Origin of the sequence: Diaphorobacter sp. JS3051, from assembly GCF_015832135.1 — a bacterium.
In the GTDB taxonomy this organism is placed as follows: Bacteria; Pseudomonadota; Gammaproteobacteria; order Burkholderiales; family Burkholderiaceae_C; genus Diaphorobacter; species Diaphorobacter nitroreducens.
Map to the genome: position 1 here is coordinate 3,207,501 of NZ_CP065406.1, position 665,000 is coordinate 3,872,500.

General features: G+C 66.2%; 586 protein-coding genes, 5 tRNA genes, 2 rRNA genes, 1 other RNA gene, 35 pseudogenes, 1 riboswitch and 1 other annotated feature (2 of these 631 cut by a window edge). Of the genes and pseudogenes, 384 read left to right on the plus strand and 245 right to left on the minus strand.

The genetic code is table 11. The annotated features are described in order from the left end of the window. The 10 genes from I3K84_RS15310 to I3K84_RS15355 all read left to right on the plus strand — a co-directional run. Window positions 1–975, plus strand: a 23S ribosomal RNA gene (locus I3K84_RS15310) (it extends 1,901 nt beyond the left edge of the window). A 120-nt stretch (window positions 976–1,095) separates the two neighbouring features. Beyond that, window positions 1,096–1,208, plus strand: a 5S ribosomal RNA gene (gene rrf / locus I3K84_RS15315). Window positions 1,209–1,424: 216 nt separating this feature from the next. Continuing rightward, a complete protein-coding gene (locus tag I3K84_RS15320; RefSeq protein WP_011806870.1) occupies window positions 1,425–1,835 on the plus strand; it encodes a MerR family DNA-binding transcriptional regulator in 411 nt (136 codons plus the stop codon). Window positions 1,836–1,964: 129 nt separating this feature from the next. Next, the gene (locus I3K84_RS15325) at window positions 1,965–3,155 is read left to right on the plus strand and encodes an isovaleryl-CoA dehydrogenase (RefSeq protein WP_196994918.1); all 1,191 of its coding nucleotides are present in this window, start codon (window positions 1,965–1,967) and stop codon (window positions 3,153–3,155) included. Window positions 3,156–3,210: 55 nt separating this feature from the next. Beyond that, a complete protein-coding gene (can, locus tag I3K84_RS15330) occupies window positions 3,211–3,873 on the plus strand; it encodes a carbonate dehydratase (RefSeq protein WP_015914330.1) in 663 nt (220 codons plus the stop codon). 37 nt (window positions 3,874–3,910) lie between these two features. Beyond that, window positions 3,911–5,740, plus strand: a complete 1,830-nt coding sequence (aceK, locus tag I3K84_RS15335) for a bifunctional isocitrate dehydrogenase kinase/phosphatase (RefSeq protein ID WP_196994919.1) — start codon at window positions 3,911–3,913, stop codon at window positions 5,738–5,740. Continuing rightward, window positions 5,737–6,927, plus strand: a complete 1,191-nt coding sequence (locus tag I3K84_RS15340; RefSeq protein WP_047350685.1) for an acetyl-CoA C-acyltransferase — start codon at window positions 5,737–5,739, stop codon at window positions 6,925–6,927. Before aceK ends, I3K84_RS15340 begins: the two co-directional genes overlap by 4 nt. Window positions 6,928–7,028: 101 nt before the next feature. Next, window positions 7,029–7,697: an SDR family oxidoreductase gene (locus I3K84_RS15345; protein WP_196994920.1), complete on the plus strand. Its 669-nt coding sequence runs from the start codon at window positions 7,029–7,031 to the stop codon at window positions 7,695–7,697. A 49-nt stretch (window positions 7,698–7,746) separates the two neighbouring features. Continuing rightward, complete coding sequence (locus I3K84_RS15350; protein WP_196994921.1) at window positions 7,747–8,877, plus strand: acyl-CoA dehydrogenase family protein; 1,131 nt, start codon at window positions 7,747–7,749, stop codon at window positions 8,875–8,877. A gap of 70 nt (window positions 8,878–8,947) precedes the next feature. Next, window positions 8,948–9,610 (plus strand): HAD family phosphatase, encoded by a 663-nt coding sequence (locus I3K84_RS15355; RefSeq protein WP_011806863.1) that lies wholly within the window; start codon window positions 8,948–8,950, stop codon window positions 9,608–9,610. A 211-nt stretch (window positions 9,611–9,821) separates the two neighbouring features. Here I3K84_RS15355 and I3K84_RS22500 read toward each other — a convergent pair whose 3' ends face one another. Next, a complete protein-coding gene (locus tag I3K84_RS22500; RefSeq protein ID WP_196994922.1) occupies window positions 9,822–11,627 on the minus strand; it encodes a methyl-accepting chemotaxis protein in 1,806 nt (601 codons plus the stop codon). A 314-nt stretch (window positions 11,628–11,941) separates the two neighbouring features. Between I3K84_RS22500 and I3K84_RS15365 the strand changes: the two genes are divergently transcribed. Both I3K84_RS15365 and I3K84_RS15370 read left to right on the plus strand, forming a co-directional pair. Beyond that, a complete protein-coding gene (locus I3K84_RS15365) occupies window positions 11,942–12,373 on the plus strand; it encodes a YchJ family protein (RefSeq protein ID WP_024814007.1) in 432 nt (143 codons plus the stop codon). A gap of 304 nt (window positions 12,374–12,677) precedes the next feature. Further along, on the plus strand, window positions 12,678–13,373 hold the full coding sequence (locus I3K84_RS15370) for a DUF4197 domain-containing protein (protein WP_011806860.1): 696 nt from the start codon (window positions 12,678–12,680) through the stop codon (window positions 13,371–13,373). Between the two features lie 119 nt (window positions 13,374–13,492). Here the strand turns inward: I3K84_RS15370 and I3K84_RS15375 are convergent, their stop codons facing one another. From I3K84_RS15375 to I3K84_RS15385, 3 genes are all read right to left on the minus strand, one after another. Next, a complete protein-coding gene (locus I3K84_RS15375; protein ID WP_196994923.1) occupies window positions 13,493–15,130 on the minus strand; it encodes an AMP-binding protein in 1,638 nt (545 codons plus the stop codon). Window positions 15,131–15,301: 171 nt separating this feature from the next. Continuing rightward, window positions 15,302–16,090 (minus strand): alpha/beta hydrolase, encoded by a 789-nt coding sequence (locus I3K84_RS15380; protein ID WP_196994924.1) that lies wholly within the window; start codon window positions 16,088–16,090, stop codon window positions 15,302–15,304. 44 nt (window positions 16,091–16,134) lie between these two features. Further along, a complete protein-coding gene (locus I3K84_RS15385; protein ID WP_196994925.1) occupies window positions 16,135–16,803 on the minus strand; it encodes a glutathione S-transferase family protein in 669 nt (222 codons plus the stop codon). A gap of 165 nt (window positions 16,804–16,968) precedes the next feature. On the opposite strand from I3K84_RS15385, the gene I3K84_RS15390 reads away from it, so the two are divergent. Then, window positions 16,969–18,087, plus strand: a complete 1,119-nt coding sequence (locus I3K84_RS15390) for an IS630 family transposase (RefSeq protein WP_231403305.1) — start codon at window positions 16,969–16,971, stop codon at window positions 18,085–18,087. Window positions 18,088–18,114: 27 nt separating this feature from the next. On the opposite strand, the gene I3K84_RS15395 is transcribed toward I3K84_RS15390, so the two are convergent. After that, entirely contained in the window at window positions 18,115–18,450 is a 336-nt protein-coding gene (locus tag I3K84_RS15395; RefSeq protein WP_041836104.1) for a hypothetical protein, read from the minus strand. A 313-nt stretch (window positions 18,451–18,763) separates the two neighbouring features. Between I3K84_RS15395 and I3K84_RS15400 the strand changes: the two genes are divergently transcribed. Beyond that, on the plus strand, window positions 18,764–19,852 hold the full coding sequence (locus I3K84_RS15400) for an IS5-like element ISDisp1 family transposase (protein ID WP_011803559.1): 1,089 nt from the start codon (window positions 18,764–18,766) through the stop codon (window positions 19,850–19,852). A 355-nt stretch (window positions 19,853–20,207) separates the two neighbouring features. Here I3K84_RS15400 and I3K84_RS15405 read toward each other — a convergent pair whose 3' ends face one another. After that, window positions 20,208–21,308, minus strand: a complete 1,101-nt coding sequence (locus tag I3K84_RS15405) for an AraC family transcriptional regulator (RefSeq protein ID WP_196994926.1) — start codon at window positions 21,306–21,308, stop codon at window positions 20,208–20,210. 145 nt (window positions 21,309–21,453) lie between these two features. Here I3K84_RS15405 and I3K84_RS15410 point away from each other — a divergent pair, with 145 nt between their 5' ends. Genes I3K84_RS15410 through I3K84_RS15445 form a run of 8 tightly spaced genes read left to right on the plus strand, consistent with a single transcriptional unit; the run spans window position 21,454 to window position 30,755 of the window. After that, the gene (locus I3K84_RS15410) at window positions 21,454–23,190 is read left to right on the plus strand and encodes an AMP-binding protein (protein WP_172208634.1); all 1,737 of its coding nucleotides are present in this window, start codon (window positions 21,454–21,456) and stop codon (window positions 23,188–23,190) included. 14 nt (window positions 23,191–23,204) lie between these two features. Beyond that, on the plus strand, window positions 23,205–24,809 hold the full coding sequence (locus I3K84_RS15415; protein ID WP_015914318.1) for a carboxyl transferase domain-containing protein: 1,605 nt from the start codon (window positions 23,205–23,207) through the stop codon (window positions 24,807–24,809). Window positions 24,810–24,819: 10 nt separating this feature from the next. Beyond that, entirely contained in the window at window positions 24,820–25,329 is a 510-nt protein-coding gene (locus tag I3K84_RS15420) for a DinB family protein (RefSeq protein ID WP_196994927.1), read from the plus strand. Beyond that, window positions 25,326–26,108 (plus strand): enoyl-CoA hydratase/isomerase family protein, encoded by a 783-nt coding sequence (locus tag I3K84_RS15425; protein WP_011806852.1) that lies wholly within the window; start codon window positions 25,326–25,328, stop codon window positions 26,106–26,108. Before I3K84_RS15420 ends, I3K84_RS15425 begins: the two co-directional genes overlap by 4 nt. 6 nt (window positions 26,109–26,114) lie before the next feature. Next, the gene (locus I3K84_RS15430; RefSeq protein WP_047350695.1) at window positions 26,115–26,834 is read left to right on the plus strand and encodes a DUF4126 domain-containing protein; all 720 of its coding nucleotides are present in this window, start codon (window positions 26,115–26,117) and stop codon (window positions 26,832–26,834) included. Next, window positions 26,835–28,853, plus strand: a complete 2,019-nt coding sequence (locus I3K84_RS15435; protein WP_196994928.1) for an acetyl/propionyl/methylcrotonyl-CoA carboxylase subunit alpha — start codon at window positions 26,835–26,837, stop codon at window positions 28,851–28,853. It abuts the gene before it with no gap. A 38-nt stretch (window positions 28,854–28,891) separates the two neighbouring features. Beyond that, complete coding sequence (locus I3K84_RS15440; RefSeq protein ID WP_196994929.1) at window positions 28,892–29,812, plus strand: glyoxylate/hydroxypyruvate reductase A; 921 nt, start codon at window positions 28,892–28,894, stop codon at window positions 29,810–29,812. A gap of 28 nt (window positions 29,813–29,840) precedes the next feature. Then, complete coding sequence (locus tag I3K84_RS15445) at window positions 29,841–30,755, plus strand: hydroxymethylglutaryl-CoA lyase (protein WP_015914312.1); 915 nt, start codon at window positions 29,841–29,843, stop codon at window positions 30,753–30,755. A gap of 14 nt (window positions 30,756–30,769) precedes the next feature. Here the strand turns inward: I3K84_RS15445 and I3K84_RS15450 are convergent, their stop codons facing one another. Continuing rightward, entirely contained in the window at window positions 30,770–32,290 is a 1,521-nt protein-coding gene (locus tag I3K84_RS15450; RefSeq protein ID WP_196994930.1) for a diguanylate cyclase, read from the minus strand. Window positions 32,291–32,615: 325 nt separating this feature from the next. Here I3K84_RS15450 and I3K84_RS15455 point away from each other — a divergent pair, with 325 nt between their 5' ends. From I3K84_RS15455 to I3K84_RS15480, 6 genes are all read left to right on the plus strand, one after another. Next, complete coding sequence (locus I3K84_RS15455; protein WP_015914310.1) at window positions 32,616–33,104, plus strand: YbaK/EbsC family protein; 489 nt, start codon at window positions 32,616–32,618, stop codon at window positions 33,102–33,104. Then, complete coding sequence (locus I3K84_RS15460) at window positions 33,101–33,385, plus strand: DUF1289 domain-containing protein (protein ID WP_047350700.1); 285 nt, start codon at window positions 33,101–33,103, stop codon at window positions 33,383–33,385. The genes I3K84_RS15455 and I3K84_RS15460 overlap by 4 nt, the downstream gene beginning before the upstream one ends. Further along, complete coding sequence (locus I3K84_RS15465; RefSeq protein ID WP_103738662.1) at window positions 33,382–34,035, plus strand: 2-hydroxychromene-2-carboxylate isomerase; 654 nt, start codon at window positions 33,382–33,384, stop codon at window positions 34,033–34,035. Before I3K84_RS15460 ends, I3K84_RS15465 begins: the two co-directional genes overlap by 4 nt. A gap of 446 nt (window positions 34,036–34,481) precedes the next feature. Continuing rightward, on the plus strand, window positions 34,482–36,176 hold the full coding sequence (locus I3K84_RS15470) for an MFS transporter (protein ID WP_196994931.1): 1,695 nt from the start codon (window positions 34,482–34,484) through the stop codon (window positions 36,174–36,176). Window positions 36,177–36,414: 238 nt separating this feature from the next. Next, a complete protein-coding gene (locus I3K84_RS15475) occupies window positions 36,415–37,425 on the plus strand; it encodes a porin (RefSeq protein WP_196994932.1) in 1,011 nt (336 codons plus the stop codon). 142 nt (window positions 37,426–37,567) lie between these two features. Beyond that, complete coding sequence (locus tag I3K84_RS15480) at window positions 37,568–37,735, plus strand: hypothetical protein (protein WP_172734575.1); 168 nt, start codon at window positions 37,568–37,570, stop codon at window positions 37,733–37,735. A gap of 86 nt (window positions 37,736–37,821) precedes the next feature. Here the strand turns inward: I3K84_RS15480 and I3K84_RS15485 are convergent, their stop codons facing one another. Next, the gene (locus I3K84_RS15485) at window positions 37,822–38,946 is read right to left on the minus strand and encodes an ABC transporter substrate-binding protein (RefSeq protein ID WP_047350704.1); all 1,125 of its coding nucleotides are present in this window, start codon (window positions 38,944–38,946) and stop codon (window positions 37,822–37,824) included. Between the two features lie 134 nt (window positions 38,947–39,080). Next, window positions 39,081–40,193, minus strand: coding sequence for an ABC transporter substrate-binding protein (locus I3K84_RS15490; protein WP_088888310.1), 1,113 nt, complete (start codon window positions 40,191–40,193; stop codon window positions 39,081–39,083). Window positions 40,194–40,351: 158 nt separating this feature from the next. On the opposite strand from I3K84_RS15490, the gene uvrA reads away from it, so the two are divergent. The 7 genes from uvrA (at window position 40,352) to I3K84_RS15525 (ending at window position 51,146) form a co-directional block, all read left to right on the plus strand. Beyond that, entirely contained in the window at window positions 40,352–46,177 is a 5,826-nt protein-coding gene (gene uvrA / locus I3K84_RS15495; RefSeq protein WP_196994933.1) for an excinuclease ABC subunit UvrA, read from the plus strand. Between the two features lie 137 nt (window positions 46,178–46,314). Further along, window positions 46,315–46,827: a hypothetical protein gene (locus tag I3K84_RS15500; RefSeq protein WP_196994934.1), complete on the plus strand. Its 513-nt coding sequence runs from the start codon at window positions 46,315–46,317 to the stop codon at window positions 46,825–46,827. A gap of 138 nt (window positions 46,828–46,965) precedes the next feature. Next, the gene (gene pyrC / locus I3K84_RS15505) at window positions 46,966–48,009 is read left to right on the plus strand and encodes a dihydroorotase (protein WP_231403341.1); all 1,044 of its coding nucleotides are present in this window, start codon (window positions 46,966–46,968) and stop codon (window positions 48,007–48,009) included. A gap of 34 nt (window positions 48,010–48,043) precedes the next feature. Continuing rightward, on the plus strand, window positions 48,044–48,913 hold the full coding sequence (locus tag I3K84_RS15510; protein ID WP_196994936.1) for an NYN domain-containing protein: 870 nt from the start codon (window positions 48,044–48,046) through the stop codon (window positions 48,911–48,913). Beyond that, a complete protein-coding gene (locus tag I3K84_RS15515; protein ID WP_196994937.1) occupies window positions 48,910–49,683 on the plus strand; it encodes a DUF3025 domain-containing protein in 774 nt (257 codons plus the stop codon). Before I3K84_RS15510 ends, I3K84_RS15515 begins: the two co-directional genes overlap by 4 nt. A gap of 127 nt (window positions 49,684–49,810) precedes the next feature. Beyond that, window positions 49,811–50,689 carry a protease HtpX gene (gene htpX / locus I3K84_RS15520; RefSeq protein ID WP_047350709.1) on the plus strand — a complete coding sequence of 293 codons (879 nt, stop codon included), beginning with the start codon at window positions 49,811–49,813 and terminating at the stop codon, window positions 50,687–50,689. A gap of 94 nt (window positions 50,690–50,783) precedes the next feature. Beyond that, window positions 50,784–51,146 carry a YXWGXW repeat-containing protein gene (locus tag I3K84_RS15525; protein ID WP_047350710.1) on the plus strand — a complete coding sequence of 121 codons (363 nt, stop codon included), beginning with the start codon at window positions 50,784–50,786 and terminating at the stop codon, window positions 51,144–51,146. Window positions 51,147–51,159: 13 nt separating this feature from the next. Here I3K84_RS15525 and I3K84_RS15530 read toward each other — a convergent pair whose 3' ends face one another. Beyond that, window positions 51,160–52,098 carry a LysR family transcriptional regulator gene (locus tag I3K84_RS15530; RefSeq protein ID WP_011806831.1) on the minus strand — a complete coding sequence of 313 codons (939 nt, stop codon included), beginning with the start codon at window positions 52,096–52,098 and terminating at the stop codon, window positions 51,160–51,162. Window positions 52,099–52,230: 132 nt separating this feature from the next. On the opposite strand from I3K84_RS15530, the gene I3K84_RS15535 reads away from it, so the two are divergent. The 10 genes from I3K84_RS15535 to I3K84_RS15580 all read left to right on the plus strand — a co-directional run bounded on the left by I3K84_RS15535 (window position 52,231) and on the right by I3K84_RS15580 (window position 64,054). Continuing rightward, window positions 52,231–54,348, plus strand: a complete 2,118-nt coding sequence (locus tag I3K84_RS15535) for a 3-hydroxyacyl-CoA dehydrogenase NAD-binding domain-containing protein (protein ID WP_196994938.1) — start codon at window positions 52,231–52,233, stop codon at window positions 54,346–54,348. Between the two features lie 142 nt (window positions 54,349–54,490). Continuing rightward, a complete protein-coding gene (locus tag I3K84_RS15540; RefSeq protein ID WP_011806829.1) occupies window positions 54,491–55,690 on the plus strand; it encodes an acetyl-CoA C-acyltransferase in 1,200 nt (399 codons plus the stop codon). 10 nt (window positions 55,691–55,700) lie between these two features. After that, window positions 55,701–56,912: an acyl-CoA dehydrogenase family protein gene (locus I3K84_RS15545; protein ID WP_196994939.1), complete on the plus strand. Its 1,212-nt coding sequence runs from the start codon at window positions 55,701–55,703 to the stop codon at window positions 56,910–56,912. A 25-nt stretch (window positions 56,913–56,937) separates the two neighbouring features. Beyond that, a complete protein-coding gene (locus tag I3K84_RS15550; protein ID WP_196994940.1) occupies window positions 56,938–58,068 on the plus strand; it encodes an acyl-CoA dehydrogenase family protein in 1,131 nt (376 codons plus the stop codon). Window positions 58,069–58,177: 109 nt separating this feature from the next. Then, complete coding sequence (locus tag I3K84_RS15555) at window positions 58,178–59,008, plus strand: oxepin-CoA hydrolase, alternative type (protein WP_196994941.1); 831 nt, start codon at window positions 58,178–58,180, stop codon at window positions 59,006–59,008. Between the two features lie 35 nt (window positions 59,009–59,043). Further along, window positions 59,044–60,279 (plus strand): CaiB/BaiF CoA-transferase family protein, encoded by a 1,236-nt coding sequence (locus I3K84_RS15560; RefSeq protein ID WP_011806825.1) that lies wholly within the window; start codon window positions 59,044–59,046, stop codon window positions 60,277–60,279. Window positions 60,280–60,349: 70 nt separating this feature from the next. Beyond that, a complete protein-coding gene (locus tag I3K84_RS15565) occupies window positions 60,350–61,345 on the plus strand; it encodes a tripartite tricarboxylate transporter substrate binding protein (protein WP_196994942.1) in 996 nt (331 codons plus the stop codon). 11 nt (window positions 61,346–61,356) lie between these two features. After that, entirely contained in the window at window positions 61,357–62,331 is a 975-nt protein-coding gene (locus I3K84_RS15570) for a nitronate monooxygenase family protein (RefSeq protein ID WP_196994943.1), read from the plus strand. A 21-nt stretch (window positions 62,332–62,352) separates the two neighbouring features. Further along, window positions 62,353–63,102: an electron transfer flavoprotein subunit beta/FixA family protein gene (locus I3K84_RS15575; RefSeq protein ID WP_196994944.1), complete on the plus strand. Its 750-nt coding sequence runs from the start codon at window positions 62,353–62,355 to the stop codon at window positions 63,100–63,102. Between the two features lie 19 nt (window positions 63,103–63,121). Next, window positions 63,122–64,054, plus strand: a complete 933-nt coding sequence (locus tag I3K84_RS15580) for an electron transfer flavoprotein subunit alpha/FixB family protein (protein ID WP_196994945.1) — start codon at window positions 63,122–63,124, stop codon at window positions 64,052–64,054. Between the two features lie 193 nt (window positions 64,055–64,247). Here the strand turns inward: I3K84_RS15580 and I3K84_RS15585 are convergent, their stop codons facing one another. From I3K84_RS15585 to cysK, 5 genes are all read right to left on the minus strand, one after another. Continuing rightward, window positions 64,248–66,029, minus strand: coding sequence for an NAD(P)/FAD-dependent oxidoreductase (locus I3K84_RS15585; protein WP_196994946.1), 1,782 nt, complete (start codon window positions 66,027–66,029; stop codon window positions 64,248–64,250). 86 nt (window positions 66,030–66,115) lie between these two features. Next, window positions 66,116–67,183 (minus strand): YbhN family protein, encoded by a 1,068-nt coding sequence (locus I3K84_RS15590; protein WP_196994947.1) that lies wholly within the window; start codon window positions 67,181–67,183, stop codon window positions 66,116–66,118. 13 nt (window positions 67,184–67,196) lie between these two features. Continuing rightward, the gene (gene clsB, locus I3K84_RS15595; protein ID WP_196996121.1) at window positions 67,197–68,414 is read right to left on the minus strand and encodes a cardiolipin synthase ClsB; all 1,218 of its coding nucleotides are present in this window, start codon (window positions 68,412–68,414) and stop codon (window positions 67,197–67,199) included. Continuing rightward, window positions 68,414–69,184 (minus strand): endonuclease/exonuclease/phosphatase family protein, encoded by a 771-nt coding sequence (locus I3K84_RS15600; RefSeq protein ID WP_047349377.1) that lies wholly within the window; start codon window positions 69,182–69,184, stop codon window positions 68,414–68,416. Before I3K84_RS15600 ends, clsB begins: the two co-directional genes overlap by 1 nt. 205 nt (window positions 69,185–69,389) lie before the next feature. Next, window positions 69,390–70,307 (minus strand): cysteine synthase A, encoded by a 918-nt coding sequence (cysK, locus tag I3K84_RS15605; protein WP_011806815.1) that lies wholly within the window; start codon window positions 70,305–70,307, stop codon window positions 69,390–69,392. A 243-nt stretch (window positions 70,308–70,550) separates the two neighbouring features. Between cysK and I3K84_RS15610 the strand changes: the two genes are divergently transcribed. Both I3K84_RS15610 and rnpB read left to right on the plus strand, forming a co-directional pair. Further along, on the plus strand, window positions 70,551–70,721 hold the full coding sequence (locus I3K84_RS15610) for a hypothetical protein (protein WP_011806814.1): 171 nt from the start codon (window positions 70,551–70,553) through the stop codon (window positions 70,719–70,721). Between the two features lie 49 nt (window positions 70,722–70,770). After that, an RNA gene (gene rnpB, locus I3K84_RS15615) (RNase P RNA component class A) lies at window positions 70,771–71,112 on the plus strand. 65 nt (window positions 71,113–71,177) lie between these two features. Here the strand turns inward: rnpB and I3K84_RS15620 are convergent. The 5 genes from I3K84_RS15620 to I3K84_RS15640 all read right to left on the minus strand — a co-directional run bounded on the left by I3K84_RS15620 (window position 71,178) and on the right by I3K84_RS15640 (window position 76,922). Then, window positions 71,178–72,302, minus strand: coding sequence for a M48 family metallopeptidase (locus I3K84_RS15620; RefSeq protein ID WP_196994948.1), 1,125 nt, complete (start codon window positions 72,300–72,302; stop codon window positions 71,178–71,180). Between the two features lie 58 nt (window positions 72,303–72,360). Then, window positions 72,361–73,620 carry a YjgN family protein gene (locus tag I3K84_RS15625; RefSeq protein WP_047349375.1) on the minus strand — a complete coding sequence of 420 codons (1,260 nt, stop codon included), beginning with the start codon at window positions 73,618–73,620 and terminating at the stop codon, window positions 72,361–72,363. A 324-nt stretch (window positions 73,621–73,944) separates the two neighbouring features. Then, complete coding sequence (locus I3K84_RS15630) at window positions 73,945–75,063, minus strand: IS630 family transposase (protein ID WP_231403305.1); 1,119 nt, start codon at window positions 75,061–75,063, stop codon at window positions 73,945–73,947. 189 nt (window positions 75,064–75,252) lie between these two features. Further along, window positions 75,253–76,053, minus strand: coding sequence for an HpcH/HpaI aldolase/citrate lyase family protein (locus I3K84_RS15635; RefSeq protein WP_172208586.1), 801 nt, complete (start codon window positions 76,051–76,053; stop codon window positions 75,253–75,255). 20 nt (window positions 76,054–76,073) lie between these two features. Next, window positions 76,074–76,922, minus strand: a complete 849-nt coding sequence (locus I3K84_RS15640) for a 3-hydroxybutyryl-CoA dehydrogenase (protein ID WP_011806810.1) — start codon at window positions 76,920–76,922, stop codon at window positions 76,074–76,076. 112 nt (window positions 76,923–77,034) lie between these two features. Here I3K84_RS15640 and I3K84_RS15645 point away from each other — a divergent pair, with 112 nt between their 5' ends. From I3K84_RS15645 to I3K84_RS15655, 3 genes are all read left to right on the plus strand, one after another. Then, on the plus strand, window positions 77,035–78,630 hold the full coding sequence (locus I3K84_RS15645) for a GMC family oxidoreductase (protein WP_196994949.1): 1,596 nt from the start codon (window positions 77,035–77,037) through the stop codon (window positions 78,628–78,630). A gap of 131 nt (window positions 78,631–78,761) precedes the next feature. Further along, window positions 78,762–78,944, plus strand: coding sequence for a hypothetical protein (locus tag I3K84_RS15650; protein WP_231403342.1), 183 nt, complete (start codon window positions 78,762–78,764; stop codon window positions 78,942–78,944). Next, window positions 78,941–79,372 (plus strand): hypothetical protein, encoded by a 432-nt coding sequence (locus I3K84_RS15655; RefSeq protein ID WP_196994950.1) that lies wholly within the window; start codon window positions 78,941–78,943, stop codon window positions 79,370–79,372. Before I3K84_RS15650 ends, I3K84_RS15655 begins: the two co-directional genes overlap by 4 nt. Window positions 79,373–79,392: 20 nt before the next feature. Here I3K84_RS15655 and I3K84_RS15660 read toward each other — a convergent pair. From I3K84_RS15660 to I3K84_RS15675, 4 genes and pseudogenes are all read right to left on the minus strand, one after another. Further along, window positions 79,393–80,739: pseudogene (locus I3K84_RS15660) on the minus strand (GAF domain-containing protein). After that, complete coding sequence (locus tag I3K84_RS22310; protein ID WP_231403343.1) at window positions 80,736–81,005, minus strand: hypothetical protein; 270 nt, start codon at window positions 81,003–81,005, stop codon at window positions 80,736–80,738. Before I3K84_RS22310 ends, I3K84_RS15660 begins: the two are co-directional and overlap by 4 nt. Before the next feature lie 227 nt (window positions 81,006–81,232). Beyond that, window positions 81,233–82,042: an ABC transporter permease gene (locus I3K84_RS15670; RefSeq protein ID WP_196994951.1), complete on the minus strand. Its 810-nt coding sequence runs from the start codon at window positions 82,040–82,042 to the stop codon at window positions 81,233–81,235. 1 nt (window position 82,043) lies between these two features. After that, window positions 82,044–82,985, minus strand: coding sequence for an ATP-binding cassette domain-containing protein (locus I3K84_RS15675; protein ID WP_196994952.1), 942 nt, complete (start codon window positions 82,983–82,985; stop codon window positions 82,044–82,046). A 169-nt stretch (window positions 82,986–83,154) separates the two neighbouring features. Here I3K84_RS15675 and I3K84_RS15680 point away from each other — a divergent pair, with 169 nt between their 5' ends. Further along, the gene (locus I3K84_RS15680; RefSeq protein WP_196994953.1) at window positions 83,155–84,414 is read left to right on the plus strand and encodes a DUF4010 domain-containing protein; all 1,260 of its coding nucleotides are present in this window, start codon (window positions 83,155–83,157) and stop codon (window positions 84,412–84,414) included. Between the two features lie 72 nt (window positions 84,415–84,486). Here the strand turns inward: I3K84_RS15680 and I3K84_RS15685 are convergent, their stop codons facing one another. Both I3K84_RS15685 and I3K84_RS15690 read right to left on the minus strand, forming a co-directional pair. Then, window positions 84,487–85,968, minus strand: a complete 1,482-nt coding sequence (locus I3K84_RS15685; protein ID WP_012655520.1) for an AMP nucleosidase — start codon at window positions 85,966–85,968, stop codon at window positions 84,487–84,489. A 66-nt stretch (window positions 85,969–86,034) separates the two neighbouring features. After that, complete coding sequence (locus tag I3K84_RS15690) at window positions 86,035–88,038, minus strand: bifunctional diguanylate cyclase/phosphodiesterase (RefSeq protein WP_231403344.1); 2,004 nt, start codon at window positions 88,036–88,038, stop codon at window positions 86,035–86,037. Window positions 88,039–88,267: 229 nt separating this feature from the next. On the opposite strand from I3K84_RS15690, the gene I3K84_RS15695 reads away from it, so the two are divergent. Genes I3K84_RS15695 through dbpA form a run of 3 tightly spaced genes read left to right on the plus strand, consistent with a single transcriptional unit; the run spans window position 88,268 to window position 91,107 of the window. Continuing rightward, window positions 88,268–89,227, plus strand: coding sequence for a cation diffusion facilitator family transporter (locus I3K84_RS15695; protein WP_196994954.1), 960 nt, complete (start codon window positions 88,268–88,270; stop codon window positions 89,225–89,227). Continuing rightward, window positions 89,224–89,688 (plus strand): D-aminoacyl-tRNA deacylase, encoded by a 465-nt coding sequence (gene dtd / locus I3K84_RS15700; protein ID WP_011806799.1) that lies wholly within the window; start codon window positions 89,224–89,226, stop codon window positions 89,686–89,688. Before I3K84_RS15695 ends, dtd begins: the two co-directional genes overlap by 4 nt. A gap of 9 nt (window positions 89,689–89,697) precedes the next feature. Beyond that, window positions 89,698–91,107, plus strand: coding sequence for an ATP-dependent RNA helicase DbpA (gene dbpA, locus I3K84_RS15705; protein WP_011806798.1), 1,410 nt, complete (start codon window positions 89,698–89,700; stop codon window positions 91,105–91,107). An 18-nt stretch (window positions 91,108–91,125) separates the two neighbouring features. Here the strand turns inward: dbpA and I3K84_RS15710 are convergent, their stop codons facing one another. From I3K84_RS15710 to I3K84_RS15720, 3 genes are all read right to left on the minus strand, one after another. Further along, window positions 91,126–91,902 carry a sulfite exporter TauE/SafE family protein gene (locus I3K84_RS15710; RefSeq protein ID WP_196994955.1) on the minus strand — a complete coding sequence of 259 codons (777 nt, stop codon included), beginning with the start codon at window positions 91,900–91,902 and terminating at the stop codon, window positions 91,126–91,128. 158 nt (window positions 91,903–92,060) lie between these two features. Continuing rightward, window positions 92,061–92,519 (minus strand): rRNA maturation RNase YbeY, encoded by a 459-nt coding sequence (gene ybeY, locus I3K84_RS15715; RefSeq protein WP_011806796.1) that lies wholly within the window; start codon window positions 92,517–92,519, stop codon window positions 92,061–92,063. Window positions 92,520–92,584: 65 nt separating this feature from the next. Beyond that, entirely contained in the window at window positions 92,585–93,538 is a 954-nt protein-coding gene (locus I3K84_RS15720; protein ID WP_041838940.1) for a PhoH family protein, read from the minus strand. Between the two features lie 56 nt (window positions 93,539–93,594). Between I3K84_RS15720 and ruvA the strand changes: the two genes are divergently transcribed. The 3 genes from ruvA to I3K84_RS15735 all read left to right on the plus strand — a co-directional run bounded on the left by ruvA (window position 93,595) and on the right by I3K84_RS15735 (window position 96,812). Further along, window positions 93,595–94,167, plus strand: a complete 573-nt coding sequence (gene ruvA / locus I3K84_RS15725; protein ID WP_011806794.1) for a Holliday junction branch migration protein RuvA — start codon at window positions 93,595–93,597, stop codon at window positions 94,165–94,167. A gap of 22 nt (window positions 94,168–94,189) precedes the next feature. Further along, a complete protein-coding gene (locus I3K84_RS15730) occupies window positions 94,190–95,656 on the plus strand; it encodes a serine protease (protein WP_196994956.1) in 1,467 nt (488 codons plus the stop codon). Window positions 95,657–95,732: 76 nt separating this feature from the next. Then, on the plus strand, window positions 95,733–96,812 hold the full coding sequence (locus I3K84_RS15735) for an IS630 family transposase (protein WP_005801445.1): 1,080 nt from the start codon (window positions 95,733–95,735) through the stop codon (window positions 96,810–96,812). Between the two features lie 290 nt (window positions 96,813–97,102). Here the strand turns inward: I3K84_RS15735 and I3K84_RS15740 are convergent, their stop codons facing one another. From I3K84_RS15740 to I3K84_RS15755, 4 genes are read right to left on the minus strand one after another with little or no spacing between them, the layout of a single operon-like run. Further along, window positions 97,103–99,973 (minus strand): Hsp70 family protein, encoded by a 2,871-nt coding sequence (locus tag I3K84_RS15740; RefSeq protein WP_196994957.1) that lies wholly within the window; start codon window positions 99,971–99,973, stop codon window positions 97,103–97,105. 4 nt (window positions 99,974–99,977) lie between these two features. Then, a complete protein-coding gene (locus tag I3K84_RS15745) occupies window positions 99,978–100,571 on the minus strand; it encodes an NAD(P)H-dependent oxidoreductase (RefSeq protein WP_172208559.1) in 594 nt (197 codons plus the stop codon). A 10-nt stretch (window positions 100,572–100,581) separates the two neighbouring features. Then, on the minus strand, window positions 100,582–102,492 hold the full coding sequence (locus I3K84_RS15750; protein ID WP_196994958.1) for an Hsp70 family protein: 1,911 nt from the start codon (window positions 102,490–102,492) through the stop codon (window positions 100,582–100,584). An 8-nt stretch (window positions 102,493–102,500) separates the two neighbouring features. Beyond that, complete coding sequence (locus I3K84_RS15755) at window positions 102,501–103,139, minus strand: DUF2760 domain-containing protein (RefSeq protein ID WP_196994959.1); 639 nt, start codon at window positions 103,137–103,139, stop codon at window positions 102,501–102,503. Window positions 103,140–103,363: 224 nt separating this feature from the next. On the opposite strand from I3K84_RS15755, the gene ruvB reads away from it, so the two are divergent. Next, window positions 103,364–104,434: a Holliday junction branch migration DNA helicase RuvB gene (gene ruvB, locus I3K84_RS15760; RefSeq protein ID WP_011806788.1), complete on the plus strand. Its 1,071-nt coding sequence runs from the start codon at window positions 103,364–103,366 to the stop codon at window positions 104,432–104,434. Between the two features lie 4 nt (window positions 104,435–104,438). Here ruvB and I3K84_RS15765 read toward each other — a convergent pair whose 3' ends face one another. The 5 genes from I3K84_RS15765 to I3K84_RS15785 form a co-directional block, all read right to left on the minus strand. Continuing rightward, entirely contained in the window at window positions 104,439–106,229 is a 1,791-nt protein-coding gene (locus I3K84_RS15765; protein WP_196994960.1) for a lysoplasmalogenase family protein, read from the minus strand. A gap of 182 nt (window positions 106,230–106,411) precedes the next feature. After that, on the minus strand, window positions 106,412–107,212 hold the full coding sequence (locus I3K84_RS15770; protein ID WP_196994961.1) for an rRNA pseudouridine synthase: 801 nt from the start codon (window positions 107,210–107,212) through the stop codon (window positions 106,412–106,414). Continuing rightward, window positions 107,205–108,911, minus strand: coding sequence for an MBL fold metallo-hydrolase (locus I3K84_RS15775; RefSeq protein WP_196994962.1), 1,707 nt, complete (start codon window positions 108,909–108,911; stop codon window positions 107,205–107,207). Before I3K84_RS15775 ends, I3K84_RS15770 begins: the two co-directional genes overlap by 8 nt. A gap of 34 nt (window positions 108,912–108,945) precedes the next feature. Then, entirely contained in the window at window positions 108,946–109,146 is a 201-nt protein-coding gene (locus I3K84_RS15780; protein WP_196994963.1) for a hypothetical protein, read from the minus strand. Between the two features lie 83 nt (window positions 109,147–109,229). After that, window positions 109,230–109,427 (minus strand): hypothetical protein, encoded by a 198-nt coding sequence (locus I3K84_RS15785; protein ID WP_015914278.1) that lies wholly within the window; start codon window positions 109,425–109,427, stop codon window positions 109,230–109,232. A gap of 194 nt (window positions 109,428–109,621) precedes the next feature. On the opposite strand from I3K84_RS15785, the gene dapF reads away from it, so the two are divergent. The 24 genes from dapF (at window position 109,622) to ftsZ (ending at window position 137,815) form a co-directional block, all read left to right on the plus strand. Next, window positions 109,622–110,500: a diaminopimelate epimerase gene (dapF, locus tag I3K84_RS15790; protein ID WP_088888328.1), complete on the plus strand. Its 879-nt coding sequence runs from the start codon at window positions 109,622–109,624 to the stop codon at window positions 110,498–110,500. After that, a complete protein-coding gene (locus tag I3K84_RS15795) occupies window positions 110,497–111,189 on the plus strand; it encodes a DUF484 family protein (protein ID WP_011806781.1) in 693 nt (230 codons plus the stop codon). The genes dapF and I3K84_RS15795 overlap by 4 nt, the downstream gene beginning before the upstream one ends. Before the next feature lie 99 nt (window positions 111,190–111,288). Next, the gene (locus I3K84_RS15800; RefSeq protein WP_196994964.1) at window positions 111,289–112,260 is read left to right on the plus strand and encodes a tyrosine-type recombinase/integrase; all 972 of its coding nucleotides are present in this window, start codon (window positions 111,289–111,291) and stop codon (window positions 112,258–112,260) included. A gap of 91 nt (window positions 112,261–112,351) precedes the next feature. After that, window positions 112,352–113,539 carry a class I SAM-dependent rRNA methyltransferase gene (locus I3K84_RS15805; RefSeq protein ID WP_196994965.1) on the plus strand — a complete coding sequence of 396 codons (1,188 nt, stop codon included), beginning with the start codon at window positions 112,352–112,354 and terminating at the stop codon, window positions 113,537–113,539. A 107-nt stretch (window positions 113,540–113,646) separates the two neighbouring features. After that, the gene (locus I3K84_RS15810; protein WP_103737188.1) at window positions 113,647–114,756 is read left to right on the plus strand and encodes a GTP-binding protein; all 1,110 of its coding nucleotides are present in this window, start codon (window positions 113,647–113,649) and stop codon (window positions 114,754–114,756) included. Between the two features lie 23 nt (window positions 114,757–114,779). Next, a complete protein-coding gene (gene dksA, locus I3K84_RS15815) occupies window positions 114,780–115,625 on the plus strand; it encodes an RNA polymerase-binding protein DksA (protein ID WP_333489994.1) in 846 nt (281 codons plus the stop codon). Between the two features lie 53 nt (window positions 115,626–115,678). After that, window positions 115,679–117,487, plus strand: coding sequence for an STAS domain-containing protein (locus tag I3K84_RS15820; RefSeq protein WP_172208520.1), 1,809 nt, complete (start codon window positions 115,679–115,681; stop codon window positions 117,485–117,487). Window positions 117,488–117,580: 93 nt separating this feature from the next. Continuing rightward, complete coding sequence (hslV, locus tag I3K84_RS15825; RefSeq protein ID WP_015914271.1) at window positions 117,581–118,126, plus strand: ATP-dependent protease subunit HslV; 546 nt, start codon at window positions 117,581–117,583, stop codon at window positions 118,124–118,126. A gap of 95 nt (window positions 118,127–118,221) precedes the next feature. Next, entirely contained in the window at window positions 118,222–119,562 is a 1,341-nt protein-coding gene (gene hslU / locus I3K84_RS15830) for an ATP-dependent protease ATPase subunit HslU (RefSeq protein ID WP_088888335.1), read from the plus strand. 264 nt (window positions 119,563–119,826) lie between these two features. Then, window positions 119,827–120,255 carry a division/cell wall cluster transcriptional repressor MraZ gene (gene mraZ / locus I3K84_RS15835; RefSeq protein ID WP_011806773.1) on the plus strand — a complete coding sequence of 143 codons (429 nt, stop codon included), beginning with the start codon at window positions 119,827–119,829 and terminating at the stop codon, window positions 120,253–120,255. A gap of 9 nt (window positions 120,256–120,264) precedes the next feature. Further along, window positions 120,265–121,191 (plus strand): 16S rRNA (cytosine(1402)-N(4))-methyltransferase RsmH, encoded by a 927-nt coding sequence (rsmH, locus tag I3K84_RS15840; protein WP_196994966.1) that lies wholly within the window; start codon window positions 120,265–120,267, stop codon window positions 121,189–121,191. 106 nt (window positions 121,192–121,297) lie between these two features. Next, a complete protein-coding gene (gene ftsL / locus I3K84_RS15845) occupies window positions 121,298–121,600 on the plus strand; it encodes a cell division protein FtsL (RefSeq protein ID WP_015914268.1) in 303 nt (100 codons plus the stop codon). Next, window positions 121,597–123,345: a penicillin-binding protein 2 gene (locus tag I3K84_RS15850; RefSeq protein WP_196994967.1), complete on the plus strand. Its 1,749-nt coding sequence runs from the start codon at window positions 121,597–121,599 to the stop codon at window positions 123,343–123,345. The genes ftsL and I3K84_RS15850 overlap by 4 nt, the downstream gene beginning before the upstream one ends. Beyond that, the gene (locus tag I3K84_RS15855) at window positions 123,342–124,847 is read left to right on the plus strand and encodes a UDP-N-acetylmuramoyl-L-alanyl-D-glutamate--2,6-diaminopimelate ligase (RefSeq protein ID WP_196994968.1); all 1,506 of its coding nucleotides are present in this window, start codon (window positions 123,342–123,344) and stop codon (window positions 124,845–124,847) included. Before I3K84_RS15850 ends, I3K84_RS15855 begins: the two co-directional genes overlap by 4 nt. Beyond that, window positions 124,844–126,292 (plus strand): UDP-N-acetylmuramoyl-tripeptide--D-alanyl-D-alanine ligase, encoded by a 1,449-nt coding sequence (gene murF, locus I3K84_RS15860; protein WP_231403346.1) that lies wholly within the window; start codon window positions 124,844–124,846, stop codon window positions 126,290–126,292. Before I3K84_RS15855 ends, murF begins: the two co-directional genes overlap by 4 nt. After that, on the plus strand, window positions 126,283–127,461 hold the full coding sequence (gene mraY, locus I3K84_RS15865) for a phospho-N-acetylmuramoyl-pentapeptide-transferase (RefSeq protein WP_011806767.1): 1,179 nt from the start codon (window positions 126,283–126,285) through the stop codon (window positions 127,459–127,461). The genes murF and mraY overlap by 10 nt, the downstream gene beginning before the upstream one ends. After that, window positions 127,458–129,350, plus strand: coding sequence for a UDP-N-acetylmuramoyl-L-alanine--D-glutamate ligase (gene murD, locus I3K84_RS15870; RefSeq protein WP_196994969.1), 1,893 nt, complete (start codon window positions 127,458–127,460; stop codon window positions 129,348–129,350). The genes mraY and murD overlap by 4 nt, the downstream gene beginning before the upstream one ends. Continuing rightward, window positions 129,347–130,627, plus strand: coding sequence for a putative lipid II flippase FtsW (gene ftsW / locus I3K84_RS15875; RefSeq protein ID WP_196994970.1), 1,281 nt, complete (start codon window positions 129,347–129,349; stop codon window positions 130,625–130,627). The genes murD and ftsW overlap by 4 nt, the downstream gene beginning before the upstream one ends. Window positions 130,628–130,721: 94 nt before the next feature. Further along, on the plus strand, window positions 130,722–131,921 hold the full coding sequence (gene murG, locus I3K84_RS15880) for an undecaprenyldiphospho-muramoylpentapeptide beta-N-acetylglucosaminyltransferase (RefSeq protein ID WP_196994971.1): 1,200 nt from the start codon (window positions 130,722–130,724) through the stop codon (window positions 131,919–131,921). Beyond that, window positions 131,918–133,351 (plus strand): UDP-N-acetylmuramate--L-alanine ligase, encoded by a 1,434-nt coding sequence (murC, locus tag I3K84_RS15885; RefSeq protein WP_123676129.1) that lies wholly within the window; start codon window positions 131,918–131,920, stop codon window positions 133,349–133,351. The genes murG and murC overlap by 4 nt, the downstream gene beginning before the upstream one ends. After that, window positions 133,348–134,346 (plus strand): D-alanine--D-alanine ligase, encoded by a 999-nt coding sequence (locus tag I3K84_RS15890; RefSeq protein WP_196994972.1) that lies wholly within the window; start codon window positions 133,348–133,350, stop codon window positions 134,344–134,346. The genes murC and I3K84_RS15890 overlap by 4 nt, the downstream gene beginning before the upstream one ends. Next, complete coding sequence (locus I3K84_RS15895) at window positions 134,343–135,176, plus strand: cell division protein FtsQ/DivIB (protein WP_015914260.1); 834 nt, start codon at window positions 134,343–134,345, stop codon at window positions 135,174–135,176. Before I3K84_RS15890 ends, I3K84_RS15895 begins: the two co-directional genes overlap by 4 nt. Window positions 135,177–135,193: 17 nt before the next feature. Then, a complete protein-coding gene (gene ftsA, locus I3K84_RS15900; RefSeq protein WP_015914259.1) occupies window positions 135,194–136,423 on the plus strand; it encodes a cell division protein FtsA in 1,230 nt (409 codons plus the stop codon). Window positions 136,424–136,585: 162 nt separating this feature from the next. Then, window positions 136,586–137,815, plus strand: coding sequence for a cell division protein FtsZ (gene ftsZ / locus I3K84_RS15905; RefSeq protein ID WP_011806759.1), 1,230 nt, complete (start codon window positions 136,586–136,588; stop codon window positions 137,813–137,815). A gap of 141 nt (window positions 137,816–137,956) precedes the next feature. Here the strand turns inward: ftsZ and I3K84_RS15910 are convergent. Further along, window positions 137,957–138,777, minus strand: a pseudogene (locus I3K84_RS15910) (methyl-accepting chemotaxis protein); the annotation flags it as partial. A gap of 132 nt (window positions 138,778–138,909) precedes the next feature. Between I3K84_RS15910 and I3K84_RS15915 the strand changes: the two are divergent. Further along, a pseudogene (locus I3K84_RS15915) lies at window positions 138,910–141,642 on the plus strand (Tn3-like element IS1071 family transposase); the annotation flags it as partial. A gap of 129 nt (window positions 141,643–141,771) precedes the next feature. On the opposite strand, the gene I3K84_RS15920 reads toward I3K84_RS15915, so the two are convergent. The 4 genes from I3K84_RS15920 to I3K84_RS15935 form a co-directional block, all read right to left on the minus strand. Then, a complete protein-coding gene (locus I3K84_RS15920; RefSeq protein ID WP_196994973.1) occupies window positions 141,772–142,299 on the minus strand; it encodes a hypothetical protein in 528 nt (175 codons plus the stop codon). Next, window positions 142,296–143,861: an IS66 family transposase gene (locus tag I3K84_RS15925; protein ID WP_196994974.1), complete on the minus strand. Its 1,566-nt coding sequence runs from the start codon at window positions 143,859–143,861 to the stop codon at window positions 142,296–142,298. Before I3K84_RS15925 ends, I3K84_RS15920 begins: the two co-directional genes overlap by 4 nt. 80 nt (window positions 143,862–143,941) lie before the next feature. After that, complete coding sequence (tnpB, locus tag I3K84_RS15930; RefSeq protein WP_196994975.1) at window positions 143,942–144,289, minus strand: IS66 family insertion sequence element accessory protein TnpB; 348 nt, start codon at window positions 144,287–144,289, stop codon at window positions 143,942–143,944. Then, window positions 144,286–144,684, minus strand: a complete 399-nt coding sequence (locus tag I3K84_RS15935) for a hypothetical protein (protein ID WP_196994976.1) — start codon at window positions 144,682–144,684, stop codon at window positions 144,286–144,288. Before I3K84_RS15935 ends, tnpB (I3K84_RS15930) begins: the two co-directional genes overlap by 4 nt. A gap of 446 nt (window positions 144,685–145,130) precedes the next feature. Between I3K84_RS15935 and I3K84_RS15940 the strand changes: the two are divergent. The 4 genes and pseudogenes from I3K84_RS15940 to I3K84_RS15955 all read left to right on the plus strand — a co-directional run. Further along, a pseudogene (locus I3K84_RS15940) lies at window positions 145,131–145,319 on the plus strand (2-oxo acid dehydrogenase subunit E2); the annotation flags it as partial. A 16-nt stretch (window positions 145,320–145,335) separates the two neighbouring features. Further along, window positions 145,336–147,195 (plus strand): dihydrolipoyl dehydrogenase, encoded by a 1,860-nt coding sequence (lpdA, locus tag I3K84_RS15945; protein ID WP_196994977.1) that lies wholly within the window; start codon window positions 145,336–145,338, stop codon window positions 147,193–147,195. A gap of 140 nt (window positions 147,196–147,335) precedes the next feature. Then, window positions 147,336–148,337, plus strand: coding sequence for an IS1595-like element ISCsp2 family transposase (locus tag I3K84_RS15950; RefSeq protein ID WP_011805635.1), 1,002 nt, complete (start codon window positions 147,336–147,338; stop codon window positions 148,335–148,337). A gap of 62 nt (window positions 148,338–148,399) precedes the next feature. Next, window positions 148,400–149,959, plus strand: a complete 1,560-nt coding sequence (locus tag I3K84_RS15955) for an IS91 family transposase (RefSeq protein ID WP_196994978.1) — start codon at window positions 148,400–148,402, stop codon at window positions 149,957–149,959. A gap of 333 nt (window positions 149,960–150,292) precedes the next feature. Here the strand turns inward: I3K84_RS15955 and I3K84_RS22570 are convergent. Together I3K84_RS22570 and I3K84_RS15965 are read right to left on the minus strand one after the other, a co-directional pair. After that, window positions 150,293–150,529, minus strand: a pseudogene (locus I3K84_RS22570) (hypothetical protein); the annotation flags it as partial. Next, window positions 150,526–151,491 carry a LysR family transcriptional regulator gene (locus I3K84_RS15965; protein ID WP_031942783.1) on the minus strand — a complete coding sequence of 322 codons (966 nt, stop codon included), beginning with the start codon at window positions 151,489–151,491 and terminating at the stop codon, window positions 150,526–150,528. The pseudogene I3K84_RS22570 and the gene I3K84_RS15965, both read right to left, overlap by 4 nt. 100 nt (window positions 151,492–151,591) lie before the next feature. On the opposite strand from I3K84_RS15965, the gene I3K84_RS15970 reads away from it, so the two are divergent. Both I3K84_RS15970 and I3K84_RS22320 read left to right on the plus strand, forming a co-directional pair. Beyond that, on the plus strand, window positions 151,592–152,605 hold the full coding sequence (locus tag I3K84_RS15970) for a tripartite tricarboxylate transporter substrate binding protein (protein WP_196994979.1): 1,014 nt from the start codon (window positions 151,592–151,594) through the stop codon (window positions 152,603–152,605). Window positions 152,606–152,610: 5 nt separating this feature from the next. After that, window positions 152,611–153,669: pseudogene (locus I3K84_RS22320) on the plus strand (maleylacetate reductase); the annotation flags it as partial. Window positions 153,670–154,760: 1,091 nt separating this feature from the next. Here the strand turns inward: I3K84_RS22320 and I3K84_RS15980 are convergent. Genes I3K84_RS15980 through I3K84_RS15990 form a run of 3 tightly spaced genes read right to left on the minus strand, consistent with a single transcriptional unit; the run spans window position 154,761 to window position 157,133 of the window. Then, window positions 154,761–155,546: an enoyl-CoA hydratase/isomerase family protein gene (locus I3K84_RS15980; RefSeq protein WP_031942787.1), complete on the minus strand. Its 786-nt coding sequence runs from the start codon at window positions 155,544–155,546 to the stop codon at window positions 154,761–154,763. Next, a complete protein-coding gene (locus I3K84_RS15985) occupies window positions 155,543–156,142 on the minus strand; it encodes a TetR/AcrR family transcriptional regulator (protein WP_031942814.1) in 600 nt (199 codons plus the stop codon). Before I3K84_RS15985 ends, I3K84_RS15980 begins: the two co-directional genes overlap by 4 nt. Further along, window positions 156,132–157,133, minus strand: coding sequence for an IS1595-like element ISCsp2 family transposase (locus tag I3K84_RS15990; RefSeq protein WP_011805635.1), 1,002 nt, complete (start codon window positions 157,131–157,133; stop codon window positions 156,132–156,134). Before I3K84_RS15990 ends, I3K84_RS15985 begins: the two co-directional genes overlap by 11 nt. 58 nt (window positions 157,134–157,191) lie before the next feature. On the opposite strand from I3K84_RS15990, the pseudogene I3K84_RS15995 reads away from it, so the two are divergent. From I3K84_RS15995 to metC (I3K84_RS16005), 3 genes and pseudogenes are all read left to right on the plus strand, one after another. Next, window positions 157,192–158,741, plus strand: a pseudogene (locus tag I3K84_RS15995) (IS91-like element ISPps1 family transposase). A gap of 190 nt (window positions 158,742–158,931) precedes the next feature. Beyond that, window positions 158,932–159,582: pseudogene (locus tag I3K84_RS16000) on the plus strand (Bug family tripartite tricarboxylate transporter substrate binding protein); the annotation flags it as partial. Further along, a complete protein-coding gene (gene metC / locus I3K84_RS16005) occupies window positions 159,582–160,799 on the plus strand; it encodes a cystathionine beta-lyase (protein ID WP_016452136.1) in 1,218 nt (405 codons plus the stop codon). The pseudogene I3K84_RS16000 and the gene metC (I3K84_RS16005), both read left to right, overlap by 1 nt. A gap of 13 nt (window positions 160,800–160,812) precedes the next feature. Here the strand turns inward: metC (I3K84_RS16005) and I3K84_RS16010 are convergent, their stop codons facing one another. Both I3K84_RS16010 and I3K84_RS16015 read right to left on the minus strand, forming a co-directional pair. After that, on the minus strand, window positions 160,813–161,886 hold the full coding sequence (locus I3K84_RS16010) for a nitronate monooxygenase family protein (protein ID WP_016452135.1): 1,074 nt from the start codon (window positions 161,884–161,886) through the stop codon (window positions 160,813–160,815). A gap of 34 nt (window positions 161,887–161,920) precedes the next feature. Beyond that, window positions 161,921–163,123 (minus strand): YbfB/YjiJ family MFS transporter, encoded by a 1,203-nt coding sequence (locus I3K84_RS16015; RefSeq protein ID WP_016452134.1) that lies wholly within the window; start codon window positions 163,121–163,123, stop codon window positions 161,921–161,923. A gap of 102 nt (window positions 163,124–163,225) precedes the next feature. On the opposite strand from I3K84_RS16015, the gene I3K84_RS16020 reads away from it, so the two are divergent. After that, window positions 163,226–164,149 carry a LysR family transcriptional regulator gene (locus I3K84_RS16020; RefSeq protein WP_016452133.1) on the plus strand — a complete coding sequence of 308 codons (924 nt, stop codon included), beginning with the start codon at window positions 163,226–163,228 and terminating at the stop codon, window positions 164,147–164,149. A 3-nt stretch (window positions 164,150–164,152) separates the two neighbouring features. Here I3K84_RS16020 and I3K84_RS16025 read toward each other — a convergent pair whose 3' ends face one another. From I3K84_RS16025 to I3K84_RS16055, 7 genes and pseudogenes are all read right to left on the minus strand, one after another. Then, window positions 164,153–165,508, minus strand: a complete 1,356-nt coding sequence (locus tag I3K84_RS16025) for a HipA domain-containing protein (protein WP_016452132.1) — start codon at window positions 165,506–165,508, stop codon at window positions 164,153–164,155. Between the two features lie 7 nt (window positions 165,509–165,515). Then, the gene (locus I3K84_RS16030) at window positions 165,516–165,815 is read right to left on the minus strand and encodes a helix-turn-helix domain-containing protein (protein ID WP_016448653.1); all 300 of its coding nucleotides are present in this window, start codon (window positions 165,813–165,815) and stop codon (window positions 165,516–165,518) included. 170 nt (window positions 165,816–165,985) lie between these two features. Continuing rightward, a pseudogene (locus tag I3K84_RS16035) lies at window positions 165,986–166,630 on the minus strand (ATP-binding protein); the annotation flags it as partial. Between the two features lie 110 nt (window positions 166,631–166,740). Continuing rightward, window positions 166,741–168,636 (minus strand): hypothetical protein, encoded by a 1,896-nt coding sequence (locus I3K84_RS16040; protein ID WP_196994981.1) that lies wholly within the window; start codon window positions 168,634–168,636, stop codon window positions 166,741–166,743. After that, entirely contained in the window at window positions 168,633–169,148 is a 516-nt protein-coding gene (locus I3K84_RS16045) for an ABC-three component system middle component 2 (RefSeq protein WP_196994982.1), read from the minus strand. Before I3K84_RS16045 ends, I3K84_RS16040 begins: the two co-directional genes overlap by 4 nt. Continuing rightward, window positions 169,136–170,137, minus strand: a complete 1,002-nt coding sequence (locus tag I3K84_RS16050) for an ABC-three component system protein (protein WP_196994983.1) — start codon at window positions 170,135–170,137, stop codon at window positions 169,136–169,138. Before I3K84_RS16050 ends, I3K84_RS16045 begins: the two co-directional genes overlap by 13 nt. Before the next feature lie 125 nt (window positions 170,138–170,262). Beyond that, the gene (locus I3K84_RS16055; protein ID WP_196994984.1) at window positions 170,263–171,771 is read right to left on the minus strand and encodes a hypothetical protein; all 1,509 of its coding nucleotides are present in this window, start codon (window positions 171,769–171,771) and stop codon (window positions 170,263–170,265) included. A gap of 3 nt (window positions 171,772–171,774) precedes the next feature. Between I3K84_RS16055 and I3K84_RS16060 the strand changes: the two genes are divergently transcribed. The 4 genes and pseudogenes from I3K84_RS16060 to I3K84_RS16075 all read left to right on the plus strand — a co-directional run bounded on the left by I3K84_RS16060 (window position 171,775) and on the right by I3K84_RS16075 (window position 175,030). Beyond that, window positions 171,775–172,005 carry a hypothetical protein gene (locus I3K84_RS16060; RefSeq protein WP_231403347.1) on the plus strand — a complete coding sequence of 77 codons (231 nt, stop codon included), beginning with the start codon at window positions 171,775–171,777 and terminating at the stop codon, window positions 172,003–172,005. 18 nt (window positions 172,006–172,023) lie between these two features. Further along, window positions 172,024–172,221: pseudogene (locus I3K84_RS16065) on the plus strand (acyl-CoA thioesterase); the annotation flags it as partial. 185 nt (window positions 172,222–172,406) lie between these two features. Next, window positions 172,407–173,408 (plus strand): IS1595-like element ISCsp2 family transposase, encoded by a 1,002-nt coding sequence (locus tag I3K84_RS16070; protein WP_011805635.1) that lies wholly within the window; start codon window positions 172,407–172,409, stop codon window positions 173,406–173,408. 62 nt (window positions 173,409–173,470) lie between these two features. Further along, window positions 173,471–175,030 carry an IS91 family transposase gene (locus I3K84_RS16075; protein WP_196994978.1) on the plus strand — a complete coding sequence of 520 codons (1,560 nt, stop codon included), beginning with the start codon at window positions 173,471–173,473 and terminating at the stop codon, window positions 175,028–175,030. A gap of 333 nt (window positions 175,031–175,363) precedes the next feature. Here I3K84_RS16075 and I3K84_RS22575 read toward each other — a convergent pair. Continuing rightward, window positions 175,364–175,600: pseudogene (locus I3K84_RS22575) on the minus strand (hypothetical protein); the annotation flags it as partial. Continuing rightward, on the minus strand, window positions 175,597–176,562 hold the full coding sequence (locus tag I3K84_RS16085) for a LysR family transcriptional regulator (protein ID WP_031942783.1): 966 nt from the start codon (window positions 176,560–176,562) through the stop codon (window positions 175,597–175,599). The pseudogene I3K84_RS22575 and the gene I3K84_RS16085, both read right to left, overlap by 4 nt. Window positions 176,563–176,662: 100 nt before the next feature. On the opposite strand from I3K84_RS16085, the gene I3K84_RS16090 reads away from it, so the two are divergent. Both I3K84_RS16090 and I3K84_RS22330 read left to right on the plus strand, forming a co-directional pair. Beyond that, window positions 176,663–177,676 carry a tripartite tricarboxylate transporter substrate binding protein gene (locus I3K84_RS16090; protein WP_196994979.1) on the plus strand — a complete coding sequence of 338 codons (1,014 nt, stop codon included), beginning with the start codon at window positions 176,663–176,665 and terminating at the stop codon, window positions 177,674–177,676. Between the two features lie 5 nt (window positions 177,677–177,681). Beyond that, window positions 177,682–178,740 (plus strand): annotated as a pseudogene (locus I3K84_RS22330) (maleylacetate reductase); the annotation flags it as partial. Between the two features lie 1,091 nt (window positions 178,741–179,831). Here I3K84_RS22330 and I3K84_RS16100 read toward each other — a convergent pair. From I3K84_RS16100 to I3K84_RS16110, 3 genes are read right to left on the minus strand one after another with little or no spacing between them, the layout of a single operon-like run. Then, window positions 179,832–180,617, minus strand: a complete 786-nt coding sequence (locus I3K84_RS16100) for an enoyl-CoA hydratase/isomerase family protein (protein ID WP_031942787.1) — start codon at window positions 180,615–180,617, stop codon at window positions 179,832–179,834. Further along, complete coding sequence (locus tag I3K84_RS16105) at window positions 180,614–181,213, minus strand: TetR/AcrR family transcriptional regulator (protein ID WP_031942814.1); 600 nt, start codon at window positions 181,211–181,213, stop codon at window positions 180,614–180,616. The genes I3K84_RS16100 and I3K84_RS16105 overlap by 4 nt, the downstream gene beginning before the upstream one ends. Further along, window positions 181,203–182,204, minus strand: coding sequence for an IS1595-like element ISCsp2 family transposase (locus tag I3K84_RS16110; RefSeq protein ID WP_011805635.1), 1,002 nt, complete (start codon window positions 182,202–182,204; stop codon window positions 181,203–181,205). Before I3K84_RS16110 ends, I3K84_RS16105 begins: the two co-directional genes overlap by 11 nt. Before the next feature lie 58 nt (window positions 182,205–182,262). On the opposite strand from I3K84_RS16110, the pseudogene I3K84_RS16115 reads away from it, so the two are divergent. From I3K84_RS16115 to I3K84_RS16145, 7 genes and pseudogenes are all read left to right on the plus strand, one after another. Beyond that, a pseudogene (locus I3K84_RS16115) lies at window positions 182,263–183,811 on the plus strand (IS91-like element ISPps1 family transposase). Between the two features lie 381 nt (window positions 183,812–184,192). Beyond that, a complete protein-coding gene (locus I3K84_RS16120) occupies window positions 184,193–184,495 on the plus strand; it encodes a Dabb family protein (protein ID WP_196994985.1) in 303 nt (100 codons plus the stop codon). A gap of 14 nt (window positions 184,496–184,509) precedes the next feature. Further along, on the plus strand, window positions 184,510–185,100 hold the full coding sequence (locus I3K84_RS16125; RefSeq protein WP_196994986.1) for a malonic semialdehyde reductase: 591 nt from the start codon (window positions 184,510–184,512) through the stop codon (window positions 185,098–185,100). 27 nt (window positions 185,101–185,127) lie between these two features. Continuing rightward, complete coding sequence (locus tag I3K84_RS16130) at window positions 185,128–185,748, plus strand: glutathione S-transferase family protein (RefSeq protein WP_196994987.1); 621 nt, start codon at window positions 185,128–185,130, stop codon at window positions 185,746–185,748. A 5-nt stretch (window positions 185,749–185,753) separates the two neighbouring features. Next, window positions 185,754–186,386 (plus strand): glutathione S-transferase family protein, encoded by a 633-nt coding sequence (locus I3K84_RS16135; protein ID WP_231403348.1) that lies wholly within the window; start codon window positions 185,754–185,756, stop codon window positions 186,384–186,386. Then, window positions 186,383–187,750, plus strand: a complete 1,368-nt coding sequence (gorA, locus tag I3K84_RS16140) for a glutathione-disulfide reductase (RefSeq protein WP_231403349.1) — start codon at window positions 186,383–186,385, stop codon at window positions 187,748–187,750. The genes I3K84_RS16135 and gorA overlap by 4 nt, the downstream gene beginning before the upstream one ends. Before the next feature lie 18 nt (window positions 187,751–187,768). Next, window positions 187,769–187,966 (plus strand): annotated as a pseudogene (locus I3K84_RS16145) (acyl-CoA thioesterase); the annotation flags it as partial. Window positions 187,967–188,155: 189 nt separating this feature from the next. Here I3K84_RS16145 and I3K84_RS16150 read toward each other — a convergent pair. Continuing rightward, window positions 188,156–189,157 (minus strand): IS1595-like element ISCsp2 family transposase, encoded by a 1,002-nt coding sequence (locus I3K84_RS16150; protein ID WP_011805635.1) that lies wholly within the window; start codon window positions 189,155–189,157, stop codon window positions 188,156–188,158. A gap of 58 nt (window positions 189,158–189,215) precedes the next feature. Between I3K84_RS16150 and I3K84_RS16155 the strand changes: the two are divergent. From I3K84_RS16155 to metC (I3K84_RS16165), 3 genes and pseudogenes are all read left to right on the plus strand, one after another. Further along, window positions 189,216–190,764: pseudogene (locus tag I3K84_RS16155) on the plus strand (IS91-like element ISPps1 family transposase). A gap of 190 nt (window positions 190,765–190,954) precedes the next feature. Then, a pseudogene (locus I3K84_RS16160) lies at window positions 190,955–191,605 on the plus strand (Bug family tripartite tricarboxylate transporter substrate binding protein); the annotation flags it as partial. After that, window positions 191,605–192,822: a cystathionine beta-lyase gene (gene metC / locus I3K84_RS16165; RefSeq protein WP_016452136.1), complete on the plus strand. Its 1,218-nt coding sequence runs from the start codon at window positions 191,605–191,607 to the stop codon at window positions 192,820–192,822. The pseudogene I3K84_RS16160 and the gene metC (I3K84_RS16165), both read left to right, overlap by 1 nt. A 13-nt stretch (window positions 192,823–192,835) precedes the next feature. Here metC (I3K84_RS16165) and I3K84_RS16170 read toward each other — a convergent pair whose 3' ends face one another. Continuing rightward, window positions 192,836–193,909: a nitronate monooxygenase family protein gene (locus I3K84_RS16170; protein ID WP_016452135.1), complete on the minus strand. Its 1,074-nt coding sequence runs from the start codon at window positions 193,907–193,909 to the stop codon at window positions 192,836–192,838. 34 nt (window positions 193,910–193,943) lie between these two features. Beyond that, window positions 193,944–195,146 (minus strand): YbfB/YjiJ family MFS transporter, encoded by a 1,203-nt coding sequence (locus tag I3K84_RS16175; protein WP_016452134.1) that lies wholly within the window; start codon window positions 195,144–195,146, stop codon window positions 193,944–193,946. A gap of 102 nt (window positions 195,147–195,248) precedes the next feature. Between I3K84_RS16175 and I3K84_RS16180 the strand changes: the two genes are divergently transcribed. Next, complete coding sequence (locus tag I3K84_RS16180; RefSeq protein WP_016452133.1) at window positions 195,249–196,172, plus strand: LysR family transcriptional regulator; 924 nt, start codon at window positions 195,249–195,251, stop codon at window positions 196,170–196,172. Window positions 196,173–196,175: 3 nt separating this feature from the next. Here the strand turns inward: I3K84_RS16180 and I3K84_RS16185 are convergent, their stop codons facing one another. The 4 genes and pseudogenes from I3K84_RS16185 to I3K84_RS16200 form a co-directional block, all read right to left on the minus strand. Continuing rightward, window positions 196,176–197,531 (minus strand): HipA domain-containing protein, encoded by a 1,356-nt coding sequence (locus I3K84_RS16185; protein WP_016452132.1) that lies wholly within the window; start codon window positions 197,529–197,531, stop codon window positions 196,176–196,178. A 7-nt stretch (window positions 197,532–197,538) separates the two neighbouring features. Then, window positions 197,539–197,838: a helix-turn-helix domain-containing protein gene (locus I3K84_RS16190; protein WP_016448653.1), complete on the minus strand. Its 300-nt coding sequence runs from the start codon at window positions 197,836–197,838 to the stop codon at window positions 197,539–197,541. A 170-nt stretch (window positions 197,839–198,008) separates the two neighbouring features. Further along, window positions 198,009–198,653, minus strand: a pseudogene (locus I3K84_RS16195) (ATP-binding protein); the annotation flags it as partial. Window positions 198,654–198,763: 110 nt separating this feature from the next. After that, a complete protein-coding gene (locus I3K84_RS16200) occupies window positions 198,764–199,552 on the minus strand; it encodes a hypothetical protein (protein ID WP_080650057.1) in 789 nt (262 codons plus the stop codon). Between the two features lie 154 nt (window positions 199,553–199,706). Here I3K84_RS16200 and I3K84_RS16205 point away from each other — a divergent pair, with 154 nt between their 5' ends. Then, window positions 199,707–200,825, plus strand: a complete 1,119-nt coding sequence (locus I3K84_RS16205; RefSeq protein WP_231403305.1) for an IS630 family transposase — start codon at window positions 199,707–199,709, stop codon at window positions 200,823–200,825. Here the strand turns inward: I3K84_RS16205 and I3K84_RS16210 are convergent. The 4 genes from I3K84_RS16210 to I3K84_RS16225 all read right to left on the minus strand — a co-directional run bounded on the left by I3K84_RS16210 (window position 200,773) and on the right by I3K84_RS16225 (window position 204,960). Next, window positions 200,773–201,825: a hypothetical protein gene (locus I3K84_RS16210; RefSeq protein ID WP_196994988.1), complete on the minus strand. Its 1,053-nt coding sequence runs from the start codon at window positions 201,823–201,825 to the stop codon at window positions 200,773–200,775. The two genes, I3K84_RS16205 and I3K84_RS16210, sit on opposite strands and share 53 nt — an antisense overlap. Next, entirely contained in the window at window positions 201,822–202,337 is a 516-nt protein-coding gene (locus tag I3K84_RS16215; RefSeq protein ID WP_196994982.1) for an ABC-three component system middle component 2, read from the minus strand. Before I3K84_RS16215 ends, I3K84_RS16210 begins: the two co-directional genes overlap by 4 nt. Next, a complete protein-coding gene (locus I3K84_RS16220) occupies window positions 202,325–203,326 on the minus strand; it encodes an ABC-three component system protein (protein WP_196994983.1) in 1,002 nt (333 codons plus the stop codon). Before I3K84_RS16220 ends, I3K84_RS16215 begins: the two co-directional genes overlap by 13 nt. Before the next feature lie 125 nt (window positions 203,327–203,451). Further along, window positions 203,452–204,960, minus strand: coding sequence for a hypothetical protein (locus tag I3K84_RS16225; protein ID WP_196994984.1), 1,509 nt, complete (start codon window positions 204,958–204,960; stop codon window positions 203,452–203,454). A gap of 3 nt (window positions 204,961–204,963) precedes the next feature. Here I3K84_RS16225 and I3K84_RS16230 point away from each other — a divergent pair, with 3 nt between their 5' ends. The 5 genes and pseudogenes from I3K84_RS16230 to I3K84_RS16250 all read left to right on the plus strand — a co-directional run bounded on the left by I3K84_RS16230 (window position 204,964) and on the right by I3K84_RS16250 (window position 209,122). Further along, a complete protein-coding gene (locus I3K84_RS16230) occupies window positions 204,964–205,194 on the plus strand; it encodes a hypothetical protein (protein WP_231403347.1) in 231 nt (76 codons plus the stop codon). A gap of 18 nt (window positions 205,195–205,212) precedes the next feature. Continuing rightward, window positions 205,213–205,410, plus strand: a pseudogene (locus tag I3K84_RS16235) (acyl-CoA thioesterase); the annotation flags it as partial. 185 nt (window positions 205,411–205,595) lie between these two features. After that, complete coding sequence (locus I3K84_RS16240; protein WP_011805635.1) at window positions 205,596–206,597, plus strand: IS1595-like element ISCsp2 family transposase; 1,002 nt, start codon at window positions 205,596–205,598, stop codon at window positions 206,595–206,597. Window positions 206,598–206,659: 62 nt separating this feature from the next. Continuing rightward, window positions 206,660–208,208 (plus strand): annotated as a pseudogene (locus tag I3K84_RS16245) (IS91-like element ISPps1 family transposase). Window positions 208,209–208,429: 221 nt separating this feature from the next. Further along, window positions 208,430–209,122, plus strand: coding sequence for a tripartite tricarboxylate transporter substrate-binding protein (locus tag I3K84_RS16250; protein ID WP_196994989.1), 693 nt, complete (start codon window positions 208,430–208,432; stop codon window positions 209,120–209,122). Between the two features lie 375 nt (window positions 209,123–209,497). Here the strand turns inward: I3K84_RS16250 and I3K84_RS16255 are convergent. After that, window positions 209,498–210,103, minus strand: a pseudogene (locus I3K84_RS16255) (transposase); the annotation flags it as partial. Window positions 210,104–210,232: 129 nt separating this feature from the next. Here I3K84_RS16255 and I3K84_RS16260 point away from each other — a divergent pair. From I3K84_RS16260 to I3K84_RS22580, 6 genes and pseudogenes are all read left to right on the plus strand, one after another. After that, a pseudogene (locus tag I3K84_RS16260) lies at window positions 210,233–212,953 on the plus strand (Tn3-like element IS1071 family transposase); the annotation flags it as partial. Window positions 212,954–213,034: 81 nt separating this feature from the next. Then, window positions 213,035–213,433 (plus strand): hypothetical protein, encoded by a 399-nt coding sequence (locus tag I3K84_RS16265; RefSeq protein WP_196994976.1) that lies wholly within the window; start codon window positions 213,035–213,037, stop codon window positions 213,431–213,433. Further along, window positions 213,430–213,777, plus strand: coding sequence for an IS66 family insertion sequence element accessory protein TnpB (gene tnpB / locus I3K84_RS16270; RefSeq protein WP_196994975.1), 348 nt, complete (start codon window positions 213,430–213,432; stop codon window positions 213,775–213,777). Before I3K84_RS16265 ends, tnpB (I3K84_RS16270) begins: the two co-directional genes overlap by 4 nt. 80 nt (window positions 213,778–213,857) lie before the next feature. Continuing rightward, window positions 213,858–215,423 carry an IS66 family transposase gene (locus I3K84_RS16275; RefSeq protein WP_196994974.1) on the plus strand — a complete coding sequence of 522 codons (1,566 nt, stop codon included), beginning with the start codon at window positions 213,858–213,860 and terminating at the stop codon, window positions 215,421–215,423. Then, on the plus strand, window positions 215,420–215,947 hold the full coding sequence (locus I3K84_RS16280; RefSeq protein WP_196994973.1) for a hypothetical protein: 528 nt from the start codon (window positions 215,420–215,422) through the stop codon (window positions 215,945–215,947). Before I3K84_RS16275 ends, I3K84_RS16280 begins: the two co-directional genes overlap by 4 nt. A 130-nt stretch (window positions 215,948–216,077) precedes the next feature. Beyond that, window positions 216,078–216,281 (plus strand): annotated as a pseudogene (locus I3K84_RS22580) (Tn3 family transposase); the annotation flags it as partial. 112 nt (window positions 216,282–216,393) lie between these two features. Here I3K84_RS22580 and I3K84_RS16290 read toward each other — a convergent pair. Then, window positions 216,394–217,869 (minus strand): methyl-accepting chemotaxis protein, encoded by a 1,476-nt coding sequence (locus I3K84_RS16290; protein WP_231403350.1) that lies wholly within the window; start codon window positions 217,867–217,869, stop codon window positions 216,394–216,396. 254 nt (window positions 217,870–218,123) lie between these two features. Here I3K84_RS16290 and I3K84_RS16295 point away from each other — a divergent pair, with 254 nt between their 5' ends. Beyond that, entirely contained in the window at window positions 218,124–219,776 is a 1,653-nt protein-coding gene (locus tag I3K84_RS16295; protein ID WP_172208484.1) for a methyl-accepting chemotaxis protein, read from the plus strand. A 36-nt stretch (window positions 219,777–219,812) separates the two neighbouring features. Here I3K84_RS16295 and ruvC read toward each other — a convergent pair whose 3' ends face one another. The 5 genes from ruvC to I3K84_RS16320 all read right to left on the minus strand — a co-directional run bounded on the left by ruvC (window position 219,813) and on the right by I3K84_RS16320 (window position 225,138). Beyond that, the gene (gene ruvC, locus I3K84_RS16300; RefSeq protein ID WP_011806752.1) at window positions 219,813–220,373 is read right to left on the minus strand and encodes a crossover junction endodeoxyribonuclease RuvC; all 561 of its coding nucleotides are present in this window, start codon (window positions 220,371–220,373) and stop codon (window positions 219,813–219,815) included. A 79-nt stretch (window positions 220,374–220,452) separates the two neighbouring features. Further along, window positions 220,453–221,175 (minus strand): monofunctional biosynthetic peptidoglycan transglycosylase, encoded by a 723-nt coding sequence (mtgA, locus tag I3K84_RS16305; RefSeq protein ID WP_196994990.1) that lies wholly within the window; start codon window positions 221,173–221,175, stop codon window positions 220,453–220,455. Window positions 221,176–221,178: 3 nt separating this feature from the next. Beyond that, window positions 221,179–222,027 (minus strand): shikimate dehydrogenase, encoded by an 849-nt coding sequence (gene aroE, locus I3K84_RS16310; protein ID WP_196994991.1) that lies wholly within the window; start codon window positions 222,025–222,027, stop codon window positions 221,179–221,181. Next, window positions 222,027–222,887, minus strand: a complete 861-nt coding sequence (locus tag I3K84_RS16315; RefSeq protein ID WP_015914250.1) for an energy transducer TonB — start codon at window positions 222,885–222,887, stop codon at window positions 222,027–222,029. The genes aroE and I3K84_RS16315 overlap by 1 nt, the downstream gene beginning before the upstream one ends. 79 nt (window positions 222,888–222,966) lie before the next feature. After that, window positions 222,967–225,138: a ribonuclease catalytic domain-containing protein gene (locus I3K84_RS16320; RefSeq protein WP_196994992.1), complete on the minus strand. Its 2,172-nt coding sequence runs from the start codon at window positions 225,136–225,138 to the stop codon at window positions 222,967–222,969. A 128-nt stretch (window positions 225,139–225,266) separates the two neighbouring features. Between I3K84_RS16320 and I3K84_RS16325 the strand changes: the two genes are divergently transcribed. The 4 genes from I3K84_RS16325 to I3K84_RS16340 all read left to right on the plus strand — a co-directional run bounded on the left by I3K84_RS16325 (window position 225,267) and on the right by I3K84_RS16340 (window position 229,132). Then, window positions 225,267–225,998, plus strand: coding sequence for an RNA polymerase sigma factor (locus I3K84_RS16325; RefSeq protein ID WP_196994993.1), 732 nt, complete (start codon window positions 225,267–225,269; stop codon window positions 225,996–225,998). Window positions 225,999–226,106: 108 nt separating this feature from the next. Next, window positions 226,107–226,697: a ferritin-like domain-containing protein gene (locus I3K84_RS16330; protein WP_196994994.1), complete on the plus strand. Its 591-nt coding sequence runs from the start codon at window positions 226,107–226,109 to the stop codon at window positions 226,695–226,697. Window positions 226,698–226,768: 71 nt separating this feature from the next. Then, window positions 226,769–227,164 (plus strand): cytochrome c family protein, encoded by a 396-nt coding sequence (locus tag I3K84_RS16335; protein WP_047350602.1) that lies wholly within the window; start codon window positions 226,769–226,771, stop codon window positions 227,162–227,164. 414 nt (window positions 227,165–227,578) lie between these two features. Then, window positions 227,579–229,132 carry a Wzy polymerase domain-containing protein gene (locus tag I3K84_RS16340; RefSeq protein WP_196994995.1) on the plus strand — a complete coding sequence of 518 codons (1,554 nt, stop codon included), beginning with the start codon at window positions 227,579–227,581 and terminating at the stop codon, window positions 229,130–229,132. Here the strand turns inward: I3K84_RS16340 and I3K84_RS16345 are convergent, their stop codons facing one another. Continuing rightward, a complete protein-coding gene (locus tag I3K84_RS16345; protein ID WP_103737174.1) occupies window positions 229,133–229,720 on the minus strand; it encodes a YqiA/YcfP family alpha/beta fold hydrolase in 588 nt (195 codons plus the stop codon). Between the two features lie 91 nt (window positions 229,721–229,811). On the opposite strand from I3K84_RS16345, the gene I3K84_RS22585 reads away from it, so the two are divergent. From I3K84_RS22585 to I3K84_RS16375, 8 genes and pseudogenes are all read left to right on the plus strand, one after another. Then, a complete protein-coding gene (locus tag I3K84_RS22585; protein WP_370567748.1) occupies window positions 229,812–230,924 on the plus strand; it encodes a protein kinase in 1,113 nt (370 codons plus the stop codon). A 134-nt stretch (window positions 230,925–231,058) separates the two neighbouring features. Further along, a pseudogene (locus tag I3K84_RS22590) lies at window positions 231,059–231,181 on the plus strand (hypothetical protein); the annotation flags it as partial. Window positions 231,182–231,204: 23 nt separating this feature from the next. Further along, the gene (locus I3K84_RS22595) at window positions 231,205–232,164 is read left to right on the plus strand and encodes a hypothetical protein (RefSeq protein ID WP_370567835.1); all 960 of its coding nucleotides are present in this window, start codon (window positions 231,205–231,207) and stop codon (window positions 232,162–232,164) included. 56 nt (window positions 232,165–232,220) lie between these two features. Then, on the plus strand, window positions 232,221–233,393 hold the full coding sequence (gene rodA / locus I3K84_RS16355; RefSeq protein ID WP_047350660.1) for a rod shape-determining protein RodA: 1,173 nt from the start codon (window positions 232,221–232,223) through the stop codon (window positions 233,391–233,393). Window positions 233,394–233,454: 61 nt separating this feature from the next. Continuing rightward, window positions 233,455–234,915, plus strand: coding sequence for a metalloprotease TldD (gene tldD, locus I3K84_RS16360; RefSeq protein WP_103737173.1), 1,461 nt, complete (start codon window positions 233,455–233,457; stop codon window positions 234,913–234,915). 22 nt (window positions 234,916–234,937) lie between these two features. Further along, window positions 234,938–235,486 carry a hypothetical protein gene (locus I3K84_RS16365; protein ID WP_196994996.1) on the plus strand — a complete coding sequence of 183 codons (549 nt, stop codon included), beginning with the start codon at window positions 234,938–234,940 and terminating at the stop codon, window positions 235,484–235,486. A 254-nt stretch (window positions 235,487–235,740) separates the two neighbouring features. Next, the gene (locus I3K84_RS16370; RefSeq protein WP_196994997.1) at window positions 235,741–236,859 is read left to right on the plus strand and encodes a 3-deoxy-7-phosphoheptulonate synthase; all 1,119 of its coding nucleotides are present in this window, start codon (window positions 235,741–235,743) and stop codon (window positions 236,857–236,859) included. A gap of 94 nt (window positions 236,860–236,953) precedes the next feature. After that, window positions 236,954–237,265 carry a hypothetical protein gene (locus tag I3K84_RS16375; RefSeq protein WP_011806738.1) on the plus strand — a complete coding sequence of 104 codons (312 nt, stop codon included), beginning with the start codon at window positions 236,954–236,956 and terminating at the stop codon, window positions 237,263–237,265. A gap of 48 nt (window positions 237,266–237,313) precedes the next feature. Here the strand turns inward: I3K84_RS16375 and mpl are convergent, their stop codons facing one another. After that, on the minus strand, window positions 237,314–238,738 hold the full coding sequence (gene mpl / locus I3K84_RS16380) for a UDP-N-acetylmuramate:L-alanyl-gamma-D-glutamyl-meso-diaminopimelate ligase (protein ID WP_123676143.1): 1,425 nt from the start codon (window positions 238,736–238,738) through the stop codon (window positions 237,314–237,316). A 216-nt stretch (window positions 238,739–238,954) separates the two neighbouring features. Here mpl and I3K84_RS16385 point away from each other — a divergent pair, with 216 nt between their 5' ends. The 7 genes from I3K84_RS16385 to I3K84_RS16415 all read left to right on the plus strand — a co-directional run bounded on the left by I3K84_RS16385 (window position 238,955) and on the right by I3K84_RS16415 (window position 245,477). After that, window positions 238,955–239,566: a hypothetical protein gene (locus I3K84_RS16385; RefSeq protein ID WP_103737170.1), complete on the plus strand. Its 612-nt coding sequence runs from the start codon at window positions 238,955–238,957 to the stop codon at window positions 239,564–239,566. After that, a complete protein-coding gene (locus I3K84_RS16390; protein ID WP_196994998.1) occupies window positions 239,563–240,150 on the plus strand; it encodes a TlpA disulfide reductase family protein in 588 nt (195 codons plus the stop codon). The genes I3K84_RS16385 and I3K84_RS16390 overlap by 4 nt, the downstream gene beginning before the upstream one ends. Window positions 240,151–240,260: 110 nt before the next feature. Next, window positions 240,261–240,725, plus strand: a complete 465-nt coding sequence (gene accB, locus I3K84_RS16395; RefSeq protein WP_011806734.1) for an acetyl-CoA carboxylase biotin carboxyl carrier protein — start codon at window positions 240,261–240,263, stop codon at window positions 240,723–240,725. Between the two features lie 113 nt (window positions 240,726–240,838). Beyond that, window positions 240,839–242,188, plus strand: coding sequence for an acetyl-CoA carboxylase biotin carboxylase subunit (gene accC / locus I3K84_RS16400; RefSeq protein WP_011806733.1), 1,350 nt, complete (start codon window positions 240,839–240,841; stop codon window positions 242,186–242,188). Between the two features lie 85 nt (window positions 242,189–242,273). Next, a complete protein-coding gene (prmA, locus tag I3K84_RS16405) occupies window positions 242,274–243,167 on the plus strand; it encodes a 50S ribosomal protein L11 methyltransferase (protein WP_196994999.1) in 894 nt (297 codons plus the stop codon). 50 nt (window positions 243,168–243,217) lie between these two features. Next, the gene (locus I3K84_RS16410; RefSeq protein WP_196995000.1) at window positions 243,218–244,555 is read left to right on the plus strand and encodes a DUF3426 domain-containing protein; all 1,338 of its coding nucleotides are present in this window, start codon (window positions 243,218–243,220) and stop codon (window positions 244,553–244,555) included. A 25-nt stretch (window positions 244,556–244,580) separates the two neighbouring features. Further along, complete coding sequence (locus I3K84_RS16415) at window positions 244,581–245,477, plus strand: carbohydrate kinase family protein (RefSeq protein ID WP_047350669.1); 897 nt, start codon at window positions 244,581–244,583, stop codon at window positions 245,475–245,477. A gap of 97 nt (window positions 245,478–245,574) precedes the next feature. Here I3K84_RS16415 and I3K84_RS16420 read toward each other — a convergent pair whose 3' ends face one another. The 8 genes from I3K84_RS16420 to I3K84_RS16455 form a co-directional block, all read right to left on the minus strand. Then, window positions 245,575–246,099, minus strand: a complete 525-nt coding sequence (locus I3K84_RS16420; RefSeq protein WP_196995001.1) for a histone — start codon at window positions 246,097–246,099, stop codon at window positions 245,575–245,577. Window positions 246,100–246,279: 180 nt separating this feature from the next. Next, window positions 246,280–247,470: a ribonucleotide-diphosphate reductase subunit beta gene (locus tag I3K84_RS16425; protein WP_196995002.1), complete on the minus strand. Its 1,191-nt coding sequence runs from the start codon at window positions 247,468–247,470 to the stop codon at window positions 246,280–246,282. Window positions 247,471–247,608: 138 nt separating this feature from the next. Then, on the minus strand, window positions 247,609–250,527 hold the full coding sequence (locus I3K84_RS16430) for a ribonucleoside-diphosphate reductase subunit alpha (protein WP_196995003.1): 2,919 nt from the start codon (window positions 250,525–250,527) through the stop codon (window positions 247,609–247,611). A 355-nt stretch (window positions 250,528–250,882) separates the two neighbouring features. Further along, the gene (gene ampD, locus I3K84_RS16435) at window positions 250,883–251,482 is read right to left on the minus strand and encodes a 1,6-anhydro-N-acetylmuramyl-L-alanine amidase AmpD (protein ID WP_196995004.1); all 600 of its coding nucleotides are present in this window, start codon (window positions 251,480–251,482) and stop codon (window positions 250,883–250,885) included. Further along, window positions 251,463–252,971, minus strand: a complete 1,509-nt coding sequence (locus I3K84_RS16440) for a sigma-54 dependent transcriptional regulator (protein ID WP_196995005.1) — start codon at window positions 252,969–252,971, stop codon at window positions 251,463–251,465. The genes ampD and I3K84_RS16440 overlap by 20 nt, the downstream gene beginning before the upstream one ends. 15 nt (window positions 252,972–252,986) lie before the next feature. After that, window positions 252,987–254,687 (minus strand): PAS domain-containing sensor histidine kinase, encoded by a 1,701-nt coding sequence (locus I3K84_RS16445; RefSeq protein WP_196995006.1) that lies wholly within the window; start codon window positions 254,685–254,687, stop codon window positions 252,987–252,989. Window positions 254,688–254,691: 4 nt separating this feature from the next. Beyond that, window positions 254,692–254,925, minus strand: a complete 234-nt coding sequence (locus tag I3K84_RS16450; RefSeq protein ID WP_172208454.1) for a PP0621 family protein — start codon at window positions 254,923–254,925, stop codon at window positions 254,692–254,694. Beyond that, window positions 254,922–255,722 carry an inner membrane protein YpjD gene (locus tag I3K84_RS16455; protein ID WP_011806722.1) on the minus strand — a complete coding sequence of 267 codons (801 nt, stop codon included), beginning with the start codon at window positions 255,720–255,722 and terminating at the stop codon, window positions 254,922–254,924. Before I3K84_RS16455 ends, I3K84_RS16450 begins: the two co-directional genes overlap by 4 nt. Before the next feature lie 91 nt (window positions 255,723–255,813). On the opposite strand from I3K84_RS16455, the gene ffh reads away from it, so the two are divergent. After that, a complete protein-coding gene (gene ffh, locus I3K84_RS16460) occupies window positions 255,814–257,193 on the plus strand; it encodes a signal recognition particle protein (RefSeq protein ID WP_011806721.1) in 1,380 nt (459 codons plus the stop codon). A 121-nt stretch (window positions 257,194–257,314) separates the two neighbouring features. Here ffh and miaB read toward each other — a convergent pair whose 3' ends face one another. From miaB to I3K84_RS16495, 7 genes are all read right to left on the minus strand, one after another. Beyond that, window positions 257,315–258,661 carry a tRNA (N6-isopentenyl adenosine(37)-C2)-methylthiotransferase MiaB gene (gene miaB / locus I3K84_RS16465; RefSeq protein WP_135148852.1) on the minus strand — a complete coding sequence of 449 codons (1,347 nt, stop codon included), beginning with the start codon at window positions 258,659–258,661 and terminating at the stop codon, window positions 257,315–257,317. A gap of 137 nt (window positions 258,662–258,798) precedes the next feature. After that, window positions 258,799–259,248 (minus strand): hypothetical protein, encoded by a 450-nt coding sequence (locus I3K84_RS16470; RefSeq protein ID WP_196995007.1) that lies wholly within the window; start codon window positions 259,246–259,248, stop codon window positions 258,799–258,801. Between the two features lie 102 nt (window positions 259,249–259,350). Then, window positions 259,351–259,427, minus strand: a tRNA-Met gene (locus tag I3K84_RS16475). Between the two features lie 26 nt (window positions 259,428–259,453). Next, window positions 259,454–260,233, minus strand: coding sequence for an enoyl-CoA hydratase (locus tag I3K84_RS16480; protein WP_196996127.1), 780 nt, complete (start codon window positions 260,231–260,233; stop codon window positions 259,454–259,456). Window positions 260,234–260,283: 50 nt separating this feature from the next. Next, window positions 260,284–262,065 (minus strand): M61 family metallopeptidase, encoded by a 1,782-nt coding sequence (locus I3K84_RS16485; RefSeq protein ID WP_196995008.1) that lies wholly within the window; start codon window positions 262,063–262,065, stop codon window positions 260,284–260,286. 167 nt (window positions 262,066–262,232) lie between these two features. Continuing rightward, a complete protein-coding gene (locus I3K84_RS16490) occupies window positions 262,233–262,943 on the minus strand; it encodes a DsbC family protein (protein ID WP_011806716.1) in 711 nt (236 codons plus the stop codon). A 43-nt stretch (window positions 262,944–262,986) separates the two neighbouring features. Next, window positions 262,987–264,126, minus strand: a complete 1,140-nt coding sequence (locus tag I3K84_RS16495; RefSeq protein WP_011806715.1) for an FAD-dependent monooxygenase — start codon at window positions 264,124–264,126, stop codon at window positions 262,987–262,989. Window positions 264,127–264,227: 101 nt separating this feature from the next. Here I3K84_RS16495 and I3K84_RS16500 point away from each other — a divergent pair, with 101 nt between their 5' ends. The 22 genes and pseudogenes from I3K84_RS16500 to I3K84_RS16605 all read left to right on the plus strand — a co-directional run bounded on the left by I3K84_RS16500 (window position 264,228) and on the right by I3K84_RS16605 (window position 294,351). Next, a complete protein-coding gene (locus tag I3K84_RS16500) occupies window positions 264,228–265,097 on the plus strand; it encodes an MOSC domain-containing protein (RefSeq protein WP_011806714.1) in 870 nt (289 codons plus the stop codon). 124 nt (window positions 265,098–265,221) lie between these two features. Beyond that, window positions 265,222–266,316, plus strand: coding sequence for a redox-regulated ATPase YchF (ychF, locus tag I3K84_RS16505; protein ID WP_011806713.1), 1,095 nt, complete (start codon window positions 265,222–265,224; stop codon window positions 266,314–266,316). Window positions 266,317–266,534: 218 nt separating this feature from the next. Beyond that, window positions 266,535–267,707 (plus strand): integrase arm-type DNA-binding domain-containing protein, encoded by a 1,173-nt coding sequence (locus tag I3K84_RS16510; RefSeq protein WP_011806712.1) that lies wholly within the window; start codon window positions 266,535–266,537, stop codon window positions 267,705–267,707. Further along, window positions 267,704–268,423, plus strand: a complete 720-nt coding sequence (locus tag I3K84_RS16515; protein ID WP_231403352.1) for a hypothetical protein — start codon at window positions 267,704–267,706, stop codon at window positions 268,421–268,423. The genes I3K84_RS16510 and I3K84_RS16515 overlap by 4 nt, the downstream gene beginning before the upstream one ends. A 35-nt stretch (window positions 268,424–268,458) precedes the next feature. Then, window positions 268,459–269,553 (plus strand): annotated as a pseudogene (locus I3K84_RS16520) (IS630 family transposase); the annotation flags it as partial. Between the two features lie 241 nt (window positions 269,554–269,794). After that, window positions 269,795–270,016 carry an AlpA family transcriptional regulator gene (locus I3K84_RS16525; protein ID WP_083766779.1) on the plus strand — a complete coding sequence of 74 codons (222 nt, stop codon included), beginning with the start codon at window positions 269,795–269,797 and terminating at the stop codon, window positions 270,014–270,016. Next, complete coding sequence (locus I3K84_RS16530) at window positions 270,013–270,915, plus strand: hypothetical protein (RefSeq protein ID WP_011806710.1); 903 nt, start codon at window positions 270,013–270,015, stop codon at window positions 270,913–270,915. The genes I3K84_RS16525 and I3K84_RS16530 overlap by 4 nt, the downstream gene beginning before the upstream one ends. Beyond that, window positions 270,912–271,979 (plus strand): site-specific integrase, encoded by a 1,068-nt coding sequence (locus tag I3K84_RS16535; protein WP_011806709.1) that lies wholly within the window; start codon window positions 270,912–270,914, stop codon window positions 271,977–271,979. The genes I3K84_RS16530 and I3K84_RS16535 overlap by 4 nt, the downstream gene beginning before the upstream one ends. A 30-nt stretch (window positions 271,980–272,009) precedes the next feature. Then, a complete protein-coding gene (locus tag I3K84_RS16540) occupies window positions 272,010–273,098 on the plus strand; it encodes an IS5-like element ISDisp1 family transposase (RefSeq protein WP_011803559.1) in 1,089 nt (362 codons plus the stop codon). A 230-nt stretch (window positions 273,099–273,328) separates the two neighbouring features. Further along, window positions 273,329–274,408, plus strand: a complete 1,080-nt coding sequence (locus tag I3K84_RS16545) for an IS630 family transposase (protein WP_005801445.1) — start codon at window positions 273,329–273,331, stop codon at window positions 274,406–274,408. Between the two features lie 138 nt (window positions 274,409–274,546). After that, entirely contained in the window at window positions 274,547–274,744 is a 198-nt protein-coding gene (locus I3K84_RS16550; protein ID WP_011806707.1) for a hypothetical protein, read from the plus strand. Then, window positions 274,741–276,243: a class I SAM-dependent DNA methyltransferase gene (locus tag I3K84_RS16555; protein WP_165563883.1), complete on the plus strand. Its 1,503-nt coding sequence runs from the start codon at window positions 274,741–274,743 to the stop codon at window positions 276,241–276,243. The genes I3K84_RS16550 and I3K84_RS16555 overlap by 4 nt, the downstream gene beginning before the upstream one ends. Next, complete coding sequence (locus I3K84_RS16560) at window positions 276,240–278,375, plus strand: class I SAM-dependent DNA methyltransferase (RefSeq protein ID WP_231403353.1); 2,136 nt, start codon at window positions 276,240–276,242, stop codon at window positions 278,373–278,375. Before I3K84_RS16555 ends, I3K84_RS16560 begins: the two co-directional genes overlap by 4 nt. Beyond that, window positions 278,375–279,562: a restriction endonuclease subunit S gene (locus I3K84_RS16565; RefSeq protein ID WP_196995009.1), complete on the plus strand. Its 1,188-nt coding sequence runs from the start codon at window positions 278,375–278,377 to the stop codon at window positions 279,560–279,562. The genes I3K84_RS16560 and I3K84_RS16565 overlap by 1 nt, the downstream gene beginning before the upstream one ends. Then, on the plus strand, window positions 279,559–282,564 hold the full coding sequence (locus I3K84_RS16570; RefSeq protein WP_196995010.1) for a type I restriction endonuclease subunit R: 3,006 nt from the start codon (window positions 279,559–279,561) through the stop codon (window positions 282,562–282,564). Before I3K84_RS16565 ends, I3K84_RS16570 begins: the two co-directional genes overlap by 4 nt. A 10-nt stretch (window positions 282,565–282,574) precedes the next feature. Then, entirely contained in the window at window positions 282,575–285,442 is a 2,868-nt protein-coding gene (locus I3K84_RS16575; RefSeq protein WP_011806701.1) for a TrlF family AAA-like ATPase, read from the plus strand. 1 nt (window position 285,443) lies between these two features. Then, window positions 285,444–286,712 carry an ATP-binding protein gene (locus I3K84_RS16580; RefSeq protein ID WP_011806700.1) on the plus strand — a complete coding sequence of 423 codons (1,269 nt, stop codon included), beginning with the start codon at window positions 285,444–285,446 and terminating at the stop codon, window positions 286,710–286,712. Between the two features lie 23 nt (window positions 286,713–286,735). Next, a complete protein-coding gene (locus I3K84_RS16585; protein WP_011806699.1) occupies window positions 286,736–288,448 on the plus strand; it encodes a DUF262 domain-containing protein in 1,713 nt (570 codons plus the stop codon). A 413-nt stretch (window positions 288,449–288,861) separates the two neighbouring features. Then, on the plus strand, window positions 288,862–290,121 hold the full coding sequence (locus tag I3K84_RS16590; protein WP_011806698.1) for a hypothetical protein: 1,260 nt from the start codon (window positions 288,862–288,864) through the stop codon (window positions 290,119–290,121). Next, window positions 290,118–290,732: a hypothetical protein gene (locus I3K84_RS16595; RefSeq protein WP_011806697.1), complete on the plus strand. Its 615-nt coding sequence runs from the start codon at window positions 290,118–290,120 to the stop codon at window positions 290,730–290,732. Before I3K84_RS16590 ends, I3K84_RS16595 begins: the two co-directional genes overlap by 4 nt. Beyond that, complete coding sequence (locus tag I3K84_RS16600; protein ID WP_011806696.1) at window positions 290,732–293,485, plus strand: hypothetical protein; 2,754 nt, start codon at window positions 290,732–290,734, stop codon at window positions 293,483–293,485. The genes I3K84_RS16595 and I3K84_RS16600 overlap by 1 nt, the downstream gene beginning before the upstream one ends. Before the next feature lie 2 nt (window positions 293,486–293,487). Further along, window positions 293,488–294,351, plus strand: a complete 864-nt coding sequence (locus tag I3K84_RS16605) for a hypothetical protein (protein ID WP_011806695.1) — start codon at window positions 293,488–293,490, stop codon at window positions 294,349–294,351. On the opposite strand, the gene I3K84_RS16610 is transcribed toward I3K84_RS16605, so the two are convergent. Further along, window positions 294,337–295,047, minus strand: a complete 711-nt coding sequence (locus I3K84_RS16610) for a hypothetical protein (protein WP_023446983.1) — start codon at window positions 295,045–295,047, stop codon at window positions 294,337–294,339. The genes I3K84_RS16605 and I3K84_RS16610 overlap by 15 nt on opposite strands. Before the next feature lie 129 nt (window positions 295,048–295,176). On the opposite strand from I3K84_RS16610, the gene I3K84_RS16615 reads away from it, so the two are divergent. Beyond that, a complete protein-coding gene (locus I3K84_RS16615) occupies window positions 295,177–296,751 on the plus strand; it encodes an AAA family ATPase (RefSeq protein WP_011806694.1) in 1,575 nt (524 codons plus the stop codon). Here I3K84_RS16615 and I3K84_RS16620 read toward each other — a convergent pair. From I3K84_RS16620 to I3K84_RS16640, 5 genes are read right to left on the minus strand one after another with little or no spacing between them, the layout of a single operon-like run. After that, window positions 296,732–297,013, minus strand: coding sequence for a hypothetical protein (locus I3K84_RS16620; protein WP_011806693.1), 282 nt, complete (start codon window positions 297,011–297,013; stop codon window positions 296,732–296,734). The two genes, I3K84_RS16615 and I3K84_RS16620, sit on opposite strands and share 20 nt — an antisense overlap. Then, window positions 297,000–297,476 carry a putative molybdenum carrier protein gene (locus I3K84_RS16625; protein WP_011806692.1) on the minus strand — a complete coding sequence of 159 codons (477 nt, stop codon included), beginning with the start codon at window positions 297,474–297,476 and terminating at the stop codon, window positions 297,000–297,002. The genes I3K84_RS16620 and I3K84_RS16625 overlap by 14 nt, the downstream gene beginning before the upstream one ends. Further along, window positions 297,473–297,889 (minus strand): hypothetical protein, encoded by a 417-nt coding sequence (locus I3K84_RS16630; protein WP_041836095.1) that lies wholly within the window; start codon window positions 297,887–297,889, stop codon window positions 297,473–297,475. The genes I3K84_RS16625 and I3K84_RS16630 overlap by 4 nt, the downstream gene beginning before the upstream one ends. Further along, window positions 297,886–298,530 (minus strand): hypothetical protein, encoded by a 645-nt coding sequence (locus tag I3K84_RS16635; protein ID WP_094226298.1) that lies wholly within the window; start codon window positions 298,528–298,530, stop codon window positions 297,886–297,888. Before I3K84_RS16635 ends, I3K84_RS16630 begins: the two co-directional genes overlap by 4 nt. 17 nt (window positions 298,531–298,547) lie before the next feature. Then, complete coding sequence (locus I3K84_RS16640) at window positions 298,548–299,213, minus strand: hypothetical protein (protein ID WP_011806688.1); 666 nt, start codon at window positions 299,211–299,213, stop codon at window positions 298,548–298,550. A 143-nt stretch (window positions 299,214–299,356) separates the two neighbouring features. Between I3K84_RS16640 and I3K84_RS16645 the strand changes: the two genes are divergently transcribed. From I3K84_RS16645 to I3K84_RS16655, 3 genes are all read left to right on the plus strand, one after another. After that, window positions 299,357–299,596 (plus strand): helix-turn-helix domain-containing protein, encoded by a 240-nt coding sequence (locus tag I3K84_RS16645; protein ID WP_011806687.1) that lies wholly within the window; start codon window positions 299,357–299,359, stop codon window positions 299,594–299,596. Window positions 299,597–299,740: 144 nt separating this feature from the next. Beyond that, entirely contained in the window at window positions 299,741–300,052 is a 312-nt protein-coding gene (locus I3K84_RS16650) for a helix-turn-helix domain-containing protein (protein ID WP_011806686.1), read from the plus strand. Continuing rightward, window positions 300,049–301,272 (plus strand): type II toxin-antitoxin system HipA family toxin, encoded by a 1,224-nt coding sequence (locus tag I3K84_RS16655; RefSeq protein ID WP_041836094.1) that lies wholly within the window; start codon window positions 300,049–300,051, stop codon window positions 301,270–301,272. The genes I3K84_RS16650 and I3K84_RS16655 overlap by 4 nt, the downstream gene beginning before the upstream one ends. A gap of 336 nt (window positions 301,273–301,608) precedes the next feature. Here I3K84_RS16655 and I3K84_RS16660 read toward each other — a convergent pair whose 3' ends face one another. Further along, window positions 301,609–302,142, minus strand: coding sequence for a YqaA family protein (locus tag I3K84_RS16660; protein WP_172209370.1), 534 nt, complete (start codon window positions 302,140–302,142; stop codon window positions 301,609–301,611). Window positions 302,143–302,311: 169 nt separating this feature from the next. Between I3K84_RS16660 and dusB the strand changes: the two genes are divergently transcribed. The 4 genes from dusB (at window position 302,312) to I3K84_RS16680 (ending at window position 305,752) form a co-directional block, all read left to right on the plus strand. Beyond that, window positions 302,312–303,373 carry a tRNA dihydrouridine synthase DusB gene (gene dusB, locus I3K84_RS16665; protein WP_196995011.1) on the plus strand — a complete coding sequence of 354 codons (1,062 nt, stop codon included), beginning with the start codon at window positions 302,312–302,314 and terminating at the stop codon, window positions 303,371–303,373. Further along, entirely contained in the window at window positions 303,354–303,587 is a 234-nt protein-coding gene (locus I3K84_RS16670) for a Fis family transcriptional regulator (RefSeq protein ID WP_196995012.1), read from the plus strand. The genes dusB and I3K84_RS16670 overlap by 20 nt, the downstream gene beginning before the upstream one ends. 82 nt (window positions 303,588–303,669) lie before the next feature. Further along, on the plus strand, window positions 303,670–305,271 hold the full coding sequence (gene purH / locus I3K84_RS16675; RefSeq protein ID WP_088888382.1) for a bifunctional phosphoribosylaminoimidazolecarboxamide formyltransferase/IMP cyclohydrolase: 1,602 nt from the start codon (window positions 303,670–303,672) through the stop codon (window positions 305,269–305,271). 19 nt (window positions 305,272–305,290) lie between these two features. Continuing rightward, window positions 305,291–305,752, plus strand: a complete 462-nt coding sequence (locus tag I3K84_RS16680; protein WP_196995013.1) for a c-type cytochrome — start codon at window positions 305,291–305,293, stop codon at window positions 305,750–305,752. Between the two features lie 93 nt (window positions 305,753–305,845). Here the strand turns inward: I3K84_RS16680 and I3K84_RS16685 are convergent, their stop codons facing one another. The 3 genes from I3K84_RS16685 to I3K84_RS16695 all read right to left on the minus strand — a co-directional run bounded on the left by I3K84_RS16685 (window position 305,846) and on the right by I3K84_RS16695 (window position 310,021). Further along, window positions 305,846–307,606, minus strand: a complete 1,761-nt coding sequence (locus I3K84_RS16685) for an alkaline phosphatase (protein ID WP_196995014.1) — start codon at window positions 307,604–307,606, stop codon at window positions 305,846–305,848. A gap of 182 nt (window positions 307,607–307,788) precedes the next feature. Next, window positions 307,789–309,093: a glutamate-1-semialdehyde 2,1-aminomutase gene (gene hemL / locus I3K84_RS16690; RefSeq protein ID WP_196995015.1), complete on the minus strand. Its 1,305-nt coding sequence runs from the start codon at window positions 309,091–309,093 to the stop codon at window positions 307,789–307,791. Continuing rightward, the gene (locus tag I3K84_RS16695; RefSeq protein WP_015914197.1) at window positions 309,077–310,021 is read right to left on the minus strand and encodes a bifunctional hydroxymethylpyrimidine kinase/phosphomethylpyrimidine kinase; all 945 of its coding nucleotides are present in this window, start codon (window positions 310,019–310,021) and stop codon (window positions 309,077–309,079) included. Before I3K84_RS16695 ends, hemL begins: the two co-directional genes overlap by 17 nt. A gap of 115 nt (window positions 310,022–310,136) precedes the next feature. Here I3K84_RS16695 and I3K84_RS16700 point away from each other — a divergent pair, with 115 nt between their 5' ends. From I3K84_RS16700 to I3K84_RS16760, 13 genes are all read left to right on the plus strand, one after another. After that, window positions 310,137–310,289, plus strand: coding sequence for a rubredoxin (locus I3K84_RS16700; RefSeq protein ID WP_011806676.1), 153 nt, complete (start codon window positions 310,137–310,139; stop codon window positions 310,287–310,289). Between the two features lie 51 nt (window positions 310,290–310,340). Further along, window positions 310,341–310,733, plus strand: a complete 393-nt coding sequence (locus I3K84_RS16705; protein ID WP_011806675.1) for a PleD family two-component system response regulator — start codon at window positions 310,341–310,343, stop codon at window positions 310,731–310,733. An 11-nt stretch (window positions 310,734–310,744) separates the two neighbouring features. After that, window positions 310,745–311,110, plus strand: a complete 366-nt coding sequence (locus tag I3K84_RS16710) for a PleD family two-component system response regulator (RefSeq protein WP_011806674.1) — start codon at window positions 310,745–310,747, stop codon at window positions 311,108–311,110. Between the two features lie 16 nt (window positions 311,111–311,126). Continuing rightward, a complete protein-coding gene (locus tag I3K84_RS16715; RefSeq protein ID WP_047349731.1) occupies window positions 311,127–311,654 on the plus strand; it encodes a chemotaxis protein CheW in 528 nt (175 codons plus the stop codon). A 21-nt stretch (window positions 311,655–311,675) separates the two neighbouring features. Beyond that, window positions 311,676–313,940 carry a methyl-accepting chemotaxis protein gene (locus tag I3K84_RS16720; RefSeq protein WP_196995016.1) on the plus strand — a complete coding sequence of 755 codons (2,265 nt, stop codon included), beginning with the start codon at window positions 311,676–311,678 and terminating at the stop codon, window positions 313,938–313,940. A 46-nt stretch (window positions 313,941–313,986) separates the two neighbouring features. After that, window positions 313,987–320,067, plus strand: coding sequence for an Hpt domain-containing protein (locus I3K84_RS16725; RefSeq protein ID WP_196995017.1), 6,081 nt, complete (start codon window positions 313,987–313,989; stop codon window positions 320,065–320,067). Window positions 320,068–320,192: 125 nt separating this feature from the next. Further along, window positions 320,193–320,792, plus strand: a complete 600-nt coding sequence (locus tag I3K84_RS16730; protein ID WP_011806670.1) for a YqgE/AlgH family protein — start codon at window positions 320,193–320,195, stop codon at window positions 320,790–320,792. Further along, window positions 320,789–321,208, plus strand: coding sequence for a Holliday junction resolvase RuvX (gene ruvX, locus I3K84_RS16735; protein ID WP_015914192.1), 420 nt, complete (start codon window positions 320,789–320,791; stop codon window positions 321,206–321,208). The genes I3K84_RS16730 and ruvX overlap by 4 nt, the downstream gene beginning before the upstream one ends. Further along, on the plus strand, window positions 321,205–321,738 hold the full coding sequence (pyrR, locus tag I3K84_RS16740) for a bifunctional pyr operon transcriptional regulator/uracil phosphoribosyltransferase PyrR (protein ID WP_011806668.1): 534 nt from the start codon (window positions 321,205–321,207) through the stop codon (window positions 321,736–321,738). Before ruvX ends, pyrR begins: the two co-directional genes overlap by 4 nt. 2 nt (window positions 321,739–321,740) lie before the next feature. Next, window positions 321,741–322,703, plus strand: a complete 963-nt coding sequence (locus tag I3K84_RS16745) for an aspartate carbamoyltransferase catalytic subunit (RefSeq protein WP_011806667.1) — start codon at window positions 321,741–321,743, stop codon at window positions 322,701–322,703. Between the two features lie 213 nt (window positions 322,704–322,916). Next, window positions 322,917–324,212: a dihydroorotase gene (locus I3K84_RS16750; RefSeq protein ID WP_011806666.1), complete on the plus strand. Its 1,296-nt coding sequence runs from the start codon at window positions 322,917–322,919 to the stop codon at window positions 324,210–324,212. 19 nt (window positions 324,213–324,231) lie between these two features. Then, window positions 324,232–324,972 (plus strand): 1-acyl-sn-glycerol-3-phosphate acyltransferase, encoded by a 741-nt coding sequence (locus I3K84_RS16755; RefSeq protein ID WP_015914191.1) that lies wholly within the window; start codon window positions 324,232–324,234, stop codon window positions 324,970–324,972. Window positions 324,973–325,102: 130 nt separating this feature from the next. Beyond that, on the plus strand, window positions 325,103–326,329 hold the full coding sequence (locus tag I3K84_RS16760; protein ID WP_011806664.1) for a Yip1 family protein: 1,227 nt from the start codon (window positions 325,103–325,105) through the stop codon (window positions 326,327–326,329). A 43-nt stretch (window positions 326,330–326,372) separates the two neighbouring features. On the opposite strand, the gene I3K84_RS16765 is transcribed toward I3K84_RS16760, so the two are convergent. Next, a complete protein-coding gene (locus I3K84_RS16765; protein ID WP_011806663.1) occupies window positions 326,373–327,449 on the minus strand; it encodes an ABC transporter ATP-binding protein in 1,077 nt (358 codons plus the stop codon). Between the two features lie 243 nt (window positions 327,450–327,692). Between I3K84_RS16765 and I3K84_RS16770 the strand changes: the two genes are divergently transcribed. From I3K84_RS16770 to I3K84_RS16785, 4 genes are all read left to right on the plus strand, one after another. Then, window positions 327,693–329,327 carry an iron ABC transporter permease gene (locus tag I3K84_RS16770; RefSeq protein WP_172208396.1) on the plus strand — a complete coding sequence of 545 codons (1,635 nt, stop codon included), beginning with the start codon at window positions 327,693–327,695 and terminating at the stop codon, window positions 329,325–329,327. A gap of 68 nt (window positions 329,328–329,395) precedes the next feature. Beyond that, window positions 329,396–329,752 (plus strand): arsenate reductase (glutaredoxin), encoded by a 357-nt coding sequence (gene arsC, locus I3K84_RS16775; protein WP_103737212.1) that lies wholly within the window; start codon window positions 329,396–329,398, stop codon window positions 329,750–329,752. Window positions 329,753–330,082: 330 nt separating this feature from the next. Continuing rightward, complete coding sequence (locus tag I3K84_RS16780; protein ID WP_015914187.1) at window positions 330,083–331,486, plus strand: phosphatidylserine/phosphatidylglycerophosphate/cardiolipin synthase family protein; 1,404 nt, start codon at window positions 330,083–330,085, stop codon at window positions 331,484–331,486. A 290-nt stretch (window positions 331,487–331,776) separates the two neighbouring features. Further along, entirely contained in the window at window positions 331,777–332,139 is a 363-nt protein-coding gene (locus I3K84_RS16785) for a hypothetical protein (RefSeq protein WP_196995018.1), read from the plus strand. 27 nt (window positions 332,140–332,166) lie between these two features. On the opposite strand, the gene I3K84_RS16790 is transcribed toward I3K84_RS16785, so the two are convergent. The 7 genes from I3K84_RS16790 to I3K84_RS16820 all read right to left on the minus strand — a co-directional run bounded on the left by I3K84_RS16790 (window position 332,167) and on the right by I3K84_RS16820 (window position 341,416). After that, window positions 332,167–332,241 (minus strand) — tRNA-Arg (locus tag I3K84_RS16790). A 105-nt stretch (window positions 332,242–332,346) separates the two neighbouring features. Beyond that, a complete protein-coding gene (locus I3K84_RS16795) occupies window positions 332,347–336,489 on the minus strand; it encodes a translocation/assembly module TamB domain-containing protein (protein WP_196995019.1) in 4,143 nt (1,380 codons plus the stop codon). A 107-nt stretch (window positions 336,490–336,596) separates the two neighbouring features. Continuing rightward, complete coding sequence (locus tag I3K84_RS16800; protein WP_196995020.1) at window positions 336,597–338,501, minus strand: autotransporter assembly complex family protein; 1,905 nt, start codon at window positions 338,499–338,501, stop codon at window positions 336,597–336,599. Window positions 338,502–338,506: 5 nt separating this feature from the next. Beyond that, window positions 338,507–339,694 carry a VWA domain-containing protein gene (locus tag I3K84_RS16805; RefSeq protein ID WP_135149821.1) on the minus strand — a complete coding sequence of 396 codons (1,188 nt, stop codon included), beginning with the start codon at window positions 339,692–339,694 and terminating at the stop codon, window positions 338,507–338,509. Window positions 339,695–339,712: 18 nt separating this feature from the next. Next, on the minus strand, window positions 339,713–340,315 hold the full coding sequence (locus I3K84_RS16810; protein ID WP_103737211.1) for a GNAT family N-acetyltransferase: 603 nt from the start codon (window positions 340,313–340,315) through the stop codon (window positions 339,713–339,715). Between the two features lie 17 nt (window positions 340,316–340,332). Beyond that, complete coding sequence (locus tag I3K84_RS16815) at window positions 340,333–340,560, minus strand: hypothetical protein (RefSeq protein ID WP_011806654.1); 228 nt, start codon at window positions 340,558–340,560, stop codon at window positions 340,333–340,335. A 13-nt stretch (window positions 340,561–340,573) separates the two neighbouring features. Continuing rightward, a complete protein-coding gene (locus tag I3K84_RS16820) occupies window positions 340,574–341,416 on the minus strand; it encodes a MoxR family ATPase (RefSeq protein ID WP_196995021.1) in 843 nt (280 codons plus the stop codon). Window positions 341,417–341,524: 108 nt separating this feature from the next. On the opposite strand from I3K84_RS16820, the gene I3K84_RS16825 reads away from it, so the two are divergent. Together I3K84_RS16825 and I3K84_RS16830 are read left to right on the plus strand one after the other, a co-directional pair. Further along, on the plus strand, window positions 341,525–342,184 hold the full coding sequence (locus I3K84_RS16825) for a cytochrome c (RefSeq protein ID WP_015914180.1): 660 nt from the start codon (window positions 341,525–341,527) through the stop codon (window positions 342,182–342,184). Window positions 342,185–342,643: 459 nt separating this feature from the next. Then, window positions 342,644–343,546 carry a universal stress protein gene (locus I3K84_RS16830; RefSeq protein WP_196995022.1) on the plus strand — a complete coding sequence of 301 codons (903 nt, stop codon included), beginning with the start codon at window positions 342,644–342,646 and terminating at the stop codon, window positions 343,544–343,546. Here the strand turns inward: I3K84_RS16830 and I3K84_RS16835 are convergent. Continuing rightward, complete coding sequence (locus I3K84_RS16835) at window positions 343,507–343,941, minus strand: DUF1841 family protein (RefSeq protein WP_041836092.1); 435 nt, start codon at window positions 343,939–343,941, stop codon at window positions 343,507–343,509. The two genes, I3K84_RS16830 and I3K84_RS16835, sit on opposite strands and share 40 nt — an antisense overlap. A 151-nt stretch (window positions 343,942–344,092) precedes the next feature. Between I3K84_RS16835 and I3K84_RS16840 the strand changes: the two genes are divergently transcribed. Further along, the gene (locus tag I3K84_RS16840) at window positions 344,093–344,314 is read left to right on the plus strand and encodes a hypothetical protein (protein WP_015914177.1); all 222 of its coding nucleotides are present in this window, start codon (window positions 344,093–344,095) and stop codon (window positions 344,312–344,314) included. A gap of 66 nt (window positions 344,315–344,380) precedes the next feature. Here the strand turns inward: I3K84_RS16840 and I3K84_RS16845 are convergent, their stop codons facing one another. Beyond that, window positions 344,381–345,184 carry an IclR family transcriptional regulator gene (locus I3K84_RS16845; RefSeq protein WP_196995023.1) on the minus strand — a complete coding sequence of 268 codons (804 nt, stop codon included), beginning with the start codon at window positions 345,182–345,184 and terminating at the stop codon, window positions 344,381–344,383. A gap of 115 nt (window positions 345,185–345,299) precedes the next feature. On the opposite strand from I3K84_RS16845, the gene I3K84_RS16850 reads away from it, so the two are divergent. The 5 genes from I3K84_RS16850 (at window position 345,300) to I3K84_RS16870 (ending at window position 349,872) form a co-directional block, all read left to right on the plus strand. Continuing rightward, entirely contained in the window at window positions 345,300–345,995 is a 696-nt protein-coding gene (locus tag I3K84_RS16850; RefSeq protein WP_015914175.1) for a 3-oxoacid CoA-transferase subunit A, read from the plus strand. 27 nt (window positions 345,996–346,022) lie between these two features. Then, window positions 346,023–346,676 carry a 3-oxoacid CoA-transferase subunit B gene (locus tag I3K84_RS16855; protein WP_196995024.1) on the plus strand — a complete coding sequence of 218 codons (654 nt, stop codon included), beginning with the start codon at window positions 346,023–346,025 and terminating at the stop codon, window positions 346,674–346,676. Between the two features lie 75 nt (window positions 346,677–346,751). Further along, window positions 346,752–347,963 (plus strand): 3-oxoadipyl-CoA thiolase, encoded by a 1,212-nt coding sequence (gene pcaF, locus I3K84_RS16860; protein WP_015914173.1) that lies wholly within the window; start codon window positions 346,752–346,754, stop codon window positions 347,961–347,963. 27 nt (window positions 347,964–347,990) lie between these two features. Next, window positions 347,991–348,791, plus strand: coding sequence for a 3-oxoadipate enol-lactonase (gene pcaD / locus I3K84_RS16865; RefSeq protein WP_196995025.1), 801 nt, complete (start codon window positions 347,991–347,993; stop codon window positions 348,789–348,791). A gap of 88 nt (window positions 348,792–348,879) precedes the next feature. Further along, on the plus strand, window positions 348,880–349,872 hold the full coding sequence (locus I3K84_RS16870; RefSeq protein ID WP_172208384.1) for a tripartite tricarboxylate transporter substrate binding protein: 993 nt from the start codon (window positions 348,880–348,882) through the stop codon (window positions 349,870–349,872). Between the two features lie 122 nt (window positions 349,873–349,994). Here I3K84_RS16870 and kefC read toward each other — a convergent pair. Then, window positions 349,995–351,864, minus strand: a pseudogene (gene kefC / locus I3K84_RS16875) (glutathione-regulated potassium-efflux system protein KefC). Between the two features lie 286 nt (window positions 351,865–352,150). On the opposite strand from kefC, the gene I3K84_RS16880 reads away from it, so the two are divergent. The 3 genes from I3K84_RS16880 (at window position 352,151) to I3K84_RS16890 (ending at window position 354,104) form a co-directional block, all read left to right on the plus strand. Further along, a complete protein-coding gene (locus I3K84_RS16880; protein ID WP_196995027.1) occupies window positions 352,151–352,789 on the plus strand; it encodes a LysE family transporter in 639 nt (212 codons plus the stop codon). A 147-nt stretch (window positions 352,790–352,936) separates the two neighbouring features. Further along, window positions 352,937–353,557, plus strand: a complete 621-nt coding sequence (locus tag I3K84_RS16885) for a ParA family protein (RefSeq protein ID WP_196995028.1) — start codon at window positions 352,937–352,939, stop codon at window positions 353,555–353,557. Between the two features lie 82 nt (window positions 353,558–353,639). Then, window positions 353,640–354,104, plus strand: a complete 465-nt coding sequence (locus I3K84_RS16890) for a MaoC family dehydratase (RefSeq protein WP_011806640.1) — start codon at window positions 353,640–353,642, stop codon at window positions 354,102–354,104. A 31-nt stretch (window positions 354,105–354,135) separates the two neighbouring features. Here I3K84_RS16890 and I3K84_RS16895 read toward each other — a convergent pair whose 3' ends face one another. After that, a complete protein-coding gene (locus I3K84_RS16895; RefSeq protein ID WP_196995029.1) occupies window positions 354,136–354,624 on the minus strand; it encodes a tRNA (cytidine(34)-2'-O)-methyltransferase in 489 nt (162 codons plus the stop codon). A gap of 92 nt (window positions 354,625–354,716) precedes the next feature. Then, a complete protein-coding gene (locus tag I3K84_RS16900) occupies window positions 354,717–355,445 on the minus strand; it encodes a ComF family protein (protein WP_172208378.1) in 729 nt (242 codons plus the stop codon). Window positions 355,446–355,480: 35 nt separating this feature from the next. On the opposite strand from I3K84_RS16900, the gene I3K84_RS16905 reads away from it, so the two are divergent. The 7 genes from I3K84_RS16905 (at window position 355,481) to I3K84_RS16930 (ending at window position 361,559) form a co-directional block, all read left to right on the plus strand. Then, a complete protein-coding gene (locus tag I3K84_RS16905) occupies window positions 355,481–356,389 on the plus strand; it encodes a class I SAM-dependent methyltransferase (protein ID WP_047349751.1) in 909 nt (302 codons plus the stop codon). 423 nt (window positions 356,390–356,812) lie between these two features. Continuing rightward, a complete protein-coding gene (gene coxB, locus I3K84_RS16910; protein ID WP_196995030.1) occupies window positions 356,813–357,982 on the plus strand; it encodes a cytochrome c oxidase subunit II in 1,170 nt (389 codons plus the stop codon). Window positions 357,983–358,014: 32 nt separating this feature from the next. Beyond that, complete coding sequence (gene ctaD / locus I3K84_RS16915) at window positions 358,015–359,649, plus strand: cytochrome c oxidase subunit I (RefSeq protein WP_196995031.1); 1,635 nt, start codon at window positions 358,015–358,017, stop codon at window positions 359,647–359,649. Window positions 359,650–359,666: 17 nt separating this feature from the next. Further along, the gene (locus I3K84_RS22335) at window positions 359,667–359,777 is read left to right on the plus strand and encodes a cytochrome oxidase small assembly protein (protein ID WP_011806633.1); all 111 of its coding nucleotides are present in this window, start codon (window positions 359,667–359,669) and stop codon (window positions 359,775–359,777) included. A 15-nt stretch (window positions 359,778–359,792) separates the two neighbouring features. Further along, window positions 359,793–360,413 (plus strand): cytochrome c oxidase assembly protein, encoded by a 621-nt coding sequence (locus I3K84_RS16920; RefSeq protein ID WP_088888409.1) that lies wholly within the window; start codon window positions 359,793–359,795, stop codon window positions 360,411–360,413. After that, window positions 360,410–360,619: a DUF2970 domain-containing protein gene (locus I3K84_RS16925; protein ID WP_011806631.1), complete on the plus strand. Its 210-nt coding sequence runs from the start codon at window positions 360,410–360,412 to the stop codon at window positions 360,617–360,619. The genes I3K84_RS16920 and I3K84_RS16925 overlap by 4 nt, the downstream gene beginning before the upstream one ends. 58 nt (window positions 360,620–360,677) lie before the next feature. After that, window positions 360,678–361,559, plus strand: a complete 882-nt coding sequence (locus tag I3K84_RS16930) for a cytochrome c oxidase subunit 3 (RefSeq protein WP_196995032.1) — start codon at window positions 360,678–360,680, stop codon at window positions 361,557–361,559. Between the two features lie 177 nt (window positions 361,560–361,736). Here I3K84_RS16930 and I3K84_RS16935 read toward each other — a convergent pair whose 3' ends face one another. Then, window positions 361,737–361,961: a twin transmembrane helix small protein gene (locus tag I3K84_RS16935; protein WP_187305989.1), complete on the minus strand. Its 225-nt coding sequence runs from the start codon at window positions 361,959–361,961 to the stop codon at window positions 361,737–361,739. A gap of 15 nt (window positions 361,962–361,976) precedes the next feature. Between I3K84_RS16935 and I3K84_RS16940 the strand changes: the two genes are divergently transcribed. From I3K84_RS16940 to I3K84_RS16965, 6 genes are all read left to right on the plus strand, one after another. Then, entirely contained in the window at window positions 361,977–362,753 is a 777-nt protein-coding gene (locus I3K84_RS16940; RefSeq protein ID WP_088888411.1) for an SURF1 family protein, read from the plus strand. Next, entirely contained in the window at window positions 362,695–363,444 is a 750-nt protein-coding gene (locus tag I3K84_RS16945) for a hypothetical protein (protein ID WP_011806627.1), read from the plus strand. The genes I3K84_RS16940 and I3K84_RS16945 overlap by 59 nt, the downstream gene beginning before the upstream one ends. Beyond that, on the plus strand, window positions 363,441–364,640 hold the full coding sequence (locus I3K84_RS16950) for a heme A synthase (protein WP_196995033.1): 1,200 nt from the start codon (window positions 363,441–363,443) through the stop codon (window positions 364,638–364,640). Before I3K84_RS16945 ends, I3K84_RS16950 begins: the two co-directional genes overlap by 4 nt. Next, window positions 364,637–365,557 (plus strand): heme o synthase, encoded by a 921-nt coding sequence (gene cyoE, locus I3K84_RS16955; RefSeq protein ID WP_196995034.1) that lies wholly within the window; start codon window positions 364,637–364,639, stop codon window positions 365,555–365,557. Before I3K84_RS16950 ends, cyoE begins: the two co-directional genes overlap by 4 nt. Window positions 365,558–365,614: 57 nt before the next feature. Then, a complete protein-coding gene (locus I3K84_RS16960; RefSeq protein WP_015914157.1) occupies window positions 365,615–366,178 on the plus strand; it encodes an SCO family protein in 564 nt (187 codons plus the stop codon). A gap of 216 nt (window positions 366,179–366,394) precedes the next feature. Further along, complete coding sequence (locus tag I3K84_RS16965) at window positions 366,395–368,218, plus strand: bifunctional diguanylate cyclase/phosphodiesterase (RefSeq protein ID WP_196995035.1); 1,824 nt, start codon at window positions 366,395–366,397, stop codon at window positions 368,216–368,218. A 21-nt stretch (window positions 368,219–368,239) separates the two neighbouring features. Here I3K84_RS16965 and I3K84_RS16970 read toward each other — a convergent pair whose 3' ends face one another. From I3K84_RS16970 to I3K84_RS17000, 7 genes are all read right to left on the minus strand, one after another. Further along, window positions 368,240–369,022 (minus strand): Crp/Fnr family transcriptional regulator, encoded by a 783-nt coding sequence (locus tag I3K84_RS16970; RefSeq protein ID WP_011806622.1) that lies wholly within the window; start codon window positions 369,020–369,022, stop codon window positions 368,240–368,242. A gap of 228 nt (window positions 369,023–369,250) precedes the next feature. Then, window positions 369,251–370,261: a tripartite tricarboxylate transporter substrate binding protein gene (locus I3K84_RS16975; protein ID WP_196995036.1), complete on the minus strand. Its 1,011-nt coding sequence runs from the start codon at window positions 370,259–370,261 to the stop codon at window positions 369,251–369,253. A gap of 126 nt (window positions 370,262–370,387) precedes the next feature. Continuing rightward, window positions 370,388–371,323: an RNA polymerase sigma factor RpoH gene (gene rpoH / locus I3K84_RS16980; protein WP_196995037.1), complete on the minus strand. Its 936-nt coding sequence runs from the start codon at window positions 371,321–371,323 to the stop codon at window positions 370,388–370,390. A 708-nt stretch (window positions 371,324–372,031) separates the two neighbouring features. Beyond that, a complete protein-coding gene (qatD, locus tag I3K84_RS16985) occupies window positions 372,032–372,766 on the minus strand; it encodes a Qat anti-phage system TatD family nuclease QatD (RefSeq protein WP_196995038.1) in 735 nt (244 codons plus the stop codon). Next, window positions 372,763–374,055, minus strand: a complete 1,293-nt coding sequence (gene qatC, locus I3K84_RS16990; RefSeq protein WP_196995039.1) for a Qat anti-phage system QueC-like protein QatC — start codon at window positions 374,053–374,055, stop codon at window positions 372,763–372,765. Before qatC ends, qatD begins: the two co-directional genes overlap by 4 nt. Beyond that, window positions 374,052–374,840, minus strand: a complete 789-nt coding sequence (gene qatB, locus I3K84_RS16995; RefSeq protein ID WP_231403355.1) for a Qat anti-phage system associated protein QatB — start codon at window positions 374,838–374,840, stop codon at window positions 374,052–374,054. The genes qatC and qatB overlap by 4 nt, the downstream gene beginning before the upstream one ends. Window positions 374,841–374,878: 38 nt before the next feature. Beyond that, the gene (locus I3K84_RS17000; RefSeq protein ID WP_196995041.1) at window positions 374,879–375,475 is read right to left on the minus strand and encodes a hypothetical protein; all 597 of its coding nucleotides are present in this window, start codon (window positions 375,473–375,475) and stop codon (window positions 374,879–374,881) included. Between the two features lie 19 nt (window positions 375,476–375,494). Between I3K84_RS17000 and I3K84_RS17005 the strand changes: the two genes are divergently transcribed. After that, a protein-coding gene (locus I3K84_RS17005) for an IS3 family transposase (RefSeq protein WP_085947515.1) occupies window positions 375,495–376,729 on the plus strand; the annotation gives its coding sequence in 2 pieces (ribosomal slippage) (window positions 375,495–375,783 and window positions 375,783–376,729; 1,236 coding nt in all). Then, window positions 375,773–375,889: a sequence feature (AL1L pseudoknot), on the plus strand. (Overlaps the previous gene by 117 nt.) 86 nt (window positions 376,730–376,815) lie before the next feature. Beyond that, window positions 376,816–378,030: a hypothetical protein gene (locus I3K84_RS17010; RefSeq protein ID WP_196995042.1), complete on the plus strand. Its 1,215-nt coding sequence runs from the start codon at window positions 376,816–376,818 to the stop codon at window positions 378,028–378,030. Between the two features lie 12 nt (window positions 378,031–378,042). Here I3K84_RS17010 and I3K84_RS17015 read toward each other — a convergent pair whose 3' ends face one another. The 4 genes from I3K84_RS17015 to I3K84_RS17030 form a co-directional block, all read right to left on the minus strand. Beyond that, window positions 378,043–378,945, minus strand: coding sequence for a nucleotidyl transferase AbiEii/AbiGii toxin family protein (locus tag I3K84_RS17015; RefSeq protein WP_011804354.1), 903 nt, complete (start codon window positions 378,943–378,945; stop codon window positions 378,043–378,045). Beyond that, the gene (locus I3K84_RS17020; protein WP_049756454.1) at window positions 378,942–379,541 is read right to left on the minus strand and encodes an AbiEi antitoxin N-terminal domain-containing protein; all 600 of its coding nucleotides are present in this window, start codon (window positions 379,539–379,541) and stop codon (window positions 378,942–378,944) included. Before I3K84_RS17020 ends, I3K84_RS17015 begins: the two co-directional genes overlap by 4 nt. Window positions 379,542–379,613: 72 nt before the next feature. Next, window positions 379,614–380,963 (minus strand): site-specific integrase, encoded by a 1,350-nt coding sequence (locus I3K84_RS17025; RefSeq protein ID WP_196995043.1) that lies wholly within the window; start codon window positions 380,961–380,963, stop codon window positions 379,614–379,616. A 92-nt stretch (window positions 380,964–381,055) separates the two neighbouring features. After that, on the minus strand, window positions 381,056–382,135 hold the full coding sequence (locus I3K84_RS17030; protein ID WP_005801445.1) for an IS630 family transposase: 1,080 nt from the start codon (window positions 382,133–382,135) through the stop codon (window positions 381,056–381,058). A gap of 220 nt (window positions 382,136–382,355) precedes the next feature. Here I3K84_RS17030 and I3K84_RS17035 point away from each other — a divergent pair, with 220 nt between their 5' ends. Further along, a complete protein-coding gene (locus tag I3K84_RS17035) occupies window positions 382,356–383,318 on the plus strand; it encodes an IS5 family transposase (protein ID WP_196995044.1) in 963 nt (320 codons plus the stop codon). Further along, window positions 383,315–383,443, plus strand: a complete 129-nt coding sequence (locus tag I3K84_RS22460; protein ID WP_255352815.1) for a hypothetical protein — start codon at window positions 383,315–383,317, stop codon at window positions 383,441–383,443. The genes I3K84_RS17035 and I3K84_RS22460 overlap by 4 nt, the downstream gene beginning before the upstream one ends. A gap of 239 nt (window positions 383,444–383,682) precedes the next feature. Here the strand turns inward: I3K84_RS22460 and I3K84_RS17040 are convergent, their stop codons facing one another. Together I3K84_RS17040 and I3K84_RS17045 are read right to left on the minus strand one after the other, a co-directional pair. Next, a complete protein-coding gene (locus tag I3K84_RS17040; protein WP_196995045.1) occupies window positions 383,683–384,186 on the minus strand; it encodes a hypothetical protein in 504 nt (167 codons plus the stop codon). 66 nt (window positions 384,187–384,252) lie between these two features. After that, window positions 384,253–384,645, minus strand: coding sequence for a Rid family hydrolase (locus I3K84_RS17045; protein ID WP_196995046.1), 393 nt, complete (start codon window positions 384,643–384,645; stop codon window positions 384,253–384,255). Between the two features lie 111 nt (window positions 384,646–384,756). Between I3K84_RS17045 and I3K84_RS17050 the strand changes: the two are divergent. The 8 genes and pseudogenes from I3K84_RS17050 to I3K84_RS17085 all read left to right on the plus strand — a co-directional run. Further along, window positions 384,757–385,017, plus strand: a pseudogene (locus tag I3K84_RS17050) (LysR family transcriptional regulator); the annotation flags it as partial. A gap of 71 nt (window positions 385,018–385,088) precedes the next feature. Next, entirely contained in the window at window positions 385,089–386,315 is a 1,227-nt protein-coding gene (locus I3K84_RS17055) for an IS256 family transposase (RefSeq protein WP_011804356.1), read from the plus strand. 36 nt (window positions 386,316–386,351) lie between these two features. Continuing rightward, window positions 386,352–387,028: pseudogene (locus I3K84_RS17060) on the plus strand (LysR substrate-binding domain-containing protein); the annotation flags it as partial. 129 nt (window positions 387,029–387,157) lie between these two features. Then, window positions 387,158–387,780, plus strand: a pseudogene (locus tag I3K84_RS17065) (YdeI family protein). A gap of 260 nt (window positions 387,781–388,040) precedes the next feature. Continuing rightward, window positions 388,041–388,649 (plus strand): hypothetical protein, encoded by a 609-nt coding sequence (locus I3K84_RS17070; protein WP_196995047.1) that lies wholly within the window; start codon window positions 388,041–388,043, stop codon window positions 388,647–388,649. Window positions 388,650–388,658: 9 nt separating this feature from the next. Continuing rightward, entirely contained in the window at window positions 388,659–389,207 is a 549-nt protein-coding gene (locus tag I3K84_RS17075) for a cysteine hydrolase family protein (protein ID WP_172206407.1), read from the plus strand. 18 nt (window positions 389,208–389,225) lie between these two features. After that, the gene (locus I3K84_RS17080) at window positions 389,226–389,693 is read left to right on the plus strand and encodes a DUF421 domain-containing protein (RefSeq protein WP_047350010.1); all 468 of its coding nucleotides are present in this window, start codon (window positions 389,226–389,228) and stop codon (window positions 389,691–389,693) included. Between the two features lie 89 nt (window positions 389,694–389,782). Next, window positions 389,783–390,115 (plus strand): I78 family peptidase inhibitor, encoded by a 333-nt coding sequence (locus I3K84_RS17085; protein WP_103737365.1) that lies wholly within the window; start codon window positions 389,783–389,785, stop codon window positions 390,113–390,115. 80 nt (window positions 390,116–390,195) lie between these two features. Here the strand turns inward: I3K84_RS17085 and hemW are convergent, their stop codons facing one another. From hemW to I3K84_RS17110, 5 genes are all read right to left on the minus strand, one after another. After that, window positions 390,196–391,437, minus strand: a complete 1,242-nt coding sequence (gene hemW / locus I3K84_RS17090; protein WP_196995048.1) for a radical SAM family heme chaperone HemW — start codon at window positions 391,435–391,437, stop codon at window positions 390,196–390,198. Between the two features lie 92 nt (window positions 391,438–391,529). Beyond that, complete coding sequence (rdgB, locus tag I3K84_RS17095) at window positions 391,530–392,147, minus strand: RdgB/HAM1 family non-canonical purine NTP pyrophosphatase (protein ID WP_011804363.1); 618 nt, start codon at window positions 392,145–392,147, stop codon at window positions 391,530–391,532. Between the two features lie 45 nt (window positions 392,148–392,192). Next, window positions 392,193–392,927 (minus strand): ribonuclease PH, encoded by a 735-nt coding sequence (gene rph, locus I3K84_RS17100; protein WP_196995049.1) that lies wholly within the window; start codon window positions 392,925–392,927, stop codon window positions 392,193–392,195. A gap of 76 nt (window positions 392,928–393,003) precedes the next feature. Further along, the gene (locus I3K84_RS17105) at window positions 393,004–393,906 is read right to left on the minus strand and encodes a PP2C family serine/threonine-protein phosphatase (protein WP_011804365.1); all 903 of its coding nucleotides are present in this window, start codon (window positions 393,904–393,906) and stop codon (window positions 393,004–393,006) included. Continuing rightward, window positions 393,903–394,919: a serine/threonine-protein kinase gene (locus tag I3K84_RS17110; RefSeq protein WP_015912601.1), complete on the minus strand. Its 1,017-nt coding sequence runs from the start codon at window positions 394,917–394,919 to the stop codon at window positions 393,903–393,905. The genes I3K84_RS17105 and I3K84_RS17110 overlap by 4 nt, the downstream gene beginning before the upstream one ends. 96 nt (window positions 394,920–395,015) lie before the next feature. On the opposite strand from I3K84_RS17110, the gene I3K84_RS17115 reads away from it, so the two are divergent. The 17 genes from I3K84_RS17115 to I3K84_RS17195 all read left to right on the plus strand — a co-directional run bounded on the left by I3K84_RS17115 (window position 395,016) and on the right by I3K84_RS17195 (window position 407,046). Continuing rightward, window positions 395,016–395,909 (plus strand): YicC/YloC family endoribonuclease, encoded by an 894-nt coding sequence (locus I3K84_RS17115; protein WP_135148454.1) that lies wholly within the window; start codon window positions 395,016–395,018, stop codon window positions 395,907–395,909. A 187-nt stretch (window positions 395,910–396,096) separates the two neighbouring features. Next, a complete protein-coding gene (locus I3K84_RS17120; RefSeq protein ID WP_011804368.1) occupies window positions 396,097–397,374 on the plus strand; it encodes a site-specific integrase in 1,278 nt (425 codons plus the stop codon). Further along, window positions 397,371–398,087: a hypothetical protein gene (locus tag I3K84_RS17125; RefSeq protein ID WP_011804369.1), complete on the plus strand. Its 717-nt coding sequence runs from the start codon at window positions 397,371–397,373 to the stop codon at window positions 398,085–398,087. The genes I3K84_RS17120 and I3K84_RS17125 overlap by 4 nt, the downstream gene beginning before the upstream one ends. Window positions 398,088–398,155: 68 nt before the next feature. Beyond that, a complete protein-coding gene (locus tag I3K84_RS17130; protein ID WP_011804370.1) occupies window positions 398,156–398,392 on the plus strand; it encodes an AlpA family transcriptional regulator in 237 nt (78 codons plus the stop codon). A gap of 11 nt (window positions 398,393–398,403) precedes the next feature. Next, window positions 398,404–398,616 carry a hypothetical protein gene (locus I3K84_RS17135; RefSeq protein WP_041835907.1) on the plus strand — a complete coding sequence of 71 codons (213 nt, stop codon included), beginning with the start codon at window positions 398,404–398,406 and terminating at the stop codon, window positions 398,614–398,616. A 6-nt stretch (window positions 398,617–398,622) separates the two neighbouring features. Further along, window positions 398,623–399,513, plus strand: coding sequence for a DUF1376 domain-containing protein (locus tag I3K84_RS17140; RefSeq protein ID WP_011804371.1), 891 nt, complete (start codon window positions 398,623–398,625; stop codon window positions 399,511–399,513). Then, entirely contained in the window at window positions 399,510–400,922 is a 1,413-nt protein-coding gene (dnaB, locus tag I3K84_RS17145) for a replicative DNA helicase (protein WP_011804372.1), read from the plus strand. The genes I3K84_RS17140 and dnaB overlap by 4 nt, the downstream gene beginning before the upstream one ends. 100 nt (window positions 400,923–401,022) lie before the next feature. Further along, complete coding sequence (locus I3K84_RS17150; protein ID WP_041835908.1) at window positions 401,023–401,706, plus strand: helix-turn-helix transcriptional regulator; 684 nt, start codon at window positions 401,023–401,025, stop codon at window positions 401,704–401,706. Continuing rightward, window positions 401,703–402,854, plus strand: coding sequence for a hypothetical protein (locus I3K84_RS17155; RefSeq protein ID WP_011804374.1), 1,152 nt, complete (start codon window positions 401,703–401,705; stop codon window positions 402,852–402,854). Before I3K84_RS17150 ends, I3K84_RS17155 begins: the two co-directional genes overlap by 4 nt. Further along, window positions 402,851–403,153, plus strand: a complete 303-nt coding sequence (locus I3K84_RS17160) for a hypothetical protein (protein ID WP_041835911.1) — start codon at window positions 402,851–402,853, stop codon at window positions 403,151–403,153. Before I3K84_RS17155 ends, I3K84_RS17160 begins: the two co-directional genes overlap by 4 nt. Window positions 403,154–403,182: 29 nt before the next feature. After that, a complete protein-coding gene (locus tag I3K84_RS17165; protein WP_011804376.1) occupies window positions 403,183–403,434 on the plus strand; it encodes a hypothetical protein in 252 nt (83 codons plus the stop codon). 76 nt (window positions 403,435–403,510) lie between these two features. Then, window positions 403,511–404,176 (plus strand): hypothetical protein, encoded by a 666-nt coding sequence (locus tag I3K84_RS17170; protein WP_011804377.1) that lies wholly within the window; start codon window positions 403,511–403,513, stop codon window positions 404,174–404,176. 120 nt (window positions 404,177–404,296) lie between these two features. Next, window positions 404,297–404,491: a hypothetical protein gene (locus I3K84_RS17175; protein ID WP_041835912.1), complete on the plus strand. Its 195-nt coding sequence runs from the start codon at window positions 404,297–404,299 to the stop codon at window positions 404,489–404,491. Further along, window positions 404,488–405,336, plus strand: coding sequence for a hypothetical protein (locus I3K84_RS17180; protein WP_196995050.1), 849 nt, complete (start codon window positions 404,488–404,490; stop codon window positions 405,334–405,336). Before I3K84_RS17175 ends, I3K84_RS17180 begins: the two co-directional genes overlap by 4 nt. Further along, the gene (locus tag I3K84_RS17185; protein WP_011804379.1) at window positions 405,333–406,250 is read left to right on the plus strand and encodes a hypothetical protein; all 918 of its coding nucleotides are present in this window, start codon (window positions 405,333–405,335) and stop codon (window positions 406,248–406,250) included. The genes I3K84_RS17180 and I3K84_RS17185 overlap by 4 nt, the downstream gene beginning before the upstream one ends. A 12-nt stretch (window positions 406,251–406,262) precedes the next feature. Beyond that, window positions 406,263–406,484: a hypothetical protein gene (locus I3K84_RS17190; protein ID WP_041835913.1), complete on the plus strand. Its 222-nt coding sequence runs from the start codon at window positions 406,263–406,265 to the stop codon at window positions 406,482–406,484. Next, window positions 406,468–407,046, plus strand: a complete 579-nt coding sequence (locus I3K84_RS17195; RefSeq protein WP_011804380.1) for a hypothetical protein — start codon at window positions 406,468–406,470, stop codon at window positions 407,044–407,046. Before I3K84_RS17190 ends, I3K84_RS17195 begins: the two co-directional genes overlap by 17 nt. Before the next feature lie 711 nt (window positions 407,047–407,757). On the opposite strand, the gene I3K84_RS17200 is transcribed toward I3K84_RS17195, so the two are convergent. From I3K84_RS17200 to I3K84_RS17210, 3 genes are read right to left on the minus strand one after another with little or no spacing between them, the layout of a single operon-like run. Next, on the minus strand, window positions 407,758–408,090 hold the full coding sequence (locus tag I3K84_RS17200; RefSeq protein WP_011804381.1) for a hypothetical protein: 333 nt from the start codon (window positions 408,088–408,090) through the stop codon (window positions 407,758–407,760). Then, window positions 408,071–408,349, minus strand: a complete 279-nt coding sequence (locus tag I3K84_RS17205) for a hypothetical protein (protein WP_011804382.1) — start codon at window positions 408,347–408,349, stop codon at window positions 408,071–408,073. The genes I3K84_RS17200 and I3K84_RS17205 overlap by 20 nt, the downstream gene beginning before the upstream one ends. After that, window positions 408,346–408,702: a hypothetical protein gene (locus I3K84_RS17210; RefSeq protein ID WP_011804383.1), complete on the minus strand. Its 357-nt coding sequence runs from the start codon at window positions 408,700–408,702 to the stop codon at window positions 408,346–408,348. The genes I3K84_RS17205 and I3K84_RS17210 overlap by 4 nt, the downstream gene beginning before the upstream one ends. A 112-nt stretch (window positions 408,703–408,814) precedes the next feature. Here I3K84_RS17210 and I3K84_RS17215 point away from each other — a divergent pair, with 112 nt between their 5' ends. The 7 genes from I3K84_RS17215 (at window position 408,815) to I3K84_RS17245 (ending at window position 413,371) form a co-directional block, all read left to right on the plus strand. Next, window positions 408,815–409,021, plus strand: coding sequence for a hypothetical protein (locus I3K84_RS17215; RefSeq protein ID WP_011804384.1), 207 nt, complete (start codon window positions 408,815–408,817; stop codon window positions 409,019–409,021). 14 nt (window positions 409,022–409,035) lie between these two features. Then, the gene (locus tag I3K84_RS17220; protein ID WP_011804385.1) at window positions 409,036–409,341 is read left to right on the plus strand and encodes a hypothetical protein; all 306 of its coding nucleotides are present in this window, start codon (window positions 409,036–409,038) and stop codon (window positions 409,339–409,341) included. Between the two features lie 30 nt (window positions 409,342–409,371). Beyond that, complete coding sequence (locus tag I3K84_RS22340) at window positions 409,372–409,725, plus strand: type II toxin-antitoxin system RelE/ParE family toxin (RefSeq protein WP_011804386.1); 354 nt, start codon at window positions 409,372–409,374, stop codon at window positions 409,723–409,725. Next, window positions 409,722–410,006 (plus strand): DNA-binding transcriptional regulator, encoded by a 285-nt coding sequence (locus I3K84_RS17230; protein WP_011804387.1) that lies wholly within the window; start codon window positions 409,722–409,724, stop codon window positions 410,004–410,006. Before I3K84_RS22340 ends, I3K84_RS17230 begins: the two co-directional genes overlap by 4 nt. 159 nt (window positions 410,007–410,165) lie before the next feature. Continuing rightward, window positions 410,166–410,786, plus strand: coding sequence for a guanylate kinase (gene gmk, locus I3K84_RS17235; protein WP_011804388.1), 621 nt, complete (start codon window positions 410,166–410,168; stop codon window positions 410,784–410,786). A gap of 15 nt (window positions 410,787–410,801) precedes the next feature. Then, complete coding sequence (gene rpoZ, locus I3K84_RS17240; RefSeq protein WP_011804389.1) at window positions 410,802–411,005, plus strand: DNA-directed RNA polymerase subunit omega; 204 nt, start codon at window positions 410,802–410,804, stop codon at window positions 411,003–411,005. A 101-nt stretch (window positions 411,006–411,106) separates the two neighbouring features. After that, window positions 411,107–413,371, plus strand: coding sequence for a bifunctional (p)ppGpp synthetase/guanosine-3',5'-bis(diphosphate) 3'-pyrophosphohydrolase (locus I3K84_RS17245; protein ID WP_196995051.1), 2,265 nt, complete (start codon window positions 411,107–411,109; stop codon window positions 413,369–413,371). Window positions 413,372–413,384: 13 nt separating this feature from the next. Here the strand turns inward: I3K84_RS17245 and greB are convergent, their stop codons facing one another. The 3 genes from greB to I3K84_RS17260 form a co-directional block, all read right to left on the minus strand. Continuing rightward, window positions 413,385–413,945, minus strand: a complete 561-nt coding sequence (gene greB, locus I3K84_RS17250; protein ID WP_047350017.1) for a transcription elongation factor GreB — start codon at window positions 413,943–413,945, stop codon at window positions 413,385–413,387. A gap of 78 nt (window positions 413,946–414,023) precedes the next feature. Next, window positions 414,024–414,100: transfer RNA gene (locus I3K84_RS17255), tRNA-Arg, on the minus strand. Between the two features lie 147 nt (window positions 414,101–414,247). Next, window positions 414,248–414,520 carry a hypothetical protein gene (locus tag I3K84_RS17260; protein ID WP_196995052.1) on the minus strand — a complete coding sequence of 91 codons (273 nt, stop codon included), beginning with the start codon at window positions 414,518–414,520 and terminating at the stop codon, window positions 414,248–414,250. Between the two features lie 249 nt (window positions 414,521–414,769). Between I3K84_RS17260 and rpsO the strand changes: the two genes are divergently transcribed. The 22 genes from rpsO to I3K84_RS17370 all read left to right on the plus strand — a co-directional run bounded on the left by rpsO (window position 414,770) and on the right by I3K84_RS17370 (window position 435,242). Continuing rightward, window positions 414,770–415,036: a 30S ribosomal protein S15 gene (gene rpsO, locus I3K84_RS17265; protein WP_011804393.1), complete on the plus strand. Its 267-nt coding sequence runs from the start codon at window positions 414,770–414,772 to the stop codon at window positions 415,034–415,036. A gap of 215 nt (window positions 415,037–415,251) precedes the next feature. Further along, on the plus strand, window positions 415,252–417,435 hold the full coding sequence (pnp, locus tag I3K84_RS17270; protein ID WP_103737351.1) for a polyribonucleotide nucleotidyltransferase: 2,184 nt from the start codon (window positions 415,252–415,254) through the stop codon (window positions 417,433–417,435). A gap of 99 nt (window positions 417,436–417,534) precedes the next feature. Further along, window positions 417,535–418,539, plus strand: coding sequence for an NAD(P)H-quinone oxidoreductase (locus tag I3K84_RS17275; RefSeq protein WP_135148622.1), 1,005 nt, complete (start codon window positions 417,535–417,537; stop codon window positions 418,537–418,539). After that, window positions 418,536–419,288: a triose-phosphate isomerase gene (gene tpiA, locus I3K84_RS17280; RefSeq protein ID WP_011804396.1), complete on the plus strand. Its 753-nt coding sequence runs from the start codon at window positions 418,536–418,538 to the stop codon at window positions 419,286–419,288. Before I3K84_RS17275 ends, tpiA begins: the two co-directional genes overlap by 4 nt. Before the next feature lie 38 nt (window positions 419,289–419,326). Continuing rightward, a complete protein-coding gene (gene secG / locus I3K84_RS17285; RefSeq protein ID WP_015912609.1) occupies window positions 419,327–419,707 on the plus strand; it encodes a preprotein translocase subunit SecG in 381 nt (126 codons plus the stop codon). A gap of 128 nt (window positions 419,708–419,835) precedes the next feature. Then, a tRNA-Leu gene (locus tag I3K84_RS17290) sits at window positions 419,836–419,920 on the plus strand. A gap of 76 nt (window positions 419,921–419,996) precedes the next feature. Next, entirely contained in the window at window positions 419,997–420,356 is a 360-nt protein-coding gene (locus I3K84_RS17295; protein ID WP_196995053.1) for an NADH-quinone oxidoreductase subunit A, read from the plus strand. Window positions 420,357–420,380: 24 nt separating this feature from the next. Continuing rightward, on the plus strand, window positions 420,381–420,860 hold the full coding sequence (locus tag I3K84_RS17300) for an NADH-quinone oxidoreductase subunit B family protein (RefSeq protein WP_011804399.1): 480 nt from the start codon (window positions 420,381–420,383) through the stop codon (window positions 420,858–420,860). 10 nt (window positions 420,861–420,870) lie between these two features. Next, window positions 420,871–421,479 carry an NADH-quinone oxidoreductase subunit C gene (locus I3K84_RS17305; protein WP_011804400.1) on the plus strand — a complete coding sequence of 203 codons (609 nt, stop codon included), beginning with the start codon at window positions 420,871–420,873 and terminating at the stop codon, window positions 421,477–421,479. Between the two features lie 26 nt (window positions 421,480–421,505). Then, the gene (locus tag I3K84_RS17310; protein ID WP_011804401.1) at window positions 421,506–422,759 is read left to right on the plus strand and encodes an NADH-quinone oxidoreductase subunit D; all 1,254 of its coding nucleotides are present in this window, start codon (window positions 421,506–421,508) and stop codon (window positions 422,757–422,759) included. Continuing rightward, window positions 422,756–423,247 (plus strand): NADH-quinone oxidoreductase subunit NuoE, encoded by a 492-nt coding sequence (nuoE, locus tag I3K84_RS17315; protein ID WP_011804402.1) that lies wholly within the window; start codon window positions 422,756–422,758, stop codon window positions 423,245–423,247. Before I3K84_RS17310 ends, nuoE begins: the two co-directional genes overlap by 4 nt. Then, complete coding sequence (gene nuoF, locus I3K84_RS17320) at window positions 423,244–424,605, plus strand: NADH-quinone oxidoreductase subunit NuoF (protein WP_011804403.1); 1,362 nt, start codon at window positions 423,244–423,246, stop codon at window positions 424,603–424,605. Before nuoE ends, nuoF begins: the two co-directional genes overlap by 4 nt. A gap of 15 nt (window positions 424,606–424,620) precedes the next feature. Continuing rightward, window positions 424,621–426,753: an NADH-quinone oxidoreductase subunit NuoG gene (gene nuoG / locus I3K84_RS17325; protein WP_196995054.1), complete on the plus strand. Its 2,133-nt coding sequence runs from the start codon at window positions 424,621–424,623 to the stop codon at window positions 426,751–426,753. Then, window positions 426,750–427,826: an NADH-quinone oxidoreductase subunit NuoH gene (nuoH, locus tag I3K84_RS17330; RefSeq protein WP_196995055.1), complete on the plus strand. Its 1,077-nt coding sequence runs from the start codon at window positions 426,750–426,752 to the stop codon at window positions 427,824–427,826. The genes nuoG and nuoH overlap by 4 nt, the downstream gene beginning before the upstream one ends. Window positions 427,827–427,838: 12 nt before the next feature. After that, the gene (nuoI, locus tag I3K84_RS17335; RefSeq protein WP_047350026.1) at window positions 427,839–428,351 is read left to right on the plus strand and encodes an NADH-quinone oxidoreductase subunit NuoI; all 513 of its coding nucleotides are present in this window, start codon (window positions 427,839–427,841) and stop codon (window positions 428,349–428,351) included. Between the two features lie 44 nt (window positions 428,352–428,395). Beyond that, entirely contained in the window at window positions 428,396–429,064 is a 669-nt protein-coding gene (locus I3K84_RS17340) for an NADH-quinone oxidoreductase subunit J (protein ID WP_135148203.1), read from the plus strand. After that, window positions 429,061–429,369 (plus strand): NADH-quinone oxidoreductase subunit NuoK, encoded by a 309-nt coding sequence (gene nuoK / locus I3K84_RS17345; RefSeq protein ID WP_047350028.1) that lies wholly within the window; start codon window positions 429,061–429,063, stop codon window positions 429,367–429,369. The genes I3K84_RS17340 and nuoK overlap by 4 nt, the downstream gene beginning before the upstream one ends. A 31-nt stretch (window positions 429,370–429,400) precedes the next feature. Beyond that, the gene (nuoL, locus tag I3K84_RS17350; RefSeq protein ID WP_196995056.1) at window positions 429,401–431,419 is read left to right on the plus strand and encodes an NADH-quinone oxidoreductase subunit L; all 2,019 of its coding nucleotides are present in this window, start codon (window positions 429,401–429,403) and stop codon (window positions 431,417–431,419) included. A gap of 13 nt (window positions 431,420–431,432) precedes the next feature. Then, window positions 431,433–432,908: an NADH-quinone oxidoreductase subunit M gene (locus I3K84_RS17355; RefSeq protein ID WP_172206423.1), complete on the plus strand. Its 1,476-nt coding sequence runs from the start codon at window positions 431,433–431,435 to the stop codon at window positions 432,906–432,908. Between the two features lie 24 nt (window positions 432,909–432,932). Further along, complete coding sequence (gene nuoN, locus I3K84_RS17360; RefSeq protein WP_103737340.1) at window positions 432,933–434,426, plus strand: NADH-quinone oxidoreductase subunit NuoN; 1,494 nt, start codon at window positions 432,933–432,935, stop codon at window positions 434,424–434,426. Between the two features lie 18 nt (window positions 434,427–434,444). Further along, on the plus strand, window positions 434,445–434,768 hold the full coding sequence (locus I3K84_RS17365) for a DUF2818 family protein (protein WP_015912621.1): 324 nt from the start codon (window positions 434,445–434,447) through the stop codon (window positions 434,766–434,768). 12 nt (window positions 434,769–434,780) lie between these two features. Continuing rightward, window positions 434,781–435,242 (plus strand): DUF1178 family protein, encoded by a 462-nt coding sequence (locus I3K84_RS17370; RefSeq protein ID WP_196995057.1) that lies wholly within the window; start codon window positions 434,781–434,783, stop codon window positions 435,240–435,242. Window positions 435,243–435,295: 53 nt separating this feature from the next. Here the strand turns inward: I3K84_RS17370 and I3K84_RS17375 are convergent, their stop codons facing one another. Both I3K84_RS17375 and I3K84_RS17380 read right to left on the minus strand, forming a co-directional pair. Then, window positions 435,296–437,098: an ABC transporter transmembrane domain-containing protein gene (locus I3K84_RS17375; protein WP_196995058.1), complete on the minus strand. Its 1,803-nt coding sequence runs from the start codon at window positions 437,096–437,098 to the stop codon at window positions 435,296–435,298. 30 nt (window positions 437,099–437,128) lie between these two features. Next, window positions 437,129–437,497, minus strand: a complete 369-nt coding sequence (locus tag I3K84_RS17380; protein ID WP_103737336.1) for a hypothetical protein — start codon at window positions 437,495–437,497, stop codon at window positions 437,129–437,131. 48 nt (window positions 437,498–437,545) lie between these two features. Here I3K84_RS17380 and I3K84_RS17385 point away from each other — a divergent pair, with 48 nt between their 5' ends. Beyond that, window positions 437,546–438,202, plus strand: a complete 657-nt coding sequence (locus tag I3K84_RS17385; RefSeq protein WP_196995059.1) for an ATP-binding cassette domain-containing protein — start codon at window positions 437,546–437,548, stop codon at window positions 438,200–438,202. A 43-nt stretch (window positions 438,203–438,245) separates the two neighbouring features. Further along, the gene (locus I3K84_RS17390) at window positions 438,246–438,875 is read left to right on the plus strand and encodes a LysE family translocator (protein ID WP_196995060.1); all 630 of its coding nucleotides are present in this window, start codon (window positions 438,246–438,248) and stop codon (window positions 438,873–438,875) included. Between the two features lie 63 nt (window positions 438,876–438,938). Here I3K84_RS17390 and gdhA read toward each other — a convergent pair whose 3' ends face one another. The 3 genes from gdhA to I3K84_RS17405 form a co-directional block, all read right to left on the minus strand. Beyond that, window positions 438,939–440,282: an NADP-specific glutamate dehydrogenase gene (gdhA, locus tag I3K84_RS17395; protein ID WP_047350033.1), complete on the minus strand. Its 1,344-nt coding sequence runs from the start codon at window positions 440,280–440,282 to the stop codon at window positions 438,939–438,941. Between the two features lie 343 nt (window positions 440,283–440,625). After that, window positions 440,626–442,599, minus strand: coding sequence for a DNA mismatch repair endonuclease MutL (mutL, locus tag I3K84_RS17400; protein ID WP_196995061.1), 1,974 nt, complete (start codon window positions 442,597–442,599; stop codon window positions 440,626–440,628). Window positions 442,600–442,642: 43 nt separating this feature from the next. Next, window positions 442,643–442,894: a glycine zipper 2TM domain-containing protein gene (locus tag I3K84_RS17405; RefSeq protein WP_011804420.1), complete on the minus strand. Its 252-nt coding sequence runs from the start codon at window positions 442,892–442,894 to the stop codon at window positions 442,643–442,645. A gap of 213 nt (window positions 442,895–443,107) precedes the next feature. Here I3K84_RS17405 and I3K84_RS17410 point away from each other — a divergent pair, with 213 nt between their 5' ends. Beyond that, window positions 443,108–443,770, plus strand: coding sequence for a DedA family protein (locus I3K84_RS17410; RefSeq protein WP_196995062.1), 663 nt, complete (start codon window positions 443,108–443,110; stop codon window positions 443,768–443,770). Between the two features lie 108 nt (window positions 443,771–443,878). On the opposite strand, the gene I3K84_RS17415 is transcribed toward I3K84_RS17410, so the two are convergent. From I3K84_RS17415 to tsaE, 4 genes are all read right to left on the minus strand, one after another. After that, on the minus strand, window positions 443,879–444,109 hold the full coding sequence (locus tag I3K84_RS17415; RefSeq protein WP_015912630.1) for a glycine zipper domain-containing protein: 231 nt from the start codon (window positions 444,107–444,109) through the stop codon (window positions 443,879–443,881). A gap of 121 nt (window positions 444,110–444,230) precedes the next feature. Then, window positions 444,231–444,563: a cupin domain-containing protein gene (locus I3K84_RS17420; protein ID WP_196995063.1), complete on the minus strand. Its 333-nt coding sequence runs from the start codon at window positions 444,561–444,563 to the stop codon at window positions 444,231–444,233. 34 nt (window positions 444,564–444,597) lie between these two features. After that, entirely contained in the window at window positions 444,598–446,049 is a 1,452-nt protein-coding gene (locus I3K84_RS17425; RefSeq protein WP_196995064.1) for an N-acetylmuramoyl-L-alanine amidase, read from the minus strand. After that, window positions 446,046–446,555, minus strand: coding sequence for a tRNA (adenosine(37)-N6)-threonylcarbamoyltransferase complex ATPase subunit type 1 TsaE (tsaE, locus tag I3K84_RS17430; RefSeq protein ID WP_103737363.1), 510 nt, complete (start codon window positions 446,553–446,555; stop codon window positions 446,046–446,048). Before tsaE ends, I3K84_RS17425 begins: the two co-directional genes overlap by 4 nt. 12 nt (window positions 446,556–446,567) lie before the next feature. On the opposite strand from tsaE, the gene queG reads away from it, so the two are divergent. After that, window positions 446,568–447,623, plus strand: coding sequence for a tRNA epoxyqueuosine(34) reductase QueG (queG, locus tag I3K84_RS17435; RefSeq protein WP_196996129.1), 1,056 nt, complete (start codon window positions 446,568–446,570; stop codon window positions 447,621–447,623). Between the two features lie 54 nt (window positions 447,624–447,677). On the opposite strand, the gene I3K84_RS17440 is transcribed toward queG, so the two are convergent. Next, a complete protein-coding gene (locus tag I3K84_RS17440) occupies window positions 447,678–448,595 on the minus strand; it encodes an AEC family transporter (RefSeq protein WP_172206440.1) in 918 nt (305 codons plus the stop codon). 152 nt (window positions 448,596–448,747) lie between these two features. On the opposite strand from I3K84_RS17440, the gene I3K84_RS17445 reads away from it, so the two are divergent. The 3 genes from I3K84_RS17445 to I3K84_RS17455 all read left to right on the plus strand — a co-directional run bounded on the left by I3K84_RS17445 (window position 448,748) and on the right by I3K84_RS17455 (window position 451,735). Continuing rightward, the gene (locus I3K84_RS17445; protein WP_088887473.1) at window positions 448,748–449,710 is read left to right on the plus strand and encodes a tripartite tricarboxylate transporter substrate binding protein BugE; all 963 of its coding nucleotides are present in this window, start codon (window positions 448,748–448,750) and stop codon (window positions 449,708–449,710) included. A gap of 68 nt (window positions 449,711–449,778) precedes the next feature. Beyond that, window positions 449,779–450,678 (plus strand): site-specific tyrosine recombinase XerD, encoded by a 900-nt coding sequence (gene xerD, locus I3K84_RS17450; RefSeq protein WP_196995065.1) that lies wholly within the window; start codon window positions 449,779–449,781, stop codon window positions 450,676–450,678. A 79-nt stretch (window positions 450,679–450,757) separates the two neighbouring features. Then, complete coding sequence (locus I3K84_RS17455; RefSeq protein ID WP_196995066.1) at window positions 450,758–451,735, plus strand: tripartite tricarboxylate transporter substrate binding protein; 978 nt, start codon at window positions 450,758–450,760, stop codon at window positions 451,733–451,735. A 50-nt stretch (window positions 451,736–451,785) separates the two neighbouring features. Here I3K84_RS17455 and I3K84_RS17460 read toward each other — a convergent pair whose 3' ends face one another. From I3K84_RS17460 to I3K84_RS17470, 3 genes are all read right to left on the minus strand, one after another. After that, window positions 451,786–453,081, minus strand: coding sequence for an EAL and HDOD domain-containing protein (locus I3K84_RS17460; protein ID WP_196995067.1), 1,296 nt, complete (start codon window positions 453,079–453,081; stop codon window positions 451,786–451,788). Between the two features lie 50 nt (window positions 453,082–453,131). Further along, on the minus strand, window positions 453,132–454,403 hold the full coding sequence (locus I3K84_RS17465) for an EAL and HDOD domain-containing protein (RefSeq protein ID WP_196995068.1): 1,272 nt from the start codon (window positions 454,401–454,403) through the stop codon (window positions 453,132–453,134). A 147-nt stretch (window positions 454,404–454,550) separates the two neighbouring features. Next, the gene (locus tag I3K84_RS17470) at window positions 454,551–455,357 is read right to left on the minus strand and encodes a ferritin-like domain-containing protein (RefSeq protein ID WP_196995069.1); all 807 of its coding nucleotides are present in this window, start codon (window positions 455,355–455,357) and stop codon (window positions 454,551–454,553) included. A 49-nt stretch (window positions 455,358–455,406) separates the two neighbouring features. Here I3K84_RS17470 and I3K84_RS17475 point away from each other — a divergent pair, with 49 nt between their 5' ends. Continuing rightward, a complete protein-coding gene (locus I3K84_RS17475; RefSeq protein ID WP_011804433.1) occupies window positions 455,407–455,931 on the plus strand; it encodes a gamma carbonic anhydrase family protein in 525 nt (174 codons plus the stop codon). A gap of 32 nt (window positions 455,932–455,963) precedes the next feature. Further along, window positions 455,964–456,950, plus strand: coding sequence for an Hsp33 family molecular chaperone HslO (locus I3K84_RS17480; protein WP_172206450.1), 987 nt, complete (start codon window positions 455,964–455,966; stop codon window positions 456,948–456,950). A 92-nt stretch (window positions 456,951–457,042) separates the two neighbouring features. Here the strand turns inward: I3K84_RS17480 and I3K84_RS17485 are convergent, their stop codons facing one another. The 6 genes and pseudogenes from I3K84_RS17485 to I3K84_RS17510 all read right to left on the minus strand — a co-directional run bounded on the left by I3K84_RS17485 (window position 457,043) and on the right by I3K84_RS17510 (window position 462,011). After that, window positions 457,043–457,507 carry a hypothetical protein gene (locus tag I3K84_RS17485; protein WP_196995070.1) on the minus strand — a complete coding sequence of 155 codons (465 nt, stop codon included), beginning with the start codon at window positions 457,505–457,507 and terminating at the stop codon, window positions 457,043–457,045. Then, complete coding sequence (locus tag I3K84_RS17490) at window positions 457,504–457,788, minus strand: septum formation initiator family protein (RefSeq protein WP_011804436.1); 285 nt, start codon at window positions 457,786–457,788, stop codon at window positions 457,504–457,506. The genes I3K84_RS17485 and I3K84_RS17490 overlap by 4 nt, the downstream gene beginning before the upstream one ends. A gap of 26 nt (window positions 457,789–457,814) precedes the next feature. Then, window positions 457,815–459,101: a phosphopyruvate hydratase gene (gene eno / locus I3K84_RS17495; protein WP_015912643.1), complete on the minus strand. Its 1,287-nt coding sequence runs from the start codon at window positions 459,099–459,101 to the stop codon at window positions 457,815–457,817. Between the two features lie 83 nt (window positions 459,102–459,184). Next, window positions 459,185–459,475: pseudogene (locus I3K84_RS17500) on the minus strand (DUF1330 domain-containing protein). 4 nt (window positions 459,476–459,479) lie between these two features. Next, window positions 459,480–460,337, minus strand: coding sequence for a 3-deoxy-8-phosphooctulonate synthase (gene kdsA, locus I3K84_RS17505; protein WP_011804438.1), 858 nt, complete (start codon window positions 460,335–460,337; stop codon window positions 459,480–459,482). A 15-nt stretch (window positions 460,338–460,352) separates the two neighbouring features. Next, window positions 460,353–462,011 carry a CTP synthase gene (locus I3K84_RS17510; protein ID WP_172206454.1) on the minus strand — a complete coding sequence of 553 codons (1,659 nt, stop codon included), beginning with the start codon at window positions 462,009–462,011 and terminating at the stop codon, window positions 460,353–460,355. Between the two features lie 91 nt (window positions 462,012–462,102). On the opposite strand from I3K84_RS17510, the gene coaBC reads away from it, so the two are divergent. The 3 genes from coaBC to I3K84_RS17525 all read left to right on the plus strand — a co-directional run bounded on the left by coaBC (window position 462,103) and on the right by I3K84_RS17525 (window position 464,530). Beyond that, window positions 462,103–463,323 (plus strand): bifunctional phosphopantothenoylcysteine decarboxylase/phosphopantothenate--cysteine ligase CoaBC, encoded by a 1,221-nt coding sequence (gene coaBC / locus I3K84_RS17515; RefSeq protein WP_103737321.1) that lies wholly within the window; start codon window positions 462,103–462,105, stop codon window positions 463,321–463,323. Window positions 463,324–463,420: 97 nt separating this feature from the next. Further along, entirely contained in the window at window positions 463,421–463,867 is a 447-nt protein-coding gene (gene dut / locus I3K84_RS17520) for a dUTP diphosphatase (protein WP_015912648.1), read from the plus strand. A 165-nt stretch (window positions 463,868–464,032) separates the two neighbouring features. Next, entirely contained in the window at window positions 464,033–464,530 is a 498-nt protein-coding gene (locus I3K84_RS17525; RefSeq protein WP_015912649.1) for a glycine zipper 2TM domain-containing protein, read from the plus strand. 93 nt (window positions 464,531–464,623) lie between these two features. On the opposite strand, the pseudogene I3K84_RS17530 reads toward I3K84_RS17525, so the two are convergent. Then, a pseudogene (locus I3K84_RS17530) lies at window positions 464,624–465,148 on the minus strand (peptidylprolyl isomerase). A gap of 53 nt (window positions 465,149–465,201) precedes the next feature. Here I3K84_RS17530 and I3K84_RS17535 point away from each other — a divergent pair. From I3K84_RS17535 to I3K84_RS17545, 3 genes are all read left to right on the plus strand, one after another. Continuing rightward, window positions 465,202–466,323, plus strand: coding sequence for a cupin domain-containing protein (locus tag I3K84_RS17535; RefSeq protein ID WP_196995071.1), 1,122 nt, complete (start codon window positions 465,202–465,204; stop codon window positions 466,321–466,323). Window positions 466,324–466,346: 23 nt separating this feature from the next. Continuing rightward, entirely contained in the window at window positions 466,347–466,859 is a 513-nt protein-coding gene (locus I3K84_RS17540) for a hypothetical protein (RefSeq protein WP_015912652.1), read from the plus strand. A 194-nt stretch (window positions 466,860–467,053) separates the two neighbouring features. Next, window positions 467,054–467,320: a hypothetical protein gene (locus I3K84_RS17545; RefSeq protein ID WP_041835919.1), complete on the plus strand. Its 267-nt coding sequence runs from the start codon at window positions 467,054–467,056 to the stop codon at window positions 467,318–467,320. Window positions 467,321–467,408: 88 nt separating this feature from the next. Here I3K84_RS17545 and I3K84_RS17550 read toward each other — a convergent pair whose 3' ends face one another. The 6 genes from I3K84_RS17550 to I3K84_RS17570 all read right to left on the minus strand — a co-directional run bounded on the left by I3K84_RS17550 (window position 467,409) and on the right by I3K84_RS17570 (window position 472,263). After that, complete coding sequence (locus I3K84_RS17550) at window positions 467,409–468,191, minus strand: MBL fold metallo-hydrolase (RefSeq protein WP_015912653.1); 783 nt, start codon at window positions 468,189–468,191, stop codon at window positions 467,409–467,411. Between the two features lie 33 nt (window positions 468,192–468,224). Beyond that, window positions 468,225–469,313 carry an outer membrane protein assembly factor BamC gene (gene bamC / locus I3K84_RS17555; protein ID WP_015912654.1) on the minus strand — a complete coding sequence of 363 codons (1,089 nt, stop codon included), beginning with the start codon at window positions 469,311–469,313 and terminating at the stop codon, window positions 468,225–468,227. A gap of 83 nt (window positions 469,314–469,396) precedes the next feature. Next, window positions 469,397–470,293 (minus strand): 4-hydroxy-tetrahydrodipicolinate synthase, encoded by an 897-nt coding sequence (gene dapA, locus I3K84_RS17560; RefSeq protein ID WP_011804449.1) that lies wholly within the window; start codon window positions 470,291–470,293, stop codon window positions 469,397–469,399. 34 nt (window positions 470,294–470,327) lie between these two features. Beyond that, complete coding sequence (locus tag I3K84_RS17565; RefSeq protein WP_196995072.1) at window positions 470,328–470,912, minus strand: bifunctional 2-polyprenyl-6-hydroxyphenol methylase/3-demethylubiquinol 3-O-methyltransferase UbiG; 585 nt, start codon at window positions 470,910–470,912, stop codon at window positions 470,328–470,330. 2 nt (window positions 470,913–470,914) lie between these two features. Continuing rightward, window positions 470,915–471,043, minus strand: coding sequence for a hypothetical protein (locus I3K84_RS22465; protein WP_255352793.1), 129 nt, complete (start codon window positions 471,041–471,043; stop codon window positions 470,915–470,917). 2 nt (window positions 471,044–471,045) lie between these two features. After that, complete coding sequence (locus tag I3K84_RS17570; RefSeq protein ID WP_011804452.1) at window positions 471,046–472,263, minus strand: MFS transporter; 1,218 nt, start codon at window positions 472,261–472,263, stop codon at window positions 471,046–471,048. A 116-nt stretch (window positions 472,264–472,379) separates the two neighbouring features. Between I3K84_RS17570 and I3K84_RS17575 the strand changes: the two genes are divergently transcribed. The 4 genes from I3K84_RS17575 (at window position 472,380) to I3K84_RS17590 (ending at window position 479,600) form a co-directional block, all read left to right on the plus strand. After that, entirely contained in the window at window positions 472,380–474,362 is a 1,983-nt protein-coding gene (locus I3K84_RS17575) for a DNA topoisomerase IV subunit B (protein ID WP_015912658.1), read from the plus strand. A gap of 40 nt (window positions 474,363–474,402) precedes the next feature. Then, on the plus strand, window positions 474,403–475,281 hold the full coding sequence (locus I3K84_RS17580) for a lytic transglycosylase domain-containing protein (RefSeq protein ID WP_196996130.1): 879 nt from the start codon (window positions 474,403–474,405) through the stop codon (window positions 475,279–475,281). Beyond that, the gene (gene parC / locus I3K84_RS17585; protein WP_196995073.1) at window positions 475,278–477,632 is read left to right on the plus strand and encodes a DNA topoisomerase IV subunit A; all 2,355 of its coding nucleotides are present in this window, start codon (window positions 475,278–475,280) and stop codon (window positions 477,630–477,632) included. Before I3K84_RS17580 ends, parC begins: the two co-directional genes overlap by 4 nt. Before the next feature lie 192 nt (window positions 477,633–477,824). Beyond that, window positions 477,825–479,600 carry a methyl-accepting chemotaxis protein gene (locus I3K84_RS17590; protein WP_196995074.1) on the plus strand — a complete coding sequence of 592 codons (1,776 nt, stop codon included), beginning with the start codon at window positions 477,825–477,827 and terminating at the stop codon, window positions 479,598–479,600. A gap of 133 nt (window positions 479,601–479,733) precedes the next feature. Here the strand turns inward: I3K84_RS17590 and I3K84_RS17595 are convergent, their stop codons facing one another. Continuing rightward, a complete protein-coding gene (locus I3K84_RS17595; protein WP_011804457.1) occupies window positions 479,734–480,192 on the minus strand; it encodes a RidA family protein in 459 nt (152 codons plus the stop codon). Between the two features lie 142 nt (window positions 480,193–480,334). Here I3K84_RS17595 and I3K84_RS17600 point away from each other — a divergent pair, with 142 nt between their 5' ends. The 4 genes from I3K84_RS17600 to I3K84_RS17615 are packed head-to-tail and all read left to right on the plus strand — an operon-like array spanning window position 480,335 to window position 485,551. After that, on the plus strand, window positions 480,335–482,920 hold the full coding sequence (locus tag I3K84_RS17600) for a DNA internalization-related competence protein ComEC/Rec2 (RefSeq protein ID WP_231403358.1): 2,586 nt from the start codon (window positions 480,335–480,337) through the stop codon (window positions 482,918–482,920). Between the two features lie 48 nt (window positions 482,921–482,968). Then, complete coding sequence (locus I3K84_RS17605; protein ID WP_196995075.1) at window positions 482,969–484,432, plus strand: circularly permuted type 2 ATP-grasp protein; 1,464 nt, start codon at window positions 482,969–482,971, stop codon at window positions 484,430–484,432. Window position 484,433: 1 nt separating this feature from the next. After that, window positions 484,434–484,589, plus strand: a complete 156-nt coding sequence (locus I3K84_RS17610; protein WP_196995076.1) for an alpha-E domain-containing protein — start codon at window positions 484,434–484,436, stop codon at window positions 484,587–484,589. Further along, window positions 484,583–485,551 carry an alpha-E domain-containing protein gene (locus I3K84_RS17615; RefSeq protein ID WP_047349599.1) on the plus strand — a complete coding sequence of 323 codons (969 nt, stop codon included), beginning with the start codon at window positions 484,583–484,585 and terminating at the stop codon, window positions 485,549–485,551. Before I3K84_RS17610 ends, I3K84_RS17615 begins: the two co-directional genes overlap by 7 nt. Before the next feature lie 32 nt (window positions 485,552–485,583). Here I3K84_RS17615 and I3K84_RS17620 read toward each other — a convergent pair whose 3' ends face one another. The 3 genes from I3K84_RS17620 to I3K84_RS17630 form a co-directional block, all read right to left on the minus strand. Beyond that, window positions 485,584–485,961 (minus strand): hypothetical protein, encoded by a 378-nt coding sequence (locus tag I3K84_RS17620; protein WP_196995077.1) that lies wholly within the window; start codon window positions 485,959–485,961, stop codon window positions 485,584–485,586. 152 nt (window positions 485,962–486,113) lie between these two features. Next, entirely contained in the window at window positions 486,114–486,386 is a 273-nt protein-coding gene (locus tag I3K84_RS17625) for a VF530 family DNA-binding protein (RefSeq protein WP_011804461.1), read from the minus strand. A gap of 109 nt (window positions 486,387–486,495) precedes the next feature. Next, window positions 486,496–487,410 carry a LysR family transcriptional regulator gene (locus tag I3K84_RS17630; protein ID WP_196995078.1) on the minus strand — a complete coding sequence of 305 codons (915 nt, stop codon included), beginning with the start codon at window positions 487,408–487,410 and terminating at the stop codon, window positions 486,496–486,498. Here I3K84_RS17630 and I3K84_RS17635 point away from each other — a divergent pair. Together I3K84_RS17635 and I3K84_RS17640 are read left to right on the plus strand one after the other, a co-directional pair. Further along, window positions 487,343–488,287 (plus strand): annotated as a pseudogene (locus I3K84_RS17635) (efflux transporter outer membrane subunit); the annotation flags it as partial. The gene I3K84_RS17630 and the pseudogene I3K84_RS17635 sit on opposite strands and share 68 nt — an antisense overlap. Before the next feature lie 135 nt (window positions 488,288–488,422). Further along, the gene (locus I3K84_RS17640; RefSeq protein WP_011804463.1) at window positions 488,423–489,859 is read left to right on the plus strand and encodes an NAD-dependent succinate-semialdehyde dehydrogenase; all 1,437 of its coding nucleotides are present in this window, start codon (window positions 488,423–488,425) and stop codon (window positions 489,857–489,859) included. A 55-nt stretch (window positions 489,860–489,914) separates the two neighbouring features. Here I3K84_RS17640 and I3K84_RS17645 read toward each other — a convergent pair whose 3' ends face one another. The 10 genes and pseudogenes from I3K84_RS17645 to I3K84_RS17690 form a co-directional block, all read right to left on the minus strand. Continuing rightward, a complete protein-coding gene (locus I3K84_RS17645) occupies window positions 489,915–492,068 on the minus strand; it encodes a TonB-dependent siderophore receptor (RefSeq protein ID WP_196995079.1) in 2,154 nt (717 codons plus the stop codon). A 74-nt stretch (window positions 492,069–492,142) separates the two neighbouring features. Continuing rightward, complete coding sequence (locus tag I3K84_RS17650; protein ID WP_196995080.1) at window positions 492,143–494,290, minus strand: TonB-dependent siderophore receptor; 2,148 nt, start codon at window positions 494,288–494,290, stop codon at window positions 492,143–492,145. Window positions 494,291–494,322: 32 nt separating this feature from the next. After that, the gene (locus I3K84_RS17655) at window positions 494,323–495,057 is read right to left on the minus strand and encodes a DUF4198 domain-containing protein (protein ID WP_196995081.1); all 735 of its coding nucleotides are present in this window, start codon (window positions 495,055–495,057) and stop codon (window positions 494,323–494,325) included. Between the two features lie 265 nt (window positions 495,058–495,322). Continuing rightward, window positions 495,323–495,676, minus strand: coding sequence for a DUF3325 domain-containing protein (locus I3K84_RS17660; RefSeq protein ID WP_088887442.1), 354 nt, complete (start codon window positions 495,674–495,676; stop codon window positions 495,323–495,325). Between the two features lie 306 nt (window positions 495,677–495,982). After that, on the minus strand, window positions 495,983–497,101 hold the full coding sequence (locus tag I3K84_RS17665; protein WP_231403305.1) for an IS630 family transposase: 1,119 nt from the start codon (window positions 497,099–497,101) through the stop codon (window positions 495,983–495,985). A gap of 48 nt (window positions 497,102–497,149) precedes the next feature. Next, window positions 497,150–498,526: pseudogene (locus I3K84_RS17670) on the minus strand (PepSY-associated TM helix domain-containing protein); the annotation flags it as partial. Continuing rightward, window positions 498,523–498,831: a DUF3649 domain-containing protein gene (locus I3K84_RS17675; protein WP_011804469.1), complete on the minus strand. Its 309-nt coding sequence runs from the start codon at window positions 498,829–498,831 to the stop codon at window positions 498,523–498,525. The pseudogene I3K84_RS17670 and the gene I3K84_RS17675, both read right to left, overlap by 4 nt. 323 nt (window positions 498,832–499,154) lie before the next feature. After that, window positions 499,155–500,054 carry a sulfurtransferase gene (locus I3K84_RS17680; RefSeq protein WP_088887439.1) on the minus strand — a complete coding sequence of 300 codons (900 nt, stop codon included), beginning with the start codon at window positions 500,052–500,054 and terminating at the stop codon, window positions 499,155–499,157. 60 nt (window positions 500,055–500,114) lie between these two features. Next, window positions 500,115–501,026 carry a DMT family transporter gene (locus tag I3K84_RS17685; protein WP_015912681.1) on the minus strand — a complete coding sequence of 304 codons (912 nt, stop codon included), beginning with the start codon at window positions 501,024–501,026 and terminating at the stop codon, window positions 500,115–500,117. Window positions 501,027–501,123: 97 nt separating this feature from the next. Next, window positions 501,124–502,263 (minus strand): aromatic ring-hydroxylating dioxygenase subunit alpha, encoded by a 1,140-nt coding sequence (locus tag I3K84_RS17690; protein WP_196995082.1) that lies wholly within the window; start codon window positions 502,261–502,263, stop codon window positions 501,124–501,126. 306 nt (window positions 502,264–502,569) lie between these two features. On the opposite strand from I3K84_RS17690, the gene xseB reads away from it, so the two are divergent. From xseB to I3K84_RS17710, 4 genes are all read left to right on the plus strand, one after another. Then, on the plus strand, window positions 502,570–502,815 hold the full coding sequence (xseB, locus tag I3K84_RS17695) for an exodeoxyribonuclease VII small subunit (protein ID WP_015912683.1): 246 nt from the start codon (window positions 502,570–502,572) through the stop codon (window positions 502,813–502,815). 8 nt (window positions 502,816–502,823) lie between these two features. Then, the gene (locus tag I3K84_RS17700; protein ID WP_231403360.1) at window positions 502,824–503,720 is read left to right on the plus strand and encodes a polyprenyl synthetase family protein; all 897 of its coding nucleotides are present in this window, start codon (window positions 502,824–502,826) and stop codon (window positions 503,718–503,720) included. 103 nt (window positions 503,721–503,823) lie between these two features. After that, a complete protein-coding gene (dxs, locus tag I3K84_RS17705) occupies window positions 503,824–505,713 on the plus strand; it encodes a 1-deoxy-D-xylulose-5-phosphate synthase (protein ID WP_196995084.1) in 1,890 nt (629 codons plus the stop codon). Between the two features lie 273 nt (window positions 505,714–505,986). After that, the gene (locus I3K84_RS17710) at window positions 505,987–507,069 is read left to right on the plus strand and encodes a TRAP transporter substrate-binding protein (RefSeq protein ID WP_011804476.1); all 1,083 of its coding nucleotides are present in this window, start codon (window positions 505,987–505,989) and stop codon (window positions 507,067–507,069) included. Between the two features lie 138 nt (window positions 507,070–507,207). Here I3K84_RS17710 and I3K84_RS17715 read toward each other — a convergent pair whose 3' ends face one another. The 3 genes from I3K84_RS17715 to I3K84_RS17725 form a co-directional block, all read right to left on the minus strand. Next, window positions 507,208–509,034, minus strand: a complete 1,827-nt coding sequence (locus I3K84_RS17715) for a TRAP transporter large permease subunit (protein ID WP_196995085.1) — start codon at window positions 509,032–509,034, stop codon at window positions 507,208–507,210. A 21-nt stretch (window positions 509,035–509,055) separates the two neighbouring features. Beyond that, window positions 509,056–509,682, minus strand: a complete 627-nt coding sequence (locus I3K84_RS17720) for a TRAP transporter small permease subunit (protein WP_103737304.1) — start codon at window positions 509,680–509,682, stop codon at window positions 509,056–509,058. Window positions 509,683–510,005: 323 nt separating this feature from the next. Next, window positions 510,006–511,877, minus strand: a complete 1,872-nt coding sequence (locus I3K84_RS17725) for a gamma-glutamyltransferase family protein (protein ID WP_196995086.1) — start codon at window positions 511,875–511,877, stop codon at window positions 510,006–510,008. A gap of 1,326 nt (window positions 511,878–513,203) precedes the next feature. Here I3K84_RS17725 and I3K84_RS17730 point away from each other — a divergent pair. Continuing rightward, the gene (locus tag I3K84_RS17730; protein ID WP_370567750.1) at window positions 513,204–517,004 is read left to right on the plus strand and encodes a response regulator; all 3,801 of its coding nucleotides are present in this window, start codon (window positions 513,204–513,206) and stop codon (window positions 517,002–517,004) included. A 35-nt stretch (window positions 517,005–517,039) separates the two neighbouring features. Further along, the gene (locus I3K84_RS17735) at window positions 517,040–518,173 is read left to right on the plus strand and encodes a two-component system response regulator (RefSeq protein ID WP_196995087.1); all 1,134 of its coding nucleotides are present in this window, start codon (window positions 517,040–517,042) and stop codon (window positions 518,171–518,173) included. Between the two features lie 82 nt (window positions 518,174–518,255). Here I3K84_RS17735 and I3K84_RS17740 read toward each other — a convergent pair whose 3' ends face one another. Beyond that, entirely contained in the window at window positions 518,256–519,224 is a 969-nt protein-coding gene (locus tag I3K84_RS17740; RefSeq protein ID WP_196995088.1) for an inositol monophosphatase family protein, read from the minus strand. Between the two features lie 170 nt (window positions 519,225–519,394). Here I3K84_RS17740 and I3K84_RS17745 point away from each other — a divergent pair, with 170 nt between their 5' ends. The 3 genes and pseudogenes from I3K84_RS17745 (at window position 519,395) to I3K84_RS17755 (ending at window position 521,718) form a co-directional block, all read left to right on the plus strand. After that, the gene (locus I3K84_RS17745) at window positions 519,395–520,189 is read left to right on the plus strand and encodes an RNA methyltransferase (protein WP_135147984.1); all 795 of its coding nucleotides are present in this window, start codon (window positions 519,395–519,397) and stop codon (window positions 520,187–520,189) included. Window positions 520,190–520,222: 33 nt separating this feature from the next. Beyond that, on the plus strand, window positions 520,223–521,014 hold the full coding sequence (cysE, locus tag I3K84_RS17750) for a serine O-acetyltransferase (RefSeq protein ID WP_047349618.1): 792 nt from the start codon (window positions 520,223–520,225) through the stop codon (window positions 521,012–521,014). An 8-nt stretch (window positions 521,015–521,022) separates the two neighbouring features. After that, window positions 521,023–521,718 (plus strand): annotated as a pseudogene (locus tag I3K84_RS17755) (nitroreductase). Between the two features lie 80 nt (window positions 521,719–521,798). Here the strand turns inward: I3K84_RS17755 and I3K84_RS17760 are convergent. Genes I3K84_RS17760 through yjgA form a run of 4 tightly spaced genes read right to left on the minus strand, consistent with a single transcriptional unit; the run spans window position 521,799 to window position 525,896 of the window. Further along, the gene (locus tag I3K84_RS17760) at window positions 521,799–522,899 is read right to left on the minus strand and encodes an NAD(P)-dependent alcohol dehydrogenase (protein ID WP_011804485.1); all 1,101 of its coding nucleotides are present in this window, start codon (window positions 522,897–522,899) and stop codon (window positions 521,799–521,801) included. A gap of 58 nt (window positions 522,900–522,957) precedes the next feature. Further along, complete coding sequence (locus I3K84_RS17765; RefSeq protein WP_196995089.1) at window positions 522,958–524,604, minus strand: SulP family inorganic anion transporter; 1,647 nt, start codon at window positions 524,602–524,604, stop codon at window positions 522,958–522,960. Between the two features lie 28 nt (window positions 524,605–524,632). Continuing rightward, entirely contained in the window at window positions 524,633–525,241 is a 609-nt protein-coding gene (gene mog / locus I3K84_RS17770; protein ID WP_196995090.1) for a molybdopterin adenylyltransferase, read from the minus strand. After that, window positions 525,234–525,896 (minus strand): ribosome biogenesis factor YjgA, encoded by a 663-nt coding sequence (yjgA, locus tag I3K84_RS17775; RefSeq protein WP_135149292.1) that lies wholly within the window; start codon window positions 525,894–525,896, stop codon window positions 525,234–525,236. Before yjgA ends, mog begins: the two co-directional genes overlap by 8 nt. 95 nt (window positions 525,897–525,991) lie before the next feature. On the opposite strand from yjgA, the gene pmbA reads away from it, so the two are divergent. Then, window positions 525,992–527,401: a metalloprotease PmbA gene (gene pmbA, locus I3K84_RS17780; RefSeq protein WP_015912698.1), complete on the plus strand. Its 1,410-nt coding sequence runs from the start codon at window positions 525,992–525,994 to the stop codon at window positions 527,399–527,401. A 25-nt stretch (window positions 527,402–527,426) separates the two neighbouring features. Next, window positions 527,427–528,347, plus strand: a complete 921-nt coding sequence (locus I3K84_RS17785; RefSeq protein ID WP_196995091.1) for an EamA family transporter — start codon at window positions 527,427–527,429, stop codon at window positions 528,345–528,347. Between the two features lie 86 nt (window positions 528,348–528,433). Here the strand turns inward: I3K84_RS17785 and I3K84_RS17790 are convergent, their stop codons facing one another. Together I3K84_RS17790 and I3K84_RS17795 are read right to left on the minus strand one after the other, a co-directional pair. Then, window positions 528,434–529,474: a YcjF family protein gene (locus I3K84_RS17790; protein ID WP_196995092.1), complete on the minus strand. Its 1,041-nt coding sequence runs from the start codon at window positions 529,472–529,474 to the stop codon at window positions 528,434–528,436. A gap of 143 nt (window positions 529,475–529,617) precedes the next feature. Then, window positions 529,618–531,177, minus strand: a complete 1,560-nt coding sequence (locus tag I3K84_RS17795; protein WP_196995093.1) for a fumarate hydratase — start codon at window positions 531,175–531,177, stop codon at window positions 529,618–529,620. A 214-nt stretch (window positions 531,178–531,391) separates the two neighbouring features. Between I3K84_RS17795 and fumC the strand changes: the two genes are divergently transcribed. Beyond that, entirely contained in the window at window positions 531,392–532,783 is a 1,392-nt protein-coding gene (gene fumC / locus I3K84_RS17800) for a class II fumarate hydratase (protein ID WP_196995094.1), read from the plus strand. Window positions 532,784–532,827: 44 nt separating this feature from the next. Here the strand turns inward: fumC and I3K84_RS17805 are convergent, their stop codons facing one another. The 7 genes from I3K84_RS17805 to I3K84_RS17835 all read right to left on the minus strand — a co-directional run bounded on the left by I3K84_RS17805 (window position 532,828) and on the right by I3K84_RS17835 (window position 541,149). After that, window positions 532,828–533,604, minus strand: coding sequence for a Crp/Fnr family transcriptional regulator (locus tag I3K84_RS17805; RefSeq protein ID WP_011804494.1), 777 nt, complete (start codon window positions 533,602–533,604; stop codon window positions 532,828–532,830). Window positions 533,605–533,793: 189 nt separating this feature from the next. Continuing rightward, entirely contained in the window at window positions 533,794–534,522 is a 729-nt protein-coding gene (locus tag I3K84_RS17810) for a response regulator (protein WP_047349627.1), read from the minus strand. Next, on the minus strand, window positions 534,519–536,006 hold the full coding sequence (locus I3K84_RS17815) for an ATP-binding protein (RefSeq protein WP_088887425.1): 1,488 nt from the start codon (window positions 536,004–536,006) through the stop codon (window positions 534,519–534,521). The genes I3K84_RS17810 and I3K84_RS17815 overlap by 4 nt, the downstream gene beginning before the upstream one ends. A 242-nt stretch (window positions 536,007–536,248) precedes the next feature. Then, window positions 536,249–537,328 carry a glycine betaine/L-proline ABC transporter substrate-binding protein ProX gene (proX, locus tag I3K84_RS17820; protein ID WP_231403361.1) on the minus strand — a complete coding sequence of 360 codons (1,080 nt, stop codon included), beginning with the start codon at window positions 537,326–537,328 and terminating at the stop codon, window positions 536,249–536,251. Window positions 537,329–537,364: 36 nt separating this feature from the next. Beyond that, a complete protein-coding gene (gene proW, locus I3K84_RS17825) occupies window positions 537,365–538,567 on the minus strand; it encodes a glycine betaine/L-proline ABC transporter permease ProW (RefSeq protein ID WP_196995095.1) in 1,203 nt (400 codons plus the stop codon). Window positions 538,568–538,591: 24 nt separating this feature from the next. After that, window positions 538,592–539,881 (minus strand): glycine betaine/L-proline ABC transporter ATP-binding protein ProV, encoded by a 1,290-nt coding sequence (proV, locus tag I3K84_RS17830; RefSeq protein ID WP_196995096.1) that lies wholly within the window; start codon window positions 539,879–539,881, stop codon window positions 538,592–538,594. Between the two features lie 656 nt (window positions 539,882–540,537). Continuing rightward, window positions 540,538–541,149: a TIGR00645 family protein gene (locus I3K84_RS17835; protein ID WP_011804501.1), complete on the minus strand. Its 612-nt coding sequence runs from the start codon at window positions 541,147–541,149 to the stop codon at window positions 540,538–540,540. 205 nt (window positions 541,150–541,354) lie between these two features. On the opposite strand from I3K84_RS17835, the gene acs reads away from it, so the two are divergent. Continuing rightward, window positions 541,355–543,352, plus strand: a complete 1,998-nt coding sequence (gene acs / locus I3K84_RS17840; protein ID WP_011804502.1) for an acetate--CoA ligase — start codon at window positions 541,355–541,357, stop codon at window positions 543,350–543,352. A gap of 350 nt (window positions 543,353–543,702) precedes the next feature. After that, window positions 543,703–544,212 carry a hypothetical protein gene (locus I3K84_RS17845; RefSeq protein ID WP_011804503.1) on the plus strand — a complete coding sequence of 170 codons (510 nt, stop codon included), beginning with the start codon at window positions 543,703–543,705 and terminating at the stop codon, window positions 544,210–544,212. Window positions 544,213–544,299: 87 nt separating this feature from the next. Here I3K84_RS17845 and I3K84_RS17850 read toward each other — a convergent pair whose 3' ends face one another. Further along, entirely contained in the window at window positions 544,300–544,605 is a 306-nt protein-coding gene (locus I3K84_RS17850) for a c-type cytochrome (protein WP_011804504.1), read from the minus strand. A 108-nt stretch (window positions 544,606–544,713) separates the two neighbouring features. On the opposite strand from I3K84_RS17850, the gene I3K84_RS17855 reads away from it, so the two are divergent. After that, window positions 544,714–544,956: a TIGR04438 family Trp-rich protein gene (locus I3K84_RS17855; RefSeq protein WP_011804505.1), complete on the plus strand. Its 243-nt coding sequence runs from the start codon at window positions 544,714–544,716 to the stop codon at window positions 544,954–544,956. A 132-nt stretch (window positions 544,957–545,088) separates the two neighbouring features. Here I3K84_RS17855 and ilvD (I3K84_RS17860) read toward each other — a convergent pair whose 3' ends face one another. After that, the gene (gene ilvD, locus I3K84_RS17860) at window positions 545,089–546,783 is read right to left on the minus strand and encodes a dihydroxy-acid dehydratase (RefSeq protein WP_196995097.1); all 1,695 of its coding nucleotides are present in this window, start codon (window positions 546,781–546,783) and stop codon (window positions 545,089–545,091) included. A gap of 219 nt (window positions 546,784–547,002) precedes the next feature. On the opposite strand from ilvD (I3K84_RS17860), the gene ilvD (I3K84_RS17865) reads away from it, so the two are divergent. After that, window positions 547,003–548,859, plus strand: a complete 1,857-nt coding sequence (ilvD, locus tag I3K84_RS17865; protein WP_196995098.1) for a dihydroxy-acid dehydratase — start codon at window positions 547,003–547,005, stop codon at window positions 548,857–548,859. Between the two features lie 154 nt (window positions 548,860–549,013). Then, entirely contained in the window at window positions 549,014–549,442 is a 429-nt protein-coding gene (locus I3K84_RS17870) for a PaaI family thioesterase (RefSeq protein ID WP_015912712.1), read from the plus strand. Between the two features lie 13 nt (window positions 549,443–549,455). Here the strand turns inward: I3K84_RS17870 and bfr are convergent, their stop codons facing one another. Beyond that, window positions 549,456–549,938, minus strand: a complete 483-nt coding sequence (gene bfr, locus I3K84_RS17875) for a bacterioferritin (protein ID WP_011804509.1) — start codon at window positions 549,936–549,938, stop codon at window positions 549,456–549,458. Between the two features lie 181 nt (window positions 549,939–550,119). Here bfr and lgt point away from each other — a divergent pair, with 181 nt between their 5' ends. From lgt to I3K84_RS17905, 6 genes are all read left to right on the plus strand, one after another. Next, entirely contained in the window at window positions 550,120–550,944 is an 825-nt protein-coding gene (lgt, locus tag I3K84_RS17880; protein WP_196995099.1) for a prolipoprotein diacylglyceryl transferase, read from the plus strand. 235 nt (window positions 550,945–551,179) lie between these two features. Further along, window positions 551,180–551,851, plus strand: coding sequence for a GntR family transcriptional regulator (locus tag I3K84_RS17885; RefSeq protein ID WP_196995100.1), 672 nt, complete (start codon window positions 551,180–551,182; stop codon window positions 551,849–551,851). Next, the gene (locus tag I3K84_RS17890; RefSeq protein WP_196995101.1) at window positions 551,848–553,314 is read left to right on the plus strand and encodes a malonyl-CoA decarboxylase; all 1,467 of its coding nucleotides are present in this window, start codon (window positions 551,848–551,850) and stop codon (window positions 553,312–553,314) included. The genes I3K84_RS17885 and I3K84_RS17890 overlap by 4 nt, the downstream gene beginning before the upstream one ends. Window positions 553,315–553,460: 146 nt before the next feature. Next, entirely contained in the window at window positions 553,461–554,486 is a 1,026-nt protein-coding gene (locus I3K84_RS17895) for a tripartite tricarboxylate transporter substrate binding protein (protein ID WP_088887419.1), read from the plus strand. Window positions 554,487–554,553: 67 nt separating this feature from the next. Then, a complete protein-coding gene (locus I3K84_RS17900; RefSeq protein ID WP_196995102.1) occupies window positions 554,554–555,381 on the plus strand; it encodes an enoyl-CoA hydratase/isomerase family protein in 828 nt (275 codons plus the stop codon). A gap of 21 nt (window positions 555,382–555,402) precedes the next feature. Next, window positions 555,403–556,962 (plus strand): malonyl-CoA synthase, encoded by a 1,560-nt coding sequence (locus tag I3K84_RS17905; RefSeq protein WP_196995103.1) that lies wholly within the window; start codon window positions 555,403–555,405, stop codon window positions 556,960–556,962. 105 nt (window positions 556,963–557,067) lie between these two features. Here I3K84_RS17905 and I3K84_RS17910 read toward each other — a convergent pair whose 3' ends face one another. Next, window positions 557,068–557,511 carry a universal stress protein gene (locus tag I3K84_RS17910; protein ID WP_011804516.1) on the minus strand — a complete coding sequence of 148 codons (444 nt, stop codon included), beginning with the start codon at window positions 557,509–557,511 and terminating at the stop codon, window positions 557,068–557,070. Window positions 557,512–557,619: 108 nt separating this feature from the next. Between I3K84_RS17910 and I3K84_RS17915 the strand changes: the two genes are divergently transcribed. From I3K84_RS17915 to I3K84_RS17955, 9 genes are all read left to right on the plus strand, one after another. Beyond that, complete coding sequence (locus I3K84_RS17915; protein WP_196995104.1) at window positions 557,620–560,025, plus strand: cation-translocating P-type ATPase; 2,406 nt, start codon at window positions 557,620–557,622, stop codon at window positions 560,023–560,025. Window position 560,026: 1 nt separating this feature from the next. Next, window positions 560,027–560,164, plus strand: a complete 138-nt coding sequence (gene ccoS / locus I3K84_RS17920; protein WP_011804518.1) for a cbb3-type cytochrome oxidase assembly protein CcoS — start codon at window positions 560,027–560,029, stop codon at window positions 560,162–560,164. A gap of 65 nt (window positions 560,165–560,229) precedes the next feature. Next, window positions 560,230–561,669, plus strand: a complete 1,440-nt coding sequence (ccoN, locus tag I3K84_RS17925; protein ID WP_196995105.1) for a cytochrome-c oxidase, cbb3-type subunit I — start codon at window positions 560,230–560,232, stop codon at window positions 561,667–561,669. 19 nt (window positions 561,670–561,688) lie between these two features. Beyond that, window positions 561,689–562,321 carry a cytochrome-c oxidase, cbb3-type subunit II gene (gene ccoO / locus I3K84_RS17930; protein WP_011804520.1) on the plus strand — a complete coding sequence of 211 codons (633 nt, stop codon included), beginning with the start codon at window positions 561,689–561,691 and terminating at the stop codon, window positions 562,319–562,321. A 14-nt stretch (window positions 562,322–562,335) separates the two neighbouring features. Then, entirely contained in the window at window positions 562,336–562,473 is a 138-nt protein-coding gene (locus tag I3K84_RS17935) for a cbb3-type cytochrome c oxidase subunit 3 (protein WP_011804521.1), read from the plus strand. Window positions 562,474–562,502: 29 nt separating this feature from the next. Beyond that, window positions 562,503–563,417: a cytochrome-c oxidase, cbb3-type subunit III gene (gene ccoP, locus I3K84_RS17940; RefSeq protein ID WP_015912718.1), complete on the plus strand. Its 915-nt coding sequence runs from the start codon at window positions 562,503–562,505 to the stop codon at window positions 563,415–563,417. 84 nt (window positions 563,418–563,501) lie between these two features. After that, entirely contained in the window at window positions 563,502–564,944 is a 1,443-nt protein-coding gene (gene ccoG, locus I3K84_RS17945; RefSeq protein ID WP_103737279.1) for a cytochrome c oxidase accessory protein CcoG, read from the plus strand. Window positions 564,945–565,005: 61 nt separating this feature from the next. Continuing rightward, on the plus strand, window positions 565,006–565,284 hold the full coding sequence (locus tag I3K84_RS17950) for a FixH family protein (protein WP_088887415.1): 279 nt from the start codon (window positions 565,006–565,008) through the stop codon (window positions 565,282–565,284). A gap of 76 nt (window positions 565,285–565,360) precedes the next feature. Next, on the plus strand, window positions 565,361–565,648 hold the full coding sequence (locus I3K84_RS17955; protein WP_015912721.1) for a hypothetical protein: 288 nt from the start codon (window positions 565,361–565,363) through the stop codon (window positions 565,646–565,648). Window positions 565,649–565,689: 41 nt separating this feature from the next. On the opposite strand, the gene fnr is transcribed toward I3K84_RS17955, so the two are convergent. Continuing rightward, window positions 565,690–566,433 (minus strand): fumarate/nitrate reduction transcriptional regulator Fnr, encoded by a 744-nt coding sequence (gene fnr, locus I3K84_RS17960; RefSeq protein ID WP_011804526.1) that lies wholly within the window; start codon window positions 566,431–566,433, stop codon window positions 565,690–565,692. A 171-nt stretch (window positions 566,434–566,604) separates the two neighbouring features. On the opposite strand from fnr, the gene hemN reads away from it, so the two are divergent. Together hemN and I3K84_RS17970 are read left to right on the plus strand one after the other, a co-directional pair. Beyond that, window positions 566,605–567,987 carry an oxygen-independent coproporphyrinogen III oxidase gene (gene hemN, locus I3K84_RS17965; protein WP_196995106.1) on the plus strand — a complete coding sequence of 461 codons (1,383 nt, stop codon included), beginning with the start codon at window positions 566,605–566,607 and terminating at the stop codon, window positions 567,985–567,987. A 3-nt stretch (window positions 567,988–567,990) separates the two neighbouring features. Beyond that, a complete protein-coding gene (locus I3K84_RS17970; RefSeq protein WP_196995107.1) occupies window positions 567,991–568,710 on the plus strand; it encodes a sulfite exporter TauE/SafE family protein in 720 nt (239 codons plus the stop codon). A 642-nt stretch (window positions 568,711–569,352) separates the two neighbouring features. On the opposite strand, the gene I3K84_RS17975 is transcribed toward I3K84_RS17970, so the two are convergent. Together I3K84_RS17975 and I3K84_RS17980 are read right to left on the minus strand one after the other, a co-directional pair. Beyond that, window positions 569,353–569,697, minus strand: coding sequence for a cell division protein ZapA (locus I3K84_RS17975; RefSeq protein WP_047350787.1), 345 nt, complete (start codon window positions 569,695–569,697; stop codon window positions 569,353–569,355). Continuing rightward, window positions 569,694–569,933: a hypothetical protein gene (locus I3K84_RS17980; protein WP_015912724.1), complete on the minus strand. Its 240-nt coding sequence runs from the start codon at window positions 569,931–569,933 to the stop codon at window positions 569,694–569,696. Before I3K84_RS17980 ends, I3K84_RS17975 begins: the two co-directional genes overlap by 4 nt. Window positions 569,934–569,967: 34 nt before the next feature. Further along, window positions 569,968–570,212, plus strand: a riboswitch (cobalamin riboswitch). A gap of 79 nt (window positions 570,213–570,291) precedes the next feature. Here I3K84_RS17980 and I3K84_RS17985 point away from each other — a divergent pair. The 10 genes from I3K84_RS17985 to I3K84_RS18030 all read left to right on the plus strand — a co-directional run bounded on the left by I3K84_RS17985 (window position 570,292) and on the right by I3K84_RS18030 (window position 578,801). Further along, window positions 570,292–572,172 (plus strand): TonB-dependent receptor domain-containing protein, encoded by a 1,881-nt coding sequence (locus I3K84_RS17985; protein WP_196995108.1) that lies wholly within the window; start codon window positions 570,292–570,294, stop codon window positions 572,170–572,172. A 22-nt stretch (window positions 572,173–572,194) separates the two neighbouring features. Continuing rightward, window positions 572,195–573,553, plus strand: coding sequence for a cobyrinate a,c-diamide synthase (locus tag I3K84_RS17990; protein WP_196995109.1), 1,359 nt, complete (start codon window positions 572,195–572,197; stop codon window positions 573,551–573,553). Further along, a complete protein-coding gene (locus I3K84_RS17995; RefSeq protein ID WP_172206545.1) occupies window positions 573,550–574,149 on the plus strand; it encodes a bifunctional adenosylcobinamide kinase/adenosylcobinamide-phosphate guanylyltransferase in 600 nt (199 codons plus the stop codon). Before I3K84_RS17990 ends, I3K84_RS17995 begins: the two co-directional genes overlap by 4 nt. Then, complete coding sequence (locus I3K84_RS18000) at window positions 574,146–575,036, plus strand: ABC transporter substrate-binding protein (RefSeq protein WP_172206546.1); 891 nt, start codon at window positions 574,146–574,148, stop codon at window positions 575,034–575,036. The genes I3K84_RS17995 and I3K84_RS18000 overlap by 4 nt, the downstream gene beginning before the upstream one ends. A gap of 44 nt (window positions 575,037–575,080) precedes the next feature. Beyond that, complete coding sequence (locus tag I3K84_RS18005) at window positions 575,081–576,115, plus strand: iron ABC transporter permease (protein ID WP_187148609.1); 1,035 nt, start codon at window positions 575,081–575,083, stop codon at window positions 576,113–576,115. Further along, window positions 576,112–576,894, plus strand: coding sequence for an ABC transporter ATP-binding protein (locus I3K84_RS18010; RefSeq protein WP_196995110.1), 783 nt, complete (start codon window positions 576,112–576,114; stop codon window positions 576,892–576,894). Before I3K84_RS18005 ends, I3K84_RS18010 begins: the two co-directional genes overlap by 4 nt. A 72-nt stretch (window positions 576,895–576,966) precedes the next feature. Then, window positions 576,967–577,218 carry a hypothetical protein gene (locus I3K84_RS18015; RefSeq protein WP_157497435.1) on the plus strand — a complete coding sequence of 84 codons (252 nt, stop codon included), beginning with the start codon at window positions 576,967–576,969 and terminating at the stop codon, window positions 577,216–577,218. Window positions 577,219–577,255: 37 nt separating this feature from the next. Then, window positions 577,256–577,825 (plus strand): cob(I)yrinic acid a,c-diamide adenosyltransferase, encoded by a 570-nt coding sequence (gene cobO, locus I3K84_RS18020; RefSeq protein ID WP_011804537.1) that lies wholly within the window; start codon window positions 577,256–577,258, stop codon window positions 577,823–577,825. Between the two features lie 14 nt (window positions 577,826–577,839). Then, window positions 577,840–578,370 carry a methylated-DNA--[protein]-cysteine S-methyltransferase gene (locus I3K84_RS18025; RefSeq protein ID WP_041835927.1) on the plus strand — a complete coding sequence of 177 codons (531 nt, stop codon included), beginning with the start codon at window positions 577,840–577,842 and terminating at the stop codon, window positions 578,368–578,370. 176 nt (window positions 578,371–578,546) lie between these two features. Beyond that, window positions 578,547–578,801 (plus strand): MAPEG family protein, encoded by a 255-nt coding sequence (locus I3K84_RS18030; RefSeq protein WP_049756456.1) that lies wholly within the window; start codon window positions 578,547–578,549, stop codon window positions 578,799–578,801. A gap of 284 nt (window positions 578,802–579,085) precedes the next feature. On the opposite strand, the gene I3K84_RS18035 is transcribed toward I3K84_RS18030, so the two are convergent. From I3K84_RS18035 to I3K84_RS18045, 3 genes and pseudogenes are all read right to left on the minus strand, one after another. Continuing rightward, window positions 579,086–579,173, minus strand: a tRNA-Ser gene (locus I3K84_RS18035). Between the two features lie 67 nt (window positions 579,174–579,240). Further along, window positions 579,241–579,566 (minus strand): annotated as a pseudogene (locus I3K84_RS18040) (plasmid stabilization protein). A 167-nt stretch (window positions 579,567–579,733) separates the two neighbouring features. Beyond that, a complete protein-coding gene (locus I3K84_RS18045; RefSeq protein ID WP_011804539.1) occupies window positions 579,734–580,420 on the minus strand; it encodes a DUF3334 family protein in 687 nt (228 codons plus the stop codon). A 151-nt stretch (window positions 580,421–580,571) separates the two neighbouring features. Between I3K84_RS18045 and I3K84_RS18050 the strand changes: the two genes are divergently transcribed. Both I3K84_RS18050 and I3K84_RS18055 read left to right on the plus strand, forming a co-directional pair. Then, window positions 580,572–581,798 carry an IS256 family transposase gene (locus tag I3K84_RS18050; RefSeq protein ID WP_196995111.1) on the plus strand — a complete coding sequence of 409 codons (1,227 nt, stop codon included), beginning with the start codon at window positions 580,572–580,574 and terminating at the stop codon, window positions 581,796–581,798. Window positions 581,799–581,800: 2 nt separating this feature from the next. Beyond that, a pseudogene (locus I3K84_RS18055) lies at window positions 581,801–582,064 on the plus strand (YceI family protein); the annotation flags it as partial. Window positions 582,065–582,167: 103 nt separating this feature from the next. Here I3K84_RS18055 and I3K84_RS18060 read toward each other — a convergent pair. After that, a complete protein-coding gene (locus I3K84_RS18060) occupies window positions 582,168–582,893 on the minus strand; it encodes a haloacid dehalogenase type II (RefSeq protein ID WP_196995112.1) in 726 nt (241 codons plus the stop codon). Window positions 582,894–583,036: 143 nt separating this feature from the next. Between I3K84_RS18060 and I3K84_RS18065 the strand changes: the two genes are divergently transcribed. After that, window positions 583,037–584,272, plus strand: a complete 1,236-nt coding sequence (locus I3K84_RS18065; RefSeq protein WP_196995113.1) for an MFS transporter — start codon at window positions 583,037–583,039, stop codon at window positions 584,270–584,272. 74 nt (window positions 584,273–584,346) lie between these two features. Here the strand turns inward: I3K84_RS18065 and I3K84_RS18070 are convergent, their stop codons facing one another. From I3K84_RS18070 to I3K84_RS18115, 10 genes are all read right to left on the minus strand, one after another. Then, window positions 584,347–585,486, minus strand: a complete 1,140-nt coding sequence (locus I3K84_RS18070; protein WP_196995114.1) for an FUSC family protein — start codon at window positions 585,484–585,486, stop codon at window positions 584,347–584,349. A gap of 4 nt (window positions 585,487–585,490) precedes the next feature. Then, on the minus strand, window positions 585,491–585,967 hold the full coding sequence (locus I3K84_RS18075; protein ID WP_196995115.1) for a MarR family winged helix-turn-helix transcriptional regulator: 477 nt from the start codon (window positions 585,965–585,967) through the stop codon (window positions 585,491–585,493). A 96-nt stretch (window positions 585,968–586,063) separates the two neighbouring features. Next, window positions 586,064–588,373 carry an NADP-dependent malic enzyme gene (locus tag I3K84_RS18080; RefSeq protein ID WP_196995116.1) on the minus strand — a complete coding sequence of 770 codons (2,310 nt, stop codon included), beginning with the start codon at window positions 588,371–588,373 and terminating at the stop codon, window positions 586,064–586,066. A gap of 189 nt (window positions 588,374–588,562) precedes the next feature. Next, window positions 588,563–590,050 (minus strand): nucleobase:cation symporter-2 family protein, encoded by a 1,488-nt coding sequence (locus tag I3K84_RS18085; protein WP_015912744.1) that lies wholly within the window; start codon window positions 590,048–590,050, stop codon window positions 588,563–588,565. 304 nt (window positions 590,051–590,354) lie between these two features. Continuing rightward, window positions 590,355–591,644: a M20/M25/M40 family metallo-hydrolase gene (locus I3K84_RS18090; protein ID WP_231403362.1), complete on the minus strand. Its 1,290-nt coding sequence runs from the start codon at window positions 591,642–591,644 to the stop codon at window positions 590,355–590,357. A gap of 7 nt (window positions 591,645–591,651) precedes the next feature. Then, window positions 591,652–593,421 (minus strand): 2-oxo-4-hydroxy-4-carboxy-5-ureidoimidazoline decarboxylase, encoded by a 1,770-nt coding sequence (gene uraD / locus I3K84_RS18095; protein ID WP_011804548.1) that lies wholly within the window; start codon window positions 593,419–593,421, stop codon window positions 591,652–591,654. A 70-nt stretch (window positions 593,422–593,491) separates the two neighbouring features. Then, complete coding sequence (gene puuE / locus I3K84_RS18100; RefSeq protein ID WP_172206556.1) at window positions 593,492–594,451, minus strand: allantoinase PuuE; 960 nt, start codon at window positions 594,449–594,451, stop codon at window positions 593,492–593,494. After that, on the minus strand, window positions 594,448–595,125 hold the full coding sequence (locus tag I3K84_RS18105; RefSeq protein WP_011804551.1) for a GntR family transcriptional regulator: 678 nt from the start codon (window positions 595,123–595,125) through the stop codon (window positions 594,448–594,450). The genes puuE and I3K84_RS18105 overlap by 4 nt, the downstream gene beginning before the upstream one ends. Before the next feature lie 52 nt (window positions 595,126–595,177). Then, window positions 595,178–596,092 carry a LysR family transcriptional regulator gene (locus I3K84_RS18110; protein WP_196995117.1) on the minus strand — a complete coding sequence of 305 codons (915 nt, stop codon included), beginning with the start codon at window positions 596,090–596,092 and terminating at the stop codon, window positions 595,178–595,180. 60 nt (window positions 596,093–596,152) lie between these two features. Next, complete coding sequence (locus I3K84_RS18115; protein ID WP_231403305.1) at window positions 596,153–597,271, minus strand: IS630 family transposase; 1,119 nt, start codon at window positions 597,269–597,271, stop codon at window positions 596,153–596,155. Window positions 597,272–597,380: 109 nt separating this feature from the next. Between I3K84_RS18115 and I3K84_RS18120 the strand changes: the two genes are divergently transcribed. The 4 genes from I3K84_RS18120 (at window position 597,381) to uraH (ending at window position 601,565) form a co-directional block, all read left to right on the plus strand. Next, the gene (locus I3K84_RS18120) at window positions 597,381–598,478 is read left to right on the plus strand and encodes a tartrate dehydrogenase (protein WP_011804553.1); all 1,098 of its coding nucleotides are present in this window, start codon (window positions 597,381–597,383) and stop codon (window positions 598,476–598,478) included. A 59-nt stretch (window positions 598,479–598,537) separates the two neighbouring features. Then, window positions 598,538–599,515, plus strand: a complete 978-nt coding sequence (locus I3K84_RS18125; RefSeq protein ID WP_135148766.1) for a tripartite tricarboxylate transporter substrate binding protein — start codon at window positions 598,538–598,540, stop codon at window positions 599,513–599,515. 53 nt (window positions 599,516–599,568) lie between these two features. Beyond that, window positions 599,569–600,891 (plus strand): glycerate kinase, encoded by a 1,323-nt coding sequence (locus I3K84_RS18130; protein WP_196995118.1) that lies wholly within the window; start codon window positions 599,569–599,571, stop codon window positions 600,889–600,891. A gap of 323 nt (window positions 600,892–601,214) precedes the next feature. Beyond that, window positions 601,215–601,565 (plus strand): hydroxyisourate hydrolase, encoded by a 351-nt coding sequence (gene uraH / locus I3K84_RS18135; RefSeq protein ID WP_011804556.1) that lies wholly within the window; start codon window positions 601,215–601,217, stop codon window positions 601,563–601,565. A gap of 185 nt (window positions 601,566–601,750) precedes the next feature. On the opposite strand, the gene I3K84_RS18140 is transcribed toward uraH, so the two are convergent. Further along, window positions 601,751–602,224 (minus strand): hypothetical protein, encoded by a 474-nt coding sequence (locus tag I3K84_RS18140; RefSeq protein ID WP_015912752.1) that lies wholly within the window; start codon window positions 602,222–602,224, stop codon window positions 601,751–601,753. A 160-nt stretch (window positions 602,225–602,384) separates the two neighbouring features. On the opposite strand from I3K84_RS18140, the gene xdhC reads away from it, so the two are divergent. Then, entirely contained in the window at window positions 602,385–603,209 is an 825-nt protein-coding gene (gene xdhC / locus I3K84_RS18145; protein WP_196995119.1) for a xanthine dehydrogenase accessory protein XdhC, read from the plus strand. A 73-nt stretch (window positions 603,210–603,282) separates the two neighbouring features. On the opposite strand, the gene I3K84_RS18150 is transcribed toward xdhC, so the two are convergent. Then, window positions 603,283–604,740, minus strand: coding sequence for an aldehyde dehydrogenase family protein (locus I3K84_RS18150; RefSeq protein WP_196995120.1), 1,458 nt, complete (start codon window positions 604,738–604,740; stop codon window positions 603,283–603,285). Between the two features lie 117 nt (window positions 604,741–604,857). Here I3K84_RS18150 and I3K84_RS18155 point away from each other — a divergent pair, with 117 nt between their 5' ends. The 7 genes from I3K84_RS18155 (at window position 604,858) to I3K84_RS18185 (ending at window position 611,833) form a co-directional block, all read left to right on the plus strand. After that, the gene (locus I3K84_RS18155) at window positions 604,858–605,550 is read left to right on the plus strand and encodes a GntR family transcriptional regulator (protein ID WP_196995121.1); all 693 of its coding nucleotides are present in this window, start codon (window positions 604,858–604,860) and stop codon (window positions 605,548–605,550) included. A gap of 188 nt (window positions 605,551–605,738) precedes the next feature. After that, complete coding sequence (locus I3K84_RS18160) at window positions 605,739–606,944, plus strand: urate hydroxylase PuuD (RefSeq protein ID WP_196995122.1); 1,206 nt, start codon at window positions 605,739–605,741, stop codon at window positions 606,942–606,944. A gap of 33 nt (window positions 606,945–606,977) precedes the next feature. Next, window positions 606,978–608,261 (plus strand): guanine deaminase, encoded by a 1,284-nt coding sequence (gene guaD / locus I3K84_RS18165; protein ID WP_196995123.1) that lies wholly within the window; start codon window positions 606,978–606,980, stop codon window positions 608,259–608,261. Window positions 608,262–608,351: 90 nt separating this feature from the next. Beyond that, window positions 608,352–608,918: a dCTP deaminase gene (gene dcd / locus I3K84_RS18170; protein ID WP_011804563.1), complete on the plus strand. Its 567-nt coding sequence runs from the start codon at window positions 608,352–608,354 to the stop codon at window positions 608,916–608,918. A 153-nt stretch (window positions 608,919–609,071) separates the two neighbouring features. After that, complete coding sequence (locus I3K84_RS18175) at window positions 609,072–609,320, plus strand: hypothetical protein (RefSeq protein WP_172206562.1); 249 nt, start codon at window positions 609,072–609,074, stop codon at window positions 609,318–609,320. Window positions 609,321–609,399: 79 nt separating this feature from the next. Then, on the plus strand, window positions 609,400–610,263 hold the full coding sequence (locus tag I3K84_RS18180; protein WP_047350812.1) for a neutral zinc metallopeptidase: 864 nt from the start codon (window positions 609,400–609,402) through the stop codon (window positions 610,261–610,263). Between the two features lie 115 nt (window positions 610,264–610,378). Continuing rightward, on the plus strand, window positions 610,379–611,833 hold the full coding sequence (locus I3K84_RS18185) for a DEAD/DEAH box helicase (RefSeq protein WP_088887388.1): 1,455 nt from the start codon (window positions 610,379–610,381) through the stop codon (window positions 611,831–611,833). Window positions 611,834–611,926: 93 nt separating this feature from the next. Here I3K84_RS18185 and I3K84_RS18190 read toward each other — a convergent pair whose 3' ends face one another. From I3K84_RS18190 to I3K84_RS18225, 8 genes are all read right to left on the minus strand, one after another. After that, on the minus strand, window positions 611,927–612,541 hold the full coding sequence (locus tag I3K84_RS18190) for a nitrous oxide reductase accessory protein NosL (RefSeq protein WP_047350833.1): 615 nt from the start codon (window positions 612,539–612,541) through the stop codon (window positions 611,927–611,929). Between the two features lie 64 nt (window positions 612,542–612,605). After that, on the minus strand, window positions 612,606–613,154 hold the full coding sequence (locus I3K84_RS18195; RefSeq protein WP_011804567.1) for a nitrous oxide reductase accessory protein NosL: 549 nt from the start codon (window positions 613,152–613,154) through the stop codon (window positions 612,606–612,608). Beyond that, window positions 613,151–613,966 (minus strand): ABC transporter permease, encoded by an 816-nt coding sequence (locus I3K84_RS18200; RefSeq protein ID WP_011804568.1) that lies wholly within the window; start codon window positions 613,964–613,966, stop codon window positions 613,151–613,153. Before I3K84_RS18200 ends, I3K84_RS18195 begins: the two co-directional genes overlap by 4 nt. Window positions 613,967–613,986: 20 nt before the next feature. After that, window positions 613,987–614,919, minus strand: coding sequence for an ABC transporter ATP-binding protein (locus tag I3K84_RS18205; RefSeq protein WP_011804569.1), 933 nt, complete (start codon window positions 614,917–614,919; stop codon window positions 613,987–613,989). Continuing rightward, window positions 614,894–616,165 carry a nitrous oxide reductase family maturation protein NosD gene (locus I3K84_RS18210; protein ID WP_196995124.1) on the minus strand — a complete coding sequence of 424 codons (1,272 nt, stop codon included), beginning with the start codon at window positions 616,163–616,165 and terminating at the stop codon, window positions 614,894–614,896. The genes I3K84_RS18205 and I3K84_RS18210 overlap by 26 nt, the downstream gene beginning before the upstream one ends. Continuing rightward, entirely contained in the window at window positions 616,162–618,783 is a 2,622-nt protein-coding gene (locus I3K84_RS18215; protein WP_196995125.1) for a NosR/NirI family protein, read from the minus strand. Before I3K84_RS18215 ends, I3K84_RS18210 begins: the two co-directional genes overlap by 4 nt. A gap of 101 nt (window positions 618,784–618,884) precedes the next feature. Beyond that, on the minus strand, window positions 618,885–620,822 hold the full coding sequence (nosZ, locus tag I3K84_RS18220; RefSeq protein ID WP_196995126.1) for a TAT-dependent nitrous-oxide reductase: 1,938 nt from the start codon (window positions 620,820–620,822) through the stop codon (window positions 618,885–618,887). Between the two features lie 11 nt (window positions 620,823–620,833). Further along, window positions 620,834–621,094, minus strand: a complete 261-nt coding sequence (locus I3K84_RS18225) for a hypothetical protein (protein WP_231403363.1) — start codon at window positions 621,092–621,094, stop codon at window positions 620,834–620,836. Window positions 621,095–621,219: 125 nt separating this feature from the next. Between I3K84_RS18225 and I3K84_RS18230 the strand changes: the two genes are divergently transcribed. Together I3K84_RS18230 and I3K84_RS18235 are read left to right on the plus strand one after the other, a co-directional pair. Beyond that, complete coding sequence (locus I3K84_RS18230) at window positions 621,220–621,639, plus strand: cytochrome c5 family protein (protein WP_196996133.1); 420 nt, start codon at window positions 621,220–621,222, stop codon at window positions 621,637–621,639. A gap of 18 nt (window positions 621,640–621,657) precedes the next feature. After that, the gene (locus I3K84_RS18235; protein ID WP_011804575.1) at window positions 621,658–622,746 is read left to right on the plus strand and encodes an FAD:protein FMN transferase; all 1,089 of its coding nucleotides are present in this window, start codon (window positions 621,658–621,660) and stop codon (window positions 622,744–622,746) included. A 106-nt stretch (window positions 622,747–622,852) separates the two neighbouring features. Here I3K84_RS18235 and I3K84_RS18240 read toward each other — a convergent pair whose 3' ends face one another. Beyond that, window positions 622,853–623,698 (minus strand): symmetrical bis(5'-nucleosyl)-tetraphosphatase, encoded by an 846-nt coding sequence (locus I3K84_RS18240; RefSeq protein ID WP_196995128.1) that lies wholly within the window; start codon window positions 623,696–623,698, stop codon window positions 622,853–622,855. Window positions 623,699–624,037: 339 nt separating this feature from the next. On the opposite strand from I3K84_RS18240, the gene I3K84_RS18245 reads away from it, so the two are divergent. From I3K84_RS18245 to I3K84_RS18255, 3 genes are all read left to right on the plus strand, one after another. After that, entirely contained in the window at window positions 624,038–624,334 is a 297-nt protein-coding gene (locus tag I3K84_RS18245) for an H-NS histone family protein (RefSeq protein ID WP_011804577.1), read from the plus strand. Window positions 624,335–624,723: 389 nt separating this feature from the next. Beyond that, on the plus strand, window positions 624,724–627,642 hold the full coding sequence (locus I3K84_RS18250; RefSeq protein ID WP_196995129.1) for an aconitate hydratase: 2,919 nt from the start codon (window positions 624,724–624,726) through the stop codon (window positions 627,640–627,642). Between the two features lie 126 nt (window positions 627,643–627,768). After that, window positions 627,769–629,013 (plus strand): FAD-dependent monooxygenase, encoded by a 1,245-nt coding sequence (locus I3K84_RS18255; protein WP_196995130.1) that lies wholly within the window; start codon window positions 627,769–627,771, stop codon window positions 629,011–629,013. 87 nt (window positions 629,014–629,100) lie between these two features. On the opposite strand, the gene I3K84_RS18260 is transcribed toward I3K84_RS18255, so the two are convergent. The 4 genes from I3K84_RS18260 to I3K84_RS18275 are packed head-to-tail and all read right to left on the minus strand — an operon-like array spanning window position 629,101 to window position 632,683. Next, a complete protein-coding gene (locus I3K84_RS18260) occupies window positions 629,101–630,363 on the minus strand; it encodes an MFS transporter (protein ID WP_172206573.1) in 1,263 nt (420 codons plus the stop codon). Window positions 630,364–630,422: 59 nt separating this feature from the next. Next, window positions 630,423–631,253, minus strand: coding sequence for a LytTR family DNA-binding domain-containing protein (locus I3K84_RS18265; RefSeq protein WP_196995131.1), 831 nt, complete (start codon window positions 631,251–631,253; stop codon window positions 630,423–630,425). Next, complete coding sequence (locus tag I3K84_RS18270) at window positions 631,213–632,319, minus strand: sensor histidine kinase (protein ID WP_196995132.1); 1,107 nt, start codon at window positions 632,317–632,319, stop codon at window positions 631,213–631,215. The genes I3K84_RS18265 and I3K84_RS18270 overlap by 41 nt, the downstream gene beginning before the upstream one ends. A 43-nt stretch (window positions 632,320–632,362) precedes the next feature. Further along, window positions 632,363–632,683, minus strand: coding sequence for a 2TM domain-containing protein (locus I3K84_RS18275; protein ID WP_103737238.1), 321 nt, complete (start codon window positions 632,681–632,683; stop codon window positions 632,363–632,365). Between the two features lie 232 nt (window positions 632,684–632,915). On the opposite strand from I3K84_RS18275, the gene I3K84_RS18280 reads away from it, so the two are divergent. Then, window positions 632,916–633,740, plus strand: coding sequence for an undecaprenyl-diphosphate phosphatase (locus I3K84_RS18280; protein ID WP_172206575.1), 825 nt, complete (start codon window positions 632,916–632,918; stop codon window positions 633,738–633,740). 5 nt (window positions 633,741–633,745) lie between these two features. Here I3K84_RS18280 and I3K84_RS18285 read toward each other — a convergent pair whose 3' ends face one another. The 7 genes from I3K84_RS18285 to I3K84_RS18315 form a co-directional block, all read right to left on the minus strand. Beyond that, window positions 633,746–635,503, minus strand: a complete 1,758-nt coding sequence (locus I3K84_RS18285) for a diguanylate cyclase (protein WP_231403364.1) — start codon at window positions 635,501–635,503, stop codon at window positions 633,746–633,748. 121 nt (window positions 635,504–635,624) lie between these two features. After that, a complete protein-coding gene (locus I3K84_RS18290; RefSeq protein WP_196995133.1) occupies window positions 635,625–636,440 on the minus strand; it encodes an alpha/beta fold hydrolase in 816 nt (271 codons plus the stop codon). An 8-nt stretch (window positions 636,441–636,448) separates the two neighbouring features. Beyond that, window positions 636,449–637,276, minus strand: a complete 828-nt coding sequence (locus tag I3K84_RS18295) for a proteasome-type protease (RefSeq protein ID WP_196995134.1) — start codon at window positions 637,274–637,276, stop codon at window positions 636,449–636,451. Window positions 637,277–637,442: 166 nt separating this feature from the next. Then, on the minus strand, window positions 637,443–640,097 hold the full coding sequence (gene mutS / locus I3K84_RS18300) for a DNA mismatch repair protein MutS (protein WP_196995135.1): 2,655 nt from the start codon (window positions 640,095–640,097) through the stop codon (window positions 637,443–637,445). Between the two features lie 69 nt (window positions 640,098–640,166). Next, entirely contained in the window at window positions 640,167–641,771 is a 1,605-nt protein-coding gene (locus I3K84_RS18305; RefSeq protein ID WP_196995136.1) for an alkaline phosphatase, read from the minus strand. A gap of 14 nt (window positions 641,772–641,785) precedes the next feature. Then, window positions 641,786–643,309 carry a GGDEF domain-containing protein gene (locus tag I3K84_RS18310; RefSeq protein ID WP_196995137.1) on the minus strand — a complete coding sequence of 508 codons (1,524 nt, stop codon included), beginning with the start codon at window positions 643,307–643,309 and terminating at the stop codon, window positions 641,786–641,788. Between the two features lie 93 nt (window positions 643,310–643,402). Continuing rightward, complete coding sequence (locus I3K84_RS18315) at window positions 643,403–644,377, minus strand: NADPH:quinone oxidoreductase family protein (protein ID WP_196995138.1); 975 nt, start codon at window positions 644,375–644,377, stop codon at window positions 643,403–643,405. A 136-nt stretch (window positions 644,378–644,513) separates the two neighbouring features. Between I3K84_RS18315 and surE the strand changes: the two genes are divergently transcribed. The 22 genes from surE to I3K84_RS18425 all read left to right on the plus strand — a co-directional run. Continuing rightward, a complete protein-coding gene (gene surE, locus I3K84_RS18320; protein ID WP_196996134.1) occupies window positions 644,514–645,296 on the plus strand; it encodes a 5'/3'-nucleotidase SurE in 783 nt (260 codons plus the stop codon). Beyond that, on the plus strand, window positions 645,296–646,066 hold the full coding sequence (locus I3K84_RS18325) for a protein-L-isoaspartate(D-aspartate) O-methyltransferase (RefSeq protein ID WP_047350867.1): 771 nt from the start codon (window positions 645,296–645,298) through the stop codon (window positions 646,064–646,066). Before surE ends, I3K84_RS18325 begins: the two co-directional genes overlap by 1 nt. Before the next feature lie 11 nt (window positions 646,067–646,077). Continuing rightward, complete coding sequence (locus tag I3K84_RS18330; protein ID WP_172206580.1) at window positions 646,078–646,989, plus strand: peptidoglycan DD-metalloendopeptidase family protein; 912 nt, start codon at window positions 646,078–646,080, stop codon at window positions 646,987–646,989. 14 nt (window positions 646,990–647,003) lie between these two features. Beyond that, on the plus strand, window positions 647,004–648,008 hold the full coding sequence (locus I3K84_RS18335; protein WP_135149000.1) for an RluA family pseudouridine synthase: 1,005 nt from the start codon (window positions 647,004–647,006) through the stop codon (window positions 648,006–648,008). A 150-nt stretch (window positions 648,009–648,158) separates the two neighbouring features. Beyond that, on the plus strand, window positions 648,159–648,863 hold the full coding sequence (scpB, locus tag I3K84_RS18340) for an SMC-Scp complex subunit ScpB (RefSeq protein WP_196995139.1): 705 nt from the start codon (window positions 648,159–648,161) through the stop codon (window positions 648,861–648,863). After that, window positions 648,860–650,200 carry a pseudouridine synthase gene (locus I3K84_RS18345; protein ID WP_196995140.1) on the plus strand — a complete coding sequence of 447 codons (1,341 nt, stop codon included), beginning with the start codon at window positions 648,860–648,862 and terminating at the stop codon, window positions 650,198–650,200. The genes scpB and I3K84_RS18345 overlap by 4 nt, the downstream gene beginning before the upstream one ends. 76 nt (window positions 650,201–650,276) lie before the next feature. Beyond that, window positions 650,277–650,702 (plus strand): nucleoside-diphosphate kinase, encoded by a 426-nt coding sequence (ndk, locus tag I3K84_RS18350; protein ID WP_011804598.1) that lies wholly within the window; start codon window positions 650,277–650,279, stop codon window positions 650,700–650,702. Window positions 650,703–650,786: 84 nt separating this feature from the next. Further along, window positions 650,787–651,911 carry a 23S rRNA (adenine(2503)-C(2))-methyltransferase RlmN gene (gene rlmN, locus I3K84_RS18355; protein ID WP_011804599.1) on the plus strand — a complete coding sequence of 375 codons (1,125 nt, stop codon included), beginning with the start codon at window positions 650,787–650,789 and terminating at the stop codon, window positions 651,909–651,911. Between the two features lie 31 nt (window positions 651,912–651,942). After that, window positions 651,943–652,770 carry a type IV pilus biogenesis/stability protein PilW gene (pilW, locus tag I3K84_RS18360; RefSeq protein WP_196995141.1) on the plus strand — a complete coding sequence of 276 codons (828 nt, stop codon included), beginning with the start codon at window positions 651,943–651,945 and terminating at the stop codon, window positions 652,768–652,770. Further along, window positions 652,763–653,731, plus strand: a complete 969-nt coding sequence (locus I3K84_RS18365) for a helix-turn-helix domain-containing protein (protein WP_015912789.1) — start codon at window positions 652,763–652,765, stop codon at window positions 653,729–653,731. Before pilW ends, I3K84_RS18365 begins: the two co-directional genes overlap by 8 nt. Continuing rightward, window positions 653,732–655,009: a flavodoxin-dependent (E)-4-hydroxy-3-methylbut-2-enyl-diphosphate synthase gene (ispG, locus tag I3K84_RS18370; RefSeq protein ID WP_047350863.1), complete on the plus strand. Its 1,278-nt coding sequence runs from the start codon at window positions 653,732–653,734 to the stop codon at window positions 655,007–655,009. It abuts the gene before it with no gap. A 97-nt stretch (window positions 655,010–655,106) separates the two neighbouring features. Continuing rightward, a complete protein-coding gene (hisS, locus tag I3K84_RS18375) occupies window positions 655,107–656,396 on the plus strand; it encodes a histidine--tRNA ligase (protein ID WP_011804603.1) in 1,290 nt (429 codons plus the stop codon). 13 nt (window positions 656,397–656,409) lie between these two features. Beyond that, the gene (locus I3K84_RS18380; RefSeq protein ID WP_011804604.1) at window positions 656,410–657,087 is read left to right on the plus strand and encodes a tetratricopeptide repeat protein; all 678 of its coding nucleotides are present in this window, start codon (window positions 656,410–656,412) and stop codon (window positions 657,085–657,087) included. Between the two features lie 20 nt (window positions 657,088–657,107). Next, a complete protein-coding gene (gene bamB, locus I3K84_RS18385) occupies window positions 657,108–658,235 on the plus strand; it encodes an outer membrane protein assembly factor BamB (protein ID WP_231403365.1) in 1,128 nt (375 codons plus the stop codon). 19 nt (window positions 658,236–658,254) lie between these two features. After that, window positions 658,255–659,598 carry a ribosome biogenesis GTPase Der gene (gene der / locus I3K84_RS18390; RefSeq protein ID WP_015912794.1) on the plus strand — a complete coding sequence of 448 codons (1,344 nt, stop codon included), beginning with the start codon at window positions 658,255–658,257 and terminating at the stop codon, window positions 659,596–659,598. Between the two features lie 77 nt (window positions 659,599–659,675). Then, window positions 659,676–659,927: an RNA chaperone Hfq gene (gene hfq, locus I3K84_RS18395; RefSeq protein ID WP_011804607.1), complete on the plus strand. Its 252-nt coding sequence runs from the start codon at window positions 659,676–659,678 to the stop codon at window positions 659,925–659,927. 63 nt (window positions 659,928–659,990) lie between these two features. Further along, window positions 659,991–661,169 (plus strand): GTPase HflX, encoded by a 1,179-nt coding sequence (hflX, locus tag I3K84_RS18400; RefSeq protein ID WP_196995142.1) that lies wholly within the window; start codon window positions 659,991–659,993, stop codon window positions 661,167–661,169. Between the two features lie 51 nt (window positions 661,170–661,220). Further along, a complete protein-coding gene (gene hflK / locus I3K84_RS18405) occupies window positions 661,221–662,576 on the plus strand; it encodes an FtsH protease activity modulator HflK (protein ID WP_011804609.1) in 1,356 nt (451 codons plus the stop codon). Window positions 662,577–662,585: 9 nt separating this feature from the next. Beyond that, window positions 662,586–663,491 carry a protease modulator HflC gene (gene hflC / locus I3K84_RS18410; RefSeq protein ID WP_015912796.1) on the plus strand — a complete coding sequence of 302 codons (906 nt, stop codon included), beginning with the start codon at window positions 662,586–662,588 and terminating at the stop codon, window positions 663,489–663,491. A 29-nt stretch (window positions 663,492–663,520) separates the two neighbouring features. Further along, window positions 663,521–663,700, plus strand: a complete 180-nt coding sequence (locus I3K84_RS18415) for a DUF2065 domain-containing protein (protein ID WP_123675224.1) — start codon at window positions 663,521–663,523, stop codon at window positions 663,698–663,700. Window positions 663,701–663,775: 75 nt separating this feature from the next. Next, window positions 663,776–664,924, plus strand: a complete 1,149-nt coding sequence (locus I3K84_RS18420; RefSeq protein ID WP_196995143.1) for an ATP phosphoribosyltransferase regulatory subunit — start codon at window positions 663,776–663,778, stop codon at window positions 664,922–664,924. A gap of 29 nt (window positions 664,925–664,953) precedes the next feature. Then, window positions 664,954–665,000, plus strand: partial view of an adenylosuccinate synthase gene (locus I3K84_RS18425; RefSeq protein WP_196995144.1) — the 5' portion only. 1,330 nt of this gene lie beyond the right edge of the window; the window shows 47 of its 1,377 coding nt (coding positions 1–47); its start codon is at window positions 664,954–664,956; its stop codon lies off the right edge, out of view.

Consider the following 665,000-nt stretch of genomic DNA (forward strand, 5'->3'; position numbering starts at 1 on the left):
GGTAGCGAAATTCCTTGTCGGGTAAGTTCCGACCTGCACGAATGGCGTAACGATGGCCACACTGTCTCCTCCTGAGACTCAGCGAAGTTGAAATGTTTGTGATGATGCAATCTCCCCGCGGAAAGACGGAAAGACCCCATGAACCTTTACTGTAGCTTTGTATTGGACTTTGAACGGATCTGTGTAGGATAGGTGGGAGGCTTTGAAGTGAGGTCGCTAGATCTCATGGAGCCAACGTTGAAATACCACCCTGGTGCGTTTGAGGTTCTAACCTAGGTCCATTAGCTGGATCGGGGACAGTGCATGGTAGGCAGTTTGACTGGGGCGGTCTCCTCCCAAAGCGTAACGGAGGAGTTCGAAGGTACGCTAGTTACGGTCGGACATCGTGACGATAGTGCAATGGCATAAGCGTGCTTAACTGCGAGACTGACAAGTCGAGCAGATGCGAAAGCAGGACATAGTGATCCGGTGGTTCTGTATGGAAGGGCCATCGCTCAACGGATAAAAGGTACTCTGGGGATAACAGGCTGATACCGCCCAAGAGTTCATATCGACGGCGGTGTTTGGCACCTCGATGTCGGCTCATCTCATCCTGGGGCTGTAGTCGGTCCCAAGGGTATGGCTGTTCGCCATTTAAAGAGGTACGTGAGCTGGGTTTAAAACGTCGTGAGACAGTTTGGTCCCTATCTTCCGTGGGCGCTGCAGATTTGAGGAAGCCTGCTCCTAGTACGAGAGGACCGGAGTGGACACACCTCTGGTGTATCGGTTGTCACGCCAGTGGCATTGCCGAGTAGCTAAGTGTGGAAGAGATAACCGCTGAAAGCATCTAAGCGGGAAACTCGTTTCAAGATGAGATCTGCCGGGGCCTTGAGCCCCCTGAAGGGTCGTTGTAGACCACGACGTTGATAGGCTGGGTGTGGAAGTGCAGCAATGCATTAAGCTAACCAGTACTAATTGCCCGTGCGGCTTGACCCTATAACTTTGACTGCCAATCGCAGCTCAAGACTGTTATGCCAAGTACGCAATCAAATCCACGCTGATTCACAGACTCTATGAATTCGCTGTGCAGTCATCTCTGCTCAGCAACCCTTTATGCCTGATGACCATAGCAAGTTGGTCCCACTCCTTCCCATCCCGAACAGGACAGTGAAACGACTTCGCGCCGATGATAGTGCGGGTTCCCGTGTGAAAGTAGGTCATCGTCAGGCTCTTACAGCCCAAACCGCCCTCCCACTACAACAGTGGGAGGGCGTTTTGCTTTAGGCTTGAGCGGTCAACATCGGCTGGCGCACAGCATTCAACAACTCCCAGTTGCCCTGTAGATCTGCAGCCGCTTGGTGTGTTGACGGGGATGTATCTGCTGTAGCATTGACGTTCACGTCAACTAACACGTTACATTGGAGCAGCCTCCCGGTCTGCAATGCATGGCTACCTACACCATCAGTGATCTTGCCAAAGAATTCGATCTCACGACTCGCGCCATGCGGTTCTACGAGGACATGGGCTTGCTGCGTCCGGAACGGGCAGGTCCAGGGGGGCGGAATCGGATTTACAGCGCACGCGATCGCACACGGCTCAAATTGACACTGCGGGCAAAGCGCCTGGGTCTATCGCTTACCGAAGCCAAAGAAATCATCGACCTCTACGACAGCCCTCGTGACACGGGGGTGCAACTGCGCAAGTTCCTAGAGGTTCTTGCGGTTCATCGTAGGCAGTTGGAGTCCCAGATGACGGACTTGCAAGCCAATCTGGACGAGGTGCGGGAGCATGAGCGCGAGGCTCAGGAACTGCTTCAAAAAATTGAAGCCCCAACGCCCAAAGTCGTGGATAATTGACGTTTACGTAAACGTCATATTTGCGCGTCCTGGCTTTGTCCGGCCTGTAGCGTCGTCGTCTTGGGCGTATCGCAGTGGGGACATATCGAGCCAACGACCCGTGAGAGATCATCTTCCGAGGAGACACCCATGAGCACCGCCACCCAGTTGCCAGGCCTGAACTTTCAGTTGGGCGAAGACATTGACGCCCTGCGCGACGCGGTGCGCGAATTCGCGCGAGCCGAGATTGCGCCTCGCGCTGCCGAGATCGACCGCAACGACCAGTTTCCCATGGACCTGTGGCGCAAGTTCGGTGATCTGGGCGTGTTGGGTATTACCGTGCCGGAGCAATACGGTGGTGCCGACATGGGCTACCTCGCGCACATGGTGGCCATGGAGGAGATTTCTCGCGCCAGCGCATCGGTGGGTTTGAGCTACGGCGCGCACAGCAACCTGTGCGTGAACCAGATCAACCGTAATGGCAACGAAGCACAGCGAAAAAAATACCTGCCCAAGCTGATCAGCGGGGAACACGTTGGCGCCCTCGCCATGAGCGAGCCCGGTGCCGGCTCTGACGTGATCAGCATGAAGCTGCGTGCGGAGGACAAGGGCGGCTACTACCTGCTCAACGGTTCCAAGATGTGGATCACCAATGGTCCGGATGCCGACACGCTGGTGGTGTACGCCAAGACCGAGCCTGAACTGGGTGCGCGCGGCGTGACTGCCTTCCTTATCGAAAAAGGCATGCAAGGCTTCAGCATTGCGCAGAAGCTCGACAAACTCGGCATGCGCGGCAGTCATACGGGGGAACTGGTGTTCCAGAACGTCGAGGTACCGGCTGAGAACGTGCTGGGCGGCGTGAACAACGGGGCCAAGGTGCTGATGAGCGGCCTGGACTACGAGCGCGCCGTACTGACGGGTGGGCCGCTGGGCATCATGCAGAGCGTGATGGACAACGTGGTGCCCTACATCCACGACCGCAAGCAGTTCGGCCAGAGCATTGGCGAGTTCCAGCTCATCCAGGGCAAGGTGGCCGACATGTACACCGTGCTCCAGGCGGGCCGCTCGTTCGCCTACACGGTGGCCAAGAACCTGGACATGCTGGGTTCCGACCACGTGCGCCAGGTGCGCAAGGATTGCGCCAGCGTCATCCTCTGGTGCGCCGAGAAAGCCACTTGGATGGCCGGCGAAGGTGTGCAGATCTACGGCGGCAACGGCTATATCAACGAATATCCGCTCGGTCGCCTGTGGCGGGATGCGAAACTCTACGAAATCGGCGCCGGTACCAGCGAGATCCGCCGCATGCTGATCGGCCGGGAGCTGTTTGCCGAAACCTGCTGATGGCCTGCGCCGACGCCGCTCATTCATTCACAGCAAGAAGAAAAGGATTGCCTTTATGACCACCGCCTCCATCGACGAGCTGTTTGCCCACAACCGCGAGTGGGCGGAACGGATGGAGCGTGACCGGCCAGGTTTCTTCACCGGCTTGCTGGCGCAGCAGAAACCGCGCTACATGTGGATCGGTTGCTCCGACAGCCGCGTACCGGCCAACCAGATCACGGGGTTGGAGCCGGGCGAGGTGTTCGTCCACCGCAACATCGCCAACGTGGTCGTGCCCACCGACCTCAACTGCCTGTCGACCATCCAGTACGCGGTCGACCAGCTCAAGGTCGAGCACCTGATGGTCGTGGGCCACTACGGCTGCGGTGGCGTATTGGCGGCGCTGCAGGACGCACGCATTGGTTTGGCGGACAACTGGATCCGCCATGTGAAGGACGTGCGCGACAAGCACGCCGCCCTGCTTGAAGGCATGGACGTGCAGTGGCGCCACGACGCGCTGTGCGAACTCAACGCGATCGAGCAGGTGATGAACATCGCCCACTCCACGGTGATGCAGGATGCCTGGGCGCGTGGCCAGAAGGTGCAGTTGCACGGATGGTGCTACAGCCTGAACAACGGCTTGATCACCAATCTGCAGATGTCCGTACCTGACGTGGCGGGGCTCGGCGAGGCGCACCGCCAAGCGGTGGCCCTGGTGGCCAGCCGCGTGCGCCAATAGGGCGCACCGCACTGCGCGCGGTTCTGCAGGCACAGTCATGTTTCCCGAGCGACTTGATGCCCCGCAGGCCTACGACATCGCCAAGGCGATGATGGATGGCTTCAACCGCCACTACCGCCTGTTTCGCGCCGAGTCTGCGCGCGCCAAGCACCGCTTCGAGACCGCCGACTGGCATGGCCAGCAACGCGCCCAGCGCGAGCGCATCGAGTTCTACGATCTGCGCGTCAAGGAGTGCGTGCGCCGCCTCGACAAGGAGTTCCACGCGGGTGAACAGTCCATGGAGGTGTGGCACCAGATCAAGCTGCACTACATCGGGCTCATGGTGAACCACCTGCAGCCCGAGCTGGCCGAGACCTTCTTCAATTCGGTCACCACCAAGATCCTGCACCGCACGCACTTCCACAACGACTTCATCTTCGTGCGACCCGCGGTGAGCACGGAGTACATCGAAAGCGACGACCCCGGGGCGCGGCCCACCTATCGCGCCTACTACCCGTCGCGCGACAACCTGCACGAGACCGTCGTGCGCATCGTCGAGCACTGTGCGCTGCAGCGGGACTTCGAGGACCTGCCGCGCGATGCGGGCTACGTGGTGCAGGCCCTGCAGCAGCGCCTGGGCGCGGTCAAGCTGCGCACCAACTTTCAGGTCCAGGTGCTGTCCAGCCTGTTCTTTCGCAACAAGGGTGCGTACCTGGTCGGCAAGGTCATCAACGGCTACAACGAACTGCCGTTTGCGTTGCCCATCCTGCATGGTGAGGATGGTCGCCTGCTGATCGACGCCGTGCTGTTCGGCGAGAACGACCTGCAGATGCTGTTCTCCTTTGCGCGGGCCTACTTCATGGTGGACATGGAGATCCCCAGTGCCTACGTGCAGTTCTTGCGCAGCCTCATGCCGCGCAAGCCCCGTGCCGAGCTCTACACCGCACTGGGCTTGGCCAAGCAGGGCAAAACGTTGTTCTACCGCGATTTCCTGCACCACCTGCGTTATTCCACCGACAAATTCCGCATCGCTCCCGGCATCAAGGGCATGGTGATGCTGGTGTTCGACCTGCCGAGCTTTCCCTACGTCTTCAAGCTCATCAAGGACCAGTTCCCCGCACCGAAGGACACCACGCGTGAACAGGTGCAGGGCAAGTACCTGCTGGTCAAGCAGCACGACCGCGTGGGACGGATGGCCGACACGCTGGAATACAGCCTGGTTGCCTTCCCGCGTGAGCGTTTCTCCGACGAACTCATCGAGGAGATCCGCAGGCATGCGCCGAGCCAGATCGAGATCAGCGACCGCGACGGCGATGGCCGCCAGGAGGTCATCATTGCGCACCTGTACATCGAGCGGCGCATGATCCCGCTGAACATCCACCTGCAGGAATGTTTCGATACCGGGCTCGACAAGCCCGAGGCACGCAGCGCGCTGGAGCATGCCGTCACCGAATACGGCAACGCCATCAAGGACATGGTCGCCGCCAACATCTTCCCCGGGGACATGCTCTGGAAGAACTTCGGCATCACCCGCAATGGCAAGGTCGTGTTCTACGACTACGACGAGATTGAGTACCTCACCGACTGCAACTTCCGCCGCGTGCCGCCGCCGCGTTGTGAGGAGGACGAAGTGTCTGGCGAGGTCTGGTGGCCCGTGGGGCCGCACGATGTGTTCCCCGAGACCTTCGGCCCGTTCCTGCTGGGTAACGACTCCGTGCGCGAGGCGTTCATGCGCCACCACGCCGACCTGCTGGACGTGGAGTTCTGGCAGTCGCACAAGGAACGCATCCAGGCCGGCCACTTGTACGACGTGTTTCCCTATGACAGCGCGCGGCGCTTTCGCTGCGCAAGCCCTTCCTCATTTCAAACCCAAGGAGATTCCACATGAGCCAACACCACGACCCCGTCGTCATCGTCAGCGCCGCGCGCACGCCCATGGGCGCTTTCATGAGCGACTTTGCCGACCTCGCGGCGCATGACTTGGGCGGCGCCGCCATCAAGGCCGCCGTCGAGCGTGCCGGCATTGCCCCCGAGAAGGTGGACGAAGTGCTGTTCGGCAACTGTTTGATGGCCGGCCAGGGCCAGGCGCCTGCGCGCCAGGCAGGCTTCAAGGGTGGGTTGCCGCAGAGCACCGGCGCGGTGACGCTGTCCAAGATGTGCGGCGCGGGCATGGAGGCCACCATCCTGGCCCATGACCAGCTGATCGCCGGCAGCCGCGACGTGATGGTCTCCGGCGGCATGGAGAGCATGACCAACGCCCCCTACCTGCTCAAGAAAGGGCGCGGCGGCTACCGCATGGGCCATGACAAGGTGTACGACCACATGATGCTCGACGGCCTGGAAGACGCCTACGAGGCCGGCCGCTCCATGGGCACCTTCGGTGAGGACTGCGCCGCCAAGTACAGCTTCACGCGCGAGCAGCAGGACGCCTTTGCCATCGAAAGCGTCAAGCGCGCGCAGCAGGCGACGCAAAGCGGCGCCTTCGCGACCGAGATCACACCCGTCACGGTCAAGACCCGCAAGGGCGATGTGACGGTGAGCATCGACGAAGGCCCGGCCAAGGCCAAGCTGGACAAGATCGCCGGCCTCAGGCCCGCGTTCAAGAAGGACGGCACCATCACCGCCGCCTCCAGCTCCAGCATCAACGACGGCGCCGCCGCCCTGGTGCTGATGCGCCAGTCCACCGCCCAGCAACTGGGCTGCAAGCCCCTGGCCAAGATCGTGGCGCACGCCACCCATTCCCAGGCTCCCGAGTGGTTCACCACCGCCCCCGTGGGTGCAACCCAGAAGGCCCTGAAGAAGGCCGGCTGGAAGGTCGAGGACGTGGACCTGTGGGAGGTGAACGAGGCCTTCGCCGTCGTGCCCATGGCGCTGATGGCCGAGCTGAACGTGCCGCATGACAAGGTCAACGTGCATGGCGGCGCTTGCGCTCTGGGCCACCCCATCGGCGCCAGCGGCGCGCGCATCATCGTGACATTGATCCACGCGCTGCAGCGCCATGGCAAGAAGAAGGGCCTGGCCACGCTGTGCATCGGCGGCGGCGAAGGCACGGCCATGGCCATCGAACTGGTCTGACCCGCCAGCCATGGGCGCCCCTGCACACGCAGTGGCGCTCTTTTTTAATAGCTGCTAGCGCTTGATGAATAAGCGCTGGCGGCCTATTTGGCTTATCACTTATGTCCACAGTCCTGGTGATTGGAGCGTCGCGCGGCATTGGTCTGGAGCTGGTGCGCCAGTACGCGACCGACGGCTGGCGCGTGCTGGCCACGGTGCGTGACGAAGCCGGCCGCGCGCGCGTGCAGACGCTGGGCGCGCAGGCCCTCACCGTGGACGTGGCCCAGCCCGCCAGCGTAAGCGGACTGGCCTGGATGCTGGACGGCGAAAAGCCCGACCTGGCGTTGTATGTCGCAGGCGTGATGCGCCGCCCCGGTGCGCGCACCCCGCCCACGCGCGAGGACTTCGACGCCGTTATGCACACCAACGTGCTGGGCTCCATGCAGGTCATTCCGCAGGTGGCGCCGCTGGTGGAGGCCGCGGGCGGCGTGTTTGCCTTCGTGTCCTCGTCCATGTCGCTGATCGGCGGCGTGCCGGACAGCAACGCCTGGCTGTACCGCACCAGCAAGGCGGCGCTGAACATGGCCGTGGCAGCGGCGCAGCACGATTACCCGGCCGCGACGCTCGTCACCATCGACCCCGGCTGGGTGCAGACCGACATGGGCGGCGAGGCCGCTCCGCTCACCGTGGCCGACAGCGTGCGCGGCATGCGCGCGGTGCTGGCGCAGGTCACACCCGCGGACCGCGCACGCCTGCTGCACCACGACGGCCGGCGCGCCACGCACTGGTAAGCCCGCGCAACGCGCCACTTCAAGAACCACTGAACCCTACGGAGACACGATGCTGCTGACCCAAGACCAGGAAATGATCCGCGACGCCGTGCGCGACTTCGCCCAGCAGGAGCTGTGGCCGAATGCCGCGCGCTGGGACAAGGAACACCACTTTCCACGCGAGGCGCACCAGGGCCTGGCCGCCTTGGGTGCCTACGGCATCTGCGTGCCCGAGGAGCTGGGCGGTGCAGGCCTGGACTACCTGACACTGGCCCTGGTGCTGGAGGAGATCGCCGCTGGCGACGGTGGTACCAGCACCGCGATCAGCGTGACCAACTGCCCGGTCAACGCCATCCTCATGCGCTACGGCAACGCGCAGCAGCAGCGCGACTGGCTCACGCCCCTGGCGCGCGGCGAGATGCTGGGCGCGTTCTGCCTGACCGAGCCGCATGTGGGCTCCGACGCTTCGGCCCTGCGCACGACGGCCGTCAAAGAAGGCAACGAGTACGTCATCAACGGCGTCAAGCAGTTCATCACCAGCGGCCAAAACGGCCAGGTCGCCATCGTCATCGCCGTCACCGACAAGGGTGCGGGCAAAAAGGGCATGAGCGCCTTCCTCGTGCCCACCAACAACCCCGGCTATGTGGTCGCGCGGCTCGAAGACAAACTGGGCCAGCACAGCAGCGACACGGCGCAGATCCACTTCGACAACTGCCGCATCCCGGCCGAGAACCTCATCGGCGCCGAGGGCGAGGGCTACAAGATCGCGCTGGGCGCGCTCGAAGGTGGCCGCATCGGTATCGCCGCGCAAAGCGTGGGCATGGCACGCAGCGCGTTTGATGCGGCGCTGGCGTACTCGAAAGAGCGCGAGAGCTTCGGCCAGCCCATCTTCAACCACCAGGCCGTGGGCTTTCGCCTGGCCGACTGCGCCACGCAGATCGAGGCCGCGCGCCAGCTCATCTGGCATGCCGCCGCGTTGCGCGATGCGGGCCGGCCCTGCCTCAAGGAAGCCGCCATGGCCAAGCTGTTCGCCAGCGAGATGGCCGAGCGGGTGTGCAGCGTCGCCATCCAGACGCTGGGCGGCTACGGCGTGGTCAGCGACTTCCCGGTCGAGCGCATCTACCGCGACGTGCGCGTCTGCCAGATCTACGAAGGCACGAGCGACGTGCAGAAGATCATCATCCAGCGCGCGCTGGCTTGAATGCTATAAATATAATAGCTAATAGCGCTTGATGCATAAGCGCTAGAGGCCAAAAACACCTGATAAGTTGATGAACTACGAAGCCCTTCTGTTTGACTGCGACGGCGTGCTGGTGGACAGCGAGGCCATCACCAATGGCGTGCTGTGCGCCATGCTGAACGAGGCCGGCTGGGCGCTGGCGCCTGACGAGTGCATGCGGATCTTCATTGGCAAGACGGTGCGCAGCGAGGCCGCGCGCATCGAGGCGCACACCGGCCAGCCGCTGACCGACGCCTGGATGGCCGCGTTTTACGCGCGCCGCAACGCGCTGCTGGAGGCCGAGCTGCAGCCGATCGAAGGCGCCATTGAGGCCGTGCGCGCCGTGCATGCGCGCCTGGGCGGGCGCATTGCCTGCGCCTCGGGAGCCGACCGCTACAAGGTCGAAATGCAGCTGCAGAAAGTGGGCTTGGCGCCGTACTTTGGTGCCAACGTGTTCAGCGGCCACGAAATGCCGCGCACCAAGCCCGCGCCCGATGTGTACCTGGCCGCTGCCGCCGCACTGGGCGTGCCGCCGCAGCGCTGTCTGGTGGTGGAAGACACGGTGACGGGCGTTGCCGCCGGGGTGGCCGCCGGCGCCACTGTGGTGGGCTTCAGCCCCTCGCTGGTGGGGCACGGCGCACCCGAGGCCCTGCTTGCCGCCGGGGCGGTGCGCGTCATTGCCCACATGAGCGAGCTGCCCGCCCTGCTGGGCTGAGAGGCGGAGGCTCTATGGCCCCTGCCCGCCCGCCTTGCACGCCACAGCGCGCCGGACCCGTGCCGTCAATGCCCCGCCATCGCCTGTTGGGCCATGGCCTTGCTTTGCGCCTTGATCAGGGGTGTTGACGCGCCGTGCGGGCACGGCCGAAAAAACCTCGGCCTTTGACGCGTCTGCGGCGGGCGCTGCTGGCGCGGCAGGTTGCCGGCTTTCAGTGCGGCAATGCAATGCAGCCCGCCCGCGCAAGGCCGGGCTGCAACCGGTGCCTTAAAACGATTCCCAGTCGTCCTCTGCGCCTGCTCTGGCGGTCTTGACGGGTTTTGGCGGATTGGGGGCGTGCAGTGCGGCCGGTTTGGCGGGCGCTGCCTTGAAGGCCGTGGGCTTGCGTGCCGGTGCGGGCATGCGCACCGGGGCAGCCTTGGGTGCGGGGCGGGCTGTAAGCGCTGGCGCCGCTCTGGCCGGCATCGAGCTTGAACACCGCCACGGCCTGCACCAGTTCTTGCGCCTGGCTGCTCAGGCTGCCTGCGGCGGCGGCCATCTCTTCAACCAGCGCGGCATTTTGCTGCGTGGCCTGGTCCATCTGCGTCACGGCTTCGCCCACCTGGGCCACGCCGCTGGCCTGCTCGGAGCTGGCCGCGTTGATCTCGCCCATCAGGTCGGTCACGCGGCGAATGCTCTGCACCACCTCGGTCATGGTCTCGCCCGCCTGGTCGGCCATGGCGCTGCCTTGCTCCGCGCGCTCCACACTGGCGCTGATGAGCTGCTTGATCTCTTTGGCGGCCTCGGCGCTGCGCCCGGCCAGGGACCGCACCTCGCTGGCCACCACGGCAAAACCCCGGCCCTGCTCGCCGGCACGCGCGGCTTCCACGGCGGCGTTCAGCGCCAGGATGTTGGTCTGAAAAGCAATGCCATCAATCACGCCAATGATGTCGGCAATGCGCTGTGAGCTCTCGTTGATGCCCTTCATGGTCTGCACCACCTGGCCCACCACCTCGCCGCCGCGCACGGCCACGTCCGAAGCGCTGCGTGCCAAGGCGTTGGCCTGGCTGGCACTTTCGGCGTTCTGGCGCACGGTGGCGCCCAGCTGCTCCATGGAGGCGGCGGTTTCTTCCAGTGCGCTGGCCTGGCTCTCGGTGCGGGCCGACAAGTCCTGGTTGCCCTGTGCGATCTCCGAGCTGGCCATGGCCACGCTGTCTGAGCTGCGCCGCACCTGCGCGACGACTTGGGCAAGGCCTTCTTTCATGGCGGCAAGCTGGGCCATCAGGCTGGTGGTGTCGCCATCCTTCACGGCAATCGACTGGGTGAAATCACCGGCGGCCACGGCGCGGGCCACCTCGGCGGCGGTGCTGGGCTCGCCGCCCAGTTCACGCGTCAGGCTGCGGCTGATCAGCCAGCCCAGGCCTATAGCCAACAGCAATGCTCCAATGCCCAACGCGATGAGTACAGTGCGTGCATTCGAGGCGGTGGTCTGTGCGTCCTGGCCTGCTTCAGTGATGGCTTGCTTTCCATGATCCACCAAGGCGGTGACAACCGATCTGTAAGTCTCCAGTTCAGGTCGCAGCTTGGTGTTCAGAAATTCCCGGCTTTGGTCAGGCTGATCGGACTTGACCAACTTGATCAATTCGTCCTGTCCGGCGATATAGCGCGCGCGCTGCTCTTTGACCTTTTCCAGTTTGGCGCGCTCGGTTGGGTCAGTCACCGACTTGTCCAGTGCGTCAATTTGCTTGCCGATTTCCTGGCGTGCCTTGGCAATGGCCTGCACTTGGCGCTCGCGGTCGGCTGCATCGGGGGTCAGCATCATGTTGCGCAGCGCTATGGCAATCTCGTTGGTATGCGTCAAAATGGTAGTGGATGCAACGATGCGGGGGAAATGGTCGGCGACCACGGCTTTGAGGTCTGCTCCCATGCGGCTCATGGCCATCAGGCCCATGAGCACTGAAGCCACCAGCAAGACACAGACCACGCCAAAACCAACGGTCAGGCGCGTGCGCACGCGCCAGGAAGAAAAATCAAACACGGCAACTCCAGATGAGGGGTAGGTACCTGCAAGGCAATCCGACGACGCTCGCCGCAGGCGGGTCAGCCACTTCACCTTGGAGGATTGAAAATACAGCACCTGCGCAGGTTGCAGTAGTGCAGTTGTTACTCAATTTTACATTTTAGGGGTTTTCCCTTGGTTTGGCTACCGGCGTGGCATGGTCTGGATCAAGGCGAACACTTGCGCGCGGTTGTATGTGCTCATCTCGGTGCGTCCGTGGGGCCCCGGGCTGCACAGACGGCATTCAATAATCAGAGGGTTGTCCCGCCGATTGCTTCCACCGCCCGTCTGCCATGCCCCAAACCCCGCACCCACCCCAGTTTTTGCCCGCCTCTCCCTGTCCCTGCGGTGCTTTGTCGCCCCGGCAAAAAGCCCTGGTCTACGCCGACTGCTGCGGGCGTTATGTGGAGGATTTCGATGCCACGCCCGCGCCCGACGCCGAGCGGTTGATGCGCTCGCGCTATAGCGCTTTTGTGTTGCAACGGCGCGACTATTTGCTGGCCACCTGGCACGCCAGCCAGCGCCCGGCCACGCTGGAGTTCGAGCCCGGCGCGCACTGGCTGGGCCTTGCGGTGCGCAGCCACCGCGTGCTGGATGCCGACCACGCCGAGGTCGAGTTTGTGGCCCGCTACCGTGTGGCCGGGCGCGCCGTGCGACTGCACGAATGCAGCCGCTTCGTGCGCGAGGCCGGGCGCTGGTACTACGTGGATGGTGACAGCCGCTGAGTTGAGGCCAAAAATGGCTCTAGCCCTTATGGAGTAAGCGCAAGCAGCTATCAAAAACAAAGTGCTTGCGGTGCAGGCCGTTGGAAAAAAAGAAATTTCAATGAAAACTGCCCCAAGCGCTTATGTAGCAAGCGCCCTTAGCTATTTATTACAGAGCAATTTTGTCGCGCCGTGGGGCAGGAAGAGGGGACATCGGTGGCGCGGCCACACTGCGGGTGGCGCCCGGTCAGCGGCCCGTCACAACACCACGGGCGCACACGGCACACTCGGGGGAGTTTCCCGTTTTTTCTTCAAGGAGCACTCCATGCAACGACGCCAATTCCAGGCCTGTAGTTTTGCCGCACTGATCGCCCTGGCCACCACGCGGGCGCAGGCCCTGTCGCTGGGTGAGCTCAGCAATGCCGACGCCAGCAGCGGCGTGAAGGCCGCGCTAGAGCAGGGCGCGCTGGCGGCTGTGGGCTTGCTGGGCCAATCTGGCGGGTTTTTGAACAACCCCAAGGTGCGCATCCCGCTGCCGGGTTACCTCAACGACGCGGCCAAGCTGATGAAGCGATTTGGCCAGGGCCAGCGCATCGAAGAGCTGGAAACCTCGATCAACCGCGCCGCCGAAGCCGCCGTGCCCATGGGCAAGGACCTGCTGGTCGGCGCCGTGCGCAGCATGACGGTGACCGATGCCAAAAACATCCTGGCGGGCGGCGACACGTCGGTCACGCAGTTCTTTTCCGAAAAAACCCGCGCCCCGCTGGGCCAGAAGTTTCTGCCCGTCGTCACCCAGGCCACCAAGAAAGTGGGCCTGGCACAGCAATACAACGCCTTTGCGGGCAAGGCCGCGGGTTTTGGCCTGGTGAAGAAGGAAGACGCGACCATCGAGCAGTACGTGACTGGCAAGACGCTGGACGGCCTGTATCTGGTGATTGGCGAGCAAGAGCAGCAACTGCGCCAGAACCCGGCGGCAGCGGGCAGCGCCATCCTGAAGAAGGTGTTTGGGGCGCTGAAGTAAGGGGAGAAGGGCAGCGAAAAGAGTTTGAGCCAAATCGGGCTCTGGCGCTTATCTGGTAAGCGCCAGAAGCTATTATTTAAATAGCATCTGCCCGGGCAAAGCGCACGCAGCCAGCCCCGTCACCCCGCCTGCCGCTTCTTGAGCGCGCACAAATCCACCATGCCCGCCAGCGCCCGCGGGTCGCTGCCCGCCGGGAAGATGCGGTGCTTCTGGATCTTCTGCGTGCCGGTGGTCGGGATCTCGTCGGCAAACCACCACCAGCCCGGCGCCTTGTAGTAAGCCAGCTCGCGCAGGCAGAACGCCTGCAGGGTGTGCGCCGCGTCGGCGTGTGCCATGCCCGCTGCGGCAGCGGGGTCGAGCACCACGCAGGCCAGCACTTCCTCTTCGCGCACCGCGTCGGGCACAGCCATCACGGCCGCCTGGTGCACCAGCGGGTGGGTGAGCAGGAGCGCCTCGACCTCGGCGGCGGCAATGTTCTCGCCCGAGCGGCGGATAATGTTCTTGCGCCGGTCCATGAAGCGCAGCATGCCGCTGGCATCGCGCGTGACGATGTCGCCGGTGTGAAACCAGCCGCCGCGCCAGGCGGCCTCGGTGGCCTCCGGGTCGTTCAGGTAACCGCTGAAAAAGTCCTTGCGCGGCGTGGCCGCCGAATGGCGCACCCACATCTCGCCGGGCTGGCCGTCGGCCACCTCGGTGCCCGCTTCGTCCACCACGCACACCTCCAGGCCGGGCTCGGCGCGGCCAAAGGCGCGCGTGCCGATCTGGCGCGGCGCGTGGTGGTCGGAGATGACGCGCACGATCTCGGTCATGCCCCACAGCTCCACCAAGGGCAGGCCAAAGCGCTCTTCGAATACGGTGTGCAACTGCGGCTCGACACCGGCGCCGTAGCCAAAGCGCACGCTGTGCGCGCGCTCCAGCGGACTGGCAGGCTGGGCCAGCAGCATGGGCACCACCACGCCCAGGTAATGCACGATGGTGGCCCGGCTCTCGCACACCTCCTGCCACCAGCGCGACGGTGCAAAGCGGTCGGTCTGCACCTGGCAGCCGCCGGTCAGCAGCATGCAATAGAACGACAGGATGGACGCGTTCACATGGAACAGCGGCAGCGGGTTGTACAGCCGCTCCTGGCCTTCGCGGATGGCCACCATGCCACCCCGGCGCGCATACCAGTCGCCGGCCGCCAGTTCGTAGCGGTGCGACAGCACGCAACCCTTGGGCTGCCCGGTGGTGCCCGAGGTGTAAAGGATGCTGGCGGGCGTGTCGGCCTGCGGCGCGCCAGCCTGTGCGGGCTGTGCCGGTGGCGGCAGCGCAGCCATGTCATCGGGTGTGGCCACTGGCGGCTGGTGGCGCGCCTCGGCCAGCGCGGCGCGCACGGCGGGCAGGCGCGTGGGCAGGGCCACCACCAGGTCCACGCGCGCATGGTCGATCAGATAGGCCAGCTCGCGCGGGCGGTAGTCGCGGTTGATGGGCACCACGCACACACCCAGGGTGTTCAGCGCCAGTTTGTGCAGCAGGTGCTCGGGCCGGCTTTCCAGAAACAGGCCCACGCGGTGGCCCAGACCATAGCCGGCGGCGCGGTAGTGCTGCATGAGTGCGCGCACGGCGCTGGCGGCCTCGTCATAGCGGATCTCGCGGCCTTGCGGGTCGTAGCTGCGCGCCGGGTTGGCGGGCACGGCCAGCAGGCTGTTGGGCCCGTAGGCTGCGGCGGCGCGCATGAAGGCGTTGCCGATGGTGGTGGTCTGGGTGATGGTGATCATGGCGCTGTAGCGGCTGGCAGAGCGGGATGCGATGCAGTGTAGGCCGGTGGGCGCAAACCTGGGGTGCAATCGTTGTCACCGAGGTTGGATTCGATGCCGCAGCCCGGGCCAGCCTCGGATATTCAGCGGGGCGGTGCTGTGCAGCAGTTTCTGGGCGCGAACTCGTTGCGCTCAAGGGGCCAGGATCCAGTCGGCGATTTGCCCCACAACGTCTGTCTCCAGGCCGTTGAACCCGTGGTGGGCAAATGCTGCGCAGGCATCTCCCTGGTTCTTGCCGCCTGTGGCCGTGATGAGGTGGCTGCGGCGTGCGTGGGTCAGTTTCGCCATCAGGCTGGGAATGTCGGTGTACGCGCAATGCGCGCATCCGTCTTGCTGGTGGTGCACCACCAGCACGGGCACCTGGATTTTTTCAAGGGGCATGGCCGTCACCGGGCGCTGTTTGTCATCCGACAGGATGGACGCCGTCAACACCAGGCCATCGGGGGCGTCTGCGCCCTGCAGCACCGTTGCCGCATAGGCGGCCGATTGCGTGCCACGGCTGGTGCCCACCAGCCACACGGGCACTTTGGCGGTGGTTTTCAGCCATGCAATGGTGGCTTGCAAATCGGTCACATGCTCCGCCGTTTGGCGAAAACCATTGAGAAACGGTGCGCGTTGCCGATCCGATGGCGCATCCACCACCACCGTCATCAACCCCTTGTCGGCGAACAGTTGCCGCGATCTGACGAGGAAATTGCCTTCGCCCCATTTGAACGACCCGTTCGGAAATATCTGCAACCCCCCGTGTCCGCCCGCCAGCAGAACGACGGCGGCTTTGGGTTCAGGGGGCGTGATCACCAGCATGCGCTGCGTCACGCCTGGGCGGGTGGGCAGGTCTACCACCGTGGGCTGTGGCTGTGGCTGGGCCTGGGCCGTGCACGACAGGGCCAGTGCCGCGATACCGATGAGTCGCTTGAACATGTTGGGTGCTCCGTGAAGGGGTTGTGGGGCAAGAGTGCAGGCCTTCAAGGCTGCGTGTCTGGCGCGGGCGTGGTGGGTACGCCCTGTTCTTCGGCGGCCCGCGTTTGTGCCGCCATGGCCCGCTGGTAGCCAGGCCGTACCTGCAACCGCTGCCAATAGGCTTGGGTGGCCGGTCCAAATTGCGCGGCCAGGCCCAGGTGCTGCGCTAGCAGCAGCGCATACCCCACCGCCACATCGGCCGCCGTGAAGCGGCCCGCGCACAGATGGTCGTTGTGCGCCAATGCAGACTCCACTGCGCGCAGCCGCGCCAGAAACCAGCGCGTGTAGTCCTGCACCACCTGCGGCTGCTGCCGCTCCGTGGGTTCAAAGCGACCATAGCGCAGCACCAGCGTCTGCGGAAAGGTCAGCGTCGCATCGCTCATGTGCAGCCAGTTCAGGTAGGCGCCATAGGCGGGGTCGGTGGGCGGTACATCCAGGCCCGCGTCGGGGTGCGTGGCGGCGAGGTATTGGCACGTGGCCGCCGATTCGGTCATGCGCACATCGCCCTGGGTCAGCAGCGGCACCGTGCCCAGCGGGTTCAGTTCCAGAAAGCTGCGCGCCAGCGCCCGAGGCGGAAAGGGCAGCATGTGCAGCTGGTAGGGCAGTTGCAGCTCTTCGAGCATCCACAGGGGGCGGAAGGAGCGGGCGCTGATGCAGTGGTGGAGGTGGAGCATGGAGAAATTGCTTTGTGACGAAAGTCACTCACTCAGAACTTGCTCTGGCGCGCAGTGCGGAGGAGGTCAAAATGTTTCGGCATACAGATTAGCTGCGCTGCGAACCGTAGGACGCTAGTGTAGTGTTTGATTCTTAATGAAACTTAATTGAGCAACCACGCTCCAATGCTCTACTACGGTTTGCATTGGAGTGAAAAATTGCGAGTTGCCCCGACGATTGTGTTGACGGATGAAGAGGAAAGCGAGCTGAGCCGGCTGGCGCGCTCCAAGCGCACCAGCGTCAGATTGGCCCAGCGCGCCCAGATCGTGCTGCTGGCCGCGCAGGGGCTGCAAAACAAGGATATTGCCGAGCAGCTTGGCATTGGGCGCGTGCAGGTGGCGCGCTGGCGTGAACGCTACCTGCAATTGGGGCTGCAAGGTATCGAGCGCGACTTGCCGCGCGGCGCACCGCCGGTGAAGGTGGATGTGGCCAAGCTTGTGAAGCTAACCACACAGACCAAGCCCGAGGCGGCCACGCACTGGAGCACGCGCACGATGGCCGCTGAGTTGGGCGTCAGCGCCAGCACCGTGATGCGCCATTGGCAGGCCCACGGTCTCAAGCCTCACATCGTGCGCGGCTTCAAGGTCTCGCGCGATCCGCAGTTCGTGCAAAAGCTCGAAGACATCGTGGGGCTTTACATGTCGCCGCCCGAGCATGCGCTGGTGCTGTGCTGCGACGAAAAGAGCCAGGTGCAGGCGCTGGACCGAACGCAGCCCGGGCTGCCGCTCAAGAAGGGGCGCGCGGCCACCATGACGCACGACTACAAGCGCAACGGCACAACCACCTTGTTCGCTGCGCTCAACGTGCTCAACGGTCAGGTCATCGGCCAGTGCCAGCAGCGCCACACCCACATCGAGTGGCTGAAGTTCCTGCGTCAAATCAATCGGGAGACGCCCAAGGACAAGACGCTGCATCTGATCGCCGACAACTACGCCACGCACAAGCATCCAGCTGTGCAGGAGTGGCTGGCCAAGCACCCCAGATTCAACATGCACTTCACGCCGACCTCGGCATCGTGGCTGAACATGGTCGAGCGCTTCTTTCGCGACATCTCCGAGAACCGGCTACGCCGCGGGGTGTTCACCAGCGTGCCCGAACTCGTCTCGGCCATCGATGAGTACATCGCGCATCACAACACCAACCCCAAGCCGTTCATCTGGACCAAGAACGCTCGCGACATCCTGCAAAAGGTCATCCGCGCCAATAGCCGATTAAGTTCCAAACAGAATGCAACACTACACTAGCACCGCTGCTGCCTCGTCAACGGATGGTTAGGAGAACCAAGATAGAACAACGCTCGTGACGATAGAAACGGCAAACCCCGCTATCAAAACCGTCCGTATTACCTCAGTGGAGCTATGTCTCAGCTCACCCTGTCCAATGGCGAAGGTACCCATAGGAAAAAATTTGTCTCTGACAAAGTTCAGCGCAATTCCTGCGGCGAGGGGCGCGAGTGTGATCAACCCCTCCTTCAGAAAATCCCGTGCAGTCATTTGTGTATTGGAAGAAAAGGTGAGCACCTTGTCACCGGCTAGCAACAACTTGAGTGCAATAAGCGCAAACTGCGTCGCCATCCAGCCGCCAATCACCAACCAATACCAATCCACTCTTGCAATCCAAGAGTACCAAGGACGAAGCGAATCGACGGTGTCAGCGGCGAGTTCGTTTAAAGGGATCGCATTTTCCTCGTCCGCATCCAGGGAAATTCGTACGTTGGACCGACGCTCATTGCTGAGTGAAATAGAGAATCGCTGATCGTGCTTGTGGTCCCGCCCGGTGATCCGTAGTTCTTGGATTGCCGCACGGCTCGGGTTGTCAAACTCTTTAAGCTCATCTAGCAGGCCGTTGAAAAATCCCCCGCCGACGCCCGCGTTGGCCGCTACGATCTGAAGCCATCGGTGAACGACCCAGACGAGGACGATGAGAGGCAGTCAAGATTTCCAGGGGGCGATGTTCAGCTACATCAGCCTTGAAGAGCGCGTGCCGCAGGCACACCCGCTGCGCAAGTTGCGCGCGGTGGTTGATGCGCTGCTGGCAACCATGAACCGCGAGTTCGAAGCGGTGTACGCCCGCCGTGGCCGCCCATCGGTGCCACCGGAGATGCTGCTCAAGGCCTTGCTGCTGCAGATCCTGTTCTCCATCCGCAGCGAGCGCCAGTTGGTCGAAGCGATCAACTACAACCTGCTGTACCGCTGGTTCGTGGGCCTGAACATCGAAGACAAGGTCTGGGACCACTCCACTTTCAGCGCCAACCGCGAACGTCTGTTCAACGAAGACCTCGCCCGCGCCTTCTTCGAGCGCGTCAAGCTCAGTGCCCAGTGGGGCAAGCTCGCCAGCGACGAGCACTTCAGCGTGGACGGCACGCTCATTGACGCCTGGGCCTCGCACAAGAGCTTCAAGCGCAAAGACGACGACAGCGGCACGCCGCCTGGGCGCAACCCCGAGGTGGACTTCAAGGGGCAGGAGCGCTGCAACGACACCCACGAGAGCACCACGGACGCCGATGCCCGGCTGTTCAAGAAGAGCCAGGGCGACAAATCCCGCCTGTGCCACATGGGGCACATCCTCATGGAGAACCGCAACGGGCTGATCGTGGATGTCGAGATCACCCACGCCAGCGGCACGGCCGAGCGCGAGGCGGCGCTGGCCATGTTGGAGCGTCGGGGCAACAGGAACAAACGGGCCACGGTCGGTGCCGACAAGGGCTACGACAGCAAGGCCTTCATCAAAGGCTGCAGAAAGCTCAAAGTCACGCCCCACGTGGCGGCCAAGGACAAACACTCGGCGGTGGATGCGCGAGTGACACGGCACGAGGGCTACAAGACCAGCCTGAAGGTGCGCAAGCGCATCGAAGAGGCCTTTGGCTGGATCAAGACCGTCGGTGGTCTGGCAAAGACCAAGCTGATCGGTCAGGCCAAGCTCACGGGCCAGGCGCTGCTGTGCTTTGCCACCTACAACCTTGTGCGAATGGGCAGCATCGGCGGCTGGTGGGACGCGCATCATGCGTGAGCCCAGGGATACGTGCGCCCGAAATGGGCGGGAGGGCCTGCAAACCGGCCAGATGGGCCGTTGCAATCGCTGCGCAGACGCGTCTGGGCAGCTCGTGTCTTCGCACTCAGCGTCCCTGATGCGTTCGAAAAGCACTTTTTCAACGGCCTGCTAGAGATGCGAACTCTCGATCAAGTCGGTCTGAGCATTTGGCTACTATGGATACGTTAGGCAATCGCGTCGCCACAGATGAATAGATTCGCTGAAGAGATGACCAGTTGAGCAGGAAAGCCCGGGTTTCAAGCGTCGATCGGCTGAGTTTCATGGTGAATTTTCGCTGGGCAAGACTATTGGCCGCTGAATTGTCAGTGGAATCTCAACTTATGGGTTCTTCTAGACTCACCCCCCCCTTCCTAAACTCCGCCGGCGACTGCCCCGTCCACCCCCGAAACGCCCGGATAAAACTCTTCTCGTTCTCAAACCCGGCCGCCTCGGCCACCTGCTTGATGGGGCGCTGCGTGCGGTGCAGCAGCTCCACCGCGCGGGTGCGGCGCACCTCGTCCTTCAGGCCCTGCAGCGTGGCGCCTTCTTCCTTCAATTGCCGGTGCAGGGTGCGTGGCGACACATGCAGCAGTGCGGCCAGGGATTCGGCGCTGTGCTGGGGCAGGGCGTGGGCCGGTTGCCCCGGCAGGGGCGCGGCCAGCAGCTGGCGCACGCGCTGCACCAGCAGGCGGTCGCGGCGGTAGTGCAGCACCGTCAGGGGCAGGGCGTGCTGCAGCATCTGGCGCAGGGCCTGCTCGTCGCGGCGCAGAGGCAGGTGCAGGTATCGGGCGTCAAAGTGGATGGCGGTGCGCGGCGCGTGGAAGGTGACAGGGCCACGGAACAGCACGGCATACGCATCGGCATGCAGCGGCGCGTCAAACGCAAATTCGGCGGCGATGAGGGGGATACGCGAGTCCACCATCCAGCAGGCCAGGCCGTGGGCATTGCGCAGCACCGATACCAGGCAGAACTCGCGCAGCGCGCCCAGGTCGCGCGCCTCGGTGATGGCCAGGGTGGCAGTGTCGCCGGTGGTGGTGAGATGCAGCGCAATGTCGTCCGCCAGCAGGCCGTGGTGGCGGCACCAGCGGGCCAGTGCCACTTGCAGCGTGGGTGAGCTGATGCTGGCGCGCGCCAGCATGCCGTAACTGCCCCAGGGCAGGCGGCGGCTGAACCAGCCCAGGGCTTCGTCGTCCAGCTCGCGCATCGCAGCGGCGGACAGCATCTCCATCTGCTGCGCCGTGATGCGGCCCGCAGAGTTGCCAACCTGCTCTGGCGGGATTTGTGCCAGCGCCAGCACCTGCGCCGCGTCCATTCCGCGCGCTGCGTAGGCCTGCCCGATGGCCTGCACAAACGCCATCGGCGTGGCGGCCGTGGGTGTAGCGAGGAGTGCGGTGGGTGCGGGCGGTGGCGGCGCGGGGTCAGGGCGGTCGGGCATGCATGGAGTCTGCAACTCTGTGGCGCAATTTGCAACCTTTCTGACCCATCCCGGTCACCGCGCGTGCGGGGGTGCGGCGTATGCTGTGCAGCCTGTTGCCGGGCCCCGCGCGGGCGCTGGCCCACCCCGACCAGGAGACAAGCCCATGGAACCCGCATCCACCCCATCGGCCGCGTTGAGCCATGCGCGTGGCAGTGCCGCCACCCCCCTCATCGAGCAGACGCTGGGCGACTTCTTCGCCGGCATGGCGCAGCGCCAGCCCACGCGCGAGGCACTGGTCAGCCGCCACCAGGGCCTGCGCTACACCTACGCCGAGCTGCACCAGGCGGCCCGCCAACTGGCCAGCGCGCTGCTGGGCCTGGGGCTCGCCAAGGGTGACCGCATCGGCATCTGGTCGCACAACAACGCCGAATGGGTGCTGATGCAACTGGCCACGGCGCAGGTGGGCCTGATCCTGGTGAACATCAACCCGGCTTACCGCACGGCCGAGGTGGAGTACGCGCTGAACAAGGTCGGCTGCAAGGCGCTGGTGGCCATGCCGCAGTTCAAGACCAGCGACTATCTGGGCATGCTGCGCGAGCTGGCGCCCGAGTTGGCCGCGTCCCAGCCCGGCGCACTGCAGGCCGCGCGCCTGCCCACGCTGCGCACGGTCGTGTGGATCGACGCGGCCGGCTCAGGCGTGGCGGGCCAAGGCGACGAACAGCCGGGCATGCTGCGGTTTTCCACGCTGATGGCGCGGGGCGACGCGCAGGACGCGCGCATCGACGCCATTGCCGCCCAGCTGCACAACACCGACCCCATCAACATCCAGTTCACCAGCGGCACCACCGGGTTCCCGAAGGGCGCCACGCTCACGCACCGCAACATCCTGAACAACGGTTTTTTCATCGGCGAGTGCATGCGCCTCACGCCCGAGGACCGGCTGTGCATTCCCGTGCCGCTGTACCACTGCTTCGGCATGGTGCTGGGCAACCTGGCCTGCCTCACGCACGGCAGCACCATCGTGTACCCCAACGACGGCTTCGACGCCCTGACCGTGCTGGAGACCGTGCAGGCCGAGCGCTGCACCGGCCTGCACGGCGTGCCCACCATGTTCATTGCCGAGCTGGACCACCCGCGCTTTGCCGAGTTCAACCTCAGCACCCTGCGTACCGGCATCATGGCTGGCAGCCCATGCCCGATCGAGGTGATGAAGCGCGTGGTGGGCGACATGCACCTGTCGGAGATCACCATCGCCTATGGCATGACCGAGACCAGCCCCGTGAGCTGCCAGAGCGACGCCGAAACGCCGCTGGCCAAGCGCGTGTCCACCGTGGGCCGCGTGCAGCCGCACCTGGAGGTGAAGATCATCGACCCCGAGACCGGCGCCGTGGTGCCGCGCGGCGAGCGCGGCGAGCTGTGCACCCAGGGCTACTCCGTCATGCACGGCTACTGGGGCGACGATGCCAAGACCCGCGAGGCGATCGACGAAGGCGGCTGGATGCACACGGGCGACCTGGCCACCATGGACGACGAGGGCTACGTGAATATCGTCGGCCGCATCAAGGACATGGTGATCCGCGGCGGCGAGAACGTGTACCCGCGCGAGATCGAGGAATTTCTCTACCGCCACCCCATGGTGCAGGACGTGCAGGTGGTGGGCGTGCCCGACCAGCGCTTCGGCGAGGAGCTGTGCGCCTGGATCATCGCCAAGCCCGGCACGCGCCCCAGCGAGGACGACATCCGTGCCTTCTGCAAAGGCCAGATCGCGCACTACAAGGTGCCGCGCTACATCCGCTTCGTTACCAGCTTCCCGATGACGGTGACGGGCAAGATCCAGAAGTTCAAGATCCGCGACGTCATGAAAGACGAGCTGGGCCTTGCCGAAGACAAAACCGCTTGAAACGAGCCACCGCCATGATTCTTGAATCCCAACTCAACCCGCGCTCGGCCGACTTCCAGGCCAATGCCGCCGCCATGCGCGCCGTGGTGGAGGACCTGCGCGCCCAGATCGAGCGCGTGTCCCAGGGCGGCGGCGAGGCCGCCCGCGCCAAGCATGTGGCGCGCGGCAAGCTGCTGCCGCGCGAGCGCGTGGAGATGCTGCTGGACCCCGGCACGCCGTTCCTGGAGATCGCCCCGCTGGCAGCCCTCAACATGTACGGCAACGACGCGCCCGGCGCGGGCCTGATCGCGGGCATCGGCAGCGTGGCCGGCATCGCCTGCATGATCGTGTGCAACGACGCCACGGTGAAGGGCGGCACCTACTACCCCATGACGGTGAAGAAGCACCTGCGCGCGCAAGAGATCGCGCAGCAGAACTGCCTGCCGTGCATCTACCTGGTGGACTCGGGCGGCGCCAACCTGCCCAACCAGGACGAGGTCTTCCCCGACCGCGACCACTTCGGCCGCATCTTCTACAACCAGGCCAACATGAGCGCGCAGGGCCTGGCGCAGATCGCCGTGGTCATGGGTTCGTGCACGGCCGGCGGCGCCTATGTGCCGGCCATGAGCGACGAGACCATCATCGTCAAGAACCAGGGCACCATCTTCCTGGGCGGCCCGCCGCTGGTGAAGGCCGCCACGGGCGAGGTCGTCAGCAGCGAAGACCTGGGCGGCGGCGACGTGCACACGCGCCTGTCCGGCGTGGCCGACCACCTGGCACAGAATGACCTGCATGCGCTCTCGCTGGCGCGCGGGGCCGTCAAGAATTTGAATAGAAATCAGCCCGTAGCGCCCGCGGATCAAGCGCCAGTAGCTCCTAAATATGCAGCAGACGAGCTGTATGGCGTGATCCCCGTGGACACGCGCAAGCCCTTCGACGTGCGCGAGATCATCGCCCGCATCGTGGACGGCAGTGCGTTCGACGAGTTCAAGGCGCGCTACGGCAACACCCTGGTGTGCGGCTTCGCGCGCATCGAGGGCATGGCCGTGGGCATCGTGGCCAACAACGGCATCCTGTTCAGCGAAAGCGCGCAGAAGGGCGCGCACTTCATCGAGCTGTGCTGCCAGCGCAAGATTCCGCTCGTCTTCCTGCAGAACATCACCGGCTTCATGGTCGGGCGCAAGTACGAAAACGAGGGCATCGCCCGCCACGGCGCCAAGATGGTCACGGCGGTGGCCACGGCCAACGTGCCCAAGTTCACGGTGATCATCGGCGGCAGCTTCGGCGCGGGCAACTACGGCATGTGCGGCCGCGCGTACTCGCCGCGCTTTCTGTGGATGTGGCCCAACGCGCGCATCAGCGTGATGGGCGGCGAGCAGGCCGCCAGCGTGCTGGCCACCGTCAAGCGCGACGGCATCGAGGGCAAGGGCGGCAGCTGGAGCATGGAGGAAGAAGAGGCCTTCAAGACGCCCATCCGCCGCCAGTACGAGGAACAGGGCCACCCCTACTACGCCACCGCCCGCCTGTGGGACGACGGCATCATCGACCCCGCCGACACGCGCCGCGTGCTGGCGCTGGCGCTGGCGGCTTCGCGCCATGCACCGATCGAAGACATGAAGTTCGGCGTGTTCCGCATGTAAGGCGCGGTCCATGGATGCCGTCACCCATTTCAGCCGGCTCGCGCGCTACAACGTGTGGGCCACGGCGCGCCTGCTGGCAGCCGTGCAGGTGCTGCCCGAGGCGGACTACCGGCGCGACATGGGCCTGTTCTTTCGCAGCATCCATGGCACGCTCAACCATCTGCTGGTGGGCGAGCACTTGCTGTGGTTCGCGCGCTTTGCCGAAGGCACGTCGCCCCGCATGGCGCTGGATGCCGAGGTGGAGAGCGATCGCGTGCGCCTGGCCGAGCGGCTGCGTGAAGGCGCCGCGCGCTGGGAGCCGCTGATCGCCGGCTTTGCGCCAGCGCGCTGGGAGGGTGCGCTGTCTTACACCACCACGCGCAGCACGCCCGCCGTGCTGCCGTTTGCCGCCACGCTGGCGCATGTGTTCAACCACGGCACGCACCACCGCGGACAGATCACGGCGGCACTCACCGCGCTGGGCCAGCCGTGCCCGTCGCTCGACCTTGTCTACTTCCTGCAGAACCCGGATACGCCATGAGCCAGAACCTTTCCATCACCCAATCGGGCGCGGTGGCGCGCATCACGCTGACGCAGCCCGAGATCCGCAATGCTTTCAGCGACGAAGTGATCGCAGAGATCACCGCGGCCTTCACGGAAGTCGGGGGCCGCGCGGACGTGCGCGCCGTGGTGCTGGCCGCCGAGGGGCCGGCCTTCTGCGCGGGTGCCAATCTGAACTGGATGCGCCGCATGGCCGACTACACGCGGCAAGAGAACCTTGCCGACGCCGCCAAGCTGGCCGAGATGCTGCGCGTGATCTACGAATGCCCCAAGCCCACCGTGGCGCGCGTGCAGGGTGACGTGTACGCCGGCGGCATGGGGCTGGTCGCGGCCTGCGACATGGCGGTGGCGGTCGATACCGCGGGCTTTTGCCTGTCCGAGGTGAAGATCGGCCTGATCCCCGCCACCATCAGCCCCTACGTGATCCGCGCCATGGGCGCGCGCGCCGCGCACCGCTACTTCCTCACCGCGGAACGCTTCAGCGCGGCCGAGGCCTTGCGCATCGGTTTCGTGCACCAAGTGGTCGGCGCAGAGCAACTCGACGCCCAGGTGGACGAGCTGCTCAAGGCACTGACGGCCGCGAGCCCGAACGCCGTGCGCGCCTGCAAGACGTTGGTGCGCGATGTGGCCGGGCGCGAGATCGACGCCGCACTCATCGCCGCCACCGTGGAGGGCATTGCCGACATCCGCGCGAGCAGCGAGGGCCGCGAGGGCGTGCAGTCGTTCCTGCAAAAGCGCAAGCCCTCCTGGCTGGGCTGATCCGCTATGGACGCGCTCTGGCTCCAGATCGTGCAGTGGCTCCACAGCGTGGGGCTGCATGTCGATGCGGGTACCGCCCAGGCGGTAGCCGAAGGGGCTGCGCGCGCTACGCAGCAGCTGGACATGCCCGCCCTGCTGGCGCTGGCCGCCGCACTGGGCTGGGCCAGCGGCTTTCGCCTGTACGCCGTGGTGTTCCTGGTGGGCATGATGGGCGTGGCCGGCTGGCTGCCGCTGCCGCCGGGGCTGGCGCTGCTGCAGCACCCGCTGGTGCTGATGGCCAGCGGCTTCATGCTGCTGGTGGAGTTCTTCGCCGACAAGGTGCCCTGGTTCGATAGCGCCTGGGATGCCATCCACGCCTTCATCCGCGTGCCCGCCGGCGCGCTGCTGGCCGCCGGCGTGTTTGGTGCCGACAACGCCACCATGGCGCTGGCCGCGGGGCTGCTGGGCGGCTCGCTCTCGGCCACGGCGCTGGCCACCAAGATGACCACGCGGGCGGCGGCCAACACCTCGCCCGAGCCGTTTTCCAACTGGGGCCTGTCGTTCTTTGAGGACGGCCTGGTCGTCGGCGTGGTCTGGCTGGCCACGCAGTACCCGCTGGCCTTCGGCATCGCGCTGGTGGTGATGCTGGCGCTGTCGGCGCTGCTGCTGGTGGTGCTGTTCAAGTTCCTGCGCGCCGTGCTGCGGCGCATTTCCTCTTTCTTTTCCGATTCCGCCAAGGTGGCCTGAATGTTCCAAAAAATCCTGATTGCCAATCGTGGGGAGATCGCCTGCCGCGTGGCCGCAACCGCCCGCCGCATGGGCGTGAAGACCGTGGCCGTGTACTCCGACGCCGATGCCCAGGCCAAGCACGTGGCCGCCTGCGACGAGGCCGTGCATATCGGCGGCAGCGCCCCCAAGGACAGCTACCTGCGCTGGGAGCGCATCATCGAGGCCGCCCAGGCCACGGGTGCGCAGGCCATCCACCCGGGCTACGGCTTCCTGAGCGAGAACGAAGACTTCGCCCAGGCCTGTGCCGCTGCGGGGCTGGTGTTCATCGGCCCGCCGCCTTCGGCCATCAAGGACATGGGTTTGAAGGCCGAGTCCAAGCAGCTGATGGAGAAGGCGGGCGTGCCGCTGGTGCCTGGCTACCACGGCAAGGACCAGGACCCGCAACTGCTGCAGCGCGAGGCCGACCGTATCGGCTACCCCGTGCTCATCAAGGCCAGCGCCGGTGGCGGCGGCAAGGGCATGCGCCTGGTGGAAAAGAGCGAGGACTTTGCAGCGGCGCTGGCCAGCTGCCAGCGCGAGGCCATCAACAGCTTTGGCGATTATGCCGTGCTGGTGGAGAAGTACGTGCTGCGCCCGCGCCACATCGAGATCCAGGTGTTCGGCGACACGCAGGGCAACTGCGTCTATCTGTTCGAGCGCGATTGCTCCGTGCAGCGCCGCCATCAGAAGGTGCTGGAAGAAGCCCCCGCCCCCGGCATGACCGAGGCCCTGCGTCGCCAGATGGGCGAGGCTGCCGTGGCAGCCGCCAAGGCCGTGGGCTACGTGGGCGCGGGCACAGTGGAGTTCATCGTGGAACAGCCCGGCGGCTACGACGCGCCCGAGCAGATGAAGTTCTACTTCATGGAGATGAACACCCGCCTGCAGGTGGAGCACCCCGTGACCGAGGCCATCACCGGCGAAGACCTGGTGGAGTGGCAGCTGTGCGTGGCCAGCGGGCAGCCTTTGCCCAAGCGCCAGGACGAGCTGAAGATCATCGGCCACGCCATCGAGGCGCGCATCTGCGCCGAGAACCCTGACAACAACTTCTTGCCCGCCACCGGCCAGCTGCACGTGTACCGCAAGCCGGCATGCACCAGCTTCGAACGGGGCAGCGTGCGCGTGGATGACGGCGTGCGCGAGGGCGACGCCATCAGCCCCTTCTACGACAGCATGATCGCCAAGCTCATCGTGCACGGCGACACGCGCGCGCAGGCCCTGGCGCGGCTGGACGATGCGCTGGCGCAGACCCACATCGTGGGCCTGGCAACCAACGTGCAGTTCCTGCGCCACGTGGTGAAGACCGATTCGTTCGCTCAGGCGCGGCTGGACACCGCGTTGATCCCGCGCGAAGAGGCCGTGTTGTTCGGCCAGGAGCGCGTAGGCCTACCCTTGGCCGCGGCAGCCGCCGTGGCCAGCCAGTTGCAGCGTGAGCAGGCGCAGGAAGGCGCCAATCCGTTCAGCCGCCGCGACGGCTGGCGTTCGCTGGTAGCGTGCCGCCGGCGTTTCGAGTTCGACTTCAATGGCACACATGCCAAGGCCTGGCTGACCTATGAACGCGATGGCGGCTACCAACTGACCGTGGGAGAAGGCGAGGGAGCCGCGCGGGGTCCGCTGGCTTTCACGCCCTTGGCGGGCGGCCTGGACCTGCAATACGCCGGCCAGCGCACCTGCGCAACGGTCTATGCCCAGGGCGAGACCGACCACATCTTCACCCCCCGTGGCGCCACGCGCATCGAGGCATTGGACCTGCTGGCCCATGCGGGCGAAGCGGCCAGCGAGGGCGGGCGTCTCACCGCGCCCATGCCGGGCAAGGTGGTGTCGTTTGCCGTGCAGGCCGGCGACAAGGTGACCAAGGGCCAGCCCCTGGCGGTGATGGAGGCCATGAAGATGGAGCACACCATCGCCGCCCCCGCCGATGGCGTGGTGCAGGAGCTGCTCTACGCGCCAGGCGACCAGGTGGCCGAAGGCGCAGAACTGCTGCGGCTTTCCGCCGAGTGACGGCGGGGGCTTGCCCAGCCGCGGTACGCTCGTTGGCCATGAAGATCACCTTTTGCTGTACCGATACCAAGGCCGAACCCTGGCTGCAGGGGCTGGCCGCCGCCCTGCCGGGAGCCGACATTACCGTCTGGCAGCCCGGAGCCCCGCAGGCCGACTACGCCGTGGTCTGGGCACCGCCCCAGCAGTTCATCGACGAACAGCCCGCTTTGCGGGCGCTGTTCAACATCGGCGCGGGGGTGGATGCGCTGCTCAAGCTGCGCCTGCCGCCGTTCGTGCGCGTCGTGCGTCTGGATGACGCCGGCATGGCCGTGCAGATGGCCGAATACGTGTGCCACGCGGTGATCCGGCATTTCCGCGAGCTTGACCAGTACGAGGCCGCCATGCAGGCGGGCCAGTGGAGCTACCGCAAGCCGCGCCTGCGCCAGGACTTCCCCGTGGGCGTGATGGGCCTGGGCGTACTGGGCGAGCGCGTGGCGCGCGCGGTGGCGCAGTTCGACTTTCCCGTGCTCGGCTGGAGCCGCAGTCCGAAGCAGATGGCGGGCGTGCGCTGTTTCAGTGGGCAGGAGGGCTTCAACGAGTTCCTGGCCGCTACCCGCGTGTTGGTCAATCTGCTCCCGCTCACGCCCGAGACGCAGGGCATCATGAACCGCGACACGCTGGCCCGCCTCCTGCCCGGCGCCTACGTGATCAATGTGGCGCGTGGCGCGCACCTGGTCGAGGAGGACCTGCTCGCGCTGATCGACGCCGGCCATGTGGCGGGCGCCACGCTGGACGTGTTCCGCACCGAGCCGTTGCCTGCCGGGCATCCCTTCTGGGGACATCCCAAGATCACCCTCACACCCCACACTTCGGCACGCACGCTGCGCGACGAGAGCATCGCCCAGATCGCCGGCAAGATCGCGGCGCTCGCGCGCGGCGAGGCCGTGGCCGGCGTGGTGGATGCCGGACGCGGCTACTGACGAATCCCTCACCCAAGGACACCCACCGATGAACCCGAACATCCCCTCCCGCGTCAAGCTTGTGGACGTGGGCCCGCGCGACGGGCTGCAAAATGAGAAGCACCCGGTGCCGGCGGCCGTCAAGATCGAATTGGTACACCGCCTGCAGCAGGCGGGCCTCAAGGAAATTGAGGTCACCAGCTACGTTTCTCCGAAGTGGGTGCCGCAGATGGCCGACAACCACGAGGTCATGCAAGGCATTACACGCATGCCCGGCGTGCGCTATTCGGTACTGACGCCCAACCTGAAAGGCTGGGAGGCGGCCGTGCTCGACAAGCCCGACGAGATCGTGGTCTTCGGCGCCGCCAGCGAGGCCTTCAGCCAGAAGAACATCAACTGCAGCATTGCCGAGAGCATCGAGCGCTTCGCCCCCGTGGTCGAAGCCGCGCGCGCCGCTGGCGTGTATGTGCGTGGCGCGATGAGCTGCACCGTGGGCTGCCCCTACGAGGGCGAGATTGCACCCGAGCGCGTGGAATACCTGGCCGGGCTCATGAAGGGCATCGGCGTGCAGCACATTGGGGTGGCCGACACCATTGGCGTGGGTACGCCGCGCAAGGTGCAGCGCGCCATCGAGGCAACGCTCAAGCACTACGATCTGAACGACGTGTCCGGCCACTTCCACGACACCTACGGCCAGGCGCTGGCCAACACGCTGGCGGCGCTGGAGCTGGGCGTGTGGCAGTTCGACACGTCCGTGGCCGGCCTGGGCGGCTGTCCCTATGCCAAGGGCGCCACGGGTAACGTGGCCACCGAGGACGTGGTCTACATGCTGCACGGCATGGGCATCGAGACCGGTATCGATCTGGACCAGCTGATCGACGCCGGCGCCTACATCAGCGACTTCCTGGGCCGCAAGCCGCAGTCGCGCGTGGCCGTGGCGGTGCTCACCAAGCGCAAGGGCTGAGCGGCCACCCGGCGTCAGGCCAACGGCAGAGCCGGCGCTGCCGGGTGCTGCGCCGCGTCCTTGTGCGCCTGCTTGGCCTGGTACATGCGCTGGTCGGCGCAGCGCATCAGCTCCGTCAGCGTGGCGCCGTCCTGCGGGCTGTGCGCAACGCCCGTGCTGACGCCCACGCACAGTTCCTGGTGCTGGAAGTACACCGGCTGGCAGATAGCCAGCTCCAGATGCTTGACCAGCGCCGTCAGGTCGTCGCCCGCGGGCGCGTGGGCCAGCATGACCACGAACTCGTCACCGCCCAGCCGGGCCACGATGTCGCCGGACCGCGTGTGCGTCTGCAGCCGTGTGGCAACGGCGCGCAGCACCTCGTCGCCGGCGTCATGGCCATAGGTGTCGTTGATGGGTTTGAAGCGGTCCAGGTCGAGCAGCAGCAGGGCGTGCGTGCCCCCTTCCGACAGCAGTTGCGTTGCGCCCTGGGTCAACCCCATGCGGTTGGTCAGACCCGTGAGAGGGTCGGTGGTCGCGGCCTTGGCCAGATGGTCCGCGCGCAGCCGCAGGGCGATCTGGGAGGCATTCAGGCTGTCGATGCGGGTGCTCAACGCAACGGCGAACACCACCATCTCGGCCGCCACGCCGATCTGCAGGCCGTTGGCCAGCATGAAGGGCGCGTCGATCACCTTCCAGTTGCTCAGCACCACGCCGGCCACCGTGACGAACAGCAGCGCCTGCGCGCCCAGGTACCAGCGCGCGGGCGTGAAGCCCCGGCGCAGCACCAGAATGGCCGCGAGCGACGCGGCCGCGATGCCGGCGCTGGCCAGCAGTTCGTTCTGCGTCTGGGCGATGGCAAATTGCCCGAGCCCGCCGAGCACGGCGGTGAGCGCCGCCAGCAGGCCGATTGCCACCAGCACTCCGTCCATCAAGGGCGTCTGCCGGGTGTCCAGGAAACTGCGCGTGAACAGCGCGCCGAAGAACAGCCACAGGCTGGGCAATACGAAATAGCTGCGCTCCTGCCACCACGGCGCGTCGCCCCACAGGTAATGGGCCGTGTGGCCGTTGAAGGTGGCCAGCGTCAACAGCGCGAAGATGCACTGGCCGACGTGGAAGGTGTACGTGGTGTCCCGAAAGATGCCCACGAGCGTGAGGTTGTAGACCAGCAGTGCGATCAGGATGCCGTAGCAGATGCCGTCGAACAGCCGCTTGTGCTGGCGCCATTGCAGGTATTCGGCCGTGTCCCAGACGGACAGGTCGAAGGACGGCGCCGTCTCGCTGTACAGCCGGGCGTAGACCGTGTAGGTGCCCGGGCCCGGGGGCTGCAGGCGCATGAGGTAGCGCTCGCTGCCCAGGGGCCGCGTGGCGAAGGGCTGCGCCAGGCCCGTATGCACTGGCGGCGCAAGCGCCGTGCCCGACGCATCGAACGGGCCGTAGAACCGCACGTCCTGCAAAGACGTGGTCTGGGTGGCCAGCACCCAGTCGCCGCTGGCCGCGCGCTGCTCCAGGACCACTTTGAACCAGTGGTAGGCCGGTGTGGCCCCGCGCAGCGGCATGCGGGGGGCGGGCCGAAGCGCGCATCGGTAGCCGCTGCGCGCACATCGTCGATGGTGAGGGTGCCCAGGTCGTCCACGAGCCAAAAAAGCTGGCCGGTGCTTCCCAGCGATAGGCCCTTGCGGTGATCGTCCAGCACCGCAGGGGCGCCACCGGCCCAGGCCAGTTTGCCGACGAGAAGCCACAAGAGCAGGCAGGCGCGAAGCAGGTTCATGGACAATGGATGGCAGCCATCACACTGTAACCCCGCCTGGGGCTTGTGGTTGCGCCGAGGCACTCCGCATCCGTGCGTGCGCTTCGCCGTCCCAGGCCCCGGATTGCCCTGTTATGCACGCATTACCTGAAAGCACCCAGCGGGTGGCTGCCGAGTTGCAGCGCCTGCGCCACCCCCACGCGCCGCGCATGCTTGACGACGCCGCGCGCACCGCGCAGCAGGCGGCTGACGGGCTGGGCGTGGCGCTGGGGCAGATCGCCAAGAGCATCATCTTCCGGCGCAAGAGCGATGACGCGGCCGTGCTGGTCGTTACCTCCGGCGACCGGCGCGTGGACGAGAAGAAGGTCGACGCCCTCGTGGGCAAGACGGGCCGCGCCGACGCGGAATTCGTCAAGGCCAAGACCGGATTCGCCATCGGCGGCGTCTCGCCCGTGGCCCATTCCACCGCCCCTGTCACCCTCATCGACCGCGAGCTGTTCCGCTTCGATGTGATTTGGGCTGCCGCCGGCCATCCCCACGGCGTGTTCCAGTTGAGCCCGCACGATCTGCAGCGGCTCACCGGTGCCCCGGTGGCCGACGTGGTGCAGGAGATCAGCGCATGAGCGACGCCGCAGTGAATGCTTCTGAATTGATAGCTGCTCGCGCTGGTGAAATAAGCGCTAGAGGCCAATTTGGCTTAAATTCCCAGGAGCCGGTTCCGTCGCCCTGCGTGTCGGTCTGCCGCATGACGGCCGACCGCAGCCACTGCGAGGGGTGCTTCCGTACGATCGACGAGATCCGCGCCTGGTCGCAAGCCGATGGCGCCGCGCGCCGCGCGATCTGGACCGCCGCATTGCAACGCGCGGGGGTGGACCTTCCCGAAGAGCTGGAGCCACTGGCATGAAGCACATCACGTTCTACCTGGATTTCGTCTCGCCGTACGCGTGGCTGGCCTTCGAGCGGCTGCCGCAGGTACTGGAGGGGCTGAACTACCACCTGCACTACAAGCCGGTGTTGTTGGGCGCGCTGCTGCAGCAGCATGCCAACCCCGGGCCGGCCGGCGTGCCGCCCAAGCGCGACTGGACGTACCGGCACGCCACCTGGCTGGGCCATACGCTGGGCTGCGGTCTGGACATGCCGGCGCGCCACCCCTTCAATCCGCTGCCGTTGCTGCGCCAGGCGCTGGCGTGCAGCGACGATGGCACGGTCAACCGCTATGTCGCCGGCACCGTGCTGCGGCATGTCTGGCTGGGTGGGCAGGATGCGCTGGACCCCGCGCGCCTGGACGTGCTGGCGCAGGCCCTGGCAGAGCAGTTGCGGCCCGACGCCGAAGGCGCGGGCGCCCTGCCCAAGGCCCTGCTGCGCGCCAACACGGACGAGGCGTCGGCCCGTGGCGTGTTTGGCGTGCCGGCCTTTGAGGTGGATGGGCGCCTGTTCTGGGGGCTCGACAGCCTGCCCATGTTGCGCGCCTACCTGGACGGCGACGCGTGGTTTGATGGGCCGGCATGGGATGCGGCGCCCGCGGTGCCATCGGGCCTGCCTTCCGTGCGCTGAAGCGCATTCCTCGGCGGCGGCCGACGGGGCCGCGGCAGGCGTTCCAGGGCGCCGCAGACAGCGTTCTGCGGCGCCTTTTTGCATGGGGCCGTGCCCAGCACTGTGCGGCGGGCGTGGGTTTGTCATGCGTCAAGGGTTTGTCCTAGGGAGGGCAAACCCTGGCGAAAAACTGCGGGGTTACCCGTGTCTGGTGCCGTGCGCGAGACTCGCCGCAGCCTCGTGTAGTCCGATTTTTCGCATCAAGAAAAACGATCTGCGGGTTGCCACGGAGTTTGTCAGATGGCCGTAAGACTGGGGTGGCGGCAGCGTTTGGCGCATGTCAGCTTTCGGTCAGATGGCGGCCCGATATTGCGTCGCAAGCACCGCAGAGTGCTTCAGATCGTCGGTTTTTCGCGCTTTCTTACGCGCATTTTCGATTCCATCCCAATAAGCAGGAGACAGCATTCATGGCTACCAGCACTGCATACGCCGGCCGCCCCGGCGCTGCCGCCCGACCGATGTCGGCGGAAGAAAAGAAGGTGATCTTCGCCTCGTCCCTCGGCACCGTGTTCGAGTGGTACGACTTCTACCTCTATGGCTCGCTCGCGGCCATCATTGCCAAGCAGTTCTTCAGCGGGCTGGATGCTGGCGCGGCGTTCATCTTCGCGCTGCTGGCCTTCGCGGCCGGCTTCCTGGTGCGCCCGTTCGGCGCGCTGGTGTTCGGCCGCCTGGGCGACATGATCGGGCGCAAGTACACCTTCCTGGTGACCATCCTGATCATGGGCATCTCGACCTTCATCGTCGGCGTGCTGCCCAGCTACGCCAGCATCGGCATCGCGGCACCGGTCATCCTGATCGCGCTGCGCATGCTGCAAGGCCTGGCGCTGGGCGGTGAATACGGCGGTGCGGCCACCTACGTGGCCGAGCACGCCCCGCACGGCCGCCGTGGTGCCTACACCTCGTGGATCCAGACCACGGCCACGCTGGGCCTGTTCCTGTCGCTGCTGGTCATCCTGGGCACGCGCACCGCCATGGGCGAGGCGGCGTTCAACGACTGGGGCTGGCGCATTCCGTTCCTGGTGTCGATCCTGCTGCTGGGCATCTCGGTGTGGATCCGCTTGTCGCTGTCCGAGTCGCCGGCCTTCCAGAAGATGAAGGCCGAGGGCAAGACCTCCAAGGCGCCCCTGTCCGAATCGTTCGGCCAGTGGAAGAACCTGAAGATCGTGATCCTGGCGCTGGTGGGCCTGACGGCTGGTCAGGCCGTGGTCTGGTACACCGGCCAGTTCTACGCGCTGTTCTTCCTGACGCAGCAACTCAAGGTGGACGCCGTCACGGCCAACCTGATGATCGCCGCGGCCCTGCTGATCGGCACCCCGTTCTTCGTGGTGTTCGGCTCGCTGTCCGACAAGATCGGCCGCAAGCCCATCATCATGCTGGGTTGCGTGCTGGCCGTGCTGACCTACTTCCCGGCCTTCAAGATGCTGACGGAAGCCGCCAACCCCGACCTGGCCAAGGCCCAGGCGACAGCGGGTGTCGTGGTGATCGCCGATCCCGCCACCTGCTCGTTCCAGGGCAACCCCGTGGCACGCGAGATCGACTTCAAGAGCTCCTGCGACATCGCCAAGCGCTACCTGGTGCAGAACTCGGTGAGCTATGAGAACGTGGCCGGCCCCGCGGGCTCGCCCGCGGTCGTGAAGATCGGCGAAAAGACCATCACCGCGCCCACCGGCAACGTGGTCAACCACAAGTTCGACGAGGCAAGCGTGAAGGCCATCGCCGCCTTCAAGAAGGAGATGGCCGAAGACCTGAAGCTCGCCGGCTACCCCTCCAAGGCCGACCCCGCCAAGATGAACAAGGTGATGATGATCGTCATCCTGACGTATCTGGTGATCCTGGTGACCATGGTCTACGGCCCCATCGCGGCCATGCTGGTGGAACTGTTCCCCACGCGCATCCGCTATACCTCCATGAGCCTGCCGTACCACATTGGCAATGGCTGGTTCGGCGGCCTGCTGCCCACGACATCGTTCGCCATCGTGGCGTCCACCGGCAATATGTATAACGGCTTGTGGTACCCCATCATCATCGCCGGCATGACGGCAGTGATCGGCACGCTGTTCATCCGCGAAACCAAGGACGTGGACATCTACGCCAACGACTGACCTCGTTCCGCTCTTTTGTCAGGGTTTTCCCTGGCTGAGCCCTGCCGCCACACCTTTGCCTGTGCGAAAGTGTGGCGGCAATACGTCAGGGGTATTACAGGCGGGACTTTCCTCTGTGTTGGCCCAGATGGTTACACCTAGAATTTGCGCCGTAGCTGCACATTGTGCTAATCGGCTCCCTGCGGGCGGCGAGCTGTGCCTACCACAACTGATGGACACAAGCATTCAAGGAACTCAAATGCAAAAACCAAGTCGTTTGCTGCTCGCTACCCTGGCTCTGCTGGGTACTTCCGCTGTTTTCGCGCAAAGCAGCGTGACCCTGTACGGCCGCGTGAACACGTCGGTGGAACGCCAGAAGGTCGGCGGTACCAGCAACACCGTCATGCAGAACAACTCCTCGCGCTTCGGCTTCAAGGGCACTGAGGACCTGGGCGGCGGCCTGAAGGCCGGCTTCCAGCTGGAAAGCGGCTTCAACTCCGATACCGGCACGGGCTCGGGCTGGACCCACCCCACCACCGGCATGACCTTCGCCCGCCAGAGCGAAGTGAACCTGTCCGGCGGCTTCGGCATGATCCGCCTGGGCAACTTCATGCCCGAGTCGTACTACGCTACGGCCGACTACGTGAGCATGCACAACCATGACACGGGCACGTCTTCGGACGCTCTGTACTACGATCCCGTGTGGTTCGGCGGCCTGAGCACCACCAACAAGATCGGCTATCGCACGCCCAGCTTCGGTGGGCTGACGGTGGACGCTTCCGTCTCGTTGCATGAGAAAAACGCTGCCATTCCGCAAAAGAATGGCTATGACCTGGCTGCCAACTACAACATCGGCGCGCTGAACCTGGGCGCCGGCTACAGCCAAGTGGACAGCAATCGCCAGCTGGGCCTGCGCGCGTTGTACACCTTCGGCCAGTTCGTCGTGGGTGGCTACTACCAGCGTAACAAGGACGACAACCAGCTCCTCGCCACGGGCGCAGGCAACCGCAACAACTTCCGCCTGGCGGGCGCCTACATGATGGGTGCTTCCGAGTTCCACGTGAACGTGGGCCGCGCTGGCAAGTGGAGCGACATTGCCGACAGCTCCGCTACGCAGTGGACCCTGGGCTACAACTACAACTTCAGCAAGCGCACCAAGGTGTACGCTTTCTACACGAAGGTGGACAACAAGGCAGGTGCTACCTACATGACGGGCGCCGCTGGCCAGGACTTCAGCTCGCTGGCGCTGGGCGTTCGCCACAACTTCTGATGCACCGGCAGCGTAAGCTGCATGCAATGCAAGCCTGATTCAATGGAGTCGGGCTTGCGATCAGACAGGCCTCACACGATGGTGTGAGGCTTTTTTATTGGTGCCGCCCTTTTCCGTCGACAACAATTTTCAGGAGATGAGCATGTGGAAGATCGTGGTGGGTTTCGTGGTGTTCGCAGTGATCATGCTGTTCGTGATCATGAAGGCAGGAGACCAGGTGGACATGAGCGGTGAAAAGCATGGGGTGGAAGCGACGCACGTGCCCGAGTCCGCAGCTGCTCCCGCGTCCGGCGCCAGCGCAGCGCAGTGAACCGGCCCCACCCATCCAAAACGCGGAGCCAGGCTCCGCGTTTTGGATGGGGCGGTGGACTCCGCCGCCGTGGCGTTACGGCCCGCTCAGCGCTGGAATCGGCCGTCCGCTCCGATGATGGACAGGTCGGCGAAGTCCAGCCCCGAGTGTTCCTTTGCGCTGTAGGAAAGCTCCAGGCCCCCCAGGTCGAATTTGCTCAGGCTTTCCAGGGCCGCGTGCAGCCGTGCACGGTCCGGCTTGGGGCCGGCGCGGCGCAGGCCCTCGGCCAGCACCTTGGCGTTCACGAAGCCCTCGACCATGGCCGGAGTGAGTTCCTTCAGCCCTTGCGCCTTCGCCAATTCCAGGGCTTCTTTGATCACCGGGTAGTTCAGCGACCGCTCGGACGGAAAGACCTGCGTGACGATGACGCCGCGGGCCTGATCGCCCAGCGCCTTGGTGAAGCCCCCCGACGCATTGTTTGACAGCGTGACGATCTGCCCGCCCACGCCGGCCGCGCGCAGTGCCTTGATGCCGTCCACGACCGCCGCGCCGGTGCCGATGAAGATGACGGCCTGGGGATCCTGCGCACGCACGCGCGGGGCGATGGCTGAGAAATCTGGCTTCGCCCGGTCGAACTTCTCCACGAACAAGGCGGGCAGCTTGTTGTTCTGCAGGCCCTTTTGCGCACCGGCCAGGCCGTCCTGGCCGAAGGCGTCGTCCACATGCACGATGCCGATGCGCTGAACTCCCAGCAGCGCAAGGTGGGCGATGGCTTTCTCCACCTCGCGCTGGTAGGGCGCGCGGACGTTGAAGATATTGCGGGAAACGGGCTGGTGCAGCGCCATGGCGCCCGTGGAGGGCCCCACCAGCGGCACGCCGTACTTGTCCAGCAGCGCAACAATGCCCTGGGTGTGGGGTGTGCCGCGCGTCATGAACAGTGCCAGCACACCCTTGTCCTCGATGAGCGTGCGGGCGTTGTCCTGCGTCAGCTTGGGGTCGAACTTGTCGTCGAGCGCGACGAGTTCGATCTTCTGCCCGTTCACGCCGCCGCGGGCGTTGACGTGGTCCAGGTACAGCGACGCGCCCAGCATCGATTCCTTGACGGTTGCCGCCGCGGACCCGGTGATGCCGACGGTCTGACCCACGAGCAACTGCGCGTGGGCCAATGATGAGGCCGCACTGACCACCGCCAGGGCGCACGCTGCGCCCCACTTCTTCCAATGTGTCTTCATGAGGTGTCTCTTCCCTGTGTATTTGCGCGCGAGTGCGAGCAGGGGCGAGTGTATCGGCGGCAGCCTACGCTGGAATGACGTGCCGCAGACGCCGCGCGATCACCCGGGCGGCGTCTGACCTCACGAAAAGGGCTTCAGCGGCGGAACTTGCCGTCCGTGCCGATGATGGAAAGATCGGCGAAATCCAGGCCCGTGTGGTCGTCGGGGCCGTAGGAGATGTCCAGTCCGCCCAGATCGAACTTCTGGATGGATTCCAGGGCCGTCTGAATCTTCTCGCGCGACGGCTTCGGGCCGGCGCGGCGCAGGCCTTCGACCAGCACTTTGGCGGCGGCAAAGCCTTCGAGCATGGCCGGGCTGACCTCGGTCATTCCCTTGGCCTTGGCCAGGTCGATGGCTTCCTTGACCAGCGGGAAGGTCAGGCTGCGCTCGTTCGGGTAGACCTGCGTGACGATCACGCCGCGGGCATTTTCGCCCAGGCTCTTGATGAAGCCGCCCGAGGCATTGTTGGACAGCGTGACCACCTGTGCCGTGGAGCCCGCCTGGCGCAGCGCGTTGTAGCCATCCACCACCGACGTGCCCGAGGCGACCATCAGGACGGCCTGGGCCTGCGCCTGGGAGATCTTGGCCACCAGCGGGGTGAAGTCCGGCTTGGCGCGATTGAACTTCTCCAGCACCACGGGCTGCAGCTTGGCCTGGGCCAGGCCTTTTTGCGCGCCCGTCACGCCATCGGCGCCGAAGCTGTCGTCCGCATACAGCACGGCGATGCGCGTGATGCCCATCGAGGCCAGGTGGGTCATGGCCTTCTCGGCCTCGCGCTGGTAGGTGGCGCGCACGTTGAAGATGTGCTTGCGCACCGGCTGGTGCAGCACCATGGCGCCCGTGGACGGGCCCACCAGGGCCACGCCATGCTTGTCCAGGTGCGGGATCATGGATTCGGTGTGGGGCGTGCCGCGCGTGAGGAACATGACATGCACGTTCTTGTCCTCGATCAGCGTGCGCGCGTTCTCGCCGGCGGTTTTGGGGTCGAACTTGTCGTCCATCGAGATCAGTTCGATCTTCTGCCCGTGCACGCCGCCCTTGCCATTGACCGCGTCCAGGAACAGCTTGGCGCCCTGCGTGGTCTCCTGCACCCCTGCGGCCACCTGGCCGGAGAACCCGGCCGTTTGCCCCACCAGGATCTGTGCATGGCTTGCGCCCAGCGTTGCGCCCAGGACCAGGGCGGCCCCCCATTTATGCCATGGCTGCATGGCGTCTCCTCTCTTTGGTTGTTGGTGCGGCGCAGTCTAACGGATAGGGCCGGATGCGCCATCACCTGCGTGACCGGCTGTGGTGTGGTGTCCACCCGGTCGATGCGGAATCCGGCTCGTCCCTAGAATGTTCCGCCTCATTGCAGAAAGACCCGCTCATGACCCAGGGACTGATCCGTATCCACGGCGCGCGCCAGCACAACCTCAAGAACATCGACCTGGACATCCGCACGGGCGAGCTCACCGTGGTCACCGGTCCCAGCGGCTCCGGCAAGTCCAGCCTGGTGTTCGACACGCTGTATGCCGAGGGCCAGCGCCGCTACGTGGAGACCTTCAGCGCCTACGCGCGCCAGTTCCTGGACCGCATGGACAAGCCCGCCGTGGACAAGGTGGAGGGCGTGCCCCCGGCCATCGCCATCGACCAGACCAACCCGGTGCGCTCGTCGCGCTCCACCGTGGGCACGATGACCGAGCTGAACGACCACCTCAAGCTGCTGTTCGCGCGCGCCGGCCAACTCTTCGACCGCGAGACGGCGCTGCCTGTGCGCCACGATTCGCCGGACACCATCCATGCCGAGTTGCAGCGGCGCTGCGCGGCGGAGGACGACCCGCGCATCGTGCTCACTTTTCCCGTGGAACTGCCCGCGGGCACCACCGCGGAACAGCTGGAGCAATGGCTGTCGGCCAGCGGCTTCACCAAGGTGCAGGCCGAGCGCGAGGTGGCCACGCCCACCGGCCCGCGCAAGCTGCTGGACGTGGTGGCCGACCGCTTTCGTATGGGCAACGTGGAGCGCGCGCGCGCGGTCGAGGCGATCGAGGTCGCGCTCAAGCGCGGCGGGGGGCGGCTCAATGTCTATCGCCTGCGGGACGATGGCGAAGCAGACTTGTGGCGCTTCTCCACCGGCCTGCATTGCCCCGAGAGCGACCTGCGCTACGCCGAGCCCATCGCGTCCATGTTCTCGTTCAACTCCGCCGTGGGCGCCTGCGACACCTGCCGGGGCTTCGGCCGCGTGATCGGCGTGGACTACGGCCTGGTCATTCCCAACGACAAGCTCACGCTGCGCGCCGGTGCGATCAAGACCATCCAGACCCCCGCCTGGAAAGAAGCGCAGGACGACCTCATGCGCCATGCCGAGGCCGCCGGTATCCCGCGCGACACGCCCTGGTACAAGCTCACCGCGGAGCAAAAGCACTGGGTGATCGAAGGCACACCCGGCTTCAAGAACGGCAACTGGAACAAGCAGTGGTACGGCATCCGCCGCTTCTTCGAGTACCTGGAGAGCAAGGCCTACAAGATGCACATCCGCGTGCTGCTGTCCAAGTACCGCAGCTACACGCCATGCCCGGTGTGCGCCGGCGCGCGCCTGAAGACCGAGAGCCTGCTGTGGCGGCTGGGCAGCAAGGAGGACGCCGATGCCGTGCTCGACCCCGCGCAGCGCTTCCTGCCGCAGGGCGTGGCCTGGACGCGCGCGCAGCTGGAGGCGCTGCCCGGCCTGTGCCTGCACGACCTGATGTTGTTGCCCATCGACCGCCTGCGGCGCTTCTTCGCGCGCATGGCGCGTGTGCAGAATGCTCCTGTTTCAATAGCTGGTGACGCTCTCCAGTTAAGCGCTACAGGCCAAAACGACTCTCAGGCTGGCGATCGTCAGGCGCTGCAGCTGCTGCATGACGAGATCGCCACGCGCCTCAAGTACCTGTGCGACGTGGGCATCGGCTACCTCACGCTGGACCGGCAAAGCCGCACGCTGTCGGGCGGCGAGGTGCAGCGCATCAACCTGACCACGGCGTTGGGCACCTCGCTGGTGAACACGCTGTTCGTGCTGGACGAGCCCAGCATCGGCCTGCACCCGCGCGACATGCACCGCATCACCGAGGCCATGCTGCGCCTGCGCGACGCGGGCAACACGCTGGTGGTGGTGGAGCACGACCCCGCCGTGATGCTCGCGGCCGACCGTGTCCTCGACTTCGGCCCGGGTCCCGGCGAGCGCGGCGGGCAGATCGTGTTCGACGGCACGGTGGGCGAACTGCGCCGCGCGCCCACGCTGACCGGCCAGTACCTCGGCGGGCACAAACAGATCGGCACCGGGCTCAAGCGCCTGGTGACGGATGCCACGCCGCGCCTGGTGCTGGAGGGTGCGCGCGAGCACAACCTGCGCGATGTGAACGTGGAGTTCCCGCTGCAGCGCCTGGTCACCATCACCGGCGTGTCGGGCTCGGGCAAGTCCACGCTGATCCAGGACGTGCTGGCGCCCGCGCTCATGCGCCACTTCGGCAAGGCCACGGAGACGCCCGGCGCGCATGAGCGCCTGCTGGGCGCCGACCACCTGAGCGACGTGGTGTTCGTGGACCAGTCGCCCATTGGCAAGACGGCGCGCTCCAACCCCGTGAGCTATGTGGGTGCGTGGGATGCCATCCGCGAGCTGTTCGCTGTGGCGCCGCTGGCCCGGGAACGCGGCTACACCGCGGCCAAGTTCAGCTTCAATTCGGGCGACGGGCGCTGCCCGACCTGCGGCGGCTCGGGTTTCGAGCATGTGGAGATGCAGTTCCTGTCGGATGTGTACCTGCGCTGCCCCGACTGCGACGGCAAGCGCTACCGGCCCGAGATCCTGGAGGTGCGCATCGAACGCGGTGGCAGGCTGTTCAACGTGGCGGACGTACTGGATCTCACCGTGCACGAGGCGGCAGAGCTGTTTGCGAAAGACCGCGAGGTGATCCGCGCGCTGCAGCCCATCGTGGACGTGGGGCTGGAGTACGTGAAGCTGGGCCAGCCTGTGCCCACGCTGAGCGGTGGCGAGGCGCAGCGCCTGAAGCTGGCGGGCTTCCTGGCCGAGGCGGCCCGGAGCCAGGCCAAGTCGCGCCAGCCGCTGGCCCGCAAGGGCACGCTGTTCCTGTTCGATGAGCCCACCACCGGCCTGCACTTCGACGACATCGCCAAGCTCATGCGCGCGCTGCGCAAGCTGCTGGACGCGGGGCATTCGCTCATCGTCATCGAGCACAACCTGGACGTGATCCGCGCCAGCGACTGGCTCATCGACCTGGGGCCCGAAGGCGGCGACGCCGGCGGCCAGGTGGTGGCCGAGGGCGCACCCGAGGAGGTGCGCCAGCACCCCACGTCGCACACCGCGCAAGCGCTGCGCGAGTACGAACTGGCGCTGGGCGAGGGCGGCCATTCGGTGCACGAGCAGCAGGCGGTGCTACGAAAAGAGAAGCTGCTCGCGCTGGATGGAAAAGCGCCAGAGGCCAAAAACGCCATAGAGATCGTGAACGCGCGTGAGCACAACCTGCGGCACCTCACGCTGGACATTCCTCGCGGCCGGTTCAACGTGATCACGGGCGTGAGCGGCTCGGGCAAGTCCACGCTGGCGTTCGACATCCTGTTCAACGAGGGCCAGCGCCGCTACCTGGAGAGCCTGAACGCCTACGCCCGCAGCATCGTGCAGCCGGCCGGGCGGCCCGAGGTGGACGCGGTGTACGGCATACCGCCCACCGTGGCCATCGAGCAGCGCCTGTCGCGCGGCGGGCGCAAGAGCACCGTGGGCACGACCACCGAGGTGTGGCACTTCCTGCGTCTGCTGTATGTGAAGCTGGGCGTGCAGCACTGCGTGCACGACGGCGCGGCGGTGCAGCCGCAGACCAGCGAGAGCATTGCCGCGCAGCTGCTGCGCGACTACCGCGGCCAGCACATCGGCCTGCTGGCGCCGCTGGTCGTGAACCGCAAGGGCGTCTATACCGAACTGGCCGACTGGGCGCGCCCGCGTGGCTACACCCACCTGCGCGTGGACGGCCACTTCCTGCCGACCGCGGGTTTTCCGCGCATCGACCGCTTCAAGGAGCACACCATCGAGCTGCCCGTGGCCAGCGTGGACGTGTCGCCGGAGCATGAAGACACGCTGCGCACGCAACTGTCCAAGGCGCTGGAGCTGGGCAAGGGCGTGGTGCATGTGCTGAGCGGCCTGGACGGCCTGCAGCAGGCGCTGCAGGACGGAGCGCCCACGGCGCACATCGGGCGGTTGCAGGTGTTTTCCACCAAGCGCGCCTGCCCCGTGTGCGCCACCAGCTATGCCGAGCTTCAGCCTTCCCTGTTCTCCTACAACAGCAAGCATGGCTGGTGCCCCGACTGCGTGGGCACGGGCGTCAAGCTCACATCGGCGCAGCGCAAGGTGTTGGACGACTCCGTGCAGTCGGAGGACAACCGCGGCCGCGAGCAAACCTTTGCCGAGCCCGAAGTGGAGGACGTGGCCGACGCCGCCTGTCCCACCTGCCAGGGCACGCGCCTGAACCCGGTGGCGCGCGCCGTGCGGTTCGCCGGCACGCCGATCACCGAGGTGGCGCGCCTGTCGGTGGCCGAGGTGCGGCAGTGGATCGCCGGGCTGCAGCTGTCGGGGCGCGAGGCGGAGATTGCGCGCGACCTGATCCCCGAGATCCAGAGCCGTCTGGAATTCCTGGAGGAAGTCGGGCTGTCCTACCTCACGCTGGACCGCGGCGCGCCCACGCTCAGCGGCGGCGAGGCGCAGCGCATCCGCCTGGCGGCGCAGCTGGGCAGCAACCTGCAGGGCGTGTGCTATGTGCTGGACGAGCCGACCATCGGCCTGCACGCGCGCGACAACCAGATCCTGCTGAACGCCCTGCACAAGCTCGGCGACAAGGGCAACACCCTGGTGGTGGTGGAGCACGACGAGGACACCATCCGCCGCGCCGACCACATCATCGACATCGGCCCCAGCGCGGGCAAGCGCGGCGGGCGCCTGGTGGCCCAGGGCACGGTGGCCGACGTGCAGGCGGCTGCGGACTCGCAGACCGGCCGCTACCTGCTGCATGCCATGCGCCACCCGCTGCAGGCGCGTCGTCCGGTAGATGCTATTGAAAAAGTAGCTGATGGCGCCCATCCGGCGGGCGCTGGAGGCCAAAACGATGCGGAACCCCTGCGCTGGCTCACCGTGCACGGCGCGCACCTTCACAACCTGCAGCAGGTCACTGCACGCGTGCCGCTGCAGCGGCTGGTGGCCGTCACGGGCGTAAGCGGCTCGGGCAAGTCCACGCTGGCACGCGACGTGTTGCTGGCCAACGTGGCCGCCTGGGTGGGCCAGCGCGCCACCAAGGCCGGGCGCGACGCCATGGATGCGGGCAAGGCGCCGCCGCTGGCCGGCTGCACCGGCCTGTCGGGCTTCGAGACCCTGGACCGCGTGCTGGAGGTGGACCAGACGCCCATCGGCAAGACGCCGCGCAGCTGCCCCGCCACCTACATCGGCTTCTGGGACACCATCCGCAAGCTGTTCGCCGAGACGCTGGAGGCCAAGGCGCGCGGCTATGCGCCGGGGCGCTTCAGCTTCAACACCGGCGAGGGGCGCTGCCCGGCCTGCGAAGGGCAGGGCGTGCGCACCATCGAGATGAGCTTCCTGCCCGATGTGAAGGTGCCCTGCGAGGTCTGCCACGGCGCGCGCTTCAACCCCGAGACGCTGGCCGTCACCTGGCGCGGCAAAAGCATTGGCGATGTGCTGCAGATGGAGGTGGACGAGGCCGTGGAGTTCTTCGCCAGCATGCCCGGCATAGCCCACCCACTGCAGCTCTTGAAGGACGTGGGCCTGGGCTACCTCACACTGGGCCAGCCCAGCCCCACGCTCAGCGGCGGCGAGGCACAGCGCATCAAGCTGGTGACCGAGCTCACCAAGGTGCGCGACGACGTAGGCCGACGCGGGCAGAAAAGCCCGCACACGCTCTACGTGCTGGATGAGCCCACCGTGGGCCTGCACATGGCCGACGTGCACAAGCTCATCCAGGTGCTGCACCGCCTGGTGAACGGCGGCCACAGCGTGGTCGTGATCGAGCACGATCTGGACGTGATTGCCGAGGCCGACTGGATCATTGACCTGGGCCCCGAAGGCGGCAAGGACGGCGGGCGCATCGTGGCGGCAGCCACGCCTGAGGACGTGGTGCGCCAGGGCACGCACACCGGCAAGGCGCTGGCACCGGTGTTGGCGCGCTGACCGGGCCGCGGGGGCTTTTCCTACAGGGTGCGGCGTGCGTGGCTCACACGCCGCCCCTGGGCGCGCTTTCTAGGATCGAACCCATGTTGCCAGCACGCGTTGCTGGCGGTGTTCAACCCCCAACAGCACACAGCGCCATGAATTCCTTTGTCAGAACCTCCTGCGCCGCGGCGGTGGCCGCCGCCACTGCCCTTCTTCTCAGCGCCTGCGGCGGAGGCAACGACGACGATCCCACGCCCAGCGACCAACTGGGCGTGTTGACCGTCACCGGCTCCACCGTGGACGGCCTCAACGGGGTGTATGGCGACGGCAACATCAACCTCACCGATGTGGACAAGAAGAACCCCATCGGCTCCTACCCCGAGGTGTGCACCTTCCGCTTCGATGGTGCCAACCGCGTGGGCGGCAGCGGCCAGGCGTTTGGCGACATCCGCTACCGGCCCGATGCCACGTCGGTGTACGAGGCCTTCTTCACCTTCATGGACCGCGAGTTCCGCGCCGACGACGGCTGGAGCGACGTGGCCGTGGTGCGCGACACCGATCGCATCCGCCTGGTCAACAAGACGCTGACGGCCACCGACGGCTCGGGCGCCCGGGTGACGGTATCAGGCGTGATCCCCATGCGGCCCAACCGCCCGTCGGGCTGCTGAGCACCGCTTCCTCCCGCTCTTTTACGGCTCTCTTTTGCTTACCCCTCGCCCCTACTACGGGGTTTGCCCCGGCCCGCTACGGCGCCGGGGCTCTTTTTTGCGCGTGTTGCGCACGTAGTGGATGGGACAATGCGGTCCATGACCGCCACCACCGACACCCTCACGATCACCCGCCCCGACGACTGGCACCTGCACGTGCGCGACGGGGAGCCGCTGCGCACCGTGGTGCCGCACACGGCCGCGCAGTTCGGCCGCGCCATCATCATGCCCAACCTGCGACCGCCGGTGACCACGGCGCAGCAGGCCGCTGAGTACAAGCAGCGCATCCTCGCCGCCGTCCCCGAGGGGGTGGCCTTCGAGCCGTTGATGACGCTCTACCTCACCGACAACCTGCCGCCCGACGAGATCGCGCGTGCCAAGGATGCGGGCGTGGTCGCCGCCAAGCTCTACCCCGCAGGCGCCACCACCAACAGCGACGCGGGCGTGACCGATCTGCGCAAGACCTACAAGACGCTGGAGGCCATGCAGAAGGCGGGTCTGCTGCTGCTGGTGCATGGCGAGGTGACCAGCAGCGACATCGACCTGTTCGACCGCGAGGCGGTGTTCATCGAGAAGCAACTCATTCCGCTGCGCCGCCACTTCCCCGAACTGAAGATCGTCTTCGAGCACATCACCACGAAAGAGGCGGCGCAGTACGTGCAGGAGGCTGGCCGCTTCACGGCCGCCACCATCACCGCGCACCACCTGCTGTACAACCGCAACGCCATCTTCACCGGCGGCATCCGCCCGCACTACTACTGCCTGCCCGTGCTCAAGCGCGAGGTGCACCGCCAGGCGCTGGTGCAAGCGGCCACCAGCGGCAGCGACAAGTTCTTCCTGGGCACCGACAGCGCGCCGCACCCCGCGCACCTGAAGGAGCATGCCACCGGCTGCGCGGGCTGCTATACCGCGCACGCCGCCATCGAGATGTACGCCGAGGCCTTCGACAACGCGGGCGCGCTGGACAAGTTGGAAGGCTTTGCCAGCTTCCACGGCCCGGCGTTCTACGGTCTGCCGCGCAACACGGGCACGGTCACGCTGCGCCGCGAGAGCTGGACGCCGCCCGACAGCTTCGCCTTCGGCGAAGCCGCGCTCAAGCCGCTGCGCGCGGGCGAGGCGCTGCCCTGGCGCCTGGTGGCATAAAAAGCGTCACAACCCACACAGGGGGAGGTCACCCATGGCGGAACGCCAATTGCGCATTGCGCTGCTGATCGACGCCGACAACGCGCCGGCCGACAAGATCGACGAGATCCTCACCGAACTGTCCACGCTGGGCGAGATCAACGTGCGCCGCGCCTACGGCAACTGGACCAAGTCCGGCCTGGGCGGCTGGCAGCAGCGGCTGCTGGAGTTCGCCATCCGACCGATCCAGCAGTTCGACTACTCCAAGCGCAAGAACGCCACCGACATGGCGATGACGGTGGACGCGATGGAACTGCTCTATTCAGAGCGGCCCGACGCGTTCGGCCTCGTGTCGTCCGACGCTGACTTCACCCCCTTGGTCATGCACCTGCGGGCCAAGGGCTCGGCGGTGTACGGCTTTGGCGCCGCGCAGACGCCCAAGCCTTTCGTGAATGCCTGCTCGCGTTTCCTGTACCTGGAGTCGCTGGTCAGCGAAGAAGACGCCGAGGGCGCACCCCTGCCGGCGCAGCCCGAGGCCACGGCCGCGCCCGCGCAACCCGCCCCCGCCCCCGCCCCCGCCAAGACCGAGGATGTGCCCGCCCCCGGCGTGCCGCTGTGCCCCGCCACGCTGCGCGTGCCCACGGCCCAACTGCGCCAGGACACGCGCCTCATGAACCTGCTGCGTGATGCCGTGCAGGCGTGCGCGGACGAAACCGGCTGGGCCCGCGTGGGCGCGGTGGGCACACAGATTGGCAACAAGACCTCGTTCGATGCCCGCAACTACGGTTATGCCTCACTGTCCAAGCTGCTGGCGGCCACGCAGGCCTTCGAGTTCCGCGACGAGGGAACCTCGCGCGTGGCCGTGCGCGACAAGCGCGCGGCGCGTGCTCCGGCCCCGCCCGCCGGTGGGCCGGCCAGCACGTGAGCGAACCCTCCGCCGCGCAGGCGTTGGCGGCCATCGACTGGCAACGCCCCTGGCTTGCGCCGCTGGCGGTTCTGGGGCCACAGGTGGCGGCGCGCGTGCGGGCCGGCGCCTGCGTGGCCGACGCGCTCAACGCTGCCATGGACTGCGCGGGGCTGGCGCCGGGTATTCGCTTCGCGCCGCAGCAGGCACTCCCAGTGGGCGAGGCCTATGAGCAGTTCGTCCATGGCCAGCGCCGCGTGCCCACGCGCGACAACCTGCATGACTTCTTCAACGGCCTGATCTGGCTGCACTACCCGGCTACCAAGCGGCGTCTCAACGACTTGCAGGCCCGCGCCATCGCTGCGCAGGGCGTGGGCGCGGTGCGCGGGCCGCTGCGTGACGCGGTCACGGTGTTCGACGAGAACGGCGCCGTGCTGCTGGCGCCGCAACCCCTGCACGAAGCCCTGGCCGCGCGCCAGTGGCGCCGGCTGTGCGTGGAACTGCGCCCGCTGTGGCGGCAGGCGCGGCTGCTGGTCCTGGGCCATGCCCTGCTGGAAAAGCTGGTTTCACCCCGAAAATCGATCACAGCGCACGTCTATCAAGCGCAGGCAGCTATCAAAAACGAAGCAATGGCGGACCAGGCGCTGGCGCGAGACCTCAGCGCGCCATGGCTCGCGGCCAAGCCGTTCAATCCCCTGCCGATTCTGGGTGTGCCGGGCTGGTGGCCCGAGAACGAGAACTTTTGCTTCTATGATGACTCCCTCGTTTTCCGCAGCGCGCGCGTCGCATAATGCAACCACAACAGGCGCACCCTTCGCTGCCCGCGCGGCTTGAAGCGCCGCGCTCCATCCCCAACTTGTTTTCTGCCCGCCGCGCCTGTCCGCGGCCTTACCGTCGCTTTCCACGGAGAAGCCATCGATGAAACGCATTGCGCTCTTTTTGCTGACCAACGTCGCCGTCGTGGTGGTGCTGGGCATCGTTGCCAGCCTGCTGGGGGTGAACCGCTACCTGACGGCCAACGGCCTGAACCTGGGCGCCCTGCTGGGCTTTGCCTTCATCATGGGTTTTGGCGGCGCCATCATCTCGCTGCTCATGAGCAAGCCCATGGCCAAGATGAGCATGGGCGTGCAGATCATCAACGCGCCGCGCAATGCCGACGAGGCCTGGATCGTCGAGACCGTGCGCCGCTTCTCCGAAAAGGCTGGCATCCAGATGCCCGAAGTCGGCATTTACGAGGGCGAGCCCAATGCCTTCGCCACGGGCGCGTTCAAGAACTCGGCCCTGGTCGCCGTCTCCACGGGTCTCTTGCAGGGCATGACGCGCGAGGAGGTCGAGGCCGTGATCGGCCACGAGGTCGCGCACGTGGCCAATGGCGACATGGTCACCATGGCGCTGATCCAGGGCGTGATGAACACCTTCGTGGTGTTCCTGTCGCGCGTGATCGGCTACGCGGTGGACAGCTTCCTGCGCAGGAACGACGAGAACAGCTCGGGCCCCGGCATCGGCTACATGATCACCACCATCGTGCTGGACATCGTGCTGGGCTTCCTGGCTGCCATCATCGTGGCCTGGTTCTCGCGCCAGCGCGAGTTCCGCGCCGACGCCGGCGCCGCCCAGCTCATGGGGCGCAAGCAGCCCATGATCAACGCGCTGCGCCGTCTGGGCGGCATGCGCCCGGGCGCCATGCCCCCGAGCCTGCAGGCCATGGGCATCACGGGCAACATCGGCAAGCTGTTCAGCTCGCACCCGCCCATCGAGGAGCGCGTGGCCGCACTGCAAAACAGCCCGAGCGCCTGATCCAGCGCACGGTCTTTACTTTCGCTTCACAAGCCCCTGTCAACAACCGGCAGGGGCTTTTGCGTTGTAAAAGCATGACTGCCAGGAATGCGCCATGACGATGAACTTCCCTGTTTCTCTGGGCATGCGCCGCGTGCTGCCAGCCGTGGCGCTCGCCAGCGCCATCGCGGCACTGACCGGCTGCGTGGTGGCGCCGGCGTATCCCGTCGTGCCGCAGGGCGAGGTGGTGTATGCGCCGGCGCCCCCGCCGCCGCTGCGCACCGAGGTGATTCCTGTCGCGCCCTCGCCGGTGCATGTGTGGATCAACGGTTACTGGGGCTGGGGTGGCGGGCGCTATGTATGGACGCCGGGCTACTGGGCCGTGCCGCCGCACCGCGGCCACGTGTGGCACCCCTACCGCTGGCAACAGGGCCCGCAGGGCTGGTACCGCGGCGGCGGGCGCTGGGGGCCGCGCTGAACCCGACCGGCGATCAACCGCCGGTCGCTGCTGTCTCTGGCGCCGCCTGCGGGGCGGGCGGCAGCGCACTGCGGCCGGCCTTGGCCAACAGGAAGTCGATGCAGGTGCGCACCGCGCGCGTCTGGTGCCGGTTGGGCATGTACAGCAGGTACATGTGGGTGCCGAAGATGCTCAGCCGGTAGTCCTGCAGCGTGGTCAGCACCTCGCCGCTGGCGATCTTGTCCTGCACCACATAGTCCGGCACCACGCCCACGCCCAAGCCCGCCAACACACCCTGGCGCAGGAAGGGAAAGTGCTCTGAGATCAGCGTGGGCTCCAGCATCACCTCTTGCCGCTCCAGCCCCTGGTAGGCCGCCAGGCGCAACTGGCGCCCCATCACGCCGGCCGTGATCACCGGGGCATTGCGCAGCTCCAGCAGCGTGCGCGGCAGGCCGTGGCGCGCGGCGTAGTCCAGCGATGCGCAGGCCACATAGCGCACGTCGCCCAGGCTGCGCGCCACCACCGACAGCGGCGGCTCCTGGATCACGCGGATGGCGATGTCCACCTCGTCGCGCAGGTTGTCGGCGCGGTTCTCGAACAGCACGTCCAGCACGATGCCCGGGTACAGCTGCTTGAACTCGATCAGCCAGTCGCTCATCACCATCTGGCCGTAGCCGCTGGGCACGCTGATGCCCACGCGCCCGCGCAGCTCCTGGCCCAGGCTGGTGATGGTCTCCTGTGCGGCGGCCAACTCGTTGCGCACATTGCGGCCATGTTCATACAGGCGCAGCCCCAGCTCGGTGGGCTCCACGCGGCGCGTGGTGCGCTTGACCAGCTGCACGCCCAGCGACTTCTCCAGCTGCGCCAGGTGGTAGCTGACGTTGGCGCGGGTCATCTTCAGCTTGCGCGCGGCCTGGCTCAGGTTGCCGCTGTCCACGATCTCCACCAGCAGGGTCAGGGCATTCAGGTCCATGTCAGGCTCCGGTGGAAGGTAGGTATTTGTTCAAAAGGATTTGACGCTCTGTCAATTTGACTGTGGATTGTAAAGAACCATTATCAGAACAAGAATGCGACTTTTCCGTTACGAGACACCGGAGACGTACGCATGAGCCCTGCCGCCCAGGCCCCTGAAGTCCAGACCCGCCGCGAAGGCGCGGTGCTGGTGGTCAGCATCAACAACCCGCCCGTCAATGCCCTGGGGCAGGCGGTGCGCGCCGGCTTGCTGGCCGCGGTGGAGCAGGCCGAGGGCGATGCCGCCGTGCGCGCCCTGCTGATCGTGGGCGAGGGCAAGGCCTTCATCGCCGGTGCCGACATCCGCGAGTTCGGCAAGCCCCCGGTGCCGCCGTCGCTGCCCGAGGTGTGCAACCGCCTGGAGTCCTGCGGCAAGCTGGTGGTCGCCGCCATCCACGGCGCCGCGCTGGGCGGCGGGCTGGAAGTGGCGCTGTCTGCGCACTACCGCCTGGCCTTGCCCGCGGCCAGCCTGGGCCTGCCCGAGGTGAACCTGGGCCTGCTGCCCGGCGCCGGCGGCACCCAGCGCGCGCCGCGCCTGATGGGCGTGAAGGCGGCAGCCGAGCTGATGCTCAGCGGCAAGCATTTGAGCGCCAAGGCCGCCGCCGCGGCGGGCCTGGTGGACCGACTGGTCGAAGGCACCGACCCCGTGGCCGCCGGCCTGGCCTACGCCAACGAGCTGCTGGCCCAGGGCGCGCAGCCGCGCCGCACGCGGGACCTGAAGATTGCCGACCAGGCCGCCGCGCTGGCCGAGCTGGACGCGCTGGCGCTTGAGACCGCCAAGAAGACCCGCGGCCTGTTCTCGCCCGGCAAGATCGTGGAATGCGTGCGCGCCGCTGTGGAGCTGCCGTTCGACGAGGGCATCGCCAAGGAGCGCGCGCTGTTCGTCGAATGCCTGAACAGCCCGCAGCGCCAGGGCCTGGTGCACGCGTTCTTCGCCGAGCGCGAGACCGCCAAGATCCCCGAGGCGCAGGCCGCCGCGCCGCGGCACTTCGCCAAGATCGCCGTCATCGGCGGCGGCACCATGGGCGCAGGCATCACCGTGGCCGCGCTGGACGCAGGCCTCACCGTGACCATGATCGAACGCGACGCCGAGTCCATCGCGCGCGGCCAGAAGAACGTCGAGAAGGTCTACGACGGCCTGATCGCCAAGGGCCGCATGACCGCGGAAGGCAAGGCCGCCATCCTGGCGCGCTACACGCCCAGCACCCGCTACGACGACATCGCCGATGTGGACCTGGTGATCGAGGCCGTGTTCGAGGACCTGGAGGTCAAGAAGGCCGTGTTCAAGGAGCTGGACCGCGTCTGCAAGCCGGGCGCGGTGCTGGCCACCAACACCTCGTACCTGGACATCGACGCGATTGCCGCCGCCACCTCGCGCCCGCAGGATGTGATCGGCCTGCATTTCTTCAGCCCGGCGAACATCATGAAGCTGCTGGAGATCGTGGTGCCCGCCAAGGTGGCGCCCGACGTGGTGACCACCGCCTTCGCGCTGGCCAAGAAGATGAAGAAGGTGCCCGTGCGCGCCGGCGTGTGCGACGGCTTCATCGGCAACCGCATCCTGGCCGTGTACAAGCAGGCGGCTGACTACCTGATGGAAGACGGCGCCAGCCCCTACGAGATCGACGAGGCCGTGCGCGGCTTCGGCTTTGCGATGGGCCCGTTCCAGGTGACCGACCTGGCCGGTGGCGACATCGGCTGGGCCACGCGCAAGCGGCGCGCCGCCACGCGCGACCCTCAGGCCCGCTACGTCGAGGTGGCCGACCGCGTCTGCGAGCGCGGCTGGTTCGGCCAGAAGACCGGCCGGGGCTTTTACCTCTACCCGCAGGGCGCCCGCGTGGGCCAGCCCGACCCCGAGGTGCTGGCCATCGTGGACGCCGAGCGCGCCAAGAAGGGCATCACGCCGCGCCCATTCACGGCCGACGAGATCATGCGCCGCTACATGGCTGCCATGGTCAACGAAGGCGCCAAGGTGGTGCAAGAGGGCATTGCCCTGCGCCCGCTGGATGTGGACGTGACCTTCCTGTCCGGCTACGGTTTTCCGCGCTGGCGCGGCGGCCCGATGAAGTGGGCCGACATGACGGGCCTGGACAAGGTGCTGGCCGACATCCGCGCCTTCGAGAAGGAAGACCCGCTGTTCTGGAAGCCCGCGCCGCTGCTAGAAAAGCTGGTGGCCGAGGGCCGCAACTTCGACAGCCTGAACAAGGCAGCTTGATTCTCTGGCCGATTATCAAAAACAGGAGCTGCCAGCGCTTGTCATTCAAAGGTTTCAATGGGTTTTCATGCTTAAAGACCCGTTGAACAAGCGCTAGCAGCTATCAAAAACACAGCATCCCAAGACACCCAGGAGACCCGCCATGCGCGAAGCCGTCATCGTTTCCACCGCCCGCACGCCGCTCACCAAGTCGCACCGCGGCGAATTCAACCAAACCCCGGGCGCCCAGCTGGGGGCCTTCTCGGTGCAGGCTGCCGTGCAGCGCGCCGGCATCGACCCCGGCCTGATCGAAGACCTGGTCTGGGGCTGTGGCTACCCCGAGGGCACCACCGGCCGCAACATCGGCCGCCAGACTGCGCTGCGCGCCGGCCTGCCGGTGACGGTGGGCGGCACGGTGATCAACCGCTTCTGCTCCTCGGGCCTGCAGGCGATTGCCGTGGCCGCGGGCCGCATCGTGCTGGAGGGCGTGCCGGCCATGGTCGCCGGCGGCGTGGAGAGCATCTCGCTCATGAACCCCGCCGGCCGCAGCGGCGCCTCGCACCTGGACCCCTGGCTGGTGGAGCACAAGCCCGCGCTGTTCATGGAGATGATCGACACCGCCGACGTGGTGGCCCAGCGCTACGGCATCACGCGCGAGGACCAGGACGCGTTTTCGCTGCAGAGCCAGCAGCGCACGGCGGCCGCGCAGGCCAGTGGCGTGTTCGACAACGAGATCGTGCCCTGCGCCACCACCATGGCCGAGAAGAACAAGGAAACCGGCGAGGTGACCTACCGCGAGGTGGTCGCCACCATGGACAACTGCAACCGCCCCGGCACCACGCTCGAAGGCCTGGCCAAGCTGGAGCCCGTGAAGGGCGCGGGCAAGTTCGTCACGGCGGGCAATGCCTCGCAGTTGTCAGACGGCTCGGCCGCCTGCGTGATGATGGAAGCGAAAGAGGCCGAGCGCCGCGGCCTGCAGGCCCTGGGCGCGTTCCGCGGCTTTGCTGTGGCGGGCTGCGAGCCCGACGAGATGGGCATCGGCCCCGTGTTCGCCGTGCCGCGCCTGCTGGAGCGCGCGGGCCTGAAGGTCGAAGACATCGCCCTGTGGGAGCTGAACGAGGCCTTTGCCTCGCAGGCCCTGTACTGCCAGCGGCAGCTCGGCATTCCCATGGAGCGGCTGAACGTCAACGGCGGCGCGATTTCCATCGGCCACCCGTTCGGTATGACGGGCGCGCGGCTGGCCGGCCACGTCTTGCTGGAAGGCCAGCGCCGCAAGGCCAAGGACCCGTCCGTGAAATGGGCCGTGGTGACCATGTGCATCGGCGGCGGCCAGGGCGCGGCCGGGCTGTTTGAAATTTTCTGAAGAGACTCCCATGGATCTGCAATTCACCCCCGAGGAGCAGGCATTTCGCGACGAAGTGCGTGCGTTCCTGAAAGACAAGCTGCCCGCGCGCATCGCCGCCAAGGTCAAGGCCGGCCAGCGCCTGACCAAGGAAGACCAGGAGGAATGGCACGCCATCCTCAACGAGCGTGGCTGGCTGGCCAACCATTGGCCCCAGGAGCACGGCGGCCCCGGCTGGGGCGCGGTGCAGAAGTTCATCTTCGACACCGAATGCGCGCTGGCCGGCGGCCCGCGCATCGTGCCGTTTGGCGTGAACATGCTCGGCCCGGTGCTGATCAAGTACGGCAACGATCAGCAAAAGAAGTACTGGCTGCCCCGCATCCTGAACGGCGATGACTGGTGGTGCCAGGGCTATTCGGAGCCCGGCGCGGGCTCCGATCTGGCCTCGGTCAAGACCACGGCCGTGCGAGTCACTGACGAAACAGGCGACCACTACATCGTCAACGGGCAAAAGACCTGGACCACCCAGGGCCAGCACGCCAACATGATCTTTTGCCTGGTGCGCACCAACAAGGAAGCCAAGGCGCAGGCCGGTATCAGCTTCCTGCTGGTGGACATGACGGCGCCCGGCGTGGAGCTGCGCCCCATCCGCACGCTGGACGGCGACAAGGAAGTCAACGAAGTCTTCTTCACCGATGTGAAGGTGCCCGTGGAAAACCTGGTCGGCGAAGAGAACAAGGGCTGGACCTACGCCAAGTACCTGCTGACCTATGAGCGCACCGGCATCGCCGGCGTGGGCTTTTGCATCTCGGCGCTGGCCAAGCTCAAGGTCATCGCCGCCAAGGTGCACAAGAACGGCAAGCCTTTGAGCCAGGATCCGCTGTTCGCCGCGCGCATGGCGCGCGTGGAGATCGACCTGGAAAACATGAAGACCACCAACCTGCGCGTGATCGCCGCCGTGGCCGGCGGCGGCGTGCCCGGTGCGGAAAGCTCCATGCTGAAGATCCGCGGCACCGAGATCCGACAGGAAATCCTGTCGCTGATCCGCCGCGCCATGGGGCCGTATGCCGTGCCCTACATCGACGAGGCCCAGTACGAGGGCTGGAACGAGGCGCCCGTGGGCGGCATCGACGAGGCCGCCACCGCCGCTGCCAGCTACTTCAACTACCGCAAGCTGTCGATCTTCGGCGGCTCCAACGAAATCCAGAAGAACATCATCTCCAAGATGATCCTGGGCCTGTGACCTGATCGCGCGGGAAGAAAAGCACATGAACTTCGCACACACCGAAGACCGCCGCATGCTGGCGGACACGCTCGGCCGCTTCGTCTCCGAGCAGTACGCCATCGAGGCGCGCAACCGCATCGCCTATGGCGACGAGGGCCACAGCCCGCAGCTGTATGCGCAGCTGGCCGAACTGGGCGCCATCGGCGCGCTGTTTCCCGAGTCCGAAGGCGGCTTTGGCGGCGCGGGCTTTGACATCAGCGTGGTGTTCGAGAGCCTGGGCCGCGGCCTGGTGGCCGAACCCCTGCTGGGCGCGCTGGTGGTGGGCCAGGCGCTGATTGCCGCGGGCAGCGACGCGCAGAAGGCGCGGCTGGAAGACCTTGTGGCCGGCACCGCCATCGCCGCGCTGGCGCATGACGAGCCCGGCGGCCACTACGAGCTGAACCGCGTGACCACCACTGCCGCACGCACGGCCAGCGGCTGGGCGCTGAACGGCGCCAAGGGCGTGGTGGCCTTCGGCGAAAAGGCCGACCTGCTGCTGGTCTCGGCACGCACGGCCTGCGGGCCGCTGGACGATGCGGGCATCAGCCTGTTTCTGGTCGATGGCAATGCGGCCGGCATCGCCAAGCGCGCCTACAACCGCTTCGAGGGCGGCCGTGCCGCCGAACTCACCTTCAACAATGTGCAATTGCCGGCCGATGCGCTGCTGGGCGCCGAGGGCGAGGGCCACGCCGTGCTGCAGCACATCGCGGGCTATGCGCTGCTGGCGCTGTCCGCCGAGTCGCTGGGCGCGATGGACGTGGCCAAGGACCAGACGCTGGAATACCTGCGCACGCGCAAGCAGTTCGGCGTGGCCATCGGCACCTTCCAGGCCCTGCAGCACCGCATGGCCGACCTGCTGCTGGAAGTCGAGCAGGCGCGCTCGGCCGTGATCAACGCCGCCGACGCCATCGACAACGCCCAGGGGGCCGCGCGCGACCGGGCGCTGTCCGCCGCCAAGTACACCGTGGGCTACGTGGGCACGCAGGTGGCCGAGGAGAGCATCCAGCTGCACGGCGGCATCGGCATGACCTGGGAACTGCCGCTGGCGCACTACGCCAAGCGCCTGGTGATGATCGACCACCAGTTTGGCGACGAGGACCACCACCTGCAGCGCTTCATGGCCCTGGCGGCCTGAGGCGGGTCTCTGGAGCCCCTTCTTTGCTGAAAGAGGGGGTTAAGCATAAAAATAGCCACGAGCCATTGCGCATCAAGCGCGGATAGCTACAAAATAAATAGCATAGGAGATGCCCGTGACCGACAAAACCCTGGATGGCGCGCCAGACGGCGTCCTGCGCACCCGCCGTGAAGGCGCCGTGCTCGTGTTGTCCCACAACAATGTGGCGGCGCGCAATGCGTTGTCGCCGGCCTTCTATGCCGCCGTCACCCAGGCCCTGGTGGACGCCGTGGCAGACCCCGCCATCGGCGCCGTGGTGCTGACCGGCGAGGGCGGGCACTTCTGCGCAGGGGGCGACCTGCGCCAGCTGGCCAAGCGCCGCGAGCTGCCCATCGCGGAGCGCCGCGCCAAGCTGGAAGGCCTGCACGACCTGATCCGCGCCGTGCGCGACTGCCCCAAGCCCGTGATCGCCGCGGTGGAGGGCGCGGCCGCGGGCGCCGGCCTGTCGCTGGCGCTGGCCTGCGACATGCTGGTGGCGGCAAAGAACGCGGTGTTCTCCGTGGCCTACGTCAAGGTGGGCCTCACGCCCGACGGCGGCGCCACGGCCTTCCTGGCCGAGTTCGTCTCGCGCCAGGTGCTCACCGAGCTGTGCCTGACGGGTGAGCGCATCAGCGGCGAGCGCATGCACCAGCTTGGCCCGGTGAACCGGCTGTCCGAGCCCGGCCAGGCACTGGCCGATGCGGTGGCGCTGGCCGCGCAGGTGGCCAGCGGCCCCGCGTGGACCATGGCCCGCATCAAGGAGCTGTGCCGCGCCGCGCCGCGCACCACGCTGGAGCAGCAGCTGGAGCTGGAGGCGCAGTTCATGGTGCGCGCGCAGGAGACCGCCGAATCGCGCGAGGGCATCGGGGCCTTTCTGGAAAAGCGCGCACCCGACTACACGAAACTGCGCGGCGCGCACTGATTTTCGTATTGGCCGATATCCAAGGAGACAAGCCCATGGCATCCAACGCACCGACCCACGACATCGACTTTCCGCTCGACGGCGTGAGGGTGCTTGATCTTTCCCGCGTGTTCGCCGGGCCGCTGTGCGGCCAGGTACTGGCGGACCTGGGGGCCGAGGTCATCAAGGTGGAACACCCGGGCCGCGGCGACGATACCCGCGACTGGGGCATGCGCATCGGCAAGACCGAGACCACCTACTACAACAGCATGAACCGCAACAAGCGGTCCATCACCCTCGACCTGCAAAGCCCCGAGGGGCTGAAGATCGTCCACGAGCTGCTGCCGCAGTGCGACGTGGTGATCCACAACTTCAAGACCGGCGGCGCCGAGAAGCTGGGCCTGGGCTACGAGCAGCTCAAGGCGATCAAGCCGGATCTGATTTACTGCGCCGTGGCCGGCTACGACACCAGCGGCCCCGAGGCCAAGCGCCCCGGCTACGACCTGGTGATCCAGGGCGAGACCGGCCTCATGGCGCTCAACGGCGAGGCGGGCACGCCGCCGCTGAAGTTCGGTGTCGCCGTGGTGGATCTGATGACCGGCATGTACGCCGGCCAGGCCGTGCTGGCGGCGCTGTTCCAGCGCAGCAGAACGGGGCGCGGGCGCCTGATCGAGATGGCGCTGTACGACTGCGGCCTCACCATCACCGGCTACTACGGCCTGGACGCGCTCAAGCTCGGGCACGACCCCGAGCGCTACGGCAACGCGCACCCGTCCATCGTGCCGTACGGCATGTACGAGTCCGCTGACGGCCCGCTGATCATTGCGGTGGGCAACAACGCGCAGTTCGACAAGTTCTGCCGCCAGGTGATCGAGCGGCCCGACATCGTCGAGGACCCGCGCTTTGCCACCAACGTGAACCGCGCCAAGCACCGGCTGGAGCTGGGTCCCATGCTCAAGGAGCTGATCGCCACCTTCCCGCGCGACCTGCTGCTGCAGCGCCTGACCGCGGCCGGCATCCCCTGCGGCAAGGTGGCAGGCCTGCACGAAGCGCTGACCAGCGAGCGCACGCGTCGCGGCCGCCTGGTGCAGGACATGCCGCACCCCGTCGAGGGCACCACGCCGGTGTTCGCACCGCCGTACCGGCTGGACGGCCAGCGCCTGCCGATCCGCAATGCCCCGCCCACGCTGGGAGAGGGCACGCGTGAGGTCTTGCACCGGCTGCTGGCGCTCAGCGATGAGCAGCTGCAGGCCTTGCAGGCGCAGGGTGTGCTGACGCTGCCGCCGCAGTGAGCTATCTAAAAGATAGCTGCCAGCGCTTGATGGGTAAGCGCTGGAACCATTTTTTATTCTAGGAGACGTCATGAAATTTTCTGCAATCACCCGCCGCACCGCACTGGCCCTGGCCGCCGCGCCCCTGCTCGCCAGTGTGGCCGGCGGAGCCATGGCGCAGGCCGCCTGGCCCGACAAGATGGTCAAGCTGATCGTCCCGTTCCCGGCGGGCGGCCCCACCGACACGGCCTCGCGCATCGTGGGCCAGAAGCTGGCCGACCGGCTCAAGCAGCCCGTGGTGGTGGAGAACCGCGCGGGTGCCTCCGGCTCGATCGCTGCCGCACAGGTTGCCAAGAGCCCGGCCGACGGCTACACGCTGATGATGCTGGCCACCCCCACGCTGCTGGCGCCGCACCTGTACAAGAAGGCGGGCTACGACACGGTGAAGGACTTCACCCCCGTGGCCATGGTGTACGACCTGCCCATCGTGGTCGTGGTGAACCCCACGCAGCTGCCCAACGTGACCGACCTGGGCTCGCTCATCCAGCATGCCAAGGCGCAGAAGGTGCCGATGAACTACACCAGCTCGGGCACGGGCAGCTTCGGCCACCTGAGCATGGAACTGCTCAAGCAGATAGGCGGCTTCGACATGCAGCACGTGCCCTACAAGGGCAGCGCCCCTGCCATCACCGACACCATCGGCGGCCAGGTGCCCGTGATGTACTCGGACCTCATCGCCGCACTGCCGCACATCCAGGCCGGCAAGCTGCGCGCCATCGCCGTGGGCTCGCCCCAGCGCGTGGGCGTGGTGCCCGATGTGAAGACCATTGCCGAGCAAGGCTTCAAGGGCTACGAGGCCGTGTCCTGGGGCGGCTTGGTGGCGCCCTCGGGCACGCCCAAGGCCGTCGTGGACCGCGTGGCCCATGAGGTGCGCCAGATCCTGGCCGAGAAGGAAGTGCAGGACCGCCTGCTGGGCGCCGGCGCCATTGCCCATTTCATGGACCCCGCCCAGATGGGCCAGCGCGTGCAGCAGGACTACACCCGCTGGGGCCAGGTGATCCGCGACAAGGGCATCGCCAACGACTGAGCGAGCGCGCCATGAAGACCCGCATCACCGAGCTCTTCGGCATAGAGCACCCGATCCTCCAGGGCGGCATGCACCACGTGGGGTATGCCGAGCTGGCCGCAGCCGTCTCCAATGCCGGCGGGCTGGGCATCATCACCGGCCTGACGCAGAAGACGCCCGAGCTGCTGGCGCAGGAGATCGCACGCTGCCGCACGATGACCGACAAGCCGTTTGGCGTGAACCTCACGTTCCTGCCGTCGGTGAATCCGCCCGACTACCCGGGCTATGTGAAGGCGATCATCGAGGGTGGCGTGAAGATCGTCGAGACGGCAGGCAACAACCCGCAGAAGTGGATGCCCGCGCTGAAGGAGGCCGGCATCAAGGTCATCCACAAGTGCACCTCGGTGCGCCACGCGCTCAAGGCCGAGTCCATCGGCTGCGACGCGATCAGCGTGGACGGCTTCGAATGCGGCGGCCACCCGGGCGAGGATGACATTCCCAACTTCATCCTGCTGCCGCGCGCGGCCGAAGAACTCAAGATCCCCTTCGTCGCCTCGGGCGGCATGGCCGATGGGCGCAGCCTGGTGGCCGCGCTGGCGCTTGGCGCTGACGGCATCAACATGGGCACGCGCTTCATCGCCACCCAGGAAGCGCCGGTGCACGAGAACGTGAAGCAGGCGATCGTTGCGGCCTCCGAACTGGATACGCGGCTCATCATGCGCCCGCTGCGCAATACCGAGCGCGTGCTCACCAACAGCGCCACCGAGCGCGTGCTGGACAAGGAGCGCGCACTGGGCGCCGCCATCACCTTCGCGGACATTGCGCCCGAGGTGGCCGGCGTCTACCCGCGCATCATGCAGCAGGGCGACATGCAGGCCGGCGTGTGGTCCTGCGGCATGGTTGCCGGGCTGATCCATGACGTGCCCAGCGTGCAGCAGCTCATCGACTCCATCATGTCCCAGGCCGAAGCGCTGATCTCCCAGCGCCTGGCGGGCATGCTCCGATAACCCAGCAGAAAGAGACTTGTTATGAAAATCCTCGTCCCCGTCAAGCGCGTGGTGGACTACAACGTGAAGGTCCGGGTGAAGTCGGACGGCACGGGCGTAGACATCGCGAACGTGAAGATGAGCATGAACCCCTTTGACGAAATCGCCGTGGAAGAGGCGGTGCGGCTCAAAGAAAAAGGCGTGGCCACGGAAGTGATCGCGGTGAGCTGCGGCGTGGCGCAATGCCAGGAAACGCTGCGCACGGCGATGGCCATTGGCGCCGACCGCGGCATCCTGGTGGAAACCGATGCCGAGCTGCAACCCCTGGCCGTGGCCAAGCTGCTCAAGGCCCTGGTGGACAAAGAGCAACCGGGCCTGATCATCCTGGGCAAGCAAGCCATCGACGACGACGCCAACCAGACCGGCCAGATGCTGGCGGCCCTGGCCGACCTGCCCCAGGCCACCTTCGCCAGCAAAGTCGAAGTCGCCGGCGACAAAGTGAGCGTCACGCGCGAAGTCGACGGCGGCCTGGAAACCCTGGTCCTGACCACCCCGGCCGTCATCACCACCGACCTGCGCCTGAACGAGCCGCGCTACGTCACGCTGCCCAACATCATGAAGGCCAAGAAAAAGCCGCTGGACACCATCAAGCCCGAAGACCTCGGCGTGGACGTGGCCCCGCGCCTCAAGACCCTCAAGGTGGCCGAACCCCCGAAGCGCGGCGCAGGCATCAAAGTGCCCGACATCGCCACCCTGGTGGACAAACTCAAGAATGAAGCCAAGGTCATCTGACCCCCAGGAGAACACGAACATGACCACACTCGTCATTGCAGAACACGACAACGCCAGCCTCAAGGCCGCCACCCTGAACACCGTCACCGCCGCACTCGCCTGCGGGGGCGACGTGCACGTGCTCGTAGCCGGTGAAGGCGCGCAGGCCGCCGCCCAGGCCGCCTCCCAAATCGCCGGCGTCGCCAAAGTCCTGCACGCCGACGGCGCCAGCCTGAAGGACGGCCTGGCCGAGAACCTGGCCGCCCAGGTGCTGCAGATTGCCGGCAACTACAGCCACATCCTGTTCCCGGCCACCGCCAGCGGCAAGAACGTCGCCCCGCGCGTGGCCGCCAAGCTGGACGTGGCGCAGATCAGCGACATCACCAAAGTGATCTCCGCCGACACCTTCGAGCGCCCCATCTACGCGGGCAACGCCATCGCCACCGTGCAAAGCGCGGACAGCGTCAAGGTCATCACCGTGCGCGGCACCGGCTTTGACGCGGCGCCCGCCACGGGCGGCAGCGCCGCGGTGGAACCCACCGCCGCCGTGGCCGACGCCGGCAAGAGCAGCTTTGCAGGACGCGAAGTCACCAAGAGCGACCGGCCCGAGCTCACCGCCGCCAAGATCATCGTCTCGGGCGGCCGGGCGCTGGGCAGCAGCGAGAAGTTCAACGAAGTCATGACCCCGCTGGCGGACAAGCTGGGCGCGGCCATTGGCGCCAGCCGCGCAGCGGTGGACGCAGGCTACGCCCCGAACGACCTGCAGGTGGGGCAAACGGGCAAGATCGTGGCGCCGCAGCTGTACATCGCGGCGGGGATCTCCGGGGCCATCCAGCACCTGGCAGGGATGAAGGACAGCAAGGTGATCGTGGCGATCAACAAGGACCCGGAGGCACCGATCTTTGCGGTGGCCGATTATGGGCTGGAGGCCGATCTGTTCCAGGCCGTGCCGGAGATGGCCTCGCGCCTGTGACCTGCCTTGGCGCGGCGCAGGGCGCCCGGCGCAGCCGCGCTTTCGTTCGTCCGGCGGGAGCACCCGCGCCCGCAAGAACCCTGCCGGGGACTTCGTCGAGAGCCATGCAGGCATGCGGAGTCACCGCGTTCACCCGACGATGGTCTCGGTGCCTCGCGGTGCGCGGCCTTGGGACAGGGCAGGGGGCCGAAGCTCAGGCCGCCCCACCCGAGCCGCGCGTGCCCGAGGAGGGCAGCGGCAGGCCCAGCATCGCACAGGCCACGGCCTCGCCGACCTTGATGCCGTCCACGCCGGCCGAGAGGATGCCGCCCGCGTAGCCCGCGCCCTCGCCGGCGGGGTACAGGCCGGCGGTGTTCAGGCTCTGGAAGTTGTCGCCGCGGCCGATGCGCAGCGGCGACGAGGTGCGCGTTTCCACGCCCGTCAGCACCGCGTCGTGCATGTCGTAGCCACGGATCTTGCGGCCGAAGGCGGGCAGGGCCTCGCGCATGGCCTCGGTGGCGAAGGCGGGCAGGGCGTCGTCCATGCCGACCAGCGTGACGCCGGGCTTGTACGAGGGCTGCACGTCCCCCAGCGCGGTGGATGCGCGGCGCGCCAGAAAATCGCCCACGCGCTGCGCGGGGGCGTTGTAGTTGCCGCCGCCCAGGCGGTAGGCGTTCGACTCCAGCTGGCGCTGCAGAACGATACCGGCCAGCGGATGCACCTGCCCGGCGGGCAACGTGTCCACGCCGTGGGAGGTGCCCAGCGCGGCCTCGAAGGCCGCGGGGTCGCGCGGATAATCCTGCGGGTCCACGCCCACCACCATACCGGCGTTGGCGTTGCGCTCGGCGCGCGAATACTGGCTCATGCCGTTGGTGACCACGCGCCCGGGCTCGCTGGTGGCGGCCACCACGGTGCCGCCGGGGCACATGCAGAAGCTGTACACGGTGCGCCCCTGGCTGGCGTGGTGCACCAGCTTGTAGTCGGCCGCGCCCAGCAGCGGGTGGCCTGCATGCTTGCCCCAGCGCGCGCGGTCGATCACGCTCTGCGGATGCTCGATGCGCACGCCCACGGAGAACGGCTTGGCCTCCATGGCCACACCGTGCGTGTGCAGCATGGCGAAGCTGTCGCGCGCGCTGTGTCCCAGGGCCATGACCACGTGATCGGCGCGCAGCTCCTGCACTGCGCCGCTGGCCAGATCGCGCACGCGCAGGCCGCGCAGGTGGCGCCGGCCGGCGGTGTCGGTTTCGATGACCACGTCGTCCACACGCTGCTCGAAGCGCACCTCGCCGCCCAGCGCGATGATCTGTGCGCGCAGCGACTCCACCACTTTCACCAGCTTGAAGGTGCCGATGTGCGGGTGGGCCACGTACAGAATCTCGGGCGGGGCGCCCGCTGCGACGAATTCCTCCATCACCTTGCGGCCCAGGTGACGCGGGTCCTTGATCTGGCTGTAGAGCTTGCCGTCGCTGAAGGTGCCGGCGCCGCCTTCGCCGAACTGCACGTTGGACTCGGGGTTCAGTGCGCGCTTGCGCCACAGGCCCCAGGTGGCTTTGGTGCGCTCGCGCACGGGCTTGCCGCGCTCCAGCACGATGGGCCGGAACCCCATCTGCGCCAGCACCAGCGCCGCGAAGATGCCGCAGGGCCCGAAGCCCACCACCACCGGGCGCTGTGCGGGCGCTTCGCCAGCGCAGCCCACCGGGCGCCAGGCCATGTCGGGCGTGGGCTGGATGTGCGGGTGGCCGGCATGGCGTGCCAGCAGGGCGCCGGCATGGGACGCGTCCGCGAGCTGCAGGTCCAGGATGTACACCGCCATCAGGTCGGCCTTGCGCGCGTCGAAGCTGCGCTTGTGCACGTGCAGGGCGGCGATGGCAGACTCGGGCACGCCCAGCACCTGTGCGGCCTGGGCGCGCAGCAGGGCGTCGGGGTGGGTGTCGGCGTCGTCGGCGCCGGCGGGCAGGGCTGCCAGCGGCAGCTTGATTTCGGAGAGGCGGATCATGGGGTGCGGCCCGTGACTATCGGGCGGTGCCAAAGAGGAGGGCGATCATAAGGGAGCGCCGCACGGCCATGACCGGTGCGGAGAACTCAATTTGCTATTGTATTAATAGCTGTTTGCGCTTGTCTGAAAAGCGCTAGGGGCTGTTTTTCTTGAGAACTGGTGGTCGGCTGATGTCGCCGCCACCACAGCTCGGTCGCCAGCAGGGCCAGCGCCGCGGGCGCGAGCGGCGCGAAGTAGTACACCGCGCGGAAGGCCAGCACCACGGCCAGCGCCTGGCTCACGGGCAGGTGCACGGCCAGCACGGCCGTGCCCACGGCCTCCAGCACACCCAGGCCGGCGGGGATGCGCGAGACCAGCCCGGCCACCGCACCCAGCAGCACCGTGGCCAGCGCCGCGGCGTAGGGCACCTGCTGGCGCGCCAGCACCCACACGGACGCGGCCATCAACGCCCAGTGGGTGCACGACAGCACCAACTGCAGCAGCGCCACGCGCCAGGTCGGTAGCGGCAGGCGTCGCCCGCGCAGCATCAGCGGTCGGTGCCCGCCGCGCCGCGCGCACAGCGCCAGGTAGCCCAGCGCCACGCAGGCCAGCACCGTGCCCAACCAAGGGAGCTGGCCGCTGCCCATGCGCCAACCCTCGGGCAGCGGCGGTGTCCAGGCCCAGAACAGCGCACAGGCCAGCACGCAGTAGCCCAGCCAGTTGGTGGCGATGGACAGGCTGATCACCTGCGCGATCTGGCCCACATCCAGGCCCTGGCGCGAATACAACCGGTAGCGCACCGAAGCGCCGCCGATCAGCGAGCCCAGGTTGAGGGTGAAAGGGTAGGCGATCAGCGTGACGCCCATGGTGCGGGCGACGCCCAGCCCGTGGCGTACCACGTGGCGACCGAACAGGTCGAAGCACCCGTACACCAGGTGGCCGGCCCAGGCCAGGGCCGCCGCTGCAGCCAGCGTGGGCACAGGCAGCGCGCGCAGCGCCTGCCACACGCCGGGCCAGTCCACCTGCAGGCCCTGGCGCACCAGCAGCCATACCACCAGGGCGGCCACCGCTGCCATGGCGAGCCCGGCCAGCCAGCGCCAGCCCCGTAACCGGCGCCACCCGCTGCGGCGACGGCGGTGCGCGGTGTGGACAGGCGAAGTGGCAGGGCCGTGCATGGGCTGCCTTGCCTCAGGACGCGCGCGCCGTTTGGTCAGCGGGCGGCTCGGCCTGCATGACGGCGATGGCGGGCTCGTGTCGCGGCAGCCAGCCCGCCCAGGCGGGAAACCAGCGCATGAGGTGGTACACGCAGTAGCCGCGCAGCAGGCGCAGTGCCTCCCAGGCGCCGCGCGGAGCGGGCTCCACCTGGCGGCAGTGCCGCTGCATCAGGCGCGACAGGCGCTGATACAGCAGCGCATTGAAGGAGGCATCGCGGATGACGACGTTCGCCTCCAGGTTGAGCGACAGGCTGAGGGGGTCGAGGTTGCTGGAGCCCACGGTGGACCACTCGCGGTCCACCAGCGCCACCTTGCCGTGCAGCGGGCGCTCGCAGTACTCGTAGATGCGCACCCCCGCGCGCAGCAGGTGGTCGTACAGCAGCCCGGCCGCGGTCTTCACGATGGGCATGTCGGGTTCGCCCTGCAGGATCAGGCGCACGTCCACCCCGCGCCGCGCGGCGCGGCGCAGTTCGCGCACCAGCCGGTAGCCGGGGAAGAAATACGCGTTGGCGATCACCACGCGCTCGCGCGCGGCCCGCAGGGCGATACGGTAGTGGCGCTCGATGTCGTTGGTATGCCGGTGGTTGTCGCGCGTGACGAACATGGCGTGGGATGAGCCCGCTGCGGGCAGCTGCGGCAGCGGTTCGTGGCGGTGGGTGCGCTGGACAGACGGGGGCAGGACCGCCGTGCGGGTGAAGCGGTGCATGTGCGCCACGATGGGGCCATGCACCTCGACGGCATAGTCTTGCTTGGCCTGCGGGCCGAAGTCCGCCACATGGTCCGCCGAGTAGTTGATGCCGCCGATGAAGCCCAGCGTGCCGTCCACCACCACAATCTTGCGGTGCATGCGCCGCAGCAGGTTCAGGCGCTGGCCGAAAAGGCGCCGCCCTGGGTCGAACACACGAAAACGCACGCCCGCCTGCACCAGGCTTTCGACAAAATGATCAGGCAGGTCGGGCGAGCCAAAGCCGTCCACCAGCAGGTGCACCGACACGCCGCGCCGCGCCGCCTGCAGCAGCGCCGCGTGCAGCCCCTGGCCGATGTGGTCGTCGAACAGGATGAAGGTCTCCACCATCACCTCGCGCTGCGCCTGGGCAATGGCCTCGAACACGCGCGGGAAGAACTCCTCGCCGTTCTCCAGCAGGCGAAAGTGGTTGCCGGGTATCCAGCGCGAGGACGGTCGCGGGCGCATCACAGGAGGATCTCCGCGGCCAGCGGCGCATGGTCCGACAGGCGGTTCCAGGGCCTGCGCGGCAGGCTCATCGGCGTGTGCACCGAGGTGCCGCGCACATAGATGCGGTCCAGCGGCAGCAGCGGCAGCGATGCGGGAAAGGTGCGCACGGCACGCCCGCAGGCTTGCACGAACACTTCATGCAGGCCGGCTTCGCGCTGCAGCACGTCGTGCGCGCGGCCGCGCCAGTCGTTGAAGTCACCCGCGACGATCACCGGGTCCTGCGCGGGAAACGAATGCACCAGCGCGGACACGCGGCGCAACTGCTGCTGGCGGTGCGCCTCCTGCAGGCCCAGGTGTACGCAGATGGCATGGACCGGCCGTGAATGCTGGGGCGGCTGCAGCACGCAGTGCAGCATGCCGCGGCGCTCCGGGCCGCTGACCGAGATGTCGTGGTTCTCGTAGTGCACGATCGGGAACTTGGACAGCAACGCGTTGCCGTGGTGGCCATCGGTGTAGACCGCATTGCGGCCATAGGCGTACTGCGTCCAGATGGAGTCGGCCAGGAACTCGTAGTGCGGCTCCTGTGGGAAATTGGTCACGCGCCCCGCATGGCGCTGGTGCGTGCCCAGCACCTCCTGCAGGAACACGAGGTCGGCCGATACCTGGCGCACCGCCTCGCGCAACTCGTGCAACATGAAGCGGCGGTTGAAGGACGTGAACCCCTTGTGCACGTTCACGGTCAGCACCTTGAACGCGACGGGGGAGGAAGAGGGCGGGTTCTGAGTCATGGGGAAATCCAATGCCGGCCCGCTGCCGGGGGGCGCACCGCAGCGCGGCAGCGGAGGGCGATGGGGCATTGTTTCCCTGGCCGCCGGCACGCGGCTGTAGGACGGTGGACCATGCCGGTGCGTGAACATGCCGCGTCGTTGCGTTGGCGGCAAGGCATAAAAAAGGCCCCTTGCGGGGCCTTGTCGAAAAGGTGCGCCAGGCGTGTCAGGCGGGCAGGAAACCCTCGACCGACAGATAGCGTTCGCCGGTGTCGTAGTTGAAGCCCAGCACCCGCGCGCCCGCGGGCAGCTCGGGCAGCTTCTGGGCAATGGCGGCCAGTGTGGCGCCGGAGGAAATGCCCACGAGCAGCCCTTCCTCGCGCGCGGCGCGGCGGGCGTATTCACGCGCGGGCTCGGCCTCGACCTGGATCACGCCGTCCAGCAGGCTGGTGTCCATGATCTGCGGCACGAAGCCCGCGCCCAGGCCCTGGATGGGGTGCGGGCCGGGCTGGCCGCCCGACAGCACGGGCGATTGCGAGGGCTCCACAGCGAACACCTTGAGCTGCGGAAACTGCGCCTTGAGCACGCGCGCCACGCCCGTGATGTGCCCGCCCGTGCCCACACCGGTGACGAGTGCGTCCAGCCCGTCGGGGAAGTCGGCGGCAATTTCCTGCGCCGTGGTGCGCATGTGCACCTCGACGTTGGCCGGGTTTTCGAACTGTTGGGGCATCCAACTGCCGGGTGTCGCGGCCACCAGTTCCTGCGCGCGGGCGATGGCGCCTTTCATGCCCTTTTCCTTGGGCGTGAGGTCGAAGCGGGCGCCGTAGGCCAGCATCAGGCGGCGGCGTTCGATGGACATGCTGTCAGGCATCACCAGCACCAGCTGGTAGCCCTTGACGGCCGCTACCAGCGCCAAGCCAATGCCGGTGTTGCCCGAGGTGGGCTCGATGATGGTGCCGCCGGGCTGCAGAGCGCCACTGCGCTCGGCCGCCTCGACCATCGCCAGGGCGATGCGGTCCTTGATGGAACCGCCGGGGTTGGCGCGCTCGGACTTCACCCACACGTTGGCACCCGCGCCGAACAGGCGATTGATGCGCACATGGGGGGTGTTGCCGATGGTGTGCAGGATGTTGTCGACTCGCATGGTGTCTCCAGGGTAGAGGGTGGGAATCCGGCAAAGCGGGAGAGGCGTCCATTGTGGGGGAGTCGTTCAGCGGCGTCGCGATATGGATATTCCCGCTGTGGATATGGCGCCGGCGTGAATCGTCCGCCTGTGGGCCGGCTCGATTGATATGCATCAAGATTTGCCGGCGCGTGCGCGCCCGCCTGTGCCATCGGTCGGGTGCGCGCGCGACAATGGTCTCGTCTTCACTTTCCCTCCTGCGCCATGACCTTGCTGCATACCACCATGCTCATGCTCACCGCGAGCTGTGCGCTGATGCTGATCGGTTTCTCGGCGCGCGAGTCGCGCTGGGGCCCGGCGCTGATGATGGTGGGCATCGTGGGCGCGCTGCTGCTCATCGCCTACAACATCTTCCAGTTATTGCCCGCGCGTTGAGCGCGCCGGCCGCGCGCCGCAGCGGAGAAACGCGGATAATTGCGCCCGTGAAGCACGCCAGACCGCCGCTGGTGCAATCTGGGAAACCAGGCACTGGAGGAACGTCCGGACTGCACAGGACAGCGTAGCAGCTAACGGCTGCCCACCGTGAGGTGAGGATCAGAGCAACAGAGACGAGTCCCGGGGGAGTGCCTGCGAAGGCAGACCACTGGGGGTGAAACGGGCAATCTCTACGCGCAGCAATACCAAGTAGGCCAGCGTTGACGTGGTTCCGCGGAGCTGGCGGGTAGGTAGCACCGAGCCGTGGTGGTGACACCCGGCCCAGATTAATGGCGGTCACGCTGCGGGCAACCGCAGTGCACAGAATCCGGCTTATCGGCGCGCTTCACACTTTTATGCCAAAACAGCTGCCAGCCCTTGCCAGTCAAGCGCCGGCAGCTCTTTTTTCAGGAGCGCTCAGGAGCAATACGGCGCATGGCCGGCGCGCAGCGCGGTGGCGCGCTCCAGCGTGTCCGGATGGGTGCTCAGCAGCGTCCACAGGCCGTGGGATTGCGGCGGGTCCTCGGGCGTGGACGGGGCCTTGCCGGCCTGCGGGGAGGGGGTTGTGGAATCCTCGTCCCGCAGCATGGCCAACAGCAGATCGCCCATCGGTGCGGTGGGCAGGCCGGCATGGCGCATCAGTGCGAGCGCATGGCAGTCGGCCTCGCGCTCATGGCTGCGGCTGTAGGCCAGGCCCGTGAGCAACGAACTGCCCGTGGCCACCAGGCCGGATACGTCACCCAGCGCCAGCCCCAGACCCACCTGCAGCACCCCCTGCTCGACGAGCATGCGCGTGGTATGCCGGTGGGCCACATGGCCGATCTCGTGTGCCAGCACGCCCACCAGCGCGTCGTCGTCCAGGCGTTGCGCGCGGGCGGTTTCCACCAGCGCATCGGTCATCACCACCGTGCCGCCGGGCAAGGCGAAGGCATTGGGCCCCAGGCCGGAGCGGAACGCGAGCGTGTAGTGCGGCGCGTAACCGCCATAGCGCTGCAGCGCCGCGGGCGAAGCGGCCAGCAGCGCATCGAAACGTGCGCGCAGCGCGGCTTGGCGCGCAGGTGTGAGCGTGGTGGGCTTGAGCGTGCCCGCGTCCATCTGCGCCAGCGCACTCTGGGCCAGCGCCACCTCCCAGGCCAGCGGCACATGGCGCGTGAGCTGCGCGGCCAGCCAGGGCGTGCCGTGGCGGTAGAACGCGAACAACCCGGCCACGGCCAGCACCAGGACGACGGCAAACACGCCCCAGCGCGTCTGCATGCGCTGCGCCAGCCCCGGCCGGTGGCCGGCCGCATCCAGCGCGGCCTGCCAGGCGGCGGGGTCGTCGATCTCCAGGCTACCGTCGTCGCCCAGATCGGCCACGAGTTTTGATTGCGGACGCCAGGCGTTCCAGGACTCGGGCCAGGTCACGTCTCGGTGGGCAAAGCGGCGCGGCGGCGCACCGGGCACATGCAGTTCCAGCGCGGGGCCGTCGGGCGCGGGCAGCAGCCGCACCTGCACCGCGCGCGGTCGGCTGCTGCGCCCGTCGAACCAATGGGCGAGCACCATGCCCGTCAATGGCGTCTCCGCGAGGGGGCGCCGGGCGAAGGTGTTTTGGGGCGGCCGGTCATCCGATCAGGTCCAGGCCCGCCGCGTCAGCCAGCGCATCGCCGATGCCGCCCGGCTGCTGCCGGCCCAGGCGCCCCGCCACCTGGTCCACGCCGCCCTTGACATGGACGGTGACGGATTCGAGCTTCATGCGGTATTCGCTCACCATGGCGAATGGGCGGAAGAACCCCAGCGTCAGTACCGTGAGCAGCATGTTGCGCAGCCGCAGCAGCACATAGCCGCCCGTGCTGAGGTTGCACTTGAAGCGCGCGATGCGGCTCACACCGATGTTGCTCCAGGTCAGGCGAAACAGCGCGGCCTCGCGATAGGCGCGTGCCGGTGCGGTGGCCAGCATCATCGCCAGCAGCGCGCCCACGAAGGCCGCCATGATCAGCACGAAGATGCCCAGCCCCATCCCGCCCTTGCCCAGCTTGGACACGAGTCCGAGCGAGCCCGTGAAGAGGCCCGCGACCAGCGCGACGAGCACCAGCAGCGAGACGAGAAACACCGCCAGCGTGGCCAGCCACAGCTTCACGAAATCCATGTACACGGGCTTCCAGCGGCCGGCCTCGTTGCCGATGCGTGAGCGCAGCACCAGGAGGCTGCGGTAGTTGAACTCCAGCCGGATGATGCACAGCACCGTGAGCAGCAGGCCCAGCGCCACTAGACCTATCAGCGGCGCGGTGACCTCGGGCAGCTTGCGGCCGGTTTCTTCGTTCACCACCGCGGCCGGGGCCAGGGACTGCAGGCCCCAGAACACGCCCAGCCACACCAGTGCCAGAGCGAACACGGGCCAGCTGGCGGTGTAGACCTCGCGCCAGCTCGCCACGAACTGCAGACGCAGCCCGCGCCAGCGCGTGTTGGCCAGGCGAAAGCGCATGGCGCTGCCCCAGATCAGCGGCGACAGGGCCGCGCCGCCCAGGATGAAAAGGCCCACGGCCGTGTCCTGCCCCGTGTTGACGGCCAACTGGTAGGCGACCGTGAGCAGCAGCAGCACGACGAAGCCCACCACCATGCGCCGCTGCTGCGCGGTGAATTCCAGGGGGCTGCCTGCCACCAGCGTGTGGCCGTAGAAGTACTGAGCCGTACGCCGCCGCGCCCAGGGGGTGTACAGGCCCAGCGTCAGAATGCTCAGCAGTACGTTCACGATCCACACGCGGAAGTACTCGCCGCCGCTGCCCGTGAAGCGCATGGCGTGTGGCTCGATGTCTTGTGACTCGAAGGACGAGCGCAGCCCAGAGCGCGCCCGCGCGCGCTCGGACGATACCTGGACGTCCATGGTTTTTCCCTCTCTGGTGGTTGTTGGCGCGCAGTGTAGCGCAGCGCCCAGATGGAATTTTTCTAGACGTAGAAAGCTGGAACCGCCGCCATATCACCGCTGGCAGCTATAGCTAGGGCCTGTTCACACTATTTTTGCCAGATGCGTTGCGATCAAAAAGGGCCAGGCGCAAGGCGCCAAACGAAGCTGGGGTGCTACCCCAGCGAGGCTTGGCAACGCCGCGAATGGCCCTTTTTGATCGCAACCCGGAGGGAACGGAGTGAAAACCGCGCCATTCGTCGTTGCCCTCCTAGCCAAGGCCCCGGCCTTGGCGTCGTCACGCGCCTAGTGTAGTGTTGCATTCTGTTTGGAACTTAATCGGCTATTGGCGCGGATGACCTTTTGCAGGATGTCGCGAGCGTTCTTGGTCCAGATGAACGGCTTGGGGTTGGTGTTGTGATGCGCGATGTACTCATCGATGGCCGAGACGAGTTCGGGCACGCTGGTGAACACCCCGCGGCGTAGCCGGTTCTCGGAGATGTCGCGAAAGAAGCGCTCGACCATGTTCAGCCACGATGCCGAGGTCGGCGTGAAGTGCATGTTGAATCTGGGGTGCTTGGCCAGCCACTCCTGCACAGCTGGATGCTTGTGCGTGGCGTAGTTGTCGGCGATCAGATGCAGCGTCTTGTCCTTGGGCGTCTCCCGATTGATTTGACGCAGGAACTTCAGCCACTCGATGTGGGTGTGGCGCTGCTGGCACTGGCCGATGACCTGACCGTTGAGCACGTTGAGCGCAGCGAACAAGGTGGTTGTGCCGTTGCGCTTGTAGTCGTGCGTCATGGTGGCCGCGCGCCCCTTCTTGAGCGGCAGCCCGGGCTGCGTTCGGTCCAGCGCCTGCACCTGGCTCTTTTCGTCGCAGCACAGCACCAGCGCATGCTCGGGCGGCGACATGTAAAGCCCCACGATGTCTTCGAGCTTTTGCACGAACTGCGGATCGCGCGAGACCTTGAAGCCGCGCACGATGTGAGGCTTGAGACCGTGGGCCTGCCAATGGCGCATCACGGTGCTGGCGCTGACGCCCAACTCAGCGGCCATCGTGCGCGTGCTCCAGTGCGTGGCCGCCTCGGGCTTGGTCTGTGTGGTTAGCTTCACAAGCTTGGCCACATCCACCTTCACCGGCGGTGCGCCGCGCGGCAAGTCGCGCTCGATACCTTGCAGCCCCAATTGCAGGTAGCGTTCACGCCAGCGCGCCACCTGCACGCGCCCAATGCCAAGCTGCTCGGCAATATCCTTGTTTTGCAGCCCCTGCGCGGCCAGCAGCACGATCTGGGCGCGCTGGGCCAATCTGACGCTGGTGCGCTTGGAGCGCGCCAGCCGGCTCAGCTCGCTTTCCTCTTCATCCGTCAACACAATCGTCGGGGCAACTCGCAATTTTTCACTCCAATGCAAACCGTAGTAGAGCATTGGAGCGTGGTTGCTCAATTAAGTTTCATTAAGAATCAAACACTACACTAGATTGGCGCGGTTTTCACGCCATTCGCACTGGCAAAAATAGTGTGAACAGGCCCTAATGTAGCGAGATTGGCGACCGAAACACGCTGTGGCGGGCGGTTTGGTAGGCGGAAGCGCCGACCGCGCGGGCGGCGCTCGGGGTCAGTAGCTCGTGGCGACGGGCCCGCGTGCGCCTGGCCGGAAGCGCGCGGCCAGCCCGTCCGCGGCCTGGCGCAGCAGGAGCATGTCCATGCCCACGGCCACGAACTGCGCGCCCAGGGCCAGGCATTCGCGCGCCCGGGCTTCGTCCACCACGAGGATGCCCGGTGCCTTGCCGGCCGCGCGGATGCGGCGGATCGCGTCGTCGATCGCGGCGCGCACCGTGGGGTGGTTGGCCTCACCCGGGAAGCCCATGCTGGCGGACAGGTCGGCCGGGCCGATGAAGATGCCGTCCACGCCCTCCACCGCGGCGATGGCCTCAATATGCTCCAGCGCCTCGGCCGTCTCCACCTGCACCAGCAGGCAGAGCTCGTTCTCCGCATCGCGTACATAGGCCGCGTCGCGGCCGAAGTCCGAGGCGCGCATGGAGCCGCCCATGCCGCGGATGCCGCGCGGCGCGTAGCGCATGGCGGCCACGGCGGCGCGCGCCTCGTCCGCGTTCTGCACGAAGGGCAGCAGCAGCGTTTGCGCGCCGATGTCCAGGTAGCGCTTGATCAGTACCAGATCGTTCCAGGCCGGGCGCACCACGCCGTGCGTGTGGTTCCGGCAGCCGGCGGCCACAGCCTGCAGCTGCTGCACCATGAGCGGTACGTCGCTGGGCGTGTGTTCCGTGTCCAGCAGCACCCAGTCAAAGCCCGATCCCGCGATCAGCTCGGTGACCAGGGGTGATGGCAGGGTGGACCAGATACCGATCTGCGCCTGACCGGCGGCCAGTGCGTGCTTGAAGGGGTTGCGAACGGGCATGGCAGGTGGTCTGGGTCAGGTCAGTACTGGTACACGCCGCGGCCGGTCTTGCGGCCCAGGCGGCCGGCGGCCACCATCTCCTTGAGCAGCGGGCAGGGGCGGTACTTGCTGTCGCCGAACTCGGTCAGGTACACATCCATCACGGCCAGGCACACGTCCAGGCCGATCATGTCGGCCAGCGCCAGCGGGCCGATGGGCTGGTTGCAGCCGAGCTTCATGCCGGCGTCGATGTCCTCGGGCGTTGCCAGGCCCTCTGCCAGCACGAAGAAGGCCTCGTTGATCATGGGCACCAGGATGCGGTTGACCACGAAGCCGGGGGCGTTCTTCACGGTGATGGGCGACTTGCCCAGGCGCTCGGAGAGCTGCTTCACCGTGTCGTGCGTGGCGTCGGAAGTCTGCAGGCCGCGAATGATCTCCACCAGCGCCATCATCGGCACGGGGTTGAAGAAATGCATGCCGATGAACCGGTCGGCGCGCGACGTGGCGGCCGCCAGCTTGGTGATGGAGATCGAAGAGGTGTTGGACGCAATGATCACTTCGGGCGCCACCAGCGCGTCCACCTGCTTGAGGATCTTGAGCTTGAGTTCGTAGTTCTCGGTGGCAGCCTCGATCACGATCTGGGCGGCCTTCAGGTCGTCGTAGCTGGTGGAGGTTTTGATGCGCGCGAGGGCGGCGCTCTTGTCGGCTTCGGTGATCTTTTCTTTCTTGATCAGGCGGTCCAGGCTACCCGCCACGGTGGCCACGCCCTTTTGCACGGCAGCGTCGGAGATGTCCACCATCACCACATTGATGCCCGACACAGCGCATGCCTGGGCAATGCCGTTGCCCATGGTGCCCGCGCCGATGATGCCAACGGTCGAAATCGTCATATAAATGTCCCTTGAAAGTGTAGTAGTGAGAAAAAAACGATGCCGTGATGGTATCGGCAATCGCGCGTCTGCTGCTGCGTTGCAGCATCGCCATACAACGAGGGGACACTGCATGCGTGAGTTCGACTATGTCGTGATCGGGGGCGGCTCGGCGGGCTGCGTGCTGGCGGGGCGGCTGAGCGAGGACCCCACGGTGCGCGTGTGCCTGCTGGAGGCGGGCGGCAGCGATGCCAGTGTGCTCATCCATTGCCCGGCGGGGCTGGCCGCCATGGCGCGCAGCGGCGCCTTCAACTGGGGGCTGCACACCACGCCGCAGGCGGGCCTGGGCGGGCGTCGGGGCTACCAGCCGCGCGGCAAGGTGCTGGGTGGCTCCAGCTCGGTCAACGCCATGATCTACGCGCGCGGCCACGCCAGCGACTACGACCACTGGGCTGCGGCCGGCAATGCAGGCTGGGGCTGGAACGACGTGCTGCCGTACTTCCTTCGGGCCGAGCGCAACGAGCGCGGTGCAAGCGCCTGGCACGGCACGGACGGGCCGCTGAATGTGACGGACCTGCAGTCGCCGCAGCGTGCCAGCCGCGCCTTCGTCGAAGCCGGCGTGCAGGCTGGCCATCCACGCAATGACGACTTCAACGGCGCGCAACTGGAGGGCGTAGGTCTCTACCAGGTCACGCACCGGGCGGGCGAACGCTTCAGCGTGGCCAAGGCCTACCTCACGCCCCACCTGGGCCGGACCAATCTGCAGGTCGTGACCGGCGCGCAGGCCACGCGCATCCTGTTTGAGGGCCGGCGCGCCACGGGCGTGGAATACCGCCGAGGCGGCCAGACGCAGCAGGTGCGCGCCACGCGTGAGGTGCTGCTGTCGGCGGGGGCGCTGCTGTCGCCGCAATTGCTCATGCTCTCGGGTGTGGGGCCGGGCGCGCAGTTGCAGAGCCACGGCATTGGCGTGGTGCACGATCTGCCGGGCGTGGGCGCGCATCTGCACGACCATCCCGACGTGGTGCAGGTGATGGACGCACCGCGGTTGACGGACCTTTTCGGCCTGTCGCTGCCCGGGGCGCTGAACGTGCTGCGCGGCGTGCGGGAGTGGCGTGCGCACCGCGGCGGCATGCTGACCACCAACTTCGCCGAGGCTGGCGGCTTCATCAAGAGTCGCCCCGAGGAGCCATTGCCCGACCTGCAGCTGCACTTCGTGGTCGGCAAGCTGCTGGACCACGGCCGGCGGGTCACATGGGGTCATGGCTATTCCTGCCATGTATGCCTGCTGCAGCCCCGAAGCCGCGGCCGGGTGACGCTGGCCAGCGCCGACCCGGCGGCCGCTCCGCGGGTGGACCCGGCATTCTTCAGTGATCCCGACGACATGCGGCGCATGGTGCGCGGCGTGCGGCGCATGCGCGAGATCCTGGCGCAGCCCGCTCTGGCCAGCCTGGGCGCGCGTGAGCTGCCCCATTCGTCCCGCGCGCAAAGCGATGCACAGATCGAGCAGTTCATCCGCGACTGGGCCGACACCATCTACCACCCCGTGGGCACGTGCCGCATGGGCTGCGGTCCGCTGGACGTGGTGGATGCCCAACTGCGTGTGCATGGCCTGCAGGCTCTGCGTGTGGTGGACGCATCCATCATGCCGCGCATTGTGAGCGGCAACACGAATGCACCCACGGTGATGATTGCCGAGCGCGCGGTGGACTTGCTGCGCCAGGCTGCATGACGCGCTCCGGTTCGGCAGTGCGCGCTTAAGAAATTTTGAGGGTTCGCATAAGCGTTTTTTAGCAGCACGCCAGCGACGCGGAACTGGCTGCCATCGAGGGTGCGCTGGTAGCGTCGATACCGCCGGACGAGATGCTCGTCACGCTGCGCTGGATGCTGCCCAGCATGACCCCGAGCGAGCGGGCCATGGTGCTCGGTGACATGCGGCGCAATGCGCCTCCCGGCATCTTTGACACGGCATTGAGTGTCATGCGTCCGCACCTGTCGAATGGCGAGTGGGGCAAGCTGGCACGTGCTTTGGAGCTTGCGCGATGAGCCATGGGTTGTTGCGCCATACCCTGGCTGCATTCTGGCTTTGCGTGGCCAGCGCGAGTGCCCTGGCTGCGGGCCCCCCGCCCCCCGAACGCTTTCGGCTCACGCCCCAGTTGCTGGAGCGCATGGAGGCACTGCAGGCTGCGTCGCCAGAAGCCGCACGTCCCGGCGACGACGACGAGCCGGACGCGCAGTCCGTTCAGGAGCTGGCGCGTCAGCTGGATGCGGATCCGCGCATCCGTGCCTTGCTGGCCCGCCACCGGGTCAGCAGCATCGAGTACGCCACGGCGGTGTATGCCGCACTGCACGCGGGCATGTTCCTCGCCATGGAATCGCTGGCTGACAAGGCTTCGCGCACCAGCGCGCTGGCATCCTTCACCCCAGAGCAGCGCGCCAACATCGAGTTGCTGCGCCGGCGCCCAATCAAGTGAGCGCCGCGGCGGCGCGACCTTCAACCGCCGGCCATCTCTTCCAACTGCGCAGGTGCGTCCAGGCGCAGCCGCAGTCGCCCACGGCCGGTCTTGTCGATATGGATGCCGGTGTCGCTTTCCTGCAGTCGGCGCTGCAGCAACAGCAGGCGCGCCTCCAGGTTGTCGGCCACGCCTGGCAGGCGCAGGCTGGGGTCCAGGCGCAGTTCGCGGTTGCTGAAGTCCTGCCGTCCGGTGCGCTCATGGTCGCGCAGCAGCTTCCACAGGATCGCGCCCGCCACGCCCTTGATAAGGTAGGTGTCATTGACGAACACGCTGTCGTTCACCGCGAAATGCCGCACCCGCACGGGCGCCCCCCGCGGCGCCGGCGCGGGCGCGGCTTCTTGCGATGCTTCCGTGGCTTCGTCGGCCGACTGCAGCAGGTCGATCGCGGCGGCCAGCTGTCCTGCCAGCGCCACCAGCGCGTCTTCCTCAGGGTAGCGGAACTGCAGGTCCAGCGGGCTTTCCACGAACAGCACCCCCAGCGTGCGGCCGCAGCTCAACAGGGGCACGGCCAGCTGGCTGTGCGGCGCGGGCAGGCCCGGGTAGGGGATCTCGTGCGCGGGCGCGCTCTGTCCCAGGCTGCTGCGCATGGCATGGCTGTACAGCGCGGCATGGGTCATGTGGCTGATGCGTACCGGCGTGGCTTCGCGCGCGGCCACGCCTATCACGCCCTGGCCCAGCTTGATCTCCGAGCCCACGCCCGAATGTGTGTAGCCATGGCTTGCCACGGTGTACAGGTGGCCCGCTTGCGCATCCAGCATGAGCACCATCGCATGCTGCACGTGCAGATGCTCGTGCAGGCCCGCCAGCAGTGTCTGTAGCAGCTCGTCGAGCGTGGTGCAGCGCGCCAGGCGCTGGCTGCACAGGCGCACGGCGCCCAGCAGATCGGCGCGTGGCAGTTGCGCGGGGCTGGGTGCCAGTCCTTCTCCGGGCACGGGTTCGATGCGCTCGAAGGCGTAGCCATCCGATCCCTTGAGTTCGAAGACGCCCGCCATGCCGTTGTGCGAGGCGATGCCCGCCAGCTGCGCGCGCATGCGCTCGAACAGTGCGCCTTCCGCCTCCGTGCGCAAGAAGCGCAGGTGCAGGCGAAAGCAGCGTGCTGTCACGGGGTCCAGCACCAGCACGCTGGCATAGGGGTTGGCGAGGATGTTGGCGCGCGTCTTGTTGAAGAACTGGAACGACAGGGCCACATGCTGCTCATCGACGTAGACCACCTGTCAGATGTAGGCCACGTTGGGCGTGCCGTCGGAGGCGCAGGTGGCCATGATGGCAGGAATCGCGCCCTCCAGGCAGGCGCGGATGGAGCGCAGGGTGGGCGGCACGTTCACGGCTGGCGCTCCTTGCGCAACGGTTCGCCGGCATGCGGGCCGGGGGTCTGGTCGAACGCGGCTTCGGGCGAAAACTCCACTGCCACCAGATCGTCCCGTGGTGCATTCAGCATGGCCGCGGTGTACTGCGGGCCATAGCCCACCTGGGCCACGGCATGCTGCATGGCGGACAGGTAGCTTTGCAGCGCGGGCTCGTCGGCCGGCTGCACGGCACGTTGCACGGCGGCGGTGGCCTTGACCTGCACCGTGCGGTGCGAGGGGGGCACTGAAGACCACGGCAATGTGGCCGGTGGTGGCAATGTCGGCCAGAAGCTGTCGTGACTGGCTTCGCCGCAGGAAGACCGTGATGCGCTGGCCGTTGGTGCTGATGCGCGCGTCTACCGCGTCACGCTGGGACGCAACTGCGCGTCGCGCGAGGCCACGATGGTGGAGACGCCCCGGTCCACCAGGGCGATGTATTCGGCGCTCAGAAGCGTGGTCATGCGTGAAAGGCTCAGGCGCGAAAGCGCTTGCGGGTGAGCGCCAGGGCCACCCAGTACGCGGCCACGGTGGTCACGGCGATCACCAGGCCGTGGCGCAGTGGGTGCTGCGGCCACTGGTCCATGAAGAGAGGGCGCATCAGTTCCACGGCATTGGTGAGTGGCAGCCAGTCCGAGGCGAGGCGTATGGCCGTGGGCAGCTGTTCGCGCGGGAAGAAAACACCCGACAGGAACATCATGGGCGTGAGCACCAGCGTGAAGTAATAGGTGAAGAAGTCGTAGCCCTTGGCCAGCGCATTGAAGATGAGCGCGATGCTGGAAAACATGATGCCCACGCACAGCAGCACGGGCCAGGCCACGATCAGCTTGGGGCTGTAGCTGATGCCCAGCGCCAGCATCACCCCCAGGATGGCGGTGGTGGTGAACAGCGCCTTGAATGCGGCCCACAGCATCTCGGCCAGCAGCACGCTGTCCAGGCTGATGGGGGCGTTCATGATGCCGTCCCAGGTCTTTTGGACATGCATGCGCGAGAAGGCCGAGTACAGCGCTTCGAAGCTGGCCGCGTTCATGGCGCTCATGCAGATCGACCCGCTGGCCAGGAACAGGATGTAGGGCACGTTCTGCCCGCCCACCTGCACCTGTCCCACCAGCGCCCCCATGCCGTAGCCGAAGGCCACCAGCCACATCAGCGGCTCGGCGATGTTGCCCAGCAGGCTGGGCACCGCCAGCTTGCGCCACACCAGCAGGTTGCGCAAGAACACGGGCCACCAGCGCATCGACAGGTCGGGCGCGCGCCAGGGGCTGGGCGTGGTGGGCGTGGGCATGTCAGCCTTCCTCGCGGATTTGACGTCCGGTGAGCTTGAGGAACAGGTCCTCCAGGTTCGCGGGCCGGTGCAGGGTGCGCAGGCTGCCGTGGACCGACAGCGCCTGCAGCAGCGGGCGGGCGTCCTGCGTGTAGAAGAACACGGTCTCGCCGCTGACTTCCACACGCCGCGCCAGCGGACGCAACTGCGCATCCTGCGCCAGGGCCAGCGCGCCGGGGCCGTAGGCCTCGACCACGTCGGGCTCCAGGTGCTCGGCGATCAGCGCGCGCGGCGTGCCTTCGGCGATCTTGCGGCCATGGTCCAGCACCAGCAGGCGCGAGCACAGGCGCTCGGCCTCATCCATGAAGTGCGTCGTCAGCAGGATGGCCTTGCCGCCCTGCAGCAGCTGCTGCAGCCGCTCCCACATCAGGTGGCGCGCCTGCGGGTCCAGGCCGGTGGTGGGCTCGTCCAGCAGCAGCAGGCGCGGGTCGTTGACCAATGCGCGCGCCAGCGACAGGCGCCGGCGCATGCCCCCCGACAGTTCGCCCGGCCGCGCGTCGGCCTTGGCCGTGAGCGCGGCGAACTCCAGCAGCGGCGCGATGCGCTGTGCCATGGCCGTGCCCTTCAGGCCGAAGTAGCGGCCGAACACGCGCAGGTTTTCGGCGCAGCTGAAGTCCGGGTCCAGGCTGTCGAACTGCGTGACCACGCCCAGTTGGGCCTTGATGGCCAGCGCGTCCTGCGGCATGGCGAGCGGCGCAGCGCCGCCGCCAGGGTGAAAGTGCACGCTGCCCTCGTCGGGCGCCGTGAGGCCCAGGCACATGCGCAGGGTGGTGGTCTTGCCCGCGCCGTTGGGGCCGATCACGCCCAGGCACTCCCCCGGCGCGATGGCGAACGACAGCCCATCCACCACGGTGGCGGTGCCATAGCGCTTGCGCAGGTCGCGGGCTTCCAGAAGCACTTGCATGGCGCGATTGTGGGGGGAAGACCGCGCCATTGCAGAGGTTTATGAGAAAAATGGCGCTGGCGCTTTACTGACAAGCGCTGATAGCTATCAAAACCAGAGTGTTCTGAGAGCGGGGCGCCCTTTGGATGCCCGCTTTCCATGGTCCAATCGTCAAAGCCAACCAACCACGATGAACACCATGGACACAACCGGCTTTCAGGACACGCTGGCCGTTCTGGCGGGCGCCCTGGGCAGCGGCCTGCTGATGGGTATCGAGCGCGAACGGCGCAAGGGTCAGGGCCCGTTGCGCGCGCTCGCGGGCGTGCGCTCGTTCACGCTGGCGGCGGTGTCGGGTGCGACGGCGGCGCTGCTGGGCAGCGAGGCGCTGGTGGCGGTGGGCGCGGTGTTCATTGCGCTGCTGGGCGTGGTGGCCTATGCGCGCGACCGCTCCGAAGACCCCGGCGTGACCACCGAAATCGCGCTGCTGCTGGCCTACCTGATCGGCGTGCTGTGCACGCAGAGCCTGCCCGTGGCGGCGGGGCTGGCCGTCGCCGTGACCAGCCTGCTGGCGGCGCGTGAGGCGCTGCACGAGTTTTCGCGCGAGTGGCTGCGCCAGGGCGAGGTGCGGGGCGGGCTGATCCTGGCTGCGCTGGCGCTGCTGGTATTGCCGCTGGCGCCCAACCAGCCCCTGTGGGGGGAGGCGCTGAACCCCCAGGTGCTGGTGCGCCTGGTGGTGGTGCTGCTGGTGATCCAGGCGCTGGCGCATCTGGCGCGCCGGCTCATGGACGCGCGCCGCGCGAACGCCCTGTCGGCGCTGGCCTCGGGTTTCATCTCCAGCACCGCCACCATCGCCAGTCTGGGCGTGGCCGTGCGCGAGGGGCGCGAGCCCGTGCGCGCGCAGGGGGGTGCGGCCGTGCTGTCGTGCGTGGCGACCATGGTGCAGATCCTGGTGGTGGCGGCCACCGTGCAGCCCCAGTGGCTGGTGCGGTTGTGGGCGCCGGCACTGGCGGGCGGGGTGGTGGCGCTGGTCTGGGGGTGGGCACTGCTGCGCAGCATGCCCGCGGGTGAGGCGCCGGCCCCGGCGGACGTGGACGGCACGGCGCTGTTCAAACTGCGCGACGCGCTGCTGATCGCCGCGCTGCTCACGGCTGTGCAGGTGCTGGTGCAGGCACTGCGCGGCTGGTGGGGCGACGCGGGCCTGCTGGCCGGCGCCCTGGTGGCGGCGCTGGCCGACGTCCATGCGGCCGCCGCGGCCATCATGTCGCAGGGCCGGCCGCTGGACCCCGTGGGGCCCAGCCTGGTGAGCGCGCTGGCGGCGGGGCTGAGCGTGCACGCCGTCAGCAAATGCGTGACGGCCCTGGTCAGCGGGGGCTGGCGTTATGCCGTGGCGGCCGGTGGCGGCGTGGTGCTGCACACGCTGGCTTTCGTCGCGGTGTTGTTGCTACTCTAAATTGATAAAAAGCGGCTCAAACGCTTATGGGATAAGCGCGAGCAGCTATCGATGAAGTAGCAATGGCTGCGGCTACTGGAACGCCACTTCGGCAAAGCTGCGCAGCTTGCGGCTGTGCAGCCGGTGCACACCACCCGCGCGCAGGATGTCGATGGCGCGCATGCCGATGCGCAGATGCTGGTCCACGCGTTCGCGGTAGAAATGGTTGGCCATGCCGGGCAGCTTGATCTCGCCGTGCAGCGGCTTGTCGCTCACGCACAGCAGGGTGCCGTAGGGCACGCGAAAGCGAAAACCGTTGGCGGCGATGGTGGCGCTTTCCATGTCCAGCGCCACTGCGCGGCTTTGGCTGAAGCGGCGCTGGGGCATGTTGTCGGGCAGCAATTCCCAGTTGCGGTTGTCGGTGCTGGCCACGGTGCCGGTGCGCATGATGCGCTTGAGCTGGTCCTGCGGCATCTGCGTCACGTCGGCCACGGCCTGCTGCAGCGCCATCTGGATCTCGGCCAGCGCGGGGATGGGCACCCACAGCGGCAGCTCCTCGTCCAGCACATGGTCCTCGCGCACGTAGGCGTGGGCCAGCACGTAGTCGCCCAGCTGCTGGCTGTTGCGCAGGCCCGCGCAGTGGCCCAGCATCATCCAGGCGTGGGGGCGCAGCACGGCGATGTGGTCGGTGATGGTCTTGGCGTTGCTCGGGCCCACGCCGATGTTGACCATGGTGATGCCGCTGCGGTCCGCGCGCACGAGGTGGTAGGCGGGCATCTGCGGCAGGCGGGCCGGGGCCACGCCCAGGTCGTCGCCGACCTGCGCGGGCAGGCCCGTGCGGCGCGTGACCACGTTGCCCGGCTCGATGAAGGCGATGTACTCGCTGTCGGGCTTGGCCATCTCGGCATGGCCCAGGCGCACGAACTCGTCGATGTAGAACTGGTAATTGGTGAACAGCACGAAGTTCTGGAACCACTCGGGCTGCGTGCCGGTGTAGTGGCGCAGGCGGTGCAGCGAATAGTCCACGCGCGGCGCGGTAAACAGCGACAGCGGCTGCGCCTCGCCAGCGCGCGGCGACCAGGTGCCGTTGGCAATGCCGTCGTCCATGGCCTCCAGGTCGGGCAGGTCGAACACGTCGCGCATCAGCATGCGCCGCTCGGGGCTGAGCGTGCCTTCGATGTGGTCGTGCTCGGCGAACGAGAAGTGGATGGGGATGGGCTGATTGCTCACGCCCACTTCCAGCTCGACGTTGTGGCTGGCGCGCAACAGGCGCAGCTGCTCCGTGTAGTAGTCGGCGAACAGGTCAGGCCGCGTGAGCGTGGTCTCGTAGCGCCCCGGCCCCTCCACGAAGCCATAGGCCAGGTGCGTGGGCGCGCGCGCCACGGTGCTGGTCTGCACACGCACGAAGGGATAGAACGCGCGCACGGGCGCGGCGGGCGTCTCTCCCGCCACGAAGCGCTGCATGGCGCTGCGCAGGTGGTCGATCTGCTGCTGGTAGATGCGCTGCACCTGGGCCAGCGCCTCGGTCTCGGTCGCGTGGAAGGTGGGATCGGGAAGTGCGGGGATCTGAGCCATGGTGCCTATTGTCCACGCCGCATGTGTCAGCGTGGGCACGGCGCCGGGCCGGGCCAGGCCGGCCGCTCACTCGGCCTGGGCGCGCAGCCACTCGCGGGCGCGCTGCGCATCCATGGGCGGTGCGATGCCAAAGCCCTGCGCCAGTTCGCAGCCCAGGCGCTGCAGCAGCGCGAGCTGCTCCGCGGTCTCCACGCCTTCGGCCACGGGCTGCAGCTGCAGGCTGCGCGCGAGCTGGATGATGGCGGTGACGATGGCCACGTCTTCGCTGTCGGCAGGCGTGTCGGTGACGAAGGAGCGGTCCACCTTGATCTTGTCCAGCGGGTAGCGTTTGAGGTAGGCCAGCGACGAGTAGCCCGTGCCGAAGTCGTCCACCGTTACGGCAACGCCCAGGGCCTGCAGGGCCTGCAGGGTGGTGCGCGTGTGGTCGGCCTGCTGCATGAGGGCGGATTCGGTGATCTCCACCTCCAGGTACTGCGGTGCGAGCCCCGCCGACTGCAGCACCTGGGCGATCTCGCCCACCACGTCGCGCTGGCGGAACTCGATGGCAGAGAGGTTCACCGCCACCGGCACCCGGGGCAGCCCTTCGTCGTGCCATGCCTTGAGCTGGCGGCAGGCCTCGCGCAGCACCCAGCGCCCAATGGGCGTGATGAGCCCGCGCGATTCGGCGAGCGGAATGAACTCATCCGGCCCCACGGGGCCGCGCACCGGGTGTCGCCAACGCACCAGCGCCTCAAAGCCCACCAGCCGGCCGTCGGCCACCCGCACCTGGGGCTGGTAGTGCAGTGCGAAGGCCCCTTGGAACACGGCCTCGCGCAGCAGGTGCTCTTGCTGCAGCAGCTCCGTGGGTTGGCCTTCCATGCCCGGTTCATAGAACATGCGCGTGCCCCGCCCGCTTTCCTTGGTGTGGTGCATGGCCGCGTCGGCGCGTCGCAGCAGCTCGTCGGGGCTGTAGCCGTCGTCCGGAAAGACGCTGATGCCGATGGAGGGTGATAGCGACAGCGGCGTGCCACCGATGGCGAACTCGGCGCGCACGCGCGCCAGCAGCGCATCGGCCACTTCGGCCGCTGCGGCGCGGTTGGCCAGGTCGGGCAGCAGCACGATGAATTGGTCGCCGCCCACACGCGCGACGAAGTCGGTGGCCTTCACCCCGTCCTGCAGGCGCCGCGCAATCTCTATCAGCAGCTGGTCGCCGGCCTGGTTTCCCAGCGACTCGTTGACCGTCTTGAAGTGGTCCAGGTCGATGAACAGCACGGCGGCGCGGGTCTGCCGCTCCTGCGCGGCACTCGCCATGCGTGCCAACTGCATCATGAGGTGGCGCCGGTTGGGCAGTTGGGTCAGCGTGTCATGCAGCACCAGGAAGCGCGCCTGCTCCTGCGCCTGCTCCTGCGCCTGCTTGCGCGCCGTGATGTCGCGCACCACCACCACGCGGTAGTCACCCTCCTGCTGGGGCATGGTCTTGCCCACCACCTCGATCGGGATCACGCGGCCGTCCTTGTGGCGCATGGCGAGCTCGCAGGGCTTCTCGCTGCCGCGGCGCGTGTATTCCACGGCCAGCGCGCGGTACTCGGGCAGCGCGAAATCGAAGATGGATTGGCCTACGAGCTCGGCCAGCGAATAGCCAACCATGCGCTGCAACGCTTCGTTGGCATCCAGAATGCGCCCGTCGCGGTGAAAGGCAAGTCCCTCCTCGGTAGCGATGGCGAACTTGCGCATGCGCTCCTCGCTCTGGCGCACGGCGCGCTCGGCCTCCCAGTGGTGGGTGATGTCGTTGATGAGCACGAATGCACCCACCATCGCGTTGCGTCCTTCGCGCACCCCGAAGTGCGGCTGCAGGCTGATCTCCAGCATATGCGCGCGCCCCTGCGGGCCGGCGTATTCGCGGGTGTACTGAACGCTCTCCCCAGCCAGCGCGCGCTGCACGTAGGGCAGGATCTCCTGCCAGGCCTTTTCGCCGATCGCCTCGCGCACCGTCTTGCCGATGATGCTCTGCACCGTTTGCCCGCTGAAGGCGGCGTAGCGCTGGTTGGCGAACACGCAGCGCAGGCTGGTCGATTCGTAATAGGCCAGCATGACGGGCACCGAGTCGGCGATGAGCCGCAGCAGCGCATCACTGGCGCGGGGGCCCAGGTCGGGCAGGGGGGGGAGGCAGGGGGGCGAGGGGAGGGCATATCCAGTGCCAGTGGGCGGTCGGTCCCGGAGCTTATATCCCAACGCCTGGCCTTTGGCGAGCAGGCGTGTCCGGCGGCGCGCCGGGCGCTTGTGTGCCAGCAGGGCGGCAAGGCGGCGGGATAATCGCTGTATGCCTTCCGCACCCTCCGGCCCCTTGAGCGTTCCCGCGTGGATGACGCCCCACAACCTGCTGCGCGCCTCGGTGGGCGTGGCCCTGCTCACCATCGTGCTCAAGACGCTGGCCTGGTGGGTCAGCGGCTCGGTGGGCCTGCTGTCGGATGCGCTGGAGTCGTTCGTCAATCTGGCGGGCGCGATGTTCGCGCTGGCCATGGTGACCATTGCGCGCCGCCCGGCGGACGGCGACCACCCCTACGGACACCACAAGGCGGAATATTTCTCGTCCGGCTTCGAGGGCATTCTCATCGTGGGGGCCAGCATCGCCATCCTCTGGGCGGCCGTGCTGCGGCTGATGCACCCGCAGCCGCTGGAGCAACTGGGCTGGGGCATGGGCCTGTCGCTGTTGAGCACGGCCTGCAACGGCCTGCTCGCATGGGGCATGCTGCGCGCGGCGCAGGTGCATCGGTCGCTGGCGCTGGAAGGCGATGCGCGGCACCTGATGACCGATGTGTGGACCTCCATCGGCGTGGTGGGCGGGCTACTGGCCGCTGGCGCCACAGGTTGGCTGTGGCTGGACCCGCTGGTGGCGATCGCGGTGGCGTTGAACATCCTGCGCGAAGGGGGCGTGCTGATCTGGCGCGCCTCGCAGGGTCTCATGGACGAAGCCATGGAGCCCAGCCTGCTGGCGCGCGTGTTCACGGTGTTGGGCGAGCACAACCACGCCAGCGCAGGGGTGGTGTATTTCGACAGCCTCACCTCGCGCCGCGCCGGCGCGCGCAATTACGTGGATCTGCACATGCATGTGCCCGCGCACTGGACGCTGGGGCACGCCGCCGAGCAGCGCACCGCCGTCGAGCAGGCCCTGATGCAGGCCGTGCCCGGCCTGCGCGCCACCATCGAACTGCTGCCCGAAGGGCAGGCTACGGTGTTCGAGACTGCCGAGGCGGCCGCGCCGGGAGGAGCCGGCACATGATCGGCCTGCTGCAGCGCGTGCGCGAGGCGCGCGTGGAAGTGGCCGGCGAGATCGTGGGCCGCATCGGCCCGGGGCTGCTGGCGCTGGTGTGCGCCGAGCAGGGCGACAGCGAGGCGCAGGCCGACAAGCTGCTGGCCAAAATGCTCAAGCTGCGCATCTTCAGCGACGAGGCCGGCAAGATGAACCGCAGCGTGCAGGACCTGGACGGGCAGGGCACCTGCGGCGGCCTGCTCATCGTCAGCCAGTTCACCCTGGCCGCCGACACGCGCGGCGGCAACCGGCCCAGCTTCACGCAGGCGGCACCGCCGGCGCAGGGGGAGCGGCTGTACGACTACTTCGTCGCCCAGGCGCGCGCCGTGCACCCCATGGTGGCCACGGGCCGCTTTGCCGCCGACATGCAGGTGCACCTGGTCAACGACGGACCGGTGACCCTTCCGCTGCGGATAGCGCCGCCGGGATAATTGGCGACCATGACCATCTCTTCAGGCGCGTCGCCTGCTCCGTCCGCCACCGCCTTCTCATCGCTGCCTCTGTCCCCTGAAATGCTGGCCAACCTGCAGCAGCTGGGCTATGCGCAGATGACGCCCATCCAGGCCGCCAGCCTGCCTTTCAGCCTGCAGGGCCGTGATCTGATCGCCCAGGCCAGCACCGGCAGCGGCAAGACAGCGGCCTTTGGCTTGGCCATGGTCGATCGGCTGAACCCGCGCTGGTTCGCCGTCCAGGGCCTGGTACTGTGCCCCACGCGCGAGCTGGCCGATCAGGTGGCCACCGAGATCCGCCGCTTGGCGCGTGCGCAAGACAACATCAAGGTCGTCACTGTGTATGGGGGCGTGCCTTCGCGCGGCCAGATTGCTTCGCTGGAGAACGGTGCCCACATCGTGGTCGGCACGCCGGGCCGCGTGATGGACCTGATGGAGCGCGGCAAGCTCGACATCGCCAACCTCAAGACCTTGGTGCTTGACGAGGCCGACCGCATGCTGGACATGGGCTTCCTGGCCGATATTGAGACCGTGGTGCGCCAGTGTCCGGCCGAGCGCCAGACCCTGCTGTTCTCCGCCACCTATCCCGACGGCATTGCGGGACTGGCACAGCGTTTCATGCGCGCGCCCCAGATGGTGAAGGTGGCCGCCCAGCACGGTGCAGGCAAGATCGCGCAGCGCTGGTATGAGGTGGATGCACGCGAGAAGGTCGACGTGGTGGCGCGCATGCTCGCGCACTTTCGCCCTGCGTCGAGCATTGCCTTCTGCAATACCAAGCAGCAGTGCCGTAACGTGGTGACTGCGCTGCAGAGCCAGGGATTCAGTGCCCTCGCCCTGTTTGGCGAGTTGGAGCAGCGCGAGCGTGACGAGGTGCTGGTGCAGTTTGCCAACAAGAGCTGCAGCGTGCTCGTGGCCACCGACGTGGCGGCGCGCGGCATCGATATTGCCGACCTCTCGGCCGTGATCAACGTCGACGTGACGCCCGATCCCGAGGTGCACATCCACCGCATCGGCCGCACGGGCCGCGGCGATGCCGAGGGGCTGGCGCTGAACCTGGTCAGCATGGATGAGATGGGCAGCGTGGGCAGGATCGAATTGCTGCAAGGCCGTGCCTGCGAGTTCTTTCCGGTGGATGAACTCACCCCCACGGCAGGGGGCGAACTGCGGCCACCCATGTGCACCATCCAAATCATCGGCGGGCGCAGGGAGAAGATCCGCGCCGGCGACGTGATGGGCGCCATGTGCGCCGACTTCGGCTATGCGCGCGAGCAGATCGGCAAGATCAGCGTCAACGATTTTTCCACCTACGTGGCCGTGGACCGCGCCATCGCGGCCCAGGCCTGCGCCAAGCTGAATGCGGGCCGCGTCAAAGGCAAGATGGTGAAGGCGCGCTTGCTGTAGCGCGCCTGGGGGCGGGGTTCAGCCCTTCAGGAAGAACAGCCCTGCCATCACCAGCCCCGTGGCCACAATGCCCCAGCGCAGCACCGGCGCAGGCAGTTGGCGTGCCACGCGCGCGCCGCCATAGCCGCCCAACGTGGCGGCCACCATCATCACCAGGGCCTGCGGCCACAGCACGATGCCGCCTGCGGCATAGATGGCCACGGCAATCGCCGTGAGCAGGGCCGACACGAGGTTCTTCATGCCGTTCATGGCGTTGAGCTGCGTCTGCCCCAGCAGCCCGAACAGCGCCAGCAGCAGGATGCCCAGGCCGCCGTTGAAATAGCCACCGTAGGCCGCCACCGCCAGCATGCCCGCGCCGGCTTTCAGGGCCGAGGGCGTGCCATGGCCGGCTTTGCCGGCCCATTGCCGCAGCTGCGGGCCAAAGGCGAAGAGTGCCGTGGCCGCCAGCAGCAGCCAGGGCACGACCTTGCGGAAGGTGGCGTCGGGCGTGAACAGCAGCAGCGCCGCACCGGCCGAGCCGCCGATGAGCGACAGCACGACCACGGCGCGCATCGACAGGCCCGGCGGCGGCTGCATGTCTTCCCGAAAGCCCCAGGCACCGGCCATGTAGCCGGGCAGCAAGGCCACAGTGCCGGTGGCGTTGGCGACCACGGGCGGCACGCCGGTGAACACCAGCGCGGGCAGGGTGAGGAAGCTGCCGCCGCCGGCTACCGCGTTGAGCGCACCGGCCATGAATGCGGCGGCGAGCAGAAGTGCCAAGTGGCCGATGGAGGTCGTCCAGCCCAGGATGTCCATGCGTGGGTTCTTCCCTTAAGAGATGGTCGCCGCGTGAGAGGCGGACCTGCAGGACGCAGGTCGCGCGGCATCTTAGGCCGCACCGGCGGGCGCGTTTGTGACCTGGGCGCAAAACAGCTTTCCGCACCCCGGCGCCCGTGGTGGTGAGCGCCTGCCAGTTATGCCGCGTAGGGGTCCGCGAAGCCCAACTCCTGCAGGATGGCGGTCTCGTACGCTTCCATTTCCTGCGCGTCCTGTTCGCTGGTTTCGTGGTCCCAGCCCTGGGCGTGCAGCGTGCCGTGCACCAGCAGGTGGGCGTAGTGCTCCTCTAGCGTCTTGTTCTGCTCGCGGGCCTCGCGCTCGACCACGGGGGCGCAGAGCACCAGATCGGCCACGGCCACGGGCTCTTGCTGGTAGTCGAAGGTGAGCACGTTGGTGGCGTAGTCCTTGTGGCGGAACTCGCGGTTCAAGCGCTGGCCTTCCTCGGCGCCCACGATGCGCACGGTGATCTCGGCATCCACGGCCAGGGCGTGGCGGATCCAGCGCGCAACCGCGTGGCGGGGCAGGGTGGCGCGGTGCGCGGTGGCCTCCGCGTCGCGTGCAAATTGGAGGGACAAGGACAATTGGTTCAAAGCCATTTTGGCCTCCAGCGCTTATCTATCAAGCGCGAGTAGCTATGAATTTGTGAGCTTTTGGCCGGCGACTACTCGCCTGCGCCGCGGCGGCTGCGCTGCGCGTCGTAGGCATCCACGATGCGCGCCACCAGCGGGTGGCGCACCACGTCGGCGCTGGTGAAGCGCGTGACGGCGATGCCCTTGACGCGCTTCAAAACCCGCTCGGCGTCGATCAGGCCGCTCATCGCGCCCTTGGGTAAGTCGATCTGGCTCACGTCGCCCGTGACCACCGCGCGCGCGCCGAAGCCGATGCGCGTGAGGAACATCTTCATTTGCTCGGGCGTGGTGTTCTGCGCCTCGTCGAGGATGACGAAAGCATTGTTGAGCGTGCGCCCGCGCATGAAGGCCAGCGGCGCGATCTCGAGCGCATTGCGCTCGAAGGCCTTCTGCACGCGGTCAAAGCCCATCAGGTCGTACAGCGCGTCATACAGTGGGCGCAGGTACGGGTCCACCTTCTGCGTCAGGTCGCCCGGCAGGAAGCCCAGGCGCTCGCCAGCTTCCACGGCCGGGCGGGTGAGCACGATGCGCTGCACGCTGCTGCGCTCCAGCGCATCCACCGCGCAGGCCACGGCCAGGTACGTCTTGCCGGTGCCCGCCGGGCCGATGCCGAAGGTGATGTCGTGCGTGGCGATGTTTTCCAGGTAGGTGGCCTGCGTGGGCGTGCGCGCGCGCAGGTCGGCGCGGCGCGTGGTGAGCTGGATGGCGCTGGCTTCGTCATCGCCCTGCATGCTGGCGTCGCCGGCCAGCATGAGCTGCAGGTGTTCTTCCTTGATGGGGCGATCCGCCATCTCGTACAGCGCCTGCAGCAGTTCCATGGCCTGCGTGGCCTTGGCCTTGGGGCCGTCCACCTTGAACTGCTCGTGCCGGTGGGCGATGGAGACCTGCAGCGCCGCCTCGATGGTGCGCAGGTGCACATCGGCGGGGCCGCACAGATGGGTCAGGCGCGTGTTGTTATGGGGGGTGAAGGTGTGGCGCAGGATCACGCTGATAATTCCGGTCGAAGTTCCGCGGCGGGTGTCCGGCGCGGCAAAGGACATCCATGATAGGCAAATTGACCGGCACGCTGCTGGAAAAGAACCCCCCCGAGGTGCTGGTGGACTGCCACGGCGTGGGCTACGAGGTGCAGGTCAGCATGAGCACCTTCTACAACCTGCCCGCTGTGGGCGAGCGGGTGAGCCTGCTCACGCAGTTCATCGTGCGCGAGGATGCGCAGTTGCTGTACGGCTTTGGCACGGCGCAGGAGCGCCAGGCGTTTCGCGAACTCATCAAGATCAGCGGCGTGGGGCCGCGCACAGCGCTGTCCATCCTCTCGGGCATGGGCGTGGCGGACCTGGCGCAGGCCGTTTCGCTGCAGGAAGCAGGGCGCCTGGTCAAAGTGCCGGGTATCGGCAAGAAAACCGCCGAGCGGCTGCTGCTGGAGCTGAAAGGCAAGCTGGGCGCGGACGTCGGCGTGCGCGCGCATGCGGCCAACGACAACCAGGCCGACATCCTGCAGGCGCTGCTGGCCCTGGGCTATAACGACAAGGAGGCCGCCGCTGCGCTCAAGGCGCTGCCGGCGGATGTGGGAGTAAGCGAGGGGATCAAGCTGGCGCTGAAATCGCTATCCAAATAGTTCTTACGTAGAGGAGAGAGCAATGCAATTACTGACAACAACTGCGGCGCAATGGGCCGCGATACCCCTGGTGCTGGCCTTGTCCGCTTGCGGTGGAGGTGGCGGCGGCAACGACACTCCCTCTCCTGCGCCTCCGGTGGCGGGCGACCGTATCGAGCCCTATGACCCCAGCGGCACGGCCAAGGTGGCCACCTCGCAGCAGCCGGTGAGCCCGGTCGTCAGTGCACAGGCAACCCGCACCATCGCCCTCGGCGCGTTCACGGCCGTGAAGGACGTGGTCTCCGCCACTCCCGGAACGCCCTTGCAGATCGGCGAGGCGCGCAGCGTAGCGGACACCGCCACCGTCGCCGCCACTGCGGCTCTGCTGCGCAGGCAACCGACGGCACGGGGCACGCAGGCCGCCGCGCTGCGCTTCACGGCCGACGGGGCGCATGGCGTGCGCCTGGGCGTGCTCGTGCAGTCGCTGCCCGAGGGCGCGGTGCTGCGCTTCTACGGCGAGCAGGGCGCGGGGGCCATGGAGGTGCGCGCGTCCGAGCTGCAGGACATGGCCGCGCGCAATGCGCGTGGCGGTGCGGATGACACCACCGCGCGCACCTATTGGAGCCCGGACTTCAGCGGCCCGCAGACCACACTGGAAGTGGAGATTCCCGCTGCGGCCTCGCCAGCGGCCGTCCGGCTGTCCGTGCCGCGGCTGTCGCATTTCACGCTGGCGCCCGCACAGGCCGAGCAGGCCCTTGCCCAGAAGGTGGGCGAGTCGGGCAGCTGCAACGTGGACGCGACCTGCCGGCCGGAGTTCAACGACCAGAGCCGCTCGGTGGCGCGCATGATCTTTGTGCGCGACGATGGCAAGAGCTACCTGTGCACCGGCACGCTGCTCAACGATGCCGCGTCCAGCGGTACGCCCTACTTCCTGAGCGCCAACCATTGCATTTCCACGCAGCCCGTGGCGTCCACGCTCACCACGGACTGGTTCTACCGTTCCAGCAGCTGCGGCATTGCCACCGTGAACCCCGCCGCCGTGCGCGTCACCGGCGGTGCGGCGCTGCTGTACGCGTCGGCCACCACGGACACGGCCTTCATGCAGCTCAACAGCCAGGCGCCTGCCGGCATCGTCTATGCAGGCTCGTACTTTGGCAGCGTGGGCGTTGGCACGGTGCTGGCGGGTGTGCACCATCCCCAGGGCGATCTGCAGAAGGTCAGCCTGGGCTCCGTGCAGCGCTACAGCACGTGCGTGGACAACAGTTGCCGTTCCAGTAATGCGGACGACGGCACCTTCCTTACGCTGGGCTGGCAGGAGGGGACGACCGAAGGCGGCAGCAGCGGCTCGGCCGCGTTCGTGACGTTTGGCGAGCGCCGCTATGTGGTGGGCCAGCTTCTGGGCGGAACCGCCAGCTGCGCTGCGCGCGACGGCGTGGACTATTACGGTCGTTTCGACACCAGCTACCGCACGGCGCTGCGGCGCTGGCTGAATCCGACGGCGGCCAACTAGTGTGGTGTCTCAAAAATAGATAGAACTATTTTGACCGGTGTTGGTCGAATCAGCTTCCTTATAGGAGACTACGCTGATGGCCCACCCTGGACGCCCCGCCACGAAGCTGCAGATCACCGATGCCGAGCGCGCAGAGCTGCATGCGCGACTGCGCGTACGCAAAGCGCCCGAGGACGAGAAGCTGCGCATGCGAATCGTGCTGGGCTGCGCAGATGGGGAGTCGGGCACCATGATTGCCCAACGCTTGGGCACGACGGTGCAAACTGTCTCCAAGTGGCGGCGGCGCTACCGGGCGTATCGTCTGGCGGGTTTGACCGATGCCCCGCGCGCTGGCCGCCCGCGCAGTGTGGGCGACGAGCAGGTTCAGCTCATTGTGGACAAGGTTCGCCAGAGCAAGCCTGACAACGCCACGCACTGGAGCGTGCGCCAGATGAGTCGGCACGCTGGCGTATCGCCCGCGACGGTGCAGCGCATCTGGCATGCCTTTGGGCTGAAGCCGCACCTGCAAGAAACCTTCAAGCTATCGACGGATCCCCATTTCGTGGACAAGGTACGGGATGTGGTGGGGCTGTATATGGCACCACCCGATCGCGCCTTGGTGCTGTGCGTGGACGAGAAGAGCCAGATCCAGGCTCTGGATCGCACCCAACCAGGGTTACCACTGACGTTTGGCAAACCCAGCACGCGCACGCACGATTACAAGCGCCATGGCACAACGTCGCTGTTTGCAGCGCTGGATGTGGCCACTGGCAAAGTCATAGGACAGCTCAAGCGCCGTCACCGCAGTGTGGAATTCCTGCAGTTCCTCAAAGCCATCGATGCAGCGGTGCCTGGCGAACAAGACATCCACCTGATCATGGACAACTACGGCACGCACAAGACGCAGGCAGTGCGGGCCTGGCTAGCAGCCCATCCTCGCTACCACGTTCACTTCACGCCCACCTCAGCGTCCTGGCTCAATCTGGTCGAGCGTTTCTTTAGCCAGATCAGCGAGCAGTGGATCAAGCGCAGCGCCCACACCAGCGTTGCTCAGCTGGAGCAATCCATACGGGAATACATTGATCGTCACAACGAGGATCCCAAGCCGTTCGTGTGGCATAAAAGTGCGGACACCATCTTGGCATCTGTGGCGCGGGCAGCGAGTACCATTATTTGATGATTACTTTTGAGACACCACACTAGGGCCTGTTCACACTATTTTTGCCAGTGCGAATGGCGTGAAAACCGCGCCAATCTAGGCGCGTGACGACGCCAAGGCCGGGGCCTTGGCTAGGAGGGCAACGACGAATGGCGTGGTTTTCACTCCGTTCCCTCCGGGTTGCGATCAAAAAGGGCCATTCGCGGCGTTGCCAAGCCTCGCTGGGGTAGCACCCCAGCTTCGTTTGGCGCCTTGCGCCTGGCCCTTTTTGATCGCAACGCATCTGGCAAAAATAGTGTGAACAGGCCCTAACCCACCAGCACCAGCCCGGGCGGCAGGCTGTCGCCCAGGCTGCGCTGCTGGTCCTCGGTCTCCATGGCCGTGGGCTGTTCCACCAGCGCGATCCAGCGTGCGGGCGCGTGGGTGGCGCGCATCTTTTCCAGCACTTCGGTGCGCAGAGCGTCGGGCAGGTCGCGGGCGCGGTCGCCGGTCATGCGGGCGATCTGCACGGCGGCGAACAGGGCATGCTCGTTGTGGCGCCAGTCCTCGCGCAGCGTGGCATGCAGAAACTCGGCCGCGGCCTCGGGCGGCATCACGCGGTGGGCGTTGGCTGCCAGCGGCTGGCGCGCGGCCAGGCGGCCGATGGCCCACCAGGTCTGTGCGGACTCATCGGGCCGCAGCAGGCGCTGCAGCATCCACTGGCCCATTTCCTGGCGGTACTGCCAGGGCACGGCCTCCATGGCGGCGAACAGGCGCAGCATGTCGTCGTAGCTGCCCCACGCGGCCTTGCCCTGGCTGCGTTGCACGGTCTTTTGCATGCAGCCGGCCACCGCTTCCAGCACCTGCATCTGCTGCGCCTCGTCCAGACCCGCGGCCACACGGCGCCAGAACACCCACCATTCGGTCCAGTTGGCGGCGTCCTGGCCGTGGCCCAGGCCCTGGGGGTAGAGCTGCCAGACCTGCGCGATGCGCCACGCGTCCAGCTCGGCGCCCACCCCGGGGCGCAAGCACCAGCCTGCCAGGTTGAGCCACGTGCGTTCGTGCTCGGGCGTGCGCCGGCGGCGGCGCGCACGCGCCAGCAATGCATCGAACAGCGCGCGCAGCAAGGCCACGTCCCAGCCGGCGCGGGGGCCCAGGAGTTTTTCCAGCGACTGGCGCAGCTGGCGCACCTCCCTGGGCGCTACGTCCTGTGCCTGGGTGCCGAAGATGCGGTCGATCAGCGCCAGCGCCTGGGGCAGGCGTGAGGCTTTACCCTCCGAGCCTTTTTGGCCGCTGACGCTTTCCGATTCTGCGCTGGCAGCTATCGATTTGGAAGCGCCATCGGTGCCCGCCGCGCCGCGCACGGCGAAGGGCAGCAGCCAGGATTGGTCCGCCTCCTGCGTTGCCACGCAGCGCACCTCCAGCGTGCCCACCTCGGTCATGCAGGCCTGCAGCTGCACCTCCACCTGGGCGGTGGCGCGGCCTTCGGGTGCGGGCAGCACCGTGGCCAGCGGCGGCAATTCCGCCCAGCCGTCGCCCTCCAGCGGTGCGATCTGCCCGGCCTGCGCCTGGCCCTGGCTGCGCGCCACCAGCGCGAAGCGCACGGCCTGGCCCAGCCGCAGCGCGAAGCGCCGGCTCGTCAGGACCAGGCGCACGCCTTCTTCGGTGCCGCGGGGCAGCAGGCAGATGCCCTGCGGCGCAGTGCCCGCCTTGCCCGGCAGCACCAGCCAGTAGCTGCGCGCCGAGCCGCCGCCGATGCGTGGGACTATGGTTTTAGGAGCTGCTGGCGCTTGTTCTGACTGGGCTGTGTGCGTATTTGATGATGAATGCTGCGCCAACCCGTACGCCGCAGCGCCGCGCGCCACGGCCCAGTCGGGGTGCGGGTTGTGCAGCACGCGGGGCAGTGCGCCGCGCCAGTGCGCAAGCACCTCCGCGAGCCGCTGCACCAGCGCCGGTGCATGGAATACCCCGCCGTTGAGCAGCAGGGTGTCGGGCAAGTCGCCCCCGGCGTGCTGCGCCAGGAACTGCGCCAGATGGCGCGTGATGGCCGCGTCGGCGGGGTAGGGCAGGCCCAGCCCGCGCAGCGCACCCTGGCGGCGCGCCGGGCGATCGCCAATCGGCACCTGCGGCAGAAAGCCTTCCACCACGCATTGCAGCACCTGCGCGCGCGTGAGCGTGGCCGTGTGCGTCTGCGCCAGCATGCGGCTGCCCGTGCCCAGCAGCGTGACTGCGGCGCTGTCGGGGGCGCCGTCGGCCAGCAGCAACTCCTTGGCCTGTCGGCAGCGCTGCACCAGTTGGGCAAAGCGCGCGGCGGGCAAACGCGCGGCGGGTAACCGCGCGGCGGGTAACCGCGCGGCGGGCAGGTGGCCACCGTCGCCGGCGAACTGCGGCTCCAGCAGGTGCGCCAGCGCCAGGTCCATGTTGTCGCCGCCCAGCATCAGGTGTTCTCCCACGGCGATGCGCGTCAGCCGGGGCGTGCCGCCGGCCTGCGTGTCCACGCGGATCAGCGTGAGGTCCGTGGTGCCGCCGCCCACGTCCACCACCAGCACCAGGCGGCAGCCCGCCAATTGCGCGGCCAGTTGTTCGCCTTGCAGCGCCAGCCAGTCGTGGAATGCGGCCTTGGGCTCTTCCAAGAGCTGCAGCGCTGGCAAGCCGGCCAGGCGTGCGGCTTCCAGCGTGAGCGCGCGCGCGCCCTCGTCGAACGAAGCCGGCACGGTGAGCACCAGGTCTTGCGCATGCAGCGGCGCATCGGGGTGGGCGGCGTCCCATGCCGCGCGCACATGTGCCAGGTACGACGCGCTGGCCTGCACCGGCGAGACCCGGGCCACGTCCTGCGGCGCGCCCCAGGGCAGGATGGGCGCCGTGCGGTCCACGCTTGGGTGGGACAACCAGCTTTTGGCGCTTTCCACCAGCCGCCCTGGCACGGCTGCACCCAGGTCGCGTGCCCAGCGGCCGAGGGTGGCGGGGGTGTCGTCCGTGGCCTCCAGGGGCGGCCAGGGCTGTCGCCACGCCTCGCCCAACTCGCCGGGTGCCGCCTGGTAGCGCGCCGAGGGCAGCAGCGGCTGCGCCTGCACGTCGCCCGCCGAGAGGCGCTGCGGGATGGGCAGCAGTGCGATGTCCGCCGCGCGGCCTTCCAGCGGCGCATAGGCGCAGGCGGTGTGGCTGGTGCCCAGGTCGATGCCGACGGTGTAGCGTTTCACCCGGCTAAGCCCATGAAGACAGCGCGCGTGCGATGCGCGCGTTGAACCGCTGCACCTGGGCGGCGGACAGGCGCTCGGCGCCGTAGAGCGAGAGCATGTCGAAGGCACTGCGTGGCGCGCAGGTGCCCAGCAGCGCGGTCTTGAGCACGCGCCGCACAGGCCGGCGCAGCACCAGCCGGTCCACCCACCAGGGCGAGCCCAGCGTGGTGATGGCCAGCGTCGTGCGCAGCCGGTGCAGGCGGGGGCGGATGGGCCCCAGGTCGCTCGCATGGTCGTAAGCCACGCCGGGCGCCCATACGCGGTCGAACCAGCCCTTGAGCACCGCCGGAAAGCCGAACCACCAGGTCGGAAAGACCAGCACCAGCGCCTCGGCCTGCAGCAGCCGGTCGATCTGCGCTTGCACGGCGCCGCCGTCGAAGGCCGTGCCGTAGTAGCTGCGGCGCTCCGCCGCCGTGAGCGCGGGCGCGAAGCCCGTGCGGCACAGGTCCTCCACCTGCACCGTGTGCCCTGCGGCGGTGAGGGTGCGGATGGCTTCCTGCGCCAGCGAATGGCACAGGCTGTCCTCCAGCGGATGCGCGATGACGACCAGGCAGTGCATGGCGCCGGCGTCAGGCCTGTGTCTGGGCGCGCACGTCGAACTCCACCTTCCAGCGCTCATGGCCTCCCACGGGCACGGCGCTCAGCTCCAGCGTGCCGATGTCGGTCACGCGGGCGTGCAGGGTGACGGGTACGACCTCGCCGGGCGTGCGGCCCTCGGGGGGCAGGTGGGCCTCGATCTCCTGCAGTTCCACCAGCTCTTCGGGTCCCCAGAAGTCCAGCAGCGTGCCCACGGTGTCGCCGCGGCGCACGCTGGAGCCGAAGAAGCGCAGCCGCACCGGCTCGCCCACCACCAGGCCGAATTCCTGGGCATGCAGCGCGACCTCGGTGCCTTCCTCCATGCCGAACGGCGCCAGGCACAGGGCGCTCAGGGGCGGCTCCATGCCGGGAATGGCGGGCATGTTGCTCTCCACGCCCACGTAGTAGCTTTGCGCCGTGCCGCCGCGGATGCGCACGCCGCGCCCCGCCGCAGTGACATGGCCGAAGTACGCCGCGCCGCGTGCCACGGCCAGGTCCAGCTGGGCGCCTTCCAGCAGCCGGGCCGGGGCGGCGCCCTCGGCAGCCAGCCAGCCGTTGATGACACCGACGATGCGCTCAGCGATCTGGGGGGCCTTCAGCACGCCCCCGTTGAACAGAAGGGCCGTGGGGTGCAGGAAGCTGGCGCCCCCCGCTTGCCTGCCGGCCAGGCCAGGGATCTGTGCCGTGGCATCCAGCTGGCGCGACAGGAAGGCCGCCAGGTGGCGCGTGACGGCCGCGTCCTGCGCGTAGGGCAGGCCCAGTTGCGTGAGCGCGCCGCGCGCGCGGGTCAGCGGCTTGTCGCCCACGGCCACCTGCGGGAAGAACCCCTCGACCAGCAGCGCCTGCACTTCGGCGCGCGTCACCTCGGTGCGGATGCTGCCGCCGATCAGCTTGCTACCGCGGCTGGGGACAACCACAGGCACGGATGGCAGCGCCTCGTCGGCCAGCAGCTGCTCCTTGGCCGCGCGGCAGCCATGGGCCAGGGCGCGGGTCTGCCAGGCATCCAGCGGCTTGCCCTCCTGGGCCAGCTTGCGCGCCACGCCATAGGCCAGCGCCAGGTCCATGTTGTCGCCGCCCAGCAGGATGTGCTCTCCCACCGCCACGCGCTGCAGTTCCAGGGCGCCGTCCTTCTCCAGCACCGCGATCAGCGACAGGTCCGTGGTGCCGCCGCCCACGTCCACCACCAGGATGATGTCGCCGCTGGCGACCTGCTTGCGCCATCCGCCGCCGCTGGCCTGGATCCAGCTGTACAGCGCGGCCTGGGGCTCTTCCAGCAGCGTCAGGCGCTCCAGGCCGGCGGCGCGGCAGGCCTCGGCCGTCAACTCGCGCGCGGCCGGGTCGAACGATGCGGGAATGGTGACGGTGATGTCCTGCTGCTCCAGCGGCGCCTCGGGGTGGGCCTGGTTCCAGGCCCAGCGCAGGTGCGACAGGTAGCGCGCCGATGCGGCCAGGGGCGACACGCGTGGCACCTCTGGCGGCGCATCGGGCGGCAGGATGGGCGCACGCCGGTCCACGCCCGGGTGGCACAGCCAGCTCTTGGCGCTGGACACCAGACGGATCGGCGTGGCCGCGCCGCGCGTGCGCGCCAGCTCGCCCACCACGCAGTCCTGGCCTGCGCCGCCACCGGGCAGCGCCGTGTCGGCGGCGCTCAACTCGCTCTCATGCGGCAGGTACAGGAAGGAGGGCAGCAGCGGCCGCGCCTCCACGCTGGCCGGTCCGGTGAGCTGCGGAATATCCAGCACCTGCTGCACGACGGTGTCGCCGTCGCTGGCGTGCCGGTCCACGTACGACAGCGCGCAGTGCGTGGTGCCCAGATCGATGCCGATGCTGTACTGGGCGTTATTTTTGCCTGTAGCGCTTGCAGGGTAAGCGCTGGCAGCTATGGTTTCAGGAGTGTTGGGCATATCCGTGTTCACAGCTCCACCTCGGCCTGGGCCAGCACGGCGGCGGCCCGCGGGTCGGTGAGCTGCGGCAGGCGCACGGCGGTCGCCTTCCAGCCGCGGTGGGTCAGCTGGCCCGTGAACGGCGCCTGGCCCAGCACATTGCCCGTGAGGCGCACGGCCGTGGCGTCAAAGCCGACCGGCAGGGTGACGTGGCTGCCCTCGCCCTCCGGGCGCACGGCCTCGATGGTGAAATGCTCGCGCAGCACCTTGCGGCAGCCCTCGTGGACCACGCGCGCGGCGGCGCCGATCTCGGCATCGGAGTAGGGCGCCACGTCTTCCTGCAGAAAGTCCACCAGGCGCGCCTCGCGCTGCAGCAGGCCCAGCAGCTGCAGCGCGGCGGTGTCGGTGGCGACTTCGACGCGCTTTTCCACCACTTTCTCGACGGGCACCTCCACGCGGACCTCGACGATCTTCTCCACGATTGTCTCCACGGGCACTTCCACCCGCACTGCCTGGGGAGCCGGTGGCGCCACGTCGGCGGCCAGCGCTTCACCCGCGCGCAGGCGCTGGATGTCGGCGGCCAGGCGGCCGTTGCCCAGGATGGCGAAAAAGCTGCCGATGGCGATGGCCACGCGGCGCAGGAAGGAGGGGGGTGCTGGAGTGTTCATGGCTGTCGCTGCAAGAGGGGCGCCGGGCCGAGGCGGCGCGGCGCACAGGGGCGGGTGCGGCGTTCGAGTGGTCCGGGAGGGGGACGGGGCTCGCCCGCGCGCGGCGCGCGAAGGCGGCGATGTTACCGAAAGGCGGCTATCCCTGGCCCGCGCGGGGTGGCGGGGCGGCCCGGCAGCGCGGGGGAATGGGGGACAATGCACGCGCCCTTCCTGGTCCGCTTCGCATGACGATCCATACCGACGACTTTGCCCCCTCTCCCCCTCCTGCGCGCGAGCGCGTGGTGTCGGCCGCACCGGCCTCCTCACAGGAGGAAGCGCTGGAGCGTGCGCTGCGCCCCAAGCTGCTGCAGGAGTACGTGGGCCAGGCCAAGGCGCGCGAACAGCTCGAGATCTTCATCGGCGCGGCCAAGAAGCGCGGCGAGGCGCTGGACCATGTGCTGCTGTTCGGCCCGCCGGGCTTGGGAAAAACCACGCTCAGCCACATCATCGCCACCGAACTGGGCGTGAACCTGCGCCAGACCAGCGGCCCCGTGCTGGAAAAGCCCAAGGATCTGGCAGCGCTGCTCACCAACCTGGAACGCAACGACGTTCTCTTCATCGACGAGATCCACCGCCTTTCGCCCGTGGTCGAGGAAATCCTCTACCCCGCGCTGGAGGACTACCAGATCGACATCATGATCGGCGAGGGGCCGGCCGCGCGCAGCATCAAGCTGGACCTGCAGCCCTTCACGCTGGTGGGCGCCACCACGCGCGCGGGCATGCTCACCAACCCGCTGCGCGACCGCTTCGGCATCGTTGCGCGGCTGGAGTTCTACACGCCCGATGAATTGGCGCGCATCGTCATGCGATCGGCCGGCCTGCTGGGCGCGCCCATCGATGCCGAGGGCGGCATGGAAATCGCGCGCCGCTCGCGCGGCACGCCGCGCATCGCCAACCGCCTGCTGCGCCGCGTGCGCGACTATGCAGAGGTGAAGGGTTCGGGCCACATCACCCTGGACATTGCCAACCGCGCGCTGACCATGCTGGACGTGGATCCGCAGGGCTTCGACGTGATGGACCGCAAGCTGCTGGAGGCCGTGGTGCATCGCTTCGACGGCGGCCCCGTGGGACTGGACAACATTGCTGCCAGCATCGGCGAGGAGAGCGGCACCATCGAGGACGTCATCGAGCCCTACCTGATTCAGCAGGGCTATCTGCAGCGCACACCGCGCGGGCGCGTGGCCACGCTGGCCGCCTACCGCCACCTGGGCGTGGCGCCGCCGCGCGCCGCGGGCGGGCTGTTCGAGTCCGCCTGATCGCTCAGGCCGCGTGGGGGGTGAGCGGCTGGGTCCGTGCGTCGGCTTGGTGCGCTGCGCCGCGGGTCAGCGCTGTGACCATCCCGCTCACGATGAGCACCTGGGCCGCATAGGAGGTGGCCAGCACCCACAACTGCGACAAGGGCAGCGGCTGCACGAAGCGGTTGGTGGCCAGCAGCGAATCGCTGAGCATGAAGCAGCACGCGCCCAGCGCCACCGCAAGCGACGAGCGCTCGCGCAGCGCTGCGTGGCGCCCCCAGGCCTGCGCCGCCATCAGCGCGATCACCACCACATACACGGCCACCGGCACCCGCAGCGCGGCCGGCAACCCGCCCTGCCACAGGAAGGCGTACATGCCGATGCCCAGCGCCAGCGTACCCCCGAGTGCCCCGCGGTGGCCGAACCACCCCACGCCCTGCTTGAACAGCGCGATGTAGCACAGGTGCGCCAGCAGGAAGCTCACCAGGCCGGGAATGAACAGGTGCTCTGACAGCATCAGGAACACGTCGCCCGCCAGCGAACCCAGCAGCGCGCCCAGCAGCAAGTATGAGCGGTGCAAGCCAAAACGGCCTGTAGCGCTCATTGGATAAGCGCGAATAGCTACATAAGTGATAGCAATCGCCATGGTCAGCGGCTTGAACAGCAGGTGCCACGCCGTGAACCCCAGCGCGCTGGTCGCCGTGGCCAGCGCGCCGGCTTCGATCATCAGCGCCAACCCCATGCCAATGCGCCCCTGCATGGCCGCGCCCAGCGCCCACTGGCAGGCCAGCAGCGTGGCGAACCACACGGCGTTGGTCGCCAGCGGTGCGCCGTCGGCCTGCCACAGGAATGCCGCCACGCCCGCCAGCAGCAGCACGAACTGCACGCCGGCAAACCAACGCAGCGGCGCGGACAGGGGTGGGTCGAACAGGGGCATGTCGTGGAGGTTGAAGGCCGGCTTGGGAAAGCGCTGCGCCACGTCGGCGGGGCGCCAGCCGGGGGCTTTCAGCCACACGCGCAGCTTGTCCGCCCAGCGGCGGGCGTGCCAGCTGTCGTGCAGCAGACCTGCATACACCTGGGCGTTGGCCCAGAGCGGGTCCCAGCTGTTGAGCAGGCCGCGCGTGCCGTACACGCATTTCTCCCGGGGGTCCTCGTCCTTGAAGGTACCGAACAGCCGGTCCCACACGATCAGGATGCCGCCGTAGTTCTTGTCCAGGTAGCTGTCGTTCACGGCGTGGTGCACGCGGTGGTTGCTGGGGCTGCAGAACCAGCGGTCGAACCAGCCCAGCCGCCCCACCTGCTCGGTATGCACCCAGAACTGGTACAGCAGGTCGACCAGCCCCACCACCACGAACACGAGCGGCGGCACGCCCGCCAGCGCCATCGGCAGGTAGAACACCCAGCCCAGGACCGCGCCGGAACTGGTCTGGCGCAGCGCGGTGGACAGGTTGTAGTCCTGGCTCTGGTGGTGCACCGCATGCGCGGCCCACAGCACGGCCACTTCGTGCCCCATGCGGTGCAGCCAGTAGTAGCAGAAGTCGTAGAACACCAGCGCGATGAGCCAGCCGTACCAGGTGGTCCAGAACGCCTCGCTGCGCCACAGCGCCAGGTGCTCATAGGCCAGCGTGTACAGCCCCACGCGCAGCAGCACGGTGAACACCGCGCTGGTCTGGCTGAGCATGCCCAGGCTGACGCTGCTCACCGCATCGGCCAGCCGCAACGCGGGCCGCCCGCGCCAACGGCCGATGGCCCATTCCAGCGCCATGAGGGCGAGGAACACCGGGGTGACGAGGACGATGATCTGGCTGCCGGACATGGGAACGATTGTGGGCTGCAGCCAAGTCCGCCGCGAGGAGGGCAACCCTTAAGCGCCTGCGCCTGAAAATCGGGTAGGTGGGCCTGGTTGCGCTGAAGGGGGCCGCGCCCTTCCACGCCGCCGCAAGGCGACCCGCGTCGCCGTCATCGCTGTCCGTCCCCGCCGCCGGGGCCCGCGTCCGCTCAGAAACGCTCCCACGGCTGCAGGTAGCGCCACTGCCCCTGGGGCACCTTGGCCAGGGGCACGCGGCCGATGCGGATGCGCTTGATGGCCCGCACGGACAGGCCCACGGCTTCGCACATGGCCGGGATCTGGCCGGGGCGGATGCCCTTGAGCGCGAAGCGCAGGCGTGTCTCGCTTTGCCAGCTGACCTTGATGGGCGGCAGCGGCCGGCCGTTGAAGCTCAGGCCGTGGCAGAGCTTTTGCAGTCCGCCGTCCGCGATCTGGCCTGCCACCTCCACGATGCACTCCTGTTCCAGCGTTTCGATGTCTTCCTGCAGCTTGCGGGCCATGCGCCGGTCCTGCGTGTAGACCACCAGGCCGCTGGCCTCGGTGGGCAGCGGCGTGAAGCATTCGAGCTGTTTGAAATGGCGCAGCAGCACGCGCGTGCCGGCGGCGTCTTCGGGCAGGTGCGACTGCGCGTTGAGCAGCGCGACGGCTTGCGGCGCGCCCTGGCTGCGGCTGCCGTGCGCGCCCGGTGCGCGGTGCGTCGCGCCAGTGACCAGGCCCAGCCCCGCCTCGTAGCCCGGCGGCTTGTGCAGCAGCAGGGTGACGGGCGTGAGCTCCATCGGGTTGGCGTCCGGCGCCAGCACCACGCTTTGCGCGGACGCCACGCGCGCACCGGGCAGCTCGACCACCTGACCGTCCACCGACACCCATCCCCCCTCGATGTACTGCTCTGCCGTGGTGCGCGAGCACTGGAACTGCTGCGCCACGCGCTTGGACAGGCGCACCGCGTCCGTTGGATGGCTGGACTCAGTCATTGCCGGGCTCCAGCATGCGGATGCGCTCCACATGCGCGAGCAGCGAGCGCTGCGCGATGGGCCACATGCGCTGCGGCACGTCGTCGTAGGCCAGGCGCACCCAGTCGTCCATGCTGCCTTCGGGCTGGGCCTGCATGGCGGCCAGCACCTTGGCCTCGCGCGCCAGGCGGTGGGCCTTCAGGCGCGCGATGGCGGTGCGCGCCCCATCTTCCGGGCCTCCCAGCACGTAGCCGTGCGCGGGCAGGATGAAATCGGCGCCGTGCTCGGCGCACAGCGCGTCCAGCCGGTCCAGCGAATCCAGGTAGTCCGCCATGTTGCCGTCGGGCGGGTCGATGACCGTGGTGCTGCCGTTCAGGATGTGGTCGCCCGAGAACAGCAACCCGTCCTCGCGCAGCAGCAGGCACAGATGGTTGGCTGCATGGCCGGGCGTGTGGATGACCTGCAGGGTATGGGTGATTTCGCCGTCCGGCCCTTGTCCAGCAAGCGTGAGCAGCTCATTATCTTGTAGCGAACGGTCGGGCGTGAACTGGCTGGCTGCACGTGCCGTGGGCGCCGAGGGCAGGCCCAGGATGGGCGGTGTGGCGCGCCCGGCGCGCACGCACATCGCCTGCAGCGGCGCGGCGCCGGGGGAATGGTCGGCGTGCGAATGGGTGCACACGATCATGCGGATGTCCCCGCCCGCGGCGCGCCAGAGCTTGTCCAGGTGCTCGGTGTCGGCCGGACCGGGGTCGATGGCGATGTAGCCCGTGGCCGGGTCGCCCACCAGGTAGCTGTTGGTGCCGGGGCCGGTCATCACGCCGGGGTTGGGGGCAGTGAGGCGCTGCACGTTCTTCAGCAGCGGCACGGGCGTCTCGCTCTGCCAGTCCAGCGCATGCTCGCCGCGGCCCGTGGGCGTGACCAGCGCCAGTTCGCCGAAAGGCGCCTCATCCTCCATGAAGCGCGCCTCCTTGCCGCCCAGCAGGCCCGAGCGCGGGCTGCTGACCCACAGGGGCTGCTCGTGCGCGACGGCGGCGAGCACGGCGTCCACGTCCGCAAACTGCGCCAGGCGCTGCAGCGTGCGGATGGTGGGGAAGATCATGAAGAACTGCCCCGCCTCGTGGCGCGCCAGCGCGTCGGCAGGGCTCACCCACACGGGCTCGAACTGCTCGGACTCGTCGGCCACGGGCTCCTGCCCCTCGGGCATGCGCGCGACGAGAAAGGGCACGGCGAAGCGCTTCGGTAAATTGCGGTCGGCCGTCCAGTGGGCCAGCCAGTACACGCGGTCGGCCGCCAGGCGCAGGCCGCGCGCGGCGCATTGCGCGGCGAACGTGGTGCCGGCCGGTGCTTGGCGTGCGATGGCGGCGATGTCGTCGGCCCCGGCCCAGCGGCCGTCGCCGTGGCGCGCCAGCAGCACGCCCAGCTCCTCGAAGCTTTCGCGGATGGCGGCCAGCGCGTCGGTCAGGCGCGCGGCGGTCTGCGCCGGGCGGTGGTCGGCCAGGGCGTGGGTGGCGGGGTCGGCGTCCTGCGTCTCGATGCCGCCGCCGGGGAACACGTAGGCGCCGGGCACGAAGCTGGCCTTGTCGGAGCGGCGCGTCATCAGCACCTGCAGCGTGCTGCCGCCGCCGGGTTGGGGCGCATCGCGCAGCAGCAGCACGGTGGCCGCGTGAAGGGGGGTGACCGGCTCGCGGTGGGGGTGTAGTTGTTGGCTCAGGCGTGGCATCGGCGCATTATCGGCAGGCGCACGCCGCCCGCCATCAGCCCTGCAGCGGGCGCAGCTGGGACAGGCGTTCCAGCACCGGGCCGATCAGCGGTTGGGCGCGCGGAATGCCCACGCTCCAGAGCATCTCCAGCAGCTCGATCAGCGCGGCGCCGTCGGCGCTGCGCTGCACGAGATGGGTGGCGGTGGCAACGTCTTCGGCATGCAGCCGGTCAAGTACGTCAACGGTCAGAGTCATGGTGGCCTCGCTCTCTCTTTTCTGGGGGCGATCAAAGGGACAACCTGCCCATGCCGGCCGAACCGCACCCGCGGCGGACGTGTTCAATCCGTGGGACGCAGCTGCAGCAGCCGCTGGAGCACGGGCTCCAGCAACTGCGGCGCGCGCGGAATGCCGCAGTTCCACAGCATCTCCAGCAGTTCGATGAGCGCCACGGCGTCGGCGCTGTCTTGCACCAGTTCCGTCGCGGCATTCGGGTCGGCGGCATGCAGCCGGTCGAGTACATCCATCGTCAGGGTCATCGCACCTCCGTTGTCGTTATCGTGGCCCGCCGCTGCCGGCAGGGCGGCGCGGCGGGAACCCCGGATGCTCCCCATGCAGCCCAGGGGCGGGCTGATCGAAATCAATAGCCGAGCAAAAAACTCGGATGTCAGCCGTGCGGGGTTTCCCCGTGGTTGCACCCAGGCGACGCGCGCATGCGGCGGATAATCGCGCCATGCACATCCGCTTCACCAAGATGCAGGGCGCGGGCAACGACTTCGTGGTACTCGACGAGACGCAGGGACGCCTGGGGCTCACGCCCGCGCAGTACCGCTTTCTGGCCGACCGCCACTTCGGCGTGGGCGCCGACCAGATCCTCACCGTGCGCCCCTCGCCCGGCGCGGGCATCGACTTCGAATACGTGATCCACAACGCCGACGGCGGCCAGGTGGAGCAGTGCGGCAACGGCGCGCGCTGTTTCGCGCGCTATGTGCGCGACAAGGGCCTCACCGCGCAGGACACGATCCGCGTGCAGACCATGGCCGGCGTCATCGCCCCGCACCTGACCGCCGACGGCCGTGTGACGGTGGACATGGGCCGCCCCGAGCTGGAGCCGGCGCGCGTGCCGTTCGACACCACGGGCCTCGCGCCCGTGTCGCAAGGTTCAGGCCAAAAATGGCCTCTGGCGCTTGATGGACAGGCGTCAGCAGCTACGCTATTGGTAGCAGTGGTGTCCATGGGCAACCCGCACGCCGTCCAGTTGGTCGACGATGTGGACACTGCCCCCGTGGCGCAGACCGGTCCCTTGATCGAAAGCCACCCGCGCTTTCCCCAGCGCGTGAACGCGGGCTACCTGCAGATCGTGAACCGTGGTGAAGTGCGCCTGCGCGTGTACGAGCGCGGCGCGGGCGAGACGCTGGCCTGCGGCACGGGCGCCTGCGCCGCCGTGGTGGCCGGCATCCGCCTGGGGCTGCTGGATGCGCGCGTGCAGGTGCACACGCGGGGCGGCCTGCTCACCATCGACTGGGCCGGCGGCTTGCAAGACCCCGTGTTCATGACCGGCCCCGCTACCACCGTCTTCGAAGGCGAGATCGACATTCCGGACGCTTTATGACCTCTTCCTCTCCCGTATCCCCCATCACCGAAGACGACATCGCGCACTTCCTGGCGAACACGCCGGGCTTCTTCGAGCGCCATGCCGAGTTGCTGGCCAGTGTCACCATCGCCAGCCCCCACGGCCAGCGCGCCGTGAGCCTGCACGAGCGCCAGGCCGAGATGCTGCGCGAGAAGATCAAGGGCCTGGAACACCGCGTGATGGAGATGGTGCGCCACGGCACCGAGAACGCCGCCATCACCCAGAAGATCCACCAGTGGACGCGCGAGGTGGCCGCCGTGCGCGATGCGGCCCGCCTGCCGCGCGCCGTGGAGAACGGCCTGCGCACGCTGTTCGACGTGCCACAGGTCGCGCTGCGGGTGTGGAACGTCGCGCCCGAGCACGCGGGCCTCGTCGCCACCCAGCCGGTGAGTGAGGACCTGCGCCTGTTCGCCTCGTCGCTGACCATGCCGTTCTGCGGGCCCAACCTGGGTTTCGAGGCCACGGCCTGGCTGCCCGAGGCGGGCGAGGTGCAGTCGCTGGCGCTGCTGCCGCTGCGCGAAGGCGCGATCGACAGCGCCGACCAGCCGGCCTTCGGCCTGATCGTGCTGGGCTCGCACGACCCGCACCGCTTCGAGGCCACCATGGGCACGGAATTTCTCTCGCGCATGGCCGAGCTGGCCAGCTCGGCGCTGTCGCGCATGCGATGAAAAAGTGAGCGGCTTGCGCTGGATGGATAAGGGTTTGCGTAGGTTTTTTGCCTGAAAACACCACGCATCAAGCGCAAGAAGCTCCTTATTCAGTAGCAAATGAACGACACGCCAGTTGCCCTGCACCTGCCGCCTGAGGCGTTGCAGTACCTGGAGCATGTGCGCGTGGAAAAGCGCCTGGCCGCGCGCACCCTCACGCTCTACACGCTGGACCTGCAGCGCCTGGCCGCCATGGCCGCGGGCGTGGATCTGCCGCTGCTGCGCCTGACCAGCGCGCACATCCGCCGCTTCGTGGCGCAGATGCATACCAGCGGGCGCAGCGGGCGCGGCATCGCGCTCATCCTCTCGGGCTGGCGGGGGTTCTACACCTGGGCCGCGCGCCAGGGGCTGGTGCCGCACAACCCCGTGCAGGACGTGCGCGCGCCCAAGGCGCCCAAGCCCCTGCCCAAGGCCCTGCCCGTGGACGAAGCGGTGCGCCTGGCCGAGCACCAAGAGACGGGCGCCGACCCCTGGCTGGAGGCGCGCGACGCGGCCATCGTCGAGCTGCTCTACGGCTGCGGCCTGCGCGTGGGCGAACTGGTGGGCCTGGACGTGGCGCCCAGCCCCGCCGCGCACCAGCAGGGGCGCGGCTGGGTGGACCTGCAGGCGGGCGAGGCGCATGTGTTCGGCAAGGGCTCCAAGCGACGCAGCGTGCCCGTGGGCCGCGCCGCCGCCGCGGCGCTGCAGGCCTGGCTGGCGCAGCGCGCGCTGCCGTTGGGTGCCGCGGGCGCGGCGCGGCTGGAGCCGGCGCTGTTCATCGGCCGGCGCGGCGCGCGGCTCACGGCGCAGTCCGTCTGGTCGCGCCTGCGCCAGCGCAGCCAGGTGGCGGGCCTGACCACGCCCGTGCACCCGCACATGCTGCGCCACTCGTTCGCCAGCCACCTGCTGCAGTCCAGCGGCGACCTGCGCGCCGTGCAGGAGCTGCTGGGCCACGCCAACATCACCACCACCCAGGTCTACACGCGGCTGGATTTCCAGCACCTGGCGCGGGTGTACGACGCGGCGCACCCGCGCGCGCGGCGCAAGCCCTAGGTGGCGGGCGGCGGGCGGTAGCCTGGTCCCGCACGCTCTGCGTCCGGCCGGGTGCGACAAAAGCGCTCACCCGCGCGCGCACAATCCGGGGATGAAAACCATTCGACTGAAACCCGGCAAGGAGCGTTCGCTGCAGCGCCGCCATCCCTGGATTTTTGAAGGTGCCATCGCCAAGGGCGGCGGCGACAGCGGCGAGACGGTGCGGGTGGAGTCGGCGGAGGGCCAGTTTCTTGCCTGGGCGGCGTTCAGCCCCCAGTCGCGCATCCGTGCCCGGGTGTGGAGCTTTGACGAGAAGCAGCGCATCGACGCTTCTTTTTTTATAGCTGCTTGCGCCCGATCCATAAGCGCTAGAGACCGTTTTCCCATTGAAAGCAATGGCGTGCGGCTGGTCCATGGCGAATCCGATGGGCTTCCGGGGCTGATCGTCGATCGCTACGAGGACACGCTGGTGGCCCAGTTCACCAGCGCGGGCACGGAGCGCTGGAAGGCCGTCATCGCCGATGCGCTGCTTCAGGCGACAGGCCTGTCGCGCCTGTACGAGCGCTCCGACGCCAGCGTGCGCCAGTTGGAAGGCCTGGCGCCCGCCACCGGCTGGCTGCGCGGGCAGGGGCCGCAAGAGCTGACGATCCGCGAGCATGGCTGGCGGCTCACGCTCGACATTGCCGAAGGGCACAAGACGGGCTTCTACCTCGACCAGCGCGACAGCCGGCACCATTTCTTTGCCACGGTGCAACGCCTGGGCCTGCAGCGCGTACTCAACTGCTATTGCTATACGGGCGGCTTCACGGTGGCGGCGCTGGCCGGCGGCGCGGGGCAGGTCACGTCCATCGATTCTTCCGGCCCCGCGCTGGAGCGTGCGCGGGCGCACGTGCAATTGAACGGGTTCGACGCGGCGCGGGCCGAATTTCTGGATGCCGACGTGAATGGATCCCTGCGCCGCTTCCTGGCCGAAGGGCGGCGCTTTGACGCCATCGTGCTCGACCCGCCGAAGTTCGCCCCCACGGCGGCGCATGCCGAGCGTGCGGCGCGCGCCTACAAGGACATCAACCGCCTCGCGCTGCAACTGCTGGAGCCTGGCGGCGTGCTGTATACCTTTTCCTGCTCGGGCGGCATCAGCGCCGAGCTGTTTCACAAGATCGTGGCCTCGGCGGGTGCGGATGCGGGCGTGGACGGCTACGTGCTGGGGCGCCTGGCCGGCGCGCCCGACCACCCGATGACGCTGGAGTTCCCCGAGGGCGAGTACCTCAAGGGTCTGGCCATCATGCGCAAGCCGGCATGACGCTGCGGGCGCGAAGGTCTTGACAGGCTCTGTACACTGAAATTCGATTCCCATGCGGCGGTCGTCCAGGCCGCCGTTTTGCGTTTGCACTCCACGGAAAGCGACCCATGGCCCTGATTCCCGTCACCATCCTCACCGGCTTCCTCGGCTCCGGCAAGACCACGCTGCTCAAGCGCGTGCTGTCCGAAATGCACGGCCAGAAGATCGCCGTGATCGAAAACGAGTTCGGCGAGGAAAACATCGACACCGACATCCTCAAGACCGAGTCCAAAGAGCAGATTCTGCAGATGAGCAACGGCTGCATCTGCTGCACCATCCGCGAGGATCTGCGCGAAACCCTGCAGCTGTTGGCCGCCAAGCGCCGCAAGGGGCTGGTGGCGTTCGACCGCGTGGTGATCGAGACCACGGGGCTTGCCGACCCCGGCCCCGTGGCGCAGACTTTTTTCATGGACGATGAGATCGCCGAGACCTATCTCATCGATTCCATCATTACTTTGGTGGACGCCAAGCACGCCCAGCAGCAGCTGGACGACCGCCAGGAAGCACGCCGGCAGGTGGGCTTTGCCGACCAGATCTTCCTGTCCAAGACCGACCTGGTGAGCGAGGAGGAGAAGAACGACCTGATCCACCGCCTCAAGCACATGAACCCGCGCGCGCCCATCCGCGCGGTGCATTTTGGCGATGTGCCGCTGGCCGAGGTGCTGGACCTGCGTGGCTTCAATCTCAATGCCAAGCTGGACATCGACCCGGACTTCTTGAAGGAAGAAGACGCGCACGACCACAGCCATTGCGACCATGACCACGGGCACTGCGAACACGAGCACGACCATGGTCATGGCCATGCGCACGGCGGCCACGACCATGGCCATGAGCACAAGCATGACGAGCACTGCAAGCACCCGCATCACCACCACCATGACGACGACGTCAAGAGCTTTGTCTACCGCGCCGACCGTGCCTTCGATCCGGCCAAGCTGGAGGACTTCCTGGGCGCCATCGTCAATATCTACGGCCCGCGCATGCTGCGCTACAAGGGCGTGCTGAATATGAAAGGCACCGATCGCAAGGTGATCTTCCAGGGCGTGCACCAGCTCATGGGCAGCGACCTGGGTCCCCAGTGGGCCGAAGGCGAGGCGCGCCAGAGCAAGATGGTGTTCATCGGCATCGACCTGCCGCAGGACATCCTGCAACAGGGGCTGGAGCAGTGCCTGGTGTGAGACCCGTGGTGGCTGGCGGCAAAGTGCACTACGCCTGTGTGGTATCCACAACGTTTTGCGCTCGGCCAGCGCAGGTCTATACAATCGCGCCCCGGCAAAAACGCCCCCTGGGGCGCGTGCCATTCGCACCGTGCTGCACGAGGGGCCCTGGGCCCCGCACGCAGGCGGAAAAAGCCCGAACTGCGAGGAGACAGGAAGTGAAAGCCCAGTCCAGCAAAGCCCAGGCTGCGGCCCAGGCCAAGCGCGCGGGCGACGAACCCGCGCAGGTAACCGCGCGGCGCCTCCGGCCTTCTCCTTCCGGTTCCGGGCAATTGACCGTACCATCCAAGGCCACCGCGGCGGCGCCCGGCGCCCCCGAAGCCAGCTTTACCAAAACTATGCCTACGACCCTGCAAACCCCTGTGGCGGCCGCCAAGAAAGATCCCAAGCTGGCCAACAACTGGAAGACCAAGTCTGCCGAAGACCTGACGGATGCCGAAGTGCTGGCCATGCCCGAGAGCGAGTACATGAATGAGAAGCAGCTGGCGTTCTTCCGCCACAAGCTGACTCAGCTCAAGCAGAACATGCACCACAACGCGGGCGAAACCACCGAGCACCTGCGCGAGGACACCGTGGTGGTCCCTGATCCGGCCGACCGCGCGACGATCGAGGAAGAGCACGCGCTGGAACTGCGCACGCGCGACCGCGAGCGCAAGCTGCTCAAGAAGATCGAGCAGTCCATCGCGCGCATCGACGCCGGCGACTACGGTTATTGCGACGAGACGGGCGAGCCCATCGGCGTAGGCCGCCTGCTGGCGCGCCCCACGGCCACGCTGTCGCTGGAGGCGCAGCAGCGCCGCGAACTCAAGCAGAAAATGTTTGGCGACTGACCCAGCGGTCGATTGCCGCGAGACGCCCGCACTGCGCACGCCCATTTGCATCCATGAGCAAGGAGGACACCACCACATCCGGCGGCCTGCTGTCCAAGATGGTGCGGTTCGTGCGCAATCCCACCGTCAACTGGTCCGATCTCGATGCGGTCGAGGCGGACCGCGAGAGCCAGTACAGCAAGCAGATGCTCAAGGAGATGATCGAGCGCAAGCGGCGCAACGATTTCGTGCGCCGCCGCGAGTTCGATCAGCTGCGCAAGCTGCGCCAGCGCGAGGCCCTGCACGGCCAGCGCCCTGAAGACATCACTGCGCGCACGTCGTTCTTCCAGACCAGCATGACCTCGCCCGATGAGCGGGCCGTCACGCTCAAGAAGATCGACGAGATCGAGGCGCAGATGTCGCAGCAATGGTGGAAAGGCAAAGGGTCGGGCGAAACCCCGGCCCCAACCCCTGCGGCGCCCGCGCCTGACGGTGCGGCGCTGCCCGCAGCGTCCGCAGCCCCCGCGCCGCGACCCCCACCGGTGGCTGCCGCGGCTTTTGCCGCCGCACCCACCGCAGGACAACCGTCGCCTGCGGCCGCGGCCATGGCGGCGGCGCTGGCCTCCAGCGGGCTGGCCGGCGACCCCGCGCGCGCCTTTGCGCCGACGGCGCCGCTGAGCCTGCCGCCGACGCTCGACAAGGCGCCCGCCGTCGAGCCGATGTTCCACGACGCGAGCCCGGTGGTCGTACCCCCGCCGCTCGCGGAGGACGCGCCGCAGCCCGCGCCGTCCCAACCGGAGAAGTTCGTGCACGAACCCGACCTGGAAGAGGCCGCGATCCGCTTTGCCAATGGCGACTATGCCGGCGCGGAGTCGGGCCTGAAGGAAGTGCTGGTCCAACACGAGCACAGTGACCCCCAGCAGCAGCATGACATCTGGATGACCCTGTTTGACCTGTACCGGGCCACGGGCCAGCAGGAGCCTTTCGACGCGCTGGCCATTGACTATGCCGCTCGTTTCGGTCGCTCGGCGCCGCTGTGGTTCTCGTTGCCCGAACAGCTGGGTTTGAAGGCCATGACGCCTGACGTGGGTGCACCCGCCATCCCGCAGAGGGAACTGAGCTGGAGTGCGCAATCCACCCTCACGCAGCAATCGATTGCGGCGCTGCAGGCCTCGCTGGCGCGTTCCGCGCCGCCCTGGACCCTGAACTGGACGCGGCTGACCGCGATCGATCTGCCGGCGGTCACCGCGCTGGCCGAGCTGTTCGAGGCCTGCGCGGAGCGGGATGTGCAGATCCACTTCGTCGGCACCGCCGCGCTGCAGGGGGTCCTGCAGGCCCACACCCAGTCGGGGGACCGCGGCGCCGATCCACAGTGGTGGCGGCTGCGCATGGCGGCACTGCGGCTCATGGGGCTGCCCGATGAATTCGAACTCGTCGCGCTGGACTACTGCGTCACCTACGAGGTCTCGCCGCCATCGTGGGTGCCTCCGCGCTGCGGCTACAGCGGCGACGACGGTGCGCAGCCACCGGCCACGCCAGACGCGGCCGACAGCGCGCTGTACGCGTCGGGGTTCGCGCTGTCGCAGCCGGGCGGCGTGGACGAGGGGCCTGCCGCCACGCTCGAAGGCCACATCGAGGGGGATGCGGCCTCCGTCCTGGAGCCGCTGGAGCCTCTCGTGCGCCCCGGTGTGCCGCTGAACGTGGCCTGCGACCGGCTGATCCGCATCGATTTCGCTGCCGTGGGCTCGGTGCTGAACTGGGCGGCCACCCAGCAGGCGCAAGGGCATGTGGTGCAGTTCACCAACCTGCACCGGTTGGTCGCCGTGTTCTTCAACGTGATCGGCGTGAACGAGCACGCCTGGGTGGTGCCTCGCAAGAACTGAGGCCGCACCGGCTATTTGCCACTCCGGGGCCGTTGCCGAGAAGGTGCTCTGCCGTGCTTGCAAGGCGGCGCGGCGCCCCCATATGCACCAGCTATGGAACAGTACCACGGCACCACCATCCTCAGCGTCCGGCGCCAGACGGCAGACGGCATCCAGGTCGCCCTTGGCGGCGACGGCCAGGTCACCCTGGGCAACATCGTTGTCAAGGGCACGGCGCGCAAGGTGCGCAAGCTCTACCAGGGGCGGGTTCTGGCAGGCTTTGCCGGCGCCACGGCCGATGCGTTCACGCTGTTCGAACGTTTCGAGGCCAAGCTGGAAAAGCACCAGGGCCAACTGACGCGCGCGGCCATCGAACTCACCAAGGATTGGCGTACCGACCGCGTGCTGCGCCGCCTGGAGGCCATGCTGGCCGTGGCGGACCATTCCGCGTCCCTCATCATCACCGGCAACGGCGACGTGCTGGAGCCCGAGCAGGGCATCGTCGCCATCGGCTCGGGCGGCGCCTACGCCCACTCGGCCGCCAAGGCGCTCTTGAGCAACACCGACCTGCCCGCGGCCGAGATCGTCAAGAAGTCGCTGGAGATCGCGGGTGAGCTGTGCATCTACACCAACATGCACCACACCATCGAGACGTTGTAGGCGTCGTGTGGTTGGCTATCTTTTTTGTAGCTGTTTGCGCTTGTCTATCAAGCGCCAGCGGCTCATTTGACTCATAAAGACAGGCAGGCTGCAGCATGTCCTCCATGACTCCCCAGGAAATCGTCTCCGAGCTCGACCGCCACATCGTCGGCCAGAACGGCGCCAAGCGCGCCGTGGCCATTGCACTGCGCAACCGCTGGCGCCGCCAGCAGGTGGACGCCAGCCTGCGGCACGAGATCACGCCCAAGAACATCCTCATGATCGGCCCCACGGGCGTGGGCAAGACCGAGATCGCGCGGCGCCTGGCGCGCCTGGCGGACGCGCCGTTCATCAAGGTCGAGGCCACCAAGTTCACCGAGGTGGGCTACGTGGGCAAGGACGTGGATTCCATCGTCCGCGATCTGGTGGAAGTGGCCGTGAAACAGACGCGCGAAGCCGACATGAAGAAGGTGCGCGTGCGTGCCGAAGACGCCGCCGAGGACCGCATCCTGGACGTGCTCATTCCTCCGGCGCGCGGCGCCAGCGTCGATACCGCGCGCACCGGCGAGCCCGCGGGTGACAGCACGGCGCGCCAGGTGTTCCGCAAGAAGCTGCGTGAGGGCCAGCTGGACGACAAGGAGATCGAGATCGACCTGGCCGATGCGCGGCCGCAGTTCGAAATCATGAGCCCGGCCGGCATGGAGGAGATGACCGAGCAGTTGCGTGGCATGTTCAGCCAGATGGGCCAGGAGCGGCGTCGCGCGCGCAAGCTCAAGATCGCCGAGGCCATGAAGCTGCTGGTCGAGGAAGAGGCCGCCAAGCTGGTCAATGAGGAAGAAGTCAAGACGCGGGCGCTGGCCAACGCCGAGCAGAACGGTATTGTTTTCATCGATGAGATCGACAAGGTCGCGTCGCGCCAGGAGGCCGGCGGCGCCGACGTCTCGCGTCAGGGCGTGCAGCGCGACCTGCTGCCGCTGGTGGAGGGCACCACGGTGTCCACAAAGTACGGCATGGTCAAGACCGACCACATCCTGTTCATCGCCTCGGGGGCGTTCCACCTGGCCAAGCCGAGCGACCTGATCCCCGAGCTGCAGGGGCGCTTCCCTATCCGCGTGGAACTCACCTCCCTGTCGGTGCAGGACTTCGAGGCCATCCTCACGCAGACCCATGCGTCGCTGGTCAAGCAGTACCAGGCGCTGCTGGAGACGGAAGGCGTCACCCTGGATTTCACGCCCGAGGGCATCACCCGCCTGGCCCACATTGCCTTCGAGGTGAATGAGCGCACCGAAAACATCGGCGCGCGCCGCCTGTCCACGGTGATGGAGCGGCTGCTGGACGAGGTGAGTTATGACGCCACGCGCCTGTCGGGGCAGACCGTGGTGGTGGATGCCGGCTACGTGAATGCGCGGCTGCAGTCGCTGAGCCAGGACGAAGACTTGTCCCGATACATCCTGTGATGCCTGGTTGCGCGGGGCGTCAAGCCTTCATAAACCACTTGCATACCTGCAGCTAAGTGCTTAATCAATAAGGACATTTGCCCGATTTTCACCTTGGAAATCGGCGCTAAGTCCTTGATTTCATTGCAAAATTTTGTTGCGGCGCCTCTTGCCTGGTGTTCTTTTCCTGCTACAGTGCAAAAAAGTGCAATTAAGTGGTGAAAAGTGCCCTTTGCGCCCTCTCTCGGGGTGGAAAGCGGCAGTAGCGGGCAAGGGGTTCCATCGGTGTTTCAAGGGGCGTCATCGCTGAGTCTGGATGCAAAGGGGCGGCTGTCCGTGCCGACCCGGCATCGTGACGCCCTCACGGCGCAGGCGGGCGGCCAGCTCACCCTCACCAAGCACCCCGATGGCTGCCTGATGGTCTTCCCCCGTCCCGAGTGGGAGAAGTTCCGCGAGCGCATTGCCCAGCTGCCCATGTCCGCGCAATGGTGGAAGCGCATCTTCCTCGGCAACGCGATGGACGTGGAGATGGACGGCACCGGCCGGGTGCTGGTCTCGCCCGAATTGCGCGAGGCGGCCGGCCTGTCCAAGGACGCCATCCTGCTGGGCATGGGCAACCACTTCGAGCTGTGGGACAAGGCCACCTACGAGGCCAAGGAAGCCGCGGCCATGCAGGCCGAGATGCCCGATGTCTTCAAGGATTTCTCTTTCTAGGGGCCGCGTGTGAACCAGCCCCTGCAACACACCACGGTCCTGCTCGACGAGGCGGTGCACGCCTTGCTGGGCGATGGCGATGCGCCTGCGGGCACCTTCGTGGACGGCACCTTTGGCAGGGGAGGGCATTCGCGGCTCATCCTGCAGCGGTTGGGGCCGCAAGGCCGCCTGGTGGCGTTCGACAAGGACACCGAAGCCATTCAAGCAGCGGCGCGCATCACGGATGCGCGCTTTTCCATTCGGCACCAGGGGTTCAGCCATCTCGGGGAACTGCCCGCCGCCAGCGTGTCCGGTGTGCTGCTGGACCTGGGCGTGAGCTCCCCGCAGATCGACGACCCCCAGCGCGGGTTCAGTTTTCGTTTCGATGGTCCGCTGGACATGCGCATGGACACCACGCGTGGCCAGAGCGTGGCCGAGTGGCTGGCAGATGCCGAAGCGGCACAGATTGCGGAGGTGATACGTGACTACGGTGAAGAACGGTTTGCTGGCCCCATTGCAAAGGCGATTGTTGCTCGGCGCACGGAACGCGGCCCCATTGCAAGCACCGCCGAACTGGCCGACATCGTGGCTGGCGCGGTCAAGACCCGCGAGCCGGGCCAGAACCCTGCAACGCGCACATTTCAGGCTCTTCGGATTTTCATCAACGCCGAGCTTGAGGAGCTGCAGCAGGCGCTAGAGGGCAGCCTGCACGTGCTGCGGCCCGGTGGCCGGCTGGTGGTCATCAGCTTCCACTCGCTGGAAGACCGCATCGTCAAGCAGTTCATCGCACAGCACTCCAAGGAGGTCTACGACCGCCGTGCGCCGTTCGCGCCGCCCCAGCCGATGCGGCTCAGGGCGCTGGAGCGCATCAAGCCGAGCACGGACGAGGTGGCCGCCAACGCGCGTGCGCGCAGCGCCGTGATGCGCGTGGCGGAACGCACGGAGGTGCCCGCATGAGCGACGCGCGGATGCGCCATGTGGCCACGCTGCACGCGCATGCACGGGGCGCGCTCGCTCCGCGGCACAGTCCTTCGAGCGTTGCAGGGCACACGGGAGGCGGGCGATGACGCGCATCAGCCTTGTGCTGCTGCTGGCGGTGATGGCCAGCGCGCTATACCTGGTGCATACGCAATACCAGTCGCGAAGGCTGTTCACCGAACTCGATCGCGCGGTGGCTGAGTCGCGCCGCCTGGAGACCGAGCACCAGCGTCTGCAGGTGGACAAGCGCGCGCAGGCCACGCCGCTGCGCGTGGAGCGCCTGGCGCGCGACCGGCTGCAGATGCGTACCGCCACGCCGGCCATTACCGAATACGTGACCGACGGCGGTAACGTCGTCGTGCCAGCTGGCGAGGGGCGCGCGCCGTGAGCAGCCGCAGCGTCAACTACACCTCCAGCCCTCTGCTGGCCAGCAAGACACCTGTCTGGCGCAGCAAGTTCATCGTCGCCCTGGTGGCGCTGGGTTTCGTGGGCCTGGCGGGGCGCGCCGCCTACGTGCAGGTGATTGGCAACGACTTCTTTCAGCGCCAGGGCGAGGTACGTTTTGCGCGCACGCTGGAGCTGCCGGCCAACCGGGGCCGCATCCTCGACCGCAATGGCCTCATCCTCGCTTCCAGCGTTCCGGCGGCCAGCATCTGGGCCATCCCTGAAGATGTGGAAATGGCCAAACCCGAGGTGCGCGCCAAGCTCAAGGACCTGGCGCGTCTCATGGACATGCCGCTGTCCACGCTGCAGGACAAGCTGGCCGACGAGGACAAGACCTTCGTCTGGATCAAGCGCCAGCTCGACTGGGACGTGGGCCAGCAGGTCACCGCCCTGGGGCTGAAGGGCATCTACCTGCGCAAGGAATACAAGCGCCAGTATCCCGAGGGCGAAGCCGCCGCGCACGTGGTGGGCTTCACGAACGTGGAAGACCATGGTCAGGAAGGCATGGAGCTGGCCTTCGACAAGGATCTGGCGGGCAAGCCGGGGTCGCGCCGCGTGATCAAGGATCGCCTGGGCCGCGTGGTGGAGGGCGTAGGCGCCGAAGTGCCGCCCGTGGATGGCAAGGACATGCAGCTGTCCATCGACAGCAAGGTGCAGTTCTTCGCCTACCAGAAGTTGCGCGACACCGTGCAGGCGCACAAGGCCAAGGCCGGCAGCGTGGTGGTGCTGGATGCGCGCACGGGCGAGGTGCTGGCCTTGGCCAACTACCCCAGCTATGTGCCCGACAAGCGCCAGAACCTGACGGGCGAGCAACTGCGCAACCGCGCGCTCACCGACGTGTTCGAACCCGGCTCCACCATCAAGCCCATCACGGTGGGGCTGGCGCTGGAGAGCGGCCGCTTCAAGCCCGAAACCAGCGTGGACACCACGCCAGGCCGCTTGACCATCACCGGCTCGACGATCAGCGATACGCACAACTACGGGCTGTTGACCGTGGAGGGCGTGATCCAGAAGTCCAGCAACGTGGGTACCACGAAGATCGCGATGCAGCTGCCGGCGCAGGAAATGTGGGAAACCTTCTCTGCCGTCGGCTTCGGGCAAAAGCCGCAGATCGCCTTTCCGGGGGTGGCGAGCGGGCGGCTGCGCCCCTACAAGAGCTGGCGGCCCATCGAGCAGGCCACCATGTCCTACGGCTACGGGCTGTCGGCCAGCCTGTTCCAGATGGCGCGCTCCTATACCGTGTTTTCCAACGGCGGCAAGGTGATTCCCGCCACCATGCTGAAGACCCACGAAGCGCCCGTGGGCGTGCCCGTGTTCTCCGAACGCACCGCCAACCAGGTGCGCAAGATGCTGCAGATGGCCGCGGGGCCCGGCGGCACGGGCCAGAAGGCGCAGACGGTGGGCTATTCCGTGGGCGGCAAGTCCGGCACGGCGCGCAAGCAGGTGGGCAAGAGCTACGCCTCGGGCAAGTACCGCGCCTGGTTCACCGGGCTTGCGCCCATCGACCACCCGCGCATCATCGTGGCCGTGATGGTCGACGAACCCAGCAACGGCGTGATCTACGGCGGTGCGGTCGCGGCGCCGGTGTTCAGTGAAGTGGTGCAGCAGACCCTGCGCATGATGGGCGTGGCGCCCGACATGGCCGTCAAGCCGCTCATCGTCTCCAACGGTGTGGAGGAATCGCTGTGAACGCACTGCACACGCTCACCACCCTGCAGGAGGCCGTGGACTGGCTGCGCCAGCGCGTCACGGGCACGCTGCAGACGGACAGTCGCCTGATCCAGCCGGGCGATGGGTTCATCGCGTGGCCCGGCGCGGCCACGGACGGGCGCGCCCACGTGGGCGACGCCGTGGCGCGCGGCGCTGCCGCCTGCTTGGTGGAGTGCGAGGGCGTGGAGCCCTTCGCCCTCGCGGGAGACCACATCGCGGCGCTGCGCGGCCTCAAGGCCGCGACCGGCATGATTGCCTCCGAATGGTTCGGCCACCCTACCCAGCGCCTGCAGGTGCTGGCCGTGACTGGCACCAACGGCAAGACCAGCACGGCCTGGTGGCTGGCGGATGCGCTCAATCAACTATCAAAAGAAGAGCTGCCAGCGCTTGCTGGATGCGCGCTAGTGGGTACTTTGGGCATGGGCGTGCCGCCAGTGTTGCAGACCACGGGCATGACGACCCCCGACCCGGTGCGCCTGCAGCGCGCCTTCGCGCAGTTTGCGGAAGCGGGCCATCGCGCCTGCGCCATCGAGGCATCGTCTATCGGCCTGGCCGAGCACCGCCTGGACGGCACACGCATTCACGTGGCGCTGTTCACCAACTTCACGCAGGACCACCTGGACTACCACCCGGGCATGGCCGCCTACTGGCAAGCCAAGCGCGCACTGTTCGACTGGCCGGGGCTGCGCGCATCTGTGGTGAATGTGGACGACCCGCAGGGCGCCGCTCTGCACGCCGAGCTGCAGGGCAGCGACCTGGATCTGTGGAGCGTCTCTCTGCAGGGCCCCGCCCGCCTGCAGGCCAAGCACATCGTGCACACGGGTGCCGGCCTGGCCTTCACGGTGGCCGAAGGCGCGCATACCGAGGTGCTGCAAACCCAGGTCATCGGCCTGTACAACGTGTCCAACCTGTTGGGCGTGATTGCAGGCATGCGTGCGCTGGGGGTGCCCCTGGCGCAGGCGCTCCAGGCCTGTGCGCGCCTGCGGCCCGTGCCCGGGCGCATGGAGCAGTTGGCGGCCGCTGGTCAGCCGCTGGTGGCTGTGGACTATGCCCACACGCCCGATGCGCTGCACCAGGCGCTGGCCGCGCTCAAGCCCGTGGCGGCGCAGCGCGGAGGGCGGCTGTGGTGCGTGTTCGGCTGCGGTGGCAACCGCGACGCCGGCAAGCGCCCGCTGATGGGAGCCGTGGCACAGCGCGAGGCCGACGAGGTCATCGTCACCAGCGATAACCCGCGGGGTGAGGAGCCGCAATCCATCATCCACCAGATCCTGCTGGGCACGATTGCAGGCACCAGCGTGCGTGCCGAGGTCGACCGCGCCGCGGCCATCGCGCAAGCGCTGGCCGAGGCCGGCGCCAACGATGTGGTGCTGATTGCCGGCAAGGGCCATGAGGACTATCAGGAGACGGCGGGCCAGCGTGTGCCGTTCTCCGACATGGCGCACGCGCGTGCAGCGCTCGCGCGCCGAGGAGGCGTGGCATGAGCCACCACCAGAACAACTCCCCCATGATGACGCTGCAACAGGCGGTTGATCTGCTGCGCGCCCGCATTCCTGGTGCGCGACTGATCGGCGAAGGTGCCACGCCGCTCGCGCGCGCGCACACCGATACCCGCACGCTGGCCGCAGGTGACCTGTTCGTGGCGCTCAAGGGTGAGCGTTTCGATGCGCACCAGTTTCTGTCCCAGGCGCGAAGGGCCGGCGCCGCGGCGGCCATTGCGCATGCGGGCCTGGCCGACGCCGGTCTGCCCGGCATCGAGGTCCCCGACACCCTGGCCGCCCTGGGTGCGCTGGCCGCTGGCTGGCGCGCGCAGCGGGATCTGCCGCTGATCGCCGTGACCGGCAGCAACGGCAAGACCACGGTCACGCAAATGATCGCGGCGGTGCTGCGGGCCTGGAAAGGCGACGCCGCGCTGGCCACGCAGGGCAACTTCAATAACGACGTGGGCGTGCCCCTCACGCTGCTGCGCCTGCGGCCGGGCCACGAGGCTGGGGTGGTCGAGTTGGGCATGAACCATCCCGGCGAGATCGCGAATCTGGCGGACATTGCCCGGCCCACCGTGGCCCTGGTCAACAACGCCCAGCGCGAGCACCTGGAATTCATGCACACGGTCGAGGCCGTAGCGCGCGAGAACGGCAGCGTGCTGTCTGCCCTGCCGGCCGATGGCACGGCTGTGTTCCCGGCGGCAGATGCCTTCACGCCCTTGTGGCGCGAGCTGGCCGACACGCGGCACTGCCTGACCTTTGGCGAGGCCGCGGGCGAGGTGCGCTGCGCCGCAGCGCAATGGGGCGACGGCGCATGGCAGGTGCGCATCGACACCCCCAACGGCGCATTCGATACGCGGCTGGCCATCGCAGGGCGCCACAACGTCACCAATGCCCTGGCCGCCACGGCCTGCGCGCTGGCCGCGGGGGTGCCTCTGGCGAGCATTGCGCAAGGGCTGGCGGCTTTCGCGCCGGTCAACGGGCGCTCGCGGGCGCTGGCCGTGCGTTGCGGGGGGCGTTCCATCACGGTGGTGGACGACAGCTACAACGCCAACCCCGACTCGGTGCATGCGGCCATCGAGGTGTTGGCCGCACTGCCTGGCCCGCGCCTGCTGGTGCTGGGGGATATGGGCGAGGTGGGCGACCAGGGGCCGCAGTTCCACGCCGAGGCCGGCGCGCACGCCCGTGCGCGCGGCATCGAGCAGCTGTTTGCGCTGGGCGACCTGAGCGCCCACGCCGTGCAGGCCTGTGGGACGGCCGCACGGCATTTCAAGGACATGGCCACGCTGCAGGCCGCAGTGGGGCAGGCCCTGCCCACGGTGGGCAGCGTGCTGGTGAAGGGATCGCGATTCATGAAGATGGAACAGGTCGTGCAGGCGCTGCAGGCACTGCATGAGGACGGCGCCGCAGGCGCGGCCGCGCAAGGGGGAGCCGCATGCTGCTGATGCTGACCCAATGGCTGCAAGGCCTGTCGCCCGAGCTGAGCTTTCTGCGGGTGTTCCAGTACCTCACGCTGCGGGCGGTGATGGCGGCGCTGACTGCGCTGCTCATCGGCCTGATCGCGGGGCCGAAGGTCATCCGCATGCTGACCTCGCTCAAGATCGGCCAGCCGATCCGCGGCTACGCCATGCAGACGCACCTGTCCAAGAGCGGCACGCCCACCATGGGCGGCGTGTTGATTCTGGGCTCCATTGCCATCTCCACGCTGCTGTGGTTCGACCTGTCCAACCGTTTCGTGTGGATCGTGCTGGCCGTGACGCTGGGGTTTGGCGCCATCGGCTGGGTGGACGACTGGCGCAAGGTGGTCAACAAGGACCCCGAGGGCATGCGTTCGCGCGAGAAGTATTTCTGGCAATCGGTGATCGGGCTGCTGGCCGCGCTGTACCTCGTCTTCAGCATTTCCGAGAACTCCAACACGCGGGTGTTCGAGCTGTTCATCACCTGGGTGCAGTCCGGCTTTTTGATGGACCTGCCGCCCAAGGCAGGCCTGCTGGTGCCGTTCTTCAAGGAAGTGAGCTACCCGCTGGGGGTGCTGGGCTTCGTGATCCTGACCTACCTGGTGATCGTGGGCTCCAGCAACGCCGTGAACCTGACCGACGGCCTGGACGGCCTGGCCATCATGCCCGTGATCATGGTGGGTGCCTCGCTGGGCATCTTCGCCTACGTGACCGGTAACGCGGGCTATGCGAAATACCTGCTGTTCCCTTATATCGCCGGCTCGGGCGAGTTGTTGATCTTCTGCGCCGCCATGGCGGGCGCGGGCCTCGCCTTCCTGTGGTTCAACACCCACCCCGCCCAGGTTTTCATGGGCGACGTCGGCGCGCTGGCTTTGGGCGCTGCGCTGGGCACGATCGCGGTCATCGTGCGCCAGGAGATCGTGCTGGCCATCATGGGCGGCATCTTCGTGGTGGAAGCGCTGTCGGTGATGCTGCAGGTGACCTGGTTCAAGTACACCAAGCGCAAGTATGGCGAGGGCCGGCGCCTCCTCAAGATGGCGCCGCTGCACCACCACTTTGAAAAGAGCGGCTGGAAGGAGACGCAGGTCGTCGTGCGCTTCTGGATCATCACCATGCTGTTGTGCCTCGTGGGTCTGACCACGCTGAAGCTGCGATGAACACTGGCCACCACGATCCCCTGCACCCCGACGCATTCGGCGCCGCAGCGACGACTGTGCCGCCGGCGCCCGTGTCCGCGCCCGGGGAGCGGGACGACGCGTTGCCGCAGGATGCGGCGCACGACAGTCCGCCGCAGGATCTATCGCCCTTGCCAGCGCCCGCGCAAGATGCAGCGGCGCGCTATGACTACACCGCACCCGCGGTGTCAGCCGCGGCCGCCGCGGCCGAGTTCGTGGCGCGCATCTTTGCCGACGCGGCTCCGGCGGACGGTGGCGCTGGCGCGTCTGCTGAAGACACACCCGTTTCTCCGGCTGCGGACCACGCCGTTGAGGAACCTGCCGTCGCGTCCGAGGAGGCCCCGCAGGCGCCGCCCGCGCTTGCCGGCAAACAGGTGCTGGTGCTGGGCCTGGGCGCTTCAGGCCTGGCCATGGCGCGCTGGTGTGTGCGCTGTGGTGCGCAGGTCACCGTGGCCGACACGCGCAGCAGTCCGCCGCAGCTGGCGGTGCTGCGCGCAGAACTGCCGCAGGTGGAGTTCATCGCCGGCGCCTTCGATGAGACCCTGGTGCAGGGGCGTGCGCTGCACGCGGTATACCGCTCGCCGGGTCTGAGTCCGAATGAGATTGCTCCTGTTGTTATAGCTGCTCGCGCGCGCCAGATAAGCGTGGAAGGCGAATTGGGCTTGTATACGCAGGCGCTGCGCGAGCTGCGTGCCGGTCAGGGCTACGCGCCCGCGGTGCTGGCCATCACCGGCACCAACGGCAAGACCACCGTGACCTCGCTCACGGGGCTGCTGGTGGAGTGTGCGGACAAGCGCGTGGCGGTGGCCGGCAACATCGGCCCCACGCTGCTGGATACGCTGGCGCAGCACATCGACGCGGGCACGCTGCCCGAGGTGTGGGTGCTGGAGCTGTCGAGCTTTCAGCTCGATGGCGTGCAGGGCTTCGAGCCCACGGCCGCGGCCGTGCTGAACATCACGCAAGACCACCTGGACTGGCACGGCAGCCTGCAGGCCTACGCACAGGCCAAGGGGCGCATCTTCGGCGAGACCGGCCTCATGGTGCTCAACCGCGAGGACGCGGAAGTCATGGCCCTGCTGCCGCCGCCAATGCGCGTGAAGCTGCAAAAGCCCCAGTTGCGCGCGCACGTGACCTTCGGTGGCGACATGCCGCAGCGCCCGGGGGACTTCGGCATCGAGGTCGTGAGCGGCATGGCCTGGCTGGTGCGCGCACACGAAGCGGACGAAACGGCCAAGCGCGGCAAGGCGCAGGACGCCGAGCTGCACATCCAGCGCCTGATGCCCGCCGACGCGCTGCGCATCCGCGGGCGGCACAACGCCATCAATGCCCTGGCTGCGCTGGCGTTGGCCCAGGCTGCGGGCTGCCCGCTCGCGCCCATGCTCTACGGCCTGCGCGAATACCGCGGTGAGCCGCACCGCGTGGAGCCCGTGGGCATCGTGCGCGAGGTGGAGTACTTCGACGACAGCAAGGGCACCAACGTGGGCGCCACGGTGGCTGCGCTGACCGGGCTGGGCGCCGACCGGCGCCTGGTGGTGATCCTGGGTGGCGATGGCAAGGGTCAGGACTTCTCGCCGCTGGCCGCGCCCGTGGCGCGCTATGCGCGCGCGGTGGTGTTGATCGGGCGCGACGCGCCGCAGATCCGCGCCGCGCTGCAGGGCTGCGGCGTGCCGCTGCAGGACGCCGCCACGCTGCCCGAGGCCGTGCAGTTGGCCACACAGCGCGCCCATGCGGGCGACGCCGTGCTGCTGTCGCCCGCCTGCGCCAGCCTGGACATGTTCGACAACTACGCGCACCGCGCTCGCGTTTTCTGCGAAGCCGTGCAGGCGCTGGCCGAAGACGCCGGCCAGACGCTGGAAGGAGGGACGGGATGACCGCCGCGCCCGCCGCTTCCCGTCCCTCGCTGTGGCAGCGCGTGCGGGCCTGGGCGGGCGCCGCGCCGGCCGCAAACGCCGACGTCCTGCCCGTGCGCGTGGGCGGCACCGAATACCGTCGCACGGCCGCCACGCCCGCGCGCGTGCTGGGCTTCGACCAGGCGCTGTTGTGGGTGGTGGTCCTGCTGCTGGCCTTCAGCGTGGTGATGGTGTATTCGGCCTCGATCGCCATGCCGGACAACCCGCGCTTTGGCAACATCGCGCCCACGCACTTCCTGCTGCGCCACGCGATTGCCATCGGCGTGGGGTTCGTCGCGGCACTGATCGCGTTCCAGGTATCGATGGACACCTGGGAGCGCATGGCGCCGTGGTTGTTCGTGGCCTCCATCGTGCTGTTGATCGCGGTGCTGATCCCGCACGTGGGCACCATGGTGAATGGCGCGCGGCGCTGGCTCAGCCTGGGGTTCATGAACTTCCAGCCGTCCGAGCTGGCGAAGTTCGCGGTGCTGATCTACGCATCGGACTACATGGTGCGCAAGATGGAGGTCAAGGAGCGGTTCTTTCGCGCCGTGCTGCCCATGGCCGCCGCCGTGGCGGTGGTGGGTGCGCTGCTGCTGGCAGAGCCCGACATGGGCGCCTTCATGGTGATCGCGGTGATCGCCATGGGCATCCTGTTCCTGGGGGGCGTGAACGCGCGCATGTTCTTCCTGATTGCGGGTGTGCTGGTGGCGGCCTTCGCCATCATGATCGCCAGCTCACCCTGGCGCCGCGAGCGCGTGTTTGCCTACCTCGATCCGTTCAGCGAGCAACACGCCCTGGGCAAGGGCTACCAGCTCTCGCATGCGCTGATCGCCATCGGCCGCGGCGAGATCTTCGGTGTGGGGCTGGGCGGCAGCGTCGAGAAGCTGCACTGGCTGCCCGAGGCGCATACCGACTTCCTGCTGGCGGTGATCGGCGAAGAATTCGGCCTGGTGGGCGTGCTCACGCTGATCGTCGCCTTCCTGTGGATGACGCGGCGCATCATGCACATCGGCCGCCAGGCCATTGCGCTGGACCGCGTGTTCTCGGGCCTCGTGGCCCAGGGCGTGGCGATCTGGGTGGGCTTTCAGGCCTTCATCAACATGGGAGTGAACCTGGGGGCGCTGCCCACCAAGGGGCTGACGCTGCCGCTGATGAGCTTTGGCGGATCGGCCATCCTGATGAACCTGGTCGCCATCGCGGTGGTCCTGCGTGTGGATTACGAAAACAAGCTGCTCATGCGCGGAGGCCGTGCATGAGGAACCTTATTCACCGTCTCGGGCTTGTGGCAGTGCGTCGGTACTGCCGGCTTGCCATGCCCCTGCACGCGCGCCGCGCACCAGGAGCGCCGACATGACGTCAAGTTTCGGCCACAGCCAGCACCCCCGCCGTGGGCGATCCGCGCGCGCGCGGGCCGGACGGCGCGAGGGCGTTCAGTCCAATTTTCCCGCGACGCAGGTCCTGGAGCGCTCTGCGCACTCCCTTCCCGCGCGCCAACGCACGGCGCTGGTCATGGCCGGTGGCACGGGCGGACATATCTTTCCTGGCCTGGCACTGGCCGAGGCGCTGCGCGAACGTGGCTGGCAGGTGCATTGGCTGGGCACGCCCGGCAGCATGGAAGAGCGCCTGGTGCCGCCGCGCGGTTTCGCGTTCGAGGCCATCGACTTCTCCGGCGTGCGCGGCAAGGGCCTGAAGACACTGCTGGCCTTGCCACTGCGGCTGGCACGCGCATGCCTGCAGGCGCGCGCGGTCGTGCGCCGGCTGCAGCCGGACGTGGTGATCGGCCTGGGCGGGTACGTCACCTTCCCTGGCGGCATTGCCGCGCGCCTGGCGCGCAAGCCGCTGCTGCTGCACGAGCAGAACTCCGTGCCCGGCATGGCCAACAAGCTGCTGTCGCGGCTGGCCACGCGGGTCTACACGGCCTTTCCCAATGTGCTGCCCGATGCGCAGTGGGTGGGCAACCCCATGCGGCGCGCCTTCACGCGCCAGCCCCGTCCCGAGCGGCGCCTTGCCGGGCGCGAAGGTCCGCTGCGCCTGCTGGTGGTGGGCGGAAGTCTGGGCGCCAAGGCGCTCAACGACATCGTGCCCCAGGCGCTGGCATGGATCCATGAGCAGGACCGTCCCATCGTCACCCACCAAAGCGGAGAGTCCCAAATCGAGGCCCTGCGCCGCAGCTACGCGGCGGCGGGCGTCGAGGCCACGCTCACGCCGTTCATCGAGGACACCGCGGCCGCGTTCGCCGACGCGGACCTGGTGCTGTGCCGCGCGGGCGCCAGCACGGTGACGGAGATTGCGGCCGTGGGGGCTGCGGCGGTCTTCGTGCCATTCCCGCACGCGGTGGACGACCACCAGACCACCAACGCGCAGTACCTGGTGAAGGTGGGCGGGGGCTGGCTGGTGCAGCAGGCCGACCTGACCGCCCACGGCCTGGCCGAGATGCTGCAGAACATGAAGCGCCAGGACCTGCTGGCCAAGGCGCAAAAGGCACGCACGATGCGAAAGATCAACGCAACCCGCGACATCGTCGCGGCATGTGAAAGGCTGGCACGATGAAGCAGGCCATTCGCCACATCCACTTCGTCGGCATCGGTGGCTCCGGCATGTGCGGCATTGCCGAGGTGCTGCACAACCTGGGCTATGTGGTTTCCGGCTCCGACCTGGCCGACAGCCCCACGCTGCGCCGCCTGCAGTCATTGGGCGTGGCCACCCATGTGGGCCACGCGGCGGCGCACATCGCTGGTGCGGACGCCGTGGTGACCTCCACCGCTGTGCAGGCCGACAACCCCGAGGTGCTGGCCGCGCGTGAGCGCAAGATTCCCGTGGTGCCGCGCGCGTTGATGCTGACCGAGCTGATGCGCCTGCGCAAGGGCATCGCCATTGCCGGCGCACACGGCAAGACCACCACCACCAGCCTGGTGGCCAGCGTGCTGGGGGAGGCGGGGCTGGACCCGACCTTCGTGATCGGCGGGCGGCTGAACAGCGCGGGCACCAATGCCAAGCTGGGCCAGGGCGAGTACATCGTGGTCGAGGCCGACGAGTCGGATGGCTCGTTCCTCAACCTGCTGCCCGTCATGGCGGTGGTCACCAACATCGATGCCGATCACATGGAGACCTACGGCCACGACTTCGGCCGGCTCAAGCAGGCATTCGTGGACTTCCTGCACCGCATGCCGTTTTACGGCACGGCCATCCTGTGCATCGACAACCCGGCGGTGCGCGACATCCTGCCGCTGGTGACCTGCCCGGTGACGAGCTACGGCCTGTCCGAGGATGCCGAGGTGCGCGCCGTGGATGTGCGTGCCGTGGGCACGCAGATGCATTTCACCGTGCAGCGGCGCAACGGCGTGACGCTGCCGGACCTGCAGGTCGTGCTCAACCTGGCCGGCGAGCACAACGTGCTCAACGCCCTGGCGGTGATCGCCGTGGCGGCCGAGCTGAACGTGCCCGACGAGGCCCTGCTGCGCGCACTCGCCGGTTTCACCGGGGTGGGGCGGCGCTTCCAGCGCCACGGCGACCTGCCCGCGCAGGGTGGGGGGCACTTCACGCTCATCGAGGACTACGGGCACCACCCGGTGGAGATGGCGGCCACGCTTGCGGCCGCGCGCGGGGCGTATCCGGGGCGGCGCTTGGTGCTGGCCTTCCAGCCGCACCGTTACAGCCGCACGCGCGACTGCTTCGAGGACTTCGTCAAGGTGCTGGGCACAGCCGACGCGGTGCTGCTGACCGAGGTCTATGCCGCGGGCGAGGCGCCCATCGTGGCGGCCGACGGCCGGTCGCTGGCGCGCGCACTGCGCGTGGCCGGGACGGTGGAGCCGGTGTTCATCGACAACGTGGCCGACATGCCGCAGCGCATTGCCGCGGGCGCCCGGGATGGCGATGTGGTGCTGTGCATGGGGGCGGGCTCGATCGGTGGCGTACCCGCCAAGGTGGTTGATTTGCTACAAAAAAATGAGCTGCTAGCGCAGGAAGGACGGGCGCAATGAGCCAAAATGACCCCAAGATTGATGTGAAGGCGCTGGGCAAAGTGGCCGTGCTCATGGGGGGCACGTCGGCCGAGCGTGAGGTGTCGCTGATGTCGGGCGGCGGCGTGCTGCAGGCGCTGCGCTCGCGCGGCGTGGACGCGCATGCGTTCGACCCCGCGCACAGTGATCTGTCGGAGCTCAAGGCCCACGGCTACAGCCGCTGCTTCATCGCGCTGCACGGCCGCCATGGCGAGGACGGTACGGTGCAGGGCGCGCTGGAGCTGCTGGGCATTCCGTACACCGGTCCCGGCGTGATGGCGTCCAGCATCGCCATGGACAAGATCATGACCAAGCGCATCTGGCGCGCGGACGGCCTGCCCACGCCAGACTGGCGCCTGGTGTCCAGCAGTGCGGAGACGGCCCAGGCCTTCCAGGCGCTGGGCGCGCCGATGATCGTCAAGCCCTCGCGTGAGGGCTCCACCATCGGCCTGACCAAGGTCACTTCGCTGGGGCAGTGCGAACAGGCGTATCGGCTGGCCGCGCAGCATGACCCCGAGGTGCTGTGCGAGCAGTTCATCGATGGTGACGAGACCACCTGTCCCATACTGGGCCAAGGCGCCGAGGCGCGCGCGCTGCCGGTGATCCGCATCGAGGCACCGCAAGGCAACTACGACTACCAGAACAAGTACTTCACTGACGTCACGCAGTACCACTGCCCGAGCGGCCTGCCCGAGGCCGAGGAGCGCGAGATCCAGCGCATCGTCGTGCAGGCTTACCGTACGCTGGGTTGTCGCGGCTGGGCGCGCGCCGACATCATGATCCGCGCGAGCGATCGCAAGCCCTTCCTGCTGGAAATCAACACCTCGCCCGGCATGACCGGCCACTCGCTGGTGCCGATGTCGGCCAATGCCAGCGGCATCAGCTACCCCGACCTGTGCCTGCGCATCCTGGCGAGCGCGTCGCTGGACGCGCTGCAGGGCCGGGCCGGTGCGGCAGGAGGACGGGAGCCGGTATGAACAACACGCTGCCCGCACCGCTGGACGTTCGCCTCATGAACATGACCGCTACGGTCCTGTTCCTGGGCTGCGCCCTGGCCGTGCTGGCGGTGGGCGGGGGCTGGCTGCTGCGCCACCCTGCGTTTTCGATCGGGCGCATCGTGGTGGAGGGCGACCTCGTGCACACCAGCGCGTTGAGCCTGCGTGCCAACGTTGCGCCGCAACTCGTGGGCAACTTCTTCACCATCGACTTGCAGGCCGCGCGCCGCGCCTTCGAGCAGGTGCCCTGGGTGCGGCAGGCCTATGTGCGCCGCGAGTTCCCTAGTGGACTGCGCGTGCAGCTGCAGGAGCACGACGTGGTCGCCTACTGGGGCGCCGAAGGCAGCGACACCCTGGTCAATAGCCGGGGCGAGGTCTTTGAAGCCGACGCGGGCGACCTGGAGCAGGACAACCTGCCGCGCCTGATGGGCACGCCCGAGCGCTCCGCGGAGTTGCTGCAGATGTACCGCCAGCTGGCGCCCGCGTTGGCGCCGCTGGGTTCCGGCATCGACTCGTTGCAGCTCACGGGAAATGGAGGCTGGCGGGTCACGCTGGACAGCGGGGCGGTGCTGGAGCTGGGGAGTGGCTCGACGCAACTGCTGATGCAGCGCGTGTCGCGTTTGGTGCACACGCTGCCGGACGTGGCGCAGCGGCAGGGGCGTCGCGTGGATGCGCTGGAGTACGCCGACTTGCGGCATGAAAGCGGCTATGCGCTGCGCCTGCGCGGCGTCACCACCGTGAGTACGGACGCACAGAAGGCGGCTGCGCTGCGCGCGGCGTCGCGTGCGCGCAGGGCGGGGCAGAACAACTGAGGGCAGGACAGAGAACTATGGCAAGAGAATACAAAGACGTGGTCGTGGGGCTGGACATCGGCACCGCCAAGGTCATGGCAGTCGTCGCTGAAGTGCTGCCCGGGGGCGAGCTGAAGCTGGCCGGCCTGGGCGTAGCCCCCAGCAATGGCTTGAAGCGCGGCGTGGTGGTGAACATCGACGCTACGGTGCAGAGCATCCAGCAGGCGCTGAAGGAGGCCGAGTTGATGGCCGACTGCAAGATCCAGCGCGTCTATACCGGCATCACGGGCAGCCATATCCGCGGCCTCAACTCCAGCGGCATGGTGGCCGTGAAGGACAAGGAGGTCACGCCGGCGGACGTGGCGCGCGTGGTGGAGACGGCCAAGGCCATCAACATCTCCAGCGACCAGCGGCTGCTGCTGGTGGAGCCGCAGGAGTTCGTGATCGACGGGCAGGATGTCAAAGAGCCCATCGGCATGAGCGGCATCCGCCTGGAGGCCAAGATCCACATCGTGACCGGCGCGCAGAGCGCGGCCGAGAACATCATCAAGTGCGTGCGCCGCTGCGGCCTGGAAGTGGAGCAGCTGATGCTGAACCCGCTGGCGAGCAGCCAGGCCGTCCTTACCGATGACGAGCGCGAACTGGGCGTGGCCGTGGTGGACATTGGCGCGGGCACCACCGATGTGGCCATCTTCACCGGGGGGGCGATCCGCCACACGGCGGTGATCCCGATCGCGGGCGACCTGATCACCAGCGATATCGCGATGGCGCTGCGCACACCCACCAAGGACGCCGAGGACATCAAGGTGGAGAGCGGCTACGCCAAGCAGTTGCTCGCCGACCCTGAGGCGCAGGTCGAGGTGCCGGGCCTGGGCGACCGCAGCCCGCGCATGCTGTCCAAGCAGGCGCTGGCGGGCGTGATCGAACCGCGCGTGGAGGAGATCTTCTCGCTGGTGCAGCAGGTGATCCGCGAGTCCGGCTATGAGGAGGTGCTGTCCTCGGGCATCGTGATCACGGGCGGCAGCTCCGTCATGCCGGGCATGGTGGAGCTGGGCGAGGACATCTTCCTCAAGCCCGTGCGCCGCGGCATCCCGAAGTACTCCAGCGCGCTGGCCGACATGATTGCCCAGCCGCGCGCCGCCACGGTCATGGGCCTGCTGGAAGAGGCGCGCCTGGCGCGCCTGCGCGGCTTCAAGGTGGCAGCCAAGAGCGGGTCGGTGAAGACCGCATTTGGCCGCTTCAAGGACTTCATCGTGGGGAACTTCTGACATGACCTTCCCCCCGCTCTGGATGGCACGCGCCAGTCCGCCGCCGCGGCGCCGCGGGCGATGGCGAAGTACCGCACCTCCGCCCGACGGCAATGACCGTCCCCTAACAAACACCAACCTACGGCAATTGCAAATCACAACCCAAGTTTCAGGAGCACCATCATGACCATCGAAATGATCGAGTCCGAAGAGTTCAACCAGGGCACGCAGATCAAGGTGATCGGTGTCGGCGGGGGCGGCGGCAACGCCGTCGAGCACATGATCTCGCGCAACGTGCAGGGCGTGGAGTTCGTCACGGCCAACACCGACGCGCAGGCGCTCACCCGCAGCACGGCGCATCGCACCATCCAACTGGGCGCAAGCGGCTTGGGCGCAGGCAGCAAGCCTGACAAGGGCCGCGAGGCCGCCGAGGCTGCGCAGGAGGACATCCGCCAGGCCATCCAGGGCTCGCACATGCTGTTCATTACCGCCGGCATGGGCGGCGGCACGGGCACGGGCGCTGCGCCCGTGATCGCGCGCGTGGCCAAGGAGATGGGCATCCTCACGGTGGGCGTGGTCACCAAGCCCTTCGATTGGGAGGGCGGGCGCCGCATGAAGAACGCCGACGATGGGCTGGCCGAGCTCGAAGCCAACGTCGACTCGCTGATCGTCGTGCTCAACGAGAAGCTGCTGGAGGTGCTGGGCGATGACATCACCCAGGAAGAAGCCTTCGCGCACGCCAACGATGTGCTCAAGAACGCGGTCGGCGGTATCGCCGAGATCATCAACGAGTACGGCCAGGTGAACGTGGACTTCGAGGACGTGCGCACCGTGATGGGCGAACCCGGCAAGGCGATGATGGGCACGGCCACGGCCAGCGGCCCGGATCGCGCGCGCATCGCGGCCGAGCAGGCCATCGCCTGCCCGCTGCTCGAAGGCATCGACCTGTCGGGCGCCAAGGGCGTGCTGGTGCTGGTCACCGCAAGCAAGGGCAGCCTCAAGCTGGCCGAATCGCGGCTGGCAATGAACACCATCAACGCCTACGCCTCGCCGGACGCGCATGTGATCTTCGGCGCGGCATACGACGACACGCTGGGTGACGAGATCCGCGTGACCGTGGTGGCCACGGGCCTGTCGCGCCAGAACGCGCGCCGCCAGCCCATGCAGGTGGTGCAGGGCAGCCTGCGCACCGGCACGGACAACGTGGCGTACCAGATGCCGATGGCCGGCGCAGCGGTCGGAGTTTCCGCCGGCATGGTGGGCGGTGCGGCCCAGGCCGACTACGGCAGCATGGCCGTGCCGAGCGTCTGGCGCACCAACCGTTCCGTGGCCACGGCGCGCGTGGATGCGCTGTCTTCGGGCGGCATGGATGAACTGGAGATTCCGGCCTTCCTGCGCAAGCAGGCGGACTGAAGCTCCACCGGCGCCACGACCAAGGTGCCTGAATGAAAAAGCCGCTGGCGTGCCAGCGGCTTTTTCATGTGCGGTCGCGCATCCGCATGACGTGCGCTACACGGCGCGCGCTGGCGCCTGCGGGCGCCGCACGGATCGGCGTCAGAACGATTCCCAGTCGCCGTCGTCCGGGCCGGCGCCGGGCGCCTTGGCGGGCTTGGCCTGTAGCGCGGGTGCCGCGGGAGTGGACAGAGCGCGAGGTGCGCTTGCGGCCGGGCGCGCCGCGGGGGTGCAGCACGCGTGATCGCCGTGGCGGGGCGGGGCCGCTGTACCTCGCCTGCCTGCACGCGGAACAGCGCCACCACGTCCGTCAGCTTCATGGCCTGCTCGCGCAGGCTGGCCGCCGCGGCGGTGGATTCCTCCACCAGCGCGGAGTTCTGCTGCGTCATCTGGTCAAGCTGGTGCATGGCGGTGCTGACCTGGGCAATGCCCTGGCTTTGCTCGGAGGTGGCGGCGCGCACTTCGCCAATGATGTCCGTCACCCGCTGAACGCTGCTGACGATCTCGGTCATGGTGCTGCCGGCGCTGTCCACCAGTGTCGTGCCGGAGCGGACCTTTTCCACCGAATCGTTGATCAACGCCTTGATCTCCTTGGCGGCTTGCGCACTGCGCTGCGCGAGCGTGCGGACTTCTCCGGCCACCACGGCAAAGCCCCGGCCTTGTTCGCCGGCGCGTGCGGCCTCCACGGCAGCGTTGAGCGCCAGGATGTTGGTCTGGAAGGCGATACCGTCGATCACGCCGATGATGTCGCTGATCTTGCCGCTGCTGGCGTTGATGCCTTCCATGGTGCTCACCACCTGGGATACCACGTCCCCGCCGCGTGCCGCCACCTGCGCGGCCGATGCGGCCAATTGGTTGGCGGTCTGGGTGGCATCGGAGGTCTGGCGCACCGTGCTGGAGAGCTCTTCCAGGGGTCTCCTCGTTTTCAGTGCAATAAGTGACGGTACGCAAAGCTAGCACTGGCGCGGGGGTGGTCTGGGTAGACCGTTGATTTCATTGACTTTCCTGTTCGCTTTGTAAACGGGTATGGTGGCCTCCCACTTTTGAGGTTCACGATGCAGGGTTGGCACACAACGTTTTTGGGGATGCGTGGGCTCCCCCGCGATATCAGCGACTTCGAGATGAAGGCATTTTTCACCTTCGATGGTGCCGAGCGCGACGCAATCAATGCACGCCGAGGTGATTCCCACAAGCTTGGTCTGGCGCTCCATATTGGTTTCCTGCGCATGAGTGGGCGTTTGCTCGGTGCCTTTCGGGTAATTCCAGTAGCCTTGTGGCGCCACCTTGGCAACGAGCTTGGCATTGCAGCACCAGAAGTCGCCTCGCTGAGAGCCATGTATGAACGCGGGCGCACGCTATTCGATCACCAACAAGTAGCCTGCACGGTCCTTGGATTCCAGTGGATGAGCGAGCACCAGCGCCGCTCACTGGTACGTGAACTGCGCGACGAAGTGGCGCGCTGCGCCGACCGCGATCAGCTACTCGTGCGGGCGCGTCAATGGCTGTACAAGAACAAGCTGGTGATCGTGCACGAGCGGGCAATTCGGACACTGATTGCGGCGGCACTTGCCCAGCTTGAAGTTGAAACAGGCACCGCCATCGCCGCCAGCGTTGATCCAGCAACACTTGATCGCTGGCGAGCCTCAGTTTCAGAGCTGCGCCCAGATGGACAAACCCAGCAGAGTTGGCTATGGGCTGCACCGGCGAAACACTCAACCCGCCAAATCAGCGAGGTACTGGAGCGCATCGACCTGCTTTACACGCTGGACGTTCATAAGCACCTGGCAGACATCCCCGATCTCATCTTGCGCCGCTACGCGCGCCGACTTGTCTCCAGGCCGCCCTCAGCCGGAGCCAAGATCAAAGAGCCAGCGCGCACCGTGGAGGTCGCATGCTTTCTTCGGTATTGCCTGTTCACCACCACAGACCAGTTGATCCTTATGGTGCAGCGCCGGATCGCCGATCTGTGGCGTCAGGCTGCCGCCGATGTCCCCGCTACCGTCAATTGGGCCGCAATGTACAAAACGCTGCTCGGCGAACTTGTTGCCTTGAGCGCGCAAGGTGCGGTGCCAGATGCTGAGTTGCGTGCCCGTCTTGAAGCCTTGATCACCGAAACCCAGAAACGCAAACCACCGAGCAGGGCCTCCCTGGTCCGCGAGGGATTGATTGATGGAATTCGCCCCGTGCGGTCGTTGCTCGTCGCCATTGCAAAGCTGCCCTGGCAGGCCACCGGCGAGCATCCTGCCATCGAGTACCTTGCCAAGCTGCAAGCTTTATATCTCAAAGGATCCAGAAAGCTGCCAGTTGAAGTGGTGGCACCAAGTCTGGGAATGATCTGGCAGGTTTCGATCTCCAGCCCAGACCGGGAACGGGCGTTTCAGGCGTTGGAGGTGGCCACCCTGTTTGCCCTGCGCCGCGCGGTGCGCAATGGCTCGGTCTGGATTGAGCACAGCCTGAGCTTTCGGGGTCGTGCGCGCTTGTTCTTCACGGACGAGCGTTGGCAGGCAGAGTCCAAGAAACACTATGCCCGTCTATCGTTACCCAGCAAGGCTGCCACTTTCTTGAAGCCTTTGCTGGCCAGAGTAACTGCCGGTGTCGATGCGGTGGCCGCTGCAGCCCGCAGTGGCGTACTGCGCGTGGATGATGAACTCCATTTGTCGCCATTGCCCGCAGAGGACGAAGACCCAGAAGTGACCAAGCTGCGCGCGGCTTTGGGTCACCGCATCGGTGAGGTTCAATTGCCGGAAGTGATTCTGGCCGTTGACGCCCAGGTGCGCTTTAGCTGGATCATGCTCGGACGTGAGCCGCGCTCTACCGACGAGCTGCTGATGGTCTATGCCGGCATCATGGCCCACGGCACCAGTCTGACTGCGGTCGAATGCGCGCGCATGATTCCGCAATTGTCTGCCACCAGCATTCGCCAGGCCATGCGCTGGGCGCGGGACGAACGGCGTCTGAGCCAGGCCTGCCAGGCTGTGCTGGAATTCATGCAGCGACACCCGATTGCCGCCACCTGGGGGCGGTCCGATTTGGCATCTTCTGACATGATGACCATGGAGACCACCAAACGGGTGTGGCAAGCCCGGCTTGATCCTCGGCGCAACACACCTTCCATTGGAATCTACTCCCATGTAAAAGACCGGTGGGGCATCTTCCATGCGCAGCCCTTTGTGCTCAATGAGCGCCAGGCGGGCGTGGCCATTGAAGGTGTCATCCGCCAAGAAAAGCTGGAGACCAGCCAGCTTGCTGTGGATACCCATGGCTACACCGACTTTGCCATGTCACATGCCCGTTTGCTTGGTTTTGATCTTTGCCCGCGGTTGAAGGAACTCAAACAGCGCCACCTCTTTGTGCCACGCGGCACCAAAGTGCCCGCAGAAATCGCTGCGGTGTGCGAAGCCAATGTCGACGTCGCTTTGATCGAAAAGCATTGGGATAGTCTGGTGCACCTGGCAGCCTCGGTCATGAGCGGACATGCCAGTGCGGTGGCAGCTCTTGCGCGGTTCGGTTCTGCCGCCCAGGGCGATCCAATCTATGAGGCTGGCGTGCAATTGGGGCGGTTGCTGCGTACGGCGTTTTTGGCTGACTACTTTGTCAAGGACGCTTTCAGGAACGAGTTGCGCCGGGTGCTCAATCGGGGCGAGGCTGTTAACGCCCTCAAGCGCGCCATTTATACCGGCCGGATCAGCCCGGCGCAGGCCAAACGTGTCGATGAAATGCAGGCTGTGGCCGATGCGTTGAGCCTGATGGCCAACATCGTGATGGCGTGGAATACCTCACAGATGCAGTAAGTGTCCGCCCAACCCCGTACTTGCTGACCGGCTCGCGGCCAGGCATCGTCACCTCCTGAATGGACAGGGGGTTTTTCGATGCAGACAGGGCTACCTTGGCACCGGCCGCCGCTCCGGCGCCCGTGGTCACACGTCCACGACGTGACGCAGCAGCGCGAAGGAAACTTTCCACAGCCCACCGTCGCCCGTGTCGATGCTGGCGGTGCGCTGGTTGATCCGGGTGATGACCCCGACTTGAGCGCGCAGGTGCTTATCTTCAAAGGACACCTTCTGCCCGCGCTGGAAGTCGTCGCGACTTGGCTTGGGCGCGGCCGGCGGCGGCATGGTCGCCGTGGCGCCTTGCGTGATGTCGGTCTCTGCGCAGGCGGGCGGTTCCACCGCCGCATAGGCCAGTCGCCAATGCCGCAGCGTGGCCTGGTCTTGCACCAGGATCTCCTTGTCCTTCATCTCGACCACCCGCGCCGGCCGCATCTGCCCGCTCTCCAGCTCGAAGTAGCGCACCGTCTGCCCCAGGTGAAGTTGTCGGCGGATCTCGATCACCCGTTTCGGATCGGTGATCATCCGCTGCAGGATGGCCTGCAGGCGGTACAGCTGCAGGCTGCTGGCCTGCCCGAGAGCATCGAGCAGCCGACGCTCCTGGTCCTCGATCATCATGCCGGCTTCCAGTGCATCGGCAGCAGTTGTTCCAGCTGGCTGAGGCGGCAGTCGTTGATGCGGCTGAACACGTCCTTCAGGTACGCGTACGGCTCCACGCCATTGAGTTTGGCCGTCTCGATCAGGCTGAGGGCCACCGCCGCGGCGTGGCCGCCGCGTTCGCTGCCCGCGAAGAGCCAGTTCTTTCGCGACAGGGCGATCGGCCGCATCGCCCGCTCGCTGGCATTGTTGTCCACCGCCAGCATCCCCTCATCGAGGAACGCCGTCAGCGCGGGCCAGTTGCTCAGGGTGTAGGCCACCGCCTTGCCAAGCGCCGATTGCGGCAGCAATGCTGCGACGTGCCCCAGCAGCCACTGGTGGAAGTCGGCCAGCAGCGGGCGACTGCGACGCTGACGCTGCAACCGCTTCTGATCAGGGTCGGATTCGGCGATCTCCCGCTCGATGTGATACATCTCCCCGATGAAGCGCAGGGCCTCATGGGCCACGCCAGGCGGCGCGCCGGGCGGTGCGGTCTTGACCACCTCCATGTACCGTCTGCGGGCATGGGCCCAGCATGCCGAGTGGATGACGTCGCCACCTTTGAAGAGGCTGTGATACCCGGCGTAGTCGTCGGCCTGCAGCCACCCCTTCCAGCCGGCGAGCATGCGCCGAGGGTGCGCGCCGGAGCGGTCGGTGGTGAAGTCGTACAGCGCCGCTGGCGCCACCGGCTGCCACTGGCCTGCTGCATCGCGTTTGTGCCCGCCGGCCAGGTAGCACCACAGCCGCGCCGTGATGGTCTTGCCGGCGCCGCTGCCGCGTGCGGCCTGCATCGCCAGGGTGGTGTCGTCCGTGAGGATCACCGGGCTGGCCAGCACGTGTGCCTTTAGCGGCGGCATCAGGCGGGCCAGCAATTCGCAGCCGTCCAGCGTCCAGTCGCACAGCGTCTGCCGCGGGGCGGCAAAGCCCAGGCGCGCAAAGCCACGCTCCTGGCGCGCCAGCGGGTTGTGATCGAGGTACTTGGCCACCAGCACGTGTGCCAGCAGGCCCGGCCCGGCATTGCTGCGGGGCAGCGGCGAGGTGATGGCGCTGGCGGTGCGCACGGTGCTGCTGCCCTGGTCGTCCTCGCAGCGGTACTTCAGCCGCGCGTGCTGCAGCACCAGCAGCTTGGCTGGCGTGTATTCGATCGTCTCGCTGACCTCCTCGCCGATGCGCTGGACCCGGGTGAACTGGGCCTTCTCCTGCTCGCTCAGATCGTGCTCGACGCGCACCCGCGGCAGGCTCGGATCGATCGCGGGGCGTCCACGGCGGCGGCGATGGTGCTCGCCCACGCGCTCGCGCGTCTCGGGCGGCACGGGCAGTTCGACCGTGTCGACCCACAGTTCGGTCTGGCCCACATGCAGCACCTCGCTGCTGCGGCCGAACATCCGGTGGCGCAAGGCAGCGAGCTGCTGGGCGAGATTGGCCATCTGGGCATCGGCCTGCTCGCGCACCGCCTGCAGCTGCTGCGCGAGCTGCACCACCAGGTCCTTCAAAGGCTCCACCGCGTCGGGCAACTGGGCGCGATCGAGGTAGGCGGTGGACATGGGCAATGATCTTCCCATGCACTTCGCGGCATGGCCATTCGGAGAATCGAGAATTGCTAGACACCATCGCGCTCGATCTACTATGCAACCATCGATGCTGTGACCGCCGGCAGGCGCTTCACGCGACTGAGGTCGATGCCGTCGAGCCAGGCCACCAGCTCGCTCATGGCGATGCCGTTGCCCGCCAAGCGCGCCGGATCGGCGAAGCGGCCGCGCTCCAGGCGCTTGTACAGAACCCAGAATCCGTGACGGTCCCACACCAGCAGCTTGGCCTTGTCGCGCCGGCGCGCGATGAACACGAACACGTGTCCCGACAACGGGTTCAAGCCCATGCTCATCGCGACGATCTGGCCGAGCGCATCGATCGACTTGCGCATGTCCACGGCTTCGGCGTAGACGTAGGCGCGGATCGCCGAGGACAGGATCACGCCAGTCGCTCCAGCACCCGGGCAAGCACACGCTCGGCGCTCGCACCCGCCAGACGCAGCGTGATGCCCCCGCACAGAGCGATCTCCACGTCGCTTGCAATCGACGGCACGCTTTGCGAGCCGATCGCGATGAAGGAGGCGGAGCCCTTCGCGGCCTCGGCCGCGGCCGGCATGGTGCCGATGGAGCGGCGATGCTTGGCCAGGCGATAGCGGTAGGTGGACAGAGCCAGGGCGTTGTCGTGGCAATACTGCCGCACGCTCATGCCTTGACTGAGACGGCGATCCTCGTGTGCGAGCCAGAAGGCGTCGTCGCGCTCGGCGCCGTCGCGAACCTGGCCGGATTCGACAGCGTCGCCGCGGGGCGAGTCACCAGCTGCCGGAAGATCTTGCTGCATCGTCGTTCTCCTGTTGGATGGAAGGCTCGACGATGCCTGGTGGCTACGAGTTCAGCAAGAACGGGGAAGAGCGGACAGATACGGCTGTTGCGCGTGGCATCGGCATCTGCCTTGGTACGTCGTGCCATGGTTGAACCCTCCGAAACGCGACGCTACGCGTTGTGAAACTTTTCCAATATACATACATGGATGTATGTATGTGGGTATGCTACGTTCTTTTTTGCGCCACTGTCATCCGCCGATGCCAACATACATCGCTAGCATCACGCAGTTTTGCCGCACCCTGCCCCCAAAAAAAGGACTTCCATGCCCCACCTGAACAACGCGATGGCGCCCACTATTCGCCAGCCCCAGCGTCTGCCGGCAACCGTTTTTTACCTGGCTCTGGCAGCAATTGTCACGCTGGGCGCCTGCGGCAAAAAGGATGACGCAGCTGGCGCCGCAGGCAGGTGGCCATCCTCGGCCTGTCCAAGAGCCAGATGAAGCCCGTGTGGGACGGCCAGCAGTTCGTGCCGCGCCTCACGCTGCCGCTGAGCCTGTCGTACGACCACCGCGTGATCGACGGCGCCTCTGCCGCGCGCTTCAACGCCTACCTGGGCCAGGTGTTGGCGGACTACCGCCGCATCCTGCTGTAAGGACGGAGCACAACATATGGCAATCATCGACATCAAGGTGCCCGACATCGGCGACTTCGCCGAGGTGGGCGTGATCGAAGTGCTGGTGCAGCCGGGCGACACCATCCGGGCCGAGCAGAGCCTGGTCACCGTGGAGTCCGACAAGGCCTCCATGGAGATTCCCAGCAGCCACGCCGGCGTGGTCAAGGAGCTCAAGGTCAAGCTGGGCGACAAGGTGGCCGAGGGCTCCGTGCTGCTGACGCTGGAAGTGGCGCAGGGTGCGGCGGCGCCGGCTGCGGCCCCTGCCGCGGCGAGCACGCCCAGCGCGCCGCCATCTGAGTCAAAACCGGCTCCAGCGCCCGCTGTTCAAGCGCCAGCAGCTCCTAAAACCGAAGCGGCCAGCTTCGGCGGCAGTGCCGACGTGGAGTGCGATGTGCTGGTGCTGGGCGGCGGCCCCGGCGGTTACAGCGCCGCCTTCCGCGCGGCCGACCTGGGCCTGAACGTGGTGCTGGTCGAGCGCTACGCCACCCTGGGCGGCGTGTGCCTGAACGTGGGCTGCATTCCCTCCAAGGCGCTGCTGCACGTGGCCGCGGTGATGGACGAGGCGAGCCACCTGAAGAGCGCCGGCATCGACTTCGGCGCGCCGCAGGTCCACATCGACACCCTGCGCGGCCACAAGGAAAAGGTCATCGGCAAGCTGACCGGCGGGCTGGCGCAGATGGCCAAGATGCGCAAGGTGACCGTGCTGCGCGGCTACGGCCACTTCGTCGGCGCCAACCATCTGGAGGTGGAGGAAACCACCGGCACCAGCCAGGACAAGACCGGCGCCAAGAAGGTGGTGGCGTTCAAGCGCGCCATCATCGCCGCCGGCAGCCAGGCCGTGCGCCTGCCGTTCATGCCCGACGATCCGCGCGTGGTGGATTCCACCGGCGCGCTGGCGCTGCAGGGCGTGCCCAAACGCATGCTGATTCTGGGCGGCGGCATCATCGGCCTGGAAATGGGCACGGTGTACAGCACGCTGGGCGCGCGCCTGGACGTGGTGGAGATGCTGGACGGCCTGATGCAGGGCGCTGATCGCGACCTGGTCAAGGTGTGGCAGAAGATGAACCAGCACCGTTTCGACAACGTGATGCTGAATACCAAGACCGTGGCCGCCGAGGCCACGCCCGAGGGCATCAAGGTGAGCTTCGCGCCCGCCAAGGACGGCGTCACGGTGCCCGAGCCCCAGGTGTACGACCTGGTGCTGCAGGCCGTGGGCCGCACCCCCAACGGCAAGAAGATCGCCGCTGACAAGGCCGGTGTTGCCGTGACGGACCGCGGCTTCATCAACGTCGACATCCAGATGCGCACCAACGTGCCGCACATCTTCGCCATCGGCGACATCGTGGGCCAGCCCATGCTGGCGCACAAGGCGGTGCACGAGGCGCACGTGGCGGCCGAGGTCATCGCCGGCGAACTGCAGGGCAACAAGGAACTGGCAAGCGCCGCCTTCAACGCCCGCGTGATCCCGAGCGTGGCCTATACCGACCCCGAAGTGGCCTGGGTGGGCCTGACCGAGGACCAGGCCAAGGCGCAGGGCATCAAGGTCAAGAAAGGCCTGTTCCCCTGGGCGGCCAGCGGCCGCGCCATCGCCAACGGGCGCGACGAAGGCTTTACCAAGCTGCTGTTCGACGACAGCCCCGAGGCGCACGGCCACGGCCGCATCCTGGGCGGCGGCATCGTCGGCACGCACGCCGGCGACATGATCGGCGAGATCGCCCTGGCCATCGAGATGGGCGCCGACGCGGTGGACATCGGCAAGACCATCCACCCGCACCCCACGCTGGGCGAGAGCATCGGCATGGCGGCGGAGATTGCCCACGGCAGTTGCACGGATGTGCCGCCTGCGCGCAAGTAAGTCCGCAGCCAAGCTACCCTGCCAAGGCCCGAACTGGCGACGGTTCGGGCCTTGTGCTTTGCGTACCCAAACAATCGCCGCAGAATACTGTGCATTTGAAAGGGGTATCTATTTAGCTCCAGTGACGTGAGAATAGCTGGATGGAAACCCAGATGCTAACGCCAACTCCTGGAGGGGACTACCCCCGCACCTGGAACGAATTTCTTGACTGGTTTGCCACCGAAGAGGCTTGCCAGGCGTTCCTGGAGAAGCTTCGGTGGCCCCAAGGCTTCGTCTGCCCGCGTTGCGGCAACGCTGGCGATGTGTACCGCGCCAGCCGCACCCGCCTGATGTGCCGCTCATGCCAGTACCAAGGCACAGTGACATCTGGAACCATCTTTGACAAGACGCGCACACCGCTGCGTGTCTGGCTGGCTGCAGCTTGGTACCTGACCAATCAGAAACAAGGCGTGAGCGCCCTGGGGCTGCAGCGCGTATTGGGTTTGGGGAGCTACCAGACCGCCTGGACCATGCTGCACCGGTTTCGACGTGCCATGGTCCGCCCGGGCCGGGACAAGCTCAAGGGGCTTGTGGAGGTGGATGAAACGTACCTGTCCATCACGGATCGCAAGAATCCCGCCACCCCTGCAGGGCGCAAGAGCAGCACCACCAAAGTGTTGATGGTCATGGCGGTGGAGATCGTGGAGCCCAAGGGGTTTGGGCGCATCCGGTTACGCCGCATTGACCGAGACGCCGCCACCCACGTAATCCCCTTTGTGCAGGAGGTGGTCGAGCCTGGAGCCCAGGTACGCACGGATGGTTCGGCGGCATACCGCGCTCTGGGAGAACTGGGTTACACCCACCAGCGCACCGTCATGCTCGGCTCAGGCGTACCTGCCCATGTCTCCATGGCGGGAGTGCACCGGGTCGCCTCACTGGTACAGCGCTGGGTGCTGGGAACACATCATGGCTCTGTACAGCCAGACCACCTGGACGCCTATCTCGATGAATTCGTGTTCCGTTTCAACCGGCGCACATCCAGCTCACGCGGGATGCTGTTTTACCGCTTGCTGCAGCAAGCGGTGGTTACGCCGCCAGTGACGTATGGGGATGTCGTGAGCAAGAACACCGGGGAGAGCCAATCGGATACCATTGCTGGATGAAATCACAGTATCAATGGGGCTGCTGGAGCTAAATAGATACCCCTTGCATTTGTACAGTATTCATGTCAGCCACTTCCAAGCCCAAGCTCTACAACCCACGCCACCCCGAACGCACGCTGCTCTACCAAACGGTAGCCGAGCACTACGAGACCTGGCTAGAGTTGGCCAGCGCGGGTCAGTTCGACGGCCAGGGCGACCACCACACCCCCAAGCCCTTCGTGCGCAAAGCGTTTGCCAAGTATCTTGAGTGCGGCATCTTTGCCCATGGCTTTGCCCGCGCTCGCTGCGGCGACTGTGGGCACGACTACTTTGTAGCCTTCTCCTGCAAAGGCCGGGGAGTCTGCCCCTCGTGCACCACCCGGCGCATGGTGGAGACAGCAGCGCACCTGAACGATCACGTATTCCCCCGCCTGCCGGTGCGCCAGTGGGTGCTGTCGGTTCCCAAGCGGCTTCGTTACTTCATGCAGCGCGACGGAGCGGTGCTGAGCATGGTGCTGCGCATCTTTCTGCGGGTGATCGCACAAACTCTGCAGACCCACAGCCCCGGTGCGGCCCATATGGACAAGGCAGGCCTGCACATCGGTGCCATCGCCTTCATTCACCGATTCGGCTCCAGCCTCAATGAACACGTCCACTTCCACGTTTGTGTGGTGGACGGGGTGTTTGAGGAAGTGGAGGGCGAGGGCGATGCTGATGCGACCCCTCGAATCTCATCGCCGGGTGTCATCTTTCACGCGGCCACCGGCATCGATGCGGCTACCGTGGCCCCAGTGCAGACCACACTGCAAAAACGCATCCTGCGCGCCTTCGTTGCTCGGGGCCTGCTGGAGAACTGTGACGCCAAAGACATGCTGGGCTACAAACACAGCGGCTTCTCGGTGGATGCGGGGGTGTGCATCGAAGCCCACGACCGCGCTGCGCTGGAGCGGCTGCTGCGCTATTGCGCGCGTCCACCGTTTTCCATGGAGCGCCTACGCAAAGAGGGAAGCAAACTGGTGTACCGCTGTGCCAAACAGCGCAGCGAGCCCACCAGTGACAAGCGTGGTGCCAAGGCAGATGAGCTGCACCTCACACCGCTGGAACTGATCGACCGCATCGCCGCGCTGGTGCCACCGCCACGCACCCACCGGCACCGCTATTTTGGCGTGTTGGCACCCAACTCGCCGCTCAGGGCTGCGGTGACGGCGCTGGCGACACCGGCGCAAGCCGCTCCCGTGCTGGGCGCGTCGATCAGCACGGGGGAGTGCGCGCCTGGTGTGGTACCGATGAGCAGCGCGCTGCCATCCCAGAGCGAGCCGGTGCTGCCCAAGCGTGCAGCGCACTACCTGTGGGCGGTGCTGATCGCCCGCATCTACGAGGTGTTCCCCCTCTTGTGTCCGCTGTGTGGCGGGCATATGCGCATCATCGCGTTCATTACGCACAGCGCTGACATCCGGCACATCCTGGACCACATCGGGGCAGATTCAGAGCCACCCCGCATCTCCCCGGCGCGCGGGCCACCGCTGTGGGATGACTGTAGTGATGCGCAGATGGATGACGGGGCGCAAACCGAGCCAGCAGACTGGGACCTAGCGGCGCAACCGGCACCGGACTTTGAGGTCGATCAGCGCATCAGTTGGTGAATGAACAAAGCGGCGATTTTGACTTGCCGCGAACTGGCTCTGCGCCCGGTACACGCCGAGCGCCGCAAATCACTCTCCTGAACGCCAAACCCTGGTGGTGAACCTGACACCTGGGCGGGAAAATCGAGTGTCTCAGCCGGCTTGATGGCGCTTCCGCGGTGCGATACTTGGCCTCATGCGGTTAAAACGCCTATCCGTCGGGCGCCAGCACGAAGTCCCAGTCCACGCGCCAGAACGGCGCTTGCATGCCGTGGCGGCGGGCCTCTTCGGGATTGTCCACCTTCCGGAAGTCAGGAAACGGATCGCGGCCAGCCACTCCTGGTGCGTGGGCTCGACCTCCTTGACGGCCGCATGCAGGTGCCGCACTAGCGCGGCCATGCCCTGCTGGAGGCGCGGCGAGGCGTCCTCGCCCATGCGGGCGTTGACGACCTCGGCCGAGCTGTCTTCGGCGAAGTACGCGAGGCCACCGCGGTCGCTGTCGGATGGGGGCTGTGGCATGGAGTCTCCTGTTCGTGGCGGTGGCGGGCGCCCTGCCCGCCGGGCGGCGCGCTCAGGCCTGGGCGACGTCATGCCGGCACGGCGTCCGCCTGCAGCACCGGCCCGCGGGCCTGCGGCTCCACCGCCCCCACCCAACCAGCCGCCGCGCCGATGCTGTGCAGCAGGTGCTCCGTGAAGGCACGCACCTTGGCATTCGCCTTGCCGCTGGGCCGCAGCAGGTGGATGCCGCTGACCTCGGCCGGCGGCGCGTCTTCCAGCTGCAGCGCCACGATGCGCCCGGCCGCCAGGTCTTCGCCGATGGCCCAGTTGGGCATCAGTGCGATGCCCAGGCCGCGCGCCGCGCACAGGCGCCGCGTGTCGCAGTCGTTGCTCTCCAGCGCCACCTGCGGCGGCTGACGCCAGTCGATGCCGGCCAGCTCGCGCCAGCCACGCACGCTGGTGCTGTGCTGGCGGTCGATCAGCCGGTGCTGCGCCAGATCGGCCATGCAGCGCGGCGTGCCGTGGCGGCGCAGGTAGGCCGGCGAGGCGCACATCACATAGCGCTGGCTGCCGATGCGCCGGCTGACCAGCGCGCTGTCGGGCTGGTCGCCGATGCGGATCACGAGGTCGAAGCGCTCGGCCACCGGATCGACCACGCGCTCGGTCAGCTCCAGCTCGACATTCAAGGCTGGATAGCGGTCGAACAGCGTGGGCAGGTGCGGGGCCACATGGCGGCGGCCGAACGCGGGCACACAGCTCACGCGCAGCAGGCCCTGCACGCTGCCGTCCAGCGCCACCACCTCGCTGCGCGTGTCCATGAGCTCGTGCAGGATCTTCAGCGCGCGCTCGTACAACAGCGCACCGGCCTCGGTCAGCGCCAGCGCGCGGGTCGATCGCGTGAGCAGCGGCACCTGCATCTCGCGCTCCAGCGCGTCGATCTGCCGGGCCACGGACGAGGCCGCTAGGCCGCGGCGCCGCGCGGCGGCGGAAAAGCTCTTGTCCTGCACCACGTCGACGAACAGGGAAAGGCTTTCGGCAAAACCCAGGGGATTCATCTGTGCACCTCACGCAAAGGCGTTTGACCCGCGGGCGGCATTCCGCTCGCGTGGCGCAAAGAATAGCATCGGCCGCCTCATCCGACCGAGCCTTCACGCCATGCACACACACGAGACACCACGCGCCCACGGGTGCATTCCCGCAACAACCCTGCGCCGACGCCAGGCGCTGCTGGGTGCGGCCGCGGCGCTGCTGCTGGCCGGCCCAGGACCGGCGCGTGCCGACGACTACCCCAGCCGCATGCTCACGCTGATCGTGCCCTTCGCTGCTGGCGGCACCGTGGACAAGGTGGCCCGCATGCTGCAGGAGCCGCTGCGCGAGCGGCTGGGCCAACAGGTGGTGGTGGACAACCGCGGCGGCGCCGGCGGCACCATCGGCATGGCCCAACTGGCCAAAGGCGCGCCCGACGGCTACACGGTGGCCATGGTGTTCGACTCCTACGCGACCGAGCAGCACATCCACCGCAAGCTGCCCTACGAGACGCTGCGCGACTTCGCTGGCGTCTCCTATGCCGTGCGCTCGCCCATGGTGCTGGTGGTGCCCGCGGCTTCTCCCTACAAGACCGTGCAGGACTACGTGGCCGCCGCGCGCCAGCGCGAAGTGACCTACGCCTCGGTGGGCGCTGGCAGCTCTAACCACCTGGCGGCCGAGCTGTTCCACAAGACCGCCGGCAGCCGCGGCCTGCACGTGCCCTACAAAGGCGGCGGCCCGGCCATCGCCGACCTGCTGGGCGGCCATGTCGATTCGATGATCGCCAGCCTGCCACTGGTGCTGCCGCACGTGCAGGCCGGCAAGCTGCGTGCGCTGGCCGTGACCTCGCAGGCGCGCAGCGCCGCACTGCCCCAGGTGCCGGCCGTGGCCGAGGCGCACAAGGGCTTCGAGATCTACTCCTGGGTCGGCATGGTGGCGCCGGCCAAGACGCCCGCGCCGGTGCTGGACAAGCTCTCGGTGGCGATGGCGGCCACGCTGCGCGACCCGGCGCTGGCGCGCCGCATGGCCGACAACGGCTTCGAGGTGGTGGCCGGCGACCGCGCCGCCATGGACCAGCTGGTGCAGCGCGAGAGCCAGCGCTGGGGCGAGCTCATCGCCAAGCGCAAGATCAGCGTGGAGTGAGCGCCGTGCAGAACCAGCCCTTCACCTACGAGAGCCGGGCGCAGCGTGTGCTGTTCGGCGCCGGCACGCTGGCGCAGGCGCCGGCCGAGCTGGAGCGGATGGGCGCGCACAAGGCCCTGGTGCTGTGCACCGCGCCGCAGCGTGCCCAGGCCGAAGCCGTGGCGGCCCTGCTCGGGCCGCGCGCCGCCGGCATCTTCGACGGGGCGGTGATGCACGTGCCCATGGCCAGCGCCGAGGCCGCGCGCGCTGCGGCAGCACAGGCCGGCGCCAATGCGCTGGTGGCCGTGGGCGGCGGCTCCACCGTAGGCCTGGCCAAGGCGATTGCGCTGGTCTCGCCGTTGCCGGTGCTGGCCATCCCCACCACCTACGCGGGCTCGGAGATGACGCCCATCTACGGGCTGACCGAGAACGGCCTCAAGCGCACCGGCCGCGACGTGCGCGTGCTGCCGCGCAGCGTGCTGTACGACCCCGAACTCACGTTGGCACTGCCGGTGGGCCTGTCGGTGGTGAGCGGCATCAACGCCATCGCGCACGCGGCCGAGGGCCTGTACGCGGCCGACGGCAACCCGGTCATGGGCCTGATGGCGGCCGAGGGCATCGCCGCGCTGGGCCGCGCGCTGCCCGCGCTGCACGCCGCGCCGCACGACCTGCACGCGCGCAGCGATGCGCTGTACGGCGCCTGGCTGTGCGGCCTGGTGCTGGGCAGCGTGTCCATGGCCCTGCACCACAAGCTGTGCCACACGCTGGGCGGCAGCTTCAACCTGCCGCACGCCGAGCTGCACACCGTGGTGCTGCCGCACGTGCTGGCCTACAACGCCAAGGCGGCGCCGCACGCCATGCAGCGCATCGCCGCCGCGCTGGGAACCGCCGATGCCGCGCTGGGCGTGCACACGCTGGCGCGGCGACTGGGCGCACCCACCGCGCTACGCGACATCGGCATGCGGGAAGAAGACCTGGACAAGGCGTGCGCGCTGGCCCTGCGCGACGCCTACCCCAATCCACGGCCGATCGAGGCTGCGCCGCTGCGGAACTTGCTGCAGGAGGCGTTCGAAGGTGCGGCGCCGCGGCCGCCAAACCTCTCAACAACACCGAACGACGGAGACGACCCCATGACACGTCTACAAACCTGCATCGCCGCAGCCAGTTGCGCCGCACTGGTCGCCTGCGCCAGCGGCTCCGGCACGCCGCCAGAGCGCACTGTGCAGGCGCGCGTCGTCGCCCAGCAGTCTGGCCCCTCCTTCCTCGAAAGCATCGCCGAGGGCCCGGACCGCGCCTTGTATGTCACCGACTTCCACAACCGCCAGCTGTTGCGCTACGTGGACGACAAGGGATTCAGCGTGCACGCCCGGCTCGACGTCCATCCATGGGGCATGGTGTTCGACAGCGATGGCACGCTGTACTTCGGTGCGGCCGAGCGCGGCATCGTGGACAAGACCTCGCCGCCCACGCAGTGGGTCTGGCGCCAACGCCGCGGCGAGGCACCGCAACCCTTTCTGAAGATCGAGCAGGCACGCGCGCTGAACGGCATGACCCTGCTCGCGCCAGGCCGCATCCTGATCGCCGACGGCCGCGGCGGCACGGTATGGCTGCTCGATGTCGCCGCCCGCAGCGCCAGCCCCTTCGTGCGCGACGCGCTACTGGATGTGCCACCCGGCTTCGCGCTGCCCACACCGGCCGCGAACGGCCTGAAGATCCACGCCGGGCACCTGTACGTTTCCAACACGGCGCGCGTGGCCATGTTGCGCATTCCGCTCGGTGCCGACTTGCGGCCCGGCGCCGTGCAGGTCTTCGTGGAACCGCTGCGCGCGGACGACTTCGCTTTCTCCCCGAGCGGCAACCTGTATGTCACCACGCACCGGCGCGAAATCCTGCGCGTCACCCCTGAGGGACGCGTCTCGGAGGTGCCAGGCATCGGACCCGAACTGGTGGGCAGCACTGCCATGGTCTGGCGCAGCGGCGAACACAGCGCCTACGCCATCAACGATGGCGGCTTCATCGGCTTCCACTGGTACGGGGGCTCCACGCCCACGGCCTCGAACCTGGTGCGGCTCGACGGGCTGGACTGAGCGGTTGTGCATCTCTGGCGGGCCCTGACGCCAAGGTGGCATGCCCCACCCTCGCTGTTCCATGCGGAGAACACCCCAGCCGGCCCGCATCAGCGCCCCAGAAAGTCAGGCTTTTGGCGCGCGAAGAACGCGTCCACGCCGGTGCGGAAATCGTCCGTCGCGGCGCACACCTGGAACGCCGCCGACTCCGCATCAAGCTGCTCGGGCAGCGCGCGGTCAAAGCTCGCGCGCATGAGCCGGCGCAGCTGGCCCAGCGCCACCGTCGGGCCATTGGCCAGCCGCTGCGCCAGCGCCATGGCTTCGCCCGCCAGCGCATCGGCCGGCACCACGCGGTTGACCAGGCCCATGCGCTCGGCCGCCGCCGCGTCGAGCATGTCGCCCAGCATGGCGATCTCCAGCGCACGGCGCAGGCCGACCCAGCGCGGCAGCGCCCAGGAGGCACCCACGTCGCAGCTCGTGCCGATGTTCACGTAGGCCAGGTTGAAGCGCGTGCCCTCGGCCGCGAGCACGAAGTCGGCCTGCAGCATGAGCGACAGGCCGGCGCCGGCCGCCACGCCGTGCACCTGGGCCACCACGGGCGCATCGATGCCGGCCAGCACCACCAGCGCCTCGTGCAGCGGGCCGATCAGCGCCTTGGCGCCGCCCTGCGGATCGGCCTGCAGCACCGCCAGGTCGCCGCCGGCCATGAAGCCCTTGCCGCTGCCCGACAGCAGCACGGCGCGCACGCTGCTGTCGGCGGCGATGTCGCGCACGGCCGCGAGAAAGCCCTCGGCCATGGGCACGTCCAGCGCATTGAGCGTGGCCGGGCGGTTGAAGCGCAGCGTGGCGACCGCGCCTTCGCGGCCGATCTGCAGGGGGGCGTCGTCTTGCGTCATGCGGGGCTCTTTCGTGGTGCGCGCCGGCCCGGTTGGCGGGTGGCGGCAGCTGGGGGAACAGGGGGAACGGCGGGAACGGGGGCGAGCACGCCGCCCAGCAGCAGCGCAATGCCCTGCTCGGCGATCTGCTCGGGCGCCATGGCGCCGTCGGGCCGGTACCAGCGGCCGATCCAGCTCAGCGCGCCGGCCAGCATGAAGGCCGCCAGCTTGGGATCGCAGGGCTGCAGCGAGCCTTCGGCAATGCCCTCTTCGACCAGCCGGCGGAACTCGTGGTCGATGCCGGCCTTGAGCCGGCGCAGCTCCTTGCGCAGCGGCGGCGGCAGCGGGTCTTCGCCGATGCGGATCACGCACTGGCCGAAGTCGTCCATCACGATGGCCGCGTAGCTGCGCATGCAGGCCTGCAGCTGGTCCAGCGCGCGGCCGCCCTGCTGGCGCACCTCGGCAATGCCCTCCTGCATCATGGCCAGCGCCGCGCGCACGCATTCGAGCAGGATGTCGTCCTTGCTCTTGACGTAGTAGTACAGCGTGGGCTTGCTCACATGGAGCTTCTTATTTAGCTCCAGCAGCCCCATTGATACTGTGATTTCATCCAGCAATGGTATCCGATTGGCTCTCCCCGGTGTTCTTGCTCACGACATCCCCATACGTCACTGGCGGCGTAACCACCGCTTGCTGCAGCAAGCGGTAAAACAGCATCCCGCGTGAGCTGGATGTGCGCCGGTTGAAACGGAACACGAATTCATCGAGATAGGCGTCCAGGTGGTCTGGCTGTACAGAGCCATGATGTGTTCCCAGCACCCAGCGCTGTACCAGTGAGGCGACCCGGTGCACTCCCGCCATGGAGACATGGGCAGGTACGCCTGAGCCGAGCATGACGGTGCGCTGGTGGGTGTAACCCAGTTCTCCCAGAGCGCGGTATGCCGCCGAACCATCCGTGCGTACCTGGGCTCCAGGCTCGACCACCTCCTGCACAAAGGGGATTACGTGGGTGGCGGCGTCTCGGTCAATGCGGCGTAACCGGATGCGCCCAAACCCCTTGGGCTCCACGATCTCCACCGCCATGACCATCAACACTTTGGTGGTGCTGCTCTTGCGCCCTGCAGGGGTGGCGGGATTCTTGCGATCCGTGATGGACAGGTACGTTTCATCCACCTCCACAAGCCCCTTGAGCTTGTCCCGGCCCGGGCGGACCATGGCACGTCGAAACCGGTGCAGCATGGTCCAGGCGGTCTGGTAGCTCCCCAAACCCAATACGCGCTGCAGCCCCAGGGCGCTCACGCCTTGTTTCTGATTGGTCAGGTACCAAGCTGCAGCCAGCCAGACACGCAGCGGTGTGCGCGTCTTGTCAAAGATGGTTCCAGATGTCACTGTGCCTTGGTACTGGCATGAGCGGCACATCAGGCGGGTGCGGCTGGCGCGGTACACATCGCCAGCGTTGCCGCAACGCGGGCAGACGAAGCCTTGGGGCCACCGAAGCTTCTCCAGGAACGCCTGGCAAGCCTCTTCGGTGGCAAACCAGTCAAGAAATTCGTTCCAGGTGCGGGGGTAGTCCCCTCCAGGAGTTGGCGTTAGCATCTGGGTTTCCATCCAGCTATTCTCACGTCACTGGAGCTAAATAGATACCCCTTGCATTTGTACAGTATTCATGTCAGCCACTTCCAAGCCCAAGCTCTACAACCCACGCCACCCCGAACGCACGCTGCTCTACCAAACGGTAGCCGAGCACTACGAGACCTGGCTAGAGTTGGCCAGCGCGGGTCAGTTCGACGGCCAGGGCGACCACCACACCCCCAAGCCCTTCGTGCGCAAAGCGTTTGCCAAGTATCTTGAGTGCGGCATCTTTGCCCATGGCTTTGCCCGCGCTCGCTGCGGCGACTGTGGGCACGACTACTTTGTAGCCTTCTCCTGCAAAGGCCGGGGAGTCTGCCCCTCGTGCACCACGCGGCGGATGGTGGAGACGGCGGCACACCTGAGCGACCACGTTTTCCCCCGCCTGCCGGTGCGCCAGTGGGTGCTGTCGGTGCCCAAGCGGCTTCGGTACTTCATGCAAGCGCGACGGAGCGGTGCTGAGCATGGTGCTGCGCATCTTTCTGCGGGTGATCGCACAAACTCTGCAGACCCACAGCCCCGGTGCGGCCCATATGGACAAGGCAGGCCTGCACATCGGTGCCATCGCCTTCATTCACCGATTCGGCTCCGGCCTCAATGAACACGTCCACTTCCACGTTTGTGTGGTGGACGGGGTGTTTGAGGAAGTGGAGGGCGAGGGCGATGCTGATGCGACCCCTCGAATCTCATCGCCGGGTGTCATCTTTCACGCGGCCACCGGCATCGATGCGGCTACCGTGGCCCCAGTGCAGACCACACTGCAAAAACGTATCCTGCGCGCCTTCGTTGCTCGGGGCCTGCTGGAGAACTGTGACGCCAAAGACATGCTGGGCTACAAACACAGCGGCTTCTCGGTGGATGCGGGGGTGTGCATCGAAGCCCACGACCGCGCTGCGCTGGAGCGGCTGCTGCGCTATTGCGCGCGTCCACCGTTTTCCATGGAGCGCCTACGCAAAGAGGGAAGCAAACTGGTGTACCGCTGTGCCAAACAGCGCAGCGAGCCCACCAGTGACAAGCGTGGTGCCAAGGCAGATGAGCTGCACCTCACACCGCTGGAACTGATCGACCGCATCGCCGCGCTGGTGCCACCGCCACGCACCCACCGGCACCGCTACTTTGGTGTGCTGGCACCAAACTCGCCGCTGAGAGCGGCGGTAACGGCGCTGGCTCAGCCTGCTGCGTCGCAACCAGCCACGGTGGAGACTGCACAACCTGGCGCGGGCGTACCTGGGGTGGCGGCGCCGGGCAACGCGGCCACACCCACACCCGAACCTGAAGCACGCCCGAAGCGAGCGGCGCATTACTTGTGGGCGGTGCTGATTGCCCGCATCTACGAGGCATTTCCGCTGCTGTGCCCCATGTGCGGTGGGCAGATGCGCATCATTGCCTTCATCACCCACAGCGCCGAAATCCGCCACATCCTGAACCACATCGGGGTGGAGTCTGCCCCCCCCGCACATCACCCCGGCACGCGGGCCACCGCTGTGGGAGGGCTGCGACGCGCCGGTGGATGATGGTGCGCAAGGCGAGCCGGATTGGGATCTGGCAGCTCAACCCGACGAGGTAGACCAGCGCGTCAATTGGTGACCCAGTGAAGCGGCGGTATCCATCGCTGCGGGGAAGCAGCTGCGCGCGCGCCAGGCCCAAATGCATACTGCCTCCCAAGCTCTTGCCATTGAGCGGCAAGCGAGCGCTCAACCTTCCTTGGCCGAACGTGTTTCGAGGCCCAAAACTCGTGCCATACTTGGCCTCATGCGGTTGAATTTCCTATCCGTCGGGGTTTGATCCGCTCAAGAACTTCGTGCCCATCACGCAGATCAACGCGGCGCCGCTGGCCATCGTGGTCGCCTCGGCCTCGCCCCTCAAGAGCTTTGCCGACCTGGTGGCGCGCAGCAAGGGCGAGCCGGGCCGCGTCACCTATGCCACGCCCGGCAACGGCACGCTGTCGCACCTGGTGGGCGTGGTGCTGTCCAAGGAAAACGGCGTGCCCATGACCCATGTGCCCTACAAGGGCGCGGGGCCGGCCATCAACGATCTGCTGGGCCAGCAGGTCGATGTGCTGATCACCTCCACCTCGTCCGTGGCCGGCATGATCCAGGCGGGCCAGGTGCGTGCGCTGGCCGTCACCAGCCCGCGCCGCATCGGCGTGTTCGGCAAGGTGCCCACGCTGGAGGAACTGGGCCTGCGCAATGCGCGCTTCGAGGACTGGTACGGCTTCTTCGCTCCCGCCGGCACGCCGCCCGAGCGCGTGGCCTTCTTGCACGACGCCATCGTGCGCACCCTGCAACTGCCGGAAGTGACCAAGCTGGTCGTCGATGGCGGCAGCGAAGTCGTGGCCAATACGCCCGAAGCCTTTGCCGCCCAGCTGCGCCAGGACATGGAGCGCTGGTCGCGCGTGGTCAAGCTCTCGGGCGCGAAGATCGACTGATGGCTGCCGAACACGCCCCCGTGCCTGGATCATCGGCCTCTGGCGCCCCCGCGCTGGACCTGCAGACCCGGCTGCTGCATGCGGGCAAGCGCCCGACCTATGCGGGCGGCACGGCCGTCAACCCGCCCCTGGTGCGCGCCAGCACCGTGCTGTTCGAGAGCACGGCACAGCAGCGCGAGATGCGCGAGCGCCGCGCCGGCGAGCGCATCTTCAGCTACGGCGCGCGCGGCACACCCACCGGCTTTGCGCTGGAAGATGCCGTCAGCGAGCTGGAAGGCGCCCACCGCACGCGGCTGCTGCCTACCGGCCTGGCGGCCATCGGCATGGCCCTGCTCAGCTACCTGCGCCCCGGCGACCATGTGCTGCTGACCGACAGCGCCTACCAGCCTGTGCGCCACCTGGCCGGCCAATGGCTGCGGCCCTACGGCATCGAGTACGACTTCTTCGCGGCCGATGGCAGCGACGCCCAGGCGCGCATGCGCCCCAACACCCGCATGGTCTATGCCGAATGCCCGGGATCGCTGGTCTACGAAATGTGCGACCTGCCCGCGCTGGCGGCCATGGCCCATGCGCGCGGCGCTCTGGTCGTGGCCGACAACACCTGGGGATCGGGCTGCCAGTACCGGCCGCTGGCGCTGGGGGCCGATGTCTCGGTGATGGCAGCCACCAAGTACCTGTCAGGCCACTCCGACGTGATGATGGGCACCGTGGCCACCACCGAGGCCGCCTGGGAGCCGCTGGCCGCGCGCTGCGATGCCTTCGGCATGGCGGTCAGCCCCGACGATGCCTGGCTGGTGCTGCGCGGCATGCGCTCGCTGGCCGCACGGCTGCAGATGCACGAGGCGCATGCGCTGGAGGTGGCGCACTGGCTGCAGCAGCACCCGGCCGTGGCCACCGTGTTCTGCCCCGCGCTGCCCACGCACCCCGGCCATGCGCTGTGGCTGCGCGACTGCCAGGGCACCAACGGCCTGGTGTCGCTGGAGCTGCAGCCCGGCACCGCCGAGGCCGCCGTGGACCGCTTCATCGACGGCCTGCGCCTCTTCGGCATCGGCGCCTCCTGGGGCGGCTACGAGAGCCTGGCGACGGCCGCGCACATGGCGCAGGCGCGCAGCGTCACCGACTGGAGTGCGCGCGGGCCCGTGGTGCGCCTGCACATCGGTCTGGAGTCGCCGCGCGACCTCATCGCCGATCTGGAGCAGGGGCTGGCGGCACTTTAGTGGATAACACGCTCTAGCGGCCTGCCTGAGCGCTCGCCAGCTCGCCGGCCAGCGTCTGCACCAGCGCAGCGGCCGGCATCTCGCGCGCCAGCGGCGCACCCTGGCCGGCCCAGTGGGCTGCGTAGTCGGAGCTGCCCTGCGCCGAGGCCGCCTGGTGCAGCGCCTTGCCTGCGTCGTAGACGCGCGGATAGTCGGGCAGGGGCTGGCCATGGCTGGCGCCCAGCGCATGCAGCCGGTTGACCATGCCGCGCGCCGGCCGGCCCGAGATGGCGGCGGTGATGCCTGTGTGGTGGGCGCGTTCGCTGCGCAGCTCGGCACGGTAGGCCGGGCTGGCGGACGATTCAGGGCAGAGGATGAAGGCCGTGCCCAGCTGCGCCGCACAGGCGCCCAGGCCCAGCGCGGCCGCGATGCCTTCGCCATCCATGATGCCGCCGGCCGCGATCACCGGCAGGGCCGTGTTGCGCGCCAGCACGCGCACCAGGGCGAAGGTGCCCATCATGCGGTCCTGCGCGGGATCGAACGTTCCGCGGTGTCCCCCGGCCTCCACGCCCTGGGCCACGATGGCCTCGACACCGGCCTGCTCCACCTGGCGCGCCTCGTCCAGCGACGTGGCGCTGGCCAGGGTCACGACGCCGGCCGCGCGCAGCGCGTCGATGAAGCCCTGCTCAGGCAGCCCGAAATGAAAGCTCACCACGGCGGGCCGCTCCTGCAGCAGCATGGCCTGCAGCGCGGCGTTGCCGACGGCGGTGGCGTAGATCTCGTTGAGCGTGGCAGGCGGCGTGGCGCCAAAGCGCGCGAACTCGGGCGCCAGATGGGCCAGCCAGGCGGCCTCGCGCTGCGCATCGGCCCGGGCCGGCCGGTGGCAGAACAGGTTGACGTTGAAGGCGCCCGAAGTCAGCGCGCGCGCCTGCACGATCTGCTGGCGTGCCTGCTCCGTGCCGCTGGCGCCAATGCCCAGCGAGCCCAGGCCGCCCGCATCGGTGACGGCGGCCGCCAGCGCGGGCGTGGACGTTCCGGCCATGGGGGCCTGGATGATGGGATGGCGCATGCCAAGGCGGGCCATCCACGCGGTCTTTGCGGTGCTCATACGACTCCTTGTTTCCTGTCTCGAATCCGCGCACTCATGCGGCAGCCTGCCGGCGCGCGCTGGCGCGGCTGGCGGCGATCATGAGCGTGCCCAGCAGCAGCGACACGCTGCCGATGACGAACAGGCGCTGGTACGAGCCCAGGCCCGCATAGCTCCAGGCCATGACATACCCCGACACGGCCTGCATCAGCGCAAAGGCCGCCGTGGCATAGCCCCACATGCGCTTGTGCTGCACGGGGCCGATCAGCTGCATCAGGTAGCCCGAGGTGATGGCCGCCATGCCCGGCGACAGCGCGCCCACCAGGAAGGACGAGGTCGCATGCCCCGCAAATCCCACCCAGAACAGCGGCATGGCAATGGCCAGGGTCTTGACCGCATAGGCGCCCGTGGTCGTGCCCCACCAGCCAAAGCGCGTGGCGCACAGCGAGGCCACCAGCGGCCCGGCAATGGCGCCCAGGCCGAACACGGCCCACTGCGTGGAGGCATAGGCATCGCCCAACTGCAACTCGCGCGCCAGGTAGTCCACCCAGAACACCGTGTGCGGCACAAAGCCGAAGGCGTCCGTCATATAGGCCAGCATCACCAGCACCACGGGCAGCGTCCACAGGGGCGCGGCGGGCACGGGCCGGGCATGGGGCGTGATGGCGATGGGCGCAGGCACCGGCAGCCGCCGCACATGGCGCCAGCCCAGCCAGCCGGCCCAGGCGCAGACCGCCGCCAGCGCCCACCAGACGGCACCCAGGCTCTGGCGCGCCAGCAGCGGTATCAGCGTGGCCGACAGCAGGGCGCCGGCACCTATGCCGCAGAACATCAGCGGCCCCAGGGCCGCACGCCGCTGCAGGGGCGTGGCCGCCAGGGCCACGGAGGGGCCCAGCACCATCAGGATGGCGCCGCCAATGCCCGAGATGCAGCGCCAGGCAAAGAACCAGGGCATGGGCAGCGGCCAGGCGCAGGCCGCAAAGCTCAGCGCCAGGGCCACCCAGCACCACAGCAGCACGCGCAGCGCGCCCAGGCGTTCGGCCAGCGGCGCGGCGGCCAGCGCCCCGATCAGATAGCCCAGCAGATTGGCCGCGCCCAGATAGGCCACCTGCTCGCCGCTGAACCAGCCGGCATGCACCATCTGCGGCATCAGCGCCGTGTAGGCAAAGCGCGCCAGGCCGACGCCGCTGAGCGTGGCCATGAAGCCGGTCAGCAGCAGGGAAGTTTCGTTGCGTTGGATCACGGGAGTGGGCGCCATGCGGGGAGGATGGGCATACCTTAAGCCGCCGGAGTCATCATGTCCAATGATTCAAAATGATGGCGTCGATCTCGATTGAAGATGAATGCCACTGGAGCCGCGATGCAATTGAAGTCCCTGCGCATGTTCCTGGCCGTCTGCGACAGCGGCAGCTTCGGCGCCGCCGCGCAGCAACTGCACACCGTGCAGTCCAACGTGACGGCCCATGTGAAAAAGCTCGAGGACGAGGCTGGCGTGCAGTTGCTGGAGCGCAGCGCTCCCGTGCACGCCACGCCTGCCGGCCGCCTGCTGGAGCAATACGCGCGGCGCATGCTGGCCGACCATGACGAGGCGCTGGCCCTGCTGCAGGGCAGCGCCCGGGCCGCCGGCGCGCTGCGCATAGGCTCCATGGAAACCACGGCCGCGCTGCGCCTGCCGCCGCTGCTGGCGCGCCTGCACCAGGCCCGGCCCGGCCTGGACCTGGAGCTGCGCACGGCCACCACGGCCGAGCTGCTGGCTGACCTGCTGGCAGGGCGGCTGGACTGCGCCTTCGTCTCGGGCATGCCGCCCCAGTCGCGGCTGCAGGGCTGGAAGGTTTTCGAGGAGGAACTGGTGCTGGTCACCGCATTCGCGCTGCCGCGCTTTCCCGATGCCGCCCAGCTCAGCGCCGTGCCCTTCCTGGCCTTCCGCCAGGGCTGCAGCTACCGCCAGCGCATCGAACTGCTGCTGGCCACGCGCGGCGTGGCCGCACGCATCATGGAAATGGGATCGCTGGACGCCATCCTCGGCTGCGTGGCCGCCGGCATGGGCTACGGCCTGCTGCCGCGCAGCGTGGTCCAGGCCCAGCAGCACCGCTTCGGCGTGCACATCACGGCCCTGCCCGGCGCACTCGCCCAGGAAGTCGCCCGCGTGGAAACCTGGTTCGTCGTGCCCGCGCGCCAGGGCTGGTCGCCTGCGCTGCATGCGTGCGTGGAGGTGCTGGGGATCGAGGGTGTGCAGGGCGAAGAGGCCCTGGGCATGGAAGCCGTCCCGGCAGCGTCTGCCTGAAACTCAGAACAGATCGGAAGGCAAGGCTGCTGCCTTCTGGGCGACGTCCACCAGTCTTTGGGCCTGGGCGGTCGCATAGGCGGCGATGCGCTGGGCGAAGGCGTGTTCTTCTGGCGTGTAAGGCGATTCGCCCAGAACCTTGGCCGCCGCACCAGGGGCTGCCTTGGCCATGCGCTGGGCTTCACGTGTGAGCAGCCTGCGGTCTATCGCACACAGGTGCGCGAAATGCGCAAACTCGAAGGGTGTGAGTTCCTCCAGCGCAAAGCAGTCGCCGAAGGCCATGGCCAGTTCCTGGGATACATCGGGATACTGGGCCACGCTGACGAGGTCGTACCAGGGTGCGGTCGCCAGGCCCTGCGGCAGCACGTGGAAGGAGAAGTTCTTGCCATGTGCGTCGCCATTGCCGATCAGTATCTGGAACAACGCCCATCGGATCATTGCCAGCTTGTCCGCAGCCTTCGCCACCGAGTGCTCCAGTAGACCGAACAGCCGGGGAAAGCTCATGCCGTCGCGGTATAGCCGGGCATCGCCCACGCTGCCGATGTGGTGCTCGTACTTGTAGCTGACGGGAAGATCGCCCGCTTGGCATGCATCGATGATGTGGGTGCGCACGACCCGCCTTTGCGGCGCCTGCCGCACGCGGTCAAAGCGCCTGACTGCCAGCACCGGCTGTGGCACGTGCAGCATCTGCACCTCGGCTGCAGGCAAGCGCATGGCCGCTGCCAGGCGCATGCAGAAATGCTCGTTCACCACCATGTGCGGCACCGCGCTGTCGCGCGGCTGGGGTTTGAGGATGTGGGTGGACGGAACGTTGTCGGGAAGGAAGATGGTGCCTTCCTGCACGCTCTCGCCTTCCACGTGCACGGGCAGCTTGTCCTGGTAGCCGGCCACCGACATGCGCACTTTGCCATCCCACTCGATGAAAGGGCGCGTGTCTCGGTCTGCAATGCGTTGGGCGAGTTCGGCTGTCGATATGGGGCGAGCGGTATTGGCGGCCTGGGGATCGGGCTTGCTGCCGTCGGCCTGAAACCGGAAAGCCCCGGTGGTCTCGGCGCCGAGGGCGCGTATCAGACCGAAGATGTTGCCCTTGCCTATGCCCTGACTTCTGGCCACCACATCCAGCACCGCGCCTTCGGGCAGCAGGTTCTCGATGAAACGCCGGATGGAGCGCGAGTCGTAGCCCCCTTCGGGAGCGGCCAGCGGCAGGCAGGGCGCCAGGTAGAAAGGCCGTTCCTGCTCCAGCCATGCAGGCGCATACCGCAGCCCCCAGAAATCGTTGTGCGGTTCGTGGGTCACATCGGCCACGTGCGTGCCGACATCGTTCCACAGCGAAAGCGAAAGCGACGGCGACGTGGCCATGTGCGCTTCAGGCCCGTGGAAGTCGTGCCATCAGGGCGTCCTGCTTGGGCGCGATGACCATGGCCAGGCCCAGCCCGTCGAGTACGGCCAGCAGCTTGTCGGAGCCCACGCCGCCCTTGCCGTTCTCCAGACGGGAGAGCAGATCCAGCGACACGCCGCACAGGGCTGCCGTGTCATCGATGCGCAGGTGCTGGGCCTTGCGCATGGCACGGATCTGGGCGCCGAGCCTGGACAGGTCAGCGATGACCACGGCCCCGGGCTGCAGGGGATCCTGCTGCGGGCCGTTCATGGGCGTGGAAGACGGCATGGATGAATTGGCTTTATTTCTGATATTCCGAAATTCTAGGATTTCTTAGGGAATTTTCAAAACAATTTCCAATATTCCGAAATTCAGGAGTACTTCGTTTCATTCAGGAGGAAATTTCGGAATATCAGAAATAATTCCGACAACCATGCAACCGCGTCCAATGCAGATCCTCATGAAGGCAACCGCAACACCCTCCGATACTGCATGGCCTCGGCCACATGCCCGGTCTCCACAGCCGCGCTGCCGGCCAAGTCGGCAATGGTGCGCGCCACCTTGAGCGCGCGGTGGGTGCTGCGGGCCGACCAGCCCAGGCGTGCGGCGGCCTTGTGGGCGAAGGCCAGGGCCTCGGGCGACAGGCCCAGGTGGTCGTCCAGGGCCTGGCCCTGGAGCTGGTGGTTGGCACTGCCCTGGCGCTGCAGGGCCAGCGCGCGGGCCTGGACCACGCGCTCGCGCACGGCCTCGCTGGTTTCGCCCGAGCGCGCGGCCAGCAGCTCCTGCGGGGGCAGGGCGCCGACTTCCACATGCAGGTCGATGCGATCCAGCAGCGGGCCGCTGATGCGCGCCTGGTAGCGCGCCACCTTGTCGGGCGTGCAGCGGCAGCGCTGCACCGTCGACCCCCAATGGCCGCAGGGGCAGGGATTCATGGCCGCGACGAGCTGGAAGCGCGCGGGGAATTCGCAGCGCTGGGCGGCTCTGGCGATGGTGATCTGGCCGGTCTCCAGCGGCTCGCGCAGCGCCTCCAGCGCACTGCGCGCGAACTCGGGGAATTCGTCCAGAAACAGTACTCCGTGATGGGACTGCGAGATCTCGCCAGGTGGGCACGAACATAGTTACCGCCACATTCCACCAAATTTGCAAGCAACTCTGATGAATTTGCGTCAATTACAACAAAAATGCAGCCATCCCGAACCGCTCGCTTTCAGTTTCAGGAAGCACCCCGCGCCGGTTGTCCACGGCCACGTACTGACAGAAGGCCGTACCGGCCCTCGCCTAGCACGCCAGTGAAAACCTCGATGAACGCAATATCCTCGATATCGGCTGGCGGATCGGAGTTCTCGAGCACGATGACTTGCAGCTTGCCTTCAAGGCTAGCGAGATGCCTGTAGAACTTCTCGGCCAAGCTGGATGCCTTCAGTGCCTTTTCGTCATCCGACAGCTCGCCATGCCGAGATTTGAGTGGCTCGCGATAGGTCAGTAGCGGGGTATCGAGAACGATGAAGCCTGGATGTGGCAAGCCGTTATCGATGCAGTGGATCGCCATGGCAACGTTGAAGGCTGCGTGCAGCACAGCGCGTACACCCTTGCCGTTTGCATCCCTCGCCTTACCTGCGACGGTGATGTCGTTGGCTTTGGGATCGAATTGCACCTTGTCCGCATCTGGAAAGCCCCACGCGGTCAATACCTCCTTAATGGTCTCGCCGAAGCTGAACACAGTTGAGGAATCAGGACCAACAGGTAGCGAGTCGCGGTCGCTCTTGGTGGATGCCGCGTCGATGGCTGCGCGCCGGGCGGCCAGCGTTTCACGCCACTTGTGGAGTTCTATCACTTTCCCGAGCTCCGCGCGCCGCGTGTTAAAAGCCTCGAAGCTCAAACGCAGCGTTGCCTCTGCCGGACGCAAGCCGAGAGCGTTCCGATCGAACTCTTCGATGTCATCATCCAGCGAAGAGATGGACGCTGCCAGCGCTAACGCTTCCAACCCAAGCGAGTCGATCACGTGGGACAGCTCGCGCTGTTCGCGTTCAATCTTGCGCGCCTCTGCAGCGGCGGCATTGTGCGTAGTGGCGATTTCTTCGACCGCATGTAGGTGCTTCTGAGCGCTAGGTGGCGCTCCGCACACCGGGCAATCGCGTTCTGACATTGCCGCGAGCAGACTGCCACCTTCCTCGATGGAATGTAGCCGGTCAAGGTCTGAGCTATAGATCGCCTGCAGCTTTATGAAACGTTCCAGGGTGATGTCGAGCTCAGCCGCGCGCGTGGTCAGGGACTGACGGTGATCTACTGCACCACGCCGCTCAGCTGCGCATTGGTCCAATGCAGCCTGTACAGTCTGTAACTCCGCCGACGTTATGGTGCCATTGGCTTCTAGTTCGGAAAGTTGCCTCTCGGCTTCGGTGCGGTCTCGCGATTCTTCTTCCAGTTGCCTGTCAAGCTGGGCCAGCATATCGTCGATAAGCTCCAGCTTGCCGGCTTTTGCGGCGACCCGCTCCGTCTGGGTCGGGATCGTCACAATGGCAGCGTCATCCTGACCTGTGAGCAGCAGCTTGAACAGGTTCTGCTCTAGGGTGCGATCCGGGTGGTTGCCCGACAGCAAAACCGGGCTACGCTTGGACATGATGTCTTCTTCTCCGACCACGGCGTACTTCGCCAGGACTCGGATCGACAGTTGTTCCTTTTCCCCGCTTCCTGCGTTGCGCACGATCCACCGGTCATGTAGGCCCAAGGCTTTCAGAATGCGGTAAGAGGCAGTGTCGATAGCCTTCTCTTTGTGCCGCCACTTCAACACTTCAGCCTTGCCTGTCGGGTGGGAGCTGATGAGTCCAGGGAAGAGCTTGAGATTTCCGCCTGCAATCGGCCGATAGAGCGTGAAGTCGCCTTCTTCGCCGAGGGTCACGCCCAGCCACACCGCGTCGTACGGCTTGATTTCGTCGTTCTCTGGCAACTTTTTCACAGCGCCGAGCATGAAGAGTATGGCCTCGGACGCGAACGACTTGCCGGTGTTCGATGCGCCGTAGATGATGTTCAGGCCGTTGACGAAATTGAGCTTGGCAGGCTCTATGGTAGGTCCGGTGAAAGCCAGATGGCGCAGTCGAATGCCCTTCATGACTGGATCCCTTTGAACGACTCGTCGGCACAGAAGTCCGCGGTCCATCGGCTGATGCGCTTTTCCATCTGCGCGCGTATGTCCGTCGACGACAGATCGGCAAAACGCTCGGCCATCCACTGGGCCCGGTCCTTTAGCGCGAAGGTGTATGGCGCCTGCAGCAGATCGAGGTAGATCGGAGCATCGTCGCTTGCTCCATAGGTGATGCCATCTTCGGTCTCGAAGACGTCGACTAGGTGCAACTGCTGCATCAAGCGAAGGCTTTTCTCCAAGAGCGGACGGCGGACCACCAATTCGGCGGCGCGATTGGGTAAGGCAGGATGAAGGCTACCCGGCGCTTCGATGTCGTCCAGATCTCCGGTATGCACCACCAGATGATCCAGCCAGGTCATCTCCAAAAGGTCAAAGCGTCGCGGGTGGAAGGCCTCCAACACGACCAGAGCGCGAATGCCCGTCTCCAGCGCACTGTTGAAGGGGTGCGTCCGAGGTGATTGCCTTCTTAACGGTCCCATGGCATTACTCCCTCGTTTGCGAGCATGTGGCAGGTGCCCTGTTTTACATGTGGCCCTGCGTGTCGGCCTAATATGCCCGACGTCTGCAGCAGCGCAGCTTGCTGCATGACTTTGTTTAGGCGAGTGAACTTACTGGAGTGTTCGTCTTGGTGCACATCGACGACACCACTGTGAACTTCGTGACGGAAAGTCTTGACGAAATCGACCGGCGTCGAGTCCCGGTAAAAGCGGTCAAACGCCGTGGCGTCAAAAAATCGCGTCCGCTGGATCCTGAGGTGCTCTCCATGAGTCGGGCATGCCAGCGCTGCCTCTGGATCGGCGTAGGTCCCTGGCCCCCGCTCCTCGTAGATGCACACCAGCTGGCTCAGGTACGCCGACTCGTTATCCTGGATTGCATCGGGCACGATGCCCCTCGGGCTTTGACCCGGATCGGCATCGAACCACTTTACCAAGGCTGGCATGCATGCCGGATCCTTGGCTAATCGGCTTGCGTCGAGCCAGTGAACCTGCGCGAAGTTGAAAGCGCGGATCTTGCCCTCGATCTCCGGTGACAGCGTCACCGTCGCGTTCTCGACTAAGTCATCCGCTATGTATGTGTTCCAGAGATCCAGAAACGCCTGCTTGAGCGTGTCGGGGTGTGCTACGAATTCGCGCACCTTTCGTACCACGCCCAAAGGCGCCACAAAGGTATATGCCCTCGGTAGTGAGTAGGTACCAGCGGCCGAGTGCATGAAGATTTTGCCCAGTTCAACAAAAAGCGCCTTCTCCGACAGCTTCGTGCTGAGTTGTTTGCACTGGTAATTGTCCCACGGCCCATCCATCCTGCGGTCGGTGACGTAGCCGGTGACATCGCGGCCCCTGTCTCCTGTGCCGCTCCAGCGTTCATGAGAGTGGTAGTCCTTGTAACGCTGCTCTAGCCAATCGTCGACAAAATCCTCAAGTTCTGCCGCATTCAGCACTGAGATTAAGCCGGGGTAGTTCTTACGCAAAGGGGCTCCTCCCTGGTCCTGTCTTTGATGGGGTGCGGGATGTGATCGCCCGATGATTGGCTGCCTACCAAAAAATGGCGATATTTTCGAGAGTGCTTCCGGCCGACCAATGAAAATTCTGCTACTCAGCGAGCACCAGCCCAGTTCACCAAGTCGAGGTCACGACGTGCTACCTGGAAGTTGGCATCTTGTGCCACCCAGCGAGGTGCCCTTTTGTAGCAGTCCTTGATGATACGCAATTGCTGATCGAGCAAAGATTGCGCGGACTCACTGTTTGCTGACAAGGCCTTCCAAAAACCAACAAACGCAACAGCTAGCCGCAAGTAGGTATCGACACGCTGGTCTTCCAGCTCAATGCACTCCAGCTGCATGGTAATTGTGCTAAGCCACTTCTCCATAACGCCACTCGGCCTCGCGATGCCCCACTGAAGATCAGAAAATTTCTCGGCATATCGACGCGCAGATTCCACCATCAGCGGCTGTTTGGAAGAAACTGCCGCAGCCTTCATGCTCTTGATATCTGCCAGCGCATTGCGTACCTGAGTTGCTGCGTGTTCGGGGTCGTTAGCTTGATACCGCTGAACGGCATAGGCGCGTGCATCAATGCGCCGGCTCAACCAGTAAATTGAGTTGCCAGCGTCGCTCTTCAATGCGCGATCGACCACTCCAATCGCACCATCGAAGTCCGTCGACGCGATCTCAGTCTTGTACCACTGGTCAAAGAAGATGTCCTTACGCTGGCCTGCGTCATAGGACCTCTCAAAGGCACGGCGGATGTCACCTGCCGATGAGCTCTGCATCGCGGCGAGCGCCCTCGCACGCACGGACAACAGGTCAGCGTTCCTGCCCCCTAGCCGTTCGTTAACTTCATCCACAGTCTTTACTGCTAGGTCGGGAGTGCCTCCGGCTATCTGAGCCATCGCCTGATTGATGGCGGCTGCAACCGATCTTAGAGGCGTGGCCTTGTCGTTGACCACTGAGCGGTACTTGCTGGTGTGTACCTTCTTGACCAGTTCGTCGTACTCAGGAAGCACCTCCTTCCCCAACGACCGCACCAGTTGTCGGGTCGTCGTGGAAATCGCGTAGCGAGGCGTTCCCGCGATCTGAGGACTGTCAATTAGGAAAAGCGTTTGCAGATCGTTGGCGACGTCCACCATCGTGGTGTCGCTGAACCCCAGGATGTCCTTGACTTCAGCGAAGGAGCAAGAACCCAGGGTTGATATGATGACGAGCATCTTTTTAGCTTCAAGGCGCAACTGCAGGACCTCGCGCTTCAGCGCTGCATTGCGTACTTCTAGACCGAGATGGTTACGCCATTGTTTGAGTGCATCCGCGATAGGCATGCCCCCACGGAGCAAGCGCAGGACGGACTCGACGAAGAGCGGTGAACCGCCGGTCGTCTTCATGAGGTGCTCCAAGTCATTCGCACTCAATGGCGCGAGTCTGAGTCGCTCGCACCACGAACTAGTGAAATCAGCGAGCTCCTCTTGGTCGAAGCCCCGGATCTCGATGGAAGAAGCCGCCGAAGCCGTAACATTGTTGCGGGTAGTGAACAAAAAGCGTGACTGTGCTCCTGCAAATTGCTGACAAACCTCGATCGCTCGACGTTGCTCATCAGGCAGCAGACTGTCCAAGTCATGTCGGCCCAACCCGAACGCATGCTCATCAAGGTGATCGTGGATCGCTTAAGCGATCGCGTGCTCGGCGTCCACATCGTCGGCCTGGAGGCTGCCGAGATGATTCAGTTGGCGGGCATAGCGCTGCAAATGGGGGCGACCAAAGCACAGTTCGACACTGTGCTTCCGGTACACCCGACGGCGGCCGAAGAAATCGTGACGCTACGCGCACCGACGCGTCGCCACGGCTGAGAGGCCCGGGACGAGCCGATGGACCTGCCGCGCCACCAGACTTCGATGACCGTGCTGATGACACCCGACACAGTCAACTTCGCCGGCAATGTTCATGGCGGCACTATTCTTAAGCTGCTCGATCAGGTGGCTTACGCCTGCGCCAGCCGCTGGTCGGGTCAGTACGTGGTGACGCGAAGTGTCGATCAGGTGGTGTTTCGCGAACCCATTCATGTCACACGCAGCACACGCAGCCGGTGCCACTGCCCTGCGCGCAAGTAAGTCCGCAGCCAAGCTACCCTGCCAAGGCCCGAACTGGCGACGGTTCGGGCCTTGTGCTTTGCGTACCCAAACAATCGCCGCAGAATACTGTGCATTTGTAAGGGGTATCTATTTAGCTCCAGTGACGTGAGAATAGCTGGATGGAAACCCAGATGCTAACGCCAACTCCTGGAGGGGACTACCCCCGCACCTGGAACGAATTTCTTGACTGGTTTGCCACCGAAGAGGCTTGCCAGGCGTTCCTGGAGAAGCTTCGGTGGCCCCAAGGCTTCGTCTGCCCGCGTTGCGGCAACGCTGGCGATGTGTACCGCGCCAGCCGCACCCGCCTGATGTGCCGCTCATGCCAGTACCAAGGCACAGTGACATCTGGAACCATCTTTGACAAGACGCGCACACCGCTGCGTGTCTGGCTGGCTGCAGCTTGGTACCTGACCAATCAGAAACAAGGCGTGAGCGCCCTGGGGCTGCAGCGCGTATTGGGTTTGGGGAGCTACCAGACCGCCTGGACCATGCTGCACCGGTTTCGACGTGCCATGGTCCGCCCGGGCCGGGACAAGCTCAAGGGGCTTGTGGAGGTGGATGAAACGTACCTGTCCATCACGGATCGCAAGAATCCCGCCACCCCTGCAGGGCGCAAGAGCAGCACCACCAAAGTGTTGATGGTCATGGCGGTGGAGATCGTGGAGCCCAAGGGGTTTGGGCGCATCCGGTTACGCCGCATTGACCGAGACGCCGCCACCCACGTAATCCCCTTTGTGCAGGAGGTGGTCGAGCCTGGAGCCCAGGTACGCACGGATGGTTCGGCGGCATACCGCGCTCTGGGAGAACTGGGTTACACCCACCAGCGCACCGTCATGCTCGGCTCAGGCGTACCTGCCCATGTCTCCATGGCGGGAGTGCACCGGGTCGCCTCACTGGTACAGCGCTGGGTGCTGGGAACACATCATGGCTCTGTACAGCCAGACCACCTGGACGCCTATCTCGATGAATTCGTGTTCCGTTTCAACCGGCGCACATCCAGCTCACGCGGGATGCTGTTTTACCGCTTGCTGCAGCAAGCGGTGGTTACGCCGCCAGTGACGTATGGGGATGTCGTGAGCAAGAACACCGGGGAGAGCCAATCGGATACCATTGCTGGATGAAATCACAGTATCAATGGGGCTGCTGGAGCTAAATAGATACCCCTTGCATTTGTACAGTATTCATGTCAGCCACTTCCAAGCCCAAGCTCTACAACCCACGCCACCCCGAACGCACGCTGCTCTACCAAACGGTAGCCGAGCACTACGAGACCTGGCTAGAGTTGGCCAGCGCGGGTCAGTTCGACGGCCAGGGCGACCACCACACCCCCAAGCCCTTCGTGCGCAAAGCGTTTGCCAAGTATCTTGAGTGCGGCATCTTTGCCCATGGCTTTGCCCGCGCTCGCTGCGGCGACTGTGGGCACGACTACTTTGTAGCCTTCTCCTGCAAAGGCCGGGGAGTCTGCCCCTCGTGCACCACCCGGCGCATGGTGGAGACAGCAGCGCACCTGAACGATCACGTATTCCCCCGCCTGCCGGTGCGCCAGTGGGTGCTGTCGGTTCCCAAGCGGCTTCGTTACTTCATGCAGCGCGACGGAGCGGTGCTGAGCATGGTGCTGCGCATCTTTCTGCGGGTGATCGCACAAACTCTGCAGACCCACAGCCCCGGTGCGGCCCATATGGACAAGGCAGGCCTGCACATCGGTGCCATCGCCTTCATTCACCGATTCGGCTCCAGCCTCAATGAACACGTCCACTTCCACGTTTGTGTGGTGGACGGGGTGTTTGAGGAAGTGGAGGGCGAGGGCGATGCTGATGCGACCCCTCGAATCTCATCGCCGGGTGTCATCTTTCACGCGGCCACCGGCATCGATGCGGCTACCGTGGCCCCAGTGCAGACCACACTGCAAAAACGCATCCTGCGCGCCTTCGTTGCTCGGGGCCTGCTGGAGAACTGTGACGCCAAAGACATGCTGGGCTACAAACACAGCGGCTTCTCGGTGGATGCGGGGGTGTGCATCGAAGCCCACGACCGCGCTGCGCTGGAGCGGCTGCTGCGCTATTGCGCGCGTCCACCGTTTTCCATGGAGCGCCTACGCAAAGAGGGAAGCAAACTGGTGTACCGCTGTGCCAAACAGCGCAGCGAGCCCACCAGTGACAAGCGTGGTGCCAAGGCAGATGAGCTGCACCTCACACCGCTGGAACTGATCGACCGCATCGCCGCGCTGGTGCCACCGCCACGCACCCACCGGCACCGCTATTTTGGCGTGTTGGCACCCAACTCGCCGCTCAGGGCTGCGGTGACGGCGCTGGCGACACCGGCGCAAGCCGCTCCCGTGCTGGGCGCGTCGATCAGCACGGGGGAGTGCGCGCCTGGTGTGGTACCGATGAGCAGCGCGCTGCCATCCCAGAGCGAGCCGGTGCTGCCCAAGCGTGCAGCGCACTACCTGTGGGCGGTGCTGATCGCCCGCATCTACGAGGTGTTCCCCCTCTTGTGTCCGCTGTGTGGCGGGCATATGCGCATCATCGCGTTCATTACGCACAGCGCTGACATCCGGCACATCCTGGACCACATCGGGGCAGATTCAGAGCCACCCCGCATCTCCCCGGCGCGCGGGCCACCGCTGTGGGATGACTGTAGTGATGCGCAGATGGATGACGGGGCGCAAACCGAGCCAGCAGACTGGGACCTAGCGGCGCAACCGGCACCGGACTTTGAGGTCGATCAGCGCATCAGTTGGTGAATGAACAAAGCGGCGATTTTGACTTGCCGCGAACTGGCTCTGCGCCCGGTACACGCCGAGCGCCGCAAATCACTCTCCTGAACGCCAAACCCTGGTGGTGAACCTGACACCTGGGCGGGAAAATCGAGTGTCTCAGCCGGCTTGATGGCGCTTCCGCGGTGCGATACTTGGCCTCATGCGGTTAAAACGCCTATCCGTCGGGCGCCAGCACGAAGTCCCAGTCCACGCGCCAGAACGGCGCTTGCATGCCGTGGCGGCGGGCCTCTTCGGGATTGTCCACCTTCCGGAAGTCAGGAAACGGATCGCGGCCAGCCACTCCTGGTGCGTGGGCTCGACCTCCTTGACGGCCGCATGCAGGTGCCGCACTAGCGCGGCCATGCCCTGCTGGAGGCGCGGCGAGGCGTCCTCGCCCATGCGGGCGTTGACGACCTCGGCCGAGCTGTCTTCGGCGAAGTACGCGAGGCCACCGCGGTCGCTGTCGGATGGGGGCTGTGGCATGGAGTCTCCTGTTCGTGGCGGTGGCGGGCGCCCTGCCCGCCGGGCGGCGCGCTCAGGCCTGGGCGACGTCATGCCGGCACGGCGTCCGCCTGCAGCACCGGCCCGCGGGCCTGCGGCTCCACCGCCCCCACCCAACCAGCCGCCGCGCCGATGCTGTGCAGCAGGTGCTCCGTGAAGGCACGCACCTTGGCATTCGCCTTGCCGCTGGGCCGCAGCAGGTGGATGCCGCTGACCTCGGCCGGCGGCGCGTCTTCCAGCTGCAGCGCCACGATGCGCCCGGCCGCCAGGTCTTCGCCGATGGCCCAGTTGGGCATCAGTGCGATGCCCAGGCCGCGCGCCGCGCACAGGCGCCGCGTGTCGCAGTCGTTGCTCTCCAGCGCCACCTGCGGCGGCTGACGCCAGTCGATGCCGGCCAGCTCGCGCCAGCCACGCACGCTGGTGCTGTGCTGGCGGTCGATCAGCCGGTGCTGCGCCAGATCGGCCATGCAGCGCGGCGTGCCGTGGCGGCGCAGGTAGGCCGGCGAGGCGCACATCACATAGCGCTGGCTGCCGATGCGCCGGCTGACCAGCGCGCTGTCGGGCTGGTCGCCGATGCGGATCACGAGGTCGAAGCGCTCGGCCACCGGATCGACCACGCGCTCGGTCAGCTCCAGCTCGACATTCAAGGCTGGATAGCGGTCGAACAGCGTGGGCAGGTGCGGGGCCACATGGCGGCGGCCGAACGCGGGCACACAGCTCACGCGCAGCAGGCCCTGCACGCTGCCGTCCAGCGCCACCACCTCGCTGCGCGTGTCCATGAGCTCGTGCAGGATCTTCAGCGCGCGCTCGTACAACAGCGCACCGGCCTCGGTCAGCGCCAGCGCGCGGGTCGATCGCGTGAGCAGCGGCACCTGCATCTCGCGCTCCAGCGCGTCGATCTGCCGGGCCACGGACGAGGCCGCTAGGCCGCGGCGCCGCGCGGCGGCGGAAAAGCTCTTGTCCTGCACCACGTCGACGAACAGGGAAAGGCTTTCGGCAAAACCCAGGGGATTCATCTGTGCACCTCACGCAAAGGCGTTTGACCCGCGGGCGGCATTCCGCTCGCGTGGCGCAAAGAATAGCATCGGCCGCCTCATCCGACCGAGCCTTCACGCCATGCACACACACGAGACACCACGCGCCCACGGGTGCATTCCCGCAACAACCCTGCGCCGACGCCAGGCGCTGCTGGGTGCGGCCGCGGCGCTGCTGCTGGCCGGCCCAGGACCGGCGCGTGCCGACGACTACCCCAGCCGCATGCTCACGCTGATCGTGCCCTTCGCTGCTGGCGGCACCGTGGACAAGGTGGCCCGCATGCTGCAGGAGCCGCTGCGCGAGCGGCTGGGCCAACAGGTGGTGGTGGACAACCGCGGCGGCGCCGGCGGCACCATCGGCATGGCCCAACTGGCCAAAGGCGCGCCCGACGGCTACACGGTGGCCATGGTGTTCGACTCCTACGCGACCGAGCAGCACATCCACCGCAAGCTGCCCTACGAGACGCTGCGCGACTTCGCTGGCGTCTCCTATGCCGTGCGCTCGCCCATGGTGCTGGTGGTGCCCGCGGCTTCTCCCTACAAGACCGTGCAGGACTACGTGGCCGCCGCGCGCCAGCGCGAAGTGACCTACGCCTCGGTGGGCGCTGGCAGCTCTAACCACCTGGCGGCCGAGCTGTTCCACAAGACCGCCGGCAGCCGCGGCCTGCACGTGCCCTACAAAGGCGGCGGCCCGGCCATCGCCGACCTGCTGGGCGGCCATGTCGATTCGATGATCGCCAGCCTGCCACTGGTGCTGCCGCACGTGCAGGCCGGCAAGCTGCGTGCGCTGGCCGTGACCTCGCAGGCGCGCAGCGCCGCACTGCCCCAGGTGCCGGCCGTGGCCGAGGCGCACAAGGGCTTCGAGATCTACTCCTGGGTCGGCATGGTGGCGCCGGCCAAGACGCCCGCGCCGGTGCTGGACAAGCTCTCGGTGGCGATGGCGGCCACGCTGCGCGACCCGGCGCTGGCGCGCCGCATGGCCGACAACGGCTTCGAGGTGGTGGCCGGCGACCGCGCCGCCATGGACCAGCTGGTGCAGCGCGAGAGCCAGCGCTGGGGCGAGCTCATCGCCAAGCGCAAGATCAGCGTGGAGTGAGCGCCGTGCAGAACCAGCCCTTCACCTACGAGAGCCGGGCGCAGCGTGTGCTGTTCGGCGCCGGCACGCTGGCGCAGGCGCCGGCCGAGCTGGAGCGGATGGGCGCGCACAAGGCCCTGGTGCTGTGCACCGCGCCGCAGCGTGCCCAGGCCGAAGCCGTGGCGGCCCTGCTCGGGCCGCGCGCCGCCGGCATCTTCGACGGGGCGGTGATGCACGTGCCCATGGCCAGCGCCGAGGCCGCGCGCGCTGCGGCAGCACAGGCCGGCGCCAATGCGCTGGTGGCCGTGGGCGGCGGCTCCACCGTAGGCCTGGCCAAGGCGATTGCGCTGGTCTCGCCGTTGCCGGTGCTGGCCATCCCCACCACCTACGCGGGCTCGGAGATGACGCCCATCTACGGGCTGACCGAGAACGGCCTCAAGCGCACCGGCCGCGACGTGCGCGTGCTGCCGCGCAGCGTGCTGTACGACCCCGAACTCACGTTGGCACTGCCGGTGGGCCTGTCGGTGGTGAGCGGCATCAACGCCATCGCGCACGCGGCCGAGGGCCTGTACGCGGCCGACGGCAACCCGGTCATGGGCCTGATGGCGGCCGAGGGCATCGCCGCGCTGGGCCGCGCGCTGCCCGCGCTGCACGCCGCGCCGCACGACCTGCACGCGCGCAGCGATGCGCTGTACGGCGCCTGGCTGTGCGGCCTGGTGCTGGGCAGCGTGTCCATGGCCCTGCACCACAAGCTGTGCCACACGCTGGGCGGCAGCTTCAACCTGCCGCACGCCGAGCTGCACACCGTGGTGCTGCCGCACGTGCTGGCCTACAACGCCAAGGCGGCGCCGCACGCCATGCAGCGCATCGCCGCCGCGCTGGGAACCGCCGATGCCGCGCTGGGCGTGCACACGCTGGCGCGGCGACTGGGCGCACCCACCGCGCTACGCGACATCGGCATGCGGGAAGAAGACCTGGACAAGGCGTGCGCGCTGGCCCTGCGCGACGCCTACCCCAATCCACGGCCGATCGAGGCTGCGCCGCTGCGGAACTTGCTGCAGGAGGCGTTCGAAGGTGCGGCGCCGCGGCCGCCAAACCTCTCAACAACACCGAACGACGGAGACGACCCCATGACACGTCTACAAACCTGCATCGCCGCAGCCAGTTGCGCCGCACTGGTCGCCTGCGCCAGCGGCTCCGGCACGCCGCCAGAGCGCACTGTGCAGGCGCGCGTCGTCGCCCAGCAGTCTGGCCCCTCCTTCCTCGAAAGCATCGCCGAGGGCCCGGACCGCGCCTTGTATGTCACCGACTTCCACAACCGCCAGCTGTTGCGCTACGTGGACGACAAGGGATTCAGCGTGCACGCCCGGCTCGACGTCCATCCATGGGGCATGGTGTTCGACAGCGATGGCACGCTGTACTTCGGTGCGGCCGAGCGCGGCATCGTGGACAAGACCTCGCCGCCCACGCAGTGGGTCTGGCGCCAACGCCGCGGCGAGGCACCGCAACCCTTTCTGAAGATCGAGCAGGCACGCGCGCTGAACGGCATGACCCTGCTCGCGCCAGGCCGCATCCTGATCGCCGACGGCCGCGGCGGCACGGTATGGCTGCTCGATGTCGCCGCCCGCAGCGCCAGCCCCTTCGTGCGCGACGCGCTACTGGATGTGCCACCCGGCTTCGCGCTGCCCACACCGGCCGCGAACGGCCTGAAGATCCACGCCGGGCACCTGTACGTTTCCAACACGGCGCGCGTGGCCATGTTGCGCATTCCGCTCGGTGCCGACTTGCGGCCCGGCGCCGTGCAGGTCTTCGTGGAACCGCTGCGCGCGGACGACTTCGCTTTCTCCCCGAGCGGCAACCTGTATGTCACCACGCACCGGCGCGAAATCCTGCGCGTCACCCCTGAGGGACGCGTCTCGGAGGTGCCAGGCATCGGACCCGAACTGGTGGGCAGCACTGCCATGGTCTGGCGCAGCGGCGAACACAGCGCCTACGCCATCAACGATGGCGGCTTCATCGGCTTCCACTGGTACGGGGGCTCCACGCCCACGGCCTCGAACCTGGTGCGGCTCGACGGGCTGGACTGAGCGGTTGTGCATCTCTGGCGGGCCCTGACGCCAAGGTGGCATGCCCCACCCTCGCTGTTCCATGCGGAGAACACCCCAGCCGGCCCGCATCAGCGCCCCAGAAAGTCAGGCTTTTGGCGCGCGAAGAACGCGTCCACGCCGGTGCGGAAATCGTCCGTCGCGGCGCACACCTGGAACGCCGCCGACTCCGCATCAAGCTGCTCGGGCAGCGCGCGGTCAAAGCTCGCGCGCATGAGCCGGCGCAGCTGGCCCAGCGCCACCGTCGGGCCATTGGCCAGCCGCTGCGCCAGCGCCATGGCTTCGCCCGCCAGCGCATCGGCCGGCACCACGCGGTTGACCAGGCCCATGCGCTCGGCCGCCGCCGCGTCGAGCATGTCGCCCAGCATGGCGATCTCCAGCGCACGGCGCAGGCCGACCCAGCGCGGCAGCGCCCAGGAGGCACCCACGTCGCAGCTCGTGCCGATGTTCACGTAGGCCAGGTTGAAGCGCGTGCCCTCGGCCGCGAGCACGAAGTCGGCCTGCAGCATGAGCGACAGGCCGGCGCCGGCCGCCACGCCGTGCACCTGGGCCACCACGGGCGCATCGATGCCGGCCAGCACCACCAGCGCCTCGTGCAGCGGGCCGATCAGCGCCTTGGCGCCGCCCTGCGGATCGGCCTGCAGCACCGCCAGGTCGCCGCCGGCCATGAAGCCCTTGCCGCTGCCCGACAGCAGCACGGCGCGCACGCTGCTGTCGGCGGCGATGTCGCGCACGGCCGCGAGAAAGCCCTCGGCCATGGGCACGTCCAGCGCATTGAGCGTGGCCGGGCGGTTGAAGCGCAGCGTGGCGACCGCGCCTTCGCGGCCGATCTGCAGGGGGGCGTCGTCTTGCGTCATGCGGGGCTCTTTCGTGGTGCGCGCCGGCCCGGTTGGCGGGTGGCGGCAGCTGGGGGAACAGGGGGAACGGCGGGAACGGGGGCGAGCACGCCGCCCAGCAGCAGCGCAATGCCCTGCTCGGCGATCTGCTCGGGCGCCATGGCGCCGTCGGGCCGGTACCAGCGGCCGATCCAGCTCAGCGCGCCGGCCAGCATGAAGGCCGCCAGCTTGGGATCGCAGGGCTGCAGCGAGCCTTCGGCAATGCCCTCTTCGACCAGCCGGCGGAACTCGTGGTCGATGCCGGCCTTGAGCCGGCGCAGCTCCTTGCGCAGCGGCGGCGGCAGCGGGTCTTCGCCGATGCGGATCACGCACTGGCCGAAGTCGTCCATCACGATGGCCGCGTAGCTGCGCATGCAGGCCTGCAGCTGGTCCAGCGCGCGGCCGCCCTGCTGGCGCACCTCGGCAATGCCCTCCTGCATCATGGCCAGCGCCGCGCGCACGCATTCGAGCAGGATGTCGTCCTTGCTCTTGACGTAGTAGTACAGCGTGGGCTTGCTCACATGGAGCTTCTTATTTAGCTCCAGCAGCCCCATTGATACTGTGATTTCATCCAGCAATGGTATCCGATTGGCTCTCCCCGGTGTTCTTGCTCACGACATCCCCATACGTCACTGGCGGCGTAACCACCGCTTGCTGCAGCAAGCGGTAAAACAGCATCCCGCGTGAGCTGGATGTGCGCCGGTTGAAACGGAACACGAATTCATCGAGATAGGCGTCCAGGTGGTCTGGCTGTACAGAGCCATGATGTGTTCCCAGCACCCAGCGCTGTACCAGTGAGGCGACCCGGTGCACTCCCGCCATGGAGACATGGGCAGGTACGCCTGAGCCGAGCATGACGGTGCGCTGGTGGGTGTAACCCAGTTCTCCCAGAGCGCGGTATGCCGCCGAACCATCCGTGCGTACCTGGGCTCCAGGCTCGACCACCTCCTGCACAAAGGGGATTACGTGGGTGGCGGCGTCTCGGTCAATGCGGCGTAACCGGATGCGCCCAAACCCCTTGGGCTCCACGATCTCCACCGCCATGACCATCAACACTTTGGTGGTGCTGCTCTTGCGCCCTGCAGGGGTGGCGGGATTCTTGCGATCCGTGATGGACAGGTACGTTTCATCCACCTCCACAAGCCCCTTGAGCTTGTCCCGGCCCGGGCGGACCATGGCACGTCGAAACCGGTGCAGCATGGTCCAGGCGGTCTGGTAGCTCCCCAAACCCAATACGCGCTGCAGCCCCAGGGCGCTCACGCCTTGTTTCTGATTGGTCAGGTACCAAGCTGCAGCCAGCCAGACACGCAGCGGTGTGCGCGTCTTGTCAAAGATGGTTCCAGATGTCACTGTGCCTTGGTACTGGCATGAGCGGCACATCAGGCGGGTGCGGCTGGCGCGGTACACATCGCCAGCGTTGCCGCAACGCGGGCAGACGAAGCCTTGGGGCCACCGAAGCTTCTCCAGGAACGCCTGGCAAGCCTCTTCGGTGGCAAACCAGTCAAGAAATTCGTTCCAGGTGCGGGGGTAGTCCCCTCCAGGAGTTGGCGTTAGCATCTGGGTTTCCATCCAGCTATTCTCACGTCACTGGAGCTAAATAGATACCCCTTGCATTTGTACAGTATTCATGTCAGCCACTTCCAAGCCCAAGCTCTACAACCCACGCCACCCCGAACGCACGCTGCTCTACCAAACGGTAGCCGAGCACTACGAGACCTGGCTAGAGTTGGCCAGCGCGGGTCAGTTCGACGGCCAGGGCGACCACCACACCCCCAAGCCCTTCGTGCGCAAAGCGTTTGCCAAGTATCTTGAGTGCGGCATCTTTGCCCATGGCTTTGCCCGCGCTCGCTGCGGCGACTGTGGGCACGACTACTTTGTAGCCTTCTCCTGCAAAGGCCGGGGAGTCTGCCCCTCGTGCACCACGCGGCGGATGGTGGAGACGGCGGCACACCTGAGCGACCACGTTTTCCCCCGCCTGCCGGTGCGCCAGTGGGTGCTGTCCGTGCCCAAGCGGCTTCGGTACTTCATGCAACGCGACGGAGCGGTGCTGAGCATGGTGCTGCGCATCTTTCTGCGGGTGATCGCACAAACTCTGCAGACCCACAGCCCCGGTGCGGCCCATATGGACAAGGCAGGCCTGCACATCGGTGCCATCGCCTTCATTCACCGATTCGGCTCCGGCCTCAATGAACACGTCCACTTCCACGTTTGTGTGGTGGACGGGGTGTTTGAGGAAGTGGAGGGCGAGGGCGATGCTGATGCGACCCCTCGAATCTCATCGCCGGGTGTCATCTTTCACGCGGCCACCGGCATCGATGCGGCTACCGTGGCCCCAGTGCAGACCACACTGCAAAAACGTATCCTGCGCGCCTTCGTTGCTCGGGGCCTGCTGGAGAACTGTGACGCCAAAGACATGCTGGGCTACAAACACAGCGGCTTCTCGGTGGATGCGGGGGTGTGCATCGAAGCCCACGACCGCGCTGCGCTGGAGCGGCTGCTGCGCTATTGCGCGCGTCCACCGTTTTCCATGGAGCGCCTACGCAAAGAGGGAAGCAAACTGGTGTACCGCTGTGCCAAACAGCGCAGCGAGCCCACCAGTGACAAGCGTGGTGCCAAGGCAGATGAGCTGCACCTCACACCGCTGGAACTGATCGACCGCATCGCCGCGCTGGTGCCACCGCCACGCACCCACCGGCACCGCTACTTTGGTGTGCTGGCACCAAACTCGCCGCTGAGAGCGGCGGTAACGGCGCTGGCTCAGCCTGCTGCGTCGCAACCAGCCACGGTGGAGACTGCACAACCTGGCGCGGGCGTACCTGGGGTGGCGGCGCCGGGCAACGCGGCCACACCCACACCCGAACCTGAAGCACGCCCGAAGCGAGCGGCGCATTACTTGTGGGCGGTGCTGATTGCCCGCATCTACGAGGCATTTCCGCTGCTGTGCCCCATGTGCGGTGGGCAGATGCGCATCATTGCCTTCATCACCCACAGCGCCGAAATCCGCCACATCCTGAACCACATCGGGGTGGAGTCTGCCCCCCCCGCACATCACCCCGGCACGCGGGCCACCGCTGTGGGAGGGCTGCGACGCGCCGGTGGATGATGGTGCGCAAGGCGAGCCGGATTGGGATCTGGCAGCTCAACCCGACGAGGTAGACCAGCGCGTCAATTGGTGACCCAGTGAAGCGGCGGTATCCATCGCTGCGGGGAAGCAGCTGCGCGCGCGCCAGGCCCAAATGCATACTGCCTCCCAAGCTCTTGCCATTGAGCGGCAAGCGAGCGCTCAACCTTCCTTGGCCGAACGTGTTTCGAGGCCCAAAACTCGTGCCATACTTGGCCTCATGCGGTTGAATTTCCTATCCGTTAAACGGGCGCGCCGGGTGTCTTGGATATCCATGGCACAGAGTTTAGTGGGTTCTAAATTAGTATTCACTTGACTCTGGGTTTAGTGACAACTAAACTCGTTGACCTGTATGCACAGACCCTCGTCCACCCCTTCTCGAACCTCTGGCCGCAGAAGGCCGGATTTCCACCTACATACTGATGCCAGGCCCGCCGTGATCAAGCACATTGTCATGTGGAAGCTCAAAGGCAGCACGCCCGCTGAGCTACAAATCAATCGCCTTACCGTTAAGCAAGCCCTCGAAAGCCTACGGGGCAAGGTGCCTGGGCTATTGCACCTGGAGGTTGGGCTCGACCAAAGCGATGTCGACTACGCATTCGACGTCGTGCTCTACAGCGAGTTCGAGTCGGTCGTTGCGCTGGCCGCGTATGCCGATCACCCGGAGCATCAACGAGTACGGCGCGAAATGAGCGATCTGCGCATACAGCGTCATCAAGTCGACTACTTTACCAACTGAAGAACGCAATCCGCATGAGTCACCAAATCGATCCAGCCGCCTGGACCACCCTGTTCACCGAAGCGCGCAGCCAGAACGGCTGGCTCGACAAGCCTGTCGACGAATTGCTGCTGCAAGAGTTGTACGAGATCACACGCATGGGGCCGACATCCATGAACTGCCAGCCCGCGCGATTCGTGTTCCTGACCACCGACGCGGCTAAGGCCAGGCTGATGCCGGCCTTGATGCCCGGCAATGTAGAAAAGACCCGCACAGCACCCGTGGTGGCCATCGTGGCCTACGACAGTCGCTTCTACGAGGAGATGCCACGCATCTGGCACAACCCCGCCGCACGCGACATGTTCGGCGGCAATGCGGAGTTGGCAGCGAGCACTGCGTTTCGCAACGGTTCGCTCCAAGGCGGCTACTTGATGATGGTCGCGCGCGGGCTCGGTCTGGATTGCGGACCCATGAGCGGTTTTGTTGCCGACAAGGTGGATACCGAGTTTTTTCCCGATGGCCGTTGGAAGACCAACTTCCTGTGTGGGCTGGGACATGGTGACCCCGCCAAGTTGATGGCACGCCAGCCACGCCTGCCCTTCGAGGATGCATGCCGCGTACTGTGAGGCAAGCTTCGTTTTGAGAAAGCCAACATGATCACGCTACACACCTGGGCCACGCCGAACGGGCGCAAGATCTCCATAGCGCTCGAAGAACTGGACTTGCCGTACGAGGTGCGTACGGTGGACATCGGCCGCGACGAGCAGTTCGCGCCTGAATTTCTGGCGCTCAACCCGAACAACAAAATCCCGGTCATCGAAGACAGCGACGGCCCCGCAGGGAAGCGCCTGGTGTTGTTTGAGAGCGGCGCGATCCTGCTTTACTTGGCCGAGAAGACCGGTCAACTGTTGCCTGCTGATCCTATCGCCCGGCTGCGGACAATCCAGTGGCTGATGTTTCAGATGGGCGGGGTCGGTCCAACGTTCGGGCAGACGCACCACTTTCGGCGCTACGCGTCCGATCAGACTTATGGCCTGGAGCGTTACACGAAGGAGACCCACCGACTTTACCGGGTGCTCGACGGTCAGCTCGCACACTCTCCCTACCTCGCGGGCGACGAGTACACGATCGCCGATATCGCAACGTATCCGTGGATTGCCCGCTTCGAATTGCACGCATTGACGTGGGATCAGGTACCACACGTCAAGCGCTGGTTTGACAGGGTGGGCGAGCGCGCCGCAGTGCGGCGCGGCATGGCAGTCCCCAAGATTTGAGCGCAATGAAGGGCAATGACATGCTGAAAGTACTGGGACGGTCGAGTTCATCCAATGTTCAAAAGGTCATGTGGTGTTTGGCTGAACTGTCTCTGCCGAGTGAGCGGGTGGACGTCGGCGGCGCTTTTGGCGGCAACCGCGAGGTGTCCTATTTGCGGCTGAACCCGAACGGTGTAGTGCCCACGCTGATCGATGGCAATCACGTGGTTTGGGAGTCGAATACGATCCTTCGCTACCTTGGCAACACTCGGGGCGAATTCTTGTACCCGCAGCAACCTGCGCGCCGAAGCGAGGTGGAATGCTGGATGGACTGGCAGCTAGGGACGCTGAACAACGGCATCACGCCCTTGTTTCAATCCATAGTCCGAACGCCGATGGATCAACGCCGGCCGGAAGTCATTGAGCAACACCGTGCGGCAACGGCACGCTGGATGTCGCTGCTCGACACGGCTCTGGCGCAAAGCGCGTTCGTCGCCGGGTCGGAGCTCTCGTTGGCCGACATTGCGCTCGGGCCCTCGGTCTATCGCTGGTTCGAACTGCCTGTGGAACGACCGGAGCATCCGCATTTGCTAGCCTGGCTCGAGCGCATGTCGCAACGGCCAGGGTTCCGCACCCACGTTATGGTAGGCCTATCGTGAAGGAGTTCGACTTCTTCGTGATTGGCGGTGGCTCTGGGGGCGTGCGCGCTGCCCGCATCGCCGCAGGACACGGCGCCCGAGTGGCATTGGCCGAGTCCTCACGCATCGGCGGCACCTGTGTCATACGTGGCTGCGTGCCCAAGAAACTGATGGTGCTGGCCTCACGCTATGCGCCGGATTTTGACGTTGCAACGGGCTTCGGCTGGACAGTTGGTGAGCGCCGCTTCGACTGGCAACGCTTGCGCAGCAACGTGGCTGCGGAGGTAAGCCGCCTGGAGGCTGCGTACACCACGGGGCTGTCGCAGGCCGGGGTGTCGATCCTTCACGACCACGCGAGCCTGGAAGGCCCAGGCGTGGTTCGAATCTCCGGCAGTGGTGAGCGCATCCGCGCGCGCCATATTCTCATCGCCACCGGGGCACGCCCGACCGATGCGGACAACCTACCGGGCGCGGAACTGGCAAGCAATTCCGACGCCTTCTTCGAATGGCCCTCGCAGCCGGCACGAGTGCTGGTTCAGGGCGCCGGGTACATTGCACTCGAACTGGGTTGCCTCTTGCAGCGCCTGGGCTCGCAGGTCACACTGGTGATGCGCGGCGCAACCGTGCTGCGCGGCTTCGACAACGGTCTGCGCGAACATCTCCAGCAGGCCCTGCTCGACACGGGTTTAGCCATCATGCCAGGCTGCACGGTGACGGGGCTCACTCGCCACGCCGACGGCAGCATTCAGGCGCGGTTGTCTGACGGCAGTTCAGCCACTTTTGATGCAGTCTTGCGGGCCACGGGGCGTCAGCCCAACACACGCGAGCTGAACCTGGAGCGAGTTGGTGTGACCACTTCTGCGAGCGGTGCGATCATCGTCGACGAGTGGTCGCAGACCTCGGTGGCCGGTATCTACGCCGTTGGCGATGTCACCGGACGAGCGATGCTAACCCCAGCCGCCGTGCGCGAAGGACATGCGCTGGCTGATGCGCTATTCGGTGGTCGCAAGGTTCCCATTGCCCACGATCTGATTCCTACCGCCGTTTTCACTACGCCCGAGGCGGCTACGGTCGGCCTCGGCGAGGAGGATGCCATAGCGCGATTCGGTGCGGTCGACGTCTACGAGGCGCGTTTCAAACCGATGAAGCACGCCATGTCGGCCCAACCCGAACGCATGCTCATCAAGGTGATCGTGGATCGCTTAAGCGATCGCGTGCTCGGCGTCCACATCGTCGGCCTGGAGGCTGCCGAGATGATTCAGTTGGCGGGCATAGCGCTGCAAATGGGGGCGACCAAAGCACAGTTCGACACTGTGCTTCCGGTACACCCGACGGCGGCCGAAGAAATCGTGACGCTACGCGCACCGACGCGTCGCCACGGCTGAGAGGCCCGGGACGAGCCGATGGACCTGCCGCGCCACCAGACTTCGATGACCGTGCTGATGACACCCGACACAGTCAACTTCGCCGGCAATGTTCATGGCGGCACTATTCTTAAGCTGCTCGATCAGGTGGCTTACGCCTGCGCCAGCCGCTGGTCGGGTCAGTACGTGGTGACGCGAAGTGTCGATCAGGTGGTGTTTCGCGAACCCATTCATGTCACACGCAGCACACGCAGCCGGTGCCACTGCCCTGCGCGCAAGTAAGTCCGCAGCCAAGCTACCCTGCCAAGGCCCGAACTGGCGACGGTTCGGGCCTTGTGCTTTGCGTACCCAAACAATCGCCGCAGAATACTGTGCATTTGTAAGGGGTATCTATTTAGCTCCAGCAGCCCCATTGATACTGTGATTTCATCCAGCAATGGTATCCGATTGGCTCTCCCCGGTGTTCTTGCTCACGACATCCCCATACGTCACTGGCGGCGTAACCACCGCTTGCTGCAGCAAGCGGTAAAACAGCATCCCGCGTGAGCTGGATGTGCGCCGGTTGAAACGGAACACGAATTCATCGAGATAGGCGTCCAGGTGGTCTGGCTGTACAGAGCCATGATGTGTTCCCAGCACCCAGCGCTGTACCAGTGAGGCGACCCGGTGCACTCCCGCCATGGAGACATGGGCAGGTACGCCTGAGCCGAGCATGACGGTGCGCTGGTGGGTGTAACCCAGTTCTCCCAGAGCGCGGTATGCCGCCGAACCATCCGTGCGTACCTGGGCTCCAGGCTCGACCACCTCCTGCACAAAGGGGATTACGTGGGTGGCGGCGTCTCGGTCAATGCGGCGTAACCGGATGCGCCCAAACCCCTTGGGCTCCACGATCTCCACCGCCATGACCATCAACACTTTGGTGGTGCTGCTCTTGCGCCCTGCAGGGGTGGCGGGATTCTTGCGATCCGTGATGGACAGGTACGTTTCATCCACCTCCACAAGCCCCTTGAGCTTGTCCCGGCCCGGGCGGACCATGGCACGTCGAAACCGGTGCAGCATGGTCCAGGCGGTCTGGTAGCTCCCCAAACCCAATACGCGCTGCAGCCCCAGGGCGCTCACGCCTTGTTTCTGATTGGTCAGGTACCAAGCTGCAGCCAGCCAGACACGCAGCGGTGTGCGCGTCTTGTCAAAGATGGTTCCAGATGTCACTGTGCCTTGGTACTGGCATGAGCGGCACATCAGGCGGGTGCGGCTGGCGCGGTACACATCGCCAGCGTTGCCGCAACGCGGGCAGACGAAGCCTTGGGGCCACCGAAGCTTCTCCAGGAACGCCTGGCAAGCCTCTTCGGTGGCAAACCAGTCAAGAAATTCGTTCCAGGTGCGGGGGTAGTCCCCTCCAGGAGTTGGCGTTAGCATCTGGGTTTCCATCCAGCTATTCTCACGTCACTGGAGCTAAATAGATACCCCTTGCATTTGTACAGTATTCATGTCAGCCACTTCCAAGCCCAAGCTCTACAACCCACGCCACCCCGAACGCACGCTGCTCTACCAAACGGTAGCCGAGCACTACGAGACCTGGCTAGAGTTGGCCAGCGCGGGTCAGTTCGACGGCCAGGGCGACCACCACACCCCCAAGCCCTTCGTGCGCAAAGCGTTTGCCAAGTATCTTGAGTGCGGCATCTTTGCCCATGGCTTTGCCCGCGCTCGCTGCGGCGACTGTGGGCACGACTACTTTGTAGCCTTCTCCTGCAAAGGCCGGGGAGTCTGCCCCTCGTGCACCACCCGGCGCATGGTGGAGACAGCAGCGCACCTGAACGATCACGTATTCCCCCGCCTGCCGGTGCGCCAGTGGGTGCTGTCGGTTCCCAAGCGGCTTCGTTACTTCATGCAGCGCGACGGAGCGGTGCTGAGCATGGTGCTGCGCATCTTTCTGCGGGTGATCGCACAAACTCTGCAGACCCACAGCCCCGGTGCGGCCCATATGGACAAGGCAGGCCTGCACATCGGTGCCATCGCCTTCATTCACCGATTCGGCTCCAGCCTCAATGAACACGTCCACTTCCACGTTTGTGTGGTGGACGGGGTGTTTGAGGAAGTGGAGGGCGAGGGCGATGCTGATGCGACCCCTCGAATCTCATCGCCGGGTGTCATCTTTCACGCGGCCACCGGCATCGATGCGGCTACCGTGGCCCCAGTGCAGACCACACTGCAAAAACGCATCCTGCGCGCCTTCGTTGCTCGGGGCCTGCTGGAGAACTGTGACGCCAAAGACATGCTGGGCTACAAACACAGCGGCTTCTCGGTGGATGCGGGGGTGTGCATCGAAGCCCACGACCGCGCTGCGCTGGAGCGGCTGCTGCGCTATTGCGCGCGTCCACCGTTTTCCATGGAGCGCCTACGCAAAGAGGGAAGCAAACTGGTGTACCGCTGTGCCAAACAGCGCAGCGAGCCCACCAGTGACAAGCGTGGTGCCAAGGCAGATGAGCTGCACCTCACACCGCTGGAACTGATCGACCGCATCGCCGCGCTGGTGCCACCGCCACGCACCCACCGGCACCGCTACTTTGGTGTGCTGGCACCAAACTCGCCGCTGAGAGCGGCGGTAACGGCGCTGGCTCAGCCTGCTGCGTCGCAACCAGCCACGGTGGAGACTGCACAACCTGGCGCGGGCGTACCTGGGGTGGCGGCGCCGGGCAACGCGGCCACACCCACACCCGAACCTGAAGCACGCCCGAAGCGAGCGGCGCATTACTTGTGGGCGGTGCTGATTGCCCGCATCTACGAGGCATTTCCGCTGCTGTGCCCCATGTGCGGTGGGCAGATGCGCATCATTGCCTTCATCACCCACAGCGCCGAAATCCGCCACATCCTGAACCACATCGGGGTGGAGTCTGCCCCCCCCGCACATCACCCCGGCACGCGGGCCACCGCTGTGGGAGGGCTGCGACGCGCCGGTGGATGATGGTGCGCAAGGCGAGCCGGATTGGGATCTGGCAGCTCAACCCGACGAGGTAGACCAGCGCGTCAATTGGTGACCCAGTGAAGCGGCGGTATCCATCGCTGCGGGGAAGCAGCTGCGCGCGCGCCAGGCCCAAATGCATACTGCCTCCCAAGCTCTTGCCATTGAGCGGCAAGCGAGCGCTCAACCTTCCTTGGCCGAACGTGTTTCGAGGCCCAAAACTCGTGCCATACTTGGCCTCATGCGGTTGAATTTCCTATCCGTCGGGGTTTGATCCGCTCAAGAACTTCGTGCCCATCACGCAGATCAACGCGGCGCCGCTGGCCATCGTGGTCGCCTCGGCCTCGCCCCTCAAGAGCTTTGCCGACCTGGTGGCGCGCAGCAAGGGCGAGCCGGGCCGCGTCACCTATGCCACGCCCGGCAACGGCACGCTGTCGCACCTGGTGGGCGTGGTGCTGTCCAAGGAAAACGGCGTGCCCATGACCCATGTGCCCTACAAGGGCGCGGGGCCGGCCATCAACGATCTGCTGGGCCAGCAGGTCGATGTGCTGATCACCTCCACCTCGTCCGTGGCCGGCATGATCCAGGCGGGCCAGGTGCGTGCGCTGGCCGTCACCAGCCCGCGCCGCATCGGCGTGTTCGGCAAGGTGCCCACGCTGGAGGAACTGGGCCTGCGCAATGCGCGCTTCGAGGACTGGTACGGCTTCTTCGCTCCCGCCGGCACGCCGCCCGAGCGCGTGGCCTTCTTGCACGACGCCATCGTGCGCACCCTGCAACTGCCGGAAGTGACCAAGCTGGTCGTCGATGGCGGCAGCGAAGTCGTGGCCAATACGCCCGAAGCCTTTGCCGCCCAGCTGCGCCAGGACATGGAGCGCTGGTCGCGCGTGGTCAAGCTCTCGGGCGCGAAGATCGACTGATGGCTGCCGAACACGCCCCCGTGCCTGGATCATCGGCCTCTGGCGCCCCCGCGCTGGACCTGCAGACCCGGCTGCTGCATGCGGGCAAGCGCCCGACCTATGCGGGCGGCACGGCCGTCAACCCGCCCCTGGTGCGCGCCAGCACCGTGCTGTTCGAGAGCACGGCACAGCAGCGCGAGATGCGCGAGCGCCGCGCCGGCGAGCGCATCTTCAGCTACGGCGCGCGCGGCACACCCACCGGCTTTGCGCTGGAAGATGCCGTCAGCGAGCTGGAAGGCGCCCACCGCACGCGGCTGCTGCCTACCGGCCTGGCGGCCATCGGCATGGCCCTGCTCAGCTACCTGCGCCCCGGCGACCATGTGCTGCTGACCGACAGCGCCTACCAGCCTGTGCGCCACCTGGCCGGCCAATGGCTGCGGCCCTACGGCATCGAGTACGACTTCTTCGCGGCCGATGGCAGCGACGCCCAGGCGCGCATGCGCCCCAACACCCGCATGGTCTATGCCGAATGCCCGGGATCGCTGGTCTACGAAATGTGCGACCTGCCCGCGCTGGCGGCCATGGCCCATGCGCGCGGCGCTCTGGTCGTGGCCGACAACACCTGGGGATCGGGCTGCCAGTACCGGCCGCTGGCGCTGGGGGCCGATGTCTCGGTGATGGCAGCCACCAAGTACCTGTCAGGCCACTCCGACGTGATGATGGGCACCGTGGCCACCACCGAGGCCGCCTGGGAGCCGCTGGCCGCGCGCTGCGATGCCTTCGGCATGGCGGTCAGCCCCGACGATGCCTGGCTGGTGCTGCGCGGCATGCGCTCGCTGGCCGCACGGCTGCAGATGCACGAGGCGCATGCGCTGGAGGTGGCGCACTGGCTGCAGCAGCACCCGGCCGTGGCCACCGTGTTCTGCCCCGCGCTGCCCACGCACCCCGGCCATGCGCTGTGGCTGCGCGACTGCCAGGGCACCAACGGCCTGGTGTCGCTGGAGCTGCAGCCCGGCACCGCCGAGGCCGCCGTGGACCGCTTCATCGACGGCCTGCGCCTCTTCGGCATCGGCGCCTCCTGGGGCGGCTACGAGAGCCTGGCGACGGCCGCGCACATGGCGCAGGCGCGCAGCGTCACCGACTGGAGTGCGCGCGGGCCCGTGGTGCGCCTGCACATCGGTCTGGAGTCGCCGCGCGACCTCATCGCCGATCTGGAGCAGGGGCTGGCGGCACTTTAGTGGATAACACGCTCTAGCGGCCTGCCTGAGCGCTCGCCAGCTCGCCGGCCAGCGTCTGCACCAGCGCAGCGGCCGGCATCTCGCGCGCCAGCGGCGCACCCTGGCCGGCCCAGTGGGCTGCGTAGTCGGAGCTGCCCTGCGCCGAGGCCGCCTGGTGCAGCGCCTTGCCTGCGTCGTAGACGCGCGGATAGTCGGGCAGGGGCTGGCCATGGCTGGCGCCCAGCGCATGCAGCCGGTTGACCATGCCGCGCGCCGGCCGGCCCGAGATGGCGGCGGTGATGCCTGTGTGGTGGGCGCGTTCGCTGCGCAGCTCGGCACGGTAGGCCGGGCTGGCGGACGATTCAGGGCAGAGGATGAAGGCCGTGCCCAGCTGCGCCGCACAGGCGCCCAGGCCCAGCGCGGCCGCGATGCCTTCGCCATCCATGATGCCGCCGGCCGCGATCACCGGCAGGGCCGTGTTGCGCGCCAGCACGCGCACCAGGGCGAAGGTGCCCATCATGCGGTCCTGCGCGGGATCGAACGTTCCGCGGTGTCCCCCGGCCTCCACGCCCTGGGCCACGATGGCCTCGACACCGGCCTGCTCCACCTGGCGCGCCTCGTCCAGCGACGTGGCGCTGGCCAGGGTCACGACGCCGGCCGCGCGCAGCGCGTCGATGAAGCCCTGCTCAGGCAGCCCGAAATGAAAGCTCACCACGGCGGGCCGCTCCTGCAGCAGCATGGCCTGCAGCGCGGCGTTGCCGACGGCGGTGGCGTAGATCTCGTTGAGCGTGGCAGGCGGCGTGGCGCCAAAGCGCGCGAACTCGGGCGCCAGATGGGCCAGCCAGGCGGCCTCGCGCTGCGCATCGGCCCGGGCCGGCCGGTGGCAGAACAGGTTGACGTTGAAGGCGCCCGAAGTCAGCGCGCGCGCCTGCACGATCTGCTGGCGTGCCTGCTCCGTGCCGCTGGCGCCAATGCCCAGCGAGCCCAGGCCGCCCGCATCGGTGACGGCGGCCGCCAGCGCGGGCGTGGACGTTCCGGCCATGGGGGCCTGGATGATGGGATGGCGCATGCCAAGGCGGGCCATCCACGCGGTCTTTGCGGTGCTCATACGACTCCTTGTTTCCTGTCTCGAATCCGCGCACTCATGCGGCAGCCTGCCGGCGCGCGCTGGCGCGGCTGGCGGCGATCATGAGCGTGCCCAGCAGCAGCGACACGCTGCCGATGACGAACAGGCGCTGGTACGAGCCCAGGCCCGCATAGCTCCAGGCCATGACATACCCCGACACGGCCTGCATCAGCGCAAAGGCCGCCGTGGCATAGCCCCACATGCGCTTGTGCTGCACGGGGCCGATCAGCTGCATCAGGTAGCCCGAGGTGATGGCCGCCATGCCCGGCGACAGCGCGCCCACCAGGAAGGACGAGGTCGCATGCCCCGCAAATCCCACCCAGAACAGCGGCATGGCAATGGCCAGGGTCTTGACCGCATAGGCGCCCGTGGTCGTGCCCCACCAGCCAAAGCGCGTGGCGCACAGCGAGGCCACCAGCGGCCCGGCAATGGCGCCCAGGCCGAACACGGCCCACTGCGTGGAGGCATAGGCATCGCCCAACTGCAACTCGCGCGCCAGGTAGTCCACCCAGAACACCGTGTGCGGCACAAAGCCGAAGGCGTCCGTCATATAGGCCAGCATCACCAGCACCACGGGCAGCGTCCACAGGGGCGCGGCGGGCACGGGCCGGGCATGGGGCGTGATGGCGATGGGCGCAGGCACCGGCAGCCGCCGCACATGGCGCCAGCCCAGCCAGCCGGCCCAGGCGCAGACCGCCGCCAGCGCCCACCAGACGGCACCCAGGCTCTGGCGCGCCAGCAGCGGTATCAGCGTGGCCGACAGCAGGGCGCCGGCACCTATGCCGCAGAACATCAGCGGCCCCAGGGCCGCACGCCGCTGCAGGGGCGTGGCCGCCAGGGCCACGGAGGGGCCCAGCACCATCAGGATGGCGCCGCCAATGCCCGAGATGCAGCGCCAGGCAAAGAACCAGGGCATGGGCAGCGGCCAGGCGCAGGCCGCAAAGCTCAGCGCCAGGGCCACCCAGCACCACAGCAGCACGCGCAGCGCGCCCAGGCGTTCGGCCAGCGGCGCGGCGGCCAGCGCCCCGATCAGATAGCCCAGCAGATTGGCCGCGCCCAGATAGGCCACCTGCTCGCCGCTGAACCAGCCGGCATGCACCATCTGCGGCATCAGCGCCGTGTAGGCAAAGCGCGCCAGGCCGACGCCGCTGAGCGTGGCCATGAAGCCGGTCAGCAGCAGGGAAGTTTCGTTGCGTTGGATCACGGGAGTGGGCGCCATGCGGGGAGGATGGGCATACCTTAAGCCGCCGGAGTCATCATGTCCAATGATTCAAAATGATGGCGTCGATCTCGATTGAAGATGAATGCCACTGGAGCCGCGATGCAATTGAAGTCCCTGCGCATGTTCCTGGCCGTCTGCGACAGCGGCAGCTTCGGCGCCGCCGCGCAGCAACTGCACACCGTGCAGTCCAACGTGACGGCCCATGTGAAAAAGCTCGAGGACGAGGCTGGCGTGCAGTTGCTGGAGCGCAGCGCTCCCGTGCACGCCACGCCTGCCGGCCGCCTGCTGGAGCAATACGCGCGGCGCATGCTGGCCGACCATGACGAGGCGCTGGCCCTGCTGCAGGGCAGCGCCCGGGCCGCCGGCGCGCTGCGCATAGGCTCCATGGAAACCACGGCCGCGCTGCGCCTGCCGCCGCTGCTGGCGCGCCTGCACCAGGCCCGGCCCGGCCTGGACCTGGAGCTGCGCACGGCCACCACGGCCGAGCTGCTGGCTGACCTGCTGGCAGGGCGGCTGGACTGCGCCTTCGTCTCGGGCATGCCGCCCCAGTCGCGGCTGCAGGGCTGGAAGGTTTTCGAGGAGGAACTGGTGCTGGTCACCGCATTCGCGCTGCCGCGCTTTCCCGATGCCGCCCAGCTCAGCGCCGTGCCCTTCCTGGCCTTCCGCCAGGGCTGCAGCTACCGCCAGCGCATCGAACTGCTGCTGGCCACGCGCGGCGTGGCCGCACGCATCATGGAAATGGGATCGCTGGACGCCATCCTCGGCTGCGTGGCCGCCGGCATGGGCTACGGCCTGCTGCCGCGCAGCGTGGTCCAGGCCCAGCAGCACCGCTTCGGCGTGCACATCACGGCCCTGCCCGGCGCACTCGCCCAGGAAGTCGCCCGCGTGGAAACCTGGTTCGTCGTGCCCGCGCGCCAGGGCTGGTCGCCTGCGCTGCATGCGTGCGTGGAGGTGCTGGGGATCGAGGGTGTGCAGGGCGAAGAGGCCCTGGGCATGGAAGCCGTCCCGGCAGCGTCTGCCTGAAACTCAGAACAGATCGGAAGGCAAGGCTGCTGCCTTCTGGGCGACGTCCACCAGTCTTTGGGCCTGGGCGGTCGCATAGGCGGCGATGCGCTGGGCGAAGGCGTGTTCTTCTGGCGTGTAAGGCGATTCGCCCAGAACCTTGGCCGCCGCACCAGGGGCTGCCTTGGCCATGCGCTGGGCTTCACGTGTGAGCAGCCTGCGGTCTATCGCACACAGGTGCGCGAAATGCGCAAACTCGAAGGGTGTGAGTTCCTCCAGCGCAAAGCAGTCGCCGAAGGCCATGGCCAGTTCCTGGGATACATCGGGATACTGGGCCACGCTGACGAGGTCGTACCAGGGTGCGGTCGCCAGGCCCTGCGGCAGCACGTGGAAGGAGAAGTTCTTGCCATGTGCGTCGCCATTGCCGATCAGTATCTGGAACAACGCCCATCGGATCATTGCCAGCTTGTCCGCAGCCTTCGCCACCGAGTGCTCCAGTAGACCGAACAGCCGGGGAAAGCTCATGCCGTCGCGGTATAGCCGGGCATCGCCCACGCTGCCGATGTGGTGCTCGTACTTGTAGCTGACGGGAAGATCGCCCGCTTGGCATGCATCGATGATGTGGGTGCGCACGACCCGCCTTTGCGGCGCCTGCCGCACGCGGTCAAAGCGCCTGACTGCCAGCACCGGCTGTGGCACGTGCAGCATCTGCACCTCGGCTGCAGGCAAGCGCATGGCCGCTGCCAGGCGCATGCAGAAATGCTCGTTCACCACCATGTGCGGCACCGCGCTGTCGCGCGGCTGGGGTTTGAGGATGTGGGTGGACGGAACGTTGTCGGGAAGGAAGATGGTGCCTTCCTGCACGCTCTCGCCTTCCACGTGCACGGGCAGCTTGTCCTGGTAGCCGGCCACCGACATGCGCACTTTGCCATCCCACTCGATGAAAGGGCGCGTGTCTCGGTCTGCAATGCGTTGGGCGAGTTCGGCTGTCGATATGGGGCGAGCGGTATTGGCGGCCTGGGGATCGGGCTTGCTGCCGTCGGCCTGAAACCGGAAAGCCCCGGTGGTCTCGGCGCCGAGGGCGCGTATCAGACCGAAGATGTTGCCCTTGCCTATGCCCTGACTTCTGGCCACCACATCCAGCACCGCGCCTTCGGGCAGCAGGTTCTCGATGAAACGCCGGATGGAGCGCGAGTCGTAGCCCCCTTCGGGAGCGGCCAGCGGCAGGCAGGGCGCCAGGTAGAAAGGCCGTTCCTGCTCCAGCCATGCAGGCGCATACCGCAGCCCCCAGAAATCGTTGTGCGGTTCGTGGGTCACATCGGCCACGTGCGTGCCGACATCGTTCCACAGCGAAAGCGAAAGCGACGGCGACGTGGCCATGTGCGCTTCAGGCCCGTGGAAGTCGTGCCATCAGGGCGTCCTGCTTGGGCGCGATGACCATGGCCAGGCCCAGCCCGTCGAGTACGGCCAGCAGCTTGTCGGAGCCCACGCCGCCCTTGCCGTTCTCCAGACGGGAGAGCAGATCCAGCGACACGCCGCACAGGGCTGCCGTGTCATCGATGCGCAGGTGCTGGGCCTTGCGCATGGCACGGATCTGGGCGCCGAGCCTGGACAGGTCAGCGATGACCACGGCCCCGGGCTGCAGGGGATCCTGCTGCGGGCCGTTCATGGGCGTGGAAGACGGCATGGATGAATTGGCTTTATTTCTGATATTCCGAAATTCTAGGATTTCTTAGGGAATTTTCAAAACAATTTCCAATATTCCGAAATTCAGGAGTACTTCGTTTCATTCAGGAGGAAATTTCGGAATATCAGAAATAATTCCGACAACCATGCAACCGCGTCCAATGCAGATCCTCATGAAGGCAACCGCAACACCCTCCGATACTGCATGGCCTCGGCCACATGCCCGGTCTCCACAGCCGCGCTGCCGGCCAAGTCGGCAATGGTGCGCGCCACCTTGAGCGCGCGGTGGGTGCTGCGGGCCGACCAGCCCAGGCGTGCGGCGGCCTTGTGGGCGAAGGCCAGGGCCTCGGGCGACAGGCCCAGGTGGTCGTCCAGGGCCTGGCCCTGGAGCTGGTGGTTGGCACTGCCCTGGCGCTGCAGGGCCAGCGCGCGGGCCTGGACCACGCGCTCGCGCACGGCCTCGCTGGTTTCGCCCGAGCGCGCGGCCAGCAGCTCCTGCGGGGGCAGGGCGCCGACTTCCACATGCAGGTCGATGCGATCCAGCAGCGGGCCGCTGATGCGCGCCTGGTAGCGCGCCACCTTGTCGGGCGTGCAGCGGCAGCGCTGCACCGTCGACCCCCAATGGCCGCAGGGGCAGGGATTCATGGCCGCGACGAGCTGGAAGCGCGCGGGGAATTCGCAGCGCTGGGCGGCTCTGGCGATGGTGATCTGGCCGGTCTCCAGCGGCTCGCGCAGCGCCTCCAGCGCACTGCGCGCGAACTCGGGGAATTCGTCCAGAAACAGTACTCCGTGATGGGACTGCGAGATCTCGCCAGGTGGGCACGAACATAGTTACCGCCACATTCCACCAAATTTGCAAGCAACTCTGATGAATTTGCGTCAATTACAACAAAAATGCAGCCATCCCGAACCGCTCGCTTTCAGTTTCAGGAAGCACCCCGCGCCGGTTGTCCACGGCCACGTACTGACAGAAGGCCGTACCGGCCCTCGCCTAGCACGCCAGTGAAAACCTCGATGAACGCAATATCCTCGATATCGGCTGGCGGATCGGAGTTCTCGAGCACGATGACTTGCAGCTTGCCTTCAAGGCTAGCGAGATGCCTGTAGAACTTCTCGGCCAAGCTGGATGCCTTCAGTGCCTTTTCGTCATCCGACAGCTCGCCATGCCGAGATTTGAGTGGCTCGCGATAGGTCAGTAGCGGGGTATCGAGAACGATGAAGCCTGGATGTGGCAAGCCGTTATCGATGCAGTGGATCGCCATGGCAACGTTGAAGGCTGCGTGCAGCACAGCGCGTACACCCTTGCCGTTTGCATCCCTCGCCTTACCTGCGACGGTGATGTCGTTGGCTTTGGGATCGAATTGCACCTTGTCCGCATCTGGAAAGCCCCACGCGGTCAATACCTCCTTAATGGTCTCGCCGAAGCTGAACACAGTTGAGGAATCAGGACCAACAGGTAGCGAGTCGCGGTCGCTCTTGGTGGATGCCGCGTCGATGGCTGCGCGCCGGGCGGCCAGCGTTTCACGCCACTTGTGGAGTTCTATCACTTTCCCGAGCTCCGCGCGCCGCGTGTTAAAAGCCTCGAAGCTCAAACGCAGCGTTGCCTCTGCCGGACGCAAGCCGAGAGCGTTCCGATCGAACTCTTCGATGTCATCATCCAGCGAAGAGATGGACGCTGCCAGCGCTAACGCTTCCAACCCAAGCGAGTCGATCACGTGGGACAGCTCGCGCTGTTCGCGTTCAATCTTGCGCGCCTCTGCAGCGGCGGCATTGTGCGTAGTGGCGATTTCTTCGACCGCATGTAGGTGCTTCTGAGCGCTAGTGTAGTGTTTGATTCTTAATGAAACTTAATTGAGCAACCACGCTCCAATGCTCTACTACGGTTTGCATTGGAGTGAAAAATTGCGAGTTGCCCCGACGATTGTGTTGACGGATGAAGAGGAAAGCGAGCTGAGCCGGCTGGCGCGCTCCAAGCGCACCAGCGTCAGATTGGCCCAGCGCGCCCAGATCGTGCTGCTGGCCGCGCAGGGGCTGCAAAACAAGGATATTGCCGAGCAGCTTGGCATTGGGCGCGTGCAGGTGGCGCGCTGGCGTGAACGCTACCTGCAATTGGGGCTGCAAGGTATCGAGCGCGACTTGCCGCGCGGCGCACCGCCGGTGAAGGTGGATGTGGCCAAGCTTGTGAAGCTAACCACACAGACCAAGCCCGAGGCGGCCACGCACTGGAGCACGCGCACGATGGCCGCTGAGTTGGGCGTCAGCGCCAGCACCGTGATGCGCCATTGGCAGGCCCACGGTCTCAAGCCTCACATCGTGCGCGGCTTCAAGGTCTCGCGCGATCCGCAGTTCGTGCAAAAGCTCGAAGACATCGTGGGGCTTTACATGTCGCCGCCCGAGCATGCGCTGGTGCTGTGCTGCGACGAAAAGAGCCAGGTGCAGGCGCTGGACCGAACGCAGCCCGGGCTGCCGCTCAAGAAGGGGCGCGCGGCCACCATGACGCACGACTACAAGCGCAACGGCACAACCACCTTGTTCGCTGCGCTCAACGTGCTCAACGGTCAGGTCATCGGCCAGTGCCAGCAGCGCCACACCCACATCGAGTGGCTGAAGTTCCTGCGTCAAATCAATCGGGAGACGCCCAAGGACAAGACGCTGCATCTGATCGCCGACAACTACGCCACGCACAAGCATCCAGCTGTGCAGGAGTGGCTGGCCAAGCACCCCAGATTCAACATGCACTTCACGCCGACCTCGGCATCGTGGCTGAACATGGTCGAGCGCTTCTTTCGCGACATCTCCGAGAACCGGCTACGCCGCGGGGTGTTCACCAGCGTGCCCGAACTCGTCTCGGCCATCGATGAGTACATCGCGCATCACAACACCAACCCCAAGCCGTTCATCTGGACCAAGAACGCTCGCGACATCCTGCAAAAGGTCATCCGCGCCAATAGCCGATTAAGTTCCAAACAGAATGCAACACTACACTAGGTGGCGCTCCGCACACCGGGCAATCGCGTTCTGACATTGCCGCGAGCAGACTGCCACCTTCCTCGATGGAATGTAGCCGGTCAAGGTCTGAGCTATAGATCGCCTGCAGCTTTATGAAACGTTCCAGGGTGATGTCGAGCTCAGCCGCGCGCGTGGTCAGGGACTGACGGTGATCTACTGCACCACGCCGCTCAGCTGCGCATTGGTCCAATGCAGCCTGTACAGTCTGTAACTCCGCCGACGTTATGGTGCCATTGGCTTCTAGTTCGGAAAGTTGCCTCTCGGCTTCGGTGCGGTCTCGCGATTCTTCTTCCAGTTGCCTGTCAAGCTGGGCCAGCATATCGTCGATAAGCTCCAGCTTGCCGGCTTTTGCGGCGACCCGCTCCGTCTGGGTCGGGATCGTCACAATGGCAGCGTCATCCTGACCTGTGAGCAGCAGCTTGAACAGGTTCTGCTCTAGGGTGCGATCCGGGTGGTTGCCCGACAGCAAAACCGGGCTACGCTTGGACATGATGTCTTCTTCTCCGACCACGGCGTACTTCGCCAGGACTCGGATCGACAGTTGTTCCTTTTCCCCGCTTCCTGCGTTGCGCACGATCCACCGGTCATGTAGGCCCAAGGCTTTCAGAATGCGGTAAGAGGCAGTGTCGATAGCCTTCTCTTTGTGCCGCCACTTCAACACTTCAGCCTTGCCTGTCGGGTGGGAGCTGATGAGTCCAGGGAAGAGCTTGAGATTTCCGCCTGCAATCGGCCGATAGAGCGTGAAGTCGCCTTCTTCGCCGAGGGTCACGCCCAGCCACACCGCGTCGTACGGCTTGATTTCGTCGTTCTCTGGCAACTTTTTCACAGCGCCGAGCATGAAGAGTATGGCCTCGGACGCGAACGACTTGCCGGTGTTCGATGCGCCGTAGATGATGTTCAGGCCGTTGACGAAATTGAGCTTGGCAGGCTCTATGGTAGGTCCGGTGAAAGCCAGATGGCGCAGTCGAATGCCCTTCATGACTGGATCCCTTTGAACGACTCGTCGGCACAGAAGTCCGCGGTCCATCGGCTGATGCGCTTTTCCATCTGCGCGCGTATGTCCGTCGACGACAGATCGGCAAAACGCTCGGCCATCCACTGGGCCCGGTCCTTTAGCGCGAAGGTGTATGGCGCCTGCAGCAGATCGAGGTAGATCGGAGCATCGTCGCTTGCTCCATAGGTGATGCCATCTTCGGTCTCGAAGACGTCGACTAGGTGCAACTGCTGCATCAAGCGAAGGCTTTTCTCCAAGAGCGGACGGCGGACCACCAATTCGGCGGCGCGATTGGGTAAGGCAGGATGAAGGCTACCCGGCGCTTCGATGTCGTCCAGATCTCCGGTATGCACCACCAGATGATCCAGCCAGGTCATCTCCAAAAGGTCAAAGCGTCGCGGGTGGAAGGCCTCCAACACGACCAGAGCGCGAATGCCCGTCTCCAGCGCACTGTTGAAGGGGTGCGTCCGAGGTGATTGCCTTCTTAACGGTCCCATGGCATTACTCCCTCGTTTGCGAGCATGTGGCAGGTGCCCTGTTTTACATGTGGCCCTGCGTGTCGGCCTAATATGCCCGACGTCTGCAGCAGCGCAGCTTGCTGCATGACTTTGTTTAGGCGAGTGAACTTACTGGAGTGTTCGTCTTGGTGCACATCGACGACACCACTGTGAACTTCGTGACGGAAAGTCTTGACGAAATCGACCGGCGTCGAGTCCCGGTAAAAGCGGTCAAACGCCGTGGCGTCAAAAAATCGCGTCCGCTGGATCCTGAGGTGCTCTCCATGAGTCGGGCATGCCAGCGCTGCCTCTGGATCGGCGTAGGTCCCTGGCCCCCGCTCCTCGTAGATGCACACCAGCTGGCTCAGGTACGCCGACTCGTTATCCTGGATTGCATCGGGCACGATGCCCCTCGGGCTTTGACCCGGATCGGCATCGAACCACTTTACCAAGGCTGGCATGCATGCCGGATCCTTGGCTAATCGGCTTGCGTCGAGCCAGTGAACCTGCGCGAAGTTGAAAGCGCGGATCTTGCCCTCGATCTCCGGTGACAGCGTCACCGTCGCGTTCTCGACTAAGTCATCCGCTATGTATGTGTTCCAGAGATCCAGAAACGCCTGCTTGAGCGTGTCGGGGTGTGCTACGAATTCGCGCACCTTTCGTACCACGCCCAAAGGCGCCACAAAGGTATATGCCCTCGGTAGTGAGTAGGTACCAGCGGCCGAGTGCATGAAGATTTTGCCCAGTTCAACAAAAAGCGCCTTCTCCGACAGCTTCGTGCTGAGTTGTTTGCACTGGTAATTGTCCCACGGCCCATCCATCCTGCGGTCGGTGACGTAGCCGGTGACATCGCGGCCCCTGTCTCCTGTGCCGCTCCAGCGTTCATGAGAGTGGTAGTCCTTGTAACGCTGCTCTAGCCAATCGTCGACAAAATCCTCAAGTTCTGCCGCATTCAGCACTGAGATTAAGCCGGGGTAGTTCTTACGCAAAGGGGCTCCTCCCTGGTCCTGTCTTTGATGGGGTGCGGGATGTGATCGCCCGATGATTGGCTGCCTACCAAAAAATGGCGATATTTTCGAGAGTGCTTCCGGCCGACCAATGAAAATTCTGCTACTCAGCGAGCACCAGCCCAGTTCACCAAGTCGAGGTCACGACGTGCTACCTGGAAGTTGGCATCTTGTGCCACCCAGCGAGGTGCCCTTTTGTAGCAGTCCTTGATGATACGCAATTGCTGATCGAGCAAAGATTGCGCGGACTCACTGTTTGCTGACAAGGCCTTCCAAAAACCAACAAACGCAACAGCTAGCCGCAAGTAGGTATCGACACGCTGGTCTTCCAGCTCAATGCACTCCAGCTGCATGGTAATTGTGCTAAGCCACTTCTCCATAACGCCACTCGGCCTCGCGATGCCCCACTGAAGATCAGAAAATTTCTCGGCATATCGACGCGCAGATTCCACCATCAGCGGCTGTTTGGAAGAAACTGCCGCAGCCTTCATGCTCTTGATATCTGCCAGCGCATTGCGTACCTGAGTTGCTGCGTGTTCGGGGTCGTTAGCTTGATACCGCTGAACGGCATAGGCGCGTGCATCAATGCGCCGGCTCAACCAGTAAATTGAGTTGCCAGCGTCGCTCTTCAATGCGCGATCGACCACTCCAATCGCACCATCGAAGTCCGTCGACGCGATCTCAGTCTTGTACCACTGGTCAAAGAAGATGTCCTTACGCTGGCCTGCGTCATAGGACCTCTCAAAGGCACGGCGGATGTCACCTGCCGATGAGCTCTGCATCGCGGCGAGCGCCCTCGCACGCACGGACAACAGGTCAGCGTTCCTGCCCCCTAGCCGTTCGTTAACTTCATCCACAGTCTTTACTGCTAGGTCGGGAGTGCCTCCGGCTATCTGAGCCATCGCCTGATTGATGGCGGCTGCAACCGATCTTAGAGGCGTGGCCTTGTCGTTGACCACTGAGCGGTACTTGCTGGTGTGTACCTTCTTGACCAGTTCGTCGTACTCAGGAAGCACCTCCTTCCCCAACGACCGCACCAGTTGTCGGGTCGTCGTGGAAATCGCGTAGCGAGGCGTTCCCGCGATCTGAGGACTGTCAATTAGGAAAAGCGTTTGCAGATCGTTGGCGACGTCCACCATCGTGGTGTCGCTGAACCCCAGGATGTCCTTGACTTCAGCGAAGGAGCAAGAACCCAGGGTTGATATGATGACGAGCATCTTTTTAGCTTCAAGGCGCAACTGCAGGACCTCGCGCTTCAGCGCTGCATTGCGTACTTCTAGACCGAGATGGTTACGCCATTGTTTGAGTGCATCCGCGATAGGCATGCCCCCACGGAGCAAGCGCAGGACGGACTCGACGAAGAGCGGTGAACCGCCGGTCGTCTTCATGAGGTGCTCCAAGTCATTCGCACTCAATGGCGCGAGTCTGAGTCGCTCGCACCACGAACTAGTGAAATCAGCGAGCTCCTCTTGGTCGAAGCCCCGGATCTCGATGGAAGAAGCCGCCGAAGCCGTAACATTGTTGCGGGTAGTGAACAAAAAGCGTGACTGTGCTCCTGCAAATTGCTGACAAACCTCGATCGCTCGACGTTGCTCATCAGGCAGCAGACTGTCCAAGTCATGTCGGCCCAACCCGAACGCATGCTCATCAAGGTGATCGTGGATCGCTTAAGCGATCGCGTGCTCGGCGTCCACATCGTCGGCCTGGAGGCTGCCGAGATGATTCAGTTGGCGGGCATAGCGCTGCAAATGGGGGCGACCAAAGCACAGTTCGACACTGTGCTTCCGGTACACCCGACGGCGGCCGAAGAAATCGTGACGCTACGCGCACCGACGCGTCGCCACGGCTGAGAGGCCCGGGACGAGCCGATGGACCTGCCGCGCCACCAGACTTCGATGACCGTGCTGATGACACCCGACACAGTCAACTTCGCCGGCAATGTTCATGGCGGCACTATTCTTAAGCTGCTCGATCAGGTGGCTTACGCCTGCGCCAGCCGCTGGTCGGGTCAGTACGTGGTGACGCGAAGTGTCGATCAGGTGGTGTTTCGCGAACCCATTCATGTCACACGCAGCACACGCAGCCGGTGCCACTGCCCTGCGCGCAAGTAAGTCCGCAGCCAAGCTACCCTGCCAAGGCCCGAACTGGCGACGGTTCGGGCCTTGTGCTTTGCGTACCCAAACAATCGCCGCAGAATACTGTGCATTTGTAAGGGGTATCTATTTAGCTCCAGTGACGTGAGAATAGCTGGATGGAAACCCAGATGCTAACGCCAACTCCTGGAGGGGACTACCCCCGCACCTGGAACGAATTTCTTGACTGGTTTGCCACCGAAGAGGCTTGCCAGGCGTTCCTGGAGAAGCTTCGGTGGCCCCAAGGCTTCGTCTGCCCGCGTTGCGGCAACGCTGGCGATGTGTACCGCGCCAGCCGCACCCGCCTGATGTGCCGCTCATGCCAGTACCAAGGCACAGTGACATCTGGAACCATCTTTGACAAGACGCGCACACCGCTGCGTGTCTGGCTGGCTGCAGCTTGGTACCTGACCAATCAGAAACAAGGCGTGAGCGCCCTGGGGCTGCAGCGCGTATTGGGTTTGGGGAGCTACCAGACCGCCTGGACCATGCTGCACCGGTTTCGACGTGCCATGGTCCGCCCGGGCCGGGACAAGCTCAAGGGGCTTGTGGAGGTGGATGAAACGTACCTGTCCATCACGGATCGCAAGAATCCCGCCACCCCTGCAGGGCGCAAGAGCAGCACCACCAAAGTGTTGATGGTCATGGCGGTGGAGATCGTGGAGCCCAAGGGGTTTGGGCGCATCCGGTTACGCCGCATTGACCGAGACGCCGCCACCCACGTAATCCCCTTTGTGCAGGAGGTGGTCGAGCCTGGAGCCCAGGTACGCACGGATGGTTCGGCGGCATACCGCGCTCTGGGAGAACTGGGTTACACCCACCAGCGCACCGTCATGCTCGGCTCAGGCGTACCTGCCCATGTCTCCATGGCGGGAGTGCACCGGGTCGCCTCACTGGTACAGCGCTGGGTGCTGGGAACACATCATGGCTCTGTACAGCCAGACCACCTGGACGCCTATCTCGATGAATTCGTGTTCCGTTTCAACCGGCGCACATCCAGCTCACGCGGGATGCTGTTTTACCGCTTGCTGCAGCAAGCGGTGGTTACGCCGCCAGTGACGTATGGGGATGTCGTGAGCAAGAACACCGGGGAGAGCCAATCGGATACCATTGCTGGATGAAATCACAGTATCAATGGGGCTGCTGGAGCTAAATAGATACCCCTTGCATTTGTACAGTATTCATGTCAGCCACTTCCAAGCCCAAGCTCTACAACCCACGCCACCCCGAACGCACGCTGCTCTACCAAACGGTAGCCGAGCACTACGAGACCTGGCTAGAGTTGGCCAGCGCGGGTCAGTTCGACGGCCAGGGCGACCACCACACCCCCAAGCCCTTCGTGCGCAAAGCGTTTGCCAAGTATCTTGAGTGCGGCATCTTTGCCCATGGCTTTGCCCGCGCTCGCTGCGGCGACTGTGGGCACGACTACTTTGTAGCCTTCTCCTGCAAAGGCCGGGGAGTCTGCCCCTCGTGCACCACCCGGCGCATGGTGGAGACAGCAGCGCACCTGAACGATCACGTATTCCCCCGCCTGCCGGTGCGCCAGTGGGTGCTGTCGGTTCCCAAGCGGCTTCGTTACTTCATGCAGCGCGACGGAGCGGTGCTGAGCATGGTGCTGCGCATCTTTCTGCGGGTGATCGCACAAACTCTGCAGACCCACAGCCCCGGTGCGGCCCATATGGACAAGGCAGGCCTGCACATCGGTGCCATCGCCTTCATTCACCGATTCGGCTCCAGCCTCAATGAACACGTCCACTTCCACGTTTGTGTGGTGGACGGGGTGTTTGAGGAAGTGGAGGGCGAGGGCGATGCTGATGCGACCCCTCGAATCTCATCGCCGGGTGTCATCTTTCACGCGGCCACCGGCATCGATGCGGCTACCGTGGCCCCAGTGCAGACCACACTGCAAAAACGCATCCTGCGCGCCTTCGTTGCTCGGGGCCTGCTGGAGAACTGTGACGCCAAAGACATGCTGGGCTACAAACACAGCGGCTTCTCGGTGGATGCGGGGGTGTGCATCGAAGCCCACGACCGCGCTGCGCTGGAGCGGCTGCTGCGCTATTGCGCGCGTCCACCGTTTTCCATGGAGCGCCTACGCAAAGAGGGAAGCAAACTGGTGTACCGCTGTGCCAAACAGCGCAGCGAGCCCACCAGTGACAAGCGTGGTGCCAAGGCAGATGAGCTGCACCTCACACCGCTGGAACTGATCGACCGCATCGCCGCGCTGGTGCCACCGCCACGCACCCACCGGCACCGCTACTTTGGTGTGCTGGCACCAAACTCGCCGCTGAGAGCGGCGGTAACGGCGCTGGCTCAGCCTGCTGCGTCGCAACCAGCCACGGTGGAGACTGCACAACCTGGCGCGGGCGTACCTGGGGTGGCGGCGCCGGGCAACGCGGCCACACCCACACCCGAACCTGAAGCACGCCCGAAGCGAGCGGCGCATTACTTGTGGGCGGTGCTGATTGCCCGCATCTACGAGGCATTTCCGCTGCTGTGCCCCATGTGCGGTGGGCAGATGCGCATCATTGCCTTCATCACCCACAGCGCCGAAATCCGCCACATCCTGAACCACATCGGGGTGGAGTCTGCCCCCCCCGCACATCACCCCGGCACGCGGGCCACCGCTGTGGGAGGGCTGCGACGCGCCGGTGGATGATGGTGCGCAAGGCGAGCCGGATTGGGATCTGGCAGCTCAACCCGACGAGGTAGACCAGCGCGTCAATTGGTGACCCAGTGAAGCGGCGGTATCCATCGCTGCGGGGAAGCAGCTGCGCGCGCGCCAGGCCCAAATGCATACTGCCTCCCAAGCTCTTGCCATTGAGCGGCAAGCGAGCGCTCAACCTTCCTTGGCCGAACGTGTTTCGAGGCCCAAAACTCGTGCCATACTTGGCCTCATGCGGTTGAATTTCCTATCCGTACCTTGTTGCTCACACCAGACGCCGTGCTGTCCTTGTACCCTTTCGTCTACAGCAAGTTGGACTACGATCCGTTCGCGGATCTGGCTCCCGTAGCCACCGTAGCCACTACGACTGACGCCCTTGCGCTGGGTCCCTTGGTACCGCCTTCCGTGCGTGGGCTCCGGGATTTCCTGGCCTGGGCCAAGGAGCACCCTGAACACGCAAGTTTCGGATCTCCCGGTACCGGTACACCATTGCATCTCTTGGGGGCGCTGGTAGCCAAGGAGGCTGGCGTCTATCTCAGGCACGTGGCTTATCGTGGCGCCGCGCCTGGAGTTACCGATCTGATCGGTGGGCAGATTGCATGCATGGCTGCGCCTACGGGGACGTTCTTGTCTTTCCAAAAGGCGGGGAAATTGCGCATCATCGCAACCTCTGGGCCGCAGCGAACACCCTTCACGCCCGACACTCCCACATTTGCAGAGCAAAAGTTCGGTGCAGACTACCCCGCTGGCGATCAGTGGCTCGGCTTTTTTGCTCCATCAGGCGTTTCGCCCCAAACCGTTTCACGCCTTCATCAAATGGTTGCCGAAGCCGTCAATCGCAAGGCGGTTGCGGAGGCTCTTGCCTCCCTGGGCTTGGTAGCACACAGCTTAACGCCGCAGGCCATGGCGTCCAGCCTGCGAAAACAACATGAAAAGTGGTGGGAAGTTGTCAGACGCGTGGGCTTCACCGCCGAGTCTTGAGATGCCATTAACCTCTCGTTTCATCCGCCCACTTTCGCGGCACGCAGTGCTTCGATCTGCTCCTCCAGCGGGCCCCAAACGGGCGAACTCGACATTGCCGCAGTGCTTGCACGCATCGAGCACCGCCGCACGCTTGTCCGTCAGGACCTGGGCTTCCCAGCGCTCGTTGAAATTGCCGACCTTCTGGGCACCTGGCGCAGTTGAATCGGGCTAACTGTCATGACCCTGGCGGGTCACCCTGGATGATGGAAGACACTGTGGGCGTGCAGGCCAGCACGGGTAGAGGTCGGTCAATTCTTTGATGGCACTCGACCGCGATCGCTAACTTGCCCCGTTGCCGACCACTCCTACCCAGTCGGCCCTGAACAACTCGTTTTAGCCGCGAGCCAGCGCGGAGCGGCGCGAAGTCAAGGCGGTGAGCGGCGATGTTGACGTGGGTGCCGGCAAGGCCAGCGTGGCGGTCATGGCGATCAGTCCGAGCAAGGCGCAATAAAGCACCCGCAGGTGCCGCAGGATCATCCGCAAGTTGTGCCCGGCGCCGCACAGCAGAGCGTGCAGCGCGTCGCCACCCGCGCCCTTGAGCCAGTTCTTGCCCAGTAGGCCGTCGGCCTTCATGTGTCCGATCATGGGCTCGACCACCTGACGCCGCTTGAGCAGCTTCTTCAGCCGCTTGGGCAACTTGCGCGTATGACTGATCAGCAGTCGCGCCCAACACGCGGGCTCGACACCGCGGTAGCCACGGTCGGCCAGCGCGATCTTGGGTGTGTGGCCGGTGAGGATCTCGACCAGCTCGAGCTGGCTGTCCACCGTGTGGCCGTCATACGGGTTGCCGGGCATGGAGCGCATGCCCACCACCAGGCCCTCTTTGGCCGTCACTGCGATGGACACTTTCACGCCGAACTCGTAGGGCGTTCTGGCTTTGCCCTTGGCGATGCACTCTGCCTCGGGCGCGTGCAGCGCATACAGGGGTCTCCTCGTTTTCAGTGCAATAAGTGACGGTACGCAAAGCTAGCACTGGCGCGGGGGTGGTCTGGGTAGACCGTTGATTTCATTGACTTTCCTGTTCGCTTTGTAAACGGGTATGGTGGCCTCCCACTTTTGAGGTTCACGATGCAGGGTTGGCACACAACGTTTTTGGGGATGCGTGGGCTCCCCCGCGATATCAGCGACTTCGAGATGAAGGCATTTTTCACCTTCGATGGTGCCGAGCGCGACGCAATCAATGCACGCCGAGGTGATTCCCACAAGCTTGGTCTGGCGCTCCATATTGGTTTCCTGCGCATGAGTGGGCGTTTGCTCGGTGCCTTTCGGGTAATTCCAGTAGCCTTGTGGCGCCACCTTGGCAACGAGCTTGGCATTGCAGCACCAGAAGTCGCCTCGCTGAGAGCCATGTATGAACGCGGGCGCACGCTATTCGATCACCAACAAGTAGCCTGCACGGTCCTTGGATTCCAGTGGATGAGCGAGCACCAGCGCCGCTCACTGGTACGTGAACTGCGCGACGAAGTGGCGCGCTGCGCCGACCGCGATCAGCTACTCGTGCGGGCGCGTCAATGGCTGTACAAGAACAAGCTGGTGATCGTGCACGAGCGGGCAATTCGGACACTGATTGCGGCGGCACTTGCCCAGCTTGAAGTTGAAACAGGCACCGCCATCGCCGCCAGCGTTGATCCAGCAACACTTGATCGCTGGCGAGCCTCAGTTTCAGAGCTGCGCCCAGATGGACAAACCCAGCAGAGTTGGCTATGGGCTGCACCGGCGAAACACTCAACCCGCCAAATCAGCGAGGTACTGGAGCGCATCGACCTGCTTTACACGCTGGACGTTCATAAGCACCTGGCAGACATCCCCGATCTCATCTTGCGCCGCTACGCGCGCCGACTTGTCTCCAGGCCGCCCTCAGCCGGAGCCAAGATCAAAGAGCCAGCGCGCACCGTGGAGGTCGCATGCTTTCTTCGGTATTGCCTGTTCACCACCACAGACCAGTTGATCCTTATGGTGCAGCGCCGGATCGCCGATCTGTGGCGTCAGGCTGCCGCCGATGTCCCCGCTACCGTCAATTGGGCCGCAATGTACAAAACGCTGCTCGGCGAACTTGTTGCCTTGAGCGCGCAAGGTGCGGTGCCAGATGCTGAGTTGCGTGCCCGTCTTGAAGCCTTGATCACCGAAACCCAGAAACGCAAACCACCGAGCAGGGCCTCCCTGGTCCGCGAGGGATTGATTGATGGAATTCGCCCCGTGCGGTCGTTGCTCGTCGCCATTGCAAAGCTGCCCTGGCAGGCCACCGGCGAGCATCCTGCCATCGAGTACCTTGCCAAGCTGCAAGCTTTATATCTCAAAGGATCCAGAAAGCTGCCAGTTGAAGTGGTGGCACCAAGTCTGGGAATGATCTGGCAGGTTTCGATCTCCAGCCCAGACCGGGAACGGGCGTTTCAGGCGTTGGAGGTGGCCACCCTGTTTGCCCTGCGCCGCGCGGTGCGCAATGGCTCGGTCTGGATTGAGCACAGCCTGAGCTTTCGGGGTCGTGCGCGCTTGTTCTTCACGGACGAGCGTTGGCAGGCAGAGTCCAAGAAACACTATGCCCGTCTATCGTTACCCAGCAAGGCTGCCACTTTCTTGAAGCCTTTGCTGGCCAGAGTAACTGCCGGTGTCGATGCGGTGGCCGCTGCAGCCCGCAGTGGCGTACTGCGCGTGGATGATGAACTCCATTTGTCGCCATTGCCCGCAGAGGACGAAGACCCAGAAGTGACCAAGCTGCGCGCGGCTTTGGGTCACCGCATCGGTGAGGTTCAATTGCCGGAAGTGATTCTGGCCGTTGACGCCCAGGTGCGCTTTAGCTGGATCATGCTCGGACGTGAGCCGCGCTCTACCGACGAGCTGCTGATGGTCTATGCCGGCATCATGGCCCACGGCACCAGTCTGACTGCGGTCGAATGCGCGCGCATGATTCCGCAATTGTCTGCCACCAGCATTCGCCAGGCCATGCGCTGGGCGCGGGACGAACGGCGTCTGAGCCAGGCCTGCCAGGCTGTGCTGGAATTCATGCAGCGACACCCGATTGCCGCCACCTGGGGGCGGTCCGATTTGGCATCTTCTGACATGATGACCATGGAGACCACCAAACGGGTGTGGCAAGCCCGGCTTGATCCTCGGCGCAACACACCTTCCATTGGAATCTACTCCCATGTAAAAGACCGGTGGGGCATCTTCCATGCGCAGCCCTTTGTGCTCAATGAGCGCCAGGCGGGCGTGGCCATTGAAGGTGTCATCCGCCAAGAAAAGCTGGAGACCAGCCAGCTTGCTGTGGATACCCATGGCTACACCGACTTTGCCATGTCACATGCCCGTTTGCTTGGTTTTGATCTTTGCCCGCGGTTGAAGGAACTCAAACAGCGCCACCTCTTTGTGCCACGCGGCACCAAAGTGCCCGCAGAAATCGCTGCGGTGTGCGAAGCCAATGTCGACGTCGCTTTGATCGAAAAGCATTGGGATAGTCTGGTGCACCTGGCAGCCTCGGTCATGAGCGGACATGCCAGTGCGGTGGCAGCTCTTGCGCGGTTCGGTTCTGCCGCCCAGGGCGATCCAATCTATGAGGCTGGCGTGCAATTGGGGCGGTTGCTGCGTACGGCGTTTTTGGCTGACTACTTTGTCAAGGACGCTTTCAGGAACGAGTTGCGCCGGGTGCTCAATCGGGGCGAGGCTGTTAACGCCCTCAAGCGCGCCATTTATACCGGCCGGATCAGCCCGGCGCAGGCCAAACGTGTCGATGAAATGCAGGCTGTGGCCGATGCGTTGAGCCTGATGGCCAACATCGTGATGGCGTGGAATACGTATCTGTCCGCTCTTCCCCGTTCTTGCTGAACTCGTAGCCACCAGGCATCGTCGAGCCTTCCATCCAACAGGAGAACGACGATGCAGCAAGATCTTCCGGCAGCTGGTGACTCGCCCCGCGGCGACGCTGTCGAATCCGGCCAGGTTCGCGACGGCGCCGAGCGCGACGACGCCTTCTGGCTCGCACACGAGGATCGCCGTCTCAGTCAAGGCATGAGCGTGCGGCAGTATTGCCACGACAACGCCCTGGCTCTGTCCACCTACCGCTATCGCCTGGCCAAGCATCGCCGCTCCATCGGCACCATGCCGGCCGCGGCCGAGGCCGCGAAGGGCTCCGCCTCCTTCATCGCGATCGGCTCGCAAAGCGTGCCGTCGATTGCAAGCGACGTGGAGATCGCTCTGTGCGGGGGCATCACGCTGCGTCTGGCGGGTGCGAGCGCCGAGCGTGTGCTTGCCCGGGTGCTGGAGCGACTGGCGTGATCCTGTCCTCGGCGATCCGCGCCTACGTCTACGCCGAAGCCGTGGACATGCGCAAGTCGATCGATGCGCTCGGCCAGATCGTCGCGATGAGCATGGGCTTGAACCCGTTGTCGGGACACGTGTTCGTGTTCATCGCGCGCCGGCGCGACAAGGCCAAGCTGCTGGTGTGGGACCGTCACGGATTCTGGGTTCTGTACAAGCGCCTGGAGCGCGGCCGCTTCGCCGATCCGGCGCGCTTGGCGGGCAACGGCATCGCCATGAGCGAGCTGGTGGCCTGGCTCGACGGCATCGACCTCAGTCGCGTGAAGCGCCTGCCGGCGGTCACAGCATCGATGGTTGCATAGTAGATCGAGCGCGATGGTGTCTAGCAATTCTCGATTCTCCGAATGGCCATGCCGCGAAGTGCATGGGAAGATCATTGCCCATGTCCACCGCCTACCTCGATCGCGCCCAGTTGCCCGACGCGGTGGAGCCTTTGAAGGACCTGGTGGTGCAGCTCGCGCAGCAGCTGCAGGCGGTGCGCGAGCAGGCCGATGCCCAGATGGCCAATCTCGCCCAGCAGCTCGCTGCCTTGCGCCACCGGATGTTCGGCCGCAGCAGCGAGGTGCTGCATGTGGGCCAGACCGAACTGTGGGTCGACACGGTCGAACTGCCCGTGCCGCCCGAGACGCGCGAGCGCGTGGGCGAGCACCATCGCCGCCGCCGTGGACGCCCCGCGATCGATCCGAGCCTGCCGCGGGTGCGCGTCGAGCACGATCTGAGCGAGCAGGAGAAGGCCCAGTTCACCCGGGTCCAGCGCATCGGCGAGGAGGTCAGCGAGACGATCGAATACACGCCAGCCAAGCTGCTGGTGCTGCAGCACGCGCGGCTGAAGTACCGCTGCGAGGACGACCAGGGCAGCAGCACCGTGCGCACCGCCAGCGCCATCACCTCGCCGCTGCCCCGCAGCAATGCCGGGCCGGGCCTGCTGGCACACGTGCTGGTGGCCAAGTACCTCGATCACAACCCGCTGGCGCGCCAGGAGCGTGGCTTTGCGCGCCTGGGCTTTGCCGCCCCGCGGCAGACGCTGTGCGACTGGACGCTGGACGGCTGCGAATTGCTGGCCCGCCTGATGCCGCCGCTAAAGGCACACGTGCTGGCCAGCCCGGTGATCCTCACGGACGACACCACCCTGGCGATGCAGGCCGCACGCGGCAGCGGCGCCGGCAAGACCATCACGGCGCGGCTGTGGTGCTACCTGGCCGGCGGGCACAAACGCGATGCAGCAGGCCAGTGGCAGCCGGTGGCGCCAGCGGCGCTGTACGACTTCACCACCGACCGCTCCGGCGCGCACCCTCGGCGCATGCTCGCCGGCTGGAAGGGGTGGCTGCAGGCCGACGACTACGCCGGGTATCACAGCCTCTTCAAAGGTGGCGACGTCATCCACTCGGCATGCTGGGCCCATGCCCGCAGACGGTACATGGAGGTGGTCAAGACCGCACCGCCCGGCGCGCCGCCTGGCGTGGCCCATGAGGCCCTGCGCTTCATCGGGGAGATGTATCACATCGAGCGGGAGATCGCCGAATCCGACCCTGATCAGAAGCGGTTGCAGCGTCAGCGTCGCAGTCGCCCGCTGCTGGCCGACTTCCACCAGTGGCTGCTGGGGCACGTCGCAGCATTGCTGCCGCAATCGGCGCTTGGCAAGGCGGTGGCCTACACCCTGAGCAACTGGCCCGCGCTGACGGCGTTCCTCGATGAGGGGATGCTGGCGGTGGACAACAATGCCAGCGAGCGGGCGATGCGGCCGATCGCCCTGTCGCGAAAGAACTGGCTCTTCGCGGGCAGCGAACGCGGCGGCCACGCCGCGGCGGTGGCCCTCAGCCTGATCGAGACGGCCAAACTCAATGGCGTGGAGCCGTACGCGTACCTGAAGGACGTGTTCAGCCGCATCAACGACTGCCGCCTCAGCCAGCTGGAACAACTGCTGCCGATGCACTGGAAGCCGGCATGATGATCGAGGACCAGGAGCGTCGGCTGCTCGATGCTCTCGGGCAGGCCAGCAGCCTGCAGCTGTACCGCCTGCAGGCCATCCTGCAGCGGATGATCACCGATCCGAAACGGGTGATCGAGATCCGCCGACAACTTCACCTGGGGCAGACGGTGCGCTACTTCGAGCTGGAGAGCGGGCAGATGCGGCCGGCGCGGGTGGTCGAGATGAAGGACAAGGAGATCCTGGTGCAAGACCAGGCCACGCTGCGGCATTGGCGACTGGCCTATGCGGCGGTGGAACCGCCCGCCTGCGCAGAGACCGACATCACGCAAGGCGCCACGGCGACCATGCCGCCGCCGGCCGCGCCCAAGCCAAGTCGCGACGACTTCCAGCGCGGGCAGAAGGTGTCCTTTGAAGATAAGCACCTGCGCGCTCAAGTCGGGGTCATCACCCGGATCAACCAGCGCACCGCCAGCATCGACACGGGCGACGGTGGGCTGTGGAAAGTTTCCTTCGCGCTGCTGCGTCACGTCGTGGACGTGTGACCACGGGCGCCGGAGCGGCGGCCGGTGCCAAGGTAGCCCTGTCTGCATCGAAAAACCCCCTGTCCATTCAGGAGGTGACGATGCCTGGCCGCGAGCCGGTCAGCAAGTACGGGGTTGGGCGGACACTTACTGGAATACCTCACAGATGCAGGCGGTCCTGGATCGCTGGTCGAACCGCCGCCAGGTCATTCCACCGGAACTGATCGGGAAGATTGCGCCCACCAGGCTGGAGAGCATCAACTTGCGGGGTGTGTTTCGCTTCCCGGTTGACCGCTATGCTGACCAAATCCTGCCTTCGCGGCCAAATGCATCGATAACTGGCACCAATGGATGAAACCGACCACGGTTTGACGCCACGAATCGCAGATTTGAAAGTGAACAGGAAAGTCAATGAAATCAACGATCTACCAACACCACCTCCGCGCCAGTGCTAGCTTTTCGTACCGTCACTTATTGCACTGAAAACGAGGAGACCCCGACAGGGCCGAGTGGATGGAGAGGATGTCCTGCTGCTGCGCATGGTGGCTGGAGCGTATGTCGGCCATCGTGCGCGCGGCGTCCTGGATGGCCGCCACCACCTGCGCCATGGTTCGCCCCGCATCAGCGGCCAGGGTGGCGCCGGCATCCACCTGCTGCACGGATGCCTGGATCAATGCCTTGATCTCGCGCGCGGCTTCGGCCGAGCGGTTCGCCAGGCTGCGCACCTCGCTGGCCACCACCGCGAAACCGCGGCCTTGTTCGCCGGCACGTGCGGCTTCCACCGCGGCGTTCAACGCCAGGATGTTGGTCTGGAACGCGATCGAGTCGATCATGCCCGTGATGTCGCCGATCTGGTGCGCGCTGTGGGCCACTTGCTGCATGGTCTGCTCCATGCGCGTCACCACGTTGCTGCCTTCGTGCGCGGCGGCTGCCGCCTGTGCGGCGCGTGCCTCGGCATGCTCGGCGGTCTCGGCCGATTGTTGAACGGCGCGTGTCACATGCTCCAGCGCGGCGGCCGTTTCCTGCAGGCTGGCTGCGGCCTCCTCGGTGCGGGTGGACAGGTGGGCGTTGCCGTTGGCCATCTCGGACGAAGCCGTGTGCAGGCTGTGCACAGAGGTGCTCACCTGTCCCGCCAGGCTGCGCAGCGCGGACTGCATGACCGACAGGGACGTCAGCATGTGCCCGGTTTCATCCCGGTCGTGGCCCACGATGTCCTGGCGCAGGTCCAGCCCCGCAACACGCTGCGCGGTGTCGCTGGCCAGTGCAATGGGCCGCGTGATGCTGCGCACCAGCCACAGCGCGAGCAGGGTGCCCAGCACCAGGGACAGGCTGCCGAACGCCAGCAGTGACCAGCGCGCCCGCAGGCTCCAGCCGCCCACGGCCAGGGCGGCCGTGTCGATGGACTGGCGCTGCGACTGTGTGAGCGCATCCAGCGCCCCCAGCAATGCCTGGGACGCGGGCAGGAAGCGTTCGCCATACACCTGTTGAATGCGTGACGTGAGGCCGAAGTCGCGTGCCTGCACCAGTGCGGCCTGGGCCTCGTGGAAGTCGGCGGCCCGCGCCTTCACGCGGGACAGCAGTTCCTCGTCGGCTGTGCCGGCCAGCCGCTGCGCCAGGGTGGCTACCAGCCTGTCGTACTGCTGCTGCGTAGCGGCAATGTCGGCGCCGATGGCTTGCCCCACCTCGGGCTCTGAACTCAACGCCACGGCCTTGTAGCGCTCGGCATTGATGGCCTGCAGCCGGTAGGCATCGGCCACCAGCCGTTCGTTGGCCACGCTGTGCTGAACCATGTCGTCTGTCGACTGGCCGATGTGCCGCAGCGACCACACGCCGATGGCCGAGCCGACCAGACTCAGCGCCAGCACCGTCATGAACAGGCCCAGCAGCCGGCGACCCAGCGGGCCGATGGAAAGAGAGCGGGTAGGGGAAGAAGAGAAGGACATGCGCGTGTTCGGGGTGACCAAAGCCTTAGGGCCGAACCGCACTATGGACAAAGATTGTGACAATATGTTTTCTAGGCATGCCTTGCCGCGTTCCCTAAGCCCCGTCTCACCAGAGACAACGGGACCGTGATTACCCTGCCTTGGGATTGAGCGCTTGCAACATACAGTTGCATTCCGGTCCGCCCACGAGGCGGTATCTCTGCCATGGCGTGGAACTTGCACACGCCGGTCATCATGTTCAGCAAAGGAATGCCATGAGGGTTCTGGGGCAGCTTTCCATTCGCGCGCGGCTGTATTTCGCCACGACTTTTTCCCTGGTCCTGCTGACTGCAGTGGGCGCTCTGGGCTACGTTGCGCTCGACCGCTCGCGCAGCACGCTGCAAGAGCTGTTCGCGCGCCAGGTGCAGACGCTCACCGACATGGCCGAACTTCGCACCGGCCTGGGGCACCTGCGCCGCGCCGAGAAGGACATCATCATCAACTTCAACAACGCCGTGGAGGTGCAGGCGCTGCGTGAGGGCTGGAGCCGCCAATTGGATGCGCTGCGCAAGAGCATGGCGCAGGTGCGCGAGGTGCAGGCCGGCAACGTGGAATTCACCGGCGCACTGGACAAAGCGCTGGCCGAGGTCGGGCAGTACGAAGGCGGGCTCGTGCCGATCTTCGACCAGATCGAGCGCGCCCTGCTCGATGGCGCGGGTGCGGGGGCGTATGCCGAGCGTTTCAAGGCCCACATGGACACCACCGATGCCCTGCTGGCCAGCCTGGCCACGCAGGCGCGCGGCCACATGGAAGAGGCGCGCGCCGCCCTGGACCAGCGCACCGCCACCATGTCCATGCTGATTGCTGCAGCCGTGCTGTTGGGGTTGGCGGTGCTGGTGCCGCTGACGTTGTTCAGCGTGCGTTCCATCACGCAATCGCTGGAGCAGGCGCGCGCGCTGGCCGAGCGCATTGCCGCGGGCGACCTGTCGCATGCGGTGCAGTCCCGCCAACGTGACGAGATCGGCAGCCTCGTCGCTGCCATGGGCCGCATGCAGGATGCGCTGCGCACCCTGGTGGGCCAGGTGCAGCAGGCTGCGGGCAGCATCGCCACGGCCAGTGACGAGATTGCCCTGGGCAACCAGGACCTGAGCCAGCGCACCGAGCAGACCGCCGCCAGCCTGCAGCAGACCGCCTCGTCCATGGAGTTGCTCACCGGCACGGTGCAGCACAGTGCCGAATCGTCCCGCCAGGCCAGCGGGCTCGCGGCCAACGCGGCCGAGGTGGCGGTGCGCGGCGGCGCGGTGGTTGCGCAGGTGGTGCAGACGATGGGCGAGATTTCCGACAGCTCGCGGCGCATCGGCGACATCACGGGCGTGATCGACTCCATCGCGTTCCAGACCAACATCCTGGCACTCAATGCCGCCGTGGAGGCCGCGCGCGCCGGTGAACAGGGCCGGGGCTTTGCCGTCGTGGCCAGCGAGGTGCGCAGCCTGGCGCAACGCAGCGCCGACGCCGCCAAGGAAATCAAGGCGCTGATCGGCGCCTCCGTCGAGCGGGTGGAGGGCGGCTCGCGCCTGGTGGCGCAGGCGGGCGAGACCATGACCGAGATCGTGGCCAGCGTGCGCCGGGTTTCCGACATCGTGGCCGAGATCACCAGCGCGGCCGCCGAGCAGGCGGGCAGCATTGGCCAGGTAGGCCAATCGGTCAGCCACCTGGATCAGATGACGCAGCAGAACGCCGCGCTGGTGGAAGAGTCCGCAGCCGCGTCGCAGTCGCTGCGCGACCAGGCGGGCCGACTGACCGAGGCGGTCAGCCGCTTCAAGCTGCAGGGCGGCGCGCCGCAGCCGGGGGCCGTGGCGTTGGCGCGCGCAACCACCGCTCGGGAAATGGCGGAGAAGGACGTTGGCTTGCCCGCGCTTGCTGCGTAGGGAAAGGCCCCAGAGGCAAGGGCCGCGTTCAGTCGTTCAGTAACTGCGCCCGGCCTTGTACATGGCGTGCTGGCGCCGCGTGAGCTGCGCGACCTCGCCCACGCGGGCCATGGCCGCCCCGGCGTGCGCGTGGGTGATGGCCAGGCCCAGGGCGTCGGCGGCATCGGTGCCCGGCAGGCCGGGCAATTCCAGCAGACGGCGCACCATCTCCTGCACCTGCGACTTGGCCGCGCGGCCGTGGCCTACCACGGCCTTCTTCATCTGCAGCGCGGTGTATTCGGCCACGGGCAGATTGGCATTCACCAGCGCGGTGAGCGCCGCGCCGCGCGCCTGGCCCAGCAGCAGCGTGGACTGCGGGTTGACGTTGACGAAGATGATTTCCACCGCCGCTGTGCTGGGCTGGTAGCGCGCTGCCACCTCGCTCACGCCGTCGAACAGCACCTTGAGCCGGCCCGGCAGATCCCCCAGCGCGAGGCCCGTGGCGCGCCCCGTGGTGCGGACGGTGCCGCTGGCCACGTAGCGCAGGCGATGGCCGTCCACGTCCACCACGCCGAAGCCCGTGGTCTGCAGTCCGGGGTCGATGCCAAGGATTCTCATGGACTATTAAATTTATAGCTGTTCGCGCTTGCTGCTATTGGTTTTGAGGTCGATTTTGCTTGTATGAATGACATGTGGTTCAGGGCAACTCGCTGCGCCCCATGCGCGCCAGCAGCGCGCGCGTGCGCCCGGCCAGGTAGGCCGAGCCGGGCGCCTTCTCGAAGCGTTTGGGCGCCGGCAGCATCACGGCCAGGCGCGCGGCCTCGGGCGCGGTGAGCTGGCGCGCGCTCTTGCCGAAGTAGCGCTGCGCGGCGGCCTCGGCGCCGAACACGCCTGCCCCCCATTCCACGTTGTTCAGGTAGATCTCCAGGATGCGCTGCTTGGGCAGGAGTTGCTCCAGCGCCAGGGAGAGCACGAATTCCTGCCCCTTGCGCACCAGGTTGCGCTCGCCCGACAGCAGCAGGTTCTTGGCCAGTTGCTGGGTGATGGTGGAGCCGCCGCGGATCTTGGGCGCGCGGCCCGTGGCCGACGGCCGGGCGGCCAGCTGCGCCTCGATGCGCACATTGCGCTCCCAGGCCTTTTCGATGGCATCCCAGTCCACGCCGTCGTGGTTGACGAAGTTGTCGTCCTCCGATGCGACCACCGCGCGCTTGAGGTGGTCGGATATCTGTGCGTACGGCACCCACTGCTGGCGCCAGCGCATGCCGCTGCCTTGGGACCATTGCGCCCAGGCCTCGGACCGCTGGAAGGTGGTGGATTCCGGGTCGATCACCGCCATGGCCGCGATGCGCGCTACGAAGAACAGCTGCAGCGCCAGCAGTGCCAGCAGCACCAGCATGCACCAGCGCAGTGCGCCCCGCATGCCTCAGGCCCCCGCGGCGATGGCCGCGCGCAGCTCCTGCAGCACCGGGGCCGACGGCGGGCGCACGCCGCGCCACAGCTGGAAGGCCTCGGCCGCCTGCTCCACCAGCATGCCCAGCCCGTCGCGCGCGGTGGCGCCGTGGCCCGTGGCCCAGTCCAGAAAGGGCTGCGCCGCGGGGCCGTACATCATGTCGTAGGCCAGGCTGCCGGGGCGCAGCACGCTGGCGGGCACGGGCACCGGGCCGCCTTCCAGGCTGCTGGCCGTGGCGTTGATGATCACATCGAAATCGGCCCCTGGCGCTTGCATGTCCAGCGCCAGTAGCTCTGTTTTTTGTAGCGCTGCGAGCGCGGCGTGGCTGTCCACCAGTGCCTGGGCGCGCGCGGGCGTGCGGTTCACGACGGCGATGCGCCGGGGGTGCTGCCGCAGCAGCGGGCCCAGCACGCCGGCGGCCGCGCCGCCCGCACCCACCAGCAACACGTCGCGCCCGGCGAGCGGAACGCCCGCGCCTTGCGTGATGTCGGCCACCAGGCCCAGGCCGTCGGTGTTGTCGGCATGGATGCTGCCGCCGTCGAACACGAGGGTATTGGCCGCGCCGGCCAACTGCACGCGCTCGCTGCGCGTGGTGGCCAGCTGCGCGGCCTCCAGCTTGAACGGCACGGTGATGTTGCAGCCGCGCCCGCCTTCGGCGGCGAAGCTCTGCAGCGCCTGGGCGAAGCCGTCCAGCGGAACCAGGCGGCGCTCGTAGTGCAGCGACTGGTCCGTCAGTTGGGCAAAGCGCGCGTGGATCCACGGCGAGCGGCTATGGGCGATGGGATTGCCCATCACGCAGTAGAGGTCGGCGGCGGCGGTCATCAGCGCAGGTCGGTTTCCAGGGTCTGGTCGCGCGTGAACTTGAAGCGCGAGACCACGGCGATCTGATCGGCCTTGGCGCGCATCGCCGGGCCGAAGTGGCCAAAGGGCCCCGCGGCGCGGGCGATGGCCTCGGCGCGGCGGTCCAGCAGGCGGTTGCCCGAGCCCTGCACCACCTCGGTGGCCAGCACGCGGCCGTCATGGTTCACTGTCAGGATCATGATCAGCTCGCCGTAGAGCTTCTTGCCGCCCTGCTCGGGGAAGTTCTGCGTGCCCTTGTCCTCGACCTTGCGGCGCAGCGCGTCGTAGTACACGGCGTACACCTCTTCGCGCGTGGCGGGGCTGATGTAGCGCTTGCGCGGGCGGGCGTTTTCCTCGTTGATGCGCTTTTCGATCTCGGCCAGCAGCTTCACCAACTGGCGGCGCTTTTCGTCCTGGGCCTGGCTGTCGGTGCTCTGGCTGGGCTTGCGCGGGTCGGGCTCGGGCAGCACGGCGAGCTGCTTGCGCAGCTGGGCCAGCATCTGGGTCTGCTGCTCCAGCATCTGGTCCATCTTGCGCTGGGCTTCCTCCAGGTCGTCGCCGATCGTGGTGAGGGCCGAGTAGGGCAGGGGGCTGGTGGCGCGTCCCTTGGCGGCCTCGCCGCCACCGGCCAGCGACGCCTGCGCGATGGCCTGCGCCTTGTCGGGGCGCTCGTTGGACTGCGCGTTGACCAGGATCACCTCCAGCGGCGTGTCCTGGAACACGCGGTTGAAGCTCTCGGGGTCCACGAAGCGCACCGTGAGCAGTGCGGCATGCACGGCGATGGAGACGCCCAGCGCGATCTGCAGCGTCGTCAGGCGTTGAAGCAGGGTGGAGATTTTCATCGTCGGGCCGCCATCACTGCAGGCCGCGGCGCCCCTGTGGGGCGGCGCGCTGCATGGCGGTGGAGCAAGGGAGCGGTTGTCACGGCGCCCGATTATCAGCGGTGCCGCCGGCGCCCTCGCCCTCGGCCTCGTTGACATCGACCGCGATGGCGATCGGGCCGGCCACGGCCTCCTCGTCGCCCTCGTCCTCGTCCACCGGGCCGTCGTCGCTGGCATCCAGCGGGTCGTCCAGGCGCGCCACCAGGGTGCCCGCCACGTCCAGCGTGATCTCGTCGATCTCGCCGAGCTTGACGCGCACGCGTGCGCCGCGCGGCAGCTGCTGCGCGCCCAGCACGGGCAGCACCAGTGGCAGGGTGTCGGCGCGCACCAGGAAGCTGCCGTTCGGCCCTTCCTTGAACACGGTGGCTTCCAGCTCGGTGATCTGGTTCTGCTGCAGGTACTTGAGCGTCCAGAAGCGCTCCATGCCGGCCTGGTAGCCGTTGTAGGCGCTGTAGGCGGCATCGAAGCTGCTGATGATGGAGAACAGCTCCGCGTCCTTGGGCTTGAACGGTGCGGCCAGTGCAGCGGTCTTGCCGTGGCGCGCGCAGGCAATGATCTGCCACTGGTTCACCAGGTCCACGTAGCGGCGCAGCGGCGAGGTGGCCCAGGCGTAGCTCTTCACGCCGATGCCGGCGTGCGGCAGCGCCTTGGTGGACATGCGCACCTTGACCCCCGGCGCCAGGCTGGCCTGGCTGCGGTAGATGCCGGGCACGCCGTGCTCGGCCAGCATGTTGCCCCAGGTGCTGTTGGCGACGATGGCGGCCTCGGCCACGATCAGGTCCAGCGGCGCGCCGCGCTTGCGGGTGGTGATGTCCACCGTTTCGCTGCCATCGGGCTCGGCGCCGTCGTTGCGGGGCTTGTGGGCCCCCACGCTTGCCGCTTCGCTGGCTGCGCTGCCCCCCGAGGGGGCGTTCGCGCCTTCGGGCGGCCGGGCGGCGCTCAGGCGGAAGGTGTAGTCCGGCCGGTTGAAGGTCTCGGGCTTGCCGCGCACCACCTCGCGCTGGGCCTTCAGGCTTTTCGCCAGGCGGTGCAAAAAGGAGAGCTGCTCACGCAGATCCAGCAAGGCCTGTGGCGTGTTTTCATGTTGAATGGTTGGGTCGGCCAACCACTCTTCCGTCACGATGTGGTCCAGCTGGTCGTGGCGCAGGTTCACCGTCACGGGCACGCGCTCCAGGCGCGTCTCGGTGGCGGTGATGGCCAGCGTGGCCTCGTCGATCGTCACATACAGCGACACGGCCGGGTTGGCGCGCCCCTCGTCCAGCGTGTAGATCTGCACCACGTCGCCCGGCAGCATGGTGATCTTGTAGCCCGGCATGTAGACGGTGGACAGGCGCGTGCGCCCCAGCTTGTCCAGGTCGCCCCCGGGTTGGATCGCCAGGCCCGGCGCTGCAATGTGGATGCCCAGCGTCACGGTGCCGGTGCCCAGGCCCTGCACCGACAGGGCGTCGTCGATCTCGGTGGTGGCCGAATCGTCGATGGAATAGGCCTGCACATCCGCCAGCGGCAGGTCGGCCGGCGGCTGGGGTGCCGCCAGCGGGGGAAAGCCCGTGCCCTTGGGGAAGTTGTCGAACAAAAAGCGCTTCCAGTGGAACTGGTAGCTGGAGTCGATCGCACCCGCGGCCTGCAACAGGTCCAGCGGAGCCTTCTGCGCGCTGCGGCTGGCCTCGACCACGGCCTTGTACTCGGGCGCGTTCTTGTCGGGGCGGAACAGAATTTTGTAGAGCTGCTCGCGCACGGGTTGCGGGCAGGTGCCGGCGACGAGTTCGGCGGCCCAGGCGTCGATCTGCGCCTGGATCTGCTTCTTCTTCTCGATGGCGGCGAGGGCCTGCTGCAGCACCTCGGCCGACGCCTTGCGAAAACGCCCCTTGCCCGCGCGGCGGAAGTAGTGCGGCGCCTCGAACAGCGCCACCAGCATGCCGGCTTGCTCGGTCACCGGCGCCTGGGCAGAAAAATAGTCGCGCGCCAACTCGGCGAAGCCGAACTCCTCCTCGGGCGCGAACTCCCAGGCCAGCGGAAGCTCCACGCCGGCGGCGATCTCGCGCGCCTGCGCCAGCAGCTCGGCCGGGGCGGGCTTGTCGAACTTCAACAGGATGTTGGCGGCCTTGACCTTGACGCGTTTACCCGAGTCGAGCTCAATCTGTGCCGAGCTTTCGGCTTCGGAGAGGATGCGGCCGGCCAGGAACTTGCCGGCTTCGTCGAACAGTGCATGCATAGGGGCGCGATTTTCCCATGGCGGCGGGCAGCGCCCCTGTTCGTGGCAGGTGATTGCGGGTGTTTGTCACGCCAGGCCTTCGGCGTGCGTCCAATGGGCAAAGGGTCTCAACGAAAGCGAGGCGAGCCATGCACCCATCCGAGGACCTGCCGCAGGCGGCGGTTGTCACTGCCATCCCGATCGCCGACCGTGCGGCGGACGCGGCCTTGGTGACGCGCGCCCTCGCCGGCGAGGCGGGAGCCTTCGCCGCCATCATGCGGCGCCACAACCGGCTGATGTTTCGCGCCGCGCGCGGCGTGGTGCATGACGACGCCGAGGCGCAGGACGTGGTGCAGGAGGCCTATTTGCGCGCCTTCACGCGGCTGCGGGCCTTCCGCGGCGATGCCGCGCTGGGCACCTGGCTGGCGCGCATCTGCCTGCGCACGGCCTTGGACGTCTTGCGCCGGCGTGCGCGCAGCGTGGCGATCGACCCCGCGCAGGCCAGCGACCAGGAGCCGCAGCCGGAGGATGCCATGTCCTATTTCGCCCCGCCCGACGACGCGCCCGACCAGGCACGTGCGCGTGCCCAGTTGCGCGCCCTGCTGGAGTCGGCCGTGCACAGCCTGCCGCCGCTGTACCGCAGCGTGTTCCTCCTGCGTGCCGTGCAGGAGATGAGCGTGCAGGAGGCGGCCTTCTGCCTGGACATCAGCGAAGAGCTGGTGCGCACCCGCTACCTGCGCTCGCGCGCCATGTTGCGCGACGCGCTGGGCGCGCGGGTGGAAGCCTGCGCCGACAGCGTCTTTCCGTTTGCGGGCGCGCGCTGCGACCAGGTCGTGCAGCAGGTGCTGGACGCACTGGCGCGGCGCGGGCTGCTGGCCTGACGGGCCGGCGCCACCCCGCCCACGCCTATGGCCTGCGCGCCGCTGTGCGCCGCGCCGATTACCCGCGCCGCCGGCGCGGCACTTGTCCCTTTCTTCAAGGAGATGACCATGAACCACTCTTCCTTCTTCCTGCCTCCTTCTTCTACTTCTGCACTGCTCGCGCGCCGCCGCACGTTGGGCGCGGCCGTGCTCTCGGCCTCGGCCGTGGCGTTGCTGGGTGGGCGCGACGCGCTGGCCGCCGCTGCCAAGACCGATGCGCGACAGCACGAGGCCGACGTGCGCATCCTCAACACCGCACTGGCGGCGGAGTACGAGGCCGTGGCCGCCTACCAGGTGGGCGCCGAGAGCGGTCTGCTCACCTCCGGCGTGCTGCCGCTGGCGCAGCAGTTCCAGGGCCACCACAAGGAGCATGCCGACGCGATCGCCGGCGCCGTGCAGAAGATGGGCGGCAAGCCCGTGCAGGCCAAGGCGCAGTACGGCTTCCCGACCGACAAGCTCAAGGCCGAAGCCGACGTGCTGCGCTTTGCCGCCGGACTGGAGCGCGGCGCCGTGTCGGCCTACCTGGGCGCGGTGCCGCTGTTTGCCGACCGTGCCCTGGCGCAAGTGGCCGCCAGCATCCTGGGCGACGAGGCCATGCACTGGGCCGTGCTGCGCCAGGCCCTGGGTGAGGCGCCGGTGCCCTCGGCGTTCCTGTCGTGACCCGCGTCCAGGCAGGTGGGCGTAGGCGGGCCTGGGCGTTGGTGGGCGGATTGGCGCTTGGTGCTGCGGGCATGGCGGTCGCCGGGCCCGCACCGGCAACGCCAGCGCTGGCCGCGCCCCAGCCCATGGCGCCTGACGCAGCGCAGCTGGCGCGCGGCCAGCAGATCTACGCGCGCTGCGCGGGGTGCCACGCCATCGAGGGCCACCGCACGGGACCGCAGCACTGCGGCCTGTTCGGCCGCCGCGCGGGCACGGCGCCGGGGTTCGACGGCTACTCCCCGGCCATGAAGGCCAGCGGCATCGTCTGGGACGAGCGCACGCTGCAGCGCTTCCTGAAGGACCCGCCAGCCACCGTGCCCGGCACGTCCATGGGCTACGCGGGCGTGAAGGACGATGGCGAGCGTGCGGCGCTCATCGCCTGGCTGCGCCAGGCCACGCAGCCGGGGAGCGCCTGCACGCCCAGGTAGTCATTTGCTCTACTTTTGATAGCTGCCAGCGCTTGCTGCAAAAGCGCTGGAGGCATTTTTGGCTTGAAGTGCGGCTAGGGCCTGTTCACACTATTTTTGCCAGTGCGAATGGCGTGAAAACCGCGCCAATCTAGGCGCGTGACGACGCCAAGGCCGGGGCCTTGGCTAGGAGGGCAACGACGAATGGCGCGGTTTTCACTTCGTTCCCTCCGGGTTGCGATCAAAAAGGGCCATTCGCGGCGTTGCCAAGCCTCGCTGGGGTAGCACCCCAGCTTCGTTTGGCGCCTTGCGCCTGGCCCTTTTTGATCGCAACGCATCTGGCAAAAATAGTGTGAACAGGCCCTATTGCCATGGCGGCGCCTATGATGGGCGCCACCATGACGCCCACGATCGCCTTTGCACCACCACCCCGCCATGCGTCCTGATTTCGCGCCGCTGGCGGTCCTGGCGATGGCGCTGCCCTTCGTCTTTGGCATTACCGAGGCTCCGTATTCCAACTTTTGGCCGCTGCTGGCCAGCGGCGCCTGCGCCTGGCTGCCGGCGGCGCTGGCCTGGTGCGGCGCCTGGCGTCCCAGTGCCGCGCACCTGGGCGCCCATCTGGCGGCGGGTCTGCTGCTGGCGGCGCTGGTGGCCGCGGCCATCGGCCTGGTGCAGTTCTTCATGGGCGACCCGGGGTGGGCGCCGTGGGTGCATGCCTCCAGCCCGGGCCTGGCCTTCGGCAACTTGCGCCAGCGCAACCAGCAGGCCACGTTGCTGGCGCTGGGCGTGTGGGCGCTGCTGTGGTGGGTGGCGCGCCTGCAGGAGCAGGTGGACGGCAACCCGGTGCTGGCAGGGCGCGGCGCGCGCTGGCCGGTGCTGGCGGCGGTCGCGGTGCCCTGGGCCATGGTGCTGCTGGCCACTGCGGGCGCGGCCACGGCCTCGCGCACGGGGGCACTGGAGTGGCTGGTGGTGTTGGCGCTGCTCGCCGTGTGGCGGCGCAGCAGCGGCGCACTGGCGCTCGGCATGGCCGGCGTGGGGCTGGCGGTCTATGCGGTGGCCGCGTGGGGCTTGCCGCAGCTGTTGCTGCGGTGGACGGGCATGCGCATGGACGGCCTGTTCATGCGGATGGCCGATGGCTCCCAGACCTGCGTCGGCCGCGCTACGCTGTGGTCCAACGTGCTGGAGCTGATCGCCCAGCGGCCCTGGGCCGGCTGGGGCTGGGGCGAGCTGGACTACGCGCACTACATCCACCCGTTTGCGGGAGAGCGTTTTTGCGTGCTGCTGGACAACGCCCACAACCTGCCGCTGCATCTGGCAGTGGAACTGGGCCTGCCGGCCGCGCTGCTGCTGTGCGGCGTGCCGCTGTGGGCCGCGCTGCGCGCGCGCCCCTGGCGCGAGACGCAGCCCCACCGCCAACTGGCCTGGGGCGTGCTGGCCCTTGTGGGCGTGCACAGCCTGCTGGAGTTCCCGCTGTGGTACGGGCCGTTTCAGCTGGCCACCGCGCTGGCCGTGCTGGTGCTGCTGGCGCCCTGGCTGTCGCATGCGGCGCGCTGGCGCCCCGTGGGTGCGGTGGTGGCGGGCGTGGCACTGCTGGCGGCACCGGCCATGGGGTTCGTACTGGTACGGGACTACGCGCGCGTGAGCGCGCTGTACCGTCCCACGGCCGAGCGGCCCGCGGCGCTGCGCGCGCTGACGGCTGCCGACGCGGCGCGGCAGGTGTGGTTCTTCCGCGCGCCAGCGCAGTTCGCGCAACTCACCACTGCGGTGGTCACGCCCGCCAATGCGGCCGAGATGCATGCCCTGGCGTTGCAACTGCTGCACTACTCGCCCGAGCCGCGCGTGATCGAGAAGCTCATCGCCAGCGCGCGGCTGCTGGGCCGCGAGGACGAGGTGGCGCTGCACACCGACCGCTACCGCCGCGCCTATCCGTACGACTTCGGGCGCTGGCAGCGCGGCCAGCCTTCCGGTGGCCCGCCGCTGGAGCGCTGATCAGGCCAGGTCGCAGAACGCCAGCACCTCGGGCAGGTGCGGGGCGAAGTCGCTCAGCGCGTGGTCGCCGCCGGGCAGTACGCGCTGGGTGGCTTGCGGGTAGCGCGCGACCATCTCGCGCCAGTCCAGCAGTTCGTCACCCTGCGCGGCGATCAGCAGCTCCGGCCCTGCGGGCGGCAGGTGGCGCACGTCCAGCGCCTGCAGCTCGGCGATGTACTCGGGGCGGAAGAAGAACCGCTCTTCGGGGTTGTGCCACGCGGTCTGCTCGCCGATGTAGCGTTCCAGGTCGCGCGCGGGGTGGACGGCGGGGTTGAGCAGCACGCTGGTGCAGCGCGCCTGTTGCGCCACCCAGCTGGCGTAGTAGCCGCCGAGCGACGAGCCGACCACCGCCATGCCCGGTCCCTGCGGCCAGGTGGCGATGCCGCCTGCGACCAGCGCCATCGCCGCGCGCGGCGAAGGGGGCAGCTGTGGGCACCAGAACGTCACGCTTGGGTGGTGCTGCGCCACGTGCGCGGCCACCTGACGGGCCTTGGTGGACTGGGGCGAGGAGCGAAAGCCGTGCAGGTACAGCAGGTGGGTGGTGGGCATGGCTGTCAGCGTCGGCGCTGTCGAAAGGCAAATGCCGGTCCGGCAACGGGTTTTGGTGGATGATGCGTGGATCTTGTAGCCAGCTTACGCCATGCCCGATTCCGTTTCCCGTCCGGCCACCCTGGGCGCTGCAGCGGGCGCCATGCCCGCTCGCCAGCGCCTGGGGCGATTCGAGTTGCTGCACGTGCTGGGCCGGGGCGCGCAGGCGACCGTGTGGCTGGCGCGGGACACGCGCCTGCACCGCGAGGTCGCGGTCAAGTGGCTGGCCGACGGCGGCGACGCGCAGGCGCAGGAGCAGTGGCTGCGCGAGGCGCGCCATGTGGGCCGGCTGTCGCACCCGCGCATCGTGCCGGTGTTCGAGGCCGACGTGCACGAAGGCCAGCCCTACCTGGTGTTCGAATATGTGCCGGGCTGCACGCTGGCCGAGCATCTGGCGCATCAGGGCCGCTGTGCGGTGCACGACGCGGTGGAGCTGCTGGTGGACGTGCTCGAAGGGCTGCAGGCGGCGCATGAGGCCGGCATCGTGCACTGCGACCTGAAGCCGTCGAACGTGATGGTGGATGTCCAGCGCCATGCGCGGATCATGGATTTCGGCATCGCCGCGGCCATGGCCAGCCCTGGGGGCGGCCCCGTTGCGCGCGGCACGCCGGCCTACATGGCGCCAGAAGCGGTGGCGGGCGCGGCGCCCGCGCCCGCGTCGGACATCTACGCCGCTGCGCTGGTGCTCGTGGAACTGCTCACCGGCAGGCGTTTGATTACTGAGCGTGACCCGGTGCAGGCGCTCGCGCATGTCGCCCGCCACGCGCCGCAGCTGCCCGACGATCTGGGGGCGGGCGTGGACGATGGCCTGCGCTCCATCCTGCGCCGGGCCCTGGCGCGCGACCCTGCCGAGCGCTACGCCAGCGCGCAGGAAATGTGCGATGCCTTGCGTGCCTGGGCGGCGCCGGTGAGCGCCCCTACGGCGGCAAGCAATGCCGCGCTGGACTTCCTGCTGCGGCGCATGCGCCACAAGAGTGACTTTCCGGCGCTGTCCGATTCGGTGGCGCGCATCCAGCGCATGACCCACTCGGAGGACGACAGCATTGCTGATCTGACCAACGAGATCCTCAAGAGCGTTGCCCTCACCAACAAGCTGCTGCGATTGGTCAACAGCGCCCCCTTTTCCCACCTGGGGGCGGCATCGGCACGGTCTCGCGCGCGGTGAGCCTGGTGGGCTTCAATGCGGTGCGCAACATGGCGCTGTCGCTGGTGCTGCTGGAGCACATGCAGGACCGGGGGCACGCCAAGCAGATGCGCGAGGAAGCGTTTCTCGGCGCGATGTTCCAGGGCCTGGGGCGCATGCTGTGCTCGTTTTATTTCCCGGAGGAGGCGGCCCGGATCCGTGCGCTGGTGGCCTCTGACCGGCCGTCGGGGGGCGATGAAGCCGCGGCTTTGCAGGTGCTAGGACTGAGCCTGGAAGACCTGGGTGTCGGCGTGGCGCGTGTGTGGAGCCTGCCCGATTCCCTGCAGCGCTGCATACGGCCACCGCAGGGGCGGCCGCCGCAGCGCCGCCCGAGGGCGTGGAGCGGTTGCGCTGGGTGGGACGTGCCGCGAACGAGGCAGCCACCATCATGCTGCAGCATGAGCCGGAACCCGCGGGCGCCCGCCTGCAGCGGCTGGCGGCGCACTATGCGGTCGCTTTCTCGATGACGCAGCAGGAGTTCGTCAAGGCCACGGTGCTGGCACGCGAGCAGCTCATCGCCATGGCCGACGCCCTGGACTTGCGCGTGGACAAGGGCTCGCCCGCGGCGCGCCTGCTGGCTCCGCCCACCGCCCTGGATGCGCCGCCGGTATTGGCCGACCCGGCCACGGGCCATGAGCTGCATTACGACGCCCTGCAGACCCTGCCTCTGACGCTGGCGCAGTCCACTGATGCGGCGCCTTCCGCCAGCCAGGCGGCCGAGGTGCTGGCCGCTGGCATCCAGGAGGTCAGCAACGCCATGGTGGAGGACTTCCGCCTGAATGACATCGTGCGCATGGTGCTGGAAACCATGCTGCGTGCGCTGGGCGCGCGGCGCATCGTGTTCTGCCTGCGCGAGGTCAAGACCGAGCGCATGACCGGGCGCTTCGGACTGGGCGAAGGCAGCGCAGACGCCGTGCGCGCCCTGGCCGTGCCCCTGAAGGACGCGGATGACCTGTTTGCCGCCGTGTGCCAGCGGGGCGCCGATACCCTGATTGCCGACGCCACCGAGGAGCGTGTGCGAGCGCGTCTGCCGGCATGGTTCCTCGGCAGCTTCGATGCCACCAGCTTTCTGCTGCTGCCGCTGTCGATCAAGCAGCGTCCCTTTGCGCTGATCTATGCCGATCATGAGCGCCCTGGCGGCCTGGTGGTGGACGACAAGATGCAGGGGCAGCTGCGCACGCTGCGCAACCAGCTGGTGCTGGCGTTTCGCCAGGCCGACTGATGCTTAGTCCTGGAATCACGCAGGGGGCTTGGCCTGGCACCCGATAATCGCGCCCCATGGCCGCCGCTTTCGACAAACCTTCCCTGCCGCAACGCGTCCTGCCGCTGCTGCGCGGCTTTGACTGGCCGCTCATCGCGCTGCTGCTGGCGTTGTCATCCATCGGCCTGGTGGCCATGTATTCGTCGGGTTTCGATCATGGCACGCGCTTTTACGACCATGGCCGCAACATGCTGCTGGCCGCGGGCATCCTGTTCGTGGTGGCCCAGGTGCCGCCGCAGCGGCTGATGATGCTGGCCGTGCCGTTGTACACGCTGGGCGTGGCGCTGCTGGTGGGCGTGGCGCTGTTCGGCATCACCAAGAAGGGGGCGCAGCGCTGGATCAACGTGGGTGTGGTGATCCAGCCCAGCGAGCTGCTGAAGATCGCCACCCCGCTGATGCTGGCCTGGTGGTTCCAAAAGCGCGAGGGCCAGCTGCGTGCGCTGGATTTCGTGGTGGCGGGGGCGCTGCTCATGGTGCCCGTGGGCCTGATCATGAAACAGCCCGACCTGGGCACCTCGCTGCTGGTGATGGCCGCGGGGCTGTCGGTGATTTTCTTTGCGGGCCTGCCCTGGAAGCTGGTGGTGCCGCCGGTGCTGCTGGGCGCGGTGGGCATTGCGCTCATCGTCTGGTTCGAGCCGCAACTGTGCGCCGAGGGCGTGCGCTGGCCGGTGCTGCACGACTATCAGCAACAGCGCATCTGCACGTTACTGGACCCCACGCGCGATCCGCTGGGCAAGGGCTTTCACATCATCCAGGGCATGATCGCCATCGGCTCGGGCGGCGTGTGGGGCAAGGGCTTCATGGCCGGCACGCAGACGCACCTGGAGTTCATCCCCGAGCGCACGACCGACTTCATCTTCGCCGCGTTCTCCGAGGAGTTCGGCCTGGTGGGCAACCTCACCCTGATCGTCTGCTTTGTGCTGCTGGTGTGGCGCGGGCTGGCGATTGCGGCCAACGCCAATACGCTGTTCGGGCGCCTCATGGCGAGTGCCGTGGCGATGATCTTCTTCACCTATGCCTTCGTGAACATGGGCATGGTCAGCGGCATCCTGCCCGTGGTGGGGGTGCCGCTGCCGTTCGTCAGTTACGGCGGCACGGCCATGGTCACGCTGGGGCTTGCGCTGGGGGTGCTGATGTCGGTGGCACGCGCACAGCACCAGCCCGAGCAGGGGCCGCCGCGGGCGCGGTAGCGGGGCTGCGGGGGGAACCTGCGTGCACGCAGGGTCTAGGGCGCCTGCCTACAATCGGCCGATGATTTCCCGCGAACCCACCATTGAACGCCTGGGCCTGGCCCGTGAGCTGCTGCTCACCCCCTTCGGCCTGGACGAGTCCCACCTCTCCCGCGCCCTGGCGGAGATCCGCGCGCACCGCGTGGACGACGCCGACCTGTACTTCCAGTACACGCGCAGCGAAGGCTGGAGCCTGGAAGAGGGCATCGTCAAGACGGGCTCGTTCTCCATCGACCAGGGCGTGGGCGTGCGCGCGGTGAGCGGCGAGAAGACGGCCTTCGCCTACTCGGATGATATTTCCGAGGCCTCGCTGCTCGACGCGGCCCGTACCGTACGGTCCATTTCGGCCGCGGATAAGGTGGGACGTGCGCGAGTAGCTTCAAAAAAGATAGCAAACAGCCGTTCACTGTACCCGCACATCGACCCCATCGCCTCGATGGACAGCACCGACAAGGTGCGCCTGCTGGAGCGCGCCGAGCAATGTGCCCGCGCCAAGGACCCGCGCGTGGTGCAGGTCATGGCGGGCCTGGCCAGCGAGTACGACGTGGTGCTGGTGGCGCGTGCCGATGGGCTGATGGCCGCCGATGTGCGCCCGCTGGTGCGCCTGTCGATCACCGTCATCGCCGAGCAGAACGGCCGCCGCGAGGTGGGCTCGGCCGGCGGGGGCGGGCGCTTCGGTCTGGCCTATTTCACCGACGAGCAGATCGGGCAGTATGTCCATGAAGCCGTGAATGCTGCGTTGGTCAACCTGGAGTCGCGCCCCGCGCCCGCGGGCGAGATGACCGTGGTGCTGGGCCCCGGTTGGCCCGGTGTGCTGCTGCACGAGGCCGTGGGCCACGGGCTGGAGGGCGACTTCAACCGCAAGGGGTCGAGTGCCTTCAGCGGCCGCATCGGCCAGCGCGTGGCGGCCAAGGGCGTCACCGTGCTGGACGATGGCACGCTGGCCGACCGCCGCGGCTCGCTCAACGTGGACGATGAGGGCCATGCCACGCAGCGCAACGTGCTCATCGAGGACGGCATATTGAAGGGCTACATCCAGGACGCGATGAATGCGCGCCTCATGGGTGTCAAGCCCACGGGCAACGGCCGGCGCGAGAGCTATGCCCACATCCCCATGCCACGCATGACCAATACCTACATGCTGGGCGGCGACAAGGACCCGCAGGAAATCGTCGCCAGCATCAAGAAGGGCCTGTACGCCACCAACTTCGGCGGCGGACAGGTGGACATCACCAGCGGCAAGTTCGTGTTCTCCGCGAGCGAGGCCTACTGGGTGGAAAACGGCAAGATCCAGTACCCCGTGAAGGGCGCGACCATCGTCGGCAGCGGCCCGGAGTCGCTCAAGAAGGTGACCATGATCGGCAACGACATGCGCCTGGACAGCGGTGTGGGCACCTGCGGCAAGGAAGGCCAGAGCGTGCCCGTGGGAGTGGGCCAGCCCACCATGCGCATCGATGGCCTGACGGTGGGCGGCACGGCCTGAGCGCCGCGGCCGGTTGTGTGCCATGCCCACGCCACTCTCCAGCCGCCCGCAGACTTTCACCGATCCGGACCGTAATCCGCACGGCGGCGAGGCGGACGAGGACGCGCGTGCGCTGCGCGACAGCGTGGGCGAGCTGGCCCAGCATATCGAGGCCGCCACGCGCGCGCGCCGGGGGCAGCTGGGGCCCGAGGCCGTGCGGCGCAGCGCCGAGGCGCTGGCGCATTGCGCAAGGCGCCACCAGCTGCACCTCACAGGCCTGGGGTCGGCCTGGCATGCGCTGTATGAATTCGGTGTCTACCAACGCGCGTTGCGCGAATTGCGCGATGCCCTGGCGCAATGGCAGCAGGCCTTGCAGCAGCGTAGCCCCTCTGAGGCCGAGCGCTTCAGTACTTTTGAGCGGCAGGCGTGGCGCACGCTGGGAGAGGCGCGGCTGGTGCTCGACATCTATATGCAGGGCGACCCCTGCATGGAACGATCGGCGCCCGACACCCGGCCTGCCGCGGAGCGCCCACCGCGTGCGCCACTGCTGGCGCGCCTGCGCCGGTGGTGGTTCGAGGGACGGCATCCGTAAGCGGTTGTAGCGCGACGGCAACACGGTGCCTATGTTGCGGTGCCGCAATACGTGCTACATTGGTTCGCATGTCAGTTCACAGCGCGTTTTACTTTTACTTTTGGTTCTCTGTCCCTGGCGGATGAGAGGTACGCGCGCACCCAGACTGAGCCCCCTTCTCTAAGAAACCGCCGAAGCTGAAAAGCCCGGCGGTTTTTTGTTATCTGTTCTCCGTTTTCCATCTTCACCCCCCACACACCCGAGAGGAAGCACCCATGAACGCCCATGTCTCCAGCAGCGATGCCTGGTATCCCAACGTCGAGAAAACCAGCGAAACCGACGACCAACGCATCAAGGACATCACCGTGCTTCCTCCTCCAGACCACCTGATTCGCTTCTTCCCGATCCGCGGGTCGGAGGTGGAGTCGCTGATTGCCAACACACGCCGCAGCATCCAGCGCATCATGAGCGGCGAGGACGACCGGCTGCTCGTCATCATCGGCCCCTGTTCGATCCACGACCCGCACGCCGCGGTGGACTATGCGCGCAAGCTCAAGGCGGTGCGTGAGCAGTACAAGGACCAGCTGGAAGTGGTCATGCGCGTGTACTTCGAGAAGCCCCGCACCACCGTGGGCTGGAAGGGCCTGATCAACGACCCCTACCTGGACGGCAGCTACCGCATCGACGAGGGCCTGCGCATCGCGCGCCAGCTGCTCATCGACATCAACCGCCTGGGCGTGCCGGCGGGCAGCGAGTTCCTGGACGTGATCTCGCCCCAGTACATCGGCGACCTGATCAGTTGGGGCGCCATCGGCGCGCGCACCACCGAAAGCCAGGTCCACCGCGAACTGGCCTCCGGCATTTCGGCCCCCATCGGCTTCAAGAACGGCACCGATGGCAACATCCGCATCGCCACCGATGCCATCCAGTCCGCCAGCCGCGGCCACCACTTCCTGTCGGTGCACAAGAACGGCCAGGTGGCCATCGTGCACACCGCGGGCAACAAGGATTGCCACGTGATCCTGCGCGGCGGCAAGGCGCCCAACTACGACGCAGCCAGCGTTGCCGCGGCCTGCAAGGACCTGGAGGCCGCCGGCCTGCCGGCGTCGCTGATGGTGGACTGCAGCCATGCCAACAGCAGCAAGCAGCACGAGAAGCAGCGCGATGTGGCGCGCGACATCGCCGCGCAGATCGCAGGCGGCTCGCGCAGCGTGTTCGGCGTGATGGTGGAAAGCCACCTGCAGCCCGGAGCGCAGAAGTTCACGCCGGGCAAGGACGATGCCACGGCGCTGGAATACGGCAAGAGCATCACCGATGCCTGCCTGGGCTGGGACGACTCCGTTGCCTGCCTGGCCGAGCTGGCGGCCGCCGTGCAAGCGCGGCGCGTGCGCTGAAGCGGGCGCGGTGTAAGCTCGCGGCACGGGAATGGCGCGGCCGCGCCGTCCCGTTCACCCGTCAACACTATTCCATCAAGAGGCGAGACAGCTCATGCACAGCGAAGTATTGGTCACCCTGAGCCCCGATCAGGAATTCCGTCTGGACGCGCAGGGGGGACAGCCCCTGTCGCACGAGGACGCGCGCCGCTGGCTGGACGATGAATTTCTACGCCTGGAATGCGAGCCGCTGCGCGCCAGCGGCAAGGTGCTGCTGGCCGACAAGGTGCTGACCGTGGCCCGCGCCGCGGGGGCGACGCTGCTGGCCGATCCTGCATGGTCCGGCCAGTTTGCCCGCGCCACCGTCGCTGCGCTTGCCAGGCCCGTCGTGCGCGTGGACGTGCCGGGCATGGCTGTCAGCTTCTAAGTCTCAAGCCAAAAAGGCTGCTAGCGCTTATTAATCAAGCGCTAGCAGCTATTGTTTTGATAGTTCTGCGAGCAGTTGGGCGTGCACTCCGCCAAAGCTGCCGTTGCTCATGCAGACGATGTGGTCGCCCGGCTGCACCGCCGCGCGGATCTGGCCCACCAGCGTGGGCAGGTCGCCCGCCGTCTGCGCGCGCGCACCCATAGGGGCCAGCGCCGCAGCGGCGTCCCAGTCCAGGCCGGCGGTATGGCAGAAGGCCAGGTCGGCCGGCTCCAGCGCCCAGGGCAGTTGCGCCTTCATGGTGCCCAGCTTCATGGTGTTGCTGCGCGGCTCGAACACCGCCAGGATGCGCCCGCGGCCTTCGCCTTTGGGGCCCACGCGCCGGCGCAGTCCGTCCAGCGTGGTGCGCAGCGCCGTGGGATGGTGCGCAAAGTCGTCATAGACAGCGATGCCCCGCACCGTGCCGCGCAGCTCCATGCGGCGCTTGACGTTCTCGAAGCGCGCCAGTGCCTCGGCCGCCTGGGCAGGCGTCACGCCCACATGCTCGGCGGCCGCGATGGCAGCGAGGGCATTGAGCTGGTTGTGCACGCCCGTCAGCGTCCACTGCACGCGTGCCACTGTGCGGCCCCGCTGCAGCACCTCGAAATCGTGCGGCTCGCCTTGCGCGCCGAAGTCGCTCACCGCGGTGCCAAAGTTGGCCACGCCGCTCCAGCAGCCGGCGTGCAGTACGCGTGCCAGGCTCTCCTCCAGCCCGTTGACCACCACGCGGCCCGAGGGCGGCACCGTGCGCACCAAGTGGTGGAACTGCCGTTCGATCTGGCCCAGGTCGTCAAAGATGTCGGCGTGATCGAACTCCAGGTTGTTCAGCACGGCGGTGCGGGGGCGGTAGTGCACGAATTTGCTGCGCTTGTCGAAGAACGCGGTGTCATATTCATCGGCCTCGATCACGAACAGCGGCGCCGTGGCGAGCGGTCCTGGCCCGGCCAGGGGCCGTACGGGTGCGCCCAGACGCGCGGATACGCCGAAGTTCATCGGCACACCGCCCACCAGGAAGCCGGGCGCCAGGCCCGCGCATTCCAGAATCCAGGCCAGCATGGACGTGGTGGTCGTCTTGCCGTGCGTGCCGGCGACGGCCAGCACATGGCGGCCCTGCAGCACATGCTCGGCCAGCCATTGCGGCCCGCTGGTATAGGGCGCGCCCGCGTCGAGGATGGCCTCCATCAGCGGAAACTTCGGCGTGCCGTCCGCCAGCCGCGCGCGGCTGACCACGTTGCCCACCACGAACATGTCAGGCTTCAGCGCGAGCTGGTCGGCGCCATAGCCTTCGATCAACTCTATTCCCAAGGCGCGCAACTGGTCGCTCATGGGAGGGTAGACGCCGGCGTCGCAGCCGGTGACACGGTGGCCCGCCTCGCGCGCCAGCGCGGCCAGGCCGCCCATGAACGTGCCGCAGATGCCCAGGATGTGTATATGCATGGCTCCCGATTCTATGGACCTCGGTGGAACCTCCAGGATTTATGAGAAAAATGGTTCTAACGCCCGTTGATAAAGCGCGAACAGCTATCGAATAAGGAGCAAATGGCGGATGCATGGTGCATTGCCCCTGCGGCGGGTGCGCCGTCAAGGTTGCGTCAACGGTATTGCGGGGCATTGGGGCGACAATGGACGTCCTGCGTTCTGGACCGTGCCGCCATGCAAAACGCCCTTGCCATCGAAATCGCCAATGCCGCAGCCCGCCTGGTGGTCGAGGAGGGGCTGGAGTGGGGGGCGGCCAAGCGCCGCGCGGTCAAGGAGTTGGGGCTGCCCCAGCGCACGCCGCTGCCCGACAACGACCTCGTCGAGGATGCCGTGCGGGAGTACATCGGCCTGTTTTGCGCCGATACCCAACCCTCCGAATTGCGGGCGCTGCGCGAATTGGCGCTGGTGTGGATGCAACGCATGCAGGACTTCCGCCCCTACCTGGGTGGTGCGGTCTGGCACGGCACGGCCACACGGCTGTCCGACATCTACCTGGCGCTGTTCTGCGACGATCCCAAATCGGCCGAGATTGCCCTCATCGACCACCATGTGAATTACGAGCCGCGCACCGTCATGGGTTTCCGGGGCGAGCCGGTCGATGCCTTGAGTCTGAGCAGCCGATCCGCCGCGTTGCACGAAGAGATCGGTGTGCATCTGCTGATCTATGACCTGGACGACCTGCGTGGCGCGCTGCGCCCCGACGCCCGGGGGCGCGCGCCCCGGGGTGATCTGCAAGCCGTGCGCCGGTTGCTGCAGGAAATGCCTACTTCCACCCTGTCTTCATGAACGAGCCCACTCTTTCCTCTTCGGCGTCTGCCGATTCCGCAAAGGCGCCGAGCGCCCATCCGCTCCGCCGCCGCCGCTGGCTGCTGGTGGGGGCCGGTGCCCTTGCCGCCCTGGGGGGGGCGGGGCTGGCGGCCTGGCGGCTGCGGCCGGGCCCGGTGCAGGAGGGCGTGTCCGACGACGTCTGGGGCGCGCAGTTTGAAGGCCCGGCGGGCGAAGTGCTGTCCATGGCCGCCTTGCGGGGTCGCCCCCTGCTGTTGAATTTTTGGGCCACCTGGTGCCCCCCGTGCGTGGAAGAACTGCCGCTGCTCAATGCCTTTTATGGGGAACACCGCGCCAAAGGGTGGCAGGTTGTGGGCTTGGCGATCGATCAGCCTTCCAACGTGCGCAAATTTCTAGAGCGCATGCCTCTCGATTTCCCAATCGCCTTGGGGGGGCTGGGCGGCACCGACCTGGCACGCCGGCTGGGCAACGAAAAGGGCGGGCTGCCCTTTACCGTACTGTTTGGCGCAAATGGCAGCATTTTGAAGCGTAAAATGGGCCAACTGACGGCGCAGGATCTCCAAGGCTGGTCCACAACGTGGTGAGCGTCTGTGTTTCCTCAATGGAGATGGTGGCAATTGGGGTCGTTTCGGTGAAATAGTCCGAAATTAGGGTAAATTCGCTCCCCATTCCGTTTCTAGCCGTTGGAGCCCCCATGGATTTGCGAAAACTCAAGACCCTCATCGATCTGGTCTCCGAGTCGAATGTTTCTGAACTCGAGATCACCGAAGCCGAGGGCAAGGTCCGCATCGTGAAGAGCGGCGGGGCCGTGGTGCAGCAGTTCGTCGCCGCTCCCGTCCAAACCCCCATGGCCGCCGCGCCCGTAGCGGCCGCGCCCACCGCGCCCGTCGCCGAATTGCCTGCCCCCGCGGCGGCGGCCCCTTCTGGCCATATCGTCAAGTCGCCCATGGTGGGTACGTTCTATCGCGCGTCCAGCCCGGGCGCGAAGCCGTTTGTCGAGGTGGGCAGCAAGGTCAAGGAAGGTGACACGGTGTGCATCGTCGAAGCCATGAAGATCCTGAACGAGATCGAGGCCGACAAGTCCGGCACGGTGACCCGCATCCTGGGTGAGAACGGGCAGGCGGTGGAATACGGGCAGCCGCTGTTCGTCATCGAGTAAGCCGCGCATGAGCGCTTCAGCCCCCGCCGCATGCGCTCGTTGCGCGTGCATGGCAGCACCAGGCGCTGGCGCGGGTTTTTGTCTGCATGCGGCCTTGAGCCGCGAGGCCAACCATGTTTAAGAAGATTTTGGTCGCCAATCGCGGCGAGATTGCCCTGCGAATCCAGCGTGCCTGCCACGAACTGGGCGTGAAGGCCGTGATGGTCTATTCCGAGGCCGACCGCGACGCCAAATATGTCAAGCTGGCGGAGGAGGCTGTGTGCATCGGCCCCGCGCCCTCGCCGCTGTCCTACCTCAACATGCCTGCCATCATTTCGGCGGCCGAGGTGACGGACGCCGAGGCCATTCACCCGGGGTATGGCTTCCTGTCGGAAAACGCCGATTTCGCCGAACGGGTGGAAAAGAGCGGGTTCCAGTTCATCGGCCCGACGCCCGACTCCATCCGCATGATGGGTGACAAGGTGTCGGCCAAGCAGGCCATGATCCGCGCGGGCGTACCCTGCGTGCCGGGCTCCGATGGCGAGTTGCCGGATGATCCGGTGCAGATCCGCCGCATTGCCAAGAGCATCGGTTACCCGGTCATCATCAAGGCCGCTGGCGGTGGTGGCGGCCGTGGCATGCGGGTGGTGCACACCGAGGCGGCGCTGGTCAACGCGGTGCAGATGACCAAGGCCGAGGCGCAGGCCGCTTTTGGCAACCCGGCCGTGTACATGGAGAAATTCCTCCAGAACCCGCGCCATATAGAGATCCAGATACTGGCCGACAAGTACCGCAATGCCGTGTACTTGGGCGAGCGCGACTGCTCCATGCAGCGTCGCCACCAGAAGGTGATCGAGGAAGCGCCGGCACCGGGTATTCCGCGCAAGCTGATCGAGAAGATTGGCGAACGCTGCGTGGCCGCCTGCAAGAAGATCGGCTACCGCGGTGCGGGTACGTTCGAGTTCCTGTACGAGAACGGCGAGTTCTACTTCATCGAGATGAACACCCGCGTGCAGGTGGAGCACCCGGTGACCGAGTGGATCACGGGCGTGGACATCGTGCGCACGCAAATCATGGTGGCTGCAGGCGAAAAACTGCCGTTCACTCAGCGCCAAGTTCAGATCCATGGCCATGCGATCGAGTGCCGGGTGAACGCGGAGGATCCCTACAAGTTCATCCCGTCGCCGGGCCGCATCACGATGTGGCACGCGCCTGGCGGCCCGGGCGTGCGCGTGGACTCGCACGCCTATACGAACTACTACGTGCCGCCGAATTACGACTCCATGATCGGCAAGATCATCGTGCACGGCGATACGCGCGAGCAAGCCCTGGCGCGCATGCGCACGGCACTGTCGGAAACGGTGATCGAAGGCATCAATACCAACGTGGCGCTGCACCGCGAACTCATGGTGGACGCCAAGTTCGTAGCGGGCGGCACCAACATCCACTACCTGGAGGAGTGGCTGTCGCAGCGCCAGCGCTGATCGTCAGCACTTCTGACCTGCCCGCTGGCATCCGGAAACGGATGCCAGCTTTTTTTCATGGATCGCGTGCAAGGAGGCTGATCCCATGTTCGAGCTGAACCTGTTGTGTCCCGAGGAACGGGTGGAGACCGTGAGCGACGCGCTCGATGCGCTGGAAGCCTTGAGCGTTTCGGTGGAAGATGCCGACGCGCACACCGATGCCGAGCAGGCGCTTTTTGGAGAACCTGGCATGCCGGCCCCGCGTGAGGGTTGGCAGCGTAGCCGCATCACTGCCCTGTTTCCTACGCAAGAGGCGGCCGAGGAGGCGCGGCAACTGTTGCAGGCCCAGGATTTCTTCGAGGGCTGCATCGTGCAGGGGGTGAGTGTGGTGCAGGAGCAGGACTGGGTCCGGCTCACGCAATCCCAGTTCGCGCCGGTGGACATCACGCCCGATTTCTGGATCGTGCCGACGTGGCACGAGATGCCCGCGGCTGCGCGCCGTAGCATCCGCCTGGATCCAGGGCTGGCCTTTGGCACGGGAACCCACCCAACCACGCGCATGTGCCTGCGCTGGATTGCCAAACATGGCGACGCGGCCGGGCAGGCGCTGGGGCGCGTGCTCGACTATGGCTGCGGCTCCGGCATCCTGGCGATCGGCGCCGCGAAATTTGGCGCCACAGAGATCGACGCGGTGGACATTGACACGGCAGCCGTGGAATCCACGCGACAAAATGCGCAAGCCAACGGCGTGCAGGTGAACGCGGGTCTGCCCGAGCGCGCGCAAGGGCAATACCAGACCGTGTTGGCGAATATTCTGGCGACGCCGCTGAAGGTGCTGGCGCCCTTGCTCAGCGGCCATGTTGCGCAGGGCGGGCACCTTGTGCTGGCCGGCATCCTGGAGCGGCAGGCGCAGGAGCTGCAGGAGGCCTATGCGCCGTGGCTGCAGTTGCAGGTGTCGGACCGTGAGGATGGCTGGATCCTGATGTCCGCGCGTCGCTAACCGCGCGGGCTGCGCGGGGGCCGTAGAGGGGCCCCTACAATCCACAGCCGATGAGCCAGATCACCCGCTGCCCCCACTGCTCCACCACCTTTCGGGTGGTTGCCGATCAGCTGCGGATATCGGAAGGCTGGGTGCGATGCGGGCACTGCAAGGAGGTGTTCGATGCATCGCAGCACTTGCAGGTGCAGGAGGCGGAGCCGTTGCTTTCCGACCTGCTTCTGGATGCGCTCAAGCCTCCGCCACAGCCCGTCGGTAAAGCCTCGGAAGGCATTCAGGTCTGGGGCAGTGCGCGGCATGTGGAGGCTCCAACGTCGCTTGCGCCGGACCCGGTGATGTCTGCAGCGGCCGCGTGTGCACCGCAGGAAGTGGTTCCCGCGGAGGATGAAGGCCTGCGTACGGAAGGCGAACCTCCACCATGGGTTCCCCCACCGCCCCCGGTCCCCGCCTTTCTGCTGGCGAATCCGGAGGGCGCAGCGCCTGCGAAGACGACGAAAGCAATGGCCGCGCCCCTGGTGGATGCCGATGCGGCGCCCCTCTCTCCAGCCGCGCGCGATATTCACGCCCCGCCAGTCCATACGCTCCCGCAGGGTTACGAGTTACCGGCGGCGCCTCTTGAGGACGATGCGGAATCGGAGGAACCCAGCAGCCACGAATCCGCGGAAGCCCCTGCCGTTCTGGTTTCACCGATACCCACAGAGGAGGGGGGCACGTCCGCTGCGGGGAGGGCGGCGCAGGAAACCATCGAATCACCAGAGATGGCGCCCAGCCCGGCTGGACCGCTGGAGTCCCTGGCGCCATCGGAGGATGCAGGCGCGCCATCGCTGGAGCGGGAAGAAGGGCACGCCGACGACCGCACGGATCCCGTCATTGAACCTGGCTTCGTGAAGGCTGCGCGGCGCAACGCGTTCTGGCGCAGGCCCTCCGTGCGTGTGGGCCTGTCCTTGGTCGGCTTGACGTTGGTGGTGGCCTTGCTTCTCCAAATCACCATCCAGGAACGGGACGACATCGCATCGCGTCATCCCGCGGCCCGCGCATGGATGGAGCGACTGTGCGCGCGCTTGCAGTGCGTGCTGCAACCTCCACGGCACATCACGGCCGTGGTCATCGACAGCTCATCGTTTCTGAAGGCGCGCCACGATCCGTCCGGGTACCAGTTGCAGATGAGCGTGAAGAATACGTCGACCCAGGCCGTTGCGATGCCGGCGCTGGAACTCACGCTGACGGATGCGCAAGACCAACCCATTGTGCGGCGCGTATTGCTGCGTGACGAACTGGGGGCCCCCCTGGAATTGGCACCAGGTTTCGTGTGGAGCGGTGCACTGCCGTTGCAGGTGATCCAGGGCGCTGCGCAGGTGGCCGGCTATCGGCTGGTGGCCTTCTATCCCTGATTTTTTACTCTTGAGCTTTGACCCTATGGCTGCGCTGATTTGCGGTTCCCTGGCCTTCGACACCATCATGACGTTCGATGGGCGTTTTGCAGAGCAAATATTGCCCGAGCAACTGCATATCCTGAATGTGTCGTTTCTCGTTCCCACATTGCGCCGCGACTTTGGAGGATGCGCTGGCAATATCGCATACAGCCTCAAGCTGTTGGGAGGCAACCCGCTGCCCATGGCCATGCTGGGCGCTGATGGCGGCGAATACTTGGCGCGACTGCAGCAACTCGGCGTCGACACCCGCTTTGTCGGCCGCGTGGAGGATACATACACCGCCCAGGCGATGATCATGACCGATCGGGACAACAACCAGATCACGGCGTTCCACCCCGGTGCCATGATGCAGGCCCACCTGCACCGCATCCCGCCCGGGGCGGGTGCGCACGTGGGCATCATCGCGCCGGACGGCCGTGAGGCCATGCTGCAGCACGCGGCGCAATTCGTCGAGGCGGGCATTCCGTTCGTGTTCGATCCGGGACAGGGGTTGCCCATGTTCGATGGCGCAGACCTGCGTCGATTCATCGAGCAGGCGAGCTGGATCGCCGTCAATGACTACGAAGGCAAGATGTTGTGCGACCGTACGGGCTGGAGCCTGGCAGAGATCTCGCATCGGGTCCGCGGCCTGATCGTCACACTGGGAGCACAGGGATGTGAAATATGGGAACAGGGTGTCAGGACGCATGTTCCCCCTGTGCAACCGGCGCAGGTGGTGGACCCCACGGGCTGCGGGGATGCCTGGCGTGGCGGTTTGCTCTACGGCCTGGAGAAGGGGTGGACCCTGGCACGTTGCGCTCAGTTGGGCAACCGGCTGGGCGCGCTCAAGATCGCACAGCGTGGTCCGCAGAATTACCAGCTGGACTTTCAACCCGACTGAGCGAGTGGCTGGGATCGAAGAAGCGTTTCTGACTGCGGATTTGCCATAAAAAAACCCGGTGCAAGCACCGGGTCGTAGGCTGGACTGTCCCGTAGCCTTATGGCTTGCCACCCGTAGGGAAGGGCCATGCGGCTTGCGGGTTCAGCGTTGTTTGCGCGACAGGAGCGGGCGCTGCGGCAGGAGCCTTAGCCTTCTTCGCGGGCGCGGCTGCCTTCTTGGCGGGTGCTGCCTTCTTGGCTGCTACGGCCTTTTTGGCAGGAGCGGCTGCCTTCTTGGCGGGTGCTGCCTTCTTGGCTGCTACGGCCTTTTTGGCAGGAGCGGCTGCCTTTTTGGCGGGTGCTGCCTTCTTGGCTGCTACGGCCTTTTTGGCAGGAGCGGCTGCCTTCTTGGCGGGTGCTGCCTTCTTGGCTGCTACGGCCTTTTTGGCAGGAGCGGCTGCCTTCTTGGCGGGTGCTGCCTTCTTGGCTGCTACGGCCTTTTTGGCAGGAGCGGTTGCCTTCTTGGCGGGCGCTGCCTTCTTGGCTGCTACGGCCTTTTTTGCAGGAGCGGCTGCCTTCTTGGCTGGAGCCGTCTTCTTAGCGGGAGCTGCTTTCTTTGCAGCGGGTTTCTTCGCAGTTGCCATCATTTTCTCCTTGGGTCGATTTGCAAAGAGCACCCCACGCCTGCATTGGGCGTGGAGCGATCCATGGCGACGACTGAATATGCGTCACCACGAATGCGGAAACGCCCCAAGGCCGCAGCGCCGAACGGTGCTGTGTGCGCGGAGCGTGGTTGAAAAATCATGGCCTGGTCTACGAAGATGTCAGTCCCAGGACAAGGCGCCGCCCGACTGGTACTCGATGACGCGCGTCTCGAAGAAGTTGCGTTCCTTCTTCAGATCAATCATCTCGCTCATCCAGGGGAACGGATTCTCTTCATTCGGAAAGAGCGCTTCCAGCCCGATCTGTGTGGCGCGGCGGTTCGCGATGTAGCGCAGGTAGCCTTTGAACATGGAGGCGTTCATGCCCAGCACGCCACGCGGCATGGTGTCTTCGGCATAACGGTATTCCAGTTCCACTGCCTTGATGAACAGGGCCTTGATCTCGTCCTTGAACTCGGCCGTCCACAGATGTGGGTTTTCGAGCTTGAGCTGGTTGATCAGGTCGATGCCGAAGTTGCAGTGCATGGACTCGTCGCGCAGGATGTACTGGTACTGCTCGGCAGCGCCGGTCATCTTGTTCTGGCGGCCGAGTGCCAGGATTTGCGTGAAACCCACGTAGAAGAACAGACCTTCCATCAGGCAGGCAAAAACGATCAGCGACTTGAGTAGTGTCTGGTCGCTCTCGGGTGTGCCGGTCGTGAAGCGCGGATCCATGATCGCTTCGATGAAGGGGATCAGGAACTCGTCCTTGTCGCGAATGGACTGGACCTCGTTGTAGGCGTTGAAAATCTCGCCTTCGTCCAAGCCCAGTGACTCCACGATGTACTGGTACGCATGGGTGTGGATGGCTTCCTCGAACGCCTGGCGCAACAGGAACTGCCGGCATTCCGGCGCCGTGATGTGGCGGTAGGTGCCCAGCACGATGTTGTTGGCGGCCAGCGAGTCGGCCGTGACGAAGAAGCCCAGGTTGCGCTTGACGATGCGCCGTTCGTCCTCGGTCAGGCCGTTCGGGTCCTTCCAGAGTGCGATGTCCCGCGTCATGTTCACTTCCTGCGGCATCCAGTGATTGGCGCAGGTGGCGAGGTATTTCTCCCACGCCCACTTGTACTTGAACGGCACCAGCTGGTTGACGTCGGTCTGGCCGTTGATGATGCGTTTGTCGACCGCAGACACGCGGCGGTGTTGGGGTGCTGCAGACGTAGTAGGGACAGTGCGCGTCGAAGTGCTGGCGACGGACTGCAACACGGGTGCTTGGAAACCGTTTGGCGGAGGCTCCACAGGGCGGTCGTTGGAGTGACTGCCGTCCAAGAGTTTTTGCGATGAGGGCTTGACTTCGTCGTCCCAGGTGAGCATAGGTTTTCCAGTGGTCGGATTATGGAAGCAGTGCTTCAAAATGAAAAGCACCGAAGCGTTGCCAGGCGTGATCTGTTGCTTCACGACACATGCGAACGAGGCGACGGAGTGTCGCGCTGCGCCCGCATGCGCACGGCATCACTGGCAGGCTTCGCAGCCGGGGTCGTCAATGGCGCAGAACTTCACGTCGGTCGCAGGGATGGCAGCAGCCTGCGCCTGCGCTGCGGCCACGGCAGCGTTCAGTGCCGAGCTAGGTGCCATCGTTCCCTCCCCCGTGTCGCTTGCGCCGGACGCGACGGCATTGAGCTGGCGTGTGTTCACGGTGCTCATCTCCACATGCGTCGCGCTCTGCGTGCGCAGGTAGTAAGTGGTCTTCAGACCGCGTATCCACGCAAGCTTGTATGTCTCGTCGAGCTTCTTGCCTGAGGCGCCGGCCATATAGATGTTCAGGCTCTGCGCCTGGTCGATCCATTTCTGTCGACGCGCCGCCGCTTCGACGAGCCAGGTGGGAGCGACTTCAAAGGCCGTGGCGTACAGTGACTTGACGGTGAGGGGAACGCGGTCGATCGCGTGCAGCGACCCCTTGAAGTGCTTGAGGTCCATGAGCATCACGTCGTCCCACAGGCCCAGCTGCTTCAGGTCGCGCACCAGGTACTGGTTGATGACCGTGAACTCTCCCGAGAGGTTGGATTTGACGGAGAGATTGCCGAAGGAGGGCTCAATGGAGGCGTCCACGCCAACGATGTTAGAGATGGTGGCTGTGGGCGCAATGGCGATGCAGTTGGAGTTGCGCATGCCGTCTTGCGCGATCTTGGCGCGCAGCATGTCCCAGTCCAGACGGGTCGTACGGTCCACGTCCACGTAGCCGCCACGTTCCTGCTGCAGCAACTGCAGTGAATCCAGCGGCAGGATGCCCTGGGACCACAGAGAACCCTGGTAACTGGAGTATTGGCCCCGTTCTTGGGCGAGATCGGTTGAGGCCCAGTAGGCGTAATAGCAGAGAGCCTCCATGGAGGTATCGGCAAACTCCACTGCGGCGTCGCTTGCGTAGGGGATGCGCAGTTCATACAGCGCGTCCTGGAACCCCATCAGGCCCAGGCCGACGGGGCGGTGGCGCAGGTTGGAGTCCTTGGCCTTCTGTACGGCGTAGTAGTTGATGTCAATCACGTTGTCCAGCATGCGCATGGCCGTGCTCACGGTTTTGCGCAGCTTGTCGAGGTCGATGCCTCCGTCCTTGAGATGGCGCGCGAGGTTCACCGATCCCAGGTTGCACACGGCCGTCTCGGCATCGCTGGTGTTGAGCGTGATCTCGGTACAGAGATTGGAACTGTGCACTACGCCTACATGCTGCTGGGGAGAGCGGATGTTGCACGGGTCCTTGAAGGTGATCCAGGGATGGCCGGTCTCGAACAGCATGGACAGCATCTTGCGCCAGAGGTCGACGGCCGGTACGCGTTTGAACAGGGGCAGCTCGCCGCTCTCGGCCTTGGCCTCGTAGGCGATGTAGGCTTTTTCGAAGGCCTGTCCGTACAGGTCGTGCAGATCAGGGACATCCGAGGGGGAAAACAGTGTCCACAGGCCCTTTTCCATTACGCGTTTCATGAACAGGTCGGGAATCCAGTTGGCCGTGTTCATGTCGTGTGTGCGTCGCCGGTCGTCGCCGGTGTTCTTGCGCAGCTCCAGGAATTCTTCGATGTCCAGGTGCCAGCTTTCCAGGTAGGTGCAGACGGCACCCTTGCGCTTGCCGCCCTGGTTCACGGCCACGGCCGTGTCGTTGACCACCTTGAGGAACGGCACCACGCCTTGCGACTCGCCGTTCGTGCCCTTGATGCGTGCACCGAGGGCGCGTACGCGTGTCCAGTCGTTACCCAGGCCGCCCGCGAACTTGGACAGCAGGGCGTTTTCCTTGATGGATTCGTAGATGCCCTCCAGCTCGTCGGGCACCGTCGTCAGGTAGCAGCTGGACAGCTGCGAGCGCAATGTCCCGCTGTTGAACAGCGTGGGCGTGCTGCTCATGAAATCGAAGGAGCTGAGCAGTTCGTAGAACTCGATGGCACGGGCGTTGCGGTCGTCCTCGCGCAGCGCCAGGCCCATGGCCACGCGCATGAAAAAGGTCTGAGGCAGCTCGATGCGCGTTTTGCGCACATGCAGGAAGTAGCGGTCGTACAACGTCTGTAGGCCAAGATAGTCGAACTGCAGGTCGCGCTCGGCCTTCAGTGCGCTTCCCAGGCGCTGCAGGTCGAATTCCATCAGGCACGGGTCGAGCAACTCGTTGTCCACGCCCTGGCGGATGAATTGTGGAAAGTTGTCGGCGTAGGCCAGGGCCATGTCGGCGGGATTCACGTCGCGGCCTAACACCTCGCGCACGATGGTGTGCAGCAACAGTCGTGCCGTCGCGTAGGTGTAGCCGGGATCTTTCTCGATCAGGGTGCGCGCCGCGAGGATGGATGCCTTGTACACCTCGTCCATGGGTACGCCGTCGTACAGGTTGCGCATGGTCTCCGCGATGATGGGCGCGGCCTGGACGTCCGATCCCAGGCCCGTGCATGCGGCTTCCACCAGGCTCTGCAGGCGCAGAATGTCAAGCTCCACGCGCTGACCTTGGTCCTGTACATACAGGGCCGGCATCTGGGGTAGCAGTTGTTCCTTCTTCTGTGCGCGTTCTTGCGCGCGGCGCTCGCGGTAGAGCACGTAGGCGCGTGCCACCTCATGATGGCTGCCTCGCATCAGGCCCAGCTCCACCTGGTCCTGCACGTCCTCAATGTGGAACGTTCCTCCCGCGGGGCGCGAGCGCATCAGCGCGCGCACGACTGCCTGGGTCAGCTGATCCACCACTTCGCGCACGCTCGCCGAGGCTGCTCCCTGTGCCCCGTGAACGGCCAGGAATGCTTTCATCATCGCCACGGCGATTTTTTGCGGCTCGAAGGGCACCACGGCGCCGTTGCGGCGGATGATCTGGTAGTGCATCAGTGGATGGGTCCCGGTCGGCGTGGCCGACGGGGTGGCCCGTGCAGGCGATGGGGTGTCAACAGGAACGGATAGGGGCGCAGCGTGCATGGAGGTCCTCGGAGGTGTTCGGAGAAATGGCCAGGCGGACGGGCAGTCACCTTCGGCCGGCGAAACGGCGGCGTAGACTGTCGCCGCACACTATATCTAGTGTGTCTTTATGGTTCAAGACACTAGGGGTAGTGTATCCCCATAAGAGGCTGGCGAGATCGTTTCGTCGTGATTGAACGCCTGGGCCTTCTACTGCCGTCGCAACCCCCGTAGGATCAGGCCCGCATCCGACGGCTTGAGCCATGGTGCGGCATGCTGGCCGATCTTGCGCGCAAACGCGCGTGCAACTTCATCCTGAGCGGTGAAGGCGAGGCGAAGGCGCAAAGTGCGGCAATGCGTCCGGGTGCCTGGGGGATCAACACCCTGGCGGAAAAAGAACACCCGCGCCGGCGAAGGCTCCATGAAGTACACGCCAGTCAAACCCAGGGCCTGGGTCGTGTTTGCGTTCAGGGGCGATGTGCTCATGTCCCGCGATGTAGCGCACGGGGTAGCGCTGCCGCAGCGCCTTGCAAAGGGTCACAAGGGTGGCGTACTGCGCTTGCTCGAAGCTCCCGCCTTCCAGCCCCTCGAGCTCAACGCCGATCGAGTCGTCGTTGCAGGCATCGCGCCCCCGGTAGTGGGAACGGCCCGCGTGCCAGGCGCGTCGGCCCACGTCCACGAACTGCCACAGCACACCTGCGCGCGTGATGAAGAAATGCGTCGACACTTCCAGGCCGCGAATCTGCTGGAAATAAGGATGGGCGTCCCAGTCCAGCTGGTTCATGAAAAGCCGGTGGACATGGTCCCCGCCAAACTGCCCGGGGGGAAGGCTGATGGAATGCACCACGATGAGGTCCACGCTGGCCTGCGGGGGGCGTGGCCCGTGGTTGGGCGAGTCCATGCGTCTCGCATTCGCGTACCAGCCGCCGTGCCAGGCGGGCCGCCGGGCCGCAGGCTCAGGGCTGCGCGTCGCCATGGCTGTCGCCGTCTTGCGGTACCTCGATGTGCAGCCGGGCAATCCGGTAACGGATCTGGCGCAGGCTGATGCCCAGGCGGGCTGCGGTGGCCGTGCGGTTGAAACCCGCCTCGCGCAGGGCGCGCACGAGTATTTCCCGTTCCTGCTGGTCGAGCCAGGCTTGCAGATCGTTGGGCAGGGGCATGCCTTCGCTGATGCCGGACCAACGAGGGGGCGCGTGCGGCTCAGCAGGCTGCGCGATGGCTGGTGCGGACGGTACGGGCTGCGGTAGGGGTGGCGGTGCCTCCACGGTGGGGGCTGGCGCGCCTTCAACGTGCAGCTCATGGCCATCGCTGAGGGCTACCGCGCGATGCAGCAGGTTTTCCAGCTCGCGCACATTGCCGGTGAGCGGGTGCTGTGCGATGCACCGCAGCGCTTCTTCCGTCAGGCGGGGAACGGCCACCCCCGACTCTTGCTCGATACGGGCCAGCAAGGCCTCGCACAGCGCGGGCAGGTCCTCTCGCCGCTCGCGCAACGGTGGGATCAGCAGTTCGATGACATTCAGCCGGTAATACAGATCCTGGCGGAAGCGCCCCGCCTGCACGTCGGCGGCCAGGTCTCGGTGCGTGGCGCTGACGATGCGCACGTCCACGGCCTCTTCCTGCGTGGAGCCCAGGGGCCGTACCGTGCGCTCCTGGATCGCACGCAGCAGTTTGGATTGCATGGGCAGCGGCAGGTCGCCAATTTCGTCAAGGAACAGCGTGCCTCCACGGGCGGCCTGGAAGTAGCCCTCCCGGTCGTGCGTAGAGCCGGTGTAGGAACCCTTGCGCGCGCCAAAGAACTCTGCCTCCAGCAGGTTCTCGGGAATCGCGCCGCAGTTGACGGCGATCAGCGGGCCTTCGGAGCGCTGGCTGCTGGCGTGCAGCGCGCGGGCCACCAGTTCCTTGCCCGTGCCTGACTCGCCACGCACCAGCACGGGGGCCATGCTGCGCGCCACCTTGGCGATGCGCTGCTTCACATTGCGCATGGCTTCGGAGTCGCCGATCAGGCGATCCAGCACAGGATCTTGCATGTCCGGCCACTGCGTGACATTGCGTGCGCCGGGGCGGGTGGCTTTGGGCGCCGCCAGTACGGCGCCAATACCCTGCACCGCCGAGGCCACCACGGCACGGAATTGCTTCAGGTCCACGGGCTTGGTCAGGTAGTCGAACGCGCCCGCGCGCAGCGCCTCCACCGCGTTCTCGGCCGATCCATAGGCCGTCATGACCACGCAGCGTTCACGCCGCTGCTGGCTGCGCAGGTCGTGCAGCAAGTCCATGCCGAAGCCGTCGGGCAGCCGCATGTCGGTGATCACGACGTCGAACTTCTGCGTCTGCAGCTGTTGGCGCGCGTCGTCCACGCTGGCGGCGGTCTCCACGCGGTAGCCTTCACGCAGCAGGGTCAGCTCATAGAGGGTGCGCAGATCGGGTTCGTCATCAACGACAAGAATGGAGGCGGTGGATGCATTCATGGTCTGTGGGCCGTGTCAGACCACGATTGTGTCAAACAGTGATGCGCTGTCTGCAGGGCGCGAAAGGCTGCGGAAGGTCACAGTGAAGGCGTTTCCCGCCACCTCGCCGCGCGCCAGGCTGCGTGTGGTGCGCTGGTGGCCGATGGCCGCTCCGTGGCGCTGGCACAGCTCGCGGCAGATGTACAAGCCCAGCCCGCTGGAGCGGCTTTCGGATGAGAAGAAAGGCTCGAACAGATGCCGCTCCACCGATTTGTCCAGCGGCGCGCCGTCGCTCCACACCTGCACGCCGGCCTTCCCGCCGGGGGTGGCGCGCGTCGCGAGGCACAGCGAATCGGGTTCGGGGCCCTTGTAGCGCAATGCGTTGTCCAGCAGGTTCACCAGCACACGCCGCAGGTGCTCGGCGTCGAACTCCACCTGCGCTGCGCCCGCGTCCAGTATCAGTTGCCCCTGGCGGCGTGCGGGGTCCTGCGCCGTCCAGTCGTTCCACACCTGCTGCACCGTGGCATCCAGTGCCACGGTGGAGGAGCTGGCCTGGTGGATCTGGTGCTGCACGCGCGCAATGTCCAGTACGTCCTCCGTGATGCGCACCAGCCGGTCGGCGTTTTGACGCACCATGTGTGTCAGGCGCTTCTGTGTGGGGTCGTCCAGGTCTTCTTCCAGCAGTTCGTTGGCCTGCACGATCGCTGCCAGCGGGTTGCGGATCTCATGTGCCACGGCGGCCGACATGCGCCCCATGGCGGCCAGCTTCTCGGTGCGCAGGCGCGCTTCCATTTCGCGCAGGTCGTGCAGGAACATCACGCACAGCGGCTCCCCCGGAGAGTCGTCCGGGGCGTCCTGCGTGTGGGTGAGCCATGCGCGCACGCGCAGGGCCATGGGGATCTGGCCATCGTGCAGGACGTTGACATCGGCATGCTGGGGACGCTCCATCTGGAAAGTGGCGCACGCCAGGTCCATGAGGGGTTTGAAGGCCGCCGTGTGGGTGAGCGTCAGGGAGGAATCTCCGGAGATCTTGTGGCCGAGCATCAGCAATGCCGCGGGGTTGGCCAGGCGGACCTGGCCATGCAGGTCCAGCACCAGCACGCCATCGGCCACGTGCTGCATCACCAGGGCGCTGACTGCGCGGTGGGTGCGCGCATCCATCTGGCTGCGCCGGGCCATCTGCTGCTCGCTGGTGAGCTTGGCGGCCAGCAGGTGCACCAGATAGGCGACGATGAAGTAGCCGGTGCCTGTCAACGCCGCCTGCAGGTAGCGCTGCGTGCCGTCTCCGGCGCCGCCGTATGTGCCCAGCCACCAGGCCCAGGCCAGCAGCAGCAGCGTGGCGCCGGCCGTGGTTGCCAGAGCCAGTGTCAAGGATCCCAGCACGCCTGCCATCAGGACCGGAAGCCCGAACAACGGCGTGAAATTCAAGCCGCCCGACTGCTGCAGCGCCTGCAGCACGCTGACCAGCAACAGATCCAGCCCGATGGAAGGCAACCACTGGATGCCGGGGCGCGGGTCGGGCACCGCGCCGTGCCCCCACACCCGCAGCGCCACCGTGGCCACCAGGTAGCCCAGGCAGATGCTGAACAGCAGCGGTTCGCCGGCCTGGTTGAGTGCAATGCCCAGCAATTGCAGCAGCAGCAGCGCCAGCGCCACCATCACGCGCGCTGTGAGGAAGGCATTCCACAGGCGATGAAAGGGCAGGGGAGAGGCGGCGGCTGCCAGCTTGGAGGGCATTGGCTCAGGCGGGCCCACGGTCCCGGTGGGCGGTGCTGCAGTAGTACATATGCGCCCCCCCGGGCACGGCATCGCCACGTGGCAGGTGCACGCCGCAGTGGGCGCAGCGCACCATGTCCTGTGGCGGTGCGATGGGCGGACGCTGGGTGTTGCCTTGCCGCGGCGCAGACGCACGGCGCTGCGCGCGCCACACCGCGTAGACCACGGCCAGCACAGCGAACAGGACCAGGTATTTCATGCCGCCCGCCCCAGCACCACTTCCATCACGAAGCGCGAGCCCACGTAGGCCAGCAGCAGCAGTGCCGTGCCTGCATACAGCACGCGCACGGCGCTGCGGCCGCGCCAGCCAAAGCGCGAGCGGCCCAGCAGCAGCACTGCGAAGGTGATCCAGGCCAGCAGCGAGAACACGGCCTTGTGGTCCCACAGCCAGGCGCGGCCGTAGAGCTGCTCGCTGAACAGCCAGCCCGCCACCAGCGTGGCCGAGAGCAGCACAAAGCCCGCCGTCACGAAGCGGAACGTGAGCCGCTCCAGCGTCAGCAGCGGCATGCCGCTGTGCGAATCGGCTGCCAGGCGCATCTGGCGCTCGGCACGGCTCATGAGCCAGGCGTGCACCACCGCTGCGGCAAACAGGCCATAGCAGGCAATGCCCAGCGTGAGGTGCAGCGGCAGCCAGGGCGAGGCGGATACGTGCAGTGGCCGGCCCGGAAACAGCGCCGCCACCAACACGGCCGCGCCGCCCAGTGCGCACAGCACCCAGCGCGCGCGCATCTGCGGAAACAGCTGCCGCTCAACGGCGTAGGTGGTCAGTACCAGCCAGGCCGTCATCGACAAGGCAGCGGCAAAGCCGAAATGCGGCGTGCTGCCCAGCAGGCCCCAGACCAGCGCAGCGCCATGCAGCATCCAGGCAGGGGCCATGATGGCCAGTTGGCCGCGGCCTGTGGAGGTGCGCGGCGCCAGGGCCGCCGCCAGCGCGTAGGCGGCGGCGGTGGCCAGGGCGAGCAGCCAGCCGAGCGGGGAAGCACTGGGTAAAATCATGGGTTCGCAGTTTAGCCTTTCGCCCCTGGTCGTCGGGGCTGTGCCATCGGTCGGCATTACGCCCGGGCCGGTGCATCTGGAGCATTTGGCCATGGCCTCCGCACTCACCGAAAAACTCACCCGTCTCGTCAAGGAGATGCGCGGCCAGGCCCGCATCACCGAAGCCAACGTGCAGGACATGCTGCGCGAGGTGCGCATGGCCCTGCTGGAGGCCGACGTGGCGCTGCCCGTGGTGCGCGACTTCATCGCCCGCGTGAAGGAAAAAGCCCTGGGCCAGGAGGTGCTGGGTAGCCTGAAGCCCGGCCAGGCGCTGGTGGGCATCGTGAACAAGGAGCTGGCCGCGACCATGGGCGAGGGCGTGGCGGACATCAACCTCAACGCGCAGCCGCCGGCGGTGATCCTGATGGCCGGCCTGCAGGGCGCGGGCAAGACCACCACCACGGCCAAGCTGGCCAAGCACCTGATCGAAAAGCGCAAGAAGAAGGTGCTGACCGTCTCGGGCGACGTGTACCGCCCCGCCGCCATCGAGCAGCTCAAGACCGTGACCAAGCAGGCCGGCGCCGAGTGGTTCCCCAGCACGCCCGACCAGAAGCCGCGCGACATCGCCCTTGGAGCGCTGGACTACGCCAAGAAGCACTTCTTCGACGTGCTGCTGGTGGACACGGCCGGCCGCCTGGCCATCGACGAGGTGCTGATGCAGGAAATCAAGGACCTGCATGCCGTGCTGAACCCGGTGGAGACGCTGTTTGTCGTCGATGCCATGCAGGGCCAGGACGCGGTGAACACCGCCAAGGCTTTCAAGGAAGCGCTGCCGCTCACGGGCATCGTGCTCACAAAATTGGACGGTGACTCGCGCGGCGGTGCGGCGCTGTCGGTGCGCCAGGTGACGGGCGCGCCGATCAAGTTTGCCGGCGTGTCCGAAAAGATCGACGGCCTGGAGGTGTTCGACGCCGAGCGCCACGCGGGCCGCATCCTGGGCATGGGCGACATCGTCGCGCTGGTCGAGCAGGTCACGGCCGGCGTGGACATGGAGGCGGCGCAAAAGCTCGCCGCCAAGGTCAAGAGCGGCGACGGGTTCGATCTGAACGACTTCCTGGCCCAGTTGCAGCAGATGAAGCAGATGGGCGGCCTGTCCAGCCTCATGGACAAGCTGCCCGCGCAGCTCACGGCCAAGGCCGGTCAGGTGGACATGGACAAGGCCGAGCGCGACATCCGCCGCAAGGAGGGCATCATCTGCAGCATGACGGCGCTGGAGCGCCGCAAGCCCGAGCTCATCAAGGCCACACGCAAGAAGCGCATCGCCCAGGGCGCCGGCGTGCAGGTGCAGGAGGTCAACCGCCTGCTCAACGAGTTCGAGCAGATGCAGGGCATGATGAAGAAGATGAAGGGCGGCGGCCTCATGAAGCTCATGAAGAAGATGGGCGGCATGAAGGGCGGCCTGCCGGGCATCGGAGGCATGCCGCGGTTCTGAACAGGGGAGCGGTGACCGCTCCTATAAATAGAGCTGCTCGCGCTGGTATTTCAAGGGTTTCAGGCGGAAAAACATTGGAAATCCAGAGGTAGCAAGCGCTGGTAGCTATGGTTTTTGAGGGTCATCCGACCGCGGTCGTGACCTCGCCCATCACCACCTCGCCGCGCAGCGTGTAGGTACGCGCCTCGGTGATCTTCACGTCGATCATCTGGCCGATCAGCCGCTCGTGGCCGGGGAAGTTGACCACGCGGTTGCATTCGGTGCGGCCCATCAGCTCGCTGCCGTCGCGCTTGGATACGCCCTCCACCAGCAGACGCTGCACCGTGCCCACGCGCTCCTGGCTGATCTCCAGGATGTTGCGGTTGATCACGGCCTGCAACTCCTGCAGGCGGCGCAGTTTCACCTCATGCGGCGTGTCGTCGTGCAGGTTGGCGGCGGGCGTGCCGGGGCGCGGGCTGAAGATGAAGCTGAAGGAATTGTCGAAGCGCACATCGTGGATCAGCTTCATCATCTTCTGGAAGTCTTCCTCGGTCTCGCCCGGGAAGCCCACGATGAAGTCGCTGCTCATCGCCATGTCGGGGCGGATGGCGCGCAGCTTGCGGATGGTGCTCTTGTATTCCATGGCCGTGTAGCCACGCTTCATGGCCATCAGGATGCGGTCGCTGCCGTGCTGCACGGGCAGGTGCAGGTGGCTCACCAGCTTCGGGATCTTGGCGTAGGCCTCGATCAGGCGCGGCGTGAACTCGTTGGGATGGCTGGTGGTGAAGCGGATGCGCTCGATACCGGGAATCTCGGCCACGTACTCCAGCAGCAGCGCAAAGTCGGCTTTCTCCGCCGTGTCGCCCATGGCGCCCAAATAGGCGTTCACGTTCTGGCCCAGCAGCGTGACTTCGCGCACGCCCTGGTCGGCCAGGCCGGCGACCTCCACCAACACGTCCTCGAACGGGCGGCTGACCTCTTCGCCGCGCGTGTAGGGCACCACGCAGTAGCTGCAGTACTTGGAGCAGCCTTCCATGATCGACACGAACGCGCTGGCGCCCTCCACGCGCGCGGGCGGCAGGTGGTCGAACTTCTCGATCTCAGGGAAGGAAATATCCACCTGCGGCCTGGCCTTGGCGGCGCGGGCGTTGAGCAGATCGGGCAGGCGGTGCAGCGTCTGCGGGCCGAAGACCACATCCACGAACGGGGCGCGCTTGATGATCTCCTCGCCCTCTTGGCTGGCCACGCAGCCGCCCACGCCGATGAGCACGCCCTTGTCCTTGAGGTGCTTGACGCGGCCGAGGTCGCTGAACACCTTCTCCTGCGCTTTCTCGCGCACCGAGCAGGTGTTGAACAGGATCAGGTCGGCTTGCTCCGGGTCGTCGGTGGGCTCATAGCCCTGGGCGGCGCCCAGCACATCGGCCATCTTGTCCGAGTCGTACTCGTTCATTTGGCAGCCGAAGGTCTTGATGAAAACTTTCTTGGACATGGCTTGTGTCTCTTCAATCTCGCGAAAGACCAGCCGCCGCGGCGCAGGCGGCAGCGGGGCGGTTGCGGGCTGGCCAGCGGGGCCGGCGAAACGCGAACGCGCGCCGGGCTTCAGCGCGGTGGATCAGCGCGGGTGTGTCAGCGCAGCGCGGCGGGCTTGGTGTCCCACTCGAAACGCACGTTGGTTTCCGTGTCGCTGCCCTTGCGGGGCAAGGCGGCCTCGGCGGGCGTGAGGATCCAGGCGGTGAGCAGCATGCCCGTGCTGGCCTCGGTCACGTAGTTCGCCTTCAGGGGCTTGCCCTGCACGGTGTGGGTCATGACCAGCGCGTTCTGCGGGCTGAACAAGCGCATGCCCGGCGCCACCTGGATGGCATTGCCGTTGAGCAGGGCCGTCGTGCGGTCTTGGAAGTTCAGCGTGCCGCGCAGCGCATTGGCGGGGAAGGTGCGCGCAAGGCCGGTGGCCGCCACCGCCTGGGCCCTGGCGGCCGTGGGCGCGGTGCCGCCCAGCAGTGCCAGGCATGCGAGGGACGCCAGCCAGGCGCCGCGGGTGCGGGTGGACGCGAAGGTGCGGGTGTTGCAGCGATTCATGGTGTACATCCAGGGGCTGAAACGAAAATTCTAGTGGCAGGCACCGGCCCGCCACGCGGCTAAAGAAAAACCCGCAGCACCTGGGGCGCTGCGGGTTATATCTGGTGGTGGTACCGGGACTTGAACCTGGGACATCAGCATTATGAATGCTGCGCTCTAACCAACTGAGCTATACCACCGAAGCCGCGAATTATAGAACAAAAATTTATTGGTGCGTGAAGACTGCGGCGCGCTTATTCACGAAGGCGTCCATGCCTTCCTTCTGGTCCTGGGTGGCGAACAGCGCATGGAACAGGCGGCGCTCGAACATCACGCCATCGCTCAAAGTCCCTTCGAAGGCGCGGTTCACCGATTCCTTGGCGGCCATCACGGCGATCTGCGAGAAACCGCTGATGACGAGGGCCGCACCCAGGGCTTCTTCCATCAGCTTGTCCAGCGGCACCACGCGGCTGACGAGGCCGGAGCGCTCGGCTTCCGTGGCGTCCATCATGCGGCCGGTGAGGGCCATGTCCATGGCCTTGGCCTTGCCCACGGCGCGCGGCAGGCGCTGCGTGCCGCCCGCGCCGGGGATCACGCCCAGCTTGATTTCGGGCTGTCCGAACTTGGCATTGTCGGCCGCGATGATGAAGTCGCACATCATCGCCAGCTCGCAGCCGCCGCCCAAGGCGTAGCCGCTCACCGCCGCGATGACGGGCTTGCGGATGCTGCGGATCTGCTCCCAGTTGCGGGTGATGTAGTCACCCTTGTACGCATCGGCAAAGCTGTACTTGGCCATGGCGCCGATATCGGCGCCCGCGGCGAAGGCCCTCTCGCTGCCCGTCAGGATGATGCAGCCGATCTTCTCGTCGGCGTCGAACGCCTTGAGGGCCTCGCCCAGCTCGGTCATGAGCTGGTCGTTGAGCGCGTTGAGCTGCTTGGGACGGGCGAGCGTGATGATGCCGACCTTGTCCGCTTCGGTGCGGACTTCGATGCATTCGTAGGCCAAGGTGATCTCCTGTTTGTAGTGGGTGGGATGCCGGGAATATACCCAAGCCTTCATGCCTGAGGACCCGGCTGGGCCGGCCCCAGCCAGCGCTGGGCCGCGGCGGCGTCCTGCACGTCCAGGCGCACCGTGTCAGAGGCCGCGCCGGCGCCTGGCAGAGTGAGCGCCAGGCGCATCAGACGCTGGTCGCGCGCCACCAGGGCCGTGATCTGGGTGGCGCTGGCGGCGTACAGCGGCACATCGTCCAACTTGTGCAAGCGCCAGGCCTGGCCCGGCGTTTCCAGCGCCAGCCATTCGTCGCCGGCCATGAAGCCGGCCGCCTCTGCCGCACCGCCGCGCAGCACGGTCTTGATGTGCACGCCGTGGTTCTCGTTCACGCGCAGGCCCAGGCGCTGGGCGATCTGCGCGGGCTCCGCCTGCAACCGGATGCCATGGGCGGCCAGCAGCTCGGCCAGCGGCAGCTCCGCCGTGCCGTGCGCCCACTGCCCGATCTCGCCGGACCAGTCGCGCCCCGACAACTCCTGCAAAACGGCCAGCAGGTCGGTCTCGGCCATGGGGCCGCCGCCCGTGCGCTGCCACAACGCGCGCATCACGTCGTCCAGCGTGGTGCGGCCTTCGCGGCGCAGCGCGAGGTCCAGGCACAGGCCGACCAGCGCGCCCTTGGTGTAGTAGCTCACGGTGCTGTTGGGCGTGTTCTCATCCTGGCGGTAGTACTTGACCCAGGCGTCGAAGCTGGCCTGCGCCACCGACTGCACCTGGCGGCCCGGCGTCTGCAGCATCTGGTTGATGTTCTTGGTCAGCAGACGCAGGTAGGTGGCGTGGTCCACCAGGCCCGCGCGGCGCAGCAGCAGGTCGTCGTAATAGCTGGTGAAGCCTTCGAAAAACCACAGCAGCTCGGTGTAGTTCTCGCGCGTGTAGTCGTAGCGCGCGAATTCGGCGGGGCGCAGGCGCTTGACGTTCCAGGTGTGGAAGTACTCGTGGCTGATGAGGCCGAGCAGGGTGGTGTAGCCCTCGGGCGTGGCGGCCTCGCCCACGCGCGGCAGGTCGCGCCGGCCGCAGATGAGGGCGGTGGAGTTGCCGTGTTCCAGCCCGCCGTAGCCGTCGTGCACCACGTTGAGCAGGAACACATAGCGTGTGAACGGCGGCTGCTGCGCGCCATGCCAAAAGCGGATGGCCTCCTCGCAGATGCGCTGCACGTCGCGCAGCAGGCGCTCGCCATCCAACGACGGCGCGGCGCCGGCCACCACCAATTGGTGCGCCACGCCGCAGGCGGTGAACTGGGCGCTCCAGAACGGGCCCATCTCCACGGGGCAGTCGACCAGTTCGTCATAGTTGCGTGCGCGGTACAGCCCGAAGCCGGACGGTGCGACCGCCACCGGCTCCAGCCCCGTGGCCAGCGACCAGCCGGCCAGCGCGGGCGGGCACGCGACCTCCAGCGTGTGAGGCGCGTCCTCTTGCCCGTGCACGCGCAGGCACAGGCTGGTGCCGTTGAAGAAGCCTCGCGTGGCGTCCAGCCAGGCGGTGCGCACCGAGGTGTCGTAGGCGGCCACCTCGTAACTCAGCACCAGCGGCGTGCCCGCCGTGCACTGCGCGCGCCAGCGGTGCTTGTCCAGCTGCTGCAGGGACACGGGGGCGCCGCCCTGCTGCGCCTGCAGCGACTGCAGGTTCTTGGAGAACTCGCGCACCAGGTAGCTGCCCGGAATCCACACCGGCAGCGACAGCTCCTGCTGCGCCGCCGGCACCGCCACGGTGAGCGTGACGCGGTACAGGTGGGCGTGGGTCTGCGTGGGGTCGATGCGGTAGTGGACGGCGGCGGTGCTGGCGGCAAGAGACATGGCGGAATGCAGCGAGAGGGGTGACGTCAAAAAAAATAGCTGCTTGCGCTTACTAGACAAGGGTTTCAATATGAAATGTATTGAAAGTCCTCAGTGAGCAAGCGCTAGCAGCTCTCATATTTGCAGCGCATGCCGATGAAGGATGCGCGGTGGGCGGCAGTGGCGCCTTACTTCCCGGCAGCGGCCAGGCGCTTTTCCACGTCCTGCGCGCCGATGGCGCCGGGCACGCGCGAGCCGTCGGCAAAGATCAGCGTGGGCGTGCCGGTGATCTTGTGCTTGCGCCCGAACGCCAGGTTGCGCTGCAGCGCTGCCGTGTCGCAGCTGGCCGCTGCGGGCGTCTTGTCGCGCAGCATGTGGTCGTCCCACGCGGCCGCGCGGTCCTTGGCGCACCAGATGTTGCGCGACTTCTCGGCCGAGTCCGGGCTGAGGATGGGGTAGAGGAACAGGTACACCGTCACGTTGTCCACGTTCTGCATGTCCTTCTCGAAGCGCTTGCAGTAGCCGCAGTTCGGGTCCTCGAACACCGCCAGCTTGCGCTCGCCGTTGCCGCGCACCAGGGTGAAGGCGTCCTGCAGCGGCAGGGCCTTGAAGTCCACCGCCGTCAGCTTGTTGATGCGGTCCTCTGTGAGGTTGCGCCGCGCCTTGGTGTCGATCAGCTCGCCCTGGATCAGGTAGTTGCCCTGGGCGTCGGTGTAGAACAGGTCGGTGCCGATGCGCACCTCGTACAGCCCCTTCATGGGCGTGGAGCGCACTTCGTCGATCTGCTGCAGCTGCGGGATGCGCTCGGCCAGCGCCTTGCGGATCGCTGCGTCCTGTGCCGATGCGTTCAGGCCCAGGCACAGGGCAGTGGCGGCCAGCAAGGTGGGGAGGAGTTTCATTGCGTTGGTTTCCGTTCTACTCAGAAAAAGGGGGCTCGTCGTGTCAGTCAGCGCCCATGGCCTGGCGGGCCACCCAGGCCTTGAGCGGGCCGCTGCGCTCGAAGCCCTTCATGCCCCAGTTGCGCAGCGCGGCCAGCGCGCCCTCGCGCCGGGTGAAGAGTTGCTGCAGGCCGTCCATGGCCATGCCCATCGGCAGCAGCGCGGCCTTGCGTTCGCGCTCGTAGCTGCGCAGCAGGCGCAGATCGCCCACGCTGCGCCAGGCCGCGCGCTCGTGCAGCACACGCGCCAGCGTGCGCGCGTCGCCCAGGCCCAGGTTCAGGCCCTGGCCGGCCAGGGGGTGCACGTTGTGTGCGGCGTCGCCGGCCAGTGCCCAGCTGCGGCGCGCACCCAGGGCGGACTGGCCGGGCAGGGCGCCGCACCAGTGGCGCGCCTGGGCCTGCTGCAGCGGCCAGCTGGCGCGCGGGCCCGCGAGCTGCAAAGCGCCCAGCGCATCGCGGCTGGCTTCGCGCAGGCGCTGGGTGAAGCTGCCCTCGTCGGCCTGCAGCCAGTGCGGAGCCTGCTCCTGCGGCACCGACCACACCACGGCCACGGCGCGCCCCTGGGCGCCGTCCAGCGGCAGGAAGGCGAGGATGCTGCCGTCGGGCAAGAACCACTGGCGCGCCACCTGGCCGTGGGGCCGCTCGCACACCAGCCGCGTGGCGATCGCGTGCTGGGCGTAGGGGGTGATGTCGAATTCGGCACCGAACTCGGCGCGCGTGCGGCTGGCGCGGCCTTCGCACACCACGGTGAGCGCGGCGTCCACGGGCGCGGCGACCGGCTCCACCAGCGGCTGAAAGCGCACGGCATCTGCCAGGCGCGCCTCCAGCGCGGGCACGTCCACGATCCAGGCCAGCGCGTCGTGGCCCTGCTGGGCCGCGTCAAAGCGCACCTGGCCGTCCTGGTCGGCGTGCACCTGCATCTGCAGCACGGCCGTCGCATGCTGCGCGTCGGGCCAGCCGCGCACGGATTCCAGCAGCGCGCGCGAGGCGGCGTTGAGCGCGTAGGCGCGCACGTCGCCGTCGGAGGGGGAGCCCTCCGGCGGGCCCACCAGCGCCACGCGCAGGCGGTCGCGCGCCAGCAAGAGTGCCAAGGTGCGGCCCACCACGCCCGCGCCGCGGATACATACGTCAAATGTCTGCGCCATCCCGGGATTGTAGGAGCCGCGCTACGCCCCTGCGCCGGGTGGGGCGGCGGCACAATCGCGGGCCAATCCCCTCATCCATCGCCAGCGACAGGAGCAGCAGCGTGAGCTTTCGTGCAGACCATGATTTGACCGGTACCGTGGCCCGGCTGTTCATCCATCCCGTGAAGTCCTGCGCGGGCATCGAGGTGCAGCAGGCTCTGCTGACCGATACCGGGCTGGACCTGGACCGCGCCTGGATGGTGGTCGACGCGCAGGGCGTGTTCCTGTCGCAGCGCACGCTGCCGCGCATGGCGCTGATTCGCCCGCAGTTGCGCAGCGACGACCTGGTGCTGCGCGCGCCCGGCATGCTGGCGCTGCATGTGGCGCTGGACCGGGTGGAGCAGCCGGCCACCGTGCAGGTGTGGGACGACACCGTGCCCGCCTGGGACATGGGCGACCTGGCCGCGCAGTGGTTTTCGGACTTTTTGGGGCTGCGCTGCCGGCTGGTGCGGTTTGACCCGGAGCACCGCCGGCTGTCCAGTCTGCGGTGGACCGGCGGCATCGAGGCGCCCACCCAGTTCGCGGACGGCTTTCCGCTGCTGGTGGCGAGCCAGGGGTCGCTGGACGGCCTCAACGAGCGGCTGCTGGCCGCGGGCGAGGGGGCGGTGGGCATGGAGCGCTTTCGGCCCAACCTGGTGATTGCCGGGGTCGAGGCGCACGACGAAGACCGCATCGACGAGCTGTTCATCGGCACGGGCGAAGGCGAGGTGCGGCTGCAGCTCGTCAAGCCGTGCACACGCTGCCCCATCCCCAACATCGACCCCGCCACGGCCGAGAGCACCCCGGCCGTCAGCACGGCCCTGCGCCGTTACCGCCAGGACCCGCGCATGGACGGCGCGATCACCTTCGCCATGAATGCCATCGTGCGCGAGGGCACGGGCACGGTGCTGCGCGTGGGCCAGCCCGTGGCGGCCAACCTGCGGTTCGACTGAGGGGGGCCCTGCGGGGGCGCCCGGCGAGGGGAGCGCCTGCGGGGCATTGGCCCGCGCGCGCTTCGCTGCATACCCCCTCCCGTAAAATGGCGGGTTTGTCTCCCGAACCTACGAAAGCCCTGCCATGAGCCTGAAATGCGGCATCGTGGGCCTGCCCAACGTCGGCAAGTCCACCCTCTTTAACGCCCTCACCAAGGCCGGCATTGCCGCCGAGAACTACCCTTTTTGCACCATCGAGCCCAACACCGGCGTGGTGGAGGTGCCCGATCCGCGCCTGCAGCAGCTGGCAGAGATCATCAATCCCGAGCGCATCGTGCCCGCCATCGTCGAGTTCGTCGACATCGCGGGCCTGGTGGCTGGTGCCTCCAAGGGCGAAGGCCTGGGTAACCAGTTCCTGGCGCACATCCGCGAGACCGATGCCATCGTCAACGTGGTGCGTTGCTTCGAGGACCCGAACGTGATCCACGTGGCCGGCCGCGTGGACCCCATCGCCGACATCGAGGTCATCCAGACCGAGCTGTGCCTGGCCGACCTGGCCACCGTCGAGAAGGCCCTGCAGCGCTATAGCAAGGCGGCCAAGAGCGGCAACGACAAGGAAGCCGCCAAGCTGGTGCAACTGCTCACGCCCATCCAGGCTGCGCTGGATGAGGGCAAGCCGGCGCGCACCGTGCCCGTGTCCAAGGAAGACGCGCCGCTGCTCAAGCAGTTCTGCCTGATCACCGCCAAGCCGGCGATGTTCGTGGGCAACGTGGCCGAGGACGGTTTCGAGAACAACCCCCTGCTGGACAAGCTCAAGGCCTATGCCGAGGCCCAGGGCGCGCCCGTGGTCGCCATCTGCGCCAAGATCGAGGCCGAGATGGCCGAGATGGGCGACGAGGACCGCGACATGTTCCTGCAGGAAATGGGGCTGGAGGAGCCGGGCCTGAACCGCCTGATCCGCGCGGGCTTCAAACTGCTGGGCCTGCAGACCTACTTCACCGCCGGCGTGAAGGAAGTGCGCGCCTGGACCATCCACGTGGGCGACACGGCGCCGCAGGCGGCCGGCGTGATCCACGGCGACTTCGAGCGCGGCTTCATCCGCGCGCAGACCATCGCGTTCGAGGACTTCATCCAGTACAAGGGCGAGCAGGGCGCCAAGGACGCGGGCAAGATGCGCGCCGAGGGCAAGGAATACGTCGTCAAAGACGGCGACGTGATGAACTTCCTCTTCAACGTCTGAGTCGCCAAGCCGTTTTCCTGATGTTTCATGAAACACCAGGAAAGCATGAAAATCCCCAATAAAACCGCGCAGTTGCGCGGTTTTATTGTTTCATAGCGCTGCTTCAAGTTTCCCGAGCAGTCAATGCATGCCTGAGTACGCTAGCGAGTACAGCTCTTGGAGTATGTACGAATAAGTGAGTATAGTGCCGCTGTCGCCATGACAAGGAGTCAGCCACCATGCTTACCGACACGCACTGCCGCAACGCCAAGCCCAGGGAGAAGCTCTACCGCTTGAATGACCAGCGCGGGCTTTACCTCGAAGTCAAGCCCAACGGAGTCAAGGCTTGGCGATACCGCTTCACACTGGATGGCAAGGCCAGCATGTTTGCGCTTGGCGAATACCCTGCTGTTACGCTCTCTGAAGCCAGGGAACGCAGCGAGGCCGCACGCAAACTGGTCAAGCAAGGCATCAATCCCGCGCAGCAAAGGCAGCTCGACCGCATCCGGAAAGCCAGCGAAGCAAAGAACACCTTCGAGATCGTCGCCAAGGAGTGGCTGCAGACAAAGGACTGGGAAGATGTCACCAAGAACCGGCGTCTGGATATGCTGGAACGCGTGGTGTTCCCCAGTATCGGCAATATGCCGGTTCGCGAAATAACGCCAACCCATGTCCTGGACATCCTGCAGAAAACAGCAAAGCGTGGCGCGCCCACGGTCGCCGCCGAGGCGCGGCGCACCATGTCCGCCGTATTCGAGTTCGCCGTCGCCACCTTGCGAGCCGACAGCGACCCGGTTTGGCCGGTGCGCAAGGCGCTACCGGCAAACAAGACCCAGCACAAGCCGGCACTGAGTAAAGAGCAGATCGGCAAACTGCTGAGCGACTTCGCAAACCACCGCTGCAGCTTTCAGGTAAGTCATTGCATGCAACTGATGTGGTGGACCCTAGCGCGACCGACCGAAGTGGCCGAGGCGGCCTGGGATGAGTTTGACCTTGAGAAGGCTGTTTGGCGTATCCCGGCGCAGCGCATGAAAGCGCGCAAGGAGCACGTCGTGCCTCTGCCACGACAGGCAGTGGAGATGCTCAAAGGACTGCATGCCATTACCGGCAACCGCAAGCACCTGTTTCCTGGCCGGGATGATCGCAACGCCCCTATGTCCGCCGCATCGCTTCGCCAGGCGCTCAAGGTTTTGGGGTGGAGTGGCGCTTATAGCCCACACGCCACACGGACCACCGGCAGTACCCGCCTTAACGAGATGGGCTACCGTCCCGATGCCATCGAAGCGCAGCTTGCCCATGCTGACCAGAACAATGTGCGTCGTACCTACAACCACGCCACCTATTTCGATGAGCGTCGCACCATGATGCAGGAATGGGCGGACAAGTTGGATGAATGGAAGGGGCAAGCATGAAGCCGATCAAAACATCAAGCGATGGGCATGCCTTTCTCCCCCTCGGTCAAATTGAATATGAAGTTTTCGCCCGCAGAACCCGTTGTGGCCTTCCTGTTTTCAGAGACCCCGCTGCTTTTTCCGAGCAGCTCAAAACTTTGGCGGCGTGGCATGCGGACCAAGTCAAGCCCCTCAGAGACGAAGAGAGAAAAAAACGCTACCAGGCCGTTGCCAAAGCCGTTCACCTACTGCAAGAAACATTGCTGGGTTTAAAGCCTGATGAAATCAAGTGGCTCCTAAGTGAGGAAAATCGATATTTGTCGTCAGGCACGCTTGATGCGGCAGCTAATGAGCCGGATGACGAGCAGTTGTGGGCGGAGCTAAATATCGAACCAGCACAATGCCATGAGCACGTCCTGATCCGACACAACCTACACACACTTCAAATGATTGCAGAAGGGCTCGCTTCTAACAAAAGAGGTAGGCCATCACTTACCGCCGAGCTTGATACCGCGGCGGAGTTCGTTTTGATTTGCCACATCGCTGGTTGGACGCTTGGCGTTGCAAATAGCGGGAGAGAGAGAAAACGGGGGGACCAAGTCCTAGAGTCCGACGCGGTACGTTGCTTGGCCGCAGTCTTTCACGAAGCGGGAGAAAACTCCGTAACCAGTATTCAGCGCGCTAAAACCATGCTTCGCAAGATGCGCAAGGGGGAAAGATGCTACTGTAGTGTTTGATTCTTAATGAAACTTAATTGAGCAACCACGCTCCAATGCTCTACTACGGTTTGCATTGGAGTGAAAAATTGCGAGTTGCCCCGACGATTGTGTTGACGGATGAAGAGGAAAGCGAGCTGAGCCGGCTGGCGCGCTCCAAGCGCACCAGCGTCAGATTGGCCCAGCGCGCCCAGATCGTGCTGCTGGCCGCGCAGGGGCTGCAAAACAAGGATATTGCCGAGCAGCTTGGCATTGGGCGCGTGCAGGTGGCGCGCTGGCGTGAACGCTACCTGCAATTGGGGCTGCAAGGTATCGAGCGCGACTTGCCGCGCGGCGCACCGCCGGTGAAGGTGGATGTGGCCAAGCTTGTGAAGCTAACCACACAGACCAAGCCCGAGGCGGCCACGCACTGGAGCACGCGCACGATGGCCGCTGAGTTGGGCGTCAGCGCCAGCACCGTGATGCGCCATTGGCAGGCCCACGGTCTCAAGCCTCACATCGTGCGCGGCTTCAAGGTCTCGCGCGATCCGCAGTTCGTGCAAAAGCTCGAAGACATCGTGGGGCTTTACATGTCGTCGCCCGAGCATGCGCTGGTGCTGTGCTGCGACGAAAAGAGCCAGGTGCAGGCGCTGGACCGAACGCAGCCCGGGCTGCCGCTCAAGAAGGGGCGCGCGGCCACCATGACGCACGACTACAAGCGCAACGGCACAACCACCTTGTTCGCTGCGCTCAACGTGCTCAACGGTCAGGTCATCGGCCAGTGCCAGCAGCGCCACACCCACATCGAGTGGCTGAAGTTCCTGCGTCAAATCAATCGGGAGACGCCCAAGGACAAGACGCTGCATCTGATCGCCGACAACTACGCCACGCACAAGCATCCAGCTGTGCAGGAGTGGCTGGCCAAGCACCCCAGATTCAACATGCACTTCACGCCGACCTCGGCATCGTGGCTGAACATGGTCGAGCGCTTCTTTCGCGACATCTCCGAGAACCGGCTACGCCGCGGGGTGTTCACCAGCGTGCCCGAACTCGTCTCGGCCATCGATGAGTACATCGCGCATCACAACACCAACCCCAAGCCGTTCATCTGGACCAAGAACGCTCGCGACATCCTGCAAAAGGTCATCCGCGCCAATAGCCGATTAAGTTCCAAACAGAATGCAACACTACACTACCTCCATGGTGACAAACACGTATCCGGTGAAATCAGCTACCGGATCAGTTTTCAAGGCGTTTCTATAAACTCTCCGGATTGATCTAGCAGCTCGCATCCGCTGGAGGGGATTTACGACGGACAGAAAGTGACGCGGTTTTGCGCATATTTAATGTCCGTGCGCACGGCTTCAATCAGTCGCAGCATGGCCTCGTGTTCAAGATCATTCGAGGTGTTTCATGCGCGTCATAAAGGTTCAGGATGTCTGCGACAAAATTGCCGTCAGCCGGACAACCCTCTGGCGACTTTGCCAGACTGAAGATTTTCCAAAGCCAGTTCGGCTAGGCCCTGGCGGCCGTTCGATTGGCTTTTTTGCCCACGAGATCGACGCGTGGCTTGAGACTCAGGCGGCGGAGCGCGAGCACGACGGTTGTCCGGCTCTCCAGAGGGCGAAGTCATGAGCCGCATCCGCATTGACGACTCCGCCGAATACTGGTGGTCTCTGCCTTGCAGCCTGCTGCGCGATGCGCGGCTGAGCTATGAAGCGCGAGGCGTGGCTTGCCACTTGCTCTCGCTGGGCCGCAACTGGCAGTTGCGCGCTGTCGCACTGCCGCGCGTGTTGCACGATCAGTCACGAGCGAAAGGCCATCTTGGGCGAGACCTTTGCCGCCGCATCCTGCGCGAACTTGAAGATGCCGGCTACCTGGCGCGGAGGAAGTTCCAGGACGAGGAAGGGCTTTGGCGATGGGAGTCCGTGTTGACACCCGTTTCGCAAAAGGTGCCACAGACATCCATGGCCGGCTTGGCCGGCGACGGAGAAACCGTGGACGGCGCATCCGTCGCCGGTCAGGGCGGTGATATAGGTGTAGGTGAATACAAGGAAGAAGTAGTAGTAAAAAATATAAAACCACTACTACAGACAGGGGCTGTGGATAACTCTCCGAAAACGGGAGAGGCTTCCGCGCCCTTGGACTTGTCGCACCCTTCCCTTCTACCCTACCTGCGCGTCATAGGCGACGTAACCCGCCGCTTCGGGCCCTCGCTCACGGCAGAACAGATTCAGCTTGCCGCTGACGAATTGGCTGGCGTGCTATCGGCAGCCGGTAGTGGCAAGCACGCGGGCATCCGCTCCGTGCGCTCATGGCTATTGGCCGTGATGAATAGCGCTGTCGCGGGAGACTTCATCCCTGAGTTCGCGCCGAGTATCGCCCGCTGGCGAAAGAACCGACAGGAGGCGATGGAGGCATCGGCATCCCGCGCCCCTGTGCAACAGCCAGAAGCCGAGCGTCAAAAAGCTAAGGCTGAACGCGCAAAGGCCATCGCCGATTTGAAAGCGATGTTTCATGGCCGGAAGCCATGATCGACGCGAATGAGATGGTTGCGCTGATCGAATCGTGCCGACGCGAGATGCAAGCCATGCTCCCGGCCGATGAGTTTGCCAGCTTGAGCAGCAAGACCAGACAAGACTATCGCCAGCTCGGCCGAACGCTGTTGCAGCGTGCCCGCTACGCCGAAGGTGGGGTGGCCGAAGTCATGACGGCCACCCTGCGTCCGACAACCTTCTACAAACGCGTCGCAGCGCTTCGCTACTGCCTGTACGCCGATCTTGTCGAGCAGCTGAAAAGCCTGCGTTCCGCGCTCTCTGCCCGACCTGTGGACAGGTTGCAAGTCATGGCCATCCAAGCCCAATTGCAACAACAGCGTACATTTCTGCGCGAGTTCGAGACAGCCCGGCAAAGCGGCCCAACCGATGAGCGCCGCAAGCGTGCCAGCAAGCGGCAAGCCTTGCGCGGCCTCCCCGGCGACTGGCGCGAGCAACTGTATCAGCGCGCTGCGAAAGGCAAGTATGCCGATGCGATTCTGGTCGCCGCGCTGACCGGCTGCCGCCCGGAAGAGCTCCGGCAAGGCGTGCACATTCGCCGGGTGAACAATCCGCGCAGCGGCATGGGCGAGATCAGATTCGAGATCGATGGCGCCAAGGTCAAGGCGCATCAAGGCCAGCCGCACCGCTTGATCGCCTATGGCGCACACGATCCCCATCCATTGCTGGAGGCTCTGCGCATCCGGCTAGCGGGGCGGCGGGAATTGCTCGTTTGCATTGACAGCCCAGTCAACTTCACCGTCGAAGCCCGTCGGCTGGCACACAGCCTCTGGCCGAAGCACAAGCACGCCGTCACGGCTTACTGCCTGCGCCACCAATGGGCGGCCGACCTGAAACGGCACGCGGCTGCGGACTCAGTCAGCCAGGGGCTGGGACATGCCAGCGCCAAGACACGGCGACACTACGGGCAAGCCAATCAGGCCAGCAGCCGGCATGCCCTGCAACCCATCGCCATCGAGGCGGAGCGCCCTGTAAAGCCGACTACCGCTAACAGGCCGTTGAAAAATCCCCCGCCGACGCCCGCGTTGGCCGCTACGATCTGAAGCCATCGGTGAACGACCCAGACGAGGACGATGAGAGGCAGTCAAGATTTCCAGGGGGCGATGTTCAGCTACATCAGCCTTGAAGAGCGCGTGCCGCAGGCACACCCGCTGCGCAAGTTGCGCGCGGTGGTTGATGCGCTGCTGGCAACCATGAACCGCGAGTTCGAAGCGGTGTACGCCCGCCGTGGCCGCCCATCGGTGCCACCGGAGATGCTGCTCAAGGCCTTGCTGCTGCAGATCCTGTTCTCCATCCGCAGCGAGCGCCAGTTGGTCGAAGCGATCAACTACAACCTGCTGTACCGCTGGTTCGTGGGCCTGAACATCGAAGACAAGGTCTGGGACCACTCCACTTTCAGCGCCAACCGCGAACGTCTGTTCAACGAAGACCTCGCCCGCGCCTTCTTCGAGCGCGTCAAGCTCAGTGCCCAGTGGGGCAAGCTCGCCAGCGACGAGCACTTCAGCGTGGACGGCACGCTCATTGACGCCTGGGCCTCGCACAAGAGCTTCAAGCGCAAAGACGACGACAGCGGCACGCCGCCTGGGCGCAACCCCGAGGTGGACTTCAAGGGGCAGGAGCGCTGCAACGACACCCACGAGAGCACCACGGACGCCGATGCCCGGCTGTTCAAGAAGAGCCAGGGCGACAAATCCCGCCTGTGCCACATGGGGCACATCCTCATGGAGAACCGCAACGGGCTGATCGTGGATGTCGAGATCACCCACGCCAGCGGCACGGCCGAGCGCGAGGCGGCGCTGGCCATGTTGGAGCGTCGGGGCAACAGGAACAAACGGGCCACGGTCGGTGCCGACAAGGGCTACGACAGCAAGGCCTTCATCAAAGGCTGCAGAAAGCTCAAAGTCACGCCCCACGTGGCGGCCAAGGACAAACACTCGGCGGTGGATGCGCGAGTGACACGGCACGAGGGCTACAAGACCAGCCTGAAGGTGCGCAAGCGCATCGAAGAGGCCTTTGGCTGGATCAAGACCGTCGGTGGTCTGGCAAAGACCAAGCTGATCGGTCAGGCCAAGCTCACGGGCCAGGCGCTGCTGTGCTTTGCCACCTACAACCTTGTGCGAATGGGCAGCATCGGCGGCTGGTGGGACGCGCATCATGCGTGAGCCCAGGGATACGTGCGCCCGAAATGGGCGGGAGGGCCTGCAAACCGGCCAGATGGGCCGTTGCAATCGCTGCGCAGACGCGTCTGGGCAGCTCGTGTCTTCGCACTCAGCGTCCCTGATGCGTTCGAAAAGCACTTTTTCAACGGCCTGCTAATGTGGTGTCTCAAAAATAGATAGAACTATTTTGACCGGTGTTGGTCGAATCAGCTTCCTTATAGGAGACTACGCTGATGGCCCACCCTGGCCGCCCCGCCACGAAGCTGCAGATCACCGATGCCGAGCGCGCAGAGCTGCATGCGCGACTGCGCGTACGCAAAGCGCCCGAGGACGAGAAGCTGCGCATGCGAATCGTGCTGGGCTGCGCAGATGGGGAGTCGGGCACCATGATTGCCCAACGCTTGGGCACGACGGTGCAAACTGTCTCCAAGTGGCGGCGGCGCTACCGGGCGTATCGTCTGGCGGGTTTGACCGATGCCCCGCGCGCTGGCCGCCCGCGCAGTGTGGGCGACGAGCAGGTTCAGCTCATTGTGGACAAGGTTCGCCAGAGCAAGCCTGACAACGCCACGCACTGGAGCGTGCGCCAGATGAGTCGGCACGCTGGCGTATCGCCCGCGACGGTGCAGCGCATCTGGCATGCCTTTGGGCTGAAGCCGCACCTGCAAGAAACCTTCAAGCTATCGACGGATCCCCATTTCGTGGACAAGGTACGGGATGTGGTGGGGCTGTATATGGCACCACCCGATCGCGCCTTGGTGCTGTGCGTGGACGAGAAGAGCCAGATCCAGGCTCTGGATCGCACCCAACCAGGGTTACCACTGACGTTTGGCAAACCCAGCACGCGCACGCACGATTACAAGCGCCATGGCACAACGTCGCTGTTTGCAGCGCTGGATGTGGCCACTGGCAAAGTCATAGGACAGCTCAAGCGCCGTCACCGCAGTGTGGAATTCCTGCAGTTCCTCAAAGCCATCGATGCAGCGGTGCCAGGCGAACAAGACATCCACCTGATCATGGACAACTACGGCACGCACAAGACGCAGGCAGTGCGGGCCTGGCTAGCAGCCCATCCTCGCTACCACGTTCACTTCACGCCCACCTCAGCGTCCTGGCTCAATCTGGTCGAGCGTTTCTTTAGCCAGATCAGCGAGCAGTGGATCAAGCGCAGCGCCCACACCAGCGTTGCTCAGCTGGAGCAATCCATACGGGAATACATTGATCGTCACAACGAGGATCCCAAGCCGTTCGTGTGGCATAAAAGTGCGGACACCATCTTGGCATCTGTGGCGCGGGCAGCGAGTACCATTATTTGATGATTACTTTTGAGACACCACACTAAGGGGCCGCGTCATCGAGCCGCCTCAAGCACGGAATCCACGCCCTGACGAGAATCGTGGCGAGGTGGGGCAAAATGCAGTACATTTGCGTGACATCACTGACGAGACGCTGCCATGTCACGCCTGAAGGACGAAACCCTATCCATCCGCACCTCCGCTGAGATCAAGCAGCTTTTGCGCTTGGCGGCTGAGCGCGAGCGCCGCTCGGTGGCTTCGATGATCGAAATCCTGGTGCTGGAGTACGCCCGCGCGCACGATCTGCACGCCGATGGCCTCGCGAAAACGCCAGTCAAGAGCACGCCATCCAAATGACGCAAGCAGCTTCGACAATCACACTCAGCCAGCTTGAAAGCCACCTCTGGGAATCCGCCAACATCCTGCGCGGCCCGGTGGATGCGGCTGACTTTAAGACCTACATCTTTCCGCTGCTGTTCTTCAAGCGCATCTGCGACGTCTGGGACGAGGAGTACCAGGAGATCGTCGATGAGACTGGCGATGAGCAATTGGCCTGGTTTCCCGAGTCGCACCGCTTCCAGATCCCGGAAGACTGCCACTGGAACGACGTTCGCACCAAGGCCAGCAATGTCGGGACGGCCCTTCAGCGCGCGATGCGCGAGATTGAGAAAGCCAACCCCGACACCCTGTACGGCGTGTTCGGCGATGCCCAGTGGTCGAACAAGGACCGGCTGTCTGATGCCTTGCTAAAGGACCTGATCGAGCACTTCTCCAAGCTGCCGTTTGGCAACAAGAACGTCAACTCGGATCTGCTTGGCGACGCCTACGAATACCTGATCAAGAAGTTCGCCGACGCCACCAACAAGAAGGCCGGCGAGTTCTACACCCCGCGCAGCGTCGTGCGGCTGATGATCGACATGCTCGATCCCAAAGAAGCCGAGACCATCTACGACCCGGCCTGCGGTACCGGCGGCATGTTGCTGGCTGCCGTGCAGCACGTGAAGGAACAGCATGGCGACGTGAAACGGCTGTGGGGCAAGCTGTACGGACAAGAGAAGAACCTCACCACCTCATCCATCGCGCGGATGAACCTCTTCCTCCACGGCATCGAGGACTTCCAGGTGGTGCGCGGCGACACCCTGCGTAACCCGGCCTTCTTTGAGGTCGACCGACTGGCCACGTTCGACTGCGTGATCGCCAACCCCCCTTTCTCGCTGGAAAAGTGGGGCGAGGACCTGTGGCTGAACGATCCCTTCGGCCGCAACTTTGCCGGCCTGCCACCCTCATCCAGCGGTGACTTCGCGTGGGTGCAGCACATGGTCAAGTCGATGGCCGACGTCAGCGGCCGGATGGCTGTGGTGCTGCCCCAGGGCGCGCTGTTCCGCAAAGGAGTAGAAGGCAACATCCGCCAGAAACTGCTGGAGATGGATCTGGTCGAGGCCGTAATCGGCTTGGCGCCCAACCTGTTTTACGGCACCGGCCTGGCCGCGTGCATCCTGGTCTTGCGCAAGCGCAAACCGGCCAAGCACAAGAAGAAGGTGCTGATCGCCGATGCGTCGCGCCTGTTCCGCCGGGGCCGCGCGCAAAACTATCTGGAGCCCGAGCACGCCACCGAAATCCTCAGCTGGTATCGCGGCTTTGCTGACGTGCAGGACGCGGCCCGCGTGGTCAGCCTCGACGAGATCAAGGCCGAAGACTGGACGCTGAACATTTCGCGCTATGTCCTGCCACCATTGCAAGAAGACATCCCGCCGCTGCCCGCTGCCATCGCGGCATTCAAGGACGCGCTCACCCGCTGCCGTGAAGCCGAAGCGCGGCTTGCGCAGGTCATGACTGAAGGGGGATGGCTGCAATGAGTCACCCAAGCAAACGCATCAGCCAACAAGAACTCGAAAGCTACCTCTGGGGCGCCGCCGTGCTGCTGCGCGGCCTCATCGACGCCGGTGACTACAAGCAGTTCATCTTCCCACTGCTGTTCTACAAGCGGGTCTCGGATGTCTGGGACGAGGAATACCAGGCAGCGCTGGCCAACTCAGGCGGTGACCTCTCCTACGCGCAGTTCGCGGAGAACCACCGCTTCCAGATTCCCGAGAGCGCGCACTGGAACGATATACGCCAGACCCCGAAGAACGTTGGTGCCGCCATCCAGAAGGCCATGCGCGCCATCGAAAGCGCCAACCCGGATCTGCTCGACGGCATCTTCGGTGACGCGCCCTGGACCAACCGCGAGCGTCTGCCCGACGAAACGCTGAAAAACCTCATCGAGCACTTCTCGACGCAGACGCTCTCGGTAGCCAACGTCCCCGAGGACGAGTTGGGCAACGCCTACGAGTACCTGATCAAGAAGTTCGCGGACGATTCCGGCCACACGGCGGCCGAGTTCTACACCAACCGCACCGTCGTCCACTTGATGACGCAACTTCTTGCACCTCAGGCCGGCGAGTCCATCTACGACCCCACCTGCGGCACCGGCGGCATGTTGATCTCGGCGCTGGACGAAGTGAAGCGCTCGGGCGGCGAGTACCGCACGCTCAAGCTCTACGGGCAGGAACGCAACCTCATCACCTCATCCATCGCCCGCATGAACCTGTTTCTGCACGGCGTGGAGGACTTCGAGATCATCCGGGGCGACACCCTGGCCGAACCCAAGCACATCGAGGGCGACCGCCTGCGCCAGTTCGACGTGATCCTGGCCAACCCGCCGTACTCCATCAAGCAGTGGAACCGCGAGGCCTGGAGCAGCGACAAGTGGGGTCGCAACTCCCTGGGCACGCCGCCGCAGGGCCGTGCCGACTATGCGTTCCAGCAGCACATCCTGACCAGCCTCACCACCAAGGGGCGCTGCGCCGTGCTCTGGCCCCACGGCGTGCTGTTCCGCAACGAGGAACAGACCATGCGCGCCAAGATGGTCGAGCAAGACTGGGTGGAGGCGGTCATCGGGCTGGGGCCCAACCTGTTCTACAACTCCCCTATGGAGTCGTGCATCGTCATCTGCAACCGCAAGAAGGTCGCCGCTCGCAAGGGCAAGGTGATCTTCATCGACGCGGTGAACGAGGTCACCCGGGAGCGCGCACAGAGCTTCCTTACGCCTGCGCACCAGCAGCGCATCCTGGACGCCTACAAGACGTTTGCCGATGTGCCCGGTTTTGCCAAGGTCGCCACACTGGCCGAGATTGGCGCCAATGCGGCCAACCTGTCGATCCCGCTGTACGTGAAGCGTATTGCCGCCGCCATCGCCACCGACAGCAATTGCGACGCGGTATCGTTGCGTTCGGCCTGGGACCAATGGCAAACCGATGGCAGTGCGTTCTGGCAACAGATGGACGCGCTGGTGGCAACGCTAGACGGGCTTGGTACCAATAAGCCCACTGTCGAAATAATGCCGCTGCAAGAGAAGGCAAAGCGGGTCGTACAGCCAGCATTTAAACGTGCGGTACTGGCGGCTGAAATAGTGCATCAACTACACGGTGAGCAGCGATTCGGCAGCGTCAAGCTGGAAAAACTGCTTTTTCTGAGTGAAAAGCATTTTGGCCTTGAAGCTGATATGCAAAGCCAGTACTACCGGCAAGCGGCGGGCCCATACGACCCCAGAGCTATGCGCTCCATCGTGAGCAACCTGAAATCGCATAAGTGGTTTGATGTCGCCAAAGGGAATGGGCGGACACACTACACGCCGCTGGAAAAATCCGGCCAGCACGCTGACTATTACTCTCGCTATTTCGTACATGTTCGCGACCGCATCGACCTCTTAATCGCGCGCCTCAAGACGGCAAGTACCGAGCAATGTGAGATCGTCGCCACTTTGTACTCAGCTTGGGTTGATTTGAAATCTAAGAATGAGCCATTCATTGATGAGGACATCATCCACGAAGTGACGCACAACTGGCACCCCAGCAAGCAACGCATTGAGACAGAACGCTGGTACAAGGCATTAGCTTGGATGCGTGCTCACCGCCTCACACCTGAGAATCAGGGGGAGTTGGTATAATGGCGCGCCGCGTTAAGTTCGGCGACGTGGTGCGCCTCTCGAAAGCTCGCAGCAAAGATCCGCTGGCCGATGGCATTGAACGCTACGTCGGTCTGGAACATATCGAACCAGGTGACTTGCGCATCCGCAGTTGGGGCAGCGTCGCCGACGGCGTGACCTTCACCAGCGTGTTTCAACCTGGGCAGGTGCTGTTCGGCAAGCGACGCGCTTACCAGCGGAAGGTGGCTGTGGCGGATTTCTCCGGCGTCTGTTCCGGGGACATCTACGTGCTGGAGACAAAGGATGTGCAGCTCTTGTTGCCAGAGTTGCTGCCATTCATTTGCCAGACCGATGTCTTTTTTGATCACGCGGTGGGCACATCAGCTGGCTCGTTGAGCCCCCGCACCAACTGGACGAGTTTGGCGGACTTTGAGTTTGTGCTCCCGCCGATGGATGAGCAGCAGCGTCTTATACGTCTGCTCTTGAACGCTGAGGCCGCAAGAACAGCAGCCGAAGATGCAGCGGCCCATTCAGAGAGGCTGAGAAAGTCACTGTTATTCGAAACCTTTGATGCACTACAGGGCGAAGGTACGGTCCGCATTCCTTTTCTAGCAACCGAGATCGATTGTCGGTGGGTCAAGGCGCGTGATGCTGGCCAAATACTTATGGGCCGGCAGTTGTCGCCGAAATACAAAACCGGGAAAAACACAAGGAAGTATCTGCGCGTTGCAAATGTGTTCGATGGATTCATCGACACGAGTGATGTCAATGAGATGGACTTCAATGAGAGTGAGTTCTCGACATTCAGGTTGCAGAGCGGAGATGTTCTGCTGAACGAAGGGCAAAGTCGGGAGCTTGTTGGCCGCAGTGCGATATTCCGCGATGAAGTCCCAGATTGCTGCTTTCAAAACACGCTGATTCGATTTCGCCCAAATGCGGAGGTGATGTCAGAGTTCGCGCATTACTACTTTCAGTATTGCCAATACACATCTCGGTTCGTCCAAATTTCAAAACAGACAACATCAATCGCGCACTTGGGCGTCCAGCGGTTTGCGGAAATGAATTTTCCCCTCGTATCGATTGATGCACAGAAAGCAATCGTGGAAGCCTTATCCGCCGTAGTGGCGGCCATTCCACAGCTTAAGAAGCGGGCAAAGACTGCAAGTGCGATAAGGAATCAGGTTCTTATGGAGGGGGCTTCGAGATGAGTTTTACAGAATCCAACACCGTCGAAGCCTACGTCCGCGATCTGCTCGCTGGCCCCATTAAGGCTATCCCGGCCAACACCGTTCAGGAACCGCTCGCCAGCTATGGTCCTAGCCCCAAAGGCGTCGGCTGGCGTTACGCCGCCCCGGCTGAGGTGCCGCGCCAGATCCAGGAAGTGCTGGTCGAACACTGGCTGCGCGATGCACTGATCCGCCTGAACCCCGAGATTGCCGCCCAGCCCGACCGCGCCGACGAGGTGCTCTACAAGCTGCGTGCCATCGTGCTGTCGGTGCGCTCGGATGGTCTGATTCGCGCCAACGAGGAAATGACCGCGTGGATGCGCGGTGAGCGCTCGATGCCCTTCGGCCACAACAACGAGCATGTGCCGGTGCGGCTGATCGACCTGGATGATCTGTCGCAAAACCACTACATCGTCACCCAGCAATACACCTACCGTGCAGGCCCCACCGAACGCCGGGCTGATCTGGTGCTGTTGGTGAATGGCCTGCCGCTGGTACTGATCGAGGCCAAGACCCCGGTCAAAAAATGCATCAGCTGGGTCGACGCGGCGGTGCAGGTGCACGATGACTACGAGAAGTTCGTGCCTGAGCTCTTCGTCTGCAACGTGTTCTCGGTGGCGACCGAGGGCAAGGCGTACCGCTATGGCTCCATCGGGCTACCAGTCAAGGACTGGGGCCCTTGGCATCTGGATGGTGATGGCGAGGATAGTCAGCACCATCCGCTGAAGTCGCTCAAGCTGTCGGCCGAGAGCATGCTGCGCCCGCATGTGGTGCTGGACATCCTCGGCAGTTTCACCCTGTTCGCCACCAACAAGAAAAAGCAGCGCATCAAGATCATTTGCCGGTACCAGCAGTTTGAAGCGGCCAACAAGATCGTCGAGCGGGTGCTGGCGGGCTACCCCAGGAAGGGCTTGATCTGGCATTTCCAGGGCTCGGGCAAGTCGCTGCTGATGGTGTTTGCCGCGCAGAAGCTGCGCATGCACGCAGGATTGAAGAATCCCACCGTGCTGATCGTGGTGGATCGGATCGATCTTGATAGCCAGATCACCGGTACCTTCACCGGAGCGGACATTCCCAACCTGGAAAAGGCGGATACCCGCGAGAAGCTGCAGCAGCTGCTGGCGCAGGACGTGCGCAAGATCATCATCACCACGATCTTCAAGTTCGGCGAGGGCCCCAACTCAACAAAAGGGGGCAGCCTGAACGACCGCAGCAACATCATCGCCTTGGTGGACGAAGCCCACCGCACGCAAGAAGGCGACCTGGGCCGCAAGATGCGCGAAGCCCTGCCCAACGCGTTTCTGTTCGGCCTGACCGGCACGCCGATCAACCGTGCCGACCGCAACACCTTCTACGCCTTTGGTGCAGACGAGGATGAGAAAGGCTACATGAGCCGGTACGGCTTCGAGGAGTCAATCCGCGACGGTGCCACGCTGAAACTGCACTTCGAGCCGCGCTTGATCGATCTGCACATCGACAAGGTCGCCCTCGATGCCGCCTACAAGGATTTGACCGGCGGCCTGTCGGACCTGGACAAGGACAACCTCGCGAAGACCGCCGCCAAGATGGCCGTGCTGGTCAAGACGCCTGAGCGCATCCGCAAGGTGTGCGAGGACATCGTCGAGCATTTCCAGACCAAGGTGGAGCCCAACGGCTTCAAGGGCCAGATCGTAACGTTCGATCGCGAGTCCTGCCTACTGTTCAAGGCCGAGCTGGACAAGCTGCTGCCGCCCGAGGCTACAGACATCGTGATGTCGGTGCAGGCGTCCGACAAGAAGGAGCATCCAGAGTACGCGGCCTACGACCGTTCACGCGATGAGGAAGAACGGCTGCTGGATCGCTTCCGCGACCCGGCCGATCCTCTGAAGCTGATCATCGTCACGGCCAAGCTGCTGACCGGCTTCGACGCGCCCATCCTGCAGGCCATGTACCTGGACAAGCCGCTGCGCGACCACACGCTGCTCCAGGCCATCTGCCGGGTGAACCGTACCTACTCCGAGCAGAAGACCCACGGCCTGATCGTGGACTACCTCGGCATCTTCGATGACGTCGCGGCGGCGCTGGAATTCGACGACCAGAGCGTCAAGCAGGTGGTCAGCAACATCCAGGAGTTGAAGGACAAGCTGCCCGAAGCCATGCAGAAGTGCCTGGCCTTCTTCTCTGGCTGCGATCGCAGTTTGCAAGGCTACGAGGGCCTGATCGCCGCGCAGCAGTGTCTGCCCAATAACGAGGTGCGGGACAACTTTGCTGCCGAGTACAGCGTGCTCAACAAGATCTGGGAGGCGCTGTCACCGGACACCGTTCTGGGCCCCTTCGAGAAGGACTACAAGTGGTTGTCGCAGGTGTACCAGTCGGTACAGCCCTCTAGTGGCCACGGCAAGTTGATCTGGCATTCGCTGGGCGCCAAGACCATCGAGCTGATCCACCAGAACGTGCATGTTGACGCGGTGCGGGATGACCTCGACACCTTGGTGCTGGACGCTGATCTGCTGGAAGCGGTGCTGTCGAACCCAGACCCGAAGAAGGCCAAGGAGATTGAGATCAAGCTCAAGCGCCGGCTGCGCGGGCATGGCGGCAACCCCAAGTTCAAGAAGCTGTCGGAGCGGCTCGATGCGCTGAAGGACCGCTTCGAATCCGGGCAGATCAACAGCGTCGAGTTTCTGAAGCAGTTGCTGGAGATCGCCAAGGAGACGCTGCAGGCCGAGAAGGACGTGCCGTCCGAAGAGGACGAGGATCGCGGTAAGGCGGCTCTCACCGAGTTGTTCAACGAGGTCAAGACTTCTGAGACGCCCATCATGGTCGAACGCGTGGTCACGGACATCGACGAGATAGTGCGACTGGTCCGCTTCCCGGGCTGGCAAGGTACGCAGGCCGGCGAGCGTGAAGTCAAGAAGGCCCTGCGCAAAGCCCTCTTCAAATACAAGCTGCATGCGGATGAAGAGCTGTTCGAGAAGGCCTACAGCTACATCCGGCAGTATTACTGAGGGAATGAACATGAGCGTCAACGCAAGCCCATCCTGGCCTTACCCCGGCGCACGCTGGTGGAAGTTCGACTTCCATACCCACACCCCAGCTTCCAAGGATACCGGGGCATGGCAGGTAGCCATCGGCACGCCGAATGAGTTAACGCCGCAGACATGGCTGCTCAAATACATGGCCGCCGAAATCGACTGCGTGGCCGTCACCGACCACAACACGGGCGAGTGGATCGACAGGCTCAAGGCGGCCTATGCGGAAATGAAGCGCGAGGCCGACGCGGGCACGCCGCCGGGCGGCTTCCGTGAGTTGCACCTGTTCCCCGGTGTGGAAATCTCGGTGCAGGGCGGCTTTCATCTGCTGGCGATCTTTGACCCGTCCGCCACCAGTCAGACCATCAGCGACCTGCTAGCGCAGGTGGATTACCAAGGCACGCGTGGCGACAGCGATGGCGTTACCCGTCTCGGTGCCGCCCAGGTGGTGGAGCGCATTCTGGCGGCGGGCGGCCTGGCCATTCCGGCACACGTCGAAGGCGACAAGGGGCTGCTACAGGTCGAACCTGGTACGCGTAAATGCATGATGGATGCCAATACGGTTAAGGCGATCTTGCAGGAGCCCGGCATCCTGGCGCTGGAGTGGGCCGCCTCCAACAGCCCTGTGCCCATGGTGCTGGAGGAGCTGAAACTGCGCTTTGCCAGCGTGGTGGGCAGCGATTGCCACAGCTTCCAAGGTACGGCTGTTCCGGGTTCGCGCTACACCTGGATCAAGATGGCGCGGCCTAGCCTGGAAGGCTTGCGTCTTGCCTTGCTGGATGGGCAGGAAGTCTCTGTTCGGCGCAGCGATGAGAGCGACGGCTTTGCGCCGTTCAATACGCCCGAGCATTTCATTGAGTCGATTGAAATCCGCGACGCTCGCTACATGGGGCGCGGCAGGCAGCCTGCCGAGTTGCCGCTCAATCCGTACTTCAATGCCTTGATAGGTGGCCGTGGCACAGGTAAATCGACCACCGTGCATGCCCTGCGTCTGGCTTATCGCCGTGAGAAGGAGCTGTCACTCAGCTCGGAAGCCGGGCAGACCTTCAAGCGTTTCAATCAGGTTGCCAGGGGCCGCAATGACGAAGGCGGACTACGGGCGGAAACCAGCCTCTGCGTGCAAGTGCAGCGCGATGGCATGCCCTATCGCCTGATCTGGCGGCAGGATGGCCAGGGCCATGCGGTGGAGGAATGGAACGCCGCTACGGGCAGTTTCAAGCCTTCGGCCAGTCAGGCCGTCACCGAGCAACGCTTTCCGGTGCGTCTGTTCAGCCAGGGGCAGATCGCCGCGCTGGCCGGTGACAGCCAGCAGGCGCTGCTCAAGGTGATTGACGATGCGGCGGGCACGCAATCGCAGCAAGCCGCTTTCGAGGAAGCCAAGCGTGCCTTCCTGGCCGCACGGGCGCAAATGCGCGAGCTGGATGGCAAGCTGCAAGGGCGTGAAGCGTTGACGCTGGCCCTGCAAGATATTCAGCGCAAGCTGGCCCGCTTCGAGGGCGCCGATCATGCCGCCCTGCTGAAAAACTATCAGCGCACCAACCGGCAAAGCCGCGAGCTGGAACGCCAGTTCGACGCCTCCGCCGAACTGGCAACCCGCTTGAAAGCGCTTGCCGACGATCTGTTGGCGGAAGACTTGCCGGAAGGCTTGTTCGATACCGCCGAAGACGGACCAGCACTGAGCATTGTCCAGGCGCTGCACGCCGCCATCGCCAAGGCGCAGCAGGACGTCGAGCGCGCGGCAAACGTGCTGCAGGAGCGTGGGCAAGTCCTGAGAGGTGAACTGGAGGCTTCGCCCTGGTTTGCGCGGATCGACGCGGCCAAGACGGCTTACGAGCAGCTCAAGGCCGACTTGCAGCAACAAGGCGTCAGCGACCCCAGCGAGTACGGTCGTCTGGTGCAAGAAAAGCAGCGCCAGGAAATCGAGCTGAAGAAGCTGGAAGCCTTGCAGAAGCAGCACACTGAGTTGCGCGAGAAGGCCAAGTCGTTGCTGGAACAGGTGCAATCCGCCCGCCGCGCCATCAGCGCCCAACGGAGCGCATTTCTGCAGGCAACGCTGCAAGGCAATCCCTTTGTGCGCATCGAGCTGATCCCGTACAGCCGGGACGCGCAGGGCATCGAGCGCTCCTTGCGGGAGGTGCTTGGTGCTGTCGACGAGCGCTTCAAGGCCGACATATATCAGGAACCGCAGGAAGAGGGCTTGGCGCGAGGGGTAGTTGCCGATCTGATGCTGCTCAGTGAGCTGTCTTTAAACACGTTGCCGAGTTCCCAAGACATCGAAGCATACGAGAACTCCATTGAGACGCTGAAGAAGCGGCTCGTTGAAGCAGCCGTAGGAAAGGACGAATTTGGCGCACGATTTAACAGTTTCCTGAAAGCGGAAGCCGACAAGCGCCCGGAATTCATCGATCACATTCTGTGCTGGTTCCCCGAAGACGGTTTGCAGGTGGAGTACAGCCGCAAAGGTGACGGGCGGGACTTTCAGTCCATCGGCCAGGCGTCCGCCGGGCAGCGCGCGGCGGCCATGCTGGCCTTCCTGCTGGCGCACGGCAACGAGCCACTGGTGCTCGACCAGCCAGAAGATGACCTGGATAACCACCTGATCTACGGACTGGTCGTGCAGCAGATCCGCAGCAACAAACTGCGCCGTCAGCTCATCATCGTGACCCACAACCCCAACATCGTGGTCAATGGCGATGCGGAGTTGATCCACGTACTGGACTTCAACCACCAGTGCCACGTGAAGCAAACCGGCTCTTTGCAGGATCAGGCTATGCGCCGCGAAGTCTGCCAAGTGATGGAAGGCGGCGAAGAAGCGTTCGAACGACGTTACCAACGCCTGGGAAGAGAGGTTTGACATGTTCGACAACATCGCCGACTTGATCGACAAGATTCGCCTGGGAGAGGACTCCTATCTGGAGTTGAAGGAAGTCCGCTTTGCTGGCCAAAAGGTGTCAGCACCCCATAAAGATTCGCTGGCCGATGAGCTGGCCGCTTTCGCCAACAGCCGGGGTGGTGTGTGCGTGCTCGGCGTGGACGACACCCGTGAAGTGCTCGGTATCCCGCTGGAGCGCTTGGACCTGGTGGAGGATTTCGTCCGGCAGATTTGCCTGGACAGCATCACCCCGCCGCTCGCGCCGGTGATCGAGCGTCTGAGCCTGCCCAGCACGTCAGGCGAGCCCTTGCCTGTATTGAAAGTCGATATCGCAAGCAGCCTGTTCGTGCATAAAAGCCCCGGCGGCTATTTGCACCGCGTGGGCAGCGCCAAGCGTGAAATGGCTCCGGACTATCTGGCGCGGCTGTTCCAGCAACGCAGCCAGGCGCGCATCATCCGCTTCGACGAGCAGCCGGTGCCTGGCGCCACGCTCGATGACCTTGCAGATGACCTCTGGCAACGTTTTGCCAGTCCTCGCGTGCAAGATACGCGTGCGGTGCTGCTGGATAAACTGGCCATGGCGCGCCCCGATACCGACGGCGCACTTCGGCCAACCATCGCCGGCGTGCTGATGGCCAGCGCAGATCCCCGCCGCTGGCTGCCAAATGCCTTCATTCAGGCGGTGGCCTACCGTGGCACCGAGGTGCTGCCGCAAGGCGACACGGCCTATCAGCTCGACGCCCAGGACATCACCGGGCCGCTGGATGCCCAGGTGCTGGCGGCTTGCCACTTCGTCCGCAAGAACATGCAGGTCTATGCCACCAAGGATGAGGGCAGGCACGATCTGCCGCAGTACGACATGACCGCCGTCTTCGAGGCCCTGGTCAATGCCGTTGCACACCGGGATTACTCGATCCATGGCGCCAAAATCCGCCTGCGGATGTTTGCGGACCGGCTGGAGCTGTATTCGCCAGGCGCCATCCCCAACACCATGACGGTGGAGAGCCTTCCCTACCGCCAGGCCGCGCGAAACGAAGCCATCACCAGCCTGCTGGCCAAATGTTCCGTGCCCGAGGCGGACAAAGCGATCACAGGCCGCAGCGCCATGATGGACAAGCGTGGTGAAGGGGTTCAGATCATTCTGGATCAAAGTGAACGGCTGTCCGGCAAGCGGCCGGTTTACAGGCTAGTGGATGACTCCGAGCTGTTGTTGATCATCCCTGCTGCCGAGCCTCCCGCAGCAGTTGAGTGAGATTGAGAGGATAAGGAAGCACCATGGCCAAGGCTGAAGCCAGCGTTGAAGAACTGGTCTCGATGATCGAGCGCGGTGAGCTGCGCTTGCCGGAAATGCAGCGGCAGTATGTCTGGCGCTCCACGCGCGTACGCGACTTGCTCGACTCTCTGTATCGGGGCTATCCCTCGGGGGCGATTCTGCTGTGGGAAACCGATGAGGCCGTGCCCCTGCAAAGCTTTGCCGTCAGCCAAAGCAATAACCCTTATCAGAGCACCCGCCTGTTGCTCGATGGACAACAGCGTCTGACCTCGTTGTCTGCCGTCATTCGTGGCGAGCCGGTGTCGGTGCGCGGTCGCCGTCGGCCCATCGATTTGCTCTTTAATCTGGAGCATCCCGACCAACTGGCCGTCGTGACCGAAGTGGATGAGAACGGCGATGACGCCGAGGTCGATGAGGAAGGCGAACTGGGCGGCGACGAGGCCGACGCCAGCGAGGACGAACTGCTGACGCGCTTCAACAAAATGACCTTCGTGGTGGCGACCCGGAAGCTGGAGCAGTTGCCGCAGTGGGTGAAGGTATCCGAAGTCTTCAAGACCGACAGCGATGCGCCTTTCCTCAAACGTGCGGGCATCAGTGGCTTTGATGATCCGCGTTACGAGAAATACAGCCAGCGCCTGGCCCGGCTACGTGGCATTCGCAAGTACGTGTATCGCATGGACGTGCTGGAGCGAACACTGTCCTACGACGAGGTCACGGAAATCTTCGTGCGGGTCAACTCGCTGGGTGCCAAGCTGCGCAGCTCCGATCTGGCTCTGGCGCAGATCACGGCCAAATGGCGGCACTCGCTGCAGACCTTCCTGGACTTCCAGAATGCTTGCGCCCAGAACGGTTTCGAGCTGGATCTGGGTTTGCACCTGAAGAATTTGATGGCCTTTGCCACCGGGCAATCCCGTTTTCTGACCGTCGGCAGCCTGACCCTGGACGTACTGCAGCAAGCGTGGAAAGAAGCCTGCGAGGGGATGGAATTTGCCCTCAATTTCGCACGCAGCAATCTGGGTATCGACAGCCCTGCCTTGCTGTCATCGCCCTTCTTACTGGTGGTACTGGCCTACTTTGGACACCGCCGCGACTATGCCCTCAGCACGGAAGAGGCGCAGCAGTTGCGCTACTGGGCCTTGGCCGCCAATGCCAAAGGCCGTTTCTCGCGGGGTTCCAGCGAGACCATTCTGGATCAGGATTTGGCGACCATCCGCAATGGCGGCGGCGTCAATGAACTGATCGACCGGCTGCGTCTGCAGTTCGGCCGTCTTGACATCACGCCGGAAGAGCTGGAGGGGCGCAACCAGCGCAGTGCGCTGTTCAAGACCATGTTCCTGGCATTTCGTGCGGCAGGCGCCAAGGATTGGCGCAGCCACCTTGCCATTGCTCTGGACCACTCGGGCAGTCAGCACCGCTTGCAGTTTCATCACATTTTCCCCAAGGCATTGCTGCGCGGCAGCTACACCCCTCGCGAGGCCGACGACATCGCCAACCTGGCTTTCATCGGCGGCAAAACCAATCGTGCGATCAGCGACAAAGCGCCTGTGACCTACCTGTTGCCGCTGGTGGCGCAGCACGGTGAAACACCATTCGCATCACAGTGCATCCCGGTGGAGGAGGAACTGCTGGCACTGGATCACTACAAGGCGTTCTTGCAAGAGCGCCGCAAACGCATCGCGGCGGCACTGAATGCTTTCATCCATGCGACCGCTTGAGCTGTCAGTGCCACCGTGTTGCCACACTATGACCCACATGTCGCCACAATGCTGCCGCCATGTTCAACACAATGTTGCCACGCTGTTCACCACATTGACGCCACTTTGTGCACACAGTGTTGCCACCATGCCTGACACATTCCGGGTGGGACGCAGGCCGAGAGTCGCTTGTCCGCGGCGCGATGAGCACATTCTTTGTGCTGGCTCGCGAGAGCACAAAGAATGTGGCCGCTGGGCTCGATTTCGCCAGAAATCGGGCGCGGCGGCGTGGGGACAACGAATGGTCGATGCGTCCAGCCTGCACCTTATGAAACCCCGCTGCGGCCATGCGCCGGGTTGCCGCCCTGTGCGGCTGGCGGGTGAGAGCATGCCGCACAGGGCATGCCTGCTCGGTGGTGGGAGACTGAACTGACATGGCCAACCCTCGCTCGCTGGTCTACGCGCTTTACACCCATTGGGACACCGTGGAGCTTTTGGTGCGGCTGTCGCGCGAGTTTGCCGTGCTGACCAGCGATCAGGTGTTGAACGGCATTGCCAAGGTATCCGGGCAACGGGATGCCGAAACGCAGGGCGCGGTGCTACGTGCCTTGGTCAATGCGGACATCCTGCAAACCTTGCCGCGCAGCAGCGATCTGCAGCTCAATGCCTATGTGCTGGAGTTCGTGCGCGGCCTCACCCGTGAACATGAGCTGGGCCTGGCTGCCGTACTGCAGGCGCGTGTTGCGGCCATCCGTGAAGCCACCGAAGCACTCAATGAAGGGATGCTCGGGGCCGACATGGATCGCGTGCGCGGAGCCGCCAACAAGCTGGCAGAACTCTTCCGCCAGATCAGCCTGCAGCTCGATCAGGACCGGCACGCGCTCTTTGAACTGGCGGAAAACGCCAAAAGCGCCGACAGCAGCATGCCGATCAGCCAGCGCTACCGCGAGGTGCTGGAAGCCTACGATCATTATGTGGAGCCGATGAACCAGATGATGGACAGCGGCTCGCAGGGCACCTTCTATCGCTATCTGGAAGAAGCGGAGCGTGCGCTCGACTTGAGCCTGGAGCAATTGTCGGTACAGGGTGCGCTCTACTCGCATCGCCTGCAGTTGCGTCAGGTAGCGCACCAGGCCAAGGAGCTGCGGCGCTTTGGCCGGCTGGTTGCGCAACAGTGCGCCGATACACTGCTGCCCTTGCGCGAAGAGCTGCGTCAGCACAACGCCCTGACCAGTGCCATCAGCTTGCTGTTGGGGCAGGTGCGCAAACGCGGCCTGCGTCGCGCACTATCGCGCCCGGCGGATGAGACCGCACTCCCCGTCTGGCGCAATGAGCGTGGTTTCAAATTGCAATTGGGCGATGAGGTGCGGGCAGTCATGGCAGCCGCGCGCCAATACCAGCCGCAGGCGGTGGCCTTTCCGCAGGATGAACCCGGCGATGACGCTCCGTTGCTGGAGCAGGTGGACGAGACTGCCATTCGCGCGCATCTGGCCCGCAGCCTGCCGGTGGAAAATCTGCTCGATTGGCTGCACCGCCATTACGCCCATCTGCAGGATGCCACCCTGCTGCGCCTGTTTCATGACCTGCAACATGAGCCCGGCTGGCAGTTCGAGGCCGCCAGCCAGCCTGAAAAAACCACGCTGCAGACGATTCGCGTCCTGCATCACCCTCACCGCGTGAGTATCCCGCAATGACGATCCCACATGCTCTGGCAGCCGCGCTGTCACAGATGCCGGCATTGGCCGAGCTGTTCCGCTTGTTTCTCTCCGGCAAACACCTGAATCGAATGGCCGAGCCCACGCTGTGGGCGGAGCTGGAGCAGCACGAGGCCAGCTATGTCGGCTTGTTTGCCGCGCTGGGGTTCGAGCTGCGCCTGGATGCCAGGGGCTTTGCCTGGTTTCACAACAGCGACGCCAACAGCAACATTGGCAAGATCAGCCGCCAGCTGGCCTTGCTGTTCATGGTGATCTTCGATGCCCAGGCCAACGCCGGCAAGGCCCTGCAGCGCTTTACCGATTGGCTGATCGACAGCGCCTGGCTGGTCGAGGTCTACAAGCAACAGCAAGACCTGCTGGATGCCGAGGGCCTCAACCCCGACGCCCTGGTGGAGCTGCTGGGCCGCGCCTGCAACCTGGGCTTTGCCATGGCAGAGCCAGCGGGCTGGCGACTGCTGCCCGCTGTATGCCGTTACCTCGATCATTTCGAGAGCCTGGCGTTGACGGCCAAGACCGATGGCGACGAGCCGAGCGTGCCAACGGAGGATGACTGGGCTGCGGATGCACCAGACGACGAGGAGAACACCTGATGCAGTACGGCTTCCAACGTCTGGTCCTGCTGGGGAGTGCCGGCTACTCGCGCGCCGAGCTGCCGCTCGATGGTGCGGTCTCTCTGGTGGCGCCCAACAATACCGGCAAAACCAGCCTGATCAATGCCCTGCAGTTCCTGCTGATCATCGACCGCCGCCGTATGGATTTTGGTGCGCACGATGTGGATAAGAGCCGGCGCTTCTATTTCCCCAACAACAGCGCCTATGTGCTGCTGGAGGTGTCGCTGCCGGAGTCCGGCACCGTAGTGCTGGGCTGCGTGGGCAAAGGGGTAAGCTTCGAGTACGAGTATTTCGCCTATGCCGGGCCGCTGAAGGTCGAGGAGTTCTGCCTGCCGGATGGCACCTTGGTGGCACAACCGCAACTAGCCAGCCATCTGGCGAGCTTTGGGCGCCGGGTGTTCAGCTACAGCAGCAGCGAATTTGCCGACATGGTGTATGGCGGGCGCAGCCGCAAGCTCGCCAGTCAGCAGGACTTCTGCGTTTTCCGGCTGGAGCATGCCAGCGATGCCAGCGTTTTTCAGCGGGTGCTGACCCGCACACTGCGCTTGGACAAACTGCGCTCCAGCGAGGTAAAGGACTATCTGCTGCAGATTTTCCGCCGCGATCTGCCGGATGCCAGCATCGACTTCAAGGCCGAATGGGACAAGGCGTTTGCCGACCTCAACGCCGAACGCAGTCAGTACCTGGCCGCCGTGCGGCTGCAAGCCACTCTGAGCGAACTGGAACAGAAGCAGGAGGCCCGCTTGGTGTTGCGCGGCAAATTGCTGTGCTGGCGCCCCTTGATTGACACGGCACTGGGTCAGTGGCAACAGCATTACGAGTCCCGCCAGCAAGCCTTGCAGGATGAACTGGAACAGTGTGATGTGGCGCTGCAGCGCCTGCGCGAACAGGATATCCAGTCCGCACGCGAGCAGAACCAATGCGAGCAGGAACAACAACAGCTTCGCCAGCACAGCGAACAGTTGCGCGCGTTGCAGCAGCGTTTTGCCCTGATCCCCGACCGCGCCCTGCTGGAGGCGCGCCGCCGCGAGTTGCAGGAACAACGGGATGCGCTGGTGGTAAGGATCGGCCAGGCCCAGAGCCGCACGCCTGCGGCCATCGAGCGCGAGCTGGCCCGGATCGAACGGGAATCCGCGCAGCTGGCGCAGGAGTTGCGCACCCAAGGGCAGAACCTCTATCAGCAACTGGCTGGTGTCGTATCTGCGGAACAACTCAACGCGCTGAACAAGCTGCTGGCCAAGCCGGTACTGACCCTGGGCAGCGAGGATTTCCGCCTTGATGGCAAGGCCCTGCTTGCGGCCTTGGTCGATGCGAATGCCGGGCAATTCAATTTGCCTGGCCTGCAACTGCGGCTGGAAGCCCTGCCGGCACAGTATCAGCAACGGACCCTGGCGGAACTGAGCGAATTGCAGCAGGAGTTGCAGCAACAGCAGGCTCAGCTGCAAGAACAACTGGCCACCGCCCTGGCTCTGGAAAACGTCAAACAGCAACGCCAAGCGCTGGAGCAGCAACTAGCCGAACTGGATGCCGAGTTGCGGGACTACACGCACATGCAGGACTTGCAGCAAAGCGAGGCCGAGCGCGAGGAGCGGTTGCAGACACTGGCGCAAAAGCTCGCCGACCTCAGCGCCAGTCTGGCGCAGTCGGCAGAGCGGCACCGCGCATTGGATCAGCAGCGGCAGCAGCGGCAGCAGGATTTGGCGGCCTTGCAGCAGCAACACCGGCAGATCGAGCAACGCCGTCATCAGCGCATCGACCACGAAGGCCCCTTCACCTGGCTGGCCGACCTGCCGCACAGCCCTTGGTTGGCCCAGCCCGAGTTCGCGCTGGAACAGCTGGCCGAGCGCCTGCAGACCTATCAGGCAGACTGCCGCCAGTTGCTGGAGCTGGATGAGCAGATTCGCCATCTGCTGGGTGAAATCCATACCGCCGGATTGACCAAGTATCAGTTTGTCGGCGAACCGGAAAGCGAGATTGTTCGTCTCGTTGAATTCGCCCATCACCTGCCGCAGGAAGCCGAAGCCCTGGAAAAGAAAGTACGCTCGGCGGTGGTGAATGTGGCAGCCTGCCTGCGCGAACTGCGCGACGGCCTGTTTGCTTTCAAGCGCCGGATGCGCGAGTTCAACCGCAAGATCAGCGGCCGGCAACTTTCCGATCTGGCAGTGTTCAAGATCGAACCCGAAGACGAAACCATTCTGGTCGAAGCCATCGAACTGCTGATCAGTACCGCCGCCACTGTGGACAGTGGCGAAACCTTCGAACTGTTCAACCAGCAGAGCGTCCTTGACGACGAGCAGCTCAATCGCGCCAAGACCCTGCTGATCGAAGAGGGCAACGCCCGCCATGGCCTGCGTGTGGCCGACCTGTTTCGCCTGCGCTTCTGGGTCGGCAAGGCAGATCGCGAGCCGGAAGCCTTCGATGACCTCGACAGTGCCGCCTCCAATGGCACCGTGCTGATGGCCAAACTGGTGACGGGGCTGGCGATGCTGCATTTGATGCAGGATCAGCGTCGCCCTATCCAGGGCATCTGCTATCTGGACGAGGCACTGGCCCTGGACGCCCGCAATCAGCGCAGCCTGATCGACACGGCGGCGGAGTTCGGCTTCTCGTTGATTTTTGCCTCGCCCGCGCCGCTGACGACCGTGCGCTACTGCGTGCCGATTCACACGCGCAACGGCAGCAACCAGATCAGCCGCCATAGCTGGCAGATCATCGAACCGCTGGATGCCTGAGTATGGATCGAACCCTGCGCACAGCCTTGCTCAAGCTGCATGGCCAACAAACCCTGCCGGCCAGCCATTTCACCGCCGCTCAGCGCAGCGCTCTGGATCGCTTTGCCCGGCAGACAGGAGCGGTAATCTGCCAGCGTCAGGGGCGCGGGGATGTTTACCGTGTCAGCGATCCGCGACTATTCGATATCCATCTGAGCGCACTCTCCCCCCAGGTCGGGATGCTGGCCACGGACGACCTGCCGCTGCGGGCGCAACACATCGCCCACGCGCGCGACAGCAAAGCGCGCAATCATCAGCATGAGTGCTACTACCCCTTGCTCAAGGCCGTTGGCGAAAAGGTTCTCTGGCGGCAAGGCGAACACGGGAGCGAACTGCCACTCAGCCAGCTCACGCACCACTTCGGGGCTACCAGCCTGCGCATTGAAACTGGCGACACCTGGCAAAGCGGGCAGCCGCTCTGGCTGGTGGAGAACCAAGCACTGTTTGACCGCACAGATTGGCTGCCGGGCGGAACCCAGGGGACTCTGTTGTACTACGGTGGACAGCTTGATGGCCGACTCGTCGGCTGGTTAGCGCAGCACCCGCGTGCCAGCCGTGTCGTACTGTTCCCAGATTATGACGGTGTGGGACTGGCAAACTTCGCGCGACTTTACACACAGCTTGGCGACGCCTGCGAATGCTGGCTGATGCCCGACTGGCAAGGCAAGCTGGCACGTTATGGCAGCCAGCGGCTATGGCAGGATACGTTTCGGGAGTTCACCAGTGCTGTTCCGCAGTTACCTGATTATCTGGGCCCGTTAACCGAACAAATGCGCCAATCCGGACGGGCGCTCGAACAAGAAGCGGTCTGGCTATCTGTTCTGTAGATGCCCTTTGAGTAAGCTCGCAATGTCACCTGGGGCCAGGCCAGCCTCTAGGGACCGCCTCAGCGCCAGCTCCAGTTGTTGCCAGCCCTGCGCTGAAGAGACATTACTGCCTAATGTTTCGGTCAGACGGAACATCAGCCCTTCCAGCAGCTCTTCGTCACCCACGTCCGCTGCGGTCTGCTCCGCTAGTGCCAAGAGGACGTTGCGCGCAGATGCCAACGAGTCGATTGGCACCCCGGCCAATGCCGTAGGCGTAGTGATGACACGATCCACCCTGGCGACTGTCGCCAGATCAAGGGCCTGATCGACGCCCGGCTCGATCTTCATGCGGATCAGCACATCGCCAGCCAACAGAAAGCGCGTCTTGATAAGCCCCGGCTGCTCATCCTGAAACAACCACACCGGCTGGTTGTTGGTCTGCAACAGGCTTAGTACGAGCCTGCTGTCATCCAGTGCCCCGCGATCCTGCCACTGGTGCAACACGTCGGTACGCAGGCGGCCGCCTTCCACACCGAGGTGGTGCAGCAGGCCGATCAAACGTTTGGCGGAGATCACCTGTTCCTTGCCACGCAGCCAGACCGAGAGGTTGGCAGTACGGATGCCGGTGGCTTCGGCGATCCGCCCCAGCGTTTCCCCGCGCAGTCGTATCAAGGCGGCGGCAAAGCCTGGCAATTGTTCGTTGGCAATGCTTGGCATGTCGGGCTCTGTGAATTCACTGTAAATCACTATAAGACTTATTGACCGACAAGACGAGCGTGCGGAGTTTGGTGATTCGCGCAAACCACTGTTATAGTAATTTATAGTTAGGCTATTTGAGAGGCCATCATGCGTAAGCCAAAGCAAGCCCGTCCGTTGCGCCTGCGGGAATACGAAGCAGCCATTGCTGCACTCAAGGCGCAGCATCCCTGGCTTGCCCGGCAGATCGTCGAACCCGCGCCAGGGCATCTGGCCGTGGTGGCACATCTGTTTGCTCAGCTGGAATACCTGCTGCCGCCCACAGTGCTCGCACGCAAGGGCTCACTGTCAGTGAGCTGCAACCGGGATCGCCTGGCCATCCATTACCAGCCGCCGCGACGCCACAGCGAACGTGCAGCGGCCGTGCTCGATTTGATTGCCCAGACCAAGCATCTTTCGCAGCAACAATGCCCGGTTTGCGGTGCGCAGGTTGTCGGGGATGGCATCCGTCCGCAACGCTGTCCGCAACACGACGGCATCCAAGGATTGTTTGCCGAAGAAGTGCGCCGCAGCCGCCAGCTCATCGTCGAACAAGGTGTGCAGCAGGTGGTGCGCGACTTGGGCAAGGTAACGAGCGAGGATGCACGTGCCGCCGTGGCAGCTGAAAATGAGCCGGTCTTGAGTGAAGCCGAACCGGAGCAGGTTCAGGAACAGTCGACAGAAGCGGCCAAATCAGAGCCAGCGCCGAGCATCGTCTTTCTCGATGAAGCCGGGCTGGAGGCGTTCGTGGATCGCCACCGACCAAAAGGCGACGACAAGTTCAAGCGCGCACAGGCGATGGCAGAGCGGATCAAGCGGGCGGGCCATGGTAGCCGCCAACTGGGCCTGCTACCCCCGGACTGGAAAGCCCTGCTGGATGAGTTCGCGCAGGCTTTCCCAAACTTCCATGAACTGGCCGAGCTGCTGCGTGATCACTTCGCCTTGTCCAGTCTGGGCGATGGCCGCGTGTCCTGGCCTGCCGTGTTGCTGGTCGGCCCGGCGGGCATTGGTAAAACCGAGGCGGCACGCTGGCTGGCCGATCAGCTCGTGCTGCCGTTTCGGGTCTTCGATATGGCGAGCACGCAATCGAGTTCGCCGCTCGCAGGTTCCGAATCGTTCTGGAGCAATTCCGAGCCAGGCCAGCTCTTTGAGCTGTTGGCCTACCAGCCACTGGCCAACCCGGTGGTGGTACTCGATGAACTGGACAAGGCCAGTAACGGCAGACCGCAATACGATCCGCTGGCAGCACTCTATACCTTGCTGGAACCGCGCAGTGCGCGGGATTTCATCGACCTGTCGATCCGCGACTTTGCCATTGACGCCAGTCATGTCAATTGGATGGCGACCGCGAATGAGCTGGAGGCGATTCCGGGGCCGCTACGCTCACGGCTGACGGTGTTGCACATTCAACCACCCAAGCCGGAGCAGGTCAGAAGCATCGCGCAGTCGATTTACAACCGACTCCGCGACGAGTCGAGCTGGGGCACGGCCTTTGCCGAGAGGCTGGATGATGATGTCCTGTCCCGTCTGCAAGCCTTGCCGCCGCGCAGTGTGCGTCTGGTTCTGCAGCGGGCCTTGGGTTCGGCAGCTCGTGATGACCGAGGAGTCGTCCAGGTGCAAGACATCAGGCCGCTGGTGGAGATCAGCCGCCGTGGCGTTGGCTTTGTCAGCGAGGGATGGAATTGAGGTTGGCGATCCAGGCCGCACCGGCGGCCAGCGCATCGGCCTCGCTGGCATAGGTTGTCGATGGGCCGCTGATGATGCAGGGCTCGGTTTCGCCGTCGCCTTCCACTGTCCATAGCTCCCAGGTTCCGTCGTTTTTCCAACTGGGGATGGCGGTGTAGGGTTTGTCTTTCAGCGCAGCCAGCGCGGCATCCACTTCGGGACGGATTTGCAGCTCACCCGAGTAGATATAAGGTGTCGCGCAGCGGGCATCAGATCGGCTCATGTTCCGTACTCCAGAAAAGTTCCAGTAGCGCACTCGCCTGCAGGTAAATACCGGGGTTGCGCGCTTCACTCGGGCCAGCAATGTTGAGAATAGCGATGGGATGGCTAAGCAACCAGCCTTGCCATGCCGTCAACAGATCTTCTGTAGGGTCATGCAAATCGCACAGCAGCAGCGGCTTGCCGTGTCCCGCCGCCAGATCGCGAGTGAGCAGGCTGCCGCCTTCGAGCCTGCCCCGGTAAAGGATCAGTGTGGCATCAGAGTCCAGCACATTGCGTTTGGTGCGCTGGCGGTAGCCGCTGGATTCGGTCTCCAGCAACTGGTAGCGAGCATCCAGTACGCCATCAGCGGCCCGTCGGCCTGCCGGGCACCAACCGCCGTGCGGAATCTGCCGGGCAATGGCGAAATCCAGCGCCGCCCGGTCTACGCCGGTCTGGCCGCCGGAGAGGATGCGCTGAATGCTCACCCTTGCTCCGTTGCGGCGACCGTGCAAGTCACTTGAACCTCTGCGCTGGGCTGATCTGCCGAGAGCTGGCCGATGCGCCCGCGCTGGCTGGCAAGCTTCAGTTGCTTGCGCACCTGTTCCAAGCTGCGCTTTTCGATCACTGCGGTATAGCTCGCACCCAATTCACCATCCGGGTCGATGAACAGCTCGATACGCGTCACCGGCAACCCGAACACTGTGAAGCTGCGTGCCGGTGTCAGCGACCAACTGCCGGGAGCATTGGGCGCAATGCCCTCCAGTACGTGCAACGGCAAGGCTTGACGGCATTCCACGGCGGCGACGATGGCTGGCTCGATTCGCAACCAGTGGTTGAGGTCTGGGGCAGTGCCATCCATCAGCACCACCGGCATGGCTGCCAGTAGAAACGCTTTCATCCCTTGATGTTCCTGATCCAGAAGCGGCGGTCATCGACCGTGAAGTTGGGGTCATAGCCGACCAGCGTCAGCAACGAACCAACATAGTAAAGGCCGAACTGATTTATCAGCCAGCGTTCCATCGCCGGGTCGCTGGGCAGCTTGCTGTACGGTGGGGTTGGCCCGTCACTGCGAACCTGGCCACTGGTTTTGCCAGTGATGGAAAAGCTCTTCCAGGTCAGCACGAAGTTGTTCGACTGTTTCGGCAACTCCGGTGCGCAAAGCGACAGATTGCTGAAGCGCTCGGAGCGCTTGGCATCGTGCCAGAGCACGGCGTCAAAGCGAATGCAATCACTGGCTTTGAGCGTGAGGCTACGGGTCAGCGTCATCTGATCGGCCGGAATTTGCAGATTGCTGATCACCACCTTGGGCCACTCCGGGGCGCGACCGTCGGTAGACAGATTCTGGCGCAGGGCGTTATGCAGCGGAGTGCCCAACAAACTGTTGCGGCTTGCTGCGCTTGCGGGCGTAGCCGCTTGCGACAGACTGGTTCCAATGGATTGTCCCAGTCCGTTCAGGGAATCCAGCGCCCCCTGCATGTCGGTGGTGGCACAGCCTGTCAGCACGAACGGCAGAAGCAACAAGCTCCGGTAGTGTTTCATCGCAGTTCCTCGCGAGGTTATCCGTTGAAGAGGGCATTGAGCCGGGCACACCAGGTTTCCGCCGCCCGGCGGCTCATGGGGAAACTGAGCACTGGTCGTTGCGGATCGGCGGTTTGCAGCTCGATGGCGAAGTCTTTCGCGCGCACCGTGCGCTCGAAGGTCGGCACGCTCATGCCGCTGGCGTTGACCTGACGGCTACCGCCGTTCATCTCCATGCTCTCGACCTCGCGCCAGGTCATCTGCCAGCCGAGCAGCCAGGAGAAGTCGTGCAGTTTGTATGCCTCATTGACCACATCGCAGGCCGCGATCTTGCGATTCCGGGAGTCAAAAACAAGGAATGCCGGCGCGGGATAACCCAGGAGATGTCCAGCATCGAATGACAGCCCCTGCTGGGCGTTGAGCTTGGCGACAAGGGCCTGGCAGCGGGCCTGCAGACGTGCCAGAAAGCGGAAGGACAGCGTGAAGATCGCCAGCGAAATCAGTAGATACAGCGCCCATTCGCTGGTCATCAAGGTCCACCAACTTGGCCTCCCCCACAGAGAGCCAGCTGGCCCCATGTTGGATAGCCCAGCCTGCACGATGATGAGCACAAACACCGCCGCCATCAGCCCAGCTATTCCCGCCACCGGAACTGCCAGCCCCGCCGCCACTCCCATCCCCGCAGACTTCCAGACGCTTGCCATACGTCATTCCCTCCATTTTGTTACTCATAGAGGTCATTTTATGGCGCATGCATTCAATTGTCACTTATAGTACGGGTACTTATCGGGCGTAGCCCTATAGAGGGGGTACTCATAGAGTCATTTCTCTTTAAGAAGAGAAAAATATGGCCCTTGATCCCCGACTACGCTTCGGCCTGAAGCTGATAGAAATCAGAAAGACCAGAGGGTGGTCGCAAGAACGCCTGGCACTGGAAAGTGGCTTGGCCCGTAGCTATTTGGGTGGGGTTGAGCGTGGTCAGCGCAACATCGCATTGCTCAACATCTTCAAGCTGGCCGAGGCGCTGGGGGTGGAGCCTTCAGTACTGCTGGAGGCGCCGGCGGCTGGACAGGAGCCTGCACCGTAACATCGTAGCGCTACGGTATCGTAACGTTACGATGGTCACTGCCTAGTCGCTCGCGGCAGCTATCGCAGCCATCTGCTTTCAAGAATAAGTAAAGTCCACTAAAATGGTACTTACGCAATTTCTTACGCGTTAAGGGTCATAAAAGTGACTTTTCATCTCTCGACTCCCGCTGAGATCCTGCACGCGCTGGGTGTTCGTCTGCGCGAGCAGCGGCTTGCCCAATCGCTTACGCAGCGTGAACTGGCGCAAATGGCCGGACTGTCCTTGGGGGCGTTGCGCAAACTCGAAAGCGACGGTCAGTGCTCGCTGGAAACGCTGGTCCGTGTCGCGCAGGCACTTGGCTTGCTGGAGGCGCTGGACGATCTCTTTGTACTCAAACGGCAATCCATCGCCCAGATGGAGCAGGTGGACCTTGTGAGCCGCCGCCAGCGTGCGCCGCGTAAGAAAACATCATGAAGCTGCTTACCGTACATTATTGCGGCTGGGGAGAAGACTGGCCGTTGGGACGCTTGGCCGATGACGGTCAATCCCTGCTCTTCGAATATTCTCCCGAGGCCTTGTCTCAAGGCTTGGAACTGTCGCCCTTGCACCTCAAGCTGCGTGCGGATGCCTACGGAGGTTTTCCGATCCATTTGCATCGCCTTCCGGGCCTGATCGCCGATAGTCTGCCTGACGGCTGGGGTTTGCTGCTGATGGATCGGTTGTTCCGTCAACACGGCTTGCGCCATCCCGGGCCACTGGACCGGCTGGCCTTCATTGGTGAGCGCGCGATGGGCGCGTTGCGCTTCGTTCCGGCAAGCGACGCCGGCGCCCACGAGCCCGACTGGTCCTTGCTGGCGCTGGCCGAGCAAAGCCGTCTCGCGCTCGCGGGCGAGGCGGGGGCAGCCCTGCGCGAGCTCGCGCTCACCGGCGGCTCACCGCAAGGGGCTCGCCCCAAGGCCTTGGTGCAGTACGACGCAATGACCGGGCAAGTCAGCACCCGTCCGGATGCGCCCGGCAGTCCCTGGCTGGTCAAGTTCCCGGCGCAGAACGAACACAAAGAGGTTTGCGTCATCGAGCAGCTCTATGCCGAGTTGGCTCGGGACTGCGGACTGGATGTGCCCGAAAGTCGTTGGTTCGACCTTGGCCCCGAACTGGCCGCCTTCGGCGTCGCGCGCTTCGACCGGGAGGGAGGGCAACGCGTCCCGGTGCACAGTCTGGCTGGATTGTTGCAAGTGGATTTTCGCCTGCCCGGTGCCACCGACTATACCGCCTTCCTGCGGGCTACCCGTTTCCTGACGCGCGACGAGCGCGAAGTGGAGAAAGCCTACGCACGAGCCGTCTTCAATGTGCTTTTCCACAACCGTGACGACCATCCCAAGAATTTCGCGTGGCGTCTCGGGCCTGACCGGCGCTGGCGTCTGGCTCCGGCATTCGACCTGACCTTCAGCGAAGGCCCGATGGGCCAGCATCACCTGGACGTTTGCGGCGAAGGTGCTGCCATCGAACGCCGGCATTTATTGCGTCTGGCGGAGGAAGGTGGCGTCCCAAGGAAACGGGCGGAAGAGGTCATCGAACGGATGTTGCTGCAGGCAAGCTCATTGGGTGAGCGGTTGGAGCGTGCGCCGATCAGGCAGATGCTGGCGCAACAGATAAAATCCAGTATTGATGCCTGTCGCCGGCGTCTGGAAAGCTGAATCCGAGCCGGCGCAACGGCGCCAGATCACGGTTGAACGTACTCAATGCTGAGTTTCTTGAGTACAAACATGAGTATGTTTTTTTAATGGAGCAGCATGGTGAACTGTTCATTCAATGACTTGCAGTCACAATCGCTGTTCAACGTCTGACCCGCACTTCGGCTGGCAGCGCCCGCTTGACGGGCACAAAGGCCCAGGAAAGTCCGCGGTGCCTGGTGTGCATGCGTGGGGAGCCAGCACCCGCGCTGCCGCACTTGCTGAAGCTGTGGCGCGCCGTGCGTCCCCTCGCGTGACCCCCGGGGCCGGGTGCCAGTGGCGCGCCCGTATGCCGTGCGATCAGGGATGCAGCCAGCGTACCCAGTCGCCCGGCACCAGGTACAGCAGGCCGGCCGTCATGCTGGCATAGCGGAAGAACTTGCCAATCGCCATGTAGACCAGGCAGGGCCAGAACGGCATGCGCAGCCAGCCGGCCACGGCGCACAGCGGGTCGCCCACCACGGGCAGCCAGCTCAGCAGGCAGGTCTTGGGCCCCCAGCGGCGCAGCCACACGCGGGCGCGCCGTTCGGTGCGGCTCAGTTCGCGGGCGGGCTTGGCGGGGGGCTGCGCATGGCCCGCGTGGCGGTGCCGGCGAGCGGCGTCCCAGGCGCGGTGCGCGCCCAGGCCCATCCACCAGCTGACCGCGCCGCCCAGCGTGTTGCCGGCCGTAGCCACCAGGATCGCGGGCCAGAGCAGTTCGGGGTTCAGCTTGACCAGGCCGAACACCGCCGGCTCCGAGCCCACGGGCAGCAGCGTGGCGGAGATGAAGGCCACGATGAACACCGTGCTCAGGCCGAATTGGGGCAGAGCCAGCAGGTCCAGCAGTTGGTGCATCCAGATTTCCATAGCAGGGCTGCAAGTGTAGGGGCAGCGGTGCGCTGGCTGCGTCGCCACCCGCGGGCGCAACATGCGCAATCGCAGTGCTGGCTTTTCGGTTGCTGAAATTTTGGGCAGGTAGAATCCGCCCCTTCGCCCACACACCCCCAGCCCGCCCGTACCGTCCATGCAGATCGGCCCCATTCCCTTGGCCAACCGCCTGTTCGTCGCCCCCATGGCGGGCGTGACGGACCGGCCGTTTCGCCAGCTGTGCAAGCGGCTGGGCGCGGGCTATGCGGTGAGCGAGATGGTGACCTCGCGCAAGGACCTGTGGAACAGCCTCAAGACCAGCCGCCGCGCCAACCACGAGGGCGAGCCCGGCCCGATCGCGGTGCAGATCGCCGGCACCGACGCGGCCATGATGGCCGAGGCCGCGCTCTACAACATCGACCGCGGCGCACAGATCATCGACATCAACATGGGCTGCCCTGCCAAGAAGGTCTGCAACAAGTGGGCGGGCTCCGCCCTGATGCAGAACGAAGCCCTGGCCGTGGAGATCGCCGAGGCCGTGGTAGCCGCCTGCGCACCGCGCGGCGTGCCCGTCACGCTGAAGATGCGCACCGGCTGGTGCCAGCAGCACAAGAACGCCGTGGTGCTGGCGCGCCGCTTCGAAGACGTGGGCATCCAGATGCTCACGGTGCACGGCCGCACGCGCGAGCAGGGGTACAAGGGCCAGGCGGAGTACGACACCATCGCTGCCGTGAAGGCCGCGGTGCGCGTGCCCGTGGTGGCCAATGGCGACATCACGTCGCCCGAGAAAGCCCGGGCGGTGCTGGCCGCCACAGGCGCCGACGCGGTCATGATCGGGCGCGCGGCCCAGGGCCGGCCGTGGATCTTCCGCGAGATCGGCCACTACCTCGCCACTGGCGAGCACCTCGCGCCGCCGCTGGTGGCCGAGGTGCGCCGCCTGCTGCTGGAGCACCTGCAGGACCACTACGGCCTGTACGGCGAGGCCAGCGGCGTGCGCAGCGCGCGCAAGCACATCGCCTGGTATGTGCGCGCGCTGCCGGGCGGCGAGGCACTGCGACAACACATCAACACCATCGAGGACTGCGCGGCGCAGTGGCAGGCGGTGGCCGATTTCTTCAGCGCGCTGGGCGCGCAGATGGACCGGCTGCCGTCCGCACACGACGGCGCCGACGCGGTCCCGCCCGTGAGGGAAACAGAGCATGAGCCGGAACAACATTGAACAATGCGTGCGCGAGAGCCTGCAGGGCTACTTTCGCGACCTGGGCGGCGAGACGCCCGACGGCGTGTACGACATGGTCATGCGCCTGGTGGAAAAGCCGCTGCTGGAGGTGGTGATGAGCCACGCCGACAACAACCAGTCCCGCGCCGCCGAATGGCTGGGGCTGAACCGCAACACGCTGCGCAAGAAGCTGGTGGAGCACAAGCTGCTCTGATGTTGCTTCTAAAAGAATAGCTGGTGGCGCTTGCCCATCAAGCGCTACAGCCCGATTTCATCAAAACCATCACGAGTCCCCCATGAACGCACTCCTTTCCGTCTCCGACAAGACCGGCATCGTCGAATTTGCCCAGGCGCTGCATGCGCTGGGCATCCGCCTGCTGTCCACCGGCGGCACCGCCAAGCTGCTGGCCGAGAGCGGCCTGCCCGTCACCGAGGTGGCCGAGGTCACGCAGTTCCCCGAGATGCTGGACGGCCGCGTGAAGACGCTGCACCCCAAGGTGCATGGCGGCCTGCTGGCGCGCCGCGAGCTGCCTGCGCACATGGCGGCGCTGAAGGAGCACGGCATCGACACCATCGACCTGCTGGTGGTCAACCTCTACCCGTTCGAGGCCACGGTGGCCAAGGCCGGCTGCACGCTGGCCGACGCCATCGAGAACATCGACATCGGCGGCCCCGCCATGGTGCGCAGCGCCGCCAAGAACTGGAAGGACGTGGGCGTGGTCACCTCGGCCGACCAGTACGACGCGGTGCTGGGCGAGTTGAAGGCCGCGGGCAAGCTGTCCGACAAGCTGCGCTTCGCGCTGTCGGTGGCGGCGTTCAACCGCATCGCGCAGTACGACGGCGCCATCAGCGACTACCTGTCGTCCATCCAGTTCGACGAGGCCAAGCTGTCCGAGAGCTACGTGCCCGAACGCGCGCTGTTCCCCGGCCAGAGCAACGGCATCTTCACCAAGATCCAGGACCTGCGCTACGGCGAGAACAGCCACCAGCAGGCCGCGCTGTACCGCGACCTGCACCCCGCGCCCGGCTCCATCGTCACCGGCGTGCAGCTGCAGGGCAAGGAACTCTCATACAACAACATCGCCGACGCCGACGCGGCCTGGGAATGCGTCAAGAGCTTCAAGCTGCCGGCCTGCGTGATCGTCAAGCATGCCAACCCCTGCGGCGTGGCCGTGGGCACGAGCGCGCTGGAGGCCTACAGCAAGGCCTTCCAGACCGACCCGACGAGCGCCTTCGGCGGCATCATCGCGCTGAACCGCCCCGTGGACGGCGCGGCCGCGCAGCAGATCGCCAAGCAGTTCGTCGAAGTGCTGATGGCGCCCGACTTCACGCCCGAGGCGCTGGAGGTGTTCAAGGCCAAGGCCAACGTGCGCCTGATGAAGATCGCGTTGCCTGCCTCCGGCGGTGCCACGGCGTGGGAGCAGGGCCGCAACCTGATGGACGCCAAGCGCGTGGGCTCGGGCCTGCTGCTGCAGACGGCCGACAACCATGAGCTGCAACTGCCCGATGTGAAGGTGGTGACCCTCAAGCAGCCCACGCAGGAAGAGATGCAGGACCTGCTGTTCGCCTGGAAGGTGGCCAAGTACGTCAAGAGCAACGCCATCGTGTTCGTGAAGGGCGGCATGACCATGGGCGTGGGTGCGGGCCAGATGAGCCGGCTGGATTCGGCGCGCATCGCCAGCATCAAGGCGCAGGCCGCGGGCCTGTCCCTGCAGAACACCGTGGTGGCCAGCGACGCCTTCTTCCCGTTCCGCGATGGGCTGGACGTGGTGGTCGACGCGGGCGCGACCTGCGTGGCTCAGCCCGGCGGCTCCATGCGCGACCAGGAGGTCATCGACGCGGCCAACGAGCGCGGCGTGGCCATGGTCTTCACGGGCGTGCGCCACTTCCGTCACTGACACGCGCTGACCACGCCGCATGCCGGTGGACCCAGACCCGCTGCACGACGACACACCGCTGCCCCGGCCCCGCTGGCTGGGCTGGGCGCTGGTGGTGTTCATGGTGCTGGTGGTGCTGGGCGTGCTCAACGTGGGCTGGCGCATCCTGCAGCCGGGGCCCGCAGCCCAGGCGCTGGACGCCGCCCAGCAGGTGCACCCGGAACGGGCCGCGGGCCGCGCGCTGGTCGAGGCATCGGATTGCCTGCGTTGCCATGGCCTGGAGCGGCACGCCGTAGGCCCGGGCTTTCGCCAGATCGCCTTGCGCTACGCCGGCCGCAGTGATGCGGCCGCGTACCTGGCCGGCAGGATCCGCGAGGGCAGCGTGGGCGTATGGGGCCGCACGCTGATGCCGCGCCATCCCCAGATCACCGAGGCACAGGCCCTGCAGATGGCGCAGTGGCTGCTGGCGCTGCCGCCCGCCGAGGGGGTGGTGCGCTATTGAATCAATAGCTGTTAGCGCTTATCGGACGGGCGTTAGAGCCAAAAAACGCTGTAAACCCTCGCGCGGACGTCGGCACCGCTTGCGCCGTCCCGCTCACACCTTCAGCAGGCGGCCCGGCGTGCCGGCCTGTACGGCCAAGGTGGTCTCGGCGCTGGTGGTGAACTGGCGGCTGGTGATGGTGTTCACGTACACCCACTGCGCACGGCATTCGGTGGCCGTGGCGGTCACCACCATGTAGCCGCGGCGCGCGGTGTCGCAGTACTTGAGCGGCTCCACCAGCTGCAGCAGCGCCGCCGACAGCGTGGCCGGGTTTTCATTGGGCAGGTATTCCTCGAAGCCGGGCGAGCTCACCGACGAGGTGGCGAACTCCACGCCCACGGGGTTGCCGTTCATGTCGTTCAGCTCGCTGGCCCAGGCATTGTGCGTGTCGCCCGCCAGCACCACCAGGTTCTTGTTCATGGCGCGGGCCATGCCCAGCACCGTCTCGCGGGCGGCCTGGTAGCCGTCCCACGCATCCAGGTTGTAGGGGATGGAGGGCTGCGCCAGGATGGCTTGCTCCTCGGGCGTGAGCGTGGCGGGCGCCGTGCGCGCCTTGGCGACGATGGCCGCGTAGCGCGACACCGTCACGCCGCTGCCCGGCTGCAGCGTTTCCATGAGGATGGGCGCGGGGATGTTCATGCGGCCCATCAGCACCTGCTGGCCCAGTACCTGCCAGGTAGCGCTGGAGGCGGCCATCTGCTGCTGTAGCCATTGCGTCTGCGCGGTGCCCAGCAACTGGCGCGCGGGATTGCCCACGGCCGCGGTGAAGCCCGCTGCGTCGAAGCCGCCGGGCTTGAAGAAGGCGGCGTAGTCGACCTGCGCATCGCGTCCCACCACGCGCGTGTCCAGCATGTGCAGCGCCAGCAGGTTGCCGAAGGCGAAGCTGCGGTAAATGACGTCCGGCTGCGCATTGCGTGTGGGCATCCACTCGTGGTACGCCTGTAGCGCCACGGCCTTGCGCGCGGCAAAGCTGCCTTCGGCGGCTTGGTGGTTTTCGGCGCCGTTCATCCAGGTGTCGTTGGCGATCTCGTGGTCGTCCCATACGGCGATCATGGGCGCGGCGGCGTGCAGCGCCTGCAGGTCGGCATCCGTCCGGTACTGGGCATGGCGCGTGCGGTAGTCGGCCAGGCTCAGGATCTCGTTGGCCGGCTGGGACAGTCGGCTCAGCGCCGCCGCGTTGCCCGAGGCGTAGCCACCCTGGCCGTATTCGTAGAGGTAGTCACCCAGGTGCACGGTGGCGTCCAGGTCGCCGCGCCGGGCGGCATCGGCGTACACGTTGAAGTAGCCGGCTGGGTAGTTGGCGCACGAGAACACGGCCAGCTTCACCTGGGCCACGCTGCCCGTGGGCAGGGTGCGGGTGCGTCCCGTGGGCGAGGTGGCCTCGAAAGCCTTGAAGCGGTAGTGGTAGGCGGTGGCGGGCTTCAGGCCCGTGGCGTCCACCTTGACCGTGTAGTCGCGCGCGGCGCTGGTGCGCACCTCGCCGCGCGCCACGATGCTGGCGAAGGCGGCGTCGCTGGCCACCTCCCACTGCACGGGGATCTCGGCGCTGAAGTCGGCGGGCGGCGTGACGCGCGTCCAGAGCATGACGCGGTCGGCCAGCGGGTCGCCGCTGGCCACGCCGTGCGCGAACTGTACGGCGGGTGCGTCATCGTCGCCGCCGCCACAGGCCGCCAGGGGCAGGGTGCCCAGCGCGGCGGCGCCCAGCGTGATCTGCCGCACGAAACGGCGGCGCCCGCCGTCTGCGGCGGGCGGGGTGCTGGCGTGCGCAGCCTGCAGGAGGTTGGTGAGGGGCTTGGAATCGTCGTGTCGCTGCATGGCGGGCGGGTGAAAGGTGATGAACCCGCCAAGGCTCGCAGCAAGGGATGACGGTTTCATGAACCACCGTCGCGCACGCGTCAGTGCGCCCATCCGCCGGTCACCCGCAAGGATGGTCGCGGGCGAGTAAGCACGTTTTATGCCTCCAGCGCCCTCCCATCAAGCGCTGGAAGCTATGAAAACTATAGCTTTTGGAGCACGTCGCGCGCCACGGCCACGGTGTCGGCGATGTCCTGCTCGGTGTGGGCGGCACTCACAAAGCCGGCTTCGTAGAGCGCCGGGGCAATGTAGACGCCGCCTTCCAGCAGGCCGTGGAACAGCGTGTTGAAGCGCATGCCGTCGGTGTTGAGCACCTCGGGGTAGTTCTGCGGCAGTTGCGGCAGCAGGAAGAAGCCGAACATGCCGCCCTGGGTGTCGCCGCAGAAAGGCACACCCGCAGCGCTGGCCGCGCCCGCGAGGCCGTCGATCAGGGCGCGGGTGCGAGCGCCCAGGGCGTCGTAGAAACCGGGCTTGGCGATCTCGCGCAGCGTGGCCAGTCCGCAGGCCGTGGCCACCGGGTTGCCCGACAGCGTGCCCGCCTGGTAGACCGGGCCCAGCGGCGCAAGCTGCTCCATCACGGCGCGCGAGCCGCCGAAGGCCGCCAGCGGCATGCCGCCGCCGATGACCTTGCCGAGCACGGTGATGTCCGGCTTGAAGCCCGGGATGGCCTGGGCGTACAGGCTTTGCGCCCCGCCCAGCGCCACGCGAAAGCCGGTCATGACCTCGTCGATGACCAGCAACGCGCCGTGCTGCGTGCACAGCTCGCGCGCGCGGCGCATGAAGGGCACGCTGGCGCGCACGAAGTTCATGTTGCCGGCGATGGGCTCCATGATCACGCAGGCGACGTCGGGGCCGTGCAGCGTGAAGGCCTCCTCCAGCTGGGCCACGTCGTTGTATTCCAGCACCAGGGTGTGCTGCACCACTTCTTGCGGCACGCCGGCGCTGGTGGCGTGGCCGAAGGTGGCCAGACCCGAGCCGGCCTTCACCAGCAGCGAGTCGGCATGGCCGTGGTAGCAGCCGTTGAACTTGATAATCTTGTTGCGCCGGGTGGCGCCGCGCGCGAGGCGGATGGCGCTCATGCCGGCCTCGGTGCCTGAGCTGACCAGGCGGATCATCTCCATGGAAGGCACGTGGCGGATGATCTCCTCGGCCAGCTCCACTTCACGCTGGGTCGGCGCGCCGAAGCTGAAGCCCTCCAGGGCCGCTTTCTGCACGGCCTCCAGCACGGCCGGGTGGCCATGGCCCAGGATCATGGGTCCCCAGGAGCCGATGTAGTCGATGAAGCGCTGGCCGTTGGCGTCCCACATGTAGGCGCCCTGGGCACGCGTGATGAAGCGGGGCGTGCCGCCCACGGCGCGGAACGCGCGCACCGGCGAATTCACGCCGCCGGGGATGAGCGCCTTGGCGCGTTCGAAAAGGGGGAGATTGAGGTCAGTGTTGTGTGTCATGGGGTGGCAAATCGAAGCCCTCCACGACCGCGGAGGGAGATACGTCGTCGTCGGTGTCCTCATCGTCGGGCTGCGCCCAGAACATGCGGTCGGGCAGCACATGGCCCATGCCGGGGCGGAATCCGTGCTGCAGGCAGCCGTCCAGGTAAGTGAGCGCTTCGCTCGTGGCCTCGCCCAGGTCGCTGCCGGTGGCAATGAGCGCCGCCAGGGTGGCCGACAGGGTGTCGCCCGCTCCGATGAAAGTCACTTCAAAGCGTTCGAAGCGCCCGCTGCCCAGCACCGTCTGCGGTGAGGCGAGCACATTGTCGATATGCCGCTCCGCCGCGGGAATGCCGGTTACCAATAGGTAGGGCACGCCTATCTCCGCGACTGCCATGGCCAGGTCGCGTGCCGAGGGTGGGCGCTCACTGCCCCAGTCCGGCAGCAGCCAGCGCCACAGGGTGCTGTGGTTTCCAACCAACACCGATGTCTGCGGCAGCAACAGCTCGCGGAAGGCGTCGTGGTACTGGTCGATGAGGTCGTCCTGCCACCACGACAGGTCCGGCATGAAGGCGATGACGGGCACGTCCGCATAGTCGGCGGCGATCTCGGAGATGGCGCTCAGGTTCTCGGGGCTCCCCACGAAGCCGACCTTGATCGCGTGCAGCGGCATGTCTTCCAGCACGGCACGGGCCTGCTCGGCGACCGTCTCGTCTTCGAAGGCGTAATGGTCGAATATCTCGGCGCTGTCACGCACATAGGTCCCGGTCACCACCGGCGCGACATGCCCCCCGACCGAGGACACCGCCGAAATATCGGCCGCCAATCCTCCCGCGCCGCTGGGGTCGTTTGCATTGAAAACCATCACGCAGATGGTGGGGGCGGTGGATTCGCTGTCATCCGCCGTCAAGCTTGGGCTGTCGGGTGCTGAAGGGGTATTCGATTGCATGGGTGGGTGCCAGCGTAACCGGTGGCACGAAAGCTGCATCCCGCAGTGATGACTAGATACAATCGTTGCATTGTATGTGAAGGCCCCTTAAGCTGTGACGGACCCAAAAACTTGGATGTGTTTGATTTGCGGTTGGATATATGACGAAGCTGCGGGCTGCCCCGAGCACGGCATTGCCCCCAACACCCGCTGGGCAGACGTTCCCATGAACTGGACCTGTCCCGAATGCGGCGCCCGCAAGGAAGACTTCGAGATGGTCGAGATTTGAGGCGCGGCTCCTGCCAGCGTTGTTTTTTCGTTCCTCAGGAGCAGTGAGAAATTGGCTACGACGACGACCGGTCCCACCTTCCGTGTCCTGGTGGTGGACGACAGCAATACCATACGGCGCAGCGCCGAAATTTTCCTCAAGCAGGGAGGGCACGAGGTTTTATTGGCCGACGATGGTTTCGATGCCTTGGCCAAAGTCAATGATTACCAGCCTCAGCTGATTTTCTGCGACATCCTCATGCCCAAGCTGGATGGTTATCAGACCTGCGCCATCATCAAACGCAACGCGCATTTTGCTGATACGCCCGTGGTAATGCTTTCATCCAAGGACGGGGTTTTCGATAAGGCGCGCGGCCGCATGGTCGGTTGCCAGGAATATCTGACCAAACCATTTACCAAAGACCAGTTGCTGCAGGCTGTGCAGCAATTTGGAAATGCCCAATAAGGAGTTTTGTAATGCCGATTCAGAAAGTTTTGGTCGTGGACGACTCGAAGACCGAGTTGATGTTTCTGACCGACTTGCTGCAGAAAAAGGGCATGCAAGTGCGTACCGCCGAGAATGCCGAAGAGGCATTTCGCCGTCTGGCCGAGGAAAAGCCGGACCTGATCCTGATGGACGTGGTCATGCCCGGCCAAAACGGTTTCCAGCTGACCCGTGCCATTACCCGCGATCCGCAGTATGCGGATGTGCCCATCATCATGTGCACGAGCAAGAACCAGGAAACCGATCGCGTGTGGGGCATGCGCCAGGGCGCGCGCGGCTACATCACCAAGCCAGTCGATCCTGCAGAACTGCAGGCCAAGATCGACGCGCTGAACTGAGGCCGGCTGCATACCCATGGCTAACCGCGAAGCCCTGAAAGAGCTACAGACACGACTTGCCGCCCGGCTGCAGGCTGCCAGAGGCGAGGGTGTGTCCGTGTCGTCCTGGTTGGCCGTGGAGTCTGCCGGACGCTATTTCCTTCTCCCCCTTGGACAATCGGGGGAGATCTTCTCCTGGGGCGGGGTGCAGCCCGTTCCGTATACCCAACCGTGGTTCCTGGGCGTGGCCAACCTGCGTGGCGCGCTCACCGGCGTGGTGGATCTGGCGGGCCTCCTTGGCGCCGCGCAGATGCGCACGGAGCAGGCCTTGGCAGAATCCAGCCTGCTGGCCTTCAATGGTGCGCTGGACGTGAATGCCGCCTTGCTCGTGGACCGGCTGTCCGGCCTGCGGGGAATGGAGGCCTTCGTCGCCTCCGAGCCGCCGGAGGCCGATGCGCCCCCCTATTTCGGCACCACCTATCTTGATGCACAGGGCACGCGTTGGCAGGAATTGAACCTGCACGCTCTTTCCCAGCATCCCGCTTTTCTCAGCATCAGCGCTTGATTATTTCTGTAAGGCAGCACCATGTCCGTCGTCAATCCATTTGGAAAATTGTTTAACCGCAAGCCCGCCGACCCGGATGCTGAGCTGAACCCCGCTGACTTGGCGCAGCACCCGGCGGGCGGACTGCTTGCCGATGCGTACCAGACCGATGGCATGGCCAGCGTGCAGGGCGATCCCGGCGATGCGGCGCAATATCCCGAAGGGGAGTTTGCGGATGAAGACTTGGTCTCGCTGCCTCTGCTGGGCCGCGCAACCACTGCCGTCCACCAGCGCCGCCTGCTGATGCTGCTGGGTGTTGGCTTGGTGGTGCTCGCCTTGATTGCCGGCTGGGTGCTGCAGCAAGCCAACCGCTCGGCGCAGCAGCTGACGGCGACCGGCCAGTCGCTGATGCAGTCGCAGCGGCTTGCAAAGTCCGTGTCGCAGGCCTTGGTGGGCAGCCCCCAGGCCTTCCCCGAAGTGGTGGAGAGCTCGGGCGTGCTGGCGCGCAACGTGCGCGCACTCAACGGTGGCGACAACGAACTGGATGTGCAGGCACTGGGTGAGCCTTTCCGCCCCGAACTGGATGCCATCACGCCGTTGGTGGAGCGTGCCGAGCGCAACGCGGGCGTGGTGATGGGTCAGCAAAAGATCCTGACGCAGGTGGGCGACGCTCTGCGTACCATCAACCGCCAGTCCTCGGACCTGCTGGAGATCGCGGAGACGGTCTCGTCCCTGAAGCTTCAGCAAAATGCGCCGGCCTCCGAGATTTCTGCCGCAGGCCAGCTGGTGATGTTGACCCAGCGTATCGGCAAGTCGGCTAACGAGTTCCAAACGACGGAGGGCGTGAGCCCCGAGGCGGTGTTCCTGCTGGGCAAGGACTTGAACTCCTTCAAGGAAATCGCACAGGGCATGCTGGACGGTAGCGCCGACCTCCGCCTGGCTGCCACCCGCGATGCCCAAACCCGCGAGCAACTGGAGTCGCTCATCAAGCTGTATGAGCAGACGCGTACGCAAGCCGGCGCCATCCTGGGCAACCTCCAGGGTCTGGTGTCCGCACGTGAGGCGCAATCGGCCATCCTGGCAGACAGCGAACCGCTGCGCCGTCAACTGGAAGGCCTGCAAAGCAAGCTGTCGGCACAATCGGGCATGGGTGCGGGCCAGTTCGCTGCGCTCGCCGTGGCCGGTATCTTCGTGCTGCTGTGCGGCGTGGGTATTTCGCGCGTGCAGCTGCTGGACAGCCGCAGCCGCCAAGCCACGGCCGAAGCACAGCAGCGTGATGCCAAGCGCCAGGAACAGGAAGCCAAGCGCATCAACGACGCCAACCAGGCGGCCATTCTGCGACTGATGAACGAACTGCAATCGGTCGCTGAAGGGGACCTGACGCAGGAAGCCACCGTGACGGAGGACATCACGGGCGCCATCGCCGACTCGGTGAACTACACGGTGGAAGAACTGCGCCAACTGGTGGGCAGCGTGCAGAAGACGGCAACCCGGGTGGCGCAGACGACGGCCATGGTGGACAACACCTCCACGGAGCTGCTCGCAGCGTCCACCGAGCAGCTGCGAGAAATCCGTGAAACGGGCCGTTCGGTGCTCGAGATGGCAAGGCGTATTAACGACGTGTCTTCGCAAGCGCAGGAATCCGCCTCGGTGGCCCGCCAGTCGCTGCAGGCCGCCGACCAGGGTCTGCAGGCCGTGCAAAACGCCATCGGTGGTATGAACGCCATCCGCGACCAGATCCAGGATACGTCCAAGCGCATCAAGCGCCTGGGCGAGTCATCCCAGGAGATTGGCGAAATCACCGAGCTGATCTCGGACATTACCGAGCAGACCAACGTGCTGGCTCTGAACGCGGCCATCCAGGCTGCCTCTGCCGGTGAAGCCGGTCGCGGCTTCTCGGTGGTGGCGGAAGAAGTGCAGCGTCTCGCGGAGCGCTCCGCAGACGCCACGCGCCAGATCTCGGCGCTCGTGAAGGCCATTCAGACCGACACCCAGGACGCGGTGGCCGCTATGGAGCGTTCCACCCAGGGCGTGGTGGAAGGAGCGCGTCTATCGGACAGCGCAGGAACGGCGCTTTCGGAGATCGACCGCGTGTCGCGGCGGCTGGCCGAGCTGATTGAGCAGATCTCATCGTCAGCCTCCCGCGAAGCGGACCTCGCCAACGGCGTGGCAGACAACATCCAGCATATTTTTGCGGTGACGGAGCAGACCGGAGAAGGTACCCGTACGACTGCGCAGCAGGTGCGTGAACTGTCTCACGTGGCCGAGGAACTGCGCCAGTCGGTGGCGCGATTCAAGATTGCCTGACGTCTTCCATTAACGAACTTGCTCCGGATCAGCCGGGGACGAATCCATGTCATCTGTTGACGCCGCAAACGCACAGGGCGCCGATTGGGCCCAGGGCGAGCAGGATCTTGGGCCGCTCGCATGGGTGCTCGATGAACTGCGCAAATCCTTGGATGGTGCCGTCAAGGCCATGCGCCGTTTCGTGCGCGATGCCGAGATAGCGCGGGAGTCCGATCTCGCCTCACTGGACGCGGGGCCCTTGCGCATCGCACGCCAGCAACTCCACCAGGCCAGCGGCGCGCTGGAGATGGTGGGGATGGCGCCTCCGGCCCTGGTGTTGCGCGCCATGGAAACGGCGGTCCAGCGGTTCGTTCAGCGGCCGGAGACCTGCAGCGATGATGCAGCGGCCGTCATCGAGCGCGCCAGCTTTGCCTTGATCGAATACCTGGAGCATGTGCTCGCAGGCAAGTCCGTGTCGCCGGTGGCGCTGTTTCCCCAGTACCGCGAGGCGCAGACGCTGGCGGGGGGCGAGCGGGTGCATCCAGCGGACTTGTGGCCCGTGGAGCGGCGCTTCCATGATCCTGACGTGCCGGTTGCCGCTGCGCCGCTGCCCTATGGATCGGAAGCGCGTGCGCGGCTGGACAGCGCGGTACTGCGGCTGGTGAAGAATGCGGACCCGGGCGCCGCTGCAGACATGCAGACAACCTGCCTGGGCTTCGCTGCGGCGCAGACCGACCGCCAGGCTCGCGCTTTCTGGAAGATCTGTGCAGGCTTTTTCGAGGCGTTGGCGCAGCAGGCACTCAATCCGGACCTGTATGCCAAGCGCGTCGCTTCGCGCGTGCTGATGCAATACGCCACCTTGGCCAAGGGGGACACGGCGATCAGCGACCGTCTGGTGCAGGATCTTCTGTTCTTCTGCGCCCAGGCCGTGGTGCCTGCGACGGCGGATGCAGCTTCCCGCATGCCGGTACTGACGGCCGTGCGGCGCGCGTTTGATTTGAATCGCTACCAGCCGGTGGACTATGACCAGCCGCGCTTCGGTCTTTTCGACCCTGCCATTCTTGCGCAGGCGCGCAAGCGCATTGCCGCGGCCACGGAAACCTGGTCCGCACTTGCGGGTGGAGACCGCAACAAGCTCAAACCGGCAGCGGACCAGTTCAGCCTGGTGTGCGATTCATTGCGCAAACTGCACCCGGACAGCGAAAGCCTGGCACTGGCCCTGACGCGTGCCCTGGAGGCCACCACGCGGTCGGGCGAGCCTCCTTCGGCAGCGCTGGCCATGGAAGTGGCCACCTCTGTGCTGTATCTGCAGGCGTCCTTCGAGGAACTGGATGCCGCCCAGCAGTACATGGCGGAGCGAGCTGCGCGGCTGTCCGAGCGACTGGACAGCGTGGTTGCCGGCGGGGAATCGCAGCCTCTTGAACCCTGGATGGAAGAGCTGTATCGCCGCGTCAGTGACCACCAGACCATGGGTAGCGTGGTCGGTGAACTGCGTGCGACTCTGGCAGAGGCAGAGAAGTCCATGGACCAGTTCTTCCGCAGCCCGGAAGACATGACCCTGCTTGCCTCCGTGCCTGGCAGCCTGCAGCAGATGCGCGGCGTGCTGTCCGTGCTGGGACTGGATCAGGCCTCCTTGGCCGTGGTGCGCATGCGCGACACGGTCGAGCGCATGCTGACCAACGACCTGCCCGAGGAAGAGCGCCCGCAGGTTTTCGAGAAACTGGGCAACAGCCTGGGAGCGCTGGGCTTTCTCATCGACATGCTGAGCTACCAGCGTGCCATGGCGCGCAAGCTCTTCGTTTACGACGAAGAGCTGGGCGAGTTGCGTGTCCTCATGGGGCGGGCGCGTGCGCAACTGCCTCATCCGGGCGCGCATGATCAGGAAGCGCCTGCCGTACCCGCGTTGGAGCTCCCATTCCCCGACGCACCCGAACCCGCGGCGGCGGCTGTGGTCGAGAGCGCCACGCCGTCTGCACTGGCGGACATTGATTTTTCGCTGCTTGACGTGGACGTGGCGACGTCGGAAGGCGCCGTTTCGGCGGTGGTCGCTCCGGAAGAGCCCGCGCTTCCAGTGGTTCCTTCGAGCAACGTCGCTGCCGCAGCCCTGCCGGAGGACGATGGCGAGGATGAACTGCTCGACATCTTCCTGGAAGAGGCGCGCGAAGTTGTCGCCACCGGCTTGTCGGCCATCGACGCGCTGCGTGCTGCACCGGGTGACCTGAGCGAGCAGACCACGCTGCGGCGGGCCTTCCATACCCTCAAGGGTAGCTCGCGCATGGTGGGACTGAACGAATTTGGTGAAGCCGCGTGGTCCATGGAGCAGACGCTCAATGCCTGGCTGGCCGAGCAAAAACCCATCAAGGAAGCGCTGCTGCAACTCTCCTCCGAGGCGTTGGGCGCCTTTGGTCGATGGGCCGATGACATCGCAGCAGGAGCTGCCGACCCGTGGAAGGCCGAAGCCTTCCGGGTTGCGGCGGATGCGATGCGCACGGATGGCACGTTGCTGCCACTGGGCGTGCCCTCATCCGATTCTGCGGACACCACTGCGGCCGTGGCGCCGCAAGTGCCCGCAGAACCGCTGTTGCCTGACGAGCCCGTGTTGTCGGTGCCAGACCTTCCTGAGCCCGCGGCCGAACCACAAGCATTTGCCATTGAACCGCCTGCACCGCTCGAAGCGGTTGACGCCCACGCCAACGCTGCCGCGCTGGAGTTTGATCTGGTGCTGCCGGATGTCGACGTGCCGTCTCAGGACGCGACGGCGGGCCATGAGGAAGTGGGCGGCGACTTTGTCGACACCTTCATCGATGCGGATGAGGCCGACCAGGCCGTGTTGCCGGTGGAGGGGGTGCCCGCAGCTCCCGAGACGGCGACGGAGGAGGTGGATTTCTCCCTGTTCGAGGCTGCGCTGCAAGCCACCGATGCGCCAGCACAGGAGGTCGGCGAACCCGCTTCAACAGTAGCGGCTGACACGGTGGCGGAGCCGGCGGATAACGCATCCGCGGTGCGGCAGGACGAGACATTCTTTATCGGCACGGATGGCGTCCAACCCGAGTTCATCCTGGACGAGGAGCCAGCGGCGGACGTACCGTCTGCGCAAGCCGCTGAAACCGTGGCTGGGACGGACGGTCCGGTGGAGGAAGCGGTCGACGAAGCGGTCAAGGTCATCGAGCACCTGCGCATCGGCATACCGCTGTACAACGTGTACCTCAACGAGGCCGACGAATGGTCGCGCCGCCTCGTGACTGCGTTGCAGGAATGGTCGCTGGAATTGCACCAGCCGCTGCCGGACAGCGCGGTGGCGTTGGCGCACTCGCTGGCAGGCAGCTCTGCCACTGTCGGGTTCTTGGCACTGTCCAATCTTGCGCGTACCCTGGAACATACGCTGCAGCATGTTCAACTGCTGCAGCAGGGTCTCCCCGAGCATGCGCAGGCATTCAACGCCGCTGCCGAGGACATCCGGAGGCTGCTGCACCAATTCGCCGCAGGCTTCCTGAAGGAGCCCAGCGCCTCGGTGCTGGAACAGCTCAACGAGATCCTGCAGACCGAAGTGATCAGCGGCATGGTGTCGCTGGAAGACCGTGCTTTCGCCGAGGCAGAGGCACAAGCATTTGAGACGCTGGAGCCGGCTCCGGCAACGCCTCAGGGCACCGCGCATGCGACGACCGTCGACGAGCCGACTGCCCCATCGCCCGTGGTGGCGCCTACGCTCTCCGTAGGCCACGACCGCGTGATTGGCGATACTGTCGCGCCTGCCGTGTCGACCACCGTCGATATCGATGACGACATCGATGCGATGGACAACATCGACCCCGATCTGTTCCCCATTTTCGAGGAAGAAGCGGTTGAACTGCTGCCCACGCTGGGTGGGGCGTTGCGCCAGTGGTCGTCCCGGCCGGAGAACCTGGGCGCACGCAGCGAACTGCTGCGCGCCCTGCACACCCTCAAGGGCAGTGCGCGCCTGGCAGGCGCGATGCGGCTTGGCGAAATGGCGCATCGCATGGAAACGGCCGTGGAGCAGATCGACACGGAAACCGTGGCGGCCGCAGACATTGAGCCCTTGCTGGTCAACTTCGACGCTTTGCAGACGAGTTTCGACGCGCTGCGCGCAACTGGAGCGGAGCCGGTGGCACCGGCCGCTGAGCATGGGCATGACGCACAGGTGGTCCAATCCGCTACCGCGCCAGGGCTTTCCCAGCCGCTCGCTCCGCCCGTTGCGTTGCGTGCGCCGTTGGGTGCAGCCCCTGCGCCGGCCCCCCTGCGTGCGGCAGGTGGGCATTCCGTGCGCGTACGTTCGCAACTGCTCGACCGGCTGGTGAACCAGGCGGGCGAAGTGATGATCGCGCGTTCGCGGCTGGACGTGCGCATGTCGCAACTGCGCAGTTCGCTGACCGATTTGTCGGGCAACCTGGAGCGCCTGCGCCAGCAGTTGCGTGACATCGAGGTACAGGCGGAATCACAGATGCAGTCCCGCTTGGCCCTGTCCAAGGACATGGCGGCGGGCTTCGATCCGCTGGAATTCGACCGCTTCACCCGCGTTCAGGAACTGACACGCATGATGGCGGAGTCGGTCAACGACGTGGCCACCGTGCAGCGCAACATGCAGCGTGCGATGGAAGACGCCGAAGACGATCTGATCGCCCAGGGACGCCAGGCACGTGAGTTGCAGCGCGACCTGCTGCGCACGCGCATGGTGGAGTTCGAGGGCATCTCGGAGCGCCTCTATGCGGTGGTGCGCCAGGCATCCAAGGAAACCGGCAAGCAGATCAAGCTGGACATTTCGGGTGGTTCCATCGAGATGGACCGCGGCGTGCTGGACCGCATGACCCCTGCGTTCGAGCACCTGCTGCGCAACTGCGTGGGGCACGGCATCGAGGAACCCGAGATGCGTGCCGCTGCCGGCAAGGCTCCTGTGGGTTCGATCTCCATCGACTTGCGGCACGAGGGCAACGACGTGTCGGTGGCGTTCCGCGACGACGGGGCAGGCCTGAACATCGCCCGCATCCGGGACAAGGCCGTGGCGCAAGGGTTGATTGCCCCCGATGCGCAGCTGAGCGATGGCGAGGCGGCCAACCTGATCTTCATGCCGGGCTTCTCCACGGCGTCGGAGATCACGGGCCTTTCTGGCCGTGGTATCGGCATGGACGTGGTGCGCTCGGAGGTGAATGCCCTGGGTGGCCGCATCGAGACCTCCACCGAGGCGGGCAAGGGAACGTCCTTCCGCATGGTGCTGCCGCTCACGACAGCGGTGACCCAGGTGGTGATGCTGCGCGCGGGCAACCTGACCATCGGCGTGCCAGCCAACCTGGTGGAGATCGTGCGCCGCAGTTCCGGCACGGAGCTCGACGCTGCCTACGCCAGCCATACCTTCTCGGATGGCCTGGAGGATCTGCCCTTCTACTGGGCGGGTGCATTGCTCCAGTCGTCCTCGCGCAGCACGGAGGTCACGGGCAAGAGCCGCCCCGTGGTGATCCTGCGCAGCGCGTCGCAGCGCGTCGCGATGCACGTGGACGAAGTGCTGGGCAACCAGGAAGTCGTGGTGAAGAACCTGGGGCCGCAGCTGTCGCGTCTGCCAGGCCTCGCGGGCATGTCCGTGCTGGCTTCGGGCACCGTGGTGCTGATCTACAACCCGGTGGCGCTGGCCACGGTGTACGGCGACCAGGTGCGCGCGGCCACGCACGCACCGGCGGTGGACCAAGCCGGCGCGGTGGTGGCTGCCGAGGGCGGCACGCCCGCCGCTTCGCTGCTGGTGCCGGTGCAGCAGGTGCCCTTGATCCTGGTGGTGGACGACTCGATCACCGTGCGCCGCGTCACGCAGCGCCTGCTGCAGCGCGAAGGCTACCGAGTGGCCCTGGCGGCCGACGGCCTGCAGGCGCTGGAGCGCCTGCAGGAAGAGCGCCCCGCGGTCGTGTTGTCCGACATCGAGATGCCGCGCATGGACGGTTTTGATCTCGCGCGCAACATCCGCTCCGACGCTGCGCTGCAGGACCTGCCGATCATCATGATCACTTCGCGCATTGCGCAGAAGCACCGCGACCATGCGATGGAACTCGGCGTGAACCACTACCTGGGCAAGCCCTACTCCGACGAGGAGCTGATGAGCCTGGTGCGCCACTACGCCAGCCTGAACACGGAGGCAGCAACCGCCTGACGGCGACGCAGTCCAGTGTCACCCAGGCCCGGCAGGCTGCACGCCTGCCGGGCCTTGTCTTTTGTGCGCCGGGGCGATGCCCTCGGATAACGGGCCGATGCGGTGGTTGGCCGTAAAATTGCCGCATGCCTGCCGATACCGCGCCCATGAATCTGACGCACCACTTCCTGATCGCCATGCCGGGCGTGGAAGATGCCTCTTTTTCGCGCAGTGTGGTGTATTTGTGCGAGCACAGCGAGCGCGGCGCGCTGGGTTTGATCATCAACAAACCCACGCCTATCAGCCTGGAAGGGCTGTTCGAGAAGGTGGACCTGTCCCTCGGGCGAGAGGATCTCACGCTGCAGCCGGTATTCCAGGGCGGCCCGGTACAGACCGAGCGCGGCTTCGTGCTGCACGAGGCTATGCGCGGCCCACAGGAGAGCGAGGACGAGTCGCCCTACGCCTCCACGATGACCATCCCCGGCGGGCTGGAAATGACCACTTCCAAGGATGTGCTGGAGGCGCTGGCCCATGGTGCGGGCCCACGGCGCGTCCTCGTGACGCTGGGCTACTCGGCCTGGGGCGAAGGCCAACTGGAGTCCGAATTGGCCGAAAACAGCTGGCTCACCGTGGGTGCGGACGTGTCGGTCATCTTCGAAACGCCTGTGCAAGAGCGCTATGACCGTGCTCTGGGGTTGCTGGGCCTGCAGTCGTGGATGCTGTCGCCCGAAGCGGGGCATGCATGAGCGGCCAGCCTGCTCCAGCCGTCGTCCCCGCGCATTTCCAATCCTTTCTGGCTTTCGATTACGGGCTCAAGCGCACCGGCGTCGCCGTGGGTACGCGCATGCTGCGCAGCGCCACGCCCCAGGGCACGATCCGCGCGGAGGGCGATGCCCGCTTCGCCCAGGTGGCCGAGCGTATCCGCGAATGGCAGCCCGATGCCCTGGTGGTGGGCGTGCCGCTGCATCCCGACGGGGCTGCCCATGAGAACACCGCCCGTGCGCTCAAGTTCGCGCGCCAGCTGCGCGGGCGCTTCGGCCTGCCGGTCTTCGAGGTGGACGAGCGCTACAGCACCACCGAGGCCCTTTCTGCGGGCGCGGCTGATGCCGACGCCGCGTCGGCCTGCATCATCCTGGAACAGTTTTTGAGGAACCTGCCATGAGTTCTGCTACGACCCCGCCGGGTGCCACGCGCCCGGGCCATCTCACGCTGGATGCCGAGGCGCTGTACGCCGAGCTGCTGCGCGGCGTGCGCATGCTGCGCGAATCTGACACCTACTTGGCGGGCATCGCCTCGGGCGGTGCTTGGCTGGCCGAGCGTCTGCAAAAGGACCTGGGCTTGCCGGGCCAGGCCGGGGTGCTGTCGTCCGCCATGCACCGCGACGATTTCTCCCAGCGGGGCCTGGCCTCCAGCGCGCAGACCACGCTGCCGTTCGACGTGAATGGCGCGGACATCCTGGTGCTGGACGATGTGCTCTACACCGGCCGCACCATCCGCGCCGTACTCAATGAGCTGTTCGACTACGGCCGCCCGGCGCGCGTGCGCCTGGCGGTGCTGGTGGACCGCGGCGGCCGCGAGCTGCCGGTGGCCGCCGAGTTCGCTGCGGCGCGCGTGGCGCTGCCGCCCACGCAATCGCTGGCACTGGCCCGCAGCGAGGCCGGCGCTTTCCATTTCGACGTCAAAGAGGTCTGACGGTGCTGTACAAGCGCAACCCCCAACTCAACAAGAACGGCGAGCTGATCCACCTGCTGTCGATCGAGGGCCTGCCCAAGGACATCGTCACGCACATCCTGGACACGGCCACCAACTTCGTCAGCGTCCAGGAGCGCGAGGTCAAGAAGGTGCCGCTGCTGCGCGGCAAGAGCGTGTTCAACCTGTTCTTCGAGAACAGCACGCGCACGCGCACCACGTTCGAGATCGCGGCCAAGCGCCTGTCGGCCGACGTGTTCAATCTGGATATCGCGCGCAGCTCCACCGCCAAGGGCGAGACGCTGCTGGACACCATCGACAACCTGAGCGCCATGGCGGCGGACATCTTCGTCGTGCGCCACAGCGAATCGGGCGCGCCCTACCTGATCGCACAGCATGTGGCACCGCACGTGCACGTGGTGAACGCCGGGGACGGCCGGCACTCGCACCCCACGCAGGGGCTGCTGGACATGTACACCATCCGCCACTACAAGAAGGACTTCTCCAACCTCACGGTGGCCATCGTGGGCGACGTGCTGCATTCGCGCGTGGCGCGATCGGACATCCATGCCCTGACCACCCTGGGCGCAGCCGAGGTGCGCGTGGTGGGCCCGCGCACGCTGGTGCCTTCCGACATGGCGCAGATGGGCGTGCGCGTGTTCCACAACCTGGAGGAAGGCATCAAAGGCTGCGACGTGGTGATCACGCTGCGCCTGCAGAACGAGCGCATGAGCGGTGCGCTGCTGCCTTCCAGCCAAGAGTACTTCAAGAGCTTCGGACTCACGCCCGAGAAGCTGCGGCTGGCCAAACCCGATGCCATCGTCATGCACCCGGGCCCCATCAACCGCGGCGTGGAGATCGACTCCGCCGTGGTGGACGGTCCGCAGGCCGTGATCCTGCCGCAGGTCACCTTCGGCATCGCGGTGCGCATGGCGGTCATGTCCATCGTGGCAGGGAATGAAGCATGACCTCGCTGAGCCGCTTCGCGCCTTCCCCCCAGGGGGACGCCGCGAACACGGCGGGGCGGCCCTTGCACGGCGGCCCCGACCTGGGTTGCCCCAGTTTCATGGGGTGTGGGTGGCGCACGGCGCCATGGATCACCAGCATGACTCATTTGCTATTGTGTTGATAGCTGCTAGCGCTTGTGGGACGGGCGCTAACGGCCAATTTGGCTTAGAACCATGAAAATCCTCATCCAGAACGGCCGCGTCATCGACCCCGCCAGCGGCCTCGACAAGGTGTGCAACGTGGCGCTGGCCGCGGGCCGCATCATCGCGGTGGACCGCGAGCCCCAGGGTTTCACGCCCACCCGCGTGATCGATGCCAGCGGCTGCCTGGTGCTGCCGGGTCTGGTGGACCTGGCGGCGCGCCTGCGCGAGCCGGGGCATGAGCATGAGGGCATGCTGGAGTCCGAGATGGCAGCGGCCGTCGCGGGTGGCGTGACCAGCCTGGTCTGCCCGCCCGACACCGACCCGGTGCTCGACGAGCCTGGTCTGGTGCAGATGCTCAAGTTCCGCGCCGAGAAGCTGCACCAGGCGCGGCTGTTCCCCTTGGGCGCAGTCACGCGTGGGCTGGCCGGCGAGGTGCTGACCGAGATGGCCGAGCTGACGGAGTCCGGCTGCGTGGGCTTCAGCCAGGCCGAGGTGCCGCTGACCAGCACCCAGGTGCTGCAGCGCGCGCTGCAGTACGCCGCGACCTACGGCTACACCGTCTGGCTGCGCCCGCAGGAACTGCACCTGGGCAAGGGCGTGGCCGCCAGCGGCCCCCTGGCCACACGGTTGGGCCTGTCGGGCGTGCCCGTGGCGGCGGAGACGATCGCACTGCACACCATCTTCGAGTTGCTCAAAACCACGGGCGCGCGCGTGCACCTGTGCCGCCTGTCCAGCAGCGCGGGGGTGGATCTGGTGCGGCAGGCCAAGGCGGCCGGCCTGCCGGTCAGCTGCGACGTGAGCATCAACTCGCTCATGCTCACCGATGCGGACATCGGCTACTTCGACAGCCGCGCGCGCCTCACGCCGCCGCTGCGCCAGCAGCGCGACCGCGATGCGCTGGCCGCGGCGCTGCTGGATGGCACCATCGACGCGTTGGTGTCCGACCACACGCCTGTGGACGAGGATGCCAAAGCTTTGCCATTTGCCGAGGCCGAGCCCGGCGCGACGGGGCTGGAGTTGCTTCTGTCCGTGGCGCTCAAGTGGTCGCAGGAAGGCGGCGCGCCGCTGCAGCGTGCGCTGGCCGTGGTCACCGCAGAGCCCGCGCGGGTGCTGGGCACGTCGCTGGGCACGCTGCAGGCCAGCGTGGGCCGCATTATCGAAGGCGGGGTGGGCGACCTGTGCGTGCTGGACCCTGCGGCGCATTGGACCGTGCAGGCCGACGCACTGGCCAGCCAGGGCAAGCACACGCCGTTCTCGACCTATGAACTGCCGGGCCGGGTGCGCTGCACCCTGGTGGGCGGCCAGGTCGCGTTCGAGCGCGGCTGAGCGACGCCGGCACACGCACATGCTGCGGGGATTACGGGCCTGCTGGCGGGTGTTGCGGCTGGTGCTGCACGCTGCACAGGGGCTGCTGGTGGTGGCGTTGCGCTTCCCCCGCCTATCGGTGGAGCAGCAGCAGGCGCGGGTGCAGGCGTGGGCGCTGGGCCTGCTGGCCTGCGCGGGGGTCACGCTGGAGGTGCGCGGCACCCCGCCGAGCCAGGGGCCGGTGCTGCTGGTGGCCAACCATCTGTCCTGGCTCGACATCCCGGTGATGCATGCGGCGCGCTACTGCCGCTTCATCTCCAAGTCCGACGTGCAGGCCTGGCCCATCGTCGGCACGCTCGCCACGGCAGCGGGCACGCTGTACATCGAGCGCGCGTCGCGGCGCGATGCCCTGCGCATGGTGGGCAGCATGCGGGATGCCCTGTTGCGGGGCGAAATACTCGCGGTGTTTCCCGAAGGCACGACCGGCGACGGGCGCACGCTGCTGCCCTTTCACCCCAACTTGCTGCAGGCTGCACTGCAGGCGGACGTGCCCGTGCAGCCCATCGGCCTGCGCTTCGTGGACCGCGCAAGCGGCCAGACCACCCACGCCCCGAGCTACATCGGCGACGAAACGCTGGTGGGCTCCATCTGGCGCACGCTCACCGCGCCGCCCATCACGGCGGTGGCGCATTTCGGCATGCCCGAGCGTGCGCAGGGGCGCGACCGCCGGGTGTGGGGCCAGGCATTGCATGCCGCAGTGGACGATCTGCGCCAGCGCTGAATAGCCTCCTGCTGTCGCCAAAAGTGCACATGTGTGTGCAACGGGACTGTAACGGTCTGTTTACATCCATCGCATCGACATGCGCCTGCAGTATGGTGCGCCTCTTTGCCAATAACCGAGGGAGGGATGCATGCAACTGATGGAGCGCGTGAAGGGGATTTTGCTCAAGCCCCGCGAGACCTGGGCCGCCATTGATGGGGAGCCTGCCGATACGGCACGCCTGTTCACGGGTTACCTGATGATCCTCGCGGCCATTCCGGCCGTCTGCGGATTCATCGGCATGTCGCTGATCGGCATGGGAGGCTTTGGCTTCAGCATGCGCGTACCGGTGCTCGCCGGGCTGGCCAACATGGCCGTGTCCTATGTGTTGAGCCTGGTCGGCGTGTATGTGCTGGCCCTGGTCATCAATGCGTTGGCACCCACGTTCGGCGGCACCCAGAACCAGGGACAGGCGCTCAAGGTCGCGGTCTACGCCAGCACGGCCGCCATGCTGGGCGGCGTGTTCAGCCTGTTGCCGGCGCTGGCCATCCTGGGCCTGGTGGCGGCGCTGTATTCGCTGTACCTGCTGTACCTGGGCCTGCCGCTGCTGATGCGCAGCCCGGCTGCGCGCGCCGTGCCCTATACGGCGGTGGTCGTGGTGGTGGCCATCGTGCTGGGCATCGTCATTGCGGCCATCGGTTCGCTGTTCATGCCGCATGGCCCCGCCATGTGGGGCAGTGCGGGCGGCCCGGCCGTGGTCATCGACACGCCGCGTGGGCAGGTCACGCTGGATACCGCCAAGCTGGAAGAGGCCGGCAAGAAGATGGAAGAGGCTGCCCGCCGCATGGAGCAGGCGCACAAGAGCGGCGATACCCAACAGATGACCGAAGCCGCAGGCCAGGCGATGGCGGCGGCCATGGGAGGTGCCAAGCACCAGACGGTGGGGGTTGATGCGCTCAAGGCCGCGCTGCCCGCCAAGCTGGGTTCGCTGGAACGCACCAGCTATGAGGTCCACGACGGCGCTGCCACAGGCCTGCCGACCAGCCAGGCGGAGGCCGAGTACGGCAACGGTGACAAGGTTGTGCGCATTTCGGTCGTGGATGCGGGTGCATTCGGCCAGTTGGCCCAACTGGCGGGCATGGTGCAGGGCGAGCGCGAGAGCGACGGCATCGTGGAAAAGACCTGGCAGGAGAATGGCCGCACGTTGCACCACAGCTACGCCAAGGACGGCAGCCAGGCGGAACTGCGCGCGGTGCTCAAGAACGGCGTGGTGGTCACGGTGGAGGCCGAGAACCTGCCGTTGAAGGACGTACAGGGCTTCATGGGCCAGATCGACCTGGCAGCGCTGGAGAACCTGCCGCGCAAGGACAAGTCTTGAGCCTGGCGCCCCCCGACGGCAGGGGCGCTTGAGGGGGCCGCGGTCAGCGTGCGGCGCTCTCCCGTGCGAACGCCACCACGTGGTCGACCTGCGTGCGGATGCCGATCCACTCGCCCATGGCATGGTCATGGTGGCTGGGCACGTGGGCCATCACGGTGAGGCCGTTGGCCAGTTCCAGCGTGTACAGAAATTCCGAACCGCGAAAGGCCTTGCGCACGATGCGCGCCCGCACGGGTGAGCTGTCGTCATGCACCACGTCGTCGGCACGCAGCAGCACGTCGCATTCGCCGCCGGGGTAGCTTGCCGGCAGCAGGCAGCCGTCGATGTCGGTCAGGTCGCCCAGCGGGGTGCGCGCCACCACATGGCTGCCCTGCTGCACCAGCGTGGCGGGGGCGAACACGCCATGGCCGATGAAGTCGGCCACGAAGCGCGTGGCGGGGCGGTGGTAGAGGGAGTAGGCATCGTCCCACTGGTGCAGGTGGCCGCCCTCCAGCACGCCGATGCGGTCGCCGATGGCGAAGGCCTCCAACTGGTCGTGCGTGACGAACAGTGCCGTGGCGCCGGCGGTCTTGAGGATGCTGCGCACCTCGTGGGCCAGTCGCTCGCGCAAGTCCACATCCAGATTGGAAAACGGCTCGTCCAGCAGCATCAGCCGCGGGCGCGGTGCCAGCGCGCGCGCCAATGCCACGCGCTGCTGCTGGCCGCCCGAGAGCTCGTGCGGAAAGCGCGCCTCGCTGCCCTCCAGACCCACCAGGGCCAGGGACTCGCGCACGCGTTCGGCCTGCTCCGCCCGGGGGAGTGCGTGGATGCCGAAAGCCACGTTGCGCCCGACGCTGAGGTGCGGAAACAGCGCATAGTCCTGGAACACCATGCCCATGCGCCGCTGCTCGGGGGGCATGCTGCGCCCCGGTGCGCCCACCACCTCGCCCCCCAGGCGGATGGCTCCTTCGGCGACGGGTTCCAGCCCCGCCACCGCGCGCAGCAGGGTGGTCTTGCCGCAGCCCGAGGGGCCGATGAGCACACCGATCTCGCCGGCGGCCAGGCCCAAGGTCACGCCGCGCACGGCGGCTTGCGGGCGGTTGGCGTACCGCACGTCCAATTGAGACACTTCCAGAAACATGGCGTGAGTTTAGGGCGTGTCCCGCCCTGAATGACCCCACGCCGCAGCGCCGTACTGCGCAGGCGTGGCCCCGCGCTGCGCCGCCTGGGCGCGCCGCCCCAGGGCCCACATGCTGGTAGGGCGCGGCCGACCTGCGGCCCGCGGTTGCGTAGAATTGTTCCCATTTGCATCACAACTGCCAGGGTTCACCGGGCAGGCGGTGGATGCGCTCTCTTCGCCTTGCACCTCGCTACCGGCCGTCCCTTGCTGCCACGAATCCGCCGCGCCCTGCGCTCCACTTCACTGATCCTGTTGGCCTTGCTGCTCACGCTGCCCCTGCTGGCCGTGCTGGGGGCTTGGCTGCCCTGGGGCGAGGGCGGCGCGCAGTCCGGCGCCATCCTGCGCGCCATGGCCACCACGGTGCTGCCGGGGTACCTGTGGACCACGCTGTGGCTGGGTCTCGCCGTGGCCGTGGGCGCGGCCGTGGTGGGCACGGCCTGCGCTGCGGCGGTCACGCTGTTCGACTTCCGTGGCCGGCGCTCGCTGGAGTGGCTGCTGCTGCTGCCCCTGGCCATGCCGGCCTATGTGACGGCCTACGCGTATACCGACTTCCTGCAGTTCAGCGGCCCGCTGCAGGTCGGGCTGCGCGCCACGTTCGGCCTGGAGGGCCGCCTGCTGCCCGAGGTGCGCAGCCTGGGCGGTGCGGTGTGGGTATTCATCTTCTCGCTCTACCCCTACGTGTACCTGCTGGCGCGCACGGCGCTGGGCGAGCGTGCGGCGCACCTCATGGAGGCGGCGCGTCTGCTGGGCGCATCGCCCGCGCGGCGCATCCGTAGCGTGGCGCTGCCGCTGGCACGCCCGGCGGTGGCCGCGGGCGTGGCGCTGGTGCTCATGGAGACGCTGGCCGACTTCGGCGTCGCGGCGTACTTCGGCATCCAGACCTTCACCACGGGCATCTACAAGGCCTGGCTGTCCATGGACGACCGGCTCGCCGCGGCGCAGTTGGCCACCGTACTCCTCGTGCTGGTGGTGCTGCTGCTGCAGCTGGAGCTGCGCGCGCAGCGGCGCATGCGCTTTGCCACGGGCGGCGTGGGCCGCGCCGGCTCGACCGAGGCGCAGCCCACGCGGCTGCGCGGTGCAAGCGCCGTGGCGGCGTGGCTGGTGTGCGCCCTGCCAGTACTGATGGGCTTCGTGGCGCCGGTGCTGTTCATGCTGCGGCCGCTGGCGGCCGACTGGTCGGTGCTGCCCTGGTCGCGTTTCATCGAATGGGCGGGCAACAGCGTGCGGCTGGGGGGTATTACGGCCGTGCTGGCCGTGGGCATTGCCCTGGTGCTGGCGTTTGCCGTGCGCCGCCGGCGCGATGCGCTCACGCGTGGCGTGGTGCAGCTGGTCAGCTTGGGCTACGCCGTGCCCGGGGCGGTGATCGTCGTGGGTCTGCTGCTGCCCGTGGGCTGGATGCAGGCCGCGGCGCCCGGCTGGGGGCTGCCCGCGATCATCACCGCCACGGCCGTGGGCATTGTGTGGGCCTACCTGGTGCGTTTTTGCGCGGTAGCGCTGCAGTCGGTGCAAAGCGGCTACGCGCGCGTCTCGCCCAGCCTGGACGACTCGGCGCGCATGCTGGGCGTGGGCAGCCTGGGCGTGCTCACGCGCGTGCATTGGCCGCTGCTCAAGCGCTCCACCGCGGCGGCGGCGCTGCTGGTGTTTGTGGACGTGATGAAAGAGCTGCCGGCCACCATGGTGCTGCGCCCCTTCAACAGCGACACCCTGGCCGTGGTGGCCTACCAGCTGGCCCGCGACGAGCGCCTGGGCGAGGCCGCGCTGCCCTCGCTGGCGCTGGTGGCCGTGGGGCTGGTGCCGGTGATCCTGCTGAGCCGCACGCTGCGCGCGTCGTCGCGCTGACCCGGCGCCGCCTCATTGGACACCGAGGCGGCCCGGTACGGCCCAGCGTGGCGGCCTACACTGCGCGCATGACCCCTGCCGACATCACCATCTACCACAACGCCCGCTGCAGCAATTCGCGCGGCGCCTTGGCGCTGCTGCGCGAGCGCGGCATCGAGCCCACCGTTGTGGACTATCTCGCCCAGCCGCTGGATGCCGTCCAGCTCACCGCCTTGGTGGCGCGCCTGGGCGTGCCCGTGCGCGAAGTCATGCGCACCAAGGAGGCCGCCTACACCGCGCTGGATCTGGCCGACCCGGGCCGCACCGATGCCGAGCTCATTGCCGCCATCGCCGCGCACCCGGTGCTGCTCAACCGCCCCATCGTCGTGACGCCGCGCGGTGCCCTGCTGTGCCGCCCGCCCGAGCGGGTGCTGGAGTTGCTCTGATACCGGGCCATCGGAATTTCGGGTATTTCGGTTAAATTGGCCTGTAACGCTTATGTTTAAAGCGCTAATAGCTATTAAATAAATAGCAAAAAGGCGCATTCCCTGGCGCCGCGCCGCTTTCCTACAGTCGCGCGCGGCGCCGGGCCGATATGCTGGGCGGCATGCTGCCTGTTCCGGGCCGTGGGAGAGCGCCATGACACCACCCGTACCGCCAGAAGAATGCGCCCCGCATGCGGGGCCCATGCATGCGGTCGCTGGCCGTGCGGCCGCGGCGCGCGCTGTGCAGCAATGGTCGTCGGCGGGCCCTCGCCGCGTGCTCCACCCCCGCGCATGATCCGCGTGGCCGTGCTCTCGGGCCTGGGCCACGCGATCTTCGTGGCCGTGGGGCTGCTGGTGTACGTGATGGGCACGCGCATCGGCCACCAGCGCCGCCACCCCTCGGCCGCCATGGGCTGGGTGCTGGGCATCGTCACGTTTCCCTATCTGGTCGTACCGCTGTTCCTCTTGTTCGGCACGCGCAAGTTCGCGCGGCCCGCACGTCGCCCGCACGGCCCGCCGCTGGAGGCAACGGAAGGCGGGCCGCCCTGGGCCACGCGGCTGCTGGCCAGCCTGGAGCTGGCGCCCGCCGTGCGCAATGCGCAGGTGGTGCTGCATGCCGACGGCACGCAGGCGCTGCAGGGGCTGCTGGCCACCATTGCGTCGGCCCGCCACCGGCTGGACCTGTGCACCTACGTGTTTGCCTACGACGAGGTGGGGCGCGAGGTGGCGCGCGCGCTGCTGGACTGCGTGCACCGCGGCGTGCGCGTGCGCCTGCTGGTGGACGCCTTGGGCAGCATGCGCACGCCGCCCGGCATGCTGCGCGCGCTGCGGCGCCAGGGCCTGCAGGTGCGCCGCTTCATGCCGCTGCTGCACAACCCGCTGCACGGGCGCACCAACCTGCGCAACCACCGCAAGCTGGTCGTGGCCGACGGCGAGCGGCTGTGGAGCGGCGGGCGCAACCTGGCCTGCGAGTACTTCATCGACCGGCCGGGCCACCCCGCCTGGGCGGACTTGAGCTACGAGGTCCATGGCCCGCTGGCCGCGCAGGCGCAGGCCCAGTTCGCCACCGACTGGCGTGTGGCGCGCGGCCTGGTGCTGCGCCGCCGCCGCAAGGCGCGGAGCACCGCCGCGCCGGCGCTGCCCGCGCCGCCTGCCCACGGCCCGTTGGCGCAGTGGCTGCCCAGCGGTCCCGACCATGCCGACGACACCGTGCATGCGCTGCTGCTGGCGGCTGCCTACCATGCCCAGCGGCGCATCGTGGCCGTCACGCCGTACTTCGTGCCCGACGACGCGCTGCTGGACGCCTGGTGCCTGGCCTGCCGGCGCGGCGTGCAGGTCAGCGTGGTGGTGCCGGCGCGCTCCAACCACCGCCTGGCAGACCTGGCCCGCGAGCGCGCGCTGCGCCAGCTGGCCGCCGCGGGTGCGCGGGTATGGCTGTCCCCGGCCATGGTGCATGCCAAGGCGGTGCTCATCGACGACGAACTGGCTCTCGTCGGCTCGCTCAACCTGGACGCGCGCAGCCTGTTCCTGAACTACGAGGCCATGACCGTGTTCTACGGCCCGCAGGAACTGCACTGGCTGGCGCAGTGGAGCGACCAGCTGCTGGCCCGCGCGCGCCCCTACCACGCGCGTGCGCCCTCCTGGCTGCGCGACGTCATCGAAGGCGTGGTGCGCTCGGTGGGCTTTCAGCTCTAGGCGGCTGCCGCGCCCGTGCAGGGCGAAGGGTAGGCCGGCGCGTTCGCTGTTGGGCGGCGCGGCTGCGATGGGTAGTCGTGGTGCCCGGGTTGCCCGGCACAGGTGCGCCGCACGTCCCTTCGGACCCATGGGGCGTGGGATGCGCGATCGGGGCCGTGCAGTGATGCGGTGGCGCCCTCGTCCGACACGCCTGCGGCCGGCTGGCGGGCACGCCCGCAGCCACCGCCACACTACAACGGGGATATCGGGCGCACGCAGCGTGCGTCCACCACTGTTTTAAGGAGTGCGCCATGAACGCCACCGATCCGCGATTTCCCCAGAACCCACCCATCGACCCCGACCTGGCCGAACAGGCACGACCCGGCCACGGCGTGCCGTCACAAGACCCGGAGCCGCAGGCACAGCAGCCCCTGCCGCCCGAAGACCAGGAGCGCGAATCCAAATCGGTGCTGATGGGCGGCGGCGCGATGGCGGGCGCAGCTGCCGGCGCGGCCGTAGGCGCTGCCACGGCGGGGCCGGTGGGCGTCTTTGTGGGCACCCTGGCGGGCAGTGTGGCGGGTGCGCTGGGCGGCGCTGCGGCGGGCCGGCTGGTGGACACCGACCCTGCGGCACCTGAAACCGACCCCAAGTCTGGGACGGATGGCGAGCGCTAGTTCCTGCGCCGGCATCTGCCCGGAAAGTGGTCCCTCCGACAGGAATCGAACCTGTATCTAGCGCTTAGGAGGCGCTCGTTCTATCCATTGAACTACGGAGAGGGAGGCAAGATTGTAAGGGCGGTGCCATGCCGCCCTTTTGCTATTGAGTTAATAGCTGCATGCGCTTGAAGGGAAAGCGTTACGGCCGATTTTTGGCATAGAACTTCAGTCGTAGCGCACCGTGTAGATCAGGTCCACCGCGCTTTGCATGCCCGTCTGGCCGCGCAGGGTAAGGTGCTGCGACAGGTCGTAGAAGATGTACAGCGTGCCCAGCACGCCCGAGAGGCTGCGCTCGTAGGTCACGTACAGGTCCTTGGACAGGCGCTTGCCGAAGGTGAGGGCGGCGGCGCTCGCGTCCTCGCCCGTGCCGGGGCCCTTGAAGCCGATCTCGTCCAGTCCCACGCGCTTGGCGATACCGCCGGTGCCGCTGCCGGAGCCCCCGCCCAGCAGAGCCAGCGCGGCCTGCTGCAGCAGCGCGGCCTCGGCGCCGCCGCTGGCGGCGCTGCGGCCCAGCACCACCCACGAGAGCTTCTCGGCGTCCGGCAGGTCGGGGTCGGCATACAGGCGCACGCGCGGCGACTGGGCCGTGCCGGTGACCTGCACGCCGGCGCGCACGCTGATGTTGGGCCGGATGGCCAGCACGTCCAGCGACGGGTTGTCGTAGGGGCCGTTGAAGCGCAGCAGGCCCGTCTCCACGTCCAGCGCCTGGCCCCAGGCGCGGTAGCGGCCCTGCACGGTGCGGACCTCGCCGGTCACGCGCGGCGGGGCGCCGGCCGTGCCGCTGCTGCGGATGTCCAGCTGCCCCGTCAGGCGCGTGGTGATGCCGTGGCCCTGCAGGGCGAAGTCGTTGCCCAGGTCCAGCGTGACGGCGATGTCGGGCGCGCGCGCGGCCTGCACCTGCCCGCCGGCCTCGGCCTTCTGGGCGTGCTGCGCGTCGCGCGCGGCCTTGGCGGCGGCTTCTTTGTCCAATGCGGCGGAGCGCACCACCACGTCGCTGCCCAGCGTGGGCGCGCCCGCCTCGGGCAGGATGATGGTGGCGCGGTCGGTGGTGAGCTGGCCGCGCAGCGTGAATTGCCCGCCCTGCAGCCGCGCCGTGAGGTCGCCCGAGACGCTGACCTGCCGGTCGGCGCGCACCAGCAGCTGCAGCGCCCGCGCCTGCGCGCGCAGGTCCATGCGGATACCGGCGCCACCTGCGCCTGCCGCGCCCCACGATACGGTGCCGCCGCCGGTGAGCGTGCCGCCGTCCTGCGGCGCCGCGGTGCGGTTGCCGCTGTAGCCCGCGATGCGTGCGCGGCTGCCCTGGCCGCCGTGCAGGCTCAGCTCGGTGATGGTGAGCCGGTCGCCCTGCAGCGCGGCGCGCAGGCGCCCGTCCTGCAGGTCCACGCCGTCCAGCAGCGAGCGGATGGCGAACTGGTCCGCCGCCAGCTGTCCGCTCCACTGCGGCGCGGTGCGCGTGCCGGACAGGCGCGCGTCGGCGCTCAGCGTGCCGCGCACGCGCCAGCCCGGCGGCGCCAGGGCGGACCACACGCCCACGTCGGGCAGTTCGGCACGCACGGTGGCGGCCAGTGGGGCCTCGGCGGGCCAGGTCCAGCCGTCGGGCGTGCGCGCCAGTTGGGTGCTGCCTTCGGCGTGCAATTGGCCGGCGCGCTCACTGTCCCAGTCCAGTCGGGCGCGCAACGCCGGGCCTTCGGCGCTGACCGTGAGTTCGGCCCGGCGCACGCCGGCGGGTGTGCCGCGCGTGGGCGTGGCTTGGGCCGCCTGGGCACCCTTGCCCTGGCCGCTGCTGTGCACCACGGTGGTCGGCGTGGCATCCAGCGTGAGGATGCGCAGGTCGCCGCTGCTGCGCCGCAGGCTGGCGCTGGCGCGCAGCGTGTCGCCGGCGTCGATGTCCCAGGTGCCGTCCAGCAGCAGGTCGCCCGCCAGGCCCGCCCGCTCCAGCATGCCGTCGCCGTCCATGCGCCAGGCGTTGGCCCAGTCCAGCGGCAGGCCCTTCAGTTCGCCCTGGCTGCGCAGCTGCAGGGCACCCTGCGCGCCCTGGGCATAGCGCAGGGGTTGCCAGCGCAGTTGCAGATGACCGGGCCGCGGCCCTTCGACGAAGGCCTGGCCGGCGCCGGCCTCCACCACCAGCTGGGGGGACTGGCGCAGCTGGATGGCCACCGGCTCGGCCAGGCGCAGCTTCCACGGGCCGGGCTGGCCGGCCGCGTCGGCCTGCATCTGCAGGGATTCCAACTGGGCCTGCCATTGGCCCGCGCCGCGGCTGGCCGCCGTGGCGCGCAGGCGCAGCTGGGCACGCTGGCCCGTGAGGGTGGCGCTGCGGGCGGAAGGGCCCTCGTCAGGCTGCGGGCCGTGGCGCAGCTCGCCATCCCAGTCGAGCGCGGCCCGCGCCAACGAGCCCTGCAGCGTGGCGGTGGTGCGCCGCAGCTCCAGCGTGAGCGGGCCCGCGTCCGTGCCGGGCTGGGGTGCGCGCGCGATCTGCAGGCGCGGCGCGGACAGCTGGGCCTGCAGGTCAAAGCGCTGCGGCGCGGTTGCGGCAGCCACGGCCGTGCCTGCCGGCAGGCCCGCGGCCTGCAGTTGGCGCTGCAGGTCGTGCCAGCCGCCGCGCCAGGTGGCGGTCAGCGTGGCGTTGCCGTCCAGACTCCAGCCCGCCAATGCAGCGGGCAGGCCCGGCAGGCCCTGCAGCCAGCGCTGCGCGCGTTGCGTGTCCGTCATGTGCAGGGCCAGCGTGCCATTGCCGCGCTGGGGTGCGAGTTGCCCGTCGAACTGCGCGCTGGCGCCGGGCAGCGTGGCCTGCAGCGCGCCTTGCACGGCCGGTCCCGCCAGGTCGATGCGCAGCGCCTGGGCGCGCACTTGCGCCCGCAGGGCGTCCAGCTGCAGGCGGGCGATGTCGATCCGATCGCCCTGCCACTGGCCCTGCACGGTCAACTGGTCCAGGCGCAGCGGCGCGGGGGTGCTCGCCTTCGCCGCGGCCGTGGGGGCGGGGCGGCCGGCGGCGCGCAGGTCGGCGCTGAAGCGCACGGCGCCGCCCTCGGCAGCATCGCGGCTTTCGGCGCTGGCGGTGCCGTTCACGGGCGCGGCGTCCAGCAGGGTGTGCAGCGCCGCAGGGTTGAGGGCGCGCACCTCGGCCTGACCCTGCAGCGCGCGCGTGGCGGGTGTGTAGGCGCCCTGCAGTGCGACGCTGCCGCTGCCCACCCGCGCCAGCGATTCGGACACGGTCCAGGTGGTGCCGTCGAACGCGGCGCGGGCCTGCAGTGTGTCGACAGGCAGGCGCTGCTGGTCCCACGGGCCGGGCAGGGCGTTGCGCAACGCGGCCTGGATCTGCCAGCCGGGCGCGTTGGCCTCGGCGGGCTCCAGCGCGGCGGTGCCGCTGAGTTGGGTGGCGGGCGCCTGCGGCCACAGCGCGGCGAGGTCCAGGGCCTGCACCTCGGCCGCGGCCTGCAGCAGCGGTTGACCGGCCCAGGGGGCGATGCGCGCTTGCAGGTCGGCACGCAGCGGTGGATGAGCGGGGCCTGCGCCATCGGTGCCGCGCAGCTGGGCCGTGAGCTGGATCTGTGCGCCCGCGCCGGCCAGCGTGCCCTGCGCGCTGGCCTGGGCCAGGGCCTGCAAGGGTTGCGCGCTGCCGGGCACCGGCGTGCGCAGCGTGCCGTTGAGCGTGGCGGTGAGCGCCATGGGCGCCTGGGCCTGCAACGTGGCCAGCAGCGCGTAGCGGCCCTGGGCCAGCGTGACCTGGTCCATCGCCAGGCGGTGTTGCTCGCCGTCGTAGCGGTAGGTGCCCTCCAGTTGCTCGGCGACGGTGCTGCCGGCCCAGTCGATGCGGTCCGCGTGGAAGGGCAGCTCGATCCGCAGTGGCAGCACCAGCTGCTGCAGCGGCGGAGTGGGCGGCTCCTGCGGGCCGGGCACGTCCTGCGGCGTGATGAGCACCTGCGCGGCCCGTACCTCGCCCAGGCGCAGTTGGCGGCGCAGCAGCGGCGCGACGCTCCAGGCGATGCGCGCGTCGTGCACCTCCACGGCCAGCGTGGGGCTGCTCCAGCGCAGCCAGCCAATCGTGCCGCCCGAGCGCAGCGAGCCGCTCACGTCGCGCGCCTGCAGGCTCTGCCCCTCGGGCAGGTATTGCGCCGCGCGCGCCAGTGCGCTGGCCAGCGAGGTGTTGCTGCCGGCCCACCACCACAGCCCGCCCAGCAGCACCAGCGCCGCCATGAGCAGGCCCCCCAGCGTGGCCAGCACCCAGCGCCCGGCGCGGCGGCGCGGCGGCGGCCGCGGCGTGGGCGTCGCGCCTGCGGCGTAGGGCTGGTGGCTGGAGGGGTGGGTCATGGAGGTTCAAAAACAATAGCTGCTAGCGCTTGCCAGCAAAGGAATTCGAAACGAAAAATATCAAAATCCCTTGTGTATCAAGCGCTGGCAGCTCACTTTTTTGCATATCAGAACGTGTAGCCCAGCCGCAGGTGCAGCCGTACCTGGTGCGTGTGCAGGCCATAGGCCAGGTCGGCCTGCAGCGGGCCCACCGGGCTTTGCCAGCGCAGGCCTGCACCCACGCCCACGCGCGCCGTGAGATCGCCAGGTGTGTCGGCCACGGCGCCGGCGTCGATGAACGGGGCGCTCTCAAAGTCGGTGCGGTTGCCGCGCACGGTGATGGGGCGCTGCCATTCGGCGCTGCCCACGGCCATGTAGCGCCCGCCGAAGAGCTTGTCCGCGTCGGTGCGCGCGCCGATGCTGCGGTAGCCGTAGCCGCGCACGGTGGTGTCGCCGCCGGTCAGGAACAGCTGGGTGACGGGGATGTCGGCGCCGTCGCGCGCCAGCACCGCGCCGCCCTCCAGGCGCAGCGACAGGCGGCTGCCGCGGCGCACGTTGTTCCCCAGGTCCACGCGGCCCAGGCCGACGAAGGACTGCCAGCGCAGCAGGGTGCGCACGAAGGGGTCGCGCTCCGGGCGCAGCGTGGTGCCCACGCCCAGCTCGGCCGCCAGGCCCCAGCCGCGCGTGGGGTTGGTGTTGTTGTTGAAGTAGCGCCCCGTCCAGCCGTAGTTGGCGGAGATCGCGCTGCTGGACGGCGGTGCGTCCTCGCCGCGGTTCTTGGCCGTGTCGTGCTGCAGGAAGTAGCTGCGGTCGATGCGGTCCGTGCTCTTGGTGCGCCCGGCGCGCAGCCGCGAGCTGTCCACGTCGTAGCTGCCCGTGGCCTCGCGCTGCAGCTGCAGGCCCGCGAACCAGCGCCAGCCGTTCGCATGCGGCAGCCCGGTCCAGTCGGTGGACAGCAGCTTGCGCTTGTTGTCCACCGCCACCTTGCTCACGGCGCGCCAGCCCAAGCCCGGCAGGCGGTTGTGCGTGTGGTCCATGGACAGGCGCGGTCCGCTGTCGGTGGAGATACCGACGCCGAAGACCATTTTTTGCAGCGGCGCGTCGCGCACCTGGGCGATCACGGTCGCGGACTGCGGATCGCCGTGCTCGGTGTCCAGCGTGAGGAACACCGCGTCGTAATAGCCGCTGCTGGCCAGGCGCTGCTGGGTGTCCAGCAGGCGCGCCTCGCTGTAGACCTCGCCCGTGGGCAGGCGCGCAATGCGGCGCAGGCCCTCGTTGTCGTAACGCTCGCCACCCTGGATCTGCAGGGTGCCAAAACGGTAGGCCGGGCCAGGCGCGTAGGCCACCTGCAGCTTGGCCTCGGCGCGGTCGGCGTCCACCTCGGCGCGGCTGCTGGCGATGCGCGCCGTGGGGTAGCGGCGCGCCTGCAGATCGCGCAGGCCCTGGTTCTTGGCACTGTCCCAGCCCTCCTGCGTGAACGGCTCGCCGGGCGGCAGCGACCAGCCGCGCTGCAACCGGGCCTGGCGGCGCGCGAGCTCGGTCGCGTCGGCACCCTGGCCGTCCTCGCCCATCAGCGTGATGTCGGCACTGGCGATGTGCGTGCGCGGGCCGGGCGACACGTTGACCAGCACGGTGCGCGGGGGCGCGTCGGCGTCGGTGGCCTGCTCGCGCAGCTCGATGGTGATCTCGGGACTGAAGTAGCCCTGCGTGGCCAGCAGGTCGCGGGCGTTCGCGTCGGCCGAACCCAGCAGCCGCGTGAGTTCATGCGCCTGCAGGTCGGGCAGTTGGCGAAAGCGCTGCAGCTCCAGATGGCGCGTGAGGTACTCGCGCAGGGTGTCGTCCTCCACCTGCACATCCAGCGCGAACGCATCGGGGCCGGAGTCCGGGCCCGCCTCGGAGGTGACGGAAGAGGGTGCGTCGTGCGGCGCGGGGGAGGGGCGCTGCAGCAGGCTGCAGCCCTGCAAGAGGGCCAGGCCGATCAGCAGAAACAGCAACGCCGGCCGCCGGGCCGGCGCTGAGCTTGGCTTGGTCATGCGGGCTATTTTGACAAAAGCCGCATCGTTTCTTCGAGGCCTTTGAGTGACAAAGGGTACATGCGATCGCCCATGAGCTGCTGGATGATGCTGATGCTCTGGCGGTACTGCCACACGCCCTGGGGTTCGGGGTTGATCCACGCGAACCGGGGGAAGGCGTGCGTGAGGCGCTGCAACCACTCGGCGCCGGGCTCCTCGTTGTTGTATTCCACGCTGCCGCCGGGCTGCAGGATCTCGTACGGGCTCATGGTGGCGTCGCCCACGAAGATGAGTTTGTAGTCCTTGTTGTACTTGCGGATGATGTCCCAGGTCGGGAACTTCTCCGCGAAGCGGCGGCGGTTGTTCTTCCACATGAAGTCGTAAACGCAGTTGTGGAAGTAGTAGAACTCCAGGTGCTTGAACTCGCTCTTCACGGCAGAAAAGAGTTCCTCCACGCGCTGGATGTGCTCGTCCATGGTGCCGCCCACGTCCATCAGCAGCAGCACCTTCACGTTGTTGTGGCGCTCGGGCACCATCTTGATGTCCAGCCAGCCCGCGTTGGCCGCCGTGGCGCGAATGGTGTCCGGCAGGTCCAGCTCCAGCTCATGCCCCTCGCGTGCGAACTTGCGCAGGCGGCGCAGCGCCACCTTGATGTTGCGCGTGCCCAGCTCCTGCGTGTCGTCGTAGTCGCGGTAGGCGCGCTGCTCCCACACCTTCACGGCGCTCTTGTTCTTGCCCGCGCCGCCGATGCGGATGCCCTGCGGGTTGTAGCCGCCATGGCCGAAGGGGCTGGTGCCGCCCGTGCCGATCCACTTGTTGCCGCCTTCGTGGCGCTCCTTCTGCTCCTCCAGGCGCTTCCTGAGCGTCTCCATCAGCTCGTCCCAGCCCATCTTCTCGATGGCGGCCTTCTGCTCGGGCGTCAGCTCGCGCTCCAGCATCTTGCGCAGCCAGTCGGCGGGGATCTCCTTGCGGAAGTCGGCCAGCATCTCCACGCCCTTGAAGTAGGCCGCGAACGCGCGGTCGAACTTGTCGAAGTGCTTTTCGTCCTTCACCAGCGCGGTGCGCGCGAGGTAGTAGAAGTCGTCCAGGCTCCAGGCGTCGTCGGACTTGGGGCCGACCACGCCGGCCTGCAGCGCCTCCAGCAGCGTGAGGAATTCCTTCACGGACACCGGCAGCTTGCCGGCGCGCAGGGTGTAGAAGAAGTCGATCAACATGAAACAGGCCTCCAGCGCTTATTCAGCGGGCGCATGGCGCTGCAGAAGGTATAGCAACTGCGCGCGCGCTTCGGGCCATTCGCCGCTGCGCATGCTGTACATCACCGTGTCGCGGATGGTGCCGTCGCGACGCAGCGCATGGCCGCGGATCACGCCGTCCTTCTTCGCGCCCAGGCGCTCGATGGCGCGCTGCGATGCAAAGTTGAAGTTGTCCGTGCGCCAGCCCACCACGTGGCAGCCCAGCGTGTCGAAGGCATGGCCCATCATCAGCAGCTTGGCAGTGGTGTTCACATGCGTGCGCTGCACGCTCTGGCGGTACCAGGTGTAGCCGATCTCCACCCGCTTCACGGCGGGCAGGATGTCGTGGTAGCTCGTCGTGCCCAGCACGCGGCCCGTGGCATCGTCGAGCACGGCAAACGCGAAACGGTTGCCTTCGTCGCGCATGCGCAGCGCCGTCTCGATGTAGGCGCGCGTGTCCTGCGGCTCGGGCACGCTGGTGACGCGCAGTCTCCACAGCTCGCCGTCGGCCGCGGCGGCGGCGAGGCCGGCTTCATGCGCCAGGGCCAGGGGCTCCAGCCGCACGCCGCTCTGGCGCAGGGTGACGGGCTCGACGAAGGCCATGGACTGTTGCTCCTTGCTCATTCTTTCCGTGCGCTGCGGGCCGCGCGCCAGCGCCGTGCCAGGTGCAGGCCCAGCCCGCCCCCAATGCCCACCAAGGCGATGCCTGCAATGCTGGCCGCCCCGTAGCCCTCGCTGAAGATATCCATCCCCAGCAGCAGGCCCACGCCATAGCCCGCGAGCGCGCCGCCCACGAACCCTATCGCGTCGGACGCACCTTCCATCAGAAGCCGCTGTGCAGTGCTCATGACGGGCTCTGGCTCAGCGGTTGCGCTGGTTCATGAAGACCAGCTTCTCGAAGAGGCTCACGTCCTGCTCGTTCTTGAGCAGCGCGCCCACCAGCGGCGGCACGGCCACCTTGTTGTCGGCGCTTTGCAGGGCTTCGAGAGGGATCTCCTCGGCCACCAGCAGCTTGAGCCAGTCGATGAGCTCACTGGTCGAGGGCTTCTTCTTCAGGCCGGGCAGGTTGCGCACGTCGTAGAAGGTCTTCATCGCCACGGTGAGCAGTTCGCTCTTGAGCGTGGGGAAGTGCACGTCGACGATCTTCTTCATCGTCTCGGCCTCGGGGAACTTGATGTAGTGGAAGAAGCAGCGGCGCAGGAAAGCATCGGGCAGCTCCTTCTCGTTGTTGGAGGTGATGAACACCAGCGGGCGGTGCTTGGCCCGGATCATCTCGCGCGTTTCGTAGCAGTAGAACTCCATGCGGTCGAGTTCGCGCAGCAGGTCATTGGGGAATTCGATGTCGGCCTTGTCGATCTCGTCGATCAGCAGGGCCACCGGCTTGTCGGCCGTGAAGGCCTGCCACAGCACGCCCCTGACGATGTAGTTGTGGATGTCCTTGACGCGCTCGTCGCCCAGTTGCGAGTCGCGCAGGCGGCTCACCGCGTCATATTCGTACAGGCCCTGCTGCGCCTTGGTGGTGGACTTGATGTGCCACTGCAGGAGCGGCATGTCCAGCGCCTGGGCCACTTCCTCGGCCAGCATGGTCTTGCCCGTGCCGGGCTCGCCCTTGACCAGCAGCGGGCGCTGCAGTGTGATGGCTGCATTCACCGCGAGCATCAGGTCCTGGGTGGCAACGTAATTCTGGGATCCTTGGAATTTCATGGGCCTGGGAATAGGGAAATCGTTGATGAAAGGGCTTGACAAGCGCTGGCTATAATCGTCCACGAACTAGAACGCGGAGACAACCAATCGCCTGATTGTGCGCGCAAAATGAAGAAGACACTGACCACGATATTCGGCCTGTCTGTCGCTTGTGCGACCGGTTTTCTCCATGCCGAGGAGATCAAGGGAGATGCCAAAGCTGGGGCGCAAAAGATCGCCATGTGCATCGGGTGCCACGGCATCCCGGGCTACCAGGCCAGCTTCCCCGAAGTGCACAAGGTGCCGATGATTTCCGGCCAGGGTGCCAAGTACATCGCCTCCGCACTCGACGCCTACAAGAAGGGCGATCGCAAGCATCCCACCATGCGCGGCATCGCCGATTCGCTGTCCGAGCAGGACATCGCCGATGTGGCGGCCTACTATGCCGAGCACGGCACGAGCGCCGGGGCACCCGCCAAGCCCTCGCGCGAACCCAATGCCCAGGTGGCGCAGCTGCTGCAAAAGGGCGCTTGCGTGTCCTGCCACGGCGAGAACTTCGCCAAGCCCATCGACCCGTCCTATCCCAAGATCGCGGGCCAGCATGCGGACTACCTGTTCGTGGCGCTCAAGTCGTACAAGACCGACAAGGGCGCGTACGTGGGCCGCAGCAACGGCGTGATGGCCGGCATTGCCAAGCAGTTTTCCAACGCCGAGCTGAAGGCGCTGGCGGGTTACCTGGGTTCGCTCGATGGAGACCTGCAGGTCGTTCCGCAGCCGCGCTTTCGCTGACCGTGGCACGCACCCGAAGAAGCCCGCCAACGCGGGTTTTTTTACGCCCGGTTGAGGCAAGCGGGCCGGGTTCCTTATCTGGCACGCCCAGGTGCGCAATGGTTGCCCCGGAGGGAGGGACTTCCTACAATCGGCCCTATGCGTTTCCTGGTTTCCACCCCGTGCGTCCGTATCGCGCGGCTTGCATCTGCAGCCGTCGTGATGGCGCGCGCCATGCGCAGGATGGGTGTTCTGAAACCAGCTTCGCCGGCCGCAGATCACTAGGCCCGGCGGTTCTCCACTCCTTTCATCCAAGCGTCACGCGTACCGCCGGGCAGCCAGCTCCGGTGCGCTGGGGCCTGCTTGCCGCGCGCCCCGCCGTGCGGTACCCCGGATGCGCACCTTCTTCCCGCCGATGACGCGCCGCTGACGGTCGCTTTGTGCGCCGTTGTTCCCGCTTGTTGATCAGGAGTTTTGACTATGCGCCTTCAGACCATTGTGGCCCTCACCGATTTCTCGACCGCGGCGGAGCATGCGCTTGACCGTGCCGCGCTGTTGGCTGCCGAGCACAAGGCGCGCCTGCATCTTCTGTTCGGTGCGGAGCAGCCGGACCCGAAGTTCGTCGACCCGCAGGCGCGGCTGGAGCAGCGCGCGCGCCAACTGGCGCGCCGCCACGACCTGCCGGTCAAGGCCCTGGCGTACCGCGGCGCCGGCGTGGTGGATGAGGTCTTGCGCGCGGCCGTGGGCGCCGACCTGCTGGTGCTGGACAAGCGCGCGCACCAGGGCGTGGAGCAGTTGTGGCGCGGTGGCACGTTGAGCCAGATCCTGCGGCGCAGTCCGTGCCCCGTGCTGGTGGTGCAGCGCGCGGCGCGCGAGGCTTATGCGCATGTGCTGCTGGCCGTGGATTTTTCGCCGGCGGCCGATGCCATGGTGCGCTACGCGAGCGGGCTGGACACTGCCGCTGCGGTGGAGCTGTTCCATGCCGTGGACCTGCGCGATGAGGCCAAGCTGCGCAGTGCCGAGGCATCGGCCCAGGCTGTGCGCGCGTGGCGCGCGCAAATGCAGCGGCATGCGCACGACCGGCTGGTGCGGCTGTCCGATGCCTTTGAGGCGCGGCGCAATCGTGTGGGAATGACCGTCGGCATGGGCGATGTGGCGCGGCAGGTGGCCGTGCAGCAGGAGCGCTCGGGCGCGGAGCTGGTGGCGCTGATGCACCGGCGCCGGGGATGGATGCTGGATCTGCTGCTGGGCAGCGTAGCCCAGCGGCTGCTGGGGGACGTGGGCTGCGACGTGCTGGTGTACCCGCACGACTACGCGGGCGCCGCACCGCGCGGCACCACGGCTCAGCCCCGCGTGGCGCGCCGCTGGACGCAGGCGATATAGGCGTCGCCGTCGGGTGCCCGACCCGCGCGCTGGGCCTCCCACAGCATGGTGCCCAGGCACTCCATGGCGGCGTGGTGCGCGTCGTGCAACGATCCCAGGCGCGCGGCCAGCAGCTCCACGGCCTGGCGGATGCCGCGCGGCTGGTCGATGCTGCACTGCTCGCTGATCGAGAGGTGCATCGACAGGTGCAGGAAGGGGTTGGTGCGGTCCGGCGTCTCGTCGTAGTTGCGCGCCAGGGCGGTGTCCACATCGGCCAGCTCGGGCTGGTACTCGGGGTGCTCCGCGATCCACAGGCCGGCCAGCGTCTCGATGGCCTCCATGGGCTGGCCGGCCTGCTGCTTGGCATGCGTGGCGCAGAAGAATCGGCGTACGTCGGCTTGGGTGGGATTGAACATGGATTCCAGAGTAGCATGCAACGTGGCGGCTCTGCCGCGGGATGTCGCGGTGGCCTCCTACGCCGGCGGGGTTACGCCCAGCTCTAGATTAGCGGCGGGCGCCGCAGGCGGCTGCCGACCCTACGACCAACATAAAAAAGAGGTGGACACCATGACGGGCATGCGCATTCTGGGCGTGATCTTGCTGATTCTGGGCCTGGCCGGGTTCTTCACCGGGGGCTTCAGCTTCACCAAGGAAACCACGCAGGCCCGCATCGGGCCGCTGGAGCTGTCGGTGAAGGAAAAGGAATCCGTCAACGTGCCGCAATGGCTCAGCATTGGCGCGATCGCCGTGGGCGCCCTGGTGCTGGTGCTCAGCATGCGCAAGCCCTGACGCAGGTTCCATGGCCGCGCACGGTTTGCGCCGTGCGCGCGGGCGTAGGCCCAGGTCCTACGTACGTCAGGGCCTGCGCGTGCCCAGCATGCGCGAGATGGTCTGGGCCGTGGCCAGCAACTCGGGCAGCAACTGCTCGCGCAGCATTTCGGTGCTGGTGCGATTGGCCTGGCCGCTGATGTTCAGGGCCGCCACCACCTGGCCCGCCCGATTCTTGAGCGGCGCTGCCACCGAAATCAAACCCTCTTCCAGTTCCTGATCCACCAGGCACCAGCCCTGGGCGCGTGCCTGGGCGATGCGCGCGAGCAGCGTCGCATCGTCCAGCACCGTGTGGCGCGTGAACTGCTGGCGCGGCAGCGCGGCCAGCCGGGCGCGCAGGTCCTGCTCGGGCAGCTCGGCCAGCAGCACGCGGCCCAGCGATGTCCAGAACGCCGGCAGGCGTGAGCCCACGGCCAGGTTGGTGCTCATGATCTTGTGGGTGTGTACGCGCAGCACATAGACGATGTCCAGCCCGTCCAGCACGGCGGCGGAGCAGGACTCGTGCACGCGGTCGGTAAGGGCCTCCATCAGCGGCTCGGCCAGGTCCCAGATGGGCATGGAACTCAGGTAGGCAAAGCCCAGGTCCAGGATGCGCGGCGTGAGGCGGAACAGCCGGCCATCGCTCTCTAGATACCCGAGCGTCTGCAGCGTCAGCAAGATGCGGCGCGCGCCTGCGCGCGTCAGGCCGGTGCGTGCCGCGACTTCGCTCAGGGTCTGCTGCGGCGCCGCCGCGCTGAAGGAGCGGATCACCTCCAGCCCGCGTGCAAACGACTGCACGTAGCTATCCCCCGGCTTGTGGGTATTACTTACGGAAAGGGGGGTGTCATCCATGGCAGTTCGTCCTAAAATTCATTATACGAACATTTGTTCTATATACGAACAAAGTGACACGATCACGACAGCCGGCCCGGGCCGGCTCCTTTTCCCCTCACTGGACCAGCAACACATGATCAACAAGATTGCGGATTCCGTTGCCGAGGCGCTCGCGGGCGTGCAGGACGGCGCCACCGTACTGATTGGCGGCTTTGGCACTTCGGGCAACCCCATTGAACTGATCAACGGCCTGATCGCCCAAGGCGCGCGCGACCTCACCGTGGTCAACAACAACGCCGGCAACGGCGATGCCGGCCTGGCCGCGCTGCTCAAGAGCGGGCAGGTGCGCAAGATCATCTGCAGCTTCCCGCGCCAGGTGGACAGCTATGTGTTCGACGAGCTGTACCGCAGCGGCAAGATCGAACTGGAACTGGTGCCCCAGGGCAACCTGGCCGAGCGCATGCGCGCCGCGGGCGCCGGCATCGGCGCCTTCTTCTGCCCCACGGCCTACGGCACGCAGCTGGCCGAAGGCAAGGAAACCCGCGAGATCAACGGCAAGCACTACGTGCTGGAGTACCCCATCTACGGCGATGTGGCCTTGGTCAAGGCCGAGAAGGGCGACCGCTGGGGCAACCTGACCTACCGCATGTCGGCGCGCAACTTCGGCCCCGTGTGCGCCATGGCGGCCAAGTACACCGTGGCGACCGTGCACGAACTGGTGGAGCTGGGCGAGATGGACCCCGAGGCCGTGGTCACCCCCGGCATCTACGTGAGCAAGGTCGTCCAGGTGCCGCGCGTGGCCACCCAGGCCGGTGGATTCAAGAAGTAAAGCCCGTTCAGCCCAAGGAGATACAGCGTGAGCAGCTATCAAAAACGAACCAAGGACGAACTGGCCGCACGAGTGGCACAGGACATCTTCGACGGTGCCTATGTGAACCTGGGCATCGGCCAGCCGACCTTGGTGGCCAACCACATCCCCGCAGGCCGCGAGGTGGTGCTGCATTCCGAGAACGGCATCCTGGGCATGGGCCCCGCGCCCGCCAAAGGCCAGGAGGACTATGACCTGACCAATGCCGGCAAGCAGCCCGTCACGCTGCTGCCCGGCGGTTGCTACTTTCACCATGCCGACAGCTTCGCCATGATGCGCGGCGGCCACCTGGATATTTGCGTGCTGGGTGCCTTCCAGGTGTCTAGCACCGGCGACCTGGCCAACTGGAGCACCGGCGAGCCCGGCGCCATTCCCTCCGTGGGCGGCGCCATGGACCTGGCCGTGGGCGCCAAGTCCACCTGGGTGATGATGGATCTGGTCAGCAAGACCGGCGAATGCAAGGTGGTCCAGGCCTGCAGCTACCCCCTGACGGGCCTGGCCTGCGTCAAGCGCATCTACACCGACCTGTGCACGCTGGAATGCACGCCCCAGGGCCTGCGCCTGATCGACACCGTGCCCGGCCTCTCGCACGAGGAGCTGGAGCGCATCGTCGGCCTGCCGATCCAGCCCGCACAGCAATAAGTACCAAAACGGCCTCCAGCGCTTGATGGACAAGCGCTGGCAGCTCACTTTTTTGATATTCCCCTCGGAGACACCATGAGCAACGCCCGCCAAGCCTTCATCTGCGACGCGATCCGCACCCCCTTCGGCCGCTACGGCGGCGCCCTCTCCAGCGTGCGCACCGACGACCTGGGAGCGTTGCCCATCAAGGCGCTGATGGAGCGCAACCCTGGCGTGGACTGGGCAGCGGTGGATGACGTGCTGTATGGCAACGCCAACCAGGCCGGCGAGGACAACCGCAACGTGGCGCGCATGTCCAGCCTGCTGGCCGGCCTGCCCATCGACGTGCCCGGCGCCACCATCAACCGCCTGTGCGGCTCGGGCCTGGACGCCGTGGGCTCCGCCGCGCGCGCCATCAAGTCGGGCGAGGCGCGCCTGATGATCGCCGGCGGCGTGGAAAGCATGAGCCGCGCGCCCTTCGTGATGCCCAAGGCGGAAAGCGCCTTCAGCCGCAGCAACGCGGTGTACGACACCACCATCGGCTGGCGCTTCATCAACAAGCTGATGAAGGCTCAATACGGCGTGGACTCCATGCCCGAGACGGCCGAGAACGTGGCTGACGATTTCAAGATCGAGCGCGAGGCCCAGGACCGCATGGCCCTGGCCAGCCAGCAAAAGGCCGCCGCCGCGATGGCCGCCGGCTACCTGGCCAAGGAAATCGTCAACGTCGTCATTCCCCAGAAGAAGGGCGACGCCGTCGTGGTCAGCCAGGACGAGCATCCGCGCGCCACCACGCTGGAGGCGCTGGCCAAGCTCAAGGGCGTGGTGCGCGAGGGCGGCACCGTCACGGCCGGCAACGCCAGCGGCGTGAACGACGGCGCCTGCGCCCTGCTGCTGGCCGATGAAGCGGCTGCCCAGCAATACAACCTGGTGCCCCGCGCCCGCGTGGTGGGCATGGCCGTGGCCGGTGTGGCGCCGCGCATCATGGGCTTTGGCCCCGCGCCCGCCGTGCGCAAGGTGCTGGCCCAGACCGGCCTGACGCTGGACCAGATGGACGTGATCGAACTGAACGAAGCCTTCGCCGCACAGGGCCTGGCCGTGCTGCGCGACCTGGGTGTTGCCGATGACGACAAGCGCGTCAACCAGTGGGGCGGCGCCATCGCCCTGGGCCACCCGCTGGGAGCCTCGGGCGCGCGCCTGGCCACCACCGCCGTGAACCAGCTGCACACGCTGGGCGGCCGCTACGCGCTGTGCACCATGTGCATCGGCGTGGGCCAGGGCATCGCCGTGGTGCTGGAGCGCGTGTAAGCGCGCGGCGTGACCCGAGGAGCGAGCATGAACAAGCAAGAACGCTGGGTGGACGTGCAAGGCGGGCGCCTGCGCGTGTGCGTGCAAGGCCCCGGGGGCGCCCCGGCCCTGGTGTTTTCCAACTCCCTGGGCACCACGCTGGAGATGTGGGACGCGCAGGCCGCGCGCTTCGCCCAGGACTTCCGCGTGGTGCGCTACGACACGCGCGGCCACGGCGCGAGCGTGGTGACACCCGGCCCCTACACCTTCGAACTGCTGGGCGGCGACGTGGTCGCGCTGCTGGATGCGCTGCGGATCGAGCGTGCGCACTTCTGCGGCATTTCCATGGGCGGCTTCACGGGCCTGTGGCTGGGCGTGCACCAGCCCCAGCGCCTGCTGAGCCTGGCGGTATGCAACAGCGCCGCCAAGATCGGCACGGCCGAAGGCTGGCAGGCCCGCGCCGCGCTGGTGCGCGAAAAGGGCCGTGACGCCATGGCGGAGCTGGCCGCATCGTCACCCGCGCGCTGGTTCACCCCAGCCTTCTGCGCGGCCGAGCCGGACGTGGTGCTGCGCGCGCAGAGCTGGATTGCCGGCATTTCCCCTGAGGGCTATGCCGCCTGCTGCGAAGCCCTGGCGCTGGCCGACCTGCGCTCGCAGATGGGTGGCATCGACGTGCCCACGCTGATCGTGGCTGGCAGCGCCGACCCTGTGACCACCGTGGCCGACGGCCGCTTCATGCAGGCGGCCATTGCCGGTGCGCGGCTGGCCGAAGTGCCGGCTTCGCACCTGTCCAACCTGGAAGCGCCGCAGGCCTTTGACGAGGCCCTGGCGCAGTTCCTGCGCGGCTGAGACCGCAGGTGGCGATGCGGCGTGGCTTGCTGCGCTGCCCACGCCGCTCCCTTCCATTCATCCAATCCTAGAGAAAGAGGAAACAAGCATGACCAACCTTCATCACACCACCCGCCGCACGCTGCTGGCCTCCCTGGCCGTGGCCGCCGCCGGCGCGCTGCCCCTGGGCGCCCTGGCGCAGAACTTCCCCACCAAGCCCATCACCATCATCGTGCCGTTCTCGGCCGGCGGCACCACCGACATCCTGGCGCGCATCGTGGGCCAGGGCCTCACCACCGAGCTGGGCCAGTCCGTCGTGGTGGACAACAAGCCCGGCGCGGGCGGCAACATTGGCGGATCGCTGGCCGCCAAGGCCGCAGCCGACGGCTACACCCTGTTCATGGGTACGGTGGGCACGCACGCCATCAACCAGTCGCTGTACAAGAAGATGCCCTTCGACCCGGTGAAGGACTTTGCACCGCTGTCGCGCGTGGCCACGGTGCCCAACCTGCTGGTGGCCCACCCCAGCCAGCCGTTCAAGACCGTGAAGGAAATGATCGCCTATGCCAAGGCCAACCCCGGCAAGATCACGTTTGGCTCGCCCGGCAGCGGCGCGTCGCCCCACGTGTCGGGCGAGCTCTTCAAGAGCATGACCGGCACCGACCTGCTGCACATCCCCTACAAGGGCAGCGCCCCCGCCATGACCGACCTGCTGGGCGGCCAGACTTCCGTCATGTTCGACAACATGCCCTCGGCCATCCAGCACGTGCGCTCGGGCAAGCTGCGCCCCATCGCCGTGACCACCGCCAAGCGCTCGCCCGAGTTGCCTGACGTGCCGACCATCGCCGAAGCCGGCGTGCCCGGCTACGAGGCAACCTCCTGGTTCGGCATGTTTGCCCCGGCCGGCACGCCCAAGCCGGTGCTGGACAAGCTGCACGCTGCGCTGATCAAGGTGCTGAACCAGGCCGACGTGAAGAAGAAGATCGCCGAACAAGGCGGTGACGTGGTGGCCGAGACCCCCGACCAGTTCGCCGCCTTCATCAAGGCCGAAAGCGTGAAGTGGGGCAAGGTGGTGAAGGAGTCCGGCGCGACGGCCGACTGACCCTTCGCTGAGCGGTTCAGCCGCTTACCCCTCCCTCACACGGCGGGTGGAGGGGTAGCGGTGATCTGCTATTGATACGAGAGCTTGTAGCGCTTGATAGGCGGGCGCTACAGGCTCTTTTGTTATGGAGCCTTGGGTGCCTGGGGCACCTCGGGCGGCAGGCCGGCGCCAGCCTCCGCCGCGGCCAGGCGTTCCTGGCGCTCCTTGGCCATCTGCTCCACCAGCTGGGCGCGGCCCTGCTTGGCGACGGCGATCATGGCCTCGCGGTCGTTGTGGTGCTCGTACATGCGGTTGGACAGCGCCATGTTGTGCGCGCGGAAGCGCTCGGCCAAGGTGTCGGCCTCTTGCGGCGACAGGCCATTGAGCTCCAGCACCGTGCGCGCGGTGCGCAGGCTGGACTCGAACACCTCGCGTTCCACATGCTCCACGCCCAGATCGCGCAGCGCGTGCCAGTGCGTCACGTCGCGCGCGCGCCACGATCTGCAACTGGGGAAAGTGCTTCTTCGCCAGTTGCACGATCTTGAGCGACTGCTCCGGCGCGTCCACCGCCACCACCAGGATGCGCGCATGCTCGGCGCCGGCCATGCGCAGCAGGTTCACGCGCGTGGCGTCGCCATAGAACACACGGTAGCCAAAGGTGTGGGCCACCTCCAGCATCTCCACGCTGTGGTCCAGCACCGTGGCGGGCACGCCCTGCGCCAGCATCATGCGCGCCACGATCTGCCCATAGCGCCCGAAGCCGGCAATGATCACCGGGGCCGACTGCGGCTCGGAGATCTCCTGCGCCTGCGGGGCGGTCTTCAGCGTGGCAAAGCGCTTGAGCAGCACCCGGTCCAGCAGCACCAGCAGCAGCGGGCTGATCAGCATGGACAAGGCTACCGCGCCGATCAGCAGCGACGCCATCTCGGCCGGAATCGCGCGAAAGCCCGCGCCGGCCTGGAACACCACGAAGGCGAATTCGCCGCCCTGCGCCAGCAGCAGCGTGAACACCGGCCGCTCCTGGTAGGGCATGGCGGTCACGCGCGCCAGCGTCCAGATCACCAGTGCCTTGATGCCCAGGAAGCCCAGCAGCAGCGCCAGCATGCCCCAGGGCGTGCGCAGGATCACGCCGAAGTCGATGCTCATGCCCACGGCGATGAAGAACAGGCCGAGCAGCAGGCCCTTGAAGGGCTCGATGTCGGTCTCCAGCTCGCGGCGGAACTCGCTGTCGGCCAGCAGCACGCCGGCAAGGAACGCGCCCAGCGCCATCGACAGGCCCACCGAGAGCATCAGCATGGCGATGCCCACCACCAGGAACAGCGAGGTGGCGGTGAAGATCTCGGGCGTCTTGCTCTTGGCGATCCAGCGCAGCAGCGGGCGCAGCGCGAGCCGCCCGCCGAGCACGATGGCGCCCACCACGCCCAGGATCTTGGCCGCCTCCAGCAGCAGCTCCTGCACTTCGTGCGGATGGTCCAGCTCGGCCGCGCGCGCGGCCACGCCCAGCAGCGGCAGCAGCGCCAGGATGGGGATCGCCGCCACGTCCTGGAACAGCAGGATCGAGAAGGCCTTCTGCCCGCTGTCCGTGCGCATCAGGTTGCGCTCGTGGATCACCTGCAGCGCGATGGCGGTGGACGACAGCGCCAGCCCGAGCGCGCCCACCAGCCCCACACGCCATGGCAACCCGAACGCCCAGGCCGCGGCCCACAGCAGTGCGGCGCAGCCCACCATCTGGGCCGTGCCCAGGCCGAAGATGGGGCGGCGCAGGCTCCACAGGCGGCTGGGCTGCAGCTCCAGCCCCACCAGAAACAGCATCAGCACCACGCCGAACTCCGCGAAATGCAGGATGTCCTGCACATTGCTCACCAGCGCCAGGCCCCAGGGGCCGATGGCGATGCCCGCGGCCAGGTAGCCGATGATGGCGCCCAGCCCCAGCGCGCGGGCGATGGGGACGGCGATCACGGCCGCGGCGAGATAGGTGAATCCGTAGGTGAGCCAGACGGGGGCTTGGGCCATGGTGTGCAGGAAGAGGGCGCGAAAAGTGATGCGGGGAGTGCGTGCGCCGCACTCGGGCGCGGGCAGAAATTGTGCACCCGGCCCGCGGGCGGCGCAGACGCGGGGGGGCACCGGGCGGGCAGGGTGCCGTGGGTGCTCTGGTTTTGATAGCTGTTAGCGCTGGATGGAAAAGCGCTAGGCCGCGTTTTCATGCCGGACGCCAGAGGACCGCCGCGCAGCGTGCCGGCTGCGTCGGCCGATAGAATCGCCGCATTCCTTCCCCCCTCATTTCCCAACGGACCATGACATGGACTGGCATACCTGGATGGCTTTTTTTGCGGCGTCGTGGGTGATCGCCATCTCGCCGGGCTCGGGCGCCGTGCTGTCCATGAGCCACGGGCTGTCCTACGGCGTGCGCCAGGCGGGCGCCACGATCCTAGGGCTGGAACTGGGCCTGCTGCTGATCCTGGTGGTGGCCGGCGCGGGCGTGGGGTCGCTGCTGGTGGCGTCGGAACTGGCCTTCAGCATCGTCAAGGTGCTGGGTGCGTGCTACCTGATCTACCTGGGCTTCATGCAGTGGCGCGCGGGCGCCGCCGGCACGCTGCAGGGCGACCTGCAGGCGCAGCCCGCGAGCTGGCGCCGCCGCGTGCTCACCGGCCTGCTGACCAATGCCACCAACCCCAAGGGCATCATCTTCATGGTGGCCGTGTTGCCGCAGTTCATGACCGACACGCGCCCGCTGTGGAGCCAGCTGCTGGTGATGGCCGTCACCATGCTCTCGGTGGACCTGATCGTGATGAACGGCTACGCCGCCAGCGCCAGCGCGCTGCGCACGCTGATGCGCAGCGGCCGCGCCATGCGCACGCAGAACCGCGTGTTTGGCGGCCTGCTGATGCTGGTGGGCGCAGAGCTGTTTTTCGTCAAGCGCGGCACACAGCACGGGTAGCCGGTGGTTTGCTATTTTTATGATAGCTATTAACGCTTGATGGACGGGCGCTAAGGCCTGTTTTTGCTTATGTGGAGCCAGCGGCCGTGACCGCCGGCACTACGATGCGGGCTGGCCCCGCGCGGGTACGGAACACAGGAGGCAGGCATGACCGTGGTCGCAGTTGCAAATCCCAAGGGCGGCGTGGGCAAGTCCACGCTGGCCACCAACATCGCCGGCTACTACGCCAGCCGCGGGCATGCGGTGGTGCTGGGCGATGTGGACCGCCAGCAGTCCGCGCGGCTGTGGCTGCAGCAACGCCCGGCCGCGGCGCGCCCCATCGGCGCGTGGGACGTGGAGCCCGATCGCTTCAACAAGCCGCCCAAGCACGCCACCCACGCCGTGCTCGACACGCCCGCGGGCCTGCACGGCTGGCGGTTGAAGGACATGCTCAAGCTGGCCGACCGCATCATCGTGCCGCTGCAGCCCAGCGTGTTCGACATCTTCGCCACGCGCCAGTTTCTGGACGAGCTGGCCGCGCACCGTCGCAGCGCGGGCGTGCCGATCGGCATCGTGGGCATGCGCGTGGACGCGCGCACCATCGCGGCGGACAAGCTGCATGCCTTCGTGGACAGCCTGGGCCTGCCGGTGCTGGGCTACCTGCGCGACACGCAGAACTACATCCACCTGGCGGCGCACGGCCTGTCGCTGTTCGATCTGTCGCCCGGCCGCGTGGCGCGCGACCTGGAGCAGTGGCAGGGCATCTGCGCCTGGCTGGACGGCGCCTGACGCGCGCGCTGGCCGAGTTCCAGCGCCTGGGCTGTCGCGGTGCCGACAGGCGCCCGCGCGCGCAGGCCGCTACAGTGGCCGCATGAAAACCTTCCGCAGCTATTCCGAAGTGGCCTCCTGCGTCGGGCAGGAAGTGGCCGTCACCGACTGGGTGGAAGTCACCCAGGCGCAGATCGACCGGTTTGCCGACGCCACGGGCGACCACCAGTGGATCCATGTGGACCCGCAGCGCGCAGCGCAGGGGCCGTTCGGCACCACCATCGCGCACGGCTTTCTGACACTGTCGCTGCTGCCGCGCTTCATGGAGGCATCGTTTGCCATCACCGGCGCGCGCATGGGCGTGAACTACGGGCTCAACCGGGTGCGCTTCCCCGCTCCCGTGCCCGTGGGCAGCCGGCTGCGCGCGCACATGGTGCTGGCAGCGGCCGAGCCCGTCGCGCCCGACGGCATGCAGATGACCTGGGAGGTGACCCTGGAGCGCGAGGGTGGCGACAAGCCCGTGTGCGTGGCAGAGGCGCTGGTGCGCAGCTACGGCGCACCCGCCTGAAGGGCCTGCGCCGGGGGCCTGCCGGTCCGGTTCAGGCAGGCTGGGTCTGCGTGGGCGGAATGAGAAAGCTGTTTTGCCGCCACGCCTCGTAGACCGTCACGGCCACGGCGTTGGACAGATTCAGGCTGCGCTGGTTGGGCAGCATCGGCAGGCGCAGGCGCTGCGCGGGGGGGAACGTCTCGCGCAGTTCCGGCGGCAGGCCGCGCGATTCGGCACCGAACACGAACCAGTCGCCCGGCAGGAAGCCCGTGTCGTACACCGACTGCGTGCCATGGGTGGTCAGCGCGAACATGCGCGACAGGTCGGGCTGCATGTCGCGCAGCAGGGCCGTCCAGCCCGGGTGGCGGCGCACCTCGGCGTACTCGTGGTAGTCCAGCCCCGCGCGGCGCATGAGAGGGTCTTCCATGGAGAAGCCCAGCGGTTCCACCAGATGCAGCATGCAGCCGGTATTGGCGGCCAGGCGGATCACGTTGCCGGTGTTGGGCGGAATCTCAGGCTCGACGAGGACGATGTGAAACATGGTGGCTATTGTCGGCGGCCCGCGGGTGGCGGGCTGACGGATGAGGCGGCAGATGGTAATGAATCGTATACCGGCGGCCGTGCCCGCGCGCGTCACGGCGTGCGGGCCAGCACCAGCGCGCAGACCTGCAGCGCACCCGCATCGCGCAGGGGCGCTGCGGCCGCATGCAGCGTGGCGCCGGTGGTCATCACGTCGTCCACCAGCAGCACCCGCTTGCCGGCCAGTTGCGCGGCCCGCAGCGGGTCGGGCACGAAGGCGCCGCGCAGGTTGCGCAGCCGTTCGGCACGCGCCAGGTGGCTCTGCGCCTCGGTATCGCGCACGCGCAGCAGCATCCGCGCGTGCACCTGTGGGTGGCCCAGCGCGCGCGCCAGCAGCAGGGCCTGGTTGTAGCCGCGCTGGCGCAATCGCTCGGGTGACAGCGGCACGGGCACCACCAGGTCGGCCTGGGCCAGCGCTGCCTGCGCGCCTGGGGCACGCACCATCAGTTGCGCCAGGGCGCCGGCCCAGCCGGGCTCCGCATGGAACTTGAACTGGGCCAGCAGGTCGGCCCAAGGAAAGGCGTAGCTCACCGCGGCCACGCAGGCATCCAGCGGCGGAGGGCGGCGCAGGCAGTCGCCGCACTGCGCGACGCCGTGGGGCAGCAACCGCGCGCAGGTGGCGCAGCGCGGGAGCGGCGGAGCAAACTGCATGCGGCAGGCGTCGCACACGGGGCGCGCGGGCCAGGCATGGCAGACCGCGCAGCGGCTGGGCACTGCCGCGCCCACGCGGGCCAGGCCGCGCGATATCCCTGCCAGGTGCGTGGCCAGATGCGTGAACAGCATGGGCTCAATATACTCGCGGCCATTTGCGGCCCGCCATGTCCGAACACCTTCCGCCCACCATCGACCCGGTTGCCGCTGCACGCTGGCATGCCATGGTGCCCGAGGTCTCGCCCTGGTTGCACGAAGAGGTGGCGCAGCGCATGCAGGAGCGGCTGCAGTGGATCGTGCAGGCGCCGCAGGCCTGGTGCGACTGGGATCCGCTGCGCGGCGGCGTGCAGGGCCATGGCCTGGTGGGGCAGCATTTCGAACAAGCCACCAGCCATATCACCGAGACTTCATCCCCCGCGGGGGAGGCGCTGGCGCGCGTGCGCTTCGCAAAGCCCTGGTGGAGCCCCGCGCGCTGGTCCGCGGCGGCGCCGCGCTTCGGGGTGCCGCCCGAGGGCAGCGTGCAGATGCTGTGGTCCAACATGGCCCTGCACATGGCGGCGGACCCGCAGGCGCTGATCACCCAGTGGCATCGGGCACTGGCGGTGGACGGTTATCTGATGTTCTCGTGCCTGGGCCCTGACACGCTGCGCGAGCTGCACGCGCTGTATGCCGAGCTGGGCTGGCCCGCCGCCGGCCACGCCATGACCGACATGCACGACTGGGGCGACATGCTGGTGCATGCGGGGTTTGCCGAGCCAGTCATGGACATGGAACGCATCACGCTCACGTTTGCCACGCCCGAGCGGCTGCTGCAGGAGCTGCGCAGCCTGGGGCGCAACCTGCATCCGCAGCGCTTTCCCGCGTTGCGCGGGCGCCACTGGCGGCAGCGACTGGAAGAGGCGCTGGCCCAGCGGCTGGCCGATCCTCGCCACGAGGGACAGCTTGCATTGACCTTCGAGGTCGTTTACGGCCATGCCTTCAAGCCCGCGCCCCGCGTGCGCGTGGAGGGCAGCAGCGCGGTGTCGCTGCAGGACATGCGCGCCATGCTCCACGCAGGACGCACGGTGCCGCGCTGAGGGGGCTGCGGCGCAATTTGCGCTGTCAATGACCTCAATCAATGCAGGCTACAATTCTTTGAGATTGCAGATTCGGAACTCTCTTGGCGCGCCTGCATCGGGTGGTCGCCCGCGGCCGGCGGCGCGTCTTCTGGGGTTCTGATGGCGCCACGCGGCGCTCTCAGGCCTCCTTTCTGCGTCACTTCTTGGCAGTGTTCTCTCGGGACTAACGTGTATTGCAGCCATGTCCCGTGCTGGGCATGCTGAATGCGATCAAGAGAGTCCGTGTTGGATTGCGGAGACAACAGGCTGCCAGGAAAGCGGTCTGGACTGATTGGTGAAAGCGGGTGCACGGCATGCCCGCATGGCTTTGTGCGCCGCCTGACCCCACGCAGGCGCGCACCGAGGGATTGGTCAATTGGAGCTTAGAAGTAAGTGAGAACTATGAAGAGCATTTCCAACAAGCTGGCTTCTGGGCTGCTGATGGCCGGAGCATGGGTGGGCACGGCGGCCCATGCGGTTCAAAGCCTGCCCGGCGGCCCGGCGGTGAACCAGCTGAACTTGCACCCCCCCGTGACCAAGATCGCCGAGGAGCAGCACTTCCTGCATTGGATGATGCTCATCATCTGCACGGTGATCTTCGTCGGCGTGTTCTCGGTGATGTTCTATTCGATCTGGAAGCACCGCAAATCGCGCGGCGCCCAGGCGGCCAACTTCCATGAATCCGTGACCGTGGAAGTAGTGTGGACGGTCATCCCCTTCATCATCGTGGTCCTCATGGCCCTGCCGGCCACCAAGGTGCTGGTGGCGCAAAAGGACACGACCAATGCCGACCTCACGGTGAAGGTGACCGGCTACCAGTGGAAGTGGGGCTACGACTATCTGTCGGGCGAGGGCGAGGGCCTGTCTTTCATCTCCACGCTGGACAGCAGCCATCGCCGGATGTCCGACAGTGGCGACGTGGCCAATGCACCAGCCGACTACCTGCTGAAGGTGGACGCACCCCTGGTGGTGCCGGTGGGCAAGAAGGTGCGCGTGATCACCACGGCCAACGACGTGATCCACGCCTTCATGGTGCCGGCATTCGGCATCAAGCAGGACGCGATCCCCGGCTTCGTGCGCGACACCTGGTTCCGCGCGGAAAAGGTGGGCGACTACTACGGCCAGTGCGCCGAGTTGTGCGGCAAGGAGCACGCCTACATGCCGATCCACGTCAAGGTAGTGTCCGCACAGGAATACACGCAGTGGGTGGATGGCGAGAAGAAGAAGGCCGCCGCCAAGCTGGACGACCCCAGCAAGGTCTGGACGCTGGACGCGCTGCTGCCGCGCGGCGAGAAGGTTTACGCCGCCAACTGTGCCGCCTGTCACCAGGCCAACGGCAAGGGGGCCGGCCCCATCAAGCCGCTGGACGGTTCGGCCATCGTCACCGACGCCGACCACGCCAAGCAGATCCAGGTGGTGCTCAAGGGCGCTGCCAACGGCGCCATGCCCGCCTGGGCGCAGCTCAGCGACACCGATCTGGCCGCCGTGGTGACCTACACCAAGAACGCCTGGTCCAACAAGACGGGTCAGCTGGTGCAGCCGTCTGAAATCGTGGCCCAGCGCGGCAAGTGAACCGCAACGCCCAACGCATTGAGGAATCGAACATGAGCGCAGTTCTGGACAATCACGGGCACGCCGGCGGCCACGCGCACGGCCACGGCGGGCACCACCACACCCCCACCGGCTGGCGGCGCTGGGTGTACGCCACCAACCACAAGGACATCGGCACGCTGTATCTGCTGTTCAGCTTCACCATGCTAATGGTGGGCGGCGTGCTGGCGCTGCTGATCCGCGCCGAGCTGTTCCAGCCCGGGCTGCAGTTGGTCAACCCCGAGCTGTTCAACCAGCTCACCACCATGCACGGGCTGATCATGGTGTTTGGCGCCATCATGCCGGCCTTCGTGGGCTTTGCGAACTGGATGATTCCGCTGCAAATTGGTGCGTCTGACATGGCGTTTGCGCGCATGAACAACTTCAGCTTCTGGCTGCTGATTCCGGCGGCGCTGCTGCTGGTGGGCTCGTTCTTCATGCCCGGCGGCGCACCGGCTGCGGGCTGGACGCTGTATGCGCCGCTGACGCTGCAAATGGGCCCGTCCATGGACGCCGGCATTTTTGCCATGCACATCATGGGCGCCAGCTCCATCATGGGGGCGATCAACATCATCGTCACCATTTTGAACATGCGCGCGCCGGGCATGACGCTGATGAAGATGCCCATGTTCGCCTGGACCTGGCTGATCACCGCCTACCTGCTGATCGCCGTGATGCCCGTGCTGGCCGGCGCCATCACCATGACGCTGACCGACCGCCACTTTGGCACCAGCTTCTTCAACCCCGCCGGCGGCGGCGACCCGGTGATGTACCAGCACATCTTCTGGTTCTTTGGCCACCCCGAGGTGTACATCATGATCTTGCCGGCCTTTGGCATCGTCAGCCAGGTGGTGCCGGCGTTCAGCCGCAAAAAGCTGTTCGGCTACGCCTCCATGGTGTACGCCACCTCGTCCATCGCGATCCTGTCGTTCATCGTGTGGGCGCACCACATGTTCACCACGGGCATGCCAGTCACGGGCCAGCTGTTCTTCATGTACGCCACGATGCTGATCTCCGTGCCCACGGCCGTGAAGATCTTCAACTGGACGGCGACCATGTGGCGCGGCTCCATGACCTTCGAAACGCCCATGCTCTGGGCCGTGGGCTTCATCTTCGTGTTCACCATCGGCGGCTTCACGGGCCTGATCCTGGCCATGGCGCCGATCGATATCCAGCTGCAGGATACCTACTACGTGGTGGCCCACTTCCACTACGTGCTGGTGGCCGGTTCGTTGTTCGCCATGTTCTCGGCCTACTACTACTGGAGCCCCAAGTGGACGGGCATCATGTACTCGGAGACTCGCGGCAAGATCCACTTCTGGGGCTCGCTGATCACCTTCAACATCACCTTCTTCCCCATGCACTTTCTGGGGTTGGCGGGCATGCCGCGCCGCTATGCCGACTACCCCATGCAGTTTGCCGACTTCAACGCGCTGGCGTCCGTCGGGGCACTGGGCTTTGGACTGATGCAGGTGTACTTCTTCCTGTTCGTCGTGCTGCCGGCCATGCGCGGGCGGGGCGTGAAGGCGCCGCAAAAGCCCTGGGAAGCCGCTGAAGGCCTCGAATGGGAAGTGCCGTCGCCCGCGCCGTTCCACACCTTTGAAGTGCCGCCCAAGCTGGACGCTACGGCCACGCGGGTGATCGGCTGACATTCCGGGAGATCGCCATGACCACGCCGGAGCAAAAAAAATCCAACCTGCGCATGGCGCTGATCCTGGCGTCGGTGGCGGCGGTGTTCTTCATCGGCTTCATGGTGAAGATCGCCTGGCTGCATTGACGAAAGGGCGGGACCATGGGTGCGCGTAGCGAAAACCTGAAGATGGTGGGCAAGCTGGCCGTGGTGACGGTCGGCATGTTCGCCTTCGGCTACGTGCTGATCCCGATCTACAAGCACATTTGCGAGATGACGGGCATCAACATCTTGTCGCTGTCGGAGCGGCAGGTGCCCGGCAACGGCACGGCCGGCCGCAACGCCCAGGTGCCCGCCAACAGCCAGGTGGACAAGACCCGCCTCATCACTGTGGAGTTCGATGCGAACGCGCGTGGTCCGTGGCAGTTCCGGCCCGCGCAGCGCTCCGTGCAGGTGCACCCGGGCGAGCTGGCCACAGTGATGTACGAGTTCCAGAACGTGCAGGACCGCCGCATGGCCGCGCAGGCCATCCCCAGCTATGCGCCGCGCCAGGCGGCCGCCCACTTCACCAAGCTGGAGTGCTTCTGCTTCAACCAATACACGCTGGAGCCCGGCGAGAAGAAGGAATGGCCCGTGGCCTTCGTGATCGACCCGCGCCTGTCCAAGGACGTCACCACGATCACGCTGTCCTACACCTTCTTCGAAGTCGGCGGCAAGACGCCGGCCGCGCCCCAGTCCACGGCCGCCGCACTGCCGGCGACTTCCGCGGAGGCCGGTTCATGAGCCCCACGCCCCCGCGTCCGCCGCGCAAGGGATCGCTGTTGCGCACCCTGCGTGCCGTGGCATGGTCGCTGATCGGGTTGCGCAAGGGGGAGCAATACCAGCGCGACCAGGAGACGCTGCAGCCGCTGCACATCGTGTTCGTGGGATTGGTCGCTCTGTTTGTGCTGGTGCTGCTGCTGATCGGACTGGTGAACTGGATTGCTTGAGGCCTGCCGCCGCTGATAACAACGAGACAACCGAGAACTTTGAGAACGAGGAGCTGAAATGAGTGCATCTACCCACGGCACGACGCCTTACTACTACGTCCCCGCGGAGTCTCGCCACCCCGTGCTGGCGGCGGCGGGGTTGTTCTTTGTCCTCCTCGGCGCGAGCCAGTGGATCAACGGCCATGACTGGGGCAAGTATTCGCTGGCCTTCGGCCTGGCGTGGTGGCTGTTCGTGCTGTACCAGTGGTTCCGCGATGCCGCGCGCGAGAGCGAGGGCGGGCTGTATGGCCGCAAGATCGACATCTCGTACCGCTGGAGCATGAGCTGGTTCATCTTCTCCGAGGTCATGCTCTTCGGCGCCTTCTTCACCGCGCTGTGGTGGGCGCGCGCGCACTCGGTGCCGGCGCTGGGTAGCCTGGACAACGCGCTGCTGTGGCCCGACTTCAAGGCCGTCTGGCCCAGCATGGCAGCGGGGGTGACCGCCTCGCCGGCGGGCATCGTCGAGCCCTTCCAGACTGTCGGCCCGTTCTGGCTGCCCACCATCAACACCGCGCTGCTGCTGACCTCCGGCGTCACGCTCACCATTGCCCACCACGCGCTGCGCGAAGGCCAGCGCGCCAAGACGATCGGCTTCATGTGGGTCACGGTGCTGCTGGGCTTCGTGTTCCTGTGCGTGCAGGGCTACGAGTACTTCCACCTCTACACCGACCTGAACCTCAAGCTCACCTCGGGCGTGTACGGCTCCATCTTCTTCATGCTCACGGGCTTCCACGGTTTCCACGTGTTCGTGGGCATGCTGATGCTGCTGTTCATCACGCTGCGCCTGCACAGCGGCCACTTCACGGCCGAGCGCCACTTCGGTTTCGAGGGCGCGGCCTGGTACTGGCACTTCGTGGACGTGGTCTGGCTGGGCCTGTACATCCTGGTGTATTGGATGTAATCCCGTCTCCGGATCGGGAAAAAGCGCCGCAAGGCGCTTTTTTTACGCGGAGGTGGTTGCTTCAAAAACAGGAGCTGCCTGCGCTTGATAGATAAGCACTTTGGATATAAATGGTATTGAAAGCCCTGTGCACCAAGCGCAAGGCGCTCACTTTTTTGATGGCCATCGGCGTGCGCCTCAGCGCACTGCGGCGGGCAGCCCGGTTGGCTGGATGTACCCCAGCTTCCAGGCCAGCAGCAGGCACAGGAACAGCACGATGGACAGCCCCACGCGCAGCCCCAGCGCGCGGGCCATGCGCTTGCCCTGCTGCTGGTCGTCGCCCTTGCCGCGCATCATGAAAAACAGCGCCGAGCCCAGGCTTGCGATGATGGCGAGAAACGCCAATGCCACCAGAATCTTCATGAGGCCCATTATCCGGTGAACCCTGCCCGACAACCCTTCGGCCTGCGCTTCTGGCTGGTGACCCTCGCGGCGCTGGTCGCCATGGTAGTGACCGCGTCCCTGGGCCGCTGGCAACTGTCGCGTGCCGCGCAGAAGACCGCGCTGCAGGCGGCCATGGACGAACGCCAGTCCCGCGCACCGCTGCAGGGTGCCGAACTGGCACAGGCGCTGCAGTCGGCATCGCAGGAGGCCACCGCGCCGCTGCTGCACCGCCGCGCCGAGCTGCGCGGCCAGTGGCTGCCCGAGGCCACGGTGTTCCTGGAGAACCGCCAGATGTACGGGCGTCCGGGCTTTTTCGTGTTCACGCCCCTGCAACTGGCGGACAGCCCGCGCGTGGTGCTGGTGCAGCGCGGCTGGGCGCCGCGCAACTTCCTGGAGCGCACGCGCCTGCCGGAGATCACCACCCCTGCCGGACCGGTGCAGTTGGAGGGGCGGCTCGCCGGCCCGCCGGCGCGGTTGTATGAGTTCGCACCCACCGCCCAGGGCGAGGGGTCTTCGCGCATCCGGCAGAATCTGGACCTGGCCGCCTATGGGGCCGAGACCGGCCTGGCGCTGGCGCCCCTGACCGTCGTGCAGACCGGCGCCGCCAGCGACGGGCTGCAGCGCGACTGGGCGCCCATCGACAGCGGCGTCGACAAGCATTACGGCTACGCATTCCAATGGTTCGGGCTTTGCGGCCTGGTGGCAATCCTCTATGTCTGGTTCCAATTCGTCCGACGCTTCCTTCGCCCAGGCCGCCAGCGTGGTGCCTGAGACCGGCGGCCAGCAGCCGCTGGGCCTCACGGTGCACAGCCTGCCCCAGGCCGGCGATGCCATGGCGGCGCTGCAGCGCTCGCGCAGCGGCCGCTGGCAGATGCTGGGGCTGTTGCTGGTGTGCGCGGCGCCCGTGATCGCTTCGTACTTCACCTATTACGTGCTGCGTCCCGAGGGCCGGCGCAACTTTGGTGAGCTCATCGAACCCCAGCGCGCCTTGCCCGCGCAGGCCGCAGCCACCGCATTGGACGGCACGGCGCATACGCTGGGCGAGCTGCGTGGCCAGTGGCTGCTGGTGAGCGTGGCACCCGGCGCCTGCGACGACGGCTGCCGCAACAACCTGTACCTGCAGCGCCAGTTGCGCGAAACCATGGGCCGCGAGAAGGAGCGCATGGACTGGGTCTGGCTGGTGTCCGACGGCGCCGTGCCCCCGGCGGAGATCGCCCCCGGCCTGCAGGGCGCCACCGTGCGCCGCGTGGATGCCGCCACCTTGGCCACCTGGCTGCAACCCGCGCCCGGCCATACGCTGGAAGAACACCTGTACGTCGTAGACCCGCAGGGCCACTGGATGATGCGCTTTCCCGCGCGGCTGGACCGCGCTGGCGCGGCCAAGGCCAAGCGCGACCTGGACCGGCTGCTGCGCGCCTCGGCATCGTGGGACCAGCCGGGCCGCTTGCAGGAGGCCCCGTGACGGACATGCAGCCGCTGTACGACCTGGCGCCGGCCCTGGAGCTGATGGCCCTGGGCATCGTGATCGCCCTGGGCCCGCTGGCCTGGGTGTGGTGGCGCGGGCGCGGCAACACGCCGGTGCGGCGTCTGCAGGCGCTCACCGTGCTCACGCTGTTCCTCACCTTCGACCTGGTGCTGTTCGGCGCCTTCACGCGCCTGACGGACTCCGGCCTGGGCTGCCCCGACTGGCCGGGCTGCTACGGCAACGCCAGCCCGGTGGGCGCGCGTGCGGAGATCTCGGCCGCACAGGAAGCCATGCCCACCGGCCCCGTCACCCACGGCAAGGCCTGGGTGGAGATGATCCACCGTTACCTTGCCACCGGCGTGGGCGTGCTGATCATCGCGCTCACCGTGGGCGCGTGGCGCCAGCGCCGCGCAGCCGCACAGTTGCCTCAGTTGGCAGGGGCGGCGCCCGCGCTGAGCCCCTGGTGGCCCACCGCCACGCTGGTGTGGGTGTGCCTGCAGGGCGCTTTCGGCGCGCTCACCGTGACCATGAAATTGTTCCCGGCCATCGTCACGCTGCACCTCATCGGCGGGCTGGTGCTGTTGGCGCTGCTGTGCGTGCAGGCCGTGCGCCAGACGCAGATGACGCGGGGCGTGGTGCCCGTGGCGCTGCCACGCGGCCTGCGCTGGCTGCTGGGCGTGACGGCGGCGCTGGTGGCGCTGCAGGTCGTGCTGGGGGGCTGGGTCAGCACCAATTACGCGGTGCTGGCCTGCACCACTTTCCCGCAGTGCCAGGGCAGCTGGTGGCCCGACATGGCGTTTGCCGAGGGCTTTCAGGTCTGGCGCGCGCTGGGCCTGCTGCAGGACGGCAGCCACATCAGCTTCGCCGGGCTCACGGCCATCCATTACGTGCACCGGCTCGCGGCCTACCTGGTGCTGGCGGCGCTGGTGGTGCTGGCCTGGCGCCTGCGCCGCGCGGGCGTGTTGCGCGACCCGGCGCGCTGGCTCGCAGGCCTGGCGCTGCTGCAGTTTGTCACCGGCCTGTCCAACGTGGTGCTGGACTGGCCGCTGGTGGCCGCCGTGCTGCACACGGGCGGCGCTGCCGCGTTGGTGGTGGTGCTGACCTGGGCGCTCACGGCCAGCCGCGGCACCGCCGGCGCTACGGCTTCGCAGCCGCGCGCCGGTGCCGATTCCGTCAAGAGAGTTTCCGCATGAGTGCCGCTCCTGCTCCCGCCCCCGCCGCCGCAGCGCCGCGCGCTCTGCCGTCGCGGCTGTCCCAGTTCTACGCGCTGACCAAGCCGCGTGTGGTGCAGCTCATCGTGTTCTGCGCCTTCATCGGCATGGTGCTGGCCGTGCCGGGCATGCCCAGCGGCGCGCAGTGGGCGTTGATGGCCGTGGCCAGCGCGGGCATCTGGCTCGTGGCTGGTGCGGCGGCGGCGTTCAACTGCATCGTGGAGCAGGGCATCGACGCCAAGATGAAGCGCACGGCCTGGCGCCCCACGGCCAAGGGCGAGCTGTCCAACACGCAGACGCTGCTGTTCTCGGCGCTGCTGTGTGCGGCGGGCTCGGCGCTGCTGTACTGGTGGGTCAACCCGCTGACCATGTGGCTGACCTTCGCCACGTTTGTCGGCTATGCGGTGATCTACACGGTGATCCTCAAGCCGCTCACGCCGCAGAACATCGTGATCGGCGGCGCCAGCGGCGCCATGCCGCCCGTGCTGGGCTGGGCCGCGATGACCGGCGAGGTGGGCCCCGAGGCACTGATCCTGTTCCTCATCATTTTCCTGTGGACGCCGCCGCACTTCTGGGCACTGGCGCTGTACCGCGTGGAGGACTATCGCAAGTCCGGCCTGCCCATGCTGCCCGTCACCCACGGCAACGAGTTCACGCGCCTGCAGGTGTTTCTCTATACCTTGATCCTGTTCGCAGGCTGCCTCATGCCTTTCGTGTACGGTATGAGTTCGTGGATCTACCTTGCAGCCGCCGTGGTGCTGAGCGCGGGCTTTTGCCTGTACGGCTTCCGGCTGTGGCGCGACTACTCCGACACGCTGGCGCGCAAGACCTTTCGTTTCTCGCTGATCCACCTGAGCCTGCTGTTCGCGGCGCTGCTGGTGGACCACTACCTCCAGTGAAGCAAGCTTATGGATAAACGTGATGCTCTGAAAAAAATAGCTGCTGGCGCTTTCTGGATGGGCGTTGCAGGCACTTTTGCCGCATGTTCTCCGAAGGCGCCCAAGTTCCAGGGGGTGGACCTCACGGGTGCCGAGTACGCGCGCGACCTGCAGTTGACCGACCACAACGGCCAGCCGCGCAGCCTCAAGGACTTCGCGGGCAAGGTGGTGGTGGTGTTCTTCGGCTACACGCAATGCCCGGACGTTTGCCCCACGTCGATGTCCGAACTGGCCGACGTCAAGCGCGCCCTCGGCGCGGACGGCGACAAGCTGCAAGGCATCTTCGTCAGCGTGGACCCCGAGCGCGACACGCCCGAGGTACTCAAGGCCTACATGGCCAACTTCGATCCCAGCTTCCTCGCGCTGCGCGGCACGCCCGAGCAACTGGCCGCCGTGGCCAAGGACTTCAAGATCTACTACAAGCGCGTGGAAGGCCAGACCCCCACGAGCTACACCATGGACCATTCCGCCGGCAGCTATGTCTATGACCCTGCCGGCCGCCTGCGCGTGTACCACCGCTACGGCAGTGGGGCACAGAGCCTGGCGGCCGACGTGCGCGCGCTGCTGGACGAAACCCGCTGATTCCACGCGCTCCACGCGCCCCGGGGGCTGGCGTGTGGCAAATACCACATTGCCCGTAGGGCCTGAATTGACGTGTGCGTCACCTTGGGTGGCGATAGGCGCCAGGAGAGCGTCGCGCCTGCCTAGAGTGCACAGTGGCTGGCCGCCAGGCGCATCGACGGTGATGGCGCAGGCGCCGGCCACGGCCTCAACCTACCGACGCCCTACCGACGCGCCATGGATTCCTTTGCCCCTGCCGCCCGCCCCCGGTCCGAGGACGGCGTGACGCACCCGCCGCCCCATCGGACCGATGACGCCGCCGACGACAGTGCGGCGGCCTTCCTGCAGCGCATCGGCAGCCTGAGCGCGGGAACGCTGGAGCGCGCTGCCATGGATGCGGCGCCCGACGGCATCGTGCTGGCCGACCGACAGGGCCGCATCCTCATGGTCAACGCCCCCATGGAGACCATCAGCGGCTACACCAACGCGCAGTTGTGCGGCCAGTCCATCGACCTGCTGGTGCCGGTGCACGCGCGGCCCGAGCATGGCCAGCATATGCAGCGCTACCACCAGTCTCCCAGCCGCCGGCCCATGGGCATGGGGCGCGACCTGTGGTTGCAGCGACGCGACGGTAGCCAGGTGCCGGTGGACATCGCCCTCGGCCATTCCTCCGCCCACGGGGGTACGGTGGTGGCTTTTGTGCGCGACGTCTCCGACCTGCGGCGCCTGGAGGCGCGCATGCACTACCAGGCCACGCACGACACGCTGACCGGCCTGCTCAACCGCTGGACGTTCGGCCAGCGGCTGGAACAGGCGATCGCGGAGCAGGCGGGAGCGCAAAGCCCGCCCTTCGCGCTGCTGCTGCTCGATCTGGACGACTTCAAGGCCATCAACGATGGCTACGGCCATGCCGCCGGCGACCAGGTGCTGCAGGAGGTTGCGCGGCGCCTGCGGGGTGCGCTGGGCACGGGCGACATCCTTGCGCGCCTGGGCGGCGACGAGTTCACCGTGCTGTTGCCCGGGGTGGCCTGTGCCGCGCAGGCCGAGGGCGTGGCCGCGCGGCTGATGCAGGCGCTGTGCGTGCCCTGCCGCGTGCAGGGGTTCGAACTGAACTTCGGCGCCAGCATGGGCATCGCGCTGTGCCCTCAGGATGCGGGCGACGCCGCCACGCTGCTGCGCTATGCCGACATGGCCATGTACCACGCCAAGCACCGCGGGCGCGCCAACTTCGCGTTCTACGCCCCGTCCATGGGCCGCAAGATGGCCGAGAAGATCCAGTTGCACGACCGGCTCAAGCTGGCCCTGGCCTACGGCGGGCTGACGCTGCATTATCAGCCGCAGGTCGATGTGGCCACCAACCGCATGGTGGGTGTGGAGGCCCTGCTGCGCTGGCACGACCCGCAGCTGGGCGAGGTGTCGCCCGAGCGCTTCGTGCCCGTGGCGGAGGCCACGGGACTGATCCTGGAGTTGGGCGCCTGGGTCATGGCCGCGGCCTGTCGCCAGATCGCGGCGTGGGAGCGCCAGGGCATGCGTTTGCGCGTGGCGGTGAACCTGTCCGCCCAGCAGCTGCGGCAGACCGACCTCGTCGAGCAGGTGGCGCGCAACCTGCGCACCCACCATGTCCCGCCCGAGTTGCTGGAACTGGAGGTGACCGAGTCCGAAGCCCTGGCGGACCCCGAGCAGGCCTGCCAGGTGCTGAACGAGCTGCGCGCGCTGGGCGTGGCCGTGGCGCTGGACGACTTCGGCACGGGCCACTCGTCGCTGGCCTACCTCAAGCGCCTGCCGGTGTCGCACATCAAGGTGGACCGGGAATTCATGCGCAACGTGCCTGCCAGCGGAGGCGACACCACGCTGGTGCGCGCCGTGGTCGCGCTGGCGCACACCATGGGGCTGCGGGTGGTCGTGGAGGGCGTGGAAACGCGCGAGCAGCTGCAGTTTTTGCGCGAGATGCAGTGCGCCTGCTACCAGGGCTGGCTGTTTGCCAAGGCGCTGGCGCCCGACGACGTGGCCCTGCTGTACGCGGCCGGTGCCGACGTGGCGGCGGAAGGTGCGCTGGGCTGAGGTGCAGGCAGCGACGCTGGCTTACAGCGCGGCGTGCACCGGCGCTTGCGCCGCAGGGGGGGTGCGCGCAGCCGCACGCGCCTGGTACAGGTTGGCCGCCGAGCGGCGGCCGCCGCGCGTGAGCGCCAGCAGCGGCGCGCGCTGGATCTCGCAGTGCCAGCGGTCGCGCCGCAGCACGCCTTGCTCCTGCGCCAGCAGCGCCAGGGCGCGCGCCACGGACTCGCGCGTGGTGGCGAGCAGGGCAGCCAGCACCGTATGGCTGGGCAGGCGCACCAGCGTGCTGCGCTGCAGCTCGGCCAGTTGCAGCAGCGCGCCCGCCAGTTGGCCCACCACGCCGCGGATGCGGGCGATGCGGCCCCAGTCGGCCAGGCGCGCGTTGGCGTTCAGTTGTTCGCGCGCCAGTTCCAGCAGGAATTCGCCTTGGAACTGGCGACCGGCCCCCAGCAGGGGCGCCAGGTCCAGTTGGCAGACGCGCCCCGGCGTGACCGCCACGTAGGACAGGTCCGCCGGCTGCTGCAGCAGCGCGGGGGCGCCCAGGGCCTCGCAGCAGCCCGCCATGCCTACGGGGTGCTCCACTCCATCGTCGCCGCGGCGCTGCACCAGCAGCGTACCGATCTTGACCACCTGCACCCTGTGGATGCTCTCGCCCTGGCGCTGCAGCATCTCGCCCTTGCGAAAGCGCCGCTCCGTCAGGTGCCCGCGCCAGCCCGCGCGCGTTTGCGGGTCCAGGCGGCCCAGCAGGCACTGCTGCTGGCAGGCGCAGTCGTTGCAGGTATGGCCGCCGGAGGACGGATGGTCGGTCATGAGTACAAGCCAAAATGGGCTTCAGCGCTTGTCTGACAAGCGGTGGAAGCTATGAATACCGTAGCGCCTCGCAGAGGGCCGGTCAGCGGCCTCGGAGTGCTGGGGATTGGCGGAGAGTGTGCAAGGCGGGGCCGTCCTGCCCCGTGACCTAGGTCAACGTTTGGGACCAAGTGCCTGCACTGCGCGCCCCCGGCCGGCCCTTACCCGCGTGGCCGCCGCGCTGCGCGGTCACTCGGCGCGGATGCCCTGTTCGCGGATGACGCGGCTCATGGTGGCCGTGTCGGCCTGGATCCGGTTGGCCAGCCCCTCGGCCGACGAGCCAATGGCCTGCCAGCCCTGCTGGAACAGCTTGGCGCGCACTTCCGGGCTGCGGGCGATCTCGCCGATCACGCGGGACAGCCGTGCGCGCACCGGGGCGGGCATGGACGCGGGTGCGGCAAAGGCGTTCCAGATCTCCAGCTGGAAATCGCGCACGCCGGCCTCCGCCAGGCTGGGCACCTCAGGCGCCAGCGTGCTGCGGCCCGCGGAGGTCACGCCGATCAGGCGCAGCTTGCCCGCCCGTGCCTGGGCCTGCGCGAGCGCGGGCGGCAGCAGCGCCATTTGCAACTGGCCACCCAGCATGGCGGTGGCTACCTGCGGGTAGCCGGGGTAGGGTACGTGCACCGGTGCAATGCCGGTGCGCGCCTTGAGCAGCTCGGTGCCCAGGTGGCCTACGGTGCCCACGCCGGGGGTGCCGTAGCTCCAGCGGTCGCCCGCGGTGCGCGCGGCCTGCAAGAAGGCGCGTGCGTCGGCGCCCGCGGGCACGTCGGGCTGGTTTACGGGAGCGGTCAGGACCAGGGGCGATACGCCGATCAGCGACAGCGGCGCGAAGTCCTTCATGGGGTCGTAGGGCACGTGCGCGTTGAGCAGCTTGGCGATCGTCAGGTTGCCGTTGATGAACAGGCCGATGGTGTGGCCGTCCTGCGCCTTGGCGACCGCATCGGCGCCGATGTTGCCGCCCGCACCCACCTTGTTTTCCACGACCACGGGTTGGCCCAGGGCCTGGGACAGTGGCTCGGAGAAGGTGCGCGCCGTCAGGTCGGGCGAAGAACCCGGTGGGAAGCCCACGATGATGCGCAGGGGCTTGGCGGGCCAGCCGGGGGTGGCGGGCGCGGCATCCTTCTGGGCCATGGCGGCGCCACAGGCCGAAGCCAGGGCCAGTGCCAGCAGGCCGCGGCGGGCGAGGGGGTGGGGGAACATGGGTGGCGATCTCCAGTCTGGGCCAGGCAGCCAGGTGCGGCCCCGCCGGCAAAGAAAAAGGCGCGTAGCCGGTGAGGGCTGCGCGCCTGGATTATCTGCCCGCGATCCGGGCTGCTGGGCGACGGCTCAGGCGTATTCGGCCAGGGCCTTCTTCATCTTTTTCATGGCGGCCACCTCGATCTGGCGGATGCGCTCCGCGCTCACGCCGTACTCGGCCGCCAACTCGTGCAGTGTCATGCCGCCCGAGCCATCGTCGTTCACCTGCAGCCAGCGCTGCTCCACGATGCGGCGGCTGCGTGCGTCCAGGCTGTCCAGGGCGGTGGCAATACCGTCCGTGGCCAGCGCGTCTCGCTGGCGCGCCTCGATCATGGCGGTGGGCTCATGGCCCGCGTCGGCGAGGTAGGCGATGGGGCCAAAGGCCTGCTCGCCGTCGTCGCTGGGAGCGGGGTCCAGCAGCACGTCGCCACCGGACAGGCGCGTTTCCATCTCGATGACTTCCTCGCGCTTCACGTTGAGCTGCTCGGCCACCAGGTCGATCTCGTGATCGGATAAGGTTTCGCGGTGCGTGTCGGCGTCCAGCGCGTCGGCCTTGAAGCCCTGCTTCATGGAGCGCAGGTTGAAGAACAGCTTGCGCTGCGCCTTGGTCGTTGCCACCTTGACCATGCGCCAGTTCTTCAGGATGTACTCGTGGATCTCGGCCTTGATCCAATGCATGGCGTAGCTCACCAGGCGAACGCCTTGGTCAGGGTCAAAGCGCTTGACGGCCTTCATCAGGCCCACGTTGCCCTCCTGGATGAGGTCGCCATGCGGCAGGCCGTAGCCCAGGTACTGGCGCGAGATGGACACGACCAGGCGCAGGTGCGACAACACCAGGCGGCTGGCAGCCTCGACATTGTTGTCATCCTTGAGCTGGCGCGCGTAGCGCTGCTCCTCCTCCTGCGTGAGCAGGGGAAGGCGGTTGACGGCGGAGATATAGGCATCCAGGTTGCCCAGCGGGGGAACCAGCGCCCACGGGTTCGCGGGCGCGAGGGTCGTCACGGAGGTTGCAGTCTGGAGTGCCATATCGGTAGTCCTTTCTTTCATGCAAATCATATTAGCACTCCATTGGATAGAGTGCTAAAGGCATAGTTCCCCTACGGATGTAGGAAATAACCACCAAGAGGCGCAACGACGGCCCTTAAAACGCAGGTGTCGATTCCACTCGAGTTTTGTATTTTTCTCATTGAGTTTTGTACTTTTGGGGCGCGAAAAGATCGCGTAACTATTTGATTTTCAATGGGAATTTTCTTACTGGTGACGTTTCGCCTATCTTCTCAGCCTTCTTTTTAAGCAATTTTCAGAAATTTTTACCCCACCCCTTAGAGCCGCGAATCGCGCGTTGATTGCTCCGCAATGCGGTCTAGCCACCAGTTGAATGCACATTGTTTGTGAGTGCTTGCTTTCTCTGTTCGGTCATTGGGAGGAAATTGGTGAGAAATTTCCCCTTTCGTTGCCGGTCCAAGAACTGGGAGCAACGGCGCCCCTACCCGTTTCCTACGGGTTGCTCGTTCGTGAGGCAAAGGAGTGACAGTGCGTGCCAGTGGACGAGTCGCGATCGGATAGGTTTAGGCTGATTGCAGCCGCTCAGTGTTGGCAGGTGAACGTCGGCTCAAGCCGAAACCGGGCGAACGATCATCAACACGGCGGATGTCCATGAGCGCGGGCGTGGTTGCGAATGACGCAGGCACCCGACCGGCTGTTGATAGTCTGAAAACTACTCGCGGTGCGATTTCAAGCGTGGTTAACGAGTAACCGATTTAAGTTGGCCGTCAACTGGTCCTCAACTCCTGCGGTACACATGGACCAAACCTCCGCCAGTTCGCTGCACACCTTCCATGCGTCCCAAGGTTTTAAAGGCGCTGAACCATCTAACGTAAAGGGACCGTCGGTCTCAGGCAGCACCCTGTCAATCGGCATCCTTGCCGCTAGACCCCGCCCCTTTTCACCAGCCAACATCGCCGGCCCTACGCTAAACCAGCATCCCAACCTTATCGCCGCTTGGAGTTCCGTGAGTCCGCCTGAGAACCAGTGCAGGACAGGCAAGCCAACCGAGCCGGCTTGAGCAAGGAGCTCTACCGTCCGTCCAGCCGCTCCGCGGGAGTGAACGCTGATGACTCGCCCCCCTTGTCTCGAGCACTCAGCAAGAGCTGCTCGAAAGATGCGTTCCTGCAAAGCAAGGCTCGCCCGAAATCGCACCGAGCCATCCAGTCCAACCTCGCCGATGAACCGTGCGTTCGCAACACTGCCGACGAGCTGATCGAGCTCCATGGCCTTGGCCGACGCGACCTCCGGGTGCAGTCCAACGCCGACCTTGATGTTCTCCAGTCCTGCGAACACACGCGAGGTGGCCACATAGGCCCTCGGACTGGTCGTGACAACCAACGTGAACTTGTTGCGTGTGTTGGTCTCGCGCGCCAGCACTAGCCCGTTCTGGTACAGGTCGAGATGGGAGTGGAAGTCAATCACAGGACTTGGTGATAGCGAAGAAGGCGGCCCAGTTCGGCTAGCCCACGCTCAACAACGCCTTCGAACGCTACGCGCTCGATGGGGCTCGCGAAAGCAGCAAACTGTCCCGCAGTGAAAGCGCGCACGCCGCTCTCCTCAACCTTCATCACGGCAGCCGCGACAGCGGCCACATCGTTGGCGCCACGTTCAGGTTGAGCGGCTTTCAGATCGGTGAAGTGGTAGGCCTTGGGGGTTGTGTCGGCAATGCCCGAACATAAGAAGGCTGACCTTCGTACAAGGCAGGGGACGCAGCGACCACAGTGTTGCAACCCATACACCGCATACCGACCGCAACTCGTCGACTGCCCTGCCAGCTCGGAAAGGCGAGGCCTATCAAGGCAGCGCTCCATCATTTCCGCCTTCGTCACCGCTGCGTACGGCAATTGAAGGCTGGCTGGGATGCCTAGGCGCGACCAGATGGCCTGAAGTCGACGCATGAACACCGGGTGGGTGGTCTTCGTACTCAGGCTACCTACACGTCCGGCGTTCAGAGGGACGTTCAGGCTGATAAGACCGTTCTCCGGAACGACCACATCGACCGCATTACTGCCAGTGGCGTCGGCGTGGCTGTCAGCCGCGAGCGCTGCGAATGCGAAGAACACGATAGACCTGCCACGCGTGGAACCTTCTCCATCGCGTTGCGGTTTTAGCCAGATGTTCTGATTCCACTGAAGATGGCGATCGCCACCGCCGAGTGTTCGCGCGTAGAGGACTTGAGTTTCCGAGTCACCCTTGGCAATGTGTGAGACGAAGACGGGGGAACGCCCACCCGCGGTCAGGTCGAGCGCCCCAACCAGACTGTCCAACCCACCGGAGAGAAGCGATACGCAGTCCGCGTCATGGACCACGCGATGCTTGGGAATCGGCGGCGGGTAGCCTCCCTCCAGAAAGCTGATGTGCCAGAAGTCGCCGGTCAAAAATCGTAGCGTCTGCTCGATGTCGTCCGTCAGCTCCGCGAACGGTGCGGGCTCGTATAGAACCACTTCCAGTTCAATTACACGCGTCCAGCCATCGGCCGACGGGCTGCGTTCTACGGCGTGATCAGCGGCGTTGACAGCAAGGGCAAGGGTGAGGAAGTCCCAACTTGCTGCACCAGGTTCGACACCTGCGCGCTTGATGTCCTCTATGAGCGAAGCGCCCACGATGCTGACGTCCGGGAGTCCATCGTGCCCGTACATCGAGAAGTACGTGACATCGGCGGAACGATCCTCGGGGATGGCGTCCTTAGGTGCACAAAAAACCCTGGTCATAGGTCCGCCTCGAAGAGCTCGAACGTCATCTTCAACGCCTCCTGAAGAATCGCGTCGAGCTGGTTCCGCGTTGGGTTCGCAACCGTGCCTTTCAACATGTCTATGTGCAGACCAATCTCGTTCTTGAGGAAGCGCCTCATCTCTCGCTCACGAATCACGACAGTTGTTGGGTCAATCTGAGCGCTCTCGAAGATGGGCCCCAAGTCGAAACACAGACGATTGGCGGCTTCGATGGCCAGGTACCCCTTCATCAGCTCCCAAATGTCGCTGACGTTCATTGCCAAGGGGTCTACGCTGGTGTCGTCCCTCAGTAGCTCGTGCAGCGCAAGCGCCATAGCGTCACGGAATGACTCTTCGTCAGGGCTTCCACCTGCCGGCGCCAGCTCACGGACGATTGCGTCCACCACGTCTTCAGCCGACGGATTAGTGGCTTGTAGGTTCTCAACCCACTGGCGAGCTTCGCTGGACGCGCCTTGGCTTGCCGCGTTCAGGAATGAGAAAAGCGACGACCCGGCTCGAGTGGAGGCGCGCATCCGGCTCGACGCAGCCTGCGCTCCGCCACTTCCGCGCCGCGAGTAGTGCCCCAAGGCCTTGCGAAGGTGCTGCGAGTCACCGTTCCTGAGGAACTTGCCCATCTCCCGACGGGCATCCCCGTAGCGGGCCGGCGGCGCGACACCAGCTGCACCCGGAGGTGAAACTGCGGGTTCCGCGTCCCCAGGGGGAACCGACCCTCCGCCGCCAATCGCCCCGGCAACGTCATCGAGCCACGGTGGATCAAGGCTCACGCCGGACCCTGGTCCTGCACTTGAGGTGGACGTGCCCATTACTTCGCTCCCTTCTGGAGGTACTGGCGCGACCTGGCCAACGTCTCGGAGTCCTCCGCCCAGTTGCTAAGCAGGGCGTGAGCCCAATCCCTCTGCCGAAGCAACGGCATCAGTGCCACATGGCGCTTGTTTCCCGGAATCTCGGCGAACACCGATGCGAGCTGAGCTCCCAGCTGCGGATGAGCGTCAGTGCAGTTCAGGCATCGAACGATGTCTTCCTCCTGCCACTGGTCCTCTCGCGCCTTGCGCACCGCCCGGTTCAGGATTCGTGACACATCTCCCTCGCCAAGGGCCGCCAATCTAGGCACAAGCAGCTTCGACACCTCGGTTGCCTCCATGGTGGCCTCCAGCAGCTTCTTGGCTTCTGCGGACAACTCGTCGTAGGCCGCCAGACCCAAGCTGCGGTCTCGGCTGAGATGGAGGATGGGCCGTAGGTCTTTTGTCGCGAGCTGTGGATTCAGTCTGACCCACTGCTCATAGAAGTCACCAGTCCAGGACGGATGCGGCGGCTCGTACTTCTCTGCGGCCTGGGCCGCCTTCTCTACGCTAGCGAGGAACGTCGCCTTGAACCGCCCCGGGTTTTGAGGAGGCTCCAACACTTGAGAAGATGGAGCTATGAACAAGTCACCGAAGTTCTCCCCGGAAGTGCGCGAGCGCGCCGTGCGCATGGTGCAGGAGCACCGAGCCGACTACCCGTCGCTGTGGGCAGCGATTGAATCGATTGCCCCCAAGATTGGCTGCGTGCCACAGACCTTGAACGACTGGGTCAAGAAGGCCGAGGTCGACAGCGGCCAGCGCCCCGGCACCACCACCTCGGATGCGCAGCGCATCAAGGAACTGGAGCGTGAGGTCAAAGAATTGCGCCGGGCCAACGACATCCTGAAGACGGCCAGCGCGTTTTTCGCGCAGGCGGAGCTCGACCGCCGACTCAAGTCGTGAAGGCCTACATCGACCGCCACCGTGATGACTACGGGGTCGAGCCCATCTGCCGGGCGCTGCAGATGGCCCCGTCGTGTTACTGGCGCCACGCAGCCCGGCAACGCAACGCGCAACTGCGCAGTGCACGCGCCCAGCGTGACGAGGGTTTGAAGGCCGACATTCAGCGCGTGTGGCACGCCAACTGGCAGGTCTACGGAGCCGACAAGGTCTGGCTGCAGATGAACCGCGAGGGCATCGTGGTGGCGCGCTGCACGGTCGAGCGTCTGATGCGTGCCATGGGCTTGCAAGGGGCACGCCGTGGCAGGGCGGTGCGCACCACCACGCCGGATACCTCGGCCCCGTGCCCGCTGGACCACGTCAACCGGCACTTCCATGCCAGCCGTCCCAACGAGCTATGGGTGTCGGACTTCACCTATGTCTCCACCTGGCAAGGCTGGTTGTATGTGGCCTTTGTGGTGGATGTGTACGCTCGGCGCATCGTGGGCTGGCGCGTCAGTCGCAGCATGCAGACGGACTTCGTGCTCGATGCCCTGGAGCAGGCTCTGTACGAACGCCAGCCAGCGGCCCATGTCTTGACGCACCATTCCGACAGGGGCAGTCAGTACGTCAGCATCCGCTACACCGAACGCTTGGACCAGGCGGGCATACAACCTTCGGTGGGCAGCAGGGGAGACAGCTATGACAACGCGCTGGCCGAGACCATCAACGGTCTGTACAAGGCCGAGTTGATTCACCGCCGGGGACCTTGGAAGACCAGGGAATCCGTGGAACTGGCCACCCTGCAATGGGTGCACTGGTTCAACCACGTCCGACTGCTCACGCCGATTGGGGGCATCCCTCCGGCAGAAGCTGAGGCAAACTACTGGAGGCAACTCGCCGCCAGCGACACCTCGACAGAAGTGTCAACTTAAACCAATCGGCCTCCTCGAAAGCCGGGGCGGTTCAGGTCGAGCTATATACCGGGGACGTCCCGTCAGTTTTTGAGCGGTTCAGTGACTTGGTCGGTGCGCAGCACTGGAAGAAGCGAGTTGACCTTCTCAAGGCCGATATCCGAGGCAACAAGCTGCTGAGGGAGCACCTGCTCCAAGAGAATGAGTTTGCTTTTGGCTTGCAGGCGGCGTCCGAACTCACGAAGAAGTATGGCCGGTTGCCCGTGCACCAGATGGACATCAGCCCGCTGTATCCGTGCATGGCCTTTGCCGCTCAGATACTGTCGATTGCTGAATCCTCCGCCGGCCCCCAGCGAGCCCAGCTGGTGCGCCGTGTTCACGGTGCGCTGAAGAACCCTGATGACTTGCGCGGCATGCGCCTGGAGCTGACGGCCGCGACTCACTTCCTTCGACGTGGTCTCGAAGTTCAATGGCCCGAAGTGACCGGGGGAGGCACGATGGATCTCTTGATCCCGGCTCTCGGACCACAAGGGCTTGAAATCGAGTGCAAATCTATCTCCGATGACAAAGGGCGCAAAATTCCAAAGCGTGACGCCTTGGATTTCTGCGCACTTGTGGCGCCCAAGCTGGATGCTCTTGGGAAAGGGCTGAAAGTAGGTGTCGCGGCTGTACTGACCCTTGATGGGCGCATGCCAGGGAACTTCTTGGAACGTCGGAAGTTGGCGGAATCATTGGTTCGTCATGTGCTGTCTGGCGTCAGCAACTGCCAGTTGGATGGGGCGAATCTGCGAATTCATGAATTCGATCCCCTTCTGCTTGGAGATGTTGGAGACGACGGGCGGCCCGTGATCTCAAGAGACCAAGTCGATACGATTACCGGGACGACAAACAGGCAGGCTCTGATCGTTGGTCGAAAGAGTGGAGGCGCCATCGTCCTAGTGCTTCAGAGCGCGCAAGACGACTCTCTGCTGACCTACACGTTTGACACCCTGTCCCGGTCGGCCAACAGGCAGCTGTCTGGACAAAGAGCCGGGATGTTCCTGTTGGGCCTCGACGGGCTGGAGGCGGAATCGTTGTTGGACCTTGCTCAGCAGGATGGAGCTGGCGATCAGCCACCAACGGCCCTTCGCGTTCGGGTCAGTGAATTTCTGGCCAGCCACGGCCGGGACCATGTCATTGGGGTTGGGTTTATCAGCAAAGGAGGACTACGCCCCGCTGCTGGTGGCGTGACTGACAGTGGGGGCTCCGCCTATGTTTTCCCGAAACGCGAAAGTCCCTTTTGGCATGACGATTTCGCCGGGCTGTTTGCCGAGAGGGCATGAACGGCTTGGCGCTTAGACCCAGCGCAGGGCTTCAGGGCGCCAAGTGGCCGTTGCCTGACTGCTGGCGGTGGCGACCTGCGTCGGTGGCCACAGCAGGTCGTCCAGCAGTGCGACGGTCTCGCCCAGGCTCGCGGCTTCGATGCGGTTCTTGTTCAGGAAGGCCTGCCACTGACGCAGCTTTGCGGCGTCTTCGCTGAACTGCTGGGTCAGTGCCAAGGGCCGCCCGGTGGGCAGGGCGGTCTGGCGTCGGGCAAAGGTGGCGGCAATGGCTGCTGCCAGTGTGGCACCGTCCAGTTCCGTGCGCCGTGCGATCACCGCCAGGTCGAAGAAGTCCTTCATGCGGCTGTTCGCTTGCCCCAGCATCACCATGGCCTGGTATTTCTCTGCGATCACGGTGTAGACCGGATAGACCCGCAGCGTGGGGGCTGGGAAGTCACCCAGCAGAGTCGGGTAAGCCACCGTCTGTGGCCCCGGCGTGACGGCATCGCCGAAGCCCACGTCGATCTGAAGGGCGCAGCGTGCGGAACCGATGCGTGCCACCAGCGTGATGCGGGTGCCGCCGTAGGTGTTGTCCTCGCGAATGGCGTCGGCCTTCACGGATTCGGGGTCAAACACGATGCCGTCGCCCAGGTCCATGGCGGCGATGTCGCGGAAAGTGGCGATCAGGTTCGCCTCGTCGTCAGGGCCAAAGCCCAGCAAGTCAGCGTCCCGCGTCGGGCGGTGCGGGGTGTCGTACCACAGCGCAAAGAGCAGGGCGCCCTTGAGCAGAAAGCGGTCAGCATGCGGGGACGTGCTGACGCGGGCCAGCAGGCGCTCCATGCCGTAGCGGTTCAGCAGCAGGTTGTAGTCGTCGCCGCGCTGTTTGGCGAGGGTCAGCAGTCGGGCCAGGATCGACGCGGATAGGTTGCCGGTCATTGCGTCACCGCCTCCAGATAGGGCTGCATGACACGGTCGACCCGGTTGATCTTGGCGAAGTGGCTCAGTTCGGCTATGGTGACCTTGCGGCTGCGCCATGCATCTTTCAGCGCCTCCAGCGCCACGTCCAGGCCAATCTTGTTGCGGAACTTGAAGCAGTCGGCCACGGTCTTGGCGGCGCTGTACACGCGGATGGGGGCACCGTGTTCGGTCACGGTCTGGATACCGTTGCTGTAGGCGGTGCCGCGCAGGCGCGTGATGCGCAGCGTGGGGTAGCTCAGCGCCGGGGTCTGTGTCGCTTCGGGCAGCGCAATCCACACTTCATGCGGCAGTTGCGTGCCGATCTCATGAAATTGCAGCGCACTCAGCAGGCACAGCACTGCCTTGGGCACGCGCTGGCAGACCTCGATCAGCGTCTGGTGCTCGGTGACTTCAGCATCGGGCAGTCCATACAGGCCACGGCCCAGCCGTTGCAGCTTTCCGGCCTGGTGTAGCCGGATCAGCAGCTGCGGTGACCAGCCATGCTCGCGCACATCCGCTGCCCGCAGCACGCGCCGGTGCCGGGCCAGTTCGAGGATGTGGTCAGACTGGTTCATGAGGGGGTAGTTTAATATCCGCATTACTTTTATTCAAGTGATGCGAAATTCAATCAGTCCCGCGCCGTGGTTCTACTGCTCGCCGATCTTGCGCATGGCCGCCGTGGCTTCTTCCATGGCGTTGCGAACCGGGGCGACGATCAATCGAGCGTAGACCTTGGTGGCTTCCGGGGTCTTGTGGTTCAGAACCCTGCCGATGATGGGCAGGCTGGTGCCGCTGCTGGCCAGCCAAGAGCCCAGCGTGCGGCGCAGGTCATGGATGTGCAGGTCACGCATCTCGTAGTGCTGCAAGTGCAGTCCGTGCTTCTCCGCCAACGGCGTGTAGCGTTCGATGGTCTGGGCCGGGAAGTCGATGGCCTCTTCCAGGGCCAGTTGGTAGTCGAAGGTCTTGGCCGTTGCCTTCTCCGTCAATGCCTCCACCAAACCCAACGCCGTGCCGCGCGCCAGCATGCGCTCCCAAGCCCCTCGTGGCTCCACCAAATGACCGCATTCGCCGGAACCAGGGAACACGAAAAGAGAATCGCTGCTTTGGGCAGCCTTCTTTCTTCGTTCCAGAACCTCGATGGCCTCGGGGGTCAGCAGCACGGTCTGTGGCTCGCCATTCTTTGTTCTCTCGATGTTCCATTCCTTGCGTTCAAGGTGAACATCCGGCCATTGCATCGACATGACGTTGCTGCGGCGTGCTCCCGTGTACAGGGCGAGTTTCACGAAGTCACGCACCAGCTCGTTCGATTCATGCTCCATGGCCAGCATGAGGCGGGGCATCTCATCGGGGAGTACGAATCTTGAGCGGGACTTCTCCCTGTACTTGTCCATTCCCCGGCAAGGATGATTGCCGTCGAAGTAGCCCCACTGGATGGCACGGCTGTACATCGAGCTGATGAGTGCAATCACGCGGTTGGCCGTCGTCGGGATGTGGCCCATCTTTGCGTGATGGGAGATCAGCTGAGCGCGCGTGATGTCTGACAGCCGCAGCTTTGCAAGGTTGACGCCGTACCTGTTCGTGTCGATGTGGCGCTCGAATTTTTCGATGTCCTCCTTGTGGGACACCTTGCGGACGGACGAGTGCCGCTCGTAGTAGACCTTGAAGAAGTCGGCCAGCGTTATCTCGCTGCGTCGTTCGCGCATCGACTCGGCAGGGTTGAGGTCCTGCGCGATGTCTGCATTCAGCGCCGCGACCGTCTTGCGAGCTTGCTCGATGCTCACATCCGGGTAGCGCCCGATCTTGATGCGCTCTGGCCTGCCTTGGATGCGTCGGTAGAGCAAGAAACTCTTCCGGCCGGTCTTGCCGACGCTGATCGCGAGTCCTTTGGTGTCTGTGTCGTAGAAGTAGGCCACACCTTCGGACGGCAGCGTCAGCCGGTCGAGGGCGCGCTTGGTGAAATTTAGGCGGTTGCTGGGGGTCGGTTGGTCTTTGTGCATGCGGGAAATCTTGCTACGCGGTGGCTACGAGCCCCGTGCCTTTTGCAGAGATAGATCGCACGCTTGCTAGTGTGGTGTCTCAAAAGTAATCATCAAATAATGGTACTCGCTGCCCGCGCCACAGATGCCAAGATGGTGTCCGCACTTTTATGCCACACGAACGGCTTGGGATCCTCGTTGTGACGATCAATGTATTCCCGTATGGATTGCTCCAGCTGAGCAACGCTGGTGTGGGCGCTGCGCTTGATCCACTGCTCGCTGATCTGGCTAAAGAAACGCTCGACCAGATTGAGCCAGGACGCTGAGGTGGGCGTGAAGTGAACGTGGTAGCGAGGATGGGCTGCTAGCCAGGCCCGCACTGCCTGCGTCTTGTGCGTGCCGTAGTTGTCCATGATCAGGTGGATGTCTTGTTCGCCAGGCACCGCTGCATCGATGGCTTTGAGGAACTGCAGGAATTCCACACTGCGGTGACGGCGCTTGAGCTGTCCTATGACTTTGCCAGTGGCCACATCCAGCGCTGCAAACAGCGACGTTGTGCCATGGCGCTTGTAATCGTGCGTGCGCGTGCTGGGTTTGCCAAACGTCAGTGGTAACCCTGGTTGGGTGCGATCCAGAGCCTGGATCTGGCTCTTCTCGTCCACGCACAGCACCAAGGCGCGATCGGGTGGTGCCATATACAGCCCCACCACATCCCGTACCTTGTCCACGAAATGGGGATCCGTCGATAGCTTGAAGGTTTCTTGCAGGTGCGGCTTCAGCCCAAAGGCATGCCAGATGCGCTGCACCGTCGCGGGCGATACGCCAGCGTGCCGACTCATCTGGCGCACGCTCCAGTGCGTGGCGTTGTCAGGCTTGCTCTGGCGAACCTTGTCCACAATGAGCTGAACCTGCTCGTCGCCCACACTGCGCGGGCGGCCAGCGCGCGGGGCATCGGTCAAACCCGCCAGACGATACGCCCGGTAGCGCCGCCGCCACTTGGAGACAGTTTGCACCGTCGTGCCCAAGCGTTGGGCAATCATGGTGCCCGACTCCCCATCTGCGCAGCCCAGCACGATTCGCATGCGCAGCTTCTCGTCCTCGGGCGCTTTGCGTACGCGCAGTCGCGCATGCAGCTCTGCGCGCTCGGCATCGGTGATCTGCAGCTTCGTGGCGGGGCGTCCAGGGTGGGCCATCAGCGTAGTCTCCTATAAGGAAGCTGATTCGACCAACACCGGTCAAAATAGTTCTATCTATTTTTGAGACACCACACTAGCCGAGCGTTGATCGAGGCCGGTCACGGTTTACCGAGACTTGCCGTTTGACCCGCAGGGCTGTTGAGGTTGTTAAGGAAATCCTGCAAAACCCCGAACGCAGTCTGCTAGAAGCCAGGAAGTCATGGCATCCTCCCCGCCCATGAAGCAAAGCAGCCTTGACCTGAAACTGAGCACCAAAAAGACCCGCAAGCAAGAACTGCTGATCCAGATGGATTTGGTGGTTCCCTGGGCTGCGTTGGTCGAGCTCATCACGCCGTATTACCCAGAAGGCAAGAACGGCCGCCCACCCTTTGCCCTGGAGACCATGCTGCGCATCCACTGCATGCAGCAGTGGTTCACCCTGTCAGATCTGGCGATGGAAGAGGCCTTCTTTGACACCCCGATCTACCGGGAGTTTGCAGGTCTTGATGTCCATGGGAGGGTGCCTGACGAGAGCACCATCCTGAGGTTTCGTCATCGGCTGGAGAAACACAAGCTGGCCGAGCAGATTCTGGCCACTGTCAACGAGCTTCTGGCAGCCCAGGGCTTGCTGCTCAAGGCAGGCACTGCGGTCGATGCCACACTGATCGCAGCGCCTAGCTCTACCAAGAACAAGGACAGAAAGCGCGATCCAGAGATGCATTCGAGCCAAAAGGGCAACGAATGGCACTTTGGCATGAAGGCCCATATCGGCGTGGATGCGGACTCGGGACTCGTGCATACCGTCATAGGCACCTCGGGTAACGTGGCCGACGTTGTAGAGGGCAACAGCTTGCTGCACGGGCAGGAGACAGACGGGTTTGGTGATGCGGGCTACCAAGGTATCGACAAGCGCCCGGATGCCAAGGAGGCAGTGCGGTGGCACATCGCGATGCGCCCAGGCAAACGCAGAGCGCTGGACAAAGAGAACAACCCCGTTGACGCGCTGATAGACCAAGTGGAGAAGATCAAGGCGAGCATCCGTGCCAAGGTGGAGCATCCCTTCAGGGTGATCAAACGACAGTTTGGATACACCAAGGTGCGCTACCGGGGATTGAAGAAGAACACGTTGCAGCTCAAGACGCTGTTTGCGCTGTCCAATCTTTGGATGGTGCGCCATCAATTGCTGGAGGCGCAGGGATGAGTGCCCCTGAAATCAGGCAAATGGCCGCAAAGGCGGTGCAGATGGCCCGCAAGGGCGTGGAAAGTGGTGCGAAGACCCAGGCTAAACGCCATCCATCGCACTATCTGAAACCGGTGACCTTGTAGCACTTACGCATTCGAGTTATTCAGGGCATCCTTAACGTCCGTTGTCCGCAGATGGCGACGAGTGGCGAAAAACAACATTAGCCGTAACCATGCTCATAATCCTTTGGTCGTTGGTTCAAGTCCAACACGCCCTACCAAGTAGATAAAGGAAACCCTGCTATCGTTTTGGTAGCATGGTTTTTTGTTTCCCGGGTCATGTAGCCACCATGTAGCCGTTGGAGCGCAATTTCCGTCAGTGGTCAGTTGCTGGGGGCGTCGTGAACCCAGCCCGTGCGCTCGACTTCGAGGGACCGTATTTTTCCGCGAAGCGCAATGCAAAGCTCTGTGGCCTGAATTCGCATGTCTCGCGCCGTCTCTAGGTTCCCTTTGCAACCGGTCGTGGATTGCTCTCTAAAGAATGCTGCGCGTGTCGTCGCTTCAAGCGCACCGGCTATTTCCTCATCGAGACGTTTTATAAAAAGCTGGAACCTGTTGTTCGACATGCCGCTAAGCGCCACAGCGCGGGACGTGGCTGTAACGCGAGTGGTGCCAGCGAGGAAATAGAGGTTTGTCGCTTCGGCTTCAATTTCAGCGGCGGCCAATGTGAGCCGCTCCAGTTCCAGCGTGAATTTGTCTTGTTCGGCTTTCGCAGTCACAAACTTCGACAACTGGTGCGCCTCGGTTGCGGTTTTCCAAGCCCAGTAAGCGGCTGCCGCACTCACCGCACCAGAGAACGCCGACAAGTAATCTGTGAAATTGGACATGCTATCCCCCCGTTGCTCGTTGGAGGCGAAGGTTACCTTGCCCACGTTGCCCCAAGGACTCAGTGTTTAGCTTGGAAGCTTTGCGATTACCTTGATTTCGAACTGGAAGCCGTAAAGCCAGGTTACGCCGATACCGGTCAGCGTGGGATAGGGGGCATTGCCCCAATAGTCCGGCACGATCTGCCAAATGCGCTCGAAATTCTTCTCGGGGTCCACTACGAACACCGTCACGTCGACTACGTCGTCAAAGCTGCACCCGGCTGCCTCCAGCACAGCGTTCAGGTGAGTGAAGGCGAGGCGGACTTGAGATTCCAGATCGGGCTCTGGCGTGCCATCTGCACGGCTGCCCACTTGGCCCGAGACGAATAGAAAGCCGTTGGACCGGATCGCTGGTGAGTAGCGGTTCTTCTCGTAAAGAGCTTGGCGGCCTGGCGGGAAGACAACGTCGCGTGGAGGCATGGGACATCTTTCATTGGATAAAAGAACCCACTGTAGGCACTGTATCTGTTCGGATAAACAGGAAAGTATCATCAAGACTGTTTGCAGAATCTGGACAATCTCCTGACCTCTATGGATCGTTTCGACGCTATGGTGGCCTTTGCTCGCGTGGTAGAGACACGCAGCTTTACCTAGGCCGCTCAAACGCTGCACATGAGCAAAACTACGGTAACTCAGCTTGTGCAGCAGTTGGAAGCGCGTTTACGGGTCAGGCTTTTGAACCGCACCACCCGCAAAGTGAACGTGACAGCCGAAGGTGCCGCCTATTACGAGCGTGTCGTGCGTCTGTTGGGTGACCTGGATGATGCGGAGACCAGTCTGATCAGTGCCTCAAGGAGGGTGTGCAGAATTTTGTGTAAACGGACAATCCACCGCCGGCGTAAGCCGGCCTGTCCGTAAGCACAATGAACACCAAGAAACACGACGTACCCGAAGAACTGCTGTCTGGCCTGCTGGCCAACTACAAGAAGCCCGAAGACCTCATCGGCGAGAACGGTCTGCTCAAGCAACTTACCAAGCTGCTGGTCGAGCGAGCCCTGGACGCTGAGCTGACTGAGCACCTGGGCCATGAACGCAACGAGGCGGTGGCCAACCCCGCTGGCAACACCCGCAACGGCAAGAGCAAGAAGACCCTCAAGGGCGAGTTCGGCGAATTGCCCATCGAAGTGCCACGCGACCGCCATGGCAGCTTCGAGCCTCAGCTCATCCCCAAGCACCAGACCCGCTGGGCCGGCTTCGACGACAAAATCATCTCGCTGTACGCCCGTGGCATGACGGTGCGCGAGATACAGGCCCACCTCGAAGAGATGTACGGCACCGAGGTCTCACCCAGCCTGATTTCCTCGGTGACAGATGCCGTGGCCGACGAGGTCAAGGCCTGGCAGGCCCGACCGCTGGAGCCGATTTATCCCATCGTCTATCTGGACTGCATCCATGTGAAGGTGCGCGAGGGCGCGGTGCGGGTCAAGGCGGTGTACCTGGCCATCGGCATCACCATGACGGGCGACAAGGAGGTGCTGGGCCTGTGGCTGGCCCAGACCGAGGGCGCCAAGTTCTGGCTGCAGGTGGTCACCGAGTTGCGCAACCGGGGCGTGCAGGACATCTTCATCGCCTGCGTCGATGGGCTCAAGGGCTTCCCTGACGCCATCGAGGCAGTCTTCCCCAAGGCGGTGGTGCAACTGTGCATCGTTCACATGGTGCGTCACAGCCTGAACTACGTCTCATGGAAGCGCCGCAAGGAAGTGGCGGCCGACCTGCGCCGTATCTACACGGCCGCCACCGCCGAGGAGGCCGAACTGATGCTCGCAGAGTTCGAGGCCCGATGGGATGCCGAGTACCTGCCCATCGGCCAGTCCTGGCGCAGGAACTGGAGCCGCTTGACCCCGTTCTTTGACTACCCGCCGGAAATCCGCAAGGTCATCTACACCACCAATGCCATCGAGTCGGTGAACATGGGCCTGAGGAAGCTGACCAAGAACCGGGGCTCATTCCCCAGCGATGAGGCGCTGAGCAAGCTGTTCTACCTGGCCCTGCGCAACATCAGCCAGAAGTGGACCATGCCCATCCGGGATTGGAAGGCTGCGCTGACCCGCTTTACCATTCAGTTCGGAGACCGCATCTCCGTCAACTGAAGTCCGAACCGTTTACACAAAAATTCGGACACGCCCGCCTCAAGCGCGCCTCAAGGCCGCCTGCGGGTGGACGTGCCCAGCCCTCTGGCACGCATGGTCCTTGTTCCGGCTTTTGCTGCATTCCATGCGCGCTATCCGGACATCCAGCTGCACATGGGTGTAAGTGACCGAGTGGTCGATCTGATCGATGAAAACGTCGATTGCGTGGTGCGGGAGGTGAGCCGGGCGACGCCTCGCTTGTGGCAAGGCATGTAGGCGATCTTTCCATGGGGCTGTATGCGGCACCTACATACTTGGCGAATGCCGGAATGCCCTTGCACCCCAAGAACCTGGAGGCCGCACCGCACCACATCGTGGGCTTTCTGGGATCAAGCACCGGACGCGTCTTATCCTGCGTATTGCACCGCGGTGACGAACAAGTGCGCGTGATGGGCCGTTACGCGATTGCCACCGATGATGGCAATGCCTACCTGGCGGCAGGCGTTGCTGGTCTGGGGGCGCTCTGGTTGCCTCAGTACATGGCAGCGCCGCATCTGGCGCGGGGTGAACTGGCGCCGCTGTTTGAGGACTGGTCCATTGCGCCGATGCCGCTGTATATCGCGTTTCCTCCCAACCGTCATATGGGCGCTCGGCTGCGGGTGTTCATGGATTGGATGGTTGAACTGATGAAGACGCATGCTCCGCTGTCCGGGGCGGTTCCGCATCGGCGCTGAGAGGAGAGGCGTTGGACTGCGCCAGAGGATTGCGCCACCTGGCAGCTAACGGGTGCGGCGGCACGACCTGCAGCTCACAGCTTCTCTGGCCATAACGACAAGCGGCGCTCTTGGGGCACACTCTGATTGATGACTGTCGCCAGCTCCAGCATTCAACTTGAATCTGCCCCGGCCTCGTTCAAGAGCGCCAAGGCTTTCGATGCATGGTTGAGGAAGAACCATGCCGCTTCGGGCGGCCTCTGGCTCAAGATTGCGAAAAAGGGCGCTCAAGAACCCAGCGTTACTTACCCCCAGGCGTTGGAAATCGCACTCTGTTGGGGCTGGATCGACGGTCAGAAAAAAGCTCTCGACGATCAGCACTACCTCCAGCGTTTCACGCCGCGGCGCGCGCGCAGCATTTGGTCGAAAGTCAACATCGACAAGGTCGAGGCACTCATAGTGGCGGGCCGCATGCAGGCGCCTGGCTACGCCCAGATCGAAGCGGCCAAGGCCGATGGGCGCTGGGCACGGGCTTATGACAGCGCTCGTACGTCTACCGTACCCGAGGATCCGTTGGCCGCGTTGGAATTGACGCAAAGGCCAAAGCCTTCTTTGCAACGATCAATGCGGCCAATCGTTACGCGGTACTGTGGCGTATCCAGAAAGCCGTGAAAGCAGAAACGCGCGCCAGACGTATCGCCCAGTTGGTTGATATGCTCGCACGCGGCGAAACTATCCACCTTTTCAAAGCCCGCGCCCGCGCCCGAGAGTGAATGCCACGCGCATGGTGCACCGGCTTGCTGTCGGCTCCAGTCCTTTAAGCACTACCAGTCCCCAATAGCACACCCCGCTATCGCGTTGATAGCGGGGTTTGTTTTTTCACTGCCGATCAACGCAACGGCAGTCGGCTGCGCGGCTGCGTTGTTCGGAAATCGCACTACGCGCAAATAGGCCGTTGCCTACGGCGCGGGACCGGTCCGCCTCACACCATGGGCTTCTCTTGCATTCCAACCCCACAACCTGGAGAAGACCCATGCCCAAGCCACGTTATGACGAAGCCCAGCTCAAGGATCTGCTGTTGCAGATGATGGAAACCGAGCTGGGTGGTGAGCAGGTGTACCGCGCAGCGATCGACTGCGCGACCAATGAAGACCTCAAGAAGGAATGGGAGGGCTACCTCGACGAGACGCTATCGCACCAAAACGTGGTACGCACGACCTGCGAAAAGCTGGGAATCGACCCCGAAGAGGTGGCGCCTTCGCGCCTGGTGGTCAAGCACATCGGCGATTCGCTGGTCAAGGCGATCGAGTTGGCCCGGCAGGCCGGCAATCCTGCGCAGGCCCAGTTGGTCGCCTGTGAATGCGTGGTGCATGCCGAGACCAAGGACCACGCCAACTGGGAACTGCTGGGCAAGGTGGCAGAGGTGGCGACCGGGGATGTCGGTCGCGCCCTGAAAGATGCCCACGAGCGCGTGGAGAAAGACGAGGATCACCACCTGTACCACACCAAGGGCTGGTGCCGCGAGCTGTGGATTGCAAGCCTGGGCATGCCGGCGGTGCTGCCTCCGCCGGAAGAGGTCAAACAGGTAGAGACGGCCATTGGCGCGTCGCGCGCGGAGCAGCAACGCGACGCGATGCTCTGAGGAGGCTGCGTGGCGCGCCCCGCCGCATTGCGCCGCACGCCGCTGCCGCGCAGCAAACACGTGCTGCTGTTGGTGGATGTGATCAATCCGCTGAATTTCTCTACAGCGGCAGACCTGCTGCCGGGAGCGGTACGCGCCGCGAACGCCATTGCGCGGTTGAAGACACGCCTGGCGCGGCGCGGGGTCACGGCGATCTATGCCAACGACAACTACGGCACGTGGCACAGCGACTTCCGTGACATTCTCACGGCCTGCCTGCTTGCGCCCGCGCCGCAGGATCTGGTGATCCTCAAGCCACAGCATTCGGCGTTCCATTCGACTCCCTTGCAGCATTTGCTGGACAAGATGCAGACCGAGCAGCTGATCATCGTGGGCCTGGCCGCCGACATGTGCGTGATGCTGACGGCCACCGATGCGCGCATGCTGGGCTACAAGGTGTGGGTGCCGTCGGATTGCACCGCCGCGGAATCGGAACACCGCAAGACGGGGGCCCTGCGGCAATTGCATGAGGTGTTCAAGTGCGCCGTACGGCCTGCGGTACGGGCGGCTGCACGCTGACTGACCGGAGCGACCGCCATGTTCAACCTGGACTTACCCGCCGCGGAGCTGGTGCTACGCGCCGCCATGGTCTACGGCCTGCTGCTGGCCCTCATGCGTGTCAGCGGCAAGCGCACCGTTGGGCAATTCACGCCGTTCGACCTGCTGGTGGTGATGTTGGTCAGCGAGGCCGCGGGCCCGTCCATGACGGGCAAGGACCAGTCGCTGTGGGGCGGTCTCATCGTCTGCCTGGTGCTGATCGGATTGAATATCCTGGTGGGGATACTCACGGCCCGCTTTCGCATGGCAGAGAAACTGCTGGAGGGCGAGGCGATCCTGCTGGGGCGCAATGGGCATGTCTTTGACACGGTGCGCAAGCGGCATCGCGTATCGGAGAACGACGTGGAGCGGGCGTTGCGCGAGGCCGATTGCGACAGGAAGGACATGCGCTACCTCTTCCTGGAAGCCGACGGCAGCTTGAGCGTGCAAAAGCACCGCGAGGATTAGCCCCGTCGCCGCCGGGTTACCGATGGTGACGGCCCGTGCACCGCGGCTGCGGTATGGTGCTGCATTTTTCGGAGCAGGAGGCAACAGGCATGCGTTATTTCTTAAAGGCAGGCGGCGCCGTGGCCGTGGTGGGGCTGATGATGGCAGGTTGTTCGTCGATCGGACCGGGCAGCAGCCCGGCGCCCGCGCCCATTGGCGCCAGCACGGCCCCGGTGGGCGGTGAATGCAACGCCCAGGGCGCGCAGGCGGCGGTGGGTAAAAATGCCACGGCCAAGGTGGTGGAGGACGCGCGCGTGCGCTCCGGCGCGCGATTGGCGCGCGTGCTGCGCCCGGGCCAGATGATCACCAAGGAGTTCGATGGTCAGCGTCTCAACCTGGAGGTGGACGCCAGCGGCAAGATCACTGCCGTGCGCTGCGGCTGATCAGCCGGAGGAATGTGGCGCCGATGAAGTGTGCGCGGCTGTGACCGGGCACGCTTCGTCGGTGTGCTTTCGGCGCCCGCTCAGTCCGCCAGGAAGAGCGCCTGCAGGTCGCTCAGAAAGTCAAAGCCCCGCTGCGTGGGACGCACGCGCTCCATGTCGCGCGTGATCAGGCCCTGCGCCTCGGCCTGCTGCAGGCCAGCGGCTATGGCCGTGATCGCCAGGCCCGTACGGGCGGTGAAGTCCTGCAGCGCAAAACCCTCCTGCAGCCTTAGCGCATTGAGCATGAACTCGAACGGCAGGTCCGCGCGGCGCACGTCGTCGTCTTGCGCGATGGCGCGCCCTGCGAGTGCTCCGGCCATGTAGAGCTGCGGATCGCGCAGGCGCACCTGGCGCACCACCCGGTGCGCAAAGCTGAGCTTGCTGTGCGCGCCCGCGCCAATGCCCAGATAGTCGCCAAACTGCCAATAGTTGCGGTTGTGCACGCATTGGTGGCCCTCGCGTGCATAGGCCGATACCTCGTAGCGTGCAAGGCCTGCCGCGCCCGTCAGTTCGGTGATGCGGTCGAGCATGGCATAGGCGGCATCGTCCTCGGGCAGCGGTGGGGGGTACTTGGCGAAGTAGGTGTTGGGCTCGATGGTCAGGTGGTAGATGGAGATGTGCGGCGGCTGCAGCGCGAGCGCGGTGCGCATGTCCTCGTCCAGCTCGGCCGGCGTCTGGCCGGGCAGGGCGTACATGATGTCGAGGTTGAAGGTGTCGAAGGCCTGTGCGGCCTCTTCCACCGCGGCCAGCGCCTGTGCGCGGTTGTGCACGCGGCCCAGCGCCTGCAGGTGCCGGTCGTTGAAGCTCTGCACGCCGATGGACAGCCGCGTGACCCCCGCGCCGCGGTAGGCGCGAAAGCGCTCCTTCTCGAACGTGCCGGGGTTGGCCTCCAGCGTGATCTCGCAGCCCGCGTCCAACCGCAGGCGCGCGCGGATGTCGCCCAGCAGCCGGTCGATGGACTCGGGTGCAAACAGGCTGGGCGTTCCGCCGCCGATGAAGATGCTGTGCACCGTGCGACCCCAGATCAGCGGCAGGGCGGCCTCCAGGTCGGCCAGCAGGGCGTCGATGTAGCGCGCTTCGGGCACGCTGCCATCGCCGCCCACGCCGCGCGCCTCGTGCGAGTTGAAGTCGCAGTACGGGCATTTGCGCAGGCACCACGGCAGGTGCACGTACAGCGACAGCGGCGGCAGGCTGGACAGCTGCAGCAGGCCAGGGCGCATGTAGTGCTGCACGTCGCGCAGCGGCGCGCCGGACTGCGCGGCGGGGAGGATGGGGATGGTCATACGAGTCTAAAAACCATAGCTGCTGGCGATTGCCTGACAACCGTTTCAGTATCAAAAGACATTGAACCCCTTATCTGGCAAGCGCTAACCGCTCACCTTTCTGAGGTTCCGGCAAACCAATGCTCGCGCATCAGCTCCAGCATCTGGCGCGACGAGCGGCCGCGGTGGCTGTGGGCGTTCTTCACCTCGGGCGGCAGCTCGGCAAAGGTCTTGCCGAAGGCGGGCAGCACCATCACCGGGTCAAAGCCGAAGCCGCCCGTGCCGCGCGGCGCGCGTGCAATCTCGCCGGCCACGCGGCCCACGGCGATCAGTGGCTCGGGGTCCTGCGGGCTGCGCACGGCCACCAGCGTGCTGACCATCGCGGCGCGGCGGTCGTCGATGCCCTGCATCTGCTCCAGCAGCGCGCGCACGTTGTTGGCGTCGCCCTTGTCGTAGCCGAACTGCGTGGCGTAGTAGGCCGTCTGCACGCCGGGCTGACCGCCAAAGGCCTGCACGCACAGGCCGGCGTCGTCCGCCAGCGCGGGCAGGCCGGTGTGGGCGCTGGCAAAGCGGGCCTTGGCCAGTGCGTTCTCGACGAAGGTGTGGAACGGCTCCTCGGCCTCGCCCACGCCCAGTTCGGCCTGGGGAATGAGCTGCACGCCCAGCGGGGCCAGCATGGCCTGCAGTTCGGCGAGCTTGCCGCGGTTGTTGGAGGCGAGTACGAGTTTCATGGTCAAAAAGGTCTTTAGCGCATATCAACTAAGCGCAAAAAGCTATCAATTGCGTAGCGACTGCCGTTGCAGGGCGACCAGCTCGGCGATGCCCTTCTCGGCCAGCGCCAGCAGTTGGTCCATTTCCTGGCGCGAGAAGGTCGCGCCCTCGGCTGTGCCTTGTACCTCCACATAGTGGCCGGCGCCGGTCATCACCACGTTCATGTCGGTGTCGCAGGCCACGTCCTCCACATATTCCAAGTCCAGCAGCGGTTGGCCCTGCACGATGCCCACGGACACGGCGGCCACCGCACCGGTGAGCGGCGATGCGCTGATCTTGCCCGCAGCCAGCAGGGTGTTGACCGCGTCCTGCGCCGCCACCCAGGCGCCCGTGATCGCGGCGGTGCGTGTGCCGCCGTCGGCCTGGATCACGTCGCAGTCGATCTGGATCGTGCGCTCACCCAAGGCTTTGAGATCAAAGACTGCCCGCAGGCTGCGGCCGATGAGGCGCTGGATCTCCTGCGTGCGTCCGCTTTGCTTGCCGCGCGCGGCCTCGCGGTCGCTGCGGGTGTGGGTGGAGCGGGGCAGCATGCCGTACTCGGCCGTCACCCAGCCTTCGCCGCTGCCGCGCTTGTGCGGCGGCACCTTCTCCTCGACCGACGCGGTGCACAGCACGCGCGTGTTGCCGAACTCGATGAGTACCGCGCCCTCGGCATGCATGGTGTAGTGGCGCGTGATGCGGATGGGGCGCAGCTGGTCCAGGGCGCGGCCGCCGCTGCGGGCAAAGGGGGTGGTGTTCATGGCAGGTCCAGGTCAAAGAAGGGGCTCCCCGCGCTCCTGGCGGAGAGCGGAGGAGGCGGTGCGCCCGGGCCGCGGCCTACAGCTTGCGCGCGGCAGAGCGCCGGATGGCTTCGTTGATTTCGGCGATCGAGCGTTCGATGGTCTCGTCGTCCAGGTCGTCCGCAAAGCTCTCCAGCGGGCCGGCCTGGATGGTGGAGGCGAACACGTCGTCACTGATGCTGTCGGTGGAAATGCCCTGGGTGGACTCGAACGTGTCGGGGGTTTCCCACTCCATGGCCACCACGGTCACGTTGTCGCTGCCGTCCCCGGCCTTGCGCAGGGCGTCCTCGACCAGGTCGGGCACGGCGTTGGAGACGGTCTGGCGGCCCAGCTGGCGTGCGATGGTCTCGTCGTCCAGCGCGCCCCACAGGCCGTCGGAGCACAGCAGGATGCGGTCACCCTGCTCCAGCAGCACGGGGCCGGCCACGTCGTACAGCGGCTTGGTGGGAGAGCCCAGGCAGGTGAACAGCACGTTGCGGTTCACGCGCTCCAGCCCGGCGATGGCGGCGTTGCGCAACTCCAGGTAGGAGTGGTCACGCGTGCGCATGAGCAGCTCGCCCCCGCGCACGAGGTACAGGCGCGAATCGCCGCAGTGGATCCAGCTGGCGCGCCCGTCTTGCACCACGGCGATCACCAGCGTGGTGCGCGGCGTGTCGAGCATGTCCTTGGTGGTGCCATAGCGCAGGATCTGATGGTGCGCGCCCAGCAGTGCGGTGGAGAGGAACTCCTGCACGTCCTTCAGCGTGGGCTTGGCTTGGCGCTGGAACATCGCGGAGACCGTCTGGATGGCGATCTGCGCGGCGACCTCGCCCTCCGGGTGGCCGCCCATGCCGTCAGCCAGCACGAACAGCACCGACTCGCGCGTGTAGCAGTACCCCATGCGGTCTTCGTTCTTCTCGCGCCCGCCGCGGCGGCTGATCTGAAAGACAGAGAACTTCATTTAGGCCGCGCTCCCAGACCGGTGGCTTCGCCCACCTTTTGCACGTTTTTCTTGGTGTCCGACACCAGGGTGTCGAGCTGCATGCGCATCTTCTCGGCCACCGACAGCTTGGTATAGCGGCGCTCGCCCTCGCGGCTGAGCTCCTTTTGCAGCGCGAACACCGATTGCGGGCGCGACAGCGGATCGAGCGCCATGCACCATTCGACCACCTCGATCAGGTTGTCCGAATACACGCCGCGCAGCTTGTTCAGCGCCAGCGACAGGCGGTCCTTCTCCTGGCGCTGCGGCGCCTCGTTGGGCGGAAATCCCTGCATGCACGCATAGATGCAGGCGCCAACGGCGTAGATGTCCGTCCAGGGGCCCATCTGCGAGTCGCGGCGGTACATCTCGGGCGCAGCAAAGCCGGGGGTGTACATCGGGCGGATGAAGTTCCCCTCTTTGGAGAGTACCTCGCGCGCGGCGCCGAAGTCGATCATCACCGCGCGGTTGTCGTCGGTGATGAAGATGTTGGCGGGCTTGATGTCCAGGTGCAGCATCTTGTGCTGGTGCACGATGCGCAGGCCGCGCAGCACCTCATCGAACAGCGAGCGGATGGTGGACTCGCGGAACACCTTCTGTGTCTTGAGGTCGCGTGCGGTGATGATGAAGTCCTGCAGGGTCGCGCCCTCCAGGTAGTTCATCACCATGTAGACGGTCTCGTTTTCGCGGAAGAAGTTGAGCACGCTCACCACGGAGGCGTGCGAGATCTGCGCGAGCGCACGGCCTTCCTCGAAGAAGCTCTTGAGGCCCAGGCGGTAGAGCGAGAGCTTCTCGGGGGGCACCTTGGGCAGCAGTTCGCCCGGTGCACGCGTAGCCAGAGAAGCGGGGAGGTATTCCTTGATGGCCACTTGCTGGCCTTCGGCGTCAATGGCGAGGTACACCACGCCAAAACCACCGGAGGACAGCCGTCGCACCACGCGGTAGCCGCCAATGGCGGTGTCGGGGGGCAGGGGGGCCGGCTTGATTTTTGACATAGGAAGCGAAGGCAGTCGTGGGCGCGGGTGGGGAACCCGGATAATCGCTGGATCGCAAGCAACCAACCACCGAAAAGTCCAATGGCAGTTTACAGCATGACCGGATACGCCAGCGTGCAGCGCGGCGTGGCTACTGCAGGGGACGACAAGGACGGGCCCGTACGGCGCCTGGGCCTGGAAATACGTGCGGTCAACAGCCGTTTTCTGGACCTGTCTTTCCGCCTGTCCGATGAACTGCGCGCCCAGGAGCCGGCGCTGCGCGCCCTGCTCACGCAGCGCCTCAAGCGCGGCAAGGTCGAGGTGCGCGCTTTCGTGGACAACGACGACTCCGCCGTGCTCGCCGAACCATCCCCGCGCATCTTGCAACGGGTGGGCGCGGTGCAGGATGCGGTGCGTTCGTGGCTGCCCGACGCCAGGCCGCTTTCGGTGGCCGACGCGCTGCGCTTGTGCGCCAATGCCGGCGCCCCCGCGCTGGACTGGAGCGAAACGGCAGCGCGCGCGGCCGAGCAGGCGCTGGACGACCTGGTGGCCGCGCGCCAACGCGAGGGCGAACGCCTGGCCGCCATGCTGCAGGAGCGCATCGCACAGTTGCGCGAGCTGGCCCGCCAGGCGGTGCCGCTGGTTCCGCAGCTCGTGGAGCAGCAGCGCCAGCGCTTCATGGAGCGCTGGAAGGAGGCCATGTCGCTGGCCGAAGGCGCGGTGGTGCCCGAAGCGGCCCAGGACCGCGCCCTGACCGAGGCCACGGCCTTTGCCATCCGCATCGACGTCGCGGAGGAAGTCACGCGGCTGCAGTCGCACCTGGACGAGATTGCCCGCCTGCTCAAAAAAGGCGGCGAGGTTGGCAAGCGGCTGGACTTTCTGATCCAGGAACTGCACCGTGAAGCCAACACGCTGGGCTCCAAGTCGGCCGCCATGGACCTCACGCGCATCAGCGTGGACATGAAGGTGCTGATCGAGCAGATGCGCGAGCAAGTGCAGAACATTGAGTAGTGATTCAGGACGGTTCAGGACGTTCCACAAAGACGGCCATCACCCTGTAAAGCCCCGAAATACGGGGCTTTTTTCATTTCATGAGCTACCATAAGACACCACAACATCAAGCGATTTTCTCGTACCCCCTGTTGTACCCGTAAAGGAAACTTCGGAAAAGTACGGGTACAAGGAATTGAGGGCCGACATGGGCAAACTGTCAGACGTGCAAATACGGGCCTGGATCAAGGCCGGAGAACGATTCGAGGGGCGTGCCGACGGCGACGGCCTGTACCTGCGCTGGCGCCCCAGCGTGCCGACGCCAGAGTGGAGGTTCCGCTACCAGTTCGACCGCAAGCCCCGCGTGATGAGCCTGGGCACCTACGGCGTGCTGTCCCTGGCCGAGGCACGCCGCACCGCCAAGGAACTCTCTGCCCGCGTAGCCCTGGGGTACGACGTTGCCAGTGAAAAGCAAGACCGTATCCGCGAAACCGCCGAGCGGATAGAGGCCGACCGCAGCGCCTGGACGGTGGCCGACATGGCCGACGCCTATTTCCGCGACAAGATCATGGGACACTGGAAGCACCCCAACATCGTCCGCTCGCGCATCGAGAACGACATCAAGCCGCGCATCGGCAAAATGAAGATCGAGGACGTGACGACCACGGACATTGATGACGTGCTGAAGTCCATCATCAAGCGCGGCGCGCCGACCGTCGCCAGCGACGTGCTGCGCTGGCTGAAGCGGATGTTCAACTACGCGATCAAGCAACGGCCCAAACAGCTCCAGCGCAATCCGGCTCTTCCCTTCGATATCAACGACGCCGGCGGCAAGGAAGAAAGCCGCGACCGTTGGCTGAGCCGGGATGAACTGTGCCGGCTGTTCGAGGCAATGAGGGAAGCCGCTGGCCGGTTCACCATCGAGAACCACTGCGCCATACGTCTGCTTCTGCTGCTGGCTGTTCGCAAGGAAGAATTGCTCGCCGCCCCTTGGGCCGAGTTCGACTTGGACACCGGGGTATGGCACCTGCCCGCCGGGCGCACGAAAACCGGCGCAGCCACCGACATCCCCTTGTCTCCCTATGCCTTGGAAATCCTGCGCGAGCTGCAACGGCTGGCCGCCGGTAGCGCCTGGGTATTCCCTGCCGTGAAAATGCAAACCCGGATGACGCCGCACCGCGACCCCAACACATTGAACGCGGCCTTCTCCAAGCACATCCGCCCCTTGCTGCCTGACGTGCCGCACTTCGTCATCCATGACCTGCGGCGCACGGCCCGCACGCACCTGTCGGCGCTTGGCGTAGAGCCGCATATTGCCGAGCGATGCCTCAACCACAAGCAGAGGGGCGTGAAAGGCATCTATGACCGGCACGCCTACTTTGACGAACGCAAGGCGGCACTGAACGCATGGGCTTCCCTGCTTCAGCAGATCGAAATGGGCAACGTGCAGCCTAACGTGCTTCCCTTGCGAAAGGCTGCGGCATGATTCCCGCAGCCCTGATCGCCCACTACCAGCAGTTGATCGCCGGCACATCGCGCCGCGTAGTCAAGCAAGGCATCAGTGTGGGCATGTCAACAGCATGGGAATTCGGCACAGGCGACCTGGAAACGATGAAGCGCTTGATGGACAGGGACGTTACCGGGCAGAGCTGGCGCGACCTCGAAGCCGAGATTGGGGCAGATTGGTTGCCTCGCGTCTTCGATGCCTTGTGGACTTCAAACCACGATTGGCTATGGGTACGCAATGACGGGCAAAAGACCCGGAAGGCCCTCGCCGCTGCCAAGATTACTCAGATCAAGAGTGCAACGGAGAAGCTGGGACGGCTCTTGGATGAGTTTCGCAGCATCGTTGCCCCTACTGGCGCCGGCCCAGGTCAAAACCTAGACGCTTGGCCCGATAGCCCTGCACTGCGCAACGCGCTCTCATCATTGACCGAAAGATGCGAACGTTTCGATTTGGCGGGCATGCGACACAACCCTGCTGCCAACGCAGTCCTGTCCGCGAGGGAGTCCGGGCGGGAGTACCTGCGCGCACTCGTGGCAACACTCGATGGTATGGAATTTCGGTTCGGGGAGAAACGAACTCCCAGCAAGGCGCTGATCGACTTGGCTGACATTGCGGCCGGCACTGAGGGCGCAATAGATTACGACGCCTTCTATGCAGTCTTGCAACCCGAGAAGAAAAGCAGACGCCAGTAGCAAGTACAACGGGATTTCGGCTCTATAGCCTTTGCCATGTTTCATAAATCACCAAGAGGGTGCATGACATGGCGAAAGCGAGCGATGGAAAAGAAAAACGCATCCCTGATGCGCTGAGGAATTTTGACCAACTGCCCGACTCGGCCAACGTCGGGTTCGATATTGCCGCCGCGCTTTGCGGCGTGTCCGTCACCACTGCGTGGCGCATGGCCCGCGACGGGAATCTCCCCAAGCCCAAGCGCATTTCCCCTCGCCGTACCGTTTTCAACGTGGGCGAGCTGCGCGCGCACTTGGCAACCCTGTAACCGGGGCTGCCATGTCCACCAACCGCACTCCCGCATCGTACGCCCGCGCCAAGCTCGCCGGCGAACGCCAGCAGGCGTTTACCACGGCGATGACTTACGCACGCGCGTTGCGCGACCTGACGCGCCCCGGCTCTGTGAGTCCTCCGCCGCCCCGCCGGCAGCTCGCTCCGCTGGTTCACGCCTGGGCCGAGGCAATGAAGCACGTCCTGAACGCTGAGGAATAGCGCGCCATGCAGCAGCCTCCCTATCCCTCCACCACCAGAGCCGGCGGCTTCCGGTTCGAGCTGGATTGCGAACGCATCGCCCAATCCGATACCTGGGCGCTTGCCGACGCGCGCCAGCGCCCCCTGCTGCTGATGCTCTGGTTCATTGCCTGGCAGCAAACGCCTTGCGGTTCCCTGCCCGGTGAAGACGCCATCATCGCGGCTCGCCTGGGCCTGTCGCTGGACGAGTTCCTGACGGCCAAACCGATTTTGCTGCGTGGCTGGTCGCAAGCTAACGACGGGCGCCTGTACCACCCTGTGCTGACCGAGCTGGTGCTGGACATGATCGGCCGCAAGACCCGTGAAACCCAGCGCAAGGCCGCCTACCGCCAGAAGCAGCGGGAAGCCCGTGATGTCGAGTTGTCCCGTGGGACACATGCGGGACAGTCCGGGGACGGACAAGGGAACGACACGGAAGCGACGCGGGAATCCGGTGGGAGTGACGACACTACCACCACCACTACCACCATTAAAAAGAAACCCATTCCTGACGGAATGGGAGGGCATCAGGCCGAGCCTGACGCCCCTGCGTGCCCGCACCAGGAAATCCTGGCCTTGTACGCCAAGCACCTGCCTGGGCTGCCCCAACCCCGTGTGTGGGACGGCCAGCGGGTCAGCAGCCTGAAGGCGCGTTGGCGCTGGGTGCTCACCGCCAAGAAGCCCAACGGCGGGCGCTACGCCACCGACACGGCCAGCGGGCTGGACTTCTTCGACCGCTTCTTCGGCTACGTGGCCGAGTCCGACTTCCTGATGGGCCGTGATGGGAAGTGGAGCGGCTGCAACCTCGCATGGCTGGTCAAGGCCGAAAACTTCGCCAAGGTGCTGGAAGGCCAGTACGAGAACCGGAGCGTCGCATGAACGCCTACGACGACATGAGCGGCCTGCGCCTGCCGCCGCACAGCATCGAGTCCGAGCAATCCGTCCTGGGCGGCCTGCTGCTGGACAATGGCGCCTGGGAGCGCCTGGACGGGCAGCTCACCGAGGGCGATTTCTACCGCGCCGACCACCGCCGCATCTTTTCCTGCATCGCGGCCATGCTCGACCGAGGGCAGCCCGCCGACGTGGTGACGGTGTACGAGGCCCTGCGCGCAGCCGGCGAAGCCGAGCAGGTGGGCGGCCTGGCCTACCTCAATGCGATGGCGCAGAACACGCCTTCGGCGGCCAACATCCGCCGCTACGCGGAAATCGTGCGCGGCTGCCGTGTGCGCCGTGACGTGATGGCGCTGGGCCAGGACATTGCCGCGCTGGCTGCCGAACCCTCGCGCGCCAATGACACCGCGGGCTTGGTGGAGCAGGTCACGGGCATGGTCATGGCCTTGGCCGACACCCGCCATGCTGGCCGAGAACCCCAGACCATCGGCGAGCTGCTGCCCGGCGTGCTGGACGCCATAGACCAGCGCATGAACGACGGCGGCGCCGTGTCCGGCCTGGCCACCGGCTTCCGCTTGCTGGACGAACTCACCTGCGGCCTGCAAGCCGGCGACCTCATCATCGTGGCGGGCAGGCCAGGCATGGGCAAGACCACGCTGGCAGTGAACATCGCCGAGAACGTGGCCTTGGCCGGGGGCGCGGCCTTCGTTGTGTCGCTGGAAATGTCCGCAGCCCAGCTTGCCGAGCGCAGCGTCGCGCGCTTCGGCGCCATCGACACGCAGGCCCTGCGCTCCGGGCGCATCAGCCAGGACGGCTTTACGCGCTTGTCGGCCGCCCTGGATCGCCTGCGCAATCAGCGTCTAGTCATTGCCGATGATCCGGCACTTGCCAGCGTGGCACGTATCCGGCTTGCCGCGCGCAAACAGAGCCAGCGCCTGGGGGCGCTCGACCTCATCGTGATCGACTACCTGCAACTGATGCGTGGCGACGGCGCCAACCGCAACGACGAACTGGGCGGCATCACGCGCGCGCTGAAGCTGCTGGCGCGGGAGCTGGCTTGCCCGATCATCCTGCTGTCTCAGCTCTCCCGCGCCGTGGAGGCCCGCCCGGACAAGCGGCCCATCTTGTCCGACCTGCGCGAATCCGGTGCCATTGAACAGGATGCCGACGTGGTGATGATGGCCTACCGCGATGGCTACTACCGCCCGGACGGCCCGTTGCAGGGGTTCGCCGAAATCCTGGTGCGCAAGCAGCGCATGGGGCCGACGGGCGACGTGCCGCTGATCTTCCAGGGCTGGCACTCCCGCTTTCTCGATGCCGACGTGCGCGACTTCGCTGCCGCCAAGGCCAAGGGCGAAGCACCTGCACGCGAAACCCGGAGGGGATTTGGTGACTGACCTTCCGCCCCTGTTGCCCCTGCTGCGGGCGCTCTCCCAAATCCCGGTGGCCTGCTGGCGACTTCAGCCCGCCCCCCAACCACAAAGCAAGGACGAACCGATGGCCGATGCCACGACCGAAACCGAGATGCCGAACGCCACGCACAGCGACTGGCTGGAAAACGTGCTCATGGCTGAAGACGGCCCGCTGCCGGCGCCCGTTCTGTTCGCCAGCAGCCCGAAGGTGGAGCAACTGGAATTGGTGCGCGTGATCGGAGACAGGCTGCGCCAGGCCCGCGAGCTGTGCAACCTCTCCCAGAGCGTGGCCGCGCAGCGCCTGGGCTACTCGAACTCGTCCAAGCTCTCCAAGGTCGAGGGAGCGACGGACACCAACAGCGTGCCCCTGTGGCTCATCCTGCGCGCGGCCAAGGTGTACGAGGTCAGCATCGACTTCCTGTTCGGCGTCACCGATGACTGGGAAGTCGGCGCGCCGCGCGGCACGCAGGAATGGTTGCTCAACGTCTGGCAGAAGCTGCGCGAGCGCGACATGGCAGCCCTCGATCACCTGCACCGCGAGGTTCTGGCCGTCAGCCGGCATACGGCGGCGCTGGTCGCCGGCGTGCGCGAGGTCGCCGAGGGCTTGAGCACCTACCGCGCGCGCAATCCGGGGTTCGATGAAACGCCGGCGTCCGCCACCCTTGCCGGCCGGCTCGAACGGTTGCAGGCTGGCGCCCGCGATGCAGACACGGCGCTGAAGCGGCTTCACCTGGGGGTGGCCGGCGGTGCAAGCGAGGCTGCCCGATGAACACGAAGAATCGCCCGCTCGGCAACGTTCGGGGGCACATCGGCGAAGCCGCGAAGCTCGCCAAGCAGGACGCGGCCCAGCGGAAGGCGGCAGAAAAGGCCGCCAACAGCATCATCCTTTCCAAGCAGGATGTGCAGGGACAGTACGACGCCTATCGCGCGTTGAAAACGACCCTTGGGGGCGTGCGCCGCGACATCACGGCCGCCGACCTCGGCACGTTCCGCCGCAACATGCAGACGGTGCAATCGCGCATCACTGCCGCAGGCATTACCGCCCAGCAGGTGATCGACCTGGCGGCCAGCAACCCGCTCAAAAACCCCCGGAACCCCGGCGACGAAGGTGACCTGGGCCGCGCCCGCAAGGAAATCCGCATGGCCGTTCCCGTCAGCAGCATGGTGTCGGCACGAGAGCGAGATAGCCTTGATGTCCGCTTCCTGACCGATGCCAGCCCGGACTCCGACGCAACGCGGCATCACGTCCTTGTGCGGTTCCGTGCATATGGCGAGATGGCGCGCCAAATGATGGTGACGCCCACGACCACGGAGGGGAAGAAGACGCCGAAAGCCCTCACCCCGAAACAGGCGGCCACCAGGATGCGCGAGGGCTACCTTGCCTTCGATTGCGATTGCGGAAGGACGCAATTTTTCCTGCGCTACCTGGCGACCATCGGCGGGTACAACGCCGGGCGCGATGAGCATGGCTATCCGAAGATTCGCAACCCCGGATTGCAGGGGGTGGCCTGCAAGCACGTCCTGCGCGTGATGATGGAAATCGTGCAATCTGCGGCCGTGCTCGGTTTTCTTGAGCGCGTCATGGCAAAGGCGCTTGCCAGCGCCGACAACAAGGTGCGGCACCAAGCCACGCAGGCCGAGGCTGATGCGTTGGCAGCCAAGCAGGCCAAGCGGCCGCGCGCTATCAAGACCAGCGAGCAGCGCGGCGCCGAAGCTCGAAAGGCTCAGGAGAAAGCCGCGCTCGCCCGCGCAGCGAAGGTGGCCGCCACCAAGCCGCCCAAGAAGGTCGCGGCGGCATCGCGCCGGGCCGCCAAGACGGCCGCCGAGACGCTGGGCAAGCAATTCAACCTTTCGCCGGATCAGGTTTCGGCGATTCGGGACATTCTGGCCCAGGCCGGCCAAGGAGGGGCGGCATGAAAGCGATTGTCCAAGACATCAAGATCAACCGCCTTGCCGCCAGGTGCGAGGCCCTGGCGCGGGAAATCGGCGCTTATCGCCCTGCGGCAACCTTCGTTCATGCTGCGATCTTTGCCGCGCAGGGGGAAGACCGGCTGCGCGATGAGGATGGCAAACCACTTGTCGGCGCCGTCGAGCTTGAGCTGCTGGGCCAGCGTGACGCCTTGCTGATGGCCGCATGCAAGGCTCGCGGCGTCAATCTGAAAGACCGCCACCTCGACCGCATCGCGCGGGAATATGGCAACGACCTCGCCCCCTGAACCCATCACCAACCGAAAGGAACCAGACCATGCCCAACAACACCCCGAGAGAATCCACCTACGCCCTGGAAACGGACGGCATCGTTCACGGTATCGCCTTGGCGTGCGTCAACACCCTGGCCGAAGCGGCCGCCGTCGCCACGCCGGAGAAGTTCATCCACTTGGCCGCTCGCCAGTTGGTCGAGGCCGGCCAGAAACCGACCGCCGCGCGTGTGGCGGAGCACCTTCACCAGACGCTCCGGGCCTTCGATGCAACCGTGAAAGAACTGACCGCAATCTAGGCACCAAAGCCGGAAAAACGTGCATTTATCCCGGTTATGCCGTGCAGACAATGCCGTATCGACTTTGGAGAAACCCATGACCTGCCCGCCCTTGCCCAACCTGGAAGACCTGATGGCCTTTCGCAATGACCCCGACGCCGTGCGCATCGCTCGGAAGCTGAAGGCCGACATTCGGCGCGCGGCGGATTCTGTCGCACTGGAAGCTCTGTACGCTGCGGCGGCGCACCGCTTCCCCAACGATGCGCCGATGCAGGCCCTTCAGAAGCTGGGCCTGGAAACCACGGCCTTGCTGCGCGACCTGGGCCGCCTGGGCGAAGATGCCCGTTCCGTGCAGGACGCCGAGCGCGCCAGGCTGGAGCCGCTGACGCGAGCGGCGACGAAGCGCATGTTCGCGGCCATTGAGCGGCTGGGTAGCATTCCGCGCATCGTCGCTGCGTATGAAGGCACTGCGCGGGAAAAGCGCCGGGAACTGAAGCTGCTGGGTGTCGAAGATCAGGCCATCATCGAGCGCGTGGCCCCCATGCCTGACCGCGAGCAGTTCGAGGCTGAAGAGAATGCGCTGAAAGCGGAGATTGCCGCGCTGGAGCGGTTCATCCGCACCGGCGACGAATCCGACCTGCCGCCCGGTATCGAGCCGGAACCCATGCGGGTGGCGGAGATGCGCCACATCGAGCAGAAATCGCGGCTTGCTCAGTTGGCGGAAGAAGTCGCCGCGCTACTGGCGGCGCCTGCCCGCCGCTGACCGATCAATGGCCGGGCGCAGAGGGGTCAATGCAACACCGATTCCAGTCTCGGAAATAGCCCCCGCGTCCCAACGCGGAACGCTCATTGAGGCCCGGCCGCCCTTTTTTTGGAGATAGCGATGCAATCGACTTCCAACACTCCTGTGAAACGCGCCCCCAGCATCGTAGGCATTCGAGCCAGTGCCGCCCGACACGCCCGCATTGCCGTGGAAACCCTGGCCGAGGTGGCGCGTGATGCCAGCGCCCCGACCGCCGAGCGAGTGAAGGCCGCCGAAACGCTGCTGGCGTATTCGACCGTGCCGAAGGTGGAATGATGGTGACCACCCTCGCACCCATCACCGTCACGGCCAGCGCCGACACCAATGCATTGACATCGCTCTGGAATGGCCTTTCTCCGCATCTGATTGCCAGCTTCTGGGAAGTCAAGCGGGATGGTTCTTCCAAGGATGGCTACTGGAGCCAGGTTGATGGCAGCCCCATCGTGCGCGCACCCTTGAGCGATGCGAATTTGGAAATGCTGCTCAACTGGCAAAGCCCGTTCGAGAACGCCGGGCCGGAAACGCGGGCACCGACGATCTTCGCCATGCTGCAATCGGGCACGCTCCAGCCCGTCATCGACGCGCTAAATCCGTTCAAGAGCGACAAGCAGACCTCCGGCAAGTTTGAAGCCGGGGCGGGTACGCTCAAGCAGTTCGAGGGGCGCACCGGCATCACGAAGCTGAACAGCACGCAGGTTTTCAACGGAATGCCGCCCGTCAAGATCACGGTGACGGCGCTGTTCCGGGCCTGGCGCGATTCGGCCAGCGAGGTCGAAGCGCCCGTCAACCAGTTGATGCAATGGGCGCTGCCCGTGCATTTGGACGAGAACAGCACCATCCTTTCCCGTGCCGCAGAAGCCGCCAAGGGCAGTCGGGAATGGGTGGATGCCTTACTGCCGTCCACGTCGCCCGTGAAGATCGCCATGATGTACAAAAACCGCATCTTCTCGCCGATGGTGATTGAGGCTATCGGCGTGCCCCTCAGTTCCCCCGTGGATGCCAAGGGGCGGTTCATTGAGCTGACCGTCCCCCTGACCTTGTGCTCGCTCACGGGCATCGACCGCAAAGACTGGGTGAACGCTGGGGATTCGTTGTCTGGCTTTGAGGGGTTCCGGACGTGAGCCTGTACAACAACGTGGCGGAAAGCCTCTCCAGTCAAGGGTTGCTCGGCTCCATTCGCTCCGGCCTGAACGCGGCCTTGGGCGGCGTGTCGGACTCGGCCACGCAGATGCTGGGCGGTGGCAAGCTCGCCCAGACCGTGGTGAGCATGGGCAAGAGCGCAGCCGAGAACGCGGGCCTGGGCTTGGTGAACAAGTACATCCCCATCCAGGCGCAGCGTGCGATCAACGTGGGCGCGGGCGCCGTGGGCGACCTCATGAACGGAGATTGGAACTCGGCGGGCCTGCGCGTGCTGGATTCCGGCCTGCTCAACGAGCTGCTGCCCGGCTTCGGCGGCGGCGTCGCCTCGCAGGTGGCGTACTGGGGCGCGGCCACGCCGCTGCTGGGCGGCATCAGCGCACGCGAGGCCAAGCGTATCTACGACCAGGTGCGCGGTGAGCGCCTCGCCAAGAAAAACCTCTGGCTGCTGGAGGTGACAAGCGCACTGAACAACGGCAGCATGAATATGCCTGACCGCTTCAACCTGTTCGCCACCGAGGTCGAGTATTCGCCGTTCATCATCGCCGGCGACAAGCGGCGAGTGGGCGGCGCCGTGGTTGATGCCGTGCAGGGGGCGGAGCCAATCGAGCTGCGCATGACGACGCTGGATGACCAGGCCGGTTCCCTGAAGATGTGGTTTGAGCATCATGCGGCAGCCGTGGCGGCCAAAGATGGCACTGTCGGTGTGCCTGCCAATTACGCCATCAGAATCAAGCTGGTGCATTCGTTCATCACGCCCGAAAGCAACCGGGGCGGGTACCAGAGCATCGGCCTGTTCCGCCCGATCAGCCTCGACGTGAGCCTTTCCCGCCGCGAAGACGGCTTGCAGGAGTTGGCGATGGCCTTTTCGCAGCTCGACACCTTCATGATGCCCTGACCAGGAGGAGCCATGCCGACCAGCAATCAGCAACCGGGCAAGCCGGACACCATGACCCGCGTTCTCTACATGCTGGAAACCATTGGGCGCGCGCATCTGCGTGGCGGCTTGCACATTTCTGAGACGCTGCCGCTCGTTCAGCAAAGCGAAGTCGGGGCCATCTTGGATCACTTGGCCGAGTTCGCCGCCAAGATCGACATCGTCCGGCAAGAACGTCATGAGCGCCCCGAATAAGCCGCCCCGCCCTCGCAAGTCCGGCAAGGCCCAGGCCACACCGGCACCGGCGCGCGGCCGCCCGACTCTCTACCGGGCCACCTACGCCGAGCAGGCCCGTAGGCTGGCGCTGCTGGGCCAGACCGATGCCGAAATGGCCGCGTTCTTCGGCGTGTCCGAGGCGACCTTTCACCGCTGGAAGAAGGCTCACAAGGATTTTTGCGAGTCCATAAAAGAGGGAAAGGCCGATGCCGATGCGAAAGTGGCCGCCGCTTTGTACCAGCGCGCCGTCGGCTACTCGCACCCGGACGTGCATGTCAGCAACTACCAAGGCGAAATCACGGTGACGCCGCTCACCAAGCACTACCCACCGGACACGGGGGCGGCCTTCATCTGGCTGAAGAACCGCCAGCCCGACAAGTGGCGCGACCGCATCGAGCACCAGGCCGACGTGACGGTAAACGGGCCGGACGGCGCCGCACTGGCGCGCCTGTTCGATGACCGGATGCGGCAGTCGCGGGAGCGGCAGGCGGCCGTGATGCGTGAGCGTGAGCTGAAAGATGAGTGCGATGACCAAAGCTAGGGGTGACAGCGGCCACCGGGAGCAGTCAGGCGTCATGATCGACGCGGCGGCCGATACCGAGTAGATCAGCTCCCGCCCCGCCTGCTACGATAGCCCCGTGCCTTGTGACCCAGCCGGAAGGGGGCTGGGGAACGTGGTTCCTCGGAACTGCACGGCCGTGGGCGGCTTGCTCCGTGCCCGGCTCAGTGCGCGAAGCCGTGACCCGCCCCCGGCGCTCTAGGCGCTGCCACGGCGGAGAGCAACCCTGGACGTTCGCTCCAGGCGCAGGGCACCCCCGATCAGGTGGCATCCATCTGGCCGCTGCTTTTCTGGCCCAGCCGATGGCGCCCGCCCCGCGCCAGGGCGCCAATACCGCGCCGTGGCCGAGCTGCGTGCCACGCGCCAAGCCGTCACGCGCGCGCCGGCGCAGCCGATGGGCCGCGACAGCCGGGGCCGGTTCGTGCGCGGCGCTGCTGCTGCCCGGCCTGCCGGCGGCGGACGTGACGCTGGCCTACGGATGCTACGATGCCTCTACGCCTCGGGAGAACCGCCGGAGGGTGGGACAGCACGCAGTGACCCGTTGCCCAGCGCCGCAAGGTGATCGCTAGCGGAGAGCGAACCTGGGAGAAGGCTACCCAGACCGAGGCGCCCCATTCCCCAGAAATGACAAACCCGGCGCGCGGCCGGGCATGTGGAATTTCTGGGTGGGGCAGGTGCCTACCTCATAACAGCCTACCCCCCTCCATTCACGACCTTGAGGCCCCTCCAGTCTTTGGCCTTTTTGGCACGCGCACGCGCCTTGCGCTGGGCCTGGATATATTTTTGGGCACGCTCTTTGAGCAACCCGATGAGCTTCATTCCCATGTCGTCCAGCCACGGCGGAGGCTCCGACCCATCGGGCAGCAATGCGGCTTCGACCACGGCTACCGTCACTTCGTCGGCATCCCAGACTGTCGCACCGGCATTCCGGATTGCCCGGCAACGTGCATCTTCGTCTTCAACCAGCGCCGAAGGCTGATCCTTGGCTGGCAACAGTGCGAGCGCATCATTGCCCGTCGTCGTCATGCTCTTTCCTTTCGTATTTCGCATAGATGTCCACGCCGAAGTATTCGCCGGCGGTCTTCTGGTGCTCGTTCTCTCCCGCGCGCAGCCACGCCATTTCGAGTAGGCGCGTGGTGGTCAGGTCGCTGCCGTTGTCACGGTCACGGATTGCCGACAGAAGCGCGAACACGTCCCTCTCTTGCTCAAGCAGGCACTCAAAGGCGAGGCGTGCTTCCAACATCGTGACCGCCGGGGCGTCGGGAGTGGATTGCGTCACGCTCACGCCGCACCTCCTTCCCTGGCCGCCAGGATGCACGCCTGCAACTCGTCGGCCGGCTCGCCGATGATGCTCACCTGGTAGTCGGCAGCGACGTAGGCCCCGAGCGACGACAGGGATTGGATAAGCGCGGTGCTTTGGGCACGGTCGCCGCTGTTGTTTGCTTCCTCGATGCACTGGAACAACGCCCCCAGCCAGTTGAACGCCTCGACGGAACGGTGCAGCGGCTGGACGATGTTCTCCGGGGAGCGGCCGAAGAACGCCTGAACGCCCTGTTCGGCATGGGTGACGGCTTGGCTCGCCGACCCTGCTTGTTCCAGCGCCTGAGCGCCTTCTGAAATGCTCTTGCTTCGCGCCATGTCAGGCTCCTTTGTGGTTGATGTATGTCTATGGTAGGAACTGGCATATATTGTTGTCAAGCACTTCCTAGAACTGCCATACTTCAGCCTACGAACAGTGATGGCGAAACCAATGACGAAATCGAAGACACAAGGTGCCCTGGAGTTGATCGAGAAGGGCACGACCCCCTATGCGGCCGCTCAGAAGATGGGGATTTCTCCCAGCACGGTGTATCGGGCGATGGGCCGCCGGCAGGACAAGAACGTGTGTCCTTGCTGCGGCCAGGTGGTGCGCGAGGGGTTCGAGATCGACCGCGCCGTGCTGAAGACTCAAGACTGAGCGGGGGCGCTGGCATGAAATACCTGTCCTTCGCACTCAACATCATGTCGGCCGTCTTCGCCTTTGCGGCGGCTATCCTCTGGTGGCTGGCCTCTGTTCGAGTGGTGCGTTCGGACTATGACGGCCCGATGGAAAGCGCGTATCAGGGCTTCATGGGCGGTCGGGATTCCGTCGGCATGACGCCCGATGGCGAGCGTTTCGACCTCATCGCTACCCTGAACGCGCAATCGAGGCTCAACTCCTGGGCGGCCAGGGCGGCAGCGGTGGCCGCCGTGCTCCAGAGCCTCAACGTGCTGATTGCCGGGTATGGTTCGCCTTGAATAAGGTAATCCATTGGATTAGAATAGGCCATGAATGAAGCCCTGCACGGCATCGCCGAGCTGCCCACCTATACCCGACTGGCCGACAAGCTACTGAGCGCGGAAGAGCGCCAAGACCTGATCGACTACTTGGCCGAACACCCCAAGGCCGGGGACATCATGGAAGGCACGGGTGGCGTGCGCAAGCTGCGCTGGCGCCGTGGCGGACAAGGCAAGAGCGGCGGTGTGCGTGTCATCTACTACTACCACGACGACCTCATGCCGCTGTACCTGCTGACGCTGTTTGCCAAGGGCGACAAGGCCAACCTGACCAAGGCCGAGCGCAACGACCTGGCCGACCTGGTTGATGTGCTGGTCGGAATCTGGAGAGGAAAGACATCATGAGCACCGCATTCGAGAGCATCAAGCAGGGCCTGCAAGAGGCCATCGCCCACGCCAGGGGCGACGAGAGGGGCGTGCGCGTGCATCGCCCGCGCGCCATCGACGTGAAGGCCGTGCGCGCCAAGGTGGGCATGACCCAGGAACAGTTCGCGGCCCGCTTCGGGTTCTCTACCGCGACGTTGCGGCACTGGGAGCGTGGCGACCGTACCCCGCACGGCCCGGCGCTGGTGCTGCTCAACGTGATCGAGCGCAACCCGCAAGCCGTCATCGAGGCTCTGGCCTGACACCGGGCACCTCGAAAAATCTTGTACCCGCTGCTGTACCCGCTGAAAGATCGCATTGGCTCAGAGCCTTGTTCCATGCGGGTTCCAGCGACGTACTAAAGATTCAAGTGCAACATCGAGTGATAATCCTGTTTTGATAGCGGCTCACGCACACTCCATATGGACTATCCCGGAAATTTGTTTGTAGTCTCTGCCCCCAGCGGGGCGGGTAAATCCAGCTTGGTCAAGGCCCTGCTGGAGCTGGACTCACATGTGCAGCCCTCCGTGTCGCACACGACCCGCGCGCCGCGCGGGCAGGAAAAGCACGGCCGCGAGTACTTCTTCGCTTCCGAGCAGGAGTTCGACGCGATGGTGGCGGCTAACGGCTTCGTCGAGTGGGCGAACGTCCATGGACGCCGTTATGGAACCTCCCGCAAGGTGATCGAGGAGCGCGTGGCCCAGGGGGCGGACGTGGTCTTGGAAATCGACTTTCAGGGCGCGCTGCAGATCAAGCAGGCCTTCGCGAACGCCGTGCTGGTCTTTGTGCTGCCGCCCAGCTGGGACGAGTTGCGCGCCCGGCTGGAACGCCGGGGCGAAGATGCGCCCGACGTGATCGACCTGCGCCTGGAGAACGCGGCAGAGGAAATGGCGCAGGCCAGCAAATTCGACTTCGTTATAATCAATGAGGTCTTTGAGCGAGCGCTTTTCGACCTGAAAACCATCGTTCATGCCCAGCGTCTCAAGTACGCAGCCCAGCGCCGCGCCCGGGCCGAAACCTTCGAGTCGCTCAATATTCCCTGATCCCTGGAGAACACCATGGCCCGCATTACCGTGGAAGACTGCCTCGAGCAGATTCCCAACCGTTTTCAACTGGTGCTCGCCGCCACCTACCGTGCCCGCATGCTCAGCCAGGGCCACGCCCCCAAGATCGAGAGCCGCAACAAGCCAGCCGTGACGGCACTGCGCGAAATCGCCGCCGGCAAGGTCGGCCTGGAAATGCTCAAGAAGGTTCCGGGCTGAGCGATCGTCGGCCTCCGGTGATCCCGGTAAAAGAGCACCGCGTGGCGGTGCTTTTTTTTGCCTGCGCTTGCCGCTCGGGCGGGGCGCGCTACATTTAAGCCATGAACGTCGTGTTGAACAAGGCAGCTGTTGACAATCCGCAGGCCGCCCCTGTGGCGGTTGACAGTTCTTCTGCTGCGGCCGCCAACGCCGCGGCGGCGAGCTTTGCTGCGCTGCTGGAAAAACTCGACTACCTTGACGAAGCCAGCGTCGAGCAGGTGCGCCAGGCGTACCGTTACGCCGATGAAGCGCACTTGGGGCAGTTGCGCAGCAGTGGCGAGCCCTACATCACGCACCCGATTGCCGTGGCGGCGCTGTGCGCGAGCTGGAAGCTGGATGTCCAGGCCCTCATGGCAGCCTTGCTGCACGACGCCATGGAAGATTGCGGCATCACCAAGTCCGATCTCATCGACCGGTTTGGTGCGCCTGTTGCGGAACTGGTGGATGGTCTCACCAAGCTCGATAAGCTGCAGTTCAATACCCGTGAGGAGAACCAGGCCGAGTCGTTTCGCAAGATGCTGCTGGCCATGGCACGCGACGTGCGCGTCATCCTCATCAAGCTGGCGGACCGCACGCACAATATGCGCACGCTCTCCGACATGCCGCGCAGCAAGTGGGGTCGCATTTCGTCGGAGACGCTGGAGATCTATGCGCCCATCGCGCATCGGTTAGGGCTGAACCAGACCTACCGCGAACTGCAGGACCTCGCCTTTCGCCACCTGCATCCATGGCGCTATGCCACGCTGTCCAAAGCGGTCACGAAGTCGCGCAACCGACGCCGCGACATCGTGCAGAAGGTGCAGACGGAAGTGGATGCCGCATTTGCGCGGCTGGGCATGCACGTGCGGCTGGCGGGGCGTGAGAAGACACTCTTTGCGATCTACCAGAAGATGATCACCAAGCACCTGAGCTTTGCGCAGGTGACGGATCTCTATGGCTTCCGTGTCATCGTGCATTCGGTGACGGACTGCTATACCGCCTTGGGTGTGTTGCACCAGATGTACAAACCGGTGCCCGGCAAGTTCAAGGACCATATCGCCATTGGCAAGCTCAATGGCTATCAGTCGCTGCATACGACGCTGGTGGGACCTGCTGGCCTGAACATCGAGTTTCAGGTTCGCACCGAGGAAATGCACATCGTGGCGGAAGCGGGTGTGGCGGCGCACTGGCTCTACAAGGCGAAAGATGCGGATGGCGCGGTGGCAGAACGCCTGGGCACCAAATGGCTGCAGTCCTTGCTCGACATCCAGAATGAAACGCGCGACGCGGCCGAATTCTGGGACCACGTCAAGGTGGACCTGTTCCCAGATGCCGTCTATGTCTTCACGCCCAAGAGCCAGATCATGGCCTTGCCCCGCGGAGCCACTGCGGTGGACTTTGCCTATGCGATCCACAGCGACGTGGGCGACCGCACCACGGCGGCGCGCATCAACAACGAGCAGGTGCCCCTGCGCACCGAACTCAAGAACGGGGATGTGGTGGAAATCGTTACCACACAGGGTGCCCGGCCCAACCCCGCTTGGCTGGGGTTTGTGCGCACTGGGCGCGCGCGTTCCAAGATTCGCCACTATCTCAAGACGCTGGCGCAGAACGAGTCGGCGGGCCTGGGCGAGAAACTGCTGACCCAGGCGCTGCGCGCCGAGGGCATCGAACAACTGCCTGACGTGCAGACCCAAGTGCCCATTTGGGAAAAACTGCTGCGCTTTACGGGCAATCGCAGCCGCGCGGAACTCATGACCGATGTGGGACTGGGCAAGCGCATTGCCGGCATCGTGGCCAAGCGCCTGGTCGTGTTGCTATCGGAAGACGGCCAGCGGCCTGATGCATTGCTGCTGACCCGCGAGCGCTATAGCTCCCATGAAACAGTCTCGCAAGGGAGCATCACCCTCGACGGCAGCGAGAATGCATCTGTTCAATATGCAGCGTGTTGCCGCCCGGTGCCGGGTGACCCCATCGTGGGATACCTGGGCCGCGGCGAGGGCCTGGTGGTCCATCACGCGCAATGCGGTGTAGCCAAGAAACTGCAGCACAAAGATGGCGAGCGCTTCATTGCCGTCGACTGGTCCGATGAGCCTACCCGCCAATTCGAGACCGGTATCACCGTGACCGTGACCAATGGCAAGGGGGTACTGGCTCGCATCGCATCCGAATTTGCCAACTCAGAGGCAGATATCGTCCGTGTGGACATGGACGATGCGATGGACACCACTGATCTGCGTTTTGTGGCAGCTGTGCGTGATCAACACCATGTAGAGGCCGTGTTGCGCAATCTGCGCCGCACGCATTCCGTATTGCGAGCGTTCCGCGTGCTTCCCCAGCCCGCTTGAGGGCCTGGGTTCGTCACCGAGGCGCCGCGACGGGGTATTCGACGCGCAGGATTTCCAGGGTACGTAGGCCGGCGGGAGTCTGCAGGGTCACTTCGTCTCCCTCCCGGGCTTTGAGCAGCGCGCGTGCCACGGGAGAAATCCAGCTGATCTGCTGCAGGCTGTTGTCGGCTTCGTCAATGCCCAGAATCGTCACCGTGCGCTCCATGCCGTCCTCCTCGGCGTAGGTGACCGTGGCGCCGAAGAAGACTTGGTCACTGCCCGCGTGTACCGATGGGTCCACGACATCCGCGATTTCCAGCCGTTTCGTCAGGAAACGGATGCGCCTGTCGATCTCGCGCAGCCTTTTCTTGCCGTACAGGTAGTCGCCGTTCTCCGAACGGTCTCCGTTGCTGGCAGCCCAATGGACAATTTCCACCACCTTGGGGCGCTCATCATCGATAAGGTCCAGCAACTCGCGGCGAAGGCGCGCATATCCCTGGGGTGTGATGTAGTTCTTGCCGGGCCCCACCGGCGCCTGCGGGGGGAGGGACGGTTCGTCGTCGGTATCGGTTTCTTTGGTGAATGCCTTGCTCATATGCTTATCGTGCCTGAAAGGGAGCAAATGCCAAAAACGAAAAAGCCCTGGAACCTTGCAGTTCCAGGGCTTACCGTTTGGTGCGGCTGGCAGGAATCGAACCCACGACCCCTTGGTTCGTAGCCAAGTACTCTATCCAGCTGAGCTACAGCCGCTAAGCTTTGAATTATAGCACGAAGTTTTCAAGCTATTTCAAAAAATCGTCACTGGTTAATTAACTAACTCAGTCGATCAGCGCATTGTGACGATGGCGTGATTGTAGCGGAGTTTTCGCCCGGTTTTGCGAAATCGCTCGATGTTGCTCACTTGCGTGTGTAGCCCAGGCAGGCGCCTGCGTTGGGCATGCCCTTGCACTCCCGGTAGAGGCGCCGGTCGCGCTCTGCCTGGCTTTCGCCGGAATGGTTCTGCGTGTGCTTGATCCGGATGGCTTTGGACCTCTTTGAAGCGCTGGCTGCCTTCTCGGGTGTGGCTGCGGCATGGCTGTGAAGTGACGCAAAGTACAACAAGAGCGCGGTCACGCCGACACCCACTGGCAGGGAAAGAGACCGGCGGACAAACGTATCCATGAAGCGCATAGTGGTCTTTCAGAAAGGGCGTTGCAACGTTTTGCAGTACGGTTTGCATCATGCCCGAAAGCCTGCTGCACAGGGGTTGGGCGGCGGCGAAGAAGTGGGGAAAAGCGCAGCGGTATAATCTCAAGGTTTTGCATGGTGCAAGACGCACGCTGTCGACCCTTCCAGTCGCGGCGCAAGTACAACCAGAGCCATAGGCAGTTGGTGCAGCAATGCGGCTGCCTGCTTGGGCTCTTCTATCAAGGAAAAAACATGATCGCATCATCCGTCAAGGCCGAAGTCGTCAAGGCCAATGCCCGTTCCGCCAACGATACGGGTAGCCCGGAAGTCCAGGTGGCACTGCTCACCGCCCGCATCAACGAGCTGACTCCTCACTTCAAGCAGCATGCCAAGGACCATCATGGCCGCCGTGGTCTGCTGCGCATGGTGAGCCGTCGTCGCAAGCTGCTGGACTACCTCAAGGCCAAGGACGCCGACCGTTATACGGCACTGATCGCCAAGCTGGGCCTGCGCAAGTAAGCGCGCCGGCATGCCGAGACGCCTGGGTTAGCTCTGTCTAGCTCAGGCGTTTTTTACTTCGGAGACGCAACTGCAGAGCGAAGCTGTGTCATTCCAGGGGCCTTGCCTTCCGATGGGCAGGGCAGGGCCGCTGGAATGGCATCGTGTTCTGAATTGCGCTCCAAGCCTTGCTGGTACAGCGTTGCCAGCTATTATTTTGAGAGCAAGGAGTCATTATGAGCATTTTTAACAAGGTCACCAAGTCGTTCCAGTGGGGTGACAAGACCGTTGTCATGGAAACGGGTGAGATCGCCCGCCAGGCCTCAGGCGCCGTGCTGGTGAACATTGACGACACCGTGGTGCTCGCTACCGTGGTGGGGTCCAAGCAGGCCAAGCCTGGCCAGGACTTCTTCCCGCTGACGGTGGACTACATCGAGAAGACCTACGCCGCCGGCAAGATCCCCGGCAGCTTCTTCAAGCGCGAGGCCAAGCCCAGCGAGTTGGAGACGCTGACCAGCCGCCTGATCGATCGCCCGATCCGCCCGCTGTTCCCCGAGGGCTTCTACAACGAGGTGCATGTGGTCATCCACACCATCTCGCTGAACCCCGAAGTGGACGCTGACATCGCCGCCATGATCGCGGTGAGCGCAGCGCTGTCCGTTTCCGGTATTCCGTTCAATGGCCCCATCGGCGCCGCACGCGTGGGCTACGTCAATGGCGAATACGTGCTGAACCCCGGGCAGACCGCGCGCAAGAGCTCGCAGCTGGACCTGGTGGTGGCGGGCACCGAGGCCGCTGTGCTGATGGTGGAGTCCGAAGCGCAGCAGTTGTCCGAAGAGATCATGCTGGGCGCCGTGGTGTTCGGCCACGAGCAGGGCAAGGTGGCGATCAACGCCATCCATGAGCTGGTGCGCGACGCTGGCAAGCCCGTGTGGGACTGGCAGCCGCCTGCCAAGGACGAGACTTTCATCGCCAAGGTCACGGCCCTGGCAGAGGACAAGCTGCGCGCGGCTTACCAGATCCGCAGCAAGCAGGCCCGCACCCAGGCCTTGCGCGAGGCATCGGCCTCGGTGCTGGAATCGCTGAAGGGCGAGGGCGTGGAGTTCGACGCCGTGAAGGTCGAGGCCCTGCTGTTCGACATCGAAGCCAAGATCGTGCGCAGCCAGATCCTGGCCGGCGAGCCCCGCATCGACGGCCGCGACACGCGCACCGTGCGCCCCATCGAGATCCGCAACTCCGTGCTGCCGCGCACCCACGGCTCCGCCCTGTTCACGCGTGGCGAGACCCAGGCGCTGGTGGTGTCCACGCTGGGCACCGAGCGCGATGCGCAGCGCATCGACGCACTGGCCGGCGAGTTCGAAGACCGTTTCATCTTCCACTACAACATGCCTCCCTTCGCCACGGGTGAAGTGGGCCGCATGGGCTCGACCAAGCGCCGCGAAATCGGCCACGGCCGCCTGGCCAAGCGCGCCCTGGTGGCTTGCCTGCCGAGCAAGGACGAGTTCCCCTACACCATCCGCGTGGTGTCGGAGATCACCGAATCCAACGGCTCCTCGTCCATGGCATCGGTCTGCGGCGGCTGCCTGTCGCTGATGGATGCCGGCGTGCCCATGAAAGCGCACGTGGCCGGCATCGCCATGGGCCTGATCAAGGAAGACAACCGCTTCGCCGTGCTGACCGACATCCTGGGCGATGAGGACCACCTGGGCGACATGGACTTCAAGGTGGCCGGTACGACCAACGGCATCACCGCCCTGCAGATGGACATCAAGATCCAGGGCATCACCAAGGAAATCATGCAGGTCGCCCTGGCGCAGGCCAAGGAAGCACGTATGCACATCCTGGGCAAGATGCAGGAAGCCATGGGTGAAGCCAAGACCGAGATCTCGTCCTTCGCGCCCAAGCTCTACACGATGAAGATCAACCCCGAGAAGATCCGCGACGTGATCGGCAAGGGCGGCGCCACGATCCGTGCCCTGACGGACGAGACCGGGTGCCAGATCAATATCGAGGAAGACGGCACCATCACCATCGCAGCCACCGAGGCTGCCAAGGCTGATGAAGCCAAGCGCCGCATCGAAGAGATCACGGCCGAGGTTGAAGTGGGCAAGGTCTACGAAGGCCCGATCACCAAGATCCTGGACTTCGGCGCGTTGATCAACCTGCTGCCCGGCAAGGACGGCCTGCTGCACATCAGCCAGATCGCCCACGAGCGTGTGGAAAAGGTGGGCGACTACCTGCAGGAAGGTCAGATCGTGAAGGTCAAGGTGCTGGAGACCGACGACAAGGGCCGCGTCAAGCTGTCCATGAAGGCGCTGGCTGACCGCCCCGCTGGCGACAGCGGCCGTCCCGCCCCTGCGGAGCGGGGCGAGCGTCGTGAGCGCCGTGATGGCGGTGCTTCCGAGCAACAGCAGCAGTAAGCCGGGGGTGTTCCTTCGGGAACGCCTGTTTGCTATTGAAATGAGAGCTGCTAACGCCCGGTGGACGGGTGCTAGCGGCTCAAATGATTCAAAACTGCCATGAATGACGTGATGCAGGCCGTAGAGATTGCGGCGTTTGGCCCGCCTGAGGGGCTGCGTCTCGCCGAGCGCCCGGTGCCGCAGCCGGGAGACGGCGAGTTGTTGATCCGCGTGGCGGCCAGCGGGGTGAACCGCCCCGACGTGCTGCAGCGCAAGGGCAACTACGCGCCGCCCGCGGGCGTCTCCGATCTGCCCGGGCTGGAAGTGGCGGGCGTTGTCGAGTCCGGCGATGCCGCCGCCATGGCGCAGGCGGGCCTTCGCGTGGGCGACCGGGTGTGCGCTTTGGTTGCGGGCGGCGGTTATGCGCAGTGGTGCGTCGCGCCTGTTGCGCAATGCCTGCCGGTGCCGCAGGGCTTGAGCGACGTGGAGGCGGCCTCGCTGCCGGAAACCTTCTTTACCGTCTGGAGCAATGTGTTCGACCGCGGCCGCCTGCAGGCGGGAGAGGTCCTGCTGGTGCAGGGCGGCAGTAGCGGCATTGGCGTTACGGCTATTCAGTTGGCGCGTGCACGCGGCGCCACGGTCATCGTCACGGCGGGTTCGGACGAAAAGTGCGCAGCCTGCCTGGCGCTGGGTGCGCACCACGCGATCAACTACAAGACACAGGACTTCGTGGCCGAGGCGCGGCGCCTTACCGATGGGCGCGGCGTGGACGTAGTGCTGGACATGGTGGCCGGCTCCTACGTGGCGCGCGAGGTCGAGTGCCTGGCCGAGGACGGCCGCGTGGTCATCATCGCGGTGCAGGGCGGGCTGGATGCGCAGTTCAATGCGGGGCTGGTGCTGCGCAGGCGGCTGACCATCACGGGCTCCACGCTGAGGCCGCGTCCCGTGGCGTTCAAGGGCGCCATTGCGCAGGCATTGCGTGAGCATGTCTGGCCGCTGCTGGCGTCGGGCGCGGTGAAGCCGGTCATCCACACCACCTTCCCGGCCGCGCAGGCCGCGCAGGCGCATGCGCTGATGGAATCCAACCAGCACGTGGGCAAGATTGTTTTGACATGGACGACATGACACAGAAAAAGAAACTCATTGCCGGCAACTGGAAGATGAACGGCAGCCTGCAGGCGAATGCGGCGCTGCTGCAGGCGTTGCGTGATGGCTTGGGCGCGCCCGGTTGCGGCGTGGCGGTGGCCGTGCCGGCGCCCTACCTGGCGCAGGTGCAGGCCTTGGTCGCGGGCAGCGAAATCGCTCTGGCCGCCCAGGATGTGTCGCAGCATGAAAGGGGCGCGTTCACCGGCGAGGTCTCCGTGGGAATGTTGCGCGACTTTGATGCACGCTACGCGCTTGTGGGGCACTCCGAGCGTCGCCAATACCATGGCGAAACCGATGCCGTGGTCGCGGCCAAGGCCCAGCGGGCGCTCTCGGGCGGCGTCACGCCGATCGTATGCGTGGGGGAAACCCTGGCGGAGCGCGAGGCGGGCCAGACCGAGACCGTCGTCAAGCGCCAACTGGCGGCTGTGATCCATGCCGTGGGGCACTGCGTGAGCGAGATCGTGGTGGCCTACGAGCCTGTCTGGGCCATCGGCACTGGCCGCACGGCAACACCAGAGCAGGCGCAGCAGGTGCATGCGGTGCTGCGCGCTCAGCTCGCCGCCGCGACCGAAAGCGCGGATCGCGTGCTCATCCTGTATGGCGGCAGCTTGAATGCTGCCAACGCAGCCGAACTGCTGGCGCAGCCGGATATCGATGGGGGCCTGGTGGGCGGTGCGTCGCTCAAGGCCGCGGATTTCTTGAAAATTATCGCTGCAGCGCATAGCTGACAAGCGCTGCTAGCTATTAAATTAGGAGTGATGGGATTATGGGACTGGTTGTGAACGTGATTCTGGCGGTGCAGATGCTGACCGCCCTCGGGATGATTGGGTTGATCCTGATCCAGCACGGTAAGGGTGCGGACATGGGGGCAGCCTTCGGTAGTGGCAGTTCCGGCAGCTTGTTTGGGGCCAGCGGCAGCGCCAACTTCCTTTCGCGCACTACGGCGGTCCTGGCGACGGTGTTCTTCGTGGCAACCCTGGCATTGGCATACTTTGGCAACCAGCGTCCGGTGAGCACTGGCAGTGTTCTGGAGACGCCCGCAGCAGCTGTCCCCGCCTCGACGGCGCCTGCGGTCGATGCCTCTGCGGCAGCTCCAGCGCCGGCGGTGGAGCCTGCCTCGGGCGCCGCTCAGATCCCGACCAAGTGAACGTTTGAGGCGTCGCAAAAAAACGCCTCATCCGTTTGTGACAGGGTTTTTCCGGGGTAGAATCCCGAATTGTCTGGAAAGCCAAAACCGTTATTTCCGGTCCTCATGCCATCCAGATGCATACAGCAGCCGTCGTGGTGAAATTGGTAGACACGCTATCTTGAGGGGGTAGTGGCGAAAGCTGTGCGAGTTCGAGTCTCGCCGACGGCACCAATCACAAGAAGCCGCCTCCCTGATCCGCGTTGCGGGGCATGCGAGGCGGTTTTTCAGCGGTGAGCACATCTGCCAGATGAGCCTCGATCAATACCTCCCTGTCCTATTGTTCATTCTGGTCGGCATCGGTGTCGGTGTGGTGCCGCTTCTTCTGGGCTATGTGCTTGGCCCCAATCGCCCGGATCCGGCGAAAAACTCCCCCTATGAGTGCGGCTTCGAGGCATTTGAAGACGCGCGTATGAAGTTCGACGTGCGCTACTACCTGGTGGCCATCCTCTTCATCCTGTTCGACCTGGAAATTGCCTTCCTCTTCCCTTGGGCGGTGACTCTGCAAGAGGTGGGGGTGACGGGCTTTGTCGCTGTGCTGGTTTTCCTGGCCATCCTCGTGGTGGGCTTTGCCTACGAATGGAAAAAAGGCGCCCTCAACTGGGAATGAGCCGCCGCTCAAAGGAATGACGCAATGATTGAAGGTGTGATGAAGGAAGGCTTCATCACCACGAGTTATGACTCCGTGGTGAACTGGGCCAAGACCGGATCCCTTTGGCCCATGACCTTCGGACTGGCCTGCTGCGCTGTCGAGATGATGCATGCTGCCGCCGCACGTTATGACCTGGGGCGTTTTGGCGCGGAAGTGTTCCGGGCGAGCCCGCGACAGTCGGACCTGATGATCGTGGCCGGCACGCTGTGCAACAAGATGGCGCCCGCTCTGCGCAAGGTGTACGACCAAATGGCCGAGCCGCGCTGGGTCATCTCCATGGGCTCTTGTGCCAACGGCGGGGGCTACTACCACTACAGCTATTCGGTGGTGCGTGGCTGTGATCGCATCGTCCCTGTGGATGTGTACGTTCCGGGTTGTCCTCCGACGGCCGAGGCGCTGATCTACGGGATCATCCAGCTGCAGCAGAAGATCCGCCGCACCCACACCATTGCGCGCGCCTGAAGGGACGAAGATGACTGCTATTGCCATTCACCCCGAGAGCCTGCGGGACGTGGTTGCCTCCGCTCTGGGTGACCGCGTGCGCCAGATCTCGGTGGCGCTGGATGAGGTGACCGTGGTGGTGTCCGCTGCGCGCTATCTCGAAGCCATGCAAATCCTGCGCGATGCGCCCGATTGCAAGTTCGAGCAATTGATTGATCTGTGCGGCGTCGACTATTCTGCCTATGGCGCCACGGGCTCGGAAGGACCGCGCTACGCCGTGGTTTCCCATTTGCTCTCCGTTTCCCTCAACCAGCGGTTGCGCGTGAAGGTGTTCTGCTCCGACGACGACTTCCCCATCGTCGCCTCGGTTACCGACATCTGGAACTCGGCCAACTGGTTTGAGCGCGAGGCATTCGATCTGTTCGGCATCGTGTTTGATGGGCACAACGATCTGCGCCGCATCCTGACCGATTACGGATTCATCGGCCACCCGTTCCGCAAGGACTTCCCCTTGTCCGGCCATGTCGAGATGCGCTATGACGCCGACCAGCGTCGCGTGATCTATGAGCCCGTGACCATCGAGCCGCGCGAAGTGACGCCGCGCGTCATCCGCGAAGACAAGTACGGAGGCCTGCACTGAGGCGGCATGCCGCTTGGTGATCGACCATGGCTGAAATCAAGAACTACTCCCTGAACTTCGGACCGCAGCACCCGGCAGCACACGGCGTGCTGCGCTTGGTGCTGGAACTGGATGGCGAGGTCGTACAACGTGCCGACCCGCACATCGGGCTGCTGCACCGTGCCACCGAAAAGCTGGCAGAGCACAAGACCTACATCCAGTCCTTGCCCTACATGGACCGTCTCGATTACGTGTCCATGATGTGCAACGAGCAGGCCTACTGCTTGGCCATCGAGAAGATGCTGGGCATCGAGGTGCCGCTGCGCGCGAAGTACATCCGAACGATGTTCGGCGAAATCACGCGCCTGCTGAACCACCTGATGTGGCTGGGTTCGCACGGCAACGACTGCGGCAGCTCCACGATCCTCATCTATACCTTCCGTGAGCGGGAGGACTTGTTCGACATGTACGAGGCCGTTTCTGGCGCTCGCATGCACGCGGCCTACTTCCGTCCGGGGGGCGTGTACCGGGACCTGCCGGACAGCATGGCCCAGTACAAGGTCAGCAAGATCAAGAACGCCAAGGCTATCGAGGAGCTCAACCGTAACCGCCAGGGTTCGCTGCTGGATTTCATCGACGATTTCACGCAGCGCTTCCCCAAGTGCGTAGACGAGTATGAGACCCTGCTGACAGACAACCGGATCTGGAAGCAGCGTACGGTGGGTATCGGCGTGGTGCCGGCTGAGCGCGCGTTGAACCTGGGCATGACCGGCCCGATGCTGCGCGGCTCGGGCATTGCATGGGACCTGCGCAAGAAGCAGCCGTATGACGCTTATGACCGTGTGGACTTCGATGTGCCGGTCGGGGTGACGGGCGATAGCTATGACCGCTATCTCGTTCGCGTGCAAGAGATGCGCGAGTCCAATCGCATCATCAAGCAGTGCGTCGATTGGCTCAGGGCCAACCCCGGCCCCGTCATCACGGACAACCACAAGATCGCGCCGCCCTCGCGCGAGGCCATGAAGTCCAACATGGAAGAGCTGATCCACCATTTCAAGCTCTTCACGGAAGGCTTCCGCGTGCCGGCCGGCGAGGCTTACGCGGCCGTTGAGCACCCCAAGGGGGAGTTCGGTATTTACATGGTGAGCGACGGTGCGAACAAGCCCTACCGCCTGAAGATCCGCGCACCCGGGTTCGCGCATCTGGCCACACTCGACGAAATGGCGCGGGGCCACATGCTGGCCGATGCCGTGGCCATCATCGGCACCATGGATATCGTGTTCGGAGAGATTGACCGATGATTACCGAAGCGACCAAGCAACGTTTTGCCCGCGAAGTGGCGAAATACCCCGCAGACCAGAAACAGTCTGCGGTGATGGCGTGCCTGTCCATCGTCCAGCAGGAACAGGGCTGGGTCAGCGCCGAGAGCGAGGCCGTGATTGCCGAGTACCTGGGCATGCCCCAGATCGCCGTGCATGAGGTCACCACGTTCTACAACATGTACAACCAGCAGCCGGTGGGCAAGTACAAGCTGGCCGTCTGCACCAATTTGCCGTGCCAGCTGCGCCGTGGGCAGGATGCGCTGCACCACCTTGAGAAGAAGCTGGGCATTTCCATGGGCGAAACCACCGCCGATGGCCTTTTCACCTTGCAGCAATGCGAATGCCTGGGGGCCTGCGCTGACGCGCCCGTGATGCTGGTCAATGACCGCAACATGTGCAGTTTCATGGACGACGACAAGCTCGACCAGATGGTGGATGGCCTGCGCGCTGCGGAGGGCAAACAATGACCACGGCTGCACAAGTGCTGTCGCAGTTTCAGGCGACGGGCGTACAGACCTGCTTCCATGACCGCCATATCAATCCGCAGATCTATGCGGGCTTGAACGGCAGCAACTGGAGCCTCAAGGATTACGAGGCCCGGGGAGGCTACCAGGCCCTGCGCAAGCTGCTGGGCAAGGATGGTGGTGAAGGCCTGACCCAGGACCAGGTGATCGCCACCATGAAGGAATCCGGTCTGCGCGGCCGTGGTGGTGCGGGCTTCCCGACTGGCCTGAAGTGGAGCTTCATGCCGCGTCAGTTCCCTGGCCAGAAATACTTGGTCTGCAATTCCGACGAGGGGGAGCCGGGCACGTGCAAGGATCGCGACATCCTGATGTACAACCCGCACATCGTGATCGAGGGCATGATCATCGCGGCCTACGCGATGGGCATCTCTGTGGGCTACAACTACATCCACGGCGAGATCTTCCAGGTCTACGAGCGCTTTGAAGCGGCGTTGGAAGAGGCGCGCGCTGCGGGCTATCTGGGTGACAACATCCTGGGCAGCAGCTTCAGCTTTCAGCTGCATGCGCACCATGGCTTTGGGGCGTATATCTGCGGCGAGGAAACGGCGTTGCTGGAATCGCTGGAAGGCAAGAAGGGCCAGCCGCGTTTCAAGCCGCCATTCCCGGCCAGCTTTGGCCTGTACGGTAAACCCACCACGATCAACAACACCGAGACGTTCGCCGCGGTGCCGTGGATCATCCGCAATGGCGGTCAGGCATACCTCGAGTGTGGCAAGCCCAACAACGGTGGCACCAAGATCTTCTCGGTGTCCGGCGACGTAGAGCGTCCAGGCAACTATGAAGTGCCCCTGGGCACGCCATTTGCCAAGCTGCTGGAACTGGCGGGTGGCGTGCGCAAGGGTCGCCAGCTCAAGGCGGTGATTCCGGGCGGTTCTTCCGCTCCCGTGTTGCCGGCGTCCATCATCATGGAATGCACGATGGACTACGACTCCATCGCCAAGGCCGGCTCCATGCTGGGCTCGGGCGCCGTGATCGTGATGGACGATTCCCGCAACATGGTGGAGAGCCTGCTGCGCCTGTCGTATTTCTACGCGCATGAATCCTGCGGTCAGTGCACACCCTGCCGCGAAGGCACGGGCTGGATGTGGCGCGTGATCAATCGTATCCAGCACGAAGCCGGGCGGGAGAGCGATCTGGACCTGCTCAATTCCGTCGCGGACAACATTCAGGGCCGGACCATCTGCGCGCTGGGCGATTCGGCAGCCATGCCGGTGCGCGCCATGCTCAAGCATTTCCGTCCGGAGTTTGAAGCGCTGATCCGAAACGCCCACCCATCGGGTTCCACCCCCGCCAGCGCCTGAACGCGAGTACAGCATATGGTTGAAATCGAACTGGACGGGAAGAAGGTAGAAGTCACCGAAGGCTGCATGGTGATGCATGCGGCCGAGAAGGTGGGTACCTACATTCCCCATTTCTGCTACCACAAGAAGCTTTCCATTGCCGCCAATTGCCGCATGTGCCTGGTGGAGGTGGAGAAGGCCCCCAAACCCCTGCCTGCATGCGCCACGCCTGTGACGCAGGGCATGATCGTGCGCACCAAGAGCGACAAGGCGATCAAGGCCCAGCAGTCGGTGATGGAGTTCCTGCTCATCAATCATCCGCTGGACTGCCCCATCTGCGACCAGGGCGGCGAATGCCAGTTGCAGGATCTGGCCGTAGGTTATGGCGGCGATTCCTCGCGCTATGGCGAGGAAAAGCGCGTGGTGGCGCACAAGGACGTAGGCCCGCTGATCTCCATGGAAGAGATGAGCCGCTGCATCCATTGCACGCGTTGTGTTCGTTTCGGCCAGGAAATCGCCGGCGTGATGGAACTTGGCATGGTGAACCGTGGCGAGCATTCGGAGATCACGACCGTGATCGGCGATACGGTCGACTCGGAACTGTCGGGCAACATGATCGACCTGTGCCCGGTGGGCGCACTGACCAGCAAGCCCTTCCGCTACAGCGCCCGCACGTGGGAACTGTCTCGCCGCAAATCCGTGAGTCCGCACGACTCCACGGGCGCCAATCTCATTGTGCAAGTCAAGAACCACAAGGTCATGCGCGTCGTCCCGTTCGAGAACGAGGATGTCAACGAGTGCTGGATTGCTGACCGCGACCGTTTTTCCTATGAGGCATTGAATTCCCCCGACCGCCTGACACGTCCCATGCTCAAACAGGGTGGGGAGTGGAAGGAAGTCGATTGGCAGACGGCCCTGGAATATGTGGCCAACGGTCTGCGGTGCGTCAAGACTGAGCACGGCGCCCAGAGCATCGGAGCGCTGGTAAGCCCGCACAGCACAGTAGAAGAGTTGTTCCTGGCCGGCGCGCTGGTGCGTGGGTTGGGTAGCGACAACATCGACCACCGTCTGCGCCATGCGGAGTTCGGCAAGGCCGAAGGTGTGCGCTGGCTGGGGACGTCCATCGCATCCCTGAGCACGCTGCAGTCCGTGTTGGTCGTTGGCTCGAATCTGCGCAAGGACCATCCCTTGTTTGCACAGCGAATTCGGCAGGCAGCGCGCCATGGGTGTGTGGTGAGTGCTATTAATTCAGCAGCAAGTGATTGGGCCATTCCGAATGTCCGCACCAAGCTGGCCCCAGCGGCCGGCTGGAGCACGGCGCTGGCGGAAGTCGCAGCCGCCATCGCTGCAGAGAAGGGCGTGGCTGCCCCCGTGGAAGGAGCTGCCACCAGCGAAGAAGCCCGGGCCATTGCTGCTGCATTGCTGACGGGGGAGCGCAAGGCCATCCTGCTGGGCAACGGCGCGGCTCACCACGCCCAGGCGTCGGGTTTGCTGGCACTGGCGCAGTGGATTGGCGCGCAGACCGGAGCGACGGTGGGTTACCTGACGGAGGCCGCCAATACGGTCGGTGCGCAGTTCGTCGGTGCGCAACCCCAAGAGGGCGGGCTGAACGCTGCACAAATGCTGGATGGCCGCCTGAAGGCAGCCCTGCTGCTGAATGTGGAGCCTGAGCACGACTCCGCCTTGGGTGCTGCAGCGGCTCAAGCTTTGGCGCAGACCGACATGGTCGTCACGCTGAGCCCGTTCAAGACCAACCTCGAGTTCAGCGACGTGCTGCTGCCGATCGCTCCGTTCTCCGAGACCTCGGGCAGTTTCGTCAACGCCGAAGGGCGCCTGCAGAGCTTCCATGCCGTGGTCAAGCCGGCCGGCGAGGCGCGTCCCGCGTGGAAGGTATTGCGCGTGCTGGGCAATCTGCTCGGGCTGGAAGGCATGGACTACGAGACGTCCCAGGATGTGCTGGTCCGTGCGACCGGCAAGCCCGCAGGTGAGTGCACGCAGCTGCCGGCGGAGCGCCTGAGCAACGCCACATCGGCCGAGCCGAAGCTGGGCGGCGAGTGTGCTGAGCCCGCCGTGGCCGCCATCTATCAGCTCGACAGCCTGGTGCGCCGTTCACCTTCGCTGCAACTGACGGCCGACGCGCGTGCGGCACGTGAAGGAGTCGCTGCATGATCGACGCAATCTACAACGGCGGCCTGAACCTGGTCGCCGCCTCATGGTGGACCGGCGCGGCCTGGCCCGTCATCTGGAATCTCATCAAGATCATCTGCGTCGTATTGCCGCTGCTGGGGGCCGTGGCCTATCTGACGCTGTGGGAACGCAAGCTGCTGGGGTTCATGCAGGTGCGCTTCGGGCCCAACCGCGTCGGGCCCTTCGGCTTGCTGCAGCCGATTGCCGACGCCCTGAAGCTGCTGACCAAGGAGCTGATCCAGCCTGCGGCGGCTGCCAAGGGTCTGTTCTATCTCGGCCCGGTGATGGCCATCATGCCCGCGCTGGGCGCATGGGCGGTGATCCCCTTCGGGCCGGATCTGGCGCTTGCCAATGTCAACGCGGGCCTGCTGCTGGTCATGGCCATCACCTCCATCGAGGTGTATGGCGTGATCATTGCCGGGTGGGCCTCCAACTCCAAGTACGCCTTCCTGGGGGCCTTGCGTGCCTCGGCCCAGATGGTCAGCTATGAAATCGCCATGGGTTTTTGCTTCCTGGTCGTCATCATGGTGTCGGGCAGCATGAACCTGACCGAGATCGTGGCCGTCCAGGGGCGCGGCACCATGACGGACATGGGGCTGGGCTTCCTGTCGTGGAATTGGCTGCCCCTGTTGCCCATCTTCTTGGTCTACCTGATCTCGGGCGTGGCCGAAGTGAACCGCCACCCGTTTGACGTGGTGGAAGGTGAGGCGGAAATCGTCGCCGGTCACATGGTCGAGTATTCAGGCATGGGTTTCGCCATCTTCTTCCTGGCCGAATACGCCAGCATGTGGCTGGTTTCCATCCTGGCGGTGGTGATGTTCCTGGGCGGCTGGCTGCCGCCGATCGAAGCCCTGGGCTTCGTTCCGGGCTGGATCTGGCTGGGCATCAAGACGTTCCTGGTGGTATCCATGTTCATTTGGATTCGTGCCACGTTCCCGCGCTTCCGCTATGACCAGATCATGCGTCTGGGTTGGAAGATCTTCATTCCGGTCACCCTGGTGTGGCTGCTGGTCGTGGGCGCATGGTTGCTGTCGCCCTGGAACATCTGGAAATAAGCGGGGACATCCATGGCTGCTGTTGCTGCTTCTGCATCTTTCTCCATCAAGGATTTTTTCAAGAGCTTCATGCTCTGGGAACTGGTCAAGGGCATGGCCCTGACGGGCCGCTACACCTTCCGTCGCAAGGTGACGGTGCAGTTCCCCGAGGAAAAGACTCCTCTTTCGCCGCGTTTTCGCGGCCTGCATGCGCTGCGCCGCTATGAAAACGGCGAAGAGCGCTGCATTGCCTGCAAGCTGTGCGAGGCGGTGTGTCCGGCGGTGGCGATCACCATCGAGTCCGACGTGCGCGCCGATGGCTCGCGCCGCACCACGCGCTACGACATCGACTTGACCAAGTGCATCTTCTGCGGCTTTTGCGAAGAAAGCTGCCCGGTTGACTCCATCGTGGAAACGCCGATCTTCGAGTACCACGGTGAAAAGCGGGGCGATCTGTATTTCACCAAGGACATGCTGCTGGCCGTTGGTGACCGCTACGAGCCCGAGATCGCAGCCGCCAAGGCTGCGGACGCCAAGTACCGTTGACCGGGTGTCCGTACAACGTCTGAACTTTTGAAAAGACCTGATTCATGGATGCCAAGACCGGTTTCTTCTATCTGTTTGCGGTGGTGCTGCTTTATGCGGCCTTCCGGGTCATCACGGCGCGCAATCCTGTGCATGCCGTGTTGCATCTGATTCTTGCCTTCTCCCAGGCCGCCGGTATCTGGCTGCTGCTGAAGGCGGAATTCCTGGCCATCACCTTGGTGCTGGTCTATCTGGGTGCAGTGATGGTGCTGTTCCTGTTCGTCGTGATGATGCTTGACATACGCATAGACGCCGTGCGCAAAGGTTTCTGGAAGCATTTTCCGGTGGCCGCCCTCATCGGCGCCATCGTGACGTTTGAAATGGCGGCCGTGCTGATGACGGGCTTCCGCGGCATGGAGGAGCCGAAGGCGATCGCCGATGTGGTGGTCAATGCGGCGGGGCAGGCCGTGCCGTATTCCAACACCAAGGCCTTGGGCAAGCTGCTGTATTCCGAGTACCTGTACCCGGTCGAGGTGGCGGCCGTGATTCTGTTGGTGGCCATGATCGCGGCCATCGCACTGACGCTGCGCCAGCGCAAGGATTCGAAGGCCATTGACCCCGCTGACCAGATTCGCGTGCGTGCCGCCGACCGCGTCGTGATGATGAAAATGCCAGCCACCGAGCCACCACCGGCCGCAGAGGCCGCACCCGCTGCCGAGGAGAAGAAGCAATGACACCGACGCTGGGCCACTTTCTCACGCTGGGCGCCATGCTGTTCGCCATGGCGGTGATCGGGATCTTCCTGAATCGCAAGAATCTCATCGTCTTGCTGATGGCGATCGAACTGATGCTGCTCGCGGTGAATTTCAACTTCGTCGCGTTCTCGCACTACCTCGGGGACATGCACGGTCAGGTCTTCGTGTTCTTCATTCTCACCGTGGCGGCCGCTGAGTCCGCCATCGGCCTGGCCATCCTGGTGCTGCTGTTCCGTAACAAGTCCAGCATTGACGCGGAAGACCTCAACACCCTCAAGGGTTGATGGGTCACCGGTACTTGCAAGGTTCTCAAGAATGAGTCAAACCCTTTCTGCTTCGATGCTGCTGGCGGTGCCCCTGGCGCCGCTGGCGGGCTCCGTGCTCGTTGGCGTGTTCGGTACCGCGTTCGGCGGTAACTTGATCGGCCGTCGTGGTTCCCATTCGCTGACCATCCTGGGGGTGCTGATCGCCTTCGTGCTGTCGGCCATGACGCTCCAGAGCGTCGTGCAGGATGGCGCGGGTTTCAACGAGACGATCTACACCTGGATGGTCGTGGGTGGCCTGAAGATGGAGGTCGGTTTCCTGATCGACAGCCTCACGGCCATGATGATGTGCGTGGTGACCTTCGTCTCCTTGATGGTGCACATCTACACCATCGGCTACATGGAGGAGGACGACGGCTACAACCGCTTCTTCTCCTATATCTCCTTGTTCACCTTCTCCATGCTCATGCTGGTCATGAGCAATAACCTGCTGCAGCTGTTCTTCGGCTGGGAAGCCGTGGGCCTGGTGTCGTACCTGCTGATTGGCTTCTGGTACAACAAGCAGACGGCGATCTTCGCGAACATGAAGGCATTCCTGGTGAACCGGGTGGGGGACTTCGGGTTCATCCTTGGCATCGGTCTGATTGGCGCCTACGCGGGTTCTTTCAACTACGCAGAGATCTTCGCCAAGGCCAATGAACTCGCGGCAATCGGCTTCCCCGGCACCGACTGGATGTTGATCACCGTGATCTGCATCTGCCTGTTCATCGGCGCCATGGGCAAGTCGGCCCAGTTTCCGCTGCACGTCTGGCTGCCGGATTCGATGGAAGGCCCCACGCCCATCTCGGCCCTGATTCACGCCGCGACCATGGTGACGGCCGGCATCTTCATGGTGTCGCGCATGTCGCCGTTGTTCGAGCTGTCCGACACGGCCCTGAACTTCGTTCTCGTCATTGGCGCCATCACCGCGCTGTTCATGGGTTTCCTGGGCATCATCCAGAACGACATCAAGCGCGTGATTGCCTACTCCACGCTGTCCCAGCTGGGCTACATGACCGTGGCCCTGGGCGCATCGGCCTACTCCGTGGCCGTGTTCCACCTGATGACCCACGCCTTCTTCAAGGCGCTGTTGTTCCTCGGTGCGGGCTCGGTCATCATCGGCATGCATCACAACCAGGACATCCGCTGGATGGGTGGCGTGCGCAAGTACATGCCGATTACCTGGATCACCTTCCTGCTGGGTTCGCTGGCGCTGGTCGGTACGCCGTTCTTCTCGGGCTTCTATTCCAAGGATGCCATCATCGAGGCGGTGCACTTCAGCCAGCTGCCGGCCGCCGGTTTCGCACATTTCGCCGTGCTGGCCGGTGTGTTCGTGACGGCGTTCTATTCATTCCGCGTGTATTTCCTGGTTTTCCATGGCAAGGAACGCTACGACCAGAATCCCGACGCCCACCACGACGATCATGGCCATGGGCATGGTCACGATGCCAAGCCGCACGAGTCGCCTTGGGTGGTCTGGCTGCCATTGGTGCTGTTGGCCGTTCCGTCCGTAGTGATTGGTGCCATGACGCTGATGCCCATGCTGTTCGGTGACTTCTTCAAGGGCGTGATCCACGTCGATGCCGCGCGCCACCCCGCCATGGCGGAGCTGGCCAAGACCATCCACGGCTGGATGGAAATGGGCATGCACGGATTCGTTGCCGCGCCGTTCTGGTTGGGGCTGGCGGGAGTTGCTCTGGCCTACTACATGTACATGGTCAATCCGGCCCTGCCGACCGCCATCAAGCGGGCTTTCCAGCCGGTCTATACGTTGTTGGAGAACAAGTATTACCTCGACTGGCTCAATGAGAATGTCATTGCCCGGGGCGCACGCTGCCTGGGTACCGCCTTGTGGAAGGGCGGTGACCAGGGAGTGATCGACGGCGCTATCGTGAATGGTTCGTGGAAGCTCGTCGGTCGCATTGCCGGACTGGTGCGCTGGTTCCAGTCGGGTTACATCTACCACTATGCGCTGGTCATGATCCTGGGTGTGTTCGCACTCATGACGTACTTCGTCTGGCTCAACAAGTAGAGGGAAAACAAAAATGGGTTTGTTGAGTCTTGCCATCTGGGTACCCATCGCATTCGGTGCCCTGTTGCTGGCGTTGGGGCGCGATGAGCATGTGAGGGTGGTGCGCTGGCTGGCGCTCATTGGTGCGTTGGCGGGATTTGCCGTCACCCTTCCGCTCATCAGCGGTTTCGACAATGGCAGCGCTGCCGCGCAGTTCGTCGAAAAGGCCATGTGGATTGAACGATTCAACGTTCATTACCATCTTGGCGTGGATGGGATTGCATTCTGGTTCGTGCCGCTGACGGCCTTCATCACGGTGATCGTCGTGATTGCCTCCTGGGAGGCGATCACGGAGCGGGTGAACCAGTACATGGGTGCATTCCTGATTCTGTCGGGGTTCATGGTTGGCGTGTTCAGCGCCATGGACGGCTTGCTGTTCTATGTGTTCTTCGAGGCCACGCTCATCCCCATGTACCTGATCATTGGTATCTGGGGCGGGCCGAACAAGATCTATGCGGCCTTCAAGTTCTTCCTGTACACGTTGCTGGGCTCGCTGCTGATGCTGGTGGCCTTCATCTATCTGTACAACCAGTCGGGCGGCAGCTTCGATATTGCAGCCTGGCACAAACTGCCCCTGTCCGCCACCGCGCAGACCTTGCTGTTCTTTGCCTTCTTTGCAGCGTTTGCGGTCAAGGTGCCCATGTGGCCGGTGCACACCTGGCTGCCCGACGTGCACGTCGAGGCGCCGACAGGCGGCTCCGCAGTGCTGGCTGCCATCATGCTGAAGTTGGGTGCCTACGGTTTCCTGCGTTTTTCGTTGCCTATCGCACCAGATGCATCCCATGAATGGGCCTGGCTGATGATCGCCTTGTCGCTGGTGGCCGTCATTTACGTGGGCTTGGTGGCGATGGTGCAAAAGGATATGAAGAAGCTTGTGGCTTATTCGTCTGTTGCGCACATGGGTCTGGTCACCCTTGGTTTCTTCGTCTTCAATGACGTTGGCGTGTCCGGCGGTTTGGTGCAGATGATTGCCCACGGTTTTGTCTCTGGCGCCATGTTCCTGTGCATCGGCGTTCTGTACGACCGCGTGCACTCGCGCGAAATCGCGGCCTACGGGGGTGTGGTCAACACCATGCCCAAATTTGCAGCGTTTGCATTGCTGTTTTCGATGGCCAACTGCGGCTTGCCTGCCACGGCGGGCTTTGTGGGCGAGTGGATGGTGATCATCGGCGCCGTGAAGTTTGACTTCTGGGTGGGCCTGGGCGCAGCCACCAGCCTGATTTTGGGCGCGAGCTACACCCTGTGGATGTACAAGCGCGTCTATCTCGGTCCCGTCACCAATGACAACGTGCGTGGGCTTGTGGACATCAACGGGCGTGAATTCCTTGTGCTGGGCCTGCTGGCGATTGCCGTGCTGTACATGGGTATCTATCCCAAACCCTTTACGGATGTGATGGATGCCTCCGTGGCCGACCTGCTCAGGCATGTGGCGCAATCCAAGCTCAACTGACCAGACTGAATTGAGAGAAACGAGATGATTGACAACATCAGCTGGCTGGCGATTTACCCTGAGATCGTGTTGCTGGTCATGGCTTGCGTGATCGCACTGGTGGACCTTGGCGTAACCAGCACGCGTCGCACCGGCACTTATGTGCTCACCATGCTGACCCTGGCGGTGGTAGCCGCCTTGCAGGCCATGTACGCCACCAGCGGCAATACCTTTTATGCCTGGGGCAACATGGTGGTCAGCGACGCCATGGGCAACTGGCTCAAGTGCTTTGCCACCGTGGCCGTGATGGTCGTGCTGGTTTACGGCCGCCCCTATGCTGCGGACCGTGACATGTTGCGCGGTGGTGAATTGTTCACGTTGACCATGCTGGCCCTGCTGGGCATGTTCGTGCTGATTTCGGCCAACAATTTCCTGCTGATCTACCTGGGTCTGGAGCTGATGACGCTTTCCAGCTACGCGCTGGTAGCCATGCGCCGCGACAACACCACGGCGACCGAAGCCGCCATGAAGTATTTTGTGCTGGGTGCGATGGCCAGCGGCTTCCTGTTGTATGGCTTGTCGATGCTCTACGGTGCAACAGGTTCGCTGGACATCGGCCAGGTGTTCAAAGCCATCAACGCAGGGCAGATTCGCCACCAAGTGCTGGTTTTCGGGCTGGTTTTTGTGGTGGCTGGCCTGGCCTTCAAGCTGGGTGCCGTTCCTTTCCACATGTGGGTGCCTGACGTTTACCAGGGTGCGCCCACTGCCGTAACGCTGTTCATCGGCAGTGCTCCCAAGCTGGCGGCCTTTGCCATGGTGATGCGCCTGCTGGTGGACGGCCTGCTACCGCTTGCTATCGACTGGCAGCAGATGCTGGCAGTGCTGGCCATCGGGTCGCTGCTGGTGGGCAACCTTGCGGCGATCATGCAGACCAACCTCAAGCGCATGTTGGCGTACTCCACCATCTCTCAGATGGGCTTCGTACTGCTGGGTCTGATGTCGGGTGTCGTGCATGGCAATGTGGACGCCACCGCTGTGGAGAACGCCTACAGCTCCGCCATGTTCTACGTGGTGACCTATGTGCTCACCACGTTGGCGGCCTTCGGTGTGATCCTGCTGTTGGCGCGCGAAGGTTTTGAAAGCGAAGAAATTTCCGACCTGGCCGGTCTGAACCAGCGCAGCCCGCTGTACGCAGGCGTGATGGCCGTGTGTCTGTTCTCGATGGCCGGTATTCCGCCGCTGGTCGGTTTCTATGCCAAGCTGGCCGTGCTGCAAGCGCTGGTTGCGTCCGGGCAGGTACTGCACATCGCCTTGGCAGTATTCGCCGTCATGATGTCGTTGATCGGCGCGTTCTACTACCTGCGCGTGGTGAAGGTGATGTACTTCGACGCACCATTGACTGCTACCAGCGTGTCCGCACCGTTGGACGTGCGTGTGGTGCTGACCATCAATGGCGCTCTGGTCCTGGTCCTGGGACTGCTGCCGGGTGGGCTGATGGCCCTGTGCGCCGATGCCATCGTGCGCGCCCTCGCCACCTGACCGGGCGCCGCGGCTGCCATGACCCAGACGGGGGCCATCTGGCTGGTAATTTTGGCCGCCCTTGTGGCGGCCAATCTCCCTTTCATCAATGACCGGTGGCTGGTCGTCGGCGCACGCGCCCGGGAAGGCAAACCCTTCTTCGTCCGCGCGCTGGAATTGGTGTTGCTGTACTTCCTGGTCGGTGGTCTGGCGTTGGCGCTCGAAAAACGGGCAGGGCAGATTGCGCCCCAGGGCTGGGAGTTCTACGCGGTCACCGGGGCGCTGTTCGTGACGCTGGCATTTCCGGGGTTCGTCTACCGCTACCTGATGCGTCGCCGCGACCGCAGTGCCGCCGAGGACTGATGAGGGTTGGCCTTGAAAGTACTCGACCTGCTGTGTTCGCTCGACCACACGTTTGAAGGCTGGTTTGCGAGTGAGGGCGACTTTCACAGCCAGCAGGCACGTGGCCTGGTGCAGTGTCCGATGTGCGGGGACTCGCAGGTGCGCAAGGGGGTCAGCGCTCCCCGGTTGAACCTGAGCACCGGGGCCTCCACATCGCGGGAAGCCACTGCGACGGCTCCCGCTCCCGTTCCGCCAGAGGGGGTATCTGCCGCCTTTCAGGCCGCATGGCTTGCCATGGCGCGCCGGGTCATGGCGCAGACCGAGGACGTGGGAGACCGCTTCGCATCCGAGGCACGCCGCATGCACTACGGCGAGACGGAAGAGCGCGGCATACGCGGCCAAGCGACGCCCCAGGAAACCGCCGAGCTGCTGGATGAGGGTATTGCGGTGCTGCCGCTGGCGTTGCCGCAGGCAGCGAAAGAGCCTCTGCACTAGGGTTCTGGCTCTGGCTGGCTCTAGCGCGTCGGCGCCGCCCCCCCACTTTCCCTTCAACGCGAGAACTGCAGCGCTGCCAAGCGGGCATAGACGCCGCCCTGGTGCAGCAAGTCCTCATGCCGCCCCTGCTCGACGATGCATCCATGGTCCATGACCACGATGCGGTCCGCATGCTGGACGGTGGCCAGCCGGTGGGCGATGACCAGGGTAATACGTTGGCGGGAATGCTGGCGAAGCGCGGTGTCCAGCGCAAGCTGCACGGCACGCTCGCTGTGCGCGTCCAGGGCGCTTGTGGCCTCGTCCAGGAGCAGTACGGGGGCGTTCTTGAGCAGCGCGCGGGCTATGGCAATGCGCTGGCGTTGGCCTCCTGAGAGGCGCACGCCATGCTCGCCGAGAAAGGTGTCGTACCCCTGCGGCAGCGCGTCGATGAATTCATGGGCAAATGCGGCGCGTGCTGCTGCTTCCACCGCGTGCCGGCTCGCCTGCGGATCGCCATAGCGGATATTGTCCAGGGCCGATGCGGAAAAAATCTCGGCGTCTTGCGGAACCACCCCAATGTGGCTTCGCAGCACCTGCGGGTCCATGTCGCGCAAATCCACGCCACCCAACGTGATGCGGCCCTCGCTCACGTCGTAGAAGCGTTGCAGCAATTGAAAGACGGTGGACTTGCCGGCGCCGCTGCTGCCCACCAACGCAACGGTTTCTCCTGGCAGCAGGCGCAGGTCGAAGTGGCGCAGCGCGGGTGGCACGGGGCGCGAGGGATAGGAGAAGCCTACGCCCGTGAACTCGATCGAAAGGTCTGTGGCCCGCGGCATGGCGGGCCGGGATGGTGCGGCAAGCGTGGGGCGTGTTGCGAGCAGTTCCATCAGCCGCTCCATCGCACCCGCGGCGCGCAACAGGTCGCCATAGACCTCGCCCAGCACGGCTACGGCACCCGCGAGAAACATCGCATAGAGAATGGTCTGCCCCAGTTGCCCGGCCGAGAGCGTCCCTGCAAGGACCGCCTGGGCCCCGAGATACAACCCCCACAGCAACAGCGCGGCGCTGGCAATGATGATGAAGGCCATCAGCGCTGCACGGGCGCCGCTGCGGCGCAGGGCTGCGCGCAGCGCACTCTCCGTAGCCGCCGCGAAGCGGGCGGCCTCGCGCGCTTCTGCGGTGTAGCTTTGCACCACGGGAATGGCGCCCAATACTTCTGCGGCGATGGCGCTGGCATCTGCCACGCGGTCCTGGCTTGCGCGTGACAGACGCCGAACACGCCGTCCGATCCACATCGACGGCAGCACGATGGCGACGATGGCCCCGAAGGCGAGCGCCATCACGTAGGGTGTGCTCCAGATCAGCATGCCCAGCGCCCCGGCGCCCAGCACGGCATTGCGCAGCCCCATGGACAGCGATGAGCCCACGACGGTCTGCACCAGTGTCGTGTCGGCCGTGAGGCGCGACAGCACTTCCCCCGTTTGCGTGGTTTCAAAGAACTCCGGGCTCTGCCGCAGCACGTGTGCGTAGACGGCGTTGCGCAGATCTGCCGTGACGCGTTCGCCCAGCCAGCTCATGAGGTAGTAGCGTGCGGCCGACGCCAATCCAAGTGCCACGGCGACCGCGAACAGCACCGCAAAGTGCGTGCGCAACGCGGGTGCGCCGACGCCTTTTCCCCCGGGGGTGGCTGCGCTAATCGCGCCATCGATCAATTGACGCAGGGCCGTGGGAAAGGCCAGCGTTGCCAAGGCGGCGAGCAGCAGAAACGCCATCGCGCCAGCGAGGTGTATCCGGTAGGGACGCAGGAACGGCGCCAGTTCCCTCATCAGGTGGCGCATGTCCTGGGGTCTTTTCTGGGCGTTGGTGGACCTTGCCATGCGCCAGTGTAGGGCGTAAGAGTCGCTGGGTTACGTGGCGCCGAAGCGGTCCATGAACGCCGCTGCAAAGGCTGGGCCGCCACTGAGGGTCAGCGTCAAGGTCACCCATGCCTGGGGCTGGGATTGTGGTCGTGGATGAATTTGCCGTTCGTGGATGTCGAACCCCAGCGCCAGCAAGGGCAACCCGTCGCGCTCGCACTGCAGGTCGTAGTCCCACAGTCCTCCCATCTCGACCGGGCCGCGCAGAGCGCCGAACTCGGTGTGCGCCCAGTCCAGCAGCGCTGTAATCTCCGCCAGCAGCTCGGGCAGGCGTGCCGTGGGCACGCTGGCCACGGCATCCCAGGTGGCCGTGCCTTCCTCATCCTCGCTGTAGTCAAAATCCAGAAAATGCAAAGTCATGCGACAACCCAGCCCTGTGATGCGGGCGCTGTTTCTTCAGGAGACGTCATGCTGAAGGGCCCCGAGCCTATTGCATCCCCGCCCGCGTTGCGGGCCGACGGGATCTGCTTCGGCTTTGCGCAACGGCCCTTGTTCCAGCATTGGAGCGCGGATTTTCCCGCAGGCCTGGTGCTGGTGCAGGGTGGGGATGGGGCGGGCAAGACCAGCCTGTTGCGCCTGATGGCCGGAGAGTGGGCGCCGCAGGCCGGGCGGATGCTGCTGCATGGCACGAGCGCGACGCAGAATCCTGCGCAATACCGGGCACAGGTCTTTTGGCGCGACCCGCGCGCGCCGTGGCCGCAGGCGATGACGGCGCAGGACTGGGCCGCCGGGCTGCGCACGGTCCATGCGCGCTGGTCCGAGGAGGACTGGCACGCCCACGCCGCGGGCTGGGGCATTGCCGGGCATTTGCACAAGGCCATGCACCAGCTTTCCGCAGGCAGCCAGCGCAAGGTGCTGATGGCCGGCGCACTGGCCAGCGGCGCCCCACTGACATTGCTGGATGAGCCGCTGGCCGGGCTGGACAAGGCGTCCATCACCTACCTGCTGCAGGCGCTGCAGCGGGAGGCAAGTGCACCCCGCACCCCTGGGCGCGTGTTGGTGGTGGCGCATTACGATGCGTTGGGCGATCTGCCCTGGCGCCACCGGGTGGTACTGCCGGAATAAACTGACGCACCTTTTTCCGCGCCCGCTGGCGCAAGGAGTTGTCGTGGAAGCCCTGCTGTTTGCCCCCGCCGCCGTTGCCATTGCGCTCACGCCCGGCCCCAACAATTTCTGCGGGCTCAACAACGGCATCCGCGCCGGTGTCGCAGCCGCGCTGATCGCGACCGTGGGGCGGGTGGCCGCATTCGCCATTTTCCTCACGGTTTCGGCCGTGGGATTGGGGGCCATGCTGCTGGCTTCGGAGGCCGCATTCACGGCCGTCAAATGGGCCGGCGCCGTTTATCTGTTCTGGATTGGCTGGCGCGCATGGCGCAGCCGGGAGTTCGGTGGCGCGGCGCTGGTCGAGGGAGATGAGGCACCCGCACCCGCGCGCGCCTCGGTGCGCGCCCTGATGGCAGGGGAGTTCCTGCTGGGCATCACCAACCCCAAGGCCATCATCCTCTTTGCGGCCGTCTTCCCGCAGTTCATCGATCCGGCACAGCCCGCGGCGCGGCAGTTCCTGGTACTGGGCAGCATCTACCTGATGGCGGAATTCGTGGCCACAGCGGTGTATGCCACGTGCGGGCGGCAGATCCGCCGCGTGATTCGCACGCAGCGCGGCGTGGTGCGGCTGAACCGTGCCACAGGTGGCTTCTTCATGGGAGCTGGCGGCTTGTTGCTGACGGCCAACCGCTAAAAAAAGCCGGCCCAGGGGCCGGCTTGCGCGGTGTGCCGCAGGCGCGGGGCCTGCGCAGAGGTATCAGACCACGCCTTGCGCCAGCATAGCCTCGGCCACCTTCACGAATCCAGCCACGTTGGCACCGTTGATGTAGCTCACGCTGCCATCGGCGCGCTTGCCGTATTGCAGGCAGGCGGCGTGGATGCCCTGCATGATCTGGAGCAGGCGCGCATCCACTTCGTCGCGGGTCCACGACAGGCGCATGGCGTTCTGGCTCATTTCCAGGCCCGAGGTGGCCACGCCACCGGCGTTGCTAGCCTTGCCCGGTGCGTACAGCACGCCCGCCTGCTCGAACAGCTTGGCTGCCTCGTTGGTCGAGGGCATGTTGGCGCCTTCGGCCACGCACAGCACGCCGTTCTTGATGAGGGTGCGGGCGTCGTCTTCATGAAGCTCGTTTTGCGTGGCGCAGGGCAGGGCCACGTCCACCTTGACATGCCAGGGACGCACGCCGGCTTCGAACTTCACGCCGGTACGCGCGGCGTAGTCGCTCACGCGGCCGTAATGGTGGTTCTTCACGTCCATCAGGATGGCCAGCTTCTCGGGGGTGAAGCCGTCTTCGTCGATGATGGTGCCGCTGGAGTCCGACACGGTGATGACCTTGGCGCCGAGTTGCATGGCCTTTTCCACGGCGTACTGGGCCACGTTACCCGAGCCGGACACGGACACGCGCAGGCCGTCGAAGCTGCGGCCGCGGGTCTTGAGCATCTCGTCGGCGAAGTACACCGTGCCGTAGCCGGTGGCCTCGGGGCGGATCAGCGAGCCGCCGAAGGCCAGGCCCTTGCCCGTGAACACGCTGGCGGCGTTGTTGGCCAGCTTCTTGTACATGCCGGCCATGAAGCCGACCTCACGGCCGCCCACGCCGATATCACCCGCGGGCACGTCGGTGTCGGGACCCACGTGGCGGAACAGCTCCGTCACGAAGGCCTGGCAAAAGCGCATGACTTCGGCCGGGCTCTTGCCCTTGGGGTCGAAGTCCGAGCCACCCTTGCCGCCGCCCATGGGCAGCGTGGTCAGCGCGTTCTTGAAGGTCTGCTCGAAGGCCAGGAACTTCAGCACCGACAGGTTGACCGAGGGGTGAAAGCGCAGGCCGCCCTTGTAAGGGCCGATCGCCATGCTGTGCTGGATGCGGTAGCCGCGGTTGATATGCACATTGCCGTGATCGTCGAACCAGGACACGCGGAACATCACCACCCGCTCGGGCTCCACCAGGCGCTCCAGCAGGCCTTGCTCGGCATAGCGCGGATTCTTTTCGATGAACGGCCACAGGCTTTCCATGACCTCGGTCACGGCTTGCAGGTATTCGGGCTGGCCGGGGTTGCGCTGTGCAACCTGTTCAAGGAAATGGCCCACGGATTGGTGCTTCATAAGGACTTTCTGCTCAAGGGAAATTTAGCGATGCGGCAATGCAGCATCGAATTATGTCAAAAAGACATGTGGTTATGCACCATTTTGGATTTGATGCCCCGCAATGGGACAGGTTTTCGGGGTTGTCGCGCGTTGCTGGTGCGTTTTCTTGCGCGTTTTTGGTGCGAAGTCAGTGGCGAATGCCCTGTTGCACGGGATTGCGCAACGGTTTGACAGGGGCACGGCTGCGCCGCCCTGGGCACCGCCAAAGCAGCGCTGGCAGTGCAAGGCAGTCGAGGGAGAAAGGTAGGGGAGAAAGGAATGCCGCTGGGTGGTAGCGGCGTGAGAGGGTGTGTGGATGCGCTCAGCGCCCGCGCAGGAACAGCGCGTCCAGCTCTTTCATGCTGAGCTGGCGCCAGGTGGGGCGGCCGTGGTTGCACTGGTCGGAGCGATCGGTGACTTCCATCTGGCGCAGCAGGGCGTTCATCTCGTCCAGCGTCAGCCGGCGATTGGCCCGCACGGCGCCATGGCAGGCCATGGTGGCAAGGATCTCGCTCTGCGCGCGCTGCACCACGGTGCTGGCGTCATGGGTGGCCAGCTCAGCCAGCACGCTGCGCGCCAGCTCCACGGGGTTGCCCTGGGCCAGCGTGGTGGGCACGGCGCGCACGGCCAGGGTGCGCGGCGAGAACGGCACGACCTCCAGTCCCAGCCGGGCCAACGTGTCGGCATGCGCCTCGGCGGTCGCCACCTCTTCGGGGGTGGCGGCAAAGGTGGCGGGGATGAGCAGTGGCTGGCTGGCGATGCGTGCACCTTGGTCCACCTGGGCCTTGAGCCGCTCGTACACGATGCGTTCGTGCGCCGCATGCATGTCCACCACCACCAAGCCCTGCGCGCTTTCGGCCAGGATATACACGCCATGGACCTGCGCCACGGCGCGGCCCAGCGGCCACGTGTGTCCATCCTCGACGTGCGCAGTCGCCATGTCGACGGCAGCCAGTGGAGCCGCGCTGGTGGGCGAGAAGGACGGCGCCGTGGGCGCGCCTGGAGCGACCGGTGCCATGGCGGCGGTTGCCGGCATACCGGGCGATGGCGCAGCCGTGGATGTGCCCCAGAGTGCTTGCAGGTCAGAGACCTTGTGGCCCGCGCGCTCTTCAAATTTGATAGCTGCTTGCGCTTGCCAATAGGGGGCATGAGCCGGGTTTCTATCTGAATCGCCCACGGATGGAGCGGCAGGCGCTACAGAAGTTGAAGCGGCGGCAGCCGCCAGCGCCTGCGCGCGCGGCGCCGCCAGAGCGTTCTCCACCGCGTGGCGCACGGCCTGGTGCACCTCGCGGCTGTCGCGAAAGCGCACCTCGATCTTGGTCGGGTGCACGTTCACGTCCACACGCTGCGGGTCGATCTGTACGTACAGCGCGTATACCGGCTGCTTGTGGCCGTGCAGCACGTCCTCGTAGGCGCTGCGCGCGGCATGCGTGAGCACCTTGTCGCGCACGAAGCGGCCGTTCACGTAGCAGAACTGCTGGTCTGCACGCGAACGGGCGGCATCGGGCAGCCCGGCGCGGCCCGTCACCGTGACCGCGCCCAGGCGCAGGTGCACAGGAACGGAGTCGCGGATGAAGTCCTCGCCCAGCACGTCGCTCAGGCGCTGCTGCAGGGCCTGCTGGCGTTTGCCCTCGTCCGCTGTGGCAGCGGGGGTCAGGGTGGCGCGCCATTGCTCCACCAGCTTGCCTTCGTGCCAGATGGCAAAGCCCACGTCGGGCCGCGCCAGCGCATGGCGGCGCACGGCCTCGATGCAGTGGGCGAGCTCGGTCGCGTCGGTCTTGAGGAACTTGCGCCGCGCGGGCGTGGAGAAGAACAGCTCCTTGACCTCCACGGTCGTGCCACGGCTGCGTGCCGCGGGGCGCAGTTCGCCGCTGCGCGCATCCAGCAGAAAGGCGCTGGCCTGCTGCGCGGTGCGCGACAGCAGCGCCATCTCGGACACCGACGCGATGGCGGCCAGCGCCTCGCCGCGAAAACCCATGGTGGCGACCGATTCCAGGTCGTGCAGGTTGGTGATCTTGCTCGTGGCGTGGCGGCGCAGGGCCACCGGCAGCTCATCCTGCGGGATGCCGCTGCCGTCGTCCTCCACGGCGATCAGGCGCACGCCGCCGGCCAGCAGGCGCACGGTGATCTGGGTGGCGCCCGCATCCAGGGCGTTGTCCACCAGCTCGCGCACGGCAGAGGCGGGGCGCTCCACCACTTCGCCCGCCGCGATCTGGCTGATGAGCTCGTCGGGCAGGTCGCGAATGGGGCGCCGGGGCGCTGGGGCGAGGGCGGTGTCGGAAGGCTGTGCGGTCACGCGGGGATTTTAGGTGGCGATGCGACCGCGGGTGCTGTAAGGGTCAGTGGCGGTGGCGGTAGCCGCGGTCGTTGTTGCGGCCGACCTCGTTACCGATCAGCGCGCCGGCGGCGGCGCCGCCCACGGTACCCAGCGTGGAGCCGAACACCGCGCTGCCCACGAGGCCGCCGGCCACGGCGCCGACGCCCGTGCCGATCTGTGCGTTGCTGGGCCGGTGGGCGCAGCCGCCCAGTGCAAGGGCGCCCGTGAGCAGTGCGGCAGTGGCGATCAGGCGGCTGTGGCGGAGGACGGTCATGGCGGTTCCTTTCGGGGAGATGGTCTTGTAATGAGGTGCGGCGCGGTGCGCACGCCGTGGGTGCACTATGGCGCGGCCGTGTGAAGTGTGCCCCGCGGTTTGTTTGCCAATTGCCAACAAGTGTGAGCAATTGCCAATGGTGGTGTGGTGCAACCAGGGGCATTGGGGGCGCGGGTACATTACGGCGCACTTCGCCAACGGGAGGTTTGTGTTTTGGAAGTCTTTGCGTTCCTGATCGATTTCATCCTGCATGTGGACAAGCATCTCGCCGCCTTCGTGGCCAGCTATGGCCCCTGGGTGTACGCGCTGCTGTTCATCATCGTGTTCGTGGAGACGGGCGTGGTGGTCATGCCCTTTCTGCCGGGTGACTCGCTGCTGTTCGTGGTGGGGGCGCTCAGCGGTGCAGGGTTGATGAACTTCCCGCTGGCCTGCGCGGTTCTGCTGGCTGCGGCGATCCTGGGCGACCAGTGCAACTACAGCATCGGGCGCTATTTCGGACCCAAGGTATTCCAGTGGGAAAGCTCGCGCTGGTTCAACAAGAAGGCCTTCGACCAGGCCCATGCGTTCTATGAGCGCTATGGCGGCATCACCATCGTGCTGGCGCGCTTCATGCCCTTCATCCGCACGTTCGCTCCCTTCGTGGGCGGTGTGGCGGCCATGGGGCGGGGCAAGTTCACGGCCTACAACATCGGTGGTGCAGTACTGTGGGTCGTGGGCATCTGCACGGCGGGGTACTTCTTTGGAAACATGGCCTGGGTGCAGCGGCATCTGGACAAGATCATCTGGGCCATGATCTTCATCCCCGGCCTGATTGCCATCTTTGGCGCATGGCGCGCCGGGCGCAAGGCTCAAGGAACTGCGGCTGCTATTGAATAGATAGCTAGTGGCGCATGTTGGAAGCGCGTTAGAGCCATATTCCATATAGAACGCCACCGCCTCGCGAGAGGGGTGGCGTTCTGCATGGTGAGGCTCTCAGGCGGGCCGTCAACGGCGGCGATCGCGGTCCCGGTCTTCACCCAGTTCGTGGCCGATCAGCGCGCCGGCAGCGGCGCCGCCAATGGTGGCGGCCGTGCCGCCCACGGCGCTACCGAGTGCGCCGCCAGCCACGGCGCCGACACCGGTGCCGATCTGGGCGTTGGTGGGATTGGACGAGCAGCCCACCAGGCCCAGGGCGGCTGCGCAGGCGGCGGCGGAGAGAAGGTGGCGGTATTGCATGGTGGCTCCTTATGGTCAACAGACCCCGGTGTGAGGCCGTGACTCAACTGTCACCCCGCCGGCCCGGCGCCGGTGTAGGCCCGTCTTGCCGGCGCGTGTAGGACGCGGCGGCCCTCGGCCCCTAACCCGGCACGAGACAGATCGTCACCAGCAGCGAGGCGTCCTGCAGCGCCCGCAGCACATGCGGAATGCGCGGCACCAGGTGCAGGAAGTCGCCTTCGCGCAGGGTATGCGACTGCGCGCCGGCCTGGATAAGCACCTCGCCCTCCAGGCACAACAGCGTGACCTCGCCCGGTGCGTCGTGCTGGTGCTGCTCTTTACCGGCGGGCAGCACCACGCGAATCACTTCCAGCTGGCCGGCCTTGATGAGGGCGCTGGTGGGGGTGTCGTGCAGGCGCGGCCCCAGGGGCCGGAGGCTGACGACTTCGCAGGACTGGGCGTGGGGCAGTGCCATGGCGGTCTCCTGGCCGCCGGCACGGCCGCGCTGCTCAGACGGTGCGGCTGCGCGCCAGCGGCGGGTTTTTCGCGAAGTATCGGACGATGCCGCGCATCAGCGCGTCGGCCAACTGCTCTTGATACGCGGCGGACCGCAGCTTGGACTCTTCCTCGGGGTTGCTGATGAAGGCCGTCTCCACCAGCACGCTGGGAATGTCGGGCGCCTTGAGCACGGCAAAGCCCGCCTGCTCCACGCGCGGCTTGTGCAGCTTGGCCATGCCGCCGATCTCGCCCAGCAGCACGCTGCCGAGCTTCAGGCTGTCGTTGATCTGCGCCGTGGTGCTCATGTCCAGCAGCGCGCGCTGCACATGGCGGTCCTGCTGGGCGCCCAGGTTCACGCCGCCGATCAGGTCGGCCTCATTCTCCTTGTTGGCCAGCCAGCGCGCGGCCGAGCTGGACGCGCCGCCCTGGCTCAGCGCGAACACGCTGGCGCCGCGTGCTGACGGGGTGGTGAAGGCGTCGGCGTGGATGGACACGAACAGGTCCGCCTGCACGCGCCGCGCCTTGTCCACGCGCGCCGCCAGCGGGACGAAGAAGTCACCGTCGCGCGTGAGGAAGGCGCGCATGGGGTTGCCGCCCACCTGCGTGGCATTGATGCGGTCACGCAGCAGGTGCGCCACTTTCAGCACCACGTCCTTTTCGCGCGTGCCGCGCGGGCCGATGGCGCCCGGGTCTTCGCCGCCGTGGCCGGGGTCCAGCGCGATGATGATGAGGCGGTCGGTGGAATACGCCGCGCGGGCCGTCGTAGGCGGGGTGGCGGGCGCGGCAGGGCGCGCCGGGGCGGCGGGTGCCGGCGCCACGGGTGCGGTTGCCACCGCCGTGCCCGGCACGGGCAGGGCAGGGGGCATGGCCTGCGGTGCGGAATGCCGTGCGATCAGGTCACCCAGAGGGTCCGTCAATGGGGGAGCCGCCATGGCGCGCCCTGTACCTATTGCGCTGCCGGGCAGCGGCGCGGTGGCGTCGCGCAGCCGCTCGGCGATCAGTGCCTCCAGCGGGTCGGGCGGCTGCGCGGGATACAGGTCGAACACCAGCCGGTGCTGGTACGCGGCCACGGGCTGCAGCGTGAAGACCTGCGGCCGCGCCGCCTGCTTCAGGTCCACCACCAGGCGCACCACGCCGGGCGCGTTCTGGCCCACGCGGATGCCGGCGATGTTGGGGTCGTCTGCGCGCACCTTGGCGACCAGTTCGCGCAGCGAGGGGTTGAGGTCGATGCCCTCGATGTCCACCGCCAGGCGCGGCGGCGTGTCCACGAAGGTCTGGCGGGCCGTGAGCGCACGGTCGGATTCGATGGTCACCCGTGAATAGTCGGGCGCGGGCCAGACACGCACCGCGACGATGGTGGCGCCGCGCGCGATCTGCTGCGTGCCCAGCAGCAGTACCAGGCTACCCGCGCGCAGCAGGGTGCGGCGGCTGTGAAGAGGGGAAGGGCGGCGGGCATCGCTCATGGGGTGTCCAGTCCTTGCAGTATGGCGCTGCCATGGGGCGTGTGGGCTCGCAGCGTCACGTGCCGGGCTGAATCATCCTCCGCTTCAATGTGAATAGCAATATCCGCAGGCGGGATGAGGGTTCCTGCATGGCCAGGCCACTCGGCCAGCTTCAGGCCGGGGCTAGCGAAGATGTCGCGAAAGCCTGCGTCTTCCCACTCGCGCGGGTCGCTGAAGCGGTAGAAGTCGAAGTGCCAGATGTTCAGTCCTGGTGCCTGGTGCGGCTCGACCACGGCGTAGGTGGGGCTCTTGACGCGCCCCTGCACGCCCAGGGCGCGCAGCAGGTGGCGCACCAGCGTAGTCTTGCCCGCACCCAGGTCGCCATGCAGGGCGATGAAGGCATTGCGCAGGCCGGGCTGCGCGGCCAGGCGCACGGCGAAGCGTGCCGTGTCCTCCTCGTCCTTCCATTGCAGCGACAGGCAGTGCGGCGTTTCTACAATCGGGTGTTGATGGTGTGCAGCAGTCAACTCGTTCCTCAAATACAAGGCTGGGCCCGCGAGCTGGGATTTTCCCAAATCAAGGTGGCCGGCGTGGACTTGTCCTCCGCCGAGCCCGGATTGATGCAATGGCTGGCCCAAGGGTTCCATGGCGAGATGCATTACATGGCGGCGCATGGCCTGAAGCGTGCCCGCCCGGCGGAACTGGTGCCCGGCACCGTGAGCGTGATCACCGCGCGCATGGACTACCTGCCGCGCGCGATGGCGCTGGATGCCCCCGAAGGCTGGCAGGCCATTGAACTTGGCCGGCTGGCGCGACCCACCGAGGCGGTGGTTTCCGTCTACGCCCGGGGACGCGACTACCACAAGGTGCTGCGCGCGCGGCTGCAAAAGCTCAGCGACCGTGTCGCCGAGGCAGTAGGGCCCTTTGGCCACCGCGTGTTCACCGACTCGGCGCCGGTACTGGAGGCCGAGCTTGCGCGCCGCAGCGGCCAGGGTTGGCGCGGCAAGCACACACTGGTGCTGAGCCGCGAGGCCGGCTCGATGTTCTTTCTGGGCGAGATCTATGTGGACATGCCCCTTGAACCCACCGAGCCCGTCACGCACCACTGTGGCAGTTGCGAGGCATGTATCGACGTCTGCCCCACGCAGGCCATCATCGCGCCGTACCGCCTGGATGCGCGCCGCTGCATCTCCTACCTCACCATCGAGCACGCCGGGCACATTCCGCTGGAGTTGCGCCCGCTCATGGGCAACCGCATCTATGGCTGCGACGACTGCCAGCTCATCTGCCCGTGGAACAAGTTCGCGCAGACCAGCAGCCTGCCCGATTTCGATGTGCGCGCGGGGCTGGTGGGGCAGCAGCTCGTGCATCTGTTTACGTGGGACGAGGAGACCTTCCTGCGCATGACCGAGGGCGGCCCGATCCGTCGCATCGGCCATGAGCGCTGGCTGCGCAACATCGCCGTGGCGCTGGGCAACGCGTTGCGCGCGACCCGCGACCCTGTCGTTCGCGCGGCGCTGGCCGCACGCGCCGATGACCCGAGCCCGCTGGTGCGCGAGCATGTGGCCTGGGCGCTGGCACAGGAAAATGAATAAAAATGGCCTGCAACACTTGCAGGGTAAGCGCGAGTAGCTATTAATTAAATAGCGTCAACGCAACAAGCCCAGAGCGAAGGGCAGGCTCACCACCCCCAGCACGGTGGACAGCGTGACCAGGCCTGCGACATACGCGCCGTTGTAGCCCATGCGTGCGGCGAGTACATAGCAGGTGGATGCGGTGGACACGGCGCAGAACGCCATCAGCACCGAGGTCTGCGTGGCGTCCAGCCCCAGCAGATGCGCGAACCCCCAGGCGATCAGCGGCTGCGCGAGGTGGCGAATGGTCAACACCGACACGGACAGCAGCTTGCTGCGCGTGAGCAGGCCGAACTGCATGCCCGCGCCCGCCGCCATGAGCCCCAGCGCCAGCGACGCGGCGCTGATGCGACCCACCGTGGGCTCCAGCCACGGCGGGATGCGAAAGCCCAGCAGGTTGGCCGCCAGCCCCGTCGCCGTGGCGATGATCAGCGGGTTGCGCAGCAGTTCGCGCACGAAGCCCTGCTGGCCGCCGCGCGCCATGGGCCACACGGCGGCCACGTTCAGCAGCGGTACGCACACGCCAATCAGCACCGCCACCATGAGCAGGCCCTGCGCACCCGCCAGGCGCTCGGCCAGGGCCAGCACGATGAAGGAGTTGAAGCGGAAGGCCACCTGCGCCGCCGCTGCGTGGTCGCGCCGGTCGATGTGCCTGCCCAGCCAGGGCAGGTGCGGCAGGCTGTAGGCCAGCACCACGCCGCACAGGCCCGTGCCCACGCCGGCCACCACCAGGCCGGTGGCCTCGCCCACGTTGATGGGGCTCTTGACGATGGACTGGAACAGCAGCACCGGGAACAGCAGGTAATACACCAGGCTTTCCACCGGCTGCCAGACGGAGCGGTTGAGGGGCGTGTAGCGGCACAGCAGGTAGCCGAACAGGATCAGCGAGAAATCCGGGAGAAGAAGCTGCACGTAACTCACGGCGCGCAGCATACCGTGGCGCTGTAGGCCGGCGGCGCGAATGATTGGGGAAACTCCCAACAAATCAGCGCGGCGCCCGCGGTGGTCAACGCGGCATGGCACCGTAGGATCGCCGCCTACCCCCTGTTTTTTCCACCAAACACAATTTGATGAGGAGATTTCGCATGCAACGTCGCAACCTGCTGGCTTTGGTGCTGGCGGCCACCGCGGGCACCGCCTTCGCCCAGGGCTACCCCAACAAGCCCGTCAAGCTGCTGGTGCCCTTCGCGCCCGGCGGCACCACCGACATCATCGCCCGCGTGATCGCCGACCCACTGTCGCGCGCGCTCGGCCAGTCGGTGGTGGTGGAGAACCGGGGCGGTGGCGGCGGCGTGATTGGCGCGCAGGAAACGGCGCGCGCAGCGCCCGATGGGTACAACCTGGGCGTGGCCACCGTGTCCACCACGGCGGCCAATCCGGCCATCAACTCCAAGATCCCGTACAACCCGATCACGGACTTCACGCCCATCATCAACATCGCGGCCACGCCCAACATCATCGCGGTGCACCCGAGCTTCCCGGCCAAGGACTACAAGTCCTTCCTGGCGGAGATCCAGAAGAACCCCGGCAAGTACTCGTACGCGTCCTCGGGCACAGGCGGCATCGGCCATCTGCTGATGGAGCTGTACAAGAGCCTCACCAACAGCTTCGTCACGCACATTCCCTACCGCGGCGCGGGTCCGGCCCTCAACGACACCGTGGCGGGTCAGGTGCCCATCATCTTCGACAACCTGCCCTCGGCGCTGCCCTTCATCAAGAGCGGCAAGCTCGTGCCCATTGTGGTGTCCGCGCCGCAGCGCGTGGCGGCACTGCCCAATGTGCCCACCTTCAAGGAAGTGGGCCTGGAGCCGGTGAACCGCATGGCCTACTACGGCATTCTGGGTCCCAAGAACCTGCCCAAGGACGTGGTGGACAAGATCAACGGCGGCGTGAAGAAGGCGCTGGAAGATGCCGCCGTGCGCAAGCGCATCGAGGACACCGACTCGATCATCGTCGCCAACACGCCCGAGCAGTTCGCCGAGCAGATCAAGGCCGAGTTCGGCGTGTACAAGCAGGTGGTGCAAAAGCAGAAGCTCACGCTGGAATAAGCGCGCCCCCAGCCCTCTGAAAAACGCCCGCCTGCCGCGGGCGTTTTTTTGATGCTATGGTTTTCGCCATGTTGCCCGACAGCCAGAACGCCATAGACCCCTTCATCGACGCCCTGTGGCTGGAGGACGGCCTGTCGCGCAACACGCTGGCCGCCTACCGCCGGGACCTCACGCTGTATGCCCAATGGCTGGCACAGCAGAGCCCTCCGCTGGCGCTGGATGCCACGGCCGAGCACCACCTGCAGGGCTACTTCGCTGCCCGCCACGCGCAGACGCGCGCCACGTCGGCCAACCGCCGCCTCACCGTGCTGCGGCGCTACTTCCACTGGGCATTGCGCGAGCGGCGCATCGCAGCCGACCCCACAGTGCGCCTGCAGGCCGCGCGCCAGCCGCTGCGCGTGCCCAAGACGCTGACGCAGGCGCAGGTGGAGGCTCTGCTGCATGCGCCGGACGACGCCACGCCGCTGGGCCTGCGCGACCGCACCATGTTGGAGCTGATGTACGCGAGCGGCCTGCGCGTAAGCGAGCTGGTCACGCTGAAGACCTTCCACCTGGGGCTGGCCGAAGGCGTGCTGCGCGTCATGGGCAAGGGCGGCAAGGAGCGGCTGGTGCCCTTTGGCGAAGAGGCGCAACGCTGGCTGCAGCGCTACCTGGCCGAGGGGCGTGGCGCCATCCTGGGCGGGCAGCAAACGGATGACCTGTTCGTCACGCAGCGCGGCGCGGCCATGTCGCGCGTGATGTTCTGGGTCATCGTCAAGAAATGCGCGCAGGCTGCAGGCATCACCGCGCCGCTGTCGCCCCACACGCTGCGCCATGCCTTTGCCACGCACCTGTTGAACCACGGTGCGGACCTGCGCGTGGTGCAACTGCTGCTGGGCCACGCCGACATTTCCACCACCACCATCTACACCCACGTGGCGCGCGAGCGGCTGAAGGCGCTGCATGCGCAGCACCATCCGCGCGGTTGAAGGGGCATGGCGCGGAGTGCCGGCGGACAGCGGCAAACGGGTGAAAAATCGCGCTCTTTCTTGAAACTCTGGAGTTGCAATGACAGATTCCGTGCGCCGTCGCGTGCTGGCCTCCCTCGCGCTGGCTGCCGCGCTGCCCCTGGGCGCGCAGGCCCAGACTTGGCCCGCCAAGCCCATCCGCATCATCGTGGCCTATCCCGCGGGCGGCGTCAGCGACGTGGTCGCCCGCGCGTTGGGCGACAAACTGTCCGAACGCCTGGGCACGCCCGTGGTGGTGGAGAACAAGGCCGGCGCGGGCGGCACCATCGGTATGGACGCGGTGGCCAAGGCGGCGCCCGATGGCTACACGCTGGGCTTCTCGGCCATCAGCCCGCTGGTGCTCAACCCGCACCTGGGCACGCCGCCGTACGACGCAACGCGCGACATCGTGCCCGTGGCCAGCGTGATGTACTCGCCCGTGCTGTTGTTGGGCACGCAGGCCGCCAAGGAGCGTGACTTCCGCAGCCTGCTGGCGACCGCCAAGGCGCAGCCGGGCCAGGTGCGATGGGCCACATCGGGGTTGGCGTCGCTGGGCCACATCATGCTGGAACACATCATGCAGGGCAGCGGCGTGCAGATCACGCACGTGCCCTACAAGGGCGGCGGGCAACAACTGAACGATGCGCTTTCGGGTCAGTTCGAGGTGCTGTCCACCAACGCCGGCCCGGCCGTGATGCAGCAGATCAAGGCGGGCAAGCTGCACCCGCTGGCCGTGGGTGCGCCCGCGCGGCTGAACACCCTGCCGAACGTGCCCACGCTGGGCGAACTGGGCCTGCCCGCAGCCAACCTGAATTCGGTGTTCGGCATGTTCGCGCCAGCGGGCGTGCCGGCCGCGGTGCTGGAGCGCTTGAATTCCGAGATCAACCGTGCGCTGGCGCTGCCCGACATCCAGGCGCGCCTGGAGGCTTCGGACAACGTGCCCACGGGCGGCAGCGCCGAGGCATTTCGCCGGCAGATCGCGTCGGAGTCGCAGAGCAATGCGCGCATCATCCGCGCCGCCAACATCCGCCTGAATTGACGACTGCCCCGTGCGCGCGCCGGCCGGCCCGCGCACAGGGGGCATCGGGGTTATTCGTCGGCCGTCAGGCTCTCGGCCCAGGCCAGTGCCTGCAGGTGGGCCCAGTTGACCTGGCGGTTGGACAGGTGCAGCGCTTCGGCCGTGCGCGCAAAAGCCTCGTCGTCACCGCTTTCGCAGGCCTTGGTGAGCTCCAGGAAGGGGGCGAACACACCCTTGTTGTGCAGCAGTGCGTCAAGCACCGGCTGGGGCAGGGCCACCGTTTCCAGGGCGTGCTCCAGCGGCACGCCCAGCATCGCATCCAGCAGCGAGAAGACCCCCACCACGAAGGCGTTGTCGCATTCCTCGGGGGGCAGCAGCTCGGCGGCCAGCAGTTCCATGAGGCGGCCGCGCACCACGGCCGTCTGGCCCACGGCGGGCGGCGAGCCGCTGGCGCGCGAGGTCGTCATCAACAGCGCCGCCCAGCGGAACAGCTTCTTCAGGCCCAGGATCATCACCGCGTGACGGAACGAGGTCACCTCGCACGACAGGCCGAAGCCCGAGGAATTGATGAAACGCAGCAGGTTGAAGGACAGCGTGGGGTCCTTCTTGAGCAGTTCCTCGATTTCTCCGGTGCTGGCCTGCTGGCGCACCAGGTTGATGAGCTGGATGATGGTTGCCTGCGAGGGGCGGATGGTTTGCGCCTTGACCAGCGAGGGCTGTGCGAACCAGTAGCCCTGGAACAGCTTCACGCCCAGCGAAGCCATGCGCTGGTACTGTTCGGCCGTCTCCACCTTCTCGGCCACCAGGGTGGCCTGCGAGTGGGCTTGGGCGAACTTCACGAGCGGCTCGGCGAGCTCCGGCTTGAAGGCCTGCATGTCCAGCTTGATGAACGAGGCCAGAGGCACCCAGCTGCTGTAGGCGCGCCGCAGCACGTCCTGGCTGAAGGCCAGCCGAAAGCCGCGCGTGCGCACCGCTTGCAGCGTGGGGATGTACTGCTCGATCTGCTCGGCCGTGGCCTGGGCGCCGAGCGTGGGTACTTCCAGCACCACTTTTTCAGGGTGGATCAGCTCCAGGTGTCCGCCGGCCAGGCTGTCGTGCGTGCAATTGATGAAGACGGTTTTCTTGCCCACCAGCGCCTCGGAGCCCGCATACGACAGCGCGTTGAACAGCAGCGCCGCATCGCTGGCGGCGGTGTGCGCGTCCGCGGCGGTGGACCGGTCGAACAGTTCGTAGCCAAAGACGGTGCGCTGTTCGTCCAGGATGGCCTGTCGTGCGATGACGACCTGATTCTGCGCCTCAGTGGCCTCGGGTGACGGCTGGGCGGAATCGGCGGGGAGCTGTGCGGCGGTGTCTGAAAGGCTCGACATGGATGGCGTGGGAAGTTCGTGGGATTCTAGGAGGTCGGCGCGGCAGTGGCTCAGGCGGGCGCCATCTGGTCCGCCCAGGCCAGGGCTTGCAAGTGGGCCCAGTTGATCTGCTGGTTCGTCAGGTGGAGCGATTGGGCGAACTGGTCGAAGGTGTGGTCGTCGCTGGTCTCGCAGGCTTCGGCCAGTGTCAGCAGCTGGCCGTACACGTTGCTGCGTTGTAGCAGGGCAGTGGACAGCTCTTCGGGCAGGTTGAGCAGCCCCACGGCGGAGGCCAGCGGCATGCCGAGCATCTGGTCCAGCATGGAAAAGATGCCGATCACGAACGCCTGATCGGCTTCTTCGGCGGGCAGAAATTCCTGGGCCAGCAGTTCCATGAGGCGGCCGCGCACCACGGCCGTCTGTCCCACGGCCGGGGGCGTACCGCCGCTGCGCACCGCCGTGAGCAGCAGGGCGGCCCAGCGGAACAGCTTCTTGAGTCCCAGCAGCAGCACCGCCTGGCGGAAGGAGGTGATCTCGCGCGTCATGCCCAGCCCCGCGGAGTTGATCAGGCGCATCAGGTTGAAGGCCAGCCCAGCATCCTTTTTGAGGGCCTCTTCGATCTCGTCGGTGCTGGCCTGGCTGCGCACCAGGTTGAGCAGCTGCACGATGCTCGCCTGGCCGGGAGTGAGCAGTTTGGCCTCCACCAGCGTGGGACGTGAGAACCAGTAGCCCTGGAACATTTCCACGCCCATGGACGACACCATGTCGTACTGTTGCGCGGTTTCGAGCTTTTCCGCGATCAGTTCGGCCTGGGAATGGCGCCCCGCGTAGTTGATCAGCACCGCGAGCTGGTCGCGCGCAAGCACCGACATGTCGAGTTTGATGTAGTCGGCCAGCGGCAGCCAGGGCGCGTAGGTGGACTCCAGCACCGTGTGGTTGAAGGCGAGGTGAAAGCCGCGGCTGCGCAGCGCCTGCAGGATGGGAAGCCGCGCATGCACCTCGGTCGCGGCCACGTGGCCCAGCGGAGGGATCTCCAGCACGACCTTGTCGGGGTTCACCAGTTCCAGGTGCCCGCCCGTCAGGCTTTCGTGGGTGCAGTTCACGAAAATCAGCATCTTGCCCATCAGCTCTTCGGTGCCCGCATGCGACAGCGCGGTGAAGACCAGGATCACGTCGCTGGCGGCCGTGTGGCCGACGGTGGAGCGCGAGCGGTTGAAGAGTTCGTAGCCGACGACCGCCTGCTGGCCGTTCATGATGGCCTGCCGGGCGATCATGGAGCCGGTGCTGCCAGCCTGGGAGGCGCCGGCCGCCGAGGGAGAAGCGGGAGGTGTGGGGTTCGTCATGGAATGCCTGGGCGTGTGCGGGATACCGGGCGATGCGGGTGCCCGCCGCAGGCGCGAGGGCTGGCGGCAGCGGCGTGGCGTATCGCTGCTGGCATTGTAGGGAAGAACCCCCGATGGCTGGGGGATGGCAGTGCGGCTGGAGGCGATTCAGCCGTGCTGCAGCCAGCGCATCTCCGCCTCGCTGAAACCGGCGGCGCGGCGTGCCGCCTCGTTCAGCGGCGGCTTCGGGCGGGGGGCTTCGTAATGCTGGACCAGCGCGGCGTAGTGCGCCACGGGGTCCAGTCCGTCGCGCGTGCACAGCCAGCGGTACCAGTGGTTGCCGATGGCCACGTGGCCCACTTCCTCGCGCAGGATGGTGTCCAGGATCGCCACGGCGGCCAGCGCGTCCGGTGTACCGACCTGGCGAAGCTTGTGCTGGATCAGCGGCGTGGCGTCCAGTCCGCGCGCCTCCAGGGTGCGCGGCACCAGGGCCATGCGCGCCACGATGTCGTCGGCCGTCTTCTCGCACATGCTCCACAGGCCCTGGTGCGCGGGAAAGTCGCCATAGTCATGGTGCAGTTGCCGGCGCAGGTGGTCACGCAGCAGGAAAAAATGCTTCGCCTCCTCGGCCGCCACGCGCAGCCAGTCGCGGTAGAACGTCTCGGGCATGCCCGCAAAGCGCCAGATGGCGTCCAGCGCGAGGTTGATGGCGTTGAACTCGATATGGGCGATGGCGTGGATCAGCACCGCGCGCCCCTCGGGCGTGGCGGGCGAGCGGCGTGCCACGGCGGTGTGGTGCAGCAGCTGCGGCCGCGCGGGGCGGCCGGGCAGGGTGTCGGCGGGCGGGGCGGTGAGACGCGTTTCTGTCGCTATTGAAATGCGAGCTGCTTGCGCATACATATCCAGCGCTGCGGCCGATTTTTCTTCAGGGTCGCAGAGGCGCAAGACCTCCAGGGCACGTTGGCGAAGCTCCATCCCTACAATTCTAGGTTCCCCCTACACAAACAACGGAGACAGACAAGCGATGGCGATCTATGAACTCGACGGCGTGGCGCCGCAGGTGGCCGCATCGGCCTGGGTGGCCGACAGTGGCCAGGTGATGGGCGACGTGGTGCTGGGCGAGGACGCCAGCGTATGGTTCGGCACCGTGGTGCGTGGCGACACGGCGCGCATCACCATCGGCGCGGGCACCAACGTGCAGGACGCGAGCGTGCTGCACGCCGACATCGGCCAGCCGCTGGTGATCGGTGAGCGCGTCACCGTGGGCCACCAGGTCATGCTGCATGGCTGCACCGTCGGGGATGAATCACTGATCGGCATTGGCGCCATCGTGCTCAACGGCGCGAAGATAGGCCGCAACTGCCTGGTGGGCGCCGGCTCGCTGGTCACCGAGGGCAAGGAGTTTCCCGACGGATCGATGATCCTGGGCAGTCCGGCCAAGGTGGTGCGCCAGCTCACGCCCGAGCAGATCGAAGGGCTGCGCCAGAGTGCGCGGCATTACATGGAAAACGCGCGCCGCTTCAAGGCGGGTCTGCGCAAGCTGGGGTAATAGCCCGGCCGTTGATTGACTGGAAATACTGCGTGTCCGAACTGCACAAGTTTTTGTTTGATGGCCTGCCCGTGCGCGGCATGATCGTGCGCCTGACCGACGCCTGGACAGAGCTGCTGCGCCGCCGCGCGGCCAACACCGAAACGGGGCCATACCCCGCGCCCGTGAGCGAGCTGCTGGGTGAGATGGCCGCCGCCGGCGTGCTGATGCAGTCGAACATCAAGTTCAACGGCGCGCTGGTGCTGCAGGTCTTTGGTGACGGCCCGGTCAAGCTGGCCGTGGCAGAGGTGCAGTCCGACCTGAGCCTGCGCGCCACCGCGTCGGTGTTGGGCGAACTGCCCGCGAACGCGGGCCTGCCGGACATGGTGAACGTGGGCGGCGGCGGGCGCTGCGCCATCACGCTGGACCCCAAGGACCGTCTGCCCGGCCAGCAGCCCTACCAGGGTGTGGTGCCGCTGTATGGCGACCACCAGGAAAAGCTGCACAAGCTCAGCGACGTGCTGCAGCACTACATGCTGCAGTCCGAGCAGCTCGATACCACCCTGGTGCTGGCTGCCAACGACCAGGTGGCCGCGGGCGTGCTGATCCAGCGCATGCCCCTGAAGGGCGAGGCCAACCTGGCCGGCGGCCATGGGCGCGAGGACGAGGACCAGATCGGCCGCAACGAGGACTACAACCGTATCGCTACGCTGGCGAGCAGCCTCACGCGAGAGGAGCTGCTCACGCTGGACGTGGACACCATCCTGCGCCGCTTGTTCTGGGAGGAAAAACTGCTGCGCTTCGCGCCTCAGCAGGGCGATAGCGGCCCGCGCTTCGCGTGTTCCTGCAGCCGCGAGCGTGTGGGCAACATGCTGCGCAGCCTGGGCACGGAAGAGGTCGAGAGCATCCTGGAGGAGCGTGGCAACATCGAGGTGGGCTGCGAATACTGCGGCCAGCAGTACCACTTCGACCCGGTGGATGCTGCGCAGCTGTTCACCGATCCGCACAAGCAGCCGCCCGCGCCGTCGCGCATGCAGTGATCCAGGCGGCCGCTCTGGGCGGCTTTCGCGAGCCAGCCTGCGCGCCGTGGCGCTGCAGGCGGTCGCGCTTCAACGAGCGTGAAGCGTCCGCCTCACGCCCCCGCACCCAGGCCGCGCAGCGCGGTGAACAGCCGGTGCTCGCACTGGGGCTCCACGCATTCTTCGCAACCCCAAGCGCGCAGCCGAGGACGGCTGGGTTCAGGTTTCAATTCGACTTCTGCGCTTGATGGGAAAGCGCGAGTAGCTATTAAATCAATAGCGTGCAGTGCATTGCGAAGTTGCGCCGCTGGCGGCCCGTACAGCACCTGGTAGGCCGTGCCGGCCTGAGCCAGCGCGGCGCGCAGTTGCAGCTCGTGTGCATCGGGAAGGTCCAGTGCGCACAGCAGCGTGAGGTCCGCCGGCAGGGCTGGCAGATCGGGGCCGGCCGCCGCGACTGCGAGCGCGGGACAGTGCTGAGCGATGCCGTCGCGTAAGGCGGTGCAGGCGGGCGCGTGCGCACCCAGGATCGCGATGCGCACCGCCGCAGCGCCGGGCACGGGGCCGGGCGAGAGGCTCACTTGCGGGCCGGGGTGACGTGCACGTAGATCTCGCCAGGCTTGACCATGCCCAGTTCGCTGCGCGCCTTTTCCTCGACCATCTCCAGGCCGTCCTTCAGGTCCTGCACTTCGGCGGCCAGGCGCTCATTGGCCTGGCGCGCCTGCGCATTCGCCGCCTGCTGGGCGGCGATCTGCCGGCGCATGTCCTCTACATGGCCGACACTGCCGCGCCCGGTCCACAGCTGCGCGTGGATCCCCACGAGGAGCAGCAGCAGGGCGAGCGGAACGATGCGTGTGCCCATGGCGGGGCGCAGCGGCGCGGGTGGGCTTAGCGCAGGTTGTAGAACGCGGCGCGGCCGGGATAGAAGGCGATGTCGCCCAGGTCTTCTTCGATGCGCAACAGCTGGTTGTACTTGGCGATGCGGTCGGAGCGCGAGAGCGAGCCGGTCTTGATCTGGCCGGCGTTGGTGCCCACGGCGATGTCGGCGATCGTCGAGTCCTCGGTCTCGCCCGAGCGGTGGCTGATCACGGCGGTGTAGCCGGCGCGCTTGGCCATCTCGATGGCGGCGAAGGTCTCGGTCAACGTGCCGATCTGGTTGATCTTGATGAGGATCGAATTGGCGATGCGCTTGTCGATGCCTTCCTTCAGGATCTTGGTGTTGGTCACGAACAGGTCGTCGCCTACCAACTGCACGTTCTGGCCCAGGCGCTCGGTCAGGGTCTTCCAGCCGTCCCAGTCGCCCTCGGCCATGCCGTCTTCGATGGAGATGATGGGGTACTTGTCGCACCAGGTGGCGAGCATGTCGGTCCACTGCTGGGCGGTCAGGCGCAGGCCGCCTTCGCCTTCCAGGACGTACTGGCCATCCTTGTAGAACTCGCTGGCGGCGCAGTCCAGGCCCAGGGCGATCTGCTCGCCCGCGGTGTAGCCGGCGGCCTCAATCGCCTGCAGGATCAGCTGGATGGCGGCTTCGTGGTTTTCCACGGAAGGCGCAAAACCGCCTTCGTCGCCCACGGCGGTGCTCATGCCCTTGTCGTGGATGATCTTCTTGAGCGCGTGGAACACCTCGGCGCCCCAGCGCACGGCCTCGCGGAAGCTCGGTGCGCCCACGGGGATGATCATGAACTCCTGCAGGTCCAGGCTGTTGTTGGCGTGCGCGCCGCCGTTGATGACGTTCATCATCGGCACGGGCAGCTGCATGCCGCCCATGCCGCCGAGGTAGCGGTACAGGGGCAGGCCGGACTCTTCGGCGGCGGCGCGGGCCACGGCCATGGAGACGGCCAGCATGGCGTTGGCGCCCAGGCGGCTCTTGTTGTCGGTGCCGTCCAGGTCGATCAGGGTCTTGTCCAGGAAGGCCTGCTCGGAGGCGTCCAGGCCCAGTACGGCCTCGCTGATCTCGGTGTTGATGTGCTCCACGGCCTTGAGCACGCCCTTGCCCAGGTAGCGGGCCTTGTCGCCGTCGCGCAGCTCGATGGCTTCGCGCGAGCCGGTGGACGCGCCCGAGGGCACGGCCGCGCGGCCCATCACGCCCGATTCCAGCAGCACGTCGCATTCGACGGTGGGATTGCCGCGGCTGTCCAGCACTTCGCGGCCTACGATGTCAACGATGGCACTCATGGGTTTCCTTTTGCGGGAGTTTTTAATCAAATTGGCCGCTAGCGCTTTTCCATCAAGCGCTGGCAGCTATCAAATGGGTAGCATCAAAGGCCTTCGACGCACACCAGCCGCATGATGGCTGCGCCCTCGCGCGCCGCACGGGCCTTGCCGTATTCGGGCGAATGGTAGAACGCCTTGGCCGCCTCGAAGCTGGGGAACTTGGCGATCACCACACGCTCGGGCTGCCAGTCGCCCTCCATCACCTCCACCTGGCCGCCACGCACGCAGATCTCGGCGTTGTGCGCCGCGAAGGCGGCGGTGGACCACTTCTTGTATTCCTCTTACTGCGCGGGGTTGGTCACGCGGACGTTGGCGATGATGTAGCCGCTGGGCATGGTGTCAGGCTCCAAAGTTGTTTTCGAGAAAACCGTTCTTCTTGGTCACGTCGTCGAGCGCCACCAGCGTTTCAAGCAACGCGCGCATGTGCTTGAGCGGCACGGCGTTGGGGCCGTCCGACCAGGCCTCGGCGGGCTTGGGGTGCGTTTCCATGAACAGGCCCGCCACGCCGACGGCCACGCCGGCACGGGCCAGCACGGGCACCATGTCGCGCGCGCCGCCGCTCACGGCGCCCAGGCCGCCGGGCTTCTGTACCGAGTGGGTTACGTCGAACACCACGGGCGCGCCGGAATTGCGCATCTCGGCCAGGCTGGTCATGTCGGCCACGAGGTTGTTGTAGCCAAAGCTCACGCCGCGCTCGCAGGCCAGGAAGCGGTCTTCCGACAGGCCCACCTCGCGCGCGGCGGCGCGGGCCTTGTCGATGACGTTCTTCATGTCCCAGGGCGCAAGGAACTGGCCCTTCTTGATGTTCACCGGCTTGCCGCTTTGCGCCACGGCGCGGATGAAATCCGTCTGGCGGCACAGGAAGGCCGGGGTCTGCAGCACGTCGACCACGCTGGCCACTTCGGCCACGTGCGAGGTGTCGTGCACATCGGTCAGGATGGGCAGCTGCAACTGGCGGCGCACTTCGTCAAGGATCTTCAAACCGGCATCCAGGCCGACACCGCGCTTGCTGGTGCCGGACGAGCGGTTGGCCTTGTCGAACGAGCCCTTGTAGATCAGCGGGATGCCCAGCGGCGCGCAGGCCTCCTTGAGTTGGCCGGCCACGTCGAGCGACATCTCCAGGCCTTCAATGGAGCAGGTGCCCGCGATCAGGAAGAAGCGTTGGTCCAGGCCGACGTCGAATCCGCACAGCTGCATGGGCTTTCCTTCCAATCAGGCTTTCGCCGCTGGCTTCTGGTGTTCCACGGCCGCCTTGATGAAGGCGTTGAACAGCGGGTGGCCGCTCCAGGGCGTGGACTTGAACTCGGGGTGGAACTGCACGCCGATGAACCAGGGATGCACGCTCTGCGGCAGCTCGACGATCTCGGTGAGGTGCTCGCGCTGCGTGAGCGCCGAGATCACCAGCCCGGCGCTGCGCAAGCGGTCCAGGTACTGCACGTTGGCCTCGTAGCGGTGGCGGTGGCGCTCGGTCACCACGTCGCCGTAGATGCTGTGCGCCAGGGTGCCGGGCTGCACGTCCGAGCTCTGCGCGCCCAGGCGCATGGTGCCGCCCAGGTCGGAATTCTCGGAGCGCGTCTTGATGGTGCCGTCCTCGTCCTTCCATTCGGTGATCAGGGCGATGACCGGATGCGGCGTGGCGGGGTCGAACTCGGTGGAATTGGCGCCCTGCAGGCCCGCCACGTGGCGCGCGTATTCGATGGTGGCCACCTGCATCCCCAGGCAGATGCCCAGGTAGGGCACCTGGTGCTCGCGCGCGTAGCGCGCCGTGGAGATCTTGCCCTCCACGCCGCGGCTGCCGAAGCCCCCGGGCACGAGGATGGCGTCGTAGGCACCGAGCCGCTCGCGAGCGTTCGCGTCGGTGATGTCTTCCGAGTCCAGGTGGTCGATCTTCACGCGCACATGGCTTTGCATGCCGGCGTGCTTGAGCGCCTCGTTGACGGACTTGTACGCGTCCGACAGCTCCACGTACTTGCCCACCATGGCGATCTTCACCTCGCCCTGCGGGTGCTCGGTCTCGTGCACCAGCGCGTCCCAGCGCTTGAGGTTGGCGGGCGGCGTGTTCAGGCGCAGCTTGTCGCAGATCAGGCCGTCCAGGCCCTGCTCGTGCAGCATGCGCGGCACCTTGTAGATGGTGTCCACGTCCCACATGCTGATCACGCCCCACTCGGGCACGTTGGTGAACAGGGAGATCTTCTCGCGCTCCTCGTCGGGCACGGCCTGCTGGGCGCGGCACAGGAGGGCGTCGGGCTGGATGCCGATCTCGCGCAGCTTCTGCACCGTGTGCTGCGTGGGCTTGGTCTTGAGCTCGCCGGCCGTGGCGATCCAGGGCAGGTAGGTCAGGTGCACGAAAGCCGAGTTGTTCGGCCCCAGCTTGAGCGACAGCTGGCGCACGGCCTCCAGGAAGGGCAGGGACTCGATGTCACCCACCGTGCCACCGACCTCGCAGATGGCCACGTCCACGGCGTCGTCCGTGTCTATGCCCGCGCCGCGCTTGATGAATTCCTGGATCTCGTTGGTCACGTGCGGGATCACCTGCACGGTCTTGCCGAGGTAGTCGCCGCGGCGCTCCTTTTCGAGCACGCTCTGGTAGATGCGGCCCGTGGTGAAGTTGTTGGCCTGCTTCATGCGCGTTTCGATGAAGCGCTCGTAGTGGCCCAGGTCCAGGTCGGTTTCGGCGCCATCGTCGGTCACGAAGACCTCACCATGCTGGAACGGTGACATGGTGCCCGGGTCCACGTTGATGTACGGGTCGAGCTTGATGAGGGTGACTTTGAGACCCCGCGATTCGAGGATCGCGGCAAGGGAGGCTGAGGCGATTCCCTTGCCCAGGGAAGACACCACACCGCCGGTGACGAAGACGAATTTGGTCATGTCTTTGATGGTGGTGGGAAATTGGGATTGTAATCAGCCCACTGCAGGGATGCAGTGGCAGGGGCCATGCCCTCTGCTAAATTGCGCCCCCATGAACGAACAGTTGGCTGGCAAACACATTGTCCTGGGCTTGAGCGGCGGCGTGGCCTGCTACAAATCGGCGGAACTGTGCCGGCTGCTGGTGAAGGCCGGCGCCACGGTGCAGGTGGTCATGACCGAGGCGGCTGCGCAGTTCATCACGCCCGTGACCATGCAGGCGCTGTCGGGACGCAGCGTCTACACCTCGCAGTGGGACGCGCGCGAGGCGAACAACATGCCCCATATCAACCTGAGCCGCGAGGCGGACGCGATCCTCATTGCGCCGTGCAGCGCGGACTTCATCGCGCGGCTGGTGCAGGGGCGGGCCGACGAGTTATTGAGCCTGCTGTGTCTGGCACGGCCCCGGGATCGGGTGCCGTTGCTGCTGGCCCCCGCCATGAACCGCGAGATGTGGGGCCACCCGGCCACTCAGCGCAACCTGGCCCAGGTGGCGCGCGACGGCGCGACGGTGCTGGGCGTGGGCTTTGGTGACCAGGCCTGTGGCGAGACGGGCGACGGCCGCATGCTAGAGGCCGCGGAGATTCTGGAGGAACTGGAGGCCTTCTTCACCCCCCAGTTGCTTACGGGCCAGCACGTGCTGATTACCGCTGGCCCCACCTTCGAGGCCATTGACCCGGTGCGCGGCATCACCAACCTGTCCAGCGGCAAGATGGGCTTTGCGATTGCCCGCGCGGCGCGTGCCGCTGGCGCACAGGTCACATTGGTCGCCGGGCCGGTGCATCTGCCCACCCCGCGGGGCGTGCGGCGCATCGACGTGCGTTCAGCACAAAACATGCTTGCAATCGTTGAGGAGCAAGCGCGAGAAGCTACTATTTTCATAGCTACGGCCGCGGTGGCGGACTGGCGTCCCGCCACTGCTGCGCTGCACAAGATCAAGAAAGACGGCACGGGCGACGTGCCGGCGCTGGAGTTTGTGGAGAACCCCGACATCCTGGCCACGGTGGCGCGCACCGAGCGCGCGCGCGCTGGCCGTCTGTACTGTGTGGGGTTTGCCGCCGAGAGCGAGAACCTGCTGGAGCATGCCAGCGCCAAGCGCGAGCGCAAGGACGTGCCGTTGCTGGTGGGCAATATCGGCCCGGCCACGTTCGGGCAGGACGACAATGCGCTGCTGCTGGTGGACGCGCAGGGCCATCGTGAACTGCCCCGTGCTTCCAAGGAGGCGCTGGGCCATCAGCTCGTGGCGGAGATCGCGCGGCGCCTTGCCGCCGTTTGAGCGGGTAGGGGTGCACCGGTTGGGCGATGATCGCGGGCTCGGCTCGCGGTGCTGCCGGCGTGACACCGCCCGACCATTCCTTTGAACCTCTGCTCCCATGAAAATCGACGTCAAGATTCTCGACCCCCGCATGGCGGATCAATTGCCAACGTATGCCACGCCCGGCAGCGCGGGGCTGGACCTGCGCGCGTGCCTGGACGCGCCGCTCACGCTGGAGCCCAACGCCTGGCAATTGGTGCCCACGGGCATCGCCATCTACCTTCAGGACCCGGGCTATGCCGCGCTGATCCTGCCGCGCTCGGGGCTGGGCCACAAGCACGGCATCGTGCTGGGCAACCTGGTGGGCCTGATCGACAGCGACTACCAGGGGCAACTCATGGTCAGCGCGTGGAACCGCAGCCCCCAGGCCTTCACCCTGCAACCCATGGAGCGCCTGGCGCAGTTGGTCATCGTGCCGGTGGTGCAAGCCCAGTTCAACGTGGTGCAGGAGTTTCCGGCCAGCGAGCGCGGTGAGGGCGGCTACGGCTCCACGGGCAAGCACTGAGCGCCAGCGCCGCTGTCGGCCCCTGCCTACATGGCGGGTGCGCACTTCACTACGAGGCCCGCCGGGCATGGCCGGCAGTGTGCAGGATGCTGCGGTGCTTCAATCTCCCAATGGGTGGCCGCTTTCATGTAGCCATGCTTGCATTGTTGAACCAAGGAGATTTCCATGCGTCCTCATTCCCGCTTCATCGCCTTGGCCGGCTCCGCGCTGGTGGCTGGCGCACTGGTCGCCTGCGCCGAACAGCCGCGCTATTCTGACTACCATCCGACGCCCGGCTACACCAGCCAACCGGCGCCGGGATACACCACCTACCCTAACCAGCAAGGTACCGAGTACGGCACCGTGGCCTACATCGAAGGACTGCAGGCGCGCAACCGCACGTCCGGCGCTGGCGCGATCCTGGGTGCCGTCGTGGGCGGCGTGCTGGGCAATCAAATTGGCTCGGGCTCCGGCCGCACGGCGGCTACCGCCATCGGGGCCGTGGGTGGCGCGGTGGCGGGCAACGCCATCGAAGGCCGCAATAACACTGGCGATTACGAGGCCTATCGCATCACGGTGAACCTGGACCGGGGCGGCCAGCGGGTGTACGAAGTGCCGTCGCCAGGCGATTTGCGCACCGGCGACCGCGTGCGGCTGTATGGCGGACAGATATCGCGCATGTAAGACGATTGACGCGCCGATGGCGGCGCCGCGCACACACAACGGGCTCCCGAGGGGAGCCCGTCTTTTGGGGTTGTGTGCCGAAAAGTGCGTGGTTCAGTGGATCAGGTCGCTGCCCGGCGCCTGCGGCTGAATGCGGAAGAACCCCGTACCCGCTGTGCCACGGCCGATTTCTTCCTCCGTGGCTTCGCGCACCGCGTGCACCTTGAGCTGCAGCCGCAGTGCGATGCCTGCCAGCGGATGGTTGCCGTCCAGCACCACGTGCTCAGGGTAGATCTGCGCCACGGTGTACAGCGCGTCGCGCGGTGCATCGGGGTTGACGCCTTGGGGCAAAGCCGTTCCCTCGAACGTCATGCCTTCTTCGATATCCGCGGGAAACAGTTGGCGGGGCTCCAGGAAGAGCAGCTTGTCCTGGTAGTCCCCAAAAGCTTACTCGGGCTCCAGGTGCAGCGAGAGTTCGGCGCCGACGCCATGGCCCTGCAGGGCCTGGTCGATGCGGCCCAGCAGGTCGTCGCCCCCCACGAGGAATTCCACGGGATCGTCGAGCACATCCAGTTCCTCGCCCAGCGTGTCTTTCAGGACCCAGGTCAAGGCGACCACACATTGTTCGGTAATTTCCATAGGAGAATTGTCGCAGTTCACTGCCCTGCCGCGCGCGCGGCCATTTCGATTCCATGGACGTTCAACAACCGCTGGCCCTGCTCGGGGGCCTGAGCCCGGCGCAGTTCATGCGCCGCCACTGGCACAAGAAGCCGCTGCTGGTGCGCCAGGCCATCCCCGGCTTCAAGCCGCTGCTGAGCCGCGCCGAACTGCTGGAGCTGGCGGGGCAGGACGGTGTGGAGTCGCGCTTCATCCAGGATAAGGCCGGCCAATGGGTGCTGCGCCACGGGCCGTTGGCACGCCGCTCCCTGCCGTCCCTGGCCACGCCGTGCTGGACCGCGCTGGTGCAAGGCGTGGATCTGCACAACGATGCCGTGCACGCGCTGCTACAGCAGTTCCGTTTCGTGCCCGAGGCGCGGCTTGATGACCTGATGATCAGCTACGCCACCGACGGCGGAGGCGTGGGGCCGCATTTCGACAACTACGACGTCTTCCTGCTGCAGGCCCATGGGCGGCGGCGCTGGCGCATTGGCCGGCAAAAGGACAAGACGCTGCGCCCCGGCTTGCCGCTGAAGATCCTCGCGGCTTTCGAGCCCGAAGAAGAGCATGTGCTCGAGCCCGGCGACATGCTCTACCTGCCCCCGGGCTGGGCCCACGATGGCATTGCCGAGGGGGAATGCATGACCTATTCCATCGGCTTTCGCTCGCCCAATGGTGCCCAGTTGGCGCATGAGGTGCTGCAGCGCATGGCGGAGGCGGCGGCCGACGAGGAGGGGGCCATCTACCGTGACGCACAGCAGTCCGCTGTTGCGAACCCGGGAGCCATCCCGGCCGCGTTGCAAGACTTCGCACGCAAGGCGGTGCAGCGCGCGTTGCAGCAGCCTCAGGCGCTGGAGTGCGCACTGGGCGAGGCTCTGACCGAACCCAAGCCCAACGTATGGTTCGAGCCGTCTCCGGCGGACATGCTGGAGAGCGTGGTGCTGGACCGGCGCACGCGCATGATGTATGACGACAGGCATGTGTTCATCAACGGCGAAAGCTATCGCGCGGCCGGTCGCGATGCGGTACTGATGCGTCGCTTGGCCGACGAGCGTCTCCTGGACTCGCGGGACCTCGCGCGGGCGAGCGATGAAGCATTGGAGCTGCTGTCCGCTTGGTGCGAGGCAGGCTGGGCCCATGCGGGCGCGCAGGCCTGACGCGTCGCCGCCGGAGACAAACCATGGAAGACGCCATCTCGCACGCACAGTCATCGCTGCCCGCTGGCCGGTTTGAAGGGCGGGTGGCATTTCAGCAACTGGTGCGCGATGCCCTGGCATGCGCTGCGCGCGAAGGTTGGCCCGAGCTCATCCTGTCGGACGCCAGCTTCCACGATTGGCCGTTGGGGGAGCGCTCCGTGGCCGATTCCCTGCAGGACTGGGCGCGGGCGGGGCGGCGCTTCGTGCTGGTGGCGGCGGGGTTCGATGAAATCGTGCGGCGGCACGCGCGCTTTGTGCAGTGGCGCGTGCGCTGGGACCACATCATTGTCTGCCGCAAGGCGTCCGTCGCAGATCCGCAGGATGTGCCCAGTGCACTGTGGTCGCCGCTGTGGGCGCTGCAGCGGCACGACCCGGTGCGGTGCAACGGCGTCGCCGGCGCCGAGCCGGAGCGCCGCATCATCCTGCGCGAATCGCTGCAGGAGTGGGTAGACCGCAAGAGCACTCCTGGATTCCCTGCATCCGTACTTGGCCTGTGACGGATTCACCCTCTTTGTAACAAGGGTAGCCAGTTATTCGTGTTATCTACTATTGACGAAATCTTTCTATAATTCCGAACTGGTTTTGCCCCCCGGCGTTTGCTTCGCAAAGCGTAGCGCCACTGCCTGACTAGCCGCGTGGATGGCGGCATTGGGCTGTTTGATAACAATCGTTCCGCTTGATAGGACACCAAATGAAGAACTCCGTCGTTCTGGCTGCTTTGATCGCTGCTGCCGCTCTCGCCGCTTGCGGCAAGAAGGAAGAGCCCGCACCTGCTCCCGCTCCTGTGGAAGCTCCTGCTCCCGCACCGGCTGTTGAGCCCGCACCTGCTCCCGCGCCCGCAGCGTCTGTCGAGGCACCTGCTGCTGCCGCTACCGACGCAGCTTCCGATGCCGCCAAGGCAGCTGCTGATGCTGCTGCTGCCGCCGCTACCGGCGCTGCCGCTTCCGAAGCCAAGTAAGAACACTCTGATGCCCGGCCCCTTCAGGGGCCGGGCTTGCTGCAAACCCCGTACCGCAAGGTCGGGGTTTTCTTTTTTGGGCAATGGCTCAGTAGCTGGCCTCGATCCAGGGAGTGCCCTCGCGCGGATCGGCCACTACGATGTCACTTGCATGCCACCCCACAGCTTGCGCCAGAGCGGATTGCGCGAGATCCGGTCGGTTGTTGCGTGCGCTCAGGTGTGCAGCCACCACGTGTCGCAGATTCGGGTGATGTACGGCGTGCAGGATGTCCGCGCTGACATGGTTGGGAAGGTGCCCACGCGGACCTGCGATGCGCCGTTTCAGGAACACGGGATAGTCGCCCGACGCCAGAAGGTCGGCGTCGTGGTTGGCTTCGAGCAGCAGCGCGTGACAACCCTGCAGCCGTTCCACCACCGTTTCTGCCGCATGGCCCAGGTCGGTCAGTAGGCCGATGTGCGTCGCGCCATCGCTGCAGCGCAAGTGCAATGGTTCACGTGCGTCATGCGGCACGCTGAAAGGATGTGCGCAAAAGCTGCCCATATCGACGGGTACGCCATCGCACGCCACATGCAGCAGGCCGTCAAGGTCTGGCGCCCCTAGGGCGTCGTAGGTGCCCTCGCTCATCCAAACGGGGATGCGTTCGCGCAGGGCGAGCTTCAGCACGCAGCCCACATGATCGGAATGCTCATGCGTGATGAAGACGGCATCCAACTGCGCAGGGGCCGTGCCGGCAGCCTCCAGGCGCCATTGCAGTTGCCGGATGCCCAGCCCGCAATCCACGAGCAGGCGCCGGGTATGCGCGCCGCTACGCCCTTCAACCAGCGTGGCGTTGCCGGTGCTGCCGCTGGCCAGATTGCGAAAGCGCAGCATCGTGTAGGCGCAAGCGGCGCGGCGCCGCCCCTTTTACTTCAGATCATCCGCGAGCACGCGCACGATGCGCTGTGCATTGGCGGAGGTTTCGGGCGCGCCTGCGGCGTTGAGCACAGACACGGTGCTTCGGTTGCCCTCGCTGCGCACCACGATGCGGTACTTCAGCGGCGGCACCGCGTCGGGCGAGCGGCTGAACAGCTTGCTGAAGAAGCCTTGCTCCTTCTTCTCGGTCGGGGCGACGTAGCGTACGAAGTACACACCCTGGCTGCGGTCTCGGTCCTCCACGGTGAAGCCGGTGCGGTCCAGCGACACGCCCACGCGGCGCCACGCGCGGTCGAAGCCTTCATCAAGCTGCACCACCGGCACGTTGTCCACCGTGGCCATGCGCGCGGACGGGGCGGAGGGTACGGGCGCTGCGGCGGCGGCCTTGGATTGCTCCTCGCTCACGCCCAGCTTGACCATCAGCCGGCGCAGGAATTCGGTTTCCAGTTCCGGATCGGCCGGGCGGGGCTGCCAGACGGTGTTGTCCTTCTGGGTGTTGGTGTAGACCTCCACCATGCCGCGGTGGCTGATGTAGATCTCCGTGCCGCCGCTGGCGTTGCGCTCCAGGCGGGTCCGGAACTTGTCGCGTTCGCCCGTGGAATACAGCGAATCGAAGACCTTGCCGATCGTGGAGCGGATGATGTCCTGCGGCAGCTTGGCGCGGTTTTCGGCCCAGTCGGTCTCCAGCAGGCCGAGCTTGGGTTGTTCCAGCACGTACACGAAGCCGTTTTCGATCCAGAAGTCACGCACCGGGTCCCACAGTTGGTCGGCAGGGCGGTCCACCACCAGCCATCGTTGGTTGCCGTCGCGCTCGATGCGTACGTCTCCAATGGACTTCGGGGCTGCGCTCGCCGCGCCGCGGGGCTGTTGCGCCTGGCCGGCTTCGAAAGCGGCAGCAGACACGACCCCGCCAGGCACCGTGTAGCGTGTGTCGCGCGAGAGCTGCGTCAGGTCCGGAGGCACCTCCAGCGTTGCCCCCTTGGTGGCGCTTTTGTAATCGATCTTGTCGTTCTCCAGCACGGAGCAAGCAGACAGGGTCACGGCAAGGCCCAGCAGGCCCAAACGGGTGGTAGCGTTCACGCGAAAATCCTCATTGATCCAGATTCGGCCGGGAGCGTTCCAAATACGCTGCAAGCTGGCAACAGGCTGGGTGAAATTAGAGCTTAGAGCAGCCCCGCGGCGCGCAGGGCGGCCTCGACCACGGCTTCGTTGCCCTGGCTCAGGGGCGTCATGGGCAGGCGCAGAGCGCCGCCGCACAGGCCCATGCGCTGCACAGCCCACTTCACGGGGATGGGGTTGGCCTCTACGAACAGTTGCTTGTGCACGGGCATCAGGCGGAACTGGATCTCCATGGCGCGGCGGGTGTCACCGGCCAGCGCGGCCACGCACAGCTCGTGCATCAGGCGGGGCGCCACGTTGGCCGTCACGCTGATGTTGCCCTGGCCGCCGCACAGCATGAGCGCCACGGCCGTGGGGTCATCGCCGGAATACACGGCGAAGCCCTTGGGCACGTCGCGGATGAGCCATTGCGCGCGTTCGATGTTGCCTGTGGCTTCCTTGATGCCCACGATGCCGGGCACCTGCGTGAGGCGCAACACCGTTTCGTGCTGCATGTCCGCCACCGACCGGCCGGGCACGTTGTACAGCACCATCGGCAGGTCGCCCACGGCCTCGGCGATCGCCTTGAAGTGGCGGTACTGGCCTTCCTGCGTGGGCTTGTTGTAATAGGGCACGACCTGCAACTGGCTGTCGGCGCCGACCTTCTTGGCGAACCTGGCCAGCTCGATGGCCTCGGCCGTGGAATTGGCGCCGCAGCCCGCCATGATGGGCACGCGCTTGGCGGCCTGTTCCACGGACACGCGAATGATTTCGCAGTGCTCCTCCACGTTCACCGTGGGCGATTCGCCGGTCGTGCCCACCACGCCGATGCAGTCGGTGCCTTCTGCGATGTGCCAGTCGATGAGTTTGCGCAGCGCGGGGTAGTCCACACTGCCGTCGTCATGCATGGGCGTGACGAGGGCGACGATGCTGCCGGTCAGGGGGGCGCTGGGAGAAGTCATGTCCGCGTTCAAAAACGGTAAAAACACATTCTAACTAGACGGGGCCCTGCAGCGGCGTGCGCAGCGGCGCGCGCAGCGGCCCGTCCATGGACGGCGCAGGCCGCACGGCGGCGATGCGCTGCACGAAGCGCGCGGGCGCGTCGAGGAAGCCTTCCTCATAAGCCACGATGCGCAGGGCCCGGCAGGCCTGCAGCAGTTCGCCCGGCCTCAGCAGGAATTCGGCCCGCGCGGGCCGGCCGACAGTTTCGTTGCCCACGGCGAAGGTCTCATAGAGCAGCACGCCACCGGGCGCCACGCTGTCCACGATGGTGGGCAGCAAAGGACGCCACAGGTAATTGGTGACCACCACGCCGGCAAAGCGCTGCCCGGGCAGGGGCCAGGGGCCAGCCTCGATATCCGCAACGATCGTCGCGCCCCATGGTGCTATGCTTTCAATAGCTTCTGGCGCTTTATCTATGCCCGTTACCGGGTGTTTTCTTTCATAGAACCAGCGCATGTGACGGCCGTGACCGCAAGCCACGTCCAGCACACTGCCGCCCGCAGGCACCAGGTGGGACCAGCGCTGTATCCATTCCGAGGCCGCGGGCAGCGGCGCATGGGCGGTGCCGTGCGGGGCCATCGTCAGAAGCAGGCCCAGATCTGGTCCGCCAGCGTCAGCATGAAGTCGGGCTGCAGGTACAGCGCGAACACCCCCAGCAGCACCGCGAGCAGCGCAACTGCGACGATCGACCGCTTGTACAGGGTGCGCATGGTCAGGCCGCCTGAGGGGTGGCGCGCACGATGGCGCCCTCGCGTACGGGCAGGTTCACCAAGCCCGCGAGGATGCCCAACACAATCGCCAGGTACCACACGATGTCGTAGCTGCCCGTGCGGTCATACAGATAGCCGCCCAGCCACACGCCCAGGAAGCTGCCGATCTGGTGGCTGAAGAACACGAAGCCGCTGAGCATGGACAGGTGCTGCACCCCGAAGATCTGCGCAACGGTGGCATTGGTGGGGGGCACCGTGGACAGCCACAGTGCGCCGATCACGGCCGAGAACACGTAGACCGACAACGGCGACAGCGGCACCAGCAGGAAGATGGTGATGGCCACGGCGCGGGCGAAATAGATGAACGCCAGGATGTGGCGCTTCGGGATCCGTTGGCCCAGCGAGCCCGCGATATAGGTGCCGAACACGTTGAACAGCCCGATCAGCGCCAGCGCATAGCTGGCCACCTGGGGCGTGAGGCCCTGGTCGCGCAGATAGCTGGGCATGTGCACACCGATGAACACCACCTGGAAGCCGCACACGAAGTAGCCGGCGGTGAGCAGCAGGAAGCTGCGGTAGCGCAGCGCCTCGGCAAAGGCCTCGCCCACGGACTGGGTACGTTTGACGGGGGCGCTGCCATGAAAGCCCGGCTCGCGCAGGCCGAAGGCCAGCGGAACGATCAGGATCACCATGGCCGAGAGCACCAGCAGGGCCTCTTGCCAGCCCAGGCGCAGGATCAGTTGCCCCTCCAGCGGCACCATGAGGAACTGGCCGAACGAGCCCGCCGCAGCGGCCACGCCCATGGCCCAGGAGCGCTTGTCGGCCGGGATCTGCCGGCCCAGCACCCCGTAGATGATGGCGTAGGTGGTGCCCGCCTGTGCAGCGCCGATCAGCACGCCCGTGGTCAGCGAAAACAGCAGCGGCGTGGGAGACAGCGCCATGCCGGCCAGGCCCATGGCGTAGAGCGCTGCGCCGCCGATCAGCACGCGGAAGGCGCCCAGGCGGTCGGCCAGCATGCCGCCAAAGATGCCGAACAGACCCCAGGACAGGTTCTGAATGGCCATGGCCAGGGCAAAGGTCTGGCGTGTCCAGCCCATGTCCTGGGTGATGGGCTGCAGCCACAGGCCGAAGCCGTGCCGGATGCCCATGGACAGAGTGACGATGGCGGCGCCGCAGATCAGCACCTGGGCCATGGACAGTTTTCGGGTTGCGTCGTGCATCCGGCGAATGTAGCGAAAACCCGTGTCGCCTGCTTGGCGCCCCCCTGTGCAGCACGCTGGCGGGGCAAGAAAGCGTCACCATCCTGGTTTTATATCCAGCACTACAATCCGCCGCCATGGCAGTCAAACCCGCATCCACCTCCGCCAGCGACTACTCCGAAGGCTCGATCCGCGTCCTCAAGGGACTGGAGCCCGTCAAGCAGCGGCCGGGCATGTACACCCGCACCGACAACCCCCTGCACATCATCCAGGAGGTGCTGGACAACGCGGCCGACGAGGCACTGGCGGGCTTTGGCAAGAAGATCAAGGTGACCTTGCACACCGACGGCTCGGTGAGCGTGGAGGACGACGGCCGAGGCATTCCGTTCGGCCTGCATCCCGAGGAGAACGCACCGGTGGTGGAACTGGTGTTCACCCGCCTGCACGCGGGCGGCAAGTTCGACAAGGGCAAGGGCGGGGCCTACAGCTTCTCGGGCGGCCTGCATGGTGTGGGCGTAAGCGTCACCAACGCCCTGGCCACCCGGCTGGAGGTGGCCACCCACCGCGAGGGCCAGGTGGCGCGCCTGGTGTTTGCGGGCGGCGATGTGACCGAGCCGCTGGCGGCGCGCCCGCTGCAGGCGGGCGAGCGCAAGCAGGGCACCACCGTGCGCGTCTGGCCCGACGCCAAGTACTTTGAGTCCAGCAACCTTCCGATGGGCGAGCTGACGCACTTGCTGCGCAGCAAGGCGGTGCTCATGCCCGGCGTTACGGTGCAGCTGGTCAATGAAAAGACGCGCGACACCCAGACCTGGCAGTACAAGGGCGGCCTGCGCGACTACCTGGCGCAGACGCTGAGCGCTGACCCGGTGATCCCGCTGTTCGAGGGCGAGGGCTTCGCCGACCGCCACAACGAGAGCTTTGCCGAGGGCGAGGGCGCCGCATGGTGTGTGGCCTTCACCGAGGAAGGCCAGCCGGTGCGCGAGAGCTACGTGAACCTGATCCCCACCAGCGCCGGCGGCACCCATGAAAGCGGCCTGCGTGACGGCCTGTTCAACGCGGTCAAGAGCTTCATCGAGCTGCACTCGCTCCTGCCCAAGGGCGTGAAGCTACTGCCCGAGGACGTGTTTGCGCGCGCCAGCTATGTGCTGGCGGCCAAGGTGCTGGACCCGCAGTTCCAGGGGCAGATCAAGGAGCGGCTGAACTCGCGCGACGCCGTGCGGCTGGTGTCCAGCTTCGTGCGCCCGGCGCTGGAGCTGTGGCTGAACCAGCACGTGGAATACGGCAAGAAGCTGGCCGAACTGGCCATCAAGGCCGCGCAGACACGGCAAAAGGCCGGCCAGAAGGTCGAAAAGCGCAAGGGCTCGGGCGTGGCCGTGCTGCCCGGCAAGCTCACCGACTGCGAAAGCCGTGACCTGGCCTACAACGAGGTCTTCCTGGTCGAGGGCGACTCGGCCGGCGGCAGCGCCAAGATGGGCCGCGACAAGGAAAGCCAGGCCATCCTGCCGCTGCGCGGCAAGGTGCTCAACACCTGGGAGGTCGACCGCGACCGCCTGTTTGCCAACACCGAGGTGCATGACATCTCGGTAGCCATCGGCGTGGACCCGCACGGCCCGAGCGACACCCCCGACCTGTCCGGCCTGCGCTACGGCAAGATCTGCATCCTCTCCGACGCGGACGTGGACGGCTCGCACATCCAGGTGCTGCTGCTCACGCTGTTCTTCCGCCACTTCCCCAAGCTCATCGAGGCCGGCCATATCTTTGTCGCCCGGCCACCGCTGTTTCGCGTGGACGTGCCGGCGCGCGGCAAGAAGCCAGCGGCCAAGGTGTATGCGCTGGATGAATCCGAGCTGGAAAGCATCCTCGACAAGTGCGCCAAGGATGGCGTGCCGCGCGAGAAGTGCCAGATCAGCCGCTTCAAGGGCCTGGGCGAAATGAACGCCGAGCAGCTGTGGGAGACCACGCTCAACCCGGACACGCGTCGCCTGCTGCCGGTGCAGTTGGGCACATTCGACTTCTCCGCCACCGAGGGCCTGATCACCAAGCTCATGGGCAAGGGCGAGGCCGCCGCGCGCCGCGAGCTCATGGAGCTGCACGGCGACCTGGTGGATGTGGACATCTGACGAAGGCATCCTCGCCATGATTGCGCGCCTGGGATACCGTATGCGTAACAGCCTTTTGGGGCTTTTGCGCACGGCTGGCATGTGCTGCGCGCTCCTTTTTTTGCAGCAATCCGCGCATGCGGACCTGTGGGCCTTCGTGGACGAGCGCGGCGTGACGCACTTCGCCGCGCAGCAGCTGGACGAGCGTTACGCGCTGTTCTTTCGCGGCAACGACTTCGACTCCGAGCGCGACGGCTCCAACACCGGACGTCAGGGTGCGGCCGATGTCTCCACCGGGCCGGCCAGTCCCTCGGGGGCGCGGCTGCTGGCCTTCTTCGAGGTGTCGCACGACTACAAGCTCGTGCGCCAGCACCTGCGCTCGGCGTCGGCGCGCCATGGCGTGGACTACGCGCTGCTGCAGGCGGTGATCGCCACCGAGTCGGGTTTCAACACCCGTGCGGTCTCGCCGCGCGGCGCCGTGGGGCTGATGCAGCTCATGCCCGCCACCGCCAGCCGCTTCGGCGTGAGCGGCGACGCCAGGCGCTCGGTGGAGCAAAAGCTGGTGGACCCCGCCACCAACGTGGCCGCGGGCACGCGCTACCTGCGCTACCTCATGGATCTCTTCGAGGGCCGCCTGGACTTGGCGCTGGCAGCCTACAACGCGGGCGAGGGTGCCGTGCAGCGCGCCGGCAACCGCGTTCCCGCCTACCGCGAGACGCGCAACTACGTGCAGAGCGTGATGGGCCTGTATGCGCTGCTCAAGCCGCCGCTACCGACGCGCAATCAGCGCGCGAACCCGGGGCGCGTGCGCATGGAACTGCCCGCCACGCCCCATTCCCTATCCGATGCCGGTGAGCGCGGCGACACGCAGCGCATGTCCACGCCTGCGCCCACGCGCCTGGCCCGGCAGTCATCGACCGAGTCTGTCTTCACTGAATGAGCGACCAACCCACTCTCGACTTCTCCGCGCCCGCCGACCACGGCGACAGCCTGGAACTGGCCGGCTATGCCCAGCGCGCCTATCTGGAATACGCCCTCTCGGTCGTCAAGGGCCGCGCGCTGCCCGACGTGTGCGACGGCCTCAAGCCCGTGCAGCGGCGCATCCTCTACGCCATGGACCGCATGGGTCTGGGCTACAGCGGGCCAAACCGCAACGTGGCGGCCAAGCCTGTCAAAAGCGCCCGCGTGGTGGGCGACGTCCTGGGCCGCTTTCACCCGCACGGCGACCAGTCGGCCTACGACGCACTGGTGCGCCTGGCCCAGGACTTCAACCAGCGTTACCCGCTGATCGACGGCCAGGGCAACTTCGGCAGCCGCGATGGCGACGGCGCGGCGGCCATGCGCTACACCGAGGCGCGCCTGACCCGCATCGCCGGCCTGCTGCTGGACGAGATCGACATGGGCACGGTGGATTTCGTGCCCAACTACGACGGCAGCACGCAGGAGCCGCGCCAGCTGCCCGCGCGGTTGCCATTCGCGCTGCTCAACGGCGCCAGCGGCATCGCCGTGGGCCTGGCCACCGAGATCCCCAGCCACAACCTGCGCGAGGTGGCCGACGCCTGCGTGGCCCTGGTCAAGAAGCCGCAGTTGAGCGACGAGGAACTGTTCGCGCTGGTCCCCGGCCCTGACTACCCGGGCGGCGGCCAGATCATCAGCAGCGATGCGGACATCCAGGACGCCTACCGCACGGGCCGCGGCAGCCTCAAGGTGCGCGCGCGCTGGAAGATCGAGGACCTGGCGCGCGGCCAGTGGCAGATGGTGGTGACCGAGCTGCCGCCCGGCGTCTCCGCGCAGAAGGTGCTGGAGGAGATCGAGGAACTCACCAACCCCAAGGTCAAGACCGGCAAGAAGGCGCTCACGCAGGAGCAGACGCAGCTCAAGGCTGCCTTGCTGGCGCTGCTGGACGGCGTGCGCGACGAGTCCAGCAAGGACGCGCCGGTGCGCCTGGTCATCGAACCCAAGACCGGCAAGGTGCCGCAGCAGGACCTCATCACCGCGCTGCTGGCGCACACCAGCCTGGAGACTTCCGCGCCCATCAACCTGACCATGGTGGGGCTGGACGGCAGGCCCGTGCAGAAGTCGCTGCGCGAGATGCTGCAGGAGTGGATCGACTTCCGCCAGACCACCATCACGCGGCGCAGCCAGCACCGGCTGGACAAGGTGCTGGACCGCATCCACATCCTGGAGGGGCGGCAGCTGGTGCTGCTGAACATCGACGAGGTGATCGCCATCATCCGCCAGGCCGACGAGCCGAAGGCGGCGCTGATCGCGCGCTTTCACCTGTCGGACCGCCAGGCCGAGGACATTCTGGAAATCCGCCTGCGCCAACTGGCGCGGCTGGAAGCCATCAAGATCGAGCAGGAGCTGAAAGAGCTGCGCGAAGAGCAGGGCAAGCTGGAGGACATCCTCGCCAACCCCGCCTCGCTGCGCCGCCTGATGGCCAAGGAGATCGAGGCAGACGCCAAGCTGTTCGGCGACGCGCGCCGCACGCTGATCCAGGCCGAAAAGAAGGCCGTGGCCGAGGTCAAGGTGCTGGACGAACCCGTCACCGTGGTGGTGTCCGAAAAGGGCTGGGTGCGTGCGCGCCAGGGCCACGGGCACGAGGCGGGCAGCTTCGCCTTCAAGTCGGGCGACGGCCTGTACGGCACCTTTGAGTGCCGCACGGTGGACACGCTCATCGTCTTCGGCAGCAACGGGCGGGTGTACTCGGTGGCCGTGTCCAGCCTGCCGGGCGGGCGTGGCGACGGCCAGCCCATCACCACGCTGATCGAGCTGGAGGCCGGCACGCAGCCGGTGCACTACTTCGCCGGACCGGCCAACGCAGCGCTGCTGCTTGCGGGCTCGGGCGGCTATGGTTTCCTGTCCACCGTGGAGCACATGACCGCACGCAACCGTGGCGGCAAGGCCTTTGTGAACCTGGGTGAGGGCGAACGCCTGTGCCGCCCCTCGCATGCGGCGTTCACCAGCGGCAGCCAGCCGCTGGCGCCCGCCACCCATGTGTGCTGCGCATCCGTGGGTGGGCGAGTGCTCACGTTTGAGATCGCCGAACTCAAGCTCATGGAAAAGGGCGGCCGCGGGCTGATGCTCATCGACCTGGAGCCCAAGGACCAACTGGCCGGCGCGGCGGCCTACACGCGCAGTGTGCGCTTCGTGGGCGTGGGCCGTGGCGGCAAGCCGCGCGAGGAGCAGCTGGAGATCCGCTCGCTCAACAACGCGCGCGCCGTGCGCGGGCGCAAGGGCAAGGCGGCCGACCTGGGTTTCAAACCGTCCGACGTGCTGCGCGTAGAGTGATTCAAAAACAATAGCTGGTCGCGCTTGCTGGTACAAGCTTTTACGGATAAAAACCGTTGAAGTTACGGTGTAGAAAGCGCGAGCAGCTATTTTTTTGATAGCGATAGTATGTCGCGTGGGCGGCGGGGCTTCTTTGTTGCGTTTGGTAGCATTCTCGCAACCCCGCCATAACGAATTCCAGGAGCCCACCCCATGAGATCGCTGCGCATTTCCCACAAACTCTGGCTCGCCGTGGGCTGCATCGTGCTGGCCCAACTGACCGTCGTGGGCGTGGCTGGTGTGCGCTCTGCCAGGGCGCAGGCCGAATCCGACGCCTTGAGCCGCGAGATGACGCAGCGCGTGCAGACGGCCACACGCTGGGCCGGCCTGACCGAGACCAATGCGGCCCGCACGCTGGCGCTGGTGCTCAGCACCGACGCCGTGGTGGAGCAGGCGTTCAAGGGCGACATTGCCGCCACCTCGGCGCGCATCAGCGAATTGCAAAAGGGGCTGGAAGCCATGGCCCTCACGCCCGCCGACCGCGAGCAGATGGGGCGCATCGCCACGGCGCGCAAGGCCATGATCGATCTGCGCAACCAGGCCCGCCAGCTCAAGGACGCCGGCAGCCATGACGAGGCGGTGCGCCTGGCGCAGCAGTCCTACGTGCCCGCAGTGACCGCCTACCTGGGCACGCTGCAGGATTTCGTGCGCATGCAGGAGCAGACCGCCCAGGCGCGCCAGGCAGAGATGGCCGCCACGCGCATGCTCACGGTGAAGCTGGCGGCCGCGGCCGCAGCCATGATGCTCGTGGCCATCGTGCTGGGGGCGTATTTCCTGATCCGCAGCATCCAGCGCCCGCTGGCCGAGGCCAACGCGCTCGCGGCGCGCGTGGCGGACGGCGACCTGCGCGAGCAGGCGGTGGATGTGCAGCGTGGCGATGAATTTGGCGAGCTGCTGCGTTCGCTGGCGGGCATGCGCGACTCGCTGGCGCGCATGGTGCAGGAGGTGCGCCACACCACCGACAGCATTGCCGTGGCCAGCGCGCAGATCGCCACCGGCAACCAGGACCTGTCCGCGCGCACCGAATCCACCTCCAGCAACCTGCAGCAAACCGCCGCGGCCATGGAGGAGTTCACCAGCACCGTCCAGCACAGCGCGGCGACGGCGGGCCAGGCCAGCCAGCTGGCCGGCGGCGCGAGCGACGTCGCGCGCCGCGGCGGCAGCGTGGTGGGGGAGGTGGTGTCCACCATGGACGACATCCAGCACAGCAGCCGCAAGATCGCCGACATCATCGGCGTCATCGACGGGATCGCCTTCCAGACCAACATCCTGGCGCTGAATGCGGCCGTGGAGGCCGCGCGCGCCGGTGAGCAAGGCCGGGGCTTTGCCGTGGTGGCGGGCGAAGTGCGCAACCTGGCGCAGCGCTCGGCATCGGCCGCCAAGGAGATCAAGGACCTGATCAGCGACTCGGTGGGCCGCGTGGAAAGCGGCTCGCGCCTGGTGCACAGCGCGGGCTCCACCATGCAAGAGGTGGTGCAGTCGGTGCAGCGCGTGGCCGACATGATGGGCGAGATCACCGCCGCCGCCACCGAGCAAAGCGCGGGCATCTCGCAGGTGAACCAGGCCGTGGGTCAACTGGACCAGATGACGCAACAGAACGCGGCGCTGGTGGAGGAGAGCGCCGCCGCGGCGCAAAGCCTGCGCGAGCAGGCCGATCACCTCACGCGCGTGGTGGCAGCATTCCGCATCGATGGCGCGGTAGCTGCTGTGCCGTCAGCCGCACGCCCCGTGCCGGCCGCTCCACAGGCACGTCCCATGCCGGTGGCACCTGTGGGCAAGGCACCCGCCGCGCCCCGCGCGGCGGCAGCGCCGGCACGGGCGCCGGCGCAGCGTGCAGCGGCCCCCCTGCGTGCGGCTGCTGCACCTGCCGCCGCCGCACGGCCTGCGGCACTGGCCCAAGGTGGTGAGGACGATTGGGAGTCCTTCTGATCCGCGTGCGGTCGCACGCCTTGCGCTGACGGGGCGCCTTGCTTGCCACGCGGGCGCGCGGGGCTGGCTCCTTCACCTTCCGCATGCCGCGACGAGCGCACGCGGGAGGCTGGGAAAGAACGCGGTGCGCGGCTCAGGCCAGCTCGGCGATCAACTCGATCTCCACGCAGGCACCCAGGGGGATCTGTGCCACCCCAAAGGCGCTGCGCGCGTGCTTGCCCTTGTCGCCGAACACTTCGCCCAGCAGTTCGCTGGCGCCGTTGGTCACCAGGTGCTGCTCGGTGTAGTCGCCCGTGGAGTTCACCAGGCTCATCACCTTCACGATGCGCTGCACGCGGTTCAGGTCGCCGCCGGTGGCGGCATGCAGCGTGCCCAGCAGGTCGACGGCCACGGCGCGTGCGGCGGCCTTGCCTTCCTCGGTGGTGATGTCGCGGCCGAACTGCGCGGCCCACGGCTTGCCGTCCTTGCGGGCAATGTGGCCGCTCAGGAACACCAGGTTGCCGGTCTGCACATAGGGCACGTAGGCGGCGGCGGGCACGGCCACGGGGGGCAGGGTGATGTTGAGTTCCTTCAGCTTGTCGTAAACGCTCATGGCAATCCTTGAAAACGAGGGCGGGCGCGGCACGGCCCGGGAAGCGCGCCCACGGCCGCCGACGCAGCGTGGGACCGGGCGAGTGTTGCACATCGCCACGCCGGCGGAGCGCCCATCGCGTGCGTTCGCATAGCATGCGGCCATGGACCAGTGGGCGCCCGAGGGGCCACAGCACCAGCAGGGAGGGAGCACCGCCGCGCGGGTGGCGACGGCGTCCGCTCGCGTGCCGGTCGCTCGCGTGCCTGTGGTGCGGGCCTGGCATCTGCCCGTTGCGCTGGCTGCGGGGGTGGTGGGCGTGGCGCTGCAACTGCAGCAGCCTGCGCTGTGGCCCTGGCCGTCCTATGCGGGGTTGATGGTTGGCGCGTTGCTGGCGGCCGGGGCGCTCGTCTTGTGGGCCGGTGTGCGCGGCACGCGCCGCTGGCACGGCAGCGGCGTGGCGATTCTGGCCGCGGTGCTGATGTACGGGCTGTGCGGTATGCGCGCTGCGGTCTTCCTGGAGCAGTCTCTGGCGCCGGCGCTGGAGGGGCGTGATCTGCGCGTAACGGGCGTGGTTGCCGCCATGCCGCAGCCGCGCGAGACCGGGTTGCGCCTGCGGCTGGAAGTGGAGGCGGCGCAACTGGACGGTGCGCCCGTGCGCGTGCCGCCGCTCATCGACCTGACCTGGTATGCCGGCGGGCTGGGTGGTGAGGCAGGCGCGGACAGTCCACCGCCCGCTGTGCGCGCCGGTGAACGCTGGCGCCTGACCGTGCGCCTGAAGGCGCCGCACGGCGGGCGCAATCCGCACGGCTTCGATTACGAGCTGTGGCTGTGGGAGCAAGGGGTGCAGGCCACGGGCTACGTGCGTACCAGCGCGCGGCTGGATGCGCTGCACGGCCCGCCTGAGCGGCTGGGCGCCACCTGGCGCCACCCCGTGGAGCAACTGCGCCAGCGGGTGCGCGACGCCATCGTGCGCACGCTGGTGGACCCTGCGCAGGATGCAGCCCGCCAGCGTGCGGCCGGGGTGGTGGCGGCGCTGGTCACGGGCGACCAGCGCGCCATCGAGCGGGCGGACTGGGATGTGTTCCGCGCCACGGGCGTGGCCCACCTCATGAGCATCTCGGGGCTGCACATCACGCTGTTTGCCTGGCTTGCGGCCGCACTGCTGGACCGGGCCTGGCGCCGCTCGCAACGCCTGTGCCTGGCCGTGCCCGCGCCCACGGCGGCGTTGGTGGGCGGTGTGCTGCTGGCCGCTGCCTATGCGCTCTTCAGCGGATGGGGCGTGCCCGCGCAGCGCACGGTGTGCATGTTGGCCACGGTGGCGCTGCTGCGCCTGTCGGGGCGGCGCTGGCCCTGGCCGCAGGTGTGGCTGCTGGCCTGCGCGGTGGTGCTGGCGGTCGATCCGTGGGCGCTGCTGCAGCCGGGCTTCTGGCTGAGCTTTGTGGCCGTGGCTGTGCTGTTTGCTACTGATTTGGGAGCTGCTAGCGCTTATCCCGTGGGCGTTGCAGGTCGTTTTTATGCATTGCTGCGTGAACAGTGGGTGGTGACGCTGGCGCTCACGCCCCTCACGCTATTGCTGTTCGGGCAGGTTGCGCTGGTGGGGCTGCTGGCCAATCTGGTGGCGATTCCGTGGACCACGCTGGTGGTCACGCCGCTGGCGCTGCTGGGGGTGCTGTGGGCGCCGCTGTGGCAGGCGGCGGCGTGGTGCGTGCAGGCGTTGTCGGTGTTGCTGCAGTGGCTGGCAGCCTGGCCCTGGGCGCAGGTCGCTTTGCCCATGGCCCCGCTGTGGGCCGGCGCGGCAGCCGTGACCGGCGGCGTATTGCTGGCGCTGCGCCTGCCGTGGGGCGTACGTGCCCTGGGCCTTGCGCTGCTGCTGCCGGCGCTGTGGTGGCAGCCCGCGCGCCCGCAGCCGGGGCAGTTCGAACTGCTGGCCGCCGACGTGGGCCAGGGCCAGGCCGTGCTGGTGCGCACGGCGCGCCATGCGCTGCTGTACGACGCCGGCCCGCGCTACCACCAGGACAGCGACGCGGGCGAGCGCGTGCTGGTGCCCCTGCTGCGCGCGCTGGGCGAACGGCTGGACCTGCTGGTATTGAGCCACCGCGATACCGACCACACCGGAGGCGCCGCGGCAGTGCTGGCGCAACAGCCGCAGGCACGCCTGCTGGGGTCGATTGAGGCCGACCATGCACTGCAGGCCCTGCGGCCCGCCGAGCCTTGCCTGGCAGGCCAGCACTGGAACTGGGACGGCGTGCTTTTCGAAGTGCTGCACCCGCCGCGCGATGCGGGCGATGGGCCGGGCGCCCGTGCGCCGACGTCCAACGCCACGAGCTGTGTGCTGCGCATCGCAGCCGCGCGGACCAGTGACAACACCGGCGGTGCGGTGGCCCTGCTGGTGGGCGACATCGAGCGCGCGCAGGAACAGGCGCTGGTAGATGGCGGTGCCGCGCTGGCGGCAGACCTGCTGCTGGTGCCGCACCATGGCAGCAAGAGCTCGTCCAGCGCGCCATTCCTGGATGCCGTGCAGCCGCGCACCGCGCTGGTGCAGGCCGGCTACCGCAACCGCTTCGGCCACCCCGCGCCCGACGTGGCGGCGCGCTACCAGCAGCGCGGCGTCTTGCTCGTGCAGTCGCCGCCCTGCGGTGCGGCGCGTTGGGTATCCGATGCGCCGCTGGCGGTGCACTGTGAACGAGAGGCCACGCGGCGCTACTGGCACCACCGCGTGTCCGAGGCGTCACTTTTGCCGCAGCCGTAGCGTTGCCGGGCCTGCAACTTGCTATCCTGGGTGCAGGAGGCACGCCGCATGCAGCAGTTCGACGAGATGTACACCGTGCTGCCCTTCGGGGGCAGCGACGTGCGGGCGCACTACCGGCATTACGGCCAGTGGCTGGCGCAGCAGCCGGCCGATGCCATGCAGGCCCGCCGCGCGCAGGCCGAGGTGATCTTCCGCCGCGTGGGCATCACCTTCGCCGTGTATGGCGACAAGGACGAGGAGGGCGCCGGGACCGAGCGGCTGATCCCCTTCGATCTGATTCCGCGCATCATCCCCGCGCAGGAATGGCGCCGCATGCGGCGCGGCCTGGTGCAGCGCGTCACTGCGCTCAACCGTTTCATCCACGACATCTACCACGGCCAGGACATCCTGCGCGCAGGCATCGTGCCTGCCGACCTGATCCTGGCCAATGCGCAGTTCCGTCCCGAGATGGTGGACCTGGACGTCCCGCAGGACGTGTACGCGCACATCGCGGGCATCGACCTCGTGCGCGCGCCGGGCGCGGATGGCGAGGGCATCCACTACGTGCTGGAGGACAACCTGCGCGTGCCGTCCGGCGTGTCATACATGCTGGAAAACCGCAAGATGATGATGCGGCTGTTTCCCGAGCTGTTTGCGCTGCACAAGGTGGCCCCCGTGGCGCACTATCCCGACCTGCTGCTGGACACGCTGCGTGCCAGCGCGCCGGCCTGGAGCAGCGCCGACCCCACCGTGGTGGTGCTCACGCCCGGCATGCACAACAGCGCCTATTTCGAGCACGCCTTCCTCGCGCAGCAGATGGGCGTGGAGCTGGTCGAGGGCCAGGACCTGGTCGTCAAGGACAACGTCGTCTACATGCGCACCACGCGCGGCCTGCAGCGCGTGCATGTCATCTACCGGCGCGTGGACGACGACTTCCTCGACCCACAGGTGTTCCGGCCCACCTCCACACTGGGCTGCGCGGGGCTCATGCAGGCCTACCGCGCGGGCAACGTGGCCATCTGCAACGCCGTGGGTACGGGCATTGCGGACGACAAGTCGGTGTACCCGTACGTGCCCGAGATGATCCGCTTTTACCTGGGCGAGCAGCCCATCCTGGCCAACGTGCCCACCTGGATGTGCCGCCGCCCTGAAGACCTGCAGTACGTGCTGGGGCATCTGCCGGAGCTGGTGGTCAAGGAGGTGCATGGCGCGGGCGGCTACGGAATGCTCATCGGACCCGCGGCCACGCGCGCCGAGATCGAGGCCTTCCGCGCCGCGCTCATCGCCAATCCCGCGGGCTACATCGCCCAGCCCACGCTCTCGCTCTCGACCTGTCCCACCTACGTGGATGCGGGCATCGCGCCGCGCCACATCGATCTGCGGCCCTTCGTACTCAGTGGACAGAAAGTGCAAATGGTGGCCGGCGGGCTCACGCGCGTGGCGCTCAAGGAAGGCTCGCTCGTCGTCAACTCGTCGCAGGGCGGCGGCACCAAGGACACCTGGGTGCTGGGGGATGAGGATGGAGGTCAATGAGATGCTGAGCCGCACTGCCGATCACCTGTTCTGGATGTCCCGCTTCACCGAGCGGGCAGACAGGCCCGCCGCAGGCGGGCTCGCGCCACAACACGGCGGGCGCGCGCAGCGCGTGCGGGGTTTGCTGCCCGCCCAAGCCGAGGAGGCCACATGCTGAGCCGCACTGCCGATCACCTGTTCTGGATGTCCCGTTACACCGAGCGGGCAGAAAACACCGCCCGCATGCTCAACGACAGTTACGAGACCTCCCTGCTGCCGCAGTCCGATGCGCAGGCGCAGGAGGGCTGGCGCGGGCTGCTGTCGATCAGTGAGCTGATTCCCGCCTACACCGCGCGGCAGGGTGCGATCACGGCCACGGGTGTGCTGCGGTTCATGGTGTGCGACGAGGGCAACCCGTCGTCCATCGCCGCGTGCCTGCGCGCGGCGCGCGAGAACGCGCGCGCCGTGCGCGGTGCCCTCACCACGGAGGTGTGGGAGACGTTGAACCAGACCTGGCTGGAGCTGTCACGCCAGCTGCGCGAGGGGGCCTTCGAGCGCGACCCCGGGCAGTTCTTCGAATGGGTCAAGTACCGCTCGCACCTGTCGCGCGGGGTCACGCTGGGCACCATGCTGCAGGACGAGGCGTTTCACTTCCTGCGCCTGGGCACCTTCCTGGAGCGCGCCGACAACACGGCGCGGCTGCTGGACGTGAAGTTCCATGCGGTGCAGAGCGATTTTCATGGGTTGGCGGGCGATGCCCGCCGTTCCACGCCCGAGGCCGACTTCTACCACTGGAGCGCCATCCTGCGCAGCGTTTCGGCGTTTGAGGTCTACCGCAAGGTGTACCGCGACGTGATCACGCCCGAGCGCGTGGCCGACCTGCTCATGCTGCGGCGGGACATGCCGCGTTCGCTGCATGCCAGCATGCACGAGGTGGTGGACAACCTGGCCGCCGTCGCGCATGAGCATTCGGGGGAGACCGAGCGGCGGGCCGGACGCCTGCTGTCCGATCTGCGTTACGGCCGCATCGACGAAATCCTGGCCACCGGCCTGCATGCCTACCTTACGCAGTTCCTGGACCGCGTGAACGAACTCGGCGGCTGCATCAGCAGGGACTTTCTCGCGCCCGCGGCGGACTGACCGGCACTTCCGGGCCCGGGCTCGGGGGGTGTTTATTGGCCCTGTGCCATCTGGCGGCTCTGGGCATCGTGCGCGCAGTTCGCGCGCGCGCCCTGGCGGGCAGGGGGCACCAGGCCGTACTGGGCCAGCACGCTGGCCTCCAGCTCGCCCGACTCGCGCGCGCATTGCAGTTCGGCAATCACTTCAGCGCGTGTGCGGCCGACAGCGTTGGTACGGTCGTGGGTGGAATGGGGCATGGCGGCCACCTGCGTCTGCGCTGCCGAGGGCGCGGGGGTGTGCTGCGGCACCTGGGCCAGCGCGCCCGTGGTGGCGGTGCCGGCCAGCGCCAGTACGGCACTGGCGATGGCGCCGCGCAGCAAGGGGCGGCGCGTGGAAGGGACCTGCGAGGTCAGCGTATGCAAGGCGTTCATGAGGGCTCCTGTGGGGACACTGCCGGCGGCACCATGCCGTCCGTGGAGCCACTGTGCCGGCCCGCCCGTCGGCGTTCCAGCGCATTGCGACGAACCGCGCGCCGGCGTGCGCCAGCTGCCGTGCACGTTCGCCAGTGCGACCGTCCCCGCGGTCAACGCGATGCGTTGCGCCGCTGCTCGCGCAGCATGAACAGGTACAGGCCCTCGACCTTTTCGCGCGCCCATGGCGTCTTGCGCAGGAACTTGAGGCTGGAGGCGACGCTGGGGTCGCTCTGGAAGCAGCGTACGGGAATGCGGTTGGCCAGACCTTCCCAGCCGAAGTACTGCTGCAGCGCCACGACCATCGCCTCCAGCGTGATGCCGTGCAGCGGATTGCGGGGCTGTGCGGGTGGTTGCGGGGCGGGCGCTGCAGGTTGGTCGGTCATGGACGGCGAGCATACGCGCTTGCCGCCCACGAACGCTGGTTTGAAAGAAATTGCCCTATAGCGCTTATTTGGTAAGCGCCAAAAGCTATTAAAAATATAGCAATTGCCTCTACTGGTGTTGCAGCAGCGGCTCGTTGGCAAACAGCTCCGCAGCCCAGTCGACGAAGGCGCGTACCTTGGCGCTCAGATGGCGGTTGGGCGGATACACCACGTACACGGGCAGCAGGGGGTGGGACCAGTCGGGCAGCACGCGCACGAGTTCGCCGCGCTCGAAGTGCTGCTGGGCCTGGAAGGTGGTGATCTGCCCCACGCCCTGGCCGGCGACGAGGGCGTTCAGATAGGCGTTGCTCTCGTTCACGGCCAGGTGAGAGGGGCCCGAGGTTTCGATCACCTCGCCGTCCTTGCGAAACTCCAGCGGATAGCGGCGCGCCGAAACGGGCGAGAAGTAGATCACGGTGCGGTGGCTGCGCTCCAGGTCCAGCGGGTGCGCGGGCACGCCAAAGCGCTCCAGGTAGGCGGGCGCGGCCACGGTGATGAATTCCAGGTTGCCGATGCGCCGCGCCACCAGGGACTGGTCGGCCAGCTCGCCGCCGCGGATCACACAGTCGACGTTGTCGCCGATGAGGTCCACGGTGCGGTCGCTGACGCCCAGGTCCATCTGGATGTTGGGGTATCGCTCCTGGAACTGCGCCAGGTTTGGCACGATGAGCAGCCGCGCCACCGACGATCCCACGTCCACGCGCAGACGCCCGCGCGGATTGGCGCGCTCCTGGCTCATGCTGGCTTCGATGTCGTCGAAGTCGGCCAACAGGCGCACGGTGCGGTCGTAGAACGCGGCGCCGTCGGCCGTCACGGTGACGCGGCGCGTGGTGCGGTTGAGCAGCTTCACGCGCAGGCGCTCCTCCAGCGCCTGGACGTGCTTGGTCACGGTGCCCTTGGGCAGTTGCAGTGAATCGGCGGCGCGCGTGAAGGTGCCAGCTTCGACCACCCGCGCGAATATGCGCATGGCCTGTATCTGGTCCATGTGCTTCTCCTTCTCGCTGGTGGATGAGAGTCTGGAGGCCTACCGCGGCACGCTGTACCTCACGCAGCGCCGCTACCAGGCGGGCGACGTGGCGGAGCTGGATGTGGCGGAGCTGGATGTGGCGCGCGTGCAGACGGAGGTGGCGGCCACTGAATCCGAAGCACTGGCGCTGGAGCGTCAGCAGGCGCAGCTGCGGCATGCATTGGCCGTGCTGGTGGGCGACGTGGCCATGGGCTTCTCGCTGCCACCGGCGGCGGTCGAGGCAGCGCTGCCGGTGATTCCGCCCGGCGTGCCCAGCACGGTCCTGGCGCGCAGGCACGATGTGTCTGCGGCCCAGGCCGCGGTGCTGGCGGCGCAAGCACGGGTGGGCGTGGCGCAGGCGGCGTGGTTTCCCGCGCTGGCACTCACGGGCAGCGCGGGCTTTGCATCGCCCGAGCTGTGCGATCTGTTCAAGTGGTCGGCGCGTTCGTGGGGCATTGGCATGCTGCTGTCGCTGCCGCTCTTCGATGGCGGCCAGCGCGCCGCCCAGGAGGAGGGTGCGCGCGCCCGGCTGGAAGGGGCGCTCGCCGCCCACCGCGGCCAGGTGCTCACAGCCTTTCGCGAGGTGGAAGACCAGCTCAGCGCGCTGCGCCTGCTGGCCGGCCAGGCGCAGGCGCAGGCACAGGCACAGGACCGCGCCGTGCAGTCCGCCGCGCGCGCTGCGCAGCTGTCCGATTCGCGCTACCGCAACGGTCTGGTGAGCCAATTGGAGTTGCTGGATGCGCGCCGCAGCGAGCTGCGCAACCGCCGCCAGGCGCTGCAGGTGCGCACAGCGCAGTACGTGGCCACGTTGGGGTTGGTGCGCGCGCTGGGCGGGGGTTGGGATACCACCAGCTGAGCGCGTGGGGATTCGCGCCCACGCGACTGCGCCGCGGGGCGTTGCACTCTATAGTGACCAGTTGCGGCCGGCGCGGGTCTTGCTCCTGCGCCTGGCGCCCGATTATTCTTGACATGACACCCAGGAGCCTATTGCATGACCTATCCCGACACGCGCCTTTTCATCGCCGGCCAATGGCAGGACGCCGAGAGCGGCAAGACCATCGCCGTGCACAACCCGGCCACGGGCCAGGAAATCGGGCGGGTGGCGCATGCGGGCATTGCCGACCTGGACCGTGCGCTGGCGGCTGCGCAAAAGGGCTTCGAGGTGTGGCGCGACACGCCCGCCATCGAGCGCGCCAAGACCATGCGCCGGGCGGCGGCGCTGATGCGCGAGCGCGCCGACGCCATTGCCGCCATCCTTACGCAGGAGCAGGGCAAGCCCCGGGCCGAGGCGCGTGTCGAGGCCATGGCCGCGGCCGACATCATCGAGTGGTTTGCCGATGAGGGCATGCGCGTGTACGGCCGCATCGTGCCGTCGCGCAACCTCGCCGTGCGCCAGATGGTGGTGAAGGACCCGGTGGGGGTGGTGGCCGCGTTCACGCCCTGGAACTTCCCTATCAACCAGGTGGTGCGCAAACTGGGCGCGGCGCTGGCCGCGGGCTGCGCGGTGCTGGTCAAGGCGCCTGAGGAGACGCCCGCCAGCCCGGCCGAGTTGATCCGTGCGTTTGCCGATGCCGGCGTGCCCGCCGGTGCGGTGGGCCTGGTGTACGGCAACCCGGCCGAGATCTCCAACTACCTGATCCCGCACCCCATCGTGCGCAAAGTCACGTTCACCGGCTCCACCCCCGTGGGCAAGCAACTGGCGGGGCTGGCGGGCCAGCACATGAAGCGTGTGACCATGGAGTTGGGCGGCCACGCCCCGGTGATCGTCTGCGAGGACGCGGATATCGAACTGGCGGTCAAGGCCTCGGGCGGCGCCAAGTTCCGCAACGCGGGGCAGGTCTGCATCTCGCCCACGCGCTTTTTGGTGCACGAGAGCGTGCGCGCCGACTTCGTGGCCGCGCTCACGCGCCATGCCCAGGGCCTGAAGGTGGGTGACGGCCTGGCCGAGGGCACGCAGATGGGCCCGCTGGCCAACCCGCGCCGCGTGGCGGCCATGGCCGACCTGCTGGCCGATGCCGTGCAGCAGGGCGCCACGGTGCGCACGGGTGGCGAGCGGCTGGGCGAGGTGGGCAACTTCTTTGCGCCCACGGTGCTCGACAACGTGCCGACCCATGCACGCATCTTCAACGAGGAACCCTTCGGACCCGTCGCGGCCGTGCAGGGTTTCACGCAGCTCGAAGCGGCCATCGCCGAGGCCAACCGCCTCGCCTACGGCCTGGCGGGCTACGCGTTCACGCGCTCGCTCAAGAATGCGCACCTGCTGAGCCAGCGCGTCGAGGTGGGCATGCTGTGGATCAACCAGCCCGCGACGCCCTCGGCCGAGTTGCCGTTTGGCGGCATCAAGGATTCGGGCTATGGTTCCGAGGGCGGCCCCGAGGCGCTGGAGGCCTGCCTGAACACGCGCGCGATCTCCATCACCCACGTCTGACGCAGCCCTTCAGCACCACCAGCCCCGGCCTGCCGGGGCTTTTTTTACACCGCGCTCAGAAGCGGTAGGTGCCCGTCAGCAGCACGTTGCGGCGCTCGCCGTAGAAGCAGTCGCCGCGCGCCAGGCACTGGGTGATGTTGACCTTGTCCGTCAGGTTGTTGATGTTCAGCGCCAGGCGCCAATCGCCCGCGTCGTAGGCCACCATGGCATCGGCCAGCAGCACCGACGGGGTATCGATGGCCGGTGTGCCGGTCCACTGCGATCCGGTGTAGCGCACGCCGGCGCCTACCGTCCAGCCGCCCCGGCCCTGGGCCGCGAAGCGGTGCATGAGCCAGCTGGACGCCGTGTGCCGCGGCACGCCCGCCACGCGCTGGCCCTGGTCGCCCGCGTTGCTGCGGCTGATGGTGGCGTCGGCATAGGCATAGCCCAGCGTCCAGTCCCAATGGCGCGCCAGGCTGGCGGTCATCTCGGCTTCGAGACCCTTGATGGTGACCTCGCCGATCTGCAGGCTGTTGAGCGGGTTGCTCGGGTCGGTGGTCTTGCGGTTCTTCTCGCGCAGGTGGTAGAGCGCCGCAAAGGCCGAGATGCCGCGCCCTTCGGGCATCCACTTCACGCCGGCCTCCCACTGCTGGCCGCGCTGGGGTTTGTAGGCCGTGCCGTACACGTTGACGCCGCCCAGCGGTTGGAACGACTCTGAATAACCGACATACGGTGCCCAGCCCCCGCCGGCCTGGTAGGTCAGGCCCAGGCGCTTGGTCCAGGCCTTGTCGTCCACCGCCGCGGCGGGGCGGCCTTCGGTGTCGGTCTTGGCGCGGTCATGGCGCAGGCCCAGCGTGGCGGTCCACGCACCCCAGCGCATCTGGTCCTGCAGGTACAGGCCCAGCTGGCGCTGCGTCACGTCGGGCAGGGCCGTCAGGGCGGCGCTGCTGGGCGGGGTGAAGTTGCCGTACACCGGTGCATACACGTCGATGGCGGGCGCCACGGCGCGCCAACTGGACTGGCTGGTGTGGTTGCGCTGACCGTCCACGCCGACCAGCAGCGTGTGCTCTACCGCGCCCGCGCGCAGGTGGCCTTCCAGCTGCGTGTCGATGAGCAGCAGGCGGCTGGCGTTGCGTTGCCAGGCGGCGTCCCGCAGCACGGTGCGACCATTGGCGTCGAACACCGGACGCGCGGGTCGGCCGCTGGCGGCATTGGCAGTGAAGCTGGTGTAGAGCGTGCGGTAGTCCACGTCGCTCACGGTGCGGCGCAGGTTCTGGCGCAGCGTCCAGTCGCCGTTCAGGCGGTGGCTGAAGAGGTAGCCCCAGGAGGCGTTCTCGGTGTCGTAGGCGTCCCAGCCCGGCTCGCTGATGAAGGTGTTGGTGGGAATACGCCCGTAGGCACTCGGCAGCCGCGTGCCCTGCCAGGGGAAGAAGCCGATCAGCGAGCCGCTTTGGTCCTTCTGGTAGTGCGCCTGCAGCGTGAGTGAGGTGTCCGCACTCGGCCGCCAGGTGAGCGATGGCGCGAACACCACGCGGTCATCGTCCACGTGGTCCACCTGCGTGCCGCTGTCGCGGCCTACGGCCACCAGGCGGTAGAGCCACCGGCCCTCGGCATCCAGCGGGCCGGTCAGGTCGGCGGCGATCTGCTTGCGCGCATGGCTGCCTATCTGCACCTGCACCTCGCGCTGGCGCTCGGCCAGCGGACGCTTGGACGTGAGGTTGAGCACGCCGCCCACGCTGCCCTGGCCGTAGAGCACCGAGGAGGGGCCGCGCAGGAATTCCACGCGCTCCAGCGTGTAGGGCTCTGCCTTGACATTGTTGTACGTGCCATAGGTGCGCAGCAGGCCGTCCAGGTACTGCGTCACATCGCCGCCGCGCGCCTTGAAACTGTCCACGCGGCTGTCGAAGTAGCTCGATACGATGCCCGCGCTGTAGCGCGTGGTCTCGCGCAGCGTCTGTACTCCCTGGGCTTCCATTTGGTCGCGCGTGACCACGCTGATGGCCTGGGGTGTCTCGATGAGCGGCGTGTCGGTCTTGGTGGCCGACAGCGCGCGGCGGGCCACGAAGCCCCGTACCGGTTCGGTGGCGCTTTGCTGCGCCGGGTCGGCGCTGATGGTGACCGCGGGCAGGGCGGCTTCGGTGGTCTGGGCATGCGCGGCGGCGCCGCACAGCAGCGCCACGGCGGCCTGTGCGGCGGCAGTGCGCGTGGCGGGGAAAGGGCGAAAGATCATGGTGCTATGAATAGTGAAGCTGGTTGCGCAGGATGGACGGACGCTGCAGCGTGTTTTGATAGAAACCGAGGGGCTCAGAACGTGTAGTCCAGCGTGACGTAGAGCGAGCGCGGCTCGCCCGGTGTGACGGCCGCAAAGCCCGCGGCCGTGGTGGATGCGTCCACGTAGTAGCGCCGGTTGGCGGCGTTCTTCAGGTTGGCTTGCAGTCGCACGCCGCCGCCGAACTGGTAGCCCAGCGCGAGGTCCACCACGGTGTAGCCGGGCAGGCGCCACCGGTTGTCGTTGGCGGTGAACTTGTCGCCCTGGTGGACCAGCCCGCCGCCGACCCACAGGCCGGGCACCCGGGGCAGGCGGTACTGGGTCCACAGCGAGGCGGTGCGCCGCGGGGCGAGCGCGACGCGGTGGCCCACGTTGGCGCCGGGCACGGTGTCGGCCAGCACCTTGGGGTCGAGGAAGGTGGCCTGCGCGGTGACGCTCCAGCCCGGGGTGATGCGGCCTTGGGCCTCCACTTCCAGCCCCTTGATGCGCTGGCGGCCCGTCAGCACCGAGTAGCCGGGGTGCTCGGGGTCGTTGGCCGGTGCGTTGGTCAGTTCCAGCGCGAAGGCCGATACGGTGGTGAGCAGGCGCTGGCCCAGCCATTCCTGCTTCCAGCCCACCTCCAACTGCTTGCCCTCGGAAGGCGGTGCCGCGCGGTCGCCCCACAGCAGCGTGCCCGAGTTCGCCTGGAACGAGCGCGCATGGCTCACATAGAACATGCTGGCGGGCAGGGGCTGCCAGCTCAGCGCGGCGCTGGGCTGGGTCTTGCTCAGATCCGTGGCGGGCTTGGTGTAAGCGTCCTTGAGCCGGTCGTGGCGCAGGCCCAGCAGCAGGCTGAAGTCGCCCAGGGCGAGCCGGTCCTGCACGAACAGGCCCGTGTTGCGCGTGTCCGAGGCCACGGCGGCCCTGCCGCCCGAAGCCGCGGGCGGCACCAGGCCCGTCACGGGCTGGTACAGGTCCACTGCGCCCAGGTTGCCCGTGCCACGCGCACCGTACACACCCTCGATGGCACGCCAATCCAGCCCGGCGAGCAGCGTGTGGCGCACGGGACCCGTCCGCACTTGTGCGCGCAGTTCGGCCAGCGCGGTGTCCGACGTGTAGTTCTGCCCCGGTGCCAGCCAGTAGCTGCGCGCCACCTGGCCGCCCGTCACCGGGCCGATGGGGTAGACCATGTTCACGTTGCGAAAGGTCTCGTTGCGGGACAGGTGCACCCGCCCTTCAAGGCTATCGGTGAAGCGGTGCTGCAGCTCCGTGGAATAAAAGCGCAGGTGCCCGTCGGTGCGCAGCCAGGGCTCGCCATAGAAGGTGCCCACCGGGAGCACGTCCGCGCTGCGCGGGTTCTGCGGGTCGGGCACCGCCAGCCCCACGGTGGATACGCCTTCCAGGCTTTGGTACTCGGCCTGTGCGCGCCAGCGCGTGTCCGGCGTGAGCTGCCATTCCAGGCTGCCGGCCAGGCCCTGCTTGCGCGGCGTGTTGCCGTCCACGAAGCTGCCGCCGCGGCTCGCGCCGCCGTCCAGCCGGTAGCGCAGCGTGCCGTCGGCATTCAGGGGGCCGGTGAGGTCGAATTCGGCATTGCGCCAGCCGTGGCTGCCCGCACCGATCTTCACGCTGCGCAGCGGATCGGCCTGGGGCCGCTTGCTCACGTAGTTGACGAGGCCGCCCGGCGCCACCTGGCCGAACTCCAGCGCGGCCGGGCCCTTGATGACCTCGACGCGTTCGATGTTGAACAGTGGTGGATCGAGCAGGTGCACGAACTTGGCACCGTCACGCAGGTAGTTGTAGGTGTTGTTGGCCCACAACCCGCGGATGGCGAACTGCGAGTACGAGCCTGCGTATTCGCTGCGCGAGGACACGCCGGCCGCGTTGCGCAGCACGTCGCGCTCCGTGGTGGCCAACTGCTGCTCCAGCAGCGCGCTGTCGATCACGCTCACGGCGCGCGGCGTCTCCAGCACTGGCAGGCCCAGGCGCGAGCTGCTTTGCGCGCGGCGCGCGGGCGTGGCGGCGGCGCCCGCCGTGGAGTCGACCACGTCTACCTGGCGCAGGGTGGGGGTGGCGGTTGCCGCGGGCGCGCCCGGCGGGGCCTCGGCGGTCTGTGCGATCGCGCTGCCGCACAGCAGCCACAGCGCGGCCTGCGCGGCCTGGGCCACGGCCGTGCGCCGCGGGCGGGGAACAAGGGGAAGTTTCATGGCGGTGGGGGATGCAAAGGGCGGGACACCGCTCAGCGCGCCTTGGCGGTCGGTGCGGGCAGGGCGGGCAGGGCGGGCAGGGCGGGCGATACGGCGCCGTGCGTCTGCACGAAGCTCAGCGTGGTCACGTAGCTCGCTTCGCCATAGGGCTGGCCCAGGTGCTCGCCGGGGGTCTTGTCGGTGTGCTGGACCTCGGCCACGTACTGGCCCTGCCATGGCAGGGCAAAGCGCACCGTGCCGTCTTCGCCGGTGATGGCCTCGCGCGACCAGCCGGAGGGCGCCACCAGCGTCACCTTGGCCTTGGGCAGCGGGGCGCCCTGGAACACCACGCGCAGCGTGCCGTCCTGCCCCGTGGGCACGAGGTCCAGGGGCGCGGCGGCGTCCACCGGCTGCGCCAGGCTGGACACCCAGCGCGCCGCGGGGCGCCACAGCAGCGGCGGACGCTGCGTCTTGCTGCGGTCGATGAGCGGGTACGGGGCTTCCGCCCAGAGCGTGTCCGCAGCGCTTTGCGGCGCATAGACGAAGGCCGTGGGCGTGCGGCGGCCTTCGGTCGACCGCGCTGCGGCCTGGCGTAGCACAGGCACTGCGGTGAATTTGTCCAACAGGCCCGGCGAGGTCTCGCGCAGGTTATCGGCGTATTCACCGAAGTGCAGGCGCGTCTCGTTCGGTGCCTGCTCCAGCCAGACCTGGTGGGCCTGCGCAGCGCCGCCGGCCAGCAGCAGCGCACCGGCCAGCCGCGCGAGGGGGTGTCGAGGGATGAGGGACATGGGCGTGTTCTCCTGTGAATGGATGGATGTATGCGCGGAATGGCGTTTGCTATTGAATGAATAGCTGCCAGCGCTTTACCGATAAGCGCTTTGGCCGGTTTTTTATGTGAAATACAGGCAGGCGCATGAAGGCTCTCGCAAGGGCGCCCCGGGGCGCCTTGTGGATAACGCTGGCTGCCTGCGCCAGCCGGGCGGCTGGCGTGGGTGGCTCTGAAAGAAGTGCGTGTGCGTCGGCACACCGGCCCGCGATGCGGGCCATGCGGGCTCAGCCCGGCCCCGCGCCGGCGCAGCCCGTGGCCGCGGCCCCTACGAACAGCGCGGCCAGCAAGGCCGCCACGCCGGCGGTGGGCAGCCAGCGTGGCCGCCAGGTGGCCAGCGCCGTGGCGGCCAGCGCTGCCAGCGAGAGGGCTACGCCCCACCACACCAGGCCCATGGGCACGGTCGGGGCCGGCCGTCCCACGGCATGGGCCAGGGCCGCTGCCAGCAGTACCCAGCCCGCGCCGCGCAGGCGCTGCAGCGTGGGGGCGGTGGCGGATCGGCGCAGCGCGTCCTCGTGGTGCCGATCCATGCCCAGGGCCATGGCGCACCAGCCGGCCAGGCACAACAACAGTTCCGTCATCTCAGGCTCCCGCGCGGTGGCCGCGCGCGGCCGTTAGGTGTGCCGGCACGGCCGCTGGGGGCCTTGCACTGGCGGGCGCTCGCAGCGGCCGCAGCCGGTAGGCCAGCGCCAGCAGCAACGCGCCGGTGGCGAGGAATGCCAGGTCCATGCCCGCCAAAACCCAGTCGCGGGCTGGCAGGCTGACGCCCAGGTGCGCGTGCGTGGTGGCTGCGTTCAGCAGCGGCAGCAGCGCCCAGAGCGCCCCGGCCAGTGCCAGCAGGGCGCACCAGCCGCGCCGGCCCGGCGAGACGGCCGCGAGCAGCAGCGCTAGTGTAGTGTTGCATTCTGTTTGGAACTTAATCGGCTATTGGCGCGGATGACCTTTTGCAGGATGTCGCGAGCGTTCTTGGTCCAGATGAACGGCTTGGGGTTGGTGTTGTGATGCGCGATGTACTCATCGATGGCCGAGACGAGTTCGGGCACGCTGGTGAACACCCCGCGGCGTAGCCGGTTCTCGGAGATGTCGCGAAAGAAGCGCTCGACCATGTTCAGCCACGATGCCGAGGTCGGCGTGAAGTGCATGTTGAATCTGGGGTGCTTGGCCAGCCACTCCTGCACAGCTGGATGCTTGTGCGTGGCGTAGTTGTCGGCGATCAGATGCAGCGTCTTGTCCTTGGGCGTCTCCCGATTGATTTGACGCAGGAACTTCAGCCACTCGATGTGGGTGTGGCGCTGCTGGCACTGGCCGATGACCTGACCGTTGAGCACGTTGAGCGCAGCGAACAAGGTGGTTGTGCCGTTGCGCTTGTAGTCGTGCGTCATGGTGGCCGCGCGCCCCTTCTTGAGCGGCAGCCCGGGCTGCGTTCGGTCCAGCGCCTGCACCTGGCTCTTTTCGTCGCAGCACAGCACCAGCGCATGCTCGGGCGGCGACATGTAAAGCCCCACGATGTCTTCGAGCTTTTGCACGAACTGCGGATCGCGCGAGACCTTGAAGCCGCGCACGATGTGAGGCTTGAGACCGTGGGCCTGCCAATGGCGCATCACGGTGCTGGCGCTGACGCCCAACTCAGCGGCCATCGTGCGCGTGCTCCAGTGCGTGGCCGCCTCGGGCTTGGTCTGTGTGGTTAGCTTCACAAGCTTGGCCACATCCACCTTCACCGGCGGTGCGCCGCGCGGCAAGTCGCGCTCGATACCTTGCAGCCCCAATTGCAGGTAGCGTTCACGCCAGCGCGCCACCTGCACGCGCCCAATGCCAAGCTGCTCGGCAATATCCTTGTTTTGCAGCCCCTGCGCGGCCAGCAGCACGATCTGGGCGCGCTGGGCCAATCTGACGCTGGTGCGCTTGGAGCGCGCCAGCCGGCTCAGCTCGCTTTCCTCTTCATCCGTCAACACAATCGTCGGGGCAACTCGCAATTTTTCACTCCAATGCAAACCGTAGTAGAGCATTGGAGCGTGGTTGCTCAATTAAGTTTCATTAAGAATCAAACACTACACTAGCGCCCATGCGCTGAAGAAACAGGCCAGCTCCGCATCGGCCCGCGCCGCCCAGTGCAGCGGCAGCAGCCGGTTGGCAGCGAGGTAGACCGCCAAAGCCAGCGGCAGGCCGGCCAGCGCCGCCAGGTTGAGGGTGGACACCAGCCGTTCGCCGAAGGGCAGGCGCTGGGGCTGCCCGGCATGGGGACGCCGTGCCTGCGCTTGGCGCTTGACAGTCCACAGCACCAGGCCGGTGGCGATCATCAGGCTGCCCAGCACGCCGAAGCCGAACAGGGCCCAGCGCAGGCCGGGACCTGCGAACCGTGCAAGGTGCAGGCCGTAGAGCACGCCATAGGTCTGCCGTGCCGCGCCGGCGGGGGCGGCTTCGTGCAGCAACTGGCCACTGGCGCCATCGAACCACAGGCGTTCGGGACCGTACTGCAGGCGGTCGCCGTCATGGCGCGTGACCTCCAGGCGCACATCGCCGCCGGGGTCGCGCTGCGCGCGCAGGCGCTGCACGCGCCCTCCCTGCCAGTGGGCCTGGGCCTGCTGCATGGCAGCGGCCACGGCCAGCGGTGGCAGGGGCGCGGGCGGACCGGCCCGGGCGGAGCCCGCGCTGCGCGGGGCGTCCCCCTGCAGTTCTGCGAAGTAGCTGGCCATGTCGATGCCGCGTGCGCCGGGATACACGGCGGCAATGCCCGCCGGCAGGTACAGCGAGTGAAAGATCATGAGTCCGCTGAAGGTGATCACCAGGTAGAACGGCAGCGCCAGCACGCCGCTGACGTTGTGCGCATCCAGCCATGCACGCTGGCCGCCCTTGGCGGGGCGAAAGGTGAAGAAGTCCTTGAAGATGCGCCGGTGCGTGACCACGCCGGTGAGCAGCGCCACGAACATCAGCAGCGTGGCCACGCCCACGATCCAGCGCCCTTGCAGCACCCATCGGCCCTGGTGCGCAGTGCGCAACTCGAAATGGAAGCGGTAGAAGAAGTCTCCCCCCGCTGTGGCCCGTGGCGTGAGGATGTCGCCGGTGGCGGGGTGCACCAGCAGGGTCTGGAAGCGCTCGCGCGGCCCCGCGTGCCACAGCAGCGACACCTCGGGCTGGCGCTCGTCGGGCAGGCGCATGATCCACTGGGTGGCCTGCGGTGCGTGCTGCCGCAGGGCGGCCAGGGCGCGCTCGGCGACGGCTGCCGCGTCATCTGCCCTGGCGGGCGGCAGGGCCTGGAGTTCGGGGCGCATCCAGTGGTTGAACTCGGGCTTGAAATACGACAGCGTGCCCGTCACGAAGATGGCAAACAGCAGCCAGCCCAGCAGCAGTCCCGCCCAGGTGTGCAGCCAGGCCATGGCCTGGCGAAAGCCCTCGCGTGCGGGGGCGCGGGATGCGTCGGCGGGCGGGCTCATGCGGCACCCGCCAGCCATTGCGGCACCTGGGCGGCCAGCCCCAGCAGCATCGCAGGGCCCAGCACGCCGCACCAGGCCTGCCAGGCCGTGCGCGCAAAGAAAACCCAGGCGATGGCCAACACATAGACCAGCCACGCCAGCAAGGTGGCGGCCAGCACGGCGTCCACGCGGGTGCTGCGTTGTGCCAGGGCCATCGCGGCCGCAGCCGTGAAGGCCGCCGTGAGCGCATAGCCTCCCGCCACCGCGGCCAGTGTGCGCGAGGCCACGGCGAGCCGGTAGCGCCACAACGGTTGCGTGGGCCTCATCGGACTCCCTCCTGTGCCGCGAGGGAGCGGGACGGCCGCACGGCGGCCGAGGCCTCGCCGTTGAACAGGGGCGGAGCGGCGTCGAGGCGCAACGTCAAGGCGGAGCAGGTGCGGATCACGGATTACTTAAGATATGTCATGAGAACGATTCGCATTTAAGTATAGGTGAGGAATGCCTGCGCACGTGAAGGCCGTCCGCCGTTGCGATGCGCGCGCGCGACGGGTGCCGCTGCGCCGGCACCACAGGCAGGCCCATGCACGGCGCCGGCTTGGCCGTGCACCGCAAAACGGGCTGTAACGTTGCGAAAGCGTCCGCGTGAGCGTCAGCCGCGCTCAACCGGCCGGCCGGGGTCGCTGCACCACTCGCTCCAGCTGCCGGCAAACAGGGCCGTGGGACCCAGGCCCGCGATTTCCATGGCCAGCAGGTTGGGCAGGGCACTCACGCCGCTGCCGCATTGATGGACGACGGTGGCGGGGTCGCGGCCATCCAGCAGGTTGGTGAACTCGGCACGCAGCTGCTCCGGGCTCTTGAAGTGGCCGTCCGTTCCCAGGTTCAGGCCGAAGGGGCGGTTGAGTGCGCCGGGGATGTGGCCCGCCACGGGATCCAGCGGCTCCACCTCGCCCCGGTAGCGTGGTGTGGCGCGCGCGTCGACCACCGTCTGGCCGGGCTGACCCAGTTGCGCCAGCACCTCCTGCGCGCTCACCAGCCGGCGCAGCGGCGCCTGCAGCCGAAAGTGCGACTGGAAACGCGCCGGCTCGTCGCCGCTGGCCACCGCGCCGCCGGCGGCCTGCCAGGCCTGCAGCCCGCCGTCGAGCACGGCCACGGCATCATGCCCCGCCCACTTGAGCATCCACCACAGGCGGCCGCAGTAGTTGGCGCCGTTGCGGTCGTACACCACGGCCTGCATGTCATTGGCAAAGCCGATGTCCGAGAGCCAGGTCGCAAATCGCTCGCGGTTGGGCAGCGGGTGGCGCCCGCCCGATGCGGGCTCGTCCGCCGCCGAGGCCACGACCGTGCCGCCCGCGCCGGGGGCGCCATGGCGGGCGCTCAGGTGCTTGTCCAGGTCGGCGTGGAAGGCGCCGGGGATGTGCGCCTCGCGGTATTGGCTGGCGCCCAGGGTGGGTTGGGTGAGGTCGAAGCTGCAGTCGAACACCATCAGCGGCTGGCCGCTGTGCAGGAGGGACTGCAGTTCAGGAACGGAGATCAGCGTGGTGTAGGGCATGGTCGGGCTCTGTGCGTATCGATCAGGCCCCATTGTCGCGGCGTTGGGCGCGCCAGCGCGTCAGTGTTCTTCGGCAGGCGTGTCCGGCGCGGCCCGGGCGCGCAGTACGGTGGCCGTGATGCCGCTGCCCACGATGAGCGCCATGCCCGCCCAGCCGATGAGCGGCAACTGGTCGCCGAACAGCGCCACGCCGTAGATGCTGGCGAAGACGATGCCCGAGTACTGCAGGTTGGCCACCACCAGCGTGCCGCGGGCGGTGAGGGCGCGCGAGTAGGCACGTGTCATGCACAACTGCCCGCCCGCGGCCAGCAGGCCCAGCGGCAGCAGCCACAGCGCGGGCCACCCGGGCCAGTCGGACATGCCCGTGACCAGCATGGCCGCGCCGCCGGCTACGGCCGAGCCCACGGCGAAATAGAACACGGTGCGCGTCTCGGGCTCGCCCAGGCGCGACAGCGCCACCACCTGCATGTAGGCGAACGCGGCGGTCAGGCCCGAGCACAGGCCCACCAGGCCCGCGAAGGCCTGGTTGTCGTCGATGCTGGGGCGCAGCATCATGACCACGCCCGCGAACCCGACCAGCACGGTCAGCACCAGGGTCACTTGCAACGGCGGGCGCGGCTGCGCGCTGGAGGGGCGCCAGGCGAGCAGCGCGCCGCCGATCAGGAAGGCGGCGATCCACACGCTGCTCATGTAGTTGAGCGTCATCGCCGTGGGCAGGGGCAGGTAGGCGATCGCGTAGAACCACGCGCCCAGCGATGTCACGCCAATCAGGCTGCGCCAGGCGTGCATGCCAGGGTAGCGTGTGGCCAGCGCCACCTTTTGCGAGCGTGCCAGCGCCCAGAGGATGGCCATGCCGATGAAGCCGCGGTAACAGACCAGCTCGGCCGCGTTGAAGTAGGCCGAGGCCATCTTCACGCAGACCCCCATGCTTGCGAACAGGAACGCCGCCAACACCATCCAGAGCGCTTGCATGGAAAACCTATGGGTATGAATAAAAATAGCTGCCAGCGCTTGTGTATCAAGCGCTGGCAGCTATTGTAATGGTAGCGTAGGGCGGCGGTGTGGGGCCTTAGCCGCGGGACACGGCGGCACCCATGCGACCGCGGTACCACTCGTGGAAGTGCTGCATGCCGTCCTCCATGGGGCTCTGGTAGGGGCCGACCTCGTTGTCGCCGCGTTCCATCAGGGCCTTGCGGCCCGCGTCCATGCGCTCGGCGATCTCGTCATCCTCGATGCAGGTTTCCATGTAGGCCGCACGCTGCGCCTCGACGAACTCGCGCTCGAAGGCGACGATTTCCTCGGGGTAGTAGAACTCCACCATGTTCAGCGTCTTGTCCACACCGATCGGGTGCAGCGTGCTGACGGTGAGCACGTGCGGATACCACTCCACCATGATGTGCGGGTAGTAGGTCAGCCAGATCGCGCCGCGCTCGGGCATCTTGCCTTCGCGATACTTCAGCAGCACCTCGTGCCACTTCTTGTACACGTCGGAGCCCGGCTTGCCGAACGTGGAAGCCACCCCCACGGTTTGCACGGAGTATTCCTTTTGGAACTCCCACTTCAGATCGTCACAGGTGACGAAGTTGCCCAGGCCCGGATGGAACGGACCCACGTGGTAGTCCTCCAGATAGACCTCGATGAAGGTCTTCCAGTTGTAGTTGCACTCGTGCAGCTCGACATGGTCGAGCACAAAGCCGTCAAACGACAGTTCGCGCTGCAGGCCCATGCCGGCCAGATCGGTGGCGATGTCGCGGCCGTTGTCCTCAAACAGCAGGCCGTTCCACTCGCGCAGCTTGTAGTTGTTGAGGTTCAGGCAGGGGTCGTGCGCGAAGTGCGGCGCGCCCAGCAGCTCGCCGCTGCTGGAATACGTCCAGCGGTGAATCGGGCAGACGATGTTGCCGCCCGCATGGCCCTTGCCTTGGGCCTGCAGGTTGCCGCGGCCCTTGAGCATCACTGCCTGGCGGTGCCGGCAGACGTTGGAGATCAGCTCCACCTGTCCCTGGGCATTGCGCACGAGGGCGCGGCCCTCCTTTTCCTGGGGCAGCGCGAAGTAGTCGCCCACCTCGGGGACGGCGAGTTGGTGCCCCACGTAGCGGGGCCCTCGCTGGAAGATCGTCTCCAGTTCGCGCTGCAGCAGCGCTTCGTCGAAATAGCTGGAAACTGGTAGTTGGCTTGCGGCCTGCTGCAGTTGAAGACTTAAATCAGACATGGGTGACCTGACCTAAAGACTCCCCACAGGGAGGGTGCGCGTGCGCACGGGGCTATAGAAAAAACGAAACCGGCCCAGGGAAGTACTCCATAGCCGGTTCGTGGTGAAGGAATGGGATTATAGGTGGTGGGGTTATTTCCGCGGCGGGTGTACGTGTATTGCGCGCGCCTAGCAAGCCGCGTGCGGCGTCCGGGGCGGCGATCTCCCGCCGGCCGCGGGGGCATCCCCGCGGACTTCGCCGGGCAGGCGCGGGGCCCTGCGCCTAAAATTGGCCGTTTCCACTTGCGCCCTTGGCGCTCCGTCTCCATGGCCAAGGCCCCCGCCGCCCCTTCATCCACCCAGCCCGATCCCGTCAGCTACGAAGCCGCACTGGAAGAGCTTGAGCAGCTCGTGGGCCGCATCGAGTCGGGCCAGCTGCCGCTGGACCAGATGCTGGCGGGCTACCAGCGGGGCGCGGTGTTGCTGAACTTCTGCCGCGCGCGCCTGGACGCGGTACAGGACCAGATCAAGGTGCTGGACGAAGGCACGCTGCAGCCATGGACGCAGGAGTGACGCCCGCCATGTCCGCCGTGCCCGTGTTCGACTTCGATGGCTGGATGCGCGCGCAGCTTGCGCGGGTCGAGGACGCCCTGTCCCATTGGGTGTGCCCCGATGCGCCCGCAGGCCTGGGCGAGGCCATGCGCTATGCCGTGCTGGATGGCGGCAAGCGCCTGCGCCCGCTGCTGGTGCTGGCCGCTTGCGAGGCCGTCGGCGGAAACGCGCAGGCCGCCCTGCGCGCCGCCTGCGCGGTGGAGCTGATCCACGCCTATTCGCTGGTGCATGACGACATGCCCTGCATGGACAACGATGTGATGCGCCGCGGCAAGGCCACGGTGCATGTGCGCTTTGGCGAAGCGCGTGCACTGCTGGCGGGCGACGCACTGCAGGCGCTGGCATTTGAGCTGCTCACGCCCGAGGATGGGGTACCGCCGGCCATGCAGGCGCGGCTGTGCCGTGAGCTGGCCCGCGCCGCAGGCGCCGACGGCATGGCCGGCGGGCAGGCCATCGACCTGGCCAGCGTGGGCCTGCAGTTGTCTGAAGACCAGTTGCGTCAGATGCACCGCCTGAAGACGGGCGCGCTGCTGCAGGCCAGCGTGGTGATGGGCGCGGTCTGCGGCCAGACCCCGGAGGGCACGCTGCGCGCGCTGAGCGACTACGGCGCAGCCATGGGGCTGGCCTTCCAGGTGGTGGACGACGTGCTGGACGTGACCCAGGACTCCGCCACACTGGGCAAGACCGCCGGCAAGGACGCCGCGTGCGACAAGCCGACCTATGTCTCGCTGATGGGGCTGGAGGCCGCGCGCGCGCATGCCGAAGCCCTGCGCGCGCAGGCACTGGCGGCGTTGGCCGCCAGCGGCCTGACCGACACGCGGGCGTTGGCGGCGTTGGCCGACATGGTGGTGCGCCGTTCGCATTGATGATGGGCAAGGCTGCGCATGGCGGGGCTGGTGTCTTTTTATGAATCAAATTGGCCTCTAGCGCTTGTTCATCAAGCGCTAGCAGCTACTAAAAATATAGCATATGTCCACGACGAACTATCCGCTGCTTGAGCGCGTGAACGATCCCGCCGACCTGCGCCGGCTGCCCCGTGCCGAGCTCAAGGCACTGGCTACGGAGCTGCGCGCCTTCGTGCTGGAGAGCGTGTCCAAGACCGGCGGGCATCTGTCGTCCAACCTGGGCACGGTGGAGCTGACCGTGGCGCTGCACGCCGTGTTCGACACGCCGCGCGACCGGCTGGTGTGGGACGTGGGCCACCAGACCTACCCCCACAAAATCCTGACCGGGCGGCGCGACCGCATGCCCTCGCTGCGCCAGCTGGGCGGCCTGTCGGGCTTTCCGCAGCGCGCCGAGAGCGAATACGACACCTTTGGCACCGCGCACTCGTCCACCAGCATCTCCGCGGCGCTGGGCATGGCGCTGGCGGCCAAGCAGCGCGGCGACGAGCGCCGCTGTGTAGCCATCATCGGCGACGGCGCCATGACCGCCGGCATGGCCTTCGAGGCGCTGAATAACGCCGGCGTGGCCGACGCCAACCTGCTGGTCATCCTGAACGACAACGACATGAGCATCAGCCCGCCCGTGGGTGCACTGAACCGCTACCTGGCGCAGCTCATGAGCGGACAGTTCTACGCCAAGGCACGCGACGTGGGCAAGAGCGTGCTCAAGAACGCGCCGCCGCTGCTGGAGCTGGCCAAGCGCCTGGAGCAGCAGGCCAAGGGCATGGTGGTGCCGGCCACGCTGTTCGAGAAGTTCGGCTTCAACTACATCGGCCCCATTGACGGGCACGACCTGGACTCGCTGATTCCTACGCTGGAAAACATCCGCGGTCTCAAGGGCCCGCAGTTCCTGCACGTAGTCACCAAGAAGGGCCAGGGCTACAAGCTGGCCGAGGCCGACCCCGTGGCCTACCACGGCCCGGGCAAGTTCGATCCGCGCGTGGGCCTGGTGAAACCGGCCACGCCGCCCAAGCAGAGCTTCACGCAGGTCTTTGGCCAGTGGCTGTGCGACATGGCCGAGAAGGACGAGCGCCTGGTGGGTATCACGCCCGCCATGCGCGAGGGGTCGGGCATGGTGGAGTTCCACCAGCGCTTTCCCGAGCGCTACTACGACGTGGGCATCGCCGAGCAGCACGCCGTGACCTTTGCCGCCGGTATGGCGTGCGAGGGGGTGAAGCCGGTGGTGGCGATCTACTCGACCTTCCTGCAGCGCGCCTATGACCAGCTCATCCACGACGTGGCGCTGCAGAACCTGCCCGTGGTGTTTGCCCTGGACCGTGCGGGCCTGGTGGGTGCGGACGGCGCCACGCACGCCGGCGCGTATGACATCGCCTTCGTGCGCTGCATTCCGAACATGAGCATGGCCTGCCCGGCCGACGAGCGCGAATGCCGCCAACTGCTCACCACCGCCTACGAGCAAGACCACCCTGTGGCCGTGCGTTACCCGCGCGGCGCGGGCGTGGGCGTGGCGCCGCTACCCGGTCTGGAGGGGCTGCCCTTCGGCAAGGGCGAGGTGCGTCGCAAGGGCCGGCGCATTGCCATCCTGGCTTTCGGCACGCTGCTGTACCCGGCGCTGCAGGCGGCCGAGGCGCTGGACGCCACGGTGGTGAACATGCGCTGGGCCAAGCCGCTGGATACGCAGCTGCTGCTTCAGGTGGCAGCGGAGCACGATGCGCTGGTCACCGTCGAGGAGGGCTGCATCATGGGCGGCGCCGGCAGTGCCGTGGCCGAGGCGCTGGCCGCCGCAGGCGTGCAGCGCCCCTTGCTGCAACTGGGCCTGCCCGACGCGTTCATCGAGCATGGCGACCCGGCCAAGCTGCTGGCCCTGCAGGGGCTGGACGCCGCTGGCATGCAGCGCTCCATCACCGAGCGCTTCGGCGCATTGCCGGGCGAGCAGGCGCTGGCAGCGGCCTGACGCGTTTTCCTTCCCTTCACAACAATGCAGTCATCCCGCGGCAGCGTGCCGCTGGGATGCGTCGCGGCGCCTGTGCAGCCCATCGCGGGGGCCTGTGTTGCCCCTTGCCCGGCCGAGTAATACGCGCCATTCGCTGATTTTTCAGGGGAAACCCGCAACGGGGCCGGCAACCCACGTTTTTACAATTTACCTCCGCTCATCGGCGGGATTCAGCGGCGCGTACACTCAACCGCGTTACTGTTTGTTTGCTTCATCATTTCGGAGAATTTGTCCATGGATCGTCGCTCAATCATCAAGCAGGCCGGTTTGGCTGGCGTACTCGCAGCCGGGGTTGCACCCGCAGTGCATGCCCAGGCCGCCGTTCGCTGGCGCCTTGCCTCCAGCTTCCCCAAGTCGCTGGACACGATCTTTGGCAGTGCAGAAAAATTGTCCCAGGCCGTCAAGGCGATGTCGGGCGGCAAGTTCGAGATCTCCGTGCACCCCGCCGGCGAGCTGATGCCCGCGTTTGGCGTGGTGGATGCGCTGCAGGGCGACACCATCGATATGGCCCAGACGGCCGCCTACTACTTCACCGGCAAGGACCCCGTGTTCGCCTTCAGCTGCGCCGTGCCCTTCGGCCTGACCACGCTGCAGATGGCAGCCTGGAAGGACCACGGCAACGGCCGCAAGTACCTGGATGCCTTCTTCGAGAAGTACAACTTCAAGACCGCCAGCGCCGGCAACACCACCACCCAGATGGGCGGCTGGTACCGCAAGGAAATCAAGACCGTCGCTGACCTCAAGGGCCTGAAGATGCGCCTGGGCGGCGGCGTGTTCGGCGAGGCCATGGCCAAGCTGGGCGTGGTGGCGCAGAACATGCCCGCCGGTGACGTGTACCAGGCGCTCGAGAAGGGCACGCTGGACGCCGTGGAGTTCGTTGGCCCGTACGACGATGAAAAGCTGGGCTTCAACAAGGTGGCGCCGTACTACTACTATCCCGGCTGGTGGGAAGGCTCCGCTGACCTGGAGTTCTTCATCAACATCAAGAAGTACAACGCCCTGTCGCCCGAGCACAAGGCGATCCTGGACGCAGCCACCCGCGTGGCCGCTGCCGACATGACCGCCAAGTACCAGGTGTTCAATCCGCGCGCCATCAAGAACCTGGTGGCCAACAAGACGCAGCTCAAGGCGTTCCCCAAGGCGATCATGGACGCCGGCTTCAAGGCGTCGATGGAAGTGTTTGCCGAGCACGAGGCCAAGTCGCCCGAGTTCAAGAAGATCCACCAGGACATGCGCGCCTTCCAGCGCGACCAGATCCTGTGGAACCGCTTCTCGGAGTTCCCGTTCAACCAGTACATGAACAGTGTGAAGATCTGATCGCGTGGCGGGCTGCTGCCCTTGCGGCGGCGGCTTGCGACCAATCCAACGAGGCCGCAGTTCCCTGCGGCTTTTTTGTTGCCCGCGCAAACTAAAAAAGCCCCGGCGTACCGGGGCTTTTAGTGGGGGTGAGACGGCTTACTTGCTGCCCGAGCCCATGGCGTCCTGCAGCGCCTTGGCTGGGTCGTCCGAGCCGTAGCCGCCGTCGGCAGGGGGTGCCAACTCGCCCTCCGGTGCCGGTGCCGGTGCCTGCTCGGCGTCTGGAGCGGGCTGCGATGCGAACGGGTCGTTGCCTGGCGCACCGTAGCTCTCCGCATCCTGGAGCGCATCCATCATTTGCGCGCCCACCGCTTCCATGTTCACTTCCACCTTTTTGTCCAGGCTGCCCGTCACCAGGGACGGGAAGGTGATGAGCAGGCTCACCATGATCAACTGGATCAGGACGAAGGGAATGGCGCCCTTGTAGATCTGCATGGTGGTCACGGGCTGGATGGCCTTGTGCGTCACCCGGTCGATGTAGGGCTTGTCCGGGGCCACCGAGCGCAGGAAGAACAGCGCGAAGCCGAAAGGCGGGTGCATGAACGAGGTCTGCATGTTCATCGCCAGCAGCACGCCGAACCAGATCAGATCGATGCCCATCTTGTCGGCGACGGGTCCCAACAGCGGCACCACGATGAAGGACAGCTCGAAGTAGTCCAGGAAGAACGCCAGAAAGAAGATCATGAGGTTCACCACGATCAGGAAGCCCACCTGTCCGCCGGGCAGGCTGGCCAGCAGGTGCTCCACCCACTTCGGGCCGTCGGCCGCCTGGAACACCAGGCTGAACGTGGTGGCGCCGATCATGATGAACATCACGAAGCTGGCCAGGCGCGTAGTGGCGCCCAGCGCCTGCTTGAGCAGGGGCATGTCCAGGCGCCGGCGCGCGAAGCCCATGACCAGCGCCGCCATGGCACCCATGGCACCGCCTTCGGTCGGTGTGGCAATGCCCAGGAAGATGGTGCCCAGCACCAGGAAGATCAGCAGCAGTGGCGGAATCAGCACGAAGGTCACGCGCTCGGCCAGGCGGGAGAGCATGCCCAGCTTGAGCACGCGGTTGATGCTCGCGATGACGAACGCGATGAAGGTGCCGCCGCACATGGCGGTGACGACCTTCTCATCGGTCGGCACGTCCAGCACTTCGGTGCCTGTCCACCACGTATGCACGTCGGCCATGTGAGCGGCCAGGAAGATCGATGCTGCCGTGGAGATGCCCATCACGACGGCCAGCGAGGCATAGCCGGAGCTGCCATTGTCTTCACGGTAGATGCGCGCCTCGGGTGGCAGGGCGGGTACGGACTGGGGCTTGAAGATGGCCAGGATGACCACCCACAGCACGTAGAGGCCGACGAGGATGAAGGCGGGCACGAATGCGCCCTTGTACATCTCGCCCACGCTGCGGCCGAGCTGGTCGGCCATCAGGATCAGCACCAGTGATGGGGGAATGATCTGGGCCAGGGTGCCAGATGCGGCAATCACACCGCTGGCGAGCCGCCGGTCGTAGCCGTAGCGCAGCATGATGGGCAGCGAGATCAGGCCCATGGAGATCACCGAGGCCGCCACCACACCGGTGGTGGCCGCCAGCAGCGCGCCCACGAAAACCACCGCCAGCGCCAGGCCGCCGCGCAAAGGGCCGAACACCTGGCCCACCGTGTCGAGCAGGTCCTCCGCCATGCCGCTGCGCTCCATGATCAGGCCCATGAGCGTGAAGAAGGGCACCGCCAGCAGCGTGTCGTTGGCCATGATGCCGATCAGGCGCTGCGGCAGCCAGGCCATCACGGACGAAGGAAAGACCCCCAGCTCGATCCCCAGGAAGCCGAACAGCAGGCCGCAGGCGCCCAGGCTGAACGCCACGGGGAAGCCCAGCAGCAGGAAGATGATCAGGCTCCCGAACATGACGGGGGCGTAATTGCTTGTGATGAATTCCATGAAATGCTTTCCTGGGGCAGATCAGCGTTGCGCGGCGGGAGCGGCGGACAGGGCCTGCTCCTGCTTTCTCTCAGCTTCGGCGCGCAGCGCCTCGGCCAGTTCTTCTTCAGCGCTCTTGTCGCTGAGCTTGCCCATGGGATCGGGCCCCTGGCCACGCAGGAAAGCGATGCGCTTGATGAGTTCGGACCAGCCCTGCAGCATCAGCAGCGTGATACCGACGGGAATCGCCACCCATACGGGCCAGCGGATCAGGCCGCCAGGATTGCCGGACACTTCACCCGACTGGTACATCTGGATCACGACCGGCATGGTCAGGTACAGGATGGTGATGCACAGCGGGGTGAGAAAGAGCGCAAAGCCCACGATGTCGATCCACACCTGCACCTTCTTGGGCAAGCGGCTGTTGACCACGTCGATGCGCACGTGCTCGCGGTTGAGCAGCGTCCAGCCGGCGGCGATCAGGAAAGACCATGCGAACAGGTACCACTGCACTTCCAGAAAGGCGTTGGAACTCGTGTCGAACGCCTTGCGCACGATGGCGTTGGCGGCACTGATGAAAGTGGATGCGAAGATGAGCCAGATTGAATACTTGCCCACGAACGCGTTGAGCCTGTCGATGGCCCGCGACAGTGAAAGTAAAGCCTGCATGGTGTCTCCAAGAAGATGGCTGGGTGCGCGTGTCTGTCCGCACGCGGGGTGGGGCATGGGCCAGATCGATTTGCAGAACGCTGACGCTTCCGTCGGTAGGCAGGGCACGGTCGGCGGCGCCGCGCACACGTTCTTACAAAGGTGACATTCTACGAAGTCACGCAGCCTCGCCAGGTAAAGGGTTTAGCCTGCCCCCGCAGGGGGAGGGGCGTTGCGCTGCTATGAAAATGGGAGAAAACGGCGCACGCAATAGCGCAGGCGGTCCACGCGCTGCCGCACGAAGGGCGACGCATCGCCCGTGCGTCGCCAGGGGGGCGGGGCTTTCAGTCGCCCATGACCACGCCTTCGCGCCGCGGGTCCGCTCCGCCCAGCCACATGGGTTTGCCATGCACTTCGCTGCGCGTAATGGCCTGCAGGCCGCTGGTCATGTTCATCTCGCGCACTTCCGCGCCGCGTGCGCGCAGGTTGTCGATCGTGGTGGAGGTGAAGCGCTTTTCCTCCAGCATGGTGGGGCCGTTGAGGTTGCCGAAGTTGGGCAGATTGATCGCCTGCTGCGGCGTCAGGCCCCAGTTGAAGATCCCGTAGATCGTCTTGGCGGTGTAGTGGATGATGAGCGCGCCGCCCGGGCTGCCTCCGCTCATCAGCAGGCGCCCGGACGCCTTGTCAAACACCAGTGTGGGCGCCATGGACGAGCGGGGGCGCTTGCCCGGCTCGACGCGGTTGGCGATGGGGCGGCCCTGGGCGTCGCGCGGCGCAAAGCTGAAGTCGGTCAGTTCGTTGTTGAGCAGGAAGCCCCCGCTGCGCGCGCTGCTGGTGCTGACCATCTGGCGGGAGCCGAACTGGTCTTCGATGGTGGTGGTCATGGCGACGGCATTGCCCCCGGCATCGACGACGCTGATGTGGCTGGTGCCGTATTCCGGCTGGTCGGGCATGGGCGCCATGCTGGTCTGCGCCCCGCCGGGGGTTCCGGGCTGGGCCACCTTCATGCTCTGCGGCTGGATGAGGCGTGCGCGGCTGGCGAGGTAGGCCGGCTCCAGCAGGCTCATCCAGCTGCCGGCAGGGGGGCGCACGAAATCGGGGTCGGCCACGTATTGCGCGCGGTCGGCGAAGGCCAGGCGGGCGGCTTCGTTGTACAGATAGAGCCAGTCGGCCGTGGGCAGCGGGCCCAGCGGGTCGGCGGAACCTTGGGGGCCCTCCTGCAACGGCATGGTCGTGGCATCGGTGTTCTTCAGGATGCCCAGGATCTGCGCCACGGCAATGGCGCCGGAACTGGGCGGCGGAAAGCCGCAGACGCGATAGGCTTTAGCGCCGATCTGGTAGTCGGAGCACAGGGCCTCCCGTTTCTTGGGCTGGTAGCCTGCCAAGTCGGCCAGGCTGAGCCCGCCGGGATTGCCTGCGTGGCCCTGGACCTTGGCCACGATGGCCTGGGCCACTTCCCCTTCAAGCAGCGCCTTGGAGCCGTTCCTGGCTATGGCACGCAGCACGCTCGCCAGCTCAGGATTCTTGAGCGTGTGCCCCACGGGCCAGGGTTGGCCGGCGGCATCGAAGAAATAGGCACGCGCCACGGGGTCCTGCGCGAGGAACTTCTCATTGGCCAGCAAGGTGTGCAGGCGCGCACTGACCTTGAAGCCCTGTTGCGCCAACTGGATGGCGGGCTCGAACAGTGTGGCCCAGGCAAGCTTGCCGTGTTCCTTGTGGGCCTGCTCCAGCATGCGCACCGTACCCGGCACGCCGACCGAGCGCCCGCCCACCACAGCGTCATGGAAGGCCATGGGCTTGCCATTGGCGCCAATGAACAGGTTCTCCGTGGCGGCCGCGGGGGCGGTCTCGCGCCCGTCGTAGGCCTCGACCTTGCTGCCAGCCGCGTGCAGCAGGAACGCGCCGCCGCCGATGCCACTGGACTGCGGTTCCACGAGGGTAAGCACCATCTGTACCGCGATGGCCGCATCCAGCGCCGAGCCGCCTGCCTTCAGCACCTGGTAGCCGGCGTCGGTCGCCAGCGGATTGGCGGCTGCCACCGCGAAGCGCTCGGTAGCCCAGCCGGGCTTCTCCGTGTAGCCGGAAGAGCCCTCGGGCTGTTGCGGCACCTGGTAGTGGAATGCGGCGGGGGGGCTGGAGCAGGCCGCCAGCGTCACCACCGCGAGGGCAGCGACGACAGAGGCGGTCATACGTTGGGCGCGCAGGTACGGTCGCATCGGGGTCTCCTTGGTGGTGGCGTGATCCGGGCCATCGTACTGGGCAGAAAGGTCACACGCTCCCGCTGTTACATGCTGGTACGCTGCTGTTGGCAGGTGGTGGATAAGTGTCATGCAGGATGGCGGAAATGGTTACGTTTTGACATACTCCGCGCACCCATTGGATCACGGCGCGCCACGCGTCTGTGACGCATCTTGCACCGACCCCCGAAGCACGGGGCTGATGGAGGTTTCCTTGAAAAGCTCCCCCGACGTGTGGCTGCTCGCTCGGCCCCTTGGCAAGCCTGACGGCCATGCCTGAGCGCAAGGAACGGCTGGCTGTTCTGCGCGATTCGCTGCGCGACCCCCAGGGCCGGTGGCTGCGGGGCGCCGTATGGGTGCTTGTGCTGGCGGCGCTGGGTGCCTGGCTGGCAGTGGAAGCGGTCGCGCTGGTGCGCTCGGAACAGCGCCAACACGAACGCAATCAGCTGCTGGAAGGCATGGAGCAGACGCTGCTGGGCGAGAGCAGCAACGGCCCGCTGCTGGGAATGGTTACCTTGCTTGGCTTGAGCGAGCCGTCGCTCAAGGCTGCCGCGCAGGGCTTTCTGCCCTACGATGCGCCGCCGGTGCTGGCGCGCCTGGGCGTCATCCGCGGCCGCTTCATGGTGGATGGCGCCTACGTGATCGCGCGCGACGGCACGGTGGTAGCGCATGACACCGCCGGTAACCGCACGACCGGTGCGCAGCTGGGACATCGGCCCTATTTTCAGCAGGCCTTGCAGGGCAATGCGTCCGTATATGCCGCCCTGGGCGGCACGTCGCAGGAGCGCGGCCTCTATTACGCAGCGCCGCTGTATGAGAGCGATACCCCGTCCAGTCCCATCATCGGTGTGGTTACCGTCAAGGTGGGGTTCTCCCATTTCGACCGCCTGCTCACGCGGGCGGGGCATCCCGTGCTGCTGATGTCGCCGCAGGGCGTGGTGTTCTCTTCCACCCGTCCGGAGTGGCTCTACGCGATGACCGCGCCCCTGACGCAGGAACGCATCGACGCGGTGCGCAGCACGCGCCAGTTTGGCAGCCGTTTCGACAACGGGCTGGTGTCGGCCCTGCCGTTTTCCATCGACTCCCGCGAAGCGCTGATCGACGGCGTGCGCTATGCCGTGGGCCGCCGCGCCGTGGACTGGAAGGACCCTGCGGGCCCCTGGCAGCTGGTGTTGCTGGACGACAAGCGCCATCATGCCCATGGGGTTGCGCTGGATAGTGGGAGGGGTCGCATTCGCGCTCTTTGCGCTCGTGGGTGCCATGGCGCTGGATGCGCTGCGCAACCGGCGCCGCCTGGCGGAGGGCATGCAGCGCTTTTCGGTGCTGGGCGCGGCACTGGAGAACAGCCCCATTTCCATCGTCATCACCGATGCGGAAGGGGTGATCGCGTGGGTCAATCCCCAGTACGAACGCAGCACCGGCTATACGCTGGGCGAAGTGCGCGGGCGCAAGCCATCGATAGCCGCCAGCGAACACACGCCCGCCGGTACCTACCGGGACATGTGGAACCGGCTGCTGGCCGGCCATTCCTGGCGCGGACGCTTCGTGAACCGGCGCAGGGACGGCACCCTGTACCACGAGGAGGCCACGCTGTCGCCGGTGTTCGACGCCAAGGGCCGGCGCATCGCGATCGTGGGGCTGCAGCAGGACGTGACCGCGCGCATCGAGGCGGCGCAGGAACTGGAGCGGCGTGAGCGCCGCCTGAGCGAACTGCTGGAACAACAGACAGCGCTTTTTGACAACGCGCCGCCCATCGTGCTCGTCTGCGACGGGCAGATACGGCAGTTCAACCGTGCCCTGGCGGAATTGCTGCGCTCCTCGGACGATGCCCTGGCGGGAACCCCGGTACAGGAGCTGTTCGCAGGCGAGGCCGGCTACGGCGCCTTCACCGCACGGACCGTTCCCATGCTTCTGGCCGGTGGCTCGGTGCGCGAGCAGGCCGTGCTGCGGCGTCCGGACGGCACGTCGTTCACGGCGCGCATGGCGGGCCGCGGGCTGAAGATGGAAGGCGTGCAGATCGCATCGCTGTGGGTGATCGAGGACGTGACCGAGGCGCAGCGCGCAGAGGCTGCCACGCGCGAAGCCAACGCGCGGCTGGAGCTGGCGCAGGAGGCGGGGCACATCGGCGTGTTCGACTACAACTTGCTGACGCAGCGCATGGTGTGGTCGCCCCAGCTGGAGCAGCTGTATGGCGCGGCGTCGCTGCCGGCGCAAAAGGACGGGCATGCCGCAGAGAGGCCGTTCCAGGCGTGGATGGATGTGATCCATCCCGAAGACCGTGCGCGCGTGCAAGGCCTGCTGGCGCAGGCACAGGCCGGCCAGGGCGGCGGCCGTCTGCGCGATTCCTGGCGCATCGTGCGCGCCGATGGCAGTACGCGCTGGATCCTGTGCACCGCGCGCGTGGTGCGCGACGAAGCAGGACAGGCCGCGCGCATCATCGGCGTGCAGGTGGATGTGCATGACCAGAAGATGTTGGAGGCGCGCGTGGCCGAGCAGCTCGCCTTCCAGCAGGCGCTGATCGATGCCATTCCGGTACCGCTCTTCTACAAAGACGCGAAGGGGCGCTACCTGGGTTTCAACCGGGCCTATGTCCAGGCCTTCGACATCCATACGGAAGACTTCATCGGCAAGACGGTGCTGGACCTGGAGTTCCTGCCCATGCTGGAGCGCGAACGCCTGCACGCGGATACCGAGGCCGCGCTGCGGGGCGCGCAGTCCGTGCACCGCGAGGTGGTCATGCCGTATGCCGATGGACTGGTGCACCACACGATGTTCTGGCTGCATGGGTTCAACCGCCCGGACGGCTCGGCGGGCGGAGTCATCGGCACCTTCGTGGACGTCTCCGACCGCCAGCGCGCCGAAGTGGAACTGCGCCGCGCCAAGGAACTGGCCGAGGAGACGGCGGCGCTCAAGTCGCGTTTCCTGGCCAACATGAGCCATGAGATCCGCACGCCGCTCAACGCGATCATCGGCATGTCGCACCTGGCCCTCAAGTCGGGGCTGGATGCGCGCCAAAGCGGCTACGTGGTGCGCATGCAGCAGGCGGGCCAGCATCTGCTGGGCGTGATCAACGACATCCTGGACTTCTCCAAGATCGAGGCCGGCAAGCTCGTGGTGGAGCGCAGCCCCTTCGCGCTGGATCGTATGCTGGAAGGCGTGGCCGACGTGGTGGGCTTCAAGGCGGCGGCCAAGGGGCTGGAGCTGGTGCTGGACGTGGCACCCGACGTGCCGCAGCACTTGGTGGGCGACGCGTTGCGCCTGGGGCAGATCCTCATCAACTTTGCCAATAACGCCGTTCAGTTCACCGAGCAAGGAGAGATCCATCTGCTGGTGCGGCTGGAGCGCGACGAGGGCGCGCGCGTGCTGCTGCGCTTCGAGGTGCGCGACACGGGCATCGGCATCGCGCCGCAGCAGATGCAGCGCCTGTTCCAGAGCTTTGAACAGGCGGACACGTCTACCACGCGCCGATACGGTGGCACCGGCTTGGGCCTGGCCATTAGCAAGAGCCTGGCCGAGTTGATGGGCGGTGAGGTAGGCGTGCGCAGCGAGCTGGGGCATGGCTCGGCCTTTTGGGTGACCGTGCCGCTGGAGCGTGGCGAGCCGCTGCCCCGTGCGCTGTTGCGCAGCGATTGGCGTGGCAGCCGGGTGCTGGTGGTGGACGATAACCACACCGCCGCCCAGGTGCTGGTGGACATGCTGCAGACCATGGGCCTGCAGGCCACGCAGGTGCACTCGGGCGTGCAGGCGCTGCAGGCACTGCGCGACGCGGTGGCCGAGCAGCGCCCCTACGGCCTGCTGCTGCTGGATTGGCACATGCCGGGGATGGACGGAATCGAGTTGGCGCGCCGCATTCGCGGGCTGGGCCTTGCGCATATCCCGCAGATGCTGATGGTTACGGCGCACGGGCGCGACGAGGTGATGGACGCCGCGCGCAGCGAGGGGATCGACAACGTGCTCGTCAAGCCGGTGAGCGCGTCGGTGCTGTTCGACACGCTCATGCAGCCGCTGGCCCAGGCGTGGGACGTGCATCCGCTGCCGCGGTCTGCGTCTGGCGCCGCACCCGCCGTGCTGCGCGGTGCGGTGGTGCTGCTGGTGGAAGACAACGAGCTCAACCAGATCGTGGCGCAGGAGCTGCTGCGCGATGCCGGCATGCACGTGGATGTGGCGTCCAACGGCCAGGAGGCCATCGCGTGCATCGACCGGCGCCGGTACGACGCGGTGCTCATGGACATGCAGATGCCCGTGATGGATGGCGAAACGGCCACGCGGCAACTGCGTGCCGACCCACGCCACGCCGGCCTGCCGATCATCGCCATGACTGCCAATGCCATGCAGGCCGACCGGGAGCGCTGCTTTGCCGCGGGCATGAACGACCACGTGCCCAAGCCCATCGACCCCGACGTGCTGTGGGCCACGCTGGTGCGCTGGCTGTCGCCGCGCCCCGAGGCGGCGTCGCAGTCGCCCGCGCCCCCGGCGGACGCGCCGCTGGCACCTGCATTCGCGCCTGCCCTGCCACAGGGCGTGCCGGGCCTGGATACCGCGCAGGGCCTGAAGCGGGCTTCGGGCAAGCCGGGGCTGTACGCCGAACTGTTGCAGCGCTTCGCGCTGAGCCAGAGTGACGTCGTCCAGAACCTGCAGGCGGCCATACAGGCGGAGGACTGGGCACTGGCCGAGCGCACCGCGCACACGCTGCGCTCGGTGGCCGCCAACCTCGGTGCGCAGCCGGTGTCGCGGCATGCGCAGGCACTGGAGCAGGCGCTGCGCTCTCAGGCGCCGGCAGAAACGCTCCAGCCCCTGCTGGCCGCCCTGGCAGAGCATATGGCGCCTTTGCTGCAGGCGTTGGGTGCCTGGGCCCGGCAGGCCCCGGGCGCGGACGCTCGCGAGGCCACCGTGCCGCCGCAGACGCCCGCCCAGCTGCTGCGCGGGCTGCGCACGCTGCTGCGCGCGGACGACCCGGCCGCGGGCGACTACCTCCAGCGCAACGCGGCTGGGCTGGCCGCCTTGCTGGGTGCGGACTTCGATGCGCTGGAGCGCAGCGTGCGCAGCTTCGCCTATGACGACGCGCTGCGGCGGCTGGAGGCATGCCCCGCGGCCCCGGCGGAATGACGCCCCATCCCACCAACTCTTTGGCAGGACTTCCCATGGATCAGCAACGCTACGTGAACGCCGCTCCGGACCGCCTGGTCGACAAGCCCATCGCCACCGTGCTGGTAGTGGACGACACGCCCGACAACCTGACGCTCATGGCCGGACTGCTGCAGGGGCATTACCGCGTCAAGGTGGCGGCCAGCGGTGAGAAGGCCCTGGTAATCGCGCAGTCCGACGCTCCGCCCGACCTGCTGCTGCTGGACATCATGATGCCCGGCATCGACGGCTACGAGGTCTGCCGGCGCCTCAAGGCCAACGGGGCCACGCGTCACATTCCGGTGATCTTTCTCACCGCGCGCTCCGATCCCGACGACGAGCGCGAAGGCCTGGCGCTGGGGGCGGTGGACTACATCACCAAGCCCATCAGCCCCTCCATCCTGCTGGCGCGCGTGGCCACGCACCTGGCGCTCAAGGCCACGGCCGACTTCCTGCGCGACAAGAGCGCCTACCTGGAGCGCGAGGTGGCGATGCGCACGCTGGAGGTGCAGGCGATCCAAGACGTGACCATCATGGCGATGACTTCTCTGGCCGAGACGCGCGACAACGAAACCGGCAACCACATCCGCCGCACGCAGCTGTACGTCAAGACCCTGGCTGAGCGTCTGCGCCACCACCCGCGCTTCGAGGCGGTCTTGAACGACCGCATGATCGACCTGCTGTACAAGTCGGCGCCGCTGCACGACATCGGCAAGATCGGCATCCCCGACAGCATCCTGCTCAAGCCGGGCAAGCTCACGGTGGAGGAGTTCGAGATCATGAAGACCCACACCACGCTGGGGCGCAAGGCCATCGAGGATGCCGAGCAGCGCCTGGGCATGCGCGTGGCCTTCCTCAGCGTGTCCAAGGAGATCGCGTACAGCCACCAGGAGAAGTGGGACGGATCGGGCTACCCCGAAGGCCTCAAGGGCGACGCCATTCCCGTGTCTGCGCGCCTGATGGCCGTGGCCGACGTGTATGACGCACTCATCAGCAAGCGCGTGTACAAGCCGGCGTTCTCCCATGAGCAGGCTTGCACCATCATCCTCAAGGGGCGGGGCACGCACTTCGACCCGGACATGGTGGATGCGTTCGTGGAACTGGCCGACGACTTCCGCGGCATCGCACAGCGCTACCCCGATCCCCAGTGAAGTGCTGCCGCAGTTCAAATAGAAATAGCTGCCATGGCGCTTGCAGCAAGCGCGGGCAGCTATTGTTTTATGAGTATGAGGATTACGGCGCTGCCGTGGGGCGGGTCTGGGTGTCCTCCGCGGCGCTGTCCGGTGCGGTGGGCGTGGCGTCGTCTGGCGACTGCGCGGCCGCCTCGTCGCCGGCCACGTCAGCGACTTCCGTGACCTCGGCGGCCTGGCGCACCGCGGCCTTGTTGCCCGCGCTGGCGAACTTGCTGTATTTGCCCAGCAGAGTCACCAGCTGGCCATAGATGCGTGGCGCGCCGGCCAGGCATTCGCGCTGCTCCATGTAGTCGGCCTCGCCCGTGAAGTTGCCCACCAAACCTCCGGCCTCGGTCACCAGCAGACCGCCCGCGGCCACGTCCCAGATCGACAGGCCGCTCTCGAAGAAGCCGTCCGTGTAGCCGGCGGCCACATAGGCCAGGTCCAGCGCGGCAGCGCCGGGGCGGCGCAGGCCGGCGGTGCGGGGCATCACCTCGGCCATCATGTTCAGGTATTGCTTGAAGTTGTCGCCGGGGCGGAAGGGGAAGCCCGTGGAGATCAGGCATTCGCCCAGGCGCGTGCGCTTGCTCACGCGGATGCGGCGCTCGTTCAGGAAGGCGCCGCGCCCGCGCGTGGCGGTGAAAAGGTCGTTGCGCGAGGGGTCGTACACCACGGCCTGCTCGACCTTGCCGCGCACGGCCAGGGCGATGCTCACGCAGTACACGGGAAAGCCGTGGATGAAATTGGTGGTGCCGTCCAGCGGGTCGATGATCCAGACGTATTCGGAATGCTTGGAGCCGTGCTCGGAACCCGATTCCTCGGCCAGGATGCCGTGGCCGGGGTAGGCGGTGAGCAGCGTCTCGATGATGGCCTGCTCGGCGGCATGGTCCACCTCGGTCACGAAGTCGTTGATCTGCTTTTGCGAAATACGCACGGCCTCCACGTCAAGGGCCGCGCGGTTGATGATGGCGCCGGCGGCGCGAGCGGCCTTGATGGCCACGTTGAGCATGGGGTGCAGATTGGACGACATTGGATTGTGACGAAGGAGCGGGGCGGCTGGTGGCCGCGGGGCGCGCAGCCGGCGATGCGGGCGCAAAACGGGCATTTTACCCATCACCCTCCGGGCTTGCACGCGCGGGCCTTCGGGCGCTTTGCAGCAGCGGCGACAATGGCAGGCTTGCTCCCGAGTCACTTCGCGCCATGAGAACCCGCTTCATCCTGATCCAGACCAGCCATGCCGGCAACGTGGGCGCCACGGCCCGCGCCATGAAGACCATGGGTTTTGATGACCTGGTGCTGGTCGCACCGCGCTGGCCCAACGTGCTGCGCAAGGAGGAGACCATCCAGCGGGCCAGCGGCGCGCTGGACGTGCTGGCCCATGCCCGCATCGTCGCCACGCTGGACGAGGCGCTGGAGGGCGTGAGCCACCTGTGTGCCACGGCGATGACGCCGCGCGACTTCGGCCCGCCCACGCGCACGCCGCGCCAGCATTTCGAGATGCTATTGAATAATGAGCTGTCAGCGCATGATGGCAAAGCGCCAGGGGCTGATTTGGCTAGAAAGCCGTCGCCGGAAACTGGCGTGGCCTTCCTGTTCGGCTCCGAGCGTTTTGGCATGGCCAACGAGGATGTGTACCGCTGCCATGTGGCGCTGAGCATTCCCACCAATCCGCAGTTCGGCTCGCTCAACCTGGGCGCGGCGGTACAGGTCATCGCCTATGAATGGCGGCAGGCCCTCGCCACGCGTGGGGAGGGCTTTGCGGTGCAGGAGTCCGCCCCTCAGGGCGAGCGCGCGGACGCCGCGCAGGTGGCCGGCATGCTGGCGCACTGGGAGCAGGCGCTCACGGGCATCGGCTTTCTGGACCCGGCCGCGCCCAAGAAGCTCATGCCGCGCTTGAACCAGCTTTTCAACCGCGCGCAACTCACGCAGGAGGAAATCCACATCCTGCGCGGTGTCGCCAAATCCATGCTGCAGGCCACGCAGGCAAACCGCTAGACTGCCAAGCTTCTCGTTACACCATTGCCCTTCATGCTTGCCCGCCTGCGATCCGACGTCCAGTGCATCCTCGAACGCGACCCGGCTGCGCGCAGCACCTGGGAGGTCATTACCTGCTATCCCGGCCTGCACGCCATCTGGCTGCACCGGCCGGCGCACTGGTGCTGGACGAATGGCTTCAAGTGGCTGGGGCGCTTCATCTCGCACTTTGCGCGCTGGTTCACGGGCATCGAGATCCACCCGGGCGCCAAGATCGGCGAGCGGGTTTTCTTCGACCACGCCATGGGGGTGGTGGTGGGCGAGACCGCCGAGATCGGCGACGGCTGCACCATCTACCAGGGCGTGACGCTGGGCGGAACCTCGCTCTACAAGGGCACCAAGCGCCATCCCACGCTGGGCAAGAACGTGGTGGTGAGCGCGGGCGCCAAGGTGCTGGGCGGCTTCGAGGTGGGCGATGGGGCCAAGATCGGCAGCAACGCCGTGGTCATCAAGCCGGTGCCGGCGGGTGCCACGGCCGTGGGCATCCCCGCGCGCATCATTCCGTCCAAGGAAGGCCAGAGCGCCGACGTGACCGAGCCGCACAAGCCCGAGGAGGCCAAGTTCAGCGCCTACGGCGTGACCTCCCTGCAGGACGACCCGCTGACCCAGGCCATGCGCGGCCTGATCGATTCCGCCGCCACGCAGGAGCACCAGATCGCACTGCTGTGGCAGGCCATTGAAAAGCTCTCCAGGTCCACCCCGCAAAGCGGCGGCTGCGTACCCGACGAGGCCGTGCGCTGCGAGCAATTCCAGGCGGCCAAGCTCAACGACATCATTGGCAAGTAAACAACCCCATGGAAGTTACCCAGGCCCTGCGTGCGCGCCGCTCGGTGCGCGCCTTCCTGCCCGACGCGCCCCCCGCAGCGACGGTGCAGACGATTCTTCAAGAAGCCGCACAGGCGGCCTCCGGCGGCAATCTGCAGCCCTGGCGCGTGGTGGCCCTCACGGGCGCGCCGCTGCAGGAGTTGCTGGCGGTCGTCGCCCAGGCGCAACCCGAGGAAGGACCGGACAACCAGTCCTACCCGCCGGGCCTGTGGGAGCCCTACCGCACACGCCGCTTCGCCAACGGCGAAGACCTGTACCCCAGCATCGGCATTCCGCGCGAGGACAAGGCCGGGCGCCTGCAGCAGCTGGCCAAGAATGCCGAGCTGTTTGGCGCGCCCGTGGGCATCTTCGTGTGCGTGGACGAGCGCATGGGCCAGCCGCAATGGGCTGATCTGGGGATTTACCTGCAGTCGCTGATGCTGCTGGCGGTGTAGCATGGGCTGGCCACCTGCGCCCAGGGCTTCTGGCGCCGCTATGCCGGCACGCTGCAGCAGCAGCTGGGACTGCCCGAGCCGTACCGCGTGGCCTTTGGCGTGGCGCTGGGCTATGAGGATGCGGCGGCGCCCATCAATACCCTGCGCTCCTCGCGGGCCCCCTGGGGCGAGTGGGGCAGATGCGCGGGTTCTGAGCCCGAGGAAGGGCCGCCGAGGCCTTTCGTTAAGTGATTGCTCCTAATTCAATAGCTGCCAGCGCTTGATGTATAAGCGCTAGCGGCCTATTTCCCCCTGATGGGCGTTGGCTCGCCTCAGTGAGGCTTGATGGCGATCTTGAGCACCCCGTCGCGCTGGTGCGCAAACAGGTCGTAGGCCTCCACGATGTCGTCCAGCTTGCGCTGGTGCGTCACCAGCAGCCCCAGGTCCAGGCGGTTGGCGGCGATCACGTTCATCAGGCGGCGCATGCGCTCCTTGCCGCCGGGGCACAGCGCGGTGCGGATGGTGTGGTCGCCCAGGCCGGCAGCGAACTGCGCCAGCGGGATCGACAGATCTTCCGAGTACACCCCCAGGCTGGACAGCGTGCCGCCGGGCTTGAGCACCTTCATGGCCTGGGCGAACGTGGCCTGCGTGCCCAGTGCCTCGATGGAGCCGTCGGCGCCCTTGCCGCCGGTGAGCTTCATCACCTCCTCCACCACATCCACGTTGCGGAAGTTCAGCGTCACGTCGGCGCCCATCTTCTTCGCAACCGCCAGGCGGTCGTCGTTGCCGTCCACGGCGATGATGGTGGTGGCACCCAGCAGGCGCGCGCCGGCCGTGGCGCACAGGCCGATGGGACCTTGTGCGAACACCACCACGGTGTCGCCGATCTTGATGTTGGCGTTCTCCGCGCCCTTGAAGCCGGTGGACATGATGTCCGGGCACATCAGCACCTGCTCGTCGGTCAGCCCGTCGGGAATGGGCGCCAGGTTGGCCTGGGCATCGGGCACCAGCACGTACTCGGCCTGGGTGCCGTCGATCAGGTTGCCAAAGCGCCAGCCGGCCGTGGCCTTGTAGCCGTGGCAGCCGCACAGGCCACGCGGCACCAGGTAGCTGCCGTCCTGGCTGGGATAGCCGTCCTGCGCCGCGTAGCTGTTGAAGTTGGGGCAGATGGCGCCGGCGATCACGCGCTGGCCTTCCTGGTAGCCCTGCACGGCGCTGCCCAGTTTCTCGATCACACCCACGGGTTCATGGCCCACGGTCAGGCCCTTGGCCACCGGGTATTCACCCTTGAGGATGTGCACGTCGGTGCCGCAGATGGTGGTGGTGGTGATGCGCACCAGCGCGTCGTTGGGGCCCACGTCGGGAATGGGCTTGTCGGCCAGTTCGATGCGGCCTTTTTCGACGAAGACAGCGGCTTTCATCATGGCGGTCATGCGGGGCTCCTTTGCGGGGTGAAGCCGCCACATTACGCCGGGGATGCGGCGGCGGGAGCTACGGTTGAGTGGACTGCTCGGGTATGGCCATGCCCTGTGCCGCGCCCACGGCGTCGTCCACGCTCCAGAACAGCGGAATATGCGTGAGCCCGGCGCGCTGAAGCGCGGCACGCGGGTGGTCCTTGATGCGCGCGAGCAGCAGGGCCAGTCCCCGGCGCGCCAGATGGGCCTGCAACTCCTGCAGGGCCTCCAGCGTGGTCACGTCCATGTCGTCGCTGGACTCCACGCTCAGCACCACGGCGCGCACGCCCTGGGCTCCTGCGTGCGTGGCCACGATATGCGCCATGGCCTCGGCATTGGCAAAGAACAGCGGTTCGTCCGGCCGCAGCACCAGCACGCCCGGCGTGCGCTGCGCCTGCGGGTGCAGCTTGAGCGCGACGAAATCATGCGTGCCCGGCAGGCGGCCCAGCTCACTGGCGGCCGGCTGCGCAAAGCGGCGCAGCGCCAGCAGCAGCGAAAGCCCCACCGCGAGCAGCATGCCGAACAGCACGCCCAGCACCAACACGCCGGCCGCGGCGGCCAATGCCATCCAGGCGTCGCCATTCCAGCGCAGCGTGGCCCACAAGGGGCGCGGGCCCAGCTTGTGCGACAGGATGCCGATCACCACCGCACACAGCACGGGTAGCGGCACAAGCGCCAGTGCGCCTTGCGCCAATCCCAGCGCCAACGCAATCGCCGCTGCGGCGACGAGGCCCGTCCAGCGGCTGTGCCCCCCAGCCTCGTAGTTGGCCGACGAAGCCGAGAAGCCTGCGCCCACGGGCAGGCCCTGCAGCAGGCTGCTGCCGATGTTGGCGGCGCCCAGGGCCAGCATCTCGCGCCGCGCGTGCACGCGGTCGCCCGCTTGCAGGGCCAGGGAGCGGGCCGATCCCCACGACTCGGCGAACAGGATCATCATCAGCGCTGGCGCCACCTGGGCGGCGCGCACCCAGTGGTCCCAGTCCAGCCGCGGCCAGCCCCACTGCAGCCCTTGCAGCGTGACCGGCCCCACCAGCACCACGCCGTGCGCCGCCAAAGGCAGCGCCGCGGACAGCGCGATGCCCAGCGCCAGCACCAGCACCGAGGGCTGCACCCAGGCATGCCGCGCCTGGGCGCGCTGTAGCGCCAGCCACAGAGCCAGCGCGCCGCAGCCCAGCGCTGCCGTCAGACCCTGTGCGTTGCCGAGCCCGCCCAGCCAGTCCCACAGCAGGCCGGGCGTGTGCGTGCCCTGGGCCGGAACGCCCGTGAGGCCGGGCAGTTGCTTGACGACGATGGTGACCGCGAGCGCCCACGCAAAGCCGCGCAGCACGGGGCGCGAGACGAACGCCGCCAGGAAGTCGGCGCGCGCGAGCGCCGCCACGATGAACAGTCCGCCGGTGACACCGACCAGCGCAAACGCGCCGCCCGTGCCTTCCGCAGCCACGACGGACGCGAAGATCGCCGCGGCCGACGACGTGGCCGAGAGCGTGGCGAAGCGGCTGGTGCCGATGAACGGATAGACGAGCAGCCCGACGAGCGCCGCCACCAGCGCATGGGCCGGCGGTACGCCGGCGATGGCGGCGTACGCCACCGCCTCGGGAACCAGCAGGCCGGCGATGGCCAGGCCGGCCAGGAACGTGTGGCCTGCGCGGGGGCGCGAAGGCGCGGCAGGACGATTGGTGGGCAGCATGGCACGGCCCCGTGGCGGGGCGGCGCGCTCAGCGCTGGGGGCGCACGGCGGTCTTGGGGCGGAAGGCCTTGCAGACCTCGGGGCGTGTCTCCAGGTAGGGACCGCCGATCAGGTCGATGCAGTAGGGCACGGCGGCGAAGATGCCCGGCACGCGCTGTGCGCCGCTGTCGTCCTTGAGGCCCTCCAGCGTCTCGGCAATCGCCTTGGGCTGGCCCGGCAGGTTGATGATGAGGCTCTGGCCGCGAATCACCGCCACCTGGCGCGACAGGATGGCCGTGGGCACGAACGTCAGCGAGATCTGGCGCATCTGCTCGCCAAAGCCCGGCATCTCCTTGTCGGCCACGGCCAACGTGGCCTCGGGCGTCACGTCGCGCAGCGCGGGGCCAGTGCCGCCGGTGGTCAGCACCAGGCTGCAACCAGCGTCCACCAGTTCGACCAGCGTGGCGCTGATGCGCTCTTGCTCGTCGGGAATCAGGCGCGGCTCGAAAGCAATCGGGTTGTGCAGCGCGCGCTTGAGCCAGTCGTGCAGGGCGGGCAGGCCCTTGTCTTCGTACGTGCCGCTGCTGGCGCGGTCGCTGATGGAGACGATGCCGATCTTGACCGGCTCGTAGGACGGGGCTTTGTGGGTGTCAGGCATCGTCTTCGCGCTCCTCATGCACGGCCAGGGCGGCCGCTTCGGTCATCTGGTGGCGCACCAACTGGAACAGTTCGCGGTAGGCCCGCCCCTTGCGCGGAGCCTCGCCCTGCGACTGGGCCAACCGCGCCTCATGGTCGGACGGCGCATCCTTGCGCGCCTGGCGAATCAGCGCGCGGATCTGTTGCGTGTCCGTGCGCGGAAACTGCTCCAGCCATGCTGCCAGCGCATTGTCGTCCGCAATGAGGCGGTCGCGCCAGTGCTCGGCCTGGTGCAGGGCCAGCTTCTCGGCGGCGGAGCCGTTGCGCTGCTCGTCCAGCGCGGCGTGGATGGCCGCCACGGTGCCTTCTTCCAGCTTGCGCATGAGCTTGCCCACGAACTGCATCTGCCGGCGCTTGCCCTCGAAGTTGGTGATGCGGCGGGCCTCGGCCAATGCATCCTGGAGCTTTTCGGGCAGGTCCAGGCGCGCGAACAGGTCGCTGCGCAGCGTGAGCAGCTCGGAGCCCAGGTCCTGCAGCGCCTCCATCTCGCGCTTGAGGTCGGTCTTGGTGGCACCGTCGGTGCCTTTGAGTTCGGCCTTGAGCTGCAGGTCCATCTCGCTGCCTTCGGCAACGAAATGGCCCTTCACAAAATAGCCTTTTTTGGGTTTGCGTGACATGGGTGTGCTGGGGGCGGAAACAGGCCCTGCGCGGCGCAGCGGCAATGGCGCCTGCCGCGCGGCGGCGCGGGTCGGCAAGTATCATAGCCGCCGCTATGAATACATCCAGCAACCGCGCCGCCAGCGGCACTTCTTCCCAGCCCGACAGCGGCTTCAGCTATACCCGAGAGTTCTTTGAAGGCCTGGTGGACCATGCCCTGGCCCATGCCAAGAAGTTGGGCGCTACCGACGCGGGGGCGGACGCCTCGGAAGGCTGCGGCCTGTCGGTGAACGTACGCAAGGGCGAGCTGGAGACGGTGGAGCGCAACCGCGACAAGTCGCTGGGCGTGACGGTGTACGTGGGCCACCGCCGTGGCAATGCGAGCACGTCCGACTTCTCGCTGGCCGCCGTGGAGCGCACCGTGCAGGCGGCCTACGACATCGCCCGCTTCACCGCCGAGGACCCGGTGGCCGGCCTGCCCGACGCGGCCGACATCGCGCCACAGGAAACGCACCGCGACCTGCAACTGTTCCACCCCTGGGCCATCACCAGCGAAGAGGCCGCGCTTCTCGCGCTGGAGTGCGAGGCCGCCGCCTTCAAGACCCACAAACGCATCACCAACAGCGAAGGCGCGGGCGTGTCGGCGCAGCAGAGCCATTTCTTCAGCGCCCACACACGCGGCTTTCGCGGCGGCTACGCCAGTTCGCGCCACAGCATCTCGGTGGCGCCCATCGCCTCGCTGCCAGGGCGCAATGCCGAGATGCAGCGCGACGCCTGGTACAGCTCCATGCGCGACGCGCGCGAACTGGCCGCGCCCGAGGCCGTGGGCCGCTACGCCGCCCAGCGCGCGTTGAGCCGACTGGGCAGCCGCAAGATCCCCACCACCGAATGCCCGGTGCTGTTCGAGTCGCCCCTGGCCGCCGGCCTGCTGGGCGGCTTCGTGCAGGCCGTGAGCGGCGGCGCGCTGTACCGCAAGAGCAGCTTTCTCGTCGATTCGCTGGGCAAGCAGGTGTTCGCCAAGCACATCGACGTGGCCGAGGACCCCTTCATCCTGGGCGGCAAGGGCAGCTCGCCGTTCGACGATGAGGGCGTGCGCGTGGCGCCGCGCCAGGTGGTGGAGGCGGGCCGCGTGCAGGGCTATTTCCTCAGCACCTATTCGGCGCGCAAGCTCGGCATGCCGACCACCGGTAACGCCGGCGGCTCGCACAACCTGGTGCTGTCGTCGCGCCTTACGAAGCCCGGCGACGACCTGGACGCCATGCTGCAAAAGCTGGGCACGGGCCTGTTCGTGATCGAGCTCATGGGCCAGGGCGTGAACTACGTGACGGGCGACTACTCGCGCGGCGCCAGCGGCTTCTGGGTGGAGAACGGCCGCATCGCTTATCCGGTGCACGAGATCACCATCGCCGGCAACCTCAAGGACATGCTGCGCGGCATCGAGGCCGTGGGTGCCGACGCCTACACCTATGGTGCCAAGACGGTGGGCTCCATCCTCATCAACCGCATGAAGGTGGCGGGCAGTTGAGCCGCGCCGCGCCGGCAGTCCGCGCATGAGCACGTCGCTGTCGCGGGCCGACTGGGCCAAGGCGCTGGTGGTGGTTGTGGTCTGGGGGCTGAACTTCGTCGTCATGAAGTGGGGCCTGGCCACGCTGTCGCCGCTGGTGCTGTGCGCGCTGCGCTTCCTGACGGCGTCGCTGCCGTTCCTGCTGTTCGTGCGCCCGCCGCGGCACCTGTCCTGGGGCGTGATGGCGGCCTATGGCTTGGTGCAGGGTGTGGGACAGTTCGGCCTGCTGTTCACCGGCATGCAGCTGGGCATGCCGGCGGGCATGTCCTCGGTGGTGCTGCAGACGCAGGCATTCATCACCATGCTCATGGCGGCAGCCTTGTTGGGCGAGACGCCACACCGCTGGCAGTGGCTGGGCCTGTGCATCGCCATCGGCGGGCTGGCGTTCATCGGCGCGGCGCACGGCGATGGCGCCTCCGGCATGACCCTGGCGGGCTTCCTGCTCACCGTGGGGGCCGCGGCCATGTGGGCCGGCTCCAACCTGCTCACGCGCGTGGCGGCGCGCCAGGGGCCGTACGAGCCCGTGTCCTTCATTGTTTGGAGCAGCGTGTTCCCCATCGTGCCGCTGTTGCTGCTGGCCTGCGTGGTGGACGGCACGGAGGCCGTGGTGCAGCAGCTGCGCGGCCTGGGCGGGCGCGAGTTGGGCGTGGTGGCCTATCTGGCGCTGTTGTCCACCCTGCTGGGCTATGGCCTGTGGACGCGCCTGCTGCAGCGCTACGCCGCCAGCATTGTGGCGCCGCTGTCGCTGCTGGTGCCGGTGGTGGGACTGCTGTCGGCCATGCTGCTGCTGGGCGAGCGCCCCACGGCCTGGCAATGGATGGGCACGCTGGGCGTGCTGGCGGGCATGGTGATCAACCAGTTCGGCGGGCTGTGGGCCAAGCGCTGCCGCGGGGCGACATCTATATAAAAAATGGCTCTAGCGCTTACCAGTCAAGCGCTAGAAGCTCCTGAAAGAGTAGCAAATCACCCGCGCTCGGCGCGGCAACTTGCCTCTCAGCCGCCGCGCACCATGGAGAGGATCTTGGCCGTGTCGAGCTGGCGCGCGGTCGCCTGCATCTGCGGCAAGTAACGCGCCTGCAATTGCTGGCCGTCCTGCATCACGTGCTGGTAGGCGTCCTTGAGCATGTCGGTGGACAGCGTGCGCCCGCCCGCGTAGTACTGGTTGGCCACATGCCCCAGCGCATAGGTGGCCGCAAAGCTCATGCCGCTGCTCACCGCCTGGCGCCCCAGGCCGCCCAGCAGGCCCTTGCCGGCCTTGCCCAGCAGGCCGCTGAGCAGCTTGCGGCCTGCCTGCTCCAGGTACTGCGAGGTGAGCCCCACGCCCAGCGTCGCGAGGAAGTCCTTGATGTGCCCGCGGTCCAGCTCATAGCCGTAGCTTTGGCCGATCTGGTAGACCAGCCGCATTTGCAGCGGAATGATGGCCAGGGTGGACAGATTCTCGGGCAGCAGTTCGATGGCGCCGTTCATGATCGACGCCTGCAGGATCTTGCGGTCCATCTCGGCGGGCGGCAGGCTGCCGGGGCGGCGCTGCGCGGCGGTGGTGGGCAGCGCGTCCGCAGCGGCGGGGTGGGGCGCCGGTGTCGCAGGCGCAGTGGATGCGTCCAATGGCGTTTGCAGAGGCGCTTGCAGAGGCGCTTGCAGAGGCGCTTGCAAAGGGGCGTCGGCCACGGCCTGGGCCTCGGCATCGAATCCCCCTGTGGTATGCGCGCCCCCCAGACCCCAGGCCTGGCGCACCTGGGCCAGGAAGGCGTCTTCCTTGGCGCTGGTGTGGCCGTCGGCTTCGCACACGCACACGGCCATCTCATAGGCCAGCTGGCGCGACTCGGGAGAGGCCAGGCGGCCCAACACTTCTGGTAGCTGCACGCGGCGCAGCAGCACGTCCTGGTACAGGCCGGGCAGGTTGATCTGCGCGTCGCCCGCAAGGCCTTGCGCGACCTCGCGGATCTGCTCGCGTTCGCGGTCGTGCTTCTCGCCGTCTGCGTACGAGGCCATCAGGCACAAGGTGAGGGTGGCGCGGATTTCTTCTGCGGTCATGGTGCTCCTGAGGCGGTGAAGAGATGCAGATGGGAGTGCAAGGCGGCAGCGGGGTTCCCTGCCGCGCTGGCCCTTTACCCGTTGGAAAAACAAAAACCGCCCGAGGGCGGTTTTTGTCACGGACGGTTCACATCGCGAGGCCGTCAGGCGGCCACCATGGGCACGACCTTGTATTCGCCCGCGGCGATTTTCTTTTGCCACTCGGCCGGGCCGGTGATGTGGGCGCTGGTGCCGCCCGCGTCCACGGCCACGGTGACGGGCATGTCCACCACGTCGAACTCATAGATGGCTTCCATGCCCAAGTCGGCAAAGCCCACCACCTTGGCGTTCTTGATGGCCTTACTGACCAGGTAGGCGGCGCCGCCCACGGCCATCAGGTAGGCGCTCTTGTGGTTCTTGATGGACTCGATGGCGACCGGGCCGCGCTCGGCCTTGCCGATCATGGCGATCAGGCCGGTTTGCTCCAGCATCATGTCGGTGAACTTGTCCATGCGCGTGGCGGTGGTGGGGCCGGCGGGGCCCACGGCCTCGTCCTTCACCGGGTCCACGGGGCCCACGTAGTAGATCACGCGGTTGGTGAAGTCCACGGGCAGCTTCTCACCCTTGGCCAGCATGTCCTGGATGCGTTTGTGCGCGGCGTCGCGGCCGGTGAGCATCTTGCCGTTCAGCAGCAGCGTCTGGCCAGGCTTCCAGCTCGCGACCTCTTCCTTGGTCAGGGTGTTGAGGTCCACGCGCTTGCTGGTCTCGGTGTTGGGCGCCCAGTCCACCTTGGGCCACAGGTCCAGGCTCGGCGGATCCATGTAGACGGGGCCGGAGCCGTCCATCACGAAGTGCGCGTGGCGCGTGGCCGCGCAGTTGGGGATCATGGCCACGGGCTTGCTGGCCGCGTGCGTGGGGTACATCTTGATCTTCACGTCCAGCACGGTGGCCAGGCCGCCCAGGCCCTGAGCGCCGATGCCCAGGGCGTTGACCTTCTCGTACAGCTCCAGGCGCAGCTCCTCGACCTGGTCCAGCTTCTCGCCGCGCTGGCTCTTGGCCAGCAGCTCGTACATGTCCAGGTCTTCCATCAGGCTTTCCTTGGCCAGCAGCACGGCCTTTTCCGCCGTGCCACCGATGCCGATGCCCAGCATGCCCGGCGGGCACCAGCCGGCGCCCATGGTGGGCACGGTCTTGAGCACCCAGTCCACCAGGTTGTCGCTGGGGTTCATCATGACCATCTTGGACTTGTTCTCGCTGCCGCCGCCCTTGGCGGCCACGGTCACGTCCAGCGTGTCGCCGGGCACGATCTGCACGCTGATGACGGCGGGTGTGTTGTCCTTGGTGTTCTTGCGAGCAAACTGCGGGTCGGCGACGACCGACGCGCGCAGCGTGTTGTCGGGGTGGTTGTAGCCACGGCGCACGCCTTCGTTGATGGCGTCTTCCAGGCTCTGGTCGGCGGCAAAGCCCTCAAAGCGCACGCCCATGCCGATCTTCAGGAAGACGTTGACGATGCCGGTGTCCTGGCAGATCGGGCGGTGGCCCGTGGCGCTCATCTTGCTGTTGGTGAGGATCTGCGCCATCGCATCCTTGGCCGCGGGGCTCTGCTCGCGCTCGTAGGCGCGGGCCAGGTGCTGGATGTAGTCGGCGGGGTGGTAGTAGGAGATGTACTGCAGCGCGGCAGCTACGGACTCCACAAGGTCGTTGTACCGGATGGTCGTGGTCATGTGGGGGAGGATTCTTGTGAAACGGACGCCCGCGATTATCGCCCTGCACCTTGCACGCGCCTGATGCAAGGGCAAAAGCAAGGGGAAAAGTCCCGCCCGCCCGTCCGCCCGTCCGCCCGTCCGCCCGGCGTGGCGGCAGGGGCTTTCAGTGGCCTCGTGGCCATTTGCGGTGAAATCGCCCCGTTGCTCCTTCCCGGATCAGAAAGGCGTTTCCATGAATTCCAACACCCGTATCGAACGCGACACCTTCGGCCCCATCGAGGTGCCGGCCGACAGGCTCTGGGGCGCGCAGACGCAGCGCTCGCTGCAGAACTTCGCCATCTCGGGCGAACGACAGCCGCAGGAACTCATCCGCGCGCTGGCGCAGGTCAAGCGCGCGTCGGCCCGGGTCAACCACGCGCTGGGGCTGCTGGGGGCGGACAAGACGCGCGCCATCGTCGCCGCGGCCGACGAGGTGCTGCTGGGCCAGCACGACGACGAGTTCCCGCTGGTGGTCTGGCAGACCGGCTCGGGCACCCAGACCAACATGAACGTCAACGAGGTGCTGGCCAACCGCGCCAGCGAGCTGTTGGGCGGCGAGCGCGGCGAGGCACGGCTGGTACATCCCAACGACGACGTGAACAAGAGCCAGTCCAGCAACGACGTGTTCCCCACCGCCACGCATGTGGCCGCGGTGCAGGCGCTGGTGCACCGGCTGTTGCCCGCCATGGAGGAGCTGCGCGCCACCCTGCAGACCAAGGCCGAGGCGTTCGACGACATCGTGAAGATCGGCCGCACCCATCTGCAGGATGCGACACCGCTCACGCTGGGGCAGGAGATCTCGGGCTGGGTGGCGCAGCTTGCCCATGGGGAGCGCCACGTGCGCGCGGCGCTGCCGCACCTGCATGAACTGGCCCTGGGCGGGACGGCCGTGGGCACGGGCCTGAATGCGCCCGAGGGCTACGCCGAACGTGTGGCGCAGGAGCTGGCCCAGTTCACCGGTCAGCCCTTCGTGACCTCGCCCAACAAGTTCGAATCGCTCGCATCGCAGGACGCGCTGGTGCATGCCCACGGCGCGCTGAAGACGCTGGCGGCCAGCCTCACGAAGATCGCCAACGACGTGCGGTGGCTGGCCAGCGGCCCGCGCAGCGGCATCGGCGAGATCACCATCCCTGAGAACGAGCCCGGCTCGTCCATCATGCCCGGCAAAGTGAACCCCACGCAGTGCGAGGCGCTGACCATGCTGTGCGCCCAGGTGCTGGGCAACGATGTGGCCATCAACATCGGCGGGGCCAGTGGCAACTTCGAGCTGAACGTGTTCCGCCCGCTGGTGGCGCACAACTTCCTGCAGAGCGTGCGGTTGCTGGCCGATGGCATGGTGAGCTTCAACGAGCACTGCGCCGTGGGGATAGAGCCCAACCGCGCGCGCATCGCGGAGCTGGTGGAGCGCTCGCTGATGCTGGTGACGGCGCTCAACCCGCACATCGGCTACGACAAGGCCGCGGCGATTGCCAAGAAGGCGCACAAGGAAGGCAGCACGCTGCGCGAGGCCGCGCTGGCGCTGGGCTACGTGACGCCCGCGCAGTTCGATGAGTGGGTGGTGCCCGCCCGGATGGTGGGGCGCTAGAGATTCGGCGAGCGCGGGGGCGTGCGCCGCGAGAGGGGAGCGCCTTACTCGTCGCCTCGGCCGTCCGCGGCGGCCTGGTCCACCAGCGTCTGCAGGCCGGTGGCGTCCAGGATCTCGATGCCGCGGGGGCGCACGCTGATCAGGCCCTCGCGCTCCAGCCACTTCAGCTCCACGTTCACGCGCTGGCGCGAGCCGCCCAGCAGGCAGGCCAGCTCGTCTTGCGCCAGCGACAGGCCCAGCGGCACGCTCTCGCCCGGCTCGGTGCGCTGCGGGCCGAAGCGCTGCAGCAGCTGTAGCAGTTGCTTGGCCAGGCGCGCGCGCAGCGGCAGCGTGGCCATGTCTTCCATCATGCAATACAGCGACCGCATGCTCCACGCCTGCAGCGTGAGCAGCGCCTCGCCGAACGAGGGATGCTCCTGCAGCAGCGTGCGGAAGGTGGGTTCGGGCACGCTCAACAGCGTGGTGGGGCCATGGGCATGCGCGTCGTAGGTGCAGGGACGGCCGTAGAGCACCTCGGCCTCACCCACCCAGATTCCGGGCTCCACATAGGCCAGCGTGACCAGCTTGCCGGAGGGCGTGGTGCGTTGAAAGCGCAGCGCGCCACTGGCGCAGGTGAACCATTCGCGGATGGGGCGGCCCTGCTCGACGATCAGGTCGCCGTGTGCATGGCGCGTCACGTGCCCCAGGCGGAAGATGTCGTGCCGCAGCGAGGGCGAGAGGGTGGAGAACCAGGGGCTGCGGTCCAGGGCCTCGCGCTCGCGCGCCGACAACAGGGGACGTTGCAGCGACACGTCGGCACAAAAGCGCAGGGGAGCGGGCATGGTGGTTCGTCGGTGAGGGCGCCGGGCGCGGGAACAGCGGCTGCGGCATTCTAGGCGCCGTCACGCTCGGTAACAAACCCTTGTCCCCACCCGGCGTAGGCCGCTGTGGCTGCCGGGATGCGTTTAAAGCAAAAAGTGCCCTAAAGGCGCTTGTGGTAAGCGCAAGCAGCTATTGAAAAAGGAGCTAGCTCAGTCCTGCGCGTCCTGCGGCGCCGCGGGTGGGTCGAAGGCAAAGCCCACGCCATAGACCGAGCGTATCCAGTCGTGCCCGGCGGGGTCGGCGCTGCGCAGCTTGCGGCGCAGATTCTTGATGTGGCTGTCCACGGCGCGCTCGTTGGGCTCCTGCGGCGAGTCCGGGTAGGCGTGCTGCAGCAACTGGGCGCGCGACAGCACGCTGCGCGGGTGTGCCAGCAGGGTGCGCAGCAGATGCCATTCGCGCGGTGTCAGCGCCACGAGAGTGCCGTGCAGCGTGGCTTGCAGCTGGGCCTCGTCCAGCACCAGCGCGCCGTAGGCCAGCTCCGCCTGCGCGGCGGCCTGGGCCGGCGGTGCGCGCCGGCGCAGCACGGCCTTCACGCGCGCCACCACCTCGCGCGGCGAGAAGGGCTTGCAGATGTAGTCGTCCGCGCCCAGTTCCAGGCCGATGAGGCGGTCCACTTCTTCCACGCGGGCGGTGATCACCACGATGGGGTTGTCGGTGTGGCGGCGCGCCTGGCGCAGCACCTCCAGCCCGTCGATGCCGGGCAGCATGACGTCCAGCAGCGTCAGGTCGGGCGGCTGGGGGGCGGTGAGGACCTGCAGGGCCGTGCGGCCGTCGGCCGCGTGCTCCGGGGCGTAGCCCGCGTGGCGCAGGTAGTCCAGCAGCACGTCGGCGATGTCCTGCTCGTCCTCCACGACGAGGATGCGTGCGGGCGTGGTCATGGCGAGGGGTTCTCCAGTAGAGGCAGCGTGAGGGTGATGCGCAGGCCGCCCAGCGGCGAGGCGCTGGCTTCGATCTGGCCGCCGTGCGCCTGCACGATGGTGCGGCAGATGGCCAGGCCCAGGCCCGAGCCGCCCAGGTCGCCCGAGGCGCGGCGGCGCGAGGCCTCGGCACGGTACAGACGCTCAAACAGGTGCGGCAGCTCGTGCGGCGCCACGCCGGGCGCCGTGTCGTCCAGGCGCAGCGTGAGGCGCGGCGGGCCGCCATTGCGCTGCACATTGGCCGACACCTGCAGCCGCCCGCCAGGGTCGGTGTAGCGCAGGCTGTTTTCCAGCAGGTTCAGGAACACGCGGTGCAACTGCTGTGCGTTGCCGTGCACCTGCAGCGGCTGCTTGGCGAGCGTGGCCAGGTCTGGCGCGGCCTGCAGGGCGACACCCGTCTGGTCGAAGCGCGACTGCATGCCGGCCATGGCCTCGCGCAGCAGCGCGAGCGGCTGCACGGCGCTCATGACGGGCGGGGGCTGGTCGCCGGCCATGTCCACGCTGGCGCGCAGATCGCCCACGAGCTGGATCAGCCGCATCACCTGGCGGTGCAGGCGGCGCGCGGTCTTTTCGTCGAACGGGCGCACGCCGTCCTGCACGGCCTCGATCTCGGCGCGCATCGCGGCCAGCGGCGTGCGCAGTTCATGCGCGGTGTCCCCGATCCACTGGCGGCGCGAGGCCTCGACGCTCGCAAGCTGCTCCGCCATGGCGTTGAAGGTGTGGATCAGGCGGGTGAATTCCTCGCTGTCGGCCTGTTCGGGCACGCGGGTGTGCAGCTCGCCGGCCGCAATGGCCTGCGCGCCGGTCACCAGCGTGTCGATGGGGCGCAGCCAGCGCCGCGCCAGCCACCAGGACAGCAGCAGTGCCAGCGCCAGGCCCGTCACGCCGCTCCACACCACGAAACCGAGCTGCTTGGACAGGAAGGCGCGGTCCGCATCGCGCTCCAGCCCGTCGAGCGGAGCCAGCACCAGGTGGCCGATCAGGCGCCCCTCGCCGTCGCGCAGCGCGGTCCGCGCACCGCCGGCAACGGGTGCGGCGCCCGCGACCACGCGGCCCTGCGTATCCACCACGCCCAGGCGCCGCGAAAGCGCATCCACCGGCGGCGGGGCCGTGCCGGGCGTGACCTGGGGTAGCAACAGGGGCTCGGGCGCAGGCACGGGAGCGGGTCCGAAGGTCGGCATCTGGACGTTGCGCGGGCGGCGCAGCTCGCGCCACAGGCCGGGCTGCTCGCGCAGTGTCTGCCAGCCGCCCTGCTGTTCATACGCGGCCTGCAGGCGGAACACCAGCCAGTCCATGCGCGCCAACTCCACCTCGGCCACGTAGGGGCCCAGCCCCCGCTGCAGCCCCAGCAGCGAGAAGCCCACGAACAGCACCAGCATCACCCCCAGCAGCGCCGACAGGGCTGCAAAGGCCTTGCCTTGGAGGGTGAGACGCGGAAGTTGCATGAAGTGGGGAGCCGCTTGACCGTGGTGAAACGCCGAGGATGGCATGGCCGGGCCACCCCCGGGGTCTGGCCGCGGTGGCACGAAGCGCGCCAAATGCAACCAATGGCAACGCCTCGCCCGCAGGCATGGGCGGGGCGAAAGCCCGCCCCGTCCGACTCTTGCGCTACTTAAAAGATAGCTGTTCGCGCATGAGGGACGGGCGTTATCTCCTGTTTTTATGCAAATTGTTGCAAAGGCACCCGTCAGCGGGCCGCGGCCAGCGCCTGCTGCACCCAGCCGTCAAAGGTCTTCTGGTGTGCCTTGATCCAGCCGTTCACATGGCGTTCGATGTCGGCGGCCTTGTTCTGGCCTCGGCTCATCAGGTGGTTCTGGGCGTTGATGTCGGCCACGGGCAGCTGCATCACTTCGAACAGCTTGGCGGCGGCGGGGTTGGCCTCGGCCCAGGCCTTGTTGGCCACGATCTGCTGCTGGTTCACCACGAAGCCGTAGTTCTTGCCGTTGGGCAGGCGCGTGTCCAGGCCTTTTTGCTCGCCGGGCAGGGAGGAAAAGGGCACTTCCAGCCAGACCACGTCCTTGCCGGGCTTGAGCTCGTTGCTCACCCAATAGGGCGTCCAGGTGTAGTACAGGACGGGCTTGCCTGCGCGGTAGCGCGTGATGGTGTCGGCGATCAGCGCGGAGTAGGTGCCCTGCTGGTGCGTGACGGTGTTGCGCAGGCCGTAGGCGTCCAGGTGGTGCTCGATCATGGCCTCGCAGCCCCAGCCGGGCGTGCAGCCCGTCAGGTCGGCCTTGCCGTCGCCGTTGGTGTCGAACAGCTGGGCAATTTTCGGGTCCTTGAGCTGCTCGACGTTGGTGATGCCATGCGCGTCGGCGGTCTTCTTGTCGATCAGGTAACCCTGCGCCGCGTTGCCCGAGTAGGTGCCGCGCCGGTAGAGCTTCGCGTCGCCGCCGGCGTTCTTGTAATAGTCGGCATGCAGCGGGTTCCAGTGGTCGGCCATGAACGTGGCGTCGCCATTGCCGATGGCGATGTGGGCCGTGGGGTACTCCACCTCCTGGATGGGCTGCACGTCGTAGCCGAGTTTTTCTAGGCCCTTCATGACCAGCAGTGTCTGGAAGGTCTCCTCGGCGATCGAGCTCTTGAGAGGCAGCACCTTCACGCCCTTGCCGGGCAGGGCGGTGGGCTGGGCCAGCGCAGCGGTGGCGCCCAGCGCCAGGCCCAGACCCGCGGCAACCGCGGCCAGCGGCGCGCGCAGGCGGCGGGCGAGGGCGGCGCATGCGCCGGAACGTGCAGTGTGTGTGGGAGAGGTCAGCGACAGAAGAGTCATCCGGGGTTTCCTTTCTGGTGGTGAACGGGAGTGGTGTCAGGCCGCGGAGTTGCGGGGGGTGGCAAGCGGGGCGGCATGCGGCGCGGGCGCTGCGGGCTTGCCGCGCACGGCGCGCAGCACCAGGCCCGCGGGGCCGGTGTGCCACCAGCGCGCACTGGCGCGCCGCGGCTGGCCCATGGCCTGGGTGAGGCGGTCCAGCACGATGGCCAGCAGCACGATCCCCAGGCCGCCCACGGTGGCCAGGCCCATGTCCAGCCGGCCGATGCCGCGCAGCACCATCTGGCCCAGGCCGCCCACGGCGATCATCGAGGCGATGACCACCATCGACAGCGACAGCATCAGCGCCTGGTTGATGCCGGCCATGATCGAGGGCATGGCCAGCGGCAGCTGCACCTTCCACAGCAATTGCAGGGGCGAAGCGCCATAGGCGCGGCTGGCCTCGATCAGATCAGGGCGCACCTGGCGCAGGCCCAGGTTGGTCAGGCGGACCAACGGCGGCAGCGCGAACACGATGGTCACGATCACGCCCGGCACGTTGCCGATGCCGAACAGCATCACCACCGGCACCAGGTACACGAAGGCGGGCGTGGTCTGCATGGCGTCCAGCAGCGGGCGCGTCCAGCGCTGTGCGCGTTCGCTGGCCGCCAGCACGATGCCCATGGGCAGGCCGATGACGACGCAGAACAACAGCGATGTGAGCACCAGCGCCAGCGTCACCATGGCGTCGGGCCAGATGCCCAAGAGCGCCACCAGCCCCAGCGACAGCGCCGCGCCCACGGCCAGGCCGCGGCCGGCGAACTGCCAGGCCAGCAGCGTGACCAGCGCGATGAGCGCGGGCGCGGGCGCGGCCAGCAGCAGGTCGGTCACGCCGGTGAGCGTGGCGTCGATGGGCGCGCGCACCGCCTGGAAGAACGGGCGGAAGTTCTCCACCACCCAATGCAGGCCCTCGTTGATCCAGCCCTGCACGGGCAGGCCGTCCGTGGCGACCTGCTGCCACAGGCCGGCCAGGCCGGCGTCGGGCTCGGGCATCGGCGCCGCCGCGGCGTCAAGCCAGTCCACGCCGGCCGCGGCATCGGCGCCGGCGGTGCCGCCAGCGCCCCACGGATCGGCATCCGCGGGTTGCAGCGCCGTGTCGGCGGCCCAGGGGTCGCTGGCTTGTGCTTGCGCCTGAGCGGGCGCGGCGTCGGCGGGTGCCCAGGGATCGTCGATGGCGGCGGTCTCTTGCGTTGTGTCGTTCATGCGTGTCCTCTCCTTGGGTTGTTCTTAGCGGGGCGCTGCCACCGGCGTGCTGGCTTGCGCCGGGAAGTGGGCGTTGAGCTGGATGGGTGGCACCTCCGCCTGCGGCGGCGGCACGGGCGGCGTGTCGCGGTCCAGGAACTTCATCAGCGTGGTGCGGCTGATCACGCCCTGGTAGATGCCGTCCTCGTCCACCACCGGCAGCGGGCAGGGCGCACTGCCCATGGGGCCGAACAGGTCCGCCACCGGCGTGGAGGCATCCAGCGGCTGGGCATTGGGTAAGAAGGCGTGGTGCAGGCCCAGCGCGCCCTGGCGGCCGTGCAGCGCTTCGCGCAGCGACTGCGACGACACCACGCCCAGCAGGCGCTTGCGGCTGTTGAGCACGTAGGCGTGGTCGCGGTCCGAGTCCTCCAGCAGGCGCAGTGCCGCGCGGCAGCCGCGGTCGTCGTGCTCGGACACCACGGTGAGCGCCTGGCGCGCGATGTCGGCCGCCTTGAACACCGCCGCAGCGTCCACGCCGCGCACGAAGCTGCGTACGTAGTCGTTGGCAGGCGCGCGCAGGATCTCGTCGGGCGTGCCCACCTGCACCACGTGGCCGTCCTTCATGATGGCGATGCGGTCGCCGATGCGCATGGCCTCGTCCAGGTCGTGCGAGATGAAGACGATGGTGCGGCGCTTGATCTGCTGCAGGCGCAGCAGCTCGCTTTGCATCTCGGTGCGGATGATGGGGTCCAGCGCGGAGAACGCCTCGTCCATGAGCAGGATGGACGGGTCGGCTGCCAGCGCGCGCGCCAGCCCCACCCGCTGCTGCATGCCGCCCGAGAGTTCGTCGGGGTAGCTGGCGCCCCAGGCGCCCAGGCCCACCTGCTGCAGCGCCTCCTGCGCTGCCTGCTGGCGCTCGGCACGGGCCACTCCGGCGAGTTCCAGCCCGAAGGCGGCGTTGTCCAGCACCGTCATGTGCGGCATCAGGGCGAACGACTGGAACACCATGCTGACGTCCTTGCGCCGCAGCGCGCGCAACTCGCGGTCGCCCAGACGGTTGATGTCTTGGCCGTCCACCAGGATGCGGCCGCTGGTGGGCTCGATCAGGCGGTTGAGCATGCGCACCAGCGTGGACTTGCCCGAGCCCGACAGGCCCATGACGACGAAGATTTCGCCGGCCTCGATGGTGAAGCTGGCATCGAACACGCCGATGGAATGGCCCGTGCGCTCCAGGATCTGCTGCTTGCTCAGGCCCTGCTGCACCAGGCGCAGCGCTTCCTGCGGCGTGTCGCCGAAGACCTTGAAGACATGGTCGATGATGATTTGCTTGGCCACCGTGTGGGTCCTTCCTCGGTTGTGACGGGTTGAACGGGCCCCTGCCGCACCAATGGCGGCAGGAACGCAAAGGCCAAAGCGGCACACACGACCCCGATGCGGCGTCCCCGCGAGGGCACGCGCGTCGCCAATCGACGGGCGCGGCCTGCAGGGCCGGGAAGAGGGCGGACACGAAAAGTGACCAGATCGGCCCGAATGGCACGCGAACGGTGCGCAAGGGCCTGGGTGCGCGGCGCAAGAGGTCTGGCTGAGGACTTGCGCAGTCACGCGGGTACCGTGCGCCGCGCATTGGCGGCAGGGCACCCTGGGGCATCAGGGGCGAATACTTCGGCCTGTGTGCCAGGGCCGCCAGCAGTGGGAGGCGCGTTGGCACGGGGCGCTCTCGGGCAACGCAGCCACAAAGAGCGAATTACCTGCGTGGCAGGTTGTAAAACACCGTGAAAGTATAGTTATTCGGTATTTTTTAGTCAAAAAACGGGTTTTTTGATTTGTGCTATGTCGCGCGTGGACGGATGGCAGGCTCGCCGATCGCTGCAAAATTAATAGCTGCTCGCGCTTGCTGCATGGGCGCTGGAGGGCTTTTGAAGCAAAAAACCCATGGAGCGCGGGCGCTCCATGGGTTTGCGGGCGATTGGCCGGGTGACCGGCCGCATGCCTCAGTGCTTGTCCTCAGAGGTGTGCAGCAGCCGGTCGGTGAGTGCGATGGCCAGCGCGCTGAACAGGAAAGTGACGTGGATGATGGTCTGCCACATGAGCACCTTCTCGCTGTAGTTGGCGGCGTTGATGAAGGTCTTGAGCAGGTGGATCGAACTGATGCCGATGATCGACAGGCCCAGCTTCACCTTGAGCACCGAGGCGTTCACATGGCCCAGCCACTCGGGCTGGTCGGGGTGGCGGTCCAGGCCAAGGCGGCTCACGAAGGTCTCGTAGCCCCCGACGATCACCATGATGAGCAGGTTGGAGATCATCACCACATCGATCAGCGCCAGCACCACCAGCATGATCACCGTCTCGTTGAGCGAGGTGACGGGCGCGTCCGGCTTGTAGCCGATGCTGGTGATGAGCGCCTGCAGCGCGGCCTCGTGGCCGAAAGCCGCTTCCACCAGGTGCCACAGTTCCAGCAGGAAGTGCCAGACATAGACGCCCTGGGCGGCGATCAGGCCCAGGTACAGGGGCAGTTGCAGCCAGCGGCTGGCAAAGATCAGGGCGGGCAGGGGGCGCAGCGGGGCGTTTGCCATGTGGGCGGAATGGGGGGAAGGGGAAGTCATGGTGACGGGAAATGCGTCGGGAAGGTGAGGCGCGCCATTTTAGGGGCAGCCCGTTTCGCCCCGAAGACATGCCACCGTCAGGCATTTCACGCATGCCAGGGCATGGCGCTGGAGCGCTGCCGTATGCTGTGGCGCTCCGTCAGTGGCCTGTAAGTACCAGGGCTGAAAGTACCACTCAAAATTCTTAGCTTCAGGAGACAAACCCATGAGTGCATCGTCCAATGCCATCGAATCCGTATTGGTGGAGAACCGCGTCTTCCCGCCTGCCGATAGCGTGGTGAAGGCGGCCCGCGTGTCGGGCATGGCCGGCTACGAGGCCCTGTGCGCCGAAGCCAACAAGGATCCCGAGGGCTTCTGGGCGCGCCTGGCGCGCGAGCACCTGCAATGGACCAAGCCGTTCACGCAGACGCTGGACGAGTCCAAGGCGCCGTTCTACCGGTGGTTTGCCGACGGCGAGCTCAACGCCAGTGCCAACTGCCTGGACAAGCACATGGGCACGCCGGTCGAGAACAAGGCCGCCATCCTCTTCGAGGCCGACGACGGCACCGTCACCCAGGTCACTTACCGGCAACTGCTGGAGCGCGTGAGCCAGTTCGCCAATGCCCTGAAGGCGCATGGCGTGCAGCAGGGCGACCGCGTGCTCATCTACATGCCGATGGGCGTGGAAGGCGTGGTGGCCATGCAGGCCTGCGCGCGCATCGGCGCCACGCACAGCGTGGTGTTCGGCGGTTTCTCTGCCAAGGCGCTGAACGAGCGCATCATTGATGCGGGTGCCGTGGCGGTGATCACGGCCAACTACCAATTGCGCGGCGGCAAGGAACTGCCCCTGAAGGCCATCGTGGACGAGGGCCTGTCCATGGGCGGCTGCGACAGCATCAAGAATGTCTTCGTATACCAGCGCACGGCCACGGCCTGCGACATGGTGGCGGGGCGTGACAAGACCTTCTCCGAGATCCTGGCCGGGCAGAGCACCGAATGCCCACCCACGCCCGTGGGCGCGGAGCATCCGCTGTTCATCCTCTACACCAGCGGCTCCACGGGCAAGCCCAAGGGCGTGCAGCACAGCACCGGCGGCTACCTGCTGTGGGCCAAGGTGACGATGGAGTGGACCTTCGACATTCGCCCCGACGACGTGTTCTGGTGCACGGCCGATATCGGCTGGATCACGGGCCACACCTACGTGGCCTACGGTCCGCTGGCTGCGGGTGCCACACAGGTGGTGTTCGAGGGCGTACCCACGTACCCCAACGCCGGGCGCTTCTGGCAGATGATCGAGCGCCACAAGGTCACGGTGTTCTACACGGCGCCCACTGCCATCCGCTCGCTCATCAAGGCGGCCGACTCCGACGAGAGCGTGCACCCCAAGAACTGGGATCTGTCGAGCCTGCGCATCCTGGGCAGCGTGGGCGAGCCCATCAACCCCGAGGCCTGGATGTGGTACTACCGCCATGTGGGCGGCGAGCGCTGTCCCATCGTGGACACGTTCTGGCAGACCGAAAACGGCGGCCACGTCATCACCCCGCTGCCGGGTGCCACGCCGCTCGTGCCGGGTTCGTGCACCTTGCCGCTGCCGGGCATCCAGGCCGCCATCGTCGATGAAACCGGCAAAGACCTGCCCAACGGCGCGGGCGGCATGCTCGTGATCAAGCGGCCCTGGCCCTCGATGATCCGCACCATCTGGGGCGACCCCGAGCGCTTCAAGAAAAGCTACTTCCCCGAAGAGTTGGGGGGCACCACCTACCTGGCCGGCGACGGCGCCGTGCGCAGTGCCGACCGTGGCTACTTCCGCATCACGGGCCGCATCGACGACGTGCTGAACGTGTCGGGCCACCGCATGGGCACGATGGAGATCGAGTCCGCCCTGGTCGCCAAGACGGACCTCGTGGCCGAGGCCGCCGTGGTGGGCCGTCCCGACGACCTGACGGGCGAGGCGATTTGCGCCTTCGTGGTGCTCAAGCGCTCGCGCCCCACGGGCGAGGAGGCCAAGCAGATCGCCACCGAACTGCGCAACTGGGTCGCCAAGGAGATCGGCCCCATCGCCAAGCCCAAGGACATCCGCTTCGGTGACAACCTGCCCAAGACCCGCAGCGGCAAGATCATGCGCCGCCTGCTGCGCTCGATCGCCAAGGGCGAACCCATCACCCAGGACACCAGCACCCTGGAAAACCCCGCAATCCTGGATCAGTTGGCGCAGTCCAACTGATGCAGGAGGCGCCGCAAGGCGCCGGCGCGCAGCGCTTGCGGGGTTGGTCGGCACTCCGATCTGCGCAGCAGATGTGGCGTGTCGGCAAAACCTGCATCGGTGGGCCCAGCCCAGCGGGTGAAGCCGCGAGGCGTCGGCGTCCAGACTTTGCAGACCCAAGCCGCTTCTTGCCAGGCGGCTTTTTCATTTCGGGCGAAGCAGCTTTGAACCCTGGCGTTGTAGGAGCAGGGCGCAAATACCGGGTTGGGCCATGACGGGCATGCCGCCATGGGGTACAACCCGCGCATTGGCCGCACATCCCGTGGGTTGAAAACAGATAGCGGTCCAGCTGGCCATCAGGAGTCCCTTGCATGAAGCTCAAAACCCTCATCCTTTTATTGATCGTCGTGGCCATCGGTGCGTTGGCAGCACTCAATTGGGCGACGCTCTCGGTGCCTACCGTCGTTTCATTGGGCGTGGCCACGGTGCAGGCGCCCCTGGGGCTCATCATGCTGGGGCTGACCGTCCTGCTGGGGGCCTTTTTCTTAGCCTATGTGCTGACGCTGCAGGGCTCTGTGCTCATGGAGACGCGCCGCCATGCCAAGGAGATGGCGGCGCAGCGCGAACTGGCCGACCGGGCGGAGGCATCGCGTTTCACGGAGCTGCGCCAGTTCCTGGAAACCCAGCACCGCACGGGCTACGACGCCCTGATGGCGCGCCTGGACGCGCTGGAGGCGCGCCTGAGCGCGCGGGCGCAGGAATCGGACAACATCACTGCCGCCTACGTGGGACAGTTGGAAGACCAATTGCACCGCCGGGGCGAGCCGAAAGCCGTGCAGCCCGTGCCGCCGGTGCGCACGGAGCCGGAACTCAGGCTCTGACGGCCCTTGCGCCATAAAAAAGGCCGCAGGGCGTGAGCGCTGCGGCCTTTTTGCAGGGCGCGCCGCGAAGGCGCTTTCCCCTCTGGATTACTTGAGCGACAGGACCCAGGTCGCCAGCTTCTTGGCGTCGGCGGCGTTCACCTGGGCGTTGGCGGGCATGGGCACGGGGCCCCACACGCCGGAACTTCCCTTCATGATCTTCTCGGCCAGTTTGTCTGCGGCGCCTGCTTGGCCCGCGTATTTGGCGGCAACGTCCTTGTAGGACGGACCCACCAGCTTCTTGTCCACGGCGTGGCAAGCCATGCAGTTCTTGGAGGTTGCCAGGGCCTGGTCGGCGAATGCAGGGGCTGCAACCGACAGCGTCATGGCGAGGGTGATCAGTGTGCGCTTCATCGCGGGGTTTCCTCTAGGGTTGGGGTACATTTAGCCTTCAATGGGATTGTAGTGTTCGCCGTTGACGGGCTCCAGGCCAAAGCTCGCGCGGCACCAAAGGATGTGACCATGTATGCGCTGCTTTTAGGCATCTTGTTGATACTTCTCAAATATCTGGAGATCGGCCCTGTGGCGAATTGGTCATGGTGGTGGGTGTTGTCTCCTTTTGCGGTAGCTGCGGCCTGGTGGGCCTGGGCGGATGCCACCGGCTACACCAAGCGCAAGGCCATGGAAAAGATGGACCAGCGCCGCAAGGACCGCATCAACAAACAGAAGGAATCCATGGGCATGGGTCCGCGCCGACCGCGCTGAGGGCTTCTTCCCTGTCCAGACAACCCGCAGCGGTGCACGCGCCCTGCGGGTTTTTCTTGGGCGGTGCTGGCGCAGCAATGATCCTGTTTTGATAGCTGCTGGCGCTTATTGGATAAGCGTTTTCGGCATTTTTCATGAAAAGTCATCCAGCACCGCACCCTTGCTGGCGCTGGAGGCGTTGAAGGCAAACTTGGCCTGCACGCCCCGCATGTAGCGCGGCGTGGGTGGCTGCCAGGCGGCGCGGCGCTGTGCCAGCGTGGCGTCGTCCACGTGCAGTTGCAGCAGCAGTTGGTGGGCGTCGATGGTGATCGTGTCGCCCTCCTGCACCAGCGCAATAGTGCCCCCCGCAGCCGCCTCGGGCGCGACGTGGCCCACCACCATGCCCCAGGTGCCGCCCGAGAAGCGCCCGTCGGTGATCAAGCCCACGCTCTCGCCCAGGCCCGCACCGATCAGCGCGCCCGTGGGGGCCAGCATCTCCGGCATGCCCGGGCCACCCTTGGGGCCGAGGTAGCGCAACACCATCACGTCGCCCGCGACGATCCTGCCGTCCAGGATGGCCTGCAGCGCCGATTGCTCGTCGTCGAACACACGCGCGGGCCCGGTGATGACGGGGTTCTTCAGCCCGGTGATCTTGGCCACGGCGCCCTCGGGACTCAGGTTGCCCTTGAGGATGGCGAGGTGCCCCTCGCGGTACAGCGCCTTGTCGATCGGGCGAATCACGTCCTGGTCCGGCCGTGGCGCGTCGGGTACGTCGGCCAGGGTTTCGGCGATGGTTTTGCCGGTGATGGTCATGCAGTCGCCGTGCAACAGGCCGGCATTCAGCAGCACCTTCATCACCTGGGGAATGCCGCCCGCGCGGTGCAGGTCGACGGCCAGGTACCGGCCGCTGGGCTTGAGGTCGCAGATCACTGGGACCTTCTTGCGCATGCGCTCGAAGTCGTCGATGGACCACTCCACACCCGCCGCGTGCGCGATCGCCAGGAAGTGCAGCACCGCGTTGGTGGAGCCGCCCGTGGCCATGATCACGGCCACGGCGTTCTCGATGGCTTTGCGCGTGACGATGTCGCGTGGCTTCAAATCCTTGCGGATGGCCTCGATCAGCACCCGGGCGGATTCGCGGGCCGAGTTCATTTTCTCGTCGTGCGGATTGGCCATGGTGGAGGAGTAGGGCAGGCTCATGCCCAGCGCCTCGAAGGCCGAGGACATGGTGTTGGCCGTGTACATGCCGCCGCACGAACCCGTGCCCGGGATGGCGTGCTGCTCGATGTCCTTGAGTTCCTGGTCGGTCATCCTGCCTGCCGCGTTCTGGCCCACGGCTTCGAACACGCTCACGATGTTCAGGTCCTGCCCCTGCCAGCGGCCCGGCAGGATGGTACCGCCATACACGTAGATCGCCGGCACGTTGGCGCGCAGCATGCCCATCAGGCCGCCGGGCATGTTCTTGTCGCAGCCGCCGATCACGACCACGCCGTCCATCCACTGGCCCTGCACGCAGGTCTCGACGCAGTCGGCAATCACCTCGCGGCTCACCAGGCTGTACTTCATGCCCTCGGTACCCATGGCCATGCCGTCGCTGATGGTGGGCGTGCCGAAGACCTGGGCGTTGCCACCCGCTTCCTCGATGCCTGCGATGGCCGCGTCGGCCAGGCGTTGCAGGCCGCTGTTGCAGGGCGTGATGGTGCTGTGCCCGTTGGCCACGCCCACCATGGGCTTGGCGAAGTCGCCCTCTTGGTAGCCCATGCCGTAGAACATGGAGCGGTTGGGCGCGCGCGCCTTGCCCTGGGTGATGTGGGCGGAGCGGCGGTTCAGCGGCAGCGGGTCGGTCATGGCGGTCCGTCCTGGCGCAGTGGAGGTGGCGGGTAGTTTGGTCGCCGGCGCCCCGGCTGTCCAGCGCCGGGCCTGATGCCGGCGCGGGTTGCGGGCGTGCGACATAATCAAACGGTTTTGCCCATGGCGGGGCTCAAGAGGCCTGCGCCGCGGCGCGCGCCGGCCCCCAAGCGCACGGGCCACAGATTCCCTACAAGCCCATCCTTTCCCGCAACCACGATGCCCGCATACCGTTCCAAGACCTCCACCGCCGGCCGCAACATGGCAGGGGCCCGCTCCCTGTGGCGCGCCACCGGCATGAAAGACGCCGATTTCTCCAAGCCCATCATCGCGGTGGTCAACTCGTTCACCCAGTTCGTGCCCGGCCATGTGCACCTGAAGGACCTGGGCCAGCTCGTGGCGCGCGAGATCGAGGCCGCCGGCGGCGTGGCCAAGGAGTTCAACACCATCGCCGTGGATGACGGCATCGCCATGGGCCACGACGGCATGCTGTATTCGCTGCCCAGCCGCGACATCATTGCCGACAGCGTGGAATACATGGTGAACGCGCACTGTGCCGACGCCATGGTCTGCATCAGCAACTGCGACAAGATCACCCCCGGCATGCTCATGGCCGCCATGCGGCTGAACATCCCGGTGATCTTCGTCTCCGGCGGCCCCATGGAGGCCGGCAAGGTGCAGCAGACCGTGCCCGGCACCAGCACCATCCAGATCAAGAAGCTGGACCTGATCGACGCCATGGTGATGGCCGCCGACGACAAGGTGAGCGACGCCGACCTGGCCGAGGCCGAGCGCAATGCCTGCCCCACATGCGGCTCCTGCTCGGGCATGTTCACCGCCAACTCCATGAACTGCCTGACCGAGGCGCTGGGCCTGTCCCTGCCCGGCAACGGCACCGTGGTGGCCACGCACGCCGACCGCGAGCAGCTGTTCAAGCGCGCGGGCCGGCGCATCGTGGAGCTGGCGCGCCAGCACTATGAGCAGGACGATGAGCGCATCCTGCCGCGCTCGGTCGGCTTCAAGGCCTTCGAGAACGCGATGACGCTGGACATCGCCATGGGCGGCTCCACCAACACCATCCTGCACCTGCTGGCCATTGCGCAGGAGGCTGGCATCGACTTCAGCATGGCCGACATCGACCGCCTGTCGCGCAGCGTGCCGCAGCTGTGCAAGGTGGCACCCAACACCGACAAGTACCACATCGAGGACGTGCACCGCGCCGGCGGCATCTTCGCCATCCTGGGCGAGCTGGAGCGTGCGGGCAAGCTGCACAGCGACGTGCCCACCATCCACGCGCCCACGCTGGGCGAGGCGCTGGCGCAGTGGGATGTGACGCGCACGCAGGACGAAGCCGTCCAGACGTTCTACAAGGCCGGCCCCGGCGGCGTGCCCACGCAGGTCGCCTTCAGCCAGAGCGTGCGCTGGCCCAGCCTGGACCTGGACCGCGCCGCGGGCTGTATCCGCTCCGCGGAGCACGCCTTCAGCAAGGAAGGCGGCCTGGCGGTGCTCACCGGCAACATCGCCAAGGACGGCTGCGTGGTCAAGACCGCGGGCGTTCATGAATCCATCCTGGTCTTCGAAGGCCCGGCGCATGTGGTCGAAAGCCAGGACGAGGCGGTGGAGAACATCCTGGCCGACAAAGTGAAGGCCGGCGACGTGGTGGTGGTGCGCTACGAGGGCCCCAAGGGCGGCCCCGGCATGCAGGAAATGCTCTACCCCACGAGCTACATCAAGTCCAAGGGCCTGGGCAAGGCCTGCGCGCTGCTGACCGACGGGCGCTTCTCTGGCGGCACCTCGGGCCTGTCCATCGGCCACTGCTCGCCCGAGGCGGCTGCCGGCGGCGCGATCGGCCTGGTGCGCGACGGCGACCGCATCCGCATCGACATTCCCAACCGCACCATCAACGTACTGGTGAGCGACGAGGAGTTGGCCCAGCGCCGCGCCGAGCAGGACGCCAAGGGCTGGAAGCCCACCCAGCCACGTCCGCGCAAGGTCTCGGCCGCGCTCAAGGCCTATGCCAAGCTCGTGACGTCGGCCGACAAGGGCGCCGTGCGCGACGTGTCGCTGCTGGACTGACGTAGTGTGGTGCACGCCCATGCCGGGCGTGCGCTCCTGATTTATGAGCTGCTCGCGCTGGACGGACGCGATTTACAGGTGCGTTTGAGCTTCAAATGGCCACGCTGCCAGCGCCAACAGCTCTTTTTGTTGTAGCAACGGAATGCCATCGCCCATGAACGAGTTCCAGCAACGCATCGCAGCCAGCTTCGCGGCACAAGGTTTGATGGCCACCCTCGGCGCCCGCCTGGCGCTGGTGGTGGAGGGTGAGGTGCATATCGAGATGCCGTTTTCCACCCACCTGTCGCAGCAGCAGGGCTTCGTGCACGCGGGGGCCATCACCAGCATCGTGGACAGCGCCTGCGGCTACGCGGCGCTGACCCGCTCGCCCCCCGGCTGCGAGATCGTCACGGCGGAATTCAAGACCAACTTCATGCGGCCCGCCATGGGGACGCGCTTCCTGGCCGTGGGCAAGGTGCAAAACGCCGGGCGCATGCTCACCGTGTGCACCGGCGAAGTGCGCGCGTACACGGGCGATGGGCCCGACTACAAGGTGGTGGCGTTGATGCAGGCCACCATGGTCAACGTGCCGGCCGGCGCCTGAGAGCGCCGCAGCCTCACGAGCCCGAAGGGCCGCCCGCCTGGGTTTGCAGGTAGTTGGGCAGGCCGATCTTCTCGATCAGGCCGAGCTGCTTTTCCAGCCAGTAGGCGTGGTCTTCCTCGGTGTCGCGCAACTGGGCCAGCAGCATGTCGCGGCTCACGTAGTCGCGGTGGGATTCGCACAGGGCCATCGCGGCCTTCAAGCGGGCCTGTACGGTGTATTCGGTGTCCAGGTCCTTGCGCAGCATCTCCTGCGCGGATTCGCCGGGCGTGAAGTCGTGCGGGCGCATGTCAGGGCGCCCGCCCAGCATCAGGATGCGGCGCAGGATGGCGTCGGCATGCTGGGTTTCCTCCTCCATCTCGTGACCCATGCGCTCGTACAGGCGGGTGAGGCCCTGGTCCTCGTACTGGCGGGAGTGGATGAAGTACTGGTCACGCGCGGCCAGCTCGCCGCGCAGCAGATCCTTGAGGCAGTCGATGACTTCCGGGTGGCCTTGCATGTTGTTGTTCTCGTGGGGGTGGTGATGGCGTGAGTATCCGGCGCCTTGCGCGCCGGTTCAATGGCGGCCGTCAATTCCCGGGCGCGGGCGCCCTGGATGCGGGCCGTACGCAGGCGCATTCTCATCCTGGCAGCGTTGGACGGGCGCGGGCGTGTCACGGCCCTGCGGCACAATGCCCGCCATGCTGATGTACCCCCAAATCGACCCCGTGGCCCTGCAGGTCGGGCCTTTGTCCATCCACTGGTACGGCCTGACCTATCTGGCCGGTTTTGCGCTGTTCATGTTCCTGGGCATGCGCCGCCTGAGCCACCAGCCCTACGCATCCCTGCGTGGCGATCAGGCGTGGTCGCGCAAGGACGTGGAGGACATCCTGTTCCTGGGCGTGCTGGGCGTGGTGGTGGGCGGGCGGCTGGGGTACTGCCTGTTCTACAAGCCGGGCTACTACCTGAGCCACCCGCTGGAGATCTTCTACGTGTGGCAGGGCGGCATGAGCTTTCACGGCGGGTTGCTGGGCGTGATCGGTTCCATGCTGTGGTTTGCGCATTCGCGCCGCAGGCCCTGGCTGCAGGTGGCCGATTTCGTAGCGCCCTGCGTGCCCACGGGGTTGGCGGCCGGGCGCATCGGCAACTTCATTAACGGCGAACTGTGGGGGCGCTTCGCGCCGCAGGATCTGCCCTGGGGCATGGTGTTCCCGCAAAGCGGCTCCATGCTGCCGCGCCATCCGTCGCAGATCTACCAGTTTCTGCTCGAAGGTCTGCTGCTGTTCGTGCTGCTGTGGCTGTATGCGCGCCAGCCGCGCAAGCGTGGCGAGGTAGCGGCGGCGTTCCTCGTGGGCTATGGCGTGCTGCGCTTCACGGCCGAGTATTTCCGCGAGCCCGACAGCTTCCTGGGCCTGCTGTCGCTGGGCATGAGCATGGGGCAGTGGCTGTGCATCCCGATGGTGGCGGCCGGGGTGGCGATGTGGGTCTGGGCGCAGCGGCAGGGCGCTCCTGAGGGATTTGCATAAAAGAAGGCGCCAGCGCTTGTCCAGCAAGCGCTGGCAGCTCTCATTTTTGATTGTTCCTTGCGGGCGGCGCGGTGGCGGAGTGTTGCCGCGTTGCGTCAATATGCTCCGCTAGGGATAGTCCCCATCCCGGCGGCTTGGCATGCTTTCATAATTATTGAAAATTACGCGAAATGATGCAGTTTCGCGACCACTTGTGTGCCATTCGTGACGTCATAACGCCTGCCGCCCATTCACCATGCGCCGTCCGCCTGCCAATTCCCTGCACCACCAGGCCGCCGAGATGCTGCGCCAGCAGATCTTTGCGGGCGAACTGGCGCCGGGCAGCTTCGTGGACGAGGCCGCGCTGTGCGAGCGGCTGGCCGTGTCGCGTACGCCGCTGCGCGAGGCGCTCAAGGTGCTGGTGGCGGAAGGGCTGCTGCGCCATGAGCCGCGCCGCGGCTGCTTCGTGGCCGAGATCACGGAGCGCGATCTGCAGGAGATCTTCCCCGTGATCGCGCTGCTGGAGGGCCGTGCGGCCTATGAGGCCACCGAGCACGCAGGCCCCGCCGACATCGACGCGCTGCAGGTGCTGCACCAGCGCCTGCAGGACCATGCCGAGGCGGGGCGCATCACCGAATACTACGAAGCCAACTACGCCATCCACGAGGCCTTCATCACCCTGGCGGACAACCGCTGGCTGGCCCAGGTGATCGGCGACCTGCGCAAGATCCTGCGCCTGGCGCGGCACCAGACGTTGCAGGTGCCCGGCCGGCTGCAGCAGAGCCTGTCGGAGCACCGGCAGGTGTTCGCCGCACTCCAAAAGGGCGACGCCGCCGCGGCTGAGCAGGCCATGCGCAACCACCTTCTGGCGCAGCGCGACGCGCTGCGCGAGCTTGCACGCAACTACCCCTCACGGATCACACCATGAACGCCGCCTCCACCTGGATCTCGCGCAACGTGGACCGCCTGCGGTCCGCAGACAGCAAAGCCGCCAGCAAGAACAAGGACAAGGACGGCGCAAGCGCCGCGCCGCCCAAGCCTGCGGCCGAACGCTCCACGCACGAGCGCCTGCAGGCCACGCTGCGCAGGAGCGGCGAGGCGCTGTCGCCCCGCGTGCTGCGCCGGTTGCTGACCGACCTGCAGGAAGTGGTGGCCCCGCGCGTGAGCGAGATCGAAGGCGGGCGCCGCGCGCGGGCCATTGCCGCGTGGTACGCCGAGGCCACGCCCGAAGAGCGGCGCGACCTGTGGTTGCTGATGTGCGAGCAGTTCGCGCCCGATGCCACGCGCTTCAAATCGGCCCAGCAGCGCTACGAGGCCGCCGCCGGCACCGACGATGCGCCCCAGGCCGAAGCCCACCTGCGCCGCGCCATGGTGTCGCCGCGTACACGGCTGCTGCAGCGCTTTGCGGTGTTTCCGGAAGGCATGCGCTTCCTCGTGGACTTGCGCGCCGAGCTGCTGCCCCTGCTCAAGAGCGACAAGCGCCTGCTGCCGCTGGACGCGGAGCTGGAGCAATTGTTCTCCACCTGGTTCGATGTGGCGTTCCTCGAACTGAGGCGCCTGTCGTGGGATTCGCCCGCCTCGCTGATCGAAAAGCTCATCAAGTACGAAGCGGTGCACGACATCCGCAGCTGGGCGGACCTGAAGAACCGACTGGACAGCGACCGCCGCTGCTACGGGTTCTTTCACCCCCGCCTGCCCAATGAGCCGCTGATCTTCGTGGAGGTGGCGCTGGTCAACGAGATTTCGTCCAGCATCACCCCGCTGCTGGACGAGGCCGCCGAGGCCGCCGACATCCAGCGCGCCACCACGGCGATCTTCTACTCGATCAGCAGCACGCAGACGGGGCTGCGCGGCGTGAGCTTCGGCGATTCGCTCATCAAGCACGTGGCCGAGACGCTCACGGAGGAGTTCCCGCGCCTGCGCACCTTCGCCACGCTCTCGCCGATCCCGGGTTTTCGTTCCTGGCTGTCCAAGAACTGCGCCGCGCAGCTGGAGCAGCTCGACGAGAAGCGCCTGGCCGAACTGGGCCGTGCCGTGGGCTTCGAGCCGCCGCAGGCCGCGCATGTGCTGGCCGCGGCCGACAAGGCGCTGGAGCTGCCGCCCAAGTCACCCGTGCGCCAGCTGCTCATGCAGTGCGCGGCGCGCTACCTGGGCCGCGAGCTGCACGACGGCAAGCCGGTGGACCCGGTGGCGCGCTTTCACCTGGGCAATGGCGCGCGCGTGGAGCGGTTGAACTGGGCGGGCGACCCGTCGGCCAAGGGGCTCAAGCAGTCCTTCGGGCTGATGGTCAACTACCTGTATGACCTCAAGCGCATCGACAAGCACCACGGCCTGCTTGCGCAGGGGCGCGTGCCCGTGTCGGGCGATATCGACAGCCTGTGCCGTGACTGACGGCGCGCTGCCTCGGCGCCAGCGGGCGCGGCGGGCCTTGTATGCTCGCGCCCAGCTGCCCTCGGCGGCCTTGGCCGAGCGGGCGCGCCGCGCCTGAGCACCTGCCAACCCACCCTTTTCACAACAGAAAGACAGGAGACAACGCCATGCGAGAGAGAGAGAACTTGAGCCAGATCGCCACCGCCGCGCTGCAACGCCGTGACATGCTGCGCGCAGCCGGCGCTGCGGGCCTGGCGCTGGCCACGGGCGGTGCCTGGGCGCAAGGCGCCAGCGGCTGGCCGACCAAGCCGGTCAACATGGTGGTGCCGTTCCCCGCGGGCGGCGGCACGGATGCCTTTGCGCGCCCATTGGCTGCGCAGTTTGCCAAATCCACGGGCAAGACGCTGGTGATCGACAACCGCGGCGGCGCGGGCGGCACCGTGGGTGCCAGCGTGGCGGCCAAGGCGCCAGCCGATGGCTACAACCTGTTCATGGGTGGCGTGCACCATGTGATTGCACCGTCCATGTACCCCAAGCTGGACTACGACCTGGAAAAGGACTTCGTGCCGCTGGCCCTGGTGGCCAACGTGCCGCAGGTGCTGGTGGTGAACCCGCGCAACGTGACGGCCACCAACATGAAGCAATTCATGGACTTCGTGAAGGCCAACCCCGCCAAGCTGAACTATGCGTCGGCCGGCTCGGGCACCTCGCACCACCTGGCGGGCGAGCTGTTCAAGCTGCAGACGGGGACTTTCATCACCCACATCCCCTATCGCGGCGCGGGACCTGCGCTGCAGGACCTGATCGGCGGCAACGTGGACATGCTGTTCGACGGCCTGGGCTCGTCGGCCTCGCACATCAAGGGCGGGCGCATCAAGGCGCTGATGGTGTCGGGCTCCAAGCGCAACCCGGCCTTCCCCGACGTGCCCTGCGCGGCAGAGGTGGGCCTGCCGGACTACACCGTGTCCACCTGGTATGGCCTGTGGGCGCCCAAGGGCACGCCGGCCGACCTGCAGGCGCGCATCGTCGAGGAGATCCGCAAGCTCGGCCAGGCCGAGGAGCTCAAGGCCATCTGGGCCGGCAACGGCGCGGAGTTCGGCACGCTGTCGCAGGCGGACTTCGCCAAGATGGTCAGCAGCGAGATCAAGCGCTGGGCGCAGGTGGTGAAGGCCTCGGGCGCCAAGCTGGAGTGATGTAGTTCCCCACTGCGGCGCCCCTCCAGTGGCGCCGCCTCCACCCCCACGAAGAGAGTCCGATCGCATGCCAGGTGAAGTTGTCGCGGCCATGGCCGCAGGAGAGGCCGCCGGCCGCGGCGTGGCGCGCGTGACGCTGCGCCACGAGGGCCGGCTCAACGCCATGTCGCGCGCCATGTGGCGCCAGTTGCGCACGGTGTTCCTGGACATCCAGCGCAGCGATGGCGTGCGCTGCGTGCTCATCGAGGGGGCAGGGGAGGCGTTCTGTGCGGGGGGGGATATTTCCGAGTACCCCGCCTTTCGCTTCGACCCCGCGCAGCTGCGCGACTTCCACGAGAGCGATGTCTGGGGCGGGCTGGCGGCCATGCTGGACTGCGACGTGCCCATCGTCGCGCGCATCGCAGGCGCCTGCATGGGCGCGGGCGTGGAGATCGCCAGCTGCTGCGACATCCGCATTGCCGCTGCCGGCGCGCGTTTCGGCGCGCCCATCGCCAAGCTGGGCTTTCCGATGGCGCCGCGCGAGGCTGCCTTGGTGGCGGGCGCCGTGGGCGACGTGACGGCGCGCCAGATGCTGTTGGAGGCGGCCACCTTCAGCGCCGCCGAGATGGCGCAGCGGGGCTTTCTGAGCCGCGTGGTCGACACCGAGCAGCTGGAGGCGCAAGCCCTGGGCACGGCGCTGCGCATCGCAGCCTTGGCGCCTGGTGCGGCCCGGCTCAACAAGCAGACCTTGCGCGCTATACGAAAAAATGTGCCGCTAGCGCCTGACCAGCAAGCGCAAGCAGCTTCTGATTTGATAGCAAATAACGCACTGGCCGACCCCTACGCCTATGCCGACAGCGCCGAACACCGCGAGGGTATCAACGCCTTCCTGGCCAAGCGCGCTCCCGTTTTCTGAATCCTTTGTGTGTGCACCACCATGAGCTCCTCCTCCCAGAACCTGTTTTCCGCGCTGCGCGCCGCCTTTCCTGCTGACCTGGACCAAATCGCCGTCGAGGCCGCCTCGGCCGCGGGCGCGCCGCTGCTCTACACCTGGCGCGACCTGGACCGCGCCAGCGCCCGCATCGCCAACCTGCTGGCATCGCTGAAGCTGCCCGAGGGCAGCCGCATCGCCGTGCAGGTGGAAAAGTCGGTCGAAGCCATGCTGCTGTACCTGGCCACGCTGCGCGCCGGCTACGTGTTCCTGCCGCTAAACACCGCCTACCAGAGCGCAGAGATCGAGTACTTCATCGGCAATGCCGAGCCGGCCGTGGTGGTCTGCACGCCGGGCAACTTCGGCTGGGTGTCGAAGATCGCCTTTACTGCCGGCACGCAACATGTGTTCACGCTGGGCGACGACCGCACCGGCAGCCTGCTGGAGCGCGCCGCGCACTTCGGCGACGAGCACCGCGCCGTCCCGCGCAAGGCTGACGACCTGGCTGCCATCCTCTACACCAGCGGCACCACGGGACGCAGCAAGGGCGCGATGCTCACGCATGGCAACCTGCTGTCCAATGCCCAGGTGCTCAAGGACTACTGGGGCTGGAAGCCCGGCGACGTGCTGATCCACGCGCTGCCCATCTTCCACGTGCACGGCCTGTTCGTGGCCATCCATGGTGCGCTGATCAATGGCAGCAAGATGATCTGGATGGCGAAGTTCGACCCCAAGGCGGTGATTGCTGCCATGCCGCGCGCGACGGTGTTCATGGGCGTGCCCACGCTCTACGTGCGCATGCTGGCCGAGCCGGCGCTGACCCAGGCCGCGGCCAGCCACATGCGGCTGTTCATCGCGGGCTCGGCGCCGCTGCTCATCGAGACTTTCAAAGAATGGCAGGACCGCACGGGCCACACCATCCTGGAGCGCTATGGCATGAGCGAGACCATCATGCTCACCAGCAATCCCTACGCGGCCGACGCGCGCCATGGCGGGCAGGCGGAGCGCCGCGGCTCCACCGTGGGCTTTCCGCTGCCCGGCGTGGGCCTGCGCGTGGTGGACGATGCTGGCAAGCCGGTGCCCGTGGGCGAGATCGGCAACATCCAGGTCAAGGGCCCCAACGTGTTCAAGGGCTACTGGCACATGCCCGAGAAGACCAAGGAAGAGTTCAGCGCCGACGGCTGGTTCAAAACCGGCGACGTTGGCAAGGTGGATGAGCGCGGCTACGTGAGCATCGTGGGCCGCAGCAAGGACCTGATCATCAGCGGTGGCTACAACGTCTACCCGGCCGAGATCGAGGGCTACATCAACGAGATGCCCGGCGTGGCCGAGAGCGCCGTGGTCGGCGTGCCGCACCCGGACTTCGGCGAAGTGGGCGTGGTGGTGGTCATCCCCAAGCCCGGTGCAAAGGTGGATGGCGACGCGGTCATCGCATCGCTTAAGAGCCAACTGGCCAACTTCAAGATTCCCAAGCGCTGCTTCGTCACCACCGAACTGCCGCGCAACACCATGGGCAAGGTGCAAAAGAACCTGCTGCGCGACCAGTACAAGGGGCTGTTCGCCTGAGCCGGCGCGGCATTGCAATACAAAAAGGCGGCCTGGGCCGCCTTTTGCTATTTTTATGATAGCTGCTAGCGCTTGATGGTAGGGCGCTAGAGCCTGATTTGATGCTTAGCGCAGCACCAGCACCGGAATGTGCGAGTGCGTCAGCACGTGCTGCGTTTCGCTGCCCAGCAGCAGGCGCTTGATGCCCTTGCGGCCGTGCGAGGCCATCACGATCAGGTCGCACTTGTGCTTCTTGGCGGCGGCGATCACGGCTTCGGCGATCAGGTCGGACTTGGCGACCACGGTCTTCACGGTTACGCCTTCGTCGGTGCCCTGCACCTTGACCTTGTCCACCAGTTCCTGGGCCGCATCCGCCCACTGCTTCTCGATGCGCTTGATGTCCGCGGCGTCCACGGGCAGGCCACCTTCGAAATAGCTGCGCGGATACCGGGGAACGACCTTCAAGGCGACCACCGATGCACCTGTGAGCCCCGCCAGCGAGAGCCCGCTTTCCACGGCCTTTTGCGACAAGGGGGAACCGTCGGTGGCTATCAGGATGCGTTTGTACATGTGCAGCGCCTCATTTCGTTAAGAACGGTAAAAGCATAGGATAGTTCGTGGTCCATGTCTTGATTCAAGTCAATGAGTCCTTCGCGCAATCCGAATAGTCTTGAGGCTATGTCAAATCCTGATGCCGACCCGTGGGCGTCGCCCCTCTCCACGGCTGCACCGGATGAGGTCGCGCTGCTTGATGACCCCCAGGAATGGTCGGCCTTTGGCAAGCCCTGCGCATCCACCCCCGCAGGTGCGGATGCCCAGGCGGGTCCGTGGGAGTCGCATGTGGTGCTCGACGGAATGCACTGCGCCGCCTGCGCCCTGACCATCGAGGAAGCCCTGCGGCGTGTGCCCGGCGTGGCGGAAGCGGACGTGAGCGCCGCCACCCGTCGCGCACGCGTGGTATGGGACCCGCGACGGGTGCGGCCGTCGCAGTGGATGGGCGCGGTCCAGAAGGCCGGTTACCGTGCGCTGCCTGCCCTGGATGCGCTGGCGCGGGAGCAGCGCCAGCGCGAGAACCGCAAGGCGCTGTGGCGCTGGCTGGTGGCGGGTTTTTGCATGATGCAGGTCATGATGTACGCATGGCCTGCCTACCAAGCCATGCCCGGCGACCTGACCATGGAAATGGAACAACTGCTGCGCTGGGCCTCCTGGGTCATCAGCCTGCCGGTGGTGCTGTTCGCCTGCGGGCCTTTCTTCTCCAGCGCGCTGCGCGATATCCGGCAGCGGCGGGTCAGCATGGATCTGCCCGTGGCGCTGGGCATGCTCATCACCTTCGTGGTCAGCATGGCGGGCACGTTCGATCCGACCGGCCCCTTTGGCCGCGAGGTCTACTACGACTCGCTGACCATGTTCGTCTTTTTCCTGCTCACGGGCCGCTGGCTGGAGCTGCGCCTGCGCGATCGCACGGCAGGGGCGCTGGAAGCCGTGATGAACCGGTTGCCCGACAGCGTGGAGCGGCGGGCGGAAGACGGCAGCTTCACGCGCGTGGCCACGCGCCGTCTGCAGGCCGGAGACGTGGTGCGCGTGTTGCCGGGGGAGGCCTTTCCCGCGGATGGCCGCATCCTTTCAGGCGGTACCCAGGCCGACGAGGCGCTGCTCACCGGTGAATCCACGCCTGTGGACCGACCCGAAGGCAGCCGCGTGACGGCGGGCAGCTACAACCTGCGGGCACCGGTCACGGTGGAGGTTTTGGCGCTGGGCAGTGAGACGCGCTTTGGGCAGATCGTGGCATTGATGGAGAGCGCGTCTTTGCAAAAGCCCCGCCTGGCGCAGCTGGCGGACCGGGTGGCCCGGCCTTTCCTGGTGGCGGTGTTGTTGGCCGCGGTGCTGGCGGCAGTGTGGTGGTGGCCGAGCGACCCCAGCCATGCTCTGATGGTGGCGGTGGCGGTGCTCATCGTTACGTGCCCCTGCGCGCTGTCTCTGGCCACGCCGGTGGCCATGCTGACGGCTGCGGGCACCTTGGCGCGGCGAGGCGTGCTGGTGCGCAATCTGCAAGGGCTGGAGGCGCTGGCCGCGGTGGATACGGTGGTCTTCGACAAGACGGGTACGCTGACCCGCGATGGGCTTGCGCTGCATGCCGTACATGTGGCGCCAGGGGCCGGCTGGGGCGAGGGCGAGGCGCTGGCCCTGGCTTCGGCGCTGGCGGCGCATTCACTGCATCCCGCGTCGCGCGCGCTGGCATCCGCCGCGCAGTCTGCCGCGGCGCCCGCGGGCTGGACGGTCCATGCCGTGCAGGAGCTGCCGGGTGCAGGCCTGGTGGCCCGTGCATCGTCACCGTCACACGCGCAGGAAACGATTCTGCGCCTGGGCTCTGCGGCCCATGCACGCGTGCCTGCCGTGGGCGGCGATGCGGGGCCGCAGGTCGTGCTGTCCATGGAATGCGAAGGCGCGGCGGTGGAAATCGCGCGGTTCGTGCTGAGCGAACAACTGCGCCCCGAGGTCGCGGCGGTCGTGCGCGGGCTGCGCGCCGAAGGCGTGGCGGTCGAGCTGCTGTCCGGTGACCGGGCCGAGTCCGTGCAGCGGGTGGCTGCCCAGGCCGGCATCGGCCAGGCCCGGGGAGACTGCACCCCGCAGGACAAGCTCGCGCATCTGCAGACGTTGCAGGCGCAAGGACACCATGTGGCGATGGTGGGCGACGGGCTCAACGACGGCCCCGTGCTGGCCGGTGCGCATGTCTCGTTTGCGTTCGGCCGCGCCGTGCCCCTGGCCCAGTCACGGTCCGACTTCGTGGTTATGGGCGAAAATCTCGCCCTTGTTGCGCAGGCACTCTGGCTGGCGCGGCGCACCTTGCGCGTCGTCCGCCAGAACCTGTGGTGGGCGGCTGCATACAACGCGCTGTGCGTGCCCCTGGCGATTGCGGGCTACATGCCGGCTTGGCTCGCGGGCCTGGGCATGGCGCTGAGTTCACTGCTCGTCGTGCTCAACGCGGCCCGCCTGGCGCGCCTGCCGGACCCGCTCAGCCACGAGAGTTCCGGCGACTGCGCTGGTGCCCCACGTGCCGTGAGCACGCCCTTGGAGGTCGTCTGATATGGACATCCTGTATTTGTTGATTCCGCTCTCCGTCGTACTGGTGCTGTTTGTACTGGCGGGACTGTGGTGGGCCGTCTACCGTGGCCAATTTGAGAACGTCGATCAGGAGGGGGAGCGCATTCTGAGGGACGGTTGATGTTCGTCAATAGGCCTACTGCGAGCCTGGTTAAAACTTTTTACTGCAAATACTAGAGGTGCCCGATGGATTCTTCACAAACAAGAGTTGCGCACTACGACGACACCGTAGTGCGCCAGTTTTCTATCATGGCTGTCGTATGGGGGGTGGTCGGCATGCTGGTAGGCGTGTTCATCGCCGCCCAGCTGACCTGGCCTGAACTCAACTTCGGCATTCCATGGCTGAGCTATGGCCGGCTGCGTCCGCTGCACACCAATGCCGTGATCTTCGCATTCGGCGGCTGCGGCCTGTTCGCCACCAGCTATTACGTGGTGCAGCGCACTTGCCAGGCGGGGCTGTTTCTGCCCAAGTTGGCGGCGTTCACTTTTTGGGGCTGGCAACTGGTCATCGTAGCGGCGGCCATCAGCCTGCCGCTGGGCTATACCTCCGGCAAGGAATATGCCGAGCTGGAATGGCCGATCGACATCCTGATCGCTGCCGTGTGGGTCTCTTATGCGGTGGTGTTCTTCGGAACGATCGGCCAGCGCAAGGTGAAGCACATTTACGTGGCCAACTGGTTCTTCGGTGCGTTCATCATCGCCGTGGCGTTGCTGCACATCGTCAACAGTGCGGCCATTCCGGCGGGCTTCATGAAGAGCTACTCCGCCTACGCAGGCGTGCAGGACGCCATGGTGCAGTGGTGGTACGGCCACAACGCCGTGGGCTTCTACCTCACGACCGGCTTCCTGGGCATGATGTATTACTTCATCCCGAAGCAGGCTGGCCGTCCGGTGTACAGCTACCGCCTCTCCATCGTCCACTTCTGGGCGCTGATCTTCACGTACATGTGGGCGGGTCCGCACCACCTGCACTACACCGCGCTGCCTGACTGGACGCAATCTGTGGGCATGGTGTTCTCGCTGATCTTGCTGGCGCCCAGCTGGGGCGGCATGATCAACGGGATCATGACGCTGTCCGGTGCCTGGCACAAGCTGCGTGACGACCCCATCCTGCGCTTTCTGATCGTGTCGCTGTCGTTCTACGGCATGTCCACGTTCGAAGGCCCGATGATGTCCATCAAGACCGTCAACGCGCTCTCGCACTACACCGACTGGACTGTGGGCCACGTGCATGCAGGCGCTTTGGGCTGGGTGGGTCTGATCACCATGGGTTCGCTGTATTACCTGGTGCCTCGCCTGTTCGGCAAGGAGAAGATGCACTCCATCAAGGCAATTGAACTGCACTTCTGGATGGCGACCATCGGCATCGTGCTGTACATCGCCGCCATGTGGATTGCTGGCGTGATGCAAGGTCTGATGTGGCGCGCCGTGAACCCCGACGGCACGCTGACCTATACCTTCGTGGAAGGCGTCAAGGCGACCTATCCGTTCTACGCGATCCGCTTTTTTGGTGGTCTGCTATACCTCGGCGGTATGTTGGTGATGGCATGGAACGTCTGGGTGACGGCGATCTCCGGACGCTCCGTCAGGGTGGCCATTCCCGCCGTGAAACCCGCTCACGCCTGAAGTTCGGAGGGTCAACTACATGTCCAATACGCATAACAAAGCATCCACCGGCTTCACGCACGAGAAGGTCGAAACCAGCAACTTCCTGATGATCGTGTTGATCTTGCTGGTTGTGGCCGTCGGCGGCCTGGTGGAAATCGTTCCTCTGTTCTTTCAAAAATCGACGACTGAGGCCGTTCAAGGCGTGAAGCCTTACACGGCAGTGCAACTGATCGGACGCGATATCTACCTGCGCGAGGGTTGCTACAACTGCCACTCGCAGATGATCCGTCCGTTCCGCGCGGAAACCCTGCGTTATGGCCACTATTCGGTGGCTGGCGAGTTCGTCTACGACCATCCCTTTCAATGGGGTAGCAAGCGCACTGGGCCCGACCTGCATCGCGTGGGTGGAAAGTACAGCGATGAATGGCATCGCATTCACCTGAACAATCCGCGCGACGTGGTGCCCGAATCCAATATGCCCGCCTATCCCTGGCTCGAAAAGAACCAGATCGATCCTTCCGTTGTCGCTCCTCGCATGAAGGCATTGCGCACGGTCGGCGTCCCGTATACGGATGAGGAGATCGCCAGCGCCGCCGAGCAGGTCAAGGGCAAGACAGAGATGGATGCCGTGGTGGCCTATCTCCAGGTTTTGGGCCGTGCGCTCAAGTAATCGAGGAGCTGGTCATGGACATCACCACCATGCGTATCGTGGCCACGCTGGCGTCGCTGGCGTGTTTCGTGGGCATCTGGTTCTGGGCCTTCATGCGCCGCAACCGGGCCCGGTTCGAGGAGGCAGCACAGTTGCCCTTCGCCGAGGACTGAAGAAGTCTCCACAAGAAAAGAGATAACCCATGAGCGATTTCACGAGTAACTTCTGGTCCTTCTACGTGGCCGGAATCACCATCATCGGTATCGTGGCCTGCGGCTTGCTGCTGTGGATCACGTCCCGCAAGAAGGTCGAGGCTACGGCCGACAACACCACCGGTCACGTCTGGGACGAAGACCTGACGGAAATGAACAACCCCATGCCTCGTTGGTGGATGTGGCTGTTCATCATCACGCTGGTATTCGGTGCTGGCTATCTGGCTGCCTATCCCGGATTGGGGACCTTTAAGGGTAAGTTGGGCTGGACGCAGCTGGGCGAGTACCAAGCCGAAGTGGACAAGGCTAACGCAGAGTTGCAGCCCCTGTATGCGCGGTTCGAGGCCATGCAGCCCCAAGAGATGGCGGCCGACACAGCGGCCATGGCAATTGGTGAGCGTCTGTTCATGAACAACTGCGCGCAGTGTCATGGTTCCGATGCCCGCGGCAGCAAGGGCTTCCCCAACCTGGCCGACGGTGACTGGCTGCACGGCGGTGCGCCTGATCAGATCCAGAAGACCATCCACGATGGGCGCATTGGCGTCATGCCTCCCATGGCGGCCGCCGTGGGCTCGCCGGAAGATGTGCGTAACCTCGCCCACTATGTCCTGAGCCTGTCGGGAAGTCCGCATGACTCCCTGAAGGCGTCTCTGGGCAAGTCGAAGTTCACTGCGTGCGCTGCATGCCACGGGATGGACGGCAAGGGCAATGTGGCCCTGGGTGCCCCTAATCTGACGGATGACATCTGGCTGCATGGCTGGGGCGAAGCTGCCATCACCGCTATGATCAACAATGGCAAGACCAACGAGATGCCTGCCCAAACGGGCAAGTTGACCGATGCACAGATCAAGGTGTTGACGGCATACGTCTGGGGTTTGTCCAATAAGGCCGGCGCCCCGCGCTGATGCTCCCTGTGCGGCCGGCTCCCCGTCGAGGGGCGCCGGCCGTTTTGCGTTTTGGAAGTTGCACTTCCTTTTTGAGATTCCACCATGAAGCCAGCCGAAGGTCAGCCCCGTAAGGTGATTCCTATCACGCCAGTGGGGGCCGAAAGTTCGCAGACCGAGGTCATTTCGCTCTATGAGGCGCAAAAGAAAATCTATCCACGCTCGATAAGTGGAGTGTTCGCACGTTGGCGTTGGGCGATGGTGTTTCTGACACAGCTGGTTTTCTATGGCCTGCCATGGCTGGAGTGGGGGCAGCGCCAGATGGTGCTCTTTGACCTCGGAGCACGCCGTTTCTATATTTTTGGTTTGGTGCTTTACCCGCAGGACTTCATTTATCTGACGGGTTTGCTGATTATTTCCGCGCTGTCGCTTTTTCTGTTTACCGCAGTGGCGGGACGCCTGTGGTGCGGCTTCTCCTGTCCCCAGACCGTATACACGGAAATGTTCATGTGGATCGAGCACAAAGTCGAAGGCGACCGCAGTGCCCGTATGCGCCTGGACAATGGTCCGTGGACATTTGAGAAGATCTGGAAAAAATCTGTCAAGCAAGCCATTTGGATTGCGGTCGCATTCTGGACCGGCTTCACCTTCGTGGGCTATTTCGTTCCGATTCGCGAGCTGGGGGGAGAGTTGCTGGCCCTGCAAGGAGGGTGGCAGATATTCTGGGTGATCTTCTATGGGTTGGCCACGTACGGCAACGCAGGATTCCTGCGCGAGCAGGTGTGCAAATACATGTGCCCTTATGCGCGTTTCCAAAGCGCAATGTTCGACAGGGACACGCTGGTCGTCTCTTACGATCCTGAGCGCGGCGAGCCTCGCGGGCCCCGTAACAAGACCGTAGACCACAAAGCTGCGGGACTGGGTGACTGCATCGATTGCACGCTGTGTGTCCAGGTCTGCCCAACGGGTATCGATATTCGCAACGGACTGCAATACGAATGCATTGGTTGCGGTCTCTGCGTGGACGCTTGCAATACCGTGATGGATAAGATGAAGTATCCGCGCGGGCTGATTCGCTTCTCAACGCAGAACGGCGTCAAGAACCACTGGACCCAGTCGCAAATGCTCAAACGCGTGCTGCGACCCCGTGTGTTGTTCTATTCAGCGGTGCTGGTGGTGTTGTGCGTCGGCATGCTGGCCAGCTTGGTGGTACGCACCCCGTTGAAGGTGGACATCGTGCGCGACCGCGCTGCGCTCTCGCGCATCGTGGCGGGAGGCAAGCTTGAAAATATCTACCGGCTGCAGATCATGAACGCCACGGAGGGGGCGCAGCGCTACACCATCAGCGCCCACGGCATGGAAGGGCTGGAAGTGGCGTCCGAGACCGCAATTGACATTGGACCGGCGGAATCCCGATGGGTGGTTGTCCGTCTTCAAATTCCGTATGGCTCAGCATCTCCTGGATCGCATACGGTGTATTTCGATATTCAAGCGCAGGGTGATAAAGCCCAAGTGGCAGAGAAATCCGTATTCCTCGTACCCCGCTGAAGGCGGTCGTGGAATACAAATGAACAAGCTGTGCTCATAAATGAGCGAGGAGTTAATATAAATGTTGAGTAATTCCCCCATGAAACTGGACGACGACGGAAAGCCTTGGTGGACGTTTGGCCATGTCTGGCTTGTCATCGCGGGGCCGGTGATTGTCATCATTGCGGGCTTCGTGACCCTCTGGCTGGCCGTGAGCAAACCCGACCCCGTCATCGCGGAAGACTATTACCAACGGGGCTTGAACATCAACGAGACCCTGAAGGAGTCTGGGGGCGACATGACGCCTGCCATGAAGGGGCGCAACCATGCAGCTACTCCGCTGGAGGATCAACCGCGCTGACCGGCAGGGCGAGTCCTCTTTGCATGCCGGAGAACAGATGCTAGGCTGTCAACTACACCTGCTAGGAGATGGGCGAATGTGGATGCAACGATTGATGTGGATCGCGTGGCCGGCCTTTTTGATGGCGGGCGTCATGGAAATGGTGGTGTTCGCCTTCGTGGATCCAGAAGCGCTGCAGTGGTTTGATCAACCCCTGCATCTCTCGCGCGAAGGTGTGTATACCATCGCCTTCTTCACGTTCTGGTTCGTACTCATGGCTTCCAGCGCATTGACGACGCTGTTGTCACTCTCGCCCTTTGAGTTGAATCGCTGCCCCGTGCCCAAAGGGGCGCGGCCGGCTGATTGCGCCAAATACGTTTCCTGATCTTTCCGCCGATCAGTTATGAATGAGCAAAAAACCGAAGCTTAATGGCAGGCTTGCTGGCTGTTGACAATGCGCTTCAGCGCATCGGTATCGACGATGCGCACATGGCGCTGTTTTACTTCCACAATACCTTCTTCCACGAACTTGGAAAACGTGCGGCTGACGGTTTCCAGTTTCAATCCTAGGTAGCTGCCGATCTCTTCACGTGTCATGCGCAGCACCAATTCGGATTGCGAGAAACCCCGGGCATGCAAGCGTTGTACGAGATTCAACAGGAATGCGGCAAGGCGTTCCTCAGCACGCATACTCCCCAGCAACAGCATGACCCCATGCTCGCGAACAATCTCGCGGCTCATGATCTTGTGCACATGGTGCTGTAGTGCCGTAACTTCGCGCGACAACTCTTCAATACGATCGAAAGGCATGACGCATACTTCGGCGTCTTCAAGCGCTACCGCATCGCAAGTGTGACGGTCACTCACGATGCCATCCAGGCCAATGATTTCGCCCGCCATTTGAAAACCCGTCACTTGATCGCGACCGTCCTCGGTGGCGACACAGGTCTTGAAGAATCCGGTGCGGATGGCAAAAAGGGATGTGAAGGGTTCACCGTTCCGGAAAAGCGTGCCGCCACGCTTGATCTTGCGTCGTACAGCAACAATGTCATCGATGCGCTTGAGTTGCTGGTCGTCCAGACCCACGGGCATGCACAGCTCACGCAGATTGCAGTTTGAGCAGGCAACTTTGATGGTCTGGAGATTCGTATGCATGGGAACCCTGTTCATGGCTTGAGCTTACCTCTGAACGGCTGGGAGACATGGAATGCCGTAGGCCGCCGGACGACTTTGAGCCGAAGTCAAATTGTCGCCACAAGGACCTCATGGGCGCTTGATCAACGTCAAGGACTCATGGGGGACTCTACGGCACAGTGATATGAAAGTGCAAGGAATCCCGTCATGACCGTTGTTACAACAGAGCTCCTGCGTCGCTTTGACGTCCCAGGGCCGCGCTACACCTCTTATCCGACTGCTGATCGTTTTGTCGAGGCTTTTGGCGAGCGGGAATACATCCTTGCGCTGCAGCAGCGTCGCGTGGGGTCGGTAGCCAAGGCGATGCCTTTGTCGCTTTATGTCCACATCCCGTTTTGTGAATCGCTGTGCTATTACTGCGCGTGTAACAAAATCATTACCCGGCATCCAGAGCGGACAGAGGTCTACTTGCGTTACCTCAGCCGTGAAATCGACCTGCATACGGCGCACTGCGGTGTGGGTCAGCATGTGAGCCAGCTGCATTTCGGCGGCGGCACGCCTACTTTTCTGACGGATGACGGTTTGCGCGAACTGATGGGCATGCTGAGGCGCAGTTTCGTCCTTGTTCCTGGGGGGGAGTACTCCATAGAAGTGGACCCCCGGACCGTGGATGAAGCGCGGCTGGGATTGTTGGCGGAGCTGGGTTTCAATCGCCTGAGCTTTGGCGTGCAGGATTTCGACCCTGAAGTACAAAAGGCCGTGCACCGCATTCAGCCTGCCGAAAAGGTGTTCGCGTTGGTCGATGCGGCTCGCAAGCTCGGGTTTGAATCGGTGAACGTGGATTTGATCTACGGGCTGCCGCGACAGACACCGGAGTCGTTTGATTGCACCTTGGAGCAGGTAGCCGAGCTGCGGCCAGACCGGATCGCGCTGTATGCGTACGCTCACTTGCCAGAACGCTTCAAATCGCAGCGACGCATCATCACGGCCGAGTTGCCCATGGCTTCGGCCAAGGTGTCCATGTTGGCCCGGTCACTTGATGTGTTCCAAGAAGCCGGCTACGTCTACGTGGGCATGGACCATTTTGCTCTGCCAGACGATGCGCTGGCGGTGGCCAAGCGGCAAGGCAGGCTGCACCGCAATTTCCAAGGCTATAGCACGCAGCCCGATTGCGACCTGATTGGTCTGGGCGTTTCTGCCATCGGGCGCGTGGGCGCTACTTACAGCCAAAACGTGAAAACGCTGGACGAGTATTACGACTGCATTAACCAGGGGCATTTGCCTGTGGTGCGCGGGCTGGCGTTGACCAAGGACGACTTGGTGCGCCGCGCAGTCATCATGGCGTTGATGTGCCAAGGTGAGTTGCTGTTTGAGCCGTTGGAACAGTCTTGGCTGATTGATTTCCGCAGTTATTTCGATGCGGAATTACAGCAACTGCAAGAAATGGCGGCTCAGGGCTTAGTGAAAATTAGTGATGAGGGCGTTGAAGTTACGCCCATGGGGTGGTATTTCGTGCGCGGTGTGGCCATGGTGTTCGACAAGTATCTGCAGGCTGACCGTAACCGCGCTCGCTTTTCCCGGATTATTTGACCCATGCTGTGGGCGCTGGCCACGACGGCCTTCCTGATGGGGCTGATGGGAGGGGCTCACTGTTTGGCGATGTGTTCTGTTCCCTGCGCGGCGCTTACGGGGCTGGGTGGCACGCCGGACGCCACCCACACCATTCAATGGGCGCCCCGCCGCGGAATCCTCCAACGGGTAGCGCAGTTTCACGTGGGGCGCCTGATTGGCTACGGCGCCGCAGGGGCGGTGGTTGCGCTGGCCATGGAGCAACTCGCGTGGCTGGGGCAAAGCACCTCGGCATTGCGCCCCCTTTGGACGCTGATGCACGTGCTCATCCTCGCGTGGGGCGGGATGATGATGGTGCAAGCGCAGCAGCCCTTGTGGGTTGAGCGGGCGGGGCGTGCTGCCTGGGCGAAGGTCAAGCCCTTGGTCTCTCGGCCTGGCGGGCTCCTGACCGCGGGTGTGGCCTGGGCGCTCCTGCCATGCGGCCTTCTGTATACCGCACTGTTGACTGCCGCTCTCAGCGGAAGCGTGCTCCGCGGAGCCTTGTGCATGGTCCTGTTTGGCGTGGGAAGCGGTGTATGGCTGGTGCTGGGGCCGTGGACTTTTGGCCGCATTCGCGCTTGGATCGGCGTGAAGGGTGGGGCGTGGGGGTCTCGGCTGGCAGGTGGTGTGCTTTTTTCCCTGGGTGCATGGGCGCTGTGGATGGAGGTTGTCCATGGGCAGCCGGCGCCGTGGTGCGTGCCCTGAAAACAGCGTTTTGTGGAACCACAGCGGCTCCGCGAAGCATGCCGTGGCAAGCGAATGGTGCACACTGAGACGCTCAGGCGTGACGTATCGCTGTCAGATCTCTACCAGCGGAAGTGACGAGTCTGTTCTCATCGACGTGGAGAAATCCAGCTACGCATCTCTGCCTTACTGGATGCGCCATCGTGCGTCTGGGGCGCGCGTTGCGTATCAGTGAGATTGCCGAAGGACTGGGAAACGCCCGAACCACGCCAGGATATTTGGCATCGGTGCGACGACTACCAAGGTCTGCTCTGTGCCTTGCAGATGGGTGGGTTGCGCGCGCTGGCCGCGGAGCGCCGGATTTTCTGAGCAGGTATTGAGGTCGCTGGCACTCACCCGGAGCGAGGGCGCAAGCGATTACCGGAGAAAAAGGTGTCTGCGAATGCCACCGGACCGGCATCCTGAACCGGGGGTTCAGGTGGGCGAGGGCAGCCAGGCGTTGGGTTCATCTGACGCGAGATGATCACGCTCACCGGGCAATGTACCAAGCCCGTGCTCAATGAGCATTGGTTCAAGGAAATATAAAGCCCGGCAGCACCGCAGACATGTTCATTGTAGTGGGCTGCCCGTGTGCGGCCAGGGGCTGGGCTTTTACCGTAATGGTTATAGGAGGCGCCCATCCTCGCCCAGCGCCTCGTCCAGGCGCAGGAGCAACTGCTGCACGCGCTCATCGCTGTCGTGCACATGCGGCGCGACCGGGGTGGGGGCCATGCGCGCAGGGGCTGAGGCGGCTGCCAAATCGGCGGCTTCGCGGTCGGCGATCTCGAAAGCCAGGTTGAGGGCCGCCAGCACGGCGATGCGCTCACGCGCGCGTACTTTGCCCGCGTCACGGATGCGCGTCATGGCGGTATCCACGCGCTCGACCGCCTCCAGCAGGCGCGACTCCTGGCCGTCCGGGCAGGCCAGGAGATAGCTTTGCTGGAGGATCTGTACCTCGATCTGCTTCATGGCGCGTCTTTCGTCTCAGCAGTGCCGGGGAGTTCGGGCTCGGCAGGCAGGCGGTCCAGCAATGCGTTCACGCGGGCACGGGCCGCCTGCAGGCGGGATTGGAGGGAATCGCGCTCCTGGGTGAGCGCCGCGACCTGCTGCGCCAACAGGGCATTGGTGCGCTGCAACTCGGCATGGCGCAGCAGCAGCCGCTCAACGCGCTCGGCGATCTGGTCGATGGAAGAGGGGGAGGCCATACGCTGCCGATTGTAGGGATCGGCGTGCGAACCATCGTAAAATTGCGCAGTTGGTGCTCGCGGCGTGGTTCACATGCCGCAGTTCAACGGGAAGCAGGGAGGGACTCTCCGCCATGGAGTGTGTCCTGTGCCTGCGCTGCCCCCGCAACGGTCAGCGGATGAGCCGTACCTCGGCTCCCTCTTCATTGACAAGCCACTGAGCGCCTTGAACAAGCGTTTGGGAAGGCGATGCAGAGCGTTCCGCCAGCCCGGATACCGGCCAACGAGGTGGCTCCGCGTTTCCTTTTGTGAAACCTGGGCCGTTATGCCCAGGTGCCGACGGGGAGGTCGGCCGTGGCGATCTCTCTGTTTGCCCCACATGACAAACACCCGTCCGTTCAATGTGCGCTTGAGTGCGCTTTCCGTGCACGCGCGCGTCGCCGTGCTGCCGCTGGCGCTGGCCGCCGCTTTCCCCGCCGTGTCCCAGACCCTGCTGGCCCAGGCAGCCACAGAACCCCAACTGCGTGAAACCGTCATCACGGCAACCCGCGTGGCCCGGCCGCTGGCCGACATCGTGTCCGATGTGTCCGTCATCGACCGTGAAACCATCGAGGCCAGCGGCGCGGTAGGCGTCATTGACGTGATCTCGCGCCTGCCAGGCGTGCAGATCACGCGCAATGGCGGCCAGGGCAGCAGTGGCAGCGTCTACCTGCGCGGCGCGGAGTCGCGCTTTACCGCCGTGTACCTGGACGGCGTGCGCCTGGACTCGCAATCCACCGGCGGCGTGGTGTGGGAGCAAATCCCGTTGTCGCAGATCGACCGCATCGAGGTCGTGCGCGGGCCAGCGGCTGCTGTGTACGGCTCGGATGCCATGGGAGGCGTGATCCAGCTCTTCACCAAAAAGGGCGAGGGTGCGCCGGCGCCCTACGTGGGCGTGGGCCTGGGCAACCAGGGCACGCGGACGGTGCAGGCCGGCGTGAGTGGCGGCACCGAGCAGGTGGACTATGCGCTGGGGCTGTCGCATGAGCGCGCCGATGGCTTCAGTGCCCGCGTAGGCTCCGCCTACAACCCGGACGAAGACGGCTACCGCCGCACCTCTGCCAATGCCCGACTGGGCGTGCAGTTCGACACGACCCATCGCCTGGAGGGCACGCTGCTGGCCAGCAACCTCAACTCGCAGTACGACGGCAGCAAAACGGCCGACGACCGCAATCACCACCAATTGCGCACGGCCAGCCTGGCATGGCTGGCCAAGTGGAGCGACGTGTACAGCACGCGCTTGCAGGTCACGCAGGGGCAGAGTGAATACAGCACCCGGCCCAACTTCTACATGACCGAGACCACGCTGCACAATTACCTGCTGCAAAACGAGTGGCGCCTGGGCGCGCATCTGTTCACAGCCGCGCTGGAGCGCCGCGAGGACGAACTGCACAACCCCGCCACCGAGTTCGTGGGCGACCTCCAGCGTGACCGCTCACAGAACGCGCTCGCGCTGGGATATGGCCTGAACCAGGGCGCCCATACGCTGCAGGCCAACCTGCGCTATGACGACGACAGCGAGTTCGGCGGCAAAAGCACGGGCAGCCTGTCCTATGGCTACGCCATTACGCCGCAGTGGCGCGTCACCGCAGCGGCCGGCACGTCCTTCCGTGCACCCACGCTCTACCACCGCTTCAGCGAATACGGCGCGCCCGACCTGCAGCCCGAGAAGGGGCGCAACGTGGAGCTGGGCGCGCGGTGGACGCAAGGAGAGAGCAGCGTGGGTGTCGTGGCGTACCGCAACCGCGTCAGCAACCTCATCAATTTCGGCGCCGCGGGCCGCTGTGATTCCAGCTTCGGCTGCTACGAGAACGTGGGCCGCGCCGAGTACAAGGGCGTGACGCTGTCGGCCGCGCACCGCATCGCGGGCGTGTCGGTGCATGGCTCCATCGACTGGCAGAACCCGCGTGACCTGGACAGCGGCAAACTGCTGGCGCGCCGTGCCAAGCGCTACGCCACGCTGGGTGCCGACACCCTGGTGGCAGGCTGGACGCTGGGGGCGGAGCTCTACGCATCCGCGCGCCGGTACGACAACGCGGCCAACACCAACGTACTGGGCGGCTACACCACGCTCAACCTCTACACCAGCAAGCGCGTGGCGCGCGACGTGACGCTGCTGGCCCGCGTCGACAACCTGGCCGACAAGGACTACCAGTTGGCGCGCACCTACGCCACCGGCGGCCGCACATTCTATGTGGGCCTGAAGTGGGCGCCGCAGTAACGCCATCACCGACTGCCACACCATGAGCCGCTGTCCCGCCCTGGTCATCGCCGCGCCCGCCTCTGGGCAGGGCAAGACCACCGTCACCGCCGCTTTGGCGCGCCTGCACACACGCCAAGGCCGGCGCGTGCGGGTGTTCAAGTGTGGGCCCGACTTCCTGGACCCGCACTGGCACCAATTGGCCAGCGGCGCCCCCGTGCACCAGCTCGATCTGTGGATGACCGGTGCGGCAGATTGCGCGCAGCGCCTGCGCGCCGCGGCGGCCGAAGCAGACCTGCTGCTCATCGAAGGGGTGATGGGATTGTTCGACGGCGAGCACAGCGTGGGCGACCTGGCGCAGCGCTTCGGCATACCGGTGCTTGCGGTGGTGGATGCCTCTGCCATGGGGGGCACGCTGGGCGCCATCGTGCATGGGCTGCGGCACTACCGTGCGGGCCTGCCATGGGCCGGTGTCTTGGCCAACCGCGTGGCGGGCGACCGCCATGCGCAGATGCTGCGGGACGGCTTGGCCGACGCTGCGGACTGGCTGGGTGCGCTGCCACGGGTCGTGGGTGACGCTGCGGGCGGCAGGGAGCCTGGTGGCCTTCTGCCCGAGCGGCACCTGGGACTGGTGGCAGCGCACGAACTGCCCGATGCCCTGCAGCGGCTGGACGCCGTGGCCGATGCGCTGGCCGGCACGCCCCTGGGCCGCATGTCCGCCGCGGACCTGCAGCGCTGGGCGGTGGACTTCGGCGGCACGCCCGTGGGCCGTGCCGCCATCACGCCGCTGCTGGCGGGCCGCACTGTGGCCGTGGCGGCGGATGAGGCTTTCTGCTTCATCTACGAAGCCAATATCGACACCCTGCAGCAGCTGGGCGCGCGCGTGGTGCGCTTTTCGCCGCTGCGCGACGCTGCGCTGCCAGCCTGCGACGCGCTGTGGCTGCCCGGCGGCTACCCCGAGCTGCACGCCGATGCGCTGGCCGCCAATACGGCCATGCGCGGCAGCCTGCAGGCGCACGTGGCGGCGGGTCGGCCCGTGTGGGCGGAGTGCGGCGGCATGATGGCGCTGCTGGAGTCCATCACCCTGGCCGACGGGCGCCGCGTGCCCCTGTGGGGGCTGCTGCCGGGTCATGCCACCATGCAGCGGCGCCTGGCCGCGCTGGGGCCGCGCGCGCTGCGCATGGGCACGCATGAGTTGCGCGGCCACACCTTTCACTACTCGGTCACCGACAGCCCGGCCGCCGTGTGCGCACGCGCCCAGCGTCCGGACCATGCAGGGGCACCGGACGACGGTGAAGCCGTGTACCGCCACGGCAGCATCCACGCGAGCTACTTTCACGCATGGTTTGCATCCAGCCCGCAGGCGACCGCAGCCTTGCTGGGCGCGGAGGCGGGGCCATGAACGCGGCGCCGCAGACCATCGCCCGCAGTGAACTCATCCTGGGTGGACAAAAGAGCGGCAAGTCGCGCCGCGCCGAACTGCTGGCGCGCCAGTGGCTGCAGGCCGCGCCGGCACACCGCGCGTTGCTGCTGGCCACCGGCCAGCCGTGGGACGACGAGATGCGTGCGCGCATTGCCCGCCACCAGCGCGAGCGTGCCGAGCGTGTGCCCGGCCTGCAGACCGTGGAAGAGCCGCGCGATCTGGCCCACGCCCTGGCGTGCCACAGCACCCCACAGACCCTGATCGTCGTGGACTGCCTCACCCTGTGGCTCACCAACTGGCTCATGCCGGCCGACCCCCAAGATGTAGAGCAAAAACAGCCTCTAGCGCCCGATTGGCAAGCGCAGGCAGCTCACTTTTTTGAAGCGTTGACGCACGCGCCCGGCCCCGTGGTGCTGGTGGGCAACGAGATCGGCCTGGGCGTGATCCCCCTGGGGCGCGAAGTGCGCGCCTTCGTGGACGCGCTGGGCGCCCTGAACCAGCGCGCGGCGGCAGCCTGCCAGCGCGTCACGCTGATGGCGGCGGGCCTGCCGCTTGCCCTGAAGGACACACCATGATGCCTCTTCGCTGGCGCCGCCAGCTTGCTGCCGCCGGCTGGCTGCTGGGCCTGCTGCTGGCCTTGCCCAGCGTCCACGCAGTAACCATCACCGACGACCGGGGCCGCGCGCTGCGATTCGACCAGCCGCCCCAGCGCATCGTGAGCCTGCTGCCGTCGCTGACCGAGAGCGTGTGCGAGCTGCAGCGCTGTGAGCGCCTGGTGGGGGTGGACCGCTACTCCAACTGGCCCGTGTCCGTGCGGCGCCTGCCCCAGGTGGGCGGCGGGCTGGACCCGAACATCGAGGCCATCGTCGCGCTGCGCCCGGACGTGGTACTGCTGTCCGTCAGCAGCCGCGTCAGCGAGCGGCTGGAGGCGCTGGGCGTGAAGGTGCTGGCGCTGGACCACAAGACCCATGCGGACGTGCGCCGCGTGCTGGGGGTGCTGGGTGAACTGCTGGCCGTTCCGCCGGAGCACGGCGCGGAGCGCGTGTGGCGCGTGATCGATGCCGCCGTGCAGGCCGCCGCGCAGTCGCTGCCGCAGCGCGCGCGCGGGGCGCGGGTGTTCTTCGAGGTCAGCCGCGGCCCCTATGCGGCGGGGGCCAGTTCGTTCATCGGCGAGACGCTGGTGCGCCTGGGCGCGCGCAACGTGGTCCCGCCCGAGCTGGGGCCCTTTCCGCGCCTCAATCCCGAGTTCGTCCTGCGCGCACAGCCCGACGTGCTGATGGTGGCGAACCGCAGCATGCAGCCCATGACCCAATACCCGGGGTGGAACCACCTGGCCGCGGTCAAGGCGGGCCGCGTGTGCGACTTCGGCCCCGAACTGTCAGACGTGGTGGTGCGCCCCGGCCCGCGCATGGCCGAGGCCGCGCGCATCATGGCCCGTTGCCTGGCGGAGAAGTACGAATGAGCGCGCGCCTCCCGCAGCCCTCTACCATGGTGGCGACCACCGCCATGCCCGCAACCTATGCCACCTCCTTGCACCCCGACGCCAGCGGCCGCCGCGCGCGCTGGCTGGGCCTGTGGCTGCTGGCCGCCAGCGTGGCGCTGCTGCTGCTCGGCGCCAGCGTCGGCAGCACGGGCTTTGGCAGCTTGCTGAACCTGCGCGGCGACCCGCTGGCGCAGCAGATCGTGTGGGACATCCGCCTGCCGCGCACGCTGGGCGCATGGCTGGCCGGAGCGCTGCTGGGGCTGGCGGGCGCCATTGCCCAGGGGCTCTTTCGCAACCCGCTGGCCGACCCGTACCTGCTGGGCAGCGCGTCGGGCGCGGCGCTGGGCGGCGCCGTGGCCATGGCCGTTCTGGGTGTGTCGCCCAGCACGGCGAGCTGGCTGGCGCGACTGGGCGTGACGGGCTTGGCCTTCGCGGGCGCTGCGGGCGCCGTGCTGCTGACGCTGGTGTTGGCCCGTGGTGTGCAGCACACGCTGCGCCTGCTGCTGGCGGGCGTGATCGTGGGCGTGGTGCTTGGCGCTGCGCGCGACCTGATCCAGGTGGCGCAGCCCGCCATTCTGGAGCCGATGCAGGTCTTCACCATGGGCAGCTCGGCCTTCGTGGGCTGGCAGGCCTGCGCCATCATGGCTGGCGGCTGGCTGCTGTGCGCCGCCACGGCCTGGGCGTTGTCGCGCCTGCTGGACGGGCTGATGCTGGGCGAAGCCACGGCCGCCAGCCTGGGCCTGCCCATCGTGCCCATGCGCGCGGGGCTGGTGCTGGCGCTGGCCCTGGCCACCGGCACGGCCGTGGCGCACACCGGGCTGATTGCCTTCGTCGGGTTGGCGGCGCCGCACCTCGTGCGCTCGATCGCGCGCGTCACCCACCAGTGGCATGTGTGGCTGTCCAGCCTGATGGGCGCGGTGCTGCTGCTGGCCGCCGACATCCTGGCGCGTTGGGTGGTGGCGCCGCAGGAACTGCCCGTGGGCGTGCTCACCGCCGCGCTGGGCGGCAGCTACCTGCTGTGGCTCATGCACCGCCGGGTGTTGGGAAGCTCGCTATGAAGAACATAGCTGTTAGCGCACGCCAGATAAGCGCCAGCATCGCAAATGCCTCTATGTTGCGCAGCATTGACCTGGACCTGCCCGCTGGCCGCTGGACCAGCGTGGTCGGCCCCAATGGTGCGGGCAAGTCCACGCTGCTCAAGGTGCTGGCAGGCCTGCTGCGCCATGCGCGTGTGCAAGGACGGGTGCAGTTGCTGGGCCGCGCGCTGGCCGACATTCCCCCGCGCGAGCGCGCCCGCCAACTGGCCTGGCTGGGCCAGAACGAGTCCGCCGCCGAAGACCTGCCCGCCTACGACGTGGCCATGCTCGGCCGCCTGCCGCACCGTGCCTGGATGGCGCCGGCCAGCGATGCCGACCATGCCGCTGTGCAGCAGGCGCTGCACACTACCCAGGCGTGGGACTGGCGCGACCGTCCGCTGTCGGAACTGTCGGGAGGCGAGCGCCAGCGCGTGCTGCTGGCGCGCGCGCTGGCCGTGCAGGCGCCGGTGCTGCTCATGGACGAACCCCTGGCCAACCTGGACCCGCCGCACCAGACCGATTGGCTGCACACCGTGCGCGACCTGGTGGGGCAGGGCGGTACCGTGGTCAGCGTGCTGCACGAGGTATCCATCGCGCTGCAGGCCGACGACATGCTCATCATGGCCGCCGGCGGCGTGGTGCACCACGGGCCATGCCAGAGCACGGCCACGCACGCCGCGCTGGAGCAGGTGTTCGAGCGGCGCATCCAGGTGCGCGAGATCGACGGCCTGTGGGTGGCGCTGCCCCGCATGGAGCGGTGAACGCGCTGCGCCCCTTTCCCTTGAACCCCTTGCGGCCGGCGGCCGGCCGCAGAGGGCATGGAGTGTGAACGCATGAATTTGGACGCCGGTTTTGCCCAGATCGCGCAGGTGCTGCTGTGGCCCGTGCCCGTGCGGGTGGCACTGGCCTTTCTCCGTGCCCTGTGGATGCGCGGCGCCATGCGCATGCAAGCCTGGCAGCGCTGGCGCCTGCCGCATCACCGTTCGCTGCGCGTGGCGCCGGGGCTGCCGATGGAGGAGCTGGCGCTGCAGTTGGTGCGCCACATGCGGCCTTCCAGGCGCGGCGTGCTCCATCGTTTCCCGTGACGGCTTGTTTTCCCCAGACTTCTTCTTGAGGCATTGCATGCAGATTGAAACTCCCCCCACCGAGAAACGCTACGACAAGGCCGAAGGCGAGCGCCGGGGCCTGGTCATCGTCAACACCGGCGACGGTAAGGGCAAGAGCACGGCGGCCTTCGGCCTGGCGCTGCGCGCGCATGGCCGGGGCAAGGCCGTGAAGGTCTTCCAGTTCATGAAGGTGCCCAGCGCCCGCTTCGGCGAGCACCGCATGTTCGAGCAGATCGGCTTGTCCATCGAAGGCCTGGGGGACGGCTTCAGCTGGAAGAGCAAGGACTTGGACCATTCCGCCCAACTGGCGCGCGACGGCTGGGCTAAGGCCCGTGCGGCCATCCTGTCGGGCGAGAACTTCCTCGTTGTGCTCGACGAAATCACCTATCCCCTGATCTATGGCTGGCTGCCACTGCAAGAGGTGCTGGACACCCTGGCGGCGCGGCCCAAGGACGTGCACGTGTGCCTGACGGGCCGCCGCTGCCCCGAGGAAATCATCGCCATCGCCGACACAGTGACGGAGATGAAGCTCATCAAGCATGCGTTCCAGGCGGGCATTCCCGCGCAGCGCGGCATCGAGGACTGAGGGGGCGCCGCGCCATGCTGTATGCGCAGACCGTGCCTACCCCGCTGGGCGAGATGCTGGCCGTGGCTTCGGACCGGGGGCTGTGTCTGCTGGAGTTCGTGGGTCAGCCGGGTGTGGAGCGTGAATTGGCCCAGGTGCAGGCCGCTCGCGGTGAGGCCCTGCAGGAGAAGGGCAATGCGGTCACCGTGCTGCTGGCCAGTGAGTTGGCGGAATACTTCGGGCGCCGCCGCCGCGTGTTCAGTGTGCCGCTGGACCTGGTGGGCACGCCATTCCAGATCGCCGCGTGGCAGGCGCTGCTGGCCATCCCTTACGGCGAGACGCGCAGCTATGCACAGCAGGCGCGGACCATCGGCCAGCCCACGGCCACGCGCGCCGTCGCTGGGGCCAACGGGCAGAACAAGGTCTCCATCGTCGTGCCCTGCCACCGGGTGATCGGCAGCAACGGCAGCCTGACCGGCTTTGGCGGCGGCCTGCCGCGCAAGCGTGTGCTGCTGGCGTTGGAAGATACTTCCGCGCAGCGCGACTGGTTGAACGAGACGCCATAACGGCCCCCACGCCCACACCGCAGCCGAACGCGCGGCCTTTTATCGCGCCATTGGCGCGCACCGCCAGCGCCGTCCAGAACCTTTGTCTGCAGCGCGAGCGCGGCCGCGTGCCGCTGGCACCGGTTGGTCCATGACGGCGAATGGGGGGTGCCCGGCGACCGGTGGCGTTGATGGCGATGCGTGCCCACGGCAACACTGCCGAATATGCAGCCATGCTGGCGCTTCTGATCTACCTGCTGGGTCAGCGGAGTTCGGCGGAATGGGCCAGCTGGGTGATGGTGGGCGTGACCGCGTCGCGCTATCTGTTGGTGATGGGCGTGTTGGCTTCTGCCACGCTGGCGCGTCCCAACCCTTTCCGTGCCGTGGGGGCGCTGGGCACCTATGTTGGCGGTACCGTACTCGCATTGGCGTTGCTTTTTGCAGCGGCATAGATGTGGTGCGCAACGGTCTTGGGGCCGTTGTGTTTCGGGAGGGGGCACCACGCACCAGCCATGAAAGAAGTGGTGCCAGGCGCACGCGAACCATGTCACTCGGCACACACGCGCCTGAAGCTGCTGGAGGCGCTACCGGCGAGTCATTGCGCACCATGCTGTGAACGCAATGCCAGAGGCGATTGGCCCGTCACGGATTGGCATGTGAACCTGAAAACCCGCTTCATCCGCCCCCGAATGGACATAAAAAAAGCGCCCTCGCGAGGCGCTGATTTTTCTGGCGGTGGCGGAGACTGTGAGATTCGAACTCACGGACGGTTGCCCGTCGGCAGTTTTCAAGACTGCTGGTTTAAACCACTCACCCAAGTCTCCGCGAAGCTGTCTATTGTAAGCGGGTGGCGGCGCGGTGCTTGTGGTTTGGCGCTGTGGGGGCTCGTCGTCAGCGCTTTAGCGCAGCCTCCAACTGGGCTTTGTTCATCTTGGAACGCCCGGGGATGCCGCGTCGGCGGGCGTCCTCGTAGAGTTGCTCGCGCGTGCGGCCTTGCGGGCCCTGGTGCGACCGCTGGCCTCCGCGTACCGGGGCAGGCGTGTCCTGCAGTGTGTGGGGATCGGCCTGCTTGGCCTCGCCGTGCTGGGCACGTTCCTTGTTCACGGTGCGTGCGGCGATTTCTTCGGCGGTGTCCCGCTTTTCGCCGCGCTCAGCAGGCTGTCCTTGATGTGCTCGTATTGGCGCTCGCGTTTGGCGCTCCAGGTGCGTTGGGGCATGGTGGCACTCCGCTGTGGAAATGGCTTCCAGCCTAGAAGGCGTGTGCGGGCGCGCCGTCGGCACCAGGCCTCCTTTGTCGTAGGACGCAGGCGGACTATGAGTGAAAATGGCTGTTAGCGCTTTACGGATAAGCTCTAACAGCTATATTTTTAATAGCAAAAAGATGCTACATGCCGAGTGACCGGAGCAGCGCCTCGGTGTCGGCATCCGTTGCGCTGGCAGGGGCTGCCGCTGGCGCGGGTGCTGCCGCCTGCGCCATGAGTGCGTCGGGGTCGGGCGCGTCCTGGGGTTCGAAGTCGTAGAGCTTGATGAACTGTGTGCGGTCGATCGCCAGTTCCAGATAGAAGATGTTGTTGCTGCCCGTGTAGAAGGTCACGCGGCGGGCCTCGGGCTGGTCGAGGTTGGCGTCCACGCTCAGCACCACCTGTTGGTTCAGCACCAGCATCTTGGGCTGGTTCTGCGTGATGTGGGTCTGCAGTTCGCGGCGCACCTTGCCAGTGAAGTCACCCACCACCTGGTTCATCAGTTCGCCCATGACGTTGCTGACTTCGTCAGAGGTGAAAGAGCTGGCCAGCTCCTGCGCCGACATGCCCATGCTGAGCATGTAGCGCTCGTAGATCTCCATGGCCGCGGCGGCCGAGAAGTTGATGATCACCAGCCCCGAGAAGCCGCCGTCGAACAGCACGAAGCAGCCAATGTCGGGCTTCAGGCAGGTCTTGGTGATGCGCTGCACCATGCCTGAGTAGTGCACGGGGCCCTGGGTGGCGACCGACAGCACACGGGTCACGGAGTTGCACAGCGAGACCAGCACGTCTTCGGTGCCGTAGACGACGGAAGTGGAGGGAGGAGTCATGGGGATGCGGTGAAAGTGCGGCGACGGCGAACGCAAAGGTGGCGAAGGCCAATGCGCGAATCATGACATGCCCTGCTGCGCAGAGGGTGTGCAGAATTTTGTGTAAACGGACAATCCACCGCCGGCGTAAGCCGGCCTGTCCGTAAGCACAATGAACACCAAGAAACACGACGTACCCGAAGAACTGCTGTCTGGCCTGCTGGCCAACTACAAGAAGCCCGAAGACCTCATCGGCGAGAACGGTCTGCTCAAGCAACTTACCAAGCTGCTGGTCGAGCGAGCCCTGGACGCTGAGCTGACTGAGCACCTGGGCCATGAACGCAACGAGGCGGTGGCCAACCCCGCTGGCAACACCCGCAACGGCAAGAGCAAGAAGACCCTCAAGGGCGAGTTCGGCGAATTGCCCATCGAAGTGCCACGCGACCGCCATGGCAGCTTCGAGCCTCAGCTCATCCCCAAGCACCAGACCCGCTGGGCCGGCTTCGACGACAAAATCATCTCGCTGTACGCCCGTGGCATGACGGTGCGCGAGATACAGGCCCACCTCGAAGAGATGTACGGCACCGAGGTCTCACCCAGCCTGATTTCCTCGGTGACAGATGCCGTGGCCGACGAGGTCAAGGCCTGGCAGGCCCGACCGCTGGAGCCGATTTATCCCATCGTCTATCTGGACTGCATCCATGTGAAGGTGCGCGAGGGCGCGGTGCGGGTCAAGGCGGTGTACCTGGCCATCGGCATCACCATGACGGGCGACAAGGAGGTGCTGGGCCTGTGGCTGGCCCAGACCGAGGGCGCCAAGTTCTGGCTGCAGGTGGTCACCGAGTTGCGCAACCGGGGCGTGCAGGACATCTTCATCGCCTGCGTCGATGGGCTCAAGGGCTTCCCTGACGCCATTGAGGCCGTCTTTCCCAAGGCGGTGGTGCAACTATGCATCGTTCACATGGTGCGCCACAGCCTGAACTACGTCTCATGGAAGCGCCGCAAAGAGGTGGCTGCCGACCTGCGCCGCATCTACACGGCCGCCACCGCCGAGGAGGCCGAGCTGATGCTCGGGGAATTCGAGGAGCGCTGGGATGCCGAGTACCTGCCCATTGGCCAGTCCTGGCGCAGGAACTGGAGCCGACTCATCCCGTTCTTTGACTACCCGCCGGAAATCCGCAAGGTCATCTACACCACCAATGCCATCGAGTCGGTGAACATGAGCCTGAGGAAGCTGACCAAGAACCGGGGCTCGTTCCCCAGCGACGAGGCGCTGACCAAGCTGTTCTACCTGGCGCTGCGCAACATCAGCCAGAAGTGGACCATGCCCATCCGGGATTGGAAGGCCGCGCTGACCCGCTTTACCATTCAGTTCGGAGACCGCATCTCCGTCAATTGAAGTCCGACCCGTTTACACAAAAATTCGGACACGCCCAGCTCACGGCCGTGTCGGGCAACCTGACCATCAAGGGCAAGACGCAGCCCGTCACCCTGAAGGCCAACCAGTTCGCCTGCTACGACAGCCCGATGCTCAAGCGTGAAGTGTGCGGCGGCGACTTCGAGACCACGATCGATCGCACGGCCTTCGGCGTGGACTACGGCGTGCAGTACGGCTTCCCCAAGAACGTGCGCATCGTGGCGCAGATCGAAGCCGTCAAGCAGTAAGCCGGCAAAAACACGGGCCCGGCTGTCCAGGTCCGTCCTCCTGCGTCAAGGGCTGGTGCCGTCAGGTGCCAGCCCTTTTTTCATTGCGCACGCAAAACGGCCTTTACGCCCCCAACTGGTCCGCCAAGTCCAGCAGGTCGCGGGCGTGCAGGTCGTTGCCTGGGCGTGGCGAGACATCCTTGGCGTGGCCCGCGCCGAACTCCAGCGGCCGCTCGATATAAGCCGTGCGCAGGCCGCAGGCGCGCGCGCCCGCCAGATCGTCGTGGTGGGCGGCCACCAGCATCACCTGCTGCGGTGGCAGGTCGAACACGCGGGCCACGCCCAGGTAGGTGGCGGGATCGGGCTTGTAGGCGCGAAAGACCTCGGCGCTCAGGATGCAGTCCCAGGGCAGGCCGGCGCGCTTGGCCATGTGGGTGAGCAACCCGATGTTGCCGTTGGACAGGGTGGTGATGGTGTAGCGGCGTTTGAGCCGCGTCAGCCCCGTCACGCAGTCGGGCCACGGGGAGAGCCGGTGCCACACGCGGTTCAGGTGCACGCGCTCTTCCTCGCCCAGGTGCGCCAGGCCAAAGCGCGGCAGGATTTCGTCGAGGATCTGGCGGTGCAGGGCGTCGATCAGCGTCCAGCCCTGCGCGCCGCTCATCACCCGGGCCATCGCTGGCTGGTAGCCCGCGCGCCAGGCGCGGGCGAAGGCGTCGGCGTCCACGCGGGGGTGGTGCTGCTGCATTTCGCGCACGATGCTGCCGTGCCAGTCCACCACCGTGCCAAAGGTGTCAAAGGCCAGCACCTGCACGGTGCGGGCGATCTCCTGAAGAGCGGAATCAGCGTTCATGGTCGGCCCTGTGATGGCATTGCGCCGCAGCGTAGCACCTGTATCGCGTACGTGCAGCCGCCCCAAGCCCGTGCGCCGGCGGGGAAGGGCCATGCGTGCTATGGTCGCGCGCCCTGGGGTTAACCCTGGTTTTCGATCTTTCCATGACTGTTTCTGCCACGCCCACTTCCAGCACCGCCACACCCCCCGCCGATGCCGCGGCCGCCAGCCCCGCGGACGAGCGCACGCTGGTGCGCGCCGTGCTGGCCATGGGCGTGGGAGGCTTTGCCATCGGCACCGGCGAATTCGTCATCATGGGCCTGCTGCCCGAGGTGGCACTCGACCTGGGGGTGAGCATTCCGCAGGCCGGGCACGTGATCAGCGCCTACGCGCTGGGCGTGGTGGTGGGCGCGCCGGTGCTGGCCGTGCTGGCGGCGCACTGGGGCCGGCGGGCGCTGCTCATGGCGCTGATGGCGGTCTACGCCCTGGGCAACTTTGCGTCGGCGCTGGCGCCAGGTTATGCGTCGCTGGGGCTGCTGCGGCTGGTCAGCGGCCTGCCGCACGGCACCTACTTCGGCGTGGCGGCGCTGGTGGCCGCGGCACTGTCACGGCCGGGCCAGCGCGCCCGGGCCGTGGGCTGGGTGATGCTGGGGCTGACCAGCGCGACGCTGGTGGGTGTGCCCATCGCGGCGGCGCTGGGCAGTCTGCTGGGCTGGCGCGCGGCCTTCGTGTTTGTGGGGGCCATCGCGCTGGCGGCGGTGTTCATGGTGCGGCGCTGGGTGCCCGACATGCCCGCGCCGCAGGGCGCCAGCCCCTGGCGCGAACTGGGCGCGCTGGCGCGGGGCCAGGTGTGGTTCACGCTGGGCATCGGCGCCATCGGCTTCGGCGGCATGTTCGCGGTGTTCAGCTACATCAAGCCCACGCTGCTGGAAGTGGCCGGCATGCCGGCGGCGCTGGTGCCGTTCACGCTGTCGCTGTTTGGCCTGGGCATGGTGGCGGGCAACCTGGTGGGCTCGCGCATGGCGGACCGCGCACTGATGCCCACCGTGGGCAAGCTGCTGTGGTGGTCGGTGGCGGTGATGGTGGTGTTCGTCGCGGCGGCGCACCACCCGCTGACGGCGGCGCTGTCCGTCTTCCTGCTGGGTACGGTGGTGGCCATCGGTCCCGCGCTGCAGATCCGTCTGATGGACGTGGCGGGCGATGCGCAGACCCTGGCGGCCGCGCTCAACCATTCCGCCTTCAACGCTGCGAATGCGCTGGGGGCCTGGCTGGGCGGTGTGGCCATCGCAGCGGGCGGCGGCTGGACTTCCACCGGCTGGGTGGGGGCGCTGCTGGGCCTGGGCGGCCTGGCTGTGTTCACAGCGGCGCTGGCCAGCGAGCGGCGGACACGGGCTCGCTGATCTGTTGTTTTGCTATCAAAAAAGAAGCTGCTGGCGCTTGTTGGACGGGCGCTAGGGGCCTTTTTTACCTTAAGTCACTGCGCGCGGCCATGGTGGCGCGCAAGGTACACCCTCTCGTCCAGCGACGACAGCACCAGCGCCAACACAATCCCTACCGCCGCGCCCAGGGTGGTATCGAAGATGCGTGACAGTGCCATTTCCGCGGCTTCGCCATGGTGCGCCATGTTCGTCATCAGCAGAGCCATCGGCGTCACGAAAATCTGGCCCAGTGCGTAGTTGAACCCGATCACCGCCTCGGTCAGCACCTGCAGCACGGCCACGGCCAGCAGCAGCGTCCAGAACGATGGCTCGGACGAGAGGATCGCCCAGGCGATGCCGGCGCCCACCACAGTGCCCAGCGTGCGCTGCCAGCCGCGGTGCACCGTGCCCGGCAGGTGCGCACCTTGCAGCACGGCCACCGCGCCAATCGACGCCCAGGCCGGGTGCGCCCAGCCCGCGGCGTGTGCCAGCAGGGCGGCCAGCGCGGCGCACAGCGCCACGCGTGCCGACTGCACGGGTGCGTAACCCGGCGTGAGGGGCTTCGGGGCGCGTGCCCCCGCCGTTGCCTGGACGGGTGTTGCGGCAGGCGGTGCTACTTCCAGGTCGCGCAGGCGGTCGGTCAGCAGGCACAACAGCCAGGCGGCGGCCACGCCCAGGGCGGTGGCGCCGGCGCGCCCGGCCAGTGCCAGCGCGCTGTCAACCGGACTGATCGCGGCGCTGGCCGCGAAGATGAAAATCACCGCTCCCGGCGCGCCCATCTGCATGCGGTGGGCCAGTGATGCCAGCAGCCCTGCCATGGCCGACAGGGCCAGCAGCATGGCTACCGGTCCCAGCCCCGACCAGGCCAGCAGCGACAGCAGCGCCACGGGCATGACCAGCAGTGCCCCGGCCGTGAGGACGACGCCGCGGCGGCGGGCCAGCGGCGCGAAGCGCCCGAACAGTGCCGCCAGAGCGCCCAGGCCGCCGAAGCCCGCCACCTGGGCCCAGGGCGAGACATGCAGCAGCCCGGCAACCAGGATCACCGCCAACGCCACCTGCGCGCCGGCAATCGTGGCGTTGCGCAACGAGGCGGGGCGCTGCAGCGACAGGCTCTCCCGCAGCCGCGCGGATGCCAACGCCTGGCGCAGAGCGTGGCCGTGGGAGCTGGAAAGAAAAGGGCCGGTTGGCAACGCCATCGCATCAGTCCTCGTGCTGGGCGCTGGCAATGCGCGCCTCGATCTGCTCGAAGGCCTGCAGCAGGGTGCGGGCGGTGGCCTCGTCCAGATCGGCCAGCAACTCATCCTCGATGGCTGCAAGGCGCTTGCGGATGCCGTTGGCCGTGCGCTTGCCAGCGGCAGTGAGGCGCACGAGCTTGATGCGGCGGTCGCTCGCGTGCGCCTGGCGCTCGACCAGTCCCTGGGCTGCCAATGCGTCCAGCAGCCGTACCAGGCTGGAGCCGTCCAGCCCCACGGCGGCTGCCAGCTCGGTCTGCGAGATGCCGTCGCCCAGGCGGTGCAGGTGCACCAGCGGTGTCCAGACGGCGTCGCTCAGGCCTTCGGCGGCCAGTTGTGCGTCCAGCGTCTTGCGCCAACGCCGGCCCAGGCCCACGAGCCGCACGCCCAGCAGGCGCTTGGGGTTGGCGGGGCGGGTGGCATCGGACGGTGAGGCAGCAGTCATTTTGTTATTCTAACAAATCATTTGAATTCAAATGATTTGTCAAAAAATAAGGGCCGCGCACCATGGCCTGGTGAGCGGCCCTGCTGTGCGCTGCGCTTACTTGCGGCGCGCGGCGCTGCTGGCGACGGCCAGTGCGGTCATGTTCAACACCCGGCGTACGGTGGCTGCGGGCGTGAGGATGTACGCCGTGGCCGAGGTACCCATGAGGATCGGACCGACGGTGACACCGCCGCTGGTCGTGGTCTTGAGCACGTTGTAGAGGATGTTGGCCGAGTCGATGTTCGGGCAGATCAGCAGGTTGGCCGAGCCGGTGAGCGTGGAGTCCGGCAGGTAGTTGTTGCGGATCTTGGGCTCCAGCGCGGCGTCGCCATGCAGCTCGCCATCGCATTCGATTTCGGGATGGCGGGCCACGAACAGGTCGCGTGCTGCGCGCATCTTGCGCGCCGAGGCGCGCTTGGACGAGCCGAAGCTGGAGTGCGACAGGAACGCCACCTTCGGCGGAATGCCAAAGCGCTGCACTTCCTGCACCGAGGACCAGGCGATGTCGGCCAGTTGCTCTGCCGTGGGGTCTTCGTTGACGTAGGTGTCGGCGATGAACAGCGTGCCGTTGTTGGTCGTCATCAGCGCGTTCAGCGCCGCGTATTGCTGCACGCCGGGTGCATGGCCCAGGATGCTGTGGATGCGTTCCAGGTGCGTCTCGTAGGTGCCCACCAGGCCGCAGATCATTGCATCGGCATCGCCCAGCTTCACCATCAGCGCGGCGATGATGGTGTTGGAGCGGCGCACGGCTGCCTTGGCCACCTCGGGCGTGGCGCCGTCACGCTTCATGAGCTGGTGGTAGGCCTCCCAGTACTGGCGGAACCGCGGGTCGTCCGAGGGGTCGCAGATCTCCACGTCCTTGCCCGGCTGCATGCGCAGGCCAGCCTTGGCGATGCGTGCGGCGATCACCGCCGGGCGTCCGATGAGGATCGGGTGGGCGATACGGTCGTCGATCGCAAACTGCGCGGCGCGCAGCGCACGCTCGTCCTCGCCGTCGGCATAGGCCACGCGTTTTTGCGCGTCGGGCAGCGTCTTGGCGGCGTTGATCACCGGGCGCATCAGGATGCCGGTCTGGTACACGAAGCGCGACAGGCTCTCCTTGTATGCCTCCATGTCCTCGATGGGACGGCTGGCCACACCCGACTCCAGCGCTGCCTGCGCCACGGCGGGGGCGATCTTGAGGATCAGGCGCGAATCGAACGGCGTGGGGATCAGGTAATCGGGGCCGAAGGTCAGCTCCTGGCCGGCATAGGCGGCAGCCACTTCCTCGCTGATGTTTTCCTTGGCCAGCGCGGCGATCTGGCGCACGCAGGCGAGCTTCATGGCCTCGGTGATCTTGGTGGCGCCGCAGTCCAGCGCGCCGCGGAAGATGTAGGGGAAGCACAGGACGTTGTTGACCTGGTTCGGGTAGTCCGAGCGGCCGGTGGCGATGATGCAGTCCGGGCGCACGGCCTTGGCCAGTTCGGGGCGGATCTCGGGCTCGGGGTTGGCCAGCGCCAGGATGATGGGCTTGTCCGCCATGGTCTTGACCATCTCGGCCGTGAGCACGCCGGGGGCCGAGCAGCCCAGGAATACGTCGGCGCCGTCGACCGCATCGGCCAGCGTGCGCGCGTCGGTCTTCTGTGCGTAGCGGGCCTTGGATTCATCGAAGCCGCCGGGGCGACCTTCGTAGATCACGCCCTTGGAGTCGCACATGAAGATGTTCTCCACCTTCACGCCCAGGCCCACCATCACGCCCACGCAGGCAATGGCGGCGGCACCCGCGCCCGAGACGGCGACCTTGACCTGGTCGATCTGCTTGCCCACCAGTTCCAGGCCATTGAGCAGCGCGGCGCTGGAGATGATGGCCGTGCCGTGCTGGTCGTCGTGGAACACCGGAATGTTCATGCGCTTGGACAGCTCGCGCTCGATGTAGAAGCACTCGGGCGCCTTGATGTCTTCGAGGTTGATGCCGCCCAAGGTGGGCTCGAGCGCTGCCACGATCTCGATGATCTTGTCGGGGTCGCGTGCGTCCAGTTCGATGTCGAACACGTCCACGCCGGCGAACTTCTTGAACAGGCACCCCTTGCCCTCCATCACCGGCTTGCCGGCCAGCGGGCCGATGTCGCCCAGGCCCAGCACGGCCGTGCCGTTGGTGATCACACCGACCAGGTTGCCGCGCGAGGTGTAGTCGAACGCCTTGGTCGGGTCGGCCTGGATGTCCAGGCAGGGATAGGCCACGCCAGGCGAGTAGGCCAGCGACAGGTCGCGCTGGTTGGACAGGGGCTTGGTGGGCGTGACGGCGATCTTGCCGCGCGTCATGTTGCGGTGGTATTCGAGCGCGGCTTCGCGCAGTGCCGCTTCAGCGGCAGACAGGGGCTGGGTCATACGAAATACGAATGGTGCGGTGCACGAAAAAACAGGCCAACACGGGCCGGACAAGCTTACTGCATGCTGACGCAGACGGAGGGCCTGCACGGCAGCCTGCGTGGACGACAACAAACCTTCCGCGCCCCGTGCGCCATACGGCACGCGGGGCGCGATCCTTCGGGTGGAAGGCGCGGGGCAGGGCGACGTTCAGTGGGCGTCGGCCTGCCGGGCGGCGAGCACGGCCGCAGAGGTGTCGCGGCTGGCTCCATTGAAGAAGATGTTCAGGACCACGGCAGTGATCGAGGCCAGCAGAATACCGGATTCGATCAGCGGATGGATGGCATGGGGCATCCACTGGCGGAAGTTGGGTGCGATCAGCGGGATCATGCCCACCCCGATGGACACCGCCACGATCATCGCGTTGTTGCGGTTCTTCTGAAAGTCCACGTTCGACAGGATGCGGATGCCCGTGGCCGCCACCATGCCGAACATCACCAGCCCCGCGCCGCCCAGCACCACGGTGGGCAACGACTCGATCAGCGCCGCCATCTTGGGCAGCACGCCCAGCACGATCAGGATCATGCCGCCGGCCACGCACACCCAGCGGCTCTTGACGCCGGTGACGGCCACCAGCCCCACGTTCTGCGAGAAGCTGGTGTAGGGGAAGGTGTTGAAGAGGCCGCCGATCAGCGTGCCCAGGCCGTCGGTGCGCAGGCCGCGCGTGAGATCGTCGCGCGAGATCTCGCGCCCCGTCATCTCGCCCAGGGCCAGGAACATGCCGGTGGACTCGATCATCACGACGATCATCACCAGCGTCATGGTCAGGATCAGGATGGGGTCGAACACCGGCAGCGCGATCTCGAATGGCAGCACCATGTCGAACCACTGGGCCTGGGCCACCTTGTGAAAGTCCATCAGCCCCATGGACGCAGTGACCACCCCGCCCACGATGATGCCCAGCAGCACCGAGATGTTGGCCCAGAAGCCCTTGCCAAAGCGCGCCACCAGCAAGATGGTGAGCAGCACGACGCCCGAGATGCCCACGCCTGTCAGGTCGGCATAGCGCGGGTTGGGCAGCGTGGGCACCACGGCGAAGCCCTTGGGCACTGGCGGCAGCGAGGAGCCGGGCGCGCCGGCGGCGGCCTGGGCCTCGGCCAGCCACTTGAGGTGCTCCGGGTTGGGCACGGCCGGGGCCGTGGGCCCCACGGGGTTGCCGAAGATCCAGTTGATGCCTACGCGCATCAGGCTGATGCCGATCACCGCGATGATGGTGCCCGTGACCACCGGCGGAAAGAACCGCAGCAGGCCGCTGATGACCGGCGCGATGAGCATCGAGACCACGCCCGCCCCGATCACCGCGCCAAAGATCAGCCCCGCGCCCGCCTGACCGCCCGTGGCTTGCGCCATGGACACCATGGGCGCCACGGCCGCGAAGGTTACGCCCATCATCACCGGCAGCTTGATGCCAAACCACTGCGTGGCACCCCAGGCCTGGATGAGCGTGACCAGCCCGCAGACGAAGAGGTCGGCCGAGATCAGGTGCGCTACCTGCTCGGGCGGCAGGTTGAGCGCGCGCCCCACGATGAGCGGCACGGCCACCGCGCCGGCGTACATCACCAGCACATGTTGCAGACCCAGCGTGGCCGCGCGGCCCCAGGGCAGCTTTTCGTCAACCGGATGAACGTTCGTGGACATGGGTGTTCCTTGGAAACTGGCTTGCTGTTCAAGGGGCTTCTGCCGTGCCGGACAGGGCTGCCATTGCGCACAGCAATCCATACAAAAACTGTATACAAAGTATGCGGAATTGCCTGTCGTAAGGCGACCCCGATCAAGGTCGAATTGCTAGGGGTTTGCCCTTGCTGCTTGCCAAGCGGGGGTGTCGGCAGCCAACGGCGCGGCTACGCCTGGCGGGTGCTCGCCACAGTCGGCGCGATGGGATCGGCGCAGGGCGTAAAAAAGCCCGGCATGGGCCGGGCTGGAGCATTGGTGCGGCTGTGCGTCAGGCCATCAGGTCTGCCAGGCTGCGCGCTATGACCTTGGTGGCGCGGCGCAGGTCTTGCAGCACCACGCGCTCGTCGGCGCGTTTGGCGTGCGATTCAAGCACCGTACGCGGGCCCGCGCCGTAAATCACGCCGGGGATGCCGCGCTCCACATAGAGGCGCACATCGGTGTACAGCGGCGTGCCCACGGCGGGAGGCTTCTCGCCAAAGACAGCCTCGCCGTGTTGCTGGATGGCCTCCACCAGCGGCTGATTGCCGGGCAGCGGCGTCATGGCGTTGGCCAGTAGCAGGCGTTTGATGTCCACGCGTAGGGCGTCTGCGCTCCCGTAGCCGCGCTCGGTATTGAAGCCTTCCACCGCCTGGGTGATCACGGCGCGGATGCGCGCCTCGACCTCGGCGGGGTTCTCCTCCGGGATCATGCGGCGGTCGAGCTTCAGCACCACCTTGCCGGGCACCACGTTGGTGTTGGTGCCACCCTCGATGCGGCCGATGTTCAGGTACGGGTGCTGGATGCCCGGCACCTTCGACGTCACCTGCCGGTACTGCACATTCTCGGCATACAGCGCGTTCATGATGGCCACTGCGCCCTGCAGTGCGTCCACGCCCGTGTGCGGCACCGCGGCATGGGCCATCTTGCCCTGCACGGTGACCTCCATCTGCAGGCAGCCGTTGTGCGCGGTGACCACCTCGTAGCTGAAGCCCGCGGCGATCATCAGGTCGGGCCGTGTCAGTCCCTGCGCCAGCAGCCAGCCGGGGCCGAGCAGGCCGCCGAACTCCTCGTCGTAGGTGAAGTGCAGCTCGATCGCGCCCTGCGTGGGCTTGGCCACCGCCTCCAGCGCGCGCACGGCGAAGGTGAAGGTGGAGAAGTCGCTCTTGCTCACCGCGGTGGCGCGGCCATACATGGCGCCGCCTTCGATCTGGGCGCCGTACGGGTCCCTGGTCCAGCCTTCGCCCGGCGGCACCACGTCGCCGTGGGCGTTGAGGGCGATGGTGCGGCCCGAACCCGCGGGCCCATAGGGCCGGCGCACGATCAGGTTGGTGATGGACTCCATGCCGTAATCCTTGACCTCCTGCGCGGGAACGGCGTGCTTCTCGGCCTCGAAGCCGAAGGCCTGGATCAGTTCAGCGGTGCGCTCGGCATGCGGTGCATTGTTGCCGGGCGGCGTGTCGGTGGGCACCTGCACCAGTGCTTGCAGAAAGCGCACCTGCTCGTCGAAGTGCTGGTCGATCCACGCATCCAGTGCGGCATAGGTGGCTTGGCGGTCTTGGTTCATGGCGGAGCGTTCCATGGATGGGTTATTCGGCGGCCAACTGCTGCAGCACATGGCTGAAGGCATCCACCGCCAACTGGATGTCGTCGGCGGTGCTGGATTCCAGCGGGTTGTGGCTGATGCCGCCGTGCAGGCCGCGCACGAACAGCATGGCCTGCGGCATGATTTCGTGCAGTTTCATGGCGTCATGGCCGGCGCCGCTGGGCATGCGGTAGACGGGGACGCCCAGGGCGTCGACGGCCTTCTCCCAGCGGTGCTGCCAGGCCGGGGCGCTGGGGGCTGCGGCGACCTTCATGGCCAGCTCGGCCTTGTACTGCAGGCCGCGGCGTTGGGCGATTTCCTCCAGCTGGGCCAGCACGTCGGCCACCATGGCATCGCGCTGCGCATCGGTGGGCGCGCGCATGTCCATGCTGAAACTGCACTTGCCCGGCACCACGTTGATGGAGCCGCCTGGCACCTGCAGCATGCCGATGGTGGCCACGCTGTCGCCATCGCGCGCGGCGCGCTGCTCCATGTACAGCGCCAGCTCGGCCACGCCCAGGGCGGCGTCGCGGCGGCGGTCCATGGGCGTGGTGCCCGCGTGGCTGGCCATGCCCAGCATCTCGCAGACGTAGCGCACGCCGCCGTTGATGGACGTGACCACGCCCAGCGGGATATCCAGTTCGTTGAGCACCGGGCCCTGCTCGATGTGCACCTCGATGAAGCCCAGGTAGCGGGCAGCATCGCGCCGCAGCTTCGGGATGTCGCCAATGCACAGACCGGCGTGCTGCATGGCCTCGCGCATGGGGATGCCGTCGGCGTCCTTCTGGTCCAGCCATTCGTTGCGGAAGTCGCCGATGAGCGCGCCCGAGCCCAGGAAGGTGGCCTTGTAGCGCTGGCCTTCCTCCTCGGCAAACGCCACCACCTCGATGCCGAACGGCAGGCGCTTGGCCTGGCGGTGCAGCTCGCGCACGCAGGCCATGGGCACGAAGATGCCCAGACGCCCGTCGTACTTGCCGCCGTTGCGCACGGTGTCGTAGTGGCTGCCGGTCATCAAATACTTGCCGTCGGGTGTGGCCGGCTTGTAGCGGCCGACCACGTTGCCCACGGCGTCGATCTCGACCTCGTCAAAGCCGCAGTCGCGCATCCAATGGCTGATGCGCTGGGCGCAGGCGCGGTGCGCATCGGTGAGGTAGGTGACGGTGAGCTGGCCTTTCTCGGCATAGCCCGGGTCGCTGTGCTGGGCCAGGCGCTCGTGCCAGTCCCAGACGTCGTTGCCCAGCACCGGCTCAGCGCCGAACTTGTCGTTCAGGCGGATCTCGGCAATGCGGTGGATGTTGCGCAGTGCCTCGGCGCGCTCGAAGTCGGGGTGGTTGGACAGGCGACGTGCGAAGGTGGCGATGATCTCCTGCCTCGACAGTCCCGTGCCGCGCGGCCCGCGCACCGCCAGGATGAAGGGAAAGCCGAAGCGGGCGTTGTAGTCGGTATTCAGTTGCTGGATGCGCGCGAACTCCTCGGGCGTGCAGTGGGTCAGGCCCGCCTGGCTTTGCTCGTTCGTGGACTCGGCCGTGAGCGCCTGCGCCACCATGGCCTTGCCCGCCAGCTCGGGGTGGGCGCGGATCAGCTCCAACTGCCGTTCCACGCCGGCGCCGTTCAGCACCTGCACCATGGCGTACTTGAGCTGGGCCAGCGAGCGGAAGGGGCGCAGCTGCAGCGCCGCCTCGGCGATCCAGGGCGAATGCTCGTACAGGCCGTCGAGCATCTGCAGGGCCTCGGCGGGGGAGGCGGCGTTGAGTTGTTCCAGGGTCCAGGCCATGGCGGTTCCTATAGCTATCAAAAAAAGAGCTGCTCGCGCTTATTGGATAAGCGTTGCAGCCCGATTTGGCTTAAATGGCGGGTACGGGAAAGCGCTGCGCCCAATGGCGCGCCAGGTCGATGCGGCGACACACCCAGACCTGGTCGTGGTGCTGGATGTGGTCCAGGAAGCGCTGCAGCGCCGTGATGCGGCCGGGACGGCCGAGCAGGCGGCAGTGCATGCCGATGCTCATCATCTTCGGCGCGTTGTCGCCGGCCGGATCGCCCTCGGCGTAGAGCGCATCGAACGTGTCCTTCATGTACTGAAAGAATGGGTCGGCGTGCGAGTAGCCCTGCGGCAGCGCAAAGCGCATGTCGTTGCAATCGAGGGTATAGGGCACGACGAGCTGGTGGTGCGCGCTGCCGTCGCTCTTGGCCATCTTCATCCAGAACGGCAGATCGTCGCCGTAGTAGTCGCTGTCATAGGCAAAGCGCCCGTCGTCGGCCACCAGGCGGTGGGTGCGGGGGCTGTCGCGGCCGGTGTACCAGCCCTGGCCGTGGTCGCCGTCCCGGCCGTAGAGCGTGTCGAAGATCTCCAGGCACTGCGCCATGTGGGCGCGCTCCACCTCCTCGGGCACGTTCTGGTAGTGGATCCACTTCAGGCCGTGGCAGGCCACCTCGTGGCCCAGTTCGGCAAAGGCCTGGGCCACCTCGCGGTGGCGCTGCAGCGCGGTGGCCACGCCGAACACCGTGAGCGGCAGGCCGCGCCTTTCGAATTCGCGCAGGATGCGCCACACGCCGGCGCGCGCGCCGTATTCGTAGATGCCCTCCATGCTCATGTGGCGCTCGGGGTAGGCGGCCGGGTTGAACATCTCGGACAGGAACTGCTCGCTGGCGGGGTCGCCGTGGAGCACGCAGTTCTCGCCGCCCTCCTCATAGTTCAGCACGAACTGCACGGCCACGCGGGCGTTGCCCGGCCAGTGCGGATGCGGGGGCGTGCGGCCGTAGCCGATCAGGTCGCGGGGGTAGGGCGCCGTCGTGTCGTAGGTCATGGCGATACGGAGGAAAGGGCCATCGAAAGGTCGTTGGTCGGCAGGTCGCGGTCGAAGGTCAGGCCCGCCTCCACGTTGTCCAGGTGCTGCTGCATCAGCTGCACGGCCTGCGCCGCGTCGCCCGCGGCCAGTGCCGCGACGATGGCGGCGTGCTCCTCGTGCGAATGCTCGGCGGCGGTGGTGGACTGGTACATCAGCGTGATGAGGGCGCAGCGCGAGATCAACTCGCCCAGCAACTGGGCCAGCACGTCGTTGCCCATGAGCTCGGCCATGCGCACGTGGAAGTCGCCCAGCAGTTCGGTGCGCTGGCCCACGTCGTTGCCCTCCATGGCCTTCTTCTCGGCCGCGACATGGGCCTTCAGCGCGCGGATTTTCGCGGGCGTGCTCTGCGCCAGGAAGGCACGCACCATCTCGGCCTCCAGCATGCGGCGCACGGCGAACACCTGGCGCGCTTCCTGGACCGAGGGCGCGGCCACGAAGGCGCCGCGCGCGGGCTCCAGACGGATCAGGCGGTTCTGCGACAGCTGGAACAGCGCCTGGCGCACCAGCGTGCGCGACACGCCGAAATGGTCGGCGAGCTTCTGCTCGGCCAGCTTGGTGCCGGGCAGCAGGCGGTGCTCGACGATGGCGCGCGTGAGGCTTTCGACGATGAAGCCGGTGGTGGAGGTTTCCATGCGGCCATCATAGTCGTGAAAGACAATTTTTGTATACAGTTTCTGTGGACTGTTAAATGCCTGGTGCGCTGCCGTTGAAGTGCTGGGCCACGAAATCAACGAAGGCCTTGACCCGCGCGGTGGCTGCATGCCGCTGCGGGTACACGGCGTGGATGTCCGCCGGCGGCGTGTCGTAGTCCCGCAGCACCTGCACCAGCCTCCCGCTGCGCAGGTAGCGAGCGATGTCCCATTCCGCGCGCATGACGATGCCCATGCCCGCCAGTGCCCAGTTCACAGCAATCTCGCCGTCGTTGGTGCTCAGGTGGTTGCGCAGCCGCACCGTCTCCTGCTTGCGGTGGCCGTTGAAGCGCCACACGCCGTGGGCGTCGTCGCCCTGGCGGATGTCGATGCAGTCGTGTTGCGTCAGCTCGGCCGGCCGCGTGGGCGTTCCGCGGCGCGCCAGGTAGGCGGGTGCGGCGCACAGCAGCCGCCGATTTGGGGCGAGGCGCCGCGCAATCACGCGCGCATCGGGCGGCTCGCCGAAGCGGATGCACACGTCGAACCCATCGTCCGCCAGCGGCGGTGGCTGCACCGACAACTGCAGCTGCAGTTGGATCTGCGGATGGCGGCGCACGAAGGCAGGCACCAGTGGCGCGATGTGGCTGCGCCCGAAGCCCAGGGTGGCGTTCACACGCAGCAGGCCCTGGGGCTCGGCCTGCATGTCGCTCACCAGTTGCTCCATGGCGTCGATCTCCGCCAGGATGCGGCGCGCGTGCTGCAGGTAGGTATTGCCCTCGGCCGTCAGGTGCAGTCGCCGCGTGGTGCGGCTGACCAGCTGCACGCCCAGGCGCGATTCCATCTGCGCCAGGCGCTTGCTGGCCGCCGCCGTGCTGATGCCCAGCTCTCGCGCGGTGGCCGACAGGCTGGCCCAGCGCGCCAGCAGGCTGAAGAAAGCCATCTCTGACGGGGCGGTGGAGGGGGTGCTCATTGTTGAATGAAAGTAAACAATGGCATCACTTTAACGCGGTGATATGTGGGCATGGCATCGCTAGTGTAGTGTTGCATTCTGTTTGGAACTTAATCGGCTATTGGCGCGGATGACCTTTTGCAGGATGTCGCGAGCGTTCTTGGTCCAGATGAACGGCTTGGGGTTGGTGTTGTGATGCGCGATGTACTCATCGATGGCCGAGACGAGTTCGGGCACGCTGGTGAACACCCCGCGGCGTAGCCGGTTCTCGGAGATGTCGCGAAAGAAGCGCTCGACCATGTTCAGCCACGATGCCGAGGTCGGCGTGAAGTGCATGTTGAATCTGGGGTGCTTGGCCAGCCACTCCTGCACAGCTGGATGCTTGTGCGTGGCGTAGTTGTCGGCGATCAGATGCAGCGTCTTGTCCTTGGGCGTCTCCCGATTGATTTGACGCAGGAACTTCAGCCACTCGATGTGGGTGTGGCGCTGCTGGCACTGGCCGATGACCTGACCGTTGAGCACGTTGAGCGCAGCGAACAAGGTGGTTGTGCCGTTGCGCTTGTAGTCGTGCGTCATGGTGGCCGCGCGCCCCTTCTTGAGCGGCAGCCCGGGCTGCGTTCGGTCCAGCGCCTGCACCTGGCTCTTTTCGTCGCAGCACAGCACCAGCGCATGCTCGGGCGGCGACATGTAAAGCCCCACGATGTCTTCGAGCTTTTGCACGAACTGCGGATCGCGCGAGACCTTGAAGCCGCGCACGATGTGAGGCTTGAGACCGTGGGCCTGCCAATGGCGCATCACGGTGCTGGCGCTGACGCCCAACTCAGCGGCCATCGTGCGCGTGCTCCAGTGCGTGGCCGCCTCGGGCTTGGTCTGTGTGGTTAGCTTCACAAGCTTGGCCACATCCACCTTCACCGGCGGTGCGCCGCGCGGCAAGTCGCGCTCGATACCTTGCAGCCCCAATTGCAGGTAGCGTTCACGCCAGCGCGCCACCTGCACGCGCCCAATGCCAAGCTGCTCGGCAATATCCTTGTTTTGCAGCCCCTGCGCGGCCAGCAGCACGATCTGGGCGCGCTGGGCCAATCTGACGCTGGTGCGCTTGGAGCGCGCCAGCCGGCTCAGCTCGCTTTCCTCTTCATCCGTCAACACAATCGTCGGGGCAACTCGCAATTTTTCACTCCAATGCAAACCGTAGTAGAGCATTGGAGCGTGGTTGCTCAATTAAGTTTCATTAAGAATCAAACACTACACTAGATTCAGGGCCATGCCACGCATGTTGCGCGGCCTTCTGATTTGAGGAGCGAGCATTTCCATGAGCAAGACCTATCGCATTGCCTGCATCCCCGGCGACGGCATCGGCAAGGAGGTGATCCCCGCCGGCCAGGCCGTGCTGGAGGCATTAGCGGCATCCCAGCCGGGCCTGGGCTTTGCGTTCACCAGCTATGGGTGGGGCGGAGACTGGTATCGCGCGCACGGCGAGATGATGCCGGCCGACGGCCTGCAGGCGCTCAGGGACAAGGACGCCATCCTGTTCGGCTCGGCCGGCGACCCGCATATCCCCGATCACATCACGCTGTGGGGCTTGCGCCTGAAGATCTGCCAGGGGTTCGACCAGTACGCCAACGTGCGCCCCACCCGCATCCTGCCGGGCATCGATGCGCCGCTCAAGCGTTGCGCGCCCCAGGACCTGGACTGGGTCATCGTGCGTGAAAACTCCGAAGGCGAATACGCCGGCGTGGGCGGCCGTGTGCACCAGGGCCATCCGCTGGAGGCCGCGACCGACGTGAGCATGATGACCCGCGCCGGTGTGGAGCGCATCATGCGCTTTGCGTTCAAACTGGCGCAGTCGCGTCCGCGTAAGCTGCTCACGGTGGTCACCAAGAGCAACGCCCAGCGCCACGCCATGGTGATGTGGGACGAAATCGCGGTGCAGATCAGCCGCGAATTTCCCGATGTGCGGTGGGATAAGGAACTGGTGGACGCGGCCACCGCGCGCATGGTGAACCGCCCCGCATCGCTGGACACCATCGTCGCCACCAACCTGCATGCCGACATCCTGAGCGACCTGGCCGCCGCGCTGGCGGGCAGCCTGGGGATAGCGCCCACCGGCAACATCGATCCCGAGCGCCGCTACCCCAGTATGTTTGAGCCCATCCACGGCTCGGCCTTCGACATCATGGGCAAGGGCCTGGCCAACCCGGTGGGCACGTTCTGGAGCTGCGTGATGCTGCTGGAGCACCTGGGCGAACACGCCGCCGCGCAGCGCCTGATGCGTGCCGTGGAGCATGTCACCGCCAACCCTGCGCTGCACACGGGCGACCTGGGCGGCCAGGCCACCACGCAGCAGGTCACCGATGCGGTGTGCGCCCAACTGGCGCAGCCGGTGGGACAGCAGGCAGCGCTGGCCTGAGCCGGTGGGCGGCACGCACTGCCCATGCGTTTTCATCACGACAACACAGGAGACAAGAGATGAGGAACCTTCGCAAACGCGCCCTGCTGGGTGCTTTGGCCGCCGCCGCGGCGCTCGCGTTGCCCGGCGCCTGGGCCCAGACCTGGCCCAGCCGCAGCGTGAGCATCATCGTGCCGTTCCCCGCGGGCGGAACGACCGACGTGCTGGCACGGGCGCTGGGGCAGGAGCTCTCCAAAACCCTAGGCCAGCCCGTGGTGGTGGAGAACAAGCCCGGCGCCGGCGCCACGCTGGGCGCTGACTATGTGGCCAAGTCCAAGGCGGACGGCTACACGCTGCTCATGGGTGCTGTGCACCACACCATCGCCACCAGCGTGTACCGCAAGCTGGGCTACGACTTTGAAAAGGACTTCGCTCCCATCACTACCGTGGCCCTGGTGCCCAATGTGCTGGTGGTGAATCCGCAGGTACCTGCCAAGACGGTGCAGGAACTGCTGGCACAGGCCAAGGCGCAGCCCGGCAAGCTCACCTACGGCTCTAACGGCACAGGCACGGGACAACACCTGATCGGCGCGCAATTCGAAGGCATGGGCGGCGTGCAGCTGCTGCACGTGCCCTACAAGGGCAGCGGCCCGCTGACCACCGACCTGCTGGGCGGGCAGATCAGCATGTCGTTCGACACCGTCACGCCGGTGCTGCCGCACATCAAGGCCGGCAAGCTGCGCGCGCTGGCCGTGACCACGGCCAAGCGCTCGGTGGCACTGCCCGACGTGCCCACGCTGGAGGAGGCGGGCCTCCCGGGCTTCGACATGGGGACGTGGTTCGGCATGCTGGCGCCAGCGGGCACGCCCAAGGACATCGTGGCGCGGCTGAACGCCGACATGGTGAAGATCATCCAGTCGCCCGAGTTCCGTAAGAAGATGGACGACATCGGCGCAGATCCCATCGCCAACACGCCCGAGCAGATGGCGCGTCAGATCAAGGACGATACGGCGCGCTTTGCGCGACTGGTCAAGGAAGCCAAGGTTTCGCTGGATTGACGGTAGGGCTTGTGCCGCGTGCTTTGGATAATGCGCGGCGGAGACAACGACCCATGACCATGACAGCCCCAGACCCCTTGCGCGACCCTCAGGCCTTCCTGCTGCACCTCTACCGCGTGGCGGTGCAGCGCGCCCAGCCCTTGCACAGCATGGCGCAGCATCTGCCGCCGCCACCCAAGGGGCGCACCGTGGTGCTGGGCGCGGGCAAGGCGGGTGCCTCCATGGCGCAGGCGCTGGAGGCGCTGTGGCCGCAGGATGCGCCGCTGTCGGGGCTGGTGGTCACGCGCTACGGCCACATACCGCCGCGGCCCGAGGGGCTGGCGCAGCGCCTGGAAGTCGTCGAGGCCGCGCACCCCGTGCCCGACGCGGCGGGCCTGGCCGCGGCCGAGCGCATCCTGGCGCTGACCCGAGGGCTGACCGAAGACGACCTGGTGCTGTGTCTCATCTCGGGCGGTGGCTCGGCGCTGCTCACGCTGCCGGCCGAAGGCATCACGCTGGAGGAGAAGCAACGCATCAACCGCGCACTGCTGGAAAGCGGCGCGGCCATCGGCGAGATGAACTGCGTGCGCAAGCACCTCTCGCGCATCAAGGGCGGTCGCCTGGCGGCAGCCTGCGCGCCGGCGCGCGTCGTCACGCTGACCATCAGTGATGTGCCGGGGGACGACCCCTCCGTGATCGCCAGCGGCCCCACGGTCCCCGACGCCAGCACCTGCGCTGACGCGCTGGACATCCTGGCGCGCTACCGCATCGACATTCCCGCCGCCGTGCACACAGCGCTGCAGGCCGGTGCGCTGGAAACCCCCAAGCCCGGCGATGTCCGCTTTGCCGGCCATGCGGTGCACATGATCGCGACACCCCAGCAGTCGCTGCAGGCAGTGGCGGATGCGGCGCGCGCGGCGGGGGTAGCGGCGTACATCCTGTCCGACGAGATGGAGGGCGAGTCCCGCGAGGTGGGCAAGGTGCACGCCGCGCTGGCGCGTGCGGTGGCGCGCCACGGCCAGCCGTTTGCGCGGCCGTGCGTGATCCTTTCGGGTGGCGAGACCACCGTCACCGTGCGCCCGCGCGCCCCGGGCGCGCCGAAGGGGCGCGGCGGCCGCGCGGGCGAGTTCTGCATGGGCCTGGCGCAGGCACTGCAGGGCCAGGAAGGGGTGTGGGCGCTGGCGGCCGATACCGACGGCATCGACGGCGTGGAAGACAACGCCGGCGCACGCGTGGCACCCGACACGCTGGCGCGCGCGGCGGCGCGGGGCGCACGCATCGGCGACCATCTGGACCGCAACGACGCCTACGGCTACTTCGAGCGGCTGGGCGATCTGGTCGTCACCGGGCCCACGCACACCAATGTGAACGACTTTCGCGCGCTACTTGTTTTGTAGCTTGCCACGCCTGCTGTTGCTGGATTTCTGATGCAAATGCATCTGAATGCGGCTTCTATCAAGCGCTGGCTGCTCACTTTTTTGATCTGCTGGCGCGGGCGCGCCCTGTCTGAGTGCGCGCGGCCTGCCGGCTGTTCCCCATCAGGCGATCCGCGCGGGAACTGTCCTGGATGGCGCACCACAGGACGTGGCGTTTATCGCGTACAAAAGTTGTATACACTTTGTTCGTAGGGACGGGGAGCGTATCACTTGCCTGCCCATTCGCCAGCGCATTCCTCATCACCATCGGCGGGCCGCGGCTTGCCATTGCAGGAGACTTCACCATGGGCCTCAGCACCCACGTTCTTGACACCATGCACGGTTGCCCCGCGGCGGGCATGGTAGTGGCGCTGTATGCCACGCAGGGTGACCAGGCCACGCTGGTCAAGCGCCTGGTACTCAACCCCGATGGGCGCACCGATGCGCCGCTGTTCGACAACGCCAGCCTGCGCACCGGCACCTACCGGCTGACGTTTGATGTGGGGGCGTATTTCAAGGCGAAGGGCGTGATGCTGCCCGAGCCCTCATTCCTGGACCGCGTGAGCCTGGACTTCGGCATCGCCCACGCCGACCAGCATTACCACGTGCCGTTGCTGGTCAGCCCCTGGAGCTATTCCACCTACCGCGGGTCCTGATGCTGCAAGCCCGCGCCGCGTGCCGCGCGGCGCAGGGCAACGCGGAGCCAATTCTTGCGAGTCGCGCATGCCTGCTTTGGGCGGGTTGCGGCGGTGCAGGTGCCCGCAGTCGCTACGGCTATTGCTGCGCTTCGCGCCTTGCAAACCAGGGCGCGCGCCATCGCGGGGGCCTGTGCGGCGGCGTCTTAGAGCTGGCCCTCGGTCAGCGTGTCGAGCTGGAAATTCCCGGACTTGTCCCACAGCCAGGTGTCGGTGTAGGTCACGCGCGCCATGCGCGTCGGCACGGGGAAGGGCGCTGCCGCGCGCACCGTGCGTTCGATCTCGGCCACCACGTCGGGCGCATGGCGGGGCGCACGCATCCAGCGCAGCGAAGTCACGCGGCCCGCACGGTCGATGTCCACCTCCAGCACGCCAATGGCGTGCAGCAGCGGCGGCAGCTTGCCCTTGTAGATGCGCGCTGCATTCAGGCCATAAATGTGGCTCGCGGCATCCTGCCGGTAGGCGCGCGGGGTGGCCGCGGAAGACGCGCGTGCCGAGCCCTGCGCGGCCGGCACCGGACCGGTGACGCGCGCGTCGCTGCCCGGTAGGCGCGAGTCCTGGGCGGAGGGCGCCTCGGGCCCCGACTTGCAGGCCGAGACGATCGCCGCGACCAATGCCATCACCCCGGCGGGCAGCCACCACGTTCGGCGCGCACGGGATGCACGCTGGGCCGAAGAGGACGGGGCAGAAGGCAGCTGTGGCATGGTGTTTGTCGCTATGCTGTACCGCGGCCACGACCAAGGCGGTGGCGCGCATGAATCAAGCTGGAGGAATCAGCGAGTGAAGGCATTGGACTGCCTGCTGGAGCGTATCAAGACCGCACCCGCCTGCCTCGTGACGGTGGAGTCTACCCAAGGCTCGGCGCCGCGGGAAGCCGGGGCATGGCTGGCGGTGTTCGCGGTGGGCGACGACTTCGTGGGCACCATCGGTGGCGGCCATCTGGAACTGCAGGCGCTGCGCGAAGCGCGTGAACGCCTGGCGGAGCACCTGGCTGGCAACCCTTCGCGCATGCCGCTCGTGCGACATGCGCTGGGCCCCAGCCTGGGGCAGTGCTGCGGCGGCGTGGTGCAGTTGCGGTTTGAATGCGTGGGGGCTGCTGACGCGCCGACCTTGCGCGAGCGCCTGGCGCCGCGGCTGCGGCCGGTGGCGCTGTTCGGCGGCGGCCATGTGGGGCATGCACTGGCGCGGGTGCTGGCGCCGCTGCCGTTTGCGCTGCACTGGATCGACAGCCGCGATGGCGTGTTCCCGCCGCAGGGGGGCGACGCGTCCGTGGTCTGTGAACAGTCCGACCCGGTACAGGCGGCCGTGCCGGGCCTGGCGCCGCAGTCCTTCGTGCTCATCATGAGCTTCAGCCATGCCGAGGACCTGGACATCGTGGCGGCGTGCCTCATGCGCCAGCGCGCGCGGGGCGATTTGCCCTTCATCGGCCTGATCGGCAGCCGCACCAAGTGGGCCACCTTCCGGCACCGGCTGGCGGCGCGGGGGTTCTCGGATACCGAGCTGGCGCAGGTGACCTGCCCGATCGGCGTGCCCGGAATCGCCGGCAAGCAGCCCGAGGTGATCGCCGTGGCCGTGGCCGCGCAGTTGCTGCAGCGGCTGGCCTGAGATTGCGTATAAAAATGGCTGCTGGCGCTTATGGAGCGAGCGCCAGCAGCTATTAATACAGGAGTTGCGTGGGTCACGCCAGCGTATAGGCCGTCTTCACCGTCGTGAAGAACTCCTGCGCATAACGGCCTTGTTCCCGCGGGCCGTAGCTGGAGCCCTTGCGCCCGCCGAAGGGCACGTGGTAGTCCACCCCGGCGGTGGGCAGGTTCACCATCACCATGCCCGCCTGTGCATGGCGTTTGAAGTGCGTGGCGTATTTCAGGCTGGTGGTGGCAATGCCGGCGGACAGGCCGAATTCCGTGTCATTCGCCACGGCCAGGGCTTCGTCGTAGTCGCGCACGCGGATCACGCTGGCCACGGGGCCGAACACCTCTTCGCGGTTGATGCGCATCGCCGGCGCCGTGTCCACGAACAGCGCGGGCGCCATGAAGAAGCCTTCGTTGCCGCTGCCCGTGTGGCAGGCCGCGCGCAGGCCGCCGGCCGCCAGCACGCCGCCCTCGGCCTTGGCGATCTCCACGTACGACAGGTCTTGCTCCAGCTGCGCCTGGCTCACCACAGGGCCCACGTCAGTGCCCGTGGCCAGCGCATCGCCCACTTTGATTTTCGCCATGCGTGCCTGCAGCGCCTCGATGAACTTCGGGTAGATGCCCTGGGTGACGATCAGGCGGCTGGACGCCGTGCAGCGCTGGCCCGTGGAATAGAACGCGCTCTGTGCGGACAGCTCCACCGCCTGCGCGAGGTCGGCATCGTCCAGCACCACCTGCGGATTCTTGCCGCCCATCTCCAACTGCACCTTCTTGCCGTTCTGCACGCACGCCTGGGCGATGCCGCGGCCCACGCCGACCGATCCGGTGAAGCTGATGGCGGCCACGCCGGGGTGCTGCACCAGCGCCTCGCCGATCACGCGCCCGCGGCCCATCACCAGGTTGAACACGCCGGCGGGGATGCCCGAGCGGTGGATGATCTCGGCCAGCGCCCACGCACTGCCGGGCACCAGGTCGGCGGGCTTCAACACCACGCAGTTGCCGAACGCCAGGGCTGGCGCGATCTTCCAGGCGGGGATGGCCATGGGGAAGTTCCACGGCGTGATCAGACCCACGACGCCGATGGGCTCGCGCGTGACCTCCACGCCGATGCCGGGGCGCACCGAGGGCACGGTCTCGCCCGCCAGGCGCAGGCATTCGCCGGCGAAGAACTTGAAGATCTGCCCGGCGCGGGCGACTTCGCCGATGCCTTCTGCGCGGGTCTTGCCTTCCTCGCGCGCCAGCAGCGCGCCCAGCTCCTCGCGCCGCGCGAGGGTTTCATTGCCGATCTTGTCCAGCGCATCGTGGCGCGCCTGGATGCCCGACGTGCTCCATGCGGGGAAGGCAGCGGTGGCGGCCGCCACGGCGGCGTCCACGTGCGAGGCGTCGCCCTGGGCGTATTCGCCCACCACATCGGCCAGGTTACTGGGGTTGGTGTTGGGTGCGGCCTGGGACGTGGAAACCCATTCGCCGTTGATGAGCAGGCCGTGGGGGGAGGAAGCAGACATGGGAATCCTTGGGAAGTGTGTGGACGGAGAAAAGGAGAGGCGGGCACGGCCCTGAAGGCGTGTCATTTGAAATATTGGAACACTAATATATTAGTGCACGAATGCGAGAATCCACGTATGCCCATACTGACCAAGTTCCGCCTTGACCGTTCGCGCCTGGCCGCCCCGCAGGTCTTCGAAAGCCTGCGCGAGGCCATTCTGACGCTGGAGCTGGTGCCCGGCGCGATGCTGGTGCGCAGCGACCTGGCCGGGCAATTCGGCGTGAGCCAGACGCCCATCCGCGAGGCGCTGCTGCGCCTGGAAGAGGAGGGCCTGGTGGAAGTCTTTCCCCAGCACGCCACGCTGGTCAGCCGCATCGACGTGGCGGCTGCGCGCGAAGCGCACTTCCTGCGCCGCTCCATCGAGCTGGAGATCGTGCGCACGCTGGCGCTGCAGCCGCCCCCCGGCCTGGTAGTGCAATTGCAGGCGCAGTGCGCACTGCAGGAATCGCTGGCCGCCGCGCAGCGTTATGGCGACTTTCTGGGGGCGGACCATGGCTTTCACCGCCTGATGTATGAGGCGGCCGGCGTCATGGGCCTGTGGGCGTTGGTGCGCCGCTACTCCGGCCATGTGGATCGCTTGCGCCGCCTGCACCTGCCCACTGCAGGCAAGACGGGCGTCATCATGCGCCAGCACCGGGCCATCCTCGACGCCATTGACCGGCAGAACGCTCCCGCGGCCCAGGAGGCGTTGCGCGAGCACCTGTCGGGCACGCTCAGCGCGGTGGACGATGTATGCGCCCAGCATCCGGATTACATCCTGCAGGGTTAGGGACAATCCCTGGGCCATTCCAGCGGCCGTTGCCAAAAAAGTGCATACACTTCCTGTTCACAAAACGGGTCGCAGCGGTGCCCCGGCAGCTTCCTGCCACGGTGCGCGGCCCCTCTTTTTCTGCTCAGAGCGCCCGCAGTGGTGAGCAGCTTGCAGGCGGCCCGCCGGGCCGCCAAGGTTGAAACACGATGGAAAGCTACTTCCTCGACTGGGCCAATCTGCTGCTGCGCTGGCTGCACGTCATCACTGCCATCGCCTGGGTGGGCTCCTCGTTCTACTTCGTCTTTCTGGACAGCAGCCTCACGCCGCCGGTCGACGAGGACCTGAAGCGCCAGGGCGTGAACGGCGAGCTTTGGGCTGTGCATGGCGGGGGCTTCTACCACCCGGTCAAGTTCAACGTGGCGCCCCCGAAGCTGCCGGACCATCTGCACTGGTTCTTCTGGGAGAGCTACACCACCTGGCTCAGCGGCTTTGCACTGCTCACGGTTTCGTATCTGTGGAACGCGGGCATCTACCTGGTGCATCCGGCCGGCCCGCTCATGTCGCCCGCCATGGCCATCGCGGCGGCTCTGGCCTTTCTGGTGGTGTTCTGGCTGCTGTACGACGGCATCTGCCGCGTGTTCGGCCAGAAGGCCAACGGCGATGCCATCGTGGGGACGCTGGTGCTGGTCCTGGTGTGCATCGCCGCGTGGCTGGCCTGCCGCATCTTCCCCGGCCAGGCGGCTTTCCTGCTGATGGGCGCGATGCTCGCCACTTCGATGAGCGCCAACGTGTTCTTCTGGATCATTCCCGGCCAGCGCAAGGTGGTGGCGGCACTGAAGGCCGGCCAGCCGGTGGACCCGGTGCATGGCAAGCGCGGCAAGCAGCGCAGCGTGCACAACACGTACTTCACGCTGCCGGTGCTGTTCGCCATGCTCTCCAACCACTACGGCTGGCTCTACAACCATGGGCAGAACTGGCTGGTACTGATCCTCATGATGTTCGCGGGCGCGGCCATTCGCCAGTTTTTCGTGATGCGCCACGGCTACAAGCTGGGCCGCAACGGCCATCCCTGGCCCTATGCGGCCGTGGGCGTGGTGGTGCTGGTGGGCGTGGTGGTATGGCTCAAGCCGGCTGCGCCGGCCGTGTCCGCCGCCGCGCCGGCCGCCGCAGGCTACGAACAACTGCACGCCGTCATACAAAAACACTGCGTGGTGTGCCACAGCGCCAACACCATTGCGCAGAAGAACGTGAAGTTCGACACCCCGCAGGACGTGAAGAGCCACGCGCAGCAGATCTACCAACAGGTGGTGCAGCTGCGCAAGATGCCATTTGGCAACCCGGGCGCACTGTCCGACGAAGAGCGCGAAACCTTCAAACGCTGGTACGAGAACGGCGCCAGCATCGCGCCCTGACGCCCCCCGGTATTGCGGGCATCATCCGGGGCCATGCACCTTTACCGATCTGCGCTCCTGCGCTTTGCCGACGACGGCACGGCCCTGTACGAAGAAGACGGCCTGTTGGCCACCGCGTCCGATGACCGGGGCGTGCAGCGCGTGCACGCCGCCGGCGCGTGGCGCGCGCTGGCGCCCCTCTATCTTCCTCAGGCCTCGCAGCCGGTGACCCACTGGCCCGGCCGCATCATTGCACCGGGCTTCGTGGACATGCATGTGCACTACCCGCAGCTGGACGTGATCGGCTCGCCCGCCGAAGGCCTGCTGCCCTGGCTGGAGAACTACACCTTCCCGCACGAGTCGCGATTCGCCGATGGCGGCTACGCCGTCGGGGTGGCGGGCTTTTTCCTGGATGAGTTGCAGCGCAACGGCGTGACCACGGCGCTCACCTTCGCCACCTCGCATCCGGGCTCGGTGGATGCGCTGATGGCGCAAGCCCAGGCGCGGCGGCTGCGCCTGATTGCCGGCAAGGTGCTGCAAGACCGCCACTCGCCCGACGGCGTGCGCGACGCGACCGAGCAATCCCTCATCAACACCGAAGCGCTCATCCAGCGCTGGCACGGCAAGGGGCGGCTGGGCTACGCCATCACGCCGCGTTTTGCCCCCACCAGCACGCCGCAGCAGCTGAGCGGCGCGGGTGCTCTGGCCGCGCGCTACCCCGACGTATGGGTGCAGTCCCATGTGGCGGAGAACCAGCAGGAGATCTGCTGGGCGCGGGAGCTGTTCCCCGGCGCGCGGAGCTACCTGGATGTGTATGCCCGTGTCGGCCTGCTGCGTGAGCGCGCGGTGTACGCGCATTGCATCCATTTCGACGACGAGGACCGCGCCGCCATGCGCGAGAGCGGCGCGGTGGCTGCCGTGTGCCCCACGAGCAACCTGTTCCTGGGCAGTGGCCAGTTTGACTTTGCGGGCGCGGACCGCATGGGCTTCGGCTACGGCTTGGCCAGCGACGTGGGCGGCGGCACCAGCTTCAGCCCTTTCCACACGATGCTGGCCGCGTACTACGTGGGCCGGGAGGGGCAGACCAAGACGGGCCTGAGCCTGGCGCCGCAACGGCTGTGGTGGCTGCATACCGCCGGCGCCGCTCGGGCGTTGGGGCTGGATGGCGTGGTGGGCAACCTGCAGCCGGGTTGCGAAGCCGACTTCGTGGTGCTGAATCCTGCAGCGACCCCGCTGCTGGCGCGGCGCACGGCGGGCGCCGCCCACCTGGACGAACTGCTGTTCGCGATGATCGTGCTCGGCGACGACCGTTTGATCGAGCGCACTGTCATTGCATGAAATATTTGCCTCTGACGCTTATGTATCAAGCGTCAGCAGCTATCATTTAAGTAGCTTTCATTCGCCTAGAATACGCGCCAGGAGTACCCCATGAGCATCAAGAGCGACAAATGGATCCGCCGCATGGCCGAGCAGCACGGCATGATCGAGCCGTTCGAGCCCGGCCAGATCCGGCAGCAGGACGGGCGCAAGATCATCAGCTACGGCACCAGCAGCTACGGCTACGACATCCGCTGCGCGCGTGAATTCAAGGTCTTTACCAACATTCACAGCACCGTGGTGGACCCGAAGAACTTCGACGAAAAGAGCTTCGTGGACTTCGAGGGCGACTACTGCATCATCCCGCCCAACAGCTTCGCGCTCGCGCGCACCGTGGAGTACTTCCGCATCCCGCGCGATGTGCTCACCGTCTGCCTGGGCAAGAGCACCTATGCGCGCTGCGGCATCATCGTCAACGTCACGCCGTTCGAGCCCGAGTGGGAAGGCTACGTGACGCTGGAGTTCTCCAACACCACGCCGCTGCCCGCCAAGATCTACGCGGGCGAGGGCTGCGCGCAGGTGCTTTTCTTCCAGGGTGACGAGGAATGTGCCGTGAGCTACAAGGACCGCAACGGCAAATACCAGGGCCAGCACGGAGTGACGCTGCCCAAGGCCTGAAGGACCTGCCTGAAGGACCTCGGCCTGGACCGTGGGGTGCGCGCCGACTCCTGCGTCGGCGCTTGCCGCCGTCCTACACGCCGGCTGGCCCTGCGCTGGTGGTGCGGCTGCGTGGCGCTGCCTAGGATGGCTGCAGTGTTTCAGGAGTACTGCATGTCCCACACCATCCATGATCCCGCCTCCCCCGCTGCGCCCCGGCCATGGGATCCGCCCGTGAAATCTGCGCCCACGCCCAGCCTCTGGATGTGGCTGGGTGCCGCCATCGTCATCCTTGCGCAGTTGTGGGTGCTGCAGGCGGTGGTGGAACGCCACACGCACCAAGCCCACGAACGGATGGCGAAGTACGTCAACCACACGCTGCAGCCGCGCCCGTCGCAAGACATGTTGCTGGCCGCGCAGTAGTGCGCGGCGCGAAATCCCGAGGGTGCCGCCGCGGGCGTAACATCGGCGGCTGGTGCGTCGTGCACGCAGGAGATCACCCATGAGATGGGAAGGCAATCGCGAATCGGACAACGTGGAAGACCGGCGCAGCGGCGGCGGGGGCGGCTTCATCGGCGGACGCTCGATCGGCATTGGCACCATCGTTGTGGCGCTCATCGGCTGGGGTGTGTTTGGCATCAACCCGCTGACCACCATCGGCGTACTGTCGGGCGGGGGCGCGCCGCAGGTCCAACAGGGGCCGGCCCAGCGTCCGCCGCAGGGCGACCGTGAGGCCGCCTTCGTCTCCACCGTCCTGGCGTCCACGGAGGATGTGTGGACGCAGGTGTTCCAGCAAGGTGGGGCGCAGTACCGCCAGCCCAAGTTGGTGCTCTACCGCGGCGCCACGCCCACGGCCTGTGGCACGGGGCAGAGCGCGATGGGGCCGTTTTACTGCCCTGGGGACCAGAAGGTGTACCTGGACATGGATTTCTTCGACACCATGAGTCGCCAGCTGGGTGCGCCAGGCGAATTTGCCCGCGCCTACGTGATCGCGCACGAGGTCGGCCACCATGTGCAGACCCTGCTGGGCACCACCGGCAAGGTGGACGGCATGCGCGGGCGCGTGAGCCAGCGCGAGCAGAACGCGCTGTCGGTTCGGCTGGAACTCCAGGCCGACTGTTACGCCGGCATTTGGGCCCACCATTCGCAACAGGCCAAGAACTGGCTGGAGCAGGGCGACATCGAATCCGCGGTGAACGCCGCCGAGCAGATCGGTGACGACGCGCTGCAGCGCCAGCAGACCGGCACCGTGCGGCCCGATGCCTTCACCCACGGCTCCAGCGCGCAGCGCGTGCGGTGGTTCACGCAGGGGTTCAAGACCGGCAGTGTGCAAGGCTGCAACACTTTCAATGCACAGTCGCTTTGACACCGTGAACGCACGCTAAGCCGTCGTTTTCGCGCCAAGCCGGAGACGCCCCGGTACAGGCCGTTAACGGCCTTGTTGGCCTTCGCCGCTGCTGCAATGCGACAATAGCGGCTTCATGACACAACCCTATTCCACTCTTGCGCTGGCCGAGCCGCTCAAGCGCGCCGTAGCCGAGATGGGCTACGAGAACATGACGCCGATCCAGGCACAGGCGATCCCTGTCGTGCTGACCGGCAAGGACGTGATGGGTGCGGCGCAAACCGGCACCGGCAAGACGGCGGCCTTTTCGCTGCCGTTGCTGCAGCGCCTGCTCAAGCACGAGAACAGTTCAGCCTCTCCCGCGCGCCACCCTGTGCGCGCGCTCGTGTTGCTGCCCACGCGCGAGCTGGCGGACCAGGTGGCGCAGCAGATCGCGCTGTACGCCAAGTACACCAAGCTACGCAGCACGGTGGTGTTTGGCGGCATGGACATGAAGCCGCAGACCATCGAGCTGAAAAAGGGCGTCGAGGTGCTGGTGGCCACGCCCGGCCGTCTGCTGGACCATATCGAGGCCAAGAACGCGGTACTCAATCAGGTCGAGTACGTGGTGCTGGACGAGGCCGACCGCATGCTGGACATTGGCTTCCTGCCCGACCTGCAGCGCATCCTTTCCTACCTGCCCAAGCAGCGCACCACGCTGCTGTTCTCCGCCACCTTCTCGCCCGAGATCAAGCGCCTGGCCGGCAGCTATCTGCAGGACCCGATCACCATCGAGGTCGCGCGCCCCAACGAGACCGCCTCCACCGTGGAGCAGCGCTTCTTCGCGGTAGACGGCGACGACAAGCGCCGCGCCATCCGCCATGTGCTGAACGAGCGCGGCCTCAAGCAGGCCTTCATCTTCGTGAACAGCAAGCTGGGCTGCGCGCGCCTGGCCCGCAGCCTGGAGCGCGACGGCCTCAAGACCGCCGCGCTGCATGGCGACAAGAGCCAGGACGAGCGACTGAAGGCGCTGGAAGCCTTCAAGAGCGGCGAGGTGGACCTGCTGGTCTGCACCGACGTGGCGGCGCGGGGCCTGGACATCAAGGACGTGCCCGCGGTGTTCAACTACGACGTGCCCTTCAATGCAGAGGACTACGTGCATCGCATCGGCCGTACGGGCCGCGCCGGCGCATCGGGTCTGGCCGTCACGCTGGCGGCCAGCAGCGATACCCGCCTGGTGGCGGATATCGAGAAGCTCATCAAGAAGAAGATTGAGCTCGAACCGCTGGAATTGCAGGAAGATCGTCCGCGGGGCCGCTACAACGACGGCCGCCGCGCCTGGGGCGGCGACGATTCGGGCGAGGGCGCTCCAGCCGCCCCCCGCAGCCGCGAGCGCAGCGCGTACCGCTCCGCGCCTGCGGCGTCTCGCGATCCGTTCTTCGACAAGCCCTACGAGGCCAGCACATCGGCCGGTGCGTCTGCGAGCTGGGAGGTGGCCCCCAAGGCATCGCCCGCGCGTGGCGGCATCTCCGCCAACATCAAGCCCAAGCGCAAATTACCCGCCTTGTTCAAGGCGCCGCAGGCCTCTACGGCCGAGCCATCAACCCACTGAAAACACAGGCCGCCGTTCAGCGGCCTTTTCAATAAAAAATGCCCCTAGCGCTTGCGGAATAAGCGCTGGTAGCTATATTTTTAATAGCGAATGCTAGGGGTGATTGTGCCCGCCAGGGCCCGCCAACTGCGCGATCAGGGGGGCATCCACGGCGCCAAAGGCGAGCACTGTGCCGCCGCGCTGTGCGGCAAAGGCCTGTGCGGCCTCCCGTGTCGAGAACGCGGGCAGATTGCCGGCGCGCATCGGCCCCCGCGCCGACGAGCCGTGCACGTAATAGGCAGACAGCGCGTCCGTCCAGCGGGCGCCGCCCGCGGCCGCTGGCCGCGTGGTGTCGGTGACGTAGTGCGCCATGATGTCCCGTGCACTGCGGCCGGGGCTGTAGCGGGCCACGTCCTGCAGGTACATGAACAGCGACAGGGGCGAGTCGAAAAACTGTGCGTCGCCATTGCGAAAGATGACCTGCGCCGCCCAGTCGGGCGAACGGGCGGGGAACATGCCACACACGGGACAGCGCGCATCCACCGGAATGGGGCGCGCTGCTGTGGGCGGCAGGCCCGACGCGGGGTCGTACGGCGTTGGGGGTGCGACGATGCACACGTCCGGCTCCAGAGCGGGAGCCGGCTGGGGCCGCAGCGCGCTGCGCAGGCCCGGCACGCCCCAGAGCCCGCCCGCCGCGGCTGCAAACGCCAGCGTGCCCGCAACCAGCATGCGCCTGCGGCGTGGCTGGTGCGGCGGAGGACTCAGCGTGGATGCAGACATGGTGCAAGGGCTGTTACATGCGGGTGTCGTGCAGCGCACCGCCGCTCAGGTCCACCATGTCGAGCTTGATGTCCGCAAAGCGCAGCACCTTGCCGCCATGTTCACCGGCGAACTTGGCCGCATCGGCCTCCTGCGCGAAGCTGGCGATGGTGGGGCCCATGGAGCCATGCCGCTTGCTGCCCAGCACGTAGACGGCGGTCTTGGCGTCGATCCAGTGGCCTTTGGGTTCGTTCCAGTCGGCCTTGCCCATGTCCTGCACGTACACGGCGCGCACTGCACGCACTTGTTCGCCGGCAAGCAGGGTGTTGAACAGCTCGATGGTGTCGCAGAAGAAGGAGGGCTTTTCCTGGCCGGCGTAGTGGATCTGCGCCTTGGGGCCGGGGTAGTCTGCAAGCAGCATGCCGTCGAGCTCGCAACTTGTGGAACGGTCGATCTCCACGGGCGCAAGGGACTGCTGTTCGGCTGCCTTGTCGCCGCAGCCAGCCAGCAGGCTGCTGGTGGCCAGCGCCGTGAAGGCGGCCATGCCCAGTGCACGGCGACGGGTGATGCAGGAACAGGTCATGGCTTGAATCTCCAGTTGGCGATGGCGAGCGGCAGGGCGATCCACGCCAGCATCACGCCACCCATGATTGCGGGGCTACCCAGCGACGAGGGAACGACGCTGGCGAGCCCGTAGAGCGTGCGCACGTCTTCGAGCGAGAACACGTTGAGGATGCGGAACACGTCGGCCGGGTTCAGCAGCAGCAGCCAGGCGAACGCATCGCCCGCGAACTGCCCGCCCGTGGCCACCAGCAGGCCCAGCAGCAGCAAATCGAACACCAGCACGAAGAAGAACCAGGTAGCAATGGCCAGACCCGAGGCGCGCGTGCGGTCGCGTGCCAGCACCGATAGCATCACTGCCAGGCTCAGGAATGCGAGGCCCAGCAATACCGAGCTGATCATGAAGCCGCCGTAGTGGAACAGGGCATTGGCGCTCATGTGACGCCACAGCAGCACCGCCACCAGCCCGAAGCCCGCCAGGGTGGAGAGCGCCAGCGCAGCCGCCAAGCCCAGGTACTTGCCCAGCAGCAATTCCAGCCGGGTGATGGGCAGGGCCAGCAGCAGATCGAGTGAGCCGCGCTCGCGCTCGCCCACGATGGCATCGAACCCCAGCAACAGCGCAATCAGCGGGATGAGGTAGATGACCAGGCTGACGAGGCTGGCGATGGTGAACTCGATGGAGCGAAAGCCCACCGTGCCCTGCTGCGCGCCGCCGAAGTAGGCGATGACGAGTGAGAACACGGTGAAGACGAGGGCCACCGCAAGCACCCAGCGATTGCGCATGCGATCGCGGAATTCCTTGGCGGCGATGGTGAAGATCTGGGTCAGTTCCATGGGGCGTCGTGGGCAGGGTGTCAGTCGGCGAAGCCGAAGAACACGTCTTCGAGCGAGGGCTCCAGCAGCTTGAGGTCGCGCACGCGCGCACCCAGTGGCGCGAGGGCGGCCAGCACGGCCATCTTCTGCTCGCGCGGGCAGTGCAGGCGCAAGCCTTCGGGCGTGTGCTCGGGGACGATGCCCGTCGCTTGCTCCAGCGCCTGTGCGGCGGCGGGCCGGTCGGCGGGTGCGATGTCCAGTTCGAACGACAGCGGCATGCGGGTTTGCTCGCGCAGCTGCTGCACGCTGCCCAGCGCCTGGATGCGGCCCGCCGAGAGAATGGCGAGCCGGTCCACGCGTTCTTGCAGTTCGGCGAGGATGTGCGAGGTGATGACCATGGTCACGCCCTCGGCCTGCAGGCCCCGCAGCGTGGCGTAGAAGTCGCGGATCGCCTGCGGGTCCAGGCCGTTGGTGGGTTCGTCCAGGAACAACACGCGCGGGCTGCCCAGCAATGCCTGCGCGAAGCCCAGGCGCTGGCGCATGCCCTTGGAATACTCGCGCACCGGGCGCTTGCCGGCGTGTGCCAGGCCCACGCGCTCCAGAATGTCCGCGCACTGCGCCAGCGGGGCGGATTTCAGCCGCGCGAAAAAGCGCAGCGTCTCCAACCCGTCCAGGTTGTCGTAGAGCACCACGTTCTCGGGCAGGTAGCCCAGTTGGCGGCGGGCGGCGCGGAATCCCCGCCCACCCACCTGGGCGCCCGCGATCAAAAGCGTGCCCTGCGTGGGCTTCACCAGCCCCAGCATCATCTTGAACAGCGTGCTCTTGCCTGCGCCGTTGTGTCCGATCAGGCCGAAGATCTCGCCCTTGGGGATGTCCAGGTCCACGCCGTCCACGGCGTGCAGCGCGCCGTAGTGCTTGCTGACGCCGCGCAGCGAGATGGCCACGTTGTCACTGGCCGGGGAAATGCTTGCCACGCCATTCACTCCATTGTTGATTGCTGGGCTGCATGCGCGGCTTCGGGTCCACGACCGATGGCACGCGCAGCACAGGGAACTGCCGGCCCACCAGGCGCAGGGCCTGCACGGCCGGGCTGGCCAGCAGCAGCTTGACGCTAGGGTGGCGCCAGGTCAGGCGGTCCACCATGTCGTTGGCCTCGTAGGGCACATCGCCGACACCGTCGCCATCGCGGTCCCAGCCCAGGTAGTTGCTCCAGTGGTTGCCGCTCTTGGCGCCCCAGCGCTCGTCGCGCGCACCCACGTAGCGTACCTGCTCGCGGTTGGAGATGAAGTCGTTGCCTTCGACTTCGTTGTTCTTCGAGCCCGCGGCCAGGTGCACGCCGACGGTGTTGTCCACCACCAGGTTGTTGTTGAGCTTGATGTACTCCACGTCGTAGATGAAGAAGCCCCGGCTGTTGCCGGCCACGACGTTGCCTTCGATCACCGAATCCTGCAGCGTGCGCAGCATGATGCCGTGGTCGGAGTTGCCCCAGGCGCGGTTGTTGCGCACGGTCTGCTCGCGCACTTCCATCAGGGCCAAGCCGCCACGGTTGTAGTAGGTGTCGTTGTCCTCCCACAGGTTGTAGTAGGAGTTCATGTAGTGCGTGCCGTAGCGGCTGTGATGCAGCCGATTGCCCTTGAACAGCGCATGGTGCGAGACGTCCACGTAGAGCGCGTCGCGCACGAAGCTGATGTTGTTGTTCAGGATCTTTGCGCCTTTGGTGTTGTACAGCTGCACGCCGTTGCCACGCTGCGGGGAGGAGTATTCACGCTTGCCGGTGATGACGTTGTGCTCGATGAGCACGTCATTGGCCTTCTCGATCCACAGGCCGAAAAGGTTGTAGGTGAGGTCGCAGCGGCGTACGACGGCACGGTGGGCGCCAGGGTAGAGGTAGATGCCGGCGTTCTGATCCTTGAGGTCGTCACCCGAGTCGCGCACGATCAGGCCCTCGATCACCACGTCCGGTGCGGTGACGCGGATGGTGTCGCCCTGGTTGCCACCGCTGATGGTGGGGCGGTCCATGCCGCGCAACGTGAGGGGCTTGTCGATCACCAGATTGGCGCGGTACGTGCCCCGCGCAATCTCCAGCACATCGCCTGCCTTGGCTTTGCGCACGGCGGCGGTCAGATCGTCGCCCGCTCGCACATGGAGGGTGGCCGCCTGGCAGGCCCCGGCGAGGGTCATCGCCAAGGCCAGCATTAAGTGGGTGACGCCGCCCTTCATGGGGTGAACAGTCCCAGCGCCTGCAGCACCAGGAACAGCGCAGCACCGATCATCAGGTTCTTGAATCCTACGTAGCTCATCATGTCCATTACACCTGCAACGCGGTAATTGTCGCGCCACCATGGGCCGTCCTTGACGTAACGGCGGCCCGACAGGCGAATCAGCACTTCGTACACGCTCCAGCCGAACCACCAGCCGATGATGGCGCCCGACGAGAGGTGGCCCATGGCCGCCATGATCCAGGCGATGGTGGCCGCCACCGCCAGCGACAGCCCGGCGATCTGCAGCGCGCGCTGGCTGCGCCAGCCTTCGGCGCTCCAGGGCCAGAGATGGTCGCGCAGTTCCAGCAGTAGCCAGCTCATGAAGCCTACGTTGCGCTTGTGCGCGGGCAGCGTGGGTTCGGTGGGCATGCGCGGATCGGGTCCCTGGGCGGCCTTGGCCGATATCTGGTCCTGCACGGTGGCGGGGTAGATGGGGATGAAGTAGCCATTCTTGCCGATAGGCGTCATCTCCAAGCCGTCCTTCTCGCGGCGCTTGCGCTCCTTGGCCAGAGGCGGGCAGCCCTTGGTGTCGGTGTACAGGATCATGCAATCCAGGCAATGCAGGCATTCCCGGTGGTCGATGCGCCCGTCGGCGTCGATGGCCTGGGCTCCGCAACCCACCGCGCAGGCCTTGCAGCTGTTGCAGTCCTGCTTGCGCTTCAACCCGAACCAGCGGAAGGTGCTGGGCATGGCCAGCGAGGCGCCCAGCGGGCAGATGTACTTGCAGTAGGGGCGCTCGATGAAGATCGACACGCCAAGGATGGCGGCGACGAACAGGCCATAGGGCCATGCCCGGTTCATCACGCCGACCAGGAACGTGGTCTTGAAGGGTTCGACCTCGGCCAGCTTCTCGGCCAGACCCATGGAGAACATCGACACCGCCAGCAGGACGAAGAAGACGGCGTACTTGATCCACTTGAGCCGGTCATGCCACTTTTGCGGCAGCTGTGTCTGGAAGCGCTTCAGCCCGAGGGCCTTGGCGATCTTGAAGATCGCCTCCTGCAGCGAGCCGAACGGACACATCCAGCCGCAGAACAGCCCGCGCCCGAACAGGAAGGTGGTCACGATGATGAAGATCCAGAACAGGAAGATGAACGGATCGGACAGGAACAGCGACCAGGTCCACTGGAACAGGACGGAGTGGAACCAGGTCAGCACCTGGGTGATGGACGGCTGGGCCATGTAGCCAAAGCCGATCCAGAAGATGCTGATGGCCCAGAAGGTGTACTTGAAGCCATTGACCGGCCACTTGTTCTTGTGCGTGGACAGGCGGGTGAGCCTTTCGCGGAAGGCGTACACCACGGTGACTGCAATCAGCAGCAGGGCGAACAGGCTGATGGGCAGGGCCTGCGATTTCCAGATGCGTACCCAGGGGGCATCGGGTTCTTGCACCTTGGGGCGGCCGCCTTCGAGCAGATCTGCCGGCAACCAGTACTTGGACTCGAAGACGGCAAAGCTGCGATGGCCTGTGGCCCGATCGACCCGGTTACCCAGGAAGGCGAATTTCCACGGATAGGCCGCAGAAAAGGCCTGCGAGCGGATGATGAAGATGGACGACTCGGTGTAGCGGGGTGCGCCGGCGGCCTCCAGGCCGTACAGATTAAGGGAGTCCAGGTCGCGGAAGGTGAAGGAGTCGGCACCTTGCTTGACCTGCACACGGTCAAAAATGCCGCCGCGGACGAAACCTGATCCCTTGAAGGACTCCTGCCCGCCGGTCTTGATGACGAAAATGGCGCTCTCGCCTTCCTTGAGGCGCGAACGCAGGCTTTCGAAACTGTTCTTGCCCAGCAGGCTGCGGCCTACGTCGGGCTGGTTCAGGTCACCGAACCACATTTCGATGAAGGGCTCGGGGCCGCGCGGCAGGCCCACCTGTTCGGGCTTGACCAGCAATTGCTGCACCGCGCCCATCTTGACGAGTTGGGCCCAATCGTAGGTTTGTCCGGTGGTGACAAAGCGGGGCTGCTCGCGCACCGTGGGAGCAATGATGCCGGTCTGGCGTGCCACGGCCGAGCCCGAGGCCATGACCACCTGGTTCTGAGCCACCACGGTGACGGTGGCTCCGGAGATGGCGTCGACGCCGATGACGTTCTCATCGGGGCGGGAAGGGCCGACTTCGATGGTGTCGGTGACCGACTTGCCAATGTACTGGTTGTTGAAATTGATGAGTGCCGACTCCGGGATGCCCAGCAGCAGGATGGGCTCGGAGTGCTTGAGCACCTTCATGCCGACGAAGCGGCCCTGCGTGTCCATACCGATGAGCGTGACCACCGGCTTGCCCGAGTAGGCGGGCGTGTCGGTGATGTCGGTCGACAGCATGACGTAGCCCAGAAGCTTCTTCTGGGCCGAGTCGTTGTCATACGCCTCGACATAGGGCGGCTGGCCCTTGCGCGGCGAAAAATGCGTAGCGCCCGGAAATACTTCGGTGCACGGCAGCAGCGCGCACATGTCGGGCGTGGTGGCCAGGTTCGCAGGCAGTTCCGCCTCGTAGGCTCCTGCGTGCGCCCGCGGCACCCAAAGCGGGGCGGCGAGGATCAGAGCAAGACAGAAAGCGGCTAACCGTGAACCTAGGGAAAACATTGCACTATCCAACTAATAGCAGGCGCCGCTTGCTGCGTCTGCGAAAGAAGCCAATTTGACTTACAACCCTCCCAGGCCAGGCCCAGGAGGGTTGCGCGTCATCAGGCTTCGACGATCATGCGCGTGCGCATTTCCAGGTGCAGCGCATGGCAGAACGTGGAGCAGTAAGCCCAGAACACACCGGGCTTGTCGGCGATAAAGGTCACCGACTTCGTCTCCAACGGGTTGATCACGAACTGGATGTTGTACTTGGGCACCGCGAAGCCGTGCGTCAAATCTTCGATCTTGTCGAGGTTCGTGAGGATCAGCGTGACTTCATCGCCCTTCTTGACGGTGAATTCACGCAGGCTGAAGGCAGGGGCCTGCGACGTGAGTTTCACCGTGACCTTCTTGCCGTTGCGGAAGACGCCGGATTCCTTGGCGTCCTTGACGGCCAGCGGGAACTCGTCCAGGTCGTAGACCTGCTTGGGCTTCACGATGTCACGCTTGAAGATGATGAAGTCGTGGGGCTCGCCGCGCACCGGGTGGTCGGCCAGCAGCACCATCTTGTCGCCCGAGATGTCGATCAGCTGCTCGTTCTCGGAGTGGAAGGGGCCCACAGGCAGGAAACGGTCCTTGGAGAACTTGCAACCCACGGAGAGGAACTTGCCGTCCGCGGCCACGGTCTCGGAGTGCGTGGCATTGACGTGCCCAGGCTGGTAGTGCACGTCCAGGCGGTCCACGACGTAGGTGGCGTTCTTGTCACCCTTGTGGAAGGCGATGGCCTTGTCGATGTTCCACTTGACGATCTGGCTGTCCAGGAACAGCGTGGTGTAGGCGTTGCCGCGGCCGTCGAAGGCGGTGTGCAGCGGGCCCAGACCCACTTCGACCTCGGCAACGATGGCGTCGTCGAGCTTCTCGCTCTTGCCGTCGAACCAGTCGAGCACCTTGGCCAGCTCGATCACGGTGACGGTCGGCGAGAGCTTGCCGGCGCAGATGAAGTACTTCTGGTCGGGGCTGGCGTTCACGCCGTGGGGGTTCTTGGGCACGCTCACATAGGCGGTGAGAGCGGTCTTGGCATCTTTGTTGGCTTCGCGGGTGCCGTCCACCACGGGCACCTTGGACGAACCGTAGGTCTTGAACTTGCCGGCCTTCACAGCTTCTTCGATGCGGGCAATGTTGAAGAACAGGCAGGCGTCGCGCTCGGCCGACATCATGTCTTCGTAGTGCACGCCGTTTTCGACGTTGTACTGGTTGGTGGCCGCCAGCTTGCCGTCGTACGAAGTCGCGGTCAGGTCGCAGTTGCCGTCGATCAGGACTTGCCAGCGCACTTCCATGGTCTCTGCGTCCACGCAGGTGAACATCGAGCGGTATTTCTCGGGTGCGTTCACGTCCTTGCCATCGTTGGGCAGCGGAATGGCGAACTCGGCGCCACAGAACACACGCGTGGTGTAGTTGATGTTGGGATCGACCGGATCGCGCTTGTCGGGGAAGATGCCGTGGAAGCCCTGCACGTTGGGCAGCTCGGTGATCTTGTCGCAGATGAAGTAGTCCAGACGGATGCGGGCGATGCGGCTGTTGATCTTATCGTTGACCCAGGCGTAACGGCCGTCGTAGTTGCCGTCCTTGTACGAGCCGTGCAAGTGGTGGGTGTCCGCCACGGTGTAACGCAGGCTGCCGTCGGGCTTGGTGCCCATCACGGCCTTGGATTCGTTGGTGATGCCCCAGCCCACGAGTGCGTCAGGCACGAAGCAGGGAATGCGCAGAAGTTCACGACCGGAGGGCAGGCCCAGCACGCGAACGTCGCCGTTGTGGCCGCCGCTCCAAAGACCGTAGTAGGTATCGAGCTCACCGGGCTTGAGGTGCACGTTGGCGCCGGCGTGGGCGGCAGCGGGGGCGGGTGCCGGCGCGGGAGTGCCGGATGCTGCAGGGGCGGCCGCGGGCTTGTCGTTGCACGCGGCAACGCCCACGGTCAGTCCCGCCAAAGCAGCGGTATTGATGAACCGGCGGCGTCCCATGCCGACGGTTTCAGGGTTCAGGCTCTCTCTCTTGTCGCTCATGATGTCCTCTTTCAGGTAGTGCAAGCGGAAAATGGGGGCGCGCGCGCAGGTGGTGGCGCGGCCGTGGGGGCAACGGCCACCACACGAGGCGGTGGCAGGGGTACGGAATGGGTGATGAGCCAGCCCGGCACGGTCAGTACGGCGGGCTGCGGCGGTTCCATGCTGGGCAGGCACAGCGAGCAGTCCATGCCCACGGTGTCGAGCACGGCATTGCTACCGGCATGGTGAACCACCAAGGTGGCGCCGCTGGCATTGGAACAGACCAGTTCCATGGTGCGCGGCTGAATGAGGGGGGAGGCCAGTGCCGCCCCAAAACCAAGGACGAACCACGCCACTGCCCACCAGCGTAGGAGGTTCAGGGAGCGGAGTTTATCCATGGCGGAAGTATGGGCTCTAACTGGCGCTGGCCGCCGCAACCCTGCTGCTCGCCGCCTGTGGCAAAAACGACGCTCCGGCGCCCGCGCCTGCTCCTGCACCCGCTGCGCAAGCACCGGCTCCCGCGCCTACCCCTGCTCCCGCGCCAGCCGCTCAAGCACCTGCCGCCGCCCCCGCGACGGCGGAGAACACCGTCGGTAAGAGCGTGTACGGCAAAACCTGCGCGATGTGCCATGCGGCCGGCGTTGCAGGGGCTCCCAAGCCTGGCGATAAGGCCGATTGGGCGCCGCGTATTGCCCAGGGCAAGGACACGCTCTACAAGCACGCCATCGAAGGCTTCACCGGCAGCAAGGGCATGATGCCCGCGCGCGGCGGCGCGGCTTCGTTGAGCGACGACGAAGTGAAGGCTGCCGTGGATTTCATGGCTGACCAGTCGATGTAAGGACCGGAGGGGCTCGCGATGAATTCAGATCGGTGCATGCCGGCGGTAGGCAACCGGTGGACGCGGCGGCGCTTCGCCCTTGCGCTGCCGTTGCTGGGCGCGCTGGCGTACCTCGACCCGCGCCAGGCTTTGGCTGGCATGGTGGAGGGCGCGCAGCCCCTGGTGCGCGCGAGCCGTACCCTCATGGGCACACGCGTGGACATCGCGGCTGCCGTTGGCAATGGCCGCGATGCCGACGCTGTGCAGCAGGTGATGCTGCACGCGTTCGCGGAAATGGAGCGCCTGGAGGCGCTCATGAGCCGTTACCGGGAGGGCGGCGACGTGGCGCGCCTCGGCGCGGCCGCCGGCCGGCATGCCGTGCACGTGGCCCCGGAAGTGATGCAGGTGCTGCGCACGGCGCGTCGCCTGCACCAAGAAAGTGCTGGCGCCTTCGATCCCACCATCGGTGCACTGCGGGGCTGGCATTTTGAACCCGGCCACGAAGCCGCGCCGGCACCTGAGGAGATCGCTCAGGCGCTGCGTTTGGTGAACGCGCGCCACCTCGTGCTGGACGAGCGCGCAGGAACGGCCTACCTTGCGCGGACGGGCATGGGGTTGGATCTGGGCGGCGTGGCGAAGCTACCTATTTTGCAAGCGGGCTTGCAAGTGCTGGAACGCGCCGGTGTCACGGATGCTCTGGTCAACGGCGGTGGCGATGTCCTGGTCATGGGCCGGCAGCACGACCGTCCCTGGCGTGTGGGCGTGCGCAATCCCTCCGCTCCGGCGCAGCTGCTGGGCGTACTGGAGCTGCAAGGGCGCGGCGTGGTGGCATCGTCCGGCGATTACGAGCGAGGCTTCTTGCGTGCAGGACGCCGCCTGCACCATGTGCTCAACCCCCGCACGGGTTGGCCTACGGAAGGTGTGTCTGGCGTGGCGCTCATGGCCGAGCGTATCGAAGACGTCAACGGCTGGGGCACGGCGCTGATGGTCCAAGGACCTGCGGCAGCACCTGCATGGCATGCGGGCCACGCACATGTCGAAGCCCTCGTGGCGAGCGCGGATGGCACGCGCTGGAGCTCCCCTGGCATGCTCGCCGCGCTGCGGCCAGTGCCTGCGCGCGCAGCATGAAAACGCTTTCTTCGCGGGCCAGCGGTGCCGCGAAGAAGGCTTTTGGCGATTTGCGGCTCAACTGACGGAACAGCAAGCGCTCCAAGCTATATTGTTGATAGCGTGCCTAGGCACCCGGCATTTGCGCCTGCGGGCATTCCACGTGGCAGCGCTCGCGGTCGGCCAGTGTCGTGCCGAAACGCACCGCGCTCAGACAGCCGCCCCACACGCACCCGGTGTCCAGCCCGAGGACGTCCGCCCGATCCAGCCAGCCCAACGTGGACCAGTGGCCAAAGGCGATCAGTGTGTTCAGCGTGCGACGTCCGGGTGCGTCAAACCACGGCACCAGCCCTGGAGGCGCCTCGGAGGCGCTTTCGGTGCTCTCGAAATCCATACGGCCCTCGGGTGAGCAAAAGCGCATGCGCGTGAGCGCATTCACGATCACGCGCAGGCGGTCCGTTCCCTGAAGTTCCGGGCTCCACAGGTCGGGAGAATTCCCGTACATCTGCTGCAGAAAACCGGCGAACTCCTGGCTTTGCAGGACGGCTTCGACTTCGCCGGCATATGCCAACGTCTCCTCTGCCGTCCATTGTGGCAACACGCCGGCATGCACCATCAGCAGGTCGCCGCCGCCATGGTGCACACGCCGCGCCAGCGGCTGGTGCCTCAGCCATTCGAGCATCTCGTCCCGATCCGGCGCCAGCAGGATGTCCTGCAGCGTGTCGCGCCGCGACGGTCGGCGCGTGCCGTAGGCGGCAGCGAGCAGGTGCAAATCATGGTTGCCCAGTAGGGGCCGCACGCTGTCTCCGAGGGTGATGCATCGGCGCAGCACCGCGGAGGAGTGCGGGCCGCGGTTCACCAGATCACCCAGCACGTACAACGTGTCCCGGCTGGGCGAGAAACCAATGGTGGCGAGCAGGCGTTCAAAGGCGTCGTCGCAACCCTGGATGTCGCCCACACAATATAGAGCCATATTCTTAGAACAGAGTCAGGAGAAGCGGCGATTGTGCGCGCCAACTGGGTGGAATCAGTGGTTATTTGCAGGGCTATGCGACGCTGGCAAAGTGCTGCACAAACAAGAGGCGTTAGTAACTAGTTGAATCAAATCACCATTTTGGTGCAAGCAATGATACGGGTGCATTGGTGCACCTGCGCGAGAAAAGGTTCCTTGAGGGTGTCGATGGGAGGTAGTGATCCGGGCTGGGGTTGTTCGTTGCTTTTTTATGCGGCCAATTGCCATGAACTTGTAACGGGATTGGGTTTGGGACTTTATAATCCGCGTGCCCATTAATCCTTAACGCTCCATACCTCCATGACCGTCAGCTACAAAGAACTGTTGAAACAGCGTGAAGCCCTTGAGCAGCAAATCACCGAGGCGCGACGCCGTGAATTGACGGCTGCTATCTCGCAGGTGCGTGAACTGGTGGCGGAATATGGCCTGACGCAGCAGGACGTGTTCCCTGCAGGCCGCACGGGCCGCGTTTCTGCAACCAGTGGAACCAAGGTCGCGCCCAAATACCGCGACCCCGCCACGGGCCAGACCTGGACGGGCCGCGGCAAGGCACCGAAATGGATTCAAAACGAAGACCGCGAGAAGTTCGCTATTTGAACACCACGTGGCGGCGCGGCTCGGCGCAATTCTCCGGGCCGACCTAACCGCTGTTTTGCGTATGATTTGAAGAACCCGCTGGGGCGTGGCCTTGGCGGGTTTTGTCGCTTATGAGGGGTGCAGTATTTGTGGCGCGGTGCGCGGCAATATGGTGGACGCGTCAAAGGACCCCGCTGATGTCGGACACTCGGCAAAGTGACCCATGCACCGATTAACGGACACGGTGCAGGAGCGGTGTACCGGTGCTTTCTGGCCGCGCGGCGACCGCAGGACGCGTATTCATTTAAACCCGATTGCCCCAGCGTGGGGTCAAGGTATTTCGCGATGCGTTGGCTCTGCAGTGCGGCGCTGCCAAAATGGGCGCTGTCGTTACCCACAGGAGTTCTTGTATGGCAGCCTCCCGCAACCCCGGTCACGCTTTTGCTTCCACGCTCGCTACGTTTGCCACGGCAGCGGGAAAGAGCGGCAAGTTCTATTCGCTGCCTGCGCTGGCGCGCCAGTTTCCGGGGGTGAACCGGCTGCCCGTGTCCCTGCGCATCGTGCTGGAATCCGTACTGCGCAATTGCGATGGCCGCCGCATCACTGCAGAGCATGTGGAGCAGTTGGCGCGCTGGGCGCCCAATGCGCCGCGCAAGGACGAGATTCCGTTCGTGGTGTCGCGCGTCGTGCTGCAGGATTTCACGGGCGTGCCGCTGCTGGTCGATTTGGCCGCGATGCGCAGCGTGGCCCAGCGCCTGGGCCACAACCCCCGCAAGATCGAACCGCTGGTGCCTGTAGACCTGGTTGTGGACCACTCCATCATGGTGGACTACTACGGCACGAAGAAGGCCCTCGACCTGAACATGAAGCTGGAATTCCAGCGCAACCGCGAGCGCTATGAGTTCATGAAGTGGGGCATGCAGGCCTTCAGCACTTTTGGTGTGGTGCCACCGGGCTTTGGCATCGTGCACCAGGTGAACCTGGAATACCTCGCACGCGGCGTGCACAAGGGCAACGACGGCGTGTACTACCCCGACACGCTGGTGGGCACCGACAGCCACACCACCATGATCAACGGCATTGGCGTCGTGGGCTGGGGCGTGGGCGGCATCGAGGCCGAGGCCGCCATGCTGGGCCAGCCGGTGTACTTCCTCACACCCGACGTGGTGGGCTTCGAACTCTCGGGCCAATTGCGCGAGGGTGTCACCGCCACCGACCTCGTGCTCACCGTGACCGAGATCCTGCGCCGCGAGAAAGTGGTGGGCAAGTTCGTGGAGTTCTTTGGAGAAGGCACGCGGACCCTGGCGCTGCCCGACCGCGCCACCATCGGCAACATGGCACCGGAATATGGGGCCACCATGGGTTTCTTCCCGGTGGACGAGAAGACCATCGACTACTTCCGCGGCACGGGGCGCACCAAGGCGGAGATCGATGCGTTCGAAGCGTACTTTCGCGCACAGGGCCTGTTCGGTGTGCCGCGCGCGGGGGAGATCGACTACTCGCAGGTGGTGCGTCTGGATCTGGGGGATGTCACCCCCAGCCTGGCCGGCCCCAAGCGCCCGCAGGACCGCATCGAACTGGGCAACGTGTGCCGCCAGTTTGCCGAGCTGTTCAGCAAACCGGTGGCCGAGTCGGGTTTCAACCAGCCCGCTGAGCTGCTGCACACGCGCCACCATATCCACCGGCGCATGGCGCCCGTGACCGAGGGGGCCCCCAGCGAAAAACCCGTACCCGAAGGGGCGCCGCGTTTCCTGGTCGAGATGGAGCAGAACAAGCCGCGCCTGGAGGTGCAGCACGAAGACGCGGCGATCCATTTGCCCGCCAAGGGGGCGGACCCGACCATCGGCAACGGCGACGTGCTGATCGCGGCGATCACCAGCTGTACCAACACCTCCAACCCCAGCGTACTGCTGGCTGCGGGCCTGCTGGCCAAGAAAGCGGTGGAGGCAGGGTTGCGGGTCGCGCCGCACATCAAGACCTCGCTGGCGCCGGGCTCGCGCATCGTGACCGAATACCTCACGCAGACCGGGCTGCTGCCCTATCTGGAAAAGCTGGGCTTTGCCCTGGTGGGATATGGCTGCACGACCTGCATCGGCAATGCGGGCGATTTGGCGCCCGAGCTCAACGAGGTCATCACCAGCAATGACCTGGTGTGTGCCGCGGTGTTGTCGGGCAACCGCAATTTCGAGGCGCGCATCCACCCCAACCTCAAAGCCAACTTCCTGGCCAGCCCGCCGCTGGTGGTGGCCTATGCGATCGCGGGCACGGTGCTCAAGGACCTCATGACCGAACCGGTCGGCAAGGGCAAGGGCGGGCGCGACGTGTACTTGGGCGACATCTGGCCCAGCAGCGACGAGATCCATGCGCTCATGAAGTACGCCATGAACGGCAAGGCCTTCAAGGAGAACTACGCCAAGGTCAAGACCGACCCCGGAGCCCTGTGGAACAAGATCCGCGGGGTGGACGGAGACGTCTATGTGTGGCCCAGCAGCACCTACATCGCGGAGCCGCCATTCTTTGCGGATTTTGCTCTCGATTCAGTAGCTGCCAGCGATGGTAAACAGGGCGCTGCAGGCCAAAAAACCTCGGAATCCGTGATGGGTGCCCGCATCATGGCGCTGTTCGGTGACTCCATTACCACGGACCACATCTCTCCCGCAGGCTCCATCAAGGAAACCTCTCCCGCCGGCCAGTGGCTGCTGCAGCACGGGGTGGCCAAGCCCGACTTCAACAGCTACGGCGCGCGCCGCGGCAACCACGAAGTGATGATGCGTGGCACCTTTGCCAACGTGCGCATCAAAAACCTCATGATCCCGCCGCTGGCCGACGGCTCGCGCGAGGAGGGGGGCGTCACCCTCTTTCAGGGCGAGGGGCCGATGCAGGGCCAGAAGATGTTCATCTTCGACGCCGCGATGCACTACATCGCCAACAAGACGCCCACGGTGATCTTCGCGGGGGAGGAATACGGCACCGGCTCCAGCCGGGACTGGGCGGCCAAGGGCACCCAGTTGCTGGGCATCAAGGCGGTGGTGGCGCGCAGCTTCGAGCGCATCCACCGTTCCAACCTCGTGGGCATGGGGGTGCTGCCGCTGCAGCTGCGCGACAACGACTCGTGGCAGAGCCTGGGCCTGCAAGGCGACGAGGTGATCGACGTGATTCCAGACCCCGCGCTCACACCGCAAAGCGAGGCGCGCCTGGTCATCCGCCGTGCGGATGGTTCCTGCCAGGAAGTGGCCGTCACCCTGCGCATCGATACACCCATCGAGGTGGACTATTACCGTGCGGGCGGCATCCTGCCGTATGTACTGCGGCAGTTGCTGAGCGCGTGATCCCATCTCTTAGGACGCGGTGCTGCGGCCCCAGGCGGTGCGATCTGGTCTGCGCGCCGTGGGCTTGCGCCATGCCTGGTGCACCGCTGATAGCAGGGTGGCTGCCGGTGGGCGGACAATCGGTCCATGCAGAAACAAGTCTTGATCGCAGGCGGTGGCATCGGAGGATTGGCTGCCGCCCTGGGTAGCTCGCGTGCCGGGTGGGAAGTGCGCCTCTTCGAGCGTGCCGCGGAGTTCACCGAGGTGGGCGCCGGCGTGCAGATCGGCCCGAACGTGGTGCGCCGGCTGCAGGCCTGGGGCCTGCAGAGCGCGCTGCAGGCCGTGGCCGCCTTCCCCGAGCGTCTGCAGGTGCGCAGTGCGCTCACCGGCGCTGAGTTGGCGGCGCTGCGCCTGGGCAACACCGCCATCGAGCGCTACGGCGCCGCCTACGCCACCATCCACCGTGCGGACCTGCACGGCCTGCTGCTCGATGCATTGCGCGAGCGCACTGGTGTGCACCTGAACCTGGGCCATTCCATCGTGCACCATGCGCAAGACGGTGGCGTGGTCACCGTGCGCGTAACGCGCCACGGCCCGGGAAGCGACAGCGAGGGCGGTGCGCAAGATCTGCTGATCGAAGGCGATGCGCTCATCGGCGCCGACGGCCTGCGCAGCGGCACGCGCATGCGTTTGCTGGGTGAGACGCCCACGCGAGTCTCCGGCCACCTGGCCTACCGCGCCGTGGTGCGCCAGGACGCGCTGCCCCAGGCGCTGCGCAGCCAGCAGGTGACCGCCTGGCTGGGGCCGCGCCTGCACGTGGTGCAGTACCCGCTGCGCCGTGGCGAATTGCTGAACGTGGTGGCCATCCGCCACGGGCAGCCGCCGGCCGACCTCGATTCCTGGGACCATGGCGCCAACGCGGCCGATCTGGAGGCCGCGCTGGCCCGCACCTGCACGCCGCTGCAGGACTTGATTCGCGCCGTGCCCCAGGCGGGCAGTGGCTGGCGCCTGTGGCCGCTGCTGGACCGCCCGCCCGTCGCCGGCCCGCAAGAGATGGCGCAGGGGGTGGTGGCGTTGCTGGGCGACGCGGCGCACCCCATGCGGCCCTACCTGGCGCAAGGCGCCGGCATGGCCATCGAGGACGCGGCCGAGCTGCAGCGCGCCCTGGCCATGCACGACCTGGAAGTGCCGCTGCGCCTGCGCCGTTACGCGCTCAACCGCTGGCAGCGCAACGCGCGCGTGCAGGAGCGCTCGCGGCGCAACGGGCGCATCTTCCATGCCACGGGCCTCGTGCGCTGGGGGCGCGACACGGCGTTGCGGCTGCTGGGAGAGCGGCTGCTGGACGTGCCCTGGCTCTACCGGGGCGACGGCTCCAGCGCCAGCTCGCTGTGAAAGTGCGCTGGGGCAGTTGGCATGTGACGCTATTTAATTGATAGCTATTTGCGCTTATCCTGTAAGCGATAACGGCAGATTTGACTGCTATCTTTCACCCTGCGGCGGATGCGGCAGCAGCCGAAACGCCAGCGCCGCCAACGCGAGCAGCACGGCGATGCTGGCCATCACTGCCAGGTAAGGGTCCGTCCCCCCGCGCTTGGCAAGGGACGCCACCAGCCCCGTGAGCCACTGCATGGCCGCCACACCCAGGAACATGGCCATGGTGAACACCGCCATGGCCCGCCCGGTGAGCGCCGCCGGGTAGGCCGCGCGCACGTCCGCGTACTGCAGCACGATGAAGCCTGACAGCAGCCCCACGGCTAGCATGCAGGCGACGTCCAGCAGGGCGGAGTGCGGCAGCACCATGGCCGCGAACAGGACCGCCATGGCCAGGGTGCAGGTCACGATCCAGCGGCGGCGCCGGGCGGGGCCGGGGTCGATGCGGCCGAACAGCATCGGCCCGCACAGCGCCACCACCGACAGGGCCAGCGCCACGTTGCCGCTTTGCACCAGCGAGAAACCGTGGCGCTCGATCAGCATGGGCCCCAGCCACAGGCCGCGCAGGGAGATGAGCGCCGCATAGGTCACCGCGCCCAGCACCACGATGCCCCAGGTGTGCGGCACGGCGAACAGCGCGGCGAAGCGCAGCACCGCCTCGCGCACGGACTCGCGCGGGGCCTCCTGCTGCGCCGGCGCGGCGACGGGCTCATGCACGCTGCGCCAGATCCACAGCCAAGCCGCCAGCGCCAGCGCCGCCAGCACCACGAAGCCCGCGCGCCAGGACCACTGCTGCACCAGCCAGGCCAGAGGCGTGCCGGTGAACAGCATGCCCAGCGTACCCAGCGCCATCGCCATGCCCGACATCGCCGCGAAGCGCTGCGGCGCGAAATGCCGTGCAATGAACACCGTGCACACCAGGAAGGCCGGCGCGCAGCCCACGCCGATCAGCGCCTGGCCCAGCAGCAGCGCGCCGTAGCCCGGCGCCAGCGCCGACAGCAGCGCCCCCGCGATACACAGCGGAAACGCCGCCAGGATCGTGCGGCGCACGCCATACAGGTCGATGCCGATGCCCATGAAGAGCTGCATGGCGCCAAAGGCGAAATGGAAGGCGCCCGCGAACACCCCCAGCGCTTGCGGCGACAGCCCGAAGTCCGCCTGCAGCGGCGCGGCCATGATGGCGGCCACGGTGCGAAAGGCCGAGCTCAATGCGAAGCCCGAGGTCAGCGCCACCAGCATCAGCAGGGCGGCGCGCGGCGCCATGGCGATGGGGGCGGGTGGAAGCGGCGCGGCGGAGGGGGCGTTGGGCATGGGGCCCGAGGCTACACCGGACGCGGCGCGCGTGCAGGCGCGTGCGCACCGGCCCGCGCTTACATGGCCTTGAACAGCGGCGCATACAGTCGGCTCACCGCCAGCCGCTCAGGCCGGCCCCGCAACTGCAGATGCATCCGGCCCGCTTCGTCGCGCACGGCACTGGCGATGGCGGCGGCACGCACCAGCGTGCCCCGGTGCACCTGCCAGAAGTCGGCCGGATCGAGCTGCCCGGCCAGTTCCTTGAGTGGCGTGCGGATCAGGTATTCACGCTCGGCGGTGAGCACACGCACGTACTTGTCGGCCGCCTCAAAGTACACGACCTCCTGCACAGGCACGAGGTGGATCTGCGTGCCGCTGCTGGCCTGGATCATGCGCAGTGGCGCGCCGCCGCCCGCTGGGGGCCGCACCGATCCGCCCAGCCCTGGGGCCTGCGCCAAAGCGCGCAACTGGGTCAGCGCTTGCTCCAGCGCCGGCAGCGCGCCAGGGGCGCCGCGCTGTGCCAGCAGTTGCTGCAGCCGCTGCACCGTCTGGCGCAGCCGCGCGGGCTGCACGGGTTTGAGGAGGTAGCCCACCGCCTGGGCTTCAAAGGCCTGTACGGCGTATTGGTCGTAGGCGGTGACGAAGACCAGCGCGGGAAAGGCTGCGGTATCGGGCCAGGCATCGGCCAGCTCTGCCGCCGCCTCCAGGCCGCTCTGGCCGGGCATGCGGATGTCCAGCAGCAGTACGTCGGGGCGCAGCGCCAGCGCCTCACGCACGGCGCTCAGACCGTCGCCCACGCTCGCAGCGACCTCCAGCGCGGGCCAGGCTTGCTGCAGCTCATGGCGCAGGGCCGCGGCCAGCAGCGGCTCATCCTCGGCAATCAGGGCTCGGGGGAACGTCGAGTGCATGGTGCTTCAAGGGAAAAGTGATGATGCAGGCCGTGCCCTGTGCGCTAGCAGCTATCAATTCGAGAGTGCCAGCGTCGCCGTACAGAGTGGCGAGGCGCTCGCGCACCTGCTGCAGGCCAAAGCGCGCGGTGGTCGTGCCCGCGGTGCCCGTGGGTGGTGTGTCGCACAGGCCCGCGCCGGTGTCACGCACGGCCAGCTGCACGCGCGCCGCCGGGGTGCCTCCCTGCAGCAGCGCGGCCTGTACGTGGATGTGGCCACCCTGCACCTGTGGCTCCAGGCCGTGGCGGATGGCGTTCTCCACCAGCGGCTGCAGCAGCAGGGGCGGGACGGGCACGTTGCGCAAAGCCTCGGGCAGTTCCAGGGTGTAGTCCAGGCGCGGGCCCATGCGCACGGCCATGAGGGCCAGGTAGTCCTGCAGCCGCGCGAACTCGTCGGCCAATGGGTGCAGCGCGGCGCGCGATGCGCCCAGGGTGGCGCGCAGGTAGGCGATGAAGTGGTCCAGCATCTCCTGGGCGCGCGGCGGATCCGTGGCCACCAGCACGCGCAGGTTGGCCAGGGTGTTGAACATCATGTGCGGCTCCAGCTGCGTTTCCAGCAGCTTCAGGCGTGCCTCGGCCGCGTCACGCTGTACCTGGGCCACGCGCGCCTGCAGAAAGCGCGCCTTGCCACGGCTGTGGAAGAAAAACGAGATGGATGCGCTGGCAGCGATGGTGACGACCAGGGTGGACACGGCCTCGTGCCCGCGCAGCCAGGCCAGGTCGCCCAGTGCGCCGCCGTTGTACAGGTGTCCCACCACCGAGCCGGAGACAAAGCCCATGGCCGTGCCCGCAAAGATGAGTACCGCTCCCCATGGCCGCCGCGGCCACGGAATGGCGCTGTGGCGTGTGAGCGCCATGCGCCCCAGGTCCACCGTGAACCAGCTCACCAGGCCGATGGTGAGCGAATACACCAGGTTCGCATCCCAGGGCGTGGATCTCGCCAGTGTGACGCCCAGCGCCACCAGGCAGCAGAACGCCGCCGTGGTCAGCAGCCGGCAGAGGAAGGCGATGGGGTGGTTGACGCTCATGGAACAGGCGGGGTACGAGCCATTGTGCTGCAGGGCCGGCCCGTCATTGCGGTGCCGAGTCGTTGTGGCCGCTGCGCTCGCGTGCCAGCGCCGCCCGCTCGCGTGCGACAAGCGCTTCGCGCCAGTGGGCTCCGGGCAGGGCCAGCCACACGACCGCCCCATGCAGCAGCAGGCCCAGACCCCAACCGAGAGCGGGGTAGGGCGTCCAAGTCCGCCCCTGCATCAGCGCCAGGCCCGCCAGCGCCAGCTGAACGGTGAGGTAGACGCCCGCGTGCAACAGCCAGCCCAGCTTGGCGCCCGCGCGCCGCCGGGCCAGGCGGTCGAGGGTATCCGGGCGGTTCGGGGAATGAAGAGAGTGATGCATGGCGCGTCTCCAGACGGGGTACTGCACCCCGTTGCCGTACTGTGCAAGGAGAGGGGGCCCACCAAACAGTGCATTGCGACGAACGGCAGCCGCGTGGCGCGGGCGGTTGCCTGGCGGGCGCGAGCGGAGCCGTTCTGGCGTATGGCCCGGCAGGACACAGGGCGTGACACCCGTGTCACGCCGCACGGGGCTGATAATCCGCGCTTTGCTTTTTCGCTGTCAGGACGCTTGCGTGGACACTCTCTTGCTGCTCAAGGCCGCCATCATGGGCGTGGTCGAAGGGCTGACCGAATTCCTCCCCATCTCTTCCACCGGCCACCTGATCCTGGCCGGGTCGCTGCTCGGGTTTGACGATGCCAAGGCCAAGGTCTTCGACATCGCCATCCAGACCGGCGCCATTTTCGCGGTCATTCTGGTCTATTGGCAGCGCATCCGCGCGACGCTGGTGGCGCTGCCCACCGAGCGGCAGGCGCGCCGTTTCGCCTTGAACGTGCTGATCGGCTTCCTCCCGGCCGTGCTGCTGGGCCTGTTGCTGGGCAAGGCCATCAAGGCGCATCTGTTCACGCCGGTGGTGGTGGCCAGCACCTTCATCCTGGGCGGCTTCGTCATCCTCTGGGCCGAGCGGCGCCAGCAGGCCGCCGTGCGCATCCATTCCGTGGACGACATGACGCCGCTGGACGCGCTGAAGGTCGGCCTGGTGCAGTGCCTGGCCATGGTGCCCGGCACCAGCCGCAGCGGTGCCACCATCATCGGCGGCATGCTGCTGGGGCTGTCGCGCAAGGCGGCTACCGACTATTCGTTCTTTCTCGCCATCCCCACGCTGATCGGCGCAGGCGTCTACAGCCTCTACAAGGAGCGCGCACTGCTGTCGGCGGCCGACATTCCGCTGTTTGCCGTGGGATTGGTGTTTTCGTTCATCAGCGCCTGGCTGTGCGTGCGCTGGCTGCTTCGCTACATCAGCTCGCACAGCTTCGTGCCGTTCGCCTGGTATCGCATCGCGTTTGGCCTGGTGGTGCTGGCCACGGCATGGAGCGGCCTGGTGACCTGGGCCGAATAGCCGCGTCAGGACGACGCCAGCGCCAGGTCGCCCTTGTTGCGGCGCACGCAGAACTTGCCCCGCTGCTTGCCGCTGTACATGGCGGCGTCCGCCAGGCGGATGAGGGTGCAGGCGTCGCAGGCATCATCGGGCGCAAGTGCGTAGCCGATCGTCAACCCCACGCGGATCTCGACGCCCTGCACGTAAAACGGCGTCAGGAAGGATTCCAGCAGTGCGATCCCGAGATCGTGCGCCTGCATCACGCTGGGCAGCTGCTGGGCCATGACGACGAATTCGTCCCCGCCCAGCCGTGCGATCAGGTCGGCGTGGCGCAAATGGGCGCGCAGCCGCTGCGCCACGGCCACCAGCAGCCGGTCGCCCACGGCGTGCCCATGCTGATCGTTGACGGGTTTGAAGCCGTCCAGGTCCAGCATAAACACGGCCAGCAGCCGGTCGGCTTGCGCGTGGGGCAGCGCGGCGCCCAGGGCTGCGTCCAGGCCGCGCCGGTTGGGCAGGCCGGTGAGGGGGTCGGTGCGGGCCAGCGACATGAGCGCGTCGCGCTCCCGGCTGGCGTCCTGCATTGCGTCACGCAGGCGTGCGTGGCGCAGGCCCAGCATGCGCATGAACAGCAGCATGTTGACCACGGCTGCGATCTGGAAGAGGTGCATGGGCCAGAACCGGGCGGGGAGCTCCCCATGCACCAGCAGAGCGAGCGCGACGGCGGTGCCGATATAGACCAGCCATGCGAGCAGCAGCGTGTGCCCCACGGGGTCGTTCTCGTGCATGCGCCGCGCGGCCACGGGCAGGCTGATCAACGCCGGCAGCGGCCCCAGAAGTGCCTGCGTGGCGAGGGTCGCGGGCGTGTTCAAAACGTTTGACAGGAACGCGGCGCAGAGCAGGACGGACAGCGCGGCTCCTCCCTGCATGGTGCGCAGAAATCGACCGGGCCGGTTGTCGCGCGCCAGCGAGTGCCCCATGAACAGGAAGGCGCCGATCACCGCGATGCAGACGAACAGCGGGCCGGCGTGCTGCTGCATCCAGGGGTGGTGCCCCCAGATGAACAGGGTGCCGATGCCAAAGAAGTGGATGGAAAACCCCGCGCTGCCCAGCACCAGCAGCGCGTAGTAGGCGAACACCTTTTCCCGTAGCGCAACGGCCTGCAGCAGACCGTAGATGAACAGGCACAGCGCCAGGCCCACGAACAGGCCCTGCAGCATCTGCTCGCGCAGCATGGGCGCAGCCATGTCTCGCCAGGTGCCGATGCGCAGCGGGACAATCATTCCGCCCAGCGTGCGCACGCGCACCAGCAGCTCGTAAGTGCGTTCGTGCTCCAGCGCCAGAACCACCGCGGGGGTGCGCCAATCCAGCGCGTGGGGGCTGGGCTGCTGCAGGTTGCCCAGGGCGTGATGCTGCAGCACCTCGCCGTCCGCCACCAGATAGACGTCGAGTTCGTTCAGCAGCGGGAAGTCCACATTGATGACCCAGGGCCCTGCGCGCGCCTGTGGGACCAGTGTCGCCTTCAGCCACACGGCATCCGGGCGCACGCCCAGTGAACCGCCGCACGTCGCAGGTGCCGCGAACGCCGTGGGCGTGGCCAGCATCTCCTGCACCGTGCGTGCCAGTGTGGGGTCAGAGCGCATGCACAGGTGGGCCCACAGATCCACGGGGCCCCTGCCCGGCTCCAGCACTGTGGCTCTGCAGGCCTGCGCCGGGCCGGGGTGCAGCGCGCCGAGCAGGCACAGCATTCCGCCCAGCACCGCGCGCAGCCAGGCAAGATTCCGCACCAGAGCAACAGCAGGAGCCGCATCGCACCCTCCGCAGGAGCTGCAAATGTATCACCGCGTAACGACTGCGGGGTGAGCGGACGGAAAGCAAGTCGCCACGGGCTGTCGCGGTCTGCGCGTGTCAGGAATCGGCGATGTGGGCCAGGTTCAGCAGCGCGGCTTCGATCGCCGCGGCCGTGGCGCGGGGCTGCTCCATGGGAAAGAGGTGACTGCCGTCCAGCATCGTCACGCGGCCCTGGGTGATGCGCTGGGTCATGGCCATGCCCACCTGGCGCATCTCGGCGGAATCGCGCCCGCCGATGAAGGCGGCCGGGCAGCGCAGCGGATGCGCGTGCAGCAGCCGGGCCAGGTTGTGGGGCAGGGTGTTGTAGATCTGGGTTTCCACCGCGCGGTCAAAGGCCAGCACGCGCTTGCCGTCCTGGTCCTGCAGGCCGTGCGCCACGTAGTCCTGCAGCACGCGCGGGTCCCAGTGGGCGAAGGCCTTCTTGCGGCGAAAGTGCTCCAGCGCCTCCTCGTTGCTGGACCAGCTGTTGCGCCGCGCGCGGCTCACGCGCCCGGGCGAGACGGCACCCACCACCTGCGTCTGCTTGACCACCCCCAGGGCACTGGCGCGCCAGCCGCCGATGAGGGGCGAGTCGATCAGCACCACGCCCCGTGCCAGCTCGGGGTGGCGCGCTGCGGCCATCACGCTCAGGAAGCCCCCGAGCGAATGGCCCACCAGAAAGGCCTGTTCGCCGCTGCGCTGCTGTTGCTCGGCGGCAAAGTCCGCCAGGTGCTGCACCAGGTGGGGCCAGTTGTTGCTGACGGGGTATTTCTCGTCATGGCCATAGCGTTCGATGGCGCTGACGCGAAAGCCGCGCTCGCGCAGTTCATCGAACAGCACGCGGTAGGTGCCGGCGGGGAAGCTGTTGGCGTGGGAGAAAACGATGCAGGCCATGGAACGGTTCACACGAGCTTGTCGCGCGGTGTGGTGATCTTCTTGATGGGCCGGCTGCGCAGGGGCTCCACGCGGATGGGCACGTCGGTCACGCCGCCGTTCCATGCCGGATCCTCGATGCTGTCGAACACCTGGCGCAGCTTCTCGCCCCAGCTGTCGTGCAGCATGCGGAAGTAGGGGTTGTGCTCGTCGATGCACACGATCTTGTCGGTGGCGAGGCGCCCCTCCTCGTATACCACGAGGTCCAGCGGCAGGCCGACCGAGAGGTTGGACTTGAGCGTGCTGTCCATGGACACCAGCGCGCACTTGGCCGCCTCGCTCAGCGGCGTGTGGGGCGTGATCACGCGGTCCAGCACGGGCTTGCCGTACTTGGACTCGCCCACCTGGAAGTACGGCGTCTCGGCCGTGGCCTCGATGAAGTTGCCTGCCGAATACACCTGGAACAGGCGCATGCCCTCGCCCTTGATTTGGCCGCCCAGCAGCAGCGAGACGTTGAAGTCCACCCCCGTGCGCTGCAGTGCGGCGCCGTCGCGCTCGTACACGCGGCGCACCGCCGCGCCCAGCACGCGCGCCACGTCGAACATGCTGGTGGCGTTCCACAGCGTGATGGGCGTGCTGTCGCCGGGCTCCTGGATCTGCTCGACCTGCAGGATTTCGCGCACCGACTGCGAGATGCTCAGGTTGCCGGCCGACAGCAGCACCATGAAGCGGTCACCAGCCTGCTCGTAGACCATCATCTTGCGAAAGGAACTGATCTGGTCCAGCCCGGCGTTGGTGCGCGAGTCGGACAGGAACACCAGGCCGGCGTTGAGCTTGATGGCGACGCAGTACGTCATGGGATGGGCAGTGAAGGCGAAGAGGGCGAGTGTAGGGCGCTTTGCCGGGCGGCCGTGTCGCGGCTGCGGCGCTGCGGCGGGCGCAGGGCGGGCATGCTCATGAGGTTGTATTTGCTACCATAAACATAGCAGCTAGCGCTTTACTGGTAAGCGCTAGAGCCTTATTTTATTCAAAACCGGGCGTGCTCAGCCGCTTGAGCTGGTAGAGCGCGTCCAGCGCCTCGCGGGGCGACAGCTGGTCCGGGTGGATCTGCGCCAGGGCGGATTCCACGGGGCTCACGGTCGCCACCTCGGGCGCGGGCGGCGGAGCGAACAGGTCCACCTGCAGCTCATCCTCGCCCGCGCGTTCTTCCAGCGCGGCGAGCGTGTGGCGCGCGTGGTGCAGCACGGCGGCGGGCACCCCCGCCAGCTTCGCCACCTGGATGCCGTAGCTGCGGCTGGCGGGGCCGGGCTGGATCTCGTGCAGGAAGACGATGTCGTGGCCGGACTCGGTGGCGCCCACGTGCACGTTCACCGCGTGCGGGTGGCGCGCCGCCAGTTCGGTCAGCTCGAAGTAATGCGTGGCGAACAGCGTGAACGCGCGGGTCTTGTCATGCAGATGGGTGGCGATGCCGCTGGCCAGCGCCAACCCGTCGAAGGTGCTGGTGCCGCGGCCGATCTCGTCCATCAGCACCAGGCTGTGCGGCGTGGCGGCGTGCAGGATCTGCGCCGCCTCGGTCATCTCCAGCATGAAGGTGGACTGGGCATTGGCCAGGTCGTCGGCCGCGCCGATGCGGGTGTGGATCGCGTCGATGGGGCCCAGCCGGCAGGCCGCGGCCGGCACGTGGCTGCCCATGCTCGCCAGCAGCACGATCAGGGCGACCTGCCGCATGTAGGTGGACTTACCGCCCATGTTGGGGCCGGTGATGATCTGCATGCGCGCGTTGGCGTGCAGGCGCGTGTGGTTGGGGATGAAGGCGCCGCTCGATGTTTCGGCCAGCCGGGCCTCCACCACGGGGTGGCGGCCCGCCTCGATGTCGATGCAGGGCTCGTTGACGAATTGCGGTGCGCACCAGTTGAGCGTGAGCGAGCGCTCGGCCAGCGTGCACAGCACGTCCAGCGTGGCCAGCGCCTGCGCCAGCCGCGTGAGCTGGGGCACATGGGGCTGCAGCTGGTCCAGCACCTGCTCGTACAGCCACTTCTCGCGTGCGAGGCCGCGTTCCTGGGCCGACAAGGCCTTGTCCTCGAAGGTCTTCAGCTCGGGGGTGATGAAGCGCTCGGCGTTCTTCAGTGTCTGGCGGCGGCGGTAGTCTTCGGGCACCTTGTCCGCGTGGCTGCTGGTGACCTCGATGTAGAAGCCATGCACCTTGTTGAACTGCACGCGCAGGTTGGGGATGCCGGTGCGTGCCTTCTCGCGCGTCTCCAGATCGAGCAGGAAGTCGTCGCAGTTGTTCTGGATGCCGCGCAGCTCGTCCAGCTCGGCATCAAAGCCCGGCGCGATCACGCCGCCGTCGCGCACCAGGGCGGCGGGCTCCTCCAGGATGGCGGCACGCAGCAGTGCCGTGCAGTCGACGGGGGGCTGCAGGTGGCTGAAGATTTGGGCCAGAAACGGCTCTGGCGCTTGACTGTTAAGCGCGAGCAGCTCTGCTTTCTGTAGCGTCTTGCACAGCGCCACCAGCTCGCGCGGGCGCACCTGGCGCAGCGCGATGCGCGCGGTGATGCGCTCCACGTCGCTCACGCCGCGCAGTTCGCTGCGCAGGAGCTGCCACGGGCCCTGGCCGCTGCCGGCGCCGCGCAGCGCGGCCGTGGCCGCCAGGCGCTGGCGCGCGTCGCTGCGGTCGCGGCGCGGCTCCAGCAGCCAGGTCTTGAGCAGGCGGCTGCCCATGCCGGTCATGCAGGTGTCCAGCAGCGAGAACAGCGTGGGCGCGTCCTCGCCGCGCAGGGTCTTCACCAGCTCCAGGTTGCGCCGCGTGGCCAGGGGCAGGTGGATCAGTTCGTCGCTTTGCTGTACGCGCACGCCGTGCACATGGGTGAGTGCGCGGCCTTGCGTGTGCTCGGCGTACTGCAGCAGCGCGGCGGCGGCGGCGTGGGCGTGGGGCAGGGCCTCGGCATTCCAGGCCTGCAGGCTGGCCGCGCCGAGCTGCTCCAGCAGCTTGCGCTCGCCCAGGGCACCATCGAACTGCCAGTCGGGCCGCAGGCTCATGGGGCAGGTGAACACGCCGCCCTGGCGCAACTGGGTCAGTTGTTCTTCAAAGCGCTGGGTGACGCCCGCGCTGTAGATCACCTCGCTGGGGGCGATGCGTGCGAGCCAGGTGCCCACGTCGGCCTGTGCACATTCGGCCAGCTGCACCACACCCTGGGTGACGGAGAGCCACGCCAGGCCGCAGCGCGCACGCGCGCCCTGGTGCACGGCCAGCAGCATGGACTCGCTCTTGTCGGACAACAGTTCGCTATCGGTGAGCGTGCCGGGGGTGACCACGCGCACCACCTTGCGCTCCACGGGGCCCTTGGCGGCGCCCACTTCGCCCACCTGCTCGGCAATGGCGACCGACTCGCCCATCTTGATGAGGCGGCCCAGGTAGTTCTCCAGCGCATGGAAGGGTACGCCCGCCATGGTCACCGGCTGGCCGGCCGACTGGCCGCGTTGGGTGAGGGTGATGTCCAGCAGGCGCGCGGCCTTCTCGGCATCGGCGTAGAAAAGCTCGTAGAAGTCGCCCATGCGGTACAGCAGCAGCGTGTCGGGGTGCTGGGCCTTCAGGGCCAGGTACTGCGCCATCATGGGGGTGTGGTTCGAGAAGTCGGCCTCGTCGGGGCGCGGGGTGGGCGCGGGTTTCCCGGTCATCTGCGTGCGTGTTCCTTGGGTGCGGACGAAAGTGGCAAGGCGCGCGACGCGCCAGGATTGGTGCGGGCCCTAGGCCGGCTGCGGGCCGGGGCGGCCGTCTTCCACCACGAATCGGGCCAGAGTGTACGCGGCGCTGCCGGCATCCAGCGGGTCGCGCAGGGCGCGCAGCGTGGTGGTCCAGCGCGTGGGCGTGATGTCGCACAGGCCGTAGCCGCGCTCCTCGCAGCGTGCCAGCAGCACATGGGGGTTGTGGCGCGCGATGGCATCCACCTTCTCCTGCGTGGTGCCGGCGCGCGAGGAGATCGAGGTGCCGCAGAACTCGCTGGCCAGGATGCGCGGCGCACCGTGGGCATGCGGCCCGTGTGGCGCCATCACGTTGCAAACATAGTTCTGGTGGATGTCGCCGCCCAGCAGCACCGTGTTGCGGGGCGGGTGCTGTGCCAGCGCCTGCAGCAGGCGGTTGCGCGCGGCGGGGTAGCCGTCCCAGCTGTCGGTGGACTGCAGGCCCGAGGGATAGCGGCGTGGCGAGAACAGGGTCTGCTGCGCCAGTACGCTCCAGCGCGTAGTTTTGTTGTGCGCATCGGCTGCCAAGCCCGCGTGCAGCCACTGCTCCTGTTCCCAGCCGAGGAAGCTGCGGTGGCTGTCCAGGATTTCGGGGCAGGCGTCGGGCCGCACCGCGCCGGTCGCACCCTTGCCCCGCGTGCGGCAGGCCTGCAGGTCGCGGTACTGGCGTGTGTCCAGCATGTGCAGCCGCGCCAGGCGCCCCCAGAGCAGGCGGCGGTGGATCTGCAACTGATGGAAGCCGGAGCCCGCCAGCGTGGATGCGCGCAGCGGCATGTGTTCATAGAAGGCCTGCCACGCGGCGCTGCGCAGCGGCAGCCATTCGGCGCACTCGCCCCGGCCCTGGCCAGCGGCGTAATCGTTCTGTACCTCATGGTCGTCCCAGGTCACCGCCCACGGGGCGCAGGCGTGCGCGGCCTGCAAGGCGGGGTCGCTCTTGTGCAGGGCGTAGCGGTCGCGGTAGTCCTGCAGGTTGCGAGGCAGGCGCAGCGGGTGCACGCGGGCCAAGCCCGTGGCGTCCTGTGGGCTGGGATATTCGTAGATGTAGTCGCCCAGGAACAGCACCAAGTCGGGCTGGTCCGCGCAGGCATGCCGCCAGGCGGCGTAGTGGCCGTGCTCCCACCGCTGGCAGGAGGCGAACACCAGTCGCAGGCGCCCGGGCAGCGCATCCGGTGTGGGTGCGGTGCGGGTGCGGCCGACGGGGCTGGTGGCGTCACCCAGCATGAAGCGGTAGTGGTACCAGCGGTCGGGGCGCAGGCCGGCCACCTCCACATGCACGCTGTGGCCCAGTTCAGGCAGCGCCATCGCCGTGCCGCGCTGCACGATGTGGCGAAACTGCGCGTCGTCGGCCAGTTCCCAGCGCACGGTCAGTGGGCCGGCCCAGGGTGCGTGGGCGCCGGCCAGGTCCGCGGGCGGAAGCACGCGGGTCCAGAGGACCACGCCGTCGTGTACTGGGTCGCCACTGGCCACACCCAGGCGAAAGGGGTCGTGCCGCACGGCGGCCTGGGCCCAGGCCCAGCGGGGCAGTTGCGTGGCCATGCCGGCCCAGGCGGCCTGACGCAGCAGTGTGCGGCGCGAGATGTCAAGCGAAGGCGGGTGCACGGGACATCGCACAAGGGGTCCAGGCGTCAGGCAGCAACCACGCGGTTTTTGCCGGTGCGCTTGGCCAGGTACATGCCCTGGTCGGCGCGGCGGATCGCGTCGGCGCTGCCTTCTTCGCCCTCCACCTGGGCCACACCGGCGCTGAAGGTGATGAGCACCCGCTCCTGGTCTTTGAGGAAGTAGCGCGTGGTCAGCTCGCGTTGCAGGCGTTCCATGGCCTTCACGCCTTCCGCCAGTTCGGTGTCGGGCAGGATGATGACGAATTCCTCGCCGCCATAGCGCGCCAGCTGGTCCTGCGGTCGCATCACCTCGCGGGTGACCTGCGCCAGATGCACCAGGGCCGCGTCGCCGGCGGTGTGGCCCAGGCGGTCATTGATGGACTTGAAGTTGTCCACGTCCAGCAGCGCCACGCACAGCGGCGCGTCCTGGCGGCGCGCACGCGCGACCTCGCGCTCCATGGCCTCGGCAAAGCCCTTGCGGTTGAGCGAGCCCGTCAACGGGTCGTGGCGCGCCTGGGCGCTCGCGCGGTCCAGCTCCTGGCGCAGGTGGTCGATTTCGGCGTGCTTGGCCTCGGTGCGCTCGCGCAGTTCCTGCAGTTCGCCGCGCGTCACCCGGCTGCTCAGCGCCATGGCGCGCGTGGCGGCCATGACTTCTTCCAGCAGCGGCATGATGTCCTGCAGCTGCGTGGCCTGGCTGATGCGCTCGGCGCAATCCTCCATCTTGGTGTTGTAGGCGCTGCTGGATTCATCCATCTGCGCCAGGCGCTCGATGAATGTGGCCAGCAGTTCGCGCATCTGCATCTGGGCGTGAACGGTGCGTTCCTTGGCCTCAGTCTGCTTGAAGATGACGTCCTTGAGGCGTCGCTGCACGTCGTCCAGCCGGCGCAGCGTGAGCGGCGGGGTGGAGGCCGCAAGCAGTGCCTCGGCCTGGCCGTGCAGCCACTCGTCGTCCATGCTCAGGGCGGCAATGTTCTCGAACACCAGGCGCAGCAGGCTGAGCAAGCTCCGCCGGATGGCGGCTTGGTCTTCCGCCGCGAAAGACAGGCGGTAGCTGAAGTTGCCGAGCATCAGCTCGGCGGTGGAGACGGGTGGGTCGGGCTCGCGCAGGAAGGTGCTCAATTGCGCAGCCAGCTCATGCACGCGGGCATCGTCCTCACCCAGCGCCGGCAGGGTGTTGTCCACCAGCCGCGCCAGATTCTGCGCCAGTGTCAGCGGCAGGTGGTCAATCCGGGTGCTCGCGGGCTCGGGCGCGGCCACGGGCGAGAGTCCCAGGTTGGCGTATCCCACCAACACGTTTTGCAAAACGCCCCAGTCCTGCTGGGTGATGGCGGTTTCCAACAGGCCCAGCAACCGCTTCTGCGCCGGGGTCTGGCCGGGGATCACCCGCGAGATCTGCCGCAGCTGGGCGCTGGGAAACGCCGGCGCGCTGGTGGTGCCGGCCACTTCGTCATAGAGGGCCTGGTAGTGGTCGGGCGTGGGAGGAAGCCGGCGCGTAGCGAGTAGCTTGAGCGTCTCGCGGGCAATTTCAGAAGGGGATTTGGCGGAGGCCATCTGCAGGGACGCAGGAAGATGCAAACAGCCAAAAGTGTGACAGAGTGCAGCACGCTTCGATAGCAGGCCGGGTCAAGCCATGTGTAAAGCGTGTCAGTTGACCAGAACCAGTTTCCCGATCACCGCACGTGCGCCCATGTGGGCAAACGCGGCGGGTAGCTGTGACATGGGCATGGTTCGGTCGATGGCGGGCCTGATCTTGCCCTGTGCATACCACTGGAGCAGGGTGCCCATCATCGAAGCATTGGCCTGGGGCTCGCGCTTGGCGAATTCGCCCCAGAACACGCCGACGACCGAAGCACCCTTGAGCGGTGGCAGATTCAACGGCAACGAAGGGATGGGGCCCGATGCGAAGCCGACCACCAGATAGCGGCCTCGCCAGGCGATGGAGCGAAATGCGGGCTCTGCCAGTGCGCCGCCCACCGGGTCGTAGATGACGTCCGGTCCCCGCCCGTCGGTCAGTGACTTGGCGGCGTCGCGCAGGTCCTCCACGCTGTAATTGATCACGGCATCGGCCCCCAGCTTCAGGCACACGTCGCATTTTTCGTCCGTGGAGGCGGCGGCGATCACGCGCGCTCCCTTGGCCTTGGCGATCTGAATCGCGGCGGTGCCCACGCCGCCAGCCGCGCCCAGCACCAGCACAGTCTCGCCAGCCTGGAGCTGGCCCCGGTCCAGCAGGGCGTGGTAAGAGGTTGCATAAGTCATGATGAATGCCGCCGCATCCACATGGCCAAAGCCGTCCGGCAGGGGTATACAGCGTGCGGCCGGGGCGATGGTGTGCGTGGCGAAACCACCCGTGCCGCTGAGACAGGCCACGTTTTGACCCACCTGCAGATGGCTGACGCCGTCGCCCACGGCCTGCACGACGCCCGCGAACTCCGAGCCGGGCACGAAAGGCAGGGGGGGCTTGATCTGGTACTTGTTCTGCACCATCAGCAGGTCGGGAAAATTCAGGCTTGCCGCGCGGATCTCGACGAGGACCTCGCCCGCCTTGGGAGCCGGGTCGGGCAGTTCTGTCCAGGCCAGGGCCTCGACGCCGATGGGGTTGGTGCAGAGCCAGGCGTGCATGAATGTCTCCTTGGTCGCTACGAATCTGTTGGGCGGGCATCATAGGGGCCGTCCCTGAGGCTGGGTTGTCCCTTGCGTGACCAGCGACAGCGTGTGTGCTCGCTCCTACAATGCCAGCCGTTCCGCCTTCCAGACCATGAAAATCCTCATCTCCAACGACGACGGCTACCAGGCGCCTGGCATCGTGGCGCTGCATGACGCCCTTAAGACCATTGCTGATGTGGAAGTGGTGGCTCCCGAACACAACAATAGCGCGAAGTCGAACGCCCTGACGCTGCATTCGCCGTTGTATGTGCAAACCGCGCACAACGGCTTTCGCTATGTCAATGGCACGCCTGCCGATTGCGTGCACATTGCGCTGACGGGCCTGCTGGGTTACCGGCCCGATCTGGTGGTCTCCGGCATCAACAACGGCGCCAACATGGGCGACGACACCATTTATTCCGGCACGGTGGGTGCTGCGATGGAAGGCTATCTTTTCGGGATCCCGTCCATCGCCTTTTCGCAGGTGGACAAGGGGTGGGGCGAGATCGAGTCGGCTGCGCGCAAGGCGCGCGAGATCGTTCAGCAGATGGATCGCCAAAACCTGGTCGGCGTAGCCCCCTGGCTGTTGAATGTCAACATTCCCAATATGCCGTATGACGCATTGCGGCCCTTGCGCATGTGCCGCCTGGGCCGGCGCCATGCGGCAGAGCGTGTCATTGAGCAGCAGAGCCCGCGTGGGGAGCTGATGTACTGGATCGGTGGCGCTGGCGCCGCCAAGGACGCGGCGGAGGGCACCGATTTTCATGCCACGGCCCACGGCCATGTATCCGTCACGCCATTGAAGGTGGACCTGACCGATTACGACGGACTGGGGTATTGGGCGCAGACGGTGGCCCGTCTCGTACCAGCGCAGGCGTCCGGCGAGGTGGCTTGATGCAGCGGCGGCCAGGTTTTCCTGCGCGGATCGACTGGCGCCAACCCGGTGCACCCACCGCGGCGCCACCGGTAGGCGCGCGCCGCGAGGTGCAGCCGCCCACGCCGCACGGCGTGGGGCTGGACTCCGCTGCCGTGCGCGCACGCATGGTGCAGCGACTCGCAGCCTCGGGCATCTCGGCGGGGGCGGTTCTTCAGGCCATGGGAATGATTGAGCGGCATCGTTTTGTCGACACCGCCTTGGCCAACCAAGCCTATGAGGACACCAGTCTGCCCATCGGACTGGGTCAGACCATTTCCAAACCCAGCGTGGTAGCACGCATGATCGAATTGTTGCTGGGGGCCGAGTGCGCGCGCGGAAATGGAATGGGCCGGGTACTGGAGATCGGCACGGGCTGCGGCTATCAGGCAGCGGTGCTGTCGCGCGTCTCGCGCGAGGTGTATACCGTTGAACGCTTGCGCGCGTTGCATGAAAAGGCGCGAGACCACTTGCGTCCCCTGCGCCTGGCCAATGTGCACCTGATCCTGGGCGACGGAATGCTGGGTTACCCCAGCGGCGCGCCCTATGCGGGCATCATTGCCGCGGCGGGGGGCGATAGCCTTCCCGCCGCGTGGTGCGAGCAACTTGCCGTGGGTGGCCGGCTGGTCGCCCCACTGGCGGGCGCCGACGGCCAACAGATGCTGCTGGTCGTTGATAAAACTGCGCAAGGCTTCAAGCAGGGCATTCTGGAAGCCGTGCATTTCGTCCCCCTAAAATCGGGGATCGCCTGAAGGATTTGCTTATGTTGGTATCGCGTAGTCTTGTGGTTTGGGGAGTTGCCGTGCTGGCTGGCGGTTTGCTGGCGGGGTGCAGCACCCCGATCAACAGGGCTCCCGTGGAAGATCGCGGCACCTTTGCCGCGAGCAGCGGCACGACGGGGCCCGCCGGGGCCGTGCCTGAGGTCAAGCCCTTGCCTGGTGCTGAGAACGCGGGCAAGCCTGGCTACTACACCGTGAAGGCAGGCGACACGCTGATTCGCATTGGCCTGGAAAACGGGCAAAGTTGGAAAGATATCGCGCGCTGGAACAACCTGGAAAACGCCAACCTGATCGAGGTGGGCCAGGTGCTGCGTGTGGTGCCCCCTGCTGCGGCTGCGGCGACTGCGGTGGCATCTGACACCGGTGTGGTCACCCGCCCCGTCACGTCTTCGCCCTTGGCTGCAGCATCGGCTGCGAGCGCACCCAAGCCGTCGGCGTCGGCGGCGTCTACACCGGCCGCGGTGGCGCCGGCAGCGGCACCCAGCGCGCCGGCGGTGGCTCCCGCGCCGGCCGCTACCGCTGCAACGGATGACGTCAACTTCATCTGGCCCTCGTCGGGCAGCCTGTTGGCGGGATTCGACGAGGTGCGTAACAAGGGCTACGACATCGGCGGCAAGGCAGGCGATCCGGTGCTCGCCGCTGCCGATGGGCGTGTGGTGTACGCCGGTGCTGGGCTTCGCGGCTATGGCAACCTGGTGATCTTGAAACACAACAACACCTATCTCACGGCCTATGCGCACAACCAGACGCTGCTGGTGAAGGAAGACCAGAACGTGCGCCGCGGCCAGAAGATTGCCGAGATGGGAAGCACCGACGCGGATCGTGTGAAACTGCATTTCGAAATCCGGCGCCAGGGCAAGCCCGTGGACCCCGCCCGCTACCTCCCCCCCCGTTGAGCGCGCCGGCTTCCATGGGAGAGGCGTCCTGGCTGGAGGATGCTGATCCGGCAGAGACAGGTGGGAGTCAGGCGGACGAGTTTGAGGCGGAACTGCGGGAGGTCGTCGTGGGCGCCGAGCAGCATGCTCAGCGGCTGGACAAGGCACTCGCGGAACTGGTCCCAGAGTTTTCCCGCAGTTATCTGCAGCAGTTGCTGCTCCAGGGCTGCATACGCCTGAATGGGCGGGAGGTACAGAAGCCCGCGTCCAGGGTCAAGGCCGGGGACCGCATCGCGGTCGAGATGCGCCCTACGCAGCAGAGCCAGGCTTTTCGGCCCGAGCAATGGCCATTGGATGTGGTGTATGAGGATGAGCACATCCTCGTGATCCACAAGCCTGCGGGGCTGGTGGTGCATCCCGCGCCCGGCAATTGGAGCGGCACGTTGCTGAACGCCTTGCTTGGCCGGGATGCGCAGGCGATGCAGGTGCCGCGTGCGGGCATCGTCCATCGACTGGACAAGGACACCAGTGGCCTCATGGTCGTTGCGCGCAGCCGGTCGGCCATGGATGCACTGGTCCGCATGATCGCTGCGCGCGAGGTCAGCCGCCAGTATGTGGCGCTGGGGTGGGGCGGCTGGACGGGGGCCGCACATCGATCGGTGCATGCCCCGATCGGTCGTGACCCGCGCAATCGCCTGCGGATGGCGGTGGTCGATCTGGCGCAGCATCCAGGCAAGGAAGCCCGCACCGATTTCGACCTGATAGATGCCAACGAGGAGGTGTGCCTCGTGCGTTGTACGCTGCACACGGGGCGAACGCACCAGATCCGCGTGCATATGGCATCCATACGTCATCCCTTGGTGGCAGATGCACTGTACGGCGGCGCGCTGGCCGGGCCCATGCATCGACAGGCGCTGCATGCATTCCGGCTGGCGTTTGTACACCCGGTCACTGGCGCTGCCCTGGAGTTCCACGCGCCGCTGCCGGAAGACATGGCGCAGGCGCTGGATTTTTGGGGGCTGCGCTACAATCGTTCCTGACGGCTGTTCTGCCGTGAACCGCCGGCCAGCATGAGCTACCGGCCCCGTGAAGGCGCATTGCCACGCTCTGCTTTCTGCGCCGCAATATCTCCAACCCAAGGCGCAGCCTCCCGTTTGATGCGAGGCTGCCTTTCCAGGGACTGTTGGACCATGAATTCGGTGGACGCCAAACGGGTTCTTGAAACCGCGTTGATCTGTGCCCCGCAGCCTGTATCGATCCGTGACCTGCGGACATTGTTCGATGACGCGCTGGGTTCCGATACAGTAAAGATGCTGCTGCTGGAACTGCAGCAGGACTGGGCCTTGCGAGGGGTGGAGTTGGTACAAGTGGCCACAGGTTGGCGTTTCCAGAGCCGGCCCGAGATGCGCGAATTTCTGGACCGGCTGCATCCTGAAAAGCCGCCCCGCTACACGCGAGCGACGCTGGAGACGCTGGCCATCATTGCGTACCGGCAGCCCGTGACCCGCGGGGACATCGAAGACATCCGCGGGGTGACCGTCAACAGCCTCATCATCAAACAACTGGAGGACCGCGGCTGGGTGGAGGTCATTGGCCACCGCGAGACAGTGGGCCGGCCTGCGTTGTTTGCTACCACACGGCAGTTCCTGGACGATTTAGGACTGCAATCACTGGATCAACTGCCTACGCTCGAAGACCCCGGCGTGCAGGTCAGCATGTTTGAGGCGCTGGGCGCCATTCAGGGGGCGCCGCAGAGCGAAGACACTGCAGGGGTACCTGGGGACGGCGTGCAGGTGCCGGCCGTAGACGAAGTAGATATTGAAGATGCCCCTGATCTGGTAGTGGGCGCGACACACAGTGGTGCCGAAGAGGGGCCACGGGACATTGACATATGAATGATGAATCTCACAAGGATCCGGACTCCATGGCGGGTCACTCGCCTTTGCCCGCATCGGAGGCTGCTGCGCCGCGCAGGCCCCGCAAGCGCAAGTCTGCGGAAGGCGCGCTTCAGGAGAATGTGGCAGTGCCGCAACTGAGTGGTGCTGACGGTGCCCAATCGGACGTGAAGATGCAGGAAGTGCATGAGCAAGGCGCTGCTGTTGAGGTGCCACGACAGCCCAGCGGCCATGCCGCCAAGCGCGCGCCGAAGGGCGATGGCTATCAGTTTGCCGACGTGGTGTCGGGTCAGTTCGACGAGGATGAAGCCAACGCCGAGCTCGCCCCCGCCAAGCGGGTGCTGCTTCCCCAGCCAGAAACCCCCAAACTGCACAAGGTGCTTGCCCAGGCGGGCATGGGGTCTCGGCTGGAAATGGAGCAGCTCATCCTGGAAGGTCGTATTTCCGTCAACAACGAGCCGGCCCATATCGGGCAGCGCGTGCAGTTTGGGGACCAGATAAAGGTCAACGGCAAGCCCATCCGCTTCCGTATTGCACCACCGCCGGTACGCGTGATTGCATACCACAAGCCAGTGGGCGAAGTGGTCACGCATGACGATCCGCAAAACCGCCCCACGGTGTTTCGCAAACTCCCCCGGCTGCAGCAGGGCAAATGGCAATCCGTCGGGCGGCTGGACCTGAATACCGAAGGTTTGTTGCTATTTACCAGTTCGGGGGAGCTTGCGAACAAGTTGATGCACCCCCGCTTCGGGCTGGAGCGTGAATATGCGGTCCGCGTGTTGGGTGCGTTGAGCACCGAGGAAAAGCAGCGCTTGCTGGAAGGCGTGCCGCTGGAGGATGGCATGGCTTCCTTTGGCTCCGTGGAAGACGGCGGCGGCGAGGGCGCCAACTGTTGGTACCGGGTCACCATCTCTGAAGGCCGTAACCGCGAGGTCCGCCGTATGTTCGAGGCGGTAGGGCATGCGGTGAGCCGGCTGATTCGGATTCGCTACGGGGCCATGATGCTGCCGCGCGGGCTCAAGCGCGGGGCATGGCTGGAGCTTGATGAGCGCGACATTCGTGCCCTGATGCAGGCGGCAGGTGCAACGCTGGATGGTGGTGCGCGCCCCACTAGTGGCCAGGGCAGGGGCGGCCGCAAAGGCGATCGTCGATCCGCGGGGCCGGGCAAGGCATCTGGCAGTGGGCGTGACAAGACGGGGGGGCGTGCGGGGCGACCGCCCTCACCGAATGCCCAGCCGGACCCGATGAAGACGTCGCTTGGCTATATTGGGGCCGACAGTTTCTCGCGCCATCGCCAACAGCAACGCAACAACGGGCCGCGCCGCGGCGGACGTTAGGGGATTGGCGTAAAGCTAAAATTGACGGTTTGCCTTCAGGGCAAAAATACCGCAACACCTCACTAGGAAAACCAACATGGCTATCGAACGCACCCTTTCCATCATCAAGCCGGACGCAGTTGCCAAGAACGTGATCGGCCAGATCTATGCGCGCTTTGAAGCCGCGGGCCTGAAGATTGCTGCTGCGCGCATGATCCACCTGTCGCGCGCCGAAGCCGAGCAGTTCTACGCAGTGCACAAGGAGCGCCCCTTCTTCAAGGATCTGGTGGACTTCATGATTTCCGGCCCCGTGATGGTGCAGGCCCTGGAGGGTGAGAACGCCGTCCTGAAGAACCGCGAACTCATGGGCGCGACCGACCCCAAGAAGGCTGCGCCCGGCACGATCCGCGCCGACTTCGCGGACAGCATCGACGCCAATGCGGTGCACGGCTCCGACGCTGCTGAAACCGCCCAGGTGGAAGTGGCCTTCTTCTTCCCCGGCCTGAACATCTACTCGCGCTAATGCAGTGGCTCCGCGTGCCGGGCGGTCCTGGTTTGGCCGCCCCCGCGCGGATGCGCTATGTGGGCGTGGGCATCCGTGAACGTTATGACCACGAACCTTCTGGATTTTGACCTGGACGGCCTGGCTGCTTTTTGCGAGCGGCTGGGAGAAAAACGTTTTCGGGCCACGCAACTGTTTCGCTGGATCCACCAGCGCGGTGCCAGCGATTTTGACCAGATGAGCGACCTGGCGAAATCGTTGCGCGAGAAGCTCAGGGGCTGCGCCCATGTGGCAGGGCTGCAAGCCATCAGCGAACATGTCTCTGCGGACGGCACGGTGAAGTGGCTGTTCGACGTGGGCGACGGCAACGCCGTGGAGACAGTCTTTATTCCTGAGGACGATCGCGGCACCTTGTGCATCTCCTCGCAGGCTGGATGCGCCGTAGGCTGTCGTTTTTGCTCCACCGGTCACCAGGGGTTCAGCCGCAATCTCACTACTGGCGAAATCCTGGCCCAGCTCTGGTACGCCGAGCACGCACTACGGCAGCGCCGCGGTGACGGTGAACGCGTGATTTCCAACGTGGTGATGATGGGAATGGGCGAGCCGCTGCAGAACTATGCTGCACTGGTGCCTGCGCTGCGTGTCATGCTCGATGACCATGGTTACGGCTTGTCGCGGCGTCGCGTAACCGTGTCTACCTCAGGCGTCGTGCCCATGATGGACCGCCTGGCGCAGGATTGTCCTGTGGCGCTCGCTGTTTCGCTGCATGCTCCCAATGACGTGTTGCGCGACAACCTCGTTCCCCTGAACCGCAAGTACCCGCTGCATGAACTCCTGGCGGCGTGTCGGCGTTACTTGGACCACGCGCCGCGGGACTTCATCACTTTTGAATACTGCATGCTGGAAGGCGTGAACGATCAGCCAGAGCATGCGCGACAGTTGATTGACCTGGTGGGCCGCAAGGCGGCCGACGGCGGGGTGTCGTGCAAGTTCAATCTCATCCCCTTCAACCCGTTCCCGGCTTCCGGTCTGCGCCGATCTCCCCCGGCGGCTGTGACGGCTTTCGCACAATTGTTGAGTGACGCGGGTATCGTCACGACCGTTCGCAAGACGCGCGGTGACGATATTGATGCGGCATGCGGACAACTGGCTGGCGATGTGAAGGACCGAACACGGGTCAATGAACGCATGGCCAAGCTCAGGACCATTGAGATCAAGCCGGTCATCTGACGGCGTGGCGCAACAATTACGGGAGGCTTTCATGGCGAAGTGGCGGATCAATCATGGCGGGTGGCAGGCGATGGCGGCGATCGGCATTGCCGTTGTCGTCTCGGGCCTTGCCGGTTGTGCCCACCAAGGGGCCTCCGATGCCAATGGTGCTGTGGCGGAATCCGCATCCGGCGGCGGCGAAGCCGACGTGCGCCGCCGTGCGCGTATCCGGCTGGAGCTGGCTGCGAACTACCTGCAAATGGGGCAGACCACCGTGGCCATGGAGGAGGTGCGGCAGGCGATCACGACCGATCCCACGTATGCCGACGCCTACCACCTTCGCGGCTTGATATACATGAACATGGGCGACCTGGCGCTCGCGGAAGACAGCCTCAAGCGCGCCCAAGGCATGAAGCCTTCCGATCCAGACATAATGCACAACTATGGCTGGCTGCAGTGCCAGCGCCAGCAGTACGACGTCGCCAATCAGATGTTCGAGCGGGCGCTTGCCGTGCCGAGCTACAAGGCACGCAGCAAGACGCTGATGTCCCAGGGCCTGTGCTACCAGCGGGCGGGGCGTCTTGCAGAAGCCGAACAAGCGCTGAAGCAGGCCTATGAGATTGATGCGGGCAACCCGGCGGTGGGGTACCACTTGGCGGCCGTGCTGTTTGCGCGGGGCGAGGCCAAGCGGGCGCAGTTTTATGTCCGTCGCGTGAACAATGGCGAGTATGCCAATGCCGAGTCTCTGTGGTTGGGGGTGAAGATCGAGCACGTGCTCAAGGAGTTCGTGGCCATGCGCCAGTTGGGTGATCAATTGCGCAAGCGCTTCCCCAACGCAAAAGAAACCCTGGCATTCGAACGAGGGGCCTTCGATGAGTGAGCCCATGGGCGCCGCTGGGGGGATTGATCACCGGATGCAGGATCACGGAACTGAACCGGCGGGCGGCGTTACCGCGGGGCAGTTGCTGAGGCAACTGCGCGAATCTGCAGGGGTCCATGTTGATGTGCTGGCCGGAACGCTGAAGGTGCCCGCGAACAAACTGCATGCGCTGGAAGCGGACCAATACGACGCATTTCCCGACGCCGTCTTCATGCGGGCGTTGGCGTCGGGCGTCTGCCGGACCTTGAAGGCCGATGCTGCGCCGGTGCTCGCATTGCTGCCCCAGAGCGGCCCCGTGCAGCTTGTGGTGGACAAGGGACTCAACGCGTCGTTCAAAGACCCTGGTCACCGGTTCATCAAGGGGGGAACGCTGGAGCGACCCAGATCGCGCATGATGGGCGTGACGGTTGCCGCGCTGTTGGCCGCCGCGGTGGCCATCGCCTTTCTCCCGAAGGGCAACGACAGTTTGCCGGTCGCCAGCAGTCCGGAGGCGGTAACACCGCCACAGCGCGCGCTCGAAGCCACGCAACTGGACCCGGTGACTGCTGCGGTGCCCTCAGAGTCCGTTGCCTCAGGGGGACAGGCCACTGTGCGGGCAGAGCCATCTTCTGCTGCGGTGGCCTCAGCGGCCCTCGCCGCATCGGCCCCCGCTGCGGCGGTGGAGCCGGCCCCATCCCAAGGCGGGACCAACGAGGCCGGAGTTGACGCCAAGGGCACCGAGGCTTCGGGCGTGCTGGTCATTCGCGCCCGGGGAGAATCCTGGATCCAGGTGCGCAACGCCGCGGGCGGCGTAGTGCTGCAGAAGATCCTGGCTGCGGGCGAGAGTGTTTCCGCGGCGGGCAGCCCTCCCTGGTCGGTCGTCATTGGCAAGGCGGATGCCACGGAGGTGGTTGTGCGCGGCCAGCCCATGGATCTGAATGCGATTGCGCGCGAGAACGTTGCGCGTTTCGAGGTGAAGTAAATGAATATCTCCGGCACAGCCGCACCGATCGCTATGGCACAGCCGCAGGCACGCCGCTCGCGGCAGGCACGCATCGTCTGGGGCAGCCGGGTGGTCACGGTGGGTGGCGGCGCACCGGTGCGGGTGCAGTCCATGACCAACACCGACACGGTGGATGCGATCGGCACGGCCATCCAGATCAAGGAACTGGCGCAAGCGGGCTCCGAGTTCGTTCGCATCACGGTGAACACGCCGGAGGCCGCAGCGGCCGTGCCCTACATCCGTGAGCAGCTGGACCGCATGGGCGAGACGGTGCCGCTGGTGGGCGACTTTCACTACAACGGCCACCGCCTGCTGACGGAATTTCCCGACTGCGCACAGGCATTGTCCAAGTACCGCATCAACCCGGGCAACGTGGGCAAGGGCGACAAGAAGGACAAGCAGTTCGGCCAGATGATCGAGGCCGCGGTGCGCTGGGACAAGGCCGTGCGCATCGGCGTGAACTGGGGCAGCCTGGACCAGGAGTTGCTGGCCGAGCTGATGGATGCGAACAGCCGCCGCACCCAGCCGTGGGATGCGCGCCAGGTCATGTACGAGGCGCTGATCACCTCCGCCATCGAATCGGCGAAACGCGCCGAGGAAATGGGCCTGAGCGGTGACCAGATCATCCTCTCGTGCAAGGTCAGCGGTGTGCAGGATCTGATCTCGGTGTACCGCGAACTCGCGCGCCGCTGCGACTATGCGCTGCACCTGGGTCTGACCGAGGCGGGCATGGGTATCAAGGGTATCGTGGCGTCGACCACCGCGCTTTCGATCCTGCTGCAGGAAGGCATTGGCGACACTATCCGTGTGTCGCTGACTCCGCAGCCCGGCGAGGCGCGCACCCAGGAGGTGGTGGTGGCCTCCGAGATCCTGCAATCGCTGGGGCTGCGCGCGTTCGTGCCCAGCGTGACCGCTTGCCCGGGCTGCGGCCGTACCACCAGCACCACATTCCAGGAGCTGGCCAAGCAGATCGACGATTACCTGCGTGCGCAGATGCCCGTATGGCGGCTGCGCTATCCCGGCGTGGAAAAACTCAAGGTGGCCGTGATGGGCTGCATCGTCAACGGCCCGGGCGAGAGCAAACATGCCGACATCGGCATCAGCCTTCCCGGCACGGGAGAGGCGCCCGCCGCCCCGGTCTTCATCGACGGCGAAAAGGCCATGATCCTGCGGGGCGAGGGCATCGCGCGAGAGTTCCAGGATATCGTTGAAGGCTACATTGCCCGGCGTTTCGGCAACGGCGCAGGCGCACAGTGAAGTGTGCGCAATTTTGCTATAAATATTATAGCTTACAGCGCTTGATGGATAAGCGCTAGAGGCTGATTTGATTCATAATCACAAACAATAGAACAAGATGCAGAAGCTGGTTGCCATCAAGGGCATGAACGACATTCTTCCGCCCGATTCGGCGCGCTGGGAATGGCTGGAGGACAAGGTGCGCACCCTCATGGCGCGCTACGCTTATCGCAACATCCGCACGCCCATCGTCGAGCCTACGCCGCTGTTCGTGCGCGGTCTGGGCGAAGTCACCGACATCGTCGAGAAGGAGATGTACTCCTTCGAGGACCGGCTCAACGGTGAACAGCTGACGCTGCGCCCCGAGGCAACGGCGGGGGTGGTGCGTGCGGTGGTAGAGCATTCCATGCTCTACGACGGCGGCAAGCGCCTGTACTACATGGGGCCGATGTTCCGGCATGAACGGCCACAGCGCGGCCGCTACCGCCAGTTCCACCAGATCGGTGCCGAGGCGCTGGGCTTTCCCGGCGCGGAAGCCGATGCCGAGATCATTCTGCTGGCGCATGCGCTGTGGGCGGAACTGGGGCTGGAGAACGTGCGGCTGGAATTGAACAGCCTGGGGCAGCCTGACGAGCGCCGCGCCCACCGCGCGGCGCTGATCGCATACCTGGAGCAGCACATGGATGTGCTCGACGAGGATGCGCGCCGCCGCCTGCACAGCAATCCGCTGCGCATTCTCGACACCAAGAACCCCGCGATGCAGGCGCTGGTGGAAGGCGCCCCGCGGCTCATCGACTTTCTAGGCGAGGCGTCGCTGCAGCATTTCGAGACCGTCAAGGCGATCCTGGATGCCAACGGCGTGGTCTGGAGCCTCAACCCCCGCCTGGTCCGCGGGATGGACTATTACAACCTCACGGTATTCGAGTTCGTGACGGACCAACTGGGCTCGCAGGGCACGATCTGCGGTGGGGGCCGTTACGACTACCTGATCGAGCAGATCGGCGGCAAGTCCGCTCCGGCCGTGGGCTGGGCGCTGGGGGTGGAGCGCGTGCTGGAGTTGCTCAAGGAGCAGGAGGCGCAAGTGGCCCGACCAGCTGCCGATGCCTATGCCGTAGTGCCCGACGCGTCAGCCCTGCCGGTGGTCATGGCTACCTTGCAGCGGCTGCGTGCGCAGGGGGTGTCGGTGCAGATGCACAGCTCCACCGCCGCAGGCGAGGGCATGGGCAGCATGAAATCCCAGTTCAAGAAGGCGGACGCCAGCGGCGCACGCTATGCACTGGTCTTCGGCGCCGACGAACTGGCCCGCGGGGCCGTGACCGTCAAGCCGCTGCGGGATAGCGGCGAGCAGGCGGAGCGCCCGCTGGCGGCGCTGGCCGAATGGGCGGCCACCCTACAATCCTCGCGCTGAACGGAACCACAACATGGCCAACAACTTCGACCTTCAAGAACAAGAACAGCTTGAGCAGATCAAGCACTTCTGGAACACGTGGGGCACGCCCATCACCTGGGCGTTGATTGTCATCATGGGGGGGCTTGCCGCCTGGAACGGCTACCGGCTGTGGCAGGGCCGCCAGGCCCAGCAGGCGACGGCACTGGCCGAGGCCGTGGAAATGGCCGTGCAGGCGGGTGACCTTGCGCGCGTGGAGCAAGCCGTGGGCGACTTGAAGTCGAGTTACGGCGGCACCGCGCAGGCGTGGCAGGCAGGCCTTCTGGCTGCCAAAGCGCTGGCCGACGCTGGCAAGTGGGATGCCGCCAAAAGTACGTTGGCTTGGGTGGCCGAGAAAGCGTCTGATGAGGGTTACCAGGCCTTGGCCCGGCTGCGCCTGGCCAGCGTCCTGATCGAGCAAAAGGCCTACGACGAGGCCTCGGCGCAGCTGTCGGGGAAATTCCCCGCAGAGTTTGCTGCTACGGTCGCGGATCGCAAGGGTGATGTGTTCGCGTTGCAGGGCAAGAAGCAGGAAGCCATCGCCGAGTACCGCCGTGCCTACCAGGCTTTTGACGAGCGTGTGGAATACCGCCGCCTGGTGGAAGCCAAGCTCAACGCTTTGGGCGCACAGGTGGAGACGGTAGCCTCCGCTACGTCGGGGGGCGTGCAATGAGCCAGGCACGTAGTCATGCCATGAGGGCGCTGACCGGCGCCTCTTTGCTGGTGAGCCTGCTGGTGATGGGAGGTTGCTCGTTGTGGGGCGGCACGCCGAAGCCGAAGGCGGCGGAGCTCGGTCCCAACGTCCCTGTGCTGGGAGTGCGTCAGGCGTGGGTGTCCCAGATTGGGACGCAAGAAGGCCTTGAGCTCGACATACACGTGGAGGGCAGCGTGGTGACGGTGGCCTCTGCCAATGGCGATGTGGCGGCCATCGATGCTCGCACGGGGGGCGACGTATGGCGCACGCGCCTCAACCAGCCGCTTGCCTCGGGCGTGGGAAGTGATGGGCGCTGGACGGCGGTGGTGTCGAAGGGCAATCAAGTTATCGCACTGGACGGCGGTCGGGAGATCTGGCGCAAGCCGTTGCCCGCCCAGGCTTATACGGCGCCGTTGGTCGCGGGCAAGCGCATCTTCGTGCTGGCGGCGGATCGCTCCATTTCCGCCTTCGACGCGGCGACTGGCTACCGGCTCTGGAGCCAGCAGCGGCCGGGTGAGCCCCTGGTCCTGCGCCAGGGCGGTGTGCTGATGGCCGTGGGTGACACCCTGGTTGCGGGGCTGTCCGGCCGTCTGGTCGGCTTCAATCCCGACAACGGCGTGGTGCGCTGGGAGGCGCCCTTGGCCAGCCCGCGCGGCACCAATGACGTCGAGCGGCTGGTGGAGATCGTTGGCCGTACGAGCCGTGTGGGCGATAGCCTGTGCGCGCGGGCTTTCCAGGCCTCGGTGGGCTGTATCGATGCATCCCGGGGGGCGGTCTCGTGGACGCAGCCCGCCAGCGGCGGCGTGGGCATCCACGGGGATGACACCATGCTGTTCGGCACGGAAAGCAACGGAACGGTGATCGCATGGCGGCGCACCGATGGGTCCCGCGCCTGGACATCGGACAGGCTGCAGTTCCGCAAGCTCACAGCGCCCTTGGTGCTGGGGCGTTCAGTGGTAGTGGGTGACGATACAGGGCTGGTGCACCTGCTGTCCCGTGAGGACGCCGCACCGCTCAACCGCCTGACGACCGATGGCTCGGCCATTGCGGCAGCCCCGGCGGTGGCGGGCGACACCTTGGTGGTGGTGACGCGCAAGGGTGGCGTCTACGGCTTCCGTCCGGACTGATAGGGATATAGGACACAGGATGAAGCCTGTCATCGCTTTGGTGGGGCGGCCCAATGTGGGCAAGTCCACCTTGTTCAACCGTTTGACCAAGTCGCGCGATGCGATCGTGGCCGACTTTGCCGGCCTCACGCGTGATCGCCACTATGGCAATGGGAGACAGGGCAAGCACGAGTACATCGTCATCGACACCGGGGGGTTCGAGCCCGATGCCTCCAGCGGCATCTACCGCGAGATGGCCAGGCAGACCCAGCAGGCCGTGGCGGAGGCCGATGTCGTGGTTTTTGTCGTGGACGTACGCGGTGGACTGTCCGCCCAGGACCACGACATTGCCAACTACCTTCGCCGCCTGGGCAAACCCTGCGTGTTGGCCGGCAACAAGGCCGAAGGCATGCAGGACAGCATGCATCTGGCCGAGTTCTATGAGTTGGGCTTGGGAGAGGTGCACCCCGTATCGGCGGCGCACGGCCAGGGTGTGCGCAGCCTGGTGGATCTCGCGCTGAAGCCGCTCGCGTTGCCCGAGATTGAGGAGGAGGATGCGGCGGCCGAGAAGAATGTCATCCGTCTTGCAGTGGCAGGGCGCCCCAACGTGGGCAAGTCCACACTGATCAATACCTGGCTGGGCGAAGAGCGTTTGGTGGCTTTCGACATGCCCGGCACCACGCGCGATGCCATATCGGTGCCTTTCGAGCGCAACGGGCAGAAGTTCGAGTTGATCGACACGGCGGGCCTGCGACGCAAAGGCAAGGTGTTTGAAGCGATCGAGAAATTCTCGGTCGTGAAGACCCTGCAGGCCATCGAGTCAGCCAATGTCGTGCTGCTGCTGCTGGACGCCACGCAAGGAGTGACGGACCAGGACGCACATATTGCCGGCTACATCCTGGAGAGTGGTCGCGCCGTGGTGATCGCAGTGAACAAATGGGATGCGGTGGACGACTATGGCCGGCAGCAGCTGGAGCGTTCCATCGAAACGCGTCTGTCGTTTCTGAAGTTCGCGCCGTTGCACTTCATCTCCGCGAAGAAACGGCAGGGCATTGGGCCGCTGTGGTCATCCATCATCCAGGCGTACAAGTCTGCCAACCGCAAGATGCCTACGCCGGTGTTGACGCGCCTGCTGCAGGAGGCGGTGCAGTTCCAAAGCCCCAAGCGCTCGGGTATGTTCCGGCCCAAGATGCGCTATGCGCACCAGGGCGGCATGAATCCGCCGGTGATCGTGATCCATGGGAATTCGCTGGAGCATGTCACGGACGCCTACAAGCGCTTTCTTGAGGCGCGTTTTCGCAAAGAATTTGACCTCGTCGGTACGCCGCTGCGTATCGAAATGAAAACCTCCAGCAATCCTTATACGGACAAGCAGAACTCCTGAGCCCCTGGACGGCGTATGGCCGTCTGGCTGTGGTAAGGTGCTGGTTTACAACAACATTTTTGAACACGGAGAATATCGTGAGCAATAAAGGTCAGCTTCTTCAAGACCCCTTCCTGAACGCATTGCGTCGGGAGCATGTGCCGGTTTCGATCTATTTGGTGAACGGCATCAAACTGCAGGGTCAAATCGAATCCTTCGATCAATACGTCGTGCTGCTGCGCAATACCGTGACGCAGATGGTGTACAAGCACGCCATTTCCACGATCGTGCCTGGTCGTGCCGTCAACTTCTCGACTGCGGAACCCGCCGCCGACGGGGACAACCAGTAAGCCCCTGCGGCAGTTCAAGGCTGCGCCACGGCGCAAGCATTGCGCATCCCAGGGCACGCAGCCTTGAGTTCCCATTCTTCTCCTGACACGAAATCCACGCCTGTTCTATTGGTAGGCGTGGATTTTGGTTTGCCCCATTTCGATGCCGAACTCGAAGAGCTTGGCCTATTGGCCCAGACTGCAGGCTTGAATCCTGTCGCGCGGCTGACGTGCAAGCGAAAGACGCCTGATGCGGCGCTGTTCGTGGGTAGCGGCAAAGCGGATGAGATCCGCACTCTGGCGCAGATGCATGGCGCGAAGGAGGTGCTGTTCGACCAGGCGCTGAGTCCGGCGCAGCAGCGGAATCTGGAGCGAAGCCTGGAATTGCCCGTCAATGATCGCACGCTGCTCATTCTGGAAATCTTTGCCCAGCGCGCCCGCAGCCACGAGGGTAAGCTGCAGGTGGAGTTGGCGCGTTTGCAGTACTTGAGCACTCGACTTGTGCGGCGCTGGTCGCACTTGGAGCGTCAACGCGGGGGGATCGGTACACGGGGCGGACCGGGCGAAACACAAATTGAGCTCGACCGTCGCATGATCAGCGAAGCCATCAAGCGCACGCGGGAGCGCCTGGTCAAGGTCAAGCGCCAACGGGCGACCCAGCGGCGGCAGCGGCAGCGGCGCGATACATTCAATATCTCGCTGGTGGGCTACACGAACGCGGGCAAATCCACGCTGTTCAATGCACTGGTGAAGGCGCGAGCCTACGCAGCAGACCAATTGTTCGCCACGCTGGACACCACCACGCGTCATCTTTATTTGGGCGAAGCCGCGGGTTCGGTGTCCCTGTCCGATACCGTGGGCTTCATTCGTGATCTGCCGCACGGGCTGGTGGATGCGTTTCAGGCCACGTTGCAGGAGGCCGTGGACGCGGATCTGCTCCTGCATGTGGTCGATGCCGCCAACCCCGCCTTTCCCGAGCAGATTGCACAGGTGCAACTGGTTCTTGGTGAGATTGGCGCCGCCGATATTCCACAACTCTTGGTATTCAACAAATTGGATGCCCTCACGCCCGAAGTGCGTCCTAAAGTGCGGCAAGATACCTATGAACTGGATGGGCGGCCTGTACCGCGGATTTTTGTCAGTGCCGGCCTTGGCGAAGGGGTGGCTGACTTGCGGCAGCTATTGGCAGATATGGTTCAGAAGACACTTTCGTCAGGCATGCCCCCTCAGACGGCGGCTGAATTGAAGGGCGAGTGGGACTGATTGGGCACAATGCTGGTGTTCTATTGCTATTGAGAGTACGAGAATTCGCGCATGAACCTTCTTAACCGGGCCTCTCGCTGGGCCGTGCTGCCTGAGCGTATTCGGGGGATGTTCAATCTCAACGATCCTCGTTGGGGCCGTGGGGACGATAAGGGCGAGGGTGGACAGCGCCCTGATTCGGAGCGCCCTTCTCCGGATAACTCACAGCGTCCACGTGGACGTGACCAAAATCCTTCGGGACAGCCGCCGGACCTGGATGAGTTGTGGCGTGATCTGAACCGCAAGCTGGGTGGGTTGTTTGGCGGCGGCGGGTCGCGTGGTCCCGCTTCTGGTGGCGGCAATGGTGGTTTCCAGCCAGACATGAAGAACGCGGGAGTTGGCGTGGGATTGATCGCCGCCATAGCGGTGCTGATCTGGCTGGGCACTGGCTTTTTCATCGTGCAAGAAGGCCAGCAAGCGGTGATCACCCAGTTCGGCAAGTACAAGAGCACGGTCAACGCCGGCTTCAATTGGCGTCTGCCTTACCCCATTCAGCGCCATGAACTGGTGTTCGTGACCCAGATCCGGTCTGCTGATGTGGGGCGGGATAGCGTCATCAAGAGCACGGGACTGCGTGAGTCCGCCATGCTGACCGAAGACGAGAACATCGTCGAAATCAAGTTCGCAGTGCAATATCGTTTGAATGACGCGCGTGCGTGGCTGTTCGAGAGCCGCAACCCGGCCGAAGCCGTGGTTCAGGCGGCAGAGACGGCGGTGCGCGAAGTCGTGGGCAAAATGCGCATGGATACCGCCTTGGCGGAAGAGCGGGACCAGATTGCTCCGCGCGTGCGCAATCTGATGCAGACCATCCTGGACCGATACAAGGTCGGCGTGGAAGTCGTTGGCATCAACCTGCAGCAAGGGGGGGTGCGCCCTCCTGAGCAAGTACAGGCGGCTTTTGATGACGTGCTCAAGGCGGGCCAGGAGCGGGAGCGCGCTAAGAATGAAGCCCAGGCTTATGCCAATGATGTGGTTCCGCGTGCCACGGGTACGGCGTCCCGCTTGATTGAGGAGGCGGCAGCCTACAAGGCGCGCATCGTGGCGCAGGCGCAGGGTGACACACAGCGCTTCAGCGCCGTCCTTGCTGAATACCAGAAGGCACCGCAGGTGACGCGAGACCGCATGTATCTGGAGAGCATGCAGCAGATTTACGGCAATGTGACCAAGGTACTGGTGGAGTCGCGGCAAGGATCCAACTTGCTGTACCTGCCGTTGGACAAGATCATGCAGAGCGTTTCACAGCAGACTTCGGCGGCTGCGGCGACCGATACGCCGCCAGCGACAGTCCCTCCTGCCGCGACCTCTCAATTTCCCGGCGATTCTCGGTTGCGTGATGCCAACCGTTCGCGCGAACGTGAGTCCCGATAGGAGAGCCGTGTGAACAGAATCGGATTTATCGCATCGACAGTTCTGCTGTTGCTGGCATTGCTCAGCTCGATGGTGTTCGTCGTCGACCAACGCCAGTTTGGCGTGGTGTACGCGTTGGGGCAGATCAAGGAAGTCATCACGGAACCAGGCTTGAATTTCAAGCTACCTCCACCTTTCCAAAACGTTCGCTACATCGACAAGCGTCTGCTCACGCTGGACAGTTCAGACACCGAGTCGATGCTGACAGCCGAGAAGCAGCGCGTGGTGATCGATTGGTATGTGCGCTGGCGCATTACCGACCCATCCGAGTACATCCGCAATGTGGGACTGGACGAGAACGCAGGTGCACTGCAGCTCAATCGGGTGGTCCGCAATGCATTTCAGGAAGAAGTCAACCGTCGCACCGTCAAGGAGCTGCTGTCGCTCAAGCGCGATGCACTGATGTCCGACGTGAAACGGGAAGTGCTGGAAGCTGTCCGCGGCTCTAAGCCTTGGGGTGTCGATGTCGTGGACGTGCGCATCACGCGGGTCGACTACGTAGAAGCGATCACGGAGTCCGTCTATCGACGCATGGAAGCGGAACGCAAGCGCGTTGCGAATGAACTGCGCTCCACGGGCGCGGCGGAGGGGGAGAAGATTCGCGCAGACGCAGATCGGCAGCGCGAGATCACCATTGCCAATGCCTACCGCGACGCCCAGAAGATCAAGGGCGAGGGTGATGCGGAAGCTGCGCGTCTGTATGCGGAGGCATTCGGCCGTGATCCTCAATTTGCACAGTTCTACCGGAGCCTCGAAGCTTACAAGGCGAGCTTCAACCGCAAGGGCGATGTCATGGTGCTGGATCCGGCGAACTCTGAATTTTTCAAGGTATTCAGAGGCGGGACGGGCAATGCATCTGCAGGCCCCCGCCGCTGATGAGCGACTGATGGCGGTGGTCGGTCTCCATGAACGGGTTCTGGATCGCGTTGGGTTGGGTGCTGGTCATCGAAGGGCTGCTGCCCTTCGTGTCACCTGGTGGTTGGCGCCGCATGTTCACGCAGCTTTTGCAATTGCGTGACGGCCAGATTCGATTTTGCGCGCTGCTGGGGCTGATCGCTGGCGGCGCCATTCTGCTGCTCGCGTAGCCTGGCCGCTTTGGGTCCCGGGGTGGGGCTTATCCATGCCGGTAGAATCAACGTTTTAACAGCCTGCCCCATCCCATGTCTGCCTGGGTCCTGCCGGATCATATTGCCGATGTCTTGCCTTCCGAGGCGCGGCACATTGAAGAACTTCGCCGCGGACTGCTCGATACGGCACGCAGTTACGGTTATGAGTTGGTGATGCCTCCTTTGCTGGAGCATCTGGAATCACTGTTGACGGGCACTGGCGAGGCGCTGGACCTCCAAACGTTCAAATTGGTGGACCAACTCTCGGGTCGATCTCTCGGCTTGAGGGCCGATACGACCCAACAGGTCGCACGCATTGATGCGCACCTGCTCAACCGGCAGGGGGTGGCGCGTCTATGCTATTGCGGCCCAGTACTGCACACGCGTCCCGATCGTCCGCACGCCACCCGAGAGCCCTTGCAGTTTGGAGCCGAGATCTACGGTCATCCAGGTATCGAGGCGGATATCGAAGCAGTGTTGCTGTCGTTGGAGTGCTTGCGCAGTGCCCACGCACAGGAGCTGAGCGTAGATCTGGCCGACGTCCGTATCGTGCGCAGTCTGCTTGCAGGACTTCCTGTCGGTATGCATCAGCTCGCCCACGTCCACGGTGCGCTTGCTGCCAAAGATGCCAGCGAACTGGCGTCGTTGACACGCGATTTCCCGTCTGCATCGCGGGAAGGGTTGTTGGCACTGTTGCAGCTGTATGGCGATGCAGCAGTGCTGAATGAGGCCGAAAACTTGTTGAAGCCCTTTCCTGGTGCGCGCGAGGCGCTATCAGATTTGAGGGCGATTGCGGCACGAATGGACGGTGTGCGGGTCACATTTGATCTGGCAGATCTGCGGGGTTATGCCTATTACAGCGGCGCGCGTTTTGCGATTTATGCGCAGGGCGCCAGTGATGCGCTGGTGCGAGGCGGCCGCTATGACGAGGTCGGCGCGGTCTTCGGCCGTAACAGGCCAGCCGCAGGCTTTAGCCTGGACGTGAAGCAGCTGGTGGGTGTGGTGTCGGCTCCGTCATTGCGTGCGGCCATCCGGGCGCCCTGGGGCGATGGTGGTGCGCTCAGTGCTGCCATTGCTACGTTGCGTCGTCAGGGCGAAACCGTGGTGTGTGTGCTGCCGGGGCACGGCAGCGAAGTGGACGAATTCCACTGCGATCGGGAGCTTGTCCTGGTGGATGGCAACTGGGTCGTAAAGGCGATTTGAGTTTCTTCAGCATTTGAATCGGGTTTGACATGAAAGCAAGCAAGGGTCGTAACGTTGTCGTGGTCGGCACCCAATG

Excerpts from the sequence above, each read along its gene's own strand:
- I3K84_RS15670 (WP_196994951.1), bottom strand. The coding sequence starts at position 82,042 with ATGCCCACGCCCACCACGCCCAGCCCCTGGCGCGCGCCCGACCTGTCG.
- I3K84_RS18380 (WP_011804604.1), top strand. The coding sequence starts at position 656,410 with ATGGCCAACAACTTCGACCTTCAAGAACAAGAACAGCTTGAGCAGATC.
- I3K84_RS17710 (WP_011804476.1), top strand. The coding sequence starts at position 505,987 with ATGGATCGTCGCTCAATCATCAAGCAGGCCGGTTTGGCTGGCGTACTC.
- I3K84_RS17570 (WP_011804452.1), bottom strand. The coding sequence starts at position 472,263 with ATGCACGACGCAACCCGAAAACTGTCCATGGCCCAGGTGCTGATCTGC.
- I3K84_RS18025 (WP_041835927.1), top strand. The coding sequence starts at position 577,840 with ATGCTGTATGCGCAGACCGTGCCTACCCCGCTGGGCGAGATGCTGGCC.
- purH (WP_088888382.1), top strand. The coding sequence starts at position 303,670 with ATGAACGCACTCCTTTCCGTCTCCGACAAGACCGGCATCGTCGAATTT.
- I3K84_RS15485 (WP_047350704.1), bottom strand. The coding sequence starts at position 38,946 with ATGAAGACACATTGGAAGAAGTGGGGCGCAGCGTGCGCCCTGGCGGTG.
- I3K84_RS17475 (WP_011804433.1), top strand. The coding sequence starts at position 455,407 with ATGGCGATCTATGAACTCGACGGCGTGGCGCCGCAGGTGGCCGCATCG.
- pnp (WP_103737351.1), top strand. The coding sequence starts at position 415,252 with ATGAGCATTTTTAACAAGGTCACCAAGTCGTTCCAGTGGGGTGACAAG.
- I3K84_RS16920 (WP_088888409.1), top strand. The coding sequence starts at position 359,793 with ATGGGTGCGCGTAGCGAAAACCTGAAGATGGTGGGCAAGCTGGCCGTG.
- I3K84_RS18120 (WP_011804553.1), top strand. The coding sequence starts at position 597,381 with ATGAGCAAGACCTATCGCATTGCCTGCATCCCCGGCGACGGCATCGGC.
- I3K84_RS22465 (WP_255352793.1), bottom strand. The coding sequence starts at position 471,043 with ATGCGCACCCTGTACAAGCGGTCGATCGTCGCAGTTGCGCTGCTCGCG.
- I3K84_RS17365 (WP_015912621.1), top strand. The coding sequence starts at position 434,445 with ATGACCCAGACGGGGGCCATCTGGCTGGTAATTTTGGCCGCCCTTGTG.
- I3K84_RS17985 (WP_196995108.1), top strand. The coding sequence starts at position 570,292 with ATGACAAACACCCGTCCGTTCAATGTGCGCTTGAGTGCGCTTTCCGTG.
- I3K84_RS17735 (WP_196995087.1), top strand. The coding sequence starts at position 517,040 with ATGGATCAGCAACGCTACGTGAACGCCGCTCCGGACCGCCTGGTCGAC.
- puuE (WP_172206556.1), bottom strand. The coding sequence starts at position 594,451 with ATGACCTACGACACGACGGCGCCCTACCCCCGCGACCTGATCGGCTAC.
- I3K84_RS16040 (WP_196994981.1), bottom strand. The coding sequence starts at position 168,636 with ATGAAGGGCATTCGACTGCGCCATCTGGCTTTCACCGGACCTACCATA.
- hemN (WP_196995106.1), top strand. The coding sequence starts at position 566,605 with ATGACCGTTGTTACAACAGAGCTCCTGCGTCGCTTTGACGTCCCAGGG.
- I3K84_RS16595 (WP_011806697.1), top strand. The coding sequence starts at position 290,118 with ATGACGATCCCACATGCTCTGGCAGCCGCGCTGTCACAGATGCCGGCA.
- I3K84_RS17490 (WP_011804436.1), bottom strand. The coding sequence starts at position 457,788 with ATGGGCACACGCATCGTTCCGCTCGCCCTGCTGCTGCTCCTCGTGGGG.
- I3K84_RS17575 (WP_015912658.1), top strand. The coding sequence starts at position 472,380 with ATGGCAGTCAAACCCGCATCCACCTCCGCCAGCGACTACTCCGAAGGC.
- I3K84_RS17620 (WP_196995077.1), bottom strand. The coding sequence starts at position 485,961 with ATGAACGCCTTGCATACGCTGACCTCGCAGGTCCCTTCCACGCGCCGC.
- I3K84_RS16580 (WP_011806700.1), top strand. The coding sequence starts at position 285,444 with ATGTTCGACAACATCGCCGACTTGATCGACAAGATTCGCCTGGGAGAG.
- I3K84_RS16175 (WP_016452134.1), bottom strand. The coding sequence starts at position 195,146 with ATGGCGCCCACTCCCGTGATCCAACGCAACGAAACTTCCCTGCTGCTG.
- I3K84_RS17190 (WP_041835913.1), top strand. The coding sequence starts at position 406,263 with ATGCCGACCAGCAATCAGCAACCGGGCAAGCCGGACACCATGACCCGC.
- I3K84_RS17245 (WP_196995051.1), top strand. The coding sequence starts at position 411,107 with ATGAACGTCGTGTTGAACAAGGCAGCTGTTGACAATCCGCAGGCCGCC.
- I3K84_RS15325 (WP_196994918.1), top strand. The coding sequence starts at position 1,965 with ATGAGCACCGCCACCCAGTTGCCAGGCCTGAACTTTCAGTTGGGCGAA.
- lpdA (WP_196994977.1), top strand. The coding sequence starts at position 145,336 with ATGGCAATCATCGACATCAAGGTGCCCGACATCGGCGACTTCGCCGAG.
- I3K84_RS17675 (WP_011804469.1), bottom strand. The coding sequence starts at position 498,831 with ATGAGGCCCACGCAACCGTTGTGGCGCTACCGGCTCGCCGTGGCCTCG.
- I3K84_RS15530 (WP_011806831.1), bottom strand. The coding sequence starts at position 52,098 with ATGGACCTGAATGCCCTGACCCTGCTGGTGGAGATCGTGGACAGCGGC.
- I3K84_RS16885 (WP_196995028.1), top strand. The coding sequence starts at position 352,937 with ATGACCGTGGTCGCAGTTGCAAATCCCAAGGGCGGCGTGGGCAAGTCC.
- I3K84_RS16315 (WP_015914250.1), bottom strand. The coding sequence starts at position 222,887 with ATGAAAATCTCCACCCTGCTTCAACGCCTGACGACGCTGCAGATCGCG.
- I3K84_RS16045 (WP_196994982.1), bottom strand. The coding sequence starts at position 169,148 with ATGGGACCGTTAAGAAGGCAATCACCTCGGACGCACCCCTTCAACAGT.
- I3K84_RS18125 (WP_135148766.1), top strand. The coding sequence starts at position 598,538 with ATGAGGAACCTTCGCAAACGCGCCCTGCTGGGTGCTTTGGCCGCCGCC.
- aceK (WP_196994919.1), top strand. The coding sequence starts at position 3,911 with ATGTTTCCCGAGCGACTTGATGCCCCGCAGGCCTACGACATCGCCAAG.
- I3K84_RS17020 (WP_049756454.1), bottom strand. The coding sequence starts at position 379,541 with ATGAACCAGTCTGACCACATCCTCGAACTGGCCCGGCACCGGCGCGTG.
- I3K84_RS16870 (WP_172208384.1), top strand. The coding sequence starts at position 348,880 with ATGACCAACCTTCATCACACCACCCGCCGCACGCTGCTGGCCTCCCTG.
- ftsL (WP_015914268.1), top strand. The coding sequence starts at position 121,298 with ATGACGCGCATCAGCCTTGTGCTGCTGCTGGCGGTGATGGCCAGCGCG.
- nuoH (WP_196995055.1), top strand. The coding sequence starts at position 426,750 with ATGATCGACGCAATCTACAACGGCGGCCTGAACCTGGTCGCCGCCTCA.
- I3K84_RS18245 (WP_011804577.1), top strand. The coding sequence starts at position 624,038 with ATGACCGTCAGCTACAAAGAACTGTTGAAACAGCGTGAAGCCCTTGAG.
- I3K84_RS18310 (WP_196995137.1), bottom strand. The coding sequence starts at position 643,309 with ATGGCCTCCGCCAAATCCCCTTCTGAAATTGCCCGCGAGACGCTCAAG.
- pmbA (WP_015912698.1), top strand. The coding sequence starts at position 525,992 with ATGAATACATCCAGCAACCGCGCCGCCAGCGGCACTTCTTCCCAGCCC.
- ruvB (WP_011806788.1), top strand. The coding sequence starts at position 103,364 with ATGACGATCCATACCGACGACTTTGCCCCCTCTCCCCCTCCTGCGCGC.
- I3K84_RS15385 (WP_196994925.1), bottom strand. The coding sequence starts at position 16,803 with ATGCTCCACCTCCACCACTGCATCAGCGCCCGCTCCTTCCGCCCCCTG.
- nuoL (WP_196995056.1), top strand. The coding sequence starts at position 429,401 with ATGAGTCAAACCCTTTCTGCTTCGATGCTGCTGGCGGTGCCCCTGGCG.
- I3K84_RS16125 (WP_196994986.1), top strand. The coding sequence starts at position 184,510 with ATGAGTCACCAAATCGATCCAGCCGCCTGGACCACCCTGTTCACCGAA.
- I3K84_RS15460 (WP_047350700.1), top strand. The coding sequence starts at position 33,101 with ATGAGCGACGCCGCAGTGAATGCTTCTGAATTGATAGCTGCTCGCGCT.
- dbpA (WP_011806798.1), top strand. The coding sequence starts at position 89,698 with ATGACCATCTCTTCAGGCGCGTCGCCTGCTCCGTCCGCCACCGCCTTC.
- I3K84_RS16185 (WP_016452132.1), bottom strand. The coding sequence starts at position 197,531 with ATGGCCACGTCGCCGTCGCTTTCGCTTTCGCTGTGGAACGATGTCGGC.
- I3K84_RS17085 (WP_103737365.1), top strand. The coding sequence starts at position 389,783 with ATGCGTTATTTCTTAAAGGCAGGCGGCGCCGTGGCCGTGGTGGGGCTG.
- I3K84_RS18085 (WP_015912744.1), bottom strand. The coding sequence starts at position 590,050 with ATGTCCACGAACGTTCATCCGGTTGACGAAAAGCTGCCCTGGGGCCGC.
- xseB (WP_015912683.1), top strand. The coding sequence starts at position 502,570 with ATGGCCAAGGCCCCCGCCGCCCCTTCATCCACCCAGCCCGATCCCGTC.
- I3K84_RS17305 (WP_011804400.1), top strand. The coding sequence starts at position 420,871 with ATGACTGCTATTGCCATTCACCCCGAGAGCCTGCGGGACGTGGTTGCC.
- mutS (WP_196995135.1), bottom strand. The coding sequence starts at position 640,097 with ATGACCGGGAAACCCGCGCCCACCCCGCGCCCCGACGAGGCCGACTTC.
- clsB (WP_196996121.1), bottom strand. The coding sequence starts at position 68,414 with ATGCGCCCGCGACCGTCCTCGCGCTGGATACCCGGCAACCACTTTCGC.
- I3K84_RS15355 (WP_011806863.1), top strand. The coding sequence starts at position 8,948 with ATGAACTACGAAGCCCTTCTGTTTGACTGCGACGGCGTGCTGGTGGAC.
- I3K84_RS16530 (WP_011806710.1), top strand. The coding sequence starts at position 270,013 with ATGAGCCGCATCCGCATTGACGACTCCGCCGAATACTGGTGGTCTCTG.
- I3K84_RS16370 (WP_196994997.1), top strand. The coding sequence starts at position 235,741 with ATGAACGCCCATGTCTCCAGCAGCGATGCCTGGTATCCCAACGTCGAG.
- I3K84_RS15780 (WP_196994963.1), bottom strand. The coding sequence starts at position 109,146 with ATGACTCTGACCGTTGACGTACTTGACCGGCTGCATGCCGAAGACGTT.
- I3K84_RS18290 (WP_196995133.1), bottom strand. The coding sequence starts at position 636,440 with ATGGCCTGCATCGTTTTCTCCCACGCCAACAGCTTCCCCGCCGGCACC.
- nuoG (WP_196995054.1), top strand. The coding sequence starts at position 424,621 with ATGGTTGAAATCGAACTGGACGGGAAGAAGGTAGAAGTCACCGAAGGC.
- I3K84_RS17725 (WP_196995086.1), bottom strand. The coding sequence starts at position 511,877 with ATGCGACCGTACCTGCGCGCCCAACGTATGACCGCCTCTGTCGTCGCT.
- I3K84_RS15735 (WP_005801445.1), top strand. The coding sequence starts at position 95,733 with ATGGCCCACCCTGGACGCCCCGCCACGAAGCTGCAGATCACCGATGCC.
- I3K84_RS17420 (WP_196995063.1), bottom strand. The coding sequence starts at position 444,563 with ATGGCACTGCCCCACGCCCAGTCCTGCGAAGTCGTCAGCCTCCGGCCC.
- I3K84_RS22460 (WP_255352815.1), top strand. The coding sequence starts at position 383,315 with ATGAGTGCCCCTGAAATCAGGCAAATGGCCGCAAAGGCGGTGCAGATG.
- ccoS (WP_011804518.1), top strand. The coding sequence starts at position 560,027 with ATGGACATCCTGTATTTGTTGATTCCGCTCTCCGTCGTACTGGTGCTG.
- I3K84_RS17540 (WP_015912652.1), top strand. The coding sequence starts at position 466,347 with ATGGAAGACGCCATCTCGCACGCACAGTCATCGCTGCCCGCTGGCCGG.
- ilvD (WP_196995098.1), top strand. The coding sequence starts at position 547,003 with ATGCCCGCATACCGTTCCAAGACCTCCACCGCCGGCCGCAACATGGCA.
- I3K84_RS16750 (WP_011806666.1), top strand. The coding sequence starts at position 322,917 with ATGAAAATCCTCATCCAGAACGGCCGCGTCATCGACCCCGCCAGCGGC.
- I3K84_RS15950 (WP_011805635.1), top strand. The coding sequence starts at position 147,336 with ATGGAAACCCAGATGCTAACGCCAACTCCTGGAGGGGACTACCCCCGC.
- I3K84_RS15935 (WP_196994976.1), bottom strand. The coding sequence starts at position 144,684 with ATGCAGCAAGATCTTCCGGCAGCTGGTGACTCGCCCCGCGGCGACGCT.
- I3K84_RS17630 (WP_196995078.1), bottom strand. The coding sequence starts at position 487,410 with ATGGACCAGATACAGGCCATGCGCATATTCGCGCGGGTGGTCGAAGCT.
- I3K84_RS16420 (WP_196995001.1), bottom strand. The coding sequence starts at position 246,099 with ATGGCAACTGCGAAGAAACCCGCTGCAAAGAAAGCAGCTCCCGCTAAG.
- bamB (WP_231403365.1), top strand. The coding sequence starts at position 657,108 with ATGAGGGCGCTGACCGGCGCCTCTTTGCTGGTGAGCCTGCTGGTGATG.
- I3K84_RS17905 (WP_196995103.1), top strand. The coding sequence starts at position 555,403 with ATGAGCTCCTCCTCCCAGAACCTGTTTTCCGCGCTGCGCGCCGCCTTT.
- coxB (WP_196995030.1), top strand. The coding sequence starts at position 356,813 with ATGAAGAGCATTTCCAACAAGCTGGCTTCTGGGCTGCTGATGGCCGGA.
- I3K84_RS17645 (WP_196995079.1), bottom strand. The coding sequence starts at position 492,068 with ATGATCTTTCGCCCTTTCCCCGCCACGCGCACTGCCGCCGCACAGGCC.
- der (WP_015912794.1), top strand. The coding sequence starts at position 658,255 with ATGAAGCCTGTCATCGCTTTGGTGGGGCGGCCCAATGTGGGCAAGTCC.
- I3K84_RS18365 (WP_015912789.1), top strand. The coding sequence starts at position 652,763 with ATGAGTGAGCCCATGGGCGCCGCTGGGGGGATTGATCACCGGATGCAG.
- nuoE (WP_011804402.1), top strand. The coding sequence starts at position 422,756 with ATGATTACCGAAGCGACCAAGCAACGTTTTGCCCGCGAAGTGGCGAAA.
- I3K84_RS18115 (WP_231403305.1), bottom strand. The coding sequence starts at position 597,271 with ATGCTCTACTACGGTTTGCATTGGAGTGAAAAATTGCGAGTTGCCCCG.
- I3K84_RS17660 (WP_088887442.1), bottom strand. The coding sequence starts at position 495,676 with ATGACGGAACTGTTGTTGTGCCTGGCCGGCTGGTGCGCCATGGCCCTG.
- I3K84_RS16205 (WP_231403305.1), top strand. The coding sequence starts at position 199,707 with ATGCTCTACTACGGTTTGCATTGGAGTGAAAAATTGCGAGTTGCCCCG.
- I3K84_RS16895 (WP_196995029.1), bottom strand. The coding sequence starts at position 354,624 with ATGTTTCACATCGTCCTCGTCGAGCCTGAGATTCCGCCCAACACCGGC.
- I3K84_RS18050 (WP_196995111.1), top strand. The coding sequence starts at position 580,572 with ATGAACACCAAGAAACACGACGTACCCGAAGAACTGCTGTCTGGCCTG.
- I3K84_RS16635 (WP_094226298.1), bottom strand. The coding sequence starts at position 298,530 with ATGAAACACTACCGGAGCTTGTTGCTTCTGCCGTTCGTGCTGACAGGC.
- I3K84_RS16590 (WP_011806698.1), top strand. The coding sequence starts at position 288,862 with ATGGCCAACCCTCGCTCGCTGGTCTACGCGCTTTACACCCATTGGGAC.
- rph (WP_196995049.1), bottom strand. The coding sequence starts at position 392,927 with ATGAACACCACCCCCTTTGCCCGCAGCGGCGGCCGCGCCCTGGACCAG.
- I3K84_RS17025 (WP_196995043.1), bottom strand. The coding sequence starts at position 380,963 with ATGCACAAAGACCAACCGACCCCCAGCAACCGCCTAAATTTCACCAAG.
- I3K84_RS15685 (WP_012655520.1), bottom strand. The coding sequence starts at position 85,968 with ATGGCTCAGATCCCCGCACTTCCCGATCCCACCTTCCACGCGACCGAG.
- I3K84_RS17195 (WP_011804380.1), top strand. The coding sequence starts at position 406,468 with ATGAGCGCCCCGAATAAGCCGCCCCGCCCTCGCAAGTCCGGCAAGGCC.
- I3K84_RS16020 (WP_016452133.1), top strand. The coding sequence starts at position 163,226 with ATGCAATTGAAGTCCCTGCGCATGTTCCTGGCCGTCTGCGACAGCGGC.
- I3K84_RS17955 (WP_015912721.1), top strand. The coding sequence starts at position 565,361 with ATGTGGATGCAACGATTGATGTGGATCGCGTGGCCGGCCTTTTTGATG.
- I3K84_RS16515 (WP_231403352.1), top strand. The coding sequence starts at position 267,704 with ATGAAGCCGATCAAAACATCAAGCGATGGGCATGCCTTTCTCCCCCTC.
- I3K84_RS16450 (WP_172208454.1), bottom strand. The coding sequence starts at position 254,925 with ATGAAATACCTGGTCCTGTTCGCTGTGCTGGCCGTGGTCTACGCGGTG.
- I3K84_RS15560 (WP_011806825.1), top strand. The coding sequence starts at position 59,044 with ATGGCATCCAACGCACCGACCCACGACATCGACTTTCCGCTCGACGGC.
- hslV (WP_015914271.1), top strand. The coding sequence starts at position 117,581 with ATGGAACAGTACCACGGCACCACCATCCTCAGCGTCCGGCGCCAGACG.
- I3K84_RS16130 (WP_196994987.1), top strand. The coding sequence starts at position 185,128 with ATGATCACGCTACACACCTGGGCCACGCCGAACGGGCGCAAGATCTCC.
- I3K84_RS15890 (WP_196994972.1), top strand. The coding sequence starts at position 133,348 with ATGAGCCAAAATGACCCCAAGATTGATGTGAAGGCGCTGGGCAAAGTG.
- I3K84_RS15765 (WP_196994960.1), bottom strand. The coding sequence starts at position 106,229 with ATGTCCGGCAGCCAGATCATCGTCCTCGTCACCCCGGTGTTCCTCGCC.
- I3K84_RS15490 (WP_088888310.1), bottom strand. The coding sequence starts at position 40,193 with ATGCAGCCATGGCATAAATGGGGGGCCGCCCTGGTCCTGGGCGCAACG.
- I3K84_RS18315 (WP_196995138.1), bottom strand. The coding sequence starts at position 644,377 with ATGCACGCCTGGCTCTGCACCAACCCCATCGGCGTCGAGGCCCTGGCC.
- I3K84_RS16150 (WP_011805635.1), bottom strand. The coding sequence starts at position 189,157 with ATGGAAACCCAGATGCTAACGCCAACTCCTGGAGGGGACTACCCCCGC.
- I3K84_RS17745 (WP_135147984.1), top strand. The coding sequence starts at position 519,395 with ATGAGAACCCGCTTCATCCTGATCCAGACCAGCCATGCCGGCAACGTG.
- I3K84_RS16730 (WP_011806670.1), top strand. The coding sequence starts at position 320,193 with ATGCCTGCCGATACCGCGCCCATGAATCTGACGCACCACTTCCTGATC.
- I3K84_RS16215 (WP_196994982.1), bottom strand. The coding sequence starts at position 202,337 with ATGGGACCGTTAAGAAGGCAATCACCTCGGACGCACCCCTTCAACAGT.
- I3K84_RS17975 (WP_047350787.1), bottom strand. The coding sequence starts at position 569,697 with ATGAAGCAGATCGAGGTACAGATCCTCCAGCAAAGCTATCTCCTGGCC.
- I3K84_RS16545 (WP_005801445.1), top strand. The coding sequence starts at position 273,329 with ATGGCCCACCCTGGCCGCCCCGCCACGAAGCTGCAGATCACCGATGCC.
- I3K84_RS15625 (WP_047349375.1), bottom strand. The coding sequence starts at position 73,620 with ATGGACGTCCAGGTATCGTCCGAGCGCGCGCGGGCGCGCTCTGGGCTG.
- I3K84_RS15770 (WP_196994961.1), bottom strand. The coding sequence starts at position 107,212 with ATGACTGAGTCCAGCCATCCAACGGACGCGGTGCGCCTGTCCAAGCGC.
- I3K84_RS17030 (WP_005801445.1), bottom strand. The coding sequence starts at position 382,135 with ATGGCCCACCCTGGACGCCCCGCCACGAAGCTGCAGATCACCGATGCC.
- ruvA (WP_011806794.1), top strand. The coding sequence starts at position 93,595 with ATGATAGGCAAATTGACCGGCACGCTGCTGGAAAAGAACCCCCCCGAG.
- I3K84_RS17470 (WP_196995069.1), bottom strand. The coding sequence starts at position 455,357 with ATGGAGCTTCGCCAACGTGCCCTGGAGGTCTTGCGCCTCTGCGACCCT.
- I3K84_RS16805 (WP_135149821.1), bottom strand. The coding sequence starts at position 339,694 with ATGTTGATCGACTTCTTCTACACCCTGCGCGCCGGCAAGCTGCCGGTG.
- I3K84_RS16090 (WP_196994979.1), top strand. The coding sequence starts at position 176,663 with ATGCACACACACGAGACACCACGCGCCCACGGGTGCATTCCCGCAACA.
- I3K84_RS17885 (WP_196995100.1), top strand. The coding sequence starts at position 551,180 with ATGCGCCGTCCGCCTGCCAATTCCCTGCACCACCAGGCCGCCGAGATG.
- I3K84_RS15405 (WP_196994926.1), bottom strand. The coding sequence starts at position 21,308 with ATGCCCGACCGCCCTGACCCCGCGCCGCCACCGCCCGCACCCACCGCA.
- I3K84_RS16765 (WP_011806663.1), bottom strand. The coding sequence starts at position 327,449 with ATGTTTCTGGAAGTGTCTCAATTGGACGTGCGGTACGCCAACCGCCCG.
- I3K84_RS15375 (WP_196994923.1), bottom strand. The coding sequence starts at position 15,130 with ATGATCACCATCACCCAGACCACCACCATCGGCAACGCCTTCATGCGC.
- I3K84_RS16320 (WP_196994992.1), bottom strand. The coding sequence starts at position 225,138 with ATGCATGCACTGTTCGACGAAGCCGGCAAGTTCCTGGCCGGCCGCATC.
- I3K84_RS18240 (WP_196995128.1), bottom strand. The coding sequence starts at position 623,698 with ATGGCTCTATATTGTGTGGGCGACATCCAGGGTTGCGACGACGCCTTT.
- I3K84_RS16630 (WP_041836095.1), bottom strand. The coding sequence starts at position 297,889 with ATGAAAGCGTTTCTACTGGCAGCCATGCCGGTGGTGCTGATGGATGGC.
- I3K84_RS16335 (WP_047350602.1), top strand. The coding sequence starts at position 226,769 with ATGGCGGTCGCCGGGCCCGCACCGGCAACGCCAGCGCTGGCCGCGCCC.
- rdgB (WP_011804363.1), bottom strand. The coding sequence starts at position 392,147 with ATGAAACTCGTACTCGCCTCCAACAACCGCGGCAAGCTCGCCGAACTG.
- I3K84_RS17910 (WP_011804516.1), bottom strand. The coding sequence starts at position 557,511 with ATGTACAAACGCATCCTGATAGCCACCGACGGTTCCCCCTTGTCGCAA.
- I3K84_RS18295 (WP_196995134.1), bottom strand. The coding sequence starts at position 637,276 with ATGACGTACTGCGTCGCCATCAAGCTCAACGCCGGCCTGGTGTTCCTG.
- I3K84_RS15630 (WP_231403305.1), bottom strand. The coding sequence starts at position 75,063 with ATGCTCTACTACGGTTTGCATTGGAGTGAAAAATTGCGAGTTGCCCCG.
- I3K84_RS16585 (WP_011806699.1), top strand. The coding sequence starts at position 286,736 with ATGGCCAAGGCTGAAGCCAGCGTTGAAGAACTGGTCTCGATGATCGAG.
- I3K84_RS16565 (WP_196995009.1), top strand. The coding sequence starts at position 278,375 with ATGGCGCGCCGCGTTAAGTTCGGCGACGTGGTGCGCCTCTCGAAAGCT.
- I3K84_RS16170 (WP_016452135.1), bottom strand. The coding sequence starts at position 193,909 with ATGAGCACCGCAAAGACCGCGTGGATGGCCCGCCTTGGCATGCGCCAT.
- I3K84_RS17445 (WP_088887473.1), top strand. The coding sequence starts at position 448,748 with ATGCAACGTCGCAACCTGCTGGCTTTGGTGCTGGCGGCCACCGCGGGC.
- ndk (WP_011804598.1), top strand. The coding sequence starts at position 650,277 with ATGGCTATCGAACGCACCCTTTCCATCATCAAGCCGGACGCAGTTGCC.
- I3K84_RS16760 (WP_011806664.1), top strand. The coding sequence starts at position 325,103 with ATGCAACTGATGGAGCGCGTGAAGGGGATTTTGCTCAAGCCCCGCGAG.
- I3K84_RS15540 (WP_011806829.1), top strand. The coding sequence starts at position 54,491 with ATGCGCGAAGCCGTCATCGTTTCCACCGCCCGCACGCCGCTCACCAAG.
- I3K84_RS17565 (WP_196995072.1), bottom strand. The coding sequence starts at position 470,912 with ATGGCCCCGCACGGCACCGCCCATGCGCCGCTGCCCGCGGCCTCGGAA.
- I3K84_RS15440 (WP_196994929.1), top strand. The coding sequence starts at position 28,892 with ATGAAGATCACCTTTTGCTGTACCGATACCAAGGCCGAACCCTGGCTG.
- I3K84_RS16390 (WP_196994998.1), top strand. The coding sequence starts at position 239,563 with ATGAACGAGCCCACTCTTTCCTCTTCGGCGTCTGCCGATTCCGCAAAG.
- I3K84_RS15795 (WP_011806781.1), top strand. The coding sequence starts at position 110,497 with ATGACCTCTTCCTCTCCCGTATCCCCCATCACCGAAGACGACATCGCG.
- I3K84_RS17795 (WP_196995093.1), bottom strand. The coding sequence starts at position 531,177 with ATGACCACGACCATCCGGTACAACGACCTTGTGGAGTCCGTAGCTGCC.
- pyrR (WP_011806668.1), top strand. The coding sequence starts at position 321,205 with ATGAGTTCTGCTACGACCCCGCCGGGTGCCACGCGCCCGGGCCATCTC.
- yjgA (WP_135149292.1), bottom strand. The coding sequence starts at position 525,896 with ATGTCACGCAAACCCAAAAAAGGCTATTTTGTGAAGGGCCATTTCGTT.
- I3K84_RS17165 (WP_011804376.1), top strand. The coding sequence starts at position 403,183 with ATGCCCAACAACACCCCGAGAGAATCCACCTACGCCCTGGAAACGGAC.
- I3K84_RS17385 (WP_196995059.1), top strand. The coding sequence starts at position 437,546 with ATGCTGAAGGGCCCCGAGCCTATTGCATCCCCGCCCGCGTTGCGGGCC.
- dnaB (WP_011804372.1), top strand. The coding sequence starts at position 399,510 with ATGAACGCCTACGACGACATGAGCGGCCTGCGCCTGCCGCCGCACAGC.
- I3K84_RS17375 (WP_196995058.1), bottom strand. The coding sequence starts at position 437,098 with ATGGCAAGGTCCACCAACGCCCAGAAAAGACCCCAGGACATGCGCCAC.
- I3K84_RS16900 (WP_172208378.1), bottom strand. The coding sequence starts at position 355,445 with ATGCTGTTCACGCATCTGGCCACGCACCTGGCAGGGATATCGCGCGGC.
- cysK (WP_011806815.1), bottom strand. The coding sequence starts at position 70,307 with ATGCGAGTCGACAACATCCTGCACACCATCGGCAACACCCCCCATGTG.
- I3K84_RS18015 (WP_157497435.1), top strand. The coding sequence starts at position 576,967 with ATGAATTTGGACGCCGGTTTTGCCCAGATCGCGCAGGTGCTGCTGTGG.
- I3K84_RS15690 (WP_231403344.1), bottom strand. The coding sequence starts at position 88,038 with ATGCTGGCCTATTACGAATCGACCAGCCTGCGCTGCGTGTTCGCCAAC.
- I3K84_RS15640 (WP_011806810.1), bottom strand. The coding sequence starts at position 76,922 with ATGACGATTTCGACCGTTGGCATCATCGGCGCGGGCACCATGGGCAAC.
- I3K84_RS16815 (WP_011806654.1), bottom strand. The coding sequence starts at position 340,560 with ATGAGCACTGCACAGCGGCTTCTGATGGAAGGTGCGTCCGACGCGATA.
- I3K84_RS15710 (WP_196994955.1), bottom strand. The coding sequence starts at position 91,902 with ATGGACATCCTGGGCTGGACGACCTCCATCGGCCACTTGGCACTTCTG.
- I3K84_RS17405 (WP_011804420.1), bottom strand. The coding sequence starts at position 442,894 with ATGACCGTCCTCCGCCACAGCCGCCTGATCGCCACTGCCGCACTGCTC.
- I3K84_RS17950 (WP_088887415.1), top strand. The coding sequence starts at position 565,006 with ATGTTGAGTAATTCCCCCATGAAACTGGACGACGACGGAAAGCCTTGG.
- bfr (WP_011804509.1), bottom strand. The coding sequence starts at position 549,938 with ATGCAAGGCCACCCGGAAGTCATCGACTGCCTCAAGGATCTGCTGCGC.
- ccoG (WP_103737279.1), top strand. The coding sequence starts at position 563,502 with ATGAAGCCAGCCGAAGGTCAGCCCCGTAAGGTGATTCCTATCACGCCA.
- I3K84_RS18175 (WP_172206562.1), top strand. The coding sequence starts at position 609,072 with ATGTCCCACACCATCCATGATCCCGCCTCCCCCGCTGCGCCCCGGCCA.
- uraD (WP_011804548.1), bottom strand. The coding sequence starts at position 593,421 with ATGGCCTGGACCCTGGAACAACTCAACGCCGCCTCCCCCGCCGAGGCC.
- I3K84_RS16575 (WP_011806701.1), top strand. The coding sequence starts at position 282,575 with ATGAGCGTCAACGCAAGCCCATCCTGGCCTTACCCCGGCGCACGCTGG.
- I3K84_RS16540 (WP_011803559.1), top strand. The coding sequence starts at position 272,010 with ATGAGAGGCAGTCAAGATTTCCAGGGGGCGATGTTCAGCTACATCAGC.
- I3K84_RS16060 (WP_231403347.1), top strand. The coding sequence starts at position 171,775 with ATGTCGGCCCAACCCGAACGCATGCTCATCAAGGTGATCGTGGATCGC.
- I3K84_RS17210 (WP_011804383.1), bottom strand. The coding sequence starts at position 408,702 with ATGGCGCGAAGCAAGAGCATTTCAGAAGGCGCTCAGGCGCTGGAACAA.
- I3K84_RS15750 (WP_196994958.1), bottom strand. The coding sequence starts at position 102,492 with ATGCCCAACACTCCTGAAACCATAGCTGCCAGCGCTTACCCTGCAAGC.
- scpB (WP_196995139.1), top strand. The coding sequence starts at position 648,159 with ATGAATTCGGTGGACGCCAAACGGGTTCTTGAAACCGCGTTGATCTGT.
- nosZ (WP_196995126.1), bottom strand. The coding sequence starts at position 620,822 with ATGAGCGACAAGAGAGAGAGCCTGAACCCTGAAACCGTCGGCATGGGA.
- I3K84_RS17170 (WP_011804377.1), top strand. The coding sequence starts at position 403,511 with ATGACCTGCCCGCCCTTGCCCAACCTGGAAGACCTGATGGCCTTTCGC.
- I3K84_RS16410 (WP_196995000.1), top strand. The coding sequence starts at position 243,218 with ATGAGCCAGATCACCCGCTGCCCCCACTGCTCCACCACCTTTCGGGTG.
- I3K84_RS16655 (WP_041836094.1), top strand. The coding sequence starts at position 300,049 with ATGAAGCTGCTTACCGTACATTATTGCGGCTGGGGAGAAGACTGGCCG.
- rodA (WP_047350660.1), top strand. The coding sequence starts at position 232,221 with ATGGCCGCCGCTTTCGACAAACCTTCCCTGCCGCAACGCGTCCTGCCG.
- I3K84_RS17135 (WP_041835907.1), top strand. The coding sequence starts at position 398,404 with ATGTCCACCAACCGCACTCCCGCATCGTACGCCCGCGCCAAGCTCGCC.
- I3K84_RS15465 (WP_103738662.1), top strand. The coding sequence starts at position 33,382 with ATGAAGCACATCACGTTCTACCTGGATTTCGTCTCGCCGTACGCGTGG.
- I3K84_RS16695 (WP_015914197.1), bottom strand. The coding sequence starts at position 310,021 with ATGCAATCGAATACCCCTTCAGCACCCGACAGCCCAAGCTTGACGGCG.
- I3K84_RS17685 (WP_015912681.1), bottom strand. The coding sequence starts at position 501,026 with ATGCAAGCGCTCTGGATGGTGTTGGCGGCGTTCCTGTTCGCAAGCATG.
- I3K84_RS17130 (WP_011804370.1), top strand. The coding sequence starts at position 398,156 with ATGGCGAAAGCGAGCGATGGAAAAGAAAAACGCATCCCTGATGCGCTG.
- I3K84_RS17045 (WP_196995046.1), bottom strand. The coding sequence starts at position 384,645 with ATGCCTCCACGCGACGTTGTCTTCCCGCCAGGCCGCCAAGCTCTTTAC.
- cobO (WP_011804537.1), top strand. The coding sequence starts at position 577,256 with ATGCAGATTGAAACTCCCCCCACCGAGAAACGCTACGACAAGGCCGAA.
- I3K84_RS17125 (WP_011804369.1), top strand. The coding sequence starts at position 397,371 with ATGATTCCCGCAGCCCTGATCGCCCACTACCAGCAGTTGATCGCCGGC.
- I3K84_RS15425 (WP_011806852.1), top strand. The coding sequence starts at position 25,326 with ATGAGCCAGAACCTTTCCATCACCCAATCGGGCGCGGTGGCGCGCATC.
- I3K84_RS17740 (WP_196995088.1), bottom strand. The coding sequence starts at position 519,224 with ATGTCGTCCAATCTGCACCCCATGCTCAACGTGGCCATCAAGGCCGCT.
- I3K84_RS15450 (WP_196994930.1), bottom strand. The coding sequence starts at position 32,290 with ATGCCGCTGCGCGGGGCCACACCGGCCTACCACTGGTTCAAAGTGGTC.
- I3K84_RS16525 (WP_083766779.1), top strand. The coding sequence starts at position 269,795 with ATGCGCGTCATAAAGGTTCAGGATGTCTGCGACAAAATTGCCGTCAGC.
- nuoN (WP_103737340.1), top strand. The coding sequence starts at position 432,933 with ATGATTGACAACATCAGCTGGCTGGCGATTTACCCTGAGATCGTGTTG.
- I3K84_RS16845 (WP_196995023.1), bottom strand. The coding sequence starts at position 345,184 with ATGGATGACACCCCCCTTTCCGTAAGTAATACCCACAAGCCGGGGGAT.
- ftsW (WP_196994970.1), top strand. The coding sequence starts at position 129,347 with ATGACCGCCGCGCCCGCCGCTTCCCGTCCCTCGCTGTGGCAGCGCGTG.
- I3K84_RS16100 (WP_031942787.1), bottom strand. The coding sequence starts at position 180,617 with ATGACGCAAGACGACGCCCCCCTGCAGATCGGCCGCGAAGGCGCGGTC.
- I3K84_RS18255 (WP_196995130.1), top strand. The coding sequence starts at position 627,769 with ATGCAGAAACAAGTCTTGATCGCAGGCGGTGGCATCGGAGGATTGGCT.
- aroE (WP_196994991.1), bottom strand. The coding sequence starts at position 222,027 with ATGACCGCCGCCGCCGACCTCTACTGCGTGATGGGCAATCCCATCGCC.
- rpsO (WP_011804393.1), top strand. The coding sequence starts at position 414,770 with ATGATCGCATCATCCGTCAAGGCCGAAGTCGTCAAGGCCAATGCCCGT.
- I3K84_RS15500 (WP_196994934.1), top strand. The coding sequence starts at position 46,315 with ATGAATTCCTTTGTCAGAACCTCCTGCGCCGCGGCGGTGGCCGCCGCC.
- I3K84_RS16180 (WP_016452133.1), top strand. The coding sequence starts at position 195,249 with ATGCAATTGAAGTCCCTGCGCATGTTCCTGGCCGTCTGCGACAGCGGC.
- dcd (WP_011804563.1), top strand. The coding sequence starts at position 608,352 with ATGAGCATCAAGAGCGACAAATGGATCCGCCGCATGGCCGAGCAGCAC.
- I3K84_RS16970 (WP_011806622.1), bottom strand. The coding sequence starts at position 369,022 with ATGACCGACCATCCGTCCTCCGGCGGCCATACCTGCAACGACTGCGCC.
- I3K84_RS18215 (WP_196995125.1), bottom strand. The coding sequence starts at position 618,783 with ATGTTTTCCCTAGGTTCACGGTTAGCCGCTTTCTGTCTTGCTCTGATC.
- I3K84_RS16670 (WP_196995012.1), top strand. The coding sequence starts at position 303,354 with ATGAGCCGGAACAACATTGAACAATGCGTGCGCGAGAGCCTGCAGGGC.
- accC (WP_011806733.1), top strand. The coding sequence starts at position 240,839 with ATGTTTAAGAAGATTTTGGTCGCCAATCGCGGCGAGATTGCCCTGCGA.
- I3K84_RS16030 (WP_016448653.1), bottom strand. The coding sequence starts at position 165,815 with ATGCCGTCTTCCACGCCCATGAACGGCCCGCAGCAGGATCCCCTGCAG.
- I3K84_RS16800 (WP_196995020.1), bottom strand. The coding sequence starts at position 338,501 with ATGACCAAGCCAAGCTCAGCGCCGGCCCGGCGGCCGGCGTTGCTGTTT.
- I3K84_RS17835 (WP_011804501.1), bottom strand. The coding sequence starts at position 541,149 with ATGACTTCCCCTTCCCCCCATTCCGCCCACATGGCAAACGCCCCGCTG.
- I3K84_RS17990 (WP_196995109.1), top strand. The coding sequence starts at position 572,195 with ATGAGCCGCTGTCCCGCCCTGGTCATCGCCGCGCCCGCCTCTGGGCAG.
- I3K84_RS16640 (WP_011806688.1), bottom strand. The coding sequence starts at position 299,213 with ATGGCAAGCGTCTGGAAGTCTGCGGGGATGGGAGTGGCGGCGGGGCTG.
- I3K84_RS18260 (WP_172206573.1), bottom strand. The coding sequence starts at position 630,363 with ATGCCCAACGCCCCCTCCGCCGCGCCGCTTCCACCCGCCCCCATCGCC.
- can (WP_015914330.1), top strand. The coding sequence starts at position 3,211 with ATGACCACCGCCTCCATCGACGAGCTGTTTGCCCACAACCGCGAGTGG.
- I3K84_RS15470 (WP_196994931.1), top strand. The coding sequence starts at position 34,482 with ATGGCTACCAGCACTGCATACGCCGGCCGCCCCGGCGCTGCCGCCCGA.
- I3K84_RS17970 (WP_196995107.1), top strand. The coding sequence starts at position 567,991 with ATGCTGTGGGCGCTGGCCACGACGGCCTTCCTGATGGGGCTGATGGGA.
- proW (WP_196995095.1), bottom strand. The coding sequence starts at position 538,567 with ATGAACGACACAACGCAAGAGACCGCCGCCATCGACGATCCCTGGGCA.
- I3K84_RS17115 (WP_135148454.1), top strand. The coding sequence starts at position 395,016 with ATGACCGGATACGCCAGCGTGCAGCGCGGCGTGGCTACTGCAGGGGAC.
- I3K84_RS18030 (WP_049756456.1), top strand. The coding sequence starts at position 578,547 with ATGCGTGCCCACGGCAACACTGCCGAATATGCAGCCATGCTGGCGCTT.
- I3K84_RS16445 (WP_196995006.1), bottom strand. The coding sequence starts at position 254,687 with ATGCCCTCCAAGCTGGCAGCCGCCGCCTCTCCCCTGCCCTTTCATCGC.
- I3K84_RS16555 (WP_165563883.1), top strand. The coding sequence starts at position 274,741 with ATGACGCAAGCAGCTTCGACAATCACACTCAGCCAGCTTGAAAGCCAC.
- I3K84_RS18185 (WP_088887388.1), top strand. The coding sequence starts at position 610,379 with ATGACACAACCCTATTCCACTCTTGCGCTGGCCGAGCCGCTCAAGCGC.
- I3K84_RS17715 (WP_196995085.1), bottom strand. The coding sequence starts at position 509,034 with ATGGAATTCATCACAAGCAATTACGCCCCCGTCATGTTCGGGAGCCTG.
- I3K84_RS16930 (WP_196995032.1), top strand. The coding sequence starts at position 360,678 with ATGAGTGCATCTACCCACGGCACGACGCCTTACTACTACGTCCCCGCG.
- I3K84_RS16490 (WP_011806716.1), bottom strand. The coding sequence starts at position 262,943 with ATGAAACTCCTCCCCACCTTGCTGGCCGCCACTGCCCTGTGCCTGGGC.
- ispG (WP_047350863.1), top strand. The coding sequence starts at position 653,732 with ATGAATATCTCCGGCACAGCCGCACCGATCGCTATGGCACAGCCGCAG.
- lgt (WP_196995099.1), top strand. The coding sequence starts at position 550,120 with ATGCTGATGTACCCCCAAATCGACCCCGTGGCCCTGCAGGTCGGGCCT.
- I3K84_RS15570 (WP_196994943.1), top strand. The coding sequence starts at position 61,357 with ATGAAGACCCGCATCACCGAGCTCTTCGGCATAGAGCACCCGATCCTC.
- I3K84_RS18010 (WP_196995110.1), top strand. The coding sequence starts at position 576,112 with ATGAAGAACATAGCTGTTAGCGCACGCCAGATAAGCGCCAGCATCGCA.
- greB (WP_047350017.1), bottom strand. The coding sequence starts at position 413,945 with ATGAGCAAGGCATTCACCAAAGAAACCGATACCGACGACGAACCGTCC.
- I3K84_RS22585 (WP_370567748.1), top strand. The coding sequence starts at position 229,812 with ATGCCCGATTCCGTTTCCCGTCCGGCCACCCTGGGCGCTGCAGCGGGC.
- I3K84_RS17155 (WP_011804374.1), top strand. The coding sequence starts at position 401,703 with ATGAACACGAAGAATCGCCCGCTCGGCAACGTTCGGGGGCACATCGGC.
- uraH (WP_011804556.1), top strand. The coding sequence starts at position 601,215 with ATGGGCCTCAGCACCCACGTTCTTGACACCATGCACGGTTGCCCCGCG.
- I3K84_RS17610 (WP_196995076.1), top strand. The coding sequence starts at position 484,434 with ATGCTGAGCCGCACTGCCGATCACCTGTTCTGGATGTCCCGCTTCACC.
- I3K84_RS17380 (WP_103737336.1), bottom strand. The coding sequence starts at position 437,497 with ATGACTTTGCATTTTCTGGATTTTGACTACAGCGAGGATGAGGAAGGC.
- I3K84_RS16840 (WP_015914177.1), top strand. The coding sequence starts at position 344,093 with ATGACGGGCATGCGCATTCTGGGCGTGATCTTGCTGATTCTGGGCCTG.
- I3K84_RS16070 (WP_011805635.1), top strand. The coding sequence starts at position 172,407 with ATGGAAACCCAGATGCTAACGCCAACTCCTGGAGGGGACTACCCCCGC.
- mtgA (WP_196994990.1), bottom strand. The coding sequence starts at position 221,175 with ATGCGGGGCGCACTGCGCTGGTGCATGCTGGTGCTGCTGGCACTGCTG.
- murD (WP_196994969.1), top strand. The coding sequence starts at position 127,458 with ATGAACACTGGCCACCACGATCCCCTGCACCCCGACGCATTCGGCGCC.
- fumC (WP_196995094.1), top strand. The coding sequence starts at position 531,392 with ATGAATTCCAACACCCGTATCGAACGCGACACCTTCGGCCCCATCGAG.
- I3K84_RS17605 (WP_196995075.1), top strand. The coding sequence starts at position 482,969 with ATGCAGCAGTTCGACGAGATGTACACCGTGCTGCCCTTCGGGGGCAGC.
- I3K84_RS17845 (WP_011804503.1), top strand. The coding sequence starts at position 543,703 with ATGAAGCTCAAAACCCTCATCCTTTTATTGATCGTCGTGGCCATCGGT.
- I3K84_RS18140 (WP_015912752.1), bottom strand. The coding sequence starts at position 602,224 with ATGGCATTGGTCGCGGCGATCGTCTCGGCCTGCAAGTCGGGGCCCGAG.
- I3K84_RS16620 (WP_011806693.1), bottom strand. The coding sequence starts at position 297,013 with ATGAGCCGATCTGATGCCCGCTGCGCGACACCTTATATCTACTCGGGT.
- rpoZ (WP_011804389.1), top strand. The coding sequence starts at position 410,802 with ATGGCCCGCATTACCGTGGAAGACTGCCTCGAGCAGATTCCCAACCGT.
- I3K84_RS17415 (WP_015912630.1), bottom strand. The coding sequence starts at position 444,109 with ATGCAATACCGCCACCTTCTCTCCGCCGCCGCCTGCGCAGCCGCCCTG.
- I3K84_RS15455 (WP_015914310.1), top strand. The coding sequence starts at position 32,616 with ATGCACGCATTACCTGAAAGCACCCAGCGGGTGGCTGCCGAGTTGCAG.
- surE (WP_196996134.1), top strand. The coding sequence starts at position 644,514 with ATGAAAATCCTCATCTCCAACGACGACGGCTACCAGGCGCCTGGCATC.
- coaBC (WP_103737321.1), top strand. The coding sequence starts at position 462,103 with ATGAACGAACAGTTGGCTGGCAAACACATTGTCCTGGGCTTGAGCGGC.
- I3K84_RS18180 (WP_047350812.1), top strand. The coding sequence starts at position 609,400 with ATGAGATGGGAAGGCAATCGCGAATCGGACAACGTGGAAGACCGGCGC.
- I3K84_RS15965 (WP_031942783.1), bottom strand. The coding sequence starts at position 151,491 with ATGAATCCCCTGGGTTTTGCCGAAAGCCTTTCCCTGTTCGTCGACGTG.
- I3K84_RS16935 (WP_187305989.1), bottom strand. The coding sequence starts at position 361,961 with ATGAAGATTCTGGTGGCATTGGCGTTTCTCGCCATCATCGCAAGCCTG.
- dusB (WP_196995011.1), top strand. The coding sequence starts at position 302,312 with ATGCAGATCGGCCCCATTCCCTTGGCCAACCGCCTGTTCGTCGCCCCC.
- ychF (WP_011806713.1), top strand. The coding sequence starts at position 265,222 with ATGAGCCTGAAATGCGGCATCGTGGGCCTGCCCAACGTCGGCAAGTCC.
- I3K84_RS15350 (WP_196994921.1), top strand. The coding sequence starts at position 7,747 with ATGCTGCTGACCCAAGACCAGGAAATGATCCGCGACGCCGTGCGCGAC.
- I3K84_RS15800 (WP_196994964.1), top strand. The coding sequence starts at position 111,289 with ATGAACGACACGCCAGTTGCCCTGCACCTGCCGCCTGAGGCGTTGCAG.
- I3K84_RS17535 (WP_196995071.1), top strand. The coding sequence starts at position 465,202 with ATGGACGTTCAACAACCGCTGGCCCTGCTCGGGGGCCTGAGCCCGGCG.
- I3K84_RS17525 (WP_015912649.1), top strand. The coding sequence starts at position 464,033 with ATGCGTCCTCATTCCCGCTTCATCGCCTTGGCCGGCTCCGCGCTGGTG.
- I3K84_RS15380 (WP_196994924.1), bottom strand. The coding sequence starts at position 16,090 with ATGTTCAAGCGACTCATCGGTATCGCGGCACTGGCCCTGTCGTGCACG.
- I3K84_RS18105 (WP_011804551.1), bottom strand. The coding sequence starts at position 595,125 with ATGGAAACCTCCACCACCGGCTTCATCGTCGAAAGCCTCACGCGCGCC.
- I3K84_RS16485 (WP_196995008.1), bottom strand. The coding sequence starts at position 262,065 with ATGTCTCTTGCCGCCAGCACCGCCGCCGTCCACTACCGCATCGACCCC.
- I3K84_RS16550 (WP_011806707.1), top strand. The coding sequence starts at position 274,547 with ATGTCACGCCTGAAGGACGAAACCCTATCCATCCGCACCTCCGCTGAG.
- hflK (WP_011804609.1), top strand. The coding sequence starts at position 661,221 with ATGAACCTTCTTAACCGGGCCTCTCGCTGGGCCGTGCTGCCTGAGCGT.
- I3K84_RS15430 (WP_047350695.1), top strand. The coding sequence starts at position 26,115 with ATGGACGCGCTCTGGCTCCAGATCGTGCAGTGGCTCCACAGCGTGGGG.
- murC (WP_123676129.1), top strand. The coding sequence starts at position 131,918 with ATGAAGCAGGCCATTCGCCACATCCACTTCGTCGGCATCGGTGGCTCC.
- I3K84_RS17765 (WP_196995089.1), bottom strand. The coding sequence starts at position 524,604 with ATGCTGCCCACCAATCGTCCTGCCGCGCCTTCGCGCCCCCGCGCAGGC.
- I3K84_RS16925 (WP_011806631.1), top strand. The coding sequence starts at position 360,410 with ATGAGCCCCACGCCCCCGCGTCCGCCGCGCAAGGGATCGCTGTTGCGC.
- I3K84_RS16495 (WP_011806715.1), bottom strand. The coding sequence starts at position 264,126 with ATGGCGCAGACATTTGACGTATGTATCCGCGGCGCGGGCGTGGTGGGC.
- I3K84_RS15920 (WP_196994973.1), bottom strand. The coding sequence starts at position 142,299 with ATGATGATCGAGGACCAGGAGCGTCGGCTGCTCGATGCTCTCGGGCAG.
- arsC (WP_103737212.1), top strand. The coding sequence starts at position 329,396 with ATGACCCCTGCCGACATCACCATCTACCACAACGCCCGCTGCAGCAAT.
- I3K84_RS15745 (WP_172208559.1), bottom strand. The coding sequence starts at position 100,571 with ATGCACTGCCTGGTCGTCATCGCGCATCCGCTGGAGGACAGCCTGTGC.
- I3K84_RS16240 (WP_011805635.1), top strand. The coding sequence starts at position 205,596 with ATGGAAACCCAGATGCTAACGCCAACTCCTGGAGGGGACTACCCCCGC.
- I3K84_RS17625 (WP_011804461.1), bottom strand. The coding sequence starts at position 486,386 with ATGACCGACCAACCTGCAGCGCCCGCCCCGCAACCACCCGCACAGCCC.
- I3K84_RS17070 (WP_196995047.1), top strand. The coding sequence starts at position 388,041 with ATGCCCAAGCCACGTTATGACGAAGCCCAGCTCAAGGATCTGCTGTTG.
- I3K84_RS15645 (WP_196994949.1), top strand. The coding sequence starts at position 77,035 with ATGCGTGAGTTCGACTATGTCGTGATCGGGGGCGGCTCGGCGGGCTGC.
- I3K84_RS16455 (WP_011806722.1), bottom strand. The coding sequence starts at position 255,722 with ATGATTTTACCCAGTGCTTCCCCGCTCGGCTGGCTGCTCGCCCTGGCC.
- I3K84_RS17120 (WP_011804368.1), top strand. The coding sequence starts at position 396,097 with ATGGGCAAACTGTCAGACGTGCAAATACGGGCCTGGATCAAGGCCGGA.
- I3K84_RS16965 (WP_196995035.1), top strand. The coding sequence starts at position 366,395 with ATGGATTCCTTTGCCCCTGCCGCCCGCCCCCGGTCCGAGGACGGCGTG.
- I3K84_RS18335 (WP_135149000.1), top strand. The coding sequence starts at position 647,004 with ATGGGAGAGGCGTCCTGGCTGGAGGATGCTGATCCGGCAGAGACAGGT.
- I3K84_RS16325 (WP_196994993.1), top strand. The coding sequence starts at position 225,267 with ATGCACCCATCCGAGGACCTGCCGCAGGCGGCGGTTGTCACTGCCATC.
- I3K84_RS17890 (WP_196995101.1), top strand. The coding sequence starts at position 551,848 with ATGAACGCCGCCTCCACCTGGATCTCGCGCAACGTGGACCGCCTGCGG.
- I3K84_RS17615 (WP_047349599.1), top strand. The coding sequence starts at position 484,583 with ATGCTGAGCCGCACTGCCGATCACCTGTTCTGGATGTCCCGTTACACC.
- I3K84_RS15525 (WP_047350710.1), top strand. The coding sequence starts at position 50,784 with ATGACGATGAACTTCCCTGTTTCTCTGGGCATGCGCCGCGTGCTGCCA.
- I3K84_RS17690 (WP_196995082.1), bottom strand. The coding sequence starts at position 502,263 with ATGTCTGATTTAAGTCTTCAACTGCAGCAGGCCGCAAGCCAACTACCA.
- I3K84_RS18195 (WP_011804567.1), bottom strand. The coding sequence starts at position 613,154 with ATGACCTGTTCCTGCATCACCCGTCGCCGTGCACTGGGCATGGCCGCC.
- cyoE (WP_196995034.1), top strand. The coding sequence starts at position 364,637 with ATGAGTGCCGCTCCTGCTCCCGCCCCCGCCGCCGCAGCGCCGCGCGCT.
- I3K84_RS16600 (WP_011806696.1), top strand. The coding sequence starts at position 290,732 with ATGCAGTACGGCTTCCAACGTCTGGTCCTGCTGGGGAGTGCCGGCTAC.
- I3K84_RS16560 (WP_231403353.1), top strand. The coding sequence starts at position 276,240 with ATGAGTCACCCAAGCAAACGCATCAGCCAACAAGAACTCGAAAGCTAC.
- I3K84_RS16810 (WP_103737211.1), bottom strand. The coding sequence starts at position 340,315 with ATGGCCTTCGTCGAGCCCGTCACCCTGCGCCAGAGCGGCGTGCGGCTG.
- I3K84_RS17510 (WP_172206454.1), bottom strand. The coding sequence starts at position 462,011 with ATGACCAAATTCGTCTTCGTCACCGGCGGTGTGGTGTCTTCCCTGGGC.
- I3K84_RS17850 (WP_011804504.1), bottom strand. The coding sequence starts at position 544,605 with ATGAAGCGCACACTGATCACCCTCGCCATGACGCTGTCGGTTGCAGCC.
- I3K84_RS15600 (WP_047349377.1), bottom strand. The coding sequence starts at position 69,184 with ATGACTCAGAACCCGCCCTCTTCCTCCCCCGTCGCGTTCAAGGTGCTG.
- I3K84_RS17175 (WP_041835912.1), top strand. The coding sequence starts at position 404,297 with ATGCAATCGACTTCCAACACTCCTGTGAAACGCGCCCCCAGCATCGTA.
- I3K84_RS16680 (WP_196995013.1), top strand. The coding sequence starts at position 305,291 with ATGCCGGTGGACCCAGACCCGCTGCACGACGACACACCGCTGCCCCGG.
- I3K84_RS18250 (WP_196995129.1), top strand. The coding sequence starts at position 624,724 with ATGGCAGCCTCCCGCAACCCCGGTCACGCTTTTGCTTCCACGCTCGCT.
- I3K84_RS15580 (WP_196994945.1), top strand. The coding sequence starts at position 63,122 with ATGACCACACTCGTCATTGCAGAACACGACAACGCCAGCCTCAAGGCC.
- I3K84_RS15565 (WP_196994942.1), top strand. The coding sequence starts at position 60,350 with ATGAAATTTTCTGCAATCACCCGCCGCACCGCACTGGCCCTGGCCGCC.
- I3K84_RS15635 (WP_172208586.1), bottom strand. The coding sequence starts at position 76,053 with ATGCCCGTTCGCAACCCCTTCAAGCACGCACTGGCCGCCGGTCAGGCG.
- I3K84_RS15345 (WP_196994920.1), top strand. The coding sequence starts at position 7,029 with ATGTCCACAGTCCTGGTGATTGGAGCGTCGCGCGGCATTGGTCTGGAG.
- I3K84_RS18065 (WP_196995113.1), top strand. The coding sequence starts at position 583,037 with ATGACTGTTTCTGCCACGCCCACTTCCAGCACCGCCACACCCCCCGCC.
- I3K84_RS15390 (WP_231403305.1), top strand. The coding sequence starts at position 16,969 with ATGCTCTACTACGGTTTGCATTGGAGTGAAAAATTGCGAGTTGCCCCG.
- I3K84_RS17425 (WP_196995064.1), bottom strand. The coding sequence starts at position 446,049 with ATGAGCGATGCCCGCCGCCCTTCCCCTCTTCACAGCCGCCGCACCCTG.
- I3K84_RS16330 (WP_196994994.1), top strand. The coding sequence starts at position 226,107 with ATGAACCACTCTTCCTTCTTCCTGCCTCCTTCTTCTACTTCTGCACTG.
- dtd (WP_011806799.1), top strand. The coding sequence starts at position 89,224 with ATGATCGGCCTGCTGCAGCGCGTGCGCGAGGCGCGCGTGGAAGTGGCC.
- I3K84_RS16685 (WP_196995014.1), bottom strand. The coding sequence starts at position 307,606 with ATGCAGCGACACGACGATTCCAAGCCCCTCACCAACCTCCTGCAGGCT.
- I3K84_RS15320 (WP_011806870.1), top strand. The coding sequence starts at position 1,425 with ATGGCTACCTACACCATCAGTGATCTTGCCAAAGAATTCGATCTCACG.
- I3K84_RS16710 (WP_011806674.1), top strand. The coding sequence starts at position 310,745 with ATGCCGATTCAGAAAGTTTTGGTCGTGGACGACTCGAAGACCGAGTTG.
- I3K84_RS17150 (WP_041835908.1), top strand. The coding sequence starts at position 401,023 with ATGGCCGATGCCACGACCGAAACCGAGATGCCGAACGCCACGCACAGC.
- I3K84_RS18155 (WP_196995121.1), top strand. The coding sequence starts at position 604,858 with ATGCCCATACTGACCAAGTTCCGCCTTGACCGTTCGCGCCTGGCCGCC.
- I3K84_RS15535 (WP_196994938.1), top strand. The coding sequence starts at position 52,231 with ATGAGCCCTGCCGCCCAGGCCCCTGAAGTCCAGACCCGCCGCGAAGGC.
- I3K84_RS17900 (WP_196995102.1), top strand. The coding sequence starts at position 554,554 with ATGCCAGGTGAAGTTGTCGCGGCCATGGCCGCAGGAGAGGCCGCCGGC.
- I3K84_RS15805 (WP_196994965.1), top strand. The coding sequence starts at position 112,352 with ATGAAAACCATTCGACTGAAACCCGGCAAGGAGCGTTCGCTGCAGCGC.
- ffh (WP_011806721.1), top strand. The coding sequence starts at position 255,814 with ATGGCCTCCGCACTCACCGAAAAACTCACCCGTCTCGTCAAGGAGATG.
- gdhA (WP_047350033.1), bottom strand. The coding sequence starts at position 440,282 with ATGAAGCACCAATCCGTGGGCCATTTCCTTGAACAGGTTGCACAGCGC.
- I3K84_RS15420 (WP_196994927.1), top strand. The coding sequence starts at position 24,820 with ATGGATGCCGTCACCCATTTCAGCCGGCTCGCGCGCTACAACGTGTGG.
- I3K84_RS17260 (WP_196995052.1), bottom strand. The coding sequence starts at position 414,520 with ATGCGCTTCATGGATACGTTTGTCCGCCGGTCTCTTTCCCTGCCAGTG.
- ilvD (WP_196995097.1), bottom strand. The coding sequence starts at position 546,783 with ATGACCGACCCGCTGCCGCTGAACCGCCGCTCCGCCCACATCACCCAG.
- I3K84_RS18200 (WP_011804568.1), bottom strand. The coding sequence starts at position 613,966 with ATGGAACTGACCCAGATCTTCACCATCGCCGCCAAGGAATTCCGCGAT.
- ruvX (WP_015914192.1), top strand. The coding sequence starts at position 320,789 with ATGAGCGGCCAGCCTGCTCCAGCCGTCGTCCCCGCGCATTTCCAATCC.
- I3K84_RS15755 (WP_196994959.1), bottom strand. The coding sequence starts at position 103,139 with ATGAACACTCCAGCACCCCCCTCCTTCCTGCGCCGCGTGGCCATCGCC.
- I3K84_RS16780 (WP_015914187.1), top strand. The coding sequence starts at position 330,083 with ATGATCCGCGTGGCCGTGCTCTCGGGCCTGGGCCACGCGATCTTCGTG.
- I3K84_RS17915 (WP_196995104.1), top strand. The coding sequence starts at position 557,620 with ATGTCAAATCCTGATGCCGACCCGTGGGCGTCGCCCCTCTCCACGGCT.
- I3K84_RS17805 (WP_011804494.1), bottom strand. The coding sequence starts at position 533,604 with ATGCCCGCTCCCCTGCGCTTTTGTGCCGACGTGTCGCTGCAACGTCCC.
- pyrC (WP_231403341.1), top strand. The coding sequence starts at position 46,966 with ATGACCGCCACCACCGACACCCTCACGATCACCCGCCCCGACGACTGG.
- I3K84_RS18270 (WP_196995132.1), bottom strand. The coding sequence starts at position 632,319 with ATGAGCGTCAACCACCCCATCGCCTTCCTCTGCCGGCTGCTGACCACG.
- I3K84_RS18325 (WP_047350867.1), top strand. The coding sequence starts at position 645,296 with ATGCAGCGGCGGCCAGGTTTTCCTGCGCGGATCGACTGGCGCCAACCC.
- pcaD (WP_196995025.1), top strand. The coding sequence starts at position 347,991 with ATGAACAAGCAAGAACGCTGGGTGGACGTGCAAGGCGGGCGCCTGCGC.
- I3K84_RS18225 (WP_231403363.1), bottom strand. The coding sequence starts at position 621,094 with ATGGAACTGGTCTGTTCCAATGCCAGCGGCGCCACCTTGGTGGTTCAC.
- I3K84_RS16015 (WP_016452134.1), bottom strand. The coding sequence starts at position 163,123 with ATGGCGCCCACTCCCGTGATCCAACGCAACGAAACTTCCCTGCTGCTG.
- I3K84_RS17055 (WP_011804356.1), top strand. The coding sequence starts at position 385,089 with ATGAACACCAAGAAACACGACGTACCCGAAGAACTGCTGTCTGGCCTG.
- I3K84_RS16820 (WP_196995021.1), bottom strand. The coding sequence starts at position 341,416 with ATGAAATTCCAAGGATCCCAGAATTACGTTGCCACCCAGGACCTGATG.
- I3K84_RS18190 (WP_047350833.1), bottom strand. The coding sequence starts at position 612,541 with ATGCTGGTTGCGGGCACGCTGGCGTTTGCAGCCGCGGCGGGCGGGCTC.
- I3K84_RS16135 (WP_231403348.1), top strand. The coding sequence starts at position 185,754 with ATGAAGGGCAATGACATGCTGAAAGTACTGGGACGGTCGAGTTCATCC.
- I3K84_RS17080 (WP_047350010.1), top strand. The coding sequence starts at position 389,226 with ATGTTCAACCTGGACTTACCCGCCGCGGAGCTGGTGCTACGCGCCGCC.
- ccoP (WP_015912718.1), top strand. The coding sequence starts at position 562,503 with ATGAGCGATTTCACGAGTAACTTCTGGTCCTTCTACGTGGCCGGAATC.
- I3K84_RS16275 (WP_196994974.1), top strand. The coding sequence starts at position 213,858 with ATGTCCACCGCCTACCTCGATCGCGCCCAGTTGCCCGACGCGGTGGAG.
- I3K84_RS15545 (WP_196994939.1), top strand. The coding sequence starts at position 55,701 with ATGGATCTGCAATTCACCCCCGAGGAGCAGGCATTTCGCGACGAAGTG.
- hslU (WP_088888335.1), top strand. The coding sequence starts at position 118,222 with ATGTCCTCCATGACTCCCCAGGAAATCGTCTCCGAGCTCGACCGCCAC.
- hemW (WP_196995048.1), bottom strand. The coding sequence starts at position 391,437 with ATGACCATCCCCATCCTCCCCGCCGCGCAGTCCGGCGCGCCGCTGCGC.
- pcaF (WP_015914173.1), top strand. The coding sequence starts at position 346,752 with ATGAGCAACGCCCGCCAAGCCTTCATCTGCGACGCGATCCGCACCCCC.
- I3K84_RS16615 (WP_011806694.1), top strand. The coding sequence starts at position 295,177 with ATGCGTAAGCCAAAGCAAGCCCGTCCGTTGCGCCTGCGGGAATACGAA.
- I3K84_RS16725 (WP_196995017.1), top strand. The coding sequence starts at position 313,987 with ATGTCATCTGTTGACGCCGCAAACGCACAGGGCGCCGATTGGGCCCAG.
- dxs (WP_196995084.1), top strand. The coding sequence starts at position 503,824 with ATGTCCACGACGAACTATCCGCTGCTTGAGCGCGTGAACGATCCCGCC.
- I3K84_RS17220 (WP_011804385.1), top strand. The coding sequence starts at position 409,036 with ATGAAATACCTGTCCTTCGCACTCAACATCATGTCGGCCGTCTTCGCC.
- dapA (WP_011804449.1), bottom strand. The coding sequence starts at position 470,293 with ATGACTTCTCCCAGCGCCCCCCTGACCGGCAGCATCGTCGCCCTCGTC.
- I3K84_RS17655 (WP_196995081.1), bottom strand. The coding sequence starts at position 495,057 with ATGTCCCTCATCCCTCGACACCCCCTCGCGCGGCTGGCCGGTGCGCTG.
- I3K84_RS17790 (WP_196995092.1), bottom strand. The coding sequence starts at position 529,474 with ATGACCGCAGAAGAAATCCGCGCCACCCTCACCTTGTGCCTGATGGCC.
- rlmN (WP_011804599.1), top strand. The coding sequence starts at position 650,787 with ATGACCACGAACCTTCTGGATTTTGACCTGGACGGCCTGGCTGCTTTT.
- I3K84_RS16375 (WP_011806738.1), top strand. The coding sequence starts at position 236,954 with ATGCACAGCGAAGTATTGGTCACCCTGAGCCCCGATCAGGAATTCCGT.
- accB (WP_011806734.1), top strand. The coding sequence starts at position 240,261 with ATGGATTTGCGAAAACTCAAGACCCTCATCGATCTGGTCTCCGAGTCG.
- I3K84_RS15925 (WP_196994974.1), bottom strand. The coding sequence starts at position 143,861 with ATGTCCACCGCCTACCTCGATCGCGCCCAGTTGCCCGACGCGGTGGAG.
- I3K84_RS16190 (WP_016448653.1), bottom strand. The coding sequence starts at position 197,838 with ATGCCGTCTTCCACGCCCATGAACGGCCCGCAGCAGGATCCCCTGCAG.
- I3K84_RS18150 (WP_196995120.1), bottom strand. The coding sequence starts at position 604,740 with ATGTCTGCTTCCTCCCCCCACGGCCTGCTCATCAACGGCGAATGGGTT.
- I3K84_RS16085 (WP_031942783.1), bottom strand. The coding sequence starts at position 176,562 with ATGAATCCCCTGGGTTTTGCCGAAAGCCTTTCCCTGTTCGTCGACGTG.
- I3K84_RS18090 (WP_231403362.1), bottom strand. The coding sequence starts at position 591,644 with ATGGAACGCTCCGCCATGAACCAAGACCGCCAAGCCACCTATGCCGCA.
- I3K84_RS16830 (WP_196995022.1), top strand. The coding sequence starts at position 342,644 with ATGCGCCTTCAGACCATTGTGGCCCTCACCGATTTCTCGACCGCGGCG.
- I3K84_RS15445 (WP_015914312.1), top strand. The coding sequence starts at position 29,841 with ATGAACCCGAACATCCCCTCCCGCGTCAAGCTTGTGGACGTGGGCCCG.
- I3K84_RS18345 (WP_196995140.1), top strand. The coding sequence starts at position 648,860 with ATGAATGATGAATCTCACAAGGATCCGGACTCCATGGCGGGTCACTCG.
- qatC (WP_196995039.1), bottom strand. The coding sequence starts at position 374,055 with ATGACCAGGGTTTTTTGTGCACCTAAGGACGCCATCCCCGAGGATCGT.
- pilW (WP_196995141.1), top strand. The coding sequence starts at position 651,943 with ATGGCGAAGTGGCGGATCAATCATGGCGGGTGGCAGGCGATGGCGGCG.
- I3K84_RS15340 (WP_047350685.1), top strand. The coding sequence starts at position 5,737 with ATGAGCCAACACCACGACCCCGTCGTCATCGTCAGCGCCGCGCGCACG.
- I3K84_RS16110 (WP_011805635.1), bottom strand. The coding sequence starts at position 182,204 with ATGGAAACCCAGATGCTAACGCCAACTCCTGGAGGGGACTACCCCCGC.
- I3K84_RS16570 (WP_196995010.1), top strand. The coding sequence starts at position 279,559 with ATGAGTTTTACAGAATCCAACACCGTCGAAGCCTACGTCCGCGATCTG.
- I3K84_RS18265 (WP_196995131.1), bottom strand. The coding sequence starts at position 631,253 with ATGCACTCGACGTTCCCCCGAGCCCTGATTGCCGAGGATGAGCCGCTG.
- uvrA (WP_196994933.1), top strand. The coding sequence starts at position 40,352 with ATGACCCAGGGACTGATCCGTATCCACGGCGCGCGCCAGCACAACCTC.
- tldD (WP_103737173.1), top strand. The coding sequence starts at position 233,455 with ATGATTTCCCGCGAACCCACCATTGAACGCCTGGGCCTGGCCCGTGAG.
- I3K84_RS17700 (WP_231403360.1), top strand. The coding sequence starts at position 502,824 with ATGTCCGCCGTGCCCGTGTTCGACTTCGATGGCTGGATGCGCGCGCAG.
- I3K84_RS22335 (WP_011806633.1), top strand. The coding sequence starts at position 359,667 with ATGACCACGCCGGAGCAAAAAAAATCCAACCTGCGCATGGCGCTGATC.
- I3K84_RS18415 (WP_123675224.1), top strand. The coding sequence starts at position 663,521 with ATGAACGGGTTCTGGATCGCGTTGGGTTGGGTGCTGGTCATCGAAGGG.
- I3K84_RS15585 (WP_196994946.1), bottom strand. The coding sequence starts at position 66,029 with ATGATCCGCCTCTCCGAAATCAAGCTGCCGCTGGCAGCCCTGCCCGCC.
- I3K84_RS15370 (WP_011806860.1), top strand. The coding sequence starts at position 12,678 with ATGCAACGACGCCAATTCCAGGCCTGTAGTTTTGCCGCACTGATCGCC.
- I3K84_RS16345 (WP_103737174.1), bottom strand. The coding sequence starts at position 229,720 with ATGCCCACCACCCACCTGCTGTACCTGCACGGCTTTCGCTCCTCGCCC.
- I3K84_RS17895 (WP_088887419.1), top strand. The coding sequence starts at position 553,461 with ATGCGAGAGAGAGAGAACTTGAGCCAGATCGCCACCGCCGCGCTGCAA.
- I3K84_RS15990 (WP_011805635.1), bottom strand. The coding sequence starts at position 157,133 with ATGGAAACCCAGATGCTAACGCCAACTCCTGGAGGGGACTACCCCCGC.
- I3K84_RS17215 (WP_011804384.1), top strand. The coding sequence starts at position 408,815 with ATGACGAAATCGAAGACACAAGGTGCCCTGGAGTTGATCGAGAAGGGC.
- I3K84_RS15510 (WP_196994936.1), top strand. The coding sequence starts at position 48,044 with ATGGCGGAACGCCAATTGCGCATTGCGCTGCTGATCGACGCCGACAAC.
- secG (WP_015912609.1), top strand. The coding sequence starts at position 419,327 with ATGGGACTGGTTGTGAACGTGATTCTGGCGGTGCAGATGCTGACCGCC.
- mog (WP_196995090.1), bottom strand. The coding sequence starts at position 525,241 with ATGCCTGACACCCACAAAGCCCCGTCCTACGAGCCGGTCAAGATCGGC.
- cysE (WP_047349618.1), top strand. The coding sequence starts at position 520,223 with ATGCTTGCCCGCCTGCGATCCGACGTCCAGTGCATCCTCGAACGCGAC.
- tpiA (WP_011804396.1), top strand. The coding sequence starts at position 418,536 with ATGACACAGAAAAAGAAACTCATTGCCGGCAACTGGAAGATGAACGGC.
- I3K84_RS17650 (WP_196995080.1), bottom strand. The coding sequence starts at position 494,290 with ATGAAACTTCCCCTTGTTCCCCGCCCGCGGCGCACGGCCGTGGCCCAG.
- I3K84_RS15820 (WP_172208520.1), top strand. The coding sequence starts at position 115,679 with ATGAGCAAGGAGGACACCACCACATCCGGCGGCCTGCTGTCCAAGATG.
- miaB (WP_135148852.1), bottom strand. The coding sequence starts at position 258,661 with ATGTCCAAGAAAGTTTTCATCAAGACCTTCGGCTGCCAAATGAACGAG.
- I3K84_RS16365 (WP_196994996.1), top strand. The coding sequence starts at position 234,938 with ATGCCCACGCCACTCTCCAGCCGCCCGCAGACTTTCACCGATCCGGAC.
- I3K84_RS17105 (WP_011804365.1), bottom strand. The coding sequence starts at position 393,906 with ATGAAGTTCTCTGTCTTTCAGATCAGCCGCCGCGGCGGGCGCGAGAAG.
- I3K84_RS16755 (WP_015914191.1), top strand. The coding sequence starts at position 324,232 with ATGCTGCGGGGATTACGGGCCTGCTGGCGGGTGTTGCGGCTGGTGCTG.
- I3K84_RS16385 (WP_103737170.1), top strand. The coding sequence starts at position 238,955 with ATGCAAAACGCCCTTGCCATCGAAATCGCCAATGCCGCAGCCCGCCTG.
- rpoH (WP_196995037.1), bottom strand. The coding sequence starts at position 371,323 with ATGGCACTCCAGACTGCAACCTCCGTGACGACCCTCGCGCCCGCGAAC.
- I3K84_RS15575 (WP_196994944.1), top strand. The coding sequence starts at position 62,353 with ATGAAAATCCTCGTCCCCGTCAAGCGCGTGGTGGACTACAACGTGAAG.
- I3K84_RS16280 (WP_196994973.1), top strand. The coding sequence starts at position 215,420 with ATGATGATCGAGGACCAGGAGCGTCGGCTGCTCGATGCTCTCGGGCAG.
- I3K84_RS18005 (WP_187148609.1), top strand. The coding sequence starts at position 575,081 with ATGCCCGCAACCTATGCCACCTCCTTGCACCCCGACGCCAGCGGCCGC.
- I3K84_RS18110 (WP_196995117.1), bottom strand. The coding sequence starts at position 596,092 with ATGAGCACCCCCTCCACCGCCCCGTCAGAGATGGCTTTCTTCAGCCTG.
- I3K84_RS17110 (WP_015912601.1), bottom strand. The coding sequence starts at position 394,919 with ATGTCAAAAATCAAGCCGGCCCCCCTGCCCCCCGACACCGCCATTGGC.
- dut (WP_015912648.1), top strand. The coding sequence starts at position 463,421 with ATGAAAATCGACGTCAAGATTCTCGACCCCCGCATGGCGGATCAATTG.
- proX (WP_231403361.1), bottom strand. The coding sequence starts at position 537,328 with ATGACTCTTCTGTCGCTGACCTCTCCCACACACACTGCACGTTCCGGC.
- hisS (WP_011804603.1), top strand. The coding sequence starts at position 655,107 with ATGCAGAAGCTGGTTGCCATCAAGGGCATGAACGACATTCTTCCGCCC.
- mpl (WP_123676143.1), bottom strand. The coding sequence starts at position 238,738 with ATGCATATACACATCCTGGGCATCTGCGGCACGTTCATGGGCGGCCTG.
- I3K84_RS15970 (WP_196994979.1), top strand. The coding sequence starts at position 151,592 with ATGCACACACACGAGACACCACGCGCCCACGGGTGCATTCCCGCAACA.
- I3K84_RS15695 (WP_196994954.1), top strand. The coding sequence starts at position 88,268 with ATGCCTTCCGCACCCTCCGGCCCCTTGAGCGTTCCCGCGTGGATGACG.
- I3K84_RS16265 (WP_196994976.1), top strand. The coding sequence starts at position 213,035 with ATGCAGCAAGATCTTCCGGCAGCTGGTGACTCGCCCCGCGGCGACGCT.
- I3K84_RS16610 (WP_023446983.1), bottom strand. The coding sequence starts at position 295,047 with ATGCCAAGCATTGCCAACGAACAATTGCCAGGCTTTGCCGCCGCCTTG.
- I3K84_RS15775 (WP_196994962.1), bottom strand. The coding sequence starts at position 108,911 with ATGCCACGCCTGAGCCAACAACTACACCCCCACCGCGAGCCGGTCACC.
- eno (WP_015912643.1), bottom strand. The coding sequence starts at position 459,101 with ATGAGTGCCATCGTTGACATCGTAGGCCGCGAAGTGCTGGACAGCCGC.
- metC (WP_016452136.1), top strand. The coding sequence starts at position 159,582 with ATGGCTGCCGAACACGCCCCCGTGCCTGGATCATCGGCCTCTGGCGCC.
- I3K84_RS17550 (WP_015912653.1), bottom strand. The coding sequence starts at position 468,191 with ATGCTGCGCTTTCGCAATCTGGCCAGCGGCAGCACCGGCAACGCCACG.
- murG (WP_196994971.1), top strand. The coding sequence starts at position 130,722 with ATGACGTCAAGTTTCGGCCACAGCCAGCACCCCCGCCGTGGGCGATCC.
- I3K84_RS17580 (WP_196996130.1), top strand. The coding sequence starts at position 474,403 with ATGCGTAACAGCCTTTTGGGGCTTTTGCGCACGGCTGGCATGTGCTGC.
- I3K84_RS17455 (WP_196995066.1), top strand. The coding sequence starts at position 450,758 with ATGACAGATTCCGTGCGCCGTCGCGTGCTGGCCTCCCTCGCGCTGGCT.
- metC (WP_016452136.1), top strand. The coding sequence starts at position 191,605 with ATGGCTGCCGAACACGCCCCCGTGCCTGGATCATCGGCCTCTGGCGCC.
- I3K84_RS16660 (WP_172209370.1), bottom strand. The coding sequence starts at position 302,142 with ATGCACCAACTGCTGGACCTGCTGGCTCTGCCCCAATTCGGCCTGAGC.
- ftsA (WP_015914259.1), top strand. The coding sequence starts at position 135,194 with ATGGCAAGAGAATACAAAGACGTGGTCGTGGGGCTGGACATCGGCACC.
- I3K84_RS16510 (WP_011806712.1), top strand. The coding sequence starts at position 266,535 with ATGCTTACCGACACGCACTGCCGCAACGCCAAGCCCAGGGAGAAGCTC.
- ruvC (WP_011806752.1), bottom strand. The coding sequence starts at position 220,373 with ATGAGAATCCTTGGCATCGACCCCGGACTGCAGACCACGGGCTTCGGC.
- I3K84_RS18070 (WP_196995114.1), bottom strand. The coding sequence starts at position 585,486 with ATGGCGTTGCCAACCGGCCCTTTTCTTTCCAGCTCCCACGGCCACGCT.
- htpX (WP_047350709.1), top strand. The coding sequence starts at position 49,811 with ATGAAACGCATTGCGCTCTTTTTGCTGACCAACGTCGCCGTCGTGGTG.
- I3K84_RS15555 (WP_196994941.1), top strand. The coding sequence starts at position 58,178 with ATGCCCGTGACCGACAAAACCCTGGATGGCGCGCCAGACGGCGTCCTG.
- hemL (WP_196995015.1), bottom strand. The coding sequence starts at position 309,093 with ATGACACACAACACTGACCTCAATCTCCCCCTTTTCGAACGCGCCAAG.
- I3K84_RS15650 (WP_231403342.1), top strand. The coding sequence starts at position 78,762 with ATGCTCGTCACGCTGCGCTGGATGCTGCCCAGCATGACCCCGAGCGAG.
- I3K84_RS16850 (WP_015914175.1), top strand. The coding sequence starts at position 345,300 with ATGATCAACAAGATTGCGGATTCCGTTGCCGAGGCGCTCGCGGGCGTG.
- I3K84_RS18130 (WP_196995118.1), top strand. The coding sequence starts at position 599,569 with ATGACCATGACAGCCCCAGACCCCTTGCGCGACCCTCAGGCCTTCCTG.
- I3K84_RS18330 (WP_172206580.1), top strand. The coding sequence starts at position 646,078 with ATGTTGGTATCGCGTAGTCTTGTGGTTTGGGGAGTTGCCGTGCTGGCT.
- xerD (WP_196995065.1), top strand. The coding sequence starts at position 449,779 with ATGTTGCCCGACAGCCAGAACGCCATAGACCCCTTCATCGACGCCCTG.
- I3K84_RS17995 (WP_172206545.1), top strand. The coding sequence starts at position 573,550 with ATGAACGCGGCGCCGCAGACCATCGCCCGCAGTGAACTCATCCTGGGT.
- I3K84_RS17160 (WP_041835911.1), top strand. The coding sequence starts at position 402,851 with ATGAAAGCGATTGTCCAAGACATCAAGATCAACCGCCTTGCCGCCAGG.
- I3K84_RS18210 (WP_196995124.1), bottom strand. The coding sequence starts at position 616,165 with ATGAAGGGCGGCGTCACCCACTTAATGCTGGCCTTGGCGATGACCCTC.
- I3K84_RS16230 (WP_231403347.1), top strand. The coding sequence starts at position 204,964 with ATGTCGGCCCAACCCGAACGCATGCTCATCAAGGTGATCGTGGATCGC.
- I3K84_RS17665 (WP_231403305.1), bottom strand. The coding sequence starts at position 497,101 with ATGCTCTACTACGGTTTGCATTGGAGTGAAAAATTGCGAGTTGCCCCG.
- I3K84_RS17140 (WP_011804371.1), top strand. The coding sequence starts at position 398,623 with ATGCAGCAGCCTCCCTATCCCTCCACCACCAGAGCCGGCGGCTTCCGG.
- I3K84_RS16700 (WP_011806676.1), top strand. The coding sequence starts at position 310,137 with ATGTGTTTGATTTGCGGTTGGATATATGACGAAGCTGCGGGCTGCCCC.
- I3K84_RS16075 (WP_196994978.1), top strand. The coding sequence starts at position 173,471 with ATGTCAGCCACTTCCAAGCCCAAGCTCTACAACCCACGCCACCCCGAA.
- I3K84_RS16960 (WP_015914157.1), top strand. The coding sequence starts at position 365,615 with ATGGGCGTTGCAGGCACTTTTGCCGCATGTTCTCCGAAGGCGCCCAAG.
- I3K84_RS15980 (WP_031942787.1), bottom strand. The coding sequence starts at position 155,546 with ATGACGCAAGACGACGCCCCCCTGCAGATCGGCCGCGAAGGCGCGGTC.
- ccoO (WP_011804520.1), top strand. The coding sequence starts at position 561,689 with ATGTCCAATACGCATAACAAAGCATCCACCGGCTTCACGCACGAGAAG.
- murF (WP_231403346.1), top strand. The coding sequence starts at position 124,844 with ATGAGCCACCACCAGAACAACTCCCCCATGATGACGCTGCAACAGGCG.
- I3K84_RS16470 (WP_196995007.1), bottom strand. The coding sequence starts at position 259,248 with ATGAATCGCTGCAACACCCGCACCTTCGCGTCCACCCGCACCCGCGGC.
- I3K84_RS16720 (WP_196995016.1), top strand. The coding sequence starts at position 311,676 with ATGTCCGTCGTCAATCCATTTGGAAAATTGTTTAACCGCAAGCCCGCC.
- I3K84_RS16535 (WP_011806709.1), top strand. The coding sequence starts at position 270,912 with ATGATCGACGCGAATGAGATGGTTGCGCTGATCGAATCGTGCCGACGC.
- I3K84_RS16210 (WP_196994988.1), bottom strand. The coding sequence starts at position 201,825 with ATGAAGGGCATTCGACTGCGCCATCTGGCTTTCACCGGACCTACCATA.
- I3K84_RS17810 (WP_047349627.1), bottom strand. The coding sequence starts at position 534,522 with ATGACCACGCCCGCACGCATCCTCGTCGTGGAGGACGAGCAGGACATC.
- I3K84_RS16430 (WP_196995003.1), bottom strand. The coding sequence starts at position 250,527 with ATGCACGCTGCGCCCCTATCCGTTCCTGTTGACACCCCATCGCCTGCA.
- I3K84_RS15475 (WP_196994932.1), top strand. The coding sequence starts at position 36,415 with ATGCAAAAACCAAGTCGTTTGCTGCTCGCTACCCTGGCTCTGCTGGGT.
- I3K84_RS16715 (WP_047349731.1), top strand. The coding sequence starts at position 311,127 with ATGGCTAACCGCGAAGCCCTGAAAGAGCTACAGACACGACTTGCCGCC.
- I3K84_RS16025 (WP_016452132.1), bottom strand. The coding sequence starts at position 165,508 with ATGGCCACGTCGCCGTCGCTTTCGCTTTCGCTGTGGAACGATGTCGGC.
- I3K84_RS17355 (WP_172206423.1), top strand. The coding sequence starts at position 431,433 with ATGGGTTTGTTGAGTCTTGCCATCTGGGTACCCATCGCATTCGGTGCC.
- I3K84_RS17855 (WP_011804505.1), top strand. The coding sequence starts at position 544,714 with ATGTATGCGCTGCTTTTAGGCATCTTGTTGATACTTCTCAAATATCTG.
- I3K84_RS17545 (WP_041835919.1), top strand. The coding sequence starts at position 467,054 with ATGAAGAACTCCGTCGTTCTGGCTGCTTTGATCGCTGCTGCCGCTCTC.
- ybeY (WP_011806796.1), bottom strand. The coding sequence starts at position 92,519 with ATGGCTTTGAACCAATTGTCCTTGTCCCTCCAATTTGCACGCGACGCG.
- I3K84_RS15410 (WP_172208634.1), top strand. The coding sequence starts at position 21,454 with ATGGAACCCGCATCCACCCCATCGGCCGCGTTGAGCCATGCGCGTGGC.
- I3K84_RS18080 (WP_196995116.1), bottom strand. The coding sequence starts at position 588,373 with ATGACCCAGCCCCTGTCTGCCGCTGAAGCGGCACTGCGCGAAGCCGCG.
- mraY (WP_011806767.1), top strand. The coding sequence starts at position 126,283 with ATGCTGCTGATGCTGACCCAATGGCTGCAAGGCCTGTCGCCCGAGCTG.
- I3K84_RS17760 (WP_011804485.1), bottom strand. The coding sequence starts at position 522,899 with ATGACCGCCATGATGAAAGCCGCTGTCTTCGTCGAAAAAGGCCGCATC.
- I3K84_RS15365 (WP_024814007.1), top strand. The coding sequence starts at position 11,942 with ATGCCCCAAACCCCGCACCCACCCCAGTTTTTGCCCGCCTCTCCCTGT.
- I3K84_RS18075 (WP_196995115.1), bottom strand. The coding sequence starts at position 585,967 with ATGACTGCTGCCTCACCGTCCGATGCCACCCGCCCCGCCAACCCCAAG.
- I3K84_RS18235 (WP_011804575.1), top strand. The coding sequence starts at position 621,658 with ATGAATTCAGATCGGTGCATGCCGGCGGTAGGCAACCGGTGGACGCGG.
- gmk (WP_011804388.1), top strand. The coding sequence starts at position 410,166 with ATGGACTATCCCGGAAATTTGTTTGTAGTCTCTGCCCCCAGCGGGGCG.
- I3K84_RS17815 (WP_088887425.1), bottom strand. The coding sequence starts at position 536,006 with ATGCAACTTCCGCGTCTCACCCTCCAAGGCAAGGCCTTTGCAGCCCTG.
- I3K84_RS17935 (WP_011804521.1), top strand. The coding sequence starts at position 562,336 with ATGGACATCACCACCATGCGTATCGTGGCCACGCTGGCGTCGCTGGCG.
- I3K84_RS16295 (WP_172208484.1), top strand. The coding sequence starts at position 218,124 with ATGAGGGTTCTGGGGCAGCTTTCCATTCGCGCGCGGCTGTATTTCGCC.
- I3K84_RS16905 (WP_047349751.1), top strand. The coding sequence starts at position 355,481 with ATGTCCGAACACCTTCCGCCCACCATCGACCCGGTTGCCGCTGCACGC.
- I3K84_RS15480 (WP_172734575.1), top strand. The coding sequence starts at position 37,568 with ATGTGGAAGATCGTGGTGGGTTTCGTGGTGTTCGCAGTGATCATGCTG.
- I3K84_RS17980 (WP_015912724.1), bottom strand. The coding sequence starts at position 569,933 with ATGGCCTCCCCCTCTTCCATCGACCAGATCGCCGAGCGCGTTGAGCGG.
- I3K84_RS16945 (WP_011806627.1), top strand. The coding sequence starts at position 362,695 with ATGTCTGGTTCCAATTCGTCCGACGCTTCCTTCGCCCAGGCCGCCAGC.
- I3K84_RS17310 (WP_011804401.1), top strand. The coding sequence starts at position 421,506 with ATGGCTGAAATCAAGAACTACTCCCTGAACTTCGGACCGCAGCACCCG.
- dapF (WP_088888328.1), top strand. The coding sequence starts at position 109,622 with ATGCACATCCGCTTCACCAAGATGCAGGGCGCGGGCAACGACTTCGTG.
- I3K84_RS17870 (WP_015912712.1), top strand. The coding sequence starts at position 549,014 with ATGAACGAGTTCCAGCAACGCATCGCAGCCAGCTTCGCGGCACAAGGT.
- I3K84_RS16440 (WP_196995005.1), bottom strand. The coding sequence starts at position 252,971 with ATGAATGCATCCACCGCCTCCATTCTTGTCGTTGATGACGAACCCGAT.
- I3K84_RS17230 (WP_011804387.1), top strand. The coding sequence starts at position 409,722 with ATGAGCACCGCATTCGAGAGCATCAAGCAGGGCCTGCAAGAGGCCATC.
- kdsA (WP_011804438.1), bottom strand. The coding sequence starts at position 460,337 with ATGCAGCTGTGCGGATTCGACGTCGGCCTGGACCAACGCTTCTTCCTG.
- I3K84_RS15550 (WP_196994940.1), top strand. The coding sequence starts at position 56,938 with ATGAACTTCGCACACACCGAAGACCGCCGCATGCTGGCGGACACGCTC.
- I3K84_RS17200 (WP_011804381.1), bottom strand. The coding sequence starts at position 408,090 with ATGACGACGACGGGCAATGATGCGCTCGCACTGTTGCCAGCCAAGGAT.
- I3K84_RS17180 (WP_196995050.1), top strand. The coding sequence starts at position 404,488 with ATGATGGTGACCACCCTCGCACCCATCACCGTCACGGCCAGCGCCGAC.
- I3K84_RS16835 (WP_041836092.1), bottom strand. The coding sequence starts at position 343,941 with ATGTTCAATCCCACCCAAGCCGACGTACGCCGATTCTTCTGCGCCACG.
- parC (WP_196995073.1), top strand. The coding sequence starts at position 475,278 with ATGAGCGACCAACCCACTCTCGACTTCTCCGCGCCCGCCGACCACGGC.
- I3K84_RS17785 (WP_196995091.1), top strand. The coding sequence starts at position 527,427 with ATGAGCACGTCGCTGTCGCGGGCCGACTGGGCCAAGGCGCTGGTGGTG.
- I3K84_RS15730 (WP_196994956.1), top strand. The coding sequence starts at position 94,190 with ATGCAATTACTGACAACAACTGCGGCGCAATGGGCCGCGATACCCCTG.
- I3K84_RS18275 (WP_103737238.1), bottom strand. The coding sequence starts at position 632,683 with ATGCATCACTCTCTTCATTCCCCGAACCGCCCGGATACCCTCGACCGC.
- I3K84_RS15435 (WP_196994928.1), top strand. The coding sequence starts at position 26,835 with ATGTTCCAAAAAATCCTGATTGCCAATCGTGGGGAGATCGCCTGCCGC.
- I3K84_RS17300 (WP_011804399.1), top strand. The coding sequence starts at position 420,381 with ATGATTGAAGGTGTGATGAAGGAAGGCTTCATCACCACGAGTTATGAC.
- I3K84_RS22340 (WP_011804386.1), top strand. The coding sequence starts at position 409,372 with ATGAATGAAGCCCTGCACGGCATCGCCGAGCTGCCCACCTATACCCGA.
- I3K84_RS16605 (WP_011806695.1), top strand. The coding sequence starts at position 293,488 with ATGGATCGAACCCTGCGCACAGCCTTGCTCAAGCTGCATGGCCAACAA.
- I3K84_RS16890 (WP_011806640.1), top strand. The coding sequence starts at position 353,640 with ATGAAAACCTTCCGCAGCTATTCCGAAGTGGCCTCCTGCGTCGGGCAG.
- I3K84_RS18420 (WP_196995143.1), top strand. The coding sequence starts at position 663,776 with ATGTCTGCCTGGGTCCTGCCGGATCATATTGCCGATGTCTTGCCTTCC.
- I3K84_RS15400 (WP_011803559.1), top strand. The coding sequence starts at position 18,764 with ATGAGAGGCAGTCAAGATTTCCAGGGGGCGATGTTCAGCTACATCAGC.
- I3K84_RS17680 (WP_088887439.1), bottom strand. The coding sequence starts at position 500,054 with ATGCCCTACACCACGCTGATCTCCGTTCCTGAACTGCAGTCCCTCCTG.
- I3K84_RS17600 (WP_231403358.1), top strand. The coding sequence starts at position 480,335 with ATGGACCAGTGGGCGCCCGAGGGGCCACAGCACCAGCAGGGAGGGAGC.
- acs (WP_011804502.1), top strand. The coding sequence starts at position 541,355 with ATGAGTGCATCGTCCAATGCCATCGAATCCGTATTGGTGGAGAACCGC.
- ftsZ (WP_011806759.1), top strand. The coding sequence starts at position 136,586 with ATGACCATCGAAATGATCGAGTCCGAAGAGTTCAACCAGGGCACGCAG.
- ctaD (WP_196995031.1), top strand. The coding sequence starts at position 358,015 with ATGAGCGCAGTTCTGGACAATCACGGGCACGCCGGCGGCCACGCGCAC.
- I3K84_RS15895 (WP_015914260.1), top strand. The coding sequence starts at position 134,343 with ATGAACAACACGCTGCCCGCACCGCTGGACGTTCGCCTCATGAACATG.
- I3K84_RS17015 (WP_011804354.1), bottom strand. The coding sequence starts at position 378,945 with ATGACCGGCAACCTATCCGCGTCGATCCTGGCCCGACTGCTGACCCTC.
- I3K84_RS15655 (WP_196994950.1), top strand. The coding sequence starts at position 78,941 with ATGAGCCATGGGTTGTTGCGCCATACCCTGGCTGCATTCTGGCTTTGC.
- I3K84_RS17465 (WP_196995068.1), bottom strand. The coding sequence starts at position 454,403 with ATGACGAACCCCACACCTCCCGCTTCTCCCTCGGCGGCCGGCGCCTCC.
- I3K84_RS16975 (WP_196995036.1), bottom strand. The coding sequence starts at position 370,261 with ATGTTCCCCCACCCCCTCGCCCGCCGCGGCCTGCTGGCACTGGCCCTG.
- I3K84_RS17460 (WP_196995067.1), bottom strand. The coding sequence starts at position 453,081 with ATGTCGAGCCTTTCAGACACCGCCGCACAGCTCCCCGCCGATTCCGCC.
- I3K84_RS18060 (WP_196995112.1), bottom strand. The coding sequence starts at position 582,893 with ATGAACGCTGATTCCGCTCTTCAGGAGATCGCCCGCACCGTGCAGGTG.
- I3K84_RS16795 (WP_196995019.1), bottom strand. The coding sequence starts at position 336,489 with ATGACCCACCCCTCCAGCCACCAGCCCTACGCCGCAGGCGCGACGCCC.
- I3K84_RS15610 (WP_011806814.1), top strand. The coding sequence starts at position 70,551 with ATGACCTTGCTGCATACCACCATGCTCATGCTCACCGCGAGCTGTGCG.
- I3K84_RS17595 (WP_011804457.1), bottom strand. The coding sequence starts at position 480,192 with ATGAGCGTTTACGACAAGCTGAAGGAACTCAACATCACCCTGCCCCCC.
- I3K84_RS16010 (WP_016452135.1), bottom strand. The coding sequence starts at position 161,886 with ATGAGCACCGCAAAGACCGCGTGGATGGCCCGCCTTGGCATGCGCCAT.
- I3K84_RS15415 (WP_015914318.1), top strand. The coding sequence starts at position 23,205 with ATGATTCTTGAATCCCAACTCAACCCGCGCTCGGCCGACTTCCAGGCC.
- I3K84_RS17275 (WP_135148622.1), top strand. The coding sequence starts at position 417,535 with ATGAATGACGTGATGCAGGCCGTAGAGATTGCGGCGTTTGGCCCGCCT.
- I3K84_RS16785 (WP_196995018.1), top strand. The coding sequence starts at position 331,777 with ATGAACGCCACCGATCCGCGATTTCCCCAGAACCCACCCATCGACCCC.
- ampD (WP_196995004.1), bottom strand. The coding sequence starts at position 251,482 with ATGGCGACGCGCAGCCCTGAGCCTGCGGCCCGGCGGCCCGCCTGGCAC.
- I3K84_RS16825 (WP_015914180.1), top strand. The coding sequence starts at position 341,525 with ATGAAGAAGACACTGACCACGATATTCGGCCTGTCTGTCGCTTGTGCG.
- nuoI (WP_047350026.1), top strand. The coding sequence starts at position 427,839 with ATGGCTGCTGTTGCTGCTTCTGCATCTTTCTCCATCAAGGATTTTTTC.
- prmA (WP_196994999.1), top strand. The coding sequence starts at position 242,274 with ATGTTCGAGCTGAACCTGTTGTGTCCCGAGGAACGGGTGGAGACCGTG.
- I3K84_RS17720 (WP_103737304.1), bottom strand. The coding sequence starts at position 509,682 with ATGCAGGCTTTACTTTCACTGTCGCGGGCCATCGACAGGCTCAACGCG.
- I3K84_RS15810 (WP_103737188.1), top strand. The coding sequence starts at position 113,647 with ATGGCCCTGATTCCCGTCACCATCCTCACCGGCTTCCTCGGCTCCGGC.
- I3K84_RS17340 (WP_135148203.1), top strand. The coding sequence starts at position 428,396 with ATGGATGCCAAGACCGGTTTCTTCTATCTGTTTGCGGTGGTGCTGCTT.
- I3K84_RS17590 (WP_196995074.1), top strand. The coding sequence starts at position 477,825 with ATGAGATCGCTGCGCATTTCCCACAAACTCTGGCTCGCCGTGGGCTGC.
- I3K84_RS17040 (WP_196995045.1), bottom strand. The coding sequence starts at position 384,186 with ATGTCCAATTTCACAGATTACTTGTCGGCGTTCTCTGGTGCGGTGAGT.
- I3K84_RS18000 (WP_172206546.1), top strand. The coding sequence starts at position 574,146 with ATGATGCCTCTTCGCTGGCGCCGCCAGCTTGCTGCCGCCGGCTGGCTG.
- I3K84_RS16880 (WP_196995027.1), top strand. The coding sequence starts at position 352,151 with ATGGACTGGCATACCTGGATGGCTTTTTTTGCGGCGTCGTGGGTGATC.
- I3K84_RS15785 (WP_015914278.1), bottom strand. The coding sequence starts at position 109,427 with ATGACCCTGACGATGGATGTACTCGACCGGCTGCATGCCGCCGACCCG.
- I3K84_RS18045 (WP_011804539.1), bottom strand. The coding sequence starts at position 580,420 with ATGACTCCTCCCTCCACTTCCGTCGTCTACGGCACCGAAGACGTGCTG.
- I3K84_RS16645 (WP_011806687.1), top strand. The coding sequence starts at position 299,357 with ATGGCCCTTGATCCCCGACTACGCTTCGGCCTGAAGCTGATAGAAATC.
- ccoN (WP_196995105.1), top strand. The coding sequence starts at position 560,230 with ATGGATTCTTCACAAACAAGAGTTGCGCACTACGACGACACCGTAGTG.
- nuoF (WP_011804403.1), top strand. The coding sequence starts at position 423,244 with ATGACCACGGCTGCACAAGTGCTGTCGCAGTTTCAGGCGACGGGCGTA.
- I3K84_RS15620 (WP_196994948.1), bottom strand. The coding sequence starts at position 72,302 with ATGGTGCTCGCCCATTGGTTCGACGGGCGCAGCAGCCGACCGCGCGCG.
- I3K84_RS18160 (WP_196995122.1), top strand. The coding sequence starts at position 605,739 with ATGGAAAGCTACTTCCTCGACTGGGCCAATCTGCTGCTGCGCTGGCTG.
- I3K84_RS17730 (WP_370567750.1), top strand. The coding sequence starts at position 513,204 with ATGCAGCGCTTTTCGGTGCTGGGCGCGGCACTGGAGAACAGCCCCATT.
- I3K84_RS15590 (WP_196994947.1), bottom strand. The coding sequence starts at position 67,183 with ATGCACGGCCCTGCCACTTCGCCTGTCCACACCGCGCACCGCCGTCGC.
- I3K84_RS16415 (WP_047350669.1), top strand. The coding sequence starts at position 244,581 with ATGGCTGCGCTGATTTGCGGTTCCCTGGCCTTCGACACCATCATGACG.
- I3K84_RS16290 (WP_231403350.1), bottom strand. The coding sequence starts at position 217,869 with ATGTCCTTCTCTTCTTCCCCTACCCGCTCTCTTTCCATCGGCCCGCTG.
- I3K84_RS16425 (WP_196995002.1), bottom strand. The coding sequence starts at position 247,470 with ATGCTCACCTGGGACGACGAAGTCAAGCCCTCATCGCAAAAACTCTTG.
- fnr (WP_011804526.1), bottom strand. The coding sequence starts at position 566,433 with ATGAACAGGGTTCCCATGCATACGAATCTCCAGACCATCAAAGTTGCC.
- I3K84_RS15675 (WP_196994952.1), bottom strand. The coding sequence starts at position 82,985 with ATGCAAGTGCTTCTGGAAGCCCGCGACCTGCGCAAGCGCTATGGCACC.
- I3K84_RS17440 (WP_172206440.1), bottom strand. The coding sequence starts at position 448,595 with ATGCTGCGCGCCGTGAGTTACGTGCAGCTTCTTCTCCCGGATTTCTCG.
- I3K84_RS16340 (WP_196994995.1), top strand. The coding sequence starts at position 227,579 with ATGCGTCCTGATTTCGCGCCGCTGGCGGTCCTGGCGATGGCGCTGCCC.
- I3K84_RS17640 (WP_011804463.1), top strand. The coding sequence starts at position 488,423 with ATGACCTATCCCGACACGCGCCTTTTCATCGCCGGCCAATGGCAGGAC.
- I3K84_RS15680 (WP_196994953.1), top strand. The coding sequence starts at position 83,155 with ATGAACACCATGGACACAACCGGCTTTCAGGACACGCTGGCCGTTCTG.
- I3K84_RS15955 (WP_196994978.1), top strand. The coding sequence starts at position 148,400 with ATGTCAGCCACTTCCAAGCCCAAGCTCTACAACCCACGCCACCCCGAA.
- I3K84_RS17295 (WP_196995053.1), top strand. The coding sequence starts at position 419,997 with ATGAGCCTCGATCAATACCTCCCTGTCCTATTGTTCATTCTGGTCGGC.
- I3K84_RS17035 (WP_196995044.1), top strand. The coding sequence starts at position 382,356 with ATGAAGCAAAGCAGCCTTGACCTGAAACTGAGCACCAAAAAGACCCGC.
- nuoK (WP_047350028.1), top strand. The coding sequence starts at position 429,061 with ATGACACCGACGCTGGGCCACTTTCTCACGCTGGGCGCCATGCTGTTC.
- guaD (WP_196995123.1), top strand. The coding sequence starts at position 606,978 with ATGCACCTTTACCGATCTGCGCTCCTGCGCTTTGCCGACGACGGCACG.